Genomic DNA, 922,746 nt, shown 5'->3' with positions numbered 1-922,746 from the left:
ATGCCGATTTCGGCGAGCTGCGACTGGATGACCTGGGCTTCGGCGGTGGCGGTCGGCGGCTCACCGGTGGCGGCGATCACGGTTGCGGAGAAGCCGTTGGCAAAGCCGGCGTCGGCCATCAGCTTCTTCGCCTTTTCGACATCGCGCTTGTAGCAGAAGAGCTGGCCCGGATCGGTCGCATAAAGTGGCATGGTCAACGGGCCCGTCACCTTGCCTTCGCCGAGCGCTGCCGTATCCAGCACATCCTGCCGGTCGATCGCGCAGGAGATTGCCTGGCGCACGCCCAACTGATCCATCGGCTTGTGCGAGGGATTGAGCTGCAGGACGTTGTAAGAAAGCACAGGCGTGCGGGTCAGTTGCAGCTTCGGCTCCTTCGGAACCAGCGTCGCTACCAGCGGATCGTTCAGAAGCGCGAAATCGATCTGACCGGTGCGAAGCGATGCCAGGATCGCCGTTTCATCCGGAAGGACGCTGATGTCGATGCCATCGACACCGACTGTGCCGCCGGCCCAGGCCTTGTTGGCGCTCAGGACCTCCTTGGAATTCGGAACCCAATTGTCGAGCTTGAAGGGACCGGAACCGATCGCCTTCGTGCCGATGGAGCCGGCGGTGATTTCGCTTGCCGGAACGACGGACGCGTTGAGGCTGGTCATCGACGTCAGGATAGGAACATCGGGCTGCGACAGGTGGAAGATGACGGTCGTCGCATCCGGCGTGTCGATGCTGGCAATCGACAGGAAATTGGCGCGTGCGGCGGCACCCGTCGCCTGGTCGAGAATGCGCTGGAACGACGCTTTCACGTCAGCCGACGTGACCGCGGCGCCATTCTGGAACTTCGCATTCGGATTGAGCTTGAAGGTCAGCTCCTTGCCATCGGAAGAAAACTGCCAGCTCTCGGCAATGGCAGGAACGATCTGAAGATTGCTGTCGAGCCGGACGAGCGGCTCATAGATCAGCTCCAGCAGGCGGATCGAGGAAAAAGCGGTCTGCTTGTGCGGGTCGAGGCCGGTCGCATCCTGCGCCCATGCCATCCGCAGCGTTGCCGCCTGCGCTTCGGTCGAAACCGCCGCCACGCCGAGAGCTGCCGCCACTGCGACGCACGAAATCAGCTTCCTCGCAAAATGCCTTTTCATTCTTTTCTCCCTCCGAGCGTCTTAACGCTTCCCCAGCCGATTTTGGCTACTTCGTAAAAGCTATTGCCATTGCAACTTCAGTTCACGCGGTCTTCGCATTGATCGCTCTTCGCAGAAATCCACCAGCGTTTTGCAATGCCACGCGAGCTTCTTCAATGCCCATTCCGGTAATTTCCATGAGTATGGCGAGTTTGACATCATTGCCGGTTTGGTCGAGCACGCGGCGTGCTTCTTCCTGCGTGCAGCCGGTCGCCTGCATGACGATCCTGGAGGCGCGGGCGACCAGTTTCTTGTTGCTCGCATTCACGTCGACCATGAGGTTCTGATAGCTCTTGCCGATCCGGATCATGCTCGCCGTCGTCAGCATGTTGAGAATGAGTTTCTGTGCCGTTCCCGACTTCAGCCGGGTCGATCCCGTCAGGATTTCCGGACCGACGACGGGAGAAATCGCAAGATCGGCAATGCCGGCGATGACGGAATTGGGGTTGCAGGACAGGGCAATGGTGGCCGCGCCGACGCTCTTTGCATAGTTCAGCCCGCCGATGACGTAGGGCGTACGGCCGCTGACGGCGATGCCGACGACAACATCCGCGGCCGTCACGTTGATATCCTGCAAAGCTTGGCGACCCTCTTCCGGATCGTCCTCCGCGCCTTCGATCGAGCGTTGCAGCGCGTCGGGGCCACCAGCGATCAGGCCGATCACCATGCTCGGCGGCACGCTGAACGTCGGCGGGCATTCGGATGCGTCGAGAACACCCAGGCGGCCGCTGGTGCCCGCGCCCATGTAAATTAGTCGGCCGCCTTTCTGAAAGGCCGCGACGATTTGGTTCACCGTAGCAGCAATCGCGGGAATCACCTTCTCGACTGCAGCGGGGACTGTTTGATCCTCATAATTGATTTCACGCAGGATATCGAAGGTCGACAGTAGATCGATATGCATCGTGTTCGGATTGCGACCCTCGGAAACCAACTGCTCCAGTTCGGATATCAATCTTTGCTCTGTCATGTGCCTGCTCTCGGAAGAATGCTCTTCGATATCAATAGATCAGGGATGGCGAGCTCGATCGACAAGGATCGGGCTAGCCGCAGCAGCCTTGGATTTTCAACACAACAGAAAGCTGGTCATCAGCACAAGCAGCCGGCCTTTATGGCTTCGTTCGCTGCTGGCCTCCCTGTTTACCTTCGTTAACATTATGTCCATTTATTCCGCCAGTCAATCATGATAGGAATAAAATATTCCATATTTAATGCGTAAAACCGACGACGCGCGGAGCCGTCATTTCAGCGGCCGCAGACCGACTTTCTGGCAAGAATGATGGCGCCCGAAACGGCATCGCCGTCGATGGGTTTGAGGCGGCGGCGGACATCCGGCGCCAGCCACGGCTCAAGCGGGCTGGAAAGGCCGCCGAGCAAGGAGACGCGCGGAGCACCCTTGTCGAAGAGGGTGCGAATCAGCGTGTCGATATGCTCGGCCGCATTTTGGACGATACGCCGCCCGGCGGCATCGCCCTGATCCGCATGGCGCATGACCATCGGCGCCAGAGCGGCGTAGTCCGTGGCGGAGGCGCGGTCCATCCAGGCGACCGCTTCCATGGGATCATTCTGAAATCGCTGCATGATCTCGGCCAACAGTGCCGTCTTCTCGTGGCGGCCATCATTGGCGCGTAGCGCAAGCTGCACAGCTTTTAACCCGAGATCCGCGCCGCTGCCTTCGTCTGAGATCGGAAAGCCGTATCCTCCGACCCGCAAGTGGCGGCGCTCGACAAAACCCAGACCGATCGATCCCGTCCCGGCAATGACGATCGCACCGTCGCGGCCCGAATGGGCACCGAGGCAGGCGCCCTCGCCGTCGCTGACGAAATCGATGCTGGCAAAGGGATGCTTTATGGCTCGCAGCGCCTCTAGCGCACCCTTGCGCCCGATCCCGGCTAGGCCGACGCCCGCGTGAACACGCACGATGTCAGATGGGCTGAGGCCCGCCTCTTCGATCGCGGCTTCGAAAGCCCTCGTAATGGAAGCCCATGCTTCGGCTATGCCGAGCCGCGTGGTCGCGGGGCCGGATAGTCCCTGGCCCAATACGGCCCCGGCCGCATCCTCGATCCTTGCGCGACAGCCGGTGCCCCCGCCGTCGATGCCGAGAAAGTAGCGCGCATCGTCTGTTTCGCCGCTCATGACGTCAATCGTTCGATATCAGCGCCGCAAAGGCGGAGTTTGCGATCCAACTGCTCGTAACCGCGATCGAGATGATAGACGCGGTTGACGATGGTTTCACCCTTCGACACCAGCGCCGCCAACACCAGAGAAACGGATGCGCGCAGATCGGTCGCCATGACCTGCGCCCCTCGAAGAGGTGCGCCGCCGCGGACCAGCGCCGTGGTGCCCTGCAGCGTGATGTTGGCGCCGAGACGCATCAATTCCGGCACATGCATGAAGCGGTTTTCGAATACCGTTTCGCGGATCAGCGAGGCGCCGTCGGCGCAGCAGGCGAGCGCCATGAACTGCGCCTGCAGGTCTGTCGGAAAGCCAGGATAGGGTTCCGTAGTGATATCTGCGCCCTTGAGTGGGCCATCCCTCGAAACCACCAGGCCGCGATCGCTTGGCCAGACGCTGACGCCCATGGCTTCCAGCACCTGCACGACGGAAGCGAGATTCTCTAGCCGAGCGTGGATCAGTTCAAGCTGGCCGCCGGTGATAGCAGCCGCGACGGCATAGGTGCCGGCCTCGATCCGGTCGGATATGCCATGATGCCGGGCAGGCTGCCAATTCGTGCTGCCCTCTATCAGGATGCGATGCGTACCTGCGCCCTCGATCCGAGCGCCCATGGCTGTAAGGCAGGCGGCGAGATCGGCCACCTCCGGCTCGCGCGCTGCGTTCAAGATTTCCGTCTCGCCCTTGGCAGCACATGCCGCCATCATCGCCGTCTCGGTCGCGCCGACGGATGGGGAACTCAAAACGATACGCGCGCCCTTCAACCCGCCAGGGGCCGATGCGACGATCAGACCGTTCTCGATCGCGATATCAGCGCCAAGCGTTGCCAGGGCCTTGATATGCATGTCGACCGGCCGTGCACCGATGGCGCAGCCACCAGGCAGGGAGACGCGGGCGTGTCCGAAGCGAGCCAGCAGCGGCGCAAGCACCAACACCGTCGCCCGCATGCGCCTCACCGTGTCGTAGGAGGTCTCCTTGGAGACGATAGCGCTGGGATCGATGGTGGTTCCGTGTGCCGTACGGGTCACAACCGCTCCATGGAGGGCAACGACGCCGAGCATGTTCTCGACATCGGTCACGGCGGGTAGGTTCGTCAGTTCCAGCGGATGCGGACTGAGTAGCGCCGCCGCGATCTGCGGCAAGGCGGCGTTCTTGGCGCCGGAAATCGTCACAGCGCCCAGCAACCTGTTTCCGCCTGATATCCGCAATCTGTCCATGATTTGAAACCCGTCGAAGAGAGGGGCGAAGGAGCATGCGCCATCTCGTCTGCTTCCGGTTCAAGACTATTCGTTCATTCCGCCATGTCAATGCGGAGTGGAATTTTTTATTCCTCGCATTTGTGCTAACGTCAGCGGCCGACGGAGTGAAAGCATGGTTGCCCACCCTCGGTCAGATGATATCTTGTTGCGCGACTATGTCGGCGTGTGAACTGGCCTCCAGGGCCTGAAGGGGCGGATGTCTATCTTAAAGAAAATCAGCGCGAAGCTCGAAGGCATGGCGCCGGCCGATCGCCAGATCGGGCAATTCATCGTCGAAAATCCCGATCAGATGCTGCGGCTCTCCTCCGCCGCCCTTGCCGCCGAGACCGGCCGCAGCCAGTCGAGCGTCGTCAAGTTCAGCCAGAAACTCGGCTATGCCGGTTATCAGGAACTGAAACTCGCCGTCAGCGAGGCCAAGGCGCAGGAATGGCAGGCCCCGGCGGGCATGATCCACGGGACCATCGAAGTCGATGATGGTTATCTGACGATCCTGCAAAAATTGCTCGGCAGCAAGCTGCAGGCCATGCAGCAGACGATCGCCGTCAACAATGAACTCGATATCGGCAAGGCGCTGAAAGCGCTCTACGAAGCCCGCCGCATTCATCTCGCCGGTGTCGGCGCGTCTTCGCTGGTCGCTCGAGACTTTTCCTATAAGCTTATGAAACTCGGCCGAAATGTCCTGCACGACAGCGACAGCCATGTACAGATGGCCAATGCTTCCACACTCGGCCCCGACGACCTGCTATTCGCCCTCTCCTATTCAGGCACCAGCATCGAGACTCTCAGGATCGCCGAACTCGCCAGCCAGCGAAATGCGGTCGTCATCGCCGTGACCGGCCTTCAGGACAATCCACTGGCCCACGTCGCCGATATCCGCCTCTATACCGTCGGCGACGAAGACCGCGTCCGCTCCTCGGCGATTACGGCGCGCGACGCGCAACTGATGCTCACCGACCTGCTGTTCATCCTGCTCGTGCAGAGGCAGCCAGACGCGAACGATTACGTTCACAACAGCGAAGCGGCCGTCTCGGTGCTGAAGGCGAAGCAACTCTCCTAGCAGGGGCGCTCACCCGTCGGACGCCTATCAAACACATTCGGCAAGCCAGTGTCTGATATCGTCTATTGAACGCATCAGGATCGAGGGATTATCACGGGCCGGAATAAAACCCCAGCTCTGCCAGAATGTCTCCGCCTCCGTGTCTATAGCACGAACCACCACAGCCCGCCCTGCAACGATATCCGCGCCGGCGACGCAGCGCGCCAGCGCGTCCTTCACCAGAGCCGAGCCGATGCCACGTCCGGCGTAGCGGCGGTCAACGGCGAGCTGACCGATCAATAAGCAGGGGATGGGATCAGGCGGACGGCCCGTGCGAATCTTGTGTGGGGTGGCATTGGGCTCAATGACGGAGGGAGCAAGGCCGTAATAACCAACGACGACATCGTCATCAGCCACGACGAGGACTCGGGTGAATCCGCGTGTCTGATTGGATCGCGCAAAATTTGCCAACCAATCATCCAGCGCAGGTTTCCCGCAGGTAAAACCATCCAACCGGTGATGATCGGATAAAAGGGCGATGCCGGAAAGCGCCATGGTCCTATTGTTCCCACGGCGCCTTGCGCTGCAACCGCTCCCTCACCTTTGCCGGCGGAACTGCCGGTGTTGCGCCGATGACCTGCAGGAAATCATCGAAAGCTCCTGGCGAAAGACGAATGACCGTCTCGTTCAAGATCGCGGTTTGCGCCTCATGAACTGCGGCGCGGCGCATGAACTCCGTACGTGACAGACCGAGCAGTTCCGCGCCGCGGTCAATGATGGCCAGATCGTCATTGCGCAACCGCATCGATACGGGTGTCTCTTTTTTCTGCGCAGGCGTTGCCATCACATGATCCTCAGTTTCAGAAGAAAAATAGGCCAATGTAATGCAAAGTGCAATACAAGAGAGGTGATCGCATCAAGCGGTTCGCTTTAAAACCACAGCGATCGCTTCGGCTGCACCAAATCCGGTTTCGAGGGCGCCGTGTGCCGTTGAAAAGCGTGTCGGCGAGCAGGCTTCGCCGGCAAAGAAGAGCCTGTCGTCAACGGTCTCGCCGAGCACGATACGTTCGCCGGAAGCACCCGGTTCGGCATAGGAATAGGATCCGCCAATATGTGGCTCGCCACGCCAGGCCGACATTGCCACAGCATCAATCCGACGGCCGAAGGCGCTTCCGAAATGCTTCGTCAGCTCTTCTCCGGCGAATGCGAGCGCCGCCTGCTCCCCAGAGGCTTCCAGATCCCGCGCCAGTGAACCGCCATAATAGGCCTCGATCAAGGCGGTGCCGAAGGGGCGTATCTGGTAGGAACCCGTTCGGACCTGATCCAGGGAACCCGTCAGTCTGGTATCGATCGGCAGATCGTCTGGTGAGAGCACGCTCAGGAACAGCTTGTTGGCAAGCCCCAGCGGCAATCGACTGGCCGCTTCCCGCTTTCTCGGCAGTGGCGGATCGAATTTGATCTGATCCTTGGCAATCACATTTGTCGCGACCGTGACCAAGACCATGCGTGCACGCAGCGTGCCGCGATCCGTCTGCAAAAGGATGTATTCGGCGCCGCGATGATCGATGGTTTGGACCACAGTCGACAGCATCGTGGGTACCGGCTGCGCGTAGGCCGAAATCAGCGTCCCATACCCCTCACGTACGCGCCAGTCCGGGCCAGGCCCCGGATCATAATGGACATAATCGTGAATGGAGGCCGCCGCGAGCTCGACGCCATTTAGAAACGTGCCGATTGCTTCAACACAGCCATTCCAGCGATTTCCGGGTTCCAGCAGTTCGTCGAGCGATCCGTCTTCGCCGGAATCCCCCCGTTGTTCCGCGCGCGCGAAAAAGGCGCCGATGGCGGATCTCGCTTCCGCCCCTCCGATCGTCCGCCCGCCTTCGCTCCAGGGGGCGGGCGTCGTTTCCACCGTCAGCCCGAGCTGGCGGGCAATCTCGGTCCATCCATTCGTCCTCGCGCCGTGGAGCCATCCGCAGCCGAGATCGACGGGCTCATCCCCGAGCGATGACAATCGAAAGGTCCAGGCGCGACCTCCGACCCGGTCCTTCGCCTCGAGAATCAACACCGAAACGTCGGGGCGGAGGGATTGCAGCCGCCGCGCCGCTGCGACGCCGGCCGCACCGCCGCCAATAATGGCGACATCGATTGTTTGGCCCCCGGACCAAGGATTGCGCAAATGCCTTTACCCTTCCGCTATGCCGGACTGCATTGCACCAATGCAGTCCATGGTACTTCCAAACAGCGTCTAACCCCCAGTCGATTTCTATCTTCAGGGCTATACCAAAGCCGATTTACTTACGGCTTGATGCCGTTGAGATGGCTCTCGAGGAAGTGCAGATTGTCCTGGCCCCAGTAAAGCTCGCCGTCATAGAGGAATGATGGAAAGCCGAAGACGCCATTCTTGATCGCAAACTCACGGTCCGCCGTCCACTTGCCCTGTACGTCCGCATCCTGTTCCCGCTTTGCGAGCGCATCGCCGTCGAAACCTGCGGCGGTGGCGATCGCCTTGCGTACCGCGGGATTACCGATATCTTCGCCGCGACCCCAGAAGGCTTCCTGTAGGGCTTTCGTCAGTTCGAGCCAGGGCTTGCCGTCGAGATAGGCGGCGATGACCATGAAGGCGGCAGGCGCCGGGTCAGCGAGCGGCGGGCGATTTTCCAGAAGCAGTTTCTTGCCGCGAAGGCCGGCCCAACGCTTGAGATCCCGCTGCCAATATTGCCGGCGAGGCTCCGGCCGATTGCGCGAGAAAATGCCGCCGTTCTCCTCGAGGACGATGGTGAGATAAGGCCGGATTTCCGCGCCCGTCTTTTCGGCGAGATCGAGAAACGGCTCCAGGCCGATATAGGACCAGGGCGAGCCGATGGAAAAAACGTAATCTATGATCTTGGTCACTGTTTGCCGCATCCCATGCATGATGATGAAAACTCGCGGAGTTTGATCAGCAAGGCGGCGGGTGTGCAAGCGCCAAGCGAATGCCACGGGGGAATTTCCATAACGATATCGTTACCTGACTACCGCCGATTCCGTCGCTGCTTGCTATGCCAATATCGAGCTCAGCGTTATGCAACCGCTTTCCAATCGAGCCCAATATCGAGTGTCGGCGCGCTATGCGTCACCCAGCCCACCGAGATCAGATCGACGCCCGAGGCAGCAATTGTCGCGGCAGTTGAGGGCGTGACACGGCCCGAGGCCTCGGTGATTGCGCCCCCGGCAACGATGCCCACCGCTTCGCGCAATTGATCGGGCGTCATATTGTCGAGCAGCACGGCGTCGACGCCTTCTGCCATGGCTTCACGAAGCTGGTCGAGCGTGTCCACTTCAACCTCGATCTTGACCATGTGGCCGACCCCGGCTTTCGCCCGGCGGATAGCCTCTGTGACGCCGCCGGCGACCGCGACATGATTGTCCTTGATCAGCACGGCATCATGGAGCGCAAAACGATGGTTCATACCGCCGCCGGCCCGGACCGCATATTTTTCCAGCGCCCGCAGTCCCGGCGTCGTCTTGCGGGTACAGACGATCGAGGCCTTCGTGCCGCTGATCGCCTCGACGATACCGGCTGTTACGGTCGCGATACCCGAGAGATGGCCGAGGAAATTCAGTGCGGTCCGCTCCGCCGTCAGCAGGCCGCGAGACGGGCCTTCGATCGTTGCGATCATATCGCCGGCAGCCACCTTTGCGCCGTCGTGCAGATGACGGGTCATGACGATCCGCGGATCAACGAGCTGGAAGGCGAGTTCCGAGGCATCCAGCCCGGCGACCACGCCCGGCTGGCGCGCCACCATGGCAACGGTGGAACGGTGATCCTCCGGGATGACGGCGGCAGACGTGATATCGCCGGCAAGGCCGAGATCTTCCAGCAGAGCATTGCGCACCAGCGGCTCGATGATGAGGCGCGGCAGGGGAACGAGAGTCATGTCAGGCGCTCCTGGCGAAAGTATAGGGAATGACGGAACGGGCGATATCCAATGCATCCGGCAGTCGCATTGTCCGCCGCTGAGTATGCTTCAGTTTCAACGGAAAATCCGTGCGGGCATGGGCGCCGCGCGATTCCGTTCTGAGACTTGCAAAGACGGCGATCAGCAGCGCCACCACGGCAGGATCGGCGGCCGCACCTTCGCTTTCGGCCAGCGGCAACAGCGCAGCGATCGCTCCGTGAATGGCGCCGGCGTTGCGAAGCACGCCGAGATGACGCGAGGCGATCGGCCGGACAAGCGAAGGATCCGGAACTATCGGACGTGCGTGGACCGACGGCATATTCGCAGAGGTCGCAGCAGTGCTTCCCATGTCCCGTGCGGCACGCATGCCCATGACGGCGGCCTCCAGCAACGAGTTGCTAGCGAGCCGGTTGGCTCCGTGAAGGCCGGTTGACGCCGCCTCCCCTGCCACCCAGAGGCCGGAGACGGAACTGCGGCCGTTTACATCCGTGGCGACCCCGCCCATGTGATAATGGACGGCGGGACGGACCGGGATGAGCTGGCTCGCCGGATCAATGCCTGCCTCCCGGCAGAGCGCATCGATCACGGGGAAGCGAGCGGTAAAGCGATTGCCGAGCGCTTCACGCGCATCGAGAAAGACGCGGCCGCCGCGGGCGATTTCCGCGCTGATCGCCCGCGCGACGATATCGCGTGAGGCCAGTTCCGCGCCGGGAACCTCCGCCATGAAACGCTCGCCTCTCTCATTGACGAGCAAGGCGCCTTCGCCGCGCACGGCTTCGCTGACCAGTGCCAACGGCCGCCGACGCGAATTGAGGGCTGTTGGGTGGAATTGCACGAACTCCATATCCGCAAGAAATGCTCCCGCTCTCGCGGCCAGTGCGATTCCCTGGCCGAAATTGCCGACGGGATTGGTCGTCGCATCGAAGAGACCGCCAATGCCACCGGTCGCGAGGAGAATACGGGACGTCGGCAGAGCGGCCATTCCCTTTGGTGTCGCGCATAGGAGGCCGCTGATCCGCTCGCCATCCAGGAGGAGCAGCCGCCGCGCCTCATATCCCTCAAGCACCGTAATGGACGGCGTGTTGGCGACGGCATGCACCAGCGCCCGAACAATCGCCGCGCCGGAGCCATCACCTTCGGCGTGAACAATGCGGCGACGCGAATGGGCGGCTTCGAGGCCGAGCGACAAGGCTCCCGCACCATTTCGGTCAAAGCGGACGCCTGCCCGCTCCAGAGCGGCGATTGCCGCGGGCGCTTCGGCAATGATGCTTGCGGCCACTACGGGATCGCAGAGCCCATCGCCAGCGGCAAGCGTATCGGCGACATGCAACTCTGCGCTGTCATCCGCTCCCATGCTCGCGGCAATACCACCCTGCGCCCAGGCGCTCGACGTCTCGGCGCCGAGTGCTGCGCGTGTGATGATGACGGTCGGCTGCGGCGCCAGCGTCAATGCCGCCATCAGGCCGGCGAGACCGCTGCCGACGATGACGACGCGGTCTGCAAGCTCGTGAAGAACCTCGGTCATATCGCCAGCATCCTTTCCACCGCGCGGCGTGCTGCGACCGCAATTGCGGGGTCGACAGTCACTTCATGCTGGTTTTCCTCGAGTGCCCTGCGGATATTGCCGAGTGTGATGCGCTTCATGTGCGGGCAGAGATTGCAGGGCCGGACAAACTCGACATCCGGATGATGGATGGCAACATTGTCGCTCATCGAGCATTCGGTCAGCAGCACGACGCGCGCCGGGCGCTTCTTGCCGACGTAATCGGACATGACGGCGGTAGAGCCGGCGAAATCCGCTTCCCTGACAACGTCAGGCGGACATTCCGGATGGGCGAGCACCGTAACGCCGGGATAATTTTCGCGTAGCTGGCGCACATCGTCGGCGGTGAAAAGTTCATGCACTTCGCAATGCCCATGCCAGGCGATGATCTCGACATTGGTCTCTCGGGCGACGTTCTGCGCCAGATATTCGTCGGGGATCATCAGCACCTTGGGAACGCCGAGCGATTCCACCACCTGTTTGGCATTGCCCGACGTGCAGCAGATATCGGATGCCGCCTTCACTGCAGCGGACGTGTTGACATAGGTGACGATGGGAACCCCAGGATGGGCTTGGCGCAAAAGTGCGATGTCATCCGGCGTGATCGATTCCGCCAGCGAGCAACCGGCCGCCATATCGGGGATCAGCACGGTCTTTTCCGGATTGAGCAGTTTGGCGGTCTCGGCCATGAAATGCACACCGGCGAGCACGATGATGTCGGCATCTACGTCGATCGCCTTGCGAGCGAGCGCCAAGCTGTCGCCGACTATATCAGCGACACCGTGAAAGATTTCCGGCGTCTGGTAATTATGCGCGAGGATGACGGCGTTGCGGCGACGCTTCAACTCGAGGATCGCCTCGACATCATCCTGAAACATCATCCATTCGGCTTTGGGAATGACGCGGCTGACGCGATCGTAGAGGGAGGATGCGGATACGGGTTGGTTCATGACCGGCTTTCCTAATTATACTCAGATTGAGTATATTATGCGCAAATAGATATTCTCGTTGTGAGCATATGTCAATTGCGGGAGAGCGGTAATTTCGTTCCGGCAAGTTCGCGTTCTTCGAGAATGGCGCGGCGGAAACGGAAGAGCTTTGCCGGCCGCCCTCCTGTCTCGCTTTCGGTCGCGCCTGTTTCCTCCACCAGCTCCTGCTGCTCGATCAGCCGGCGGAAGTTTTGCTTGTGCAGCGTCAGGCCCGCCAGGGCCTCAACGGTACGCTGCAGTTGAAGGAGCGTAAAACTCTCCGGCATCAGTTCGAAAACGACGGGGCGATATTTGATCTTCGCGCGCAGCCGCGCCATGCCGGTCGCGAGAATCCGCCGGTGATCGGCAAACATCGGCCGACCGGAATTGCCCTGCTGAGCGCAGCCCGCCTCCAAGACAAGCCGAGCCTCATAAAGAAGCTCATAGCGTTGCAGAACAAGGTCTTCATTCCAGGTGGCATCGTTCAAACCAAAAGCGAAATCGGCGCGGCGCCGGCGTTGATCGCGCTTCGCCGAATCGTCGGTGATCCAGCTATTCAGCCGCTCGACGATATCATCCATGACGGCCGGCCGGCCGTTGCGGTGGTCTTCCCAAGGAAAATATTCGTACCAACCATGCCATCCCGGCCGGCCACCGCCAGGCGCCGCCTGCTCCCGCACGAGGCCGAGATAGCTGATCGAAATCGTCCGGCCGCCCAGGATCTCGTTGTTCCTGTCTCGGTCGGCAAATGTGTAAAGCTGCTCGAGATAGCCGACCGGATGCGCCGTCTGCTCGCGCACCCATTCGCGAAGACCGCTCTGCAACGTCCGGTGCCCAAGCTCGAACGGTCCCGACGGCAAAGCATCGCCGGAGCGCACCGTCATGACCCGGGGATCGTTGCCGGTGACGGCCGTCAGAACCGCGATCAATTCGGCGTGAGCAAGTCCGATGGTCAAGGAGATTCCCTATCTTGTTCGAGCTCTGCTTTTCTCGCACGAAGCGTTACCGAAGCCAATGCAGCCGTTCGGCCACTCAACAATTCCCGACAATATAAACGCGTGCAAACTCCTACACGCGAGCACTTGCAGCCAGCCAAACATATTGTAAGCGTCCTATTGATATATTGATACATTAGTGCTTTAGTCTTGCACGTGTGAGGCCGGCCCTGCCGGATTTGGGAGGATATTATGAGCAATATCGGACTGGAGGAGCAGGCAAACTCCGCCATGATGCGAAGGGTGGCGATTGCTTCCTGCATCGGCACCACCGTCGAGTGGTATGATTTTTTCATTTATGCCACCGCTTCGGCGCTGGTTTTCAATAAGCTGTTTTTTCCGAGTTTCGATCCGCTCGTCGGCTCGCTGGTTGCGCTCGGTACCTATGCCGCCGGATTCTTCGTGCGGCCGATCGGCGGGTTACTGTTCGGCTATCTCGGCGACCGATACGGCCGCAAGAGCGCGCTAGTCACCACGCTTTTGATCGTCGGCATCGCCACCTTCGTCATCGGCCTCATGCCGACTTATGAAAGCATCGGCATTGCCGCTCCGCTGATCCTGCTGTTCATCCGCATGCTGCACGGTTTCGGCATCGGCGGCGAACAGGGTAATGCGATCCTCATCATGTGCGAGCATGCGCCCGCCAAAAGGCGCGGCTATTTCGGCTCATGGGTACAGACGGGTGCGCCCGCCGGCTTCATCCTGCCGCTCGGCATCTTCGCAGCGTTAACGGCCACGCTGTCGGAAGAGGCTTTCATGAGCTGGGGCTGGCGTATTCCCTTTCTGCTCAGCCTCGTGCTGGTGGCTGTCGGCATGTATATCCGCTTGCAATTGACGGAATCGCCGCTGTTCCTGGAAATGCGCAGGCGCCGCGCCGAGGACCCGCATCCACTTGTCGATCGTCAGAAAATATCCGCGCTATCTGGCGCTTGGCTGCGGCACCAAGTTTGCCGAAAGCGTTGCCTTCACCAGCTTTGCGGTGCTGATCACCGCCTATGCGACGAGCCGCGGCGTGTCGCGGCCGGTAATGACGACGGCATCGCTTATCGCCATCGTGCTGGAGTTGGTCTGCATGCCCTTTTGGGGCGCGCTTTCCGATCGCATCGGCCGCAAGCCGGTCTATATCCTTGGCGCGTCGACCGTGCTGCTGGCGAGCTTTCCGACCTTCGCGCTGGTCTATTATCGCGTCGACAGCTACATCTGGGTCGGCTTGACGGCGGCGCTGGCCATCGGCCATAGCGCCATGTACGGGCCGCAGGCCGCCTATTTTGCCGAATTCTTTCCGACCCGGGTCCGCGCCAGCGGCGTCTCCTTCATCCAGCAGATCGGCGCGCTGATCGGCTCCGTCGGAACACTTGCTGCCGGCTGGCTTCTGGCGCTTTTGAATGGTGCGCCCTGGGCGCTTGCTGGCTTCGTCGCTCTCGGCTGTGCGATCACCATCGCCTGCACGGCGGCGCTGCCGGAAACGGCGCCGCGCCTCGGGCGATGGAAGGATCTGGTCGACAGCTTGACGTCTGGCGATAATATGGAAGCCCGCCGACAGCGCGCATAAGCAAGAGACAAAATGATATCAGCCTTCGAAGTATTCTCCGACCGCTGGAGTTTTCTCGGCGAAAGCCCGGTCCTGTCGGATGACGGCAACTGTCTCTGGTGGGTCGATACCGAGGGCTGCCGGCTGCTGCGGACCGACGTAGCGTCCGGCAGAACCGAGGTCTGGGATGCGCCGGAGGCTGTAGGCTGCATCGCCCTGCGGCCGGATGGAACGCTGCTGGCAGGCCTCGCCAGCGGCATTTTTCTCTTCGATCCGGCAAAGGGCGGTTTCGACCTCGCCTGCTCGCCGGAAAGCCGTAGGGATGTTCGCTTCAACGATGGCGCCCTCGATCCGGCGGGCCGCTTCTGGGCGGGCACCATGCAATTCACCCTGACCGAACCTGCGGGCGCCATTTTCTGCGTCGAAGCCGATCTTAGTCATCGCCGCGTCTTCGATGGCATATGGACGCCCAATGGGCTTGCCTTCGATCCGGTCCGTAGCCGCATGTATTTCTCGGATTCTCATCCGACCGTGCAAACGATCTGGGTCTGCGATTATGATGTCGCCACGGGAACGCCGAGCAATCGCCGCGTCTTTGCGACGACGCATGATTTCGCCGGTCGGCCCGACGGGGCGTTTATCGATGAGGACGGCATCTATTGGATTGCCGGCGTCGAGGGATCGCAGCTTCTCCGCTTCGCACCATCAGGCGAAGCGCTGGAACCGATCGCCTTTCCCGTGACGCATCCAACCAAGATCGTCATGGACAGAGCCAATCCGCGCTCCGTTTTTGTCACGACCAGACGAACCGTTCCCGAGGAGGATACGCACGCCTCGGGGCATGTGCTGCGCGCAACTTTTCGATGATCGTTCTAGGACAAGCGCTTATCGGCTGACGTAATCCGGATATTTCTCGCAAATGAGATCGATGATCGACAGCGTGCCGGAAAGATGCTTCCGAAGCGCTGCCACTGCCTGTTCCACATCCCCCGACTGGATGGCATCGACAATGGCATGGTGATCGGCGATGACCTGCTGCTGCTTGCCCGGCATCGGCAGGTTCAGCATGCGAAGCCGGTCGAGATGAACGCTCTGGCGCCGGACGGTTGCCCACAGTCCCAGGATGTCGACCCTTTCGAAGAGGACACGGTGGAAATCCTTGTCGAGGGCATCGAAGAGATCGTAGGTCTCGGGTGACGCCACATGCTCTTGCCGCACCAGAACATGCCGCAAAGCCGCCGCCGTTTCCTCCGGCGATTCGGCCGTCAACCGCCGGACGGCTTCCAGCTCGATCGACAATCTCAGGAAGTGCGCTTCGACGGCGTTACCGATATCGATCCTCGCGACGACGGTGGCGTATTGCGGGTAAACCTCGACCAGCCCCTCCTCCTCCAGCCTGATCAAAGCATCGCGAACCGGCGTCTGGCTGACATTGAACTCGCTCTGAAGCGAGATGCGCGACAGGACGGTGGTCGGCGGCAAACTCATTGAAAGAATACGCGATCGCAGGATTTCCAGGATCTGCGGCGCCACTTGGCGGGAGCGATCCAAGGCGAATTCTTTCGGGTTTACTTTCACTGGCTACCTTCCTGATCGAGAACGTAAGTTCATAAAGCACAATTTAGGGCTTGATGCACTGATACATTAGTGCTTTAGTCAATTTATGTAAACGCGATTTCACGGGTTTGCGTCATTTGGGAGGACATAATGAGAGGATTTCTTCGCGGCATGACCGCGGTTGCCGTAATGCTGGCCGGCACGTTTTCCGCTAGCGCTGCCGAAAAGACCGATATTTCGATCACACGCCAGCCAGGCATTCTTTATCTCGTCAGCCACGTCATGGAGACGCAGAAGTTGATCGAGAAACGCGCCGAAGCTGACGGCCTACCGGGCGTCAAGGTCGAATGGCGTACCTTTAGCGGCGGCGGCGCGCAAACGGACGCGCTTCTTGCCGGCAGCGTCGACATCGTCAATACCGGCACCGGCAATCTGCTGCTGCTCTGGGATCGCACGAGAGGCAAGGTCAAGGGCATCGTCACCAACTCCGCGCAGCCGGTCATCATGGTCTCGCGCGATCCGCGCATCAAATCGCTGAAGGACATCCAGCCGGGCGATAAGATCGCCGTGCCGACGGTCGGCGTCTCGACGCAGGCGATCCTGCTGCAGATGGCCGCCGCTCAGATGTATGGTGACGATCAAGTACACAAGTTCGACGCCAATACGGTGCAGCTTGGCCATCCCGACGCCATGGCGGCGCTTGCAAACCAGAACCATGAAGTGAAAAGCCATTTCTCGGCCCCACCCTTCCAATATCTAGAACTGAAGCAGCCGGGCGTTCATCAAGTCGTCGATTCCCGCGACATCATCGGTGGCGAGCTGACGCAAGGCACCTTCTTCACGACGACGCAATTCGCTGATGCCAACCCCACGATCATCAAGGCCATACGCGAAGCGACGGCCGATGCCATCGGTGTAATCAAAAAGGACCCGAAGACAGCAGTCGAGGCCTACAAGACGGTGAGCGGTGACAAGACCAGTGTCGACGACCTCCTGACGATCCTGAACCAGCCGCACATGATGGAATTCCGCATGGATCCGCAGGGAACCATGAAATTTGCGGCGCATCTCCACAAGATCGGGACCTTGAAGGCGATGCCCAAGGCCTGGACCGACTACTATCTGCCGGAAGCGGCGGATCTGAATGGCAATTGAAGCCTGATGGCGGCGCCAATGCCGCCCTCAGCTATCTCTCATGGAGGAGCCTTATGCTTCAGGCAAAAATTGCAGCCGATGCCGTGCCGGCTGAAATGGCCAAGGCCAAACCACTCTTGAACGTCGACAAGGTGACGCTTCGCTACAAGACGCCGAACCTTTTGATCACCGCCACCGAAGAGGTCAGCTTTTCGGTAGCGCAATCGGATCGCTTCGTGCTCCTCGGACCATCCGGTTGCGGAAAATCGACATTGCTAAAGGCCATCGGCGGCTATCTGACGCTGGCGGCGGGCCGCATCGAGATCAAGGGGCAACCCGTGAAGAAGCCCGGCGCGGACCGGATGATGGTCTTTCAGGAGTTCGACCAGCTCCTGCCCTGGAAGACTGTCCTGGAAAACGTCATGTTTCCGCTGACGACCGCCCGGCGCCTGCCTCGTGCGCAAGCCGAAGCCATCGCCCGCGACTATATCGACAAGGTCAAGCTCACTCGCGCTGTGGATACCTATCCGCACATGCTTTCTGGCGGCATGAAGCAGCGTGTGGCGATCGCTCGCGGCATGGCTATGCAACCCGACATCCTGCTGATGGACGAACCCTTTGCCGCACTCGACGCTCTGACCCGCAGGCAGATGCAGGACGAGCTTCTGCAGCTTTGGGAGGATACGCGTTTCACCGTCATCTTCGTCACACATTCGATCGCCGAGGCAATCAAGATCTCGAACCGCATCCTGCTGCTTTCCCCGCATCCCGGCCGCGTCAAGGCCGAGGTTCGCAATGTCGAATCCGTCCGTCACGACACCGCCGCAGCCGCGGAACTGGAACACGAAATCCATCACATGCTGTTTGCCGAAGCCGGACATAGGGAATAGGCCATGAACGCACCGCAGATCATCCTCGCGCCTGAGAGGACCGAACCCGCAGGCCACATCGCCTCTGTCGAGCAGAGACTCGGCGCCGCCGAACTTCTTTGGCAGTCGAGCCTCTTCCGCAAATCGTTGCTGATAGTCGTCCTGGCCATCATCTGGGAGAGCTATGCGCGGCATCTCGACAATCCGCTGCTTTTCCCGACACTCAGCGACACGCTGACGGCGCTCTACGATCGTTTTGCAGACGGCGTTCTGCCCGAGCGCATCTGGACGACGCTGAAGGTATTGGTGACGGGCTACGTGACGGGGACGGTCCTCGCCGCTATTTTGACCGTTGTCGCAATCAACACTCGTATCGGCACCGATTTTCTCGAAACAATGACGGCGATGTTCAACCCGCTGCCGGCGATCTCGCTGCTGCCGCTCGCCCTCATCTGGTTCGGTCTAGGCCCCGCGAGCCTGGTCTTCGTGCTCGTGCATTCCGTGCTCTGGGCGGTTGCCCTCAACACCCATGCCGGCTTTCTCGGCGTTTCGCGCACGCTGCGCATGGTGGGGGCCAACTATGGGCTGACCGGACTTTCCTATGTGTTTCGCATCCTCATTCCCGCCGCCTTCCCGTCGATCCTGACCGGATTGAAGATCGGCTGGGCCTTCTCCTGGCGCACCTTGATCGCCGCCGAACTCGTCTTCGGCGTTTCCTCTGGTCAAGGCGGGCTTGGATGGTTCATTTTCGAAAACCGCAACCTCCTCGACATACCCTCGGTCTTCGCCGGCCTGCTGACGGTCATCGTCATCGGCCTCATCGTCGAGAACCTGGTTTTCCAAACGATCGAGCGCCGAACCTTACAGAAATGGGGCATGAAGGAATGACGCCCGCGCAAATTCGAGTCCTCGGCCAATAGTTGAATATAAGGTCTCAACATAATGAATATTAAAAGGAAATCGGTGGACTTGCGCAGCGCCAAATGGTTCGCGCCCGACGACCTCAGAAGTTCCGGACATCGATCGCGCACCATGCAGATGGGCTATGCGCCGGAAGAATGGGCGGGCAAGCCCGTCATCGCCATCCTTAACACCTGGTCCGACGCCAACCCTTGCCACGCGCATTTCAAGCACCGGGTCGAAGATGTCAAACGCGGCATCTTCCAGGCCGGCGGCTTTCCTCTCGAACTACCGGCGCTGTCGCTGTCCGAAAGCTATGTCAAACCGACGACCATGCTCTATCGCAATATGCTGGCGATGGAGGCGGAAGAACTACTGCGCTCGCATCCGGTCGACGGTGCCGTGCTGATGGGCGGCTGTGACAAGACCACGCCCGGCCTCGTCATGGGCGCGCTCAGCATGGGCCTGCCGATGATCTACCTACCCGCCGGCCCGATGCTCCGCGGCAATTATCGCGGCGAATATCTGGGTTCCGGTTCCGACGCCTGGAAGTTCTGGGACGAGCGCCGCGCCGGCGCCATTTCGGAGAAGGAATGGGTCGACGTCGAAGCTGGCATCGCCCGGTCCTACGGCCACTGCATGACGATGGGCACGGCGAGCACGATGACGGCGATTGCCGAGGCGTTGGGCCTGACCTTGCCCGGAGCGAGCTCCATCCCGGCAGCCGATTCCAACCATATCCGCATGTCTTCGGCCGTCGGCCGCCGCATTGTCGAGATGGTCTGGGAAGACCTTGTCCCCTCGAAGATCGTCACGGCCGCCGCCGTCAGCAACGCAGTTGCAGTGGCTATGGCGACGGGCTGTTCCACGAATGCGGTCGTGCATCTGATCGCCATGGCGCGCCGCGCCGGTGTCGCCCTTACGCTGGATGATCTCGACAAGGCTAGCCGGACGACACCGGTGCTCGCCAATATCCGGCCGACCGGCAAGGCCTATCTGATGGAAGACTTCTACTATGCCGGCGGCCTGCGTGCGCTGATGGCAAAGCTGTCCACGAAGCTCGATCTCTCCGCGCTGACCGTTTCCGGCGTCACCCTCGGCGAGACCCTGGAGGGCGCCAAGTGCTACAATGACGATGTCATCCGCTCGCTCGACAATCCCGTCTATCACGAGGGCTCCCTCGCAGTCGTGAAGGGCAATCTTGCGCCGACCGGAGCAGTCATCAAGCCGGCTGCCTGCGATCCGCGCTTCCACAAGCACCAGGGACCGGCCTTGGTGTTCGACAGCTATCCGGAGATGAAAGCGGCGGTGGACGACGAAAATCTCGACATCACGCCGGACCATGTCATGGTGCTGCGCGGCGCCGGCCCGCAGGGCGGGCCTGGGATGCCGGAATGGGGCATGCTCCCAATCCCGAAGGCACTATTGAAGCAAGGCCATCGCGACATGCTGCGTCTGTCCGATGCCCGCATGAGCGGCACGAGCTACGGCGCCTGCATCCTGCATGTCTCCCCGGAATCATATGTCGGCGGCCCATTGGCGCTGTTAAAGAACGGCGACATTATCCGCCTCGATCTTGAAGCACAGCGGATCGACATGCTTGTGGATGACGACGAATTGCAGCGAAGGCGCGAAGCCTGGGTCAAGCCCGCGGAAAAATTCGGCCGCGGCTATGGTTGGATGTTCGCCCGCCACGTAGCGCAGGCCGATACGGGCTGCGACTTTGATTTCCTGGAAACCGGTTTCGGCCCGACGCCGGGCGAACCCGATATTTATTGACCGCAAAGGACGATATCATGAGCAATTACGTGTTGAGCAGCGAGACCCGCAGCAAGCTTATGGGCGTTGCCACGCCGACGATCGCCACGGCGCTTTTCAAGCGCGGCCTTCGCAACCAATTCATCCAGGATGTTCGCCCGCTGTCACCGAAGAAAGCGAACATGGTCGGCCAGGCCTTCACGCTGCGCTACATCCCCGCGCGCGAAGATCTGAACACGATCGAGGTCTTCCGCAACCCTGAACATCCGCAGCGCGCGGCAGTGGAAGCGTGCCCGCCCGGCGCCGTCCTCGTGATGGATAGCCGCAAGGATGCACGCGCGGCCTCGGCCGGCTCGATCCTGATATCGCGGCTGCAGGTGCGGGGCGTCGCCGGCGTCGTGACCGATGGCGGTTTTCGCGACAGCCCGGAAATCGCCAATCTCGACATTCCCGCCTATCATCACCGCCCGTCCGCGCCGACAAACCTGACTCTGCATCAGGCGATCGAAATAAATGGACCGATCGGCTGTGGCGATGTCGCGGTTTTCCCCGGCGATGTTCTTGTCGGCGACAATGAGGGCGTCATCGTCATCCCGGCCCACCTCGCCGACGAAATCGCCGATGAGACTGTCGAAATGACCGCTTACGAGGATTTCGTCACCGAGGAAGTCCTTAACGGCGCGACCATCATCGGACTTTACCCGGCAACCAGCGACGCGCCGAAGGTCAAGTTCGCCGAGTGGAGGAAGCAGAAAGGACGCTGATCGGCGTCTTCAGCGCTATGTCGAACCGAAATCCCGTCACCGATTACGGGGACGGGATTATTTTTGAGAATAAATAATTATATCAATATATTATCGATATTATCTAATTTGATCTATGAGGACCCCTTCTTTTGGTGTCGTCTGAAAATTCGTTGCCCTTGGCTGCGCACGGGTGTTGGCGGCCTCGCCTCTTGGCATTGCCAATTATGCGCATAACGGTCTAGCTACAGGCAGCCGATCTTTGCCGCGAGAATTTGATAGTTGAGGAGTTACAAGCCCATGTCCGTCACACGCGAAACCCTGGCCCTGTCCCATGCCGGCGCAATGCAGGCTCTTGCGGCAGCGATCGCCCATGCCGAGAAGATCGGCATTCCGCAGTGTGTCTTTATTGTCGACGCGAGCGGCGAAACCATCGCGAGCATCCGGATGGATGGCGCAAAATATCTAAGCATGCATACGGCTCGCGCCAAGGCCCGCACCGCCGCCTCGATCAATGCGCCGACCGGCGCCATCTCCTTCGAATTCGGCACCGCCGCCGGCATCGCCTCGCAAGGCGGCGTCACGCATCTGCCGGGCGGCCTGCCCATCCGTTTCGGCGGCCGGCTTGCTGGCGCGATCGGCGTAGGGTCGGGCACAGGCGACCAGGATTTCGAGGTCGCCCGCGCCGCACTTGCTGCCATTGGAGCCGATACCGTTTAAGACAGGCTTCTCTCAGTCCGGCCATTTGCGAACGGTGCGTGTCTCCATTCTCCCGTTCAATCTCAGACGGCCGTGGCCGCATGGAAGCGGGACAAGAAAGCCTTCAGCCGCTCATTCTCTGCCACGAGCGCCGGAAGATCCTTCGGCGCTCCCTGAGCGGACACTTTTCCATCAGCCATGAAGACGATGCGGTCGCTGGCGTCCCTGGCAAAGGCGATCTCATGGGTGACCATCAGCATCGTCATGCCCTCCTCCGCCAATTGCCTGACAACATCGAGAACCTCGTTCACCAGTTCCGGATCGAGCGCCGAGGTGATTTCATCAAGCAGCAGAATCTTCGGGTCCATGGCCACGGCGCGGGCGATGCCGACGCGCTGCTGCTGTCCACCCGACAATTCCGACGGCAGATTGTTGATGCGGTGTCCGAGCCCCACGCGGCTGAGCCAATGCTCGGCTATCTCCCGCGCCTCCTTCTTCGGCTTGCCCCGAACCTTCTGAAGGCCGAGCATCACATTTTCCGCGGCAGTCAGATGCGGAAAGAGATTGAAGCTCTGAAAGACCATGCCCGTTTCGGCCCGCATGCGCGCGAGGTCCTTCTCGCCACGGCGCTGCTGATTGGTGCCGTCCCGATAGCCAACTTCGGCCCCATCGATCTGGATCGAGCCGCTGTCATAGCTTTCGAGAAAGTTCACGCAGCGCAGAAGCGTGGTCTTGCCGCTGCCCGAAGGGCCGATGACCGAGACCACCTCGCCTTTGGCGACATCCATATCGATGGAGTGCAACACTTGGACGGGTCCGAACGCCTTGGCGACATTGCGTATTCTAAGGAGCGGCGTGGCAGCTTGTATATTGTTCATGACGGTCAATCCCTGATGTAGGAGTAGCGGCGCTCCATTCTCCGGCTCAGGCTGGAGAGACTGTAGTTGATCGCGAAGTAGATGAAGGCTCCGAGAAGGTAGAGCGGCATGGCCTCATAGGTCCGGCCGATCACTTCGTTGATCGACTGCATGAGGTCAACGATGCCGAGCAGCGAAATCAGAGCACTTCCTTTGACCGCATCGGTCACGCCATTGATCCAGGGCGGCAGAAAGCGGCGTGTCGCCTGCGGGAAGATGACGTAGCGCAGGCGCTGCACAAAAGTCAGGCCGATGGCCATGCCGGCTTCCATCTGTCCCTTGGGAATGGAGAGAACTGCGCCGCGCACGTATTCGACGACCTGGGCCGATTTGAACAGCGTCAACGCGACCACACCGGCCCAAAAGGCAACTATATGCAGGCCGAGTGCCGGAAATCCATAATAGACGATAAAGATGAGAACGAGGATTGGAATGCCTCTGATACAATCGCTGAAGAAGCGCACCAGCAGCTTGATCGGCCAGGGGCCGTAGATCAGCCCGACCCCAAAGACGATGCCGATGCAAAGCGAAAGCGCGACAACGATCGCGGAGACCCAAAGCGTGATCAGCAGCCCTTTCAGAAGGAACGGCAGAGCATAGATGATCGCAGCCATACTAGCGCTCCACCCTGAAATGACCTTCCAACCGTCGCAGGCCGAACAAGATGAGGTAGCCGGTGACGAGATACATCAGGGTCGCGATGATGTAGACCTCGACGATGCGGAAGGTGTTGAAATTGATCCATTGCGCTCCGTAGGTGAGCTCCGGAACGGCAATGACCGAGGCGACCGACGTATCCTTGAACAAGGAGATGAACGTGTTGGACAGCGCAGGCAAGGTGATGCGTGTCATCGTCGGCAGGCGGACGTAAAGGAGCCGCTGCAACGGCGTCAGCCCGATCGCCTTGCCCGCATCGATCTGGCCCCGCGGCACGGCTTCGAGACCGGATCGGAACACCTCAACGAGATAGGCACCAGCATAGACCGACAAGGTGATGACGAAGGAGGTCGTCGCGCTATAGGCGATGTTCACAGCGGTCGGAAGTCCATAAAAGACGAGATAGACGAGCAGGATCAACGGCACATTGCGGATGAACTCGACGTAAGCGGCAATGAAACGGCGCACAATTTTGCCGGCCGATACGTACCAGATAGCGAGGACGAGCCCTATCAAGGCACCGATGGCGATAGAAATGACCGCCAGCTCGAGGCTGAGCAGCAGCCCGCCCCACAGCTTGTCGATGTGTCGCCAGATAAGATTGAAATTCAGGTGATAGCCCATGCCGGCCATTATCTCCCGCTAAGCGATCGATGTCTGCGGCGGAGCCAGCGCCAGCCAAAGCCGCGCTGGCTCCGTCCAGATCAGATGGTCGGGAAACCCGGTTTGCGTACCGGCGCATCCAGGCCGAAATACTCCTTGAAAGCAGCATCATAGAGCGCCGATTCATGGCCGAACATGGCGGTGTTGAACGTCGTATTGACGAAATACAGCCAGTCGAGATCGCCCTGACGGACGCCGGCGCCGTAAAGCATGCTGTTCCACTGCTTGCCCGCATCGAAATAACGATCGGGATTGCGCGAGGAAAGCCAGCGCACGGTCGACAGATCGACCGCGGCCGCATCGACACGCTTGGCTTCCAAAGCCTGTAGAACGTTCGCCTGGGTGTCGATCTGCATGACCTGCGCATCCGGCAGAACGAGGTGAATGGTCTTTTCCGCGTCGACGTTCTGGAGAATGGAAACGCGCGTGCTACTGCCCCCGGCCAGGAGCTTGTCAAAGGTTTTGTTGTCGGCGTCCGGACGGGTCAGCAGAGCCACGCCTTCGACATAATAGGGCCGGGAGAAATTGATGAGCTGCGCACGCTGCGCCGACATCGTCATGAACTGGATGGTAATGTCGACCTTGCCGGTAACGATGTTCGGAATGCGCTGCTGCGCATCCTGCTTGACGAATTCGACCTTGGTTTCATCGTCGAACAGGCCCTTGGCAAGAATGCGGCCCATGGTGATGTCCATGCCGACTAGCTCTCCGGCATCGTTCTCAAAATGCCAGGGAGCGTTGGTGCTGCCGGTGCCCACAATCAGGTGGCCTCGATCCAGCACCGTGCGCAGCAGGCTGTCGCTGGCTGCCTGCGCCGCCGCCTCTTCGCTGCTGGCCATCAGGCCAACCGCAGTACCGACCGCCAAGCCACCCAGGCCCAGCTTCAAAAAATCACGACGCTGCGAAATATCGTTCATGTAAGCCTCCGCGTTTGAGATAAAGTTCCCGTAGTCGAGCTTGTTTTTCAAGCTTCTGTCTTATATATAAGACACGTTTCTTATATTTAGGACGATATACCGATTTTGGCGCTGGCGCAATGCCAGAGCGGCAGCAATGGAGCATTTCTGGCATGGTTTCGAACGACGAAGGTGCGCGAAAGACCCGGGAGGCCCACGGACCTCGTGAGCGCGGTATCGATAGAGTCTTGAAATTGCTCGCTTATCTGAACAAGGCCGGGCAACCGGTGCGGCTCGCCGATCTGCCGAAAGCAATCGACGCGCCGCGATCGACGATCTACGATCTCGTTGGCATCCTCTCTGATGCGGGTATTCTGGAGACGAACGGCAGCGACAATAGGGTCTATTTCGGCAAGCTGCTTTATCTCTATGGCACGCGTTACCTGCAGGAAAACGACATCATTATTCGCGGCAGGGAAGCAGTCGAGCGGCTCTCGAAACAGACCGGCGAGACGAGCGAGCTCTGTGTGCGCCACAGGAACAAGCAGGCGATCGTCCATGCCGCCCCAGGTTCGCGCCCGCTCCGCATCAGCTCGGAGATCGGATCGCAGGTACCGATCCCCTGGACGGCATCGGGAAGGCTTTTGCTATCGCATCTGCCGAAAGAAGAAATCGGCAGATTGCTGGAGGAAGGCGACCTGACCCTTCCCGACGGACGCTCGGTCGACCTTGAGGATTTCGCCCGCGAATGCAGCGAGGCCAAGAAAAAGAAGCTGATCGTCACCACGGGCTTGATCAACAGCTTCACCCAATGCATGGCCGCCCCCATCTGGAACTCGAACGGCATCGTCGAAGCGACCATCTGCTTCGTCCTGCCGATCGATGTTTCGGAGGACCACAAAACGGCCCTGGGCGCAGAGCTCGTTCGCACCGCGGAAGGCCTTTCGATCGGCAACAACTATCTGACCGCGGCTCAATAGATCCCAACGGGGCCTATTGTTCCCGCACCAATTTCAGCACGAGCTGCTGCAGATTGCCGCCGTCGCTGAGTTCGGTTTTGTCGAAATCCCGGGCTCGCTGACGCTGTCTGTCGGAAATCTCGGACAGGCGCTTCGTCAGATCACTCCTGATCTTCTGGCACTCAGGATCGTCGGCGGCACTGAGGCCGACGCTCACGGTCTCAATCTCCTTCACCATGTCCTTGATCATCTCGCCATGCACGAGCTCATGTCTGTGCACGCCGGCGATAAACGTCTCCCAGCTTCTCTTGGTCGAGACCGGCAACTGCTCCGCAGGCTTGGGCAACGTGTAGGTGATTGTCAGCTTCGGTTGTGCGGAAACCAGGACGCAGGAATCGCCCTGCGGTTCGTATTTCCTCGTCCAGGTCAGCTTGAAACCCGTGTGTGCGATAGCGCGCGCTCCACCGCCAACCTCAGGCCCTTTCTCGCCGATCGATTCATAAAGATCCGCGCCAGACTTGCCAGCAATGGCATAGGTCTTCACCTTCTCGACGGCCTGCCACTGGGCGTGCGCAACCATCGGCAATGATGCAAAACACACTGTCAGCACACAAAATCGAACGCCTGCCTTCATGCAAATCCCCATGAACAATGCCCAATGCCGGCGAAACTACCGGGTGCAAATGCCGCTTTCAATCGGACGATGAGAATCCGAACAAACTCGTCCCGCTCAGACGACCGGCGATGACTGCAGGAGTTCTTCGGCCTCCTGCCGGCTCATATGGAAAATCGCCTTGCCGATCTCGAAGCCAAATCCGTTGCGGGCGAATGCGGACAGTTCTTTCGCCTTTCGCTTCTCATCGGGCTCATCTCTCCGAAATGGCCCGAAGCCGCGTTTGCGGGCAAAGATGATGGCCGCGAACAAGTCGTTCGTGGCGTCCAACGCCGTCATCACCGTGTTGCTGTCTATGCCTTTCGAAGCGAGCTTGTAGCCAATAGCCTTCCTTGATTTGCCGGAGCGCACCGCGGACCGCGTGCTGATCTCGGCATAGGCGACGTCGTTAAGGGCGTTCTGGTCATAGGCGAACTGGACCGCGAAATCAGCGACGGCCTTGATCTGCGCATCGCTGATGTCTTCGAATTTCTGTTTCGCTTTTCTCGCAATCGCATCGAACAACTGCTTCTCGGTCATCATCTTGCGTTCAAGGCGATAGATCGTCGAATTGCGTGCCCAGGCCAGCATTCGGGGCGTAGGAGTTTGATCCATGGGCAGAGGATGTTCAGAATCAGAAAAACGGAGTTTCGAGGTGAAGGTGTCTACGCCATGCACCCTGTTTTCGCAACGAAATCCCCTTGCGCACCTGAACGCTATTCCGCGAAGAAATCCGCATTTTCCGCGGCGATCCGTTCGATGGCGGCAAAAGCGGTGCGCAAATGGGCTTGCATCACCTTGGTCGCCCCATCCGGATCACCCGTGACGACGCGATGGACCAAATCCTCGTGTTGACGAAAGATCATCTCCAGCCAATCGATCCGCTCGAGCGAGAGATAGCGAAGACGGTCGAGGGACACTTTTGCCGATGCGATCATGCCCCAGACATGGGGATGCCCGGCGATTTCCATCAACGCGCGGTGCATCGCCTCATCAGACAGGAAAAAGCCGATGTGATCGCCCTTGCCAATCAATCGCCGCTGGTCCTCCAGAAACCGGTGCAGCCGCGCTTCCTTGTCCGCCACGGGTGACGTGGCGGCTTCGGCGACGGCGCTGCATTCCAGCATTTCGCGCACGAACTGCGCGTCCCGAACCGCGCTGATTTCGATGGGTGCAACATAGGTGCCGACCTGCGGCACGACGACCAGAAAGCCTGCATCCGCCAGCCTTTGAAACACCTGCCGAACCGGCGTTCGGCTCAAGCCGACCTCGTCGGCGATCCGTGTTTCCGAAATAGCCGCGCCCGGCCGAAGTTCGCCGGTCAGTATCCGCATATAAAGGACGTCATAAAGGTCCTTGATGCTCATCCGTGGGCGGATTGGTGATACGGCCATCGGTTCAATGCGCCTCTGCTGTGATGGTGCTCAGGAAGCGCCGGGCTCGGTCACTGCTCGGATTTGCGATCAGCGCGCGAGGTTCCCGGTCTTCCACGATCTTGCCTTCGTCCATGAAAATCATCCGTGTGCCGACATCGGCGGCGAAACGGATTTCGTGCGTGACGACTAGCATTGTGCGGCCCTCGCGAGCAAGGTCGCGCATGACGCCGAGAACCTCGCCGACGGTTTCCGGGTCGAGCGCCGAGGTCGGCTCGTCGAACAGCAAGATGTGCGGCTCGGCGCAAAGGGCACGGGCGATCGCCACCCGCTGCTGCTCGCCTCCCGACATCTGTGCCGGATAGGCATTCATCCGGTGGGACAGGCGCACCCGTTCGAACAGAGCTTTTGCACGCGCTTCGACCGTCTTCCGATCCTGTTTATGCACGACCACTGAGGCGAGCACGACATTTTGCAGAGCGGTCAGATGCGGATAAAGGTTGAAGTGCTGAAAAATCATGCCGATCCGGCGGCGGACGCTGGTGATCGCGCCGCGTTCATGCGCAAGCACCGGCCGGCCCTCGAAGCGGATCTCGCCGCCCTGGATGTCTTCCAATCCATTAACACAACGCAGCAGCGTCGATTTGCCCGTGCCGGAAGGACCGATGAAGCAGACGATCTCACCCGGCTGTACCTGCATGGAAATACCATCGAGAATGGTGCGCTTGCCAAAGCGCTTCACCACATTGTCGAATTCGAGGACTGCCTGCGTCATTGTCCGCCTCCCGCGAGCATGAGCTTCGTTCCGACGTTGTAGCGCCGCTCAAGCGCGCCTCCCGCCAGCGAGATTCCATAGTTGATGAGGAAATAAAGGACGCCGAGCATCAGCAGCGGAGCGAAACTGCCGCCCGTGCTTTCGCGGACCAGAAGACCGGTCTTGGTCAATTCGACATAGCCGATGATCGAGGCGAGCGAGGACTCCTTCAGCGTCGTCACATAGACACCGACCGAAGGCGGCAGGACGACCCTCAATGCCTGCGGGCCGACCACATGCCGCATGGTCTGAGCAAAGGTCATTCCCGAGGATTGCGCGGCTTCCCATTGGCCGCGTCCCACGCTCTCGATGCCAGCGCGCATGACCTCGGACATCGTGGCCGTGGCGTGCAGCGCCAGCGCAAGGGTCGCCGCCATAAAGGTCGAAATATCAACCCCAAACATAACCGGCAGGCCGAAATAGGCAAAGAACAGCACAATCAGGATCGGAATGGACCGAAAGAATTCGACAAAAAGCAGAGCCACCACTCTTAGCGGCCACCAGCGGGACGTCCGCGCCAGCGCCACGAAGCCACCCGCGACGGCACCGATCATCAGAGCCAGCCATGACAACCAGATCGTGAGTGCGGCCGCCTTCAGAAAAAGCGGCAGAAAGGAAAACAGGTCGTGATTCATCGGCGCGCACCATTATCCCTGAAAAGCATGCGGCCGATCGCAAGGCGCATGAGGTTCACCGCCTGGCAAAGAACCAGATAGACGCCCGCCGCCACCAAGAAGGTTTCAAAGAACCGGAAGGAGGTGGAGCCGACCGTCTGCATCCACGAGGCCACATCCTCCACGGCGACCGCGGAAGCGAGTGAGGAGGCAAGGATGACTGCGATCACCTGATTGCCGAGCGGGGCGTAGATGACCCGAAAGACCTGCGGCAGAATGATATGGCGATAGGTCTGGACGGGGTTGAAACCCTGCGCCCGCGCCGCTTCGAATTGGCCATGCGCGATGGCGACAAGCCCCGCGCGGATGATTTCTGCCATGTAGCCGGCGCTGTTGAGCGTCAATCCGATCAAGGCGGCGGTGAAGGAAGAGAACCGCAATCCCATGGCGGGAAGCGCGAAATAGACGATATAGAGAATGACCAGAAGCGGCGTGTTCCGCATGATCTCGATATAGGTGATCGCCAAGACGCGCGAGAGGCGGCTCTGGCTGCGCCGCATGATTGCCAATCCGCAGCCGATGATCACGCTGAGGACGATCGCGAGGATCGAAAGGTTCAGCGTAGTCTGCGCGGCATCCCAGAGAAGTGGCAGATATTCGCGAATGCTGCGAAACTGGAGCGTGTAGTGCATGGTCCCCTCCGCCAAGTCCTCTCCGCGGGATGGTGGAGCGGCTCAAACGCCGCTCCCTTTGGATCAATATTGTGCCTGCAGCGCCGGCTGGTCGAAGCCGAACCACGTCTTGAAAAGTGCCTTGTTGTCGCCGGACGCGTTGAACTGGTCGACGAACAGGTTGACGACCCGCAGCCAATCGGCATCGCCCGCCGGTACACCGATGGCAATTTCGGCGCGTGCGAGCGAACCGTCGACCTGGCGAAGCTTGCCCGCATTGTCGCTGATGGCCTTGCGGTTGTAGAAATCGTCTTCCGCCATTGCGTCGACCTGTCCGGACAGCAGAGCGCTGAGTTCGTCGGCTTGGGTGTTGAAACGGACGAGCTGGGCGTTGGGCATATGGGCCGGCACGGCGCGCTCCGCCGTACCGCCGCGGGAAATAGCAACGCGAATCTTGGCGGCATTGGCCTCATCGATCGTCTTATAGGGCGCGCTTGCCGGCACAAGCAGCCGCATATTCGTCACCACATAGGGGTTCGAAAAAGCAACCGACGTCGAGCGCTCGACATTGCGGGTGAAGTCGGCGATCGTCACGTCGACCTTGCCGGTCTGCAGCGACGTTACGCGGCTTGGAATATCGGTAACGACGAATTCCGGATCGACCTTCAATGCCGCCGCCAGCTTTTTCGCGATTTCGATGTCGTAGCCGACAGGCACGCCGTCAGCGCCGACGGTTGCATAAGGCGGCAGGCTGCCGAGCACGGCGACGCGAAGCTTGCCGTTGGAAAGAATCGACTGAAGAACACTGCCGGATTCCGCGAAGGCCGGAACCGAAACGGTTGCGGCGATCGCCAGACCACTAAGAAGACCCAAAAATGCGCGTCTCAAGAACATGGATATACCCTCCCAGGTCATTAGGTTGAATGCTTCCGCTAAGCGGCGGTGATTAGGCATCGAAGGCGAGCTGCACTTTGAGTGTCTGCTCGGGATGCTGTTCGATGAGATCAAAGGCTGCGGCCGCATCGGCAGCGGCAAAGGTCTGCGTGATCATCGCATCCGGCTTGAGCGCGCCGCTTTCCAACCAGCCGACCACCTCCGGAATGAAACGGCGATTGAGACGAGAACCGACGAGGCTCAGTTCCTTGCGGACGATTTCCTGCTGGCTGACATTGCAAGGCGCGGAGGAAAATCCGAGCAATCCGATCCTTCCGGCAGGCGCGGCGACACGGCATGCTTCCTCAAGCAGGTAAGGAATTCCGGCACCATCGATAACGACGGATGGACCGAGCCCGTCCAGCTCGCCGGCAACCATGTCCGGAACGGACTTTTCCAAAGAATTGAACACGAGGTCGGCGCCAAATTCACGAGCACGCTCAAGCCGCCTGTCGTCGATATCGGCAACGATGCAGCGCGCGCCCTTCATTTTGGCGACCTGCAGCACAGTCAGGCCGACCGTGCCAGCGCCATAAATCAACACCGCATCTTCGGGGCCGCAGCCCGTTCTCGCCAGCACATTCGCGGCAACCGCCAGCGGCTCGGCAAGAGCGGCTATGTCGAAACCGAGGGACGATGAAACCTTTACCGCATTGTCTTCCGGTACGACGGCCACCGACCGGAAGCCGCCATCGCGGTGAACGCCGATCACCTGCAGATTGGCGCAGACATTCGATCGGCCGATGCGGCAGGGATGGCACTTTCCGCAGGAAATGACGGGATCGGCGACCACATGATCCCCGACTGTAAGGCGCGAAACGCCGGCACCGATCGCTTCCACCGTGCCGGCAAACTCATGCCCAATGATACGGGGATAGACGACGAACGGGTTCGAGCCGTGCAGGATGTGTATGTCCGAACCGCAGATACCGGCGCGGCTGACCCGGATCGAAACTTCGCCCGGCGCCAATTCTCCGGAAGAATTTTCGTCCTCCAACGCCAGCCGATGAGGCGCGCGTACCGCTATCGCAACCATGTATCCTCCCTGCTCCCACCACGGGCCACGCCTCAGAGAGGCGGCTTATGTGAAGCTTGCATACTTGTATCCAAGAATGCTGGGAGGCGCAAGGCTGTTTTTTAGGCTGTCACCGACAAAGCGCCTCTCGTCTCAAAGAAAGGATTCCAGAAGCGAATTCACCAGGTCACGCCAGGCCCTGTTTGCCTGTAGTTCCCCCGGGAAAAGCCCCGGCACAGCAAAGAAGGAGGCTGTTTCGTCGTCCGGATGCCCCGTGTCCGCTGCGGCCTTCAACAGTTCGCTGGCGCGCGGATCGTCCAGAGTATCGGCCCGCTTGAGAAAGGCTATCCAGACAGCCGTAGCAAAGGCGAACTCCGCTCCGTCGCTCCCCGAAGAAAGGGCGTCGACGGCGGGCTGGAAAAGCCGCTGCGGCAGTTTCTGCGAGCCGTCCATGGCGATCTGCAGCGTGCGATGCGCGATGGCCGGGTTGGCGAAACGCTCCACCAACTGATCCATATAGTGGGCAAGATCGATACCGGGCACGGGATCGAGCGTGCGCACCGCCGCCTGCATGTGCCGCCGAACCAGCGCGACATTCTCCGGCACACTCATGACGTCGCGGACGAACTCGAGCTTCTGCAATTGCCCGAGATAGGCGATCAGGGAGTGCGAACCGTTGAGCAGCCGCAGCTTCATTTTCTCGTAGGGCTCGACATCCTTGACAAAGAGCGCGCCGCCCGCCTCCCAGACGGGGCGATCCGAAACGAAATCATCCTCGATCACCCATTGCGAGAAGGTTTCCGCCTCGATCGACAGCATGTCCTCCACTCCCAGGAGACTTTCGGCGCGGGCGCGGGTTTCCGCCGTTGCGGCCGGAACGATGCGATCCACCATGCTGCAAGGAAAGGACACTTTTTCCGTGATCCAGGCAGCAAGGTTGGGATCGCGCATTTGCGCCATCTCAGTCACAAGACGGCGGACGATGCGGCCATTGCTCGGCAGGTTGTCGCAGCAAAGCACGGTGAACGGCGGCAGACCCCTATCCCGCCGCCGGGCAAGTCCTTCGGTCAAGTAACCGATCACGCCCGAAGGGCGGGCCGGCGATTTCAGATCGTTGGCAATTGCGGGATGGGCATGATCAATTCCGCCGCCGACGGGATCGATGCCATAGGCCTTTTCGCTGACGGTCAGTGTGACGACATGGACGGCCGGATCGGCGAGCCTCGCAAGGACAGCCTCTCCATCTTCGCTGGCCGCAAGCGCCTCGACGATCGAGCCGACAACCCGGACGCTATCGCCGGAGCGGTCACGCGCAACAACGCTGTAAAGGCAGTCCTGCGCCTGCATATCATGGGCGATCTCGGTCGACCGCAGGCTGACGCCGACAATACCCCAGTTTCCAAATGCCTGAGCCAGCGCCGCATCCGTGTAAACCGCCTGGTGCGCACGGTGGAAAGCGCCGAGACCGATATGGACGATCCCAGGCTTCAGAACCTGCCGGTCATAAGCGGGAGACTGAATTGAATCATGTGGTTGCGTGCGGGCAGTCAATCGTTCCATCAGCGGGCCAATCCATATTGAGGGTGTGACAAGGCACGCTCGATGCCCCGCAGTTCTGCGAGGCCTTTCAACCGGCCGATGGCAGGATAGCCCGGCTGGGCCCCGCGCGCCAAGTCATCCAGGATTTCCTGGCCGTGATCTGGCCGCATGAAAATCGTATGATCCGCGCGCCCCTCGGCTTTGCGCCGCCGCTCTTCCGATATGGTCGCGGCGATCACCGCGACCATATCGGCATTTCCCTCAAGATGTTCGTCCTCGAAGAAGGAACCCGGCTGCGCCGTCGTTTCGCGGCGGACATTGCGCAGATGAACGAAATGGATGCGCGAGGCCAGCCGCGAGATCATCGCCGGCAGGTCGTTGTCTCCGCGCGCGCCGAGCGAGCCGGTGCAGAAGGTAACGCCGTTGGCCGGGGTGTCCACGGCCTTCAGGATGCGCGCATAGTCCTCTTCGGTCGACAGAATGCGCGGCAGGCCGAGAAGCGGCCATGGCGGGTCGTCTCCATGGGCGCAGAGCCGCATGCCCAATTCCTCGGCGACCGGCACAACCTCGGACAGGAAATCGACCAGATTGCCGCGAAGGCGGTCAGCATCAATGGCGCTGTAGCGCGCGAGTTCGGCACGTAATTCCGACAGAGTATAGGCCTCTGCCTGCCCGGGAAGTCCCGCGCCGACGCTGCGCGAAAGCACCGAGCGCTCTTCTTCCGGCATCTCGGCGAAGCGCCGGGCGGCAGCCTCCACCATTTCCACGGAATAATCGGCCGCCGCATCCGGGCGCTGCAGAATATGCAGATCGAAGGCGATGAAATCGACAAGATCGAAACGCATGGCTTTTGCGCCACTGGGCGTCGTCCAGCGCAGGTCGGTACGGGTCCAGTCGAGAACCGGCATGAAATTGTAGCAGACCGTTGAAATTCCTGCTTCGGCCAGACGTCGGAGAGTCTCCGCCCACGCCTTCACATGGTCTTTCCAATCGCCGGACATGGTCTTGATGCTTTCGGAAACCGGGATGCTCTCGACTAGCTCCCACTCCAATCCGCCCTGCCGGATCTCATCCTGCCGCTTGCGGATTTCCTCCAGCGGCCAGGCGATACCGGTCGGAATATGATGGAGGGAGCTGACGATGCCATCCGCGCCAGCCTGAACGGCATCCCTGACGCTGACCTTGTCGATCGGTCCAAACCATCTCCACGTATGTCTCATCCTGACTTTTCCCTTGAAAACCTACGCCACCAAACCAGGCAACAATCGCTCTCGATTCAAATACACTACCATGGTAACATGTCAATGAAGCTGGTCAGTGCGCGCCGTCACGCCTCTGTGCTAAAAGCGTTCCACCCGTACAGGAGAACATCATTGGCTCTGACCGATAGACAGTCGTCATCCCTGCTTGCAATCGATCCGAAACTGCCGATGGCGCCGCAGATTTATGGCAATATTCGCCAGTCGATCCTCAATCTCCGCCTCGCGCCCAAGCAGGCCTTGAGCGAAAAGGAGCTTGCCCTCATGCTCGGCGTCAGCCGCACGCCCGTTCGTGAAGCGCTGATCAAGCTCGCCGAGGATGGGCTGGTCGATATCTTTCCCCAGCGTGGCACATTCGTTGCGCCGATCCGTGTTTCGGAAGTTCTGGAGGCACAGTTCATTCGCGAGGCGCTTGAGGTAGCCGTTGTCGCGCGCGTGACCGAAATGTCCGATCCCGCCGTCGTCGCTCGCCTGCATGAAAGCCTGGCGCGACAGAAGCGCGCGGTCGACAACAGCGACCTGGATGGATTCTTGGCGGAGGATGAAAATTTCCATTTCATCCTGTCCGTATCCGTCAATCTGACACGGGCCTGGAAGGTCATCCAGAACGTCAAAGGCCAGCTTGACCGCGTTCGTGTCCTAAGCCTGCCCGAGCCGGGGCACCTGGCGGAGCTCTACGAACAGCATCTGGCAATCGTGACCGCGATCGAAGCTGGCAATGCTTCGGCTGCCAAAAAACACATGGCCAAACATCTGCAGCAGGTCTTCCGCACCATCGACTCTCTGTTGGCGCGAAGACCTGAGATTTTTGATTGATCCGTCCTGCCAAGAGCGGTGCGGCTTATTTTGCAGACCCACTTGGTCGCAGCGGTATGATTGGCTATTGTTCCGTGGCGGCCCTTGCGCTGAAGCGCAAAGCGTCGAATGTCATTCGATGGCCGGAGGCCGTCCCAAGCACAACATCGCTATAGATCACGGGGCTCTCGCTCTGCTGGCCGCTTTGCGGATCGGATGCAGGTGCTCCCACCAGAGGAGGCAGGAATGGATTATCGCAAGCTCGGTCCCAGCGGGGCTGTCGTTACTGCATATTGCCTTGGCACCATGACCTTCGGTGCGGAGGCCGACGAAGCGGAATCTCACATATTGCTGGACGATTATTTCGCCTGGGGCGGCAATTTCATCGACACCGCCGATGTCTACAGTGCCGGCAAATCGGAGGAGATCATCGGACGCTGGCTGAAAGCGCGGCCGAGCGAAGCGCGGCAGGCAATCATCGCCACCAAGGGACGCTTTCCGATGGGCAACGGGCCGAACGATATCGGTCTGTCACGCCGGCATCTCAACCAAGCTCTGAATGACTCGCTTCGGCGCCTCGATGTTGAACATATCGATCTCTATCAGATGCATGCCTGGGACGCACTGACGCCGATCGAAGAGACGCTAGGCTTCCTCGATGACGCCGTCTCTGCCGGCAAGATCGGCTATTACGGTTTCTCCAACTATGTCGGTTGGCACATCGCCAAGGCCGTCGAAATTGCCAAGGCGCGCGGCTATACGCGGCCGGTTACGCTTCAGCCGCAATACAACCTGCTTGCTCGCGATATCGAGCTTGAAATCGTCGCGGCCTGCCAGGATGCCGGCATGGGCCTGCTCCCCTGGTCGCCACTCGGCGGCGGCTGGCTGACCGGCAAGTACAAGCGTGACCATATGCCGACCGGCGCAACTCGCCTCGGTGAAAACCCCAACCGCGGCAGCGAATCCTACGCGGCACGTAATGCGCAGGAACGGACCTGGGCGATTATCGCCGCCGTCGAAGAGATCGCCAAGGCACGCGGCGTCAGCATGGCACAGGTAGCGCTCGCCTGGACGGCAGCACGGCCCGCCGTGACCTCCGTCATCCTCGGCGCCCGCACGCCCGCACAGCTTGCCGACAATCTCGGTGCGGCGGAACTGACTCTATCGGAGGCGGAGATGGGCAGGCTCAACGAGGTCAGCGCACCGCAGCCGTCTGACTACCCCTACGGCAAGGGCGGCGCCAATCAGCGTCATCGCAAGATCGAAGGCGGCCGATAATATATGGTGTGACGTCGGAAGAGCATTGCTTCTCCGCCAGCCGTGGCCGAAGTGAAGTGCCTGGGTCATTGCCCAAAAGCGCCCGCCTCCCGGCGAGCGCTCTCTTTTTCTGAGGATCGTTACGCCTTGAAGAAGGCAAGCAGGTCGGCGTTGATGACGTCAGCATGGGTGGTCGCCATGCCGTGCGGAAGGCCCTTGTAGACCTTCAACGTCGCATTCTTGAGCAGCTTGGACGACAGAAGCGCCGAATCCGCGATCGGGACGATCTGGTCGTCGTCGCCGTGCATCACCAGCACCGGCACGTCGATCTTCTTCAGGTCTTCCGTGAAGTCGGTTTCCGAGAAGGCCTTGATGCAATCGTAATGAGCCTTGGCGCCACCCATCATGCCCTGACGCCACCAGTTATCGATGATGCCTTCAGAGACAGTCGCACCCGGACGATTGAAGCCATAGAACGGACCGGCCGGAATATCGTGGAAGAACTGGGCGCGGTTGGCGGCAAGTGCGGCGCGGAAACCGTCGAACACCTCGATCGGCAAACCACCCGGATTTTTCTCGGACTTGACCATGATCGGCGGAACCGCGCCAATCAGCACCGCCTTGGAGACCCGGCCGTTGCCGCCGTGCTGGGCCACATAGCGGGCAACCTCGCCGCCGCCGGTCGAATGACCGACGTGGATGGCGCCCTTCAGGTCGAGGTGAGCTGCGAGCTCTGCGACATCGGCGGCGTAGGTATCCATTTCATTGCCAGTCGCCGTTTGGCTCGAGCGGCCATGACCGCGACGGTCGTGGGCGATGACACGGAAGCCCTGGTGCAGGAAAAACAGCATCTGCGCGTCCCAATCATCGGCGCTCAGCGGCCAGCCATGATGAAAGACGATCGGCTGACCTGTGCCCCAGTCCTTGTAGAAGATCTGCGTTCCATCCTTGGTCGTAATCGTGCTGCTGCTCATGATGTCCTTACCTTTCGAAGATTGTTTTACGGGAGAGGCTTGTGCAGTTTGCGCGAAGGGCATGACAGCCGCTGTAGCGGCCAGGCCAAGACCGGCCGTCATAACGCCTCGGCGGGTAGCTTGATTGATCGACTGGCTCATTTCAATCTCCATTTAATTTATATCGCACTATTTATTATCGCGATATCTATATGCTTAAAGCCATTTCGAATCCTTGTCCATAAAAAATTATCGCGATATCATTTTTCGTGATATAGAAAGGATGAGCGCAATTGGAAGATGTCTATGTCAGAACCCACGCCCGTCCCCTTGGACAATCAGCTTTGCTTTTCGCTGTATTCGGCAAGCATAGCTATCAATCGAACGTACAAGCCGATGCTGGATTCGATGGGCATCACCTATCCGCAATATCTGGTCTTATGCACCTTGGGTGAAAATGATGGGCTGACGGTCGGCGCGATCGCCGACCGTCTCGCACTAGAGTCGAGCACCATCACCCCCCCGGTGCAGCGCCTGGAACAGGCGGGCTTTGTCGAACGCCGACGCAGCAAGATCGACGAACGCCAGGTCCATGTTTGGCTGACGGGAGCCGGCGGCGACCTCTTCGCCCGGAGTCGCTGCCTGGGCGAAACCTTGATGGCGCGCTCGGGCATGACGCCTGAGCAGTTGGACGCATTGAACCAGCAAATCCGGGAACTACAGAAGATGCTCGGCGGAGAGCAATAGCCGGCATCAGAGTACCCAACAACGCTCCATCGAGCCCGACATTCCGGAACATTTGGCCAGCGCCCCAGTTGAATCGCGGAGAACAAGCGGAAGAGTGAGCGGCAGAGCCCAGATGACACGAAGAAAGGTAATTTGCTTCGATGATCAGCGGAGTGCTTCTTGATCTAGTCGGCGTCATTTATGATGGCGAAGACCTCATAACGGGCGCAACATCTGCTGTCGCCCGCCTGCACGAGGCCGGCCTTCCCGTGCGTTTCGTGAGCAACACGACACGCTCAAGCAAGCAGGCCATTCTGGACCGACTTTCCCGGTTCGGACTTTCAATCAAAAGCGACGAGTTGTTCACTCCCGCGCAAGCGGCCCGCGAGTGGCTTGGTCGACATGAGCAATCGCCCCACCTCCTAGTCCATCCCGATCTTGTGCCGGATTTTCATGACCTGACGGGTAGCAAAGGCAAGGCTGTTGTTGTTGGCGATGCAGGCGAGATTTTCGATTACCGGACGCTGAATAAGGCATTTCGAGAATTGATTGAGGGCGCGGACTTCCTGGCGCTCGCACCGAACAGGGCGTTCAAAGATGCGGACGGAAAACTTAGTCTCGATGCGGGCGCGTTTGTGACGGCGCTTGAGTTCGCAAGTCAGAAGCGTGCCGTCATCTTGGGGAAACCCTCACCCGATTTCTTTCTGTCCGCGCTCAACAGCATGCATTGCTCGAAAACGGAAGCGGTGATGGTGGGCGACGATGCGGAAAACGACGTCGCGGGAGCCTTGCAGGCCGGAATCTCCTGCGCGTTGCTGGTCCGTACGGGCAAATACCGTCGTGAGGACGAGAATCGTTTCAAGCCTTCTCCAACCGCAACGGTGGATGATATTTCCGCAGCGGTCGATTGGATCATCGCGAAGCGCGGCATTTGACCGGGGTCATATACGTGCCGTGAACGTGAGCTGCTTCTACATCGCCGGTACAAATTTCCAAAACACGCCCTCAGAGCGTTCTGGATAATATTTGAATTCGCATTCGAAGCGCCGGCCATAGGCTTCGGCATTGTCGAGGGCCGCCTTGCTCACCGGGTTCATGCCGGTCCCCGGGGCAAACCAATCTTCAAGCAAGTCTTCGGGCACATAGGCACCGATCCGGAGCGGCAGCTTCGTCAGCACGTCGTTCATCTCTTCGGGAGGCATTGTCTTCTCCAACCTGTAACGTTGATGATATCGGACATCGCCAACCGGAGAGATTTTGCTCCGTTCGTTGGGCGTTTAACGGTGATACCTGTACCCGCTGCTCAGAACTCCGCCCTCAGGCGGAGCCATCTGCCTCAAATCCTGGTGGAGCGCATTGGCCGCGAAGGTCCGGAAGCCAGTTGCGGCATCGCCTTGCGAGGCGAAATGACCGCCGGCATATCTGCCTCCAGGCACGCTGCGAGAAACGCCTCACGTGCGACGATCGAGGGGATCACGCCATTCAACGCTCCGTGGCATGACTTGATTGCGCGATCATACCGCTTTCCGTGTCGGAGTGGCCATTCATTTTCGAGGAAATCCAAAGCATCGTATGCGCCGGAGAAACTCCGCTCCAAACCGCATTGCAACCGGATGCTGACGGACCGTATCCAGGGAACGTTGTTGTTCAACATTTTCTTCCTCCAGTCGAATGCCGTCCCAATCGCTCTGAGCTATGAATATTGCCCAGTCCCCTTCATCTTCAAGGGAGCGCCGACGGCATTTGGAGATGCGGCGGCCCTAACCCAAGCGCGCCCGGCAGAGTCCAGCACGATCGAAACCGCCGCTTGTAAAGACTCGGCGCCTGTGGGTAAGCTGAGAGCGTTCACACATGCCGTCACGCCAATAGCTCTCAACATATGCTCGTAAGACAGGGTTCTCATCGTAACGAAAAGATCGATCGCGGCCTTGCGGCTTCGCTTGCCGCCATCGCCGGCGCCTTGAACGCATCGGCTTTCTATGCCGTGGGCTTCTTCTCCGCCAATATGACGGGCAACGTCTCCACGCTTTCCGACGATCTGGCGATTGGCCAGTGGCTCTCCGCCCTGTTCTATGGCGGGATCGTGGTGGCGTTCATACTTGGCGCGGCAGTCTCGACGCTGATCATCAACGAAGGCCGCCGTCGTAACGTCTATGCCATTTACGCCTATAGCATCCTGACCGAAGCGGGACTGCTTGCCCTCCTCGGCTGCGCGGATCTCTGGCTGCTGGCCATCTGGCGTGTGCCGGTTCTCGTTCTCGGCCTTGCGTTCCTGATGGGCGTGCAAAATGCCGTCGTCACCCGCATCTCCGATGCCCGCGTGCGCACCACACATGTCTCAGGCATGGCCACCGATCTCGGAATCGAGCTCGGGATTGCCTTCGACATTCTATGCGGGCGCGAGCCCAAGACCGAGGCGCGGCACAATCTGACCAAGCTCCGGCTGCATCTCTACACCATTGCCGCCTTCCTGATCGGCGGCATTCTGGGCGTCGTCATCTATCGCGCCGTCGGCGGCTACCTTCTCATTCTGGCCGCAGCGTTGTTGACGATGATTGCGCTGGATGCAATTCGGCGGGCGAAATCGACCCTCTCCGCTCCGGGCACCTTTCCATCTGACATAAATCGGTGAGCCCGCGAGGCACCCGGAAAGCTAAATTCGGCTTTCCGCATACTCCGCCATCATGAAAATCCTTCAAGAACAGCGCAATACAAGAATTTTCTGTTGTTAAACAAGAACATTAAATAGAGAGCGAATTGGCAATCCCTCGACGGAATGGGAACGCGGCTCAGATCGAGCCGACGTTCCCGGATGCGGGCCGCTTAGGCCGAGGGCTGCTTCGTCTTGCGAAGATAGGGCAGAACCGTATCGAACGAGCCAAAGCGTGTGATAGCGTCCTCGTTGGAAACGGCGGCCGTGATGATGACATCTTCGCCCTGCTGCCAGTTCGCCGGCGTGGCGACCTGATGCTTCGCCGTCAATTGAATGGAATCGATAGCACGCAGGATTTCGTTGAAGTTGCGGCCGGTCGTCATCGGATAGGTGAGGATCAGCTTGATCTTCTTGTCGGGGCCGATGACGAAGACTGAGCGCACGGTGGCGTTGTCGGCGGGCGTGCGGCCCTCCGAGCTTTCACCCGCGCCGGCAGGCAGCATGTCATAGAGCTTGGCGACGTTGAGGTCCTTATCGCCGATCAGCGGATAGTCGACATCGAAGCCGGTCGCCGTCTTGATGTCGCCCTTCCACTTGCTGTGGCTCTCGACCGGATCGACGGAAATGCCGATGATCTTGACGCCGCGCTTGGCAAAATCCTGCTCAAGGCCCGCCATTGCCCCGAGCTCGGTCGTGCAGACCGGCGTGAAGTTCTTGGGATGCGAGAACAGCACTGCCCAGCCATTGCCAATCCAGTCGTGGAATTGGATCGGCCCGCGGGTGGTCTCGGCGGTAAAGTCGGGTGCGATATCATTGATACGCAGGCTCATGGTGGATCCTCCAAATAGGGGCTCGTCGTCTCTTGCAAATTTTTGGCGGCGAACGTTGGGTTAAAATCTAATCGCAGGATGCCGCCTAATGCATCCGAAGAAAAGTCCTCCTTTTAGGCGGTCGCGGCAGTCACGGACATAGACCTTCGGGGTCTCCAGTGTTTAGCCCGCGCCTTCAGCATCTCCAACAAGCCGTATCCGCTCGGCCAGCGCCCGAAGCCGCTCGCGACATTGATATGGCCCGCAAGGCCGATATTCCGGATATCGGAATTCCAGAGGTGCCCGAACATCGTAAGGCGGTCAAGCGTCATGTATATGTCGTTCAGACTGCCGATCGTCATGCTGGGAAAAGGCAAGGCCTCGGTGGGCATGGCTCCGAAAGAAATATGTCCCGCATGCAGCGCCTCGGTTGCCGGAAGATCGCAAGGCGCAACGAGCAGCGCGCCTTTGACGTGTCGCGCCGCCGTCCGGCCCGCCAGCCGCGCTGCCAGGAGGCAGCCGAGGCTGTGGGCAACGATGTAGGCTTCTCCTGCCTCTTCAAGCGCTGCCTCAAGCCTCGCCATCCAATCGCAAAAGTTCGGGTGATCCCAATCGTCCTGATCCACCAGGCGCCCGTCCGGCTGATCCTGCAGCCAGTAACGCTGCCAATGCCCTTCCCCCGATCCGAACAGACCCGGCAAGATCAGCACTCTGCTCATCGCATGTCCATGATTATGCTTTGAGGCATCAGAATACGCCCGCCACAAACGCGAACAGAAACAGGAAGGACGAAATAACGGAGAAAACTTCGATACCATGAACAAGATGGGATCGAATGTCGCTCGGAAACCGGTTCGCAACCGGTCGTCGCAGATCGAAGGCTAATGCCATAGCGGGTTTCCTCTCAATACCAGGGCGCCGGCGTGGAGCACCAATAATAGAGCTCGTAATCGCGCGCCGATGGATCGTGGCTTTCACCCGACGTGATCGTTCTTTCGACAGATGTCCTCAGAGCGCCAGGCTTGCCCGACTGGTGAGGTGCAAGACGGCGGAAAACTATCTTCAAGCGGCTGATGAAATCGAATTTCATGCGATCCTCCATCTCGTTGATCTCGTCACGCAGAACCAAGCCGTCTGCCCTATCGGTCATCCAAGACCGCTTACCAATATTCTCTATAAGAATAGTAGATAAAAGGAACGAGCATCTTTGCTTGCTACGAAAGGAGGAAATCTGTTCTCGAATTGCGCCACCTCGAGTAGCCGTCCGATGCAGGGCTTCGACGTCCCACCGCGCGGTTGATTGGACCAACCATCGGTACCCCGATTGAACCGAACGCGCTAATACCTATTAGCGACTATTTGGATGCTCCGGCATGTGGCAAGTATTCTGCGGAATTCGGGGCGGTGCTGAGTCGAAGAATTTCGTGCAGCCACAAAGCGGAAAGATGACTGCTTTGCGGCGGACTGAATGAAGAGAACTCGCCGCTATCCGCCAGAGGGCAGCGAGTTCTTTTCATGTTCCATGCCCCTCATGTCATACACCGAGCGACAGCCGGAAGACCTTGATCCTCCAAGTAGAAATAAGCTTGCTAGCGCGCCCATGAAGGAGCGGCGTTTCGTGCATCGCCGTCCTCGATATTGCTCAGGGCTAAGCTTCGCCTCGACAGAAACCGCAACATCTCGGTTGAAAACAGGGGCAACGAACTATTTCAGACCCAATCAAAGTCGACACTATCTTGGAAGGATGCTTTTCCGATGGAAAATCAGCCGGTCAATCTCATTCTCGCCGCCCGCGCCGCCTTCAGCCAAGCAGCGGCACTGATTGTACAATATAGCTTCTCCATCCTCGGCGCAGTCATTCTTCTCGTCGCCGGCTGGATTCTGTCCGGCGTTTTAAGCCGGTGGGCCTATGAAGGTCTGTCGAGAATACATGGGATCGATGAGACACTTGCGCGCTTTTTCGAAAACCTGCTGCACTACAGCATTCTCATTTTTGTCTTTGTCGCAGTACTGGCGCAATTCGGCATCCAGACCGCATCGATCGTTGCTGCTCTGGGCGCTGCAGGCTTGGCGATCGGCTTGGCGTTGCAAGGCACGCTTCAAAACATTGCAGCCGGCATCATGCTTCTGGTGCTGAGGCCGCTGCGCGTCGGTGAGTATATCGAGACTGCCAACGTCGAAGGACGCATTCTCGAAATAGGCTTGTTCGCCACCGAGATGAAGACAGCCGACGGCCTCTACCTGATGGCTCCAAATTCCACGCTCTGGAATACCCCGATCAAAAATCACAGCCGCGAAATCAACCGGCGCCAGCAACTATCGGTGGCTGTCGGCAACGATGTCGATATCGACATCGTGACGCAGGCGATCCTCGAACTCGTCAGATCGGACGAACGAGTGCAAAAGAATCCGCCGTCCCGTGTTTATTCGGACGATCTTACCGCCGATAAGACGGTCCTGATGATCGAATACTGGGCGAAAACGAGGGAATGGTCGGAGACGCGCCACGCCATGATCGAGCGGCTGAGACGAGGCCTTGCTGCTAAAGGCATCATGCTCAAGTAGATCGCGGAGCGCGTTTGCCGCCAGTCGACGACCTGCCGTCGCAGAAATTTGCGGTGAACGAGCAAAAGGCAAGCGTGGGCACGGAACATACTCTCCTTACGTCGATTTGATAGGCAAAAGGAGATGACCGATGGTAGACAACGCACCCATCAATTCACCAGCAGCCGATCAATCAAAAGCGGCGGAACCGGCAACAAGAGACCTTGAAAAGGAAATCAGAGAGCGGGCTTACGCCATCTGGGAGAACGAAGGCAGACCGGAAGGTCGAGCCGTCGAGCACTGGGAACGTGCAGAAAGACAGATCAGCGGCGAGTTCCATCTCGATAAGATCGAGATGGAGGGCGACGACGTGCCGAAACTTGATGCATTACGGGAAGCCGCCCGCAAACATACCGACGCATTTCTGGTAAAAAGCGATCTGGAAGATGCGGACGAACGGACGGCCGCGCCGGGAACGAGAGAGCAGCCGTAGGGCGACGGTACCGGAGCATTCACTTCCAGCTCGACCGCAGCTTCATGATTGTCGGATGGAGTTTTACATCGACGCGCGGCCTCGTGCGAACGTCCCGTTTGCGGCAAACAGGAATGGTATAATCTGCCGCAAACTCTTTCGGCCCGGCGGCTGCAGCTCTCGGGTTCTCCTCAGGCATGTCTCGGACATCAGGCATTCTTCAGGATGATTTGCCGACTGCCTCTGCATATTCGGCAAATGTCCTGGATCTTCCCAAATCAGAGTCCTCGTTGGCAAGCAGCAGAAGGCGAATGGGAAAGAGCATGGCCTTTCGATTGGCTTCAGAAAGGCCGCGGGCTTCGCCGTTGACGCCGTTCTGTGCTCGTTCCAACGCCTGCTGCATCTCGCTGCGAGAAACGATGCCGCTGTCGACGAGAAGGGCATTGATTGAAGCGACTGCGGTGAGGAGACCTTCGAGTTGGAGGTTGGCAGTGTTCACAGTTTGACTCCTTCGCCGATGAATTCCACTGGAGCGGTCGCCCCATTGAACGCGATAGCTATGTCGGTGAATTGCATGATGTCCTCCGATGAGAGATGGCTATAAACGGCAGACTGTTCATCAAGTTCCGGCCGTCAGCGGTGCCTTCGGTGACAGCCATTTATTGCTTATCACTAATCTTGCCACGATGATGACGGAATTGCGTGGTGTTCCCTTCTCCTCCGGCAAATGGGACGACTTACGCAATGGAATGGATCAATCGTTACATCGATCAGCCACTGCTCGATGGCGCAGCCAACTGGCTTCGAGCCTGGCATATTTATTCCGGTCAACCTCCAGAGCGGCTCGAGCCGACTTGGCACCTTGCCGTACTCCTGTTTCTTTTCATTGCCGCTGAACACTTTCTACACGGCTCGGGATTCCTCGTCAGCGCTGCAGCGCTCATCATGCTGGCACTTCCTTCCGTTTGGAAGCTCTATTTGTCGATGAGAAAAGCCGACACATATGGCCGGCGGGAATATGCGCGCCTTAGGACACATGCCTTCGCAAGACGGGAAACAGAATGGTCAGTGAGAATGACTGTGTTGTTCATGTCCGCCAGCCTTCCGTTTTTCGCCGGCTCCGGCGATTCCGTGGGCGCGTATTTTTTGTTCGGCGCAAGTATTTGGTTCGTTCTGACGGCGCCTGTCAAATTCTACCTTCAGGCGGCGGAACCGCCGGAGCCCAATGAGGGCGACAGATCATTCCAGCATGCCGTCGGATTTGGATAGCCAACAAATAGTTGCTCCCGCCCCGGTCGCCGCCGGCGTCCATCTGTGGTTTGAACGATCGATGCGATAGCCATGCTCGAAAGGTTAGATTGGCGCGGGCATGACCTTTCGGAACTAATACCGAAGCGCTCCGTTATCTCCTACATCAATCGAAAGGAGACCACGATGCTTTACTATGCTCTCGTGTTTTTGGTTGTGGCAGTGATTGCCGGTGTTCTCGGATTCGGGGGCATTGCAGGCGCCTCTGCTTCGATCGCACAGTTTCTATTCTTCATCTTCCTGGTTTTGTTTATCGTCTCGCTGGTCATGCGGGTCGTGCGGCGACCATAGAACCAAGAAAGAAGCGGTCAAACAATGGCTCGGCTGGGGAACTACGCCTTTTGTACAACGTCTAGGTCTTTAGCCGGGCTTTCAGAAAATACCCTGGAACTTTCCCAGATTATCGTGGTTTGAACGGGGTGGCAGGGGGGCGCCACTGGGTATCGCATGAACCAAGCGGCGATGCCCTGGCCCGTCGCGTGCTTGCCCAGCTTCGCGGCGGGCCTAAATATCTGCGGGCTTCCGATGATCGTTCTGTACGTCACTTGACCCTACTGGGATGGGGTTGCGGCCCATCCTGGCCGATCTCTCGTAAGTCTATTTAGCCTGTCATTTTCGCTCCTCGTCGCAGGCCTTTTTCCCGAACAAAGACAGCCAAGCAGCGTTATCTCCCCATGAGCAACCGAGATAGCGAGGAGAAAATCATGGACTGGAATAGAGTCGAAGGAAACTGGAAGCAGGTTAAAGGCAAGGTAAAGGAGCAATGGGGTAAGCTCACGGACGACGACCTCGATCAAATCGACGGTCGCCTGGATCAGCTCGAAGGCAAAATCCAGGAACGCTATGGTTTGGAAAGAGATCGCGCGCGGCGCGACATTGATAGCTGGTATAACAGACAGACCTGGCACTAACAGGTCGTATTAGGCAATTGCCCCGCGCCGCGGGGCATTTTTTTGATTCCCGGCACCGAGTCGAATGCCACCCTTCAAAGCCGCAACGACGCTCTGGACAAGATCAGGTCGACGAAGGCGCCGACCCGACCCAATGGAAATCATTGAATGTCCCCGCCCAGGTTTCGTCATTCAAGGATGAGGTAGGACGAGCAGGTTCTCTCTGCCGTTCCTCATCGCGATCCGTGCTTTTTCGCGAACGAGCCCTCCGAGATCGATATCGGGGTCACGTTCCGGGTCCAGACCATCCCAGTCCAATGCCACCTGCAGCAGTGCCATATTCGTCAGGTGGACAAGGTTGCGAAGCTGTAGCGCTTCGGCCGCCTCCTTCGCCGTGGAAATCAGCCTGAACATTCTGACAAATTCACGCACTCTCAGACTATCGTCTTCGGGCATGAGCACCTCCTAATTCGAAACACGAAGGTCACGTTCTTACGCCGCGATCTCCAACAGTCGGGTCGTAACGGATCGTATCGGCTTCGGGCGAACATAAAGGGGAGCCGAGACTTTGAGCATGCGCCGCATGTTTGCGAGCACACGCTGCGAGACCTCGAACGCACCGCAGCAAACAGGATATTTTCCATATCCGTCGCAGCGGCCGAGTTCCTCAACTTCGGCACCTGCCCGCTTGTACACGCGCTTGAGATAGGGTTCATAGTTGGAAATCATAGTGTGGATGCCATGATCGAGCGCGCATTCGCAAAGCGCGAGCAACAACAGGCTGAATGCCCGGCCTGCATCGATGTCGGGAAACTCGCTCGCAATGGCAGCTTCATCGATGCACATGCGCGTTCCTTCCCAAATCCCCGGGGCAACGAGGTCCGTTGCGGCCGGAAACGTGTCTCTGAAGACGTCGTAAAGAAGCGTCGGCCCTGTCGTCGGCATGAGCCGTATCCCGCCGTAGAACCGCATGCGGCGCTCATCGCACCAAACAAGATAGGCGGGGCCGAGCGCATCATAGCTGTCGCGCTCGTAAGGTCCGATGACGTTTACGTCCCAGCCGAGCGTATCTGCGAAGATTGTCTTACGAAGGCGAAACATCTGATCGAGGATGTTCGCATATTTATGATATTCATGAGCCTGAATAACTATGAACATTTTCGCCTCCAACAGTTGCTGTCGTAAGGCGAGAATGGGCCGGAAAACCGCTGTCGGAAATCCCGCAAATGGAGCCCCTCATTTGAGGGGATTGGTCAGGGGCGTGATGATGCGAAGCTGGACGGCTTTGGTGGTGGCAGCCGAGAGGGTGGCGCAGCCGAGCTTGAACCGCGCCGTCTTCAGATAATCGCGTGTCGTATGTTCGGAAATGTCGAGGATCAGCGCGATGTCCTTATAGTCCTTGCCAAGCGCTGTCCAATGCAGGCACTCGATTTCCCTTGGGCTCAAGGATGGCACCGGATCATGTTCGCCATAAAGTTCCAACACGGCTTTGCCGTGGATGAGATGTGCAAGTTCCGTCCATTCCTCTCGGCAACTGACGACCAATTCCTGCCACTTATCGGCCGGCAAGCCTGAATTGATGGAAAGCAGCGACCGGCGTCTGGCCTTGTCGGCAACCGGAATGGAATAACCGTTGCCGCCGAGACCATGTTTCTGCGCGTCGACCAATAGTGCATAGGCCTCCGGTGTCGGCTCCACCTCGCTCCAGTCGAACGGAAGTTGACGGAGAAAGCCTTCCCTAACGACGGGATCGATCTTGACGTAGCCGCTGAGAAGATATCGGGAAACCCAGGCGTCCGGATAGGTGGTACGCACAAATGGCGCGTCGATCGTATCCATGATGGTCTGCGCAAGATGGTAAGTCACGTAGTCGACGTGATATGCCGCCTGCAGAGACCGAATGGCGCTGTCGACATTCGGCGCCGCTTTGATCTCATTGAAGGCGTGCTCGAATCTTGGGCTGTCGGAAGTTCCCCGCATGATGCACCACCTCGCTTCAATACCATCTTACCGCGAGATTGCTTCCACAAACAAGGGGATCCCCACATATGAGGGGAATGACGTTAGGAAAGGCGGTCGTATATCCTCACGTTAGGAGAGCGAGATGGGCCAATCGGACGAAGCCGAGGAGGCGGTGAACCAAGCCGCCACTGGATTAAAAACGAGCTGGCACGATATGGCCGGCTCGGAAGCGTTGATACGGGCGCTGATTGCCGAACGCGGCCAACGAACAAGCGAAGCGTTGTTTTGGATTAGGGTCTATCGTGCTCTATCCCCCGAGACGATCGATCCAATCCCTTCTTTTTTTCGATGAAAATCACGTTCCGGTTAGAATTGCGAACTGAGCGGCACACCTGCCTCTCATGCCATTCACAGGTCCCCGGCCTGCCTGTAACAGCCACCGGATGGCGAGCCGATAATCCCATCACATGAAAATTGAAGCGATCCTCTCAACCTGTGATGCATAGGTTGAATGCCTCGTCTCGAAAAAACACCTTAAAAGACATAATAATCAAATCACCGACAAGATTGCTTGAAGCATAAAGAGATGCCCCGCTTAACAAAGCGACGGCGGAATTTCCCGCGATTTCCTGCGACTTTAAGCAAAACGTCACAAGCCATGTGATCTTGTTAGTTTATGCTGTTATGAATTTTGATGGAATGCTATGAGGCCTTCCACGAAGTTTTCGGGAGGTTCCAGCTATCTTCGATCTCGCATCCGGCTACGACTTGCAGCCAATCTCCGGTGCAATCGAAATGACATCCCGATAAGTATCAAAATGATCGCAGTCGCTCACAATGGCAAAGGGAGAGAGCTTGAATGGCACGCATCACGTTGAGGCAGTTGCTCGATGACGCAGCAGAACATGGCTATGGCGTACCCGCTTTCAATATCAACAATATGGAGCAGGCGCTCGCCATCATGGAGGCTGCCGACGCTGTCAATGCGCCCGTCATCATGCAGGCATCACGCGGCGCCAGAGCCTATGCCAACGACATCATGCTGAAGCACATGATGGACGCGGTCGTCGAGATCTACCCGCATATTCCGGTCTGCGTGCATCTTGACCATGGCAACGATCCCTCGAGCTGTATGACGGCGATTCAGGCCGGCTTCACCTCGGTCATGATGGACGGTTCGCTGAAGGCAGACGCCAAGACGCCGGCCGATTGGGATTACAATGTCGGCGTGACGAAGACGGTCACCGACATGGCGCATCTCGGCGGCATTTCTGTCGAGGGTGAGCTTGGCGTGCTGGGCTCGCTGGAAACCGGCATGGGCGAGGCCGAAGATGGTCATGGCGCCGAAGGCAAGCTGTCGCATGACCAGCTTCTCACCAATCCGGACGAGGCGGTCAAGTTCGTTCGCGAGACCAAGGTTGATGCGCTTGCCATCGCCATGGGTACTTCGCACGGCGCCTATAAGTTCACGCGAAAGCCCGATGGCTCGGTGCTGGCAATGAACGTGATCGAGGAGATCCATCGCAAGCTGCCCAATACGCACCTCGTCATGCACGGCTCTTCCTCGGTTCCGGCCGAACTGCAGGAGATTATTAACAAGTACGGCGGCCAGATGAAGCCAACCTGGGGCGTGCCGGTCGAAGAGATTCAGCGCGGCATTAAAAACGGTGTGCGCAAGATCAACATCGACACGGATGGCCGCATGGCGATGACTGGCCAGATTCGCCGCGTATTGCAGGAAGACCCGAGCGAATTCGATCCGCGCAAATATATGAAGCCCGCCATGGCGGCACTGACGAAGCTTTGCAAGGAGCGGTTCGAGCAGTTTGGAACGGCAGGTCACGCGACCCGCATTCAACCGCTTTCTGTCGCCGAAATGGCCAAACGCTACAAGTCCGGCTCGCTCGACCCGGTCTTTTCGTAAAAGCTGATGTCGGTCCACAAAGCCTGCCGCAGGTGGCAGGCTTTGTGGACAATCTCTTCCATGTATGCTGACGGCCGCCCGTCAGGCCGAAACACCCAAGCCATCGCTCTCCGCGCCGTTTCCGAGGCCGACGATCCACTCCGTCAGAAGCCGCACCGCCTCCCCGCGCTGCGGCGCCGTGGGAGAAACGAGGAAGAAGGCTTCCTTGGGATAATAGGCAGTCTCGCCAAACACCACGAGCCTCCCCTCGCGAACGAGATCTCCCGCATTCGACTCCCATCCGAGCAGGACGCCCTGCCCCGACAAGGCAGCCTGGGTTGCCTGAACATAGTTGGTGAAGTAGCGGCCCAGTGCCCGATTTTCGGGCAATCCATTGAGACTGAGATAATCCTTCCAAGTGAGCCAGCTATTGTCGTCGCTTCTGACATGCAGCAAGGTCGCGATCGACAGGCCGCCTTCGGCTTCGATCCGTTTAGCGACAAGCGGACTGCAGACGGGAACGACCCTTTCGTCAAAGAGCTTAACGCTTCGACCGTCCGTCCATCTGCCTGTGCCGTAGCGGATGACAAGGTCCACGCCGGGCTGGAACTCCGGCGCGCCGGCGGTCGTCAGCACGTTCACGGCGATGTTCTGGTGCTCACTGTAGAAATCCGCGAGCCGCGGCATGAGCCAGTAGGTCGCCGTACCGACGCTGCAGGCGACGGTGACGGATTGTTCGGCAGCATTCTGAAGCGAGCGTATCTGCATGAAGGCCTCCGCTATGCGCCCAAGCCCTTCTGAAACACCGGCCTGTAGAATCCTGCCCGCTTCCGTGAGTGTTGCCGGGCGCTTGCTCCGGTCAAGCAGGCGTGTGCCGACGTAGTCTTCGAGGGTCTTGAGCGCTTGGCTCACGGCCGGTTGCGTAACATTCAGGTCCGACGCAGCCTTCTGGACGCTGCCTGTCCGTAGTACGGTCTCGAAGACCGTCAGCAATCGAAGGGGTGGAAGACGAGCGCCCAATATAATCCCTACATTATACTAGATGTATTTTTTCCAGTATTCAGATTAGCGCCTACCCTCTCTATTGTCCACAAACAAGGGCCTTTCGAGATGAAGGCCAACGGTAAAACATAAGCTATCAAGAGGGTAGGATGGGCACGAGTCTTTTGAACGAACCACCGGTAAAACTGGGCGAGCTGGGTCTTCATCTCTGCCTGTCAGGTGGAACGGCAAGCTATTTCAACTACTATTGGTTGCGGGATAATTGCCCGACATCGTTCGACAGTCAGACGCGCGAGCGCGTGTTCGATATCTTCCATCTTGATAGTGCACCCGTACCGGAGCAGGCCACGATGGTCGAAAATGCCTTAGAAATCGTCTGGACGGGAGACGGGCACAAGAGCCGTTATCCGCTGAGCCTGCTGGCGCAGTATAGCAACGGCAAGCGCCGGCATGATCCTGCAGACCTTCCGCGACGCCCATGGTATTCGGATCACTATCCCGCCATTGCCAGATTCTCACAGCCGGAGCTTCTGGCCGACAAATCCATCGTCGCCAAATGGCTGGAGGCGCTGATCGTCGAAGGTGTCGCGATCGTGACGGACATGCCCGACTGCAACGAGGGGCTGACGGAACTGGTGCGCCTGATGGGACATGTACGCCCGACATTCTTCGGCGATTATTTTGACGTGCGCACGCATATCAAACCGACAAACCTTGCCTATACGGCAAAGGCTCTGGAACTGCATACCGACACTCCCGCGGAAGAAATGGCGCCGGGCATGCAATTCCTGCATTGCCGGGCCAATAGCGTCGAGGGAGGCAGGAATCTCTTTCTCGATGGCGTCGCCGTCGCGAACGATCTGAAGAAGGAGTTTCCGGACGACTTCAAGCTCCTGACGGAAACGGAAATTCCCTATTACTGCGAGCACGACACCTATGATGTACGCTCCCGTCAGAGGGTCATCGAACTGGACGAGCACGGCGAGGTGTCCGGCGTCACCATCAGCCAGCACATGGCCGATATATTCGACCTGCCGCAGACTTTTCTGGATCGGTATTATCCGGCCTTCTGCCGTTTCGGCCGCATGTTGCAATCCGACAAGTACCTCATGCGCTTCACGCTGAAGGCGACGGAATGCATCGTCTTCGACAATCACCGCATCGTGCATGGGCGGGCGGCCTATTCGGCCACCAGCGGCGAACGCTATCTTCGCGGCTGCTACGCCGATCGCGGCGAGATGCGCAGCACCTATCGCGCGCTGACATCCGAAGGACGGTTCAAATGAACGGACAGACTTCCCATGCCGATGTTACCGGCGATGATCTCGCACAGTTGCGGATCGATCTGGCGGCGGCCTTTCGTCTCTGTGTCGAATTCGGCTGGAGCGAATCCGTCGGCAATCACTTAAGCGCAGCCGTATCTGCGGATGGCAAACGGTTCCTGATGAACCCGAAGTGGAAACACTTCGGATCAATCCGGGCAAGCGATCTCTTGTTGCTTGATGCGGATGATCGGACGGTTATGAGCCGCCCAAATGCACCAGATCCGTCTGCATGGACTGTTCATGGCACAATCCATCGCGAATGCCCTGCGGTCCGCGTGCTGCTCCACTGCCATCCGCCCTATGCGACGGCACTTTCCACCCTCAAGGACCCGTCGATGAAGCCGATCGACAACAATACGGCGCGCTTCTTCGGCAGGCTAGGCATCGATCTCGGTTTCGGAGGAATCGCTGATGATGCCGAGGAAGGCGAAAGGCTGGCTCGCTCTCTCGGCAGCAACAAGACTCTACTGATGGGGAATCATGGCGTTACCTGTACCGGCGATACCGTAGCGGAGGCATTCGAGGATCTCTATTTCTTTGAAAAGGCTGCGAAGACGCTGATGTTGGCCTATTCCAGCGGCCAGGCATTGAACATCCTCTCCGACGAGATCGCCCGCAAAACCGCGGAAGGCTGGCATGCCTACAAAGGCATGGCGTTCGCACATTTCGATTATCTCAAATCGACGCTCGACCGCAGCAACGCGTCCTACAAAGAATAAGGTGGGCGGAAACAGAGGCTGGGCTGGTTCATATCCGCGCTTCCGCGGGCTGCTGGCCAGACGTATCCGTCAGCCGGCCGTCGTGGAATTTCGCCAGCGCATTCACCACGTCTTCGATCTCGGCTTCTAGCCCTTGTTCGGTCCACCCAAGCGCTTCGGCGGCAATTGCGGCGATGTCGCGCAAGCCTTGCATGGTCAGCGCGCCCTCGATCGCAAGCGTCGTGCGCCGGAACACCACGTCCGAAAGATGGACGACGAGCTCTTGCTGCACGATCCAATCGATTTCGAGAGCACTGTAATGTGAAGCCCCGGAGAGGCGCACGGTATCAGTATGCACCGATGGATATTCGAGGATCGCCGTCGCGGTAGTGCCGTAGCGGCTCAAGAGTTGGTCGATCCGCCCCGGCGTCGCACCCGTTCGTTTCGCCACGGCGCGCACCCATTCTGCGCGCGCCGTCGAATTCGCAGGGAAATCGCGGCCGCCCCCGATCGCGATATGCTTTGTGGATTGGCTCCGCGCTCGATTCAGGCGCTGGAGCGCAAGATCCGCAACTTCCTCGGCAAAGCCTCGAAAGGTTGTCCACTTGCCGCCCACGAGCGAAACGATCGCAAAGGGACGATCCGCCTTCGGCTCGATCACCGGAGCGGAATGGTCGCGGCTGATTAGCCCCGGCGACGATGCATCCGAAGCCGGCAAGGGACGAATGCCGCTGTAGCTATAGACCACCTGCTCCCGCCCGAAGCGAAGACCCGGCAGCAAGGTCCGGACGCTCTCGAGGAAATAGTCGATCTCCGGCTCATCGCACCGGACGTTGTCGGGATCGTCACAGGGAATATCCGTGGAGCCGACCAAAGCGAGGCCAAGATAGCCATAGACGAGGCAAATACGGCCATCATCCGCCTCGAAATAGATCATATGGCCATTGAGGCCGCGCACGAGCTCGGGGTGATCGAGCAGGATATGCGAACCTTTCGTGCCGCCGATCAGGCGCGATGGCGCGCCGAGCGCTTCGTTGACGCGGTCGATCCAGGGGCCGGCGGCGTTGACGACAAGCTTCGGGGAAACGGAAAACGTCGTGCCGTCGGCTCGCTCGAAGCTGAGCCTCCCACCCGCCGACGACGTCAGCATGGTGAAGTTTGCCGCCAGCGCGTTCTTATTGGCCTCAAGCCCATCCATGACCAGCTCGTAAACGAGCCGCTCCGGCCGGCTGATCTTGGCATCATAATAGATGCCGCCCGCTACGATATCAGGGGTGACATACGGCATTTCCTTGAGCGCGCGCTTCTTCAATATGAACCGGTGACGCGGCATGACGCGGTTGCGTGATCCGAAGAAGTCATAAAGCGCAAGCCCGATCTTGATAAGAACAGCGCCGCGGCTGCGGGGTGCCGTCGTCGAGCCCGTCAGCGTGCGCAAAGCCGCCCATATGCCCCGCGTCCATGAGAAAATTGGGATGAAGGTTGGCAGTGGTTCGACGCAATGTGGCGCGTTCTGAAGCAAGAGATTGCGTTCCAGCGTCGATTGGGCAACCAGGCCGAACTCACCCGTCTCCAAATATTTCAAGCCGCCGTGGATGAGGCGCGACGGCGCCGCGCTCGTTCCAGACCCGAAATCGGCCTTATCGACGATGAGACAATTGACGCCCTGGGCGGCAAGATCGCGAAAGAGTCCCGCGCCGTTGACGCCGGCACCGAGAATGACGACGTCTATGTCCTTGTCCGGCAACGTCGCAAAGCGTTGTTTCAGATCGGCGGCGATATCGGTCATACCATTATTTCCTACGGAAGTACCGTCAGTGCGAGCTATCCGCGCGCGGCGGCCTATTGTCCTAATCTTGCGATTCAGCGGAGGCGAGGCGGCCGATCTTCGGCCAGATCGGGGTCATTGCCTCGGCGATCTCACGGAACAGCCCGTATCTCTCGCGATAATGGAGACTGCGTGATACATCCGGATGGAAGGTTGTAGCGATCTTGCGGACATCGCGGGAGTCGCTCCGCGGATCGGCATAGAGACCGACGCCCGCACCTGCACAGAGAGCCGCGCCCCAAGCCGCTGCCTCATCCGTCTCCGTCACAGTCACCGGCATCTCGAGTACGTCGGCAAACATCTGGACGACCCTTGGATTGCGGGAAATGCCGCCAGCAAGCCTTGCCTCCCCAAAGGCGAAGCCATCACTTAAAGCATCGACATGGATCTTGTGATTGAAGGCAATTCCCTCGAGAACCGCCCGCAGCATGTCACCGCGATCATGCCAGCCGCCCAGACCGAAGAAGCCGGCGCTTGCGGAAGCGCCGTAGGGCGAACCGAACAGATAAGGGTGGAAAAGCGCCGTCGAGAAACGCGCGAACGCCGCCTCTATCTCCGGCGCCAACAGCGCATGGATCGATCCGCCAGACGCTTCGCTGCTTACGCGTTCGCTGGCGCAAAGGCGATCGAGGAACCAATCGTAATTCGCCGTCGAAGCCGGCGAGATCGACATGTTGTTCCACTGGCCGGGCGCAATGGCATTGCGGCAGAACCATCGCTTGTCGACGCGCGGTTCGGAGGACAGGGTTTCGTTGATCGAGTATGTGCCGGCAATCACGGCAACCACGCCGGATGCGTAACCGCCAGCACCGAGCGCCGATGCGGTAACATCGTGCAGCCCGGCCACGACTGGTGTTCCCTCGGCAAGCCCCGTTCGCGCCGCGGCGGTCCGCGTCACATGACCAACGATCTCGTCGGAACGCGAGGCCGGCGGCAGGGCATCCGCCAGCGCTTCCAGTCCGAAGAGCCTGAGCGCATCCTGCGAATAATCCTGGCTGGCAACAGCGGTGAAGGAGGTGCTTGCTTCCGTCCTGTCCGTGCCGATCGCCCCGGTCAGGCAGAAGCGAAGCCAGTCCTTGCAGCTCATGATATGGCCGATCTCGGCAAAACGGGCCGGTTCCTTCTCCTTGATCCAGGCAAGCAGCGCCGACGGCGCCGAGACATGCGGCAATTGCCCGGTAAGCCTTATGGCTTCGTCTGCGACCGGGCTTTCGAGCCAGCGATCGACAACAGCCCCTGCCCGGCTGTCGAGCGACAGGATCGCGCGCGCCAGCGGCCTGCCGGAGCGATCGAGCATGTAGATGCCGTCGCCGTGGGCGGTTGCCGCGACCGCCTGGATATCGGAGGCAGGACGCTTGCTGAGGCTGATCGCCTCGGCGATCGCATCCGCCGTCGCCGACCAGAGCTCATCCATATCGCGCTCGATGTGGCGGGCCCTGGGTATGAACTGCGTGACGCGCCGCCGTGCCACGGCAATCGGCGTGCCGTCGATATCGAAGATAACGGCCTTTGTGACCGTCAGACCGCTATCAATTCCGAGCAGACTCGGCATTCTCATGACTCCGCATAGTGGAAAGGCCGCAGGCATGATCCGGTCCGCGAACAGACTGGCCGCTTTTGGCCCCGTCTATCCTCACCACTATCATGACCGACCCCCATCGCCCTTGGCGATGACGACGTTGATATCTTTGGACCGCATGCGGTCGATGTGGATGGCGGGCGTCTTGTCATCGACGACCACGGCATCAAACTCACCGAGCGCCGCGAAGCTGTGCAATGCGCGCCGCTCGAATTTCGTGTGATCGGCAAGCAGGATGCGCTTAACGGCGCAGTCGAACATCGCCCGTTTCGTGTCGACTATCTCAGGCGACTGATGGAAGACGATGTCGTCGGTGATCGCCGACATCGAAATGAAGGCGATATCGGCCCGCAGCCTGGTGATCTCGTTGATCGTCATGCGGCCCATGAAGGCGTTGCACCAGCTATAGTACTGGCCGCCAAGGGCCAGAAGCGTCACGTCATGCATCCCCTTGAGCGTGTTCATCAGGGTCAGCGAGTTGGTGATCGCCGTCAGCGGCACCTTGGCAGAAAGATGGGCTGCCATCTGCAGCACGGTCGTGGAGTCATCGAAGAAAATCGCCTGGCCAGGCTCAACGAACTGCATTGCCGCCGCCGCAATCGATTTCTTTTCGGCCGCCTGCCGGTTTGAACGGTAGACGTCGCTCGATTCAATAAGGCTGGTGGCGGCGGCCGTGACGATTCCGCGCGTCTTGCGGAAAAGACCGCGGCTGACGAGTTCGTCGACATCGCGATGAGCGGTCATCAGACTGATGCCGAATCTCTCTGTCAGATCTTCGATACGCATGGAGCCTTCCGTCATCACCGCCTCGGCAATCATCTGCCGGCGAGCGAGCTGGCGGGTGTGCCGGCTGTCGCTTGGCAATTCGTCCAAGAGGGATGTTCCTAAGCTTGTCTTCTGTGTCACTTTGGCCCCTGCCGCTGAATCTCGTCGATGTCGGTTTCGTACAGCGAATGCAGTGCGAAGGCAAAAAGAGGAGATGGAACAACCCTTTGCATTGCGCATGTCCTGGCCGCCTTCCGCGAACTGCCGGCAGCCGAATGGGGGCGCCGCGAGCGGCGCCCCTGTTGTCATCACTGCGACAGCACGAAAGGAGCGGTGTACTTGTCGACATTGTCCTTGGTGATCAGAATGCAATCGAAGAGCTGCTTCTCGCTCTTGGCGCCGGTGCTGCCCGTCTTGATGACGTTGTCGGCCTGCTTGACGGCTTCCGCAGAGAAGGTCGCGACCGGCTGCAGGACGGTGTATTGCAGTTCGCCAGCCTTGATCGCGGCGACCGCATCCGGCGAACCGTCGAAACCGCCGACCTTTATCTTGGCGAGCTTTCCGGCTTCCTTCAGCGCGGCGATCGCGCCGAGCGCCATTTCGTCGTTACCGGAAATGACGCCGACGATGTCGGGATTGGCCTGCAGCATGGACTGCATCTTGTCATGCCCCTGGGTGCGGTCCCAATTGGCGACTTCCTGCGCAACCTTCTTCAGGTCCGGATACTGCGTCAGCACCGTTTCGTAACCGTTGGAGCGGGTCGCGGCATTGTTGTCTGAGGGAGCGCCGAGCAGCTCGGCATACTTGCCCTTGTCGCCGACGCTTTCGACCCATTGCTGCGCGCCAAGAGCTGCTCCCTGCGCATTGTTGGAAACGAGCTGAGCCTTGGCGAGACCTTCCTGGTTGATTTCAGCGTTGACCAGGACAACGGGAATGCCAGCAGCCACAGCCTTCTTCACCGCACCGACCGAACCGTCGGCATTGGCCGGATCGAGGATGATGGCGACAGACTTGTTCGTGATTGCCGTGTCGATCAGATTGCTTTCAGTATTGGTATCGCCTTTATGGGCGCTGACGATCGCCGTATAGCCCAGCTTCTCGGCCGTTGCCTTGGCGATATTGCCTTCCGTCAGCCAGTATGGGTTGGCCGGATCGTTGACGATGATCGTCATCTGACCGGCGGCCCATGCCGCTCCGGTCAAAAGCGGCGCCACCGCGACAGCCGTCATAACAATGCGCAATCCCTTTTTAAACATTGGTCTCTCTCCCATTTGATGAGCTCAGATAATGCCGGCGAACCGGCGGTGCTTTCCGCAATCGGCGGGCTGTTCGAAGCAGGTCTGCCGTCGTGGACAAGTTCTGTCGCGATCGTCAGCCCGACTTGGTCCGACGTCCGTATTGGATGCTGTTCATGAGGACCGCGAGCACGATGACTGCGCCGGTAAACACGGTCTGCCAGTAGGCGGACACGCCGATGATCACGAGGCCATCGGACAGGAAGCCGATAACGAAGGCGCCGAGCATCGTGCCGCGGACGGTGCCGCGGCCGCCGGTCAGCGCCGCGCCGCCGATCACGACAGCCGCGATTGCGGTCAGTTCATAGGTCGTGCCCGCTGTCGGACCGGCGGAGGTGAGCTGCGACGACAGGACCAGGCCGGCGATCGCGGCGCAGACGCCGGAAAGAACGTAGACGATGATCTTCACCCGCTTGACCGGCACGCCCGAAAGACCGGCGGCGCGCTCATTGCCGCCGGAGGCATAGAGCCAGCGGCCGAAGGCGGTGCGGCTCAACACCAGACCGCAGATGATGGCAAGCGCCGCCAATACGATGACGCCGATCGGAATGCCTGCCAGGCGGTTGAAGCCGAGCCAGTCAAAGCCGGTATTGCCGAGTTCCGGCCGGCCGCCGAGATTGTTGTAGGTCAGGCCGTTGGTCATCAGCAGCGCGACCCCGCGCGCTACGTAGAGAACGCCGAGCGACGCCACGAAGGCTGGTACGCGCAAATAAGCGATCAGCACGCCGTTCACAGCGCCCACGACCGCGCCGAGCGCGCAGGTGATCACGACGACGGCCCAGACCGGCGGATACAGGATGACGCCGAAACTCGACAGCGTCACACCTTGCATCAGGAAGCCGGCGATGCAGCCCGCAAGGCCAAGCGTCGAACCGACGGAGAGGTCGATGCCGCCATTCAGGATCACCAGAAGCATGCCGATCGCCAGAATGCCGAAGATCGCGACATGCGAGGCCATGATCAGGAAGTTGTTGAGCGTGAAATAATAGGGCGACAGAAAGGAAAAGACTGCGACGATGACGATCAGCGCGAAAAACGCGCGGCCTTCGAGGATCAACCGGATGACATTGGTGTTCCGCCTCTGCCCGTTCGCAACCACTTTCTTTTCAGTGACATTCGTGACTGACATAATCAGTGCTCCATAATTGCCGGCTAGTGCGCGACCACTGCTTCGCCCGAGGCGGCCATGATTTTTTCTTTGGTGACGTCGGGACCGAATTCGGCGGATATCCTGCCGCGATGCATGACGATGATGCGGTGGGCGATGCTGAGGCATTCGCCGACCTCCGAGGTCGAATAGATCACCGCCAGGCCCTGCTTGGCGCGTTCGGCCAAAAGCTTGAAGACTTCCGCCTTCGCGCCGACATCGATGCCGCGGCTCGGTTCGTCGAGCAGCATGACCTTGGGTTCGGTCGCCAGCATCTTGCCGATCACAACCTTCTGCTGGTTGCCGCCCGAAAGGGAGCCGATTGCCGCCTCGCCGCCGTCCGTCTTGATATGAACCTTGCGGATCGAGTTGTTCACCAGTTCCCGCTCGCGCCCACCGGAGGTAAGCAATCCCTTGGTGAAGGCAGCGATGCTGGCCAGCGAAAGATTGGAGCCGACTGTCATCGTTTGGACGAGGCCGTCGCGCTGGCGGTCTTCAGGCACCAGCACCAAGCCGCTGGCGATACGTCCGGCGATGTTGAGATTGCCGATATCACGGCCTTCGAGCTGGACCCTGCCGCCGCTCGAGCGAAGACGTCCCGCGACGCATTCGAGCAGTTCGGTGCGCCCTGCCCCCATCAAACCGTATATGCAGACGATCTCACCGGCACGGACTTGCAGCGAAAGACGATCCACCGCGTTATAGGCAGCGCCCGAGGGGCCAGGAACCGTCAAATTCTCAAGTGCAAGCGCAACCTCGCCGATCTCATGGCCGATCGGCGGACTTCCGAGGTCGAAGTTTTCGCCGACCATGTTACGGACGATCCATTCGAGATCGATGTCCTTGCGCTCGGCATAAGCGGTCATGTTACCGTCGCGAAGCACGACGGCATGGTGGGTGATCTGAAGCGCCTCTTCGAGATGGTGCGAGATATAGACGATGGAGACGCCCCGGCTCGTCAGGTCGCGAATGACCTTGAAGAGAACCTCCACCTCGCTGGCGCTAAGCGCTGAGGTCGGCTCATCCATGATGAGGATACGCGAATTGACCGACAGAGCGCGCGCGATCTCGACGATCTGCTGCTGGCCGAGGCGCAGATCCTCGACGGGGGTCAGCGGATCGATCTCCTCTTCAAGCTCCGCCATCAGGGCGCGCGTCTGGCGTTCCTCCTCGGCAAAGTCCACGCTGCCGCTCCTGATAATCTCGCGGCCCATGAAAATATTGTCGCGGACATTGAGGTTGGGAGCGAGGCTCAATTCCTGGTGAATGATCGAGATGCCGCATTCGCGGGCATGGGTAGAGGAAGAAAACGAGACCGGCTGACCGTCGAGGACAATCTCGCCGGAACTCGGTTGGACGACGCCAGAGAGGATCTTCATCAACGTCGATTTGCCCGCGCCGTTCTCGCCGAAGAGAGTAGTCACCTGGCCGCGATGAATGTCGAAATTGACGCCCTTCAGGGCATGGACACTGCCATAGGATTTCGTGATGTGGCGGGCGGCAAGAACCACCTCGCCGCGTGCGCCCTCATTTTGCAGCGCTGCACTCATTTGACTTCGACCTTGACCGGAGTGATCAGCCAGTTTTTCGGATTGATGAGCTTGAAGACGCCGACGACGGATGCGGTCTTGCCCGAGAGATTGTCGACGTCGAGACCCGCAAGAACGTTCTTCTTCATCTCGTTGTTGATTGCCGAACCGGCATCCTGATACTCGATCTGATTGGTGAACTGGCCGAACTCGATGGTGCCCGTGGCATCGCGCAGGTCCGTGCCGTTGACGGCCGGACCCGTCTGGACGCGGACAACGACATCGTCCGGCAATCCATCCACCTTGATCTCGTTGTAATTGGCTTTTCGGGCGCCGAAGACGCCGGTCAGCGAAACCGGCATGACCGGGCCGGTGCTCGTGGCAACACCGTATTTGTCGCCTGCCGCCTTCTTGTCAGCCGCGATCGCATTGGCCAGATCGACGGCACCGACGGCGCGCTGCTCGACATTCGCCACCACCTTCGGGAACTCCTGGGCGCCGTAAGCCTCTGGCGAGAACGCCTGTTCGCGCACGTCATGTTTGGAGCCGATCCTTACGACGGTCGTATCGAAGCCGATCGCCGCGATGACGATCACCGCCGCCGCCACGCTCGCCCACAATGTAATTTTCGGCTTGGAGGCCGCGTTTTGAATTTGTGCACTCATATTCGAAAGACCTTCGGCGCTATCGGCCGGATTGCTCTGTTGACAAGGAAGGGAACCGCGAGCCGCGGCCGGCAATCATCGAAGCCGCTGTCGGCCTGCGCGAACGGAACGGCGCGTGCCTCGTTCACAGACGCGATCGCCTTGGCACGAAACCGGACCGTATCCTGAAACGAAATAGCTCATCGAAATTCCTCCTCGGTTGCCGGCGCTTGTCTCCCCCAATCACCTGACCTCATCATCACAGCTATGACGTTAGCTACGATAGATATATGTTATTAACGCCATCAACCATGTTATAAATTTTCCGATGTGTCAACAGCCTCTCTTGATCCTACCGGCTTCCTGGCGCATTCGCCGTCGATGAGATAGGGCCGGCAACGACAGTCATCGCGCTTGCCGCCATCGCCAGCCTTTCGGCATTCACCAATGCTCGGCTTAGTGTCCATAAATCAACAGAGGTCAAAAATACCGTTGAAAACCAATAGTTTTTAGCGTCAATTTGCTGACTGCTCAATTGACCGCATCCTGGCTGCGGCCACTTCAAGGCCAAGCCATGCAATGCCCGCCAACCAAGCGCCGCTTGGCTCGCGGGATATCCGAAACAATTGACACCATCCATTTTATATGAAAAAAATTACATTTCTAGAAAAATATTACGGACGTTATGATATCTCTATGTTATAATCTGATCGAGCATTTCGGCAGCGAATGCAGTCGTTGAGATGGCGCCGCAGGCGCGGTTCAATGAAAGCGATTGGGGAGGAGCGAAGAATGGATGCGACACAAGGATTGACCGCCGTGGATGCAGGTCTTGGCGCGCCGGAGCTATTGCGCAATGCCTAGCAACGAAACGCTCATCATTGGCATTGATGCGGGAACCTCCGTCATCAAAGCCGTGGCCTTCGAGCTTTCGGGCCGGCAGATCGCGTCGGCCTCGGCGCGCAATCAGTACACGATGGGAGATGACGGCTCCGCTACGCAGCCGCTTAGCCGTACGTGGACGGACTGCGTCAGCGCCGTGCGCGGGCTCGCCGACATGGTCAACGACCTTGCCGCGCGTACTGCCATCATTGCCGTGACCGGCCAGGGAGACGGCACCTGGCTCGTCGGCTACAGTAACGAGCCCGTCGGCGATGCCTGGCTATGGCTCGACGCACGGGCCGCCCCGACCGTCAATCGCTTAAGCAGCCATCCGGACAATCGCGCGCGTTTCGAGGCGACCGGCACCGGGCTCAACACCTGTCAGCAGGGCTCGCAGCTCGCGCATATGGACCGCTATATGCCGGAGCTTCTCGATCGCGCCGAGACGGCGCTGCATTGCAAGGATTGGCTCTATCTCAATCTCACCGGCATTCGCGCGACCGATCCGTCCGAGGCAAGCTTCACTTTCGGCAATTTCCGCACGCGTCGCTACGATTCCGTCGTCATCGACGCGCTCGGCCTCAATCACAGAACATCCCTTCTGCCCGAGATCATCGAAGGGACCGAGCTCACGCATCCGCTATCGGCCGATGCGGCAAGCGCGACCGGGCTGCTGGCCGGCACGCCCGTCTGCCTTGGCTATGTCGATATGGTCATGACGGCGCTCGGCGCGGGAGTGCGTACCGCCGGCCAGAATGCCGCTTGCTCGACGATTGGCTCGACAGGCGTGCATATGCGCGCCAAGGCGGTCTCCGATGTCCAGCTCAATGCCGAGGGCACCGGCTATGTCATCACCCTGCCGATCCCCGGCATCGTCACCCAGGTTCAGACCAATATGGGTGCGACGATCAATATCGACTGGATTTTGCAGATTGCCGCCGATCTGATGTCCGAAGCGGGCAAGCCTGTAGCCGCCTCGGATCTCATCTCCCGGATCGACGCCTGGTTCGCTCAAAGCCGTCCGGGTTCCATTCTCTACCACCCTTATGTTTCCGAGGCGGGAGAACGCGGCCCCTTCGTCAATGCCCATGCGCGGGCCGGCTTTACCGGGCTCTCCATTCGCCACGGCTTTCCGGACTTGGTTCGCGCCGTGGTCGAAGGGCTCGGCATGGCGACGCGCGATTGTTACGCGGCGATGGGCGATATGCCGCTGGAGCTGCGGATGACAGGCGGAGCGGCACGAAGCCGCGCACTGCGGCAATCGCTCGCGGCCGCCGTCAACGCGCCGGTCAGAATCGCCGAACGCCAGGAAGCGGGAGCCGCAGGTGTTGCCATGATGGCCGCCGTCGCAATCGGCGCCTATGCGACCATGGACGACTGTATTGCCGAATGGGTGACGCGGCTGCTTGGCGAATCCGAAGCGCCCGACGCGGACGAGGCTCGCCGTTACGACCGACTATTTGGGGCCTATCTGGACGTGCGGCAAGCGATCGCACCCGCGTGGGACAAGCTCGCTTCGCAGCCATAGGGGCATACACATCCCGCGCGCGGTCGAGACAGATGATTTTGATGCGAAAGGCATCCTAAGGAGCGTGAAATGACTGAATCCGAAATCCTCGATCTCTTCGTGATCGGCGGCGGCATCAACGGCGCCGGCATCGCGCGGGACGCAGCCGGTCGGGGTCTCTCCGTCATGCTCTGCGAGAAAGATGATCTGGCGGAAGGCACGTCATCGCGATCGGGGAAGCTCGTCCACGGGGGGCTGCGTTATCTTGAATATTATGAGTTTCGCCTGGTGCGCGAAGCCTTGATCGAGCGCGAGGTGCTGCTGAATTCCGCAAGCCACATTATCTGGCCGATGCGTTTCGTGCTGCCGCATAGCCCGACGGATCGGCCCGCCTGGCTCGTCCGCCTCGGCCTCTTCCTCTACGATCATCTGGGCGGCCGCAAGCGCTTGCCCGGCACCCGCTCCCTCGATCTCAGCCGCGATCCGGAAGGCACGCCGATCGTCGATCAATATACCAAGGGCTTCGAATATTCCGACTGCTGGGTCGACGATGCACGGCTCGTGCTGCTGAACGCCCTCGATGCCGCCGAAAAGGGCGCTCAGATATTGACGCGCACGGCCTGCGTCAGCGCACGGCGCGACAATGGCAGTTGGATCGTTCAGATGCGCGACCAGCGTTCCGGCGACCTGCGCACAGTGCGGGCGCTCGTCCTTGTGAACGCCGCAGGGCCGTGGGTCAATGACATCATCGGCCGCGTCGCCGGCTCCAACAGCCATCGCAAGGTCCGGCTCGTCAAAGGCAGCCATATCATCGTTCCGAAATTCTGGAGCGGGCAACATGCCTATCTGGTTCAGAATCATGACCGGCGCGTGATCTTCATCAACCCGTATGAAGGCGACATGGCCCTCATCGGCACAACGGATATTCCCTACGCAGGCCAACCGGAGGAGGTGAAGGCCGACGAGCAAGAGATGGATTATCTGATCGCCGCCGTGAACCGCTATTTCAAGGAGAAGCTGCGCCGTTCCGACGTGATCTCAAGCTTCTCCGGCGTTCGGCCGTTGTTCGACGACGGTCAGGGCAATCCTTCCGCCGTGACGCGCGACTACGTTTTCGATCTCGACGAAACCGGCGGCGCGCCGATGCTCAACGTTTTCGGCGGCAAGATCACGACGTTCCGCAAACTGTCCGAACACGCGCTGCAAAGGCTCGCCAAATTCTTCCCCAAGATGGGCGGCGATTGGACCCGTGCGGCGACATTGCCGGGCGGTGACATTCCGAACGCGGACTACACCAGCTTCGCAGACACGTTGCGCGAGGCCTATCCCTGGATGCCGCGCGTGCTCGTGAACCACTACGGCCACCTCTATGGGGCGCGGACCAAAACCATCATCGGCGACGCCACGTCACTTGCCGGCCTCGGGCGCCATTTCGGCGGCAATCTCTACGAGGCGGAGGTGCGTTATCTCGTTGCTTACGAATGGGCACAGACCGTGGACGATGTTCTCCTGCGGCGCACCAAAGAAGGCCTGCATATGACCGCGAAGGAGAAGGCGGATTTCTCGACTTGGTTCAAGAGCGAATTGGCTCTGGCCGCCTGAGACATCCGAGGAGCCGATCCCATGGCATTGACACTTTCACTCAACACCAATCCGCTTGTGAACCGCTTCGCCGAGCCGGACGATCTCATCGAGACGGTTGCGCGCGACCTCAGGATCCGCGACCTGCAATTGACGCATGAATTCATCAATCCGAGTTGGCAAGCATCGGCAATCCGACGGCTGACCCGCAGGATGCGAGCCGCGTTGGAGCGCACCGGCGTTCGCGTAACCTCGGGCATGACCGGCCCCTATGGGCGCCTCAATCATTTCGGCCATCCCGACGCCGATGTCCGGCGCTACTATGTCGACTGGTTCAAGACCTTCGCCGATATCATCGCCGACCTCGGCGGCCAGTCTGTCGGCACGCAATTCGCCATCTTCACCTACAAGGATTTCGACGATCCGGCGCAGCGGGAGAGCCTCACCCAGATCGCCATCGATTGCTGGGCTGAGGTTGCCGAGCACGCCCGTTCGGCCGGTCTTTCCTATGTGTTCTGGGAGCCGATGAGTATCGGCCGCGAATTCGGCGAGACTATCAGCGAATGCATTGCGCTTCAGGATCGCCTGACGGCCGCCGATCTCGCGGTGCCGATGTGGATGATGGCCGATATCGATCATGGCGATGTCACGTCGGCAAATCCCGACGATTATGATCCCTATGCCTGGGCGCGCGCCGTTCCCCCGGTTTCTCCGATCATCCACATCAAGCAAAGCCTGATGGACAAGGGCGGGCATCGGCCCTTCACGGCGGAATTCAACGCCAGGGGCCGTATCCAGCCCGCCCCGTTGCTGCAGGCCTTCGCCGAGGGCGGTGCCGAGGACAACGAGATTTGCCTAGAGCTGTCGTTCAAGGAGCGCGAACCCAATGATCGCCAGGTCATATCACAGATCGCTGAAAGCATCGCCTTCTGGGCGCCTCATATCGACACCGGCGCGGGCAGCCTGCGCCTCTAGTTGCAAGAACCCGGCAAGGCTTTAGGACATCAACGTTGCGGCATTACATTTGATTCTTGGTCGAGCACCGATGCCGCAACAGCAACGAAGCCTGCCGCTGGCCACCATCGAAAGGCACCGATGGCGAAAGCGCGATTTTGGGTGAAAGAATGGAAGGGGACAATCGATGGCCGATGCGGATGAGTCGCTCGCCGTGCGCGCCGCCTGGCTGCACTATGCCGGCGGACTGACACAGTCGGAGGTCGCCAAACGCCTTGGCGTGCCGTCGGTCAAGGCGCACCGCCTGATCGCACGGGCGGTCGCCGACGGCGTCGTCAAGGTGACGATCGACGGCGATATCGTCGAATGCGTGGAGCTTGAGACCCGCCTGGCGGAACGTTTCGGCCTGCAATATTGCGAGGTGGCGCCGGATCTCGGCGAGGAGGGCTTTGAGTTTCGCGCCCTCGGCCAAGCCGGCGCCGGCTTCCTAAAGCGGGAGATCGAGCGCGGCGACAACAAGGTCATAGGCCTCGGCCACGGTCGAACGTTGTCGTCCGCCGTGCACCATATGCCGCGGTTGAACGCCAAGGGGCTGCGGTTCGTCTCGATGCTCGGTGGCCTGTCGAGAAACTATGTGGCCAATCCCTATGACGTGATGCACCGCATCGCCGAAAAGACCGGCGCGCACGCCTATATGATGCCCGTGCCTTTTTTCGCCAATACCGGCGAGGACCGCGAAGTGATGCTTGCGCAGCGCGGCGTCAAGGAGGTGTTCGATCTCGCCAATAATGCCGACCTGAAGCTTGTTGGTCTCGGAACCGTCGATACCGACGCGCAGCTTGTCCTATCCGGGATGGTTGAGCCGCGTGAAATCGCGGAGATCGCGGCCGCAGGCGGCGTTGGCGAGATACTCGGGCATTTCTTCGATACTGACGGACACATTCTTGAGACGACGCTGACGGCGCGAACCCTGTCGGCTTCCCTGCCGCGGTCGAAGAAGGAAAGGCTGGTCGCCTTGGCCGGCGGCGTTGCGAAGGCCGAGGCCATCCGCGCGGTCCTGAAAAGCCGATGCCTCTACGGCCTGATTACCGACGAACGAACCGCCCAGGTGCTTCTGGGGCCTTCCTCGCCACATGAATTATAACAAAATAACAAAATTAATGTGGAATCATGTGATAAACGTGTTACATTCCCAGGCATCCGATCCGGAGAGAACCGGAGCACCAAGATGAAACGCGAAGAACGCCAACAATCGATCGTCAATCTGCTCGTCGAGCACAAAAGCGTCGACCTCGACGACTTGGCCGACCGCTTTGCCGTGTCCAAGATGACCATCCATCGCGATCTCGACGATCTCGAACAATCCGGCGTCCTGCGGAAGATCCGCGGCGGCGCGACGATCGACGCCGGCATGCAGTTCGAAAGCGACTTCCGCATCCGCGAACGCCAGGGACATGAGGCCAAGGTCAGCATGGCGCGTCGTGCGCTGGAGCTTGTCGAGCCGGGCATGACGGTCATGGTCAACGACGGCTCCATGGCCGCCGTACTCGGCGAGATGCTGTTGCAGAAGCGGCCGCTGACGCTGATCACCAACAATGCCGCGATCATCGAGAGGCTGAAGAACGAAAGCGGCATCACGTTGATTGCGCTGGGTGGCATATATTCGCCGAAATTCAACGCGTTTCTGGGCGTGGTGACGGAGGAAGCGCTGTTTCGCCTCAGGGCGGATATCGCCTTCATCTCGACGCCAGCCGTTTCCGGCACCCTTGCCTATCATATGGATGACAATGTCGTACGCGCGAAGCGGGCGATGATCGCGTCCGCGAGCAAGACATGCCTGCTGGTCAACCACCAGCGCATCGGACACACCGCCCTGCATGTCATGGCCGACCTTGCCGATTTCGACACCATCATCACCGACGACACCCCCGAGCCTGCCGCCCTGAAGCAGCTCGAACGCGCCAACATCAACCTGACCATTGCCTTGAACTGGGAGACGACATGAGCGCCGCACCTCGATTCTGGATTGGAACCAGTTGGAAGATGAACAAGACGCTAGCGGAAGCCAGCAGCTATGCCGAGGCACTGCGCACTGCCGATGCCGATGCCGGGCGAGACCTGGCCATTCAGCGCTTCATCATCCCGCCGTTTACGGCGGTGCGCGAGGTCAAGGCCCTTCTTGCCGGCACCTCCGTCAAGGTGGGTGCGCAGAATATGCACTGGGCCGATGAGGGTGCTTGGACCGGCGAGATCTCTCCCCTCATGCTCAAGGATTGCAATCTCGATATTGTCGAGCTTGGCCACTCCGAACGCCGCGAACATTTCGGCGAGACTAATGAGACCGTCGGCCTGAAGACCGAAGCCGCCGTCCGCCACGGTCTGATCCCGCTCATCTGCATCGGCGAGACGTTGGCCGACCGGGAAAGCGGCCGGGCAACGGATATTTTGAAAGCTCAGGTTCTCGGCGCTTTTTCGAAGCTGTCCGAGGCGCAGAAGGGCGCACAAATCCTTCTGGCTTACGAACCTGTCTGGGCAATCGGCGAAAGGGGAATTCCCGCCTCGCCAGACTATGCCGATGCACGCCATGCCGAGATCGTATCGATCGCGCAAGATTTGCTCGGCCGCCGCGTCCCCTGCCTTTACGGGGGATCGGTCAATCCGGGGAACTGTGAAGACCTCATATCGTGCCCGAATATCGATGGGCTTTTCATCGGTCGTTCGGCCTGGAGCGCTGAAGGCTATCTCGGCATCCTCGCCCAATGCACCGCCAAACTCCAAGGAGATAGACGTTGAAGATTGCAATTGCAGGAGACAGTGCGGGCGAAGGCCTCGCAAAAATTCTCGCCGACCACCTGAAGGACCGCTACGACGTGCAGGAAGTGTCGCGCACGGACTCCGGTCCGGATCCGTTCTACGCGAACCTTGCCGATCGCGTCGCCTCGGGTGTCATCGGCGGCACCTATGACAAGGCGATCCTCGTCTGCGGCACCGGCATCGGCGTCAGCATCTCGGCCAATAAGGTCCCCGGCATCCGCGCGGCACTGACGCACGACACCTATTCGGCCGAACGTGCCGCACTTTCGAACAACGCGCAGATCATCACGATGGGCTCCCGTGTCATTGGGCCGGAACTTGCCAAGGCCATCGCCGACACCTTCCTTGCGCACACATTCGACGAAGAGGGCCGCTCGGCCGGAAACGTCAAGGCAATCAACGAAGTCGACGCGAAATATAACGCCCGCTGATCTTGCAGACATCGCCGTGTGTCCTAGCTCTCAAAGCGACACACGGCGATAATGCGGCATTATCAGCGCCCGTCATAGCACCAATTTGCCGTTGGGGATGACAACGTCTGGTTCGTCGGTTATAAGATCCCTGCGACTCATGAGGGAGATCAGTTAGATGAGACATTTCGGCACCAATCAGCGCTGAACAGCGCCGCCGAATGCGGGCTGCTGTTCAGTCCATCCTTGTCTAACAATATGATCTCTCGTGCCCTTGGAGGGCATTCATGTTTCGTCGCTTTTTTTCCTATTATGCGCGCTACAAGACCCTGTTTTTTCTCGATTTCGGCTGCGCGGTTGTCGCTGGTCTTCTCGAACTGGGCTTTCCGCTGGCGGTCAAGCTCTTTGTCGATGAGTTGCTGCCGAGCCGTAACTGGGGTCTGATCGCCGCGACTGCCGCGCTGCTGCTGATCGTCTATGCGCTGAACACCGGCCTGATGGCCGTGGTCAACTATTGGGGCCATGCGCTCGGCATTTCGATTGAATCGGACATGCGCCGCCAGGCCTTCGACCACATCCAGAAGCTCTCGTTCCGCTATTTCGACAACAACAGGACCGGGCATCTGATCACCCACGTGACCAAGGATCTCGAAGAGGTGGGCGAAATCGCCCATCACGGACCCGAGGATGTCTTCATCGCCATCATGACCTTCATCGGCGCTTTCCTGCTGATGTTCTCGGTGCACTGGAAGCTGGCGCTGCTGACGACGATCATCGTGCCTTTCATGACCTGGCTGGTCAGCCGCTACGGCGCCAAGATGACACTGAACTGGCGCAGCCTGTTCACCAAGGTGGGTGACTTCAACATCCGCGTGCAGGAGAGCGTCGGCGGCATCCGTGTCGTCAAGGCTTTCGCCAACGAAGACTACGAAAGCCGGCTCTTTGCCCGCAACAACGAGGACTACAAGGCCACTAAGCTCAATGCCTATGCCTACATGACGGCAAGCATCGCGCTCAGCTATTTCAGCACGCGCCTCGTGCAGCTCGTGGTCATGGTGGCCGGAACTTGGTTCGTGGTGTCTGGCGAGCTAACCTATGGTGGTTTCGTCAGCTTCCTGCTCCTGATCAATGTCTTCTTTCACCCGATCGACAAGATCACCTCGGTGCTCGAAATGTATCCGAAGGGTATCGCCGGCTTCAAACGTTTCCTGTCGCTGATCGATACGCAGCCCGACCTTGCGGACCGGCCGAACGCAATTGCGGTCAATCATCTCAGGGGCGATATCGTCTATAAGGATGTCAGCTTCGGCTATTCGGATCAGGGTACGATCTTCGATGGTCTGAACCTGACAATATCGGCCGGAGAGACGGTCGCCTTCGTCGGCGCTTCGGGAACAGGCAAGACAACGATCTGCTCGCTGCTGCCGCGCTTCTACGACGTGACCGGCGGCAGCATCACCATTGACGGCATCGACATCCGCGATATGACGCAGGCCTCGCTGCGCAGCCAGATCGGCATCGTGCAGCAGGACGTGTTCCTGTTCGGATCGACCATTCGCGAGAACATCGCCTATGGAAAGCTCGGCGCGACCGATCAGGACATCATGGAGGCGCTGCGCCGCGCATCGCTCGATGAATTCGTTCGTTCGCTGCCCGAGGGCCTCGACACGCCGACCGGCGAACGCGGCGTGAAACTGTCGGGTGGGCAGAAGCAGCGTCTTGCCATCGCGCGCATCTTCCTCAAGAACCCGCCAATCCTTATTCTCGATGAGGCAACGTCTGCACTCGACACGGCAACCGAATTTGCCATCCAGCAGGCATTGGCGGATCTTTCGAAGGGGCGCACGACCCTGGTGGTAGCGCACCGGCTGACGACCATCCGTAATGCCGATCGCATCATTGTCATGGGATCAGACGGCATCGTCGAACAGGGAGCGCATGCCGAACTTCTGGCCCGCGGCGGCGGGTATGCCAGGCTTCACAACGCTCAGTTCGATACGTTTCCATGATGTCGACGAGCACGTGAAGATTGAGCCCGGGAGACCATCCTTCCGGGCTTAAATTTCTTCCGACAAAAACGCGTAGCCTTTGTGACGGAGGTGGTCAAATAGCATATGGACGGGTTCCAGAAAGAGCCCGTCTAGCCTACCATCAAGGTTGCTGGCACTCGGCAATTCTGCCCGAGCCAGAAACGGCCTGCGCGCCGAAAGAGAAGACAATGGATGATCTGTTCCCCGCGACCTCGATGCCCGACCGAGATTGGTGGGCGGCACTTTGGCCGCGACCGGCGGAGGTCCTGGCTGATCTCGGCATTCAGCCCGGCATGACCGTGCTCGACCTGTGTTGCGGCGATGGTTATTTCACCGCGCCGCTTGCCGGTCTCGTCGATGGCCGTGTCTATGCCCTCGATCTGGATGCGGAAATGATCGAGCAGGCCAAAATCGAGGTCGAGCGCCTCGGAGGGACTGTTCGCCAATGGATCAACGCCGATGCGCGCGAAATCGCGTCGCTGCTGCCGGAACCGATCGATTACGTGCTGATGGCCAACACCTTTCATGGCGTGCCGGACAAGCCAGATCTGGCGCGGGCAGTCTGGCATGTCCTGCGACCCGGAGGCTTGTTCGCGATCGTCAACTGGCATGTGATACCCAGAGAACAAACGGTCGTGCTGGATCAGCCACGTGGACCGAAGACGGACATGCGCATGTCGCCCGACGCCGTGCGCAGGATCGTCGAACCTGCCGGATTTGTCACTGCCCGCGTCGAGGAACTGCCGCCCTATCACTACGGCATCATCCTGGAGCGTGTGTAGCGGCGAAGGCCGTTCGAACACGCCGGCGAACTCCTAATGCTTCATCATCAAGGGAAGCGTGGAATGCGATAGAAGGTGGCGCGTAATGCGGCCCAGAAGCAGCTCCATAAAATATCCGCGCTTGAACGCGCCGATCAGCAGGCATGTCGCGCCCGTGGATCTGGCAAAATCGAGGATGGTTTCTCCGACTGGCCGGCCGCCGGCACTGACCGCGACGACGTCGCCCTTAAGGCCGAGCTGATCAAGCAACTCGCTGGCCGTGCGCTGATAGTTTCCGTCCGCTTTATCGTCGATGCATAGAACAGTGACGCGATCGGCCGCAGCCAGCCAGCGTCTTGCCGCAACGACGGTGCGCAGCGCATGTTTGTGCGGTTTCCAGCCGATCAGGACATGGCCCAGCAGATTGCCGGAGTAAGCCCCCGCAGGCGGCACCAGCAACAGCTTATGCTTCTTGAACAGAAGATCATAGAATGTGTCTTGCGCATCCATGTTGCCGTGACAGGGAGCGACGACAAGCGCCGTCTCATGGCATTCGGTCATCACGCAGCGCTCGATATCGCCCCGGCAATCATCCAGGAAAAGGCTCGCACGATCCGGCCGCTCCCGCTTCCAATCCTCAAAGGCATCGGCAATCCGCTCGAATCTTTGGTGCGGAGAGTTCTCGTCCATGTCCCGCAGGATCTGCAGGTCAATTTCCTCAGGCGCGGCAATCATCCTTTCGGGATCGGCCCCGATATGCGCTGCAGCCATGCTGCCATGTATCTCTCGCGCGGCCTCCTCGGCTAGATCCAGGCAGTTTCGGACGGTGGCAAGATCGGGCAGCAAAGCGAGAACATCGGCATGGACCGTCAATTCACGCACGGTGCCGGCCAACAGGAGACTTGTCTTTCCGGGTGGCGGTTTGGTGTCGCTTTCATGTGCGGGCGGGCCCATCATATCGGACCTCCTTCCGCGATGCTCCGTACCTCTCGTGGCACGGTTGGGTAGATTCTACCCTGAGATCGAACGGCCCGCAACGCGGCAGGCATTCTCCCTTGATCCGAAGCTCAGGCCCGCGATCGCCAATGTAAACAAGCTTAACCGCACTAATGGCGCGGATGCATGCACTGCCCGTGGTCGGCTAGAACTTCGATCACCCGGCACTGGTCGATACGGCCGTGGCCGCAACCTTCGACCATCGTCTCCAGCTCGGCTTTCAGGGCCGTCAGGCTGCGTATCTTTTGTTCGACTTCGATCAGGCGGGCCTTGGCGATGGCGTCGGCGGAGGCGCAGGATTGATTTGGATCGTCCTGGAGCGCCAGAAGCGTCCTGATCGCATCGACCTCGAAGCCCAATTCGCGGGCGTGGCGAATAAAGGCCAGCCTGTGAAGGTGCGATTGCTCGTAGGAACGCTGGTTGCCCTCGCTCCGGTCCGGTTCAGCCAGAAGTCCGATACTTTCGTAGTAGCGGATCGTCGGCACCTTCACGCCGCTTTGCCGGGCTGCTTCGCCAATCGTGATCTTTTTCATGATTTTCCTCTTGCACCTCTAGCCACTAGAGGATGTAGGAGAGATGCCACGGTTTGACAAGGAAACGGATCATGGCAGCGACAGGAGAAGCACGGTACAGGGTGAGCGGCATGGACTGCGCCTCATGCGCTGCCAAGATCGATACGGCTGTGAGGCGCATGCCGGGCGTGGAAGATGTCTCCGTTTCCGTCACCGCAGGAACCATGATCGTTCGTCACGACGAGACCAGCAATCTCACCGCGATCGAAAAGAAAGTGGCGGGCCTCGGCTATTCCCTCGCCCCCCTGGCGGGCAAGGCTGAGCGCACGCCCTCCGAACATCGACATGACCATCATGACCATGATCATGATCATCATCACAATCACGATAGCCATGATCATTCATCGCACGACCACGCCGATCATGATCATCACGACCATGCCGCAAAGGAAATCGAGGGGCTGCATAGTCACGACCATACGCCCATGGATAGCCCCTGGTGGAAGAGCAAAAAGGGGCGGCTGACCATCGTCTCGGGTGTGGCGCTGGTTGCCGCCTATATTGTCGGCCATCTCGTGCCCTCGATTTCATCCTATGCCTTCGTTGTCGCCATGCTGGTCGGTCTCGTGCCGATCGCGCGCCGCGCCGTGATGGCGGCGCTGGCGGGCACGCCCTTCTCCATCGAGATGCTGATGACGATTGCGGCCATCGGCGCGGTGATCATCAATGCCGGTGAAGAGGCGGCGACCGTGGTCTTCCTCTTCCTCGTCGGCGAATTGCTGGAAGGTGTCGCCGCCGGAAAGGCGCGCGCAAGCATCCAATCATTGACGACCCTGGTCCCGAAAACCGCCTTGATCGAAGACAACGGCGAGACCCGCGAAGTGCAGGCCGAAAGCCTTAAGGTGGGTGCGGTCATTCTCGTGCGTCCGGGCGACCGCATCGCAGCCGACGGCACGATCATCGAAGGCGAAAGCGCCATCGACGAAGCGCCGGTCACCGGAGAAAGCACGCCGGTACGCAAGGGCGTGGAGGCCAAGGTTTTCGCTGGCACCATCAACACGGATGCCGTGCTGCGTGTCAGAGTGACCGCGGCCGCGGCCGACAACACGATTGCCCGCGTGGTGAAGCTGGTCGAAGAGGCGCAGGAATCCAAGGCACCGACCGAACGCTTCATCGACCGCTTCTCGCGCTATTACACGCCCGGCGTGGTCGCCGTCGCGGCACTGGTCGCGGTGACGCCCACGCTGGTGGCCGGCGCAAGCTGGCTGGAATGGATATACAAAGGCCTCGCTATCCTGCTGATCGGCTGCCCCTGCGCGCTGGTGATCTCGACGCCCGCCGCGATCGCGGCCGCCTTGTCGGCAGGCGCCCGCAGCGGCCTGCTGCTGAAAGGCGGCGCTGTTCTCGAAACAATGGGCAGGGTGACAAAGGTTGCCTTCGATAAGACGGGCACCCTGACCGAGGGAAAGCCCAAGGTGACGGACGTCCTGGGCTTCGGTCTCACCGAGGCACAGGTTCTCTCACGGGCGGCAGCTCTCGAAAACGGTTCGAGCCATCCGCTGGCTCTCGCAATTCTGGAGCGGGCGAAATCCGATGGTGCTCCGGTCCCGCCTGCGGCCGAAGCGAAGGCCCTGCCCGGCAAGGGCGTCAGCGGCCGTGTCGGCGGCGAGACCCTGTCGCTTCTCTCTCCGCAGGCGGCTCGGGAGAGTGAGCCATTGTCGGCCGAACAGGACGTCCGGATCGAAACCATGAACGACGAAGGCAAAAGCGTCTCCGTTCTCTTGGTCGACGGCAAGATCGCCGGCCTGATCGCTATGCGCGACGAACCCCGCGCCGATGCGCGCGCCGGAATCGAGGCGCTGCGGACGGCCGGCGTCGGTTCCGTCATGCTGACCGGCGACAATGCCCGCACGGCCGGTGCAATCGCGAAGGGTCTCGGGATCGAACCTCGCGCGCAGCTCCTGCCGGAAGACAAGCAGCGCATCGTGCGCGAGCTGCAGGCGCAAAAGCAGATCGTCGCCAAGGTCGGCGACGGCATCAACGACGCGCCCGCCTTGGCGGCCGCCGACGTCGGCATCGCCATGGGCGGCGGCACCGATGTGGCGCTGGAGACGGCGGACGCCGCCGCTCTCCACGGCCGCGTCACCGATGTCGCCAACATGGTCGTGCTGTCGCGGACGACGATGAGCAACATCCGCCAGAACATCAGCATGGCGCTTGGCCTGAAAGCGGTGTTCCTGGTGACTACGATTGCCGGCATCACCGGTCTCTGGCCGGCGATCCTCGCCGATACCGGCGCGACGGTACTTGTCACTGCCAATGCGATGAGACTGTTGCGGTGGAAAGGCGTGTTCAGCGGCCGTTTGATGAGCGCGCACTGATCCCAAATTTGCCCTGCAATGCGGCCCGGTATGCGGATTTCAAGGAATCCACAGCCGGGCCTTTGTTTTTTAACCAGTTCGGTAGTGGCCTTGCCGTTACCGCGTGTCGGCCTTGATCCCCTAGAGGGTGAGACCGCAATCCCCATGTGAAAAATAGATTGATATATAAAAAATAGATTGACCTGATAGCAGATGTCAGACCAATTTATGGTCATGACGAAAGCAATGCTAACCCCTCTCCCGTCAATCGACCGGACGCAGCAAGTTATCGACGCGCTGTCCGACTTTATCGAGTCTTCGAAGCTCCAGGCCGGTGACCGGTTGCCGACAGAGCGCGAGCTGATGGCGGCCCTTTCGGTTGGGCGCTCGACGATCCGGGAAGTCGTCACCCATTTTCAAGCCCTGGGCGTCGTGGAAACCCGCAAGGGCAGCGGCACCTATCTGCTGAAACCCGTTTCCAAAGCGACCATCCATATGCCCTTGTCGCTCGACACTGCGCATCTGCGCGATGCGCTGCTGCAGACCCTGGAGGTTCGCCGCGGCATCGAATGCGAAGCCGGAATGGTCGCCGCCAAGAGGCGCACGCCCAAGGATATCGCTATCATCGAGGAGAAGCTCGATGAGATGGAACGCGTCCATATCGCAAAGGGCACATCCGGGCCGGAGGATCTGGCGTTTCACCTCGCCGTCTACGACGCCACGCACAATCCCCTGTTCCGGCAGCTCCTCGAACAGATGCGCGGGAGCTTCGAGCGGTTCTGGACCCATCCCTTCGACCGGCAGGATTTTGCCCGCCGGTCCTTTCCCTTTCACCGCACGCTGTTCAACGCGATCGTTGCCCAGGATCCCGAGGCGGCGCGCGCCGAAACATTGAAAATTCTCGACGTCGTCGAGGAAGACATCAAGGAAATGTCCAAATGACTGACGGGCTAGAGCCGTTCGATCTCGCTTCCCTCATCACGGCCCATGACGACGGCAACTATGCCGATGCCGTGGTGCCGCCGATTTTTCAGACATCGCTTTTCACCTTCGCCAATTACGACGACATGATCGCTTCCTATCGCGGCGAGAAGGTGCGGCCGATCTATACGCGTGGCCTCAATCCCACCGTGCGCATGTTCGAGGAAATGCTGGCAAAACTCGAAGGTGGCGAGGATGCGCTCGGCTTTGCGAGCGGCATGGCGGCGATCTCTTCGGCCGTTTTGAGCTTCGTCGAGCCCGGCGATCGGATCGTCGCGGTCAAGCATGTCTATCCGGATGCCTTCCGCCTCTTCGGCACGGTGCTGAAACGCATGAAGGTCGAAGTGACCTATGTGGATGGCCGCGACGAGGAAGCCGTTGCCAAGGCACTTCCCGGCGCAAAGGTTCTCTATCTGGAAAGCCCGACGAGCTGGGTGATGGAAGCCCATGATGTCGGCGCGCTCGCCGCACTCGCCAAGAAGCATGGTGCCGTTTCCATGATCGACAACAGTTGGGCCAGCCCCTATTTCCAGCGGCCGCTGACGCTCGGCGTCGATCTCGTCATCCATTCCGCCTCCAAATATCTGGGCGGTCATAGTGACGTCGTTGCCGGCGTTGTTGCCGGCTCGAAGGCGACGATTGCGCGGCTGAAAGCCGAGGCATATCCTTATCTCGGCGGCAAGCTTTCGCCTTTCGATGCCTGGCTTTTGATCCGCGGCCTGCGCACCCTGCCGATCCGCATGAGGGCGCATGAGGCAGCCGCAATGACGATCGCCAAGCGGCTGCAGGAGCTCGATGTCGTCGAGCAGGTCTGCCATCCGGGCCTTGCCAACCGCTTGCCCGCCGGGCTCAACGGCACCTCGGGCCTGTTTTCATTCATCTTCCGCGAAGACGTCGATATCCGCGCCTTCGCCGATCACCTCAAGCTCTTCAAACTGGGTGTGAGCTGGGGTGGGCACGAAAGCCTGATCGTACCGGGCGAGGTCGTGCTTCAGCAGAAGGCACAGCCGAATTCCGCGCATACCTTTGGTATCAACCCGCGGTCCGTACGTCTCCATGTCGGTCTCGAAGGAACCGAGGCGCTGTGGAGAGATATCGAGGAAGCGATCGCCGCCGCCTCATAAGACCATCAACCCGAGAGAAACACCTAAACAGGGGGAACTGACATGAAAACACTGATCACGGCAGCACTCTTCGCCACCATGATGGCGGGTACGGCGTTTGCCGATACCACGCTGAAGCTCGTCGAAGTCATTACCAGCCCGGAACGCACCGAGACACTAAAGTCGATCGTCGCCAAGTTCGAAGCAGCCAATCCGGGCACGAAGGTCGATATCATTTCCCTGCCCTGGAACGAGGCATTCCAGAAGTTCGCGACCATGGTTTCGGCGGGTGACACGCCGGACGTGATGGAAATGCCCGATACCTGGCTGTCGCTCTATGGCAATAACGGCATGCTCGAAAGCCTCGAACCCTATCTCGCGAAATGGGATCAGACCAAAGAGCTGACGCCGCGGGCGCTCGAACTCGGCCGCGATGTGAAGAATACGGCCTATATGCTGCCCTACGGCTTCTATCTGCGCGCCATGTTCTACAACAAGAAGATCCTGAAGGACGCCGGCATCGCCGAACCGCCGAAGACGATGGACGATTTCGTCAAGGCATCCGAAGCAATCTCCAAACTGCCCGGCAAATACGGCTACTGCATGCGCGGCGGCCCCGGCGGTCTGAACGGCTGGATGATCTTCGCGGCCTCCATGGCCGGCGACAACAAATACTTCAAGGATGACGGCACCTCGACGATGAACAGCCCCGGCTGGGCCAAGGGCATTGAATGGATGGTCGATCTCTACAAGAAGGGTTATGCGCCAAAGGACAGCGTCAACTGGGGCTTCAATGAAGTCGTCGCCGGTTTCTATTCCGGTACCTGCGCTTTCCTCGATCAGGATCCGGATGCCTTGATTGCGATCGCCGAACGCATGAACAAGGACGACTTCGGCGTCACCCCGCTGCCGAAGGGTCCGGACGGGAAGTCCTTCCCGACGATCGGTTATGCCGGCTGGTCGATGTTCTCGACAAGCCAGAACAAGGATTTGTCCTGGAAGCTGATCGCCACCCTTGAAGGCAAGGAAGGCAATCTCGAATGGAACAAGAAGATCGGCGCCTTGCCGGCCTATATCTCGGCTGAGAAGGATCCCTTCTATGCCGGCGACCAATTCAAGGGTTGGTTCGAGGAACTGGCCGACAAGAACACGGTTCCAACGGTTATGCCGACCTATCTCGAGGAATTCGCCTTCTTCAAGGATTCGCTCGCCATCAAGACGTCGCAGCAGGCGCTGCTCGGTGATATCTCGGCCAAGGATCTGGCTGATCAATGGGCCGACTATCTGACCAAGGCGCAGCAGAAATTCCTTGCCAAGAAATAAGATCGCCTGACCGGCGGCGGAGCAATCCGCCGCCGCTTTCCGCACATGAAACAGACGGCGTCCGAACGCCGCGAATGGGAACATTGGCCGATGACCATGACCGCCGACACGCTCGACAGGCGTCACGACCGCAGGCCGTGGCTGAAGCGCCTTGCCGATGCCTCGGAGCCCTATCTCTACAGCGCCCCCGCGCTCATCCTCATTATCGCCGTCATGCTGGTGCCGCTGGCGATCGGCATCTCCTATGCGTTTCGGGATATTCAACTTCTCAATCCGTTTTCCGGCGGCTTTGTCGGCCTGGAGCACTTTCGCGATCTCTCCAAGGATACGGCCTTTTACTGGGCGCTGAAGAATACGCTCTGGTGGACCGGCGCCTCGGTCGTTTTGCAGTTCATCTTCGGGCTGATCCTTGCCCTGTTGCTGGACAAGCCGTTTTTCGGCCGGGCGATCGTCCAGGCGCTGGTATTTCTACCATGGGCGGTCCCCTCCTTCCTTGCCGGCCTCAACTGGTCATGGCTCTTCAATCCCGTGATCGGGCCTATCCCGCACTGGCTCTTCGGCCTCGGCCTGATGAAGGAGCCCGGCAACATCCTCTCCGATCCGCAATATGCGATGTGGGGCCCGATCGTCGCCAATGTCTGGTGGGGCATTCCCTTCTTCGCCATCACGCTGCTGGCCGCTCTCCAGGCGATCCCGCGCGATCTTTATGAAGCCGCTTCGATCGACGGTGCAGGCTGGTTCCAGCGCTTCCGCTCGATCACGCTCCCATTCCTGGCTCCGACGATTGCCATCACCGTATTGTTGCGTACAGTCTGGATCTCGAACTTCGCCGATTTGATCGTCGTCATGACCGGCGGCGGACCTGCCGACCGCACCCAGATCGTCGCAAGCTATATCTTCACCCAGGCCTTCAAGCGGCTGGATTTCGGTTATGCCTCCGCCATTGCCCTCGTCCTGCTCCTGCTGCTGCTTGCCTATTCCATGCTGATCATCCTGCTGCGGCAGACCCTGCTGAACAAGGATTGAGCCATGAGACGATCCGTCATCCCCACCATCGCGCATCGCCTGGCAATCCTTTGTTATGTGGTTTTTGCGCTCTTCCCACTCTTCTGGCTGTTGAAGGTCTCGGTCACACCAAACGACCTGCTCTATACGGAAGGCGTGCGCATGTGGCCATCGCGCACGACATGGGAGCACTATGCTTTCGTGCTGCAACACAGCGATTTTCCGACATTTTTTGAAAACAGCCTGATCGTCTCTGCTTCGACGGCGGTCGCGGTGACCGTCTGCGCGTCGCTCTCCGGCTATGCGCTCTCGCGCTTCACTTTCCGCGCCAAATACTGGATCGTGGCCTTGATGCTGCTGACGCAGATGTTTCCGCTGGTCATGCTGGTCGCGCCGATCTTCAAGATCCTGACGCCGCTGCATCTCACGAACAGCCTGACCGGACTTGTCATCGTCTACACGGCTTTCAACGTGCCCTTTGCCACCTTTCTGATGCAGTCCTTCTTCGACGGCATCCCGAAGGACCTTGAGGAGGCGGCGATGATCGATGGCGCGACGCAGTTCACCGCGTTCCGGCAGATCATTCTGCCGCTGACGCTGCCCGGCATTGCCGCGACGCTCGGCTTCGTCTTCACGGCCGCCTGGAGCGAGCTGCTGTTCGCGCTGATGCTCATCAACGGCAATCAGGCAGCCACCTTCCCCGTAGGCCTTCTCACCTTCGTTTCGAAATTCTCCGTGGATTTCGGGCAGATGATGGCGGCGGGCGTGATGGCGCTTATTCCGGCCGGCCTCTTCTTCCTGCTCATTCAGCGTTATCTCGTGCAGGGCCTGACGGCCGGCGCGGTCAAGGGTTAGTCAAATGGCATCGATCGATATCCAGAACGTCAAGAAAGCCTATGGCCACGTGCAGGTGCTGCACGACATCGACCTCAGGATCAAGGATGGCGAATTCGTCGTCCTCGTCGGCCCCTCCGGCTGCGGCAAGTCGACATTGCTCAGGATGATCGCCGGCCTCGAAGACATTAGCGGCGGCGAGATCCGCATTGCGGACAACCGGGTCAACGAGCTGCATCCGAAAGACCGCGACATCGCCATGGTGTTCCAATCCTATGCGCTCTATCCCCACATGAATGTCGCCGGCAACATGAGCTACAGCCTGAAGCTCCGGAAGATCGCGAAAGACAAGATTTCGCGTGCCGTCGCGGGTGCGGCCTCGAAGCTCGGGCTTGACCCATTGCTCGAACGCCGCCCAAAGGCGCTTTCGGGCGGCCAGCGCCAGCGCGTCGCTATGGGCCGCGCCATCGTACGGCAGCCAAAGGCCTTCCTCTTTGACGAGCCGCTTTCAAACCTCGATGCGCGCCTGCGCGAACAAATGCGGGCCGAAATCAAGAAACTACATGGCGACCTGAAGGCGACCTCAATTTATGTGACGCATGATCAGATCGAGGCGATGACGCTGGCGGATCGGATTGTTGCCATGCATGGCGGCGTGGTTCAGCAGGTCGGTAGTCCGCTGGAGCTTTACGACCGTCCCGCCAATCTCTTCGTTGCCGGCTTCATCGGTTCTCCGGGGATGAATTTCCTCGACGCGACCTATGAAACCGGCGGTGTTAGGCTCAAGGACGGAACGGTTGTTCCACTTTCGGCAGCGCCGAACCTGCCGGACGGCGCCAAAGTGACGCTCGGAATCCGGCCGGAGCACGTGATTTTGTCCTCGGACGACTCCGGCATCAGCGCCGATGTGGAGCTTATCGAGCCGACCGGTTTCGGCATCATTCTCCACCTTTCGCTTCATGGCCTGCCATTCAAGGTCTTCACGCTCAATCGCGATGTGCTGAAGGCGGGGCCGAAAGTAAATGTGATATTCCCGCCGCAGCATCTGCATGTCTTCGATAGCGACGGAAAACGCGCGGGATAACTATGGCTGCAAATTGCCGCATTGAGCTTGCGCGCCGAACACCCTAAAGGTTGTGCGCAAAAGGGGATGAGGACGGCCGTGGGGAAGAAGCACTTCTGCACAACACAGTGGATGGTGCGCATCATATGCGCCCTTGCGCTGGTGCTTGTCGGCTTCGCCCATCAGCCGCCGATTTCCGATGCCGATGAGCTCACCCCTGCGAAACTGGCACAGTACCAGTTGCCGGACGGGACCCTGCCGATCCTGTGCGTGACCTACAAGGGCACCGACGGCAAGGAACACAGCAAGACACATGCGCCGGGATGCGAAGCATGCCGGATCGCCACGGCAGTCCTGCTTCCCGCCCCACCGACGGATGTCTGCGAACGTCTCGCCTCTTCCGATCAGGATGTGCTCGCGCCCAGAGCCGAAGCCTTCCATCGCCAGCTCTATCCGCCGAACACCGGCCCCCGCGCTCCGCCCATTCTCCAGATCACTGCTTGAGCCTGCGTTGCGGCGCAAGCCGTGACGCTTGTCGTCAACGGCGGCCGGACCATGCACGAGAACTGATCGTGTCGGCTGCGGGCAGATTGCCTCCATGCTGAACATCGCGACGCGAAACAGGCTGCCTCGGCATCCCAACCGCGCGTGCACATCCGCATAAGGCTGCGACGGGAATGGCCGCTCCTCCCCGCAGCGTATCGCTCTACCGCGATCTGATATCTGCCGCGACTGGCACCGGTCTCGGAAAACCACCCCACAGAAACTGTCGATTACCAACAAATAAGGAAGACCAACATGCCCATGATGAAGAAGCTCGCTTTTATCACCGTCGCAGCCAGCATTGCATTTGCCGGCCAGGCATTCGCCCATGCCCACCTTAAGTCCGCCGTTCCCGCCGCTGACAGCACGGTGAAGCAGGCGCCTTCGGAACTTGATCTTACTTTCACAGAAGGACTGAACCTCAAGTTCAGCGGGGTGAAGGTTACCGGTCCGGAGAAGATGGCGGTGAAGACTGGTGAAACCATGCTGATGAACGGGGACACCACACTGATGGTGCCGGTTACTGACAAGCTGACGGCTGGCAAGTACACTGTGGAGTGGCATGCCCTTTCAGCCGACGGCCATAAGACCGAAGGGACCTATACCTTCACCATAGCGCCATAAGCCTACCGATACGGCGGCAACTTATCTGGGCGCGCAATCCCTTCTGCTGGCCAAAAAAGTTCTGGATCGCTCACCGAGCAATTGAACTCTGGTCGGCAGGAGCGGCGCGGCCATAGACCGTAAACCGCTCATCCCTAGCAATGGGATGATATGCGGAAAGCAGCGCGGCAAAACGTGCTTGACCAAGCACGTAATCGGTCCAAAGCGGCTCGTCCTGCTGGATGACGATCAGATCGTAGTTGTGGCTGGCGAACTCGGCATATTTGGTGTCCAGATAAGCATCCGACCGCTTCTGGTAGCGAGCGGCATCCGCCACCTCTCCTTTTGCTGACGCCTTCCGAGCCAGAACATACGCAAGGGCGCCGTACCAGTCGCTGTTATTGGCAGACAAAAAGCGGGCCCCGACAATCCTGGCGAGCGGATGGGCAGCGGCGATGTCGCTGCCGATGACGCCGAGCGTCGGCTCCCCCTTCGATGCCGCTTTCACTGCCGCGACGAAAGCGTCGCTCGGCTTCTCCGTCTGTAAAAACGGCAGCCATGCAAACATGACGACAATGACACAAAGAATGCCACGTCCGAGCGTTTCACGGTTGTAACGCCAGCCGGAAGACGCTGCGACCCTGCAAAGCACAGCAACAAGGGCCAGCGAGATCGCAGCGAAAGCATGGTAGGCCCACCCCTTACCCTGATAGAGCAACGGCGCGACGGCAGCGAGTGAAGCCAGAAGCGTCACTGCGCAAAGCGGCGTCACTGGTGCCTTGGGTGCAACAATCCGGAACAGAAGCAAAATCAACAGGTACGACGGCCCACAGCTCAGTGCGACCCTGACCGGATCACCTATCTTCATATAGACATCCGCTACCTGCGGGAGGAGATCTCGCATAAATTCGGGCGTCAGCAAAAAAACGAGCGCGATATAGGCGACACCGACAATGCCGATGATGCAGTTCTCGGGCGCCAGAAGTAGCCACGGGTTTCGTCGCCGCCAGGCCACATAGAGCGCGGGCACGATGTAAGCCACGACATAGTAGGCCTTCACCAGAACAAGAATACTGCCGCAAAGGCCGGCGCCGACAATCAGGGCGATACCGGGTGCGACACGACGCGTGGTGTCGGCCCGCAATGCCATGAGCGCCAACAAGGGCAGAAACAGCACCGTGCCGACGTGATCTCTCTCGGTGAAGGTATTGCCGGGAAAAATCGTGAAAAGTGCGACGAAGAGAGGTAGCAGCCGAAGCAGGGCGTGATTTTCGGCAAAGCCCGCCCGCCGGACGATTACGGCCGATAAACCCAGACCCACGACCACTGCGAGGCAGGTGTAAAGATAGATACCGATTTCGGGAGCGATCCCTGCCCATCTCGACGCTATGATCGCCGGCAGGAAAAGCCAGATCGAAAACGGCGGATTGCTGTCGATCACATCGACATAAAGCCGCTCTCCACTGAGTACCCGCTCAGCCATTGTAATGAGCCAGCTCGTGTCGACGATGGTTCCCCATCGCTGCTGCCACACCGCCGCCACCAAGAAGACCACGGCACTCTGGATCAGCGCAATCCGTAGCACCGACGACGTCGTCGAACTGAAGCCGGCCGTGTCCGTCGCGCTACTCATGTTCGGCTGCCCCTGTTACCGCCCAACATGGCGGCTGAGGTGTCGCCGTCGCTGCACCATAGATCATGTAAAACGTACCAATGCCCGAGAGAGTTATGACGCGACTATAGCGCGAACTTGCTAAACTCGGCGTTAAGGCTTGGCATAGTGGCAGGGCAGTCACACTGATCGGCGCGGCCACGCTTGGGATACGGGTTCTACCAGACGAAAGGAATGAGCCGATATCGCACGCGGGCCGCATAGGCTTGATAACCGCTCAGTTCCGCGCTTAGAGCACGCTCCTCATGCACCGCTCGCCAGGCGATACCGAAAATGAATATCACGGAGAATGCGAGACCCAGCCAGGAACCAAGCAATAGCGGCATGCCAATAAGGAAAAACAACGCGCTCGCATACATAGGGTGACGAACAATGGCGTAGGGTCCGGTATCGATCACCTTCTGATCCTTCTGGATCTTCACCACCGGCGCAGCGAAGGCGTTTTCGCGAAACGTCCACCAGGTACCGAGCATGTTGACCACCATGCCGAGCCCGCCAAGCACCTGCAGCCATGGCGGTACCGCTCGAAAGCCCGTCCGGGCCGCGTCCCAACCCATGAAGGATATCCAGCCTAAGAAGGCCAAAACGAAAAACATCAACCAGACGCGATCCCATGGCTTTTGATCCCGTTGCAGCGGAGATGCCATACGTTCACGCAACAGGCGCGGGCTATGCTTCGACAGCCAAAGGATCATCGCCAAGCCGCCGAGCAGGAAGAATGCGATCACAACCCACGCGCCCGGAAAAGCCAGCGTGCCCGCCGGCCACAGGATCAGGGCCGCGATGAAGACCGACCAGGCCAGGAGTTGGAGCAAATAGATCGCCATTGCACACTCCAAAAAAAGTCAGCACGAAAAGTCTGGCGCGCGCCTGAACGCAAGCGCTTCTCCCGACAGTGCTGTTTTGACCGATGAATAAAATCCATTTCACGTTGATATTGTTCCTCAGACGATGCGCCCGCCCTTCTGTTGCTGCAACTCCCCCGAAAGCCCAATCCCCGATATGCGCTTGTCAGCCCCGGCTTCGAATGTCATTGGTCGAACAGTCAGCTAATTCACATGCAGTTTTCCAAATGAAACTCGATGCAATCGATTTGCGCATTTTGGATGCCATTCAACGCGATGGCCGCATCACCAAGCTCGCGCTCGCCGAAAAGGTAGGACTTTCGCCGACGCCATGCTGGCTTCGTCTGCGCAAGCTCGAGAAGGCCGGGATCATTACCGGCTATCATGCCCATCTGGCACCGCGTCGGCTCGCGCCGGTTGCAAGCGTTATGGTCGAACTCACTCTCGCCAACCATCGTCAGAGCGACTTCGAGCGCTTCGAACGAGCAATCTCCTCCATCCCCGAAATCGTCGCCTGCTGGTCCGTCGGCGGCGGCGTTGATTACATTCTGAAGATCATGACGCCCAATATTGATGCCTATCAGCGCCTGATCGATGGCCTTTTGGATCGCGATCTCGGCATCGAGCGCTATTTTACCTATATCGTGACAAAGACCGTGAAGGAGGAGACCGTGCTTCCGATCGCCGATCTCCTTTCCGCCGAACTTCACGACGACGAATAGAGAATCTCTCTACGGCTGCCCTTCTCTTTGGCCCCTTTCTCTCTTTCTGCGGCGACCAATGGACAATGTCTCGCGACGTTCCGTGAGACCATTGCGGTACCAGAAAAAGAGAGGTTTGCCGATGACCGCAGTGCGCGCCCGTCCCGCCTATCATGAAGCCCTGTCACGACTGAACGACCGGCATCTGCTGCGGGATCTTTCCTATATCGGCGGCCGCTGGGTCGCCGGCAAGACCGGCGCGAGCTTCAACGTCGCCGATCCCGCCACCGGCACTACGCTCGCCTGGGTCTCCAGTCTCGGGAGGGATGAGACATTCGAGGCGATCGATGCCGCGGCGAATGCCTTCTCAGCCTGGCGCTCGCTCCTGCCGCAGCAGCGCGCATCGATCCTGCACCGGTGGTATGAGCTGATGCTCGCCGCCAAGGACGATCTGGCGCTGATCATGACGCTGGAACAGGGCAAGCCGCTTGCCGAATCTCGCGGCGAGATCGACTATGCTGCGAGCTTCATCGAATGGTATGCGGAGGAAGCCAAACGCATCAACGCCGAAAGCGTTACCAGCCATCTGCCGGACACGGAAATGATCGTGCGCAGGGAGGCATTGGGCGTCGTCGGCATCGTGACACCCTGGAACTTTCCCTCGGCCATGGTCACGCGCAAGGCTGCGGCAGCCCTTGCCGCCGGGTGTACCGTCGTTGCCCATCCATCGTCCGAAACGCCGCTGTCGGCGCTTGCGCTTGCCGAACTCGGAGAGCGTGCCGGCCTTCCCGCTGGCGTCTTCAACGTCGTCACCGGCAATGCTGCGACGATCGTCGGAGCTCTCTGCGAGGATGCTCGGGTGCGAGCACTGAGCTTTACCGGCTCGACGGGCATCGGCAAACTGATTGCCGGCCAATGTGCTGCGACCATGAAGCGCCTGGTGATGGAGCTCGGCGGGCATGCGCCCCTTATCATCTTTGACGACGCCGATCTCGATCGTGCCGTGGACATCGCCATCAATGCCAAATTTGCGACCTCCGGCCAGGATTGTCTGGCTGCCAATCGCATCTTCGTGCAGCGCTCGATCATGGAGCCCTTCGTCGCAGCTTTTGCCAAGCGGATAGCGGCCCTTAAGGTCGGTGACGGACTGACGGACGCGGTCCACATCGGTCCGCTGATGCACGAGCGCGCTGTGGCGAAAGTCGAGGAACATGTGGCCGACGCGCTGAAACGCGGCGCAAGGCTTGCCATCGGCGGAAAGCGCCACGCGGCGGGAACACTCTTTTTCGAACCGACACTGCTTGTCGATCCATCCCCCGACGCACTGATCATGCATGAGGAGACATTCGGACCCGTCGCAGCGGTGAGTTCATTCGATACCGAGGCCGAAGTCGTCGCTCGCGCCAATGATAGCGAATACGGCCTCGTCGCCTATGTCGTGACGCAAAATGGCGCGCGCCAGATGCGCCTCGGCCGGGCGCTTGATTACGGGATGGTTGCGATCAATCGCGTGAAGATCACCGGCGGACCGGTTCCCTTCGGCGGCTGGAAGCAATCCGGTCTCGGCCGCGAAGGCTCGCGTCACGGCATCGAGGCTTTCACCGAGCTCAAATATCTCTGCATTGACACGGCAGCCTGACGGGCCAACCCACTCTCAGCACAAGGAAAATATCATGTTGGACAAGCGGAACGAACTGAATGCCTGGGACAGGGATCACTTCTTTCATCCCTCGACCCATATGGGAATGCATGCGCGCGGCGAAACGCCGACCCGCGTCATCGGCGGTGGCGAAGGCGTCTACATTACCGACATCAACGGCAAGAAAAGCCTTGATGCCTTTGCCGGTCTCTACTGCGTCAATGTCGGCTACGGCCGGCAGAAAATCGCCGACGCCATCGCTGCACAGGCAAAGAACCTCGCCTATTATCACGCCTATGTCGGACACGGCACAGAAGCGTCGATCACCCTTTCCAAGATGATCATCGACCGGGCGCCGGAAGGCATGAGCCGTGTCTATTTCGGCCTCTCCGGCTCGGACGCCAACGAGACGAACATCAAGCTCATCTGGTACTACAACAACATCCTTGGCCGTCCGGAAAAGAAGAAGATCATTTCGCGCTGGCGCGGCTACCACGGATCAGGCGTCATGACTGGCAGCCTTACCGGTCTTGAACTCTTCCACAAGGCCTTCGATCTGCCGCGCGACCCTATTCTTCACACCGAAGTACCCTATTTTTTCCGCCGCGCCGATCGTTCGATGAATGAGGAACAGTTCGCCCAATATTGTGCCGACAAGCTGGAGGAGATGATCCTGGCCGAAGGTCCGGAAACGGTCGCCGCCTTCATCGGTGAACCGATCCTCGGCACCGGCGGCATCGTTCCGCCGCCGAAGACCTATTGGCAGAAGATCCAGGCCGTGCTCGACAAATACGATGTCCTTCTCGTCGCCGACGAGGTCGTGACCGGTTTCGGCCGGCTCGGGACAATGTTCGGCTCGGACCACTACGGCATGAAGCCAGATCTGATCACGATCGCCAAGGGCTTGACCTCGGCCTATGCGCCGCTTTCCGGTAGCATCGTCTCCGACAAGATGTGGCAGGTGTTGGTACAGGGTTCCGATCAGCTCGGCGCCATCGGCCATGGCTGGACCTATTCCGCCCACCCGATCTGTGCGGCCGCCGGCATCGCCAATCTCGAACTGATCGATGAACTCGGCATCGTCGAAAACGCTGGTTCGACTGGTGCCTACTTCCGGTCCGAACTTGCTAAGGCGGTCGGCGATCACAAGCATGTGGGCGAGGTCCGTGGCGATGGGCTGATGGCGGCGGTCGAATTCGTCGAAGACCGGGATGATCGCAAGTTCTTCGATCCCGCAAAGAAGATCGGCCCCCAGGTGGCGGCAGCTCTACTGGAGCGTGGGGTAATCGGCCGTGCCATGCCGCAGGGAGACATTCTCGGCTTCGCGCCGCCTTTGTGCCTGACGCGCGACGAAGCCGACATAGTGGTCAGGGCCACGGCGGATGCGATCAGAAGCGTATTTTCAAATCTCTGACGTAGTGCGCGGCCGACAATAGAGGCAGCTCAAACGAAGATCGTTCAGTCCGTTGTTGACAATGGACTGAGCCTATCGGCTTGGCCATCGCCATGCCGCATTGAATGGTGTACATGGATATCCAGCAATTGTACCGGATCAATCCATGCTTCGTCATGATTCAAAAGGCCAGCGCAACGATGTCTGGAAGCCCGTCCTTCAGCACCGCAAGGGCGTGACCAAACACAAGCTGCTCACCGACAAGATCATTTCCGATATCGATGAAGGCATCCTGCCGGTTCATACGCGGATGCCGACACATCGCGATCTCGCCCATGCGCTGGGGATTTCGGTGCAGACCGTGAGCATCAGCTACAAGGAGGCCGAGCGGCGCGGCTATCTGCGCGGCGAAGTGGGTCGCGGAACTTTCGTGCGCAGCCGCATCACCGAGCGTGCCGACAGCTTCATGCTCGACCGCGACCCGAGCGGCAGCGCCGACCTTTCCATCATCCGCGCCGTCTATACCGAAGCGCATGAGCGATCGGCGCGCGAGCTGATGCAGGCGTTGGCCGGAAGCGACAACAGCAGTTTCATGCGCCCGTGCCGGCCGATCGCCGGCTTGGATGCCCATCGTACCGCGGCGCAGACCTGGCTGGCGCGCCTGTCCGTCGATGCCGATCCCGAGCGCATCCTGATCACCAACGGCGCCGCTCATGGTCTTTTCCTGGCCGTGGCCTCGGTGGTGCGGCCCGGCGAGGTCGTCCTGACCGAGAACCTGACGGATCACGGCATTATCGGTCTTGCCAACGTGCTGGGCTTTACGCTGCGCGGTCTTCCGACCGATCGTGAAGGCATCTTACCGGGAGCCTTCGAAGCCGCCTGCGCAGTCGGCGATGTATCGGCCCTGGTCATCGTTCCCTCGCTGAACAACCCCACGAGCCATGTGATGGGTGCGGAGCGTCGTCATGCCATTGCCAACATTGCGCGCCGGCACGGTGTTTTCGTCATCGAGGACGAAGTCTACAAGCCGATGCTGCGCGATCCCCTTCCCTCCATGCCGGACCTGCTGCCCGAGCTTGGCTTCTTCGTCACGAGCTTTACGAAATCGGTGATGACGGGCTTGCGCATCGGCTATCTCGTCGTTCCGGCGCACTACTCCATCCGTGTTGCATCGATCCTGCGCGTCACGGGATGGAGCGCCACCAATGTCGTCGCGGAGATGGCATCGCGCTGGGTACTGGATGGTACCGCCGACGCGCTGGTCGCAGTTCAGAGAAGCGAGGCCCAGGCGAGACAAGCGATCGTATCGGACGTGCTGGGTCCCTTCGTCGCCGGCAGCCATCCTCTCTCCCTATGCGCATGGTTGTCGGTTCCTGAGCGATGGACGGAGGAAGGACTTGTTCGCGTTCTCGCCCGCAAGGGTGTTGCGGTCACGCCATCCGATCCATTTGTCGCTGGCGGAGAACGGCCGGTCGGCGGAATTCGCATCTGTCTTGGGGGTCGCTTGTCACACTCGGCGCTTCGCTCTGCGCTTGAAACGGTCCGCGGTGCCTTCGAGCAACTGCCGCCGATTTTCGATGTGGGATCGATCGCATAAACCAGCGGTTTCTCAGTCACAGGACGGAATGCAGAAACTCCTTGGTGCGGTCTTCCTTCGGAGTGCTGAATATCTGTTCGGGCTTGCCTTCTTCGCAGATGCGGCCCTTGTCGAAGAAGCAGACACGATCGGATACCTCTCTTGCGAACCGCATTTCGTGGGTCACAAGCAGCATGGTCAAATCGTGCTCATGCGCGAGATCGCGGATGACGCCAAGCACTTCGCCGACGAGCTGCGGATCAAGCGCGGAGGTCGGCTCGTCGAACAGCAGGACCCGCGGGCGCATGGCGAGCGCCCGGGCTATGGCGACGCGCTGCTGCTGGCCGCCGGAAAGCTGGCTCGGATAGTGATCCTTCTTCTCGGAAAGACCGACCATGCGCAAAAGCTCGATGGCGCGAGCCTCCGCTTCGGCTCGTCCAAGTCCCAGCACGCGCGTCGGCGCTTCGACGATATTGCGCAGCACGGTCATGTGCGGAAACAGATTGAAGCTCTGGAACACCATGCCGACATGGGTGCGGATCTGGCGCAGATGCGCTTCGCTGGCACGGAACCGTCCGCGGCCGTTGTCCTCGTGGTAGGACATTCCGGCCAGGTGCAATGTGCCCTCCTGGAAGGGTTCGAGCGTCATGAGGATGCGCAGAACCGTCGATTTGCCCGAGCCGGACGGTCCGATCAACGTTACCTTTTCGCCGGGTGCGACGTCGAAACAGAAGTTATCGAGCACGGTAAAATCGCCGTAGCGCTTGGTGACGTTGTGAAAGCAGATCAGGGGTTCGGTCATCTCAGAGCAATTCCGTTTTTCGGCAGCGTCTTCTCGAGCCAATGAATAGCCGCAGAGCAGACGAGCGTGAGGATGAGAAAGATCAGGCCGACGAGCGACAGCGGCACCAGATATTCGAAGGTCCGATCGCCGATGAGGTTGGCGAGGTTCAGCATGTCGACCACGGTGACGACGGACAGAACCGGCGTCTCCTTGAGCATGGAGACAAGATAATTGCCCATGGCGGGGATGATGCGGGGGATTGCTTGCGGAATGATAATATCCCTGTAGGTTAGGCCGCGCCCCAGATTAAGCGCCGTCGCCGCCTCCCATTGGCCGCGCGGCACGGCGTCCAGGCCACCGCGATAGACCTCCGACGTATAGGCCGAATATTGCAGGCCGAGCGCCAGCGCGCCCGTAAGAAAGGCCGGCAGGACGATCCCGTAGATCGGCAAGACGTAATAGAGGAAGAAGAGCTGCACAAGCAGCGGCGTATCGCGCAAAAATTCGATGACGAACGCTGTCGGCCACGAGATCGCCGCGAAACGGCTGCGCCGCAACAGCGCGAAGACCAGGCCGAGGACCAGGGCGATCGCAAATCCGGCCGCCGCCGCCTCCAGCGTCACGATCAATCCGATGCCGAGGATCGGCAGGATCGACAGCGCGAAGGAGAGCGTCGAGGACGTATCCCAGGTAAAGCCATACATCATGCCGGCGCCCTCCCAGGAAAGGCAGCGCCCCGGCGAAGGATCGTCTCAAGCCAGCGCATGAAGACGACGAGAATGAGCGCCATAATGAAATATCCGATAAGCGTCAGCGAATAGATCCTGACGCTGTCCAAGGTGATGTTGCGCAGTTGCTGCGCCTGGAAGGTCAGGTCGCTGATCGAAATCAGCGACACTAGCGCCGTATCCTTCAGGTTCTGGACGGCGAGATTGCCGAATGGCGGTATCATCTCCACCACCGCCTGCGGCAGGACGATATGGAAGAGCGTCTGCCCGTGCCCGAAGTTCAGGGCGCGCGCCGCCTCGTGCTGGGTATCGGGAACCGACCGCAGCGCACCGCGCACCACCTCGGCGCCATAGGCACCGATGTTCAGCGCCAGGCCGACGATGCCCGTCGTGATAGGATCGAAGGAGATCCCGATCAGCGGCAGCGCATAATAGAGCCAGAAGAGCTGCACCAGGAGCGATGTGCCCCGGAATATTTCTATGTAAACCAGCGCAATCCAGGAAAGCAGCCGGCCGCCGGCGAACCGCGCAAGGCCGGCCGCGAAAGCAAAGATTGCGCCGAGCAGCATCGAGGTGACGCCGATGATCGCCGTCACCTCTGCGCCCTTCAGCAGTGCTGGAAGATAATGCGTCCAGCTCATGTCCGGGTCACCTCCGTCCGCAAGATGCAAGGGGCTGGTCGGCTAGGCCGTCGCCGATGGGCAAAGACCAAGCCGATGGATATTGCCAGCCTCATTTGCCCGCGCACAGGTCTTCCGTGTTTTTGGTTCGCGCGGCCTCGACGCTTTCGGCGCTAAGTCCGTAGGACATCAGGATCTTCTTGTAGTCATCGGTCTTCTTGAAGGCGATGAGTGCGGTATTGAACGCCTTGTAGAGATCCTTATCTTCAGACCGGAAATCGAAGCCGCCATAGCTTCTAACCGACTTGCCCTCGATGACCGGATCGGTGAAGGGGGCCGCCTGCTCAACATTCGAGCCCCCGCCTTGAACCAGCTTGGCGACCGTCAGCTCCGTTGCGGCATAGGCATCGGCACGGCCGGTCTGGATGGTCGAGAGCGCATCGGCATTGGCCTGGATCATGACGATCTGGGACTCCGGAATGCCGAGGCCATGGAAGAAATCGAGCTGATCGGCGCCCGAGACGATCGCGACCTTGAGGGACGGATCCTTCTTGATGTCCTCATAGGAATGCAGCTTCTTCGGATTGCCCTTCGGCACCAGCAGGCCTTCGCCGTAGCTCGAGTTCGGCGTGGTGAACTGCACCTGCTTGCAACGCTCCGGGAGGATGTTCTGCTCGGCGGCGACGAAATCGAAGCGCTTGGCCTTCAGGCCGGGGATCAGCGATCCGAACGGCGTCACGGTCCAGTCGACCTCCTTCACGCCCATCGACTTCAGGACGGCAGCAGCAACATCAGGACCGATGCCCTTGGCCGCCCCGCTCTCGTCCATATAGCTGTAGGGAACCTCATTGGCGCTGGCGCCGCGGATATAGCCGTCTTTCTTGACCTGTTCGAGGCTGGCGGCATGGGCGGAAGCGGCCAGGCCGAGGGTCAGACCCATGGCGGCAAGGCTGCGGTAAAAATTCGATCTCATGGTTCACTCCTCTGTGGTTGGATACCGTCATCGGCTGTCCGGTTTTCCGGATCTTTGCCGTTAGCGGGGTGGTGATCCGCGCCGCGCTATCGCGGCGCGGCAATTCAGGGGGCCTCCGTCAAGGCCGCGACGACGGCGAGGCAATCCCCAGTGTTGATGAGGCCGGGGAAATGACGTGCGGCAAGAACGCCGTCCAGCGCCGCCCGATAGTCAAAGGGTATTGATCCGGTGCGGCCGACCGGATGCACCCGGGCGATGATCTCTCCGGCCGCAACCATGTGGCCAAGATCCTTCACGGGTTCGAAAAGGCCGTCCGCTTCGGCAAAGACGAAGCAATCGGCGGACGGCATGTCGAGCCACTGCGTTGTTCCCGTCTCCGGCGCGCCGGCAACGATACCGGCTTGCTTCAAGACGTTCAGAACGCCGCGCTTGGCAATGGAAGCCGTGCGTGCTGATATGGTTCCACCACCCGAAAGCTCGGTCGTCACAAAGACCTTGCCCATCTCCTCGGCGGTCGTGTCGTACATGCCGACTGCATCGATCTCGATCATCCGCATGGAATAGGGCGCGGAAAACCCGGCGACCGCATCGAAGCAGGCCTTTTCCTGCCGTTTGTCCGGCAGCGCATGGGCGGCCGCATAGGGCAGGAAATCGAGTGTTCGGCCACCGGAATGGAAGTCGAGCACGATGTCTGCCAACGGCAGCAGGTAACGGGTGAAATAATCAGCGATCTTTTCCGTCACGCTGCCGTCGGGCCGACCGGGAAAACTACGATTGAGATTGCCCTTGTCGATCGGAGACGTGCGGGTACCGGCCTGAAACGCCGGATAGTTCATCGCCGGGACGATAATGACCCTCCCCTTGACCTCTTCCACCTTTAATGTGCGGGCGAGATCGAAAAGTGCGACAGGCCCCTCATATTCATCGCCGTGATTGGCACCGGTCAAAAGCGCCGTCGGACCATCGCCGTTTTTGACGGCGCAGACCGGGATCATGATCGAACCCCAGGCGGAATCGTCACGCGACCAGGGCAGGCGCAGGTGACCATGTTGGACGCCATCCCGATCGAAATCGACGGTCGGCGTTATGGGTGATGGGCGTGTGATCATTGTCATCATGTTCATGCCGGCCGATCACTTCACGACGAGTTTGCGGGGTACGTTGGACAGGCATTCGACACCGCTCTCGGTGATCACGATGCTTTCCGTGATCTCCATGCCCATGTCTTCCAGCCACAGCCCCGTCATGAAATGGAAGGTCATGCCGGGCTGCAGCTCCGTGCGATCGCCAGGGCGCAGGCTCATGGTGCGCTCGCCCCAATCCGGCGGATAGGACAGGCCGATCGGATAACCGGTGCGGTTGTCCTTGACGATCCCGTATTTCTTCAGCACCGCGAAGAAAGCGTTGGCGATGTCTTCGCAGGCGTTGCCAGGCTTGGCCGCGGCAAGGCCCGCCTCCATGCCTTCGAGCGTTGCCTTCTCGGCATCCAGAAAGGCCTGGGTCGGCTTGCCGAGGAAGACGGTTCGCGACAGCGGACAGTGATAGCGGCGATAGCACCCTGCAATCTCGAAAAACGTCCCCTCGCCGCTCTTCATCGGCTTATCGTCCCAAGTCAGATGCGGAGCCGACGCGTCAGCGCCCGATGGCAACAACGGCACGATTGCAGCATAGTCGCCACCAAAGCCATCGACGCCACGGATACCGGCATCATAGATTTCGGCGACGAGATCGGATTTGCGGATTCCGGGCTCGACTTTCTCGACGATCCGCTTATGCATGGCCGCGACGATGCGGCCAGCCTTGCGCATATAGTCGAGCTCGGTCGGGCTTTTGACGGCGCGCTGCCAGTTGACGAGCCCCTGAGCATCCTTGAAGCGGGCATTCGGCAGGTGCTTGACCAAGGAGGCATAGGCCGCAGCGGTGAACCAGTAATTGTCCATTTCGACCGCGATCGAGGCTTTGGCCCAGCCGCGTTCCTCGATGATCTGTGACAGGAGATCCATCGGATGGCGTTCGGTCGACTGCACATAATGATCGGGATAGCCGATGATGTTGTCGTGGCTGAGATAGGCCGTGCGCTTGGCGCCGTTGGCATCCTGGCCTCGGCCATACCAGATCGGCTCGCCGGAGCCGGGCACCAGCACGCATTGATGCACATAGAAGGACCAGCCGTCATAGCCCGTCAGCCAATACATGTTGGACGGATCGGTCACGATGATGAGATCGATACCGGCCTTCTCCATGGCTCGCCGCGTCTTGGCAAGCCGATCGGCATATTCGGAGCGGGTGAAATTGAGGGTCGGTTCGCTCACGCTGGATCTCCTGATGCTTTTGTCGTTTCAATTGCTTGTCCCGCACCGGCAGCGACGGCGCGACCATGGGCAAGCGTGGCAATGGCCGTGTCCTGCACGCCGGTGCCGGTCAAATCGCAGAGCGTGATTGCCTCGCGTGACCGACGGCCGGCGGCTTGGCCGCAAATGATGGCGCCCAGTTCAGGAAAGGCCGCGTCTGCTCTCACAAGACCTGCTGCGATGGCATGATGCAGTTCGCCGAGCCGGCGGGTCTGCTTCAGGCTATCGGCGACATAGGGAGCGGCCCGCAGGATCGCCGTTGGATCGATCTCGTTCTTATGCTCGGCATCCGAACCCATGGCTGTGACGTGCTGGCCGGGCTCCAGCCAGGAGGCGTCGAGGATTGGTTTGTTAGACGGCGTGGTGGTGACGATGATGTCGGCGCCGCTGCAGGCCTGCTTGGCGTCAGCCTCGGCTGAAACCGGAAAACCGAGTTCGGCTGTGAGCTCATCTGCGAGCCGTTTGGCCTTTTCCGCGTCGCGTGCCCAGATACGGGCAGCTTCGATCGGCCGTACCAAAGTCAATGCGCGAAGCTGCAAGCGTGCCTGCATGCCGGCGCCAAGGATTGCCGCGACCCGGGCATCAGGGCGGGCAAAATGTTTTGCGGCAACGGCGCCCGCGGCGGCCGTGCGCACATCGGTCAGATAGCCGTTGTCGAGCAGCAGCGCTTCGACCAATCCGGTATGCGCCGACAGCAGCATCATCAGCCCGTTGGTACTGGGCAGGCCAAGCGAGGGATTATTGAAAAAGCCAGGGCTTACCTTGATCGCGAAGCTATCGACATCAGGCACATAGGCCGTCTTGACATCAACTTCACCACGATGGGCAGGGATATCCAGCCGCATGATCGGCGGCATTTCCACTGCCTTGGTCGCCAAGGCCGCGAAGGCTTGTTCGACGCAGTCGACCGTATCTGCGTCAAGCTGAACGATTTTGCGCAAATCACTTTCCGTCAGCACAAGCACGCGCGCCATCACCCCACCCCTGATTTGATGCCGTTGACGATTTGGCGATGGACCACCGGATCGATGTTGCCGCCGGAGATGACAATCGCTGTTGGGCTATTCAATCTGATCTTGCCGGCAAGCAGCGCCGCGATACCGACCGCACCCGCGCCTTCGACGATTTCGCCTTCGGCCGCTGCCGCATGGCGGATACCGGCCGCTATCTCGTCTTCGCTGAGCAGGATCACATCGTCGAGAAGGTCGCGACACATGGCAAACGTCAGGCGATTGTCGAGTCCGATGCCGCCGCCAAGCGAATCCGCCAGGGTTTCGACCTCCTGGACTTCAAGCGGCGCACCGACGGCAAGGCTCGCCACCATCGCCGCTCCCCGCTCCATCGATATGCCGATGACCCTGGCCTGCGGCCGCTTGGCCTTGATGGCAGCCGCAACGCCCGACGCCAATCCACCGCCTGACAGGGGCACGAGGACAAGCGCCACATCCTGCAGGGCATCCGCGAGCTCGAGCCCGATGGTTCCCTGGCCGGCTATCACGTTGGCATCATCGAAGGGCGGCACGAAGCTCATGCCCTCTTCCCTCACCAGGCGCTCGACCTCGCGCATGGCATCATCCTGGGATTGGCCAACGATGCGGACCTCGGCTCCAAGGCTGCGGATCGCCTCAACTTTATTGGCGGGAACGAGCGCCGACAGGCAAACGATCGCCCGCGCACCCAATGCTGCGGCGGCGTGCGCAACTGCTCTGCCATGATTGCCCGTGGACGCCGTTGCCAACCCGCGCGAACGTGCCTCCTCGCTGAGACACAGGATCGCATTCGTCGCTCCGCGAAGCTTGAAGCTGCCGGTCGTCTGTTGATTTTCCAGTTTGAGAAATACGGGTGCGCCGGATTGGCGGGAGAGCGCCTGCGAGCGCATCAACGGCGTACGGACGACCTGTCCGACAATGCGTCGCCGTGCCTCTTCGATATCGGGCAACGTCACCATCGCGGTCATCGCGCGGTTCGTCGCACTGAAAATGCCATGATTGACGTCAGCACGATTTCATATCTCTTTCGCCACCAATGTTCACGACATCAGCGTGAAAGAGACAAAAGACCATGTCAATCTTATTATTGTTTCATTACAATTATGCATTGGCATATGCGCCCGTTCTGGGCGCACGTGGCCAAAATCTCTCAATTTGGGAACGCGGATATGGTTATCTTATCCGCGTTCCAGACTGGGCTTCTCCGCCCTAAGCACGACCGGTGAGTCTAACCTGCCCGATCAAAGCCTGCTGTCAGGTGGATTTATCGAAGCGTGCCCTTCACGCAGCCTGAACAACGGCATGCAGCGGGATTTCAACGTCGATTTCCAACGTCGAGACGTGTTCGTCGCAATCCATCTTGACTTGCACCTTATCGCCGTCGAGCTGCACATGCTTTGCTATCACGGCGAGGATTTCCTCCCTGAGCAGCGATACCAAGTCCGAGCCCGCCGACGAGCGTTCGTGGGCGAGAAGCACCTGCAGGCGTTCTCGCGCCGCCGGTGCGGTTCTTTGTTTGCCGAAAAGACGAAAAATGTTCATGCCGCCCTCCGTCCGAATATCTTGCCGAAAATGTTCCGCTTCTCGCCGGGAATCGTGATCGGCAGAATTTCGCCGGTGAGCCGGCGAGCGGCATCGAAGTAAGCCATGGCAGGTGCGCTGCGGCTATCGGCCAGCGTGACAGGGGCGCCGATGTTGGAGGCGCGCAGGACATCCATGCTTTCCGGAACAATGCCGAGGAGCGGAATGGAAAGGATCTCCAGAACATCGTCGACCTTGAGCATGTCGCCACGCTCTGCGCGGTTGGCGTCATAGCGGGTCAGGAGCAGGTGCTTCTCGATCCTCTCGCCGCGCTCAGCCTTAGCCGTCTTGGCATCCAGCAAGCCGATGATGCGGTCCGAATCGCGCACCGACGAGACTTCCGGATTGGTGACGACCACCGCCGTATCCGCATGGCGCATGGCCAGAGTAGCGCCGCGTTCGATCCCTGCGGGGCTGTCGCAGATGATCCAATCGAAGTGTTGCTTCAAATCGTTGATGACGCGCTCGACACCCTCGGCAGTCAGGTTGTCTTTGTCCCGGGTTTGCGAGGCCGGCAGCAGGAACAGCGTATCCAGCCTCTTGTCGCGGATCAGCGCCTGGGGGAGCTTGGCGTCGCCATGTATGACATTGATCAGATCGTAGACGACCCTTCGCTCCGCCCCCATGACGAGGTCAAGATTCCGCAGCCCGACGTCAAAATCGACGACAACGACCTTATCATTTCTCTGCGCCAGAGCCGCTCCAAGCGCGGCGGTCGAGGTCGTCTTGCCAACCCCGCCCTTGCCTGACGTGACTACGATGACTTTCCCCATCTTGCTCTCCTCTGTCGTGGCCGGCTGCCGGCTCAGATAAGTTTCTCTGCCATGATCGCATCGCCTTCGAGCCAGAGCTGAACAGCCTGTCCGCGAAGGTTGGGGGCCATGTCTTCTGCCATCTTGTAAATACCGTCGATCGCGACCAGTTCCGCCTCAAGCTTGCGGCAGAAGATGCGCGCCGATGCGTTTCCGATCGAACCCGCCATGGCTCGGCCGCGCAAGCTGCCGTAGATGTGCACCGACCCGCCCGCGATGATTTCCGCACCCGAAGAAACCGATCCGATAACCGTGACATCCCCTTCGGGGAAGATCACCGATTGACCCGAACGCACCGGTTCCCTGATGACGATGGACTGCGTGGCTGGCCGGGCCTCGGGAGCCGTCGGTCTGCTGCGCACCTCGACGACTGGCTCCTGCACCGGAACCTCGTTTACAGGCACCTCGATATCGGAAACCGGCCGACCCCCTTTGAGCGCGGGAGGCATACCCGGCCCCAGGATAGAAGGGCGCGCACCCTCGATACCCATAATGCTGACATTGCGTCGGGCAAGTTCCCCGATCAGGTCCTTCAACCCCGATCGGTCGATCGACAGATCCGTGAGGTCGAGCACGACCGGGCGTCCCAAAAAGAAGCCCGCCGAACGTGCGGCGAGATCATCCAGCCTGATCAACCAATCATCGATGGGAAGATCCGGGGAAAGCATGACCGCCAGGAAGGAACGGCCTTTGATGCGGATCGAGCGAGCGTCTGTTAGCACTTTGGTCATCTGTGTAAATATTTCGTTGACCCTGTGTACCGCCGCTATGGTTAACAAATGGTTAACGCAATCAGGATGGCGCCCAGCATTGCATCGCCCTGCTGCAGATTTTATTGTTAAATTTCAGCTACTTACAACCATGACCGCCGATCAGGCCTGCGTTAATGAAGGCACCAAAATTTAAAGCGGCCACGAGAACTCATCGCTTCTATTATTGGGGTCGTCGATACCGGAGCGCCGAAAGAGGCCAATTGGCCGCTTGGTGCGAAAGCGTGAGCAAATCGTCTTCCGACTCAGTTCAATGATTTGGTAGCGCGGCTGGTTTTCCGAACAAAAAACCCTGCACATGAGTCGCGCCTGATGCGCGAGCGGCATCCAGGTGCTCGTTCTTTTCGATGCCTTCGGCAACGATGATCGGGGCGACGCAAGATGCAAATCCGACCAGATATTGCAGGCTGCTCTGTCCCTTTTCTGAGGTCCGCACGTTCCGCACCAGCGAAGCGTCGATCTTGATTATATCGGCCGGGACCGTCAGCAGTCGCGCGGGCGTGGCCATACCCGCTCCAAAATTATCGATGGCCACCCGGCAGCCAAGCGTGCGCACGGCTGCCAGCCTCTCGACGCCCTCACCCACCAGTGGGTAGGTTTCCGTGATCTCCAGCACAAGCCGCGGAGCGAGTTCCGAATGGCGCTCGATTTGCCGGAGCATCTGTTTCCAGTGATCTGTGACAGCCAAATTGGCGGCGGAAATGTTGCATCCGAGTACGAGATTTGGATCCCGAGCCAAGCTCGCCAGAATCAAGTCCAGCATGCGCGCATCAAGATCGAAGGACGCGAGGGAGGATTCCAAATAGGGCGCAAAGGATGCAGCACGATGGACAACGCCACGGGCATCCGCAATCCGGGCAAAGCACTCCCAATAGAGCACCTTTTCCGGAATATCGATTTGGCTGACCTTCTGTGCGGCGAAACTCAGTCCGCGATCGGAAACAGCCTTGGACATAGTGAGGAATACCTCCAGCGATGCTATTCCCAGTCATTGTTTTCGACTGTGGCAGGCCGCCAAATCGTTGGCGCGTACGTCCTTACACGGAAACCTACAACCGAACGGCGTCGTCGGGTTATTTGAATTTCGTATGTTAGTAACTTATAAGTACATCGGGACGACTAATGGTGTCAAATCCTCAATCACTGCGAGCTTTTATGCAACCTTTCTTTTGCGTCGAAAGGCGGCCCGTGTTCCTTGTCCACAGGCAATCGGTCACCTAAAGCTTACACGATTCGGCCTTCCAAGACAGAATCAGAGGCCGCCAGCATTGCGTAACTAGCTGAGTCGGAGATCGAGCTCGCGATAGAGCTTCTTCAAATTCGGCAATGATTTGAGCTGCCACGAAATCTGTTTGGAACCGCGCACCGTCATCTGCACGTCGGCACGTTTGCGGGCCTCTATCGTCAGTTTCGCAAGCAAGTTTATGCCCGACGAATTCAGAAACTGAAGGCCTGTCAGATCGAGCGTCAGCCGCTCAGGGTTTTTCTCGAGCAAATCGGTCGCCAACTGGAAGATCGGAGCATAGGCATCCGATCCGGCCAGACGCATGGAACCGTCAAAGAACACGACATGTCCTTCAGTCCAAACGCGAAATGCCTCTCCTCTGATTTCCATGGTCAAAACTCAGCCATTCTGGACGGAAGGGATCGGTAAGGAGGCATATGTCTCCAGATGAGTCGGACCGTTGGGCCGATTCGCATCAAAAGTCCACGCCAAGTCAGTCTCATAGTCACTCATCAGCGTCAGCAGGCCAAGGCCCGACTCGCTGCCGAAAGTCGACGCCGCGTTCTTCTCGATTTGCCGAATAAGGAGGTCCGCGGGGTCATCATTGGTTATCTGGGCAAGCAGATGCTGAAAACGCGCAGCATTTTCGTTGTCGATAAAATTCGAAACCCTCATGCGAAACCGCTCTCCTTCTATCGAAGCCGCAATGCCAATTTCACCGGATACACGAAACTTCACGGCATTTTCAATAAGTTCGTTGGCGACGTAACCGATGTCATGGCGAACCTGATGATAGACCTGACGTAACCTCTTGTAACGCAAAGCCGTTATTTCAGCGATAAAATCGGATGTCATGGAACAATGGGACCAGCTTAAAGCGAGCGGTCCGTCAAGCAATCGGAGGAAAGTAGCGCTGTCTGCACTGCTGTTTGCTACAAGATCTGCGAGCCCAAAGACGACGGTCGCCATGCTATCACCTATGTCTCATTACAACCAGAGTTATATCGTCGTGAATCTTCTGCGACCCGATATAAGTCATGAGGTTTTCTAGAATACCGTTCATTACGTCCTGGGCAGTGCCGCCATAAAGATGGCGCGCCGATTCACAAAGCCGTTCAATTCCATACAATTCGCCGCTTCTGTTCTCAGCTTCCGTGACCCCGTCGGTGTGCAGAACGATGATGTCGCCACGGCCGAAGGCGACTTCTCTGGTGTCGACAAATTCGGAAATATCCGAATCGAGCCCCACGGGAAGCCCGAGGTCGCCTGTTTCTATCCGCTCGACCTCTCCACCTTGTCTCACGACAATCAGATCCTCGTGTTGGCCGGAAAGCGTCAGTCGCTCCCCGTCATAATCGAGAAAGGCGAGGGTTAAATGTTTGTCGGTCTTCGTTCGTTCGATGTTCTTGTAAATCGTGCGGTTGAGATCGGTCAGGAACTTCGTCGGATCGGTCTCCCCGGCCTCCTGCAAGGCGCGCGCGACGGACTGAACCATCAGCATGAGCACGCCGCTTTCAAGGCCATGGCCGGTGACGTCCCCTATTCCGATCTTCAGTCTTTTTCCGTCCTGCAGGATGTCATAATAGTCGCCACCGACCTCGTCAGCGGGGCGCATAAAGGCAGCGATCTCCAACTCTTCGATGGCCGCAAGTTCGTTTTGGCGCGGCAGGACCATGAGCTGTATCCGCTGGGCGACGGCCAGCTCGGCACCAAGCCGCACGTTCTCGCTCTTCAATTGCGTGTTCAGCGCCGAAATTTCCTCTTTCGCCTCGGCAATTTCCTTGGTTCTTTCCTCCACCAGCGATTCCAGATTTTCCGTGTGGAAGCTTATCTCTTCCGCCATGCGGTTGAATGCAACGCCAGCCTGACCCACTTCGTCTTGCGACGGGATATCAACCCTGACCGAATAGTCTTTCGCCTGAATGCGCCGTGCTGCCCCTGCGAGCGCGCTGATACCGCTGGTAATACGCTTGGAAACCGCAAATACCGCCCCGATGACGATCATCAGCGATATGGAGATCGCCAGGATCTGGTAAATAAGGATGCGGTTTGTCGCTCGCGATATTTCTTCCTGCGCAGCAAAAAGCGAGGCATAAATCTCTCGCTCCGGCACCACAATTCCAAGCGACATCGCTTCCTTTTGAATGGGACCGGAAACCCAAAGGTTGGTCGGCGCTATCTGCTTGACGACAACCAGATACGGAATCTTCTCTCCCTGCTCGTCCAACATAATATGCTGAATGACGCCGTCACGGTCCAAGGGAAGCGTTGCCAGCGCCTTTTGCGTGCTGTTGCGGAAGGAACGATCAAGGCCGGTCACGCCCTTGTCGCCGGTCTCGCTCGAGGAGCGCAAGCCAATGGTCTTTTCGCCTGCGTGGTTGATGGCGACGACATTGCCGTTCGACATCGTCAGGAAGCCGAAGCCAGTGTCGGCAACCTTTACGCTTTCGACGATACCGGCCAGTTGATCCAGCGTGATATCGGCGCCGGCGATGCCGGCAACCTCCTTGCGGTCGGAAGACCAGAGAGGATTGAAGAAGCTGACGATCAGCTTACCCGTGATGGCGTCGGTATAGGGTGCGGTTTGCGTGATATCGTCCGCGACAGGACGCGAGCCCGGCTCACGGGCCCATTGTTGCCAGGATTCATAGATGCCCGGAAAGAAGAAATCCCAGAAATTGGCATCGTTGTGGCCCGGATATAGCTTGTCAAAGGTCTGCGCCTGGTCGGTATAAGGCACCGTCCTGAAGATCGGCCGCTCTTTGGGTCCGATGTAATACATCTGCAGCTTGGAGTAGCCGCTCTTCAGCAGGTTCGGCGCGACGAGATCGACAACCGTGCTGGTCTCGATATCCTTTTGCACCGCAGGCAGCGGCTGATGATTTTGGTCGAGCAGGTAGCCCCAGACGCTGATTACGGACGGCGTACCGGGAAGATTCTGCGCCCATCGGCCTTTTGGATCGTAAGTGAGCTTGATGGCGCCAGGTTCGGATTGCGCCAGCGCCTCGCCGACCGCATTGTTTCGGTTGGGATGATCTATCTGCGACTGGAGAACGCCCGCGAGCGTTTTGACATCGGAATGCACCTGATTGAGAAGCAGCCCCACGCGAGCAGCCGTCGAGTCCGCATAGGATTGAATATAATCCTGGCTCGCACGTTCAAGACCCTGGCCCACTTCGGACGTCGCGTCGCGGGACAAACGTTGCACATTCCACAGTGCCAACCCGCCGCTGACGAGAAGGTCAAAAAGGACGGCTCCGCCAACCACGAGGACAAATTTCGCGCGAAACGACCGGATGCCGGGAAAGAAAAATCGGCCAGTTTTTCTGCTCATAGCGGCTTCCGCCCAGAGGCGGCCCAGATCGGCCAGCCGGCATAACCCTTCGGATGAAGGGCGGCGAAGATATGATCCTGGAAGCCTTGGCGGAAACGCTTGATGAATTCCGGCGTATCACCCCGGCGAACCGACATTTCGCCGGCATAGACATTTTCCCAGGCGGTGATGACATCGGCGAAATCTTGCGGATCGCCATCGAGGTTGCTGACCATGAAGTTTTCCATCTCAATGGCCTCGAAACCCGCATCCAACAGCAGCCGGCGGCTTTTCGGGCCCATTTCGACATCCATATCAAAATGGGCGAACAGCGTCGCCACCTCATTGTAGGTCCATTGTATGCTGGCCGCCCGCGGCTCGCCAAGACAATGAGAGTTTTTTTCATTGGTTATGTATACGCGGCCGCCCGGCTTGCAGATGCGGTAGAGTTCCTTGAGCAATATATCGGGCCGATTGAAGATTTGCAGTGAATGGCGACAGGTCACCAGATCGAACTGATTGTCTTCAAGCAGCATCTGTGATGCATCGCCATAGGTATATTCGATATCGCGGATATCGAAATCGGCGGCGACCTTGCGGGCGTATTCGAGACTGGCCACTGAATGATCGAGCGCCACGATCCTAGCTGGTTTGAATTCCTTATGGGCCAACACGGCGAAATCACCGATTCCACAGCAAATGTCCGCCATCGCAATGCCGGCCTGCATGCCGTGGCGCGGTAAAATCTCGCGTTCATGGCGCCAGGTCATTTTCGTCTGCGTCCGCAGGATGGGAATGAAGCTCTCGTCTTCGACAAAGGTCTGACCCGGATAAAAAGCGGAATCATACGCCTCGACGGCAATCCTCGGTTCGATCGCATGTAGATGACGGAATGTCCTCGTCGCCCAGCCAACAACACTGGACGTCACCACGACAAAGCGAATGTCCCGTCGCGTCCGGCTGGCATTGACCAAGAGCCGTGCCAAGGCGTGATACGCCGTCGCATTCATGTGAATGAGGCGTTTTACATTTATATAGAGGACGCCTCTGACTTGATTGATGCTCTTTTCGAGCAAGGCGGTCGTATCGGCGATGTCGACGGGTGATAACGGCCGCAGAATGCCTGAAAGTGAAAACTCCTGGCTGTTTAGATCGAACTGAGCCGAAAACAGCGGAACCGGTTCGTGTGAGCTCAATTCAGTAGTCCCTCCACTGGAATGTCCACGACCACAGTGAGAGCTCGATCTTCCACCTGCTGCAGCGATAGCGATGCGTCATAGTTGATCGCTAAGCCGAGCAGAATGACGTCCTCTTCCGAGACCGAGTTTTCATCGGCGAGTGCGTCGAGATATCTTTGCAGAGCGTCACCTCCCGTCGCCCTTGCACTTGCGTCACAGTACCGGTGCTGTTGTGCGGGGCCACAGGGAAAGGTCAGGGCAATCCGCTCCGAGCGATCCCCTCGGGAAACATTGCAGTGAAGTCGCCCGGAAGCGCAGCCGGAGCGAAACGAGATTTCAAACAGCTCGTTGAGTGCGGATGAAAGCAAATTGGCGTGCCGGACCGGATCGCCTCGGTCGTGGCTCACCATGCGCGCAACGTAGTTTGAGAGCTGATTGCAGTGGAGCCAATCCGACATGAAAACTTCCATTTCCATCTCCAGCTCCAGCATCGGATGAAATGGTAATGCAGTGCGGCCTGCGCTTTGCTCGCTCAATGCCGATCCCCTATCGCCTGGAACGGTCAGCTTCTCGTGGATGCACAGAACCGCTCTGTCTTCATGGTTTCACAATTCCGGACGGAAACCGCTGCGCAGTTTTCCTGGAATTGTTCTAGAGCATCTTATGAAAGAAGATACTCCAATATTCGCGACTACCCACGGAACAGGTCCGACGCGTCCCGTCAACTTCCCACCACCTATTTTTCCTGACTTTGCCACTTTGCCGTATCGTTACGCTGGAGGAACTCCAGGACGGACGATGCAGGCAGAGGTCGACCAAGGAAATATCCCTGCAAACGATCACAGCCGGCGGCAATGAGCCATTCGGCTTGAGCTTGGTCTTCCACGCCTTCGGCGGTGACCTTCATGCCCAGCCCATGCGCCAACGCGATGATAAAGCGAACAATGGTCTGGCTTTTATCGTCGTTCGTCAGATCCTTTATGAAGTACTTGTCGATCTTTATGGAGTCGAAGGGAAAGTTCTTCAGATAGCTTAGGGAGGAATATTCGGTGCCGAAGTCATCGAGCGAGATCTGAATGCCGAGGACATTGAGGGTATTCAACGTATCGAGATTGTTGATCGTGCGCTCGAGCAAAACACCTTCGGTGATTTCGAGCTCAAGACGTTCAGCCGAAAATCCGATCGTGTCGAGCGTCTGCGATACCCTGTCGGTGAAGCCTCCGGTCAAGAATTCGGCGGGCGAGAGATTGACCGCGACCATACAATGCGACGGCCACGTCATCGCCTGCCGGCAGGCTTCTTCCAGGACCCATTGGCCAATTTCCGGCATCATTCCATCGGCTTCTGCCATTGGGATGAATGCGGAAGGTGGGATGATACCCATCATCGGATGATGCCACCGCAACAAGGCTTCGAAACCGGCGACAGACCCCGAACAATCCACCAACGGCTGATATTCGATAAAAAATTCGCCATGCTGCAGCGCCACGCGCAGGCTTCGCCTCAGCAATTCCCGCTGCTCCAGAACCATCATCATGGCCGGCTCAAAAGTGCGCGCGCGGCCTCTTCCCTCACTTTTTGCAGCGTAAAGAGCAATATCGGCGGCACGCATGAGCTGATCCTCCTCATTGCCATCCCGCGGGGCAAGCGCTACGCCGATACTTGCGCCTGAAAACACTGCGATCCCATTCACCAGGAACGGCTTCTTAAAAGCGTTCACCAACGCATCAGCCAGTCGCTCCGCCTCTGACGGCTGGTCTTTGCGGAGCTGAATTACGGCAAACTCATCGCCCGCCAGCCGGTATGCGGTCTCTCCCGGTCCCAGAACGTTGCGTATGCGCTCGGCGGTTTGCTGCAAGACGATATCGCCGGCAGCGTGACCCAGAGTGTCGTTGATCGGCTTGAACTCATCGAGATCGAGCTGCATCAGCGCGATGCCGTTCTTTCCGCCTGATAAAGCCTCGTGCAGACGCGCACCGAACTGCCGCCGGTTCGGCAGGCCGGTCAAAGCATCGTGATTGGCTTCATGCAGCAGAAACGCCCGGTCTGCTTCGTCAGGGGACGGATCCTGACGAATCGGGTTCCTCGTCTCAACGACTGCGAAACCATTGGCGGGCCGGAATATGATAAGATCGCAGAGCGCCTCGCCTGCTCTTTGGAACTGCACATTTCGCAGCCATCCGGTATTGCCCGTCTGCTCAGTGAACATATCCATGCTGGGATCATCCAGCTCCGGGTATATTCCGAAAAGCGTGGCCTGAGAGGTCTTTTCGTCGCCGTAGAACGCCCGGAACCTCTCGGACGACATAATGAGATTCAAATCGCAGTCGTAAAACGAGAAAAGCACGTCGGGTGCGCTGCTGGCCGGCAAAGGTATGTCAAACTTAATGACGCTACTGGCTGCCATTCCGGTCTCCGTCCTGTCCTGGGAACTTTCAGGCTTCGTAATCGCTTTCAATCTCCTGTCGTCTTAGGATCTAACGGACCGAGCCGACACTTGCTATTGAACAAGTATCAAATGGTTATGTTTCAAATATTACGCATAAATAATTTAACAATTGCCGAACTTAAGCCCCACACCTGATTGATTCCGACGACGCTCCCCTCGTTGGGAACACTGTGTCCAGCAGTCATTTACAACATTATGCTAATGAAGTTAGTCCTGTCAAATGTTCAATCAAAAATTGCAGACCGCCACAAAGACAGGCATGGGTTATGCCTGCGAAATAACGCGCTTTTCGCGCAATTTTTCCACGGGAATGATACCCGCATGATAGCCTATCTGACATCCTCGAACGCCGAAAGCGGTTCGGCTTTTCAAATAGCCGAACCACTCCACTTTTTTGGTCTTTCGCAATCCGTATGAGAAACCGCTCTGCGGCTTCCTTGGCCCCTTCAAGCAACGCGTTCGAAGCGAGTACGGATATGTTCGATGTAGTGCTGGCCGGGCGAGGAAGCCTCAACCATGGCCTGGGCAGCCTCTTCTGGAACGCCGGTAAAGAGACGCTCCTCGCCGTTCTTGAAGCGAATATAAAGACGGCCATCGTCTGGATGAAAAAAAACGGATTTAATAATCCGCGATGAAACTGGGAGTTCTTTCATAGGTCACCTCGCCTTCGACGCGGTTGTGCCATGAAAAGCAAAATATCGAATGAAGTGAACTAGTTAAGAAAACGTAGCGCTTTGGCGCAACCCTCCGGATTACCTCACGGGGAAAGGCTAATTGTACCAGCCCGGCACAGCGGCCGATCATACAGCGACGCCGGGGCCTGGTTACCCAGGCCCTCGTCGTAAACTCACTCGACACCTGAAAAGACATTCTTGATCGCGGCTGCGATCTCCTCGCAATGCGTCTCAAGGGCGAAGTGACCCGTGTCGAAGAACCGAATGTCCGCGCTCGGAATATCTCGCTTGAACGCTTCCGCGCCTGGCGGCAGGAAGAACGGATCGTTCTTGCCCCAGACGGCCAGGAACTTCGGCTGGTGCTTCCTGAAATACGCTTGGAATTCCGGATAAAGAGCGACATTGCTCTTGTAGTCACCGAAGAGGTCGAGTTGGGCATCGGTCGCCCCTTCACGAGCGAGGTAGTGATTGTCGAGGGAATAACCGTCCGGCGAAACCAGCGTCGTATCCGTCACGCCGTAGGTATATTGCCATACCGTCGCCTCCGGCTGGAGGAACGATCTCAACGCATCGCGATTGGCAGGAGACGGATCGTTCCAGTAAGCCCTGATCGGGTTCCAGCCTTCGCTCAATCCCTCTTCATAGGCATTGCCGTTCTGCGAAATGATCCCCGTAATGCGATCCGGGTGCCAGATCGCCAGCCTGAAGCCGGTCGGCGCACCGTAGTCGAACACATAGATCGCGAACCGCTTCAGCCCGATCACCTCCGTAAAGCGATCGATCACCTTGGCGACATTGTCGAACGAGTAGGAGAACGCGGAACGCGGCGGCAGATCGGTCTGGCCGAAGCCTGGCAGATCGGGAGCCACCAGATGAAAATCCGCTGCCAGAGCCGGGATCAGGTCGCGAAACATGTGACCGGAACTTGGAAACCCGTGCAGCAGGAGAAGTGTGGGGTTCTTTTGATCGCCCGCCTCCCGGTAATAGACGCCGAGCCCATCCACATCCACCTTCCGATAGTGCACCTTCGTCATGGAACCATTCCTTTGGTAACCCGATTAATAACGCCAATATGGTTACACCAAGTTAGTAACCAGTCAAGTGCCTTTAAAAAGGTTACGTTAAAATCGCACGCCCATACGGCACAGCGTTGCAGACTGCTGCCCTGAAATCTGTTCGATCTCGGAAAAATAAGTTACTGATTTGGAAATCGAATTTTCGTCTTTGGATCGCAGAATCGGCCGACCTATTTAATGGGTCTGTATTGGTTATTTCAACGAAGCGAGATGACCATGAGCGTTATGGCCGGCGTCTATTTTCTGCAGCCATCGGGAACCCCTATGGGCACCCCATGCATCTTGGCCGCCATTTTTCCATCAATTGGCTCGGGCGCGGTGGGCGGCCTGCTTCGCGCGGTTGCCGCAAACCGCCATGCTGCACCACCGGCGCTTCTTGCCGCGCGTGCGATCGATGAAGAGAAGCGTGCAGTTGTGACCTTCACACGCTTTGACATCAGAGAATTCCTCGGTGCAGACAAGTTCACCCATCGCTTCCGCAATCGGGGATAAAAGAGCGTCTGGCGATTTCCACTGGCGTTCCGTGCTCCAGCGCAATCGGATTGTCCCCTTCTCCTCTTCCGTGGTGACGATTTGGCGAAATTGTTCGTCTCGCGACAGCAGGCGGTTTAATGGTTCGAGCTGCTCGAGCGCGCTCGCATCGAGAGGCCTTCCTTTGTGTTCCCTGACAAATTCGCGGAACCATTCGCGCAGCGAACGCGCCTGCGCCGCCAGCGAGTCGAGTTCTCCGGGCATGGCGTTCCTGGCAATGGACTGCAATCTGCGCTCCGGAACGAGACCCGCCTCGCGAAGCCACTGGATGAACCCCTCTCCGTCGTTGAGCCATTCGAAAGGCCTGTCGACCGGGGTTGCTAAAGAATTTAGAAAATCAAGACCAGCGGCGTCCCCGACGAAAATTGCTGGTGGATTGCGTTCGGCCATGACCTACCTCACTTGAACTTGTTTCATGCTATGATCGCTCCGCTCAGCCTTCACCGGCGTCGCTACTTTCAGATAGCGTAATAACCCCTTAAAATCCAGTAAAATGGTTATTATTTCATCGTTCGATCCAAGGACACGAAGCAGGTCGCGCGGAACTGCACGGATCAAACATCATCCGATTTAGAAATAACTAATGAACAATGAGCATACTGGGGGCGTTTCTTGGCCAGGAGGAGTGTCCCATGAAGAGTATGCAAAACCGACAGGTCAAAAGACCCGGCCCGCGCGAGCTGGACGTGGAACAACATTGCAAGAAACACGGCGTTGACGCAGCCGAAACCAAGAAACTGGTCAAGCTGTTGGGCCGGCATGCTCCGCTGCACGAGCTGCATGCCAACGCACCGCCGAAGCAACCTCGGTGGCGCTAAGGTTTCTGCCGGCGGCGTCCGGCTTTGCATTTGAGACCGCCGCCGCGACGTGCCCGCGGTCTCAATGCTGCATTCGACGGTTGACGTGACTGCTCGCCTTTACGTCCGTCAGCCAAGATGAGGAAGCAGATGCATTCACATCATCCGAGGCGTACAATTGTGCATGGATAAGCAACTCGTAGAACAGCATTTAAAATTGGCAAAGCAGCATGTGGCCCAAGGCCGCAGACATATCACTCGGCAAAAGCAAATCATTTTTGAACTTACGCAAGGCCAACACGACACCTCGCAAGCGCGTCGGCTGCTATCGACCTTCGAGGAATTGCAGCAGATGCATGTTGCCGAACGGAACCGGCTCCAAAAGGAATTGGAGGCAATGAGGCCGTAGGCAGAGCCGGGAGGCGGCGCTCGGGACAGACCGGAGATCGAGGCAGGCTGAGGCACCGTCTCTACCTTGCAAAGGCTTAGCCTACTACCCATTTAGAGCCGTGAGGGCTGCGAAGCCGTGCGAATTGTATCGCGCCAGATGCTTCGCCGGAACCATGGCAAGAGCATTCGTTCGCAGCCAACGCCGCTCATTTGCGTAATGGGCATTCCTGCTATTTCTTATCGATTACGCCGGCCGGACGGTCGGCAGAGGACTTCTATTGAACAAACCGAACATCGCTGCCGCGCCCGCGGCGGTGAAGCCGCGCGAGCGCGATGGGGCCGTTAACCGGCCTGACAAAAACTGGAAACCGTATCCCTGCCTTCTCACACGTCGAGAACTGCAGGAATTGATCGCCGAGCAGCTCGGCTGACCGGCAACCATTTTATCAACCGCAACAACAAGGAGAACAGAATGCAGGTTCTGGTACGAGACAATAACGTCGAGCAGGCGCTCAGGGCGTTGAAAAGAAAGATGCAACGCGAAGGGCTGTTCCGGGAGATGAAGGAACGGCGGGCTTACGAAAAGCCCTCTGAGCGCCGTATCCGTGAAAAGGCACAGGCGGTCAGCCGGTATCGCAAGGCCGCTCGCAAGAAGATGCAGCGCGAAGGTCTTCTTGCCGCATCCAAACGAAGATCATCGGCACGATAGCACCATAGAGAAATATCGCCCGGGCCGCCCTTCAATGCGGCGGCTCGCGGTTGAAGGAAAGGTTGAATGATGGACGAATTGTATAGCGTGACCGTTTCCGAAGAACGGCTTGAAGATTGCCGCGATGTCATTGAGCCCGACTTGCAGGACCTGATCGAACGAACGATCGGCTCCGGCTTCTCGCGTGAGGAGGTGTTGATCGCAATCAGCGAATTGGCGGCCGAGGATTTCGCCGCGGCCACAAAGATCCCGAGCGTCCACTGACCGCCGGCAATGCGGCGGCGAACGTCAGATCCCTATTCGCGGCGGAAGAGCTGCGACGACAGAGCGCTTTGCTGATCTCCAGGATCAGGTGACCGACTGCTTCCAGGAAAGCTCGCCTGCCGCATACAAGTCACGATAGCAGATGTTGAGCGTTTTGAGACCTTAGTCCGTACCCCCAGGGACCAAGGTCTGACCACGCCCCGACTGAAGCCTCAAAACAGGAACAGACGAGGTTCTCAATGGTTTTACCGAAAGCTCCGTTACCCGCGGACAAGTAGGAAAGACAAAGGAGAATCTGATGAAAACCAAAGTATTTAGTATAGCAGCCCTCTCCCTTGCATTGGCGAGCGGGTACGCCTTCGCGCAGCAGTCGACCGTCAACGGCGCCGCAGGCGGGGCAGTCACGGGTGCCATCGTAGGTGGTCCAGTAGGTGCCGCAGTCGGTGGTGTTGCAGGCGCTATCGTCGGCACCGCTATCGATCCGCCGCCACAGAAGGTTGTTACCTATGTGCAAGAGCAGCCGATGCCCGAGGACACAGTTGTCGTTAGGGAGAAGGTCGTGATCGGCCAACCGCTGCCGAGAACCATCAGAATCAGAACGATTCCGGAAAATCCGAAATACGCCTATGCGGTGGTCAACCACGAGCGTGTGATCGTCGAGCCATCCTCACGGAAAGTGATCCAAGTGCTCCACTGATCGACCAGAGGAGAGCCTGACGGCTCTCCATCATCCCTCACAGTAAGACGCAGAACCACGGCGCCTTTGGCGCCGCGGCCGGCGTGTGCCCTGAATGGAGAACGAATGAAGACACTCCTTATCGCATATGCGCTCGGATTGGGCGCTTTGACAAGCAGTTCCGACCCACGCCCGGTCGGTTGCGATCACGACCAACGATAGCTCCGGCTATTACAACGAGGGCTATCACTCGGGATCGACGTATCGCGTCCGAGGCGATGTCCACCATCATGGCCGGCTCATCATGAAGCAACAGTGCTTTTGCCGTTGATTGGCATCAGCGCACCAGAAGGAGTTCAAGATGACTCGCAATCTGTTCTACATTCTCTTGGCGTCCGCCGCCCTTAGCCTCTCCCCGGTGGCTCAATCCGTTGCGACCGCTCAAGATTCACAGGATACGACTATCCTACCGAAAACCGGCACCAAGAGCGGATCGGGTGAGACGCAGAAGCAAAAAACGCCCGACACAAAATCCATGACCAAGCAGAGCTCTGGGGAATCCGGATCGTCCGACACTCAGTCAACAGTCAAAACCCCGAAGACCGACACGACCCAGAAATCCGGATCGGGCACCGATACCCAGCAATCGACAACATCAAGCAAGACGCAGATGGACACGGATCAGTCCAAGTCCGCCACTGACACCAGCGGTACGGCGAAGACTGGCAGCCAGACGAACACGACCCAGGAAAACACCGCCAAGAGCTCGACCACGAATACCAACATCACCGTTGAGCAGCAAACGCAGGTGCGGCAGGTGATCAAGGAAGTTCACACCACGCCGGTACGCGAGTCGGAAATCAAGACCGTCTCCGTAGGCGTCAGCATTCCACACTCGATTAGGCTCGAGCCACTTCCGCCGAGAATCGTCAAGATCATACCGCAATACAAGTCGTATCGGTTCTTCGTTCTTGCCGATGGTCGTATCGTAATCGTCGATCCCAATTCGTTTACGATCGTCTATGTCTTGGAGGCCTGATACGGCCAACAGCATCGAGAGTCATCGAACAAGCCACAGGCAAGAGCGATGACTCTTTCGCCATGTCTCATGAACTGCACCTGTTACCACTTGATGCGATAATCGACCCGCACATTGCCCGCCGGCGTCAACGTCAGCGGATCGGTGAGTGACGCCGTAAGATTGAGATTGGGCGCGATCGCCTGGTTCAAGGCAAACGTACTTGAGAAGGTACCCTTGACGTCCGTCAGCTCTCCCCTCGCCGAGATCGACGTTCCGGTTGAGGGAAAGATCATCTTTACCGCCTGCGAGGCGGTGACAGAGGTTGGTGCGGTCTGCGCCGTAGTCACGTTCAACGATCGCAGCATCTGCATGTCGAGATCTTGTGAGACGATCCAGTTTCGCGAGCGGCCAAGATACAACATTCCGCTTCCCCTCAGCGTATCCACCCGCACGGCGACCTCGCGCCGCGAATTGCTGGCAAAATTGCTGCGATCGTCTACCGCTCGTCCCCATAGCGTGGCGAGTTCGGAACCGTTCAGGATCTTTCCACCGGCCGCGCCTGCGAGACCAAGATCGGCACCCGCGCTCATTTCCCAGGCCATGGGCAGCCGAAAGCCGATCGTCGTATGATAGGTCCGCGGAGCAACCTTAACCGGCGTCCAGATCACCAGATCGCCGGCATAGGCCTTATGCGAGAGCGGCGCAGCACTTACGAGGACACTAAGAAAAATACCCGTTAAAACGAATCTCATTACAAAAGCCCAATTGCATTTGTATCAATGCCAGCGCGCTGAAACGCTGCATCGACAGCCGAACACCATGCGAAAACGCACGTTCAGCCTTGGATTGATTTGGTTGGTTAGAGCCGACCCTACAGTGCGCTGCCTGTCTTTTGGCCTTCGCACCGCCGCCGCGCGAGACAAATACTTCGCGCGCCTCAAGCAACTCTCGATGACCAGAGTCCCATTCAAGGGATTGCTTGTAAACCCCTCGGGCCGAATTTTTTTGCTGCGATGCACATGTGCCGCACCTCTGCCAACTGGCGCTTCGTTATTGTCAGGATCCTGGGAAAGCAGCAACGGTTTCGGATGTCAGTCCTCGTCGAGCTGAGCGGCGAGCTGCTGGCGAGCCCGGTTGATCCGACTCTTTACCGTGCCGATCGCACAGCCGAATTTTTCCGCCGCATCGTCATAAGAGCGGCCCTCGATGACGACATATTCCAGCACCGCCCGATAAGGCTCTGGCAGCCGCTTGCAGGCTCGCTCCAGTTCCTTGGCGCGGATCGTCCATTCCTGCGGCGGCGCTTCCACGCCGAAGCCGGAGACGCATTTCTTGCTGCCGGGCGACTCGCGCTTGGCTATGCGGAACTTCGTGCAGAATGTGTTGCGCATGATGGTGAACAGCCAGGATTTCAGCCGTGTACCGGGGTCAAACTGGCCAAGATTGGCGAGTGCCTTTGTCAAGGTTTCCTGAACCAGGTCGTCGGCATCGGCCGAATTCCTATGGAAGGTTCTGGCGAAGGCGCGAAGAGCCGGAATGAGATTTACGATTTCAGTCTCTAAATCGGTGGATCGGGACGTATCGTGCACAACGCTCTCCTGATAGCCGCGTCATCGGCGAAATTGATGCGATGTTTGCGTCGCCCCGTAATGCAAACGTCACGAGTACCAGTCCGGCGTCCGTGCGGATGCCGGCTGGATCTTTCCGATGATCTGTATTGAACGAGTTGCCTTGATGAAGCCTGAAGCCCTTCAGACAGACTTTCTCAAGCACTCTTCACATCCCCTAAAAAACGACTCCGTCTCGCGCTTGGTTCCGTGCAGACTCTTAAAATTCTTCGACATCGTCTTATGCCGGTTGTGAGACAGAGGTCATGAATAGCGATGTGAATACGGGCTTGTCACAGTCTCAGAGGAGGGTGGACCGCGCAGGTGGCGACAGGGCCTAGCAGGAAGGGACAAAATCCACGCGATCCAGCTTCCGAACTTACGGCCCGGCCTAAGGTTCCCGTGCGACCAATGGAACAAACTCTGCCCCCGCTGGTTCCTCTTTCATGTGAGGTGTGATGGCCAATCGCGACATCATCGTTATCGGCGGATCGGCGGGATCGTCCGATCCTCTGAGAACCATATTAGCCGCCCTGCCCCACAATCTCAGGGCAGCAGTGATCATCATTGTTCACATTCCCCCAAACAGCGCCGGAATATTAAGGTTAGTCACTTCCGCTTCCAGCAATTTGCCTGTGAAGAACGCTGAAGATGGCGAGGCCATTCTACCCGGCCAAATCTACCTTGCTCCCTCCGATTACCATCTGCTGGTGATAAAGGACAAGCTGACCCTGGGAAACGGGCCTCGCGAAAATCTCGCGCGTCCCTCGATCGACTCCCTCTTCCGATCAGCCGCTCTTTCCTGTGGTCCAAGAACGATCGGGGTGCTTCTCAGCGGCAAGATGAACGACGGCGCATCCGGCCTGGCGACGATCAAGCAGGCCGGAGGCGTCGCCCTGGTTCAAGCGCCGGAGGATGCGGCGACGCCTGAAATGCCGATTTCGGCATTGGAAGCCACTCCCGTCGATCTCAACGCCACATCGGAAGAATTGGCACAGGCGATAATTCATTTCTCGGCGGAGCCGCCGGGACCCGCGCGGCCATTGCCGGCAGGCGTCAGGATTGAAGTGGAGATTGCGGCAGGCGGCCGTTCGGACACGTCTAAAATCAAGCAACTAGCCGACGCTTCCCCCTTGACGTGCCCGGAATGCGGCGGTGTCTTATCGGAAGTGCGGGATTCGCAACCCCTGCGGTTTCGTTGCCAGATTGGGCACGCCTATACCGCCAAGGCATTGATTGCCGAACAGCGCGATTCAGTCGACGTTGCCATGCGCGTGGCGCTTCGAATCGTCGAGGAACGTGCTGCCCTGGTCGGTCGCATGGCCAAGGAAGCCACAAAGGCAAATCGCCCGGGTATGGCGGAAATGCATGAAGAGCGGGCCAGCGAATACCGAAAGCATGTAGATATCTTGCGCACCGCCATTCTTCAGGGCATGGAAGACAAGGCTCCTAACGAGAGCGGGTCGGAGGTCATTGACCTGGAAATGCGTGCCGGAAGGAAGCCGAAATCGTAATGGGCCGTCTCGGCGGCTCAACACCATGGAACGCCAGACGTGACAAAGAAATCTCGGGTAAAAAAAAGCGACGAGCTTTTGACCGATGCTGGAGTTGAGATCAACGAAGGTGCTGCCTCGCGGTCGCCGATCATCGTGGGAATCGGCGCTTCCGCGGCGGAGACCGGCAGTCTCGAAATCTTCTTCGAGCAGATGCACTCTTCCCCAGGCGCCGCCTTTGTCATCGTGATGCAATATCGCGACGCTTTCGATCAGGAAGCATTCCAGGCCCGTTTGGCGGCGGTGAGCGGCCGCACCGTGCGGCTAGCCTCAAACGGGGAAACGATAGAATCCGAGCGCATCTATATCGTTCCGACTGGCGTGACCGCCACCTTGAAAAATGATCGGCTGCTGACCCATCATGCGTCCGACACATCGGGTGAACGCGGGACCATGGACAGCTTCCTGGTCTCCCTGGCCGAGCAGGAGCAAAAGCGGGCCATCGGGCTCGTCATGGGCGGCTGCGGGACCGACGGAACCCTCGGCATCATTGCCGTCAAGGAGCAAGGCGGGTTGGCGCTTGCCGAAATCAGCCAGGAATCCGTCGATATTTCCCATCCGTCATCGCAGCCCAAGAGCGCGGCTGCGGTGGCGGATCTGGTTTTGCCTGCCGAGGAGCTGGCAACCCGCATCAAGGCTCAGATCCGCAGCCTCCAACGCCAGACGCTGGCGCAGGATTTCGACGAATTGGTCGTCCAAGTCGGCCCGCAATTGACGCGGATCGCCGCCGTGCTTCGCAACAGGACGGGGCACGATTTTCATGGCTACAAGCCCAATACCTTCCTGAGGCGGGTGCAGCGCCGCATCCAGGTAACGCAGACCGATACCATCGAAAATTACCTCGAATATCTGCGTTCCGACGCCGACGAGGCAAATAACCTGTTCAACGACCTGCTGATCGGCGTGACGCATTTCTTCCGGGATACCAAGGAGTTCGAACATCTCGAACGGGAGGTCATTCCCAAACTTTTCGAAGGCAAGGGCGCGAGCGATCACATCCGTGTCTGGGTGCTTGGCTGCGCCACGGGTGAAGAAGCCTATTCGATCGCCATCCTTTTGCGCGAACAGATGGCACGACTCGACATCGTGCCACATATCCAGATCTTCGCGACCGATATCGACAATCGCGCGCTGGCGCAGGCGCGTGTCGGGCGATACGCCGCCTCCGCGATCAAGGATGTTACACCCGAGCGGTTGGCGCGCTGGTTCGTCAAAGAGGGCGAAACCTATTCCGTGGTCAAGGAACTGCGGGAAATGTGCTTGTTTTCGCAGCACAATCTCATCAAGGACGCGCCCTTCTCAAGGCTCGACATGGTGTCGTGCCGCAACCTTCTGATTTATCTGGGCGCGGAACTTCAGAACAGGGTCATTCCGCTCTTCCATTTCGCCCTCAGGCCGGGTGGTTATCTTTTCCTTGGCAATTCCGAGAATGTCAGCCGCCATGGGAAGCTTTTTACGCCCGTGGATCGCCGCTTCCGGATATTCCGGCAAATCGAAACCATGACGCGTCTGCTGCCGGATTTTCCATTGTCGGCGACCACCGAACGCAACGCGCCGCCCGGCATGCCGTCTGGAATACGTCCGTCCGTCAACAACGTATCCGTGCTCACGAAACAGGCCGAGCGGATCATGGAGCGATATGCGCCCGCTTACATGATTGTCGACGAAAACCATGACGTGCTGCATTTTTCCGGGCGCACCGGCAAGTTCATCGATCCGCCATCGGGCCATGCCAGCCTGAATGTCTTCAACCTGATCCATCGTGATCTGCGCATAGATCTGCGCGCAGCGCTCCATAAGGCTGAGACCGACAAGGCAACCGTCAAGGTTAGTGGCTTGAAGGTGGGGCAGAACGGCAGCGCCTTGCTGGTGACCATGTCGATCGAACCGATCGACCCCGCGCCGGGACAGCCGCGTCGTTTCATGGTGATCCTCCAGGATGGTCAGGTGGTTGGCGAGGATGACGCTGGCACGGTCATTCCCTCCGCCGGTCAGGAGGAGCATGTACGACGCCTGGAGGACGAGCTTCGCCAGGCGCGCGATCGGCTACAGGCAACAGTCGAAGAGCTGGAAAGCACCAATGAAGAGTTGAAGGCCTCGAACGAGGAGTACCAGTCCGTCAACGAAGAACTTCAATCGTCAAATGAGGAATTGGAGACCTCCAAGGAGGAGCTCCAGTCGCTCAACGAAGAGCTCCAGACGGTCAATGGCGAACTGGCTCATCGCGTGGAAGAGCTGGCACGCGCGAATTCCGATCTTAGAAATCTGCTCGACAGCACGCAGATTGCCGCCGTCTTTTTGGACAATGACCTGCGCATCAAGAGTTTCACGCCCGCAATCACCGACATATTCCACCTGATCGATACCGATCTCGGCAGGCCGATCCATCATATCGCCGCGAGAATTGCCTATGACGATCTCGAGCAGGATGCGCGGCGCGTTATCCGGACGCTGAGCAGCATGGAACGGGAGACGAAAAACCCGCAGACCGGCTCGCAGTATCTGATCCGCGTGCTCCCCTATCGCAGCGTCGACAACGTCATTGAGGGCGCCGTTTTGACCTTCATGGACGTAACCGCGCTCGTCCGAGCAGAGGAGCGCCTGCGGGATCGCGAAGCGCTTCTGCGCTCTGTTGTCGAAGGCATTCCGCAGCTTGTCTGGCGCGCGGCGGCGGAGGGCAATTGGACCTGGAGCAGCCCGCAATGGACGGCTTATACCGGCCAGACCGAGATTGCATCGCTGGGCAAAGGCTGGCTTGATCCCATACATCCCGATGATCGCAAGAAGGTCCTGGAAGCCTGGAAGGATGCCGAAAAAACCGGACTGCTCGAATTGGAGCATCGCCTCTTCAATGCTGAAACGAATACATACAGGACCGTGCATCTACGAGCCCGGCCAGTGAAGAACGATTCCGGCAAGGTGGTCGAATGGTTTGGCACAGCGACCGATGTGCACGAAATGCAGCTTCTTCAGGAGCATCAGCAAATCTTGCTGCACGAGCTTCAGCACCGGGTCCGCAATACGCTTGCGATCGTCCGCTCGATTGCCGCCCATACCGCGGAAACGAGCGACACGGTCGTAGACTACGCCCGTCATCTGGAAGGCCGCATCAACGCAATGGCCAGAACGCAGACCTTGCTGACGAGCGCGCCCGATGCCGCCATGGACCTGAAAGACCTGATCAAAAGCGAAATATCGGCGCAGACCGGCAAGGATGAAAATCCGGTGACGATAACCGGCCCGAATGCCGCCCTGTTCGGCAAAGCGGCGGAGAACATGAGTCTCGCGATCCATGAGTTGACAAGCAATGCCGTTAAATACGGCGCGTTGTCGCAAGACGGCGGAGAATTGCACATCTCCTTCCATAATCACGGTGACGGCAAGAAGCCCTCTCTGAAGCTGGTCTGGCAAGAGACAGGGCTGACTGGATTGCCGAAGAGGCCGGCCCGGCGCGGATTTGGGTCCGAACTGATCGAAAATGTCGTGCCGTATCAGTTCGGTGGTAGCGGACGAATGGAGTTCACGCCGGAAGGATTGATCTGTACCATCGAACTTCCTCTTTCCGAAAAGATCAAACTGCATGAGCCAAGTCATTGAGAGTAATGCGCTGCAGAGGCCACACTCGCGAAACTTCCCCACCGTTTGTTCGGTCTGACGAGATGAGCCAGCGCTACAGCCACCTCTTTTCCGGCCGGCGGATTTTGATCGTGGAAGATGAGTATCTTCTTGCAAACGAGGCGCGGCGCCAGTTGCTAAAGCTCGGGGCTATCGTCATCGGGCCAACGGCAAGGGTCGACCAGGCTCTCGAACTGATCCAGGATGAAGATGTCGATGCGGCGATCCTCGACGTCCACCTCGACGGTGAAATGGTGTTTCCCGTGGCGGAGAGACTGGATGAACTGAAAATCCCTTATGTCTTTGCGACCGGTTATGATCCGTCGATCATTCCGGCCCGTTTCACCGGTTTTGTTCTTTGCGAGAAGCCGATCGAAATCGAGCATATTGCACGAGGCCTTTTTGGCCCTCGGCAGCAGGATACGTGACGAACGTCTTGCCAGGCATTTCCCGAGAACCAGACCGCTTTACGCATGCCCGCGCTTGACGCAGTGATCATGCGCCAAAGTGGAGATTTCCGTCGTAAGGCGTTCGATATCGAGCGGCTTCGAATAGACCTCGATGTCCGTGAACCGTTCGCCAAAAACGGATTTTTCATAGCCGGTCGTAAATACGAACGGTATTCCTCGCTTCGAAAGCGCCTCGGCCACGGGAAAGACCATTTCACCTCTGATGCTGACATCGAGGATGGCGCAATCGATCTCATCGGTCGCAGCGATAAGAGACAAAGCCTGAGCGATTGTCGGCGCAGGCCCAAGAACAGCAAGATCGCGATCGCCGAGTGAAGCCGCAAGGTCGAAGGCGAGCAGATATTCATCCTCCACGACCAAAACGATTGGTTGCTCTGCCGGTTCTTTACTCATGAGATTCTGGACGTCCTAGATCGATTAACGATGGCCTTGGCCCAGGCTCGACGCGCCAGCTTTTCAAGACGTTCCGCGTCGATTTCATCTTCAATGATATGCAGGTGGCCTCTCATCAGATCCAGGGTGACGTTGAAGGTGTTCAACAACTCTACAGCCTGCGCACTCGGATGACCGCCGGCCTCCAACCGGCCGATGAGCGCCTCTTGCTTCAGAACGCGCTTTTCACCGTCGCGAACATGGCCCACAGCCATTGCAAGTTCCTCGCGTCTGTGCACGGTCGCCTCCTCAAGGAGATTCCTGCACATCATGAACTCAGTTATGCCTCAAATCCAGCCACTTCCATTGTAGGAACGCTGGATACGCCATTCCGTCAGGTTCGTGGGCGGAGTTTACTCAATCCTCCGAAGTTTGTGGGATCTCCTTCCTGCAAACGGCTTCTATTTCCTCCTGGATCTTACTGGGAAATGTCGAACTTTCGCCGATAGATGTCGTGCATATTCGCAAACATCCAAGATTCGAGTGACATCTCGTCGGTGAACTGATCGAGGCTTGCAACGGCCCTCGCCACGGTCTCCTGCACCAGATCGTCCGCATCGGCCGGGTTCCTGCAGAACGCTTCCGCCAATGATCGAAATGTCGGCATAAGTTCCTCGATTTCAGCCTGCAATCGGTGGTGTCGGGAAATATCAGTCACGATATTCTCTTTTCACTAACTCACGATTGTTCCGTCCATTTCCATTCGGAGGCATCCACGCCTGTCCGATATTTTTTAACGGGTATGATCCTCGGCTTGTTCCTGATTGGTCCAAGAAATCTGGAGATCCTGCATCTTCCTCGATGTCGCGGCCACCGCAAGCCTTCCAACAACCGAGCGACGCCACTGGCCGCGGCGGGAACTTCCGGCCGTCTCCACCGTTGGGCTTGATTATTCCAGATACGAAGCGGCGATGCTCAATTTTGAGTTCGCCGACGAGGGTACAGATGTCATCAATCGACCCGCAAAACCGTGCCATGGAAATTGCGACCGAAGCGCATGCGGACCAGACCGATAAACTCGGCAATCCCTATGTCGAGCATTGCCGTCGCGTGGCATCGGCGGTTTCGGGGGAGGACCAGAAAATCGTGGCATATCTGCATGATGTCGTGGAGAAAGGGCCTGGCTGGACCATCGAACGCCTCCGGCAGCAAGGCTTTTCTCGTTCAGTACTCGCAGCCGTCGATGCCCTCACCAAACGCGTTGGCGAGGATGACGATGCCTTTGTCCGCCGCGCGATCGCAAATGCCATGGCAAGACCGGTCAAGAAGGCAGATCTCGAAGACAATCTTTGGCAGCAGCAGCGGATTGGCGGTGACATCGGCAAGTATCGGCTTGGCCTCGATATCATGCGGGAACAAGACGATCGCTGAAGGTGGAATACTCTGACCGATTTCTGAAAGGACGACGATGTCGGCGACTATTCGTCTATTTGTATTCGGGACGCTGAAAAGGGGTTTTGCGTTGCATGAGCGGGGACTGGCGCGTGCGCACTACCGCGGTCTCTTCAAAACCCGCAAGCCCTATCCCATGCTGATCGCCGGTCGCTGGTTTGCACCCATGATGTTTGACGAGCCAGGAAACGGCACGACCGTGAAAGGCGAGCTCTATGAAGTCGACGATCGGACTCTGCGACATCTCGATCTGTTGGAATCGATCGGTAAGCCGGGACATTTCCGCGGATTGATTGAACTGGAACGGGTAGCCGGCGGCGATCCCTGCATTGCATTCGCCTATTTCAAGTCGCGAAGCTTAGCAAAGCCCATGCATTCGGACTATCTTTCCACATATGACGATCGCCGTTTCATCCCACCGGAACAACGCGTCGAAAGAGCGCCGGACCAGAGCCGCAGGACATATTCCAAAGATGCCGGGCTCCGATGAAGCCTTTCTGTTCCGACACGGACCAAACGATCGCTCTTCCGTAAGCTCCCCGGAACATTTGCCATTCGATACGGTTTACATCAACGACCTCAGCATATGCCGGCGGTCGAATGGCGCATAGCGCGACCAGCAATCCTGGGACCACGAGCGTGGTCGAAGAGAGCTGGCATCGGGTGCCCGCTCCGCGGCATGTTGCCCAATGTCGGACGCCCGAACGTGATTGATCTCTGGTACAAGAATTCTGTCATCTACAGCCTCAACGTCGGCACCTTCAAGGACAGTGACGGTGACGGAATTGGCGACTTCAAGGGCCTGACCGATCAGCTCGACTATATCGCACGGCTCGGCGTCACCTGCCTGTGGTTGCTGCCATTTTATCCCAGCCCCGGAATGGACTATGGCTACGATGTTACCGACTATTATAACATCGCTCCGGAGCTCGGAACGCTTGGCGATTTCGTGGAGTTCAGCCATCAGGCGCGGTTGCGCGGCCTGAAACTTATCATCGATCTGCCGATCAATCATACGTCCGAGCAGCATCCCTGGTTTCAACAGGCGCGGACCGATCCTCGCTCGCCCTTCCGCGACTACTACAACTGGTCGAGATCCAAGCCAGCAAACGTCAATCACGGCATGGCCTTTCCCGGCCACCAATCAAGCGTATGGACCTTTGATCCGCTGGCGACGGCCTGGTACTATCATCGCTTCTATCCGCATCAGCCGGACCTCAACATCAGCAACCCGGCAGTCCGGGAAGAGATTTTCAAGATCGTCGGCTTTTGGCTCGAGCTCGGCGTATCGGGATTTCGGATAGATGCAGCACCATTCCTGGTCGAGGAAATCAGCCCCAACCGCCCCTCGTCGCGGCACTATGAGTTTTTCGGCGAGTTGCGCGACTTTCTATCCTGGCGGCGCGGCGACGCCGTCCTAATCGCCGAAGCAAACGTGCCTCCAAAAGAGATGCCGCAGTTCTTCGGCGGCGGTTCCCGCCTTCACATGCTATTTGCCTTTCTTACAAATCAGTATCTGTTTCTGGCGCTTGCTACCAATTCCGCCGCCCCCCTTGCGCGGGGTCTCGCCCGGCTTCCGAAATTGCCTCAGCTTTGCCAATGGGTGCAGTTCCTGCGCAATCACGATGAGCTCGATCTCGGCCGCCTGACGGAGAAGGAGCGGAATGAGGTCTACACGGTCTTTGCTCCCGACGCCGACATGCGCCTTTATAACCGTGGCATTCGCCGCCGCCTTGCGCCGATGCTCGGCAACGAGCGCCGGAGGATCGAAATGGCATTCAGCCTGATTTTCAGCCTTCCGGGCATACCCGTCATTTACTATGGCGACGAACTCGGGCTGGGGGACGTGCTTTGCCTGCCGGAGCGCTGGCCGGTGCGCACCTGCATGCAATGGTCCGATGACGAAAATGCCGGCTTCTCCACCTGTGCGGAAGAATATCTAATCCACCCGGTCATCATGACTGGCGATCATGGAGCCGACAAGATCAACGCCGAGGCTCAGCAGCGCGATCCGGACTCGTTACTCAACTGGGTACGGCGGCTTGTCGACACACGACAGTCTTGCCCCGAGGTCGGCTGGGGCGAATGGCGCTCTATCGAAACGCATAACCCAGCGGTATTCGCCCAGAGGTTCGCCTGGGAGCAAGGCACGGTCCTGATCGCTCACAATCTTGCACCGCGAAACTGCTCCGTGAAGTTGGATCTCGATAAGGACGAGATGGAACAGCTTATCGGGTTGTTCGGCAACAGGGTGTATCCCGAGAAAAAGCGCAAGGGCACCACGATCGAGCTCGATGCCTACGGTTACCGTTGGTTTCGGAGCAATCTACCGGCCGCCTCATAGACAGCTCCCTTAAAAACGAGAAATGGCAAGCTCGGTACGGAACCTATGCGCGCGGCGGCGGTTGTGCCTAACCTATACCGCCGAAGGCGCCAGGATAACGCCAGGGAAAGGATGCGGCTTGCCGCGACAATCCGGAGAGGCTCCCATGACCGCCAAACCAGCCACCAGATGGTGGCATGCCAAGACGGCCTATCAGATCTATCCACGCAGCTTCTTCGACAGCAACGGAGACGGCATCGGCGACATTCCGGGCATAACCTCCCGGCTCGATTATCTCCACTCCCTCGGGATTGGTTTGATCTGGCTCTCGCCGATCTACAAATCTCCCATGGACGACAACGGCTACGACATCTCGGACTATCAGGATATTGCCCCGAAATTCGGAACGCTTGCGGATTTCGATGAGTTGCTTGCGGAAGCGAGCAAGCGGGGGATCGGCATCATTCTCGACCTTGTCGTCAATCACACGTCCGATGAGCACCCCTGGTTCCTCGACGCCCGCGCATCTAAGGACAGCCCCTATCGCGACTTCTATATCTGGCGCTCTCCCAATGAAGACGGCAGTCTTCCGAACGACCTTCTCTCCGTATTCGGAGGGCCGGCCTGGACGTTCGAGGCCGCGACGGGCCAATATTATTTCCACCAATTCTCCCACCGGCAGCCGGATCTCAACTGGCACAATCCGAGCGTTCGCCACGAAATCTACAAGATGATGAATTGGTGGCTGGACCGCGGCATCGCCGGCTTCCGCATGGATGTCATCGACCGCATCGCCAAGGATGTCGATCGCGCGATCACCGCCGACGGCCCATGTCTTCACGACTACATTCAGGAGATGCATCGAGAAACACTGAAGGACCGCGATGTCGTCACCGTCGGCGAAGCGTGGAGCGCCACTCCCGGCTCGGCTCTCTTATATTCCGGCGCGCAGCGCGGGGAATTGTCCATGGTCTTCCAGTTCGAGCATGTCCTCCAACAGTGGGATAAGGTCTATGGCAAATGGCGGCCAAAGCCATTCGATCTCGTCGGCCTGAAGGCGGTCCTCAGCAAATGGCAATATGCGCTCTCGGATGACGGTTGGAACTCTCTCTTCTGGGGCAATCACGACTTGCCGCGGGCTGTTTCGACTTATGGCGACGCTACGGGTTACCATCGGGAATCCGCGACGATGTTGGCGACCGCCCTGCATTTCCTGAAAGGCACGCCCTTCGTCTATCAGGGCGAAGAAATCGGCATGACGAACGCCACCTTCACCTCCATCGATCAGTACAGAGATATCGAAACGCTGAATATGCATCGCCTGCATGTCGAGGCAGGACTTTCGTCGGAGGAATTCATCGCTGTCGCCAATCGGAATGCGCGCGACAATGCCCGTACCCCCATGCAATGGAGCACGGCGCCGCATGGCGGCTTCACCACCGGCGTTCCATGGATACAGACAAATCCCAATTTCAGCCGCATCAACGCGGCACAGAGCATGGGTGACGACCGCTCGATCTGGAATTACTACCGGCGGCTGATTGCGCTGCGCGCCATGCATCCGGTCATCGTCTACGGCACCTATCAATCCTATTTCGATCAAGACCCGCAGGTCTTCGCCTATACAAGGACATTCGAGGACCAGTGTGTGATCGTGCTCGCAAATTTCTCGGTGGAGATCGTAACACTGCCTCTGCCCGACGAATTGCAGGTGGAAGGTCGATGCCTTATTGCCAACTATCAGCCCGTAAGTCGTTTGCAAGGGACGGTCGAACTCAAGCCATACGAGACTTTGGCCATCCTTCATACGATCGAGATGCCCAAGGAAAATGTGGCCGAGGCTTCGGCCTGAGCGATGTTTACGGGCTCTTCGACGATGCCGCGCTACCGACGCCGGAGCGGACGCTGCACCAAACCTCGCCTTCTCGATAATGCTCCAGCACGTGACACATGCCGGCGCGTCGCCGTGCATTTCTACGGGAACCGACATCAATATTCGCGAGTTTGAATTCCTGAGTGCAAGCGAAGCGGGGCGAGCAAACGCATGCCATTTTACGAAGGAGATTGGTCATGGTCACGAAGGCAAACGGCGACCCGCGCCACCACACACAGAAGATGCAGGCGAAGCTGAAAGAAACGATGGATCATTTGCGCGAGGACATCGAAAAGGTCGATGAGCCGCAACTCAAGGCGATGTTCGAAACCGCTGCAGAAGTGCTTGGGGGACTAAGAAAGGCCTTCAGCGATTACGAGAAGAAGAACGAAAGCGCATGGCGATAGCGCGTCAGCACCAGTAGATCGAAAGATTGATACGGACCGGTCGCGTCAATCGCCAATGCCGATTTCGGCAATCAGTGGAAGATGGTCGGAAGCCAGGCTCGTCAGACGATTTCGCGGCACGCTCGTCCCAAGGACAGCAAGATCGGCGCTGACGAAAATATGATCCAGCCGCATCAGCGGATAGCGCGAGGGAAAGGTCGGTCTCGCCGGCTGATTGCCGGAAAGCTGGGCGTCCTTCAATGTGCGGACGGCGAGCCGGTAGGCTGCGGAGGCGGGAACGGCGTTGAAATCCCCGCAGAGAATGGTCGACGCAAGATCCTTGCCGCTACCCGGCAGCCATGCCGGCCCGAGAAGCGTCGTCATTTGCTGGACGCGATCACGTCCCCAAAGGCCGAGATGGGTGTTGACGAGGTGCAACTGCCTGTTTCCCACCATGACTTCGACGGAAACTGCCCCACGCGGCTCGCCCAACGAAGGCAGCGGCCCGGCCTTGATCGCCTTTGTCGGCAGGCTCGTTATGAGCGCGTCTCCATATTGCTCCTCGGCTATCGTCAGGGCCGGATTGAAATGCGCTTCCATCTTCAGCAAGGAGGCGATCATGCTCGCCTGATCGACGCCGCCGGTTCTGTGGCGACGCACATCGATCTCCTGCAGCGCTACGATATCCGCTTGCGTCTCCGCGATCACAGCGGCGATCCGGCCAGGGTCGATCTTGCGATCCGTGCCAATGCAACTGTGCACGTTATAGGTCAGAATTCTGATCGTTCTTCCGCGGGACATGGCCGGGGAACACCGAACTCGCCCAATCGTTCCGCTTCATCGGGGCGGTATTCCCAGCCGACGCAGAAGGATAGCCGATGACCTTGAAAAGCCTGATTTGGAATGGCCTGCTCATCGCAGCGACATGCCTTGCATTCTGGCTCCTGTATCGCATCCTCCATCACTACAGCTTGGATGACATCAGGAACTCGCTGCTGAGCATCCCGCTCCGGCATCTTTGCTTGGCGCTTCTCTGCGCGGCGGCCTCCTACCTTTGTCTCACCGGTTTCGATCTGCTTGCCATCTTGTCGCTCCGCAAGTCTTTGCCTTATCGCAAAATTGCGCTTGCCTCCTTCGTCAGCCTCTCGATAGGCCACAATATTGGCTTTGCCGGCCTCAGCAGCGGCGCCTTCCGATATCGCTTTTATTCACGCTGGGGTCTAAGCATCGAGGAAGTCACGAAGATAGTGCTTTTCTGCGGCGTCACGGTCGGCCTGGGGATTACCACGCTCGGCGGAATCGCGTTGCTGGTCGACCCTGCGGATGCCGCGGGCCTGCTGAGGTCGAATACCAGGGACATCCGAACGGCAGGTGTCATCCTTCTTGCCGTTCCGGCTCTCTATGCGTCCCTTACTATGATCCTGCGGCAAAGATTGACTTTATGGCGCTGGTCATTCGAGCTGCCGCGGCCTCACATAGCCTTGATGCAAATCGTCATCGGTACTTTGGATTTCGTCTGCGTCTCGGCGTGCCTGCATCAGTTGCTTTCGGCCTTCGCGGATGTTGCATTGTTCCGATCGATCACCGCCTACGTGCTAGCCAATACGGCTGTCATGGCGACCCATGTTCCTGGCGGCCTGGGCGTGATCGAGACAACCGTCTCCTATATCGTGCCGAATGCGGCCTCCATTGGCGCCTTGATCGCCTTTCGCTGCATCTACTTCCTCATCCCCCTCATCCTGGGAACGACCCTTCTGATTGCCAGCGAACTGGTGTTTCGGCATCGCTCAGCTCGAACGAAGGATCCGGCGAAGGTGGCCGACAAGACGACGAGGACCCAGGCGCCCCAGCGGACGGGCGGGATCGAATAGCGCGGTCCCCGCAATCGGCCCTGTCTTTTGGCAGGTCGTTGCCAGCGGCTTGAGGCATCGGGCTCCGACATTCAGCTCAGCGATTGCATGTATTAGCGATCCCGCTCTGTTGAAAGGCATTTCGAACGGCGCCAGCGGCGCAGCCGAGGTACTCCGCCACCAGCATATTGCGCAGCTCATCGATCGCCAAACGGTGAGTAGGCTTATGTGCCTGAAAAAGAATATCGCATTCGGTGTCGAGTCCCTCGGACCGGTGGTTGAGATTGGAGGAACCAATGCGGAGCAGATTGTCGTCGGCGATCAGAAGCTTCGAGTGAACGAGCAGTTCGACCTGCTTTTCGCCATCGGGGACCACCGGATAGAAGATGCGCAACCGGCTGTGACGATCCGCATCCATAAGACGTCGGACAATTCTGTCGCGGTTCTTTCCCATTATAAAGTTCTCGATCAAGCCATGGGATTTGCGCGTACAGATGATGACGACCTCCGGCCCGTCCTCTTCCCGCAGGCGAGCGGCAATGGCTTCCGCGACATTGAACGACGCAACGTATTGCGTCTCGATGTAAAGCTGACGTCTCGCCTTGGCGATCACGTCCTTTGTCACGGCAATTCCCTGACGCAGACCGCGCTTGAAGAAGGTCACTGGTTCCGTTATCGCAAGCCTGACCGGCACATTTTCAAGCGACGCGGTGAGATCGTCTGGCCAGTCGACGGCGGTCTGCGCCGTCAAGGCCCTGCACTCCTCTCCGGTGGCATCCATCCATCGTCGCCTCGCCACGGTGGCGATGAGCCTGGCCGCATCCCCCGTCACCATGGTTTGCAGGTCGTGAAGCGGTTCGTAAAACACGCCGTCGGGATCGCGCTTCAGCTTATCACGAACCCTGTGTACCCAGGTGTCCCAACGCCGCGACGTCAGATCGATTCCACCGATGAAGGCCACGGAATCGTCGATGCAGACAAGTTTCTGATGGTGACATCCGCGAATGGCGGGCTGCATGGCAAAGCGCAGGTCGATGCGAGAGTTCTTTGGAAAATTTATCTTGCGCAATACCTTCAAGGATTTTTCGGAATAAAGCGGTCCCAAGGCCCAGATCAAAATTCGAACCTCAAGGTTGGGATTGGCATCCGTCAGCGCGTGCAGGAGATCGCCGAGTGTCTCCTTGGAGTTCTCAGGCTGCAGGCGGATATCGGGGTTGAAGTCCCATCCGACGATCCAGACCCGTCTCCGCGCACGGCGCAAAATGTGGGCCAATCGCGAGAAATAGGCGCTACCGTTGATGAGGAAGGCCGTCCTTGCCGCAATACCTTCCAATCGCATATCTTCGGCTTTCAGCGACATGGCAGAACCATTTACACCTCTCTGTTTCCGACAGCCGATCGTGCCCCGACAGGTCCTTGTCGCTTGCCTCTTACGAGACGCAAACGCCTGAATTTTCCCAATGTTCCGCCGACGACCGCTTGATGATGCGTGGCTCCACAAAAGCGGGAGGAACAAGTGGCCAGTCGCGCAGTTCCTATGGAATGACAAAGACAGGCACGATCCGCATCGGTATTTCGGGCTGGACTTACGCCCCCTGGCGCGGCGTCTTCTATCCGGGGGATGTGGCGCAGAAGCGCGAGTTGGCCTATGCCTCGCGGCAATTCCCTTCCATTGAAATCAACGGTACCTTCTACGGCCTGCAGCGCCCCGACGTCTTTGCAAAGTGGCGTGATGAGACGCCCGACGATTTCGTCTTTGCGGTAAAAGGCTCCCGTTACATCACCCATCTGCGCCGGCTTCGCGATGTCGAAACCCCGCTCGCCAATTTCATCGCCTCCGGGGTGCTACGCCTGGGAGCAAAGCTCGGACCAATCCTCTGGCAGTTTCCAGCGCGACAGCGTTTCGATCCCGATCTCTTTTCCGCTTTCATGAGAATGCTGCCGAAAGAAACAGCCGCTGCAGCGAGGCTTGCCACGCGGCACGACGAACGGCTGAACGGTCGGGACTGGCTGAAAGCCGATGGCGAAAGACCTATCCGCCACGCATTCGAAATCCGCCACGAAAGCTTCGTCGACGCGGATTTCATCGACCTGCTTCGCGAGCATGAAATCGGGCTCGTTTGCGCCGACACGGTTGAGTGGCCGCTGCTGATGGATGTGACGGCCGACTTCGTCTACTGCCGTCTCCACGGCTCCGAAGAGCTTTATGTCAGTGGCTATGACGATAGGGCACTGGATATCTGGGCGCAGAGGATCGATGACTGGGCCCATGGCCGCGAGCCGACAAATGCCAATCGCGTGCTCAAACCGCTGAAGCCGGCGCGCAACGGTCGTGACGTCTATGTTTATTTTGATAACGACGTGAAAGTAAGAGCCCCTGCGGACGCGCAGGCGCTCGCCGCACGGCTTGGCTTGGCAAATCCCGCCGGTGCCAGAAGATACTCAAAATTGGCTGTGGCTTGATTTTAAAGCGATTGGCACTACCGCTGCCTTCGCGTTTCCAAAGCCATCGAAGACCACGCTAGACGAACCATGTCACAACCATTCCAAGAACGGATGCGGCCATAACTGCCGTCGACGCCCAACCGAGCCAGCGCAGCCAGCCGGTAACCATAAACTTTCCCATGATCTGCTGTTTTGCAGTCATCAGCATCATTATTGTCATCACCGGTACGGCTACGACCCCGTTAATGACTGCGCTCCAATAGAGGGCTTCGATGGGATTGACGGGTGTAAACAGTATGCCCATTCCGAAAATACAGGCCATGACCAAGGTCGAATAAAATGCTTTGGCGTGCTTTGGCTTCCTTGAGAGCCCGACCGGCCACTTGCAGGCCTCACCGATGGCGTAGGCGGCCGCGCCAGCAAGGACCGGCACCGCAAGCAAGCCGGTGCCCACTATACCAACGGCGAAGACGATGAAGGCGACATCGCCCGCAATAGGTCGCAAAGCCTCGGCTGCCTGCGCCGAAGATGAGATCGTCGTCGCGCCGCTCTTATGAAGAGTTGCCGCTGTGGTTGCGATGATCGCGAGAGCTATGATGTTTGAAAACGCCATGCCGATCAAAGTATCCGCGCGGATGCGCCTGAGCGCTGCGGGCGCTTCTCTGGGCGCCTCGACTAGTGGATGTTTGTCACGATCGACCTGCTCTTCCTCAACTTCCTGGGACGCCTGCCAGAAGAACAAATAGGGTGAGATCGTCGTACCCAGGATCGCGACGATCGTCGTGAAGAATTCGGCACTCCAGACGATTTTGGGTACGAAAAGGCCTGCCATTGCCTCACCCCAGGATATGTTGACGGCAAATATCGCGGCAACATAGGCAAAGAGGCTCAGCGTCATCCATTTGAGCACTGCGGAATACCGATCATATTCGACAAAAACGCTGGCAATGGCGCAAGCGCTTCCGAAGCCGACGACGTAAAGCGTCTCAGGTCCGCCAACCAAGAGCTTCAAGGCATCGGCCATCACACTGAGGTCGGCCCCGATATTGATCGTGTTCGCTACGAAGAGCAGCCCCACAATGAGGTAAAGCAGCCAGGCGGGGTAGTGCCGGCATACATTTCCTGCAATGCCATGCCCGGTCGTGCGCCCGATCCGCGCGCAAATCTCTTGAATTGCCGACATCAGCGGATATGTCAGCAACATTGTCCACCCGATGCCATATCCAAGTTGGGCGCCGGCCTGGCTGTATGTTCCTATCCCAGAGGGATCATCGTCGGAAGCACCGGTGATAAAGCCCGGCCCAAGTATCCTGAGAAATCGCCGAAAGGGGCCGTTCGCTACTTTCGCCCGCTGCTGTTCTGTCAACTCGGCCACACATTTACTCCCACTTGTTCAGCGAAGGGCAAATATCTGCGGTCGCGGCAAGGTAGGCCCAAAGAGCACAGCCCCGGTCCCGTCCAAATATGCGCGTAACGCCAGAACAAGATTAGTTGATGTCAGAGAAATCACGGCGAGCATGACGAGAACCGAAGGTTTTACTCTATTCGTTCCAGTCACTTTGCGCTCCGCGATAACTCGCCTGCTCGCCGATCATTAAATCTTCTTCATTGCCGGCCAGAGGTGCGCTAGGAAAAGCAGGAAAAAGCCAAATGGTTCCATCTAGTATTCTCGAGATCGAACGTTTCTCAAAAAAACCGAAATCATAACACCTGCCATAATTCTTGCCCCATGACAGAACAGCACTCTTAAAGCTATACCTTGCCTCCCGCTGAACTAAAACAGCATATTTTTAAGTATTTCCTTCAAAAATTACAATATTCATCGCAGCAATACCATGTGCTGATTGGCATCATGGCTCATTATTCAGACCCTATCGACGGATTGAACGCTTCTGAGGAACTTTCCCCTCCGATGACGGTTAGGACTCCATACGATCAACGGAGGTTATGATGAAAAGGATTCTCGTTGCCATAAGCGCGGCACTCTTCGCATCTGGAACAGCATTTGCTCAGAGCACGACGGTGGTTGTTCCCGGAGAGGTTAGGACGTATGTAACGGAACAAGAAGTTCCATCGGTCACTTATGATGGCGACATCGTAGTCGGCAGCGAATTGCCAAGTTCGGTGGAAGTACACACCATTCCCAGCAACAGCGACTACGCCTATACGGTCGTCAACAAGAAGCGTGTGATCGTCAGCCAAAAGACTCACAAGATTATCGAAATCGTGAAATAGCCGAGGCCGAACGCCCTCCCTTGTGGGGCGCCCCAAAATTACGCGCACCCTGGTGCGCGTAATTTTAGTTTTGAGTGAGTTCCTGCCCGGCGGTCAAGCGCCAGAGGCTTTACCTGGCGCCCCGTGAGCCGGACCTTCTTCCTTGACGTCACGCGGCGTGGGCGTAGTGATCGCGCCGTGGTCGGGGTCCTTTACGTCCTGTCCCCTCGATCCGTCGGCGCCTGTCGCAAGTTCACGATCGCGGCTCTCCCGCCTGATGTCTCGCAAGGTCGTTGCTTCTTCGATCAGGGCGGTCAGTTCCTCTTCGGAAAGCTCTGAGAGATCAAAGGTCTTGGTCATAACAGTCTCCTGAATGGTCCGGTTTGTTCAGTGGCGAAAGGAAATCCCCCACACCCTCAATCGCGAGGATGCGGCGCCGCGATCAAGGCCGGCAGAGGAGCATCCTTGCAATATCACCGAGAGCCGCTCCTACAGGATCGGCGTGCCTCCCGTCACGGCGACCGTAGTCCCTGAGACGTAGCTCGATAGCGGATCGGCTAGCATGACGTAGGTCGTAGCAAGCTCGGCGGGCTGGCCGGGCCGCTTCATTGGCACCTGCTTCCCGAAATTCTCGACCGCCTCCTTGGGCATGGTCGATGGAATGAGCGGCGTCCAGATCGGGCCGGGCGCCACGGCATTGGCGCGAATTCCCTTCTCAGCAAGCAATTGCGCGAGACCCGCGGTAAAATTCTGGATGGCGCCCTTGGTCGTGGCATAGGCAAGCAAGGTGGGATTGGGGCTGTCCGAATTGATCGAGGCGGTATTGATGATGGCACTTCCCGGTTTCATATGCGGGACGGCGGCCTTGGTCAGATAAAACATGGCGTGAATATTGACCTTGAAGGTCAGTTCCCATTCCTGGTCGCTGATATCACCGATGTCGTGAAAGCTCGCCTGGTGGGCAGCATTGTTGACGAGAATATCGATCCCGCCGAGCTGCGCGACCGCCTTGTCCACGATTGCCCGGCAATGCTGCGGATCCTGGATGTCGCCGGGAACGAGAACGGCCTTGTGTCCCGCGTCTTCCACCCAGCGCCGGGTCTCCTCGGCGTCGTCGTCTTCATCCAGATAGGCAATGAGAACATCGGCACCTTCACGGGCAAAGGCGATTGCAACGGCACGGCCAATGCCGCTATCGCCGCCGGTGATGATCGCCTTCTTGCCGGTAAGCCGGCCCGATCCTCGGTAAGACTTTTCGCCATGATCCGGTACCGGCCGCATGGCCGCGGTATGGCCAGGCATCGGCTGCTGTTGCGATGGGAACGGGGGCGTGGGATGGGTGGCCATGGCTTCCTCCTTGGTATCGGTGGGCTCCCATTCTCAACCACGTGCCTCGCGCTTGGTTCCCGAAAAGAGCAAAATCAGCAAGGAGCCGATGAAGATGACGCCACCATTTTCAAGGAACCTTCCCGCCCCGCTGCAGTTCTGAACTGGCACCAATATTCCAGTCGACGGAGGCATCTCCGCCTTCACCGGACAACCCGCACAGGGATAGCGAGGTCATTGCCATGAATTTCAAACAGATCAACGAAACGGACGGTCAGCGCACCTATATTGTCGTGCTCGATGCGAAGGAAGAAGCCTTCTCCACCCTCAGCAACTTCGCCACCACCTATGAAATGACCGCCGCCTCGGTCACCGCCATCGGCGCCTTCGAAAAGGCGACCGTCGGCTGGTTTGATTTCTCCGGCCGAAGCTACCGCAAGATTCCGGTCGAGGAGCAATGCGAAGTCCTGAGCCTTCTCGGCGATATCGCAACCGGCGACGACGGCAAGGCGAGCCTGCACCTTCACGCCGTTCTCGGCCTACAAGACGGCTCCACGCGCGGCGGTCACTTCATCGACGGTATCGTACATCCCACTTTGGAAGTGACCATCATCGAGACCCCCGCCTACCTGCGCCGCCGGCATCACAAGGATCTCGGAATCTCCCTCATCGAACTCTGAGCCAACAACTTTGTGCGCCGTCGCGGACGCCCGCCTTGGATAGAGGGCATCGACGTGCATAGAGCGGATCGAGTTCATTCAGACATAGAGCGGGCAAACCATAAAATCAGTTAACCGCCAATCATCAGCTTGACGACCTCCTCATGCGTCGTTTCGCTGATCTTGCGCTCTCCGGCAACGATACCGCGGCGAAGGACGACGATGCGGTCGGAGACGGCGAAAATATCTTGTAGATTGTGCGAGATGAAAATGACGCCGCGGCCCTGTGCCTTCAGTGATTTGATCAAGGCCACCACCTTACGCTGTTCCGGCACGCCGAGCGCTGCGGTCGGCTCGTCCATGATCAGGATGCGAGCGTTCCAGTAGACCGCGCGCCCGATCGCCACCGCCTGGCGCTGGCCGCCGGAGAAGTTGCTGACCGGCGCATCGAGCCGTTTCACATGGAAATCGAGCTGCGCCATCGTGGCCCGCGCGGCCTCGGCCATGGCCTTCCGATCGATCACGGGAAGGAAGCCGAAGAGCTTCTTCATCGGTTCGCGCCCAAGGAAGATGTTGGAGCCGATCGTCAGATTGTCGGCAAGCGCCAAATCCTGATAGATCGTCTCGATGCCCTTTTCCCGCGCATCCTGTGGGGAGGAGAAGGTGACGGGCTTTCCTTCAATCAAGATCTCGCCGGCGGTCGGCGGATAAACGCCCGAGATCGTCTTGATCATCGTCGTTTTGCCCGCGCCATTGTCTCCCGCGAGCGCCACAACCTCGCCGGGGTGGACCACCATGGAGCAATTGTCCAAGGCCTGGACTGCGCCGAAGTAACGCGACAGGTTCCGGACTTCGAGAAGAGGCTCTGTGCTATTCATCCTGTTTTGCTCCGCTAAAACGACGCTGCGCCTGGTCGATGAGCACCGAAATGATGATGACGATACCGACGGCGATGAACTGCCAGAACGGCTCGACATTCATGAAAACCAAGCCGTACTGAATGACGGCGATAACCAGCGCCCCTGCAATGGTACCGATGATCGTGCCCGAGCCGCCAAACAGGCTGGCGCCGCCGATGACGACCGCGGCCACGCTGTCGAGCAGCAGCGGCTCGCCGGCCTGGGCAGCACCGGCGGTGAAGCGGGCGGCATAGAGCGCGCCGCCGAGACCGGCACAGACCGCCGACAGCATGTAGAGCCGCAGGAGATGGGATTTTAGATCGATGCCGGCCCGCCTTGCTGCCTGCGCATTGGCGCCGATTGCGTAATTGTGCTGGCCAAAGCGGGTCTGGCTCAGCAGGTAATGCATGATCACCACGAAAATCAGCGTGACGATGACGAGATAGGGCACGCCATAGAAACGGCCGTTGCCGAGCTCGGCGAAATTGGAATTTTTAACCGGCACGGTCGTACCGCCGGCGAGAAGAAATGCGGTACCGCGTGCGACGCCGAACATGCCGAGCGTGCCGATGAAGGGCGGAACCTTGAGCCGGGAAATCAAAAGGCCGTTGATGCAGCCGGGCACCGTGGCCGCGAGCATCGCGACGAGTATTCCGAACACCATGGCTATCGGCAGCGGCATGTAAAGCCCGACCATATTGGTGACATGCGCGGCAACGACCGCAGCGAGACCCATGATGAAGCCTGTCGAAAGGTCGATACCTCCGGATATGATGACGAAGGTCTGGCCGATGGCAAGCAGCAGCGGCGCCACGGCAAAAACGGCGACCGATTGCCAGTTGAAGGCTGAGCCGACAAAGGTGCCGCCGAAATCGACCCGCGCCCAGACCTCGAAAATCACGATCAGCGCGGCAAGGAAGAGCCATGCGCGCAACTGGGCGATGCGGTTGACGATGGTTTTTGCTTGATCGCCGTGGTCCGCCTCCGGCGCTACATGCTGGTCCGCCTGGCGGGCCTCGATATTGTCGATGCTCATGAATCAACCCGAACTTGAGCGAGAACGCACAGAAGTCGTCACGCCAGTCCCTCTACTATGATCAAAGATGCGCCTCGCCCTTGAGCGAGGCGCCAGACTTCATCCGATCAATCGGAGTAGATAAATTTCGCGACGTTCTTATCGGCGACATTCGATTTGTCGATGACGGTGAAACCGGTACCGATAGCGGTCGGGATCGAGTTGCCGGTCAGATGCGCATAGGCTGCCATCACGCCGAAGTAGCCAATTTCGGCCGGATGCTGGGCAATCGCGAGATCAACGAGGCCGGAATTGATATTGTCGACGATTGTCGTCGGTGCATCAAAGGCGACAACGCGGATTTTGCCTGTCTGGCCCGCCTGCTGCACCCCGTTTGCGGCGCCGAGAGCGGAGAAGAGGTTGGCACCGAACACGCCGTCAAGATCCGAATTACGGGCATAGACGGCCTGGAGCTGCGACGCCGCTTTGTTCGCATCGTCGTCGTTGTATTGTGTTTCCAGAACAGTGATGTTCGGATATTTCTTCATCTCGTCCTTGAACCCTTGCTCGCGCTGGTCCGTCGTCGAGATACCTGGCTTGACGTTTGAAACGTAGACCTTGCCTTTTTCGTTGACGGCCTTTGCAAGTGCGCGCGCAGCAATGGCCCCACCGAGCAGGTTGTCCGAGGCAATGTAAGACAGCGGAAAATCGGCGTCGCCACTGCCCGTTTGATAAACCCCGGTACCGATGAACGTATCGACGGTGATGACCGGGATACCCGCATCGACAGCCTTCTTCAGCGGCTGGACCAACTGATCCTTGTCGGTCGGTGCAATCAGGATCGCATCCGGTTTCTTGGCAATGACGGCATCGAGAACCGGAACCTGTGTGACCGGATTGAAGTCGGATGCGCCCTGGAACATGAGCTGAGCACCCACCGCCTTGGCGGCAGCTTCAGCGCCCTTGCGCATGGTGATATAGAAGGCATCCGTCGTCAGGCCTGGAATAAGTGCAATCGTAAACTTCTTGTCTGCGGCTTTGGTGGTGCCGGCAACAGCCGAAACACCGGTGGCAAGCGTTGCCACAGCGGTGGCCTTAAGAAATGAACGGCGCTCCATAATTTCCTCCTCTTGAAACCAGACCTCCCCTGTCCGGCGCAATGGATAATCAGCGGCTTACAGCGGGCCGTCAAGTAATTTTTTTCTGTAACGAATTTCCACTATCTATTTGAAATAGCTAACCAATCAATGCGATTGGCAAAGCGCCGCACCCTACCGCCGACGGAGTGTCGCGCTGCGGTTTGAAGTCGGGATCTCGCTTTTGTCTGCCGCCTGGGAGGCGGGTATTTTCAAGCCCGGCCGAACACCGTCGAAATCCAGGCCGTTACTTCGTCCATGTCCGGTTCCTTTGTTTGGTCAACTGTCATCGATGGACCACATTCCATGGGTTCGGCACGATCGGCGAGCGCCACCAGTTCCGGGATATAGTCCGCTCCCGGATGGCCGGGCAGCCTGTCTTTTAAGCGATGGGCATAGCGGTCGCCTGCAACGACACCGGGCACCTTGCACCAAAGTTCTGCGACGCGATCGACGCCTGAATCTTTGATGTAGGCTTCGAGCACGGTTTTGGGCTGAAAGCCGAACCATGCGTCGATGATGAACGTGGAGTCGGCCGGAGCCTCGCGAATGGTCGACCAAATCGCCTGGTAGCTCGCCTTTCCGAGTGTCCGATTGAACTCCCGGTCGACGCCGCCAATGTGCTCCAGGAACGGGTTCTTGATGCCGTCGAGGGAAAGGACCGGCCATCCCGTGCGTTGCGACAGCAATTTGGCGAGGCGGCTTTTTCCCGAGGCCGGCACGCCGTTGACCAGCACCACACGCTTTTCGGCACAGCGGAAGGCGTCTGAAAACGTCGCCAGGCCGGCACCGACTATCCCGGCGTCATCTCCGAGTTTGGCCGGCAGGATCGCCGGGCGAAACCATGGCGCCACCGCGGGGAGATCTGCGAGGGCTCGCGTCGCATCGGAACCGAGGCCCCCTCCCAATATGATGATTTCCGGATCCATCGTTGCAGCAATGTTGTCGAGCGCTGTACGCAAAGGCGCCGCCCAGGCGTGTAACACCGCCCTGGCTGTCGCATCTCCGTTTGAGGCCATTTCAAAAACATCGGCAATGGAGACGGCCGATAGACCCGCTTCGTTTATGTGCCGGCGCAGCGCCGTTCCCGAACTGAAGGTTTCCACGCAACCGCGTCTTCCGCACGCGCATTCCGGACCATCGTGCCGGACGCAGATATGGCCCAACTGCCCGGCAGTTCTGTGCCCATGATAGATCCTGCCGTCGTGGGCAACTGCGCCGCCGATCCCCGTTCCGATGGTCAGCATGGCAACGCTTTGAAAACCTCTTGCAGCACCGATACTCATTTCGGCTATGAGCGCCATGCTGCAATCATTTTCGATGACGACCCGCTTGCCGAGACTTGCCTCCAGTTGATCGACGAGGTCCATGCCGGCCAAATTCAAGATGCCGCCGGATAGGACCGAACGATTTGCAATGTCGACACGGCCAGGAATGCCTACGCCGAGCCCAACAACGCCAGCCGTGTCGAGTTCTCTTGCCATCACCTTGACGCGCTCGAAGACCTGCCGGGGGTCGCTCGGTGTCCGCTCCGACAGTTTTTTGAGGATTTCGCCTCGTTTGGAGACGAGAGCCGCACGAATATTCGTGCCGCCAATGTCCACGCCAATGGCTAATTCAGACATCTGCTTTCTGTCCTTGGCCGAAACCTTCAGACTTGACGCCTTTGAAATGTGCCGCGATCACCGCTTGAATTTCGCGAAGCCGCGGAACAGCGACGGTTTCCAATCGGTCCTTCGTGACGGAACGGTCGAGCGAGATGCAGTCTTTCCATAGAGACCGGCCCGCGATGACACCGGATGCGCCGTTGCGCATGGCGTCTTCGACCTGCCGCAAGAACGTCGAATGGTCGACGCCGGCCGACAGCACCGCCCACGGCACGTCCCCCGCCAGCCGCGTGACCTCCGCACAGGCCTCAGCAGTGCCGGGATAGGGAATCTTTAGAACCTTCGATCCGCAGTCCAGGCAAATCTTGCTTCCTCCGACGACGAGCGACGGCAGCTTTGCCTTGTAGGCCGCTTCGTCTTCCTCCTCAAACCTGTATGTCAGGAATTCGACGACCAGCAGCAGGTCTTCGCGCGCGAAGTCCTCGATGCATTGGCGCAGGATTTCGATGTTGTGCCTGTTCGCTTCATCCCGGTCGGCGCGGAGATAAACCATGATCTTGCCGCCGGTGGCACCAAGCTGACGGACGCGACGGGCCGAAATGCCAGGCACCAGCTTGGAAAGGCGATATCCTTCCGGCGAGGTGTCCCAACCCGATGCGTCGAGGCCAATCAGAAGTGCGGTATCGCGCCTGATAATGCGGTCGTCGACCAATGCCGGAACAGCACAGATCGGATCGACGAGAACACAGGATGCCTTGCTTGCAAGAAACATGGCGATATCCGCCTTCGTGTCGCCGAGGGTCTTGTCGGAGATGGCGGCCTGCTCCTGTGGGTCGCTTGCAAGCAGACTGCGCATACCGCCGCGCTGATCGCAGGCGATAACCATCATGGCGCCGTCGTGACCGCAAATCTGCTGGTAACCTCGCATTTCGGCTGTCGTCAATCTCGACATTTGCTCCTCCCTTTAGCCCGTCCCAAACCGGATGCTGAAAGTGCGTGCCACCCCAAATTTCCAAGGGATGGCCGACGAAACATTGAGAGCGCTCGTGAGCCTGCATAATCGTTGCGAAACCGGCCGTTTTGAGCGATAACTCCTCACACGCCGAATGTGTAACACATTGCAGAAAGGAATTTCAATCTGAATTCGTCTCAGTCTCAGGACTCTGCAACGAACCGTGCCTTGCTGCATACGGTTGCGAAGCTGCATTACCAATCCGATATGTCGCAGGTTGATATCGCTAAAAAGCTAGGATTATCAACGGCTACGGTCTCGCGGCTGCTTCAGAAGGCACGCTCGGCCGGGATCGTTCGGATCGAGGTGATCGATCTTTCCCCCTCGGAAGATTTGGGGGCTGCCTTGGTTGACGGCCTGAAACTGCGCAACGCCATCGTGATCGACACACCGTCGTCGAACGTTCTCAGCGCCCTCGCCCCGCCGGTCGGATCAATGTTGCAGCAAGCGGGACTGCGATCGGGCTCAACGCTCGGCATCGGCTGGGGACGGGCTGTTCGCGAAGTTACCTTTGCGGGGTTGCCGCAGTTGCCTGGCATCGCAACCATTGCTCTCAACGGGGGAATGCAGCAGGCGGCTCCGCATTTTCAAATCAACGAGTTTGTGCGGCAGGCCGCAGAGCAAATGGGGGGAATTCCGCATTTTCTGCACGCCCCCTACATTTCATCTTCGGAATTGCGCGATGCTTTCCTCGCCGATCCCACCGTTCAGCAGGTCACGTCGCTGTGGAACAAGCTGGATGCTGCGATCGTCGGCGTCGGCTTAACGCATGTCGCAAGTCCCTCAGAAGCGACCGCGGCTCTCCCGGGAGAAAAAGCCTTAAGTCATGCGGCAGGTGACGTTTTGCGCCATTACGTAACCGAGGCCGGCGAACTCCTTCATTGGGATGGCGAGGAACGCATGATCGCCGCCTCCCCGCAGCAACTGCAACGAATTCCCTTGTGCATTGCGGTTGCCGCAACCCCTGCCAAGGCGCCCGGCATCATCGGGGCGGCACGATCGGGCATGATCAATGCTCTCGTGACAGATGCCAATACGGCGCAGGCCATTCTCGATCGCTTGTCCGCCGCCGATAAATCTTGAGAAAAATCTCTTGTGGTGGTCGACCAGGCAATTTTTGCGTCAATTAATAAAATTTACACACGTAACGTTCTGAGGTTACACAAGACCGGAAAAACTTGCTCGGAACTTACGTTTACCCGTTGCGCCTCTTTTTGCGTCGACGCATCATGGACGGGCATAGCGGTTTGAAAACGGTCGACTTTCGATGAAAAAATTGACACATAAGACGATGGAGGATTTTGCGAAATCCTGCGGCGTCTCCCGCCCAACCCTTTCCAAATATTTTGATGACCCGACAAGCGTGAAGCCGGCGACACGTGCGCTGATCGAAGCCGCACTTCGCGCATCGGACTACCAGCCAAATCTTTACGCACGGAACCTCAATCGAAAGAGGACCCGGAATGTCGGTATTCTCGTTCCGGCGCTGACCGACCCCTTTTACGCCGAAATGGTCAACCGCCTGGAATTGCGATTGCGCGATGAAGGCTATTGGCCAATCGTGTTTTCCTCGCACGGCCTGCAGGAGCTGGAGGCCGAGGCCGTCAGCACGATGCTATCGTTGAAAGTGGCGGGCGCGATCGCCGCGCCACTCGGGCAGAAATCTGATCCGCGCGCCTTTGAAAAACTCACGCAGAATGTTCCCCTTGTCTATTTCGATACCTACATCGAGGGCAACACGCCATTTATCGGCAACAATAACTACCAGAGCGTAGCGACCATCGTGGAATATCTCTGCCGCTCTGGAGAGGCGCCGGTCTATCTCGACATTCCCCACGTCAATCACAATTCCCCGGAGAGATTGGCGAGCTATATTGCCACGATGGAGGCTTCGGGCCAGGAGCCCGTGGTGATCAAGACCATTGCCGCCTATACATGGGATTTCGAGCGCGTCGGCTACGAGCAGATGGATGCGATGCTCAAAGCCAAGAAGCCGTCATTCAAGACCATCCTCTGCGCCAATGACCGTCTTGCCTTTGGTGTGATGGCTGCAGCTTTCGCGCATCGGCTGAAGGTCGGACGCAAGAAGGGCGACGACCTGCGCATAGCGGCCCATGACGACCATCCATTGAGCCGCTACACTTGCCCGCCACTGACGACGATGGCGCAGGATTTTGCCTCCATGACTGCAAACAGCGTCGACACGCTGCTGACGCTTCTCGGCGATACGGGTGCGCCGGCTCGCACGATCGCGGGCAAAGTTAGCCTCGATGGGACGTTGGTCATGCGCCAATCGGCATAAAACGGGGCCGCGGTCTCGCTTAATCGGGAATTCCTTCAAAGCCGCGCCACGCCGCGACTGCGTCCTCCACCGCCTGCCGCGCGGCCGGTATGAATCTTCCCATCGAGACAAAACCGTGAATTTGCCCTGGCCAATGGCGCTGGACCACGTGAACCCCATCCTCCTGCAGCCGCTTGGCATAGGCCATGCCTTCGTCAACGAGAATGTCATGCCCGGCCGTGGCAATGAATGCTGGTGCCGCCCCTGCAACAGTTTCGGCCAGCAGGGGTGAGACCTTCCAATCCACCATATCGACTGCGGTGCGGACATAATGGTCTCGAAACCATTTCATCGTTGCGGCGGTCAAACCGAAGCCTTCACCGTACCGGCGATAGCTTTCCACCGTCTGCGTGGCGTCCGTGTTGGGGTAGATGAGCAGTTGAGCCGCAAGCCGCGGGGCGTCGCCTGAACGCGACATCAACGCCAGCACGGCCGCAAGATTGCCGCCGGCGCTATCGCCGGCCACCGCAATTCGTTCGGGGTCGACACCGATCTCCGCGGCGGCCTGCGCCATGAATGCCAGCGTCGCGGCGCAATCCATCAGTCCGGCGGGAAACTTGTGTTCCGGCGCAAGACGGTAATCCGGGCAGACCACCGTGCATTCGGCGAGGTTGGCAAACCATCGGCAAATCTCGTCGTGAGAGTCGAGATTGCCGATCACCCAGCCGCCGCCATGGAGATAGAGAAGACCCCGCCCCTCCTTGGAAGGCGCTCCGATGCCGCGATAGATGCGAAGGGTGATCGGGCCGTTGGGGCCGCTGATCCCGCGGTCCTCCACCGAAGCAACCGCCTCGCGAGCGCCCTGAAGCGCCGGGCTGCCAGCATTGTAGGCGATACGGGCCTCCAAGGGCGTGCCAGCTTCAAGCGGTCGCAGCTTCGCCGCCTTGCTGACATCGAGAACCCATTGCGCACCTTCGTCAAGGTATTCGGTCACGTCGCTTCTCCCGTGCAGCGGTCAGGCCAGAAAACTGCGCGCTTCGTCCTCCCCAAGAAGCGGCGGTCGCGCCAGGTCACCGCTGATGCTGACCGACTGACCGCTCTCGCCCGAAGCAAGAATAGCCTCCATGATTTCGAGTACATGGAGGGCGAGTTCCCCCGATGCACGCGGCGGCCGGTTTTCCGCAAGTGCACGCGCTAGGTCGGCAACACCGAGCATACGGTAGTTCGCCCGATCCGGCGCGGCAAACGGCCAGTTTCGTTCGCCGTAGAGCTCCCCATCACTTTCGAAATTCCGCCACTCGGCACCCCGCTCGGACAGAGAGACCGTACCACCGAATGTATCGGGATCCGGCAGCCGCAGCGAGCCTTCGGTGCCGTGCAGCTCGATTGGGTGATTGGAATGGCGGAACACATCCCAGGACGCGCCGAAGTTGATGGTCGCACCGGATTGGAATTCGAGCAGCGACAGAACGTTGGTTGGCGTACCGACCTTGAACGTCGTATTCTTGAATGGCCCTTCCGCGGTGATGAGACGTTCGTCCTGACCTTTCGTCGCCATCGCCATGACGCGCACGACCGGACCGAGCAAATTCACCATCATGGTCAAGTAGTAGGGCCCCATATCGAAGACAGGGCCGCCGCCGGGCTGGTAGTAGAATTGCGGATTGGGGTGCCAGTGCTCCATGCCGCGTCCCATCATGAAGGCGGTGCCGCTGACGGGGCGCCCTATCGCGCCCTCCTCCATCAGGCGACGCGCCCGCCGGCCCGCAGCGCCAAGGAAGGTATCCGGCGCGGAGCCGAGCAGCAAAGCTCGGCTCTTCGCCTCCGCCACCAAAATCCGACCGTCGGCAGCCGATGTTGCAAGCGGCTTTTCCGTGAAGACGTGCTTGCCGGCGGACAAGGCCGACATGGTGATCTCGAAATGAACCGCCGGCACGGTCAGGTTAAGAACGAGATCGACTTCGGGATCTGCAAGTAGCTGATCGACGCTGACGCTACGAATACCGAACTCCTTTCCGCGCAGAGCCGCCGCATCAGCCGAAATATCGGCACAGGCGTGCACCTCAATACCGGCAAACAGCGAGGCATTACGCAGATAGGTCATCGATATGTTGCCGCAGCCGATGATCCCGATGCCAAGCGTTCCCTTTGTTTTTTCAACCATATTTCTCAAACCTCCCCGGATTGGATAACCAACGCCTCCTCGACGGACGGCCTGGGCCGACGTGTTTCAAAGTGATTTAAAGCATCTTATTTCTTGACGCGCGACAATTTTTTATCGAACATATGCCAATGCTGGCGCGGAGATTTTTGGAGGACGCCAGTCTTTCCTGGGAGGGAAACATGACCGATTTCAAGAAAGCGCCGACCGCTTCGAATGTGGCTGCAGATTCCGCAATGCTTGACCGTCGTCACTTCCTGCTCGGAGCCGCGGGTGCGGCTACCCTCGGCATCGCATCGGGTCTTGGAATGCGCACAGCGCGCGCTGCCGATCGCACGGAGATCAGCTTTGCCAGTGCCAGCTTCTTCGGCAAGGAAGGTATCGGCGATCTCGTTAAGGCCTATAACGAGTCGCAGGACCGGATCATGGTCAAATTCATCGAACTTCCGCCGCCAAGTTCGTCGACCGAAGTCTATCAGGGCCTGATCCAGCAGCTCGCGCGCCGCAACGGAACGCCCGATGTCTTCAGCCAGGACGTGATCTGGATCGCCGGCTTTGCGGCGGCAGGCTGGGCGCTACCGCTCGATGAATATTTCCCGAAGGAGAAGCGCGCGGATTATTTCCCCGGAACGGTCGCCGCCTGCACTTACAACGAAAAGCTGACCGCGCTTCCATGGTTCGTCGATTCCGGCATGTTCTACTACCGCAAGGATCTCGTGGAAAAGCATGGCGGCAAGGTTCCCGAAACCTGGGACGACATGGCAACCATGGCGGCTGCGGCCCAAAAGGCCGGCGACGCCAAGTTCGGCTATCTCTGGCAAGGCAAGCAGGCCGAGGTTCTGATCTGCGATGCCGTGGAAGTCATCACCTCGAACGGCGGCTCCATCCTGGCAGCCGACGGCAAATCGTCTGTTATCGGCGAGAAGGCCGCTGTCGAGGCGATCCAGTTCCTCTACGACACGATCAACAAGACTAAGATCAGCCCGCAGAACGTTCTCTCTTGGGATGAAGAGCCTTCCCGTCAGCCCTTCACATCGGGCGAAGCGATGTTCATGCGCAACTGGTCCTATGTTTATCCGATCGCGCAGGATCCGAAAGCTTCGCACGTCGTCGACAAGGTTGCCGTTGCGCCGTTGCCGCATTTTGCCGGCGGGAAAAGTGCTGCGTGCCTCGGCGGCTATCAGCTTGGCGTCAACGCCAATTCCAAGAAGCGGGAAGCGGCGATCGAGTTCCTGACCTGGATGTCGTCTCCGGAAACCCAGACCCGTCTCGCCCTGAATTTCGGGCTTGCACCGTCACGCCCCGCAATCTTCGAAAATGCGAAGCTGAAGGCCGAGCAGCCGTTCATGGCAAGCCTGCAAAACGTCTTCACCGGCGCCACGCCCCGGCCGATCACGCCGCAATATGCCAAGGTGACACTGGCGCTGCAATCGAGCATTTCCAAGGCCCTGGTCAGCGGCAACGTCCAGGCTGAGCTCAAGGCTGCCGCTGAACAGATCAACAAGATCGTTGCCTGATATGGCCACCGCATTGACGGCCCCCGCCGACAGCAGGATGCAAAGGTCAATGGGGGCGCTTCCGAGCGCCCTCTGGCCCTGGCTCCTGCTGTTGCCGGCCTTCCTGTCGCTAGCATCGGTTTCCTTCTATCCGATCATCAACGGCGTCTATCTTTCCTTCACCAACCGTTCCCTGATTACGCAGGACAACGATTTCGTCGGCTTTGCCAATTATCTGCAACTCTTGGCGGATCCGCCGTTCTGGAATGCGTGGTGGCATACGATCTGGTTCACCGCTGCATCGACCGGGCTGGAGACCCTGATCGGTCTGGCCATGGCGCTGATCCTCTGCGAGACTTTCAGCGGCCGCGGCATAGTCCGCGCGGCGATGCTGGTTCCCTGGGCAATGCCAACGGTCGTCACCTCGAAAATGTTTGGATGGCTGTTCGACGGCCAGCACGGCATCATCAATTTCATCCTGCTTCAGCTCGATTTGATCGATCAGAATGTGAACTGGTATGGTTCGCCGCAAACGGCACTGACGACGATTATCCTTGCCGATGTCTGGAAAACGACACCGTTCATGGCGCTGCTCCTGCTGACCGGTCTTCAGACTGTTCCGAAATCGTTGATTGAGGCTGCCCGCATGGATGGCGCTGGAGCCTGGACGATCTTCTGGAATATCCGCCTGCCTCTGCTGCTGCCGACCCTGCTCATTGCCGGTCTTTTCAGGGCGCTGGATGCATTTCGCGTTTTCGATCTGGTCTATGTGCTCACCGGCGGCGGCCCGGCCGATTCCACCGAAACGCTTTCGACGCTGTCCTACAAGGTGCTCTTCTCAACGCTGCAGTTCGGTTACGGTTCGGCCGTTTCGACCGCAATGTTCATCACCGAAGGCGTGATCGCCCTGGTGTTCTGCCTCTTCCTCGTCAGACAACTGAGGAAGACGACATGAACGGCACCCGCTCCGCCTTTCAAAGCGTCATGATCTATGTTGGCGCGCTTCTCATTCTCATTTGGTCCGCAGGTCCGTTCCTGTGGCAGTTCTCCACCTCGTTCCAGCTTGACAAGGCACTGACGGAAGGAACGCCGTCGCTCATCCCGACTCCATTCACGCTGGAGCATTATTACAATGCCTTCGTGGAAAAAGGCCTGCACCATTACGTCCTGAACTCGCTCATCGTATCGCTCTCGACGACCGCTCTCTGCCTGATTGTCGGTTCGCTTGCCGCCTTTGCGCTGTCACGCCTTGATGTGAAGGGGCGGTTTGGAATTCTCATGGTCATCCTGTCGGTCTCGATGTTTCCGCAGATCGCGCTCGTCGGACCGCTCTACCTGATCGCGTCCGAGCTTGGACTTCTGGACACCTACAGAGCCTTGATCATCACCTATCTGGCGCTTGGGCTGCCGCTCGTGACCTGGGTTTTGTTCGGCTATTTCGAAACGCTCCCGCGCGAAATCGATGAAGCCGCACGCATGGATGGCGTCGGGGTGATCGGACTGCTTTGGCATATCATCCTGCCGATGTCGCTTCCAAGTCTCGTGACCACCGGCTTGCTTGCCTTCATCACCGCCTGGAATGAGTTTCTGTTCGCACTGGCATTCACGTCGGACAGTGACAGCCAGACGATCCCGGTGGGCATCGCCAATTTCACCAACCAATACTACGTGCCCTGGGGAGACATCGCCGCCGCTTCAGCGGTCGTCACCGTGCCGCTGATTGTTTTGGTCCTCTTTTTCCAACGCCACATTATCGAAGGCCTGACGCAAGGCGGAATCAAGGAATGATGACATGACTAGGGATTTGAAGGTCGGCTGCCAGACGTTCACATGGGAAATGCTCGGTGAAGCCTGGACAGGCACGCCGGACGACCTGCTCTCCGCGATTTCCGCCGGCGGTTATGCGGGCATCGAAATCACCGACACGATGATCGGCCGCTACGGCACAAAGCCCAGCGAATTCGCTAGGGCATTGCGGGATAACGGGTTGCAGCTCGTCTCCTTCGCCTTCGGCTCCAAAAGCGGTTTCACGGTCGCCGATGCGATGGAAAAGGATCTGGCCACGGCGCAGCGCTGGATCGACTACGCCGCAGAGTTTCCGGGCGCACTCATATCGATCGGCTCTGCAACCATCGTCTCGGAGGGGCCGCGGGAGGACAAGTTCGCAATCGCCGCAGAGTTCTACAATCGCGCCGGCGCGCTCGGCAAGGCATCGGGCGTCGAGGTCGCCGTACATCCGAGTTCGCATCACAATACCCTGTTGTTCAACCGAGCCGATTACGATCAAATCTTAGCGCGGCTGGATCCCGAACTGGTCGGCTGGGTTCCGGATACTGGCCACATTCTGCGTGGACATGACGATATCCTGGACACGATGCGCACCTACCGGGATCGCATACGCTATCTGCACCTCAAGGATGTCGACGCGCATGACCGATGGGCGATGCTGGGCAAGGGCGTTCTCGATACGCCGGCGGTGATCGATCTCGTTTCACAGGCACCGCACTTCAACGGGTGGCTGGTGCTGGAAGAGGAATCCGAGACGGCAGCGGCCAATCCGGCCGCAGCCATAAAGGCCAACCGCGAGACGATGCGCACCCACGGCATTTAAGGAAAAGACCATGATCGAGAAGGAAAATCGCCGTCTTCGCGTCGGTGTCCTGGGCTGCGGGCCGATCGCGCAGTTCGCGCATCTGGAATCCTGTGTGAAGGCCAGGAATGCCGATCTCTACGCGATCTGTGACGCAGCACCCGATCTGCTCGCGCGCATGGGCGCCACCTATGAGCCGCGGAAAATATTCAGCGACTACGACGCCATGCTGGCCGACCCCGATTTGGAGGCGGTCATCGTCGCCACCTCGGACGCCTATCATGTGCCGATGTCCATAAAGGCGCTCGAAGCCGGCAAACACGTACTGTGCGAAAAGCCGATCGGCGTCTCGGTCGAGGAAGGCGAGGAGCTTGCCGACGCCGTCAAACGCTCAGGCAAGATCCTGCAGGTCGCGCACATGAAGCGTTTTGATCCGGCGCTTCAGGCCGCGCGTGACTTCGTTCACAACGATATCGGCCAGATCCTTGCACTGAAGGCATGGTATTGCGATTCAACCCACCGCTACACCAACACCGATGCCGTGCAGCCGCTTCCCATCACCAGCAAGCTTGCGCGCAAACCGGCCGGCAATCCGAAAGCCGATCTCAGGCAATATTTCATGCTGGCGCATGGTTCGCATCTGGTCGACACCGCCCGCTTCTTCTGCGGCGATATCGTCGCCGTGCGCGCGCGCCTGCTGGAACGCGCCGGCGCCTATTGCTGGTTCGTGGAAACCGAATTCGCCAATGGCGCCCTCGGCCATCTGGACCTCACGGTTGCCGTTCGGATGGATTGGCACGAGGGTTTCCAGCTTTATGGCGAAAACGGCTCAGTCCTCGCAAAGACCTTCAATCCCTGGTACTTCCGCTCCAGCGAAGTCGAGATCTTTCATGAGAAAGACGCAACGAGCAGGAAACCGCTTGGTGCGGACGGTCACTTCTTCCGCCGGCAGCTCGAAGGTCTCGCCGATACCGCCCTAAATGGCGCACCGATGCGAGGCGCCAATGTCGAGGACGGTATCGCCTCCATCCGCGCGATGGTGGCGATCGCGCGGTCGGTGGAGACTGGCGAGCGCGTCAAGCTTGCGGCCGTGACGGGAGCCGTCTGATGCAGGTCGGGATCTTCGCCAAGACCTTTCCCGGAACCGATGCTCTCAGCGTGCTGTCCGCAGTGCGCGACAGCGGCTATGCGACCACGCAGTTCAATCTTGCCTGCTGCGGGCTGCCCTCCATGCCCGACACCGTTCCCGAGCCGGTCGTAGCAACTATCCGCGTTGCCTCGGAAACGGCGGGCGTCTCGCTTGCCGCCTTGTCGGGAACCTACAACATGGCGCATCCTGACATATCGATACGGCAGAAAGGCCTCAGCCAGCTCGCCGTCATCATCAAGACGGCGGCAGCCCTTTCGATCCCGCTCGTCACGCTCTGTACCGGCACGCGCCATCCGAGCGACCAGTGGGCGCACCATCCAGAAAACCGCGATCCCACGGCCTGGGCCGACATGGCTGCGGAGATGTCGAAGGCGCTGGCGCTGGCGGAAGACCATGGCGTCGATCTCGGCATCGAACCCGAGCAGGCGAACATCGTAACCTCGGCGGCGGACGCCAAGCGACTGATTGCCGAGATGGGATCTGAAAGGCTGCGTATCGTCCTCGACCCGGCCAATCTTTTCGAAAGCGCCGCGCCATCGGAAGCACGCGCCATTGTCGAGCGCGCGGTCGAGACTGCGGCCGGACACATCGCCATGGCACATGCCAAGGATCGTTATGCCGACGGACGTTTTGCCACGGCCGGCCAGGGTATCGTGGATTTTCCCGATTTTATCGCGCGGCTGAAAGCCGTCGGCTTCCATGGTCCCCTCGTCACGCATGGACTTTCGGCAGCGGAAGCGCCTCACGTCGCAGCCTTTCTCAAGGAATTGGTTTGATGGACGAAAGCGCGGCGTTCACGCATGGTGAAGCCAGCTTGGCCGTTTTCGATAGCGGACAAGGGCTCCCGGTCCTCTTTCAGCATGGCTTGGGCGGCGATGAGGCACAGGTTGCGCAAACCTTTCCAATCGGAAAGGCGCGGCGCATCACCGTCGAATGTCGCGGACATGGTTCGTCGTCGCTCGGCGACATCAGGCCTTTTTCACTACGAATGTTTGCCGAGGATGTGCTGGCCGCGGCGACAGATCGCGGGTTCGAACGCTTTGTCGCCGGCGGCATTTCCATGGGGGCGGCAATTGCCCTCCACCTCGCTCACCACTATCCGGATCGCGTCGCGGCCCTCGTTCTTGTTCGCCCCGCCTGGACCTTTAGCGCGGCGCCTGCCAATCTGGAGCCGGTCCGCACCGTCGCGGCCTTGCTCCGCTCGTATCCGGTCGCAGAAGCTAGGGAGCGCTTCGCCGGTTCGGAGATCGGCATGCGCATACGCGCGAACGCGCCCGATAATTTTGCCTCCCTGCTCGGCTATTTCGACCGGCCGAATGCGGTCGCTTTCGCATCCGTGCTGGCCGACATCGCGGCTGACGGCACGGGGATAACGCAGACAGAGATCACTGCTCTCACAGTTCCTACACTCGTCATCGGCAACGAACAGGACGCGATCCATCCGCTCGCCTGCGCGCGGACGCTCGCTGATACCATCCCCGGCGCCAGCTTTGTCGAAGTCACCCCCAAGGCGGCCGACAAGGCTCGGCATTTCGCCGAAGTTCAAGACGCTATCGCTACCTTCCTCGCATCCAAGACCATCCGGAGCCTCTTTCCATCATGACACTCAAGACCCTTTCTGGCCCCGCGGCCATAGCAGCGCTCCCCCGCAACCGGCTACTGGGCGAATTCTCGCTGTGGTCGGCCGACCTTGCCAACATGGAGGCCGATCTCCGGCGCATTGAACTCTATGCCGACCTGCATCACATCGACGTCGCCGATGCGCGCTTTACGCCGGGATTGCTGTTCTTTCCGGATTTCGTCGCCCGCATCACAAAGGCAACCGCCAGGCCGATCCATGTTCATCTTATGGTCGAGGCCGAGATCGTCGAAGAGCAGACGCGTCAGTTCATCGAAGCGGGTGCGGATCTTATCAGCGTTCACGCCGAAAACGGCGAAGCGGGGTCACGCGCCATTGCGCTGGCAAAGAAACTGGGCGCCGAGGCCGGCGTCGTCCTGCGATTGGAGACCCCCGTTTCAGCGATCCGGCCGTTCATCGACCATGTCGCCTTCGTGACCCTGCTTGGCACATCGATTGGCGTCAAAGGCCAAAGCCTTTCCGAGAAGGCCTGCGATCGGCTGGTCGAGGCGCGCTCACTGCTGAAACAGTCCGGCCGGGAGGATCAGGTGATCTTGGCGGCCGATGGCGGTATTCGCGAACAGACCGTGCCGCTCCTGCGGGCGGCCGGAGCACAAACGGTCGTCCTCGGATCGCTGGCCTTCGGTGACAAGAACCTGGGCGACCGGATGGCTTGGCTCCATGGATTGGAGAACCGCGTTTCGTGAAAAAGGTTGCCCTTGCATTTGATCTCGGTGGAACGGAGCTTCGCGCTGCGCTGGTGGATAGTCAGGGGAGCCTCCTGTCGTTCTCCGCCGTGCCGACGCATGCGGCGGGGGGACCGGCCGCGGTCATCCAGCAGATCGAGCTACTGGCAGCCACGGCGCTGGCGGAAACGCCTGATCTCCTTCCCGTTGGGATCGGGATCGGCGCCCCCGGCCCTCTCGATCCGGAAGCCGGCATCGTCATTGCTCCGCCGACGCTCGCTGGGTGGTACGAGGTTCCACTAGCAGACATTCTCTCTAGCCGGTTTCAACTGCCGGTCCGGCTTGAAAATGATGCGAACGCGGCCGCACTTGGCGAATGGCGGTACGGCGCCGGACGCGGCGCGCGTTCGATGGTCTTCGTCACCGTGTCGACCGGCATCGGCGGCGGCGTGATCGTTGATGGGCGAACCTTGCATGGCAGGCGCGGCCTGGCGGGGGAAATCGGCCACATGACGATCACCAGCGAAGGGGAGCGGTGCTTTTGCGGTGCGATCGGTTGTTTTGAAGCCGTAGCCTCGGGGACGGCCCTTGGCAGGCGGGCAACGGCGCGGACCCGGCAATCCGACGGCTCGATGCTGCGCAAGCTATCGGCCGATGCTGAAGTGACCGGGCGCCACGTTGTTGACGCCGCGCGAAATGGCGACGCACTTGCGCTGGAACTGCTGAGTGCGGAGGCTCGCTGGCTGGGGATCGGTTTCACCAATCTGCTCCATCTCTACTCCCCCGACATTCTGGTGATGGGCGGCGGGATATCTCACGGTTTCGATCTCCTGCACGACACCATTGCGGCGACGGTTCACGATCGCGCCATGCCGGCCTATCGCGACGTGCCGATCGTCCCCGCGCAACTCGGGCGTCACGCAGGCCTGATCGGAGCGGCCAGCCTCATCCTGGGAGATGATGCGAAAACCGACCCTGCGCCATCGGCTAGCGAGAGCTGATCTCAAGCTCAGCGGTGCCTGCCGGATTCCGCGTTTTCTCACCAGTCATCACAGATTTTTTCGTGAGCCAATATGGCTCGCGCGATTCTGACTATACAACTAACATGTTAGTCTGTATGTACTGACAGCACACCTGGAGGAATGGAACTTGTCTCGCAAATTCGGTCTGTCAGTCGCACTCACGACGCCTTTCGATACCAACGGCGATATCGCGATCGGCCCCATGATCAAGCAGGCCGAGACGAGCCTTGCATCGGGATGCTCGAGCGTCACGCTGTTCGGCACCACCGGCGAGGGCTCCTCCATCGGGACGCAGGAGCGCGAAGAAGTGCTCGACGCTTTCCTGGATGTGGGGATTGCTCCGAACCAGATTATCGTGGGCGTCATGGCGGATTCGGTCGAAAATGCCGCCGCGCAAGCATCATTTGCGCTGACGAAAGGCGTACGCAATATTCTGCTAGCGCCACCTTTCTATTTCAAAAATGTCACCGACGAGGGATTGTTTCGCTGGTTCTCGGCCGTATTCGCGCGCTTAGGCGATATAGCGCGCGACATCATCGTCTACAACATTCCTTCCATTACCATGGTGCCGCTCTCGGTGGCGCTAATAGGCAGGCTGCGCAGCGCCTTTCCCGATATTGTCGTTGGCGTCAAGGACTCCTCCGGTGATTGGCCGTTCACGGAGTCGCTATTGAATGCGCATGGCGATCTCATCATCCTGATCGGCGACGAACGGCACCTCGCCAGGGGCGTTCGGTTGGGCGGCCAGGGGGCGATTTCCGGGATGGCAAATTTCGTGCCCCGCGAAATCCGGCTGATGGCTGAAGAGGGAAAGGATGATCCGCGCGTCGTGGATTTTGTTCCGGAGCTGCTGAAATTTCCGGTGACTGCGGCCGTCAAAGTTATGGTAGCACAACTCTCCGGGGATGAAATCTGGCTTGCTGTTCGCCCGCCGCTCGTTTCAATATCCGACGAAGGACAGGAACATCTTGCCGGCGCGTTCAATGCGCTTTTCAGATCCAAGGCGGCTTAAGCGGACCGGAGAGGGAGAAAGGGACGAATGGACGGCGTGAACGAGCAGCCGACCTTACGGGAAAAAGCCTATGCTAGCTTTACCCACCATCTGCTTGCTCGCGATGTGCGGCCGGGCGAATTCGTCTCGCAGCGCAGGCTCGTGGAACTCACAGGTTTACCGCTTGGCGCCATCCGTGAGCTGATCCCGCGGCTGGAAGCCGAAGGCTTGATCAAGACGGTGCCGCAACGCGGTCTCCAGATTGCCCATATCGATCTCAACCTGATCCGCGAGGCGTTTCAGCTACGCATCTTTCTGGAAAAGGAAGCGGTTGCACTCTTCACCCATACGGCTTCCGACGAAACGATTGCCAAACTCTTGAAACAGCATCGGGATATCGCCTCCGCCATCCAGTCTGGCGATGCCTCGCAGGAGCTTGAGGTCCATGCGCAATCGGTGGACTGGGGCATGCACGATGCCTTCATCGACGCGCTCGGTAACACGATCATTTCGAACGCCTATCGCGTCAATTCGATCAAGATGCGCCTGATCAGTCAGGATCGTTTCCGGATCAACGGCCATGTCGGGCCGGTCATGAACGAGCACCTGCAGGTGCTGGAGGCGATCGAAAGACGATCCGCGGAGGATGCCGTCGCATCTCTCGTTTCGCACATCAACGGAGCAAGGGATCGTGCATTGAAGATTTGAATGAAACAGGCCGCAAATGAGGAGATTTCGGCCAAAGGAGGAGGAACATCATGTCATCGTCATTCATCAATCCCACACGCCGTCGCTTCATGGCGGGCACGGCGGCTTTGGGCGCGGCAAGCATGCTCGGCATGCGCACGGCATCGGCATCGGTGGACTGGAAGCGGTTTTCGGGAACCACGCTGGAAGTCAACCTGGTCAAAAGCCCGCGCAGCGAAACCATCCTAAAATATCTCAGCGAGTTCGAGGCGCTGACCGGCATCAAGGTGAATGCTGAAGCGACGCCCGAGCAGCAGCAGCGCCAGAAGACGACGATTGAGCTCAGCTCCGGAAAGCCGAGCTTTGACGTCGTGCACCTCAGCTATCACGTGCAGAAGCGGCAGTTCGAAAAGGGCGGCTGGCTCGCCGACATCAGCGGTTTCCTGAAGGATCCGTCCCTGACGGACCCATCGCTGGTCGAAAGCGATTTTGCCGAGGCAGGCTTGAAGTTCGCCAAGGATTCCAATGGCGTCCTGCGCTCCCTGCCCTTCTCGGTGGATTACTGGATCGTCTATTGGAACAAGGCGCTCTTCGAAAAGAAGGGGCTCACCTATCCGCAAACCTTTGACGACATGGCCAATACCGCCGAAGCGCTCACGGATAAATCGACCAATACCTACGGCTTCGTCGCCCGCGGTCTCAAGAATGCCAACACGCCGGTCTGGACAGCCCTCATGCTCGGCTACGGCATGACGCCGCTTTCCCCCGACGGCAAATTGCGCACCACCTCGCCCGAAGCTATCGAGGCTGCCAAGCTCTATCAGCGCCTGATGACCAAGGCGGCACCTCCGGGCGTTTCCGGCTTCAACTGGGCCGAGTCCCAATCCGCGTTCCTGCAGGGCAAGATCGGCATGTGGCTCGACGGCGTCGGCTTTGCGCCGCCGATCGAAAATCCGGAAAAATCCCGCGTTGTCGGCCAGGTCGGCTATAGCGTCATTCCCAAGGGGCCTGCTGCACAAGCGGCCGCCACCTTTGGCGACGGTATCGGCGTGACGGCGGCGAGCCAAAAGAAGGAAGCCGCCTATCTCTTCTGCCAATGGGTGATCTCGCATGACATGGGTGCGCGGCTGCTACAGGCAGGCGCCGGAGTGCCTTTCCGCCAATCCGTCCTCGAGGATCAGAAGGTCCGTGAAGGCGTCAAGATGCCTGGGGCCTGGCTCGATGCCGTGGTCGGCTCCGGCAAAGTCTCCGCACTCGGCCTGCCGGTTATCATCCCAGTCACCGAGTTCCGTGACATCTACGGCGTGGCGCTTACCAACATGATCGGCGGTGCGGATCCCGCGAGCGAGCTAAAGAACGCAACTGCGCAGTTCGAGCCGGTGCTGGCCCGAAGCGAGGGGTGATGGTGTCCGTGCGCATCGAAGATACCACGGCGAGCAGCGTCAAGGAGAAGAGCAAGCCGACAAATCGGCTTGCTCCCAACTATTGGCCCTTCGTCATTCCGGCCCTGGTGGTCATTGCCGCGGTCATCGTTTTTCCATGGGTCTTTACCCTATGGATGAGCGTGAATAGCTGGACGCTTGGGCAATCCCAAACCTTTGCGGGCTTTGCCAACTACCTTCGCCTGGCGATCGACGCCCGGTTCTGGGAGGCGCTGTGGCACACGGTTCTCTATACAGGTCTCTCGGTCGTCGCGCCGGTTTTCCTGGGCACACTCGCCGCCCTGATCTTCGATGCGCAATTCCCCTTCCGCGGCTTTCTGCGCGGCATTTTCGTCATGCCGATGATGGCGACACCCGTCGCCATCGCGCTGGTCTGGACCATGATGTTTCATCCGCAGCTCGGAGTGCTCAACTATCTTTTGTCCTTCATAGGCATTGGTCCGCAGGAATGGATCTACAATCAATTCAGCGTCATCCCGTCGCTGGTCGTGGTGGAGACCTGGCAATGGACACCGCTCGTCATGCTGATCGTGCTCGGCGGCCTCGCCGCCGTTCCGCGCGAACCCTATGAAAGCGCCGAGATCGACGGCGCCAATGCATGGCAGAAGTTCCGTTACCTTACCCTGCCGATGATCGCGCCCTTCCTGATGATCGCCGTGATTATTCGCAGCATCGATGCGATCAAGAGCTTCGACATCATCTATGCGATGACGCAGGGCGGACCGGGCACGGCCTCCGAGACGATCAACATCTATCTCTACAACACCGCCTTCTCCTACTACGACATCGGCTACGGCTCAGCCATGGCGGTCATCTTCTTCATCCTCATCGTCATGCTCTCCTTCGTCCTCTTGATGGCGAGACAGCGCGCGAACTGGTCGGATAGGTAGACACTTCGATGAAACGCAAGACCCTCGACCGGATCGGTCTTCTCTTCGTGGCGCTGGTGATGATTTCGCCGGTGGTCCTATTCTTCCTGTGGATGATCTCGCTCTCGTTGAAATACGAAATCGATAACGGCGCCTATCCGCCGATCTTCATTCCCGAGCGCTTCGCCTGGTCGAACTACCTCAAGGTTTTCGAGGAAAACAACTTCTTACTCTATTTCTGGAACTCGATTCTGGTGACCGGATCCGCGACATTGCTCGCGCTGCTGATCGGCGTTCCCGCCGGCTACGGCATCGCACGGCTGAAGGCGGAGAAATCGGCGATCGTCATCATGATTGCGCGAATGACGCCCGGCCTTTCCTTCCTCATTCCGCTGTTTTTGCTCTTCCAATGGCTGAACCTTTTGGGAACGCTTTGGCCGCAGATCATCATACATCTGGTCGTGACGGTCCCGATCGTCGTCTGGATCATGATCGGCTATTTCGAGACGACACCGATGGAGCTGGAGGAAGCGGCCGCTATCGACGGCGCAACGCCGTGGCAGATCTTCCGACTGGTGGCCCTGCCGATCGCCAAGCCGGGGATCGTCGTCGCCTTCATCCTCTCGGTCATCTTCTCATGGAACAATTTCGTCTTCGGCATCGTGCTCGCCAGCCGCGAGACACGCACCTTGCCGGTTGCCGTCTACAACATGCTATCATTCGAGCAGGTGAGCTGGGGGCCGCTTGCAGCCGCGGCACTGATCGTGACGCTGCCGGTGCTCGTTCTGACGATATTTGCCCAGAAACAGATCGTTGCCGGCCTGACCGCGGGCGCCGTGAAGGGCGGTTGATCGCAAAGCCCTCTTTCGCCGCGCCGGTCGGAAGTCGCCGATCGGCGAATGTCTTCCAATACGCATGATGAAGCTCAGATTAACGTAATCGTCAGCTTTCGTTCACGCCGCCGGGACTATCTTTGAACCAACGTCACAAAGCGACGTTGTCGGATAGTAAGATGTAACCGGAGGAAACTCATGCGTCAGTTGTTCATCGCGTCTGCAATCGCCCTTGCTTCGCTTGCAGCCACAAGCCTTCCATCCCAAGCCGCTTCGGTAGAAATTACAACGGGGGACGGTCCCTACTACCATCATCGCCCTCACTACCAAGAGCGCGACGACTGGTACTATCGCCACCACCATCGGCACTGCTTTACCAAGGTGGTAAAGGAATGGCACCATGGGCACAGGGTTGTCACGGAAGAGCGGATCTGCCGCTAATCGCCTTTGTGCCGGCCCGGCCTCGTGCCGGGCCCATGTAAACTTGGATCGGCTTTATTCCAGCGAACTTGTTTATCCAGCGGACATATTCGCGTAATCGATTTTGCGTCGTTGAAGTTCAACTTAATTGCTATTATATTGGCATTTATGTTCCTAATGGACGATAACTGCTAAAATGTTCGCATTTAACATGAGATCCCCCTCGGAAGTGATCAGGGGACTCTCAGAAAGAGTCAAGCGACGACGGATTGATGTCGGTCTCACCCAAAGGGACCTGGCCGCACGGGCGGGTATCTCGTATGGGTCTCTCAGGTTGTTCGAGGAAACGGGAAAGATTTCGCTCGAAGCCCTTATGAAGGTTGCGTTTATCCTTGAGTGCGAAGCCGAATTCGAGCAATTGTTTCCGCCTCGGCCGCCAAAGACAATCGACGATATTATCGACCGTCCTGTTAGGCAGAGGGTGCGTCGGAAATGAAGTTCAAGCCCATCCGAAAATTGAGCGTCATCCTCGACCTGGAGGGAAGCCAGAGGACTCTGGGGACCCTCGCATGGAGTAGCCCCGAACGCCGGGCATATTTTGAGTACGCGGCAGAATTTCTCGCTGCACCTTTGCCGGTGTCCCCCTTCAACGTGAAAACAAATCCGGGCTTAATCGCAGCACCGCGCGATCCGTTTGACGGACTGCATGGACTATTTAACGACAGTCTGCCTGACGGATGGGGCCGGCTTCTGCTTGATCGCCGTCTTCAAAAGGCCGGCATCGATTATCACCTGCTGACCCCTCTGGATCGCCTCTCTGCGGTTGGAAAGACCGGAATGGGAGCATTGGCATACATTCCCGAACTATCCGACGGCGAAAGGAGGCTCGCCGAAGACATCGATTTGGACTGGTTCGTCGACCAGGTCAATCTTGTCCAAGCTGAGATGGATGTTGCCGATATCGACACTCTGCAGGGCGCGCAGGGTGGCTCCGCGGGTGCTCGCCCAAAAATCATGATAGGGTTCAATCAGGCCGAGAATACGTTCGTTCTGGACTATGGGCAGGACATGGAACCTGGTTTCGAACGATGGATGGTAAAGGCACGCAGCGCTGCCGACCCGGTCGAAGTTGGCGCCGAGGAAAAAGCCTATGCTTTGATGGCCGAGACCGCGGGATTGGAGATGACCGACACGCGGATATTCGACACTAAAAAGGGCAATCGTCTCTTCGCCACGAAACGCTTCGACCGCACACCTGTCGGCCGATTGCACATGCATACCGCCAGTGGCGTCTTAAACGCCAGCCATCGCGAGGCTTCGTTGAGCTACGAACAGCTTCATAAGCTGACGTTTATGATGACGCGCGACAGTTCCGAAGTGCTGCGGATGTTTCGAAACATGGTCTTCAACGTCTATGCTCGGAACCGCGACGACCACGCTAAGAACCACGCCTTCCTGATGAAAGCAGACGGAAGATGGGCACTCTCTCCTGCTTACGATCTTACCTTCTCTTCAGGACCCGGAGGAGAACACAGCGCGGATGTCGCGGGTGAAGGGAGAAACCCAGGTATGCAACACCTGCTAACCATTTCCAGGGGAGCGTCGATCCCCGATCGAGACGCGAAGGATATCATTGAGCAGGTTCGAACGGCGATAGGCCGCTGGCCACAGTTTGCTCAAAAGGTGGAACTGTCCAAGTCCCGAACAACCGAACTTGATCGAATCCTGAACGACACAAGACAAGCTTAGATACTACGCCGACATAATGATATGACATCGTGGTTTCCAGCGCACCGTCGGTAACAATCGTCGGCTCGCTCTCATGGCGATCAGCTCCTCCCCTTCCGCTCGACAATTGCGCATCACCATGGCCGATTACTTCCAAAGTAATGGCTTAGTTCATTCCCGACTTTGTATTCTGCTCCGCCGGCTCGGATTCGCGACCGGATTCACTTGACATCTCCCGCTACCTCCGGCTGGCTTTTAAGTATCAAAATGAACGCAGGATGCGAAGCATTTTGATGTTGACTGAGGAGGTCAGCAAATCAAGCCGACCGGTCAACCAACCGGACCAAGGGAGGAGTTTTCACATGCTAAGGAAAGCTATTACCTTACTCGCGGCGATCTTCATTGCCGCAGGAGCGGGTTTCATTTCGACAGCCTATGCGCAGGGCAAAACCTATTATTGGATATCGCACGGCTCTCCGGCGGATCCTGTGTGGACTTATTTTCTAGCCGGGGCCAAGCTCTGGGCCGAAGACACTGGCAACAAGGTCAACACATCGTTCCACAACGGTGATGTTCCGGCGCAACAGGAGGCCGTGAGGGCTGCAATTTCGGCAGGAGCTGCTGGCATTGTGACCACCAGCCCGGATCCGGGCAGCCTCGTCCAAGTCGTCAAAGAAGCCAACGCTGCCAAGATCCCGATCATCAACTTCAACACGCCTGATCCCCAAGCGAGCTTCAATGCCTATGTCGGAGGCGACAACAAGAGCTTCGGCCATAACTGGGCGCAATATCTTGTCGACAAGAAGCTAGTAAAATCCGGTGATTTCGTCTGGATGCCGGTGGAAGTTCCCGGTGCGACCTATGGCGTGCAGGAAGAAGAGGGAATAGCCAGCGTCTTCAAACCACTGAATATCACCTGGGAAATTACAGACTCCACATTGGACCAGGCTGAAATCATTACCCGCATGTCGGACTACCTCACCGCCAATCGCTCGAAGATCAAGGCGATCATCGGACTTGGCGACCTCGTCACCGGAAGCATCAAGCGCGTATTTGATCAGGTCGGCGTAAAGCCGGGCGAAATTCCCGTCGTCGGGTGGGGCAACTCGCCCGATACAACGCAGGAAGTCCTGACGGGTTACGTGAATGCCGCTCAATGGCAGGACCCGCAAGCAACCAGCTACATGGCTCTATCAATCGCAGCCATGGCCGCCAGCAAGATCCCGCCCGGCTTTAACATCATTACCGGCGCTCTTTATGAAAAGGACAAAGCCGAGATCTACGACAAAATTCTCTCAGGCAAATAACGTCGTCGAAAGTCGCACTGGCTGTGCCACCCGGTTCAAACCGGGTGGCCATCCCAATCGGTGAGCGCCCATGCAACAATCTTTTGTTCAACGCTTCGTTTCGAAACCCGAATTCGGCCCGCTCGTCCTGCTGGTCCTTGAGCTTGTGGTTTTCTGGTCCTTCAACTCGGACTTTCTCTCGCTTCCAAACATCAGCAACACGCTCTCGTTTACAGTCGAACTCGGGCTGATCGCGTTGGCGATGACCTTGCTGATGACCGCGGGTGAATTCGATTTGTCGGTGGGATCGGTGTTCGGCTTCTCCGCCGTTTTGATGTGGACGGTGTTCAACGGAAATCTGATGCCGCTTGGCGCCGCCTTCCTCGTCACACTCGCGCTTAGCCTATCCATTGGCTTTGTGAACGGGTGGTTCGTCACAAAGCTCAATATTCCGTCGTTTCTGGTGACGCTCGGTATGCTCCTGGTGGTGCGAGGCACTGCCCTTTACGTCACCGACGGCTTTCCCCAACACACCTGGACTGCCGGAAACAACTGGTTTGCCAACCTCTTAGCTGGCAGCTTCTTCATCGGCAGCTTCCGCATGTACATGTCGGTGCTGTGGTTCGCGCTAGCGGCATTCGCCGCCCACTTTGTACTCACTCAGACCAAAATCGGCAATTGGATACAGGCGTCCGGCGGCAATCCGAATGCGGCCCGTGCCCGCGGCGTCAATGTCAGCCGAACCAAGATCTATTTGTTCATGACGTCTTCGGCCATGGCCTCGCTTGCAGGGGTGATCAGCTCGATCCGCACGTCGGCGGCAAATCCAAATAGCGGAACGGGTTATGAGCTTGAGGTGATCGCAATGGTCGTCATCGGCGGAACGGTGCTGACGGGCGGACGGGGGACCATCATCGGAACAGTGCTTGGCATCTTCATTCTGCGCATCATGCGAAACGGCATCGTGATGGTGGGGGTGCCCGGGCTTGCCTATAATATCTTCATCGGAGCAATCATCCTGGGCATGATGGCGCTTCATTCCTGGCTTGAACGCCGACACAGCGCGGGAGTGTAGACGATGGCCGAAGACCTCGTTCGGATGGAGAAAATCAACAAGTTCTACGGCCGCATCCATGCGCTTCGCGACGTCAGCCTTTCCGTCAAAACGCACGAAGTGGTGGGCTTACTGGGCGACAATGGCGCGGGAAAATCAACCCTGATCAAGGTTTTATCCGGCGCTGTACCGCTGACAAGCGGGGAAATCATAATCAAAGGGAAAAAGGTCGAACTCAAAAACACAGCCGAGGCGATTGCGCATGGAATCGAAACGATTTTTCAAGATTCCGCTCTCGTTCCGCAGCTATCGATCGCCCGAAATCTCTTTCTTGGGCGGGAGCCCATCAAGGGAAGCCGCTTTTTTGGCCGACTGGACCAATCCGCAATGAATGCGTCCGCTCGAGACTTGTTGAAGCGGGTCGGGATTACGAAGGATATTCCGCCGGACACCGCAATCTCCGCGCTATCCGGAGGCGAACGCCAAGCAGTCGCAATCGCCCGCGCCATGCAGTTTGATAGCGATCTGATCATCCTGGATGAGCCTACCAACAATCTGGGCGTTGCCGAAACGCAGGGGGTTCTCCGTTTCGTTCGCGAAGCGCGTGATACGGGCCATTCCTGCATCTTCATCGCCCACAATATCCACCACGTGTTTCAGGTGGTCGACCGTATTATCGTGATGCGTGGCGGAAGGGTTGTCGCAGACGACATAGATCCAAAACTGACGACAATCGCCCAGGTCGAAAGGATCATCACCGGCGAGGAAATGCTCAACGCCATTACCAGCTGATTGTGTTTCGACGGTGCCAAGCCTCCTGATGCCTTGCTGCGGCATCAGGACATGCACCATCAGCTATAGGGACCGACCAGCGATTTAACCAGACTTAGGACCTTAAGCCGCGTCCTTGCGTCCTTGATCTTGGCGAAGGCGCGGTTTAGCTCGATGCCCTCCCCTGAAGCCAGGAATCCCGCTAAGTCACTGCCGGAGGTAAAAATTTCTTCTCCAGCACTTTCCGACAGCTCAGAGACGCCCTCGAAGAAAAACGAAACCGGCACGTCGAGACAATCTGCGACGCTTTGCAGCCGGCTGGCACCGACCCGGTTTTTGCCTTTTTCATATTTCTGGACTTGCTGGAACGTCACATTCAGCCCTTCGGCGAGCGTCGTTTGACTCATGCCCAATATGCGGCGTCGCATCCGGATGCGTTTTCCGACCTCGACGTCAATCGGACTCGGATCCTTTTGGTTTGGCCCCTTATTATGCACGTTTCTCTCTTTCTGGCAGACAGTGCCTCGCTGGCAGACATGCCCCGCGCTCAACGACCTAGCAATCTTCGTGGGAACATGACGGGTCGCACGAGCCGACCTTTCGAGTTCCCGCTTTACCGCCAACAATGTTGAAATTGTTGACTCCATCCCGGCGAACCTTGCTCAATCGAAAGTCTGAATGGACAAAAAGACCGCCCATCGAACCTGGGGAGCCGATGGGCGGGGGGCTGCTCCGGAACCTACTCGCATCATGCTCGCAAGTCCCACCACCATGACTGCCGTGTCAAATTGCAAACTTCAATGCGTTAGCGTCGTGCGATGAACGTACGTTCTGTTTTCCTGCGTATTCGGGATAATAGTTGCGTTATGCGAATATACCGCGTCGGCCGACACGCCGGATGTCAGTCGATATCCACAGGCTCAGCCGATCGACGACCGTAGCGCCGCCATGGCTTCGATTGCTGTCAAAACGGCGCTGCAGGCGAATGCGTTTACTTGCCCTCGCCTCGGCGCAGTTTCGCTGCGTTGGACGGCATTTCGCCGAAGGAATGCTGATAGAGCGCTGCGAAACGTCCCATATGGGAGAATCCCCAGCTCCGCGCGACTTCGGCAACCGAGAGAGAGGTGGCCGGATCCGTCAGCGCTTTGCGCACGCCTTCCAGGCGGATTATCCGCAGATAGTTTAAAGGCGTCGTATCCTTGAACTGCTGAAAAGCCGCCTGCAAGGCCCGCACGCTTGTGCCGGCCGCCTCGGCGATATCGGCGATACTCATCGGAGACGAAACATTGGCATGCATATATTCGATCGCTCTCTTCAAGCGCTTTGGTATTGCAGGGGACGTCTGTTTTGCCAGCCGTGCGGAATAGTTATTCGGGACAGTTTCCAAAAGCGTGATCATCATCGCCTGCAACAGGCGCTCGACGAACGTCGACGAGGACTGATGCTCATCTTCGACATCCAGGCAGTTCCAGATAAGATTTCCGAGTGTGGTTATCCGCGATCCTTTTACGGTCGCCAAATCGACGGTGTTAGCGAAATCGATGTCGCCGTCGACCGGCGCATCAAGCAGTTCACTCAGTTGACGGATCATTGCGGATTTTTCGAACGCGATGCCGATATGACTGCGGTCTTCGTGAAGGACCAGCTGGTCGAAGCGCGACATATCACCCAAGAGGCCTGCCGCCGGCTCCGACACGAGCTGCTTTCGACCCGAGTCGATTGCCATCACGCCGGAGGATGGCAGGTAAAGAGCGTACGCGTCAGGCCCGCTCGGAAGGGTGACCCTCATCCCGGAATGGCACTTTCCATTCCAGACGCTAAAGCGCCCAACGGCGTAATGCCGGTCTTCCACCGAGATCAGCGAGCCTCGGCGAAGCGGCTCGACCGTCGCGGGCGACAAGGTTCTTGCATAATGTTCCGTCATCTCGTCGGCATCGGCATCAACGATCTTGAAAACGGAATGAGTGACGTACCTCATTATTTTCCCCAAATGAGCGATCCGGAGACGCTCTCAAGGGGCCACCCAAATCCCAAGAAAGCAGACGTAGATCGTATTATTACCTGCTAATACTTGACAAACCTCAACGCGACTGCGTCCCCCGTAGAAACACTATCCAAAATGCGCATTTTACTACTTAAAATAAGCGATATGCTCGATGATGCCTGCGTCCACCGGTTGCGCATGAAGCCCCACTTCTTGGGCGCATATTGCTGATTCTATTGAGTTTGATGAACATTCCTTGAGCGCCCTGAATCCTGCTACTGAAGCGTCGCTTCCTTTCGTTGCATGAATATTCAGATAATGAAAGCTAGAAAGAAGTTAAATAATGTAAATGCGGTGCCGCTTCGCAAATGTATTTTAAGTATTAAATAATTCCGTTCTTATCTGCGCACCACTTAGCCGAGCGTGACTTAGCTACCTGAATAGGGTGGCTCGGAGCCATCAACAGCCCGGAATCCGCGATGACGACGACGAGGCTCTTGACGGAATGTTATCGATAACATAGCCTCTTCTCACCTGAACTTTGGGAGGAGCAGGATGGACGACGGAAAGCTGCTCGAATTTTGCGACATCACCAAAGAATTTGGTGGAACGCGCGCATTGTCGAATGTCTCGCTGGATCTGAAACCGGGAGAAATTCTGGCTCTCCTTGGTGAGAACGGCGCGGGAAAGTCGACCCTCATCAAGACGCTGGCGGGCATCTACAGACCGGATGGCGGGCAAATTCTGTTTCGCGGCAAACCATATCATCACCGCCCGCCGCGGCCAAACCAGCGCCAGCCGATCGCCTTCATTCATCAGGATCTCGGACTGATCGAATGGATGACGGTTGGCGAAAATGTCGGTCTCGCACAGGGCTATTCGCTGCGCGGCCGGCTGATCGACTGGCGCGCGACCGAACGCCGTACGGCGGAGGCCCTGAAGCTTGTAGGCTGCGATTTCGATCCGTCGACACGGATTCAAGAACTGACCCGAACCGAAAAGTCCCTCGTGGCGATCGCGCGTGCTCTCGCCGTCGAGGCAGACGTTCTCGTTCTCGACGAGCCGACGGCAAGCCTGCCCGCCGATGAAGTCGAAAAGCTGTTTGCCGCCATCCGCCCGCTCAAGGAACGTGGTGTTGCGATGATCTACGTCTCGCACCGGCTGGACGAGATCTTTAGGATCGCCGACCGCGTTGCCGTGCTTCGCGATGGCCAACTGGTCGGGCAAAAACCAGTTTCTGACACGTCGCCGGATGAGTTGATCCGAATGATCGTCGGACGCAAGGCCGACCAGCTCTTCGTAAAGGCCGAACGGACCGCAGGACCTGCCATTGTTTCGGTCAGGGATCTTGCTTGCCGCGGAGCGGGACCGGTGTCCTTCGACATTCGCCAAGGAGAGCTTCTCGGCCTCGTCGGACTGAGAGGCGCGGGCCAGGAATTGATCGGGCGCGCGCTCTTTGGTTGCGAGCCCGCCAGCGGAGCGGTCCTTTTGAACGGTGCCCGACCCGATCTTTCCAGCCCCGTCTCAGCCATGGCTTCCGGTATCGGCTTGATTGCCAGGGACCGAACCGAAGAATCCGTCGCCATGTCCCTCAGCCTAAGGGAAAACACCTTTCTCAATCCCGGTGCATCCGGACGAGGCATGATGTCCTTCCTGCCGCCGCAGCGCGAGGCCGAAATGGCCTATTCACTCGGCAGCCGCGTCGGCCTCAGACCCAATGATCAGAACCTGGCGATCGAAGCCTTGTCCGGCGGCAATCAGCAGAAGGTGGTCGTGGGCCGGTGGCTCGCGACAGGCCGGAAGTTGTTGATCGCCGAAGACCCGACAGCCGGCGTGGATGTCGGCGCCAAGGCGGATATCTACAAGCTGATCGCCGAGGCCGTCGAGGAAGGGCTGGCCGTGCTCGTCGTCTCCACGGACTTCGAAGAAATTGCTCATATCTGCCATCGCGCCCTGGTGTTTTCTCGCGGTCAAATCGTGCGGGAACTGAGCGGCGCCGATTTAACAACACCGGCGGTCATCGCCGCAGCATCCGCATCCGAAGCGGCCTGATCCAGGGAGGAACCTCATGCAATCGATCGAATCCAATGCGCTCGAACCGACCAGCGCCGAGCTGGCGGGAATGAGCTTTGGCCAGAAAATCCAGCGCCTACTGCCGGTCTATGGCCTCGTTATTCTCACCGCCTTTTTGATCCTGCTGTTTTCCATTCTGCTACCGCAGACCTTTCCGACGCTGCTCAATCTGCGTTCGATCATCTCTGACAAGACGATCATCGCCATTCTATCGCTTGCCGCAATGATCCCGATGGCGGCAGGACGCATCGACCTGACGATCGGTTACGGCATCGTGCTCTGGCACGTTCTGGCGATCAGCTTGCAGACGATGTTCGGCCTGCCCTGGCCGGTGGCTGTGCTCATCGTCATCCTGCTCGGCGCGCTGACCGGCTTTCTGAACGGGCTGCTGGTGGAAATCGCCAAGATCGACAGCTTCATCGCGACGCTCGGCACGGGCACCGTGCTTTATGCCATTGCTCTTTGGCATACCGGCGGGCGACAGGTGGTCGGCATGCTTCCTCAGGGCTTTTATGCGCTCAACGGCACGATGGTCTTCGGGCTGCCGATCACAGGGATCTATGTGCTTGGCCTCGCCTTCGTCATGTGGATCGTGCTCGAATATCTGCCGATCGGCCGTTACATCTATGCCATCGGCGCCAATCCGAAGGCGGCCGCATTGAACGGCATCCCCGTCCGTCGCTTCGTCATCGGCGCCTTCGTGACGTCAGGCACCCTCGCCGCTATCGCTGGCGTATTGCTCGCCTCCAAGCTGCGTATCGGCCAGGCCAGCGTCGGGCTGGAATATCTTCTGCCGGCACTCGTCGGAGCCTTCCTGGGTTCCACGACCATCAAGCCCGGTCGCGTCAACGTGTGGGGCACCATGATTGGCGTCATCATCCTGGCGGTCGGCATCGCAGGCATCCAGCAGTTCGGGGGCTCGTTCTACGTGGAGCCGCTTTTCAACGGTGTGACCCTGCTCGTCGCCATCGGCATCGCTGGTTATGCGCAGCGCCGGCGGAGCCATGCCGGACGGATGGCTCCGGTACAAAAGCCGCAGCTATCGGCTAAGACGACCGACAAGTGAAGATCATTTTGGTTTAATTTCAAAGGGAGGAGAATGAAATGAAACGCAGATTTTTCCTGCAGGCGACTACCGGCTTGTTGATGCTATGTGCAAGCCACGCCTATGCCGATCCGATGGCGGATGCAAAAGCCGTCGTCGACAAATATGCGACGCCGGTCACCAAATGGGACGGCCCGACCACCGGTCCGAAGGCACAGGCGGGCAAGACCATCGTCGTATTGGCCGGCGACCTTAAGAATGGCGGCATTCTCGGCGTCAGCAACGGTGTCGAGGAAGCAGCAAAGGCGATTGGCTGGCAGGTAAAGGTTCTCGATGGCGCGGGCTCCATCGGCGGACGCACGGCTGCCTTCGGTCAGGCCATAGCGCTGCAGCCTGCCGGCATCATCATCGATGGCTTCGATGCAGTCGAGCAGGCCCCGGCTCTGGAACAGGCAAAGGCCGCCAAGATCCCGTTGGTCGCCTGGCATGCCGGCCCGGTCATCGGTCCCGATGACAAGAACGGCCTCTTTGCCAATGTCAGCACCGATGCGATGGAAGTCTCGAAAGCGGCTGCCGACTGGGCCTTTGCCGATGCCAAGGGCAAGCCAGGCGTGATCATCTTCACGGACTCCACCTATGCGATCGCCATCGCCAAGGCGGACAGGATGAAGCAGGAGATCGAACGGCTAGGCGGCAAGGTGCTCGAATATGTCGATACGCCGATCGCCGAGACCTCGCAGCGCATGCCCCAGCTAACCACCTCGCTCCTGCAGAAATATGGCGATAGCTGGACCCATTCGCTTGCGATCAACGACCTCTATTTCGACTTCATGGGCCCGTCGCTCGCTTCCGCCGGCAAGAGCGGCACCGATGCGCCGATCAATGTCGCCGCCGGCGATGGCTCGCAATCGGCCTATGAACGCATCCGCGCCGGTCAATTCCAGAAGGTCACGGTGGCCGAACCGCTCAATCTCCAGGGCTGGCAATTGGTCGACGAACTCAATCGTGCTTTCGCCGGTGAAAAATGGTCCGGTTACCTCTCGCCGCTGCATGTGGTCACGGCAGACAATATCCAGTCCGATGGTGGCCCAAAGAACACGTTTGATCCGGATAACGGCTACAAGGATCAATACAAGAAGATCTGGGGCAAATGATCCCTTCTTGAAGTTGAGAACAGCGCGGCCTCAAAGGGCCGCGCTCAGCCTGCTGAAAAGGCCCGGGCGTCGACGGCAGAACCAACGGCTCTGCATACGACAAGAGTTTCGAACCCCTTCGATGATCTCAGCCTTCGATGAAAATGAGCGCCGGTGTTTCGAGCAGTGTGCGGACGCGCTGCACGAAGGTCGCCGCATCCCAGCCGTCAATGATGCGATGATCGAAGCTGGATGAGAGATTCATCATCTTGCACGGCACGAACTGCGTGCCGTCCCAGACCGGCCGCGTGGCGATCTTGTTGACGCCGATAATCGCCACCTCCGGATGATTGATAATTGGCGTGGAGACGATCCCGCCGAGCGCGCCGAGCGAGCTGATGGTGATCGTCGAGCCGGAAAGCTCCTCACGCGTTGCAGTCCCGGATCGCGCCGCCTCTGCCAGCCGGTTCATCTCAGCGGCGCAATCCCAGATACCGCGTGCTTCCGCATGCCGCATGACAGGCACGGTCAAACCCGCCGGCGTCTGTGTTGCGATACCCATATGGACCGCGCCATAGCGTGTGACGATGCCGGCTTCGTCGTCAAAAGTGGCGTTGACATTGGGCTGCTGGGAAATGGCCTTCACCACCGCCTGTACCAGGAAAGGCAGAACCGTGAGTTTCGGATGATCCGCCTTGCGGTCAGCGTTCATGATGGCACGCAACTCCTCGAGCGAGGTCATGTCCACCTCCTCCACATAGGTAATGTGAGGAATACGCGAGGCGGAAAGTGCCATTTTCTCGGCGATCCGGCGGCGCAGTCCGGTCAACTTGATCTCTTCGGTCGCAGTCTTCTGGGTAAGGCCGTCCATTGACATCGTGGGAGCGGCTCCGTGGTTCAAAAGTTGCTCGATATCCTCTCGCAGGATACGGCCCGCTGGTCCGGTCCCCTGCACTTGTGCGAGGTCGATGCCGCTTTCCTTGGCGAAGAGCCGCACCGGGGGTGCGGCAAGCGGCTTTTCGGTCCGCGGCGTCACAGGATCCGACACTGCTGGAGCAAGCTTCGGAAATTCCGCCGTCGACACTTCGGCAGTCGTCTGTGCGATCTCTGCGGACCGAGCCCCGCCGGCATCTCCAGTCGTTTCGATCCGCACCAGCGGAGCCCTCACCGCGATACGCTCTCCGACCTCACCGGCAAGCCAGGTGACGATGCCGTTGACAGGAGACGGGATTTCTACGGTGGCCTTGTCCGTCATGACGGCTGCAATCACCATGTCCTCGCGAACAGGATCTCCTGGCTTCACGAACCACTCGACCAGCTCGGCCTCGGCGACTCCCTCCCCCACATCAGGCATCTCGATGACAAATTCGCCCATGGCTCAGGCTCCCATGACTTCGGTAAGCGCCCGCCCGAGACGGCCAGGACCTGGGAAGTAATCCCACTCCTGCGCATGCGGATAGGGCGTGTCCCAGCCGGCAACGCGCACGACTGGCGCCTCCAGATGGTAAAAGCAATATTCCTGCACCAGCGCGACGACCTCGGCGCCAAAGCCCGAAGTCAGCGTTGCCTCATGCACGACGACACATCGCCCTGTCTTCCGGACCGAATTGATGATCGTATCCAGATCAAGCGGCAGCAGACTTCGGAGGTCGATCACTTCGGCATCGATGCCGGCATCCTCGGCCGCGGCGAGCGCCACATGCACCATCGTACCGTAGGCAATCACAGTCACCGCCGAGCCTGCGCGCCGGATCTCAGCCTTGCCGATAGGTATCGTATAGTGGCCGTCAGGCACCTCTCCGAGATCATGTTTAGACCAAGGCGTCACAGGCCGCTCGTGATGGCCGTCAAAGGGGCCGTTATAGAGCCGCTTCGGCTCCAGGAACATTACCGGATCCGGATCTTCGATCGCAGCAATCAGCAGGCCTTTGGCGTCATAGGGATTGGATGGCACGATCACCTTTAGCCCGGAGACATGGGTGAAGAGCGCCTCCGGGCTCTGACTGTGCGTCTGGCCGCCAAAGATGCCGCCGCCTGTCGGCATGCGCACGACGATCGGACAGGTAAAATCGCCGTTGGAACGGTAGCGGATACGAGCCGCCTCCTGGGTTAGCTGGTCATAGGCCGGATACATGTAATCGGCGAACTGGATCTCGACACAGGGCTTCAGGCCATAGGCGGCCATGCCGATCGCCGTGCCGACGATGCCCGATTCGCTTATCGGCGTGTCGAAGCAGCGCGTCTTGCCATATTTTGCCTGAAGCCCCTGCGTGCATCGGAAAACGCCACCGAAATAGCCTACATCCTCACCAAAAACGACGACATTGTCATCCTGCGCCATCGAAACGTCCATGGCGCTACGCACCGCCTCGATCATCGTCATCCTGGCCATTCTCAGTACCCTGCCTTCTGCCGCTGGCGCCGGATGTGCGGCGGCATCTCGGCATAGACGCCTTCGAAAATGTCCCGAACCGAAGGCTTGCCGCCCGCATGCAACGTGCCGTGCTGCTCCGCCTGGCGCTGGGCCTCCATCACTTCGTCCATGATTTCAGCTTCTGCCTGCACATGCCGCTCTTCAGACCATGTGCCCCTGACGATCAGATGTTTCTTCAACCTCAGCACGGGATCGCCAAGTGGCCAGGCCTCCGATTCCGTCTTCGGACGATAAGCATTCGGATCGTCCGAGGTCGAATGCGCCCCGACACGATACGTCACATATTCGATCAGCGTCGGCCCGAGATTGCGCCGGGCACGCTCAGCTGCCCAGCAGGCAACGGCATGAACGGCGAGATAGTCGTTTCCATCGACTCTCAGCGCGGGAATGCCGAAGCCGAGGCCGCGGGCGGCGAACGTTCCGGAGCCGCCGCGCGCGATGCCCTGAAAAGTGGAGATCGCCCACTGATTGTTGACGATGTTGAGAATGACGGGTGCCTTATAGGTCGAGGCGAAGACGAGCGCTGAATGGAAATCGGATTCCGCCGTCGAGCCATCGCCGATCCAGCCCGCGGCGATGCGGCTGTCATTCTTGATTGCCGAGGCCATGGCCCAGCCCACGGCCTGCACATACTGAGTGGCGAGGTTGCCGGAGATGGTAAAGAATCCGTGCTCCTTGGAGGAATACATGATCGGTAGCTGCCGCCCGTGCAGGGGATCGCTCTCGTTCGAGTAGATCTGATTCATCATTTCGACCATCGGATAATCGTCGGCAATCAGAAGACCTGCCTGACGATAGGTCGGAAAATTCATGTCTCCCTTCTTGAGCGCCTTGCGGAAAGCACAACTGACAGCCTCCTCGCCGAGATGCTGCATGTAGAAGGACGTCTTGCCCTGCCGCTGAGCCATCAGCATGCGGGCGTCGAATGCGCGCAGCTTCATCATGTTGCGAAGGCCGGTCAGCAACTCCTCATCGGAGAGCGTGCCAGCCCAGGGACCGACCGCCTCGCCCTCGCGGTTCAGCACGCGGATGATGGAATAGGCAAGATCACGGATCTCCTCGGATGCGACATCTACTTCCGGCCGCGGCACGGAACCGGCTTTGGCGATCTTGACGTTGGAAAAGTCTGGCTGGCCGCCCGGGCGGACGGCGGGTTCGGGGACATGCAGAGCCAATTGAGAAGAATCCACCATGTCTAGTCTTTCCTCCTGCGCCGGCCTTGCTCCTCTCCTCCAGAAGCGGGGGCCGCATGTGGTTCTCACAGATTGCGGGCGATCACCATGCGCTGCACGTCGCTCGTTCCTTCATAGATTTGACAGATGCGCACATCGCGATAGATGCGCTCGACCGGGTAATCGGCCATGTAGCCATAGCCGCCATGTATCTGGATGGCGTCGGAGCAGACGCGCTCCGCCATTTCCGAGGCAAAGAGCTTCGCCATCGAGGCTTCCGACAGGCAGGGCAGCCCGGCTTCCCTTAAGGAGGCGGCGTGAAAAACGAGTTGCCGGGCCGCCTCGATCCGCACCTTCATGTCGGCAAGGCGGAATGCGACAGCCTGATGTTCGATGATCGCCTTGCCGAAGGCCGTGCGCTCGCGAGCATAGTCGCGCGCCGCCTCAAAGGCCGCCCGCGCCATGCCGACTGCCTGAGCCGCAATGCCGATCCGGCCGCCCTCGAGATTGGCGAGTGCTATGCGGTAGCCTTCGCCTTCTGAACCGAGCCTCAACTCGATCGGAACGCGCACGCCATTGAAGGCGATCTGGCAGGTGTCAGAGGAATGCAGCCCAAGCTTTTCCTCTACGCGGATCACCTCATAGCCTGCGATGTCCGTCGGAACGATGAAGGCAGTGATGCCTTTTTTGCCGGCGCCAGGGTCGGTAACGGCAAAGACGATGATGACATGGCCGTTCTTGCCCGAGGTGATGAATTGCTTGGCCCCATCAAGTACATAATGATCGCCATCGCGCCTTGCCCTGGTCTTCAGGTTCGAGGCATCAGAGCCAGCCTGTGGCTCGGTGAGCGCGAAGCCGCCAATCCATTCGCCGCTCGCCAGTTTCGGCAGGAAGCGCTGCCGTTGCTCCTCGGTACCGAACTTCAAGATCGGCACGCAGCCGACCGAGCTATGCACGCTCATGATCGTGGAGCACGTGCCGTCACCTGCGGCAATCTCCTCAAGCGCCATGGCATAGGCGACGACACCCGCATCCGACCCGCCATAGGCTTCCGGTACCAGCATGCCGAGCAAACCCAGTTCGCCCATCTCCTTCAGTTCTTCGCGCGGGAAGAGATGCTCCCGATCACGCTTGGCTGCGCCTGGCGCCAGGCGCTCGCGGGCAAAGTCGCGGGCAAGATCGCGAATCTGCTGCTGGAGTTCGGAAAAGATCATCTGTTCCTTCCCTTTCCGCTCGCGCTGCTTGGTTGCGACAGCGGTCGCCTGTTGTAGCCGCCACGGGTCTTATCAAGGAGATAGGGCGCTTTCGTCGTGCTTTCCATGCCCCCGCAACGACAACCGAGGCGAACATTTCGTTGACCTTGGTGGCTCACGTGGATTGCCAAGAGTTCCGGAATCTTCCGGCGGGAGGGAGCAGTTCTTCCCCAAACGGATTGGGACCGCAATCGATTGCGTGCAATTCAACGGTTCCGCAATACCTTCAGGCGTTGCTCTTTTTCGGCGAGCCTATCAGCAAGAATTTATCGGCTGCTGTCGCGTACAATCAGTTCGGGCGAGATCCTGACATCGACGCCCTCGTTGCCGTCAAGGATATCGAGGATCAAACGCGCGGTCTTTTCTCCGATTTCCCGTGCGAAGGCATTGATCGTGGTCAGCGTGGGTACGCAGACTTCGCCGATCTCGTAATTGCCGAACCCGCCAATCGCAAAACGTTCCGGGACGGGAACGCCCAAACGACGACACTCGGTCAGCGCGCCATAGGCCGCAAGGTCGGACACGCAGACGACCGCCTCAGTATCCGGATAGGTTTCGATCAATTTCGCCATAGCATTGGCGCCTTCGCGCATCGAAATGGGCGGCAGGCCGGCGGCGATCAGGCGCGATGCATCAAGCCCATGCGCTTGCATGGCGGCAGAGAAGCCGACCCGCCGCTCACTACCGCGCGTATCGCGCCCGACATCACCGCCGATGAAGGCGATGCGGCGATAGCCGGAGCGGACGAAGTGGTCCACCATGTCGCGAACGGCACCGGCGTTGGAAAATCCGACGTAATGGTCGATCGGTTCGGCGGGAATATCCCAGGTCTCGATCACGGGGATATTGATCGTTTCCAACAGACGTCGCCCGCGTTCCGTATGCTTGCCGCCGGTCACGACAATTGCCTGCGGCTTGCGGCGCAAGAGCTGCTCGATGAGCCGCTCCTCCTCCTGCGTGTTGTAGTTCGTATAACCCAACAGGATCTGCATGTCGCGCGCGGCGAGCGTATCGGAAAGTCCGCCGACGGTATCGGCGAAATTGGCGTTGTTGATCGAAGGAATCGTAACCGCGACGAAACCGGACTTCTGTGAGCGCAGGTTGGAGGCCGTGCTGTCGAAAACGTAACCGAGATCCTCGGCAGCCTGGAGGATGGCCTCTCTTCTCTCCTTACTGATCAGACTGTCGGCCTTGAATGCACGCGACACCGTCATCGGGGAAACCCCCGTCACTCGGGCTACGTCTGCCATGGTCGGCGGTTTGCGATTTTTGCTCATCTATGGCCCGTGTTATCGTTACCATGAGAGTAATATGCCTTTACTTCGAATGGCAAGAGGAACCCTTCGCCATCCCGAAATGAAAATGCGGAGCCTTTCGGCTCCGCATCCAACTCGTCAGCGCAGAATGAGTTCAGAGCGCGAATTCGTGGGCGACCGTGACATGGTGATGAATACGCCCTTCAAAGAACCGGGACAGGACGGCTTCGGTCGCCGCGCGGGCTTCCGCACGAACAGGGCTCGCGAGCGCGGCTTCCACCGTAGCCAAGTCCGGATAGTTGACGGCGAGTATCATCGGATATTCCGGTGCACCTTCGTCTCGTGCTTCGGCGAAGGTCACCCGCACATCGAGAGCACCGGGAAATTGCTTCCATTTCGGCAGGATGGTCTCCATCACCGCGTCGCGAAATGCGGCCGCCTCGCCGTCCTTAACCTTGCCTTCGAATAATGCGTATCGGGTAATCATTCGGCGATCTCCTTGTTCGGCCCCTTGAAAAATTCCATCAATGCGGCCTGGTCCTCGCCGCCGAGGCCGGCTGCCGTCAGCATGCGGTGCACTTCAGCGCAAACGGCCGTCAGCGGCATGGCGGTGTTGGTGCGCCGGGCGAGATCCTGTGCACCGTTCAGATCCTTGACCATGTTGTCGATGCGGCCTGTGCGGCGGTAGTCTTTGGCGACGTAACGCGGCATGTATTCCTGGAGAATGGCGCTGTCGGCTCGCCCCCCTTTCAGCGCCTGCGGGATCTTGGCCGCATCAACGCCGGCATCGAGCGCCAGTTGGGTTGCTTCCGCGACAGCGAGAAAGTTCAGCGCGCAGAGCACCTGATTGATCAGTTTCGTGGTCTGACCGGCGCCGGGCGGGCCCATATGGGTGTAGTTCGAGGCGACATGTCGAAGGACCTCATGCGCATCCTTGACGTCCTCATCGCGGCCGCCGGCCATCAGTGTCAATTCGCCGATCAGAGCCTTTGGCGCACCGCCGGAGAGCGGGCTATCCACCCATCGCAGACCCTTTTCTTGCGCGTCCGCGGCCAGCGCCTTGGTCGCATCGGGATCGATGGAGGACATGTCGATAATCAGCGTTCCGGGCTTGGCGCCCTCGGCAACGCCGCCGGGGCCGAAGACCGCGGCACGCACGATCCGTGGCGAGTTCAAGCTGAGAATGACATAGTCCGATACCGAAGCCGCTGTGGCAGCGCTCACCGCGGCACTGGCTCCCTTGGCAGTGAGTGCGGCCACCTTTTCCTTGTCGAGATCGAAGACCGTCAGATGATTTCCCGTCTCCACAAGTCGCGCGCCGATGGCTCCGCCCATCGCGCCTGCGCCGATCAGCGCAATTTTGCTGCTCATAGCTCTTCCTCCTCCAACGCGGCGATAATAGCCGCTATGACCGTATCAAACGGTTGATCGATATCGACGGTGATTGCCTGCTCGGCCGGTCCAGGCGGCTCAAGTGCAGCGAACTGGCTTTCGAGCAAGGCGGCCGGCATAAAATGCCCCTGCCGCGCTTGCAGGCGAGCGGCAATTACTTCCTTTTTTCCAGCAAGATGAATGAAGCGCACAGGCCCTTCGACCGCCGCACGGATCTTGTCGCGATAAGTCTGCTTCAGTGCTGAACACCCAATCAGCACCGTTTCCTCCGCTTGCGCAAGACAGTCCCCGACACTGTTCAGCCAAGGCCATCGATCCGCATCGGTGAGCGGCACACCCGCGCTCATCTTGGCGACGTTTGCCGCCGGATGAAGGTCGTCGCCATCGATGTAGATGCCGGACAGACGATAGGCGAGCGCTGCGCCAACAGACGACTTGCCGCAGCCGGAAACTCCCATGATGACGAACCGTCGCGGCCGCACGGCCTCAGAGTGACGCTGTGATACCGCCGTCGACATAAAGCACGTGCCCGTTGACAAAAGAGGATGCTTCGGAGGCAAGGAAGATACAGGCGCCGACCAGTTCTTCGACCCGTCCCCAGCGCCCGGCCGGCGTGCGCTTCTGAAGCCATGCTGAGAAATCGGCATCGGCGACCAGCGCCGCATTTAATGGCGTGTCGAAGTAGCCTGGTGCGATGGCATTGCATTGCAGTCCGTATTTCGCCCAATCCGTCGCCATGCCCTTGGTGAGATTGCCGACTGCGCCTTTGGTTGCCGTATAGGGTGCGATCGAGGGCCGCGCCAGCGCAGTCTGGACGCTGGCAATATTGATGATCTTGCCGGCGCCACGTTTGATCATGTGGCGAGCGACGGCCTGACCGACGTTGAAAACACTTGATATATTGGTTCGAAGAAGCCGTTCGAACGCATCTGCCGGAAAATCTTCGAGCGGCGTGCGGAACTGCATGCCTGCATTGTTGACCAATATGTCGATGGCGCCGGTTTTGGCTTCGAAATCATCTACGGCATGCCGCGCAGCCTCGTGATCCGTCGCGTCGAATGGCAGGATGTGGACTGTGCCGTCAAACAGAGCCGCGGCTTTCTTCAGCTTTTCCACGTCGCGGCCATTGAGCACCAGCTCGGCGCCCGCGGCCGCCAGTCCTTGGGCAAGAGCCAGGCCGATGCCTTGCGACGAACCCGTCACAAGCGCGCGCCGCCCTTTTAGATCGAAGAGGCCAAGAGACACGATTTTCTCCTTTTTTCATCTCGACAAATGCCGGTATGCTTGTTTATGTTATCGATAACATCTGGTGTCAAGGCCAGTATCAAGGGAGGAAACGAAAAGATGGAAAAGCCCACTATCCTGCAGGTAGGCCCCTATCCGCAATGGGATCAGGAACCCCTCGACGCGGCGTTTCATGTCCACCGCTATTTCGCGGCCGAGGACAAAGCTGCGCTTCTGACGGAGGTCGGGCCATCGGTAAGGGCAATTGCCACGCGCGGCGAACTCGGTGCTAACAGGGCCATGATCGAAGCCTGCCCCAACCTCGAACTGATTTCGGTCTATGGCGTCGGCTTCGATGCGGTCGATCTTGGGGCCTGCCGGGAGCGAGGCGTTCGCGTGACGAATACCCCCGACGTTTTAACCAACGATGTTGCCGATTTAGGTGTCGCCATGATGCTCTGCCAATCGCGCGGCATGCTCGGCGCCGAGACATGGGTGCGAGATGGAAGCTGGGTCGGCAAGGGCCTTTATCCGTTGAAGCGGCGTGTATGGGGACGGCGGGCCGGCGTTCTGGGCCTTGGCCGGATTGGCTTCGAGGTCGCCAAGCGGTTGAAAGGCTTCGACATGCAGATCGCCTACTCCGACGTCGAAGCGAAACCTTACGCAAACGACATGGAATTCGTCGCCGATCCGGTTAAACTTGCAGAGCAATCCGATTTTCTTTTCGTGACGCTGGCGGCCTCTGCCGCGACACGCCATATCGTGGGACGGCAGGTCATTGAAGCGCTCGGTCCGGAAGGCATGCTGATCAACATATCGCGCGCCTCCAACATCGATGAGGAAGCGTTGCTGGATGCTCTGGAGACGGGCAAGCTCGGTTCGGCGGCGCTCGATGTCTTCGAAGGCGAGCCGAAGCTCAATCCGCGTTTTCTGGCGCTGGACAATGTGCTTCTGCAGCCCCACCATGCCTCGGGCACGATCGAGACACGCAAGGCCATGGGCCAGCTTGTCCGCGATAATCTGACCGCCCATTTTGCCGGTCAGCCGCTGCCCACCCCCGTTCTTTGAGGAGAAAGACATGAAGGCCATCGTCGCTCACGCCGCCAAGGATTTGCGGATCGAGGAGTATCCGGACGAAGAGCCGGGTGCGGGCGAGGTCAAGCTGCGGCTCGCCACGGGCGGTATCTGCGGCAGTGACCTGCATTACTATAACCACGGCGGCTTCGGCACCGTGCGCCTGAAGCAGCCGATGATCCTGGGACATGAGGTCAGTGCTACGGTCCTGGCCCTTGGCGCCGGCGTTCAAGGGCTCGAAGTCGGCCAACTCGTCGCCGTTTCCCCGTCGCGCCCCTGCCGGACCTGCCGCTATTGCCAGCAAAGCTTGCACAATCAGTGCCTGAACATGCGCTTCTACGGCAGCGCCATGCCTTTCCCGCATATTCAGGGCGCATTCCGCGAAATATTGGTTGCCGATGCCATTCAATGCGTCCCCGCCGACGGCCTCACGGCCGGCGAAGCGGCGATGGCCGAACCGTTGGCCGTCACCCTGCACGCGACGAAGCGCGCCGGCGAAATGCTGGGCAAGCGGGTTCTCGTCACCGGCTGCGGACCGATCGGCGTCTTGTCCATCCTGGCCGCCCGCCGGGCCGGTGCAGCGGAAATCGTTGCAACCGATCTCTCAGACTTCACACTTTCGCTTGCCAAGGAAGCCGGCGCGGACCGGGTCATCAATACGAAGGAAGAACCGGAGGCGCTTAGCGCCTATTCGGCCGACAAAGGAACCTTCGATGTTCTCTATGAATGCTCGGGGGCTGCCGCCGCTCTTACCAGCGGGATCGCGGCGCTCAGGCCGCGCGGGATCATCATACAACTGGGTCTTGGAGGCGACATGACGTTGCCGATGCAGACTATCACCGCCAAGGAACTGGATCTGCGCGGCTCATTCCGCTTCCATGAGGAATTTGCCACGGGCGTTGAATTGGTGCGCAAGCGCCTGATCGATGTCAGGCCGCTGATCACCCATTCCGTGCCGCTCGCGGACGCCATCGGCGCTTTCGAGATCGCCTCGGACCGCAGCCGAGCCATGAAGGCGCAGATCGTATTCTCCTGAGACACGGCTCGCCGGTCGATCAATGCCTTGATGCAGCATGATGAGAGGTAATGTAAGAGATGTCGTTTTTCGAAATCATCGATCCGGCTTTCGGCCGGTTCGTCCTTGGCAATGCGCCCGTCAAACAAATCGCCAGCGGATTTGATTGGGTTGAGGGGCCCGTCTGGTTCGGCGACCTGAATTGCCTCCTTTTTTCCGACATTCCGAACAATCGCATTATGCGGTGGATCCCGGGTGTCGGCACGAGCGTCTTCCGCGAACCATCGAACTTCGCCAACGGCCACACGCGCGATCGGCAAGGCCGTCTCGTAAGCTGCGAGCACGGCAGCCGGAGCGTGACCCGCACGGAATTTGACGGCTCCATCACGGTGATCGCCGAGCGCTATCAGGGCAAGCGGCTGAATTCGCCGAACGACGTCATCGTGGCTTCCGACGGCGCCATCTGGTTTACCGACCCGCATTACGGCATCGCCACGGATTACGAAGGATACAAAAGCGAGCAGGAATTGCCTTGCAATGTCTATCGCGTCGATCCTTCAGGTTCGATCGCAGCCGTGCTCACCGATTTCAATTGCCCGAACGGGCTGGCGTTCAGCCCGGATGAAAAGAAGCTTTATGTTGCAGACACCGGCCGTATGCACACCGACGATCCACGTCATATTCGCGTCTTTGACGTCGCAGAAAATTGGCGCCTGACCGGCGGCGATGTCTTTCATGCAATCTCGCCAGGGTGTGCGGACGGGATGCGGATAGACAGCGACGGCAATCTTTGGTCCTCGGCCGGCGACGGCGTCCATTGCATCGCGCCGGACGGACATCTGCTGGGTAAGCTCCTCGTCCCCGAAACCGTCTCCAATCTCTGTTTTGGCGGACGTGGCAAACACAAGCTCTTCGTCACGGCGACCACGAGCGTTTACGCGATTTCGCTCAACAGACGCGGAGCGTTTTGATTGAGACGCCCATGAGGGCGTGGGGAAGGCGGTCGAGGTGGAGGAATAGCAACTGCTCCTGACCATCCTTCCTGCTCGAAACAGCATTTAGAGAGTGTCGCGGACATCGAAGACACCGAGCGGCTTTGAACCAACGCCGAGCGCGGGGCACCGTTGGGCGGGCGAATGCGTCTGCTCCTTCATCCCAGCTCTTCCACACCAAATCTTCGCTGCGATCCGCTGAGGGTACAGCCTGCCCTGTCCTCAGGTGTAGCCTTCCCTCTCCCTTGACCCGATCGATTGCCAATTCGCTTCAACATAGAGTCCGCGACGTGGCTCGTAGCCGACACGTCTCGTTCACGCAAAATAGGAGCGCATCATGTCGCAGGCAGAAACAAAACCCCGCACGATTGGTCAGCAGGAAACAAAAATGAGATTGGATAACGCATCTCAACCCGTCAAATCGGGCCCCGATGATCTGGTTCCGTCGCGCTATGCGGTGCGGATCGGCGAGATTGACGTACTGGTGGTCAGCGATGGGGTGCTACCGCTCCCGACCACGATGCTGGGACATAATGCCGAGGCGGCCGACCGCGCGGCCTGGCTGAACGATATGTTCCTGCCGCCGGACGCTTTCGACTGGTCGCTGAACGTGGTCCTGGTACGCAGCGGTGGGAAGACCATCCTCATCGACGCCGGGCTCGGGTTGGACCCGAACTTGAACCTGCCGCGGGCCGGTCAGTTGATCAAGCGATTGGAGTCCGCCGGTATCGATCTTGCGTCCGTGACCGACGTGGTGCTGACCCATATGCACATGGACCACATTGGCGGCCTCCTCGTCGAGGGGGTGAAGGATCGCCTGCGTCCGGACCTGCGAATCCACGTGGCTGCCGCCGAGGTCAAGTTTTGGGAGGCGCCCGACTTCAGCCATGTCGCCATGCCGCCAGGCTTCCCGGACGCGCTTCGGGCGACCGCCAAGCGCTTTGCAGAAGAGTACCGCAGCCATTTCCGGCTGTTTGATGATGAATATGAGGTGGCACCAGGGGTGATCGTCCGTCGCACCGGCGGCCACACCCCCGGCCACAGTGTAGTCCGCCTGGCATCCGGCGGCGATCGGCTGACATTTGCCGGCGACGCCGTGTTCGCGGTCGGCTTCGAACACCCCGACTGGTACAACGGCTTCGAACATGACCCCGAAGAGGCCGCCCGCGTCCGCGTCCGTCTTTTGACAGAGCTGGCGACGACCGGCGAACAGTTGGTCGCTACGCATTTGCCCTTCCCGTCCGTCGGCCGGGTGGCAATCGACGGCGATCACTTTCGCTGGGTACCGGTCTTCTGGGACTACTGACCCGCTTGCCGGGTTGGGGCCAAACTAGACGGCCGCATGCGTTTGAATATCCGGCGATCGCTGCCTCGCAGAGATCGCCGCCAGCTTCGGCTTCGGCGACCCAACAATTAGGTCGCCTTCGGAGAGCAAAGCGTACATTCAGCGAACCTCGCATCAGCCGGCAGTTCTCGCCCAGAGCGCACGCACCTCCCGCATCAGAAGAAGAGATTCCTCCCATCGGTCCGTGGTGTCCTCGCCATCCCTTCCCGTGATCGCATAGGGCTTCGGTCCTAACTCGCAGGTGAAAGTGAGGACATCGTCGCTGCCTGCGCGTTTTCGCCAGCTTCTGAAGCCGTATTCCCACCAGCCGAGAAAGAGATCGACCCAGGGGCGGTGGTGCGGAAAGGAGATTTCGATCTGGACCTGCTCACGCGAGGCGACCCGGCCGTGGAAGGCCCAGGAACTGTCGAGTATCCGGTGGATGAGCGCATGATTTTCGTCGGATACCGGCCAGGCGAATTCCCGGCCGACGAGAAAATGAGAGACATCCCCCAAAAGCCGCAAATCCGGAAAGCGATCGAGCAGATCGAGCGTGAAGAATAGATCGGTCGTCATACGGTCGCGGTGTGTCTCGATGAGGACATCGATGCCGGCCTCCTCGCCCAGCCGCTGCCAGCCCTCAAGCAAGGGAAGGCAATCCTCCAGGCGCCGTAACCGCACGTCGGGCTGCAGGCAGAGGTGATGCACGTTGCATTCGGCGGCGATCTCAAGCACCGGCTTCAGATCGTCGACAGTCTTCGGAAAGCATTGTCCTTCGGCCTGCAGACCATGATGCCTGAGCAGGCCGGCAATTCGGCGCACTGCGTCACGGTCGGACCAATGGGCGCTGATGCCGTCGAAGCCAGCGGCGGCGATCTTGTCCAAATTCTCTTCGAGAGTGAGCTCCGGATATTTCGCGCTGCGTCGCTCCATGGCCCAAAGCGACTGGAATATGAGCATGTCCTGCATGGCGCCTCCCCTCCATGGGCTGCACAGATCACGAATTCCATGCCTTTGCGAGACCGTCCGGTGATGGGTTTTGATCATAGCGATATTTCATTGCAAAGCGGATGTGCTTGCACGCGGCGAGCCGCGAGCCTTGAGGTTTTTTCATCAAAATACTCTCGGACGTTAACAGGCGCTGTCGGTAACTTTTTCGAGCGACTGATTGGGTCGTTGTTTCCTGGGAGGAGAACATGCTGAAATTTCTTGGCGCAAGTGCGCTGGTGCTCGTGCTGTCGTCGCAAGCCTATGCCGCCGATCGGATCGGCGTTTCGATGGGCTATCTGACGACCAATTTTCAAACCCTGATCGCCAACGGCATGCAGGATTACGCCAAGACCAAAGGCATCGATCTGCAGGTGGAAGACGCCGCCAACGACGTCAACAAGCAGTTGGATCAGGTGCGGAACTTCGCGGCTGGCGGCGTCTCGGCCATCATCGTTGATCCTGTGGATTCCGACGGTACACCGGCAATGAGCAAGATCGCAGAAGCGGCAGGCATTCCGCTGATCTATGTCAATATACAGCCGACCGATTTGACGAGCCTTGGCAAGAAGCAGGCCTTCGTGGGATCGAACGAAACAGAATCTGGAACGCTGCAGACCAAGGAAGTCTGTCGCATGCTGGGTGGAAAGGGCGACATCGTCATCATGATCGGCGACCTCACCAGCCAAGCAGCCCGACAGAGGACTGCGGACGTGCATGACGTCTTGAAGTCCGGTGAGTGCGGCGGCATCAAGGTCCTTCGCGAGCAGGTCGGCAACTGGAGCCGTGTCGACGGCGCCGACCTTGTTTCGAACTGGCTGACCAGCGGCCTGAAATTCGATGCCGTGATCGCCAACAATGACGAGATGGCGCTTGGCGCGATTGCCGCGATCAAGAACGCCGGCGGCTCAACGGACAAGACCCTCGTTGCGGGCATCGACGCCACGCCAGACGCCCTTCAGGCGATGAAGGCCGGCGACCTCAAGGTCACCGTGTTCCAGGATGCCAAGGCGCAGGGTCGAGGCGCTGTCGACACCGCGGTGAAGGCTATCAAGGGTGACCAGATCGACAGGGAAGTCTGGATCCCTTTCAAGCTGGTGACGAACCAGAACATGGTCCAGTTCGAGCATCTCAACTGAGCTGAACCTGACGACATTCTATCAGTGGCAACGCTAGGGTGACGCACATGGGGAGGCCGGCGGCCTCCCTTCTCACCCGCCGCCACCTGATAGAGCAAAGTCCTCACGGTTGGTCTGAGTAATTTTCATCAAAACTCTGCTGTCGTTTCGAACCGGCGTCGGTGAGACTGATCGCATGCATTCCGGAAATTGGGAGGAACACGATGGATGACACGCTCTACGGCACGCGCGACAAACGAGGGGACTGGAAGCCCAACAAGCTTCTCAAATATCCTCCTGTCTTCATCTGGCCGGCCCAGCCGGCCGCCTTCCTGAAATGGTTCTTTGGATATCCGGGCTATCTCATGCCCTGGAACGCCGTCTATGCTGTCGTCGCAACGCTGCTGTGGTTCTATGCGACACCCTCGATGGAGACGATGAAGACCCTTGAGCCGGGCTGGATCGCCTATCTTCTCGCGCGCAATACCACCCTCGTCTTCCTGTTCTTCGGTGCGTTTCATTTGCGGCTTTACATGCAGAAGAAGCAGGGCACGAGTTTCAAATATAACGGCAAGTGGCCGTCCAAAAACAACTCGGCATTTCTCTTCAGCAATCAGACCATCGACAATGTGATCTGGACATTCGCAAGCGCGGTGCCACTTTGGACTGCCTTCGAAGTCCTGACCCTATGGGCTTTCGCGAACGGCATCATTCCCTATGTCGATTTCGCCGAACATCCGGTTTACTGCACTGTGATCGTGCTTTTGATCCCGGCATTCCGCGACCTGCATTTCTATCTGGTCCATCGCCTCATTCACTGGCCGCCGCTCTATCATGCCGTTCACAAGCTGCATCATAACAATGTCAACCCCGGCCCGTGGTCTGGCCTTGCGATGCACCCCGTAGAGCATCTGCTGTATTTCTCGGGCGTGCTCATCCATTGGATCGTACCCTCCAATCCGATCCACGCCCTCTTCCATCTGATCCATGCCGCCCTCGCGCCGGCCCCTGGCCATGCGGGCTTCGATAAGATCGTGATCGCAGACGATGCCGCCATCGACACCCACGCCTACGACCACTACCTGCACCACAAGTTCTTCGAGTGCAATTACGCCGATGGCGTCATCCCGCTCGACAAGTGGTTCGGCACTTTTCATGATGGTTCGAAAGAGGCCGAGGACCGCATGAACAGGCGCTTTATGGAGCGGGCACGAAAATACGCCGAAAAGCAAGCGCGCAGCTCTGAAACCCCGAGCTAGCTTAAGGCCCAAGCCCGTCCGGGCTTGCCGGCGCGCCATGCTTCATGGGCGCAATTTGGTTCTCCCCCCGCCCGAGCGGCCTGTTGACGGCGGGAAATGCCGGAGCCTGCGACCCCTCCTTCGCAGGCTCCGCCTTGGCCGCTCACGCTGGCGACGAAAAATGCCCGATATGTTCCGTAGATAGCACCGCCACCAATCAGATTCACCCGCGTTCGGGTCGCCAGACGCACCATGGGCAGGGCGTTCACCCAAAGGTCCATCGATAATAACAGGTACTTTGTCGGCCCCGTTGTCGAGTAATTAAGTTACTATACTATGTGCTGGGCTGTGCGCCTGTTGGAAGGGCGCAGACAGTCTCCAGAAGCTCAACTGTCATTGCCTGCGCCTCTGCCGGAATCTCAGAGAAGCTCTCGCGGTACAGTAGCTTCTTCATGATGGCCTCCGCGAACTGCGGGTTCATCTGGCGAGCGACGTTCAGAGCCTTCTCGCATCCATCTCTAAAGGGTGACAGGGTCTTGACGACATAGTCTGTTCCGAGGGCCTTCACCACGCAGGCGAGATCGAACATGTCACGTGGCTGCATAGACGCCCCGCGATAATATATCTTCTTTGCGATAATTTCCGCGGGAGTTTCGAGCAGGACGTCTCGCCCGCGCACCCGTGCCTCTATCGTTGGGTTATCGGTCAAACTTGGGGCGCAGATAAAGTCGAGCTCGCCGACACCTTCGAAGACGATCTTTAATGCTCTCGATCCGTCGGATTCGTATCCGTCCGGGCTGATATCGAGTTCATATCCCTGTGTCTGCGGATTGAGATACGGCAAAAGTTGCGGATCTTGAACGAAGATGTCGACGTCAAAGCTTTCGCGGTGATCGATCTGGAGCATCAGCGCCGTACCGCCCCCAAAGGTCCAACTGTCGATTAAGTTGAATTCGCGGTTTGCTTGGTCGATGATGCTGCTGGCCTGGTCAAAGAGATCGGCCCATTTGCTTTCAGCGTATTTAATCAACTATGCCACCCGCGCCAGAGGCAGCGTATAACCAGCGAGTACCGAGAACTTCCGGGCAAGATCGGAGGCTATCACTCGATCGATATGCATTTCGTCCAGAAACAAGTTTTGCAGGCCCTCATCCACTTCTGAAAAGAAGGAGAAGGCCGACGGATCGAAATAGTCGGCGCTGGCAGGATCTGAAATCTTTGATGCCAACTGCTCAGCCGAAAGCGCCGTCCCATAAGGGGCGTTGACAGTGGATAGAACCTTTACTGCAACAATCGACATCTTCCACACTACCGAACTTCCCTCTAACGAATGTAGCGTCGTAGTGCTTGAGAAACAAGGATCGCTGGTGGACACGTAGGGGGAACGATTGAACTACATTCTCAACGAACCCTGTTGATAGCGTTTTCGGCTTTGTCAAAGAGAGCGGTAGTTCATCTTCCAGAGATCGTGACTTCAATCCTGGGCAGTGCGCGCTATTTGACTACGATATTTTCCGCCGTATACGTCAGGAACGGAACCGGATCCCGGCTAACAGGCACGTCGATGACACCCAATCTCGAAAGAACGGTGTCCAATGCGCGTCTCGCCTGGGTTTCCGGAGCTTGATCCAATATGAGCGTCATCAGCCCTGAAACGATGAAGCGGCGCGTTTCGTCGTTGAGTTCATGTGTGATCCAGATGAACTCCCTCTTTTCCTGCTGCTGATAGCGCTGAAGAACCGATCCAACACCGAGATTGGCGCCGCCGGCATTGTAGATGCCGGCGATATCCATCCCGCGACGTAACGCCTGTCTCAGCAATTCGGCGGATCTCACATCGTCATCCAGGCCGAATATAACCTCCGAAAACTGATGCGCCGGGTTGCCGTGGGCGGCGAAGTAATCGGAAAAGCCGCGAATGCGCTCCTTATGAATTTGATAGGCCCAGCTATGACAGATGGCAACGATGCTTCCCGCCGCCGGTCGAAGCATTCGGGACATATAGAAGCCCGCGGTTCGTCCGGCCGCGTAATTATCGATGCCCACGAACACATCGTCCCTGCCGGACGTGTAGGAAACGATCTGGACGACTTCTATGCCTGCACTACGGGCGTGATCCAGGCTCTGCCTGATTTTCGGATGGTCGAGGCCGACAACAATCAGGGCGTGGCGGCGGATAGCGCTGTTGGATATATGGGCGGCAAACTTCTCGGGATCGTTCTCCTCGACGAAGGTTCTGTGAACGGCAATCGAGCTGTCCAATGAGGCGGCAATCCGTTCAAATGCGCGATTGAGCCTGCTGAAGAACGGCGACTCAGGTCTCACAAGGATGACCTCGATGCGGATCGTTCCGCGATAGAGATTCGGGATCACCCCTTTATATCCCAGCCGCTTGGCGGCCAGCACCACCTTCTCTGCCGTCTGGGGCTTGACCCCTCCTCGCTCATTAAGAACGCGCTCGACGGTTGCAATGCCGACGCCTGCGGCGGCCGCAATATCGACCAAGCGAGCTTTCTTCATTCTGTTTCTCCCCTGATCAAAAATGATCATAATTGGCGTGGAATGTGAAGCGCTATTTCGCGCATGGTTGATGTTGCTCGGGGAGGAAAAGCTGAGCGAGATCAAGGCTCAACGCCAGGCGGCCCAAAGTCCTGACGCGATGCTCCTCCACTAGGGCAACATCTTTAGCGCAGGCGACAAGCCGCCGGCGGACGATAGCGAGGAGACAAGAAATGACGACATGGATCGACGCGTGTGCACCTGACGACATCGACCAGGAAGACGTCCTCCGGTTTGATCACGCCGGACGAACATTCGCGATCTACCGAAGCCCGGACGACGAATATTTCGCGACCGACGGGCTTTGCACCCATGAGAAGATTCACCTGGCCGACGGGCTTGTCATGGACGACATCATCGAGTGTCCAAAGCACAATGGACGCTTCAGCTACAAGACAGGAGAGGCTCGGGGTGCGCCGGTATGCATCAATCTGAGAACCTATCCGGTCAAGCTGGAAGGCGATCGCATCATGATCGAAATCGGCGGATGAGCGATGACGCGGGCATCATCATCGTCAGCGCGGTGAACGCGTCGCCCGCGTTGCGTTAAGCTTGCGAGAACGGCTGCCGTCATCACATCACGGTCAGGCCGTGTATTGTTTTCGTATTGCTCGCGGGTCCCGATGGATGCTCGCGAAAACGGTGCCAAAACTATGATTGCGCCGTCGGAAACATCAAATTGAACTAGATGTTTTCTTTCATCTCGACCCTATCTTCGGTTGCCATCGCGGATCTCTTTTTCGGCTGGGCGATGAACGTCATCGTAGAGCGTGCAAGGCCGTCACTAATCCTTTTGCCCGAGGTGACGAGCCGATTCATTCTACTTTAGGTGAAATTGTTCTGCGGATTGTGAAGCATTAGCGTGCCGCGTTAGGTCCGCGCCTCCACCTTCAATCAGGTGGCGATCGCGCCGAGGCCGATCCGCAGTGCCGCCAGGGGACGGAAAGGTGATTGCGGCTACTACCATAAGGACATTGCTCGAACGTTGGGGGCGAAAATGTTTGCGGGTCCAGAGGTGTTTCAGCACGGCTTTGACGTGTGCGTTGTGGGTGCAGGTCCGGTCGGTATTGCCGCTGCACTCGAATTGAGCAGGCGCGGCATGCGAACGCTGCTTATCGAAGCCGGCCCGAAACAATCGAAACGGCCCGAACGAAACGAAACAGGTTTCGATATAGACGACGACATCTATCACGCTGCGGACCAGGTTACCTCTGCCACCGGACTTGGCGGCACGTCCGAACGATGGGGTGGGCAATGCGTTGAGCTGGACGATATAGACTTCGAGCCAAGGGATTACGTCGCACACTCCGGCTGGCCTATTGCTCACGAAAAGATTTCGCCGTTCTATCAGCGCGCGCGGTCTCTTTTGAGTAGCAACGTCACCGGCGAGCGATCGGAGCCGGAATCGGAGACTGATTTTCCGGCATCCCGGGAAAGCTGGACACGCATACGCAACACAGCGAAGGCTAACAGGGCTGAGCTCGCCTCTTCGCAGAACCTCTTCGTCATCCTGGACGCGAGGGTCAAAGCTCTCGGGTTCGACCCCGTGCAAGGACGACTGCATTCCATATCGATTGGCTTCCGCGGTGGCTCCTACAAGGTATGCGCTGAGCATTACGTGCTAGCCTGCGGCGGCAGGGGCAATACCCGGCTGCTGCTGAACCTTCAGGTCGCGTATCCGCAATTGTTCGGCGGAAGCGACGGGCCGCTCGGGCGCTTCTACATGGGACACCTCGCCGGACAGATCGCGCAGATCGAATTCACCACCAAGGAGCATGCCGAACGGTATCTTTTTAAGCGCACATCCACCGGAACCTTCGTGTGTAACCGGTTTCAACCTGGCCCCAAATTGCAACGGACACTCAAGCTGCCGAATATTGCCTTTTGGCCGACGAACCGGAGGGCCGCTTTCGGTGAGGCCGACCCAGCCCTCTCGCTGCTATATCTCTGGAACAGTAAGAAGGCGGTCGTCCACAAAGCGACGTGGGGCGAGGCCGATCGATCCCGTTACTATAATGTGCTGCACAATGTCCTGCGCCATCCGATTGGCGCGACCTTTTCCGCGTTGGGGTTGCTTCGCCAAAAATACGGCATCGCCGAACCATATCTTGTGCTCCGCAGACCTGACCTCAGATACGGGCTTCGCTACCACGGGGAGCAAATTCCAAGCAGTTCAAACCGCGCCTTCCTCAAGCCCGAGCAAGATGCGGATGGCCAGTTCAAGCTCGAGGTCTCGTTCCGATATTTACCTCAGGATATCAGCGGCACGCTCAACGCGCATCTTGCCCTCGATCGATGGCTCAAGGAGCGCAAAATAGGCAAGCTGATCTTCGACACAGCACCCGAACACCTTGAAGAGCATATCGATGCGCAAGCCAAGGACGGCTACCATCAGATCGGGTTGACCAAGATGGGCGTCGACCGCAAGCACGCCGTCGTCAATCACAACTGTCGCATCATCGACATCGTCAACCTCTATATCGCCGGAAGCTGCATTTTTCCCACGTCCGGACAAGCTAACCCTACGCTTCCAGCCGTCGCCTTCGCCGTCAGGCTCGCTGACCATCTCGTTTCCGAGATCCGCTGTCAAAGCACGCCGGCGGCTTTGTCGATGAGCAGCCGCCTGGAGCCCAAAGTGGCATCGTCCCTAAGCGTCCCGCGAAGCATTTGCTGACAGGGCTGCCAAGGACATGAAGTTGAGCGAGATGCTGATCGCAAAGCCGATCACGCCGCCAATCGAGGTTCCGGCCGCCGCACGAACCTGAAATCTCTAGCGCCAAAGAACCGTATAAAGGCTGCTATTCTTTAGTGATCAATCGCAGGTACGGCGCTCCGGTCCTGGAATGGGTCTTCTCCTCTCAGACCCGCTCGCAGTCGGTGAAAGCGGCTGATATGATCACCACCTCCTTGTTCGGTTACTGAGCCGGCTCGCGCGGCTAGCTGCAGCGAATCCCCCCTGATCTTCATCCAATTTTCGCACAAATATCCGGAATCGGCACAAAAGTGGAAGCATTCCGGAAGAGAGCCCGCCAGGAGACACGCCCCTCAAGCTCCCGTTAAGCTTTTAGAAGCTTGCTGGATCGCGTTTGACGCCGGCAAGCCGCTCAACAACCAGTCAGGATTGGTGACAGCCTAACTGGTTTGAGGTGGCCGTGGGTGTCCCACTTTCTTGCTCAACTACGGATGCGGGCAAACTGGATAGCAGAATGCAAAGTCTCACAACAAAGCTTCGCGCCACTGTCGTCTTGCTGCTAGTCGCCCTCGCCCAGGCTGTCGCTCTCGCCCACCATCCCATCCCGAATTTCGAAGACGTCGCACTGATCGGTACGCTGTGTCTGGGCATCGCAGTGATCTTAGCAACGCTCGTCAACAGCACGCAATTATCTGAAAGCCCAACCCCTGTTCATCGTGCGGATGCGGGGAATCCTGCGTTAACGACAGCGATCATGTCTGAAGCGGGAACGGTAGCGGGAATGCCCCCACGGGCCGACAAGGAGGGAACGGATACCGCTTCATCCGTCAACGGAGAGAGCGCCTTTGCCGTTGACATTGAAACGATGACCACGGCGGTTATTGAAGGTGACCTTACCGCTCGCATGGCTGAGGGTTACGACGATCCCAACCTCGACCGCGCAGCGATTGCCGTTAACAGAATGGTCTGGACGTTAGAAGAGGGCATGCTTGAGATCAATCGAGTAACGGAGGCGCTGGCCAATGGCGATTTATCGGCATCCATGCGTGGCCAGTTTCGAGGTTCCATTGGACAAATTCAAAGAAACGTCAATCTCGCAATGGCAACGATCCGGTCCACGCTCAACGTATCCGGAGCAGCGCAATTCGAGCAAAGCGCCTCCCGAGCCGCAAGGATGATTGCTCGTTTCAAGCGGCGAGCGGCATTACCAAAGATTGCCGTTAGCGACGGCTCGTCAATGCCAGTAGCTTCGCCGGCGCGCGCGCTTCGCCGTAAAGTCATGCGAGCTTTTGGGGAACCTACCAACGCGGTCTTGCGCGCACCAAAAGACTCCTCGAAGCGGCTTAACGGACATTATGAGGTTGCGGATGTACTAGCTCATCCACGCAAAGCAACTGGCGCACCCGATGAGATTTAATCGAGAAGCGCTCGTCTGAGGCCTGCGACCTGGGATCGTTATCTCAAGGATCTTGCCGACGATCTCGGCAGTCATCGGCGGTCTCGGCGCGACGGGGTCTTGTGAGCACAGGCGCTTTCGGAAAAGCCTGCTAGTGGCGCCTATGATGCCCCTGATAAGGACCGGTGTTTCACGCAATTGGGAAGCAACTGCCATTTGACTTTGGTCGGTTGCTACCTCCTGGACACCGAGTTGGCGGGAGAGCTGTAAGATGCTCTTGCTCTTGCTCTGGACCGAGGTCATGTAGAACCGCAGTCCACGCAGTACGAACGAGCCCATCTTACGAAAGATTAAGACCGACTCCGTTGTCGCCAGGCATTCGCGGTAGCGTCCTAACTGTCCCCGCCGGCTTTCTGTGGGATGAGCTTCCTAAGCGTGACTGTGGGCAGTTCGTCGTCGCGGAACGGTTCCTCTCCGTATCGGATGGCACTGCGTGCGATGATTTCTATAGCATCGTCGGGCAGTGCTAGGATGCCGCGCAGCACGAAGTTTCGTCGTTTCGCCTTGTGGCGCCATAATTCTGACCAGGCCTGCGCAAGTTCACTAGTGCGGCCGGCGTGTCCGATGGCCCTTACCAGTTCGGCAGCCTGCATGCGGTCCTTGGTGTCTTTGCCCGCTTCACCCGATAGGCCTCGCATCTGGCTGATGGCCACCTTGTGAAGCGCATAGCGGACCGGATCGGGCACCACAACAGCCACACCATCTTCGTATAAGAGCGCTGACCGGATCGGGTTCCTGATGAGGAACTCCATCAGGTCGAGCGGTTGAAGCGCCGTGCCAGGCATGATCGGGATCGTTACTGGCGCTCTACGGTCCCGGTCTGAATTCTTGTGAGCCGTCAGAAGGTCGACTTTGTAGTTGCTGGCGTTCTCATAGCGCGTCGGCCCAGCGTTCGGATAACTCGGATTAAGCCTTGGTGTGAACGATTCATCGACGGATTTGAGAATATCCTGAAAGTCTTCTAGCTTTTGGCCGGTGTGGCCCACGTGAAGCGCGATTTCGCGATCGTGGGCAAGATCGATGTCCTGCGTGCGATGGAGCTCGCCACTCAGCTTGACACCGAGGATGCCGCCGTAGGCCTGGTATGCCACGGAGCCAACGAGAACCGCACCGGCTTGAAACAAGCCGGCTCTCTGGAATGCCTGTGTGAGTTTCCCTTCCATGGGATCGGGTGCCGGAAGGCCCGACCGACGCAGCATGGAAGCTGTCTCCTTTTGAAGCTTATGACGCGCGTGTTCGTGACCATGGCGTTCGACTAGCGCGTCTACATCAGTGTCGCCGACTAATCCGGCATAGCTCGTTCGTCGGCCACTAGGCGCGGTCGAGTCGCGCATGACGTGATACCAATACTCCTTTCCTCCGCGCCTCAGCTTGTGAAAGGTCCCTTTCGCAGGAAAGCGGGCGTTGAATGCTTCTTCATGTGCCTTTTCAACGAGATCGGCGAACGCGATAGTCAACGAGGGAGCTAGAGGTTGCATGTTGTTCCTTGCTAGTCATTTGCCATACGTTTAGCAAGCTAATTGCTAGACTTCTGGCAAATGTTTAGCAAGTTGAATCATGTTACCCGCCCCGGAATTAACCGCCTCACTTTCCGAACGGGTTCTCACCGACAGCGCCGATCTCGGATCTCTAATGGCCGGCAGCGTCGCTCCTCTACCGGCTTTCCTTTCCTTGCTGACCTTGAAAGATTGAGCGTTGACCGAAGAATTTCGGCATGGCGAGGTCAGTCTTCATGGTAGCGGTTACCAGCTAATGGCGGTGTTGTTTAACCGGCACCTCCAGAGCTCATTTGCTCTGGATCAGACGACCCAGCGGCGCGAGCGGGCCGACGGGGATAAACTCAAAGGTCATCAGCCCGGTTTCGGTCAGGGGCAGTTTGTCTACCTCCGCCTTAACCGCTTCGACGGTCTCCGCCTGCATGTAGAAGATCACGCCGGGCCGGTCTTGGCGGAACCAGAACTGCTCGATCTTGCCGTCGAGCTCGACATGGCGCTTTGGCTGATCCGCAAGACCAGTCCGGAGCTAGCCACCCTCGTCTCGCGCTACCTGCTCGCGGACATCCGCTCCTCGCAAGCGCCCTACATCATCCCCAATCATTTGGCGCAGGCCGATCCCCTCATCCTGCGCTTCGAACGATGGGCGCGGGAGCATCTGCAGGACGGCTTCTCCTTGCGGGAAGCCGCCGCCGCGCTGGCGACAAGCCCTCGCTCCCTGCAACGCCGTTGCCAGGAAGTGCTCGGCAAATCACCTTTATCTTACTTTCAGGACCTTCGGGTCGAACGAGCACAAAACCTGATCCATGGCAGCGGGCTCGACCTCGACGCCATCGCCGCCGAGGTGGGATATGTCGATGGGGCGACCCTGCGCACGCTCTTGCGCCAACGTCTCGGACGCGGCGTACGTGAGCTTCGCGAAGACCTACGCTGAAAGGCGCAAGTCTTCTTCGGCCAGCCTATGGCGAACTGCGAGTTGACCAGCAAATCGCGTCAACAGCATGTCGACAAAATCAAACGAAAAAACTACATTGCTGACATGCTGCTTTTTTGACCCAATGCGGCATCTGCGAATGAAAGGTACCTAAGTGTCTGATGAGGCTGAAGTGAAACGGATCCGGGGAACCGGATGGAAAAACGTCTATGAGACGCTGCGAAGCGAGATCCTTTCTCTCACCTTACCGCCGGGTCAGCTTCTCGACGAAATGACCTTGGCCGAGCGTTTTGACATGTCGCGCTCGCCGGTGCGCGAAGCCCTAATCCGCTTGGGCGGAGACGAACTCGTCGTCACGCTTTCCAACCGCAGCACGATCGTTGCGCCAATCGAAGTGGCGACCTTTCCGAAATATGTGGAGGCGCTCGACATCGCCCAGAGGATGAACACGCGCCTGGCGGCGGCCCTGCGAACCGACGCCGACCTGAAGCTGATTGCCAAGCGGGAAAAGGCATTTGCGGCCGCCGTCAAAACCGGAAATCATCTGGCGATGTCGGAGGCGAACAAAGAGTTCCACATGGCGATCGCCTATGCCGGCAAAAACCAGTATCTGGCATCCTTCTATCACAAGCTTCTATCTCAGGGTCAGCGTATGCTGCACCTGCATTTCGAATATCTCGAGCGCACCCATGAGGGATATCTCCTCACCGATGAGCATAGCCTGATGCTGGAGGCGATCCGGGATAAGAACGTCGATCTGGCGGATGAACTCGCCCATGCTCATACCCGGCAGTTCCAGCACAACTTCATCAACTTCATGCGCGAGAACTACACGACTGATGTCCCGCTCGGACCCGCGCGGGCGGCGGAATAGGTGGCGAGGATGAAGGCTATTGGTTTCGTCGGAACCGGCGCGATCACCGAGGCTATGGTGCGGGGCCTACTGGCTGAGCCGGCGCATGTATCCGAAATCCATGTCTCACCTCGCAATGCGGAGATCGCAGCAAATCTTGCCGCGAAGTTCGACAGCGTGACTGTAGCGGCGGACAACCAGACGGTCGTCGATCATAGCGATATCGTAACCCTTGCCATACGCCCACAGATTGCCGAAGACGTTATACGTGGGCTTTGTTTCAAAGATGGGCAACGCGTTGTCAGCGTCGTGGCCACGGTAGAGCGTCAAAGTCTGCTCGACTGGATCCGCGCGGACATCGACCTTGTGCAGGCGATCCCTTTGCCATTCGTGGCAGATCGCCAAGGTGTGACGGCCATCTATCCTCCCGATCCAGAAATAGCCTGCCTCTTCGATGCCCTTGGCACCGCCGTTCAATGCGAATCCCGAAAAGAATATGACCTTCTTGCCGCTGCCAGCGCCATGATGTCGACCTTCTTCGGCATCATGGAGTTCACGGCTGACTGGCTGGAAAAGAATGGGCTCGATCGATCGAAGGGCCAGGCCTATATCGCGCCACTATTTTCGAGTTTGGCGCAAAGGGCCAACGGGCCGGGCATCACGTCCTTCAGTTCTCTGAGCTCTGAATTCGCTACCAAGGGCGGCCTGAACGAACAGGTTTTTTCGGACTTTGAGAAGAAGGGCGGACGACAGGCGCTGACGGCCGCACTCGACCGGGTATTCGCTCGCATTGAGGGTCGCAGTAACTAATCAGAAGGTTGGCGGCGTGCAGGCACTGATGACCTCGCAAGCTACCGGCCCGACACATCGGAACCGATGTGGGCGGCGGCTTTCGAAGTAATAGGCATCGCCCGGGCCGAGGATTCGCCGCTCGTCGTCAACCGTGACCTCGAGCCTTCCCGAGAGGACGATCCCCCCTTCCTCTCCATCGTGGACGAGAGGTACCTTACCGGTATCGGCGCCAGGCTGGTAGCGTTCCTTCAGGATCTGCAGACTGCGCCCGAACAGGTTTTCTCCAACCTGCCTATATGAGATAGCGCCCTTGCCGATCTCAACCAATTCTTCCGCGGCATAAAACGCCTTCTTTGGCCGCGCGGGCTCGAATGCGAAAAACTCCGCCAGGCCGATCGGGATGCCGTCCAGAATTCTCTTTAAGGCACCCACCGACGGATTAGAGGCGTTCGACTCGATGAGAGAGATCGTTGAATTCGGCACACCAGTACGTTTGGCAAGCTCGCGCTGCGAAAGGTTGTGCGCAATGCGCAGGTGGCGGAGACGGTTGCCGATGTCGACGGACATGATGTGGTGCGTTCCTGTTGTTCAGAATAGGCAAAACCTATATGCTACTACCATAAATTTCAATTGGTTAGAGCCATAAAGAAAAGGACTTGTTTGAAGAAGGGAAATCGTCGATCTGATTGCCATTCCAAAGAGGAGGCCAATCATGGATCAGGTCAGTAAGCCGAACACCCCCGTTCTCGACAATTTCTGGATGCCGTTTACGGCGAACCGGCAGTTCAAGGCAGCACCGCGCCTGTTGGCCGCTGCAGACGGTATGTACTACACCGATGTCGATGGGAACCAGGTTCTCGATGGCACCGCGGGCCTCTGGTGCGTGAATGCCGGTCACGGCCGCAAGAAGATTGCGGAGGCCGTCGAACGACAGCTCGCCACCTTGGACTACGCGCCGACCTTTCAGATGGGCCACCCGATCGCTTTCGATTTCGCCACGAAGCTGGCCGCGAATGCGCCTGGTGGTGGCGAAGCCAAACTCGACCGCGTGTTCTTCACCGGTTCCGGCTCCGAATCCGTCGATACCGCTCTTAAGATTGCCATTGCCTACCAGCGTGCCATTGGTCAGGGCACCCGCACGCGGATCATCGGGCGCGAAAAGGGCTACCACGGCGTCGGATTCGGCGGCATCTCGGTCGGCGGCCTCGTCAACAATCGCCGCGTCTTCCCGCAGATTCCGGCAGATCATATGCGCCATACGCTGGATATCGAGCGCAATGCTTTTTCGAAAGGGCTTCCGCAGCATGGCGTCGAGCTCGCAGATGACCTGGAACGGCTCGTCGCGCTACATGGCGCCGAAACCATTGCAGCCGTCATCGTCGAACCGATGTCCGGATCGGCAGGCGTCGTCCTGCCTCCCAAAGGCTATCTAGAGAAATTGCGTGCCACGGCGGACAAGTACGGAATTCTGCTGATCTTCGACGAGGTCATCACTGGCTTCGGACGCCTGGGAGCACCCTTTGCCACCGACTATTTTGGGGTCGTGCCGGATCTGGTCACCACCGCCAAGGGCATTACCAACGGCACAATCCCGATGGGCGCCGTCTTTGCCAGCCGCAAGGTCTATGATGGACTTATGGTCGGACCGGAGAACGCGATCGAGCTATTCCACGGCTACACCTATTCCGGCCATCCCGTCGCCTGCGCCGCCGGCCTCGCCACTCTCGAGATCTACCAGGAAGAAGGACTGCTGACGCGAGCGGCCGATCTGGCGGAGCACTGGCAGGAAGCCCTCCATTCGCTCAAGGGTCTTCCGCATGTCGTCGATATCCGAAACCTTGGGCTGGTCGGAGCGGTCGAACTCACTCCTCGCAAAGATGCACCCGGCGCGCGCGCTTACGAGGTGTTCGTTGACTGCTTCGAGAAGGGTCTGCTGATCCGCGTCACCGGGGACATCATAGCACTTTCGCCACCCCTGATTATCAGCAAAGCGGAGATCGACACGATTGTCTCCATGCTATCTGATGCGCTGAAGCGCGCAGCCTAAGGTGCTTAGTGGGGGTGCCACTGGCTGGTTCAGTGGCATCGCGATGTCGCAGTCGCCAAGCAAATGATCATGCCTATATGCTGCGCAACGCCATTTATGGGTGCTCATGCCGCCGACATCAGATGGCCGGCTGCTCATTGAGAGAGAGCTGTAAGGGCGGGGTATCCCTCGCCCTTTCGCAATCTTCACTTTCCTCAAAACTCTTCCCAGCCGTCCTTTGACGCTGCCGTCGCAGTTGCGACGCCTCCGTCAAAGGCACCGACGATCTTGGCCCTGAGCGAGCGGGCCGGCGACGCGGCCGGCTGGTGACGCTCGCTCGCCACGGCCAGACGCGGTTGCCTATAGCCTTCCTCGACGCTGAACTGGCTCAGCAGGCTGTTGAGCGATGCGACTTCCTTGGCAAGGCTATGGCTTGCTGCGTTCGACTGCTCGACCATCGCCGCATTCTGCTGCGTCCCCTGGTCGATTGCGTTCACGGCCGTGTTGATCTCGGCGAGCCCCGTTGCTTGCTCCCTTGCCGCCTCGACGATCGCCTTCACATTGGCATCGATCTCTTCGACTTCCTGGACAATCTGGCTTAGGGACTGGCCGGTCCGCGCCACGAGTTCGACGCCATTGCGCACCTGATTGCTGGAAGTCGAGATCAGCGCCTTGATCTCCTTGGCGGCCTGTGCCGAGCGCTGCGCCAGTTCACGGACCTCCTGGGCAACGACCGCAAAGCCCTTGCCCGCTTCGCCAGCGCGCGCCGCCTCGACGCCGGCATTGAGAGCCAACAGGTTCGTTTGGAAGGCGATTTCGTCGATAACGCCGATGATGTTCGTGATCTCGCTGGAAGATTTTTCGATACCCTCCATGGCGGCGACAGCCTCGCGCATCACGATACCCGACTTCTCGGCGCCGATACGGGCTTGCGCGACCAACTGGCCAGCCTCCTCGGCGCGCTTCGTGGAGTCTTTAACTGTCGTGGTGATCTGTTCGAGCGCCGCGGCGGTCTCCTCGACGGATGCTGCCTGCTGCTCCGTGCGCTTCGACAGATCGTCCGCGGCCGACCGGATTTCGTTGGCACCGGCATCGATGCCGCGGGCATTGTCACCAACGGCTCGTAGCGCCTGCTGCATCTTTGTTATCGAGCCGTTGAAATCGCTGCGCAACTGGTCGAGATGGCTGACGAACGGCTTGTCGATGCGGTAGTTCAGATTGCCGTTTGACAGCGCTCCAAGGCCATCAGCCAGCGCCTTGACAGCAAATTCGGTTTCGGCTGCCTCCCTCGCCTTCTGTGCGTCCCGCTCCATACGTTCCCGATCAGAAAGGCTGCGGTTGGCATCTGCGTCACGCTCCAGCCGGATGCGCTCGATCGCATTGTCGCGGAAGACGGCAACGGCTGCGGCCATCTGGCCCACCTCATCCTTGCGCCCCAGGCCGATGACAGATGTCTCGGTTTCTCCACCGGCAAGAGACACCATGCGTTCCCGCAGTTTCTCGATCGGCGTGGTAATACCCTTGGCCGCGACAAACAGGCCGGCGAAGATTGCAGCGACGAAGACGATGCCGAGCGTCGTCAATGTATAGAGGATCGTGCCATTTGCCTGGCTAGTTAAAGTGTCGCTTTGCGTCCCGACGCTCTTGCTGGCGTTCTCGATCCAATGCCGGACACTCAGGATCTCGTCTTCAATCATCGGATCTGCTTGTTTCAGCAACCCTTTGGCACTCTCGTTGTCGTCCTTTGCTCCGGCTTCGACGGCCTTATCCATGATGGCGGTCATTGCTCTGGCTTTGTCCGCCAGCACATCAACTGACGCTGCCTGTTCCGGGACCAGACGCTTTATAGAGTCAAACCAGTCCAACAAGGCTTTCTTGTTTTCGCCGTAGTCTTTGACAAAGCCCGGCATCTCCGCATCCTTGGCGCTATAGGCAAGGATCTGATAGGCATTATAGCTGAGTGCGACCACTCGCTGGCTCGCTCGCGCCATCTGGATCGTAGCGGTCCCCTCGTTTGTAAGAAGACCCGCATAGGCATCATTTGTCGCTTTATAACTCTCCGACATCGCGATGATGCCGGCAATTCCAACAACGCAGATCGGGATGATGACGGAAAGAATCTTCGTGCGAATCTTGGTGTTCTGAAGAAACGACATGGGGGCTCATCGTGCAATTGTCAGGCAATCGCTCTGCCGCCAGATGAAATCATCGGCGCAAAATGCGCGTGCCGACCAGTGACCGGGCATCACAGACTCGGAGCATCATGCTCGACGCAAATGCGCTGTATTCGAATTTAAGCAAAACATGCTGACAAATCGGTTAATGGGTAAATTTCGACTTAAAACTCGAATATTAGACCTTGCGCACGAGCCCGCTTGCCGCACCAATTTGCTACACCATGGAGCCCAGCGGACGCAGCGTGGGACGCATTCAAAATAATTCGGTGATCAGGGCGATCAGGGGCTTGCCCGCATCGCCCGAGTCAATTCACGAATATTTGAATTATTGAACGACGCCCTTTGCAGCGGATGAGCAGAAAAATGGCTTTGTCCACATTCTTACAGTCTCCGGTTATTTTTCCAGAACACGTTAGAAATTCACGCGTTCATGCAGGGCACCTGAATTCAGGAGCGTTCAAGCGACTGCAGGACAGTGCCAGACGCCTGCCGGAATAATCAGCATGCATATAAATCGACTTGAGGCGGAAAGCATAACAATCATTCGCGAAGCGGTTGCCGAGGCTGACAGGCCGGTCCTTCTCTATTCAATCGGCAAAGACAGCTCCGTTCTGCTTCATCTTGTCAGAAAGGCATTCTTTCCAGCTAAGCCGCCATTGCCCCTGTTGCATGTGGACACAAGATGGAAATTCCAGGAAATGTACCAGTTTCGCGATCTTATCCCGCAGCAAACTGGAATGGATCTGCTGGTTCACATCAATCCTGAGGCGATCGAGAAAGACATAAACCCGTTTGACCACGGCGCGGCGCTTCACACCAGCATTACCAAAACGGAAGGGTTGAAGCAGGCACTTGATCATCATCGCTTTGATATGATTTTCGGGGGAGCCCGACGCGATGAGGAGAAGTCGCGATCTAAGGAGCGGGTATTTTCGTTTCGCACGCGCAATCATTGTTGGGACCCGAAGAATCAGCGGCCAGAACTTTGGAGCCTCTACAATACCCGCAAAGCCCACGGTGAAAGCATACGGGTCTTTCCGCTCTCCAATTGGACGGAATTGGACGTGTGGCAATATATCTTCCAGGAGGGCATTCCGGTTGTGCCGTTATATTTCGCCAAAGAGCGTCCGGTCGTTCTACGTGAAGGTATGATTCTTGCCGTTGACGATGATCGCATGAGGTTATTGCCCGGCGAGGAAATCACTCGCCGCAAAGTTCGTTTTCGAACACTAGGTTGCTATCCACTGACGGGTGCTATCGAATCCGAGGCCGATACCGTTGAAGGAATAATCGCTGAACTCATCCAGGCGCCCGTGTCCGAGCGACAAGGCCGGCTGATCGACACTGGTTCGTCGGCGAGCATGGAAAAAAAGAAATTAGAGGGTTATTTCTGATGCTCAGCCTGGATCAGAACAGCAATCAAGATCTCTTATCATCCGAAGAAGTATTTGCGCGTTTTCAGCATCAGGAACAGTCTCGGGATATTTTGCGCCTTATCACATGCGGCAGCGTAGACGACGGCAAAAGCACCCTGATCGGTCGTCTTCTCTGGGAATCGCAGCAGTTACTTGACGATCAATTGGCGGCACTCAAAGCTGAATCGAAACGCTATGGCACGCAGGGCGATGAAATCGACCTCGCACTGCTGGTCGATGGCCTATCCGCCGAACGCGAACAAGGCATCACCATAGATGTTGCCTTCCGCTATTTTTCCATGCCAAAGCGAAAGTTCATCCTCGCCGATTGCCCTGGCCATGAGCAATACACACGCAACATGGCGACCGCAGCGTCTTCCGCCGACGTCGCAATCCTGCTCATCGACGCTCGCAAGGGTGTTCTGACACAGACACGCCGGCATGCCTATCTCGCCTCGCTGCTGGGCGTCCGGCACGTGGTCGCCGCTATCAATAAGATGGATTCGGTCGGATATGACGAGGAAATATTCGATCAGATATGCGAGGAAATCTCGACGTTCACCGCCACACTTGGATTTGAGAGCATCACCCAGATCCCGATCAGCGCTCTTCACGGCGACAACGTAGTCCGGCGCGCCGCACATACCCCGTGGTATCTCGGGCCGCCGCTGATGGACCTCTTGGAGACCGTCAAGATAGAGCGCGCGCCCTCCGACCGACTTGTTATTCCGGTACAGTGGATCAATAGACCGAATGCGGATTTCCGAGGTGTCTCGGCCACGATCGTCGAGGGCAAGTTGGAGGTTGGGGACGAAGTACGCGTAACGGGTTCAGGTCAAGTCGCGCGCATAGCTGAAATCGTCACGATGGATGGAACCACGAAACGCGCCGAAGAAGGGGCAGCCGTCACATTCAGGCTCGATCGAGACATCGATGTTTCCCGCGGCGATGTTCTGTCTTACGCGCAAAAGCCCTTGGAGATGTCTGATCACATTGAAGCCACCCTGATCTGGATGAGCGCAGATGCGGGTCTGATTGGCCGTCAATACGATATCAAGCTTGCGACCCAATGGGCGTCCGCATCGATCACCAGCATTAAATATCACATCGATGTCGATACATTTGCACACACCGCCGGGCGAACTCTGGCACTCAACGACATTACTGTCTGCAACGTATCCCTGAGCCGCCCTCTTGTTTTCGACAGCTATGCGACGTCGAAAACACTCGGCGCCTTTATTCTCGTGGACCGGCTGACGAACGCCACCGTCGCCGCCGGCATGATCCGCCACAATCTTCGACGCGCCGAGAACGTGCACCGCCAGATGCTGTCGATCACTCGCCAAGATCGCGAGCGTTTGAATGAGCATCGGGGCAAGGTAATTTGGTTTACGGGCTTGTCTGGCTCCGGGAAATCAACCCTCGCCAATGCCCTCGAGATGGAGCTGCATAATCAAGGCAAGCGCACATATATCCTGGATGGCGACAACATCAGGCAAGGTCTCAACAAGGACTTGGGCTTTACCGATGCGGACCGTGTGGAGAATATCAGACGAATTGCCGAAGTGGCCAAGCTGATGATGGACGCAGGTCTCATCGTGCTCACCGCCTTCATTTCCCCTTTCCGCCGAGAAAGAGAGATGGCGCGCGAACTGATCGGACCCGGAAACTTCTTGGAAGTTTTCGTCGATACGCCGCTCGATATCTGCGAACAGCGTGACCCGAAGGGGCTCTACAGGAAGGCACGCGAGGGGAAATTGCCGAACATGACGGGGATCAATAGCCCGTACGAGGCGCCGATGTCGCCTGATCTCATCATTCAAGGGCTGGGCATGTCAGTTGCGGAGAATGTCAAATGCTTGATCGATTGCGTCGCGTCTGTTTAGACCGAGCGCTGTCAAGTGCTCCTTCAACTATAGAGAACCAGCTCTTGCATGGTAGTGATCCTCTCCGAGGCCGTTGGCTCAAAGTGATTTGCGGGGGGCGCATCAATGTCTACAACCGGATGCTATTTGGCTGCCAGCTACTTGGCCGAACCAAACCTCCGCACCTTGATAGCCTCGCTCCGTGATCTGACGCACAGCGTCGCGCTTAAACTCTTCGCTGAAATTCGATTTGCTCATGGTGCTCTTCTTGCCATTAGGAAAGAAGGCGTCTACAAATCTCGGGGCTATTCAAGATGAAGGCTCTGGGAGACGAGAACCGTCGGCTCAAGAATATGTATGCGGAGATGAGCATGCAGGCCGAGCTTCTCAAAGAGGCGCTAATGTCCGCGCCAGATGGGGACTCCTTGCCACTTACATTAAAACACGCAATTTCTAATGTGCTGACCTAGCGGAAGCATTTTTTCGGAGCTTATCGAGATGCTCCTCGCAGATCGTTTTCACTAGGTGCTGCAATCCACTGGTACGCTCGCTGAGCCAGATGAGCGCCTCGTCACCCATGAGGAAGTGGGGAGAATAGCGGGCTTTCGCATAGGCTTGATTGATAGTGTTGAACCAGGCGATATAGCGCTGTCGGTCGTTTGGCCAGATGGTAGTAAGCCGCCGATCACGACCTTCCGCCAAGGTTCTGAGGTGGTTAAGATGGGAGGCAGGGCTATAGCGGGTCAGCGTCAGCAGCAACGTTGAGTAGGCTTGCTCGATGGCCTGATGAAGCAAGAATGCTGTCTCTCTGAGCAGGTTCGTTTCGAGAGCCATCTTCGAGAGACGGAGAAAGTTTGAAGCACCTGGCGATCTGATCCGAAAATGTTCGGATGCTGCGCGATATTCGTCGGCAGCTGAGAGTGGCTTCGACTCGGCCAACTCCTCGTCGTCGAGCTCGAAAAGTATGATGCCGTCACGACGGATGTCTGAGAAGAAATAGTTACCTTCCTTAAGCGCCGTGTTTACCTCGCGGCGTGAATGCACGATCAAACTGACCGGTGTCTTGATGACGCGGTCATAGGGGAAACGAGTGGCGGCCTTGTGCCAGAAAAGCGCGAAATCTGTGAGCTTACGGTTGTTGACGATGATCAGCAGATCATAGTCGGACTTGTAGCCTTTGCTGGTGTGGACCTCATCGACCCAATCGCCACGGGCATAGGAGCCAAACAGAATGATCTTGAGAATGCGTCCCTTCTTCTTGAAGTCCGCCGTGCCTCCCTTTAAGGCATCCTCGAACTCCTCGTGGAGAATCTCAACGATGTGCGACAGTTCGCGTTGCTTACGCGTCGGCAGATGATCGAGGCTGGATTTCATTGGAAAACGGAAACCTTTCTGACCGCGCCTATTAAGATATTATACGGCTGCAAAAGCTACTCCAGCGTAGCGCAAAGAACTGCCATTTTTCCAGTTCCCGATCGTCAAGTATCTCATTGGAGCATAGGTTTTCGCTCTCGATTCTCGCGTTGAAAAAACCGTCTGCTGATCTTTCTCCGCAAAGCTAGACATTCTGAACAAAGAGGGAACATAGCGACATTTCGCGCGGCTGGACAGAGAAAAGTTTGTATAGTTGATCGTTGTGCGGACAAACCGGCCGCGCGACCTTGTTCCGGGTTTCCCCGTTGAGGCAGCCCCCCGGCCTTTCGATCTACACCGGTTTGGTGGAGGATTACCGATGCCGACGCGGATGGTATTCAAACGGCACCACCGGCAAATATAAGGACACTAGAATATTCTTGATGAAAAACTATTTCCCTCATTGTGCAACGTTCCGTGGGCGATTTCCAGCGCAGGTCGCGATAGTGACACGATTCGGAAGCCGTTCCTGCCCGCCGATTTTACTTCGTATAAGGCATTATCCGCTGTCGCAAATATATCTTTGGGCGTTTGGCCAGGTACGATCACGGCCGCCCCAACGGATGTTGTGATCTGAATGTTCTTCGTCGGTGTAGAGATCATCCAATTCATGCCCTCTACGATGTAAGTGGCGATCTGGGCGAGATCTTCAGCCGAAGAACATGGGTGTATGACGGCAAATTCATCCCCGCCGATGCGAGCGATCATGTCGGCGTCAGGTACGGCCTGCGAGAGTCTGCGGCCAGCAACTTTGAGACAGTCGTCCCCGGCCTGATGTCCTAAAGTGTCATTTACGGACTTAAAGCCATCGAGATCCACCAAGAGCAGAGAGCGCGTCCTTTGACACTCGCCTCCACATATCTCGTTAAAGAAAGCTTCAAACCTTGTCCGAGACATCAGTCCGGTGAGGATATCGCGGTCTGCCAGGCGACGTAGCTGCTCGACCATTGTCTTTTCGGCAGTGACGTCCTGTTTCACCCCGAATATCCGTTCGGCAGAGCCGTTCGCAAATTCTACGCAAGCGGTTATTCGAATCCAACGGCTGTTACCTTTTGCGGTAACTATTTGGGCGTCCAACGTGAAGCCTTCACCTGTGCGAATTGCCTTTTCTCGGGCCTCGTTAAGAAGCTTACGGCTTTCTGGTGTATAGAGTTCCACGATTTCGTCCCGTGCCAACGGCGTCTGCGGAATAAGATCGAAGAATTCATAGACCGTATTCGTCCAACTCAGGGTCTGATCCGGCAGGCTACACTCCCATACGCCTATTCGAGCAGCCTTGAATGAGCGATCAAACAGCTCCCTCAAATGCATGAACTCCTGGGAGCCTATAGCGTGCGGGTCCGGTACGTCACTTACATAGCAAGACATGAGCAGCCTCTGCCAACTGAACGAAAATGTTTGCCGGCTTCATTGAAATATTCCAAATCACGATGTCCAACAAAGAATTGCATAAATTGCTTGCTTTCGGGTTTCCAAAATAAGGACTGACGAAATTAGTTCAATCAAAAATGGAGCTCGCGACCTGCTCGGTACGCATCCTAGCAAGGCCGCCTTGTCAGAGTTGTCGAATTTGGCACTCACCGTCCTTATCGACATCAAAAAGATCGTGCGGAATGGGGGCTTAAGATTATCGAAAGCAATGGGAGGCGACGCTCCAATAAAGAGATGAAGCAGCAGTTGTCGATCTTCAGAGAGTAAGAATCTACACTCGAAAACAAAAAATGATGCAAACTCAATTAGATAATTCGTAAATATGGTGGGCGATGAGATTATGGGTATATCATTGGCCCCCAAATTAAGGCGATGCGGTTTCGATCAGTTAATTCCATCGAGTCCGACTGGTTTTGGCTACTATCCCAGTGACAACTGTTTTGGACATATTCGCACGAAAGGGCTGTTCTCCGTTTCCGCGCTTTGCTACAGGTTCGCCTTAAAAATGACGGCATGTGTTTATTGCTGAGGCAAACGAACCCTGACAAATGGATTGCTTGTGAAGAGTCTAACAGTTACGAACTCAAAAGCGCATTCTAGTTCGGCTATACCGGACATTGCGGACGCTTTGTCAAATTTCCGTTTGGCAGCTTTACTTGGGTGGCAGGACGTTGCCCAGCGTTACAGAAGATCACGCATTGGGGCATTTTGGCTCACCATCAACATGGGTGTGCTAATAGGAGCACTCGGCTTGGTTTTTGGTACAATATTCAATTCGCCAATGCGGGAATTTCTTCCATTTATATGTATTGGCTTGATATTGTGGGGTTACTATACTCAAATTGTAAGTGAGGGATGCACTGGCTTTGTAGCCAATACCGACATAATACTTCAGTTAGACATCCCTTTCTTCACCTATATTTTAAGAGTTTGGTATAGAAATTCCGTAATTTTGGCACACAACCTGGTGATATTTCCAGTTGTTCTTCTTATTTTTTGGAAGCCAATTGGATTTTCGGCGTTGATCGCCGTTCCAGGCTTTATCTTTGTAACGTTGAACATGACCTGGATTGCGCTAGTGCTCGCGATCCTATGCACCCGCTACCGAGATTTGATTCAAATCGTACAAAACATTATGCAGGTTATGCTCTACGTCACTCCCATTATGTGGATGCCCGACCATTTGCCGCAAAGCGCTTCACATGCAATGCTCACATATAATCCCTTTTTCCACCTAGTCTCTGTTATCAGGAATCCGCTTCTTGGGGAGAGCGTCACGCTCCTCAATTGGATTGCCGTAGCAGGTTTAGCTGTTGTCGGGTGGGCTTTTGCCCTCCTGTTGTTGCACAAATACAAGGCCCGAGTCGCATACTGGCTTTGAGCGAAGGCAATCGAAGATTTCGGAGAGTTTAAGCAAGCATGACATCGATTTCCTTGGAAAAGGTCACCGTCGATTTCCCCATTTACAACGCACGTGGCAGGTCGCTCAAAAATCGCGTCTTGAATATGGCTACTGGTGGTTCGATTAATTCGGAGGGCAACGGGGTCGTGGTTGTGCGTGGCCTAGATTCGATTAGCTTCGAGTTGAGACGGCACGACAGGGTTGGTTTGATAGGTCATAACGGCTCGGGTAAGACCACTCTTCTTCGTGTGCTAACTGGGGTTTATGTGCCGACATCTGGTAAGATTGATATCCAGGGCAAATGTACCTCACTGATCAATATTTCGCTCGGAATCGATCCTGAGGCGACTGGGCGCCAGAATATTTTTCTTCGCGGCGCTTTGCTTGGCTTCCGAAAGGAAGAAATGAAGGCGAAGCTCGCGGAAATTGAGGAATTCAGCGAATTGGGTGGGTTCCTAGAAATGCCGGTTCGGACCTATTCGACAGGCATGCAGTTGCGCTTGGCGTTTTCAATTTCGACGATTCTACAGCCTGAAATCCTGATCATGGACGAGTGGCTGGCGACTGGGGATGAGGGCTTCAAGGCTAAGGCAAACCAGCGCCTAAACGAGCTTGTTGAGAAAACTCAGATTTTGGTCATCGCAAGCCATGCTAAAGAACTCCTCGCAAAAAATTGCAATCGCGTGATATGGCTCGAGCACGGCAGGATACGCATGGATGGCGAACCGACCGCGGTGCTTGATACTTATTTTGGGGCTTGAACTACGAGTGCTCCCGCGATCTGACAGCTCGGAGGATCGTGTGATCGGGAGAGGTCACGTATCAGGCCCTTTAGTGCGCCTCAAAAGCTGGCCGCGGGCCGGTATGGGCCGCCCCCACGCGGACCAACCGGCATTTGCACCGCTGGCGGATGTTCGTTCGGGCTCCTGCTGAGATCTCAAGGGTGATCGATCTCGAGAAACCGCTATCTATTGTGTCAACTTCGGCGACCGGAACGACTGCCGCGTCAACTGCAGCAAATGCCGTGCTTTGTCAGCCTCGCCATCCGCTGCGCTTGGCGATTGCTCTTGCAAAAATTTGCTCTAGCTGGCGCGCACTCTCCATCCAATCGAACCGGCTCGCATTGGACTTCGCCTTTTCGGCAAGACGTTCATAAAGCGCCATGTTTGTCGCAAGGCCCTCCAGCCCACCACGGATCGATTGTACATCATCTGGATCAACCAGAATGCCCGCCTCTCCGGCGACCTCGGGCATGGAAGACCTGTTTGATGTCAACACGGGTATACCTGTCGAATTGGCCTCGATAATCGGAAATCCGAAGCCCTCGTAAAGCGACGGCATCGCCAGAAATCGCGCCTGGCTGTAAAGCTGAGCCAAATCGGCATCCGACACATAACCGGTTAGCCGAACGGAGGACTCGAGATGAAGGCCAGCGATGTGCTCCCTGAGACCGCCAAGCCTCCAGCCTTGGCCACCCGCGAGCACAAGCAGCAATTCCTGCCGTATCGTCTCCGGCAACGACGCATAGGCTTGCAGCAACCGCAACAAATTTTTGCGCGGCTCGAGCGTTCCAACGAACAGGATATAGGACCGATCAATCCCAAACGACAGCAGAGGCTTCGGCGGCACGACACCTTGGATGGCCGTCAAACCAGGATAAACGACACTCAGCTTCTCTGAGCATCCCGGAAACTGCGCCTTTAATACATTCGCTGTTGCCTTGGAGACGGCAACGACTGCATCCGCAACGGCAATCCCCGGTTTCATCAACCAACGATCGCCCATTCGCGTCTGCCACCGCATTGTTGCCGCCATATCTTTCCAGACGAGGTCGTGTATCGTGACAACGCGCGCAATTCGGCGATCAAGAAAGGATGGTAGGCGATGAGCCGGCCCCCAAAAGACATCGAGGCCGTCCTGCGCAGCGCGCCGCGGAAGCTCGGTTTGAGCCCAGATCATGCGCTTTACCCCACCCGGGAACCGGGCGACACGCAGCTGCGCGGGAGGCAGATCCCTTACATCCTCGTGAGGAGGCTGCGGAAAGTAAAGATAGAGCTGGTGACCGCGAAGCGCGAGATGCCGGCTCATTTCAAGCACATAGCGGCCGATGCCGGTCATGCTTGTCGTCAAATTGCGCGCATCGATACCAATCTTCATTCAGAGGCTGCTCCTGCGTCAGCAAATGTCTCAATTAGCGCCATCAGAGCGGAACCCGCAGCGGATTGCTCCACCAGCCAACCGCTTCCTGAAGCAGGCCTATCTCGGCGAAGGTGGCACCCTTTCGCTTGAGCTCCAATTGCGGCAAGTTTTCCTTTCAGCATGGGGGAAACGTTGTACCATTCGCAGGCAGGCGTCCTTCAACTGTGGCCTGGCGGAAAGCCCGCGCAGGAATCCCGCTAAAAAAAAAATGCGACGGCTCGGCTGGATAACCTTTTAAATGCGGATAGATTTCGACTTCCAGCTCGAAGTGGACGCGTAAGCCGCCACGAGAAACTATCGTGCATCTGATCGAGCTGCTGACGCAGCGCACGCTCTCGACTATCCGCGTCCCAGACTGCATCCTGCAAATCGCGTATCTGATCGTCCTTCTGCTCAAGGAGACGAATGAGACGGTGCTCCGCCGGCCCATGTTCGATCGAATGCTTATCGCTGTTCACAAATATGAACCTCCTTCGGATGGCAGCACAGATCATCATTGCGAATGGGGCCGCCTAGCCTCGCATCCCTAGATACTATCAACACGCGATCCGAATTTTCCAATCCTGGAGCACATCGCTAAGTGTTTGACGCAAATCAATTTCAGGTTTCCAGCCGAAGGCATCGAAAGCAGCCTTGTTGTCACCAGTGGCGATGGCAATTTCTGGCCCGCGCAGCCGCTTCGGGTCGACCTCGATTTCGACATCCGCTCCGGACAATTCGATCAGCATGTTCAGTATCGACTGGATCTGCACGGACCGGCCGGAGGACAGATTGAAGACTTTGCCGAATGCATCGCAAGCCCCATCCCCGAGAGCAGCATCCGCATAGGCGCGCACCACATCACGAACGTCAAGAAAGTCCCGGAAAGCTGAGAGATTTCCGACACTGATGCGGGGCGGAGTCTTGTCTGTGACAATCTCGGCAAGTTGCCTTGCAAAAGCAGGCACCACGTAATCCACTGCCTGGCCGGGCCCCGTATGATTAAACGGACGAAACCGGATCGCCTTCAATCCATCATAGGCGAGCTGGCCGACAAGCACGTCAGCCGCAGCCTTCGTCGCGCCATAGACACCCATCGGCTTCAGGGCAACGTCTTCCTTTATCGGCTCTCCCGCCGCGTCCAAAAATGATGCCCCATATGCTTCGGAACTGCCGGCGAAGATGAACCTTGCCTCGGGTGCAAATTCCATTGCAGCGTAGGCGAGGTTCATCGTGCCTTGAAAGTTCACGTCCCACGCCCGCTGCGGCAATTTGCGCGCATCCCCAGGCGCCGCAATCGCGGCCAGATGGACAATCGCCGTCGGCCGGCAGTCACGTATCAGGCTCACCACCTGCTTACGATCGGTGATTTCAGTCTTCCAGCCGGATACATCGCTTTGACCGGCCGTCAACACGCTTAGCGGCAGACCATGCTTCAGCCGCCAGCTCTGGAACTCACGCAACAACCATGAGCCGACAAATCCGCTGGCACCTGTAACAAGAATACGATGTTCCCTCGGCATGGAGCGCCTCGCCGCTTGCTGGGGCCTATTTGCTCAGCCGCTTCAGATCGGCATCGACCATCTCGACAATCATTTCCTCAAGGCTGATTTTCGGCTCCCAGCCGAACGTCTTGCGGGCCTTTTCCGGATTGCCGAGTAGCACATCCACTTCCGCCGGGCGGAAAAGCGCGGGATCGATGACCAGGTGGTCTTCGATCTTCAGGCCTGCATGCTGGAAAGCGATGGCACACATGTCGCGAACGGTCGTCGTGCGTCCGGTCGCAATCACATAATCATCCGCGACGTCCTGCTGCAGCATCAGCCACATGGCCCGAACGTAATCCTTCGAATGCCCCCAGTCACGCTTGGCATCGATATTGCCGAGCCGAAGTTCTTTTGCCAGACCAAGCTTGATGCGGGCAACGGCATCCGTCACCTTGCGTGTGACGAACTCGATACCGCGCAGTGGCGATTCATGATTGAAGAGGATGCCGCTCGAGGCATGAAGACCAAAGCTCTCGCGATAGTTGACCGTGATCCAATGGCCGTAGAGCTTGGCGACCGCATAAGGCGAGCGCGGGTAGAACGGGGTTTGCTCGGATTGCATCGGCTCCTGGATAAGACCGTACATTTCCGAGGAGGAAGCCTGGTAGAAGCGAGCTTCCGGCTGCTCGAGGCGAAGGGCCTCCAGAATATTCGTCACACCGAGAGCCGTAACTTGGCCGGTCAGATAGGGCTGCTGCCACGAAGACTTGACGAATGACTGCGCCCCAAGGTTGTAAACCTCCTCAGGCTTCACTTCCTTGAGCGTGCGCACAAGGCCCGAAAGATCCATCAGGTCGCCATCAACGATCCGAACCTGGTCTTCGATACCGAGCCATTGCAAACGGCTGAGATTGACGTCCGACGTGCTGGAGCGGCGAGCAAGGCCATAAACCTCGTAGCCATTGTTCAGCAGCAGCGCTGCCAGATATGCGCCATCCTGACCGGTGATCCCCGTTACCAGTGCCTTCTTCGCCACATCAATCTCCGTACCGCATCCAAAACAAACCCATCAAGCATTCTGCCACTCATGCTCACATCTGGGCGGCTGCTTTCCCGCCATTTAGCCCTTATGCGCGGCAATGACAACGACCAGCAGCCATTTCTCCCGCGCATTAACGCGGACACCGATCCGCAGCTTCTCTGATGTCGCGTGAAGCGGCGATCAGCAATTCACCCGATCCCTCGACTGGCTCTCCTTCTTGCCAACAAACGCAGATGGTGAGCGCTGTGCGTGGACGCCTTGCGGAACACGTGTGATTGTGGGCAAAAGGACTGGACAATGTGGAACGGCTTGCAGCCTGATCACGTCGATAATCTTTTCGAGCAGGCCGGAGGGGGATGTAAGAGACGCTTGTCAACCATCCGCAATTAAAGGCCGATTGACAAAATGCGGGATGATCACTCGACCGCCGGCACCGTCCAATGTGACGCCGCCTAGCTTAGCCGGACCGAACTTCTTACAACACCAACCGCTGAACCTCACTCGAAGAGTTCCGCATCTGCGAGTAGCGGCTGACGCTGATCCTTTGGAGAGAGCGTCAGCGTATCTCCAGATTTCCAGTCAATGCCGATCTGCGGATCGTCCCAGCGGATACCGCGGTCACTCTCCGGCGCATAATAATCGGTAGTCTTGTAGAGGAACTCGACGCGGTCGCTCAGCGTCAGGAATCCATGCGCAAACCCTTCCGGAATCCAAAGCTGACGCTTGTTCTCCTCCGACAGAAGGACGCCGACCCACTGGCCGAAGGTCGGCGAGGACCGTCTGATGTCGACGGCGACGTCATACACCTCGCCGATGACGACGCGAACGAGCTTGGCCTGAGCACGTGGCGGCAACTGATAATGCAGGCCGCGCAAGACGCCCTTTCCGGATCGGCTGTGATTGTCCTGCACGAATGTCGCGCTTCGCCCAATGGCCGCCTCGAATTTGACTTGGCTGAAGCTCTCGAAGAAAAAACCGCGATCATCGGCAAACACCGCGGGTTCGATGATCTTGACGTCCGGTATGGCGGTATCGATGGCTTTCATTCATCTTCCTGCTTCGATTGACAATCATTCGGTGGCAAACCGCACAATAGCCGCTGCGGCTTGGCTAGAATATCTGCTCGCGTAGGATGCCCAAAAGATATTGCCCGTAAGCATTCTTCTTAAGGGGAAGCGCCAGCGCCTCGACCTTTAAGGCGTCGATCCAGCCGCTCCGATAGGCAATCTCCTCCGGGCAGGCGACCTTCAGGCCTTGCCGATTTTCGATGGTAGCGATGTAATGGCTTGCCTCCAGCATGGATTCATGCGTGCCAGTGTCGAGCCAAGCATAGCCGCGCCCCATCGTCTGGACGTCGAGCTGCCCTGCCCTGAGGTAATGCGCGTTGACATCGGTTATTTCCAATTCGCCGCGCGGCGAGGGACGTATGGACTTCGCCACATTGACGACATCGGCGTCGTAGAAATAGAGCCCGGTGACGGCATAGTGGCTCTTGGGGACTTTCGGCTTTTCTTCGAGGCTGATCGCACGCCCCTGCGAATCGAACTCGACCACGCCGTAACGCTGCGGATCCTGCACGTGGTAGGCAAAAACGGTGGCGCCGCCCTGCTTGTCGTTTGCTTGATGAAGAAGCTTGGTGAAATCGTGCCCGTAGAAGATGTTGTCTCCCAGCACCAGGGCGGACGGAGCACCATCGAGAAACGCCTCCCCGATGAGAAACGCCTGGGCAAGACCATCCGGGCTCGGCTGAACCGCATAGTCGAGCTCGATCCCCCATTGGCTGCCATCGCCGAGCAATTGCTCGAAACGGGGCGTATCCTGGGGTGTCGAAATGATGAGCACCTCACGGATACCGGCCAGCATCAGGGTCGTCAGCGGGTAGTAGATCATCGGCTTGTCGTAGATCGGCAAGAGCTGCTTGCTGACTGCGAGCGTCACCGGATAAAGGCGCGTTCCCGACCCGCCTGCGAGGATAATACCTTTGCGTGCTTTCTTCATGGTTCAGCGTCTCGTCTTCATTTCGCCCACATCCACCCGGCCGATCGATCATGACCAGCGTCGCTATATTCTTTCAGTCATCAATTCGCTGCAGGCCGCAACCTTGCAACGACGTCGCTGACACCCTCCTGCCATACCGGCAGGGTAACTTCAAAGCGCTGCATAAGCTTTGCGCAATTGAGCCTTGAGTTAGCCGGCCGCTTCGCCGGCGTCGGATATTCGGCGGTCGAAATCGGCTTGAGAGCATCGAGCGTCAGCGCAAGATTGAAGTTTTTGGCGGATGCTTCGCGGACGATATGCGCCGCATAACCATGCCATGACGTCTTGCCCTCAGCGCTCAGGTGATAGGTGCCCGACAGATCAGGGGCATTCGAACCACCGACGATGTCGACGATCCTGCGCGTGACATCCGCAATCAACGCCGCCGAAGTCGGTGCGCCGATCTGATCGGCAACGACGTTCAGAGCGCTGCGCTCCTGCGCAAGCCGCAGGATGGTCTTGAGGAAGTTGTTGCCGTGATGCCCGTAAACCCAGCTCGTCCGCAGGATGACGTGATTTGCGCCGGCGGAGCGCACGGCCTCTTCGCCCAGCCACTTGCTTTCGCCATAGACCGACTGCGGGTTGACCGGATCGCTCTCCACATAGGGATCAGGTTTCATTCCATCGAAGACGTAGTCCGTCGAATAATGCAGGAGATAGGCGCCGTTATCGGCAGCCCAGCGCGCCAGCACGCCGGGTGCAACGGCATTGACCGCCATCGCCTGCTCCCTTTCGCTCTCGGCCCGATCGACGGCCGTATAGGCGGCGGGATTGACGATGATGGCCGGCTTATATTCCTTAAGCACGGAGAGGATGCTCGCTTCATCAGCCAAGTCCATCTCGGCACGCTTCGCGGCAATTATTTTGCCCAACGGCGCCAGAGAACGCTGCAATTCGAAACCGACCTGCCCATTGGCGCCTGTGACCAGAATCGTGCTCACGCCTGAACCTCATACTGCTTGCCGACCCATTCGCGGTAAGCGCCGCTCGTGACATTCCCCACCCAATCCTGGTTGGCGAGATACCATTCGATCGTCTTGCGAATGCCGGTCTCGAAGGTCTCTTCGGGCTTCCAGCCCAATTCGCGTTCGAGCTTGCGGGCATCGATCGCATAGCGGCGATCGTGACCGGGCCGGTCCTTCACGAAAGCAATCTGGTCCTTATAGCGACCGCCGCCAGACTTGGGCCGCAGCTCGTCGAGAATGCTGCAGATCGTATGCACGACGTCGAGGTTGGGCTTCTCGTTCCAGCCGCCGACATTATAGGTCTCTCCAACCTTGCCGGCTTGAAGCACCCGGCGGATAGCGCTGCAGTGATCCCTGACATAGAGCCAATCGCGAATCTGCTGGCCATCGCCATAGATCGGAAGGCTCTTGCCCGCCAAGGCATTCAAGATCACCAGGGGGATCAGCTTCTCAGGAAAATGATAGGGGCCGTAATTATTGCTGCAATTCGTCGTCAGTACCGGCAGGCCGTAAGTATGATGCCAGGCCCGCACCAGATGGTCGGACGCCGCTTTGCTCGCGGAATAGGGGCTGTTCGGTTCGTATCGATTGAGCTCGTTGAACGGCGCGTCGTCCTGCGAAAGCGTGCCATAGACCTCGTCGGTCGAGACATGAAGGAAGCGAAACGCCTGCTTCTCCTCGCTCGGCAAGCCGTCCCAATAGCCGCGGACCGCTTCGAGCAGATTGAATGTGCCGACGACATTCGTCTGAATGAACTCGCCAGGTCCATGAATGGAGCGATCGACATGGCTTTCGGCGGCAAAGTTGATCACGGCGCGCGGCCTATGCGTGGCGAGCAGGTCGCTCACCAATTCGCGATCACCAATATCGCCATAAACGAACACGTGGCGATTATTGCCGTTCAATTCTTTCAGCGTGTCCAGATTGCCGGCATAGGTCAGCTTATCGAGGTTGATCACCGTTTCATCGAACTGATCGAGCCAATCGAGAACGAAATTCCCCCCGATGAAACCGGCGCCTCCAGAAACCAATATCGTCATCTAAATTCCATTCCTGCTTTGCCTAAGACCGAAAATCGGGATCGTTAGAATTATTTTCCGCAAGGATGCAGCAGCCCGCTAATGCATCAAATTAAATCGACGCCTTTCTCGGGAAGACCTATCCTAACAATCTATCTGTCTCAACCCTTCATAGTTCTACGGTGATCCTCACCGCATTCGGATAACCCGCGCAGTTCAGACATACCGCTATCCACGGTGCGGTACAACTACAGCAGTCACCGAGCCAGTCCCCCATACGTGATTGCAGGAGAAAACATTATACGAGCAACCACCATTAGCTTGCTCGTGCGCCCGCTGGAGGAAAGTCTAGAGACGCTTTCCCGATGATCTCGCAAAGCCTTCAAGAAAGAACAGTTTCTCTGATTATGGCTTCAAGACGCTGCAGCGAACGATCCCAACCCACGACAACCGGCGTGCGACGACTTGTCCCCTCATCATGAGTTTGGTCCCTGACAAACCGAGCCAAATCGTGACTTAGAGATTCGGGCGTGCCAACAGAGATACCGCCAAACTCCCAATGAGCAGGTATGTCTGATGCGAGAACAGGCAGTCCCATTGCCTGTGCTTGCCCAATTCCCAAATTGCAACTCTCCCATTGCGAAAAATTGGCGTAACAATCCGCAGCAATGTAGAGGTCAATCAGTTCTTGGTCCGTCACATTGGCTTTGACCATGAACCCACGACGGGTCATCTCCTCAACGTCCTTAGGATCTGCTTTTCCACAAAGGATGAAGACAGTATTCGATGCTAAGTCTGGGTATTCGAGCCTAAACTCTTCCGCAAACAGCTCGTACTGGTTCACCCCCTTGTAGCTTCGGTCAGCGTGGTGAAATCTGCAGACATTCAGCACCACAAAGGCTCCTTCTAAACCGAGCTTTTGTCGGACCTTAATGCGAACATCAGACTGCTCATGCCAGACGGCAAGGTGCGAATTACCGAGCCGAACCACTTCCATTGAAGCTATGCCGGATTCGGCCTTCACAGCCTCCGATACTCCGATAATTCGATCTGCCATCGGAGCGCAAAATTTCTTCTCGGCAATGATTGCGCGCTGCAAATCCGCGTCTTTAAAGAACTCCGGATTTGGTTCTCCGTAATCGACCACAATCGAACGAATTGAGCCACCAATCCAACGAAGAGTTGAGAAGAATGGGGACGTGTAAACTATCACACAATCGATTCTAAGCTCAAAAGCAACCCTTGCAGCTTCAGTCGGATCCTCAAAGACGATCCTTTCGCAACCGGGATAGTCGAACTCGTTGGCATTCCTGTGACCGCCAATGAAAACGTCGAACCCGCATTTTAGAAGATATTGCGCTTGAAGATTGACGACAACTGCAACGCCGTAACCGATCTGATGAGTAACACTGAGCATTAAGACCCTGATGGGCCCACCATGGCGCAAAGCATGCTGACGCCACGGCCAAACCGTCCGCGGCGGATTTGCAAGCCTATACGTTGCCACCAAACTTAAATTTGGATTGTAGTAGGGATCATTTTTAAAGAAGTTTCGTCCGGTCAAAAGCGTATAGGTCGCTTCCGTTCGGGATAATGCTTGCTTTTCTGGCGTATCATCATGCCCTCTAGTTTTGGACTCATGATGCATCAACAGAGGATCGCAAATTCCGATTACTCGATAACCGGCCTGAATTAATTCAATATTCAGCTTTACATCATTAAATGCAACAGCAAGAGCCGGATCGAATCCCCCAATTTCGGTGAAAACCTCTTTTCGAATTGCGAGACAGGCGCCGGTAACGGCCGACATCTCCCGCGTTGCGTTCCCAAGCCCGGCATACCCCCCCTCGTCGGGTTGCCTCCCAACCAGCGTATGTGCCGCCACTCCCTGAATCCCGACGACTGTCCCTCCATGCTGAACGGTGCCGTCCGGATAAAGCAGCTTCGAGCCGACCGATCCTACATCTGACAGCGCAAGATAGCGAACAAGCTTTCGAATCCACAGAGGATCGTTGACTGTGGTATCGTTGTTTAGAAATATAATAATCGAATTGTTACATAGGCGCGCTGCGGTATTACAAATCTCCGAGAAGTTGAACGCATGTGGATACGGAACAATTCGAACAGCGTTCTCGCGCTTGATTTTCCTGAAGTAACTCAACGTTTCGGATGACGTGGACTGATTATCAACAATAACAATTTCCATTGCGTCTCGCGGATAATCACTCGAAGATAATATACTTTCTACACATGCCCGTAGGATGTCTACAGAATCTCGCGTCGGTATGATTATACTGACGGAAGGGAGGAGAGCCGGGTCTTTCAGTTCGGGCGCTCTATGAACCGCTGGCATATCCATATGCCCCAAATGAAATAAGATTGAAGGAATATGCAAAACTTCTTTGCGAGCGAGCGTACCTGCATATGTCGCCAACGCATCCTCTACCTTGGCCCCACCTGCAATTTCCTCGATCACTTGCCGTAGGTGATCCACCTCTTTGATCGCTGCAGCGCTCCCGATATAATTCAGCCAACGCAATAACTCAGGTGAGAAATTTGGCTTAAAGAATGGTCGTTCCCGCTTTCCGTTAGGTGAACGTCGATCATCGTCTGCGTAGATCAAGCAAGAACTTGTTGAGGCAGCGGCGGCGGCGGCGACCTCATATAAACAGCGAGCGGAAAGAACCGTCCTTCCATCAACTATTAGAGTCATGGAAGGCGACGTCTCGAAGGCTTTGAGAACATCGACCGCTCCGCCTCTTATGATGACATCGCCCTCACCACATTCACCATCAGATGCCGATGATTCGAATGGCGTCGATGGGTCCCAGTAGACAACTTTTCTTGGCTTAAACAGTTGATTATTGATAGATTTCTTTGTTTCTGGTGGCGTTTTTTTTGCAATCACCAACACTGAAATCTCAGGCAAAACACCCGACGCAATATGCCGGCGGATTTGCGTCTCGTCATCTTCCGACAGCGTGTCGAATTTTTCGATCCAAGCAGCATAATTTGCGCTACTAAATGCGTCATCCAGGATCAAGGATGAAAACCGACGCCATTTGAACTTAACACGGCGCATTAGAAAATCATGCAGGAGATCGCGCGAGTTGCCCCTGCCTGAAGCCGCATCCAGCAAAAGCTGAATTCGCCGCGCTTGCCTTTTCAGCGATATCGCTGCCCTCCGGAATGGAGCCGTAATTCTCCACGACGCAGAAGCATAGAGCTCACTTATCACCCGATCTCGCTGACGAACTAACTGCTGCATCTGATGTAATTCGGCCTTTAGTGCATTTCTCAACTGCGACTCGTGCACCGATTTTTGCTGGAGCCCGCCATTATTTTCTCTAAGCTGGCTAATATCTCTTTGCAGCGCTTTCGCTTCTGCCGCCGAACGCTCGGCAATTTGCGGCAGCTGAACCTCCTCCGCCTCAGCTTTGGATATTAAGTCGCCTAGCGCATGGTTTGCCGCCCTCTGGCTCGCATGCTTTGCCCACATTTCTGTTGCCGCTTGGCCAAGAACTGCAAAGCGAGTTCTCAAGCGTTCCGTGTCACTGTCGCTTAGATGCACCAGGCCAACGATGCAATCAGGCAGATCACTGCCGATTAACAACACGCCCAACCCTGCCGAATGATTAAAACTGAAATTTGGATAACGCTCTAGCAGCTCTACCCACAGTTGATGAACGCCGTCCATCGATCGCACTGCAATATTGTGGAAAAGGACAATACCACGCTCGCGGGAAACTTTCGGAAGCCAGTTTTCAAAATCGTTGCGCACCGCATCGTATGTGTGCCGACCATCAATGTGTAGGAGTTCGATCGAGTTGTCCGCAAATTTATCCAAAGCCTCCGCAAATGTCATTTTCAGCAGAGTCGAAAACTCGGCGTACCGGACTTCACTAAGCAGTTTAATTTTATCAAAAACCTCCTGGCCATAAAATCCTGCCTGCTCATCGCCTTCCCACGTGTCCACAGCATAACAAGCGGTATGAGAGCTGAGGTGTGACTGCTTAACCTCCTCACAAAAAGCTGAATACGAAACACCGTTACGGGTACCCAAATCCACGATGCATGAAGGCTTTAATACGGCCACGAGCCAGTGCGCAAAAGGGACGTGGCCATGCCATGCACTCGATTCTGCTGCCAGCAAATTTGTGCGGAAAACAGAGTCAATTGAACGTTCTAACAAAGCCGTCAAAGGATTGAGGACCTGACTTTCAGTAATGTCGTCAGTGACAGCGTTTGTTTCGGGTACTAATTTGTTATCCGACATCTCGTCCCCTGGGGCTCCGGAATGGCTGTGTTTTTTTCAGATTGCCGCCGAATAGTCAAACGAGTGGGAGTGCCGGTAATGGAGAGGTTGAATTTGCAACGCCTTTGCACCCGGCCGATAAAAGCGTTAAAGCTCTCTGCCACAACCCTCAGCTTCTCATCTTCCGTAAATCGACCGTGCCGATCAGTATGGATTACCTCAAGACGGGACACCCGAGATCTGTTATGCCCTTTCAAAAATCTCTATGTGCGCAACTGTCCCTATGCCGTGAGCGTTCGGTGAACGGATTTTGCTGAACGAGCCAGTTAGGCGATGTTCTGGCATTAGAACCAGCATTAGTGCTGACATTAATACCAGATCTGAGAGGTTGGCATGGCTCGCATGGAGATTATATCCGGCGTTGAGCGTAGGCGGCGATGGTCGAAAGAGGCTAAGCTGGAGATATTGGCAGAAGCGGATCAGCCTGGTGCGCGCATTGGCGATGTGGCTCGCCGTTATGACCTCCATCCAGGTCAGATCCGTTTATGGCGAAAGACAATTAGCCACTTTAGTGCGTCGCCATCGTTCCTTCCGGTACAGCTCGTGGACGACGTAGGTCTCGAGCAGAAGCCTGCCGTTCGGCCGGCGCCGGTGTTTATCAAGATCTTGCTCCGAAACGGTCGCGGTTTGAAAGTTCCGACAGACATCGAGCGAAGGACGCTGGCATCCTTGATCGCCTGCGTGGAGATCCCATGGGTGCGCGACGGCCTCCATTTTTGCAGAATGAATGGCTGTAAATTAACGCCCATATTGTGAGGCCCCGATGTTCAAGACCGAAAAAGCCGCGATCGCCATTCACACAAATCTTGGCGCGATCTTCATTTCACTGGAACTGAGCCGTTCGACCTGGCTGATCACGTCGCTGTCGCCGGGGAATGGCGAGAAGATGTCGAAGCACGCTTTGAAGGCAGGAGACGTCGCCGGATTGTTCAATCTGCTTTCGAAATTGCGGGATAGATGCCGGGCCAGAACCGGGGACGCCTATCCTGTCGTCACCATTCAGGAAGCCGGACTCGACGGCTTCTGGATCCATCGCGTGTTAGAGAAGGAGGGGATCGAAAGTCATGTCGTGGACGCGGCTTCGATCGCAACATCGCGGCGCCAGCGGCGGGTGAAAACGGATCGCATCGATGGTGAGGCGCTGCTTCGGGTCCTGATGGCGTATAAGAGGGGAGAACCCCGCGTGTGCTCTATGGCGCGGGCACCATCGCCTGACGAAGAAGACCGGCGGCGGATTGGCCGGGAGCGTAAAGCGCTAACAGCCGAGCGTGTCTCCCATATCAACCGGATAAAGGGACTGCTGTTCTCACAAGGCATCACCAATTACGAGCCAATGAACAAGGACCGGCGGCAACAGTTGGAAGTACTGCAGACTGGCGACGGGCATGCCTTGCCGACGCATATGAAAGCGCAGATTGCTCGGGAGCTGGATCGGCTGGAACTTCTGCTTGAACAGATCAGGACAGTCGAGGACGAGCGCGACGCGCTCATCGCTGCGCAGACTGCGGAGATGAAGCCTTCACCGGTCACGATGCTACTTGAGCTCAAAGGGATCGGCACCGAGTTTGCAAACATCTTATGGGCGGAGGGTCTGTTCCGGCATTTTGACAACCGTCGCCAGGTCGCCGCCTATGCTGGACTGGCTCCAACACCCTGGCAAAGCGGAACTATTGATCGGGAACAGGGCGTTTCGAAAGCGGGTAATCCCCGGCTGCGGGTGACATTGATACAGCTGTCTTGGCTGTGGTTACGGCACCAGCCGGATTCGGAGCTGAGCCAATGGTTCAATGCACGCGTCCATCGCAACGGTGGACGTATGAAGAAGTCGACCATTGTCGCACTGGCGCGCAAGTTGCTGGTCGCAATCTGGAAATACGTTGCCTCGGGTGTCGTCATTGAAGGGGCAATAATGAAGAGAGCTTGATTGTCACCACACATCACCCGTTACGAAATCTACCGGGATTCTCATCAATCCTGGCGGATCCGGGTCGGCGAACCGCATGCCACCAGGGCGAAATGCCGGTAGTGGAGAATGGTCTCGTCGTCCTAAGCCCTACCCGCCGCAAGCGGGATCCTGGTGCGGCCGCAACAGCGCCGACCGAATGTGAGGTTGATCAGGCTCAGCTAACCGAGCCGTGTCATGCAGTCGGGCTTGGAACCTGGAGCCGATACCGTGAAGAGGAGAATAGAAGTGAATGACTTGACGCAGGCTTTCCCATGTGAGGCGGCATGATCGGGCCTTCTGGAAATGTGCGGGTCTATCTGGCTTGCGGGGCGACCGACATGCGCCGTGGGATCGACGGTTTATCGGCGCTGGTGGAGCAGGCGATCAAGGAAGCGCCGGGCTCTGGCGCGATCTTTGGATTCAGGGGAAAGCGTGCTGATCGGATCAAGCTTTTGTGGTGGGACGGCCAGGGATTTTGCCTCTATTATAACGATCGGCGTTCATACTACACCTCTTTCCTCGCCAGTTGATGTTCTTGGCTCGGTTTGCATTTGTCGATACGCAGCAGCGCGATCTTCGAGTGGATTCCATCGACTGCATTGCTTTTGCGGCAGGTCTCCATCGGCGATTTCGTACAGGCTATAGTGCCCGTTATAGGCATGTCTGGTGATGAGGCCAAATTTGGCCCATCTGGCGACGGTTTGCTCGCTGATATTGAGATGCACTGCCGCTTCCTGTCTTGTCAGCATTCCCCGCTGTCGCAGTCGATCATATCGTGATCGCAGCTTATATTCGTGGATGAGATAGGCGACTTTGAGGGGTGTAAAGCGGGCGTCCTGGCAGCCGCGACGTGCGGTTCCACCTGGGCGATGCCCCTGCTCGTTTAGAATCTCGGCGATCTCGGGATAAATGTAATCGTCGAGAAGCCTATCGACCAGTTCAATGATGCTGGGCTTTGTCTTGATCTGCTGAGGAGAGGATTTTGGGTTCATGGTGGTGAGCGTCTGGATTTTGCCGCCCTTGAAGCGAACGTGAAGCTTAGTGGTTCCTTCCGCTGGCAACTTTAAGAGAGTGACATCCTCAATGATGTGGGCCAGCAATCGCTTGCGTTCGCGGCTTGGGGTATCCGGATCTTTCCAGAGCTGGTTGAAGTCGGCCGTCATCGCGACTAACCGTTCGTGGACAGCTTTATCGAGGATGAATTGATCGTGCTCTCGGCCACGTTCGCGCTCTTCGCGGGCACTGGCCAGCGTGCGAAGCTTCTCGTTCCATTCACCTTCGAGCGTGTCGGCGACGAGGCGGTTACTAGGATCGACAAGCATGAAGCGGCGCTGAGCGAGCTCGGCTTCCGTTTGGGCGCGTTCGATTGCGCGACAGCGCAGCCGGTCTGCTTCTTCATGCCGGGCTTGGATCTCCTTGCGGACTTCGAGAGCGAGTTCGACGGCCGCCGGCGTCATCTGCTCGGCAATCAGCATACCGATGGCTTCATCGACGGGAGGCCCAGCGATCGACTGACACATAGGCTCCGCACGATAAATGCGGGCACGATTACAAATGTACCAGGCTTCCTGCCGGCCACGTCGCGCCGCATAGCGAACCCTAAGATGGCTGCCGCACTGCCCACACACGGCCCGGCCTTGCAGCAGTGCCGGTCCCTCCCTTGGGATTGAAGCTCGTGCCGCTTCAAATCCACGGCCATTCGCCTTGAGGATCTTCAGATTCTCCTGATGTCGCTCCCAGCTGATATAGCCGGGATGAGCATCGGGAATGCAGGCCGGCCAGTCATCAATGTCGCGCGCACGCAGAGTCTTTTGCCGTCGATGGTGCGTCGAAACTGTCGTCGGCCATAGGTATAGGCGCCAGCGTAGCGCGGATTGTTCAGGACACGCATCGCCGTCGATGCGGTCAGCGGCCGAAATAGCGTGCCGCCGTTGTGTAGGCGCGATGGAAACAATAGGCCTTCATTGCGAAAGACCTTGACGGTCTGGGAGGCGGACCCGAGGCGAGAGAACATCTCAAAGAAATGAATGATCGTTTCTCTGACTTGCATGTCTGGATCAAGAGTCACATTGCCGAAATGGTCATAGACCAGCCCGGTCGGTAGGAGGCAACGAAACTCGCCGCGCCGCACCTTATTGAGAATGCCGCCGCGCAGCCGGGCTTTGATCACATGCAGCTCGGCCTCACTCATTGTTCCCTTCAGGCCGAGCAGGAGCCGGTCGTTGAAACTTGCCGGATCATAGACGCCGTCCTCGTCGAGGATCAGGGTGTCGGCAAGGGCACAGATCTCCAGCAGACGCTGCCAGTCGGCATTGTTGCGCGCCAGACGGAGACCTCCAGGCCCATGACGATCCCGGCATGCCCCATGCCGACATCGCTGACCAGCCGCTGAAACCCCTCGCGCCACGCCGCCGATGCACCGGACTCTCCTTGATCGTTGTCGATGACGATAATCTGCTCGTCGCGCCAGCCGAGGGCGACAGCGCGTCCCCGAAGCGCATATTGCCGCCTGGCGCTCTCAACGTTCTCAACGACTTGCCGCATGGAAGACTGGCGGATGTAGAGGTAGGCGCCGCGTTCGAGGTGATGAGGCTGGACTTTGAGATGTACATTCATGGTGACCTCCGATCGTTGGTGCTCATGGCGATTGTCGCAAGGACGTGAACGACGGCGCTGTGTCCGCCGTGCAGCGGACAAGCAAATGACGATGGGTAATTCTGCTCTCGCGGAGTGCTTGCTGCTGCGGTCAGCGCCTGAACCCATCCCCACATCCCCGGCGCAGAAAGAGCATCAGGCCGCTACGGGCCATAAGCGGCAGCGCTGCGCCGAGGGCTGCCTTGCGCAATACCTCGTACTGGGACGCGATGGTCGACGGTTGGATCGGGCATGCCGCCGTCGCGGCAATGTTTACGTGCCGCTTTTTTAGAACCCGCTCGATCGATCTGGGATGAAGCTCGATATCGAGTTCCTGGCGGAGCAGCTTGGCCAGTTCCCGGGCGCGAACGGGTTCTCCTGGGGCGAGCTGCGCCTGCAGAAATGCCAGGACTTTGTCGTCGATCTTGTGGGGACCGCGGGGCCCCGGCTTCGTCGGCACCAGTCCGGCAATGCCGGCCATATCGAAGTTCACCTTGGCCTGGTAGTAGGTTGGCCTGGAAACACCGTACTCGTCGGAGGCCTCCGTCACCGACACCTTGTCGATGGAGACGCGACGCAGCATCTCGTATTTGACCTGCACGGCGTCGTGCGGATCGAAGAACTCGCTGCCCCGAAACTTTGGATCGCGCACCTTCTCGGGGGTGGGATTGAACGTGCCCTCTTCGATGAGGCCATCCGTCTTTGTGCGCTTGCTGTCGTACTTCGCAGACATCGATGGCTCCGAGGACATGAAGCGGTGTTAGCGTAATGCTAATTATGACGCATTTTGCTGCCTCGTCAAGACGATGCTTATGGTCTATTTGACGAGATATCTTGTATTTGCAGGCGTAACCTCTCATAAAAGCGACCTCTTGCGGCATAATCCACTTTACAAATGCGGCATATTTATCCTTACACTTCCGCACGTCAGCCCGGCCCCGATTTGCTCGAAAGGCGCTTCACCAGAGTGGCCAACTCCATTAAGTCGACTACCCGCAAGAGCGATCGCCCGTTGCTCATGACGACCTCAGGATCCAAGCTCACAAGATCAGTCCATTGCGGAGGAACCGACCAAACAGTGGTGTCCTCGGTCTGCAGCAAAAGGCGTTCACCATGCCGGTTGTAGCGCTTGCCGACGCACGGCAACTGCCGTGGGAATAAAGGATGAAACGGATGCGTCACCCGCACTAACTGCGTATCTGCGTTGGCAGTGGCTGCATTCTGTTGTGAGGTACAAAATTCTTGAGCGCGGATACTTTCCCTGGCCGACGGCGAAAGACGGGGTTGCGCATCTGACGCAGGCCCAGCTTTCCATGCTTGTTGAGGGGATCGACTGGCGAAGGCCGGCGTGGACTTCCGCACCGGGGAGAACGGGGTGAAAACCCTTGTTTTGCAGGAGGTTCCGGGCGAAATGCCTGGCGTTAGAGACGCAAATCGGCTAGTTTTTGGACATGGAAACAACGCCGATTGACAGTCAGGATGAGCTATCTGCCTTGCGTGCGCTCGTCGCTGAGCAAGCGGCGAAACTCCGTGCACAGGAAGCCGAAGTCAGCAAGCGCGATTCCATTATCGATCTTCTGCGTGCGCAGTTGGAATTGCTGCGCCATCGGCAGCATGGTCCTTCATCGGAGAAGATAGACCGGAAAATCGAGCAGTTCGAACTGATGCTGGAGGAGATCGAGGCCTCTCGCGCCGAGGCTGAGATGCGCTCCGGGCAATCCCCCTTGCCGGAGCTGGACGACACGCCGGGCAAGCCGAAACGCAAACCTCTGCCGGATGGTCTGACAACCGAAGAGCAGGTCTATACGGCGCCGTGCAACTGCCCGACCTGTGGCGGCACGTCGTTCCTGAAGGCGGCTGACAGGATTGTTCAGGTGATGGAGCACGTGCCCGCATCGGTGAAGATTGTCCGCCACATCGAAAAGCGAATGGTCTGTAAGGACTGCGATACGACGGTCTCCGGCGAAATGCCGACCTTGCCGATAGAGCGAGGCAAGCCCGGACCGGGATTGCTCGCCCATATCATGGTCGCCAAATTCGACGATCACATTCCGCTCTATCGTCTGTCGGAGATGTATGGCCGCCTGGGGATAGACATCTCCCGCTCCGTCATGGCGGACTGGGTCGGTCGCGTGTCGGTTCTGCTTGCGCCCCTGATCTTGCTGATCAGGGCTCATCTCGCGGCGGTCGACCGCATCCATACCGACGATACGCCCGTCGATGTTCTCTCCCCCGGACGAGGCACGACGAAAACCGGCAGGGTCTGGGTCTATGTCTTCGATGGCCGTGGCTATCGAGACCCGAGACCTGGGGCGATAGGCTACTATTACAGTCCTGACCGCAAGGGTGCGCATCCGGCCGACCATCTCGCTGACTTCAGCGGCGTGATGCACGCCGATGGCTATGGCGGGTACAAGAAGCTCTACGGCAACCAGATCATCGAGGCGGCCTGCATGGCGCATGTGCGCCGCAAATTCCATGACGTGATCAAACTGAAGCCATCACCGGTCGCCGAGGAGGCGCTGTCGCGCATCGGTGCGCTCTACGACATCGAGGATCGCATCCGTGGTATGCTGCCCGACGAGCGGCGGGCGCTTCGGCAGGAACATGCCAGGCCCATTCTGAAGGACCTCAAGAGCTGGATAGAAGAGACGCTTTCGACGCTGCCGCAGAAACAGAAGCTGGCTGAGGCAATGCGATATGCCCTCTCGCGGTGGGCGGCGCTGAGCGTCTATATCGATGACGGACGCGTCGAGATCGATAACAACATAGCTGAACGAGCGATGCGTCCGCTCGGACTCGGCAGAAAAACTGGTTATTCGCAGGCTCGGACAATGGTGGCGATCGCATCGCCAATATATTGACAATCATCGAAACGGTCAAACTCCATGGCCATAATCCGGAGGTCTATCTGACGGACGTTCTGACCAGGATTCAGGATCATCCTGCGGATCGCCTTGAGGAGTTGCTGCCGTGGAACTGGGTGCCGACGGCGGCAATCACCCGCGCCGAGGCCGCCTGATGGCCCGCTCGACCCGCGTATACACGATCAAAGCCGTCGCGGACCTCATCGACGAGGATATGGAGCTGCTCGAAGAGATCACGTACAATTCCGACAACATCGACTACGGCGAGATGATCCACATAGACGACGGGTCCGAAGATGGCATGACCGGATTTACAGACCGCGGCATCGAATGCATAGAGGAACTCCTGCGCGATGCCCGGAGCTGGAAGGGCGGACTACGAAGCTTCCTGGTCGCGGATCATTGTGACCCGGAAACGATCGAACGCATCATGGCTAAAGAACAGGCTCGAATCGAGGCTCAAAACCGTAAGCAGGCATAAAATCTATTCGCCGGACGCTTACCCTATGCCTGGGAATAAGGACAGGTTTGAAACGCTTCGCTAGAATTTTAAAAGGCGGCTCACCTAGATGCCAAATTCCTGCACTTATGGATACATGACATTGAATGGCGTTGGCCCATCGGGGTTGCCTCGGGTAATCTCATGATGATACGGGATAATAGCAGCAATTTGCGTCTCATCCGCTAGACATGATCACGTTTTTACGGTGAAGGTTTGTCTTTGGCGGAAATATTTCCTATAGCGAGGCAAACATGATGGGTGGGGCTAACCAAAGCCGTCTACCGACTGACTTTGACATTGAACAGTACCTTGAATTGAATCCAGATATAAAAAAAGCTGGTGTCGATCCGGTACGTCACTATTTGGATCACGGACGCGAAGAGGGAAGACAGTATTCGTTGGTGGTCACACCAAGACGACCCCAAAAAGCAAAGCCCATGTTCTTTCTGCACATTCCTAAAACGGCAGGATCGTCAATGAACCTGTTTTGTTCGAAACGAATGTCCTTCACTACACACATTGAGGATCGGCAAGAAATCAAGGAACGCATTCGACAAGGTATTGATGACTACGATTTTGCCTCAGGACATTTGTACCTTCCGGAAGTGCTTACCATTATATCCGCAAGGAAATGGTTCAAATTTACCTTTCTAAGAGAGCCTATTCAGCAAACTGTCTCTCATTTAAAGTGGGTCAAATCACTAGGGACGCAGCAACGAAAAACAGAAGCGATGGGCTATCGGGATAGTCTTCGTGATTTGTTCGATAAGCTTCAGGAAATTTCTTTAGATGATATCGATGCGATCGGCGACTTAGTAGAATCACATTATGAGGCTAGGAATCTCTTTGACAACTGCCAGACGCGCTACCTTATTTCACCCAAGGAACCGCCAGTAGATTGCCGCGACTTTACTGCGGCACTACTCTCTCTGAGAGAATTCGATTATGTTGCCTTCTGCGAGAGCGCAACGCAAGACAGTGCCGAAATTCTCCGGTTGGCCGGATGGGGAAACCAATCGTCAGAGTTTCCTCACACGAATTCTTCACCGCTAGAGGGCCAGCCGAATTTTGCGGATCCAGCGATCCTGGCCTTTTATCGAAACCTCGCAAGCTTCGATATAAGGCTGTACACTTATGCCCTTCGCGAAAAGGCAAGCCGCCTCCAGCGTTGGAGGAAAACTTTGTCGGCCTTAATTCCGGGTGCAGTCCGGTGATATTCGTATATCAGAACGGACGACGCTTTTCCGTTTTGGCTAGATCACGAGTAAGGCACGTTCTGGTTTAGGTTCGGGTTATAATAAGGGTCACGAGGGTATTTCGCGGCCCATTCATCTATAAACATCTGAATTTCATGTTCCGCTACTGATCGGCCTCCCTCCTTCGAAACCCCCTCGTAGTGATATAGCTCCGCATCAGCGACATACACTGAGCGCAATCCCAATTCGTCGCGCACTCGAAGACAATAATCAACATCATTGTAGTTCAGCGCGTACCGGGGATTGTATCCGCCGAGCTTATCAAAAGCCCATTTTGGCGTCATGTGGCAGGCGCCAGTGACAGCGATGTAATTTCGATCAACTTGAATGGAGAGCCCGTACCCTTGGGAAGACCCGGGCGCTTCATAGAAAGGATGCCCAGGAAGCCCGCCCAACATTACGACGCCAGCATGCTGTATACGATCGTCCGGGAACAGAAGTTTTGCCCCTACGACGCCGACGCCATCCCGTTGGGCCATAGCGACCATTCTATCTAGCCATTCCGGCGCTATAACTCTGATGTCGTCATTGAGAATGAGGATGAACTCGCCGGCAGCCGATGCTCCACCAAGGTTTATCTTATCGGCGAGATTGAACTTCTCCGAAGACGTGTATCTAACGAGCTTCACGTGAGCCAAGGATTCCAAATGCTTCGATTGCTCTGTCGAAAGATCGCCATTGTGAACAATGACTATTTCAATGTTCTTATATGTCGATTTCGTCAGTATCGATTCCACAACACCATCAATGTGCCGCTCCGTTTTCCCGTCAACTTCGATGGACCCGTTTGCGGTCGGGATGACGATTGACACCAGTGGCTCGCCCTTCGGCAGAAAGTTCACCTTGGTGTGTCCGGGAAATGGGCTGTCAACAAGCTCGAAACTATCGCTCTGTTTGCTCAGATGTTCCGCCAGGGCTCGCTTTGCATTGTTGAGTGCATATGGTTTGGCGTCCGGCGAGTGGGCAGTCGACCTCTCCCAAATCCGCCAATGATATAGACAATGAGGGACGTGATGAACCTTTCCGCCCAAACCGGTGACGCGGAGCGCAAGGTCGTAATCCTGCGCTCCGTCAAAATCCGAACGGAAGCCGCCCACGCTCTCGATCGCTCCTTTGCGGAACACGCTCATATGACACGTGTACATCATCGAAAGCATGTATTCCGGCGACCAGTCAGGCTTGAAAAAAGGAGAATGGACGAGCTGACCGTCAGATGACAATTTGTCCTCATCAGAATAAATGTAGTCGACACCAGGCTGTTGGACGATGGCTTGCGCGATCAGCGCGAGAGCGGATTTGTGCAGGACATCATCGTGATCGAGAATGGTCACATAGTTTCCGCGAGACATCGCTAGCCCGTCATTGCAAGCTGCGGAAATGTGTCCATTCGTCTTTCGGCGATAGACCTCAATTCTGCGATCTTTCTTGGCAATCCTCTTGAGGATCTTTCTCATCGGCCGGCTATCCGAATTGTCGTCAACCAGACATAGTTGCCAATTCTGATACGTCTGGTTTCGCACCGAATTTACCGCGTCAAGCAGAAGCCTTTCCGGCGTGTTGTAGATTGGGATGATGACGCTGATAAGCGGACCGTTCTCGTCAAGCGAGATTTGCGCCGGTATTTCCTGTTCGCTGTATGGCGGCCACCTATCGATCGGTCGCCCTATTCTCATCGCGAAATAGGATTCCGCGAGCGACTTTGTGACGCCCTTTATTCCGCGCTCTCTGAACGTTTGTCCAAGGCGCGGACCAACTCCATCAAGGCTGTTTTGCTCTCGATAGAGATAGTTAGCGAATTCGAACGCATATTTCCCACTTCTGACCACTCGCGCTAGAATACGGAATGGCCGCGTTGCACGCCATGATCTGCTTGAATGGAGTCTGGCAATATGTCCTCGTAAGGATCCGAGTTCATTTTGCAAGGATCCGAGTTCATTTCGTAACGATCCGAGTTCATTTCGTAACGATCCGAGTTCATTTCGTGAGGATCCGAGCTCATTTCGAAGGTGCTCGTTTTCCACCGTGGCTTCATCAAATTGTTGGCGAAGGCGTCCGAGCTCGGATTTATTGGATAGAACAAATGGGATGGCGTCTACGAACTCTCTCTGCATCTCAGTGGCCTGCGGCAACCTGATCTGTACATCCAGAAGGTTGACTAGTTCCCTAGTCCCAGAGAGTTTTTTTGCCTCGCTGTAGTCATGGACGTGAAACTTCGTGCCAGTCATATGGCGGCGATTTTCGAAATTTCCGTCCCCTTTTCTGATGATACAAACTGAATTACTGAAGGATATTTCTTCAATGGCGATATCCCGATCGTCGATGGAAACACCGTAGCGTTTCGCATAGGCATCGAGGAAATTGAAGTCTTCGTTTTCAGATCGCCAAAACTCTTTGTTCGCCAGATCGCTAAGCAGTTTTAGGAAACCCATTGAACTCAAATTGAGATCGCTTCCACCACCGAAAGATGGCCAATAAGAGGTATGGAGATCCTCGATTACAAATGTTCCGCCTGATTTCAATAATGGGAAATACAGAGCAAATGTCTTAATGACGTCTTCAACAACATGCGAGCCATCATCAATGATGATGTCGAAATTCGCTGTATCTTGTGTGATTGCTGCCAGAGTTTCCGGAGCATTCACGTGGCCGACAAGCACGGAAATTCTCGGATCATCAAACTTCAGCAGAGCGCACTTTGGATCGATGTCGCACCCCAGCACTCGCTCTGCTTTTGGAAAGAACTTGCTCCAAATCTCCAGCGAGCCCCCGTTCTGGACGCCGATTTCCAGAAGAGAGATCGATTGGCTGCGATAACGCTGAAGATGGCTCTCATACGCCTTAAAGTACGAAGTCCACTTGTCTGATCCGAGTCCCTCGTGATCATCAAAAATCTTCCGGAGCGTGGGCAATTCCATAAACTTCATCCCCTCATGGCGAGCAGTTGCTCTTACACAATATCAGAATTGATGCGCAATCCCGAATGCATAAAGCCGGAGACTTCACACTAAAAAGTTTGTGGTGGCAACGGGACGCCATCACGTAATTGGAGACCTCGAAATACCGCTGCATTCGGTGATCGGCGGCGCGGCCTGATGGATGTTGGCGTCCCTTTCGCCGCCGATTTCATGCTGGATTTGGCGGTGTCGCCGCCCTTTCGGGGCAGCCGGCGTCATCCGGCGGCACCGCGTCCTTCGTGGAAGATGTAGCGGAGCATGTTGTAGGCGAGGTTGGCCATCCCGATCGTCAACACCACATCGCGCACCGCATCATCGACATCAACAACAATGTCGGCAATCAAAGTACGAAGCAATTGCTGGCGCATCCGCATGGTCACATCGGGTGATTCCCAGGCCGGGTGTAGATTATCAGCAAGGTTTGCAAAGGTGCCCGGGTCAACCTCGATGGTTGAAGGACTTTCGGCGGGCTAGCGCACTTCCAGGTCGCGCACGCGGCGTAGCTCAGTTTCCCAATTCTTCTCAAGCTGCGCGGCAATGAGACGGTTGTCGGGATCGCATGCCGCATAGCGACGTTCAGCCAGGCTAGCATTACAGTCGTAAAATTTCGTTTGATATGAGCTTTCTGAGCCATGGCTTGGTGGACGCGCCTCCAGCAGGACCAAGCGATGATATGCGCTGGTTCGATGCGTCGTTGTTCCAAACGGTTTGTGATGCGGCGCACTTTCCGCATAGACCATGCAGATCAGGGCTTGGGTGGGCTGTCGCCCCCGCCTATTAACCTGGACGTCATGAGGCTCGCCGCAGCGCCGGCTGTTATTTATAGCCACGCCTGTGCGTTGATCCCCAGTGGTGGCGCGGAACAAAAAGCTGGCGTATCCGATTTTATGCAAATATTATCGGAAGCTTATACACCGAGGGGGCGAGCATGAAACATGAAGTGCAGGACTTCTATGAGAGCGGAACCGCAACGAAGGAAACCATTGCCTCAATTTTTAAGGACGAATGGGTTTCCGCTGTCCCGGGCGTCAAAACCGGTGGCGTCCCTCTTTTTCAAGACCCACGAGTAACCTGGGCGATTAATCAAGCAGGTGGGGTTGCGGGAAAGGAAATCCTTGAACTCGGTCCACTGGAAGCCGGCCACACTTATATGCTCGCGCAGGCCGGCGCTAAGCGCGTCACGGCGATAGAGGCCAACTCCAAGTGCTATCTCAAAAGCCTGCTCGTCAAAGAAATGCTTGAGCTTGACAATACGCGGTTTCTGTTCGGCAATTTCGTGCCGTGGCTGCAAGACAACACTCGGAGATTTGACTATATCCACGCGGCGGGCGTCCTTTACCACATGATTGATCCGGTCCAGTTACTGGATCTTTTGTGCAACGCATCCAACCAGATCTATCTATGGACCCACTACGCTGACCTCGCCGCAATGCCGGCGAGTGACCCCCGTTATCAGGCGGGCGTAACGGGGATAGAAACGGCCCGTGCACATGGAAGGGATTACAAACTTTTCCGTCGCCACTATCATGGATCACCATCTACCGACCCGAAATTCTGCGGCGGCGTTCACAAAAACCCGGCCTGGATCGAGAAGAATATGATCCTGCACGTCTTGCATCAGCACGGTTTCAAGACCACCATCGACCATGACGAGCCACAACATCAGAACGGCCCATGTTTTTCTGTCATGGCAGGCCGGGGTTAATTGACTTCAAACGTGCCGCCGATCAGGCAATTCACGCCATTGGCGATCGGCGTTGAGCCGTCGTAGTGCCGAATCCCGAGCGTGGAAGCGCTGGCGCCGTTGCGCGCGTAGGGTGCTTTGCCCGTCACCGTTATCTCTCTGCGCCCGAAATGCAAGTTCCGGCCCTGAGCGTCACGCCGGATGGCAGCGTAAAGGTCAGGTCGCCGGACCCCGAACCAGCAGTCGTGATGGGAATTGTGGCCCGGATCGTCAGCCTCTTCCCGACCAAATGATATCGCGCAACAACGGTTCCGACAGTGGTGATGGTCCCTGTCTGAGCAGTGATGGTTGACGTCCAAGCTACGCAATCTGTAGCATCGACTCGGCTATTCACGGCAGCGCGTGCGGGTTGCTGGCCTCCCGCCAAACCACTTGCCATAAGCATGACTGTTTTTGTTGAATGTCCAGTTTGACTTGTTTATAGCCTTTTGGCTTGCTTATACGCCACAGTCGTACAGTCGTTTGAGGAGCGCTTATGAAAGCGGTAATTTTGGCCGGCGGTTTAGGAACACGAATCAGCGAAGAAACGAGTTCTCGCCCAAAGCCCATGGTCGAGGTCGGAAATCGACCAATCCTTTGGCACATCATGAAGATATACTCTCAGCACGGCATCAACGATTTTATCGTGTGCTGCGGCTATAAGGGCTATGTGATCAAAGAGTATTTTGCCAATTACTTTCTTCACATGTCTGATGTCACATTCGACATGAGGAGTAATAAGATGGAGGTCTTGCAAAACTCAGCGGAGCCTTGGCGCGTTAGTTTGGTTGATACTGGCGAAACAACCATGACGGGTGGAAGGCTTAAGCGAGTACGTGACTACCTGGGTGATGAAGATTTTTGCCTGACCTATGGCGATGGAGTGGGTGACATCGACATAACTGCCCTCATAGCTTTCCACAAGGAACAGGGGCGTCTTGCAACACTTACAGCGATGCAGCCCCCCGGGCGTTTCGGCTCCCTCGCTTTCGACGGTCATAAAATTCAACATTTCCAGGAAAAGCCACAGGGTGATGGCGGATGGATTAATGGCGGGTTCTTTGTTCTTTCCCCGAAGGTGATCGACTATATCGAGGGCGACGAAAGCATCTGGGAACGCGAACCTTTGGAGACCCTAGCCAAGCAGGAACAACTCAATGCTTGGTTCCATCATGGATTTTGGCAACCGATGGATACCTTGCGGGACAAGAGGCATCTCGAAGAACTATGGGCGTCGGAGCAGGCACCCTGGAAGACTTGGTAGAAGAGCATGTTCAACAATACCTATCGCGGACGCAAAGTCCTCGTAACAGGGCATACCGGCTTCAAAGGAAGCTGGCTCGCGCTTTGGCTGCAGAATCTTGGCGCCCACGTGACGGGAGTTGCGTTAGCTCCAGAGGGCGACCCAAATCATTGGGCTCTGCTAAAGCTCGATCACGAATCACACTTCATCGATATTCGCGATGAGACGGCTCTTCGCTTAGCTGTGACGCGAGCAAATCCGGAGATCGTATTTCACCTCGCCGCTCAGCCTCTTGTACGCAGATCCTACATTCAACCAGTGGAAACATTCGCGACGAATGTTATGGGAACGGCTAATTTGCTGGATGCATGTCGGTCACTCACCGATCTCTCTGCAATAGTGGTTGTTACCACCGACAAATGCTATGAAAACAAGGAATGGACTTGGGGTTACCGCGAGGTTGATCCTCTTGGCGGCCATGACCCCTATAGTTCATCGAAAGCAGGAACCGAGATTGTAGCAGCGAGTTTTAGGCGTTCATTCTTCAACACGCCGAAATCCGCGTTGCTGGCGACTGCGCGGGCAGGCAATGTAATAGGTGGTGGAGACTGGTCAGAAGACCGACTGATACCAGATCTTGTGCGTGCCCTTAGTGGAAAACAGGCGCTTGAGATCAGGTCTCCGCGTTCAACACGGCCGTGGCAACATGTTCTGGATTGCCTATCAGGTTACCTCACGCTGGGTCAGGCACTTATCGAACGAGATGGCTCGGCCGCCGATGCCTGGAATTTCGGTCCTGACCGAGAGGGCAATCGTTCTGTTGAAGAACTCTTGGCGACCCTTGCGCGGGACTGGCCGGACGTCAATTGGCGGCTAAGCCAAGATACGCATCCACACGAAGCGCAATTATTGCAACTAGATAGCAGTAAATCCCGGCAGTTGCTAAAATGGAGACCTGTTTGGTCGTTCGGTGAGGCAGTAAATGTTACCGCACGATGGTACCGCACTTGGCTAGAAGATGGCAGAGTTAGCAGTGAAGAACAGCTCAATGCCTACCATGTCACGGCGAAACAGCGAGATCTAGCTTGGGCATAGATGGCTCGAAACTACCGTGCTTGTAGATCGAATTCTTTGAGATTAATTAGGATGAGCCATATGAAATGTCGTCACTGCGAAACTGAACTCCAGCACGTTTTTCTGGATCTTGGATTTGCGCCACCATCCAATGCATATCTGACTGCAGCGAAATTGCGTGCACCGGAGACAACCTATCCCTTAAAACTATTTGTCTGCAATGAATGCTGGTTGGTACAGACAGAAGATTATGCCGACGCCGGTGATCTTTTCTCCAACGACTATGCCTATTTCTCATCCATGTCGAAAAGCTGGCTGGATCATTCAGCACGTTATGCAAGGATGATTACCGAGCGTCTTGGATTATCGAAAGACAGCTTCGTTATCGAGATCGCTTCAAATGACGGCTATCTTCTGAAGAACTTCGTAGAGATGGGGATTCCATGTCTTGGTGTTGAACCGACGCAAAGCACTGCAGATGCGGCTGAAAAGGTTGGCGTTCCCGTTTTACGCGAATTCTTTGGTGTGGATACCGCTTGCTCGCTTGCCGACAAAGGCCAAGCTGCGGATCTCATTTGTGGCAACAATGTCTACGCCCATGTTCCCGACATCAACGACTTCACACGTGGCTTGAAAACGGCCTTAAAAAAGAACGGAACAATAACGCTCGAGTTTCCGCATTTGATGCGCCTCATCGAGCAAAACCAATTCGACACCGTATACCATGAACATTTTTCTTACTTGTCGTTGATGGCTGTTCAACGGATTTTCAAGGCTGCAGGGCTACGCATATGGGAAGTGGAAGAACTGCCGACTCATGGCGGAAGCCTACGGATATATGGTTGTCACGAAGAAGATGCGCGTCCCACAGGCGGAAGCGTTGAGAAAATTCTTGAACGGGAGGCTTCCGCAGGACTTGGGAATCTTACGATTTACAAGGACTTTCAGTCTAAGGCAGATAAGGTGAAAGACGATTTTGTCGCTTTCCTTATCGAACAAAAACGCGCAGGCAAAACTGTAGCAGCCTATGGCGCCGCGGCAAAGGGTAATACTCTGTTGAATTACGGAGGCGTGAAATGCGATCTCCTTGCCTTTGTCTGTGACGCAGCACCTTCCAAACAAGAGAAATTCATGCCGGGTAGCCATATACCGATCATGAAGCCATCTGCGTTGTCAGAGCGAAAGCCTGATTTTGTTGTAATTTTACCTTGGAATATCGCTCCTGAAGTTCAGCAGCAACAAAAGCAGATCGCAGATTGGGGCGGTCAGTTTGTAACCGCTGTTCCGCAACTAACTGTGACGCAACCTTAAGACACAGCGCCAATCCGCTTGGGGGCTGAGCCGGATCAGCTCTCAAGCGAAACCAACAATTGCAGCGCTCTGCCTTTCATTTTGCCGATGATAACGGTCCCTCGAAATCACCACCGCAGAACCGCACAATCGGTTCGATCTTTCGGTAGTCGAGGATTGTAATATGGGTCTGCGTTAATATACGTTTGCCATTGCGAAAAGAAGTGTCCCCTGTCGGCCTCATCGACCTCCCTCCTCGCCAAAGAAGATCCTTCAAAATGATAAAGAGAGGCATGTGGAGTATAGACTATACGATAGCCTGCCGCGCCAAGTCGCAAACAGAAATCAATATCGTTGTAGTCTACCCTTAATCTTCTATTGAACATGCCGACTTCGCGGACAAGGCTCATGCGCGTTGCTAATACAGCACCAGTAACGGCCGAATAATTGCGAATAAGATGTGTAAAGCCGCAATAACCGACCTCAACCGCTGGCTGATTATGAAATATATGTGTGGTCAAACCATTCACACCCATGACGACTCCCGCATGCTGCAACCGGTTGTTCGGATAGACTAGTTGCGCTCCAACCGCGCCGACGTCTTGCCGGCGGGAGAATGAAAGCAGCGCCTCAATCCAGTCGGGAGAAATCACCTCTATATCGTCATTGAGTATGATCACGTCTTCCGTGGTCACAAGACTTAAGGCATGGTTCATTTTGTCAGGAAAATTGAAGGCACCTTGAAAATGATATTGGGCGACAGTCACGCCCGCTTCGATAAAGCGCTCATGAACATCTGCTGGGAGTCTGCCGTTGTCTAAAACAATTATCTGGAAATTCCTGAATGTCGAACGACTGAGGATACTCGTAACCGAGTGTTCCACAAGTAAGATGTTGCCACGCCCCTCAACGTCCCGCATTCGACTGTCGGTAAGCATCAGAAGTGTCACAGGTCGTGACGCGTCGACGGGCCACTTTACGCGGTAACTTCCAGGAAACAGACCATCTACAACCTCCGCGTCGGGCTCCTGGTTCTGCACAAAATCTGCGACAGCACGCTTTGCGTTGATTAAGGCGGCGGGCTTTGCATCGACAACGGCGGCAGCCGACCCCGGGATCTTTCGCCAATGATAAAGCACCTCCGGAATATGCACGACGCGTCTCGCCCGCGCAGTGGCGCGCAAAGCTAGATCATAGTCCTGGGCACCAGTGTATGCGTCTCGCAGTCCGCCTAGTTCCAGGAAGAGAGACTTTCGGATCACCGTGAAATGCAGAACATACATGACTGAGAGCAAATGCTCTGGCGACCAATCCGGCTTCAGATACGGCTCGCTATAGCGACCATCAGCCTCTATCTTATCTTCATCAGTATATAGGACATCGACGTCCTCATTCTCCTCAATAGCCTTCACGACGAATCGAAGTGCATTACAATCTAGCGTGTCGTCGTGATCAAGGAAGGCTACAAAATGGCCCGTGGCAAATTCCGCAGCAAGATTGGTAGCGCCGGCAATGTGCAGGTTCTTCGGCGACCTAACTACTTTGATGCGCGGATCTATGCCGCGATATTTTTCCAGAACCCTCACTGTCTCGAGCGAGTCTGAACAATCATCGCATAGGCACAATTCCCAATTGGGGTATGTCTGATTAAGGACAGAATTGATCGCCTCTTCCAAGATCCCCGAAGGGGTGTTGTACACGGGCACCAAAATGCTAATGCGAATGTCACCTGCTCTCAAAGAGGGCGGGTAAGTACGGGAGCTTTTGGGCCGGAATATACGTTGGGAAATAAAATCTTTTGCTTGATGAATTGCGGTTCGAAGACTCGTTGTGCGAGCAACCACAAAAAATCTGCGCGCAAGATAAAGAAGCCGTCTCATGATTATCTTTCAAGTTTTAATGATAGCTCAGACAAGAAACGGGCCTAGACCACTTTGTGCGCTCTTAAAGCAGCTTTGTCGTCGCCTGAGCCGCCAGCTTGCAATATGCGATCAACCTCCCTGCGGATTGTTTCGGTTGTTGTTTCAGCAGAAAAGAGATCATGCGCATATATCCGCCCCTTGCGTCCCAACTCCTCTGTCAGTTTTCGGTCTGAGAAAAGAGCACGCATCGCCTGACGCAGAGAGCCTATCGATGGATCTGCCCACAAGTATTGAGCCGGATATGGCTCGTTCCCATTTCCGACTTCTGTAAGCTTATAATCTAGTGGCCATGCCGATTCTGATGTTACGAAATCTGCAGCCCCTCCGTAAGGTGTCGCAATTACGGGCTTTCCAGCGTCCATCGCTTCCAATATTGTTAGCCCAAGCCCTTCGGAGCGATGCGGAGAAACATAGCAATCGATCAGTTGGAAGAGATCATGCATCTCACCGTCTTCCAGAAGACGGTCCATGAATATGACATCCGGGCGCTGCTCGGCGATGGAAAGGATCTCGCGAATTTCTGGGCTTTCGACATTCGAATAGTGGATCTTTAGAAGGCAGCAAGCACCATCATCCGGGCCGAATTCTTCGATGTATGCGTCAATTAGTGCTTTGGGATTCTTTCGCCCCAATATGCTCCCAGCATCCGCGGCGTAAAAGAACACATATCGATCTTCCGAGAGCCCAAAGTCCCGCCGTGTTCTCGTTAGAGCTACCTTTTCTCTCTCGAGCATTGGACGAACCACTCGAACGGGCCTCTTCGTCACCGCTGAAACGGATCTCGCCATAAATGTGCTTGCGCACCAAATTTCGTCGAAGCGATGGAGAACCGCATGCCATTCGGGCAGAAGCGCCGACAACTCCCAGTATATAATCACGATATTATATCGACTTGGCACAACAATTTCATCAAGTGGGCTTTTGTCGAGGAAACCAGCGATCGTAAGGAGATCAAGATTAAGGTGCACTAAATTTATTATTTGCTTATCAATAGAGGGATATTGAACAGGCGTTGACCGAAGTCGTTCGAATCCTTGACTCCAAGGAATAACATTCAGGGCGATCCCAGCTTTCATTATACAAGAAGCATAGCCCCGAGCACTGATACTTACTCCGTTGATAAAGCCAACAGGACCAACTAGATTTATACCGTTGTTGTGTGCCGCTGGCTTGCTCCACCGTCGAAGCGGTTGGGGCGGAACGATAGCTACAGCCCTATGTTGTTGTGCTGTCCGCGTGCGTTGTCCTGCTGCTCGCATCTGCAATAAAGCCGTCAAGCTCTCCAAAGCAGGCTTGCCGGGAGCGGCGTCGATTTTAACTTTCGTACCCCACGGTCCCTGACCCCGGAGTTCAGTCATGCCGACATTTCCGTTCTCCATTGTCGCGATGAGGCCGAAGAAGCGTTCGATAGCGTGTGCAATCTGACCATCGTTCGTCCCATCCTCCACTTCGAAAACTAAACCATCAAAAAAGATCTGTGAAAGCTTTTCCAATGCGCGAGGACTTATCCAAAACATCGTTCCCGCAAAGAAGCCCCACTCGCGCGGAAGTGTTCGCCCTGGGTATAATTGCTGAAGCAGGTATTCGAGCTTTATCTGATTATCCATCATGTGTGTCGGCCCGGAGACGTACAGGTCTTCGGCTCCCACAAGCAGCAAATCGGGATCGGCCTTAAAGCTACAGAGGACTCGAGTGACCAAGAACTCGCTTCCTAACAAGCCCTCGAGCATCAGTCTTCGCCACGTTGCGGGTTCTGTCTGCCCTTTTTTTGTATGGATCTTACAAATTGCTGTGTAGTTTTTGGTAAGCAGCAACGGAAGAAGCGAAAGAAATGGGCCGATGTCGCGGCCGGCATTGGCTACCTCCAAAATTGTTGCATTGGGGAATTTACTAAGTATCAGCTTCCGCCAGTCGGTTCTAGTTCGCTCGGGTATTGTTACATACAGGTCAAACGTCGTCGGTATATTGCCCAAATATGATACGATTTCATCCCATAGATCTTCATAAAAGAGATGAGCGACAACCGCCACCCGGATTCCAGAGATGATCGCTTCGCTATCATAGGTTGCGGGCCGTTCCGATTCTTCAAACTGAAGATAGTGAGATAAAGAATTCGTACCAGCCACTTCCGGAAATTGGCTACGATACCAGGCGGCATCGAACAACAGGTTTGGGTTCAGTTCCTTTCCTATACCATGGGTTTTGTAATGTAAAAGCGGGTTAATGCCGTTCGAAATCTCTGGATTTGTCATTGTATACCATTTGGTGTCGAACACGGGATTAGGATCCCTACCCTCTTCGGCACCGCATGTTATATAGTGAACCAGCGGGTTCATCCCACGGATTTCAACATCTGGATAGTTTGTCAGATACCATTTGGTATTGAATAGAGGGTTGGGATCACGCCCCTCATTTGCTCCGTGCATCAGATAGTGAAATGCTGGCTTTACCCCAGTTGCGGCCACATCTGGATATTGCTTTAAATACCATGCCTCATCGAAGAGCTCACTAGCAACCAAGATCTCGGAGTCACGCCGATTGTTCCACTTCTGCAGTAGAAAACGCGCTTTCTTGCGGCCGAGTTTTGCTAGTTGAAACAACATCTATAGTAAAACCCCTAAAGCCCGTATTTTCGGCTCAGAACTCTCATTACCGGTCACTAGATCAAGCCTCTTGTTGTCGCCGCCACCAGCTAATCGCATCCTGCAATCCTTGGTCTAGCGAAATGCGCGGCACAAAGCCAACCTCTTGGCGCAGCCTGGTTATATCAGCAACCAGACGCTGAGGCTCGTTGGGACGCCCCTTGAGAGCCCCCAGCCTCAGCATGTCCGAACGTCCCATCAGTCTTCCGAGAAGCTGGATCACGTCGCGCAGCGCTCGCGCTTCACCGGAGGCGATATTGACGCTACCATTGACCGAGCAGTCGACAAGCGCGGAAAACGCCGCAGCCACTTCACGGCTGTCGAGGAAATCCCGCAGCTGTGTTCCAGCAGTGGTCTCCGCTACACGCCCGGCAAGCAAATTTCTAATAATTGATGGCACCAACCTTTCAGCTCTTTCATGCGATCCGAAAGATAAAAACAGGACGCCCCAAGCGAATGAAAAGCCGGTTTCGCGGGAGTAGCCCTCGATAAGCCGTCGGGCGTTTTCCTTGGCTGTCCCATAAAATGTAGCCGGCTCGCGTCGGGCGTCCTCGCCCACATAATCGGGCAAATTCGTCCAATCATATTCAGCACATGTCCCGGCAGCAACGAAACGCTCTCCACCCGATAGATGGAACGCCCGCATCAATGAGAGTGTGGCTGCCACCCACGAGATATTGTCGGGAGCAGACCAGAATCCAGAGCTAACGTCCCATGCAAGGTGCAGCAAGTGCGTTGGCCGAATCCTTCGCACTAATTCGGCCCCCGCTCCGGGTTGAATGAGGTCAACGACATGCCATTTCGCACCCGGTTGATCTAAAACATGGCGAGCGCATGCGTGAACTTCATATCCTCGATGAAGCAGTTCGTTCAGGCAATGGCGCCCAAAAAAACCCGAAGCGCCTGTGACAAGAACCCGCTTCATGGCTGAAAATCCGGATAATTGGCATCCCGGTCGGACAGTCGCACGGGCGGCAAAGGCCAATCGATCGCAAATGCCGGATCGTCCCAGCGAACGCCTTGTGCGAATTCCGGCCTGTAAGTTTCCCCCATCTGATAGAATACTTCGCAATCTCCAACGAGGGTTTGGAAGCCGTGGGCGCAGCCTGCAGGAATATAGAGAGCATTGCGCCCATCAGCATCCAGCTCGACGCTCGTCCATTTTAAGTAGGTTGGCGAATCTGCGCGAAGATCGATAGCCACGTCAAGTATACGACCTCTTGTACAACGCACGAGTTTCACCTCCGGGTACGGCTCAGTTTGGTAATGCATTCCCCGCAATGTACCCCGGTAAGGGTTCCAAGAGATATTGCACTGAGGAAAATGCCCAAGCAAACCATTCCTAGTAAAGGTGTCGGCGCAAAATGTCCTGGCGAACAGGCCTCTATCGTCCGTAATTGCATCGACTTCAACGATCATAACGCCGGGGAGATTTGTTGGAGTAATTTTCAATCTCAACGACCTTCCAAATTGAGTCTCGTGGAACTGTGAGATATCTCTAACGTATTGATCAAGAAAGTCAAAAGTCTGATCTTTCTTAGGATCGAAACGCGCTCATCACAGCCTCAGCAGTGCCATCCATACGCACTTGCCTCGCTCAAGCCAAGCTATCCGCGCACAATTTTCAGGGATAAGTCTTTCGAATGGGCTCAGATTCGTCGCGGTTTGAGAACCTCGAGAGACATTGGCAATGCCGACTAGTCTGAGGGATGTGGAACGGCTGTGCAGTGGTAAATCGTCGGTCTCTCCGGCTTAGTCTGCTGCGCCGAAGCGCGGTTTATGTATTGTGCCGTCCATGAAAATCAAGAAAATTTGAGCTAAGTCTCTTAGTGCATCGATCATCGGCTGCTTCACTGCTATTCTATTAACCCGATAGCCATTGTCACCGCGTCCGAGACTGATTGTCCCTCACCGCCAACGACCAAATCCGGACTAGTGGGCTCTTCATAAGGGCTGTTTATGCCCGTCATGTTCGGCAACAAGCCAGTGCGAGCCTTCCTGTACAGGCCTTTCGGGTCGCGCCGTTCGCAAACATCGAGAGGGGTGTTCACATAGATTTCCAAGAAATTTTCAAGCCCAATCAAGTCTCGCGCCATCTCTCTTTCGCGCCGAAAAGGAGAAATGAATGCCGTCAATACAATCAGGCCGGCATCCATCATTAATTTCGCGACCTCGGCAATGCGTCTAATATTTTCCACGCGATCGGCGTCAGTGAATCCCAGATCCTTATTCAGTCCCAGCCGAACGTTGTCTCCATCCAGGATGTAAGTACGTTTCCCCCGCGCGTGTAACTCGATCTCCAGTGCATTTGCAATGGTCGACTTCCCGGAACCTGACAGGCCGGTGAACCACACTACTTTCCCGCCATGACCATTAAGACGTTCGCGTGAAGCGCGGGTAATTGACAGCGCCTGGCGGTGCACATTCTGGCCGCGCCGCAGGTCATGTCGGATCATTCCGGCGGCAACGGTCGCGTTGCTCAAGCGGTCCACAAGGATAAAACCTCCAGGAAGCTTCGAGTTCTCGTATAAATCGAACGATAGCGGCCGACTAAGCGAGATGTTGCATACCGCAATATCGTTCAAGCGAAGAGTATACCCCGCCTCGTGCGCTAACGTATTGACATTAATGCGATATTTTATTGTTGTAATCGATGCGCTCGCCCATTGTGTCGCCAGCTTGACGTCATAGCTTCTTCCAGCAAGCCCAGGATCTTCATGCATCCAAACGATCGTTGCTTCGAAATGTTCGGTCAACTCGATCGGATGCTGCGCGAGCGAGATAACGTCGCCGCGCGAAACACCGATTTCGCGATTCAATTTCAGAGTGACGGCAGAACCTTCTTCCGCGATGGAGAGCGAGCCGTCCATTGTCACAATTTCAGCTACCTTGGCCGTTTGCCCCGACGGCGTCACACGGATCTCATCATTGACGGACAAAGGACCGCCAGAGACAGTGCCCGAAATTCCTCTGAAGTTTGAATTCGGTCTGTTTATCCACTGAACCGGCATCGTCACTCGTTTTATCGAGCGCTGCGACGGCATCACGGTTTCAAGATATCCAAGAAGTGTTTCCCCTCCATACCAGCTCATATGCGACGATCTCACCGTCACATTGTCCCCCTTCAACGCGCTGAGCGGGATCGCAGAAACTGTCTCAAAGTCCAGCTTTTTTGCTAAGCTGTTCATCTCTTCACTGAGACTCTTATAAATGTCCTTATTGAATTCCACCATGTCCATCTTGTTGATAGCCAGTACAACATGGCGCACTCCAACCAAGGCGGCAAGATAGGCGTGACGCCGCGTTTGGGTCTGCAAACCTTTTCGTGCGTCAACGAGCAAAATGGCGGCGTCAGCGGAAGATGCCGCGGCCACCATGTTATGCGTATACTGTTCATGTCCGGGTGTATCGGCGGCTATGAACTTTCTTTTTGGCGTCGCGAAATAGCGATACGCGACATCAATCGTGATGCCTTGTTCGCGCTCCGCAGAAAGGCCGTCATCAATAGGAAGCGCGAAGTCCATTTCTCCGCCTTGGCTGCCATGACGTCTTGAATCGCTTTTGACTGCCTCGATCTGATCTTCAAAAGCCTCCTTCGTTTCCCAGAGTAGGCGACCGATCAGGGTGGTCTTGCCGTCATCTACGCCGCCGCATGTAATAAATCGCAAGAGGCCCTTGTTTTTTTGCTGGAATTGCTCGAACAACTCCCCGGTCCGTTCTACGCTTTCCGCGGCTTTGCACAGCTTGCGTTGCATCAGTAATAACCCTCCATCTTCTTTTTCTTTTTCTCCATACTCGAAGATGAACCGGCATCGATTAGGCGATCTTGCCTTCAGAATAGCGCGACCGCAGCAACTCGATAACAATGTCCTTGACACCGGTGACCTGCAACGGAACTCTCATCCAGCGGCGGTTAAAGTCGCGGCAGTTTTCAATACGCCAGGTGGCGCAGTGTGAGCAAGCGGTGGAAACGCGTGGCTTTCATCTTGCATAGCGTTGGAGCCGATTCCGGCATAGCTTGCCGGGTCTAATATCCGAGCGATGAGTGCGGCCGGAATTGTTATACAACACGACGACAGAACACCCGCGGGACCGAGGTTCGCGAACTTTTGTATCCCGGGAATCGAATCCCTGGTCAGAGCGGCTCGTTCACGTCCGTGAAGCGCTGACCAAAGGGACGCACATCTTCCGCTGCAGCTTTTCTGTTTCTTCCTCTGATCGACTTATAGAAGTCCCAGCGTGGATGTTTAACCGCTCCGTGAGCGGGTATAGGAGCGGCCTGCCGGTTCCGTACGTCGATCTCGCGAGCCTGCATGCTTTGGCAAAGTTACCGGAAGACGTCGATGCCTCATCGAATCTGCGGTAGTGGGCGCAGCATTGGTCTCTCACGAAACAGAGTCGAAGAGGTGTCCATGCCTCGCCCGTGGCAGGTTAGGCCCGATCGATCAAGCATGCCAGCGTCCTTCGCTCGATGTCTGTCGGAACTTTCAAACCGCGACCGTTTCGGTGCAAGATTTTGATAAACACCGGCGCCGGCGGAACGTCAGGTGTTTGCTCCTTTGCTCCAGACCTACGTCGTCCACGAGCGGTACTGGAAGGAAAGATGGCGACGCGGACCTGGAAGCTCAGTGAGCGTCCGGCGAATGCATTTTTGCCATCGTTGAGGCGCGCTTTAGGGTTCGCGGTTTAGCTCATCGGCCATGATGCGCTCGATCATTTCCGGATCGCATTGCTCATCGATGAGAAACTCGCGGATTCCACCATCCCATGTGCGGATATCGGCGAGAAGCTCCTGAAGGCCCTCCACGCCATCTGCAGTCAGGCCTCGCGTACCATTTCGCTTCCGTCACTGACGTGGACCATTTCGCCCTCGGCGATATTGTCCGAGTTGGCAGTGACTTCCTCGAGCAGTTCAAGGTTCTCGCCGATCATGACGGCGACTTCTTTGAGCGTATAGATAGTTTTCGAACGAGCCATCAGCCAGCCTCATGTAGGTCTTTTGCGGGCGTCCACTGCCATGGCAGCAATTCCTCAAGGCGATCCTTGGGATGATCTTGGATTCTGGTCAGGACATCTGTCAGATAGACCTCGGGTTTATGGCCATGCAATTTGACTGTTTCGATGATGGTCAGGATGTTGGCGATGCGCTCGCCGCCCTTGTCTGACCCGGCGAAGAGCCAGTTTTTTCTTCCGATTCCGAGGGGTCTCATGGCGCGCTCGGCTATATTGTTGTCTATCTCGACGCGCCCGTCGTCGATGTAAACGCTCAATGCTGCCCACCGCGAGAGGGCGTATCGCATCGCTTCGGCCAGCTTCTGTTTCTGCGGCAACGTCGCAAGCGTGGCCTCGATCCACACCTTCAGGTCCGCCAGAATGGGCTTGGCGTGTTGCCGGCGCAATGTGCGTCGGTCGTCAGCCGGCATGCCGCGGAGACGATCCTCGATATCGTAGAGCGCGCCGATGCGAGACAGCGCTTCGTCAGCGATCGGGGATGGTTTCAGCTTGATGACGTCATGGAATTTGCGGCGCACATGCGCCATGCACGCAGCCTCGACGATCTGATTGCCGTAAAGCTTCTTATAGCCACCATAGCCATCGGCATGCATTACGCCGCTGAAGTTGGCGAGATGGTCGGCCGGATGCGCACCCTTGCGGTCCGGGCTGTAATAGTAGGCAATGGCCCTGGGCGTCGGATCTTGATAGCCACTGCCGTCGAAGACATAAACCCAAACCCTGCCTGTTTTCGTCTTCCCACGCCCAGGGTCGAGAACATCGACTGGGGTATCGTCCGTATGTATTCGGTCGACCGCGGCGATATGGGCTCTAATCAGCAAGATGAGAGGCGCAAGCAGAACGGATACGCGGCCAACCCAGTCCGCCATGACGGACCGGGATATGTCTATTCCCAGCCGGTCGTACATCTCGGATAGACGATAGAGCGGAATATGATCATCGAACTTGGCGACCATGATGTGGGCAAGCAATCCCGGTCCGGGCTTGCCTCGCTCGATCGGCAAGGTCGGCATTTCACCAGACACCGTTGTATCGCAGTCCCTGCAGATCATGCGCTTTTCGACATCGCGGACAGTTTTCACAGACGCCGGCACATGCTCCATCACCTGGACCACCTTGTCGGCCGCCTTTAGGAAGGAGGTACCGCCACAGGTCGGACAACTGCAGGGCGCTGGATAGATCAGCTCTTCTGTTGGAAGGCCATCCGGCAGCGGTCTGCGTTTGGGTTTACCCGGTGCATCGTCCAACTCCGGTAAGGGATTTTTCCCAGAACGCACCTCAGCCTCGGCGCGGGAAGCCTCGATCTCCTCCAGCATCAGCTCGAATTGCTCGATCTTCCGGTCTATCTTTTCCGAAGAAGGACCGTGCTGCCGATGTCGGAGCAGTTCCAACTGCGCGCGCAGAAGACCGATAATGGAGTCGCGCTTGCTGACTTCGGCTTCTTGCTCGCTGAGTTTCGCCGCCTGTTCAGCGACGAGCGCGCGCAATGCAGATAGCTCATCCTGACTGTCCAACGGCGTTGTTTCCATGCCGGCAAACTAGCCGATTTGCGCCCGAAGCGCTACCATTTTGCTCATATTTTCGAGCAAAATAAGGCCCTTAGCCGGTCCGCGCTGGAGCGGAAGTCCACGCAGGTCGGCGCCAATCGATCCCTTCGACAAGCATGGAAAGCTGAGCCTGCGTCAGATGCGCAACGCCTTCTTTCGCCGTCGGCCAAGGAAAGTATCCGCGCTCGAGAATTTTGTACCTCACAACAGAATGCAGCCACTGCCAACGCAGATACGCAGTTAGTGCGGGTGACGCATCCGTTTCATCCTTTATTCCCACGGCAGTTGCCGTGCGTCGGCAAGCGCTACAACCGGCATGGTGAACGCCTTTTGCTGCAGACCGAGGACACCACTGTTTGGTCGGTTCCTCCGCAATGGACTGATCTTGTGAGCTTGGATCCTGAGGTCGTCATGAGCAACGGGCGATCGCTCTTGCGGGTAGTCGACTTAATGGAGTTGGCCACTCTGGTGAAGCGCCTTTCGAGCAAATCGGGGCCGGGCTGACGTGCGGAAGTGTAAGGATAAATATGCCGCATTTGTAAAGTGGATTATGCCGCAAGAGGTCGCTTTTATGAGAGGTTACGCCTGCAAATACAAGATATCTCGTCAAATAGACCATAAGCATCGTCTTGACGAGGCAGCAAAATGCGTCATAATTAGCATTACGCTAACACCGCTTCATGTCCTCGGAGCCATCGATGTCTGCGAAGTACGACAGCAAGCGCACAAAGACGGATGGCCTCATCGAAGAGGGCACGTTCAATCCCACCCCCGAGAAGGTGCGCGATCCAAAGTTTCGGGGCAGCGAGTTCTTCGATCCGCACGACGCCGTGCAGGTCAAATACGAGATGCTGCGTCGCGTCTCCATCGACAAGGTGTCGGTGACGGAGGCCTCCGACGAGTACGGTGTTTCCAGGCCAACCTACTACCAGGCCAAGGTGAACTTCGATATGGCCGGCATTGCCGGACTGGTGCCGACGAAGCCGGGGCCCCGCGGTCCCCACAAGATCGACGACAAAGTCCTGGCATTTCTGCAGGCGCAGCTCGCCCCAGGAGAACCCGTTCGCGCCCGGGAACTGGCCAAGCTGCTCCGCCAGGAACTCGATATCGAGCTTCATCCCAGATCGATCGAGCGGGTTCTAAAAAAAAGCGGCACGTAAACATTGCCGCGACGGCGGCATGCCCGATCCAACCGTCGACCATCGCGTCCCAGTACGAGGTATTGCGCAAGGCAGCCCTCGGCGCAGCGCTGCCGCTTATGGCCCGTAGCGGCCTGATGCTCTTTCTGCGCCGGGGGATGTGGGGATGGGTTCAGGCGCTGACCGCAGCAGCAAGCACTCCGCGAGAGCAGAATTACCCATCGTCATTTGCTTGTCCGCTGCACGGCGGACACAGCGCCGTCGTTCACGTCCTTGCGACAATCGCCATGAGCACCAACGATCGGAGGTCACCATGAATGTACATCTCAAAGTCCAGCCTCATCACCTCGAACGCGGCGCCTACCTCTACATCCGCCAGTCTTCCATGCGGCAAGTCGTTGAGAACGTTGAGAGCGCCAGGCGGCAATATGCGCTTCGGGGACGCGCTGTCGCCCTCGGCTGGCGCGACGAGCAGATTATCGTCATCGACAACGATCAAGGAGAGTCCGGTGCATCGGCGGCGTGGCGCGAGGGGTTTCAGCGGCTGGTCAGCGATGTCGGCATGGGGCATGCCGGGATCGTCATGGGCCTGGAGGTCTCCCGTCTGGCGCGCAACAATGCCGACTGGCAGCGTCTGCTGGAGATCTGTGCCCTTGCCGACACCCTGATCCTCGACGAGGACGGCGTCTATGATCCGGCAAGTTTCAACGACCGGCTCCTGCTCGGCCTGAAGGGAACAATGAGTGAGGCCGAGCTGCATGTGATCAAAGCCCGGCTGCGCGGCGGCATTCTCAATAAGGTGCGGCGCGGCGAGTTTCGTTGCCTCCTACCGACCGGGCTGGTCTATGACCATTTCGGCAATGTGACTCTTGATCCAGACATGCAAGTCAGAGAAACGATCATTCATTTCTTTGAGATGTTCTCTCGCCTCGGGTCCGCCTCCCAGACCGTCAAGGTCTTTCGCAATGAAGGCCTATTGTTTCCATCGCGCCTACACAACGGCGGCACGCTATTTCGGCCGCTGACCGCATCGACGGCGATGCGTGTCCTGAACAATCCGCGCTACGCTGGCGCCTATACCTATGGCCGACGACAGTTTCGACGCACCATCGACGGCAAAAAGACTCTGCGTGCGCGCGACATTGATGACTGGCCGGCCTGCATTCCCGATGCTCATCCCGGCTATATCAGCTGGGAGCGACATCAGGAGAATCTGAAGATCCTCAAGGCGAATGGCCGTGGATTTGAAGCGGCACGAGCTTCAATCCCAAGGGAGGGACCGGCACTGCTGCAAGGCCGGGCCGTGTGGGCAGTGCGGCAGCCATCTTAGGGTTCGCTATGCGGCGCGACGTGGCCGGCAGGAAGCCTGGTACATTTGTAATCGTGCCCGCATTTATCGTGCGGAGCCTATGTGTCAGTCGATCGCTGGGCCTCCCGTCGATGAAGCCATCGGTATGCTGATTGCCGAGCAGATGACGCCGGCGGCCGTCGAACTCGCTCTCGAAGTCCGCAAGGAGATCCAAGCCCGGCATGAAGAAGCAGACCGGCTGCGCTGTCGCGCAATCGAACGCGCCCAAACGGAAGCCGAGCTCGCTCAGCGCCGCTTCATGCTTGTCGATCCTAGTAACCGCCTCGTCGCCGACACGCTCGAAGGTGAATGGAACGAGAAGCTTCGCACGCTGGCCAGTGCCCGCGAAGAGCGCGAACGTGGCCGAGAGCACGATCAATTCATCCTCGATAAAGCTGTCCACGAACGGTTAGTCGCGATGACGGCCGACTTCAACCAGCTCTGGAAAGATCCGGATACCCCAAGCCGCGAACGCAAGCGATTGCTGGCCCACATCATTGAGGATGTCACTCTCTTAAAGTTGCCAGCGGAAGGAACCACTAAGCTTCACGTTCGCTTCAAGGGCGGCAAAATCCAGACGCTCACCACCATGAACCCAAAATCCTCTCCTCAGCAGATCAAGACAAAGCCCAGCATCATTGAACTGGTCGATAGGCTTCTCGACGATTACATTTATCCCGAGATCGCCGAGATTCTAAACGAGCAGGGGCATCGCCCAGGTGGAACCGCACGTCGCGGCTGCCAGGACGCCCGCTTTACACCCCTCAAAGTCGCCTATCTCATCCACGAATATAAGCTGCGATCACGATATGATCGACTGCGACAGCGGGGAATGCTGACAAGACAGGAAGCGGCAGTGCATCTCAATATCAGCGAGCAAACCGTCGCCAGATGGGCCAAATTTGGCCTCATCACCAGACATGCCTATAACGGGCACTATAGCCTGTACGAAATCGCCGATGGAGACCTGCCGCAAAAGCAATGCAGTCGATGGAATCCACTCGAAGATCGCGCTGCTGCGTATCGACAAATGCAAACCGAGCCAAGAACATCAACTGGCGAGGAAAGAGGTGTAGTATGAACGCCGATCGTTATAATAGAGGCAAAATCCCTGGCCGTCCCACCACAAAAGCTTGATCCGATCAGCACGCTTTCCCTGAATCCAAAGATCGCGCCAGAGCCCGGCGCTTCCTTGATCGCCTGCTCCACCAGCGCCGATAAACCGTCGATCCCACGGCGCATGTCGGTCGCCCCGCAAGCCAGATAGACCCGCACATTTCCAGAAGGCCCGATCATGCCGCCTCACATGGGAAAGCCTGCGTCAAGTCATTCACTTCTATTCTCCTCTTCACGGTATCGGCTCCAGGTTCCAAGCCCGACTGCATGACACGGCTCGGTTAGCTGAGCCTGATCAACCTCACATTCGGTCGGCGCTGTTGCGGCCGCACCAGGATCCCGCTTGCGGCGGGTAGGGCTTAGGACGACGAGACCATTCTCCACTACCGGCATTTCGCCCTGGTGGCATGCGGTTCGCCGACCCGGATCCGCCAGGATTGATGAGAATCCCGGTAGATTTCGTAACGGGTGATGTGTGGTGACAATCAAGCTCTCTTCATTATTGCCCCTTCAATGACGACACCCGAGGCAACGTATTTCCAGATTGCGACCAGCAACTTGCGCGCCAGTGCGACAATGGTCGACTTCTTCATACGTCCACCGTTGCGATGGACGCGTGCATTGAACCATTGGCTCAGCTCCGAATCCGGCTGGTGCCGTAACCACAGCCAAGACAGCTGTATCAATGTCACCCGCAGCCGGGGATTACCCGCTTTCGAAACGCCCTGTTCCCGATCAATAGTTCCGCTTTGCCAGGGTGTTGGAGCCAGTCCAGCATAGGCGGCGACCTGGCGACGGTTGTCAAAATGCCGGAACAGACCCTCCGCCCATAAGATGTTTGCAAACTCGGTGCCGATCCCTTTGAGCTCAAGTAGCATCGTGACCGGTGAAGGCTTCATCTCCGCAGTCTGCGCAGCGATGAGCGCGTCGCGCTCGTCCTCGACTGTCCTGATCTGTTCAAGCAGAAGTTCCAGCCGATCCAGCTCCCGAGCAATCTGCGCTTTCATATGCGTCGGCAAGGCATGCCCGTCGCCAGTCTGCAGTACTTCCAACTGTTGCCGCCGGTCCTTGTTCATTGGCTCGTAATTGGTGATGCCTTGTGAGAACAGCAGTCCCTTTATCCGGTTGATATGGGAGACACGCTCGGCTGTTAGCGCTTTACGCTCCCGGCCAATCCGCCGCCGGTCTTCTTCGTCAGGCGATGGTGCCCGCGCCATAGAGCACACGCGGGGTTCTCCCCTCTTATACGCCATCAGGACCCGAAGCAGCGCCTCACCATCGATGCGATCCGTTTTCACCCGCCGCTGGCGCCGCGATGTTGCGATCGAAGCCGCGTCCACGACATGACTTTCGATCCCCTCCTTCTCTAACACGCGATGGATCCAGAAGCCGTCGAGTCCGGCTTCCTGAATGGTGACGACAGGATAGGCGTCCCCGGTTCTGGCCCGGCATCTATCCCGCAATTTCGAAAGCAGATTGAACAATCCGGCGACGTCTCCTGCCTTCAAAGCGTGCTTCGACATCTTCTCGCCATTCCCCGGCGACAGCGACGTGATCAGCCAGGTCGAACGGCTCAGTTCCAGTGAAATGAAGATCGCGCCAAGATTTGTGTGAATGGCGATCGCGGCTTTTTCGGTCTTGAACATCGGGGCCTCACAATATGGGCGTTAATTTACAGCCATTCATTCTGCAAAAATGGAGGCCGTCGCGCACCCATGGGATCTCCACACAAGCGACCAACGATGATAGCACCTCGAGATCAATGTCCGCTGCAATTCTGAGTAAGCGGCCATTCGTCAGGACGATTTCAACGTCTTTGCACCTCGACCGAACACCGCTCCTCTTGGAACCGTCGCTGGGATTCTCCGACGGTCCGATAAGCGAAACCGGGACGAACGATGCGGTCTCTGGAGATTTCGATTTGGGCGGCGAGAACTTCTTTCGCCAAGCGTATATCTGTTGCGGAAGAACGTCGTGCCGGCGCGCTACATCCGAAACGCTGCCATCACCACCGAACGCTTCTTGCAATATCGAAAGCTTCAGTTCTGTGGACCATCGACGTTGTCGCTCGGCACCCGTCAGGATCTCAACCTTGGCCATTCATACCCTGCTACGTCACAAATGATTCATCTGTGTCGTAACTTGCGCTAATTCCGCACCTAACCAAAACCGGCTCACCGGACGCTCACGAAGCTCACAGCAGCTTCTCATGTCCGCTAACAATATCCAACTACAGACCCGGTCCGCCAGACAGGGTTTGCTTCCGCTAAATTTCAATACAAGGAAATTCAAAACCGAATGGCAACTGGAACCACAGCACAAGATAGATTGATGAAGATCAGCAGGACGCGACTTAAGAAAACCCGTAACCGGGCTTGAGCAGCCTACCTATGCGAGCACGCCGTCATTCACGTAGGTCCGGCCCTCGAATATGCCGTACTCCAAATAATGTACAAGAGGGTTCATCCCAGAGGCGGCAACATCAGGATAGAGCTTCAGATACCCTGCCGTATCAAAATTAGTGGAGGGATCTCGCCCTTCGTGCCAGCCGTATTGTAGATAGTGGGTGAAAGGGTTAACGCCGGCTGCGGCCACATCGCTGTTCTTGGCCAAATATGCTGACGTATCAAAAAACGCGTTCGGATCGCGCCCCTCACGCCAGCCATATTGGTTATAGTGCTGCTCCGGATCCATATGAGCAGCAGCAACATCCGGGTTGTTCTCGGAGTAGAATTCGCCGTTGATCAACAAATCCTTTGCACTAACAGGGCGACCTTCGTAGAAGCCGTACGTCAGATAGTGTTCAAGCGGATCGATCTTAGCCGCTGCAACGTCCGGATTTATCCGCAGATATTCCGACGTGTGGAAAATGTCAGAGGGGTCACGCCCTTCCTTCCACCCGTATTGCTCGTAATGCTGAAGCGGGTCGATTCCGGCCGCTGCGACGTCATGATATTTCGCCAAATATTCGGACGTGCTGAAGAATTCATTGGGGTCACGCCCTTCTTTCCACCCATGCTGGTCATAGTGCTGACCTGCATTGACGCCTGCGTTAAGAACATCACGATTATGGGTGTAGTAAAAAATATCATCGACCAGGCCGTCTCCGCCTTGAACAACCGTTCTATCGGAAAATTGCAGTTTCTCGACCGAAACTAGACTTTCCGTCGCTCCGACGCCCTTCACTACCAATGCGCGATAACCGTAATCGACCGTTGCCTGCGCAAGGCTAAAATTGAACGCCGCTGTGTCAACGCCAGCTCCTCCATCGAGCCAATCGTTGCCAGTGCCGCCTTTGAGCCAGTCGTTACCGGCGCCACCCTTAAGCGTGTTGTTTGCGGCGTTGCCGATAATCGTATCGTTACCGGATCCACCGATTGCGTTTTCGATCAACGAGCGGCTGTCGCCATTATACTGAAGGGCATTGTAGACATTGCCCTGCGCAAAGTGACCATCCCCAAGGTAGGCGCTCTGCATAAATGACATTAACGACGAACTGCCCGGTTGCAAATTTATGGATTGATTTGTGGTGTAGTTCGAGAAATCATATGTATCGTTACCACCACCATCCCAAACAGTGAGAAAAATAAGGTTATCGCCAGGCTTCCCTTGCCCCACTCCATCGATGAACATCTCACCGGTCGTGGGCGAAAAGGTGTAGGTCGTGTCGCCTGAATGCGTCGTAAAATTGGCACCATACAATTTCTGGATTGCGGCAATGTCATACATCATTAGCGACTGCGCAAAGCCGAACTCTTCGTTGGTGTAACCTGCGCTCAACGATGCTGCAAAATAGGAGCGGTAGCTCATGACCGTATATTCCATACTGTCATGCCAAATGCTCACCGTTGAAGAATTCAATGACGAGGCCGAAAAAGAATGCTTTAGGCCAAGTGCATGCCCGATCTCATGCAGTGTAGAGATCCAGGCATAATTGCCCTTGATCGGATCGGTCATCGCACTTGCGTCGGTTTGCGTACCGAACCAGACATCTCCACCCTGATCATAGCTCGATGGCGCATATGTATAAGCGGTATCTTGCGCTTCATCCGACATGCCGAAACGAATTGTTGCACTTCCCGGGTCCGCCTTTTGTTCCGTGAAGGTAAGGTTCGAGACGGCAGCATACTGCGCTAGCGCGGAATTCACCGCAGTCTGCATGGTTGCATTGAGTGGCTGGAATGTCGCCTCTTCGCCACTATAGTTGACATATTGCGTGCCGCTGGTCGTGAACGAATAATCCAGTGAAGTTTGCGACCAAATCCGTCCGTAGATCAATCCATCTGCATCGTCTCCGAAAATAGAAACTGGATAGAGCGTCGTCTGCATTCACGTCTCCTGGGTCATGGCGAATTCAATGACCGATCATTCACCGAAGCTGAATAAACAAGGAATGAAGATTCTGCAAGCAAGGGTGGCAGAAAGCTTGGCACAATCTTTGATTTTCCAGCGTCATCCCTTTCCACATCGTTACTGTTCTTTAAACGCACGAACCATCTGATCAGACAACGGCTTTGCCAAATATGCCAAGACCGTTCTCTGATCCGTCTGGACGAATGCCTCCACCGGCATTCCCGCTATTGGGACCAGATTACCCAGCCGTGCCCATTCGACCTCCGATATAGCGACCCTGATATCATAGTAGCTCTGCCCGGTGCGTTGGTCGGTCGACAGATCGGCGCCTATGCTTGTTACCCGACCAGCCAATCCCGGCGTGGTGCGTTGATTGAATGCCGAAAACCGAACCATCACCTCCTGCCCGACAGCCACTTGGTCGATATCTCGCGGTGACAGCTTTAGTTCCGGCGTCAGTGCATCCTTGTCGGGTACGATCTGCATGATCGCTTCACCAGGCGTGACGACGGTGCCGGCGGCATGGACGACAAGCTGATGAACTATCCCGTCCTGAGGCGCGCGAATATCGATATGTTTCAGCTCATCTTCTGCGGCTACGAGCCGCTCGGAATATTCGCTGATATCACTTTCGGCCTGACGCAACTGATCTGATACCTCGGTCCGTTGATCGTCGTCGATTTGTATAATCTGCAACTGAGTTTCAGCGATCTTGCCATTGGTTTGAGCCGCGGAAGCAATCAGGCTGCCAAGTTCGCCGGTAAGGTCCGCGGCATCCCGCCGTAAGCTGTAGACTCGCGTTGCGGGAATAATACCCTGCTCAAGTAATGGCTGGAGACTAGCGAGTTCCGTATTTAAGATGGCAATTGCCTGTCGTTTGCCTTCCTGCTGAGCACCCAGCCCCTCCGCTTCCTTCGAAAGCTGACGTACTCGTTCGGCCAACTGCGCCTTACGTCCTGTCTTGGATGAGCGCCGATCTTCAAATAGCCGCCGCTCTCCATCAAGTATCGCCGCTACTTCGGCTATATCTTGCTCGTTTAGAAGGTCCTCTGGAAAGGTGATCGTCTCTTTCGCATCTCGTTCTGCCGAAAGCCGAGCCACGCGCGCCGAAAGCTCCTTCAGCCGCTTTGAGATAATCGCACGGTTGGCGCGCACCTGCGTATCGTCGAGATGGACAAGTATTTGGCCACCAGCAACTTGATCGCCATTTTTGACGAATACCTGGCCAACAGTTCCGCCTTTTTGGTGCTGGACAGGTTTGACATAGCTGTCAACGACCAACGTGCCAGTGGCGATAACTGCCCCTTGGAGACGAATAGTGGCAGCCAATCCTCCCAGTACTCCGACGAGAAGGACAACCGCCGTGAGCGCAATCAGCGTCAAGCGACGGACGGCGCGCTCGGCAAGGGGCATGTAAGCGCCCTTCATTGTGCCATCTCCTCGCCCCCGATAATCAGCCGAACAGGTTGAAGCCCAGATGGTCCCGGCTGCGTTGTCTTCCTGAGAACCTCATCCTTCAGACCAAATGCCTGCATTTGGCCATTGGTCAGCACGAGAACCTTGTCGACAGCAGCAAGCGCGCTAGGACGATGCGCAACGACGACGACAATGCCTCCACGGGCTTTCACGCTCAGTATCGCACGCGATAACGCCATCTCCCCATCAGCATCCAAATTCGAATTCGGCTCGTCGAGAACGATCAGGAACGGCTCGCCATAAAGCGCTCGGGCCAGCGCAATGCGCTGCCGCTGTCCGCCCGACAGCGCAGCCCCTTGCTCGCCAATTTTCGTTTCAAAACCTTTGGAGAATTGCAGGATCATATCGTACACGCCCGCGGCTCTCGCCGCCGCAATGATCTTTTCTGACGTCGCATCCGGGTCAAACCGGGCGATGTTTTCAGCGATGCTTCCGCCAAACAATGCGACATCCTGCGGCAGATATCCGATATGCTCGCCAAGCGCATGTGGATCCCATTGCGACAGCGACGCTCCGTCCAAGCGAACCGTTCCGGCGACCGGCGGCCAAAGCCCAACGAGTCCCCGTGCAAGCGTAGATTTACCAGATGCACTGGGACCGATCACTCCAACGGAATCTCCCGCTTGAAGCTCTATGGATATGTTTCGCACGATCGGGGTCTTGAAGCCTGGCGCTGCAAGCTGCAAATTTTCTACCTTCAAGACCTTTTCCGGTCTGGGCAACGAAACTTCTCGCCCATTAACAGGCATCAGGTCGGCGAGCCTCATCAGACGCGACCAACTGTCTCTGGCTGCGACAAAGCCTTTCCATTGGCTGATCGCCAATTCGACCGGAGCCAACGCTCGGCCGAGAAGAATAGAACTTGCAATCATGATGCCGCCCGAAGCTTCCTGACGAATGACGAGCATCGCTCCAACAGCAAGTACGGCTGATTGCAGTATCAGCCGCAAAATCTTCGAAATTGTTCCGAGTGTCACAGTTACGTTCGACAAACGCAAATGGTTGCCAAGATAGCGACTGTTAATCTCATTCCACTTCGCGCCAAGCATATGGCCGAAACCCATCGCAAGTACGGCTTCGGAGTTTCTACGTGTTGCTTCAGCGAGAGCCATCCGTTCCGAGACGATCTTAGCTGCCTCCTGTGCGGACTCGCGCGACATCCGTTCGGCCAAGATCGTAAGGCCCACCAGGATAGACGCCCCGGCAAGTGCCGTAACCCCGATCCACACATGAAAAAGGAAACACATACCGAGATAAAATGGCATCCATGGAAAATCAAACAGAGCGGTTGGTCCCGGCCCAGAAAGGAATGAGCGCACGACGTCAAGGTCGCGGACGGGCTGGAGGCCATCCCCATGCACCTGCATGCGGGCGGGAAAAAGAACAAGAGAATCGTAGACCGTTGCTCCGAACCGCTCATCGACCGAAAGGCCTACACGCACCAAAAGCATAGAGCGGACCACCTCGAGGATCCCCTGGAAGGCATAGAGCGTGACGGCAATGATACCCAGACCGATAAGGGTAGGCAAACTACGCGCCGGTATCACCCGATCATAGACCTGCAACATAAAGAACGAGCCGGTCAATGCCAGAACATTGATAAGGGCGCTGGTGGCGCCAATGCCAAGGAAAGCCATCTTCAGTTGCGACAGCACCGCCATCAAAAATGGTGGCGACTTATTTAGATCAGACACCGCTAAACTCCGAGCATGCCGTTGCCAAGAAACCCAAGCTGTTTGGCAGAAAAATCGATGAGGAAACACGCTCTGATAGAAAAGAGCCGTTCGCAACCTTAAATGTTCCGGACAGTTTTTTCGCGTTCATAGTCATATTGTCTTTCAGCCTTACCCCAAGCCCCAGTCGTTAGTTGGACCTTTTAACCGACCCCTTTACTAACCTCTGACCACCAAAGTGAGCTATAGGGATAGTGCATCATAAAAGCGCAGCCCCGCACGCATCGTGCTGCATCGACGGCCACTGCCACCCTACAATTTCAACCTTAACCGTTCTATTAGGAGAATTCGCATATTGCGATTGTCGGTAGCAATGATTTAGCGGCCTGGGATTCCCGACAAGAGACAGGTTCAGAGCTGACTTTCGCAGGTCGGTGATGAGTTGCGCTTAGCTGGCGTCGATCGATGAGAACCCGTCAGAGGATTTGTGTCCGGTGGTGCGAAGAGCAAATGTAGTTCTCGGACAAACCGGTCAAACTCGCCACTGTTGCAATTTGGCTCAATTATTAAATTGTCACAACTGCCTAGGTGGCGCTTGCCACCGCGATCCGATCCCACTCACAACCAGTATGTTCTGCCGAGAACTATCTCCGGTTCATTCTCCCCGCTCCCAGAGTTTGGAGGCGGCTAAGGGGAATCGATAATTCCGAAGGAAACTTCAAGTGGCTATTATCGTTGATGTTTAGCCAATTTTCGAGGAAAAACTGGTGGGCGATGAGAGACTCGAACTCCCGACATCCTCGGTGTAAACGAGGCGCTCTACCAACTGAGCTAATCGCCCTCTCGCGGACGGAGCATGATCGCCCTCGCGTTCGGTGAGTGTCATCTACCTGCGCCATTCTCAAATTACAAGAGCGATTTCCATTTTTTATTCGACCCCATACCTCTTGAACGCGCCTCGGTGCCGAGGCCAGTCATAAACGATTTTTTATGCGTCCAGAGATGCAACTGCTCTGCGCGAATGATCACAAATAGAGGAATTTTGCCAATCTGCAGGCATATTTGCACCAAGCTTCGAACCCACTCCATCGGATGATTGGTCTCCGGTAAATCACATCATCGACCTATCTGAACCCCGTCTCAAATCTCGAAAGGCCTGACCTGATCCATTGCCGCAGCTAATCCCGGCAGCATGATATCTGAGCGTCCATAGAGCTCCCTGCTTGCACCGACGCTTCGCCCAAGGATATAGGCCCGCGCATCCTCATCCATCAGATCGCGGCGGCACAGATCCTCGAAGAGGTGCCGCCATCCGTGATTCGGCCGAAGGGACGGGCGGTGCAAATAGGGAATCAGTGATCGCACCCAGGTCGCCAGCACGGGCCTGATCCTATAAGCTTTACTACGTTTTCTGTAGAATAGTGGCCCCTTCTTGACCGTGAACACGAAGTCCATAAAGCCTTCCGCGATTAACGCCGGATGCACAGGTATACGCCGCTGGCTGGACGCGGTCTTTAACGACCGACCGCCGATGGTCGAAACCTGCCAATACCATCGATCGAGATGCTGAAAGAAATCCTCTTTTTCGAGAAAAGCGGCCTCCCCGATCCTCATCCCGGAATAGGCGCACAAAAAAGGTATCCACCGAAATATAGGTTCTTTTTCAAGGCGTGCCGCACGTAAGATTGTTGTCGCCTCCTCAAGGGTATAGGTCCTCAGATGGGAGGGTTGACGAATTGATTGCGGAGGCCTCACTCCCGCCAATGGATTGCCGTGAGGAAAGACAATGCCCGGTTCGTGATACCGCGCCCAATTGAGTATCGTCTTGATATTCTGGATCTTCTGCTTCACCGTCGAATTCGCTAGCGACCTTGTCGACAACAACTGATGACGCCATAGGAGAGCCTCCTTAGCCGTTACCGTGAGTGCGTTGTCCGAATTGCGAAAAATCGCGAACTCCTGCGCATGATGGCGAAATTTCTCCACCGTATAAGCAGCCAGACGACGAGGATCACGGCCCATGCTGCGATATTTGAGTTCGGCATCAATAATTTGGACGAACGTCAAGATTCTGATGGGCGCCTTTTTTGTCCTAAGGACCCTTGCAATCCCTTTCTGTAGCAGCGGGTGATCCGGCTTTCCGTCGAAAATATTCCGATTGCGCTCATCCTGTCGCGCCATGACCTCATAGCTCGAAATACAAAGGCCCCGCGCGAGATTCCGCCATTCGAGTGAACCGTATTCGCAGACATGCCAACCTTGGCGCCTGGCAATTTCGATCCGATTGCCAACCAGGCGCCGTAACTCCTCGTCATTCAAAACGCCCAAGTAGCCGCGCATCCAATGATCTTTGTGAAGAGCAACAGCATTATCCGACTGGAAGACTGCACCGCCTCGCAATTCCAGATCCGCTTTGATTTGCACCAGGTAGTCGGCAGCGACAATGGAGGCTAAAGATTTGGGATGGCGCGCCCCGCCTGGTCCCAAGGCCCCCTCTCCGCCGTGCCGGACGAAATCGATTTTTTCGCGCAATTCTTGGAGTACTGAGGGTAGAAGCCCGATTGCACGTTTTCGATCGCCGCCCAGGGGCCGTCTAAGCTCATGTGCGCCAGCAAAATGATCGTCCCGCAAATAGAGCGGTATCTTGATCCGTGCATAAAAGCGCCCCCTCTGCTCGAGCAAGTTAGGGATCTTCTCAGCGGCCTCGTCAATAGCTGCATCGTCCCATTCGGATAATGCCTGGCTTCGAAATTCATCATTCGCCTTCATTTGCGCGAGATAGTCGCGCGCGATGATTTGACCCACGGTTTTAGGGTTGAAGATCTCGGGTCGTATCGCAGTTTCTGTATGGCGCTGCTTGGCAAGTTTTATTTTTTCCCACCACTCGTCGAGGATGGCCGGCAGACGCTTTATCGCTTCGCCTCTGTCACCGCCCAAGGGCTGTCGCAGTTCGGTCGACCCACCAAAATTGTCATGACGCAAGGATCTCGGGATCTTGACCCTAGCAAAGAAGCGTCCGTCTCGATTGAGCAAGTAGGGAATCTTTTCCAGCCCGGTTTTCGCCGCTTCGATTTGCCGCGCCATTCGGATTTTTTCCCGCAATTCATCGAGAACGGCGGGCAGCTGCTTTATCGCCTCATCTCGATCACTGCCCAAAGCCCGCTTTAACTCGGCGGCACCGGCAAAATGGAGATAGCGCAATCTTCTCGGTATCTTCACCTTTGCAAAAAAACGCCCGTTCTGACTGGCCAAATATGGAACTTTTTCCATTTTTCTTCCCACACGACGAATGTTGAAGACTCTATGTTTCAACCACTGGTACATGGTGGTGCCTGTCCAAGCGCCGAGTGCTGCCACCTAACTTCAACGACATCCGACACCGAACTGAAGGTGCGCGCGGCGCAAATGAGATTTAGCCACACTGCCTCATTGCCGGTCGGCTATTTGTGGTCCTTGAGCTCGATATATCTCGCTGTATTGCGGTGCGTGTTGGCATCACTGCAGATCTGATGAATTATCTAATAGCGAAATCGAGGAATGGTCGATTGGTCCGCAGACTGAAGGCTGAACCACTTACGCAGACACGATCCTTGCGAACCTTTGGCAGGTCTAAGGGGTACCGCGGACATTGGATAAATCACTGCTACCGAATATTAACGATCGCGAAAGCGAACGAGCCCGCGGCGACACAAACCGCAAGCGTTGCCTAGTAATCCATATTACCGATCCCCGCTATCATGCCGGATCCGGCATGATAGCGGTCATCATACTCATAAAAAAGATGGAGGGATAAATTCGTATGCACGTTTTCTGTCGGGCAGTTTCATGGCGTGAAAAGTGCCGCAAGCCTCCCAGCGCATAGATTGGACCGCACCGAGATCGATTTGGTCTCCCTTCTGCAAGGTATCGGAGTGACGAGGGCAGTGTCGAGCCGATCATGCTGCTCGATTATCAACCAGGCCGCGGCCAAATTTACCCGCAGGCCTTCCTGGGCAATTACCTAGCCGCCGACATCAGCCGCGCATAAATACGCTCGTCCATCCCGGCCACCGTTTGGTGGGGCCGTGGGCACCTGATTCAGGAGACCTTCAAGGAACCGCGCTTGTAGCATGTGCAGGAAGCCCCAAGACGACCGGCGCGACTTCATCGATCCTATTGATCAGGAAGCAAGCATTCCTGCGAGCCATGACGGGCAGGCAGATGCAAACCCGCATTCGTCTGCCCCTGCCTGCCGAACGCCAAAAAAGCAAGCGGCTCATTCCTTCCGAACCTGGTTCGCCCAAGACTGCGCGACCTCGCCAACGAGCGGCGGCGTTTCGGCTATCGGCGACTGTTTGTCCCGCTCAGGCGGGGGGAGAGCCGTCCGGTGTCAACCGCGTCTACCGGCTATACCGCGAGGAAGGCCTGTCGGTTCGCAAGCGGAAGACCAGGCGGCGTGCCGTCGGAACGCGTGCGCCAATACTCGTAGAAGCCAAGGCCAATGCCCGCTGATCATTGGATTTCGTCCACGATCAGTTCGCCTGCGGAAGAAGATTTCGCGTGCTCAACATCGTCGATGACGTGACGCGCGAATGTCTGGCGGCGATCCCGGACACCTCGATCTCCGGCCGTCGTGTTGCTCGCGAATTGACGGCGCTCCTCGAGCGGCGGGGCAAGCCCGGCATGATTGTCTCCGACCATGGCACGGAATTCACGTCGAACGCGATCCTCGCCTGGTCAAAGGAGCACAAGGTCGAGTGGCACTACATCGCACCGGGAAAGCCAATGCAGAACTGTTACATCGAGTCCTTCAACGGACGGATGCGCGACGAGCTGCTGAACGAAAGCCTGTTCTTCGGTCTCGATCATGCCCGCAGCGCCATCGCCGAATGGGCGGACGATTATAACCGCCGAGGCTCTATTCGCCGCTGGATGAAAGTTCAGAGGCAGGTCAGAACCAGCATTGCATCCTCATGGTGCAATGGGCTAACGTGCCCATCTCGCTGATGAACTCGGGAGGCGCCACTAGCTCGCCGCCCTGTATGAAGCCGGAAAACTCTAAGCCTGCGCTGGTCCAGAATTTGGGGGCGGTTAAGTGGAAGCTGAGGGAATTGATAAAGCCAACGAAAACCCCAAGCGGCTATCATCGTTGATGTTTTAGCCGATTTTCTAAGAAAAACTGGTGGGCGATGAGAAACCATATCCCGCATGAAGAACATCTTCATCGGCTTATAGAATTGCTTCGTGTTACGAAACTAGGCAGCATACTAGCCATCTACGAGCATAACCCATTAAATCCGCTGACGTTGAGAGCCGTGAATACCTGCCCTCTCGATGTCAATGCTCGCCTCATTCGCAGCGGCGTCATGCGCAATAGAGGACGGAAAAGCGGCTGGGCATCCGCGAAGATTGCCTACAAGATATTCTTTCCGTCTGCTCAGCGCATGCCGGCGCGGGAGACCGCATGATCGCAACGATCTGGCAAGCAATACGCTTCGCCCTGGTAGGAATAGCCAACACTGGTCTTGGCCTTCTCACAATGTATGCAATAATGTATTTCTTTCGTCTCGGTCCGCTGGCAGCGAACGCTTTGGGATACACGATTGGTTTGGCTCTAAGCTTCGCGTTGAATCGCAAGTGGACATTTCGGAATAACTCTTCGATCCAGCAGGTATTGTTGAGATATATCCTTGCTGCGGCACTATCTTACACGTTTAATTTTATCACCATCTTGATCTTCTATCACCTATTCAAAACAAACCCATACCTTATTCAACTACTGGGGATCGCACCATACACGGCTTCCATGTTTCTAATGTCCAAATTTTTTGTCTTTCCGCAGCCAAAAAGAATGGCCGTAGCGCAATGATTTGCCGATGCGGCCCGACGATACGCATTAGCGGCTCGGTGAAGGAGAGCAGTAAATTTCCCGTCGCTTAACCGTTTCACGCGGTTTCCGGGATTGCGAGTTATGTCACTCGTCCCGAGCAGGCTACCCAGAGGGCTCAAAATTGATCTCGCTTACTCGAAACCGTCCATTGATCGGCTTGCATTAAACGATGATATCGATCGCGCGCTTTCGAGCAGAATATGCCACTGCGCTCAAGATCGGTGGCATCTGTCGCGCTCAGGACGTTTCCTGTATTGGATCGCTTCATTCTGCCGAGCATTTTTTTGTGGTGTCGCCCTGCTCGACGAGATGAAGCGCTTGTCGATCGCGTAGAGCTTGGCGAACGGTGTATCACTGACAACCTTTAGTCCTGCGGGTACTCTGTCGCCGCTATATCGATCGGGCAGATCAGCGTTAACGACAAGCACGAAATCAAAGCGGCGCCGCCAATCTATCAAATAGGGCGTAAAAGCGCTGAAGCTTTCCACCAAGTCCGGACAATCTAGCACACTGACGGAAAGCAGGTTGCCCTCTGGAACGGCGATATTGGTCCATGGCGGCAATACCGCCAGTGGCTGCTTGCCTTTGGCAGTAAATAGCGTCGGCACGAAAGAATGGGCGAAAGGAACGGCGAGCGTCGGCAGGTGCCGGAAAGTGTTCTCATTCCATGCGAAATGCCGATGCGCGGTTCCAGTTGGAATGTCTCGGGGCTCATGGGCCACTGGTAGGATTGCCGATCCTTTCGGTATGGCGGCGAGGACCGCGCGAATATTTGCGACATCGGCCTGCCCACACCACCAGTTGAAACCAACCCAGACCGTTCTGCCAAAAACCACACAACTTAGAACGGCAACGAGCATTAAGGCTTCGCGGCGTGGCAATTGCGGCAGAGGGCAGATCATCGCCATTGCCCCAAGCGCTGCCATAATCGGAAAGCGCCAGCTGATCCAACCCGTGCCCATGATATGGAGGGGCGACACACAAGAGAGAATGACAAGACCGACCACTGTTACCCCTAAGCCGCAATGCAGCCGCAGGCGTCTGGTGCGAAGAGCGTTCGTACATATTAGCACTAACGGAATTAGAAATAAGGCGTCCACCATCGAGACATAAGTCCACATGGCAGACATAAGATTTGCCAGAATTAAGGTCGGCGAATTGTTCCATATTGCACCGAAGCCGGCATCCCCACTGTTGGGTAGCACGGGTGCGTAGATGAACAGACATACTGCCGGGAGCACGCAGGCGAGAATCCCAATCGCGAGCCTTACGCACAGACGCACAATATTACGCGGCGCCAAGGGCTCAAGTGTCGACGAAAGCTCGAGTCCGCACAGAAGCGCAATATAAAAGCCGAGCGAGAAGATATGCATAATCGTCAGAAGCAGGCCGGCGGCAATGCGCCACAGCAGCAAAGCTGTCTGGCTTCCTGGCTGCAAGGCATGATCGACCGTTGCAAAGAACAACGCCATACCTAAACCAATCTGAAAATTGATAAAGCCGCCGATCAGCGTCGCACACCACGCGAAATAGAGAATGGCAACCTGCCAATAGAACGCTCCTTGAAAAAGGCGCCGGTGCAACGCAATTGCCCCTAATGGCGGCGATACGATTGCAAGAAAAAGCAGAATTCGCGCCAGAAACGAGACGCCGATCAGCGGCCCGAGATAGTAGGCAAGGAGATCGATGCCGGCATTGGTGAAAGTCCTGCTCCAGTCGATCGCGTAGATCTGCTGAAACGGCTGCTCCGTTATTCCGCCGGCGAGCAGCCACATGCGCGCATAATGGTTGGGATAATCCAACAATGGTGGAAACTCGAACGCAGCGACGAGAACGGCTACGATGCCAACAAAGGCCGCGATCGCGATGTTCGGTCGCTGCTCGACGATCACACAACCGTCACTAACATCTCCCGCCATGGAATCCGCTGGTTCCGACGCGGTAGAAATACCCAAAGTGTGCTCCACGACGCGTGACATCATCGATGCATTTTCAAGTAATCGGTATCCGGCAGAGCTTCGATTTGCGTGGCCAGAGCAACTTCAAGCGCTCGGCGTTTTTCCGCGGCAGTCATATCGGCAAAATCGCTGGCAAGGTCGATGGAATGTCCATTTTGAACGAGACTTTCAATCACGAACATCGGCCGCCTTTTGTTCTCCTGAACCAGCCGACCGATATATTCGCCGATGATGCCAATGCAAATCAGCTGGATCGCGCTAAAAGCTGCGATCGCAGCCATGATGCTTGACCAGCCAACGATAGTCTCGCTCTCGATCCAACGCACCAGCGTATAGATCAACAGAGCAATAGCGGCGGCCGCCGTAACCATGCCGAGCCATGTACTGATGCGCAGCGGCACGGTGGAAAAACTGGTAATGGCGTCGATGGCGAAATTGACCATCTTGCGCAGGGGGTATTTTGTGACGCCAGCGAACCTCGCGTCGCGCTCATAAGGCAGCGCGACCTGCCGCCCGCCGATCCAGCTCACCATGCCACGAATAAAGCGATCCCGCTCGGGCATCGACAGCAAGATATCGACGATCCGGCGGCGCATCAGGCGGAAATCTCCCACGTCGCGGGGGATAGCCACAGAGGCAAGCCGCGACAAAAGGCGGTAAAAGAGCGAAGCGGAGGCGAGCTTGAACCAGCTTTCGCCCTTTCGTCGCGCGCGCTGCCCATAGACGACATCTGCGCCGCGATCCATGATCGTCATCATCATCATCATTAGCTCCGGCGGATCCTGCAGATCGGCGTCGATCAGAAGCACACGCTGGCCGCGCGATGCGGCAAGACCGGCTGTCGCGGCAAGCTGATGACCATGATTGCGCATCAATCGGACGCCGAGCACCTGTGTGACTTCCCCGGCAAGCGAGGCAATGACGTCCCAAGTCCCGTCCGTTGACCCGTCGTCCACCAGAATTATCTCAAAGGCATCGCCGGCTATGTGACGCGCTGTCGCTGCCGCCCGCCGACAAAATTCCCGCAGCCCCTCTTCCTCATTATGGCAAGGCGCGACGATGGAAAGAAGGAACTCTCGCGATATATCGTTCATAGTCACCAACACGGGATTGAAGCGGCGACATTAAGTGCAAAAAGTCAAACAAGATTTAAGGATACGAAAGACCGGACAGAATCGGCTTAACGGACTTGACTGTAGACAGTGTTGAGAAGCCGAAGGTGTACGGATTAGATGCAGCGGGTGCCACCCCAAGCGCGCCAGAATACTTCGACGTGTCGCTTCAGTTCGTAACACAATGCGCAGACCGCAAGCGTAGCGACGGCGATTGGAACAAAGGATGAGGTAGACATCAGCCCCATCTGGTGCAATCCGTAAGCAAGAAGCAACATGACCGTCTGATGGAGCACATAGTAAGTGAGCACTGCCCTGTTCAGATAACTTACGACGGCATTTTCCGAATTCCAGCAAATTTTTGCATACCCGAGAATGGCAACGATAGTACACCATTGAAAGGTGCCCCCGAATGCTCGTCCTGACAGAGCGCGCCACATCTCGGGCTCTCCGGCTGGCAAGGCAGGAAAGAGCAATGCCAGAACCATCGCGCACGCCAAAGCCAGAATGAGAGCCGGTTTTCGCATGCTGACCACTGCATCCCAATATTCATCACGTGTCGCCATGACGACACCGAAAAGGAACGATGCGAAGTAAACGGCATGGCTATACCAGTCATCCAAGATATTGAGCGTCGGGGGAAAAGCCGGTCGTAGAACGAGCCTTATCAGCACGAACAACAGTGTGGGCACGATTAGTATCCATTTTCCCCGCAAAAGAGCCGCCAGCCGCCTGCTCATGCTAGGCAACAACTCTGGCCACACTGATGCGGTGAATGTCAGGATCGCGGTATAGATCCAGAGATAGGCGAGATACCATAGGTGCTGCATTCCGCCGAGAAGGAGAGTGAGTTCGCCGTCCGGCAGACGAACCGGTGTCAAGGTCACGTAGTGGCAGAAGACGTCAAGCAAGCTGATATCGACTCCCCCGGCAGCATTTAGCCACACATAGATCTGTGGAGGTATGAGAAACAGGAGACCGACAAGAAGCGGCGTCAGTAATTGCCTTGTTCGCGCGCTCCTCAACGCACCAGGAGGATGCCTCGTCAACAAAATGCCGGTCACTGCTCCCGAAATCAGGAAGAGCAAGGACATTCTCCAGGGATGCGTCCACAGATGGATTAAGTCAAAGACCGAGGAGCTGTCCGGCGCCTTCAGTATAAAGTTTCTCGAATTATACATCAGGCTGACGTGATAGATGATCAGCAGCATGAACGCTGCGACCCTGACAAAATCCAGATCGTGCCGACGTGACATTCCATCCATGATTTCGTTTGTAGGGCACATCCATTAATATATGGTTCAGAAAATGAATTGAAATCTTAAGATGCATGCGGCGCTCCTCTTTACCGACCCCAGAAATCGCCAACGCTTGTTCAGCCCTATCCAAGACGGTTGGTAACCAGACCGTGTTCCATTTCCAATTTGCGAGAGCCCTTGCGTCCGAGCCGTTCGGCGGAAAACAGCTATAGACCTAGTCTGGTAGGATGTCGTTTCCCCGACGGCTGGTGGCATCTGCGACATGGACTGGCTTACTCATCTTTCGCGCCCTCCTTTCCCTTGCCGATCATGTACCGTTACTGGATTTAGTTAGGTCAATTATCCTCTGGCCAATCGAAATTTTCCGCGTCAACCCAATCGGCGGTAGCAGGTCTCTTCTCAGGGGTACCAAGAAAATCCTCTAATACCGCTCCCGCAATATCCCAAGGAACATAACTATTTCTAGGAACGGAAGCTCCATTATTCAAAATATCAAACACTTCTTCGCTCATCGCAATAGATCTGGAAGTTATTGAGAAGTTTCGTGCGAAATCATCTGCATTGTAACGATACGGCATCGAAATACCCTCTCCTTTCATATAGTATAAGAGAGTATTGATCTCCACTTTCAGCTAGAAATTGGATTGAGCCACCCACATCTTCTTCCCATCGTGCTAGGCGCTGCTTCGGATCATGCGTGGGCTGGAGACTTTGCGGTGAATCCGTTTCCGATGGGAACAGGGGTCAAGGTCTGGCTTTCGACGGGACATGCGCTGCGGGTTTCCCTCTCTGGCGCTTCGGGTGCAGGAGATTCTGAAGCATGCCCCTTTGTCGGGGCATCTCTTCGTCTTCGGGGGGGGCAGATCGCATATTTTGAAGATCATTTGGCACGATGGTTTGGCCGCCTGCCTTTTTACCCGCCGGCTGGAGAAGGGCCGGTTTATCTGGCCGAATGTGGAGGGCGGCGCAGTTGCGAAACCCGCATCACCGGCGCAGCTTTCTTATTTATCGTCCGGAATTGACTGGCGAGCCCCTCAGGAAACACGGCGTCCGACACGGGTCGGATAGCATTATTATAACGAAAATATTGAGTGAATCTGATCGAATGGCTTCATGACCTCGAAGCCTGTGGATCTTCCTGCGGACCTTGCGAGCGCCTATCTGGCGCTGCTTTCCGAGCGTGCGACGCTGCAGGCTGAACGCGATGTTGTTGCAGCCGAGCGCGACACCGTCGTCACCGAGGGGGATATCGCGGTGGCGCAAGCGTGAGCGCGTGGTGATCGATCCCCCGACCGTCTGTGCTTGTTGCGGCGGGTCGCGCCTGTCGAAGCTGGGTGAGGATGTTAACGAGACGCTGGAGGAGATACCGCGCCGCTTCAAGGTGATAGAGACGGTTCGGGAAAAATTTACCTGCCGTGATTGCGAGGCGATCAGCCAGGCGCCAGCACCGTTCCATGCCACGCCGCGCGGCTTCATCGGTCCTCATCTGTTGGCGACGATCGTCTTCGACAAATTTGGGATGCACAGTCCGCTGAACCGCCAAAGCACAAGGTTCAAATGTGAGGGCATAGACCTGTCGACCTCGACGCTGGCCGATCAGGTCGGATTTGGAACGGCGGCCATCATGCCGGTCTGCGACCTGATCGAGAAGCATGTCTTCGCAGCCGAGCGATTGCATGGTGACGACACGACCATCCCGATCCAGGCCAAGGGCAAATGCATAACCGGTCGAATATGGAGCTACGTCCGGGACGATCAGCCGTTCGGGGGAACGGCTGCGCCGGCGGCGATCTATTATGCGTCGAGTGACCGGCGCGGCGAACATCCGCAAAAACACCTGGCCGAGTATGGCGGCATTCTACAGAGCGACTGCTACAATGGCTTCGAGCCGCTCGCTGTCGCCGAGACAAAGACGGTTCCAATCACCTTTGCCTTTTGCCACGCCCATTCGCGTCAGAAATTCTTTGCACTGGCCGATATCCAGAAGAATGCTCGGGATCACAAGCGGAAAGGCAAGCCGACAGGGGAATCGCTTCAGGTAAATTTTGCTGTTGGGTGATGAGGCTTTCAAGATAATCGTCGTTCAGGTTTGCCTTTTTGCGTCGGACTTTGAGGCTGTGCTTGTCTTTTGGATTTCGCACTAGGTTCATGGCGATGTGTTTGACGAGGGCCATGTTGTGGGGTCCTGAGGCGGTTCGCAATCTGGAGAGGTCGTCGTGGAAGACGACGTCGAGGACCCAATGCAATCGGTTCTCGATGCCCCAATGGGCGCGGACGGCGGCGGCAAAGGTTTTCGGATTGAGTTTGGCTGACGACAGATAATAGCGCCTCTCGGTCTCGACCTTGCCGGCCCGCTCGGTGTGGCTCTCCACCATGGCGATCATGGCAAGATGGGGAAAGCGCGGTTCGTCGGGATATCGACGGTCGGAGATCAGCCAATCGACGTCGTGGCAGACGGTATGCCGGCGCTGCTCGATCCGGCCATGGTCGTTCTCGACGGTTGCCGTGTCGGTTTCAATCATGTCGGCGGGCGGATCGGCGAAGAAGCGTGCGACGTCGTCATGGGTGACGGGCCGGTTGGCCTTGAGCGCAAGCAGATAATCACCGCCGCGCCGCACGATCGTCTCGGCAATGGCGGTCTGCGTGCCCATGGCATCGATGGTGACGATGGCGCCGGTCAGTTCGAGCCGTTCCAGCAGCAGCGGAATAGCCGTGATCTCGTTGGATTTGACGTCGGTCGCTTCCTGGCCGAGAACCAGCCGCTGCCGGGTTGCCCAGGCCGAGACCATATGCAGCGGTTCGCGTCCTCGGCTGCGCGCATGGGTCCGGCGGGATGTCTTGCCATCAATGGCGATGACATCCGGATCGCCATCCCGCAACGCTTCGACCCATGAGGTGAAGCAGGATTTGAACAGCTCGGGATCGAGGGCGTTGATGACGTCGTTCAACGTGTCATGGGAGGGCAGACCGCGTTCGAAGGCAAGGAAGCGCCGCAGAAAGTCCATCCGCTCCTCGCCCCAAAGCCGGATCTCGACGAAATCCTCCATGCCGCTCAGCGTCGCACACAGCACAAGCAGCAGAACCTCCGGCAGCGGGTAAACCACCCGCCAGCACTGCCGCGGATCGGAAAGTGCTGAAAAATGATCAAGAATGGCCCGCGAAGAAGTAGGAGAGACTGGCATGAACGGCTCCGTCGATTCGAAGCTCCTCATGAATCACAATCCGACCTCCTGGCGCCACAACAGAGTCAAAGCTAAAGCGATTGCCCTGGGCAAGCCGATTCACCGATCGCATTGGAAGCCGTCAAGCGCTATGACGAGTTGTTCGAGATCGAGCGCCAGATCAACGGTTTGAGCGCCGAAGAGCGACTGGCGGTACGCCAGGAGAAGAGCAAGCCGCTGTTCGACGACATGCACAAATGGTTGACGAAGGAACGTGCCACGCTCAGCAGATCGTCCGAGGTCATCGAGCCGATCGATTACATGCTCAAGCGCTGGGAGAGCTTTGCCCTCTTCCTCGAAGACGGAAGGGTCTGTCTTACGAACAATGCGGCGGAGAGAGCGTTGCGCGGTGTGGCGTTAGGAAGAAAAAACTGGAGCTTCGCCGGTTCCCAGCGTGGGACCGAGCGTGCCGCCGTCATGCTGACCGTCATTACCACATGCCGGCTTAATGATGTCGACCCAAAGGCCTGGCTTGCCGATGTCTTTGCCCGCATCGCCGATCTTCCCGTCTCCCGCCTGCACGAACTCCTCCCATGGGAATGGAAGGCCCAAAAGACCGCTATTGCGGCGGCGGCCGCGTAAATAGCTGCCGGAACAACGCTGCCGAACGCTCCAAGCCCTCATCGGTCAGGACCAATGACTTCGCCTTATTGACTGGGACGCCGATCATGCCCTTCTTGTGAAGCCGATCCGTCGTTGCCCAGTCGAAACCTTCCAGGCGCAACGCTCGTTATGCAGCGTCAGCCATAACAGCGCCAAAACTGCATCGTCGATCTTGTCCTCATCAATCTCCATGAACCGACATTACCACGCGCGCCGCCCAAAATCCCGCGGTCCTGCTCGGATGGATACGTTACTTCTTGAAGTTCCAGGGCATCAAAGCGTCGAGGTCGGTCGCTGGCCAACCTGCGGCGATGCGCTCGCCCGTCTGCGTCAGCCGCGCCAGTGGATCGACTTCGATCATCTTGGCGGATGACGGCTATCAGCACTCTGCTGGGGCACCCCTACGAGATGGCTATAGCCACCTGCTCAATAGCGTAGCGAAGCCCGTCACTTAATTGGCGCTCCTTTTGCCAAAAAACGACGTAGTGGTAGATCGCTCCTGGCTCAAAGGGCCGAAATTCTGCACCGAGGCCAGAGTACTCCTTCGCGATTATCTCGTTCGTGACAGAGACGCCGATTCCTGCCAAGACGAAGCCGACGTCATGACCATTGGCGTCATATTCGACGACAATTTGTGGCGTGGCCCCCAGATAGCGAACTGCATTGACGCTCATTTGGTGAGAAGCAAACTGCGGATCGATGTCGATAATGGCCTCGCCGACAAGGTCTTCGGCGGTGACAACCTGCTGCGATGCAAATTGGTGATTTGGCGGAAACAGACAGACATTCGTGGCCGCGCCAATGGGCATCCAATCAAAGATGCGTCCGTCGAGAGGCAAGCGCGAAATGCCGAGATCCGCGCGGCCGTTTAACACATGCTCTGCGATCTGCTGATAAGTGCCCGATTTAATCTGAACGGTATAAGAACGACTTTTCTCGCGGATCTTTTTCACCACGCGCGGCAGCGTTCCGAATGAGAACGCGCTTGGGGCCGCGATCGCGATCACCCGCGTATCATTGCTCTTGAGAAACTCTATTGCTGGCCCTATTCGGTCGAGACCGGCAAACGCGGCATCGATCGTGCGCAAAAACTCCCATGCCTTATCGGTCGGGATCAACCTGTTGTTTTCCCGGCGGAAGAGTGCAAATCCAATCGTCTCCTCCAGTTGCTTGATGTTTTGACTGACCGCCGGCTGGGTTATCCGCAACGCCTGCGCGGCGAGCCTTTCCGAGCCCGCACGCATGACCTCGCGCAGGATTTGAAGCTGCCGGATCCGAACTCCTGAACCATCAATATCCACAACGCGGTCCCTCGACGTGATGTCGCGCAACGCCCAGTTCATAAGCAGCGCTTATCGAAACTTCTTTTATCTTATAAATTGACCGCGGAAAATCAAAGTATATTTTTGACTATATGGCAAATTAACTAAGAGTTAATTGGATTTAAAACCTCGCCAATCGGTTAATTTTGCGACTTTCTCGAACAATATTTGAATTAAGCGCGACATTATAGACTGACATACCCGACAGACGTAGAGGAGGTGCTGGTTTGTACGTTTTCTTAGATCAATTCATCTATGGGATAACGAATACGATTGTTGTCTTTTTCTTGAGTTGCGCTTTGGGAACTTCATTAGGCTTGCTTATCGCGATTTTCGGGAACTCACGCCGAAAAGCCATTGCATCCTGCTTGCAAACCTATACCGGGATCATCCGGGGCGTTCCCGAACTCCTGATCATCCTGCTGATGTATTTCGGGGGAACAGCCTTCTTGAGCATGATTGTCGGCCGCTATGTCGAGATCAATGCGTTCGCAGCCGGGGTCACGTCATTGACCATCGTGTTCGGCGCCTATGCTGCAGAGATCTTTCGCGGTGCGATCAATGCAATTGCGCCAGGCCAAAGAGAAGCCGCTTTGGCGCTCGGGCTGGCGCGGTGGCAGATCTGGTTTCTGATCATCATTCCCCAAATGATCCCGGTCGCTCTACCCGCCTTCTGCAATCTTTGCATCTCTTTGATCAAGGATACATCCTTGATCTCTGTTGTGGGTCTGACAGACGTCATGCGGGTCGCCTACGTGGGCGCGGGTTCCATGCGCGCGCCCCTTCCCTTCTATCTCGCCGCATCGGCGATCTATCTCATGCTCACCAGCCTTTCCCTACTGTCGTTCAAGCTCATCGGGCGTCGCTACTCAATCCCGTTTGGGAAAGGTTGAACCAATGAATACCGCTGTTGTGCTGGATGCACTATTCACCCTTCCTCGCGGCCTGGTTCTGACTTTGACGCTGACATTCGCATCGCTCGCGGCCGGTTTTGTGATCTCGATTCCTCTGGCAATCCTGCGTGCATCGACCAGTCCTTGGGCGTCCGCATCGGTGCTAGCGTATACCTATGCCTTTCGCGGCACACCGCTGCTGGTGCAGCTTTTCCTGATCTACTACGGCATCGGCCAGCTTTCTTTCGTTCGCCAGAGCCTTCTCTGGGAAGTGATGCGCGAACCGTTCTGGTGCGCATTCATCGCCTTCACGCTGAATAGCACCGCTCACACCACCGAGGTCCTTCGCGGTGGGATTCAGGCGGTCCCACAAGGGCAGATCGAAGCCGCTCAGTCTCTTGGTCTATCGCGCCTCCGCACGATGTACTTGATCACATTTCCGCTGGCCTTCCGTATCGCCCTGCCGGCCTACGTGAACGAGGTGATTGGAATGCTGAAGGCAAGTTCGCTCGCAAGCACGATAACCTTGCTGGAGATCACCGGCCTGGCACGTCAACTGGTCTCTGAGACATTCGCGCCGTACGAGGTCTTCATTGTCGCAGGCGGTTTCTACCTGCTGCTCACCCTCATGATTACTCGCGCTTTCCAGGCTCTTGAGGTGCATTGGTCGCGCCCAAACAAACCGCTGAGCGTTGCGATCGCGAGCAGTCCAAAGAAGAGGCCAAAGCCATTGCTGACCACCGCGACGTCTCAAGCTGCGCCGAGGTCGGACCTATCAGCCATGAAATTGTCAAACTCAACGAAGGAAGGACGTCTCTCATGAAACGAGCTGCCACGCTTGCCTTGTGTTCCGTGCTTGTCAGCACCACAGGTTTATGCGCTTTCGAAAAGAAAACGATCACCATTGCGTCCGAAGGCGCATCGCCGCCCTGGAACGCCTTAAATGCCGAAGGCAAGCTTGTCGGGTTCGACATCGATGCGGGCGAGGAACTCTGCCGGCGCATGAACCTCGAATGCATTTTCGTGGCGCAGGATTGGGATGGGATTATACCGGCTCTGACGGTCGGAAAATTCGATGCCATCATGTCCGGCATGGCGATAACCGAGAAACGGAAGCAGTCGATCGCCTTTTCTCAGCCTTACGCCGGCGGTTTTAATCAGCTCGTCGTGCGCAAGGATCTGGATCTGCCGCCGACCGACACGTCGAAGAAATTGAACCTCACCAACGTCGACGCCGACAAGCAGGCTGTCATTGATCAGCTTCGAACAGCACTCGCCGGCAAAACGCTCGGCGTCTTGCGATCGTCAAATTCGGAAGCCGTCCTGAATGATTTGTTCGGCAAGGTGGCGACGATCAGGAGCTACGATTCCCAAGACAACATGCATCTAGACCTCGCGGCCGAACGCATAGACGGCGGGCTTGCCGACTATTTCACCTGGAAAGCCTTCCTCGATAGCAAAGACGGCGGGACCGCAACTTTGTACGGCCCGCAACTCTCCGGAGGTTTGTGGGGACCTGGCGTTGGCGTCGGGCTTCGCAAAGACGACGCCGAACTCATCGCTGCCTTCGATAGTGCCATTGCGGCCGCCACACGGGATGGAACGCTGAAGCGGTTAAGCGAACAATGGTTCGAGATCGACGTTTCGCCGCAGGTTTCGGAATAGAAGCACCCGCCCTGTGCATTTCCCGAGAACGGCTCGGTGCATGGGGAACTCGATGATCCTAAACTGAAGGAAGAGTGTATGTCCGCCCCCTTTTCCATTGCTCTGACCGGTCAGTCGCTCATTCGCCATGACCTGAGGACGATCAGCGACCGGCGCCTCAATGAAGTCGTCCAACTTCTCAAGGCGAGCGACGTCGTCTTCACCAACCTCGAGACGACCATCTACGGGCGTTATGGCGGTTGGCCGCTCAAGGGCTCCTATTTCGGCGCCGCCGCACCCTCAGTTCTGGCGGCGTTGAAAGAGCTTGGCTTCAACAGCCTGGCTTTGGCAAACAACCATGCCTTTGATCTTGGCCCTTCGGGCATCCTTTCGACACTGGAGGAAGCGTCTGCCCAAGACTTTCTTCATGCCGGCATCGGCGCCGACCAGCATCAAGCGGCAAAAATCGAAAAGAAGATGCTCGGATCGAGGACGGTTGGGCTCATCGCCATGGACGCTGGTCCCGGTCCATCGTTCATGTATGCCGAAGATGCCATCGAAGGCCGTATGGCAAGGCCCGGCATCAACAGGCTGAAGGTTTCCCGGGTATTCGAACTTGAGGTGGAAACCTTCAACATGCTTCACTCCATTCAAAAGCGGTTCCTAAGTTCCGATCTGGAACGGGCGAATTATGCGCAACCGGAGGATCCGCCTCAGATAAATGCCAAGGACGAAATCGATTTCTATGGAACGGTGTTTCGGAGATCCGACCAGTACGCCCGGCGCATTGTCGTCGACAGACAGAGTGCCTGGAATCATCTTTCAGCGATCGTGGAAGAAGCGGGCCGCGGCACATTCGTCATCGTCTACTTACATCACCACCACTGGGAACCGAGCTGGCAGCAGGTGCCGCCATGGGTCCAGGATTTTGCGCATAATTGCGTTGACGCCGGCGCCGGTCTTTTCGTCAGTCACGGAGCGCCGGTTTTGCAAGCAATCGAGATATACCGTGGCGCCCCGATTTTCTATGGTCTCGGCAACTTCATCTTCCATACCGATAAGGATGAGCAGGAATGGAGCCCGCCCGAAGTTTGGAAGAGTATTGTTGCCACCTGCGACTTCGAGACGGGCGGACGCTTGCGAGAGATCAGCTTGCGCCCGATCATCGTCGGCGGTCCTGAAGCACTCTCGGATCGACAGCTTGATCGCCTCCCCTTTCCCGTGTTTGCCGAAGGAAAATTGGCAGCTGACATTCTCGACGATCTCGCCGACCGAAGCGCCGGCTTTGATACGGTCCTGTCTTACGAAAACGGGATCGGTCGGATAATCCTGTAAGGCTTAAAATCCACCCTCTCGACGCTCCCGCAGTCCGAGCTCAACATTCGCAGCCCTTGCGGCCGCCAAATTTTGCCTATCCTTTCGCTAGCTATCAGCCTCCGGCCGCTCTTCCATCTCTTCATCGGCAATGGAACTGACCAGCGCCACGACGCGGCTGCGGACACGCGGGGGAAGCAGCAGAACGTCCTCGATCAGACGGCGGCCTTCCGCGGTGGAGATATAGGCGATGCGGTCATCGACCTCGGTCACGATTTGCGGATCGACTGCGCCTTCGGGATCTGGCAGGCCCTCGAAGAATTTGGCGACGGGCACTCTCAGCCGTTTGGCGACCTCATAGAGCATGGATGCACTGACGCGATTCCGGCCGTTTTCATATTTCTGCACCTGCTGGAAACTGACGCCAATGCCGGCGCCAAGATCACCGAGCGATACATTCGATTGTATCCGGCGAATACGGATCTGCTGTCCGACATGCAGATCGACGGGATGCGCTGACTGGCTTTCAATGTTCGGCTGCTTGCTTTGCTGTCTTCTCGCCGATCGGACTTGTGCGGCGGCTGTACGGCGATTCATGTTCGACACCCCGACTGGAGAGTTTCATGCGGTACGCCCCCGCTGAAAACTCGCTCAACCCACTGATCGGGAAGTTAGAACACCGTACGAGACGGCCCTATGGCCTTTAGCTCCGAGGAGCCTGGACATACGCCACAGGCTCCCCGACCCAAAAGGTCAAGGAGTGTGATGTCGTACCGGCCGACATCAACCGCTCGTAGGGGGTTCTAATCCCCAAGGCAGCGCGTACTGCCTCACTAAAAAAGATAGAGGAATTCGGCTCGCTTCGCAACCGAATTCTCTACAAGATTCAATAGCTTCGTCTTGGAATCACGCGTGAGTTCACAGAGCGATACATCCGCGAATCGCGGATGCAATAATGCGCTGAGGTATTTCGAGCACAATCAGGAAAACGCCCATTCCGGCGCATCTGCGCTCAGCGTCCCAGCTGAAAAAGCCGCGGCCAGATCCGCCCACAGCGGATCCTCCGTAAAGCTTGACAAAGGTCCAGAAGCATCCTCGATGCTCATCTGGCCAAATCGTTCCAGAAGGCTCGAAATCCCGTTGCTGCCGGGCGTGTTCAGCAGAGAAAATGGCTCGTATGGCGAGGAAATGACGCGATGGCCCCACGCGCCCGGCCGCTCATCCTCAGTCAGGGCGCCGAGAAGCTCCGCGTCACGATCGTCGCTCCTCAGCGCTTCACCGAATGCCCAGCGCATCAACGGATAATAGACCGTATGACGACTTCCGCCGAGAACGCGTATTCCGGGCAGGATCGATGTGACGATAAACATCAACAGGAGATTCGGAATGATCCGCCCGTTCGCCAAGGCCGCGCCCAGAGCTCCGGGTGAAAATTCGACATGGAAATCCTCTGTACCCCTCGGCCGAAGAACCGCATCATCGAGCCACAATGGAAAGAGCCGCCCGTCGATGCAGCCCCAGAAGAAATGGGTCGAGTTTTTCAGCCAACCTCGCCAGGCATTATCGGCAAGTCGATCAATGCCATCGAGAAGCCGTGTCGCAAAACTGATATCCTCGATCAACCCTGCTCGCAGCCAAGATTGCTCATCGGAAAGATGATCCCCTACCAGATCGGCGACATCGTAATCATCGAACTGAAGGAAATCGATCGCATTATCGAAATAGCGCTTCCAGAGACTAAGGTTTGCCGCCTTGATCGCTTCGGCCGCCGACTGGAACTCCCCGGCCGGCAAGATCCCTCGAAGACGACAGATTGCGTCCGTCTCCCCGCCGGGCCGATCGACATTCTGGAGTTGAAAGCTATAGCCGTTGTTTCTGCCCAAGATGCTGTAGGGGATCATCTTGCTGCGTGACAGGCCGAATACATTGATCGCCTGGCCATCAACGTGCAGCCAGGCAGGGCCTTTGCGGCCGCGCTCCACGAATTTGACGGTCGAACAACCGTAGGAAATGTAGCATCTCCTTCCACGGGCGCGGAGCCCCATCAGCGAGAAGAGATGGGTATAAAATGCATCGGGCTCGATCAACAGGTGTAGGTGCGGACCGGTTTGCAGCACCGGGGCAGCTTCGATCTCTCTTTCAAATCTCGATACTTGCTCTCCCGAATAACCACGGCGTTGCGCGATCTTTCCGATCCGCGAGCGCAATAACGACAGGGCTTGCTGTCGGGGGGCGCAGTCCGATTGATAAGAGGCGACGGTGAAGACCGCATTGGCATAGTCTGCCACCGGAGCCCCCTCAAACTGACGGGCCCAGGGGAACAATTGAAAAATGAGAGCTTGAAGCTCGTCCTTGGATATCAGGTCTGCGCCGCTTGATGTCTCCATTCTCAAATGAGCCGGCTTTCCGCCGAACCTCCCCGATTCATTCTGAAGCAAAAGAAGAGCGCAGCGGCGATCATGACCGTGCCGAAAAGCCCGAAAATTTCCGAAGGCAGGATCGCGTTTCCGAAAACGCCGATGATGCCGTAGCCCAATAAGCCTGTGGCGACGCAGACCGTATGAATCTGGCTCCGTGCACGCCCCAGCGCATCGATCGAGACGGTCGACTGAACCTGAACATCAATCAGAACCCGCGCGATGTTGTAGCTCAATCCCAGGATCGTCATTTGAATGATAGCGAAAGGAAAACTTTGGTAGAACCAAAAGCCAAGAAGAAACATGCCGGCAAGCGCCAAATGGACGAGAATGTTCTGCGGTCGCCAGAACCCACTACCCAAGAGAAAGATAGCGCAGCCGGCAATGGAGCCAACGGCCCAGGCCGCCTCAAGACATCCGAATTGCAGCGACGTCGCGTCCAGTTCACGGATCACATAAGCCGAAGCCAACATGTTCACAAACATGCCCATTGCATAAATCAGTCCGTACATGGCTGCGCCGGTCTTTAACGACCCAAGAGCGAACGTGGTCGGCAGCAGATCCGAGCGACGAATGTCGCCACTTTTAGGGCGATGATGAGCCGCAGAACGCGGGCGTATGCTGCTCATCGCCAGCAGCCCCAGGAGGGAGAGGACAAAGAACCCACTTGGCAACAGAGGTGCTAACTCCCGGCCAGCGTTGCTCAGCATGAAACCGGTGATTATGGCCGCGAGCAAATTGCCAGCCTGCATTCCAATATACGCGCTCGAATTGAACGATCCGAGATTCACGGCGCGCGCTATAGATGGGATTAATGCCTGCAGCGACGTCGAGTAGGTTCTGTCGACGATCGCAAAGATGGTCCAAGATAGGTAGAGAACAATGAGCGGATCGGCGAACAAGAACCCGAGCCCGGTCGTCAGCATCAGCACCAGCCGAAATAGATCGCAGACGATGCAGACCATGCGACGGTCAAACCGATCAATCAGAGTGCCGCCGATATTGCTCGTCAACAGTTCGGCAGCACCTCCGAGCGCGAGAAGAACGGCAAGAGCACTGGTGCCGTGGCTGACATCGACGGCAATCCAGGCCGCCAACACAAAATAGGCATTGCGCCCGGCGGAAGATGTGACAACGCAGAAGTGATAGATGGCGGAAGCAGTGTTTCTCCCGATCAGGCCAATCAATATCCCGACTCCATCTGCAATCCTCACGATAATTTGTGAGGGCATCCTATTCGACCCGATGGAGCGCGGCTTTCACGAATGTGATATTTCTTTTCTCGCTCGCGATCAGTCTATCCCGTCCAGAGTGCACGATACTGCGCCGGCGAAAGTCCGGTCTCCCGCCGAAACCTGGTCGACAGATGGCTCCCGCTTGCATAGCCACAGGCAATCGCAACGTCTGTCACGGTCATCGTCGTCAAACGCAGAAGATCGCTGGCGCGTTCAAGTCGCCGTTGATTGTAGAACGCGTAAGGTGTCAAACCTTGGGATTGTTTAAAGGCTCGACTGAAGTGCTCACGGCTTATCCCCGCGTCTTCAGCGAGTGCGCGCACGCTGGGCGGTTGATCGATATGGGCATCGATTTGTTCGATTACTCTCTTGAGGAGCGTTGGTGCCAGTCCGCCCCGCGAGGCCTTGCCGGATGTTCTGGAGTGGCGTTGCAGAAGTCCAAAGATGGCTGCCAGGTATCCTTCGACGATTAGATCGCTCATAGGATCATCATGTGATAGCTCCCAGGCAATCTGCCGGGCTACGGATTGGATCGGCAGATCCCTGAATCCGAGTTTTGGACGCCAATTGCCGACACCTGGCAGTCTCTCCGACAAGTTGGTCAAGAACGCGTTTGCAACTGTGATCATGAGATAGCCGGCGTCGGCATCGCCTTCATCCCAACCACTCCAGTGACAACCTGGCGGAATATAAACAAGAGAACCGTCGGGTCGCGGAGTGAAGCCGACATTGCGCCCGTCAATATAGTTTTCCCCGATTTTGGCAGAGCCTCGTATGTTGAGGAAGATCATATGGTGATCAGTTGCAACTTCGATGTCCTGCCGTCCTAAATCGATCCGGCGAACAACATCGGCGCGCGCATCGTTCCAAAGACCTTGTCTGTGAAGGATCATTTGTCCTTGAGACTGCTTTATTTTTTCGGGTCGAACGGCTGCAACGGGCTCCACTTCTTATGGCTTCTCCTGTTCAAGAGCGGCGGCAGTGACCGTAGCGGACTAAAAGTTGCTCGACAAATTTCTTTTAACCTGAGGACGAATTTTATGTCACTTTCATGAAAGCATATCACAATCCTGGATGCGAAAACCTGATGAATCCGCTCATCTTCCCTTCGAGCATTATCGCGAAGAGGCTTCGTATCGCTGGTCACCCAAGATCAGCCACGAGCGCATAGGGATATCAAAGAAACCAGAATGCGATGATGCGAGAGAAAGGTCTTTCGCATGCATGAATTTGACGACTTCCTGGAGGAGTGCGACCGTGCCCCTCGGCTCAACGAGCTTTCGGAGTTCTTTTCGACAACCGCATCGGGGCGGGCCGGCATGCCCAGCCGACCACCTCAGCTTGACCGGCGCCTCTTTCCGTTGGACCTAACGTTCCGGCGCTTTTCAGCTCTCCATCCGTTGCGGCAAGGTCCGTTTGATCAGCATTATCTCAGCAGCATTCCTTATCGGTTCGAAGAGGAGTGCCGTATGGGCTGCGCAATTCTCAAATACGCACGCGCCAGAAAGGGAAGGCTCAACCTCTATACCTTAGGCACCGCCGAAGGCACGATGGCGCGTGTGATTGCCGAACTCGGCAACGGCAGGGTCGAGACGCTATCCTGCAGTCCCAATATCGAGAACCTCAGAAACTTCTACGCCTATGGTGTTCCACCGCACGCCATGTTTTTCCATGGGCCGTTTCACCATCTGACACCTGAGAAAGTTCAGCAGGACGAAAAGCTGAAGACGTTCGCGAACGGCTTTGACATAATTGTCGAAGACACGACGTTTCAGATGTATTCGCCCAATCGCTTCGATCAGATCCGTTTCGTTTCGCAGCACCTGAAGAGCAAAGGGTTATTCATATTCGTCGAAAAATTCAGGCATGAAGACGACGAGGAGTATCGGCGGCGCGAACGGCAAAAGGACCATGGCTTCAAAGCCCGCTTTTTCAGTTCCGCCGACATTCGCGCAAAGGAAGAGACGGTTCTAACGCGGATGAATCGAAGCGAGGTCACTCTGATAGAGATCGCCGAGACGATGCGGCGCTTTTTCAAGCACTCGTTCGTGACCTGGAACAGCGGGAATTTCTACACGCTCGTCTCCAGCAACAGTGCAGAAAACCTCGACCTCTTCCTGTCGAAGCTCTGCCCAGCCGCGATACCAGCAGAATATGCCTACGCTGATCTTCCTTACAGACTTTATGAAGCGACGGGAGAAAGCGGTTGAGATGATGGTCAGCGAGATCCCGAGGTTGTTGGGCGGCCTCCATGATCCAGCATCTACTTGCCTTCCTCGGAACGCAGCTTGGACATGGCCTCAACCAGAGACAGCATCGATTCGACCGCCTCGTCGGGGAGGCCCTCAACAACCTTGATGAGTTTCCGGCGGCGTTCTGATGCCTCCGGAGATTTGCCAAAACGATAGGGAGCAGCCGCCATGATCAAGTCGATCGGCGAGAAATCCAGCAGTTCGCTCAGATGTATGAGGCGCGAGACATGCATCTTCGTTTCAGCGCGCTCATAGCGCCCATAAACGATCGGATGAAGCCCGAGAAGCGGTGCTACCTCCGCATGGGTCAAGCCGGCACGATCGCGAGCCTCGCGCAGGCCATCGGCAAGGCGACGATCGAGTTCGGCAAAGGTCGGGACCGCGTCATAACCTGGGCGGCGAAAAATCGGCTTCTCGACTTCGGTATCGATCGTTTCGATCAGATCGTTCTTATCGATGTATTTCTCAAGTCTGCTGGTCATGAAACATACCCATGCTGATTTCCTCCCTCATACATTACCGACGTTGCACCTGGCTACTGCCGGCCGAGCCCAGACGGTTCGGCCGATCACATTCTTCCCGCTTGAGAAGGAGCGTAAGATGAGTGGCGACGATCCTAGACGCGGACTTACTGATCTAATCGATCATCATGCTGCATTGATTGTCGAATTGGAACTCGTGCGCCAGTCGAAGCCCAAGATACCAAAAACCGAGTTGACGCAATTGCGCATCAAGGAACTGGAGCTCTGCACGACAATCAGCGCATGGCCGCCAGGAAACCGCATTGAGGCCTACAGGAAGGTCGAGCATGTCGCCCGCATCCTGGCGACCGGGGTCGCATTAGATCGGACAACAGTGGCTTTTGTCTTGCGATCCGTGCAACCATTCTTCAAAGAATGACGAGATCCTATAGACCATAATCCAGCGTCTTAAAACGCAATAGAACCTGGATAACTCGGAAGTTCCGTTGTTATCGGCACGTCATCAAAGATCGGCCAGAGGATCGGCCATTTCCCCTGGAAATCTATAGGATAATGCTGTAAATAAATGGAAATTATGACATAAAGTATCGGCCAAAATGACCGCCATCGAAGCACCTAGCCGGATTGAACCGGCACGCATAGAGAATCCAAGCAGCGAGTTGGTCGACCTTTCGCTAGAGGTCGTCGCGAAGGCGGAGCTGCTCGGGCGCGCCCTCCACCCTGAAACTGCCGCCCAATTGGCTCGGACAGTCCGCATTATGAATACCTATTATAGTAACCTGATCGAAGGTCATAATACACGGCCGCGTGAGATCGAACAGGCGCTAGACGGCATAGAACCTCTGGACGATCGACGTGACCTGAAGATCGAGGCCGTGGCGCACTATCGGGTGCAGCAGAATATCGATGAACGAGCGGCGGCGGCAACTCTGCCTGACCCTGCCTCACTGGACTTCATTCGACAACTCCACCGCGACTTCTATGCCGGCGCCACGGAAAAGATGCTAACGATCGCCGGCAACAATCGCAGTTTTATCATGGTGCCGGGGGAGTGGCGACGAGGAAACGAACAGGACGTCGAGGTGGGCAGACATCTGCCGCCGGCGAGTGATCGCGTAGCCGACTTCATGGCGTATTTCCATCGCCGCTTTGCCTTCGAACCAGAATCCAACGAAAAGATGTTGGCGGTCGGCCCGAGCCGCAGCGCCCGTCTCTTCGCTATGGCGACCGCACATCACCGATTCAACTACATTCATCCGTTCCCGGATGGGAATGGTCGCGTCAGCCGTCTGATGAGCCACGCGATGGCGCATGCGGCCGGGATTGGCGCACATGGCCTCTGGTCGATTTCACGCGGTCTGGCGCGAGGACTTGCAGGAGGCCCCAAAGGACGAGCCGAGTATAAGGAATACATGGCTTGGGCTGACGAGCAGCGCCAAGGCGAGCGCGATGGACGCGGAAACCTATCGAGAAAGGGATTGGAGTTGTTCACCGGATGGTTCCTCCGCGTCTGCGTCGACCAACTCGACTATATGGGCAGTCTTTTCGATCTGGATGCGCTGGGAGGACGTTTGAAGCGTTATGTCGACCGGCATGAGACCTTGCCTGCGGAAGCTGCACGGCTGTTGCAGGAAGCGTTGGTGCGAGGCGCATTCGAGCGTGGCGAGGCTCCACGCATTACAGGACTTCCTGAGCGCTCGGCACGCCGGCTGCTCAAGGCGCTGACTGACGAGGGTCTACTGGCATCGACGACCGAAAAAGGAGCGGTGTCGCTGCGCTTTCCCACGCATGCGCTCGATATCCTCTTCCCGCGCCTCTACCCCGAAGGGGTGTAAGACAATCAGCCGACTTGGCGACATGGAGGACATTGATATTGCGCTCGGACGAGAGCCTGGCCGCAAAAAACTCAATCTCTCAGGTCAAAATAGTGACGCTCGGTCGTCTCTTTTCCTGAACTTTCGATATCGAAATAATAGGGCTCGTCGCGTAACGGCCGCGCGGTGTATTCGCGATACTCGCAACTGCTCGAATCCGAATAGACGCGCGTGACGCCGTCCTTCGTTGTCGCCGTCCGATCTTCATTTCGGTATCGCTGGAAAGCCTTGGCCTTACACGCGTTGACGGTCCGCATGCAGCGCGACAGTTCGTCGGAACGACCATGATTGAAGTCCTGGTCTGCCTCGGTCGGCACCCAACCAGCTGGGCAGTCCGCATATCGCTCGAAACCAGGCTTGCCAGCCCCGCCTTCCGGGCAGGTCGGCCAGGAGAACCCTGGGCGTTTCATGGCCGAGATCAGCCGCTCCATCGGCGGATGGCAACTTTCGACGCCGTGCCACGACGGATTGTCAGAGGCCGCACAAAGCAGCACCTCGCACCCCCACTCGCTCGCTTCAGCCGGTGAGAGCGGCAGGGAGAACATCAACACCGACACAAGCGGCAACACCAATCTCATTGTCCGACTCCCTCCCTAACGATCTCTGCGCCGCGGCCTGTCGCGCCAGTCGGCAAACGGCGGCGTGATCTCCTGCTCTCGCTCCTGAAGGAGTGTCCGGTCCGCCAGGGGCCGTCGCTCCATCGTCCGGTCGACAGCCCTGCGGTTCCATTCATCCATGTCGAGAACGTAAGTCCCCCAAAGTCCGTACCGTGCCGATCGGGCGTACCTTTCTGCTGTGAGATATTGCGGATCCGGCTCCGTGACTGCGGCAACCCTCGCCCAGCCGACGCGGAGCATCTCGAGGCCGAGGTCGCGTCCCCGCGTCGAACATTTGGCGGCCGGCACTTCCGAGCCATAAGGAGGAACCGGCCTGCAGACCACCGGCCTATTGCCAACGACGCGCTTCAGCCAGGCTTTCGCCAGCGGACCGGATGGAATCGGCGCCGTAATGGCTATTGTTCCTTGCGGCTTCGGATCGAACCCCCCTTCCGGGACTGGGCAAGCTTGGATGCCGGCAAGCCGCACGCGTCTTCCGAGAGTTGGAAACCACAGCGTATCGCCGCTGATAACCGATACTTTGCCCCTTAATAGTGATTGCGTTTCAGGCGCCCCGAGTCGCTGGCCGACCGCCGAACCCGGCACAAAGTCGGCAGCGGAAACCGGATTGATGCCCGTGCAAAGAAGGACCAACGCGCCGATGGCAAAGCGAGCGCTCATTTGGCTTTCTCCTGATGGTAGCTTGCCGCCCGTCCCAGCAAAATCGAGGGATGACGGACGTCTGGGAACTGCCAAAGGCCCGCCTTGCGCGCCCTCGCCTCCTGCTCGCCAACGGCATAGGCCGGATTGACGGGCATGCCCTTCGCATCAAGGGCTGCGAAGGCATAACCCTCCGAGATCAGCATGGTGGCAAGGTCCAGGCGCTCCCCCGCAACCGTCGCAAAACAAACGACGTAGACGACGCCTGCCGCCCGTGCGATCGGCGCACAGGAGGGATGCGTGTCCTTGATGAAGGCCGCGAGCACCGAAAGCGATGCATCGCCGCAATCCTGTGTCTTGCCGGCATTGTTGGTAAAGGTCGTCCCACGCAGACAGGCCTGTACGCCGTAAAGCCGATAACGCTCGCCGTTCGCCGTCCAGGTGTCGCCACTCTCCAGCGCCACGCCCGCATCCAAATCGAAATACCCCATCGGTGCGGCCAAGAGGGGCTGAGCTGTAACGAGAATAGCCACGGCAATGAACAAGGACATTCGGTTCATCGGTTTTGGACCCGGGGATCGGCCCACATCCCAAAGCCGCTGCGGCCAATCTTCTCGGCCCCGGCAAGGTCCGGACGCATCAGCGTGCCGTCCGGCTTTTTCGAGAGCTTGACGGCGCCCAATGAGAGCAACTGCTCCTCGATATTGTCGACGGCATCGAGCGTGCCGGGGTAATTGTAGTAGCCGAAGCAGGTCGCGTCCTGGAGCGGCGCATTCTCCTCGGAAACGAACGCCCGGCAAAAGAGCACCTTCGGCGACTTCAGGAGGATCGCCAGTTGCTCCCTGGCGAAGTCCTCGCATTTACCGGCAAAATTCTCCTTTCGGTTCACCATCTCGCCGGCACATGGCTCCACCCCGAAAAGATGGAGCCGCACCTTGTCGGCGACGGCGATATCGGTCGGCGACGCGACTTTGAACCCGGTTGCCGAGGCAAAGCCCTTTCGGCCGACCACCTTACTGTCACCGTTGTAGTACTCGACGACGAGCACGGTCTTTTCCGGCGCCGCGAAGGATTTCACATAGGCTTCATCAACTGCTCCCGCGGCGGCAATGACGCGCCCAGCCATCAATACGAAGGCCGCCCTGACCAAGAGCTTCTTAACTAGATGCGTTACAATTTTCTTTGGCACGCTGTTCATTTTTAGCTTTCCCTTTCGAAAAAACCGATGTAGCACTAAACCAAATAGGTTATTTGCATCGCAAAAACAAGCGGCCATTTCCGCTACCCGGCAACCGACTATATCGATCCAAACCCGAGCGAGGATATCGCATGCGGTCGACCGTCATTTTGCTTTCAGTCATGGCTTTGCAGGGTCCTATCCCTTCAAATTCACTTGCTGATGAGCTGAATTCTTTCGATTTTTCACGCTTTGCAACTGCCACGTGGGCGTCGTCCTGGGCCAGTCCAGGACAATCGAAGGAGGAGTTTTCGATCGGGAAAGACGGCATCGTCATGCCTGAGATCGTAGCCAAATCACATAACTCAAATGGTTTATTTCCTGCATCAACCCAAGGAACGGAATCCGGCGCCGGATCAAAAACTCATCGCGCTACGCCGCTTCGTCAAATCGATAGCATGCCCCTATGCGGCCCTTCACCGATCGATCCAGCAGGGATCGAAGCAATGGTTACAGACGCCGCGGGAAAATATGGCGTCGATGCGGGCTTCGCTACCGCTATTGCCTGGACGGAAAGCCGCTTTGATCAAGTTCGCAATAGCCCAAAAGGTGCGCGCGGCCCAATGCAATTGACGCCTGCGACGGCCGCGCGTTTCGGCGTTACCGACATCTGCGATCCGGCGTCGAACATCGATGGCGGCATACGCTATCTGCGCACCCTCCTCGTCCGGCTCAAGAACCCCATCCTGGCCGCGGCCGCCTATAATGCGGGCGAACAGGCGATCTACGACAACAAGGGCGTCCCCGCCTATCCCGAAACCGTGCGCTACGTCGCCTCTGTGATCAATCGGCAGCTCGGCGTCAGCTTCCCCGACAAGCGCTTGTCCAATCCTCGCAATCAAAAGTCACCCGACAACACCGACCGGCAGACCGGCAGCAGCGACGTCCTCGGCGCCCGCGGCGCGGCGTTCGTCGGTGGCGTCATGCAATTCTGAAACGAAAGGAGCGGAACATGAAGTTGGAATTGTCCTCGCGTCAAAAGACGATCCTGCGTGCCACGCTGGTCTTGTCGCTTGTGGTTGCTGCGCAAGTGGCAGGTGCTGATCTCGCTTTTGCCCAGGCAACAAACCAAGCCTTTGCGCCGCTACAGGCTGTTGTGCAGGCCATCGTCGACTTCATCACCGGCCCGTTCGGTCGTCTGGTCGCGATCATAGCCGTGATCAGTCTTGGCTTCCTCGCTTTCGCCGGACGATTGAGCTGGTTCACAGCCGGCGCCGTGGCGCTTGGTATCGGCCTGGTCTTTGGGGCACCTGCCATCGTCGATCAGCTGATCGCAACGGTCGGAAACTGATCATGGCACAGGCCGACAACGACAAACCCCATCTCACTCCCCTGGTGATCGGGCTGACGCGCGCTCCCACCCTATGGGGCGTACCCTATATGGCCGTGGTCATCATGATCGGCACCACCACCATCGCCTGGCTTGCGACCAATGAGTTATGGGCGCTGCTGACCGCTCCCTTCGCCTATGTCGTGCTGTTCACGCTCAGCACCTTCGATGCTCGCATTCTCGATGTGCTGCAGGTCTCAACCCGGCTTACGCCAAAAACCCCAAACAAGACGTTCTGGGGCGCCAACTCGTACGGGCCCTGAACATGCTGAACGTTATCCGCGAAGAACTCGGATTTGGCGCTATCGCTCATCGCGAGCGGCCGATGTCGAAACATATCCCCTACCTCCGCCATGTCGCCGACACCGTCATCAAGCTCGAGGACGGCGCATTGATGAGTGTCGTCAGGCTGGATGGGCTGTTCTTTCAGACAGAGGATCAGGCGGAACTCAACATGCGCTCGCTCATTCAGAACACCTTGATCCGAGCTTTGGGATCAAGCCGGTTCTCCCTTTGGTCGACGGTCATTCGCCGGCAGGTCGACACGACGATCTCCAGTGAATTCGACGATCCATTCTGTGCGGAGCTGGATCGGCGCTACGCTGCGTCGCTCGCCGGCAAACGCATGTTCACCAACGAACTCTATCTGACTGTCCTCAGTTCCGGCATGCGGGGCGCGCTCGCTGCCGGTGATGGGGTTCGCCGCTTCCTCGACCGCGCAGCCGGGCGAAATGCGCTTGATGAGCATTTGCGCGAGGGCGTTAGCGAGCTCGAGGAATTTGTCGGCAACATCACCCGCGACCTCAGCAAATATGGCGCCCGCCCACTTGGCATCGCCTACCGCAAGGATGAGCCTTATTCGGAGCCTTGCGAGTTTCTAAACGCCATCCTCACTTGCGGCGTCCCACGTCGAATGCGTCTGCCGCGGATGGGTCTTGCCAATTATATCGGCACCTCCCGTCTGCATTTCTCGCGGCGAACGATGCAAGCCCAGGGACCGACCAGGGACGAAGACAGGTTCGGCGCGATGCTCTCGATCAAGGAGTATCCGCCATTCACAGGTCCGGGCATGCTCGATGGCCTTCTGCAGGTGAACCACGAGTTCATTCTCACCCAGTCCTTTACGATCGCCGACAAGCCGATCGCCCAGGAGCGTATTTCGCGGCTCAAGCGTCAGATCGCGGCCTCCGATGAGGCCGGCAGCGACGTCGAGGGCGACATCGATTTTGCTTTGAACAGCTTGCTCAACCAGGAGGCCGTTTTCGGCTTCCACCATCTGTCTCTGCTCTGCCTGTCGCGGGATCTCGACGGCGTCAACAAGGCGGTCTCCGACCTCGGCGCCTGCCTCACCGACATGAACATCAATTGGCTGCGCGAGGACCTCAACATGGAGGCCTCATTCTGGGCGCAGTTACCCGGCAATCACGCCTACATCGCCCGCAAGGCGATGCTGTCGAGCGCGAATTTCTCCGGCCTGTCGTCGATGCATAATTTCGCCTCCGGTCAGCGGGAGGGGATGCATTGGGGAACACCGATCTCCATCCTCGAAACCACGAGCCAGACGCCCTATTGGTTCAATTTCCACCAGCGCGATATCGGCCATTTCCTCGTCACCGGTCCGACCGGATCAGGAAAGACGGTGGCGCTCACCTTTCTGCTTGCCCAGGCTTTTCGGGTTCGGCCGACGCCCAAGGCAGTCTTCTTCGACAAGGACCGCGGTGCAGAAATCTTCATCCGTGCGATGAACGGCGCTTACGAGATCCTCTCTCCCGGCATGCCGACGGGGTTCAATCCCTTGCAGCTCGAAAACACCGGCGAGAACCGCGAGTTTCTGCTCCGGCTGCTAAAGGCGATGCTGCGCAAGGATAAGGAAGGCGCCTTCGATCAGGAGGAGGAAGACACGCTTGAACGCGCCATCGTGCGCCTGATGCAGGAACCCACCGCCGAGCGCAATCTCGCCAATCTTGCAGGCCTGCTGACCGGCCGGTCCCGTGCCGATCCGAACGATCTCCATGCTCGCCTCAGGCCCTGGATCGAAGGCGAGAAGGCGTGGCTTTTCAATGCACGGCACGATGTCCTCTCATTCTCCGGCCATCGGGTGTTCGGCTTCGACATGACCAACATCCTCGGCAATCCGGACGTCCGCACGCCCGCATTGATGTATCTGTTCCATCGCATGGACGAGCTGCTGGACGGCACGCCCGTGATGTTCTTCATGGATGAAGGCTGGCATCTGGAGCGTGATCAGACCACCAGCGACTTCATCGTCGATAAGACAAGAACCATCCGCAAGCTCAATGGCATCATCGGGTTCGGCACACAGTCAGCGGCTGACATCGCCAAATCACCGATATCGCATACGCTCATCGAGCAATCCGCGACCCATATTCATTTCCCCAATCCTCGAGCCGACGAAGACAGCTATATCGGGCGCTTCGGGCTGACGAGGAAGGAGTTCGACTTCATCCGCAACACGGCGCCTGAGAAACGCACCTTTCTGATCAAGCACGGCAATGACAGCGTGATCGCCCGGCTCGATCTTTCCTCGATGCCCGATCTGATCAAAGTCCTCTCCGGCCGCAAAGACACGGTCGAGGAATGCGCGCGGCTCCGCGATCAGCATGGCGACGACCCGGCCGGCTGGCTTGCAGAATTTTGCGGGTGGGCGCGCCCGTGAGAGCTGATTTCCTTCCCACTCTCCTTGCCGCGGCATTGCTGCTTGCCTTCGACGCAGGCTTTGCGTTTGCCGACGTCCCAGTCCTCGACGACACCAATCTCGGCGAACATAAACAGCTCGATGAGGCGGTGAGCAACGTCGAAGATACCGATCACGATCGCTATACGATCCACACCTCTGTCACCTGCTCGATGTATCGGCCAGGCCGCCGCAACGACGCCGTCGATACGGCCGAAGCCAATCCGGAAATTTCAGGTCTGGTGCGACGGGTCGCGCGCGAGGAAGGTGTCGACGAGAACCAGTTTCTAGCCCTCGTCTACCAAGAAAGCCGGTTCAACCCATGCGCCAAGTCGGGCGCCGGCGCCACCGGCCTCGCACAACTGATGCCGGGAACGGCGGCTGAGCTCGGTGTCGACGAGAACAATATCGAAGAGAACTTGCGCGGCGGTGCTCGTTATTACAAGCAGCAACTCTGCCGCTTCAACGGCGACGTTTCGCTGGCGCTCGCAGCCTATAATTCCGGACCGGGCAATGTCAGCAAATATGGCGGCATCCCGCCCTTCAAGGAGACGCAAGGCTATGTCGCCTCGATCACCCGGGACTGGCTGCCGGCTTTCGGAGGATCCGACAAAACGGGAATAGCCTTAAATTTTGGAGGTGGAGGAACCGCCTATACCAGCATGCGGTCATCGACCTTGAACGCCATGGGCACGTCGGCCGCCACCTCCGATAGCCTCGGAAACGTCGCAAGCTGGTATCAACAATTGGGGCAGGTCCAGACGGGAACCATTCAGGACAGTTGGGACCATAATTCGGCGGTCCGCAACGCCAATCTCGCGATGATGAACAATGCCATCAAGCTCGGGACCGAGATGGCCGACCTCGTGAATACCCGCAATGCCGTCACCTCGGCTAACCTCTCCGGCTCGTCGCGCGGCACCGATCACGATCCCGATAGAGAGACGCCGCGCGAGACCACCGGTCTCTGCGATCCCCGCCAGAGCCTTGTCTGGAGCGATGCAGACAAGGCCTGCGTCAAGAAGCGCCCAACCGCAGATCAGGTGCAGCTATTGCTGCAGCCGCAATAACAGGAGAAGCGAAATGAAATTAAAAGTGCTCACACTCTCCGTGCTCCTGGTGTTGCCGTCAGCGGCGCTCGCCGACGTGCCCGTCATCGACAAGACGAACTACGAGGTCGCCAAGAAGACGGCTGAGACCACTGACCATATCCTCGATACCAACAAGAATATCCTGTCGACCGTGCAGGATACGCTGAAAGCGGTAACCGGCGACCGCGGCAGTACCGCCGCGCCCTTGAAGGACCTGGCGATCGGCAATGGCTTCAGCGTCTCGGCCGTGCCTTCCTTCGACAGCATCCTGAAGGAAGGTGTTCCGAATTTCGGGTCGATGAGCGGAGATATCGCCAAGGCGGCAACCACGTTCATCAACGGCCTGCAGTTGGTGAAGTCGTTGTCCGGCAAGGAAAACAGCACGTTCTCCGGCGATAAGTCCTACGAGCAACTGGTCAACACCGTGCTTGGCGTCTCGGCGCTGATCAACGGATCGCGCCAGGCGATCGAGACACGCCGGAGCGCCTTCCAGCAGGCCGGCGCCCAAATCGGGTCCGCTCAGGACATCAAAGGCTCGATCGACCAGAATACCCAGCTGCAGGTGCAGTCGGGACTAACGCTGAACGAGATGATCGGCGTCCTGAACGGTGCCGTCATTTCGCTGCAGGCGGAGAACCAGCGCCGGCTCACCGACATTTCCAATACGAAGAAGGCTCTCACCTACGGAAACTGAGATGGCAAAATACCAAGGTCTCTTCGCCGCGCTCATCGTTGGTGTCCTCATGACAGCCTGTGGAACTGTCAAGGAGAAGACGGCGCCCTGCAAACGGCCAGCCAATCTCACCTCATTTACGGAGGCCGCAGAGAAAGACTGCGGTCCCTTACGTCCCGTCAACGATCCGGTCGCCGCCTTCGCTGCACTCGGTGTCGCCGATCAGTAATAGGGCTCAGCAATGCAGGACTTCCTCGGCGACCTTCTCAACCGCATCGAAAACTCCGGAACCAGCTTCTCGGAGCAGGCCTATACGATCGTCGGCAACGAGCTGACGCCGCTGCTGAAAATCATGTTCGTCGCCTATGTCGCCTGGTACGGCCTGCAACTGATCATGGGAACAGCGCGCATCGGCGTCGGCGAGATCATCGGTCGCATCGCCCGTATGATGATCGTCCTTGCGCTCGTCAGCTCCTGGGGCAATTTCAATAATCTGTTCTATCATTGGATCAACGATACGCCCGAGAATGTTGGCCGCGCCATTCTGGCGGCGGCAGGAACCGGCATCAGCGAACCGACCAACGGCATGTCGCAGATCTGGAAAACCGCGAGTGAGGCAGCGTCTGCCTTTGCCGAGCAGTCCGGCTATTTCTCGATCCTGCCGAGCATGATCGGCATCGTCATCATGGTCGGCGCCGGCGTCTTCATCGCGATCGCACTTGCGATCCTGATCCTTGCGAAAGTCATGCTCTGGGTCCTGATCGGGACCGCGCCGCTATTCATCGCCTGCATGCTGTTTGAACGGACACGTGGCTACGGTGTCGGCTGGTTCAACCAGGTTCTCACCTATGCGCTCATTCCGCTGTTCATCTACGTGATTGCCGCCTTCCTGATCGCTGCGATGAACCCGGAGTTGACGAAGATCGACGCAGCCAGCGGGTCCCGCACTCTCACTCTGGCCGACATTGCCGGGTTCCTGTTGCTGTGCATCGCGGGTGGCTTCGTAATGCTCCACATCCAGTCGCTTGGGCAGGGAATTGCAGGCGGTCTAGCGGCCGGCGTCGGCAATGCGGCAAAACATATAACGCACTTTGCCGGCGTCAGAACGCCTCGCGCCGTGGGGCGCGCTGGCGTTTCGGCCGGCCAAGGGGCTGCGCGCGCGGGCAGCAATCTTCGCGAGCGGTTCCGCCGAGATGATGCTGACGACCCCGCGGGCGCCCGCGCGGCGATGCAGGACAAAATCTCCAAAAACGGCACGCCGACATGACCTCAAACCTTCGAGCGGTTGATTGACGATGGCAAATTCCAGGAACATCAATTTGGCGACTTACTATCAAACCGGCGACATCTGGGAGCAGGAGGTCGTCAAAAAAGCCAGGCGGTCGCGGATCATTGCCTGGTTCGTCACCACGATTTTTGGCGGCATAACGCTGCTGAGCCTGCTTGCGCTGGTCATGCTCGTGCCGCTCAAGAGCTTCGAGCCCTATATCGTCGAGGTCGACAAAAGCACCGGCTATGTCGAGGTGAAGACCGGCCTGACGCGGCCGGCCAATCTCACCGACCAACAGGCGATTACCCAGGCCAATATTGTCCGCTACATCCGCGCTCGCGAAGGATATGACCCTTACACGATCGAGCAGAATTTCGGGATCTCCGCCCTACTGTCGACCGGCAATGCGGCAAGCGAGCTTCAGAATCTCTATAGCGCCGCCAATGCGAAAAATCCCGCCAAGATCTACGGCAAAACCAAACGCGTGACGACGGAGATCGCCTCGGTCACCTTCCCGAACGGCTCGACCGGTATCGTTCGCTTCTCAACGACGGAACTTTCCGACACGGATTCGATCACCAGCCATTGGATCGCGGTGGTGCGGTATCGCTACACCGACACGCCTGCGACCAACGAATGGCGGTTCGAGAACCCGCTGGGCTTCCAGATCTATGACTATCGTCATGACCAGGAAACGGTCTCTGGGAGCAACCCGTGACCATGCGCCATTCCCTGAGACGCTACATTTTGGCGCCCACTCTCGCCTTTGCGACCGGCGCCTTCGCCGCGGAGACGCCGTCCGCTGGGCGGCTCGACCCGCGCGTGACGAGCGTCGTCTACCAACCGAACAATGTCGTACGTGTCTTTGCGACCTACGGCATATCGACCATGATCATCTTCGATGAGGACGAGAAGTTCGAAACCATCGCCGTTGGCGACACCGAAAGCTGGGACGTGGTGCCGACCGACAAGGGCAACATCCTCTTCGTCAAACCGAGGGCGAAAAACGTCTCGACCAACATGAATGTCGTGACGTCGAAGCGCATCTACTATCTCGAGCTCAACGACTACGCGCCGGAGGACAACAAAAAGATCTTCGGCATTCGTTTCGTCTATCCGGACAAGGACCTGAACGCCTCGCTGCGCAAGGAGGCCGAGGCGCGTGCCGGCTATCCTAACATCTCCGGCATCGACAAGGCCAACGTCAATATCGATTACTCGTTCTCCGGAGACGGCGGCCTGAAACCGCTGATGGTTTTCGACGACGGCGAAAAGACCTTCTTCAAGTTCGGTCCGAAGGTGCCGGCGATCTTTGCGGTCAATAGCGATTTCACCGAGACGCTGCGCAACGTCCGCCGCGAGGGCGACTACATCGTCGTTGACGGGACGGCGACACAATACACGCTGCGCGACGGCAATCAGTGGACCTGCATCTTCAATCTCAGGAAGCCCGACTTTGGTCAACCGGATCCAGCCATCATGGGTCCCGCCCCGGATAACAAGGCAACGATGCGCAGAAGGAACGGCAACGGATGAATAGATCGCCTGAACTCGAAGCGATGCTCGCCGGTGATGAAATCGAGGTGCGCGACCGGCGCGCCAAGCGCAATCAATTGCTTGGAGGTGCCGCCTTGTTGCTCGGCGGAGCGGTCCTGGCATATCTCACCGTCTTCGCACCGCAGAAGCAGCGGCGGGATGTGCTGCACGGCGATGAGGAGTTCTCAACCACGACGTTTCGACCGCCCTCCTTCCTTCGAGACGACCAAAAGCCCGAGCAGAAGCCGGCCGACAACATTATCCAGCTTCCCGCGCCGCCTGAGGAAAAGAAGGAAGAAACACCCGATACGACCGAGTTCGACGTCCCGCCGCCTCCGGTGGCGGTCCAGACGGCGGACGAGAAACAGCCGCCGGCCGAGGCGTTTCCCAAGCGATATCTTTCGAAGCAGATCATCGTCGATTCCGCCAAAGCGGATCCCGAAAGCGGGGCGCTGTCAGGAAATAGTTCGGAAGGTGGTCTAACCGTTGCCGGCGAGGATCGAAGCAGCAAATTTCTCGCGAGCGCCTCCGCGATCGGTGACCGGTCGGCCAAGGCGCGGCAGATCGGCCGCATCGATGCGATGATCCCGGAAGGCACGCTTATTCCCGGAATCCTGGAGACGGCGATCAACAGCGATCTGGCCGGACAGATTCGTGCCATCACATCTCAAGACGTTTATTCCTTCGACGGTCGCCGGGTTCTCATCCCGACGGGAACGCGGCTGATCGGCGAATATCAGTCTGATATCACCCGCGGGCAGAAACGAATTTTTGTCATCTGGACACGACTGCTGCGCGACGACGGCGTTTCAGTCCGGCTGAACAGCATCGGCACCGACAGCCTCGGCCGATCTGGTCTGACCGGCATCGTCGACAACAAATGGCGCGAACGCTTCGGATCGGCGATCCTGCTGTCGATCGTCGGCGCCGGATCATCCTACCTGACCGGGTATGGCAGTAACCAGTACAGCACCGGCACTGGCAACGGTGAATCCGATTCCGCCCGCGCGGCGGAACTTGCGCGCGAGACCATCGCCCAGACCTTCTCCGACATGGCCAACCAGGCACTCGGAGAAAATCTGCGCATTCCTCCGACCATCAGTGTCCATCAGGGCGAACGCATCTTCGTCTATGTTCGCCAGGACCTCGATTTCTCCGCCACGTACCCGGATCCCGTCGAAGAAGCACTGAAGGAGATCAAGCATGAGCGAGGCCTCAATGCGGGTCGTGCCATCAGGCAATGATCCACATTATTTTCTGAAACGAGCGCTGTTGCCGCTCGCGGAATTTCTTGCAGATCCAACCGTTGTGGAGATTTCCGTCAACAGACCGGGCGAAGTCTTTGTCGAGCGGCTGGGTCCTGGCCATATGGAATTCCATTCAATCCCTCAGCTGACCTCTGCCGAGATCGAGCACATCGGCGAACGTGTCGCAGCCGCCAGCAACCAGTTCATAAGCCGCATCAACCCGCTGCTGAGTGCCGCCCTTCCCTCCGGGGAACGCATACAGATCATCCTTCCGCCGGCAGCAGCCGACGGCGGCTCCCTATCGATCCGAAAGCAGGTCATCAGCGATTTTTCGCTGGCGCAGTATCGCGATACCGGAGGCCTCGACAACGTGTCGGTGACGCTCGGTGGTCTAAACGCAACCGATCAAAGGCTGATTGCGCTTCTCGAAGCAGGCCACGTCCACGACTTCATCGAGACGGCTATCCGCGAAAGGGTGTCGATGCTCATCAGTGGCGGAACGTCGACCGGCAAGACAACCTTCCTCAATGCCTGTCTCAAGAGCATCGATGATCACGAGCGCATCCTGACATTGGAAGATACGCGCGAACTCTTTCCTCCACATCGCAACAGCGTCCATCTCGTGGCCTCGCGCGGCGATCAGGGCACCGCCCATGTCACCATTCAGTCGCTGCTCGAGGCGTCACTGCGCATGCGGCCGGACCGGCTCTTCGTCGGCGAGATCCGCGGCGGGGAAGCCTTCGCTTTTCTTCGCGCCATCAACACCGGTCATCCCGGCAGCATGTCGACCGTGCATGCCGACACGCCGATGGGAGCCTACGAGCAACTCGCCATGATGATGATGCAGACCGGCATGTCGTCCGGCTACTCCAAGCAGGATCTCATGTCTTACATCCGCATGGTCATTCCGATCGTCGTCCAGTTGCGCCGCGACGGTGGTCGCCGCGGCGTCTCCGAGATTTACTACGCCCGGCGCGCACCATGAGCCGGTCGTACCTGACTTTCTATTTCATGTTTTGCGCACTGATTGCCGTCGCTGTCTGGATGCTGAGCTACAGCCTGATCCTACTGCTCGTCTGGAAAGACGGTCGCATCCTGCATCTGATGAGCACGAGTAATCCGCTTGCACCAATCCAGCAATTCCTTGCCTATTCCCATAACCGGCCATTGCAGCTTGTAGGATTGGCAGCGCTCGTCCCTGCCCTCCTCACGGCTGCGGGAGCTGCCGCATTCGGATTGCGGCAAGCGACGAGCCCTTTGGGCGATGCAGCGTTTCAAGATGGAGGCTCCCTTCGTCGACACGGCTGGTTTCGCAAGGAGGGGCTCGTCTTCGGGCGGATCGGCCGCAGCATCCTCCGCCGGAACGACGATCGCCATCATCTGATTATCGGCCCGACCCGATCCGGCAAGGGCGTGGGTTATGTCATTCCGAATGCCCTGATGTTTTGTGGCTCGATGATTGTCACCGACCTCAAGGGCGAGATTTTTGAACTGACGGCCGGTTATCGGAAAGCAAGGGGACACCAGGTCTTCCTGTTCTCGCCGGGATCCCAGAAGACACATCGCTGGAACCCTCTTGACTTCGTGCGCACCGATCGAGGCAGCCGGACCATCGACATTCAGAACATCGCGGCAATCCTGATCCCGGAAACGGTTGGCTCCGAGAACGCGGTCTGGCAGGGCACCGCGCAGCAGATCATTGCCGGTGTGATCAGCTATGTCCTGGAAAGCCCGCACTACAGGAACCGCCGCAATCTCGGCGAGGTGAACAACGTCTTCAATGCGGGCATCGACCTGCAGGTGCTCATGAAGCTGATCAAGGAGAACGAGCCTGATCTGTCGAGGTTCACGATGGATAGCTTCAACGCCTATATCTCTCTGAACGAACGTGCGGCCCGTTCTGGCTTGCTTGACATCCAGAAGGCACTGGCACCGTTCCGGAATGAGCGGGTGACTGCAGCGACGGCCATTACCGACATGGATCTCGCTTCGCTGCAGCGGCGGCCGGTGACGATCTACCTTGCGCCGAACATCACAGACATGACCATTCTCCGGCCCCTGCTAACGCTGTTCGTGCAGCAGGTGATGGATCTCCTGACGCGCGAGCACAATCCGGCTGCCGTGCCCGTCTATTTCCTGCTCGACGAATTCCGGCAGTTGAAGAAGATGGACGAGATCCTCAATAAGCTGCCCTATGTCGCCGGTTACAACATCAAGATGGCTTTCATCATCCAGGACCTGAAGAATCTCGACGAGATTTACGGCGAGACTGCCCGCCACTCGCTGCTTGGAAATTGCGGTCTGCAACTCATCCTTGGCGCCAATGATCAGGCCACCGCCGAATATGCTTCCCGTGCCCTTGGCAAGAGAACGATCCGCTATCAATCCGAATCCCGCACGCTCGAATTGGTCGGCCTCCCTCGCCGCACCAAAGTCGAGCAGATTCGCGAGCGTGACCTGATGATGCCGCAGGAGGTCAGGCAAATGCCTGAAGACAGAATGATCCTGCTGATCGAAGGACAGCGACCGATCTTCGGCAACAAGTTGCGATACTTCGCAACGGAGCCCTTCAAAAGCGCCGCCGAAATCGCCAGTTCGCACCGAGAGGAGGTTCCTGATGTCGAATTTCTCCAGGCCATGACTGTGCCTGCACTCATGCAAGACTATGGCGCAACGCCGGCCCCTGGTAGCGAGAGCGGCGGAATTGAGAATGCTAGGGAGATCGAAGACGTGCAAGTGACCGCCGCGAAAGCGCCGAAGAAGGTGGCTCAAGTCATTGGGCGGAAAACCGTTGCCGAGCCGCCTCGGAAGCGAGCAAAGTCAGTTCCATCGAGCAAGGATGCTCCTGAAACACGCCTCACTTCCTCAGCCAAACGGTTGAAGTCGGCCGTCAGTTCGGCACTTACCGGATCGCCGGACATGCCAGCGCGGCAACGGCGAAGCATTCAAGATATTTTGGCGCAAACTATTCCTGATCCGGAAGAAATCGGATTGGACTGAGCGGACTCTGTGGCCACGTCACAGCACCCGCCATCTTGAAGGCAAAAGCTGGCTTATTGCTTTAGACCTAAAAGACCAGACAGAGTAGAGCGTCTTGCCGGCCAGCGGTAAATCGAAGCCTAGTTTTTGGGATTTAAGCCGCCCGTCGCGGTCTATCCTGCGTCCTCTATCCCTTCCATCTGCGCAATGTCCTGGTCCAGTGTGCCTTCGACGGCCTAATCGAAGCGCACTGGACAGACGACATTCATGGCGAATGGATACGCAACCTGGCCGCCAACTCACCCGAAACGCCCGTCTCACGTCTTGAAGCGACCCGCGATCGGATGAAGGACGTTTTGCCCGACGCCGATGTCGCCAACTATCGGGCTCTTGTCCCCAGCCTCTCCCTACCCGATCCCGATGACCGGCATGTCTTGGCCGCTGCCGTCGCCGCAAAAGCATCCGTGATCGTCACGTGGAATCTTAAGGATTTTCCGGCTGCGGACCTTCGGCCCTATGGCGGAACCTGCACGTCACCCGACGACTTCCTCGCTGGTCTCTATTCCACTTTCTCGAGCGCGTTGATCGACAGCGTCAAGAGCGCTCGGCAAAATCTGCGCAAGACGACACCATCGGCTGAAGAGTTCATCGACGCGCTGGATCATCAAGGGCTGAAGAAGGTTTCAGCCATCCTGCGCCAGAAGGCCACACAGTTGGACTAACGAGCGTCACTCCCGAACTATTTTTCCATGTTGGAGGAACTGGCTCAAGCACGCAACGCCCGCAACTCATAAGACGGTACCCGCCGGCGCGTACCGTCATCATCCCGGTAAGCGGCAACCCTGCTCAGAAGAGGTGGGATAAAATCCACTTCCTCGAAGGTCACGGGGATGGTGTAAAGGATGGCGGCATTTTCGTTCGCCCATCTCACCTCACGCCTTGTAATGGATGGTGGAGCAACGCTGAGCAGGGCAGCCAGCGCGGATAGCGCCATCGTTAGAGCAAGCAATGCGAATTCAACTGTCATGACGAACGGCGGAAGTGGTCCCATCAACGCACCAAGGATCGCCCCAGCCAAAAAAACCACGGCCGGCGCAGCCATCGACCAGACTGTCATCGGTGAGCGGAGCATATAGTTCAACATAGCGACGACCATCCTTGATGCTGAATTTGGTAGAAAATTATCAAAACGGTGACTGCGCAAGGAACCAAGTCCATTGCGATAGCGCCCATTTTCGGGCGACGGTCAGAGCGTGATCGATAACGCCTATGATCATCACAGCCCAGAACACAATGCCAAACACCTTTGCCAATCCCTCTTCACTCTTCTGGCCGGTCTCAGGATTGACGATGATCCGTCGCTCGTATCGCACACCCGCCTCCTATCGCTCGCGGTCGTTCTGATCGCGTTCCCGCCTTTCGTCAGCCTCACGCTGCAACTGCTCGAGTCTCCGAACGTGCTGCTGCACGGGATCCGTCCTTCTGGTATCTCCCGCGTTGCGGTCCACTGTTCCCTCAACCAGCCGCTGGGAAGCAGGGCTGGCAGAGGGCTCCTGAGGCTGATCGCCGTCATCGCGATCCGGCGCCTCTTCGCGGCCTGAACGATCTTCATTGTCGGCGCGCACCTGAACTCCCGCCGCGGCGCCTTCAGGGCCCTTACCCTTTTCGCCACGCTGCTGGCGCGCCCGCTCGGCATTTTCGATCGCGGTCCGCAGCTCTTCATCGACTTCGGCGATTTCGCGGATCAGACGATTGCCGGCAGCGCCAAGCTCACCGGCTCTCGCCAGCTCCAAGTTGAGACTCGCCTGCAGAGTTTCCTTATCGTTATTGACTTCGCCGACGTCAGCAAGTTCGATCGCTTCACGGAAATGCTCTACTTCGAGCATGAGCTGGTTTGCGGCTTCAACAGTCCGAAGCCCGTGCCGCGCTACCGCCTCGTCCCATCTTTGGTTCGCTTCATCGCCCGCTGGACCTCGATCTTCGTCAACTCGCTCGGATCTTGCTTCGCTCTGCTCGGCCTGCTCCATCAGTTCGCGACGGACATCAACATGCTCGCGGGCAGCTGCGGCGATTTCCTCGAAACTCGTCTTCTGCTCCGGAGGCATTACGCGTTCTGCCTGAAACAACGCCATTTCCACGCGCTTTTCATAGGCTTCAAACTCGGATCGGTTCATCTGCGATATCCGCTCATCCGGAAAAACGATCTTCTGTAATGTTACCAGATACGTTTCAAATTGCGAGAGTGATTTTTCCGCTTCGCTCGCGACAATCACGTTTGGCGAATCCTCGCTTCGCGCCAATTCCAGCCGCGAAACCTGCTCTTTTGCGAAGCTTGCCGAGCGCTCATCGCTATCCTGCGAGGCTAACACCTCCCATTCACGCTTAGCAATATCAGTATAGTTCCGGCTGATCTCCGTTCGCGCAAAACTACGGTGATCCGAGCGCTTGGCGTCGTACCGGCGCTGCGCTGACTCGCTTGTGCCCTCATGCTCGGTGCGCCCAAGCCGGCTTGTCGGACGCACCTGATTCCTTCCATAGGCCGCAGCGCTCCCGCGTTCACGCCGGTCCGTCATTTCCATGTTGATACCGTGGGCGAGCGCCTTCTCGGCTATCGTCGCCCGCCAACGGCGGAATGTCGGGATCGTCGTTTCGATCCGGTCTCCCATGTCTGACCGCATCGCGATGACGGCATGCACGTGGACATGCGGGCGCTTGCCGCCAGCCTCCTCCGCTTTTGGATCCCTGGACGGATCATGCAGAGAAAAGACGTAGCGATAACCGGTAAATTCCTCAGCCAGGAAATCCCGGGCGGCGGCATGGAAGGCCTCGCTATCCGTGCCCGCCCGCGCAGACAGAACAAGATGCATGACATCGCGCGGCTTGCGGCTGTGCAACTGGTTTCGCCACTCCTGCTGTACAAGCTCTCCAGCTTGCTTTTCGTCGGAGATTGCCTTGCCCTTTTCATCGTAAACCGCGCCACCATGCCGTTCGACGAGATCGCGTAGCCGGCTCGTCCCGTAGTCTGTCCCATTGCCGTAGCCGGTAAATCGGAACGCTGCCGTCTCACCACGCTCGGCGCCGCCATCAAACCGATCCTGAACGATCTCCGACGCCTTCTTGTCCGCTGTGAGCCGCTCACCATTGCTGTCCCGCAACACCGCGACGCCTTCGATCGTGTGACTGGTCCCTTCCCGCCCCGGTCTGACTGCATAGGCAAGACTTCGATCCCCAAGACCGCGCTTCAACAACGCCAGTGAATGCTCGTGATCGTTGCCCCCTTCGCGGAATGCCCCGTTCACCTCCACAGTGAAGGTGGCGATGTCGCGGCTCTCGGCCCGGTTCTTCATCAGGTGGTCCCATTCGCCCCTGACACCAGAGAGTTCATCGCGACCGCGAAGTTGCTCGCCGCGCTCGTTTTCGACGACCACTCCTCCATTGCGCGACACATAGGTGATCATTGCGCCGAGCCGGCCGCCACCGCCAAACGATGCCATCTTGACCACTGCCGGTTGGCTGCCTGACGCGAGGGCGGCAAAGCGGCTCCGCATGGACGGCTCGTCGTCGCGTTCAGTTGCGCGCGCCAGCGTTCCTGTGCGTCGATCGGAATTGCCTCGAAAGCCGCGCACCGGCGATAGTGCACTCGCGCCACCGCCGCGGCGGCGCCTGCGCTCTTCTTCGGCGTCGGCCTTTCCGCGTCCAAGCGACCGCTCGTGTAACAACGCCGCCCGTCGGCTCTCCCATTCCTTCTCAAAGGCGCCGAGAAAGAACTCCATCACGCCGCTCCGCGTCGACGAGCCGCACGGACGCCGTAACTGCGCAACTCCATGGCGACCGCTACGACGATTTTTTGGATGTTGATCAAAGCGGAGGACACCCCAGCCGCGTCGACCTGCCCTGCCCTGTTGGCCGCGCGGGCAAGCTGATTGAGGTTCACGCCGATGGCACGCATCTCTGAAGCAAGGATATCGAGAATGGTCCTGTCGTCCTCCGTCAGGAATGGCTGAATGCCCGCTCCTTCCAGCGCCAGCGAGCGCATGAAGCCAGAAACCGTCATGTCAGCCGCGGCGGCCGCATGCTCGACGGCAACGTGTTCCCAGACAGCGAACCGGACATGAACGACACGCTCCTTACGCGCCTTCGCCGACACCAAGTTTTGCGACCTGCCGCCGATCACTGCCATTGCATCCTCCGCCAGAAGACCCGCCGCAGGCGCCATCGACGGCCCGTCCGTCGATCGTCAGCAAATTTGTATCACAAATTTGCGTATCCTGCCAAACAATAACTATACCAACTAAGTTATATTTTCAAGCTGACTTGGTACGAAACTGAACCTTCATAAGATTGCCGACTGAACCGGGATAGCTATTGCATCGCCGTTGAGACGCAGACCGCGGGTCTACTGATTATTTCCACAATATTTCAATATAAATGCGTGATGCAACGATACTGGTGGGTCCCTCGCAACACCCAAAGACCGGACCTGCATTCTACGGCCGACCACCCATAGAGTGTTTCCGATTGCCAACATTTCTGGTTGACATATGCTAAACTTATCAAGTTATATTTCGACATCATCGACGGATTTGGCAGCACGAGGTTCTGGAGCATGGGGCGGATATACGCGGCAGTGAGCAACAAGGGCGGCGCCGGCAAAACGACGCTCGTAACCTTGATGGCTGGCGAGTACGCCTTGCGTGGCGAGCGCGTGCTTTTGATCGACGCCGACAGCCGCCAGAACCTTTCGGGATGGTGGCGTCTCTGCCACAACAAGAAGAACATCCCCGCGAATGTCGTAGTGACCACCGCCTCAGCGTCACGGACCCTTGGCTCGGCCGTGGAGCGATTTGCAAGCGCCTTCGATCTCATCATCATTGATGCGCCGGGCGTAGACAGCTCGTTGCAGACCAGCATCATTCGCGCAGCCGAGCTCGTCATCTCTCCGATCCAGCCCGCAATCAAAGAGATCGAAGCTGCCGGCCAGGCAGTGGCAATGGTCAGCCAGATCAACGACGAGGTCGGATCGAGAATTCAGCATCTCAATGTTCGCACGCGGGTGACAATACCCGGCCGTAATCTGGAGGCCTATCGCTATATCAGGCCCTTCGTCGCCGGCCTGCGGGAAGCGGACTATCGGACCGCGCTTCTCGAAACCGAGCTCTTCGAGCGCAACATCTATCGCGAGATCCAGAATGGTCTTGGAACCCTGCAGATGCAGGAATTGACCGACAGTGTCCGCAAGGCGCGCTCGGAGGTGCAGGCCCTCGTTTCCGAGATCGAGGAAAAGCGGTCCGCGTATGATCGGGGGATTGCTGCATGAGCAAGGTGGGCTTGGGGCTTGGCGACTTCATCATCGCGCCGCGGACAGAGCAAACGGAGCGTGGCCGCCAGGAGCCGATGGAGCAGAAACCAACGACCTCGCCGGCGACGATACCTGCGGCAGAGATGGGCGAAACAAAAATCCTGCCAGGGCTTTCAGAGCAGGCTCGCCGTGAGAAGGCGACAACGCGCGCGATCGTGCGGGAAGATGCCCGCCTTGCACTGAAGAACCTCAAGCGCACGAAGGAGCGCGAAGCCAAGTTCTACGTGAACGTCGCCTTGGACTACGATACCAAGGCGCGACTGAAAAAGGCCGCCCATGAGAACGATATCAACATGACGATCATCATGCAGACAGCGATCGACACCTATCTGAAAGACAATGGCTATTGAAGCTCACGCGGTGAAGCCAAGCAAAGACCGCGGAATCGAGGCTGAAAAAGATAGGAGGCAACATGCAGCCACTTTATCCGATTGGCTTGTGCGACTGCTGCCAACGCGACTACCGCCTCAGAAGGGCGGCTTGGCGCTGATGCGACCGTCCTGCTCGGCCCAGATCACCTCGCGCTCGGCGATTGCCAGCTCGAGTTCGGCTTCGATCTGGCGGCGTTCTTCGAGCGTCGCGGCAGCCCGGGCCTCGGCGCGCAGTTCTTCGATGTGCTGTTCGTTGGTCATCGTCGTCTCCTTGAGAGATGTGAGAGATGACGGCGGCACGCAGGGCGGGGAAAGTTAGGTCAAGGCTCGTGGGACACGACCGGCGGAGCCGGCGCGCGGAGGAACCGATTTTGTCGGAGCGGAGTGAAACGAAGGGACGAGAAAATTGGAGGGGCCGCGCGGCCTTGAGCTGGCTTTGCCCGTCCGGCACAATCGGCCGGTCTGAGCAGACAGGTTTTCCTCTCTTGGGGCACTCCATTGCGAGCGTGCCACTTGCTCGAAGGTGGCCAGAGCAATGAGACGGTTCCTGATCAATGGGGAAGTCAGCAGTGATGATGCAGATGATTTCCAGCATCTGCTGACTCTGGCCTATCGCGACAAGGCCCGCCCGCTTTGTCTCTGCAACGACGAAGGCGTGCCGATGTACGTCGCCAAGATCGGCGACCAACTGGTGATCAAGAGGATGCCGCTCACCGGCGCAGACCATGACGCCGCATGCCCGTCCTACGAGCCTCCCTATGAGCTGTCGGGTCTCGGCCCCCTGATGGGAGGCGCCATCAAGCTCGATCCAGCGGCGGGGACGGCAGCGCTCAAACTGGACTTCTCGCTATCGAAGCGCCGTTCTTCCGGTGCTGGTGCTGTGGGTTCCGAGACGGCCGACAGCGTCAAGAACGACAGCAAGAAGCTCTCGCTCCGCGGCCTGCTGCATTTCCTCTGGCATGAAAGCGGCCTGACGGAATGGACTGCGCATTTTGCGGGCAAGCGGCATTGGTGGCAGGTCTATCATCATCTTCAGGAAGCGGCTCGAACCATGTCGGTTTGGCAGCAAAGTCTCGCGGAGCGCCTCTTTGTCCCCGAGCCGTTTCGGGCCGAGGAGAAGGCAGCCATCGAGCAACGACGGGCGCAGGCCTTATCGCCTTTGTTTCACGCCTCTACCGGTCCAAAGACGTTGATGCTTCTGGTGGGAGAGGTGAAGGAGTTCTCGTCAGCGCGAAATGGTCAACTCGTCATCATCAAACACATGCCGGGGTTTCGTCTCTATCTCGAGGAACCGGCATGGCGGCGCTTGCAGCGCCGCTTCGATACCGAACTGACCCTCTGGGGAAGCAACGAAACCTCCCATCTCATTGCCATCGCGACGATCGCCGGAAGCCCTTCCGGCGTCGTCACCATCAACGAGATCGCGCTGATGACGGTGACGGAACAATGGCTGCCGATCGAAAATGCCTACGAGGAGCGGCTGCTGGATCGATTGACGCGGATGCGCGAAAAAATGGTGAAAGGTCTGCGCTTCGAGCTTTTGCGGACGCAGCCGCTTGCGAATGTGATCCTGCCGGAACATCGTCCATTGGCCCGGGCACTCTATATCGTGCCCCAAGGCGCTGACGAACGTTTTGAAGCAGCTTTGCGCGAGATGATCGACGCGCGGCCGGACATGTCTGCCTGGATATGGCGCACCGGTGAAGCTGAGATGCCGCCGTTGACTGTCTAAGTCAGCCTACGCTTCAGCGACGCCTTCGAGCAAACCGTCATAGACTTCCAACAGCACGTTGGTGATGGCTTGTCCGAGCGCGTTGCCCGCCGATCGAAGATCCTGCTCACTACCATCGCGGGCGGCCTTCGCCAAATCGAAGCCCTGCTCGCTGACGATCTGCTTCGCCGCTTCGATAGCCCAGAGCCCGAAGTCGCCTCGGCTATCGATTTCCATTGTTTTTTGCATTGCCATTCCATCTAGTTGCTAGCGCGGAGTTCCAGTTGCTTTTGGCCGCAGTGATAAGCGCGACGCACCCATATCAGCAATCCGCACATGATCCATCACCGTCATGAATCCGCAAATGCCAATTGATTCAAAACTGTCGTTGGACGGCGCCTCGCATGGAGGCGAGAATCCGTTCCATGTCACACGAAGAAATAGGTGAGCTTCACCTTCGCCGAAGCGATCCCGCTCAGAACGTGCGGCGCTTCTACACGCTCGCGATCCAGCCGAACTTATTCGGCGGGGTAGCGGTGGTACGCCATTGGGGCCGGATCGGCACGAACGGGCAGGAAAAGATCGAGACCTATGATGAGCCTCAGGCAGCGGAAGCGGCATATGGGCGGCTGGAGCGCGTCAAGCGTCGAAGAGGCTACAAGGAACTCGAGGTCGAAGAAAACCGCTGACATCAGTGGCCGATCTGTTCTACGCCGACGATGAGTTCGCCGAGAGTCTTCAGCCCTCGCTTCACCGGGGCGCCTTAGCCGACGAGAAACTGTGGAAATCCAGCGTTTTGGGCGCTCAACTCGCTCTTCAACCGATGACAGGACGAAAATCGCCTGTCACGGATTCCGTATCCATCATAATGCGGAGACTAACATGACCACCACCAATGAAATCGCCGACAAGATCGCTACTGAGCACAGCCTGACCAAGGCGCAAGGTAAGGCAATCGTCGAGGCTGTGATCGCCTCGATCACCGAGGCTGCCGTCGCCGGAAACGAAACCTCGCTGCCCGGCTTCGGCAAGTTCAAGGTCAAGGACACGCCGGAGCGGGAAGCGCGCAATCCCGCGACCGGCGCAACGATCAAGGTCGCCGCGGCGAAGAAGCTGGCCTTCACGCCGGCTAAGGCACTGAAGGATGCACTGAACAAGTAAGTCCAACGGGACGAACAAAAGGAAAGCCCGGCCTCCAGCAGAGGTCGGGCTTTCGTGTTTTGTTCAACAAGCGCCGGTCACAGCGTTTGAGGCTGCAAATCCTGGATAATGCTATCAGGCACCGGGCAGATCGCCTCTCGGGCATAGTCATTGAGCAGCCGGCATAGGATGCCAGATGCGATCGGAACGAAGTCATAACCCAGAGCGATCGCGGTTGCGCGGAGATCGGAAAGGGTTTCGAACGCCCGGATATCAGTACCGAGCCAGAGCGCCAGGTTCTCACCCTCGCTATCGGCGAAGGCCTGGAGAAAGAACGTCTGCAGCGGGCGGTTGTATCCGATGACAGCATCGGGATCGGCATGGCGGGATGCGGTTCTGGTGACAGTGATCGTATAGCGGCTCATCGCCATCTCCTCGGATTAGGTGGATGGGAGACGCCGATCCCTTGCGGGACCGGCCATCTCGCTCAGGCCGGGTTGTTCCACAGGATGACCTTGCGATTGGCTTCGCCGCCGGGAGCCGGTGCGAGATTGCCGAAGATGACGCCGATCTCGGGCGCTTCGAGCTTGACGGAGAGATATTCTTCGCCGGTCTGGCGGGCGATGCGGGCCCACGCCGCGCCGATTTCGAAGCCGGTCTTGCGGTGGATGATGCGGTAATCCGGTGCTTCTTCGCTTGCCTTGTTGGCATTGGGGATGATGGCGATCGGGGCATTGACCCGGATGGTGGCGAAGACGCCTTCGAGACTGCCGTCGGTCTTCTGCGTCAGGGTTGCGATCGTGGTAGCCATGGTAATTCTCCTTCGGTTGCTCGGGACCATTCCCGATGGCGCCCGGAGAAGGGGCCGAGCCGCAGGCGTCACCGGAGCGTCAGCGCAGGGGAACCCCTTGCGGGTTGACGCTGATTGCGGCCGGTCCCTTAGAAAGGCGACATAGAGAACGGGAATGGTTTTGAAGCGACCGACGGAGAAAGGCCTTGAGGCTTGACCGCACGCTGATGCAGCCACCGGGAGCCGTCACCGTCTCTTGAGGCATCCGGACAACCGACGGCTTGCGCGGTTCCCCTCGTGTAAACGGCTTGCTCCGAAGCCCGATCGCCTCAATGGCGCTCGCCGTCCTGAGACTGTTTTAGCAGGTCAACCGTGAACACCCGTCTGCGGCGATCGGCGAAAGGCAGAACGTCAGCCGAAGACAAAGCCGCATCAAAGAGCACTATAAGGCGATTGTCCGGAGTCGGTTCAGGCTGGAGCTTACCGCTTCCTCTGAAACAGTACCCAGACCGCAAAGGCCTTCCGATCGGATCGGGGCGCCGCCAGCAGGTCCTTGATGGCTTGTTCGCAGTTGTCGATCAGGACGAGGACATCGGGCCGCGCGAACCGGGCGAGCGGATCGTAGTCCGCCCGATGACGCTCTTCCTGCATGGCAACGAAGGTGTCAGCGAAGGACAGAATGCCGTTCGGGAACTCTTCGTTGCGGCAACCTTGCAGGCATTTCTGGAGATACCGTGCTCGAGCGCGCGATACATTTGAACCCAGGCAGCATCACTGCGGCTGTCACCGGCTCCAACCAGAAGATCTGCGCACTCACGCGCCAGGCAGTGAAAAAGCGCATAATAAGCGGTGCTGACACCGCGCTTCAGGTCGGATTGGCGTGGACGCTTGGGGCTGGCTTTCGCAAGCCGGCGTGCCGTGGCGATTAAATCGTTCGACACGGATCAGCTTGCGATCTTTTGTTGTTCGTTGAAGTGATGACGAACCTGCGGAAATCGACTTTCCCCGAGAGCCATCAAGGCTTTCCGGAGCTCGGTCGTCAAGCCGAAGGTCACTTTCGAGCTAATTGGCCGGTCGACAAAGCGGTACTTTACGTCAACAACCAGAATCGGATCGCCCTCGAGATCGCGGTCGGATCGGATATCCGCGCCTTCAAAGCCGCTCGTTTCCAGACGGTCGCGGAGAAGCCTTTCGACCGTCTGTTCCACCTTGCTCGAAATGTCGTGTTCCTGAGTCATGCTGCCAATATAGTCGACACCGCACGAATTGTGCCACTCTCAAGGTGAAATGAAAAACCGGCCCACTGCGCGGCGGCCGGTTCATAGGATCGTTCGGAACAAGGCGGCCTAGTCGCCGCCTGCCTGCCAGACCGGGATGCCGAGCCGGCGCGCCTTGTCGGCGAGATTGCCGGTAATGCCATTGCCCGGGAAGACGATCAGACCGGCCGGTACGACAGACAGCATCTCGTCGTTGCGGCGGAACGGAGCAGCCTTGGCATGTTTGGTCCAATTCGGCTTGAAGGAGATCTGTGTCACCTTTCGGGCCTCTGCCCAGCAGGCGGCGATGCGCTCGGCGCCCTTCGGCGAGCCACCGTGAAGCAGGACCATGTCGGGATGCTTGGCATGCGCTTGATCAAGCTTCGCCCAGATACGATCGTGATCGTTGTAATCCATCCCACCTGCAAAAGCGATCTTGGTGCCTGCCGGGATCAGCACTTCGGTCTCGGCGCGCCGCCGAGCAGAGAGGAAGTCGCGACTATCGATTATCGCCGCGGTCATATTCACGTGGCTGACTTTTGAGCCGGTACGCGGTCGCCAGGTAGAACCGGTTTGCGCTTCGAAGAGATCGGCGGCGAAGTCGCGCATGAACTCGAAACTGTTGCGGCGTTCCAGCATCGTGATGCCTTCGGCAATCAGACGCTCGAGTTCGACGCTTTTGACTTCGGAGCCGTCCTGTTCGCTCTGGCCGGTACGCTGTGCCTCCTCATTGCGGTCGAGCTCGCGCTGGATGCGCTCGCCGGCACGATGGAAGAGATTAACAGTCGACCAGAGGAGGTCCTCGAGATCGGGTTCGAGCCGCGTGTCGCCGAGCATCTCGAACAGGGCGTCGAAGATCGCGGTCAACGAGGCCTGGACGACCGGCTCTTCGGGGAGCGGCCGAGGATCTGGCTCGTCCTGGAAAGGACGATGCCCGTAGATCTGCATCTCGTAGATGAAGCGGTCGGTTGGTGAGGATGCGTACTGCGGCTCGGGGCTTTCGTCGAGGGTCGAAAACAGGTCCATTAGGATCTCCATCGGTTTTGTGAGCCGCGCCTTTCGCGGCCTGACGGCGATCCCCGTCCACGCGGGGAGCGGACCGGAACCGCGGCGGATCGCGCTGCGGCCCAGCAAAGCGCCGGGCGGCGGAGGGCGGGTTTCTTGGTCCGCGAGGAGCAGCGGCAGAGCCGCTGCGGGGAAGAAACCCAACCGAGCCGCTGAAGGTCGGGCACCGCGTGGTATGGGTCGCCTCTCGGCAGGCCTGCAGGCGCGGACAAACATGGAGATCGAGAAGGCCCGTTCGCTCCAGACCTGCCCTAAGCGCCACTTCGCAGCGCCGGCCCGCCGCTTCACGCAGCGGGCAGGAACGCGGCGACGTCTTCCGGACAAAGCTGCCGACGAAGATTTACAGTCACTCGGTCCAGTTCTAGAGAGCGAAGATCGTCGTTGAAATCGCCCAGTTCAGGGGTCAGCAAAAGCGGCAGAATGCCGAGTGATCGAGCCGCCTGACTTAATCTCTCGCTTCCGTAGCGACCAGCATCATCCGCGTCCGCAGCGATATAGAGGCGTAAGCAGCTTACCGGCGCTTTAAAGGCGGCAAGGTGGTTGGCGGTGAGCGCAGCGGCAATCGGCATTCCTGGGATGACATACGATAGAGATAGCATGGTCTCGAGCCCCTCACCCGCTGCCATCACCTTCACCGGCGCATCGACCGGCACATTGAAGCGCACCGCATTGCCGAGCAGGCTGCCCAATGCCCGCCTCGGAGTCTCGACCTTTGCTTTGCCGTCACCGCTCGGATCGAGCCAGGTCCGATGCACTCCGGTGATCGCGCCGCTCGGATCTGTGACAGCGGCAATCAGCGCGGGATAGCGTCTAGTATCGCCCGTCAGCAGATCGCGGTAGTAGCAGGACGGGTGAAAGCGGAGTGCGGCGTGGTCCGACCCGCGCAGTATCCCGCGTCGTCGCAGATATTTGTCAGCGAGTGTGTCGCTCAGCGGCTGGCCCATCGCAAACAACCGTCGTGCCCGTTCAGCTGCCGGGCGATTCGAGCGGCCTGGGGCTCCGATTGATCGATATTCCGATGCGCTCCCGGTTTTCGGTAGGGTCAGGAACTGCCGGGCCTCACTCTCGACATCGCAAAAATCGATCATGCCGCAGCTCTCACGGACAAGATCAAGGAGATCGCCGTATTGACCGGTTGCCGCATCGGTCCAGCGGCCAGCCCGTGGGCCGGCCAGATGAACATAGAGCGAACGGCCTTTGCTGTTTGCCGTATCGCCGACGATCCAGTAGTTGCCATATCGCCGCCCGGCCGAAAGATAGTGGCGGCACACCGCCTCGGCATGGCGCGCGAGACGGGCAGCCAGTTCGGATGCTGACATGTTAGACCTCCTTCAAACTGGGCTTTGAAATCTCGAGCAAACGATGACGCAGCGTCAGCCTCTCGAGTATCGCCGGCCCCTCCTGCGACATTGGCAAAACGAGCCGTTTTTCCTGGCAATGATTTCGGAGAAAAGTCCGATGGTTTTCAGCCAGTCGCGGAGCAGGGTAGAAAGGTGCTGCAGCGCCTGGTTCTCGGTTGACCGCCGGCTGCGGGTCGGCATGAGCCTTGCCAGTTCGCCAGCATCGCGAGGGGCGAGTGCGGCGCTCTGGAATGGGTGGCGATCCCCGTGCCTGAGCGGACGGGCCTGCGATAGTCAAGAAAAGGAAGCGGCGTATTGGCGGCATCGAGGACGCGGTCCCCTCGGCTGGCCCGGGTGAAAACAATCGAGCGGGTCGCCGCGTCATGGAGAACATTGTTCGAGAGCGAGGAAAGCTCCAGCCTGACCGGGCGCCCTCAAAGTCGGTCAAATCAACCTTTCCAGCCCCTCTCTCACCCTCCGATAGTCTTCGAGGCCGGGCGCGGGCCGACCACGTCAGCAGCCGGCAGCGCACATCGAAGCGGTTCTCGGTTCTCGAAGTTCACGCCACTCAGTTCCAATCAACAAATCTTGGACTTCCAATTGTCATGATCGATGGTGCCAATTTTCTGGGAAACCCGGACGAGCATTGTACAAGCGGTTCTTGGAACTTTGGGCACGCCCTTTCGGATACGCCAGTGGTTCCGATCGTTGGCCGCGCCGTGCTGACAAGATCACGCTGATGCCGGAGATGGACAAGGCGGGCCACAGCTGTATCACGCTGGACCCACCCTCAGATTTGGCTGCCAGCGCAGATCGAACAGCCGCCATTATAGCCAAACGGTTTGACAATGCCCTTGCCCCAACTGGGCGCAGTGGGATAACGGGATGGGAGTTTGGGAGACACAATTCGACGGCTGCATTCAGTCAGGAGGCGCTTTCCAGCAGCTTCTTCGCCTTGCCTTCGAACTCCAGGCGCGTATCCTGGTTGGTCTTAGTGCGTGCCAGGGCGGTGATGCCCTGGACGAAATCGAAGACCGATTCCGGCGGTCGCCCCTCTTCGGACAAGACCATCTCGATCACCTTGCCGGTTTCACCTTTCGAGAAGCCGCTGCGACGCAGGAAAGTTTCGCGATCTTCGTCCTTGCGGGCGACGATCCGCTCGCGCGCCGCCTTGATGCCGGCCACGAACGGCGCCGGCGAGGAATTGGCAAAGCTGGTCAATGCAGGCGCTGCTTCGTGCGCGAAACGCTCAGCGGCGAACTTCGAATGTCGAATGGTGATCTCCTCAAAGTTTTCCGCGCCCCAAAGATTGCGATTGGCGCAAACGGCGCGCAGGTAGAAGGAGGCTATGCCGAGCGTTTTCGACCCGACTTCCGAGTTCCAGGCATAAAAGCCGCGGAAATAAAGATCCGGCTCTCCGTTTGGCAGCCGCCCGGCTTCGATCGGGTGGGTGTCGTCGACCAGAAACAGGAAAACGTCACGATCCGAGGCATAGAGCGTCGTCGTGTCTTTGGTGATGTCGACGAAGGGATTGTGTGTCATGGTCGCCCAATCGAGCACGCCAGGCACCTTCCACATCGTATCGCCGGTGCCATTACCGGCAATCTTCATTACCGCCGAGACAAGTTCATGGTCCCAGATGCGGCCGTATTCAGGTCCGGTGACGGCCCTAAGTTCGAGCCGTCCATCATCCATCTCGAGCGTCTTCACCAGCTCGGCACGATGATTGAGCAGGCCGTGCTGGAGGTTGATGGCGGCAAGTGGCGCCGGCAGCTGGCGCATATAGGTAGCGGGCGCGCCGACCAGGCTGCAGAGCTGGCCATAGCTCCAATGGGTCGGCGCGAACGCCTGGCGCTGGCCGGGAACAAGGAGCTCGAGCCGGTCAGCGTTGTCGCGCGTGGCCTCGACGCGGATTGCGGCACTCTCGATTGTTCGCGCCTGAGCCCGGTCGGCGCGGGAGCGGACAGTATCGTAGAGATCCGTCAGCGACAGGAACCGTTCGTCGTCCGGGCGAGAAAACCATTCCGATGAAACTCGGCCGATCCGCTCGCCGCGGGAAATATCGACTTTGAAGCCGGCAGCTATGGGCCGGGTGTTGGTGGCGGTGTTCATAGGACTATCTCCTTAAAAGCAAGAGCCCGGCGCGACGGCCGGGCTGGTTGAGGGAAATCAAGGGCTGAATGGATCACCCTCGATGGAGGCGCCGGCCTCCCAGTTTTCATCGTCGATAGCTGTGCGGCAGGCCGCGTCCAACGTCTCGGCGGAATAGGTACATGCTACAAGAAACGTTAGTGACGGGTCGTTTCGATCGTAAAATCGGGCACTGCACTCGCCTATGGCGGATGCGGCCCGGTGTCTTTATCGAAGCCGGCCGTCGGCCAGGACTGACAAAACGGGACTATGCTGCTGCATCGAGATGCTGGTTCTCATCGGCAGGCCTGGAGGCATCATCGGCATCTTCGGCCAGGAAAGCCGGTAGATCGGGAGCCATTGCCTCGTGTGTCTTGCCGTCGGCAAGCTCAACGGCTTCGACAATCGTCTCATCGGTCGAGGCGCCATCCGTGATGAGCCGAAGCGGCTCAGGCAGCCAGCCGGTACCGATCATCAACCGTTCGGCTTCGCGAGCCATGTCGGCCTTCTTGTGATGGCCGATCAGTTCCGCTGACTGATCGCCTTTCGCCTCGCGGACCGCTTGCAGGATGCGGGCCTTCGTGACGCGGCCAAGGTAGTTGTCAGTGGTCGGTGTCCAGCCAGCTTGGACCATCCCGAAACCGATCGATCGGGCCAGTTGATCGGCATGTGCGACCGCCCGGGTCCGGTTGTTCCAGGGCTCAATCACCGCGTTGACCGATAGCGAAGCGCAATGCGCAAACAGCGTCTGGCGGCTAACCTCATCGAGCGCTACCAGGAACGCCCAGAGATCGTTCGGATCCTTGGGAAGATCCTGGCCCCAACCTTCCTGCCGCTGTTCGATCTCCTTTGCCCAAACCGTGTCGCCAAGCCCGTCAGTTTGGCTGAATTTCGCGCTCTGCAGGCTCACTTCCAGGCACGAGTGTGAACCGTAATGATAGAAGATCTTGAGCACAAACGCATGCAGCATGGCGATGAAGGCCATGACCGGATCGTTGGCAAGCGCATTGCGACGCGCGATAGTCCGCGCTGCCGTCAGATCGAGGATCAGGCGATCGGGCAGCGGCTTGATCGTCTCATCCTCGTCTTCCGGCTGATCGCTGCCAACGCTCGATCCGATCGTGACCAGGGAACTGTCGTCGAAAGCGACACTTCCCTGGTCACGATCACCGTCAGCATCGGAGGCGCCGACCTCCGGCTGTCGCTCATCTTCGGGCCGCAGGAATCCCCGTTCGATTTTGAGTTCGCCGCCGGCGCCGATCGAGATAAACACGCCTTCACGAGCAACCTCTTCGGCGTCAAAGACATACGGCCGGTCATTGAGCCGGTCGAGCTCGGCACCGAGCTCCTCGAGCTTCTGTTCCGCCGCCTCCGAATATTCGCTCGCCGCGGCATAGTCAGCATCGAGCTTGTCGTACTCGACCCGTGTCGCATCGTAGCGAGCGAGTTCCTCCTCGGTCATTTCGGCCTGCTTGCCGCAGGAGCGGCGCAACATGGACGTATGGCCATAGGGAAAATCGAAAGCGACATCGATCCATTTCCAGCCCTCGGCCCCACGGATCGCATCGGCGGCGGCCTTCAGTTTTTCGAGCGCGAGTTGCTCCAGCAACGCCGGATCCTGCAGCCATCCGCCCTGATCCTGCTCGAACAGATCGCGCATCACCACGCCGCCGGCAGCCTCGTAAATGTCGACGCCGACATAGACAGCACGACGGTCGCTGGCGCGGATGGCGGTTTCGGTTAGCAAGCGGCGGATGTAGTATGGCTCGCGGCTGTGGGACCAGGAGATCGTATCCCAGACCTGCTCCTGGCGGACATGATCGTTGGTGATCGAAAACGCCATCACCTGCTCAAGCGTGATTTCGTCTTCGGCATAGAAATCAAGAAGCCGCGGCGAGACGGATGCGAGCCGTAGGCGCTGTTTCACCGTGGCAAGCGAAATGAAGAAGCGGGCGGCGATCTCTTCCTCTCCGAGCCCCTGCGCCCGCAGCGCCTGGAAGGCGCGGAACTGATCGAGCGGATGAAGGCTGACGCGTTGGACGTTTTTGGCAAGCGAATCCTCGACCTCAAGTGTGTCACCGCGGCTGACGATGCACGGAACGCCAGCGGTCTTAGTGAGCCGCTTCTGCGACACGAGCCGCTCAAGGGCACGATAGCGGCACCCGCCGGCAGGGATGCGGTAAATGCCCGTTTCCTTGCCGTCGGCATCGAGTTCGGGACGGACACTAAGGCTTGTCAACAGACCGCGGTGGGCAATATCTTCCGCAAGATCCTCGATCGACACGCCCGCCTTGATCTTGCGGACGTTCTGCTGGCTGAGCACCAGCTTATTGAAGGGAATGTCGCGGGCTGCACTGAGGGTAAGTTTCTGGATGCCCTGTGCCATGTCGTTTCTCCGTAACGGACCGGCCGAAAACTCTCTCCAAACCTCTCAATCCGTCACAACTCCCCTTCCCTCCTCTTCCTCTCACATCTCCCCTGGCCGACCGCATTAGTCTCGCAAACCGCATCCTTGCTTTGATCCGCGCTTGGCACTTCCAGCATCAGGGCAATGCTGAATGGCGCCGGACCGGTTTTGCCTTCTGGTACTTGGCGATTGTGGGATCAATCGGTCGATAAGCCGAGAAGAATGATGTCTCCCCTCGACCAGCCTTCGGCGAGGCTCATCAGAAACTCCATCTCCCGTCTAAGCGTGACGGTCCGACTGACATCGTCGGCATGTTCGGTTTCGGCGCGGACGTGATAAAATTCGCCGACCGCAATTCCGGCTGCTTTTCGTTTGTCCTCAAGTGCGGACTTCAAACCTGCAAGCTCATCCTTCACAGCGAAATAGCGCCGCATTACGGCGATCAAACGCAGGTCGTTTTCTGCTCGATCCATATTAGCACCTTCCGAAATATTCTGATTAGGAAGGAGCAGATTCGCTCTTTTCTGTCACGTCCTGATCGACGATGGTCAACATTGTACGTGATAAAATATAAAAAGGATGTGAGCTTCATGGCAAAACGAGAAGTCTTCCATGCATCGCCAACGAAGGAAGGCTGAAAGGACTCTTCAGGTGGAAAGACCATCTCCACCCATACGATGCGAGCCGCAGCGGAGCCCGCTTCCGCGCCTCACAGGTTATTCCAAGAGGTAGGTTGTGTATCTCCCGATCCCGCGAATATGCATGATTTCCCGCCGCGCGGGCGGGCGCCCTTCGCCAAGTGCATCGTAGGTCGTTTGCGATATCTGAATTTGACCCGGTACGCCGCAAGATTCCATTCGACTGGCAACGTTGACCGTATGTCCCCAAACATCATAGACAAAGCGCTTCCGACCAATTAGTCCCGCGATGACCGGGCCGCTATGGATGCCGATCCGCAAAGTCAGTGCTGATCCATCATCCGTGTCTCTAGGCATTTCAGCCAGCATTGCCTTGGCGAACGCAACGCCCGCCTCAGCGTGATCCACGCGGGAGTCCGGTAATCCAGAGGCCGCCATATAAGCATCACCGATCGTCTTGATTTTTTCGATACCATATTGATCCGCAAGTGCGTCGAAACGACTAAACAAGTCTCCTAGTCTTCGGACCAATGCTGCCGCAGGCGTTCGTGCTGCAAATTCCGTGAAGTTGACGATGTCGGCGAAAATAATAGTCGCCATATCGATGCGATCGGCGATCACTTCCTCTCCGTCCGCAAGCCGCTGCACGACCTGCGCCGGAAGAATTGCATGAAGTAAAGTGTTTGCCCGCTCCTTCTCGAACTCTATCCGTGCCAAATATTCCTTCTCGCGCGTTCGCCAACGACGACGCTCAAGACAGGCGGCAATGCGCGCTTTAAGCAGGACGGGATTGATCGGTTTGCGAAGATAGTCCTCCGCCCCAGCCTCAATGCAACGGGCAACTGCGTTGTCATCCTTCAGGCCAGAAATCATCACGACTGGGATATCTCTAAACTGTCGGTTCGATTTAAGCTGGCCGAGAAGCTCTATTCCGTTCATGTCCGGCATCAGGACATCGGCCAATACCAGATCGAATTCCTGCTGACCGAAGATATGAAGCGCCTCCTTGCCGGAGCTTGCCGCAACGACACTGTGTCCATCGCGGCAGAGGCGTCTGGACAGGAGATCGCGATTTGACGCCGTGTCGTCGACGATGAGGATACGTCCTGCGTGTTCAGTGACGGCCGAAGGGAGGGTCGCCATTGTCCTGGCCAGATCGGCGGCGATCGTTCCGTCGAATGTCGGCTGAAATTCGTGATCCGTATCGAGGGACGATCCATCAAGTGTTTCGTCAATCTGCGCAAGCAAATTGCGGCTTTCGCGAATGACCTTCGACACATCCTCCAGCAACCGCTTCGGCAAAATGTCGGTGAAGTCCTCGATCAACATCTCGGAATAACCGAGAATGGCATTCATGGGCGTTCTGAGATCGTGCCGCAAAAGTTTATCGACCGAGGGGGCATTCCCACTCTCAGGCGTTTCAATGTCGAGGAGCCGCTTGATCAATGCATTCAGCTCCCGCGCGGCGCTCAATATCCTTTCAAGGTCGGGCAAAGCATCACGGGGTCCCGCTTCACGCACCTCCTCCGTGATCAGTTCCTGATAACCTAGAATGGCCTGGGCCGGATCCACGATGTTTTGGGCGATTTTGGCGATATACATGCGATGCCCGATGTCGCGAGATTGAGCCATTATCGCTACCCTCCGGTCAGACGCGCGATCTTGTCGAGCAGACCCGGCAGTTCGATCGGTTTGGTATCGTAGTCGTCACAACCGACCTCGATTGCCTTTTCCCGATCGCCGGCCATGGCATGGGCAGTAAGTGCGATCACAGGTATGGCAGCGGTGAGAGGATTTTTTTTGATCCGCTTTGTCGCTTCCCAGCCGTCAATGACAGGAAGGCTCATATCCATCAAAACCAAGTCCGGTCGCTCGGTCATGGCAGCCTCGACACCGGCGAGCCCGTCGCTTGCGCTGACAACTTCGTAACCGCGTTTCTCCAAGCGGCGGGAGAGCATATCACGGTTCATCTCATTGTCCTCGACGAGAAGAATTTTGACCATGCCAACCTCTCTCCTCAAGCCTCTTCCTTTTGCGGAAGATGCCGCTTTAAAGCTGCAATCAGATCCGTGCGACCTTTGGTTCCCTTTCTGACCACTTCCTTGGCCCGAACACCCAACCAATCCAGCTCTTCGCGGGTCAAGTCTTTCGACGTGACGATAACGACCGGAATATCTGCGAAGTCGTGCCTGTCCCCAACCACCTGAAGAAGCGTGAAGCCATCCATGTTCGGCATCATCAGGTCGAGAACCATAATCGTCGGCCGTCCGGCCTCAAGTTGCTTAAGACCATGATGACCGTCAGCCGCCTCCCGAACCCTCCAACCCTCGCGGACGAGGACCCGGCGAAAAAGATCGCGCGTCGCAGGATCATCGTCGACGATCAGCACATCATGACGTGCTTCACCGGCAACTGCGTTCAGAGTATCGACGAGTTGTTGGGGATCAATCGGCTTGATCAAATGGTCAACAGCACCGAACGCCAGGCCCATCTCGCGATCGGCCACGACTGTCGCGAGGATGACGGGAATATCGCAGATTGCCTCGTCCGACTTGATTTCGCGCAGGACGGACCAACCGTCTTGGCCAGGCATGATCACGTCAAGAACGATGGCGTCCGGATGCAATTTGCGGATTTTTGCCAAGCCCTCTTCCCCACCCCTCGCCTCGATCACGGCAAAACCTGCGCCGCGAACAGCGTCGGAGACGAATTTGCGAGCCCGCGCCTCATCATCGACCACGAGAACTGTTGGACGCGCGCCCGCATCTTCAAGGGCTTCGCCTTCCGATGCATTTTCCTCAACAATATCTGTTCTGATGATCGCAGGAATTGTGAAACGAAAGGTCGAACCCTTTCCGAACTCACTGTCGACCGTAATAGTGCCGCCCATCATCTTCACGAAATGCTGCGTGATGGTCAGACCAAGGCCGGTCCCGCCGTAATTCCGCGTCGTCGACGAATCCACCTGTACGAATGCATGAAATAGCTTTTTCTGCTGTTCCTTCGTCATACCGATTCCGCTGTCACTGACGGCAAATTCGAGCCATTCGCCCACTTCGTCCTCATAACGCCGCACCGAAAGCTTGATCTCGCCGTTCTCCGTAAATTTGGCGGCATTCGAGAGAAGATTGAACAGGTTTTGCCGCAACTTGGTCTTATCGGTCTCGATCTGGTCCTGCTCCACGGAGGCACTCACCAGCAGACGGTTGCCCTTTTTGGCGATCAGCGGCGCGACGGTATTTTGAACATCGGCAAGGAGCTGTCTTAGACTGAGGCGCTCAACGTAAAGCTCCATCTTGCCCGCCTCGATCTTAGAGAGATCAAGAACGTCATTGATAAGCGCCAGGAGGTGGCGTCCCGAGCCCATGATTTTATTGAGATCCGCGATAAACTCGGTTTGCCCGAGATCGCTGGCATCCTCGATGAGCATTTCGCTATATCCGATGATCGCATTCAGAGGAGTGCGCAGCTCGTGGCTCATGGAAGCCAGGAAACGGCTCTTCTCTTCACTGGCGACCTCCGCGCCACGCTTTGCCTCCTCCAGCTCCCCCTGTCGGTTCTTCAGATCCGATATATCCGTGTAGACCGCCACGGTGCCGCCCTCCGGCGTCTTTCGCTTGGCAATGCGCAGCCATGTTCCATTGGCGAATTGCCGCTCGATCATGCCGCGGGGCTCGCGGTGACGCTGCATGGCCTCGGCGATCCAATTTTCTATGCCGCCGCTTCCAATATCAGTCGTGCCGCGTTCTGCCTGCGCTCGAACGATATCTTCAAAGGCTCTTCCCGGCGTCATTAGGTCGGCAGTGCCGGGAAACAGTTGAAGATAGCGTTGGTTGACCAGAACCAGCCGATCGTTCGCGTCAAAGAATGCGAAGCCATCGGGGATGGTTTCGATCGCCGTCATCACGGTGTTGCGCTGGCGCTCGGCGGCGGCTTCAAGCTCGCGACGCTCTGCCTGGCTGTCACGCAGCAACCGCAGCGTCTTTGAAAGTTTCCCGAATTCATCGTTGCCTTCTGGCGGCAGTTCGACGTCCTCCTCTCCCCTCGTCAGTTGGGTCATCGCCCTGTCGATCCGGCCAAGCGGCACAAGGATAGAGCGGAGCACCAGCCAGGTCATCAGAATGCAGGCCAGCGTCGTCACGCTGGCTGCGATCAGAGCACGCAAATAGGTGTTGCGCGCCGTTGCGTCGGCTGCGTCACGCGCCAGATCAGCTTCGTTCTCGAGACGCTGCTCAAGGGACATGAGCACGGAATCGATTTGGTCGCTATAGCCTCTGGCAGCCGCCAGTCGCGTGTTTCCTATGACCCTGTTGTCGTTTGTGTAGGCATCAACGGCCTGCATTGCTTTTTCAAAGTAGGCATCCGAACCCTTTTGTATTGTGTTGGCTTCATCGGGTGCGAAGACCTTGATGCGAACGAGGTCTTGTTCGAGAGCTTTGCGGGCTTCTTGCGCGCGCCGTTCCGAAAGCGTCAACAGGCTGACCGATAGATCCGTTAGCCAATAGCGAACCTCGCCAAAATGGCGATGCGCCTTGGCAGCATCGTCGAACATATGGAAGCGCGCATTCGCCTCCTCAACGCGCCGCTGATTTTCACGCAGGTCATGCGCCATAAAGGCGACGCTGAGGAGCAACGCGACCAAAAGCGCGGCCGAAAGACAGATAAGGCGAAGCGGAATCTTTCGATCGGTCAAGCGGCCGATCCGCATTGGAATGGTGACAAAGGCGCTCATTTAAACAGCGTAATGCTGATCGCGCCGGCTAACTCGCCTTCAGCTTTACCCTCCTTCGGGTAGCCTGTTACATCAACCTCGCCTTTAGGTCCGCCGTGACACGTCAGGCAGGATGCCGAGTAGTATTCAGGGATTAGCATGCGAAAAGATTGACGGCCGTTCACCTCAACCTCCTCGGTAAAGGGTTTGCCTTTCGGCCAATCGGGAGATAGAAAATTGCTCTCGATCACATGCTGCTCCCACTGATCCGGGCGCGCCTTGCGATTGCGGATGAGCTCCTCCGGCGCAGTCACCTTCATCTTCGCCTTGTCGCCGACCTTTTCCCCGAAACGTTCATTGACCAACCGAGCAAAAGTCGAGGGAATGAAGCCCTTAAAGCCCACTCCTTTCATATCGATCATGCTTTGATGTTCGTCGACAACTTCCTTTATCGCCGCGACCTGCGCGTCGAACAATTGCTTGTCGAAAGGATTGTAATTTTGATCCGATATGGAATCGCCCTTGCGCTGGGCAAAGATCTGTAGCGCTTCGTTGACGACGCGTTGACCCGTGAGGTCCTTTTCTCCGAGGGATTCGTCGTTGATAAGCTTTTGATAACCCGAAATGACAGTCCGGCTGGCGCGTAACAACGCGGCAAGCCGTTCACCCGTTCTCATGTCATCTTCGTCGGCAAGAACAAAGCCCGCCAAAAGAAAGGTCGCGGCGCATGCCAAACAGACACCAGATATCACACCACGCCGCATGTTGAGCCTCGTAGTACAGGACCCGGGTCGCGATAGTATCAGCTTGTGCTAAAATTCAAAAGTCATTAGTAATGGTCAAGGATGCCTCAGAGCCCCCTTTCACGCTGCGACGACGATGGATATTGCGCCAAGTAGGCGGCCATCACTTCCGCTGAAAAGCAAACATGCAGCGGCATTTAACGTGGTTCCCCTGACATCCGGCGGCTCCCCTTTCGAAGCCGCCCCTATGCTCCAAACTTCTTGCCCGGCACCGATGCAGGCAATCCCACTCGACATCGTGGCTTGGGTCGATGCTCATAAGCGTGCCGAAGCTGGAAAACCACATAAACGTTTAAGCCTCGCCGTAGCTGACTGTCACGATCGCTACGCGACGCGATGTCAACCGAAGCATGCTAAGAAGGCATGCTCCGGTTGCAGTTTTTACTTCTGAATGCAGGTGTCGACGGTATCTTTTGTACATTCGTCGAGCCCGGTGAAGACCGGATCTTCGACCGTCTTGCCGGCGATCAGGTCCATCATCACGGACGGCGCCTTGTAGCCCATCTCGAACGGCCGTTGGCCGACGAGCGCCGTCACCAAGCCTTCCTTGGCAATCGCCACTTCGTCGCCGATCGTATCCGCAGCGCCGATCACGAACTCGTTCTTGCCGATTTTGTCGGCCATCGGCTTGAACAGATCGCGATAGGGTTGCGGAGCGCCGAACAGCGGCCAGCCTCCCATAATGCCAAAAGCGTCGAGGCTTGGATTTGCAGCCAGGATATCGGTCATCGCTTGAACGCCCTTGGCGCCGTCGTCATTGGTGAAGACGGGGCAACCTGCGACTTCCGTCCAGCCGCCCTCACCCTTCAGCGCAGTAAGGCCTTTTTTCCCCGTTAGCGTGTCGCGCATACCTTGAGCACGACGAAGGATGTTGTCGGCGCCAGGATTGCCTTCGATCGTGCAGATCTTGCCGCCGTTCGGTTTGGCCTTCTTGATGTATTCGCCAATGCGCGCACCCATCAGATAGTTGTCCGTCCCAAGATAGGTTTTGCGCAACGCTGCGTCCTCGGCCGCAAGATCGGCATCGAGCGTCATGACCGGCACCTTAGGGCTGGCCGTCTTCAGGGTCTGGGCAATCAATTTGGCGTTCGAGGGCGAAATAGCGATCGCTGCGGTTTCGGCCTTGCCGAGCACGTCCTGCACGATCTGCGCTTCGCCGGCTTCATCCGATGTCGAGGCCGGACCAGTGTAGAAGCACTCATATTCGGAGTTCGCATTCTCCTTGTTCCACTTCTGGCAACCCTGGTTGATTGCTTCGAAGAACGGGTTGTCCAAGCCCTTCACGACGATGACAAGCTGTTTCTTGGCCGCCAAGGCTTGTCCGGCCGTTAGCGCCAATACCGCGACTGTAAGCAACAATGCCTTCCTCATAGCTTCCTCCCCTTTGAAAAGGCGGGCACCACTGCCCGCCCCGTGATCAACCCGGATACCAGATGATGCGAGCTTCCCCTTCCGAACGCTCGTATCCCCAGGCCGAGTCGATAAGCATTTCCAGATCGTAGATGGGGCTCCAATTGAGCAGGTACTTAGCCTTGCTGTTGTCCATCCAGTTCGAATGGAACTGGCTGCCTATATCGATGGAACCGAGACCCCGGGTACGCGCGAGATAGGCGGCGACCTCGCCATAGTCGACCGGACGATCCATGCAGATGTTGAAAAGCTGGCCCTTAGCGCGCGGATTGTCGATGGCCGAAAGCATGGCTGAGACAAGGTCTTCGACATGGACAAAATTGCGCTTCAGCGGGCGCCCATCCGCGTCGCGTAGCAGCGGCACTGTGCCGTCCCTTGCGTAGCGCTCAGCGTCGGCCTGCGGAACAAGCGTCTTCCAGTCGGGTCCGCCGAAGACGTCATCGCCGAATGAAAGCGAGAATCTGAAATCGTCTTTTTCCATGATCCAAGGCGCTCGCAGGCAGCAGCCGTTGAGCTGTATTGAATGCCGAATTGCTCCAGCATCACTTCTTCCAAGACCTTCGAAAGCGCATAGCATCCCGGATAAGCCCGATGCGGTGTGGCTTCGGTAATGGGTGTCTCGTGACGATAATAGAAATGACCAATACCGGCGTCGCCGCCGATAAGGATGAACTGTCGTGCCGTGGGACTGGTGCGGAAAGCCTCGAGCAGCCAGAAAAGTCCCTTTACCGTCACGTCCATCACATCGGCAGGCGTTTCCTTGCATGTGGCGAGATGCACGACATGGGTGACACCCGTAAGCGTCCTGGCGACGGTTTCCCGGTCGGCAATCGAGCCTTGTGTGACCTCGACCCGCTCTGTCTCAGGACACAACCGATTATGGCAAAGCGCGCGTATGCGCGCCTTTGAAAATCGTGGATCGCCAAGCACTCCGGCAATAAAATGCTGCCCAACCTTGCCCGTTGCGCCGGTGACAAGGATTAACATGCTCTCCTCCGGCAACAGCTAATGTAAGGATACCTTCGCGCGTCAACGGAATTGTACTACAAACGAATAATTGTAGGGAAGACGGTAAATTAGTGACATTCGATTGACGATTTCGCGCGGTTCTGAGTAAATATTGTTGATGCTCGCAGGGAGGAGACCGGCGGGCAAAATCGCAGCTCAAATCGAAACGAATATATTCGGAAAGGGCGAGCCTGCGGCTTTGGGAGGCTAGAGGGCCGGTGGCAGTTCTTGAGCTCGCCAACATCTCAAAACATTTCGGCGCCATCCAGGCGGTAAACGATGTTTCGTTCTCGTTGGAAGCGGGAGAGGTCGTCGGGTTGATGGGCGACAACGGCGCGGGCAAATCAACGCTGGTCAAGATGATTGCCGGCAACTTTCGGCCGAGCCACGGCACGATGAGCCTCGATGGGGAGGATCTCGTCTTGCATCGGCCGGTAGAAGCACGCCAGCGCGGCATCGAGATCGTCCATCAGGATCTGGCTCTCTGCAACAATCTGACGGCTGCAGCAAACGTCTTCCTGGGGCGCGAGCTTCGCCTCGGCCTCGGCCCCTTGCGGATCCTCGACTATAAGGCGATGTACAAGCGCGCCGGCGAGATTTTCAAGGAGCTGAAGTCCGAGACGCGTCCGCGTGACCTCGTGAAACAGATGTCAGGCGGCCAGCGGCAGGCCGTCGCGATCGCCCGCACGATGCTGGCGGAAGCAAAGCTCGTGCTCATGGATGAACCAACCGCCGCGATTTCCGTTCGCCAAGTGGCCGAAGTGCTGGCTTTGATCCGCCAACTTCGAGATCGTGGCATTGCCGTCATCCTGATCAGTCATCGCATGCCGGATGTCTTTTCCGTGGCCGACCGGGTGATTGTGATGCGGCGCGGACGGAAAGTTGCCGACAAGCAGATCGGGGCAAGTTCCCCCGAAGAAGTCACAGGGCTCATCACCGGCGCGATCGAACAAGTATAATCGAAGGCCGTGCCGGTATCGAAAGCAAGCGAGGTCGCATGGCAATTACTCTTGATCAAACGATCGCACGCAAGCAGCGGAGTTGGCTCGCTGCAATATTCGGCAGCCAGACATTCTGGGTGCTGATTGCCGTCATCCTTGCCTGTATTTTCCTCTCATTCGCCACGAGTTCGTTCGCAACATCCACCAACCTCTACAATATCACCCGCAATGTCACCTTCGTGGCGATCATCGCGCTTGGAATGACGCTCGTCATCATCACCGGTGGTATCGACTTATCCGTCGGCTCCGTGCTTTGCCTTTGCAGCATGGTGCTCGCAGTCGTCATGCATGCCGGTTACGGGATCGGCACGGGCATTGCCGCTTCGATCGGCACAGCCCTCATCGTGGGCGCCTTCAACGGAGTCCTGATCGCCTATCTCGGTTTTCCACCGTTCGTCGTCACGCTCGGTATGTTGTCGATCGCCCGCAGCCTGGCGATGGTCGCGTCCAATAACACAGTCGTCTTTCAATTCGGACCGGATCACGACAAGCTCCTTGCACTTGGCGGTGGCGCCTGGCTGTTCGGCATTGCAAATCCGGTGCTTTACATGATCGCGCTAGCGCTTCTGACCGGCTTTGTGTTGCGATGGACCAGATTTGGCCGCTACGTCTTTGCCATCGGCGGCAACGAGCATGCCGCAACGCTGACCGGCGTTCCGGTGCGAAAGATCAAGGTTGCGGTCTATATCCTTTCGGCTCTGTCTGCCGGCGTCGCTGGCATTATTCAAACCGGCTGGCTCGGTGCCGTCACCACGAATATAGGCGCAGGGATGGAACTGCAGGTCATTGCCGCAACTGTTATCGGCGGCGCCAATCTTGCCGGAGGCGTCGGCACGGCGTTCGGCGCACTGATCGGTGCGGCCTTGATCGAAGTGATCCGCAATAGTCTCGGCCTGCTTGGCATCAATGCCTTCTGGCAGGGCACCTTCATCGGCGGCTCGATCGTGCTTGCTGTCTTATTCGACCGTATCCGCAACTTCCGCCAGAGCGAATAGGACGGGGCGGATCATTGCATTCCGCACAAGTTCGAAAGGCGTATTTGCGCCCACGTGCGCAGGAATTCCTGCGTCTGAGGCAGTTTGGATAAGATTTCGCCAGCTTGACCACTAATATTTATGGTCGAATCCGTTACTTTGCATGCACCAATATCCAGTGTCACCGTCGCCACAACCTTGCCGTCCAATGGTGATAACTGGAGAAAGGAATCTGAACTCGATCCGCAAGTGAGAGACACGTTTGCGGTGACAGAAACACCACTTGGAGCTGTACAGAAATCAACGGCCGTTACCTCAAGCCTCCGGGTGCGATTTGGTCCCGAAGGCATCTGCTCGCATAGCTTCGCACTCGCAATTATTGAACTGACTTGCTGCCATTCCGGGCTTTTCAAAGCTGACCAACAGCCAGCCGAGGCCAGATCTGAAAAGGTTACAGATAATCCTGCAGAAATACCGAGGACTTCCGCGAATTTGACAAATCGGCCGCTCATTGGACCGCTTTCTCTATTTTTAAGACATTAAATTCTACATGGATTTAGGGTTGTCTTCAACTGCCAAGGCTTTGTAAATACTACCATAAATTTTCACACGCATTTGTTGCAAACAATCGAGAGTGTTCGGCAATATCATTCTTGAATGCTTTTAACGGTGTCAATTTTTCTGGCGGCATGGCCGCTGCGCAGACCCCGCCCGGCTCATTGGCACGCTGCTGATTACCGTCGCGTGCTTCATCGCAATGTCGACGCGTAGATGATCCCTGAACATCACAATTCAAGTTTGATATGAGCCAAAGCAAAGCTTCATGCGCTCAGTCATCACCGGGATGAACCGATTGGCGATGCGTCATTGGCTGTACGGCTGTCAACGGCCGGCATGCGAGTGCTCAATCCTGGATCGTGCGGCCGCGAAAGCGACTTGTGCCGCTCGCGCATCGCCTCGGCTGATTGGCGAACGACTTCGGATATCTCGAGGAACTGTTTGGTCAGGGGGCTGGTCTTTCGCCAGATCATGCCGATCGTTCGCGATGGTTCAACATTATGAAAATGGGCGATGGACACGGGCGCCGAACGCGTCTCCACCGCTACTGCCATTTCCGGGATCAGGGTGACACCAATGCCGGCGCTGACCATTTGGACCAGCGTGGACAGAGAGCTGCCATCCATCAGCTCCCGCGGCACTGCCGAAGACAGATTACAGAACGACAAGGCCTGATCGCGAAAACAATGGCCCTCTTCCAGCAGAAGCAGCCTCATCTCGCGCAGCGCTTCGCGATTGGGTACCGGCTTGCCTTCATCCTCGCTCGGCCGAACCAACACGAAATTTTCCGAAAACAGCGTGATCTCGGTCAACGAGGGTTCGGATACGGGCAACGCAACGATTGCCGCATCAAGCCGGCCCTCCGCCAGTTCCTGCACCAGCTTCGAGGTCTGCGTCTCGCGGACGTGAATGTCGAGCCCGTCATGCATGCGCGTCAAATTGCCGATGATTGCCGGCAGCAGATAGGGCGCGATCGTCGGAATGATCCCCAGGCGCAACCGCCCAACGAGCCGATTCTGCGAGGCACGCGCCATATCTGCGAGCTCATCGACCGAGCGAAGGATATCGCGGACGCGCAGTACAAACGCTTCCCCGAAACTGGTCAACCGAACCTGGCGTGCGCCTCTTTCGAAGAGCTCTGTGCCCAGCGATTCTTCCAGTTCCTTGATCTGCATCGACAAGGCAGGCTGGGAGATCGCGCAGACATCTGCCGCGCGCCCGAAGTGACCTTGTCGTGCCAGCGCCTCGAAATAGCGAAGCTGCTTGAGTGTCAAATTCGTCATAACCCTACCTTATCGCCGCAATCAGTAAATCCAACTTAAATTAATGGAACTGCTTGGCTATAGTCCGTAAAGCGCCGATGAGGTGTAGCCATTGTCACGCCTGGCTCATAAAATGGCCACGGACGATGTGCAGCTCGTTGACGTCCAGACTGTCCGGAAACACCGGTGCGTCCCAAGCTCGCTGTCGGGACGGTCTGCTTGCAAATAAAAAGGACATTTCATGTGTCTGGCACTTCGTGACCGTGCCGAACATGAAACCGGACTGCTTTTCAGAGGATCCACGATGATGCCCTCTGGACGGCTCAATTCAAGTAATCACGAGGGAGAGAAATATGGATACGAAAGCCGATACAGCCGGCAAATGTCCGGTGGTGCACACCCACACGGCCCATGGCGGCAGATCAAACCGGGACTGGTGGCCGAACCAGTTGAACCTGAAAATTCTCCACCAGAACTCTGCGCTGTCGAATCCTCTAGGCCCGGCATTCAATTATGCCGAGGAATTCAAGAAGCTCGACCTTAACGCCGTCAAACAGGACCTCCATGCCCTGATGACGGATTCGCAGGATTGGTGGCCCGCCGACTTTGGCCATTACGGTCCGCTTTTCATCCGCATGGCCTGGCACAGTGCCGGCACCTACCGCACCGGCGACGGCCGCGGCGGCGCGGGAGCCGGTCAGCAGCGTTTCGCGCCGCTCAACAGTTGGCCTGATAACGTAAACCTCGACAAGGCGCGCCGGTTGCTTTGGCCGATCAAGCAGAAATACGGCAACAGAATCTCCTGGGCCGACCTGATGATCCTCACCGGCAACGTTGCCCTGGAATCGATGGGCTTCAAAACATTCGGATTTGCCGGCGGTCGTCCGGACGTCTGGGAGCCCGAAGAAGACGTCTACTGGGGCGCCGAGGACACATGGCTTGCCGACAAGCGCTACTCCGGTGAACGCGACCTCGAAACCCCGCTTGCCGCCGTGCAGATGGGCTTGATCTACGTCAATCCGGAAGGCCCGAACGGCAATCCCGATCCGCTTGCCGCCGCCAAGGACATCCGCGAGACTTTCGCGCGCATGGCCATGAATGACGAAGAGACGGTCGCCCTCATTGCAGGCGGACATACCTTCGGCAAGACCCACGGCGCCGGCGATGCCGCCCACGTCGGTGCGGAGCCGGAAGGTGCCGGCATCGAAGAACAGGGCTTCGGCTGGAAGAGCAGCTTCGAAACGGGCAAGGGCGGTCATACGATCAGCAGCGGCCTGGAAGTTACCTGGACCACGACACCGACGAAATGGAGCAACAACTTCTTCTGGAACCTGTTCGGCTATGAATGGGAACTGACGAAGAGCCCGGCTGGTGCACACCAGTGGACCCCGAAGCACGGTGCTGGTGCCGGTACCATCCCGGACGCGCACGATAAGTCCAAGCGTCATGCACCCGCCATGCTGACCACTGACCTCGCCTTGCGCTTCGACCCGGCCTACGAAAAGATCTCGCGCCGCTTCTTTGAAAATCCGGATCAGTTCGCGGATGCCTTTGCCCGCGCGTGGTTCAAGCTGACCCACCGCGACATGGGCCCTCGTGTGCGTTATCTCGGTCCGGAAGTTCCGTCCGAGGAGCTGATCTGGCAGGATCCCATTCCTGCCGTCGATCATCACCTGATCGACGCGAAGGACATCGCCGGCCTCAAAGACAAGATCCTCGCATCGGGCCTTTCCATCTCGCAACTGGTTACGACCGCCTGGGCTTCGGCCGCGACCTTCCGCGGTTCCGACAAGCGCGGTGGAGCGAACGGCGCGCGCATTCGTCTTTCGCCGCAGAAGGATTGGGAGGTCAACCAGCCGGCCCAGCTCGCGACCGTCCTCGAGACGCTCGAAGGCATCCAGAAGGCGTTTAACGACGGCCAGTCGGGTGGCAAGAAGGTATCGCTCGCGGACCTGATCGTCCTTGGTGGCGCAGCCGCCGTCGAAAAGGCCGCCAAGAATGCCGGTCATGACATCGAAGTTCCCTTCACGCCGGGCCGCACCGACGCGACGCAGGAGCAGACCGATGTGAGCTCCTTTGCCGTTCTGGAACCGATCGCCGACGGATTCCGCAACTATCAGAAGGGCGAATACTCCATTTCGCCCGAGGAGTTGCTGATCGACAAGGCGCAGCTTCTGACGCTGACCGCGCCGGAGATGACCGTCCTGGTCGGTGGCCTGCGCGTGTTGAACGCCAATGCTGGACAATCCCAGCACGGTGTTTTCACCAAGCGTCCTGAAACGCTCACCAACGATTTCTTCGTCAACCTGCTCGACATGAGCACGGTATGGAAGGCTTCGGCGGACTCGAAATATGTCTTCGAGGGACGCGACCGCGGAACGGACGATATCAAGTGGACCGGCACCCGCGTCGACCTCGTATTCGGTTCGAACTCCCAGCTTCGGGCACTTGCAGAGGTCTATGGCCAGAGCGACACGCAAGAGAAGTTCGTGCGCGACTTCGTGGCGGCCTGGACGAAGGTGATGGACGCGGATCGTTTCGATATCGCCTGATCCGGACAGAAAGCCACTCGGGCGCGGCTGAGCTCCAGCCGCGCCCGAGTGTCATGCGAGGCAAAACTCGCCCGAATATGCGCCGCGTCACTCCATCGGCTTGAATGCCGCCAATTTTGACGCTATATAACGTCATAATAATTGGCATTTCGAATTGGAGGTGAGAGAAATGGGTCTCGCCCAATATGCGGATGACGGGTTGTTCGCACCACGGAAGATCGCGGATGCCTTCCGCACGACCAGCGAGGAAATCGCTCGTACAGCCGGCCTCGGCAAGGATGCGATCCAGCGCAAGGACCGGATCCGCTCTGATAAGACGCAGCGGCGCTTGCGCGAAATGATCGAGGTCGTCAACAAGGTCGAACCGCGTTTCGGCTCGGCCCTGATGGCCTATGCCTGGTATCGCTCCGAGCCACTGCCCGGATTTTCTGGCCAGACGGCCATGCAGTTGGTGCGCGACGGACGTGGCGATGAAGTGCTCGACTATATCGACGCAATCGACGCCGGCGTTCACGCATAGTCCCGCTCGATGCGCTATGAAGGAAAGCTCTACCGGGCGCTGAACCCGATCTATGCGCGCCAACCGCTCTCGGGCCGCGGAGCTGAACTCTATGGCGGTCGGTTCAATCCGAAAGGAATGCCGGCGCTCTATACATCGCTGTCGGTCCTGACGGCGCTACGCGAAGCCAATCAGGTCGGCAGTTTGCAACCGACGACACTCGTCTCATACGACGCCGCGTTAGAGAAGGTCTTCAATAGTCGCGACGAAGATGCCCTGCAGGCGGAAGGGATGGATGCAGATGCAATTGCCGACCCAACGTGGCGCGACCAGATGAAGGCGACCGGCGAGGCGAGAACTCAGCGCTTTGCCCGGCGGCTAGCCGCCGCTGGCTATCAAGGTCTGCTCGTCAGGAGTTTTGCCCCCGGTGCAACGGCGGACGACATGAATCTCGTCCTTTGGACCTGGGGCGCGAGTGCTTCGGCGCGGCTGACCCTGATCGATGACGAGAACCGGCTGGGTCGACCCGAATAACGGGTCACTGCCCAGTGCAAGCCGGCGCATCCCCTGCCTTCCCGCCAAATTTCTTCGCATTAGACAGATCCTGCGAGGAGGGTCGATAGCGCCCAGTTTCGCTTTGAATTCGTCGACGACTTCGCGCAAGCGGAGCGTCGGAAACACAACGCCTTAGCCCTTATACAGCAGTCCTTATGGAGCCTCTTTGGACTAATCACCGTAGGCTACTTTACCGCGCGTTAGCTTCATAATTTAATAAACGTCAAGCATAATTTATTGTCCTTGAAGTAAAAAATACGGAGGGACCGAAAGTGCGCCTCGTAGCAACTTTGTTTGTTATTACCGGCCTCGCCTGCGACACTGCCTACGCCTTTCAGGAGTGCAATGGAAACCCGCACGTTCGCGTGATGTGGCAGAAGCAAATCATTGAAGTCGACGGCACTTTCTTTCAAATGAAAAAGGAGAAACTCACCAAGAAGACGGCGCGACTCGTCGGACACGACATTGTCTTCGTCCACAACGGCGCCGGCAGCGACACTCTCATCAGGCACGGCGTTTCCACCTCCTATAGCTGCGCCGCCGTTGAAGGTAATCCTGGCCTACAGAAAGCAAACGTGCAGGGGTATCAAGCGAACTCATTGATAGAGGACAATTCTGCACCGGCGGACGCAACCATCACAGGCAATCGATCTAGCGCCTCCTCTGGAAAAGGACACGGTGGCGGCAAACACAAGTAGATGGAAAAATACCCCCTCCTCGGCCGGGGCGCGATAAGCTGGCACCGTTCCTCCGGCGGAGTGCGCGAAACTTTGGCCTCCTGAATATCGGCTGCTATATTCAAACAGCTCGCATCTGCAGGGAGGCAGATATGTCCGGGAAAAAAGAGCAAATCCGTTCGAATACGGGCCCTGTCCGAGGGCGTCGCCTTCGCATGAAACAGGGGCGACAATCTCGCGTCCTTCAACGAGCCAATCGCCAAGTCACCATGATGGCTGCAGCCGTTATCCTCGCGTTCTTTGTGGCGATCATAATCCAAGCTTTGCTGACTTAGCTCAGGTCAGGAGCACATGAGACCCACGCTCCCAAGGGAGCCAATGGGAGTGGCCAAGCTGGGGGTCGCGTCGAAAACCCAGAGCCTCCCAAAACGCGGCCGCGTCGGCATTGTCCGCATTCACCGTAACAATAGTGCCCTTCGGGATTGTCCGGTTCAGGATCGCCGCTGCCAGTTGTCGTCCCAGGCCACAACGACGATAGGCCGGACGTATGAAGAAGCGCCGCATGCGCATGGCGGATGGCAAATCAGGATCGACCGTCATGCCTCCAACTCCCGCCAAGCCGCGGTCTACCCTGACGGCCAGTAGAACCTCGTGCGCCTGATTGAAGCGCTGCTCGCCACTCTGCCATTCATCATGCAGTCGTTCAATAAATCGCCGGCCTTCGGAAGCGGCGTCACGGCGCAAGACCTCGAAATCAACCGGAAGACGTTCGACAATTTGATCAAATTGAAGGTCGTACAATAGCTTCATCCGCATAGTTCTTCGCTTCAGCCCAGGAAATCAGGCTCCCTGCCGTCGATCAAACAGAACCTTAATTCCGATCAGATGGCGGTATTCGTCCCGATCCCGAAGCTCTGCCAGTCTTTCGATGGCGGGCACACCGATGCGGCGAGAAAGATGAAGGATCAGCCCTCCCCCGAGGCAAAGGCCGACATGCGCTCCAAAGCTTGTTGGCTTGCTGTGAACAAGTATCAGTCCGAGAGGCACCATCACAGGCGAAACGCGTGTGAATGTTTGATCGGCCCACAGGTCACTTGATCGAAAATCTGGGATGCTGAACCCGAAATGCCGGAGGATCGAGTAGGCATATTGTTGGCAGTTCGCTCCACCTTGTACGCCCGTCAACCCAGGAGCACCCGGGTAATGATCGGCATTGTAGGCGACATGCCAAAAACTCTCAGGGATCGCAATCGGAGAGCGGGATAAATCACCTTTGATGGCCATGAGCAAAGGTTAGCAGGCATGGGCGACCGTCACTACGGAAATGTTGATTTTCGCGCTCGGCGGAGTTGACCCTATCGGCAAGTGCGCAGGGCTTTTCCTGCGAACTCGATGGATGATGACGCGACGGAATCCGATTTTTACTGCGCCATGTGCACGGCCGGCAAGCCATCTCATCTTAATCGACTTGCCGGCCGGCTGGATGAAGAGTTGTTAGCAGCCATCTTGCGGATACCACGGACGAACGCAGATGGAACTCAATACTAATTTGCTGCAACTCTTCGAGCGAGCGCCATAACGTAGTCATCTGCGATATCGGCCAAGGTCAAAGCGACCTCCGATTCCTTCCAACCTGCAGCGACTGCCGTCAGCACGAATTCGCGGAATGCTTCGGCAAGCACCTCTTCGCGCTCAATGACGCGATATGGATTATTCGCGGCATGTTGAGGGGCGCTGATCTGTATTGTTGTGGGTCGGTTAGGTTCCATGAGACGTCCCCCTGAAGGTTGACTAGTTGTAGATTTGTCCTGCATTTCTGTCTTAACTGCACTGCGATTATGCTTATTTTCTAAAAGATTAACCGGGACGTGTCGTTAGCCACGCATCCCGAAATTTGCCGCAGCGTCCATTTCTGCAATTGCTAATCCAATATTTCTGCCTTTGGACTCATGGGCATGCGCAACGGGGTCTGCCGAGAGATCCACGGCGTAGCAACGGGATCTGCCGACAGATCCACGGCGTAGCAACGATCCTGCTCAACATGGAGACTGCTGGTGCTGCGAACCGAAAGCAGCCGAGCCCAGAAGCTTGCGCCAATTTCAGTCAATCGATTGACTTATTTCAAAATTGGCTCATTATGGGAATATGAGACAAAGGAAAGATACAAAACCCGAGGCTGCGCGCAGCGACATCACGCGTGAGAAACTGCTTGAAAATGCCCTCGACGTTTTCGGTCGATACGGCTTCGACGGTGCCTCGACGCGCAAGATCACCAACGCGGCTGGCGTGAACCTTCAGGCGATCCCCTATTATTTCGGGAGTAAGGAAGGGCTCTATATCGCCACGGCGGAATATCTCGCCGACATGATCAGTCAGCATGTCGGCGGCATGCGGCAAAGAATTGCCGAGCAAATCGCGACGCTCGACAGAACGGGTATGCCGCTCGGCGAAGCCCAGGCGCGGCTCTTTCTGAACGAGATCGTCGAGACGATGGTCGTCCTGTTCGTCAGCAAGAAATCCGAAGCGTGGGCGCGTTTCATCATTCGCGAGCAGATGGAACCGACCGCGGCATTCGAACGGGTCTATTCCGGTATCATGGGACCGATGATTGCCCTTGGGCGACGACTGATCGGGGCGGTCATCGCCGATGATCCCGCATCGGAAAATGTGCGCCTACGTTGCCTATCTTTCGTTGGCAGTCTCATGGTTTTCAGAATGGCCAATGCGGCCGTGCTCGCTCAGATGGAATGGGATGCGATCGGTGAGAAGGAGATCGTCAGATTGCAGCAGCATGCGCGCAGGCTTGTCGCCGCCCTCGGGCCGGCGAAAGGAGAAATATCGTGAACAGGATCATTCCGATTGCCGTCGTTGTCGTCATAGCCGCGGGCGCAGCCGCCTGGTGGTCCGACGCGCCGGCAAAACTCGGCTGGAAATGGCAGGAGCAAAAGGAGTTCGTGCTCTACGGCAATGTCGACATCCGCCAGGTTTCGCTTGCATTTCGCGTCAATGGCAAGCTGAGTGAGGCTCTTGTCGATGAGGGCGACGTCGTAAAGCGCGGCACGGTGCTCGCCCGGCTCGACGCGGAGCCCTATGATTATGCCGTCCGCTCAGCCGAGGCCAATGCCGCGGCATTGCGCGCCACGCTCGACAAGCTCAAGGCCGGGGCGCGGCCGACGGAAATCGCGCAGGCGCGTGCCTCTTATCAAGAGCAGCTTGCCGATCTGGAAAACGCCAATCTGGCCTACGATCGCGCCAAGCAGTTGCGGCCCTCCGGAAACATATCCGAAGCCACCCTGGATCAAGCGACTGCGGCGCGGGCTATGGCGGCAGCACGGGTGGATTCGGCCAATCAGGCGCTGAAGTTGCTGGAAGAGGGAAGCCGCGCCGAAGATATCGCCGCAGCGGATGCGCAGCTAAAAGCGGCCGAAGCTACGCTCGCGACAGCACGCACATCACTCGGCGATACCGAATTGCGTGCACCGAATGACGGTGTGATCCTGTCACGTGTGCAGGAGCCAGGGGCGATCGTGGCGCCGACCGATCCAGTCTTCGTGCTATCGCTGACCGAGCCTGTCTGGGTCCGCGGCTATGTCGCCGAGCCGGATCTCGGCCGGATCCACCCCGGTATGAAGGTCAAAGTGACCTCCGACACGAAGCCGGACGAAGCTTATGACGGCACCATCGGATTCATTTCGCCTGTTGCTGAATTCACACCGAAATCGGTGGAGACGCCCGAATTGCGCACGGATCTCGTCTATCGGCTGCGGGTCACCATTGACAAGCCCGGACCCGACCTGCGCCAGGGCATGCCGGTAACCCTTCACTTCCCGACATTGCAAACGGCGGAAAAATGAGCGAGGCGGTCGACAGCGGCGGTAGCGGCGACCTTGTCCGGCTCGATGAGGTCACAAAACGGTTTGACGCGGCAAAACCGGCGCTTGATGCCATTACCGGCGCGGTCCGCGGCGGCGAGATAACCGGCCTCGTCGGCCCGGATGGCGCCGGCAAGACGACGCTCATCCGCCTGATGACGGGGCTTATGCTGCCGGAAAGTGGCACAGTGCAGGTTCTTGGCTTCGACACGCGCAATGATGCCGCTGCGATCCAGGCAGGAATTGGCTATATGCCACAGCGCTTCGGCCTCTACGAGGACCTGTCGGTTCAGGAAAATCTCGATCTCTATGCCGATCTGCGCGGGCTTCCGAGGCAGGAAAGAACTGCTACTTTCGACGAGCTGCTTACCTTTACCGACCTCAAACGCTTTACCGGGCGCCTCGCCGGCAAGCTTTCCGGCGGCATGAAGCAGAAGCTCGGCCTTGCCTGCGCGCTTCTTAAGAAACCAAAGCTGTTGCTTCTTGACGAGCCCGGTGTCGGCGTCGATCCCATTTCGCGGCGCGATCTCTGGAACATGGTCGAAAACCTGACGGAAGAAGGTGTCGGCGTCGTCTGGTCGACCGCCTATCTCGACGAAGCCGAGGCCTGCGATCGCGTGTTCCTGCTCAGCGAAGGCAAGTTGCTTTTTGCCGGCGAGCCGAAGGAACTGACCGCACGGGTCGCCGGCCGCGTTTTTCGCATCAGTGGCATTGCGGGCAGGCGTCGCCAGATGCTGACGAAACTCCTTGACGAAGACGGCGTGGTCGACGGCGTCATTCAAGGAGAGGCAATAAGGCTTGTTACTGTCAAGGACAGACAAAGCGGGTTTTCGGCGGCCGGCGATGCCGAAGTCACGGCTGCAGAGCCGCGTTTCGAGGACGCATTCATCGACATGCTTGGCGGCGGACCCGGCGGACGCTCGCAACTGGCCGAGACGCAGCGCAGCTTTGCCGTCGAAGGCGACAAACCGGTGATCGAGGCACATGCCTTGACCAAGCGTTTCGGCGATTTCACCGCGGCCGACAACATCACCTTCGACATCCCGCGCGGTCAGATCTTCGGACTGCTCGGTCCGAACGGCGCCGGCAAATCCACAACGTTCAAGATGCTCTGTGGCCTGTTGAAGCCGACGAACGGCGAAGGCCGGATTGCGGGTTTCGACTTGCGTCGCGACACCGCGGAGGCACGCAATCGTCTCGGTTACATGGCGCAGAAATTCTCGCTCTACGGCGATCTCAGCGTTTCGCAGAATCTGCAATTCTTCGCCGGAGTCTATGGGCTGCGTGGCACGCACAAACGCGAGCGGGTCGACCTCATGACATCGATCTTCGATTTTCGCTCTCGGCTATCCATGTCGGCGAAGGACCTGCCGCTTGGCCTGAAACAGAGGTTAGCCCTTGCCTGCGCGGTGATGCACGAGCCCGAGGTGCTGTTTCTCGACGAGCCCACCTCCGGTGTCGATCCCATCACACGGCGGGAATTCTGGACCCATATCAATGCGCTCGTCGAAAAGGGTGTCACAGTCCTCGTCACCACACATTTCATGGACGAAGCCGAATATTGCGATCGCATTTCGCTGATCTACCGCGGACGCTCGATCGCGCTAGGCTCGCCTGACGAATTGAAGGCCGGGGTTGCCAATTCAGAAAACCCCGATCCGACCATGGAGGATGCCTTCATCGCCCTCGTCCAGGCGTCAGAGCAGAGGATGGCGGCATGATGTCCCCGTCCCCAACGGCAACGGCTTCCTCACGGCGCGATCGCGTCCGCCGCTTCGCTGCGTTGGTGCGCAAGGAGAGTTTCCAGGTCATGCGCGATCCGAGCAGTATCCTGATCGCTTTCGTGCTTCCGATAATCCTGCTCTTCCTGTTCGGCTATGGCGTTTCGCTTGATACCAAGTTGACGCGGGTCGGCGTGGTCATGGAGGAGACAACGCCGCTTACCGGCGATCTCGCCGCAAGCTTCCGGGCATCCCGATATTTTTCGGTGGTCAGCGGTCATGACCGCCGACAGTTCGAGGAAGACCTGGTCCTTTCACGCATCCGCGGCATCATCGTCGTACCAGCGGACTTCACGGCGACCTATATGGCGGGCAATCGCCCGCAAATTCAGGTCATCGTCGATGGCTCCGATCCCAACACCGCCAATTTCGTGCAGAACTATGCCCAGGGCGCCGTCGCCAACTGGCAGCTTCAACGGCAGGCGCAAACGGTTGGAGGCAACCCAGCCATCACCGTCGAACAACGCTTCTGGTTCAACCCCGAGCTTACCAGCCGTTCCTTTCTCGTGCCGGGTTCCATTGCGATCGTCATGACGCTGGTGGGGACATTGCTGACATCGCTGGTGGTCGCGCGCGAATGGGAACGCGGCACGATGGAAGCGATGATGGCGACACCGGTGACGGCTACTGAGCTGCTCGCCGGCAAGCTATTGCCCTATTTCGTGCTTGGCCTGACCTCGATGACGATCTGCGTCCTGCTCGCCGTCTTCCTCTTCGGCGTGCCGTTCCGCGGCTCCGTCCTGGCACTTTATTCCTTGTCGGCGGTTTTCCTGATGCCGGCGCTGGGCCAGGGCCTGTTGATCTCGGCTGCGACCAAGAACCAGTTTCTCGCCTCGCAGCTTGCGTTGATCTCCGCATTCCTGCCGGCCTTCCTGCTTTCCGGTTTTCTTTTCGAGATCAACTCAATGCCGACCGTCATCCAGTGGATCACCTTCATCGTGCCGGCCCGTTACCTCATTCCCAGCCTGCAGACGGTCTTTCTCGCCGGCGACATCTGGCCGATGTTCCTACGGGCGATCTCCGTCATGTTTGGCATCGGCTGCGTCTTCTTCCTGCTTGCTGCGCGCAGCACAAAAAAGAGGATCGCCTAAGGTGTGGTGGTCAAGGCTGAAGGCCCTCATCGTCAAAGAGCTGCTGGCGGTCCTGCGCGATCCAAAGAGCCGCTTGATCTTGATCGGGCCGCCGATCGTACAGCTTCTGGTCTTTTCCTATGCGGCGACCCTGGAGGTACGCAACGTCGACATTGCGCTGCTGAACCACGACAGCGGCCACTGGGGCCAGGAACTTGTCCAGCGCATCGAAGGCTCACCGACTTTCCGCAGCATCTCATCGGTCCAAGACCTCGCCGAAATGCGCGATGCGGTCGACCGACAGCGCGTCACCGCCGCCCTCGTCGTCGGCCCGGATTTCTCGCGGAATATCGAGGCTGGCAGGCCAGCCGACCTGCAGATTATTCTCGACGGTCGACGTTCGAACGCCTCGCAGATCGTCGCCGGCTATCTCAACCAGATCGTTGCAAGCCTTTCCGCCGAAACGCCGGCGGGAACACGCGCGTCGGCGCGATCCGTAGCCGTCGTGCCGCGCAACTGGTTCAATCCCAACCTGATCTTTCAATGGTTCATGGTGCCGAACCTGATTGCCAGCATTGCAATGCTCATCGGCCTCATCGTCACTGCTCTTTCCATTGCACGCGAGCGCGAACTCGGTACGTTCGACCAGCTCATGGTGTCGCCCTTGCGCACCCATGAAATCCTGATCGGCAAGTTCATCCCGCCGATGATGATCGGCCTCTTTCACATGACGGTCTACATCCTTGCGGCGATCTTCATCTTCGGCGTGCCGTTGCGAGGCTCGCTGCTCCTGCTCTACGGCAGTTCCCTCTTCTATCTCGCTTCCGTCGCTGGTCTCGGCCTCTTCATTTCGGCGCTTTCGGCGACCCAGCAGCAAGCAATTCTCGGCGCTTTCCTCTTTCTCGTTCCCGCCATGCTGCTTTCAGGCTTCGCCACGCCAATCGAGAACATGCCCGACTGGCTGCAGCCGCTGACCGTGATCAATCCGCTGCGCTATTTCCTAGTCATCGTCAAAGGCGTCTTCCTCAAGAATATTCCGCCCAGCGAGGTCCTCAATCAGACATGGCCGCTCCTAGTGATCGCAGCGGTAACCCTCAGCGCCGCCTCGTGGCTGTTCCGCCGTAGGCTTGAGTAGCCAAAGACCCAATAGCTGTGAGACAGCTCCTGTAAAAATCCCGCTGACAGGTCGCTTGAAGCTATCCCGGTCACAGCTTGCCGGACCGGAATTCACACCAAAAAGCAACCTCATACCGTTTCGAAATAAGTGAAATTAAAACATCGGCATAAGGTGCCGATTGAGCTGTATACCTCTACTTTCTGGAAGTAAATTTCCAAGCAAATTCAGGTCAAATGCTCATCGCCTGGAGTTGTATTCGCGCCCCGCGAAATTCTATTGAACTGATTTACACAATATCAACTATGTTGCCGCATAAAAAATAACCCTAGATGGGAATCGTAGTGCGGGCGAATGATCCGGCGCCCAGAAAAACTTTCGGGATGAGGGATCGATAGCAGATCCTAACCGACGCAACCTTCCCTCGCTCCTGCCGCCCGCGGATGCTTAGCGCTGGCAGCAGCATTCCAAATCTGGGGTGGGGACCTGCATATGGTAAATTGGAAAACATTCGGCATTGTCGCGCGTCTAGCAGTGGGATTTGGCTTCCTGCTCATTCTGATGATCGGTTTGACGCTCTACTCGATCGGACAGGTCAAAACGATCGACCGCAATCTTGGCGTCATCAACGACATCAACAGCGTGAAACAGCGCTTTGCCATCAATTACCGAGGCAGTGTTCATGACCGAGCAATTGCAATCAGGGACGTGACCCTCGTGACTTCCGCGGAAGAACGGCAAGTCGCGGTCAAGCTTATCGAGACACTTGCCTCCACCTATGCAGACAATGAAAAGAAGATGGCGGATATGATTGCCTCACCGGCCGGTGCGACGGCTGAGGAGAAAGCCATCCTCGATGAAATTGCGGCGGTTCAGGCCAAGACCAATCCGCTCGTTGCCGAGATTATAGCCCGTCAGGAAAAAGGCGATGGCGAAGCGGCCCGCAAGATCCTTCTGGAACAGGCAAGGCCTCAGTTCGTTGCCTGGCTGAAGGCGATCAACAAATTCATCGATTATCAGGAAGCCCTGAACAAATCGACCGGCAACGAAGTTCGAAGCGCCGCCGGAGGGTTTAACTCACTCGCGCTCACGGCACTTGCGATTGCTATTTTGCTCGCAAGCGTGGCGGCAGCCTTTACCGCCCGCTCCATCGTCGGACCGCTGGCGAAGCTCCAGACCTCGCTTGTATCGATGGCACAAGGCAATATGGAAGGCGATCGCAAGCTCGAAAAACGCGGCGATGAGATCGGCATGCTGGCCCGCGCGGTCGCGGCCCTCCGGGACGCAATCTCGGCAAAAGCGGAACGCGACGCGGATGCGGATGCAAAGCGTGCTGGCGAAGAGCGCAAACGGCTGGAAAGGGAAGCGGCGGAACGCGAAGCTCTTGCCGAACAAACCAATACAGCGGTGAACCAGCTCGCGGACGCCCTTCAGGGATTGGCGAACGGCGACCTTACGCGCCAGATCGCCGGCCCGTTCATTCCCTCGCTCGACCAATTGCGGGTCGATTTCAACCAAGCAGTGGAGAAACTGCGGCTGGCGATGCAGAAGGTCGCCGAGAATGCGAGCGCCATTGCATCGGGCGCACAGGAAATTCGATCTGCCTCCGACGATCTCGCCAAGAGGACTGAACAGCAGGCGGCCTCTGTCGAAGAAACCGCCGCAGCGCTGGAAGAGATCACCATAACCGTGTCAGGCTCCAGCAACCGCGCGCAGGAAGCAGGTCACCTGGTTCGCAAGACAAAGGAGAGTGCCGAGCACTCAGGCCGTGTCGTGCGCAGTGCCGTCGAAGCCATGGACAAGATCGAAGCTTCTGCGACCGAAATCGGCAATATCATCGGCGTCATCGACGAGATCGCCTTTCAGACCAATCTCCTCGCATTGAATGCAGGGGTTGAAGCCGCACGCGCCGGCGAGGCCGGAAAAGGCTTCGCCGTCGTCGCCCAGGAAGTGCGTGAGCTAGCGCAGCGGTCTGCGAAGGCCGCAAAAGAGATCAAGGATCTGATCAATACCTCCAACAACCATGTCAGAAGCGGCGTATCCTTGGTCGGCGAAACCGGCAAAGCCCTGGAAGAGATCGTCGCTCAAGTCCAACAGGTCGACGGCAACGTCGGGGCTATCGTTGAAGCTTCAAAGGAGCAGGCAACGGGCCTCAAGGAAATCAACACCTCGGTGAACACGATGGACCAAGGCACGCAGCAGAACGCAGCCATGGTCGAACAGGCCACAGCCGCGGCTCACAGCCTGGCATCCGAAGCCGAGGCTCTCTTCCAACTGCTATCGCAGTTCAGAATAAGCGCTCAGCCGATGTTTGACTCTCGTAGGGGCGGAAGCATTTCTGCTGCCAGCTCGGTATCGAAGCCATCGGCGTCGCCCGCGAGGCGACTGACGGCGAAGTTGGCCAATGCGTTTAGCGGAAGTGCGGCTGTAGCGGATGGGGGGTGAGGTCTGTGGCGGGATGCTCCGAAATCATTAACCTGCCATGGAACTTTCACCCGGCGGCGACTAGAGTCCCGGCGGTTTTGTGACCTGAACCCTTCAAACTGGACCAGTTTTGGTTAGAGTTTTCCGGTGGATTTTCCTGGCTGGGAAAGGAACGGAAGACGATGAAGGCATCGCAGTTTTCGGACGCGCAAAAGGCGTTCATTTTGAAGCAGGGTGATGAAGGTGTGCCGGTTGCGGAGATCTGTCGGAAGGCGGGCATTAGCCAGGCGACCTATTTCAACTGGAAGAAAAAATACGCCGGCATGTTGCCGCCGGAGATGAAGAAGCTGAAGCAACTCGAGGACGAGAATGCGCGACTGAAGAAGATCGTCGCGGATCTGACGCTGGACCGTGAGATGTTGCAGGATGTTATTCGGCGAAAGCTCTAAGGCCTGCTCGCAAGCGAGAGGTGGTGAAGGGTATGTGCCGGGACTGGGCAATCTCGATCCGGCGCGCCTGCGGGGCGCTGAACTTCGATCGTTCGACCTACCACTACACCTCTCGCCGTGCCGATCAGGCCGGCTTGGAACGTCGTATTCGAGAGATCTGCGAGACCCGTGTCCGTTACGGCTATCGTCGTGTGCATGTGCTGTTGGAACGCGAGGGCTGGGGCACAAACATCAAGCGAACCTATCGCATTTACAAGGATTTGGGTCTTCAACTGCGCAACAAGACGCCGAAGCGCCGGGTCAAAGCCAAGCTGCGGGAGGATCGTCAAATGGCAGTCGGTCCGAACGATCTTTGGGCCATGGACTTTGTTCACGACCAACTCGCGACTGGGAAGAAGCTGCGCGTCTTGACGGTGGTCGATACCTACTCGCGTTATGTACCGGTGCTTGATCCACGTCACAGCTATCGCGGTGAAGATGTCGTGCAAACCCTGGAACGAGTATGCCGGAAAGTTGGCTATCCGAAGACGATCAGGGTGGATCAGGGCACTGAATTTGTGTCACGCGACCTCGACCTTTGGGCCTATGCCAAAGGCGTCACCTTGGACTTCTCTCGCCCAGGCAAGCCCACGGACAACGCCTTTATTGAAGCTTTCAATGGCCGCTTCCGGGCGGAGTGCCTGAACCAGCATTGGTTCCTGACCCTTGCTGATGCCCGCGAAAAGATGGAGGATTGGCGTCGATACTACAATTCTGTTTCATAACGCCCATCTTTCTATGTTGTTGAAGGGAATAAGCTTTCCTGATCTGGATGCGATCCTGTGGGGTGTCGGGGGTTCTGCCGGGCGCGATCGAGGATCTGACGTGCTTGTGAGGTCGCGAGTTTTGAACGGCTGAAGATCCATGGGCCATCGGGTAGCGGATGAGCCCCCTCAATATCGCCAGCCTCGGCCGCCAGACGCAGCGTCTTTGGCGTTATCCCGAGTAACTTCGCCGCACCGCCCAGATTAAGCCATGGCTCGACCCCGTCGATCTGCGGACGGAAGACCGGAATCTTGCGATATGACCTCAGCGCGGTGACCCGCTCCCGTGTCCAGCGATTGCCATTGCCAGTTGTCAGTCCGTTGCGATTGAGGACACCGGCAATCACATCATCATTGGCGAGCAAGACGAGCTGTCTCACAGCGTCGACAATGTCGTCAGGGGTCGCGTTTCTTTGGCCACGGCGTCGCTTCGGCAGGCGCAGCTCGGTGTGGACGCCTCCAACCCAATGAATGACGAGGACGATCTCAGAAGTTCCATCATCGAGATCGGCGACCACTTCATTGATGAGCGTGCGCACGATGCGCTTCTTCAGCCTTGCATCGGTTGTCGGCGCCGTCCAGACGGTGCGAAGGTTTCCCGCAAGCGCGGTTACCTGTGATGCGGACATGGGGAACGGCTGAGGCGTAACTGTCCGATGTTTGGCAATCCTGGTCTCGATCTCGCCGACGCGTGCGAGTGTCCTATTCCAGCGCGCTTCGAGCTCTGACGTTACAAGTCTGTTCTCCGGATCGGCCGCGTCATATTGCCGGAATGCCCGGTCGGCTACATAGCGTGCTGCCTCGAGGTCGCGTAGCAGGGCATCCTGAACCTGATCGCGTTGGCTGGCCATATTGCGTTCCGCCTCAACGGCGGCCGCAATGGCTCCTGGTTCGACTACGCCGAGCAGCGCCTCCTCGATCGCATCATCGACCCGCAGACCGCCGAAGGCGATGCAACGTGGTTCGCCATTATCGAGTAGACCACGCCAACAGGAATAGCGCGGAATGTTATGCTTGTTTCCGGTGTACCGGACGGTCAGCTTTCGACCGCATCTCTTGCAACGGAAAAGGCCGGCAAGCAGAGCGTCGCCGTGCTTCGGCGCCCCGTGATGGCGGCTGGCTGGCACATTGTCGCTTACCATCTTGCGGATCTCCTCCGCCCGTTCCCAACTGACGTAACCTTCATGTGCATCCGGGATCAGCGCCAGCCATTCATCACGCGCCTTGCGACGAATTCCCGACCGGCCATCGTATCGGGGCACGGAGCGACTCTTACCATAAGCGTAAGCGCCTCCGTAGATCGGGTTCGCAATCATCCGGTGGATGGTGGCATAATTTGGCCTGCGCCAGATGACGTCACCATTGGTATACCTGACCGGCAGGTCCAGCCCCTGCTCGAGGAACCATAGCAGAGCCTGCCGCGCACTGCCGAGTTCGGCAACCTTGTCGAAGACGAGTGCGATGGCTTCCTGGATGCGTCGGTCGGGATCCTTCTCGATCCTGTCACCGGTCTTCACGAAGCCGGCCGGAACAGTGACCACGAGCTCACCGCGGCGAGCCTTCTCATAGCGGGCGGAAAGGGAACGCTGACGCAAGAGATCGAGCTCATACTCGTTGAGGCTGCCCTTCAAACCCAAGAGCAGGCGGTCGTTGCCCTGGCGGGGCGCATAAACTGCTTCCTGGTCGACCAGGACGGTATCGACAACGCGGCACATCTCGATGAGTTGCTGCCAATCGCGGCTGTTCCGGGCGAAACGCGATACCTCACGCGCGGCCACGGCGCCAACCTTGCCAAGGCAGACTTCCGCCACCATCCGATCAAATCCAGCGCGGGTCACGCCGCCGGCGGCGAACGACCAAGGTCGTCATCCACCGTCTCTATTTGTGACCATCCAAGCGCTGCCAGACGGTCGCGCATGGCGTACTGGAGGGCGCTGCTCTCTCGATTATGCAGAACCTGGTGAGCCGAGGACTGCCGAACATAGAGGATGGCCTTCCGCTCCAGATGATGCGGCCCGATCTTCTCATGCATCATGATCGGCCTCCTTCTGTTGGGAGGCATGTCCGCACTTTGCGTGATCGACGAACAGCCGCACGATGAGCACCGTCAACGCTTGGCGGGTCTCCTCCGGCAACTCCGGCCATTGCGGCGTCCCTGCCGTTTTCCCCGCTGCGGGGCCGAGAACAGATCGAACTGGCATGTCATGGGCTGGCGAGGCATGAACATCTCTCCGACTCGTTTCGTGAGAGACCAATGCTGCGCCCATTACCGAAGATTGCGATGAGACATCAGCGTCCTTCAGCAATCTTGCCAAAATATGCAGGCTTGCGAGATCGACGTGCGGAACCGGCAGGCTGCGCCAACAACCACTCACTGATCGGTCGAACATCCACGACGGGACCTCAAGAAGTCGACCAGAAGAAGAACCAGAAAGGCTGCAGCGGAAAACATGCGTCCCTTTGGACACCGCCTCATGCACGTGAACGAGCCGCCCGGACCAGGGATGCCACGGATACAAAAGCTCGCGAACCTCGGTCCCGTGGGTGTTCTGTCGTCGTGTTGTATAATGAGGAACGGCCTCATGGTGCGATCAGCAACAAGGTCCCGATCTCGCTGATGAATTCGGGAGGCGCAACCAGCCCGCCTCCTTGAATGAAGCCGGAAAACTCCAGCCTCCGCTGGTCCAGAAACCTGGGGCGGTTCATAATGGGCCGGACTCTAATCCATTCTGGAGGAAATTCTCAGTGGCAGGTCAGCTTCGACGGTATCTGATTTGGCTGCACGGGTGGATGGGTCCGAGCGCCGGTCCATTGGCCAGTTTGCGCGACTAGGCCGTCTGGCCATGATTTCGCTCTCTGCGGCGTTCAGCGCATCTAAAAAATTCTAATGGAAGTAATTATTTGAGAAGGATTGGCTGTCAAATCGCATGCATTTGATCCTCCGAATTCCAATCCTTTAAGACCATTTGAATAGAAAACCTCTTCGGCATCATCATATTCGAGCGGAGCAAATTCCAGCATTTCCGACACTTGGGATCCAAGGCCAACCTTCCCAAATATTTTGCCTTGGTACCTGTACGCCTCGTCACCTTTGCTAAATTGCACGATCATAAGCGTTAGTATCCCATGATCGAAGATCAAACGCACGAGGACATTTTGCCAATCGTAGACGACGTTATCCATGTCGGCAGCACGAAGAAGTATGCTCCCTTCTTTGTCAGAATCGACAATCAATCGAGGCGAGTTCAAAATCCCGATTGCACGACGCTCTGATGTACTATCGAATTCGAAAAGGGCCTGTACGTTAGCAAACGTCATGCCAAGCTGCAAACCTAGCATTGAGCTTCCAGGTTCAATAGGGGCGGACCAATCAAGGTTATAAGTCAATGCGCGCTCCAAGTTTTGCTGGCTGCATCATAAAATATTTTATTTCCAGCTTGGTTATAAAACGTTGTGTTGGTTTCCGGCCACCCAGTCACCCTATATGTAGCTGGGTCAATAACCTTAAAGGTTGCTCCGTCAGAATAGCTAAACCTATAGTATTGCCCGGCATGCTCGGAGGCCGTGCTTGCTGGGCTGTATTGAACCTGGTTGACCACTGGACCGCCGCCTTGCGGCGCATCTACGGTGAAAATTTGTGAATTCCCCCGATGAAACTTGCCCGCCGATTGCGCGAAGGCCGCATTTGCCATCAGGCCGTCGACGAGTCATGCGACAACGTCCTTTTTCATCGCTTCAGATATTGAAAAGCGATGCCTTTTTCTGCTCAATAGATCGCTTAATCGCATTCAGAAAGTCGGATTTGGAGATTCCGTCGTCTTCAAGACGGTAATTGCCTCCGAACAGGCTGATATCGAAATAATCACAACTACCACTCGCAAGATATGGGTCGACTACATCAAAGACCGCTTGGAGTTCCTGAGATGACGCATGCTTTACGAAGTCCTCAATAGCGTCAAGGTGAATTAGCCCCCGAAAGGCCCGGACATGCTCCACCACTTAGCTAAGTGGGTAGGAGTAATGTTGGTAATATGACTAGCAGCAATTTTAAGATGGAAGTCCTCTCCGGGCCGGAACGTCGGCGGCGTTGGAGCACGGCAGAGAAGCTCGCGATCATCCACGAAACCTATGAGGCGGACGCGACGGTGAGCATCGTCGCGCGTCGACACGGTATCCAGCCGAACCAGTTGTTTGCGTGGCGCAAGCTGGCGTCCCAAAGGGGCACTGACGGCGACGGCCGCCGAGGAGGAGGTCGTTCCGGCTTCCGAATACCGGGCGCTTCAGGCCCAGGTGAAGGAGTTGCAACGCCTGTTGGGCAAGAAGACGATGGAGAGCGAAATCCTGAAGGAAGCCCTCGAAATCGCCGGTGGCCCAAAAAACATCTGTTGCGCTCGCTCTCTCTTCCGAGGGGGATTTTGGAATGAAGACCGTCTGCGAAACTTTGGGTGTCGCCCGCTCGAATATCGCCGCGCGCGCCGCAGGCTCCCTTCCAAAGCCAGAGGACGCCCGCCACTACCTGATCGTGAGCTGCTGGAGGACATCAAGGCCGTCATCGCCGATACGCCTACCTACGGCTATCGGCGTGTCCATGCCATCCTGCGTCGGAATGCCCGGAAACTGGGGCGTTCGTGGCCCAATGCCAAGCGTGTCTACCGGGTGATGAAGCTGCACAATCTGCTGCTGGTGCGTCATACCGGAGCGGTCAATGATCGCCTTCACGACGGCCGGGTCGCCGTCGAGCGTTCAAACATCAGATGGTGCTCCGACGGCTTCGAGATCGGCTGCGACAACAAGGAGAAGGTGCGCGTCGCCTTCGCCCTCGACTGCTGCGACCGCGAGGCAATCGCCCATGTCGCCACCACCGAGGGCATCAAGAGCGAAGACGTGCAGGACCTCGTGATCACCGCTGTCGAGAACCGCTTCGGCCGCATCAACATGCTATCGAGCCCATCGAATGGCTCACCGACAACGGCTCCTGCTTCATCGCCAGGGACACGGCATCCTTGCTCCGCGACATCGGCATGGAACCTTGCACGACACCGGTGCGAAGCCCGCAATCGAACGGCATGGCCGAGGCGTTCGTCAAAACCTTCAAGCGCGACTACGTCTCGGTGAATCCAACCCCCGACGCTGAAACCGTCATCGCTCAACTGCCGTTCTGGTTCGAGCATTACAACAATCTTCACCCGCACAGTGCTTTAGGATATCAATCGCCGCGCGAGTTCATCAGCTCGCAATCTCAAACCTGAGCATGTCCGGTCTTTTGGGGGCAACTCCACAAGGTAGCTGTCGTAGACCAATTTCCAATCTTGATGAAAATAGCCCCCGAAGAACCGCATTGCGGGATGATTTCTATCTACGTCAACTATACCCATTTTTCGATGGATCGATCGCTTAATTGCGGTCAGAAATTCGCGTTTGGATAGGCCATCGCCTTCGGGACGATAATTGCCACCGAACTCGTGTATATCAAAATCCTCACAATTATCGCCTGCCAGGTACGGGTCGATTACAGCCAGCACCGCTTCCAACGTCTGAGTTCGAGCCCGTCGCACAAAGTCCTCGATAGCCGCTTGGCAACTATTATACTCGCGTCGCCAATATGGATAGAAATTGGCCCCAAAGAACTGGGTGGCAGGATGATTTCTGTTTGCGTATATCATGCTCAGAATTCCATTCACCTCACATATAGTCCGGAAAAGCTAGGCTACAAATCCGGAAATGACGTTAAAACAGTATAACCGTTCTTGCTCAACGGATCTTTCGTCAGAATAACCGTTGTGATCTTGGTAAGTGTCGACTGACTTGCACCCGGCTGCATGACATTGCCGACGTTTGATGAGGACGTGAAGCTTATTTTCAGCGTGTTTGGATCATTTCCGGCGATCCATGAGGAGATTTTGACCTGATTTTCAGTGCTGGAAATCGTATTTGCCACCGCACTGGCAGCAGTATCGATATCTGGAAAAGGCCGAAGCCATCTTCAGGTAGAAGTCGCTTGCAAGTCTTGCCAAGAGATCGGCATCTGTCTTGCCAACGTGCTCTGCAATAGTATGTCCGCCGAAGTTCTCGAACGCAATGAGAGTGTAACCCGTGACATCTTTAATGTTGCCGGCCGCACCAGTTTCGGCCGCCTTCGTCAACGCCTGATCGACAGCTTCCTTATCGATCGCGCTGATGCCAGCGAGGCCGACGCCAGTCCGCCGGATTCACAAAATCCGCCCGACGCTATAGCTGCTTGGTGATCGAAATGGCCGTATCGGCGTGCTGCAGAAAGGCAGAAAGGAGGCGCTCAAGCTCTGGCATTCCGCGACCAAATATGAAGGTCGCTGCTGTCCATCCATATCAACGTTTTTCCTGACCACGAAAATCCGAATGCTACGGGCAGCCCTTCCGATTTCATGACGAGATGATAGCTGGTATCTTTCCCGAAGCCTTGCCATTTTGGATCCAAGAAGAAAATCGACGCCGCAGGGGGCTGCAAAATGCTAAATGTGGTAGGCCACTGGAGTTGAATCGTCTCGATGGTCCATCCATCCGCAGTCGATGTGCGCAAACCGCCACCATCAATACCCGCCATTGGTATCCCAGCGTGATCAGGATCATTTAGCTTTACGGCTTCCAGAGCGTCCCAGTCGTAGCCGTTGTCCTCACGGTTCCGATATGTCCGTTCCCCAGACAAGCAGTCGTAAACACTCTGCCCGCTATGCGACACCACCACCAACTCCTCTCTATCTCTGACAAATCCTGTTGCAAAAGCGCCGCCCACCGCCGTGCGGATAATCAATTTCCACGGCGCGTCATTTTGCATCGCCGCTGCGGCATTCAGAGAGATGGTGAGAGCTTTGATGCCTTCGTCATTCATGAATTCGATATTCCGTATGTATCCGTCGATCGGAAGCCTAGCGAACGCGGCCCGACGCTTCAGCCGTCGCAATATTCCGCTGCACCTCTTCGGCGAGCTTCGCTCGTTCGAGCATCTGTTCTTTCGTGGGCATGTAAACCGACAATTGCGTCTGCCATCTGCCAACCCCCTGTATATTCAGATCAAGGCTCACAGGCAGGCGGTGATTGATTGGGGTTTCCGCCAGCACCTCCAGGCCCCGAACGCGTGCGACACATCGCAGCGGCGTAAATTCCGTTTTGAGCGCCTTATCGACCTTCGGGATAGATGCCTGGCGGATCACATCGATCTTCATCAGTTCCGGTAGCCACACTGATCCCGAAAACTCCTCAAAATACTCGAAGAACGGCATCCCGCTTTTGGGGCGGAACACGTTCTCGCCTCGCTGCATAGAGAGCACGGACTGTAGGATCTGCGGCAAGGCTTCCAATCCTCCTACCCGCGCAAGATGACCTTTGGCATCAACATAGATGTCATTGGTATCGGGATGGATCGCAAGCAAAGTCCCAAGTTCTTGCGCGTCTATGCGTTGCGCACCTGCCGCTATCGGGCACACCAAACCGAGGCTTCCGGTATGCCGCGTCAGGATCGGCGGCTGCAGAAGCTGTCTGCCGTCGCCGAATTCGTTCGAGAGGATATATCTGTCTTGAGCGCTGACGCAGTCAAATCCGTCAATGAATGCAATCAGATCGTGCTGGTCGCCCAAAAGGAAATGCTGAAGCTCGAGAGTCCAGCTCGTCGCCGATACCATGGTGATGTGGCCGGTACAGATCACGGCGGGGCCGATGGCCAGCAAACCGCCGACCGGCGTGCTTCCCGATCGGCCCAGGTTCTCGATTGCGGCGGCCTTTTCGCGCTCGCGCTTCATGTCCCTCAGCGCCGGCGCGGTGTATGTCACTTCATCGCGATCGATGAGTCGCGCGTGATCGGCGCAAAGCCAAATGGCGTTGCTGATATCGGACCTTTGCTCCGGGGTCATTGAGGCATCATAACGACGGCCGCCGGGAGCGGCCGCGCAGATATGAGCGGCTTCGCCCGTATTGGCCACTGCGTCAGGAGCCTCTTCGCTCGGGCCGATCGTCCCTTTCCCGCAGCCCGCCATCGAGCAGTGCCAGCCGGCACGCGCTGCAACGGCATTTTTGACTTTGGTCGAGAAGTTATCGCGATTGCTCACATGCTGGCTTTCCAATGTTCACCGCGGGGATGGATCTGACGCCTATTCGTCCGGGAACAACAGCCTTTCATAGTCGACGGCGCCATGGAGGACATGCAGCACTTCCACGGCATCATCCGCGATCCGGTAGAAAATAAGGTAGTCACCATAGGGGCGCCGGCGGATACCGGCGTCTTCTCGGCCGGGCAACAACGGAAAGGCTCGCGGCATATGTTCCAAAGCTTCACAGCGGTCGTAAAGCTCCCTGACAAACGTCTCCGCGCGAGCGGGATTGTCCTGTTTAATCCAACGGCCAATGTGCAGCATGTTTTCCCATGCCGCATCAGTTATTCTGACCTTCATTGACCGCTGCTTTGTTCCGGAAGGCCAAGCTCCTCGCGAAGCCGTTTGAACGCCACATCGAGAGGCATTGTCCGCCCGGCTTCCGCGTCGGCGATACCTCGCGCAAAAGCTTCATCCAGCGCCTTCAGCCTTTCAGCGCGATCACGCTGCTGGTTATAGCGCTCCCGAACCAGATTGCGGATATACTCGCTGCTTGACGCAAACGCGCCGGTACGCACCTGTTCGCGAACGAATTGCTCCAGTTCACCCGTCAGGCTTACGGTCATCTGTCCTGTTGGTTTCATGACATCGTCTCCTTTCTTCCCTTATAGCATATAGTGAAAATTAGTGACTAACACTATTTTACACTAGATGGTCTCCCAGCATGCCAAGGCTTTGGCGCGGTTCCCGCAGCTTTTGCCGCCATAGTGGGCCAAGGGGCTTCGCAGCCGGTTCCCCGCGAAGACTGTTGTCCCCTTCCATCCCCACCGCTCGCGCGGCCCCGGGAAGCAGAACGCGGTTCTGCTCCGTGTTCGATTTGAACAATCAAGGAAGGGAAGACGACATGGACACGATCGCCATGACTAATGAAACCATCATCGAGCCGGTCAGCATCCGTGCCACCATCGAACCCATCGCCCTGTCACGTCTGGTGCCGAGCAAGGCCAACGTGCGCCGCGTCAACGCTGGCGTCGGCGTGTCGGAACTGGCCGACAGCATCGAGGCCCATGGCCTCATCCAGAACCTGACCGTCCGCAAGGTGAAGAAGGGCAAGTATGAAGTCGTGGCTGATTCGCGCCGTCTTGCCGCCCTGAACCTGCTGGTCAAAGAAGGACGGCTGGCCGGGGATGCTGAAATCCCCTGTAGCGTGCGCGATGACAACGACAACGAACTGTCGCTGGCCGAGAACGTGCAGCGTGAAGCCATGCACATGATGGATGAAATTCTGAGCTACCGGCAGCTCGCCGAGGACGGAATGGCACCAGACCTCATCGCCTCGCGGTTTGGGCGATCGGTCATCACCGTGCGCCAGCGGCTCAAACTCGCCAACCTCTCGCCCAAGGTGCTGGACGAGTTGCGCACCGAAGATATGACCATTGAGCAGGCGCGTGCGCTGGCGTTGAGCGACAGCCATGAGGAGCAGGAACGGGTCTGGTTCGAGGCGCCGTCATGGAACCGCGACCCGCGTAGCCTGCGCTCCCTGCTGACACAGGAACACGTGCGCAGTACCGACCGACTGGCCTGTTTCGTGGGACTCGAGGCTTACGAAGTCGCAGGCGGCAACATCACCCGCGAGGACAGCAGCACCTTCCTGATCGACAGGGCCTTGCTGATGCAGCTTGCCATGGCTGAGTTGGAACAGGCGGCGGAAGCGGTGAAATCCGAAGGGTGGGCTTGGGTTGAGACGTCGCTGGAAACATCGTCCTTGTACAACAGCGGTTACGGGCGGATTTATCCGCAGACTCGTGCGTTGACGGACGAGGAAGAAACCGAACTGTCTGCACTGGCCGAAACCTGCGACGCATTGCAGGAGCAGCTTGAGGGTTATGAAGAAGGTAACCCTGCCATTGAGGCAGAGGAAACCAAGCTGGCGGATATCCAACAACGGATAGGGGATATCCCAAATGCCGCCCGCAGCTACGAGCGGCAGGAGATAGCACTGGCCGGATGTATTATTGCTATCGACCATGGCGGCACGCTGCAAATCAACCGTGGCTATGTGAAACCGGAAGACCGCGAGGCGCTGGCCAAACTGCAACTGGAGAAGGCTGCCAACATCGCCAATCACTCCTCGACCCGTACGACGCAGCTTACGACCGCCGTGACGACGATGTCAGCCTGGACGAGATCGAGCGGATACTGATTTAGGCGCTTGGCACCGGCACGGTCCGCGCCTAGTCCGGAAGCACTGCATCGGCCCCTGTTTATCATCTGGATCAGGCGAGCCCGCCGCGGCGCTTGAACCTCATGGCCTAATTTATTGCTCAATTGTCGAAGCGGCCGAGCCGAGGAGCACGGCTGCCAGGGCTATGGCGTTTTATCCCGGAAAGGATGCTTTCGCAGCTCTGTCATCGAGTAATGCAGTATTTCGAACTACTCTTGTCCTGGCCCCAAGTTGGATTGAGCAGGCCATATGCGCTTGAGGCTCTTCACTCCCTCGGGGTCCAAATTGTCCCAACTCTCAAGTCTAATACAATCAGTTCCAACGCCCGGTTTTTCCTTCTCAGCGATCTGGCAGGCAAATAGTAGCTGGCCTCCATTAGAAAGCTTCATCTCCACGACGCACTCGCAAACTATGCTCATTGTGGTGTTCATAGAATAGAAATTTTCCGGAAGCTTATATGCCGTGATGGCAGATATCGAATTTCCGGCCACCGATGCTTCTATAGGCGTAGGAAGCGCGCGTCTGATTTTCGTTCTGATTCCCGTCCTGTCCTGCTCCTCGAGAATGTCAAAAAAACTCGCGTTGTCCAGGTCGCATGCGACCTCACGAATTACTACTGACCCAAGAAAGTCATCTTCGTAGATAACAACCGTCGTGCCACTTCTGTAGGTTAGAAAGTAGGGCTGTCCCAAATAGGAATCAGAGAAGCCCCACTCCTTACGTCCCTGTCTGTCGTTCTCGATATCTGCATCCGAGAGACGACGCGTTCCAACTTTGAAATTTGTGACTACCTGGCCGATCATCTTGTTAAAAATTTCAGAACTCTCCGAAGGCAGCAGGTACCCGGCGCGCCGGCGTCTCAATATTTTGACCATCATTCCTCGTCTTCCTCATTTCGCCGCTTTCGCGGCGTTGAGCATGTCTTTCACCAATTGGGTAACGAAGTCATTCTTTGTTGCTGTGGCGGTTAGTTCCATCGGATCGTTGAGCAAGACGCGTCCATCGGTTGTTACCATGACTTGGAAATCTTTAATGGTGTTGCTTGCTAAATAATTCTGGATTGCCTCCAAATCGGGAATACTGTTAGCGCCCAGCCGGGAGAAAGCACTCGCTTCTTCGGCAGGATCGTTAAATGCCGGCTTAACAGTTATGGCGTCCGCCATATTGTCCATCAGAATAGCAGGTTGACCATCGGCGCTCACAATGCCGTAGTTCTTGACAACGGGCAGACCAGCATCGCCAAGCTGATTTAAGTACGAGACCTCGGCAATTAATTCATCGACAGAGCCCGTTTTTGAGATCGCGACAACTTTCGATGTGTCTCCCAATACCCCGTAGACGGTCTTATACGCTCCGGAACCAATTTCTACACCAAGCTTGATGTCATTGCCGCTGCCGGCCACCACAGTTTTAGCTGCGGTCAGGGTGCCGGGCCAAACTAGCTGACCGCCGCTGACGCCTGATCCTCCGAGCTCAGGTAAACCGGCTTGGATCTCCTGGAGAGCAAACGTCATGTATATGCCGTAGCAGGCGGCGACCTTCCCGCATGTCGCGATCAGCGAGCTGACGGCGCCGGAGCCAGCCATAGCCCCGTACACAGCAATAGCTGCACCAGCTCCGGTGACTGATCCAAGATCAAGCGGCGCCATCGCTTGAGCAAGATCTGCATTGTCACGATACTCAACGATAGCATGGAGTACGGCGACTAGACTGCCGTCAGCAAAAAACTGGGCCTTGACAGCCGCATAATCGGGATCGCTTGGATCCAGCGCATGTTGCTGGAAACCCACCCGAATCGCTTCAAGTTTGGCGAGATAACTATAGCAATCGAACGGGCTTCCGCTCGTGCACGCGGCCAGAGCTTCCTTGTTGGTCCGTGCGTCCTTCGCCTCCAGGTCGGCAATGCCATTTTCTAGGTCTTGGACGTCGCTAGCTTTGCAACTTTTGGGATTGTCATTGCACGCATCAAGTTTTCGCTGCATCGCGGCTTTCTTTTCCGCGTCATCATGCGAGAGGAAGTTATATTTGTAAGTGTCAAGACTTGCGGCGGCGCCTCCCGTGCCTCCTATGGCGGCGCCGACAAAGGCGGCGGCCCATTCGCCAATAGCTGTCTTTTGATCGTCAGTGAGATTAGGATTCGCCTTCAGAACCTGTTGGAGTATGCCGTTGGTAAGTTCCTCCACGGCCGCAGCGGCAGCCGCCTGGCCCGGATCGCCGCCCGCTAATTGTGCAATGACCGCGGCAGCGGCGGCATGCAGAGCAATCTTTTCAGGACTGCCTTCGTCCCATTGCATCTGTTTGGCAAGTGATCCAATCGCCATGTTGGCGAGCTGCGACAGGGCGGCGGCGCTCTGTTGCTGGGCTTTCAGCTTATCAATATCGAAGGGATCGACAGTGCTGCTGGCCTTAGAGGCGTCGGTGTTAAGCGCAGACAGATCCTGCTGCTGGTTCGCCAGGGTCCAGTTTCCGGGCGTGATCGTCGCCAGCGTCTCGCCGTGATCATCCTGCTTGGCCGGCTGAGCCACGACCGGGATAGGGATGCCAGCTCCTATAAGGCTGAAGCCGTAGCTGCTCGAGGAGGCCGACATCGAGTTGTCGATGTTGGAATAGAGGATCTGGTTCGCCGTTAGATCGTTGTTCTTGGGATCGGCGCTCGAGCCGATGAATCCGCCGATGAGATCGATGGAGCCGTCGGTGTTGACGTGATAACCACCGGACCCCGCAAAGATGCCACTCTGCTGGGATACATTGGCATAGTCGCCAGTGATCGTGCCCTGGTTATAGCCGCCGCTGATGCCGCCGGAACTGATGCCGAGCTGGGCGCTCTTCGTCTTTTCGTCATAGGATGCGATGTCCTGGCGGCTCTCGATGACGATGCCATTGGTAGCGCTGGCATTGACCGTATTACCGGACAGCACAGCGCCGGCAAGCGTCAGCGTGTCGCCGGAAACGACCGTGACCGAGTTCGTGCCGTTGACATTCGAATTGACCTGGGTGAGCGAGCCGGCTGTCTCCTTGCCGGAGCTGTAGCTTCCGTTCGCGGTCGGGCCAGCGTTGAAGATGTTGCGATTGGCGTCGATGCTCGCGGCAATGCCAACGCTGACCGCACCGGCCTTGCTGCTGCTCTTGCTGTCACTGGTCGCCTGCACGCTCTCGAGATCAACATTGCCTGCCGCCGAGATCAGCACATTGCCGTTGTTGGGGTCATCGGAGGCCGTCGTAGCCTGACCGTCTTTGCCGACACCGGCGCTGATTTGGACGCCGCGGCCGACGACATCGCCGGACTCGGCCACGATGGTGACTGAACTGCCGCGGATCGTGGGCGGAACCGGGACGGAGGTCGTCGATTCCGACGAACTTTCGCTAAAGCTATAGCCAGCCGTGAGCGAAATCCCGGCGACGGCCGGCTTGAGGCCAGTCTCTGGATTCGGCTTGGCATCTATGGCGGCCATGGTCGACGTAATCGCCTGATAACCCTTGACACCGGCCAGGACCGCGGGCGCGATCCCGTAGATACCATTATCCCCCGAAAGCAGGCTGGCTGCTTGTACTCCGGACTGAGCCGCACTGATCAGCGACGACTCTACCGTCAGGCTCACACCCGCAAAACTCTTCTTCTGCATCTCGGAGGCGTTGGTGACGTCGTTGCTTGACAGCATGTTGACGCTGTCGCCGGCAATTAGATCGACCGCTCCGTTGGCGGCGATCTGGCCGGATTGGTCGTTGATGTTGCGGTTGGCAGCAATGGTGATGCCGCCATCACTATCGAGCGAGCTCACCGCATTGATATTGGCGTCCTTCGAACGCTTCTCTTCCGAGGTGCCGACACCGATGCCGACCGAGACGCTGCCGCTGCCGACAGAGAAGTTGATGCCGAAGCCGGAGCGCTTGGTCTGGCTGGAGGACGACTGCTCCTCCGCGCCCGGTGCGATGTTGACGTCACGCTCCGACGAGACCAGCGTGCCGTCCCCGGAATGCGACGAGGATCCGAAGATGTTGACGTCGCCTTGCGTCGACTTGATCGTCGTCGTGCCACCCGACGACAGCGTCGAGCCGATATTGTCGGTCTCGCTCAGGCTGTTCTTCGAATCCTTCGATCCATAGATCGAGATGAACCCACCGCCCGATCCCACACCGATGCCGGACTTCTTGGTTTGCTTGTCGCTCTCGTGCTCCTCCTCGGCTGCCATGACGGTGATGGTCGAGCCGGAGAGGCTGAGATCGTTGCCGGCAGTGACGCTCGATCCGGAGATGACAGTCTCGCCACCAGCCGCGACGTTAACATTGCCGGATGCGGAGATGGAGGAACCGACGGCATCCTCGTCGTAGGTGTGCGTGTGGGTTTTCTTCGAAGAGAGGAAGCCACTCGACTTGCTGTCGGAGGTGGTCTCGTCGGTGTCCTTGCCGGAGGCGATGACGATGTTGCCGGCGGCACTGATCTTGGCATCCGCTGTATGGGCGGCATCGCCAGCAGTGACGTCGGAGGCCGAGATGGTGATGTTGCCACTGGTGGAGGCGATGGTGACGCCGGTCTGACCGGAGATCGACGAGCCCTCAGCCGTGGTCGTCGCCTCGCTGCTCTTGGTGTTTCCGGACTTGCTGGTGGAAGAAGCACTATCGGTTGCTTCACCAATGGTGATGTCACCCTTGGCGGTGAGATTGGCCGTGCCACCCTTGGCGGCGATATCGGAGCCAATGACGCTGATCGCTCCCTTGTCGGCCTCTACCGTGACGCTGCCGTTCTCGGAGGTGATCGAAGAGCCATTGCTGGTGACCGAGGTCGAGGACGCGCTGCCGCCCTTGTAGCCGGTGGCTACACCGGCGATCGTTTTCGACTGGCTGGTGGTCTGATCTTCAGTCGCCGTGATCGCGATGTTGCCGTTCGTCGAGACGATGCCGAGATTGCCCTTGGCATCGAGCGTCGAGCCGGCGATCAAGACGCCCTGATTGCCGGACACGGTCATGGCGCCGCCGGCGGTCAGCGACGAGCCCTGCTGCATCTGGCTGGCGGTCGTGGTGATGGTGCCGCCTTGGGCAAGGCTCAGCCGGTCTTTAGTGAGGACGGTGTTCTCGACGCCGGCGGAGATAATGTTGACCGAACCGTTCGAGGAGAGGACGGAAAGGTCGCCGCCGACCTTGGCGGAACTTGCGATAATGTTGACGCCGTTCGTGCCGGCGATAGAGAGATTGCCGCCGGTCGTCACAGTGGTGCCGATGAGCGCCTGCGTGCCGCCATTGTCCTGCTTGATGGCGCCGAGCGTCACGGTCTTGCCGGAAAGCTCCGCCGAGCCGCCGGCGGCGACCTTGGTGCCGGTGAGCGTCAGGCTGCCGGCACCGGCATCCATCTTCAGATTGCCGCCGGCGGTGACCCCGCCATTGGCGGCAACGACGGTCTGGCCGCCGATGTTCATCGTCTGGGCGGCCAGCGTGATGCCGTTGGTGGCATTGAGGTTCATGTTGCCGCCGGCGAGGAAGACGCCGCCATTGGCCTTGATGTCGGTGGCATTGATGGTCATGCCGTCGGCGGCAGCGATCGCGCCGGAATTGTCGACGGAGCCGGCATCGATGCTGACCGTGTTGCCGGCAATGACGGCGGCGCTGTTGTTGACCTTGGCGCGGTCGGCGGCCGAGAGATAGACGACCGGCACCAGCACCTGCGCACCGTCGACGATCTCGGTCTGGTAGATGACGATCGACTGGGTGAGCGACGCCGCCTGCTCGGGCGTCAGCGCCTGGCCGAGGGCAAGGCCGTTGGCCTCGGCATAGGCGACACCATTGTCGAGAAGCGTCTTCATCTGATCGGTGGCATTGTTGCCGGGGATGAAGGAGCCGGCGCCGAGGCCATCGCCGACCAGTTGCCGCAACTGCTCGTCAATGAGCTGGTTGTCGAAATAGGCGTCGCCGAGGAAGGGAACCTGCGTCTCCGGCGTATAGCCGATCCGGTCGATAAAATAGGCCGAGCCGTAGAACTTCGATACGTCGAGGAAGGCTGCCCGCGTTTCGAACAGGAAGACCTGGCCCGGCACCGTGCCGCCGACGCCGCCGCTTTGCGGCTTGGCAAGCGAAGCGAGCTGAGCGCCATTCACCTGCAGCATCTGGGCAAGATTGCCGCTGTTGCCGATGGCGGCGGTGAGCTTGCCCATCAAGCTGTTGGGATTGACCGAGGCGCCACCGGTGGTCAAGGCAGTCGAATTGATCGAAGGTCCGCCGGCGGCGGTCACGCCGTTGCCGCTCAGCGAGGCGCTACCATTCGCTGTCAGGCTGCCGCCGCTAATCGAAACGCCGTTAGCGACAGCCACGCTGTTCCCGTCCACTGAGGCGCTGCCATTCGCCGTCAAGCTACCGCTACTGATCGAGGTACTGCCTGCAGTCAGGCTGCTGCCATTGACCGTCGGACCGCTGGCAATCGTTGTGCTAGTGCTTGCAAGCGACGGGCCGCTACTGAGGCTGGCACCCCCATTGGCGGCGACGCTGGCGAGCGAAGCGTTGACGTTGAACAGGGCGCCGCCGGCCGTCATGCTGTTCAAGGCGCCGAGCGGATTGCTCGCCGTCGCCGCAGCATCGATAGCCACCCCGCCGTTGATCGAGCCATTGGCGGCGACGTTGTTGACCGTGCCGCCGCCATTGATGACGAGCGCGCCCCGCGCCTCGATGACGCCCGAGATCGCGCCGATCGCCTGTAGGCTCACCGTGGAGCCGGCGGCAAGGTCCTTGGAAGCGTCACGATGACCGTTGGGATTATTTGAATAGGTGAGCGACGGATCGTTGCTGCCGATGCAGGGATTGTTGGGGCCGCTGCAATCCGGACCGCCCTGCGTCGTGTCGGATTTGATGACATCGGGATAATATTGGCAGGGGGTGGAGCTGTCGCAGGTGGTCGTGATGGTGCGGTTCAGCGTCGTGCCGTCGTTGGTCAGCGTGCCGGCGACGGTCAGCAGCATGTTGCTGTCGGACTCGATCGAGCTATAGGCGTTGGTCAGATTGATCGCATTGATGGTCAAGGGACCACCGGCACGGATCTTGGCCGAAGCGCCGGCGCCGGAGATCAGTTGATCCTGCGAGACGATCTGGCTCACCAGATGGTCGACGGTCTCCGTCCAGGCATAGGTCGGCTCATGTTGTCCCGAGCCGGTGCCGCACCGCGTCTCGCACTTGTAGGTCTCGGTGATCAGATCATAAGCGCTGAGGATGGTGTTGGAGATCTGGACATTGCGCTGGATCACCGGTCCGGAGGTCGTGGTGTTGGTCAGACCGTTGGTCAGGATCGACATGCTGCCGCCGGACTGAATGAGGCCGGCGGAGTTGACAACGGCGCCATTGCGACCACCGCCTGGCCCTGCAATGGCAAGACCATTACCGGACAGCAGAGCCCCTTGATCATTGGTGAGCACGCCGCCGACGAAGAAGTTGGCGTTGTTGCCGGCAAAGACGAGGCCGGAGGGGCTGTTGTAGAAATCCCCTGATACGTTGAAGGTGAGATCGTTGCCGGCGGCGAGCTGACCGCCATTACCGAGCGACGGCAGATTAAGCGTCAGGTCGTGCGCGGCAAGCAGCGAGGTGCCGGCCGTCGTGGTAAGGCCTGCGGCGGAAACGGTGATGTCGCCTGAGCCGCCACCGTTGGTGACGGCGCTGACGTCAGCATTGGAGAGGTCGGCGTTGCCGGAAAGATTGAGTGTCAGGCCGCCGAAGACGAGATTGCTGCCGGAGAGGTTGGCGGAGGATGCGTTGACGATCAGCGTGCCGGCGCCGGCAATCGCGCTGCCCCGGCTGCCGGAAAGATCGAGGGCGCCGGTGTTGAGGGTGAGATTGCCGCCGACACGGGTGGTGCTGGTATAGCTGATGGAACCGGGTGCGGTGAGCGTGGCATTGCCAAGGCTCTGCAGGCTGGCATAGCCGATGTTCTGCGTTGCCGTGGCGGCAACACTGCCGCCTGAGAGCAGTACATTGGCGTTGATGCTGCCGCTGGAGGCGGCAAGTGTCATCGCGCCGGTGTGCTGCAGCATCAGGCTGCCGCCTGAGGCCGCACTGGTGGCGGCAAAGTCGACGCCGGACACCAGGCTGTTGATTGTCATCGACCGGGCAGCAAGATTGGCGTTGCGCGCGGCCAGCGACTGGCCGCTAAGCGTGATCGCATTGCCGGCATTTACCGTCAGGTCGCCATGGGCAACGGCATTGGTGCTGACATTGCCCGCCGCATTGGCGGTGATGCTGCCGGCGGCCATCAGGCTGCTGACAGAGATGTCGCCGGACGTCGCCTGCAGCGTCAGATCACCCGCATTGCCGAGAACGATATTGCCGCTTGCCGATTGGCTGGTGGCGGTAAAATCGACGCCGGCGACGATGACATTGCCGCTGATGCTGGATCCGGTGATCGAGACGTCGCTGGCGCCAAGAAGCTGGCCGTTGATCGCAATCGCGCCGGGGCTGGTGGACGAGCCGATCGCCACCGTGCCGTGGCTGGTGATATTGCCGCCGGTAAGGGCGCTGGCCGCCACATCGAGACTGCCGGCAACGATCAACGTGCCGGCCGTGACGCTTGTCGCAACGATGTCGAGATCGCCACTAGATCCGAGAGCGATGGCGCCGTTTGACGATTGCGCGGTAGAGGCAAAATCGACGCCGGTGACGGCCTGACCGACCTGGACGGCCTGGCCGGAGAGCGAGACATCATCGGCGCTCAGAAGCTGGCCGGTGACAATGACACTGCTGCTGCCGGCAAGGGTGACATCGCCATGGGCGGTGACGGCGCCGGCTGTAATGGTGGCAGCGCTGGCGTCGATATCGCCGGCCGACAGCATGGTCGACGTTGCAAGACCGGCGGAGGCGTAAAGATCCATGGCGCCGGACGATGCCAGCACGATACTTCCGCCGGCGGCATTGGTCGCGGCAAAATCGATGCCGGAGATCAGGGTGGGGGCGCTGATGCTGCCGCCATTGATGGTGAGGTTGCCGGCGGCAAGCACCTGGTTGCTGACATCGACATTGCCGAGAATACCGACCTTACCGTGGCTGGTGATGCCGTCGGCCCGAAGATTGGCCGCCTGTGCCGTAAAGTCGCCAGCCGACAACATGATTTGCGAGACGATATCGCCTGTCGCGGTGAGGTTCATGGCACCCGATGATCCGAGCACGATATTGCCGCCGGCTGTGGTGGTGGCGGCAAAGTCGATGCCGGAGATCAGCACCGGCGCGCTGATGCTGCCGCCGTTGATGGTGAGATCACCGGCTGCCAGGATCTGGCTGGTGACATCGACGTTGCCGTTGATCCCGACCTTACCGTGGCTGGTGATGCTGCCGGCCTGAAGATCGGCAGCCGTCGCAGCAAAGTCGCCAGCAGACAGGATGGTGCCGGCTGTGGCATCGCCGGAGACGGTGAGGTTCATGGCGCCCGATGATCCGAGCACGATATTGCCGCCGGCCGCATCGGTCGCGGCAAAATCGACGCCGGACACCAGAAGGCCGGCACTGAGGCTGCTGCCGTCGATGGTGAGATTGCCGGCCGACAGCACTTGGCCGCTGACATCGACGCGACCGGTTCCGGTCGTCGTGCCGCTGGCCTTCAGATCGACGGTACCATGGCTGGTGATGCTGCCCGCCGTCAGGTCGAGCGCTTGCGCGGTGAGGTCGCCGGCGGACAACAGCGTGCCGATGGCAAGATCGCCCGTCGACGTCAGTGAGACGTCGCCGCTGGATGTCTGGATGATATTGCCGCTGGCAGCCGCGGTGCTTGCGAAATCGACACCGGAGACGATGGCGCCGGCGGTGATCCCCGAGCCGGAGATAGTGATGTCGCCGCCGCCGAGGACTTGGCCATTTACGGTAGCCGCACCGGCAAGCGTGATGTCCTGGTGCCCGGTGATCGCGTCGGCAGTGAGAGTGGCCGCGCTGACATCGATGGCGCCGGCAGCCTCCATGGTCGATGCCGCAGCATTGCCGCTGACCGCAACCGTCAGATCGCCGGTCTGGCCAAGGACGATATCGCCGCCGGCAGCATTGGTGGCATCAAAGTCGATGCCGGCGACAAGGGTTTGGGCACTTAAGCTCTGGCCGGTGATCAGCACATTGCCGGAGCCGAGCACCTGACCATTGACGACGATGGCGCCGCCGAGCGTCACATCGCCATGCGCCGTCATGGCATCGGCAGTGACGGTCGAACCGGCAGCACTGAGATCGCCCGCCGACAGCAACGTGCCCGTATTGATGTCGCCGGCCGAGGTCAGCGTCAGATCGCCACTGCTGGCAAGGACGATGTTGCCACCGGCGGCCACCGTTGCGTCGAAGTCGATGCCGGAAACGACCGCACTCGCTGTGATGCTGGAACCGGAGATGTCGATGGCGCCGCCGCCAAGGACCTGGCCGCTAACGGCAGTGGCGCCGGAAAGGGTGATGTCCTTATGTCCGGTGATCGCGTCAGAGGTAACGGAAGCTGCACTGATGTCGATTGCCCCGGCGGCCTGAATGGTCGACGCCGCGGCGGCGCCGCTGACCGAAACGGTCAAGTCGCCGGTTTGGCCGAGGACGATAGTGCCATTGGCAGCATTGGTGGCATCGAAGTCGATACCGGCGACAAGGGTCTGAGCGGAAAGGCTCTGGCCTGTGATTGAGACATTACCGGAGCCGAGAATTTGGCCGCTGACGCTGATCGCACCCCCGAGTATCACATCAGCATGCGACGTGACAGCATCGGCGGTGACGGTCGTGCCACTGGCATTGAGATCCCCCGCCGACAGCAGCGTGCCGGCGTCGATATTGCCGGTCGAAGCCAGTGTCAGATTGCCACTGCCGGCAAGGACGATATTGCCGCCGCCGGCGGATGTGGCAGCGAAGTCGACACCGGAAACGATGGTGCCGGTCTCGATGCTGGAGCCGGAGATGGTGACGTCGCCGCCACCCAGGGCTTGACCGTTAATCCTGGTCGCACCGGAAAGGCTGATGTCCTGATGACCGGTGATCGTGTCGGCGGTGACGGTGGCGCCGCTAACATCGATGACGCCGGCGGCCTGGATCGTCGACGCCACAGCCGCGCCGCTAACGGAGACCGTCAGATCGCCGGTCTGGCCAAGAACGATATCACCGCCGGCAGCATTGGTGGCGTCGAAGTCGATGCCGGCGGCAAGGGTCTGTGCTGACAGGCTTTGGCCGGAGATCGATAGATTGCCAGAGCTCAGAATCTGGCCGCTGACGTCGATCGCGCCGCCGAGCATGATATCGCCATGGGCTGTGACGGAATCCGCGCTGACACTGGTGCCCGTCACGTTGAGATCGCCGGCCGACAGCAGCGTGCCGGCATCAACGATCCCCGTCGAAGCAAGGGTCAGATCGCCGCCGTTGGCAAGGACGATATTGCCGCCGCCAGCAGACGTGGCGGCGAAGTCAACGCCGGAGACGACGGCGCCAGCCTTGATGCTGGAGCCGGAGATGCTGATGTCGTTGCCGCCGAGAACTTGACCACTAATCGTGGTCGTGCCGGCAAGCGTGATGGCCCCGTGGCCGGTGATGGCATCGGCGGTAACGGACGCTGCAGTGACGTCGATCGCACCGGCGGCCTCAATGGTCGAAGCCGCGGCAGTGCCGCTGACCGAAATGGTCAGGTCGCCGGTTTGGCCGAGGACGATATTACCGCCAGCCTCATCGGTCGCGTCGAAGTCAATGCCGGCGACAAGGGTCTGAGCCGCCAGGCTCTGGCCGGTGATCAGCACATTGCCGGAACCGAGGATCTGATCGGTAACACTGATGGCGCCGCCAAGCGTCACGTCGCCATGAGCGGTGATGCTGTCCGCCGCGATCGACGAACCAGCAGCATTGAGATTACCGGCAGAGAGCAGCGTGCCGGCATTGATGATCCCGGTCGAGGTGAGGCTCAGATCGCCACTGCTGGCGAGCACGATGCCGCCGCCAGACGCAGCTGTCGCGGCAAAGTCGACACCGGAGACGATGGTGCTGGCGATGATGCTGGAGCCGGAGACGGTGATGTCGCCGCTACCAAGGACTTGGCCATTAACAGTCGTCGCGCCGGCAAGTGTGATGTCCTTATGGCCGGTGATCGTGTCGGCGGTGACAGTGGCTGCACTGACGTCGATAGCACCAGCAGCCTGGATCGTCGACGCTGCCGCGGCACCACTGACCGCCACCGTCAGATCGCCGGTCTGGCCAAGGACGATAGTGCCGCTAGCGGCATTGGTGGCGTCGAAGTCGATACCGGCGACCAGGGTCTGCGCTGACAGGCTCTGGCCGGAGATCGATACATTGCCGGAGCCCAAGATCTGGCCGCTGACGTCGATCGCACCGCCGAGCATCATGTCGCCATGGGCCGTGACGGCATCCGCGGCGACGGTGGTGCCCGTCGCATTGAGATCGCCGGCCGACAGCAGCGTTCCAACGTCGATATTGCCGGTCGAGGCCAGCGTCAGATCACCGCTTGTCGTTTGGACGATGGCGCCGTTGGCGGCAGCCGTTGCGGCAAAATCAACGCCGGAAACGATGGCGCCAGCCTTGATGCTGGAACCGGAGATATCGATGTTGCTGCCGCCAAGGACTTGGCCGCTTACGTTAGTCGCACCGGCAAGGGTAATGTCCTTGTGGGCGGTGATCGCATCCGCAGTGATGGTCGCGCCGCTGGCATTGAGATTGCCGGCGGCCTGTGTGGTCGGGGCTGTAATGGCGCCGCTGACCGCAACCGTCAGATCGCCGCTGGATGTGAGCACGATCGTGCCGCCGGCGGCATTGGTAGCGTCGAAGTCGATGCCGGCGACGAGGGTCTGGGCCGCCAGGCTTTGGCCGGTGATCGCGACGTTGCCGGCGCCAAGGATCTGATCGCTCACGCTGATGGCGCCGCCAAGCGTCATGTCGCCATGGGCCGAGATATTGTCGGCGGTGATACTCGCGGCGCTCGCATTAAGATCGCCTGAAGACAGCAGCGTCCCGGCAGTGAGCGCACCAGAGGCGGTCAATGTCAGATTGCCGGTTCCGGCGGCCGTTGTGCCAAGGACAATCGTGCCGCCGGCGGTGTCGGTGGCGGCGATATCGACGCCGGAGACAATGGCGTCGGCCGCAATGCTGGACCCGGAGACGCTAACATTGCCGCCACCAAGGACCTGGCCGCTGACATCGACGCGACCGCTGCCTGTCGCCGTGCTCGTGGCGCCGGCAAGGGTGATATCCTTGTGGCCGGTAACGGTGTCGGCGGTGATCGTCTGGCCGACCGCATCGATCGTGCCGGCTGCAAGGATCGTCCCGATCTGGACGGCGCCGGCGCTGTCGTCGATCGTCAGATCGCCGCTACTCGCCAGCACGATATTGCCGCCGGCCGCCTTGGTCGCGGCAAAGTCGACGCCGGAGGCTAGAAGATCGGCGCTGACGCCATTGGTATTGCCGTTGATGGTGATGGCGCCGGCACCGAGCAGCTGGCTGGCGACATCGACGCCGGCATCGATGTGGACATTACCGTGGCTGGTGAGATTGTCGGCCTGCAGCAGCGCGGCTTGAGCGGTAAGATCGCCGGCCGATAACAAGGTGCCGACATCGACCGTGCCGGCGGCGGCGGTCAGATCGAGCGCGCCGACGTTCCCAAGGGCGATATGGCCGCCGGCCGCATCGGTGGCGGTAAAGTCGACGCCGGAGGCGATCGTCGTTGCCTGAATGCCGGCCCCGGAGATGGCGATGTCACTGCCGCCAAGGATCTGGCCGCTGACATTCACGAGACCGTTTGCCGCCGTCGCGCGGGTGGCGTTGATTGTGATGGCGCCGTGACCCGTGATGGTCTGGGCCGTCAGCGACGTCGCGTCGACCGTGATGTTGCCGGATGACAGCAGGCTTGCGGCATTGACCGCGCCGCCTGTCGCCGTCAGTTGCAGGTCAGCGGCGCTCGCCAGCACGGTTTTGCCGGCCGCATCCGCCTGCGTTGCGGCGATGTCGAGGCCGGAGACGGTGGCACCGGTCGAGATCGAGCGGCCGGTGGCGGCAATCTTGCCCTGGGCGAACACCGTGCCGACAACGGAAATATCGAGGCCGGCATCAAGGCCGATATTGTTGTAGCTCAACAGCGATGCGGCCGAGATTGATCCGGAGGTGGCGGTAATCGACAGCGCGCCCTTGCTGCTGGCAACCCCCGTGAGGCTGATATTGCCGGCCGAGGCCGACAACGTCGCGGTTCCACCGGCCGTGACATTCGCACCAGAGATGCCCCCCGCCGATGTCATCGCCACATTCGTGGCGCTGTTGACGTCGCCGGTCACACTCAACAGGCCGGCACCGCTCGACAAGGCGATATCGTCGTTGGCAGCGACCGACTGCAGCGTGATGCCGGAATCAGCCTGAATGGCGAGTTTTGCCTTCGAGGTCACCTTGGCCGCCGTCACCTTGGACTTCGAGGTGATGGAAACGCCCTGGCTGCCCGACACATTGCCGATCGAGATCTTGCCGTCCGCCGACAGCGTCAGGTCTCCAGCATTGGCGGCCATGTCGCCGCTCATGTTGACGCCGGCGCCCTTCTCGGTGACGACGATCTTGATGCGGTCGGCCTGCATGGCGCCGAGCGCCGTGCCGTCGATGGCATATTCCGGCGTGCCGGAGACGGAGGTCAGTGCCGTCGCCTCGCCCGTCGCATAGTCATATTTGTTCGCTCCGGCCGTCAGGCGCAGCGTCTTGCCATAAACCGGGCCGTTGACGTGAATGCTGCGGGAGACGACGTCGAAGAGATCGACAGAACCGGGGCTGGCCGCAAAGTTGCCGCCGGCGCCCTCGAAGGTCACATCGCCGCCATTGACGGTAAACCCTGTCAGGCTGCCGTCGGCGCCGATGGTGGGAACGCCGGTGGTCAGGGTGGCATGCGGCGTGTTGATGAAGCCGCAGCCGTTGCAGGTGATTCCGTTAGGATTCGCTACTATGACGTCCGCTTTGGTCCCGAACACTTCCGTCGGGCCATTCAGGGCCGAGCGGTTGCCGCTGGTGACTTCGTTGAGGATCACCGAGGCCGGGTTCGAGGCATTGAGGTTCGGATTGCCCGGCGTGACCCCGCCGAGGTTCGATGTTCCTTGCTCGCCCTTGAAATTGTTGAGAATCGCGCCCTGGGTCCCGACGTTGAAATTGTCGTATTTGTTGTGCGACAGTCCAGCCGCGTTTGGGGTGACGATGTCGACCAGCGGCACGCCGTTCGGAGCCGCTCCGACACTCGGCTGGTTGGCGACAGGGGCCGTCGTGCTTGCCGAGATCGATTGGGCGTTGGCGATCATCGGCTGGAATATCAGCAGGCCGCTCAGCAGCAGCGCCAAAGACTGGTGGGCAAAACGCATGAGGCGGCGGCCAAGGACCTCGCCTGCTTCGATGCCGCATTTTGCTGTCGCAGGCTTACGCCGCACGATCATCCTGCTCATGGCACGCCTTCCGGTGCTTGATTTTTGCGACAGCTCAATACCGTCGTGGTTGTAGTGGCATGCAGAGCGAGACCATGGCTTCGGGATGGGAGTCAACGTCGGCATGGGTTTGAGGTAAACGGATTTAAAACAAAAAATCTGTTATTTGGTGCGATCGCGGCAGGCCCCGATTGTGCCGCGATCGCACAGTTCGCTTTAGTCTCTCTTGGCCGGTGACGTCTTCACACCACCGTCAAGCCTCTTATAGACTTCGCCCAATTGCGACTTGGGCGCCGGGCACTTTCGCGAACGGGCAAGGTCGGTCAGCACCTGGTTGCGATTGCGCAAGGCGTCGATCTCGACCTTCTCCGGTGATTTGGGATCCATGAAGAATAGCGCCGGCCAGAAGAGAAGAACGCCGGTGGCGCCTAGAATGACGTTTTTGCCTTGAGCTTGCGAGCGCTCCTTGACCGTTGCAAGAATCTGGCGTTCGTTGGCTGCGAATTCGCGCGAAACCCCGCCGCAATCAAGCCCACCGTCGCCAACATTGGTCGAGGCGATCGGGTGCGCCTCGCGGCCACCGCAGCTCGAGAGCGCGATTGCACAGCAAAGAAGTGCAGCCGCAGAACGTAACGCCAGAGGCGCTGTCTTGTTGTCTTTTCGAATAACTAAGTTCATGATTTCCCTCTTAATATTGGTTACCACCGTACGGAGGAGCTAACGAAAAGCAGTCCCGTATTCTTTTTATCGACAGTGCCGGCCAGCACGTCGGAATAGCCGATGTCGAGATTGAGATTGCCGCCTGCGAGCTTGGCCCCAACGGTCCAGCCGAGCATGTCGCCGCCCTCGATCTGATAGCGCGTCTGAGAGGCGATCCGCCCGTAGTCGAGCCCGGCATAGGGGCGGAATTCGCCGAACATTTTTGCCAGGGCGGCATAGTCGGCGAAGGGCTGCGTCCGCCAGACGAGATCATTGCGAATGAAAAAGCCGTCATTGCCGTAAAGCGTGCTCTCGCGCGTACCGCGGACGGTGGAATTGCTGCCGAGCGAGATCTGTTCGGCTCCAAACAGATTGTCCGGCGAATATTGTCCAGTCAGGATCGAATTGACCTCAAAGCGCTGTTCGCCGAGCTGGAGCGGCCGGGTCATGGTGATGGTGCCGGTGAACTTTGAGAACCGCGGATCGGCATTGCCTGCCCCGGCATCGTCCGGGTCGACGGCATCGAAGAGGTTGAGACCCTGGTTGTAGGAAAGATCGAAGACCCAGAGGCCTCCCAGCATGCGCCGCGAGTGAGAGATGCCGAGGTCCCCGACGGTATATTTGCGGCTGCCGACCTCGATCTTGCTGCCGAGCAGGAAATTGTTGGTTTCCTTGTAGGTCAAGCCGCTGTTTAAGGTGGTGATCGAATCCTTGTCGCGGAGGATGACGCGGTCGGCGCTGATCCCGAGCTGCTTGGAATTGCCCGATGTCTGCAAGGTCCCGAAATTGCCAGGAACCGAGCTGTCGTAGCCGTACCAGGCGCCGTTTACCGAGAGCGTCCAATAGCCGTAGGGGACGCTGACATTGCCGGTCAGGCTGTCGCTCCGGCCCTGGCCGTCATCGCGCCAGGGATAGTTCGGCCCGGTATGCTCGTAGCCGAAGCTCCACTGATCATTGACGCCGAAGAGGTTGTCGTAACCGAGGGAGGTCGATGTCTTGGAGTATCCCGTCTGCTCTTGGCCGAGGTTGCTGTTGCCGAAGGAGACGTGCCAGGGATGGCTGGGCTTGTTCTCGATATTGAGGATGGACGTGCCGCTGCTCTTACCTGGCAGCATCGCCGTCTTGGCGTTGTTGGAACTCAGCCGATTGATCTGGTCGAGGCCCTGCTCGATGTCGCGCAGGTTGACGATATGCTCCTTCATGCCGGGAAAGGCGGTGGCAAGCATGCCGGAGCCCATCACACCGGAAACAGGCGCCGGCTTGCCGTTGATATAGATGTCGGAGAGATTGCCCTCGACAGCGACCAGACGCAATGTCTTCGTCTTGGCAATGTCTTGCGCCGGCACGTAGACACGCGAGGTGACGAAACCCCTGTTGAGATAGAGATAGGTCAGATCGCGGAGCAACGTGTTGATGTCACCGACGCCGATGCAACGGTTGCGATAGGGTGCCGTCACCTTGTCGATATCGGCGGTCGGGAATTGCTTGACCCCCTCCACCTCAACATCCGTGATCGCAAAACACGGGCCGCCTTTTTGCGCGCCGGCGGCCTGTCGTTCATCGGTCGGCAGCTCCGAGGGCTTCGGCGTGCTCTTGCGCAGCGCGTCGAGGCGCTTTTCTTCATTCTGCTGTGCATGACGGCGGGCGAAATCGTCATTTGGCGATTGCTGCGCAACCGCCATCGACGCCGTCAAAGCTGCGATAAGCAACACAAGGATACGCATGATGAAGGAGGACGCCGTGAAGGCAAGGCTGCGTTGAGCAGCCGTCGGTTGCCGGGCCGAGGTCATGAATCGTTCAGTCGCGCCGTCAGTTGGAAGCCGGTTTCCGCAACGCGTCCAAAGCCGCGTCCAAACCCTTCAGTGAGAATTTGATATTGACCTTCTGGCCATTCATCATCTGCACGTGACCGACCCCATCCGATGCCTTTGCAAGTGCCGCGACCATCTTCGCATCCAGCTTCTGTTGCGCCCAGCAACCGGCCTGGTTGCAATTGCGATAGGCAAGCTGAACGACGGGCTTATCGCTCGCATCGATGCTGAGCCCCGCCGGCAGGTACATGTTGAGTGGCACAAGCGTCGTCAGCACGAGATCGCTCACCGCCTGCTTCCCGCCTTTCTGGGTAGGCGCAGGCGTTGCAGGCGCTTTCGCAATCGCCAAGGTCAGAATGTTGACGTCCTGCTCGCCCTGCTTCACCGTCGCGATCTGCGCCGCTTCGCAATTCGTTGTCGCCGAACCGTCCGCTGCCTTGCCATCGACGCAGCGATAGTACCAGTCGTCAAACTTCTGCACACGGGCTTGCGGCGCCGGCTGTTGTTGGCCCGCCGCAGGGGTACCAGCGGAATTCTGCTGAGCGCCAGCATTGGTCGACCCTGCCGCGCCTGCCGCCGGCTGCTCTTGAGCCATGCCCGAAGACGCACACAGGACGGAGGACACGAGAATTATGGATGCAAGGCTCTTGGTGGAAAACATGTCATTCAAGACGGCAAACGTCATGCAAACCTTCCTAAGGTCAAAACTACTCGATTGAGCAAGACAGCGCCTTGCCCACCGACAAATTATCGAATTCATGAAACAGCACTTGAGACAGTGCAGCCGCTCATCGGCCTGACCTGCTCCATAGCAGACTTCATTCGGCACACGGATAGTTAGAACTGAGATAGGCGCATATTCGCGCTCGTTTTTGATGAGCAGCGTGCATTTTTGCAACATTTACGTTTGTATTCGTCGAATGCAATTTAATCGCTTAATAAAAGTTAATTCCGCTTTGAAAGCAGGCGACTGGATGAAACTGACAATGGGCATAGCCACCCAGATTGTTCCCGCAGACAGACCCGATGATCTCTGACCAAGGAGGACCCATCCGCCTGGTCCTGACGACGGAGCGAATAGCCTCGTGGAACGTTCTTCTGTCAGAGAGGTTTGAACGGCAGGTCAGAAGTTCATGCCGTTCTCCCGCCTAAAAAGGAGAACGAATATGCCGACAGATGCACTGAAATCCGACGAGACGCCTCGTGATCCCAATCCATCGCCTGGAGTGTCTGATCGCACCCAGGAGAAGCCGCCAGTGACGCCAGCAAAGGATCCGGAAGACAGTAAAAATCCGAACGATCCCCGCTTGATCCAGCACTGTTGCCAACCGGCGATCCGTCTGGAGCGGCGTGAACACCGTTGGCTACTCTGCAATGTCCTTGGATTGAGCTTGCGTGAGAAGTTCAGTCTCTAAGTTCGATCCAGACCGGGGCGTGATCGCTCGCATGAGGTAGAGCGCGGATCGACTTGTCGACACCTGCCCGAATGAGGTCATCTGCCAATACGGGGCTGAGCAGGACATGGTCTATGCGCAAGCCCGCATCTCGTGCAAAGGCGTTGCGGAAATATTTCCAGAAAGTGTAGATGCGCTGATCCGGGTAGAGATGGCGCAACGCATCCGTCCACCCTTGAGCAACAAGATCCCGGTAAGCTGCCCTCACTTCCGGTCGAAACAACGCATCATCGCGCCAGCGCTCAGGCGCGTAAACATCGAGGTCGGTCGGCATGACGTTGAAGTCGCCGACGAGCGCAACAGGAATGTCCAGCGCGAGCAGTTCTTCCGCATAAGCAGTCAGGCGTCGGAACCAGCGCAGCTTGTAATCGAACTTGGCCCCGGGCGCCGGATTGCCGTTCGGAAGATAAAGGCATCCGATGAGCATCCCGTTGACCGCCGCCTCGATATAGCGGCTGTGCGTATCGTCCAAATTGTCTGGAAGCTCACGGCGCGTCTCGATCGGCTCGTGTCCCTTCGCCAAAATGGCAACGCCGTTCCAGCTTTTCTGGCCATTCCAGATCGCCCCATATCCGGCTCTTTCAAGCGCGCGCTGAGGAAACTTTTCATCCGGCGCCTTCAGTTCCTGCAGGCAGACCACATCCGGAGAGGCCTCCGCCAGCCAATGCAGGAGAATGTCGAGGCGGCCGTTGATGCCGTTGACATTGAAACTTGCGAGCTTCACCGACGTCAGCGCTTCGACTTGCGGTCGCCGCGATCGCCTTCACCGGGCTTGGCTTCCTGCTTGGCCTGATGACGGCGATCTGCCGACAGCGATCGACCAACGTCGGCACTCTCCTTGAATTGACCCTTTTCGTTTCGGCGGACGTAACGCTTGTCGGTGCCGGTGTCGATGAGTTCACGCTTGCTCATGAGATGGGTCCTTTTCAGATCGCTGCATCAGCAGAACGCATGCGCTGGGAAAAAGATGCAGGCGCCGGCGTGATCCGTCTCCGACCGGAACAAGACATAGGTCAAAACATGCCCTTGCTCGATGGTCTATAGCTCGAGTGGCAAAGTGATGGGCCTATTCTCGGTCTGGCCTTCTCATTCTTGCCTGTAAGAAATGCTCCGCTATGTGGGTTAGGATGGATGTTGAGGAGAACAAAGTTTCGGTGAGTTCTGACGCGCCCACACAGATGCCACTCCAGGCGCAAAACCCTAATATCATGGATGAGGTGGAACGCCTTCTGAAGGGGCGTACCCGTGATATTCGCCTAAGGGGCGAGCTTTATCGCCTCTATCAAGAACGCTCCTGGCTTCGAACGGCCAAGATCATTCGCTCCTGGATGATTTGGGTCGCTTTGATCGACGTGCTGACATGGGGCCTCAACGCAATCCTGCTTCCAAAGGCGATAGCGATGGCGATGCTTCCGCCGGCCTGCATCCTTCCTCCGGCCGCGTTGGCCACGGCCTTTATCTGGAAAATACCGCGCGCTTTCCAGCTCCAAAGGATTGTCCTGATCGCAGGCATGTTCCTTATCCTCCTGTCAGTTGCGCTGGTGGGCGTGAATGCGGGAGGCGAGTTTTACGAACGACATTTGAACATCATGCTGTTCGTGGCCATTACCGCGATCATCATCTTTGGCATACCGCTGGCGTGGACGACGATGATCGCAGTCATGGCGCTTGGTCTCTATCTGTTTTTCCAAATGCGGAACCCGGGTGTCGAATTGGGAAGCTTGGAAGCGGCCACGCTGTTCTTCGCCAGCGGCATCGTCGCAACGGTCGTAGCCCGGCGCACCATGACGATTTTGGCGCAGAAGACCTTCCTTCTTGAGTTGCGAGACAAGAGCCGAGTGGCGGAATTGGCCGATGCGAATGCTCGGCTCGAACTTCTTGCGAGAACAGATCCCCTCACCGGCATCGCCAACCGACGATGGATGATGGAAATGCTCAATCGTCTCTGGAGTGGGGACAGCCCGCGCGCAGAGGGGATTGCCATGCTGATGTGCGACATCGATCATTTCAAGCTGCTGAACGATAGTCTCGGCCATGGCGAGGGGGACCGCTGCCTAGTAAAGGTTGCCGGCATCATTCAAAGCAGCATGAGAAAAAATCGCGACCGTGTTTCACGTTACGGCGGCGAAGAGTTTCTCATTGTGCTTCCGGGCGTAAATGAGGAAGAGGCAATTGCAGTTGCCGAACGAATTCGGGAAGGGGTCGAAACTGCCTCCCTCCCGAACCCTGCATCCGGAATGTCGCCATGCGTCACCGTCAGCATTGGGGTAGTCCACGTGCCGAACGTCGGCGCCGTCTCACCGGAGCAGCTTCAGAACCAGGCTGATGAGGCTCTTTACCTCGCCAAGCAATCCGGTCGAAACCGAGTGGTGCTTTACAAGCCAAGCTCGCCGAACGCATGAGCTGCAGTTACTTGTGGCAACACGTCCGGCGTGCGGACGATCACCGCTGCTGCGACACTGATGATGCTGCTGTCGATTGTCCTGCTCGTGGTCGCAAACCTGCTGGCAAGACGAGGAGGCAAGGCAAGCAAGCCTCAGAGCTGACAAACCTACCGGATGCGGTACACAAACGTCGCGTCAGTGCAAAGGTTTGACGGATGTCGCAGCGAAGGACTCGATACCTTCGAGTTCGACCGTCTGAAGGAATTGTTCAAACGCCTCCGCGTCGGTGTCGAACACGTCCATCCAAACCGTGATATCGAGTCCTTCATCGACGACCTGGAGGTTCCATCCGCAGTCCTCACCAAACGGTCGAAAAATTTCCACGATCACGCTTGTCCCGTCGACAATAAACGGCCGGGACAGGGGAGAATATTCAAAGTGCGGATTACAATCATTATCCGCACCGGCCAAACTGTCGGTCATACCGTCTCTCCCGGCTAGCTCCATGCCCGCGAATACAGCAGCTCACGGAGCTGGCTTTGCTTTGTCACACCGATCTGAAACCAATAGACCAGCTCTCGCGCCGCCTCCTGAGCTTCGTCGCTCGCGTTTTCGCAACACCGGTCCTCGCAATAATCTCTTAGGAGCGTTTGCATCATCATAACGTCTTCCGGATAAAGCGGCGGCGTCCGGCGGCCAAATGCCTGAACCATCTCATCCTCCTACAAAGGTCACACCGCCTTCAGACAGTAGGCATAAAATCCGGTTCGCCAATTAACTTTGACATAGGGGGCATCATTCCTCGACAAAGGAACGCTCACCCGAGCAGAGCCGCCCGACGCTCACCTCGATTGAATGCACTCCTTGTTGGGGGGGCACGTTCTATCAATAGAAAACGTAGGCGAATGCTTACATGGGGAAAATTCTGCACACTGGGGATGTCATGGAGGATGACGATCGGCTCTTCTTGCCCTTTCAGCGGCCACCTTTTGAAAACTCGAAGGCTTCGAACACGCAGAAGCTGAGCATGGCGCTGGTGCACTGAGCCGGCAACGAAGGCCGGCTCAGTGCCGATGCGACACTAGCTGCGTGGCGAAGACGTATAGGGACGTGTGTCAACGTCCGCGTCGACATAAGGATCGAGCGTATCGTCAAAACGCTGCCATCCCTGCCCTGCATAAAGTGCCCGACGCTCGCTGAGACTAACGCGCGGCAGACGTTCAAGGATCCGGTTTGCGATGGCGATCTCCTCGCCGTCAACACGCGCTACGACGAGCGAAGCGCCGCGTCGAACACTCTCCGCATAGACATTCGCATCCTCCTCCGGCACTCCGGACTTTATCAAAGCACCAACAATGCCACCGGCCGCGCCGCCGACGACGGCACCGCCTGCCGCGCCGGCCAGAGCGGCGACAAGCCAACCTGCGGCCACGACGGGGCCGACACCAGGGATGGCGAGCATTCCAAGCCCAGCCAGCAGGCCGCCCGCTCCACCGGCCACCGCGCCAATACCTGCTCCGGTGCCCGCGCCTTCGGCGGCTCTGTTGCCTTGCTCCTCGACCTTGCGGCCCTCGACGGTCCTGCTGACAATGCTGATATTGTCCGACGAGATGCCGGCGTCTTCCAACTGCTCAACGGCACGTTTGGCATCGTCATGGTGATCAAAAAGTCCAGCTACAGTTGCCATGAGATATTCCTTCCTTCGTGTTCTTGATTGCGACGGCCATTCACTTCGTGACGATGTTGCCCTGGTAATCCAGCGCAACCTGGACTGTCTTCGAGCCCTTCATCGCGGATGCTCGCCACACACCTTGATCATCGAGCTGCAGGTTGGTGATGTTGGTATAGCCGGCCTCTTCCATTCGCGATTTAGCCTGGCCTTCGGTGAAGCTGTTCTTGCCTTGTACCGGCGCCCCGGGGTTCTTTGTGTCTGGTGTCGCGACCGCAGGCGTCTCCTGCGTGGTCGTCGGCTTCTGGCTTTGTGCAAAGCCTGCCGAAGCGGCCATGAGAAGAGCGGTCGACATTAGTAAAATTTTCCTCATTGGATTCCTCGCTGTCGTTCCTCTGAATTGGGGGCGCAGACCTAATCGGTTGAGAGAATGTATGTTCCCGGGGGCGACCGAAGAATCTGCCGAAGGCTCAATCCCTCCCAAAAAGGAAAGGAGCTTAGGAATGATGTCTTTTGCCCTGGTGGATTCAGCGCGTGGTCGGGATTTCATTTCCCGGAACTCGCGTTTCAGCGGGGCGGTATCATAGACCGCCGCTGCGCCCATGATCTCCCCGATCATATCCAAAAGGCCAGGGAACCGCGAGCCGTCAGCCGAGTTGTGTTCTCATGGCAAGGAGCACAAAAATGCATCTCACGGACACCAAGGTCATCCGCGAAGGAAACATGCTGAAGGTCCAGTTCTCCGGCGAGGGAGGCGAAGCCGTTTCCGTTCAGATCAACAGCGGCGGCGTGCAGATGGATGATATTGCAGCGATCGATCAAGCCAAGGTGATGATGGTTCAGCTCACTGCATTCGGCACGCGGGACGGCGGCGGAAGCCTCAACGCCTATGATGCGCTGAGCAATGGCAATTTCGATCCGGGTCAACCGTATCCACCGGTCGATGGGTCGGAGACGAAACACTGACCGCCCACGGCGAGGAGATGATGAATGCAATGTCGTTTGCCCGGCGGGTGCGGGGTCTCTCGGCGGCGTCGTGCTGCTGGCCTCGGCCGTTCTTGAAGGAGAGCAAGTCATGCCAGACAACTCGAAAACATCCCCTGCAGTGGAATCCATGAAGCGGGAACAGGCCGCGCAGCGGCGAAGGGCCAGCAAGGGTCAGCTCCAACAAGGTCTCGAGGATACCTTTCCGGCTTCGGACCCGGTGTCTGTTACCCACAGCGACATTCCATCAGGCCGCGCTGATGCGGAGGAGGCCCAGCGGGTGAAACGTCAAGCCGATTTCTCGGCCAATCCCGACGGTCGGCTGACTGACGACCAAGTTCGCTTCGGCCAGAGGCGAAGTGGCGACGGGCGGCAGGGACTTTTCTCTCACGAGAGGTCCTGGCGCGACCCCGAGGCGGACACCCCGTCAACGGCGGGAAGCATGCTCGACAATTTTCGAGAACGCGTAAGGGAACGACCTCTTCTAGCCATCGGCGCCGCCGCGGTGGTGGCATATATTTATGCGCTCAGCTCTCATCGGGAGTGAAAGCGGCAAAAGCGGATAGGATAGCCGGTGGCGGTGGTTTCCGGCTGGGGGCTGAGTTTCTGAAGCCTACAGTTGCGACAAAACTCCGCATATCGAAAGCGCGAGCGGTGGCAGTTGCTTATGTTCGCGCACAATATTGCAGAACCGCGCGACGCTCCAATCGAGCGCTGTTACGACTTTTCGTCAGGCCAACTCATGATCAGCGGGATCGCAACACCTGCGATCCTTCCGAGCGGCAATCGTTTCAACAAGCGAACGGAGACAAAGGTCATTGCCATCGCACCTGCAAGTTTTGCCCATGGATAGGCGCCGAGCTGGGCGTGGGCGCTCGCATCTGCCCAATCGAGGTTCGTTCTGACAACGGTTGTCGCCTGCTGGGCAACGGCGGCCAAGCGCTCACGCAGATTTTTGATCTCGTCTCTGACATCGGCGATATCGCTTTTGAGGGCATCAAGGCGCTGGCGTTCGGCACCCATATCGTCGATGGAGTCTTGAAACCCCTCTTCCGCCGGCGCATCAGCTTCGAGCGCGGCGAGATGCGCCTGCAACTCGGCATCCGTGCTAAAGCCTTCCGGCTGCCTAGAAGCGTTCATCTCGGGCTCCTTCATAGAAAAGGTATCACAATGGTCGCAAGCATCGCCCTCATACGGCTTTGCTGGATCACAGGAGAACGCGCGACGATTCAAAAGGATGCATAAAAACGCGCTGGGCAGCCCGGCCACTCGCGACGAATAAGGGAGACAATATGTCGATTGTGCCGTCCGCCGAGCGTTGATCGCAGGGAACTTAGCTCACGGATATTCATTTATAAGCTGCGGTCTTCGTGGCCGCAGCTCAAGGTGTTAGCGCGGGTCACCGGAGCTTGAGCCCGCCGCGCTTGTAGCACGCGGCGGGCTCAGATAATTCGCAGTTGTTTTGCCTAAGCGTTAAGACGCCATTGCATAGAGGCGGTGCGTGGATTGAGCCGCACTGCGCGTCCTGAACCGTTGCACGAGATCGGCAAGGTTCTCGGTCTCCTGGGTCAGGCTCTGGGCGGCTGCGGTCGTCTCTTCCACCATGGCTGCGTTTTGCTGGGTGACCTTATCCATTTGATCTCCGGCAGCCGAGACTTCTCTCAAGCTTGCCGCCTGCTCACGAGCCGCAACGGCGATCTGGGCGACGGTTGAGCTCATGGCAATGACCTGCTCGACGATTTGTTCGAGCGAAGTGCCGGATTCCCCGACAAGCTGCACACCGGTCGTGACTTGGGCGGAAGAGGTGGAGATCAGTTCCTTGATCTCTCTCGCTGCACTGGCCGACCGTTGCGCGAGTTCACGCACCTCTTGGGCGACGACAGCAAAGCCCTTACCTGCCTCTCCCGCACGCGCTGCTTCCACGCCGGCATTGAGGGCAAGCAGGTTGGTCTGGAAGGCGATTTCATCGATAACGCCGATAATATTGCCGATCTTGGACGAAGAATTTTGAATCTCCGTCATCGCGTCAATCGCGCGGGCGACGATCGCGCCGCCGTTTTCCGCATTGGCACGGGCGGTCGCAACGGCGCTCTGGGCATGACTTGCCCCTTCCGCCGTGCCGTTGACGCCCCGTGTCACATCGCCCAACGCCGCGACCGTTTCCTCAATCGAAGCGGCTTGCTGTTCCGTACGACGGGCAAGATCGTGGGATGCGGAGGAGATTTCCGTGAGCCCCGACCTGATCGTGCCGACAGCGCGGATGACGGAGTCCACCGCCTCCTCCAGGCTGGAGACGGCGCTGTTGAAATGATCCCGAATGCGGACATAGCGGCGGTCAACCTCACCGACGCGCACTGTAAGGTCACCCTTCGAGAGCGCATCGAGACCGAGAGAGATCTGCTGGAAGGCATGTTCCATCACCTGGGCATCCGAAAGCCGCTCGGCTTCCTGGCGCAGGCGTTCTTCTTCGGCCGCAAGCCGAGCGCGCTCGGCATTGGCTTCCGCGACGACCTTGGCATGTCCGGTCTCTTGGAAGACCTTCAGCGAACGTGCCATGGCGCCGAGCTCGTGACGATGTTCAGTACCTTCGATCGTCATTGTGTCGTCGCCACGGGCAAGGCGCTCCATCGTCCACGCCATCTTGCGGACAGCAGAGGAAATCAGTCGCCCGATGAAATAGGCCAGTACGAGACCGATCACGATCAGAAGCCCGCTGATTACCAGCGTCGAGCGGGTCGCGGACGCAACTGTGGTATCGACCGAACCGTCGAGAGCCTTCTGTGCATCCATGACCGTCGCCTGCAGATCTCGGAAGCCGGTGGCGATTTTCGGCGCCAGAACATTAAGTTCGCTATCGCGGATCTTATTGGTCGCCAGCATCACGTCCCTGACGTCGCCAAGGCGGCCTGTATAGTTCTGCATGAGCCGACCGGCACCGAGAATACGTTTGTGCTGCAGTTCATTTTTTGCAGCCTTGGCGGCGTCGTCGTTCAAAGCCATGGCGTCGTTCAGCGCCGCCTGGGCAATGTCGTAGGACGCCAGATCGCCTGAGTGGATAAAACGCTCGGAGAAATAGAGGCTACGGTTCAAGGCTTCGAGCGTCGCGCCGGTCATATGCAGCAGCGTCACATCGTTCTGCCTCCATGCACTGCGCATCACGTCATTGAGCGCAATGCTGGTCCAAGGACCGAACTCGGTGACCTTGGCGATCAGGGCCTCGCGCCGGGCGTGAAGGGTTACGACCTGCTCGAAAGCCTTGCCATAGGCGTCAACATCCTGGCGGATGGTCGCCATGCCTGTCTCCAGAGAACTGTTGCCGGCAAAGCGTTGGTCTTCAGCGGCAAATGCCTTAACCCCTGCGCGGAAGCGGTCCACGATTTCCTGTGTCGGGTTGGATCTGAAAGCTTCCACCGACATCTGGATTTCGTGGAGCTGGTTGCTGTGATCCGAAATGGCAAGGCTCTGACCCGCAGTACCGCGATAAGAGGAGAAGATGGACGAAAGTCCGCCCATACCGGAAATTGCGTTGACCGACAGCAAGCTCATGAGCAGGATCAGCGGCAGGAAACCGGCCGTAATCTGTGCGCGGATGCCGAGTTTATTCCAAAAGCGCAACATCATAATCCTCTTTTGCTCACTGGCTCTTCGGCTGGTATTGGGCGATATTCTGGGGCGTGACGAGTTCGAACGGCACGTTGTTGACGCGCGGCACTTGCTGGCCATTGATGAGCTTGATTGCCGCATCGACTGCCGTCGCGCCCTGTCCGACCGCACTTTGAAGGATCGTCACATCGAGATCGCCCGCCTCCATCGCGGCGAGGGCGTCGTCGGTTGCATCGACGCCTGCAACAATGACATCTTTCATCGACATGCCATTCCGCTTCATGGCCCGGATCGCGCCGAGCGCCATCTCGTCGTTATTGGCGATAACCGCGTCGAACTTCACCCCGGCCGTTAGCCATTCCTGCATCTGCTGATCGGCATAATCCCGCGACCAATAGGCGGCTTGCCGCTCGACAACCTGCAGGCCTTTGCATTCGGGCGTGGCAATGACGTTGTCGATATCCTGAGTGCGGGCGCGGGCGGCTTGGTGGAAGGGCTCGCCCATCAACACCACGACACGTCCCTTGCCCTGCAGGAGAGAGCAGACCTGCTTGGTTTCCAACGTTCCCGATTCCGCTTCGTCGGACGCGACGACAACCTGATTTTCCGGCAAGTCGGAGAGATTCGAGGGAACGTTATTGATGTAGATCAGCGGAATATGGGCGTCGGCCGCAAGCTTGGTCATCTGCGGTCCGAGGTCGCCGTCGGAGACGGCAATGATGATGGCGTCGACCTTATCGGCGATCATCTGTTGGACCTGCTTCTTCTGAAGCTCGTTGTCGCCCTTGGCATTTTGCGAGACCAGCTTCAGCCCGGAAATCGTTTTTCCATGCGAAAGGACGCCGTTCAGCACCATCGCCCGGAATTTATCCAGATCGGACATTGCTACGCCGATCGTTTGTGCGCTCGCAGTGGAGGCGCACATCGCCATCACGAAAGCAGCAAATATGGTTTTCCTCATTATCCACCCCAGGGCGTTCACCAAACTGAGGACTTGTAATGAGTTTTTAGTTAAATTTTACTTTATGATAACCAATGATTTTAAGAACATCCTCAGGGCAAGCGCGGCTTCTTGAATATATCTCCCTCAAGAAGACCTAATTTCACTATGACTAAATAATATTCCACTCAAAAACGCCACCCATTAGCTCATCCTAGGCGACGTGGACAAATTTGAGCCAGTATCTGGCAGTGGCGAGGTGGACCATGCCGAGGAAGCTGCTGGCCAGTTGGTCGTAGCGGGTTGCGATGGCCCGGTTGATCTCGAGGCGGCCGAACATGCGCTCGATGCGGTTGCGCCCCTTGTAGAGCGTGCGGTCATGCTCAATCTTCACCTGGCGGTTTGAGCGACCGGGGATGACGGGATTGATGTTCCGTTTCGCAAGGTCAGCACGGATAGCGTCAGCATCGTAACCCTTGTCAGCAAGCAGGGCATCCGGTGCCCGCTCTGGCAAGGCAATCAGGGCTTCATACGCCTTGCAGTCTGCGGCTTCGCCGCCCGTCAGGTGGAACGCAAGCGGTCGCCCGAGGGCGTCAGCCAGGCAGTGAAGTTTACTGGTGAACCCACCCCGCGAGCGGCCAAGAGCGCGTCGATGAGCCCCCCTTTTCCGCCTGCTGCCGAAACGTGGGCGCGGACGGTGGTGCTGTCGATGCTGTAGTGACCACTGTCCGCCAGATCTCGGCCAGCGTCACCGCCACGATCTCCCAGACCGCGGCCTCGCTCCATCGCAGGAACCGGCGGTAGATGGTGTTCCAGCTCCCATATTTGGGCGGCACATCGCGCCACGGAGCACCGCACCGCAGCCGCCAGAGTATGCCGTTAATGATCGAACGGTTCTGTTCGGGAGGTCGGCCTGGACCCCGGTTCTTACGTTCGATGGGCAGCAAATCCTTCAGGATGCGCCATTCCGCCCCGGTGAGATCGCCCCGGCTCAAGCCTGCCTCCAAAAAGCAGGCTTGAATCAACCAGTCCGCGCTACGTCAACTGTCAAGCGATGAGGAAAAGATGATCGGAAAAGAGAGCCTTGCCTTCTCGGGCGAGGATTTCCGATAGCCAATCTGATGGTCATGGGCGCATTCTCCCAGGCCCAGGGTGAATTGCCGGCTGGAAAGGATCTGGGGGTTGCCGCCGCGTTGATCGACGCGTTCGAAGGCGCAGTCACGCGTGCCAAGGTCGAACGTAGCCGGTCGCCGTTCGACAGCTTTAAAGGTTTCGTTTTGCCCGCCCTTGTGGCCTGAACGATTCTGACCAGTAAATATACGACCGGTCATATTTATTTCACAAGTTTCTCGCTGGAACGCCGCGCCAGTGAGTGATGACGTCTGTCCGCGGCTGATCTAAAGGAACCGAACAATGTCCACGATCACTACTACAGATGGCGTAAACATCTTCTACAAGGATTGGGGGTCAGGTCAGCCGATCGTTTTCAGCCACGGTTGGCCGCTGACAGCGGACGACTGGGATGCCCAAATGACATTCTTCCTTCGTCACGGGTATCGGGTGATCGCCCACGACCGGCGCGGCCATGGCCGGTCCGACCAGCCCAGCACCGGCAACGACATGGACCACTGGGTTGCCGACCTCGCGGCCCTGACGGAACACCTCAACCTGCGCGACGCGATCCATATCGGGCACTCGACAGGTGGCGGTGAGGTGGCTCGCTATGTCGCTCGCCACCAGGAGCGCGTCTCGAAAGCGGTGCTGGTCGCCTCACTGACGCCGAACATGTACCGGAGCGAGGACAACCCGTCCGGTCAGCCGCCGGAGTGGTTCGAAGCGATCCGGGCAGGCGTGCTGGGCAACCGGTCGGAATTCTACCGTTTCGTCCCTGAGAACCCGTTCTATGGCTACAACCTCGATGGGGCCGAGCCTTCGGAGGCAATCATCGCGAACTGGTGGCGCCAAGGCATGGCCGGCGGTGCTCTCGCTCACTACGCGACCGTCGACTCTTGGCTCGAAGATTATACCGAAGACCTCAAGAAGATCACCGTGCCGGTGCTGGTGATGCATGGCGAGGCGGATCAAGTCGTCCCATTCGCAAGTTCGGTGCCGCGTGCGGTCGACCTGCTTAAGAACGGGTCGCTGAAAACTTATGCCGGCTACCCCCATGGCATGCTAACCACACATGCGGATGTCCTCAACCCCGACCTGCTCTCGTTCATAAGGTCTTGACGACATCTCTTATCCATTATCGTCTATGGTGAACGTTTCGGGTTGTGAATTGAGGAGGGGTCGGTTTTTGGCGTCGTGACGAAGGAACGAACAACAAGCTCAAACCCTCCTCGAAAATTCGTCGGCCAGGGCCCCTGGCGAAGCGGCGGCCCTGGCAGCGTTGCTCGGCCTTGACGGAGTTCCACCCCGCGGTAGGCTTCGCGCCTCGCTCTCTGCCTGCGCGAGGGCGCTTGAAGGGCAATCGTGGCATAAGGAATTTGTCCACACCGCCTAGGTGAGCGCCCTCAGCGCGGAAAAACCCTGCCGTCGAACAGCTTTCGCGCAGTACGGATCGTGCCCGCTCCCTTTATCTCTCCCTGACTGTCCAGATCCAGGAACACCTCCATGCTTCCCGTCGGATGCTCGATCTCGTAGCGACCGTCTGCCGGCGCGTTCACCATTTTTCCCGCCGTGCTATTCTTCAGGCGTGTGGCCGTCGCGACCGTCACCGCCGCAAGCACACCGACGGACGCATGGACGCGGTGTGGGATGAAACTGCGCGTGGAGATGGCGCCGCCATTTTCTGGCAAAGAGACCAGGATCATTTTCGGAACGGATGCGGTGGTGACCTCGCCGAGTTTCATCATCGGCCCGCTCTTGAGGCGGATTGCCTCGATCCGCGATTTGACCTCGGCCTTCGCCTCAAGCTCCTCGCGATTTTCTTGTCCCGTCAGGCCGAAGTCGGACGCCCGCATGATCACACAGGGCATGCCGTTGTCGATGAGAGTTGCTTCGACGCCATCGATGATATCGATCTCGTTGCCTGTCGGCAGCAATGCGCCGCACATCGCTCCCGCAATGTTCGTAAACAGCAGCGGAACGGCGGCATGCTTGCCCGGCACGCCCGCAATCGAGGCGGTCCCCGCGTAGTTCACCCGCCCGTTCGGCGTCTCGATCTTGGCGACCGCGACCTCGCCCGAGTTGAGCATGTGGATGCGAACTTCAGTAATATCCCCAGCCGGCTTCACCAAACCGCGCTCTATGGCGGCGGGACCGACACCCGCAAGGATGTTGCCGCATCCCTGCGCATCGCTCACCAGCGCCTGATCGACGAAGACCTGCAGGAAGAGGTAATCCACATCCGCGTCTTCGCGTGTGGATGCGGAGAGCACGGCGACCTTCGACGTTAGCGGGTCAGCCCCGCCGATGCCGTCGATCTGGCGCGGATCGGGCGAGCCCATGATCCTCAGCAGGAGATCGTCGCGTTCCGCCTTGTCGGTCGGCAGGTGCTCGGCGAGAAAATAGGCGCCCTTCGACGTGCCGCCGCGCATCCACAAGCAGGGGATGCCCTCCTCATACATATTTGAGGCCCTTTGCCGCCAGCGTCTCGCGCATGCCGTAGATGTCGAGGCCCAGTTCACCAGATGCCAGACGCTTGCGTTTGGCTTCTTCGTTGGCAAGCCGCTTCTCCGCCGCTGCCACCACGTCCGCCACTTCGGCCCGCTTGACAACGCAGACGCCGTCATCATCGGCAACGATGACATCGCCGGCCTCGATATGGGCTCCGGCGCAGACGACGGGTACATTCACCGAGCCGACCGTCTCCTTGACGGTCCCCTGGGCGGAGACCGCCTTCGACCAGACGGGAAAGCCCATCTGCGTCAGATCTCGCACATCGCGAACACCTGCATCGATCACAAGACCGCGGCAGCCGCGCGCCATGGCCGAGGTCGCGAGCAGATCGCCAAAATAACCATTGTCGCAAGGCGACGTCGGCGCAAGGACAAGAATGTCTCCTTCCCCGAGCTGCTCGATCGCCACATGGACCATCCAATTATCGCCGGGAGGCGCTGAAATCGTCACCGCCGATCCCGCAACCTGCGCGCCGGAATAGATCGGCCGCATGTAGCTTGCCAGCATTCCCTTTCGGCCCTGCGCCTCGTGGACCGTCGCGACCCCTGCCCTGGCAAGCCTTCCGATCAGGTCAGGTTCAGCGCGCGAGATGTTCTGAACGACGACTCCCATCAATGGTCTCCTTGCTTCTTTGCGGGTGGTGTCCCGTGCGTATGGAAAGTTTCGATTGTTTTCAGACCCCAGGCCTGGCCCTTCTTTCGCTCGGCCTCGGTCCAGACGACGGGTTGCCAGTCGGGTGCGAGGATCAGCCGTGCGCCCGAATTGGCGAGCTCGACCCGGTTGCCCGCCGGTTCCCAGACATAGAGGAAGAAAGTCCCCTGGATCGCGTGCTTGTGAGGCCCGGTCTCGATGTGGATGCCGTTTTCGAGGAAAATGTCGGCCGCACGCAGGATTTCTTCGCGCGTGTCGGTCGCATAAGTTACGTGGTGCAGGCGCCCATCGCCGCCGCCGTGTTCTTCTGTGCAGGCAAGGTCATAGGTTTTGTTGTTGACCGTGAACCAGCACCCGCCAAGGCGGCCATTGTCGAGCTGGATCATTTCCGTCACGCGCGATCCGAGACAGGTCTCCATGAACTTGCGGAACTCGAACACGTCCGCCGCGAGCAGGTTCAGGTGATCGAGACGGCGCGGATGGCAGCCCCGCGCATGATAGCGCTGGGCGAGATTCTTGAGCTTCGGCCGCTCCTCCGGCGGCGGATCGTAGCGGACCGTCTCCCAATAGATTTCGAAGATATGACCGAAAGGATCCCTGAATCGGAACGCCCTGCCATGGCCCATATCGCCGTCCACCCAGCCGAGCACATCGTAACCGCTTGCCTCGATTGCCCTGACGCGCCGTTCAAGCGCTTCCGGCGACGAGACCCTGTAGGCAACATGCCCGATCCCGGTCGTCTCATGGCGCGTCAGTTTCAGGGTATGAAACTCGTAATCGTCCCAGCCACGCAGATAGGCGGAACTCTCGTCCTCGCCCGCCAAGGTCAATCCATAGACATTGACGAAGAAATCGAGGCTCTCGTCGTATTTGTCGGTGAACATCTCGACGTGACCGAGGTGGGCGATGTCGAAACAGGGTTCCATTTTCAGGCTCCTCCCGAGAGCGTCATCAGAGCTCGTCGACCGTGCGCGGGAAAACCGACTGAAAGCCTTCCGCATATTGGGCCGCACGGCCGCCGGATTGGCCGCCGGAATTGCGCTGGAAATGGTTGGCACGGTTCTGGGCGACGCGGGTATAGAATTCCCACAGATGCTCCTGCCCTTCCATGCATTCGATGGCGGCCCGCTTCTTATCCCAGACGGCGGTGACGTCGAGAAACACGTCCGGCTTCCAACCCATCTGCTCCGTCTGATGCGGTTCGAACAGGTAGAGCTGCGGCGCGCCGAGGACACTTTCGCCGGGATTGTGGCCCCAGGCCTGCGCGATCATACGCGTTTCGAGCGCGACCTGCGTCGCATACATATGGTCGGTATTGTAGGGATCATATTGCGAGTGGCTCAGCATGAAGGAGGGCTGCACCTTGCGGATCACGTCGACGAGGCGATACTTGTCGTTATCCGTCATGCGCAGGGGATAGTCGCCGAGGTCGAAGCAGATCAGGTCATGGACGCCGAGCGCCTGCGCGGCCTTTTCCGACTCGGCACGCCGGGCAGCCTTGACGCGCTCGAGCGTCATGTCCTTCTGTTTCCAGAGCTTGGCGGACTCGCCTCGCTCGCCGAAGGACAAGCAGACGACGGTGACCTCATAACCCTTGTCGGCATGCAGGGCGATCGCCCCTCCACAGCGCCAGACGAAATCTGCGGCATGGGCGCTGATCACCAACGCGGTCTTCTTGTCGGACATCGAAACCTCCTGTTTTTCGAAACCGTATGTCGCTCCGAACCGCCAGTTTGCCAATTTTCTTTCGGCGCCTTGCCCATAAGTTTTTGCTATAACGAATGGCGACGCGAGCTTTGTTGGTCTAAAGCGAGCACTGATGGATTGGTAGCGGGATGGACGGATGATGAACCACTTCAAGATCGGCATGATCGGATTCGGTGAAGCAGCACGCGCATTCGCATCGGGCTGGACACGGCCTGACGGCGCGGTGCTTGTCGCCTATGACATCAAGAGCGCCGATCCGCTCAGCGCCGGCCAAATCGCAACAGCCTGCGCCGAACTCGACGTCCGACATGCCGATGAAGCCCGGCAATCACTCTCTGACGCCGAGATCATCTTCAGCCTCGTCACAGCCGATCAGGCTTTGCCCGCTGCAAGAGAGGCGGCCAAATGGCTCAAGGCCGGCGCGCTCTATTTCGACTGCAATTCCTGTTCGCCCTCCGCCAAAATCATCGCAGCCGAAGCGATCGAAGCGGCAGGCGGTCGTTATGTCGATGTCGCCGTCATGTCACCCGTGCATCCGGCCCGCCATCTGGCGCCACTTTTGGTTTCCGGTCCCCATGCCGAAGCGGCTATCGAGGCGCTTGAGCATCTCGGAATGAAGCCGAAGCCTGCGGGTGAGAAGGTGGGGCAAGCGTCCTCGATCAAGATGCTGCGCTCCGTCATAATCAAGGGCCTGGAGGCTCTGACGGCTGAATCGATGCTCGCGGCCCGCCGTGCCGGCGTGGAAAACGCCGTCATCGCTTCGTTGCAGGCCTCCGATCCCGGCATAGATTGGGCCAAGCGCAGCTCCTACAACCTCGAACGAATGATGGTGCATGGCGCCCGCCGGGCGGCCGAGATGCGGGAGGTTGCCGCCACTGTCCGTGATCTCGGGCTTCCGGACAGGATGTCGGCAGCCATCGCCGCTTGGCAGGACGAGATCGCAGCGCTTTCCGTGCCGGCAGATATCGACGATCTTGCCAGCCGAGCCGACAGCATCCTCAAACGAATGGATGAGGAGAGGGACAAGGGAGCCGCGGCGATCCGATGAGGCACAATCTGCGGCATCTACGCGTTTTCCTGGCCGTCGTCGAAACGGGCTCTGTCACGCGCGCCGCCGAGATCTGCTACGTATCCCAGCCGGCGGTCACGCAGGCCATATCCAAGATCGAAAAGACGCTTGGATATGCGTTGTTCACGCGTTCGCCGCATGGCCTCTTCATCAACGATGAGGGCAAGCTCCTGGTTCTGCGCGTGAGGCGTGCCTTCTCCTATCTCGATCCCGCGCTGACCGAGCTTGCGTCCAGGCTCAAGGTTACGGCGACCTCGGCGCAGCTCGAAGCCCTGGTCGCCGTCAGGGAGCTGGAGAATTTCACGCTTGCGGCACGGCGGCTCGGGGTGGCGCAGCCGACCGTCCATCGCGCTGTGAGCCAGCTCGAAAAGGAGGCCGCGCGTCCTCTGTTCGAGAGAACGTCCTATGGCATGGTTGCCACGCGCCTGGCGCAGAACCTGGCGCAGGCGACCCGCCTCGCCTTCGCCGAATTGCATCAGGCAGAGGCGGATCTCGCCGAAGCCCGAGCGCAGGAGGCTGGACTGATCGTCGTGGGCGGCATGCCCCTTTCGCGCTCGTTCATCCTGCCGTCGGCGATCGCCCGGTTTCGCAAGAAGCGGCCGAAGCTGCCGATCAAGGTAGTCGAGGGCGTCTATGCCGAACTGCTCGGTGGCCTGCGGCGCGGCGAGATCGATTTCCTGATCGGAGCGATGCGCAATCCGCTTCCCATCGACGACGTGGAGCAGGAAACGCTGTTCAATGACATCGTGGTGATCGTCGCAGGCAAGCGCCATCCGCTCGTCGGAAAATCCCCGATATGCATAGGCGATCTGGCATCCTACCCTTGGGTTGTCGCAACCAGCGGCACGCCGATAAGAGCGCATTTCGACGCCCTGTGCCAAGGGCAATCGCCGGGACCGAGAAGCGTGGTCGAGTCCAGCTCGCTGATCCTCATGCGCGAGCTGCTCGACCAAAGCGACCATCTCGGTTTCATCTCGGGCGGCCAGGCGGCAGCGGAGATCGAACGCGGCCTTATGGCATCCCTGCCCTTCGATCTCGCCCATACCGAACGGCCGATCGGCATCACCATACGCAAGGGGTGGCTGCCCACGGCCGCTCAGGCAGCCTTTCTCGACGACATCCGTGAGGAAGCGGGAGCGAGACAAAGCCGGCTATAGCCTTCCCTTAAGACGCTTTCCGCGAACGTTAGCCGCGCGGCATGTGAGCCTCTTTAATGCTCGCGCGCCTGCGCGATACCAGCCACCTCAAGAGGTGGGACCGTCCCTTTAGCCGCGTGGCGCCGCGACGCGGCATTGCGAAGGTTTGGACGTTTGCGATTTCCGGGACCACCTCGCTTGGGGCGCTGGCACTCTATAGCCGCTGCTTATACCCCGGCCCTCTGATTGGATTGGAGGTGATGGTGCAAGACGCGTACTGCTTGGCCCGTCAACGAAGCGCGAGGGGCAGAGGAGGTTGACGGCAAGCGTCGATCAAGCGCTTTCGCAAAGCCATTCCTCGAGCGGATCGATGCCTGGATGATCCAAGCACAACGCCGTTCGAGAGCGCCCAGCCATCAGCCTCGTGCGGACACGCGCAACCATCATGTCGGAGGAGTACATGACACAGCCAGCCGTCCTGGAGATCAGGTCTTACATCAACAGCCGCCCGATGTCGCGAATGCAATGGACACTGACTGTTCTCTGCTTCCTCATCGTCTTCTGCGACGGCATGGACGTCGCGATCATGGGCTTTCTTGCTCCCGCCATCACGGGCGACTGGGGCATCTCAAAGCCTGCCTTTGGCCTTGTTATGGCTGCGGCGCCGGTTGGCCTGGCCATCGGCGCGATCTTTGCAGGTTCGTCTTCCGATTGGTTCGGACGCCGCCGCGTATTGCTCGGCTCGGTGTTCGCCTTCGGCGTCTTGAGCCTGCTAACGGCGCTTACTCAAAGTCCCACTGAGATGGCGGTACTCCGTTTTCTGACCGGCCTTGGCCTCGGCGCCGCAATGCCCAATACGACAACGCTGCTGTCGGAATACGTGCCAGAGCAAAAGCGCTCCGTTATTCTGGCGATCATGTTCACCGGCTTCAACTTCGGCTCGGCGATCATCGGCTTTGTCGCGGCATATCTGCTGCCAACGTTCGGCTGGCATTCGGTGCTCGTGTTCGGCGGCATCGTGCCGCTCGCGCTTTCCGTGATCTTGTTTTTCGTGCTGCCGGAATCGGCCCGCTTCATGGTCGTCCGCGGAGCTCCCACCGATCGCATCCGCAATCAGCTCGCCGGCGTGACCGGTCAGGACCTGAAAGCCGTATCCGCATTTACGCTGGATGACGAACGGGTGACCGCGGCGCAGCCTGTTGCGCTCCTATTCACACCCACGTTCATCATACGCACGCTGACGCTCTGGCTGTGCTACTTCATGGGTCTGCTGGTCATCTACCTGACGACAAGCTGGTTGCCGACCATGATCAAGGATGCCGGGATGCCGATCGAAACCGCGGCCAGCGTCACCGCCATGTTCCAGCTCGGCGGCACGATCGGTGCGGTTGTCGTGGGCTTTGCCATGCACCGGATCGGGTCAAAGAGCGCGATCTCCCTATCCTATCTGCTCGGCGCCGTCGCTCTGATCGTGCTCGCATTCACCGGCCTGACCTCCGTTGCCCTCGCGCTGATTGTCGGCATAGTCGGCTTCTTCATGAGCGGCGGCCAAACGGGTCTCAACGCCTATGCTCCGGGCCGCTATCCCACCTTTGCCCGTGCGACCGGTGTGAGCTGGATGCTGGGCGTCGGCCGGCTGGGCAGCATTCTGGGGTCGTCGATCGGCGGTCTGTTGCTCGGCTTCGGCTGGGATTTCCGTGGCATCTTCTGCGCACTCGCCGTTCCGGCGGCAATCGGGGCCGCCGCCATCCTGCTGAACGAACTCCATGCCGCCCCGCGAACCCAGGAAGCCACGCGATGAAATTGTGCCGGCTCGATCATCGCGATCGAGCCGACGAAAAATGATTTTTTCTATAATGCCAGACACGGCAGGGAACAGTGGGAAGGGCGCATGGCGTGTTCCCTGCCGTGCTTTATAGAAGGCTGCATTGACAGCGGAAGCGTTCCGTAGACAGTCTTCTGATGGCCGCACTGGGAGCGGCACGTTGGAGAGCTAAGGGAGAAGCTCGCCGCGCATCGAACATTTGGTAGCGTGCTTTGTTCCCGGAAAGCGGACCTGACGGCAAATTTAGAATGATCCAACTATGCGGCCGTTGCCTGCTCGCCAGCCGCTGCGATGCAGTCACGGCCCTTTGTCTTGGCACCATAGAGTGCTTGGTCCGCGGCCCGCACCAAATCGGCGACACTTGCGAATGTCGATCCATCGGACATGTTTGCCACTCCGATGCTGGTCGTCACGATCGATTTGCTGCTTGCGCTGTGTGGTATTGCGAGTTGATTGAGGGTCGAGCGCAGAACCCCGGCGAGGTTCAAGGCGCCGTCTCTGTCCGTTCCAGGCAGAACGATCGCAAATTCTTCGCCCCCAAAGCGAGCCGCAAGGTCGGACGGTCGTGTGACAACCGAACGGAGAATGTCGCCGATGGCCTTGAGGCATTTGTCGCCCTCAAGATGACCGTAGGTGTCGTTGAAGCTCTTGAAATGATCGATATCTATAAGCAGCAGACTAAGGGGAGAGCTGTTTCGGCGTGCGCGGGCAAACTCCGTTAGGATCACTTCGTCGAATACCCGGCGATTGGCAATACCGGTCAATGCATCGGTATAGGCAAGCCCGGTCATCTTCTGAGCAAGCTGCTTCAATTGTTCCTCGGAATGCTTCATCGACGTGATGTCCGAGACCACCACCAGAGCGGATCCATCGGACGCCAACCGGGTGCGCAGGCTGAGCCAGCGTCCGTCGAACAGAGGAATTTCAGTGTCGCGCGTCAGGAAAAGCTGGGCGGCGGAAGCCTGTATCCATTCTTCGCTGACGTCAGGGCTGACATCGATCCTCTCCGCATTTCGCACCACGGCTCGGACAATATCCGAAATGTGCGCACCCGGCTTTCTGGCATATCCCGAGCGAGGAAATGCGGCGCGGTACTGATCATTGCAGAACACCAGCTTGCCGTCCGGATTGAACATGGCGAGCCCGTCCGACATTTCCGCCATCGCTTGCGAAAGCACATTCTTGCTTTCGACGGCTTCTTGTATCAGGCGCTTTTCCTCGGTGATGTCACGCGTCACTCCAGCAAGCCCGATCAAATTGCCATAGCGATCTCGCAAAGGCACCTTTGACGTCAGAAACCAGCGCTTTCGGCCGTCTTCGACGACATAGGGCTCCTCGAAATCCACCATCGGATCTCCCGTCGACATGATCTCCTGTTCGCGATCGAAAAACGCCTGCGCCATTTCGCTAGGATAGAGATCGAAATCGGTCAGACCGGCCATGTCAGACGATTTCGTGCGACCGTGGTTTCGTGCGACGTTCAGGTTGGCTACCAGGAAACGGCTCTTGCGATCTTTGACATAATAGAGGTCGGGCGCTTGAGTAAGTGCAGCCCGCAAGATGTCTCTCTCGACGGTGAAGGCGTGGAAGTAGGTGATAACAGAGGCCGCGACCAAGGTTGCAACGAACCCCATAACGATGAATCCGAGAGCTGTGATCGGGGAGCCATTGCCTCGATATGCAAGGCTCATTGCCACGGAAACCGAAGCTACAGTGAAGGCGGAGGCGGCAATTCTCTTGAAATTCATCGGCTGCCGGCGAAACAAGAAATGCATCGACGTCCCGAGGAGCGACACGACCGCGATCGAGATCAGGCCCGGTTGAAGGCCCGCGCCGCCCATGGAGATCCGATAGGCTGCCGTAAGCATGCCGGTGACCAGGATAGCCAGCGGCCCGCCGTAAACAGCCGACACGGCAAGCAAGGTGGAGCGTAGATCGACATAGTAGCCACTATCGATTTCTACGGACAATGCCATGGAAACGATCGCTCCCAGCCCCATCATCAGACCGAAGGCGATTTTGGCCTGGACCTCAGAAAGACGATAGAGCCGGTAGTGGAGGTGCATCCACACCGAAATGAGAAGCGAGACGGCTGCAACATTGCCGATCAGAACTTGCCAGGCCACAATCATTTATCCAAAATTTTAAAAGAACTTAGCTTGGATTCTTTGATGAAGTCTGAATCTTCGCGGTTGCACGAATTCCTTCAGAACTATCCGTCAAGGCACGTAGCGACAAATCGCAGACATTGCTCCAGTCGTCATTCCGTCCATATCAAAGCCTGGACAAACAAACGAAGAAAAATTTTGTAATGAATTTTTGCTGAGAGGGTTACAGCAAACTTCGTTCGCAACAATCCCCCGCGAAGAAATACTTGGAAACATAAAGACGCATGCCGTTTATATGCTCCGACTAGCTTTGCATCAGTGAATTGAAGCGAATTCGAAGGCACTGATCATGAGGCACTTGCGTATTGTCGCAATCTTAATGTCAACAACCATCGGCGGCATGATTGTTCCGGCTCTTGCCCAGGAGTCTCCAATCCCGAGCATCGAACAGGGTGTCGGTGCTGAGAGGATGGGACCTTCGCCGGCGTGGATGGGGCCGGAACGAGGGCCATGCCCCGGCTTTCGCGGCGACCCTCGGTTGGGCAGCCCTATGATGGCATTTGACAACGGTTTGCCCTTCCCGCCGCCTCACGCGCCGCCTCCCGATTTCCCCCCTCGGCCGGATCACGCATTGGAGCTTGCAAGCAGGCTATCGGCGATGGAAACGCTGATCGGTATCCATGTCGCCCAGCTTGACGCCTGGAGGGACTATACCGCCGCATTGACAGACCTTCTCGATGTTCCGGAGCAAATGCCACCGAAGCCCGTTTCGGAGACCGAAACGAAACCATCGGCGCCTGATGCCGGTTCGAGTAAACCGTCCGAATTGTTCGGCGAAGAGATTGCCGATCACGTGCTGGACCGTGCTGCCAAGGCTCGTGTGTTGAAAGATAAAGCGGCGGCACTTCGCTCCGTTTTGACCACTTATCAGCTCAAGAAGCTTGAGGATGCTGAACGGTCGCTCGATCCAGGTCCTGGCCGGTTCCACTAGGAGCCGGAAGCTTCCGCCTTTATGGACAAGCCATTCTATCTCCACCCGACAGGGATTGACCCCCCGGACGTAATTTGTCCGATCTCTGTCAGTTGGAAGGAGCGACGACCCCAGAAAAGGCGGCATGGTCCGGGGAGCCCCGCCCCGGCATCCCCGGACCAATCCCTTATCAAGAATACCCGCCGAATGCTCGCTTTACAGTGCGGAAGAAGCCCTGATAGAGAGCCAGACGTTGATCGCCACCGATTATGTCGCCCTCAACAAGGTTCTGGGCGGAGGCTGGGAGGCGAGGTCGATACCTTCGGACCCGCCATGGCCACGCCAACAGCGGTCCGCACCTGACCGCAGCCAGATAAATCCATGCTGAACTCTCTAAGCCCGATGACGATACGAACCGAACTGAAAGAAGCTGACCGAGCCTTATTGCGCGCGCGGCCATTGGGCACCCCGCGAAAAAACCGGTTTCGGCGGCCAGGCTTGGCTTTCGCCGTATTCGCTCTGCTTGCCGCCGCCGCTGCATTCCTGTTTCACGACGATATCTTCGCCCAGAAGGGCTCGTCCGCCATCACCGCCACGGTTGCGCGAGGGGATGTCGAGGAAGCGGTGCTTGCGTCGGGGACGTTCAAACCGGTCAAGCTGGTCGCGGTCGGCGCGCAGGTCTCGGGGCGGATTACCGCGCTGAATGTCAAGCTCGGCGATGAGATCAAGAAGGACACGCTGATTGCCGAGATCGACTCCACGACGCAAAACAACGATCTGAAAACCGCTCAAGCCTCGCTCGCCAATGTCAAGGCGCAACGCGAGGAAAGCGAAGCCGACCTTGTCAATGCACAACAGACGCTGACGCGGCAGCAGACGATTTTTCGCAATCAAGCCGGCTCCAAGGCGGATCTCGATAGTGCGGAGGCCAGCGTCAAGAAGATCACCGCCCAGATCGCTGCCCTCGATGCGCAGATCGTTGCAGCAGAAGTCGCGGTGGAGGCGGCGCGGGCAAATCTGTCCTACACGCGCATCACCGCGCCGATGGACGGGACCGTGCTTGCCATCGTCAACCAGCAGGGCCAGACGGTCAATGCGGCCCAATCAGCGCCGACGATCGTCATTCTCGGCCAGCTCGACACGATGATCGTTCGCACCGAGATATCGGAGGCCGACGTCGTCAGGACCAAGGTGGGCCAGCCGGTCTATTTCACCATCCTCGGAGACCCCGCCACCCGCTACGATGCCGTGCTGCAATCGATTGAGCCAGCGCCGGAATCGATCACCAGCGACAGCAGCGTCACCTCTTCCAGCACGACCTCATCCAGCAGCACGTCGACCTCCTCCTCATCGTCGTCTGCGATTTACTACAACGGCATCTTCGCCGTATCGAACCAGGACAACCGTTTCCGCACCTATATGTCGGCTGAAGTCCATATCGTGCTTGGCGCGGCGAAAAATGCGCTGGTCATTCCATCATCGGCGCTTGGAGCGAAAGCCGCTGACGGATCCTACAATGTGCACGTGGTCGCAGCGGACGGACAGCAGACCTCCAGAAAAATCATCATCGGCCTCAACAACAACGTCACCGCCGAGGTGCGGTCGGGCCTTTCGGAAGGCGAGCGCGTCGTTATCGGCGAAGCAAGCACAAGCACGACGACCAGCAGCAGTGTCGGCGGGCCACCGCCGCCCATGGGGTTCTGAGCGATGGCTGTCCCACTCATAGAACTGAAGGGAGTGAGCCGGGAATACCAATCCGGCGACCGTACCATTACCGTGCTGAAGGACATCGATCTGTCGATCGCCGAAGGAGAGATGGTCGCCATCGTCGGCCCTTCCGGTTCCGGCAAATCGACGCTCATGAACATCATCGGCCTGCTCGATCACCCCACCGACGGCGCTTATGCGATCGCCGGCACCGAGACGCATCAGCTCGACAGCGATGCACTTTCGACGCTGAGGCGAGAGCATTTCGGCTTTATCTTCCAGCGCTATCATCTGCTTTCCGAGCTGAGCGCACTTGGCAATGTCGAAGTCCCCGCGATCTATGCCGACCAATCAAATCAGGCGCGGCATGCCCGCGCCGCCGCGCTTCTTGACCGGCTTGGCATGGGCGACAGGACCGGGCACAAGCCTGGTCAGCTTTCCGGCGGACAGCAGCAGCGTGTTTCCATTGCGCGTGCCTTGATGAACAACGGCAATGTCATCCTCGCCGATGAACCGACCGGCGCGCTCGATCAGCAAAGCGGCGATGAAGTGCTTGGCATCCTTTCCGAGCTGCACGCCGAAGGCCATACCGTAGTGATCGTCACCCACGATATGAAAGTCGCGGCCCGCGCGCAGCGAGTCATCGAGATTTCCGACGGCCACATCGTCGCCGACAGGCGCTCATCCGCCAAAAATACGCGGGTTTCTAGCAATCACGGCTCCATGCCCGAGAAGGAGCGCGGCAGCGGCTGGCGTGAGCTGGGCAACCGGTTGCGCGAGGCCTTTCTCATGGCGATCCTCGCCTTGAAGGCGCATCGGCTGCGCACGTTCCTCACCATGCTCGGCATCATCATCGGCATCGCCTCGGTCGTTTGCGTCGTTGCGCTTGGGGAAGGATCGCAGCGCAAGGTATTGGCCAATATCAACAATCTCGGCACCAATACGCTGGAGATTTTTCCAGGCAAAAGTTTCGGAGATATCCGTTCAGGGCGCATAAAGACCCTGGTGGTCGCCGATGCCGATGCCCTGGCCAAACTGACCTATGTCGCCGCCGTCACGCCGACCGTTTCGACCAGCAAGACGGTCCGGTTCGGCTCGACGGAGGCCAATGCGCTGATCAATGGCGTGGGCGACGCTTATTTTTCGGTCAAGGGTTCGAAACTTGTGGCCGGACGGCTGTTCGACGCAGACGGCGTGCGACGGATGGTGCAGGATGCCGTGATCGATCAGAATACGGCAACAACGCTCTTTGCAAGCAAGGGCCTCGATCCCACCGGGCAGGTGATATTCGTTGGCCAGGTGCCTGTCCGCGTCATCGGCGTCATCGCCTCGCAGCAGGGTGGTTTCGGGTCCAGCGACAATCTGTCGATCTATCTTCCTTATACCAGCGTGCAGGCCCGGTTCCTCGGCGATATGTCGCTGCGCAGCGTCACCGTGCGCGTCAAAGACGATACCGAAAGCACGCTCGCCGAGGCCGCGGTGACGCAATTCCTGGAGCGCCGGCACGGCACCAAGGATTTTTTCGTTCTCAATACCGACGACATCCGTCAGACGATTGCAAGCACAACGCGGACGCTGACCCTGCTTGTCTCCGCAATTGCCGTCATCTCGCTGCTTGTCGGGGGTATCGGCGTCATGAACATCATGCTCGTCTCTGTGTCCGAGCGTATCGCCGAGATCGGCGTTCGCATGGCAGTCGGTGCCCGCCGACAGGATATATTGCAGCAATTCCTGATCGAGGCCGTGCTGGTCTGCCTCCTGGGCGGCGCGCTAGGGATTGCCCTTGCGCTTGGCTTCGGCCTTGCCTTCAACCGGTTGGGGTCAAACTTCGCCATGGTCTATTCGGGAAGTACCATCGCACTCGCATTTACCTGTTCCTGTGCGATCGGGCTTACCTTCGGCTACCTGCCGGCGCGCAATGCGTCAAGGCTCGATCCCGTGGCAGCTCTTTCACGAGACTGATCGTGGCTGACTAGAATCTCAGTATGTAAAGATTGATCATTCGTCTCATAGAAAGAAAAACCGGCTTCGCCATTCATGTTGGGGGCGTCTGACGAAGCCGGCATGCGGGTGACCAGAGCATTTGAAGGCTCAGGACCGCATATGAATTTACAGCAACTATCGTCGAAAGTGTTTCCGAACGTTGCGGAAACAAGGCATTTTTAGGAAATTTCTTGTCCGGACGTTTCCAATATAACCGAAGCCCCTTGTATTTATCCAGTACATCTTTCGATGCATCCATATATCACTCTGGATTTATTGATATGTTTTGCAGATTGCTCGAATACATCATTCGCGACAAGCAAAATTACATTCGATTTCGCGCGTTCGACTATTTACGCTCAATTAATGCACTACGCATCATGGTCTGGCTTCCGAATAACGAAGCAACGATCAGGACGTAAAATGGTCAGTGCAATCTCTGCAGCGACAACGGGATCTCAGTTGAGCTCCACCTCCACAACTTCCTCAACCTCGGACGATGCCGCGAAGATTGAGGCACAGATCGCCGCGAAGAAGGCGCAGCTTGCCAATACAAAAGACCCTGACGAGGCTGAAACGCTGCAAAAGGCCCTCGCCGCCTTGGAGGCAAAACTGGCCAAGCTGGAAAAATCCGCCGGCGAGCAGTCGAGCACCGCCGGTCAATCTACCAAAACTGGCACTGCTTCGAATACCAGCTCCGAGTCCACCTCTTCGAACAGCAAGCAGCAATCATCGCTTTCGGGCGAAAGCGATCGCATAGGATCAACGAATTTCGACAAGGATAGCGAATTTGGAGACCGGACGGCCTATGTTTGATAATAGGCGCCCACGCTGAAACGGGACTCCGCCATTGAACAAAGGCGGCCTCTCAACCAGCGGCGGGTCTATCGCTGCGGTTCTTGAATGCAACAATCTGCTCCAGACCTCTCGGGTGCCGATTGCGCACGGTGATCTCACCTTCGAACCTGGAAATGATTTCCTTGGCGATGGCCATACCAAGGCCCGCTCCCGGGAAAGACCGCTGCCGTGCGATATCGATCCGAAAAAATGGTTCGAACACTTGGCTCAAGCGTTCTTCCGGAATGCCGGGTCCTGTATCGACTATTGTGACGATTGCCTTGTCGCCGGAGCGAGTGACGGTAACGATTGCCGATTGACCATGCGTTGCGGCGTTGATCAAAAGGTTGCGCAGAGCCCTTGTGACCGCCAGAGAGCCCGCGCAAATCGTCGCGGGCTGCAGTTCGCCGGCTTTGACAGCCATGCCCATCGCCGTCAGCTCCGACACGATGTTTGCCACGATCGTATCGAGCCTTACGCACTGCAGGCTGTCCTTGGAGATTTCCTCGCGTACCAATCCGATGGCGCTATCGGCGATCGTGTCGAGCTCTTCGAGGTCGGCGAGCCATTTCAGCCGATCCTCATCATCCTTGATAAATTCAGCGCGCAATCGCATGCGCGTCATGGGTGTTCTGAGATCATGCCCGGCGGCTGCGACCAGCCGCATCCGGCTCTCGGTTGCAGCCTTCACCCTTGCCGATAGTTCGTTGAGTGCGCGTGCCGTGACGCGAATTTCGCCCGGACCGGTTTCCGGAACATGCGGGAGCGTCCCGTCCGGACCAATTTCGGCTGAAGCGCGCTCAAGCAGGCGAAGCGGCTTCATTATCTTCGATGCGGCAAATATTGAAATCAGGACACTGCCTGCAATGATGAGGCCGAGCCATCCCGCCAGTATCTTCCACCCCCCAGGCGGCGGGCCGAGTTCCGGCAACGGCATCACCATCCACTTGCCATCGGGAAGGTAGAGAGAGGCAATCATAGTACCGGTCGGTTGGCGAGATACGGTCGCCACCCGAACGTCGCCGGTTCGGCGCAGGCTTTCCATCAGAAATCCGGAAAGCGGTTCATCGGGTTGCCCGTCTGCGGGAGCAGCAGCTATGACTACGCCAGCAGCAATCGCCGCAGCCCTGTCTTTTTCCGCGAGCTTTGCAAGTATGGAGAGCTGATGGGCCATCGGCTCCATGGTTGCTTCCGGCCGCGGCCCTCGCATGACCAGGTTTGCCGCAAAAGACGAGGTGATGACCACCAGAACGATAGCCGTCAGCAAGAGTATCGCCAGCCGGGCGCCTAGAGACCTCATGGATCGCCCTTAACGGCCGTCACCGGGACAACGAGCTGATATCCGCCGTTTCGGATCGTTCTGAACACTGGCTCCTCGGCCGTCTCCCCCAGCTTGCGGCGCAATCGGCTCATCAGCACGTCGATCGAACGATCGGCCGGGTCGCGATCACGCCCCTGCGTCAAGTCGAGCAGCTGGTCTCGCGACAGCAGCCGGCCGGCTCGTTCGATAAAGGCCTTGAGCAGATCGAATTCGGCTCCGGTCAATGAAATAACTTCGCCGTTGTCCCTGGTGACGCGGCGAAGCTGCGGATCGAGGGTCATCCCGGCAAAAAGAAAGCGACGCTGCTCCGGCTCGGAAGAGGGATCCTCGTTTACCCGGCGCAGGACCGCCCGAATACGCGCTGCCAGCTCTCGCGGGTTGAACGGTTTGCCGAGATAGTCGTCCGCGCCGATCTCAAGCCCCAAGATCCGATCGATGTCTTCCTTGAGAGCGGTCAGGAGAATGATCGGGACACGAGGACGGCGGTTTCGCAGATCGCGGCAAAGATCAAGGCCCGATCCATCGGGCAGCATGACGTCCAAAACGAGGAGATCCGGGGGGCGCCGATTAAGGGCATCGTTGCAGCCGCGGAGATCGCTTGCCGTCGAGACACGAAAGCCCTGCTCCTCGAGATATCGGCTCAGAAGCGCACGAATTTCGTGGTCGTCGTCGACAATCAAGATGTCAGGCGCGGTGGTCACAGTCATAGGCAATATTCCGTTTCTTCAGACTTTTATACAAACTCCTCTCCAAAAGAAGGTTTTTCGCTGGCGAAACCAGCGAAAATTCTTGCCGGAAACATTGGTTTACAAAATTCCTCACCGTGGAAACGTTGAGCAAAAAATCGGGCCGCTTAAGCGCGCTCAGGGAGGTCGCGTAGGCGGCGATGATCGCGGCCGAGCGAAGGCCTGGTCGGGAACTGCCTCAAGTGCGATTCCACCGTTTGACAAAGGACGACTGTTGCCGGATCGTGAATGCGAGATATCTGAAATAACAGACGTCTCGTAGCCGGCCACAGGAACGCGGCCCGGGAGTTCGAAGCCAAACATAGTCTGCACGAATCTGGGAGGATAACGTGAACGATCATGTCTATAAGAAAGTGGAACTAATCGGCAGTTCCAGAACCTCGGTGACCGACGCGATCGAAACGGCGATTTCGCGCGCCTCGAAGACTATGAGGAACCTCGAATGGTTCGAGGTGGATCAAATCAGGGGACACATCAAGGATGGCGCGGTCGCGCATTATCAGGTGGTGATGAAGGTCGGGTTTCGGATCGACGATTGATCCTTGAGCGATCCGTTCTTCGCAAATACGAGCTAGCCGCCGGGGCGAGCGCTTGCCCCGGACAGGTGCGCGTTTGTAGATTTTAGACGCTACGATTTCACAACCAACGAATGACATCAGCGCCAAGGCTAGGGCATATTCCCGCCTGCCGGCCGTGGACAGCGTTGTCGACGACCATCGGCAAGCACGGTAGAAGCGCTCTGAATGGCAATAAGGTATTAGGAAATGTCCTCACCCAGATCAGTTTATCATTTCAACTCCGCCATCGTTCGCGAGCCATCGCGCTCGGTCGTTGATGGCCTGCGTGCCGGGGAGCATGCCGGCCCGACTTATGAAGGCGTAAAAGCGGAGCATGACGACTATATTGCCGCTATGCGCGACGCTGGTGTGAAAGTGACCATCCTGCCCGCGCTGGAGGCCTTTCCCGACTCCATCTTCGTCGAGGATCCCGCTCTCGTGTTCACCGAGGGTGCGATCCTGCTTCGTCCGGGCGCAGCAAGCCGCGCGGGCGAGTCAGCGGCCATCGCATCCGCCTTGCGTGAGAGGTTCGACATCGTCCTCGATCTCCCGGGTCACGGGTTCGTCGACGGCGGCGATGTTCTGACGACACCAAAGGGTGTCATGATCGGCCTTTCGGCGCGAACCGACAAAGCGGGCGCCGAGGCTCTCGCCGGCTGCTTAGATAAGCTCGGCCGCAAAGCCGAACTGGTTGCCACGCCAGAAGGCGTGCTTCATTTCAAGACCGATTGCTCGCTGCTGGACGAGGAAACCGTGCTCTCGACCGCCCGCCTTGCACGCTCCGGCGTCTTCAAGGATTTCAAGCAGATCATCATTCCGGAAGGCGAAGAGCCGGCGGCGAATGCTCTGCGTGTCAATGACGTCCTGATGGTCCCTTCCGACTATCCGCGCACGCTGGAGATGCTCGATAAGCTCGGTTACAGGATTGCACCGATGAAGACCACCGAAATCGGCAGGATCGATGCAGGTCTCTCCTGCCTGTCGCTGCGCTGGTATCGCGATGGCAAATAGTCTCGATGTGCCCATTTTCGTCCAACGGCGCGAGGCTTAGCCGGGTTCCTGATCGTCGGATTTTGACGCAATCTCGCTCAAAGCCTTCTGAACCGCGCTGATCAGGGACGGCATCGAATAGGGTTTCTGCAGCCACGCAAGCGGGCACGCCGGGCCGGCGCGCTGGATGATGTCGTGGTCGGCGTGAGCCGTCGCGAAAATGCAGCGAATACCGTGGTCTCTGAAGAGCTCCAGCGCCGCATCCACGCCGTCGCGTTTGCCCGAAAGCCTTATGTCCATGATCGCCAGAGCCGGTCGACGCGCAACGGCGAGCCGGATCGCCTCCTCCGCCGAGGAGGCGATGCCCGCGAGCGAATATCCCGCAGCGGTCAGTGTCGCCTCAACGTCCATGGCGATAAAAAAATCATCTTCGACGATCAGAATGGTATCGTTACTCAAGATCAGCCCTGCCTCTCAGCCATCCGCGAAAACGCGACACTGCAGCGCGTCGGCGAACCTGAGCTTACGGTGAAAGTGGCGCCGAGCTGGCGGGCAAGGCCTTCAACCAGCCGAAGGCCGGATGATCTGTGACGCACCGAACTCAGTTCGAAACCCGGTCCGTCATCCTCAACGGAGAGAACGTCGGCCTCCCCTTCCTGAAGCAGCGAGACCCGAACGTTAAAATCAGCATCGGCGGCACCGCCGTGCTTGAAGGCGTTGGTGACCAGCTCGTTGATAATCAGCGCAAGTGGCATGGCGGCGTCATTGGGAAGCTCGCCGGCATCGGCCTTGCGGGTAATTGTTGCGTATGATGGCAGGGTCTGTTGCACGGCAAAGCAGACGGCATCCAGAAACTGCGGCAGACTGAATTTGGTCGCATCGATCGTATCGTACAAGACGCGTTGGGCAGCCGCCATCGCGCTGATCCGGCCTGTCGCATCCTCGAGGATTTGCCGCGCCTCTTCGCTCTGGCTCCGCCTTGCGGCGCTTGAAAGCAAAGACTGCAGCATTTGCATGTTGTTCTTGACCCGATGGTTGAGTTCGTTGAGCAGCATTCTCTGCTGTGTTTCGGCTTGCTTGCGCTCGCTGATGTCCACCAGCATGTTGATGCCGCCGACAATATTGCCATCCGCGTCGTATATCGGCGTCGGGTGGGGAATGAACGGAACACGCGTGCCGTCGGGCCGTTCCGACACGGCTTCGACACCGCGCACCGCCCGCTTCTCCTGGAGGGCGATCGCCATGGGGCACTTTTCATGCGGCAGCGGCTTTCCGTCCGGCCAATAGAGCTTCCAACTGATAGCCCACGCATCGCTGCCGAGCGTCGGAGTGCGGCCGGCGAACTCCACCGCCGCCTGATTGAAATATGTGATCTTACCCCGTGCGTCCGTCGTATAGATCGCCGCCGGAATGGCTGCCAGGAGATCCTGAAGCTGCCGTTCGCTCGCTCGAATCCTGGTCTCCGCTTCCTTGCGCTCGGTAATGTCGCGGGCGATCTTGGAGGCTCCCACAATCCGCCCTTTGGCGTCGCGAACCGGGGATATGGTCAGCGAAATATCTACAAGGCTGCCGTCCTTGCGCCGTCGCACGGTTTCAAGGTGGTCGATCATCTCGCCGGTGCGGATGCACCTTAGAATTTCCGTCTCTTCATCCATCCGGTCCGGTGGAATGATAATGGTGATCGATTTGCCGATCACTTCATTGGCGGCATAGCCGAACAGCCGTTCCGCGCTGCGGTTCCAGGTGGTGATTATGCCATCAAGATTCTTGCTCACGATCGCATCGTGCGAGGATTCGACGATCGAGACCAAATGCTGCGCCGCCTTCTGAGCCCGCATTCGCTCGATGCCGAAAGCAAGCTGACGCGCGAGCGCCAACCCTATGTCGATCTCCCCGTTCGTGAAGACATGCGGTTTATCGAAATATGCCATGAACTTCCCGACAAGCTTTCCACTATCCAGCAGGGGAATGAAGGCCATAGCCCGTATCTCTTCAGCGAGTATGGTTTTCTTCAAAGATTCCGGGAGCGCTGCCCGCCTGATGTCCGCAATGTAGATGGGCTGCGGATTTTCCTCATTCGCTTTCCAAGGCGAATGGCCTTCAACAGCCGCACGATAGGCGTCGGACAACCCCCTCCAAGCCACGAATTGCAAAATCGAGGCGCTGTCGTACAAAAGGATCGATGAGCGTTGGCACCGCAACGCCTCTTGAATGGCATCCAGAGCCAGTTCGTAGACATCACCAAGGGATCGCGCATGCTGCAACCTGTCTGTGAGCCGGTAGAGTGCCGCCTGCTCCTGGATGCGGGCGGCGAGCTCCTCCTGCACCTGCTTGCGCTCGGTTATGTCGTGCTGGACGCGCACCGCATAGAGAAAGCGTCCGTCCGCGTCGCGAACGCTCGATGAGGTAACCGAGGTCCAGAAGGAGCTGCCATCCTTTCGTAAAATCCGCTTCTCGACGGAGTATCGATCGATGTTGCCGGCGACCTGACGCTGAAACTGCTCACGATCATGCTCGACATTCTCAGAAAACGTCTCGTCAAAGATCGACCGGCCGATGAGCTGGTCGGCGGTCAAATCCATCAATTCACAAAGCCGCAAGTTGACGCGCAATAGTCGCCCGCCGGCATCGATCTCTGCGATGCCGCTACCGGCATGCTCGTAAGTGGTTGCAAGCCTGCGCTCCTGCTCGTGGAGAAGAGCCTCGGCTTCGGCCCGATCGGTGACGTCGATCATAAAGCAGCGTGTGCCGGTTGCTCTCCGATCGCGGGCGCGGCCGTTCGACGTTATCAATACATGGCGGACCGAGCCATCCTTTGCCTGCAACTTGGCGGGATACTGGCTGATCGGCCGGTGATTGCGCAGGCAATCGAGAATGTCACCGATGACTGACGGATCGAGATGATAGTCCTTGATATTGTGGCCAACATATTCGCCTTCGGCATAGCCAAGCATGGCGAGTTCGGCCTGGTTGGCGCGGAGTATCACTCCGTCATCGGCTACGACATGCAGACCGACGGCGCTGTTCTCAAAAAATTCGGAGAGATCTTCGTTCGCGTTATGAAGGGCTGTGGTTTCGTGGAAACAGTTGATGGCGCCGATCAATTTGCCTGTTTCGTCTTCCACCGGGTCGATGTGAACCATGGCCCAGATGGAGGAGCCGTCAGGCCGCTCGACTCTTGCTTCGACACCATGCACCGGAGCGCGGGTGCGCAACACGGTTGCCATCGGTGTTTCGTCCCGACGAATTCGCCGGCCGCCAGTGTAAAGGCGGTATGAGCCGCAATATTTCTCACTGTCATCGCCGATGAGAGGCGAGCGGCCCCATAAAGTAGCGGCAAGTGAATTGAACCAGAGGATACGACCGTCGGCATCGCAGGCGTAAATTGCCACGGGCAGCCTTTCGATGAAGTCCTGGCTGACCTGCAATGCCGTTGGATTTCCAACAAAGGAGAGGAAATTTGCCGAGGCTGGCGCTGAATTTGATTCCATGCTCATCGCCATCCCCCCATATAGGCAGAATAACGACGATAATGCCGGTACCGTTGAAAGGTTCCATTGACGCCACCGGTCACCGCGGAAGCAAATTCCCAAATACAGTCATCAGGTTCAGGCGACATCAGCGGAGCGACCTTCGACCATCTTTCTGATCGTCGAAGCACCTGGTCAAACCAATCGTCCTCCGTTCAGCTTCATGCCCCGTGAGGCGTGATTTGATTTTCTCCCCTCATCCGCATGTCGCGGGCACGACCCAGGGCGTCGGCAACTTGCTTATCGCTGAACGGCTTTGGAATAATCGCAAAGGCGCCGCCGAATCCCTGCCGGATCGCCTCGGGTATTCCGGTTACGAAAATAACCGTTGTATGAAAGCGATCGATCAGTCGGCGGGCGAGCTGGGGGCCGCTTTTTCCCTCCGAAAGGCCGACATCGACCAAGGCAATATCGGCGCGTCTGGCATAGGCCAACGCCTGCTCAACGCCGGATGCCGGGCCGAGAACCGAAAACCCGGCATCGGCCGCTATTTTCTTAAGTTGGAGGGCGACGAGTCCCTCGTCTTCGACAATCAACACGTTCATAGTGCATACTCCTCCTCCATAATTATCTAGGTGCTGCCCGCCGCTTTTCCATTTGTGGAAGCATTTCATCGGTCGGGGCAGCTCCCTTGCGTCGGTTTCACGCAGGAACGGCGCTGTTGCAGATATGACTGCCGGCTGACGTAAATCTTTGTGCTGCGCTTTCGGACGGCGGTGATGCCGAACTGCCGGTCGACCAGACGCACGTCCTCCACAATGCCACCTTTATATCGCCACGGGGAAGCATGGTTTTGGGACGGCTTCAGTCTATCGCAACGGTGCAGGCAGCAATGTTGCTTCCGGTCTATTGCCGTCCCTGCGGCAGCGGACAGCTCAGACCGCATCCGCCGATATCCGGAAGGCAGTAGCGCAAGCAACAGACTTTGCGGCGTTTGAATGGAAGGCCACTCTCGTCCTGCATGCTGCGCAGGGTACCACATAACGGGTTCTTCTCGCCATCAGGAAACGTGGGATCGGAAAACAGCGGCGCCCCTTCCTCAGCCAATGCGGGAGCGCTTTGACGGCCCGTTTCATCGATGATCCAATCGAGATAGCCAGCCGCATTTCCCCAGAGCAGCTTGCCGCTTAGATGGGCATGATGGGAAATCGCATTGGCCAAGGGTTCTATGTGCTGCCGCACAAGGGGTCTTATTGCGGCGTGTATGTCGAGTTCCCGCACCTGTCCGAGATTGGGCAGAAGAAACGATACCGGCGTTGCCGTTTCCCGGTCGAGGCATAGCGAGACCTCGTCAAGCGAGACCGGCAGACAGCGTCGCAGCTCGAGCCATGCGAGCGCCGTGTTGATGGTCAAGATGCTGAAGTAATAAAGGGTCCAGAGCGACACGATGGCGCGGCGATCGGCCGGCAAAAATTTCGCCCCGTATCGGTCGATGATGCTGTTGAAGCAATCTGCTTCGCAAAGCGCCGAGCACGCGATGACATCGCAGCCTGCCGGCGCGTCCAGCAAGAATTTCCCGCGGCAGAAACCGTATTTCTCTCCGCCATGGTGGACCAACAGCGCACCGAGATCGCGCTCGCCGTCCGCATCCTTTGATGCGGACGATATCGGTTGCTTCGATGAGGCTTGGGCGGAATTCAATCGCTCGCTCAATGTCTCACCAAGTATATTTCAGTGTTCCAATGACCTTGCGTCGATCGCCGTAGTACTCGGTCCCATAGTAGCTGGTCGCGACATACTTGCGGTCGAAGAGATTTGTGGCGTTGACCGCAAGCCTGACGTTCTTGGTCACGTTGTAGCTGACCGCCGCGTCAAACACGGTATATCCCCCGACGGAGACCGTGTTGGCGTCGTCGCCATAGGTCTGCCCGATATAGCGGACACCGCCGCCGAGGGTCAGATCGCCGCGCTGCCCTTCGCCGGGGATGGTGTAGTCGAGCCAGGCCGAGGCAAGATGTTTCGGGACGCGCTGTGGCCTGTTGCCGATATTTCCGCCCGTTCCATCTTCACGGATCTCGGCGTCCCAGTAGGAATAAGCCAGCGTAAGGTTGACACGATCGTTCAGGGCCGCCTTGCCCTCCAGCTCGATGCCGCGCACGCCCACTTTGCCGATCTGCTCCTGAATGAGCGGCGTCACGTAGGTCGGCACATTGGTCTGCGTCAGATCGAACAGGGCGGCGCTGAACAGTCCATCGAAATTGTCGGGCTGATATTTCAGGCCGACTTCATACTGCTCGCCCCGCTGAGGCTTGAGCGAACCGCTCAATGCATAGCCATTGGCGGATGGCGTCACGAGAGGCTGGAAGCTTTCAGAATAATTCACATAGGCGGCAAGATTGGAATTGATCTTGTAGGTCAGTCCGGCGCGCTTAGTGAATGCGGATTCGGTATTGTCGTCCCTAGTGCCGAGGTCAACGTAATCCGCGGTCGTGTGGACATGGTCCCAGCGCCCGCCAAGCGTGGCGATCCAGCGATCGTCGAAGGTCAGTTGCTCCTGCGCATAGAGCCCGACGGCCTGCTGCTTGACGCGCCAGTTTACGAAGGGATTGGGATTAATGCAGGAGAGACCGCAATAGACCGGATTGTAGATGTCGATCGGCCCGGCTGTGCCATATTGGATGTTTTCGCGGGTGTTGTCGTTGGCATAGTCGATGCCGACAAGCGTCTTGCTGTCGAAAGCATTCCAACCCGTATCGTATTGAAGCTGGTTGTCGATCACGTAGCGGTTCGACAAGCCATCCACCGAGAAGGCCTGACGGTCGGCAGTCGGATCGAGGGAGGCTCCATAAACCTCGGCATAGTCGAGGCTGAGATGCGTATAGCGGGCATTGGAGCGGAAGGTCAGGCCGTCGCTGATTTCATGCTCGAACTGGTAGCCGATATCGCTTTGGCGGGTGTTGAAGCGGTTGAAATCCGGTTCGCCCAGGAAGGTATTGATGTTGAGGTTGGCACCGGCCGGAAAACCGCGCGCGCCGGTTCCATTCCGCTTGTAGTAGTCGGTCAGAATGGTGAGCGACGTTCCTTCCTCGGGTTTGATGGTCAGAGCCGGCGCGATATAGAGACGATCGTCCTTGGAATAATCCCAGCCAAGGTCTCCATCCTTGGCGAGCGCCGTAAACCGATAACTCCAAACGCCGTCGGCATCGAGCGGCCCGCCGAAGTCGGTCCCGACCTCCTTGGTTCCGTCGCCGAAGGATGTGTAGACTTCACCCTGCTTTTCCTCTGGCGGCCGCTTCGTGATCGCATTGATGAGACCACCCGGAGCGTTGAGACCAAAAAGCGTCGAGGTCGATCCCTTCAGTACTTCCACGCGCTGCAGGCCATAGGGCTCCAGGCGGCTCGCCGTATACCAGGCGGGAACGCGGGCCGCGAGACCGTCGCGATAGGTGCCGAGCGCCGTCTGGTCGAAGCCGCGAATACGGAAATAATCATAACGGTCGTCATTGCCGAACTCGTCGGAGAGGACGCCTGCCGTGTAGGCCACTGCCTGTTGCAGGTTATCGACGTGGCGCTCTTCAAGTTCCTTTTCCGTTACGACCGAAACGGCCGCCGGGACATCGATGATTGGCGTGTCCGTCTTGGTGCCGGTCGTCGTCTCCTTGGCAACGATGGTGGCATCAGGACCAATTGCGCGGTTGGACTTGCCGACCACGACGATCTTCGGAAGTTCGGTTGCGGAATCCTGCCCCCAAGCCGCCGGCGCCAAGGCCAAGGAAACGGCTGTCAAAGCACTGCTGGCAATCAGATGTTTCGTTACACGACGCCCATCCGCGCAGTTTAAGGACGCGCGAAATCCTGCCTGCCGGATGATCACCATGCAAAGCCACTCCTGTCTGTCATTTTCTGGTCACGCAGCGGAGCAGCGGTCCCCGGCGATCCACCTGCGTTGCGCGCAAAATATAAACATAACCAAAAGAGTCAACTTAAAAATCCAATGCCCCACGCTTCGCTGAAAAGGCAGGCGAGACGTGTTAAGCAGGGATCGCAGAGGCAGAAAATAATACTTGATAACACAAGTCATCTTTAGTACCGACAGCACCTTGCCGCGAGGGACGACACGTGGAAAATCACAACGACATGGCTGGCGCAACTGCCTCGACCGAGGCGTTCGCAGCGCATCGCATTCGGCTTTCGATCGACGGAAACGACATTCTAAGCGATGTTGATCTGTCGTTTCCAAAAGGTGAGTTCGTCGCGCTTGTCGGGCATAACGGTTCGGGAAAATCCAGCCTGCTGAAAATCCTCGGCCGGCAGATCCTACCGACGGCGGGTTCGGCGAGCTATGCCGGGCGGGATATCAGGTCATTTCCGGAACGCGCCTTTGCACGCACGGTCGCCTATCTACCGCAGGATGTGAGCGCCAGCGCCGACATGACGGTTCGGGAGCTGGTACGCTGTGGGCGTTATCCCTGGCATGGCCCTCTTGGGCGCTTCTCTAGGACAGACGGGGAAAAGGTGGAGCAAGCGCTTGCCCTGACGCATCTCGAACCTCTGGCCGACCGCACCGTGGCAACGCTTTCCGGCGGCGAACGGCAGCGAGCATGGCTCGCCATGCTGGTCGCGCAGGATACCGAGTGCCTGTTGCTGGATGAACCGACCGCGGCTCTCGACATTGCCCATCAGATCGAGGTTCTGTCGCTGGTGCGCAGGCTCTCCCATGAAAAAGGCCTCAGCGTGATCATCGTCCTTCACGACATCAACATGGCTGCTCGCTTCTGCGATCGCATCTGCGCACTGAAACGTGGTCGCGTCGTCGCCAGCGGAAAGCCGGATGAGATCCTGATGCGTGAGCGACTGCAGGAAATCTACGGCATCGACATGGATGTCATCGCCGCGCCGAAGACCGGCTATCCGCTCGCCTATGCCTGCTGATCCCATTTCTCTTTCCGCGTTCTCACGTCGGGCCCTGCTGCGAGCAATGGCGGCTGTGGCGGTTGCGGGCAACGCGCCGGTTCTTGCGCAATCCGCGCCGCGAATCGTCAGCCTCGACTACGGTCTCGCATCGACGCTTCTGTCGCTTGGCGTCGTTCCGCTGGCAGTTTCCGATCTTGCCGACTGGGATAAATGGGTAGTCGAGCCGGCAATGCCCCAATCCGTCGTGAACCTTGGCAGCTCGTGGGAGGTCAACTTCGAACTCCTTGTTGCCCTCAAGCCGGATATCATTCTGACGACACCCTATCTCGACGAACTTCTGCCGAAGCTAAAGCAGGTCGCAAAGGTCGTCCGCCTCGAGATCTACGCGCCCGGTATTGGCCCGATACTGCCGGCGGCCATCGCGGCGACAAGAAAACTCGGGACTGCGATCGACCGGGAAGCGGAAGCCGAAGGTTTTCTCGCGCGTGCGGATGCTTTCTTCGCCGAATGCCACGCCCGTCTTGCCGCGAAATCCCCTCCTCCCGTAGCGCTCGTCAACTTCATGGACGCGCGCCATGCTCGAATCTATGCGAGCCCGGGTCTCTATCATAACGTTCTCGAGCGCATTGGCGTGCGAAACGCCTGGACCGAGGAATCGAACTATTGGGGCTTCCAGACGATTGCGATCGAGAACCTCTCCCGCATTGCCGATCCCGATACACGTCTGATCGCCTTCGAGCCGATACCTGCTGATGTCCTGCCTAAAATCATGCAAAGCCCCCTTTGGCAAAGCCTACCGTTCGCCCGGCCAGGACATCTTTCAATCCTTCCCCCTGCTTTGATGTTCGGCATGGTCAATGAGGCGATGCGGTTCGCCCGCCTGTTGACCGACCTTTTGGATCCCAAGGAATGAACAGGTTTTTTGGAAGGTTCGCATTCGGACCCGCAATCGTGGCGCTGGTGCTTCTCGGCGTCGGCGCCCTCCTCTCATGGTTGCTCGTCATCCATTCGCTCGAAGTGAAAAGCCAGGCTGGCTATGACGTGCCGAGAATGGTCCTTTTCTATTCGACGCTCCCTCGCCTTGCGACGGCGCTGCTCGCCGGCGCGGCGCTTTCGCTGGCCGGCGCTCTCCTTCAGCAGGTTCTGCGCAATCCCCTTGCCGATCCGACAACGCTCGGAATTTCCGCGGGTGCCAATCTGGCGCTGGTCGTCACGACCTTGTTCTTTCCGGGCTTGCTAGGGCTAGGCCGGGATCTGGTCGCGCTCGGGGGAAGCGCGGTCGTCGCCTGCATCGTCATGAGCCTTGGGGCGCGGCGCGGCTTCTCACCCTTTTCGCTGGTGTTGTCGGGTCTCGTCATCAGTCTTTGGTGCGGCGCCCTGTCGGCAATCCTTGCCCTTCTAAACGAGCGCTATCTCGTCAGCCTCTTCATCTGGGGCGCAGGATCGCTTGCGCAGCAGAGCTGGGTCATTCCGATATCGCTTCTCTGGAAGACGGCGATCATCGCCATTATCTGCGCGCTGGTCATGCGGCCGCTCTCCCTTCTCGATCTCGGCGAAGGCACGGCATCGGCCCTCGGGGTTCGCCTTGTCCGGCTGCGCTTCATCGTCGTTGGTGGTGCGGTCGCGCTTGCCGCAATTGTAACCAGTGCCGTTGGGGTTATCGGCTTCATCGGTCTGGTCGCGCCGACAATTGCCCGGCTTTCCGGGGCGCGGCGACCGCAGCAATTGCTGTTGTGGTCGCCCTTGATCGGCGCCGGGCTGTTGCTGATTGCTGACGCCTCCATCCAGCTCGTTGCCGGTGAATTGGGAGAATTCTTGCCCACAGGCGCGGTGACGGCGATCTTCGGTTCGCCCTTGCTTCTGCTGCTGCTTCCCCGGCTGAAGGTCCGGCATCGGGCGTTGCAGATGAAAGAACGCGCGCGTTCATGGGCACCGGCCGGAACGAACACGCTTGCCGTCGCACTCTGCCTGTTATTCGTGGCGCTCGTCGTCGCTGTGTTCGTCGGACGCGGCATCGATGGAAGCTGGGGCCTCCCGCAAGCGGCGCTCTTTGGCGAGATTATCCCGATGCGGCTGCCTAAGGTTTTTGCGGCGCTGTCCTCGGGCGCAATGCTCGCCGTCGCGGGCGTCATTCTGCAGAGAATCACCGGCAACGAGATGGCGAGCCCGGAAGTGTTGGGCATCAGCGCAGGCGCGACCTTTGGCGTCGCCATTGCTGTCTTCATCTTCGTTCCGGGACTTGCCGGACAATTGACCTTCGCGGCCATTGGCGCGCTTGTCGTTCTGGCCGTGATTCTCCTCAGCTCCATGCGCACGGGACTGGCACCGGAACGTGTCCTGCTGGCCGGCATCTCCTTGAGCGCCATGGTCGATGCCATTGTCGGCGTCCTGAGCTCTACGGGCGATCCGCGCGCCGTCCTCCTGATGCGCTGGATGAGCGGTTCGACCTACGGCGTCGACGGCCGTTCCGCCGCGACCGTTACCATCGCGGCCGCAATTCTGACCGCGGCGGCTTTCCTTGCCCGACGCTGGCTGGATATCCTACCGCTCGGTCCATCGCCAGCGCTCGCCGTCGGCATTCCGGTCCGCAAGTCCCGTTTCCTGCTCTTTGGTCTTGCCGGGCTGATGAGTGCAGCGGCAACATTGAGCGTCGGTCCCCTGACATTCGTCGGCCTTATGGGGCCCCATCTGGCGCGGGAAGCGGGGCTTGTCCGCGCGCTCCCACAAATGGCGGGGGCGGCTGCCATCGGCGGCGCGCTGATGGTCCTTGCCGACTTCATCGGCCGCACCATCGTCTGGCCATACCAGATACCCGCCGGCCTCGTCTCGGCCCTCGTCGGCGCGCCTTTTCTTATGATGATGCTGCGAAGGAAGAGCTGACCGACCTCATTGCCGGCCAGACATGGGGTTAGTCGACGGATCGTTCAGCGATTTATCGCAAGTCCCGCTTCTTCAGGCCTTTAGGGTTTCGTAGCGCGGCTGAGGATTGCCGGCGAAACGATGGGCGCCGGTGTGGCTGAGCTTGCTGCCGGTATCGAGCCAGATCTCTCCGCCAACAGCACGCCAGCGATGACAGAAGGCAAAGTCCTCGCTCAGATAGATGCCGGTTTCTTCCTCGATAAGGCATTCAAACAGCGCATATTGCGTGGTCGGCGAGCGTTTGGTGCCAGGATAGGCGTGGATCGCGTCGTAGCGCAGGCCGGGATAGGCGGCGATCATTTTTTCGATGACGGCGCGCTTGATGAGAAGCATGCCGGTGCCGGCATAGATCGCGGTGACGAAATCGCCGTCCCATTCAGCGTAGGGACCGGTCAGCGGGGTGCCCACATAATGCAATGCCGCTTCCGCCAGAGTTTCAGCATTCCGCAGAGGTGCCTTGGCGGCATTGCCCCAGTCGTAGTCCTTGATCGGATACATGGCGGCGACCACATCCTTGTCGGCATCCAGCAGCCGCATCACCTGCTCCGGTTCGAAGCTGATGTCCGCATCGATGAACAGCATATGAGTCGCCGCAGTATCATTGAGAAAATGCGAGACGAGCGTGTTGCGGCTGCGGGTGATCAGCGCATCGTTGCCGAGCAGCGCCAGCGTCAATTGCACGCCAAACTGCCCGCCAACCTGCATCAGGGAAATGATGGATTGCATATAGTCCTTGGCGACCATGCCCCCGAAACAAGGGGTGGCTATGAAGACAAGCCGATTTTCCGTCATTCGCCAAATATCCCTTTTCCGCCGCGCATGCCGCACGGAATCTAGGGAGATTCGATGTTTCTGTGTGTACCGAATTATTGAAATTTGTTTCCCGAAAACTCGGCTTGGCAATCTGATGTGGTCCTCGCTCTCGTGGCGGTGGAAACGGGCGTGCCGGCGGGACTTTACAAGGTTCGCGCAAGTTTTCCTGTGCAGGTTCAGGCCGTTGGGGAGTACCAGACGAGAACGTGGACTGCCAAAGACGCCATGATGGCGGCAACTGTCGTGGCTTATCTTTTCATCCGTCTTCCGGTCGCGCAGTCGCGCAAACGAGGACCCTGAACAAGTTTAGCCTCCAGTATTTGGTATCCGTCTGCATTGATCTCGAAAGATGCGCTACCGCGTTCATCGAACGCAGCACGGCGCCAAGAGTAACATCAGTAAGCGTAAAAACCCGGAGTCTATGTCAACGCTCGCATCTGGAGGCCCCCTTGACGAGCATTACATCCGTCTTATCAAATAGTTATTACCAATATCAAAAATCCGGCTCGACATCGTCCTCGTCGGACGATTCGATCGCGTCGATTCTGGGCAGCAGTTCGTCCAGCAAAAGCTCATCGTCCTCTTCTTCTTCGACGGATGATCAGTCCCTGACATCGTCGGCCGAGCAACTGGTTGCGCAGCTCATGAACATGATGCTCAACCTGCAGTCGGGCGCTTCCGGCGACGATTCCTCGTCGGACTCGGATGACAGCTCCAGCAGCACCTCCTCGGCTACTCAACAGTCTGCCGGCCCGAATGGCAGCCAGAGCGACATGATCAGCGCGATGGATACGGATGGTGACGGCAGCATCAGCGAAGCCGAATTCGTCGCCGCAAGACCGTCCGATGTAAGCGAGGATCAGGCTACGACACTGTTTAAAAGCTTTGATACCAGCAACACCGGATCGTTGACGGAAGACCAGTTGGCAAGCGCAATGCAGTCCAATGAACCGCCGCCGCCACCGCCTTCCGGGGAAACGCCTGATGACAGCGAGATCTCCAGCATGTTCACCTCAATGGATACGGATGGTGACGGCAGCGTCAGCGAAGCGGAATTCGTCGCCGCACGTCCGTCCGACGTGAGCGAGGAGCAAGCGACAACCCTGTTCGATAGTCTGGATACGACAAGCTCGGGTTCTCTGACGGAGAGCCAGCTTGAGAGCTCGATGAAGGCGCAGCCACCGCAGCTTCCGGACTTTGGCTCGCTGTTTGGCTCAAACTACCAGGATGATACGACGAGCGACCTGCTTACCGTCTGATCAAAAATGACGGCAGCGGTTTAAACTCGGTCGTTTCTATCTGTCGGCAACTTGAGCAGTGAGGTTATCACCTTCGCGCTCAAGTTTGCCGGCCGTTCTTTTATGAACGCTTGCGTGCCTTTAACCGGCAGCTTGATTTCTACCGTCTTCGCCCACGGCAACTGGGCGAAGCAGCGGCTAGAAAGTGTTCCGAGCAGTTCTCTCAGAACTTGTAGCTTGCACCGAAGGTAATCTTTTGCTGGTCGGCGCTGACTTTTCCGATTTCAGAGCCAAAATCCTTGTTCCCGAAATCAGAATAACGGTATTCGGCACGCACGAGGATATTGTCGGTGAACGCGTGCTCGATGCCGCCACCTGCCGTCCAGCCGATCAGGATATCATCCTTTTTGCCGGCTCCGGGGACGTCGACCTTGCCGCCTGCAGCCGCAAGACCAGCCGTCGCGAAAACCAGATTTTGATCCAGCGCGTAGCCCACACGGGCACGGCCGGAGGCATCCCATTCGAGATTTGCTTCCTTGCCTTTTTCGAAGTTGTAGTTGAAGTCGTTCTCGATGCCGTAAACTATGTTTCCGTGCTGAAAATTATAGCCGGCATGAGCTCCAGCCGATCCGCTGTTGATGTTCTGATCCAGGCCCAAATAGGTCGCTTTATTCCAAGTATATCCTCCCTGGGCGCCAATATAGAAACCGGACCAGTTAAAGGTCGAATAGTTCTGCTGCTCCGGCTGCGGCGCAGACTGCTGCAAGGTCATATCGGCAGCCATAGCCGGCGCAGCCAGGGAGAGAACGACGGCGCCGAAAGCGAATATTCTGAAATGCATGGAGATGCCCCATCTTGTTTTGCAGGAGAGAGGGCGATGCGCAACGCTCGACCCGCTCATGACGATGCACCATGCTCCAGGCCGATATTGCGGAGTGTCTTTTGATGTTAAGTTATGTTGCGAGGCCGCATCCAGAGGCTATCCGATCGCTTCTCGACCATGTGGAACCGGATCGCGATTTCGCACGGATTGGCACCGAGATCAGCAAGCTCCGTAATATATCTCAATATTTCCACACACAGCTCCATAAATTCCTTTGCTATCTTTATGAACTTCCGGTCATCGGAACTCGGTGAGCTGTATCAATATTGCGATTGACGGTGCCGTCATCGCGGCAGTCCATGAGAGGGCAATGTTTAGTTGGAGTGTTGGCGTGACCCACGCAGACAGAATGATTGCTGAAACGGAAATGACTCGAGGCACTTACTCGAATCCGTGGGAAGGTATCTGAAATGGCGCCTTCCGAGCAATCCAATATCCTGATCGTTGAAGACGATGCCGATATCGCAGCTATGCTGGTCGAGCTGATCAAAGACAACGGCTTCAATGCCTTAGCGGTGGCAAATGGCGCCGAAATGGATCAAATGCTCCGTCAATACAGGTTCGATCTGATCGTTCTTGACGGCATGCTGCCGGGGGAGGATGGATTTAGTATTTGCATGCGTCTGCGGGCAACGAGGTCTATCCCCATTTTGATGTTAACCGCACGGCGGGAGGATATCGATCGCGTCCTTGGACTTGAATTGGGTGCTGACGACTACGTCACCAAGCCCTTCAACTCCCGAGAACTAATCGCCCGCATCAAAAGCATTTTGCGCCGAGCATCGTTTTCCCGGCGAGAGGAAGAGATGTCCGGGCCGCTAACTTTTGCCGGCTGGCGCATCGATCCCAACAGCCGGCAGCTCTTCGACGCTGAAGGCGATGAAGTGTCGATGACAACGGCCGAGTTCGACCTTCTCTGGGCGTTCTGCACCAATCCCAACAAGGTGCTGACCCGCGACCAGCTTCTGTCCATGACGCACGCGGGATCGGCCGGTCCGGTCGAACGCAGCATCGACGTCCATATCAGCCGGATACGACAGAAGATCGAACCGAACCTCAAGGACCCGGCTTTCATCAAGACGGTGCGGCTGGGAGGCTACCTGTTCGCAGCAATGGTGGAGAAATTGCCGTGAAAAGTCTCCGCATGGCCTCCATTCGCACTCAGATCCTCGTGCTGGCGCTCTTGCTGATCGTTCTCGTGTCAGTGGTCGCCGCGACGACCGAGCCGTTCATCTACGGCCGCCATGACAAAGGCATCGCGATTGGTTTGCTGGCGGGGCGGATCGAGCGCGTGGTTGACCAGTTCCGAGACGCACGATCTCCTGCAGAGGAAACGGCAGCCTTGAGCTTGGCCGCGAGATTGCAGATCCCGGTGGAAAAACTGCCGGTAAGCCAGATCTCTCCGCGTGATGAGACAGAAGCGACATCGGCCGACATTCTGCAGAGGACGCGCCGCGCTCTGGAAGATGATTTCCTCGGAAGTCTGCGCCACCTCTTTGACAAGGAAAAATCCGTTCCTCTCATCGTGATGGTCGATAAGGAGCGGGCTCTTGTTTTCCATATGCCGGTCTTCCCAAGATCCTTGTGGTTCTTTCCCGCGGTCGCAAGCGGAGTTCTGAAAATTGTCATTCCCTTGATCGTGCTTGCCTATGTCAGCAGTTGGCTGATCACCAGGCCGATGGGCCGCTTTACGGCGGCGGCGGAACGCGCAAGTACCGATGATAGCCTGGAAAAGCCGTTCGTAGCGGAAGGCAGCGCTGAAATTCGAAGCCTTGCCGCATCGCTGAACATTATGCGAAGCCGGATCTTGCAGATGGCGGAAAGTCGAACGCGAATGCTCACATCGATCAGCCATGATCTGAGGACACCACTGACGCGATTGCGAATGCGCGTGGAGCGCTGCGAGCAGCCCGAGCTTCAGCACAAGATGCTCCATGATCTGACGGTCCTGGATGGCATGATAGATGAGAGTCTGGCGTTTCTCACAAACGCGATCCACAACGTACCGTCTCGAAAAGTGGACCTGTCCAGCCTGCTGCAAACGATTGCAACGGATTTCTCGGAAACCGGCATCGATGTCCGGTTCTCCGGGCCACGGCGGCTAAAATATATGTGCAGACCCTCGTTTACGAGAGCAATATCCAATCTGGTTGAAAACGCTTCCCGCTATGCGACGCAAATCGACATCGAATTGCAGGATGCCGGCGATGACGGGATATTTATAAGGGTGAGCGACAATGGTCCGGGCTTGACGGATGAGCTCAAGACCCGGGTGCTGGAGCCCTTTTTCAAAGCGGACGAGGCTCGCACGACCGGAGCGGGAGGCGGTTTTGGCCTCGGCCTCCCGACAGCGGAAGGCATCATCAGGAAAGGACATGGCGGGAAACTAACCTTGCTGGATCGAGTGCCGAATGGTCTGGTGGCGGAAATCGTTCTTCCTCTTGTCCCCGAAAGTGGCTCCGGCGGCCTTTCGGTAACCTCCGGCCCCACATTTTCGATCACCTGAAGTCTGCCTGACGCCCCTCAGGTGAGCGACATTTCATCCCTCCAATATTGCAGGGAGCCGTTCGCGAAGCTCCTTAACCAGCACACGCTCATTTTCCGAGTAGTCGACCGGGACGTTCACCAGATGAACGCCAGATCCAGAGAATGCATCTTCGAGAGCCTGTTTGAACTGGTCGATGTCATCTACCCTGATTCCCTTGGCACCGTAGGATTCGGCATATTTCACGAAGTCCGGATTGCCGAACGTCATTCCGAAATCCGGGAACTCGTCCACGGCCTGCTTCCAGCGGATCATTCCGTAGGCATTGTCCTCGATCACGAGGATGACGAGGTTGAGCTTCAACCGGACGGCAGTCTCCAGTTCCTGGGAGTTCATCATGAAGCCGCCGTCGCCACAGATCGCCATGACGCGCCGCTCGGGATAAAGCATCGAGGCAACCATCGCCGATGGAAGTCCAGCCCCCATGGTTGCAAGAGCGTTGTCCAGCAACAGCGTGTTCGCCATCCGCGTCCGGTAGTTGCGGGCAAACCATATCTTGTACATGCCGTTGTCGAGCGCAAGGATACCATCATGCGGCATCACTTCCCGGATATCATGGACCAAGCGCTGGGGCGTAAAACGATCTTCCGTCGCCCGCGCCGCGATGCGTTCGAGAATGCGCTCCCGCAGATGAAGAAGAGCCTCTGCGTTCGGCAGTTTGCCCTCGAGGCGATCCGCCAGCGCCTTGAGCGATGGGCCGATATCTCCGATAACTTCTGCTTGCGGGAAATAGACCTGTTCGACGGTGGCGGGCTGATATCCGACATGGACCACATGCGGACCGTCCTTGCCCATGATGAACGGCGGTTTTTCGATTGTGTCATGGCCGATGGTGATGATGAGATCGGCCTGTTCGATCGCCTCGTGCACATAATCGCGTTCAGAAAGCGCGGCGGTGCCCATGTAGAGCTCGGTACCGCCCGGAACCGTTCCCTTCCCCATCTGCGTCGTGAAGAAGGGGATGCGGGTTCGTATCACAAATTGCGCGATGTCTGACGTCGAGCGGGGGCGCGAGGCTGCAGCTCCAAACATCAGAAGCGGACGCTTGGCTGCAGTGATGAGAGCGGCGGCGCGGTCCAGCGCCGCGTCGCTTGCGGTCGGCAGTTCGAGCTGATGCGGCGCGATGAGTGCCATTTCCGGGCATTCTTCGGCTGCGATGTCTTCTGGAAGCTCGAGATGAACGGGTCCTGGTCTTTCTTCCTGCGCGATCCTGAACGCTTCCCTGACCATCGTGGGGATCATCTGCGGTGACACGATCTGCCGCGCCAGCTTGGTAAGCGGTTTCATCGACGCAACGACGTCGACCACCTGGAATCGCGCCTGACGAGACGAGAGGACACCCTTCTGACCCGTGATCATCACCATCGGCATCGCACCGAGCAACGCATATGCCGCCCCCGTCGAAAGGTTCAGGGCACCCGGTCCAAGCGTCGTCAGGCACACTCCCGGCTTTCCCGTCAGGCGGCCGTAGGTCGCTGCCATGAAGGCGGCTGCCTGTTCATGCCGGGTGAGTACCAACTGGATTGACGATTTGCGGATGGACTCGACAACGTCAAGGTTCTCTTCGCCGGGAATGCCAAAAATGCGGTCGACACCTTCATTCTCAAGTGCGGCCACTAAGAGATCAGAGCCTTTGGTCATGGATGAACGTCCGTGCTGGTTGGCGGATCGACCGGTCGGGGCTTACCGAATTGGAAGAAGACCTTGAAGATAGCTTCTTTTGGGAAGCTGTCCAATCGTAGTTTGACGCCAGGCTTGAAGGGCAATGCCAGACACCGCTGCCTGCCACAATGACGACAATTTGCCGGTAGACTTGCTGACGGCGCCGCACGCACCCCCGTCTCCACCGTCATTTCCAAAGCGAAGTTTGGTATGCAAGAAAATACTTCAGCCAAGGACACGCATGATCCAGTCGACGCCGCAATGCAGGCGGGCGGGCTGGCGGAAATCCTTGCGCCTTGCCTCTCCGTGGTTTTCTGCGGGTTGAATCCAGCCCTTTCCGCTGCTCGGGACGGCCATAACTTCTCGAACCGAAGCAACCGCTTTTGGCGTGTATTGCATCTCGCCGGATTTACACCCCGCCTGCTGCGGGCGGACGAAGAGCGCGAGATGCTGACATATGGCCTGGGCCTGACATCGGCGGTCTCACGGCCCACCAAAAGCGCCAGTGAGCTTAAGAACCACGATTACGTCAACGCGGCTCCTGCACTGGAAAGCAAGATAAGAAACTTCGCACCGGCAAATCTCGCCTTTCTGGGAAAGGCAGCATACGCGGCGATCAGCCTCCGAACGCATGTCGAATGGGGCAGGCAGCCGGACGAATTTGCGGGCGTTTCAATCTGGGTGCTTCCAAATCCAAGCGGGCTCAACAGGGCCTTCAACCTGGCGAGATTGACGGAACACTACCGCGAGCTGAAATTGACGCTTTAGCTGGCATGACAATCAATTCCATCGAGCCGCCGTAGTGCAACGCTGAGGAACCTTCCCTGTGGAACAGGGGCCTCCGCTTCCTGCAAAAGAGACTATATGCCGCCCAAACAGACGTATTTCAGCTCGGTATATTCGTCGATGCCGTGGCGTGAGCCCTCCCGACCCAAACCGGACATTTTCACGCCGCCAAAAGGCGCCTCAGCGGTGGAAATCAGACCGGTGTTGACGCCGACCATCCCGTATTCCAACGCTTCCGCCACCCGGAATACGCGCGACAAATCTCGTGCATAGAAATAGGAGGCGAGCCCGAACTCGGTGTCATTTGCCAGTTCGATGACGTCGCTCTCGTCGCGGAAGCGGAAGAGCGGCGCGACTGGCCCAAAGGTCTCCTCGCTGGCAAGCTGCATGCTGCCGTCGACGTTGCGAAGGACTGTCGGCTCAAAGAAATTGCCGCCAAGAGTATGACGATTGCCGCCTGAGAGGACCTCAGCACCCTTATCCAACGCGTCGCGAATATGCGCCTCAACCTTGAGGACGGCGTTCCGGTCGATCAGCGGGCCAAGGACGACACCTTGATCCAGCCCGTTGCCAACCTTCAGTTTTTCAACCGCGTCGGCGAGCTTGGCTGCAAAAGCTTCATAGACACCATCCTGCACATACAGCCGGTTGGCGCAAACGCAGGTTTGCCCATTGTTGCGGAACTTGGCGATGATCGCGCCCTCGACCGCTGCGTCGAGATCCGCGTCGTCAAACACGATGAAAGGTGCATTACCGCCAAGCTCGAGACCGAGCTTCTTGATCGTCGGCGCGCATTGCCGGTAAAGCAGTTCACCCGTGCGCGTGGAACCGGTGAAGGTCAGAACCCTGATGGCTGGGCTTGCAGTCAACGTCCCGCCAATTGCGGCGGCATCACCGGTGACGATGTTGAGGAGGCCCGACGGCAGACCCGCGCGCTCAGCAAGAACGGCAAGCGCGATCGCGGAAAAAGGCGTCTGCGGCGCCGGCTTGAGCACGACCGCGCAGCCAGCGGCAAGCGCCGGGCCGACCTTGCGGGTCACCATGGCATTTGGAAAGTTCCAGGGCGTGATGGCAGCGACAACACCTGCAGGCTGGCGTAGGACAAGGATCCGCTTGTCCTGCTGATGGCCGGGTATGGTCTCGCCGTTGATGCGCCTCGCCTCTTCGGCGAACCATTCGATGAAGCTCGCGCCATAGGCGATTTCCCCCTTGGCCTCGGCCAGGGGTTTTCCCTGCTCCAATGTCAGGATCATCGCCAGGTCATCGAGATTTTCGATCATCAGGCGGTACCACGCCTTCAATATGGTGGCGCGCTCCCCCGCGGTCTTCTTTGCCCAGAGCTTCTGAGCGATGACGGCGGCGCGGATGGCGTCCTCGGTTTCGGCAGCACCCAGATCCGGAACCAAGCCGAGTGCCTCGCCCGTGGCCGGATTGCGGATGGTTGTCGCCTGATGGTCCTTCGCCTCTATCCAATTGCCCGCAACCGGACAGGCCTGACGAAACAGTGACAAATCATGGAGCTTCATGTGACGACTTTCAGCAAAATACGTGAGCGGCATCCGGATCGAAATCCAGATGCACCTGTTCGCCACGGCTGAGCCCGGTAATTGCTTCATGGCCGAAGGGAAGGCGCACGGCCAGGGCCTCGCCTGCGGCGGTTTCGGTGGCAACATGAACGTTATTGCCGAGGAAAGTGATATCGCTGACAGTCGCCGCAAGGCTGCCTTTCTGCACTCGGTTTCGCGACAAGCGAATGCGTTCGGGCCTCAGCATCAACGCTCCCCTCTTTCCGGAGATGGCCTGGCCATGCACCGGAATTCTGAAGACCGCGTCGCCACCAAGCGAGATCGTCGCGTGTCCATCCGTCGATGACAGCAGATCGCAGGAAATGAAGTCGCTGTCGCCGATGAATTCGGCAACAAAGCGGGTGCGTGGATTGGCGTAGAGTTCCGGTCCGGTTCCGATCTGGTCGATGACGCCCTTGGAGAACACCGCAATGCGATCGGAGAGACGCAGGGCCTCCTCCTGATCGTGCGTGACGTAGAGGATCGTCACCTCGGTCTGTTGGTGAATCCGGCGTATCTCGTGCTGGATTTCTTCGCGAAGCTTCTTGTCGAGTGCCGAAAGCGGCTCGTCCATCAAAAGCACCGGCGGATCATAGGCGAGAGCCCTGGCGAGCGCGACGCGCTGCTGCTGGCCGCCCGACATCTGCGCGGGCTTGCGATCCTCAAATCCCTCAAGCCTGACAAGCCGCAGCATTTCCTTGACCTTGCTATCGACTTCCGCCTTGGACTTGCGCCGTACCTTGAGCGGAAAAGCGATGTTTTCACCGACCGTCAAATGCGGAAACAAGGTGTACCGCTGGAAGACCATGCCGATATTGCGCTTATGCGACGGGGTCGAAAGCAGCGTTTGCCCGTTGAGGCTTATGTCGCCTTTCGTCGGGTTTTCGAAGCCCGCCAATATGTAGAGGGTCGTGCTTTTGCCCGAACCGGACGGCCCGAGAAAGGTCAGGAACTCGCCACGCTGGACCTCGAGATTGACATCTTGCACCGCGACGACAGGACCGTATTCCTTGCGGATGCCTCTGATCTGTAGGAAAGATTCGTTCATGATTTCAGTACCTTGCGTGCGATCGCGACAAGCGCCATCAAAGTGATCGTCAAGAGGATGAGAAGGGACGATGCCGCAGCGATGACCGGCGTCAGATCTTGCCTGAGGGTGGACCATACCTTCACCGGCAGCGTCTGCAGTGTGGGGCTCGCCATGAAGATCGCCACCACCACTTCATCCCAGGATGTCAGGAACGAGAAGACAGCCGCGGAAAACAGTCCATGGCTGATGGCCGGCAGGGTCACCCTGATCTTCGCCTCAAGAGGCGACGCACCGCACAGCACCGCGGCATCCTCGATGGATTTGTCGAACCCTTCGAGCGCATTGGATATCGAAAGGATGGAGAAGGGCAGTGCCAGCACGAGATGCGAAATGACAAAGCCAATCATGGTGCCGCCGAGACCCATCCTCAGGAAGAAGGCATAGAGAGCAACGGCGAGGACGACGACAGGCAGGATCATCGGCGTCAGGAAAAGCGCCTTCAGCGCGTCGCGGAACAAGAAAGTTCCACGCACCAGACCGAATGAAGTAATCAGCCCAAGCAGCACGGAAAGAACCGTGACGATCGAGGCGATCCTGAAGCTCGTCCAGGCGGATCCCAGCCATTGCGGATCGGCGAAAAGCTGGCTGTACCATTGTAGCGTCCAGCCCGGAGGCGGAAAGATCAGCCACTGCGAAGATCCGAAGGAAAGCGCCGCGATGAAGAGGATCGGCAGCAGCAAGAAGGCTGCCGTCAAGACGGTCACCGCCACAAGCACATATTTCCACCAGCCGAGGCGATCGAAATTGAGCAGCATGTCAGCGCCCTCCCGTGTTCTGCACGCCGAACAGCCGCAATTGGACCGCATAGAGCGAAAGCGTGACGACGAGGAGAACCAGGGCCGCGGCACCGCCCATTCCCCAGTTGACCAGGGACTGCACGAACTGGGCGATCAGTTCGGCCAGCATCATGTTCGCCGTGCCGCCGAGAAGCGACGGGGTAACGTAATAGCCGAGGGACATGACGAAGACCATCAAGGCACCCGCGACCATGCCTCGCGCAGCCAAAGGCAGAAGGACGCGCGTAAGACATTGCCAGCGGTTCGCGCCGCAAAGTGCCGCCGCCTGCAGGATGGCCGGGTCGATCTTCTTGATGACGCCATAGAGGGGCAGGATGATGAAAGGCAGCATGATATAGGTCATGCCGATCGTTACACCGGTCAGATTGTTGACGAGCGGCAGCGGCCGGTCGATCAGTCCCATTCCAATCAACATCTTGTTGATCAGCCCGGTACGCTGAAGCAGGACCATCCAGGCATAGGTTCGTGCTAGCAGATTGGTCCACATCGACAGCAGCAAGACTGCGAAAATCACCGAAGCCAGCCTTGTCGGCATGATTGCCAGCGTCCAGGCGACGGGAAAGCCGATCAGCAGCGAAATTGCCGTCACAAGGCCGGAGACAATGAAGGTGTTGGCGAATATCTTCAGATACGTCGCCGAACCCAGGAGTTCAGCATAGTTGCCGAAGCCCACAACCGGTTCCAGCACGCTTCGCAGCAAAAGGGCGACGACCGGTACAATGAAGAAGATCCCAACAAAAATCAGCGCCGGCATAATTTCGCCTAAGCCCGCAGGCCTGACGGCCTTGGACGTAGTCGCAGTTTCACTGGCGACGTCAATGTAAGTCGACATGGCAATCCTTTCCCGCCGTAGGATCAGACAACGGCGCCAGCTCCGAGGAAGATTTCGAACCTGCGTCAGACACCGCGGGCGGAACGACGCCCGCGGTGAAGCCTCGGAGTTTCTTCAACTTATTTGGCCTGCCAAGCATACCACCGCTTGCCGATTTCATCGCGATTTTCGGCCCAATACTTCATGCTTGCATTGACTTGGCTGGCGGTCTGCTGGTCCGGCAAGGTCTTGGCTATTGCCGGGTCCATCAGCTTGGCCGAGTCGATGTTGATGGGTGCGTAGCCGGTCGCCTTGGCAAGATCGGCCTGCGGCTGGGCCGACGTTGCAAGCGCAATGAACTTCATCGCGGTTTCAAGGTTCGGTGCACCCTTCGGAATGACCAGCGAGTCGGCCGCCGTGATGTTCTGCTCCCAAGAGGTTTCCGTCTTGATGCCGCTGGCGGCGAGCGCGGTCATGCGGCCATTCCACAGGCTGCCGAACGGGGCCTCGGCGGATGCGAGAAGCTGCTGCGACTGGGCGCCGCTGGACCACCAGATGATGTCAGATTTGATCGTATCCAGCTTCTTGAATGCCCGATCGAGATCCAGCGGGTAGAGCTTGTCGGCAGGAACGCCATCGGCCAGCAACGCCGCCTCGATCACGCCCGGGGCCGACCATTTGTAGAAGGTACGCTTACCGGGAAATTTCGCCGTGTCGAAGAGATCGGCCCAGGTCTTGGGGCAGGCGCTCACGGCGTCCGCATTGCAGCCGATCACGAAGGAATAGTAGAAGCTGCCGACCGAATAGTCCGTGACGAAACGAGGGTCGAGCTTGGACTTGTCGATAACGGAGAAATCCAGTTTTTCCAGCAGCCCGTCCTTGCCCGCCTGGGCGGCATAGTCGCCCTCGACGTCGACGACATCCCAACTGACCTGGCCCGCTTCGACCATGGCTTTCAGCTTGCCGTAATCGGTAGGTCCATCCTGTGCGACGACGGTGCCGGTCTTGTCTGCAAACGGATTGGCCCAGGCGACCTTCTGTGCGTCCTGCGTGGTTCCTCCCCAGCTCGTGAAGACCATCGTTTCGGCCTTTGCGGCCCCGGACACAGCCATTATTGCGGCGAAAGCCGCCAGTGCGATTGTACGTTTCATGTTCCCTTGTCCTTATACTTGGTGTCTTACAGGCATGCCTTATGCGGCTGGCGGGCTCTTCCCCAGAGGGGAGAAACCTGCCGGCTTCATAATCTTGTTCTCGGCCACTTCGATCAGGTCGCGTATCTTCGGCAGGAAGGCCTGCCATTGCGGGTCGGTCGCCAATCTCTGGCGCCTTGCCTCGCGATCATCGAGGCTTTCATAGGCCCAGATGTGAACGATCTCGTTGATGGTCCCGATCTCCGAAAAGAAATAGCCGACCAGATTGCCGAGATGAGCTTTCTGAATGGCGATCCCTTCTTCCTCGACGACCTTCAGATATTGCGGGATTGCACCGTTCTTCAGCCGATAAGTCCGGATTTCATAGAACATCGGCGTCACCTCATGACGAAAGGATCGGGGATCGGATCGTCCGACGTCCTGAGCCAGATTGTCTTCGTGCGGGTAAAATCGAGGGCCGCGGCCAAGCCGCCTTCCCGGCCATGGCCGGAAAGGCCAAAGCCGCCGAAAGGTGCAATCGGCGATACGGCGCGATAGGTATTGACCCAGACGATACCCGCCCGGATGCCCTTCATCAGGCGGTGGGCTCGCGTGAGATTCTGGGTGAAAACGCCCGAGGCAAGACCATAGCGCGTATCGTTGGCGATCTTCAGCGCTTCTGCTTCAGTTTCGAACGATACCACCGACAGAACCGGGCCGAAGAACTCCTCGGCAAGCGATGGCGAGGCGACATCGTCGCAATCGAGGATCGTCGGCCGGAAATAATAACCCGCGCCGTCAGGCCGTTCGCCGCCGGTGACAAGGCGGGCGCCGCTCTGCACGGATCGTTCGACGAGCGCCGCAACATGATCCTGCTGACGTTTCGTTGCCAGCGGCCCCACTTCCGTCGCCATGTCCAGCGGCGAGCCGATGCGGATCGCCTCCGCCTTGGCCTTCAGCATCGCCAGGAAGCGTTCCTTGACGCTTCGCTCGACGATTAGCCGCGAGCCGGCGACGCAGCTTTGTCCGGTTGCCGCGAAGATACCGGCAACCTGCGCATTAGCGGCACTTTCGAGATCGGCATCGGCAAAGACGATGAAGGGCGACTTGCCGCCGAGCTCAAGCGAGGTGGAGGCGAGATTTTCCGCCGAATTGCGCACGATATGACGCGCCGTTTCCGGCCCGCCGGTGAATGCGATATGGGCGACCTTCGGGTGCCGGCTGAGAGCGGAGCCGCAGGCGGGGCCGAAACCGGTAATGATATTGACGACGCCGGCGGGAAAGCCTGCCTCGTCGACGAGGCGCGCAAACTCCAGAAGCGGCGCCGGTCCGTCCTCCGATGCCTTGACGACCATGGTGCAGCCGGCGGCCAGCGCCGGACCGATTTTCACGGCCGACAGGAAGAGCTGGCTGTTCCAGGGCACGACCATGGCGACGACGCCGATCGGTTCGCGGCGCAGCCAGACATCCATGTCAGGCTTGTCGATCGGAAGATAGGAACCCTCGATCTTGTCGGCGATCCCGGCATAATAGCGATAATAATCGGCAACATAGGCGATCTGCGCCGAAGTCTCGCGAATGATCTTGCCGGTATCGCGGGTCTCCAGCTCGGCCAGCTTCTGCGCATTGGCTGCAACCAGATCAGCAAGCTTGTAAAGGAGCTTGCCGCGCTGGGTGGCCGTCAATTTCGACCAGGGTCCGTCATAGAGCGCCTTCTCCGCCGCATCTACGGCACGATCGACATCCTTCTCGCGCGCCTCCGGCATCTCGGCCCAGATTTCGCCGGTCGCCGGATCGACGCTTGCAAACCGGGCCTCTCCGTCTACGAATTCGCCGTCGATGTAGGACTGGAAGCGTTGCATGGGGTTTACTCCGCAAATGCCGGCATGACCTCGGCGATGAAGCGTTCGAGCGAAGCCTTCTTGCGCTCGAAGGACATGCCCGTGTCGATCCAGAAGGAATATTCGTCATAACCCATGGATTCGTAGGTCTTCAGGCGGGCGATAACGGTTTCGGCATTGCCGACGACGTTGTTGGTGCGCATGACCGCATCGGAGAGCATCGGGTTCGCGCTGATCTCCTCCTCCGGGATCCGCTCGATCAGGCCCTGCTTGACAGGCTTCTCGTTTTTGAACCAGGCGAAGAAGTAGTTGTAATAAACGCTCAGTTCGTGGGCTGCCTGCGCGATGTCCTCCTCGGATGAGCCGACATAGGTATGGCGCAGCAGCATGATCTTGGGTCGGTCGATATCGGGATTCTTGGCGCAGGCATCGTTGAAGCGGCCCATCAGCGCCACGACTTCGTCATCGCCCTGCCAGAGCGGCGTCACCTGGACGTTGCAGCCATTGGCAACGGCGAACTCATGCGAATTCGGGTCGCGCGCAGCAACCCAGATCGGCGGGTTCGGCTGCTGCAGCGGTTTCGGCGCCGAAGTGGTCGACGGGAATTTGAAAAACTCCCCGTCATGGGCATAGTCGCCGTTCCATATGCCCTTGACCGCTGGAATGAGCTCGCGCATCCGCTGGCCGGCGCCCCAGGCGTCGAGGCCGGGAAGCAGGCGCTCGTATTCGAAGGAATAGGCGCCGCGCGCAATGCCGATATCGAGCCGCCCGTCACAGATGATGTCGGTCATGGCCGCCTCGCCGGCGAGCTTGATCGGATGCCAGAACGGCGCGATCACCGTTCCCGTCCCAAGCCTTGCCCGCGATGTGCGGCGCGCCAGATCGGCGATGGTCACGAAAGGATTGGGCGCGATGGTGAAATCCATGCCGTGATGTTCGCCCGTCCATATGGCATGCATGCCACCCTTATCGGCGATTTCACAGAGAGCGACAAACTCGTCATAGAGGCTCTTGTGGCTCTGACCGGCGTCGAGACGCTCCATATGAACAAAGAGAGAGAATTTCATGGCTGTGCTGCCTTTGCTGGAACCGAACGGACCGTGCCGACGGTCTCGTCGCCGAAATAAACGCCAAAATTGCCGAGCTGGCTCTCAACCGCGAAGCGCGCAACGATGTCGGCGGTCGAACTTGTCTTGAAATGGGCCTTGGCCAACGTGTCGGGTTTCAGGAACCTGCCATTGCGCGGCTCGCCTTCCGAGGCGAAGGCACGGTAGACGATGTGTTGCTTTCCATCGCTCTTGCCTTCGTAAACCGAGTAGAGGAAGCCGATCGTCACCGAAAGCCCGGTGAGTTCTTCCAGATAATCGCGAAGTATGTCGGCAGGGCTTCCCTCCTTGCCATCGCAGCTCGGCAGCGAAAGGATCTCATCGCCGATGAGAAGAACCTCGCCATGATGCTCCAGAACGGCTGCGAGTTCGATATTGCCTTCGGCTGCAGCCGAAACGGCCTTGCTGGCGAGGATCGGCGTGAAATAGCCGCCACGAGCATAACCCAATCCGTTCAACCCGCTGTTTTCGAAGGCTTCGATCCGCCCCATCAGGATGACGTGGTCACCGGCTTCGACCAATTTTTCCAGGGCGCACTCGAACCACGCCGCAACGTTCGCCAAGATTGGGCAGCCTGCGGCGCCCGCCTGCCAATCGACCAGCGCGAACCGATCTTCGACCGGGCGCGCGAAGGTATTGGACACATCCTTCTGGCTTTCCGACAGAACATTGATGGCGAAATGCTTCGCGCTCGTCATGGTCGCGTAGTTACGGGAGGTCTTAGCCAGGCAAACAAGCAAAAGAGGTGGATCGAGCGACACCGACGTAAAGGAATTTGCCGTGAAGCCGATAGGCTTTCCGTCCGCATCCTGGGCGGTCACGACCGTTACCCCTGTCGCGAAGGCGCCGAAAGCATCGCGAAGCGCTCTTGGGTCCGCAAGCTGTAGGGTCATTTCACATCCTCCCCCTCTGAAAGCCATTCGGCGAGCAGCGCATTTACGGTGTCGGGTGCAGTCAGGTTGACCATATGGCGATGGCCCTCGACGATCCGCGCCCAACCATGGGGCGCAAGCGCCGCCATTTGGGTCGCCATCAGCGGCGTCGAATTGGGGTCATCCGATCCCGTCAGAAACAGCGCCGGACCCTTGACGTCCTTCCAGTGATCCGCGTAGGTCTCGTCCCCCTCGGCAAATGCCGAATAAGCGACGGCATAGCCCTGCGGATCGACAAGGTTCAGCCATTGCCGCGTCAGGTCGCGCGCAACGACACTGTCGGGATCGTCGCCGAACCATCGAAGTAACGGGCCTTCCTTGTCCACACCCGTCAGCGGAATGGCTGCCGCGCGCGCGAGCACCGCCGCCTTTGCCTCCGGGTCACGCCGGTAGACGCCGTTGAGATATGCCACACGCTTGATACGGCTGCCGAACGTTGCAGCCGCCCCTCCGGACACCAATGCACCCATCGAGTGGCCGGCAACATTTGCGGTCTCAATCGCCATTTCGTCCAGGAATTGCCCGAACCAGGCGACGAATTCCTGAAGGCGGCTTCCGACCGGCAATCCGGCACTTTCACCATGCCCGGGCATGTCGACAGCGATTACGCGATGGTTTCCAGCAAAGGCTGATATCTGCGGTGCCCATGCTTCAAGCCGCATGCCGACACCGTGGATCAGGACAAGCGGCTCACCGCTACCGGCTTCGTAATAAGCCGTTCCACGGACAGTCTTGTTCCTCGCAAAGACCCAGTCGATCTTTGGGGAGGCGCCTTGCGTGTTTGATCCAACGGTCAGCATATCAGCGTCCAGCCTTTCAAACGCCGGCGGGGTTGGCGACGTCTTGGCCCAGATCCTTGAGATCCTGGTAGCGATCGCCAATGCGATGATGCGGACGCCCGCCCACGGACGCACCAAGCGCGACGACAATTTCGTCGGCGGCCGGTGCATCTGGAATTGCGGTCTGGATCGTCAGGTAATGCGAGCGGCGCCCTTCATCGTTTTTGTCCATCAGCGGGATCATGATCGGAGAATTGGCGGGGCCGCGCGTATTGCAGAAGGCGAGATAGGATTTGGCGCCGACCGCATGGCGATAATGATTGCCGAAGCGAAGCGTGTGAATCAGTGCCGAGGCATGCTCGAGTTCGCCATCCAGGCCGACCACCGCTGATTTTCCGTATGCTTCGACGGCATCGCCGGAGCCAACGGCCTCGATGATCATCTTCGTCAGCAGCTCGCCAAGGATCGGAGCAACCGCATGAATTTCGGGCTTCAAGTCTTCGACGAAGCCGCGTCCGGCCCAGGGATTTTTCACAACGGCGTAGGCGGAAAACAGCCTTAAGGGAACCTGCGCCGGCTTGCCGCCCTCGATCAGCGTCGTCTCGATCTGCAGCCCGGTCTTACGAATTTGGATAGTCATCGAACACCTCAATTCTGACGTTGTGTATTATGGTATGCCATAATATTAAAGTGTCAAGCCGATTTCTCCCGGCTAAGAAGATTCAAGGTGAATGTCGGAAAAAATTATGTGAAAACAAATAATTAGATTAGCGCTCGCGCTATGCCATCTACAACGAACTTCCCAGATCGCTCAGAGTCGGCCACTTGGGCCTTCGAACGAGTAGTGGCTAGGCTAGGTTCGTCGCGGCAGGCCTGCAGCGCTTCAGCGGTGTCGATGAATGTTAGATGAGCGTTGGGCAGGCACGGCAATGCATTTCATATGACGCTCCACCTTATTACTTATTATGGCATACCATCACATTGAGCAAAGTTGGGTGTCAAGCTTGCAATGTGGGGTTTGCCGTATTTTGCGGAGTCGCGGGAGCGACCGCGAGGAGACTCGCGGGCCCAATCAGATCGAAATTGAAGATCGAAAGAGGTTCCAATCGCTCCCGGACTGCATGCAGGGAGCGTTTACAGGCCTAATCGGCGGATTCCTTAGCGGAGAGAACCGCTTCCGCAATGGCGCTGGCGGCGGCAACATGGTCCATGGCGGCCTTGTAGGCACCCTCCCCGTCACCACGGCGGATCGCGTCCACGATCTTCGCCATTTGGCGCGGGCCCTCGATGTCGCGATTTTCCGTCTTGATCGTCATCGACCGAAGATGATTTATGCGCACGGTGAGGAGATTGACGACGCCCCAGGCGACATGCCTGTCGACCATCGTGAACAGCGTCTGATAGAAAGAAGATGTGTGCGCGAGCACTCCGGGCATGTCCTTGTCGCGGTAGCTATCGCGGATACCCTGCAGCGACGCCTCCAGCGCTGCGACGATCTCCGGACTTCCGCGCTGCGCGCACAGTCGCGCCGCCATACCTTCGAGCACACCGCGGATCTCGTAGATCTGCTTGGCCTCGTCGAGATCGAGCTGGGCGACGATCGGGCCCTTGTTTGGCAGATTGGCGACCAGCCCTTCCGATTCCAGATGCCGCAGAACCTCGCGCACAATCGTCCGGCTCACGCCGAGCTGAGCACACATGTCGCGTTCGACAAGTCGATCTCCCGGGCGAAAATATCCGCTCACGATGGCTTCGCGGACCTTATCGAGCGCGAGCTCTCGCAGCGTTTTTGCGGGACGCTCCACTCTGATCGCCGCGTCCTTTAGAGCACCGCTCATTCTTGCACCTCAGTATTGGACGTGTTTCGCACGCTCGACTTCCGTTCGGCAATCGACTTTATTAGAATCGTATTATGGCGTACCACACACTGTCGGCGGTTGGCAATTCAACCAGTGTGCAAGACTGTCCGCCCATGCGTTCGGATGCTTAGGCTTCCTGCCGGCCAATCCGCCTCTATCGAGCAGACCGAGCAAATTGCGCTGCGCCTAGCCGATTCGCGCAGGATTTTTCGTGAAGACTACGCTGCGCTACGCGTTGTTAATAATGGTTTATGGCTTCAGACGGTAGAATTCAAAGGCAGCGCATAGCGGACATGATGTCTCCTGCCGTCCCCCAAGGCATGACCTGTCAATCTGAGTTTGCGTATCCTCATGTCTTCCAATCCGACGCCCCGCCATTTCCGTGCCCAAACTTCTTCCGTGATCGCGATAACGGTGTGCTTCATCGCCGTCGCGTTGGTGTTGACCGGCCTCGTGGCGCATGTGGTCGCGACGATGACACGGTCAGCGAACGAAATCGACGATGCGCGGGCAGACCGCGCTGCGCGTGCCGCGATCATTTCGTTCATGGCCAAGCTCAGCGGCACGATGAAAGACAATGCCGTCTGGGATGATGCCTATGCTGCTATTGGCTCGGCTGCCGCTGCGGATTGGGCCTTTGAGAATTGGGGCAAAACTAGCGCGGATTATTCACTCTATGATGGTGCCGTTGTAATCGGGCCCGATGGCAATGCGGTTTCCGCCTATCTGAAGGGCAAACCCTTTCAGCCGCGCGACTATTTCGGAGCCGGCTTCGACCGCCAGATTGAAGCTGCCGCCACCCCGCAGCCAGCACCCTTGCTCAATTTCTTCAAGACTGAGGCGGGAATCCTGCTTGTGGCATCACAGGCAATACAACCCTTCGAAGCGAAGGGCGAGCTTCCGAAGCTCAGCGTTTTGACTTTCTTTAAAGAGCTGACCCCAGAGGTCATCGATGCACTCTCGGATGAGCACGAGCTTGACGGTCTGCGGCTCCAGGCGACGCCCGAACCGAACCAGTTGAATTCCCCGATCAAGGACATGGGTGGCACGGTCATCGGCTATCTCGTTTGGCCTAGCAAGGCTCCGGGGGACGCCATTTTTGACAAGGTCTATCCCTATGTGACTGCCGCCGCCAGCATCCTCGCCCTTTTCCTGGCCGCCGTCTTGCTTGCAGGCGCGTCCGAAGCCGGGCGTCTCCGCCGTTTGGCCGAGGCGGCCAGATTTGAAGCAGGTCATGACAGTTTGAGCGGCCTGCTGAACAGACACGGCCTTCTTGGGATGCTGGATCAACTGGACAATACCAGCTTGCCAGCATCGCTCTACATGATCGATCTCGACGGTTTCAAAGCTGTCAACGATGCGTGGGGACATGCAGTCGGAGACGAACTGATCCGGATTGTCGCAAAAGCGCTGCAGGGCTGTCATCCCGAAATCCATGATTCTGCAAGGTTAGGCGGTGACGAGTTCGCGTTGGTGCAGGTCGGATCCGCTCCACATCGAGATATAGAAGAATCCATTCTCAAACTTTTTCGCAATCCCTTCAAAATTGGCGGGCGAACGATCGAAGTCGGGACGAGCATTGGCGTGGCGTGCCGCATCGGCAATATCGCGCCACTGGAGCTTCTGCGCAGAGCCGATATCGCTCTTTACCGCGCCAAAGAAAATGGCAAGGGCCAGGCCGTTACCTACGATCTCGAACTGGATCGCGAGCGCCAGCGTATCGCCGAACTGGAAGGCGAGCTGAGAAACGCTATCAATAGCGGCGCGATCGAACCGGTTTTCCAGCCGCTCGTGTCGGCATCAACGGGTGCAATTATTGGTCTTGAGGCTCTCGCACGCTGGCGGAGTGCGGCTGGAAGCATCAGCCCGGAAGTTTTTATTCCGCTTGCCGAAAAGTCCGGCCTTATCGATGCATTGGGCGTTCATATGCTACGGACGTCGATCCAGCATGCGAAGGCCTGGCCGTACCTGGCGCTTTCGGTCAATGTCTCGCCCATCCAGCTCTGCAATCCGGACTTTGCCGCACAAGTCACGGCGGTCCTTGATGAATCCGCTTTCGATCCTACCCGCCTGACGCTGGAAATAACCGAGGGCGTCCTGATGACCAATCCTGACCAGGCGCGCCGTTCAATCGACGTGCTCCGGCGTATCGGCATCAAATTCGCGCTCGATGACTTTGGCTGCGGCTATGCAAGTATCGGTGCCTTGCGGCAATTCGGATTCGATCGCATGAAGATCGACCGGTCGCTAGTGTTGGGCCTGGAAGAGAATGCCAACGGCATCGATATTCTGCGCGCCACGGTCGCTTTGGCAACGGCGCTTGAAATTCCGGTGACGGCCGAGGGGATCGAGAATCTTCGCCAGGCGGAAATACTGCGAGCCTCCGGCTGCGACCAATTGCAGGGCTACCTAGTCGGCAAGCCCATGTCGGCTGGTGAGATTGGCGAGAAGCTCCGCCAGCGCAACTCAGCCGCGTGATCTATCAGCCTCTGAGCTAGTCGAGCCGTCGAGATACAGGCTGCGGCATTGGACCTATGCCGGTTGATCGATCAGCCGCTGCGCGGTGAATTTGTCGGTCACCAAGGTATCAATCACACCTATACGCAGTGCGCCGGCGATAGCAGCGGTCTTCTTTTCGCCTCCCGCAAGCGCAATCACCCGGTCAACCTTGGCAAGCTCATCAAGCGAGATACCGATCACCCTCTCGTCCAGGGGCGTTTTGACCGGTTTTCCCTTGCCGTCGAAGAAACGCAAGGAAATATCGCCGACCGCTCCAGCATCGGCCAAGTCCGCTAATTCGCGCGACGAGAAGATATTGCCGGACCGGGCCAGAAGCTCGGACGGTTCGACCGCGCCGATGCCGACGATTGCGACGCTGATCGCCCCGAAAAGCTCGATCGTTTCCCGCACGAACGGATCGGCCATCATAAGCAGCTTGGCCTCTCTTGAACTTGTCACGCCTTGGACCGGAAGGAGTTTGGGTTCGGCGCCAGTCAAACGGGCGAGCCTTGTGGTTAGCTGCGTCGCATGGGTCTGAACGGAAGGGTCGCCCATGCCGCCGAGGGTCTGAACGATATATTTTGCCTGGGCGCTTTTTTGCGGGTGGATATTCTCCACCATCTTGAAAATCGTCTGGCTCCAGCTTGAAACGCCGATAATTTCGCCCTCCGAAAGGGTGACTTCGAGAAGGTGAGCGGCGGCTTCGCCGATCCGCGCCATGATGGCGCCTTCCCGGTCTTCGGAACATTCAACGACAATGGCTTCGGGAAGATTGAAACGTTCCCGGAGCGCGGTTTCGAGTTCGGTATAGGTTCCGACAGGTGGGATAACGGTGGTCCGCACGATGTCTTCGGCTTCCGCCCGCTTAAGCATTCGAGAGACGGTCGCCTGCGACAGCCTCAGGTGCTGGGCAATATCAGCCTGTCTCTTGTGCTCGATGTGATACATCTGTGCGACACGAGAAATCAGGCGAAGCTCGTTGATCCGTCCCATGCTTGTTCCATCAGTGAATTTTTATTCACCAATAGCGGGCGGCGGTTCGAACGTCGAGCGTGCAATCGCATCATTCCACGTTTTAAACCTTTCCGCGTTGTCGTTTGCCCGCGGCTTGATGATTGTGTTCTGTCGAGGAAGGCGACCGATAGCGTCAAGATCCGCCCACATGCCCAACGACAGGCCGGCCAGATAGGCGGCACCCAGCGCCGACGCCTCCGGCGCTGCGCATTGAATAACAGCGTGCTCCAATAGATCCGCGACACACTGCATGAGAAACGTATTCTGACTGGGTCCACCGTCGACATAGAGCGAGCCGATGTTTCCTCCATTCTGCTTCTGCATCGCCTGGAAGACATCATGCACCTGCAGCGCAATGGAATCGGTAACGGCCCTCGCCAACTGCGCGCGGGTGGTGCTGAAGTTGATTTGGGAAAACAGCGCGCGGGCATCCGAATTCCAATGGGGCGCCCCGAGGCCGACAAACGCGGGAACGAAGCCGGGCCCACCCGGCTCGGCGGTCGCCGCCAGCTCGACGAGTGCGGTGACGTCGGAAAGCCCGAGAATTTCTGTCATCCACGGCAGGCTTGCCGCTGAGACGAGGATATTGCCTTCGAAAGCGAAGGTCGGTTTTCCCGCAATGCGCCAGGCAACGGTCGTCGTGATCCCATGTTGCGGCGCGATGAAGTGCGGCAATGTCGTCATGACCGACGAACCCGTGCCGAACGTCACTTTGCCGTCTCCCGCCTTATGGGCCCCATGCCCGAAGAGAGCGGCGTGGCTATCGCCGATGGCAGCGCAAACGGGCGTTCCGTCCAGCACGCCCGGGAGGCTCGTGGTCGTTCCGAATTGCCCGGCGCTGTCAAGAACTTCGGGAAGCAGGCCTTTGTCTACGCCAAACAATGTGCAAAGCTCGTCGCTCCAACGCTGGGCTTTCAGGTCGAAGAGTTGGCTGCGGGCTGCATTCGATGCATCGCAGACATGCTTCTTACCACCCGTCAGGCAGTGGATAAGCCAGCTATCCACGGTGCCGATTCGCACTGCGCGCTCGGCCGGGGCGCGATCCAGCAGCCATTTCATCTTCGAGCCGGGAAACATCGGGTCGATCGGCAGGCCAGTAGTCTCCTCGACCCACTGCGAATGCCCGAGCCCAATCAGCTTTTCGCAATCGCTGGCCGTGCGGCGGCACTGCCAGCTCACGACGGGACCGAGCGCCTCGCCGGTATCGCCATCCCAGATCGTTACCGATTCCCGCTGATTGGAAATCGCAACCGCTTCGATCGCAACCTTTTCCGGCGCAGCTTCGATACAAGCACGTACCGCCTCGCATACCGATTGCCAGATGCGATTTGGATCCTGCTCGACCCAGCCTGGTTGCGGATAGCTGATGCCAACGGGCGCAGCACCGCGAGAAATCAGCTCGCCCTTTTCCGATACCAGAATGGCCTTGGAATTCGTCGTGCCCTGATCGATTGCCAGGATGGCTCGCATAAAATGTTTCCTCCAAGAATGGGTCGGGGCATTCAGCACAACGCCTCGGTAAGCGCGCTGTCAGCGTCAGATCACTTCCTCTTGAGAAGCGCCAACGCCTCCTGCGCAATGGCGTCAGGAGCCATTCCGAATTCATCCAGAAGGAATTCCGCCGAGCCTGTCGGGGCATAGATACCAGGAACGCCCAGACGCTTCATCGGAACAGGCGCATTATCGACGACGACTTCGGCGACCGCAGAGCCGAGACCCCCATAGATCGAATGCTCCTCGGCCGTCACGATGGCGCCCGTTTCCTTTGCGGCGGCGATGATGGCCTCTTCATCGATCGGCCGTACGGTTGCCATGTTGAGAACACGGGCGTCGATCCCCTGGGTTGCGAGTATCTCTGCCGCCTTGACAATACGATGCGTCAGCGTGCCGTTGGCAATCAGCGTCACGTCCCTGCCCTCGCGCAGCACATTGGCTTTGCCGAGCTCGAACTTATGATCGTCCGGCAGCAGGTCCGGAACGCCGACGCGCGACAGGCGCAGGAAGCAGGGTCCGGCATAGCTTGCCGCCCATTTTACAGCAGCAGCCGTTTCAATGCGGTCGCATGGCGCAATAACCGGAAGATTTGGCAGGACACGCGTCCAAGCAAAATCCTCGATGGAATGATGCGTCGGGCCGAGTTCGCCATAGGCCATGCCGGAGGAAATGCCGATCAGTTTGACGTTCGCATTCGAATAGGAAATATCGGCCTTGATCTGCTCCAGAGCACGGCCGGTCAGGAAGCACGCGGCCCCACAGACGAATGGGATCTGTCCACCGTTCGCCAGCCCTGCTCCAACGCCGACCATGTTTTGTTCGGCAATGCCGACATTGACCAGTCGTTCCGGGAATTTGGATTTGAACCCGCCGAGCTTGGATGAGCCGACGGAATCGTTGCAGACCGCAATGATCGTCCGCTCGCTACCCGCCAACGCCTCCAAAGTCGCAGCGAAAGCATCACGGCAATCGTGAAGATTGATGTTCGAGTTGGGCGCGTCCATTAGAGTGCCTCCGACAGTTCTGCGACTGCTTGTTCGTATTGTTCCTTGTTCGGCACCTTATGATGCCACTCCACCCGGTCCTGCATGAAGGAAATGCCATGGCCCTTGTTGGTGTGGGCGATGATGCAGTGCGGACGCAGGCCGCGATGTTCCAATGCGGGAACGATTTGCGTCATTTCGTTGCCGTTGATTTCGCTGACTTCCCAGCCGAATGCTTCGAGTTTCGGTCTGAGCGGGGCGACATTATTGGTATCGGCGAGTGCCGCGCCTTGCTGGAAGCGATTGTGATCGATGATCAGGGTCAGATTGTCCAGATTGAACTGCGATGCCGCCATGATGGCCTCCCAGTTCGATCCCTCTTGCATCTCGCCGTCCCCGGTCATGACATAGGTTTGATAGCCGGCGCCATTCATCTTGCCGGCCTTGGCAATGCCGACGGACACAGGCAATCCGTGCCCCAACGGACCGGTGTTGGTTTCGACACCCGGCACCTTGTTGCAATTGGGATGGCCGTTGAGCCGTGAATGCGGCTGCAAAAACGTCGAGATCTCCTCTTCCGAAATGAACCCGCGCTTTGCCAAGGTAACGTACAGCGCGCAGGCCGTGTGGCCCTTTGACAGAATGAACCGATCACGATCGGGCCGCTTCGGTTCGCTGGGATAGATTTTCAGAACGCGAAAATAGAGAGCCGTCAGGATGTCGATCGCCGACATCTCACCGCCAATATGTCCCGCACCTGCGTCATAGACCGCTTGCAGGTCACGCAGGCGTATCTGACGCGCGACGCGCTCAAGTTCCTTAACTTGCATGATGCTCCCTCGTTGCATAAATATTCAATCGCAGATATTTTTGCACAAAAGACCATTCAGTCAAGCCCATTTATTGATTGCATGCCGCTTTGGCAGAAAGCTATGCACCTTTTTCAGTGCTTGACAGGCCAAATATGAGTTGATAATGAATTTTCCAACATGAATGCATAAATATGCAAGCTTGAAGGAAAATCACCTGAAGCAAGCATAGGGAGTGGAGGAGCCATGTCAGCCTTGGGCGTTAACGAGCAAAGCCAGCAGCCGCGAACCTCACTTGCATGGCTTAGCGGGGCCACGGGTCCGCTGATCGGCTTGCTGATACTCTGCGTTTTCCTGAGCGTTGCGACGGACCGGTTTCTCTCGGTGCGCAACGCGCTCAACATCCTCGATCAAATCACCGTGCTCGGCGTCATGTCCGTGGGTATGACCTTCGTCATTCTGATCGGCGGCATTGATCTTTCCGTCGGCTCGGTCCTTGCGCTGTCGATGATGGTGATGGGCTGGGTTGCCAATGTTGCGGACTTGCCGATGGCCGTCGCAATCCCCTTGGCGCTCCTGGCTTCAGCTTTCAGCGGCCTGATTGTCGGCTTGATGGTCACGAGTTTCCGTGTGCCGGCCTTCATCGCTACCCTTGCGATGATGTCGGTCGCCCGTGGCATTGCCAATATGATTACCGATGGCCAGCAGATTGTCGGCTTTCCCGACTGGTTTACGATGCTGGCGATCGACCGTCATTTCGGCGTCCTGACCGCGACGGTCTTCCTGATGCTGGCGATCGTCATCGTCTCGTGGCTCTTTCTCAAATACCGTTCCGAAGGCCGCATGCTGTATGCGATCGGCGGCAATCCCGAGGTCGCCCGCCTGGCCGGCATCAATGTGCCGGTGGTCACGATCGGCGTTTACGTCGTGTGCGCCATATTGGCGGGCGTTGCCGGGATCGTCCTTGCTGCCCGCCTGGATGCCGTCCAGCCTTCAAGCGGCTTTGGCTATGAACTCGACACCATTGCGGCCGTCGTCATCGGGGGAACGTCTCTATCGGGCGGTGCTGGCGGCATCGGCGGAACGCTGATCGGCGTGCTCATCATCGGCGTTTTGCGCAACGGCCTGAACCTGCTCAACGTGTCACCATTCCTGCAACAAGTGATCATCGGCGTCGTCATCGTTCTTGCGGTCGGCGCTGAAACGCTGCGCCGGAGGAAGGCATAAGACGAGCCACTAAGGCCGATAGCCAGAATTCCCCTTCCGCTGCACGGACGGGGATTGTGAAAGCCCGAGGGCGGAGGACGTATCCAAGGGCGGATTGAAACCAAAGGAGGAACTCATGAAACTTTCCCGTACTCTCTTGACCACGGCAGCCATACTCGCACTGTCGCTGGGCTCGGTTCAGGCCAAGGAAGTCAAGAAACTCGGCCTCGCGGTCGCTAACCTTCAGGCAAACTTCTTCAACCAGATCAAGCAGGCCGTCGAAGCTGAGGCCAAGACCCGCGGCATCGAAGTCATCACCGTTGACGCGAAGGGCGACGGTCCGACGCAGGTCAACCAGGTCCAGGATCTTCTCACGCAGAACATCGACGCGCTCATCTACATTCCCGCCGGTGCCGCCGCCGCAACCATTCCGGTGAAGCTCGCCCATCAGTCGAACGTGCCGGTCATCAACGTCGACCGCAACGCCGACGGTGCACCTGGCGACACCTTCCTGGCTACGGATTCCGTCGCATCGGCAAACGCTGTCTGCAAGTACATCATCGAGAAGGCCGGCGGTAAGGGCAACATGGTGATCATCCATGGCCAGAAGGGCACGACGCCGGAAGTCGATCGCACGAAGGGCTGCATGGATGCCGTCAAAGCAAATCCCGGCGTGAAGATCGTCTCGGAGCAGTGGTCGAACATCTGGAGCCAGGATGAAGGCTTCCAGATCATGCAGAACATGCTCCAGGCCAATCCGGACGTTTCGATCGTCTTCGCGCAGGCTGATGCGCTCGCCCTCGGCGCTGCACAGGCCATCAAGGTCGCAAACCCCTCGCAAAAGATTGCTCTCGGCGGCTTCGATGGCGACACCGCGGCGCTCGAAGCGCTGAAAAACGGCGTCTTCGACGTGACCGCGACGCAGCAGACCCAGAAAATGGGCCGCGATGCCGTTGCCAATGCTGTAAAGATCGTCGGCGGCGAGAAAGCGCCCCCGGTCCAGCTTATGGATGCGACCCTGACCACAAAGGATAACGTGGCCGGCTTTATCGCCAACCATCCGTAAGCATAACCAAGGGAGCGGTGCGATGACTGATCCGGTGCTCACACTCAGAGGTATTTCCAAGCGCTACGGCCCTCTGGAAGTCCTGAAGAACGTCAGTCTCGATGTCTTCCCGGGCGAGGTCGTCGCCTTGCTCGGCGAAAACGGCGCGGGCAAATCGACCCTATCGGGCATCATCGCCGGATCACGCACGCCTTCCGAAGGTACCATGACATGGCAGGGGCAGCCCTATGCCCCTGCCAATCCGAGAGAGGCGATCGACAAGGGCGTGGTCCTGATCCACCAGGAGCTTCAACTGCTTCCCGAGCTGACGATCGCCGAAAATGTCTTCATCGGTCGCTGGCCGATGAAGAACGGCGTCGTCGACCGGACACAAATGGTCAAACGCGCTCAAGAACAGCTCTCGCGCCTGAACCTGCATATTCCTGCGACGCGCAAGGTGGCGGGACTGTCGACCGCCAACCAACAGCTCATTGAAATTGCCAAGGCCCTGGCGCTCGATGCGAAGCTGCTGATCCTCGACGAACCGACGGCCGCACTCGGCGGTGCGGAAACCGAGGCGCTCTTCGAGCAGGTCAGGAAATTGCGCTCCGAAGGCGTCGGGATCATCTACATTTCGCACCGGATGGAAGAGATCAAGCAGATCACCGACCGCATTGTCGTTCTTCGCGACGGCGAACGTGTTCAGGAATTTGCCGATAGCTCGACCCCTGTGCGCACGATCGTTGAAAGCATGGTCGGCCGTTCGCTCGATAGAATGTTCCCGACATTGCCGGTGCCGCAGGATCGTCCGGTGTTGCAGGTCGACGCTCTGACCTCGGTGGACGATTCATTCCGCGATATTAGCTTCGAGGTAAGGGCCGGAGAAATTCTGGGTATAGCCGGCCTGGTCGGCGCGGGGCGAACCGAATTGGTGCGGGCCATCTCCGGAGCAGATCCCGTAAGGTCCGGCGCTGTGCGCCTCAATGGCGAAGCGTTAAAACTGCATAGTCCGGCTGACGCGGTAGCGAGAGGCATCGTTATGGTGCCGGAAGACCGCAAGCTTCAGGGATTGGTCGTCAACCACCGCATCGCGGAAAATATCGTTTACCCAAACCTCGATCAGTTCGAAAGCCGCTGGATTACGTCCTCGATGAAGCGGGATTTCGCGAAGAGAGCCATTTCGACATTTGGTATCAAGGGCCGTGCTGATCAACTGGCCTCCGATCTCTCCGGCGGCAACCAGCAGAAGATCGTCATCGCAAAATGGCTGATGCGCGATCCCAAAGTGGTCGTGCTCGATGAGCCGACCCGAGGCATCGATGTCGGGGCTCGCGCCGGCATCTACGACATCATTGTCGGCCTCGCGAACAGGGGCGTGGCCGTCATCGTGGTCAGCTCTGATCTGGAAGAGGTTCTCGGTGTATCAAACCGCATCCTTGTCCTTGCGCAAGGCAAACAAGCGGGAATTCTGGAGCGCGACCAGGCGAACGACGTCTCCGTCATGGAATTGGCTACAATCTAAAATGACATCAAGAAAGGAAGAGCGATGCCCGACATCACTCTGAATGCTCCCAAGCTTTTCGACCTCTCCGGCCAGGTTGCCTTTGTGACCGGCGCCGGTAGCGGTATCGGCCAGCGCATCGCGATCGGTCTGGCTCAATGCGGCGCAGATGTCGCATTGCTTGACCGCCGCAACGACGATGGCCTGTCGCAGACCGCCGAATTCGTTCGCAAGGCTGGACGCCGTTCGATCCAGCTTGCCGCGGATGTGACAAACAAGACAGCGCTTGCCGAAGCGGTGGAACGGGCGGATGTCGAACTTGGCCCCCTCTCCCTCGCCCTCAATGCCGCAGGCATCGCGAATGCCAATCCTGCCGAGGAGATGGAAGAGGAGCAATATCAGACGCTGATGGACATCAACCTCAAGGGGGTCTTCCTGTCCTGCCAGGCCGAAGCGCGCTCGATGCTGAAGAGGGGCAAGGGATCGATCGTGAACATCGCGTCCATGTCGGGCGTCATCGTCAATCGCGGCCTGAACCAATGCCATTACAACGCCTCCAAGGCCGGCGTCATCCACATGTCGAAGTCCCTGGCAATGGAATGGGTCGGCCGCGGAATTCGCGTCAACACGATCTCCCCCGGCTATACCGCGACACCGATGAACACTCGGCCGGAGATGGTCCATCAGACAAAGCTGTTTGAAGAGCAGACGCCGATGCAGCGCATGGCGACGGTCGATGAGATGGTTGGTCCCGCCGTATTTCTGCTTTCGGACGCGTCAAGCTTCGTCACGGGTGTCGACCTGCTGGTCGATGGCGGTTTCTGCTGCTGGTGATGACGATGCCTCGCAAGTTGATCGCCGGAAACTGGAAAATGAACGGGCTGCTCTCGGACCTGAACGAGATTGTCGCCATCGCGGCCGCCGCCGATGACGCCAAGGCCGAAGCCATCATTTGCCCACCCGCCACCCTTATCGACCGCGCCGCGTCGATAGCGCGCGGCTCAAAATTGCGGATCGGCGGACAGGATTGTAACGCCTCGCCGTCGGGCGCCCACACGGGCGATGTTTCCGCGGACATGCTGGCCGATCTCGGAGCGACCTGTGTGATCCTCGGCCATTCGGAGCGTCGGGCAAACCATGGTGAGACCAGCGCTCTCGTCGCCGCAAAAGCGGCGGCGGCTTACCGCGCCGGACTGACGGCCATCGTCTGCGTCGGCGAAACGGGCGATGAGAGGACCAGCGGCATGACGCTTGCGGTCGTCGAAAGCCAGCTTTCGGCGTCCGTTCCGGACAGTGCTTGCGCTGCCAACACCGTTATCGCCTACGAGCCGGTATGGGCGATTGGAACCGGCCGCGTTCCGACGGAGGCCGAGATCGCCGAAGTTCACGCCGCCCTGCGCGGAGCCCTGATCAAGCGATTTGGCGCTGACGGCAATGAGATACGGCTCCTTTACGGTGGTTCCGTGAAGCCATCGAACGCGGCCTCGCTATTTGCCATTGCCGGTGTCGACGGCGCGCTTATCGGGGGAGCCTCGCTGAAGGCAGCGGATTTTTCAGCGATACTTCGCGCTGTTCCTTGAAGGCCAGGCCGATGGTTGTTGGACCGCCGACGGGACGGCCTTGAAGATTTATTTTGCTAAGCGCCGTTTGCCAGGAAGCACGGCGGTGGACCGGGAGAAATCCGAATGAACCGCTTCGAAAACAAGACCGTCGTCATCACTGGAGCCAGCCGGGGTATTGGTGCCGCCATCGCACGGCGCTTTGCGAAAGAGGGCGCAAATCTCGTCGTTTCCGCCAATGAGGAGTCGGTGCACTCCGTCGCTGAAGAGATCAAGAAGAATGGCGGCAAAGCGATCTCCTTCGTCGGCGACGTCACGGATAAGGCAAGCGTGAAGGCCCTTTACGATGCTGCGGAAGATACCTTCGGTACTGTCGATGTCTCGATCCAGAATGCCGGCGTCATTACAATCGCGCGGATTGAAGACATGACCGAAGGCGAGTGGGACAAGGTCATGGCAGTCAACACCAAGGGTGTTTTCCTGTGCGCACAGGAAGCGATCCTGCGCATGCGCAAACACGGCCGCGGCGGACGCATCATCAATACCGCATCGGGACAGGCACGAGACGGCTTCATTTATACGCCGCACTATGCCGCCTCGAAGATGGGAGTGGTCGGGATCACTCAGAGCCTCGCAAAGGAAGTCGCCACCGAAAATATAACCGTCAATGCGTTCTGCCCGGGCATCATCGAGACGGACATGTGGGCCTATAATGATCAGGCCTGGGGTAAGCTCCTTGGCAACTACGGTCCGGGCGAGTTGATGAAGGAGTGGGTCGCAGGCATTCCGATGAAGCGCGCCGGTTCCGGCGAAGACGTCGCCGGTCTCGTCACCTTCCTCGCGAGCGATGATGCGGCCTACATCACAGGTCAGACGATCAATGTCGACGGCGGTCTCATCATGTCCTGAGTTCCGTCAGGCATGAGAAAACAATCTGTTCACCGGTTGTGTCGCAGAAAAGACAGTGAGAGGAAAACTGCCCTCTTGCGGGAGGCCATATCGATCGCCTATCTTATCAGCGTTCTCAGGGCGGGGTGAAACTCCCCACCGGCGGTATCGAGGAAACTCGGAGCCCGCGAGCGCTTCCGCAAATTGCGGAGGGTCAGCAGACCCGGTGAGAGGCCGGGGCCGACGGTTAAAGTCCGGATGGAAGAGAGCAACCGTGCGAGCACCACCAGTGTTGTGGTGTGTCCGCAGGCTTGTTCGCCCAAGGGATAAACAGTGACTTCGAAAGAGGTCTTGGATGCCGCAAAAGCGGCTAACCCTTGAAAGGCAAAGTGCATGGCAATTTCCAAAATCGAAGACGCAATCGCGGCGATTTCACGCGGCGAGATCGTTGTTGTTGTTGATGACCAGGATCGAGAAAACGAGGGCGACCTTGTGATTGCGTCCGATGCCGTAACGCCTGCGGCAATTACCTTCATGATGAATCATGCGCGCGGTCTGATCTGTGTGGCCGTGGAAGGTGAAAGGCTGGATGAGCTCGACATTCCCCTGATGGTTCCACGCAATACCGAGGTTCTGAAGACCGCCTTCACAGTGTCCGTCGACTATATTCCCGAAACGACGACAGGGATTTCTGCAGCCGATCGCGCCGCGACGGTTCGTGCCCTCGTTACGCGGGGCACGCAGCCGGACGACTTTGCCCGCCCGGGGCATATTTTCCCGCTGCGCGCTCACCCGGCTGGCGTGCTTGGACGTCCCGGCCATACCGAGGCAGCCGTCGATCTCGCAAAGCTTGCCGGACGCTCCGGATCTGGCGTGATTTGCGAAGTCGCCAATGACGACGGCACCATGGCTCGCCTTCCCGATCTTGAGAAGTTTGCCGAGCGGCACGGCCTGCTCCTGGTGACGATTGAAGATCTGATCGCTTATCTGGCGCATCAGCGCGATCTGGCGACACCGGAAATGTCGGCCGCCTAATCGTTCAAACTAGATGCCAACATGGCGCGTTCTGTTGCAAAAGATTGTTGTGTCTGCGATTGGCGGAGGCACCTTTCTAGACAAGAGCTCTCGCAATCCGCTCGCAACAATCGCGCCTTTGCTTTCGCTATAGATCGGTGTCCGGCCTCTCTTCCAGCTCCTCATCGGCAATGGAACTGACCAGCGCCACGACGCGGCTGCGGACACGCGGGGGAAGCAGCAGAACGTCCTCGATGAGGCGACGGCCTTCCGCGGTGGAGATATAGGCGATGCGGTCATCGACCTCGGTCACGATTTGCGGGTCCGCTGCGCCTTCGGGATCTGGAAGGCCCTCGAAGAATTTGGCGACGGGGACCCGGAGCCGTTTGGCGACCTCGTAGAGCATGGATGCACTGACACGGTTCCTGCCGTTTTCGTATTTCTGCACCTGCTGGAAACTGACGCCAATGCCGGCGCCAAGGTCGCCGAGCGATACATTCGATTGTATCCGGCGAATACGGATCTGTTGTCCGACATGCAGATCGACGGGATGCGCGGACTGGATTTCAATGTTCGGCTGCTTGCTTTGCTGTCTTCTCGCCGATCGGACTTGTGCGGCGGCTGTACGACGATTCATGATCGACACCCCGAATGGAGAGTTTCATGCGGTACGCCCCCGCTGAAAACTCGCTCAACCCACTGATCGGGGAGTGCAAACCGTGCTAGACGGCCCTATGGCCTTTAGCTCCGAGGAACCTGGACATACGCCACAGGCTCCCCGACCCAAAAGGTCAAGGAGTGTGGTGCCGTACCGGCCGACACCAACCGCTAGCAGGGGTTTGCAGCCCCAAGGCAGCGCGTACTGCCTCGCAGAAAAAGATAGTGGAATTCAGTTTGCTTCGCAACCGAATTCTATACAAGATTCAATGGCTTCACCTTGGAAACACGCGGTACTTCGCAGAGCAGCAGATCCGCGCTTTGCAGATACTATGACGTGCTGAGCTATTCGAAGCGCGATAAGGAAACCTACCATTTGCGACGATGCGCTCGCGACACCCCGCCGTGGCTCCTGTGCTCCTTCGTGGACGGAACTTCCTGCGTCCAAGCGACCGCTCGTGCAACAACGCCGCCCGCCGGCGCCCCCTTCCTTCTCAAAGACTAAAACAGCGGCCATCCGATCTCACGGTCGTGGAGATTGACCCAGATGTGGTTCTGGCGTTCCTTGATCATGTCGAAGGCGAACGTGGCAATGCGGCCCGATCACAAGACGTCCCTTTGCAACGACCCGATCGTTCTTTCGCCACCTTGAGTACAAGGCACCGGCATGTCTTGAGCACGCATTGCGGATACGGCCGTTGCCCATGTACCGCTGGTGATCGACGAGGTGCATAACATTCTCGCTGGAACATATCGCGAGCAACGCATCGTCCTCAATACATTGTGCTTTCTGAGCAACCGCCTTCAGATCTCGCTCGTCTGCTTCGGGGTGAATGACGCTCGTGAGGCCATCGGCGGCGATGTGCAATTGGCGCGCCGCTTCGAACAGCTCACGTTGAGCCGTTGGGCTGCAAACGAGCAGTTTGAAATCTTAGTCGCCTTGATACTGCGTAACACACCACTGCGTTACCCGTCCGTTTTAACTGCAAAATCATTGCGACGGATACTGCAGATTAGCGAGGGTATTACTGCCAACATCTTCCACATGATCAACTCCCTGGCCATCGAGGCAATCGAAACCGGAACAGAGCGAATTACCGATGAAGCCATTGAGAAGTGGGAGCCGGAATTTGATGCCGAAGCAGCATTTGCCTGAGATGGAGATATCCGCCCGGCAATTGCCCGTAAGGCTGGCTCCCTGCCCCGATGAACTTCTGTCCTCGTGGATCATTCGGCATGCCGCTTTCTACGCCATCCCTCCTTTGGCCATGCTTCGGTACTGCCTTCCCGAGGTGCGTTCATTGCGCACGGCCGATCTAGATCTCACCGAAGGTCAGATCATCCAAATAGCCCGAATGTTCTGGATCGATCCCGCCACGGCCCGCGGCATGACTTTCTCGAATATTTTGCAATCGTTACGGCGGCTAATTGCCAGCCAGCCTCGGCAATTATGTTGCGGCTGTCGCCGGACTGTCCACAGGTCGGACATCGTTCTTCGCAGCCAATTTCTCGGCTGGCGGATCACCTGCCAGCTTTGTGGGAATCTCCTTCACAGCATTGGCGCGAATAACCGCCCTTCTCCCTTCAGTCGCTATCACCGTGCCGCGCTGATAGGAGAGCGGATACTCGACGACGAGGCCGAGCATGGTATCAAAAACTGGGTGTCGCCAAGTGAGATCGCCCGCCTGTTGCTGATGCGGCGTATTCCACGTTTTTCCCCGATCATTACGAACCATCACGCTATAGAGTGCTCGGCGCAATCATTCCCGATCTCGATGACGTCCTAAAGATGGAAGCTGCCGAACTTCCGACCCCAGCAAGTCCAATCTTGTCACTGCACTTGCGGCCCGCTCTTTTAGCTGGCGTGGCCATAGTCCAGCGTGCCGGACCGGAGATGCTTTATATGCTGCGTGGCCATATGATGGGTGAGAACAAAACCCGCTTCGGCAACGCTATCGAAGAGATGGTGGACTGCGCGCGTCAGTCGCGGATGGCTTCGCAGTTGCATTTAATCTGAGATTTTCGGCTCATGGAATCTCCAATAAACTGCCAACTACAAAAGAAACGGTCGCATTCTCACGTTTAAATGCTAAACGACACCGTCTGAGGATCAGGTCGCACTCGGCTCCACGCTGAAGGGGGCCGGTGCTGTCCTCTGCTGCCTGGGGACGCATTCTCTACGAAATGTGACCCTGATGCAGAAAAGCCTGCCGCTGATTGCATGGGCAATGCAGAGTTCGGGCGTTGACCGGCTTATTCTTCTTTCCGCATGGCGTCGGCGAGACCGCCCGCACGGCTTCTTTGTTCGCCCGTTTCCTTTACAGGACTATTGTCTCGTCCGTCTATAACGACAAGGCGACGTCGGAGGTCGCGCTTGCCACAGCCAACCTGAAATGGAGCGGCATCTATCCGGTGATCCTGACAAATGGACCGCTGAGTCAAGCTGTCGATGTGCGACCGATGTCCTCGGTGCAGAAAGTATCGGGTCTTCCCAAAGTCTCACGTGCCGATGTCGCACGTGCCATGCTGGATGCCGCAGAAAACGAAAAGACAACTGGCCAGCGTCTTCTGGTAACTGCTTCCGGTACAGTCCGATGAGACTTGGTCTTTGAGGGAGGGTCCAATGAATATTTCACCAACCAGTCAAACGCGCGTCGCGACCGGCACGATTGTTGGAACGTTGATTTGTATCCTGGTCGCAGTTGTTGTCGACTCCTTCAGCTTCGAAGGTATGACTGAAGCTCAGATCAGGACGTCTTTCAGAAATGACATTCTGATCCCATTGGCTCTCGGCGGTGGTTTTTTCTATCTACTTTTGAGCAAAATGCGGGCGCTTGCGATAGCGCACCGCGAGCTCCAACGGATCGCGTCCACCGACAGCTTGACAGCTGTGTTGAACCGCGGCGCATTTTCGATGCTGGTCGAGGCTTACTTCCAAGATGTCAAACGCAACACCCTTCCTCGTGAGGGCGCTCTTTTGCTGGTGGATGCCGACTACTTCAAAAAGATCAACGATTCGTACGGCCATCAGGCCGGCGACGCGGTACTTAAACGCATCGCCGGTTCGATACGTACGTCGGTTCGGGACAATGACCTTGTCGTACGTGTGGGGGGAGAGGAGTTTGGCGTATTCCTTCCTGGGGTCTCACTGGAGATAGCCGCAGGAATTGCCGAACGTATCCGCTCAGGTGTTCACAAATTGCCGGTCGAGGAAGGTGGTGAACATCTCTCCGTGAGCGTTGGGGGTGCCCTCTTCACAAGCATCACAACCTACGATCACCTTTATGCACAGGCTGACCAAAACCTCTATGCCGCTAAAGCTGCCGGCCGCAACCAGGTCGTGGTTGCTACTTTACCGGAGGCATCATAGGGCACTGTAGATCCTAGCTTTGGGTGGCAGAGGTCTTGGAAGGAAGCTTAGCGTCAGCCGTTTCAAGGTGGCTATCGGCGCCCTGTCTGTATCGCCGCAACTGTTAAGATGACGCTTTCCATCTCGGCCCTGCGGCCGGTCGGTGACATTGCAATTCCTTGATAATCTGGGGCAGTCGGGCTCTCTTAGAGCCAAAATTTAGTTAGACTAAAAACTAGTTTCCGCCACCAAGATGGTTCCAATTCCCTGGTGTCCGGCGTCTGGAGAACTGTGGTTGCCTGCCGACCAAGCTGCTGCCGATTGGAATCGCCACCGACTGAACCGTCCGAAAACGGCATAAAGAAACTGAACGCACCTCCCATCGAAACGCGAGGTATCGAAGTATCTTCCTTCCTAACTCCCATCGATTTTCTCCAGAAATAAGATCGTTAGCACTCTGTCCGTTAGTTGCTGCATTGAATGTCAGCAGGCGATACGATTTCTAGGTCTGGCGGGCAGGCACGCTCACGATTAGACCGTCCAGATTCTTTGACAACGTGAGTTGGCATGAAAGGCGGGATGCTGGTTTGACATCCAACGCGAAATTCAACATTTCGGCTTCAATCGAATTTGCGGGCCCGACGCGTTCTACCCATTCGCCATCGATGTAGACGTGGCAGGTGGCGCACGCGCACGCTCCACCGCACTCGGCAACAACACCTGCAACGGAGTTGCGAATAGCATTCTCCATTACGGTCGAGCCCGGCTCTGCCTCCAATTCAAAACGCGCGCCATCGAACGCGATGATGGTTAGCTTCAACATCCAATCATCCAGCTGCCAATAATCGTTTCATTGTCTTCTAAAAATCGCCGGTCTTTCCCGCTATTTGATCTCTGGCGCTCACACATTTCTTTGGCGTCCATGAATCGGCGATCCGCCTCAGCTGATAACGGGATCGATTGTGTGTCCTCAGAAGTTGACCAACGTTCACGCATTTGCTTTTGCGTAGGCGTCGAGGACGAGTCCGTGGAAGTGGTGGACGGCGTGTTCGGATTTGCCTGAGCCTTGCGGATCGTTGACGATGCGGCCCTGGGTAAAGGCGGGGGTGTTCATGCCCTTCTGGACGCTTTCGACGATGGCAATGTCTTCGGCCTGCAGCACCTCGTCGAGATATTTGATCGTCTGGAGCTCCATCTCGTTGGGCTCCGGCGTCTCCAGGAAGAAGTCGTAGGTCTCGAGCGTCCGGTCGGGGCCGGCGGGGATGATGTTGAGCACGATCATCGAGGAGCGGCCGGGATAGCGCATCAGGCAGGTGTTCGGCCACAGCCACCAGACCGCATGCGTTTTGACGGTGGCGTTCGAGACGTCATAAGCACTGTTTGACGAAGTGCCGGCATCGGCCATGTGGCTGGAATAGATGCCGTGCGTCGTCACCTTGTAGGTGTCCATGTCGACGAGGGTGCAGAAGTCCTTGTGCGCTGTCGGGCAGTGATAGCATTCGAGGAAGTTGTCGACGACATTCTTCCAGTTCGACTTGATGTCATAGGTGAGGCGATGACCGAAGGTCAGCTTGTCGATATCGGGTGCCCAATGGCGGATTTCCGTCTCCAGATCGCCGGTCTGCGAGCTGAGCGAGGCGGCTTGCGGATCGAGGTTGACATAGATGAAGCCGCAGAACTCTTCGACCTGGACCTGGTCGAGGCAGATCTCCTTGGGATCAAAGTCTTCGAGGTTTTCCGTATAGGGGGCACGCACGAGCTGCCCGTCGAGCTTGTAGGTCCAGGCGTGATAGGGACACATGATCTTGTTCGAGACGCCTTCACCAATCAGAAGCGCGTGGGCCCGGTGCTTGCAGACATTGTAGAAGGCACGCAGCACGCCGTCGCGATCACGAACGACGGCGATCGGCTGGCCGGCGATCTCGACGGTCACATAGGCGCCCGGCGCGCGCAGCTTCTCGACATGACAGACCCATTGCCAGCTCTTGGCAAGGATTGCCTGCAGGTCGGCGCCATACCAGCGCGGATCGGTGTAGGCCACGGCATTCAGCGACAGCGAGCGCGAGGCGTTGGGCGAATAACCCTTTGCGATGGCGGCGAATTCGTCCTTCGAAGGCAACAAGCTCATGATCAGTCCTCCCGAGGCCGGGACGACAGGTTCATCCCTTCAACTGTTCACAGCTTGCTGCCAACCCAACGCCGCCACTATGCGCCGTCCGCCATCGGCTTAACATAATTCGCCACCATCCCCTGACCCTTCTCACGGCGTCTTCACCGACTTCCGGTGCATCGGCCAGGCACGAAAAGGGTTCACGGCCGCCGCTCAGCAAAGCGAGGAAATGATGACAAATCTGATGTGATGATTGGAGTGGTTCGGAATGGATTCGGCAACGTCGCGCATCGGCTCGTTGCCGGTTGGCAAGAGTGATCGCGGGCTGTCATGTTGCGACCCACCGCAATGTCTAACTTGAATTTAATGAGAGTTCCGGCCGTGCGCTTTCAGCCAGACGATTCTGCGCGGAAGGCCGCCAAGTGTCGGCGTGCAAGGACTTGAGATCCGCGTCAGGGATCGGCGATAAATTGATCGCCTGCCCGGAACTGGCCAGAGAACGGCCATAAGAAATGGCATCGTCGACAACGCCCTGCCTTATCGACATTTGTCTGCGCACCGGTTCCCAAGAGCGATGGGCTGTTCAACAAATTCGCTCAGCAAGACAGGTAGCTAAGTCTGGACCGCTCGATCCGCAAAATATCAGTCCGCGGCCGTCAGCTTTTGATCGGTAAGAAGTTTGGCGCGCGTCCTTTCAGGTATCGGCATGCTCTTTCTATCCTGCAGACTGAAAAATACGTCGACCACATCGCAGGACGCAACGACCTCATTCGTATCGGTATTCGTCATTTCGAGCCCAAAGTTCACTGACTTCGTACCGATGCGCGTTATCTTGGAGCTTATCGCCAATACCGTGCCGGCCAGGACTTCAGATCGAAAATCAATCTTGAGGGTCGCAGTCACCGGAACGCTTCCTTGGTTCGAGGCGCCGTACTTGCTCCAGAATACAAATATCGCATCATCAAAGATGGCCGCATAATTGCGGACATTGAGATGGCCGAAATGATCGCACATCCATTGATGGGCGATCGCGGTCGTCAAACGGTTTTCAATGGACATTGTCTACGCCTTCTCCATGCATGAGGTATTGCGGACGCCCAGAGCAATTCCAGGAAAAGTGCGAAGCGGTTTTCCGTCCGTAATGCGTAAAAACAAAAGGGTAGAGCGGGAAAGCGATTCTGTGAAACGATGAACCGCTCTAGTGCCAAATGAGCGTCCTATGCAGCGGCCAAGCGTTCGACCTGGGCGCATTGGTGGCGTCTTCCTTTCCGCATTTCGTTCGGTGCAAAGCCTTGATGGCTTCGATACGTCTTGGAAAAATGGGATGACGAGACGAACCCGCAAGCAACCGCCACTTCCACTATCGGCATGGCCGTCTGCCTTAACAGTGAGTTCGCATGCTCCAGCCTGAGCCGGATATAGTAGCGAGCTGGACCACAGCCAAACTCCTGACGGAAGAGCCTTTCCGTTTGCCGGCGCGACATCCGGATGCCTTCCGCGATGGCTTCAATCGGCAACGGCTCGGCTATGTTTCGCTCCATCAGCCGGATTGCATCGCGTAGATTGGTATTCTGCACGCCCTGGGGCCTGGCGAAAGGAAGTCGCTGGCGATCGGAACGGTCGCGCATGAAGGTCACTAGCGCCTGCTGGCATATTTCCCCGGAAATCTCGTTGCCGACGTCCTCAGCAACAATGTGAAGCATCATCTCCAGAGAGGCGATTCCTCCGGCGCAAGTATAGATGCCGTCATCGACTTCGAAGATCTGAGAAGTGGGGTGTACGTCCGGAAATTGCTCCGCAAACCCCGGCAGGTTCTCCCAGTGTATCGTGCACTGTTTGCCCTGGAGAATGCCGGCACTTGCAAGCAGATGGGCGCCGGTGCAAACCGCACCTATTGCTATCCGCCTCCTGCGCAACTCGCGCAGCCAGCTCGCCAGTCCACGATCAGAATTGTGCTGTACATTACGCCCCGTGCAAATGATGGCCATCCGGAGATCCTGCCAATTCTCCGATTCACGTCTTACTTGTGCAAGGGAAAAGCCCACATCGACGGAAAGTCCGCAGCTTGCGCGGACCGGACGACCATCCAAGGAGACGAACTGCCATTCATAGACGTCACGACCTAACGACTGATTGGCGAGGCGCAGCACTTCCAGCGCGGACGTAAACGCCAGCATTGTAAATTCGGGAACAAGATAGAAAACATAGACGTACTTTCTTTCCGATCTCACATCAGGCTCCCGGATTGCAGGTGTCAAACGATGCATTTTGTCGAATTCAAAGGCCAAGCGCTTTTCGCCGCGCGGCGGCAAACGCCTGCACGAGGCGATCGGCGACGAGCGCGAGAATGGCCATTGCTGCTCCCGCCGCGACTCCAAGACCCACATCGCCTTGACCCAATGCGAGATAGATCTGCTGACCAAGATCCGTGGTGCCGATGAGGGCGGCAATCACCAACATGGAAAAGGCGTAGAGGATTGTCTGATTGAGCCCTAGAAGGATCGTGGGGGCGGAGTACGGTATGCGGACCTCCCATAGGGCCTGCCATTCGCTGGCGCCGGATGCCACGGCCGCCTCCAGCAGGTCTTCGGGTATCGATGTCAGCCCGTGTCGGGTATAGCGAATCATTGGTACGATTGCATAAGCGCAAATCGCCAAGAAGGCCGAGAACTCGCCGATCTGGAAGAACATGAGGACCGGGATCAGGAAGACGAAGAGCGGTATAGTCTGCAGGAAATCGCATATTGGCCGAAAGATACTCCACGCGGTTTCGCTGAGAGCACAGACGATGCCGATCGAGCCACCAATCACGACGCAGACGACAACCGACGCGGTGCACAGATAGATCGACAGCAAGGCTGGTGCCCAAAGGCCAGAAACAAGGATTGCGACCACCATCAGGACCGAAAAGGTCGCAAGCTTGGGCCCGCCGGCGAACCAACCGAGAGCGCCGAGGCCAACGAGAACGAACGGCCATGGCAGGTTAATGATCCCAACCACAACAACCCCCGCGGCAATCAGGAGACACAGGCCCAGCACGATACGGTTCCAGGCCGAAAGCGCCGCAGCAATCAAGCCGAACGCCACAAAAACCCAGGCGCTCATGGCATTGGTCCACTGGAATCCCCAGGTGAATGGCAAGACGGCCTCGTCCAAGCCCACGCGCAGCGGCAAGAGGACGTAGAACATGGCGCCGTTCTTCAACCTTTCCAATATCGCGCCGTTGGCGGCAGTAAAGTTGCCGAGCTTGACGTCGATATAGGCTGTGGTCCCTTTGAACGCCGCGTAGTGATCCGGTCCCGGGAGGACGGAGGATTGCACCATTGCTGCAATTGCGGAGATTGCGGCGATGCCAAGGGCGACGCGCCAGGAATAACGCCGTCCGTCATGGGCGAACGTGCTGCTCATGCGGTCCGCGAGAATGGCGAAAATCACGATCACAACGCCGGCAATCAAGCTTTGGCCGAACGCCGCCTTACGCATGGTCAAAAGCACTTCCCAACCGATATCATTGAAGCCGCCGATCACCGCCGCGATGATAACCATAGAGAGTGCGGCCATGATGGTCTGGTTCACGCCGACCATGATCTGGCGGGAGGCGGACGGGATTTCGATGAGGAAGAGCTGTTGAAATCGTGTGGCACCGGTCATGACCGCTGCCTCTTTGATATCCGGCTCCACCCGCTGAAGCGCGAGCATCATGTTTCGAGCCATTGGTGGCGCCGCATAGATGACCGAAGCGATCAATCCGACGACTGGACCAAAACCGAAGAGCAGCAAAAGGGGTGTCAGATATGCAAAGGTCGGGACTGTCTGCATGACGTCGAGCATGGTCCCTATGGGGCGATTTATCACCCGGATTTCGTTAGCGAGCAGGCCAATGGCCATGCCGACGATGATCGCCAGCGGCACAGAGACGAAAACCAGCGCCAGGGTGTTCATGCTGGCAATCCAGTAGCCGCTGAGTAGCACAAACCCAAGACCGCCGAGCACTAGAAGGGTCATCCGCCAGCCTCCTATGTACCAACCGAGGGCGGTCAGGAGACCGATCGTCAGACTGTAGGGCGAATGCACCAGAAGTATGTTGGCCCAGACCATCGGATAGGAGAGAATCCACGAGATAAATCTGGCGGCAGGTTTCAGAAATTCGAAAAGCGACGTCAGCCCATTGCCCAGCCATGACGTCACCGGCAGCGTAAACGCGTCCGGCCAGATGCTTATCCAATCCTGGTAAGGCGACAGCAGCAGGCAAATCGCTCCGATCAGCACCGTCACCATTGCAGCCCAGAACGCAGGTGTGAGACGAGCCATGGAACTTCTTCCGCTGTTGCGTTCGTCGGTCGAAAAGGGGCTGGCGCCTGACGCCCTTTTGGGTGTGTCAACGACCGTCACGAGCGTTCCACCTGTAGTGCACTGGCCAATTGACCAGGATGGACAACGCCTGCCATCTTGCCGTCGCGGCCCCAGACAGGAACGGGCTGATAGAGCGCCATGCAAGACGCCAGAGCGTCGTCGATCGTCATGTCCGTGTCGATCTTCGGATCGTCGGGCATGTTTGGCAGGATCTCCGGCAAGTTCATCATCGAGCTTACGTGAGAGTATCGACCTTTGGGAACGTCCCGCGTAAATTCGCGCACGTAGTCGTCGACGGGATTGACGATGATCTCATCCGGCGTACCGATTTGGACGACAATGCCATCCCGCATGATTGCGATGCGATCTGCGAGTTTGAGCGCTTCCGTGATGTCGTGGGTAATGAACACCGACGTCTTTTGCAGTCCCGCCTGTATTCGCAGAAACTCGTCCTGTAGCTGACGTCGGATCAGAGGGTCGAGTGCGGAATACGGCTCGTCGAGAAACCAGAGATCAGGATTGACGGCGAGCGCGCGAGCGATGCCAACGCGCTGCCTCTGACCACCCGACAATTCGCGCGGATACGCATCTTCGCGCCCCGCAAGACCCACTAGGTCGAGAACTTCGATCGCCCGAGCGCGACGCTGTCGACTGGCCAATCCCTGCATCTTGAGCGGAAAGCCGACATTTTCCGCCACTGTCATATGGGGAAACAGTCCGAAATGCTGAAAGACCATGCCCAGCTTGTTGCGCCGCAGCTCGATGAGCCGTTGCTTGCTGGCGGTCAGGATGTCCTCTCCGTTTATGAGGATCGATCCCACCGTCCCGGCGATGAGACGCGAGATGGCCCTTATCAACGTCGACTTACCCGATCCGGACAAGCCCATGATAACGAACACTTCACCCTCGGCAACGTCAAACGTTACGTCCTGGACGGCCGGAACCAGACCGCGTTCGCGCAGGAGCTTTGCTGCATCGCGCGCGTTCTTGCCTGTTTCAGCGAGCGCCCGCTTCAATTCCTCTCGGGCGTTCGCACCGTAGACTTGCCAAACTCCTTTGCAGGAGATGGCCGGAGATGTGATCGGCTTGGACATGGTCTTCAGCTCACTTTATGGCCGCAGTGACGATCGGCTTCCAGATCGAGGCGTTGGCTTTGACCCACTCGTCGGTGACGGTTTCGGTGGATTTACCATCGACATCGACGGCGCCCATCAGTGGCTGCTGCTGGTCCGTCGAAAGCGTGAAGGCCTTCAGGATCTCGTAGGCTGCGGGCCACTTCTGCTTGACGCCTGGCCATACCGTCTTGAAAACCCGGGTCGGGATGAAGTCACAGTCTCCCGTTACATCCTTGTTCGGGCCGTAGGACGGATCCGTGTAACACTCCGGTGTGCCTTTCGGCAGCTCGACAAATTTGAGATCATATTTGGCGACCGCCCAGTGAGGCATCCAGAACACTGCCAGCAGAGGCGTCTTGCGTTCGACCGAAGCCTTGAACTCAGCGACGAGGGCTCCCTCGGAGCCGGCCGGGATGGCCTTGAACGGAAGGCCAAGGGCCTTGATGCGATCGGCGCCCGGCGTTCCCCAGTCACCGGGATAGTCGACAAGGCGTCCTTTCGGCAAGGTTTCGGCAGTCGCGAAAATGGAAGCGCACTTCTTCAGAGCCTCCCAATTCGGCAGGCCGGGGCAAAGCTCGGCAACGTGCGGAGGATAGGCGAAACCTTCGCGCGCCGTCAGGCCGAGCGCACCGATGTCCTCGACCTTTCCGTCCTTGTTCATCTGCTTGTATTGCTCGGTTACGTTCGAACTCCAGACTTCCAGCGCAGCATCGAGCTGTCCCTCTGAAACTGCCTGCCACATATTCTGGTAGCCTGCCGTGACGTATTCGACCTTATATCCCGCCGCCTCGAGGATCTTGCCGGCAATATGAGTGGTGACTTGTTGGCCCGTCCACTCGTTGATGGCAAGCTTGATAGGCTCATCTTTCGCACCCAGCTCGACAGCATAGGCCGAGTTCGCACAAATGAGCGCCATGCTGCCTGCAAGTGCGATTTTCCAAAGTTGATGCATAAAATTCTCCCGTTTTTCCTTGTTCCCATCAAAAGTCTTGCACAACGCAGCGAGGCGATTAAACTAATTACGACGTCGATTTAACTTATTTGGACCATGTCAAACGAACAGCAACCTGCAGTTCATCTTCTGATCCTTGTCACGCCAAGCTTCAATCTGGCAGCGACGACGGCATTTATTGACCCCTTCCGGGCTGCGAATTACCTTGAGGGTGACACCCGTTTCAGATGGGTTTTAGCCTCCGCGGCAGGTGGCTCCTGTACAGCGAGCAATGGCTTGTCCGTCGACACGGAGAGCCTCAGAAACATTCAGAACAACGCCTTCGATATTGTTGTGATCTCGGCAAGTTGGACGCCGGAAACCGGTAAGACGCCGCCGCTCATGGCCGCGCTTCGGCGATGGTCCCGGGCGGGAAGCATTATCGGCGGATTGGATACTGGCGCGTTCATCATGGCCGATGCAGGTCTATTGAGCGGGCGTCGAGCCACCGTCCACTATGAGCACATCGATGCGCTGAAGGAGCTGCATGGTGATGTCGACGTCTCGGAGGATATCTTCGTCCGTGACGAAAAACGTTTCACCTGCTGCGGAGGAATAGCCTCCGCCGACGTCGCCCTTCACATCATTCGTGCCAGTTCGGGCGATGCCTTGGCGAATGCGGCGGCCCGATACATCTTCCACCCTTCGCTCCGGCCGGCCGGGACACCACAGAATCCAGCGAACGCGGAGCCTTTGGGTAGCCACGTTCCGAACTCTATCCGCCAAACAATCGTGGTCATGGAACAGCACCTGGAGAATGCGTTGTCCATTCCGGAGATCGCAGAGAAGGTCAGCATCTCCCACCGGCAATTAAACCGCCTGTTCCTTCGCTATGTCGGAAAATCACCCGCGATCTATTACCGTGACATCCGCCTGGATCGAGCACGCGGGCTCGTCACCCAAACCGATATGCCGATGTCCGAGATAGCGATCGCGTCCGGATTTGCGAGCCAGGTACATTTCAGTCGAGCCTACCGCGATCGCTTCGGTCTTTCACCACGAACGGACCGAGTGGAGGGTCGGATTCCCTTCGAATTCCGTGCCTGGCCGATGCACCGGAAGTCGGTGAAGACGCCGTGAGAAGGGTCAGGGGATGGTGGCGAATTATGTTAAGCCGATGGCGGACGGCGCATAGTGGCGGCGTTGGGTTGGCAGCAAGCTGTGAACAGTTGAAGGGATGAACCTGTCGTCCCGGCCTCGGGAGGACTGATCATGAGCTTGTTGCCTTCGAAGGACGAATTCGCCGCCATCGCAAAGGGTTATTCGCCCAACGCCTCGCGCTCGCTGTCGCTGAATGCCGTGGCCTACACCGATCCGCGCTGGTATGGCGCCGACCTGCAGGCAATCCTTGCCAAGAGCTGGCAATGGGTCTGTCATGTCGAGAAGCTGCGCGCGCCGGGCGCCTATGTGACCGTCGAGATCGCCGGCCAGCCGATCGCCGTCGTTCGTGATCGCGACGGCGTGCTGCGTGCCTTCTACAATGTCTGCAAGCACCGGGCCCACGCGCTTCTGATTGGTGAAGGCGTCTCGAACAAGATCATGTGTCCCTATCACGCCTGGACCTACAAGCTCGACGGGCAGCTCGTGCGTGCCCCCTATACGGAAAACCTCGAAGACTTTGATCCCAAGGAGATCTGCCTCGACCAGGTCCAGGTCGAAGAGTTCTGCGGCTTCATCTATGTCAACCTCGATCCGCAAGCCGCCTCGCTCAGCTCGCAGACCGGCGATCTGGAGACGGAAATCCGCCATTGGGCACCCGATATCGACAAGCTGACCTTCGGTCATCGCCTCACCTATGACATCAAGTCGAACTGGAAGAATGTCGTCGACAACTTCCTCGAATGCTATCACTGCCCGACAGCGCACAAGGACTTCTGCACCCTCGTCGACATGGACACCTACAAGGTGACGACGCACGGCATCTATTCCAGCCACATGGCCGATGCCGGCACTTCGTCAAACAGTGCTTATGACGTCTCGAACGCCACCGTCAAAACGCATGCGGTCTGGTGGCTGTGGCCGAACACCTGCCTGATGCGCTATCCCGGCCGCTCCTCGATGATCGTGCTCAACATCATCCCCGCCGGCCCCGACCGGACGCTCGAGACCTACGACTTCTTCCTGGAGACGCCGGAGCCCAACGAGATGGAGCTCCAGACGATCAAATATCTCGACGAGGTGCTGCAGGCCGAAGACATTGCCATCGTCGAAAGCGTCCAGAAGGGCATGAACACCCCCGCCTTTACCCAGGGCCGCATCGTCAACGATCCGCAAGGCTCAGGCAAATCCGAACACGCCGTCCACCACTTCCACGGACTCGTCCTCGACGCCTACGCAAAAGCAAATGCGTGAGCAGGCCGAATGGCGATGGCGTCGCTACAGTCGGGCAGTCGCGCACGACGACAATTTCCGTCTATCGAAGGGGAAATGATCCAATGAACGGGAGACTCGAAGGCAAAGTGGCTTTCGTCACCGGCGGGCGCGGTGGGATCGGTCGGGCCATTTGCTCGCGGTTTTTGAAAGAGGGAGCGGTCGTCTACGCCGCAGATCTTTCCGATGCGGGCAGCATGGAGTTTTCAGCCGAAGACGGGGCACGCTTCGTGCGGCTCGACGTTGCGTCTGAAGACGAGGCAAAGGCGGCACTCGCCAGAGTGAATGCCGAGGCGGGCAAGCTCGATATCCTCGTCAATGCCGCGGGCATCGAACTGGAGAAGACGATCGAACACACGACACTGGAAGAGTGGAACCGCAGCTTCGCGGTCAATGTAACCGGGACTTTCCTCGCTTCGAAATACGCCCTGCCGCTTTTGCGAAAAGCCGCAATTGATGGAGTAACCGCCTCGATCATCAACTTCGGCAGCTACGACGGGTTCATCGCTGATCCAGGCCTTGCAGCCTATTGTGCAACCAAAGGAGCGGTGCACGCCCTGACGCGCGCGATGGCCTGTGACCACGGTCCGGAAGGCATCCGGGTGAACGCGATCTGCCCCGGTTACATCGACACGCCGATGCTGCAGAGCTTTTTTTCCGGCGGTGGCTCGGGTGGAAAGGGCGGAACCATCGAAACCCTGAAGGAGGCGGTGCGCAACGTCCACCCGATCCGCAATTACGGCACCCCCGACGACATCGCCAACCTTGTGAATTGGCTGGCGAGCGACGAAGCCCGCTACGCGAGCGGCCAGTTATGGGTGCTCGATGGTGGCCTGTCCGCACAAGTTCAACAAATGAGGCTCTGAAATGTCGAAATCCGTCATTATTACCTGCGCGCCGACCGGCGGCATTCACACGCCCACCATGTCGGAATATCTGCCGATCACGCCGTCCGAGATCGCGGAAGCGAGCATCGAGGCTGCAGAAGCGGGAGCCGCCATCATCCATCTCCATGCCCGGAATCCGTCAAACGGCAAGCCCGATCCGAGTCCCGACCTCTTCATGGAGTTTCTGCCGCGCATCAAGCAATCGTGTAACGCGGTCCTCAACGTTTCGACCGGCGGCGGCCTTGGCATGACCCGCGAGGAGCGCCTGCGTGCCGCCACGAAGGCCAGCCCCGAGATGGCCTCGCTAAACGTCGGATCGATGAATTTCGGCATCTTTCCAATGCTGCAGAAATATTCCAACTGGAAGCACTCTTGGGAGCCAGAGTTCCTGGAGATGACGAAGGACTTTATTTTCCGCAACACCTTCGCCGACATCGAATATACGATGAGGGAATTGGGCGAAGGCCACGGTACGAAGTTCGAGTTCGAGTGCTACGATCTCGGTCATCTCTACAATCTGGCCTGGATCATCGATCAGGGCTGGGTAAAGCCGCCATTCTTTGTCCAGATGGTGTTCGGTATCCTCGGCGGGGTTGGTCCCGACCTCGATAATCTCGTCCACATGCACACGATTGCGAACAAGCTGTTCGGCGACGACTATGAATGGTCGGTGCTGGCGGCGGGCCGCCACCAAATACCCTTCACGACGCAAGCGGCGCTTTTGGGCGGCAATCTGCGTGTCGGCATGGAAGACAGCCTCTACATTGGTCCGGGCCAAAAGGCGAAATCGAGCGCGGAGCAGGTCCGCAAGATACGCTCAATCGTCGAGAATCTCGGACGGACGATCGCGACGCCGGAGGAAGCGCGTCAAAGACTGGGTCTCAAAGGCGGCGACAAGGTGGCGTTCTGATATGCAGACGAAGCTTCTTATCAACGGCGAACTGGTTCAGGGCGAAGGCGAAACCCTCGCGATCATCGATCCGGCAACCGAGAACGAACTCGGCGGGGTGGCCGAAGCCAGCATTGAGCAGGTGGATGCTGCTGCACAAGCTGCCGAAACCGCTTTCGATACGTTTTCGCGCACGACACCGAAAGAGCGGGCGACCCTCTTACTTCGCATCGCTGACGTGATCGAAGCACACAGTCTGGATCTGGCGGAACTCGAGAGCCTCGATGTCGGCAAGCCTTGGCCGTCGGCGCATGACAATGAGATGCCGCTCACCATCGACACGTTCCGCTTCTTTGCGGGAGCCGCAAGGACAATGACCGGAGCGGTTGCGGGCGAATACGTCTCCGCCCATACGAGCATGATCCGGCGCGAGCCCGTCGGACCCGTGGCGGCGATCACGCCCTGGAACTATCCGCTAATGATGGCCGCCTGGAAGCTCGCCGCGGCCATTGCCGCCGGGTGTACGGTCGTGTTGAAACCTTCAGAAATCACACCGCTATCGACACTGAAGCTCGGCGAGCTCCTCGCAGATGTCGTTCCCAAAGGCGTGCTCAACATCGTGCACGGCCGAGGTGCCACGATCGGCGACCGGCTGATCAACGCGCCCCAGATGGAGGCGATTGCGGTGACGGGCTCGCCTGCGACCGGTATGGCGGCCATGCGGGCGGCCTCACAGCAGATTAGGCATGTTCACCTGGAATTGGGAGGCAAAGCGCCCGTCATCGTGTTCAACGACGCGGATATCGACGCGGTTGCTGAGATGGTGCGATACGGCAGTTTCTTCAATGCCGGGCAGGATTGCGCGCAGCCGTGCAGGCTGTTCGTTCAGGACGGCATCTATGAAAAGCTGGTTGATGCCATCGCCGCGCAGGTGTCCGAGATCAGGATCGGAACGCCGAAGGCCGAAGGTACCCAGATGGGTCCCGTCGTCTCCTCCGCACAGCGGGACCGTGTCGCCGGTTTCGTGGATCGCGCCCGCGCGACCTGCGACATCGTGGCGGGAGGGTCAAAGGCCGAGGGGCGCGGCTATTTCTACAGGCCGACCGTGATCGCCAACGTCAACCATGATGCCGAAATCGCCCGCAATGAGGTTTTCGGGCCAGTCGTGACGATCTCACGTTTCTCGGACGCCGATGAAGCGATCTCCGTTGCAAATGCCGGGCGCTATGGCCTCGCCTCGTCGGTCTGGACGCGCAATATCGGGCGGGGAATGGCAGTGTCCAGCCGCCTTCGCTACGGCTTCACCTGGGTCAACACCCATGGCGTCGCTACTCCGGAGATGCCTTGGGCCGCAATGAAGGGGTCCGGAACCGGGTGCGACATGTCTATTCATGCGCTCGATGCCTACACGTCCATCCGACACGTCATGGTATCGCATGGCTGAAAGGGAGGGGCAGCGCGAGATGGGAGACGGAGGCGCGAGGATCGCAGTGGTTACCGGTGGCGGCCGGGGAATTGGTCGCGCCGTCGTCGATAGGCTTCACGCCGATGGGAGCAAAGTGGTTACCTGCGGCCGGAGTGCCCGACCCGGTGATCTCGATGCCGGCGTTTTCTGGGTGCAGGCCGATGTCGCGAGAACCGCCGACGCCGCCCGCGTTGTGGCTGCCGCCGCCGAATTCGGCCATGTCTCGGTCCTCGTGAATAACGCCGGAATCCAATTGGAGAAGACGGTTCGCGATACCACGGATGACGACTGGTCGCTCGTCATGGACGTCAACTGCAAGGGCGTGTTCAACATGTGCCGAGAGGTGTTGCCGGACATGATCGAGCGAGGTGGTAGCATCGTCAACCTCGGATCCATATCGGGACTGGTCTCCGACCCCTCGATGGCGATCTACAATGCTTCGAAGGGCTTCGTGCATGCTTTGACCAGATCGATCGCGGTCGATCACGGGCCCATGGTACGCTGCAATGCGGTTTGCCCCGGTTGGATCATGACCAATATGGCGGAGAGCGGTTTTGTCCTCTCGAAAGAACCATCACGCGCGAAAGCCGATGCGATCGCACGTCATCCAGCACGAAGATTCGGCACGCCCGACGACGTCGCAAACGCCATCGCATGGCTCGTCTCCGAGCAGGCCGGTTTCGTCACCGGACAATGTTTCACAATTGACGGCGGTCTCACCGCCGCTTCACCCCTCCAACCTGGATTATTCTGATGACTGAATTCAAGAACACCGCAGTTCTCGGCGCTGGCGTGATCGGCGCAAGCTGGACCGCCCTTTTTCTGGCCTCCGGCCGCGATGTCGCCGTTCACGACATCGCACCCGATGTGGAAAAAAGCGTTCGCGATTACGTCGAACGGGCTTGGCCGACGTTGGAACAGCTTGGCCTCGTAAAGGGCGGCAATCTTGGCCGGGTCCGTTTCGCCAAATCGGCGCGGGATGCGGTGGAAGGGGCAGCCTTTATCCAGGAGAACGTTCCCGAGCGGCTCGCCATCAAACACGCTCTCTATGAGGATATTGAAGCGCATCTGGAAAATGACGCTGTCGTTGCGACGTCTGCGTCGGGGCTCACACTGTCCGAAATGCAGGCCGGCTGGAAGGACCCGTCACGCTTCGTGCTCGGTCATCCCTTCAACCCGCCGCACCTTATCCCGCTGGTGGAAGTCATGGGCAATGCCAGCACCGCCGAGGGCGTCGTAGAAGCTGCCGAGCGGTTCTACACCGCCGTCGGCAAGGTCACCATTCGTGTCAATCGCGAGGTCCCAGGCCACGTGGCAAACCGTCTGCAGGCGGCGGTGTGGAGGGAAGCGATCCACCTCGTCAAGACGGGCGTCGCGTCCGTCGAGGATGTCGACAAGGCGATGTGGGCCGGACCGGGACTGCGATGGGCCGCGATGGGACCGACGATGTTGTTTCATCTTGGAGCTGGCGAAGGGGGCCTTGCTGCCTTTTGCGAGAGGTACACCGAAAGCTTTAATCGCTGGTGGGATGATCTCGGCGTCCTTCATCTTGATCCCGACTTGGCGAGAACCCTTGTGTCCGGCGTGACCCTGGAGGCAAACGGGCAATCCACCGCGGACTTGTCGCAGCAGCGCGACGCGCTGATTGCCAGCATACAGAAAGCAATGGCCCCGCTGCGGGCCAACTGAAACAAGAAGGAGAGAACCATGGTTGACGATCGGGTTGAAGAGACCGCCCGCATCGTGGTGGTAGGCGCTGGCCAGGCGGGTTTTTCCGTCTGCGCCAAGCTCCGTGAGCTTGGGCACCCCGGGCCGATCACGCTGATCGGAAACGAATCCCATCCACCATATCAGCGGCCTCCTTTGTCCAAGGGCTACCTTCTCGGCGAGACCACGGAAGAAAGGCTCTACCTGCGCCCTCTCAACTTCTACGAGGAACGCGGGATTGATCTCAAACTCTCGACCGACGTCCAGCGCATCGACCGGTCGGCGCACGAGATCATGCTTTCCGACGGCTTGCGGCTTGGCTACGAACGGCTTGTGCTGGCGACCGGCGCCCGGCCACGGCGGCTGCCGGCGCAAATGGGTGGCGACCTCGATGGCGTATGTTACGTGCGCAACCTCGCCGACATCAACTCGATGTCCCATCGTTTCAGGAACGGTCAGCAGGTCTTGGTCGTCGGGGGTGGATACATCGGTCTCGAAGCTGCGGCAGTCTCCGCCAAGCTGGGGCTGAACGTGACACTGATCGAAGCGACGCCGCGCATCCTGCAACGCGTTGCGAGTCCTGAGACATCAAACTACTTCCGAGCACTGCATGCAGGACACGGTGTCAAACTTATAGAAGGTGTCGGCCTCAAGATCCTTCGTGGTGACAACGGCCGGATCAAAGTGGCAGAGCTTGCCGACGGATCCGTCGTGCCGGTCGACTTCGTCATCGTTGGAATAGGCGTCCACCCGAATGTCGAATTGGCTGAACAGGCCGGCTTGGAGGTGGACAACGGGATTGCCGTGGACGTCCATTGCCGGACGTCCGATCCGGCCATTCTGGCCGCTGGAGATTGCGCGTCGTTTCCGTGGCGGGCAGAACGTATCCGTCTTGAAAGTGTCGGAAATGCGATCGATCAGGCCGAGGCCGTGGCCAGGACGATAATGGGCTTGTCGTCGGGATACCAGGCCAAACCCTGGTTCTGGTCTGACCAATTCGACGTCAAGCTCCAGATTGCAGGCCTTTCGAGCGGATACGATAGCATTGTGACCAGAGCCGGGGCGTCAAACGGAATTTCGTTCTGGTATTATCTCGGCGACCAACTCCTCGCTGTCGATGCGATGAACGACCCGCGTGTCTACATGGTGGCCAAGCGCCTCATTGAGGCCGGACAGTCCCCGGTTGCCGATCTGGTAGCAAACTTCGCGACTGATCTGAAATCACTTTTGGGCGCCAAGAACTGAGCTGCTCACCGTATTCCCCACTTGCCAGGTGTCCTTGGGGTGTCCGGCAAGCACCTGCTGGCGATGGCTCGGCCATTGCCAGCTTCTCTCACATAGGCGCAGCAAGTTCGGCAAGCATGCTGCCTGGAGGAGTTCGTCCGTCTTCGGCAGCACTTAGTTTGAATTGTGGCGCGAGGATCGCGCCTATGAACCACTTGACGCTCAGTAACTTCTTTCTGGCGTCACGTGCCGGCGACATCTGCGTGGAGGGGCGAAGCGCTTCCAACGGGAGGTCTGCATGACGACTGGTGGCCCACCAAAGACATCTCGATGACCATCGCCGCGAATTCAACGGAATTATTCAGGCAAAATCAGCTTACCCTGCCGCGCCATCGTTAGCCAGGACGACAGATAGTTCGGCTTCAGCCCATTGCGATCCTGTTCACGGTTACCCGGCCGCTGACTTTCCGAGGCGATCCTCGCCTTAACCTCGTTCAGCTAGCAGCCTTGCCCCTCACGTCTGGCTTGGCCAATCGTAAGAAACTCCCTTTACGCGTCCATGGAAAGCCGCTCACAGATCAATCAGGCAACTTGGGAGAAAAAGCGGTAACGTTGCATGCGTATCGGGCCTACTTGCAACCGCTGGACTTAGTCACAGCTGGATGAAAGTTCAGTGGCAGGTCAGATCGTGGATGCAAATGGACAGCTGACGCATCAGAGATTCATTCCAGATGGCAAGATCACCGGGCAGCCAAATCAGATACCGTCGAAGCTGCCCAAGTAACTGAAACGGATATGTCATGAGATTGTCAATAACGGGAACGTTTTGCTATCGTGAGGCGCCCTGGCTTTACTGGAGCGAATTGTTTCATGGGCTGGAGCTCGGCTATCTGAAACAACGAGACGTCGTTGAATTCGCCCTAGAGAAGCTAACCGTTAACTCTTCTGCCGATCACTATAGTTTGGCTTCTCTTGATGAGAGCGAATACTACGAAGTAAGTGATCTGATATGCAGCCTGACAAAAGACGAAGATGATGCTGGAGATGCCGAAAAAGTTTGGAAATACCTCCTTTTACTATGGCTTTGGAAGCAAAAGGACTCCCTCCTAGATCCTCTTGGGGCTGTAGAGGAATTGTATGCCGATCTCGGGTATCCCGAGGACCTTTCAAAGCTTGTTCGTTACATGCCGCCGACTAACGGCTCGCCGGGTAGCAAGAAAAGATTGATGGAATACTGGAACTCGTTGCTTGAGGTTTATGGTGTTGAGCTTCAGCGGAGCCATATCGCTTCTTGAAATCAAATCTCAGGATATGAGAAATTATCCATACCTTCAGGGATAAAGTGCGCGAATAAGGATGCGAGTAGATTGGGACCCTGTTAAAGGAGCCCACATCAATACTCAAGTTGGCAAAGTTGCAAACGCAGTTAAGACTTCAGTAGAGTTTCCTGGAACAGTTGACGACATAGTCCGGTTTGCTGACGGAAATTTTTACCAGTGACATCACAAAGCATCGAAGTATACGGCTTCAAATTGCCCCCTGGAGAGTTCACGATCATCGTAGGGGAGAGTTCTCTTGCCATTTTTAATAAATTTTTAAATGGTAGGTTCGCCTGGGCAATTTCTGGAATAGATTGGACAAAGTCCAATTATATTTCTCAATATAAAGTGGAAAAAGGGAGAGACATTATTGCTTGCCTCACCGAAATGCGAACTAGGCATCGGTTATCTGGCAAATACTCTTTGTGGTTTGAACACGAAGATGCTGTTTTGATTACTGGGGATCTAAAGATTTTATGTGACATGGTATCTTTTTTTGACGAACATCCAACGCTGGCTTCCACGGATTTCTGGATTTTCTCAGAGTCTACCGGTGAGTGCCTTGAGATCTACCATGAAGATTTAATTACACTTGGAGCCGCCGAGACACCACGGTCCTAGCTGCCTCATTTGAAAAACTGCTTGGCTTTCCGAGCAGTTTGACTGTCGCGAATGCTTAAGCTGGTTGAAGCCAAGCAATATGTGGACCTTGCAATCGCGAAAAACGAATTCATCCTTCGCGAGCGGTTGATGTTCAAGACGCCCTGACGCGCGGATTGCAAGCCGATGCGGATGTCGCTTTTGGCGAGGTCTTCCAGAACAACTAAGTCTCGGCTAACCGCTATCCTCGTCTTTTGACGTCCTCGAATTTCAGGTCGAAGCGGCCAAGATATTTTGTCAGGCGATCGGCGTCATTGCTGCTCTTCTTCTCCAGCCGCGAGTTTTCAAACAAGGCTCTGCCGGCAGCACTTGCCGTGCCGTGCTCCCGGCAGGTGAGAAGGACAGTGGCGAGTTGCGTCGCATCAAAGCGGTCAAGGCGGACGGCAGCTTCAGCGCCCAGCAGTTCCACGATGATAGCATCGGCTGCGTCCTCATTGCTTGAGGTGCGCCAAAAAGCCTTCAGTCGCCGAACTTCGTCATCAACAACGTCGGTCGTGATACGCCCGTGCGGCGCAAGCGTTGCCATGCGGGTCACCGACGCCGACAGGTCGCGGAAGTTGGCACTCCAGACGGCTTGCGGGCCGGTCGCAAAGGCAAGGTAACGTTCTCGCGCTTCCTTGTTGAAGGTGATGTTTTCACCCTCACGCTCCAGATATCGCCTGAGTTCGAAGTCGAGATTGGGCTCTATATCTTCCTTTCGCTCACACAAGGCCGGCAACTGGAAAGTCCAGAGATTCAGACGGGCGTAAAGATCTTCGCGGAACCTTCCTTTGCGGACGTCCTCGCCGAGATCGCGATTGGTCCCCACAAGCAGTTGGAAGTCCGCAGACGTCTCCCGGTCGGCGCCTACGGGTAGAAATCTCTTCTCCTCGATCGCCCGAAGACACATGGCCTGCTCATCGAGGCCAAGTTCGCCGATCTCATCAAGGAACAGCACACCTTTATCAGCCGACTTGAGCAAGCCCGCACGCTCGCCGGCGGCGCCGGTAAACGCGCCCTTCACATGACCGAACAGCGTGGACATGGCCTGATCACCTCGCAGGGTCGCGCAGTTGACCTCGATAAATGAACCGCTGATTTTGCGTTGGCTTTTCTTCAGCTCGTAGATCCGGCGGGCGAGCTGCGATTTGCCGGCACCGGTTGGTCCAGTCAGAAGAACGGGAGCCGTCGAGCGGATCACCACTCTCTCGATCTCGTCGATCATCCGGTTGAAGGCGGCATTGCGGGTCGAAATCCCCGATTTCAGGAACGATGCCGCGTCTTCGCGCTCGGAGGCAAAGCGTTTGGCGATCTCGTCATAGCGGGAAAGATCGAGGTCAATGATCCGATGCGTGCCAGCAAAATTCTGTTCCGGCTCGCGGTCACGCGGCGGCGAGAGCTGCAATAGCTGCCCAGGAATGATGCGAGCTTCGGTCAGCAGGAACCAGCAGATCTGCGCCACATGGGTGCCGGTGGTTATGTTGACGAGATAGTCTTCCGTGTCTGGGTCAAAGCTAAAACTGCGGGCAAAGTCTCTGAGGTACGTATAAACCTCCGAAAAGTCCCAGGGATCCCGGAAGTTGATGAGGTTGCTTCGCACCTCAGTCGCCGGCGAAACGGTGCCAATGTCACCAACGATGCGATGACACAGCGGTTGTGCGTGATTGTCGTGGATCAGCTCCAGGCGGTCGATGAAGAGGCCAGGTTGCTGGCAGAGCGCGACACTTGGCCGCCAGCGGCTCCAGCGATTTTCCCATTTGCCCGCATCCAAAGTGGTTCCCAATATGCTGATGACGACGCGGCGCTTCATTTATTATCCAAAATTATAACAATCTATACGACAGAATAATATTCTAGAGTTAGAGGTTTCCGCAACCAGAGATTTCTTGGACGAAGTTGAAACTTTTTCATCCATAAAAACAATCGGATAGGAGAAATCGCCACGATTTTCGCGCCCAGTTCCTCAAACTGGCACGCCTCTTGAAGTGTATCTGGCACGAACCAAGCGCGAGCACCATCAGGGTCTCCCACAAGTTCGTCATCCAAAAAGGGTGTGAAGAGAAGCAACTTAACAGAAGGACTGCAGACGCAGAAACAACAATGATAACGGTAATGAGCGGACAGGATTTGATCGATGCCGGCATGAGCCAGGGAAAATGGTTTCGCCCGGCTCTCGACGCGGCCAACGCGGTTTTGAGCAAGGGCGGCTCGATGGCGGATGCGCTGGAAGCGGCACGGGCCTTTGAACCCGGCCCGACGCTCGCTTTGAGGGCGGATAATGATATCGAGATCTATTCCAATATTCGTGCCGAAAATGCATTCGAACAGGACAATGTTGAGAAGGTCAACGCGACGATGCGCGCGCTGGTTCGCACACCGGTCGTTCGTGCCGCAGCGATCATGCCGGATGCCTGCCCGGCCGGTCCGATCGGCACGATCCCGGTCGGCGGCGTGGTCGCTTCCGAAGCGATCCATCCCGGCATGCATTCGGCTGATATCTGCTGCTCGATGGCGATCTCGATCTTTCCTGGCGTGGATCCAAAGTCACTCCTGGATGCCGTGAACGCCGTGACGCATTTCGGGCCTGGCGGCCGGCCACGCGGAGCTCAGCTTAGGCCTTCAGACGCGACGCTTTCGGCTTTCGAGCAGAACCCCTATCTGCGCGACGGCGTGCTAAGCGCCGCCATCGAGCACTTCGCGACCCAGGGCGACGGCAATCATTTCGCCTATGTCGGCACGATGAAGTCGACCGGCGAAACGGCACTCGTTACCCATCATGGATCGCGAGCACCGGGCGCGCGGCTCTACGACAAGGGCATGAAGATCGCAAATCGCTTTCGTGAGCGGCTCTCGCCTGAGACCCATAAGGAGAATGCCTGGATCCCTGCGGACACCGAGGAAGGCGACCTCTACTGGTCGGCGTTGCAGACGATCCGCCAGTGGACGAAGGAAAACCACTATGTCCTTCACGACATGGCGGCCGAAAAGCTCTCGGCCAAGGTGGCGGACCGCTTCTGGAACGAACATAACTTCGTTTTCCGGAAGTCGGACGGGCTGTTCTATCATGGGAAGGGAGCGACGCCTGCCTTTGACAACTGGGCACACGATGCGACCGATCTGACCATCATTCCGCTCAACATGGCGGAACCGGTGCTGATCGTTCGCGGATCAAATGCTGCTCATGGTCTTGGCTTTTCGCCACATGGCGCCGGCCGCAACGTTTCGCGTAGCGCACATATGAAGCAGTTGTCGGCAGAGTATGGGGCGGACTCGCGAGGTCTCAGCCCGAATAATATCGCGGCTATCCTGGAGAAGGAAACAAGCGGGCTCGACGTGCGGTTCTTTTCCGGCTTTGCCGATGCATCGGAACTGCCGAGCGCCTACAAGAGTGCTGCCAATGTGCGGGCGCAGATCGACCACTACGGTCTTGCCGAAGTGGTCGACGAAGTGATCCCCTACGGCAGCATGATGGCCGGCGATTGGCAGAAGAACGCACCCTGGCGCAAAAAGCGCGGGTAAGCGTCGGGGAAGGCAACAGAGTTTGCCTTCCCTTGAATGCATCATGCTTGGAAAGCGGCTGAGTTAAAGCATCTGCTTAGCGATGTAGCGTCATTCAAAGGCGCATCCATCCAATTGCGGACAATTGCGAGTTGGTTCCACAACCTGATATTCAAGAAGATATGAAACCTGCAATGGCTGGCCTCACTCTTTTTCTACTGCGTTTCGCTGCTCAAGGCATCGCGCGTATTCGACGGCTCGAACCAGGAAATAACCGATGAATAGGAATCGCGAGGTTCTGTCGCTCGAGACCCGTGACCTTCTCAAATCGTTGCATGAGGGAGTTGAACTGGAAACCCAGATCGGGGCAATCCTCCAGCAATTCAAGGCGATTCCCCCGGCGCCGATCGGTGCCGCGTCGCTTCAGATCCGGCGCGACGCCAACCTTTATGCCGCTCTCCCCGGTCCTTTCTGGCTCAGCCTGCCGAAACCGCACGCTGCCTTGAAACTCCTCGAGCAAACGCCGGGCCTTGAGTTCATTTACATATTCCATTCCGATGGCTACGTGCGCGAGGCCTCGCTCGACAAAATTACGGGTGGCCTACAATCTCCCTTTCTTGTCGCCGCCGTCATGTGGCGAATGAATGATTGGGTCGGACCAGTTCGTACAGCGGCATTCTTCTGTGCACAGCGCGTGTTTCCTCTCACACAACCCGATATCATCGCTCGCGCTGCATTGGATCTGCTCAAACGGCAACATGGTTGGGAGCGATGGGATGAGCTGGAACGATCTATGATCGATGACCTCTACGCCCGGCCGGACATAGCAGCCGAACTCGCGAAGCTGATGATCCAGCAAACAACGGGCCCGACACCGTCGACGTTTCGCCACGCGCTGCGCACGCCCTTGCTTGATGCCCATCTGGAGGACATCTCCACCCAATCGGTGAATCCGATGGTACGGGCGATCGCAGCCGAAGCACTCATCGACCGGATGGCAAGATGGCGCTCCGGTTTTCGTTGGGATTGGATAGACAAACGCTACAATCTCAAACGATGGACTCCGACCTGCAGCGGAAGAGTGCTTGTTTGTTCGGTTTCACCAACGGTTGTCGCTGAAAGAGCAATTATGGATCGATCGCCGCAGGTAAGACGCGTCGTCTTGGATTGCATAGGTCGGAACTCGCTGCCGGCAGATGTCGGCCGGCAATATGCGCGACAGGTAGAATTCGATAGATCTCCAGCCGTACGGGAAGCGGCGGCATTTATTCTGCGCAACTGACACAGATGTCCGAACCAGGAGAATCTTGAATGCCCCGTAATTTCCTCGCCACCGGCCCCCAGAACGCCGAGATCACGATAGTCCTCGCCCACGGGGCCGGTGACGCAATGGATACGCCTGGATGAAAAAATATCGACCGCACTTCCGAGAAAAACTTGCGGGACGTCCGTTTCGACTTCGATTACATATCAGCACGAAGTTCGACCGGAAAGCGGTCGCCGCCCCACACGCCGAACTCCTGAAGCACGAATGGCGCGGCCCAAAGTACTCGCCTTGTTGAAGGGATATGAACCAACGACCCCTTGTTAAGAAATCCCTATGTGCTCGCTTCGTAAGCGAGCAAAGAACTTGGCCTAGCCGAACCGACCGATTGGCCAACGCTGTCCGGCGGTCCGGTTTTGGCCGTCGAGGATGAACTAGCCGCCGTAGAGCGCTAGCCCATCTCAACGACTACTTCCGATCCCACTGTCGTCGTCTGGCAAGCACCCTCCCTCAAAGGAGAGCCCGGAGGGTCGAGTTCTGGTTCAGGTACGAAGATATTGGTTTTGCTGGTACTTTGTGAAGTCTAATAAATCTCTTTTCTCGCTAACAAGTCTTCGATCCGATTTCGTATGTCACCGTTAGGTTCAATTTCCTTCAGCCGTTTTAAAGCAGCCAGGGCTTCCTGCGGCCAGTTTTTTCGATCCCACCCGGATATGGCGCGAATTGACATATTGCGGTTTCTCACTACCGGGCTTTGCAGACCCGCAGCAATAAAGGTCCAGCCTTTCCCAGGAAATTTCTCAAGGTCCTGTAAAATGAAGTCCAAAGCGGAATGCGCTGAGTATCCAGGGCCGAGGCCCATTTCGTTTCTCGGGCCTGTCGCAATTTTACCGAGTGGAATGCATTTCAAGCCAAGCTCCAGCACTTGATCAATGCGTTCCGGGCCTGAGCTGCGCATCAAATCCCACCAATACTCCTCGCCCGCTTCCGTTCGGCCATAGAAATAAGGAAATGGATCGATGCCAAACTTCTGGCATACCCTGCTTGCATCCCAAAACTGTTGCCTGTCTCCAAACTCCAGAGCGTTCGATATCTCCCGCTTCCAGTGATCCTTGGCTAGCATGTAGGAGAGACTTGCGGATATGCGATCAACAGCGTCGGCAGACCAATCGTGCTGAAGTTTCCTTTCACTGGACTGATGCTCATCAAGCCAATCTCGAAGGCGAGAAAGAAAGGAGTAGTGCGAAACGGAAACAAAGGTACCTTTTCCGTGCGCCAAAAGTGCGCGAATGACCGCGCAACCGTGCTCGTAGTCAGATAAACCTTCAGCTGGCCCACCGTCGCCGACTATCATGGTATCGACGATTTCGACGGCAGAATTGAGCAATTCGTGATCTATTCGATCCGCCCGAAGCGCAATGTGCAGGTCACCGGCTCTGGCGCAAATACAGGCCAGATATTCATACATCACAGCATTTCTATAGCCTTCACGAATTAGCCAGTTCTTGATTTCCGGGTCAGTTGCGCCTGCAAGCCGCTCGACCGTGTGAATTCGCCCCCATCCCTCAACGGTCTTGGCCAACTTCCAAAGCGCTCTTTCGCCGTAGCTGTCGTTACCGGAGATGGCGACTGCGGCATAAAGCGTGAACTCGTCATGTCGGCCGAGCGTCAGGAAAATCTCCGCATCATCATTTCCCCGGAGCAGCCCGAGCAATGCCATTGAGAATTTCACCGGCTCTCTGTGAGCGGCGTGCGTCGTAAACCAATGCACAATCTCATACAGCCGGCCAGCGTCCAAATCCCTTTCGGACCTAATTCTTTCGATAAGCGCATCGATGACGCCGAGAGCCGAACCGTCGTTGATCAGTAAATACAAGGCTTTAATGTTGCTTTCCGATGCGTTTTCGATAGCCCCCTTCAACGCCGCATATAGTTCCGAGACGATATGATCTTCCCTGTTGGAAGCGCCGTGGTGGCTCATCACTCCGTCCATGGCCCCCGGTGCGAATGAAATTTTATTTGGATTACTCGCCGGTTCATCGGGAAGCCGATAGCCCTCGTCCGACAATCCTGTCGGCCTTGCCGGGACGAGATGTGCAGCGATATGGTTATAGATGGACGAAGCACTTCCCCAAGGCGGGTTCTGCTTGTTAGGAGGCCAGACCTTTTTCTCGAAGAAACCCAACATAAGAACCTCTACGCATTTTTCAGATCTTAATTTGCATACTTATGTCGTTTGGCAGTCAATTGCGAGACTCTGGCCGCAATAATTTCAATGAGATAGCTCGGCACTTTATCTGAGATTGAGCAGCTAATTTGAGATTGGTGCTCGTGTTTTGGCAGTTAATTTGATATTTGGCATACTGAAAAACCGCCTAGCTTAAGCAGATGACAGTGACCAGTATCGCAATCTTTACAGCGGATTTGGAGTTGCCCCCAAAAGACCGGACATGCTCAGGTTTGAGATTGCGAGCTGATGAACTCGCGCGGCGATTGATATCCTAAAGCACTGTGCGGGTGAAGATTGTTGTAATGCTCGAACCAGAACGGCAGTTGAGCGATGACGGTTTCAGCGTCGGGGGTTGGATTCACCGAGACGTAGTCGCGCTTGAAGGTTTTGACGAACGCCTCGGCCATGCCGTTCGATTGCGGGCTTCGCACCGGTGTCGTGCAAGGTTCCATGCCGATGTCGCGGAGCAAGGATGCCGTGTCCCTGGCGATGAAGCAGGAGCCGTTGTCGGTGAGCCATTCGATGGGCTCGGATAGCATGTTGATGCGGCCGAAGCGGTTCTCGACAGCGGTGATCACGAGGTCCTGCACGTCTTCGCTCTTGATGCCCTCGGTGGTGGCGACATGGGCGATTGCCTCGCGGTCGCAGCAGTCGAGGGCGAAGGCGACGCGCACCTTCTCCTTGTTGTCGCAGCCGATCTCGAAGCCGTCGGAGCACCATCTGATGTTTGAACGCTCGACGGCGACCCGGCCGTCGTGAAGGCGATCATTGACCGCTCCGGTATGACGCACCAGCAGCAGATTGTGCAGCTTCATCACCCGGTAGACACGCTTGGCATTGGGCCACGAACGCCCCAGTTTCCGGGCATTCCGACGCAGGATGGCATGGACACGCCGATAGCCGTAGGTAGGCGTATCGGCGATGACGGCCTTGATGTCCTCCAGCAGCTCACGATCAGGTAGTGGCGGGCGTCCTCTGGCTTTGGAAGGGAGCCTGCGGCGCGCGCGGCGATATTCGAGCGGGCGACACCCAAAGTTTCGCAGACGGTCTTCATTCCAAAATCCCCTCGGAAGAGAGCGAGCGCAACAGATGTTTTTTGGGCCACCGGCGATTTCGAGGGCTTCCTTCAGGATTTCGCTCTCCATCGTCTTCTTGCCCAACAGGCGTTGCAACTCCTTCACCTGGGCCTGAAGCGCCCGGTATTCGGAAGCCGGAACGACCTCCTCCTCGGCGGCCGTCGCCGTCAGTGCCCCTTGGGACGCCAGCTTGCGCCACGCAAACAACTGGTTCGGCTGGATACCGTGTCGACGCGCGACGATGCTCACCGTCGCGTCCGCCTCATAGGTTTCGTGGATGATCGCGAGCTTCTCTGCCGTGCTCCAACGCCGCCGACGTTCCGGCCCGGAGAGGACTTCCATCTTAAAATTGCTGCTAGTCATATTACCAACATTACTCCTACCCACTTAGCTAAGTGGTGGAGCATGTCCGGGCCTTTCGGGGGCTAATTCAGGATTACCCCAGAATGGTCAACGAGAAAGGCATGCTTAGAATCTCAAATTAACTGCCAAAAGCTACCACAACGACCGCATTCTCACGTTTAACTGCCAAACGACAAGTGGTTTGGGTTCTACGGCCGCAAACAATCCGGTTGCGACGCAACCGAACACTGCGTTCTTCTGGTCAGGTCGAACTGGCAGTGTTGGCGGTCAAGATGTCGCCGCCCAAATTGCCCTGGAGAACGGCGGTACGACACTTGAGACGTTAATTGGGCAGAAATGGCGTCCAGATGCCAGCATGGGACGCCTCAAACCCTGCGGTTGTCCAAGCGTGGCAGAATATTTCCGCGCTGTATGCTGCCGGTGCCTCGGGAACAGTTCGCGCGGTCATTGGCTCAAGCCTTCGGCCGGGTAACGTCTGGGAAACCGCCGAGCTCCCCGCCTTGATGAACAATCCTAAAGTTACGCAGATCATTACTATTGACCCTGCGACGGGCGCTAGTAAGGTCATCTTTACGCGAGGTAAGCCATGATCCTTGATGTATCACGAGGCCATATCAAGGTGAACATTTTGGACCGCATTGCAACGGTGCAGGGGGAAATGTTCTTTCCAGGACACGACAAGCTTGGCTTTGCGGTCTTTTCAGACACCATCGATTTCTGGGATCCACCTGACCAAGCCTTGCCGATTTCGGCTGCAGAAAAGCAAGCGATATTAGATGATATAAAGGCGGAGTTTGCCAAGGGAGGGCATACGCTTGAGATTGAATAGCCACAAGCAAGGCGAAATAGGTTAAATGGTACCCGCAGGTATCCCTGGGATCTGCTCGACGGGCCGGTTAAGTGAATGATCTATGGTCCTTGTCAGCGTCCGCTGCGATCTTCCTGTTGCTTAGGGCAAATGATCGCCTTGATGAGAATCGAACTGTCGACGGTAGTCCGTCATTGATATCTCATAGAAGCCCTTGCAGGACCGAAAACATATTATGTGCTCAACACCGGGACCAACACACCGCAGCGGAGTATCCCTTGGGAGCATTTAGAGATACCAATTTCCATCGGCCACTGGAATACCGTCTACCTCAGCGTGCCACTGCTCATCTGCGCCAACAGGGCCGGAGCATTCCCGATCCTCAAACGTGTGTCCCCACTGAGTTGGGAACACATAAATCTAACCGGCATCTATTCCTGGGACGCCGGACAGCAGATGCCGGAAGGCTTCAGACCATTGCGGCTTCCCGGCCGTCTTCTTCGGGCGGCATGATGTTCGCTACGACCTGATCTTCGCGACTGGTCCACCGCCTATAGTCGTCCAGCTTCTCAAGCGCCCTACCGCTATCGATGCTTTGGTCAGCCATAGCCAATCCTTCTTCAAAAGACGAGGCTAACCCACCGACGATGATGGCCGCAGCGGCATTGAGAGCAACAATTTCCCGTGCGCAACCAGAAATCTGGCCGTTAAGAATTCGAATCATCTTCGAGGCGTTAAATGCCGGATCTCCTCCATGCAATTCATCCCAGTCAATCTTGCTGAAACCAAAGGGGGCGGGATCGAATTGCATTGTGGTAACCTTCCCGTTTTTGAATTCGCTGATCTGGGTGAGACCTTCGGTGGATATCTCGTCCAAGCCGTTGTGGGCCGATACGGCCATAACATGCACCGCTCCGAGACGGCCTAACGTCTCTGCTACGACATTCGTGTATCGTCGGTCATAGATCCCAATAACCTGCCGTCGAGGGTTGGCGGGATTCGACATTGGGCCAAGGAGATTGAAGAAAGAACGGATCCCCGCCTCTCTCCGGCTCTGGATGACGTTCTTCATTCCTTGGTTAAAGGAGGGACCATGCATGAACGCCAGCCCTATAGCGTCAAGGCACTCGGAGACTTGTCTCGGATTACGGAGATTCCTCCCTCCAAGCGCCTCTAGTACGTCGGAACTGCCAGATTGACTGGAAACTGCGCTGGTGCCGTGCTTTGTCATCGGAACACCAGCGCCGGCGGCAACAAACATCGAGGTGGTCGATATGTTGAAAACGCCCGCGCTTGGCCCATCTCCACCTGTGCCGCAGACGTCCACAACGTCGAGGTCCGGCGATGTTGCAACGGTTATCGACGCTGCGCGGTACGCACGAACCATTCCTTCAAGTTCTTCTGGCGTCTCTCCTTTCAGGCGCATACCCATCATGATGCAGCCAAGTTCAACGGGCGAGAAGTCCCCCAATATGAAGGAACGCATCATCGATTCCGCTTGATCAGCGGATATGTCATGGCCTTCAGCGAGCGGCTTGAGAATTGAAGCAAGCGAAAATTTAGTCACGGAACCCTCCTTATGGGGAGCCACCGTGACCGGAAGATGGGGAGACTTCGACCATACTTTGCCAGCTCACGGCGGCAAATGGTCAAATTCAATAGATGACAACTGCCGCTCCTAAAAGGAGCGCCACCAAATGCCGAAACTGCTGTTGGTGCGGTCGATCATCTTTGGTTGAATGCCACATCAGAATAGATTGCTCAAGAGGAGGGCCGCGATTTGAAGGGCGTTCACTGTCCGTTCGTTCTTGGCGCAGGATTTTGAACTGCTCTTGTCCTGCCCCCCTGTTGTCGCGATGTGGTCCTTGGCCGCCGTTCCCGCAGCCACCGCGCAGGCTCTATATCTCAGCAGCGGTGAGCCATTTTGTATCGCAATACACGGGGATGAAAAATCGATATCCTCCTTTGCGGCGTTACGAGGGCTGTCTTTCTACACAAATCGTTCTGGCTTCAAGGACGCCGACCGCTGGTATTTCCATGGTCTCCTTCTTGTCGGCAACGGCAAGGATATGCGGCCCTACAACTGGTCTCCGCAACGTTTGCGTTTCGATTATCTCGCGGACCCAGATCGGATGCTGGTTGGGGTACAATCGGCCTGCGTTCCCAAGGTTGCCTTCTTGCGTTCCCTATCGTTGTTTTAGCGTCCTCGCTTCCGAAAGCTCAGATTTCGCAACGGAGGCACCGGTTGCTTTTGCTCCTACAACTTGATTAGATACGTACTACTGTCACTACGATGGCTCGGTGTCCATTTTCAAGCGAATCCCGCACCTAAGCCTTTGGTGCGTCAATGTGAATGAACTGGAACAACCCGCAAATGGGTTAGCGGTTGCCAATCAGAGAATAGCTCTAGGTAGATCAGACACATTATGAAATGCGTTACCGGCTATCTCTAATTGCCAGGTACACCGAACGGCAATGTCCAGCCCGAAGGTCGATTGAGATATTCTTGATGATGAGGAGGAGCGGCCTGTTTCAGCACGGAGCCGGCACGCATATTCTCCAGCGTCTCCCCAGGCGTGTGACCGAATTCGGTCTTGAATAGACGGTAGAAGTATTTTTCGTTCGAGAAGCCATGCCTCCAGGCGATTTCGGCGATATGCGGATGCGGCCGGCTGGGATCTGCCAGCACTTGGTAAGCACGGCGTAGTCTCCTGCGCTGTATTTGCCGCATGATGCCGCCGCTGCCCTCGAACAATTGGTAGAGTTTTGCCCGCGACAGACCGGCGTCCCGGCAAATCCGATCAGGCGTGAGATCGACGTCCAGCAAATGCATATCGATGTAGCGTAGGACCCGCTCACGCAGCCCGTGTCGGATCGGACTGCACGCCTCGACCAACGCATCCGGCGTCGGGGAGACCGCGGCGGTCAGAAGCTGCAGGGTCGATTGAACGACATAGGGAATTTCATGCTCGGTAAGGCTTGCAAGGTTTCGCAGCAGCGAAAGCAGATGGTCGCCAAGAAGACGACCTACGCCACCCGCCAGCGTCTGCCCGTGCAAAAGCGCGGTTTGGCTCGGCAGCAGATCTCTCGGCACCACCAAAGAGATCACGTCGCCTGCCTCGACCAGGCCTTCGTTCACCTGAGCGGCGTCAAGGACGAACAGATCCCCCGCCGCTTTTACGGGTTGGGCAGTGCTCCATCGACACAAATATCGGCCACTCACCATTAAAATGAACCGAAAGAAATCATGACCATCTGTTCGGATACGGCGCTCGGCTCGATTGGTTTCGTGGATGGAAAACCGGGTGTGATTGAGCCACCGTCTACCGGATAGGATAAGAGGGCCGAGAGCAGCGCCGGTGGCTTCGGCATCGAAGGCGATGGAAGCATCGCTCCGCAATATGCAATCGCAGGGATTGTCGCAGACCCAAGCGTGAAACCGATCTCTTTCAGGAAAGTCGAGCGTCGAAAAATTGAACATCAAAATGGAATTTTGCGCCATTGAACTTTGCCTTTAGCCGCAGTTTTCGAAAATATGCAGCATTAAGTTGAGTAGCCAAGCCGGAATGGTTGCTAGAACAGATAGAACGATCAGTATAGAAAGTCCATAAATAAAAGTTTGGACAAAGAAGTCTGATGGCCTATTCCGGGATGGGGTTCAACTTGAGGCATCAATGAGCCCGAAAAAAGAGCAGCTTATCGCGGTCGCGACCGACTTGTTTTCAAGGCACGGCTTTCATCCGGTCGGAGTCGACCGGATTTTGGCTGAAGCCGGCGTCGCCCGCATGACGCTTTACAACCATTTTCCCGGCAAGGATGATCTGATCAGCGCCGTCCTCGATCGCCGTTACCAGGACATCATGGCCAGTCTTCGCGCCTACGTCGAACCCACGGCTTCGGCAAGGGAGCAGTTGAGAGCCATTTTTGCATGGCATGAGGCATGGTTCGACACCCCGGAATTTTCCGGCTGCCTGTTCGAGCGTGCCCTTGCTGAGTTTGGCACCGACTATCCAAATATTTCCAATGTCGCCATTCAATACAAGAAAACCATGACGGCGTGGATGGGCGACATGTTGAAAACCCTTTTACCGGAACATGTCGCGACACGCGTCGCCTCGATCCTCTTGATACTATTGGATGGCGCCACGATCGATGCTCGCGCGTTTCACGATCCGACCGTCGCCACAAGGGCATGGGGCGCCGCGGAGGCCATTATCGAACGGGAAATAGCGCTGACCTCATCGAACCCACCACGGCGTTAGCGATATCGGAGCGATGAGGCACCGATAGCACGAAGCCCGGCATAGGGCGTCTTCAGAGTTTGGAGCGGCGATCGCCGCACGCACGCTTGAACCGAGGAGTGGGCGTATGTCAGCGAGGGGGGAGCAGCGAATGCAACATCGTTTCAAGCAGACCGCGGCGGTTTTCCTCGTCAGTATCGCACTCGCCGGCACAGCAAGCGCGGCGAACCCGTCCTACGACCATTACAAATCCTGGCTGGTCGCCTGCGACAACGGACTGACGTGTGAAGCCAAAGGTTTCGCGAACGGGAAAATCAGCAGTCCTGACCTGCGCTTCATCCGCGCCGCCGGTCCCGATGCCACGACCAAGGCTACGATGAACGTACCATTTCCGGTCGGCCTCAGCGATTTCCGTGCCGACGGTAAATCTTTGCATCTCGGGCCGTCCTGGACGTTGAGCCGGGACGAAGACCTGACAACAATCTCGACCAAGGATCCCGCGGCGGTGAAGGAACTTCTTTCAGAGTTGCGCAACGCTGCCGAGATCGAGGTCGGCGACGATAAAGTGGTCATTCCACTTGACGGCATGGTCGCCGCTCTTCTGCACATGGATGATCGCCAGGGTCGCGTCGGCGGTGTCACCGCGCTGGTCAAGACCGGGGTTATCCCTGCCTCGAACATCCCGGCTGTGCCGTCCTTGCCGGTCGTCAATCGCCACAAGATCGATGTCAGTTTATCGGATGGGGAAGGAGAGCGCCTGATCGCACAGGCAAAGGGTTCCAACAAGGCTCTTTTCGAGAGCGAAGAATGTGAAGCTAACGCATCAAGCGGCGACCTCGATGCAGAAGCTTATCCTCTTAACGCGGACCGTGCCCTTGTCTTCGTTCCCTGCATCATGGGCGCCTATCAAGGATCGTCACTTGCATTCATCGTGCCACGGAAAGGGGATGGTGCTCCCCTACCCTTTGAGACAAAACTTCCCCTTGGCGAGGGCGACACTGAAACGAGGCTACTGACGGAACCCGACTTCGATACGAACACCGGAACATTGCTGATGTCCGGCAGGGGGCGTTTAGTTGGCGACTGTGGCCTGACTGCGGAATGGGTCTGGAACGGTACCGAATTTCAGCTCTCGGGGGTTTCCTACCAACGAATTTGCGGTGGCAGCGAACTCGGCGACTGGCCGACTTTGTTCCGGACGAATTGAGGGTTCACCAAGTTGGTCATCGCGTCTCACGCGGCAACTTGGTCCGGTCCCCGACGACGCCTCTTATGCCTCCGTTTAGCAGGCTGACGAAATTACTCGGCTCTTACTGATTTCGAGAAGCAGGGCTCTCCAAGGATCGTGGGGGAAAGTTCGGATCGGTCAAGCATTGAACCATCCATCCCTGCGATGTGTCGTCAAATGGGAAATCCGGGTCGAGTTTGAGACTCGGCCCATCTTGCCCATCCAGATCGAAAGTCGATTCCTTTGGGCTTAGGTGAAAACTCCACCCTATAGAATGAGTGTCGCTTCCTTGATCCGCCTCATCAGGGCAGCTCTCGTTTGTTGAAGCATAACCCGTCGAGCATCCCGCGATCAGCTTTGTTTTGCCGTCCACGACCTCAGAAACCGTCCGGTACTCTGTCGAATGGCTGCTTGCCCAGTCGAGGGTCGTTGTGCAAACCCGATTGTTGTTCTGCGTGATTAGCGTGCCCGTACAGACATATGCGCCGTCGCCGAAACCTCTGGGAGCAAAAAAGCATCCGGTGCGAAATCCAGAGAAGGGACCACCAGAAAATCTGGAAATGAACACTCGCTCTTCCCTTATGGTCAACTCCAGTCTCGAAGGAGTGGCCGATAGCACTCGGGTGCGGTCATGTATTTCACCAAGGAGAATGGATTTCTGACGGTCGAGATCGTCAGGGTCCGGCGCAGGACTGGTAGGCGGATCGGTTATATCCTGGTGGTAGCGGGCCTCTATCCAACGGCGCTGACTGAGGATGATCAGGTCGTGAACCTCCTTGTCCTTTGTCGACTTTAAGAGATCGAAATAGGCCTTCGCCATTTTCGCGTCTGCCGTCTTCAAATCGCCGTCGCCGCAAATGACTTTGTCGAGCAACTGCGTCGCATGTTGGCAATCGAGAGCAAAGGCGGCACGAGGAAGTGCCATCAACGCGAAGATGGCGATGGCGGCCATTGCAGGAACTGGACCGAACTTTTGAGCGCGCGAGAGCACGGGGAATTCCTTTTCAGATTAACACGATAAAGCCGTTTTGCAGTCCGTGACGAAGTCCGAAATCAACCGCTCTGATATTTATTTGGCAAACGGATTCGAACTTTTGTCCCATTCGAGGGGGTTGCCGCCGGTCGCCGGCTGCGGCGCCTGAGCATTCTTCTGACCACCGCCATCGCCGCCATTGTCGTCCGACTTCGGTTGGAATCTCGGCGAAAAATGCGGCAGTATCAATCGTGCCCAGGAGCGGCTGATCTTGGAGGCTTCGTCGGGACAACGGGCCGCTCGTTCCTTCGGCAACATCCCGTTGTCGACGATTGCGCCGTTGTCGTCCGGATTGAGTCCATAAATCATGCATAGCAGATTGAAGTAACGCTGCGCATCGAGCGAATGTTCGTCGGCGAATGCTGCGACGTCCGGAGCGCTGGACGCCTGGCTGTTGACCTTGAACCATACGGAAGCGAGCTGCAGAACGCGCGCAATGTCGTTCTTGGTCTCACGGTCGTCGACATGAGAGAGCAGCAGCACAGCGGCCAGCTGATCCACGGAATCTTCTTCACGTCCGACGGCCGGAAGATCCAGCAAGTCGATCAATGCATGGCCGGACTCGTGCAGCAGAATGAAACGCAAGTTATCGCGCACGAACTCGATCGTCAGTGCCTTGGGATCGGAGGCGCCCTTCGATAAGGCCTGACCCATCTGCAACAGGCTATCGATCATCTCGTAACAGAGAAATACGGCGCCGTTTTCCTTATTGTAGAATGCGTTGATGGTGCCGCATTGCCGCGTCACATAATGCAGAGGGCGTGGGGTGACGAAGAGCCCGTCGAGGCCGTCAATTTCTGGAATATTGGAAAACAGATGGGTATCGACCGCCCACTGATAGGCATAGTTGAAGTTGGAATCTTGCGGGGGGAAATAGTGATAGGTGAAGCGCAGCCCTTTACCATCCGACGTGATCAAGGAACCGTCCGTAGGCGGCGGAAGCGCATTTTCTTTCTGTTCCGTTACACCATCCTTGTCATCACTCAATCGCTTGGTCGCCGGGCCGGAGGAATTGTCGGCTTGTTGTGATGGTTCTTGTTGCGATTGTTCTGGCGCGCCTGTCGTGCTGTCTGAAGGAGCATTCTGGTTGGCTTGTGCACTGTTGTCATTCGCGCCTGCCAGATCGGCGAGTTTTGCCAGCGTTGGATAGCTGGGTTCACCGTCGGCGGTGTCATTGCCAAAGGGATAGAAGCCGTTGGAGATGAGCACGGAGATGTTTTGGACCAGCTTGTCGTTCTTGTCGGCACTCCAGGTCAAATCGTAGCCGCGGATTTCATTGCCACGCTGCTCGAAGCGGGAATAGAAGTTTCGATCTCCCGATTTGCCGCTAACGATGAACCAATTACGCCGCCTGAGCTGGTAGGTGATCGTACTGCCCTGATCCACGGCGAGGGTCTGGAATAGATTGTCGAGCTGAGCAATGCCGCTATTGGCGAAACGTGCGGTCTTCAACGAAAGCGACCCGTTTCTCGCTTCCAGGGTTTCGCCTCCAAGGTCGTTGTCCTGCTGTTCAGTCAGCAGCCCGGCCGGGTAGGATATGGTCAGTCCGGCTTTGGAATTATCAAGGTTCTGCCATTGCAGCTGCTTGCGGACATCAAGCGCTGCACGGGACAATTCGAGCGCATCTTGAGGCGACAGCAAGCCGGTGGAAGCCCTGTTATGATCGCGTTGATAGCTCGCGATGCCATTGCGGCTGGCTTGTCCAAAGTTGCCGTCGGCAAAACCGCTATAGTAGCCGAGCAGGATCAATCCTTCCTGGCTGAGACGCCTCTCCCATATATTCAGCGCGTCTTCGATCGAACCCGAGCCGGTCTGATCGAGCTGTCCGCCTTGGGGCGAGGCTTGGGCAAAAGCAGGCCGCGGCGCGACCGCGTAGGGAGCGGCGAAAACCAAGGCCAGGGCGAAGATTGCAGTCTTCGAAACGTTAAGCTTCAAGGCGAAGGTCATTTTGCGCGAATTCCGGTTTGCCATGGGAACTATCACGAAAGGCTCGTTCGACACCAAGTTTGCCTGCCCCAAATCATTGAACCGGCATGGTTCTAAGCAGCAGCACATCGATGTCGCGTTTCGGCGCGTAATTCTTGATGTCCAATTCGAATTGGGTCGGGCTGATCTTTTTCACGCCATCGCCGCAGAAGGACACCAGCGTCTTTGGATCGCCCTTGTCGACGATGAGCTTGAAGTCAGCGATCGGTCCCGCCCAATTGCCGCCGGAGGTGATGACGTAGGAGAGATATTGCTCGAAAGCCTGGACCGTCGGATTGGCGTCGTCGAGTTTTTTGTGAAGCGAGCGAGCCGCCTTCAGGAAGGTCTCGTCGGTGCAGAAGGTATCGCTATAATGTTTGAGCTGATCGCTATCCATGTCGGGAGAGCCGAGCGATAGAGTGGACTGGCTGCCGACGACCGGGACATAGCTTTGCTCCACGATCATGTCTTTTCCCTTCGGAAAGATCTGCTGCCGCCAATATTTGGAGCGCAGCGTCCAAAGCGGATAGAGAGTGGCTGGCTGCCCGGTGTAATCGCCTTCGCCGGCATCAAAGATACCGGCATCCACCAATTCCTTGCGCTGAGCGTTCGACAAGCGGTTGATCGTTGCCTCGGTGGCCTCGGCTGTCGGAACCAGGGATAAGTGCAGTGCCTTGAGCTTATCCGTAATTTCCTTGTCCGGCTGACCGTCCGCTACGAGGAAGGCGCGCTGTTCGAGCTGCGAAGGAACGGACTGCCCGTCGACAACGGTCTTGAATTTCATGAAATTGTCGTTCGCCGGATCGGGAACCACGGTCGTGGAATTGGAGCCGCCACCCGGAAATGCCGGCATCGGGAAGGCAATGGTCGTCGCGTAGTCTGCATTCGTCAGATTGCGGAAACGATACGAGATTCGAATGCCTGTGGGGGACAGGTAGAGATCCTCGGAGACGAGCGCGATCTTGTCCGTTTTCTGAAGAACGAGACCTCCGGTCCCCAATGTGGCCGAACTGTCGTCGGCGAGGGCATGCGTCGACAGGAGCATCAAGGCGGCACAGGCAAATGGAATGAAACGCATTGCTGATCTTTCGGAATGAGGGTCGGCTTACCCGGTTTCGGCATCAGGATTTGGTCTTGCGATAGGTCGTGCCGTCGAAACTGTAGATATCGCCGGAGTCGGGAAGCTTGGCATCGCCGTTCACGACGATGTCGCGGAAGTCTCCATGCCGGCTATCCTGGATCTTCACCGCACGAAGGAATTCGCTTAAGACGATTGAGGCTTTGCCAGTCGGTCCGACCGAGACGATCCAGACCGGCGCCAAGCCTGCGCCGGCGTCGCAGCGGTTCGACGTCGTCACGAACCACGTCGCCGCTCCTTCCGAAAGCGACGGCAGCATCTTCTTGCCGGTTAGCCTGCAGATTGACGGATAATTGGGATCTTGCTTGATCGCTTCGATTATCGCCGATTCCGGTTGTTCCATTCCGGCGTCGTTGATCGACCATAGGGTCTTGCCGGCAATGGCGGAAGGTGCGGCATCCGCCGAGCCGATAGGCGTGCCATTTTTGGCGACGACATTGGCGTCAAGATCGAAATTCTCGGCGATCTCTTCCGGAATGCTTCCTGCCTCGAGCACAAACTGACCGTTCTGCGAATGCCAGATGGCAACACCGGTTCGATTGTCCTCGCCATGGGCGCTTCTCATATAGGTGACGCGCACGCGGTCGGGCTGTGGCAGATCCGTTTCGACCTTGCCCGTAACGGTTATGGCTTCGTTCTCTGTCGCCGCCGCGTCGTCGTTGCTCCAGCCGGTCGGAACCATGCCAAGCGAAACGATACCGCCGTTTCGGAACGCATAGAAGTCGGTCGACTCGCTGGAATAGCCCTGTTGAGACGTCCCGCCGGTCACCATCATGCCGTCATCAGGGCCAAAGTGTGCAGTGCCAATCTCCCCGGCATTGCCCCACGAGCCGTTGCTGTCGGCGAAGTTGTTCTTTGAAGCGACGAGCCGTAGCTGATTGCCCGAGTCTCGGAGGAAATAGGCCGAAAGATGAGCGCTCTGGCTTGGCGAACTTTCACCCGGATCCGTGGTCGCCGTGATCAAGACCTTAGCGCTTGTGAATCTTAGGAGCGCTGCGAGGCTTGTGCAGCCATCGGATGAACTGGCCGCCTGAAAAGGCAGGTCTTTTCCGAGTGCAATAGCTGCTGCATTACGCATCTCGGCATTGTCGGCGAGGACATCTTTGTCGCCGTCGCAAAGGAGAACCGGGACCCGTTTCGCCTCACCACTCCCCGACGCGGCTCGAGCCACCGATCCGAGCGGCATGGCCGCGATCGGGAGGGCCAGGAAGCCGGTCACAAATGGCCAAGCTATGGGCCGTCGTTTCTGGAGGTGTATATTCTTCATCGGTCCAAGCATGCGAATCCAACATCCAACAATGGTTTCGTGCATCACAGCCGCATATCTCCCGGCCCTGTCTCAAGAGCGACCACCGCCGCATCATCTCGGTTTGGTCGGCAATTATCAGAACGCCTCCGATGAACCGACATTCCTGCGTCCGTCATTGGTGTACATCCGTCTATATTTCTCAGATCTGTATCTTCACGGCTGGCCGGCAGCTCTCGCGCGCAGTAGAGGCGCAGAAGCGAATTGATGCGCGGGACGGCTCTCTTCCGACCCGCTTATGCGGGCGGTCTTGCCGATAACAATTCTGGCAGATTGGCTGCACCACGAGACGCGTTGATGCCCGCAGACCGTATTCAGCGGCGCGTAAATGAGGGAGCCTGCATTCTTCTAAGTATCGGCGATCAGCATTCGATGTGGGGCGAAAACATGCTCCTCACCGCAACAAATCGCAGCTAGTCCAAACCCATCGACCTCTATCGTTAAAAGGATATCAGCATGAATGTCTGGCGTGGCACGTTTTCTCGCCTCTTACTACCTGCTCTGGCGTTATCTATTCCGACGCTTGTTTGCGCGGTCGAGCAGAAGAATATCGAAGCGACGGCATCAACTGGGGTGCAAAAGCAAGTCGACGCGGTGCGTCCCTCTTATAAGTCCTGCTTCAAGCAATCCGAAGGTGTTACCGTTGCTATGCGGGACTGCGCCGCCACGGAACTTGAATATCAGGACAATCGCCTCAATCGAGCCTATCGCACCTTGCGAGCAAAACTGGAGCAGATCAGCGCTACGCAATTGCGCGACGAAGAGCGCGCCTGGATTGCCGAACGCGACCGGCAATGCGCTGTAGACAAAGATGGCGGCACGGCCGCTTTGGTCGTTGCCGACGATTGCTTAGTGCAAACGACATCCAAGCGGGCCGCCGAGCTGGAGAGCCGGCTTCCGCGATAAGGAAGCTCGAAATCATTCACGAGAGCCGGCCCTTATGGGTCTGGCTCTATTGCCGGAAGATAATAGCCGCGTTGAACTGTCCCGCCAAAAGCAGCGCCCTGACAGCTCAGGGAATAGCGTTCCCAGGAAATGGTCGTGACAACGGACCGTGTTCGCGTGTCCACGGCCCGGCTCTGATAGTCGACCTCCGCCTCATAACTGGCCTGTTCACCTGGTCCCTGGGAGACATCCTTCGTCGAGACGAGTGTTTGGCGTGTGCCGCCTTCTTGTGTCGCTACGGGCTCTGGCATGGCAAGGGCCGTCTGCTGCTTGTGTATTGCCGTCAGGTAGGCCAGGCATGCCGCAAAGCTCGGGAATGGGCCGGCCACGAACGGCTCGGGCGGCAACGATCCGCTGGCGAGCGTCGGACCAGCGAAGGCGGACAGAATACAAAATCCCGCCAGCAGGCGATTGGAAACCGACCGTCCTGTGCTCATCCTCTCTCCTCGCGGTTGGAAATCCTCACAATCGCTTGATATCATCATGCAGCGCGTCAATTCGCCGTGTGCCATTTGGACCGCTCGCAGGTAGCCTGATAGTCCGAAACCGTCGGCTTTCCGTCACCGAAGCTGGTGAGGCTCAGCTCCATGTCGCCTTTGTGATAATAGTAGTTGCAAGATGCGAGATCCGTCGCAGAGCAATCGGTCGCCTCGATAATTCCGCTTTTGCGAATTTCGTCGCCGACGTAATCTTCGTAGGAGGGCGCCGGGCTTCGAAACGGCTCCCAACCTTCGGCAATGATCGCCGCACGCGCCTCGACGACGGGCTTGCCATGAACATCGGGCACCACTGCCTTCCCGCCACAGACGGATTCCTGCTTTGCTAAAGGCTCTACCTCGATCACATGACCGTCGACGAGCCGAACGTCGCCAACAGGCAACTGGACAAGGCTGCCATCAACAATACGCAGGCTGCCCTGGGCGCTAACAATCCTACCGATCGAAAGCTTGCTGTTCTTGTTGGCGTAGATGATGACGAGAAGCTGAGGACCATTGAAGAGCGCGATGTTGCCCTGGTCGATCTCGCAGGAGCCCGCAGTCGAAGGGTCGAACTCGCCAGCAAAGCTCACCGCGTCGTAGGGGCCAAGCTTTGCTTCGCCCGTTACTCCCCAACCGAGCGCATCGGCCGCCTTTCCACCCTCGCTCTTCGGAGTGACCAGTGCGTCGCACTCTTCCAGAGATTGGGCCGATGCGGGCGCTTTGGGTAATTGCGATAGGAGCGTGATTTCGAGGCCAGGGACCTGCGACCGCACGCTGGGTGTAGCCTCGACATTCTGGCCAGCCGCAAGGGCGCTGCCGCCCGAAAGAAAAGCCAGCAAAAGCAATGCGCCGCTAGCCGACAATCGGGAAATACGCACAAGAATGGTCAACATGGCCTCGCGGAAAAAGCGCCTTACTGGAAATATAATGATGTCTATTCAACGGTTGATCACCGTTCAAGAAGCGCAGGTCTGCGTGAAGTCTACTGGGCTCCATCTCGAGTGCACATGCGTCCAGAATTGCGCTTTCGTTGATGGCACGGCATCCGGAAGCGAGGAAGCAAGCTTGTGCCCATTCGTTTCATGTGAATTCAGACTGTGTCTGGAAATTGCGGGCCCCATTAGGAACCTGCCGCGCTAGTATTCACATCCGAGAGATCGCCGGTGCAGGATCGTCCAAAACAAGTGCACTTGCGTTTAGACTTCGGAAATCGGCTGTAATCGGTCGCGGTGGCAGGTTATGCGAATATCGCGACTCCCACAGAGGTTTGTTCGAGGCGAAATTCTTTCCCTTTTGCGACCCATTATGCCAAGAGGACAAACACGGATTTATGCGTAGGCTCGTACTCTTCCTTGCACTTGTCGGCATGACAGATATCGCCCATGCCAAGGACGTCTATCTTTATGATCTCCTGAAGGACCCGGTTCATGCCCGGTCATGGAAGGCCATGCTGTCTTCGGCGAAGGGTGCACCTGCTTGGGTGCGTGATGAAAACCGGTTCATCGCAGAACCGGTCACGATGATATCTATCGACTCCAAAGATTACACGATCACCGTCATTGCTGAGCAGCACGCGACAAACGATGGCCAGGCCGCAATCCTCTTCACCAAAGATGGAACACACGCATGGGCGGAGATCCAGGACGAGAAAAGTCTAAAACTCTATTTAGGCAACCCTTCCGCGTCACAGAAGACTGCGCTGGACAAGGTGCTGGCAGAATAGTCTGCGTGCGGGTTCCGATACAGTTGTCAATCTTTCTGTGCCGCATTCTCCTTAAGCATTCGACCTGACACCGCTCGACGAGCCCGGCCGTACCAATACGCTGCTAGCAATCCAAGCTGTGAACGAGGGAGTGGAAAAAAGATAGGGGTTACGCCGCAAGACTGAGCTTTGCCTGCTTGAGACGACCATCGGCGACGGCGGCTCGGACCTGTAGAACCCGATGAGCGCCAATCGGCGACCAACGCATCTGACGCTTCTTGTTCATGCGGGCATTGACGAGGCTGTTGGCGGCGCTTTCGGCCGGCGAGCTGGATATCGGAAGGCCGGACCAGTATCGCCGACAGTAGTTGGCGATCGAAGCTGCGTTCTGCACCAGGTAGGTGCCAAGATTGTTGATCAGTTCGCATAGACGCCTGAGCTTCCCGGCAGCGTCGCGCAGTCCGGGATGCTGATCCAATTGGGCGAGCATCTGCATTACGGCTTCGCTTGCCTCTCGGACATAACCACTCCAAAGCAGATATCGAAGCCTTGGCACATGTACTGCAACATCTCGAAGATGGACGTTCAGATCTTGGAGATGCCTGATGCCCTCCCAGGCCTGCTCGATGTGTCGCAGCCGTATCGATAGATGAAACCAGTCGAGAATATGCGTGACGGGCTGGCGTGTTGCGCTGAGGACGATGCTTTGCAAGCCGACTTCTCCGTCGCTGAAAACGGTCACGTCTCGACCGGGGAGCCATCCTTGTGCTCGCAACGCCGCGCGAAGGATATCGTGCTTGCCGGTAGCGATATTCGGCGCACCGGCAAACTGACGCGGTGCTCGGCCTTGCGACACAACCCGCCCCATGGCGACCTCGAAATGCCGGCTTTGATAGCCGGGAACCGCGCGAATATAAGCGCCATCGATAAAAACGGAAACGGGAGACTTGCCGGCACGACTGATCCGATAAGGGCTCGCGACGTCCCACCTTTCGATCTCATCAGCAACCTTGCCCAGCCGGTTGCTCACGGTTCGATGATTATGGGGCCTTGCGGCCGGCACAAAGATATCAAGCACACGAGCGGCTTCTCGAAAGGACAAACGGGAACCCAGTTCGGGTTGGATCCGCTCCAACTCCGGCGTTGCTCTGCCATCCAGCAAAGTCTCCACGTGTCCGGCGCCCGATCTTGAGGTCGCTCCACATTCGCAGCTGCGCCACCTCGGTACGCGCACAGAACAAGTTCCGAAGAGCGAATGGATTGTACGGGATCTGTAATCGTGGATTTGGCGGGGTCGGTTACAGTCTTGGCATTTCCGATCTCGCTGGGTGGCTTGGTCGGTCTGAAACTGCGTCAGTTTCCCTTGCAGGCGCCGCTGTATTTCTTTGCGTTCTTCCAGGGAGAGGCCAAAATTATCGAGACAGGCCACATCGACAATCCGTTCGACGTTGGCAACCTCGCGACGCTGCAGAACGCCGTCCATCCCAACAAACTCTACCGAGACGATCATCTGCAATTGCACTGTCACGAATGGCCCTTTCACAAAAGGCACCCGATTACCTGAAGATCCTTACCCCCCCGTTTTTCCCGCTCCCAAAGAAGCGGTCGCATTCTCACGTTTTAATGCCAAACGACATGGCGAAACTGCCCTACCTGGTCAGGTTACGCCCGCAATCGCGTCCCACGGCGCCGGATCGGGAAAGAGTTCGCGCAAAAAAGCGACGAACGCGCGGACGTTCGGATTTCCCTTGCGGCTCTCCGACCAAAGGGCGGTGATGTGGTTTCGTTCGACCCAATGGTCGACCAGGAGAGGGACGAGTTCGCCACGCGCCACGAATGGTGCAGCGATATAGGTGGGCGACAGGCCAATTCCCGCGCCGCCGACGAGCGCGGCCGCGGCAGCATCGGTATTCTCCAACACGAGACCGGCCGTCGGAAGAATCTCGACCACACGTTTACCGACCCGAAAAGGCCACCTTATGAGCTGTCCACTGCTCTGCAGGCGGACATTGACGCATTCGTGCCCCTCGATGTCTTCGATCCGTTCGGGCCGCCCCCGTTTTTCCAGATAGCCGGGCGAAGCAAAGACGCCCACCCGATTGGGCGCCAGCTTCCGTGCAATCAGCCGTGAATCCTCCGTGCCGGTCACCCGGATCGCAACATCAATGCCTTCCTGAATGAGATCTGCGAACCCATCGCTCACGCGCAGATCGACAGCCAGCCGAGGATAGCTTTCCCTGAAGCGCGCGAGATTGGGGGCGATCAGATGAACCCCGATCGGCACCGAGACCGTGACCTTGAGTATGCCTGAAGGCTCGCCCCGCGCGGCCACGGCCACCTGTTCCAATTCCTCCGCGTCATGCAGGAGTTTTAGTGCCCGGTCGTGCAGGTCACGCCCCTCCGGGGTGAGGGTCAGAGATCGCGTGGTTCGGGCGAAGAGGCGCACGCCAAGACGCTCCTCCAGTCTCTGAACGCTTTTGCTGACAGCAGACGGGGAGATCGACAGCGAACGCGCGGCAGCGCTGTAGCTGCCGAGCGAAGCCGCACGCGCAAAAGCGATGATCCCAGTGAGGCGGTCAATTCCAATCTGTTCCATGACGGCACTATTATAAGGATATTGGGCATAATTATCAAACTTAGGGCCAAGGTCTATCTTTCGGGTCATCGCAATCGACGAAGAACCGGAAACCAAGAACATGACGCAGACCATTGCAGCCGCGGAAGCAAACGAAGCCCGACTTCCCCTTGAAGACAAGCACGTCCTGATCTTCGGCGGGACTTCCGGTATCGGCCTCGCCACCGCGCTCCAGGCGAAGGCCGCTGGAGCTCGCGTCACAGTGGTCGGGCTCAACCGGGACCGTTCGCGCCGCGCCGCGGAGCAACATGGCTTTGCCGACTGGCGGGCCGCCAACGTGACCGATCCAGAAGCGATCCGCGAAGCGCTATCCGATGTCGGACAGGTCGATCATCTCGTCCTGCTCGCGGGATCGTTTGCTATGGGAAAGGTTCTCGAAGCCGACATCTGCCTCCTCCGCCTCGCCTATGAGGAGCGCATTTGGTCGGTCGTGCATATTCTGCGCACGCTCGGCGACAAGCTGGCCCAGGACGCTTCGATCACACTGGTCTCCGGCGCCCTGACGCACCGCCCTGATGGCAACGGCACCGCGATCATCGCAAGCGCCTGCGCTGCCGTCGAAGTGCTCGGTCGCGGCCTGGCCCTCGAGCTTGCTCCGCGCCGTGTGAACACCCTGTCACCCGGTCCCATCGACACGCCGCTCCTCGGCAAGGCCATGGGCGAAGCGAGGGATGGCTTTGTGCGCGCAATCGAAGCACAGCATCCGCTTCACCGCTTTGGCACCGCCGAGGAGACCGCCTCCGCAGCCGTGTTCCTGATGACCAACGGCTACATGAACGGCGAAGTCCTTCACATCGATGGCGGCTCCCGGCTCTAACGCCGCCTCGCGCCTGGATCCTGGCGAGCAACATCCATTCCAGTCGAACGGGCGGCATGCCCGGGGAGAAATGCAATGCGACACATCGCAATCACGGAGTTCGGCGGGCCTGAGCAACTGGTCGCCGAGACCACCGAGGACCTGCATCCCGGCTCCGGTCAGGTTCTGGTCGAAGTGGAAGCCGCCGGGATCAACTATCTGGACCTCACGCAACGCAGTGGCGCCTCTCGGGTCCACCTGATCGAGCTTCCGTTTGTCCCCGGCCTTGAAGGCGTTGGCCGCGTTCTGGAGGTGGGGGAAGGCATCGCAATGGCTTCCGGTCTCTCGGTAGGCACCCGCGTTGCCTGGATGGATGCGCGCGGCTCCTATGCGAGCCAGGCGGTCGTTTCCGCGGAACGTGCAATCCCTATCCCGGACACCTTCATGGTCAGCGAGGGCCTGCTGTTCCAGGCCCTGACTGCCCACTATCTCGTCCACGAGTATCGGAACATCCGTGCCGGCGACCGCGTGCTGGTGCATGCGGCGGCCGGCGGCCTGGGGCAGCTTCTGGTCCAGTGGCTGAAACATCTCGGCGCCTGGGTCGTCGGCACGACGTCCAGCGACAAAAAGGCAGAGAGCATTCGCGCATTCGGCGCCGATGCCGTCATCGTCTACGGCGACGACTATGACTTCGCCGACGAAGTTACCAGGCTTACCGGGGGCAACGGCGTTGACCTTGCATTCGACGGATTGGGGGAAAAGACGCTCCTCAAGACCATCGCGACGCTTGGTCCTGGCGGAACGGTGGTGGCCATCGGCGCCGCTTCCGGGCCTATTCCGGCGATCAATCCGACGCTGCTAACCCAGCGCGGTCTGCGCCTCGCCGGTGGGTCGGTGTTCGCCTATGTGGCCGATCCGGCAGAGTTGCAGAAGCGGGCGTCCGATGTGATCGCTGCCGTGCAAGCCGGATGGCTGCGGCTGGACGAGGCAACCGGCTATCCGCTCGATCGTGCGGCAGATGCCCACCGGGACATCGAGAACCGCCGGGCTAAAGGCAAACTCTACCTGATCCCCTGAGCAAATACCGGCGCCATTGCGCCTCGGCAGACGGCTGAGCCCGCCGATGCTCCTGTCCCGAGCAACGCCGTCTCTGACTTTAACGCAACATCATCCTCGTGAACCAAGGAGAACTCATGCGCAACGCACTCATTCTCGCGGCCGCCATCGTGCTGAGCCCCGCTCTCCCAACGATGAGCTCCGCTCAAACGGCTATTGTCACCGAAGCCGGCACATCAGCCGATAAGCACGCGATCAATGCCATCCATGAACGCTGGGCCGGACTGCTCCAGGCTAAGGATGCGGCGGCGATCCAGAAACTCTACGCCGATGATGCCGTGTTGATGGCGCCGGGCGAAGCCGCGGTCGTTGGCAGCGCAGCGATCGGCGCACGGTGGACGCGCCAGCTCCAGTTGAAAGACCTTGCCTTCAGCCTGCATCCCGAACAGGTGGTCGTCTCCGCGTCAGGGGATCTCGCGCATGATCGCGGCACTTATGATTTCGCGGCAACGCTTCCGCAGGGCCCGATTACCGACAAGGGCAAGTATGTGCTGGTCTGGCAGAAGATCGGCGGCGAATGGAAAGTCATCGCCGACATCTTCAACAGCAACCCGACCCCGGCGGCGAACTGACGGCCAGGCTCAGCTTCAACCGATACAGAAAGGATCGGCAATGGAATATGTCACGCTCAACAACGGAGTGCAGATGCCCAAGCTCGGCCTGGGCGTGTTCAGGATGGACGATGCCGAGGTCAGGAAAACGGTGCCCGTTGCGCTCGAGGAAGGCTATCGGCTGATCGACACGGCGTCCCGCTACTACAATGAGAAGGCGGTGGGGGCCGCGCTGGCAGAGTCGGGTGTACCCCGCGCGGATCTGTTCGTCACAACCAAGCTCTGGTTCAAGGATTACGGCTACGCGAAAACCAAAGAGGCATTCCAGGTCTCGCTGGACAATCTCGGGCTCGACTACCTCGATCTGTATTTGATGCATCAGCCGTTCAACGACTACTACGGCGCCTGGCGGGCGATGGAGGAGCTTCTGGACGAAGGTAGGGTTCGGGCGATCGGCCTCTCCAACTTCTATGCCGACCGTTTCCTCGATCTTGTGACACACAACCGCGTCATTCCGGCGGTGAACCAGCGCGAGACGCATCCGCTCAATCAACAGGTCGACACCCTGGCACTGCTGCAGCGTCACGGTACGGTTCTTCAAGCCTGGGGGCCATTGGCTCAAGGCAATCAGGAGGTCCTGACCAGCAGCGCGCTGGCGAACATCGCGGCCGCGCATGGCAAGAGCGTGGCGCAAGTCATTCTCCGCTGGCTTGTTCAGCGTGACGTCACCATGGTCGTGAAGAGCACGCGCGTCGCGCGCCTGCGTGAGAACATCGACATCTTCGACTTCCATCTCAGCGAAGGCGAGATGAGCATCATCGGCGGCTTCGATCGACACCAGCCGTTGGCTGGGTTCACCCATCAGGATCCCCGTATGATCGAACTCCTCCTCACGCTCGCGTAGCGGGCAACAAGGAACGGGCGCACAGACGCCGGCCCGCGGGCCGGGCTTAGAGGCTCAAGTTGACTCCCGCGCATAGCGTCATTCACACCGTCATCGCGGCTTACGAGGTTACAGAAAATGGACACCCAGATTGCCGGGGGCATGTCTCGAGGAATGACCCTGCTCTTCGCCCTGGCCGGCTCTTCGGCGGTCGGAAACCTTTACTGGGCCCAGCCGCTACTCACCGAAATCGCGGCGGACCTCAATATCTCCTTGGCCTCCAGTGGAACGCTCGTCACGGTGACCCAACTCGGATATGCGGCGGGCGTCCTTCTGCTCGTCCCTCTGGGCGACGCCTTCAATCGCCGACGCTTCATCCCCGTAATGATGGGCTTGTCCGTTCTCGCGCTGCTCTTCAGCGCCTTTGTACCCGGATATTGGGTATTGCTCGGCGGCCTAACCGCACTCGGCGTGACCACCATTTCCGGCCAGTTGCTCGTTCCGCTCGCCGGCGATCTGGCGCGCGACGACCAGAGGGGCCACGTGATCGGCGCGATCGCATCGACCATGTTGATCGGTATCATGCTATCGCGCTTTCTGAGCGGCCTCGTCGCCGACGCCTTCGGCTGGCGTGCGATCTACATCGCCGCAGCCATCATTAATATCCTCTTTGCGAGACATCGAGCGCAGCTTCGGCATCAAGGTGACATTCCCGCTGATTGAGGATTCGGCGATGGTGATAGTCAGAGCATACGACATGCTGGACGCATCTTCGGAAAATAGCGGCACCGTTCGTGCGACCTACGCAATTGATCCGGAAGGCATCATCCGCGCCATCGTCTGGTATCCGATGAATGTCGGCCGTTCAGTCGAGGAACTGCTGCGTCTGGTGGAGGCGTTGCAGACATCGGAACGCGAGTGCGCCTTGACGCCGGAGGGATGGCACCCCGGTGATGCACTGGTGGAGCCGGCGGCGATTTCGCTGGATGAGACTGAGCAGTTGGCCGAAGGCCAGTCCTGGTATTATCGGAAGCGCCGCGCGTGATCGACATATCTCTTTCCGTTGAAGTGATGCAGGAAAGGGCCGTGGAGGCTGCGGACTTCATGCGCCTCTTCAGTACACCAAGCCGCCTGATACTGCTGTGCCATATTGCCCAAAAGGAGCGGTCTGTCGGCGAGATTCAGGATGATTTGGGGCTGAAGCAACCAGGGCTCTCGCAGCAACTGAGCGAGCTCCGCCAGGCGGGCGTCGTCCAGACCCGACGTGAATCCCGGCAGATCTACTATTCGATCGCTGACGACCGCGTCGCTATCGTCATGCAGATGCTGATGCAGATGTTTTGCGGTGCGGATCCGGTGGTCACTGCAGCTTCCACGAGGACCGTATTCGTTCCGGAAGGACGCAGCGCCGGCGTCAGCGTTCCAGGTGAGATGGCGTATTGGGCGCGGCTTGAAAAGGTCGATTGAACGTCACTTCAAAATGCAGTCTTTGGCAGATATTCCGGAAGATGCTTCCCCGAGCAACCTGGTGAGGCAATGGACAATGTAGCAGGTTGTAGATTTGTGAAAAAAGCGATCTGGCTGCGAAATGATATCAGACGTCTTGCCGACCCGTCTCAGTTAAATGCCGCCGAAGCCCGAAGCTGGGCTTCGGCGACATTTGAGAACGTGCGAGCGGTGTATGCGCAGACCAAAGTATTTTGCCGACGCCCTTGATTACCAGCAGAGCACGCAGCGCTGTACAGCAAGAAATCGGCGCCATTGGCTCACCGAATGTTAAAACGGTCGTAACTTTCCCGAGACCTCACGCGGCAATACTGTCGCCCGGTGGGAACATCCGCGCGAGATTGAGGAAGCAAACCATGCTCTCCTCATGGGTGATGATGGCATCGGAAAAGCCGCGATCGAATGAGGTGGCTATTTCCGGCACGGGCTGAATCTGGTCGCCGCGGACGGTGAGAATATCCGACACCTGGTCGACAAGCAGACCGAGCACCATTCCGTGAACATCCGCCACAACTCGTCGGGAAATTCAGGGTATCGGTCGTTGCGACAGGCCTACGGCAGGCAGCCGAAATTATTCCATTCGGACAACGAATTGCGTAAAAGCTGGGCTAAGACCTCCAAGTGCAGGTTCAGCTTGCGGGAAAAGCTAGTTTATGTTTCGTCCCCTACCGGCTGCTTCGCTACTGCTCACCCCCTCTTTGGCAAAATGCGCAGCGCGCGCTCCATAGCCTTGAGATCGGCCGCGTCTTTGGGCGCGAGGTCATCGTCGGTTCGCCACCCTCGGCCGAATACATGCTCACCACGCTTGATGGTGAGCTATTGCCGATAATCGACGAGCTCGAGAAGATCGGTTCGAAGCTGCGGGAGCCTCGTCAGGCGGCAAAGTCATGCGCAAGATGCGGGCTGGAACCTTTATGCTTTGAAGAGGGTTATAGATGCACTCTCGAGGACAGGGTCATGATCCCCAAGGTACAAACGATCGGAGTTCTTGTGGCGATCTTTTTCGGCGCCATCTTCTTGTCGCTTCTGGAGCATTCCGGACACACCGTTCCATTGACACTCCTCGGGCGGGCGCTGGCCGGAGCTGCCTCCTACGCCCTGTGGATCGGTCACCATGGATGATCTGACGGCTCCCAAGCAGGATCGGCCGCTTTCCGTTCTCGCGCCCGCAGCGAAGAAGATGCTCGGTCGATTGGGGCCGGGCCTTATCACCGGCGCCTCCGATGACGATCCGTCCGGGATTGGCACCTATAGCCAAGCCGGCGCCCAGCTCGGGTTCGGGGTCGGATGGACGATGTTGCTAACCTATCCGCTGATGGCGGCAATTCAGTAAATCAGTGCCCGCATCGGCAGGACAACCGGTCATGGCATTGCAGGCAATCTCGGGCGGCACTACCCGAATTGGCTTCTCCTTTCCATCGTGACGCTGCTGTTCATCGCAAACACCATCAACATCGGCGCGGATCTCAGCGCCATGGCGGACGCGACAACCCTGTTGATCGGAGGGCCTGCGGCCCTTTATGTCGTTGGCTTCGCGGCAATTTGCGTCGGTGGCATCGTGTTCGTCAATTACGATCGCTACGCCCTTATCCTGAAATGGATGACGTTGAGCCTGTTCTCCTACGTGGCGGTGTTGTTTGCCGTGCGCATTCCATGGCACGAAGCATTGGAAGGTATATTAGTCCCCCGTATCGACTGGAGCAGCGCGTTCTTCACGACGCTGCTTGCCATCTTCGGCACGACGATTTCGCCCTATCTGTTCTTCTGGCAAGCCTCGGAGGAAGCTGAAGATATCCACGCCAACCATGACAGAAAATCTCTGTTGAAAGCCCCGCGTCAGGCACTCGATGCGTTTTCGCGCATTCGCGCCGACACACTGATAGGCATGGCATTTTCCAACATCATCGCGCTGGCAATCATCTTCGCAACTGCGGCAACTCTGAACAGAGCCGGGACCATCGCCATCGAGACATCCGCCCAGGCGGCCGAAGCGCTCCGCCCGATCGCCGGCGTTTTTGCTTTTGCCATCTTTGCTTTTGGCATCGTGGCGACAGGACTTCTGGCGATCCCGATCCTGGCAGGTGCTGCGGCATATGCCATCGGAGAAGCTTTTCGATGGCCGGTGGGTCTGTCACGCCAACCAAAAGAGGCCGGGGCATTCTATTGCACGCTCGCAGCCGCGACAGGCTTCGGCGCGGCGATCACCCTCAGTCCCATTGATCCGGTCAAGGCGCTTTACTGGTCTGCCGTTATCAATGGTGTTGTCGCCGTGCCGGTGATGACAGTCATGATGTCGATGACTGTCCGACCGGAGATCATGGGGGACTTCGTTATCAAGGGTTGGCTGCGCTGGCTGGGATGGGGCTCGACGATAGCCATGGCCGCGTGCATGCTCGGAATGCTCGTTAGCTGGTTCACGTGAAGAAACCTCGACGAGTTTTAATTTTGACGCCGCCCTCCCAGGAACAAAGCTCCCGATTGCTGGTTCGGGTTGTGGAGGGATATGGCTATGGACAGACAATGGTGGGACCATCCTCTGATGCTCGAAACGAAACGCCTTGGCCGCGTGGTCAGTATTAACTGCACCGAGCGCGCTGCTGGCTTTCTCCTGAACGAATGGCCGACAGAGAGAACCGGACAAGCCTACGAATGGGCAAAGCAAGCGCTTCTTGATGCTGTCGAGGGGAGAATCACCACCGAGGCAGCCCGCAGTGCGATGATTGCGGCGGCACGAGAGGACGGCGTATTCGTGTACGGGGAGTAGGCTCATGCGGCCCTCGCGAAAATGTGCGGAGACAACGGTGGATTTTGCAGCTCGTTGTCGCGATACGGGATCTCGCTGTGCTGCCGGCTATTCGCAAGCGTACGGCTCGGCTTCCGACTGGCTATTCCGCCTTACGACCAGCGAAATCGGTAATGACAGAAACGAATTCGGCATTCCTGCCCCGCAAAACCATGGTGCGCGCTGAAGGTACACGGATTGCCTTGTTCGCTTCCTCCGCTCAACCAATTCACTTCAACCTTCGCTCCGGCCCATGATTTGAACGGTGCAACCCCAGTCGGCTTCGTGAAGCGGCAATTGTCTTCGCGATGATGTATGACGAGCGTCGTGGGCAGGAGCGCTGACTTTCCGAGGATAGCGGCGACACTCTTGGCCGGACCGGATGCGTTGCTGAGAAAGCCGGAGGTCAGCACCAGCTTGTCCGGACGCGCACCCCGGCGCAATCCTTCCGCCGCACGCTGCGTTCCCTTGCTCGTGGCGACAATGATAACAGGGCGCTTGAGACCGGCCATGAAATCCGTGGCAGAGGTGAGATTCGTTCCTCGACGAGCAGCACGTTAAAGCCTTTGTCTCGGAACGCATCACGATTGCGGATGAGAGCGTTGGTCGCGCCATCGCTAAAGCGGGCGCGCCGATCGTCGAGCACAGGCAGCATTGCTATCCATGATCCAATTTGAAGCCGGCTTTTCGCACCGCTGCGCCCGCAAAGCGGTCTGCGTCTTGGCGTGGACAGGGATGGTAGGGATCACGAACGGCTTTTTCTCCTGTCCATTTCGGCCACGACGTTTTCGATCGGAAAATGCATCAAGCGCACCAGCAGGCCCTTCAATTCGGGCTCCTGCACTCTTTTGGCAGCTTCCAAAGGCGAGAACCATTCTGTGGTGCGTTCTTTACGTTCCGGAAATTTGGCACATAGCTTCTGGACTCGTAGAAGATGAACCTCGACCATAGATGGGGTGGCGTTTTCCGAATCGAAGATCTTCAAATAGGTGTAGTAACCAAATGGTTTTTTCTCGGCCTTGCCTTTGACACCAGCCTCTTCCCAAGCCTCGCGCTCCGCAACCTCGTTCGGCTTCAAACCTTTGATCGGCCATCCCTTGGGAATAGTCCAACGATGCGTTTCGCGCGTGGTAATGAGAAGAACTTCGATAGTTCCGTCGGCGCCGAGACGTGAACAGATTGCGCCGAATTGTTCAGCCATCTCGCCATTCATCATTATTTCCGCATAGGCTGCGAGACGTGCAAGATGGGGTTCGTACTTGTTCATGGGCCCCGCCAAATTCCTAAGTAAAACGCGCGGTTGCTTTTCGACAACCAGTAGCCTTTGACCAAGTTGACCAATGCAGCACCTTTGGCAAAGTGTGGCTACCTAGCCACATCAAACCGCTGCAGTCAGCGTTTGTTCCCGATAAGCGGGCGAAGAACAGGCAACGACAAAATAGCTCGACGTCGATCTCGCCACCCAGAAGCTTCTGTTGCCATAGGAAGGAGGAGCTACCGCCAGCCTTTAGAGTGGAACGAATGGCCCTTTCGTCAGTTCTATGGGAGGCGACTTCACTCAGGCCCGGCGTGTCGGTCGAGAGGGCTATGCGCATTCTAGTTTGGCTGTGCCTGGCCGCAGCATTGACGGCCACTGCGATCTGGTTCGTGACGGAACCCACCGTACCTTTCACTCAAAATGATCCGCGCCTTGAAGGCAATGGTGATCCGGCTCGGGGGCAGCTTATTTTTGCTGCCGGCGACTGCGCGTCCTGTCACGCCACCCCGGGCCAGCAGGACAGACTGCGATTGGGCGGTGGCATCGCGCTCGCAGCGCCCTTCGGCACGTTTCGCGCTCCCAATATCTCATCCGACCCCGTTGATGGCATCGGAAGATGGAGCACGGTTGATCTCGCCAACGCCATGATCGGCGGGGTTTCGCCGCAACGTCGGCACTATTATCCGGTGTTTCCCTATCCAAGCTATACCGGCATGCGGCTCGAGGACATCAAGGATCTGCGGGCCTATCTGAAGACGTTGGCACCGGTTTCCGGCCATCCGCCCCCGCATGATCTGTTTCTTCTGTTCCGCATACGCCGCGTCTTGGGCTTCTGGAAGCTATTGTTCTTCCATGAGGGGCAGACGCAGGCATCGGTCGGCGGCGATACCGTTCTGTCTCGGGGCGGCTACCTGGTCGAGACCATCGGCCACTGCGCGGAATGCCATTCGTCACGCAATTTTTTCGGTGCCATCAAGCCCGAAACCCGGTTTGCCGGCGGCACCGATCCCGAGGGCACGGGCTTTATTCCCAACATTACACCAAGCCGGATCGGACATTGGTCCGAAGCCGATATCGCGGAATTGTTGAAGAGCGGCAACACGCCGGACCACGGCCGCGTCGGCTCGTCCATGGCCGAGGTCGTGACCAATACGGCAATGTTGCCGCAGAGCGATCGCGACGCCATTGCACGCTACATCAAGTCACTGCCGGCTCGTCCCACGCCCCATCCTTGAACGAATTAGTGAATGTAGAGATAGGCGGCAAGATCGCGCGCCTCCGCTTCCGAAATCCCCGTTTTCGGCATCGCCGAATTGGGAGAGAAGGTCTGCGGCGATACAATCCAATGAACGAGGTTGTCGCCGGTATTGTTGACTACGCCGGCGATATAGACCCGCGTTTGAAGCCCAGACAAAGCGCCGCCCACTTGTCCGTCCGCACCCGCGATTCCGGGGATTTGGTGACATCCGGTGCAGCCATATCGACGAAAGATCGGCGGTGCGCGGGAAGGGTCGCCGCCCTGGGTGAGCAGGCGCGCCGCCTGTAGCCGCTGCTGCGAGTTCTTTACCATGTTCGTGCCGATCAGAGCGCAGAGCAATGCAATGGCTGCTGCGCCCAGCCAGACGCTGCGATTTCTATAAAGGACGGATGCGCTGAACATGGTCCACTCCCCTGCCGGCGTTGGCAATCCATAGCGCAGCCAATACGAGTGCCGCCCCGGCATAAATCGTCCCGGCGGGAATCCACATAACCATGCCGGCGAGCTGCTGGTCCTCCAGCGGCGTGAGTCCCCATGTTGCCGCGGCATGCGTCTGCTCGACGTAAAGAACGCGGGGGGCCAGCGCCATCAGGGCGCCGAGCGCGCCCGTGTGCAGCATGGTCAGGAAAAGATGCCACGCAGCGACGCCATGATTGCTGCACCAGAAGACCGACCACCAGAACAGCACGGCAGTGGCGAAGAAGCTCAGATGCTGCAGACGATGCAGTGCGACGTCGTCGACGGCGGCATCGAAAAGGGCCGGCGCGTGCCAAGCCCATATGGCGACGGCATGCAGCAGAGTGGCATTGGTTCCGCCGCTCAGCCAGCGCCAGACTGATCGCACCGTGCCTCGCCGCATCGCTCTGCCCGTCCAGCGCCTCAGTTGGTCCGGCATGCCCCATAGGAACAAACCCGCAGGCCGCGCGATGACAATCATCGGAGCGGAGACCGCCATGATGATTTCGTGCTCGATCATGTGAAAAGTAAAAACTTGCTCTCCGAGCCAGTGCAGCGGCGACAGCAGTGCGCCCGCAAGCGTCAGCCAGCCTGCCCAATAGCAAATGGCGCGTTTCGCCATAACGGACCGGCTCCTTCCGGTGCGCCGCCACAATTTCCAGGAACCCCGGCCATAAAGAAAAGCGATGATCGCTAACGGCGTTCCGATCCACGGATCGATTGTCCAGATCGAATGAAACAAATGCGCTTCCGCGCCGTGCGCTGCCGCCTGCCGCGCCATCATCAGCAGAAATATCAAAGCGCCTAGTGTTCGCATGCGTTCAAGAGCCATGCGGCTCCCCCTTGCAGAACAAGCGCGAAGGCGAAGACGAGCCCTACCAAGACGCTGAGATGGCGGATGAACAGCCCCGTTCGCGCCTCCTCCGGCTTCGAACCGATCTGCGGTGCTAACGAACTCGCCACCGCAAGAAGGATGGTCACGGAAGATGCGATAAGCGACCAGTGCATGCGACGGCTGCAATCGACATAGGGGAGGATTTGGCCGAGCTGGGTGTTGATCGCCCAAACAAGGGGAGCAAAGATCAATCCGCCGTATTTTGCCGCTGCGGTCATCATAGGCGTGGCACCCAGTAGATGCATGTATATAGGGGAATCCAAGCCACCACGACAAAGTTCCAGTACATCGCATTATCCTCGACGTCGCCGAAGCGGCGCGGGTTGTCGGCATGCCTCGTAAACATCAGGCAGGTCAGCACCAGTGTATCGATGAGGTCTGTAATGATGTGGGTCGAATGAAGGCCCAGCAGTGTCCATATGATCGAGCCGTAGGCATTGTCATCCCAGCGCACATGGAGGACGGTGAATTCGAAAGCGCGCAAGATCAGTGGTATTGCCCCGAGCACCGACATAATGACGAGCCCGATCCGCACCTTGCGCAGATTTCTTTGCCGCGCGCAGCGGGATAAAAGAATGTTCGGCACGACGCTCGCCAACAAGATGGCCGTCAACGCTGTTCCGGGGATGAGGCCGGGCGCGGGCGCATTGATAGGCCATTGCGGCGCGATGCTCATCAGATAGAAATAGACTGCGATGGCCAAAGCGAAGCCGGAACCTTCAATGAGCATGAAGGCGCAGGTTCCCCACCAGGTCGGGCTTGCCGTGCCCATACCATGGGGCGGCAACTTTGAAACGTCGAGTACGATGCGTTCCTTCACGATTCGTCCTCCGGCGTCTGTTTGGGCCAGAACCAACCGATTAACGTGATGCCGATGGGAATTGATCCCCATACGACAGCCCATGGCGAGAAGATCGACCAAATCAGCATCACCGTGGTGGCAAGAGCCGCCCATAGCGGCCAGATCGAATTTCGCGGCGAGGATTCGTTGGCTTCCGGCTGTGCCTCAACAACGCTGCTGACGATCAATTCACGCCGGTCGGTGCGCAGCCCGGTCGCAACCGCAAGCTCATCGGGCTGCGTCCACAACGGGTCGCGATCGCCGACCACCGGAATGCGGCGGAAGTTAAAACAAGGCGGCGGCGACGGGATCGCCCATTCGAGCGTCGACGCGCCCCACGGATTCTCGCCGGCGATCGGACCCGATCGAGCGCTGCGGATGACATCGATGAAAAAGACGAGGAACCCCAGCGCGAGGACGACGGCGCTCAGGCTGACGAACATATTCATGCCGGCCCAAGGCATTTCCGGCTGATAGGTGTAGATGCGCCGCGGCATGCCCTCGAGGCCCAGAATATGCATTGGGAAGAAGGTTAGGTTGAAGCCGGCGAAAAGCAGCCCGAAGGCCCAGCGGCCGAGCGTCTCGCTCATCATCCGGCCGGTCATCTTGGGGAACCAATAATAAATGGCGCCGAGCAAGGGGAAGAGGGCGCCGCCGACCAGGACGTAATGGAAATGCGCGACGACGAAATAGGTGTCATGCACCTGGGTATCGAACGGCACGGAGGCGACCATGACGCCGGTCAGTCCGCCGATGACGAAGGTAACGATGAAACCGAGGACGAACAGCATCGGCGTTTTCAACACGGGTTGCCCGCCCCACAGCGTCGCAAGCCAGCAAAATATCTGCACCCCGGCGGGGATGGCGATCGCCATGCTGGAGGCGGTGAAGAAGCTCTCGCCGAGCCGCGGCAGCCCGACGACGAACATGTGATGCACCCAAAGGCCAAATGCCAGAATCCCGGTAGCGATCAGCGCCATCACCAACGGAAGATACCCGAACACGGGGCGGCGCGAAAAAGTCGCTGTTATCGTCGATACCATGCCGACGGCCGGCAGGAAGATGATGTAGACTTCCGGATGCCCGAAGAACCAGAACAGATGCTGCCATAGCAGTACGTCACCGCCCTCAGCGGGATTGAAAAACTGCGTTTCGACCAGACGGTCCAGGATGAGCGATGAGCTGGCGAGCATGATCGCCGGCATAGCCATGATGACGAGGAAGGCTGTGACGACCATCGACCAGACGAACAGCGGGATGCGGTCCAGCGCCATGCCGGGCGCCCGCTGCTTGAAGACGGTGACGACAAGTTCCACCGCAACGGCCAATGCCGAAACTTCCGTGAAAGTGATCATCTGCGCCCAAAGGTCGGCGCGCTTGCCGACGCCATATTGCGGCCCGGATAAGGGCACGTAGGCAAACCATCCGACGTCGGGCGCGGTATCCAGAGCAAACGAGGTCCATAATAGCAATCCGCCGGCTAGAAAGATCCAATAGGAAAAGGCGTTCAAGCGCGGAAAGGCAATATTGCGGGTGCCAACCATGAGCGGCACCAGATAGACCGCCATGGCTTCCATGACTGGCACCGCAAATAGGAACATCATGTTCGCGCCATGCATCGTGAAAATCTGGTTGTAGCGATCCGGGCCGATAAAACGCGCTTCCGGCTGCGCCAGTTGCAGCCGCATCGCGAGCGCCAGGAGACCGCCCATGGCGAGAAATACGAATGCGGTCGTGATGTAGCGGCGGCCGATGATCTTGTGATCGACTGTCGTGAGGGCGCCCCAGACGCCGGCCCCCGTCATCCAGGTTTGTGTCAGCCGTCGTTCGAGCTCGTCATCGTCGAACATCAAATCCGTCGGTACAGCTGATTTGGCGTCCTTCGTCATCTGAGGCTTTCCATATAGGCGGAAAGCTGCCGCAGTTCGTCGCTCGAGAGGAGAACCATCGGCATGTTGTTTCCTGGTTTCAGCGTCTGAGGATCGGCGATCCATGCGGCGAGCGAGCCGCGTGTATTGTCCAGCAGGCCCGCCGCAATCGTTTGCCGACTGCCGAGATGGGTCAAGTCCGGCCCCGTCGTTCCCGATGCGTCGGTACCGCGGATGGTATGACAGAAGGCGCAGGGCTTGCGCATGAAGAGGGCCTTGCCGGCAATCGCTTCCGGATCCGGCGGCGATGCGCTGTTGCCGCGCTGTGCGGCAGCCCAGCGCTGATAATCGGCCACGTCCTCGGCAATGACAAACAGCGCCATGTGACTGTGCTGAAGTCCGCAGAACTCCGCGCATTGACCGCGATAGACGCCTGGACGATCCGCTCGAATAATTATGGTGTTCTGTCGGCCGGGAATGAGGTCGCGCTTGCCGGCGAGGCTCGGTACCCAGAAGGAATGAATGACATCGGTGCTTTCGAGCTCAATGCGAATATCTACGCCGACGGGAATATGCATCTCATTGGCCGTCTGGAACGTCTTGGCCGGATCGGCATCGTCGTAGATGAATTGCCACCACCATTGCTGGCCGCGCACTTTGATCGTGACGCCGGCATCCTCAGCCATGCCGAGACCGCGGGTTCCATAGAAGCTCGCGATCGTCAGGCCGGCGATGATGAGCACGGTTGCTGCAACCGCTGCGGTCACCAACGTTCCCATCCGCCGCTCGCTCGCGGCGCTTGGACTTTGCCGCTGCGTCCTCGATCGCAACAATGCCAGGATCAGAACGATCATGACCAGCGCCCACACCGCGGAGCAGACGATCACGATCGCGATGATCAAGTGCTTAAGCTGAACGGCCGCGGCACCCTCGGCATTCAAGGCCGACTGCGCGCCGTTACATCCTGCAATCAGGATTGCCGCCAGAAGCACGAAAACGGCAACACCCGGTTTCAAGGTGACGGCCCCTGCGCGGCGTTCATCCCGGCAGGACCTTCTTCGAATAGGATTGCCGCCGGCGCGCGATTTTCCGCCGGGCGCGTATGTTTGTCGTCGTTTCGGCTCGGCGCGGTGGTCTTTACCTTGTATGCACCGACTGTGTGGATATAGCCGGCGAGCTGCCAGATCTCATCGATCGTCATCTTATCGCGAAAGGCCGGCATTTCGTGGGGTCTGCCGTTGCGGATGGAGGCTGCGATCGACACCATCTCCGGGCCATAGAGCCACCATCCGTCGAGGAAAGAGGGACCGGCCGCGCCGCGCCCGTCTCCGTGGCACGTCTCACAGCCGAACCAGGAATAAAGGCGTTTACCCTGGCTGAGGTCATAAGCGGTTTTCTCGTAAGGCTTGCCGAGGGCGAAGTAGATTTCAGGGGGAGTGCCGCTGATGCCGTTCGGCAGCAGGCGCAGCTCATCCAGCGCGGCCCCTACCGGGGGATCCGTTCGATATTGCCGTGCTTCGCGCGTATCGCCGATCAAGGCGGCCGCGCCGAGGGCCACCAGAAAAGCAGCGATCAGGAACGCGCGATCAAGGAATTCTCTGCTGACCACCCACGCCATGTTCGATGTTCCAACCTGTGCAGGCTTCAATTCGCGGGCACGGCACCGGAACGCATAAGGCGCACCGGCAACAGCTTGTAGGACGGAGTCTTCGACTTGGCGTCATGATGATCCAATGGAAACAGCGGATTGGCTTCGGGATAGTAGGCACCGCAACATCCTTCCGGAATCTCATAGGCAACGATAGTGAAGCCCGAAACCCTGCGCTCCGTCTCTTCATCGATCGCCGTCACCAGATCGACGGCTTCGCCGTTGCGGAAACCGAGGCGCGTTATGTCGGCTTTATTGACGAAGACAACCCGCCTCGTTCCCTCGACGCCGCGATAGCGGTCGCTAAAGCCATAAATCGTCGTGTTGAACTGGTCGTTGGAACGCAAGGTGGCGAGATGAAGGACATCATCACCCTGCGCGTGGAGAGCAAACTCCGGAAACAGGCGGTCGGGCGTGATGAAATTGGCCTTGCCGTTGCGGGTGACCCACTTGCGCTCCCGCGCCGGCAGCGGTCTTGGAATGCCGCCGGGATGGAACATGCGCTTGTTGAAGTCCTTGAACGTCTCCGGATAAGTTTGCTCGATGGCATCGCGGATCGTCGAATAGTCGTCAACCCAACGGTCCCATGGCACGACCCCTTTCGTCAGCGTCGCTTTTGCCATGCCGGCGATGATCGCCGGCTCCGAAAGCAATTGCGGACTGGCCGGCCGGGCTCTTCCGCGCGAACCATGAAAATGTGCGACCGAGCTTTCCACCGAGACGGCCTGTGGTCCGCTCGCCTGCTCGTCGATCTCGATCCGACCAAGACATGGCAGGAGATAGGCGATTTTGCCGTGAATGACATGGCTGCGATTGAGCTTGGTGGCGATCTGGACGGTCAGGCGGAGGTTCCGCCACGCACTCTCCATTGCCGCAGTCTCGGGGATAGCCCGCAGAAAATTTCCGCCGAGACCGATAAACGCCCGAGCCTCGCCATTGAGGATCGCTTTGCAAGTCTCGACCGTGGTGTGGCCGATCCAATCCGGCGGTTCAAACTGGTAAAGCGCGGCCAGCTTGTCCAGCGGCACGAGACCCGGCTTTTCGGTGATGCCGACCGTGCGCTGGCCCTGAACATTCGAATGGCCGCGCACCGCGCAGATATTGGCTCCCGGCTTGCCGATGTTTCCGCGCAGAAGCGCAAGATTGACGACCATCTGCACATTCTGAACGCCCATGAGATGCTGCGTTAGACCCATGCCGTAGACCATCAGAACTGCATTCGAGTTGGCGTATGTCGAGGCAGCCTGCCGCATCTGCGCTCGCGTCAAGCCGGAGACGCGCTCCAGTTCGGCCCAATCGTGGTTTCGCGCGGCAGCAGCGAATTCCTCGAAACCCGCGGTATGCTGCTGGATGAAATCGTGATCGAGGACATGTTTCTTGTCGGCGGCGGCCATCGCTGCGGCAAAGGCTACCGTTCCCGCGTCGGAAGGATCGTCCGGGATCGCATCGATTCCCGTAACCTTGCTGGTCCCGGATGCCTTGAGCGCATCGTCGGCCTCGATCAGTGCCTTGCAGACGCCGAAAAGTGCCGCGATATCACCGCCATTCCTGACTTGATAATATTCCGACGAGATCAGCGTTTCCTTGCCCGTGAGCATCTGACCGGGCATCTGGGGATTGACGAAGCGCTCCAGCCCAGGCTCGCGAAGTGGGTTGAAGGTGACGATCTTGGCGCCTCTGTTGACGGCATCTTGCAGGTCGTGAAGCATTCTCGGCGAGGACGTGCCAACGTTCTGTCCAAGGTAGAAGATGCAGTCGCAATTCTGGAAATCGGACAGAATGGCCGTGCCGATGGATGCGCCGATGCTTTCCGGCAGTGCTGCGGACGAGCCTTCATGGCACATGTTCGATGAATCCGGCAGATGGTTGCTGCCGAACATGCGGGCGAACAATTGGTACATGTACGAGGTTTCGAGCGATGCGCGACCGGACGTATAGAAATCGACCTGGTCCGGGGATATCGCCCTCAATTCGCGGCCGATCTCTTCGAAAGCGTCCTGCCAGATGACGGGTATATATTTATCCTTTTCAGCGTCCCAACGCATGGGATGCGTCAATCGTCCCTGCTCTTCGAGATCATGATCGGGCCAGGTTTCCAGCTCGCCGAGCGTATGGGCTGCGAAAAAGGCGCGATCGGCCCTTCGGTGTGTGACTTCCCAACTGGTGGCCTTGGCGCCGTTTTCGCAGAACTCCAACGGATGGGGCTTGGCAGGCTTGCCCCACGCGCAACTGACGCACATGTAACCGTCGGGCTTGTTCTGATGCGCCAACAGGGATGGGCCTGATATCGGGATATGCTCCCGAAGAAGGATCCTACTCACCGACTTTGCTGAACCCCATCCGCCTGCTGCAGGTTTGCCGGATGTTTTCCGTGGTTCGTTTCTCGGTTGCGTAGCCATGATGAAGATCCTTAATTCCCACAAAGAACCAACGACAAGCTCTTCTGTTCCCTGTCGGCGATGACAGCCGATGGTAATGGCCTCAGCCGAGACCACCGCTAGAGATCGATGAGCATGTAAGGCTTGCCGGTGGGTCTCTCGATGTAGGCCGCGACAGTGAAAAACCGGCGCTTCGGCGGCTGTGCTACGCTCATCATGTTTACTCCAGCCTGATGACGATTACAGGTCACCGCCAAAGGGTGCAGGAACAAAACACAACCCTCAGAGTTGGGATTTCCGCAAATCTTTGTGGAGGTTTTTCAAATGGGTCGCGGCATCCTACTCTGGCTTCTCGGCATACCGTTGCCGATCGTCATCCTACTTGTTCTGTTCATGCGTTAGGAGGCTGTCATGTCTCCACGCGAAGATACGTCGACGGATATCCTACCAATCGAATCCTCCAGGTCCGCCCTCGCCTGGGGGCCGATTATTGGCGGCGCCGTTGCGGCGACGGGTGTCACGCTCATCCTCCTGCTTCTCGGATCGGGATTGGGTCTGACAATGGTATCGCCGTGGTCCGGCGAGAGTAGTTCCGCAGCCACTATTGGCGCGACAGCGGCGATCTGGCTCGTGGTCGTCCAATGGCTGTCCTCCGCTCTCGGCGGCTATCTGACTGGACGGCTGCGCACGAAATGGACAGCAGTCCATACGGACGAGGTATTCTTTCGCGACACCGCGCACGGTTTCCTCAGTTGGGCCTTGGCCACCGTGTTCGTTGCCGGATTCCTGGCATCGTCGCTGACATCGCTTGCCGGTACCGGCGCGAGTGCCGTCGGCAGCGTCGCTAGTACCGCCGGTGTCGTGGGTGCGACGACGGCCGCTTCGAAGGAGGGCGCGGACCTCTCTACCGCCTACTTTACCGATGCATTGCTTCGGCCACAACGCGCAGGCGACCGGGCGCGCAACGACGACGGAGCGGCGGCCACAGAAGTTTCCCGCATCCTGCTTCAAGGTGCTGCAAATGGAGGAATTCCGGATGGCGATAAGGCATATATTGCCGGCATCGTTTCCGCACGGACGGGCCTGTCCGAAACAGATGCCCGTGCTCGGGTCGATACCGTCCTGAAGCAGATCAATGATGCCAAGGTCGCCGTTCAGGCCGCCACCGACAAGGCAAGGAAGGCGGCTGCAACAACAGCGCTCCTTGGATCGCTCTCGCTTGTGATCGGGGCGTTCATCGCCGCGGCGGCCGCCGCTCTCGGTGGAAAGCAACGCGACGAGGAGGAAGACCTGCTGGTCACGGACCGCCGCACAGTTTGACGCCAACCGAAGGCGCTCCGTCACATGCGAGCGCCCTCTGCCAACAGCTTGCAACGCTCTGACCCGAGACACCTCCCGGAACATTCAGGTGCTTTCCATGTTCGGTGACGACGCAATCAGGCGCCAGGAGGATCTAATGGCTACAGAGAAGACGCTGAACGACTTATTCCTTGATACCGTTAAGGACATCTATTTTGCCGAAAAACAAATCCTGAAGGCTTTGCCGAAAATGGCCCGGGCCGCCCAGCTCGAGGAAGGCAAGGCAGGATTCATGAAGCATCGTGACGAGACGCAGGCCCAGATCGAACGCCTTGATCAAGTGTTCGAACTTTTGGGCAAGCCAGCCCGCGGCAAAACCTGCGAAGCGATCCAGGGCATCATCGCCGAAGGTGAAGAGATCATGGAAGAGTATAAGGGCACGAAGGCTCTCGACGCTGGGCTCATCTCTTCGGCACAGGCGGTCGAACATTATGAGATCGCGCGCTACGGCACATTGATCGCATGGGCCAAGCAGCTTGGCCTCAAGGACGCCGTGCCGCTCCTGCAAGCGAGCCTGGCTGAAGAAGAGGCCACGGACAAAAAGCTGACGCAACTTGCGCAGTCCGCGGCCAATCCTAAAGGCAAGGCCGCCTGAGACCAACGCAGGTCTCACAAAAAGCCGCTCGACGAGCGGCTTTTCCACGTAGCTGCTTCACATATTACCTTACGGGATAACACCATGGCCAAGAGGACCTCTAAGGCCGCCGGACGTGCTGTCGCCACAGTTCATGACCAAAAACTTTTTCGAGATGAAGGAGGCGAACTTCATCAATTTGCGGAAGATTGGCAACCGGTCTTGACGACTGCTCAGGGCGGTCCAGTTGCCGATGATCAGAACAGCCTGCGGGTCGGGGCACGTGGTCCTGCTCTTATCGAAGACTCTCATTTAAGCGAAAAACTCTTCCATTTCGATCACGAGCGCATTCCCGAACGCGTCGTCCATGCGCGCGGATATGATGCGCATGGTTTCAGCGCGAAGTACGACCCCGCAAAAGGAAGAGGGTGGACCGCGCAGGTGGCAACAGGGCTGGCAGGAAGGGACTAAATCTACGCGATCCACCTATCAAACCAACGTCCCTGTCTTAGGTTCCCGCTCGAAATAAATAGCGATTTAGCCTCGATATTTGCCTTCGTTCATATCCGCGGGATCGTAGTTCAGATCCCAGTCCTTTTCCGGTTTCTTCTCGGCAGGCGGCCTCTTGTTCACCGTTGCGTCGGCCGATCCAGTAATGACCTTCGGTTTGGCGCTAGCGACGCCGTTGTTGCGGCTTTTCTTAACGAGCCGGCGATATTGGCCCCTCGCGTCCTTGCGGATTTCGGCCGCATCGTTGTTACCAGGATTATCCGATCTGGACATTTGTTATCTGCTGCCGCTGAACTCTGTTGTGATGAGGTGGGCCGTCCTTCAAACATTCAATCCGCACCTATTTGAGCAAAGCGTCTGGTGCCGATTGGTTCCTAGTCCTTCGAAGATTTCGTCAGAATTCCAGGGCCGTCGCGCGCGAGGATGAACTGCCCGCGTAGGTTCAGAACTCACGGTTCCGAAAGGACACGGAGATCCCTGAATCTTCATCGGCATCACGTTTCTTCATCGATCCCTCCGCAGGCCACAGGGCTTGAATTCTCACGGATCGAGAGGCTTCAGCACATGGCATCGGGAACCCTACAGCCGCCATTCGATTATATTACGGAGATCGAGCTTGGGCATTCCGTGAGGCCACTGTGTTGAAGCTTTTCATCATCACCCTGCTGCTTGTGAGTATGACCGCTTGCTCGGATGAACAGCAGACCAAACGCCAAATTCGTGCGTTGCTCTCCTGGACTGCGACGGCGGACATGGCCCTGGACGGACGAGCAAAAATGCTTGTGTCGAAAAGCTTTACAGCACTCACCATGGAGCGATGCGGAAAGGAGATCGGCAGCCTGTCGAAGGAGCTTCCGACCTCTCCCCAGGACTTGACCGCACTGGCTGGCCGGTTGAACACGATTATCGGTGCCACGCATGACGACATCGTCAATGACCGAATAGGTACGGTTTCGCAGCATCTCGAGGATTTGCGAGGCGTCGAAGCTGAGTTGAAAGCAAGCGCCGGAACAGCACAATGAAAAAGCTGCTGCAGATATCGCTTGGTGTCGTCACGAGCATCGGCGGCTTTCTTGAAACGGGGAATATCGCAACGGCAAGTCAGGCGGGGGCGGCTTATGGTTTCACCCCTCTGTGGGCCATCATGCTCGGGACGATCTGCGTGATTTTCCTCGTCGAAATGTCGGGGCGGTTCGCAATTGCGAGCCATTATACGATCGCCGACGGAATTCGAGCCCGCTTCGGCTCCAACATTTTTCTTCTGACGGTAGCCATAGCATTTATCGTCAATCTTCTCGTTCTTGCCGCCGAAATCGGGGGCGTATCGCTTGCACTGCAGTTTCTGACCGGAGTGAAATTTCAATGGTGGTCGTTGCCGGTGACATTTGCTGTCTGGCTGTTGCTCTGGCGAGGCACGTTCGGCCTGATTGAGAACGGCATATCGTCTTTGGGGCTGATAGCTCTGTCATTCGTCGTTGCAGTCTTCGTCATGAGGCCACCATGGGACGAAGTCGCGAAAGGCATGGTGCCGACATTGCCCCGCGAAGATCCGCTGCACTATAGCTTCATCGTCGTCGGAATATTGGGCGCCCTCATCTCTCCCTATCTCCTCTACTTCTATTCTTCGGGCGCCATCGAAGATAAGTGGGACAAGAGCTACTTCGGCGCCAACCGCGCGATCGCAATCATCGGCATGAGCTTCGGCGCGATTATCACCGCCGCCATCATGATACTGGCTGCGATGATCTATCCCGCTGGAGGGATCGAAGACATCGAAGGATATGAGCAGATTGCCATGATCCTCACTCCCGCCTTCGGAAAATGGGGGCTTTATCTCTTTGCAACGTCACTCGGGATCACCTGCTTGGGCGCGACCCTCGAAGTGGGCCTTGCGCAGGCCTATCAGGTTGCGCAGGGCTTCGGGTGGAATTGGTCGGAAGACGCAAAACCGAAAGATAACCCGGCATTCTGCCTCGTCTATACGGCTTCGCTTCTGATTGCCATGATCCCGATAGCCGTCGGCATCGATCCGCTGAAACTCACCATCTTCTCGATGGCGATAACCGCCATCAGCCTGCCGTTCGGCGTGGTTCCTTTCCTCATCTTGATGAACGACCCGATTTACGTGGGAGAACACAGAAATGGGTGGGTCGGCAACGCTGCCGTCGTCTTCATCGTCGCGATGGCATTCGTACTTTCGATTGTAACCACACCCCTGGAAATCCTCGGAGGCTGACATGTATCTTGTTCGCGATGTTCTGGATAAGCAGGTCGTCGACCGTCGGCAGACTCGTATCGGAAAAGTCGACGGGATCGTGCTCACCGCAGAAAATGGCAGCCAGCCCAAGGTTGCCTTCATCGAAATGGGGACCTCAACGCGGATCCGAAGGCTGAGCCAACGGCTGTATCGTTGGATGCTCGCCTTTTCCACGACATCGCGAGCGGTCGAAGGTCAGCATCCCTATCGGATCCCATGGTCAAAAATCACGGATGTCGGCGTCGATATCGAAGCCGATGTCGACAAAAGCGAAACGCCGCTCGAACAATCGCAGGAATGGCTGAGGCAACATATCCTTCGCTACATTCCGGGAGGACTGTCGTGACGGAGATCCACCTGGAACTCCTGCTTGGAATGCAGGTTCACGACACAAATGATCGGCCGGTCGGGCGATTGGAGGAAATCAAGGCGGCAGCCGATGGAGAAGATTTCGTCGTTGTCGAATATCACCTGGGCGCTCTTGGATTGTTCGAAAGACTATCGGCAACGACGATCGGTCATACCATCCTGCGTCCCTTCGGCTTCAAGGAGCGGCCAAGCGGCCATATCGTGCCATGGGACAAGCTCGATCTGACGGATCTCTACCATCTGAAACTCAGTTGCTCCGTCGCCGAGCTTAAAACAAGAACTCTATGAACATGAGCTTTTCCGCAGGTAGATCCGTGGGCCGCTTTTTCTATGGACGAAGGCGCCGGGGCCGGATCATCGATATCTGCACAACCAGCCGATTGGTGTCCAAGCCGCTATACGTCGTCCTATCGTCGAGAGGACAATAGCTATCAGCCCTTCGACGGGCCACGTCGGGCAGGTCAGCCGCCTAGCGAAACGGCTGAACTCATCGCTAGCAGGTAATACTGCTGCGGTACGAAACAAACAGTCGTGGGGGAGAAGCCCAATCTTCTGCTTTTTGACACCCCAATTTACGCGGGATCGTATTTTGCGCTGGTGTCTCCCACCTTGTCTAGGACCTCTCGTGCAGTTCCGATTGCTTCGCTGGCCGCTTCAGTCGTCCTTGAGGTGATATCCCTGCGTAGCTGGTCAGAAACTTCGCCCACGGCATTGTCCTCGAACTCCGTATAAGGTAGCGCCGCTCCAATCGCTGCGCCGACCGCAAATGCAAGCGCACCGCCGACGAGCGGCTGATCGCGAAAACGCCTGAGAATAGCTTCGCTAAGCTGCCTGCTTTGATTCTCAAACGATTGCGCTGCACCTTGGACACTGCCAGCAACGGAATTTCCGGCTTGCGCAATCGACTCTTTCAGCCGATCGGCAGAGGTATTGAGCTGCCGCCAAGTGTCAGACGCCCAGCCGGAAGCCTCATCGAACAAGGCGCCAGCCTCGTCACGAATGTCCTGGATCTGTTTGCCGGTCGCGTCGGTAAAACCGCGATAAGCTTTCCCGCTCTGATCGACAAAGTGGCCGGCCCGTCGGCCGGCGGCGTCCGTCATCGCCCTGAAACGATTACCCTCTTCATCCGTGAAGTTGCTATACCGTTCGCCAAAGCTTACCTCTATGGGACCCATACGTCTTATGGCGCCCGTCACGATCGCCAGAGGGTATTCCTCCTCGGCGTCACGCCGCTCGGTGCGGACGCCAGGATTGGCGAACAGCCAGGCGAGGCTCACCCCCAGCAAAGTGACGGGAATAGGGTTGGTCCTAACCGCCTTGCCGAGATTATTGACATATTCAGCGCCGCCGCTCTCCCTCGCGTAATCGAGCAGTTCGTCTACGAGTTGGCCGGGGGACATGCGCTCCTCGATGGCATGGAGCTTTTCCTCGATCCTCTGCCGATCCGCCTCGATCTCTCGCTGCAGCTCGGCAGCCGAGTGGGAGTGAGAATTGTCGTTCATTGCACTCTCTCCTTTACGACGTCCACGTCCCGCCGCAGCGACGTCGCCGTTCTATCCAGCTTTAGGTTGCTGCCACGCAGCGTGGAAATCCCGCGCGCTACCATTGCCCAGGCAAGGCCCGCGACGATGACGCCGACAATAAGCGCCGAAAGCGTGTCGGCATTCGGCTCAGCTATGTTCCGTGCGACGAGAAAAGCGGCTAGGCCTTTGACGGCCGCGGCCAACAACACGCCGATGGCACCGATTGCGAATATGACGCCAATGAGCAGGGTTTCGATGCCTCCCAGCGCGCGGTTCAGGTTCTCCGATGCCTCCGCCTTCGCCAGGTCGATTTCCTTGCGAAAGAGCCCGGTTATATCGGTCACTAGGCCGGCCATGAGTTCGGTCAGAGAGCGGTCATCCCAATGATTTGCCATTGTCGCGATCCTTCTGGTACTACCCGTTTTTGAGGGGCTCGACACCTGCAGGCATTGAAGGAGTCGAGGTCCGGGAATCCGTCGGGCTGTTCCGACGGTGGGCTGAGGCCGTGAGCAGCCGGCTGGCTGTCAGGCCGGCAATCGCCGCGATGCCGAGAAAGGCAAGCGGCTGCCTCCGCCCGAAGTCTTCAACCATGCCCGCGATTTCCCCAAGATCACGACCCTCCATGTCGTGCGCGAAATTCTGAAGGGAACCACCAATTTGCTTGGTGTATCGGCCGACGGCCTGTTGGTTCGATCGTTCGAGTTCGGCTCCGATTTTTTCGAATGCCGATGCGATACCGTCGAGTTGGCGTGCAGCAAGATTCTTCTTATCTTCGGCCGCGTCGCTGACGGCGGTTTTCGCTTTCTCTGTTTGCTCATCGGTAAACTGCCGTAGCTCCTGTAAATTCTGCCGGATTGCTTCTCCCGAACCGTCCGTATTCGGGTTCTGGCTCGTCCCCGCTCCTATGCCTGGGCGATCGTCTGCATCTCGAGACGTCAGATCCGCAGGGCTTGGATCATCTGATTGAATGTTCATTTCGGCTCTCCCGTAGGAATCGCTAGATCAATTCCTAACTGAGCAATCGAAGCATGGTTCCTTGTTCGCAGGTGCTATTAGGACAACGTTCGCAAATGCTTACAGAGAGCCTTCTACCGCTCCGTGGAGTCGGAATAAACAAGGCGGGCGCCAAGCCCTGGCCCCGGCTCACAATTGACGGCTCGATAGGAGTGGTGGACAACGGCGTGAGAATTTTTGGCGGCATTGCGCTCGGGAACGTCTGGATACCTGCTGTCGGCATGCGTACCATAGCCGAGCTCTCCCCTTGGCAACCCGGTCATTCAAGCATCCACAATCAGCGCCATTCGGGTTGCGTTATATTGTATCGCAATCGGCAAGCCGTCACGAACAGCCCAAAGAATTGAGAGCGTCTCTCCACTGCGCCATTTGCAAATCAACCGACCCTAGGCGGGCCGCCGTTTGGTGCGCGACCCCCTAGCAGGGCGATGGCGATCGTTGATGCCGACGAGATCGACAAGCTGTTGCTCATCATGAACTCCTTCCCTGAAAAGTTCGATGATCATTGCTGCCACTAGCTCGCCTTCTTCACTTTCGCGCTCGATGTTCCTTTTCAGCAGAATGGCATCAAAGGCGCGTTGACAGGTGTCCAAATCAATTGAATCAAGCGCGAAATCACGCTTGCTGAGATACCTGCGGATCATTCCTTTCCTGCCTCCTCTTTTGGATTTTCCGACTGAAAATGATGTAATTTGCAGCTATTAAATTTCAAGAATTTGCCGCGGAACCGGAGGCCGGAAGTATCGTTTTCAGATCAAGTACCCTAAGCCACTTACACTAGACTGAACGTCGCCCTTTTTGCCTTGGTTCTCGGCGCGATCCTCCCAGACAGATTTCCCGCCACCATACGGTGGCGGGTTCTTTGCTTGTTCGGCGCTGATGGAATCGAAGGCAAAGAGGTGCCGATCTTGGAGGATTTAGACCCGAGGGCGCTCTTGAGTTCGCAGCCGTTGTAATTGTCGCAAGGTCGGGAATCTACTTCACAGGCGAACCCTTCGCAGCTCAACTACGGCAATGTTCGCAACTGCGGAACCGGCGAGTGCGGCCGCTCTGCAGGACCAAGAAACCGCGACTTCCTGTTTTGATTTTCCTTATGCCGCCTCTCCGGGAACATAGCTCCCAGTGCTTTGTTCGGATTGCGGAGGGATATCGCTATGGACAGACAATGGTGGGACCACCCCCTGATGCTCGAAACAAGACATTTGGGTCGAGCGGTCAGGATCAATAGCACCGAACGTGCCGCGGGATTTCTTTTGAACGAGTGGCCGAAGGAGAAAACCGGAAGGGCCTATGAAGGCGCAAAGCAAGCGCTTCTTGACGCGGTTGAGGGGCGAATTAGCACCGAAGCAGCACGAAGTGCGATGATCGCGGCTGCGCGAGAGGATGGCGTCTTCGTATACGGGGAATAAGGTCAAGCCGTCTTCCCGAAAATACAGGCGAGGCAACAAGAGATTTCGCAGCCGTCAGTGCGATAGGCTTGCGAATCCTGTTGCGCGACCGACCGCATCACTCGCAAACGTACCGCCCAGCACCCGTCGATCCCAATCTCCGGGAACGGTCTGCGAATGGTACGACGCGTAGTAGTGGTGACGGGAGCAGGCTCAGGGAGGAATTGCAACCGCGCAACGGCTTATTGAAGCAGGTTATGACGAGATTCGTATTCCGCGGCCTGCGGCGACATCGGAAAGATGATCACCCTGCGCAAGCAATCTATTGAATTTACGTCGTAAAGACGAGAAGTCGCCGCTTCCTGCAATCAGCTTCACGGTATCCAGAAGGATACGCAAGCGTTGTGCGTATCCAAACAGAACGCCCGTACGGCTATATGGAGGTGACTGTGAAGCACGCAATCTGGGGACCGGCGCGACGATCAAGGCACAGGCAAAGAAGCTGACCTTCCAGCCGGCCAATGCGTTGAAAGATGCGTTAAACAAATGACAACGGAAAAGCCTTGCTCGGTCGAGCGCACCGGGACAAGCTCTCACAGCGCGCCCATGGCGCTGTTCATCTCCCAATGGCCATTCGTTTTCGAGAAAATCCAGAGCGTCATAGACGCCGGTGAATTCGCGCTCCCAACCGCATTGGAATTGACGCGGTAGAATATCAGAATACGGCTCGTTCAAGCGAAACGCCGCCTATGCTATTTTCAATTCTGGCGGCAGTCAGTAAAAAAAGAAGCTCAGATATTATGTCCAACAAGGACGCGGCAGGGAACGCATGGCGCGGTCCCTGCCGTGCTTGAGAGCCAACTACTGATCGGCGCTGCTCTCATGCCGCATCGCGAGGCGGCTGGCGAGCATAGGGACATGCTCGCCTATCATGAAACATCCATTCACTTCATTTGTTCCCGCAATTTCAGAGATCACAGTCAAACTCGGGAAAACCGCGACGCCGACCACACTGCCCCTCCAGGTGAGAAGCGATCATATCGCGATTGGCGTGGTGTATGAGCAGCGTCTCGTAAAAGGCTGTCAGAATGTTTTCTGCCAATTCGGTTTCCAAGCCATTCATGCGAAGCAAAGTAAGTTTCTGCTCCTGCTCCAGCACCTTTTCTTCGCATTCTGCGATATGGCGATCGACCGTCTCAAGGTCGGCTTGGGCGAATATCATCTCCTTGCCCTTCCTGCTGGGCTGAGTGTCGCTGGCAAAAAAGCGCACCACACGCTCTGGAACCCCGTTCAGCGATCATAGTTTTAGTATCGGGAGGATACGAAGATGACGCTGCAATGGTGGACCGTGCCGGTGACGATCGAAACGCGCTTGGTTGGTCGATATGTTACCATCAACAGCACCGAAAAAGCAGCCGAATATATGCTGGAGGAATGGCCCGGAAGCCAAAACGGGAACTCATTCCTCGTCGCAGAACAGGCGCTGATTGATGCTCATGAGGGCAAGATTTCAACACAGGAAGCGCGCCGCGCGTTTTTAGCGGCAGCAGAAGAAGCTCGAATCTTTTTCTTCAACCAATGAGTAAAACGCGGCAGGGAACCATGGGAGCGCGGTCCCTGCCGTGTTTAAGAGCCTGCTGTTGACGAGTTAAAGGGGAAACGCCAAAGCAGCTCTCTTGCCGCGCCGTGAGAGTAGCGGCAGGCGAGTAAGGATTAGACTCGCCGTTTCTCAAACGCCCACTCGCTTCATTTGTTCCTACATGGACAAATGCGTAATAAAATTACGAGTTCCGGAAAACCGCCGCCTACACCATCTCCGGCGGAAATGGCGGTGGCGGCAACGGCAACCTGCTAGCGGCGGCTCCGTTGAATATCTCGACCTTGGCTAGGTTTAGCGGACACCCCGATCACCGCGATAAGTGGGCCGCAGATTTTTGCCGCCCCATTTCAAGAGCGTAGCGCGTATCTCGTGAGGTCGCACCTGTAGCCCATAATCCAGCACCGCCCGCTCAAGGTTGGTTTGAGGACCGATTTGGTACCGTCGGTAACCAAAGTGGCGTATATCTTTGACGACATGATTATGTTCTAAATTAACGATCGGTCGCACCCGCGACTGACGATTGAAACAAAGCACTGCATGGTAACTATAGCCCCTGTCTCTGACGCGGATGGGGGCTTTTTCGTTGATCTTCACGCAGCCGCGCCGGAGCAGCCTTTACCCTCCTACCATTCGGTTATTTGTGTTGGAGGGCTGTTCGGACGGCAACTCCCACGCTGTATCACTATCTCCAAACAAGCCTTCGATGTTTTCGAAACTCTGGTCCATTGGATAGGCTTGGCTGAGGACCGGGACGGAGAAATGCCCATACCGAATGGAGAGCTGCGCTTGCGCCGACGCTTCGTCCGTTTTTGCAATTGCAGCCAAATAGAGAGCAGATGCAAGGCCGGTGCGGTCGGCACCACTCTGACAATGAATAAGAAGTGGTTTCGGAGCAGCAGCAAGGATTTTTATCAAGCGCCTCATCTTCTCGGGGGACTGAACCTGACGGGCCGACATTCCGAAATCGATGTGGATGATCCCCTCACCTTGCGCCGCGGCACGCTCATTCTGGTACCAACTGTCTTGAGGGTTGGCGCCTCGCAAGTTGACGATCGTCCTTATCCCATACTTGGCCTTATAGGCGACGATCTCAGCGGCAGACGGCTGGGCGGAGCGGTAGACTTGATCGGCGATGACGACATGAAAGTTGTTGGTTGCCGCCAGAAAGCCGGCATAGCTCCCGCACGCAATGACTGCGAAAATCACAGCCGCACATATGATTTGTCGTCGCATGCCCCCGAAAAACCACCGCATACATCTGCTCCACGAAGCCCGCTGAGCCTTTAAGTAGCGCAACTTGCTGACGAGAAGCTGAAACGCTTGGTAGAATATTTGATTCAATGACCTCGGTCGTTGCAGCTTGAAAATGACTGGCCGATCGTCCTTCGCCGAAGGACGTCCGTCTTCCAATAAAACAGGGGGACCAGCGCAGCGGCGAGGTGAGCAATAATTGAGGCCCACAGCCAATCCGCGCCTCATCCGAGGTGCCCGTCAGCCAGATATTTTCTATGACCGTGCGATGATGGAAAAGGTCGTACGATTGCCGCAGCAAACTTACCCACGCTTCGCTGCGGTCTTGCGCTTTTGTAAGATCCACCGGCGGAGGCGAGCGGGCGTGCAACCTGTGCATTGTTGTACTATTGAACTGAAAGCTTGCTGAAAGCTTCGGTCCGCTACGTTCGCATGTGGATTTCGTAGAGGACGCCGCGGGGAGCGCGGCGGGCGATATCCGTCCAGGAGGAGACTTTCATGCGTTCATCACGCGTTTTCATTTATTCCACGGCCCTGTCGCTCGCGATGGCGGCCAGCTGTCTCGGCACCACAGCCGCCCACGCCGCTGAAAAAATTTCGATCATGGTGGGCGGTTATGAAAAGCAGATCTATCTGCCGGCCAAGCTTGCGGAAGGCCTCGGCTACTTCAAGGACGAAGGCCTTAATGTCGAGCTCGTCAACGAACCCGCCGGCGTTGATGCGGAAAACGAAATGCTTGCCGGCGCTGTCCAGGGTGTCGTTGGTTTCTATGACCACTGCATCGACCTGCAGGGCAAGGGCAAATTCGTCGAATCCGTCGTGCAGTTCAGCCAGGCACCCGGCGAGGTGGAACTGGTGTCCAGCAAACATCCTGAGATCAAGTCGCCTGCCGATTTCAAAGGCAAGAGCCTTGGCGTCACAGGGCTTGGCTCCTCCACCAATTTCCTGACGCAATATCTGGCAGTCAAGAGCGGTTTGAAGCTTGGTGAATTCACTTCCGTCCCGGTCGGCGCCGGCCAGACCTTTATCGCCGCTATGCAGCAGGACGCTATTCAAGCCGGTATGACCACCGAACCTACGATCTCACGCATGGTAAAGACCGGCGAAGCTAAGGTTCTGATCGACATGCGCAGCATGGCCGGCACCAAGGCCGTCCTCGGTGGCACCTATCCGGCCGCCTCACTCTATATGGACATGGCCTGGGTCGATGCTCACAAGGAAGAAGTGCAAAAGCTCGCAAATGCTTTCGTCAAGACGCTGCGCTTCATCAACACCCATTCCGCCGCCGAGATCGCCGACAAGATGCCGAAAGACTTTTATGTCGGTGACAAGGAGGGCTACGTAAAGGCGCTTGAAAACGGCAAGGCGATGTTTACGGCTGATGGAGTGATGCCGGAAGATGGGCCGAAGACCGTTCTTGCGGTGCTCTCCGAATTCTCCAAGAATATACAGGGAAAAACGATCGACCTGTCGAAGACCTACACTACGGAATTCGTCAAGAAGGCCATGTAAGCCAAATCAAACTACCCGTTTCCGCCAACGCGGCAGCGGGTAGTTCTTACATCGTGTTAAAACTGAAGGAGATTCCCGTATAGTCTCCACTTAAGCGGCTTTTGACGCGGCCGCTTGCGGGAAAGTCAATCAAGCGGCGAGTGGCAGCCATGATCCGTTCGGCGGCGGCGCATAACCAAAGTCGGCATCATCAAAATACAGGACAGGCCGCTCGACATAGACGATTTCTGGTGGTGGCGGCGGCACGTCATACTCGATCATCGAAAAAGACGAGGGCGGCTCCAGTGCTGCCTCGAAATGCACCAGACGACGGCGGCGTCCCAGACATGGGGAGCTAGAGCCTTCTCGTCACGCACGATCATCAAAGTCGCCAAAGAAGTCGAGTCCTTTCGGGCGAGAGAAAATCTTACTCCTGGTCTTCGTTTGCTGTAGGTGGCACAGCTCTCGTCGTCGCTTCGCGGTGGCCTCGAACCGGTGAACACCGCGATCGCCGTGGAGCCCTCGCCGTCGCTCCACGTGGCGAGATAGGTGACCTTGCCTGCGCCGCAGAGACGGTTGCCGTTCTTCAATTCCGGATCAAGCGGCTGCGCGACGCGATAAACCGATCCCGGCACGCGCTTGCCATCGACTACCAAATTGTCTGCGATCAAATCCGAAAAGGTAAGCCCCTTGCCGTTCTCAAAGGTGATCCCGTCATCATCCATATCGATGTCGCCGGTAATGCTCATGGCAGTGTTGCTGCTTGCTGAGTAATGGTCTGCCGCCATTGCGGATGAAAAGCAGGCAGCGCTGGAGATTGCTGCGAGAAATACGGTGATAAGGGTCGTGCGCATCTTGCCCTTTCGAGGTCGGGGAGCGGTTGGATTGTACTCGGGGCGCCGGCCGAGGCCTGCGCTCCGATCCGTGATCAGTCGTTGATCGGCTTCAGGGACGAGATAATCCCACTGACCGCGTCATCATGCTTGGCCTCGTCTTCCGTCGAGCCCCAATAGGTGATGACCAGCATCTTGTGTTCGGACGGCTGCGCAAATGCGAGTTGCACATGCACCGGGCCGTCCTTATCGGTGCCGTCCCACTCGAGATGGCCGAGCTTCATGCCATTTAGGGTCGTGTCAGGAAACTCATGCTTGCTCTTCGCATCGATATTCACGCCATTCTTGACGAGGAAATCGACGGCGTTGTCGACCGTCTTGTCCATGGTTGCATCATCTGCGATATCGATCGAAAAATAGATGGCGGAATCTGGCGAGCATCGCCTGCGTGCCGCGCGGCGTCTTCGGAGATGACGGCAGCACACGTATATCCCGTCCTTTCACGTCCCTGAGCATTGGAGCGGCAAAGCTTGCCGCGCCCGGTTGGTCTGGTTTTCGGACCTTGCCTTCATCTCTTTCATTTCCGCCGCACTGAAAGGTTAGACCATTTTTTCTCTTGAGCGGACTCGAACTGTCGGCACTATATTTGTCTTCGCCACTTCGAATCAAATCAACTGCTTAGCCTTGGAGTTGGAAGACGGTCTATTCTCCAAACGGAAGTTCAATTTCTTCGCGGTTTCTTTTTGCGCCCTCGGTCAGGACCGTGTTGAGCCGCTCGGCATCTTGTGCCGGCAGCATTCCCGCCCCGGTTCGAATACCTTCTCGCCATGTAGGCCCGCGCTTCCATGCTTCGTTGTAGACGAGCGCCAAGTCGGGAGATCGCCTTGTCTGCTGCAGAGCTTCGAAGAGCAGCGCAGCTTGTCGGATATCCTTCTCACGCTTCGCCGGCCCCTGCCCGTCGGTGTTTCGGCGGCTGGCGACTATGAGCTTGTGGACCGCATACCGGGACGGATCAGGGACGACGACTGGGACACCGCTTCGGTGGAGCAACATTGTCCTGACGGGGTCCCTTATGAGGAAGTCGAGAAAGCGCAGTGGATCCGCGCTGGCGCCGCCAAGAGCGGGCATCTTCGCCGGCTGATCGATGTAGTCATCCGAACCACGGTTCGACGTCAGGAACTCAACTCTGTAGCCGTCGGCATTTTGAAACGCCGACGAGGCCGCGGAGCCCGATCGGTGTGGAACTGGCCGGAAACTAGCGTCGACGCCCTGCAGCAGTTCAAGGATCGGAGGCAGACTATCTTCAACCTCCCGACTGATAGCATAGTCCTGGGCAATGTCCGCATCGCCGGTCAGGATCGCAGCTATGGGAAGGCGGACGCCCAGCAGTCCTGAATAGCACTGAAAGGCCACCGTGCCGATGAGAACACCCCGGAGCCGAAAGAGACCCCCATCGGCAAGAGCCTCGACGATATCGCCCGACATGGCGTCAGGGGCGATCATCCCGCCCTCGCGGGTCAGGGTATTTACCAAGCGCCTGCGAGCGCGTAGATCATCCTTGTCCCGCTTATGATCAGCTACGCGCTGCGCGATAACCGGATCATCAGCGGAACCGACGTAACGACGTTTCGTACCACCATGTCCATCCGGGATGTCGAAATACCAGTACGTGCGCCCCTTAACGTTCGCCGGGGTGAACCGACCCTCCGGAGGGAAATCGGCCGTCCAAGCGGCGTCGAGCGAGCGCTGACCGAGCTCGGCGAGCATCGTCTGATACATGAGGTCGATGGACTTCATAGCTCGACTCCAGTGTTATACTGTTTTTCAAAAACAGTATAACGGTCGAGAGGATGGGTCGCAAGATAGGATACCACCTCTGTCGCCTTAAAAGGAATCGAACCGCCGAGCCCTAAGTCGACTTGACTAAGCCCTTGATAAGTCTGCCACTGCGCGGCAGACCTAGTCGGACTTCACCCGGTATCGATCCTAACACCATTGCGGGATTTCATCGTAGATTTTATTGAAATGCTTATCGAATTCACTTGTCGAGACGTCGTCGAGCCAGCGGAGGTTCGGGTAAATTCCGAGCATCACGCTCAGGATCGCTTCGCTGCCCGCAGCCGCACTGCGTACCGCCGATCCGGCAGCTTCCTCTGATATAGAAAGATGCCGATGCTCGAGCAGAGCGGCCGCAACAGCCTTTGCTCGAAATGGTGCCGGCGGATGCGAGAGAGTGTCCAACGAAACGGCATGCCAATTGGATCGGTCAGATACACGAAAATAGAGAAACACCATTGTCAGAACGAAACCTGTTATGGCTTTCTCGTCGGCAAGCAGCTTCGCTCTGAGGATTTTAGTCATTTCGAGTTCAGCCTTGAGGCTCAATTCCCTTTCAAGGACTTTGATCGTCCTCTCGAGGGCAAAGCTGTCGGCTATGATCTCCCTCGCCTGCGAGGCAATGGCACCCGGAGAGGCGACCTCGCTGGGCTCTGTCCTGTCAATGAAAATGGAGGCACGGTCCCCTCCGCTGCGGCGTCGCCCATGATCATACCAAAGATGGCCCGCCTCATGATAAGTCACGAAGCGAAATAGGACGCTTAGGATCACCAGAAACAGCATCTGCCGCTCGGGATGAGTAATCCATGACGCTGTTTCGAACTTCCAGTCAAATGGTACGCCTTCGCCGAGAAGCGTGCGTGGCGTTTGAACCGATCGTTCAGCGGTCGGCATCCATCGCGCTTCAACCGATCCCTCAAACGCCGGGAATACACCGCTTTCGGCCGCAGTTGCGGCAAGCCTGCAAAGCAGCCAGAACATCCCCGCGTGGATCGCTATAACGTCCATCTCGTCCTGTATAGCGACCGCCTGCATCTGCACTCCCTCGACGAAGGTGAAGCAGCATTCATGGGTCTTCTTGACCGACCTGCAGATCTCGCGACCCTCGATGTGAAACGGCACCAGGAAACCCGATGCGTCGTCCGGTCGGGGATCGAGCCGCGGGGGAAGACCGTATCGTCGCAGGATAACGTCAAGTGCGTCCATATCGTCCAATCTTGCTTGAGGGCGTGATATCCATGCGTTCCGACGTCAAAAGTGTGTATTACAGCTGTGGTCGAGATAGTGTTAGAGTGCGATGCCAGTCCGATCTTCAATCTGTTTTTTCAGAAAGCCCTTGGCGAGGTCCTGCAGAAGATCGAGCGTAAAACCTTTTGCGGATAGCGCGCCCTCCTTCGTCTTTTTCCAGATTTCCGGATCCCTGACACTTTCAAGGAAGTCATGCCCTGACCAAGTTAGCCGGATCGGCATGATATGGTCGAACGCGTATTGATCATCGGGGACGGTATCACCTTCAATTAGTCTGGCCTCGATAAGCAAGCGGAGATGCTCGGCGACAACTTGTGGCTCATGACCCCCAGCTTCAATCTCGACATCGCCGCCGAGGCCCTGGTCGATTCCTCGATCTGCAAAAAGTAGATCCCGCACCAAGTCCATATCGCGCTTCAAAACGGTCCCCCGAATGTTGTTGAGAAAAGAGCCGACTCGATTGATCGACAGCCGCAACAAATACTACCCTAGATACATGATCAAAACACCGTTAGACAGGCGCGTTTCTGTGGTGCTTGAGGGCGAAGCCGCCGAACTTCGCCTCAGTGAATTACGTGGCATGCCCTATCTCGTCTTGCTCGGCGAGCCAGGAATTGGAAAATCCACAGCGCTCGAATATGAGGCGAGTCAGGAAGATGGGGAGCTTCTGACCTGCCGCGAAGCTATGAACGGAATCCCGATTGCTTCCTCGTCGACAGCATATCTCGACGCGCTTGACGAATATCGCGCCGGGGAAAATGGCAAGGACAAGCTTTTGCAACTTGCCAACGCGATTACTCAAAGCGGGGTCGCGCGTTGGCGCCTGCCCGCCGGTCATCGCAATCGTTGCTCTTCGGCAAAGCTACTTCAGCGGCGAAGGACAGCCATCGCTTGCCGATTGGGGAGTGAAGCGCCTTGCGCGCGATCCAGATTCAAGCTCAGAGCAGGTTCTTCGATATTGGAATTCTGCGCTTGACGCCGGAGACCAGGATCTTGATGCGATCCACCATCTGGCTTCGTCGCGAGAGCGGGATTTCGTTTCTGGGTTATTGAAGCGCCTCCTGCAGGAGCGCCCGAATCTACCCGCTCCGGGTTCGAGCGGGAACACGCGTGGTTGCCACAGGTCCTTGGAGGGACTTCGCGCCATACGCGTTTTGCCTGCTGCTGTCGCTTCCCAAAGCCTACCCAGCTTGGTGGCGCGCATTCGGAAACGACTACACCGCTCAAGGTCAGCTATTTGAAGATCTCACTGCAGAGTCGGTAGCCGCCACTTTTGGCGGTTGGAGTGTGCATAAGACTGGCTGGTCAGCAGCAACTCCAAACAGGATTTCAGCGATCGTCAGGGAGATCGCGGATTTGCTCGGCGAGGTTACCGGCGACGTCGTGCGATGGAGTGCCGCAAAGGCCAAGGAAGCCGGGCTTGACATGCTTTGCTTTCGCCCGTTTACCGACGGGCGCGTTGGAATACCGGTGATGTTATTTCAATGCGCGAGCGGGATGGATTGGAGAAGCAAACTTCACGCGCCGGAAATCCGCGTTTGGACGAAAATAGTGACATTTGCATCAGAGCCAAAAAAGGCATTCGCAATGCCGTTCACGCTTGAAGTCGATGACTTTCGAAATCACACCAATGTTATCAACGGGCTGTTAATGGATAGAGATCGCCTCCTGGCTCCTGGGAGAACGCAAGCGGTCTGGACTACTCCGGCATTAAACGAGCAACTGTGCCAGTGGATAGAACCAAGGTTGGCGACGTTGCCTCCAACGGAATAACACTACGCGCTTATAGACGCGGTAATCCGGAACTTCGTTCATTGGGCATCATCCCCTTTGGCAAGATCGACAATCTTGGGGAAGGCCCGGTTGCGCACATTCGAGCCGCAACGCTTCTGCAATGAAGTCCCATTTTTGGAGCATCTGGCCAGCAAGGGTGTCGAGATCTTCGACAGGCAAGGGGTTGGTTTGCTGACCGAAGCCGGACTTTGGGGCTGCATCCGCTATCATGGCCTTGTCGGCGACATGGTGATTGTCTCCGACGTGCCGATTCCGATGAAGCCGCCCCTTTGTTCCGAGATGATTGCGCCCCTTGATTCCGGGATGATCTCGCCCCTTTTTAGTGGGGTCTGCAGGCGATGATTGTTGTCAGTTCATTTAGGCAGGGTGTCAAGCTTTTCGGGGCAGGTTTCGGCGTAGGCTATCGCCGCTCAATTCGATGCGATGAGCGTTGTGAACGAGGCGATCCAGTATGGCATCGGCGTAAGTCGGGTCTCCTATGACGCCATGCCATGCCGATACGGGAAGTTGGCTGGTGATGATGGTTGATCGGCGGCCGTAGCGATCTTCGAGGATTTCGAGGAGGTCGTGCCGGGCTTGTTCGTTGAGCGGTTCGAGGCCCCAGTCATCTAGGATCAGGACTTGAACATGGCCCAAAGTCCGCTGCAGCCGGGCATACCTGCCATCGCCCCGAGCGAGCGCAAGCTGGGCAAATAGCCTTGGGACACGCTGATAGAGAACGGAGCGATCGTCTCGGCAAGCCTTGTGGCCGAGAGCGCAGGCTAACCAGCTTTTTCCGACACCCGAGGGTCCGCAAATGGCCAGATTGTCATGAGCGTTGATCCAGTCGCCGCCGAGCAGCTTCATGAAGAGCGCGCGATCAAGGCCGCGCTCGCTGCGATAGTCGACATCTTCCGGGGTGGCCTGGTGGCGAAGCTTGGCAAACCTGAGGCGTGCGGCAAGCTTACGATCGTAGCGGGAACTCCACTCCCGTTCGAGCAGCAGTCCTAGCCACTCGGCGTGCGAGAGATGTTCGGCTTCGCCGTTGGTGACGAGCTCCCCGAAGGCCTTTGCCATGCCGGCCAGGCCCATGGAATTGAGTTTATCGAGTGTTGGATGCGCAAGCATTCTTCGTTCTCCTTAGTGGTAATAGCGAGGTCCGCGGATGTTTTCGTGATGGATCGGTTCATGCGAAGCCGGTCCATTGGTGGAAGCCGTTCGATCAAGATGATTGTCGAGGATGGAGCGCACCGAACCGTAGGTCCGGGCCCCGATCTCCAGTGCACGGCTGCAAGCAGCGTTCACTCTGTCGCGGCCAAAGCTTTTGTTCAGGCGGATAATTCCCATGCAGGCTCGAAAGCCCTGCTCCGGGTGCGGCCTGTCGGCGAGGATCTTCTCGCACAGCAACGCCACCTCCGGCCCGATGGAAGAGGCCTCGCGTTGAATGCGTTCGATCGTCCAGTCGGCAAAGCGGCGATGGGCTGAGGGCATGTGATCGGGAATCGTCGTGTGTTTGCCATTGCCGCTGGAGCGGCGATGGGCGGCTATTCGCTCGCCTTTGTGGAAGATCTCGATCGTATTGGCGGTGATGCGCGCCTCGACCTGCTCGCGAGCGAAGCGATAGGGAACGGAGTAATAGTGCCGCTCGATCTCGACGTGGTAATCCAGCCCGGCACGCCGGATACGCCATTCCGCAAAGACATAGCGTTCCACAGGCAATGGCCTTAAAGCGGGCCGGTCGAGCTCTTCGAACAATTGGCGGCGCGTGACGCCAACCCGGCGCAGGACACGCCTGTCGTTCAAATCATATAGCAAGTCGGCAATCGCCGCATTGACCTCGGCCAGGCTGTGGAAGGTGCGGTGGCGAAGGCGGCCCAGCAGCCAGCGCTCGACGATACGAACCGCAGCCTCTACTTTCGCCTTGTCGCGAGGACGGCGTGGCCGCGTCGGCAGGACGGCGCTGCCATAGTGGGTTGCCATCGCACAATAGGTCCGATTGACTTGGGGATCGAAGTGGCACGCCTTGATGATCGCCACCTTGGCATTGTCGGGAACCAGCAAGGCTGGCGCACCGCCGAAGAACTCCAGCGCCTGGATATGGCATTCGATCCAGTCGGGAAGCGTCTCGCTCCACCGGGCATGTGCATATGAAAGGCTCGACGCGCCCAGAACCGCCACGAACAGATGGGCTTGTCGGGTCTTGCCGGACAACCGATCGACAATCACCGTGACCGTGTCGCCGGCATAATCGACGAACAGCTTGTCGCCGGCCATATGATCCTGCCGCATCGTCACCGGCAGCTTCAGAGCCCAGCCCCGGTAGAGGTCGCAGTAGCGACTATAGCGATAACCATCCGGATGACGGCTGATGTATTCGTCCCAGAGGATCTGCAGCGTCATATGCTTGCGCTTCAGCTCGCGATGGACCTGTGCCCACTCCGGCTCAGGAGCGCGACGGTGCCCAATCTTCGTCCCGGCCGCCTTGTAAAGCGTTGCCTCCAGGACTGTATCGTTGACGTCGTCGCCGAGAGGCCACGACAGCCCGGCTACCGCCGCACGCCGTAGCGTCTCGCGCACCGTCGAGGGCGCAGTTCCAACCCGCACCGCAATCGACTTGTGCCCAAGTCCTTGCTCAAAACGATATCTCAGTATCTCGCGGACACGCCGCATCTCCAATCTCTCCGCTGGCATCCCGTTCCTTCCTCGTCAACGTCGAAGGAAGAAACTTCACACCTGCAGACCCACCCTTGCCAGACGCCTCCAAGGGGGCGGCATCATCTCGGAACAAGGGGGCGACTATTTCTCGGAATTGGGGGGCGACATCATTTCGGAATCAGGGGGCGGATTGCCTCGGAATTTGCATCCGACGATGCCGGCCAGTTCCGGATCGGCAATCACGCCCTATGCTGGGTCCATTGCGAGCGGTTGCTGCAAAAGTTGATGCCGGCAAAGGCGAAAGAGGTTCGATCGGTCACACTGGTTCGCGATCTCGTCTGGCGATTCTACAAGGCGCTGAAGGCTTGGAAGCAGTAACCCTCGCCATCCGCGATCCCCGCCTTCCGACGACGGTTCGACAGGATTTTTACGCTGCGTACCGGCTATGACGCACTCGACGCCTTGCTGGTGCGTCTGCATCGTCGCAAGGCGGAACTACTGCGCGTGCTCGAGCGGCCGGAAATCCCACTCAACACCAATGCATCGGAGAACGACCTGCGGACCTTCGTCACTAAGCGAAAAATCTCCGGTGGCACCATGAGCAGAGACGGCCGGATTGCTCGCGACACCATGCTCGGCCTGATGAAGACGTGCCAAAAGCTTGGTCTGTCTTTCTATCACTATCTCGGCGATCGGCTTGGTGTCCGCGGCAATGTGATTTCACCTCTGGCAGGTCTTATTACGGCAAAAGCCTGAGCCTTCGAAATATCTGACGGATGTGATCGGCAGTTTAGCGTCGTTGACCTGACGTTACATTGCGTTAACGTGAAGACTGCGATTTTGCGAAATCAAGGAACGTCAGGTGACAGCTATAGAAGCATCCATATTGTCGGGCCAGAACGTCGATTTGCTTCCGTTAGCACATGAACACCACGACCAACTTGTAGAAGCCGCAAGAGACGGCAATCTCTGGCAGTTGTGGTACACCGGTGTCCCCGCACCTGAGGACATGTCGGCGCATATAGATCGATGCCTCGCACTCCAAGCGTCCGGCGTCATGATACCTTTTTCGGTCTTCGATAAACGTACGCTGCGTTTGGCCGGAATGACAACGTATCTCAATATTGATCGTGCAGGTCCACGTCTTGAAATTGGCGGGACCTGGTACGCCACTCGCGTTCAGAGAACACCGTTAAACACGGAAGCAAAACTGTTACTCCTATCGCATGCATTCGATAGCTTCGGCTGCCTGGCGGTCGAGTTCCGCACGCATTCTATGAATCACCAGAGCCGACGTGCCATCGAACGCCTGGGAGCAAAACTCGACGGCGTTTTGCGCCAGCACATGCGCATGCGTGATGGAAGCCTTCGCGACACATGCGTCTACAGCATTATCCCTTCAGAATGGCCAGCAGTGCGAAGCAATCTTAAATGGCAGCTGGAGAAGCCCCGCACGAGCACTGATCTATCGGCGTAGTTTGCTCTCGGAGTGACAACGAATTCCGTCGAATTGCTGGTCCGAGTAAATGGACTTTGGAAACGTCCGAGGGTCTGACAATTCTGGCGCATCTGCCGCTCAGTGTCCCCTGCCCACTGCCAAGTGGAAAGCGCACCAGGGGCGCCGCCGCCTACCAGTTCGGCACTGCCATCGAATTTGCCCCAGTTACCGATTCTCGTACGTGGGGCACATTCGGTGGCAGCGTTTCGGTGAGCGAGCATAGAAGTGTGCATAACCTCGCACTTTGAGCGTTGATCGCGAGCGTGGGGATTCTCTTGCTGGGGCAAATCATGATTCGATTCTGTCATGACGAAACGGCTCCCCTCCCCCGAGCATGCCGACACGCTTTCGCTAAAGGCGTTGCGCAGTTTGGTGACGGGTCTGCTGGAGCGGTCGCAGCAGGCAGAAGCCAGACTTGAGAAGCTTGAGGCCGAGACCATCCAGCTTCGCGAGGAAAATGCGGCCCTTCGGCTCGATAACACCCGCCTGAAACTCGACAACCAGCTGCTGCGCGACGAGATCGCCCGGTTGAAGAACCTGCCGCCGCGCCCGCCGTTTCGCTCCTCCGGTATGGACAAGGCGACGGATGCCAAATCCGATGACAAAGCCCAGACAAAGAAGAAGCCACGCGGCGCAAAATTGGATGTGAAACGGGTGAGCCGGCAGGAAATCCTGCGCATCAATGCCCCGGCCGGCTCACGCTTCAAGGGGTACAAAAGCGTCTATGTTCGCGACCTGGTGCTCAAGGCCGAACTCGTGCATTACCGTCGCGAATGCTGGGTGACGCCGGATGGAAAGACGGTGCTGGCACCCTTGCCGGCGGGGATCATCGGCGGCTATGGCACCAACCTCAGGCGGCTGTGCCTGATGTTGCATGCACAAGGACAGGTAACGACCGCGCGTCTGACGACATTGCTCAATGACATTGGTCTCGACATCTCAAAACGCCAGATCGTCCGGCTTTTGACCCAGCAGCTGGATGGCTTTGTTGCCGAGGACGCGGCGGTGCTGCATGCCGGTTTAGTGTCGTCGTCTTATGTGACGGTTGACGACACCGGCGCCCGGCATTCCCATAATAACTGTTACGCCACACACATCGGCGGCCCGAATTTTACTGTCTTTCGCACCACAAAATCGAAGTCTCGCCTGAATTTCCTGTCGCTGCTGCGCGGCAATTACCAAGACTACGTGCTCAACGATGCCGCATTCGACTATCTGAAAGAGCGCCGTGGCGAGCCAGTCGTGTCCGCTGGACTTCGCACTTTTGAACCACAACGCTTCTGCAACCAGGTGCCGTTCATGGCGCATCTGGCCGACAAGGGTGTCGATATCTTCGATCGGCAGGAGATCGGCACGCTTGCTGAAGCCGCGCTTTGGGGTTCTATCCGCCATCATGGCCTGGTGGGAAACATGGTAATCGTGTCCGACGATGCCGGCCAGTTCCGCGTCGGCAATCACGCGCTGTGTTGGGTCCACGCCGAACGCCTTCTGCAAAAGCTTATGCCGGCCACTGCCAAGGAGGAGCGATCCGTCGCACTTATTCGCGATCTCGTCTGGCGCTTTTACAAGGCGCTGAAGGCCTGGAAGCAGAGGCCCTCACCGCATGCTGCTCCAGCCTTCCGACGACGGTTCGACCGGATCTTCGCCCTGCGCACCGGTTATGAGGCACTCGATAAGCTGCTTGAGCGGCTGCGTCGAAGGAAGAACGAGCTACTCAAGGTGCTCGAGCATCCCGAGATTCCGCTGCACACCAATGCATCCGAAAATGATCTGCGGAGTTTTGTCACGAAGCGAAAGATCTCCGGCGGCACGATGAGCCGCGATGGCCGTGTTGCGCGCGACGTCATGCTCGGCCTTATGAAGACCTGCCAGAAACTTGGGCTGTCCTTTTACCACTATCTCGGTGACCGGCTTGGTATCGGCAACGTCGGCCAACCGGTTCCGCCCCTGTCGGCGATCATTCTCGCTCGGGCTTGAACACCCGAGGCCGCTTCGGCTCGGCTGCGCCACCACCGTTGCCCAATGAACCGGCACCGCCACCAAATCTGCCCCACGTACCCGATTCTCGGACGAAATTTCCCGACTTCCGTTTCGTTAACCATATGAATTAACGCTGTTCTTTTCTATAGCAGAAGCTATGTACGCCATTGCTTCCGTCACTCGGGACGGTGCTATGGGTTCATTTAACTACCGATAGGGATCAAGTATCGATAGTTAAGAGTACATGCGGCTTGTACGCAAGCGTTTGCGGTGCTACCATGGCGTCACAAGAGAGTATCGGAGTGCACAATGCCCCAGACTAGCTACAAGATCAGCGAAGCGCGCAAACATTTCGCCGAGGTGCTCGAACGCGCCAACCAGGGTGAGGAAATCGTCATCATGCGCGGCAATGAAGTCTACGCGCGAATCGGTCCGGCCGACGGCGGCAAGCGGCCGTTCGGCCTCTTACGCCAGCGTGGCTTAACCGACGATCTGTTCGACGATGTCGATGCTGAACAGGCGGCCATCGACGCCGGCGACTTTAACGACGATACCGGTGTCTGGCGGGGCAGCCGAGCCGATCGCGGGCCCAAGGCATGAAAGTTCTGCTCGATAGCCACGCCGTCTATTGGTGGACGATCGGCAGCGACCGCCTTTCCATAAAGGCGCGATCGCTGATCGAGGACAAGATGAACACCGTCCTCGTCAGCGCCGTGTCCTTCTATGAACTCGACAACAAGATGCGGCTGAAGAAGCTCGACCTCAAGCCGCAGGAATTGCGCGCCGCCGTTGCCGCCAGCGGCCTGCAGACGCTCGCCATCTCCGATCTGCACGCCGAACTGGCGGCAAGCTTCGACTGGGACCATCGCGATCCTTGGGACCGCATCCTCGCCGCTCAGACGCGGCTGGAACATTGCGCGCTCATGTCGACCGATTTGGTGTTCGACGCGATTTTGCATGAGCGGGTTTGGTGAGGGCAATCGCGATGAAGATTTTTGCGAATATTCCGGAAGCAGCCGAACGATTTGAAGAGCTGATGGATCTTGCCCTGCGTCATGACGAGGTCTTCATCTGCCGAGCCGGGCAGCCTATCGCCGTTCTTACGGCGATGGCGAAGCCGGGCGAGGCACGATGGATGCGTTTTTGGCATTGGCAGCCGAAGGCCGCTCGACGAACGGTGATCAGACCTCGAACCACGATGAATTCTATGACGAAAACGGACGGTCGAAATGAGCGGCGCGTCGCCAACTTCGATCGAAAGGCGTGCTGAGGAACTCGATTCTCTCGATGCCATTCTTCGATTCGATCGGCGCGACCAACTGGCAGCACTGCTCACCGACGAAGACGTTGCCACATTAAAACATCTGGCCAAAGAGGGTATGGGCGACAACACGATCAGGGCGCTCACCTCCGATCTTGGTTATCTCGAGGCCTGGGCCGCCCTCGCGACCGGCTCTCCCCTGCCCTGGCCGGCGCCGGAAAGCCTCCTGCTAAAATTCGTCGCCCACCATCTGTGGGATCCGGCCGAACGCGCCGCGGATCCGAGCCACGGCATGCCGGCTAAGGTCGAGGCTGGGTTGCGCGCCCAAGGGCTGTTGCGCGTGAACGGTCCGCATGCCCCCGATACCGTGCGGCGTCGCCTGACCTCCTGGTCGATCCTGACGCGCTGGCGCGGGCTGACCGGAGAATTTTCGGCGCCATCGCTGAAGACGGCCTTGCGGCTCGCGATCAAAGCGAGTGGCCGGCCACGACAGCGCAAAAGCAAAATAGCGGTGACCGGCGATGTGCTGGCAAAGCTGCTCGCTACGTGTGCCGGCGAGCGCCTGGTTGATCTTCGCGATCGAGCCTTGTTGTTGACGGCGTTTGCCTCCGGCGGCCGCCGACGCTCCGAGATTGCGACCCTGCGCGTTGAGGACCTCATCGACGAGGAGCCGGTGCATGCCGATCCGAAAAATGCCGCCTCCCCTCTGCTGCCCTGCCTCACCATCACCCTCGGCCGCACCAAAACGACAAGCGTCGACGACACGGCCCATGTTCTTTTGATCGGCCGGCCGGTCGAGGCGCTGAAGCATTGGATTGAGGTCGCCAGGATCGAGAGCGGACCACTCTTCCGGCGCATCGACCAATGGGGCAATGTCGACCGGCGGGCGTTGACGCCGCAATCCGTCAATCTGATCCTTAAAACACGCTGCGGACAGGCGGGCCTGGATCGGGAAATGTTTTCGGCGCATGGGCTGCGATCGGGTTACCTGACCGAGGCGGCCAACCGCGACATTCCCCTGCCGGAGGCCATGCAGCAGTCTCTGCATAAGTCGATAACGCAGGCCGCGAGCTACTACAACAACGCCGAGCGCAAGAATGGCCGGGCGGCGCGGATCCTGACTTAACCCTTGGCTAAGCCGAATAGAATTAGGCAGAGCTAACTCAATCTTTTGACGGAAAGCAAGCAAGCTGTTGGTTGCGACGCTGTAGCACGGTTGCCACAAACTTCGTCTTCCGCCTACAATGCGTAATTGCATACTTGCGAATGTGTCGTTCTTGCGTATGATTGTCATCATCCGCAAATCAAATTGAGGGAGGCATAAATGCAATTTGCTACCATGTTTTTGTGCTCCTTCCGCGGAGCGTCTGTGACGGCTTCTCCTCGCATCCGTGTTTGCGTGCGACCGCTGCGTCAACGGAATTGGCAGCTCTAGAGGCCTTTTTTCGCTGCCTTTTGGGCATTCTCAACAAAACTAATGTATCTGGTTGATCGAGCGGCCGTCTGCATATTCGCATTCGTCCCGTCATCAATCACATCAACTTTCGAAAGGAGCCGGCCGCCGGAGCGGTACCGGGATAAGCGATGACCAAGTCACAATTATTGGTTGCCGACGCCCTTGACCCGGCCATGGATGATCTATGCCGGAAATTTGGTGTTTGGAGAACGGCGACAGCTCTATTCCTGGCAGCCTGGCGGAATTATGAGACCCGCAGAACCCTCCTGCAGCTGTCAAATCGCGAGCTGCGGGACATCGGCTTACCTGAAAGGCAGGATGTATTAGGGGAGCAAATCAGCTTGGTCCTGCACATGCGCCGTTTCGGCTAAAGGGACTTTGTAACGAGTGCCGAGCCATCTCTCGACAGTCAGTTCTGCCCGGAAATTCTTGCTGAAGCGACTGCTCTGGCCGAGCAGTCGCGAAGACCCCGCTTGTCGCATATCATATGGATCTGAATGATCGACCTTCTCGAGCCAAAGCCAGCCCAAAACGATCGGCCGGGCGATCCCTTCCAAAATGGCCAATTTTGCGCAATTTCCGCCAAGGAAGCCCGCTGATGCGTATTTGGCTGTCGCGATCGGTCGTTGCCTATCTTTGATCCAAAACTCACGCTTTATGGCTGCCCATTTTGATGATAAAACACCTTGGCAAAGGCTCGTTTTCTCACGCATTCATTATCTGTACACACCCCGCGAAAAACGGGCCAAATCTAATTTTATCCCTCCAAAAATTTTGCAGCAGAGCTACATGGCGCCCCCAATCGCGAGCGCGCCATGCCAATATAGCGACGGTTCCAAACCGGCCCGAACGGGTCGGAGCGAGAGCGTCTCTGACACCCCCTTGTTCCTTGCCTGTCATTCCGGCCGCTCACCAAGCCTTGAAATTCCAAACCGGAAGTTTGGACACATCCTCACTGTCCGGAAGGCCGATATCCTGGCGCATGCGATTGGACAGATGAGAGGTTTGGTTCTCCTCTTGATAGCGGCGCCAGACGGCGAGAAACAACGCAAACGCGGTCTTCCGAGCGCCGAATTTCAGGCAGAGTTCATTAACCGTTGCCGAAAGGGTATCAGCAACCAAAGATTGTGCTTCGCGCATAGTGTCTTTCCCGGCGCAACGACGCAACCAGGTCCTTTCGAAGGTCAAAAGACGCGGGGATAACGGACGCGAAAATACGAACGTTCGTTCCGGTAGCCGGTCACGTCAAGATAACAGGGAAAATGCTAAACGGCAGAGAATCCGAGGGCTTAGACAGCCAGGTGCCAATGTCGGCTTGGGCTCGAAGCGCAGCGCATCGACACCACCACGGCCATTCCGCCAGAGAAGCGTCTAAACATGACAATTGATTTCATTTCACGCCTCCTCTGATTTGATTGCGGATGCGCGTATGGTACACGAGATCGGTCAATCGGCAAGCATGCAATTTCACATTGCAGGAAATGGAGCTAAATTCGTTGCGGAAATGCAACACTATTCCGACACCGCTCGCGTCTCTGCTTGCATCATTTGGCCGTTCATGGAGTGACATGTCACCCCGTTTGACAGGCGTCACACTTGACCGCGCATTGCCCTTGCCGCTTTAGTGAAAAATGTTTCGGCGGTCCGTGAAGGGGAGAGACGCGGACGAAATTGGCCGGGAAACCTTGGGGAGGACCGCTCTTGTCGCTAAGACATCAGATCATTGCGCTTGCGATCATTCCGCTCGTAGTCGCGATCCTGGCGATCACGAGTTTCATCACTTGGCAGTCGGCGAACCTTACCCAAGTCAATATCGCGACATTCGAGCAGAACATGCTGAAAGCCAAGGAAACCGAAATCCTCAACCTGACCAATCTTGCCCTTTCGGCGATCCAGGCGACCTACGGAGATGCGGCCGCGGACGATCAGGCGGCCAAGGAAAAGGTAGCGGCGATCCTGACTTCGCTCGACTACGGCAAAGACGGATATTTCTTTGTCTATGACTATGACGGCAACAATATCGTCCATCCGCGCCAAATCTTCCGGCATGGCCGCAATTGGCTCGATCTGACTGATCCCAACGGCGACAAGGTCATCGCCGAGCTGATCGCGACTGCAAAGGCGGGCGGCGGCCTGCACCAATACAAGTGGCAAAAGCCATCCAGCGGCCAGGTGGCCGACAAGCTGTCCTTCGTCGTCGGGCTCGACAAGTGGCGCTGGGTCGTCGGAACTGGCGTCTATCTCGATGACGTTTACGCGCAGACGGCGGCGGCAAATGCGAGCATGCGCGCCAGTATCAAAAGCACCTTTGTGATCGTGGCGCTGATTGCCGTTCCCGCTGTTATCGTCGTCTTCACGACCTGCATGCTGCTTACTTTTCACGAGCGGCGCATGGCCGACGGCAGGCTCAAGGCACTGACCCAGCGGGTGATCGACACGCAGGAGGAGGAACGCGCCCGGCTTGCCCGAGAACTGCATGACGGCATTTCGCAAAATCTACTCGGCGTCCGCTACGCCATGGATCTTGCCGGCCGCAAAGTCAGGACCGACGTCAACGATGCGGCGCGCACTATCGAGCGCGGCGTGGAGGCGCTGAATGGCGCGATCAAGGAGATCCGGCGGCTGTCCCACGATCTGCGCCCGCGTGTGCTCGACGACATGGGTCTCACCGCAGCGCTCGAGGCTTTGTGCCATAACTTCGAGGAGCGGAGCGGGATCACGACCGAAATCGAAGCGACCGATTTCGTCGATCGGCTAAAACCCGAGGCCAGCACGGCTCTCTATCGCGTTGCTCAGGAGGCATTCAACAATGTCGAGCGGCATTCCGGTGCGAGCCGCCTCGCGGTAAAACTTTGGAGCGACGGTGGGCGGGCGCGCATGACCATCTCCGACAACGGCACGGGCTTCGGCGACGCCAGAACGGCAGCCGTCGGCGGGCACGGTCTAGGTCTGCGCAACATGCAGGAGCGAATGGCGCATTTCCGCGGCCTGCTTCTGATCGACAGCACGGCCGCTGGCACGACACTGACGGCGATGATGCCGAAATCGGCCAATGCTCAGCCCCGCGATCAGGTCAAAGCCGCATGACGGAGCGTCCCAAAATCAAGGTACTGCTAATTGACAACCACCCGCTGGTGATCGATGGGCTGAAAGCCGTGCTCGAAACCTACGATCATATAGAGGTCGTAGGAACGGCAGGGCTGGCACAGGCCGGCCTGGACATCGGCCGCGACACGCGGCCCGAGGTCGTGCTGATGGATATCAACATGCCGAAGCTAAATGGGATCGACGCCATCGAACTCTTTCGAAACGAATTGCCCGAGGCGCGCGTCGTCATGCTCTCCATGCATGACAGCCGGGAATACATCTCTTCCTCTGTGATGCGCGGCGCTGCCGGCTATGTCCTCAAGGATGTCTCGACCGACGAAATCGTTTTGGCCATCGAGACGGTGGCTGAGGGTGGAACATATTTCTCGTCCGGTGTTGTTGACGTGTTGATGGAGCGGAAGAGCGGAAACGACACGGATTCCCTGACACCGCGCGAGCGCGACATCCTCGGCCTCATTGTTTCTGGAAGGAGCAACAAGGAGATGGCCGAGGCCCTCGGCATTACGCCCGCCACGGCCGAGACGCACCGCAAGAACGTCAAGAAGAAGCTCAACATTGCGACGACCGCTGGCCTCATCCGCTATGCGCTCGATCACGGCATCAGCGTCAAAACGCGATGAATCGGCGTTCTACCCACTTCTGGGTAGGCCCGACCATTTCACTCCGTAGCCATCTTGTCTGACGAAAATCGCCACCATAGGACTTTACTGCGGCTGGCTTCAGGGCGAGCCGTTGGGAGGAATTCAAATGCATTAAGTCTGCTGCCGTTCAACCGGGGAACCTGTTGCAACGGCACGAGCCAAGCTGGCCTCGGCTGGCGACTGACAGGCTCGCCTTCCACGCTGACAACCGCAACTTGCCGCCACGTGTGGCGCCCGGAAGGTATCTGACATGGAAAAATCACGGAGCAAGGCAGCGCTTTGGCTGCTCGTCATTCCTTACATCGGCCTGCTCTGGCCATCCCTCTATAACATGCGCGAGCCGGCCTTGTTCGGTTTTCCCTTCTTCTATTGGTACCAGCTTCTCTGGGTGCCGATTACCGCGGCGCTGACCTTTATCGCCTATCGGAGCACGCGCCATGACGACTGAGATCGACAGCACGGCGCTCGCCGTCTTCCTCTTCTTTTTCGCGCTCGTAACGATCTTGGGCTTCGTCGCGTCCCGCTGGCGCAAACCAGCCACACTTGCTCATATCGACGAATGGGGCCTCGGCGGCCGCAGCTTCGGCACCTGGATCACCTGGTTCCTGGTTGGTGGCGATTTCTATACGGCCTATACGGTGATTGCCGTCCCGGCACTGGTCTACACGGTCGGCGCTTATGGCTTCTTCGCTCTGCCCTATACGATCGTCGTTTATCCCTTCGTCTTCATGGTGATGCCGGTTCTCTGGAAACGGGCAAGGGATTTCGGCTACGTGACCGCCGGTGACGTCGTGCATGGCCAGTATGGTTCGCGCGCACTCGAACTCGCCGTGGCGGCGACCGGCGTCATCGCCACCATGCCCTATATCGCGCTGCAGCTCGTCGGCATGACCACGGTCCTGAAGGCCCTCGGCCTGCATGGCGAACTGCCATTGGCGATCGCCTTTATTGTGCTGGCGCTCTACACCTATTCGGCGGGTCTGCGCGCTCCGGCTTTGATCGCCTTCGTCAAGGACATCATGATCTACATCGTGGTGATCACTGCTGTGGCACTCATTCCCTCAAAGCTCGGCGGCTATGCCAACGTATTCGCTGCAGCCGATGCCGCATTCCAGGCCAAGGGATCCGGCAATCTACTCCTTGGCGGCAACCAGTATGTCGCCTATGCAACGCTCGCCTTGGGCTCGGCGCTTGCAGCCTTCATGTACCCGCATACTTTGACGGGCATCTTCGCCTCGAACAGCGGCAAGACGATCCGCAAGAATGCCGTCTTGCTGCCAGCCTATACGCTGCTGCTGGGTCTTCTTGCCCTGCTCGGCTATATGGGCCATGCCGCTGGCCTGAAGCTCGAAAGCCCCAATGATGTCGTGCCGGCGCTTTTCAAGACGCTGTTTTCGGGCTGGTTCTCCGGCTTCGCCTTCGCGGCGATTGCGATCGGTGCCCTGGTTCCGGCGGCGGTGATGAGCATTGGCGCGGCAAACCTTTTCACCCGCAATTTCTGGAAGGCCTATGTCAATCCGGAGGTAAGCAGCGCGGGCGAAGCCAAGGTCGCCAAACTGACCTCGCTCGTGGTTAAGGTGGGTGCCCTGCTGGTCATCATCTTCCTGCCGACGCAGTTCGCGCTCGACCTGCAATTGCTGGGCGGCATCTGGATCCTGCAGACGCTTCCTGCCCTGGTCTTCGGCCTCTACACCAATTGGTTCCGTGCGCCGGGCCTGCTTGCTGGCTGGTTCGTCGGCTTCATCGGCGGCACCTTCCTCGTCTGGGATGCCGGCTGGAAGCCGCTGCACCTGATCAGCCTCGGCGGAGAACCGTTCACCATCTATACCGGCCTGCTTGCTCTTGCGGCAAACATCGCCGTAGCGGTGGTGATCAACGCCGTCGTGCCGGCAAGGACCGCGGCGCGGGCTTGAAGCAAAAAGCCGAAGGGCCGCAACAATGCGGTCCTTCGGATGAAGACCATCTAGAGGGCATGCGATCGCAACCCCTATCCTGCTCCTGGAAAAGCGGCACAAAACGACCGTTTCACCACTTCCGGCACCTCACTTTAGGACGCCCGGAATTATCATACTAATATCCAGAATACGCAGACATATACAATAAGCGAAAGGAATATCCGGTTGACGGCGGCGCTTGCCTCCGGAACACGTAAGAATGCACAGAGGGTTAACCTTCTTCGACACGTTATCGTCATCACTATTTTTATGAAATAAGTGATGGTGGTTTTTGAGCTCGGATTTTTCATATTCACTTAGTCGGCTCTTTAAAATCCTTCGCCGTCTGCGAAAGGACAGAGGCGGCAACGTCGCCATCGTCACTGCCCTCGCCATGGTGCCCATGCTCCTCGCTGTCGGAGCGAGTTTCGACTATATCCGGGCCTACAATGTCAGGCAGAGCATGCAGAGCGATCTTGACGCGGCCTTGATCGCCGCCGTCAAACAGATCGACACCGAAGACACTGACGCTCTCAAGGAAAAGGTTTCCGACTGGTTCCATGCGCAGGTAGAAAGCAGCTATACGCTTGGCGACATCGAAATCGATACGACTAACCATCGCATAACGGCGACGGCAAGCGGCACCGTTCCGACGACTTTGATGCAGCTCGCGAATATCACTACCGTTCCCGTCAGCGTATCAAGTGCCGTCAAAGGGCCGGCCACGTCCTATCTCAACGTGTACGTCGTCATCGACAAATCCCCTTCGATGCTTCTGGCGGCAACGACTGCAGGTCAGCAGACCATGTACTCCGGCATCGGGTGCCAGTTCGCCTGCCACACGGGCGATGCACATACAGTCAGCGGCACGTACTACGCCAACAACTATGTCTATAGCACCGCGAAGAAGATAAAGCTGCGCGCCGACGTTGCCGTGGATGCCGTCAGCGAAGTGCTCGATATGATTGACGAGTCCGACAGCAATCATACACGTATCAAAGTCGGCCTATACAGCTTGGGTGACACGGCCACGGAAGTTCTGGCTCCCACCCTGGATACCACGACCGCGCGCAAACGCTTGTCCGATGACAGTTACGGACTCACAAGCGCAACGTCGACGACCTACACCTATTTTGACGTAGCCTTGACGGCGCTGAAGAAGATGGTCGGTACCGGTGGGGACGGCACCTCCTCGGCCAAACCGCTCAAACTGGTTCTCCTGCTGACGGACGGCGTTCAGTCGCAGCGCGAATGGGTAACCGACGGAGTGACATGGAAGAATAACAAGGCCATTTCCGGGTCATACTGGAACAAGGTGGCGCCACTGAATCCGGATTGGTGCGACTATATCAAGAACCAATCCGCCACCATGGCGGTTCTCTATACCGAATATCTGCCGATCACCACGGACTGGGGCTATAACGCAACCGTCGGCTCGACCATGGCGAGCGCCAAATGGAAGAGCACTTGGGGCGGCACCATGGATAGCGGCGTATCGACAAGCATCACGAGACGCGACTATATCCCCTATGCGCTTGCCGACTGCGCATCTTCCAAGAGCCTGTTCATTTCTGCCTCGTCGTCGACGGACATCACGACGGGTTTGTCAGCGCTCTTTACGCAATATCTCTCATCCGTTCGGCTGACCCAATGAGGCGAGCGAAACCGTTTGCACTCCTGCGCCGCTTCCTCGCCGATCGCCACGGCGTCGCCGCGATCGAATTCGCGATCCTGGCCATACCGCTGTTTACGTTCATATTTGCGACCATCGAAGTGTCGCTGATGTTTTTCGTGAACTCTGCGCTGGACGCTTCGGTGCAGAAGATCTCGCGAATGATCCGTACCGGCGAGGTGGCATCCTCGAACCTCACATTGGCCGATTTCAAAGCCAAAATTTGTAACGACATGCTCCTGTCGTTCGAATGCTCCGATAATCTTTTGGTAAAGGTCGACGTACTTTCCGACATATCGACCGTCGCTAGCACCGATCCCATCGACAGCAGCGGCAATCTCACCGTCACCGAGACTTATAATATCGGCAAGGGCAGCGATTACATCCTCGTGCAGGCGTTTCTGCCCTGGACCGCCGTCGTCAATTTTCTCACCTTGTCGAGCGCTGAGCTTTCCGATGGCCGCTATCTGCTCGGATCTTCCGTTCTGTTCCGCAACGAGCCTTTCTAATATGATCCCGAAACGGAACCTGTCCTTTTGCCGGCTGACCAAATTCTCTGTTCGTTATCTGGCACGCGATCGGTCGGGTGCTTCAGGCGTGGAATTCGCTCTCCTGTTGCCGCTCCTGACAGCTCTCCTGTTTGGCGCCGTCGATCTCGGCCATGCGCTCACGGTCAGCCGGAAAATAGACGAGATCGCCTCCACCACGGGCGATATGATTTCGCAGCAGGGCACCTGGACACAGTCCGACGTCGCGAAGCTTCTTACCGGCGCGAGCTTCATCCTGCAGCCTTATGACACCACAGGGCTGACGATCACGGTCTCAGTGAACGATATCAGCAGCACTGGCAGCGCGACGGTCAACTGGTCTGCCGCGTTCAATACGTCCGCCCTTAGCTCCGGCGTGGCAAGCTCAGTCGACATACCGTCGCAGATACAGGAAGACGGCGTGCAGGTCGTGCTGACGCGGGTGAAATATACATTTACAACCCCCGTCTCGGCCTTCTTTGCTACTTTTACCGGCACGGACGGCTATAGCTTCGACCGCTATTTCTTCAATCGTCCAAGAGCCAGCGACAAGATCACTTACAAATAGGCCGGAAGATCAGCTCTCGGCATCTCGCGCCTACGGGAATCTCTGACAGAGCCGCTATCTCCCGCAGATCCGTGTCATCTGGTCCCAGGCCCGCAGCCTCCGTTTTTAAGCCACTCAATGAATTGCAAGAGCCCTGCATCGTGAGCTCTCACGACGACGTACCGTCGCTCCTTTTGACATTACTATAAGTTATGCGAAAGCAGCAAATTTATGCCGTTGAAGGGTCGGCCAGTTGGGCGAAGAATTGGACATCCAATTCATGAGGTCAGTTCATGCTACAGACATTCGCTTCGTCGATTTCCTCGCTGCTCGACAGCCGCGCCGACGGTCATTCGCTTCCCGCCGGACTCTACATTAGAGACGATGTCTTCGAGGCTGACCTCGATGTCTTTTTCAGGAAGCATTGGATCTGCATCGGCCTCGACTGCGACGTTCCGGAACCGGGCGACGCTACGGTCGTCGACATCGGCAACAGCAGCCTGATCATTCTGCGTGACGACGACAACCAGATCCGCGTCGTCCACAACGTCTGCCGCCATCGCGGCGCCCGTATCCTGGACGCAGGATCGACGGTCATTTCGAAGCTGGTCTGTCCCTACCATCAATGGACCTATGAGCTCGACGGCACGCTAGCGCACGCGCCCCATATGGGCATCGACTTCGACAAGAGCTGCAAGAGCCTCCGACCGGTGAACTTCAAGTCGATCGGCGGACTGATCTACGCCTGCCTTTCCGACAATCCTCCCGAAGACATCGACCGGCTCGAGCAGGTTATGACCGAGCGCTTGGCTCCATACGATATCCGCAATGCGAAGGTCGCCTACCAGACCGACGTCATTGAGAACGGCAACTGGAAGCTCACGATGGAAAACAATCGCGAGTGCTATCACTGCTCCGCCAACCATCCGGAACTGTGCGTGTCGTTCGTCGATCTCGACTTCGGCTTCGATCCGGAGGCGCTGAGCCCGGAAGATCTGGAGGAGGCCAGGCAGCACGAAGCGCTCTATGCCGAACGCACCAAAAGCTGGGAAGCAGACGGTTTTCCGTCCGCCGCCGTTGAACAGCTCGTGGACTGCGCCACCAACTTCAGAACCCAGCGCCTCATCATCGCCGGCGCCGGCGAATCCCAGACGCCCGACGCGACGGCTGCGTGCTCGAAGCCGCTCGGCAGCATGACGCGAAAGGATCTCGGCGACACCCATCTTTGGGGTCACAATAGCTGGAACCACTTCATGGGCGACCACGCCGTTGTGTCTATCGTCATTCCGCTTTCGGCCGGAAAGACGCTGGTTCGCACCAAATGGCTGGTTCACAAGGATGCCGTCGAGGGTGTGGACTACGATCTGCAAAAGCTGACCGACGTCTGGGTCGCAACGACCGATCAGGACTCCGAACTCGTAGGCAGGGCGCATGCAGGCGCTCTTGATCCGGCCTATCTTCCCGGCCCCTACTCGCGCTTCTCGGAGACCACCCTCGACAAATTCGCAACCTGGTACATCGATCGGATGCGCGCAAATGGATACTAACGCGATGCAGACTTCGTTGGCTCCGCAGAGGGCGGAGTTCTGGGATATCGAGCGCGATGACACACTCGTGTGCCTCGACGTTCATCAGGAGACGCATGACGTGAAAAGTTTCACGTTCGCGTCTTCCGAGGGAAAGCATTTCGCCTTCCAGGCGGGTCAGTACTTTCTTTTCGACTTTGCCATGGGTGCGGAGACCGAAAGCCGCTGTTACAGCATCTCGTCCTCGCCGCAGCGGACGAACGCGTTCACCGTGACGGTGAAGCGGGTTGCGAACGGCAAGGTTTCGAACTGGCTTCACGACAACATGGCGGTCGGAACCACCGTCAAAGCGCAGGGGCCGCTGGGGCACTTCGTCCGCCCCAGCGCAGCCCGGAAGTTCCTGCTTCTCTCCGGCGGCTCGGGCATCACCCCGGTCATGTCCATCCTCCGGGATTTCGGCGACACATGCCGCCCCACCGATATCGTCTTCATGCACGCGGCCCGCACCCCACGGGATCTCATCTTTCGTGAAGAGCTTTCGAACCTTGCCGTAAGGATGAAGACCGTCAGGCTGCATTTCCTTCCTGAGGTCGTGACCGGAGAGCCGTCCTGGTCCGGCCTGACGGGCCGGATCTCCGCCGAATTCATGAAGCTTGCCGTTCCGGACATTGCCGAACGGACCGTGATGTGCTGCGGCCCCGCGCCCTTCATGGCCGCAGCCCGCACGATCGCCGGGGGTCTCGGAGTACCGTTGTCGAGCTATATTGAGGAGAGCTTCGACGCCGCGGTAATCGACGAAAATGAAATCGCCGCGCCGGAAGTGCCGGTTGGAAAGGTATATCAGGTCGAATTCTCGAAGCAGGCTCGCAAGATCGAGGTAGCCGACGAGCAGACGGTGCTGAGCTGCGCTAAGAAAGCCGGCATAAGGATTCCCTCCTCCTGCGCCAACGGCGTCTGCGGCACCTGCAAGTCGAAGCTGGTGTCGGGCTCCGTGGATATGAAACACAATGGTGGTATCCGCCAGCGCGAGATCGACGCGGGGCTGTTTCTTCCCTGCTGCTCCAAGCCTCTGAGTGATCTCGTCATAGAGCGGTAAATCAGTCGCTTTAGGTGACGCCGGCATCGCTACCTCTGTCGTTCGGTTGCCAGAGGATCCGTCTGAAGCGTGGGGGCGCGCCTTCTTACGCACACCAAGGCATCAATTATGGGGCGGCCATGGACGTCGGCTGCCAAAGCACCTTCCGTTCCCGAAGATGCTTTGGCGGGCCGCGGCCGACTGCCCGGCCGGATGTGGGCAGCGATCCAAGTCCACACTTTCTAATCCTGAAATCTCGCGTGTCAGGCGGCACAGACCGCTGCGAAAGACGCCGCAATTTCCATGAAAGACTTGACGTCTATCTTATGTCTACTTAATGTCTTCTAAAAGGATAATGACATGAGCGACGATGATATGACGACCGACATCGCGAGCCCCGACCGCAAGGCCAGCCTTAGTCTTGCCCTGCGCAGACGGATCCTCACCATGGAATTGCCGCCTGGCTCAGTTCTGGACGAAGTGGCGCTGAGCGAGGAGTTCGGCCTATCCCGCCCGCCGGTTCGGGAGCTGATGCGCCAGATGGCTGGCGAAGGTTACATCGAGCTGGAAGCGAACCGAGCCGCTCGGGTCAGCTCGATGAGCTACCAGTCGCTACGGGACTACTTTCTGATGGCGCCGATGATCTACATCACCGCGAATAGACTGGCGGCCGAGAACCGTACTCGGGCAGAACTCGACGCTCTGAAGCAGATTCAGCGGACCTTTCAGAAGGCGGTCGACAATTGCGACGCCGAGGGTCGCGTCTTCTATAACGACCAGTTCCACCGACAGATAGGCGAGATGGCGCACAACGTCTATCTCGTTCCCAGTCTCCGGCGCCTGCAGATCGACCACGCCCGTATCGGGAAGATCTTCTACAAGCATCCGAACACGCCGCGCATGCAGGAAGAACTGGAGCTTGCATCCCGGCAGCATGACGAAATGATCGAGGCCATCGAACGACACGACGCCGATGCCTCGGCCGAGCTGGCGCGCCTGCACATCGAACTCTCTCGTCGAAACATGGCCATGTATGCGGCCCCCGAGGGTATGGAAACGCCGACCCTCTAGGACGGCATCTCGAAGAACAAACCAAAACCATCGCTGGAGAGGCCGATGAGCGAACTTCCAAGCAAGCAGGAACATAGCCGGGTAAAGACGAGCCCTTTGTTGCCTGCCAAATGCCTCGACCTTTCACCTAACCTCGGGGGACATGACAAGAATGTCTAACTTTCAATTTCCAGGCCTAAACCTTGCCATCGCCACTCCCTTCGACGATGCCGGCCGCATCGACTACGGGCGTCTCGAACACAATGTCGAGCGCTATCTCGCAGCCGGCGTCAGGAGCTTCCTGTTCAGCTCCGGCACCGGCATGCATGTCTATCTTTCCAAGGAGGAATCGGAGGAGCTCGTCAGGCGCGGTGCGCGTATCGTCAACGGTCGGGCGAAGGTGATCGCTCAGACATCGGCCCTCCTGGCGGAGGACGTAGTCGAGCGCACGGTGCGCGCCCGTGATGCCGGTGCCGAAGGCGTCATGGTTCTTCCACCTTTCTTCGAAGGACCGACGGACGATCAGGGAATCCTCGATTTCTACAGCGAGGTTGCGAAGGCGGGTCTGCCGGTCATCGGTTACAACGTACCGCAGGCGGTCGGTGTTGCGATCACGCCCGAACTTCTGGAGAAGCTGAACGAAATTCCCGGATTCTGTGCCGTCAAGGACAGCAGCGGCGATCTTGGAAAGCAGGCGGCGCTCATCCGTTCCGGCCGGTTCGTGATGAACGGCGCCGACCCTCTCGTTCCCTATGCGCTTTATGCGGGATGTGACGGTTTGATCTGGGGTGGTGCGAACTTCGCTCCACGAACCTCGGTCGCGCTCGTCGAGGCAGCATCGAAGCGCAGATGGGACGAGGTCCGTGAGCTCTGGAAGATCCTGGAGCCGTCCATGGGGCTGATCTGGGAGGGAGACTACGTGCAGTCCGTCTATGCGGCCGCCGAACTGACCGGTTACGGGGCGGGAGTGCCGCGTAAGCCGCTGCGTGCGCTCGCTCCGGAAAAGCTTCCCGCTCTCCGCCGCTCCCTCGAAGCTCTCATAGAGCGGGAAGCGATTTGACCGTGACCCAGGCCGCAAAGAACGTCTTCGTCGCATCGAAGCTTCCCAAGCGCGCGGGCGTGTCGGGATGGGTGGCGACACTTCCGCCGCGCACGCCGCGCCCGGCCTTGGGCGAAGCGATCAACGTCGACGTCGCGATCATCGGCGGCGGTTTTGCCGGTCTCTCCGCGGCGCATCGTCTCTCGCAGCTCGACCCGACCGTCCGGGTGGCTGTTCTCGAAGCGGGTATCGTCGGCGAAGGTCCGGCCGGCGCCAATTCCGGCTTCATCATCGATCTTCCGCACGAGGTCTCCTCGAACGATTTCAGCGGCGAGTCGGAGGGCAAGTTCCGCGACTCCGTGCTCCTGCAGCGTTCGGCAATCGCGCTCGCGACCAAACTCGCTGCAGAGAACGGCTGGGGACAGGAGCTGTTCGATCCCTGCGGCCGCTACAGCGTCGCGATGAGCGCCGAAGGCGACAAGCATCTCGAAGCCTATTCGCTGCAGCTTTCGAAAATGGGCGAAGCCCATCGGCTCCTCAAAGCCAGCGAGATCGAAGCGGTGACGGGATCGAAGGCCTTCACCTCCGGCCTGTTCTCGCCCGGCACGATCATCATCCAGCCGGCCGCTTATATCCGCGGAGTGGCCGACTGTCTTAAAGAGCCGGTGAGGCTTTTCGAGCAGACACCTGCTCTTTCCTTCGAGCGCTTCGGCGGCGGCTGGCTAGTGAAAACGCCGAAGGGCTCGGTGCAGGCGGGCAAGATCATCATGGCCAATAACGGCCATGCGGAGAGCTTCGGCTTTTTCCGCGGGCGCCTCCTTCATGTCTTCACCTATGCATCGCTGACGGAGGAATTCGATCCGGCTAGGCTGGGCGGAGAAAGAAAGTGGGCGGCGACGCCTGCGCTGCCGATGGGAACGACGGTGCGGCGCATCAATACCCGCGGCGGCGACCGCATTCTGATACGTTCGCGCTATAGCTATAATCCGAGCATTGAGATCAGCGATGCCGCGATCCGCAGCGCCGGCCGCCTGCATGACGGCAAGTTCTCACATCGTTTCCCCACGCTTGCCGGCGTCGGCATGCAGTACCGCTGGGGAGGCGCGATGGCGCTGACGCGCAACCATGTCCCGGCCTTCGGAGAAATCGAACGAGGTGTCTTCGCAGCCTGCGGCTGCAACGGACTAGGCGCGTCGAATTCGACCGCTGCCGGCATCGCCGCGGCCGAGCGCGTGCTCGGGCACGAGTCCGAACTCGGCCGTGTCTATAATCGCCTGGCAGCACCGGTTGCGCTGCCGCCGCAGCCGCTGACCACGATCGGAGCGAAGCTCCATCTGGCCTACCGGGAATGGAGTGCCGGGGCCGAATGAGACGCGAATTTTATCTGCGCCGCCGGCGAAGATGATAGTGGCGAGGCGAGCCCATACCGCCGAAGCGACCTCTCGCGCAGGCATCCGCAAACCCATGTCGCAGGCTGACATCATTATTGTTTCATAGGGGGTGATTGGACCGAACCATCAGACCCTTGAGGCGTTATAATGTCTTATGGGGTAGTCTAATACGCGTACGCGCCGGAGGTCTTCGATGTCACCCGAAGTCGAACTGAAGCTTGAGCTTTCCACGGAGGCCGCAAAACGGCTGTCGCGGTTCACCCCCCTTACCAACCCTGAAAAGGTCCTGAAACAAACTTCAACCTATTTTGACACCGACGATCACAAGCTTTTTCAGAACGGGTTCACCCTCCGTGTCCGTCAGACCGGCGATGTTCATGTCCAGACCGTGAAAGCGGTGGGCCAGAGCCAATCTCTTTTTGCCCGTTCGGAATGGGAGACGCCCATCGAAGGGGACAAGCCGGTCGTCGACGATTCCAATCCGCTCAAAACCGAGTTCGGTGAGGAACTTGCTGTGTCGCCTGCCTTCAACGTGGAAATCGAGAGGCGCGTTTGGACCGTGAAGGAAAACGGTTCCCTGATTGAGGTGGTCATCGACCAGGGATCGGTCGTCTCTGGTGACCGGAACACCGCCGTGCGGGAAGCCGAGCTTGAGCTGAAGGATGGCAATCAGAAGGACCTATTCGTATTCGCACGCAAGATCGAAGCGGTCGCGCCCATTCGTTTTGGCGTTCGCTCCAAGGCGGAAAGGGGCTTCGCGCTGATCGAGCAGCAGAAGTCCGTTTTCAAGGCGGAGGACATTCGCCTCGATCAGAATATGCACGCATCCGATGCCTTTCAAACAATTGCCGCCTCGTGCTTCCGGCAATTTCGTTTGAACGAGGACGTTCTGCTACGGCAGCGAAATGCTGAAACGCTGCACCAGGCCCGCGTAGGGCTGCGTCGCCTGCGCTCCGACTTCTCGCTGTTCAAGCGAATGCTTCCGGGCGATGAGCCGCAACGACTGAAGGACGAGCTGCGCTGGCTGGCCGGAGTCCTCGGAGAGGCGCGCAATCTGGATGTGCTGCTGACAAAGGCGACGGACCCAGACCTGCGGGGCCGGCTGACGGATGCCCGGGAGGCTGCATACGACGACGTGGTTGAGGGATTGAACTCCAGTCGTGCCCGCGCGCTCATGCTGGATTTTAACGAATGGCTTCGGTGCGGCGAATATCTTTCGCTTCCCGAGACTGAGGACGTGCGGGGCCTGTCGGCGTTGGAGTTTGCCGAAATGGCGCTCAACCGAATGCGCAAGAAGCTGAAGAAGCACGGGCAGGCGCTCGCCAAGGTCGACGATCGTCAACGCCACGAGGCTCGCAAGGACGCGAAGAAGCTGCGCTATGCGGCCGAGTTCTTCGGGTCACTGTTCGACAACAAGCGCGGCGTGCGCCTTCACCGGCGTTTTATCGGCGCAATGGGGAGGCTTCAGGACCATCTTGGATTGCTGAACGATCTTGCAACCGGGCCCAACGTACTGAGCAAGCATGGTCTGACCAACCATCCGGCTGCCGACAGCATTATTTCCCATGCGGACAAGGATGCTCTGATAGACGACGCGCAGGTTTCGCTTGACGAGGTGCTGGACGCGAAGAAGTTCTGGCGCTGAACATCGTTTTACAGCAGGAATGCCCGAGGATCATGGCGATCTCCCCGGGCTTCGTCGTGAGCGCTTCGGTCAGGTTCGGTCCGAGCCGGCCGCAGCGGCGGTTGATAAATTATACAGCACGGAATCACCGAATTCATGCGTGCGATACCGCCCCACGGTAAGCACTGCGGAGGCCTTTGCGAGCAGGGCATCATCGGCAAAGGCGCGCAGAAGCTCGAAATGGCTTTCGCCGGGCTGGTGGACGCCCGTCAAAATCGTATCGACCACGCGGAGCGGTGTGCCCTGGGCGATGCGCCCTGTAGCAACGCCATTTCCGGCGCGAACGGTGCCATCGGGACGGGCGGCCGCCTCGAGGGCGCGCACGACGCTCGTGCCGATCGCGATGGTGCGCCTGCCTTGGAGCTTCGCCCGCGCGATCTGCTCTGCGGTGCGCTCGGGGATGCTGTAAGGCTCGTCGAAGGGAAGACGTGAGTCGAGTGCGGGATCGCCGGTCGAGGAAATACCGGCAGCATGCGTCAGCGACGCGAACCCGATGTTGCGCCGGCGCCAGGCCTGAAGCGTACGCCAGTCGAGCGCAAAGCCTGCCGACGGCGCCTCGAACGCGAACGGCCGGACCGCAATCTTCGTCCAAACATCCCACAGCGCCAACGGTTCGGGAACATGCGCATATTGGATCGGCCGGCCATGCTGCGCCAGACCGGCAAACACCGCCGCTTGGTTGCTGAGGAAACGCAGTTCAAGAAGGCGAGGATGGTCGAGAAGGCGCTCTATGACGACCTCGAGCGGGCCGAGCCGCAGCTGATCGCCCGGCGACAGCGGCGGCGGTGCCGGCCGGTCTTCCGTGCGTGCCCGATGATCGCCCGAGCCGAAGGCGATTGCCACGAAGCGAGTGGGATCGGGAGGTGATAGCCAGCCGGCGAGGCGGACCTCGATCGCCTTCCCGCTTGGCGCATGGGTTCCATGCAAACTGGCAGGCAAGGTCGCGGCATCATTGGCGACAACAAGATCGCCGGGATTGAACAGCGCCGCGAGCTTGCTGCGCGGCATGTCGCGCATCGTGCCATCCGCCTCGATGACAAGCAGCTTGGCGGAGTGGCGGTCGGATTGGTCATCGGCGATCATGCTTGTCCTCCCGCTATAAGCGCGGCACGGGCCGGCAACGCGGTGAGCATCTTCTCGATGATCTCGGCAGCGGCGAGCTCGGGAGCCTTCAAGGTCGACGGATCGGCGTCGGGAAGTGCCTGTGCGTGAAGCGGGGTGTCCATATCGCCAGGGTCAAGCGCGAGAAACCTTATACCGTGGGGCTTCGCTTCCTCGTCCCAAATCGCCGTCAGATGGGCAAGAGCGGCCTTGCTCGCCCCATACGCTCCCCAGCCGGGATAGGCGTTGACCGCCGCATCGCTGGAAATGTTGATCACCAGTGAGCCGCGGCCCTCGCGTGCGGACGCGGCAAGCGCGCCGAACAGCGCCTTCGTCAGCCGGAACGCACCAAGGAGATTGACCGCAAGCGCCGCCTCCAGCTCCTCGCACTGGGTATCGGCCAGAAGCGCCAGTGGGACAGGGCCGAGGCTCGACGCATTGTTGATCAGGACATCGACCCCGTCCAGGCTGGCGGTGACCTGCATCGCGGCCGGATAGATATCGCCCTTCTTGCCGATGTCGGCCACGATGCCGTGCGCGCCCGTCTCGGCTGCGATGCGTTCGACATTCGCTGCCGTGCGAGCGACGAAGGCGACACGCGCCCCCTTCGCCGCAAGCTGGCGCACGAGGGCCAGTCCCAACCCCGACGTGCCGCCCGTGATCGCCACGCGAAGTCCCTGAAGATCGATATTCATCTGCATTGCTGGTGCTCCTTCAATGGGTACCAACAACTACTACAAGTTCAAGTTAACTTGAAGTCAAGCGGGAATCGTGCTCTTGTCTATGCATGGATCCGATGCTCACCATCACCGACGTATCGCGGCGCAGCGGCGTTGCCTCATCTGCCTTGCGTTTCTACGAGGAGCGCGGGCTGATTGCCTCAGAGCGCGCCGGCTCGGGGCACAGGCGCTATCACCGATCCATATTGCGCCGGATCGCCTTCATCATCTTTGCGCAGCGGATCGGGCTGACGCTTGAGGAGATCGGCGCGGAACTCGACAAGCTGCCGGCCGACCGTATGCCATCGCGTCGGGATTGGTCGGAGTTATCGGGCGAATGGGCAAAGCGCATCGATGAGCGCATTGCCGAGCTGCAGCGGCTGCGGTCGGGGCTTACCGAATGCATCGGCTGCGGCTGCCTGTCGATCGACCGATGCAGCCTCGCCAACCCTGCCGATGTGGCGGGACGCAAGGGGCCAGGGCCGAGATATTGGCTGGGGTGAATAGGCGGCCGCATCCCCGGAGCGATGCGTGACGGCATTCGGCTGCAGGCCTACATCGTGAGAGCCTGGATCACACCGAGCAGGCCTTTCATATCGGTCGGCTTTCCCACGTTGACAGCATTGGCAAGGATTGCATTCTGGGCCAGTTCGGACTTTTCGCATGCGCTCGCGAGGACGAAGGGCACGCCCAGCGACTTCAATAGAATTGCGACTGGTGTCACCTTTTCATCGTCAAGATTGACATCCAGGACTGCTGCATCCGGACGTTCGTCTTGCAGGAGATCGAGGGCATCCTCGACCGAGCCGACCGGTCCGAGCACGCGAAAACCTCCCTCGATCAACGCTTCCCTCAGTTCCATCGCTATGAAGAACTCGTCTTCGACTATGAGGACGAGGTTCCCGCGTACATCCTCTCTCTCTCTCTCTCTCTCTCTCATGTCCGCTCATCACATCCTCACACAGGGAGTTTGATCGTTGCAGTCAAACCACGACCGCCATAGGCAAGCTCCACCTCGCCGCCCAAATGGGCAGCAGTACCCTCGATCAATTCCGTTCCATAGCCTTTGCGTGTCGGCGGTGCCAAGCCCGGGCCTTTCTCTTCCCGCCACTCGCATTTCAGGTATTTTCGTTCTTTTGGCCCGGCTTCCAGCGACCACTTCACATGGATTTCGCCTTCAGGAACGGACAAGGCGCCGTATTTTACCGCGTTGGTGGCCAGCTCATGGATCATCATGCTGATCGGAAGGACCTTTGAACTCGATAGTTGCACTGTCGGCCCCTCAAAATGAAGCCGATCCACGCCAATTTCGCTGATTGTAGTTTTCAGCAAAACGGCAAGATCAGCCGTTCCCTTGTTTGAAACGAGCTCCTGGGCGCGTAAGGTGACATCCAGCCGTCCAAGGAAAGCATCGCGATACTCCTCTGCGGTCCGGCCTTCGGTCTCCGTTTGCATCGCGATCGCGCGCACGACCGCAAACAGGTTCTTCATCCGATGTCGAGTTTCGGAGATGATGAAGTTTTGCTCGGCCTCGTGGCGCTGGCGCTCGGTAACATCGTCGAAAAGAACGAGGACGTTGGTGCTGTTGTCGTCGGGATGAACGAGGCGCCGAGCATCGATGAGGAAAGTCCGCCGACCGATCGCAGGAAAGTCGTGCGTCACCTCAAATCCAATCACGGCAGATGCCTTGGGAATTACCGAAGCTATGAGTTGCCGAAGCTCTTCAATGGCCCATTGGCCATTGCCTAGATCAAAGAAACTACGCCCTAAGATGTCATCCCGCTCGACTTTAAAGGTGCGGATGAAAGCGTTGTTGGCAGTCACCACGCAAAACCCCTGATCCAAGACGACCACCGGCTGGGTCATCGTATCGACGACACCTTGAGCTTGGACGTGGCTGCTTCTCAGTAAGCGATACAGGTCTTCCAACATCATCGAGGAAATCTTTCCCTGGTTAGAAGTATTCGCATGTTGACGTTCTCGTCCTCAGATGAACGTCGGATTGCTTAACCAGATTTCACCAGCCTGAAAGGCAAGCGAGACTGGCGATGGGCACTAAAATAAAGATGGCGGCTTCATATTATTTGACAAGCCGCTCTCGACACACATTCCGCCAGATGCGGCGTGTTGGCGAGCAGCAAAGCCGCTACGTGTCCATCAATACATGGATTTCCATAAGTTGCAGCGCTGTTGTCACGAGACTACTGTGCGGCATGGGTTCGCCAGTGCCGATATCGAGAAGAAGCCGCTCGAAACGCTGACGATCCCAGGCTTTCTTTGCCCCGCAGGAGCAGCCTATGATGCGCGTCTGGTCGTACCGCCCTCAATTCCTGCACTTAGGGCTTTTTATCGCGGCTTATGTCTTGGGCTGCGGATTCGCTCAATCGCTCGCAATCGTCCCTGGAACCGGTATTTCCATTTGGCCTCCGAGCGGGCTTTTCATCGCCACGCTTGTCCTCGCCCCCAGGCAAAGTTGGCCGTGGTGGATAGTGGCGGGGTGTCTGGCTGAATTGTTCAGCAACCTTTGGTTCCAAAGTCCGCTGCCCGCGGCCTTCCTGATCTATGCCGGCAATGCTCTTGAGGCGGTGGTCGGCGCATGGCTTGTGAATCGGACCTGTGGCCGTCCGGTTCGGCTGGAAACCTTGCAGGAAGTTCTCTCATTCGTCGTCTTTGCCGCTGTCATCGCGCCGATCGTAAGTGCCACGATCGGAAGTGCGACGCTTGCCTGGTTCGACATGCAATCGCAATCCTTCACGACGGCGTGGCCCTTATGGTGGATCGGGGATGCCACCGGGGTCTTGATCGTAGCGCCGCTGGCGTTGGTCGTGTTCCAGAACTGGCGCGGTGAGGCCCAGCTCTCGCCCGCGCGATGGCTGGAAGCCTGCCTCCTGGGGCTGATCTTTCTCGGTGTCGCCGCCCTTTCCTTGAGCGGCGCCTTGCCCTTCAGCTACATTGTCATGCCCCCTCTTCTTTGGGCCGCGGTGCGTTTCGAATTCAAAGGCGCCGCCGTGACCCTGACACTTCTTGCCCTGATCACGGCGCTATTCACGATATCCGGCGCCGGCCAATTTGTCGGTGATCCCGGGTCTCAGAAGCACAACCAGATCATGCTGCAGCTTTTTCTGGCCATCTCGGCATGTTCAGCGCTCATCGTGGCCGCCATATCGCGACAGCACCAGCTTGCGGTGGCCACATTACGCCAAAGCGTTGAGGCATTGCGTGAGCGCGAAAACGAGCTTTCGCAGCTCGTGAACATGGTGCCCGTCCAGATCAGACGTCTGACACCAGAAGGCGAGCCGACCTTCTTCAACAAGCGCTTGCTCGATTTCTTCGGTTTGGACGACATAGCGCAATTGGAGAAGCCTAACATGAGCCGGCTGGCGGCAGCCATTACGACTCTCGTCCATCCCGAAGATTCGGCCCGCCTATTGGAGACTGTCCGCCACTCCCTCGCCACCGGTGAGCCCTATTCGATGAAATATCGCATGCGCCGCGCGGACGGCGCTTACCGATGGGTGGATGGCCGCTGGGAGCCGCTGCGGGATCAAAGCGGAGCGATTGTGCAGTGGTTCGCAATCTCCATCGACATCGACGATGAAGTGCGTGCGCAGAACGCATTGCGCGAAAGTGAACGGCAGTTGCGGCAGCTCATCGACGCCGTACCCGCTCTGATCTGGAGCGCGACGCCTGAAGGAGTGCCATCCTACATCAACAAGCGGCTCATGGATACGGTTGGGGTCACTCTGGAAGACTTGGTCGCGCCGGACGGATCGCTGTCGCTGGCCGATGTCTACCCGGAAGACAGACAGGCAGTGAAGCAGGCACTCGCACACTCGTTCGAGATGGGTACCCCTTTTGCAATGAAGTATCGTCAGCATCGCTCCGACGGAGCCTATCGCTGGACCGAGGGGCGCGCAGAGCCGCTACGCGATCCGGAGGGGCGGATCGTGGAATGGTATGGCGTCTGCCTCGATATCGATGACCTCGTGACCGCGCAGGAAGCCTTGCGGCAAAGCGAGCGCCGCTACCGAGACCTGTTCCACTATATGCCGATCGGGCTGGCCCAAGTGGATGCCGGCAAGTTGATACCCCTGTTCAAGGAGTTGCGGGCACAGGGCGTCACGGAACTCAGAACCTATATAGACGAGCACCCCGAATTCCTGCCGCGCGCCTTGGAAGCGCTGGAGGTTGAAGAAGTCAACCGGCATATCATCGAGATGTTCGGCGCAAAGGATACCGGGGAGATGCGGGGGCCGATTACCCGGTACTGGCAGCCGGGCATTGCCACCATACGCCGTTCCATCGAGGCGCGTTATCGCGGTGAGGAGATCTTTCAGGAAGAGACCAAGGTGGCCCGAATGGACGGCAGCGTCATCGACGTCCTTTTCACAACCGCCCGCCCCGGCGCCGTGGCCGACAAGAGCCTGGTTGGCTTTATCGATATCACTGAGCGCAAGAAGGCCGAGGAGGCATTGCGCAACCGGGAGCGGGAGTTCTCTCAGCTCGCCGACATGGTTCCAAGCCTGCTCTGGCGGTTAAGTCCAACCGGCGAGCCGGTTTACTTCAGCAAACGCACCATCGAGTTTTTCGGTTTGGACAGCCGGGCTTATGAGGGGCTGACAATGAGTGGCCTCGCCGCCGCGATAGCGTCTCTCGTCCATCCCGATGATGCGGCGCGACTGTCGGAGGCGCTCGACCGTTCGCTCGCCACCGGCGAGACCTTTTCCCTGAACTATCGCCTGCGTCGTGCCGACGGAGTTTATCGCTGGATGTCGGGCCGCGCGGAGCCGCTGCGCGATCAAAGCGGAAAAATCATCCAATGGTACGGTCTCTCGCATGATATTGATGATCAACTGCGCATCGAGGAGGAATTGCGCACGCGAGAGCGCTCGCTCTGGCAGCTCGTCGAAACGCTGCCCGCGATGATCGATTGTGCGGCACCCGATGGGGAGCCGGTCTATCGCAATCCCCAGCTCCGTGATTTCCTTGGTTATAAGCTTGAAGACCTGGACGGAACTGGAAAATCCCGGCTGGCCGGCACACTCGATGCCGGCGTTCATCCCGATGACCTCCAGGGCGTCAAGGAGAATTATGCCCATTCCTTATCCACCGGCGAACCGTATGCGCGCAGGCATCGCCTGCGGCGGTTCGATGGCGAATATCGCTGGATCGAGACACGCGCCGCACCGATGCGCAATCCCGAAGGCGCCATCGTGCAGTGGAATGTCATCTGCATCGATATCGACGGCGAGGTTCGCGCACAGGAAGAGCTGCAGCGGGCACGAGAGGGCCTCGCGCGCGCGAGCCAAGCAGCAAGCCTTGCCGAGCTTTCGGCTTCCATTGCGCACGAGGTAAACCAGCCCTTGGCGGCCGTCGTGGCAAACTCGCACGCCTGCCAGCGCTGGCTCATGGCCGAACCGCCCAATATCGAGCGGGCGGAAAAAACGGTAGAGCGCATCATCCGCGACGCCAACTCGGCTGCTGACGTCGTCAGCCGTATACGCGCCTTGTTCAAGCAATCCATAGATACGAGGATTTATACGGCATTCGCGAGCGTCATCAACGAAGCGCGCAACCTCATGGCCGACGAAGCGTTGCGGCATCGCGTTCGGATGGACGTGAAGATTGACGGCAGCCTTCCGCTCATCGCAATCGATCGCGTTCAGATCCAGCAGGTTCTGATCAATCTCATTCGCAACGGCATGGACGCGATGGACTCCATTGCAGGCGAGCGAGTGGTCGGGATGCGCGTGCGCCACATGGGCGATGTCGTCCGGACCGAAATCAGCGATCACGGCCAGGGCATCGAATTTCCCGAGAGAATATTCGAACCGTTCTTCACGACAAAAGCAAACGGCATGGGCATGGGGCTGGCGATCTGCCGCTCGATCGTCGAGTTACACGGCGGACGATTGTGGACCGAAAAGAATGAACCGAGTGGGGCGACATTCATCTTCACCCTGCCGGTTGAAATGAAGGCAGCGCAATGACGACTGATGATCATATTGTCTTCATCGTGGACGATGATGAACGCATTCGGGAGGCGCTCGGCGATCTGCTCGACTCGCATGGCATGCGCGCCATCGCGTTCGGATCGGCCGGCGATTATGTGAGCGCGGACAAACCCGATTTCCCGGCCTGCCTCATCCTCGATATCGAGCTGCCTGATATCAACGGCCTCGATCTGCAGGGGCAGATCGCAGAGGGAGATCATCCGCCGATCGTCTTCATTACGGGGCACGGCGACATTCCATCGTCGGTACGTGCGATCAAACACGGCGCCGTGGACTTCCTGACCAAGCCTTTCAGCGACGCCGATCTGATGGCAGCCATCCACGCCGCGATCGCCCAGGATCGGGAAAAGAGATCGGAACGCGCCGAACTCAGTATGCTGAGACAACGCTACCTCGAACTGACGCCACGAGAGCGTGAGGTGTTGCCGCTCGTCGTGAGCGGCCTTCTCAACAAACAGGCGGCGGCTGAGCTGGGGATCAGCGAAGTCACGCTGCAAATCCATAGAAGGAACGTTATGCAGAAAATGGCGGCGGCATCGCTCGCCGATCTCGTGCGTATTGCGGAAAGATTGGAAATCCCGATTACCCACTCGCGCCGCGTGGGAGGAAATTGAATATGAACAAGACAAGACATGTAGTGGCAATCGTTGATGACGATCCAAGGCTACTGGAATCGGTGGGCGATCTTCTGGAATCCGCTGGCTATGCCGCCCGCAGCTTCCCGTCGGCGGGATCATTGCTCGTCGACGGGCTATCGGACCTAGACGTGCTCATCACGGACATCGGGATGCCCGGCATGGATGGCTTTGAGCTTCGTGACCTAGTGAGGAAGCTGCGTCCGGAGCTGCCGGTCTTCCTGATCACGGGCCGCCACGAGATAGCGGATCAGGGCCGCGCTCAAGGCATCAGCGGATTTTTCCGGAAACCATTCGATGCCCAGGCCCTGCTCGCGGCCATCGCCAATGCTTTGCATCAGTCAAGAGATGGAGGGTAAGATGAAAGTTGAACAATCTTTCCCGCGGAGATCGGCACCGCCATCACCGCGGCGGAGAAGCGAAGAAGATCAGCCGCTCGTCATCATTGTCGATGATGACGCATCCGTTCGGGAGGCACTCTCGGAGTTGATCCTGTCGGCGGGCTTCCGGCCCATCAGTTTTGCCTCGACCCGCGAAGTGCTTGATGCCGATATCCTGGACAATCCCGGCTGCTTGATCCTCGATGTGCGCATGCCGGGGACGAGTGGTCTCCATCTGCAGCGTCATCTGGCCGAAAACGGCAATCCCAAACCGATCATCTTCCTGACCGGGCATGGCGACATTCCGATGACCGTCGAGGCGATGAAGGCCGGCGCCGTGGATTTTCTCACCAAACCGGTGCGGGACCAAACATTGCTCGACGCCGTGACGGCGGGCATTGCCATGGATGCCGAACGACGGGCGCAAGCCGCGATCGCCAATCGCAACATCGAACGCCTCGAGACGCTGACGCAGCGCGAGCGCGAGGTTCTCTATGAAGTGGCGCACGGACGCCTCAACAAGCAGATCGCCTTCGATCTCGGCATTAGCGAAGTGACGGTCAAGCTGCATCGCAGCAATGTCATGCACAAGATGGAGGCAGCCTCTATCGGCGAACTGATCCGGGCATGGGAAACACTGCCGGCACCGATGCGCGAGGCTGGCGCACATCGGGCTGTAACATGATTGAGCCGAGTTGGTACAAAGGGCTTGTCTCGAAAGGAATCCAAGCGCAGTTTCCGGAAATGGCGTCGACAAGTTCGCGGACTTGCGAGATTCTTCAAAACTGACAATGACATGCGGGGGAATAAATGACGGATAGGCTCAAGAACAAGATTGCCATCATTTCCGGCGGAGCCACCGGAATGGGCGGGGCTGCTTCACGCTTGTTTGCGGCGGAAGGCGCGACGGTTGCGATTATCGACCGAAATGGCGACGCGGCTGAGGAGACGGTACGGGCGATCCGGGATGCCGGGGGCGTTGCTGACTATTGGGTTGCCGATGTATCGGACGAAACAGCCGTCAATGCGGCAGTGAAGAGCATCGAGGACCGTTTCGGTGCCGTGACCGTCCTCTTCAATCACGCCGGCACGATCGTCATCAAACCGTTTCTCGAAACGACGCTGCAAGAATGGGAATGGCTGCACGGCGTCAACGTGCGCTCGATGTTCCTGATGACCAAAGCCGTGCTTCCGGGCATGATCGCAGCCGGCGGCGGGTCCATCGTCTGCACGTCATCGATCTCGGCGGTCGCGGCGACGCCGATGGAAGTGCTCTACGATACGACGAAAGGCGCTGTGCACATGTTCGCCCGCGCCATTGCCGTCGAGTTCCGCGATCGCAATATTCGCTGCAACGCCGTTTGCCCCGGCTTCATCCGCACGCCGCACGGTCTGCGCGAGGTGGCTGAGTTGCAGGCCCTCGGCGTTGATGTTTCGGATGAAGCAATCGCGGCGCAGCAAGGCCGGATCGGAGAGCCGGAAGATGTGGCGCGCGCCGCCCTCTACCTCGCCTCGGACGAATCCAACTTCGTCAACGGTATCCATCTCTTCGTCGACAATGGCTTTACCGCGATCTGATCGTCGATAGCTGACTAAACAGCATTCTTCTCACGACAGGGCCGCAAGCAAGCGTGCAACGGCAACGCATACCCAAAGATCGGCCTGGACACTATTATGGACACATGTTCTAAAAAATGGACAGATTAGCGGGAGCACGGCATGCATCTTTCCATGTGGACTTACCCTTGGGACATTCAGGATCAGGGGCTTGAAACGCTTACCGCCGACCTTCGCGGCCGCGCAGGCCTCACCACGATCAGCATGGCCACCTCCTATCATGCCGGCCGGTTCTTTCAGCCGAGAAGCCCGCAACAGAAGGCCTATTTTCCCGAAGACGGGACGGTCTACTTCCGGCCGGACGAAAGACTATGGCAAGACAAGGAGATCCGGCCGCTGATGGCCAGGAATGTAGCCGAGCGCGGCGACATGCTGGAAGCGCTCGTCAAAGGGCGCGACGCGACAGGCCTCAAGGTCTCGTGCTGGACGGTCTGCCTCCATAATACCCGCCTCGGCATGCTGCATCCCGATCACGTCACTCGGAACGCCTTTGGCAATCCCAACTATTACAATCTTTGCCCCTCAAGCCCCGCGGCGCGGGCCTATGTCGTCACCCTCATCCGCGACATTACGACAAACTATCGGCCGGATATGCTGGAACTCGAGAGCCCGAATTTCATGGGGTTCGCGCACGAATATCACCACGAGAAAGACGGCGTCGGCCTTAACGCCGAAGACGATTTCCTGCTGTCGCTCTGCTTCTGCGACCATTGCACGGCGCGCGCCACGAAGGCCGGCGTGCCGGTCGAAGGCGCGCGCCAATCGGTCACGCGCTTCATCGCGGAACTCTGCGAGCGAGCTGTCCCGGAGCGGCAATTCCCAGACTTTCCCGCGGCCGGGATCGATGCATTTCGCGACCACCCGGATCTATACGCCTATCTCGTCTGGCGCACCGAACCGGTGACCAGCCTGATTGGCGAGATCAAGGCCACGGCTGATCCGGAGACACGCATCGTGCTTATCGACCTGAAGGACGGCTGGCTCGGCGGCGTTGATCTCCTGTCGGTCGGCAAGCTCTGCGACGGGGCGATCCTCTGCTGCTACGACATGGAGCCGGAGGCTGTCGGCGAGGTCATCCGGAGCGGGCGGGCGGCAATCGGACCGGGAAAGTTCCTCGGCGTAGGTCTGCGCGTCTTCTATCCTGAAGTCGACGGACCGGCGATCCTCGCGGCGCGCGCCAAAGCCGCGGTGGTCGCCGGCGCAGATGGCGTGAACTTCTACAACTACGGCCTCATACCGGCCAAGCGCCTTGACTGGGTCAAGGCGGCGGTCGAGGCAATCACCTGACCCCCTCCTCAGGATGCGATTGGTTCGGCGACTTGGATCAGGCAGTCGCCGGCCTGGCTGTCGCAATGCAGCCTATGGGAAATGACGATGCCGCCCTCCGCAAAGCGCAGCTCTTCCTCCGGCCGCTCCAGACGTTCCAGGTCATGGTACCATCCGGCAAGATCGCCGGCAGAAACGGTTGCGCCGAGTGCGACGGCTGGCTCGAACCAGCCTCTATGGTTCGCATAGATGCCCTGGCTGTGCCGAGACAACGAAAGAAGCTGCAGCGGTCCCGGCTCGGAGAGCGGTGCGCGGGAGAGAACCGGACGCTCGACAATGCCGAGCGCGATAAGCAGCCGGTCGATCGCCGCCGCCGTGAAAGCCATTGTCTCCGGCGTCACGGTTCCGCCGCCGCCGAATTCGCCGGAAAGACCCACGGCCCCCGCCCGTCCAGCAGCACCCAGCGATGTCGGCGCGGTCGGCCCATTGTCGGCGATGAAGGCATGTGACGCACCCATGGCGCGCATCAGCGAGACCGACCGCTGGAAGCGGGCCGTATCGGCCTGCCGCTCGATCAACGTGCAGGGCAGGTGCGCCATGGACGTGCCGCCCGAATGCAGATCGAGCACGACGTCATGGCGCGGAAAGAGTTCATGTTCGAGGAAATGGGCGAGACGCGCCGTCGGCGATCCCGTCGGATCCCCGGGAAACGCCCGGTTGAGATTGCCGCCATCGAACGGCGAGCAGCGCCTCGCCGCCATCACCGCCGGCAGATTCGCCATCGGCAGGATGGTGACGGCGCCGCGGATTTCCGCAACATCCAACCGGCGCAACAGCCGCCCGAGCTGGAGTTCGCCCTCATATTCGTCGCCATGGTTGCCCGCCATCAGAAGCAGGGACGGCCCCTCGCCATTCTTCAGGCGAAGAACTGGAATGCGGATCTGATAATAAGGCGAACGGTCGATCGAATAGGGAATGGCGAGATGACCGGCCTGCCGGCCCTCGCGCGAAAAGTCGATCGGATTGACGAGGCCGCTATGCATGATGTCTCCAGTCCAGGCGGTTGCCTTGCCGTTAAAGGGCCGCGATCGCGGTCATTTCGACGCGCAGGTCGGGATCGGCGAGACGTGCCTCGACGCAGGCGCGAGCCGGCGGGTTTTCGATGTCGATCCAGCCATCATAGACGCCGTTCATCGCCTCGAAATCGGTGATCGCCGGCAGGAAGACGTTGACGGCAAGCAGGCGCGAGCGATCGGTACCGGCTTCTTTCAAAAGGGCATCGATCTTGCCAAGCACGTCGCTGGTCTGCTCCTCGATGCCCGCCTTGCGATTTTCCGCGACCTGGCCGGCAATATAGACGAGCCCGCCATAGCTGACAGCTTGGCTCATGCGCGAACCCTTCTGGTAACGTTGGATCATGGAAGGTTTTTCCTTTTCTTGCTTTGGGAGGGAAGTTCAGCCGAAGCTGGTGAGATAGGCCGCCGTCACCGAATGATCCGGGTCGAGGCCATAGAGGATTGCGTGGCGGTCAAGGCAGGTGCAGGGATGCGAAATACCGCATTCGACCACGTCGCCAACGGAAACGTCGCTGCCGTCTGCAGGTGCCACGAAAGCGTGCTGATCATTGAGGCGGAGGACTTCGGCGCCCCTGAGATCGGCAAGACGCGCACCGTTACGATAGAGCGCCAGCGGCCGCGGCATGCCCTGATCCATGGCCACGTCACGCATGCCCAAGCCGCAGATCGCCAGCCTTGGCTCCGGCCGGGACAGGACCTCGGCCCAGACCCGCAGCGCCGGACGAAAGCCGGACGCGGCGGAAGCTAATTCGGCACCAATGCGGAAGCCACCGCGCGCATCGAGACCAGCAAGACCGCGCTCGTAAATGCCGTGATCGTGAAAGAAGATGGCACCGCTGCGCAGCACGAGACGGCAAGCGGGATCGGCAGCAACGGCGGACGAAAGCCCCACAACAACCATGTCGAAAAAGACCGAACCGCCGGCCGTGACGAGGAGCGGCCGCTCGGTGCCTATGCGAGAACGCACCTTCGGCAGGAACTCGGCCGTCATCGCCATCAGCGCCGTGATGCGAAGCATCGTCTCTTCCGCATCGCTGGTCGCGGCGGCGCCTTCATAAGCGGCAATGCCGGTCAGCCGGAAGGTCGGCGTTTCGGCAGCAACGATCGCATCGAGAATTGCTGCCGCAGCGTCGGAGCTGCGCACACCGGCCCGACCGGCGCCGAACTCCACCATCAGCCCCAGCGGCGGCAGATCTCCACGTTCGCGCCACGCCGACCGCAGAGCATCGACGAGCGCCGTCGAATCCACGAAAACATGGACTTCCGCATCAGGATAACCGGCAAGCAGCGCGGCAAGCCGACGTGCGGCGGCGGCTCCGCCGATCTCATTGGCAAGGATCAGACGGCGCTGTCCTGCCTTGAGCAGAACCGCAGTCTGGCGGATATCGGCAACCGTCGTGCCCCAAGCACCCGCTGCAATAAGTGCGTCTGCCAATGCCGTCGACATCGGCGTCTTGGCATGTGGCGCGATTTCGGCGCCACGGCTCTTCACATAGGCCATCATCAGCTCGACATTGCTGGAGAAAGCCTGCCGATCGAGCGAAATCAGCGGCAGGGCCATCCTGCCGTCATAAGGTTTCCATCCCTGCTTACCGATTGCCGCAAGCGGGAGCGGTGGATGGCCCGGCGGAAAGCCGCGCACCCGGTCATCGATCAGCACGGTTTCGGATGCGGCATGAAGGTCAGACATCGCAGCCTCCCTGGGGCTCGACCGGATCGGCTATGCCGAGGCGATAGGTGTCGTTGGCCGTGGCGAAGAACAGGGCGCGTTGCTCGTCGAGAGAGAATTGCGAGGCGACGGTGCGAAAGGCCCGATAGACCTCGTCGAAGGAGGCGTATAACCCCGCCACCGGGAAATCGCTCGCGAACATCGAGCGCGTCGGGCCGAAACAATCGAGGCAATGCTCGATCACCGGTCGCAGGCTTTCGAGTGTCCACCCGCTGTCGTAGGCCACGAGGTCGGAAATCTTCAGGCGCACATTCGGCTCGTTGCCAAACGCCCGCAGGCCTTCGCGCCAGAGCGCCATGCCATCATCCGTGCGGTCGACAGGGCTTCCGCCGTGGTTGAGCACGAAAAGCGTTTCCGGGAAAGCGCGCACCAGCGCAAGCGCGTCCTTCATCTGCCATGGATAAAGCATCAGGTCGAAGATAAGCCCGAGCCGCGTAGCGTGGGCAAGCCCCGCCCGCCAGGCAGGATCACCCATGAGATCCGCGCGCCGGGCAAAACGCTTCGCCGGTTCCGGATGCCAGCTAACGATATCGCGGATGCCGACGACGTTCGGGTTTGCCGCTTCCATCTCGAGCAGGCGCATGGCGTCCGGCGCATCGAGAGGAACCCGCGCGACATAACGGCGTGCCACGCCGGAGCTACGGTCGAGGCTATCCAGCCAGCGACTCTCTTCCAGCGGATGCGCATCGGACCAGCCGGCCTCCACATGGACGGTTGCAACCACGTTCTGGCGTCCGGCATCGGCGCGATAATCTTCGATGCCGTAGTTGCGCAGGATCGGTGCGAGACTCCCGAAAGCCGTCTCCCCGCCGGTCGCCTGCGCTTTTTTAAGCCAAGGGTGTCGCTCCAGCTTGAGATCCCAGAGGTGATGATGCGGGTCGATCAACGGCCCGTCATAGCGCTCGGTCATCTGCGCCCCTCACGACCGGATACGAGCAAGAGGGCAAGGATCAGCGTGCCGAACATGATGGAGCGCCAACCGGGCGAGGCATTGACGACGGTGATCAGTGCCGTCGTCGTCACGAGCAGGATCGCGCCGGGAATAGTACCTGCATAGGTGCCGCGGCCGCCGAGGATGGACGTACCGCCGAGCACGACGGCTGCGATCGAGGTCAGCAGATAAGGATCGCCGATGCCGACATAGCCTTGCCGGTTCATGCCCAGCACGAGAATACCCGCAAGCCCCGCGAAAAAGCCCGAGAGCGTATGAACAATCAGCGTGTTGCGACCGACGCGGACACCGGAAAGCCGGGCAGCCAGCGGGTTTGCCCCAAGCGCAAGGAAACGCGCGCCGATCGGCATGCGGTGGATGAGCAGCAGGACGACAACCGAGACCACAATCCAAAGGACGATACCAGCCGGGATGCCGAGCGGCCGCGCCTGGCCAAGCAGAATGACCGCCGGATTGCTGACGGTAACCGCACTGCCGCCGGCAACGATGACGAGCAAGCCTTGCAAGAAGGTCGCCATGGCAAGCGTCATGATGATTGGCGGTACGCGAAGATAGGCCGCACCCGCACCGTTCATGAGGCCAACGCCAGCGGCGATGGCAAGTGCTGCAGCGATACCGATGACGCCGCTCGCATCCCAAGCAGGCGAGAGGAGCGGCAGCAGGATCGCGGTCACGGTGATAACCGCGCCGACGGAAAGATCGATGCCGCCCATCAGGATGACGAGCGTCTGGCCGGCGGCCACAATGCCGATCACCGCTGAGAGCTCCAGCAGATAGCGCAGGTGACCATAGGCACCGAACCCGCGCAACATGAAGCTTGCGACGATCCAGACGAGCGAGACCAGAAGGAAGGTCAGGAGCGGCGGGTTGCGGAATGCTGTCCTGATGACGTTCATCGCCTTACCTTCCATTGTGCGAGAAGTTCCGGAACCGCGACCGCGCCCACGATGATCAGGCCCTGCGCGACATATTGCGCGACCGGCGGAAAGCCGAGGAAGAACATGACGTTGATCATGACCGAAAGCAGCAGGCTGCCGCAGATCGCGCCGCGCATGGTGCCCTTGCCGCCAAGAAAGCCGACGCCGCCAAGCACGGAGGCAGCAATCGAGTTCAGTGTAAAGGGCGTGCCTATCACCGGATCACCCGAGCCGGTCTGCGCAGCGACGAAGAGACCGGTCAACGCCGCCAGAAGACCGGAGAGCGCAAAGGCGACAACCTTCACCCGCTCGACCGGGACACCGGAACGGAATGCGCCGATCGGGTTGTCGCCGGCCGCATAGATGCCGAGGCCGAGCGGCGTTGCGAGAAAGGCTTTCCAGAGCACGAGGGTCACGACGAGCAGCAGAAAGGCGACGGGCGTATCGCCGGCCAGCGTTACCGACAGCCAGTCGGGAATGAACCCACCCGGCCGCGGCAGCAGGATGAGCGCGACCCCGGTTATGATGAAGGAGCCGGCAAGCGTGACGATGATCGCCGGAAGCCGCAGATGCGTCACGATGGCCCCAATGACAGCGCCGATCGAAAGGCCGGCGAGCGCGACCGCAACAATGCCGCCCGGCACGCCGAATGTCCCTTCCATGGTCGTTGCCGCTATGACTGCGCCGAGACTCACGAGCGGACCGATCGCCAGCGTGATGCCGCCGTTCAACATGAGCACCGCCTGCGCCATGGTGACGAGCGCGAGCGGGAACCAGTTCTGCGTGAACTTCGAAAAGCCACTGATGGAAAGGATACCCGGAAAGAGCACGACATAGAGGATAAGAAAAGCGCCAACCACCAGATAAAGGCCGCCGAGACCGCGATTGCGGCGGAGCTGGATCGCGCCATAAAGCCAGGCGGAAGAGGAAACGGTGCTCATGCTGCTGCCTCCTGTGTCGTGACGCCCATGGCCGCGCCGACGATCGCCCCTTCGCTGATCGCAGCGCCTGATAGCGTCGCCGCGATGCGCCCCTCGCGCAGCACCACGACGCGGTCGCAAAGATGCACCAGTTCCGGCGTGTCGGAACTGGCCAGGATGACGAGCCGCCCCTCGGCGGCGAAAGCACGGAGCATAAGGTAGATTTCCCGCTTGGTTTCGATGTCGACGCCGCGCGTGGGATCGTTGAGGAGCAGAACGGACGGATCGAGCGGCAGCCATTTGGCGAGCGCCACCTTCTGCTGGTTACCGCCGGAAAGTGCCTGCACCGGGCGGGCCGTGTCGCCCTTGATCGTCAGACGGCGCGCAAGATCGGCGACAAGACCGCTTTCTGCCTGCAGGTCGCGCAGCCCTTTGCTGGCGAGCCGTCCGAGCGAGGGCAGGATGAGGTTTGACGCAATGGAATGAGGCAATACCAGCCCCTCATGTTTGCGGTCGGCCGGGACATAGACGATACCAGCCGCATTCGCCTCGCCGACATGGGCAGGCAGGCCGGGTTTCCCGGAAACCTCGGCCCGGGCAGCCGCGGCAGGAATCGCGCCATAAAGGCCGAGCAACAAGTCTTCCTGCCCCTGCCCCACGAGCCCGCCGATGCCGACGATCTCGCCGGCACGGGCGGAGAAGCCGATGTTGCGCACCATGCCGGCGGAAAAATCTTCGACGCTGATGCGCGTCGCACCGGGCGTCGCGGCTCGGCGCGGCGGGAAGAGGTCGCCGGTCTCGCGGCCGACCATGAGACGCACCAGCCCCTCGCCGTCGATGCCGGATAGCGACTGGTCCGCCGTGACCCCGCCATCCTTCAGCACCGTGACGTGCGAACAAAGCGCCTGCACCTCATGGAGGCGGTGAGAAATATAGAGAAGTGCTATGCCGCGATCCCTCAGCGTCTCGATCAGGCTGGCAAGAATGCCGGCTTCATGGGCCGAGAGCGAGGAGGTAGGCTCATCCAGAATGAGCACGCGCGGCTTGCGGAACAGCGCCTTGGCGATCTCCACCATCTGACGGCGACCAAGCGCAAGATCGGCGACCGGCATGTCGATCGGCTCGGTAAGCCCCACCATGTCGCAAACTTCCCGCACACCGCGATGAAGAGCTTCATAGTCGATGAGACCGAACCGGCGCGGAAATGCGCCGAGTCCGATATTTTCGGCAATCGAGAGATTCGCCGTGAGGCTCAGCTCCTGCTGGACCACGGCGATGCCCGCCGCACGCGCGGCCGCCGGGCTAAAGCGCCCAACGGGCTTGCCGTCGACGGCGATGGAACCGCCGTCGGGCTGGAGGGCACCGGACAGCAGATTGATCAGCGTGGACTTGCCGGCACCGTTCTCACCGAGCAGGGCGTGAACCCTGCCCGGAAGAAGGGCGATATCGACGCCCTTCAAAACGGGATTGCCGAAAAATCCTTTGAACACCTGCCGGGCTTCCAGCAGGGGCCTTTCTTCCTTCATGACGGCTTCCTTCAAGACGGATTACTTGGCAAGCAGCTTGTCGAAGAGCGCCTTGTCGTAGTCCGAGTAGATATAGCCGTCAGCCGGGAACTTGTCGGCCCTTGCGAGATAACCACCGATCGTGCTGTCGTCGATAACGGGCAGCGGCACCTTGACGAAGGCCGGGACGTCCTTGCCTTGCAGCGCCTGCACGGCTGCATAGACGGAGAGCGCGCCGAGCCAGTTTGGCTGCATGGTCGCCCAGCCCTTCAGGCCCTTCTCTTTCCAGAGTTCCAGGAATTGCCGGGCGTTTTCGCCTGTCGTCGGAACCTGTTCGCGGCCCTGGCGGTCGAAAGCCATGACGGACCCGGCCGACAGTGCGCCACCTAGCGACAGAACGCCATCAATTTGCTGGTTGGCGAACAACAGGCTCGTCATCGCTTCCTGGGCGGGCGCGACGTTATATTCCGTATTGGTTTCGGTGATGACTTGGATGCCCTTGTTGGCATCGAGCACCGGCTGCGCACCCTTGCGGCGGTCGTCGCTGACGGAAACGCCGGCGGGACCGTTCATGATGATGATCTTCCCCTTACCGTGAAGCTGATCGACCATCCACCGCGCAGCCCTCTGGCCCCATTCGTTGGAGTCCGTGTTGATCTTCGCCGTGAGATTGTTGGTGTCCACGAGGCTGTCGAAGTTGACGACGGCAATGCCCTTGGAGCAGGCATCGGAGATGACGCGGTCGAGCGCGGTGGACGAACCGGCTTCGACGATGATGGCATCGAGGTTCGCGTCGATCATCGATTGTATCTGCTGGATCTGCGTCTGGGCATTGCCCTGCGCATCGGTGATCTTCAGGTCCTTGACGAGCCCGTCCTTCTTCAGAGCCGCCACCTCATCGGTGATCGTCCCTTCGGTCTGCTTCATCCAGGTCGGGACAGAATAGATGTTCGCCCAGCCGATCGTATAGGGCGCCTTGCGATCGCCCTTGATGCAGTTGGCTGCCGCCGACGCCGTGCCGGCCGAAAAGGCGAGGAGGACCGCAGCGGCGGCAGCGCACGCGAGAAGGCGGCTGCGCAGCGAGGCTGAGGCTGTGTCTTCAAGTTTCGTCATGTCGTTCCCCTTTTTGTGCGTGGCAGCCTTAAGGCTTGCCATTTGTGTGATGTCCGCTATAATGTACATATGATCTATATACCGGACGTCGGCGATCTTATGCCGATTTTTTCCCCTCGCAAGGGGGGTGCAAAAAATTCGTTCACGGCGAATGGCAGGAGCGATTGACAGATGCGGGAGACGACTTGAAAAATTTGACACGACTAGAATCGGGATTCGGCAACATGGATGCAGTTCAGGACGAAGCAATCGGCAAACGCGCCCGAGGGCTCGACCGCGCCTTCGAGATCCTCGAATTCCTGCGCCACAAGCGGCAGGCCTTGAAGCCGAACGAAATCGCCGCGCAGATCGGCGCGCCGCGCTCATCGGTCTACGAGCTCGTCAACCTGCTGCTGCACAACGGCATTCTTGAATTTACGGGTGGCGAGGGCCGCGTCTACCTCGGCCGCAAGCTGTATTTCCTGGGTGCGGCCTATGAGAACCATTTCGATTTCACCCGCGAATGTGAGACGGCGCTGGAGCATCTTGCCGACGAGACGCGGGAGACGGCGCAGTTCTGCATGATGGATGGTAACAAATATACGGTCGTTCGCATGCGCGAAGGCGCCCGGCCATTCCGCATCTCGACGGATATCGGCCAGTCGGTTCCGATCCCGTGGACGGCCTCCGGCCGCCTGCTTATTGCGCATCTTTCGGATCAGGAAATCCTGAACTTCATTCCGCCGGAGGATTTTCGTCTGCCCAGCGGCGAATGGCTCGACCCCAAGACCTTCATCGCCGAGGTGCGTCAGGCCGAGCGCGAAGGCTTCTTCACCTTCAACAGCATCGTCGACAGCTTCACGCACTGTTTTGCCGTACCGGTACACGGCGAGGACGGTCATACAGCCGGAACGCTCTGCCTCGTTACGCCGCGCGACGATGGCCTTGCGAACCGGGACCGCTATCTCGCCTGCTTGAAAAAGGCAGCCCTCGGCCTGTACCAGACCCCAGCACGGCCGAAGCGAGCTTCATAGTTCTTGCAAGGCTGAGCGACAAAGCCGAAACGCGCTTTGCTTTCCGCGAACGCCCTGCGGACTTTAGGCCAGGGGACGGCGACAATCCGAACCTGAGATCGGCCAGCAGCTCTCAAGGAGATGCTGGCTGGCCTGCGCATGGGCGCAAATGCGCAGTGCGTGTCGTGCGACAGGGAAGTGAATGTAGCTTCGTGCGCCGTTCGGATCGGAGAAGCCGCCGATGAATCCAGCGAGAGGCACAAAACAAGCCGCTGGACCGGTCAGCCGACAGTTCAAGTCTTTGTCAAAGACACAACAAAAGACGCTGAACCTATCCATTTGACGAATATTTCCGGAAAATTAAACCATTATTAAACAGAATTTAAGCAAGTTACTCGAATACAAATTTTATTTTTATTAGGGCGAACATTATGAACATTAGTATTGCAAAAAGCCTTATTGCTTTCGGTGTCGTGATGACCATAGGGCTTGCCGGCTCGACAGGGCTGCAGCAGGTCGCCTTGAACCGGCTCAAAGTGAACGGACCGATCTATGAGCAGGTCGTCAACGGAAAAGATCTCGTTGCCGATATTCTGCCCCCGCCGCTTTTCGTGGTGGAATCCTACATGCTGGCTTTGGAAGCCAGTGATTTTCCGGAGGTCACCGAGGCGAATGCGGCCAAAATCGCCAAACTCCACCTCGACTACAATGAGCGCCGCGCTTACTGGCAAACCTCCAGCTTGCCGCAGAATCTGAAGGATCAGCTGGCCAATACGGTGCTGACCAAATCCGATGTCTTCTGGCAGGAAATGGACCGGGAGATTCTCCCTGCTTTGGCGGCTAAGGATACGGCAAAGGTCAAGGATCTGCTCGTTCATCTCAAAGGCACGTTTCACCTGCATCAGGATGCCGTCGAGGAACTGGTGACCAGCTCGAACGAGTTTCTGTCGGGCCAGGAGAAGGGCGCCCGAGAAGAGATAAATCGTTGGACAATCTTCTCGCTCTCCGCTGCTGGCGGATCCATATTGTTGCTGCTTGCCGGAACATTGCTATTGCGGCGCCGGGCCATCGTGCCACTGGAAAGCATGAGGGCCTATATGGGTGTGCTTGCCGGTGGCGACTACACCAAGGAAGTGCCCCATTCCGAACGCTCCGATGAAATCGGCGCGATGGCGAAGTCCGTTGCCGTGTTCAAGGCGAAGGCTCAAGAACATCAGCGGCTCGAGGCTGAGGCAGAGGTCAATCGCACACTTTCCGAACAGGGACGCGCGGAGCAGGAACATGTCCGTGCGCGGGAGGCGGCAGATATCAAGCTCGCGGTCGATGCGATCGCCAGCGGGTTGGGCCAGCTCGCCAGCGGCAATCTCACACACCGGATAGACGTTGCCTTCGCGCCGCCGCTCGACCTTGTGCGCCGAGACTTCAACGCTGCGGTGGAGCAGCTTGAGGATGCCTTGCGCAAGGTCGGCCAGAACGCACAGGCGATCGCAACCGGTTCCAATCGTGTCCGGTCGGCAACCGGCGACCTATCCAAACGAACGGAACAGCAAGCTGCCTCGGTCGAGGAGACCGCGGCAGCCCTCGAGCAGATCACGACGACCGTCACGGATTCCAGCCGCCGCGCCGACGAGGCCGGCCGGCTGGTCGTCACGGCTCGGGAAAATGCGGAAAAATCGGGTGATATCGTTCGCCGGGCAATCACTGCGATGGGTGAGATCGAGGCATCTTCGAACGAGATTTCGAACATTATCGGTGTCATCGACGATATTGCTTTCCAGACGAACCTTCTGGCACTGAATGCGGGTGTCGAAGCTGCGCGCGCCGGAGAAGCCGGCAAGGGTTTTGCCGTCGTTGCTCAGGAAGTTCGCGAGCTTGCGCAACGCTCGGCCGGCGCCGCCAAGGAGATCAAGACCTTGATCAACACCTCCGGCGAGCAGGTGAAAAACGGCGTGACACTTGTGGGGGAAACCGGCCAGGCGCTCGATCTGATCGGCCAGCAGGTGGAGGCCATTAACGTCAACGTAGCGGCGATCGTCGACGCGTCGCGAGAACAGGCAACCGGCCTCAAGGAAATCAACCAGGCGGTCAACACCATAGATCAAGGCACGCAGCAGAATACGTCCATGGTCGTGGAATCGAACGCTGCCAGCCATAGCCTTGCGAACGAAGCTGAAGCTCTCTTCAATCTTCTCGGCCGCTTCCGGATCGGCGCAGCCAGCCAAACGGCCGCGACCCCTGCCCCGAAAGCACAGCAGCGTCACGAGCCTCTGGCGCCGGCGCGTAGAATGACTGCATAGCTGGCAGATGCTCTCGAAAGGCGGAGAGCCATGGCAAACACCAGTGTATCCTGGGAGGAGTTCCATCAGCCCCCGCGGCGCTCGCCGGAACGGCGGTCGCCGCTTACCGGCCTGCCACCCGCAGCGGTTGGAACGCCGAGAAAACTATTCTAGGAAAGCGAAGAGCAAATCGCTGTCGGTCGGCTTTGCGGACCGAAACAGCACCTCACCCTCCTTGCTGACCAGCGCGACGCAAAAATCGACCACCGAATTGGCGTCGAGTTGCGCACGAACTATCTTGGGCCGCAATCCACTCCCAGCACCGAATAGAGGCGTCACCTTGCCGTCATGCACGCGCACCACCGCCAGATTGGCCTCTTCAAGACGTCGGCGATCCCTTAGAATGAGCTGCTCTTGTTCGCGACCTGCCTCTCGTGCCAGATCACTGACAATGACGACGACCGGCTTCTTTCCGCGAAATGTTTCCAGCCCCTCTGCAGAATTGCGCGGCTGCCGCTTCAACGCCCGATATTCCTCCACGATTGTCATTGGTTCATCCTCCATCGCAGTTCTTGACTTACTCAGATTTGAATCCCCTCCGACTGGTATTGTTCCCATTCGCGACAGCGTCGATCGTCAATAATTTAGGCAAGCGGTAGCAAATAGTGATGAAACTCCCTCGGACCCGAGTTTCGAAGAAATCTAGACATGATTTGGAAAAATTTAATCCGCTGGGCACAGAGTAGCACAATCACAGCGACACCGGCGCTCATGATTGCACGCTAATGTAACATCATCTTTCATAATGCCGGATAGCTTGCGGGGAAGAGGATGCGTGAATTTTTCGAAAGCAAAGCGGGAAAGCAACTTGCTGTCCTCGCCTCTGGTTCATCCCTGTTGTGGATCATTGGCTTGCTTTGGCATGGAACATTTTTTGGTTGGTTGAGACCCCTTGGCGACGGCACGATCGCTGTCCTGTTCCTGACATTCATCATCCCCGGCGCCGCGAGCTTTATCTATTCGCTTCTGCGAATCCTCGATCTGCGCAAAGAGATGCTGCGTCAGGAAGAACAGGGAAAGCGGGCACACTGGATTGCCACCCACGATCACCTCACGCGCCTTCCGAACAGATATGCTTTCGAGAAATTCGAGATCGTGAAACCCGCGACCGAAGATGACGACAATTTGGTGCCGACGGCGACGATTTTTTCCGTTGACCTGGACAGCTTCAAGAAGGTCAATGATCTGGTCGGCCATCAGGGAGGCGACAGGCTTCTGCAGGAAGTCGCAAAAAGACTATCGGCATTTGCCGAGGAATCATGCGTTTTTCGTCTCGGAGGCGATGAATTCATCGTCATAGCCAGGGGACTGGTCCCAGAGAAAGACGAAAAGTTCGCAAATCTGCTGATCCATGCGCTCAGCCGGCCCATCCACATCGGGCCGATATCCTGCCAGGTCGGAGCGAGCGTTGGTTACGCTCGCTGGCCGGAGCATGGCCATGAACTGCAGGATGTTTGCCATCGTTCTGATATCGCACTCTACGAAGCCAAGAGCGCAGGCGCCAACATCGCGCTGCGATTCTCCGAGGAAATGCAGCTTAAAGTCACCGCACGTGCAAAGCTTGAGGGCGAACTTCGAACGGCGATCACAGAAGGTCACATCGAGCCATTTTATCAGCCCCTCATTGATCTGCGGTCTGGAAAGGTGTGCGGTTTCGAGGCGCTTGCCCGGTGGACGCTGGACGACGGCACAGGCGTTTCGCCACAATTGTTCATTCCCATAGCGGAAGAAACCGGCTTGATGACGCCGCTTTTTCTGCAGCTCCTCAAGACAGCGTGCGAGAACGCCAGATCATGGCCTGAGGACGTATCGCTTTCGTTCAACGTCTCGGCTGTTCAAATGGATGACCGGCTTCTTGTGTCTCGAATTCTGGAAATTCTTGATGACGCAGGCTTGCCGCCGTCCCGGCTGGAAGTCGAGATCACCGAGAATGCGTTGATCCGCGATCCGGATCTCGCTGCCGCAATTATTGGGGATCTTCACAACGCGGGCATACAAATCGCACTGGACGATTTCGGCACCGGCTATTCCAGCTTGGCGCAGCTCGCACGATACCAGTTCGACAAGATCAAAATCGACAAAAGCTTCGTCAGATCCGCCCGCGAGCACGACGACCGCCATGAGAAAATTGTCCAAGCGCTGCTCATGATGAGCCAAGGCTTGGATGTGAAGACGACCGTCGAGGGCATCGAGGACAATACCCAACTGGCATATTTCTTACGTGCGGGATGCGATATCGGACAGGGCTACCTCTTCGGCAAAGCCATGCCGTTTTCCGACACGATGTCATATCTGAGGGATCGCGCGGAGATCCTCAAAACGGCTTAGGCTGCTTCTATACTACATCTTCCACCAAAATGTCCGATCGTAGCCGGCTTCCTTGCAATAAAGGACGCGTCAACGTGCAACTGATGCACGCGCGCCGCGCCCGCTTTTCGTTATCCATATTTTGCGACCGTCACTTGCCTGCTAATTTTCGTTACGCTAAATTACGCAAGATTTAGTTGTAATTGTTGTCGAAAATGATTCGGCGACGCGCAGGGCTCTCAACGCGGTTTCTTCGTTTGGCAACATGATCTTAAATCATCGCATTACACGTATCAGTGTCGGACTGCTGCTGCTGGCGATCGCTGTTATCGTCTCGCTACCGGCAATCACCGGCTTTACGAGCCGTGACGGCACGGTCAATGCCCGCTTCGCTGTCGTCAATTCCCCTATTGACGGTGTGATTGAAGGAGAGCCTGCTAAGGTTGGTACCCCTGTCAAAGAGGGTCAGACACTTGCAGATATCAAAAACCCACGCGTCAATCGTGCAATCCTTGCTTCGCTGGAAGCAGACCGCAACACTGCGCGCGACCGTGTGGTGGCGCTGAAAAAGGAGCGGGACGAGCTTTCCGGACTTCGCGAGCAGCTATCCAAACGGTTGGAAATTTTCAAGCAGGCCACAATTTCCAATCTGGAACGGGAAGTGGAGATACTGAGAAAGAAAGTCGAGGTCTCCCAGGCCCAGGATCTTGCCGCGCAGGTCGACCTAAGCCGCCGGATGGACCTGGAGTCAAAAGGTATTCTCACGCAGAGGATGGTTGAAGCCGCGCGTGCCGCCGGAGCTGCGACCGGCGGGGAGGTCGAAATCAGCAATTTGACCGTCGATCAGTTGGAGCAGAGGCTCGATGCCATTCGCCAAGGCATCTTCGTGTTCGGCGACGGGCAGAATGATGTGCCCTATTCGCGACAACGCCAGGACGACGTCATCGTTCGCATCGGTGACTTGGACTCACGCATAGCTGAAAACGAGACACGCGCCGCCGAGGTCGAAAAGCAGTTGATCGAAGAACGCAACCGCGTGGGCAACCTTGAATCCGCAACCGCAACAGCACCATTCGATGGTGTGATTTGGAGCAGGACCATCGTCAACGGCTCCAATGTCGTGCTCAACAACGAGTTGATGCGCCTCCTCGACTGCCGAGAGCTATTTGTCGATATCCTTGTTCCCGAGGTCGACTATGACGAAATTTATCCTGGACTTACCGCGCAGGTGCGACTGTTCGGCCGCACCGATGTCTTCGATGGCACGGTCGTTTCCGTAAAGGGCAGTTCGGCGGCTGTCGAGAGCGATTCCTTTGCGGCCAGTCTGCCAGCATCGTCACAGCGTAATGCCCGCATTCGGGTTCGCCTCGAGCCGTCCTTTATGAACGACGACTTCGCGAATTTCTGTCAGGTCGGGCGAACGGTGCAGGTACGGTTTCCCAAACACGGGATTGGCTTGACGAATTGGGTTAAAAACCTGTGGTTCAGTATCTTCTAGCGCTGGCTCCGACCTTTCTGGTTCTGGCCCTCTTTCTCTTAGGGCCATTCAATTGGTCGCGTCACCATACCTGGACGCGGGCAGTTACCTGCGCGCTCGTTGCAGCCATCGCATTGCGCTACATCCTTTGGCGGCTGACGGAAACCGTTCTTCCCTACCCCTATGACGGCCTCAATTTCTATTGGGTATGGTTTGTCTTCCTCGTGGAGATGTTGGCCTTTACCGAGGTTGTACTTTTTCTCGTGCTGATGAGCCGTTATGTCGATCGGAGTGCCGAAGCAGACAAGCTGGCGCGTGTCTTCTTTGCCCGTGACCAGCGAGAGCTGCCGACGGTGGACGTCTTCATTCCCACCTATAACGAACCGCTCGACGTGCTCGAAAGAACCATCGTCGGTGCGTTGTCGCTCGATTACCCGGCCGACAAGCTCAGGGTATACGTGCTCGACGACCAGCGCCGAGACTGGCTCAAGAGGTTTTGCGAAGAAAAGAACGCAATTCATGTCACGCGTGGCGATAATTCGCACGCCAAAGCAGGCAATATGAACAACGGGCTGAAGGTCAGTTCGGGCGATTTCGTCGCGGTTTTCGACGCGGATTTTGTGCCTTACCGGCATTTTCTGCGTCGAACGCTGCCTTTCTTTTCCGATGAAAGCATCGGCATCGTTCAAACGCCGCAACATTTTTTCAATGCCGATCCGGTGCAGTCGAACCTCGGGCTGGAGAATATCTGGCCGGATGAGCAGCGCCTGTTTTTCGACGAGATCGCTCCCAGCAGAGACGTGTGGGATGTCAGTTTTTGCTGCGGCTCGTGTTCAATCGCCCGCCGCAAAGCGATTGACGCGATTGGTGGCTTTCCAACGGAGTCCATTACGGAGGATTTGCTGACCACGCTGTCCATGCTCAACGTGGGCTACAAGACACGCTACTTGAACGAGCGTCTGTCGATGGGTCTGGCGGCCGAGAATCTAACCGGCTATTTCGTGCAGCGCGAGCGGTGGTGTCAGGGCGGCATTCAGACGCTGTATCTGCATAACGGTCCGCTGCGCGGCCCGGGATTGTCGCTCTTTCAACGGATCATGTTCCTGCCGGCGTCGTGGCTGGTGCAATATCTGGTTCGCTTCATGATATTGATCGTCCCGATCGTCTATCTCTGGTTCGGGCTGCTGCCGCTTTATTTCACCGATATTGCCGACTACGTTTCCTATCAGATACCGCTGCTGACGGCCTATTTCCTGCTCATGCTATGGATAACGCCGACGCGCTACCTGCCTATAATTTCAAGTGCGGTCGGTACATTTGCAACGTTCCGAATGCTGCCGACTGTCGTTTCCAGCGTGATCCGCCCGTTCGGCAAGCCGTTCAGGGTGACGCCGAAGGGTAGCGGCAATGAAGAAAACCAGTTCGATAGATACACTTTTATCTGTATCGCGAGCCTAGTCGCGATCACCGCCGCCGGCCTGCTGATCAACATCGTGCCGGAGACGACCAATGTTCAAGGACAGTTTTCGCCGATCGCAGCCTTGTGGGCAGGTATCAATATTATCGTTATGATCATCGCCTCCCTCATCTGCTTTGAAAAACCCCGGCGATTGTTTCACGCGTTCAAACTTGAAGAGGCTGCTACGGTCGACGGTATTCCTGGCCAGGTCGTCAGCCTCGCGCTGGACAAGGCTGTCGTCGCAGTGCCGGTTGAAACCCAGTTTCAGTCTCGATCCGTCATGCTGAAGTTTGATGGCTTTACGCCATTCAGATCGGAACTCAAACAGGTCACTCAGCGGCGAAGAAGCATAGCCCGCGGCGGCGATCGGCAAGCTTACTATCTTCATCTGCATTTCGAACTCAGCGAATCCGATCGCGACAAAATGATCGTGAAGCTCTACACCGGTCAATATTCACAGGACATCCGCGACATCGACAAGGTCGCCGTCTCCGTCAATCTTCTGCTTCGTTCCTTCGGGCGAACGCGCACGTTGTAGCCAAAAATTCGAACGCGAAGGGAGCCACCGGCTCCCTTCGCAGAACGGCTTCTACCTGAACAATTCCCTCAAGCCGCGAGCAGCTCGTCGGCCGGACCGAAGAACTCATAGTGAATGCGGCTCGACGGCACACCTGCAAGCGATAGCGCCGTAACCGCTGCGCGCAAGAAAAGGCGAGGCCCGCAGATATAATAGTCCGCCTCGGCGACGGGCGTATTCGAGATCAGCCAGTCGTCGGTAATAATGCCTGCCACATCATAATCCCGGCCGTCGGCTTCATCGGCAAGCGGCGTCTGGTGGAAATCGGTGACGCGTACCGCTTTGGCCGTTGCTGCAAGCGCGCGGACATGGTCGCGCATCGCATGCGTCTCGCGATCATGCGTGCCGTGGATATAGTGGACCGGCACCTGGTTGCCGCGGGCGACCAACGCCTCCAGCATTGCCACCATCGGCGTAAGACCCACGCCGCCCGAAAGCAGCACCACCGGGCGTTCGGGATGATCGGCGAGGAAGAATTCGCCCGCGGGCGCGGCAACCCTAAGGATCGTTCCCGCCACGACCTCGTCATGGAGCCATCCCGACGCGAGACCAAGAGGCTCACGCTTCACCGAGATGCGATAGGTTTCGCCATTCGGTGCCGCCGAAATCGAATAATTACGTTTGACCGGGGGATGGCCGGGGATTTCAAACCAAAACGTCAGGTATTGCCCGGGCTTGTGGTTCATGACGCTGCCGCCGTTGACCGGCCGCAGGATGAACGACTTGATGACGCTGCTTTCGCGGATCACCTTCTCGACACGGAACTCCCGCCAGCCGTTCCAGCCGCCGGCAATTTCCTTCTGTTCCGTGTAGATGCGCTCCTCACGCGCAATCAGAATATGAGCAAGGAACCAGTAGGCTTCTCCCCATGCGGCGAGGATATCATCGGTCGCGGCATCGCCCAGGACGGCCTTGATGGCGCCGAGCAGGGCGTCCGCGACATAGGGGTAATGTTGGGGAAGAATTTGAAGCCCGACATGCTTCTGCGCGATCCTCTCGACGGCAGGCGCAAGCGCGCCCAGATTGTCGATATTGCTGGCATAGGCGAGGATTGCTCCGGTCAGGGCGCGCGGCTGCGACCCGGCATCACCGTGATGCGACTGGTTGAACAGATCCCGAATTTCCGGGTTCTGGAACATGCGTGCGTACATCTCCCGCACGATCTCGAGACCGTGGGCTTCGAGCGCGGGAACGGTGGCCTTGACCAGCGCAATGGTCTGCGTGCTGAGGGGTTGTTTCATCGATATCTCCTAATGAATCGAATAATTTCGGGGGAAGCTGAAGACGTGCGATCGGCCGCCATCGGCGGCTGAGCATCGATCGGCGACATTTCCTTGAAGATCGGGCCAAACCTCGTGTCGACCGGGGACACGGGCGTAAAACGCGTCAATGAGGTGACTTTGCCCCCAGCCATCAAGCGTTAACCCCGCCATTGCCCAACTCCAATCATGCATCCAGAATGCATCTATACCTTGGCAGGAAAACATGCAACAAGAATACATCATTTGGAGATATGCAGATGCGAATGACGCGCTACACTGACTACGCCATGCGCGTGATGCTTTATCTTGGCAGGGAACCGGAGAGGTTATCCTCGATCGCCGATATCGCCCGGGCCTATGCCATCTCGCAAAACCACCTGATGAAAGTCGTCAACGATCTGGTGAATGCCGGCTATCTTGAGAGCGTGCGCGGACGTCATGGCGGCATACGTCTGGCGAAGCCGCCCGCCGAAATCAATGTCGGCGCACTGATCCGCCACACGGAAGACGACTTTGATCTGGTCGGCTGCGGCTCGTGCATCATCGCGCCCGCCTGCGGTCTGACCAGCGTGTTGGACGAGGCATTGCAATCTTTTCTGACAACCCTCGATCGCTATTCCCTGGCTGATGTCCTTGCACGCAAGGGCGATTTCACCCATCTGCTGAAAGCGTCTTGAAAACAAGCTTCCGCAAGCATCGGCGGCGATGCCATGGATGGCCCGCCAACTCAGTTCTTCGTTATCAATCCACGAAGAATGAGATCGACATGCGCTTCGAAAAACGCCTCGACGTCCTGCGGTTTGCGATCTGCGAAGATCATCTGCGAGACGCATAACATCACGGCGGCTCCTATCACCGTATCCGGAATCTTGATCGCCGGCGCATCTCGCAGTTCACCGGCAGCAACCCCCTCTTCAAAGAGCTTCTGCGTCGCGTCCATAAGCGGGACGATGAATTCCTCATGATGGCGATCCACGACCTGGGGAAACCGTGACCCCTCCGCGATGACAAAGCGCATGAGTTCCCTCGTATTCCGGTCCGTCACGAGACGATCATAAACCAGCCGGAGGAAGGTCCTGATCCTTTGCGAGTAAGGCCCGCTCAGCGTCTTTGCTTTGGCGCTGACATCGACGAATGAAACGGAGATGCGACGGATCACCTCCTCGAACAGCCGTTCCTTCGTCTCGAAATAGAAATAAATCGTCCCCTTCGTCACGCCAACGCGACTGGCGATGTCCTCGACGCGTGTCGCCACATAGCCGCGCTCGACGAATTCCTCGAAGGCCGCATCGAGGATTTCCCCGGGCCGTTGCGCTTTGCGCTGCGCCCGCAGCCCCGCTTGTTTTGCTACCGACATCTCACGTCCTCCTTGTCTCGGGATATTCCGACACAATCAGCTTCACAGTCATCATTTATTTCATTGACTAATCAGTCAGTCAATATTATTTGGCGGAAACATCATCATGAATTCCGCCATCGAGGGGATGAAATGGATAAGTCAGCAATCATTATGGGGCTCGCGCTGACGCTTGCGCTGTCCTCGTGCGATCAGAACGAAAAGCACGCGACACAAGCGCCGCAGAGCGTCAGGACCGTTGAGGCAGTGCTCAGCAAACCGACGGCAAGGACAACCGTTACCGGCGAAGTGAAGGCCCGGATTGAATCGGAACTTTCGTTCCGCGTCAGCGGAAGGATCATCGAGCGAAACGTCGATGTCGGAGCGAAAGTCAAAGCGGGCGATCTGCTAGCAAAGATAGATCCCGAAGAGCAGCGGGCAGACGTCGACGTGGCGACGGCAAGCCTTCAGGCAGCCGAAGCGCAGCTCACGCAAGCACAATTGGCGGCCGCGCGCCAGGAAAGCCTCTTCAAAAACCAAGTCACGACCCGTGCCGCCTACGACTCCGCCCGTGAGACGCTTCTGACTGCCCAGGGGACCGAGGAGGTCGCCAAGGCCCAGCTTGAAACCGCCAAGGATGCCCTTTCCTACACGGAACTTCGCGCCGACGCGGACGGGGTCATCACGGAGCGCAATGCCGAGGTCGGCCAAGTGGCCCAGGCTGTGCAGTCGGTATTCACGCTCGCCCACGATGGTCCGCGCGATGCCGTCTTCAATGTCTTCGAGTCCCTGTTTCTCAAGGACCAGCCCGACAAGCAGGTTGAGGTCGCTCTGATCTCCAATGCTTCCAAGCGGGTATCCGCCGCAGTGCGGGAAATATCGCCGACGATCGATGCCGCAACTGGCACGATAAAGGTCAAGGTCGGGCTGGAAGATGGCGCCAGCATGCCGCTCGGAGCGGCTGTCACCGGGACATTCAGCATGCCCTCGGCAGAGGCAATCGTCCTTCCGTGGGGCGCCATGGCGTCGGCGGGCGGCCAGCCGGCGGTATGGGTCGTCGACCCCACCACGAGCGAAGTCTCCTTACGCAAAGTTCAAGTCGCAGAATATGACACCGGACAGTTCGCGGTCAGCGCCGGCCTCAAGCCACATGAAATCGTGGTTGCCGAAGGCGGCAAATTCCTGCGCCCCGGTCAGCATGTCGACCATTCCCAAGAGGCCGCGAAATGAGAAACTCTTTAATTGCAGCATCGCTGCTGCTGGCCACATCGATGCTGACGTCCTGCGAGGTGAAGTCCGCAGACACCGAAGAGAAGGTGCGGCCGGTTTTGTCGACCGTTATCAAACCAGAGCCGGTGGTCAGCCTGCACCTGCCCGGCACGATCGAACCCAGAATCGAAACCCAACTGGGCTTTCGTGTCCTGGGCCGGGTCGTAGCGCGCGACGTCAATGTCGGCGACCTCGTTACAAAGGGACAGGTGGTCGCCGCCATCGATCCCCTTTCTCTCGAACTTGCAGTCCGAAGCAGCCGCGCCGATCTTTCAAACAGCCAGGCGCAATTGACCAACGCGTCGGCGTCGGAAGAGCGCCAGCGTGCGCTTGCCGAATCCCGATCTGGCAGTGAAGCCGCCCTCGAAAGCGCCGAGCAGGCGCAAAAATCGGCCATTGCCTCCGTCGCCAAGGCGCAAGCCAATCTGGCGAAGGCAGAAGAACAGCTAGGCTACGCTCAATTGAAAGCGGAGTTCGATGGCGTCGTCACCGCGACGTCGGCGGAAGTCGGCCAGGTCGTCTCGGCGGGGCAGACCGTAGCGACCATCGCGCGCCCGGATGTTCGCGAAGCTGTCATCGACATTCCGGAAGCAAGCCTTGACGGTCTGAAGCCGGGTTCGCCGTTCGAGATCGCCCTGCAGCTTGATCCAACCATAAGGGTCACGGGCATCGTGCGTGAAATCGCGCCGGAAGCGGAGGCGACCACACGGACCAGACGAACAAAGATAACGCTTACCAATCCGCCGGACGCTTTTCGCCTGGGCTCGATCATCACGGCAAGTGCTGTCGTCGACAGTGCACCGACCACGTCTCTCCCATCAACCGCCATTTTGGACAAAGACGGCCAGCCGGGCGTCTGGGTGATCGATCCCGAGAAAGCGACGGTATTCCGCAAGCCGGTAACTCTGGATAGCGCCTTCAGCGATCCGGACAGGGTGCGGATCGTCGGCGGCCTCAATATCGGCGATCGCGTCGCGATAGCCGGCGTCCATCACCTGACCGAAGGCCAGAGGGTCAAACTCACGCAGGAGAATCAACTTTGAAGACCTTCAACCTCTCCGACTGGGCGCTCGAACACCGTTCGATGGTCTGGTATTTCATGATCGTCTTCATTCTCGCCGGCGTGTTTTCCTATATGGGGCTCGGCCGCGAAGAGGATCCGTCCTTCACCATCAAGACCATGGTCATCCAGGCGCAATGGCCGGGTGCCTCCGCTGAGGACGTCACCAAGCAGGTGACCGACCGTATCGAGAAGAAGCTCGAAGAACTCGAGTCCCTTGACTATACCCGCAGCCAAACCGTTGCCGGGCAGACGACCATTTTTGTCAATCTGCTTCCGACGACAAAAGCCAAGAATGTGGAAAGCACCTGGGTTCGCGTCCGTAACATGATCGCAGACATCAAGGGCGATTTCCCGTCGGGCGTGGTGGGTCCGTTCTTCAACGACCGTTTCGGCGACGTCTACGGAAACATCTTTGCCTTCACGAGCGACGGTCTCTCCCAGAGACAGCTTCGCGATCTCGTGGAGGATGCGCGCGCCAGAATTCTCACCGTTCCGAACGTCGGCAAAGTCGATATCATCGGCGCGCAGGACGAAGCGGTTTATCTCGAATTCTCCACCCGCAAGATCGCAGCACTCGGCATCGATCGCCAGTCCATCATCTCCACGCTGCAGGCACAAAACGCCGTCACGCAATCCGGCTTCGTGGAAGCCGGGCCCGAGCGCATCGCGCTTCGAGTAGGCGGCCAGTTCAGATCGGAGGATAGCCTGCGGTCGATCAATCTGAGGGTTAACGACCGCTTCTTTCCGCTGACCGACGTCGCGACGATCAAGCGCGGCTATGTCGATCCTCCATCAGCGCTTTTCCGCTTCAATGGCCAGCCGGCCATTGGCGTCGCGATCGGCATGAAGCAGGGCGCCAATCTGCTGGAGTTCGGAAAGGCTCTGGAAAAGAAGGTCGACGAGATCGTCGGCGTTCTGCCGGTGGGTGTCGATGTTCATCAGGTTTCCGATCAGCCGGCCGTGGTCGACGAGGCTGTTTCCGGCTTCACGCGCGCTCTTTTCGAAGCGATCGCTATCGTGCTTGCGATCAGCTTCATCAGCCTCGGCCTGAGAGCAGGCCTGGTCGTTGCAATCTCCATTCCGCTCGTCCTTGCCATTACATTCGTGGTGATGAGCTATTCGGGCATCTCGCTGCAGCGCATCTCGCTCGGCGCGCTCATTATCGCGCTCGGCCTGCTGGTCGACGACGCCATGATCGCCGTCGAAATGATGGTGGCGCGCCTGGAGGTCGGCGACGATCTGCGCAAGGCGGCGACCTATGTTTACACCTCGACCGCCTTCCCCATGCTGACCGGCACGCTCGTCACCGTCGCGGGCTTCATTCCGATCGGCCTTAACGACAGTGCCGCCGGCGAGTTCACCTTTACCCTCTTCGTCGTGATCGCTGTATCGCTGCTCGTCTCCTGGATCGTCGCGGTTCTTTTCACCCCGCTGCTCGGGGTGACGATCCTGCCGAAAAGCATGAAGAAACATCACGAGAAGAAGGGCTGGTTCGGTTCGCTGTTCTCGCGCGTTCTCGGGGTCGCGATGCGGTTCCGCTGGGCGACCATCGCTCTCACCATCGTTGCCTTTGGGTCTTCCCTCTTCGGCATGGGCTATGTTCAGCAGCAGTTCTTCCCGTCTTCGGACCGTCCGGAACTGATCGTCGACTGGAACCTGCCGCACAACAGCTCGATCACCGAAACGAACCGGCAGATGGCTCAGTTCGAACGGGAGATGCTCGCAAACAATCCGAGCGTTGATCACTGGTCCAGCTATATCGGCCAGGGTGCGCCCCGCTTCATCCTCTCCTTCGACGTGCAGACGCCCGACGTGACCTTCGGTCAGACAGTTATCGTCACGAAGGGAATGGATGTGCGCGACAAGGTGCGGGACGAGCTTCAAGACTATCTCAAGAAGACCTTCCCCGGAACGGACGCTTTCGTGAAGCTGCTGGATATCGGTCCGCCGGTCGGCAAGCCTGTTCAATACAGGATCAGCGGCCCGGACATCCAAAAGGTCCGCAGCATAGCGCAGGACTTTGCGGGCATCATGGGTGACAACCCGTCGCTCAACGGTATCAACTTCGACTGGAACGAGCCGGCCCGCGTCGTCAAGGTCGACGTCCTGCAAGACAAGGCGCGCCAACTCGGCGTCTCCTCCGAAGACATCGCCACTGCACTCAACGGCATTGTCGAAGGATCAAGCAGCACCCAAATTCGCGATGACATCTACCTGATCGATGTGATCGGACGGGCCCAGACGGCAGAACGCGGCTCCATCGAAACGCTCCAGAACCTGCAATTGCCGGCCTCGAACGGCAAGGCGGTTCCTCTGTCAGCCGTTGCGACCTTCCGCTACGAGTTGGAGCAGCCGACCATCTGGCGCCGCGCGCGTATCCCGACGATCACGATCAAGGCTGGCGTGACCGGCGACATCCAGCCGGCGACCGTGGTCCAGCAACTCGACGAGAAGGTCGAGCAATTCAAGAAGACGCTGCCAGTCGGTTACTCGGTCGTCGTCGGCGGTGCCGTCGAGGAAAGCGCCAAGGCACAGGGCCCGATCGCCGCTGTCGCACCGATGATGATTTTCGTCATGGCGACAATCCTGATGATCCAGTTGCAGAGCTTCAGCCGCCTGTTCCTGGTCTTTGCGGTCGCCCCCACCGCCCTCATCGGCGTGGTCGCCGCTCTACTGATGAGCAATGCGCCGCTCGGCTTCGTGGCGATATTGGGCGTGCTGGCGCTAATTGGCATCCTGATCCGAAACTCCGTCATTCTCGTCGTACAGATCGAGGATCTCAGAAAATCGGGAGTGAGTGCCTGGCATGCGGTGATGGAGGCAACCGAACACCGTATGCGGCCGATCATGCTGACAGCGGCCGCCGCCACCCTGGCCTTGATCCCCATCTCGCGGGAAGTGTTCTGGGGACCGATGGCCTACGCCATGATGGGCGGCATCGTGGTCGGTACTGTCTTGACGCTGCTGTTCCTGCCCGCCCTTTACGTGACGTGGTTCCGGATACCGAGAGAAGCCGCCGAAAAAGCATCTGCATAATACGAAACAGCGAACCCGCGCCGGCTCCTTCGGACGGCGCGGGTTCGCCATGAGACGGTTTATCTGGGAGACATAACATTCAAGACCACGTCGAATGGCTGATCGAACAGGGCATGGCCGGCAACGACATCGGTCAGCTCGTCGCCGGACTATGCCGGCGGCTGATCGCAGACGGCTTGCCGATATGGCAGGCGAGCATCGCAATGCCTTCCATCCATCCGGTTTACCGTGGAGTTTCGGCAAGATTTACCAGAGGTGCGGAGGCCGTCACTGAGAATGCCGAATATGAGAGCGTCAGCGAGGAGAGCTTCACGCATACGCCGATCTTTTATCTGCTGGAAAACGGCCTGCTCTTCGGCAGATGGCAAATCGCGCGGGGAGACGGTGTTGATCTCTACCCTGACTTGGCCGAGCTCCAGCAAAAAGGCGGGACCGACCACGTCGTCAACCTTGTGTCCTTTCCGATAGAAGTTGCTCTGCGCGGCATGGCCCTCTCCGTGACCACCGATTGTCCCACCGGCTTCTCCGATGCACATCTTGAAACTTTGAAGGCGCTGCTGCCAAGCCTCGGACTGGCATGCTACCGCATGGCCGCGACCAAGACGGCGACCGACATGCTGGCCGTCTATACCGGCGCAAGAACGAGCGTGCATATCCTGGGCGGCGAGACGCAAAGGGGCGCTGGCGGCGCGCTTTACGCCGCAATCCTCTTGGCTGACCTCAGCAACTTCACCGCCCTGACGGAATCGCATTCGCGCGACGAGATCGTCGCCATGCTCAACCAACGCTTCGAACTGGTCGGGCGGAATGTTGAGGAACATAGTGGCGAGATCCTGAAGTTCATGGGAGACAGCGTCCTTGCAATCTTCCCGGCCGATATCGATTGCCCGAAGGAAGCCTGCCGGAACGCTGTCGCGTCCGCCCGGCACATGCTTATGGCGAATGCCGCTCTGAACAATGACGATCTCCGCCGATCCGGCCCGCCTGTCGACATCGATATCGTCTTGCATCTCGGCGAGGTTTTTTACGGCAATATCGGAGCGCGTGGACGGCTGGATTTCACGGTGATTGGGCCAGCGGTCAATGAGACATCCAGGCTCGAAAAACTCTGCGATGAACTGCAGGAACATCTCCTGCTGTCCGAAAGCTTCGCAACTGCCTGCGGCCTTGCATGCGATCGATTGGGAGACTTCAAGCTACGCGGGGTTTCAAAACCTGCGGGCGTGTTCAAACTTGTCTGACGAACGCGTCACGCATCGCTACCTCGACGGGCGCTGGGAATCGACGTCAATTGGCGAAGTGGACGACGACGCCGGGCTTGACCATGCCGGCCAGTTCCTCGGCGTCCCAGTTGGTAAGGCGCACGCATCCGTGCGACTGCCCCTTGTCGATGAACTCCGGATCGGGCGTTCCATGAATTCCGTATGTGGGCTTGTCGAGATCGATCCATACGCTGCCGACCGGCCCATTCGGGCCCTTGGGTATGGTCAGAATCTTCGTGTTCCTGCCCTGCTTGAAGTTGAGTTTCGGATTGTACCGATAGACCGGCATCCTTGCGACGCCCTTTACCTTGTGGGTCCCTGACGGCGAAGGATTATCCTGGCTGCCGATGGTTGCTGGATAGACCGAAAGCAGCGCGCCGCTTTGATCATAGGCCAGAACTTGGCTGGTCTTTTTGTTAATCTCGATGCGCTTGACACGGCCTTGCTTCGGCGAACCGGGCGCCACAACCAGAATCGTCTTGCCAGGAGCGAAGTCCGAGCCGGGGTTGAGCTTGCTCAGCAGGTCGGCATCCATATGGAACCGTTCCGACAGCCGCTCCGCCACGCTGGTATATGCCATGCTTTCCATCTTCGCTTTTTCACCGTAGTCGTCGGGAATGTGGTCGACGAGTCCAGTGGCATCCTCTGGCGTGACGAGGTAACTCTGGGTGATCGATGCGTCGGTCTCAAGACGTGCGATCACGTCAGGATCAAGCTTTCCGTCGATGGGAAGATGGTTCATCGCCTCGAAGCCCGCTATGGCGTGGCTGACATTCTCTCCGTAGAAGCCGTCGATCACGCCGGGAGACGACCCCGCTCGGTCGAGCAGCACCTGGAGGCGGATGATCGCGGGATCCGGCTCCTTGGACGCCTTGGCGGTATGCTTAGGCGCGACGGAAGTAAGGCGCGCCGTGTTGATCGCCTCAGGACCGAGCGCTTGCGCGGCTGCACCGCCGAATGAAGGCGTGAGCGTGAGAACGGCGATCACAGCATAGACTTTCATGGAACATCAAATGGTCAGAAGCGGATCTTGTTCCAACCGCACGCCGCAGCGTGCCCCGAAGACTTCGGTTGCGCCGATCTTCGGCGTCACGGCAGCAAACCTCCCGTTACTTACACCCATCAGAATTTCTAATTGAGATTGCATCCGGAAGGTGGTCCTATGCGGTCCGCGTAGCTGACTCCCCTCGCCCTCCTTCCGATTTTTGACCCGAGTGGCCCATGTCGATTTCAGATGCGATTTACCGTCCCTTCGAAGAACTGATCCGGCCGCTCGACATTCCTTACCAGCCGCTACCTTCGCGCGGGCCTGTCGCCGTGCTTCTGCACTTCATCTCGATGTTCCGTGGCGTCCTGATCGCGCTCGCGCTGTCTTCCATGGCAATCGAGGCCATCAACCTGACAATCGTCTGGGGTCTTTCAGTCATCGTCGATGGCGTGACACAGCAGGGTGCCGTCGCGTTCCTGCACGGCGAATGGCGACTGCTTACGGTCCTCGGCCTGCTCATCTTTCCGGGCATGCCCATCGCCTCGTTCCTTTTGAACACACTTACCTCGCATACGCTCAACATCGCCATGCCTGCCGCCATTCAATGGCAGGGTCACAAGGCGGTGGAGCAGCAGGATCTCGCCTTTTTTCATGATCTTTTTGCCGGACAGGTCGCCTCGCGTCTGTCGCAGGTGGCGTCCGCGGTCCAGCAGCAGATCATTACCGCCTTCCAATGGGTGCCGCGCTTCCTTTTTCAGATGGTCGGCTCGATGATCCTGCTGAGCGCTCTGTCCTGGCAGCTCGCACTGCCTGTCCTCGTGTGGATCGTACTTAATGTTGCGCTTGCCGTCAGATTGGTGCCAACCTTCGTGGAACGCTCGCGTCGCTCCGCCAAGCAGCGCAGCCTCGTCTCCGGCGCCATCACCGATCTCTACAGCAACATGCAGATGATCAAACAGTTCGCGGCCGAAGACAGTGAGGCGGGCGCCATCCGCCGCATCCTTCAAAAGGCCGTCTGGACGCAACACAAGGAACAACGCATCTACCGAACAGCGGAACTCACCGTTGTGGCACTCAACATGGCCCTCTGGTTGGCCATGATTTCGATCGGTTTTTCCGGCCTCGTCAACGGCTTTCTAACGGTCGGGCAGTTCGTCGCGGCGGTCTACATCCTCCAACGGCTGTCCGGGCATACCTTCACCTTTTTGCAGATGGGCCAGCAGATCTTCCAGGCGATAGGCACCATCAAGGACGCCATGCGGGTGATGACGACGCCGCCGACCATAATCGATCGACCAGACGCTACCGAGCTGAACGTCAGCCGCGGGGAAATCCGTTTCGAAGACGTTCGCTTCGCGTATAAATCCGGCAAGCAAGTGATTAATGAACTGTCGCTGACGGTCCGGGCCGGCGAGAAGGTTGGCCTGGTCGGCCTTTCCGGAGCCGGCAAGACGACGCTCGTAAGTCTACTATTGCGCTTCTACGACATCGCGGACGGTACGATCCTGATCGACGGACAGGACACCCGCATGGTGACGCAGGCAAGCCTTCGCCGCAACATCGGGGTCATCGCGCAGGACGTCGCGCTGCTGCACCGTTCGGTCGGCGACAATATCCGTTACGGCCGGCCGGAGGCGACGCAGGACGAGATTGAACACGTCGCAACGATGGCAAGTGCCGATGCCTTCATTGCCGATCTCGCCGACGGCGAAGGCCGCAAGGGTTACGATGCCTTCGTCGGCGACCGCGGCATCAAGCTTTCCGGCGGCCAGCGCCAGCGTGTCGCCATCGCGCGCGTTCTGCTGAAGGACGCGCCGATCCTGGTGCTGGATGAGGCTACCTCCGCCCTCGACAGCGAATCCGAAGCCGCCATCCAGGAAAAGCTCAACCTGGTGATGGAGGGAAAGACGGTGATCGCCATCGCACACCGCCTCTCAACCATTGCCAGGATGGATCGCATCGTCGTGCTCGATCAGGGAAGCATCATAGAAGAAGGCAGGCCGGACGAACTGGTCGCACAGGACGGGCTGTTTGCCCGTTTGTGGAAACGCCAGACCGGCGGCTTTATTCCTGACGACATCAATTGATCCTTGCCGGGATCGCTTACGTCGGAAACGCCGGACCGTTTGAATTCCAAAGCGGACATCTTAGGCGCGTAAAATGCCTCATGTGGGCTGGAGAAACACGGTTCGCCTCTTATTTTCAGCTCTCAGCGGGAATGAAAAACGAACAGCGAAAGGAGTTACGCAATGGCGACGGCAAAGAACACGATCTGCCTTTGGTACGACAAAGACGCGGAGGCTGCCGCCCGCTTCTATGCTGAGACTTTTCCCGACAGTTCAGTGGGTGCCATCATTCATGCCCCTGGAAGCTATCCGGAGGGTAAGCAGGGAGACGTCCTGGTGGTTGAATTCACCGTTGCGGGTGTCCCTTGCATCGGCCTGAACGGCGGCTCCACGTTCAAACACAACGAAGCCTTCTCATTTCAGATCGCAACGGACGATCAGGAAGAAACCGACCGCTATTGGAACGCCATCGTCGGCAATGGCGGCCAGGAAAGTGAGTGTGGCTGGTGCAAAGACAAGTGGGGAGTGTCCTGGCAGATTACGCCGCGCGTCTTGATGGAAGCGCTCGTAAAGGGCGGTGATGAAGCAAAGCGTGCTTTCGATGCGATGATGACCATGAAGAAGATCGACATCGCAGCGATCGAGGCGGCGCGGCGCGGCTGACGCACCAGCGCGTCGGGCGAGATTTTGCTGGAGCTTCCACCCCTGATCAAACAGCGGACTTGCCTGCGGCAGCATTCCGAAAAAATTTTCAGCTCGGACAAAAAAATGCAGAAATCGGCGTTACGGTGACATTCCGGGCGCAAGGAGCGTTTCGGAGGAGATTAGAGGAAGACATTATGAAAAAGTTACTTGTCATTGCCCTGACTTCCACAGCAGCGTTAACACTAACCGCACTCGTTTCTACGGCCAACGCAGCTCAAGGATGCGGCGCGGGGTATCATCGAGGCCCCTATGGCCATTGCCGTCCGAACGTCGCGACCGGCGGCACGGTTGTTGTCGTGCCCCCCGGAGGCCCGAGGGTCGGTGTTTATTACCATGGACGCGGCTACTGGGATGGCCGCCGTTATTGGGTGCATCGTGAGCGCTGGCACGGTGGCTGGCGCTACTATTGATCGAAACTTTGCTGGGTCGGTCAATCGACCGGCCCAGCCGCTCACACGGAGCGGCTTGAGCGGGATTGCCCCAGAAGCGGGCGACCGCATGTCTTAGCAAAACGCCAAATCGATAGCGTTCAGCCAGGGCCCGCACCGGAGCTTGACATTAGGCTTCATCGAGTGCCTGGCTCAGATCGGCGATGAGATCGTCGGGATGCTCGATGCCGATCGAAAGGCGGATGGTCGATTCCAATACGCCGATGCGTTGGCGCACATCGGCCGGCACGCCCGAATGCGTCATCGTCGCAGGATGGGAAGCCAGCGATTCCGTTCCGCCGAGGCTGACCGCGAGTTTGAAGACCTGCAACGCGTTCAGAAACCGGAACGAGGCAGGCTGACCGCCCTTGATATCGAAGGAGAACGTCGAGCCGGCGCCGCTGCACTGGGCTGCGAACGTGCGGCCTGTGGCCGAGCTCGCATCGGCATAGGCCAAGTAGTGAATCTGCTCGACCTTTGCATGGTTCCGCAGGAAGTCCGCCACGGCCATTGCATTGCTATTTGCGCGTTCCATGCGGATCTGCAGCGTCTCCAAAGATCGCCCCAGCATCCAGCACGAATGGGGATCGAGCTGGGTGCCGATCGAACCCCTGAGCGCCTTTACTTGGGCGATGATCGTTTTCCTGCCGAGAACGGCGCCCGCGATGAGGTCGGAATGGCCTCCGACATACTTCGTCAGCGAGTAAAGCGAGAGGTCCGCACCATGTTCGATCGGACGCTGGAAGACCGGCCCGAGAAGCGTGTTGTCGCACACGACGATCGGTCTGTGCCCCTGCTTCTCACCGATCGCGTCCGCGATACGTCGGATCATTGCGACATCGACGAGGCTGTTGGTCGGATTGGCCGGCGTCTCGATCAGAATGATGGAAACGCGTCCCTTGGCCATCGCTTGCTCCGCGGCAGCCCTGACGGAAGCTTCCTCGACACCGTCAGCGAATCCGACGGCTGAGACGCCAAGGTTGAAAAACGTCTTGGCGAGCAAGGTTTCGGTGCCGCCGTAGAGAGGCTGCGAATGGAGAATGGCGTCACCCGGACGGACGAATGTAAGCAGAGTGGTGGAGATGGCCGACATGCCGGAAGAGAACACCGCGCCGCTTTCGGTGCCTTCATAAACCGCGAGACGATCCTCGACGATCTCGCTGTTGGGATGATTGAAGCGCGAGTAGACGAGGCCCGCGCCCTTTCCTTCCGGCGGCACCTTCCGACCTGAGACATAGTCGAAGAAGTCGCGGCCGTCCTCGGCGGACTGGAAAACGAAGGTCGATGTCAGGAAGACAGGCGGCTTCACGGCCCCCTCGGAGAGTTCGGGATCATAGCCGTAGTTGAGCATCAGGGTTTCCGGATGCAGAATCTGGTTTCCAACACGGGTTTTCGACGGGTGCGGCGCGGTCATAGGGTGGCTCCTTGATCAAGGTCACAGGCTCGGCGTGTGCTCCGAGCAAACAACTAATGATATTTGGAGCGGCGACGCGCAGTGAAAAGAGCCGCACCTCTACGCCAAGAGGATGACGTGGCACGGGAATATCAGTCGGATGTCGAATTACGAAGTTTCAGCTCGCCCGCAGATCCTTTTCAGATCTTGTGGAACACCGATTTGTGACATGCCCAAAAGAGTCGGGTAGGATGCACTGACATTCTCGCTCAAAGGGGGAACTGGCATGACGGATCGCAAAATTTCAGCAAAATTGCTGGCAGTAGCTGCTCTGGTGTTCGCGAGCCAAGAACTTGCTTTCGCGCAGATGCCGCAACAACAACCCGATGCGAAGGCCTTCAAATTGGGCAAGCTCGACATCGTCGCCCTGCACGACGCCCAGTTTGTCCAACCGAACGACGGGAAGATATTTGGTCTCGACCATAGCCCAACCGAGGTCGCGGATTTGCTGAAAGCGGCGGGTGCACCGACCGATACGGTCACGCTGAGCGTCGACGCCCTGCTGGTCAAATCGGACAAGCACCTTATCCTGATCGATACCGGTGTCGGAGGCGCCCTTCAGGGCAGCCTGGCAAAAGCCGGTTATCACGCGGATGCAGTCGACGAAATCCTGATTACCCATTCTCATCCGGATCACGTTGGCGGACTGGTTCAGGATGGAAAACTTGCTTTTCCAAAGGCCACCATCCGCATGTCGGAAGCGGAGTGGTCCTATGCCAAGGCCAATGAAAAACTGGCCGACGTGGTTAAGGTCATCGCGGACCATGTGAAGACGTTCAAACCTGGCGGTGAGGTTCTCCCCGGTATCGCATCCGTGGCCATGAGCGGTCACACTCCGGGCCATGTCGGCTACCAGATCACCTCGGGAAAGGAGAGGCTGTTCGATATTGGCGACACCGTTCACAGCTCCATCATTTCGCTCGCCAAGCCAACTTGGGCGATATCGTTCGACGGTGACAAGCCGGAAGCGGAGCAGAACCGTGTGAAAACGCTGAATACGCTCGCCAAGAGTCATGAGAGGATTTTCGCGCCGCACTTTCCGTTCCCTGGCGTGGGATATATCACGGCGGAAGGCGACCATTTCAAATGGACTGCGGATGACAAGTCCGAATAGGACTATCTTCGGAGGCTGCGGAAGCATCGATTGACGATCCTGTTGGTTCGCCGGACCGTCTCTGCTGATCGGCGGCAGAAAGCCCTTGATTGACTCGTCTTATGCTTGATGCCGTGCCTTGCTGATGATTAAGTCAATGACGACGTGGGGTGAATTTCCGCAGCTCGTCTCATGACTGTCCGAAGCCCCGGGAAAGAATACGAGCACGTGACGACCAGCATCAGACATATCGCCAAACTCGCCGGAACATCGGTCTCGTCAGTATCGCGCGTGCTCAACAATAGCGGTTATGCCTCGCCCGAGCTCAGGGAGCGTGTGGAGGCGGCCATTCGCGCGCTGAACTATACGCCGAGCAAGGGCGCGCGCATGCTGCGGGGAGCGCCGAGCCGGATGATCGGGCTGATGCTGCCGTCGATCGACGTGCCGTTCTTCGGCATCCTGGCCCATACGATCGAACAGGAATTGTTCCAACGCGGCTACCAGACGCTGATCTGCAGCACAGCGGAGAACATGGATCACGAGGCGCGCTACATGTCCATGCTGCTTGCCCAGCGCGTCGATGGCGTCATCGTGGCAAGCGCCTTTGGCAGCATCGAGCACTTCGAGATCCTGCGGGATGCCCATATTCCGATCGTCGCGATCGATCGCGAGCTGAGCGGCATCGCCGAAGACGCAATCATGGCCGATCATGAGGAAGGCGGCCGCCTGATGGCGCGTCACCTGATCGACCTCGGCCACCGGTCGATCGGCATCGTCGGCGCGCCGGCCCATAGCCAGCCAGTTCAGCTTCGCCTCCGGGGTATTTCGGAGGAAATGGCGAAACACGGGATCGCGCCTGCCGCCGTGACGATGGCCGAGGAGCACAGTTTCGCGGCAACTTACCCACTGGCGCGGGATCTGCTGACGGCGCACCCGGAAATCACGGCGATCATCGGCACGACCGATATTTCGGCGATTGCGGCAATCCACGCCGTTCTGGATCGTGGTTGTTCCGTGCCAGGCGATTATTCGGTAATCGGTTTCGACGACCTGCCGGAGGCAGCCTACATCTTTCCCCGCCTGACGACGGTCGCACAGCCGATCCGCGATGTCGGGCAGCGGGCGGCACAGCGCCTGGAAACGCTGATTGCGGAACACCACGCGGGGCACGAACCGCGCGCGGGTGCTGTCGTGAAAGTGCCGGTCACCCTAATCCATAGGGACTCGACCGGCCCCGCCCGCGGCTGAGGCGGAATGGTCACGGCATGATCCAAGCTAGGGTCGGACGATGACCTTGATCTCGCCCGGCAATGGCGCGCTGCCTACCACCTCCGCGACCTCTTCGAGACCTATGGTCTTGGTCACCAGTATATCCAGCTCCAACGCCCCGCTCGCGACCAATGCGGCCGCCCGCGAATGGGTAAACGGATTGAGATAGGCCGGCCTTATATCGACTTCGTTGACGAGCAGATCGAACGGCAGGACAGGCACCTCGACCCCTCTAGGCGTTACTCCGAAAAGCACGAAGTTACCGCCGCGCCGCGCCATCCGCAGACCGGTCTGCAAGGTCTCGGGGACGCCTGCGCACTCGATGACGACATCCGCGCCGCCATGGGTGACGTCTCGAACGGCGGCGACCGCGTCCGAAGCTGTCGGGTCGAATGCATGCGTCGCTCCGAGATGCAGCGCGGTCTGCCGTCTCGAGAGCTGCCGCGTGATTAAAATCACCTGGCTTGCTCCAGCCAAGCGGGCCAATTGCACCATGAGCAGGCCGATGACGCCTCCGCCCAAGATAGCGACGCTCTCGCCCGCACGGATCTCGGCCTTGTCGATGGCATGAAGGCAGCAGGCAAGCGGCTCGCAGAAAGCGCCGTGCACGGAATTGAGATCGGCAGGCAGCGTGAATGCCTGACGGTACGGCACCGCCACATATTCGGCAAAACCACCATCTCGCGTCACGCCGATCGCGGTCAAACTCTCGCACAAGTTCACCCGCCCACGCGCGCAGGCATGACAACGGCCACAGGCGATATTCGGGTCGACGGTCACCAGCTCACCGCCGGTAAAACCGATGACCTCCTCGCCGACCACTTCGACGATGCCGCAGAATTCATGGCCCATCGTGACCGGAATCGCTGTCGGATACTCGCCCTTGTACATATGGCGATCAGAGCCACAGATGCCGGCGGCAAGGACACGAACGAGCAATTCATCCGGCCGGGCAGACGGTTTCTCCACGCTGCGCATCGTCATGGACGCGATCGACTCCAAGCGGACAGCCTTCATTCCTCTCCTCCTCACTGATGATCTCACATTTCAGAACGGCGACCCTATCCGGCACCGGCCTGGAAAGGGCCTTGCCCAATCAGCTCATGACGTTGCCGCCATCGACATTGTAACACTGCGCGACGATGTATGCCGCATCCGGCCCGGCCAGAAAGGCAGCCATGGCCGCCTGTTCTTCCGCCGCACCAAATCGTCCGGCTGGAACGGCGGCGGCCACGCGGCGCTTCACCTCGCCGGGCTGCAAACCTTCGCGGCTCCCAAGTTTTGCATCGACGACGTCCCACATCGGCGTATCGACCACGCCGGGGGCGATGGCGTTCACATTGATACCGTACCGGATGAGTTCCAGAGCGCAGCTTTGAGTGATGCTGATGACGGCCGCTTTGGAGGCGCAGTAAGCGACGGCCGGTCCCTCGCCCCGGCGGCCGGCCTGAGACGAGAAATTGATGATGCGCCCGCCTTCGCCTCTCTCCACCATATGCCGGGCAACCGCCTGCGTCATGAAAATCACACCGTCGATATTGACCTGGAAAACCCTGGCGGTGCGCTCGCGCGATATATCCAGGATGGATTGGACATCGTAGATGCCTGCGGCGTTCACCAGTATGTCTATCTTGCCGGCAGTCTTTATCGAAAAGTCCACCGCGGCGTCGATGCTCTCCTGGCTGGTCACGTCGAGCGCCACGCCCCAGCTATTAGGACCGATCGCCTTCGCGACGTCTGCGCATCGCTCACCGTCCAGATCGGCCACGACGACCTTCGCGCCTTCCGCTACAAAGCGTTCGCAAACGGCCTTGCCGATACCGCTCGCGCCTCCCGTGACCAATGCCACCTTTCCGGACAGTCGAGATGTCTGCACCAAGGTCATCGTGTCAACTCCTCGTTCGCCGCTGCTGTTGCGCTTGGCTTCATGCTCTGCTTCCTCCTTGCTTGGCCCCGATGCTAATTCAACAGGTTAATCGGATACCGGATTCATCTCCTCCATATCCTCCAGAAGAACCCTCATGCTGGGGATGCCATCGGTGGCCGTCGCGCCCGCAAGGCAACGCGCAGCCGCAGCGTGGGCGACGGCGCAGATATGCTCGACAGGCCAGTTTTCATGAAGGCCGTAGAGCACGGCAGCGCAGAAAGCGTCTCCCGCGCCGACGGTGCTGACGATATCGTGTGGATCGACGGGCCGCGAGCGCGTTACGACCGGTAAAGTGTCCGGCGCAAACCAGAAACAGATTTCCGGCGCATGGATGATGACACCTTGGGTGACGCCCGCCGCCAGCAGGCGCTCGCCCGCCTCTAGCAGCCCAGCTTCACTCAATTCCCCCTTTGCATCGCGAACGGTAGCCCCCGTTGCCCGGCCCGCCTCCATCTCGTTGATGATCAGGAAATCACAGAAAGGCAGAGCGACGCCCACCTTGGCGGCGAATTCCGGATCTTCGCTCGACACGAAATCCACACAGGTCGTGAGCCCCGCCCGGCGAGCGGCTTCCAGCAGGCGGGATGCCCCCGAACGGCCGTCTGGGCCGATCTGGTCGAGCCCGGGCAACAGCATCAGATAGCCGAGATAGAACAGCCGATAGCCGGCGTCAGCAAAGATCGCGGGCGAGATGAGCGCATCCGTGAGCGCATCGTTGGCACCGCCATGATAGAAGAAGGTGCGGTTCTGACCCGGCACGTTCATGACATGCGTGTGAGCCGTCACCCGATCGGCGAGCGCCAGAAGGCCCTCGACATTGATGCCGGCATTCGCAAGGCGGGCCTTGACGATCTCTCCGTCCGGATCAGCGCCGATGCATCCCGCCGCCGCCAGCCTTCCGGGAAACCCGAGAGAGGCGAGGTCGGTGACGACATTGGCCGCCCCGCCGCCGACACCCAAATCCTGATGCACGATGTAGGCAAGATTACCCTGTTCAGGCCAATAAGACAGGGTATGGACGCGATCGACAATGAAGTTTCCCGCGCAGACGATGCCGCCCTGCTGACCGTCGCCACCGTGAGCCTCCTCCCCCGATCGCATCAGCCGCCTCCTTCGTTCCATAGGGGCCTGAGCGGCGGCTCATCTTCTTCGATCGCAGCAAAACGCCCGATCGGTTCCAGAAAGAAGTTGTCGCTGTGGTCGTCGTTGACCTGGCTGACCTCGCCGACAAGCACAGGCCCGCCCCCTTTCCTGCCGTAAAAGCGATGATAAAGCCCGGTGCGGATCGTCACGCTCTGGCCGGGAGCAAGAACCAACGGTTCCCATGCGGCGAGCCGGCGCGGTAAGCCATCCACCGGAACCGTCACATCATCCTGCAGCGCATTGCCATCCGCATCGGCGGCGGCGAATTCGATGACGAGATCGCCGCCGGCGCGATTGATGATGTCTTCCATCTTCGCCGTGTGCCGATGTGTCGGCGTCACCTGACCCTCCTCGACGAAGAGCAGCTTTTCGGCATAGGTGCGCTCGCCCTCGGCACCAACAATGCCGTTGCGCAGGCAAAACAACACGAGACCGCATTCGGCGAAGCGGTTGGAGCCGAAATCGGTGACATCCCAACCAAGCTGATGGGCGCGCAGATAGGCCGATGCCTCCGGATGGGAGGCAAATTCCGACGCCGACCAAAAGCCCCACTCCGGCAGAGACCAATGCCAGCGTTCAAGGGTCTCGCTTGCGCGCCGCAGCGCGGCGTTGATTTCGGAGCGCTTCATCAGACTGCCGCTCCGTCATAGTTGACCGAAACGACGGCATCCTCGCGGCCGGATTTGAGAGCGGCCGTCAGCACCGCATGATGTGCCTGCGCCTCCGCCGGCGTGGCGCAGCCAAAACCGTTGGCATTTCCTCCGGCAAGCTCATCGACGAAGGCCGCCCACATCTGCTGTATGGCATCGGCAAAGCCGAATTCGAAGATTTTGCCGGTGATTGCCGGAAACAGCGAACCATATCCGAGATCCTCGGTGCTCCAGGCCTGCGCGCCGCCATTATAGTCCATCCACTGCCACTGGCGCGGCGACTTTGTGCTGAAGAATGCGCTCTTCTTCATGCCGAGAATGCGGATGTACCAGGTGTTGGATTCACCGGGAGCAATGCGCCAGGTTTTCAGCACCATGGGGAAATCCTGATCCCCGGTGCGCACGCGACTGCTGATCGTGGCATTGTCCCAGGTGGTACAAGGCAGCATGCCGCCCTTGCCGTCGGGACGTTCGTTGACCTTCTTGACCAATTGCGCATGCAGGGTTTGCGGACGCCAGCCAAGGCGCAGCGGCACATGCAGCACATGCATGCCGAGATCGCCCATGCAGCCGTATTCACCGTTGATATCCGCCATGCGCTTCCAGTTGATCGGCTTCTGCCGGTCGATATCCGAGGAATGCAGGAAGCCCGCCTCGACTTCGAGGATATCCCCCATCTCGCCGCTTTTAGCGAGCGTGATGACCTTTTGTGCGCCGGGAAAGAAAGGCATTTCCGACGAGCAGCGGACCAGGAGTTCGGGATGCTCGGCGAGAACCGCCATGATCGCGCGGTTCTGGGCGGCATCCATCCCGAACGGCTTTTCGCCAAGAAGATGCTTTCCGGCCTTCAGGACATCGATATAGAAGTCCTGGTGCAGCACGTGCGGCACGGCACAATAGATCACATCGACCTCGGGATTGGCGAGAAGCTCCTTATAGTCAGCGGTGAATTGCCGAACCGACGGCACATTGTCCCTGAACCATTCGAGCAGCGTCGTGTTGGTGTCGCAGACGGCGATGATTTCCGGCCGCGCCTTCATATCAGCCAAATGCAGCCAGCGCGCCGCAGCACTCGCGAACTCGCGCCCCATCAGACCACAGCCGATGACGCCGAAGCGGAATATTTTTGTCATGACTGCTCCTCCCAAGTCGCGTCAGGCGAGATGCCGCGAGGCATCTTCGACCGAAGCCTCGTCATGGACGATCGCCATCAGCGCCCGTGTCATGCCTGCGGGGTTGTTGTGCTGTATGACGTTGCGGCCATAGACGATGCCTCGGGCGCCCTGTTCCATCAACTGCTTTGTCCGGGTCAGGATTTCCTGATCCGAAACGCGGCCGCCGCCGCGCACCAGCACCGGAAGACCCTGAGCGATTTCGACGACGCGATGATATTCCGCGACATTGTCGCATGGGTCGGCCTTGATGATGTCAGCGCCGAGTTCGGCTGCCTGACGCACCAGCGGCAGGATCTTGTCGATCGCGCCGTCGACCATGTAGGCACCCTTTGAATTGTCCTGCATGACCAGCGGTTCGACCATCAGCGGCATGCCGTAGATCTCGCATTCACGCTTCAGACTATTCACATTGCGCACGCAGGCACGATAGACTTCTGGCTGGTCCGGCAGCATCAGAAGATTGACGACGACGCAGGCGGCATCCAGCGCCACGGCCTGTTCGACGCCCCGGTCGATCATTTCGGAAAACAGCGCCGAAGGCAGCGGATTGCCGTAGATATTGGCAATGTCAGTGCGCAGGACCAATGCAGGACGCTGCTTGCCGGGGATTGCCTGCAGCAGAGGCGCCGTGCCCGGCGGAAGCTGAATGGCATCGGGCGCGGCGTCGGCGATCACCTTGATGGCTGTCTTCATGTCCTCGATGCCGGCGAGGAAAGTCCGTTCGTTGAACATGCCGTGATCGATGGCGACGTCGAAGCAATTTCCAGACACGCCAAAAAGTCGGTTGAGCCGCGCGGATTTCATTCGCTTCCTCCCATATGGTAACGTTTCCATATGGGAAGATATGCGGGTCGGGATTGCGAGTCAATAAATGTGGTATCGTTTCCATAGATCGCTGTGCATGGAACAGCTGGCCATCCCTGCCAATTCAATCAAAGCAAGGGACTGAGCCGCGTTATCGCGGCGAAGCGCTCCCAGTCTTTCTGAGCCTTGGGAGTCCAGGCCGCTTCCGCAATCGCATTCAAACGAGGAAAGACGAGATGGTTGAAATAGGCCTTGGAGATGAAGTTCTCACTCCAGATGCAGGCCTGAATGCCTTTGAGCTTATGTTTAAGCTCATGCGGGAAATCGCCTTCCGCCTCATAGGTGTAGGTATAGTGAGGAGGCACGGTGCCCGCCCAGCTCGCGCCGGGCTCCTGCCAATCCTCTGCCTGGACCATGTCCAAATAATAAGCCTGGCCGGGCGTGATCACGACATCGTAGCCTTCATGGGCAAGTTCGATGCCGACCTTCTGGTTCTCCCACGCCATGAGCAACGTGTTTTCCGCGTTGACGCCGCCGCCATGGGCGACCTCGTTCCAGCCGGCGAGCTTTCGGCCGCGCGTATCGAGCATCGCCTTGACCTTGCCCAGAAAATAGGACTGGAGGCCGAACGTTCCTTCTACGCCTTCCTGATCCATCAATTTGCGGCAGAGCGGCGAAGCGAGCCATGAGCCATTAGCGACCTCGTCGCCGCCAACATGGACGTAGTCGGAGGGAAAAAGCTCGATCAGTTCGTCGAAGACTTTGCCGAGAAACTCATATGTGGCGGGAATTGCCGGGTTAAGCGCGTTGTTGGGATAGCCCTGAACTGAGCGATAGCTGTCGGGCGCCTCCTGGCCATCGGCCAGTTCGGGAATGGACGTGAGGGCTGCCGTGCAATGGCCCGGAATATCGATTTCCGGGATGATCTCAATATGGAGCGCGGCGGCATGCGCAACGATCTCCCGGACGGTCTCCTGCGAATAATGCCCCTCGCGAACCTCGGCACCGTCGCCGAGTTGCGGCACCAGGACTTCATTCGGGCCGCGCCGCGCGCCGATCGTGGTAAGCGCCGGATAGGCTTTGATTTCGATGCGCCAGGCCTCGTCGTCGGTCAGATGCCAATGGAAGATATTGAGCCTGTTCCAGGCCAGGATATCGAGAAGGCGGGAGATATCGGCCGCGGGATAGAATTGTCGGGAGACATCGAGATGGCAGCCGCGCCAGGCATAGCGCGGCTGGTCGGAAATTCGCCCGGCGACCGGAAATTTGAATTTTGCGGGATCGGTCCGCGCGCCATGCAGCATCTGCGCAAGCGTGGTCAGCCCATATTGCAGGCCGGCTGCATCCCCGCTTGTCAGGCGGATGCCGCCCGGCGAGAAATCAAGCGCGTAGCCTTCCTTGGAAAGCGATGACGACGCGAATATCACCGGCACGCCGCCTTCGACGGCGGTGAGGCTGAAGGGCACGTTCGCGGCGGAAAAGAGCCGCTGGAAAAGCCGGAGCACGGCCACCATCGTCTTGCGATGCACAGGTCCGCTCCCCGGTGCGGGATAGAGCGCCACCGGCACCTCACCGCCTGCCGTCAGACGGCATTCGGCTGGCCAGGGCAAGAGCGAGAAAGGTTGGTCGAGCCGTCCTTCCGGAAGAAGCGCCGGTGCGGCCGTGCTCTTTCGGCCTTTGAGCATCAGATCGCCGAATGTGACCGGCAGGGCGCGTCCATCGCTCAAGGTCATATAGGCGGATTTCACACCGTCGGTGCAATGTTTCGCCGGACGGGTCAGGCCGGACACACGAAAGGTCCATTGCTCGCCCGGTGCGAGCGCAAGCTCGACCGGCGCCGCATATTCGTGAAAATTGGCATTGCGGCGCAGCAGCGTCGCGCCCTGACACACATGAGTGTCGGCCGTGCGGGTGAGCGACGTATAGGCAAGGCGGAAACCGGTGAGGGTCTCATCGGTAAAATTGAAGAGCGTGAATTCGAAACGGCCGGTCGTGCCTTCGATAGGTTCCCAGCAGGCTTCGAGATGACATGGTGCTGACGTCATGGTGGTGCTTTCAGATTTCGGTGAGGGCGAAACAATGCTTGCGGAATGTCAGGAGGAAGTGCGGAGCATGCCGCGATAGATACCAGGCCATGATCCGGGGATTTCGAGGGTGTCGAGGCGCTTGCGGTAGAATTCGACAGGGCCTGGATCGCCGATAATGGCATAGGCATAGCCGGCCTCGCGCAGGCCATAGAGCACGGCAAACAACAGCGCCTCGCCGACGCCCTTGCCGCGCTGCTCCTCCGCGACCCCAGTCGGTCCGAAGAACCCCTTGGCAATGGCGTCGCCGCAGGCAAAGCCCAACATCTCGCCATCCTTGACCGCAATCCAGGTCGTGATCGGATGGCTGCCGAAGCCCGTTTCGCTTTCGGCGGCCCATTTCAAGCCAAAATGCTTTTCGATCCAGCCGAGCACCAGGCTGCGCTCCGGCGTCAGCGCCCGGCGTATCTCGATGCCATGCGCGCGCACTTTCGCGTCGTCATAGGCCGGCAGGTCGTAAAGACGGACCAGAAGATCAGACATGCTACGCGGCCTCCCCTGTCGATGGGTTCATGTCGATATGATGAAAGACGAAATGGCCGGGCGTAACTTCCACCGATTGCCCGACCGGCCTACGAGATGCATCCCGCACCGTCTCGGCATGCGTGGAGAACGATTGCCCCTGTTCGCCGCTACGGCCCGCGATCCTGACGGCCGGATCGGGCACGGCCGAGAGCAGCAGCCGCGTATAGGGATGCTGCGGATTGCGGATCACGCTGGCCGACGGGCCATATTCGACGATCTGACCGGCAAACATCACGGCCGTATCCTCGGCAATATAATGCGCCGTCGCGATATCGTGGGTGATGTAAAGGAAGCCGATGCCACGTTCGAGCTTCAGCCGGCGCATGAGGTCCAGCACGGAGCGGCGGATCGAGACGTCGAGCATGGATGTCGGCTCGTCCGCAACGATCAACCGTGCATCGACTGCAAGCGCGCGGGCGAGATTGACACGCTGGCGCTGTCCTCCCGAAAGCTCATGCGGATATTTATCGAGCGTCACGTTGGGATCGAGTTCGACATCGGCGAGCGTCTGACGCGCAGCCGCCTCCAACGCATCGCCCTTTAAGCCTTGATGCAAGATGAGAGGGCGGAAGAGGTGATGGCGGATCCTGTGTGCCGGATTGAGCGCCGCGAAGGGGTCCTGGAACACCATCTGCACCATGCGAAGGTAAGTCATCTGGTCGGCTGCCGTGGTGAGGCCGCCGATATCCCGACCCGCAAACAGGATGTTGCCCGATGTCGGCTGGAAGAGCCGGGTGACTGCTCGTCCCACGGTCGATTTTCCGGACCCGGATTCGCCGACGATCGCCAGCGCCCTTCCCGCCTCCAGTTTCAAAGACACGTTCCGAAGCGCATCGACCCGCTTTTCCTGCCCGAACAACGGCTTCAGCAAGAAGGTTTTGCTGACGTTCTTGAGTTCGAGCAGCGGTGAGAAATTATCGTCCGTCATACGGCCTCCATCGCGTGCCCGAGCCGCGGCATCGCCTCCCAAAGGCGACGCGTATACTCATGCCGGGGTGCGGCAACGATATCCGCGACGGGCGCGGTTTCGACGATTTCCCCCTTCAGCATGATGGCAATCCGATCGGCAAACTGTGCCATCAACGCCAGATCATGGGTGATGAAGAGGATGGAAAAGCCGAGCGTTTCCTTGAGCGTGACGATCTCCTGCAGGATCTCCCGCTGAACGACCACGTCAAGTGCAGTCGTCGGCTCATCCATGATCACGAGCTGCGGTTCGAGCGCGAGCGCGATGGCGAGCACGACACGCTGGCGCATGCCGCCGGACAATTGATGCGGATAGTCGTCAAGTCGGTCAGAGGAGATGGAGACGAGCCGCATCAGCGTCTCGGCGCGCGCCCGTGCCTCGTCCTTCCCCATTCCGTCGTGCCTGGACAGCACGTCCCTGAACTGCTCGAAGATCGTCAGCACCGGATTGAGAGAGCTCATGGCGCTCTGGAACACCATGGACGCCTTGCGCCAGCGCCACTGCTCCAGGGCGCGGGTGGAAAGCGCGAGCACATCGGTCCCGTCGATACGGATATCGCCCTTCGAGATGATCGCCGGCGGGCGATGCAGCCGCATCAGGGCGAAGGCTATGGTCGATTTTCCACAGCCGCTTTCGCCGGCAAGCCCCATCACTTCGCCGCGCTTTATGTCGAAATCCACACCCTTGACGGCAGTGAAGAGACCGTTTTGGGTCAGGAAATCCACCTGCAGCCCACGCACTTCCACGAGATTGGAGGAGAGGTTCATTTCAAGCCTCCTGTCCGTGTGCTACGGTCCGGGCGCGATCGAGCTTGCGCTGTTTTCTGACAGCCGCGTTGACTGTCCCGAGCGTGCGCAGCCGGGGATTGGAAATCTCGTCGACGGCAAAATTGATCAGCGAGAGACCGATGCCGATAACGGCGATCGCGGTTGCCGGCGCGAACACCTCCCACCAGGCGCCGACGCTCATCGCCGATGCGGTCTGGGCGTTATAGAGCATGGTGCCCCAGGAAACGGCGAGCGGATCGCCGAGCCCCAGAAACTCCAGCGTTGCCTCGGTGATGATCGTATAGATGACCGAGCCGATGAAATTGAAGCCGATGATCGAAAGCAGATTGGGCATGAGCTCGACGACGATCATCCGCCATTTCGGCTCGCCGATCAGCTCCGAGGCGAGGATGAAATCGCGTTGCCGGAGCGTCATGGTCTGCGCCCGCGTGACCCTTGCACCCCAGGCCCAGGAGGTCAGCCCGATGATAAGCACGATCACCAAGGGGCTCGCCTCGCCGACGAAAGCGGCGATGACGAGCAGCAAGGGCAATTGCGGAATGACGAGAGCGATATTGGTGATGAAGTTGATCGCTTCGTCGATCCAGCCGCCGAAATAGCCTGCGGTCACGCCCAGGATCACGCCGATCACGGTAACGATCGAACCGGCCAGAAGCCCGATGAACAGCGACGTACGCGTGCCCCAGATCAACTGGGTGAAGACGTCGCGGCCCATCCGAGTGGTGCCGAGGATATGGTCCAATGAAGGCGCCTCATGTGGCCGGCCGACCCGCTTGATCGGGTCATGACCGGTCAGCACGGGAGCCAGCAAGGCGACAGCGACGTAAAGGAGGACGATGGCAAGGCCGATGAGCGCCTTGCGGTTGCTGAGAATGGGAAGGAGGGTCCTCTGCATGGATCAGGCCTTCCTCAATCTTGGGTCAAGCAGCACGTAGATGAGGTCCACAATGAGATTGGCCGAGAGCATGGCAAGCGTCATGATCAGCAACTGGCCCTGGATCAACGGATAGTCACGCGCGACGATGCCGAGATAGAGGAGATGGCCGAGACCCGGATAGTTGAACACCACCTCGGTCACCAGCGAGCCGCCCATCACGGCGCCGAGGGTGATGGCAAAAGCCGTCACGCTCGGAAGCAAGGCATTGCGCGCTGCGTAGTTGAACATCACGCGTCGATCGGAAAGGCCCTTGGCCATGCCCATGACGACATAATCCTCGCCGAGCTGGCCGATCATGTTGTTGCGCATGGTGACGAGATAGCCGCCGATATGAACGAAGGCGAGGGACACCACCGGCATGACGGCGTGGTAAAGCGCGCTGGAGAGAAAGCTCGGCGTCAGCCCGGGATCGAGTTGCGGGTCGAAGGCAAAACTCGTCGGAAACCAGGCGAGGATCAAACCAAAAACATAGAGCCCGGTCAGGGCCACCACGACCGCGGGGATGGACTGGAGCGCAAGCGCGCCGGGAGAAGCAATCGTATCGAGGATGCCGCCGCGCCGCCAGGCCGCGGAAACCCCGAGCCATGAACCCGTTGCGAAGGCGAGGACCGAGGCCGTGCCGGCGAGCGTCAGCGTCCAGGGAAGCGCATGACCGAGCACCTGCCCCACGGTCAGCGGATAGAATTTGATAGATGGCCCCAGATCCCAGGTGAAGACGCTTTTCATGTAGTCGAGAAACTGCAGATAAAGCGGCCCCGAGGCGAAGCCGAAGGTTTCGATCAAGGCGGCCTTGGCCTCGGGCGGCAGCGAGGAATTCATCTTGGCGAACATCACGTCCACCGGATTGCCCGGCATCAGCCGCGGTATGAAGAAATTTATCGTGGCCGCGGTGAAGAAGGCGGCAATATAGAAGATCACTCTTCGCAAGATGAAGGTCATCGGTTTGTCTCCGGCAGCGACCGAGCAGGGCGGATGGCCGCGATCAATTCGGTTCAGGCTGAGCGCCTGAACCGAATGCGTGCGTCCAAACAGAGAGGGAGAGTCGGACGCGCGATTACTGCGTGACTGGCCGCAATGCCAGAAGCTGCAGGAGCCGTTCCGGCACGCCGCCATAGACGACCGGGCGGGCGACCGGGTTGTCGGCGCTGAACCAACCGGTGAAGCGCTTGGTGTTGTATTCGTACCAGAGCGGGTTGTTGTAAACCGCAACGAAAGGCAGGTTCGCGCCGATAATGTCTTGGATCTTGTTCATGATCTCGACCTGCTTGCCGTGATCATTGGTGGTGTAGAATTCGTTCAGCAATGCATCGAGTTCTGGGTTGCTGTAGTGGGCCGATGCAAAGCGTGTCTTGCCCTTGTTGCTCGAGTTGAGCGCCTCGTCATACATGAACTGCGGCGTGATGCCGGTTCGGAAAGAGTTGATCGCGACGTCGTATTTGCCGGTGATCAGCGCATCGGTCCAGCCGGGAACATCCGGGGTTGCGAGCTTTGCCTGAATGCCGACCTCCGTCAGTCCTTCGATCGCAAGCTGGCAGGTGTTCACCCAGTCCGTCCAGCCATTCGGCACGATGATGTCGAAGCTGATCTTGCTGCCATCCGGATTTTCGACAAAGCCGTCGCCATCGACATCCTTGAAGCCGGCCTTTGCCAGCTCAGCCTTGGCGGCCTCGACATTATATTTCGAGAAGGCCCCGTATTTCTCATCTACCTTCGGATCATTCCAGGAATGGAAAGCCCGTCCGAGGCCGGAGGGATATTCGTTGAGCGTCGGATAGCCATAGCCGGCAATGTCGACCATCGCCTGGCGATCCAGCGCCATTGAGAAGGCGCGGCGGAAGGCGAGGTTGTTGAATGCCTCGTGATTGCCAGGATTCGTCGTTTCGAAATTCATGGTGAAGGCGACCATGGAACCGGCTGGGAACCAGTAGCCATGATGTTTGGGGTCCGTACCGACATAGGTCTTCTCGATGTCCGGAAGGAAGGAGCCGAACCAGTCGAGTTCGCCCTTGGCGGCAAGCGCGATCGTCTGATCATTGCCCGCGACCTGCGGGAAACGCATGCAATCGACCTTCAGCGTGGCGTTGTCCCAATAATTGGGGTTGCGGCACTGGACATATTCCTGCGGCGTGAAGCGGCGGATTTCTGTGAGCGGGCCGCTGCCGACCGGATTGGGATTGGTGAACGTGACCGGATCCTTTACGGACGCCCAGATATGTTCCGGAACGATGTAAATCTGCACGATCTTGAAGATCAGGCCGCTGTTCGGGCTTTTGTAGTTGATCTTCACCGTATGATCGTCAGGTGCCTCGATTCCATCGATCTGATCCCAGATCGCCTGCAGATCGAGCGCCTTGTGCTCCTTGATCAGATTGAATGTGAAGACCACGTCCTTCGCGGTAAACGGCTTGCCGTCAGACCACTTCGCGTTCCTGAGCTTGAAGGTGACGCTTTTCAGATCGTCCGAATAGGCAAAGGATTCCGCCAGCCGATAATTCGGTTCGCCATCCTTGAGCGCATTGAAGACAATCAGCGGCTCATACATGAAGTCTTCCACCGACGGCACGCGGGTCGTGGTGTTGAAAGGATTGAAATTCTCCACCCACGCCGTCGATTCGTCCGGCAGCGCAGTCAACGTCACCTCTGCACGCGCTGATGCCGGCACCATGACGCTGGCAACCAGCGCGGCCTTCAAAATAGTCTTGATGTTCATTTCCGTTCCCCATTTATCACGGCGCAGGTTCTAGCCCGGCCCGGTTGGCAACGTCATATCAGCGCGCGGCAAACGGCAAAGTCACCCGACAATTCCGGCAGGAGTTGCGGCAAAATCGTCAAAACCGGAAATTCCGATCATATCGAAAAAACCCACTCCCCTTTTTTCGCAATTGTATAGATTGGCCGGAATTATCCGCCATGGGGAGAGCGGGAGGAGCGGGTGCCAGAGATGATGCGGAAATGCTGCCGATGCTGAGAGCGTTATCGCCATCCGGATTTCGCGGCCGCCTTCTGCTCATCCTTCTGGCGATCAGCCTCCTGCCGCTGCTGGCCACCGCCTCCGCCTTCTTCTACATCCTCAATCGCAGCGTCACGGCAGAAACCTTCGCCAAGCTCGCTTTCGTTCGGGACGCCAAGCGCAGCGAGATCGAACAATATCTGACCTTTGCCACAAGGCAGGCGGAAAGCCTCAGCCAGTCGAATGCCGTGCGCTATTCGATCGGCGATTTCTATGGCTTTGCCTATGCGTTCCGGAAGATCGACCCGTCCCCGGAGCGGGCGACCGCTATCCTGCATCAAATGTTCGGAATCGATCGCGATGGCGGCGGTGAAGCGCTGCTGCCGAAGGACAATGACGCCATGCTGCGCTCGGCGCTGGAATATGCCAACGCCCATCAGCAGTTTCACGATGATTTCGTCAGCTTCGTCACCACGTCCGAATTCGAGAACCTCTACCTCATCACGCCGGACCAGCGTGTCGTCTATTCGGTCGAGAAGGACCGCTATCTCGGTACGGACCTGAAGACGCTGGTTGCGGCGACACCCCTCTCCCGCCTGTCGCGCGCCATGACGGAAGCGTCGCCGGACCAGACCATGTTGGTGGGCGATTTCACCACCGATCCGGTCACCGGCAAGTTCGCCGCCTACGTCGCCGTCCGCGTCGCCTTCTACAACAAGGTGCGCGGCATGGTCATCTTCCGCCTCGGTCCCAAAGGGCTCAACCGGATCGTTCAATCGCAGCAGGGCGGGACCAGCAGCCTCTATCTCCTCAATTCCGATGGTCTCTACATTTCAGCGCCGGAAGGCGGCAAACCGGGCATGCCCAGCAATTCCGCGGCCACCGGCGCCGACGGCGCGCCTTCTAGCGCAGCGCTCGTCGCGGATGGGCTTGGTGGCGTTCCTGCGCTCGCGGCAGGCACACAATTGCATTTTGGCGCCGTTCCCTGGAGCCTTGTTGCCGAAGTGCCGGACTCGGTCGCCTTCGCAAACAGTAATTCGCTTCGGCAAATCGTCATCACGCTGGCTCTGGTTCTGCTTCCAGTGCTCACCGCCCTGGTCTTCTATCTCTCCGGCACGATGACACGGCCCGTGCAGCGCCTGACCGACGCGGCAGGCGCGATTGCCGATGGTAATCTCGATCATGCCATGCCGACAATCAAGAACCCGTCCGAACTCGGCCGGCTGACGGCGAGTTTCACGCGCATGCGCGATGCTGTCAGCGAACAGCTCAAGCTCATCAATCAGAAGAATGCCGAGCTGGAAAAGCATGTCGGCCTGATTGAGGAGAAGAACAAGGCGCTCGAAGAGGCGGACCGGATGAAGGATGCCTTCGTCGCCAACACGTCGCATGAACTGCGCACCCCGCTCAACGGCATCATCGGCATTTCCGAAACATTGGTGGCGGGCGTTGCCGGGGAATTGACGACAGCCCAGCGCAACCAGCTTCAGCTCATCAGCTTCAGCGCCCGGCGGCTTTCGCGCCTCGTGGACGATCTCCTCGATCTCTACCGCATCCGCCAGGGCCGCATGCGGCTCGACATCCATCCTGTGCATATTGCAACCAGCGTGAGCAGCGTGCTGAAAATGTGCGAACCGCTCCTGCGCGGCGAGCCGGTGGCCCTCGAGGTCGACATTCCCGAAGACATCCCCTTCGTGATGGCCGACCCCGTGCGTTTCGAGCAGATCCTCTATAATCTCCTCGGAAACGCCATCAAATACGCCGGCCAGAGCACGATCCGCGTCGTGGCCACGCCAGCCGGGATGAATGTTGCGATCAGCGTCGAGGACACGGGCGTCGGCATTGCCAGCGACAGCCTCGAACGCATCTTCCAACCTTTGGAGCAGGCGGGTTTCGGGGATGGCACGCGGCCGCCTGCCGGCACCGGTCTGGGGCTGACGATCGCCCGTCAGCTCGCAACCTTCCTCAATGGCAAACTCACTGCTCATTCCGTGCTGGGCGAAGGATCGCGCTTCACGCTCGTCCTGCCCGCTGCGGCAGTCGAGCCGTCCTATGTCGATTATTTCGGCGAGGAACTCGATCAGAAACGGCTGCACGAGACGGTAGACATGATCGCTCGCAGCCAGATCGCCACCGATGCGCCGATGGCGCCCGGCGTACCGCTGATCCTTGTGGTCGACGACGAGCCGATCAACATCCAGGTGCTGCGCAATGTCCTGCAGCCGGTCGGCTATGTCGTGCGCGCGGTCGAAAACGGGGCGGATGCACTGGCTTTCATCGATCGACTGAAACCCGATCTGGTCGTGCTCGACGTGATGATGCCGGGCATGAGCGGGCTAGAAGTCGCCAAAGCCATCCGCGAGCGCTACGACTTGCTCGATGTGCCGATCATCATGGTGACGGCGCGCAGCCGGACGCGCGATGTGATCGCCGGCTTCGAACATGGTGCTAATGATTACGTCGTCAAACCCTTCGTCAAGGATGAGCTTTTGGCCCGCGTGGCGACGCTGCTGGAGGCTGCGCGTGCACGCGGCCAGCTCCGTGAGAATAGCTCGCTCAGGGCGGAAATCGAGCGGCGGGTCGAAGTCGAGGATGCGCTTCGGCTGTCGCAGCAACGTATGGCGAGGCTTCTCGATATTTTCGAGGTGGCAATTCTCTGCACCGATCGCCAGCACCGCATCATCTACACAAACCAGGCTGCCCTTGGCATGTTAAGCATGCCAATCATCGCGCATGAAACAGCGCTTTCATCGTTGACGGGCACCGAGCTCGCGGAGCGCATGTATCAGGCCGTGAAGCGGGAGGGAGAGTTTTACCTGTCAAGCGTCCGCCTCGGCGGCCACGCGTTCGCTCTCAACGTCTTCGAGTTCGACATCGGAACCGGCGGAGGGCTTGCTCTTGTTATTCAACCAGTCTCGGCAGTTTCGGCTGGCGACATGCCCCGCAGGGACCGAATGGTCCACCACGTATTGGGAGCGATCGACAGCGCCGGCGCCAACCTGGCCCTTTTGGCACCTGAGCCGGAACGCGCTGATACCTCACCCCTCGAACCACAAGGGGAACCCGAACAGCAACGCGCCTTTCGTTTGATCATCATCGACGTCATGAAACAGAGCCTGGAGCTCTGGAAACGGATGACGGGCAAAGGCAAAATCGACTTCGCGGAGAGCAGCGGTATCTGGCGCGTGAACTTCGATCGCTCTTCGTTGCAGGCGCGAACGCTGGAAAAATATCTGCTGCTCGAAACCTTGCCGCTCCAACCCCGCTGGCGTGACGTTATACGCTCCGGTGAATTCGCACTGGCCTGCGCCACGAAAACCGGCTTCGATGCCGACCTCGGCGATCTCGTCGAGACGTTGCGCCGGGATCTCGATCAGTTGCGCGCCATGGTCCGCGATGGCCGCAACACGAATTGAGGTGGTATCGATAAGGGTCTCCTCCTCGCGGTCCTGCATCTTATGGAGGCACAGCACTTAACAAGCGCCCATATCTATCGTTAGGATTGCATCGGCCATTCACCACAGCACCACGACTATGCAAAGGAAACGATCATGCCACCTGTCACCGTCTCCATCCTCGACAATCCATCGGACGACGATCGCCAGGCGATAGTTAATCCTCTGCTGGCGTTCAACGACGCGAAAACGGGCGACGACAGATATGAGCCGATAGGCATTATGCTGCGCGATGAGGCGGGCGAAGCCATCGGCGGGCTATGGGCGAAGCTCTATTACGATTGGCTATTTGTCGAATTGCTCTTCGTGCCGGAAAGTCTTCGGGGTGAAAAATTGGGATCCACACTCCTTACGCAAGCAGAGCAAATCGCCAGGGAGAAGGGTTGCGTCGGCGTCTGGCTGGATACGTTCAGTTTCCAGGCTCCGGGGTTCTACGAAAAGCAGGGGTATGAGCGCTTCGGCAGTCTGCAAGATTATCCAAGGGGCAAGGAACGCGTCTTTTTCCGAAAGGTCTTTTGAAGCATGGAAATACGAGACGCCATACCGGAGGATGCCGTGGCTGGCTGCATTGTTTTGAGGCGGTCAATTTCAGAGCTGTGCGAGGCGGACCACAAGAACGATCCAGCAATTCTGGCAGGTTGGCTCGGCAACAAGACGGTCGACAATTTTGTGGCTTGGATCAACCGACCCGACAATTCGCTGCTCGTTGCTGTCGAGAACGGCGAGATTCTCGCGGTGGGCGCTGTGACAGATGCTGGAACCATCAGCTTGAACTACGTTTCACCGGACGCCCGGTTTCGAGGGGTTAGTCGCACCTTGCTCAGCGCCCTTGAAAAGAGAGCGGGCGAGCGCGGAAATACCCGGTGCAATTTGACCAGCACCGAAACCGCTCGGCAATTCTATCGGTCGAATGGGTATCTTGAAGTGGGTGCATCAAGCGGCGCTTTTGGGACGAGTTCCGGTTATCCGATGACTAAGACACTAAAGTGAGAGCCTTGGCGCATCCACCAAAGCTAATTGCTGCCGTTGACCTTCCCGTCTTCTCAACGCCGTCGGCTGATAAAAATCATCAAAGCCAAAAGCAGAATAGCCGGAATGCCGATGAAGCTGAAGACGAATGGCCCCATCCAGATATCACCGTCTGGGCCACTGCATTTTGGAATTGGGCAACCTGCCTGCGCCACCACAATCAAGATCAAGAACACAAAAACAATGAGGCTTGTGATAATCGCCACAGCAGCCTTCATAAAATCCATGACTGTTTGCATGCTCGAACTCTCTTTCGCCGACGGGTTTTCGAGGCGAACCTACTGTAGCAAAACGGAGCTTCGAAGCAGTTAATCCGCTATCCCAATAGCAATGTTCGCTCGCTGTCCAAGATCATCGAAGCATGATCTGTTAGCGTTGCTCAGCGGGAATCTTTGGAACATGCCAGGCCGATATTTGTTCGACGTCGGCAAACAGAGAACATCCAAGGAGAAAATCATGTTCTTGAAAATCCTGGCAGTCTCAGCTCTTTCCCTCGGCCTTGCAACATCGGTACTGGCCCAACAGTCCGGCACCAGCGGTAGCGGATCCGGAGCGGGTTCTGGGACCTCGACACCTTCAGGCTCCGGATCTGACAACGGCATGAACAGCAACAAGGGCTCCGGTGCCAATACAACCAGCGGCACCAACAGCGGCGACGCGGCTGGCAACGGCGCCAGCAACGACAAAGGAAAGGCCAGCGACTGCAACGGAATGTCGACATCGAAGAACACGACAACGATGAAGCAGGACCAGGCAGCAAACCCCGCAACGTCGTCAAACTGCCCATAGCCGATGTAGGCAGTAGCTGATGTCTGCTGCCTGACTCGTCTCCCGAAATCGAGATTGGGGCGTCCGGCGGCCGGATCGAAGACGACGTAACGAACGCCGCAGGACTTAACTGGCCTTTGACATCTCGCCGGGCCGCGATGCGACCTGAACATTGTTGCGACCGTTTCTCTTTGCGCTGTAGAGGGCGCCGTCAGCCGCCGCAACAATTTCCGCCGGCGCATCGCTGGCATGGCTTGCCACTGCGAGGCCAAAACTAGCGGTCAGTCGTAAAGACGTCCCCCCATGCGTCTCGATCGAAAGTTCCTGAATGGAACGCCTCAGGCTTTCTGCGCGCTCGACCGCCTGCTGCTGCGAACAGTCTTCCAGGACGATAACGAACTCCTCCCCGCCATATCGTGCGACGAGACTGTTGGCGTGCCAGGGCAAACTGCTCAGCACATCGGCGACGGCCGCGAGAGCCCTGTCGCCAACCAGGTGGCCGAATGTGTCATTGACGGATTTGAAGTGATCGACGTCGACCATAATAATCGAAAGATCAGGAGAGACGGTGGCTCGCCGGCTCAAGGCCGATGTGAGATGGTTCTCGAAGGTCCGGCGGTTTGCCAGTCCGGTCAACGGATCCTGTTCCGCCAAGCCATGCAGAATGGCATTGGTGCGGTGCAGATCGTCCGAGACCTGTCCATAGGCCACGATCGCAGCATCGATCATTGCCAGTTCCGCGATGCGCGGAGCGCGCTTTAGACTGACGACCCGCTCGTTCTTTCCAATGCGCTCCAGATTATCGATCGCGGCCACAATAGGCGCCGTGAGGTGACGTCTCGCAGCGATCAGCAAGACGGTGGCAAAAAGGCTTGGAACGAGCAGGATCAAAATCCACCCAACCTGCATATGCCCTGCGCTGCGCTGGATTTCGCTTGCGAGATCGTCGGCGACGACTGCAGCATCGCCGCTTAACTGTGCGGCCATCGCATCGATCGTGTGCATGGCGCGGTCATAGGATTGCGTCGTCAGCTTATCGACATCGTCGGCATCCGATGCGGCTGTGGCAGACGACGTCTCGCCCTCACGCAGGTCGCGGGCCTGCTGACGAAGTTTTGCGATGATCTTGGTTTCATCGGCGATTTGCCGTGACCCTTCGATGAGACGGGCATTTTGATCGAACGAGAATCCCTGCGTGAGGGCCTGAATCTGCAATTGGATTTGCCGCTCCAATCTGCGATCTTTCGCCAGATAGATGGAGCGCAGGAGAGAGGAGAGACGTTCGATTTTTACCGCATTCCGCGTCTGTGTCAGGATGAGCGGGATTTGGGTATCACGGGTAAAGTTTGCTTGGGTCTCGATTCTATTCAGCAGGACGAGCGAAATCCCGGCGGCGATCAGCGAGTAGCTGACAACACCCAGGAGAACAAGCCGACCGACAAAGCTGAGCGAGAGCTGGCGCCTACTCGACCCTTTGATATCATCCATGCCAGTCGCTCAATAAATGCTGAAGGGGAAGTAGGCATCGTTGATGCGATCATAGACGCCATTGAGCTTGATTTGCTTCAAAGCGTCGTTCACCTTCTGAATGAGAGCTGCATTTCCCTTTTTTGCAGTGATATGCGCCGAGCTTTGGAGAAACTCGGTGGAAATCGGATCGCCGACATAACCAAAGCGTGCGCCTTCCGGCGTCTGCAGGAAGCTGAGAAGCTCAATGGCATCGCCGATCAAAAGGTCAGCCTTATTATCCAGAAGCAGGTGTTGGGCCGCCGGCTGATCTTTCGCCAGCACGGCCTTGCTCGCACCATAGGCCTTCTGCAAATATTCAGCCTGAATGGTTCCCGTTGCCGCCGCGATGCGAACGCCAGTGAGGGCCGCCGGCGCGCTGTCCTGGAACTTGTCCGAGTCGCCTATCAGCACCGAATGCGAACGGTAGTATGGCGCGGAGAACTCCATCTTCTGGGCTCGCTCGTCGGTAAAGGCCATGCTGGCGACGATAAGATCGTATTTGTCGTCCGCCAAACCCTGAATGATCTCCGTCCACGGCACGGCGACGAGCGAACATTCGGTTTGCATCTGCCGGCAGAGCGCTTTGGCGATATCGACATCGAAGCCGGCGAGCTGCCCGGACGTGTCCTTGAAGTTGAAGGGCGGATACGCACCTTCGGTGGCAATGCGAAGCTGATCGCCCGCCATTGCCAGGCCAAGGGAGCCTGCAAAGAATAAGGCAACGAGTAGAAGCCGAGCAATCATCTGTTTCCCCACCATAGTATTGTGAAGATATTAGGAGGAAACCGATAACAAAGAGTGATAGCACCTGCTCAATTTCGATGCTTTCGCCGGCGAGTACAACAAGGATGCTAATCCTCTCCCCATTGCTTTGGTAATATTGGTGATTGAGCGATATTCCGCATGATTGTCAGTTTATGACAGAACGCATGCAGGGGCGGAAAAGCTTCAGTTCGAACGACGGGATTGTTCCACAGGAATACGGCTTGGAGTTGCCTTCTTCAAACGCCGTTTCACAAGGCCTTCGGTAAATAGCCGTCCAGCAGAAGTCTCTCGAACCGGCCACTCTCGCTTGCGGAGCGCATATCTTTGAAGAGCCGCGAGATGAGGCGCGGACGCGATCCTGGCCTTTCGTCGATCAGCACGACCGACAACCGCTTTATCTCGATGGTGATCGTGCGCGCCTCGTCATGCCAACGAAAATTCGACGAATCCAGTGAATGAAATCCATTCTGCGCCGCCCATGCGGCTATCATGTCCGCGTTCATGAGTATCCTGTTTAGGGAGATTCGGGCGGACGCCCTCAGCCACTGTCCTGCCGATGCGAATCGCCTCTTATTCTGACGAATACCGCGACTGAATCGCTGGAATCCAGCGCAAACCGTTCAAGCCGCGAATTGCCCGCCGGGTGTTGCGAGAAAGACTCATACGATTGATAGACGATTGCGTTTCGACGAAAGGCGCTTTGTAATAAGGCCCATCGCGAGTTGTATCAGGGCACAGGCGCATGGACCCCACACATTTGTTTGAACTTGTTATCGGAATGTTCGTGGCGATCATCGCGCTGCATTACGCCGCCCACAGGTTCGGGCTGCCGCCATCTGTGGCGCTGCTTGCCGGAGGCGCGTTGCTTGCCTTCCTGCCGGGTCTGCCCACAATTACGGTCGATCCTGGCCTGGTGCTCGTCATCTTTCTTCCGCCACTACTCATGGACGGAGCCTGGTTTATTGCGCTTCGTCCATTGCGCCGCCACCTGGTCGGCATTGCCTCGCTCGCCATTGGCGCGGTGTTTTTCACATGCGCCGTCTTGACCGTGGTGACCCATCTGCTGTTTCCATCGCTGCCCTGGGCCGCGTGCGCGGCACTAGGCGCGATCGTTTCGCCACCGGACGCGATTTCCGCTCGCGCTATCCTGCAACGGGTAAAGTTGCCCCGGCGCCTGCAAATCCTGCTCGAAGGCGAAAGCCTGCTTAATGATGCCAGCGGCTTGGTGCTCTTCCGTTTCGCCGTCGCTGCCGGTGTCACCGGTGCTTTCAGCACAGTCGATGCGGCAGGAAGCTTTTTGCTTTTGGCGGCAGGCGGCGCCTTCGTCGGCATCGTCGTCGGAACGGTCTGGGTCCTGTTCGTGAGGCAATTGCGCGATGAATATCTAATGATCGCCGCCACAACGCTGTTGGCTTGGACCTCTTATCTGCTTGGCGAACAAATCCATGTGTCCGGCGTCATCGCAACGGTGACCACCGGCCTGATCGCAAGCTGGCACCAGCATACGGTGCTTTCGGCCTCAACACGCATGCGCGGCACGTCATTCTGGACCGTGATCATCTTTCTGATGGAAGCCGCGGTTTTCATCTTGATCGGATTGTCACTGCGGGGCGTTGTCGAACGTGGCGGCGGCTTTGGCGTGGTGACCGCAACGATGGGATTGCCGATACTCGTCATCCTGATTGCACTCACCCTGGCGCGCTTCGGTTGGGTCTTCGGATCCGACCTTGTGATCAAACTTTGCAATGTTTTGGGGCTTGATCGACATACGCCGCTCGGTGTCCGGGGCGTAACCGTCATAAGCTGGGCCGCGTTCGTGGTGTCGTCACGCTGGCCCTGGCACTGAGCGTGCCCGAAGGCTTCCCCGGCAGGGACTTCATCCTGGTCACGTCGTTCGCCGTCATCGTCGGAACCGTGCTTATCCAAGGGACAACGCTTGGGCGCGTGATCACCTGGGCAAGGCTGAGCGAGCCGGCGTCAGAGAAGGCGCGCCTCACCATGAGCCAAGCGGAAGCTGCCATGGCGCAGGCGCAATTTGCGACCGTCAAGGGCCTGGCCTATGACAGTGAAGGGAAGCTCATTCATCCGCAACTGCTGGAGCGATATCAGCGCAGGGCTGTGGCAATTGTCGATTATGCAGCGCGCACGGAACAATACTCACCTATGCTCCAGGCCCATTTCGATGTCGTTCTCGAAGCGGTTGCCACAGGGCGTCGCGAACTCATACGGCTTCACCGCGCCGGCGATATTGATGACGAGACGTTGCGCGAACTGGAGCGAGACCTGGATCTCGAGGAGCTAAGCGCGATCTCCGCAAAGTCATGACCGCGGGCGCTCCTGCTCTCGTCAGTGCCAGTCCTGATTATGGGAACGGTGGGCGTCCGTGAGCCCGTTTCTGAAGAACCGGTCGTAATAGTCGATCTCGATGTGATGCGCCTGCAGCCAGACGCCCGGCACATGGATCGCATCGCAATGCGCCGGAAACCGGCCATGCGTTTCGTAAATGTAGGTGCAGATGTCGCGCGCGCAGCCGATGACATCGTCGTTATAAACGGCAGCCTCCGCGAGATAGCGTTTGCCGTAGTCGTCCTTGTAGATCTCGGCAAAGAGCGCCTGATCATTGAAGAGGCCGTTCTTGCCGAATTTCTCCTCGACGACCGCCGTAACGGCGTCGGCCATGCTGTTGTAATAGGGTGGCGACATGCCCTTGATCAGGTGTTCCCCCTTGAAACGCAGTCCGATCGGATTGCTGCGCAAGTTGGCGTAACGCGGCAAGGGCACCTGCCAGCGCAGAATGTCCATCAGGCGCCAGCGTGGCGTGACGACGTCAAACCCCAGCAGGGGACCGTAAGTCTTCACAAATTTCGGATCGCCGACGAGGACGGGCGGGCTGATGGAGCCGTGGATCCAGGCACCGAGCCCCATGGCATCGGCGGTCAGGAATATGTTCTGCAACAGCAGGTCGGCCTCGATCTGCGTCCGTAGCGAACCAATGACGCCGAGCGGGATCTTGATATCCTTGTTCAGAAAACCCTTGTCCACCCAGCGCTTCACGCCTGCGAGCCGATAGAAGTTGCGGTCGTCGACGATCGCCGGTCGCGCGCCGTCCGGCTGGGTCAGAAGATACATCATGCCGTTGATATATTGCCGGGAGAGATCGACGACCGGCAGGAAGATCGTGGTGCCCGGCAGGTTCGACAGGAAGCGATTGGAATCGAGATAGGCGGGAAAGGCGCGCTTGCCGTCAGGAACATCGAGGCGGTGATCGAGAATGCGCACCTTTGCCTCTGCTGCCCGGGCGATCAGCCGTTCCGCCGTCAGCGCTTTTTCGCCGTCCGGCGGCGGTGGCAATTTGCGGATGAAATAGGTGCCGCTGTCGTTGATCATGAAGAAATGCGTGCCCTGGGCATTGTCGGGGCTGCCGGCGGTGCGGCCCTCCATGACAAGGTTCGGCTTGGCCATGATCGGCTGATGCGTGGCCGGATCCTCAAAGGGCCGGTCGGGCATGGTGAGCCCCGTCGAGCCGGTGATGGCGATCAGCATCGCCTCTTCGAGCTCTGAAAGGGGTTCACGCGGCTGCTGGGACTCATAGCTCATCGTGCCGGCCAGCACCGAGCTTCCCTGGCTGACGCGATGAGTCCGCCGGCGCCATATCGTCTCGATGAGCGGCCTGCGGAACAGCGCGTCGAGACCGCGGTTGCCGGTCGAGGTTCTGGCCGCGGCCGCATCTGTTGGCGAAAGATCATCTGCTCCGGGTCGGTCGGTCATGATGCCCTCTTTTCCAGATCCTGCTTTTCGCCGCCGAAAAGAACTGGCCGCCAGGGCACGAAGGCACTGGCATTGCGCGGCAGCATCGACGCGAGATCCGGGCAATGCCGCAAGATCAAGCTCGTCATGCCGTTGTTGGCGATCCAGTCGATGCCGAAGGGCGAATAGACCTCCGGACGGAAATCCACCGTCAGGAAGCGATCGCTCTGCAGCCGGCGCGACGCCATGAGAATGAAGATGCGGAACGCGGTGTCGCTGAAGCCGAAGCCGGCCGGCGGCGGTTCGGCAAAGAGGCCAACCACGGTGTCGACGCGATCGATGTTGCCATAAATCTCCTTGAGCAGCCGCACGTCTTCCGGGTTGGTCGACAGTTCCTCCCAATGCTTGATCCGCGGCCGATGCAGGCCGGCCCTGAAATCATTGTAGCGCGGCACGCCACGGCGTCGCGTACGCACGAGGTCGACGACGGAAAGGTCGATGATCTCCTTGTCGCGCGTGAAGGCTTGAAGTGCGCGCGGGAAATTATGCAGCGTGATGGCGCCGGGATGCGCCGTTCCGAAGGAATAGAGCGTATTGCGAAGGCCATATTGCCGCATAATCTCGTCGGCGCCCGGGCCTTGTATGTCCATGAAGCTCTTTTCGGCGATCTTGGCGCCCGTCTTGTGGTTATAGAAGCAGTAGTCATCGGGCAGTAGCGGATGCATGCGGTAGACGGTGACGAAATCCTCGGTCAGCGAATAGGGCGTGCCATGATGGTCCGGCATCGTCTTCGGAATGCCGGTAGAGGCATGCGCGTCGATCAGCCAGAGGCCTGCCTTCGTCAGCCAATCATTGGCGGGCGGGCCGTTCCAGTTGCTGGAAAGGCCGATTTCAATCGCTTTGGTAGCAAGGATCGCCGGCGTCCATTCGACCGTGTGGATCTTGGCGATCAGCGCCGAGACGATCAGCCTGGCGGTCTGGTAGACGCGCTCGTCGTCCCAATTGCCATATTGGCGCCGAAGCTCGTCGCAGAGCAGATTGTGTTCACGCGCAAACAGCGTGTGCATGGCGCTCAAGCCGAGCCACCAGCTCTCATTGAAGCCTGTCACTTCGAAGCCGTGGACATCGACCGGCAAGTGCCCGTTGACCAGGCGTATCTTCGGGCCCTCGCGCAGGTCCTTGGCCTTCTTGCTGTCGGGACCGTAAACCTCCGATCCGTCCCACCAGTGCGAGGCGGCATTGCCGAAATAGATGGGCGGCTTGCCGTCATAGCCGCTGATCTCCATGTTTCCGGCAATTCGCATGACGTCTTCCGGCTTGCCGCCGATCTCGCTGGTCCATTTCATGCCGGCGGGAAGACCGACGACGACGTCCTTTTCCCCCAGGGGATGGCGGGCATGGTTGACCCAATCATGGACCTGAAACTGGATCCACGCGGCGGCGAGGATGTTGAGCGAGCGCGCCGGAATGAACGAGTCGCGATGCAGCAGTTGCTGCGCAACCACCACCGGATTGGGCGTGTCGAACAGTTCGGGCGCAAAAGCCGGTGTCAGGTTGCGTCCGAAGGTCGAGCCGATGGCACCCATCTTCGGCGCCGATAGATCGTTGAACGTGCCGTCATAGGTCCGCATCTGCCGCTCGCCTTCGGCAATCGCCGGTAGCGGCGTCGGGCGGGCGACCGGCGGCGCCTCGAGGGGATCTGTTCCGATCAGGTTCTTTTCACGCAAGACATAGCGGAAAGCATCGAGATTGAGCAGGCTCAGCCGCAGCGGCAGTCGGTGCCAGGCAATGTACCGGTTGATGACCAGAAAAGCGCTACGCGTAATGCTTCCCGCCAGCCGGTTGCGGAACGGCACCGGGCTTGTCCAACGGAAACTGTGGCGATAGGCGGCGCTGGCGTCGTAGACCACTTTGCGCGCCCGGTTTAGATTGCCGAGCGGCCTGAAGGCATCGGTCGTGTTCCAGGGGTTGAAAGCCAGTTCGTCGACAAGGCGCGCATTGGCGATGGTTTCGGCGTCACCGGTCTTCGGTTTGCTGACCTTGAGCTCTGCCACCTTGATCGGAGGCGAGGCCGTCTCCATCCATTCGATGGACGTGTCCTCGATGGGCGTCGACTTCCGATCGACGAAAAGCTGGAGACAGAGTTCATAGCGGATATCGCCCACCTCCAGCCGCCGTGCGAGTTCGGTGGAGAGATAGCTAGGATCCGTCTCGGAAGGGTCGGGGGCATGCGATGCGTTCGGTGCGGGACGGAAGAGATAGCGCACCGCCCGCCTTTCGCCCCAACAGATGGCACCGCGGCTCCAGAAGGTCTCGAGCGCCAGGCTGCGGATTTTCCGGTTGCGGCCTGTAGTGACGTTGCGGATCATCCGTATGGTTTCGGAGGGTCCGAAGGTCAGGGCGAGGCCGATCACGCCGAAGAGCCGGCTCAAGCCTCCGCCCGCCGTCGCCTTGGCGAAGGCGACGAACTGCCTGGCATCGCGTGCGTGGGAAACCGGAAAATTGGTCGCTAAGAGATCGTGGCTCTCCTGATCCGAGACATTGATCCGCACGGCCAAGCCTCGCAGGTCGGGCTTGTAGTCGGGCTGACCATAACCACTGGCATTGGACAGGCGCAGGATCGCCGGATAGCTCTTGCCAGGCTCGGCAAACCCAACCCTCAGATCTTCGGGCAAGTCATCGACGAATGTCAGCTCGGCGTCGATGGCCGCAAAGACCGCCTTGCTGTGAAACGCGCGCTGAATATCGGCGGCCTTGGCATAGCTGCGCGTCTTATATTGGACACGCATCATATCCTGAGCGAGGCGCTCGAACATCAAGCGCTCGGCTTCCACGCCCCCTTGATAGGATTCACTCCACTCCATTCTCGTTCGCCCTCCGTGAACGCATCGAACAATGGGCTTCCGGCACATCGCATCGATGGGAATGCATGGGATTGAAAAGCGACGGACGATGATCCCCCGTTTCCCGGCGCCGTCCGCGATGCGACAGGAAACGCCTTCCGATTTCGGCGCATTGCGCCGACCAACAAAGTGGCTATTGCGTACCCCGACCGGGGAAAATCCGGTCCTCGACCATTTTTGCGATACCGGACAGAAGCCCTTTCGGCGAAGGGCTGTAATGCGGCAGCGCAAGTCGTGTGATGTGGGCGTCTATGATCGCCGGCTTGCCGAGTGCGAGCGCCTCGTCGAAGGCTCTTTCGAACTCGTCGATCGTCTCCACCCTGTATCCCTCAGCACCGCAGGCCCTGGCATAGGCGACATAGTCCGGATTGCCGAATTCGACCAAACCCGATTCCGCATAGGCTTCGAGCTGATAAAGCTTGATGAGCTTGAATTCGCCGTCGTTGAAAATGATCCAGATCACAGGGATGTCGTATTGAACGGCGGTCAGCAGCTCGAAGCCCGACAGCAGATAACATCCGTCGCCGCAGCCGACGATGACGGGACGATCGGGATTGGCGCATTTGGCGCCGAGCGCGCCATTGACATGTCCCGCCATCGGCCCGAATCCGCCAGGCTTGCGGAAGAACTGTCCCGGCGAAAGTTCCAGATAGTAGCCGAGCCAGGCAAGGTGTGCGCCCGCGTCTGCAAGCACGATGGCATTCTTCGGCAGGCGCTTGGAGACGGCTTGGGCAAGCTGTCCGGGATGGATGTCATCCAGGAGATGCACGATGCGCTCCGCGTCATAGTCGCGCCCTTCGGCGGATCTCGATGGCACAGCCGCAGCCTTCGGCCATATTTCCCCGTTGAGTGCCGCAACCGCGCGTTTTGCATCGCCGATGATGGCGGCATCGGCCTTATAGACCTTGTCTATCTCGCCGCTATCGATGTTGATGTGGATGAGCGTCTTGCCGATCAGCAGATCATCGCGAAAATTGAAGGTGGCATGCTGCGCGAAGGAATTGCCCACCGCGAGGATCACATCGGCCTCAAGGAAAGCCTTCCAGGCTGCGCTGTGGCCGCTATCGCAGAACACGCCGACAGAGAGCGGATGACGCTCGGAAATGATGCCTTTTCCATCGAGCGTCGTCGCGAAGGGGATCTGGTAGCGCACAAGAAGTTCCGTCAACTCCGGCCCGGCGCCACTGCGAACGGCACCGAAGCCGATCAATGCCAATATCTTCCTATCCTTGGCAATAGCGTCCGCCAGAAGCTCGGCCACCTCGCTTACCCGCTTGGAATCCGGTACCATCGGACGCCGCTGGAGATTGATATCGCGGTAGTTGTCAACGGAGACGCCATGATGCGTCAGGTTTTCCGGGACATGGATGTGAACCGGGCCGGGTCGGCCCTCGAAGGCTAGGTTGACGGCCTCTTCGACGACATCGCAGGTCTTGGCGGCATCTGTCAGCAGAAACGACTTTTTCGTGGTGGCTGCAAACATCGCCTGGGAATCCGGAGTGCGACTGACACCCGAGGTTTCATTCAATGCGCCCTTTCCCTTCCAGTCGAGGGAGGCATAGCCGGAAACGGCCAGGACCGGATAGGAATCCGACATGGCAACGGCCAGTCCGGAAAACAGATTGAAGGCGCCTGGCCCAGCGGTCGCAAAGCAAAAGCCCAAATGATCGGATTGCATGGCATACCCGCATGCCATGAACGAAGCAGCCTGCTCATGGCGGGTGATGACGGGCTTGATTGAAGAATGTTTGAGGGCAAGCATCAGACCGGCGGCATTTTCGCCCGCTCCGCCAAAAGCGGCGCCGACCCCTATTCCCTCAAGTGCCTTCACGATCGCTTCGTAGACTCTCATCGAGAATGCCCTCCAAACGCACAGATAATCCGGCGCGTCCAATTCCCAACTACATTGTCAATGCGGAAAGACACTGCTCCTGCATTTCAAGTCCAGAATATTCGGAAGTACCTATTAAGAGCCAAACCCGCTTGGTGAGACCCGTCGCGTTCCGCGCGTGAAATCCAAGCAACCGAAGCTGAAATATGCTGTCGAACGAAACTGCCATCAGGCGGAATGTTGGCGCATTCCCTTATCGTTGCGGCCATCTTTGCGCATTTTGAAATAAACTTCAACCTCAGATTACCGCAAGGAAATAGTCCTGAATGGTTGCCCCCGTTTTCCCGGTCATAACAATACGTAACGCAAATTCCTAAAGCAATTTATGATCGTATATCTATTCTCCCATGCCTTCTAAAGTCGCGCATTGAAGGCCGCGCGCATCTGCGGCGGGACATTGAGCAATGCGAGAGCCGCGGCAAGCTCGTCGCTCCAGCCGGCCGGCAAGGTCGATGGCTGCGCGAAATCATCGGTCCCGCTGAGAAAGTGCTGAACGGCGTGAAAGCCGAGTGCGCGATAGACCTCGAACTGCTCCTCGCTGAAAAATTGGTCGAGCGTCGTCTCGTGCGGAAACGTCGGGTTCCGCCTCTTATAGTCCATGATGTAGTCGTTCTCATCGCCGGTCAGCGATGATTTGATGTAGAGCAATATGCCCTTTTCGTCCTCGCCATATTCTATGATTCCGACGGCCGCATGGGGTCCTCTGAATTTTGCCGGCTCACCCCTGTTCGAGGCCATCTCCCTCGTCACTTCCAGGCTTCTCCTCTGGATATCCTGCCAAGGAAGCTCGATGCGAATGCCGAGGTCGATACGCGCCATGACCTGGAGCTTCACGAAGGCTTCAAACGTCATGCTCGGATCGGCTTCCGCGTCGACGGCCAGAATGACCTTACAGCGGCGGCGCAGCAATTCGTATATGCCGAGATTTTCCACATGGCCGCCATCGGTCAGATAGACATTCAGCTTCTTCTCGTCCAAGCGTCCGGCGGTCTCATTGGCAAAATACCATGTGCCGAAATTCGACCACCACCGGTTCCACCAGCGGCGCAACGCGTCGAGCTTTGCCGGATTGGCCAGCCAATAGCCGAGGCGGACGTTCAGCAAGGAAAGGCTGAAGGTCAATATTCTGACGGTGTGGTTTCCCATATTCGCCGACGCCGCCGCACCTGATGTCGCCATCGCCGTCGCAAGGCTGAGCGATGGAACGGCATCCTCCATCTCCTTAGTCGCCACATAGCGCGTTGCCTGGCTACCGATATGCAACGGGCTGAAGATGAAATTGTCGGCGTTGCGACCGCGCTTGTTGAGGGCCTTCGACCCGATCAAATTGATCGTCGTATTGACGAGAAGATAGGGCGAATAGGCGGCGCCCTGGTTCCAATGATCTCTCTTGGCATCGAACGGCTTCAAGGATGAGAATTTCCACCGGTCGACATCAACCGACGGCTTGTTGCTTCCAAGGCGCACACGCTCAAACAGGAAGGCCCGGCTGAGACGGTCCCGGTAGAGCTGATTGAGCGAGTTGGAATTGGGACCGATGAACAGACAGACGAAGGCGAGTACCAAGGCGACCCACAGATAAAGCGAGCCGATCTCTCCGAGCCTCCCGATGGGAGGAATATGGTTGGCAACCAAGACGGATGCCGCGGAAAGCCACGACGGAGCGACGGGGGCGAGCGCAGGGGCGGAAAACTCAGCCACAGGCGTGATCGCCCAGAAACTGAGATAGAGATAGGAGACCCAGAGCAGCAGCGGCACGACAACGGCCGCAAGATAAAGAGCAATGCGGCTTGCGTATTTCTTCAGCGTTGCCGTCCAGGTCGCCTCTCCGAGTGCTGCTCTTGCGATGTTCGCGAGCTTCTGAGCCGCACCTATCAACACAAGGGCCGTCGGAAGCAGAACGCTGGCAAGCGCGGGTACGATATGCGCGATCGCCAGAAGGACGCCCTTCACGCCACCGCTTTCAACGCCAGCGATCGCAGCCGTAGCCGTCGTTGCCCCTTCGAACATGCCGCTGAGGATAAGCGGCTGCAGTTCGATGAGAAAGGCGCCGGCAATCGCCACCACGAGCCAGCCGAGGATCCACGCAATTCGCTCTCGCGTCATCAGCCGGCTGGTCTGAAATGTCACGGAGGTTGCAATCGCGCTGACGAACATTAGGAAGAGGACGACGACGGTAACATTGGTCGTCAATGTGAAGGCTTCCAGGCCCTTGACGGTGATGAAAGGAAGCCAGCCGCCGCTCAGTGGAAAGCCGAAAATATCCGGCTGTCCCAAATCAGTGGAACGGGGATTGCAGGCGACGGTGAACACGGCAAGGAGAAGCAGGGCAGGCAGGACGATCAGCGCGTTTACCAGCAATCCACGCATCAGCAGCGCCACGCTCGTCAAATAATCGATGGTTCCGTTGGGGACGAGGAAATTCGAATAGTTCCGCAGATGTTGGATTTCCGGCGTCTCCTGGGAATCGAGCTTGCTGGCGAAGGGAAACGTGTAGGGCTCCTGCATCATACCCGAGACGATGGATGTACCGATGTAGCAGCCGCCGGAAACCGTGGAGAAATAGTCGAAAGCGTCGAAGACCCGTGGCTCGCCATTATGCGTGATTGCATCCAGCGCCTGCGAGACCCCTAAGCAAAAGGCGGCCGAGCGGATGCCGCCGCCGGAAAACGAAAGCCCCGTCAGGTTGCTGCCCGTCTCCATTCGGACCGTGCCGCGTTTGCCAGTCTCCGCATGATCCTGCGACAGTTTCGCCTGATGACGAGGGATGTGGAACCTCGCCCTCTCCGCGCCTTCCGTTGGGGGATGGCGCTCAGCCTGTTTTTCTTCCACGCCGCCATTTTGAAGTGACTGGCGCCGGAAATTAATGACATCCAGCTCGCGTTTGAAGATCGCTTCGAAATCCAGGGTCATGCGTCCCACCAATCGCCAAGAATGGTTGTCGTTCAAATGCGCGCTGCAACTGTAGCAGAAATGTTCCGCGGCATAGGAAGCATTTTCCTCTGTCTGGAACGGGTGCAATGCCCGGGCCACTCGCGGGCGCAAACAAAATATGACTTAAAAGGTCTTGTTTTTGATGCGGCGAAGAGGCTATACCGCCGGCATTTGCGCCCGGCCTGTAAGGCTACAGAACAATCAGGACCTTTCTTGTGACCCTATTGAAATCACTTCTCACCGTTTCCGGTCTCTGCGCCGTGCTTGGCCTTACCGCAGCTCCGGCATTCGCCGCATCGAAATATCCGCTGACCATCGAAAACTGCGGCAGGCAGGTTACCTTCCAAAAGGCGCCGGAGCGGGCGATCGGCCTTGGCCAGAACAGCGCGGAAATCATGCTGCTATTGGGCCTTCAGGATAAGATGGTCGGCACCGCTTTCTGGCCGAGCAAGGTATTGCCGCAGCTTGCCGAAGCCAATTCAAAGGTAAAACTGCTGACGGTCGAGTTCCCGACCTTCGAATCGATCCTGGCGGAGAATCCCGATTTCGTGGCGGCGGCCTTGCCGAGCCTGATCGGGCCGAGCAGCAAGGTCGCCAAGCGCGAAGACTTCGACAAGGTCGGCATCCCGACCTATCTCTCACCCAGCACCTGCCTCAGCACCAAGGATGCCAAAGACCCATACGGCAGCCGCGCTCAGCTCTGGAACACGGACCTTCTCTTCAAGGAAATCGACGAGCTTTCGCAAATCTTCGATGTTGCCGATCGTGGCCAAGCCCTGATTGCCGATTTCAAGGCGCGTGAGGCCGCACTTCGCTCCAGCGTTTCGAAGGACGGCAAGAATCTCTCCTATGTCTTCTGGTTCTCGAGCCCCAGCCCGTCGGCCGACGCCTATCTCGGCGGCAAGAATGGCGCCTCCGGCTTTATCGCCGACCTGCTCGGAGGGCACAATGCCATCAACGCGGAAGCGGAATGGCCGACACTCGGATGGGAAAGCATCATCGCGGCCAATCCGGATGTCATCGTCGTCGCCAATCTCGACCGCAACCGTTGGGAACTCGACAAGTCCGAAGCCAAGATCAAGTTCCTGACCACTGATCCAGCCGTAAGCCAAATCGCGGCGGTCAAGAACAAGGCGATAGTGATCATGGACGGCCAGGCCATGAATCCGACCGTCCGGACGGTTTATGGCGCCGAACAGGTGGCGGAGCAGTTAAAGGCGCTTGGTCTTCTGAAGTGACCGAAACGCTTCGCTCACTTCAGCAGTTTTTTGCCTTCGGCATTCTGCTGCTGATTTCATTTGCCGTCATCGGTCTCGTCGTCGGCATCAGCGTCGGGATTGGCGATCTGCCGATCCCGCTCGCCACGACCTTTTCCGCCGTTACCAATCGCATGGGATGGACGGCGGTGGAACTCAATAAGATCCATGAGGCTGTGATCTGGGACTATCGCCTCAGCCGGGCGCTGGTGGCCGTCTTCTGCGGCGCCGGCCTCGCACTCTCAGGAGCGATCATGCAATCGCTGCTGCGCAATCCGCTTGCCGAACCCTACGTTCTCGGCATCTCGGCCGGCGCATCGACAGGCGCCGTTGCAATTGTCATCCTCGGCGTCGGCGCCGGCGCGGTTTCCCTGTCCGCCGGGGCTTTTGCCGGCGCCTTCGCGGCCTTCCTCTTGGTCGCATTGCTATCGAACGGCACGCGCGGCGGGGCGGACCGCACCATCCTCGCCGGCGTCGCCGCATCGCAGCTTTTCAATGCCGCGACCTCCTATATCGTCACGACGTCGGGCAATGCCCAGCAAGCCCGCGATGTGATGTTCTGGCTGCTCGGCAGTTTCGGCGGCGTGCGGTGGCCGGAATTTACGCTGGTTTCGATCGTCGTCGGTATCGGGCTCGTTGCCTGTCTGCTTTATGCCCGCGTGTTGGACGCCTTCGCCTTTGGTGACGAGGCGGCCGCCTCGCTCGGCGTCAATGTCGCGAGAGCGCGGATCGCGCTATTCGTTCTGACGGCAATGATGACGGCGACGATCGTCAGCATAGTTGGCTCGATCGGCTTCTTCGGCCTCGTTGTGCCGCACGCGGCGCGCTTTCTCGTCGGGCCGCTGCATATCCGTCTTCTCCCGACCTGCGCCGTGGCGGGCGCGATCTTCATGGTGCTCGCCGACATTGCGTCGCGTGTCCTCGTTCCGCATCAGGTCCTGCCGATCGGCGTTGTCACGGCGCTGGTTGGCGTGCCCATCTTCTCGATCATTCTCTACCGGTTCCAGCGTGCGTCATGACTATTAAGGCAGATAACGTCGTCTGGAGAATCGGTAAGAAGACCGTTCTCGACGGCGTTTCATTTGAGGCACAGCCAGGCAAGATGCTCGGGCTGCTCGGACCCAATGGCTCCGGCAAGACCTCGCTTCTGCGTCTTCTCGCCGGTCTGAAGCGGCCACACTCCGGTCGCATCACGCTCGACCAGAAGGACATCGCGACGATCGGCCGACGCTCGATCGCTCGGCGCGTCGCCTTCGTCGAACAGCACGCCACGACCAATGCCAATCTGCGGGTTATCGACGTCGTAAAGCTCGGCCGTTTTCCGCACCTGTCCATGTTTTCTGGCTGGACTGCGGCCGACGAAAAATCCGTCGAAGGCGCGCTCGAACGCGCCGGCATGACGGCGAAACGCAATGATCGCTGGCAAAGCCTGTCGGGGGGCGAAAAACAGCGCACGCATCTGGCGAGAGCCTTAGCGCAGTCCCCGAAGGAACTCATCCTCGACGAACCCACCAATCATCTCGATATCCAATATCAAATCAGCCTGATGCGGCTCGTCTGCGCTCTTCCGGTTACCAGCATCATCGCTTTGCATGATCTGAACCACGCAGCCATGTTCTGCGACCAACTGATCATCATGCAGCAAGGTAGGGTCGTCGCTTCCGGTGCGCCGGAGGTCGTGTTGACCGAAGAACTTCTGAGAGACGTCTTTTCGGTCGAAGCCCGCGTAGAGACGTCGCCTCATCACTTACGACCGCATATCCACTATCTTCGGTGAGGACTGCTTCCGCGCGCATCCGGATCTCGCCGTGCAGATGTAGGCGGTGGGCCTCTCAAGAATTCTCCGGCCTCGCTTCGTTATCGCCACAAAATCTCCGTTGGTGGCGTGACCTCAAGGCATAGCGGCGTACACGATAATCGCGGTGGAGATTGCCGGACCATCAATCGGAAACTGTAACATCCAGCCTATCGCCGATGTTGCCATCACCATAAATACTGACGTTGATCCAAATATCGCCCTGAACGATCATGCTCGCAGCGGACGGCGAGATGGAACCGCTGGCAAGCATTGCTTCAAGCGTTTCACGGTTACGCTTGTCGGCGAAAAACTTGTCCGCTTCGTCTCCACGATCGCGGCGACCATAGACATAGAAGTTTGCTCGGTCTTGGCGGATGATCTGCCACGGTTCCCTCAGGCGAGCGCCACTGGAATTGTAAAGGTCGTCGCGGCCGATATAAGCGCGGTATGTTTCGATCAGATGATCCGATTTCGCGCGCGTAATCGTCGATTGAGCCGACGCCGGCGGAACAAAAACACCGGCAGCGATGAGTGCGATGAAAAGCGCCTTCATAAAGATCCTTTCAAACTAGAAGTGGCAGCTCAGAACCTCCATACGACCGGCGCGTTAATAATGGATGACAATTTGAGGGCTGTAGTCCTCCTCGGTGGGAGCGAAGATCGTCTCGCCCAGTTAACGGAGTGAAGCATTAAACTCTTCGCGCAAGCGCCTCGTATTCGACCGCAAATTGCTCCGAAAGCGGGAATGATATGTCGTCTGCCGTCAGCCGCTGGAAATCTCCGCCCAATCTGGTGATCGCCAAGCACAACTGCTCGACCTTCCTTTCGGCGCGCTGCTGGGTTGCCGCGCGTGCCGCCTCGGTTCTTACTACTGGATGCAGCCGCTTCAGAAGACGCACTCGCCAGCTAATTCTGCCTAGCCACCGCAAAGCTTCGTCATATATTGGAGCGGTGGGGAATCAGACGGGCTGGAGGAACCTTGTCATCGAATTCGTCAACGCTTGCGCCGCTTAAGCACGAGACCTTTCGCAGGATCTGGGTCGCGAGTCTTGCGTCGAATTTCGGCGGGCTGGTCCAAGCCGTCGGCGCCGCTTGGATGATGACGACCATCACTTCATCGGAAGACATGGTGGCGCTGGTCCAAACCTCGACCGCATTGCCGATCATGCTGTTTTCGCTGGTTTCCGGCGCCCTTGCCGACAATTTCGACCGCCGCCGCGTGATGCTGACAGCGCAGTGTCTGATGCTCACCGTTTCCGTAATCCTGACATTATGTGCCCTGTTTGGCTGGATCACCCCCTGGCTGCTTCTGCTCTTTACCTTCCTGATCGGTTGCGGAACGGCGCTCAACAATCCGTCCTGGCAGGCGTCGGTCGGAGACATGGTGCCCCGTGAGGATCTGCCGAATGCCGTGACGCTGAACAGCATGGGCTTCAACATGACCCGAAGCGTCGGCCCAGCGATTGGTGGCATCATCGTTGCGGCTGCCGGCGCTGCCGCCGCCTTTGCCGTCAATGCCGTCAGCTATTTTCCGCTCATTTACGCGCTGATGCGCTGGAAGCCCGCTCTCCCCACATCGACGCTGCCGCGCGAAAATCTGGGCAGCGCGATCTTTGCGGGGCTCCGTTACATCTCGATGTCGCCGAATCTCGAAAAAGTGCTTGTCCGCGGCTTCATCTTCGGTGTCGGAGCAAGCTCCGTGCTCGCCCTTCTCCCGATCGTCGCGATCGATCTGGTTTCCGGCGGACCGCTCACCTACGGCTTCATGCTTGGCTCCTTCGGCATCGGAGCGATCGGCGGTGGCGCGCTCAATGCCCGGCTTCGCGAGGCGCTGAGCAGCGAGACGATCATCCGTTATGCCTTCGCCGGATTTGCGGGCAGTATGGCGCTGACGGCGTCGAGTCCCTTCGTCGTCCTTACCTGCGCGGGCCTGCTCGTTTCCGGCGCCTGCTGGGTGCTGGCACTTTCGCTGTTCAATACGATCGTCCAACTATCAACACCGCGCTGGGTCGTCGGCCGCGCGCTGTCGCTTTATCAGACAGTGACGTTTGGCGGCATTGCCGGCGGCAGTTGGCTCTGGGGTATTGCAGCCGATCGATATGGTGTCTCGAATGCGCTTTACGGCTCGGCCGCGGTCATGCTGGTCGGCATTGCCATCGGTCTGCGTTTCTCCATGCCGGCCTTTGCCTCGCTAAATCTTGATCCGTTGAATCGCTTCATCGAACCTTCCCTTGGCCTGGACATCAAACCGCGCAGTGGCCCGATCGTCATCCTTGTCGATTATCAGATCAGCGACGACGACCTGCCGGAATTTCTGACATTGATGGCCGAACGGCGGCGGATTCGTATCCGCGACGGTGCCAGAAACTGGGCACTGATGCGCGATCTGGAAAAACCCGGCATCTGGACGGAAACCTACCACACACCGACCTGGGTGGAATATATCCGCCACAACCAGCGGCGCACGCAGGCGGATGCGGAAAATACCGATCGGCTGCGGGCTCTCCACGGCGGCAATGACCCGCCGCATGTGCATCGCATGATCGAGCGCCAGGCCATTCCACCCTCGGACGACGTCTTCCACAAGACGCCGATCGACCTACATCATTGAAGGCGACATCCCTGCTCTATCGCTATGACGCTGAGGCAAAACTCGCTGGTCTTGCTGTGAGCATCGATGGCATAATCGCCGCCGCCCAAAAACGGCGGGAAATGGAGCGGGAGGGAAGACATGGTGGACTGGCGAACCGATGAAATGCCGGAGGACGGAACCGTCATCTACCGGCGCATAATCCAACCATACCGCTTTTTACCTTATAAGCCGAACAGCGAGGAGGCCAAGCGCGGCAAGAGGGGCCGATGGCAGGTCATGGACGAGGCCGGTGGTTGGGACAATTGCGGCGAACCGCTGGGTACCGAATGGACCGCCGAGAACCCCTTCAAGACTGCCGAAGGTTAGGCATTTGCGCCGCAACCACAAAAAATCCCTCCACCGGGCGCCGGCAGAGGGAAGTCAGGTCATAGTGCTCGTCCGGGCATTACCCGGAACTGCACTTTGCGGTGCCGAACCGATGCATGTCATTTAAGTATTTTAATCGCTTACTGGATCGCCGTTCGGGCGAGCAAGGGCAAGCAGCGATGAAAGGTGATTACCATGAGCCGTGTTTTCGTCACAGGATCCACCGATGGTCTCGGCTTGGCGGCCGCGCGCGCCCTCATGGACGACGGCCATGAAGTCGTATTGCATGCGCGCTCAAGCGACAGAGCTTCGGCTGTCGCCCACTTGAAATCCAGGGCTTTGGCGGTCGTCATCGGCGATCTCAGCAGCGATGCGGAGACGCGGTCCATCGCGGATCAGGTCAACGAGATCGGGCGTATGAACGCTGTCATCCACAATGCCGGCATCTACCTCGAGAGAAGCCGCGGAGAGACGGCCGAAGGCCATGCGAAAATCTTGGCGGTCAATACGCTCGCGCCTTACCTACTCACGGCCCTGATCGAACGACCCGATCGCTTGGTCTACCTCAGCAGCGGCATGCACCAGAGCGGCGGCGGGTCCATCGATGATATCGACTGGAAACAACGCTCATGGAATGCAAGCCAGGCCTATTCGGAAAGCAAGCTACATGTCGCCACGCTCGCAGCCGCCGTTGCACGCCATTGGCCAGAGGTCCTCAGCAATGCGGTAGACCCCGGCTGGGTACCGACGAAGATGTGCGGGGCCGGAGCGCCCGATAACCTTCAGATGGGCCATCAGACCCAGACCTGGCTCGCGACCAGCGACGATGAAGCCGCCAAGATCAGCGGCGCCTATTGGTACCATCGCCAACGACGCCAGCCCGCCGCAGGGGTCACGGACCCGGCGTATCAGGACAGGCTCATGGACAAGCTGGCGGATATGACAGGTGTAAAGCCGTTCAAGGCGTAGCGTATAGATCCCGGAAAAAGGCGCCGCGATGACCGAGGCGACAAAGCTTCTCAGGATGAGAGATAGACTGGCCGGTGTATAAAAGGAACGCGCCGGGGCTCAACTGACCGTCACGCTGGGCCATATCATTCTCTTTCTCAAAGGCTACTTAGCCAAACTTCAGTGCAGCCCAAAGGCGTTCAACAGTTGTTCGCGAAACCTGACGAAGCGCGCCTCGCTGCGGTTGCGCGGCCGCGGAAGGTCGATCTCGATCTCGCGGGTGCGGCCACCCTTTTCCTTGGAGAGGATGAGGACCCGGTCGGCGAGATAGACCGCCTCCTCAAGATCGTGCGTGACGAGGATCATCGTCACTTTCTCCTCCCGCCAGATGCGAGCGAGCTCTTCCTGCATGGTGATCTTGGTCATGGCGTCGAGCGCGCCGAAAGGCTCGTCGAGCAGCAGGATTTCAGGCTTTACGGCCAACGCCCGGGCGATGCCGACACGCTGAGCCATGCCACCCGAAAGCTGCGACGGCAAGGCGTCGGCGAATTCGCCGAGGCCGACGAGCTGGACATAGTGGCGCGCACGCGCACGCGCCTCGGCCTTCCTGAGACCTTGATTTTCGAGCGGGAAAGCGACGTTGTCGAGCACTGTGAGCCAAGGCAGAAGCCTTGGCTCCTGAAAAATGACGGCGCGATCTGTGCCGACGCCGTGAACGGGCTGGCCATCGATCAGCACATCGCCTCTATCCGCATTCTCGAGCCCGGCGAGAACCCTGAGCAGAGTCGTCTTGCCCGAACCCGAAGCGCCCACGATCGCCAGGCTTTCGCCGGCGCGAATGTGGTTGCTGACCCCCTGCAGCACATTAAGATGGCGGCCGTTGATCGAGTAGGATTTGGAGAGGTTCTTGATCGTCACCTCTCCGCGCAAGGTTGGTTCAGCGACAGCCATCGGCCCGCTCCTCAGTTGCCGGCGACGGCGAAGTTCGCCGGATCGTAGAGAATGTCTTCCGCCTTGAGCTGGCCAGGCTTCAGAACGCCGCCGCGAGCGAGAATGTCGATCCAGAATTGCAGGTCGCGCGGCACGGCCTTGCCGCCTTCGCGCACGCCATAACCTGTGAAATATTGCGCAATATCCGCATTCTCGCCGCGCGAGGCCAAGACCTTGGCGATCACGGCCTTGGTCTCTTCAGGATGAAGACGCGCGTATTCGAGCGCGGCCTGCGACTTTTCAACGAAGATCTTGGCCGCTTGCGGGTGTTGTTTGATCCAATCGCGGCGCAGCACCGTAAAGCCGCCGGCGATTTCACCGAGCACGTCCGTGTCGCCAAAGATCTTCTGAAGCCCACCGTTTTTCAGCGCCACGCCTTCATAGGTCTTCTGCCAGTAGCCGAAAGCCGTCACATCGACCTGCTTGGAACGCAGGACCTGTTCGAGCTGCGGACCCGGAACGACGACGAGCTTCGCCGCATTTTCCGGCAGGCCGACAGAATGCAGCGCTTCCCGCACGGTATAATCGAGATGGGCGCCAAGCGTATTGACGGCAATCGTCTTGCCGGCCAGATCCTTGATCGATTTGATCGGGCTGCCGTCAAGCGAATAGAAGATGCTCTCGGTTACCTTGTCGATGCCATTCGAGGGATAGGCTGCGACGAAATCATTGCCGCCGGCGATCGAGTTCAGCACCGCGGCGGTCGCAGCACCGCCGACCTCAACGTTGCCCGACGCCAGCGCGAAGAGGGAGGCCGGACCGCCCTGGGCATAACCGACATCCTTTACCGTCACGCCGGTGTCCTTGAAATAACCGAGCGCATCGGCAAGTTCATGAGCGGCAAGACCGCCCTGGCTTGCGAGGTAGCGGATGGTGACCTGATCTGTCTCGGCAGCGAGGGTAGCACTTGCCGGGACGGCCAGAAGCATGCCGGCTGCGACTGCGGCGATACCGAAAGAACGACGCGAAATCTGCATGTGAACTCCATAGATCGGATGAGATGGAAAATGGTGGCGCGTTTTCAGGCTTCAGTCTCGGGGATTGGACCAACGGCAGAGCCGGGCCTGCAATGCCTCGAGGAGGAAATTCGCCGACAGCCCGAGAAGTGCGAGCAATAGAATCGCCGCGAACATCAGCGGGATCTGGAAATTGTACTGGGCATTCATCACCTGAAATCCGACACCGGAATTGGCGCCGATCATTTCTGCGGCAATGAGCAGCAGAAGCGAGGTCGTGGCACTCAGCCGCAATCCAACAAAGATCTGCGGCAGGGAAGCCGGCAGGACGACGCGGCGAAACACGGTGAGCGGCTTGGCGCCGTAGACACGTGCCATTTCCACCAGCTTTGGGTCCACCTGCTTGACGCCCCCAATCGTGGCGAGAAGTGTCGGGAACAGCGTCGCCCAAAAGATCACAAAGATTTTTGACGCTTCGCCAAGGCCGAGCAACAGGATGAACACGGGATAGAGCGCCAGTGCGGAGGTCTGTCGAAACAGTTGCAGGATCGGATCAAGGCTGCGCTCGATAGTCCGGACCTGCCCCATGAACAGCCCGAGCGGGATGCCGACGCCGACTGCTGCGCCAAATGCAATACCGGCACGCTGGAGGCTGATGGCGATGTCGCCCAGCAGCGGGCCGCCGCTGACCCCGTTCCAGAGCGCTCGCAGGATCGCATCCGGCGGCGGCAAGACCGCTGGATTGCTCCAGCCAAGCGACGGAGAAATCTGCCAGAGAGCAACAAAAGCGATAATCATGCCATAGCGCGAGATGAAACCGCGCAACAGCGCCCCTGTTTCCCGTACCAGCCTGCTCTGCGAGAAATATGGTGCGCGATAGCTCTCAAAAATAGCCTGTTGTTCAGTTTCAAGCGCCATGAGCTTTTCCCCTATCCTGTCTCGGTTATTCGGCAGCTTCCGTATAGGCGGTGGTCCAACGGCTCTGCGGGAAAGGCAGGCCCAGATTTTCGCGGAGGGTCTTGCCTTCATACGCAGTGCGGAACAGACCGCGGCGCTGCAGCTCGGGAATGACGAGTTCCACGAAATCATTGAGACCGGTGGGCAGCCACGGCGGCAGGATGTTGAAGCCATCCGCGCCTTCGTTTTCGAACCATTCCTGCAGAGTATCCGCGACCTGGACCGCAGAGCCGACGATGGTGAAGTGGCCACGCGCGGAAGCGATCCACTGGTAAAGCTGCCGGATGGAGAAATTGTTCTCGTCCGCAATGCGGCGGATCAGTTCCTGGCGGCTTTTCATGCCCTCTGTCGGCGGCGCCGGAGGCAGCGGGCCGTCAAGATCGACGCCCCGAAGATCCAGCTCGCCGCCGCTCAGAGCATTAATCAACGCCAGCCCATCCTCTTCGATGATCAGGCTCGTGAGCTGCTCGTATTTTTCGCGCGCCTCTGACTCCGTGCGGCCGATGAACGGCGAGACGCCTGGCATGATCAGCACATGCGAGGGATCGCGACCAAAGCTGCGCGCACGCGTCTTGATATCGCGATAGAATTCCTGAGCGGTCTCGAGCTTCTGATGCGCCGTGAAGATAACTTCCGCGCTGGCCGCTGCCAGTCCGCGCCCGTCTTCCGACTGGCCAGCCTGCACGATGACGGGATGCCCCTGTGGCGAACGCGGGACATTCAATGGGCCCTCGACCTTGAAATGCTCGCCGCGGTGATCGGTGCGGTGCACCTTGTTGATGTCAAAATAAACGCCGCTTGCGCTATCGCGAATGAAGGCGTCGTCGTCAAAGCTTTCCCAAAGCTTCTTGACGACCTCGACATGTTCGGCCGCCCGCTTGTAGCGGGCCGCATGGGGCGGCTGCCGGTCGAGACTGAAATTTTTTGCGGCGGCTTCCGTGGCGGTGGTGACAACGTTCCAGCCGGCACGGCCAGCGGAGATCAAATCGAGCGAGGCGAACTTGCGCGCAACGGAGTAAGGCTCCTCATAGGTCGTGGATGAGGTGGCGATAAAGCCGATGTTCTTCGTAAACGGCGCCAGCGCCGAAAACAGCGTGACCGGCTCGAAACCGACTACCCTCGCATTTCCGCCCTCAATGCCGGCGCCGAAGGCAATCGCAAGCCCGTCTGCCAGGAAGTAGGCATCAAAAAGGCCGCGTTCTGCTGCCTGCGCGAGTTCGATGTGGAACTTGAGATTGACCGCCCCGTCGACCGGCTGGTCCGGATGGCGCCAGGACGCGATATGCTGGCCGCCGCCGGGAAGAAATGCACCAAGCTTGATCTGTCTCGTCATGAGTTCCTCTCCGCATTTTGAGTTTTAGCCGGGCCAAAAGCCGTATGTTAAGTATTGCGGTATAATCGATGGATTTAATAGGCTATCTGTTTTGCAGCCATCGGTCTGACGGAGAAAGTTTTTCCAGAAGCTGGAGAAATAGGGAATTTGTCACCCACCGATGAGGCAGCCGACTATGCCAGTCGGTCATGGCAACATACACGCCTTAGGTCGCGCTAAATAACTTCTCGCCACGTCTGCGCGCTCGCGTCTTGGCTTTCATAATTGGCCGACTATATCATCCTGTTACAGGATCGTTTGCCTTGCGGAGTTTGTTTTGGCTGTTGCGTTTACAAAAGAGGAAAGTGCGGAAACGGCGGCGGAGACGCAGCTTCCCGACCGCGCTATCTCGCCCTATCAAAACCTCGTCACCGAAGCAGGATTGAGGGCGCTCAACGCCGCGCTGCAGGAGGCCCGCGAACAGTACGAAGCCGCAAGCGCTGTCGAGGATGTAAACGAGCGGCGGCGCCAAACGGCAGTACCACTTCGCGATCTGCGGTATTTCAACGAGCGGGTTCGCACTGCTGAGGTGATAGCGGCCCCAACATCCAACGAGACCGTCGCTTTCGGCAGCACTGTCACCTTCAGCCGCGATGACGGGCGCGTGCAGACCTATCGCATCGTCGGGGAAGACGAAGCCGAGCCCAAACAAGGGACGATCTCTTATGTTTCACCGGTCGCCCGGTCCCTGATGGGAAAATCTGTCGGCGACCCAGTCATGGTCGGCGACCATGAACTGGAGATCGTATCGATCGCCTGAGGGTATCCTTTGCGGGAGCACCGCAATAGCCCGGTGCTCCCGCCTCAGGCCGCTTAACCCGCGTGCTTCTCTGGCATAGCCGAGGAGTGATGCGAGGAGATCAGCCACTTCCCGTTCTTGAATTCGTAGGTGAATGTATAGCGCGCCGGTACCTTGGCCCCGCCCTTCAAGGTAAAGGTGTAGATGCCGGTATCAAGCGCGTCGTTGCAGCCGATTTTGATCGTACGGCTGTTGATCTTCCCCTGCGGGTGCTTCTTCAGGAAGTCCACGAAGTACTCCTTGCGCTCCTGCTGCGTCAGCCGCGGCTTATTCGACAGGGTCGGCAGGAGGACGGCGTCCGGCGCATAGTTTTCGACGACCTTTTCAGGATCCAGCGTCGCCAGCGAGGCGTTCCAGCGATCAAACAACTGTTCCACCTGGGGTTTGGTGATCGGCGCGCATTCTTCGGCAAGGGCCGGCGTCGCCATAAGAGCAATCACGGAAGCGGCAAGCAGATATTTTTTCATTTCAATCTCCCTCAAATGATTTGTCTTTTCCGGCGATATTCACGCCGACTATCCAGAGATGCTTTGCCGCCCGCCGCGTCGCGTCTGCCGCGCATGGCCAAAGTCGCATATGCCGAATGGCCCATGACGGATGGCATGCGATCCAAGGCACGTCGAAGTTTAAACAAGAATTCGTGGAAGGCGCAGATTACGATAGCATAACATTGCACATTCGCGAATTGCGCGCCTCTATCGCGATGCAAGCTTTGCCGGGTCGAACGGTCCCGTGTCATCTGCACGTTGCCTGCCGCGCTATTCTCAGCCGGCGCCGCAGGCCGCGTGATAGTCCGCGAGGCTTCTCGTCACCCGCCAAATCAAAACCTCTTCCGGATCGAGTGGCGCTTCGGCAAATTGCTGAGCGGCCGGCATGTGCTGCCAGAACAGCGGAATGGGTACTGGCCGCCCCCGCAGCGCGTCATAAAGACGTTCGACTGCAGACTGGGCGTCCGTTGACGTCCAGTAATATCGGATCCGGTCGGAAAGCGAGTAGTGCCTCAGCCATCGCTTCTCCCCTTCCGTTCCGTGGTAATGACGGTTCCAATTGTCCGGGTGCGCTGACATCAAGGCTTCCATCGCCGCATGGAGCGGGCGCTCACCGTAGCCCGGCACGAGATCGGAGGCGATTAAATCCAGTCCGTAAAGGGCTTCGCGCAATACAAATGTCAGTTCAGGACCGACCTTCAGAATAGGAAAGCCATCCTCTACCAGAGCGCCGAGCGACCGCGTGCCCTGGTAGTCGGTCGAATGCGCTTCGAACACAAATTGCGGCTCGTCGGTCAGAACCTGCTGGAGGGTTTCGATCTTGCTGCGATCGTAAAGGATTACATTGTGGTTCCCGAACTCGACACCCGGCTGGACGACCAAGCCGATGGCGCGTGCAAATGCTTCCTGCAGACCCGCCTTTTCGAAGACTCGACGATGCACATCGATCGTCTGCCTGGCAGCAGACGCCGCGGTCGGCTCGATGGCGGTAAGGGCATGATCCGCACCGCCGGGCGGCGGAACTTCGGTGCCGAGGACATAGACGGGCATCGCGCCGCCGCTCCGCTTCGCCGAGGCTTCGGCGACCGCCGCAAGACGCGCCGCGCGATACGCCGTGGTTTCGTCGTCAAGCGCCTGGGGTTCGCCTAAGCAGCCCATCGACGCATCAAGGTGAATCTTGCGAAATCCGGCCTCAACATATGCGGCGACCATTTTCTCCGCTTCGGCCATAGCCTCTTCGGCTGGACGGTCTCGCCACGGGTTCGGACCGAGATGGTCACCACCGAGCACCATGAGATGACCGGGGCAACCCTCTTCTTTTGCGAGCTTCTCAACAAGCGCGGCAAAATCCTTGGGCGTCATTCCGGTATAGCCGCCTCGGTGATTGACCTGATTGCACGTGGCCTCGATCAAGACGGTACTGGCATGCTGGCGTCCATGGCGAAGTGCCGCACGCAACACGACGGGATGGGCGGAACATACGGATGTGATCCCCCTCGGACGGCCTGCGATCCTCAGTGCGGCCAATTCGTTAAGATGGGTCTGCATCAGGAACGCCTTTCGGTTACGGAGATGAATGCATCGAGTTCTTCACGAGTGCCGGCTCCTTCCATCGGGCCGCGCGCGGTCACGTTTCGCGCGCCAGCCGCCGCAGCGTAAGTGAGAGCGTCTTGCGCCGGCATGCCGAGCCGGCGGCAGGTGAGATAGGCGCCACCGAAACAATCTCCAGCACCCGTAGGATCGATCTCTTCGACGGCGAAAGCCGGTATATCGATGCGCTCTCCTTGCCCGTTGAAATAGGTCGCGCCGGCAGCTCCGCGCTTGAGTACGATTTCCTTCACACCAAGTTCGAGCAGGCGTCGGACCGCATTGTCTTCGCCTTCCACGCCGGCTGCTCGTTCCAGTTCCTCGCCGGAAGGCAGAAGCAGATCAGCAGCCGCAACGAGCTTCGCAAATCGACGCTCGGTATCTTCGTCGAGCCTCAGTTCTTTCCGGATGTTCGGATCGACCGACAGTGTGCCCCCACGGGACTTGATGACGTCGACCGCCTTGTCGATGACCTCTCGGGCGCACGGCATGGAGAGTGCGGAACCCATGACGTGCAGATGTCCGCTGCGATTGATGAGATCGCTGACGTGCCGGGTCCATCCGAAGCGCGCGGCGGCGGATTTTGCGATGTTGTAAACGAAATCTCGCGATCCGTCCTTGCGGTAACGGACGAAGGCGCTGCCCGTAGGGTATTCGGGATCGATCGATATGGCCGAGACATCGACGCCGTCGCGCTTGAGCCGATCGGTATTCACCCGCCCGAAATCGTCATCGCCCACGGCGCCGACCATGGCCGCGCGACCTCCGAACCGCCCGCACTGCGATACGAAGATTGCCGGCGCGCCGCTGGCGAACGGTCCGATTAGGGGCTGCGCATCGAGGAATCCATCGCCGACCGTCGTGGCCACGATCTCCACAAGGATTTCTCCTACGCACACCGTAGGACCCAGTTCGTCGGGAGCCAGTATTGAAGCCATTGCAATCCTGCTTTCGATAGCTGTTGTTATTACCAGGCCGTAATTAGCCCAATCTCGAGAGACGCCGCAGTCTCTTGAGGGATTCGACCAGCAGCCGTTCATTTGCCAGCATTCCTTTCAGATGGGTTCTTGCCAAGCGCTCGACCAACTCTTCTCCTTTCGGAGTGAGGCCGATCAGCACGCTTCGCTTGTCTTCTTCCGAGGGAATGCGGACGGCGAACCCTGCCGTCGCGAGCCTGTCCACGAGCTGCACCGCGCCGTGGTGCTGCAGGAGCATTTGATCGGCAAGTTCGCGCACCATGATCTGACTTCCAGGCGCGACCTTGATCACCAACAGCGCCTGATATTGCTGGGATGTCACTCCCGCCTCGGAAACCGCGGCTTCGCTGAAAGAAAGAAATAGCCGCATGGCGAGCCTGACGCCCGCAAGGCCTTCGTAGATGCCCGGATCCAGGGGCTGGGTCTCAAGTTCGTTTTTGTTTGACCGACCGGACCGCTTTCCCGAGGACATGCACATTTTTCCTTTATTTATATCATGACATGATATATTTTCACGACGTCCGCATTGGGAGGACGTTCGCGGGCGCGCCACACTGAGCGCTTAGGCTAGGTCCATATGCGCCGCGTGCCACCACACGCAGCGCTCGCGAACCTTATCCCAAAACTTCGTGACTGAAAGGGGCATCGCTTGGACGATCTCAATGTCAATATCGATGGATCAATCGTATTGGATCGCGACGTGCGGTTCTTTGGGTCTATCGCCGGCACGGCAACGGTTCCCGCCGGCCGACGGTTCGAACTCCATGGAAGCATCGGGCACGATCTCATTATTGAGAAGGGCGCGGTCGTGATCATTCGCGGAACGATCCACGGCAAGCTGATCAACAAGGGGGGAGATGTCGTGTTGAGCGGATCTGCAGGGCATATCCAAGATCTGGATCCCGCCAGGCCAATCCAGAAGGAAGCCTGATTCCGCTTTCGGTTCCTGAATCTCGGATAATCGAGGCTGCGGAATCTTTGGCGGATATTTGCAATCACTCGTCAGCAACGGCACACTGCAAAGAGGATCTATGTGACCGTTTATCTCTGGGCACTCTATCGGCCACGCATTGAACCCAAAAAGGGCTTTGGCGACTTAGGATATCTCATTCGGTGGCTGGAAAAACAGAGGCTTCCCGGAGAGGCGCCTTCAGATTGGGTGGTGATGCTGCTCAAAATCGCCGAAAACGATGGCCGATCTGTTTATGTCCACGACAAGGGAGGCCCGGACGAGTGGACGCTGACACTCAACCGTGTTGACGCTCTGCCAAGATGCTGAGCAGAGCAGAAGCGGGAATTATGCTGTCGAGATTACGAATGGATCAATCCAGCCCGTTTCGCAGCTTATCTCCGATAAGCTGCCGGGATGGCATGAATTCGTTTTGGAGCGCTTTGGCGGTGGTTTCGGTTCTGGCCATCTCGGCGCATGCACAAGCGCTGCGGCCAAATCCTGCACCGAATCGCTTGAACGATTGCACCGACGTGGTGGAAGACGTCCTGTCGAAGACAAGGGGTCGGCTGCTATCGTTTCGCCAAGGCGACGAAAAATGCACTGTGATCATTCTCTTGCAAAAGGATGGCGAGCGTCCGGAGAAGATCATCCTGCATATCGATCGCAGTCAGGCATCCGCAGACGCTGAATAATGTTTCGGTTCCGCGCGGTACCATCGGCAGTGTCTTTTTACCGGCCGGAGATTTCCAAGGAAGAGCCGAGCGCACTGCAGCGCCTTGCGCTCGGCTCGCGCTCATTTTCCAGGCAACGCCTCGATCGCGTCGAACACGCGGGCCGTATAGGTGAGCGCAGCGCCTGCGTTGAGCGCGATGGCCACTCCCAGCGCTTCGGCGATCTCGCCCTTTGAAGCCCTGAGTTCGACCGCCTTCTTCGCGTGAACGGCGATGCACCCATCGCAGCGCGTCGTGACCGCAACTGCCAGAGCGATGATCTCGTGCATCTTCGGCTACAGTATAGCAGTCTTGTTGCCGCTGCCTTCGATCACATGCAAACCGGTCAAGACGTCCGGGCTCAGCTTGGCGAACTCGCCGACACGGCCGATCAAGGCGTCACGGTAGGCATTCCAATCCTGCATATTGCTCATTTCGGCTCCTCACTGGCGGCCGGCGGTGACGCCGCCATCGACGGGAAGGACCGTCCCGGTGATCCACGACGCCTGCTCGGAAGCGAGGAACAGAATAGCTTCGGCCACATCGCGCGGCTGACCATTGCGGCCGAGCGGATGGAACGAGTTGAAGGTAGGCAGAACCTGCTTGACCTGATCGTCCGACAGGAAAGTGTTGTACACTGGCGTCTCGACGACGGCCGGCGCGACGGCGTTGATGCGGATGTTGTAGGGAGCAAGCTCGATAGCGAGGTTGCGGACCATGGCGTGCACGCCGGCGTTAGCGGCGGAATAAGCGGCCGACGGGGTCGCCCCGATCGCCTGGATGGCCCACATGGAGCCGGTCTGCACGATAGCGCCGCCCTTCTCCTTCATCGCCTTGGCGGCGGCTTGGGCGGTAAAGAACTTACCCTTGAGGATAGTATCCAGATACCAGTCGTAGTCCGCTTCCGTCAGCTCGAGGAACGGCGTCGGGTTGAAGACGCCGGCATTGTTGACGAGGACGTCGAGCCTGCCGAAACGCGAAACGGCGGCGTCAACGAGTGCCGCTCCGGTTTCGGGCAAGGCGATGTCGCCTGCGGAGACGACGACTTTAGTGCCGCTTGGATCGATTTCTCGCGCCGCGGCTTCAAGCTTACCGAGATCGCGCCCGTTGAGGGCCACTCTCGCGCCTTCCCCGATAAAACGAGCTGCCGCTTCCTTGCCGATGCCGGACCCACCGCCGGTAATGGCGACGACTTTATCTTTAAATCTCATTGCCTATCTCCAATTTGCCTATCTAACGTTAGATAGATATGAGGTATATAGTTGTTGCGTCTCCCATACGCAAGCCCTATCTAACACTAGATAGAGAGGACGTGCGTAATGAACGATACAGCAAGTGCAATCCTGGACGCGGCCGAAGAAAGGATTCGCAGTGCAGGGTATAGTGGTTTCAGCTTCCGCGATGTCGCCGCCGACGTGGGCGTGAAGGCTTCCTCCGTGCACTACCATTTCCCGGCTAAGGAGAAGCTGGCTGCAGCGGTCGCTCGCCGCTACACGGATCGCTTTCTGGAAGCGGTGGAGAATGAGTTGGCTCAGGGCACGGACGTCGTCCAAGCTTGGCGGCAGGTTTTCCGTGCAGCCTTGCACCGCGACGGCAGAATGTGCCTCTGCGGTGCCTTGGCGGTGACGTCATACGATCTGGCGGACGAGGTCAGGGAGGAAGTGAAAAGATTCTTTGTCCTCGGAATCGAGAAGCTGATGAAGGATGGCCTCACCAAAGACGCCGCCGTGCAGGTTCTCGCCACCCTTGAGGGGGCTATGCTTGCCGCGAACATCCTCGACGATCAGTCCATATTCGAGAGCGGCAGCGCCGCCCTCGCGTAGTTTCTAGGCGAGCGCCCCTAGCGAAACACGGGTTTGTCCTTCCACAGAGTCCCCGCGGTGAATTCGGCGTATCCGAGGCTATAAACCGCCCGCATATAGTTGGTGTTGAACGGATCGAACATCGAATATTGAACCGGCGCGTCAATCGAGGCGAGATGGAAACCGGCGCCGGTCAGCCGCGAATAGTTATAGAGAGCCGTCAACGCGCTCTGCGTCTGCGATTTGATGAAGATCGAATAGGCCCTTACGATCACAGGAAGCGTTCTGTCAGGCGTGATGGCGAATTCGGGCATGAGTGCATTGTTGACGATCACGTAGAAGTCGATGCCCTGCCCTTTGACGGGCAGAAGGCGATTGGAACTCGTCAGAAAAGCTTGCGGCATCATGAGGACTTGCGACGCCGACCCGCCATCCGAATGCATCTCCTCGAATTGCCGCCCGCCCGACTCGGCCTTGATCATGACCGCCGGGTAAACGCCGGGAATGCTCGCCGATGCCGTCAATACATCCTGAAACAGCTTCAGGGCGTCGGGGCGCCCGCTATTGGCGATCGCGCCCATGTTCCATACGACGGCACGCTGGCTGTCGAGATTGGTGGTCAGTACAAAGAGGCGGCGACCCTTGCGATGCTCAGCGGCAACCTGCTGCAGAATCGCGGGCGTGATGTAGCGTTCGATCATTCCTCTCAATGGTCCGGCTCGCAGCAGGCTCGACCCGAACAGTCCGACGAAGCCCTTGGTCCGGACCAACTCTTGCGCAACGCCGCTGGTGTAGAGGTCCACCAGGGTATCGTCATAGGCCGATCCGAGAAATGCGTAAGGAGCGATCAAGGCGCCGGTGCTGACGCCCGTTACGATGTCGAACTGCGGACGGTTCCCGGCGGCGCTCCATGCCGAAAGCACGCCGACGCTGAACGCGCCACCCGCACCGCCGCCCGAAATCATCAACGCGGCGGCTTTTTTGTGCGCCGTCACCGGCGCCCAGTCATGGAGATCGCGCGGGACTTCGTCAAACCGGTCATCGAGATAGGCCCGGATTTCGCCAAAGCCAGCAATGGCGGCCTTGTCCGCCTCCTTCGCATCGAGAGCCCTGTCCAGGGTCTGCACGCACCCGGAGAGGGCGAGCAGCAGCGGGAGTACGATAAGAAGCGCCCGCATCGGGCTGTTGCGGGAAAACGCGAACGACCGGAGGTTCATCGGCTTATGACCTTTTGGGAGCAGGACGGCAGGCGGCATCACGCCGCCTGCAGGGGGACACGTCCCGCGGCCTCGTTCCCGGGGGAGGAACGCGACCGAAGAGGTTGCGATAAGCATCGGCAAGCGTTGCTTCCGTTTGACGCGGATGCATTGGACCGACGGCTGCCGAAAGGAGATCATCTGTGGCCGCGTGCCTGCTTCTGATCGGGCTTAAAGGCGATCGCCTCCCGGTCATTGGATGCAGCATGCGGCGCCGCGTCATCGGCACTTTCATGGCTCAGCCCGAGCCAACGCAGCAGCCGTTTGAGGACGTTTTCCAGATCGTCGACGAAGGTGAAGATGACCGGGATGACGATGAGGCTGAGCAGTGTCGACATCATCACCCCGCCAATCACCACAATCGCCATTGGCTGCCGGAAACTTGAATCTCCGCCCATCAGGCTGAGCGCAGCCGGCAGCATGCCCGAGGCCATGGCAATGGTGGTCATGACGATCGGCCGCGCCCGCTTGTGGCAGGCATCGACGAGCGCATCGAATCGGGACATGCCTTGGCGACGCGACATGATCGCGTATTCGATGAGGAGGATGGAGTTCTTCGTCACCACGCCCATGAGCATGAGAAGGCCGATGACGGCGGGCATCGAGAAACTGGTGCCCGTTACCACAAGCGGCACCAGCGCGCCGCCGAGCGAGAGCGGCAGGGCCATTAGAAGTGTCAAAGGCTGCAGGAAATCGTGGAACAGCAGGACGAGCACGGCGTAGATGCAGAACACGCCGATCGCCATTGCGAGGGCAAAGCTCTGGAACAGCTCGGAGCTGCGCTGAAGTTCGCCCTGTTCCACCAGCGTGACGCCCGGCGGCAGGTGCTGGAGCGCCGGCAGCGCCTTCGCCTCACGGTTGACGTCGCCCAAGATGCGGCCGTTGAGTTCGACGGAAACGGTGACATTGCGCATGCGGTCGATACGGTCGATCTCCGAAGGGCTGCCGCCGATGCGGATATCGGCGATCGATCCGAGATCGACATTGCCGTTGGTGCCGGCGACGCGCATGTTCTTGATGTCATCGAGATTGGTTCGCGTCTCAGGCGAGAAGCGGACGACGATCGGGATCTGCCGTTGCGGCAGGTTGAGCTTCGGCAGATCGGAAGAATATTCTCCGTTCGTCGCTACGCGCACGGCACTGGCGATCGCATTCGACGTCACGCCGAGCGCTGCGGCGCGGGCAAAATCGGGCGTGATTTGAATTTCCGGCGCCTGCCTGGCCGCTGTCGATGTCACAGCGCCGATGCCCTGCAGCGTGCGCAATTGCTCTTCCAGCGCCGTGCTTGCGCTGTCGAGCGCATTGGCATCATCACTGGCAAGGGTGATATCGAGCTTGGTGCCGTTGCCGCCGCTACCGACCGCCACACGCACGCCGGGGAGGACGGAGAGCGCCTGTCGGATATCGTTTTCGATTTCCGACTGCTTGCGGTCGCGTTCATCAATGGGCGTCAGCACGACGACGATCGTTGCGGAGCCAACATCGCTCGTGGTGCTGGTGTCCGGGCCGCCGCCGGAGGATGTCGAGCCGACCGAGGAGAAGACATGCGTGACGTCGCGCAGCTTGCCGACGATATCGGCGGCTTTTCTGGTCATCGCATCCGTCTGCTCGATGGTGGCGCCGGGTTGCATGGTGAGCGTGATCTGGGCGCGCGCATCGTCGGAAGCAGGCAGGAAGCCGGACTTCAGCAAGGGAATGGTGGCAAGCGAAAGCGCAACGACGACGGCGGTCACGACCACCGTGGTCTTTCTGTGATTGAGGGCAGCCTTCGCAACGGCCATATAGACGCGCATGATGCGGCCATCCTTCTGCTCCGACGGATGGGCCTTCATGAAATAGGCCGCCATCATGGGAGTGAGCAGACGGGCAACGACAAGCGAGGCAACGACGGCAACAGCGGCTGTGATGCCGAACTGGCGAAATATGAGGCCCGGTATGCCACTCATGAATGCCGTCGGCAGGAAGACGGCGACCAGCGTGAAGGTGGTCGCGATGACCGCAAGGCCGATTTCGTTGGCAGCCTCCATTGCAGCATCGATCGGCCGCTTGCCCATTTGAAGATGGCGGGCAATGTTCTCGATCTCGACAATCGCGTCGTCGACGAGGATACCGACCACCAGCGACAGTGCGAGCAAGGTGACGATATTCAGGCTGAAGCCCGCCAGATACATGACCAGGAAGGTCGGGATGACCGACAAAGGCAGCGCCACGGCCGACAGGATCGTTGCGCGCCAGTCCCGAAGGAAGAGCCAGACGACCACGATCGCCAGGATCGCCCCCTCATACAGCATGTGCATCGAACCGTCATAGTTATCGATAATCGGTCCGATCGTGCTGTAGGCTTCATCGATCTGCGCATTGGCATGGGCGGCTGCGAACGTCTTGATCGCAGCGTCGACGCCGGCTGCGACCCCGCTGTCCGAAAACCCGTTCGAACGCTTGATCTCGACCGCGATCACCGGCTTGCCATCGAGATAGGCCATCGAGGAGCGCTCCGCGAAGCTGTCGGTGACGGATGCGACATCGTCAAGTCGGACTTGCTGCCCATTGGCCAGGGGAATCCTGAGCCCCTTCAGCGCCTCGACAGAGGGCAGCGCGCCCAGCGTACGCAATGTCTGACGAGAGCCGCCGACCTCGCCGAGGCCGCCGGACGTGTCGGCTTGCACGGCCTTCAACTGCGCCGATACGGTCGCCGCCGTCACTCCGAACGACGCCATCGTCGATGGATCGAGATCGACATGAACCTCGCGGTCGATCCCGCCGATGCGGTTGACCTGCCCCACGCCCGGCACCGACAGCAGCGCCTTGGTCAGATCATTGTCGACAAACCAGGACAGTTCGGTCTCATTGAGAGCGGTTGAGCGGACAGCATAGGTGACCAGTGCGGAACTCTGTACCGTGACCTTGGTGACGCTCGGCGTTTCCATCTGCGACGGCAGATCAGCCTTGACGCTGTCGACGGCATTGCGGACCTCGTTGAGGGCGGCTTCGCTGTCCTTCTCCAGCTTGAAGGAAACCTTGATCGAGACGGTGCCGTCAGTGATCGTCGTGGTGATATGGTCGAGGTAGCTCAGGGCGGCGAGACTGTCCTCGATGGTACGGGCAACCTCCGTCTCAAGCTGCGTCGGCGCAGCACCATCGAGCGTAGCGGTGACGCTAATGGTCGGAAGGTCCATATCAGGGAAATTTTGGATCGGCAGATGCTTGAAGGCCAGCAGCCCGCCGGCAGCAAGCATGATGAACAGCAGGATCGCCGGAACAGGGTTGCGGATCGAGAAGGCGGAGAAATTCATCAGTTTTTCTCCGCAATCTTCACGAGGTCATTGTCCGACAGAAAGGCTCCGCCCGAGGTCACGACCTTCGACGAGGCATCTATGCCGGAGATGATTTCCACCTCGCCATCGTTGCGACGGCCGGTTTCCACCCGAACCCTGCGCACCCGGTTGTCCTCGCCTGCCGCGAAGACGTAGCTGATGCCGTCCCGGAACACGATCGCCGTTTCGGGTACAGTTAGGGCCGTCGTGGTCTGCAATTCGATGTCGCCCGTGACGTAAAGGCCGGTGCGCGGACGGGCATCGGCTGGAAGCGCGACATAGACGATTGTCCGGCTCGTGTCGGTACTGACCGAAGGCCCGACAAGCCTCACCTTACCTTCGATGGCATGCCCATCCGGCTCGTTGATCGCAACGCTCAAGCCTTCGGAAATCCGCGGCAGATAGCGCGCCGATACTTCGGCCTGCCATTCGACACGCTGCTGACGGACCATGCGAAACAGCTCGGTTCCGGTTGAGACGACGGCGCCGAGGTTGGCGGAACGCGAGGTTATGAGGCCATCATCGACGGCGGTGATGGTCGTCTGCCCGAGCTTGATCTTTTCGCTGTCGAGCGCGGCTTCCTCGGATGCCAAGCTTGCCGTCGCCGTCTGCTCGTCGGCGAAATATTCAGTGATTTTCTCGTCGGAGAGAGCCCCGGACGAACTGAGCTGCCGCGCCCGATCCGCATTCGCCTTGGCCTTCGTCAGATTTGCCTTGGCGGTCACGACAGCCGCCTCCTGCTTACGAAGGTCTGCCAGCACACTCTCCTGCGAAAGCCGGGCCAGCGTCTGCCCCTTCGTAACCACGGAGCCGACATCGACCAGGACGTCAGTGATGCGCAGGCCGCTCGTCTCGGAGGCGATGATCGCTTCCTGCCACGGCTTCAGCCAGCCGCTGGCGGGAACGGTTTCCGGCCAGTCCCGTTGCGACGGTGTCGTCAGAGAGACGGTGAGAGCGGCCGCGGCGGCCTGCTCGGCTGCGGCATTGCTGCTGTGAAACAGAAGCGCCGCCGCAACGAGCGCGGTGGCAAATGTTATGGACGGCTTTTTCAACGATGCATTCCTTGGCAAGTCTGGCATGGGCACGGCTATTCCTGCCGCGCGACCAATGCCCCACGTCGATCAGTAGCCGGACGAACGTTAAGTGCGGTCAAGTTAGTGTTAAGCTGGGTAAAACTTGGCCCCGCGTTCGCATTTGTATTGTATGGATGACAGATAGGAATGACGGACGACGTGAATGAACAAGGTTCTCCTCATCGACGACGATGTCGAGCTGACGACGCTTCTGCAGGAATATCTGGCCGAGGAAGGATATGACGTCGCAACAGACACGGATGGTCGAGCGGCTATTGCCGCCGCCGCCGGCAATACGGTCGATATCATCGTGCTCGATATCATGATGCCGCGCATGAACGGGATAGAAGTTCTACAACGCATCAGAAAATTGAGCCAGGTTCCCGTGTTGATGCTGACGGCAAGAGGCGATGACATCGATCGCATATCCGGTCTGAACCTCGGCGCCGACGATTATGTGCCGAAGCCCTGCTCGCCGGGCGAACTTGCGGCCAGGCTGCGGGCGATCCTGCGCCGGGCGGGACAGCCGGCGGCCGGCGCATCGACCGATACGCTGAGGGCTGGCCAGCTCGTGATCCATCCGGGCAGCCGCACCGCCGAATGGCGCGGCGAGACGTTGGAACTGACCGGCACCGAATTCAGCCTTCTCGAAGTCCTTGCCCGCAGCGCCGGCCAACTCGTGTCGAAGCAGGACATCTCGAAGCGCGCTTTCGGAAAGCCGCTCACGCCGTTCGATAGGCGCATCGACGTTCACATCAGCAGCGTTCGTCAGAAGCTCGGGCTCAGGGAGGACGGGCAATCCTGGATCCAGTCCGTCCGGGGCCAGGGCTATCAACTTCTCGTGGACTGACCATGCCCCGGCTTTTCTGGAAGTTCTTCACCATCATCTGGCTGACGCTGGCGACAACCGTCGCGGTCATCATCATTATCGTCAAGCTGCTTCAGGCGGTGCCCTTCGCCAAGGAACTTGAGGAGGAACGCCGGACGCTGGTGCTGAACCTGACTGAGAACGTTCTGGTTCAGGACGGCGAAGACGCGGCCGCGCATTTCGTGCGCATGAGTGAAAAGACGCGACCGCTCGGCCTGACCCTTTCCAAGGTCGCCGACGCCAACGCCTGCACACAGGAGAAAACGGCCGATACGAGATCCGTCTTGAGAGACGGGGTTTGCTATCGCATTTCGTTGTCAACTCCGATCAGTTTCAGCTTGGAGACCTTGGCTCCCTTGATGCCATGGATCACGATCCTGATTTCGGCCACGATATCGGCGGGCGCGCTCGCCCGATATCTCATTCGCCCGGTCGTTCATCTGCGTGACGGCCTGAGTGCGCTCGCCCATGGCCGCTTTGACTTCCGCATCGGAGACAAGATGGCTGGCCGAAAGGACGAGGTCACGGCGCTCGCGCATGATTTCGATTCCAGCGCCGCGCGGCTGCAGGAACTCCAGGATGCGCAGCAGCGGCTGTTTCATGACGTATCCCATGAGCTGCGTTCGCCCCTGTCCCGCCTGCAGGCCGCCGTGGGCGTGCTTCGGCAGAACCCGGCGAAACTCGACCTCATGCTGGACCGCATGGATCGCGAGGTCGAACGACTCGATGTGCTGGTGGGGGAGATCCTGACGCTTGCCCGCCTGAACGCCGGAGCCAGCCTGCCTTTGAAAACGCAATCCCTTGATGTCATCGAGCTGTTGAACGAGATCCTCGGCGATGCGGCATTCGAAGCTCAGGCACGGGAGGTCTCGATTACCTCCAATGTCGGCGGCATATTCCTGGCCGAAGTCGAAGGCGAGCTGATCTATCGGGCGCTTGAAAACGTCATTCGCAATGCCGTCAAATATACCGCCCCGCATTCGAGCATATCGGTCTCCTGCGAGACGACGACTGATCTCCTCAAGATCCGCGTGACGGATCAAGGGCCGGGTGTTGGGCGAGATGAGCTCGAACGCATTTTCCAGCCGTTCTCCCGTGGCGACGACGCCGTGCCGGAAGGTGGATATGGCCTCGGCCTCGCAATCACCAGGCAGGCGGTCGAGCGTCACGGCGGGCGGGTCGCCGCGTCGCTGCCGGCAGCCGGCGGTCTGGCTCTCACCCTTGAAATCCCCCGGCGCCCGGCGATGTTTGGCCCGACAAGCGATCGCGCCTGATCCGGCTCGACCTTCAGGGCGCATGGCGCCACAGCCGCGCGTGTCTTTACCCAATTTTACACTGTCTTAACGGCCATTAACGCTGGCGTGGCTACACCTGGGCCGCGATCCCTGTTCCGGGGATTCCATCAAATGCCCTCCTTCGACGAAGCGCTCTTTCGTCTGCCACACAGGAAGAAATTGAATGATATCCCTGCGTTATTCCTCACTGGCATTGCTGCTTCTGTTGGCGGGATGCGTGAGCGGTCCGGATCATGTCCCCCCGCAGATGCCGCTTCCGGCAAAGTTCACGGAAGGAGGAGCCAAGAGCAACAACGATGTTTCAACGACCCGGTGGTGGACAGCCTATCGCGACAAGCAGCTCGACAGTCTGGTGGCACGCGGCTTGTCCCGCAACCTCGATGTGCAGCAAGCATTGGAGGAAATCAATCAGGCCTCCGCAAATGTCGTCACCGCCGGCGCTGGCGGATTACCGAGCCTCGATCTCAGCGCATCGCATACGGTTTCGGGTGAAAAAGGTTCGCTGCGCACGACCACAGGCACCACCAACACAACCGCCGGCGAGGCCAGCGCCTCATGGCTGCTCGATCTATTCGGCCGGTACCGTCGCGCGACGGAGAGCGCACGCGCCGCTTTGGATGCAGCCTACGCTTCGGCTGATGACGAGAAACTCTCCGTGATGAAGGATATTGTGTCGAGCTACATCGATGCACGCTATTACCAAGAGCGCATCGCGCTTTCCAACGCGAACCTGAAATCCCGGCTCGAGACATATGATCTTACCAAGCAACAATCGAGTGCCGGCGCCGCTTCTCGTCTCGATGTCGTCCAGGCCGAAGGTTTGGTGCAATCGACGCGTTCGGAAATCCCCGGCCTTGAAAACAGCTTCAATAGCGAAGTTCATCATATAGCGACATTGCTTAACATGCCGGCATCGACGATGAAGGCGGAGCTGCGCAAGGATGCTGCACAGCCAGTGTTCAACGGCACGATACAAGCCGGCGTTCCGGCCGATCTGATCCGCAATCGTCCCGATATACGAAAGGCCGAGCGCGAATTGGCGGAGGCCGTTGCCAATATCGGCGTTGCCGAGGCTAAGCTTTATCCGTCCATCTCCCTGTCCGGCTCGATCTCTCCGAGCCGGGTCGGCTCGACGGCAAGCAATGCCGGAAGCCTGACAAGCTGGTCCTTCGGCCCTACCCTTGACCTGCCGATCTTCGATGGTGGAAGTCTGCGTGCCGATGTCGATAGCGCAAGATCCAAGGCCAAAACAGCGTATCTAGCCTGGAAGGATACGGTGAACAGTGCGGCGGAAGACGTGGAAAACGCGCTTTCTGCCATTCGTCGCGATGCACAGGCTGAGGCGGCGCTACGCAATCAGGTCAAGACGGCGCAGGAATCTCTGCGGCTTTCGACCATGAGTTACAAAGATGGGGCATCCTCATTGCTCGACGTCCTGACTTCGCAGCGTGACGTTTCCGATGCGCAGGCAAGTCTTGCCGAAGCCATTCAGACGCTTGCCAAGGACTATGTTGACCTCCACGTCGCAATAGGTGCGGGTTATCGTTCTCAAGAAGCGACGTTGAACTCAGCGGCACCGGCAGCGACACCATGAGCCGCAATGGTAATTGAAGCGAGCGCTTGAGTATTGAGCTGTCGTACCGACGCTATCCCATAGCGGGGCGATCTGCCGTGCTCAGTCGGCAATAGATCGGTCTCCATCCTGCCTCCGGAAAGACCGCTCTTCTCCAGTTTTACCCAACTTTACACTGCCTTTACGGCCATTAACGCCGGCATTGCTAAAGCACAGCTACGATCCCTGTTCAGAAGATTTGCCACATGAGTTTTTGCCTTAGGCTTGCTGACGTCCGCCGACAAACCTTAGCCGCCGCTGCGCTTGCAATACTTCCCTCTTGTGCGAGCGTGCCCCTGCACCAGGGTACTTCTCTCAGTTCTTATACGGATATGGCGGCATCGGGAGGTTCGCTGACCAAGGCAAAGCTGCGGGTGGACCCGGCGTCTGTTCTCAATGCGCGCACGGTGCGCATCATGCCGACATCGGCACAGCTCGGCAACAGGGGTGCATTGGACCCGAAGGGTCTTGCGCTTGTCACCAACGCCATGGACCGCGCCCTTTGCGTCGGCCTCAGCGACCGTTTTCAGGTCGTGGCTGCTAACCATCCGGCGGATCTCGTCGTCCATGCCACGGTCACCGATATCGTTCCAACAAATAGGACGGCCGCCGCAACATCCGCCGTCGCATCGCTCGGCGCATCGGTCGCGCTCGCCGTTCCAATTCCAAGGATTCCAATAGGTCTCGGCGGACTGTCCGTCGAAGCGGAAGCGGTCGGCCAGGACGGGGCGCAGAAGGCGGCGATGCTTTGGTCGCGCGGGGCGAACATGCTGACGACAAGGGCGCGCGTCTCCACCGTCGGGGATGCCTACTCCCTCTCCTCCGCATTCGGCGGCGACTTCAGTCGCATGCTGGTCAAGGGCCGCGACCCGTTCAAGGGAACGCCGGCAATGCCGTCGATGCAAAAGATAAAGGCATCGCTCGGCGGCGATCCGAAATACGACGCCTGCAAGGCATTCGGATCTTCTCCCGGCATTACGGGAGCAGTCGCCGGCCAGTTGGGCCTGCCACCGGGCTGGAGCGACAAAGGAGCGGCCGCTTCGCAATAGACGCTCCCATTACCCCCTCAGCATGAGCCTGCAAGGCTCCAAACGAATAGAACAAGGAAAGGATATCGACCATGAAGATGCATCTGAAGCTTGCGGCAATCGCCGCGATTCTTGCTTCAAACCCCGCATTCGCGACGGAAGGGCAAGCTTATCTTCCGGCCCAAAAGGCCGCTGCCATGCTTGCCGACGGAGCTCCCTGGATGGCCGACGCGCCCGATGGCAAGACGCTCAAAGTCACGCTCAACAAGGATGGCACTGGAAGCATACGCGGCCCCCTGCCGTTTGCGCTCTCCGTCACCTGGACGGTTAAGGGCGATGCGATGTGCCTCTCCGGCAAGATGGGAACGAAGTGCCTAAGATTCCGTGAGGTCTCGGGCGGGCTCCAGTCTTGGGACGGCGACAAGCCGGATCTGAAGTTCAGCCGCTAGGGATTGTCGGTCGCGTTTGCCGCCCGGAAGTTACCAATCAATGGAATGAACCTCCCCGGCCGACTGTGCTTCGGCTGCCGCTGAGCAGAGGTTCTTTCGCGCAGCGATAAAGTCGATGAAGGTGCGAACCTTGGCTGAAAGGTATTTTTTGCTGGGATAAACGGCATGAAGAGTGGCGTTGAATGTCACGGCTTTGGGAAGCACCAACTCCAGGCGCCCTTCGGCAATGTCATTCTGCGTCATCCATATCGGCAAAAAGACGAGGCCCATATGCTCGAGCGCGGCCAGATGCAGCATGATCTCGTTTTCGCTTTGCATGACGGGCCGGAAATTCACCGTTTCCGGTCCCTCTGTTCCCTTGATCGCCAAGCCGCCGTTCACGTTCATGCCGCTATAGGCCAGCAGCGCGTGACCATTGAGATCAGCCAGTTCGGTAGGACGCCCTGTTCGTGACAGATAGCCGGGAGATCCGACGAGATGAAAGGCAACCTGCATCAAGGGGCGTGCGACAAGGCTCGGATCGAGCCGCTCGGGTGCGGTCGCGCGCAAAGCGAGATCGAAGCCCTCATCCACCAGATTGACGATCCGGCCACTAAGATCCATGTCGAAGCGCACGTCGGGATAGCGCTGCTGATATTCGGCAAGCACGCGGGCGATGAGCGAATTTGCGGCCCATACCGGGGCACTGAACTTTAGTGTTCCGCGGGGCATGACCGTGACGTTGCTCACGGCGGCTTCCACCTCATCCAGTCCGTCGAGCATCTGCCTGGTCTGGTTGAAATAGAGCATGCCGCTCTCGGTCATGCTGACGTGCCGGCTGGTTCGGTTCAGCAGCCGCGTGCCCAGCCGGCTTTCCAAGTGCATCACATGTTTGCTCGCCATGGCGGGCGAGAGGCCAAGGCGATCTGCAGCCACTGTGAAGCTCTTAAGTTCAGCCACGGCGCAAAAGACGCGCAAACTCGTCAAGGTGTCCATTGATCATCAACTCTGAGGAAATAGTTCTTCAATGTAAGGCACATTGATCAACATTGGCGAAAAGTTCAAGGTCTGACCATCAAGCCGGGATGCCATGCGGCATCCGCACAGTTCGACAAGGGCAGATCCTATGAATGAGCTTAGTCTTCCGACCTATTTCGTCAGCCATGGCGGCGGTCCCTGGCCTTATATCACCGATGGATTCCGCCGTAACTTCGACAAGCTCGAGCAATCTCTAGTCGAAATGCGCGCGGAACTCGGCAATGCAGTCCGGGCGATCTTGGTCGTTTCCGGCCATTGGGAAGAACAGCGCTTCGCCATATCTTCAGGCGCCCAGCCGGGGATGGTCTACGACTATCACGGCTTCCCCGAATATCTTTATCACATCAAATATGGTGCGCCGGGCCAGCCTGAGCTTGCCAAGCGCGTGCAGGCTCTGCTGCAGGGACGCGGCATTGAGGCTGCGCTCGATCCGACCCGTGGTTTCGACCATGGTACTTTCAGTATCCTGAAGCCGCTCTATCCCGAGGAAAACATGCCTGTCGTTCAGCTCTCGCTGGACGTGAGCTACGATCCGGCATTGCATCTTGAAGCCGGGCGCGCGCTGGCGCCGCTGCGCGATGAAGGCGTGCTGATCATCGGAAGCGGCCTCAGCTATCACAATCTGAGGGCCATGCGGGGCAATGAAGGCCACGAGCCATCCCGCCAGTTCGATGCGTGGCTCCAGCAGACGCTGGTCCACTCTTCTCCCTATGAGCGAGCGAAGCTGTTGCTCGAATGGGAGCAGGCACCATCTGCCCGTGCTGCGCATCCACGCGAGGATCATCTCATCCCGCTGATGGTGGCAGTCGGGGCCGCAAGAGATGAACCCGGCGCCGTCACCTACCATCAGAATGACTTCGCAGGCGGGCTCACGGCTTCCAGCTTCCGCTTCGGCAATGCGCCCATCGCCGCGTCAGGCCAATGATGAAGCGCTGAAAAGAAAATCGAAATCAACACCACCGCCGCTTGACGATCTCAACGGCCATTCAGGAGAAATATCATGTTGAACACCACGAAATGGACGCCTCATGTCCTCGCGATTTTGCGGATCGTGACCGCACTGCTGTTCCTCGAACACGCGACGATGAAATTCTTCCAGTTCCCGGCGGCAATTCCGGGCGTGCCTTATCCATTGCCGGCCATCATGCTCATCGCCGGCGCAATCGAGATCGTCACTGGATTGCTGATTACCGCCGGTCTTTTCACGCGCGTCGCCGCCTTTGTCGCCTCGGGCGAAATGGCCGCCGCCTACTGGATGGCGCATGCGCCGCAAGGTTTCTGGCCCGCGCTCAACATGGGCGAGCCAGCCATCATGTTCTGCTTCATCTTCCTCTTCATCGCCTTTGCCGGCGCCGGTAGCTGGGCATTGGACAACATCCGACGCTCGTCTTCGAACCAGATCTCAGCCACCAAGAACGCATAAGCCAACGTACTTCCGTCGGACGGCAGGGGCGTATCGCGCTCATGCGATCTGATCAAACGTTCGGCGGAAGACCGGAATTTTGTGAAAGCAACACCAGACATCTGGAGACAAGCAATGAAGGCTGCTCTTCTGAAATCCTATGGCGGTATCGAGCAATTTGAGATCGGTGATATTCCGACACCGAAGCCGGGAGCCGGTGAAGTCCTGATCAAAATCGAAGCTTCGGCCGTTAACCCCTTCGATCTCATCCTGCGCCAAGGTTTTATGGCTCAGTACATACCGCTTCCGCTGCCGGCAGTACTGGGCGGGGACGCCGCTGGCACGATATCGGAAATCGGTGAAGGCGTTACGGGCTTTGCGGTCGGCGACAGGGTCGTTGCCGACTTCTCAGCGAATGGCAAAGGCGCCCATGCCGAATTCGGACTCGTGCCCGCGACCTCCGTTGCCAAGCTGCCCACCGCACTGACGTTCGAACAAGGAGCGGCCCTGGTTAAGGCTGGCCTTACCGGGCGGCAGACGGTGGATGCCTTGGGTGTCAAGGCAGGCGACCGTGTATTGATCTCGGGTGCGCTCGGCTCCGTCGGCCGCGCCGCAATCCAATACCTCCAGCAGATAGGTGCCAAACCTGTCGCCGGCGTTCGCCCAGGGCGATTGAACGAGGCTCGTGAACTAGCAGGGGAAGCCTTGGATATCACGGTGCCGGCCGAGAGCCCAACCTTTGATTACGCGATCAGCGCCGCGGCGCCTGTGGCAGCAAACCTCATAGGACATGTGAAACACGGCGGCCAAATCGCCAGCATCGTTCCGGTGCCCGAGGGCGCCAACACGGACAAGCGCGTGATCATCCACGAACTCTACCATCGAACCGATGCTGCCACGCTCGACGCAGTTCTGGACGCAGCCGCGCGGGGATTGCTCGTGATACCCATATCGCACAGCTTCCAGCTCGAAGAGATCGGTGCGGCCCAAAACGCGGTCGCCGCGGGAGCTCAAGGGAAGGTCGTTTTGAAACATTAATGGGAAAAATCCTCCCGCGATGAGGTTTCGTCCCAGCCGTTCCGGCCGGCATTGCGGGGAGAGAACGATAATGTCACGGGGAGCCGGTTCTGGTCGCAGAACCGGCTCCAACCGCATAGCGGCACTTCGCCAAACCAGCCTAAAATGCTTTGATCAATGTTCCGACCGTTACGTGCGGAAAGCTCTTGCCTTTGAAATTCAGCAAGCCGGTTTGCGAATATTGCAGTTGCAGAAACTCGTTACCCAGAGCGTCCACGACAGTTTCGATGGCAAAGACGGAGTCGAGATCGAGCGTATTGGCATTAGTGGTGATGAACGGGATATTTGCGATGCCGCCGGCCGTGGAGGTTATCAACCGTGTGATCTGCTTGAGCGTCTGCCCCTGCTCGAAGACCTGATGGTTCAAGGTATCCCGCAGCACCTGGTTCGGGTCATCGATCATCGCCTGAACAATGCCTGCCGGGACAGGATTGGTTCGGAATTGGCTCGGAATGGCGAGGTCATATTCCGGATACGGATTCTTGCTGCCGGGTTCCGGCGGCTTGCCGTTTATGGGGAAGGGTATCGTATTGGCCGGCGGAATCTCCGGCACCTTGTTGAACTCCGCATGCTGTACGAAACCAACCGTACAGAAGGCGTTGCCGTGGGGGATCGTGCCCAACCTCGCAATGCTCGCATCGGCCTTTGGCGCAGTGGTTGCCGGGATAGTCAGCCACATGCCGGGTTCGATATGAAGCGCGCCGCCATTGGTGCCGTCCGTGACGCGATGCAGATAGGTGACGCCATAAATGGCGATATCGCCTTGCTCGCTGCCACGATTGAAGACGGGGGAGCCGATCGAAGTGAATTCGATCGTTTCATGCAACAGATTGAGTTGAAGGTAGAAGCCGTTTTCGCTGCGCCCGGAATAATCGGGACGAGCAATAAGGCTGAAACCCGTCCCCTCCCAGAAGCCCGGAAGATCCGCCAGGGCGCCGAGTCGATCGGCGGTGACCGGCTGAGACGGTGCCACGCGCCGCAATGTGGTCAGGCCCCGCATGTGAAGAGGTGAAGGCTGTATTTCGTTCATCGTCGTCACCAGTCCTTTTTGTGATATTGGTCGGTGTCAGCGGATCGATTAAAGCGCCGAAAGATACTCAAGCTTGGCGAATTCCTCCCGGAGGGTTTCCAAACCGTCGCGGGCGACGTCGTAGGCACTGGATTGGTCCGCCACCGGCTGATCCTCGCCGGGAATCCAGAACTTGCGACGGGTTAGACGCAGGCCGCCGAGAAAAGCCGGCACCGCGTTGAAGACTTCGATCAGGAATGGGCCATCATAGACCGGCAGGATCGGCGCAAGGAAGCTTTCCCAGGGGATCCAGCAGTCCTTCAACGCGCCTCGATCAGGCGCAGAAATATGTATGTAGTTCAGACGACGCTGCGCCACGGTGTTGCGCAAGTCGTTCTGGAAAGCCGCAGGTCCGCTGCTTCCAAGCACCACATGGGCGCTGTCGATGGTCAAGCCCGCCTGGGAACTGCCGACCCCTTCCAGAAAATCGAGCACATCCGAGACCATGTTCGGCGCCGGTGTTTCCCAATGGTCCACCGGCTCGATCGCGAGCTTGACCGCCCTCTTCTCCGCATAATTGGCGAGTTCCTCGATAATCGGCCGCGCGAGCCTGTAGCGAGGTTCAAGCCAATCCTGCAGCGCATCGCTCCATAGCGGCGTGCCGGAATCGAGCGTCGGAAAAACGCCATAAGGAAAGACGATCGGCCCCGCCATGACGGTCTTGCCACCCAGGATCGACGTGATGTCGACGCGGGACTTCAAATAGGCCAAGGCGCCTTCCCGCTGCTCCCGGAAAGGCGACGTTGGATCGAAGGTCCGGGTTGTCCCGACATTGGTCGTGAAGCGTATCGTTTCCAGGCCGGCGGCGTCCAAGGCCTGCCTGAAGCGGGTGTAGCTGTCGATCTCGGCCTGATGATCGCTCGTCTGCTGGGCGGCGATCGGCAAGTCGAAGCCGTCGTAACCCATGGCGAGAAGGGCCTTGATGTGATCGATCAGGATTTGGGTATAGGCCCGATCATTCGGCCGCAGGTCCGCCGTGAACATGAACAGGCTCAGCAGGATCTCTCTTTTTGCGCCCTGATCCATCGCTACCACCCAAGCGTCTCTTGTAGATAGGCGCGCGCCATCTTGGCGTATTTGAGCGGATTGGCCTTTGCCGGATCCTGCTCGGCCTCGATCACCAGCCAACCGGCAAAATCGGCTTCGGCGAGCATCGCAAGAATTTGTGGGAAGGTCTTTATCGAGCCGTCTCCGGGAACGGTGAATATGCCGGCCTCGATGGCCGCCTCGAAGGAGAGCCCTTCGGCATGAACGCGGCTTACGACATCGGCGCGGATATCCTTCAGATGGATGTGCTTGATGCGGGAAGCGTATTTCTTGGTGACAGCCAGGGGATCGACGCCGGCGGCGGCAAGATGGGCGGTATCCAGCAACAGATGGACGATATCCGGATCGGTCCTTTCCATCAGCCGATCGACGGCCGAAGCGATCATCACACCGGTGCCGAGATGCGGATGATAGCAAAGGCGCCGACCTTCCTCCCTGGCAATCCTGCCAATCTGATGCAGTCCATCCACCAACCGATCCCACTGTTCGTCGGTCAACGTCGGGCAATTCGGAAACAGCGCGAATGGCAGCGGATTGACGGCATGGCCGAACTCGGCCACGACAAGATCCGCTCTCCTCGGATCCGTGCTGCCGCGCTCCATCTCCTCCAGAAAGGCGAGTTGCTCGCGAACCTTTGCGATTGTCTGCTCTTTCATGGCTTTAATCGTGAAATAGGTGCTGACCCATGGTTCAGAGACGCGCAGACCACGCAGGTCGAGTGCCGCCTTCAGAACCTTGGGGTTCGTCGGATATTTGTGGCCGATGCTGCAGCCGACATAGCCGGCGAGCGCCATTTCACTGATGCATTGCTCGAAGGGAATGCCGATATCGATATTGATGAAATCATCATTCCACCAAAGCGTCGGCGTGATTCCAAGCCAGACTTTATCGGGGGAGAGTCGAGGTGTTTGCGTGCTCATTTTGCCAATCCTTCGTTGCGGTTGACTTGAACTTCCTTGACTTGCGCATTCGCATGCTCGCCCGCGAATGCCGGAATCCGTGGCGGGGACGCCCATGACCCGTAACCCGGGGCCTTCGCCCCCGCGGGATGGGCTCCGATCGCCTTCCACATCAGGCCTTCGGCATAGGCCGCCGGCGATACGACAAAGGTCACGTCCTTTGACCTGACACCGAACGCCTCGAACCAGGCCGTCGGCAGTTCGTACCAAGTGCCGACGTACCAGAGCTTGATGATGTTTCGCGCGACAGGGCCAAGTTTCTCGCTTCCAAAAATCTCCCGGCGCAGACGTGCCTTCCGCTTGGACGAAGGCTGTCCTTCCGTCTCCAGACAGATCTTTTCGTAGGTGAAAAGCAGTTCGTTCAAGATCTCGTCGCCAACTGCGGCGGTGACGGTCGCGAGGTAGGCTTCGACCTGGCCTGTGGCCCACAATTCGAAGGTGGCAAAGGCGCTCACCTCCGTCGAGAAGGCAAGAAAGTGGTGCGAATGATCTTTGGTACTCATGCCTGCGCCTCCTCGATCGCCACGCCTCGCACCAGTTCTTTGTCGCCAATCTCAAACGTCGCCATCGCATATTGGCCGGGGTGGTTGGGCAGGGGATTGCGGATCAGGTCTCCCATCAGATTCCTGAATTCGAACATTCTGGGCACTGCCTGCAGCAGCAACTGCGGCTGGCCGTTGAAAGCCAGCGTCAATTGCTCCAGGAATTCCGCATAGGTTTGATTGAACGAGAGCGCCGCCTCGTAGAGTTCGGCGCTCTTATTACCGTCAATGTCGCCGAGTTTCAGATCGGGTTTGACCGGATAAACCGCCTGCCAATCGACGCTGAAGGTCGGGCCGGTCGGATGGCCGGGCCTGTCCTCCGGCTGGTAGTAGCGCTCTCTGTCCAGCTCGTCGAAGCGGTAGTAATGCGCGAGTTCTCTCTCATGGTCATAGATGCCGCCACCGGCACCTTCACCCTGTTCCATCACCAGGCGAATCGCCGATCTTGCGCTTTCGATATCAATGACGGGAAAGAGCTCGCCGCCGCCGGAATAGTAATATTCCGATGTGACCTGGCGCTTCCGATCCCCGATGAAAATCGTCTTACCGGCGGCATTCGCTTCCTTCTCAAGACGCTCGAATCCGTCTTCGATGGCAGCGTAGAAATCCCCAATGCTGTAATATTGCATGTCGCTGGCGCCCGGATAGCTTGCAAGTACCGATACGCTTCCACGGTACAGGCGTTTCACCAGCTTCTGTGATCCCGGGGCGAGACGCGGACGCTCGATCTTCTTGAAGATCGCAAGCGTCTCCTTGCTGAACGACGCCAGACTTACTTTGAAATCGGTTTCACCGTCCGGAAGATGAGCGGGGTAGGAAGGCACGAATCCTGGCTTGGTCAGATCAGGGCTTCCGCCGATGGCATTCAGAAGGTTTGCCGCAACCGTCAAGTGCAGCATTTCCTCAACCGCGACCACCCGAATGACTTGGACAGCATCCACGTTGGTGCCGGGCTTGATCGAATAAAGCGCCGTCAGATAGGGCGGAATGGTTGCATGTTCCAGTTGCATTGCTGCGTACAGATGCTCCTTGAGAGCATGAAGCGTTGTAATAGTGTCAGACATGCTGGCTTCTCCGATTGTTGTGCGCGCGGAAGCGGTCCGAGGCTTATCGTTGCAACTGTTTCAGCATTGCTCGAGCGCTGCGGTAGCACAGTGCGGCAAGGGTCAAGGTGACGTTGGCGGTACCGATGGTGGGCATGCTCCCGCCCCCGACTAGGTAGAGGTTGTCGTGCTCCCATGAGCGCTGGTCGATGTTTACCGCCGACCTCTGCTTGTCCGATCCCATGATGTGGGTGCCGGCCAGGTGGTTACCGCCACGGATGGCATAGCCTTCGCCCTCGTAGTTCACGTAGCCGTAATCGCTGGGGTCGTAGCGGGTGTGGTCGGCTGCACCGAGCCGGGCAAACATGGTCTTTGCGAACTCCCGCGCATAGGCGGCACCACGCATCGTGTATTCAGGAACAGTGAACGAGACGACCGGCCGCATATTGCCGAGCAGATCGGTATATTTCGGATCAACCGTGACGCGATTGCTCTCGACCGGCATCACTTCGATCATGAAGGCGAGCAGCAATTGACTCGAAATGCGGTCTATCAGGCCCTGCCGTAGGTCGCCGCCGAAGCGGTTATGCTGGTCTACGAGCTCCGTGACGTCAGAATAGGGCGAGCCGACAGCCCAGCCCCAGCCATCATTGTGAATATCGACGCTGAAGGCCGCCTGATGCCGCCTAAAAGCGCCGCCGCGCAAATCCACGATGCCGCCGGTGCAACTCGTGCCACGCATGGTGCCGCAAACCTCCGGCATCAGCGCCCAGCTCAGCAAATAGGCGTGATCCATCAGGTTGCGGCCGATCAGCCCGCTCGAACTCTGCAGGCCCGATGCCAACATCAGCCGCGGCGTTTCGATGGCGCCTGCGGCCAGCACGAAGATCTTGCCCCTGACGGTGATCGTTTCATATTCAGCCGAGGCCTCATTCTTGTAGACCTTGACCTCGAGTGCAGTCACCCGGCCCGAGTCACTGTCGATCAGAACGCGCGAGGCGACAGCCTGTGCGAGGAGATCGACGCGGCCGGTCTGGAATGCTTTCGCCAGCGTTTTCCCGGAATGATAGCGCGCCTGCACGGGACAGATCGGAACGCAGTTCGTGTTGCCCTGACAGCGTCCCCCCTCCTCGACCTCGTGCGTATTGACCGCACCGACCGGCACATATCCCTTGCCACCGTCATAGGCTGGATTGGGGATGCCGTTGCGTCCCTGGGGATAGGGTCGCACCTTGACGGGATAGGTCTCGCCGCGGAGCTCGACCGTGGTTCCGTCGATGCCCTCTGCCACCTTCTGGTCCAGGTAGGAAAGCGGCAGACCCCGCATGGGATAGACGTAACCGGGGAGAAAGGTGATATCGAGATAGCTCTGGTCCTCGACATCGGCCGACACGCCGATCTCGCGCTCAGCAATCTGATAGTCCGCCTCGATGTCGTGATAGTCTAGTGGCCAATCGAGCCCCTGACCGTAAAGTGCATTCGACTTGAAGTCCTCCTGCAACAGTCGCGGCGTTTTGGCTTCCCAGTGCATGGTCGTGCCGCCAAAAATCCGCGTATAGGTCGTGTCGGTCACGTAGGGACCGGATTGCACCATATAGGTCGAGGCGTCGGTTTCGCCCGGCTGGAGCTTGCGCAGCTCCCCGCTACGCGGCATAGGAACATTGGGATTGACCGGATAGGGCGACTGGTTGTCCTTGCTTGCTGCACTATAAAAGTTGGTTACTAGGGCATCATATCCGGCTAAGGTCCGGTTCGTTCCGGACGCAGCTTCCAGGACGAGGACACGCTTGCCCTCCTTGCTGAGCTCATTGGCGATGATGGCGCCCGAGATGCCGGTGCCGACGACCACCGCATCATAATTTCCGTCCGCAGCGACGGCTCCGGCGTCGGTCCTTCGTGCAGAGTCAATGGCAAACAGCATGGCGCACCTCCATTCTATGCGGTGAAAAACGGGTGCTGCTCTCTCGCCCTTCTTTCCGGTTGGCGCGCAGCCGACATGATAGATGCATTCCGCTTGCTCCCTTTTGCGTGGCGCGATCAAAGGACCGCTCCGGATAGATGAATTCGTCGGCCGGTTTTTTGCCGGCACGCGCAAATGCGATCAGTGTGCGAAGGTCGCGATCAACCGATCCGCCGTCCGCAACGCCAAAGCCGATAGGGTCAGCGTGGGATTGGATGTGCCAAGCGTTGGGAAGCTGCCGGAGCCGACGACAAAGAGGTTCCGATGCTCCCAGGCCCGCTGGTCCAAATCGAGGACGGAGCCGCTGGGGTCCGCGCCCATGGCATGCGTGCCAGCAAAATGCCCCATGCCGTGATAGCTAAAAGTGCGATCCTGATATTGGACAGTGGGGAACCAGCTTCCCTTATCCGGGTCGGTACAATCCTTTATCCCGGCTCGACCAAACACGGCTTCGGCGACGCCCGAAGCGGCCGCCATTCCGGCCAGCGTATAGTCATCGATCCTGTAATCGATCACGGGGCGCGGATTGCCGAGGGGATCGCGATAGCGCGGATCGATGCTGACGCTGTTGGCAGCATCGGGAAGCTGTTCGACAGCAAGGGAGAAGCGGATTTGGCGCGGCAGCGTCGCTTCCAGTTCCCCACGCAGCGCCGAGCCGTAGAGCCCGCCGTTCATCACCGCCTGCAAAACCGCTGTATCTGGAGCTCCAGTGCTCGCCCGCCAGCCGTCATTGCCGATGTCAAAGCGGAATGCCGCATGTTTTGAGCGAAACGCGCCGCCCCTCAAATCCTCAATGCCGGCCGTCGACTGCGGGCCTCTATAGGCACCGATCGAAGAGGGCGCGAGCCCCCAGGCATAGAGCGTCGGATGATCCATGAGGGTCTTGCCGACTTGACCGCGCGGACCGTCGATACCCGAAGCCAACATGAGCTTGGCATTTTCCACGGCATGGGCCGCCAAAACGTAGACGCGGGCCTTTGCGACGAAGGTCTTAGCCTCTGCCGAGGTCTGATCCTCATAGCGCTGATACTCGATCCCCTTCACTGCGCCGCTTGCCGGATCGATATGGATCTTCGAGGCGACCGCCTGTGTCATGAAGGTCAGCCGGGTCGAATCCGCCTGAGCGAGGGTTTTGCTGGCATTGTATTTCGCCTGCACCGGACAGATCGGCGTACAGGATGTATTGCCTTCGCAGCGCTCTCCGAGATAGCCGGTGCCCACCGGCCGGTAGGACTTGCGCGGCAGCGAATTGCGAGCCGCCGGATAGCTTCGAACCCTGAGCCGGAACGACTCGTCCTGAAGCTGAACCTCCATACCGTCAACCGCCGTCCCGAGTACCCGATCCGAAAAACTGGGCGGGACGCGCTGCATCGGATAGTCGTAGCCGTCGGAGAAGCGAAGCCCGAGATAGTGCTGTTCGGAGACGTCGGCGGAAACGCCGATTTCGTGTTCGGCCTGCTCGTAATAGGGTGCGATGGTGTCGTAATCGATGGGCCAGTCCCGCCCGACCCCGTGAAGCGATCGCATGCGGAAGTCTTCCGGCAGCATGCGCAGCGACACGCCAAGCCAGTGGAGGGTCGATCCACCCCATAGCCGCGTGTAGCTGCTGCCATAGAGATTCGGCCCACGTTGGACGAAATAGCCGTTGTTCGAACGCAAATCGGCCGTGTCCGGTTGCGGGGCGGCGACCGCCGGCGGCCACGGCGATTCCGGGCCTTTGCTGTTTGCGGCGTAAAAGTGCTCCAGATGCTGCGTGTACTCGTTGTAGCTGCGCGTCGTGCCGGGTCCTGCCTCAAGCAGCAGAACCCGCATATCGGCCTTGGTCAGACGCTTGGCGATCAGGGCGCCGGCAACACCGGCGCCAACGATCACCACGTCAAAGGACATCTCGGTCGTCATGTCATCCCCCCGCGGGCGCCAAGGCCCATGCGCCGAAACCTTGCTGCTTGGCTCCCGGCGGATGGGCACCCGCCGCAAGCCATTGCAGGCCGGCCTGATAGGCCGCACCGGAGACCAGATGGGTTTTGTCGAGCGGCGATGCTCCAAAGGCGGTACGCCATCCCGCAGGCAATTGTTGCCAGGTGCCGCAGTACCAAAGCATGATCACGTTGCGCGCGATCGGCCCAAGTTGCGGATCCCTAAGAATTGCCGCTGATCGCTCACCATCCCGGTTCGCCGGCAGTTCTCGAAGGCTTTCGAGCAGATCGTTCACGATATCGACGGGAACGATCTGATCCAGCAGGCCGAGATAGGTTTCCGCCAGGCCGGTGGCGTGAAGCTGCATCGCGTTGAAACCGGTCAGCACGCTTGAGAGAGCAATGAAGCTTGCAAAGCGCTCGCTCATTTCTTGCCTCCGGACGTCCGCGCGGACTTGCTGGCGGCCTTACCGGACAATTTGCTTCCGCCGGTTTTGGCGCGCACCGCAGACAGAAATGATGCGTAGCTCCATGTCAGATTGTGCACGCTCTTTTCGTAGCCGGACGTGCCGTCGAACTGCTCGCTCAACTCATAACGATCGCTGTGATAGACAACCGCGCGCAGCATAGCGTCACCCGCGTTTCGCAGCGCGGCGGACGCATCGGCAATGGAGGTCGTGCTCGTCACCCCAACCTGTGCGAAGAAATCCTCGGACAGACTATCCAAGGGAACCTTGCCTGCGTGATCGACGTCGTTTGCGAGACGATAGTAAAGCTCCGCAAAGTTGCATGTGCACAGGGCCCAGGGATGCCCGCCGGCGACGGGATGGGCGACATCGCCGTCATAGGTGTCGCCCGGATAGCGACCGAGGAGAGGACCAATCCCGCGTGCCTGATCCGTACCATTGATCGGGTAGAACGAATTGGAATTGGGGTCCGCCCACTGGCTGCGCAGGCGGGCTGCCGTCGCAAGCAACCTCGTGTCGGTTGTCGGCACCGCTCCATAGACACAGGCTGAAATGATGTCGATGTTTGGATCGTAGCCAAGGTCGCCGGAAACAATGGAAACGCCGGGACCGGCGCCCGGCGCCAGCATCGTCACATAGTACGAGCCGTTCCAATGATCCTGGAGGGCGTTTTCAAGCCAGGCAATTGCCGTTGGGACATTGGCGGCAACGCCGATGCCGTAGCTATTGGCGGCAACCTCCCGGAAACAGCGGAGCTGAACCGAGCGCGCAAAGAAGGACAGACCTTCGTGCTCCTCCCACAGATTGGTGGTTGGCTGCTGGTAGGCGCCGAGGAGATAAGAGATATTTGTTTCGATGACCTGTCTTGCGATGGCCTGTGTCGCTGCGTCCAACTGAGGATAGGCCTGCAGGAGGGCGAGGCTCTGAATGGCGGGGCCGTCATTCTGTTCGGTCCAGGGACGCGGCTGCCCGGCCACGGTAAAGCATGCATGCCCCAGCGTCGGATGGGCATTGCTCTGACAGAGCCTGGCGAAGCTGACATAATCCGTGAGACTCGGCACGCCTCCGCCTGGGGTTGCAGGCAAGTCGGCAGCCGCGATCTCGATGGCGGTGATCGCAGCGTCGCGCACCCAATTATAGACATAGTCTTGATCGACGCCGGGTGTGTTGGAAGGAAAGGAAGGCGCGGCGATAATGCATCCCGGCACCGAATATTGCCCGGGATTGGCGGGATCCTCGATGACATAGCCGTCACTCGTGACATTGCGCAGCATCAGCAGAATGAAATATTTGGCGAGAGCTGCCAGATCGGTTTGTTGGTAGGCCGCTTTCGGGTGCTGCCTTCCCAAAGCAAGCGGCACTCCCGCCCGAGCACGGGCCGTATGATGGATGGTGCTGGTGATGTTCATCTATTCCTCCCTCGAATGCATGAATGAGGCGCAGCCGCGCCCAAGTGGATCAGGCGTCGGCTGGTCCCTTGACGCGGATCCAGGACATTTCGTTCACGGTGGTTATTCCGCCGCTCTCAGAAGGGGGCGTGCGCAAGATCAGTTCGTCGCCCTTAAGCTCGTAGGGGCGAACCTGTTCGGTTTCCGACCAATTGGGAAAGGAGCTGCCTTCGATCCGGTGCGTGACCTTGCCTTCGGCAACCCTGTAGCTGCCGAAATAAGCGAGGCACGTTGAGTATGCGGCCGCCCGCTCCTCTGCACTCCCCCCGAGAGGATCGCTGGTTTCGAAAGCCGGACGGTTTGCGGCCGTCATTTGCACCATCATCGTGCCGCTCGACGTGTAGACAAGCAAACCCGATGCTTCCTCACCAAGCGGATAGGAAACATCCCCCTTGCTGGTCGTCCTGCGCCATCCTGATAGTTTCCAAGATCCTTTAAGGCTGTTCATAGGCCCCTCTCTGCTTGCCGGAAACGTAATCGCTGCGCCCCGCACGGTCGTCTACGACCGTGACGCAAGGCTTTGAGTTTGGTTCGACTTTCGGAATTCAAGCATTGGCGCTTCGGCACGAGATCGCGAAGACCTCGGCGCAAACGTCCCATCATTAGGCCTGAAGACTGATCGATGAGGCAGGACAAGTGCCCCTCCATCAGTCACACGTCATAATTTCCCGAAACAGGCCGCACATGCTGCGTGCCCGTTGCCGGTCTCTCCTGGCTGCGGCCAAGCCGTAGCTTCACCGCCTCATCGACCCAGTGATGTTGAGGATCGATTCTGAAAGCTGACGATTTTTATTGGTGCCGACGGAAGTCGGCGCTTCCGTCGGTATCGGAGGTTTAAGCGGCGAGTTCGATCCCGCCTGCATAGCTCTTTCGAATTTCTTTCCCAGATGCCGAAAGATCGGCCAGGCAATGCCATTCTGCACGGCATTGCCTCCAACGAAAGACCATCGTTGGCCTCCGGTAAGCCCGCACCCGTTTGCCTGTTATTTCCTTCCCTTAATGTCGGATTTAACAGCTACCTTACGCAACGGTAAATAAGCAATTTTGCCTACCTTTAAGTGCATTTTCGATTGGACAAGGGGACCTGTGGCGAAGCTGCCAGCGCGGACCAGGAGCATGAAAGCGAAGCGAAGCCGTGCAATTCATGGGATGTGGTATGTCCATCAGATCATGCGGACCGCCCTGCTCTCGCCAATGACCTTCCTTTCTGTATTCAAGTTTATTATAAAAATATCATATACACACAGCATTCGGCGGGATGCGGTCATGAAAATAATACTTCCTTGAGCTAATATGCCCTACATTGTCTGAAATCCTGGGGAGGGGCGAGTGAACAGCGAAGCAGTGGCAACCGCAAATCTAATGTTCGACTTTTTGTCGGAAACAACAGCCGCAAAAAGCAAGGAAGACATACTCGGATCCCTGGACAGATCCGCACGCCACTTCGGTTTCAACTGTTTTGCAATTTCCGGCATACCCTTGCCCACAGAACGCATCGATTCCTACTTCATGTTGAATGCCTGGCCGACGGAATGGTTTGAACACTATTTGTCGAACAATTACGTGCACGCTGATCCCATTATCCAGCTCTGTAAGATGCAGGACGGCGCTTTCGTTTGGTCCGAGGCGCTGCGAGATCAAGAGCTTGGCCGTCACGGGCGACGCGTCATGAACGAAGCCAGAGAATTCAAAATGAAAGACGGCTACAGCGTGCCGTTGCACACAGCGAGTGGCTTCCAGGCGGTTGTTACATTTGGTGCCGAAAAGGTGGACCTCTCCAACGCCGCCAGAGGGGCGTTGCATATTCTGTCGATCTACGCCCACAACGCCCTGCGTGGCCTCATGGCAAAGGAGGCGAGATCGCGAGACCGGAGCTTGTTGCGGATCACGGCGCGGGAACGTGAGATCATTCAATGGTGCGCGGCGGGCAAGACAGCCATCGAGATCGCCGAAATTCTGGGACGTTCGCACCGCACCATTCAGAATGAGATCCTGAATGTTCAGCGCAAACTGAATGTCGTGAATTCGGCGCAGATGATAGCGGAAAGTTTTCGTTTCGGAATACTTCGCTAAAGGGTCTTAGAAGTCGGCTAACGACTGAAAGCTGGGTATTTTTACTCATTTAAATGACAGGGACTATCATGCATTCTTGCCGTAAAATCAGGGGCAAGGATGATAAAAGTCTACGTCGGTTGCTCGGCAACGAACGAGCAAACAATGGAGAAAATTTGGCGCTTTCGGCACGAGCAATTTGTGGAAAGGCTCGGTTGGGAAGCCATTCGCAGAAGCGACGGATTGGAAATTGACCAGTTCGATCGCGACCGCGCCGTGCATCTCGCCCTCTTTCACGAAGATGCCGTTGTCGGATATACGCGATTGCTCCCGACGACAGAACCGCATTTGTTGTCGGACGTATACCCTCAGATAATGAACGGCGGAACATGGCCACGCTCGCCAGACATTTTCGAGTGGACCCGATGTGTCGCGGAAGGTGACATACTGATCAATCAGGTGCCGGCCTCCCATGTCTTGATGACCGGCGTCATGGAGTTTTGCCTTGTCGCTGGCATTACTTCGGTGATTGTCGAAACGCATCCAAAGTTGGTGGATCTGCTGATTTCGACGGGTTGGCAGGTAACCAAACTCGGATTGCCATCACTGCTGGAGGGCGGCTTGATTGTGCCGATCCAAGCAAAGCCTTCGATGGCCGGTTTGATGAAGCATCATCAACTCTACTCCATCCAGGGAACAACCCTCTTGCTGGAACCAGAGCTTCGCAACCCGCTGAAGCCCGAGACTACTTTGAGCCACCTTCCCTATTTGGCTCATGCAAGAGCTCGTTCAAACCACAATGAAAGCGCCTATTTGGCTAAGTGAAAGCAATGGCCAAATCCGCAAGCGCGAGCCGGCTTGAAGCAGGCGACATTATGCGATCGGAAGGCGCTGCAAGCGCCGATTGTCGAACGCGGCCGACGGATTTCAAACGAGATGCGCCAGGTCGCTCCGTTCCGGAAACGAGCTGAAATGAGGGGGTTATGTCACTGCTGCGAGCATTGGTCGAGCAGATTAGATCCGTCCAAGAACGCGATCGCCGTCCGGACGGCGACGACGTTTACAATGAGCCATGGGTGCAACGCATGATCGATCAGTTCGATCGAGAATTGAGGGCTGCAGAATGCCGGACAAACCGGAAAGACGCTTCAGGACCAGTTGGTGTGAGATGACAAGCGATAAACAGAACGAAAATGCAATTTTTGCGGAATCCGAAATCTATATTAAGGAGCTGGTGCACGACCAGGCCAATAATTTGAGAGCGATCATCACTCAGGTATTTGAAAACCAGACGTCCACCGAGGACGTCACATTGATACGATATCTGCTTCAAATGCTCAGCGTAGCAACTGAAACTGAGGTCGAAAGAAAGGTCCACTAGCTTGCAAGAAAAAGCGCCGTGAAACGCGGCGGCGCCGATCGGCCCAGGATCTCGGGCATGAGGCCTGCCGATCGACAAATCGGCAGGCGATATGACGCTACCATTGACCTCCGCACGCCTTCTGCCTGGGCAGTTCTCGTATCTGCTGCCCAAATGATAGCTGGGCGATCAGTCAGCTCGCCAAGGCGAAGTTCGTTTCCCTTGTGTGCTCAACGGAGCCGCGCGCTTTGCTCAGTTTGAACCGTGCGACGAAATTGGCCAAAGAATTTGTTTCGTCGGCAAGGCTTCTTGCGGCAGCCGTCGTCTCTTCAACCATCGCCGCGTTTTGCTGCGTAACCTTATCCATCAAGTCCGCAGCCGCCGAAACCTCTCGCAAACTTACCGCTTGCTCCGCAGCGCTGGCTGCAATTGCGTTTACGGTCTCGGTTAGATCGCTGACCTTGGTGACGATGTGCGACAGAGATGTTCCCGTCTCCTCGACGAGATCGACACCTGCTCCGACCTGTGACGACGACAGCGAAATCAGCGCGGCAATTTCCTTGGCAGCCTGGGCCGATCTTTGCGCAAGTTCCCGAACTTCCTGAGCCACAACTGCAAAGCCCTTGCCTGCCTCCCCGGCCCGCGCAGCTTCGACGCCGGCATTCAGAGCAAGCAGATTTGTCTGGAAGGCAATCTCGTCGATCACCCGCAGGATATTGCCGACCTTGTTGGAGGAGGTTTGAATCTCCATCATCGCCGAGATTGCGCGGGAAACGACCTCGCTACCCGTCTTGGCATCGCCTCGCGCGTTCGAAACAACATCTTGCGCTTTGCGGGAGCCGTCTGCGGTCTCATTCACGCCACGGGTGACTTCACCAAGCGCCGCGACCGTTTCTTCAAGAGAGGCTGCCTGCTGCTCGGTGCGCCGCGCGAGATCGTTGGATGCATTGGAAATCTCGTTGAGCCCGCCCCTGATCGTGTAGACGGACTGGACGACATTGAGGATCGTTTCCTCGAGAGCCGCGATGGCGGTGTTGAAATTTTGCCGGATCATCTCGAATTCCGGGGCGACTGGTTCGTTCATGCGCACCGTGAGATCGCCGGAAGCAAGGCGTTCAAATCGCGTTTGCACGGTCTCAACAAACTGGCGGAGGTCCTCGGCCTTGGCAACTTCGTGATTCCGCTGCGTCTTTCGATCCAATTCGATCTGGCCTTGCAGGATTTCCTGGTCGGCCTTCATCTTGTCGCCGTTGGCGAGTTCCTGGCGAAACATCTCCAGAGCCGAGATGAGGCTTCCGAGCTCATCGCTCCTCTTGCCGACCGCGATCGCGTCACGATAGTTCCCATTCGCCATGCGATGGACATGGGCCAGCACATTCGTCAGCGGCTTGCCGATCAGGCTTCGGCTCGCGATCAGGATGACGCCGAGCGTCACGACCAGAATGGCGAAGCCGCCAAGGATGGCGCTATACATCTGCTGGCGAACAGGTGTCGCGAAGGCCGAAGCGGGAACGTCAAGAATCGCGGCCCAGGTCGTATTCATTCCGGGAGCGCTAAACGGATAGACAAGGCGAACTACGCCGTCTGGCATTCCGGGGACGACGCGCATTTTGCCATCCGCCAGCGCTTGTTTGACCAGATCGGCGCCGACGTCGCCATAGTCCTTCATGAGATTATCCTGGCTCGGATGCGCAAGCCACTTTCCATCATTGGCTACAAGCATGACGCGCCCGTCTCCAAACGGATGCATCGTGTTGAGCGCCGCTGTCAGATCATCGAGTTTTATGTCAACACCCGCCAATCCGACGATGTGTCCATCCAACGTCATCGGGACGGAAACCGACGTGACCAGCTTCTTCATGTTGGTGAGATAGGGAGAGGTGATGACCGGCTTTCCGGTTTCCAGCGGAACGCGATAATATTCCTGCTTGGGATCGATTTTCCAAGTCGAGAACTCCATCTGGCCGCTGTCGCCCTTGGTCCAATAAGGCGTAAAAATACCTTCCTTGTTCAATCCCTCATCGCCGGAGGTCGGCTTTGGGGACTTCCCGTCGATAAGTTCGCACATCCAGGCGCCGAATACATTGGAGTATTGCGGCGGCACCGTCTTTAGCATGGCAACAATATCCGCCCGCTTTCTTGATCCGCCATCGACAAAACCTACCAGCGATGACGCTAGCGCCTTGCCTGCCGAAGTCGCCTCGGTGATTTGAACAGCAACACTCTGGCTGACAGAAGCTGCCTGCTCCGTCGCCCTGAGCATGACTTCCTGTTCGGTCCTGAACTTGGCGGAAATTGTGTTGATTGCTGTATATCCAAGCAAAATCGTCGCAACTGCAATACCGGTTGCAATTACGAGCTTCCCCGAAAGCGTCTTCATTGGTATCCGCGTGCTCCATTTCGCATCTTTCGAATTTTTTTCAAAAGAAAATAAATTTCTCATGAAGAATCGCAGGGTGACTTTTCAAAAAGTGCGGAGCTATGCGTATAGGCTCTCATTCTGATAGCGGATCGGGCGAACGCATCAATCGAAAAGGATTTCGCCAAACACGGACCGGTCGACCGTTAATGCGACCGCGTTCGCGATGGGCGAAATCTGAACATCAAAGAGATGATCGTGAGGGCGCATGCAACGCGCCCTCACGATATGATCTACAACGGGCTATCCGATCGTCATCAGACTTGCATTCCCGCCCGCCGCCGCGGTGTTGATCGAGGTCGACACCTCTTCCAGCAGCCAGTTGAGGCAATATGCGTCGGGGTCGCTCTCTACTTCATCCGTGGTCGCCGCCTGCACCAGGAGGAGCGGGCCGGGAAGAGCCGCAATCTTCTGATTGATGGACTGGACCCTAGCCCGATCCCCTTCCACCAGCGCACCCGAAAACGGCCCGTCCTTCTCCCAGTTCGAGGTCCAGGACATGCGGCTCGAAACGGATGATGGCAAATCCGGCAAAACGGATTCCAAACCGGATCCCGCATCTATGGCGATCTGGTTTCCTGTCGACAGAGCAGCGGCAATCTGGCGGAAAAGACCGGTCTTTGTCTCTGGCACCAGGAGGATTCGGCCGCGAGGATGAAGCGCGTAGAGATTGCGTTCGCCAACGGGGCCGACCAACTCGCGTTCCAGTCCCAGCGCCGATCGGCTTGCATAGCCACGGGCCGCTTCGCCTTCCGCCGACAATCCCCGACGATCTAGCCAGATGATGTAGTCCCGCAATGCCGGGTCGGTATGAACCGAATCCTGCTGCGGCGGAACAGGCGCTTTCTGAACCAGGCGGCCGATATAGAGAGGGCCACCAGCCTTCGGCCCGGTACCGGAGAGGCCACGTCCACCGAATGGTTGAACGCCAACGACCGCTCCGATGATATTCCGGTTCACATAAAGGTTGCCGGCCTTGATGCGGCTCGTCACATGCGCGATCGTTTCATCGAGCCGGGTATGAAGGCCGAAGGTGAGACCGTAGCCGGAAGCGTTGATGTCGTCGATCAGGCGATCGAGCCCGTTTCTGCGGTAGCGAATGACGTGCAGAACCGGCCCGAAGACTTCTCTGGTGAGGTCGGAAAGGGATCGGATCTCGACGATCGTCGGCGGCACAAACGTCCCGGCCGCGGCGCCCTCGTGGAGCGGCAACTGATGCACCTTGCAGCCAAGACCACGCATATGCTCGATATGCTGATCGATCTCCGCCTTGGCACTGTCATTGATGACCGGACCAACGTCGATGTTCAACCGATCGGTGCGGCCGATCGTCAGCTCCTTGAAGGCGCCTTTGAGCATATTAAGAGTTCGGTCTGCAATATCATCCTGAAGGCACAGGACGCGCAATGCGGAGCAGCGCTGGCCGGCGCTATCGAAGGCAGAGGCGATCACATCGGCGACGACCTGCTCGGCAAGCGCTGAAGAGTCGACGATCATGCCGTTCTGGCCGCCCGTTTCGGCAATCAGCGGAATGGGCTTGCCTGTGGCCGATAGGCGCTCGACCAACTGCGCCTGAATGAGGCGGGCGACTTCCGTCGACCCCGTGAACATGACGCCTGCCGTTTCGGGAGCGCCAACAAGAGCTGCACCAAGTCGACCGCTACCGGGTACGAATTGCAGCGCCCCCCGTGGCACTCCCGCCTCGTGCAGGATTTTGACGCTTTCCGATGCGATGATCGGCGTCACGCCAGCGGGTTTCGCAAGCACCGGATTGCCCGCCACGAGGGCTGCCGCCACCTGTCCGGTGAAGATCGCAAGCGGGAAGTTCCACGGGCTGATGCAGACGATCGGTCCAAGCGGCGCATGCGCAGGACCAAGCGTCTTGCGGGCCTGGTCGGCATAGTAGCGCAGGAAATCAATGGCTTCCCGAACCTCGCCAACGGCATTGGCCGCCGACTTTCCTGCCTCGCGCATGACTATCCCCATCAACGTCTCGATACGGGACTGCATGATGTCGGCGGCCCGCTCCAGGCATGCCGCGCGCTCTGCCGGGGGAACAGCAGCCCATTGTGGGGCGTGTTCGGCAGCCATGCGAGCAATACGGGCTGCTTCTTCGACCTTGAGCTCAGTGACCGTCCCGACGACGTCGCGGTGATCGGCTGGATTGAGAACCTGCCGTGTCACCCCATCAGTCGAACCGTCTGCGAGGATCGGAAGCGCGTGCCATGGCGTCTGGACCGTCGCGGCCAGCGATTGCGACAACTCGAAGAGGGTCTTCTCACTCGACAGGTCGAGACCGGAGGAATTGGCACGAGCTCTGCCATATAGGTCGCCAGGAAGAGCGATCAGTTCATGGGGTGCGCCGACCACGGGCATTGCCGCGACAACTTCAGCGGGATCGGCGACCAGTGCGTCGATCGAAACATTCGGATCGGAGATACGGTTTACGAAGGAGGAATTGGCGCCGTTTTCCAGGAGACGTCGGACCAGATAGGCGAGCAGCGTTTCATGCGTGCCGACGGGCGCATAAATCCGGCAGGGGCGATCGAGCTTCTGCTTGCCGACGACCTCGTCATAAAGCGGCTCGCCCATGCCATGCAGGCACTGAAACTCATACTGGCCGACTTCGAAATCCGAGCCCGCCAGATGATAGATCGTGGCAAGCGTCTGCGCATTATGGGTAGCGAACTGCGGGAACACCGCATCCGGCGCCGCAAGCAGCTTACGCGCGCAGGCGACATAGGCGACGTCGGTATAGATCTTGCGGGTATAGACCGGAAAATCCTCAAGGCCATCAAGCTGGGCGCGCTTGATTTCGGCGTCCCAATAGGCACCCTTGACGAGGCGCACCATTATCCGACGCTCAGAGCGACGAGCCAGATCGATAATGTAATCGAGCACGAACGGGCAGCGTTTGCCATATGCCTGCACCACGAAGCCGAGGCCGTTCCAACCCTTGAGAGCGGCATCGAAGCAAAGCTCCTCGAGAAGATCAAGCGAAAGCTCCAGCCGGTCGGCTTCCTCGGCGTCGATATTGAGGCCGATATCATATCCCTTTGCGAGCGCAGCCAATGACTTCACTTTCGGCAGCAGCTCGCTCATCACCCGACCGGACTGCGAGCGGCTGTAGCGTGGATGTAGTGCCGAGAGCTTGATGGAGATGCCGGGCCCATTATAGATGCCCCGCCCTGCCGCGGCTTTCCCGATCGCGTGGATCGCATTTTCATAATCGCGGAAATAGCGCTCGGCATCAGCCGCCGTTGTCGCCGCCTCGCCGAGCATATCGTAGGAATAGCGGAAGCCGCGGGCCTCCAGCGGTTGGGCGCGCTTCAGCGCCTCCTCGATTGTTTCGCCGGTGACGAACTGCTCGCCCATCATGCGCATTGCCATGTCGACACCGCGGCGGATCACTGGCTCGCCGGCGCGCGCGATCAGCCGCGTCAGCGCTGCCGAAAGGCTGCGGTCGTTGACGGTGGAGGTCAGCTTGCCGGTGACTACAAGCCCCCAGGTAGCAGCGTTGACGAACAGCGATTTGCCGCCGCCAATGTGAGACGACCAGTCGCCCTCGGCAATCTTGTCTCGAATGAGTGCGTCACGGGTATCGGTGTCGGGAATGCGCAAGAGCGCTTCGGCAAGGCACATCAGAGCCACGCCTTCCTGGCTCGACAGCGAGTACTCGTGCACAAGCCCTTCAACACCGGTGCCCTTATGCTTGGCGCGCAGCGCTTCGATCAGGGTGCGGGCAGTGCTGCGAATGTCATAGCGCTTTGCTTCGGAGACACGGGCCGCAGCGACAAGCGGTGGCAGACATTCGGTTTCCGGCCGGCGATAGGCAGCGGTAATTGCTTGCCGAAGTTCGGATTGCGGTCGAATGGGCGGCGCGAAGTCAGCAAAGGGTGACACGCCGTCGTGGGAAGAGGTGGAATTGGGTACCGCGTCTAGCATGGGAATACCTGTGAACGATGTGTCGATTAGCGAATGAATGAAACGCCGGCTTCGCCGTCGTCGGGATGGTCCAGCCAGGCCGGACCTGAATACTCGGTGTCTCGAAGCGGCACCGCATCCGGCTTGCTCGCCTTAACAGCGAGCGCAGCCGCCACCGCTCTGATCGCCACCGGCCGATAGTGAGCCAGCAGATCCGGCTCCTGACTGACTTCGCGTTTCTTATTGTAGTTATACATCCGTGATCCCCTTTTGACGCGAGCGAAATAGGCAAAATCAGATGCCGACCGCCTCATAGGCCTCTGCAATCTGATTGAGATGCAAAGCGCATCGTTTGATCCGCCGAACGGTATGTCGATGAGCGCGTTTTTGAAGGAATCCTTCGACCTTCTTGGCTGCGGAATTCATCTGGACTTCTTCCTCCACCGGCTTCGCTTCATCATAACCGAGGAGATAAAGTCATTCAGACTTGATTAAGGCCGAATGATTGATGTATTCACTTATTTGAACGGCAATAGGATTGCAAAATGTCTACAGAAAAGGCTCAAACTAGTGAATTGGACCAGTTTGATTTGAAGATCCTCGAAGTCGTCACCGAGGACGGCCGAATCTCGATTACGGATCTGGCCAGCCGGATCGGATTATCGAAAACCCCTTGTCAGCTTCGCCTTAAGAGACTCGTGGACGAAGGATACATCGTGGGATTCTCGGCTATCTTGAATCCCGCCAAACTTGGGCTCGATCACGTCGCCTTCGCGGAAGTGAAGCTGACGAGTACCAAGGAAGACGCGTTGAAAAGCTTCAATGCAGCAGTGAGGAAGATCAAGGAGGTGGAAGAATGCCACATGATCGCAGGGCGTTTTGATTATCTGATCAAGATAAGAACACGGGACATCCGCCGATACCGCCACGTCCTCGGAGAAAAAATATCGACCCTCCCCTACGTGGCGAGCACATCCACAAGTGTGGCGATGGAAACAGTCAAGGAAGGCGGCCGAATAAAGACAAGCGGCTTGTAGCGGCCATCATCGGACAGCAACGTCATTGCTGCATGGCATGCGCTGTCTCTTTCAACCACGCGGTAAACTGAGCGACATGCGGATTTTTTGCGCTTCGCCGCGGAACAACAATGAAATAACCGTTCCTCGTCGCGATCGACTGCTCGGTCAGCCGAACAAGCGCTTTCCTGTTCAAGAGATCCTGAACGAGGCGCCGCCAGCCGAGTGCGATCCCCTGCCCGTTCAATGCAGCGTAAACCGCTTCGGTATAAAAACTGCAGCGCATGCCGAGGGAACGCTTGGGTGCTTCCACTGAGAATGCAGCGAGCCACTCGCTCCAGCCTGTCCAACTCGGGTCGTCGGTGTCGGAGCTGATGAGCGGATAACGCACCAACTCGGCAAGGTCTTCGATTTTTCCGAGGTTCTCAGCATATTCCTGGCTGCAGACAGGAAAGATCTCGTCATCGAAGAGCAGTTCAGCCTGTCCATCCGGCCACATGCCATTGCCATAACGGATGGCGAGGTCCACGTCGCTGCTCCCAAGGCTGGTCGCGTTGTCCTGTGTAATGATGCGAAGCGCGCTGTCTGGGCAGACTTTCGAGAAGGAAGAGATCTTCGGCAGCAGCCAGAAATGTGAGAATGCGACGGTGGCGGAAATCGTCAGCCCTTCGGCTGCCTCTTCCTTGGTGATTTCAGAGATCGTTTCGGCAACAAGGTTGAAGGCGGTGGTTGCGGCCGTCGACAGGGTTCTTCCTTTTTCAGTCAGCTCTATCCTGCGGTGCAAGCGCCGAAAAAGATCGAAACCCAGCATTTCTTCGAGCAGATGAATCTGCCGGCTGACGGCGGCTTGCGTAACGCCGAGCTCGCTTGCCGCGCGCGTGAAGCTACCATTGCGAGCCACCGCTTCAAATGCAGTCAATCCGGTCAAAGGAGGCAATCGTCGCCGCAGACTTACCATGGAAAACCTTATTGATGAGGGGTGCAGCCGCACCAGCCTCAGCAGTTTTTTGCATTACATTTCATTATGTCAAGGCGGCTTATTTTTGCCGTTGAGAAAAAGGGCCTCGTCCTCCCATCCTGCCTAAAGTCGCGGTCCGACACAGCGCCAACCGTTTACCTCATCTTTGGTTCCCGTTGCCCCGCCGAAGATCCGTCCTCCGGCAAATCCACTGCATCACAGACCTATAGGAACGCCTCGAATGCAAAATGCCTCTGCACTTATCGGCAGTCATGATCACACAACCGTTTTCAAAGACGAACGAAAGAAAGCATATCTCAATCCGGAAGGCGCCGATCGGCCGCTCCGCAGTTCCATTCCGGCGCATGTTCTCGATACGGCGCGGCATTATCGGCTCGCTCGTTTGCGTATGAAGATGGAGGAAGCCAACTGTTCCGCCCTGCTTCTCTATGATCCCGTGAACATAAGATATGCTTTCGACTCGTCGAATATGAGCATCTGGACGATGCATAATCCAGCCCGCTACGCTTTGATCCTGGCCCACGGACCAGCGATCATGTTTGAGTTCGAGGGCTCGGAACACCTCAACCAAGGTCTTCCCTGTGTCGATGAAATCCGGCCGGCAAAATCCTGGATCTTCTTCACCGCAGGCAATTTGGTTGAAGAACGACTAGAAGGATGGGCTGACGAGATCGCCGACATCCTGCGGGAAAAAGGCCGGAATCACCGCCTGGCCGTAGACCGGCTCGACCCTCCAGGTGCTCATGCGCTGCAAAAGAGGGGTATCGAACTGCTCGACGGCCAGGAGCTGGCGGAGCGGGCGCGGTCCATAAAAAGCGCCGAGGAAATCGAACTGATGCGCTGGACCATCCGCGTTTGCGAGGCCGGCATGGCGCGGATGTATGAGGCCTCAGAACCCGGCCGGACGGAACGCGAGATCTGGGCGGAACTCCATTTCGAGAACGCGCGCAGCGGCGGCGAGTGGCTTGAAACGAAGCTGCTGACCGCGGGGGCCAGAACGAACCCGTGGTACCAGGAATGCTCGGACTACATGGTGAAATCCGGAGAAATGATCTCCTTCGACACGGATATGATTGGCCCCTACGGATATTGCGCCGACTTGTCTCGCTCGTGGATTTGCGGCCATGTGGCAATGACACCCAAGCAGCGCGAGCTCTATTCGGCGGCAAGGGAGCAGATCGAACATAATCTTTCCCTGCTGAAGCCCGGACTGAGCTTCCTGGAATTCAATGACAGATCCTGGCGCATTCCGGAAAAATACATACCCTATCGCTATACATTGGCGCTGCATGGAACAGGCATGTGCGACGAGTGGCCGGGCGTGTTGCTACATCCGGATTATGACGAGAATTTCGCCGGCGTCGTGGAAGAGAACATGGTGTTGAACGTCGAAAGTCTCATCGCCGAAGACGGATCAGAGAGTATCAAACTCGAAACCCAGGTGCTCATTACCGCGAACGGTGCGGAAAGGCTGGATACCTTCCCTTGGGAGGAGAATTGATGCACGGGACTGCGGACAGGTATCTGATACCGCAGTGTCCAATTCGCTGATGGTAATGGCCGCCTGGTGGTTTGCCAGGCGGCCTTTGCATGATTTGATCTATTCTCAGGCGGCCAGCACGCCGTTTTTCTTGGCTGTCCAGGTGGCGATATAGTCCATCAGCGCCGGGTTGAGGCAATCATAGGGCTCAAGCCCCTGTTCCTTCAGACGGGCTCGCACGGCATCCATTTTGGCTGGGTCGTATCCGCTTTCGATAATCGACGAAACAAACGCGGCAAAGCCAGGCGCGGCCCAACCCTTCCCTTCGAAACGCTCGGGATGAACGAAAGACAGTCCCTTGAAGGGATGATCGCGCTCGACAGGTCCGTACATATGGACGCCGCATTCCTTGCAGGCATGGCGCTGGATCAGCGCCGACGGGTCGACGACCGCGAGTTTGTCGCCGTTCTCCAGAACTTCGACATTCTCCGTCGGCGCGACGGCGACGACAGAGAATACCGCATCTTCGGGCTTCCAGCATTTCGTGCAGCCGCAGGCGTGATTGTGCGCGATGTCGCCCTTGATGCGGACCTTCACCGGGTTGCTTGCGCAATTGCAGACCAGGGTGCCTCCGGAAAAGGATGCGTCGGTCGCCCGATATCCGGAGTCGACCGTCGGATGTATTGATATGCTCGTCATTGAGGTTTCTCCCTTCCTCCTGGGTCACGGCAGAATGCCGTGACCGAGCTGTAGTTCTCTCTTGAGCCTTCTACGCTAGCCTCTCGGCGTGCCAGCGCAGGTGATCGTCCATGAAAGTCGAGATGAAGCTGTAGGAGTGGCCGTAGCCCTCCTGCATCCTGAGGCGAAGCGAGATGCCGGCGGTGTCGCACGCCGCCTTCAGCTCGTTCGGGCGGAGCCCATCTTCCAGGAAGCTGTCAGCAGTCCCCTGATCGACGAGCATTTCCGGAAATCTGCGTCCGTCCTCTATCAGCGCGCAGGCGTCGTACTCGCGCCAGCTTTGCTGGTCGGGTCCGAGATATTTCTTCAATGCCGGCTTCGACCATCCGGAGACGCTCGGGCGGCTGATCGGTGCGAAGGCCGAGCAGCTTCGGTAACGATCCGGATTCTTGAGGGCGATGGTTATCGCCCCGTGCCCGCCCATCGAATGGCCAAAAATCCCTTGCCGCTCCATGTCGGCGTGGAACTCCTCAGCAACCAGAGCCGGCAGCTCCTGGGTGATGTAGGTGTACATCCGATATTTCTCGGCCCATGGCTTTTGCGCGGCGTCGAGATAGAAGCCGGCGCCCTTGCCCATCTGCCAGTTTTCCGGCTCGTCCGGCACCGCATCCCCTCTGGGACTTGTGTCCGGGCAGACGACGATGATCCCGAGATGTGCAGCAAGCCGCCTGTACTCCCCCTTGTCCATGACGTTTGCATGCGTGCAGGTGAGGCCGGAGAGATACCAGAGGACCGGACATGGGCGTTCGGCGGCCTGCGGTGGGACGTAGACGGCGAACGTCATCTCGCACCCGCATGCCTGCGACGCGTGCGAGTAGACGCCCTGCGTTCCGCCGAACGACCTCTCTTTCGATATGGTCTTCATGGCTTTAATAGACCACGACGCCGCGGATGCTTTCGCCCTTGTGCATCATGTCGAAGCCCTTGTTGATGTCCTCGAGCGGCATGGTGTGGGTGATCATCGGGTCGATCTGGATCTTGCCCTGCATGTACCAGTCGACAATCTTTGGCACGTCGGTGCGGCCACGGGCGCCGCCGAAGGCCGTGCCCATCCAGTTGCGGCCGGTCACAAGCTGGAAGGGACGGGTCGAGATTTCCTGGCCGGCGCCGGCAACGCCGATGATGACCGACTTGCCCCAGCCGCGATGCGCCGATTCCAGCGCCTGGCGCATCACCTTGGTGTTGCCGGTGCAGTCGAAAGTATAGTCGGCCCCGCCGATGAGGTCGCCATTGCGCTTCGTCAGATTGACGAGATAAGGCACGATGTCGTCGCCGACCTCCTTCGGATTGACGAAATGCGTCATGCCGAATTTCTCGCCCCAGGCCTTGCGGTCGTTGTTGATGTCGACACCGATGATCATGTCGGCGCCGGCAAGCTTCAGGCCCTGCAGGACGTTGAGGCCGATGCCGCCGAGACCGAAGACGATCGCCGTCGAGCCGATCTCCACCTTGGCGGTGTTGATCACCGCACCGATGCCGGTGGTCACCCCGCAGCCGATATAGCAGATCTTGTCGAAGGGAGCGTCGGGATTGACCTTGGCAACGGCAATCTCCGGCAGCACGGTGAAATTGGCGAAGGTCGAGCAGCCCATATAGTGATGGATCTTGTCCTTGCCGATCGAAAAGCGCGAGGTGCCGTCCGGCATCAGGCCTTGGCCTTGCGTGGCGCGGATCGCGGTGCAGAGATTGGTCTTGCGGCTGAGGCAGGAATAACATTCGCGGCATTCGGGCGTATAAAGCGGAATGACATGGTCGCCCTTCTTGACCGAGGTCACCCCCGGGCCGACATCGACGACGATGCCGGCACCCTCATGGCCGAGGATCGCCGGAAACAGGCCCTCCGGATCGGCGCCCGACAGGGTGAAATCGTCGGTGTGGCAGATGCCGGTCGCCTTGACCTCGATCAGCACCTCGCCGGCCTTCGGGCCTTCGAGCTGAACGGTCATGACTTCCAGCGGTTTACCGGCGGCAACGGCTACGGCGGCGCGTACGTCCATGATTAATATCCTCCTCGCTTCGTTTGCGGTTTTACATATTCGGATAGACCGGCCCCTCGCCGCCCTGCGGCGGCACCCAGTTGATGTTCTGGTTGGGATCCTTGATGTCGCAGGTCTTGCAGTGCACGCAGTTCTGGGCGTTGATGACGAAGGTGTCCTTGCCGTCCTTTTCCACCCATTCATAGACGCCGGCCGGACAGTAGCGCGTCGACGGGCCGGCATAGATATCGTGCTCCGAGCGCTTCTGCAGGTCCATGTCCTTGACCTTGAGATGCACCGGCTGGTCTTCCTCATGATTGGTGTTCGACAGGAACACCGACGACAGGCGGTCGAAGGTCAGAGCGCCGTCCGGCTTCGGATAGGCGATCGGCTTGTGCTGCGAGGCCGGCTCCAGTGACTGGGCATCGGTCTTGCCGTGTTTCAGCGTGCCGAAGAAGGAGAAGCCGAACAGCGTGTTCGTCCACATGTCGAGACCGCCAAGCGCCACGCCTATCGCCGTGCCGAACTTCGACCATAGCGGCTTGACGTTGCGGACCTTCTTCAGGTCGCGGCCGATATCCGTCTGGCGCCATTCGTTCTCGATCTCGATCACCTCGTCATTGGCGCGGCCGGCGGCGATCGCCGCGGCGATCTTGTCGGCCGCCAGCATGCCCGACAGCACCGCATTGTGGCTGCCCTTGATGCGCGGCACGTTGACGAAACCGGCCGAACAGCCGATCAGCGCCCCGCCGGGGAAGGAAAGCTTCGGCACCGACTGCCAGCCGCCTTCGGTGATGGCGCGCGCCCCATAGGAGAGGCGCTTGCCGCCCTCGAAGGTGGAGCGGATCGCCGGGTGCGTCTTGAAGCGCTGGAACTCCTCGAAGGGATAGAGATAGGGGTTCTTGTAATTCAGGTGCACGACGAAGCCGACGGCGACGAGATTGTCTTCGAGGTGATAGAGGAACGAACCGCCGCCGGTCTTCATGCCCAAAGGCCAGCCGAAGGAGTGCTGCACCAGGCCCTGTTTGTGGTGCTCGGGCTTAACCTGCCAGAGTTCCTTGAGGCCGATGCCGAACTTCGGTACGTCACGTCCCTCATCGAGCTTGAACCTGGCAATGAGCTGCTTGGCAAGCGAACCGCGCACGCCTTCGCCGATCAGCACGTATTTGCCGAGCAGCGCCATGCCGCGGGTATAGTTCGGGCCGGGCTCGCCGTTCTTTTCGATACCCATGTCGCCAGTGGCAACACCGATGACGGCACCTTCGTCATTGTAAAGCACTTCGGTGGCGGCAAAGCCGGGATAGATCTCGACGCCGAGCGCCTCCGCCTTTTCGGCGAGCCAGCGACAGACGTTGCCGAGCGAGACGATATAATTGCCGTGATTGTTCATCAGCGGCGGCATCAGCGCATTCGGCAGGCGGACGGAGCCGGCCGGTCCGAGCACCAGGAAATGATCGTCCGTCACCTTGGTCTTGAAGGGATGGCCGTCTTCTTGGCGCCAGCCGGGCAGCAGCCGGTCGATGCCGATGGGATCGACAACGGCACCCGACAGGATATGGGCGCCGACTTCCGCGCCCTTCTCGAGCACGACGACGGTCAGATCGGGATTGACCTGCTTCAGACGGATCGCCGCAGACAAGCCGGCCGGCCCCGCTCCGACGATCACCACGTCGAATTCCATGCTTTCGCGTTCTGGCAGCTCGCTTGCGTCGGTCATTGCGATATCACAGCGCCTTTTCGAGTTCCGGCAGGGCCTCGAAGAGATCGGCGACGAGGCCGTAGTCGGCGATCTGGAAGATCGGGGCCTCTTCGTCCTTGTTGATGGCGACGATGACCTTACTATCCTTCATGCCGGCGAGATGCTGGATGGCACCGGAGATGCCGCAGGCGATATAGAGCTGTGGTGCGACGACCTTGCCGGTCTGGCCGACCTGCCAGTCGTTCGGGGCATAGCCGGCATCGACGGCCGCGCGGGATGCGCCGACGGCAGCCCCGAGCTTGTCGGCGACGGGAAGGATGACTTCCTTGAACTTTTCTGCCGAACCGAGCGCCCGGCCACCGGAGATGATGATCTTTGCAGACGTCAGTTCCGGACGGTCCGAGGTCGACAATGCATCGGCGACGAAGCTGGACAGGCCGGGATTGGCGACCGCCGGGATCGCCTCGATCGTGGCCGAACCACCGTCTGCGGCAGAGGCGAAGGAGGCGGTGCGCACGGTGATGACCTTCTTGGCATCGGTCGACTGCACCGTCTGAATGGCGTTGCCGGCATAGATCGGCCGCTTGAAGGTATCGGCGGAGACGACTTCGATGATCTCCGAGACCTGGGCGACATCGAGCAAAGCGGCAACCCGCGGCATGACATTCTTGCCGACCGAGGTGGCAGCCGTCAGGATGGTGTCATAGGAGCCGGCGAGCGCCACGATCAGATCGGCGAGCGGTTCGGCGAGGTTGTTGGCGAGGCTCGCATCGTCGGCCAGCAGTACCTTGGTAACACCGGCAAGCTTGGCCGCCTGCTCGGCAGCCGGCCTGGCGTCCCTACCTGCGACGAGGATGTGCACATCGCTTCCCGTTCCCTGGGCAATCTGGGTCGCCGCCGTCAGCGCCTTGGCGGTCTGGTCGGAAAGGTGGTTGCTGTCATGATCAGCCAGAAGAAGAATGGCCATGGTGTCTAACTCCTCGTTCGGACTGGATTACAGCACGCCGGCTTCGGTCTTGAGCTTTTCGACAAGCTCGGCCACCGACTTGACCTTGACGCCCGCCTTGCGGCCCGACGGCTCCTCGGTCTTCAGCACCTTCAGGCGCGGCTCGGTGGAGACGCCGAAGTCGGCAGGTGCCTTCTTGTCGAGCGGCTTCTTCTTTGCCTTCATGATGTTCGGCAGCGAGGCATAACGCGGCTCGTTGAGGCGCAGGTCCGTGGTCACCACCGCCGGCAGCTTGACCTCGATCGTCTGCAGGCCGCCATCGACCTCGCGGGTGACAGTTGCTTTTCCATCCCCGATCTCGATCTTCGAGGCAAACGTCGCCTGCGCCGAGCCCAAGAGGGCCGCCAGCATCTGGCCGGTCTGGTTGCTATCATCATCGATCGCCTGCTTGCCGACGATGATCAGGCCTGGCTGTTCGGCCTCGGCCACGCCTTTCAGGATCTTCGCCACCGCCAGCGGCTCGACTTGATCGTCGGTCTCGACCAGGATGGCACGATCCGCCCCCATGGCCAGCGCCGTCCGCAGCGTCTCCTCGGCCTTGGCCGGACCGATCGACACCACCACCACCTCTTCCGCCTTGCCGGCTTCCTTCAGCCGCAGCGCTTCCTCGACCGAGATCTCGTCGAACGGGTTCATCGACATCTTCACATTCGCAAGCTCGACACCCGTGCCATCCGCCTTCACACGGATCTTCACGTTGTAATCAACCACCCGCTTCACCGGGACGAGAATCTTCATGGCGAACCCCTTTCATTGTTCCGAAGATTGGTGCCGTTCAGTGCGGTCGTTCGGCAAGCAACACCCAGAAGGCGAAGAGAGGCGTGTCGACCGATCTCATGGCATGTTTGATACCGGGGATATTATAGAACGACCCGCCGATACCGGGCGAAAACCAATCCCCGTCCTCTTGCCGGAACTCGCCATCAGACAGCACGAGATAGGTTTCTTCAGGAGGGTGATTGTGATCCGGATAGCGAACTCTGGGCGCCAAGAGGGTCACTCCGAACCAGAGGTCGTTGCGAATTTCCAAACCGCCCGGGCCAATGATCATCGCATTGGCGTGGCCATCAAGGAAATTCTCGCTGGCCGTGGCGGCATCATACTTGGTTCGCTGTCTCCACTCGAGCAGAGGTTCAACTCGCCGAAAAAGCTCCATTATGCGCCGAAGAGCAGGATCGGACGTGTGGACGGACAAGGCGTCGGCAAGGAACGCGCAGACCGGAAGACGGCTGCCATTCCCTTCCCTTTGCATGCCTGGACGTTCCAGCGCCGAAAAGATTTCCGCGATCGAGCGGCGACCCTGCGGATCCTTCACACATTTGTCGAAGGCTACGAAAGCAGCGTCGATGAAGTGCTGCAGGTCCTCATTTCTTTGGCTCATTCCATCCCCTCCCGCCGGATCGACCAACCGTCCTCCCGCGCTAGATGTCCTTCGCGATCCGAAGGCCATCGTAGATCGCTGCATGCGTGTTGCGAGCCGCGACGGCGTCACCGATCCGGAACAACTGGAACTTTCCTTCCGGATTGCGAACGACGGACTGGGGTTTTCCTGCGAGAAGCTCATCGTGCGATATTTCGCCGAAGTTACTGGAGAGCGGCTTCAGCTCGAAATACAGTTCGTCCAGTGGAATGGTGCCGTGATTGACGACGATCTGGTCGACGACACGCTGCTTGGAGACACCACCATAGTCGCTTCCGACATGGGCGACGATCTGGTTGCCATTCTTCTCAGCCGACTCCAATCGGAACGTCACGGTAAAGGTGACATCGAGCTTCTGCAGCGAGCGCATGTAAGGAACGAGGTTCATCGCCATGACTTCCGGCGCGAAGGAGCGGTCGGGCGTCATGATCTCGACCTTCGCGCCAGCCTTTGCCAGGAATTCGGCTGCCTGCAATCCCGCATGATCGCCGGCGTCATCGAAGATCAAAACGTTCGTGCCGGGTTTCACGTCGCCGGAGATGATGTCCCACGAGGACACGACGAGTTCGTTGCCCTTCGACAATACCTCCGTATGCGGCAAGCCGCCCGTCGCGATGATGACGACGTCCGGATTCTCCGCAGCAACCGTTTCCGCTTCCGCCCAGGTGTTGAAGTGGAACTTGACGTCATACTTCTCGCACTGGCTCATGCGCCAGTCGATGATGCTGATCATCTCTCGCCGGCGTTCGCTCTGCGCGGTAAGCCGGATCTGGCCGCCCGGATTGTTCGCCGCCTCGAAAACGACGACGTCATGGCCGCGTTCCCCGGCGACGCGGGCGGCCTCGAGACCGGCAGGACCGGCACCGACGATGACAACCTTCTTCCGGGTGTCAGCCTTCGACGCGATATGAGGCATTGTCTGCTCGCGGCCGGTCGCGGCGTTGTGGATACAGAATGCCATGCCGCCCTGGTAGATGCGGTCGAGACAGTAGTTTGCGCCGACGCACGGCCGAATGTCTTCCTCGCGCTTTTCGATGATCTTCCGCACGATATGCGGATCGGTCATATGAGCGCGGGTCATTCCGACCATGTCCACTTTTCCGGCCGCGATGGCATGGCGGGCGGTGGCAACGTCCGGAATTTTTGCGGCGTGGAATGTCGGGAAGTTCGTCGCGGCGCGTATCTCACCGGCAAAATCGAGATGCGGCGAATTGGCCATGCCCTGAATTGGAATGACATCGGTCAGGCCCGGATCGGTGTCGATGTGACCACGGATGACGTTCAGGTAGTCGACCAGACCGCTATCGCGCAGCCGCTTGGAAATTTCGATACCCTCTGCCTTACCGGTCCCGCCGGGAAGACATTCGTCGGCGGTGTAGCGAATGCCGAGAATGAAGTCGTCACCAACGCGTTCACGCATCGCCTTGAAGACATCGAAACAGAAGCGCATCCGATTTTCCAGCGGGCCGCCATAGGGAGCGTCGAGTTCGTTGGTGAGCGGAGACGCGAACTGATCGATCAGATGGCCATAGGCCTCCAGCTCCACCCCGTCCATGCCGCCCGCTTTCATGCGTTCGGCGGCATCCGCAAAGTCCTTGATGATGCGCTCGATGTCCCAGTCTTCCATCTTCTTGGGAAAGGCGCGGTGGGACGCCTCGCGGTGATGCGATGGAGCCACGACCGGCAGCCAATCGCCCTTGTCCCAACGGGTGCGGCGCCCGAGATGGGTGAGCTGAATCATGATCGCCGCGCCCTCTTCGTGAACGGCATCGGTCATTTCGCGGATCCAGGGAACGATCTCGTCCTTATAGGCGAGCAGGTTGTTGAAGACCGGCGGACTGTCGCGCGAAACGGCCGCAGATCCCGCCGTCATCGTCAAGGCCACTCCGCCCTTCGCCCGCTCCACCGTGTAAGCCCGATACCGTTCCTTCGGCATTCCGTCCTCGGGATATGCCGGCTCGTGGGATGTCACGATGATGCGGTTTCGCAGCGTCAGATGCTTTAATTTATAGGGCTGAAGAAGAGGATCGTTCGACATATGTCGGGCTCCGGATTAGAAACATCACAATGACGCTATGCGCAAATGTACATACGTGTCAATGCGGAAAACATTTTAGTCTCTAATTTCGACACTGATGTACATTTTCCTTGTGTCGGCCTTCGCAATTTGATAGGAGATAGGTCATGGACCAGAGTTTGAACGACAGTGGTTGGCGCGGATCGCAGGAAGGCTGGCTGGAGGCGGCATACAGCTCGCTGATCGACGCCGGAGTTGATGCGGTCAAAATCCTGCCGCTGGCAAAGAAGCTCAAGCTTTCCCGCACCAGCTTCTACTGGTTCTTCAAGGATCGGGAGGAGCTGCTGGGCGCTTTGCTTGCAAGATGGAGAGACAAGAACACCGGCAACATTATCAAGCAGTCGGAGGCATATGCAGAATCCTTGGCGGAAGCCATGCTCAATGTTTTCGATTGCTGGCTGAATAAGGACCTTTTCGACTCGCAGTTCGAGTTCGCAGTGCGCAGTTGGGCACTGCAATCGTCGGAAATTCTCGAAGAGGTTCAGCGCGCGGACCAGGCAAGAGTAGAGGCGCTTACGCGGATGTTCATGCGGTTCGGCTATGAAGCCGCCGCCGCAGACGTGCGCGCGAGAACAACCTATCTGGTGCAGATCGGCTACATCTCGATGCAGTCCAACGAGGAAATCGGTCTGCGTATGAAGCGCATACCTGAATATATCGCAATCTATACTGGCCAGGTGCCGCAGCAGAGAGAGCTGGACCGCTTCTTTGCGCGGCACGGTTACAAGCCAGACTAACGGCGGGCAAGAATGAGCGGTTTAGGAAAGATCGGTATCGTTGGAGGTGCAGGCTGGCTTGGCGGGGCGATTGCAGAGTCTTTGGTAAGCGCTGGCGTCGTCGGCGACGAAGATCTTGCCCTCTCCTATCGAAGCACGCGGCCGGACAGGTTTTCGCAAGTTTTCTGGACCGTCGACAATCAAGAGTTGGCAGACCGTTCCGATATCATTTTTCTTTCCGTGCGACCTGCCGACTGGAGGCAATTGCGTATCGATGCCAAAGGCAAGTTGGTGATCTCTGTTATGGCCGGTGTCTCCCTCGCCGCGCTTTGCCATCACCACAATACTCCGCGCGTTGTCCGTGCACTTCCCAACGCAGCCGCGGAAGTGGCGCTTTCCTATACACCATGGATCGCCACGCAGCATGCGACAGGTGAAGACAAGGCCGCTGTTCGAGCCATATTCGACGCCTGCGGAATGCAGGACGAGGTCGCAAGCGAAGGCGACATCGACTATCTGACCGGTCTTTCGGGCGCGGGGCCGGCATTCCCCGCCCTGCTCGCCGCTGCCATGCTGAAGGATGCGATCGCGCGCGGGCTGGAACCAAAAGTCGCGCACCGCGCCGTTAACGCTGTTCTGGTCGGCACGGGTGGCTTGCTGCAAAAGCGGGATGAAAATCCCGACGACATCGTTCGCACCTTTCTCGATTATCGCGGCACAACTGCAGCAGCGATCGAGGAAATGCGCGCTTCCGGCTTCGATACCGCGGTACAAAATGGTTTGTCCGCAGCATTCGCAAAATCAATAAAAATGGGACAGATTTCCTGAATGCGGGTTTGCGGCGCCCCGCCCCTAAGACAAGCCGCTAAACTGAGGGAACGATAATGAAAAAGCTATTGGCATCGACCTGCATGTTGTTTGGACTGGTAGGCGGAGCTTCCATTGCGAGTGCCGCCGAATGTGGCAACATCACGATCGCCAGCATGAACTGGCAAAGCGCGGAAGTCCTCTCCAATCTCGATAAGATCATCCTGAATGAAGGCTATGGATGCGAAGCGGATATCACCGTTGGTGACACCGTTCCGACGATCACCTCCATGGCGGAGAAGGGTGAACCCGATATTGCGCCGGAAGCCTGGATCGACCTGCTGCCAGACGTCGTCAAGAAGGGTACCGACGAAGGGAGGATCGTTCAGGTCGGATCCCCGCTTCCCGATGGCGGCGTGCAGGGATGGTGGATCCCGAAGTATGTTGCCGACGCACATCCGGACATCAAGACCATTCCTGATATGCTGAAGCACCCCGAATTGTTCCCAGATCCTGAAGACGCCAAGAAGGGCGCTATCTTCAATGGCCCCCAGGGTTGGGGCGGCACGATCGTCACATCGCAATATTACAAGGCCTTCAATGCGGACAAGGCAGGCTTCACTCTGGTCGATACCGGCTCTGCGGCAGGCCTCGATGGTTCGATTGCAAAAGCCTATGAGCGCAAAGAAGGCTGGGTAGGTTATTACTGGGCGCCAACGGCATTGCTCGGCAAATACGCGATGGTGAAGCTCGATGCAGGCGTGCCGAACGATCCTGCGGAGTGGAAGCGCTGCAATACAGTGGCTGACTGCGCCGATCCCAAGCCGAATGCCTGGCCGACCGACCATGTCGTCACGCTGGTTGCCAAGACCTTTTCCGAGAAGGTCAGCCCCGAAGTCATGGACTATCTCAAGAAGCGCTCTTGGAGCAACCAGACCGTCAACGGTCTGATGGCCTGGATGACGGACAATCAGGCAAGCGGCGAAGATGGCGCCAAGCACTTCCTGAAGGAAAACAAAGACGTCTGGACGAAGTGGGTCACTCCGGACGCCGCCAAGAAGATCGAGGCCGCTCTCTAGCCGCCCGTAAACAAGCGGCGCGCACGGCGCGCCGCTCCTCACCGCCGTACAACATAAAAAGACTGGCACGGCTTCTTTAAGAAAAGGGGAACCGCATGGACTGGTTTTACACCTTCCCTCACATGAACGACGATGCGCTTCGTGATCTCAAGAAGCTCATCGACGACAATTTTCGCGCATTCACGAGAGCCTACGGAGACACGATCGAGGGCTTTTTCACGCCGCTGCAGCATTTCTTGATGGCGGCCGAGAAATTCATGACCCAAACCCCGTGGCCGATCATCACGCTCTTGATCCTGGCGGTCGCGTGGCTTGCGAGCCGCAATTTCAAGATCGTCCTGGGCTGTCTCGTGACGCTGTTGCTGATCGGTTATTTCGACATGTGGCAGGACACGATGCGCACGATCTCGATGATTTTCGTCTGCACCGTACTCTCGATCGCCATAGGTCTGCCTATCGGCATTCTGATGTCGCGCTCCGACCGCATTCAGAAGCTGGTCAGCCCGATCCTCGATATAATGCAGACCATGCCGAGTTTCGTGTATCTCATCCCCGTGGTGATGCTTCTTGGCATCGGACGCGTACCCGGCCTCATCGCAGTCGTCATATACGCTATTCCGCCGATGATCAGGCTCACCGACCTTGGTATCCGGCTTGTCGATAAGGATGTCCTGGAAGCTGCCGACGCATTCGGAACCAACCGATCACAGAAGCTCTTCAAGGTGCAGTTGCCGCTTGCCTTGCCGACAATCATGGCCGGGATCAACCAGACCATCATGATGGCGCTGGCAATGGTCGTCATCGCCTCGATGATCGGCGTGCAAGGCCTCGGCCAACCCGTGCTCAAGGCAATCGCAAATCAATACTTCACCTTGGGTATCTTCAATGGACTTGCCATCGTTGGCATCGCCATCATCTTTGACCGGGTCAGCCAGGCATACGGCAAAAGACTCCAGAAGCACCGGGAGACCGTTCATGGCTGATCATCATTTCGGCGGTATCAGGATCCGACACCTTTACAAGATCTTCGGTCCCAATGCGGCAGCCCATATCGAGGCTGCTCAGAAGGGCATGACCAAGGCCGAGCTCAACCGAACGCACGGGCATATATTGGGTCTGAAAGACATCAATATCGAGATTCCATCGGGCTGTATCCAGGTCATCATGGGCCTCTCCGGCTCAGGCAAGTCAACACTCATTCGCCACATAAACCGTCTGATCGATCCGACAGCGGGCGAAGTGCTGGTCGATGGTGTCGACGTTGTCAAAATGGACGAGACCCAGCTTCGCGAGTTCCGCCGGCACCAGACGGCGATGGTGTTTCAGAAGTTTGCACTTCTGCCGCACCGTAGCGTCCTCGACAACACCGTTTTCGGGCTGGAAGTCCAAGGAATTGCTCGTGCGAAAGCCGTCGATGTCGCCATGCGATGGCTGGAGCGAGTGGGACTGAAGGGATTTGAAGACAAGTATCCCAATCAGCTCTCGGGCGGGATGCAGCAACGCGTCGGGCTCGCACGCGCTCTTTCGAACGATGCGCCGGTGCTGCTCATGGACGAGGCTTATTCGGCTCTTGATCCATTGATCCGAACGGACATGCAGACTGTCCTTCTCGACATCCAGAAGGAGATCAAAAAAACGATCGTCTTCATCACCCACGACCTCGACGAGGCTCTGCGTCTCGGTGATCAAATCGCAATTCTGCGCGACGGCGAGATCATTCAGCAAGGGACCAGCCAGGACATCGTCCTGCGCCCGGCAGACGACTATGTTGCCAACTTCGTCAAGGAAGTAAACCGCGGGCGCGTCGTCCAGGTGGAGGCGATCATGTCACCTCTTCGTGGCGCGACAGCATCCAGCGGCCTTACGGTGCACGCGGGGACGACGGTGGAAGAAGCCGTGCGCTTACTCGCATCCGTTCCGGACGGTGATGTGACGGTGCTAGGCGCCTCTTCCGAGCCTGTCGGCGTGGTGACGCTGCGCCAGCTCGCTTGTGCAATGGTCAGTTCACAAGGTCAAGAACGACAAAGGGACGTGGTCGCCATGGCGCGCTGATCCATTGTTTGAAAAGGGTCAACCAGATGCTTGTCGGCGCCGAACATCCATTGCGCAGGGAACTCCATCAGGAACTCCACGCAAGACCTTCGCTTTATTTCGATGGCGACACCGACGTCTGGCACGTCGCCATCGTTTCGGAGAACGCAGCTCCTCCAATCCCATCGGAACTGCTGGAGCTTGATGATGTCGCAATCACAGGCCAGGGAAGCCACGGCATAGGAAAATGTGGCGACGGTCGATTGAAATGGGAGGCGCATACCGAGTTTGTGACGTTGACCTACGTCTCACCGGCATCGATCGACCAACCGACTGCATTGCCGAAGCCGTTTTACGACTGCATTCGCTTCGTAGAAGGCAAGGTGATCGCTGCCGTGCGTGTCCTGGTGCGAGACGAAAAGGAGGCGCCGCATCCAAAACCCGGGGTCGACTACGTCGCATCGAAAGTGGGCGGCGGCGACGCGGAGGTCTATTCGAGCTTCCGTCTCGATGATGACGGATTCGTGGAATTTCGCGTCTATAACCGCAACCTCAATGCCTACCGTACGGGTCGCATGGTGAGGCGGCTGCTGGAAATTGAAACCTACCGGATGATGGCGCTGCTCGGCATGCCGGTGGCGCGTGAGACGGTCAAACAACTTTCGGATTTTGACAGGCGCCTCACCGTTCTGATTGAGCACATGCAGAGTGAAATAAAGGTGGACAAGGCGCTTCTGTCAGAAGTGACGAAGCTATCTTCCGACGTCTTGAAGCTGACGGCAAAGGCAAAACAACGATTTGGAGCCACAAAGGCATACGCCGAAATTGTCGCAAGCAGGATGATTGAGCTGCGCGAAGAACGAGTGGAGGAAAGACAGCGCATCTGTACCTTTATCGACCGCCGCTTTCAGCCCGCCGTTCGCTTCGTCCATGCAACGGAGCGGCGTCTTTCCGAAGTGGGTGAGCGTGTCAGCCTTGCAGGCGATCTCCTGCGGACGACCGTCCAGGTACAGCTTGAGGACCAGAACGCATCGCTCCTAAGCTCGATGGAAGAGCGTGCACGCGTGCAGGTTCACATTCAGCAGGCGGTCGAGGGCTTCTCGGTCATCGCGATCACCTACTATGCCATCAGCCTGACAAAGGTGTGCCTGGAGGCGGCCGGCGAACTTGGTTTCGACGTCCATCTGGCAAAGGCCGGCCTGCTGTTTACCGTTCCCGTGGCAGTCTTCGCGATCTGGGCGGGCATTCGGCATGTCCGAAAGGGCATCGCAGCGCATAGCGCATCGTAACCAACGACACTCATCTTGGCAGCCAACACCATGTCCCAGACGTTTCCTCGCCTGTTCGCGCCTCTAAAGATTGGTTCCCGTACCCTTCGAAACCGAATTGTCTTCGGCGCGCACACCTCAAACCTCGCCTTGGAGGGTCTGCCGACCGAACGCCATGCGGCATATTATGCCGAGCGGGCGATCGGCGGCGCTGCGATGATTGTCGTCGAGCCGATGCCGGTGCATGCGTCCGCGGTCCTGACGCATCACAACTTCCGGCATTCGGACGACGCCGTTATTCCGCATTTCGCAAAGGTCGTCCGGGCGATAAAAGACAACGGCGCCGTTGCCATTCAGCAGCTCTACCATGTCGGCGCGCACGGCGACTCCGATAATTCCTTCCATCCTCATTGGTCGCCTTCCGGCTTGCCGAGCTATCACGATAGCGACGGCTCACATCCGATGACCGAAAACGAGATATGGGAAACCATCGATGGCTTCGTTCAGGCCGCACGGCGATGTCGCGAGGCGGGCTTTGATGGAGTGGAGGTCTGGGCGGCCTATCTCGGGATGGTCGATCAGTTCTGGACGCCCTGGAGCAACCGCCGGGACGACCAATGGGGAGGGTCGCTGGAAAATCGCACACGGATGTCTCGGGAAATACTCTCCAGGATTCGTGAGACCTGCGGGCCTGACTTCATCGTCGGCATCGCCGTCAGCGACGAGCCTGACGTAAAGGCAGCTCTTTCACGCGAGGAGCTCGCCGAGATCGTCAAACTCCATGACGAGCTCGGCCTGATAGACTACGTCACCTGCGGATCGGGCGGCTATCTCGACTTCTACAAGCTGATGCCGACTTTCATCTATCCTGAAAAGCTCGGGGCCGATCTGGCATCGACTTTGAAAAAGGTCGTGAAGAAAGCGGTCGTCACGGCAGAAAGTCACATCCGGACACCCGAGAATGCCGAGACGGTGCTGGGAGAGGGCGCCTGCGACCTGGTCTCGATCGTGCGAGGCCAAATCGCCGATCCTCATCTGGCACGGAAAGCCGGCGAAGGTCGCCCTGAGGACATTCGCGGCTGCATTTCGTGCAATCAGATGTGTTGGGGCCGCCGCTCACGCGATTACTGGATAAGCTGTCTGATCAATCCCTCTGCCGGCCGCGAGTCCGAGTGGAACGGCGATCGCTTCACAAAAACAGACGCCCCCAAACGGGTTCTCGTTATCGGCGGAGGGCCGGCTGGGCTGGAGGCAGCGAGAGTGGCCGCAGAGCGAGGCCATAGCGTAGTCCTCGCCGAGGCGTCCAATCACCTGGGCGGCAACTTCCTGCTGGCGGGACTTCAGCCACGCCGGGCACAGATACTAGATCTCCTGGCATGGTACGAGCGCCAGCTCGAAAGCCTCGGCGTCGAAGTCCGGCTCAATACCTACGTGGAAGCTGAGGAAATCAATGCGGCCGAGTTGGATGTGGTCGTTGTGGCCACGGGATCCTATTCGCCGGAAACTGGCTTCCAGAAGGCGCTGCCGACTGTGGAGACCTTGCCCGGCATCGAGAAGGGCGGCGTCTTTACCGTCGAAGGCGTGATGGCAAAGCAGGTCAGACCCGGAAAACACGTTCTTCTTCTGGACGAGGGCGGCGGCTGGAGGGCATGCGGCACGGCCTGGAAGCTGGCCGAAGACGGTCATTTGGTCACCATCGTCACCCCGGATCCTTTCGTCGGCAAAGAGCTTCAGCGAACGGCAGCCGACGTCCCCATGCGGCAGGCGCTGCGCAAACTCGGCGTCCAGTGGATTGTCGAATCCAGCGTGGTCGAGTGGAAGGGGAACGGCGCAACGCTCGTGGATCACAACACCGGCGAACATCGCTTTCTCGAGGCGGATACGCTGGTCATGGCGACGACAAATCTTCCCGCGGATTGGCTGATGCCGGGTCTGTCGGCTTTGGGCGTCACCATTCGTCAGATCGGCGATTGCGCGGCCCCGCGACAAGCTCCCTACGCATTTTACGAAGGTCGAAAGATAGGATTGGAGATTTGATATGGCAGAAGAGGTCTCGCTCCGTAGGCCGGAAGCAGAAGAACTCGCAATGCGCGCCTGCGTAGCGGCCGGTGCGTCGCAGGCGAGCGCCCGTTCCCTCGTCGACGCAACATTGTCGGCTGCGCTTTTTGGTCCCGCAACGCTGGGCTTCCCGCATTTCGTGGATTACCTCAATGCCTTCGCCGAAGGCCGGATCAAGGGCGACTCCCAACCCAGTCTGCAACGGAGTTTCCCTGCATTCATGGTTTCGGATGCCGACGGCGGAATTGCCCAGCTCGGCTTTGACCTTGCCTTTGCGGATCTGGTTGAAACCACCCGCACATTAGGCATCGCGGTGTTTACACAGACCAACAGCTACACCGCGGGAGAGCTCGGATACTACGTTCGAAGGCTGGCCGGGGAAGGTCTTATCGGGCTTGCGGCAACAAACGCGAACGCAATGGTGGTACCCAAGCCAGGCGGAGCGGCCGTCTACAGCACGAACCCCATGGCATTCGGTTTTCCACTTGGCGACCAGACCCTTCCCTTGGTCATCGACCAGGCTTCCAGCGCAACCGCCTTCGTCAACATTGTTCAAGCGGCCGAACAGGGTCAGCCGATCCCCGACGGTTGGGCTGTCGACGAAAACGGCGAGCCGACACAAGACGCCACCAAGGCACTGACCGGAGCATTGCTGCCGTTCGGCGGCCGCAAGGGAGGGAACGTGGCATTGTTCGTCGAGATGCTTTCCGCGGGCCTCTCCGGAGGGCCATGGTCGCTGGACACTCCCGATTTCAGATCAGGGAATGCGTCTCCCGCTGTCGGCCTTAGCATTATTGCGATCATGCCAGGTCTCGGAGACGAGCGCATTCGTCGTGCTCACGCGCAGACCATTCGTCTTCACGATCACGGTGTCTTCATTCCCGGCGTCACTGGAATTCCTTTCCCGCCCTCCCCGACGGCGGAGCTTAAGATTCCGCGCACTGTCTTTGAGTCCATCAGTCGATTTGCGTCGCTGCAGGCAGAGCGCAACTAGCAAAAAAGAGATCGGAGCTCCCTGGCTGAGACTTCCGTCCAATCGTCGCGAACCATCGAACCCCGAGAGTACAGGAACAAGAAAATGGCATTCAAACGCACCATCCAGGCGATCGATACGCATGCCGGCACGCCCATGCGTGTTGTCACTGGAGGCATACCCCATATCCCCGGCAATTCGGTCTACGAAAAGATGAAGTGGCTCGAGAGCAATGACGATCAATTGCGCAAACTGTTGTTGCGCGAGCCGCGTGGATATTCTGCCCATTGCTGCAACATCATCGTGCCGCCGACCCATCCGGAGGCTCAGGCCGGCTACATCATCATGGAGCAGATCGAATATCCCGTCATGTCGGGCGGAAACACGATTTCGGTTGTGACCGTGCTTCTGGAAATGGGGATGCTGCCGATGAAGGAACCGGTCACAGAGCTGGTTCTCGAGGCGCCCGCAGGTCTTATCCGGGTGAGCGCGCAATGCGAGAACGGCAAGGTGAAGAGCGTCACGTTCAAAAACGTGCCCGCCTTTGCCGCGCATCTGGACGCAGTCATCGACGTGCCGCACCTTGGCAAGGTGACCGTGGACGTCGGATGGGGCGGGATGTTCTATGCCATTGCGGATGTTCGCCAGTTCCGCGGGCTGGAGCTCAAGCCGGAGCACGGCAGGGAAATCGCAAGAATTTCGACCATGATCAGGGAAGCCGCCATCGAACAATTGCCGGTGTCGCATCCGGATTATCCTGGCGTCGGCATCACCATTTCGCAACTCTCCGGCCCAACAGACGATCCGCGTGCGGACTGGAAGAACACCGTCACCATGGCGTCCGGGGAATTCTCATGGGACAATCCGGCTACTTGGACGGGTGCGCTGGATCGTTGCCCGTGCGGCACTGGTACATGCGCAAAGATGGCGGTGCTTCATGCCAAGGGCGAACTGCCGCTCAACCAGGATTTCCGCCATCAGGGAATTCTCGGAAACATCTATACCGGCAGGCTCGTCGAAGAGGCCAAGATCGGCGACCGGAACGCAGTGGTGCCGACAGTCAGCGGAACGAGCTGGATCTATGGCATCAACACGATCGTCCTGGACAACGACGATCCCTTCGTCGAGGGCTTCACCGTGGGCGACACCTGGGCCTGATTGCCGGGCGAAAGAACGCAACGGCTAAAGCTTTTGAGCCTAGGGATCAGGGGCGGCGGCATACAAATGCCGTCGCCCAAAGACGCCGCTTCTACTCTAACAGTAGCTCGCTATCGGCTCACCCAGAATCTCAAGGCGCGGTGTTATTCCGAGTCCCGGAAGGCTCGGCGCTCTCACGCGGCCGTCTACGACTTCGAAGGGGCCGTCAGCAGTTTTGATCGATACGATATCGCGGCATTCAAGCACGCATCTTAAGTTCTTCTCAGGGACTGTCTGGCCCATATGCACGATGGCGGCAAAGGCGATGTCGGAACCCGTCGTTTCCTGAACGCTCACTGTAAGACCGGCCGCTACGCAGATGTCTCGGTGACGCCTGCCCCGGGTCAGTCCGCCATTCTTCGAGATTTTCAGCCCGATCCCTTCTGCCGCATCGTCGCCGACGATATGTGCAATCGTAGCATCGTCCGTAGCGAGTTCGTCGAAGATGATGGGAACATCGGTTCGACGCCTGAGTGAAATGCATTCGCGCCAGGTAGTGCATGGTGCCTCGAGGACGAAATCGAGGCCATCGGGTAGCAATCTCAGCATCCGAAGCGCCGTCTCGACGGTCATGCCGCCGTTCGCATCCACGATAAAGAATTCGCCCGGCTTCTTATCAGCAAGCGATGCCGCAATGCGCGCGGCGTCCATCGCCGGCTCGTCTCCGATTTTTACCGAATGGGCGATATAGCCCATCGCGCGATGCTGTGCGACCCGATGGCGCATGTCCTCGGGATCACCCATGTAGATCGAAGAGATTACGGGCATGGCGACATCGGTGCGGCCACCAAGCAGATCGCATACCGGCAGGTCCACCGCCTTTCCAAACACGTCCCAGCACGCCACATCGATCGCCGTCTTCGCGTGAAGATGACCGACAAGTGCTCCATCCATTGCATCGTTGATCCGATCGACACGTCTCGGATCGAGCCCGATGAGGCTCGGCGCGATTTCCGCGATCCCCGCTCGCACGCCGAGCGCATGGGAGGCAATCCAGGTCGATCCGAATGGCGTGCTCTCGCCCCATCCTTCGAGGCCATTGTTGGCCGTAATGCGGACGAGCGTCGCATCGAAACTTCGATATTCCCGCCCTCCGGACAGGCGGTAAACTCCGCCCGCATACGGCAGGTCCACCTTAAAAACATCGATCTTGGCAATCTTCAAATCTTTCATGGTCCATCCTTCAATCACGGAATGACGAGCACGAGCTTTCCGACGAGACTTTTCGACAGAAAGTCCTGTTGAGCCCGAACGATGTCTTTGAGCGGATATGTCTTTGCGATGACTGGCTTTATCTCGCCACGCTCGATGTAACCGACGAGGTTCTTGAACACGACGTCGTCCTGAAATGTGCATCCGAAGAACGACAGATCCTTGAGGTAAAGGGTCCTGACGTCGAGCTCGACAATGGGGCCGGCAATAGCTCCTGCAACGACGTATCGCCCGCCTCTTTTGAGGACCTCCAGAAGCTCGCCGAAAGACGGACCAGCCGTGACGTCGAGAGCGACATCCACCGAATCCTTCCCGAGCTTCTCGACGATATTCTCGCCGCGGGGAAGAACCTCGTCGGCCCCCAGCGCGAGCAATTGATCGGCCTTATCGCGCCCGGCAACCGCAGTGACAAAGGCGCCACGTCGCTTTGCCAGTTGGATCGCCGCGGATCCAACACCACCCGAAGCGCCTGTGATCAGAATACGTTCGCCATAGCTTACGTTAGCGCGATGAAGCATGCCCTCCGCCGTGGAATAGGCACAGGGTATGGACGCGAGTTCGACATCGCTCCAATCGCAGTCGACCTTGTAGCATTCCGCAGACGGCGCCTTCGCATATTGAGCGAACCCGCCGTCGCATTCGGAGCCGAAGGTCCAACATTCGTAGGGCCGGTATTCAACATAGGTCCGCAGCATATTGCGAACGAGAACGCGCTCGCCCAGGCGCTCCGCGTTCACTCCCTCGCCAACGGCAACGATGCGGCCGCAGCAATCCGCACCCTGAATTCGCGGAAATGTCATTGGCGTGCCGGACCAACTGGCATCGAGATCTTTCGCAGACTGGAAACCTTCTGTCGCGCCGGTTTCCGTTCCTGCGCTTACCGCCTTCGAATACCATCCGATCCGTGTGTTGATATCGGTATTGTTGACGCCAGCGGCGGCAACACGGATCAGTACTTCACTAGGCCCTGGCCTCGGAACCGGAATATCTTCCCGGTATTGAAGCTTATCAAATCCACCGTGGCCAACTAGCTCGACGCCGCTCATGCGATCCGGCAAAAACGCCGAAATCTGATTTGTGGCTGCAGGTTCGTTCAGGCTCATCTTCACCCACTATTGCTTGTTTGAGGCTTTGGGCGACGCCAACCATTGGCGTGCTCTTCAGCCATGAGAACGGCATCTGCGGGTTGAAGACAACGCACTTAAAACTCAGCAATGCTTTGAGTTAATCTCAATCCGGCCGTGGCATCTTCCGATGGAAACCTAACCCCACCAATGATTTGGAGAAGCAACCTTTCCCATCGCTCTCGGGGTATCGATGGCGTATCGTGTCGGTTCCACAGTGGAGAAAAACAATTGGTTCGTCGCTTTTACGGCCTTCCTTCCCTTACGGCGCTGGCAGCTTTCGAAGCCGCTGCACGACATGGAAGTTTCACGCTGGCTGCCGCCGAGTTGAACGTCACGCCTGGGGCGGTGAGCAGGCAGATCAAGGCCATGGAGGACGATGTCGGCGTATTGCTGTTTGCCCGCAAGGCGAGAGGGGTGACGCTGACAGCGCCTGCAGAAGAACTATACAGCGCCCTAGCGGCCGGATTTGCTCGCGCCTCAGATGTCATCAATTCCATTCGACGTGGAGACAAGGCTCGAAACGTGACGATCGCCTGCAGCGACGTCTTCGCTACGATGTGGCTCGTACCGCGAATGCCGGACTTCTGGCGGACCTTTGAAGAAATAACCGTCGATCACCTGATCTCCGATAACGTCAAGAATTTTCGCCGGGCCGAGGTGGAGCTCAGAATCCGCTATGGCCTTGGCGCATGGATCGATGAGACGGCGGAGTTTTTGTTTGACGATTGCCTCTATCCTGTCTGCAGCGCAGCATTTGCAGAAAGGCATCAAGGCGCAACGACTGCCAATCTGAGTGACCTTCCGTTGTTGAACGTCGAATGGGTCGAACCTGATTGGATGGGCTGGGAGGAGGTATTGGTGCGCGCAGGCGTCGCCTCAAGCTCTGCAAATGTGAGACGCTTCGGCAAATTCAGCGTGGCGCTGCAAGCTGCCATGGCAGACCAGGGGCTGGTGGTCGGCTGGCATCGGTTGGTCGGGCCGCTCGTGGAAAAGGGCGAACTCGTCCGCTTCACCGATCTCGTCATACCAGCGCCCGGCGGCTACTACCTTACCTGGAACAGTAACCGTGAACTTTCGGTGGCGGCGGAGACAGTTCGAGACTGGATAAGGAAACTTGCCGCGCAAGAGCGTGATACGCCAATGCCTCGGAAAGGCAAATAGGCTTTAAGCCGGTGGGCGATAAGTTAGGACGCGCGAAGCGTCGCGCGCCCTCGCTTACGACTTACAAAGCAGCTTCAACCTTCTTTGCTACGTCGGCAGGAACCCACTTGGTCCAGATATCCTTGTTTTCCTTGAGGAAATGCTTGGAACCTTCGTCGCCGGTTGCCTGGTTTTCCGTCTCCCAGGCCATCACCTTGCCGACGGTCGCATTGCTCCAACCGCGCGTCTTGAAGTATTCGAGGACTTCCGGCGGGGCGCTGTCGGCAAACTTCTTCGTCAGAACGGTGTAGACGTTGTCGACGGGCCAAGCGGCCGGCTTGGGATCCGGGCACTGAAGATTGGTGATACAACGCTTCCACTCGGCAGCATCCTGCGGAACGGTGAACTTCAACATCACCATATCGTACTTTCCGAGCAACGCAGTCGGAGCCCAGTAATAGGTGATGAAACCTTCCTTGCGTTCGTAAGCCTTTGCTATCGCACCATCGAGACCGGCCGCGGAGCCGGGGTCGAGGAGGTTGAACCCCTTGTCGGTTGCGTTGTAAGCCTTGAAGAGCTGTGCGGTAACGACGGTTGCGCCCCAGCCCTGGGCTCCGTTGAAGATCACACCCTTGCTCGAGTCTTCAGGATCGGGAAAGAGTTCGGGATGCTTGAGCGCATCGTCGATCGTCTTGATATCCGGATGTGCCTCGGCAACGTATTTCGGAATCCACCAGCCCTGAACACCACCGTCCGGCAGCGCCTTTGCCGCCTCGATGATCTTTTGGTCCTTCAGGCCGCGGGGAACGATTTCCGGCAGAAGATCAACCCAGGTCTCCGACGAAACGTCAGGTTCGCTCTTTTCAACCATGGACGTCGTCGACGGCACGGTGTCGCCGGGCATCGTTTCCACGCTGCAACCGTAACCGTTCTCCAAGATGAACTTATCGACATACGTCAGGACTTCCGCGCTTTGAACATTGTGCAAAGCAAGGGTGACGGTGCCACAGCCGGCGGCAGAGGCAGGCAGCGACAGGCCCAAATAGCCGACGGCGAGACATGTAGATGCAAGCAAATACTTCATTGAGTTCCCTCTATTCTTAGCGGCAGTCGATAGGAACAGGGTGCCGCAGAACCTGTCCCGAAGGTTAACCCATCTGTCTATCGATCGATTGAAAGCCGCGCGTGACGCCGGCCCTGAGCCGATGGAGATTGCGTCATTCTCCTCGCCGACGATTTGGCATCGGCAGATCATTTGAAGCGTCATCGGACAACGCGCCGCTTCCGGTGATTTTCATGGGCATCGCATCACGTCTCCTCTTTTGGAAACTCACAGCGGTCATGCATCGATGGACGAGGGCCTTCCTCAGTGGCGCTTGCACGCGTCCCGTCATCCCATCGAGCGGATTGGGAGAGCTTCTAGCAAAAGCGGATCGGCGTAACAAGCAAAATGTACATATATGTCTATTAAATTTTCATCTATGATTGTTTTGTGTACTCTAATGTACATTCCAAACTATTGCCAGAACAACGAATTTCGCCAAAGATCCAGAATTTCTCCGTCGTTGCACCGACGCGCAGGGAATCGGCAGCCGGGCGGGAACGCCGGAGCGATTTTCGAGAGATGCTGGCTGAGATGGCTGAACACGCGTGATCGCGAGGCGAACGCCGTCCGCCGCGGAGAAGTCCGCCTTAGGGTCGCTTAGTTGCGGGAGCCAACGCGGTGCCCTTGGGAAGGTGCTCCATCAGAGATTGGCACGCCCGCATAATGTGGGCGTAGACAAGACTGCCGGCACCCTCGACGTCCCGCTTGCGGCAAAGTTCGAGGATCTGACGATGCTCATCGTCGGCGACCTGATGCCCGTTCGAAAGCGTGAGCTGAATCCGCAAGTAGCGTTCGATCCGATCATTCACCGACCGTATCATGTTCACCATGTACGGCCTGTGGGCATCCTCATAGAGCCGTGAATGAAAACGCCAATTGAGCTCGGCCCATCGTCCGATGTCCGTTTCCTGAGCAAACGCGTCGCAATAGGCTTGCGCCTGTGCGTAAGTCTCCTCTGTCATTTGAGGAATTGAAAGTTTTATCGCGCTGGATTCCAGGATCGCGCGTACCTCAAAAATCTGGACGAGCTCCGGCTCGGAGGTCGGCGTCACCACCGCTCCACGGTTTCTTTGGAAGGCGACGAGACCTTCGGCTTCCAGCCGCTTCAAGGCTTCCCTGACAGGGATTTTGGAGACGTTGAACATGCGGGCGACTTCGTCCTGGCGGATCGGCTCACCCTCGTCGAGCGTCCCATCAATGATGGAATCGCGGATGAACTTGACGATTACGTCCGAAGCCGTTGGGACGCTTCCCAAATTCGTAGCCTGCTCTGAGTTAAACGGCATTCCCGGTTCGCGTCCTTCGTTCTCGATAGGCGAGCAATATCGTAGGCCACTTTTGTTCTCAAGGCTTCCGCATTTGTCGGGACGTCCAACGTCGCAGATGCTTCCGTACGCCATCTTCCATAAGCCAGCCTTGACTCGCCTTTCGTAGATCGTATACGTTATCCGAAATTGATGCGAATGTGACATAATCCATGGGGAACGAAGATGCGAACGTCAAAGGTTGTGCACGTTGTTAGCTGCCACGCCGAAGGCGAGGTCGGCGATGTTATCGTCGGCGGCGTCGCCCCACCGCCGGGCGCAACCGTCTGGGATCAGGCTCGTTGGATCGCTGAGGACGAGACGCTGCGGAACTTCGTCCTGAACGAGCCTCGCGGGGGAGTCTTCAGACATGTGAACCTTCTTGTCCCACCAAAGAACCCGAAGGCGCAGATGGGCTGGATCATCATGGAGCCGGTCGATACCCCACCCATGTCGGGCTCAAACTCCATGTGCGTCTCAACCGTCCTTCTCGATACCGGCATTATCCCAATGCAGGAACCGATCACGCGCATGGTGCTGGAACCGCCAGGCGGCTTGATCGAGGTTGAGGCAGAGTGCCGCAATGGCAAGGCCGAGCGTATCCGTGTGCGGAATGTTCCTTCCTTCGCCGATAAGCTCGATGCCAAGCTCGAAGTCGAAGGAATTGGCACCTTGACTGTCGACACCGCCTATGGCGGCGACAGCTTCGTCATCGTCGACGCGGCGTCGCTGGGATTGCAGCTCCAGCCCGACCAGGCTCGAGATATCGCCCGGCTTGGCGTAAAGATCACAGAAGCTGCGAACGAACAGCTTGGCTTCAAGCATCCGGCAAACGACTGGGGCCACATCTCATTCTGCCAAATCACCGATCCTGTGGTCATGAAGGACGGCGTGCTTTGGGGCAAGAATGCCGTCGCCATACGTCCGGGTAAGATCGACCGTTCCCCTTGCGGGACCGGATGCTCGGCGCGAATGGCAATTCTCCATGCGAAGGGCCAGATGAAGCCGGGCGACAAGTTCGTGGGCACCTCGTTGCTCGATACGGAATTCCATTGCAGCATCGACAGTGAAGTTGACATCAACGGCAAGCTCGGCATCAATCCGATCATTTCAGGCCGGGCATGGGTGATCGGTACGAAACAGCTAATGGTCGATCCTAGCGACCCATTTCAAGCGGGTTATCGCCTCTCGGACACTTGGCCCATGGATATCTAGGAGGCAAATCTTGCCATTGATATATGTCGAGCCATACGCCAGTCTCGAAGGCTTAATCGGATGATCGAAAATCCAGAAGACTCCATCCGTATCAGCTTTGGCGATCTGAAATTGCTGTTGGTCAAGATTTTTGTTCGCTTCGGCGTCTCCGAGGCGAATGCGGCGATCCTGGCCGAAAACTGTGCCGGATGTGAACGCGACGGCAGCATGAGTCATGGCGTGTTTCGGATTCCCGGTTATGTTGCCACGCTTGGGAGCGGCTGGGTGGATGGTAAGGCATTGCCTACCATCGAAGATGGCGGCGAGGCCTTCATTCGCGTCGACGCCAGGAACGGCTTTGCCCAACCGGCACTAGCGGCTGCCACGCCGCTGTTGATCGAAAAGGCTTCAAGATACGGCGCGGCAGTCCTCGCGATCCGGAACTCGCATCATTTCAGTGCGCTTTGGCAAGATCTTGAACCCTTTGCCAGAAAGGGTTTCGTCGCACTTTCGATGGTGTCCGGACTGGCATGCGTTGCGCCTCCGGGAAGTGCGAAGCCGATCATGGGAACCAACCCCATTGCCTTTGCAACACCGGTTGCGGGCGCTGATCCCTTCGTTTTCGACTTCGCGACCAGCGCAATGTCGAATGGCGATCTGCGGATCGCGGCGCGTGAGGGCCATAACGTTCCGCCGGGCACCGGAGTCGATGCCGAGGGCCTCTTGAGCGAAGACCCGAAAAGAATTCTTGCGGGCGGTTCTCTTCTTCCGTTCGGCGGCCACAAGGGCTTCGCCCTTTCACTCATGGTGGAGGTTCTGGCATCTGGGCTAACGGGTGGTCAATTTTCAACGGAGGTCGATTTCTCGACTCATCCCGGTGCAGAAACCCCGAAAACCGGGCAGGCTCTGATCCTTATTGATCCGACGTGCGGAAACAATAACGCATTTGCAAGCCGGGTTGCCCATCTGATTGAATTGGTCCGGCAGTCCGGCGGAACACGACTGCCGTCAGACCGAAGGTATAGGACACGAGCAGCGTCAGAGCGCGATGGCATCCGACTGAGCGCCAGCACTTACGAACAGCTACGTTCATTCGCGCAATAAAACGGCGTTCTTCCGGCGCTCTGCAGGGAAGACGAAGGTTAGTCTACCTCATAGCCATGAAAGTCCGGGTGCCGTGGAAAATCATCTTCTGCCGTGTTGGTCTTTTCAGCTTTTGGCATCTTCACGCTGAAGGCGGCAAGCACCGCCTTGATGGCAATTGGCCCATAGTTGTCGGCAAGGTCTGAGACTTCGTTCGGCTGATTTTCGATCTTGCGGCGCATGATGTGACCCTCAGCGAATGCTGTAATTGTGAGAATTGCTGGATGGGTGGAAGCGTTTCGTGCGCTGGCGGATAAGGGTTGCCACGAAGACGACAGCTATCGGGCTTACTAATCCCATTGCCAGTTCCGCGTCGAATGCATGGACTCCATGCGCCAGACCTTTAAGGAAATAGCCAAGCAGCCCAACGACGTAATAGCTGACAGCCGCAATCGAAAGCCCCTCCACCGTCTGCTGGAGACGTAGCTGAAGCTGAGCGCGTTCGCTCATCGTCTGCAGAATGTCCCTGTTCTGTCGCTCCATCGCCACATCGACTTTCGCTCGCAACAATTGGGTCGCGCGCGCCAGCTTCCGCGAAAGGTTGACCTGCCTTTCCTCAAGCGAAAAGCATGTTTGAAGCGCCGGCGCCATGCGCCGATTGAGGAATGCCTGAAAGGTTTCGCGATCCGGCACCGGTTCGAAACCGATTGCGGTGATCCTTCCGAGAACAATATTCTGATAGGCGCGGCTTGCTCCAAAGCGGAACAGGGATTTCGCCGCACCTGCTTCAAGGCGTGCTGCAAGCACGACGAGCTTATCCAGCAAGCTTTCGTTGTCTTCCAGCGAGACGGTTTGCGTCATTTCCTGCGTTGCATCGACCAGTGAACGCTCGATCTGGCGCACGGACGGCTCCAGACGTTGAGCTTCGGGCAGACATAATAGAGCAAGGACTCGATAGGTTTCGAGTTCAAGCAGTCTCTGGGCAAGCGCACCAATCCGCATGGCGGGCACGCCATTGTTGACCACGAGAATTTTGACGAAGCCGCCGGCGTCCGGCTTGAAATCCGTGGCAACTATGACGCCCCCTTTTTCGGCGGTCATGACGCAAAGGGATTCCTTTGCGAACATTGCATCGATATCGGGCGCGGAAGACACATCAACTATATGCAGGTCGATGGCGACGAGGTGTGGGCCTGGCTGGAGAATGGCATACATCTGCGGAGCAAGAGTTGCCGGTTCCGCAGCAAAATCTGCCTGGGCGGGATGCTTGTAATACCAGCAATAGGTCGCAAATTCGCTGTGCCGTTCCCAACGAAGATGAATATCGCCAAACGACACGCGATGATGTCTGGCATTGGCCGGAATGGCGTCGTGGCCGTTTTCCTGGCAGTAAAGCGAAAGCGCTTCGCGCTCAGTGTCCCGTTCGGCTCCCGCTGAAAGAAACGCGAAATGCAAAAGACGTGCCGGCGTTTCGATCGGCCTGAACGGCCGGGCATGTACCTCCTCAAGCACAAACGCCCGGTCCTCATGGGGCGAAAGCATGGGCGCCGCCCTTTCAATTGCAGTGTTGTCTGCCATCGGTTCCCCTCCAGATACCGAACAGAAATCAAGGAGATACGTCTGCTCTCACTGCTGGAATTTGACCATGGTTCCCCCGCCCGCTGCTTGATCCGTCGGATAGACCTCGACACGCGAGACGTCGACGAAGACCGGCAGGTCGATGATGTTTTCGACTACGCGAGCGATGTTTTCAGGCTGAATGGAGCGATAGCCGTCATAGAGCACGGCATTCGCCTGACCATCCGGAATAGAGGTGCGGTAAAGTGAGGTCTCGACACGTCCGGGGACGATCTCGCTGACGCGCACCGATGTCCCGAGCAAATCAAGACGAAGATTGTCGCAGAACAGGCTCAAGCCGGCTTTGGAGGCGCCATAGGCCGACGAATTCGGGAAGGCAGCCCGCCCCGCGATCGAGCCGATGAAGATCAAATGACCGCGCCTGCGTTGCACCATGCCTGGCACAACCGCTCTGGTGAGACGCATCGGCGCCTTCAGGTTGACGTCGATCATGGCATCGATCTCGTCCGGATCGATCTCTTGGAAGGATGCGCGGGTCGACAGGATGCCGGCATTGTTGATGAGGATATCGACTTCTATACCATTCAGCGCTTCGGCGATCCTCTGCGTATCGCGCACATCCGCCTTGATCGGGATCGCACCGCTGGTCTCGGAGAGTTCCTTGAGCACATCTTCGTTGCGGCCGACGGCATAGACCGTGAATCCGCGTTGCCTAAGAGCGACGACAATCGCCTTGCCGATACCGCTGGTCGCTCCGGTTACGACCACGGTGCGATAGACATCAGACATAGATGTAGCCTCCGCTGATGACGACGTTTTCACCGGTGGCATAGGTGTTGCGGCTTGATGCCATCATGACGATCCACTCCGCCATTTCGACCGGCTCGGCTGCGCGGCCAAGCGCGCTGGCCTTGGCCAGTTCCGGCAGGAAGCCAAGTTCCTTGGCGCGATCGGTCGCAAAGCCGGCCGGCGCAACCGAATTGACGAGAATCTGATCCTTGGCGCATTCCTGAGCGAAAGATTTGGTCAGGCTGACCACGGCTGCCTTGGTCGCGGCATAGTGGGCATTCTGGGGATGTGCCTTGAAGGCGTCGACCGAGGTGACGTTGACGATGCGTCCCGTCACTTCCGGAGCATTCACATGCTGGCGCATATGAAGTACGGCAGCTACCATCATGTGATAGGTGCCCTTGACGTTGATGGCGTTTTCGAGATCCCACTCCTCATCGGTGATTTCGAGAATCGGCCGACGCGGATAAATCGCGGCACTGTTGACGAGGACATGGATGCGACCAAGCTGCCCGACGATTTCGTTGAAACCCCGATGCGCCGTTTCGGCGCGGGAGATGTCGGCGACCGCCGTCGCCACCTCTGCGCCGAGAGCACGCAGCACCTGCGCGGACGAAGCCAGCAATTGTTCATTGCGGTCGATCAGGCCGATTTTGGTTGCACCATGAGAGATCATAAGCTTCGCTGTCGTCAGCCCGAGACCAGATGCGCCACCGACGATGATTGCGGTTTGGTTCTTCAAGTTCCACCTCGTTGTTTTGCGTTGCGCCACCAAATTTGTATGTTATCACTTATATGCCAACTTTGACAAAGCTCAAGCGCTTTATGAAGGTTTTCCGATGATTCCACGTCTACGGACGAATTTCGTCACGCCCCTGCCCCCGGCCAGTTTCTTCGAACGGCTCATTGAAGCGGGCTTCAGCGGTGACATAGAAGCCGGCGCCGCGACGCGGACGGTTTTTGCGACCGACAATTCCATCTATCAGGTCGAGCCCGCAGCCATTCTTTTTCCGAAGGGCGCCGAAGATCTGAGAATTGTCGCAACCGTCCTTTCGGAACCGGCCTTCCGCACGATCGCGATTGCACCTCGAGGCGGCGGCACCGGTACCAACGGACAATCGCTGACATCGGGCATTGTGGTCGACTGTTCGCGGCATATGAACAGCATACTGGACATAGATCCGGTCCGAAGGGTTGCTCGCGTCCAGGCCGGCGTCGTCAAGGATCAGTTGAATCGCGCCTTGAAGCCATACGGCCTCTTCTTCGCGCCGGAGCTTTCCACCTCCAACCGCGCCACCATCGGCGGCATGGTCTCCACCGATGCCTGCGGCCAGGGCTCCTGCCTCTATGGAAAGACTAGCAACCATGTGCTCGGCCTGCGTATCGTGCTCGTCGATGGCTCAGAATGGTGGTCGCGCCCACTGGATGCGGCCGCGCTCGCCGAGGCTGCAGCGCGCCAGGACCGGATTGGAGAGATCCACAGGACGGTCGACCGTATCGCCCGCGAAAAGCACGACCGGATCGCGGAGGTCTTTCCGAACCTCAATCGCTATATGACCGGTTACGATCTCGCCCACATACGGCATCCCGATGGGCGTTTCGACCTCAACGCCATTCTCTGCGGCTCGGAGGGAACATTGGCGATGATCGCCGAGGCGGAGCTCAATCTTTTGCCGCTTCCGGCCCACGCCGCGCTGATCAACATCAGATATGGCGATTTCAATACGGCGCTGGAGGATGCCCGGACCCTGGCGGCGCTCAAAGTCGCTTCGGTGGAAACGATCGACGAGACGGTCTTGAAGCTCGCCAAGAGCGACATTGTCTGGAACAGCATTGCCCGGTTTTTCCCCGATGATGCAATCGGACCGGCAAACGGGATCAATATCGCGGAAGTTCTCGCCGACGATGAGGACGAGCTTGAACGCAAGTTATCCGAGATAACCGCAGCCATCGACACCGGTGCAAATGCACGCCGAAGAGGTTACACGGTGGTGCGGAACCACGCCGAGATCGAAGCGATATGGTCGATGCGCAAGCGCGCCGTCGGCCTGCTCGGCAATGTGGAAGGGCCGGTCCGGCCCGTGCCCTTCGTCGAAGATACGGCTGTTCCCCCTGAAAACCTCGCGGCCTATATTCGCGAGTTCCGTGCATTGCTGGACGGTGCGGGCCTTTCATACGGCATGTTCGGCCATGTCGACGCCGGCGTGTTGCATGTGCGACCGGCGCTCGACCTAACCCGCGCAGATCATGTTCCATTGGTGCGCAACATCAGCGACGCAGTGGTGGCACTCACCCGCAAATATGGCGGCGTCCTTTGGGGCGAACACGGCAAGGGCGTGCGTTCGGAATATGTGCCGGAATTCTTTGGCGACCTCTATCCCTGTCTGCAGGAGATCAAGCGGGCATTCGATCCGGAGAACCGGCTTAATCCCGGCAAGATCGCGGCGCCTTCAAACGAACCGCTTCTGAAAATAGACGAGGTGCCACTTCGCGGCAGCGTCGACCGCGTTCTCGGCAACGAGATCCGCGCCGCCTTTGACAATGCCGCCTATTGCAACGGCAACGGCGCCTGTTTCGACTTTGACGAAGCAAGCCCGATGTGCCCTTCCTATAAGGCGACGGGCGACCGACGCTTCTCTCCGAAAGGCCGTGCCGCACTGATGCGGGAATGGCTGCGGCTCCTTGCCGAGAAGGGCGTCGATCCGCGCAAGGAAGCAGAGCGGGCGCGCGGCGTCAATCCCGTTTTTGATCTTGCCCGGCGCGCCTTGAACTCACTCAATCCCAAAAACCGGGATGACTTCTCGCATGAGGTGCGCGCTGCGATGGATACGTGCCTGGCCTGCAAGGCCTGCGCCGGCCAATGCCCCGTCAAGGTCAGCGTCCCATCGTTTCGTTCCAAGTTTTTGGAGCTTTATTACGGACGCTACCTGCGCTCCATGAAGGATCTGCTCGTCGCGACCATCGAGACCACTCTGCCCTTGATGGTTCGGATGCGTCCCGCATACAACCTATTCGTGGGAACGCATGTGGGCCAGAAGCTGATGCATGTCGTCGGGCTGACGGCGCTGCCGCTGCTTCCACGCCTCTCCCTGGCGCGAGAGGCTGCCCGGCTGGGCGTGCCGATCGCGACCCCCAGCCGGATCGAAGCCTTGTCGCCTGACGAACGGAAACGGAGCGTCATTTTCGTTCCCGATAGCTTCACGGAGCATTTCGACCCGCAGGTTGCCGTCGCTGCGATAAAACTGGCGCGGAAAATGGGCCTGTCGCCCTTTCTCGCCGCCCGTCACACCAACGGCAAGGCGTTGCATGTCCATGGCTATCTCGGCCGCTTTGAGAGGACTGCAGGGCAATCCGCCGCTTATTTCAACCGCCTGTCCGATAGCGGTGTGCCTCTCGTCGGCCTTGATCCGTCGATGACACTTGCCTATCGCAGCGAATACAAAAGCGCGGTCGGTGCGAAGCTGAAGGCAACCGTCCTCTTGCCGCAGGAATGGCTAACGGCCAATGTCGACAGGCTAGGCACCCTGCCATCGACCGCCGAAGGCAAGAGCTTCCGATTGCTGGCCCATTGTACGGAACGCACGAACGCGCCCGCTTCCCTGGGGCAATGGAAAGCGGTGTTCGGAAGGTTAGGCATCGAACTTCAGACGGCTGACGTCGGCTGCTGTGGCATGGCAGGCACCTTCGGCCATGAAGCGCGCAACCGCGCCATCTCGGAGCGGCTTTATGCAATGAGCTGGAAACGCGAGATTGAAGCCGAGGATAAAACCAACATGCTGATGGCCACAGGTTATTCATGCCGGTCTCAAGTCAAGCAGATAGATCACAAAAGAATCTCGCATCCGTTTGAAGTGCTGAATGAAATAATTGCAGATTAGCACGACCATGCCGCGATCAAATGTGGCATGATATGTGATATGTGCTAAATTCGGCCCAGGAAAATCGGAGCAAATCAGGTGTCGATCATCACGCAACGGGGAAATCTCGCGGAAATCGTTGTTGCGAAACTCAGTGAGCGCATCGATTCCGGTCTTTATGCGCCCGGCGAGAAGATTCCGTCAAGCGCGCAGCTTTGCGAAGAGTTCGGCGTTTCCCGGACCGTCATTCGCGAGGCGCTCACCTCCCTGAAGGTGGGAGGCCGGGTCACGGCGCGTCAGGGCGCCGGCGTCTATGTGAGCGAAAAGGATGCCAAGGCCCTCAATTTCGAGATCGGCCGCATCGAGGACATCCGCTCGGCCATGCAGATCCTCGAACTCCGGCTTGGTGTGGAGATGCAGTCCGTCGCGCTTGCCGCTACGCGGCGTACGCCGGAAGCTCTTGCTGAGATCGCACGCGCCTACGATCGGCTGGAAACGCTTGCAACGGAAGATGCGGAAGTCGAAGCGCGCGCTGATTTCGAATTTCACCTTGCCATTGCGCGCGCCACCCGCAATCCACATTTCCCGAACTTTCTGGAAGCGGTGATCGAGAGGATTAACTTCGATCTGCTGCTGAAGCATCGGCAATCCGCACGCAATTACGGCACCTATCTGAAGAAGATCAACAAGGAACACGCCGCCATTTTATCCGCCATTACTCAGGGCGATCCCAAGGCGGCAAAAAGCGCGCTGGCAACCCATCTGGAAGAAAGCCTCAATCGCTATCGCGCGCTGCTCGATGAGCCTGTGAGCAGCGAAACGGAGCAGTAGCGGAGAAAAAGTGGCCTGCGCCGCCCGTTTGCCGGGCGGCGCATCGTCTTTTATTTGCCCTGTGCGATTGCCTGATCGCGAATTTGCGTAAGGCTCATCTTCGGCGTCAGCGCTTCCGGATCGATCCGGATTTCGATCAGGCTCGGCTTGCCCGATGCTTCACAACGTTCGAAGGCGCCGGCGAAATCCTCCGTCACCTCCACGGTTTCGCCGTGCAGCCCATAGGACCGGGCCAGCGAGGCAAAATCCGGGTTCGTCAGCCGGGTGCCTGACACACGGCCGGGATAGTTGCGCTCCTGATGCATGCGAATTGTTCCGTACATGCCGTTGTTGATGACGAGGAAGATGACGCGTGCGTCATATTGCATGGCGGTCGCCAGCTCCTGTCCGTTCATCAAGAAACATCCGTCGCCGGCGAAGGCCACGACAGTTCGCGAAGGATCAGTGATCTTCGCGGCGACCGCAGCCGGGACACCGTAACCCATCGAGCCATTGGTCGGACCAAGCTGGGTTCGGAAGGTACGGTACTGATAGAAGCGGTGCGCCCAGGCGGTATAATTGCCTGCCCCCATCGTCAGGATCGCGTCCGGTTTCAGGTGGCCGCGCAGCCATTCCATTACAGCGCCCATCTGGACAGGACCCGGAACCTGCGGATGCTTGAGGTTTTCCAGATAGTCGGCATGCGCCGCCGCCGTCCAATCGGTCCAGGCGGGTGCCGCTGCAGGCTTGAGCTTCACCGCCTGGGCCAAGAAGCCCGCGACACTGGCGTTGATCGGCAATGTCGCGTGGTAGACGCGACCCAGTTCTTCCGCACCGGGGTGAATATGGACAAGCGTCTGCTTCGGAACCGGAATGTCGATCAAACTATACGCGCCGGTGGTCATTTCGCCGAGACGGGCACCGATCGAGATCAGCAGGTCACAGTCTTTAACGTGCTGAATCAGGTTCGGCCCCGCCGCCAGCCCGAGGTCGCCGGCATAATTCGGATGCGTGTTGTCGAAGAGGTCCTGGCAGCGGAAGGAGGCTGCGATCGGCAGGCTGAAAGTTTCCGAGAAGCTTTTCAGATCCGCCACCGCCTGTTGCGTCCAGCCACCGCCACCGACGATGGCCATCGGACGCTTGGCCTTGGACAGGAGTGCCTGCAATTCCTGCAATTGCGGCTCGCCGGCATAGGCCTCGACGCGCCGGTAGGCCGGCGTGTCGGCAACGTCGACCATGTCGGTCAGCATGTCTTCCGGCAGTGCCACAACCACCGGGCCGGGGCGCCCGTTGACAGCGCGATGGAATGCCTGGCTGATCAATTCGGGAATGCGGGCCGCATCCTCGATCTCAACCACCCACTTCGCCATCTGACCGAACATGCGCCGGTAATCGATCTCCTGAAAGGCTTCACGTTCCATCTGGTCACGCGCCACCTGGCCGATGAACAGGATCATCGGCGTGGAGTCCTGGAAGGCAGTGTGCACGCCGATGGAAGCGTTCGTTGCGCCCGGGCCGCGGGTGACGAAGCAGATGCCGGGCTTGCCCGTCATCTTGCCATAGGCTTCCGCCATATAGGACGCCCCGCCCTCCTGACGGCAGATGACGAATTCGATGGCACCTTCTGCGTCATGAAAAGCATCGAGCGCGGCAAGATAGCTTTCGCCCGGCACACCGAACACGCGATCGACGCCGTGGATCCGCAGGGCATCGACCAGAACCTGGCCGCCGCTGCGCTTTGAAGTTTCGTACCTCATGGGGTTCCCTTATCTTGTTCGTTAAATGACGGCGTCTTCGAGGAAGGGTCGGTTCGCTACCACCCGTTCGTAGCCGAAAGGCGCAAGATCGAGCGTCTTGAAACCCCCATAGGTGATGAGCTCCGACAGGCCCCGGCCCATCGCAGGCGACTGTTGCAAACCGTGGCCCGAAAAGCCGTTGGCGAAGAGAAAGTTTTTGACGTCCGTGTGGGGTCCGAGAACGACGTTGTGATCGAGGGTGCAATAGTCGTAATGACCGGCCCAGGAGTTGACCACCTTGATCGCTTCGAAGGCAGGCACGCGGTTTGCAAGGATCGGCCAGATTTCCTCGTCAAACTCGTCATGCATGACGTCGAAATCGTTCGGATCTACTTCCGGATCGTGCTTCGGATAGGTGCCCATCAGATAGAACTTGCCTTCCGGGCGGAAGAAAACGCCGGTCGGATCGATGGTCAGGCCAACTTTACCCTGCAAGGGCGTGCGGCAGTCGACAACGAATAGAGAGCGACGGCGTGGCTCCACGGGAACGTCGAGCCCGGCCATCCGCGCGACCTTCTTGCCGTTGGTACCGGACGTATTGACCATCGTGCCGCAGGCGATCGTCTGGCCGCTCTTCGTCGATACGGAAACGACGCGGTCTCCCTCCTTGTTGACGGCGACGACTTCGTCTTCGATGTATTCGACCCCGAGCGAGCGCGCTTTCTTTCGAAAGCCCTGCAGCAGGCCGACGCTGTCGAACCAGCCTTCGCCGCGCTCGCCGGTGCTGCCGAGCGTCAATCCTTCGAGATTAAGCCAGGGAAATCGCCGGCCCAAGCCTTCCGGATCGAGAAGCGTTACTTCCGCCCCGCAGGAGATTTGTGTTTCATGATTACGGCGCAGGACCTGTTCGCCACGCTCGTCTTCGGCCAGGAAAAGATAGCCCGCTTCGTGGAAGCCGATTTCGGGGGTGTCGTCATCGACGGCGACATTTTCCTTGAAATAGCGGATGAATTCCGTGCCGAACTGCGAGACCTTAACGTTGATCGCATTCGAGAACTGGTGGCGGATGGAGCTGGAAGACAGCGCCGTTGCCGAGCGCTGATAGGTCCAGTCCTTTTCAATCACGAGGACCGATCCTTTGAAATCGGGATTGGTCGCGAGAAAATAGGCTGCGGAGCTGCCGACGACTGCGCCCCCGACAATGATCACGTCATATGCAGATCTGGAAGCTTGCATCGGCTCGCCTCACTTGTGTTCGTCTTCATAGTGACCAGCCGCCGCGAAGCTACCGCCCTGGAAGCGCACCGCGGGATCGTTCGGATCGCCTTGCTTGGTCTTTGCGAACACTTTTTCCACGTAGTCGTCGGCGCTGTCTTCCGGCTTGTAACCAAGGGATGCCGCCGTGCGATTATCCCAGAACGCTCGGCTATTGTTGGACATTCCATAGGCAACCATGAAGCCGACGCGCTCTGCCGACAGGCTCTTTTCAACGAGCTGACGGCAATCGCGATAGGAAAGCCAGGTGATGAGATGACGGCGGTCGGTCGGCTCCGGGAAGGACGAGCCGATGCGCAGGCTCACGGTTTCGATGCCGAACTTGTCGAAATAATACCGGCCAAGATTCTCGACGAACGTCTTCGACACGCCATAAAGGCTGTCGGGGCGGGTCGGCACGTTGCCGTCGATGGTCTCGGTTCGCTCATAAAAACCGATGGCGTGAACGGAGCTGGCATAGATGATGCGCTTGACGCCGTGCTGACGCGCCGCCTCGTAGATGTTGTAGCTGCCGACGATATTGGCATCGAGAATGGTCTTCCAGGGTGCTTCCAGGCCCTGGCCGCCCATGTGGATGATGGCTTCACAGCCCTCGACGGCCCTGGAAACCGCATCGAAATCAGCGAGGTCTGCTGGAAAATCCTCTTCATGCGGCTCGAGGTTTTCGCAGGAATTGCGCGCGGAAAGCCGAACGATCTTCCCAAGCTTCGTTCCGGATTTACGGAGCTGGGTTCCAAGAGCGCCGGCGGCGCCGGTCAGAAGCGTGCGTTTGTAGTCGGTCATGAGAATTCGTCCTGATTAGCGAAGCTTGGCCAGCGCGTCCGCTGTCCGTTCGATGGCAAGGGAGAGGTTTTCGCGAGACGTTGCGAAAGACAGGCGAATATAGGGTTCGACGCCGAAAGCAGCGCCCGGCACGGTGGCGACTTTGCCCTCCGTGAGGAGGTAGGATGCCAGCGCCGTGTCGTTGGTGATTTTCGTCCCGTCAGGCGCCGTCTTGCCGATATAGGGAGCACATTTGGGGAAGAGATAAAATGCTCCCTCCGGCGCGCGCACTTCAAGTCCGGGAATGGCGCCGAAGCCCCGTGCAACGAGATCGCCGCGCGCCTTGTATTCCTCGACAGCTTTCCTCACGAAATCCTGCGGACCGTTGAGTGCGGCCGCGGCTGCATATTGCGTGACCGAAGAGGGACATGTTGTGCTCTGGGACTGAAGCTTGTTCAGCACCTTGGTGAGATCCTTTGGGCCTGCGGCGTAACCGAGCCGCCAGCCCGTCATGGCATAGGCCTTAGATACCCCATTGATGATCAAGGTACGGTCCTTGAGAGCCGGACACGCCACGGCGAAGGACGTAAACGGCACATCGCCGCAGACGATATGCTCGTAGATTTCGTCGGACATGATCGCAACGCGCGGATGGCGCGCCAATACGTCGCCGAGCGCTTTCAGTTCCTCCGCCGTGTAGATTGCGCCTGTAGGATTGGACGGCGAGTTGAATAGGAACCAACGCGTCTTGGGGGTGATTGCCGCCTCCAGCCGTTCCGGCGTGATCTTGAAGGCGTCTTCCACTCCGCAAGGGACAACCTTGGGCGTCCCGCCATGCAGAATGACGATGTCGGTGTAGGAAACCCAATAGGGTGCGGGAACGACCACTTCATCGCCCGGCTCGAGCGTGCCGAGGAAGGCGTTAAAGAGGATCTGTTTGGCTCCGTTGCCGATGGAAATCTCGTCCATTGCGTAGTCCAGGCCGTTCTCGCGCTTGAACTTGGCAACGATTGCTTGGCGCAGCTCCGGCAGGCCGTCCGGGGCCGTATAGCGGGTGATCCCTTTGCGCATAGCCTCGATCGCGGCTTCGACTACGTGGGCGGGAGTATCGAAATCCGGTTCTCCGAGCGAGAGATCGACGACATGCTCGCCCCTTGCCCGCATCGCCTTGGCGGCGAGGGAAACCGCCATAGACGGCGACGACTTGATGGTGGCCGTGCGGCTGCTTTCGAATGCAATCATGTTCATGCCTGCCCTCCCCGGGTGCCGCCGTTGCCGTAGGCTGCGGCCTGTTCTTTGGTGATATAGCCGTGCTTGAGATCGTGCTCGACGGCCTCGGCCGGGCGCTCGGCAGGATCGCCATAGCCGCCACCGCCCGGCAGCGACAGAACGAGGCGCCGGCCTTCCGGCACGAATTGCAGGCCCTTGCCCTTCAGCATCGTGCCGTCGTCAAGCGAAACGCCGCCCGATGCGCCATCAAGTCCGCCGTCGCGGCCGCGAGCCGGATGATTGAGCCGGTCGAACATCGCCGAGAAACGGAAGCTGTAACCTTCGGCCGCTTCGATCTCGATCATCTGACCGAGACCGCCGCGCTGAGCGCCTGCGCCACCGGACCCCTCGCGCAGCTCCTTGCGCCAGACGATGACCGGGCCGACATTTTCGGTCGCCTCGATCGGCATGGTATGGACGCCGCTCGGGAAGGCCGTTGCGTTGAGCCCGTCCAGCGAGGCGCGTGCGCCGGACCCGCCGGAATTGAACATCAGGATTTCGGCACCCTTGCCGCCGATCTGATCGGAAACAGGTCGCACGCTCATATGCAAGTTCCAGAGGGCGCTTGCACCTTCGGCAGGCACTTGTCCGGGAAGCGCCTGATGAAGCGCCCCCAGAACGAGATCGGGGACGAAATGCCCGAGCACGTGACGGACAGCGACCGGAGCCGGGCGCTTCGCGTTGAGGATACAGCCTTCCGGCGCAACGACGTCAAACGGAGCGAGGGAGGCCGCGTTATTCGGAATTTCCGGCGCGACGACGCATTTGATGCCGTAGCAGGCATAGGCCTTCGCATAGACCAGCGGCACGTTGATGCCGAACTTGCTCATGCCCGATGTGCCATCGAAATCCACTACGACGCCATCCGGGCCGATGGTCAATTTTGCGGCCAGATGCACCGGCTCGTCATAGCCGTCGAGATCGAGGCTGTAGTTCCATGAACCGTGCGGAAGGTTTCTCAACCGCTCCAGCGTGGCCTCGCGGCTGTGCTTGAGGATGAAGCCGCCGATCATCGACAGGTCTTCCAGATTGAATTCCGTCAGCATGTCGATGAGCCGGCGATGGCCGGTCTCGTTGCAGGCGGCAAGTGCGTGAAAGTCGCCGACCACTTTGTCGCTTTCACGGACATTGTTGCGGACAATGTGGATCAGCGTCCGGTTCAGCTCTCCGCGCTCGAAGAACTTCATGATCGGGATGAAGATACCCTCTTCATAGACCTCGCGCGCATCCGGCCCGAAGCCACGTCCGCCGACGTCGACAACGTGGGCAGTGGAGGCAAAATATCCGACCAGTTTGCCATGGTGAAAGGAAGGCGTCACGACGGTGATGTCGTGCAGATGACCGGTTCCCTTCCACGGGTCGTTGGTGATGTAGACATCACCTTCAAAGATGTTCTCCGGGCCGATGTCACGGATGAAATGGGCGACGGATTCCGCCATTGCGTTGACATGGCCCGGCGTGCCGGTGACGGCCTGCGCGAGCATGCGACCATCCAGGTCAAAGACGCCGGCGGACAGGTCGCCCGCTTCGCGGACGGAGGTGGAGAAGGCCGTGCGGATCAGCGTCTGCGCCTGTTCCTCGACGACGGAGATCAGGCGGTTCCACATGACCTGCATATGGATATCGATCATGGATTGGTTCATGTAGCTATCCTCAAAGCCGCGTTACGAGGAGGCAGCCATCGTTCTGGACGATTGCCTTGAAGGAAGAGGTGAGAACCGTGGAGGTTTCGCGCTCCACGATGACAGCGGGGCCTTTGACCACGTCGCCGGGCTTCAGGCTCGTGCGCTCGTGAATGCCAGCTTCGAGATAAGAGCCCTGCGAAGCTTCGAACAGGCGGCGGGTTTGGCTCGGCTTGACGACGCTGCCTTCAGCGATCGGCGGAACGCGGTCAACCGGCGGAAGCGGCGAGCTTGCCTTGACCGACCAGCTTACGATCTCGATATCGAGGCCTTCGATTGCACGGCCGAAGAAGCGCTCGTACTCCCTTTCGAACAGAGCGGTGATCTTTTTGGCGCTGGCCGCATCAAACCGGTCGTCTTCAAGCGCCACCGGAATGTCCCAGCCCTGCCCCGCATAACGCATGAACAGGGTGCGCTCGATGGTCGGTGCGCCCTTGTCGAGACCACCTTCAACGAAGCCGAGGGCTTCGGCCTTCATGGATTCCAGCAACCGGTTGGCTTCGGCGAAATCGAAGCTCGAAAGATTGAAGACGGCGCTGCGCACGGACTCGTAGCCGAACGGCGCTTTGAGAAAGCCGATGGCGGAGCCCACGCCAGCGCCGGGAGGCACAAGGAAAGTGGAAATGCCCATCTTCTCGCACAGGCGCGCCGCATGCAGCGGCCCCGCGCCGCCGAAGGTGATCATCGTAAAATCGGAAATGTCCTTGCCGTTCTCGACGGTGTGAACACGGCCGGCATTGGCCATGTTCTCATCCACCATCTCGCAGGTTCCGTAAGCCGCCGCTTCCGGATCGAGCGCGATGACCGATCCGATATCGTCGCTCATCGCCCTGCGGCTCGCATCGATGGAAAGACGGATGGCGCCGCCGGCGAAATTTTCCGGATCGAGCTTGCCGAGGATAAGGTCGGCATCTGTCACCGTGGGGTTCTTGCCGCCGCGCTGATAGCAGGCAGGGCCAGGTTCGGACGCTGCCGAATGCGGTCCGACGCGGATTTGCCGCATGCCGTCAACGGAGGCAATCGAACCGCCACCCGCACCGATCTCCACCATTTCGACGACCGGGATGGAAATCGGCATGCCCGAACCCTTGCGGAAACGATAGGTGCGCGCGACCTCGAAAGTCTTGGCCGTCTTGGGAACCTGGTTCTCGATCAGGCAAATCTTGGCGGTGGTGCCGCCCATGTCGAAGGAAAGAACCGCGTCGAGACCGTGATGACGGGCAATATCAGCCGCGAAGATCGCGCCGCCGGCGGGGCCGGATTCGACCAGTCGCACTGGAAATTCCGAGGCGCTTTCGACGGACACGATGCCGCCGCCGGAATGGATCATGAAGACCGGGCAACCGACGCCGATGTCCTTCAGCGAGACGACGAGGCGATCGAGGTAGGATTTGATCGCCGGCTTTACATAAGCATTGGCACAAACCGTATTGAAGCGCTCGAACTCGCGCATCTGCGGCGAGACCTCGGATGAGATCGACACCGAGACATTCGGAAGACGCTTCAGGATGGCGTCGCGGACGGCAACCTCATGCGCGCCATTCACATAAGCGTGGATGAAGCCGATGGCGACGCTCTCATAGCCGCCCTCAGCGATCTTTTCGACGACAACCGCCACCGATGCCTCGTCCAGCACCAGGAGAACCTTGCCCGACGCATCGATGCGCTCACGCACCACGAAGCGATCGGCGCGCGCAATGAGGGCCGGCGGCAGGGAAATATTGAGGTCATATTGCTCGAAACGGTTCTCGGTGCGCATTTCCAGCACATCACGAAAACCCTCCGTCGTCACGAAGGCAGTCTTCGCGCCGCGCCGCTCAATCAGCGCATTGGTGGCAAGGGTCGTGCCGTGAATGAGAATGTCTATCTCTGAAAGCGCAATGCCCGCCATGTCGGCGACAGCCCTCACACCCTTCAGGATCGCGCGCTCGGGCGCCGTGTAATCCGTCAAAACCTTCGTCGAGTGAAGCGCGCCACCCAGATCGAGCGCGATATCGGTAAAGGTGCCGCCGATGTCGACGCCGACCCGGCAGTTTCGTGGTGCGTTGTTCACCAGTTTGTTCCCCACTTTTGTCTTCCGCCCGAAGCGTCAGATCCGGTTGAGACCGCAACCATGCGGCCGTGCGTCTGAGCATTCTCCTCCACGACAAGCGGTGCCGCAACATTTCCGCTTGACGTTCTTCGTATATGTCCCTTATCATATAACTGTCAACTGGGAAGGGGGCTAAAAACGCTGCGAAAAGCGCCAAGCCCCGAACTCCAAAAAGCGAGAATTACCTAATAAAATTAGGCAGTTCCTCGATTCAATAACATGCGAATGCGGGCTGAACCCGCATCTGATCAACCTGAACGAAGTAGCTTCAACCAGAGGGAAAATTCCATGAAATCGATTTCCAGGCTCTTGACGGCGACCATGCTCACGTCCGCCCTGCTCTTCTCCAACGCCTTGGCGGCAGACACGATCAAGATCGGCGTCGCCGGACCATTCACGGGCGCAAACGCCACCTTCGGCGAACAGGTGTTCAACGGGGTGTCGGCTTATATCAATGACGTAAATGCTGCCGGCGGCATCAACGGCAAAAAGATCGAGCTGGTGAAGGGCGATGACGCCTGCGAACCCAAGCAGGCCGTCGCGGTTGCCAACCGCTTCGTCGATCAGGACAAAGTAAACGCCGTGATCGGACATTTCTGCTCGTCCAGCACAATCCCGGCATCCGAGGTCTATAACGATGCCGGCATTCTGGAAATGACGCCGTCCTCGACCAACCCTACGGTTACCGATCGCGGTTTTGACAATCTGTTCCGTGGCTGCGGTCGTGACGACCAGCAGGCTGTCGTCGCCGGCAGCTTCATTCTGGATACGCTCAAGCGTGACAAGATCGCTCTCATCCACGACAAGGATACCTACGGTCAGGGCCTGGTGGATGCAGTCAAGAAGACCATCGAAGCACGCGGCATCAAGCCGGTCCTTTATGAAGGCTTGACGCGCGGCGAGCGCGACTTCAACGCGCTTGTCACCAAAATCAAGAGCTCCGGCGCAAACGCGGTCTACTTTGGTGGCCTCATCCCGGAAGGCGGTCCGCTTGTTCGCCAGCTTAAGGAACAGGGTGTCGATGTCGTATTCGTCACCGGCGATGCCTTCGCCCAGGCGGAACTTGTCTCCGCCGCCGGCGGCCCGGCGAACCTGAAGAACGTCTACTACTCGGCGACACCCGATCCGCTGGAAGATCCCTCCACGAAGGGCGTTCAGGATGCGCTGAAGAAGGCGAACATCACCCCGGCAAACTATGTCCTCTATGGCTACGCGAACGCTCAGGCAATCGTTGCCGCGCTCAAGGCCGGCGAAGACCTGAAGGCTCAGGCCGCTTGGCTGCGCACCAACACCGTTGATTCCGCGATCGGCAAGGTCACGTGGGACAAGAAGGGCGACATCAAGGACTTCAAGTTCGTCTTCTACAACTTCGACGACAAGGGAACCCCCGTTCTCGTGAAGTAAGGCAGCTTTGCCTGCGCGCCGGGTCATCGGTCCGGCGCGCTCATCCATGCCCTAAAAAACATAAGAGGGGTTCGCCATGGACTTTTACATCCTGGTTCAACAGTTGTTCAACGGCATTACGCTGGGGACGATCTACGGCCTGATCGCCGTGGGATACACCATGGTCTATGGTGTCATCCGCATGATCAACTTCGCCCATGGCGACGTCTACATGGTCTCTGCCTACATTGCCGCTATCGTCCTGGCGGTGCTCGGCTTCTTCGGCGTTCAATCCGTTCCGTTCGCGCTGATCACGGTGCTCGTCATTAGCTGCGCCATCACCGCCGTCTATGGCTGGACGATCGAACGTGTCGCCTATCGGCCGCTGCGCGGCTCGACCAAGCTCGCGCCACTCATCTCGGCGATCGGAATATCGCTCATGCTGCAGAGCTATGTCCAGATCGCTCAGGGTGCGCGAGACCAGGGAGTGCCGACCCTCATTCAAGGCGCGTTCCGCTTCGGCGATGACACCCATTTTGCGCAGATCACCTATATGCAGACCGTGATCCTGTTCGCCTCATTGATCGCCATGGGAATTCTGACCTACGTGATCAACTACACGCGAATTGGGCGCGAATGCCGGGCGACCCAGCAGAATATCCGCATCTCGGCCGTTCTTGGCGTCAATACCGACCGCATCATCTCGACGATCTTCGTTATCGGTGCGGCGACTGCCGCTGTCGGCGGAACGCTGGTCACCTTCAATTACGGATCGTTCAATTTCTTCATCGGCTTCGTCATGGGTATCAAGGCGTTCACCGCCGCCGTTCTCGGCGGGATCGGATCGCTGCCGGGTGCTGTGCTGGGCGGAGTGCTGCTTGGATTAACAGAAGCCCTTTTCGCCGGTTACGTCAGTACCGACTACAAGGACGTCTTTGCCTTCGCGCTGCTCATCATCCTGCTGTTTTTCCGTCCCTCCGGCCTTCTGGGCCGCCCGGAAATCCAGAAAGTCTAAATGAGGAGCCAGGCAACATGAAACCCCACAGGCTAGTTGCGCTTGCCAAGGAAGCGCTTCTCACATTTACCGTTTGCATCGTTCTGTTCGGCCCGATCTCCGGACTGGTTCTGGAGGGCTTCTCCTTCCAAAACCAACTGATGCGTGCGGTCACATTGGCGGCAATCGTCACGCTTGGACGTCTTGCGATCTCGGTTTTCCAGTCCAGCAGATTGGGCAAGGGATTCAGGCAACGCTTTGCCGGAAATAATGCCGGCGTCACGGTCATGACCGGCAAGGAAAAATCGCCGGTGCTGCTTCTCGCTGTCCTGTTCCTTGCAGGACTGAGCCTCCCCTTCGTCGCGGACAAGTACTTTCTCGGCGTCGCCATACTGGCGCTGATCTACTGCCTGCTCGGCCTGGGATTGAATATCGTCGTAGGCCTCGCAGGTCTGCTTGATCTTGGATTTGTGGCCTTTTACGCGGTCGGCGCTTACCTGCTTGCGCTTGGCTCGCAATATGTCGGCTTCGGATTCTGGACTGCTTTGATCATAGCGCCGTTCCTGGCCGGGCTCTGCGGGATGATCCTTGCGTTTCCCGTGCTGAAGATGCACGGCGACTATCTTGCCATCGTGACGCTGGGGTTTGGCGAGATCATCCGTCTCATATTGAACAATTGGGGCGATTTCACCGGAGGTCCAAACGGCGCTCCCGTTCCGCCGCCGACAATCCTCGCCCTGGAATTCACCCGCACCGCAAAACAGGGCGGCGTTCCGCTCCATGAATATTTAGGCATTCCTTACAGCGCGGACTACAAGTTCTGGTTCATCTACCTCGTACTTTTCCTTGCCGTCTGCATGGTCATCTATGTAGTCGAGCGGCTTCGCGTCATGCCGCTTGGGCGCATGTGGGAAGCGCTGCGCGAAGATGAGATCGCCTGCCGCTCGCTTGGGGTAAACCACGTCTTCACGAAGCTCACCGCCTTCATGCTCGGCGCATCGACTGGCGGGCTTGCCGGTGTCTTCTTCGCCGTCCACCAAGGCTTCGTCAATCCGACGTCCTTCACCTTCTTCGAATCGGCCCTCATCCTTGCCATCGTTGTCCTTGGCGGCCTTGGATCAACCATCGGCGTCATCCTTGCCGCTCTCGTGCTGACCGTCCTGCCGGAAATGCTGCGAGAGTTCGCGGAATATCGCGTTCTGGCGTTCGGCGTCCTCATGGTCGTGATGATGATTTGGAAGCCGCGCGGCCTGGTTCGTATCAAACGCCCGGCATTCTTCCCGAGCACCAGGATGGAAGCGAGCAGCGCCGAAATGCCCCTCCAGACCCAATTGGAGGCGAGACGATGAGTGAGCCCATACTGGACGTTCAAAATGTCACGATGCGTTTTGGCGGCATCATCGCCAACCGCAATGTCAGCTTCCGCGTCGAACGAGGTTCGATTACGGCGCTGATCGGCCCCAACGGAGCCGGCAAAACGACGATGTTCAACTGCATTACCGGGTTCTATCGCGCAAGCGAGGGCCGGATCGTCCTGAACGGAACTAATGGTGCAGAGGACGTCGGCGAACTGGTCACAAAACCGATTTCCGGCGGCTCGCATCTCGTAACGCGCGCCGGCATCGCGAGGACATTTCAGAACATCCGTCTGTTCAAGGAGATGTCGGTCGTCGAAAATCTCCTCGTCGCTCAGCACCTTGCGACACGCAACAATCTTCTGAGCGGCGTCTTTTTCACCCGGGGGTTCCGAAGAGCAGAACGCGAAGCGGTGGATCGCGCCTACTATTGGCTCGAGCAGATGAGCCTAGTCGAGGATGCCAATCGCCTCGCGGCCGAGCTTCCTTACGGTCGCCAGCGACGGCTCGAGATCGCTCGGGCGATGTGCACTGCGCCGAGGCTGATCTGCCTCGACGAACCCGCCGCCGGCCTCAATCCCTCCGAAACACGGGATCTGTCCGAGGTCATACAACGGCTCTGCAACGAACACGGCCAAACAGTTCTCGTCATCGAGCACGACATGAGCCTGGTCATGCGCATTTCCAATCATATCGTCGTACTCGACCATGGAGAGGTCATCTCCGACGGCACGCCCGCGCATGTCGCCAACGATCCCGCCGTGGTTGCGGCCTATCTGGGTGTCAGTGAAGAGGAGGTGCAAGCATGAGCCAGCCTTCCGGTATAAAGATACCGCTTCTGGAATTTGTTGCCGTCCATGCTCATTACGGCCCGGTCGAAGCCCTGAAAGCGGTTGATGTCAACATTTTCGAAGGCGAGATCGTCAGCCTGATCGGCGCAAACGGGGCAGGCAAAACAACATTGCTATCATCGATTTTCGGCGCGCCGCGCGCCTCTTCCGGCAGGATTTTACATCGTGGCGAGGACATCTCGCGCATACCGACGAACAGGATTTCCCGCCGCGGCATCGCGCTCGTTCCGGAAGGTCGCCAGATCTATCAGGAAATGACCGTGGAAGAGAACATGATGATGGGCACGACACCCATCGGAATGGCCTATTTCGAGGACGATCGAACGACCATGTTCGAACTCTTTCCTCGCCTCAAGGAACGTCGCAACCAGACGGCCGGCACGATGTCGGGCGGTGAACAACAGATGCTCGCAATTGCCCGGGCAATGATGGCTCGCCCCGAATTGATCCTATTCGACGAGCCCTCGCTCGGACTGGCGCCTCTCGTGGTCAAGCGCGTATTCGAGGTGCTGCGCGAGATCGCATCCATGGGCAAGACGATCTTTCTGGTCGAGCAAAATGCCAATCACGCGCTCAAGCTCTCGCAGCGAGCCTATGTCATGGTGAACGGGAAGATCCACCTTTCCGGCGAGAGCGCCTCTCTTCTCGACAACCAGGAAGTCCGCAAGGCCTATCTCGGACTGCATTGAACGGAACCATCTCCATGCTGCACAAGAATCTGATTGCCGGTGAATGGGTTGCGGGCGACGCGTCTGCAAACATCAACCCATCCAACACCAACGAGAGTGTCGGGGAATATGCTCGCGCGAGCGCTGATGATACCAGGGCCGCGATCGCTGCGGCAAAGACGGCGTTCCCAGCCTGGTCGCGTTCGCCGATCCTGGAGCGTCATGCCGTCTTGAAGAAGACGGGCGACGAAATCGTGGCCCGGAAGGAAGAACTTGGCCGGCTCCTCGCCCAAGAGGAAGGCAAGACTCTTCCCGAGGCGATTGGAGAGGTGACCCGCGCGGGACAGATCTTCGATTTCTTTGCCGGTGAAGTGCTGCGGCTTTCAGGCGAAATCCTTCCTTCGGTTCGGCCCGGCATCGGTGTCGAGATCACCCGTGAACCGGTTGGTGTCGTCGGGGTGATTACACCCTGGAACTTTCCAATTGCGATTCCCGCTTGGAAAATCGCTCCGGCACTAGCTTACGGCAACACCGTCGTCTTGAAACCGGCCGACCTGGTGCCGGGTTGCGCCTGGGCGCTCGTCGACATCATTCATCGTGCCGGCGCGCCAGCCGGTGTCATCAATCTGGTCATGGGCCGCGGCAGCGTGGTTGGGCAAACCATGCTCGACAGCCCCGACGTGAACGCTCTGACATTCACCGGATCGGTAGGGACCGGCAAACGCGTCGCATTGTCGTCCATCGAGCATAACAGGAAGTTCCAGCTCGAGATGGGCGGCAAAAATCCGTTTGTGGTTTTGGACGATGCAGACCTTTCCGTCGCCGTCGAAGCAGCCGCCAACTCTTCCTTTTTCTCGACAGGCCAGCGCTGCACCGCGTCCTCCCGCCTGATCGTGACGGAAGGCATCCATGACCGCTTTGTCGCCGCGTTGACGGAACGCATGAAGGGACTCGTTATTGATGATGCCCTCAAGGGCGGCACTCATATCGGCCCGGTCGTCGACGAAAGCCAATTGAAGCAGGATGTGGAATATATCGATATCGGGCGTCGGGAAGGCGCAAAGCTTGCATTCGGTGGCGAGCAACTGGAACGAAGCACGCCCGGCTTCTATCTGCAGCCGGCCTTGTTCACCGAAGCCACCAATCAGATGCGGATTGCGCGCGAAGAAATATTTGGCCCTGTCGCTGCAGTCATCAGGGTGAAGGACTACGAGGAGGCACTTGCGGTCGCAAATGACACCAATTTCGGCCTGTCCTCCGGCATTGCGACGACCAGCCTGAAATATGCGACCCATTTCAAACGAAACTCGGAGGCCGGAATGGTGATGGTCAACCTTCCAACCGCCGGTGTCGACTTCCACGTACCATTCGGCGGACGAAAAGGCTCGTCCTATGGGCCGCGTGAACAGGGCCGATACGCAGCGGAATTCTATACCTCGGTCAAGACCGTCTACACGCTCGCATAAGGAAATATGTGATGAAGATTCTCGTCCCGGTGAAGCGGGTGGTTGATTACAACGTGAAGATCCGCGTGAAGGCGGATGGCACGGGTGTCGAGCTTGCGAATGTGAAGATGTCGATGAACCCGTTCGACGAGATCTCGGTCGAAGAAGCGCTGCGGCTGAAGGAGGCCGGCAAGGCCGAAGAGGTGGTGGTGGTGTCGATCGGTCCGGCCAAGGCCGAGGAGACGCTGCGGACGGCGCTGGCCATGGGGGCGGATCGTGCCATCCTGGTCGAGACCGACGATCAAGTCGAGCCGCTGGCAGTGGCGAAGATCCTGAAAGGCGTGGCCGAGGCCGAACAGCCGGGTCTGATCATCGTCGGCAAGCAGGCGATCGATGATGATAGCAACCAGACCGGCCAGATGCTGGCGGCCCTCTTGGGCTCGGCGCAGGCGACGTTTGCCTCGAAGATCGAGATCGGTGAGGGAAGCGCCAAGGTCACCCGCGAGGTCGATGGCGGCCTGCAGACGATCGAGGTCAAGCTGCCGGCGGTGGTGACCACGGACCTGCGCCTCAACGAGCCGCGTTATGCCTCGCTGCCGAACATCATGAAGGCAAAGAAGAAGCCGCTCGACAAGAAGAGCCCGGCCGATTTCAGCGTCTCCACCGAGCCGCGCCTGAAGGTGCTGAAGACCGAGGAGCCGTCGGGCCGCAAGGCGGGCGTCAAGGTCAAGTCGGTGGCCGAGCTTGTCGAAAAACTCAAGACCGAAGCCGGCGTGCTTTAAAGACAGGAAAGGATAAGACCCATGGCCATTCTTCTTCTGGCTGATCATGACAGCAACCACCTTTCCGACCAGACCGCCAAGGCGCTGACGGCGGCGACCCAGATTGCCCAGGGAACGGGAAGCGATGTGCACATCCTCGTCGCAGGTAGGGACGCCAGGCCGGCTGCCGAGCAGGCGGCCAAGCTTGCCGGTGTTACCAAGGTACTGCTGGCCGACGATGCCAGCCTCGCCAACAACCTCGCCGAACCGCTCGCCAATCTGATCGTGGCGCTCGCCGGCTCCTATGACACCATCCTGACGGCTGCCACCTCGGTCGGCAAGAATGTCATGCCGCGGGTCGCCGCTTTGCTGGATGTCGCCCAGGTCTCGGAGATCATCGAAGTCGTCTCCGCCGATACCTTCAAGCGACCGATCTATGCCGGCAATGCCATCCAGACGGTACAGTCGACCGATGCCAAGAAGGTTATCACCGTGCGCACCGCTTCCTTCGCCTCTGCCGCAGAGGGTGGTTCGGCCGCGATCGAGGTAATCCCGGCGGTCGCCAATCCCGGCCTGTCCAGCTTCGTCGCCGATGCGCTGTCGGCGTCCGACCGTCCGGAACTCACGTCTGCCAAGATCATCATCTCCGGTGGCCGGGCGCTCGGTTCGGCAGAAAAGTTCAAGGAAGTCATCCTTCCCGTCGCCGACAAGCTCGGGGCGGCCGTCGGCGCATCCCGCGCTGCCGTCGATGCCGGTTATGCGCCGAACGACTGGCAGGTGGGCCAGACCGGCAAGGTCGTCGCACCACAGCTCTATATCGCCTGCGGCATTTCCGGGGCCATCCAGCATCTCGCCGGCATGAAGGATAGTAAGGTCATCGTCGCCATCAACAAGGACGAAGAGGCCCCGATCTTCCAGATTGCCGACTACGGCCTCGTCGCCGATCTCTTCGAGGCCCTGCCGGAATTTGTCCGCTCGATCTGAGGCAGCCTCCTCGAACAGCTAGGCGGCCGGAGCAGGCTTCGCGCTCACCAGACCGAAGCCGCTCCGATATCTCGCCGGAGTTGTCGAAAAACGCTCTTCGAAGGCCTCATAGAAGCGGGACAGCGAGCCAAATCCCGATTCGAACGCGACGGCGGCCACCGGAAGGTCGCTTGAGATCAGCAGGGATTGGGCCGTATCCAGCCGATGGCGCGTTATGGCCTGATTGACGGTAAGACCGACCGTCTTCTTGAATACCGACATGGCGTAGTTTGGATGCAGTCCGGCCGCCAATCCGACATCGATGGCCGATATCTCGCCCAATGCATGTTCGGCAATGAAGCGGATCATTTTCTCGACCTTTGGCAGTCGGTCAGGATCTTGGTTACGCGATGCAGCAATTGCCGACCCCTGCTCGCGCAAGTCCAGCCAGCCCTCCCGCGCAATCCGCCGTATGCGAGCGACCAGCTCGTCGCGGACAATCTGTTCCAGCTCCGGATCGCCCGACAGCAGCTCATCGCGCCATCTGAGAAGCACTTCGCGGTCGTGCGGCCTGACGCTTTGCGCCTCTATCAGGCCGCCGCGGAAGACAGCATCCCGAAAGCTCCCCATGCTACGCATGTTGACGAGCACGGACATAGGGACATAGAGGCAGACGAAGTTCGCAGGCTCCGTCACCTCGACGACTTGGTGCGGGATCATTCCCCAGAAAAGGCAGAGCTGCCCCTGCGAAATCTGGAGCCTGCGGCCGTCGAACCAATATGTGATGCGTCCATCGAGGACGTAGTTGAGCTCCACCTGGCTGTGCATGTGCGGACCGCTCATGCGCCGCACCTCCAGCCTTTCTCCAGCGCAAAAGCGATGATCGCCGAAAACGACAAGCGGATGGCGCGTCGGGCCATCGTGAACTGGAACTGACTCGTCTTCGATCAACATTGGAAGATGCTCTGGCGGGGTCTCGATCTTAGAAAACCGGAAGCGATCTTCCGTATGGCGGTAGAGCTCTACGAATTTGGATGATGAATATCAACCACCGTACACGGGAGTGACGTGTGCGCGGGCGGCCAACGCCCATGAGGTCTGTGGAGGATCAATTGACCCTATTGAAGAATATCGGCTCTATAGCATTCAGCTACATGCTCGTCGCATCGGCGGCATGCGCTGGCGAAATCGTTCTCAATTCCGACCAGTCGGATCCGGCGCCGAAGAAGGCGATGGAACAACTGATTGCGGATTTTCAGGCGAAGAATCCGGACATCAAGGTTAAGTGGAACAATTTCGACCACGAAGGCTACAAGTCCGCGATCCGCAACTTCCTGACCGCCGACGCGCCTGACGTCGTGGCATGGTATGCTGGCAACCGCATGGCGCCCTTCGTCAAAGCGGGTCTCTTTGCCGATGTCAGCGACGTTTGGGCAGCGAACGGCCTGAACGACCAGTTGAAGTCTGCTGCCGCATCGATGACGATCGACGGAAAGCAGTGGGGCGTCCCCTACACCAACTATCAGTGGGGCATCTATTACCGCGCCGATATCTTCAAGGACAAAGGCATTACCCCGCCAAAGACCTGGGACGAGCTGGTGGCCGCATGCGCCAAGCTGAAAAGCGCAGGCATCACACCGTTTACGATCGGCACGAAGGCCCTGTGGCCGACCGCCGGCTGGTTCGACTATCTCGACCTGCGCGTCAACGGCTATGAATTCCACATGGATCTGACCGCAGGCAAGGTGCCTTACACCGATCCGAGGGTCAAAGCCGTATTCGCCAAGTGGGCAGAACTGGTAAAGCCGGGCTATTTCATCGAGAACCACGCAGCTCTCGACTGGCAGGACGCCATGCCGCAATTCGTTCAAGGCAAGGCGGCCATGTATCTGATGGGCAATTTCGCCGTCGCCCCGATGAAGGATGGCGGACTGAAGCAAGACCAGATCGGCTTCCTTCCGTTCCCGCAGATTACCGCAGGGGTGCCGGTCTCTGAAGAGGCTCCGACCGACACGTTCCACATTCCGTCGGGTGCGAAGAACAAGGAAGACGCCAAGAAGTTCCTCGCCTATCTCGCCTCGCCTGAAGCCCAGACGAAAATCAACGAGACGCTCGGTCAGCTACCGATCAACAACAAGTCGACCGTGCCGGACGATAAGTTCCTGAAGGCTGGTTTCGAGATGCTGGCGAACGCCCACGCTCTCGCGCAGTTCTACGACCGCGACGCCCCGGCCGATATGGCGAAGGCCGGCATGGAAGGCTTCCAGGAATTCATGGTCAAGCCTGACAAACTCGATGCGATCCTGGCTCGCCTCGATAAGATCCGGGCTCACGCTTACAAATAACTCGTTCTGAAGATACCGCGCTGCCGGATGTTAATTCCGTCCGGCAGCGTTTTTCGTCGCATTTGTATAGGAGCAGACGATGGGCACGAGCAGTCCCGCTCTACCGGGGTTCTGGAAACGCAATCAGCGGACATTTGCACCTTGGCTTTTTCTTGCGCCAGGCGCCCTGATGTTTCTGGTCTATGTGATCGTCCCGGTATTCCAATCCGTATGGATCAGTTTCCATGACTGGGATGGTCTGGGACCCAAAACCTGGATCGGACTAGGGAACTATGTCGAACTCCTCTCCGACGACGCCTTCTATACGTCGCTGGAGAACAACGTCATATGGCTCGTTCTTTATCTGCTGGCGGTTCCGGCTGGCTTGGCTGCGGCATTGTTCCTGAACCAGACCGTCACCGGCATTCGCCTTTACAAATCACTGTTCTTCTTTCCATTCGTGATCAGCCAGGTGGTCGTCGGCCTGATTTTCACGTGGTTTTACGCTCCTAATTTCGGGCTATTCTCTGCGCTGATCCAGGCCCTGACGGGGACGCAGGTCGCCATTCTCGCAGACGAGCGCCTGGTGACCTACGGCATCATCGCCGCCGGCCTCTGGCCGCAGATCGCCTATTGCATGATCCTCTACCTGACGGGCCTCAACAACATCAATCCGGAGCAGATCGAAGCAGGACGCATGGATGGCGCCAAGGGCTGGCATCTGTTCTGGAACATCGTCCTGCCGCAGCTTCGGCCGGCCACCTTCATCGCGGTGGTGGTGACCGTCATCGGCGCACTTCGATCCTTTGACCTCGTTTCGGTCATGACGGCCGGCGGACCTTACGGTTCGAGCCGCGTCCTTTCCTATTACATGTACGAAGAAGCGCTTTCCGAATACGGATTCCGGATGGGTTATGGCGCTGCCATCGCGGTCGTGCTCTTCCTGATCATGATGGTCTTCATCACATTCTTCCTTATTCGCATGCTGAGACAGGAAAGGAATTCCTGATGTTTCCAACTCCTGTCCAGAAATCGGGCCCATGGGTGTCGGCCGCCTATCAGGTTCTTCTGCCGATCGCCCTCATCATTTGGCTTCTTCCCCTGATCGGCGTTGCGGTCACGTCGATCCGCCCATCGGGCGATCTGGCGGCCGGCAATTATTTCGGCATTCCCTCGGGCTTTGCCGGTGTCGAGAACTATACCGCCGTCTTTCGGGATTCGCCGATCGGCCACTACATCCTCAATTCCTTCAAGATCACCATCCCGACGGTGATCGGTGCGGTCGGGCTGTCATGCCTCTGTGGCTTTGCGCTGGCCGTCTACAGGTTCAAGGGAAGCCTGTTCCTGTTCTTCGTCTTCGTTGCCGGCAACTTCATTCCGTTCCAGATCCTGATGGTCCCTGTTCGCGACTTGACGCTCAAGATGGGTCTCTACGACACCGTAACCGGGCTTGTGCTGTTCCACGTCGCTTTCCAGACCGGCTTCTGCACCTTGTTCATGCGCAACTTCATAAAGGGCTTGCCCTTTTCGCTGATCGAATCGGCGCGGGTCGAGGGCGTCTCCGAATGGCGGATATTCATCCACATCGTACTGCCTTTGATGCGCCCGGCCATTGCGGCGCTGTCAGTCTTGATCTTTACCTTCGTCTGGAACGACTATTTCTGGGCGACCGTGCTTGTCCAGGGCCAGGCCGCAATGCCCGTTACCGCCGGACTGAACGCGTTGAACGGACAATGGGTTGCAGCATGGCATCTGGTGTCGGCGGGTTCGATCGTCGCCGCGATGCCGCCAGTTCTGATGTTCTTCTTCATGCAGAGGCACTTCATTGCGGGCCTCACTCTCGGAGCGACCAAGGGATGAACAAGACAATTGTTGTAAAAGCGGGGGCCATTTGCCTCGCTCTCGGCCTGCCGGAGCGTGGCATGCCCGAGATCCTGGGCTTCGGCCGCGGGGCGCTTGCCCCGGAATTCTGGCCCGATGTGCCGCGTTCGAGCCGTGTCAACGGCATGGACGTGGACGTGCCTTCGAATGTGTTGCTGCCAGTCGGCGGACTCGGATTCTTCGGATGGCCGGCGATTTGCGGGCACCGCGATGGGCGTATGTTCACGCTGGAATTCCAGAACTGGCAGACCGAAGAGATCGACGCCGGCATAATCCTGAAGACTGAAGATCCCGTCGCGGAAATCGGCCTGCAGATATGCCTGAACGGCGGCGCGACTGGGGTTTTGTCGATTTCGACATCACTGATCAACCGCGGCTCCAGCGATTATACGCTGGATCGCTGCATGGCGGCGAGTTTCCTGATGCCGGCCGGCGCGTCAGAGCTGACCAGCTTTACGGGAATGTGGGGCCGGGAGTTCCAGACGCGCCAATCGCAACTCCCCAACGGGCTCTGGATGCAGGAAAGCCGGAGGGGGCGAACCTCGCATGACCGCTTTCCTATCATCTTCCTCGAGTGCGGCGGCGAGCGGATGGGATTCCATCTCGGCTGGAGCGGCAATCACCAGATGGCGATCGACACGCTCGACGATGGACGCCGGCTGGTGCATCTCGGCGAACTCTTCGAATCGGGTGAAATGCGCCTCGCACCGGGCGAAGCCTATGACAGCCCGACAGCTTTTGCCGGTCCTGACAGCGAGGCTTTCCATGCCTTCGTCAGAGAGAGCGTGATTGCCTGGCCGGGCGGCGAGATGAAGCCCCGGCCGGTGACGCTGAACACCTGGGAAGGCAACTACTTCGATCACCGCATGGAGTCCTTGAAAGCCCAGGCGAATGCAGCGGCGGCTGTCGGCATCGAGCGTTTCGTCCTCGATGACGGATGGTTCGGCAAGCGGGACGACGATACGACCAGCCTTGGTGACTGGTTCATAGACGAGCGAAAATACCCGAACGGGCTGAAGCCACTCGTCGACCACGTGACGTCCCTCGGCATGGAGTTCGGCCTCTGGTTCGAACCCGAGAACGTGAACCCGGAGTCCGAACTGTTTCGCGCCCATCCCGATTGGGCTCTGCAAGTCGAAGGACGCCCGCTTCTGCTGTCGCGAAACCAGCTTGTGCTGGATCTGACGCGCCCGGAGGTCAGCGACTATCTCTTCCAACGCATGGAAGCGGTGCTTTCGCAGCACGCAATCGCCTACATCAAGTGGGACATGAATCGCGATCTGACCCATGCCGGCGGCACAGATGGGCGCGCGCGCACCGCGAGGCAGACGCGAGCCGTCTACGCCCTGATGAACAGGGTCCGGCAAGCCTTTCCCGCAGTCGAGATAGAAAGCTGCGCCTCGGGCGGCGGGCGTATCGACTATGGCGTCCTCAGATACACGCACCGCGTTTGGACATCGGATTGCACCGACGCCTTCGAGCGGCTTGAAATACAGCATGGGGCGTCGCAATTCGTTCCCCCGGAGCTTCTCGGCGCACATATCGCCGCATCTCCGAACCACCAGACCGCCCGCAAGTTGAGCCTTGCTTTCCGCGCGCTGGTCGCGCTCGCCTATCACCTGGGCGTGGAACTCAATCCACTGACGCTCGACGCTGAAGAGAAGCAGGAACTGGAACGCTGGATCGCGCTTCATAAGAGCCTGCGGCCGCTTCTGCATGCAGCCGGCAAGCAATTTCGTCTGCCGCCGCTCGACGGGCGTTATGTTTGGGGAGCGGCAGATACCGACCGCATCGTCGCTTTCGTCGTCCAGGGCCCGCAAATGGCGGGCGAGCAGCCCGCACCCGTCCGCTTGCCTGTGAGCGGTGATAGCGATGTGCTGTGGCGCGTGGCAGCGGTGCATCCCGTAGAGCCGGAATTCATCCGGATCTCGGAAGGCCAGCAAAAGCTTCTAAACGGAGAACTGACCTTCAGTCTCGATACGCTGAGACATGTCGGATTGCCGCTGCCGATGCTCAAGCCCGAGAGCGGGCTCCTTCTTGAATTCCAGCCCGTGAAGGGAGGTTAAGCCTCATGGGAAATGTAACGCTCAACCGCGTGACGAAGCAGTTCGGCGCCGCCAGTGTCATCAAGGGCGTCGACCTTACCATCGAAGATGGCGAGTTCTGTGTCTTCGTCGGGCCGTCCGGCTGCGGCAAGTCCACGCTTCTGCGCATGATTGCCGGGCTGGAAGATATTTCCTCCGGTGGGCTCAGGATCAGCGGCAACGACATGACCAAGGTTGGTCCCTCGGAGCGTGGGGTTGCCATGGTCTTCCAGAGCTATGCCCTTTATCCGCATATGACCGTGGCCGAGAATATCGGCTTTGGCCTGCGTATGACCGGCCACTCCAAGGAAGAGGTCTCGCGCCGAACGAGCGCTGCCGCCGAGATGCTGCAATTGAAACCGATGCTCAGCAGGAAGCCTTCCCAGCTATCCGGCGGCCAGCGTCAGCGCGTCGCCATCGGCCGCGCCATCGTGCGCAATCCGCAAGTGTTTCTCTTCGATGAGCCGCTGTCCAATCTCGACGCATCGCTCAGGGTCCAGATGCGCACGGAAATCAGCAAGCTGCATCAGGATCTCAAGACGACGATGATCTACGTCACCCACGATCAGGTCGAGGCCATGACCATGGCCGACAAGATCGTCGTTCTGCAGGGCGGGTTGATCGAACAGGTCGGATCGCCGCTGGAGCTCTATCACCGGCCGAAGAACATCTTTGTCGCCGGCTTCATCGGGTCGCCGAAAATGAACTTCATCAAGACCAAGGCATCGCCCGCAGAAGGCGGCGCTAAAGTCGATCTCCCCGGTGGTCAGTCGATCACGCTAGAGGGCGGTTCGGTGAAGGAAGGGCAATCGATCACTCTCGGGGTCCGTCCCGAACATCTCGATCGCAGCGAAGGCGGAGACGCAACGCTTCAGGGCAAGGTGCGTCTTGCCGAATATCTGGGATCGGAAACGATGTTCTATATCACCCTTGCCGACGGCGCCGAGATTGCCGTGAAGGCGGACGGGCTGGCGAAGGCCAAGCCGGGCGACGAATTCTCCATCCATATTCCGGCGGCTGCCTGCCATCTGTTCGATGATGCCGGCAACGCTATCCTCAACGGGGACCTGACGAAATAATGCTCGGCGTTTGCTATTACCCAGAACACTGGCCCGAAAGCTGGTGGGAAAAAGACGCGCGCCGTATGCGGGCGCTTGGAATCTCCTATGTGCGCATCGGCGAATTCGCCTGGTCGCGCCTCGAGCCCTCACGCGGCTCCTTCGACTTCGGCTGGCTCGACCGGGCGATGGACACGCTGGCTGCGGCCGGCCTGAAAATTGTGCTTGGCACGCCGACCGCCACGCCGCCGAAATGGCTGATGGACGAATATCCCGAGATCGCTCCGGTGGACGAAGAGGGTAGAGTGCGGGGCTTCGGCTCTCGTCGTCACTACAGCTTCTCGTCGGAAGTCTGGTGGAAGGAATCGGCGCGTATCGTCGAAGCGGTCGCGCAGCGATACGGTTCGCACCCTGGTCTCGCCGGCTGGCAGACCGACAATGAATATGGCTGCCACGATACGAGCTTTTCCTGGGGCGCCCAAGACCTGAAGGCGTTTCGCCGCTGGCTTCGCCTTCGCTATCAGTCACCGCAGCAACTGAACGAGGCCTGGGGTTCCGTCTTCTGGTCGATGGAAGTTCAAAGCTTCGACGACGTCGCGCTGCCCAATCTGACAGTGACGGAGGCGAACCCTGCCGTCCGGCTCGATTTCTGGCGCTTCCAGTCCGATCAGATCGCCGCCTATGACCGAATGCAGTGCGATATCATCAGAAAGCACTCCCCGGATCGCTGGATAACCCATAACTTCATGGGCTTCGTCAACGATTTCGATCATTGGAAGGTTGGCGAAAACCTGGACCTCGCTTCCTGGGATTCCTATCCAATCGGCTTCGTGGAGAAATTTCCGTTCAGCGAGGAAGAGCGCGTGCGCTGGGCGGAAACATCCCACCCCGACATCGCCGCCTTCCATCACGATCTGTACCGCGGCGTCGGCAATGGCCGGTTCTGGATCATGGAACAGCAACCGGGGCCTGTGAACTGGGCACCATGGAACCCTGTCCCCAAACCGGGGATGGTTCGTCTTTGGACCTGGGAGGGCCTTGCCCACGGGGCCGAGGTTGTCAGCTACTTCCGTTGGCGTCAGGCGCCGTTCGCGCAGGAGCAGATGCATGCCGGCCTGAACCTTCCTGGCCTCGACGAGCTCTCGCCCGGAGGCAAGGAAGCCGCAATCGCCGGCCATGAGATCGATACCGTTGGCCCCTTGCAGAAGCCGGCGCGGGCGCCCGTCGCCATCGTCTATGATTATGAGACCTATTGGTCCACGGTCATTCAGCCGCAGGGCAAGGATTTTCGCTACGAAGAACTTGCCTTCCGCTGGTACGAGGCGGTCAGGAAGCTTGGCCTCAACGTCGATTTCGTCCGCCCCGGCGCGTCCCTCACGGGCTACAAGCTGGTTCTCGTTCCCTGCCTCATGCACGTCTCCGACGCGGCATTGGCGGCATTCGAGCAGGCGGATGGAACAGTGCTTTTCGGTCCGCGGACCGGATCGCGGGACCGCAACTTCCAGATTCCCGCCAATCTCCCGCCCGGGCCGATCGGCGAGCTTACCGGCATCAGGATCACGCAGGTGGCTTCCTTACGGCCGGGGCTTAGCGCCTCTTTGTCGGGCGCGATCAGCGGCCGGGCGACAAGATGGCGCGAATATCTTGAGACAGCGGCGGGAGCGGATGTCGTGGCAGCGTTCGACGATGGCAGCCCAGCGCTGGTGTCGAAGGGGAGATACGTCTATTTGGCCTGCTGGGCCGACGGCGAACTCCTCGACAATCTGATGTCGCACCTTGCCGCCGGGCTCGATCTGCCGACCGCTACCCTGCCCGATTTCATCCGCCTTCGTCGTGCAGGCAATCTCACATTCGCCTTCAATTACGGGCCGGACGCCTGGACGATCCCGGAAAAGCACGACTTCGTGCTCGGCGGCCAGGAAATCGCTCCATTCTCCCTCTCGGCGTGGAGATGACTACCGGACGTCCGCGGATGAAATGAAGGAAAGCGAATCCCCTTACCTCTTTGGTGAGGGGATTGCATATTGCTACCAGCGCTGCGCCAGATGGCAAAGACTTGCGGTGGGGAGGGATCAAGCGGGCCTAGAGGTGCCTTGCCGGTTGAGCTTTGCCCCGAACGCCCGCCTTTGAGGGTTGTTTGACGAGCTCGTGGGAAATGCCGGTCTGGGCAGACCACACGCTGCCGCTTAGCCGGTCGCCACTGCCTCTTTTATCGATAAGGCAATTTCATCTTCGCTGCGGCCGCCATTGATCGCGATACGTCCGGCGAAGACGAAGTGGGGTACTGACCGAACGCCCGCGGCCACTGATCTCGCCGCCTCCTGTTCGACGCGCCTGCACCAGGCGGGGTCGCAAGCGATCGCGTGGACTTCGGCGCGCTCGAACCCGTGGTCCACCGCGATATCGGCGAGCACGTCGGCATCGGCGATATTCCGCGCGCCGAGGAAATAAGCGCTGGAGATCGCTAATGCGAGCCTATGCTGTGTGCCGCGTTCGCGGGCAGCAAGGATGAGCGCATGTGCCGATTGCGTCGGATAGGCCCAAAGCTGCCGGCAGAGGTCGAGCGCCAGCCCGGAGGCCTGCGCCTCGGCCTCGGGCCGCGCGAACGCGGCCTTTGGATCGGTGACGCCGTAGCGTGCGCGCAGCAGGTCGGGAATGTAAAGCCCGGACGCCGGTGCATCCGGCATGAGCATCACCGGATGATGCCTGATATCGACGGCAAGGCCGGGGAAGCGCTCGGCCAGCACCTTGTCGAGTCGGTGTTGCCCGATGATGCACCAGGGGCAGGTGATTTCGGTAAAAAGGTCGATCTGCAGCATGGCGCCTTCCCATCAACCCTGCGGCAGCGGCGGGAGGATGATCTCGGCCCGGTCGCGTCTGGTGACGAGACCCCAGATCTCCTCGGCGACATCGTCGGGATCGAGCACCAGATATTTCGGATCGAGCGGCACGCCATTGGATGTCATGGCGCGAAGGCCGGTCGAGCGATCGAGGAACGCACCGATATTCACCGTACCGGCATAGACGCCCCTCTCCGCGACCTCAGCATTGAGGGTGAAGACGTAGTTGCGCGCCGCCGCCATCAGCGGTCCGACGCCGCTCATGCCCGGCATCGTGACCACTGCCGTCAGCCCGCCGACGATGACGACCGCGCCGTCGCCGCGCGCGAGCATGCCGGGCAGCACTGCATGCGACACCTCGACCGGCGCGAAGGTGAAGATATCGGCCATCGACCGCAGCCTTGCCGCGTCGAGTTCCGCCGCCGGCACAAAAGCCGCATCGGAGGGCACGGGCGCGTAGACGGCGACATCGATCGAGCCGAACCGATCCTCGATGGAGCGCACCAGCGTTGCGATGCCATCGACATCGGTGAGATCGGCCGGAAATGCCGCGGCCTCGATGCCGGCCTGGGCGAGCTCGGCCACACGCTCATCGAGCGGGCCGGCGCGGCGAGCGACAAGTGCTACGCGATAGCCTTCGCGACCGAACCGCATGGCCAGCGAGCTTCCGAGCCCGGTGCCGGCGCCGAAGAGGGCAATCGTTTTTCTGTCAGTCATAACTTACTCCTTGATGGCGGTATGTTTTACTGACCAGATATGATATGATGACTGCAATGTCGCAAGAACGCATATTTTCGAGGCCTAGTCACATGCATATGCCCACCCCGCCAACTATGCCCGGCACGGACCCCAGTTGCCGGAAAGTCAATGAGATCCTCGGCCGCATGGGCGACAAGTGGACGATCATGGCAATCACCATGCTGGCCGATCAGCCGCGCCGCTTCAACGAACTGAAACGGCTGATCGGCGGCATTTCCCAGCAGATGCTCACCCGCACTTTGAAGGCGCTGGAGCGCGATGGCATGGTGACGCGCAAGGTCTATCCGACCATACCGCCGCAGGTCGAATACAGCCTGACGGATCTCGGCCGCTCGCTTTCAGCGCCCCTGTTGCAGCTCGCTATGTGGGTGCTGGATCACCTGGGGGAAATCGAGGCGCATCGCGCCTTGCATGATGAAGGGGCAAGCTAGCCAAGGTAGCTAGCTAGTTTCCGTCCACAAACGACAACTTATTGATATTATTACGTGAATCTGAATTTTGCGCGGGTAAGGCCCGGCGGTTTCAGGTATACTTTGGGCTCATGCCACTGATTCCGAAGCACAATCTGCAACCGCCGGAGCCGACAATGCGCCAAGAACGCACCGTCCAAGCCAGTATATTCGATGTTTTCGCTACGCACGAGATCGGCCACGAACTGAAGGCGATGTCGCAGTGGCTGGACGAGCATCACGATCTGTTTGGCTTGGTGGGTCGGGATCTGGGTCGGCACGGTGTCAAGCCCACCGGACGGCAAGGGCTGCCGGCCGAGGCAGTGCTGCGTTGCGCATTGCTCAAGCAATACCGGCAGCTGAGCTACCAGGAACTGGCGTTCCATCTCGAGGACTCCGCATCGTTTCGGGCCTTTGCGCGTCTGCCGTGGTCATGGAGCCCGCAAAAGTCAGTGCTGCAAAAGACGATCAGCGCGATCCGACCCGAGACCTGGGAAGCGATCAATCGGGCGCTGCTGTCGAGCGCTCGGCAGGCGAAGCTGGAGGACGGCACGGTCGTGCGGCTGGACAGTACAGTGACCTCAGCACTCATACACGAACCGAGCGACAGCAGCCTGCTGTGGGATGCCGTGCGGGTCATGGTGCGCCTGCTGAAGAAGGCAGATACCTTGGTCGGCGCCGGCCTGGCATGGCGCGATCATTGCCGCGCGGCCAAGAAGCGTGCCCGCAAAATCCAGTTCACACGCGGTCAGCCCAATCGGGCCCGGCTCTACCGTGAGCTGATCGCGATCGCCCGCGCGACCTTGGCATATCTGAAGCAGGCAACCGAGCGACTGGGCGTGGCGAGCAATCCGCTCGTCCAACTCTGGCAGGCCCAGGTTTGCCGCTATCGACCGCTGATCGAACGCATCATCAAACAGAGCGAGCGGCGAGTACTGGCGGGAGAGAAGCTGCCGGCGGGCGAGAAGCTGGTAAGCCTGTTCGAACCCCATGCCGATATCATCGTCAAAGGTAGCCGCGAGACCGAATACGGCCACAAGCTCAACCTGACCACCGGCAGAAGCGGCATGATCCTCGATCTCGTGATCGAGGCGGGTAATCCGCCCGACAGCGAGCGGCTGCTGCCAATGCTGGAGCGCCACATCGCCGTCTATGGACACGCGCCGCGGCAGGCGGCGGCCGACGGCGGCTTTGCCAGTCGCGGCAACCTGGCCACAGCCAAGACCTGGGGCGTTCGCGACATGGCATTCCACAAAAAAGCTGGCCTCAAGGTCGAGGACATGGTCAGAAGCAATTGGGTCTATCGCAAGCTGCGCAACTTCCGCGCCGGTATCGAAGCCGGAATATCATGCCTCAAGCGTGCCTACGGCTTGGCACGCTGCACCTGGCGGGGCCTTGACCACTTCAAGACCTACGTCTGGTCCTCCGTTGTGGCTTACAACCTCGTCCTCTTCACCCGCCTCAAACCGACCTGAACTCCGACTAGCTTTTGGAATTACGCCGTCGCTACCAATGCCGGCCTTCATGGCGTACGCCTCAGCGCCGCCAACTGTATACTGTCCAACAACAAGCGCCCATGATCCTGTCGGTCGCCCTAAACTACTCTCTCCTCCAAGCACAAGCCCTTGTAAACGCGCCGAAATACGTATGTTTGTGGACGGAAACTAGCTAGCTCCTGCCCCTCATTGCGAGTGGTCTCAGTTGGCGGCCGTTTATGCAGCGCGACATAGCGAGAGGCAAAAACGGCTGCCGAGTTACTTTACCCTCGTAATTTCGCAATAGATGATGTTGCGGTTCTTTCCAAACCAGATGGATACATCTGTCTCTGCCTTGCTAGCGCTTGCATCGGCAATCATTTGCATGTCGTTTTCCGAACGCAGGAGCAGAGGCCAACTCATGAATGCTTCCATGTAGCCGTCGACTTCGATTTCCTGCGAGAAGTTCGCGAACAGGAAGGAGCCGCCGGGCTTGAGCATTTCAACACATTTGCGCGTCAGTTTGGCGGCAACCGGAAGCGTGAGGTAATCGTAGAGACCCGCAGCGTAGATGTAATCGAAATGTCCGAAAGCGTGCTTGTTGGAAAGCAGGCTCTTGACCGTGCCGTCCACCGCTTCGACGCATGTTCCGGCAAAATCGCGCGCAACCGTCCCCACGCTCAGCGGGTCCTGATCGAGCGCAATCCAGCGCCTGATTTTTCCTTCCCTAAGCGCAGTCGACAGCGTCGCTTCGCGAAGATGGCCCGATGCCATCGCCAAGACTTCGGCCGAGCCGGGTCGATCCTTGGCGTGCTCATCCACCCGTTGTGCGAGGATGTCGCGGCGTTCTCTCACCGCGACGGATGAGGACGCGTTTTTGGTGTATTCATATATCGCTCTGCCCAGCGCGGTGGATGCTGCGATTTCCGCCTCCACGATGGCATGACCATAAATGAAGTCGAGCAGATGCGCGTCACCGGAATAGCCCCGCGGTTTATCGAATGACCATTTCGTGAACGGATCCTGAAGCAGAAACTGTGCAACGGGATGGTTCTGCGCAAGGAAGACGATTTCGCTCCATATGCTGGCGTGAAACCGCCGGCGGATCTGATGCAACGCCTGCGATAGCCGGCTGACAATCGCATGAGGATCCACTTCGGATCGGAATTGTTGAAGCGATAAGTCGAGCGTGAGAGCAAGTTCCGCCTTGGCGATTACCATCTGGTCTGATGACGGAAGGTCGTCTGGCTTAGTCGGGCGAAAAATTTGTCCAGGTGCAATGAGACTCTCGCCGTCGAACTTAAAGCCTTGTGCCATTATGAACTCCGTTGACGCAATGTTAAGCATAAATATGTGGACGACAGAACGCGATTGGATTCTGCACGTCAAGAGGGTATTTCTAGCAGTACGAGCTAAATTTCGTGATTGACACGGACGGAACTTTTGGAAGCGGTGAACGCAGGTTTATCGGCAGCAATGCTCGGGAGGCATCGCCGCATGTTCTATGAGCAGTTATCTACAGAGCAGACCGCATCCGAAATTTCCGCAAAGGCTCCATTTGTAGACGGCGCTGTCCCGACAGAAAAACACCGTGGCTTTGCTTTGGAGATGAGGGCCGCCTACGCATCGGAAAACGATGCCGTCCGCCGGGAAGGCACGCGCAAGGGATTGTGGATGGCAGTCGTCGTCTATTTGGTCTTTGCCGCTCCCGATAGCTGGCTTATTCCCGATGTTGCGCCGCTGACAATCCTCATGCGGTTTGTCGTGGCGGCTATTGCGCTGCTGGCCTTTGAGACTTTGCGGTTGGCGAAGGCAAAGACCGTCTGGTTGGACAGCACTTGCGCATTGGCGCTGATCTTCGGCTATGCCGGCTGGCTTTATCCGGCTATCGCCACAGAATATGCGACGAGCATGTCATACTACATGATCTTCGGCGCGATTTTCATGATGGGCGCGAACCTGTTCTTCAGCTTCTCGTTTCGCCTGTCCGTCCTGACGTCCGGCACTGTATTGGCCGTGTTTTTTGCGGCTCTCTACAGTTCGTTTCCATCGACGCCGGCTTACCAGCTCGCTTTCGGACTATTTTACGTCTCGTGCTTCGTGTTCACGTCTTTCGTGAACTGGCGCCTGAATGTCGAGCGCTACAACGTTTTCCTGAATGCGGTGGAAGCGCGCCACCAGCATTGGGAGGCGGCAGAGCGCGGAAAGGCATTGCTGCGTCTTTCACACACGGATTACCTCACCGGCATCGAGAACAGACGCGCGATCGATCGGCGGCTGGATGAGTGCTGGAGCGCCTGGAAAGATAAGGGCCGCGAATTTTCCGTCATCCTGATCGACGTCGACTTCTTCAAGCGTTTCAACGACCGGTACGGCCATCAGGAAGGCGACCGCTGCCTGACGGTCATTGCCACGACGCTTCAGAAGCTGGTTGAGCGCCACGGAGGCATTATTGGTCGTTATGGCGGCGAGGAGTTCATCGTCGTCATGCCTTTGAAAGCGCAGGATGAAGCGATCTATATAGCGGGCAAAATTCGGCACCAAGTCGAGGCGCTCGCAATCCGACATGAAGAGCGGCCGGACGACACGCAGTTCGTAACGGTAAGTGTCGGCGTTGCTTTTATCAGCGAGCGATCCGCGGCAAAGGTGGAATGGCTTGTGCGTGAGGCCGACCTTGCGCTCTACAGTGCAAAAGCCTCCGGCCGCAATTGCGTTCGAATCTTTGATCCGGTGCTGCGGCGTCCGAACGAGGATGCCGGAAAATTGGTGCCGCTGCTGGCCGCAGCCATCGATCGGAGACTGGTATCGCTGGTCTATCAACCAATATTCGATCTCAGGGACGGGCAGATGAAAGCCGCCGAGGCTTTGATGCGGCTGCGCATGCCCGATGGAACCTCCGTGCCGCCAAGCGTCTTTATTCCGATCGCTGAGCGGACCGGATCTATTGTCGAATTGGGTCGCTGGGCGATCAAAACGGCATGTCAGGATATCCTGGCGTCCGACCGCATGGCCACGGTGAGCGTGAATGTCTCTCCGGTGCAGCTAAGATCTCCCGGCTTCGCCTCGAGCGTTGCAGCTATCCTCGAAGAAACTGGCGTCTCCGGGTCCCGGCTTGCATTGGAAGTCACCGAGGGCTTGGATATGGAGATGCAACCCGAGGTGCTGCAGTGTGTCGCCGATCTCCAGGCGCTCGGCGTCGAGATTTGGCTGGATGACTTCGGCTCCGGCTACGCCGGATTGTCGTGGCTCCGGGCGATCGAGTTCGACACCGTCAAGGTTGATCGAACCTTCCTGCATGATTGCTCGGACGAACGTGGCCTGACGATGTTACAAGACATGGTCGCCCTGATACGCAATCGGGGAAACACCATTCTGGTGGAAGGCGTGGAGACCGAGGCTCAGATGTCTGTCCTTCAGAGCCTCAGCATTGACCGGGTTCAAGGGTTTCATCTCGGCAAACCGGTGAGTGTCGATCTATTGCGGGCAAGTGCCTAGTACCTCTGAGCGAGCGGTCGACGAAGACTTCCTCGAAGTGTTATCGAAGATCGCAGCAGAGCGTCGATCGTATTTGCCGAAACTGTTCATTCTTTCTTAGTACTATACTTTAAACGCAGCTTTATAAGTTAGCGATATACGGATTTGAAACTGCCATGATGGCGGGTCGAACGCGAATGAACTGCGTCGTCTAGCCTGGGGTAGTTATTAGATGCTTCATACACTCCTTCGCTTCGCGCGGAGCAAATCCGGCAATTTCGGCACGATAACAGCACTCCTCGCCGTACCTTTGATCGGTGCGGCGGGCTTGGCGGTCGATATCTCGAACGCGCTCAGCTTGCGCAGCCAGCTCTATGCGGCTGCCGATGCGGCGGCGCTCGGAGCGATCGCGGAATCCTCAAGCGGCGTAGCGGCGGCCATGGCCATGTCTGGAGACGGCGTCGTGACAATCGGGCAGGACGACGCACGCAAGCTCTTCTTCGGCCAGCTCGCGAGCGATTGGAAGGGTGTTCCGGTGGATGTCGACGTCTCCGTAACGAAGGCAGCCAATATCGTAACGTCAAACGTCACGTTCCATGCGACTGTTCCAACGTCGTTTCTGCAGATCCTTGGCGACACGACCATTCCGATCGCCGGGGCAGCCACCGCGCAATACCAGACCGCCACCTTCATCGATTTTTACATGCTGCTCGACAATACCCCGTCCATGGGCGTGGGAGCGACCCCGACCGACGTCGCGACGATGCAAAAGAATACCAGCGACAAGTGCGCCTTTGCCTGCCACAACATGGATACGACGAACAACTACTACAATCTGGCGAAGAAGCTTGGGGTGAGCATGCGCATCGACGTGGTGCGCCAGGCAACGCAGAAGCTGACGGAGACGGCGACCACCAGCCGCTCGACGCCCGATCAATACAGGATGGCAGTCTATACGTTCGGCACACAGGCAGAGAAAGCACAGCTAACGACAGTGTCCGGCCTGTCGTCCGACATGGCGCAGGTCAAAAGCTATACCGACAATGTCGATCTCATGACCATTCCCTATCAAGGCTATAACAACGATCAGACGACCAGCTTCGACAACGCGCTCACCCAGATGAAGAGCAATATGGGCACGGGCGGCGGCGGCACAAGCAGCACCGATCGCGAAAAGGTTCTCTTCTTCGTAACGGACGGGGTTGGTGACAGCCAAAAACCATACACCTGCACGAAGCCCTTGACCGGCAACCGGTGCCAGGAACCGATCGACACCTCCTTCTGTCAGCCGCTGAAGGATCAGAACGTCAAGATTGCCATTCTATACACGACCTATCTGCCGCTGCCGGCAAACAATTGGTACAATACCTGGATCGCCCCGTTTCAATCGCAAATCCCGACGCGCCTGCAAAGTTGCGCTTCGCCGGGTCTCTATTTCGAAGTCAATCCGACGCAGGGCATCGCCGACGCAATGAACGCGCTCTTCCTGAAAATCATCAGAAGCCCTCGCCTGACGAGCTGAGGTTTCGCGCGATTTTTTCCGATTTATAAAATCGCGATCCGCGGCGGGAACAATACTCAGACTAGCGAGTTCGGTCAGCCGCCAGGGACACGCCTGGCCACTACCGTGCCCAAGGTGGTGTCATTTCCTATTGCCGTTGGCAGAGCCCTGTCCCTGCTAACGGCTTTTTTTGGTGCTCTTCTCAGATTTTGACCAATCATTCAGCAGCAAAGCCCAATCATTCAGCAGCAAAGCGTAGTCCGGCGTTTTCGACTGCCGTCGTGAAGGCGGCGCGCGCAGCACCAATCGGCAGCTTTCCGTCATGGGCATCGAAGAGGGCTTGGACCGTCGCCTGAAAAGCCATCGTGCTGCGGTCGCCGGGCCACTCTTCGAACATGTACTGAGCTGCACTTTCGGTGCTGTTGATAATGAGATACCTGCCCGGAACGGAGGTTCCGACCTTTACTGGATCATCCCACCACTGGCGCTTCATCTTCTTCAATCCCCGGGTCCCCGAACTGCGCCAGAAGACAATTGTTCCACGCTCGCAAGCAAACACCGACGATGACCCGCTTTTTCTTGCCCTGGCCGATCACGCAATGACGACCAGAGTGTCTGCAGCCGGTGCGAGGACCAGCGAGGCTGGTGGGACTGAAAAAATCGCTATGCAGTTGTGAAGCATGATCGTGCGTTCCAATCCTCACTCCCGCACGACAGAAAAACTGCGCGGTCTCAACCTCAAGCTTTGGTAGTTGGTGACTTTCAGACCCTAGAGGTTTATTTATTATGGAGTAGCGGGATCGCTAAATTGAGGGAGGGCGGCATGTATAATCTGATCGTCTCCAGCAGAGAAGAACCGTGGGACGGAACGCCATTTGAAATCGATTTAAGCAGATGCATCAGCATCTTTGAGTACACAGAAAAAGCGATAGCCGATAGATTTGACGTAACGACAGAGGCGTCGCAGCTACAGCTCATGAGGCTGCCGACCATATTTGCTCACGAAACTTTCCGTGAGCGCGCTCCACATTTTGGCATTATCCGAGACATTGCCATTCGCCAGAAGCTGGTTCACATCGACTATGAGATCCAACCTCTTCCAAAGTTTCTGAGCTGGCAGGACATGACGGATAAGCATTTTATCCTCGACCTTGGCGATTGGGAAATGAACCGCACGCATTGGGCGGTTAAGGATACGAATTTACCCAAGGAACTGCAGCGGCTGGGAATTACCCTACCCTCCTGGACGAACCCCGTGGGGCGCGCGATAAACATAAACTCGCATCGCTTCGATGTCGGTTTGTCGTTTCCCGCTGAAGCAACGGGCCTGGTTGCAAAAGTTGCAACTCAGCTTGAAAAGAACATCGGCCCCCACTCTTACTTTTATGACTACAATTACCAGGGACAACTGGCGAGGCCGACAACAGACCTTCTGCTGCGGGACATCTACCAGAACCGTTCCAAGCTGATCGTCATATTCATCGGCTCCGACCATCAGTCCAAGACTTGGTGCGGTATCGAATGGAACACTATTCAGCAAATTGCTGCTCAAAGAGCGCATGACCGCGTTATGTATGTTCGCCTCGACCATGGCGACGCGGAGAGCGATCTTGGAACTGACGGGTACCTGGATGCGTGGGAATTCAGCCCGAGCGAAATAGCGGATGCAATTGCCCAGAGAGTTCAGTTTCTCTAGAGCGGTTCAGCGTTTCACGGAGTAGCTTTCCCGCTCTATCTCTTTGTTCTTACGCATTCCTGACGGAAAACCGCTGCACACTTTTCCCGGAATTGCTCTAGCCGGCAGATCCGCCGCCCTCGATTTGTCCATCATGAGGAGCCGCGAACACGCGCCGATATGGAACGGGTATCGACGTGTGCTTTATGACGCCGCACGCCGATTCTTCTCATAACTGCGTCCGAGATCGTATTTCGGCAGGACGCCAAAAGCAGCACGGTATTCCTGAGAGAAGCGGCCCTGATGTATAAACCCCCAGCGGCGCGCGATTTCACTGACCGTCGCAGACGGCGTCGCCGTCAACAAATCTTGGCGTGCGCCATCAAGACGGAGCTGCCTTAGGTAAGCCATTGGGGTGACATTCAAAAATCGTCGAAAATTGATCTGCAACGCCCGCACGCTGACACCCGCTGCCGCTGCCATATCCGTGATCGTGATCGGCATTGCGATATGTGCTCTCGCAAACTCCAGCGCTCTTCGAAGCTGGCGAGGGGCTATTGTCTGCACCCGCGATCCGGTGTCCGAAAGCGTATGGGGCAGATTCTGCACCATCAGCAGACAGAACATCTCTTGGAAGCTGGTCAGGGCAATGGGAGAAATCTCGAGATTTTGATCGGCGCAAATCTCATCTCGGAAGAACCGCATGAGCTTGAAAAGATGCGCCGCCGGTCCCGCCGTCAGGTCCTGCAGGGGAACGAATTCGAAATCGACAGGCGGCAGACGTTCGAAGGTGCTGGTCAGGGCCGCGTGTACCGCGCTCCTCGGGACGCAGAATCCTTCGGCAACGGAGCCTGCGTGAATATTCACCGCGGAATAGCGGTCGGCCGTCGTCAGCAGTCCCGTGCAGGGCGTGATAGCATGCCTTATGCCGCCTGTTGCCAAATCGTAGCAGGTTCCATGCTCGAGGAAAAACATGAAGTCATCATTCTCGATCGTGACGGAAAAGGCGCGGTCCGTTGAGCTTGCCCCCACCCAGCCCACCATCTCGCCAGCGCCATGAACACCGAATGAGAAAAGACCGCGGCTGTCGGTACTGAGAGGCCGATAGAAATTGTCCTGCTTTTCGCCAGTAAGCCATTCGGAGACTTCACTCGTTGTGAGTGACGTCGCCTCGAGTTTAAGCGTCAAAATTTCGGTCAACTTGCCCTACCCAATTCTCTGATTTTGTCGCGGTTAGGCCCCCATCTGCGTCTAACGAAAAATTGATTTGACATCAAACAGGCTTTTCAATGTCGACGATGTTTGGGGCAATAGGGTTTTGTAATGACGGCCTCGCATAGGCACGCATAACGTTTAGTTTATGACCTATTGCCACATTTTGCGGTTGCTCTATGTCTCGCTTAAAGGTCAATGCATAGTTCAATGGCGCAGACATATTCCACGCTGATGTTCAGTTTCTCGACGCTCGACTTTCCTGAAAAAGATCGGTTTCACGCTTGGGTCAGAGACAATCACTGCGATTGCATCTTGCGGAGCGATGATTCCGTTGCGTTCAACGCCGAAGCAACCGGCGCTGCTCTCGATCCTCTTATCTTGTCCGGGAGACGGTGGCTCGACCAGACCCGGTCTTCGGCTTATGAAATCAATCGAACCGGGCGGCACATACGGACCGACGGTCAGGATTTTTTTCGGTTCACCTTGATGGTGAGTGGTCGACTTTTGTGTCGATGGATCACGGCTCAGCCCATAAAAGCGGCGGGGGATCTGTTCGTCCTTGACGCCGCTCAGGTGAACGAAGGCCTGGTTGAGGCGGGCGACGTGATCTCTTTGGTGGTGCCGAGAGATTTGCTGCCGCACCGGACCGCGCTTTTGCACGGGCAGACGCTGCAGGGTGGCGTAAGCCGTCTTCTTGGCGACCATCTGCTTTCGCTGTTGCGAAACCTTGCAAGCCTTACCGAGCATGAGATTCCCTATGTCGTTCAATCGACCCTGCAGCTTCTGACCGCCGCAGTCTCCCCGACACCGGATGCCTTGGTTGAGGCGAACGGTCCGATCCGAAATGCGCTGCGTGAGCGGATCCTGCGCTACATCGATACGCATTTGCTGGATGTCGATCTGACGCCCGATCGGATCTGCCGGGAGGTCGGCCTGTCGCGGGCAAAACTCTACCAATTGTTCGAAGGCAGCGGCGGTGTCATGCGGCAAATACAGCGCCGCAGGCTGCGTCGCGCCCACCAAGTGCTGGCAGACCCCAGCCGGCCGCAGCCGCATATCGCCGAGATCGCCTGGAGGCACGGCTTCTCGAACGAGAAATACTTCTATCGTCTGTTCAAGACCGAATTCGGCCACACCCCCGGCGAGACGCTGGAGAACATTCGCGCCGGCGCCGTACTGAAACACGCCGCTCCCCATCGTCAAGACCATGTCAATCGGCCTTCGGGTTGGACATTGCCGTTCGGTGTGCCGGGCAATTGAAAATAGCCGATCGCATGCGGTGCAGGATCGTCCATAACAAGTGCACTTGCGTTTAGATTTCGGAAATCCACTGTAATCGGCCACGGCGCCACGTTATGCGAATATCCCGACTCCAATAGAGGTCCCATCATTGCTGGACAGCATGCCACAAACGACGGCCAGGCCGCGTCGGATTATCAACAGAGGACGTTTCGCTTTGCATAAGACAATTCTGTACGCTTTCGCCTTTGCCACTATCTCCCTCAGCTCCGCCCATGCCAGTCCATGCTCGCAGCATTATCAAAGCAGCGGCGTTCCTCTCGTAACCGCTGTGACCTACAAGACCTGGATGGAATTCCCATCGGTCAACCCCACTGTTGCCTTTGACAAAGTATCCCGAGCGGTCCTGGCGGAAGGCTTTGTCGATGTGAATGCCGAGAAACAACTCGGCACGCTGACGGCCCAACAGGAAACGACCGGATCCGGACGTCCGCAGACTTTGCGAGTCGTCGTCAGGAAGAGCGGCAAGGGCAGCCGCGTCGACGCTCTTTTCATGGTGCCGCAAGGACAGGTTGCCCCCAGCATGAGCGACAACCTCTGCCGCGTCGTCAACTCTGTGGCCGATTGAGCGCCTTTTCTCGACGGTCATCGTTCCAGGAACAGCCGGCGTACATCTCCGGCGGCCCTTCTGAACGGGCCGCCATCGCCTCAGTAGAAGCTTACGCAACCGCCTGTGCGCCTGTTATCTCCACCAATGAGCCGCACATAAACTCCGCTTCTTTCGAGGCGAGGAAGGCGACGAGCGCCGCCACTTCTTCCGGCCTGCCGATCCGGCCGAAGGGAACCAGCCTGTCCAGATCGGCGATGGTGCGGCCTGACCGAATGACGCCAGCCTCCAGCATCGGGGTGTGAATTTCACCCGGGCAGACGGCGTTGACCCGGATTTTGTGGGGCGCGTAGTCGCGTGCGAGATTCTGGGTGAAGGAGGCAACAGCGGCTTTGGTAACGTTATAGGCAATGTGATTCGGCGCGGGATGGAGACCCCATTGCGAGGCCGTGTTGACGATTGCCCCACCACCCGCCTCGATCATGTGCGGGATCACGGCTTTGCAGAGATGGAACATGGAATCGATGTTCACCGCGAAGCTCAGCCGCCAATCCTCCTCCGTAACGGAAAGCAGATTGCCGCGGCGGTTGATCCCGGCATTGTTGCAAAGAATGTCGATATGCCCCTTCCTACCGATAACCTCCGCGATGAGTTCGCGGCAGGACTCGCCGTTGGCGATGTCCGCCACGATGGCTACCGCCTCTCCATGGGCTGCCTCAATTTCCGCGACGACAGTGCTGGCGGCATCACCGTTCATGTCGGTGACCACGACATAGGCGCCCTCGCTTGCCAGCCGCTTGGCGATCGCCGAGCCGATGCCTCCACCTGCACCCGTTACGATCGCAACCTTGTTTTCAAATCGCTGCATTTTCTATCCCCCTATCGAATGTAGCTGCCGCCATTGACGTCGAGCGTTGCGCCGTTGAGTGAGCGCTGGGACGGCCGGAGAACAAAGGCGGTCAGTTCCGCGACTTCCTCCGGCAACGCCATAGCGCCGATGGGAATGTCGGCGACGGCGGCCGCCTCGCCGTTCTTGGCGATGAAGTCCTCGGCCATGTCGGTCCGTATCCAGCCGGGAGCTATCGCGATGGCCGTCACGCCGTCCCCGCCGAAACTCCGCGCGATGGACTTGGTGAGATTGATCAGCGCCGCCTTCGATGCGCCATAGGCCATCGCGTCGGCCGAATAGCCGCGCTGACCCGCGCGGCTGGCGATATTGATGATCCGTCCGCCGCCATTTTGCTTGAAATGCAATATGGCGTTGCGGCTGAGGTCGGCAGCAGCGAACAGGTTGACCTGGAATTCGCCTTGCCAGGCGGAATGCCAAGTCTCCAGTCTGTCGGTCAGGGCGACCTCCGTGCGGATGCCCGCGGCATTCACCACGGCATGAATACGTCGCGCGGCATGCACTGCCTTGCTCCATAGTTCTTCCGGACCTTCTCGCGAGGAGAGATCTCCCTGAACCACGTGTCCTTTGCCACTGATCCTTTCGAGCAGCGCCTGCGCGGCTGCCTCATTCCGAGCGAAATGGATGATCGGCGTCGCGCCTTCAGCCGCCAAGCGTTCGACGATGGCTTGGCCCAAGCCGCCGGATGCTCCGGTGACCAGGACATTCATGCGAGCTAGCGGATTGTCCATAACCATTCCTTCTCCCAATTCACTTGATGTACCAGCCCCATGGCTCTTCGCTGACGAAACGGGTGATCTGCTTGGTTTCGAGATAGTTTTCGAGGCCCCAGCGACCCAGCTCGCGGCCAATGCCCGACTGTTTGTAGCCGCCCCATGGCGCCTCGGTGAACGTCGGTTGCGAGCAATTGATCCAGACAATGCCGGCACGCAGGGCCGCCGCAACGCGGTCGGCGCGGGCGTCGTCCTTCGACATGACGGCAGCGGCGAGACCAAACCTGCTGTCATTGGCAAGCGCCACGGCTTCATCTTCCGACTTGAACGGTCTTACGCAGACGACCGGGCCGAAGATTTCCTCCTTCCAGGCATCGCTGTCGAGAGGCACGTCGGTGAGGACGGTCGGCTCGACATAGTATCCCTTGTTGAAACCCGCGGGACGCCCGCCGCCAACCGTGACCTTCGCACCATCAGTACGAGCGTTCTCGATTGCGGCCAGCACCTGGTTCATCTGCTTCTCCGACACCATCGGCCCGAGCAGCACGCCCGGTTCCTGGCCATCGCCGATCTTGATCTTCTTCGTCTCCTCGACAAGGCGGTCCATGAACCGGTCATAGATGCCTTCCTGGACGAGCACACGCGACGTCGCCGAGCAGACCTCGCCCTGATTCCAGAAGATGCCGAACATGACCCATTCGACCGCCGCGTCGATGTCGGAATCATCAAAGACGATGAAGGGCGACTTGCCGCCAAGCTCAAGGCTGACGCGCTTGATGTCGCGCGCCGCCGCCTGCATGATCCGTGAGCCGACAGGCCCCGAACCGGTGAAGGCGAGCTTGTCGACATCGGGGTGGTCGACCATCGCCTGGCCGGCCACCGAGCCTGCACCCGTCACGATGTTGAGGACGCCCGGCGGCAGGTCGGCAGCTTGTGCGATCGCGCCGAGTTCGAGCGCCGTCAGCGAGGTCAGTTCGGCAGGCTTGAGGACCATGGTGCAGCCCGCAGCCAGCGCCGGCGCGACCTTCCAGGCGGCCATCAGCAATGGGAAGTTCCAGGGAATGATGGCGGCGGCGACGCCGACGGGCTCCTTGACCGCCTTGGAGACGAAACGGCCGTCGGCGAGCGTGATTGCTTCCTCCGGCTTTTTGTCGAGACCCTCTGCGAGGTCGGCATAGAAATCAAAGCAACCGGCAGCATCGGCGATGTCCCACTCGGCTTCCGGCAAAGGCTTGCCGTTGTCTATGGTTTCCAGCCGTGCCAGTTCCTGCAACCGATCGCGGATACCGGCGCCGATCGCCCGAAGGTATTTTGCCCGTTCGGTGCCGGGCATCTTTGGCCAGGGACCCTGATCGAATGCGTGCCGCGCCGCCCGGACGGCAAGCTCGACATCTTCCGCCGTGCCCAGCGGGCCATGATGAACGACCTCTTCGGTCGCGGGATTGACGATCGGGAAGGTGCCGCCTTTGAGGGGGCGCGTCCATTGCCCGTCGATATAGAGTTCCGTGCGCATTGGTGTTTCTCCCGTGTTGAACGTGTCAGAAGCGGTCGACGCGATAAGGCCTGATGTCGAGCGGCGGCGGCGCGCCCGTGGCAAGATCGCCGATGATGCGGGCCGTGGTCGCCGCATAGGTCAAGCCAAGATGCCCGTGGCCGGTGGCGTAGAGGAGGTTGGTGATCTTGGCAGAGCGACCAATGATCGGAACCGTGTCGGGCAGTGCGGGTCGGTGTCCCATCCACTCACTGGTGCCTTCCACTTTCAGGCCGGGGAGAGCTTCGCGAGCGCGCTTAACCAGTACTTTGGCACGCTGGTAGTCCGGCAAAGCATCCAGCCCTGCCATCTCGACGGTCCCGCCGACACGCAGGCCACCGGCGGTCGGGGTCACCATGAAGGCTTTTGCAGGCCAGATGATCGAATGACGAAGACCAAGTCCGGGGGACATGATTTGCGTATGGTATCCGCGCTCGGTCTCAAGCGGGATCGGCTCTCCGAACTGTTTCGATATGCGCGCCGTGAAGGCTCCGGCGCAGAGCGCGAGCTGGTCCGTGCCGATGGCACGGCCATCTCCGAGCCTGACGGCATCCACACCCGAAGCCGAACGGTCGAATCCAGCGACATCGCCCTTGATGAATTTCCCGCCAAGTTCCTTGAACTTGTCGAATATGCCGACCACCAGCTTGTAAGGATCGCGAATGGAACGGTTGTCAGGGAACAGGACCGCCCTGGCAATCCGGTCACTGATCTCCGGCTCCAGTGCGTGGATATCATCTCGTCCGAGATGCCTGTGCGCAAAGCCGAAGCGTTCGAGGATTTCGATATGGTCGCGGTCGGCGGCAAGTTCGGCATCGTTGGCGTAGAGCGCGAGGCACCCTTCCTCCGTCAGCATGTCAGACAGGCCCGTGTCTCGAAGGAGCGGAAGCAAATCCTCGTAGACACGCTTGCATAGTGCGGCTCCCTGCCCTTCGAGCTGCCTCAGCTTGGATTGCCTGCTGGCGGCCAGGAAGCGCGCGAACCAAGGCGTGAGTTTCGGCATGTAGGACGGCCGTACCCTCACCGGCCCTTCCGGATCGAGTAACCATTTCGGCATCTGTTTCCAGATGGCGGGGCGCGACGCGGGCATGAACTCGGTGACGGCGATGGAGGCCATGTTGCCGAACGAAGCACCCCGGCCCGGCTCGTCCCGGTCGACAATGATCACTGACTTGCCGCGGCGCTGAAGCTCATAGGCGATGGCAACGCCGATGATACCCGCTCCGACCACCACAAGGTTCCGTTCCGACTTCATATTCTCAACTCTCTCCGGGAGGCTTTCTCAGACGGTGGTCATCCAGGTGTCGGCCACCGTGAAACCCTGCTGATAGGGGTCCGTCGGATCCATGCCCATCTGGTAGAAGCCGGTGATCCAAGCCTGTCCTGCGATGGCGGGAACGACGGCATCGTAGCGGCCGACCTTCGCCAGCCCATCAATGGTGCAGGTAAACCTGCTGCCCGTGATCGATTCATGGATGAGGGTTTCTCCCTCCTTCATAAGACCCTTGGCATGCAGCAATGCGAGCCTTGCCGACGAGCCCGTGCCGCAGGGCGAGCGGTCGCAGCGGCCCGGCGAAACGACGACGCAATTTCTTGAGACGAGTTGCCCGTTCTCGCGCCGCAATGGCCCCATGAATTCGGTATTGGTGATCCCCGGAATGGCGGGGTTTTCGGGATGCTCGACGGCGAGCTGTTCGGCGGCCGCGAACTTCAGCTTCTGGCCAACTTCGCAGAGATCGCGCGCTTCGGATGGATCAATCGCAAAGCCGAGATCGGCGGCATCGACCATGGTGTAGGTCATCCCGCCATAGACGATGTCGACGCGCACGCTACCAAGCCCGGCGACCTCGATGTAACGGTCGATGTGGTAGCAGAACGCCGGCTGGTTCACGAGGCGGACGCTTGTCACCTTGCCGTCCGAGCATTCGCACCGAACGCGGATCAGGCCTGCCGGCGACTCCAGTGTCAGATTGGTGACGGGTTCCTGCATCGGCAGGATCCCCGTTTCCAGAAGAACCGTCGCCACGCACATCGTATTCGATCCGGACATGGCAGGGTACTCGGTCGTCTCGAGGATGACGTAGCCCATATCCGCATCCGGATGGTTCGACTGCAGGACGATGTTGGCGTTGTGCCAGACGGCGCCGCGCGGTTCGAACAGGACCATCTTGCGGATGTCGTCCATCTGAGCTTCGAGATGGAGCTTCTTGTCGAACATCGTCTTGCCCGGCACCTGGCCGACTCCACCGACGATGACCTTGCCGCTTTCGCCCTCGGCATGGCAATCGACCACGGACAGGACTTTCTTGAAGCGCATCTCAAATCTCCCCCGAATACCAATGAAATCGCGGAGCGGCAGCACGCCACTCCGCAACGTCGGTTACCAATTCAGGATCGGTTCCATCGCCGCCTTGAATTCCGCCTTCTCGGCATCGGTGAGCGGGCCGAGCGGCGCGCGGCATTCGCCGACGGGCATGCCCTGCAATTCGCAGCCATATTTGATCTTCTGCACGAACTTGCCTGACTCGAGGATGTTCATGGCGCGGTAGAGCGTCTTCATCATCTCGCGGGCCTTGCCGAGGGCTCCCGCCTTATAGGTGCGGTCGAGATCACAGCATGCCTTGGCCATGCAGTTGGACGGGCCGCAAATCCAGGATTCGGCGCCCCAGAACATAAAGTCGAGTGCAATGTCGTCCGAGCCGCTGACGAGCTGGATCTTGCCCTCGTAGCGGCTGGCGATGTCGACGGCGCGCTGCAACACGCCGGAGCTTTCCTTGATGCCAATGACGCGCGGATTGTCAGCAAAATGGTCCATCAGTTCGAAGCTGATGTCGGAACCGTCCTTTGCCGGATAGCTGTAGAGGACCAGATTGACATCGACCGCATCGAGCACCGTTTCGTAATGCTTGATGAGCTCTTCCTGGGTCGGGCGGGTGTAGAAGGGCGGTGCGAGCAGGACAGTGTCGTAGCCGATATCCTTGGCCATCGCCGTCTGCTCGATCACCTCGCGGGTGGCAGGCGCATTGGTCCCGGCAATCAGGATTTCACCTGGCTTGGCGAAATCGCGGACGAACTTCAGAACATCGCGCCGCTCTTCGTTGGACTGGCTGAAATATTCCCCGGTCGAGCCATTCGGAACCCAACCGGTTACCCCCGCTTCGCGCAAATGGGCGAGAAGCTTCTCGAAGGCCTTGAAGTCGATCCTGTTGTTCTTGTCGAACGGCGTGACGAGAGCGGGCATGACGCCTGAAAGTTTCATTGGGTGTCTCCGGTTTCAATAATTGGGCACGTGCGACTAGTACGCGCTCCCGGCGCGGTGTCGTACTCGACAGGAAGCGGCCGAAGACATCGGATCTTACGGACCAGCGGGCGGCTGAATTCTGTCGTCTCGATGTCGACTGAATATTTATGTCGTCTTGATGTCGACAAAGTCAAGCATAAAAATTAGCATGCCGAACGCTATCCAACGCGTCTGCGGTGATGGACTACGACAAGAAGCGTCCGGCCGAGAAAACAGGGAAGGAAGGTGCAGGATGTTGGGAGAATGTCTCGTGCCGGGGGCGCAAGCTGGCGAGGTTCTGTTCGCGAATATCGGCCTTAGCTTCATGGGAGGGGTGAACCCGAAAACGGGAGAGGTCATCGACACCCATCATCCCCTTAATGGCAAAAGCGTATGCGGAAAGGTACTGGCCATTCCCAGCGGGCGGGGATCATGCGCCGGGAGCCTTGCGATATTCGAACTCCTGATGAACGGGCACGCCCCGAAAGCCCTCGTTTTCCAGCACAGGGAGACGATCCTCACCCTTGGCGTCATCATAGCCAAGGAGCTTTTCGACAAGGGGATTCCGGTGGTGTGCCTCAAACCCGAGGATTTCGCGTCGCTGGCAAGCGCCTCCTACGCGGTCGTGCGGGACGGTTCAGTCGAGATCCTCGACACTCCTCCGTCTTCGGTGTCCGGCGGGGATGACTTGCCACACCTCGACCTAGATGGCTTCGATCTCACGGAAAACGATCGCCGTTTCCTCGCCGGGGCGTATGGGGAGGCTGGAAAGGTCGCGATGCGGATCATCATACGCACCGCCCAGCTCGAAGGTGCCAACAGCCTCATCGATATCGACATGGCGCATATCGACGGATGTTTCTATCACGGCCCGGCAGGGTTGGAATTCGCCAAAAGGCTCCTCGAGCTGGGAGGTCATGTCAGGGTGCCTTCGTCCATGAACGCCCTTTGCGTCGACCGCCGACAATGGAAACACCTCGGAGTCGGCGACAAAATGGGCCTCCCATCCGACGAGCTGGCGGAAACCTATGTGAAGATGGGCGTCAAGCCGACCTACACCTGCGCTCCCTATCTCCTCGACGGCGCGCCGGTATTCGGCCAGCAGATCGCGTGGGCGGAGTCAAACGCGGTCGTCTTCGCAAATTCCGTCCTGGGCGCGCGGACGATGAAATATCCCGACTACCTCGACATTCTGGTCGCCATCACGGGACGCGCGCCGAACGCCGACTGCCATGTCGGATCCCACCGCCTAGCGACGCTCAGGATCGATGTCCCACGGCCGCTGGAACCGGACGATTCCTATTACCCCGCGCTGGGATACCATATCGGAAAGATTGCCACGAACGACATACCCGTGATTTGCGGACTGGAAGACCTGGCGATTTCGCGCGATGACCTCAAGGCGTTCGGCGCGGCTTTTGCGACCACCTCCGCAGCGGCGATGTTCCATATCGTAAGCATTACTCCGGAAGCCGGGACTGTCGGGGAAGCAACGGGAGCTTCCGATTGCAGAAGCCATGTCGTCAGTGTCGAGGAATTGACGGAAACCTGGCACGAGTTGAACAACGCCGTCACACCAGACGTGGACCTCGTTTCCCTCGGCAATCCCCACTTTTCGCTGACGGAATGCGAGCGACTTTCCAAACTTTGCGCCGGCAGAAAAAAGGCTGACGGCGTCAGTCTCATCATCACCTGCGGACGCGACGTGTTCGAAAAGGCAAAGGCTGCAGGTTATGTGAAGACAATCTCCGACTTCGGCGGCAAGTTCATGAACGATACCTGCTGGTGTCTGATCGGCGAACCTGTTGTGGCGCGTGAAGTCAGAAATATCCTGACGAACTCAGGAAAATATGCCCACTACGGCCCCGCCGCGGTCAACAAGGGCTTCTATTTCGGAAGCTTGGAGCGGTGTGTGGATGCCGCATGCAAGGGTTATGTCGATCTCGCCCTTCCCGCTTGGCTGTCCGTCTGACAAAAGTCTCCGCTTGATTTCCTGTTCCAATGCCGAAACTTGTTGACCGCAAGAATTGTAGTTTTAATGTCGACAAATAACTCAGCCTGCTTCGGCAGGCAAAAAACGTTGCGTGCGGCGCAGAGTCAGGTCATTGACAACAGGTGACCACCGCGAAACGCGAGGCAGCGATTTAGGAGTACAGGATGCGAGAACAGCGCACCGATCAAAAAGCCGAAACGCCCAAGGAGACGGGCAGCTCTCGTGTCTACCAAAAGCTCCGCGATGATATCCTGCGCGTTCATATCGCTCCTGGCGCTCCTCTGGATGAAATAAGTCTCAGCGAGCGCTTTGACCTGTCGAGATCGCCCATTCGGGAAGCCCTGGTCCGGCTTTCAGGCGAAGGACTGGTTCAAATTCTGCCGAACCGCAGCACGATCGTAACGCCGATGGAATTCGACAAAATGCCGGAATTCCTGGATGCCCTGGATCTTTTGCAGCGCGTGGTAACGCGCCTTGCTGCACTACATCGCACGAGTGCGGACTTCACAAAGATCCGTGCCGCCCAGAAAAACTACGAGGTCGAGGCTCAGAAGGCGTTGATCTCCGGTGATTGCATCGGAATGATCGAGAAGAACTTCGAATTTCATATGTCCATTGCCTACGCCTGCAGAAACTCCTACTTCGCCGATTCATATCGCCGCCTCCTGCAGGAGGGGCGACGCCTCTTGTTCTTTCATTTCAAATATCAATCGCTGGATCCGAACCTCTCCGTCGAAGAGCTGGCGGAAGGCCATACGGCAATGGTTGCCGCCATCGAGGAACAAAATGCCGACGCCGCGGAACATCAGGCGCATTTGCATGCTGTTCAGTTCAGAGGCCGGTTCATGGAGTTCCTGAACCAGAATCTGACGGCCAAGCTCTCACTCGATTATGGGAAATAGACCGCCGCTCCGATGCGTTTCTAATATCCAAAATAGCTGACCATTAGGTCAATCTGCGAGTCGAGCATGCCTGCGCCATAGCGGATTTCGCAACCGGCCGCTTGGGCGGCTTTCAGCAGCGGCGTTTCGCGCGGCTTCATAATGATGTCGGCGACCATGATGTCCGGCCGCAGTTCCGAGACGTCGACCGGCAACGGGTCCTTGTCCGGATATAGGCCGCATGGCGTGGCGTTGATCAGCAAATCGATATCAGCGAGACGGTTGCCCGAGGCGGTGACATCGAAATCGGGATAACGCCTGCTGATCTCGTGGACCAGCGCCTGAGCGCGCGCGCCATCGACGTCGCTTACCCGAAGGGAACGGCAACCGGTTTTTGCCAGACTGAATGCAATCGCTTTCCCGGCACCACCGGCCCCGACCAACAATACTCTTCGATCGCGGGCATCAACCCCTTCATTCAGCACGCCGCGAAGGAAGCCTCGCCCATCCAAATTTGTCGCGATCATCCGGCCGTCGTCGGTTCTCCTGATCACGTTGGCGGCCCCCAGCTCGCTGGCAACATCATCGGCTTCGTCAGCAAGCTCAAGCGCCTGCTCTTTTAGCGGTACGCTGACGACGATTCCGCCCAGATTCTTTGTCCGCTTCATCGCCGACCAGCCGAGCACGAAATCCTCCGGCGTATAGTGAATTGGCACCATCACAGCATCGATGCCCCGTGAAGCAAAGACCGGATTGATCACCTCGGGCGTCCTGACGTGCCCGATCGGATCCGCCAGCATGTAGAAAATCTTCGTCTTTCCGGAAATCATGCGTGCAAGCCTTTCTGCAGATTTGAGCATCCTGTGTGACGCGCAATTTTCAAATCCTTGCATATTGCCTATGGAATGTCGACATTAGATATGCAATATCTTTTTCAGCAGTCAAGCGCGGTCCTGGACAAGTGCCAGCGGCGGCGGAAGCGGTGTGATGAGAGCCGTCCGACTGCTTGAGCAAAACCGGAGATCCCCATGCCCGTCGTCAGAGTTGAAATGTTAAGTGGCCGTAGCCAGCAGCAAAAGAATGAAATTGCCGAGGTCTTCACGAAGGAACTCGCCCGGATCGCGGGCTGCGGGATCAAGGACGTCCAGATCGTTTTCAGTGAAGTCGAAAGAGGCAACTGGGCGGTCGGCGGCGTCATATCAACTCCCCATGCGGCAGCCTCCAAAGCAAGTTGAAGAGGCATAGCCCGTGAGCGATGTGACGATCATTGGCGGTGGTATCATAGGCGTATGTACGGCCATTGCTTTGCAAAATGAGGGTTTTTCGGTCGAACTCGTCGATCGTGGAATTGCAACCGAAGGCGCAAGCTACGGCAATTGCGGCCTTCTTGCCGTGGGAGAGGTGGTTCCCATTTCCAAGCCCGGGGTCATCACCAAAATACCGAAATGGCTGCTCGATCCGGAAAGCCCGCTGTTCGTGCGCCCAAAGGAGATGATTACGCAGATGCCCTGGCTGCTGCGTTTCCTTTGGTCCGGACGGCGAAAGCGCGTTCTTGAGATTGCCAAAGCTATGGCGCCTCTGACGCACCGGGCCGAGGACGACTATAAGGCATTGTTTGCGCAAGTCGGCATATCCGACAATCTTGTGCCGGCAGAGAACATCATGGCCTTCAACTCCAAGGCCGATTACGAAGCCGATCAGTTTTCGTGGGACCTTCGTCGGCAGCATGGCTTCAATCACAGGTTCCTCACAGGTGAGGAATTGCGATCACTCGAACCGGCTCTCGACGGCCCGATTTCATGCGGGGTGCTGCTGGAAGGGTGGTTGCAGTTCTCCGATCCAGGGCTTGTGCAACAGCGGCTTACCAAGTTCTACGTCTCGCGTGGCGGAAAGCTTCGTACTGCCTCCGTCGAGCGCATCGAAACGGATGGCAAAAAGGCGGTGGCGGTTCATCTCGCAGGTGGAGAAAGGCTGCAGGTTCGCCGTCTGGCAATCTGTGCCGGCGCCTGGAGCGGCAAGCTCGCGCGCAATCTGGGCATCAAGGTACCGATTGCGGCGCTTCAGGGATATCACCATCACCTGCCGAAACCGAGGGTAAAGCTTAACCGCGCTGTGCTTTACGCCAATGGCGGCTTCGTGCTGACGCCGATGGAAAGCGGTTTGCGAATTGGAGGAACCATAGAGGTTGCCGGCCTCGACCCGCGTCCGAACTTCGAGCGCGCCAACATCATTGCGCGCAAGGCTGTCGGTATTTTACCGGGGCTCGATATCTCGGGTGGACAACAATGGATGGGGCCAAGACCCTTCATGCCCGACACTCTGCCCGTTATCGACCGCGCGCCAAACCATGACAACGTCGTTCTGGCATTCGGCCACGGACAGGTGGGAATGACCCTTGGCGCAACGACCGGCAGGATCGTATCCGATCTCATCGCCGGCCGAACTCCGGGGTTGGATCTGTCCCCCTATCGTTCCACCCGCTTCTGACGCCGAGCGCAACAATCTCACAGGAACTCGATCAGACATGATGCATGCCTGAAAAGCCGGCCACGACGGTCTGTCGCGGCCGGCGCGTCTTCATCAAGACAGGCTTGGTTTGTCCCAGAGATTGAGCGATTGGCCGATGCCTTTTTCCTTGGCGCTCTGATACATTTCGAAGCCCCAGCTAATGTCGAAAACCGCCATACCGCAGGCGATGAAAATCACCCGCTCGGTCGCGCTCTCGCGACCCGGCTTCTTGCCGTTGACGACATCGCCAAGGCCGGTCGACTCTTTCAGCGGAGGCAGTTTGCCGGCATCGATCAGCCGATAAAACGGGCCGCCGATGACGCCGCTGTAATAGGCATCCTTATTGCCCGACGCGATTGCATCCTCGACATAGGCCTCCTGCAAAGGCGTATGGTCGTAGACGATCTTGCATCCGGTAAGGAAGGATTCGTCGGTATTGACCGGGCCTGACACGAGAATGGTTGCGCCGTCCTTGATCCATTCGTCCTTGAAATGAAGCGGCTTCAGGCGCGAGGCGGCGACGGTGATCACATCGGCGTCGCGAAAACCGGCCTCGGTTTCGTCCACGCCAACGGCTGTGACGCCGTATTTTCCTTCGGCCCAGCGGGCAAACTCGTTTGCCTTGTCGAGGAAGAGGTCGAAGCAGACAACCTTCTCGACCGCCTTGAGCTGAGTCATGATCGCCGTGAAACAAGCCTTGTTGATCGGACCACAGCCGACGACCGACACGATCTTCGCATCCGGATTGGCAAGGTGCTTCGCCGCCACGCCAGGCACGGCGCCCGTACGCGACGCGCTCAGAAGATTCGCCGACATCAGCGCCAGCGGCGCGCCGGTATCCTTATCATTGATCATCATCGTCAGAATGGAACGCGGCAATCCCTTTTCGGCATTGGCGTGGTTGGAGCCATACCATTTGTTGCCGCATACATCGAAGCGTCCACCGAGGTAGCCGGGCATCGCGGCGAAACGGCGGTCCGGCCCTGCGACCGGCATATTCGGAAACTTCGTCTCCTTCGGGAAAACGATGTTCATGCCGTGATTGTTGTGATTGGCGCCGCCCATCAAATAGTCACCCTCGCCAAGCAGGCTGAAGGTCTCTTCACAGACGGTCACGCAACGTTCGGCATCAAGCACGCCGGCGGCGATCATGTCCGGTTCTGAAAGATAGAGAAAGTCGATCTTAGGATACATTGGGGCAACCTTTTCTGAGAGGCGTTGAGCATTTCATGCAGTTTGCTGCCGCGGGCGCGAACGCCGCGTCAGAATTTGAGAAGTGGCGATATGTCGTAGAGGCGGCAGCCGGGGCTTCTCGCATTTGCGCGCATCAGGAAGTTCAGCTTTTCAATGCGCTCGCCCGAGCGGGGCGCACCGTTCTTCTGGAATGGGACTTGCAGGCCGACCGAGAAATCCATCACGACATCATCGACCACTCCGCCGGAGCGTCCGGACGGCACGGCGATCATCCCGTGCTCCTCGGCGAAGCGGTAGGCATCCATTGCTTCCGTGACCGTGCCGACCTGATTTGGCTTGAGGACAAAACCGTCCACGGCCCGCGTCTCATGAGCCCGTCGAAGCAGCGCCAGGTTGGTCACCGTCAGGTCATCACCCAGGACGATGGTGCGGTCCAATGCCCGAACAGCCTTGCTGTAGCCCGCCCAATCATTTTCATCGAGCAGGTCCTCGATGAAAACCAGGTTGAATTTCTCGGTCAGCGACTTCGCATAGGCAATCAGATCGTCCGATGAAACCCGCTTGCCTTTCAGGAGGTAAGTGCCGGTTTCCCGGTCGAACATCTCGCTTGAGGCACAATCGAGCGCGAAGGCGATCCGGCCGGCCAGTCCGCATTGGTCGATGGCCTTCTGCATAAGCCCGAGCACCACCTCAGGGTCGTCCGAGGGTGCCGCATAGCCGTAGGAGCTCGCTACCTGCGGCTTATGCCCCAGATGATCCTTCAATATGTCGGCAAGCTTCTCGAAAACGCTCACTGCCATTTCGATCGAATAGTCGACGCTGTCAGTGCCATAGGGGACGATCAGGAATTCGTTGAACGCCTGAGTGAACCCATCGTATCGCCCGCCATTGATCACGTTGAAACAGGGCACAGGCACGGTCTTGATCCCGCTGCCTGCAATGTGGTCGTAAAGCGGTATCCGGCGCGCATCCGCCGCCGCACGGAAAGCGGCGATGGACACCGAGTAAATGGTATTGCCGCCGAGATTCCTCTTGTCTGGAGTACCATCGAGCGCGATCATCTTCTCATCGATGGCGCGCTGGTCGAATACGTTCATTCCGATCAGCGCGGGACCGATGAGGTTCACCGCATTGTCGACCGCCTTATGGACGCTCAGTCCCTTGTAGGTCCTGGAGTCGCCGTCGCGCAGGACAAATGCTTCATACATGCCCACGGAAGTACCGGTCGGCGCGGCGCCCCGGCCGATCGCCCCGCTTTCGGTGCGTATCTCCACCTCCACGGCAGGGCGGCATTTGCAGTCGATGATCTGCTGTGCCCGGATGGATGCGATCCTGTCTTCCATCTTACGCACCCTTCAGCTCAGGAACGTAGACGATATTCAGGTCGCACAGATTGGTGCCCGTATTGCCGGTAAAGACAGTCGAGCCGACGGCGTTGAGCGCCTCGAAGCAACTGTGCTCGCGCAGCGCTTGATAGAGGCTGATCCCCTTGTCTGCCGCGCTCCGGAAGCTGGTGGAATCGGTGATACCGCCGGCGACTTTGGCGGTGCCGTCGGTGCCTTCGCTGTCAATCGACAGCAGGCAGGCGCCTTTGGTCTTGGCAGCGGTAATGGCAAAACTCACAGCCATTTCCTGGCCGGGGCCGCCGTGCCCCCTGATCACGCTATTATCCAGAATCTGCGTCGTCACTTCGCCCGAACTGAGAAGCACGCAGGGCGCCTTGACCGGATTGCCATAGGTCTGGATCTCGCGCGCCATCGAGGCAAAGAAGGTGCCGGCATCGCGACTTTCGCCTTCGAGGAAGGACGATACGATGATCGCCGGAATGCCCATCTCTTCGCAGACTTCCTTGGCGTAGATGCAGGAATCCGGCAGCGTGTTGAGCAGGAAGTAGGTGTTGTCGGGGAATGCTTTGGGCGTTTCCTTTTCGGGGCCTGCATTCATCAAGTAATCGACAACGCTTTTGGGCAGGCGATCCGCCACATCGAAGTTGACAATGGTGGCGCGCGCATCGTCCAGGGTCGTCGCATCGGGGCCGATCGGCGTACTCTTGTAGGCGGCATAGGGAACGGCAATATCGCCCGTGGCCGGGGAACCGACGGCATCGCTAATGCCGAAACCGATGAGTTCGGCGCCGACATCCTGAATGCGCTTTGCCAGCATTCCACCGTTCAGCGCCGAGATATGACGACGCACCGCATTGATTTCGTAAATTCCCGCGCCGGATTTCAGAAGAACGTCGGTGGTATCGATCTCGTCCTGCAGGGAGATGCCCTCGATCGGGCAAGACATGAGCGCCGAGCTGCCACCGCTGATCACAGCGATGAAGAGATCGTCGGGGCCGGCCTGATCGACGATCTCGATAATCTTCCTCGATGCCCGGTGTCCCTCTTCATTCGGCAGAGGATGGCCGCCGACAAACACCTCGGTTTTGTTGAACCGATCCGTTTCCTCATGGATCTTCACGATGGCGATGCCGCACGTCAGGTAATCGCCCAGCACATGATCGACCGCCATCGCCATATGATTGCAGGCCTTGCCGGCACCGAAGAGGTAGACGTTGCGCTTCCGGGACAAGTCCCATGACCGGGTGCCGATGTGAAGGACGCTGCCTTCCATGCGCATGATGCTTCTGATCCGCCGATAGCTGTCCAGCCTGTCAAGCGTGCGGTCGGCTATCTCGATCACGACTCGTCTGGAGGCTATGTCGCCTTGCGACAGGATTTCCTCTGAATTGCGTATTTTCTTCATTGTGCGGAACCCGACTTGATTGAGCCATTGCGGACGAGCGGCCCCACAAACGGACCGCAACGCTCGACCGCGATCCGAACGGTCTCGTCCGGGTCGCGCTGCCACCAGTCGAGTTCGGAGAAGATCTCCAGCTCGAAGGGTCCCTCATAGCCGATGTCATCGAGCCAGCCGCGGATGCGCGGGATGTCGATGACGCCATCGCCGACCATGCCGCGGTCGCGCAGATTTCTCGTCGGCACCAGCCAATCGCAGAGATGGAACGTGTTGATCCGGTCTTTCCCGGCGCGCCGCAGTTCGCGTTCGAATGCCGGATCCCACCAGCAGTGATAGACATCCGCGACGAGGCTGGTGGCATCGGTGCCGAACTCGTCGATCATGTCATTCACATCGGTGATGAGATTCATGGCGCTGCGGTCGCCGCAATACATCGGATGCAACGGCTCAAGTCCGAGCTTAACGCCCGAGGACGCAGCATAGGGCGCCAGCTCGGCAAGTGCATCGTGGATGCGGCGGCGCTGCGCGCCAAGATCCTTGTCGCCCTTGGGAAGACCGCCCATGACCATGACGACACAGGGCGCGCCAATAGCGGCCGCCTGGTCGATGATACGGCGGTTTTCCTCGATCGTCTTCCTGTAGAGGGCCGGGTCACTTTCGTTGACCCAGGCGCTGGTGCATAGCGACGCAACCCACATCCCCGCGTCGCGGAGATGTTTGACGGTCGCCTCGACGCCATAGTCATCCAGAAAATTGCGCCAGACCGCAATTCCGCTTACGCCATGGCGGGAATAGCCCTCGATCGCCTGAGGCATCGACCATTTCGGTGTGGTGATCTGATTGATGGCGAAGCGGGTAAGATCGTATTGCGTCATCACGCAGCCTCCCCGGCTCGGCGCACCTGCGTCGCCGTTATGTCGATGGTGATACCGTCAGCGGCGAAAACGACGCCGTGATGCTCCGCTGCGAAAGCGGGGGTAATCTTCCCATTCCAGAGGTCGTCGCGGATGAGATCGAGCGATCGCTTAAGTGGATTACCATAGCCGCCACCACCGGCCTGTTCGTGCCGAACCACCACGTTGCGCCCGATCGTCCGGGTGATCTTTGCCGGCAGCCTGGTATTCTCGCCCTCGGGGTCGAGAATATTGACACATGGCGCCGCCGGCTTGCCGCCGAACAGGCCATAGGGCGGATGATCGTGGCGGTCGGCGCGGATCTGCAGGACCGCTTCCTCGGCAAGAAGGCGATATTGCCGAATAAGACCGAGACCGCCGCGATATTCTCCTGCTCCGCAGGAATTCGGGCGCAGGCTGTATTCGTCCATCATCATGGGATAGCGGACTTCGAGTGTTTCGACCGGCAGGTTCGACATGTTCTGCGAGGGGTTGGTCACGCCCTCGACGCCATCCTTGTTCCAACGGCCGCCCCAGGCGCCGTTGATCATGTCGACCAGAACGAAGGGTTCGCGCGTCGTCTTGTCCCAGCCGCCGAAAGCCAGCACCGTGTTGCCGCCTTCGCCGGCGGCCATGATCTTGCGCGGCGCGATTTGCGAGAGAGCACCGAGGACGGTATCAACGACGCGATATCCCGTGAGAGCACGGGCCGCCACCGCAGCCGGCATCAAGGGATTGAGAATGGATCCCTCCGGCGCCGAAATCGTGATGCAACGGTAGACGCCTGCATTGTTGGGCACTTCCTCGTCGAGCGCGCAGCGGACCGAAAGATAGGTCGCCGACTTGACGAAGGAGAGCGTCGAATTGATCGCCCCCTTGACCTGGGGAGAGGAGCCGGCGAAATCAACGTTCAGATGATCACCACTCACCGTCAGCTTCACCCTTATCGGGATAGCATCGGTCGAGAACCCGTCACCGTCGATGAAGTCTTCGAAGAAATAATCGCCATCCGGCCATGCCCGGATTGCCGCCCTTGTAAGCTGCTCGCCATAATCGATCAGGTCGTCGAAATAACCATCGAGTTCGTCGGCGCCGTAACGCTCGATCAGGCGCAGAAGCTCGCGTTCACCGAGGTTGCAGGTCGCAAATTGCGCTTCGAGGTCGCCGAGAACGAGCTCGGGCAGGCGCACATTCTTGGTGATGATACGCATGAGCGTATCGTTGAGAACGCCCCTATCGTAGAGCTTCATGGGGGCAATCCGGAGCCCCTCCTGGAAGATCTCGGTGGAGTCGGCGGCATTGGATCCCGGCACGCGTCCGCCGACATCGCAGTGATGCGCGATCACGACCGAGAAGCCCCGCAGCGTATCCCGGTGAAAGATCGGCCTGATCATGAAGATGTCAGGCAGATGCATTCCGCCTTCATAGGGATCGTTGAAGATGATCACATCCCCCGGCGCCATGTCGTCGGCGTAGCGCGCCATGATAACCGCCATGGCATCCGGCACGGCACCGAGGTGAAGCGCAACGGTCTTGGCTTGCGACAGGATGCGGCCTTGGCGGTCGCAAAGCGTGACGGAATAATCGAGAACGTCGCGCACGATCGGCGAGCGTGCCGTGCGCATCACGGCAAAGGCCATGTCGTCGACAATCGTATCGAGCGCGTTCTTGATGACGGCAAAAGTGATGGGATCGTTGTGTTTCTGAGCCATGAAGCGGTTCCTTCCCAGGGACTCAAGAGAGCGTTGCGACGACATTGCCGAACGCATCGAGATCGGCCTTTGCGCGCGGCGGGATGACGATGGTTGTGTCCGGGCTCTGGATGATGAGCGGGCCGCTGACGCCGCCTTTGAAAGTGCTACGCTGATAGATCGGCGTGTCGATCCAGCCATCGGTCCGCGAAAAGTAGATCCTGCGAGTCGCCACTTCAGCTACGGCGTCATCCGGCGCATGTGGCTTGAAGGTCAGACGATTGCCGGTGTTGCCGCTCGCATTGAGACGGATATTGACGATTTCCACGCCGTCATCGGACGCATAGCCATAGATCGCCCTATAGGCATCCCGGAACGCAGCCCGAAGCGAATCGCGATGCGCATCCGTAACGGTTTCCGGCAAGGCGATCGGCAGTTCGAAATCCTGGCCTTTGAAACGGAGGTCGGCCTCGAATCCGCACTCGACCTGAGCTTCGCTGTAGCCCTCCTCCCTGAGGGAGGCGATCGCTTCGGCGCGCATGTCCCGGAGGAGCTCGTTGACCCGAGCAACCGGCAACTGATCCAGCATGCCGTTGAGGCTGCGCAGGAAATAGCGTTCGACCTTGGCGGCCAGCATGCCCGTCGCGGTGAAGACGCCCGGCGACTTCGGAAAAATCACGCGGGAGATGCCGAGGGTCCTCGCAAGATCGCAGGCGTGAACCGGGCCGGAGCCGCCAAAGGCCAGGATTGCAAAATCGCGCGGGTCGACACCGCGTTCGACCGTAACCGCCTTGATCGTACGAGCCATGTTGATATTCACGACTTCGCGAATGCCGAACGCGGCGTCTTCGACGGAGAGCTTCAGAGGGTCGGCGAGATCACGCTTGATCGCGGCACGGGCGCCATCGACGTCGAGCTTCATCGTACCGCCGGCCAATGCCGGGGGCAGGAAACCGAGGATCACATTCGCATCCGTGACCGTGGCTGCGTTTCCGCCAATTCCATAGCAAACCGGCCCGGGGTCGGCGCCGGCCGAGATCGGCCCCACATGCAGCAGTCCGCCCTCGTCGATGCGGGCGATGGAACCTGCGCCGCTGCCGACTTCGGCAACATCCACCGTCGGGACGCGCATCAGATAGCCGCCTGCCTTGATAAAGCGGCTGGGCGTCGAAATGCCGGCGCGAAACTCATATTCATTGGCCCGCGAGAGCTCGCCTTTGTGAATGAGCGATGCAGAAGCGGTCGTTCCGCCCATATCGAAGACGACGAGATCCTTTTCCGCCATCACCTCGCCCAGCCGGCCGGCGCCGACGACGCCGGCGGAGCGGCCGGAGGAGATGAAGAAAACGGGCTTTTCCTGCGCCATTTTCGCGCTCGAAAGGCCGCCATTCGAATTGCTGATCAGGAGCGGAGCGGATACGCCGATTTCACGAAGGCCATTCTCGAGCCGTTCGAAATAGGCCCGCAGCGACGGCAGAACATAGGCGTTTACCGCCGTCGTGGAGGTCCGCTCATATTCGCGAATTTCGGGCAGAACGGAGACCGAAGCCGTGACCCACATATCGGGGAAATTGGCGCGCATGATCTCCAGCGCCCGGGTCTCGTTCTCGGGATTGCGGTAGGAATTGATGAAGCAGATCGCGACGGATTCGACGCCTTCACTTTCGAAGAACTGACCGATTTCGATAATCTCGCTCTCGTTGAGCGGCTTTAAGATGCGTCCGTCTGCGGTCGAGCGCTCATCGACCTCCATGCGATAGCGGCGGGCGATCAGCGGAACGGCCTTCTCCCAGCTCAGGTCGAACATGGTCGGCGTGCGGACGCGGCCGATCTCCAGGACATCCCGAAAACCCTTGGTGGTAATCAACCCGGTCTTGGCGCCGACCTTCTGCAGAAGCGTGTTCGAACCGACCGTGGTGCCGTGGACGACCTCCACGACCCTGTCGACGTTCAATCCCGCCGACGCGGTAATCTGGCGGATGCCTGTCAGAACCGCTTCCTCGGGTTTTGCAGGGGTCGACGGCACTTTGGTGAAAAAGGTCTCTCCGCCATCACCGAAAAGAACCAAGTCGGTGAAGGTGCCGCCGATATCCACGCCTATGCGTGCATTGTTCATTGCTGTCTCCTGCGTTCTCGCGCCTTGAGGCGATTGGGAGCGATTGGACATGCGAGGTCGTTCGCCAGCAGCCGTGCCGCTGCTACCGATTGACTGGCCGATCGCCATTCGCTATAGAACTATTTAGTTTATTAAGGAGACAGCTAGCCCGTTTTAAGAGGCCAGTCAATGGTCAATTGCGGGACTGACGCAGAAAATTGCCAATCAATATCAATGGCTTGATGGCCCCGCTCCGTCGGCGCGGGAACGCGGATTTATGCGATTTGCGAAGTGGGTCTCTTTGGGCTACGAAAGGTCCTTGCCCCGCGGCAGGCGTGAACGAGTACGCAACGGCGATTGTTCAGTTCGGGCCAGTCAGAATATCGAGCGGATATCACAATGCACATGCCAGCAAACGAAGCGCCCAAGAAAAAAAGAATCCGCAACCCACTCGTGACCAGGCAGCGAATTATCGATACTGCCATCGACGAGTTCACGGAGCGCGGCTTTGATGGCGCCCGCATCGATGCGATCGCAGAGCAATCGCAAACCAACAAAAGCCTGATCTATAAGTATTTCAACAGCAAGGAAGAGCTTTATATCGCCAGCCTCTCGGACACCTACGAGAAGCTCAGGGCGTCACAGCACGAAATCGAGCTCGATGATCTCGATCCGATCGAGTCGGTGCGGAGGCTTACCGAGTCGACATTTGACACCTTCGCCAAGAATCCCCGGATCGTGCGCATGCTGACCCATGAGAATGTGCAAAACGCGCGCTTCCTGAAGCAGGCGGTGAGCATCAAATCGCTCTATACGCCCCTACTAAACAAACTGGACCAGATCATTCGCAAGGGGCAGGAAAAGGGTCTGTTTCGATCGAACGTCAACTTGAAGCACCTCTATATTTCGATCTCGGCGCTCGGTTATTTTTACTTCTCGAACATCCACACGCTCTCGATCGTGCTTGAGGAGGACTTAAGCAGCGACCAAACCGTTGCGCGCCAGCGTAAGCAGGCGGTTGAAATGGTGCTTTCCTACCTTCGAAAATAGCGCTCCGAAACAATACGCCGGATACTCCCGTCGGTAGACGGAAATGTCCGGCGCACGGATGGATCTGACGAGCGGGCTCAGCCTAGCAGGCCGACTTGAGGCCCCCATGTGTCGGAAAGCGCGAACCCCTTCGCAATAGGATCGTCTTCGGACAGGCGCAGAATTTGGCTCCCGTAGACGAAACCCCGCCCGGAAATCCGCGGCACGACGGCCCTCTTCCCGCCAATCTCTGTCTCGCCGATCGCTTCGACACGGAATTCACCGCCGATGATCGAGCGGGAAATCCGCGTCTCGCCAACGGAAACCAGTCCACGGGCGTGAAGGGTTGCGAGATTCGCCGAACTGCCCGTGCCGCAGGGCGATCGGTCGACGCGGCCCGGCTTGAGCGTTGTGCATGTACGAATTGCGCCGTCCGGCTCACGACTGCGGAACATGACGTAGGCGATCTCATCGATCCCTGGCAACGTCGGATGCTTGACACTCACCTGCTCGGCCAACAATGCCTTGAGCTCGATACCGGCCTCCGCTAGTGCGCGCGCGTTTTCGGGCGCAATGGTCAAGCCGATCTGCTCCACATCGACCAGGCCGTAATAGACGCCCCCAAACGAAATATCGATTTTGATACGCCCCCATTTCGGCGTGTCGATTTCCTGATCCAGCTTTTCGGCAAAGCTCGGGACATTATCGATGCTGACCGACACGCATCGGCCCTTCTCGCACCTTGCTCTTGCAGTGATCAGTCCTGCGGGCGTGTCGAGCCTGACAATGGTCTCCGGCTCCACCATCGGCACACGACCGCTTTCGAGAAGCGCGGTGACGACACATATGCTGTTGCTCCCCGACATCGGATGGGCGCGGTCGGCCTGGAGCACGATAAAGCCGGCATCGGCGTCCGGACGGGTTGGCGGGAAGAGAAGATTGACCGTCATTGCGACATTGGCGCGGGGCTCGAATGTCACGAAACGGCGAAGGCTGTCATCCACCGAGTTGATGTAATTCATTTTATCGAGCATGGTCGCCCCGGGAATATCCGGCGCGCCCGCGACCAGGACATTTCCAATCTCCCCCTGGCAATGAACCAGGAGGAGTTCAAGTTTCCGATCAAATTTCATTTCTGCCTCTCTGCTGTGGGCGAACGTCGTCCGCCCCTTTTGGTATGGTCGGGCTGGTGCTGGCGCATGCGGTCCCACAAGCCGCGCGCTTCCGAAACGGCAAGCGCCGAGCAACTGGTCGAGTTCATGGGCTCGGCGAACATGTCAGTAGTCGCCATAGGGCAAATAGGAGCGCCGCTCGACATCGGGGAAGCGTTCGCCCGTGCGAACGAATTTGGTGTGTTCCCGGATGGGCTCCGGATAATGCTCCCATTCCCGCGCTTTGCCCTTCTGCATCGCCCGGTTCACGAACTGACGGACGCGTTGGCTTCGCATGACGTCCTCGCGCAAGCGGCCGAGGTCCCATGTCTGTCGGACTATGTCCATGAGCCGGGCCACATCGGCTTGCCTTGAAGGCTCGTCCGCCAGATTGCGCATTTCGCAGGGATCGGCAGACAAGTCATAGAACTGCGTCGGATAGGCTTCGGACACGACAATCTTCTGCGCCCCACGCCTCAGCATGACGCGCGGCGCTTTCGTGCCGCCATCGATATGTTCGGCCATGGCGATGCGATCCGGCTGATCCCGGTCGAGCAACGGCAGCAGGCTGCTTCCCTCATGTTCGGTGATGATGGCCTCGGTCGAGCCTGTCGCGATGTCCACGAATGTCGGCAGAAGATCGATCAGCGACACTGGCGCCGAGATCCGCGAAAGCTGGTTGGCGCCCGGACGGAGGATGATCAGGGGCACCCGGATCGCCGGTTCGAACAGGTTCTTCTTGAACCAGAGCCCACGCTCGCCGATCATGTCGCCATGGTCGGACGTGAAGATGATCACGGTGTCGTCGGCCATGCCGGCATCATCAAGCGTCTGACGCAGCTCGCCGAGCTTGCGGTCGACATAGCCGATCATGCCGTAGTAGCCCCGCCGCGCCCGGCGATAGACCTCATCCGTCACATCGAATTTGTCGAGGCTGTAGTGGAAGTAAAGAGATCGGCTATGGGGGTCCATATCCTCCAGCGCAATCTTCGGCGTTCGTGGCGGATCAATACCCTCGTCCGAATAGAGGTCCCAGAATTCCCTCGTGATGACATAGGGGTCGTGCGGCTGGGTAAAGGAAACCGTCATGAACAGCGGACGGCCATCGCCATATCGCCGCCAGTCGTAAATATGTTGGGTGGCCCGCCGCGCCACCTCGTCATCGTAGTCGATCTGCTGTGAGCGCGCGAGTGGCGCTGCGTCGGCAATGGTTTCGACACTGGAAACCCCGAATGGCACCTTACCCTTCGCGACTGTCTCCTCGTCCTCAAGCTCGTCGTAGGTTTTTGGCGGCACCCAACTGAAATCGGCGGGATAGATTTCCGTGGTCAGACGATCTTCATAGCCGTGATGCTGATCTGGCCCAACGAAATGCATCTTCCCCGAAATGCAGGTGTAGTAGCCGGCGTCCCGCAGGTAATGCGCGACGGTGGGAACCGCGGCGGGGAACTCGGCGGCATTATCGTACGCACCGATCCGCGATGGTAGCCTTCCGCTCATCAGCGCAAAACGCGAAGGCGCACAAAGCGGATAGTTGCAATAGGCGTTCTCGAACACCGAGCCCTGCGCGGCAAGGGCGTCGAGGTTGGGCGTCTTGCAGACGGTATTGCCATAGGTGGAGAGCGCGATCGCCGTCAATTGATCGCACATCACCAGGAGGATGTTCGGTTTCATGCTGGCTGCGCTCCTTCGTATCTCCTCAATGCCCCAGAATCTGGCTGAGAAAGGCTTTCGAACGCTCGTGCTTCGGATTGTCGAAGAACTCGGAGGGCGACGCCTCTTCGACGATGCTGCCCTTGTCCATGAAGACCACGCGGTCCGCGACCTTGCGGGCAAAGCCCATTTCGTGCGTGACGCACAACATGGTCATGCCGCCTTGGGCGAGCTCGGCCATCACGTCGAGCACTTCGGAAATCATCTCAGGATCGAGTGCCGATGTCGGCTCATCGAACAACATGATCTCCGGCTTCATGCAGAGCGCCCGCGCAATCGCGACGCGCTGCTGCTGGCCACCGGACAATTCGCCCGGATAGGCGCCGGCCTTTTGCGGAATCTTGACCCGCTCGAGATAGGTCATCGCCTGCGCTTCCGCCGTCTTGCGGTCCTGCTTGCGGACCAGCATGGGTGCAAGGATGCAGTTCTCGAGCACAGTCAGGTGGGGAAACAGGTTGAAGTGCTGGAAGACCATGCCGACCTCGCGGCGGATCTCATTGATGTTCTCGATATCGTCGTTCAATTCGGTGCCGAGAACACGGATGGTACCGGACTGATGATCCTCCAGCTTGTTCAAGCACCGGATCAAGGTCGACTTGCCGGAACCGGAAGGCCCGCAGATGACGATCTTCTCCCCCCTCGCCACCTTGAGGTTCACATCGAAAAGCACTTGGTAGCTTCCATAGGATTTCCCAAGATTGACGACCTCAACGGCCGTCGACGGCTGCTTGCTGTTCATATTTGCTCCCTTTCTCTGCTTGATGGCGAGGTGTGGAGTCGCCAGCTCCATGATTTCGGTTCGTCACTTCAGCCCTTCCGTCTCGACCCACTTTGCGGCGTTGTCGAGCGTTCTCGAAAAGGCGTCCAGAAGCACATCGAGCTGTTCGTCCGTCGTGATCAGCGGCGGACAGAAAGCAATGGTGTCGTAGATGCTTCTAATGATCAGCCCGTGCTCGTGGGCACGTCGGAAAACATAAGCGCCGAGATCGCCGCGGCGCTCAAAAGCTGCCTTTGTGTGCTTGTCGGCGACCAGCTCGACACCGCCGACAAGGCCGGCTCCGCGAACATCCCCTACCAATGGGTGAGAGGAGAATTGCCGTAACCCGGCCTGCAGCCGCTCGCCGAGATCGCGCGCATGGGCGACAAGGCCGCGCTCCTCGATGATGGCAATATTTTCCAGCGCGACCGCCGTGGCGACGGGATGTCCCGTCGTCGTGAAGCCGTGGGCGAAAGTGCCAATCTTGCCGCTGTTTTCGACAAGCACCTCGTTCAGCGCATCGGAGATTACGATTGCCGCCAGTGGCTGGTAGGAGGACGTCAATTGTTTGGATAGCACCATTATGTCCGGCTGGAAGCCATAATATTCCGAACCGAACATGGTCCCGAGGCGACCGAAAGCCGTGATGATCTCATCCGCGACGAGGAGGATGTCGTAACGCCGGCAGATATCTTGAACATAGCTCCAATAACCTGTCGGTGCGGGAATGACCCCGCCGGCAGCGATCAGAGGTTCGCCAATGAAAGCGGCGATCGTCTCCGGCCCCTCGGCGAGGATCGTATCCTCGAGTTGCCGCGCCAACCGCGCGGAGAACTCCATTTCGGTTTCGCCAGGAAGCCCGAAGCGATAAAAGTAAGGCGCGGTGAGATGCCGAACAGGTATTGCCGGGAGATCGAAATCCCGGTGGCTTGCCGGTAGACCCGTCAGGCTCGCGGAGGCCACCGTCGATCCGTGATAGCCATGCTGGCGCGCCAGGAATTTCTTTTTCTGGGGCCGCCCGAGAGCATTGTTGATGTACCAGACCATCTTGACGACGGTGTCATTCGCTTCCGAACCGGAATTGGTGAAATGCACATGGTTGAGATCGCCAGGGGCAAGCTCCGCAAGTTTTGACGCCAATTCGATGGCAGGTGCGTGCGCCTTGTGTGTGAAGCTGTGATAGTAGGGCAATTTCTCCAATTGCCGTGTCGCAGCATGAACCAGCCGCTTCTCGCCGAACCCCAGACCGGCACTCCACAGCCCCGACATGGCTTCGATGTATCGGCGCCCCTGATCGTCGAACACGTAGATGCCTTCGCCCCGCTCGATCATGAAAGGCCCGACGTCCTGATGGCGGGCCAGATTGGTGAACGGATGCAGGTGGGACGCGAGGTCCTTGTCCTTGATCGAATTTGAAAGGCTCATCATATCCTCATTTTTGCCGAACTTTCGAGCGGCTTCGGACGAGTACGGGGTGAGACCGGCGGTTCGTCAAACGGCCGTCGGCATCGTGCCGACGAATACGAGGCGGATCACGCCTCGAAACTGGCTACAGACAACGTCGCACGAGATTCTCCAGAAGCCGTGAGACGTTGTTGTCGTATCCGTTCGCGGGCAGGCTTCCGCAGAACATGATCGACCCGGTTGAAAACACGAAGTTTCCCCCTTTCATCGGCACGAAACAAAGATCTGCCCTGATCTGCTCCGCCTGCCATTCGCGCGTATGGACGTCCGGGTTCCAGATCCTTTCCGGCACACAACTATATTCGGCCGAGTGTCCCTCGGACGATGCGAGCACGACGGTTTCGGCCGGTGTGCCGAGGGAGGGATCGATGCAATCCAGTTCGAAGCCCGCCGCGCCGCCGCCGGAAAAACCGAAGTCGCCGATAATCTCCTCCTCGATGCCCTCGAACAGCCAGGCGAAGTTCGGGGTGCGGGAGGCAGCCGTGCGGCGATAATATGAGGCGTCGAACGGACCCTGTGCCGACATTCCGATGCCGACGAGCCTCTGGGGCGGGCGGTCGTTCTTCAGCCAGAGGCCGCCATACTGCCCGTCGAAGGCATGGTAAAATTCTCCGGTCTCGGCTTGCCACATTCTGACGCCGCTTTCGCAGCGGCGCATTTCGATCGCGCCGGGAAACGCCGCGCTCGTTGCGACGCGCCAATAGAAGCCGTTGCCGCCGAGATAGCCGAAATTGCCGCCATCCCGGATGAAATCCTGGATCGCGTCGAGCGAGCGGCCGGTATGGTATTCCGGATGGCTCACCGTCAGCACCAGATCGTAACCGGCCAGTGCTGCGACGCCCTCCGCGTCGAGATCGTGATCCGTCACGACATCGACCGCGATGTCTTTTGCCGCGCACCACGCAATGAGGTGCATATCGGCCGGAAAATGCCGCAGCCCCGATCCTTTGTCGTCCAGATAGGCGAAGAAGCCGGGCCGCATCAAAAGCTGTGGCCGCAGGGCTGAACTGAACATCACCCCACTATCGTCGGGATGCACGTCATAGAGCGAACGCCCGAACTGGGGAAATTGGGCCGGATGATGCGGATAGCCGCCCCAGGCCTCGCGCCGAGCGATATAGGCCGGGCCGTAATTCGTCCTCGGATAGTTGCAATAGGCTTGGTAGGTGAATGTAGAAAAGAGAACGGCGATCTTCGCATTTTTGCCGCCAGCAGCGGGACGGACAAAAAACGGAATGATGTCTTCAGCCCCTTCGCAGCGGAGCCTTATCCCGTAGACGCCGCTTTGGAGATCAGAGGGAATATCGAAGCGGAAATCTGTTTCCCAGCCGCAATCATGCAGGTCGTCTTCATGGAAATGAATGGCGGCATATTCGTCCGGCGCATGCCGCCAGCACATCTCCGCGCCGGTCCACCGCGATCCTCGCACTGCACGGGCGGGCAGATTTACCAGCTTGCCGTCGAGCGATTTCGGCCCCCGATCCCGGATCGTGTCGGTGGGGATGCCCTGCGCGAAATCCCAGGAGGCGAGGACCGCGCCGTCATCCGCCGGAAGCGGCCCGAGGGCGTCCGGCAAATGAAGACCACGGGTGATCGCAGGGTTTTCGAGCCGCCCATTGAAGAAGTGCGCCATAAAGGAGGCGTCATCCCCTCTCCTCCGGGCCGCGAGCGACAGCTCGACGAATATCCCGTCATTGTCGGGCCGGGCCACAGAGGCATGAGCAATCCGCTCTCCCGTGGCGACCACATAAAAGGCCAGCCTGACGTCGGCAGCCGTCAAACCGAGCCGTAATTCATACCAGACGCCGAGTTCGAGCCGACAGGCGACGGGTGTAACAGTGCCGTCGAAATCGACGGTCGGACCATCCGCTTCGATGCTGACGGAAACCGCTCGACCATTGGCGGCCTTCAGCGAAAGCATCGTTTGCGGGCGATCCTTCTCCAGCCGCGGCTGGAACCGGATCGAGACCGTGGCGCCGCGAATATCGTCCAGCCCGGCAAGCGGTATCAGGGCGTAGGAGCCCGGGTAAGCGGATTTCTCAACGGAGGGATATGTTCCCTCGAAGGCTGCGGGTACAGGACGTGCATCCATGCCCGGCCCTTTTGGGTTCGGATCCGCCGAATAGAGGCGGACCAGATCGGCCCGATAATCGCAGCGGAAGCTGCTCGAAACCTTGACCTCAATGGTCTCGCCAGCCCGCGCCGAATATCTGTCCGTATAGCCGATCAGCATCGCGCGTGCTCCATGCTCCTATGCACCATCAACGCGACGATGTCTTGAGCGATCGCTCCAGATAGGCGCCATATCGCGAGAGCGAGAAAGTGAAGGTGAAGTAAATCAGCGCGACGAAGAAATAGACCTCCGCATAGAACGTGTTCCAGCCGCCCGCCGAAAAGGATGCATTGCCCGATGCCGTGACCTCGAAGAAGCCGAGGATAACGATGAGCGACGTTTCCATGAACGCGATAACGACTTGGTTGATCGTCGGCGGCAATGCAAGACGGAATGCCTGCGGCAGGATAATCCGCGAGATTGTCTGCCAATAGTTCAGGCCAAGCGCGACGGCTGCTTCCTCCTGGCCCGCCGGCAGGGACTGAATGCCGCTCCGGATGATTTCCGCCTGATAGACAGCAAAGAAAACCGCTGCGCCGAGAATGACCCGGTAAAGCTTATCCCCAACCAGGAAGCTCGGCAGCGCAAAGGGAAGGATAATGGCAGCCGTGAAAAGAATGGACAGCAGCGGCAGCGAGCGCACGCCATCAATGAAGAGTGCGGTTACCGACGAAATCACCGGCAATTTCGATCTGCGGAGCAATGCCAGGATGATTGCCAGCGGCATGCCGATCACGACGGTGGAAGAGAAGACGAATGTCGTGAGCGCCAGGCCACCCCACTGCGTCTCAAGGACGACCGGCAAGCCGAGGATCCCGCCCCTCATCAAATAATAGAAGGTGCCGTATCCAACGAGCCAGATGACAGGCAGCAGCTTTGCCGACCAGAACAGGGGAATACAGGAGAGAATGACGGTTGCCAGGATAGCAAGACAAGCCAAGGCAGAGCGCCATTGCTCCTCATATGGGTAGAGACCGAACAGGATGAGACGATAGCGGTCGGTGACAACAGCCCAACATGCGCCGCTGGCCTTGTGGCAGTCCTCGGGCGTTCCAGTCCAAACGGAATGAAGGAAGGCCCAACTGACGAATGACCAGACCAAAATTCCAACCAGCGTCAGGCAAACGAGTGTCACCAAGGCTTGGCCCGGTGTCGAAAAATAGTCGCGTCGAAGGTCAGCAATCCACCTGCCCGACGGTGTTGACGACAGATCGATGGCGGTCAATGTGGTTTCCGCTTTCATTTCTAACGCCCCGGCAGTGCGATTGCACGATTGATGGTGTTCATGACAAAGGCGATGGACATGTTGATTGCCCAGAACCCGATGATGAGCAGGAAGATCAGCGTCAGGGTCTGCCCGGAGTGATTGATCGAATTGGCGATGACACCGAAGTAATCCGAGAAGCCGATCGCTATGCCGATCGTTGTGGCTTTCATCAGCCAGATGATCTGGTTGGTCATGGTCGGCAGTATTTTGCGGATCATCAGAGGCAGCCGGATGCGCCAGAAAATATGCCAGTTGCGCAGGCCAAGGGCCTGCCCGGCTTCCGTCAGTCCGATTGGAATTGCCAGAAAGCCGGCACGGACGATTTCCGCGACATAGGATGCGCCAAACAGCGAAATGGCAACGATGGCGGCGCTGAGCTCCGGTACCATCATGACACCTCCCGCAAGACGAAGTCCCTGGACGTGCGGTACATCGACCAACGGCAAACCGTCGAGCCGGCCGAAGATTATGGCAACGGCGGCACAAGCCACGCCGCCTGCGAGCCAAAGAAAAGCGGCTGAACGTGCCGAACGCCGGAGGGAGCGGACGGTCAGCATGAGTCCAGCCGCCAAAGCAGCCGCCGCGAAGACCACATGCCAGGGCTCCACGTTCAGCCAGGGGAAGGAAATGCCGCGATTGGCAATATAAATACCGCCGGGCAAAGCGATCGCCGAACGGGGCGAAGGCAGATGGGTGATCAGGGAATACCAGAAAAATGCCTGCAATATCAGCGGAATATTCCGGAAGACCTGAACATAGGACGCTGCTATCAAATTGACGAGCTTGTGCCTCGACAGGCGCGCCGTACCGATGATCGTGCCGAGTATCACCGCCAGGGAAACGGAAATGACGCCCAGAAAAATCGTATTGACGAAACCGACCAGAAGCGCACGGGCGAACGTCGAGTTGATGTCGTAATCAATCAGGCTGAAGGAGATGGTCGATCCCGTGGTATAGTTCAGGAAGTCCCATCCCATGGAGACCCCCTGCACCTGCAGGTTATGCCGCGTCGTCACGACACCCACAATCACGATTGCAGCGATTGTCGTAACAAAAGCTAGCTGCAAGGCGACATTGCGGTATCTGCGGTTTCCGATCAATGTGGTCATCACTGCGATCCCCCCAGGGCATGTTGGGATTTTGTCATAGGCCCAGGATGTCCTGCCGACCTTCGCCGGCAGGACATCGTTCAGGTCAGTCGAGAACCGGAGCGAAGAACACGCCGCCCTTGTTCCAGGGCGAGTTCAAAGCGCGCGGCAACTTGTAGCGGGATTCCGTGCCGAAGTTGCGGTTGTACATTTCCTCGGCATTGCCGAGCTTCTGGATGACATTGTAAGCCCAGTCATCCTTGAGGCCGAGACGGGTGCCAATGCCAGGCGTGGCGCCCAGCAGTTTGCCGACGACCGTATTCGGAGGATTGGCCTTCATCTGGTCGACGTTGGTGCTGTTGACGCCGTTTTCTTCGGCGATGCGCTGAACGGCGATGACCCAGTTGACGAGGTCCACCCAAGAGTCATCCCCCTGGCGCATCACGACAGCTTCCGGCTCCAGCGAAATGGAATCGGACAGAATGACGTGATTGTCAGGGTCGGCCGAAGTCGCACGAGTAGCGGCGACGATAGGGCCCCATTCGGCATAGGAGTCGCAACGGTTCGCAAAATAAGCGGCCGCTGCCTCTGTGTTCTTTTCGAAGGTTACGATTTTGACGTCGTATTTGTTCTGCTTGATGTAGTCGCTGATGAGCTTTTCCGTGCTCGTGCCGCCGGCGAGGCATACGGTCCCACCCTGCAGGTCAGCCATCGACTTTGCGTTCAGGTCCTTGTGGGCCAGGAACGTTGTGACGCCGATGAAGTAGGGCATGCTGAATTGAAGGCCAAGTTCGGTGTCGCGGCTCATCAACCAGCCGCTCGCCTTGATGACGAGATCGAGATCGCCGGACTGAAGCGCCGGAAAGCGCTGGGCCCAGCTCACGGGGATGAGTTTGAGTTTGTCATCAGAACCAAAGATCGCGGTCGCGACAGCGCGGCAATAATCGATATCCAGGCCATGCCATTTGCCTTGGGCATCGACTTCCGCGAAGCCTTCGAAGTTGCCATCGCTCGACGTGCAATTGACATAGCCGCGCCCCTGAACGGCCTTCAACGTATCGCCAGGGGCTGCAGCAGCGATCTGAGTACCCGCTGCAGTCAATGACGCCAAGGCGACGGCTAGTTTCAAGATATTCTTCATTACCTTCAGTCCTCTGTTGGATGTGACCTTGATTTTCAATTGCCCGGGACGCGTCGCGGGGGCTTAAGCCCGTAAGCGACCCATTCATTCAGTTCGAACCGTGGGATGGCACGGTCGAACGAAAGTCGTCAGCTTTAAGAAAGTGGCCACACGGCTCGTCTGCGACGCAAAAACAAGGTCATCACAGAGCTAAAGAAAGCGTCGCCTTTCGACTTTTGATCGACAGGCATTGGCAGCGGGAAACGCATTCCCCCAGTGCTCGATTTCATCGCCTCACCCTATTTTTAGCGCGCTAAGCGCAGTTCCCACCCGTTGGCATCTTCGGCCAATCAATTGTCGTTCTAATGTCGACTTTATAATTAGTCGTTCTAATGTCGACAAAGTCAAGCAAAAAGTTGAACCCGTCCTCGGTCTGCTGGATCCTGTTCAATTTCTGTCGGCTGCATGTCGACTGGATTATATTGTCGACTACCCGTCGACATAGTCAAGTTTTATTTTTAATTTTCGCCGCTGCAGCGGCGTTTTTCGACGCGCAGCCGCATCCAAACAGGCGAAGGCTTGGCCTCAGACCATAGCTTCCGCCGGCGGGACCCGAATAAAAGTTGGGTATGGGTGCAGCTTGCACGGGCGCAGCCCGATGTTCGACGAGCCCGTTAAATGGACGCAAAATACTGTCGACCTCGGAACGGCTGCAAAGGCGAGATCAAAGTGTTGCCCGAGCTACCGCAATGGTGCCCGGGCACCTTTTAGGCCGAGCTTGTCCTCGGCCTATTCGGTTATCTCCGGCTATCTTCGGCGCATGCACATCCTCAGAGATAGCAATTAAGCGACCTTGGCACGAGCGCCTTGCTCGGCCTGCACGGCATTCTCATCGAGATCGAACTGGCTGATAAGATGCAGCAGATGGGTCGCTTCCTCCGCCAAGGACCTGCAAGCCGCCGTCGATTCCTCCGCCATTGCCGCCGTCTGTTGCGTCGACATATCGATTTCCTTGATCGTCGCACCGAATGCGCCGAGATGCGTCGCCTGATTGGATGCAGTCGAGGCGATATTCGAGACGACCGACTTGATGAGATCGATTTGGCCGGCGATTGTCTTCAGCAGTTCGCCGGTGGAACTGACAAGCTGAGTTCCCCGCTCGACACGCCGCGACGAGGTATTGATCAATTCCTTGATCTCCTTCGCGGCGTCGGCGGAGCGCTGCGCCAGCGCGCGAACTTCTGAAGCGACGACGGCAAAACCCTTTCCGGCGTCCCCGGCGCGCGAGGCCTCCACACCGGCATTCAATGCCAGAAGGTTGGTCTGGAAGGCTATTTCGTCGATGACGTTGACGATGCTGGCGATCTGCCGCGAGGAATCCTCGATTTGGCCCATGCCGGCGATCGCCTGGGACACGATCTCGTCGGAAGAGGAGGCGGCCGAGTGAGCCTCGGCAACGATTGTATTGGCCTTGTTAGCCGCCTCGGCGGTTCGATTGACGTCCGTGGAGACCGCATGCAGCGTGTTGACGGCGCCTTCGAGAACGATGGCTTGATGCTCCGTTCGCGTGGCAAGCGTGTCCATCGCGCCGCTCATCTCATCGGCAATCGAAGAAATCGACTTTGCCTGGGTAGAAACGGTCAGCACGGTATGACTGAGCTGCGTCACCGCTTCATTGAAGTCATCCTTCAGCTGCTGATAGTCCGCCGGGAATTTCATGGCGATCTTGTGGGATAAGGTGCCGTTGGCAAGGGCGGACAGGCTGCTGCCGATTTCAGCGACGACACCGGCCTGAATACGAGACCTGTCAAGCCGGTCGGCCTCCATGACCTTGCGTTCGCTTTCCGCCTCGGCTTCGGTTCTTCGCGCGTCCTCTTCTGCAACCCTCTTGGCAACGGCATTGTCCTTGAAGACGAGAACCGCTCGGGACATGTCCCCGACCTCGTCAGTGCGGGTCGTTCCTTCCACATCACCGCTGGTGTCCCCGGAGGCCAACCTTTTCATTTCCGCCACCAGCCGGACGATCGGCCCGGAAATGGAGCGGGATGCGACAACGGCCAGCAACAGCGTGAAAAGCGCTGTCGCCGCAGTGATGGCGAGGATTTTCCACAGCATGTCTACCGCCGGCGCAAAGACAGCCGTCGTCGGCTCGACGGCAATGATCGACCAGTTCTGTCCGCCCCATGACAGCGGCTCGGACGCTGCGAGGACTTCCTGATCGCGATAGACGCTGAACGAGGCTTTCGGGGCGAGGAGGCTCTTGTCGATCGCCAACGATGCGTTGCTGCTGCCGGAGAAACGCGATGTCGAGCGCGCCAGGCCGTCGCTTCCCGCAAAAAGCGCTTCGCCCTGCGCACTGAAGCCGGCGCTGTCATGCATGATCGCATCGATGACATTCGTGCTGACGGCGACGACTAGCGTGCCCCCACGCTCGTCGGGGATCATCGCGTTGGCGACCCCGATCGCAAAAAAGGCCAAGCCCGGTCCTTCTTTCGACGGCGGGGAGAAATCCGTCATCACCGCCCGCCGCTGGCCCTGAGATAGTCGTACTGCTTGAGCGATCGGGCTATCGGGCGCAACCGCGCCGAGCGGATCCGTCCCGGTGCTGTATATAAGTTCCCCTTTTGCGTTGATGAGCAGAATGTTGGAGTAGCCATGCTCGGAACCCAGGGATTTCAGCCAGACGTCGATCTGCTTGTAGGCATCCAGATAGAATTGCGCCTTCGGCGTGGCGCCGCCCTTGAGATCTTCGCCTGAGGCCTTGAGTTTGGACAAGGCGACTGCCTGTTCCTGCGGCAGGATCTTGTAGCCGGTAATCATGTTGTCGAATGATTTCACCAGCGCCGGATTGACGGCCAGACCCTCGATATCGAGCTTGGACATATCCAGCTTGGTTGCCAGTATATTCCGCTTGGTACCGGCAACATATTCCAGGTGAGTTCCGATCAGGCTTCTAGCGGTGGAGAATGAAGTCAGGCCTGCGTAACCAGCCACGGTACCGCAAGCTAGCACGGTAACCCCGACCATCAACACCGGGATCTTTCTACTGATCGTCCAATTGAATTTCGCCGCTAAAACAGCCCACATTTTTGTAACCCCAGCAAGCAATGCCAAATACTGCTACTAATGAGGTTAAATTTGCATAAATGTCGACATAATGTCGCTAGATATCACGAAGCGCTCGCCGTGATCTCCCGGCCACTGCTGGTTTCACTTGGAAATGCCAGTTATCTCGATCCGGTGCTGATGCCGCCTTCACGCCAGAGCCAGTGTTGTTGCTGGGCCCGCAGCGCAGCCGGAGACAGGCGCCGCCGGTCATAGGGCCGCATGGCGATAACCCTTTCCTGGATATGATCCATGACGGCCTTGCGATCGCGGATGGCGGCAAGCTCGCTCCAGGGCATCAGGCAATCGACGCGAGCGGTGATGGATCGCTGCGACAGGCGGTGGAATTCGTTGAACAGCAGTGCCAGGCGCACCGTCGGCGATACGCGGCTCATCATTTGAAAAAGCAGGCTGTTCTGCCCTTCGATAAAGATCGGCAGCACATTCGCCTTGCCCATCTGAATGAGTTTCGCCAGGAACATCTTCCACGGTAGTTCCTCGGCCGGCCCGAAGCCGCGCGGCGCTGTTGCCACGCCGCCGGAGGGGAAAATGCCGATCGTGACGCCGTCGCGCAGCAGCCTGATCGCCTCATTGCGGGTGGAGAGATTAACCTCCATCGCCTCGGCAGTCTCATCGAAAGAGATCGGCAGGATATAAGGCCGAAATTCCGGCACCTTCATCATGCGCTCGTTGACGATTACCCGATAAGGCCGGCCGAAATGTTCGGCAATGGCGCCGAGCGCCATGCCATCGGCCACGCCGAAGGGATGATTGGCGACCATCACGATCGGGCCATCGGGTATCTCACGCAGCGGCCACTCGCCCTTGATGCGGAAGTCGATGCCATACATTTCCAGTATGCGACCGAATGGATGTTGAGAAACACCGTGAACATCGACGCGCCAGCGTTCAAAGACTTTTTCCACCGCGCGGCGGCCAAGTGCAGTTTCGATGCCACGAATGGCCATGCGCTTAGCGAAATGATCCTTGTCGTTGGCGTAGGAAAGCAGGCTTGCGGTCATGTGTTCAACCCATGTCAAATGCCCCGCAGCTTCGCAGAGGCGCGGTGATTTCAACTTCTCGATTGATGCTTGAACTTATCGCGTGTGGCAGTTGGTCGATCGACCGGGCGCTTCCAGTTGCGCGTCTCTGCCCTTGATCCAGAAAACCACGCTGCCATCCGTGTAGCGCGCGCCTGAACCGGATCTCGCCTGCGGCAAGCGGTAGCTGCGCCCGCCTGTCGTGATGAGGGCCTCGTTGCTTGAATTCAGGAAGCTTGCCGTCAAGGCCGTGCCGTCGTCGCAACGATAAAACAGACCGACCTGGTCCTCCGCGAAAGCAGGGGCCGCGCTCAGCAAAAACATTGCGCCTAGCGCTCCAAAAATAGCCATGCCGATCCCGTTCACGCTGATCTCCTTGCGTTGGAAAGCATGGACGCTAGCGGAAGATGGGAACGGCGGCTTTGCCGTATGTCCCATCGCGCCTTGCACGCCGTCTCATTCCTCTAGGCGAACGGCTAATGTTTCCGTTCGCCGCGAAGCGCCGAGGGAAGGCGGCTCAGCCCGACGATATTAAAACCTTCTTGGGTAAATACGCGCATCGCCGGCCTTCGGTTGAGCGATAATACATCAAGTATTTGCCAAGCGTCTCAGCGAAATTTTCTGAGCGTATCAATTTCGTTGCTGGCCTCACAAATATGCGCTCCAGCGATTGCCCTTCATTCCCGCCCACGTATCTTGCGCGACGTAAGTGATTGATCTCTCGCCACGAAATTTAGATTTAATGGAGTCGTTGATGAAATCTTTATCTTTATTGCCGCGCCGTACGGCGATCGCCTTTTGCCTTGGAATGGCCTTTGCTTCGAGCGCGGTGATCGTCCTGCAACCGAGCCATGCCGAAGCCCAATGGGGCGCCAATCAGCCCTATATGCAGTCGGCACTCAGCTCGCTGCTTGCGGCGAAATCATCGCTGCAGAAGGGCGCGACCAACAAGGGGGGCCACCGTCTCAACGCGATTGACCTGGTCAATCAGGCGATCGTCGAGGTGCAGGCCGGTATGGGTGCCGCCAACTGATCGCGCGCGCCGGAAACCACCTTTTGAAGGCGCCCGCTCGGGCGCCTTTTTGTTGGATTCGTGCTTCGAATTATTGCGGAGGCAATTGGCCCGTCTGTCCGCCCGCTACGGCTTGCGGTCGCCGCGAAGCGTCGAAAGTTGCGGCATGGCGCCCGTGAGCTGAGCCACCCAGCGCGCCGATTCGGCATCGGGATGCGGCTCGGCCGGGTGATCGTCGCGAGGCGCGTTGGAGGTCCGCAGCGAGCGCTCTCGCGCCTCGCCGGGCGTGATGCCAAACTCGCGACGAAAGGCGCGGATGAAGGTCGCGTCCGAGCTGAACTGGCATTCGATGGCGACGTCGATGACCCGCCAAGGGCGGAACGCTGGCGTAACGAGGATGGCGAAGGCGCGATGCAGCCGGCGCTGCTGAATGTAGCTCGCCGGGCTCTGCGGTGCGAACAGGCGATAGAGGCTTGCGCGCGACAAGGCGAAGCGGCGGCAAAGGTTCGGCACGTCGAGCGAGTCCGTGCCGAGATTCTCCTCGATATGCCGTTTGATCCGGGTTCGCAGCGCTTCCTGCGATAAGCGTGGCAGAGGGTCGGCGTTGTCGGCGCGCCACTCCATGCCACCGGCCGCGAGTTGCGCCAGCGATTGCGCCGCTGCTTGGCGCTCCGCCTGCGTGAGCTGAGTCGCGCAACGCCGCAGCGTCAGCATATGTTCGCCGATCAACGTTCCAAAAGCCGCCTCGCGCCTTGCAACGACGATAGTCGGAACGTTTTCGATCGCAGCGAACAGAGGCGCAAGCAGGGGCCGAGGAAGCATGAAGCTCAAAACCTGGACGACGCCGTCATCCCCCGGAATCTCCCGCGTCAGGAGGGGTTTGCTCATATTGATCAGCGAGACATCGCCCGCTCGCTGCAGAAAGGTGTGTTCGCCAGCGATGAATTCAGCGCCACCGCCGAGATACATGACGAGCTGAAAATGGTCGAGGCCCCGCGCGACGTGCTCAGGCGTCCTGTTATAGCGCAAGGCGCTCGACCGACTTTCCAGCAACAACGCGCTGCCAAGATGCAACGTACTGGCGGCGAAGCGGAAATTCTCCGGCTCGCCCAGCATCGTTGCGTCGCAGATGTCGACAATCAGCTCACATAACCGCTCGAATCCCTGCCGCGGTGAGGCAAAAGCGGCGATATCAAACAACAATGGCTGCCCGTCTGTATCGGGCGCGGCTTCAACACTCATTTCGCCTCTCGGGGGCTGAATAGCAATGGAATAAAAAACCCAGCGGGAACAAGGATGGTCAGCATCCTGAGCCCATTCGAATATCGATAATTCAATGCGGCCGGCCGGAACCAATACTGCTGTCAGGCTTAAGCCGGCGAATGTCAGTCAGAAATCGAACGTATAACGCCATAAGAAACAGTTGCGATGACAGCAGGCAACGCATGTCCGAACCTTATCTGATCGCCGATCGTCGCAAATAATTGGAGCCCAGCCATTTGATTTACGGATAGGCGAAAGCTGCCGAAGCATCGCGATTGCCTAGAACTTTAAGCCGTGCGATGCAGAGCGTCCCATCAGCTCGCATTGGTCCTCATGGCTCGCCCTCATTTAAAAGCTCTGCTTCCCTTTCTGCTCCTATTGTTCGTGGGAACAGTCTGCAACGCGATGATCGCGCCATTCATGGGCTTCTTCATCGTCGAAGGTCTGAAACAGCCCCCGTGGACGATCAGCATCTATGCGGGCGCCCTGTCATGTTTGGCGATTGCTATCAATCGTCAGTTTGCCGGTCGTATCGACCGTGGAAAAAATGCCTTTCCGCTGATCGGGATCGCCTTGGCCGGCTACCTCTCGGCGAACCTTTCTTTGTCAATCATTCCGTCTCTCTGGACGGTGCTGACCTTCGGCGTGATCGGGTTCGGGGTGAGCACCAGCGCCGTATCGACGATGTTCAGCCTTGGCGGCGGTTTGGCCGCGAAGCACCAGATCGAAAATCGCCGGCTTAACGCCTTCATGCGTGCCACGACATCCACGGCCTGGATGGTCGGACCGGCGGTCTCCTTTCTCGTCGCAGATCAATTCGGCAAGGCCGCGGTCTTCCGATGCTGCGTCTTGCTCGGACTCGTCTGGTTGGCGCTTTGGTGGTGTGTGAAGCCACAAAATGCTACGGCCAAGCCCAAGGAAAGCGTCCCGGAAAACCGTGAGGGCGGTAACGCAAATCCCGGACTTTGGCTGGCTGCAACATTTGTGTTCTGCCTGTCGTCCGCGCACTCCCTGACGTTTTCGACCTTGCCTCTTTTCTACGTGCAGGAGGTCGGGCTGCCCGGCTATGCGCCGGGGACGGCCTTCACCGTAAAAACCTTCGTCGAAGTATTCGCGATTTTTTCAACCCCGCTTCTGATGGCCCGGTTTGGAATTCGGAAGCCCTTGATGGCCACGACGCTGCTAGCCGTTGTCGCCATCCAGGTTCTGGCGTCGGTCCAGACTTTTCCGCAGATGGTGGCCGGTGCGGCAATGGAGGGGCTCTACTATGGGCTCTATGCAAGTCTTGGCATCAGTTTTGTGCAGTCCTACGCCGAAGGCCGTCCGGCGCGTGCCACCGCAATTTACTGGAATACGCTGATGATTAGCGGCGTGCTCGCAGGCCCGGCGGTGGGGATCATCGCACAGGCCTACGGCTTTCGAACCGTGCTCCACGTTGCTTCCTTGGTCGCTCTCTTTGCCGCTGTCGTCCTGTTGTTCGGCGCTCGCCAGTCAAGAGTGTTGACAGCATCCGAGCCTTGAAGGCGCCAATGTGCGATGTGGTTGTCGAACCCCAGAAGCACACTTGCGATCACCGATAGGAAAATTCTATCAAGCCATTAGGTAAGTAATCTTGACCTTTGCTGCGCCGCAGCAAATAGATGCGTCATGAGCACTGATTTTATTGGAAAAAAGTCATCGGCGGCCGGCGGTTGGGGCGCGCTGAAGAGCTGCGGCAAGCGACTGTTGCAAAGCGGAGCGCCGCTTTCGGGTGCACGCGCGATGCTGCGTGCCAATCAGCCTGATGGTTTCGATTGCCCGGGCTGCGCCTGGGGCGATCCAGAACATGGTTCTTCGTTCGAATTTTGCGAGAACGGCGTCAAGGCCGTTGCATGGGAGGCGACGGAAAAGCGTGCCAACCCCGCTTTCTTCGCCGCCCACACCGTTTCGGAGCTGCGGCGCCTCAGCGACTATGAGCTTGAACTGAACGGCCGCCTGACTCATCCAATGCGGTACGACGCGGCAAGCGACCGCTATCTGCCGGTGGCCTGGGAGGAAGCCTTTGCCGAAATCGGCTCGGTGCTGAGGGGCCTCGACAATCCCAATCGCGCCGAATTCTATACGTCGGGGCGTGCGAGCAACGAGGCAGCCTTCCTCTATCAGCTCTTCGTGCGGCTCTACGGCACCAACAATTTTCCCGATTGCTCCAACATGTGCCACGAGGCGAGCGGCGTCGCCTTGAAGCAGGCAGTCGGCGTCGGCAAGGGAACCGTGCTCCTCGAAGATTTCGAGGAAGCGGACGCAATCTTCGTGATCGGGCAGAATCCGGGCACCAACCATCCGCGCATGCTCGGCGATCTCCGACGCGCCGCAATGCGCGGCGCTCGGGTCGTCGTGTTCAACCCGGTCCGCGAGAAGGGCTTGGAGCGCTTTTCCGATCCGCAGGACAAGGTGGAGATGTTGCGCGGCGGATCGACCGAGATCGCCAGCCATTATTTTCAACCGCAGCTCGGCGGCGATATGGCTGCCGTGCGCGGCATGAGCAAGGCCGTGTTTGCGGCCGATGATGCGGCAATCGCCGCCGGCCTACCGTCGATACTGGATCAGGCCTTTCTGGCCGAGCATGCCGCCGGCTTCGCAGACTATCGCGCCGCGGTGGAGGCAACGAGCTGGGCCGACATCGAGGACCAATCCGGTCTGAGCCGCGCAGAGATCGAGCAGGCCGCGGCCGTCTACATCAATGCCGAACGCGTCATTTGCACCTGGGCGATGGGTGTGACGCAACATGTGCATTCCGTCGCGACGATCCGCGAAATCGCCAATTTCATGTTCCTGCGCGGCAATATCGGCAAACCCGGTGCCGGTCTTTGCCCGGTGCGCGGCCATTCCAATGTTCAAGGCGACCGCACCGTCGGCATCAACGAAAAGCCGTCGGAGGATTTTCTTGCTGCCCTGGAGAAGGAGTTCGGCTTCGCGGTACCGCGGGAACACGGACACAATGTCCTGGCGGCGATCGGCGCAATGCTCGACGGATCGGCCCAGGCGTTCATCGGCCTCGGCGGCAATTTCGCCCGGGCGACGCCCGATAGCGCGCTCGTGGAGAAGGCACTCCGTCACCTGAAGCTTACGGTTCATATCGCGACCAAACCGAACCATTCGCATCTGATGCCGGGCGAAATCGCTTTCATTCTGCCCTGCCTGGGGCGCACGGAAATGGATCTGAATGTGAACGGGCAGTCCCAGCTCATAAGCGTCGAGGATTCCATGAGCATGGTTCATGGCTCGGCCGGCATCAATCGCCCTGCGTCGCCGCACCTGCTCTCGGAAGTCGCCATCATCGCCGGCATTGCGGCCACCACCGTCGGCAATACCCATGTGGATTGGGGGCGGCTCGCCAACAATTACGATCGTATCCGCGACCACATCGAGGCGACGATTCCCGGTTTTGAGCGCTATAACGAGCGTCTGCGCAAGCCGCGCGGCTTTCATCTGCGCAACAGTGCGGCGCATCGCGAGTGGAATACGACAGCCGGCAAGGCGACCTTCTCTTCCGGCAGCCTGCCGGAGGAAACGGTCCATCAACGGGCGCGCAAGGGCGGTGGACGCTTCGCACTTCAGACATTCCGCTCGCACGACCAGTACAACACGACGGTCTATGGTCTCGACGACCGCTATCGCGGCGTCTACGGCGAACGGCAGGTAATTTTCATCAACCCCGACGACCTGGCTGCGCTGGGCGCCGGGAGTGGCGAGCGCGTGGATGTCATCGGCGAATACAACGACGGCGTGGAGCGGAAAGCAGCGGATTTCCGGCTCGTCCCCTACGATATTCCGCGTGGCAGCATCGCCGGCTATTATCCGGAGCTGAACGTTCTGGTACCGCTCGCCAGCGCCGGCGAGGAAAGCGACACGCCAACATCGAAATCGATCATGGTGTCGTTGCGGACCCGCGAGGCATCTTGAACGACATCGCGACCGAGCCGCAGATATTTTTCGATCTGGTCGAAAATCTCGTTCAGGTGAACAAACACCTCACCGGACTGCAGGGCGCACTGCTCGTCGCTTGTGCGCTCGACATCGCCTCGGACAGTCGAACGTTTTCGAAGCGACTTGGTGTCGAGCATGCTCTCGTGCTGCGCGAGCTCAATGTCTTGGACGCAGTCGGCGAGTTTTTGGTGATTGCCAAACGGGACCCCCGCACCCTTCGCAGTCATTTTCATCTGACAGCGAATGGCCGCGCGATGCTATCATCGGCGTGCCGCATCCGGATCTCGGAGAAGGCCTGACGGCCGTCGTCGTGCGGTAGCCGGAAGGACCGGAGACCTGTCTGAAGGTTCGGTATGGAGTTACCGGCCTTCAGGTCGAAGTTTCGCGACGGCAGCGCCAATTCGTTTGCAAGCGTCTTCGAGTTCCGCAAGCGAGGTCGCATAGGATATGCGGAAATATGGGGCGAGACCGAATGCCGAACCCGGAACGACCGCCACCTCTGCGCTTCGAAGGAGGTAGTCAGCGAAAACGGAATCGCTTTCGACCACTCGTCCCTCCGGCGTCTTTCGACCGACAAGCCCGGCGATGCTCGAGAATGTATAGAATGCGCCTTCCGGAACCCGGCAGGTGATGCCTTCGATATTGTTTAGAGCCTTCACGACCAGGTCACGGCGCTCCTCGAAGGACTTGCGACGCTGAAGGAGGATGTCCTGCGGCCCGGTCAAAGCTTCAACGGCAGCGGCTTGACTGATCGAGGATGGGCAGGACGTCGACTGGCTCTGGACCACCGCCATGGACTTGATGAGCGCCGCGGGGCCGCCTGCATATCCGATCCGCCAGCCGGTCATTGCATAGGCCTTGGAGACACCGTTGATAGTGAGCGTGCGGTTTCTAAGCTCTGGCTTGATCGCCGCCGGCGTAACGAACCGAAAGTCGCCGTAAACAATGTGCTCATACATATCGTCGACCATCAGCCACACCTGCGGATGCTTCAACAAAACGTCGAGGATCGGACGATATTGGGCCTCGGAGTAGGCCGCACCAGATGGGTTTGACGGCGAGTTGAGCATCAGCCAGCGGGTCTTCGGCGTGATGGCTGCTTCGAGGTCTTCCGGAGAAAGGCGAAACCCGTTCTCTTCCTTGCATGGAACAAGAACTGGCTTGCCGCCGGCAATGATCACTATATCAGCGTAGGTCACCCAAAACGGCGTAGGAATGATCACCTCATCGCCCGGATCGAGCGTGGCCATCATCGCGTTATAGATCACTTGTTTCGCACCGGCCGCGACCGTGATCTCGCTCTGCTCAAATTCCAGGCCATTCTCGGTCTTGAATTTGTGACGTATCGCAGCTTTGAGTTCGGCTGTCCCGTCGAGAGCCGTATATTTGGTCTGGCCGGCGGCGATCGCCCGGACCGCCGCCTCCTTGATGTTTTCCGGCGTGTCGAAGTCGGGCTCGCCGGCGCCAAGGACGATCACGTCGCGGCCTTGGCGCTTAAGTTCGTTCGCGAGCCCCGTTATTTTGAGGATTTCCGACACACCGATCTGCGACAGCCGGTCCGCGGGCCTGAAGCTTGTGGTCTGAGCTACACTGTTCATCGCGGCCCCTCACTCGACGTCGAACTTGACACCCTGGGCGAGCGGCAAGGTGCGGCCATAATTAATGGTGTTGGTAGCCCTACGCATGTAGGCCTTCCACGCGTCCGATCCGGATTCGCGGCCGCCACCGGTTTCCTTTTCGCCACCGAAAGCACCACCGATTTCGGCGCCGGAAGGACCGATGTTGACGTTGGCGATACCGCAGTCCGATCCGCGTGCCGAGATGAAGAGTTCCGCCTCGCGCATGTCATTGGTGAAAATCGACGAGGAAAGTCCTTGTGGGACGGCGTTGTGAAGCTTCAAGACCTCATCGAAGTCGCGGTACTTCATGACGTAGAGGATGGGTGCGAAGGTCTCGTTCTCGACCGGCCCTTCCTGCCGGGGCATTTCGACGAGGGCAGGCCGAACGTAATAGGCGTTTTCCTGGCCGACATCGTGCCGCGTTCCGCCCGATACCTCGCCGCCCAGATTCTTGGCGGATTGAAGCGCGGCCTGCATGGCATCGAAGGCGGCCTTGTCGATGAGCGGTCCCACGAGATTGCCATCCAGCGGGTTGCCGACGGTGACGGAGGAGTATGCCTTCTTCAGCCGATCGACGAGCTGGTCGTACACGTTCTCGTGCACAAAAAGCCGCCGGAGGCTCGTGCAACGCTGCCCCGCCGTTCCCATTGCCGCAAACGCGGCGCCGCGCAGCGTCAGATCCAAATCGGCGGTGGGAGTAACGATGGCAGCATTGTTGCCGCCGAGTTCGAGAATTGCCCGCGCGAAGCGATTGGCAAGCTTGGGGCCGACGGCCCGCCCCATGGCGGTGGAGCCCGTCGCGGACACCAGCGGAACCCGGTGATCGTCCACGAGTATCTCGCCGACCTCGCGGTTACCGACGAGAAGCTGCGCGAGTCCTTCGGGGGCTTCTCCCCCTTCAGCCTTGAAGCGTTCCAGCGCCCGGTTGAAGATTGCCTCGGTCGCGAGCGCAGTCAGCATGGTCTTTTCGGAGGGCTTCCAGACGACGCTATTGCCGCAGACGAGCGCGAGTGCCGCGTTCCACGCCCAGACGGCAACGGGAAAGTTGAAGGCGGTAATGATACCGATCACCCCGAGCGGATGCCAGGTTTCCATCATCCGGTGATCGGCGCGTTCCGTGGCGATCGTCAGGCCGTATAGCTGACGGGAGAGACCGACGGCAAAGTCGCAGATATCGATCATCTCCTGGACTTCGCCCAAACCTTCGGATGTGATCTTACCGACCTCAATGGAAACCAGGCGTCCGAGTGCCTGCTTGTTGGCCCGCAGCTCCTCGCCGAGAAGTCGAACGAGTTCGCCCCTCTTGGGAGCCGGCACATTCCGCCAAGCGAGGAAGGCCTCATGGGCTTTGGCGACGCGGGCGGATGCTTCGCTGGCCGGGATATACTTGACATTGCCAACGGTCTCGCCGGTGATGGGCGTGCGAGCACGGATCTCGCCATCCGCATAGGCTTGGGGGGTGACGCCGAGTTCACTCAAGAGCTGGTGTGTTTCGGCCTGCAGCGACTGAATGGATGTGCCGGCTGTCTGGTGAGCGAGAGCTGTCGACATTTGCTTCCCTTTTTCTCTTTTACATTGAAACTGTATTGTTGCGCATCGATTGCGTGGCTTTGCTGCCGCCCTACGCGATAAGGCGTTGGGCCGGCTGCCCAAGCCCCAGGACTTCGTAGGCTAGGTCGAGCGAGCGTCGTTCGGCATCGGCGTAAAGATCCAGTTCGTTTTGGACGGCGGCACCCAGACTTTGTTCGAACGCTACCCGGTTCGAGCTCTCCGAATAGTTCTGTTGCACATCGGTGCCGAGGTTGGACTGGAAGATCCCCGCAGCGCTGACCGGAAGGAAATCCTCGTAGACGATCGGATCGAATCTGACGTATCCGGCGTCGATCAGCGCATCCAAGTTCGACGGAAGGCGACCACCGGCGACGTTGTTCAATCCGGTTTCGGTCGCGGAATACCGGAAGAACGCCAAGCCCTTCGTGCGCAACTCACGCCACTCGTCGGGAAACTGCCTGAACGTTTCGACGAGCTGGCTGTTGTAATCTCCCGAGTTGCCACCGGTCGACGCCACTTGAACGTCACTACGAACAGACGCAAGAAGCTCGTCATACAGCTTCCTGCCCTTGGCCGTCAGGGCTACGCCTCGCTGCTCGATCTCGCCGAACCGCGCCGTGTGCGTTCCGGACGAACCACCATCTGCGGCTGGTTTGAATTTGATGTTCTCCTCAAGTGCCTTGAAGCTCGTCTGGCGGAGAAGAATGGCGCACCGTCGACGCGGCGGACCCTCGATGACTGCTTTCGGACTGATGCCGCGCTTGGGCATGCCTTCCTGAACAGCATCGATATCAAGCGTCCGAGGCGTGAGGTGGTTGATATGCGGCCCTTTGAAGCTGACGACATCCGCGATCAACCGATGAGCATCATGCAGGCGCTTGTAGGTGGCGAGGGTGACGGTGGCATCGCTGTGCCAACGGAACGTTTCCAAGACCTCCCGGACGAACTCATCCGCATCTTCGCTGGCAAGTCCGCCGTCCATTTCCGCCTTATCGACCAGGAAAAGGGCACGGTCGGTAAAGATCTTGCGGCGAGAAAGGATTTCCGCTGCCTCAGCACGCAATACTTCGTCGGCTATCAGTTCCAGGCGCAGCAGGGAGGTGAAGACTCGGAACGGATTGCGGCGAAGAGCCTCGTCGTCTACAGGCCGAAAAGCGGTCGAATGAACGGGTATGCCCGCCACCGACAAATCATAATAGCCGACCGGATACATGCCCATGACGGCGAACACCCGGCGAATATTGAAAAGCTCGTCCGCCGTGCCAAGGCGAATAGCTCCATGGCGTTCGACGCTCAGGCGATCGAGCTCGTCATTGCGAACAAGCGCGTCGTGGAGCCCCGGATCGTTCGCGAGCGTGTCTTCGTTCACGTCAGCGACCAGATCCATGAGAGTTCCGTATTGCGGCACCTCCGTGCGGTACATCTCCGACATGGCCCGCGAAAAACGGGTCCGAACATCATCTGGGTGCACGTGGTCGATCGCCATGATGGCCTCCTCTAGTCTGCTACGAGCTCGGTCATTCTCCGAGATCATGATTGTTGAGGAGTATTCGCTTCGATGTGCTTGTATTTCTATCAAGCAATAGGTCAGATGTTATTCCAACGAGGAATGAACTTTCATCGATCGGCGGCGGTCTGCGCCAATATCCACTTCTTGAAGGCAAGCAGCGGCGGGTGCGAGGCGCGGTCGGTAGGCCATACCAGATAGTACGCCTCGGCGCTCTTCATCTGGAGATCGAGAGCATAGACCAGCTTGCCTTGAGAGAGTTCCTCTTCAATGAGGAACTTTGGCAGCAACGCCACCCCCACGCCTGCTATTGCGGCTTGGGTTGCCGTTGCGAACTGATCGAACAGCATGCCGTGAACCGAATCCGGCGTAACCCCGTTCATCATCATCCAGCGTTCCCAAGCATCAGGGCGGCTGGTCAGATGGAGCAATGGCGCTGCTCGGATGTCCGAGGGCTCCGTGAAATTGTATTGTTCACGCAGCTTCGGACTGCATGCTGGAACGACGATTTCTTGGCGAAGCAACGCAAGCTCGCCGCTTGGCCATTCCGCGGCGCCGAAATGAATCGCAGCGTCCACCGGCTCCAACCGAAAATCGAACGCCGTGATCTTTGTGACGAGATTGACGGTAATTCCAGGATTTTCAGCGAGAAAGTCCGGTAGTCTGGGCGCCAACCATCGGGTGCCGAATGTTGGCAATATTGCAAGGTTCAGCGTCCCTCCATACGGGTTTGCCCGCAGGTTCAACGATGCGCTGCTGATCTTACGCAGCGCGTCCCGGATCTCGCGCGCATAGCCCTCACCTCCGACGGTGAGCTTGATCGTCTGGCGCTCTCGATGAAAGAGCTCCACACCGAGTTGCTCCTCCAGAGCGCGAATCTGCCGGCTAACGGCACTCTGGGTGAGATTGAGCTCCTTGGCTGCCGCGGTTACGCTCCCGGTACGAGCCGCCGCTTCAAAAGCAGCGAGCAGTGGCAGTGAAGGCAAAAATCTTCGCGGTACTTGCACCCATGCCCTCCTACAAGCGCGCTCCTGCCAGATGTGCTACCTGCGCGCCCATTTCGTAGTACGCCTCCTTCGCCATGCGCAAGGGATCGGACTTTGGTTCGGTAATCGGCAGTGGCAAGCCTGCATCATCGATATTGCCGGCAATGTAAGACGCCAAGACCTTTCCGAAGGTCGTTCCAGGCGCAATGCCTCGTCCGTTATATCCGCTGAAGCCCACCACATTGTTTTCAAACTTATGGAACCGCGGAACTGCGTCCGAGGTCATGCCAATTTTCCCGTACCAGGCACTTTCGAATTCGACATCGCCAAGCTGGGGAAAACCCGTTTCAATGACCGCTTTGCCCAGGACTCGTGAATTGCACGTCCCGTGTTACGAAGCGCTCCGACGCTGCCGAAAACAAGCCGGCCACGCTGGTCCATTCTAAAAGACGAGAGAATTTCCTTCGTATCCCAGCATCCTTCCCTATTCGGAAGGATCGTTTTACGCACATTGTCGGAAAGCGGCTTCGTGGCGAAATTAAAATAGGGAAGATGAACCTGTTCCTCGCGCACGATTTTCCACGGCCCGGTCGAATAAGCGTCGGTCGCTACGACGATCCATTTGCAAGTCACGGAACCCCGACGCGTCGCCACCCGCCAATCATCTGCCCGGCGCTCTACCGCCAAGACAGGGCTCTTCGTATAGACTTTGACGCCTGACGCGATCGCCGCGCGTGCCAGGCCACGCACATAAGCAAGAGGTTGAAGCGTACCGGCCCTCGGATCGAAAAGTGCGCCGGAATACACGGCCGAGCCGGTACGGCGCCGTGTCTCATCGCTATCGAGAAGTTGAAGCGGCGCTCCTCTCGCGGTCCATTGGCGGTGACGGGTCTCGAGCTCTTCCAGACCCTTGCGCCCGACGCCGAGGTGAAGCGTCCCATTCTTTTCCAACTGGCATGAGATTTCATGCTCTTCAATAACCTGGCGAACGAGTACAGGCGCATCCGATAGGAGCTTAAGACATCTCTCTCCATATTCTGGACCGAGGACGCCGGGTATGTCGTCGGGCATCACCCACATGCCGCCATTGATGAGCCCGACATTTCTTCCGGAGCCACCAAACCCGACCTCCACCGCTTCAAGCAGAACTGATTTTATCCCGAGTTTTGCAAGATGGATCGCCGCCGAAAATCCTGTGTAGCCTCCGCCGACAATAACAACGTCTGCGTGAGCATCATCGTTCAGCTCTTCCGTGATCGGGGCGGGCGGCGCTGATGTTTCCCACAGTCCATGCGATTTCGGATCATTCAACATCGGCGCCGATCTTCCTAAAGTTAGCAGTTTTTCAGCACGATATCGCTGCGTCGGTGAACGGACTATCTCATTATGTACAAGAGATCATTCCCTGCAGGAATGAGTTCGACACCTCGCCGGCAGAGCGATAGACGGTCGGTGCGCCCTGAGGGGAGCCGGTTCGCGCGTCCAGCGTCTCGCCCCGCGAAGGCGAGGTGATGACTGGCCCTATCGATGCTGCATGGCCGGGCCTTCGAGAAATTCTATCCGTTTTCGGCATAATTATCCGCATCGCGCCGGCAATGGTGCGGCGCAGCAGAAACAAAGGGTTTTGTTAAGAAATACCCGACAGTTAGTCAGCGCAAGCGAAAATCTCCACCGCTCAACACCTGCGATTGTACCTCCTGCCCGACTTTTTGAAGCTCATCGTTCAAACGGAGACGAGTCAATGAAAATCGCGCTGCATCAACTGCGGTCGCTTTGCCGGAACCGGGACGGCGGTATCGCGATCATGGCAGCCTTATGCCTGCCGATTGTTATCGGCTTTGCTGCTCTCTCCGTGGAGTACGGATACGGGCTTCTGGTGCGCAACGAAAACCAGCGCACGGCGGATCTTGCCTCCTATGCCGGCGCGCTCGCCTATAGTGATACGAGTTCGGAAGACGAGATGAAAGCGGCAGCGCTTGCCGTGGCGAAGCTCAACGGTGTCGATGCCGGCAGCGTTTCCGTTTCGCTGACAACCTCTCCGAAGGACGCGCGCGTTCAGGCGGTGCATGCCACCATCTCCACCGCGAACACACTTTTTCTCGCACCCGTTCTCGGCGTCAGTTCAAAGCTCGAAATCGGGGCTGAAGCTTATTCATCTATAGGTTCGGCGGAGAGCGGCTGCATCATCGCCTTGGACAAATCCGGATCGGGCGTCACTCTCTCGGGCGGCGTGCAGGTCAGCGCAAGCAAGTGCTACGTGAACTCCAACAGTGATGTCGTCGCCCCCTGCGGAACGAAGATCACCAATAAGGGTACGACCTATTACGGCGGTACGTCGCAGCCTTGCCCTTGGTCTACCAACCTCGTGCAGGCAGATGGAAGTGCGGCGCCCGTCACCAAGCAATACACAGAGGATCCTCTCTCGGGAAATTCCGGAGTAGCCGAACTTACCGCACGCTTCGATACCATCCGCAAGGCGTCGTGGCCAAAGAAGGTCTCCGTGAGCACGGGTACCAACATTGAGTTTGGCGGCAACGCGACCCCAAAGCAAACCGCAGACGCCATAACATCCATCGACTGCAGCTACGATCCTGCGAACTACAATCAATATTGGACAACCAAATGGGACATCACCTGCTCCGGGTCTGAGGTGAATATCGGCTCCCTGCTGGTTCACGGCAACGTTCAGGTAAAATTCAATATTTCGGGCAGCAAAAACACGACCTACAACTTCTCGGGCAAGATCCAGAATGATTTCGGCACGAAGCTGGTATTCGGGGACGGCACCTACAATGTTGCAGGAGGCGTTTACGGCGCCGATCTGACATTCGGCGCCGGTTCCTTTCACTTCGGAATGGGCGACACCAATTGCGGCGATGCGCGCTACAGCCTGTGCAGTTCGGGAAAAACCGTCATCGACGGACCCAGCACCTTCATATTGGACGCCGGCTTCTACACGGGCGATGGCGCTAGCCTGAAGCTCGGAGCCGGAACGGCCAACAGCTATACCATCGGCCAGTCCAGCGGCGACAACGCGATGGGCGTGGGTGGCGGCTCGACCACCTATATGGCGGATGCCAGTACGGGCAAGGGTGTTTTCCGCGCCGACGGCGACATCAATGGCGGCGGCGGTGGTAGCTGCATCACGTTTCCCGCAAGCGCACAGCACGACATATCGGGCAGCGTCAACCTCGCGGGCGGCGCCAGGCTGGGTGCCGGGGTCTACACGGTCGACGGATATTTCTCGGTCAATACCGGGGGCGCTAGCTGCAGCGATTCCATCGCCGTTTCCGGGACAAATGTCACGATCGTCATTTCGGGGACCGAAACGCCCTCCGATTGGGAATGCAAAGGAAAGGCATTCTGTTTGACTGGCGGCAATGCCATCACACTTTCTGCCCCGCAGAGCGGCACCTACGCCAATCTTGCGGTTATCGGCCCGCAATCATCGAAATCTTATGCAGACGCGGAAATCACCTCCGGCGGCAGAGGTAAGATTTCCGGCGCGTTCTATTTTCCAAAAGGGCTGATCGATTTCGGCGGCGGCGGCCAGATCGGTGATGCCGCAACCGGCTGCCTGCAATTGATTGGCGCAAGTATTTCATTGTCCGGTGGTTCACAGACGATGTCGGAATGCACTCTGTCGGCCACCAGTAGCGAGGTGGAATTGGTTCAATGATTTTCATCCATGTAGCCGGGAAAAAAGCTCTCCAGCTTCGAGCCGGCCTAAGACATTTTCTGCGAGATATCTCGGGTAATGCAGCAGTCGAATTTGCACTGATTGCGCCAGTTTTCATCCTCATCTTGGCTGGCAGCCTTGATCTCGGCATGCTCATATTCTCGCGCTTTCAGCTAGAAGCTACGGTTTCCGACAGTGCCAGCTATGCGATGGTCAATGCTGATCTGGTCGATGGCAAGGATGGCAGCGATCTGGCAACGAAAATCGCCACCATGATCGCCAGCGAATACGCGGCGGGCGATACGCAGGCATCAGTAAATGTGAATAACGGCGCAGTCGCCAACTACAATGGTGCGAAAATTGTGATCAGCGGCAACGTCAGCCAAGCCGATGCTTGTTACTGTCCGAGCGGCAGCGCGTCGTCGCTTGATTGGGGCTCGCAGCAATCCTGTGGTTCGTCCTGCCCCGATGGCGGGCGGGCGGGCCGGTTTGTCTCCGTCATGGTAAAACAGGCCTATACGCCGTTGTTCTCCGGCTACGGCCTTGTGAAAGGCGACTTTATTGACGCCAGCGCGATCGTGCGGACACAATGAAGCGCGCTATCCGAAAAATTTGGCAGTCGCGTTCCGGCGCTAGTGCGGTGGAGTTCGCGCTGGTTGCGCCAGTCTTTTTCCTCATGCTGTTCGGCATGATCGAGCTCGGCCGATTGCTCTGGACGAGCCATGCCCTCCATGACACGGCGATTGCAACGGCGCGATGCATGGGCATTCCGCAGACGGAATGCGAAGATGGCGGGACTTACAGTGCGTCGAAGGCGGCAGCCTTCGCACGCAGTACGGCTACCGGCTGGTTCGTAGGGCTGGACGACGCATCGGTCACGCTCGATCACGACGCCACTTGCCATGGCTTGGCAGGCTTCTCGCAAGTAAAAATCACCTATCAATTCATCACCGTCGTGCCAGATTTACTGATGTCCTTGTCCGGCGGCACAAATCTCACGGCCGATGCGTGTTACACAAATCACTGACGGCAGGCGTGCGACCCCAGGTCAAACGTCGCAGCATCGACCTAGCTCAACCAAATGAGGATGTAGTCGACTGCTTTGAATAGAAGCTCAGACTAGGCCTGAGCTTCCATATCATCGTGCCACGCAAAGCCTGCTTCCTGGCTCATATCGCAGACGGACAATGTTCCGCCGTGGCAATCTGTTTTACTTCAGGCAGCCCTCAGCAGGTCTCCATGCGGGTCGAGGACGAATTTGGTCGCCGCGCCCTGGTCAAAACTCTCGTAACCCTGAGCGGCATCGTCGAGTGCAATGATCTTCGCATTGACGATATCGGCGATCGGCAGCCGGTCGTGCAGAATCGCCTGCATGAGCTGACGGTTGTACTTCAACACCGGCGTCTGACCAGTGTGGAAGGACTGCGCTTTCGCCCAACCGAGACCAAAGCGCAATGACAGGTTGCCGTGTTTTGCCGCGTTGTCGACAGCGCCAGGATCTTCCGTCACATAGAGCCCTGGAATGCCAATCGAGCCTGCTGCGCGTGTGATCTCCATCATCTGGTTGAGCACGATCGCTGGCTGCTCGCCGCCCGCATGGCCGCGCGCCTCGAAGCCGACCGCATCAATCGCACTGTCCACTTCGTTCGTGCCGACCACTTGGGCGATCATGTCACCTAGCTTGTCGCTTTTGGAGAGATCGATGGGTTCGAAGCCGACATTGGCAGCATGCTGCAGGCGATCCTTGTTGAAGTCGCCAATCATGACAACGGCCGCCCCCAGGATGCGCGCCGAAGCGGCAGCGGCAAGGCCGACTGGACCGGCGCCCGCCACATAGACCGTAGAGCCGACACCGACGCCCGCGCGCACCGCGCCATGGAAACCTGTCGGCAGGATGTCGGACAGCATAGTAAGATCGCGGATCTTAGCCATCGCCTTGTCGCGATCGGGGAACTTCAGCAAATTGAAATCCGCATAGGGCACCATGACGTAGCGCGCCTGCCCGCCGATCCAGCCGCCCATGTCGACATAACCGTAGGCGCCACCAGCGCGCGAAGGGTTAACAGTAAGGCAGACACCGGTGTCCTGTGACTTGCAGCAGCGGCAGCGCCCGCAGGCCACGTTGAACGGCACGGAGACGATGTCGCCGATCTCCAGCATTTCGACATCGATACCCTTTTCAATGATCTCCCCCGTGATCTCGTGGCCGAGCACCAAACCAGGCATTGCCGTCGTGCGGCCGCGCACCATGTGCTGGTCTGAGCCGCAGATGTTCGTGGAAATCACTTTGAGGATCACGCCATGCTCGATACGGCGACCGTCCGGCGCCTCCAGCTTGGGGTCGTCGATGTCGCGGACCTCGACCTTGCCGGGCCGCATGTAGACGACGCCTCTGTTCCTGCTCATAGTCTGTCTCCTCCTGGGTTAAGTCTCTCTTGCCCATTCCTCCGCGGGCAGGATTCCAATTGCGCCGCAGTTCCCGCATAAGAGCGCGGTTATTCTCAAGACGACATAGCCTCTATCTAAGTCGCCTATTCATCTCTCTATTTTTAATTACCAAGCTGGCGAATTCGCCTTTAAAAGCGATGATGCTATACTGTCTACCATCGATATAGCGATCGCGACTGTGCAAAAAAATTCACTACGGCTTGAGTTTATTGCACATCAGCAAAAGTGCCTGACTGGCTCGGACATTCAATGGCGTTGGGCACAACGTATTCGAATAAGGGATGTTCAGGACATTCCCCCTCTGCACGACGAATATGATCTGCGGCGCAGCGGCGGAACAAGTTCCAGGATGAAGCGGGCGGAACTGGCGATCTTGCTTACCAGATAATCAACCGGCCGATCTGCCAGATGGGATCAACGTCGCCCCCTGGTCCGGGTAGCCAGGACGTTTCGAATTGAAAAGCTGGAATGAATTCTCAGGACGCCGGGCAACGTCGAGAGAATTTCCTTATGAATTCTCTCGAACTCACCCGCGCCTGCCACCTCCACCCTGAGCAAATAGTCCGAGCCGCCGGTCATCAGGAAACATTCACGAATCTCGGGATGCTTTCGCACCGCTGCCTCGAAGCGGTCGAGATGTTCCTCGGTCTGCCGCTCCAATGTGATGTTTATGATCACCGCGATCGTATCCTCGGAACTGCCGCTGTTCACCAGGGCCGTATAGCCGCGGATGATGCCAGCCTCCTCGAGCAATTTGATCCGCCGCAGGCAGGCCGAAGGGGACAAGCCGACTTCCTGCGCCAGGTGCGCATTGCTCATGCGTGCGTTCAACCGCAGCAGGCGGAGGAGATTGCGGTCGATCGCGTCAATCGCTGCCATGCAGAATATTCCATTTTTTCGCAGATTATTCGACTGAATATCATGCATTGAAACAAACGATCAGCAATAGGCGGGATATTCAAAGAATATTTCAATATCTTCTCGCATGTCCGAGGGGGTGCATATGGATCATCAGACTCTGCATGTAGACTATCAGCAGACCGAAGCCGGTATCGGGGCTTCCGGCTATCTGACCATCGACCTTCCCGCATTGTGCCGAAATTACCGGAAGCTTTCGGCGACGGTCGCGCCCGCAAAAGCCGCAGCCGTCGTCAAGGCTGATGCGTATGGTCTTGGCGCCGAACAGGTCTCCAAGGCCCTTTATGCGCAAGGCTGCCGGCATTTCTTTGTTGCACACTTTTCGGAGGCGATCCAACTCAGGCCCTTTGTCCCAAACGATACGCGAATATTCGTGCTGAACGGACTGCAGCCGGGATCGGAGATTGGCTGTGCCGAGGCCGACATCGTTCCGGTTCTCAACTCGCTTGAGCAGTTCCGGCGGTGGTCGTCTACGGCTCAGAAGCTCGGACGCGTTCTTCCCGCCGTTTTGCAGTTCGACACCGGCATGTCGCGCTTGGGCATCTCGCCGGAAGAAAGAAGCGCACTCGCAACCGATCTCAAGAGCTGCAGCAACATCGAAGTCCTTTTCATCATGAGCCATCTCGCCTGCGCCGACGAGGCGGACAACAGGCAGAATGCCGATCAGCTCGCGGAAATGCGTCTTGTCGCGACCGAATTTCCCGGCCTTGATGTCTGCTTCGCCAATTCGGGAGGCGTTTTTCTAGGCAGCGAGTATCACGGGGTTCTGGCCCGTCTCGGCATCGCGCTTTACGGCGGAGCGCCCACTCGTGGCAAAGCCAATCCAATGGAGCCGATCGTCAGGCTCGATGTCGCCGTGATCCAGACGAGAACAGTTCCGGCGGGCACGCGCGTCGGATATGGCGGCGCCCGCGTGACTTCTGCCGAGAGCAGGCTCGCCACGATCGCCGCAGGTTATGCCGATGGGCTGCCGCGCAGTCTCAGTGATCGAGGAGCCGTTTTCTATGGTGGCGTTCGTCTGCCGATTGTCGGCCGTGTCTCGATGGACAGCATTACCGTGGATATCACCGCCCTCCCCTCCGGCACGCTTTCGCTTGGCAGCCTCGTCGAAGTCCTCGGCCCTCACCAGACGCTTGAGGACGTCGCCGAAGCCGCCGGCACCATCTCCTATGAACTCCTGACCAGCCTCGGCCGTCGCTACGAACGTCGGTATCGCTGAGCAACAGACCACCATCGAGGAAACTATGAAAGTCATCGTACTCGGCGCCGGCGTTATCGGCGTAACCAGCGCCTACCAACTCGCCAAGGCAGGACACGAGGTCACCGTCGTCGACCGTCAGGAAGGACCCGCCCTGGAAACGAGCTTCGCAAACGCAGGTGAAGTCTCGTTCGGTTACTGCTCGCCCTGGGCCGCACCAGGCATCCCGATGAAAGCGATGAAGTGGCTGTTCATGGAACATGCTCCGCTCATCCTGCGTCCACGGCTCGATCGCGCCATGCTGTCCTGGCTCGTCAAGATGCTGTCCAATTGCACGTCGGAACGCTATGCGATCAACAAGAGCCGGATGCTGCGCCTTGCCGACTACAGCCGCATCTCGCTGGCCGAGGTCCGCAAGGAGACCGGCATCGCCTATGACGAGCGCATGCAGGGCACGCTGCAGTTGTTCCGAACGCAGCAACAGCTCGATGCATCGGCAAAGGACGTCAAGGCTCTTGCAGCCGACGGCATTCCCTATGAGGTACTCGACCGCGACGGATGCATTCGCGTGGAGCCGGCGCTCCGCCATGTCCGCGAAAAGATCGTCGGCGGTCTGCTGACGCCTAAGGACGAGACCGGCGATTGCTTCAAGTTCACCAATGCCCTCGCCGCAAGGGCAAGCGAACTCGGCGTCCGGTTCCAATACGGAACGACGATCAAGGGGCTCGATGTCCAGAGCGGCAAGGTTCGCGGCGTCATGACCGACCGCGGGCATATGAGCGCCGATGCGATCGTCGTCGCACTTGGCAGCTATTCGCCACTGCTGCTGAGGCCCTTTGGCATCCGGCTTTCCGTCTATCCGGTCAAGGGCTACTCACTGACGATCCCGATCATCGATGCATCACGGGCACCGGAATCGACCGTGATGGACGAAACCTACAAAATTGCGATTACCCGCCTCGGCGATCGTATCCGCGTCGGCGGCATGGCTGAAATCTCGGGCTATACCAACGATCTTGGCGATGCCCGCCGGCGGACGCTCGACCATTCGGTAACCGACCTTTTCCCAGGCGGCAATCTGCGGAAGGCGTCATTCTGGTCCGGGCTGAGGCCCATGACGCCGGACGGTACGCCGGTGATCGGCCCGACGAAGATTGCCGGCCTTTTCCTCAACACTGGCCACGGCACGCTCGGCTGGACCATGAGCTGCGGCTCTGCGCGTCTGATCAGCGATTTGGTCAGTGGGCGCAAGCCGGAAATCGACGCGGCCGATCTGGCAATCAGCCGTTACCGCTGAGCCATTATTCAACGCAAGACAGGATGGAGGCATCATTGATCGAGGCAATAACGACGTCTGAAGCTCCGGGCGCAATCGGCCCGTTTTCGCAGGCAATCAAGGTGGGCGATCTGCTCTTCGTCTCGGGGCAGCTCCCGATCAATCCGGCCACCGGAGAGTTCGTTTCCGACGATCCTGTCGAACAAGCAGAACAATGCTTGAAAAACATTGCGGCGATCGCGAAAGCGGCGGGATCGAGCATCGAGAAGACGGTCAAGACGACCGTCCTGCTCACGGACCTTTCCCGATTCGCTGACATCAACAAGATATACGCAACCTTCTTCCGAAATCCTTTTCCAGCCCGAGCCTGCTATGAGGTCAGCTCGCTGCCCAAAGGGGCACAAGTCGAGATCGAGGCAATCATTTCGCTTGCCTGAGCCGCACCATGAATGATCGCGCGCCCTGATGTCGCAATCATTTCGCGCCGGTGGCGTGGAATATAACGCGGCACGGCACATGAAGCCATAGTCTCCGAGACGAACTGCTTGCCGGCAAAGGGAGGACAAACCATCGCCGGCCCCGGTAACCACACTCTCATGAATTGTTGAACGACCGACAACCTTCGCCGTATGCGTGCTTGCAGTAGTTCGCATCGAGAAATTATAGATAATCAGGAACGCTCTATCGATAACTATTCTGCAGGGAGAAGGAATTTGCCGGAGATGCCGCACGAAATCGCTACAAACGATCCAAAACTGGTTGCATCAACGGAGAAATGGAGTTTTTTCGAAGCAGAAAAAATCTATAATTTTCCTTTCAATGATCTTTTGTTCCGTGCGCATAGCGTGCATCGGGAGAATTTCGATCCCAATGCCGTGCAGATGAGCCGGCTTCTTTCGATCAAGACCGGCGGCTGCGCCGAGGACTGCGGCTACTGCAGCCAGTCGGCACATTATCCAACAGGGCTCAAAGCGTCGAAGCTCATGGAGGTCGAGCGGGTTGTCGCCGAGGCGGCCAAGGCCAAAGAGGGTGGTGCAACGCGTTATTGCATGGGCGCTGCGTGGCGCAGCCCGAAAGAACGCGACATGGAGGCGATCGTTGCGATGGTTCGCGGCGTCAAGGCGCTCGGCATGGAGACCTGCATGACACTGGGCATGCTGTCGCCCGGGCAGAGCGCGGAACTCGCAGATGCCGGCCTCGACTATTACAACCACAATATCGATACTTCCGAGCGCTTTTACAGCGAGATCATCACCACCCGCACCTTCGCCGACCGTCTGGAAACGCTTTCGAACGTGCGCGACGCCGGGATCAAGGTCTGCGCCGGCGGCATCCTTGGCATGGGGGAAACGGCTGACGACCGCATTTCCATGCTGGTGACGCTCGCCAACCTCCCCTCGCCGCCGGAAAGCGTGCCGATCAACATGCTCATTCCGATCCCTGGGTCAAAACTCGCCGATGCCGCGCCGATCGATCCCATCGCATTCATCCGCACCATTGCGCTTGCGCGAATTCTGATGCCGCAATCCCATGTGCGCCTGTCAGCCGGTCGGACGGAAATGAGCGATGAGACGCAGGCGCTCTGTTTCTTCGCCGGAGCCAATTCCATCTTCGTCGGCGATACGTTGCTGACCACTGATAATCCGGGGGAGGACCACGACACCGGCCTTTTCCGCCGCCTCGGCTTGAAGCCCATGGAACTGGAGCCGAATGCATGACAGGCGCGGGCCTCGCGCGCTATGGCCGGACATTGAACGGGCTCGAGCGCAAGGGACGGTATCGGACCTTGCTGCCGCAAGGGGGCGTCGACTTCACCTCGAACGACTATCTGGCACTCGCCAATTCTCCGCGCCTCAAGGCTGCCATCACCGCAGCGATCGAACGGGGCGTGCCGGTCGGTGCCGGCGGCTCGCGGTTGCTACGCGGCAACCATCCGGAACATGAAGCACTCGAAGCGGAAGCCGCCGCCTATTTCGGCGTGGAACGCTGCCTCTACTTTGGCAGCGGCTATGCCGCCAATGTCGCGCTCTTTTCGACCCTACCGCAGCGGGATGACCTGATTGTTCATGACGCGTTGGTACATGCGAGCGTGCACGAAGGGATTTCGGCAAGCAAGGCACCATCGGTCTCCGTGCAGCACAATGACGTCCAGGCCTTTGCCGAGGCCATTCAGAAATGGCGCGCTGCGGGCGGCGCCGGCCATCCATGGATTGCCGTCGAGAGCCTCTATTCGATGGATGGCGATCGGGCTCCGCTGACCGAGCTCGCCGAACTGGCCGACCGGCATGACGGCCTTCTGGTGATTGACGAGGCCCATGCGACGGGCGTTTTCGGACCCGGCGGGCGTGGATTCGCTTCCGGTCTCGAAAGCCGCGAGAACATCGTCGTTCTCCATACTTGCGGCAAGGCGCTTGGTAGTAGCGGCGCGCTGATCGGCGGCCGTGCGGTGCTATGCGACTATCTCGTCAACCGGGCACGCGGTTTCATCTACTCGACCGCGCCATCGCCGCTGATGGCTGCCGGCGTACGCGAGGCGTTGAAGGTTCTTGCCGACGAACCCGAGCGCCGGGCCTCTCTGGAAGCATTGCAGACATTCGCCAACGCAGAACTTGCTGCCGCACTTGGCGCCGACGGTAGCGGCTCGCAGATCCTGCCGGTTCCAATCGGCGATAACGCCCTATCGATGCGGATCGCAGCGCGGATGCGCGACGAAGGCTTCGACATCCGCGCGATCCGGCCGCCGACCGTACCCGAAGGCACGGCGAGGCTCAGAATTGCCATCACCCTGAACGTAGACAGGGCGACGATATCGCACATGTTCGCGCGCCTCGCCGCCGTCATCGGGGAGGAAAAGTCGTGACGCTAAGGTTTGTGGTCACTGGAACCGACACGGGGATCGGCAAGACCGTTTTCTCGGCGGCCCTGACCGATGCGCTCGGCGCTTATTATTGGAAGCCGATCCAAGCCGGTCTCGAAGACGAAACGGACAGTGAGACGGTGCAGCGGCTCGGTCGGATCCCGCCTGCGCGCATCATGCCGGAAGCCTACCGGCTGCGGACACCGGCTTCGCCGCATCTTGCAGCCAGGATCGACGGGGTCCGGATAGAGGCCGAAGCCCTTATTCCGCCCAGCACCGATGCGCCGCTGATCATCGAAGGCGCAGGTGGATTGCTGGTGCCGCTCACCGAAGAGGCCGTGTTTGCAGACGTCTTTGCCCGCTGGCAAATACCTGTCGTCCTTTGCGCCCGCACGGGCCTCGGAACCATCAATCACACATTGCTGTCGCTGGAGGCGCTGCGCGCCCGGTCCATTCCAGTTTTCGGCGTCGCTTTCATCGGCGATAAACAGGCGGAAACGGAAAGCATCATCGCAAAGCTGGGGCGAGTCCGTTCACTCGGACGGCTTCCAAAACTCGATACGCTCACGCCGGAGCTTCTGCGCCAGGCCTTTAGCGAAAATTTCGACATCGATCTCTTCCGCAAGGAGCCGGTATGACGTCTTCGCCCGTATGGCATCCCTTTACGCAGCACGCGCTCGAGCCGGCGATGAAGCGTATTGCAAAAACCGAAGGTGCCCATCTTGTAGACGAAGATGGCACCGCCATTCTGGATGCGATCTCCTCGTGGTGGGTGATTACCCACGGCCACCGTCATCCCGTGATCATGGATGCGATCCGACGAGCCTGCGAAACCTACGACCAGATCATCTTCGCCGAATATTCCCATGAACCGGCCGAAGAGCTGGCCAGAGGCTTGATCGAGATCGCACCCGCTGGGCTCAAGCACGTCTTCTATTCCGACAGCGGCTCCACCGCGGTCGAGGTGGCGTTGAAGATGGCGCTCGGCTTTTTCCATAACACGCAAAAGCCGCGCAGCCGCATCGTGGTGATGGAGCACAGCTATCACGGCGATACGATCGGTACGATGTCCGTCGGAGAGCGCGGCGTGTTCAACGCCGCTTACGAGCCGCTGCTTTTCGAGGTCAACAGACTGCCCTTTCCGACGATCGGCGAGGAGCAGGCCACGCTCGATGCGTTCGAGGATGCCTGCCGGTCAGGCGAGGTGGCGGCGCTTCTCATCGAACCGCTCATTCTCGGAGCGGGTGGGATGAAAATCTATCGAGCCTCACTGCTCAGCGAGCTGAAGCGCATCGCCGAGCGATACGGCGCTCTGATGATCGCCGACGAGGTGATGACCGGCTGGGGCCGGACGGGCAGTCTGTTTGCCTGCGAGCAGGCATCTATAACCCCTGATATACTCTGCACATCCAAGGGCTTGACGGGCGGCGCGCTGCCGTTGGCGGCAACGCTCTGCACCCGCGAGATATTCGATGCGCATCTCTCGGCGGACCGGCGCAAGACCTTCTTCCATTCCAGTTCCTATACCGCCAACCCTATCGCCTGCGCGGCAGCGGTTGCCAACCTGAAGATCTGGAAAACGGAACCCGTCGGCGAGCGCATCGCCAAGCTCGCAGAGCGCCAAAGCGCGGGGCTTTCCCGCTTTCAAGGTGATCCGCGGTTTGACAATATTCGCCAATGCGGCACGATCGCCGCGCTCGATCTCGTCGTGCCGGAAGGCGGATACCTCTCGGAGGTCGGGCCTCGCCTTCGCGCCTTCTTCCGCGAGCGACGTCTGTTGATCCGTCCGCTCGGCAACGTCATCTATCTGATGCCACCTTACTGCATTACCGCCGCTGACCTTGACCGGTCCTATGACGCCATCGATGAAGCGGCAGGCCTTCTTGCGGCTGGGCGGCTATGAGGGAGGCGCGCTCATCTTCTCTCGCGGGCGTCGGCCATGCCGTGCCCGATCGGCGCGTCGAAAATGCCGAGATTGAAGCGAGACTCGGCCTGGAACCCGGCTGGATCGAGCGCCGGACCGGCATCCGCGCGCGCCACTGGGTTGATGATGCTGAGACGCTGAGCGGACTTGCCGCAAAGGCCGGCGAAGCTGCCCTCGGCGACTGCGGCATCGCGCGTGACGACATTGCTTTGACCCTGCTCGCCACGTCGACACCCGATCATCTGCTGCCACCCTCTGCCCCCCTGCTGGCACATCGCCTCGGCCTTCGAAATAGCGGCGCGATCGATCTGGCCGGCGCATGTTCCGGCTTCCTCTACGCGCTGACGCTTGCCGACGGCTTTGTCCGCACGCAGGGACGGCCGGTCCTGGTGGTGGCGGCCAATATTCTCAGCCGGCGGATCAACCCGGCCGAACGGGCTAGCGCCGTTCTCTTCGCGGATGCTGCCGGCGCCGTCGTCTTGGCGCCGTCAGGCGATACGGAGAAGGGCATTCTTGGTGTGGATCTCGCCTCAGACGGAAGCCGCTACGATCTGATCTCCATTCCGGCCGGCGGCAGCAACAGGCCCTTCGCACCGGGCATGGCGACGGAGGATTTCCTGATGACGATGCGTGACGGACGCGAAATGTTCACGCAAGCGGTGGACATGATGGCGACCAGCAGCGCCCGCGCGCTTGCTGCTGCCCATCTGGATGCAGCAACGATCGACCGCTTCGTGCCGCATCAGGCCAATGCCCGCATTTTCGATGCCGTTACCGACAGGCTCGGCATCGATCCGGCAAAAACTGTGCGGACGATCGAAACCTATGGAAATTCGTCGGCGGCGACGATCGCTCTTTCCCTGTCGGTCTCACATCGAGCCAGGCCGTTCGTTTCGGGGGAAAAGCTGCTACTGACAGCCGCGGGCGCAGGCCTGACGGGAGGTGCCGTCGTTTTCGGCATATAATCCAGCGGCGGCGAGCAGCCTATTTGGGCGTGGATCCCCGACGCCGCTCGGCGGCCTGCATCATCTCAATAAACCGCCGCACCTTGGCGGGACGGAAACGAGCCATCGGCAGCACGGCATGGATCCCGCCGGCGGGCAAGGTCCAGTCAGGCAGCAACCGGCTCAAACGCCCGGCTGCGATATCGTCGACGACCATGTAGTCAGGAAAGACGGAAACACCAATACCAGCCTTCACGCAGGCATAGGCCGATGGCGTCTTGTCGGTGCGCACGGCCGAATTCGTCTCGACGATCTCGGAGGAATGGCCCTCGCGAGAAAACATCCAACGTAAAGGCTGGCGCAGGACCGCGTTCTCGATCCAGGGAAGCGCCGCTACATCGGCCGGCTTCGAGACCTTGGGAAAACTCGCCGCCAACTTTGGCGTTGCCACCAGATACTGCTGGAACGTGCCCAGGCGTCGGGCCTTATTGCTCATATCCGTCAGCCAGCCAACCCGGATCGCCAGGTCCAACTGCCCATTGGCGAGATCGATGACATTGTCATCGAATATGAGATCGACGCGCATCTGCGGAAACCGCTCCCGGTAGGTGGCGACCACGGGCGCTACGACTGCCTCACCGTAATCCAAGGGTGCCGTCAGCGTCAGCGTGCCGGTGGGTTCGATGGCGTGAAGCGACATTTCTCCATAAGCGGCTTCCGCTTCCCGCAGAATGATGGCGCACCGGTCATAGAACACTCGCCCCTCTTCCGTCGCATGCAGCCGCCGGGTCGTTCGCATCAGCAACGACACGCCAAGCTCATCCTCCAGACGTGCCACCTGATGGCTGACCACGGCCTTGGCGACGCCAAGCCGTTCAGCAGCGGCGGTGAATGATCCGGTTTCCACCACGGATGTGAAGAAGATCAACCTGTTGAGATTAAGGAGTTCGCTCATGCTATTGTCTGATCTGTTCGTACAGTCTGTATGATTGACCGATATTTCCTTACACCGCAACCGCTGAGATGATCGGCCCCGTCAACGGAGGACTACGATCCATGCAGGAATTCTCTGCCGTCTATCTCTTCGATCCCCTATGTGGCTGGTGCTATGGTGCGAGCCTGGTGATCGAGCGGTTGCATCTGGCGGGTGTCGAGCTCGAGCTCCTGCCGACGGGCTTGTTCACGGGTGGGGGTGCCCGTGAGATGGATGCATCATTGGCAGCCTATGCCTGGTCCAACGATCAACGGATCGAACGCTTGAGCGGCCAGCCCTTTTCTGAGGACTATCGATCGAAGGTCTTGAACAGGCCGGGCTCGCTGTTCGACTCGGGTCCGGCGACACTGGCAATCACGGCGGCTGGCCTTGCGGACCACCGCAGGCGCCTCGACGCGCTGCGTCTCATCCAGCGTGCCCGCTATGTGAAGGGATTGGACATCACCAGCGTGCCGGTTCTGGCAGGCTTGTTCGAATCCGAAGGATTGAGCGAAGCCGCCCGTCTCTTGACCGAAGGCTCGGTCGAATTGCTCGACGCCAATCGGCAACTCATTGCCCAAGGCCAGGACCTCTTTCGTCAACATGGCGCCAACGGCGTCCCAGCCCTCGTCGTCGAAGGAAACGGACACCAGCGTCTGCTGAACGCCAGTGCCCTCTTCGGCAGCTATGACAACCTCATGGCGCATCTCCAAGCCGCTTGATCTTACTAACCACAAAGGAACCTGTATGTTTACCAGACGCGATGCACTCAAACTTTCCTTGGCCGCCGGCGCCATTTCGCTTGTCCCCCTCAGCGTTTCCCGGGCCGCAAGCTCGAAGATCAAGTGGCAATATTTTCAGGCGTCCGAGACCGGGTTCCGCCGCACGCCGGTGTTGCTCACCGGCAAGAAGGAAGCCATTCTCATCGACGGCGGCTTCACGCTTTCGGATGGCCGCGCCGTCGCGGACGCCATCAAGGCGACCGGCAAGCATCTGAGCACCATCTATGTCAGTTGCAACGATCCCGATTACTATTTCAGCCTCCGGCCGATCGTCGAAGCCTTCCCGGATGCCAAGGTCATCGCAAAGCCCGTCACCGTCGCGGCCATCCATGCCAATGTCGAAGGCAAGCTCGCGGTCTGGGGACCGCAACTGAAGGAAAACGGTCCGCAAAAGCTGTCGGACGTCGTCATTCCTACTGCGTCGGATCTGAGTGCGCTCGAACTTGACGGCGAGAAGATCGAAATCGTCGAAGTCCCTGACATGCACGATCGCCGCTATCTCTGGGTCCCTTCCATCAAGGCCGTGTTCGGGGGTGTGCTGATTTCCTCCGGGATCCACGTCTGGGTCGCCGACGAAGGCACGCCTGAAAAGCGGGAAGCCTGGATCAAGGCGCTCGACGCATTGGCGGCCCGTAAGCCGAAGATCGTGGTCCCCGCTCATCAGGCCGAGGGTGCTCCGCAAGGTCTCGATGCCGTCAAGTTTACGCGCGACTATCTTGTCGCCTTCCATGAAGAGGAAGTGAAGGCCAAGGACAGTGCGGCTTTGATCGCCGCAATGACCAAGCGTTATCCCCATCTGGGCGACGCCAGCTCGCTCGAATTGGGCGCCAAGGTCGCAAAGGGCGAGATGAAGTGGGGGTAGGCCTCGCTGTGTAACCTTGCCCCGATCAGTCCGGGTTTTTTCTTAGGAAAACTTCCGGGCTGACTTTGGTCAAAGTCCTTTGTCATTCACTTCTCAGGAGTCGAGGAATGACGGTGGACTCCAATCTGTTGCGCGCTGTCGGGCACCAACCCAATGCCCGACAGCATCTTTCCTGCGTGAACCTTAGAGTTTGATCCAAGCAGTCTTGAGATCGACGTATTTATCGAGCGCATGCAAAGACTTATCGTGACCGTTGCCTGACTGCTTGACGCCACCGAGGGGTACGGTGTTGTCAGCCCCGCCGTAGGTATTCACATGCACCACGCCGGCGCGGATGTTGCGGATCATGCGGTGCGCTCGCGAAAGGTTCGAGGTCCATACCGCCGAGGCGAGACCATAATCGGTGGCGTTGGCAATCTCCAAAGCTTCGGCCTCGCTCTCAAAGGGTATGATCGACAGAATGGGGCCGAAGACCTCCTCCCTCGCCAGCGTCATGTCGGGTCTGATATCGAAGATGGTGGGCTGCATGTAGAAGCCGCCCGTCTCCCCCAGAATGCGCTTGCCGCCCGTGCGCAAAAAAGCTCCTTCGACGAGAGCTTGCTCGACATAGCCAAGATCTTTGCCGAGCTGCGCTTCGCTGGAAACCGCGCCGATCTCGGTAGAGAACTGCAGAGGATCGCCGACCTTCATCGTCTCCGCGACCCCTACGAGTTTCTCTGCAAACGCCTGATGGATCGATTTCTCCACAAGCAGCCGCGATCCCGCGACGCAAACCTGCCCCGCATTTCGGAATATCCCATAGGCCGAGACCTTGGCCGCTTCATCCATATCCGGCACATCCGCAAAGACGATGTTCGGAGATTTGCCGCCGAGTTCGAGATAGACCCTCTTCAGGTTTGAACGCGCGGAATACTCCAAGAGACGCCTCCCGATCGAGCCGGAACCGGTGAAGGCGAGCACGTCGATATCCATGTGCAGCCCCAGGGCCTCGCCGCAGACCGCGCCGCGCCCGGTGACGACATTGAACACGCCTTCTGGCAATCCAGCTTCGGCGCAAATTTCGGCAAGCTTGAGCAGCGTCAGCGATGCGCCTTCGGCGGGCTTCAGCACGACGGAATTGCCGGCAGCGAGTGCGGGGGCGATCTTCCAGGCGCCGATCATCATCGGGAAATTCCACGGCACGATGGCAGCGACGACGCCGATCGGCTCGCGATGAACGAGACCCAGAATATTCTCCGCCGTCGGAGCGATTTCGCCATAAACCTTGTCGATCGTCTCGGCATAATAGCGGAAGGTGCCTGCGGCACTGCCGGGCTCGGCCTTCAGCGCCATCGAGATTTCCGTGCCGTTATCGCGCACGCCGAGCACGGCGAGTTCAAGCGCATTCTTTTCGATCAGCTCGGCAATCTTCAGCAGCACCTTCTTGCGTTCCGCCGGCGCCGCCTTCGACCAACTGCCCTTTTCGAAAGCATGCCGTGCAGCCTTGACCGCAAGATCGACATCCTCCTTACCGGCATCGGCGATGGTGGTCAGCCTCGTTCCATCGATCGGGGAAATGACATCCATCGTGGCGCTGCTGACCGGCTGGCGCCATGCGCCGCCGATGAACAATGCCTGCGGGGAAACGGATAGTGTCCGGAGCTGGTCGATCTTGTCTTGCATCTCATTGTCTCACAAAGAGGGTGGCGGGTTTCCCCGCCACCGCGATTGGAACTGCTTCAGGCTTCCTGACCGGCACCGAGGCGGGCGTAGCCTGCCGCATCCGAAGACTTCAGGCGCGCCGCGGCGATAAATCCGACGATCGCCGCGATCAGAACCAGGCCTGGCAGCAACACGGCAAGAACGCCATTGGCGCCGGCGATCGCACCGAAATTCGCCGAGATGTAGTAGACGAGCGCCAGAAGGATCAGCCCCGTCACGATCGGCAGCACCTTGATGACAAGCACATTGCGCTCAAGCCCCGGATTACGGCTGAAGAACACCACGATCGAGAAGGCCGTGAACGCCATCAGCAGGATGATTGCAAGCGTGGCGACATTGGTGAGCCAGGAGAAGAGTGCCAGCACCGGATCCTGACCCGTCGCTGCAAAGAGTGCGACGACGAGCACGGCAATGACGGTCTGGATGATCGAGCCGACATGCGGGCTCTGGAAGACCGGATGCGTGACGCCGACCGACTTCGGCAGCAGACCCTCGCGACCCGCGACATACATGTAACGCGCCACGCCATTGTGGAAGGCGAGAATTCCGGCAAACAGGCTGGTGATGAAGAGAACGCTCATCACGACGGTGATCCAGTGGCCGACGTAGCGCTCGGCAAGGCCGAAGAGGAACGTGGTCGGATCGGCAAGACCCTGTAACGCCGGAACCAGCTTATCGACGCCCGCGCCATCCACCATCAACCAGGAGGTCAGCATATAGAAGAGACCGATAATGAGAACGGAGATATAGGTTGCGCGCGGCACGGTCTTTTCCGGCTCACGGGCCTCTTCGCTGTAAATAGTCGTCGCTTCAAAGCCGATGAAGGCGGCAAAGCAGAACAAGAGGCCGATGGCCGGAGTTCCGCTCCAGAAGGCCGTCGGCGTAAACGACGCAGCCGAAAGGCCGGCGTCGCCGCCCTTGACGAAGATCGCGGCGTCGATGACGAGGACGACGAGATATTCGAGAATGACGAGCACCGTCAGCACCTTGGCCGATAGATCGACGCGGCGGTAGCCAAAAACGGCGACGAAGGCGATACCGACGAAGCTCCAGACCCACCAGGGAAGGTCAAGGCCGAGCTGCTCGGCAAAGAAACCCTTGGTCGCTGCGCCGAAAAGGCCGAGAACGCCGACCTGCATGGCATTATAAGCGAGAATGGCGATCAGCGCGGCCGCGCCGCCCATGAGGCCGCCAAGACCCTGGGCCGTATAGGCATAAAAGGCGCCGGCATTGCGGATATGGCGCGCCATGGCGACGTAACCAACAGCAAACAGCAGCAGAATGCCTGTCACCAGCAGGAAGGTGAGCGGTATCCCCGGCCCGTTGCCAAGCATCATCGAAAGCGGCACGCCGCCAGCAACGGCGGTCAGCGGCGCTGCGGCCGAAACCACCAGAAAGGTGACGGCACCTACGCCGAGACTGTTTTTGCGCAACTGGTTTTCAGCCGCGCCCTGCGAATTTTGCGTATTCATCTTCGTTCGTTCCCCTTGTTGAGAATATCCGATCATCGCTGCGATTGCGCGCAGGCGACCTCCACCAGAACCGGACTGACGAGCGGGGTTTGGGCTTTTGTTGATTTTGCCGCCGTCAGCGCTTATGGTTCATTATTTGAACCGCAGCTTCAAATATAGACTTGCAAACATTCCCGGCCTCTGTCAAGTTATTTCGCATGTTAAGTATCTTGGGTCGCTGCTATCGTGCCGCGGCGCAAGGTCGGCGACCTGATTTGAGGGAAAGCTTCGGCCGGACACAGGAAATCAGAACCCGACCACCCAAGAGGAGGAACGATGAGCACGATCGGAAAGGCGCTTTCATTGCTGGATACCCTGTCACGGCTGGACAAGGAGGCGGGCCTGACCGACATCGCCCGCCTGTGCGCGCTGGACAAGGCAACAGCGCGACGCTTTCTGGTGGAGCTGGAAAGGCACGGCTTCGTGGAGCAGGATCAGGATACGCGCCGCTATCGCATCGGCTCGGCGCCGGTTCGCCTCGCACGCATTCGCGAAGCACGCTTTCCTTTTCTGCGGGTCGCCATCCCGTTCATCAAGTCGCTCGCCGAAACATCGACTGAGACGGTGCATCTTTCGGAATTTTCGGGAGGACGGCTTTCGACCATCCATGTGGAGGATTCGCCCCGCGCCCACCGCATCATCATCGATGTCGGCAGCCTCCTGCCCTTTCATGCCACGGCGTCCGGTCTTGCCTTTCTGGCCTTCTCTCCACGCTCAGAGATCGACGCGGCTCTCCAAAAGCCGCTCGAGAAATTTACGGACCATACCATCGTCGATCCCCTGCTGGTGCGTGGGATGCTCGATGAGACGGCAGCACGCGGCTTTTCCATCAGTCATCAGGGTTTAGAGGCCGGCGTCATCAGCGCGGCCGCGCCGGTCCGCACGCCCAATGGCCATCCCATCGGCTGCGTGGCGGTCGCCGCCCCGCTCTCACGCACGACGAAGGTAGCCATCCACGAATTTGGCGCGCAGGCAGTCGCTGCGGCCAATGCGATCTCAGAAAAATATTACGGGTCGGAAAGACCCATGGGAACCATTGCAAAAATCAGGAGGACAGATTGATGAGCCCGGAGGCTCCCTCGCCAAAGATACTCGTCATCGGAACCGGTGACACCAAATGTGACGAACTGCAATTCATGGCGTCCGTCATCGCGGAAGCCGGCGGCCAGCCAATCATGGTCGATGTCAGCATTCTCGGCGATCCGCCCTATAGTCCCGATTATTCCAAGCATGACGTCGCCAAGGCCGCTGAAACTACAATCGCGGCAATCGCCGAAAGCGGCGATGAAAACAGCGCCATGGCAGCCATGGCAAAGGGCGCGGCAGCACTGACCGGGCGCCTTCACGAAGACGGATTGGTCGACGGCGTCATCGTGCTCGGCGGCTCCATGGGGACGGATCTGGCGCTCGACGTCGCCGCCGTCCTGCCGCTCGGCGTCCCGAAATTCGTGGTTTCGACCATCGCCTATTCTCACCTTATACCGCCCGAACGCATTGCGCCCGACCTGATGATGATCCTGTGGGCCGGCGGTCTCTACGGCCTCAACAGCATCTGCCGCTCTGTCCTCTCGCAAGCCTGCGGCGCGGTCGTCGGTGCGGCAAAACACGGAAGCAGACCCGATCGCAAACGGCCGCTCGTCGGCATGACCTCGCTCGGCTCGTCCTGCCTGAAATATATGAAATATCTGCGGCCTGAGCTGGAAAAGCGCGGCTATGACGTCGCCGTATTCCATGCCACCGGCATGGGTGGACGCGCCTATGAAGCCATCGCTTCCCAGGGCGACTTTGCCGCCGTTTTCGATTTCTGCATTCAGGAAGTCAGCAACCATCACTACGGCACTGTCGTCACTTCCGGGCCGGACAGGCTGGAAAATGCCGGACGCGCCGGCATTCCGCAGATCGTCGCCCCCGGCGCTGTCGACATGGTCGATCTTCAGGCGTGGCAGGCCCTGCCGGAGATTTTTGCCGATCGTCCCTATCACGCCCACAACCGGCTGATCGGATCGGTGACCACGTCGCCAGAGGGCAGACGGGAAGTCGCCCGATTGATCGGGGAAAAACTGAAACGCGCCGAAGCAAAGGTCGCCTTCCTCCTGCCGACCGAAGGGCTGCAGGAATGGGACAAGCCGGATGAGCCGCTGCATGATCCGGAGGGCCTGGACGCCTTCCTCGATGAGATGCGCCGCGCCGTACCGTCTTCTGTCACCCTGCAGGAGGTCGATGCCCATATCAACGCGCCGGCCTTTTCGGCGGCAGCACTCGCCATCTTCGACCAATGGGTCGCCGAGGGCGTCATTCCGGAGGGACGGCCATGACACAAGACCGCGCGCTTATCCTCGACTTCGGCGGCGTCGTTACCCGCACCCTGTTCGAAACGCATGACATTACCGAACGCACGCTCGGCCTTCCCAAGGGATCGCTGACCTGGCTCGGGCCATTCGATACGACCACGGACGCGCTCTGGGTTGCGATGCAGAACCGCGAGATCACCGAACGCGACTATTGGCTCAGGCGCGCCGGCGAAGTCGGCAAGCTAGTCGGCGAAAACTGGACCGACATGCAGACCTTCGTGCGCCGGGCGCGCGGCGCCGAGCCGGAGCTTGTTCTGCGCCCGGAAGCGCGCGACGCCATCCTGCGTGTGAAGGAGGCAGGTCTCAGGCTGGCAATCCTGTCAAACGAGCTCGACCTCTTCTACGGCGTCGAATTCCGCCAGCGCTTTCCGCTGATTGAGCTCTTCGACGTCATTGTCGATGCCACTTACACCAAGATCCTCAAGCCCGATCCGCGCGCCTATGAGCTCGTTCTTGCCGAGCTCGATTTGCCGCGCGAGGCCTGCGTCTTCGTCGACGATCAGAGGAAAAACATCGAAGGCGCCGAAGCCGTGAACCTGCCTCACGTGCATTTCGACGTGACCCGGCCCGCTGAAAGCTATGCCCGCGCACTTGCCATGCTGGGGCTCTGAACCAAGAGGAATCGACATGCGTGAAACCAATTTCATCATCGAAAACAACGCCCGCCACCTCTGGCATCCGATGGCCCACCCTGCGGAAATGCAGGCCAACCCGCCGCGCATCATCAATGCCGGCGAAGGCGTCGAAATCGTCGATATTCAGGGCAGGAAGGTGCTGGACGCAGTCGGCGGCCTCTGGAACGTCAATCTCGGCTATTCCTGCGAGCCGGTGAAGAAGGCAATCCGCGACCAGCTTGACGAGCTGCCCTATTATTCGACCTTCCGCGGCACGACGAACTCGCCGCTGATCGAACTCTCCTATGAGCTTGCCGAATGGTTCAAGCAGGATGGCCTGAGCCGCTCCTTCTTCACCTCGGGCGGCTCGGATTCGGTCGAGACCTGCCTGCGACTGGCGCGCCAATACCACAAGATCAACGGCGAGCCGGAGCGCACCAAGTTCGTTGCGCTGAAGAAGGGTTATCACGGAACGCATTTCGGCGGCGCCTCGGTCAACGGCAACCAGAACTTCCGCCGCAACTACGAACCGCTGCTTCCGGGCGTCATCCACCTGCCCGCCCCCTTCACCTACCGCAACCCCTTCAACACCACCGACGGCGCGGAGATTGCGGCTGCGATCGGCAGGCTCTTCGAGGATGAAATCGCCTTCCAGGGCGCCGATACCATCGCGGCGCTGATCGTTGAGCCCGTGCTCGGCGCCGGCGGCGTCATCGTCCCGCACGAGACCTTCCTACCGCTGATGCGCGAGATCTGCGATCGACACGGCATCCTGCTGATCGCCGACGAGGTCATTACCGCTTTCGGCCGCACCGGCGCCTGGTCTGGATCGCGTCTCTGGGGCGTGCAGCCGGATCTGATGTCGACGGCAAAGGCCATCACCAATGGCTATTTCCCTTTCGGCGCCGTGATGATCGCGGACAAGGTGGTACAGGTCTTCGAAAGCAATAAGAGCCCGGTCGGCAGCATCGGCCACGGCTACACCTATTCCGGCCACCCGGTCGGTGCCGCCGCAGCCCTTGCCACATTGAAGGAAACCAGGCGCCTCAACGTCGCCGCCAATGCCGCGGCACGTGGCGAAGAGCTGCTGGCCGGGCTAAAGAGGCTGCAGGACAAGCATGAGCTAGTGGGCGACGTGCGCGGCAAGGGCCTGATGTGTGCCCTCGAGCTCGTCAGCGACCGGAAGAAGAAGAGCAGTGCCGCCAAAGACGTCATCCAGAAGGTTCAGGACGCAACCTATGACGCCGGCGTTCTGATCCGCACCTCGGGCGCCAACGTCATCATGTCGCCGCCGCTCATCGTTACGGCGGAGAATGTTCAGACCATCCTGACTGCGCTCGACGCAGGTCTTGCCGCGGCGAGGGGCTGATCATGTCCGATAACGCAGCCCTGATCGCGCGTCGCGAACGGCTTTTAGGCCGGAACATGTCGCTCTTCTACGACGACCCTGTGCATCTCGTGCGCGGGGAAGGCGTCTGGCTTTGGGACGCCGATGGCCGCAAGTATCTCGATTGCTACAACAATGTGCCGCATGTCGGCCATTGCCATCCCCACGTAGTCGAGGCGATCACGCGGCAGGCCTCGATGCTGAACACGCATACGCGCTACCTGCATGAAGGCATTCTCGATTATGTCGAGCGGCTGACCGCCACTTTCGACGAGAGCCTGAATGCTGCGATCCTGACCTGCACGGGCAGCGAAGCGAACGATGTGGCGCTGCGCATGGCCCAGGCCGTTACCGGCAAGACGGGCGTCATCGCCACGAACCATACTTATCACGGCAACACGACTGCCGTGTCTCAGCTATCGACCCGCATGCCGCCGGTCGGCGGCTTCGGCGGTCATGTCCGGCATGTGCCGGCGCCGGACGGCTATCGTCCGCTCGGCGGAGAAGGCGGCAATGCCTTCGCGACGGCCTTCGCGACCGAGGTCGAGAAGGCGATCGCCTCGCTTCAGGACAGCCCACACGGCTTTTCGGCCATCATCATCGATCCGTTCTTCGCCAATGAAGGTTTTCCGGACCTACCGCCAGGCTTTCTGGACAAGACGGTCGCAGCCGTACGCAAGGCCGGCGGTCTTGTTATTACCGACGAGGTGCAACCCGGTTTCGGCCGCACCGGCTCGCATATGTGGGGCCATCAGCACGCCGGCATCGTTCCCGACATCGTGACGCTCGGCAAGCCGATGGCCAACGGCCATCCGGTCGGCGGCGTCATTGCCAATGTCGATACGATAAATGCCTTCCGCAAAGCGTTCCGCTACTTCAACACCTTCGGCGGCAATCCAGTCTCCTGTGCGGCGGCAATGGCCGTGCTTGATGTCATCGAGGACGAGAACCTCATCGAGAATGCCCGCAATGTCGGCGAATATACGCGCGATGCCTTCAAGCAGCTCGCGCAGAAGTATTCGATCATCGGCGACGTGCGCGGCAGCGGTCTCTTCATGGGCACGGAATTCGTGCTGGACAGGCAGACGAAGGAGCCGGCCGTCGCTGAGGCGACCCGGATCGTCAACGCCATGCGTGAACGCGGTGTGCTGATGGGCAAAATCGGCATTCACCAATGCGCTACCAAGATCCGCCCGCCCATGCCGTTTTCGAAGGACAATGCCGACTTCATGTTGTCGATCTTCGATGACGTGCTGGCAGGCCTGTGAGCTGCCCCATGGCCGAACACGACTTTGCCGCGCCTGCGGATGATCTCTGTGCAAGAGCCAAGGAAGCGCTCGTCCATTGGGGACTGGCGGACCAAACGCCGGAACTGCTGAAATTCCGCGAGAATGCGGTATTCAGGATCCGGATGGCCGATGGCACACCCGCGGTCTTGCGGCTACATCGTCCCGGTTATCATGACGACCGCGCTCTCGCCTCCGAACTGCAATGGATGGCGGCTTTGAAGGCCGGCGGACTACGCGTGCCAGCCCCGATCCCGACCATTGATGGGCGCAATCTGGTGACCCTGGCCGCTACGCCGTACTTTTTCAGCCAGCAGGCCGATATCGTAAGCTGGATGGATGGCGAAGAGCTGGGCCGTTCCGGCACGCCGCTTCACCACGCGCGTCTGCGCCTTGAAGCGATCTTCGGCCATCTCGGCGAGGCAATGGCTGAGCTTCACAATATCTCAGACCGCTGGACACCACCGCCGTCGTTTGTGCGGCCTGCATGGGATTTCGACGGTTTACTCGGGGAAAGCCCCCTTTGGGGGCGTTTCTGGGATTGTCCCGGGCTGGCGCCAGAGGCGGCAAGTCGGCTTGCCACACTCCGGCCGCTGCTCATCGACAGCCTGAGATCGGCGGCAATATCCGGGCTCGATTACGGACTTATCCATGCGGATCTCGTCCGCGAAAATGTTCTTGTGGGTCCCGATCATGTCGAGCTGATCGATTTCGATGATGCCGGCTACGGCTGGCGCATGTTCGATATCGCCACGGCACTTCTCAGGAACCGGCGGGAGCCGGATTTCGGGCTGATCAGCGCATCGCTTATCGAGGGATATCGCAGACGACGGCCACTGTCGGATGCGGCGCTCGAAGCCCTTCCCCTCTTTCTGCTGCTGCGGAGCCTTACCTATATTGGCTGGGCCAGCAGCCGCGTGACCGCATCGGAAGCGAAGGAGCGTCTGGCGCGCTATGTTGCAGAGTCCTTGGAGCTTGCCGAGGGGCTCTCCCAGCGGTGACAGGCTCGATCATCAGGTAACGGGCTGAAGGTCTGCGACCCTCAGGTCCCCGACGGGCCGGTCTCCGGCTGCAGATGTCGCCGACGCCAGGCGGCCGGCGCTTCGCCGGTGCGTTTTCGGAAGAAACGGGAGAAATAAGCGGGATCCTCGAACCCGACCTCGCGGCCGATGTCCTCGACCGGACGGATGGTAAACTTCAACAACCGCTTGGCCTCAAGCAGTCTTCGATCAAGCAGCGTTTCCTTGACGGTATGCCCAAAGACTTCACGCGCCGCCTTGTCGAGCAAATGTGGCGTCGTCGCCAGCAGATCGACATAGCGCCCGACCGGCCAATCCTTCTTGTAGTGCTGGTCAATAGCCCGGCGCAGTGCCATTCCCAATGCCACGGTCGGTGACGCCGTATCGAGGCCGCCTGCTCCGCCGAGGCGTGCCATCAGCGACAGCACGACCGACACTAAACTGACAAGCACCTTCTCGCTGGCACTTGCACCGGCGCGGTATTCATCAGCAATCATCGTGAGAAGCAAACCCATCCTTGTCCATGTGGGATCAGCGCTCTCCCCCTTGAGCAGCATCGGCACGTCGAGGCTGAGATCCACCTGGGGAGCCATGGCTCGCAGAAGATCATCGGAGACCGAGACGACAATAGCGTCCGACTGTTCGCCGACATCGAAGCCGTGCACCACACGGCTCGGCACAAAACTGATGGCCGGAGCCGAAAAATTCCAAGTCTCGTCCTCGATCCGGTAGGTGCCTCCACCTTCGAACCAATAGGTTATTTGCCCCATCAGCGGATGCTGGTGTGGAGCGACATGGCCGAAATGCTCGCTTTTTCGGTCCATGACCGTCTCGACGTGGAGGAAACCGACATCGAGTTCACGGGCGGGTTCGCCGTAGACGAAGAAGGATGGAATATCATTTCTCGCAACCATGCCGCAAAAAGTACAAGCGAATTGCCCTCTTTGTCCATGGTCCCGATGGCTCTCCCGATCTAGCTTTTATCAACATTTCAAGGGAGGAACGCGATATGCGAGCTGAAGACCACCGCGGGGACAGCACCCGTCCATTTACCGGCGCCGAATATCTCGCCAGCCTGCGCGACGGGCGTGAGGTCTATATCAACGGCGAGCGAATTGCCGATGTCACCGCTCATCCGTCGATGCGCAATTCCGCTCGCTCCATCGCGCGGATGTACGACGCCCTGCATGACGAAAAGACGAAGGAGCGTCTGACCTCACCGACCGATACCGGCTCGGGCGGCTACACCCACAAATATTTCCGGGTCGCGAAATCCTCTGCGGAACTCGTCGCCCAGCAGGGCGCCATCGCCGACTGGGCGCGCATGTCCTATGGCTGGATGGGCCGCACCGCCGATTACAAGGCGGCCCTCATGAACACGCTCGGTGCCAATGCCGACTGGTACGGGCCATTCAAGGACAATGCGCTTTCCTGGCATAAGCGGGCGCAGGAATCCGTTCTTTTCATGAACCACGCGATCGTCAATCCGCCGATCGATCGCCACAAGCCCGCCGATGCCGTCAAGGACGTCTTCGTCCATATCACCAAGGAAACCGATGCCGGCATATATGTTTCCGGTGCCAAGGTGGTGGCAACCTCCTCGGCGCTCACCCACTATAATTTTCTCGCCCAAAGCTCGGCGACGGTGACGGAAGACCCTTCATTGTCGGTGATGTTCATCGTGCCGATGAATGCGCCTGGCATAAAGATGTTCTGCCGCGTCTCCTACGAGCAGACTGCCAACACCGTCGGTCAGCCCTTCGACTATCCCCTGTCCTCGCGCTTCGACGAGAACGATGCAGTCCTGGTGCTCGACAATGTGTTCGTGCCCTGGGAGGACGTGCTCGTCCTTCGCGATGCCGCCAAGATCCTGTCGTTCCATCCGGCCTCCGGCTTCATGCACGGCTACTGCTTCCAGGGTTGCACGCGCTTTGCCGTCAAGCTCGACTTCCTGGCCGGCCTGCTCGCCAAGGCATTGCGCGCCACCGGCGGCGATGCCTTCCGTGGCAATCAGGCCGCGCTCGGCGAGGTCATCGCGCTTCGCCACATGTTCTGGTCCTTCTCCAATGCCATGGCCTATAATCCGCAGTCCTGGGCGAACGGCGCGGTGCTACCGAACATGGAAGCCGCGCTTTCCTACCGGACCTTCATGTCGGAGGCCTATCCACGCGTCATCGAAACCGTGCGCAAGGTTGTCGCCTCTGGTCTGATCTATCTTCCCTCCTCGGCCATGGACTTCGGCAATCCGGAGATCGACCGCTATCTCGCGCAATATGTCCGCGGCTCGAACGATATGGGCCATATCGAACGCATCAAGATCATGAAACTGCTTTGGGACGCGACCGGCACCGAATTCGGTGGACGCCACGCTCTTTACGAACTCAACTACGCCGGCGCGCCGGAGGAGGTCCGGCTGCAGGTGCTGAAGGGCGCGGAGCGCGGCGGACGTCTCAGGGAGATGGAAGCGCTCGTCGATCGCTGCATGAGCGACTACGACGAAAACGGCTGGACCGGCGATACGTGGTTGCCGCCGATCGACAGAACAATCCTCACCCGCAACGCGGCTGAATGAGGCACGGCCATGGAGGAGCAAGTCTCGAAAATCGAGTTCCGCAATGCGATGGCCAGGGTCTGCGCCCCGGTCAACGTCATCACCACCAACGGACCTGCCGGGCGCGGCGGGTTCACCGCCACGGCGATGTGCAGCGTCACGGATGAGCCGCCGACGCTTCTGATCTGCATGAACAGCCGCTCGGCGCAGAGCGGGCTCTTCGTTGAGAACCGTCGTTTCTGCGTCAACGTGCTGACCGGCGAGCACAAGGAACTCGCCGGCTATTTTGCGGGCCAGCAATCCGACATGGAGGCTCGCTATGCGGCCGCCGAGTGGACGGACCTGCGCTCCGGCAACCAGGCGCTCGCCGACGCGATCGTCTCCTTCGACTGCCGGCTGGTCGAGTCGCGCCTCATCGGCACGCACAATATCTTCATTGGCGAAGTGGTTGACATTCGCTCGCGCAAGGATGGTCACGCCTTGCTCTACTTTGATCGTAACTACGTACACGTACCGACGCAGACCGGCAGCTTCGGGGGCTAAGAGCCGCCGAAGTCTATGCGTCATCCACTCCCGCAATCGTAATCGTCGAAAGCCGCTTGACAGCCGCCCGTATATTTAACATGTTAATTATGAGACGACGACAGGGAGGACCCATGCCACATCTCGCCATAGAATATTCGGCCAATCTAGAGGGGCGCGCCGACATTGGTGCGCTCTGCGAGCTGCTGTTGAAGACGGTTCTGGAAACCGGCCTCTTCGAGGTCGGTGCCGTGCGGGTGCGCGCCTTTCGCGCCGATCACTACGCAATTGCCGACAAGCTGCCCGAGAACGCCTTCGTCGATCTGAACTTCCGCATCGGGAAAGGCCGCACGGACGACGAAAAGAAGCGGGCCGGCGAAGCGATCTTTGCCGCGGCAATCGACGTTCTCGCCCCTCTCTTCGAGACGCCGCATTTCGCCCTCTCGCTGGAAATCCGCGAGATCGACGCGGAGCTGAGTTGGAAGAAGAACGCCATCCATCCGCGGTTACGCGGCAAGTGACACCCCTTCGCGGGACGACGTAACACCAAAGGAATAGACGATGTCCAAACTGCAGGAAAACATCGCGAAGGCCGAAAGCTTTCTCGCCCGGTTCAAGGATCGCGGCGTACTCAACCGCATCAATGGCGAGGATGTGCCGGGTGATGACGGTTCTACCTTCGAGACCATCTCGCCCGTCGATCTGAAGCCGCTCGCCACCGTTGCCCGCGGCAAGGCCGCCGACATCGACCGCGCCGCAAAGGCCGCGAGATCTGCCTTCGCCGAATGGGCTGCCCTGCCGGGCGATGCGCGCAAGAAGCTCCTGCACAAGATTGCCGACGCGATCGTCGCCCGTGCTGAGGAGATCGCCTTCGTCGAATGCATGGATACCGGGCAGTCCCTGAAATTCATGGCCAAGGCCGCCTTGCGCGGCGCGGAGAACTTCCGCTTTTTCGCCGACCGCGCACCAGAAGCCCGGGATGGCAAGTCACTGCGTACCGATAGTCAGGTCAACCTGACGACTAGGACGCCGATCGGCCCGGTCGGCATCATCACGCCCTGGAATACACCTTTTATGCTGTCAACCTGGAAGATCGCGCCGGCGCTCGCCGCCGGCTGCACCATCGTCCATAAGCCGGCCGAATTCTCGCCGCTGACGGCCCGCCTGCTCGTCGAAATCGCCGAAGAGGCCGGCCTGCCGAAGGGTGTCTGGAATCTCGTCAACGGCTTCGGCGAGGATGCCGGTCGCGCACTGACGGAGCATCCGCTGATCAAGGCGATCGGCTTCGTCGGCGAAAGCCGCACCGGCTCGATGATCATGAAGCAGGGCGCCGACACGCTGAAGCGCGTGCATTTCGAGCTCGGCGGCAAGAACCCGGTCATCGTCTTTGCTGATGCCGATCTGGAGCGCGCAGCCGATGCCGCCGTTTTCATGATCTATTCGCTGAACGGCGAGCGCTGCACCTCCTCCTCACGCCTGCTGGTCGAGGAAAGCGTCTACGACAAGTTCACCGCGATCGTCGCCGAGAAGGCCAAGCGCATCAAGGTCGGCCATCCGCTGGACCCAGAAACGGTCGTTGGCCCGCTCATCCATCCCGTGCATGAACAGAAGGTGCTGGAATATATCCAGATCGGCAGATCGGAAGGCGCAACACTTGCGGCCGGCGGCGAGAAACTCAACGGCCCGGGCGGCGGTTGCTACGTCTCGCCCACCCTGTTCACCGGTGCCAACAACCAGATGCGTATCGCCCAGGAAGAGATCTTCGGGCCGGTGCTGACTGCCATCCCCTTCAAGGATGAGTCCGATGCGCTCGCCCTTGCCAACGACGTCCAATATGGCCTGACCGGCTATCTCTGGACGTCGGACGTCACTCGCGCCTTCCGTTTCACCGACCATCTCGAAGCCGGCATGATCTGGGTGAATTCGGAAAATGTGCGCCACCTGCCGACCCCCTTCGGTGGGGTCAAGAGCTCCGGCATCGGCCGCGACGGCGGCGACTGGTCTTTCGATTTCTACATGGAAACCAAGAACGTCGCCTTCGCCACCAAGCCGCACGCCATCCAGAAACTCGGCGGCTGAGCCGCCAATACGCATAAAGAGGAGGAACAAATGCCCCTGCCGAAACCCAATCTCTATCCGCCCTTCAACATCGTGCGCCTCAGCCATGTCGAATTCGGCGTCACCGATCTTGCCAAGTCCCGTGCTTTCTATGTCGACACGCTCGGCCTGCAAGTGACGGACGAGACCTCCGACACGATTTACCTGCGGGCAATGGAGGAACGCGGCCACCACTGCATCGTGCTCAAGAAATCCGACAAGGCCGAAGCCCGCGATCTCGGCTTCAAGGTCTTCGGTGACGAGGACCTCGACAAGGCGGCGCATTTCTTCAAGGGCAAGGACCTGCCGGTCGAATGGGTCGAGCGTCCCTACCAGGCGCGGACCTTCCGCACCCGCGACCCCCACGGCATCCCGCTCGAATTCTATTCGAAGATGGATCGCCTGCCGCCGATCCATCAGAAATATGCCCTCTACAAGGGCGTGAAGCCGCTGCGCATCGACCACTTCAACTGCTTTTCGACCAATGTCGACGAGAGCGTCGCCTTCTATAACGAACTCGGCTTCCGTGTGACCGAATATACCGAGGATGAGGAAACCGGCCGCCTCTGGGCCGCATGGACGCATCGCAAGGGCGGCGTCCATGACATCGCCTTCACCAACGGCCGGGGTCCGCGCCTGCATCACACTGCCTTCTGGGTGCCGACGCCGCTCAACATCATCGACCTGCTCGACCTGATGGCGACCACCGGCTGGGTTGCCAATATCGAGCGCGGTCCGGGACGTCACGGCATCTCCAACGCCTTCTTCCTCTACATCCTCGATCCGGACGGCCATCGCATCGAGATCTATTGCTCGGACTATCAGACCGTCGATCCCGATCTGGAACCGATCAAGTGGGACCTCAAGGATCCGCAGCGCCAGACGCTGTGGGGCGCACCCGCTCCCAAATCCTGGTTCGAACATGGCAGTCTGTTCGCCGGTGCTGAAGTAACCGAGCCTGACTTGAAGGCACAGCCGATTATCGCGCCCTAAGCGTTACCTTTGAGAGCGGGCGAAAACGCCCGTTTCTTATCAACCTTCGCGATGCGAGGAGGCCGTCATGCATTTAAAAGACGCAACATTGTTCCGGCAGGCCGCATTGGTCGGTGGCGACTGGATCGAGGCAGGTGACAACGCAATCAAGGTCGATAATCCGGCGACCGGTGAGATCATCGGCCGCGTTCCCAATCTGGGGGCTGCGGAGACCAAAAAGGCGATTGCCGCGGCCGAAGCTGCCCAGAAGGAATGGGCCGCCCGCACCGCCAAGGAACGCTCCGGCATCCTCAAGCGCTGGTTCGAGCTGATGATGGAAAACCAGGATGATCTCGGCCGCATCCTGACGGCCGAACAGGGCAAGCCGCTGCCCGAGGCCAAGGGCGAGATCGCCTATGGCGCCAGCTTCATCGAATGGTTTGCCGAAGAGGCCCGTCGCGTCTATGGCGACATCATTCCCGGCCACCAGAAGGACAAGCGCATTCTGGTGATGAAGCAGCCGATCGGCGTGGTTGCCGCGATCACCCCCTGGAACTTCCCGAATGCGATGATCACCCGCAAGGCCGGTCCTGCCTTTGCCGCCGGCTGCGCCATGGTGTTGAAGCCCGCCTCGCAGACGCCATTTTCGGCGATCGCGATTGCGGTCCTTGCCGAACGCGCCGGCCTGCCCAAGGGCTTGTTCAGCGTATTGACCGGCTCGGCCCGCGCCATCGGCGGCGAGATGACCGCAAGCCCGGTCGTGCGCAAGCTCACCTTCACCGGCTCGACCGAAGTCGGCGCCGAGCTCTACAGGCAGAGCGCGCCGACCATCAAGAAACTCGGGCTGGAACTCGGCGGCAATGCGCCCTTCATCGTGTTTGACGATGCCGATCTCGATGCGGCCGTCGAAGGCGCGTTGATCGCCAAGTTCCGCAACAACGGCCAGACCTGCGTCTGCGCCAACCGTCTTTATGTGCAGGACGGCGTCTACGATGCCTTTGCCGAAAAGCTCTCCAAAGCGGTCGGCGCGCTGAAGACCGGCAATGGTTTCGACGAAGGCATCAATCTCGGCCCGCTGATCGACGAAGCAGCCCTTGCCAAGGTCGAGGAACATGTCGCCGATGCGCTTTCCAAGGGCGGCCGTGTCGTTGCCGGCGGTCATCGCCATCCGCTCGGCGGACGCTTTTATGAGGCGACGGTGCTGGCCAATGTTACCCCCGCCATGGCTGTCGCCAAGGAAGAGACCTTCGGACCGGTGGCTCCGCTCTTCCGCTTCAAGGACGAGGCCGATGTCATTGCCCAGGCCAACGACACCGAATTCGGTCTTGCCTCCTATTTCTATGCCAAGGACCTCGCCCGCGTCTTCCGCGTCGCAGAAGCGCTCGAATACGGCATGGTCGGCGTCAATACCGGCCTGATCTCGACGGCCGAAGCGCCTTTCGGCGGCGTCAAGCTTTCCGGTCTCGGCCGGGAGGGATCGCGCTACGGCATCGAGGAGTTCACCGAAATCAAATATGTCTGCCTCGGCGGCGTCGTCTGAGGCCAAGGAAGGCCCGAGATAAGCATGACCCATCCCAGCTTTAGTCTCAAGGCGAGGCTGCAGCAATTTGAAAGAGCCGGCTGTTCGCCGTGGAACATTGCGCAGGGGATGGCACAGCGCCGAGACAACGCAGTACCAAATAGGGAATGATATATGGACAGCGAAGAATTCCGTCATTGGTCTCGAAAAGTCGCCGACTGGGGCACCGATTATCGCGCGGGCCTGCGCGAGCGGCCTGTACGGGCGCGGACGAAGCCTGGCGACATCGCGCGGCAAATCGCTGATGCGGCACCGGAAGCGGGCGAGGCCATGGAGGCGATCTTTGCCGATTTCGAGCGCATCATTCCGGATGGCCTGACGCACTGGCAGCATCCTCGCTTCTTCGCCTATTTCCCGGCAAATGCCGCACCAGTCTCGGTAATCGCAGACTATCTCGTCACCTCCATCGCCGCGCAGTGCATGCTGTGGCAGACATCGCCGGCGGCGACGGAGCTTGAAACTCGCGTGGTCGACTGGCTGCGACAAGCTATGGGACTTCCGGATGGTTTTGCCGGTGTCATCCAGGATTCCGCCTCAACTGCGACGCTCGCAGCCGTGCTGGTGATGCGCGAAAAAGCTCTCGGCTGGAAGGGCAACAGCGACGGGCTTTCAGCGCACAAGGCCGTACGCGTCTATGCCTCCAAACAGGTGCACACCTCCATTGACCGGGCGATCTGGATAGCCGGCATCGGCGAGGCGAATCTCGTGCGCGTTCCCACCAAGGGTCCGCTCAACGGCATGGACCCTGAAGCGCTCGATGCCGCGATCAAGGCCGACCTTGCCGCCGGCCATATTCCGGCCGGCGTCATCGCCTGCACGGGCGGCACCTCTATCGGCGCCTGCGACCCGATCCGCGCCGTTGCGGAAGTCGTGAAGGCGCACGGGCTCTACCTGCATGTCGACGCCGCCTGGGCCGGCTCCGCGATGATTTGCCCGGAGTTCCGCAGGCTTTGGGATGGTGTCGAGGCTGCGGACTCCATCGTCTTCAACCCTCACAAATGGCTCGGTGCCAATTTCGATTGCTCGGTACAGTTCATCCGCAGCCCGGAAGACCAGGTACGCACGCTCGCCATTCAGCCGGAATACCTGAAGACGCATGGCCATGACGGCATCATCGACTACTCCGAATGGTCCGTGCCGCTCGGCCGTCGTTTTCGCGCGCTGAAACTCTGGTTTCTCATGCGCTATCACGGGCTTGAAGGGCTGCGCACAATGATCCGCAACCATGTGGCCTGGTCGGAAGAACTGGCAAAACGACTTGCCGCCGAACCGGATTTCGAACTCGTTAGCGAACCGGTGCTCTCGCTCTTCTCCTTCCGCCACAAATGCGGTGAGGACGTCGACCGGCACAATATTGCGCTGGTCAACGCCATCAACGACGATGGCCGCATCTATCTCACGCAAACACGCGTCGACGGGCGTATCGCTATTCGCTTCCAGGCAGGCCAGTTCGAGATGACCCGCGATGACGCCGACATGGCCTTCACGGTGATCACCGAGATTGCCCGCAGTTTGACATAGGAGACCATTTTGACCGAACGGCCCCGCCTCGCCAGCTTTTCTCACCACGGCACCCTGAAATATGGTCTCGTCAAGACCGATGGTGTCGTCGACCTCTCTGCCCGCCATGGCGCAACATGGCCGACGCTCCGCGAAGTCATCGAGGCCGGTCACCTCGCTCAACTCGCCGAGGAAGGCAAGGCGCTGAAGCCGGATTTCGCGCTGGACGACATCCGCTTCGAAATTCCCATTCCGTCGCCGGAAAAGATCATTTGCGTCGGGGTCAACTTCCCCGACCGCAACGAGGAATACAAGGATGGGCAGGCAGCCCCTTCCAACCCCTCCCTCTTCATCCGTTTTCCGCGCTCCTTCACCGGGCATGACCAGCCGCTGATCCGACCGCCGGAAAGCCCGCAGCTAGATTATGAAGGCGAAATCGTCATCGTCATCGGCAAGGGCGGCCGCCGCATTGCCGAAGCCGATGCCCTTTCCCACATTGCGGCTCTGTCGCTCTGCAACGAAGGCACGATTCGTGACTGGGTGCGCCATGCGAAGTTCAACGTCACCCAGGGCAAAAACTTCGATCGCACTGGTTCGATCGGACCTTGGCTGGTGCCCTATCGCGATGACAGCCAATTGGCCGATATTCAACTCGAAACTCGCGTCAATGGCGAAGTGCGCCAGAGCGACCGCACGAGCCGGATGATCTTCTCCTTCCGCAAGATCATCAACTACATCTCCACCTTCACCACGCTCGCCCCCGGCGACGTCATCGTCACGGGCACGCCGACGGGCGCCGGCGCCCGCTTCGATCCGCCGATCTGGCTGAAACCCGGCGATGTCGTCGAAGTCGAAGCCGATGGCATTGGCATCCTGAAAAACACCATCGCCGACGAGGTGCTCTGATGCTGTCCCATGACGAAATCCAGGCAGCCGCCGAAAGCCTCGATCAGGCCGAGCGGACCCGTGTCCAGACCGGTCTTCTCTCGCTCAAGCACCCGCAAATGACCATGGACGATTCCTATGCCGTCCAAAGCGCCTGGGTGCAGAAGAAGATTGCCGCCGGCCGCAAGCCGATCGGCTGGAAGATCGGGCTGACATCGAAGGCGATGCAATATGCCCTCAACATCAATATCCCCGATTCCGGCGTGCTCTTCGACGATATGGTGTTCGAGGATGGTGCGACCGTACCGGCCGATCGCTTCATCCAGCCGCGCATCGAGGCCGAGATCGCCTTCGTGATGAAGGCGCCGCTCAAGGGGCCTGATATCTCGATCTTCGATGTGCTCAACGCTACCGACTACGTGACGCCTGCCCTCGAAATCCTGGATACCCGTATCCTCCGGGTCGATCCGGAGACGAAGAAGGCGCGCACCATCGTCGACACCATCTCCGACAACGCCGCCAATGCCGGCATCGTCACCGGTGGTCGCGCCGTGCGGCCGGACCAGATCGACATGCGCTGGATGGGCGCGATCGTCAGCCGCAATGCCGAGGTCGAGGAAACCGGCCTTGGCGCCGGCGTGCTCAACCAGCCCGCACGCGGCATCGCCTGGCTTGCCAATCGACTGTCGCAATATGGCGATGGCATCGAAGCCGGCCAGATCGTGCTCGCCGGCTCCTTCATCCGCCCGATCGAGGCGCGGCACGGCGACACGATCAATGCCGATTTCGGTCCCTACGGCTCGGTCAGCCTGTTCTTTGCATGAGGGAGTGAAGCATGCCGGCGCCCAAGAATCTTTTCAAACAGGCCCTGAAGGAAGGGCGGGCGCAGATCGGCCTCTGGCAGGCGCTTGCCAATGCCTACACCGTCGAGATCTGCGCCGGCGCCGGATACGACTGGCTGCTGCTCGACGCCGAGCATGCACCGAACGATGTGCCGCTTCTCGTGTCGCAATTGCAGGCGATGAAGGGCACTGCCAGCCATGCGGTGATCCGCCCGCCGATCGGCGAGACCTGGATCATCAAGCAGATGCTCGATATCGGCGCTCAGACCCTACTGATCCCGATGGTCGACAGCAAGGAGATGGCCGAGACCATGGTCAGGGCAGTGCGATATCCGCCGCATGGCGTGCGCGGCGTCGGTGCAGCGCTTGCCCGTGCCTCCGCCTTTAACCGTATTCCGGACTATCTGCCGACCGCCAATGACGAAATCTGTCTGCTCCTGCAGGTGGAAAACCGCGCCGGGCTTGCCGCGCTCGATGACATCGCCTCGACCGAGGGCGTCGATGGAATCTTCATCGGCCCCGCCGATCTCGCCGCTGATATGGGCTATCTCGGCAAGCCGGGCGCACCTGAAGTGCAGGCAGAAGTCGAAAAGGCGCTTGCGAAGATCCAGTCGCACGGCAAGGCGGCCGGCATTCTGATCGGCGACCTCTCGCTTGCGAAACGCTATCTCGAACTTGGCGCGACCTTCGTCGCGATCGGCAACGACGTCACCCTGCTTGCCAACGCAACCACCAAGCTCCTCGACGACTTCAAGAAGGCGGATGCCGCCAAGCCTCCGGCGGATGCAAAAGTCTACTGATTTCCCGAAGCCAACCTCCCCGGACATTGCACGTTTGGCTGCTTCCAATCGTGGGAATTCCCCGCGCGGGCTGCATTGTGCACGCTCAGTCAAAACGGACTGCAGAGATGGACGCGACGCCTCCAGACACATCGGTCATCATGAGCCGGAAAGCCAGGAGGAGGAAACATGCGTTTCAAGAACAAGACCGCCTTGATCACCGGCGGCGGCACGGGCATCGGCGCGGCGGTCGCGCGCCGCATCCGGCAAGAGGGCGGCAATGTCGCACTCGTAGGTCGCCGTCCTGAACCGCTTCGCGCCGTTGCCGAAGAGATCGGCGCTGCCGTCGTCGTGGCTGATGCGGCCGATAGCGCCGCCATGAAAGCGGCTGTCGAAAAGGTCGTAGAAACCTTCGGAGGCCTCGATATCCTCATTGCCAATGCCGGCGGTCACGGCGTTGGGCCGACGGTCAGCATGTCGGACGAAACATGGGACCTCGCCGTCCGCCTCAATCTCAACACCGCCTTCGTCAGTGCCCGTGAATCCCTGCCGCATCTCATCAGGAGGCGAGGCAACATCGTCGTTCTCGCCTCGATTGCGGGGCTCTTCGCCGGGCCGGATGCGGCGGGCTACGTCACCATGAAGCATGGCTGCATCGGCCTCGCGAAATCTCTGGCCCGCGACTATGGCCGCAAGGGCGTGCGCACCAACAGCGTCTGCCCCGGCTGGGTCACGACAGCCATGGCCGACGAGCAGATGGAATTCATCGTCGAGAAATACAAGCTGAGCAGCATCGAGGAGGCCTACGCGCTCGTCACCAAGGACGTACCGCTTGGCCGACCGGCAACGGCAGAAGACGCCGCCAATGCCGTCTGTTTCCTGGCTTCGTGCGAAGCATCGATGATCAATGGGGCGGTCCTAACCGTCGACGGCGGCGCCGGCACGGTCGATCTGCCGACCTTGGCATTTGCAGAATAACAGGGAGGAGACACTGATGAACCAGAATCCCAAGGACTGGAAAACCTACGACGAATTCGCCTATGGCATCGATACGAACCGCCTGCCTGCAACGGAGGCCCTGACCGGATCGTCTCACAGGATCTCGTTCGACGACGGTCGCACGCTGGAGCTTGCCTTTGTGAAGGGCGAAGTCAGATGGTCCGACGGCAAGGACGGTGGCACCGACATGTCCGAGGTGATCGAAGTAGCGCCGAAGACCTATTTCGTCGAGATCATCTTTGCCGGTCGCCCCAAGGAGGCCGAGACGCTGATCCTCAACACTGAAACGCGCCGCGCGCTTTCCATCTACTCCATCGTTCGCGATCTCCAGGATTCTGTCGGCGAGCCGCAGGTCGCGCAGATCTTCCGACCCGGTGTCATCGAGGGCGGTGCGGCGAGCGGGCCGGTGCCGCATGAGAGCCGCGATCTGATCGGGCTGAGGGCACATTTCACCTACAGTCCCAACCACGTCTACGAGCACACCTATCTCTCGTCTCAGCGCTATGCTTGGCAATGCCTCGTCGGCGTGCAGCGCGGCCACGGCGACGTTGATCTCACCACGACCTATAAGTTCGACGACAACCTCTACATCTTCACTTTCCGCGAATTCAAGATCGCGGTCGCATCCACTTTCTTCTATAATTTCAATGATATGCGTTCCACAGGCAAATTCCTTGGCATTACCGGCGACGGCCGCATCCAGAACAGCCCGGCCGGCGCCTTCATTCGCAAGGCGTCGATGACCTATTACCTGCCCGGCCAAGAACCTGTGTGAGGACGCCATGCGCAAAGCATTCGATATCGTAAAGGCGCATTACGACGCCAACGACCGCCGCGACGTGGATGGCATGCTCGCCGACATCGCCTCCGATTGCCGATGGACGGAGATGGATGGCTTTCCCTGCGCCGGCACCTATGTCGGCCCACAGGAAATCTTCAAGAACGTCTTTCAGGCGCTCGGGCAGACCTTCGACGGATACACCTTCACGCTCGAACGTCTTCTCGACGCCGGTGACGAGGTCGTTGCCGTCGGAGGTTATAGCGGCACGAACAAGCAGACCGGAAAGGCCTTCAAAGCCCGTGTCGTGCATGTCTGGGGCGTGGTGGGAGGCAAGATCCGGCGTTTCGAGCAGTTCACGGATACGCTGAGAGTGGCCGAATCCATGCGATGAGGAACAAGGTGGCTCGGCTTTGGCCGGGCCACCTTATCCGTCTAGGACATCCTGGCCTTGCGCCATTGTGACGGCGAAACACCGTAGCGATGGCGGAACGCGCGCGAAAAATGCGCGCTGGAGGAAAAGCCGAGAGCAAAGGCAATCTCGGATATTTCTCCCGCATAGCCGTCGGCGTCCTGCAACTGTGCCGCAGCTTTCTGCACGCGCAGATCCCAGATGTAATCCGAAGGAGTCAGGCACTCGACCTCGAATGCACGGTAGACGTAACGTACCGAGCAGCCCATGCGGCGCGCGATCATCGTTACCGTCAGATCCGGCCATTCGAGATTGATATCGATGAAATCCTTGATCCGCTGCAGCAGCACACCCAGCGGATTGGCAACCGGCCTAGCCTGTTGCTGATCGGCGCCAATCATGGTGCGCACGAGCTCGATCATGGTCTGGCCGACACTCGAACGCCGAGCCTCGTCAAGATGATCGATCTCATGGAAGGTCGAGTCCATGAGCGAGAGCAAAATTCGGCACATGCCGTCTTGCTCGGCATGGACAGTGAAAGGCTGTGCCAATCGTTCCACGGCCGCATGGGGCAGCGCGTGGCGCGGCAATTGCAACAGCAATTGGCGAACCGGCGTGCTGTTCGTCAGCATATAGGGGCGGCTGGGGTCGTAGATGACAAGCGCATTCTGCGAGACCGGGGCATGTGATCCGCCCTGCAAAAGCGAAGCGCTCCCCTCCGTCTGCACGATCAGCTTGATCGTGTCGGGATCGTCCGGACTTGCGATTACATGATCGCCGAAGACGACATGCCGATCCGCCTCCAGCCGCGTCAGCCGGCAAGTGCCCAGCATGGCCGAGATCAGCCGGCTCTTTTCTTCATCTGCGGTGCTAAAATCGAGCCGGACATTGCCGAAGAGATTGCGTGCCAGCCCCGCAAACGCTCGGCCGCTAGCGCTGTCGACATGCCGATGAGGTGCTGCGGCCATGATTGCTGTCCCCAAAAAGGCGAGATATTTTCGTCGCTTCAGCTTGCCAGATAAGCGCCATGCAGAATGTCCGGCTGGGCCTTGAGCGTCGCGGCGGTGCCGGAAAAGACGAGGCGCCCGCGCTCCAAAACAAGAGCCTGATCGGCCAGATCGAGCGCGAGATTGGCAAACTGCTCGATCAGCAGGACGCCGATGCCGCGGCGGGCGGCGATTTTCAGCGCCTCGGCAAGCCGCTTGACGACGGCCGGTGCCAGGCCGAGCGATAGTTCGTCGACGATCATGAAACGGGGTTTGGCAATGAAGGCCTGCGCCATAGCCACCATCTGCTTCTGACCGCCGGAAAGATCCGACGCCGACTGGCGCCGCCGCTCCGAAAGTTCCGGAAAGATTTCATAGGCATGCGCCAGACCTTCCCGCCGCGCAGCAGCCGATCCCTCAAGCGCCGCCACGAGAATATTGTCCTCCACGGAAAGCTGCCCGAGTACGCGATGCCCTTCCGGCACGAGCGCAAGACCAGCCCGGCGAATGCGGTCGGGCGAAAACCCTTCGAACGCTGTGATGCCCAGGCGCACGGAACCGCCACGCGGCAGGACGCCCGCCATGGCCATGACCGTGCTCGACTTGCCGGACCCGTTGGCGCCAAGCAACGTCGTGATCTTCCCGGCCGCGACCGAAAAGGAAACATCATGAATGACGCGCTTGCCGCCGCGCTCGACGACGAGATTTTCGACGCTGACTTCGGATGTGATGTCCATGTCAGAACTCCCCCAGATAGGCGCGCCGGACATTCGGATCGGCCAGCACGGTCTGCGTTGGGCCGAGCGCCAGGAGCTTGCCGTAATCGAGCACCATGGTTTCGCCGCACATGGACCGGATGAGATCGACGTCATGGTCGATGATCAGCACCTGCGCCCGGAACTCCGCCGGAATGCGCAGCACCATTTCGCGAAAGGCCTTGCCTTCCTCTTCTGTCAGACCCGCGGCCGGTTCATCGAGCAGAATGAGTTTCGGCTCGCCGACCACGCATTTTGCCAGCTCGACGAGGCGGCGCTGGAAAAGATTGAGGGATTGGCCGAGCCGATCGGCAACATCCGTCAGGCCGACAAAGGTAAGAGCCTGGTCGATCGCACGGGCATGATACCCGGTGCTAACGACATGATCGGCGATTGCGGCGATGTTACCGGCAACTGTCAGATCCTCAACCACCTGCTCCGTCTGGAATGAACGGCGCAAGCCGGCACGCACCCGCTGCAGTGGCGTCAGCGGCAGCAACGCCCGCTCGCCAAGCGAGACTGTGCCGTGGATGGGTTTCACGAACCCGGAGAGTACGTTGAGCAACGTCGTCTTGCCCGCACCATTCGGGCCGATGAGGCCGGCGACAGGGGCCGTCAGCATGGCGCTGAGTTCATTGATCGGCCTGATACCACCGAATTGGACGATGAGATTGTCGATCTTGATCATCGTGCCCTCCCCCGGGAAAGAGCGGCATTCAGCCGGGCAATAAGAGCCGATATCTGACCGGCAACGCCCGTCGGCGCGGTTGCGAGGGCATGGAACAAGGCGACGCCGAAGATCCCGATCGTGACATAACCGTCAATGCCGAGATCGGTGAGCAACGCTGGCACGGCACGCAGCAGCAGGCCCGCAATGACGGCGCCGTACCAATTGAAGACACCGCCGACGATGGCAAGGGCGAAGAGATTGAGGCTTTCGAAGGCGCCGAAGGCGCGCCCGTCGAGCTGACCGACATTGCCCGCCAGCAAACCGCCAGCAAGGCCGGCGAGAAAGCCGCTCAATGCGAATGCCCAGGCCTTGTAGATCAGCACATTGACGCCGCTTGCAACAGCAACCGTCTCGCCCTTGCGGATAAGCGCCCAAGCGCGGCCGGGACGGGCGAGCTTATGCCACTGCGCGATCAAAAGGCCGATTGCCGCTACCGCACAGACATAGAGGAAATAGGAGACTTCTCCATCGGCGATTGCCGGCCTTGCCAGCATCGCGCGGCCAGAACCATCCGCCCGGCCCAGAAAACCGAGGCCGCCATCGGGGAAGCCCCAGGCACTGATGACGATCTGGAAGGCGCCGGCCAGCATCAGCGTCACGAGCGCGAGATAGAGGCCACGCAGGCGCAGTGCCGGCACACCGAATGCCAGTCCCACCACCGAAGCGACGACACCGCCCGCAAGCAGGCTGACTTCGAAGGGCGGATGAAAAGCGTGCCCGACGCGAAGCGTCACCCAGCCGCCGACACCGACAAGCGCGAATTGGCAAAGGGAGACAAGACCAAGCTGACCATAAAGAATAGCGAGCCCGGCAACCGAGAGCGAGAGTGCGATGGCAGAGGTTGCGGCGGACAGCCAGAAGGAATTGGCAAGGCAGGCGACGAGGATCGAAAGGGCCAACATCGTCAAGGGCACATGAAGAAGCTGCTTGGGCAGGCGCACCATCGATATGCCTTCGGCGGTTGGGTCGATTGTTTGCTGCTGAATGCTCATCGGTCCTTCAACGCGACTTTCGCGGTGCCTCCCAGGATGGTGACTGCGATAAGCGCGATGACAAACGGTGCCGCTGCGCGATAGGGCGATATCCAGGCGATCGGCGTCAGCACGGCTTCGGCGATGCCGATCAGAATGCCAGCAACGGCCGTTTGCCACAGCGACTGCAACTGACCGAGGATCGCAGCCGCGATTGCGGGTATGACCAGCAAAGTCAGAAAGGTTCCCTGCAGCCGGACGAGATCGGCCAGCAACAGGCCGGCAAAGCCCGAGAAGATGCCGGTCATGATCCAGGCAGCGGTCTCCGTATAAAGGATGCGCACGCCGAGAATGGCGCTGAGATCACGATCATTGGCAAGCGCGCGCATGTCGAGGCCCAGGCGCGTGCGGGTCAAAAGCAGCGTAATGGCAACGACCATGACGACGGCGAGGATGATGGCGATGATGCGCGTGAAGGTGAGGCGCACAGCGAAAAGCGACACGAACATCTGGTCGGTCGGAAACTGCAGGCGACGCGGCAACTCGCCCCAGATGACGCCCATAATTGCGATCAGGATCAGCGCAGGCGCCAAGGTGCCGACGGCGCGCACGACGATATCGCGATGCGACAGCATGGGCGCGAATATCCGGCCATAGAGAAAGCTGATCGCCGTCGAGACGGCAACGGCGGCGAGGATGGCAATGGCGAGCGGCATCTTCCACTCCAGCAATTGCCAGGCGCAATGCGCACCGATTGCGCCGACGGCACCGAATGCAAAGTTGAGTACGCCGGTCGCTCGAAACAGGACGACAAGCCCGACGCCGGACAGCGCATAGACGGCGCCAATGCCCAGCCCGGAAATGACGAAGGGTAGAAGGTTCATTGAATCGATCCTTTCGGGTCGTTCGGCCCCGCGACTTTTCTGCCGCGGAACCGATGGCAAGCGTCAGGGCTCAGTTGATGCCGGCGGACTTTTCGAAGGCGCGGATGTCCTTCAGCTCCGGATCGGGCGAGGGTGCGCAATCGGAGACGACTTTCCACTTTCCGCCCTCGGCGACGGCCATGCGCGTCGTCGAATTGGCGTTGTGGCGCGGCTGGCCATCGCCGAAGTACCAGGGAGCGCAGAAGATATCGCTCTTGAAGTCCTTGATCCGGCGCACGGCGGCAGAGGCGGTCTCGCGATCGATCTTGCCTGGATCGAGCGTCATCAGCGCCTTTTCGGCAATGCGCGCCGCCAGATAACCGGCCTGGGCAAAGGTGTCGCGCGGGTCCGACTTCTGGCCGTACTGGTCCATGACGGCGAGCCAGTTCTGATTGTCCGGCGTCGTTGCCTCGAGATCATTGAATTCCATGTTGACATAAAACTTGCCGTCCCAACCCGAGCCGATGGTCGATGGAACCGAAAGATCATAGGCAGAGGCGGCGCTGAGGAAGGTGATCGTCTGATTGAGGCCCTGCTCTTCGGCAGCCGTCAGCAGCGGCACGGTCACGCCCTTCGACAGGCCGAGCACGATGACATCAGGCTTGCTCGAAGCAGCCTGCAGGATGATCGACGTGGCGTCGGCGGAGCCCGGATCCATGAGGATCGTCTGGGCGGCAAAACCCTTTTCCTTGGCGAGCAGCATCACGCCGTCGCAGGACCAGGTGCCGACATTCGGAATGTTCGGGCCGATGCAGACGACCGACTTGGCATTCAGCTTGTCGAGCGCATAGCCCATCGCGCCGAGCATAGAGACGCGCGGTCCGGCATTGGTCGGCGCATAATTTTCAGCAAAATAGCACTCACGCGGCACGCCGACGCCGGCGACGACAAGAATGCCCGATTTCTTGTAGAAATCGGCGTTCGCACCGCACTCGACATAGCTGGAATTGCCGACCATCAGCACGGCCTTCTGGTCGTTGACGAGCTTTGCCGCCAGTTGCGCGGAGATCTCCGGGTTCCACTGATCGTCCTCGACCAGATATTTAACCGGTCGGCCCTTGATGCCGCCATTGGCGTTCAGGCAATCGAAATAGGCCTTTGCCGCCTTGGTGGAATTGGAAAAATCGTCGGGTCCGGTCTTGCCGGTAATGGCACCGATGACGATCGGCTCGCCCGTTGCCGGCTTGCCGCTATTATCGCCGCAGGATGCGGCCGCATGTGCGCTGAACGCAGAAACCAGCGTCAGCAAAAGGCCGATTGCCAGCCCTCTCAGATTGATAGGCATTGTCTCCTCCAGTTTGTTGTCCCGCTCCCCACGGGCTCTTTGCTTCCCCAATTTCCGGCTCAGCCGGAAATCGCCTTTCCTGTCATGAAGGCAGCAGCCTTTGCCGCGATCATCATCGTCGGGGCATTGGTGTTGCCCGACACAAGGGTCGGCATGACCGAGGCATCACAGACGCGCAGCCCCTCGATCCCACGCACCTTCAGGTCCGGCCCGACAACGGCCATGCGATCGTCCGCCCGGCCCATGCGCGCCGTTCCAGCCGGATGGAACACGGTCTTGCAGGATTGACGGATGTAACCGCGCAGTGCTTCGGGATCCTTCTCGACCCCCGGCTTCGGCAGCACCCGGCGCTTGACCAGCTTGGCTAGGGCCGGCGCATCGAGAATGCGGATCGCCGTTTCGACACCGCGCACCAAAGTTTCAAGATCGGCGGGATCGGAAAGCAGATTGGCGTTGAAATCCGTCTGCTCGTTCGGATTGGCGCTCTTCAGCCGTATCCAACCGCGCGAGCGCGGCCGCAGATAACATGGTCCGATGCTGAGGCCGTGACCTGGCTCCGGATCGCGGTCGACGAAGCCGATCAGGACCGGCAGAACGTGGAACTGCACATCCGGCTGCCCCGTGCCGGCGGTGTCGACGAAACCGCCGCACTCGACGACGTTCGACGACAACAGCCCACGATGCGAGGTCAGATAGCGCAGCATGTGACCGGCAGCCCGAAGGCCCTTGTCATGACCGAGGATCGAAATCGGCTCCCGCGTCTCACCCTGCACCGGAACTTCCAGATGATCCTGATAATTGCTCCCTACACCGGGCAGGTCCGCCACGACCTTGATACCGAGTGAGGAGAGATGCCCGCCATCGCCGATGCCGGACAATTGCAGGATCTTCGGCGTTGCGATGGCGCCGGCGGTGAGCGTGATCTCGCAGGATGCCTTGAATATCGTACCGTCGAGCAGCTCGACGCCGACGGCCTTCTGCCCCTCGAACAGGATGCGGGCGACCTTGCGCTCCGTCAGCACGGTCAGGTTCGGCCGCTTCTCCGCCTCGCGTAGGAAGGCTTGGGCCGAACTCCAGCGTCGGCCGCCATAGGTCGTGCTTTGGTAGAAGCCGACGCCGGCCTGATCCGCGCCGTTGAAATCGTTATTATGAGGAATGCCGATCTCAGTCGCCGCCTTGACGAAGGCCTCGCTTAGGGGATGGCGGTGGCGAGGATCGGAGACGCGCAGCGACCCCTTTCTGCCATGGAACTCGCCGTTCAGCCGCTCGTTGTTTTCCAGCGAGCGGAAGGCCGGAAGCACATCCTCGTAGGACCAGCCCTGGCAGCCCATCTGCGACCAGGTATCGTAGTCGTTGCGATGGCCGCGAATATAGATCATCGCATTCACCGAGCTGCCGCCACCCAGCACATTGCCTTGCGGCACGATGCTCGGCCGGCCATTCAAACCCTTGTCAGGGTTCGAGGCATAGGGATGAATATCGATGCCCTTGCCCAGCACCTTGAAGAAGGTCGCGGGGATATGGATCCAGGGATCGGAATCCCTACGCCCGGACTCGATCAGCAGCACCTTATGCGCCGGATTTTCCGAAAGCCGATTTGCCAGCACGCAGCCCGAAGAGCCGCCACCGACGATGATATAATCGTAAGTCGTCATGGCTCAGCTCAACACCGTCTGGATTGTCGTGAATTCCTTCAGTCCTTCCACGCCGAACTCGACGCCGATGCCGGACTGCTTCACGCCGCCGAAAGGCGCATTGGGCTGGATCGTGCCGTGCTTGTTGATCCAGACCGAACCGCATTCGAGCTGCACCGCATAGCGCTTCGCCTTCTCCGCATCGGAGGACCAGACGGAACCGCCGAGACCGGCGGGATTCTGATTGGCGCGGGCGACGACCTCGTCGATGTCGCTGTAGCGGATGATCGGCAGGGCCGGACCGAATTGCTCCTCATCGACCAGCCGCACGCCATGGTCGACATCGGCAACGAGCGTGATCGGATAGAAATAGCCCGGGCGATCCATTGGCGCACCGCCGGTCAGGATGCGGCCGCCACGGGCACGCGCATCCTCGACCAGTTCGCGCACCTTGTTGAATTGCATCTCGTTCTGTATCGGCCCAAGGATGCTCGCTTCGTCCAGGCCATCACCGACGACGATCTTGGAAGCGTAATCAGCAAGGCCGTGGCAGACCTCTTCATAGATGCTGTCGTGCACATAGAGACGCTTCAGCGCCGCGCAGGTCTGACCGTTATTGATGAAGGCGCCCCAGAAGAGACCTTCGACGATAGCCTTGGGATCGGCATCGGGCAGGACGATGCCGGCATCATTGCCGCCGAGCTCCAGCGTCAGCCGCTTCAGGGTCGCGACTGCCGAGGCCATGACCTTCTTGCCAGTTTCCGTCGAGCCGGTGAAGATCATCTTGGCGACGCCCGGATGGGCGGAAAGCGCTGCGCCGATGCTGTTTTCGCCGGTGATGACGTTGACGACACCACGCGGCAGGACCTCATTCATGATCTCGACGAGGCGGATCGTCGAAAGCGGCGTCAGGGGCGACGGCTTGATGACGACGGTATTGCCGGCACGCACGGCCGGAACGATATGCCAGCAAGCGATCATCACGGGCCAGTTCCAGGGCGTGATCGAACCGACGACGCCGATCGGCTTGCGATGCAGCTCGACACGACCTTCATTATCGTCCTGCAGAATCTCGACCGGCAGGTCGAGTTCGGCGGTGTGGCGCGTCCAGGCGAGCGCAGCACCGATCTCGAAGCGCGAGCCGAGACCATTGAGCGGCTTGCCCTGCTCCCGCGTGAGGATCTGGGCAAGTTCCTCGGCATGTTCGTCGATCTTCTCCGCCATGTCGCGGCAAGCCTTGGCGCGCTCTTCGCTCGAAACTTGCGACCACGTCTTGAAGGCGGTGGCGGCGGCCGCAACGGCTTGGTCAAGGTCTGCTTCGCCGGCAAGCGGCATATGACCGACCACCTCGCCATTCGACGGATTTGCGACCGGTGCATGATGGGACGTGGCAACAGGTTCGCCACCGATAAGCAGGGTATACTGCTTCACGACATTCTCCTCCCGTGACTTTCGGGAGGACTATGGCCGTTGCCGCAAAACCCGTCTTGGGGAGAAACGCGCCTCGTCTTGGACTGGAGCGCAGAGTATGCCTCAGTCCAATTTATGGGCGGGTTCGGCAGAGCGAAGCAATTCGCTCGGCGCGCAATCGAACAGCTCTTTGAAGCTGCGATTGAAGTAGGAAATGTCGTTGAATCCGGCCGAATAGGCGACTTCGGCGATGGTCGTCTGGTTGCGCTGCTCCTTGAGCTGCTCGATCTTTTCGCGTGCGAAGCGCAGCCGCTTGTCGCGGATGACGGTCGTGCAAGTCATGCCCATGCCCTGGAAATCCTGTTGCAGGGTGCGGATCGACACGCCAAGCCTTGTCGCGAGCCACTTGGCATTCAGATCGCTGTCGGTCAGATGCTTGTCGATGAGAATATCGACCATTTGCATACGTTTGCTGGCGCTATCGTGCAGCGAATTCAGGCTCGCCGTCTGAATACCCGTCGACAGAAACGCCTGGCGCGTCGTATCGAACATGAGTTGGCGAAGGAACGGTGAGGCTGCTTCGTTGTCCGGCGTCGTCATCATCTTGGCGATCAGCGCGCGCAGCATCATCGCCATCGGATCGGAAGCAATCAGTTTCCGCGCCACATCGAAATCGATCCTGCTGTCCGAATACATCAATTGCCGCGGCAGGTGCAGGGACAGATGATTGGAGAAATGGCCGCGGAAATAGAATGTCGTCGGTCGCGTGGAGTCCACGAGAATACATTCGCCGACATCGAGGATGTTCTGTTGACCGGAATGTTCCACCCCGCAAGCACCTTCGAGCTGCAGGATCAGGAACAGATGCTCGTTGGCATCGCGGCGAATATCGTCCCAATCGCGGTGAACATAGTCGAGATCATTGGAAACATGGGCGAACTCCATGCCACACACGTCGATCCGGCTCGCCGTGCCGACCACCCTGTCGCCGCGGCTCATCGTATGCGCGTTGAAATTCCCACAGATGCTTTGAAGCTCATCCACCCATTGATCGTAAGGCGTCGGTGACCAAGCCCGATCCACGAGGCTGCGGTTCTGCAACAGGTCCAACTCTGCCTCCCAACAGTGTCAGCATGGTTTGAGACTGCAGCAGCCCAGGCAGATCGTCAACTATTTATTTAACACATTAATTAAGGGAGCCTATGCGATGCTTGAAGCGCTCACTCTTCGCCGCCCGCATCTCCTTCGAGCTTCAGCGCCGCCAGCTCGTCCAGCATATCCAACAATTGTTCGACTCGCTGCGGACCGAAGCGCTCGCCTATATCGGCATAGACCTTCAAGCTCTCCGGCATGACCGCATCGATCAATGCCCGCCCTGCCGGCGTGATCCGCATCAAAACCCGTCGACCGTCAGCCTTGTCCTTATGCTTCGTGATGAAACCGCGCTCCTCCAACGAGCGAATCATACGCGTCAGGCTCGGCGCCAGGATAGAAGCCTTGTCCGCCACTTCGCTTGCATCGAGTGTACCCGCTTCAAATAGCACGCGGATGACCCGCCACTGTTGCTCGGTTACGTCATGCGCCGCCAAGATCGGCCGGAAGTGACTCATCACCGCTTCGCGCGCGCGCAACAGCCCGATCGTCAAGGATCTCCGCCGCTCTTGCAGCGGCCGGCCCACCGATGACGAGGGTGTTTGAGATTCATCCTGCTGCCCATTCTTCATGCGGGTTCTATCTTGCATTTCGGCCGATCGCGCCATTGTGGAATTTCGATCCTTCCCGAGCTTCGTGAAGCCGTTGGAAATCATACGGATAAGTTCATCAACATAGAAAGGAGTGACCACAAGCTCAACTCAGAAACAAGCAGGCCATGTTGAAAGGCTGCGTTTTCGATCGCATCGAGACCAGCCGTAAACGGAAACAGTTCTTGAGTAGCCATCAGGATGATCGTTGGGAGTACGAGCCAGACCCACCTCCACATCTTGGCGACCCATAGGAACAAAAATCCCTTTGTTGCCGTTTTAGCGCAGAGGTAGATCATGTTAACGCATGAAACATGGCAGGAGCCGGTAAGCCTGGAACTACACCGGATCGGCGAGTTTCGAACGATCAGGAGCAGTTTGGAAGCACTCGATTGTCTGTCGACGGATTGGCCCGCCGAAGAAGATCAGGCTTATGAGGATGCGTTGATGATCTGTCGCGCCGCAGTCGAAGGCAAATCCACTCCTGAGCTTGCGAGAGACGCCTTCATCGTCGCGGCGTACGAAGCCCGCATCTACATGAAGCTCGGTTGTTTCATCCCAGATTTTGTCACTATCGAGCCACCGAAAGCGCTATTCTGAAATCGCGATCGGCGCCCGCCCTGCATATCGTCCTTGATCGGCGCTGCGAAAGTGGTCTTGCCCGTCCTCGAACGAACCTCATATTTTGCCTACAAGCGAAAGTCAGAGCGAGGAAACATGATCATGGCCAGCCTGCCCGTTACCACACGCATCGTCCTTGCATCACGCCCATCCGGAAAGCCCGTAGCGGCGAATTTCCGGGTCGAGCAAGAAACGCTCCGGGATCTCGCCGAGGGCGAAGTGCTTCTCCAAATTCTTTATCTTTCCCTCGACCCCTATATGCGGGGCCGCATGGACGATGCAAAGTCCTATGCCAAGCCGGTCGAAATCGGCGACGTAATGGAAGGTGGAACGGTTGCCCGGGTCGTCAGCAGCCGCAATGCCACATTCAAGCCAGGGGATATCGTCCTTTCGCATTCCGGCTGGCAGAGCTATGCGATTTCAGACGGTACCGCATTGCGCAAGCTCGATCCCGAGGCGGCGCCGATCACGACCGCACTCGGCATTCTCGGAATGCCAGGCTTCACAGCCTATGCAGGTCTCCGCAATATCGGCAAACCGAAAGCCGGCGAAACGCTGGTCGTCGCTGCGGCGAGTGGTGCTGTTGGCTCCGCCGTCGGCCAGATCGCCAGAATTTTCGGGGCGCGGGCTGTCGGAATAGCAGGTGGGCGCGAGAAGTGCGAATATGTGCGCGAAGAACTCGGCTTCGACGCGGTGGTAGACCATCGTTCTGATGATTTTGCGGCAGAACTCGCCGCCGTCTGTCCGAAGGGGATCGATGTCTACTTCGAGAATGTCGGCGGCCACGTCTGGAGCGCGGTCTTTCCTCTGCTCAACGACTTTGCGCGCGTTCCGGTCTGCGGGCTGATCGCACACTACAACGAAACCGCTTCCGCCTCGAGCGGACATGATCAACTCCCCGCCGTGATGCGAGCCATTCTGCGCAAAAGCCTCACCATACGAGGCTTCATCCAGCGCGAATTCGCCGACCAGCGCCCTGACTTCTATCGCGAGGCCGGAACATGGATCGCCGACGGCCGGCTCAAATATAAGGAAGACATCGTGGACGGGCTCGAAAACGCTCCCTCGGCTTTTTTTGGTCTTCTGGAAGGAGGGAATTTTGGCAAGCTGATCGTCCGTGTCGCGACTTGAGCATCAAGGCTTCTCCCTAAAGCACAGCAAGCCCGCATCTCTTTGCCGCTCTGCGGATCGCACGAGCGGCAGAATCACGCAAACAATTGTCCCTATAGTCTATAAATATAGTTTGTTATTTCTCCCGATAGCCCGCTTTTTGCCGTTACCCTTTTGACGGTGATATCAAGGGCCGTGCGGCCCTGAACAAAGGGGCTCAAAATGAATTTCAGGAACTTGATTGCGGCGATCGCTGTCGGCGTCGGCACTCTTACAACGGCGATCGTTGCCGAAGCGGCGGACAAGAAGGTCGTCGTCGGCTATCAGACCGATGCCTTGCCCTCTTCCGTTGCGATCGCAAACGGCGAATTCGCCAAGGATACGGGATACGACATCGACTTCCGCAGGTTCAATTCGGGCGCCGAGATTTTCGCCGCCATTGCCTCCGGCGACGTTCAGGTCGGTTATGTCGGCTCCAGCCCGTTTGCGGCTGCGGTCTCGCGCGGCCTCGAGGTCAAGGCCTTCTATCTCGCATCCATCTCGGGCATCGACGAGGCTCTTGTCGTGCGCAACGGTTCCGGGATCGAAAGCCTGAACGACCTGAAAGGCAAGAAGCTTGCCGCCGCGCCTGTCTCCACCGACCACTATCAGCTCCTGGCGCTCATCAAATCGCTGGGCCTGACCGAGAAGGACGTCCAGGTTTTCGCAATCCCTCAGCCCGAGATCGTCGCCAGCTATAACCGCGGCGACATCGATGGCGGCTTCGTCTGGGATCCGGCTCTGACCGAACTCAAGAAGAACGGAAAGGTCCTCGTGACCTCCAAGGATGTGGCGGACAAGGGCGCGCCGACCTTCTCGGCATGGGTCGCGACTTCGAAATTTGCCGCCGACAACCCGCAATTCCTGAAGGGTTTCGCTTCGGTCATCAACAAATACTACGCGTCCTTCGCCTCAGATAAGGCCGCCTGGGGTCCCGATAGTGATAACGCCAAGTCGCTCGCCAAACTCCTCGGCGGAACGCCCGAGCAGCAGGCCTCGGCCCTGAAGAACCTGACGTTGCTCACGCCCGAGGTCCAGGCATCGGATGCTTGGCTCGGCGGCGGGGAAAAGGCGGGGGCCGGCAAGATCCTCAAGGACACGGCATCGTTCCTGAAGGAGCAGGGCAAGGTGTCCGACGTGCTGGCGAATTATGGAGCCTTCGTAACCGCAGACGCACTCGCCAGCGTCAGCAACTGATCCTCCCTGACGCCGGCGCGACAGTCGCGCCGGCGTCGAACCCGCGAGCGCCAACATGCTTAAAGTCGATCACGCCAGCGTTTTCTTCGCAGCCCGTGACGGGCGGACCGTCCACGCGCTCGATCGCGTTTCCTTCGATATTCCCGAACGCGGCTTCGTCGTCGCACTCGGAGCCTCGGGATGCGGCAAATCCACCCTTCTCAACGCGATTGCCGGTTTCCTTCCGCTTTCCGATGGCCGGATAACACTCGATGGCCGCGCAGTCGCACGGCCGGGTGCCGATCGCGGCGTCGTCTTTCAGAAAGACTCGCTGCTGCCATGGAAGTCCGTTGCCGACAATGTCGCGCTCGGCCTGAAATTCGCCGGCATCAATCGGAAGGAGCGGCAAGCGCGTGCCTTGGAACTGCTGCGGCTCGTCGGTCTCGACGAATTCGCCGGCGCCTTTCCCTATGAGCTGTCGGGCGGCATGCGGCAGCGGGTCGGCATCGCACGCGCGCTCGCGACCAATCCCGACATCCTGCTGATGGACGAACCATTCGGCGCGCTCGACAGCCTGACACGCGAGCAGATGCAAGAGCTGCTGGTTTCCGTCTGGAATAAGACGGCAAAGAAGGTTTTCTTCATCACGCATTCGATCGAAGAGGCCTTGTTCCTTGGCACGCAGGTCCTGGTCATGTCACCTCGGCCGGGACGCGTCGTTGCGCGCTTCGATCTCGATTTCGTCCGCCGCTTCGCCGAAACCGGCGATGCCCGCGCCATCAAGGCGTCGCCGGAATTTGCCGAGCTGCGCGAGGAGATCCGCGCCATCCTCCATAGCAGCGAAGATTTCAGGAGTGCCGCATGAGCGATATAGTCCAAGCCTCGCCGGTTGCGGCGTACAGAGAGGATCGCCAGGTCAAGCTGGTGAAGATGGCGAGCTTCGGTGCCGGGGAGAGGCCCACGGTCTTGATCAGCACTGTTACCGCCCTGGCCATATTGCTGTTGTGGTGGCTCGTATCCGCGCTTGGTGTTGTTTCCCACCTCTTCCTGCCGCGTCCGGGCGAAGTGCTGACGCAAATCGGTGTCATCTATCGCGACGGTTATGCCGGAGCGTCGCTTTCCGAGCATGTCTTTGCAAGCCTGTTCCGCATCGTGGTCGCAGCCTTCATCGCCATCTCCGCCGGCATTCCGCTCGGATTGCTCATGGGTTTGAACCGCTGGGCAAAGGGGGTGCTCGATGCGCCGATCGAGTTCTACTGGCCGCTGCCGCCCCTCTCCTACCTGCCGCTGATGATCATCTGGCTCGGCATCGGCGAGACGTCGAAGATCACGCTGCTTGTGCTTGCGATGTTCGCGCCGATCTGCCTCTCGGCGCAGGCGGGCGTTCGTTCGCTCCCGATCGAACGCGTCAATGCAGCACGGTCGCTGGGTGCAAGCCGACTGCAGCTCTTCATCGACATCGTGCTGCCGTCCGCCCTGCCCGAGATTCTCACCGGCATCCGAATTGCGCTTGGCGTCGGCTGGGGCACGCTGGTCGCCGCCGAATTGATCGCTTCCACACGTGGGATCGGCTTCATGATCATGTCAGCGTCGCAGTTCCTGGCGACCGACGTCGTATTCGTCGGCATCGCCATCATCGCGATCTGCGCCTTCGCCTTCTCGGCCGCCATCCGCTTTCTGGAGGCCTTCCTCGTGCCCTGGAAGGGAAAACTGTAACCAGGGGCGGCTTTCTGTCGCTCTATTGAGTGGCCTCGACCGCGCGACTGATGGCTCCGGAATAACCCAGAGCCATCATTTCAGTGCATTCGCTTCCGGACGAACGCAGATGATCCTTATTTCACCCTTACAATCTTACCACAGGCGATCGGCAGGGTGACATGCGAGGGGACGGTGCCGAGCGAGCCGACGCTTGACGGCAAAGCATGACCTTCGGGAACGCCGTGTACAATGGGCCTTTCGGCGATGGCTGAGAAAAGCAGCCACCACTTTTGCCTCGACCACCGTCGTCGTCACCCCATGCGTTCGGAGGCATAGGAGCCGGGGCTTGCCGGGAAGACGACCGTGCGGTTGCCGTTGATGAAGATGCGGTGGTGGATGTGGGCATGGATGGCCCGTGCCAGCACCTGGCTTTCCACGTCGCGGCCGATCGAGACATAATCCTCCGCCGACTGCGCATGGGTGATGCGGGCGACGTCCTGTTCGATGATAGGACCCTCGTCGAGATCGGCGGTGACGTAGTGCGCCGTCGCGCCGATCAGCTTCACGCCACGCTCGTAGGCCTGCTTGTAGGGGTTGGCGCCCTTGAAGCTCGGCAGGAAGGAGTGGTGGATATTGATGATCCGACCGGACATCTCCCGGCAGAGCGCATCCGACAGGACCTGCATGTAGCGGGCAAGCACCACTAGGTCGGCCTTAGTGTCCTGCACGATCTGCAGCAGCCGAGCTTCCGCGTCCGGCTTGTTGGCCTTGGTGACCGGCACATGGAAGAAAGGAATGTCGTGGTTGACCACCAGTTTCTGATAGTCGAGATGGTTCGACACGACCGCGACGATGTCGATCGGCAGGGCGCCGATACGCCAGCGATAGAGCAGGTCGTTCAGGCAGTGGCCGAAGCGCGAGACCATAAGGATGACCTTCATGCGCTCCTCGGCGTCATGGATGTCGAAGGTCATGCTGAACTTGTCGGCGATCGGCGCAAAGCCGTCGGCAAGTGCTGACCTGTCCCTGCCTTCTTCGGACAGGAAAGAGATGCGCATGAAAAACAGGCCGTTCTCCAGATCGTCAAACTGCGAGCTGTCGATGATGTAGCAACCCTGGCTCGCGAGATAGCCGGAGATCGCAGCGACAATGCCCCGGGTGGTCGGGCAGGCGACGGTCAGCACGAATTTCATCGGAGGAGGTCCTTCAGATCACGAGAAAAGAAAGTCCCGGAGCGATCCGGGACCAGTTGCGCCCTGGGAGGGACGGATCAGACATCGAGCGTGGTCTGGTGTTCCCAGCTCGTGAACTGCGAGCAATAGGCGTTCCATTCGCCATGCTTGAGTTTGAGATAGGCCGCGGAAAACTCCTTGCCGAGCGCGGTTTGGAGCCCTTCGTCTTCTTCATAGGCCCGCAGCGCGTCGAGGAGGTTGAGCGGCAGCTTGGGCGCATCCGTGACCGTGTGACCGTCCTTGTACATGTCGATGTCATAGTGCGCGCCCGGATCGGCGTTGCTCTTGAGACCGCTCAGGCCGGCCGCGATGATGATGGCCTGCAGCAGATAGGGATTGACCGCGCCGTCGGGCAGGCGAAGCTCGAAGCGGCCGGGGCCAGGTACGCGAACCATGTGGGTGCGGTTGTTGCCGGTCCAGGTCACGGTGTTCGGCGCCCAAGTCGCACCGGAAATCGTGCGGGGCGCGTTGATCCGCTTATAGGAATTCACCGTCGGATTGGTGACAGCGGCAAGCGCCGAGGCGTGTTTCATGATGCCGCCGAGGAAGGTCTTGCCCTTGGCGGAAAGGCCGAACGGCATTTCCTTGTCGGCAAAGGCATTGACCTTGCCGTCGAGGTCCCAGACCGAGATATGGGCATGGCAGCCATTGCCGGTCAGGCCCTTGAACGGCTTGGGCATGAAGGTGGCGCGCAGGCCATGCTTTTCCGCAACCGACTTGACCATGAATTTGAAGAAGGAATGCTTGTCGGCCGTCTTCAGGGCGTCGTCGTATTCCCAGTTCATCTCGAACTGGCCGTTGGCGTCTTCATGGTCGTTCTGGTACGGCTTCCAGCCGAGCGCCAGCATATGGTCGCAGATTTCGGCGATGACGTCATAGCGGCGCATCAGGGCCTGCTGGTCGTAACAGGGCTTTTCCGCATTGTCGAATTCGTCGGAGATCTTCTCGCCGTCCGCCGAGATTAGGAAAAACTCCGGCTCGACGCCGGTCTTCACGCGAAGCCCCATTTCCGCTGCTTCCGCGACCAGTTTCTTCAACACCACCCGCGGCGCCTGGGCGACCGGCTGGCCTTCCATGACGCAATCGGCCGCGACCCAGGCAACATCCTTCTTCCACGGAAGCTGGATAACGGAGAATGCGTCGGGGATCGCGAAGAGATCCGGATGAGCCGGCGTCAGGTCGAGCCAGGTGGCGAAACCGGCAAAGCCGGCACCATCCTTCTGCATGTCGGCGATCGCTTCGGCCGGCACGAGCTTGGCGCGCTGGGCGCCGAACAGGTCGGTGTAGCTGATCATAAAATATTTTATGCCGCGCTCGGCGGCGAAGTTTGAAAGATCCTGTGTCACGTAGTTCCCCTGTTTTTATGGATTGAGACACATGTTGAAAGGAAAATGGCCGCATCCCTGGGAGCAGGACGCGGCCATTCGGTGTTAGAACCCGCCCTTACCCGGGTACCAGTTGGTGCCGGCGAGCGGCACCTGGGCCATGGCCGCTGCTTCCATGGTCAGCGCGCAGAGGTCTTCCGGCTCAAGGTTGTGAAGCTTGTTCTTGCCGCAGGCGCGGGCAATCGTCTGCGCCTCGAGGGTCATGACCTTGAGGTAGTTGGCGAGGCGCCGGCCGGCGGCGACCGGGTCGAGACGGGCGGCAAGTTCCGGATCCTGGGTGGTGATCCCGGCGGGATCCTTGCCTTCGTGCCAGTCGTCATAGGCTCCTGCGGTCGTGCCGAGCTTGCGATATTCCTCCTCCCACTTCGGGTCGTTGTCGCCGATAGCGACGAGGGCTGCCGTGCCGATGGCGACAGCGTCCGCACCAAGCGCCAGGGCCTTGGCGACATCGGCGCCGGAGCGGATGCCGCCGGAGACGATCAGTTGCACCTTGCGGTGCATGCCGAGGTCCTGCAGAGCCTGGACGGCCGGACGAATACAGGCGAGCGTCGGCATCCCGACATTTTCGATGAAGACATCCTGGGTCGCCGCCGTGCCGCCCTGCATGCCGTCCAGCACCACCACGTCGGCGCCGGCCTTCACGCCCAGTGCCGTATCGTAATAGGGGCGGGCGCCGCCGACCTTCACATAGATCGGCTTTTCCCAGTCGGTGATCTCGCGCAGTTCGAGGATTTTGATTTCCAGATCATCGGGACCGGTCCAGTCCGGGTGGCGGCAGGCCGAGCGCTGGTCGATGCCCTTGGGCAGGTTGCGCATGTTCGCGACGCGATCCGAAATCTTCTGGCCGAGCAGCATGCCGCCGCCGCCCGGCTTGGCGCCCTGGCCTACGACCACTTCGATCGCATCGGCCCGGCGCAGGTCCTTCGGGTTCATGCCGTAGCGCGACGGCAGGTACTGGTAGACCAACGTCTGGCTGTGGCCGCGTTCCTCGTCGGTCATGCCGCCGTCGCCCGTGGTGGTCGATGTGCCGGCAATCGTCGCGCCGCGGCCGAGGGCTTCCTTCGCATTGCCCGACAGCGCACCAAAACTCATGCCGGCGATCGTGATTGGTGTCTTGAGGTGGATCGGCTTCTTGGCAAACCGCGTGCCAAGCACCACGGAAGTATCGCACTTCTCGCGATAGCCTTCGAGCGGGTAACGCGAGATCGAGGCGCCGAGAAACAGCAGGTCGTCGAAATGCGGAACCTTGCGCTTGGTGCCGGCGCCGCGGATATCGTAGATGCCGGTCGCCGCCGCGCGGCGAATTTCAGCAAGCGTGTAGTCGTCGAAGGTTGCGGACTTACGCGGCGGGGTGAACGGGTTGTGATAGCTCATGATTTTTCCTCGCCTCAGTACGCGTCAGCGTTGTCGATATTGAAGTTGTAGAGCTTGCGGGCGGAGCCGTAGCGCTTGAATTCTTCCGGTCGGACGCCGCTGACGCCTGCCTTGTCGAGAAGCTCAGAAAGCTTTTCGAGATGCTCGGGCCGCATCTCCTTTTCGATGCAGTCGGTTCCCAGGCTCTTGACGGACCCGCGCACGAAAAGCTTGGCTTCGTAGAGGCTGTCGCCGAGCGCCTCTCCGGCATCGCCGAGAACGACGAGATGACCGGACTGGCCCATGAAGGCGGACATGTGCCCGATGGAACCGTGAACGACGATGTCGATGCCCTTCATCGAGATGCCGCAGCGCGAGGCGGCGTTGCCCTTGATGACGAGCAAACCGCCGCGGCCGGTGGCGCCCGCATACTGGCTGGCATCGCCTTCGATCACGACGGTGCCGGACATCATGTTTTCGGCAACGCCCGGACCGGCTGAGCCATGGACCGTGACCGCGCCGCCATCATTCATGCCGGCGCAGTAATAGCCGACCGAGCCTCTCACCTCGACGGTGACGGGAGCATCGATGCCGACGGCAACCGCATGGCTGCCGCGCGGATTGACCACCTCGAAGGCGGTGTCGTTGGCGCCGGCACCGAGATTGTGCAGGGCGCTGTTGAGTTCGCGCAGCGGCGTTTGAGAAAGATCGAAGACAGGCATTGAGCTAAAACTTTCTTGTCGTGAAGGGCGGGGCTTCAGGCGGCCTTTTCGTGATCCCAGAAATAGACGGTGGCCGGTTCCGGCTCCCAGACGCGTGCGCTCTCGATGCCCGGCAAATTGACGAGCGCGCGGTACTCCGATCCGAAGGCGACGTATTGATCTGTCTCGGCCATGACCGCAGGCTTGCAAGCGATCGGATCACGCACGACACCGAAGCCGGACTTCGTGCCGACGACGAACGTAAAGAAGCCGTCGAGGTCGTCGAGCGCGCCGGTCAGGGCCTCGCCGAGGTCTTTGCCCTTGGCCATTTCCGCCGTCAGGTAGGCAGCCGCCACTTCGGAGTCGTTCTGCGTTTCGAAGGTCATGCCTTCCCGAATGAGTTCGCGGCGAAGATTGTTGTGATTGGAGAGCGAGCCGTTGTGCACCAGGCACTGGTCGGCCCCGGTCGAAAAGGGATGAGCGCCCAGCGTGGTTACAGCCGATTCCGTGGCCATGCGGGTGTGGCCGATACCGTGGGAACCGCTCATGGCGCGAACGTTGAAGCGCTCCACCACTTCCTTCGGAAGGCCAGTTTCCTTGTAGATTTCGACGCTGTCTCCGGAGCCCATGACGCGGATATCCGGGTGACTGGCCGCCAGAAACGCGCGCAGCTCGCCAGCGCTGCCATTGGTTTCGACGACCGCGTGCGTGCTTTTGACGGTGACGGTCGCGGACAGGCCGGCGCTCTCCAATTCGCCCCGAAGCCCGGCGAAGGCAGTCTCCGGCGATGCCGACTGCAGCGTAAGCTTCGTCCTTCCTTCGGATGGGGCGCCGTAGATCGCAATGCCGGCGGAATCAGGCCCGCGGTCGGTCATTGTTATCAGCATATCGGACAGCATCTCGCCGAGTTTCGGCTCGAGCGTCCGGTCTTTCAAAAACAATCCAACAATGCCGCACATAACTTCCAACACCCTCCATTCGTTTGCCAATGGAGGGCTATCATACGGTATGCCGTATTTCAACCTAAAAGAATAAATTTTTCTTTTTAAGCAAAATTACTCATGGTTCGCTTTTTGCGGATAGGAGATGATCGAAAGATAACGGGCCGGCAATTTGACCAATTCCTCCGGCCCATGCGGCGCGTCAGCATCGAAGAAAAGGCTGTCACCCGGCTGCATGGAGTAGAGCGTGTCCGCGTGCCGATAAACGACCTCGCCCGCCAGCATATAGAGGAACTCCATTCCCTCATGCTGAAAGGTTGGAAAGACGTCTGATTCCGTGGTGAGGGTGATCAGATAGGGCTCGACCGTAACGCCGCTGCTATTGTTGTCGATATGGCCGAGAAGACTGTATTGATGGCCAGCGCGCGTACCGCGGCGCTCGATGTTGACGCCCTCGCCTGCCTTGACGAAGATCGCGGTGCGTGGCTCTTCAAAGCGTCGGAAGAATGCGGTCAGCGGTACGCCGAGTGCTTTGGAAAGCGCCTGCAAAGTTGATAGCGAAGGCGAAATATTGCCATTTTCGATTTTTGACAGCATCCCCACCGACATATCGGTTGCCGCCGCAAGATCGGTCACGGTGATGCCGAGCTTCTTGCGGTAGGCGCGGACCTCATGACCGATCGCCATCTCGAGATTGTTTTCGCGCGGCTCGCGGACAGCATGCGGATTTTGTGCAAGAGCTGCCTTGCTTGCTGCCGCTTCTTTTTGGGTGTTTTTGGCCATTATTTCTCTTCCCTGTCTGCCTGCGGATCGCTTTCTACGGCGTCCGGCGGATTGCTCTAGCGGATTTTGGCGTCAGCCCAAAATGTTGTCTGAAGGCTCTCGAAAAATGCGAAGCGCTGGAGAAACCAGTGGCGAAAGCCAGTTCGGAGATTGACAGAGGGCTTTGTTCAAGCAGCCGGCGGGCATGATCGAGCCGAATCCGATGATAGCTGTCATGGAAGCTGACACCAAGCTGTTCGGCAAACAGCCGGTCGAGGTGACGCGGGCTCAGTCCGACGAGCTTTGCCATCGTCCGGCGATCCATTGGCTGTTCTATGGTGGCTTCCATCTTTTCCAGAACCGTGATCAGGGCCGGATGATGCGTGCCGAACCGCTCGCTCGAAGAGCCGCGCTGCGGTGCTGTCGGCTCCGCTACAGCCGTATGGAGATACCAGTCGCTGACCCGTCTCGCAAAGGCCGTTCCCAGCCTGCCTTCGATCAGGGCATGCATCATGTCTAGCGGAGCCACGCCGCCGCCGCAGGTGATGCGGTCGCCATCCAGCACATAGCGCGCCTGCCGCGGGGAGAGATGGGGAAAGGCCTCGCGCATGGCCGGGGCATGCTCCCAATGGATGGTGAAATCGCGCCCATCCATCAGGCCGGCGGCGGCAAGAAGATAGGAGCCGCTGGAAATTCCGCCGATGCGCACGCCCTGGCGAGCCAGTCTGCGAAGCACGGGATGCAGGCCTGCGGCATCCTTCCAGTCGCCGGGATTGCCGCCGGCAACGACAAAGATCGTGTGGCAGCTCGCACCGATGACCGAAATGTCTTCGCAGGGAATTGCAAACCCGGAGGAGGACGCGACAGCCCTGCCGTCGACCGAAAGCGGGATGACCTCATAGAGGCCGGTCTGGGCAATCAGGTTTGCAGCACGCAAGGGCTCGGTCGCCGATGCGTAGGACATCAGCGCGAAATTCGGGGTCAGCGCGAAGCCGTAGCGTTGGGTGGAGGACGAGCTGTTATCACGCATGTCTTCAATTTATCCTGAAATGGCCTAATTCTGCAATTGTTGATCGCATTCCTGGCCTAGCCTTCCTTCAGTCTCACAAATCGAGCGGACACGGATGCGGTATTCGGCACTTTCGATCTTCCTCAATGGTCTTCGTGGCAACAGGAATTGGGCCGCTCACTGGCGGCAGCCAGAGCCGAAACCCCATTATGACGTGATCATCGTCGGTGGCGGCGGACATGGCCTGGCGACGGCCTACTACCTGTCGAAGACCTTCGGAATCAGAAATGTCGCCGTGCTGGAAAAGGGCTATATCGGCTCGGGCAATGTCGGGCGAAACACCACGATCATCCGCTCCAACTATCTGCTGCCCAGCAACAATCCCTTCTATGAGTTCTCGCTGAAGCTATGGGAAGGTCTGGAGCAGGACTTCAACTTTAACGCCATGGTCTCGCAGCGCGGTGTTCTCAATCTCTTTCATTCCGACGCCCAACGCGATGCCTATACGCGGCGCGGCAACGCCATGCGCCTGCATGGCGTCGATGCCGAGCTGCTGGACCGCACGGCGGTTCGTGCCATGCTGCCCTTTCTCGACTACGAGAATGCCCGCTTCCCGGTCCAGGGTGGCTTGCTGCAGCGGCGGGGCGGTACGGTGCGCCATGACGCAGTTGCCTGGGGTTACGCCCGCGGCGCCGACAGCCATGGCGTCGATATTATCCAGAATTGCGAGGTGACGGGTATCCGCCTTGAAAACGGTAGGGCGGTCGGGGTGGAAACCAGCCGCGGCTTCATCGCCTGCAATAAGCTCGCGCTTGCTGCTGCCGGCAATTCGTCACGCGTGGCGGAGATGGCCGGACTGAAGTTACCGATCGAGAGCCACGTGCTGCAGGCCTTCGTTTCCGAGGGCCTGAAACCATTCATCGACGGCGTTGTCACCTTCGGCGCCGGACATTTCTATGTCTCGCAATCCGATAAGGGCGGCCTGGTGTTCGGCGGCGATATCGACGGCTACAACTCCTATGCTCAACGCGGCAATCTGGCCACGGTCGAGCATGTCGCGGAAGCCGGCAAGGCCATGATCCCGGCGCTCTCGCGCATCCGCGTGCTGCGGTCCTGGGGTGGCATCATGGACATGTCGATGGATGGCTCGCCGATCATCGACAAGGTGCATCTCGATAATCTCTATCTGAACTCCGGCTGGTGTTATGGCGGTTTCAAAGCGACGCCCGCGTCGGGTTATTGCTTCGCCCACCTGATTGCCCGCGGCGAGCCGCATGAAACGGCGAGAGCGTTCCGCCTCGACCGCTTCCAGCGCGGCTACATGATCGATGAAAAGGGCCAGGGCGCCCAGCCGAACCTTCACTGATTTTTCCGAAAGCGACATGACATGGCCAGCCGTATTCCCTGCCCTCATTGCGGGCTTCGCCCGAAGGAAGAATTCACTGTGAAAGGCGCCGCCCTGCCGCGCCCCGCCGCCGACGCCGGAGCGGACCTATGGTTCGATTATGTCTATCTGCGCGACAATCCGCGTGGCGCTTACCAGGAATATTGGCACCACACGTCCGGGTGCCGCCGCTGGCTCGTCGTTTCGCGCGATACGGCCACGCATGAGATCCATGATTGCCGTGATGCTGCTGAACGAAAGGAGGTGCTCGCATGACCTCCTATCGTCTTTCGAAAGGCGGCCTAATCAAACGGGAGAAGGCGCTGTCCTTTACTTTCGATGGCAAGCCGATGACGGGTCTGGCGGGGGATACGCTTGCTTCGGCCTTGCTGGCCAACGGTCAGCAACTGGTTGGGCGCAGTTTCAAATATCACCGCCCGCGCGGCATCCTGACGGCTGGCGCGGCCGAACCCAATGCGCTGATGACCATCGGCCGCGGCGGGCGGACCGAGCCCAATACACGCGCCACCATGCAGGATCTCTATGAGGGCCTGGAAGCGAAGAGCCAGAACCGCTGGCCCTCGCTGGAGCATGATATCGGTGCGGTCAATGGCCTGCTTTCACCCTTTTTGTCTGCCGGCTTTTACTACAAGACCTTCATGTGGCCGGGCAAATTCTGGGAGAAGGTCTACGAGCCCTTCATCCGCAAGGCGGCAGGTCTCGGCAAAGCGTCCTATGAAGCGGATCCGGATGCCTATGAGAAATGCTGGGCGCATTGCGATCTGCTGGTGATCGGCGCTGGGGCCACGGGCCTGATGGCGGCGCTTGCCGCGGGCCGGGCCGGAGCGCGGGTGATCCTGGTCGATGAAAATGCGGCGCTTGGTGGCTACGCCTTGAGCGAAACGGCGCTGATCGGCGGACAGCCGGCATCGTCCTTTGCCGCAGGCGTGGTTGCGGAACTGGAGAGCCTTTCCAATGTCCAGCTTCTCCCGCGCACGACGGTATTCGGCTGGTATGACGGCCAGGTTTTCGGGGCCGTGGAGCGTGTGCAGAAACATGTTGCCGCACCTCTGGCAAATCTGCCGGTCGAGCGCCTGTGGCGCATTGCGGCAAAAAAGGCCATTCTGGCAACGGGTGCCGAAGAGCGGCCGCTGGTCTTCGGCGGCAACGACATTCCCGGCGTCATGATGGCCGGCGCCATGCGCAGCTATCTCAATCACTATGGCGTTGCGCCGGGCAGGAAGACGGCGGTTTTCACCAGCAACGACAGCGGCTATGCGCTCGCCGCCGATCTGGAGGCTGCCGGCATGGAGGTGGCGGCGGTCATCGACAGCCGCCGTGATGCGCATATCGCCTATACCGGCAAGGCCCGGCTGGTGCGGGGCGGCTTTGTCTCGAACGTGCATGGCGGCAAGGCAGTCGAAGCGATCGACATCTGGCGCGAGGGGCAGTCGGAGCGGCTCGCGGTCGACAGTCTCGCCATGTCAGGCGGCTTCTCGCCGATCATCCACCTTGCCTGCCATCGCGGCGGCAAGCCGCGTTGGTCCGATGAACATTCCGCCCTCCTCGCGCCCGAGGGCTTGGCGGATCTGGCGCTTGCGGGCTCGGCCGCAGGTGTCTTTGGGCTGCATGCCTCCATGGCGTCGGGGCAGAAAGCGGCTGCGGCTGCACTTTCGGATCTCGGCTTTTCCCATTCTGTCAGCGAGATCCCGGTCGTCGAGCGTGAAACCGTGCCAGCCCCGGCCAAACCGCTCTGGTCTATTCCCGGCATCACCGGCAAGGCTTTCGTCGATTATCAGAACGACGTGCATCTGAAGGATCTCGGCCTTGCGGTGCAGGAAGGCTATGGTCACGTGGAGCTTGCCAAGCGCTATACGACCAACGGCATGGCGACCGATCAGGGCAAGCTTTCCAACATCAACGCCATCGGCCTCCTCTCCGAGGCGCGGCGTGTTTCGCCGGCCGAGGTCGGCACCACGACCTTCCGTCCCTTCTATACGCCCGTTTCCTTCGGCGCCCTGGCGGGGGCCTCGCACGGGAAGCATTTCCAGCCGGTGCGCAAGTCGCCACTGCACGATTGGGCGGCGAAAAACGGCGCGACCTTCGTCGAAACGGGCCTTTGGTATCGCTCCGCCTGGTTCCCGCGGGCGGGGGAAAATGGCTGGCGCGAAAGCGTCGACCGCGAGGTGAAAAATATCCGGCTGCATGTCGGCATCTGCGATGTCTCCATGCTCGGCAAGATCGAAGTGTACGGACCGGATGCGGCGGAATTCCTTAATCGCGTCTATTGCAACGGTTTTCTGACGCTGCCGGTCGGTAAGGCTCGGTACGGGCTGATGCTGCGCGAAGACGGCTTCATCTATGATGACGGAACGACCAGCCGACTTGCCGAGGACCGCTATTTCATGACGACGACCACGGCCTATGCCGCAGGTGTCATGAACCATCTCGAATTCTGCGCCCAGGCGGTTTGGCCGGAACTCGACGTGCGGCTGGCGTCGGTCACCGACCAATGGGCGCAGATGGCGGTTGCCGGGCCAAAGTCGCGAGCCGTGCTGCAGCAACTCGTCGATGACGACATGTCCAATGAAGCCTTCCCATATCTGGCGGCAAAAGAGGTTTCGCTGCTTGGCGGACGCTTGAAAGGCCGGCTGTTCCGCATATCGTTTTCCGGAGAGCTGGCCTATGAATTGGCCGTGCCGGCAGATTTCGGCGAGAGCGTTGCCGATCTCGTCATGCAGGCAGGCGCTGCCCACGGAATTTGTGCCTATGGTATCGAGGCGCTGGCTGTCCTGCGCATCGAGAAAGGGCATGTCACCCATAACGAGATCAACGGTACCGTGGTCCCAGCCGACCTCGGCTTCGGCAGGATGGTGTCCATGGCCAAGCAGGATTTCATCGGCAAGCACATGGTCGCGCGCGAGGGGCTAGTCAATCCGGATCGTCCGCAACTGGTCGGCGTCGTGCCGCTCGATCCGGCCGTCAGCTTCAGGACGGGTGCACATATTCTGAAGAAGGACGTAGCGGCCACGCTCGAAAACGACCAAGGCTATGTGTCCTCGAGTTGCTTCTCGCCCCATGTCGGTTCCACCATCGGCCTGGCCCTCGTCAAGGGCGGCGCATCCCGCCATGGCGAGGAAGTGCAGATCTGGAACGGCCTGCGCAACGAATTTACCGCCGGACGCCTCGTCAGTCCCGTCTTTGTCGATCCTGCAAACGAGAAGCTCCATGTCTGAACGCGCGGCATCTGAGGCAGCCATGACCGAATTTGAACTCATCCGCCGCCCGGCACTTCCCGTCGGGGAACCAAAGGTGCTCGGGGGTCTGGCACTGGAGGCGGTCACCGATGGTGTGATCCTGCAGCTATTGGCCCGCCCCGGCGCTGTTACCGAGGCCGGCATTCTGGCGGCGATCGGGCAAACAGAAGGTCTGAGCCTCAGAAACTCCGGTCCTGGACAATGGTTGTTGGTCGCCGATGGCGCTGTTGATGTTGATGTCATCGCCGATCGTCTGGCGACCGTCGCCTATCTGGTGGACCAAACGCACGGACGCAGCCGGATCCGTATCAGGGGTCCGCAGGTGCGTCAGCTCCTGGCAAAGGGTACGGGCGTGGACCTGCATGACAATCAATTCCCCATCAACCATGCCGTGATGACGCTGATCGGCCATATCGGCGCCAACCTCGCCCGCACCGGCGAGGATTGCTACGAACTCCTCGTCCTGCGCGGATTTGCCGACAGCCTATGGCATGAGCTTGAGATCATGGCCGCCGAATTTGCGTGAGGTGACGTTCGTGATCGGCGATCTGGGCAGCGCCCAAACATGCAAACTTTAACATGACATTAACTTATCTACGTCAAAAATGGGGCGGCTAGGCGGCGCGCAAAAGACGAGATGATGATGGGTTGTGTTGCAATAAAATACCTGGGCGATTTCAAGGATCTCTCCGAGGTTCCCGCCCATAGACAGCTACGCGACAGCGAACTGCTGGAACAGCTCAGGAAGGCGGTCGATTTCCGCCACATCGCTGTCGGCGGGCTGGATCTCGCCGGGTATCGGATTGGACGGGGCCGTTCCATCGATACCGATATGCCGCCTGCTTATATCGATACTTACTTCGGAGAAAAGCTCGGTCTGTCGGACCCGCTGGTCATCCAGTCGCTGAACCGAACGACGCCGCTGAGTGACGAAGAAGCTTTTGACATCTCGCCCCCCTCGCAACGCCTTCAGTATTTGCTGCGGGCCTACAGGATCGGGCTACGCTTGCAGGTGCCATTGGCGAGAGATGGCGTCGTCTACGGTGGCGTCTGCTTCACAAGAGAAAAACAGTTCACGGCAAGCGAGCGGGATTTGCTCCTCTTTTTTTCCGAACCACTGCATCGGGTAATCACGAAGCCTTTGATGGATCGTTTCGCTGCCGGCGTCCTTCGTTTGACGAACGGTGAGTTGCGAAGCCTTGAACTCGCCAGCAAAGGGTTGACGAGTGAGGAAATCGCCGATGCTTCGGATTATCGACCGGAAACCATCAATAGCTATCTGAAAAGCGCGACGAAAAAACTCGGTGCGGCCAATCGCGCCCATGCGGTCGCCGAAGCGATTCGCCGAAACCTCATAAACTGAGGCGACGGACCTTCCCGATACCGCCTCCTCTTCGGAGTGCGCTTAGCGCCGCATAGAGATATGCCGCTGCGTCCCTGCATTCGCCAAATCATCGCATCCGAAAAGCGCAGAAAATATCCGATATACGAAGACTTTAGCGATGTGCCTTGAGGATCTGACTTTGGTTAACGCCAAATAAAGGAAATCGCCCAAATTTGGGGTTATCGAAAGGGCGGATGGACGCCAGCGCCGACATGACGACGGGTTTCGATGTGATTGAGGTATGTGCCCAATCGCGGTTTAAGCCCATTGTTTTCGAGGTCGAGAATGTCGAGTCGCTCCATGCATGCCAACAACAGCTCCAATTCCGCAGGCAACGGTGACGCCGCCGGCGCAAAGACCCGGCGTCAGAACGTCGAGCGCCGCCTCGACTTCATGCAGCTCGATCAGGACGGTCGCGCTGGCATCCGATCCCTAAAAACTTTGATCGAACGCGAACTGCCCCATGGTCTGGACAAGTTCTATGCGCAATTGCGCAAGAGCCCAGAGGTCAGCCGCTTTTTCTCCACGGAGGAGAACATCGCCCGGGCGAAGGGTGCGCAGATGGGCCATTGGCACAATATCGCCGATGGCAATTTCAATGAGGAATATGTCGGCAAGGTTCGTACGATCGGCACTGTGCATGCCCGCATCGGCCTGGAGCCACAATGGTACATTGGCGGCTACGCCATCATTATCGACCATCTGATCAAGAGCGCCGTCGAGGAAATCTTCCCCAAAGGCGGGATATTCTCACGAAAAACAATGAAGAGTGCGGACTTCGGCAAGGCACTTGCCAGTCTCGTCAAGGCTGTGATGTTGGACATGGACTTGGCGATCTCGGTCTATATCGATGAAGCTGAAATCGCAAAGCAGAAGGCTCAGGCCGAGGCGATCGACGCGGAACGCCAGCTCGTCTGCGACAGCTTCGGCAAAGCGATGGCGGCAATCGCCGCCAAGGATATCAGCTACCGGATCGATGACGACCTGCCGGCGGCGTATCACGCTCTGCGTGACAACTTCAACAACGCTCTTGACCAGTTGTCGGCGACGATCGAGCAAATCAATGGTGCCGCTTCACAGATCAACTCTGGCTCACAGGAAATTCGGTCCGCTGCGGATGATCTTTCCAAGCGTACCGAACAGCAGGCAGCCTCCATCGAGGAGACCGCTGCTGCACTTGAGGAAATCACCACCACGGTCAAGGATTCCAGCCGGCGTGCCGAGGAAGCTGGACAACTGGTTGCAAAGGCTCGTATCGGCGCCGAAAAATCCGGTGACATCGTGAGGCAAGCGGTCGCCGCAATGGGTGCAATCGACGGCTCTTCGCGGGAAATCTCGAATATTATCGGAGTGATTGACGAAATCGCCTTCCAGACGAACTTGCTGGCGCTGAATGCCGGTGTCGAAGCGGCGCGGGCCGGCGACGCAGGTAAGGGTTTTGCCGTCGTCGCGCAGGAGGTTCGCGAACTCGCCCAGCGCTCGGCCAAGGCCGCAAAGGAGATCAAAGAACTGATCAACAATTCGGGCGAGCAGGTAAAGGCGGGCGTGACTCTTGTTGGAGAAACCGGAGAAGCGCTTACGGTCATCGCTGACGAGGTCAAGGAGATTGATCGGCATATCGGCGCGATCGTTCGAGCATCCACAGAGCAAGCAACCGCTCTGCAGGAAATTAATACAGCCGTCAACTCGATGGATCAGGGCACGCAGCAGAATGCCGCGATGGTAGAGGAATCCACCGCCGCCAGCCATGCACTCACGCTGGAGGTCGGTCGCATCGCTGCAATGCTCAGTGAATTCAACATCGGCAAGGCATCGGTATCCCGGGCTCGCTCAGCTAAGCAAAGCGACATGCCCACGGCATCTCCTGCACGGGCGCTGGGAGCCAAACTCGCCAAGGCCTACGCGACGCAAGGCAACCTGGCGGTCGCGGCTACCAATTGGGAGGAATTCTAATCCGGTGCGGCTTTGGCGGGATTTGAATAGTTAGCCGAGCAAAGAAACTGCCCCGTACGCCTTTGGTTACGGGGCAGCAACACAGCTAGATGCCTGCAGCGTTTACCAGACAGAGACGTCGCTGGACGGCACGCTCGCTACGAAACAACCCGGTTGCGACCGCCCTTTTTCGCCGCATAGAGATTCTGATCGGCGATCTCCAAAATCTCGTTCGGAGAATTGGCGGACAGGCTACCGGCGACGCCTATGCTGATCGTGACGCACAGCCCGTTGCAGATCTGCGCCCAGTCCCAGCGTTCAATCGTCGAACGCAGCCTCTCGCAAACATCGGCCGCCCCTCCGGGAGGGCCCGCCAGCAGAACAACGAACTCCTCGCCGCCAAAGCGGATCGCCTGATCGGTGATCCGCAACTGGTTGCGCAATATGGTTCCAATGGCGCTAAGCACCTGGTCCCCGATCATATGGGAAAAGTTGTCATTGATCGACTTGAAGTGGTCTACATCCAGCATCGCGATGGAATATGGGCGCGTCTCGGACGCTAGCTCCTTGAAGCGGCTGTCGAGATATTTGCGGTTATAGAGCCCAGTCAGCCCATCCAGATAAACGGCGCTGGCAAGGATATCAGTTTCCTCCTGCAATTTCTGATAGGAGGCCTCCAGCGTTTCGGCGCGCTTCGACTCTGTCTCCGCGACTTCCTTAAGCCGTTTGGTTTCATAATAGATTTCGGCGAGACGCGCGCGCTGTTGGGTTCTCTCGGCGCTGTTTTGCAAATATGCCTGGTGGAACTTCTTATGCGTCTCCAGCGCCAGGTCAAACTGCCCCAGCCCTTCATAAGCCTGCGACAGATAAAGATAGATCTGGATATAGGAATCGAAACTGCCGCCGTCGCCGATCAGATCCAGCGCCTCGAGCAACAGCGATCGGGCGTCTACAAAGTTCCCGCAATTGATATGGACCTGGCCTAAAGTGTAGAGATATTGCTGCCGGTCGCGAACATAGCTGTTCTCCTGAAACGCCTCATAGCGGACCATGCACTGAAGCGCTTTGTCATGCTCGCCCAGATGGCTGTAGTAATCGGCTTCGTTGCCGAGACAAATGCGAGCGGCCCAGCTATCGCCGATCTCGATTGATATGTGGAGCGCCTCTTCCGTCAGCTCCAGCGCTCTCATCAGCATCTGGTGTCCCACTTCCGGCTCGCCGCGCGCTTGCGCGATATATCCGCCTTCCGAATGGGCACCGCCAAGATTGATAAGCCACCAGCATTCATAGGTCTTGTCACCGATCGACCTGGCGAGCTCGACGGATCTCTCGCTCATCAGAATGGCCCGGTCGGGTTGCTTGTTGTACCAGAAGATAATTCCAATGACGTTGGTGGCCAGGCTTTGCACCTTTAGGTCTTCAGTCCTGTCGGCCAAATCCAACGCGCGGGTAGCCTCTTCGATCGCTTCCTCGGGCAAGCCCAATTCCAGAAACAACCATCCGAGATACGCCCGGGCATAGGCTTCCTGGATGGGCTCCCCACTCAACTTCCAGAAGTCTACCGCCCTGCGGACATGCGTTATCCCGAGTTCGGCCTTGCCAATCTGCAAACAATACCAGGCTATATCCGTGTCGCATTGGGCGGCAATGCGATCGTCGCCCCGCGACTTGGCATCGGCATGAATTTGGCTGGCAAGTGTAAGTGCCTCAACCGAGCGGCCCGTACATCCAAGATGCCACGCTTCCTGTAGGCTGGAATTTGCTTTTTGAGTAATTGCCTCGATATCAATAGTTTGCATATTGAACGCCAATATTTGTCTTCTGGATAGCGGTAACACCAGAAGCTTAACAATGATGCTATAGCCAACAAAACATGCGACAGGCCCATTTTTATCATGGCATGTAAGTTAACGCCGTCTCAATGTTCCCAGTTAACCTTGCTTTGAGGATTGCCCGGGAAGATGGCGCCCCATATCCCAGCGCCTAACCCAGCCGCGGCGCGGTATTGCCGGATTGGGCGCAGGCGAATGATTGAAAAATGAGCATGATTTCTAATTGACTATAAAGTGAGCTTGTCATAGCGTTAAAGCAAGAAATGGCATTGATCGCCAACGGCAAATGAGCCCCGCTTTCCGCACACCCTGCGGACGGGGCTTTTTTCGTGCCGTTTGGTCGGTCGTGCCAAGCGTTCAAACCGAGATTTTGGCGTGATCAAGAATACCCCCAACGAGGATAGTCCTTTGTCTTTCGAGCGGCGTGCAATCGGCCGCTGCCCATTCGGTGGGTTGCGGAACATCCTATGATCCGAAAGCCTGTCCCTCTCTCACTTCTTTATTCGACGACGGGCACTTATGCGACGCTGGGCCGCGATGCGGTGGATGGTGCCTTGGCGGCAATCGCCGAAATCAACGGTGATTCCAGCTATTTCTTCCAATTCGACCCGCGTGTCGATGACCCAGCCGGGAGTGCGGAACGCTATGCCGAACTCGCCGAGGTCGCCATCCGGCAAAGGGGATGTCGGCACATCGTCGGCGCGATCACGTCTTGGAGCCGGAAGGAAGTGCTTCCAGTCGTCGAACGCCACGGCGCGCTGCTCTGGTACGCCTTTCCGCACGAGGGCTATGAGACGAGTGACAGCGTCATCTATCTGGGCGCCTGTCCCAACCAGCATTTGTTGCCGCTGTTCGACTACGTCTTGCCGCGTTACGGCCGGCGGCCGTTCATCGTCGGCTCGAACTATATCTGGGGCTGGGAAATTGGCCGCATCGCCCGCGAGCTGACCGAGGCGGCGGGTGGCGAGGTGCTGGCAGAGCGCTTCGTGCCGCTCGGTTCGGAAGAGGTCGATCACCTGATTGCCGAAATCCGCCTGAAGCGGCCGGATTTCATCCTCTCCAACCTTGTTGGCCGTTCCGCCCATGCGTTCATCCGGGCCTATGCGGAACTGCGTGAGGAGAACGTCGATTTTAGCGCCGAACGCCGGCCGCTCGTGGCCTGCAATCTTTCGGAAATCGATCTCACCGACCTGAGTTCGCAAGCCAAGGCTGGACACATCGTCACCAACATCTATCTGGACAGGCTCGACACTCAGGAAAATCGGCGTTTCAAGACGCGATTGGCAGCTCGCCGTGGCGACGGCCGGCCGGTCACAGGGCCATTTGCCTTCGCCTATATGGCGGTTTCCGTCCTGGCCCAGGCGATCGCCGATACCGGCACGGACGATCCGGATTTGATCCGCAAAGTGGTGACGCAGCGGCGTTTCGATACGCCCGTTGGGCCGATTTCGTTTGATCCGCGCACCCATTACGCCGGTTTGCGGCCGTATATCGGCAGGTCTGACAGCGAGGGCGGTTTCGAGATTTTTGACACCGAAACCCCTGTTGTCGAGGCAGACCCCTATCTGGTGCGTTCGATTTTTCCCGGCAGGCCGAGCGTTTATGGGCCGGGCGCGGGACTGAAGGTGGTCAAATGAGCCGCTTCGAACGACCGATGTTTTCCACTTGGCGCGCGGTGATCCTGCATCGACCGCATCCGTCCGTCGAGGCGCTGACGCGCCAGTTGGAGTCGCTGCACATCCAGGTCAAGGCCGTCTGGCCGCAGCTCGATGAGCAGGATGCACAGGCCGATGTGGTGTTCTTCGATGCCGACATGGGACACGACCAGCAATTTCCCTGGCCATCTGGTTTTTCGCCCATGCCGCTCGTCGCGCTGATCGGCTCGGAAGCGCCGGGGCGGATCGAATGGGTGCTCGCCCAGGGCTCGAACGCGCATCTGCTGAAACCGATCGGCTCGACAGGCGCCTATAGCGCGCTGCTGATCGCGTCGCATGCCTACCAGAAAGCCCGCAGCCATGCCGATGATATCCGTGCGCTCGAGGACCGATTGCGTCAGCGACCGATCGTGGTGCGCGCCGTATTGCAATTGATGCAGCAGGGATATGCCGGCGAAGCCGCCGCTTTCAAACGCTTGAGACGCATCTCGATGGATTGGGGCATGACGGTCGAAGAGGCCGCGGACGCCATCTGCAAGAACGACAGGCGTACCCACGGCGGACATTAGGAAGACGAACAAGAAGGAGACGAAATATGGAGGTAATCGAAGGCTATGCGCCCTATGGCAGTTACAGGACCTGGTACCGGATCACTGGAGACCTCGCATCCGGCAAGCCGCCGCTGATCGTCGCGCATGGCGGGCCTGGCTGCACGCATGATTATGTCGACAGTTTCAAGGATATCGCCGCCACCGGCCGCGCTGTCATCCACTATGACCAAGTGGGCAATGGCAAGTCCACGCACCTGCCGGAAAAGGGCGGTGATTTCTGGACGGTCGCCTTCTTCAAGGCGGAGCTCCATAACTTGATCGACCATCTGGGCATCCGGGACGCCTATTGCCTGCTCGGACAATCCTGGGGCGGCATGTTGTCGGCTGAATTCTCTGTCGATCGGCCGGCCGGTCTCAAGGCGCTCGTGATCGCCAATTCGCCCGCGGCAATGAAAACCTGGATTTCCGAGGCCAATCGCCTTCGCGAAGCCTTGCCGGCCGACGTGCAGGCCACGCTGCTCAAGCATGAACTGGCCGGCACCACGGGCAGCCCAGAATACGTCAAGGCAACAGACGTTTTCAACGAGCGCCATGTCTGCCGCGTCGTCCCCATGCCGCCGGAGGTAAAGCGCACCTTCGATGCCATAGCCGAGGACCCGACCGTCTACTACACGATGAACGGCCCCAACGAATTCCATGTCATTGGCACGATGAAGGATTGGTCGATCGTCGGTCGTCTTTCGACCATCGATGTCCCGACGCTGTTGATCTCTGGTCGCTACGACGAGGCGACGGAGGCTTGTGTGCAACCCTATGCCGATGAAATCCCGGATGTGCGCTGGCGGATCTTTGAACAGTCTAGCCACATGCCGCATGTCGAGGAACGCGCGGCCTGCATGGCCGAGATTGGCGCATTTCTGAATGAGAAAGCGCCGTGAAAGCAAGAGACTGTCAACGGACCGGTCGTAAATAGCAGCGGTATCGAACCATTTATAATAAGAGGGAACAGACAATCATGATGACACGAACAACAACATTTTTCCGCGCGGGGGCGGCTCTCGCCGGCCTTCTTATCGCCCAGACCATGCTTTCGGGGGTAGCCCATGCCGAGGACCGGGCCGCACTCATGGCTCAGCATCGCGGCGGCACGATGACGCTTTCGGCCGTTTCGGCGGCCGGCACCATCGATCCGATGCTCAACTATACGGCCCAGTATTGGCAGATCTACCAGATGAGCTATGACGGCCTCGTCAAGTTCAAGCAGGCGGGCGGCACGGAAGGTTTCAAGATCGTGCCCGCGATCGCCGAGGAAATGCCCGAGATCAAGAATGACGGGAAAACCTATGTCTTCAAGATCCGCAAGGGCATCAAGTTCTGGAACGGCAAGGACGTCACGCCGGCCGATGTCGTGGCCTCGTTTCAGCGGATCTTCAAGGTCAAGGGCCCAACCATGGGCAGTTTCTACAATGGTATCGTCGGCGCCGATAAATGCATGGCGGATGGTGATACCTGCACGCTTGATGGCGGTGTGATTGCCGACGAGAAGGCTGGCACAGTCACTATCAATCTCACCGCGGCGGATTCGGAGTTTTTCGCCAAGCTTGCGGTACCGCATGCGAGTATCGTCCCAGCCGATACGCCCGCCAAGGATGCCGGCACGAGCCCCATACCGGGAACCGGTGCCTACATGATCGAAAGCTACAACCCAAATGAAAAGATGGTGTTGAAGCGCAATCCCTATTTCAAGGAATGGAGCGTCGATGCGCAGCCGGACGGCTATGCCGACGAAATCGACTATAAGTTCGGCATGACCGAGGAAGCCGGCATCAATGCCGTGATCAATGGTCAGGTGGACTGGATGTTCGACACGCCGCCGACGGATCGCCTGCCTGAGATCGGCTCGAAATACGCCAAGCAGGTTCGCATCGATCCGCTCGCGGCCTTTTGGTACGCGCCGATGAACGTCAATCTGCCGCCCTTCAACAATATCAAGGCGCGCCAGGCCCTGAACTATGCGCTCGATCGTGACGCACTCGTCGGGCTCTTCGGGGGGGAAGTGCTGGCACAGCCGACTTGCCAGATCCTGCCGCCCGACTTCCCCGGTCATGTCGATGACTGCATCTATACCAAGGACCCCGGCCCGAAATGGTCGGAGGCAGATATGGACAAGGCCAAGCAACTGGTCGAGGAATCGGGCACGAAGGGTCAAAAGGTGACGGTGATCGCCGAAGACAACGCCGTTGCACGCGGCATCGGCACCTATATTCAGAGCGTCCTCAACGAGCTCGGCTATGATGCCTCGATGAAGGCGATCTCACCCAATATCGAGTTCGCATACATCCAGAATACCAACAATAACGTCCAGATCAGCGTTACCCAGTGGTATATGGATTATCCGGCCGCGTCGGACTTTCTGAATGTGCTGCTCTCCTGCAGCAGCTTCAACAAAGGCAGCGATTCCTCGATCAATATCGCCGGCTATTGCAATAAGGACCTCGACGCCAAGATGAAGGCGGCCATGACCCTTTCGCTGACCGATGAGAAAGCCGCCAATGCCGAATGGGCCAAGATCGACAAGGCCTATATGGCTGAAGCGCCGCTGGCGCCGCTGTTCACGCCGAAGAGCGTGAATTTCACCTCCGCCCGCCTCGGAAATTATGCCTTCAACAAGCAGAACCGCTGGGTCATCTCCCAATCCTGGGTGAAGTAACCATCAGGCGGCGGCGCGATCAGCGCCGCCGCCTGCATGCGTGCCTGTTGTATATGACCCGTGCGGGAAAGCGAGATGAACGCCTTGGCCGATACCCCATCTTCCGAGATCGAAAGGCTCGACGCCGTTGCGACGCGTAGCGGCGCCGGTCCCTGGCGGCGGGCCTGGAGGCTCCTGAAACGCGACAAGCCAACGATCGCCGCCGTTTTCCTGCTCCTCGTGATCGTGTTGTCGAGCCTTGCCGCGCCGTTCTACGCCGCCGATATCGCCGGCACGGATCCGTTCCGCTCCAACCTGAGCGGCAAGGTCACGGTCGACGGCAAAAAGATGAAGATCATGCAGGCCTCTACCGAGGGGCTGGGCCTCGGCGTGACCCCGATCGGGCCGACCTGGGGAACGCAATATTTCCTCGGTGCCGATACGCAGGGTCGCGACGTTGCCGCCCGCCTCCTCTATGGCGGAAGGAATTCCCTGCTGATCGCATCGGCTGCGACGGCCGTCTGTCTCGTGCTGGCCGCAGCCATCGGCATATCTGCGGGTTTTTTCGGCGGCCTCGCAGATATCGTGCTTTCGCGCATTCTCGACATTCTCTGGGCGTTTCCCGTCTATCTGCTGGCGATCTCGCTTTCGATCGTGATGATTTCGAAGGGCGTCGTGATCGGGCCGATTGAAATCACTGCCGACAGTTTGCTCCTGCCGATCGGCATCATCGGCATCATCTACGTGCCCTATGTCGCACGACCCGTTCGCGGCCGGGTGCTCGCGCTCAAGGAGAGTGAATTCGTGCTCGCGGCGGTCGGGCTCGGTATTCCAGCCTGGCGCATTCTGCTCAAGGACATTTTGCCGAACGTGTCGACCATGCTCATCGTCTTCATACCGCTGATGATGGCGCTCAACATCGTCACCGAGTCGTCGCTTTCGTTTCTTTCGATCGGCGTACAGGCGCCGGATGCGAGCTGGGGAACAATCATTCAGGATGGGCAGACGCTGCTTTATACGCGCCCGGCCGTGGCGCTCGCGCCCGGCATCGTCATCGCGCTCACCGTCCTCTCCCTCAACGTGGTCGGCGACAGCATCCGTGATGTGCTTGATCCGCGCACCAAGATTGTCTGAGGAGCCGGGATGTTTGTCGCAATCTTCCAGCGTTTCGCCCAGATGATCTTCGTGATGTTCGGCATCTCGGCGCTCGTCTTCCTGATCTTCTTTGCGACGCCCGGCTCCGATCCGGCTGCCCGCATCGCCGGCCGCAATGCCTCTCAGGAAACTATCCAGGCCATCCGATCCGAATTCGGCTTCGATCGGCCGCTGCCCGTGCAATATGCGATCATGATGAAGCGGCTTTTCGTGACGCAGGATCTGGCCTCTTACGTCAATCGCGGCATGCGCGTGGTGCCGGAAGTCGCCGTCGCGGCGCCGGTGACCTTGTCGCTCGTCTTCGGCGCGGCAGTTCTCTGGATTCTGGGCGGCGTGGTGACCGGCGTCGTAGCCACCATGACACGGGGCAGCCTACTCGATCGCGGGCTGATGATGCTTGCGCTTGTCGGCGTTTCCATGCCGGTCTACTGGCTTGGCGAGGTAATGAATCTGATCTCCCAGAGCCGCCTTCACGATACCTGGCTTTTTTCCTGGGTGCCCGCACTCGGCTACAAGCCGCTTTTCGAAGATCCGCTGGGCTGGTTCAAGACGCTGATCATTCCGTGGATCACATTGGCGACGCTCTATATCGGGATTTACGGCCGCGTCCTGCGCGCCAACTTGGTGGAAGCCTATCACGAAGATTATATCCGCACCGCTCGTGCCAAGGGGCTGAGCCCGGCGCGGGTAATGCTCAGGCACGCGCTCCGGACGTCGCTGATCCCGTTCGTTACCATGTTCGGCCTCGATTTCGGCGCACTGGTTGGCGGCGCCGCATTGCTTACCGAAGTTGTCTTCGGCCTCAACGGTGTCGGACGGCTGACTTATCAGGCGCTGCTCAATCTGGATCTGCCGATGATTCTTGGCACGGTGATGTATGCCTCCTTTTTCGTCGTCCTCGCCAATGCGTGCGTGGACATCATCTACGTGCTGATCGATCCGCGCGTGAGAGGGAGTTGACGATGACCGGTTCCAACAAGCCTCTGCTTCTGGACGTCAAGGGTCTTACCGTGTCATTTGCGACCGACAAGGGCCTCGTCAAGGCTGTAGACGACGTCTCCTTTTCGGTTCGCCAGGGCGAAATTCTCTCCATTGTCGGCGAGTCCGGCTCTGGAAAATCGGTAACGCTTCTGTCGCTCCTCGGCCTTCACGATGCGAAGACCACCAGGGTCGACGGCGCGGTTGCCTTTCAAGGCGAGCGCATTCTCGAACTGCCGGCCAGCCGGATGCGAAGCATTCGCGGCAAGGGCATCGGCCTGATCTCGCAGGATCCGATGACCGCGCTGACCCCGGTCTATACGATCGGCTGGCAGATAGAAGAGCAGATCCGCGCTCATGAAAAACTCTCCGCTCGGGCAGCACGCAAACGCGCGATCGAACTTTTGGCGGAGGTGGGTTTCGCAAATCCGGCGGAGGCCGTCGGGCGCTATCCGCACCAGCTTTCCGGCGGCATGCGCCAGCGCGCCGTCATTGCGATGGCGATCTCCTGCAATCCGGCGCTTATCGTCGCCGATGAACCGACCACGGCGCTCGACGTGACCGTCCAGGCGCAAGTGCTCGATCTTCTGCTTCGGCTGCGCAAGGATTTTGGATCGGCGATCATCCTGATTACCCACGATATGGGTGTCGTTGCCGAAGTGGCCGATCAGGTCGCGGTCATGTATGCCGGCCGCATCGTGGAAAGCGGTCCGGCGAAAGTTATCTTTTCCCACCCCCTTCACCCCTATACCTGGGGCCTTATGGCCTCGATCCCGCCATTGACCGGCCCAAGACCCGAGCGGCTGATCTCGATCGGCGGCATGCCGCCCACACCCGAAAACATACCCGAGGGCTGCGGTTTTGCGCCGCGCTGTCGATTTGCCCGTATTGAATGCAACGCGCGTCCGCCGCTCAGACGGCTTGAGGATCAAGCCGGGCTCTGCGTGCTCGACGGCGACGAGCGGGAAAGCCTGCGCCGGACCGTTCTTTCCCTGGAGGTGGCGGCGTGAGCACCGAGCAAATGCGAAAGCCTCTCCTTTCGGCTCACCAACTGACCAAGAATTTCGTCGTCGGTAAGACCATAATGCCGGGCTCAGGCCGGATATTGCATGCCGTTGACCAGATCAGCCTCGACGTGTTTCCGGGCGAGACGCTCGGCCTGGTCGGCGAATCCGGCTCCGGCAAGTCCACCTTGGGTCGTTGCATGACCCGGCTTTACGACGTCACTTCCGGCAGCCTCACCTTCGAGGGCATCGAGATCGGCAAGGCGAATGCGCGGGCGCTGAAGCCCGTGCGGCGCAAAATGCAGATGATCTTCCAGGATCCTTCCTCCTCGCTCAATCCGCGCCGCAGGGTCCGCGATATCCTCGGCGAAGTGCTGAAGGTCCACGCGATCCGCACTGGTTCCGAAGTCGAGGATCGCCTTGCCGAACTCATGACTTTGGTGGGTCTGAGGCCTGAATATCTCGATCGTTATCCGCATGAATTTTCAGGCGGACAGCGCCAGCGGATCGGCATTGCGCGGGCGCTGGCGGTCGAACCGCAATTGATCGTCGCCGATGAACCGGTCTCCGCACTCGATGTTTCGGTACAGGCGCAGATCATCAATCTGTTCGCTGACCTCCGTGAGCGGCTGAACCTCACCTATTTGTTCATCGCTCACGATCTTCCCGTGGTTCGCCAGGTTTCGACCCGCGTGGCCGTCATGTATCTCGGTTCCATCGTGGAAATCGGCGAGACCGACACGCTCTACGCCGCCCCGCGCCATCCTTATACCCAGGCGCTGCTTTCAGCCATTCCGCAGCCGCATAAAGGGGGCAGACGCGAGCGCATCCTGCTCAAGGGCGAAATTCCAAGCCCGCTCAACCCTCCCAAGGGCTGCAAATTCTCGACCCGCTGTGCCTTTGCCCGAGATATCTGCCATGAAAGCCGCCCGCTTTTGACTGAAACCTCGACGAACCATGGGGTTGCCTGCCACTTTCCCCTGGAGTGAACCAGCCCGGAGATCGGGTCTAAAGACGTTTGTGGATTGTCATATGCTTACTCAGCCTTCAGCTCCTGAGCGCTTCCTCGTCTCCGATGGAGTTTCTCCAAATGTCTGCCGATAGGTCACCGCGAATCTTCCGAAATGGAAGAAGCCCCACTTCAAGCATATTTCTTTGATCGACGTGCGGTTGGACTGATCCAGAAGATCTGCCCGGGCGGCTTGCAGACGAATCCCCCGCAGATAAGCCATTGGGGTTGTTTCCCTGAAAGCCCGAAAGCCCCCTTCCAGCGCGCGAATGGAAACACCAACAGCCTCGGCGACCATTTGCATCGTTATTGGCCGGTCAATGTTTGCGTGCATGAAGTCGATGGCACGTCGAACATGCCGGGGAGCAACCAGGTGGGGCTTCTTGGCTAATAGGTGAGATAGCTGATGTGGCGTCGTCCGCAATATCAAATCGGCGAGCGCGTTGACCATATACGACATCGCCATCGGAGATTGAATGAGCGGTCCGTTGTAGCGCATACCCGCAATGATCGTTTGCACGAGATTTCCGACCAATTGACCGGCTGACGTGGACAGATCCAGGATCGGCGTCAGATCAAGTGAGCCATTCAATGGCATCTCAAACATTGCTGCAACCGTTTGCTTCATGACCGCCCAGTCCAGTCGGAGCACATCGGACATATTCGGCGCACCTTGCAGAAAGAAACGTTCCGGCTGCTTGTTATTGACAAGCAGCACCTGGCCCGGCTTGACGTCAATCACTCGGCGACCAAGCGCTACGCCCCAGCCTCCGATGCGAGGTACCGCAATCGATAGCCACTCAGGCATTTCGGCCAGAGGACGTGCTTGCCATTCAACCTGGTAGTGACTGGTGACCAAGGTTGCTGCCCCTCCGGTATGGAAGTCGGCCTGCCAAAGGAAATCTGCCCCCCGGCCCAACTGGCTGGCCTCAAAGGGACCGAAGTTTTTCGTGTATATTTCGACCATATCGTCGAAGGTTGAGCCATGAAATCGCAGCGAGGATTTCACCAGGATATTGTCTGACATATGATTATTCGTTTGTGCGTGGACCGCTTGAAAGGCAATGGCAGGTCAAATGGCAACTTCGTCCAGATATTATTTGGTCGGCGTCGAGATTTCGGAAGTCTGCGTGGGCGCAAACAAACCGCCGAGCAGCAAACGGCACGGGGGCATCCGATATTCTGACGGCCGTCAAAGCCCGACGAGTGCCTCTGTGTCGGCCAACTCTCTGGAACACCAAGAATCTGCACCGCGAGTACCAGTAGCGCCTCCTTGAAAGAACGGAATGTTAAGGCCGGTCTCTAAGCGGTTCTTCCTGGCGACAGTTCGGACTGAATCTCGTCACGCCATAGCGATCCTTTAGTTTTTACTGCCGCGAAATGCGGCACTATTTCATGATCGCTCTTACCACCATGGGATCGCGCCATCGTGTCCAGTTTCCGCCAACATATCCAGATTGAGCAGCAAAGTTCACTTGAGGTTGTGAGAACCGAGGCGCATCCACGAAAATCCAATCTTTGTTAAGGGTTCGCGTCAATTCGTGAGTGCATAGGCGCAGTTGCTGAGACGCGGTTGTCTTCCAAGGACAATCTCCTGCTCTCCGGCATAATCGAAAGCCTATTCGCGCTGCGCAAATGATTTGTGGCGGCTTTTCTCCACTACCTTCAGAGGGCCGATGACGGCACCCCTGTCTCCTTCGTTCCCGGAGAACGTCGTGCCTAACCTCATTCCATTTCCAGCCCAGAACCGCGCTCGACCAGACGTCCAAGCCTCGGATACCTTTTCCACGGCGCCCGAAGCACCTGACCTCTTACAGTTGCTGGCGCGCAAGCGTGAGATGCTGAGCAACGCGGCATATTATTTGGAGGCTCTTTGCGCGTCTCTGAAGGGCGATGTGACTGATGCGCCGCATCTTTCAATTAACGCTGACATGCGGCCCACGCAGAACGCGTGAAGGCTCACTTCTTCTTTCGTCTCTAACTGAAAATCATTCAATACGCCCGGCTTCAAGGGAGGAGGCTGCCGGCGGTGAAGACACAAAGGATTCATATGTCTTTCTCGGCAAACCTTAAGATCGGTACGAAGCTTGCGCTTTCGTCGGGTATCGGAATTGTACTGATCATCGGTATTCTCATAAATCAGCAGATCGCCAGCGGTGAAATCAGTTCGGCGAATGCGGCCGTTTCTCGTGAACAAACGATTCTCAACGGCATTCAGACTGCCGCGGTATCTCTCGCGGAAATGCGGACAGCCGCTCATGAAATCGGCTCTGCTACGACGGCAAAGGAAGTTGAAGCTTCGCTCAGCCAAGCCAAAATCAGCGACCAACAAGCATGGGATGGCCTTGAGCAGCCCATCAGTATCGCTCTGAAGCCTGATGTCTTGAAGGACATCCGCAATGGTTTGCGGGAGTATGATGGCCTCATAACAAAACGTGCCTCCGCTTTGACCGAAGCCATGGCCAAGAAGAATGGCTCGCCGTTGAGCCTGGCAGAAGTCGAAGCGGCGTTGGGCGTCGTCTCCGAGGTGGATATCAACCAGGTTATGGAGCGCACGCACACGGCAACGGACGCCTCGATCCAGAACGCTCGCCACTTTACGCAGGAGGCAAGAGCTGCGCTGGCGGCCTCGGTTTCAACGGCGGAAACGATCTCTTTGATCGTCGGCGCAAGCGTTGTTCTTGTCTTGTTTGCATCAGCGATCGCGTTGATGATCGGCGTTGCCAAGCCCATCAAGCTGATGACCTCAGCAATGCGCCGGCTCGCTGATGGCGACATGAATGTCGATATCGCCTCCGTGACGCGTCGAGACGAAATAGGCGCCATGTATGAAGCCGTTAAGGTCTTCCAACAGAATGCCGTCGCCAACCGGCGCCTCGAAGAAGAGGCTACCGCCTCTCGCGGCCATCAGGAAGCCGAACGCGCCGAACTCCAGCGCCGCACGGAGCGTGAAGCCGAACAATTGCGCTTTGCCTCTGACAATCTCGCCTCAGGTCTGAAACGGCTTGCCGCCGGCGATCTGGCCTTCCAGATCAATGAGGCCTTCGCACCGGATTTCGAGCCGCTGCGCCGGGACTTCAATCAGTCGGTCCAGCAGCTTGGCGCCGCACTTTCGACGATCGCGGACAGCATTGGCGCCATGAACAATGGCACGCGCGAAATCTCGTCGGGTGCACAGGATCTCTCCAGACGGACGGAACAGCAGGCCGCCTCACTCGAAGAAACCGCCGCCGCGCTCGACGAGATCGTCGTCAACGTTGGTTCGTCGACAAAGCTGACGGAAGAGGCCCGCACTGTCGCCAGCCAGGCCAATCAGAGCGCGCAGAAATCCGCTGAAGTGGTTTCTCATGCCGAGGAGGCGATGCGGCGGATCGAGGAGAGCTCGCAGCAAATCTCCAACATCATAGGCGTTATCGACGAGATCGCTTTCCAGACCAACCTTTTGGCGCTCAACGCCGGAGTGGAGGCAGCCCGAGCAGGCGAAGCGGGCAAGGGCTTTGCGGTCGTCGCACAGGAAGTGCGCGAGCTTGCTCAGCGCTCGGCGCAGGCGGCAAAGGAGATCAAGGGCCTGATCCAAACGTCGACCACCGAAGTGCAAAGCGGCGTCAAGCTGGTGCGCGATACCGGCGAGGCGCTAAACGTCATCGGCGGCTTCATTGGCCAGATCAACAATCACATGAATGCGATCGCCGTGTCCGCAAAGGAGCAGTCGACGGGTCTTGCCGAGATTAACACGGCGATCAATTCGATGGATCAGACGACGCAGCAGAATGCCGCCATGGTGGAGCAATCGACCGCTGCGGCTTCCAATCTTACGCAGGAGGCCGCGAAGCTACGGGATCTCATTGGCAACTTTAGGCTTGAAGACGCCGTCGGCCCGCGTGCCGTCCGCGAAACGACCAAGCCTGTTGCCTCTCCGGCCCGCGCCCTCAGCAACAAGCTCTCCCGCGTCTTCGGCGGAAAGACGGCAACTGCCGCCGCTGTAAAGGAATGGGAAGACTTCTGATCGAAGCAACACCTTCAGCCGCCAGTCAGGCCACGACGCTGGAAATCATCGCCTTCCGTCTCAGTGGCTAGCGGTTCTGCATTGAGACAACTTCGGTCTGGGAAATCCGGGATGGGCAGCGGTCACGCCGCTGCCCATCCCATGTTCTCGGCGTGATGAACTTGCAAGGCTCCGAACAATTGGTCCCTTTGCGTCAAGTCTACCATTCCGCCCTTTAAAGCAAATTCATAGGCAATTGCGAAAGCGAAATGCGGGACGATAAGCCGGCCGATAACGAGTGATCAGGTAAGGCTTTCAGAACGAGCGCGCCGACTAGGCACCGCTCCATCATCTGCCTGGCAAGCGTCAGCCGGTCACACCGACTTCAGCCTCCGTCACCGCCAGCTCGGCCATGGCGAGTGCAGCCTCGCGGGTCCTGGCGGCGGCGATGAAGCGGCCGCTGTGGCAAAAGCTCGCGCCCTCTATGCCGCAAGCCGCCTCCAGATCGCGATCGGTCAAGCCCGCCCAAGAGGCAGGCAGGTCTGCCCTCAGCTCGAACCCCTCATCCGCTCGGCGGATGCCGGTCAGACACCAATCATTTTCGCGCGGGTGAACGACAAACAGCAGGTGATCGGCGCCTGCCTTCACGATGGCGGGGCGGAAGGGCATTCCCATTGGGAGTTCCAGAATGCGCCCCTTGCCTGCATCCATGATTGCCTGGTGCACGAGCGCCTCGGCCCGCAACTTTGCGGCGCTTTGGGCTATCCTCGCCTCGACGAAACTTCGGGCAATGGCAAGAGCGTTTTGGAAACCGCGATCTTCGGCCTCGGGGTTTGCCTCGTCAAAAACGGGCTTTAAGGTTTCCAGCAGCGCCGGCAACGTGAGCCCAGCCAGCGCTCCCGCAACGGAGGGGCTGAGCGCACCATTGTCAACGAGATCGACCGGCAGCACAAAACTAGCATCGAAGGAGGCATGTACCGCCTCGATATGCGCTTCGGGAAGACCCGAGGCGGCGAGGTAATCACGGCCATAATGCTTCCAGATCAAACCGAACGAACTGTATGGTTGGCCACTCTCCCGCAGCGGCGCACCGCGCTGATGGTGATCGAAGATCTGCGCGGCGGCGTCATATCTGCCGCCCACATCGTAGATGATACGGTCTGGGCCGGGGGTGGTCCATTCCGGCATCCGGCTGCGGATGAGACGCGCCTGCGGAAAAAGCCGGGTCAGGATGACGCTGGACAACAGTTCGTCGGCATGGAAACCGCCGGAATGGGTGACGAGGAAATCTGGGATCATGCGGGGGCTATGCCTTGTTGTTCGCGGAGTATCCGCTGGGGGTCTAGCAGCAGATAGCCGTTGCTGCATCCCATCTCAACGGGCCATTTGCTTATTTGGGCGGGCTGGTCCGGCCTCCTTCGGGGGATTCGCTCGCGAGCAAACTTTTGTACGCCTCGAAGTTTTGATCCTGAAACCCCTCGATCTCCGACCAAAGGCGTTCCCGATCCGTCACTGCTATGTCTGCCGCATCGAGAACATGCGACAGAATCGTGCAGAGTCGATTGATACGAACTAGCTGATTTCCCAGCTCTTCAGCGGTAACCGGTCGCGACAGCTTGTCAGCGTCAAGGACAACGCTGTCCGGGCCGAAATCTTTAGCTTGCCATTTCACCATCCAGCTCACCTTCTGTCAGATTTTTACTTCTAGCAGACACAATGAGATCGGCGAGCCAAAGAGCGCTATATCGCGGATGCAAATTTTCCAAGCTCCCGATCCTTTACGATCCCGCTCATCCCGACCAAGCGCAGGCGGACTCGCTTTTCGGCATCTGGCTCCTGCCAGCCGTCCTTTTGCCACCGGCATTCCTCATCATCCTGATCGGAGCCACTATCCTGCGCCTCTAGCGGGCGCCTGTGAACGTCAGCAGTCTATCAAGCAACAGATTTCCAATGGATAATCGTCGATTGAGCTTCTGAAGATGCTGCCCCTATAGTTGGAAAAAATAAAAGCCGTCGGCACTGACACTGAAGTCAATTTTAGCCAGTCAGTCTTGATACATCGAGATTTCAGATATAAAACGTAATTTCGAGAATACTGGGGAGCGTAATGGAACACTCGTTCTTGACCATCGACGCCAGCGAGAACGAGAATGCTATAAGAGCGCTCTCGGCGCCTGTACGCATACAACTCCTCAAGTTGCTTTGCTCAAAAGGGCCGATGAACGTTAATGACATGGCGCGAACGCTCTCTTTGCCTCAGTCAACGGTCGCCACCGGCATTCAGATCTTGGAAGAGGCGGGACTGGTTGAATCCCGTCTTGCCAAGGCACGCAAGGGCAATCAAAAAATTTGCTCCGCGATTTATAATGAAATTCTGATCAGTTTCCAGGACACGACCGTTCAGAAGGACGACTTCATCGAGGTTGCGATGCCGGTCGGTCTCTATACGAGCTGTGACATTCATGCGCCCTGTGGTCTCTGCTCCACCGAAACTGTGCTCGGCCTTCTCGACGTGCCCGACTATTTCTTGGATCCACAACGCATGCAGGCGGGTCTCATCTGGTTTGGCAGAGGGCATGTCGAGTATAAATTCCCCAATAATGCCAAGGTCTTGAACAAGACCGTGCGCGCCATCGAATTTTCGATGGAATTGTCTTCTGAAGTGCCGGGCACCAATCCCGACTGGCCCTCCGACATTACGCTCTGGGTTAATGGAATGGCGATTGGAACCTGGACCTCGCCGGGCGACTATGGCGACAAGCGTGGTGCTTTTACGCCCGCATGGTGGAAGCTCGAGGGTTCGCAATACGGAAAGCTGAAGACCTGGCGCATTTCCACCCGCGGCACCTTCATCGACGGCATGGCCGCCTCCAATGTCACCGTCAGCGACCTCGCCCTTGCCCAACATTCCTCCATCCGGCTCCGCATCGGCATCGCCGAAAATGCCAGCAACACCGGCGGGGTCAATATTTTCGGCCGCGGCTTTGGAAATTATGGCCGAGACATCGTCATGCGGCTGTATGTTTGAAGATAGATATCGGAAATCCTGATTATTAACCGCATTCTCTTCCCGTTCCAAGCCACCCATCCGCAAGGAGAACTACTTGTAATTAAATAGATTTTTCAGGAATTTGCACGGGAAAAATCAAAAGCGCGGCACAATTGACACTGCCATTTATCGCTATCAAGATAGATACAAGAAAACAAGAAATCTGATGCATAAATGGGAGGGTTCGTTGAAGGCGAACGTCATTGTCCATCGCGATTTCCAGGTCGCGACCATCGATTCCAGACTTTACAGCTCGTTCCTCGAACATCTCGGCAGGGCGATTTACGGCGGCATTTACGAGCCCGGACATCCGACTGCCGATGAGCACGGGTTCCGGCGCGATGTCATCGATCTCGTTCGCCAGCTCGATACGCCCTATTGCCGTTATCCCGGCGGCAACTTCGTATCGGCCTATAATTGGGAAGATGGAGTAGGCCCGCGCTCGGAGCGCCCGGTCCGTCTCGACCTTGCCTGGCGCACCCGCGAAAGCAACCAGATCGGCGTGAACGAATTCGTCGACTGGTGCAAGAAGGCAAATACCAAGCCGATGCTTGCCGTCAATCTCGGCTCGCGCGGCCTGGATGCAGCTCGCAATTTCCTCGAATATTGCAATCATCCCGGCGGCACCTATTGGTCGGACCTGCGCCGCAAGCATGGCTGGACAAATCCCCATGATGTCAAATTGTGGTGCCTCGGCAACGAGATGGACGGCCCTTGGCAAGTCGGCCACAAATCAGCCTATGAATATGGCCGGCTGGCCGATGAGACGGCGAAGGCCATGCGCGGCTTCGACAAATCTCTGGAACTGGTCGTCTGTGGCTCGTCGAATTCTGACATGAAGACCTATCCCGATTGGGAAGCGCAGGTTCTGGACCAGTGCTATGACAGCGCCGATCATATCTCATTGCACATGTATTTCGCCAATCGCGAAAAGAACACGCTCAACTATCTGGCCAAGGCCGAAAAGCTCGACCGCTACATCGTCACCATCGGTGGCGTCATCGATTATATCAAGGCGAAGAAGCGGTCGAAGAAGACGATCGGCATTTCCTTCGATGAGTGGAATGTCTGGTACCATTCCAACCAGCAGGACAAGGAGATCCTTGCTCGTGATGAATGGCCGGATGCGCCGCATTTGCTGGAAGACGTCTATAATTTCGAAGACGTTCTGCAGGTGGGCGGCATTCTCAACACCTTCATTCGCCGCTCGGATCGCGTGCGCATCGCCTGCATCGCCCAGCTCGTCAACGTCATTGCCCCGATCATGACCGAGGATGGCGGCCCGGCCTGGCGTCAGACGATTTACTATCCCTTCTATTTCGCCTCGAAATATGGGCGTGGATCGGCGCTACAATTGATCACCGACGGTCCGACCTACGATTGCGACGAGGCAAACGACGTTCCGTATCTCGATGCGTCAGCCGTTCTTTCCGACGACGGCAAGACCCTGACCTTCTTCGCCGTCAACCGCCACACGCAGACCGCGCTCGATTTCGACGCCCGCCTGGACGGCTTTGCAAATGCCCGCATTGTCGAGCAGGTGGAGATGACCCACGGCGACCTGCAGGCGGTCAACACCGCCACGCGGCCGGAAACGGTCGTCCCGGTCCATGTCGAAACCGCAAAAATCGAGGATGGCAGGCTGCGGGCGGCGCTGAAGCCGCTGTCCTACAGCGTCATCCGGCTGTCGGTGTGACGACCATTTGCCGGCAGGGCTACCGGCCCTGACCGAGGCATATCCGGCGCGCGTTGCGAGGAGGCAACCGAGCCGGAGGAATGGTTCGCAGAAGCCCAGGACCTGACTTGCTCGGTCCTGACGCGGCTGCGAACCGACAAACTGCGACGTGCCAGGCGTCCCTGCGGCCGCTCTCTCGTCGCTCTCAAAGGGAGGAGATCATGCAGCATTGGAAGAAGCTTGCATTCGGCGTCGCCCTGGCCACACTTGGCCTGATGGCGGCAGCGAAGGCCGATGACTATACCTCCTTGCCGCGCAAGGAGACGCTCATCGTCGAGAATCCGGAAGGGACGATCAAGAATCCCGGCTGGTTCAATATCTGGGTCAATGGCGGCGGCGGCGTTTCGACCGGCCTGCAGCAACTGACCATGGATACGCTCTGGTATATCGATCCCGAACAGGGACTTGGCGGCTCGACCTGGGACAATTCCCTGGCTGCCGACAAGCCGCAATATAATGCCGACTTCACCGAGATGACCGTGAAGCTGCGCAAGGGGCTTTATTGGAGCGACGGCGTGGAATTCACCGCCGACGACGTGGTCTATACCGTCAAGACGCAGATGGACCATCCCGGCATGGTTTGGAGTGCGGCCTTCTCTGTGCAGGTGGCAAGCGTCGAGGCGACCGATCCCTATACCGTCGTCTTCAAACTCAAGAAGCCCAATTCCCGCTTTCACGCGCTCTTCACCGTTCGTTGGAACGGCGCCTGGATCATGCCGAAGCATATTTTCGAGAAAGTGGCCGATCCGGTTCGGTATGATTTCGCCAATCCCATCTCGCTCGGGGCCTATAAGCTGAAGGCCTATGATCCCCAAGGCAAATGGTACACCTGGGAGAAGCGCGACGACTGGCAGCGCACCTCGCTTGCCCGCTTCGGCGAGCCGGCGCCGAAATATGTCACCTATGTCGATCCAGGCCCGCCGGATAAACGCACCATCGCTCAGATCGAGCACAATCTGGATATTATCCATGACAACACGCCCGAGGGCATGTTCACGCTCAAGGAGAAATCCAAGACAGTCGATAGCTGGTTCCCCGGCTTCCCCTTCGCTCATCCCGACCCGACGCTTCCTGCCGTGATCTTCAACACGCAGGATCCCACCTTCCAGAATCCGGATGTGCGCTGGGCGCTCGCGCTGCTTATCGACATCAAGGCCGTGGATATGGCGAGCTACCGTGGCGCCGCCACTCTTTCGGCGCTTGGCGTTCCGCCGACGGCCATCGCCATGAAGGATTACCAGGCGCCATTGCAGGACTGGCTCAAGACGTTCGAGATCGATACCGGCAAGCGTAAGATCAAGCCCTATGACCCGACGGTCGGCCAACAGATCGCCGATATCCTGCGCA

At 58.5% G+C, this 922,746-nt stretch carries 827 protein-coding genes, 1 tRNA gene, 33 pseudogenes and 1 riboswitch (2 of these 862 running past the window's edge); of the genes and pseudogenes, 419 read left to right on the top strand and 442 right to left on the bottom strand.

What is annotated here, in order from left to right; translation table 11 throughout:
- From QA648_RS23865 to murA, 4 genes are all read right to left on the bottom strand, one after another.
- Positions 1-1,133, bottom strand: partial view of an ABC transporter substrate-binding protein gene (locus QA648_RS23865; RefSeq protein ID WP_283053942.1) — the 5' portion only. 388 nt of this gene lie to the left of the window's left edge; only the first 1,133 of its 1,521 coding nucleotides appear in the window; the start codon lies at positions 1,131-1,133; the stop codon falls past the left edge of the window.
- Between the two features lie 82 nt (positions 1,134-1,215).
- Positions 1,216-2,139: an N-acetylmuramic acid 6-phosphate etherase gene (murQ, locus tag QA648_RS23860; RefSeq protein WP_283053941.1), complete on the bottom strand. Its 924-nt coding sequence runs from the start codon at positions 2,137-2,139 to the stop codon at positions 1,216-1,218.
- A gap of 275 nt (positions 2,140-2,414) precedes the next feature.
- The gene (locus QA648_RS23855; RefSeq protein ID WP_283053940.1) at positions 2,415-3,305 is read right to left on the bottom strand and encodes an N-acetylglucosamine kinase; all 891 of its coding nucleotides are present in this window, start codon (positions 3,303-3,305) and stop codon (positions 2,415-2,417) included.
- Positions 3,302-4,558 carry a UDP-N-acetylglucosamine 1-carboxyvinyltransferase gene (gene murA, locus QA648_RS23850; protein WP_283053939.1) on the bottom strand — a complete coding sequence of 419 codons (1,257 nt, stop codon included), beginning with the start codon at positions 4,556-4,558 and terminating at the stop codon, positions 3,302-3,304. Before murA ends, QA648_RS23855 begins: the two co-directional genes overlap by 4 nt.
- Positions 4,559-4,796: 238 nt before the next feature.
- Between murA and QA648_RS23845 the strand changes: the two genes are divergently transcribed.
- On the top strand, positions 4,797-5,657 hold the full coding sequence (locus QA648_RS23845) for a MurR/RpiR family transcriptional regulator (RefSeq protein WP_028750248.1): 861 nt from the start codon (positions 4,797-4,799) through the stop codon (positions 5,655-5,657).
- A gap of 27 nt (positions 5,658-5,684) precedes the next feature.
- Here QA648_RS23845 and QA648_RS23840 read toward each other — a convergent pair whose 3' ends face one another.
- The 8 genes from QA648_RS23840 to QA648_RS23805 all read right to left on the bottom strand — a co-directional run bounded on the left by QA648_RS23840 (position 5,685) and on the right by QA648_RS23805 (position 13,044).
- Positions 5,685-6,191 carry a GNAT family N-acetyltransferase gene (locus tag QA648_RS23840; protein ID WP_283053938.1) on the bottom strand — a complete coding sequence of 169 codons (507 nt, stop codon included), beginning with the start codon at positions 6,189-6,191 and terminating at the stop codon, positions 5,685-5,687.
- Between the two features lie 4 nt (positions 6,192-6,195).
- Entirely contained in the window at positions 6,196-6,480 is a 285-nt protein-coding gene (locus QA648_RS23835) for a DUF1778 domain-containing protein (RefSeq protein ID WP_260305150.1), read from the bottom strand.
- 72 nt (positions 6,481-6,552) lie between these two features.
- A complete protein-coding gene (locus QA648_RS23830; RefSeq protein WP_283053937.1) occupies positions 6,553-7,815 on the bottom strand; it encodes an NAD(P)/FAD-dependent oxidoreductase in 1,263 nt (420 codons plus the stop codon).
- Positions 7,816-7,934: 119 nt separating this feature from the next.
- Entirely contained in the window at positions 7,935-8,531 is a 597-nt protein-coding gene (locus tag QA648_RS23825; protein ID WP_260305152.1) for a DsbA family protein, read from the bottom strand.
- A 167-nt stretch (positions 8,532-8,698) separates the two neighbouring features.
- Positions 8,699-9,556 carry a carboxylating nicotinate-nucleotide diphosphorylase gene (nadC, locus tag QA648_RS23820; RefSeq protein ID WP_283053936.1) on the bottom strand — a complete coding sequence of 286 codons (858 nt, stop codon included), beginning with the start codon at positions 9,554-9,556 and terminating at the stop codon, positions 8,699-8,701.
- A 1-nt stretch (position 9,557) separates the two neighbouring features.
- Positions 9,558-11,102, bottom strand: a complete 1,545-nt coding sequence (locus QA648_RS23815; RefSeq protein ID WP_260305154.1) for an L-aspartate oxidase — start codon at positions 11,100-11,102, stop codon at positions 9,558-9,560.
- Positions 11,099-12,070 (bottom strand): quinolinate synthase NadA, encoded by a 972-nt coding sequence (gene nadA, locus QA648_RS23810; RefSeq protein WP_283053935.1) that lies wholly within the window; start codon positions 12,068-12,070, stop codon positions 11,099-11,101. Before nadA ends, QA648_RS23815 begins: the two co-directional genes overlap by 4 nt.
- A 71-nt stretch (positions 12,071-12,141) precedes the next feature.
- Positions 12,142-13,044 carry a hypothetical protein gene (locus QA648_RS23805; RefSeq protein ID WP_283053934.1) on the bottom strand — a complete coding sequence of 301 codons (903 nt, stop codon included), beginning with the start codon at positions 13,042-13,044 and terminating at the stop codon, positions 12,142-12,144.
- A 231-nt stretch (positions 13,045-13,275) separates the two neighbouring features.
- Between QA648_RS23805 and QA648_RS23800 the strand changes: the two are divergent.
- From QA648_RS23800 to QA648_RS23790, 3 genes and pseudogenes are all read left to right on the top strand, one after another.
- A pseudogene (locus QA648_RS23800) lies at positions 13,276-13,902 on the top strand (MFS transporter); the annotation flags it as partial.
- A 160-nt stretch (positions 13,903-14,062) separates the two neighbouring features.
- On the top strand, positions 14,063-14,635 hold the full coding sequence (locus tag QA648_RS23795; RefSeq protein WP_283053933.1) for an MFS transporter: 573 nt from the start codon (positions 14,063-14,065) through the stop codon (positions 14,633-14,635).
- 12 nt (positions 14,636-14,647) lie between these two features.
- Complete coding sequence (locus QA648_RS23790; RefSeq protein ID WP_283053932.1) at positions 14,648-15,481, top strand: SMP-30/gluconolactonase/LRE family protein; 834 nt, start codon at positions 14,648-14,650, stop codon at positions 15,479-15,481.
- A gap of 18 nt (positions 15,482-15,499) precedes the next feature.
- On the opposite strand, the gene QA648_RS23785 is transcribed toward QA648_RS23790, so the two are convergent.
- Positions 15,500-16,192, bottom strand: a complete 693-nt coding sequence (locus QA648_RS23785) for a GntR family transcriptional regulator (RefSeq protein WP_104826833.1) — start codon at positions 16,190-16,192, stop codon at positions 15,500-15,502.
- A 129-nt stretch (positions 16,193-16,321) separates the two neighbouring features.
- Here QA648_RS23785 and QA648_RS23780 point away from each other — a divergent pair, with 129 nt between their 5' ends.
- From QA648_RS23780 to QA648_RS23755, 6 genes are all read left to right on the top strand, one after another.
- Entirely contained in the window at positions 16,322-17,326 is a 1,005-nt protein-coding gene (locus tag QA648_RS23780) for an ABC transporter substrate-binding protein (protein WP_104826834.1), read from the top strand.
- 53 nt (positions 17,327-17,379) lie between these two features.
- Positions 17,380-18,195 (top strand): ABC transporter ATP-binding protein, encoded by an 816-nt coding sequence (locus QA648_RS23775; RefSeq protein WP_283053931.1) that lies wholly within the window; start codon positions 17,380-17,382, stop codon positions 18,193-18,195.
- A gap of 3 nt (positions 18,196-18,198) precedes the next feature.
- Complete coding sequence (locus QA648_RS23770; RefSeq protein WP_283053930.1) at positions 18,199-19,062, top strand: ABC transporter permease; 864 nt, start codon at positions 18,199-18,201, stop codon at positions 19,060-19,062.
- Between the two features lie 54 nt (positions 19,063-19,116).
- On the top strand, positions 19,117-20,853 hold the full coding sequence (gene araD, locus QA648_RS23765) for an L-arabinonate dehydratase (protein ID WP_283053929.1): 1,737 nt from the start codon (positions 19,117-19,119) through the stop codon (positions 20,851-20,853).
- A gap of 17 nt (positions 20,854-20,870) precedes the next feature.
- On the top strand, positions 20,871-21,596 hold the full coding sequence (locus QA648_RS23760) for a ribonuclease activity regulator RraA (protein WP_104827892.1): 726 nt from the start codon (positions 20,871-20,873) through the stop codon (positions 21,594-21,596).
- Positions 21,597-21,875: 279 nt separating this feature from the next.
- Positions 21,876-22,295 carry a heme-binding protein gene (locus tag QA648_RS23755; protein WP_283053928.1) on the top strand — a complete coding sequence of 140 codons (420 nt, stop codon included), beginning with the start codon at positions 21,876-21,878 and terminating at the stop codon, positions 22,293-22,295.
- Positions 22,296-22,357: 62 nt separating this feature from the next.
- On the opposite strand, the gene QA648_RS23750 is transcribed toward QA648_RS23755, so the two are convergent.
- The 4 genes from QA648_RS23750 to QA648_RS23735 all read right to left on the bottom strand — a co-directional run bounded on the left by QA648_RS23750 (position 22,358) and on the right by QA648_RS23735 (position 25,428).
- Complete coding sequence (locus tag QA648_RS23750) at positions 22,358-23,152, bottom strand: amino acid ABC transporter ATP-binding protein (protein WP_283053927.1); 795 nt, start codon at positions 23,150-23,152, stop codon at positions 22,358-22,360.
- Between the two features lie 5 nt (positions 23,153-23,157).
- A complete protein-coding gene (locus QA648_RS23745; protein WP_283053926.1) occupies positions 23,158-23,805 on the bottom strand; it encodes an amino acid ABC transporter permease in 648 nt (215 codons plus the stop codon).
- 1 nt (position 23,806) lies between these two features.
- Complete coding sequence (locus QA648_RS23740) at positions 23,807-24,472, bottom strand: amino acid ABC transporter permease (protein WP_104827894.1); 666 nt, start codon at positions 24,470-24,472, stop codon at positions 23,807-23,809.
- 80 nt (positions 24,473-24,552) lie between these two features.
- Positions 24,553-25,428, bottom strand: coding sequence for a transporter substrate-binding domain-containing protein (locus tag QA648_RS23735; protein WP_104826840.1), 876 nt, complete (start codon positions 25,426-25,428; stop codon positions 24,553-24,555).
- A gap of 152 nt (positions 25,429-25,580) precedes the next feature.
- On the opposite strand from QA648_RS23735, the gene QA648_RS23730 reads away from it, so the two are divergent.
- Positions 25,581-26,387: an IclR family transcriptional regulator gene (locus tag QA648_RS23730; RefSeq protein WP_283053925.1), complete on the top strand. Its 807-nt coding sequence runs from the start codon at positions 25,581-25,583 to the stop codon at positions 26,385-26,387.
- A gap of 13 nt (positions 26,388-26,400) precedes the next feature.
- On the opposite strand, the gene QA648_RS23725 is transcribed toward QA648_RS23730, so the two are convergent.
- The 10 genes from QA648_RS23725 to uxuA form a co-directional block, all read right to left on the bottom strand.
- The gene (locus QA648_RS23725; protein WP_104826842.1) at positions 26,401-27,000 is read right to left on the bottom strand and encodes a DUF922 domain-containing protein; all 600 of its coding nucleotides are present in this window, start codon (positions 26,998-27,000) and stop codon (positions 26,401-26,403) included.
- Positions 27,001-27,096: 96 nt separating this feature from the next.
- Complete coding sequence (gene recX, locus QA648_RS23720) at positions 27,097-27,633, bottom strand: recombination regulator RecX (RefSeq protein ID WP_283053924.1); 537 nt, start codon at positions 27,631-27,633, stop codon at positions 27,097-27,099.
- A gap of 101 nt (positions 27,634-27,734) precedes the next feature.
- Positions 27,735-28,412: a GntR family transcriptional regulator gene (locus QA648_RS23715; protein WP_260305165.1), complete on the bottom strand. Its 678-nt coding sequence runs from the start codon at positions 28,410-28,412 to the stop codon at positions 27,735-27,737.
- Positions 28,413-28,416: 4 nt separating this feature from the next.
- The gene (locus QA648_RS23710; protein WP_104826845.1) at positions 28,417-29,166 is read right to left on the bottom strand and encodes an amino acid ABC transporter ATP-binding protein; all 750 of its coding nucleotides are present in this window, start codon (positions 29,164-29,166) and stop codon (positions 28,417-28,419) included.
- Positions 29,163-29,840: an amino acid ABC transporter permease gene (locus QA648_RS23705; RefSeq protein ID WP_104826846.1), complete on the bottom strand. Its 678-nt coding sequence runs from the start codon at positions 29,838-29,840 to the stop codon at positions 29,163-29,165. Before QA648_RS23705 ends, QA648_RS23710 begins: the two co-directional genes overlap by 4 nt.
- Positions 29,837-30,511 carry an amino acid ABC transporter permease gene (locus QA648_RS23700; RefSeq protein ID WP_104826847.1) on the bottom strand — a complete coding sequence of 225 codons (675 nt, stop codon included), beginning with the start codon at positions 30,509-30,511 and terminating at the stop codon, positions 29,837-29,839. Before QA648_RS23700 ends, QA648_RS23705 begins: the two co-directional genes overlap by 4 nt.
- A 63-nt stretch (positions 30,512-30,574) precedes the next feature.
- A complete protein-coding gene (locus QA648_RS23695; protein WP_104826848.1) occupies positions 30,575-31,384 on the bottom strand; it encodes a transporter substrate-binding domain-containing protein in 810 nt (269 codons plus the stop codon).
- Positions 31,385-31,436: 52 nt separating this feature from the next.
- Positions 31,437-32,459: a Zn-dependent oxidoreductase gene (locus QA648_RS23690; RefSeq protein WP_283053923.1), complete on the bottom strand. Its 1,023-nt coding sequence runs from the start codon at positions 32,457-32,459 to the stop codon at positions 31,437-31,439.
- Positions 32,460-32,591: 132 nt separating this feature from the next.
- Entirely contained in the window at positions 32,592-33,998 is a 1,407-nt protein-coding gene (locus tag QA648_RS23685) for a mannitol dehydrogenase family protein (protein ID WP_283053922.1), read from the bottom strand.
- On the bottom strand, positions 33,998-35,197 hold the full coding sequence (gene uxuA / locus QA648_RS23680) for a mannonate dehydratase (protein WP_283053921.1): 1,200 nt from the start codon (positions 35,195-35,197) through the stop codon (positions 33,998-34,000). Before uxuA ends, QA648_RS23685 begins: the two co-directional genes overlap by 1 nt.
- A 153-nt stretch (positions 35,198-35,350) precedes the next feature.
- Here uxuA and QA648_RS23675 point away from each other — a divergent pair, with 153 nt between their 5' ends.
- Complete coding sequence (locus tag QA648_RS23675) at positions 35,351-36,052, top strand: GntR family transcriptional regulator (RefSeq protein ID WP_283053920.1); 702 nt, start codon at positions 35,351-35,353, stop codon at positions 36,050-36,052.
- Positions 36,053-36,277: 225 nt separating this feature from the next.
- Positions 36,278-37,309: an aldo/keto reductase gene (locus QA648_RS23670; RefSeq protein WP_283053919.1), complete on the top strand. Its 1,032-nt coding sequence runs from the start codon at positions 36,278-36,280 to the stop codon at positions 37,307-37,309.
- Between the two features lie 119 nt (positions 37,310-37,428).
- Here QA648_RS23670 and QA648_RS23665 read toward each other — a convergent pair whose 3' ends face one another.
- On the bottom strand, positions 37,429-38,403 hold the full coding sequence (locus QA648_RS23665) for an alpha/beta hydrolase (RefSeq protein ID WP_283053918.1): 975 nt from the start codon (positions 38,401-38,403) through the stop codon (positions 37,429-37,431).
- A 138-nt stretch (positions 38,404-38,541) separates the two neighbouring features.
- Here QA648_RS23665 and QA648_RS23660 point away from each other — a divergent pair, with 138 nt between their 5' ends.
- Entirely contained in the window at positions 38,542-38,988 is a 447-nt protein-coding gene (locus tag QA648_RS23660) for a MarR family transcriptional regulator (RefSeq protein WP_104826854.1), read from the top strand.
- A 140-nt stretch (positions 38,989-39,128) separates the two neighbouring features.
- Entirely contained in the window at positions 39,129-39,902 is a 774-nt protein-coding gene (locus QA648_RS23655) for a TIGR01458 family HAD-type hydrolase (RefSeq protein WP_283053917.1), read from the top strand.
- Between the two features lie 36 nt (positions 39,903-39,938).
- Here the strand turns inward: QA648_RS23655 and QA648_RS23650 are convergent, their stop codons facing one another.
- The gene (locus QA648_RS23650; protein ID WP_104826856.1) at positions 39,939-40,169 is read right to left on the bottom strand and encodes a hypothetical protein; all 231 of its coding nucleotides are present in this window, start codon (positions 40,167-40,169) and stop codon (positions 39,939-39,941) included.
- A gap of 134 nt (positions 40,170-40,303) precedes the next feature.
- Positions 40,304-40,621, bottom strand: a complete 318-nt coding sequence (locus QA648_RS23645) for a DUF982 domain-containing protein (protein ID WP_104826857.1) — start codon at positions 40,619-40,621, stop codon at positions 40,304-40,306.
- A 225-nt stretch (positions 40,622-40,846) separates the two neighbouring features.
- Here QA648_RS23645 and QA648_RS23640 point away from each other — a divergent pair, with 225 nt between their 5' ends.
- Positions 40,847-41,599, top strand: coding sequence for a YoaK family protein (locus QA648_RS23640; protein ID WP_104826858.1), 753 nt, complete (start codon positions 40,847-40,849; stop codon positions 41,597-41,599).
- Positions 41,600-41,790: 191 nt separating this feature from the next.
- Here the strand turns inward: QA648_RS23640 and QA648_RS23635 are convergent, their stop codons facing one another.
- From QA648_RS23635 to QA648_RS23625, 3 genes are all read right to left on the bottom strand, one after another.
- On the bottom strand, positions 41,791-42,450 hold the full coding sequence (locus QA648_RS23635; protein WP_104826859.1) for a peroxiredoxin: 660 nt from the start codon (positions 42,448-42,450) through the stop codon (positions 41,791-41,793).
- A gap of 113 nt (positions 42,451-42,563) precedes the next feature.
- Complete coding sequence (locus QA648_RS23630) at positions 42,564-43,148, bottom strand: alpha/beta fold hydrolase (RefSeq protein WP_260305174.1); 585 nt, start codon at positions 43,146-43,148, stop codon at positions 42,564-42,566.
- Positions 43,149-43,333: 185 nt separating this feature from the next.
- Positions 43,334-43,579, bottom strand: coding sequence for a hypothetical protein (locus QA648_RS23625; protein WP_245464188.1), 246 nt, complete (start codon positions 43,577-43,579; stop codon positions 43,334-43,336).
- Between the two features lie 605 nt (positions 43,580-44,184).
- On the opposite strand from QA648_RS23625, the gene QA648_RS23620 reads away from it, so the two are divergent.
- On the top strand, positions 44,185-44,994 hold the full coding sequence (locus tag QA648_RS23620) for a mechanosensitive ion channel domain-containing protein (protein ID WP_283053916.1): 810 nt from the start codon (positions 44,185-44,187) through the stop codon (positions 44,992-44,994).
- A 130-nt stretch (positions 44,995-45,124) separates the two neighbouring features.
- Positions 45,125-45,466, top strand: a complete 342-nt coding sequence (locus QA648_RS23615) for a DUF2934 domain-containing protein (RefSeq protein ID WP_283053915.1) — start codon at positions 45,125-45,127, stop codon at positions 45,464-45,466.
- 199 nt (positions 45,467-45,665) lie between these two features.
- Here the strand turns inward: QA648_RS23615 and QA648_RS23610 are convergent, their stop codons facing one another.
- A complete protein-coding gene (locus tag QA648_RS23610) occupies positions 45,666-45,944 on the bottom strand; it encodes a hypothetical protein (protein ID WP_283053914.1) in 279 nt (92 codons plus the stop codon).
- Between the two features lie 245 nt (positions 45,945-46,189).
- Between QA648_RS23610 and QA648_RS23605 the strand changes: the two genes are divergently transcribed.
- From QA648_RS23605 to QA648_RS23595, 3 genes are all read left to right on the top strand, one after another.
- On the top strand, positions 46,190-46,714 hold the full coding sequence (locus QA648_RS23605; protein ID WP_260305178.1) for a hypothetical protein: 525 nt from the start codon (positions 46,190-46,192) through the stop codon (positions 46,712-46,714).
- Between the two features lie 165 nt (positions 46,715-46,879).
- Positions 46,880-47,044 (top strand): DUF1328 domain-containing protein, encoded by a 165-nt coding sequence (locus QA648_RS23600; RefSeq protein ID WP_028750291.1) that lies wholly within the window; start codon positions 46,880-46,882, stop codon positions 47,042-47,044.
- 413 nt (positions 47,045-47,457) lie between these two features.
- Positions 47,458-47,664 carry a CsbD family protein gene (locus QA648_RS23595; RefSeq protein ID WP_104826865.1) on the top strand — a complete coding sequence of 69 codons (207 nt, stop codon included), beginning with the start codon at positions 47,458-47,460 and terminating at the stop codon, positions 47,662-47,664.
- A 171-nt stretch (positions 47,665-47,835) separates the two neighbouring features.
- Here QA648_RS23595 and QA648_RS23590 read toward each other — a convergent pair whose 3' ends face one another.
- From QA648_RS23590 to QA648_RS23580, 3 genes are all read right to left on the bottom strand, one after another.
- Complete coding sequence (locus QA648_RS23590) at positions 47,836-48,099, bottom strand: hypothetical protein (RefSeq protein ID WP_104826866.1); 264 nt, start codon at positions 48,097-48,099, stop codon at positions 47,836-47,838.
- 36 nt (positions 48,100-48,135) lie between these two features.
- Positions 48,136-48,801, bottom strand: a complete 666-nt coding sequence (locus QA648_RS23585; RefSeq protein WP_104826867.1) for an acyl-homoserine-lactone synthase — start codon at positions 48,799-48,801, stop codon at positions 48,136-48,138.
- 78 nt (positions 48,802-48,879) lie between these two features.
- On the bottom strand, positions 48,880-49,623 hold the full coding sequence (locus QA648_RS23580; protein ID WP_260305179.1) for a LuxR family transcriptional regulator: 744 nt from the start codon (positions 49,621-49,623) through the stop codon (positions 48,880-48,882).
- A gap of 124 nt (positions 49,624-49,747) precedes the next feature.
- On the opposite strand from QA648_RS23580, the gene QA648_RS23575 reads away from it, so the two are divergent.
- Positions 49,748-49,957, top strand: a complete 210-nt coding sequence (locus QA648_RS23575; protein ID WP_283053912.1) for a hypothetical protein — start codon at positions 49,748-49,750, stop codon at positions 49,955-49,957.
- 507 nt (positions 49,958-50,464) lie between these two features.
- Positions 50,465-51,529, top strand: coding sequence for a class II fructose-bisphosphate aldolase (gene fba, locus QA648_RS23570; protein WP_283053911.1), 1,065 nt, complete (start codon positions 50,465-50,467; stop codon positions 51,527-51,529).
- Positions 51,530-51,610: 81 nt separating this feature from the next.
- Here fba and QA648_RS23565 read toward each other — a convergent pair whose 3' ends face one another.
- Complete coding sequence (locus tag QA648_RS23565; RefSeq protein WP_283054258.1) at positions 51,611-52,501, bottom strand: LysR family transcriptional regulator; 891 nt, start codon at positions 52,499-52,501, stop codon at positions 51,611-51,613.
- Between the two features lie 158 nt (positions 52,502-52,659).
- On the opposite strand from QA648_RS23565, the gene QA648_RS23560 reads away from it, so the two are divergent.
- Together QA648_RS23560 and QA648_RS23555 are read left to right on the top strand one after the other, a co-directional pair.
- Positions 52,660-53,796: a TauD/TfdA family dioxygenase gene (locus QA648_RS23560; protein WP_283053910.1), complete on the top strand. Its 1,137-nt coding sequence runs from the start codon at positions 52,660-52,662 to the stop codon at positions 53,794-53,796.
- Complete coding sequence (locus QA648_RS23555; RefSeq protein ID WP_283053909.1) at positions 53,793-54,554, top strand: class II aldolase/adducin family protein; 762 nt, start codon at positions 53,793-53,795, stop codon at positions 54,552-54,554. The genes QA648_RS23560 and QA648_RS23555 overlap by 4 nt, the downstream gene beginning before the upstream one ends.
- A 28-nt stretch (positions 54,555-54,582) precedes the next feature.
- Here the strand turns inward: QA648_RS23555 and QA648_RS23550 are convergent, their stop codons facing one another.
- The 8 genes from QA648_RS23550 to QA648_RS23515 all read right to left on the bottom strand — a co-directional run bounded on the left by QA648_RS23550 (position 54,583) and on the right by QA648_RS23515 (position 63,855).
- Positions 54,583-56,322, bottom strand: coding sequence for a glycerol-3-phosphate dehydrogenase/oxidase (locus QA648_RS23550; protein WP_283053908.1), 1,740 nt, complete (start codon positions 56,320-56,322; stop codon positions 54,583-54,585).
- 61 nt (positions 56,323-56,383) lie between these two features.
- Entirely contained in the window at positions 56,384-57,913 is a 1,530-nt protein-coding gene (locus tag QA648_RS23545) for an FGGY-family carbohydrate kinase (protein ID WP_283053907.1), read from the bottom strand.
- 90 nt (positions 57,914-58,003) lie between these two features.
- The gene (locus QA648_RS23540) at positions 58,004-58,846 is read right to left on the bottom strand and encodes a DeoR/GlpR family DNA-binding transcription regulator (protein WP_283053906.1); all 843 of its coding nucleotides are present in this window, start codon (positions 58,844-58,846) and stop codon (positions 58,004-58,006) included.
- A 167-nt stretch (positions 58,847-59,013) separates the two neighbouring features.
- Positions 59,014-59,961, bottom strand: a complete 948-nt coding sequence (locus QA648_RS23535; protein ID WP_283053905.1) for a D-ribose ABC transporter substrate-binding protein — start codon at positions 59,959-59,961, stop codon at positions 59,014-59,016.
- Positions 59,962-60,076: 115 nt separating this feature from the next.
- Positions 60,077-61,129, bottom strand: coding sequence for an ABC transporter permease (locus tag QA648_RS23530; protein WP_283053904.1), 1,053 nt, complete (start codon positions 61,127-61,129; stop codon positions 60,077-60,079).
- Between the two features lie 23 nt (positions 61,130-61,152).
- A complete protein-coding gene (locus tag QA648_RS23525; RefSeq protein WP_283053903.1) occupies positions 61,153-62,697 on the bottom strand; it encodes a sugar ABC transporter ATP-binding protein in 1,545 nt (514 codons plus the stop codon).
- A complete protein-coding gene (locus QA648_RS23520; RefSeq protein ID WP_283053902.1) occupies positions 62,694-63,341 on the bottom strand; it encodes a DUF2291 domain-containing protein in 648 nt (215 codons plus the stop codon). Before QA648_RS23520 ends, QA648_RS23525 begins: the two co-directional genes overlap by 4 nt.
- Positions 63,342-63,672: 331 nt before the next feature.
- Positions 63,673-63,855 (bottom strand): hypothetical protein, encoded by a 183-nt coding sequence (locus QA648_RS23515; RefSeq protein WP_283053901.1) that lies wholly within the window; start codon positions 63,853-63,855, stop codon positions 63,673-63,675.
- 321 nt (positions 63,856-64,176) lie between these two features.
- On the opposite strand from QA648_RS23515, the gene QA648_RS23510 reads away from it, so the two are divergent.
- The 9 genes from QA648_RS23510 (at position 64,177) to QA648_RS23470 (ending at position 74,280) form a co-directional block, all read left to right on the top strand.
- Positions 64,177-65,730: an FGGY-family carbohydrate kinase gene (locus QA648_RS23510; protein WP_283053900.1), complete on the top strand. Its 1,554-nt coding sequence runs from the start codon at positions 64,177-64,179 to the stop codon at positions 65,728-65,730.
- Positions 65,731-65,799: 69 nt separating this feature from the next.
- Entirely contained in the window at positions 65,800-67,311 is a 1,512-nt protein-coding gene (locus QA648_RS23505; protein ID WP_283053899.1) for a glycerol-3-phosphate dehydrogenase, read from the top strand.
- 21 nt (positions 67,312-67,332) lie between these two features.
- Positions 67,333-68,265: a TIM barrel protein gene (locus QA648_RS23500; protein WP_283053898.1), complete on the top strand. Its 933-nt coding sequence runs from the start codon at positions 67,333-67,335 to the stop codon at positions 68,263-68,265.
- 166 nt (positions 68,266-68,431) lie between these two features.
- Complete coding sequence (locus tag QA648_RS23495) at positions 68,432-69,388, top strand: sugar-binding transcriptional regulator (RefSeq protein ID WP_283053897.1); 957 nt, start codon at positions 68,432-68,434, stop codon at positions 69,386-69,388.
- An 84-nt stretch (positions 69,389-69,472) separates the two neighbouring features.
- Complete coding sequence (locus QA648_RS23490) at positions 69,473-70,249, top strand: DeoR/GlpR family DNA-binding transcription regulator (RefSeq protein ID WP_283053896.1); 777 nt, start codon at positions 69,473-69,475, stop codon at positions 70,247-70,249.
- Positions 70,246-71,037, top strand: coding sequence for a triose-phosphate isomerase (locus QA648_RS23485; protein WP_283053895.1), 792 nt, complete (start codon positions 70,246-70,248; stop codon positions 71,035-71,037). The genes QA648_RS23490 and QA648_RS23485 overlap by 4 nt, the downstream gene beginning before the upstream one ends.
- Complete coding sequence (locus tag QA648_RS23480) at positions 71,034-71,489, top strand: RpiB/LacA/LacB family sugar-phosphate isomerase (RefSeq protein ID WP_283053894.1); 456 nt, start codon at positions 71,034-71,036, stop codon at positions 71,487-71,489. The genes QA648_RS23485 and QA648_RS23480 overlap by 4 nt, the downstream gene beginning before the upstream one ends.
- A gap of 266 nt (positions 71,490-71,755) precedes the next feature.
- Entirely contained in the window at positions 71,756-73,477 is a 1,722-nt protein-coding gene (locus tag QA648_RS23475; RefSeq protein ID WP_283053893.1) for an ABC transporter ATP-binding protein, read from the top strand.
- Positions 73,478-73,686: 209 nt separating this feature from the next.
- Complete coding sequence (locus QA648_RS23470; RefSeq protein WP_283053892.1) at positions 73,687-74,280, top strand: class I SAM-dependent methyltransferase; 594 nt, start codon at positions 73,687-73,689, stop codon at positions 74,278-74,280.
- Positions 74,281-74,313: 33 nt separating this feature from the next.
- On the opposite strand, the gene QA648_RS23465 is transcribed toward QA648_RS23470, so the two are convergent.
- On the bottom strand, positions 74,314-75,216 hold the full coding sequence (locus QA648_RS23465) for a universal stress protein (RefSeq protein WP_283053891.1): 903 nt from the start codon (positions 75,214-75,216) through the stop codon (positions 74,314-74,316).
- 149 nt (positions 75,217-75,365) lie between these two features.
- Positions 75,366-75,788: a helix-turn-helix domain-containing protein gene (locus QA648_RS23460; protein WP_028750304.1), complete on the bottom strand. Its 423-nt coding sequence runs from the start codon at positions 75,786-75,788 to the stop codon at positions 75,366-75,368.
- Between the two features lie 71 nt (positions 75,789-75,859).
- Here QA648_RS23460 and QA648_RS23455 point away from each other — a divergent pair, with 71 nt between their 5' ends.
- The 9 genes from QA648_RS23455 (at position 75,860) to copC (ending at position 85,603) form a co-directional block, all read left to right on the top strand.
- A complete protein-coding gene (locus QA648_RS23455) occupies positions 75,860-78,148 on the top strand; it encodes a heavy metal translocating P-type ATPase (RefSeq protein ID WP_283053890.1) in 2,289 nt (762 codons plus the stop codon).
- Positions 78,149-78,373: 225 nt separating this feature from the next.
- A complete protein-coding gene (locus tag QA648_RS23450; RefSeq protein WP_349254320.1) occupies positions 78,374-79,069 on the top strand; it encodes a FadR/GntR family transcriptional regulator in 696 nt (231 codons plus the stop codon).
- Positions 79,066-80,232, top strand: coding sequence for a PLP-dependent transferase (locus tag QA648_RS23445; RefSeq protein WP_283053889.1), 1,167 nt, complete (start codon positions 79,066-79,068; stop codon positions 80,230-80,232). Before QA648_RS23450 ends, QA648_RS23445 begins: the two co-directional genes overlap by 4 nt.
- A 42-nt stretch (positions 80,233-80,274) precedes the next feature.
- Positions 80,275-81,534 (top strand): sugar ABC transporter substrate-binding protein, encoded by a 1,260-nt coding sequence (locus QA648_RS23440; protein WP_283053888.1) that lies wholly within the window; start codon positions 80,275-80,277, stop codon positions 81,532-81,534.
- 90 nt (positions 81,535-81,624) lie between these two features.
- Positions 81,625-82,560 (top strand): sugar ABC transporter permease, encoded by a 936-nt coding sequence (locus tag QA648_RS23435; RefSeq protein WP_283053887.1) that lies wholly within the window; start codon positions 81,625-81,627, stop codon positions 82,558-82,560.
- A gap of 3 nt (positions 82,561-82,563) precedes the next feature.
- On the top strand, positions 82,564-83,394 hold the full coding sequence (locus QA648_RS23430) for a carbohydrate ABC transporter permease (RefSeq protein ID WP_104826891.1): 831 nt from the start codon (positions 82,564-82,566) through the stop codon (positions 83,392-83,394).
- Positions 83,395-83,398: 4 nt separating this feature from the next.
- Positions 83,399-84,457, top strand: a complete 1,059-nt coding sequence (ugpC, locus tag QA648_RS23425; RefSeq protein WP_283053886.1) for a sn-glycerol-3-phosphate ABC transporter ATP-binding protein UgpC — start codon at positions 83,399-83,401, stop codon at positions 84,455-84,457.
- Between the two features lie 66 nt (positions 84,458-84,523).
- Positions 84,524-84,940, top strand: coding sequence for a hypothetical protein (locus QA648_RS23420; protein WP_283053885.1), 417 nt, complete (start codon positions 84,524-84,526; stop codon positions 84,938-84,940).
- Between the two features lie 294 nt (positions 84,941-85,234).
- Positions 85,235-85,603: a copper homeostasis periplasmic binding protein CopC gene (gene copC / locus QA648_RS23415; protein WP_104826894.1), complete on the top strand. Its 369-nt coding sequence runs from the start codon at positions 85,235-85,237 to the stop codon at positions 85,601-85,603.
- Between the two features lie 70 nt (positions 85,604-85,673).
- Here copC and QA648_RS23410 read toward each other — a convergent pair whose 3' ends face one another.
- Both QA648_RS23410 and QA648_RS23405 read right to left on the bottom strand, forming a co-directional pair.
- Positions 85,674-87,215: a hypothetical protein gene (locus QA648_RS23410; protein WP_283053884.1), complete on the bottom strand. Its 1,542-nt coding sequence runs from the start codon at positions 87,213-87,215 to the stop codon at positions 85,674-85,676.
- A 197-nt stretch (positions 87,216-87,412) separates the two neighbouring features.
- Complete coding sequence (locus QA648_RS23405) at positions 87,413-88,081, bottom strand: isoprenylcysteine carboxylmethyltransferase family protein (protein ID WP_283053883.1); 669 nt, start codon at positions 88,079-88,081, stop codon at positions 87,413-87,415.
- Between the two features lie 245 nt (positions 88,082-88,326).
- Between QA648_RS23405 and QA648_RS23400 the strand changes: the two genes are divergently transcribed.
- The 4 genes from QA648_RS23400 (at position 88,327) to QA648_RS23385 (ending at position 93,429) form a co-directional block, all read left to right on the top strand.
- A complete protein-coding gene (locus tag QA648_RS23400) occupies positions 88,327-88,821 on the top strand; it encodes an Lrp/AsnC family transcriptional regulator (protein WP_283053882.1) in 495 nt (164 codons plus the stop codon).
- 121 nt (positions 88,822-88,942) lie between these two features.
- Positions 88,943-90,439, top strand: coding sequence for an NAD-dependent succinate-semialdehyde dehydrogenase (locus tag QA648_RS23395; RefSeq protein WP_283053881.1), 1,497 nt, complete (start codon positions 88,943-88,945; stop codon positions 90,437-90,439).
- Positions 90,440-90,473: 34 nt separating this feature from the next.
- Positions 90,474-91,853, top strand: coding sequence for an aspartate aminotransferase family protein (locus QA648_RS23390; protein WP_283053880.1), 1,380 nt, complete (start codon positions 90,474-90,476; stop codon positions 91,851-91,853).
- Between the two features lie 145 nt (positions 91,854-91,998).
- Complete coding sequence (locus QA648_RS23385) at positions 91,999-93,429, top strand: PLP-dependent aminotransferase family protein (RefSeq protein ID WP_283053879.1); 1,431 nt, start codon at positions 91,999-92,001, stop codon at positions 93,427-93,429.
- A 16-nt stretch (positions 93,430-93,445) separates the two neighbouring features.
- Here the strand turns inward: QA648_RS23385 and ehuA are convergent, their stop codons facing one another.
- From ehuA to QA648_RS23280, 21 genes are all read right to left on the bottom strand, one after another.
- The gene (gene ehuA, locus QA648_RS23380; RefSeq protein WP_260305206.1) at positions 93,446-94,210 is read right to left on the bottom strand and encodes an ectoine/hydroxyectoine ABC transporter ATP-binding protein EhuA; all 765 of its coding nucleotides are present in this window, start codon (positions 94,208-94,210) and stop codon (positions 93,446-93,448) included.
- Positions 94,207-94,899: an ectoine/hydroxyectoine ABC transporter permease subunit EhuD gene (gene ehuD, locus QA648_RS23375; protein ID WP_283053878.1), complete on the bottom strand. Its 693-nt coding sequence runs from the start codon at positions 94,897-94,899 to the stop codon at positions 94,207-94,209. Before ehuD ends, ehuA begins: the two co-directional genes overlap by 4 nt.
- Positions 94,896-95,561, bottom strand: coding sequence for an ectoine/hydroxyectoine ABC transporter permease subunit EhuC (gene ehuC, locus QA648_RS23370; protein ID WP_283053877.1), 666 nt, complete (start codon positions 95,559-95,561; stop codon positions 94,896-94,898). Before ehuC ends, ehuD begins: the two co-directional genes overlap by 4 nt.
- 91 nt (positions 95,562-95,652) lie before the next feature.
- Positions 95,653-96,513, bottom strand: a complete 861-nt coding sequence (gene ehuB / locus QA648_RS23365; RefSeq protein WP_260305208.1) for an ectoine/hydroxyectoine ABC transporter substrate-binding protein EhuB — start codon at positions 96,511-96,513, stop codon at positions 95,653-95,655.
- Between the two features lie 104 nt (positions 96,514-96,617).
- Positions 96,618-97,631, bottom strand: a complete 1,014-nt coding sequence (gene doeB, locus QA648_RS23360) for a N(2)-acetyl-L-2,4-diaminobutanoate deacetylase DoeB (RefSeq protein WP_283054256.1) — start codon at positions 97,629-97,631, stop codon at positions 96,618-96,620.
- 15 nt (positions 97,632-97,646) lie between these two features.
- Positions 97,647-98,825 (bottom strand): ectoine hydrolase DoeA, encoded by a 1,179-nt coding sequence (gene doeA, locus QA648_RS23355; RefSeq protein WP_283053876.1) that lies wholly within the window; start codon positions 98,823-98,825, stop codon positions 97,647-97,649.
- On the bottom strand, positions 98,822-99,838 hold the full coding sequence (gene eutC / locus QA648_RS23350; RefSeq protein WP_283053875.1) for an ectoine utilization protein EutC: 1,017 nt from the start codon (positions 99,836-99,838) through the stop codon (positions 98,822-98,824). The genes doeA and eutC overlap by 4 nt, the downstream gene beginning before the upstream one ends.
- Positions 99,838-100,821, bottom strand: a complete 984-nt coding sequence (gene eutB / locus QA648_RS23345) for a hydroxyectoine utilization dehydratase EutB (RefSeq protein ID WP_283053874.1) — start codon at positions 100,819-100,821, stop codon at positions 99,838-99,840. Before eutB ends, eutC begins: the two co-directional genes overlap by 1 nt.
- Before the next feature lie 313 nt (positions 100,822-101,134).
- Positions 101,135-101,395, bottom strand: a complete 261-nt coding sequence (gene minE, locus QA648_RS23340) for a cell division topological specificity factor MinE (RefSeq protein WP_260305212.1) — start codon at positions 101,393-101,395, stop codon at positions 101,135-101,137.
- Complete coding sequence (minD, locus tag QA648_RS23335) at positions 101,392-102,207, bottom strand: septum site-determining protein MinD (RefSeq protein WP_283053873.1); 816 nt, start codon at positions 102,205-102,207, stop codon at positions 101,392-101,394. The genes minE and minD overlap by 4 nt, the downstream gene beginning before the upstream one ends.
- 32 nt (positions 102,208-102,239) lie before the next feature.
- The gene (minC, locus tag QA648_RS23330) at positions 102,240-102,977 is read right to left on the bottom strand and encodes a septum site-determining protein MinC (RefSeq protein WP_283053872.1); all 738 of its coding nucleotides are present in this window, start codon (positions 102,975-102,977) and stop codon (positions 102,240-102,242) included.
- Between the two features lie 289 nt (positions 102,978-103,266).
- Positions 103,267-103,971, bottom strand: a complete 705-nt coding sequence (locus QA648_RS23325; protein ID WP_260305214.1) for an EAL domain-containing protein — start codon at positions 103,969-103,971, stop codon at positions 103,267-103,269.
- 321 nt (positions 103,972-104,292) lie between these two features.
- On the bottom strand, positions 104,293-104,631 hold the full coding sequence (locus QA648_RS23320; RefSeq protein WP_104826911.1) for an STAS domain-containing protein: 339 nt from the start codon (positions 104,629-104,631) through the stop codon (positions 104,293-104,295).
- A 9-nt stretch (positions 104,632-104,640) separates the two neighbouring features.
- The gene (locus tag QA648_RS23315; protein ID WP_260305215.1) at positions 104,641-105,210 is read right to left on the bottom strand and encodes an ATP-binding protein; all 570 of its coding nucleotides are present in this window, start codon (positions 105,208-105,210) and stop codon (positions 104,641-104,643) included.
- Between the two features lie 4 nt (positions 105,211-105,214).
- Positions 105,215-107,575, bottom strand: a complete 2,361-nt coding sequence (locus tag QA648_RS23310) for a SpoIIE family protein phosphatase (RefSeq protein ID WP_283053871.1) — start codon at positions 107,573-107,575, stop codon at positions 105,215-105,217.
- Entirely contained in the window at positions 107,572-108,750 is a 1,179-nt protein-coding gene (locus QA648_RS23305) for a class I SAM-dependent methyltransferase (protein ID WP_260305217.1), read from the bottom strand. The genes QA648_RS23310 and QA648_RS23305 overlap by 4 nt, the downstream gene beginning before the upstream one ends.
- A complete protein-coding gene (locus QA648_RS23300) occupies positions 108,747-109,268 on the bottom strand; it encodes a ubiquinone biosynthesis methyltransferase UbiE (RefSeq protein ID WP_260305218.1) in 522 nt (173 codons plus the stop codon). Before QA648_RS23300 ends, QA648_RS23305 begins: the two co-directional genes overlap by 4 nt.
- Before the next feature lie 200 nt (positions 109,269-109,468).
- On the bottom strand, positions 109,469-111,139 hold the full coding sequence (locus QA648_RS23295) for an EAL domain-containing protein (protein ID WP_283054255.1): 1,671 nt from the start codon (positions 111,137-111,139) through the stop codon (positions 109,469-109,471).
- A 488-nt stretch (positions 111,140-111,627) separates the two neighbouring features.
- Positions 111,628-111,834: a KTSC domain-containing protein gene (locus QA648_RS23290; RefSeq protein WP_260305219.1), complete on the bottom strand. Its 207-nt coding sequence runs from the start codon at positions 111,832-111,834 to the stop codon at positions 111,628-111,630.
- A gap of 194 nt (positions 111,835-112,028) precedes the next feature.
- Complete coding sequence (locus tag QA648_RS23285) at positions 112,029-112,889, bottom strand: alpha/beta hydrolase (protein ID WP_283053870.1); 861 nt, start codon at positions 112,887-112,889, stop codon at positions 112,029-112,031.
- Between the two features lie 342 nt (positions 112,890-113,231).
- The gene (locus QA648_RS23280) at positions 113,232-113,852 is read right to left on the bottom strand and encodes an ABATE domain-containing protein (protein WP_283053869.1); all 621 of its coding nucleotides are present in this window, start codon (positions 113,850-113,852) and stop codon (positions 113,232-113,234) included.
- A gap of 242 nt (positions 113,853-114,094) precedes the next feature.
- Here QA648_RS23280 and QA648_RS23275 point away from each other — a divergent pair, with 242 nt between their 5' ends.
- From QA648_RS23275 to QA648_RS23255, 5 genes are all read left to right on the top strand, one after another.
- Complete coding sequence (locus QA648_RS23275) at positions 114,095-114,280, top strand: hypothetical protein (RefSeq protein ID WP_104826920.1); 186 nt, start codon at positions 114,095-114,097, stop codon at positions 114,278-114,280.
- Positions 114,281-115,121: 841 nt separating this feature from the next.
- Positions 115,122-115,358 carry a 30S ribosomal protein S21 gene (gene rpsU, locus QA648_RS23270; RefSeq protein WP_104826922.1) on the top strand — a complete coding sequence of 79 codons (237 nt, stop codon included), beginning with the start codon at positions 115,122-115,124 and terminating at the stop codon, positions 115,356-115,358.
- 69 nt (positions 115,359-115,427) lie between these two features.
- Entirely contained in the window at positions 115,428-115,622 is a 195-nt protein-coding gene (locus QA648_RS23265; protein ID WP_283054254.1) for a hypothetical protein, read from the top strand.
- Between the two features lie 298 nt (positions 115,623-115,920).
- Positions 115,921-116,319: a DUF1236 domain-containing protein gene (locus QA648_RS23260; RefSeq protein ID WP_283053868.1), complete on the top strand. Its 399-nt coding sequence runs from the start codon at positions 115,921-115,923 to the stop codon at positions 116,317-116,319.
- A 340-nt stretch (positions 116,320-116,659) separates the two neighbouring features.
- A complete protein-coding gene (locus tag QA648_RS23255) occupies positions 116,660-117,337 on the top strand; it encodes a DUF1236 domain-containing protein (protein WP_283053867.1) in 678 nt (225 codons plus the stop codon).
- An 83-nt stretch (positions 117,338-117,420) separates the two neighbouring features.
- On the opposite strand, the gene QA648_RS23250 is transcribed toward QA648_RS23255, so the two are convergent.
- Both QA648_RS23250 and QA648_RS23245 read right to left on the bottom strand, forming a co-directional pair.
- Entirely contained in the window at positions 117,421-118,071 is a 651-nt protein-coding gene (locus QA648_RS23250; RefSeq protein ID WP_283053866.1) for a hypothetical protein, read from the bottom strand.
- Positions 118,072-118,410: 339 nt separating this feature from the next.
- Positions 118,411-118,908, bottom strand: coding sequence for a sigma-70 family RNA polymerase sigma factor (locus QA648_RS23245; protein WP_283053865.1), 498 nt, complete (start codon positions 118,906-118,908; stop codon positions 118,411-118,413).
- A gap of 476 nt (positions 118,909-119,384) precedes the next feature.
- Between QA648_RS23245 and QA648_RS23240 the strand changes: the two genes are divergently transcribed.
- The 3 genes from QA648_RS23240 (at position 119,385) to QA648_RS23230 (ending at position 124,522) form a co-directional block, all read left to right on the top strand.
- Complete coding sequence (locus QA648_RS23240) at positions 119,385-120,440, top strand: chemotaxis protein CheB (protein WP_283053864.1); 1,056 nt, start codon at positions 119,385-119,387, stop codon at positions 120,438-120,440.
- 39 nt (positions 120,441-120,479) lie between these two features.
- A complete protein-coding gene (locus QA648_RS23235; RefSeq protein ID WP_283053863.1) occupies positions 120,480-124,076 on the top strand; it encodes a CheR family methyltransferase in 3,597 nt (1,198 codons plus the stop codon).
- Positions 124,077-124,138: 62 nt separating this feature from the next.
- Complete coding sequence (locus tag QA648_RS23230) at positions 124,139-124,522, top strand: response regulator (protein WP_260304005.1); 384 nt, start codon at positions 124,139-124,141, stop codon at positions 124,520-124,522.
- Positions 124,523-124,561: 39 nt separating this feature from the next.
- On the opposite strand, the gene QA648_RS23225 is transcribed toward QA648_RS23230, so the two are convergent.
- From QA648_RS23225 to QA648_RS23215, 3 genes are all read right to left on the bottom strand, one after another.
- The gene (locus tag QA648_RS23225; RefSeq protein WP_260304006.1) at positions 124,562-124,957 is read right to left on the bottom strand and encodes a response regulator; all 396 of its coding nucleotides are present in this window, start codon (positions 124,955-124,957) and stop codon (positions 124,562-124,564) included.
- Positions 124,954-125,235: a hypothetical protein gene (locus QA648_RS23220; protein ID WP_283053862.1), complete on the bottom strand. Its 282-nt coding sequence runs from the start codon at positions 125,233-125,235 to the stop codon at positions 124,954-124,956. The genes QA648_RS23225 and QA648_RS23220 overlap by 4 nt, the downstream gene beginning before the upstream one ends.
- 179 nt (positions 125,236-125,414) lie before the next feature.
- Positions 125,415-125,654 (bottom strand): sigma factor, encoded by a 240-nt coding sequence (locus QA648_RS23215; protein ID WP_283053861.1) that lies wholly within the window; start codon positions 125,652-125,654, stop codon positions 125,415-125,417.
- A gap of 287 nt (positions 125,655-125,941) precedes the next feature.
- Here QA648_RS23215 and QA648_RS23210 point away from each other — a divergent pair, with 287 nt between their 5' ends.
- From QA648_RS23210 to QA648_RS23190, 5 genes are all read left to right on the top strand, one after another.
- Positions 125,942-126,367: an HD domain-containing protein gene (locus QA648_RS23210; RefSeq protein ID WP_283053860.1), complete on the top strand. Its 426-nt coding sequence runs from the start codon at positions 125,942-125,944 to the stop codon at positions 126,365-126,367.
- A gap of 37 nt (positions 126,368-126,404) precedes the next feature.
- Positions 126,405-126,878, top strand: coding sequence for a gamma-glutamylcyclotransferase family protein (locus tag QA648_RS23205; RefSeq protein ID WP_283053859.1), 474 nt, complete (start codon positions 126,405-126,407; stop codon positions 126,876-126,878).
- 216 nt (positions 126,879-127,094) lie between these two features.
- Positions 127,095-128,732 carry an alpha-amylase family protein gene (locus QA648_RS23200; RefSeq protein WP_283053858.1) on the top strand — a complete coding sequence of 546 codons (1,638 nt, stop codon included), beginning with the start codon at positions 127,095-127,097 and terminating at the stop codon, positions 128,730-128,732.
- Positions 128,733-128,877: 145 nt separating this feature from the next.
- Positions 128,878-130,563: an alpha-glucosidase gene (locus QA648_RS23195; RefSeq protein ID WP_283053857.1), complete on the top strand. Its 1,686-nt coding sequence runs from the start codon at positions 128,878-128,880 to the stop codon at positions 130,561-130,563.
- 218 nt (positions 130,564-130,781) lie between these two features.
- A complete protein-coding gene (locus tag QA648_RS23190) occupies positions 130,782-130,991 on the top strand; it encodes a hypothetical protein (protein WP_283053856.1) in 210 nt (69 codons plus the stop codon).
- A gap of 45 nt (positions 130,992-131,036) precedes the next feature.
- Here QA648_RS23190 and QA648_RS23185 read toward each other — a convergent pair whose 3' ends face one another.
- Positions 131,037-131,771: an endonuclease/exonuclease/phosphatase family protein gene (locus QA648_RS23185; RefSeq protein ID WP_283053855.1), complete on the bottom strand. Its 735-nt coding sequence runs from the start codon at positions 131,769-131,771 to the stop codon at positions 131,037-131,039.
- A 77-nt stretch (positions 131,772-131,848) separates the two neighbouring features.
- Here QA648_RS23185 and QA648_RS23180 point away from each other — a divergent pair, with 77 nt between their 5' ends.
- The gene (locus QA648_RS23180) at positions 131,849-132,841 is read left to right on the top strand and encodes a lysylphosphatidylglycerol synthase domain-containing protein (RefSeq protein ID WP_283053854.1); all 993 of its coding nucleotides are present in this window, start codon (positions 131,849-131,851) and stop codon (positions 132,839-132,841) included.
- On the opposite strand, the pseudogene QA648_RS23175 reads toward QA648_RS23180, so the two are convergent.
- Positions 132,758-134,180: pseudogene (locus tag QA648_RS23175) on the bottom strand (phospholipase D-like domain-containing protein). The gene QA648_RS23180 and the pseudogene QA648_RS23175 overlap by 84 nt on opposite strands.
- Positions 134,181-134,362: 182 nt before the next feature.
- On the opposite strand from QA648_RS23175, the gene QA648_RS23170 reads away from it, so the two are divergent.
- Positions 134,363-135,283, top strand: coding sequence for a DUF72 domain-containing protein (locus tag QA648_RS23170; RefSeq protein WP_283053853.1), 921 nt, complete (start codon positions 134,363-134,365; stop codon positions 135,281-135,283).
- Positions 135,284-135,341: 58 nt separating this feature from the next.
- Here QA648_RS23170 and QA648_RS23165 read toward each other — a convergent pair whose 3' ends face one another.
- The gene (locus tag QA648_RS23165; protein WP_283054253.1) at positions 135,342-136,631 is read right to left on the bottom strand and encodes an Nramp family divalent metal transporter; all 1,290 of its coding nucleotides are present in this window, start codon (positions 136,629-136,631) and stop codon (positions 135,342-135,344) included.
- Positions 136,632-137,215: 584 nt separating this feature from the next.
- Here QA648_RS23165 and QA648_RS23160 point away from each other — a divergent pair.
- Complete coding sequence (locus QA648_RS23160; protein ID WP_283053852.1) at positions 137,216-137,500, top strand: DUF1236 domain-containing protein; 285 nt, start codon at positions 137,216-137,218, stop codon at positions 137,498-137,500.
- Positions 137,501-137,593: 93 nt separating this feature from the next.
- On the opposite strand, the gene QA648_RS23155 is transcribed toward QA648_RS23160, so the two are convergent.
- Together QA648_RS23155 and QA648_RS23150 are read right to left on the bottom strand one after the other, a co-directional pair.
- Positions 137,594-137,839: a hypothetical protein gene (locus QA648_RS23155; protein WP_283053851.1), complete on the bottom strand. Its 246-nt coding sequence runs from the start codon at positions 137,837-137,839 to the stop codon at positions 137,594-137,596.
- 129 nt (positions 137,840-137,968) lie between these two features.
- Positions 137,969-138,826 carry an SDR family oxidoreductase gene (locus QA648_RS23150; RefSeq protein WP_283053850.1) on the bottom strand — a complete coding sequence of 286 codons (858 nt, stop codon included), beginning with the start codon at positions 138,824-138,826 and terminating at the stop codon, positions 137,969-137,971.
- Positions 138,827-139,047: 221 nt separating this feature from the next.
- On the opposite strand from QA648_RS23150, the gene QA648_RS23145 reads away from it, so the two are divergent.
- Positions 139,048-139,485 carry a PPC domain-containing DNA-binding protein gene (locus tag QA648_RS23145; RefSeq protein ID WP_283053849.1) on the top strand — a complete coding sequence of 146 codons (438 nt, stop codon included), beginning with the start codon at positions 139,048-139,050 and terminating at the stop codon, positions 139,483-139,485.
- Positions 139,486-139,595: 110 nt separating this feature from the next.
- Here QA648_RS23145 and QA648_RS23140 read toward each other — a convergent pair whose 3' ends face one another.
- The 5 genes from QA648_RS23140 to QA648_RS23120 all read right to left on the bottom strand — a co-directional run bounded on the left by QA648_RS23140 (position 139,596) and on the right by QA648_RS23120 (position 145,073).
- On the bottom strand, positions 139,596-140,342 hold the full coding sequence (locus QA648_RS23140; RefSeq protein WP_283053848.1) for an ATP-binding cassette domain-containing protein: 747 nt from the start codon (positions 140,340-140,342) through the stop codon (positions 139,596-139,598).
- On the bottom strand, positions 140,335-141,399 hold the full coding sequence (locus tag QA648_RS23135) for a ribose ABC transporter (RefSeq protein ID WP_283053847.1): 1,065 nt from the start codon (positions 141,397-141,399) through the stop codon (positions 140,335-140,337). Before QA648_RS23135 ends, QA648_RS23140 begins: the two co-directional genes overlap by 8 nt.
- A gap of 107 nt (positions 141,400-141,506) precedes the next feature.
- A complete protein-coding gene (locus QA648_RS23130; protein ID WP_260304022.1) occupies positions 141,507-142,496 on the bottom strand; it encodes an ABC transporter substrate-binding protein in 990 nt (329 codons plus the stop codon).
- A 230-nt stretch (positions 142,497-142,726) separates the two neighbouring features.
- Positions 142,727-144,139 (bottom strand): ROK family protein, encoded by a 1,413-nt coding sequence (locus QA648_RS23125; RefSeq protein ID WP_283053846.1) that lies wholly within the window; start codon positions 144,137-144,139, stop codon positions 142,727-142,729.
- Positions 144,132-145,073: a tagatose-bisphosphate aldolase gene (locus QA648_RS23120; protein WP_283053845.1), complete on the bottom strand. Its 942-nt coding sequence runs from the start codon at positions 145,071-145,073 to the stop codon at positions 144,132-144,134. The genes QA648_RS23125 and QA648_RS23120 overlap by 8 nt, the downstream gene beginning before the upstream one ends.
- A 267-nt stretch (positions 145,074-145,340) precedes the next feature.
- Here QA648_RS23120 and QA648_RS23115 point away from each other — a divergent pair, with 267 nt between their 5' ends.
- On the top strand, positions 145,341-146,216 hold the full coding sequence (locus QA648_RS23115) for a sugar-binding domain-containing protein (protein WP_245464201.1): 876 nt from the start codon (positions 145,341-145,343) through the stop codon (positions 146,214-146,216).
- Positions 146,217-146,400: 184 nt separating this feature from the next.
- The gene (locus QA648_RS23110) at positions 146,401-147,435 is read left to right on the top strand and encodes a LacI family DNA-binding transcriptional regulator (RefSeq protein WP_283053844.1); all 1,035 of its coding nucleotides are present in this window, start codon (positions 146,401-146,403) and stop codon (positions 147,433-147,435) included.
- Between the two features lie 19 nt (positions 147,436-147,454).
- Here QA648_RS23110 and QA648_RS23105 read toward each other — a convergent pair whose 3' ends face one another.
- Entirely contained in the window at positions 147,455-148,408 is a 954-nt protein-coding gene (locus QA648_RS23105) for an alpha/beta hydrolase (RefSeq protein ID WP_283053843.1), read from the bottom strand.
- 21 nt (positions 148,409-148,429) lie between these two features.
- Positions 148,430-149,578: a Gfo/Idh/MocA family oxidoreductase gene (locus tag QA648_RS23100; RefSeq protein ID WP_283053842.1), complete on the bottom strand. Its 1,149-nt coding sequence runs from the start codon at positions 149,576-149,578 to the stop codon at positions 148,430-148,432.
- Between the two features lie 179 nt (positions 149,579-149,757).
- On the opposite strand from QA648_RS23100, the gene QA648_RS23095 reads away from it, so the two are divergent.
- The 20 genes from QA648_RS23095 (at position 149,758) to QA648_RS23000 (ending at position 168,239) form a co-directional block, all read left to right on the top strand.
- Positions 149,758-151,092 (top strand): ABC transporter substrate-binding protein, encoded by a 1,335-nt coding sequence (locus QA648_RS23095; RefSeq protein WP_283053841.1) that lies wholly within the window; start codon positions 149,758-149,760, stop codon positions 151,090-151,092.
- A 49-nt stretch (positions 151,093-151,141) separates the two neighbouring features.
- Positions 151,142-152,026, top strand: a complete 885-nt coding sequence (locus QA648_RS23090; protein ID WP_283053840.1) for a sugar ABC transporter permease — start codon at positions 151,142-151,144, stop codon at positions 152,024-152,026.
- Positions 152,023-152,859, top strand: coding sequence for a carbohydrate ABC transporter permease (locus QA648_RS23085; RefSeq protein ID WP_283053839.1), 837 nt, complete (start codon positions 152,023-152,025; stop codon positions 152,857-152,859). Before QA648_RS23090 ends, QA648_RS23085 begins: the two co-directional genes overlap by 4 nt.
- Positions 152,860-152,863: 4 nt before the next feature.
- A complete protein-coding gene (locus QA648_RS23080; RefSeq protein ID WP_283053838.1) occupies positions 152,864-153,682 on the top strand; it encodes a sugar phosphate isomerase/epimerase in 819 nt (272 codons plus the stop codon).
- Between the two features lie 10 nt (positions 153,683-153,692).
- Positions 153,693-154,769, top strand: coding sequence for a Gfo/Idh/MocA family oxidoreductase (locus tag QA648_RS23075; protein ID WP_283053837.1), 1,077 nt, complete (start codon positions 153,693-153,695; stop codon positions 154,767-154,769).
- Positions 154,769-155,587, top strand: coding sequence for a sugar phosphate isomerase/epimerase (locus tag QA648_RS23070; protein ID WP_283053836.1), 819 nt, complete (start codon positions 154,769-154,771; stop codon positions 155,585-155,587). The genes QA648_RS23075 and QA648_RS23070 overlap by 1 nt, the downstream gene beginning before the upstream one ends.
- Positions 155,587-156,414, top strand: a complete 828-nt coding sequence (locus QA648_RS23065) for an alpha/beta hydrolase (RefSeq protein WP_283053835.1) — start codon at positions 155,587-155,589, stop codon at positions 156,412-156,414. Before QA648_RS23070 ends, QA648_RS23065 begins: the two co-directional genes overlap by 1 nt.
- Positions 156,411-157,136 carry a ribulose-phosphate 3-epimerase gene (locus tag QA648_RS23060; protein ID WP_283053834.1) on the top strand — a complete coding sequence of 242 codons (726 nt, stop codon included), beginning with the start codon at positions 156,411-156,413 and terminating at the stop codon, positions 157,134-157,136. Before QA648_RS23065 ends, QA648_RS23060 begins: the two co-directional genes overlap by 4 nt.
- Positions 157,133-158,116 (top strand): ROK family protein, encoded by a 984-nt coding sequence (locus tag QA648_RS23055; RefSeq protein ID WP_283053833.1) that lies wholly within the window; start codon positions 157,133-157,135, stop codon positions 158,114-158,116. Before QA648_RS23060 ends, QA648_RS23055 begins: the two co-directional genes overlap by 4 nt.
- Before the next feature lie 148 nt (positions 158,117-158,264).
- Positions 158,265-159,149 (top strand): dihydrodipicolinate synthase family protein, encoded by an 885-nt coding sequence (locus QA648_RS23050; RefSeq protein WP_283053832.1) that lies wholly within the window; start codon positions 158,265-158,267, stop codon positions 159,147-159,149.
- Positions 159,150-159,176: 27 nt separating this feature from the next.
- A complete protein-coding gene (locus tag QA648_RS23045) occupies positions 159,177-159,836 on the top strand; it encodes a GntR family transcriptional regulator (RefSeq protein ID WP_283053831.1) in 660 nt (219 codons plus the stop codon).
- Between the two features lie 50 nt (positions 159,837-159,886).
- A complete protein-coding gene (locus tag QA648_RS23040) occupies positions 159,887-161,218 on the top strand; it encodes a sugar ABC transporter substrate-binding protein (protein WP_283053830.1) in 1,332 nt (443 codons plus the stop codon).
- On the top strand, positions 161,218-162,147 hold the full coding sequence (locus tag QA648_RS23035) for a sugar ABC transporter permease (RefSeq protein ID WP_283053829.1): 930 nt from the start codon (positions 161,218-161,220) through the stop codon (positions 162,145-162,147). The genes QA648_RS23040 and QA648_RS23035 overlap by 1 nt, the downstream gene beginning before the upstream one ends.
- Positions 162,148-162,155: 8 nt before the next feature.
- Positions 162,156-162,977 carry a carbohydrate ABC transporter permease gene (locus tag QA648_RS23030; RefSeq protein WP_283053828.1) on the top strand — a complete coding sequence of 274 codons (822 nt, stop codon included), beginning with the start codon at positions 162,156-162,158 and terminating at the stop codon, positions 162,975-162,977.
- A gap of 180 nt (positions 162,978-163,157) precedes the next feature.
- Positions 163,158-163,400, top strand: coding sequence for a hypothetical protein (locus QA648_RS23025; RefSeq protein ID WP_283053827.1), 243 nt, complete (start codon positions 163,158-163,160; stop codon positions 163,398-163,400).
- Between the two features lie 175 nt (positions 163,401-163,575).
- Positions 163,576-163,875, top strand: coding sequence for a helix-turn-helix transcriptional regulator (locus QA648_RS23020; RefSeq protein ID WP_349254319.1), 300 nt, complete (start codon positions 163,576-163,578; stop codon positions 163,873-163,875).
- Entirely contained in the window at positions 163,872-165,128 is a 1,257-nt protein-coding gene (locus QA648_RS23015; protein WP_283053826.1) for a type II toxin-antitoxin system HipA family toxin, read from the top strand. Before QA648_RS23020 ends, QA648_RS23015 begins: the two co-directional genes overlap by 4 nt.
- Before the next feature lie 341 nt (positions 165,129-165,469).
- A complete protein-coding gene (locus tag QA648_RS23010; protein ID WP_104826995.1) occupies positions 165,470-166,414 on the top strand; it encodes a substrate-binding domain-containing protein in 945 nt (314 codons plus the stop codon).
- Between the two features lie 70 nt (positions 166,415-166,484).
- Positions 166,485-167,468, top strand: a complete 984-nt coding sequence (locus QA648_RS23005; RefSeq protein ID WP_283053825.1) for an ABC transporter permease — start codon at positions 166,485-166,487, stop codon at positions 167,466-167,468.
- Positions 167,469-167,471: 3 nt separating this feature from the next.
- Positions 167,472-168,239 carry an ATP-binding cassette domain-containing protein gene (locus tag QA648_RS23000; protein WP_283053824.1) on the top strand — a complete coding sequence of 256 codons (768 nt, stop codon included), beginning with the start codon at positions 167,472-167,474 and terminating at the stop codon, positions 168,237-168,239.
- A 59-nt stretch (positions 168,240-168,298) separates the two neighbouring features.
- Here QA648_RS23000 and QA648_RS22995 read toward each other — a convergent pair whose 3' ends face one another.
- Positions 168,299-168,646: a helix-turn-helix transcriptional regulator gene (locus QA648_RS22995; protein ID WP_104826998.1), complete on the bottom strand. Its 348-nt coding sequence runs from the start codon at positions 168,644-168,646 to the stop codon at positions 168,299-168,301.
- Between the two features lie 563 nt (positions 168,647-169,209).
- On the bottom strand, positions 169,210-170,196 hold the full coding sequence (locus QA648_RS22990; protein ID WP_283053823.1) for an AraC family transcriptional regulator: 987 nt from the start codon (positions 170,194-170,196) through the stop codon (positions 169,210-169,212).
- A 561-nt stretch (positions 170,197-170,757) separates the two neighbouring features.
- Here QA648_RS22990 and QA648_RS22985 point away from each other — a divergent pair.
- Genes QA648_RS22985 through QA648_RS22975 form a run of 3 tightly spaced genes read left to right on the top strand, consistent with a single transcriptional unit; the run spans position 170,758 to position 174,474 of the window.
- Positions 170,758-172,254 (top strand): sugar ABC transporter ATP-binding protein, encoded by a 1,497-nt coding sequence (locus tag QA648_RS22985; RefSeq protein ID WP_283053822.1) that lies wholly within the window; start codon positions 170,758-170,760, stop codon positions 172,252-172,254.
- A gap of 16 nt (positions 172,255-172,270) precedes the next feature.
- Positions 172,271-173,341: an ABC transporter permease gene (locus QA648_RS22980; protein WP_283053821.1), complete on the top strand. Its 1,071-nt coding sequence runs from the start codon at positions 172,271-172,273 to the stop codon at positions 173,339-173,341.
- 38 nt (positions 173,342-173,379) lie between these two features.
- Positions 173,380-174,474: a substrate-binding domain-containing protein gene (locus tag QA648_RS22975; RefSeq protein ID WP_260304047.1), complete on the top strand. Its 1,095-nt coding sequence runs from the start codon at positions 173,380-173,382 to the stop codon at positions 174,472-174,474.
- A 127-nt stretch (positions 174,475-174,601) separates the two neighbouring features.
- Here the strand turns inward: QA648_RS22975 and QA648_RS22970 are convergent, their stop codons facing one another.
- From QA648_RS22970 to QA648_RS22930, 9 genes are all read right to left on the bottom strand, one after another.
- Positions 174,602-175,828 carry a dihydrolipoamide acetyltransferase family protein gene (locus QA648_RS22970; protein WP_283053819.1) on the bottom strand — a complete coding sequence of 409 codons (1,227 nt, stop codon included), beginning with the start codon at positions 175,826-175,828 and terminating at the stop codon, positions 174,602-174,604.
- 3 nt (positions 175,829-175,831) lie between these two features.
- The gene (locus tag QA648_RS22965; protein ID WP_283053818.1) at positions 175,832-176,845 is read right to left on the bottom strand and encodes an alpha-ketoacid dehydrogenase subunit beta; all 1,014 of its coding nucleotides are present in this window, start codon (positions 176,843-176,845) and stop codon (positions 175,832-175,834) included.
- A gap of 2 nt (positions 176,846-176,847) precedes the next feature.
- Positions 176,848-178,080, bottom strand: a complete 1,233-nt coding sequence (locus QA648_RS22960) for a thiamine pyrophosphate-dependent enzyme (RefSeq protein WP_104827005.1) — start codon at positions 178,078-178,080, stop codon at positions 176,848-176,850.
- 65 nt (positions 178,081-178,145) lie between these two features.
- Positions 178,146-179,273 (bottom strand): acyl-CoA dehydrogenase family protein, encoded by a 1,128-nt coding sequence (locus QA648_RS22955; RefSeq protein WP_283053817.1) that lies wholly within the window; start codon positions 179,271-179,273, stop codon positions 178,146-178,148.
- Between the two features lie 305 nt (positions 179,274-179,578).
- Entirely contained in the window at positions 179,579-180,589 is a 1,011-nt protein-coding gene (locus QA648_RS22950; RefSeq protein ID WP_104827007.1) for a LacI family DNA-binding transcriptional regulator, read from the bottom strand.
- Between the two features lie 133 nt (positions 180,590-180,722).
- Entirely contained in the window at positions 180,723-181,055 is a 333-nt protein-coding gene (locus tag QA648_RS22945; protein ID WP_283053816.1) for a hypothetical protein, read from the bottom strand.
- Entirely contained in the window at positions 181,052-181,939 is an 888-nt protein-coding gene (locus QA648_RS22940) for an NAD(P)-dependent oxidoreductase (RefSeq protein ID WP_283053815.1), read from the bottom strand. Before QA648_RS22940 ends, QA648_RS22945 begins: the two co-directional genes overlap by 4 nt.
- The gene (locus QA648_RS22935) at positions 181,936-182,418 is read right to left on the bottom strand and encodes a gluconokinase (protein WP_283053814.1); all 483 of its coding nucleotides are present in this window, start codon (positions 182,416-182,418) and stop codon (positions 181,936-181,938) included. Before QA648_RS22935 ends, QA648_RS22940 begins: the two co-directional genes overlap by 4 nt.
- Before the next feature lie 28 nt (positions 182,419-182,446).
- Positions 182,447-183,205, bottom strand: coding sequence for an SDR family oxidoreductase (locus QA648_RS22930; RefSeq protein WP_283053813.1), 759 nt, complete (start codon positions 183,203-183,205; stop codon positions 182,447-182,449).
- Between the two features lie 99 nt (positions 183,206-183,304).
- On the opposite strand from QA648_RS22930, the gene QA648_RS22925 reads away from it, so the two are divergent.
- The 4 genes from QA648_RS22925 to QA648_RS22910 all read left to right on the top strand — a co-directional run bounded on the left by QA648_RS22925 (position 183,305) and on the right by QA648_RS22910 (position 187,571).
- On the top strand, positions 183,305-184,252 hold the full coding sequence (locus QA648_RS22925) for a 2-hydroxyacid dehydrogenase (protein WP_283053812.1): 948 nt from the start codon (positions 183,305-183,307) through the stop codon (positions 184,250-184,252).
- 10 nt (positions 184,253-184,262) lie between these two features.
- Positions 184,263-185,294 carry an L-idonate 5-dehydrogenase gene (locus QA648_RS22920; protein WP_283053811.1) on the top strand — a complete coding sequence of 344 codons (1,032 nt, stop codon included), beginning with the start codon at positions 184,263-184,265 and terminating at the stop codon, positions 185,292-185,294.
- Between the two features lie 59 nt (positions 185,295-185,353).
- Positions 185,354-186,244, top strand: coding sequence for an SMP-30/gluconolactonase/LRE family protein (locus QA648_RS22915; RefSeq protein WP_283053810.1), 891 nt, complete (start codon positions 185,354-185,356; stop codon positions 186,242-186,244).
- A 358-nt stretch (positions 186,245-186,602) separates the two neighbouring features.
- The gene (locus QA648_RS22910; protein ID WP_283053809.1) at positions 186,603-187,571 is read left to right on the top strand and encodes an MBL fold metallo-hydrolase; all 969 of its coding nucleotides are present in this window, start codon (positions 186,603-186,605) and stop codon (positions 187,569-187,571) included.
- Positions 187,572-187,724: 153 nt separating this feature from the next.
- Here QA648_RS22910 and QA648_RS22905 read toward each other — a convergent pair whose 3' ends face one another.
- Positions 187,725-188,558 carry a sugar phosphate isomerase/epimerase gene (locus QA648_RS22905; RefSeq protein WP_283053808.1) on the bottom strand — a complete coding sequence of 278 codons (834 nt, stop codon included), beginning with the start codon at positions 188,556-188,558 and terminating at the stop codon, positions 187,725-187,727.
- A gap of 227 nt (positions 188,559-188,785) precedes the next feature.
- On the opposite strand from QA648_RS22905, the gene QA648_RS22900 reads away from it, so the two are divergent.
- Both QA648_RS22900 and QA648_RS22895 read left to right on the top strand, forming a co-directional pair.
- Positions 188,786-189,715: a sugar ABC transporter substrate-binding protein gene (locus QA648_RS22900; protein ID WP_260304060.1), complete on the top strand. Its 930-nt coding sequence runs from the start codon at positions 188,786-188,788 to the stop codon at positions 189,713-189,715.
- A 203-nt stretch (positions 189,716-189,918) separates the two neighbouring features.
- Positions 189,919-190,953 carry a sterol desaturase family protein gene (locus QA648_RS22895; RefSeq protein WP_283053807.1) on the top strand — a complete coding sequence of 345 codons (1,035 nt, stop codon included), beginning with the start codon at positions 189,919-189,921 and terminating at the stop codon, positions 190,951-190,953.
- Positions 190,954-191,266: 313 nt separating this feature from the next.
- On the opposite strand, the gene QA648_RS22890 is transcribed toward QA648_RS22895, so the two are convergent.
- The 3 genes from QA648_RS22890 to QA648_RS22880 all read right to left on the bottom strand — a co-directional run bounded on the left by QA648_RS22890 (position 191,267) and on the right by QA648_RS22880 (position 193,452).
- Positions 191,267-191,839, bottom strand: coding sequence for a nucleotidyl transferase AbiEii/AbiGii toxin family protein (locus QA648_RS22890; RefSeq protein WP_283053806.1), 573 nt, complete (start codon positions 191,837-191,839; stop codon positions 191,267-191,269).
- A gap of 123 nt (positions 191,840-191,962) precedes the next feature.
- Positions 191,963-192,232 (bottom strand): hypothetical protein, encoded by a 270-nt coding sequence (locus QA648_RS22885; RefSeq protein WP_104827035.1) that lies wholly within the window; start codon positions 192,230-192,232, stop codon positions 191,963-191,965.
- 194 nt (positions 192,233-192,426) lie between these two features.
- Positions 192,427-193,452: a LacI family DNA-binding transcriptional regulator gene (locus QA648_RS22880; RefSeq protein ID WP_283053805.1), complete on the bottom strand. Its 1,026-nt coding sequence runs from the start codon at positions 193,450-193,452 to the stop codon at positions 192,427-192,429.
- A 212-nt stretch (positions 193,453-193,664) separates the two neighbouring features.
- Here QA648_RS22880 and QA648_RS22875 point away from each other — a divergent pair, with 212 nt between their 5' ends.
- The 3 genes from QA648_RS22875 to QA648_RS22865 all read left to right on the top strand — a co-directional run bounded on the left by QA648_RS22875 (position 193,665) and on the right by QA648_RS22865 (position 197,600).
- Positions 193,665-193,982 carry a MocE family 2Fe-2S type ferredoxin gene (locus QA648_RS22875; RefSeq protein WP_283053804.1) on the top strand — a complete coding sequence of 106 codons (318 nt, stop codon included), beginning with the start codon at positions 193,665-193,667 and terminating at the stop codon, positions 193,980-193,982.
- A 506-nt stretch (positions 193,983-194,488) separates the two neighbouring features.
- On the top strand, positions 194,489-196,165 hold the full coding sequence (locus tag QA648_RS22870; protein WP_283053803.1) for an FAD-dependent oxidoreductase: 1,677 nt from the start codon (positions 194,489-194,491) through the stop codon (positions 196,163-196,165).
- 532 nt (positions 196,166-196,697) lie between these two features.
- Positions 196,698-197,600: a hypothetical protein gene (locus tag QA648_RS22865; protein ID WP_283053802.1), complete on the top strand. Its 903-nt coding sequence runs from the start codon at positions 196,698-196,700 to the stop codon at positions 197,598-197,600.
- Between the two features lie 371 nt (positions 197,601-197,971).
- On the opposite strand, the gene QA648_RS22860 is transcribed toward QA648_RS22865, so the two are convergent.
- The gene (locus QA648_RS22860; protein ID WP_283053801.1) at positions 197,972-199,117 is read right to left on the bottom strand and encodes a GSU2403 family nucleotidyltransferase fold protein; all 1,146 of its coding nucleotides are present in this window, start codon (positions 199,115-199,117) and stop codon (positions 197,972-197,974) included.
- Between the two features lie 502 nt (positions 199,118-199,619).
- Between QA648_RS22860 and QA648_RS22855 the strand changes: the two are divergent.
- The 3 genes and pseudogenes from QA648_RS22855 to QA648_RS22845 form a co-directional block, all read left to right on the top strand.
- Positions 199,620-200,066 (top strand): annotated as a pseudogene (locus QA648_RS22855) (helix-turn-helix domain-containing protein); the annotation flags it as partial.
- 154 nt (positions 200,067-200,220) lie between these two features.
- Complete coding sequence (locus QA648_RS22850) at positions 200,221-200,940, top strand: GntR family transcriptional regulator (RefSeq protein WP_283053800.1); 720 nt, start codon at positions 200,221-200,223, stop codon at positions 200,938-200,940.
- Positions 200,941-200,949: 9 nt separating this feature from the next.
- The gene (locus tag QA648_RS22845; RefSeq protein WP_283053799.1) at positions 200,950-201,729 is read left to right on the top strand and encodes a pyrroline-5-carboxylate reductase; all 780 of its coding nucleotides are present in this window, start codon (positions 200,950-200,952) and stop codon (positions 201,727-201,729) included.
- Here the strand turns inward: QA648_RS22845 and QA648_RS22840 are convergent, their stop codons facing one another.
- The gene (locus tag QA648_RS22840; protein WP_260304069.1) at positions 201,730-202,278 is read right to left on the bottom strand and encodes a cupin domain-containing protein; all 549 of its coding nucleotides are present in this window, start codon (positions 202,276-202,278) and stop codon (positions 201,730-201,732) included.
- Positions 202,279-202,423: 145 nt separating this feature from the next.
- On the opposite strand from QA648_RS22840, the gene QA648_RS22835 reads away from it, so the two are divergent.
- A complete protein-coding gene (locus tag QA648_RS22835) occupies positions 202,424-203,758 on the top strand; it encodes an aspartate aminotransferase family protein (protein WP_283053798.1) in 1,335 nt (444 codons plus the stop codon).
- A 194-nt stretch (positions 203,759-203,952) separates the two neighbouring features.
- Here the strand turns inward: QA648_RS22835 and QA648_RS22830 are convergent, their stop codons facing one another.
- Entirely contained in the window at positions 203,953-205,893 is a 1,941-nt protein-coding gene (locus tag QA648_RS22830) for a methyl-accepting chemotaxis protein (RefSeq protein ID WP_283053797.1), read from the bottom strand.
- A gap of 521 nt (positions 205,894-206,414) precedes the next feature.
- On the opposite strand from QA648_RS22830, the pseudogene cysD reads away from it, so the two are divergent.
- Together cysD and cysN are read left to right on the top strand one after the other, a co-directional pair.
- Positions 206,415-207,308: pseudogene (cysD, locus tag QA648_RS22825) on the top strand (sulfate adenylyltransferase subunit CysD); the annotation flags it as partial.
- A complete protein-coding gene (cysN, locus tag QA648_RS22820) occupies positions 207,308-209,215 on the top strand; it encodes a sulfate adenylyltransferase subunit CysN (RefSeq protein ID WP_283053796.1) in 1,908 nt (635 codons plus the stop codon). The pseudogene cysD and the gene cysN, both read left to right, overlap by 1 nt.
- Positions 209,216-209,647: 432 nt before the next feature.
- Here the strand turns inward: cysN and QA648_RS22815 are convergent, their stop codons facing one another.
- Both QA648_RS22815 and QA648_RS22810 read right to left on the bottom strand, forming a co-directional pair.
- Positions 209,648-210,568 (bottom strand): nucleotidyltransferase and HEPN domain-containing protein, encoded by a 921-nt coding sequence (locus QA648_RS22815; protein ID WP_283053795.1) that lies wholly within the window; start codon positions 210,566-210,568, stop codon positions 209,648-209,650.
- 408 nt (positions 210,569-210,976) lie between these two features.
- Positions 210,977-211,918 (bottom strand): GGDEF domain-containing protein, encoded by a 942-nt coding sequence (locus QA648_RS22810; protein ID WP_283053794.1) that lies wholly within the window; start codon positions 211,916-211,918, stop codon positions 210,977-210,979.
- A 679-nt stretch (positions 211,919-212,597) separates the two neighbouring features.
- On the opposite strand from QA648_RS22810, the gene QA648_RS22805 reads away from it, so the two are divergent.
- Together QA648_RS22805 and QA648_RS22800 are read left to right on the top strand one after the other, a co-directional pair.
- Positions 212,598-213,419 carry an ABC transporter permease gene (locus tag QA648_RS22805; protein WP_283053793.1) on the top strand — a complete coding sequence of 274 codons (822 nt, stop codon included), beginning with the start codon at positions 212,598-212,600 and terminating at the stop codon, positions 213,417-213,419.
- Between the two features lie 38 nt (positions 213,420-213,457).
- Entirely contained in the window at positions 213,458-214,201 is a 744-nt protein-coding gene (locus QA648_RS22800) for an ABC transporter ATP-binding protein (protein ID WP_283053792.1), read from the top strand.
- Positions 214,202-214,472: 271 nt separating this feature from the next.
- Here the strand turns inward: QA648_RS22800 and QA648_RS22795 are convergent, their stop codons facing one another.
- The 8 genes from QA648_RS22795 to QA648_RS22760 all read right to left on the bottom strand — a co-directional run bounded on the left by QA648_RS22795 (position 214,473) and on the right by QA648_RS22760 (position 226,444).
- The gene (locus QA648_RS22795) at positions 214,473-215,597 is read right to left on the bottom strand and encodes a glycosyltransferase family 1 protein (protein WP_283053791.1); all 1,125 of its coding nucleotides are present in this window, start codon (positions 215,595-215,597) and stop codon (positions 214,473-214,475) included.
- 578 nt (positions 215,598-216,175) lie between these two features.
- Positions 216,176-217,141, bottom strand: coding sequence for a GDP-mannose 4,6-dehydratase (locus tag QA648_RS22790; protein ID WP_283053790.1), 966 nt, complete (start codon positions 217,139-217,141; stop codon positions 216,176-216,178).
- A 25-nt stretch (positions 217,142-217,166) separates the two neighbouring features.
- A complete protein-coding gene (gene gmd / locus QA648_RS22785; RefSeq protein WP_283053789.1) occupies positions 217,167-218,141 on the bottom strand; it encodes a GDP-mannose 4,6-dehydratase in 975 nt (324 codons plus the stop codon).
- A 503-nt stretch (positions 218,142-218,644) separates the two neighbouring features.
- A complete protein-coding gene (gene rfbC, locus QA648_RS22780; RefSeq protein WP_283053788.1) occupies positions 218,645-219,193 on the bottom strand; it encodes a dTDP-4-dehydrorhamnose 3,5-epimerase in 549 nt (182 codons plus the stop codon).
- 64 nt (positions 219,194-219,257) lie between these two features.
- Positions 219,258-220,145: a glucose-1-phosphate thymidylyltransferase RfbA gene (gene rfbA, locus QA648_RS22775; protein WP_283053787.1), complete on the bottom strand. Its 888-nt coding sequence runs from the start codon at positions 220,143-220,145 to the stop codon at positions 219,258-219,260.
- Between the two features lie 80 nt (positions 220,146-220,225).
- Positions 220,226-221,125, bottom strand: a complete 900-nt coding sequence (gene rfbD / locus QA648_RS22770; protein ID WP_283053786.1) for a dTDP-4-dehydrorhamnose reductase — start codon at positions 221,123-221,125, stop codon at positions 220,226-220,228.
- On the bottom strand, positions 221,122-222,189 hold the full coding sequence (gene rfbB / locus QA648_RS22765; protein ID WP_283053785.1) for a dTDP-glucose 4,6-dehydratase: 1,068 nt from the start codon (positions 222,187-222,189) through the stop codon (positions 221,122-221,124). Before rfbB ends, rfbD begins: the two co-directional genes overlap by 4 nt.
- 361 nt (positions 222,190-222,550) lie before the next feature.
- The gene (locus QA648_RS22760; protein ID WP_283053784.1) at positions 222,551-226,444 is read right to left on the bottom strand and encodes a class I SAM-dependent methyltransferase; all 3,894 of its coding nucleotides are present in this window, start codon (positions 226,442-226,444) and stop codon (positions 222,551-222,553) included.
- Between the two features lie 372 nt (positions 226,445-226,816).
- Between QA648_RS22760 and QA648_RS22755 the strand changes: the two genes are divergently transcribed.
- The 3 genes from QA648_RS22755 to tnpB (QA648_RS22745) all read left to right on the top strand — a co-directional run bounded on the left by QA648_RS22755 (position 226,817) and on the right by tnpB (QA648_RS22745) (position 228,958).
- Positions 226,817-227,239, top strand: a complete 423-nt coding sequence (locus QA648_RS22755) for a transposase (protein ID WP_283053783.1) — start codon at positions 226,817-226,819, stop codon at positions 227,237-227,239.
- 7 nt (positions 227,240-227,246) lie between these two features.
- Complete coding sequence (locus QA648_RS22750; RefSeq protein ID WP_283053762.1) at positions 227,247-228,407, top strand: IS110 family transposase; 1,161 nt, start codon at positions 227,247-227,249, stop codon at positions 228,405-228,407.
- 305 nt (positions 228,408-228,712) lie between these two features.
- The gene (gene tnpB, locus QA648_RS22745; RefSeq protein ID WP_283053782.1) at positions 228,713-228,958 is read left to right on the top strand and encodes an IS66 family insertion sequence element accessory protein TnpB; all 246 of its coding nucleotides are present in this window, start codon (positions 228,713-228,715) and stop codon (positions 228,956-228,958) included.
- On the opposite strand, the gene QA648_RS22740 is transcribed toward tnpB (QA648_RS22745), so the two are convergent.
- The 5 genes and pseudogenes from QA648_RS22740 to QA648_RS22720 all read right to left on the bottom strand — a co-directional run bounded on the left by QA648_RS22740 (position 228,929) and on the right by QA648_RS22720 (position 231,795).
- The gene (locus QA648_RS22740) at positions 228,929-229,948 is read right to left on the bottom strand and encodes a hypothetical protein (protein ID WP_283053763.1); all 1,020 of its coding nucleotides are present in this window, start codon (positions 229,946-229,948) and stop codon (positions 228,929-228,931) included. The genes tnpB (QA648_RS22745) and QA648_RS22740 overlap by 30 nt on opposite strands.
- Positions 229,949-229,966: 18 nt before the next feature.
- Positions 229,967-230,056, bottom strand: a pseudogene (locus QA648_RS22735) (hypothetical protein); the annotation flags it as partial.
- Between the two features lie 86 nt (positions 230,057-230,142).
- Positions 230,143-230,715, bottom strand: a complete 573-nt coding sequence (locus QA648_RS22730; protein WP_283054249.1) for a recombinase family protein — start codon at positions 230,713-230,715, stop codon at positions 230,143-230,145.
- The gene (locus QA648_RS22725) at positions 230,691-231,044 is read right to left on the bottom strand and encodes a recombinase family protein (RefSeq protein WP_283053781.1); all 354 of its coding nucleotides are present in this window, start codon (positions 231,042-231,044) and stop codon (positions 230,691-230,693) included. The genes QA648_RS22730 and QA648_RS22725 overlap by 25 nt, the downstream gene beginning before the upstream one ends.
- A gap of 130 nt (positions 231,045-231,174) precedes the next feature.
- Positions 231,175-231,795, bottom strand: a complete 621-nt coding sequence (locus tag QA648_RS22720; protein ID WP_283053780.1) for a helix-turn-helix domain-containing protein — start codon at positions 231,793-231,795, stop codon at positions 231,175-231,177.
- Positions 231,796-232,297: 502 nt separating this feature from the next.
- Here QA648_RS22720 and tnpB (QA648_RS22715) point away from each other — a divergent pair.
- From tnpB (QA648_RS22715) to QA648_RS22700, 4 genes and pseudogenes are all read left to right on the top strand, one after another.
- Positions 232,298-232,441: pseudogene (tnpB, locus tag QA648_RS22715) on the top strand (IS66 family insertion sequence element accessory protein TnpB); the annotation flags it as partial.
- Between the two features lie 72 nt (positions 232,442-232,513).
- Positions 232,514-234,084, top strand: a pseudogene (locus QA648_RS22710) (IS66 family transposase).
- A complete protein-coding gene (locus tag QA648_RS22705; RefSeq protein ID WP_113217717.1) occupies positions 234,084-234,410 on the top strand; it encodes a hypothetical protein in 327 nt (108 codons plus the stop codon). Before QA648_RS22710 ends, QA648_RS22705 begins: the two are co-directional and overlap by 1 nt.
- Positions 234,411-234,682: 272 nt before the next feature.
- Positions 234,683-235,645: a sulfotransferase family 2 domain-containing protein gene (locus tag QA648_RS22700; protein ID WP_283053779.1), complete on the top strand. Its 963-nt coding sequence runs from the start codon at positions 234,683-234,685 to the stop codon at positions 235,643-235,645.
- Between the two features lie 44 nt (positions 235,646-235,689).
- On the opposite strand, the gene QA648_RS22695 is transcribed toward QA648_RS22700, so the two are convergent.
- Together QA648_RS22695 and QA648_RS22690 are read right to left on the bottom strand one after the other, a co-directional pair.
- The gene (locus QA648_RS22695) at positions 235,690-238,602 is read right to left on the bottom strand and encodes a glycosyltransferase (RefSeq protein ID WP_283053778.1); all 2,913 of its coding nucleotides are present in this window, start codon (positions 238,600-238,602) and stop codon (positions 235,690-235,692) included.
- Positions 238,603-238,856: 254 nt separating this feature from the next.
- Positions 238,857-239,243, bottom strand: a pseudogene (locus tag QA648_RS22690) (hypothetical protein); the annotation flags it as partial.
- Positions 239,244-239,569: 326 nt separating this feature from the next.
- Here QA648_RS22690 and QA648_RS22685 point away from each other — a divergent pair.
- Positions 239,570-240,346, top strand: a complete 777-nt coding sequence (locus QA648_RS22685; protein ID WP_283053777.1) for a class I SAM-dependent methyltransferase — start codon at positions 239,570-239,572, stop codon at positions 240,344-240,346.
- On the opposite strand, the gene QA648_RS22680 is transcribed toward QA648_RS22685, so the two are convergent.
- The gene (locus QA648_RS22680; protein ID WP_283053776.1) at positions 240,343-240,474 is read right to left on the bottom strand and encodes a hypothetical protein; all 132 of its coding nucleotides are present in this window, start codon (positions 240,472-240,474) and stop codon (positions 240,343-240,345) included. The two genes, QA648_RS22685 and QA648_RS22680, sit on opposite strands and share 4 nt — an antisense overlap.
- A gap of 386 nt (positions 240,475-240,860) precedes the next feature.
- Between QA648_RS22680 and rfbF the strand changes: the two genes are divergently transcribed.
- The 3 genes from rfbF to QA648_RS22665 are packed head-to-tail and all read left to right on the top strand — an operon-like array spanning position 240,861 to position 243,992.
- Complete coding sequence (rfbF, locus tag QA648_RS22675; RefSeq protein ID WP_283053775.1) at positions 240,861-241,628, top strand: glucose-1-phosphate cytidylyltransferase; 768 nt, start codon at positions 240,861-240,863, stop codon at positions 241,626-241,628.
- Positions 241,629-241,634: 6 nt separating this feature from the next.
- Positions 241,635-242,702 (top strand): CDP-glucose 4,6-dehydratase, encoded by a 1,068-nt coding sequence (gene rfbG / locus QA648_RS22670; protein WP_283053774.1) that lies wholly within the window; start codon positions 241,635-241,637, stop codon positions 242,700-242,702.
- Between the two features lie 60 nt (positions 242,703-242,762).
- On the top strand, positions 242,763-243,992 hold the full coding sequence (locus tag QA648_RS22665) for a class I SAM-dependent methyltransferase (protein ID WP_283054247.1): 1,230 nt from the start codon (positions 242,763-242,765) through the stop codon (positions 243,990-243,992).
- Between the two features lie 107 nt (positions 243,993-244,099).
- Here the strand turns inward: QA648_RS22665 and QA648_RS22660 are convergent, their stop codons facing one another.
- The 6 genes and pseudogenes from QA648_RS22660 to QA648_RS22635 form a co-directional block, all read right to left on the bottom strand.
- Entirely contained in the window at positions 244,100-245,851 is a 1,752-nt protein-coding gene (locus QA648_RS22660) for a glycosyltransferase (RefSeq protein WP_283053773.1), read from the bottom strand.
- Positions 245,852-245,895: 44 nt separating this feature from the next.
- Positions 245,896-248,496, bottom strand: coding sequence for a rhamnan synthesis F family protein (locus QA648_RS22655; RefSeq protein WP_283053771.1), 2,601 nt, complete (start codon positions 248,494-248,496; stop codon positions 245,896-245,898).
- 61 nt (positions 248,497-248,557) lie between these two features.
- Entirely contained in the window at positions 248,558-249,460 is a 903-nt protein-coding gene (locus QA648_RS22650; protein ID WP_283053770.1) for an NAD(P)-dependent oxidoreductase, read from the bottom strand.
- Complete coding sequence (gene rfbC, locus QA648_RS22645; protein WP_283054246.1) at positions 249,457-249,987, bottom strand: dTDP-4-dehydrorhamnose 3,5-epimerase; 531 nt, start codon at positions 249,985-249,987, stop codon at positions 249,457-249,459. The genes QA648_RS22650 and rfbC (QA648_RS22645) overlap by 4 nt, the downstream gene beginning before the upstream one ends.
- 404 nt (positions 249,988-250,391) lie before the next feature.
- Positions 250,392-252,290: an adenylyl-sulfate kinase gene (gene cysC, locus QA648_RS22640; protein WP_283053769.1), complete on the bottom strand. Its 1,899-nt coding sequence runs from the start codon at positions 252,288-252,290 to the stop codon at positions 250,392-250,394.
- Between the two features lie 144 nt (positions 252,291-252,434).
- A pseudogene (locus QA648_RS22635) lies at positions 252,435-252,592 on the bottom strand (IS3 family transposase); the annotation flags it as partial.
- A gap of 625 nt (positions 252,593-253,217) precedes the next feature.
- Between QA648_RS22635 and QA648_RS22630 the strand changes: the two are divergent.
- Positions 253,218-253,331: pseudogene (locus QA648_RS22630) on the top strand (IS5/IS1182 family transposase); the annotation flags it as partial.
- A 22-nt stretch (positions 253,332-253,353) separates the two neighbouring features.
- Here the strand turns inward: QA648_RS22630 and QA648_RS22625 are convergent.
- From QA648_RS22625 to tnpB (QA648_RS22615), 3 genes and pseudogenes are all read right to left on the bottom strand, one after another.
- The gene (locus tag QA648_RS22625) at positions 253,354-253,512 is read right to left on the bottom strand and encodes a hypothetical protein (RefSeq protein ID WP_283053768.1); all 159 of its coding nucleotides are present in this window, start codon (positions 253,510-253,512) and stop codon (positions 253,354-253,356) included.
- Positions 253,512-255,077 (bottom strand): IS66 family transposase, encoded by a 1,566-nt coding sequence (locus QA648_RS22620; RefSeq protein ID WP_283053767.1) that lies wholly within the window; start codon positions 255,075-255,077, stop codon positions 253,512-253,514. The genes QA648_RS22625 and QA648_RS22620 overlap by 1 nt, the downstream gene beginning before the upstream one ends.
- 70 nt (positions 255,078-255,147) lie before the next feature.
- Positions 255,148-255,291 (bottom strand): annotated as a pseudogene (gene tnpB, locus QA648_RS22615) (IS66 family insertion sequence element accessory protein TnpB); the annotation flags it as partial.
- Between the two features lie 47 nt (positions 255,292-255,338).
- Here tnpB (QA648_RS22615) and QA648_RS22610 point away from each other — a divergent pair.
- The 4 genes from QA648_RS22610 to QA648_RS22595 all read left to right on the top strand — a co-directional run bounded on the left by QA648_RS22610 (position 255,339) and on the right by QA648_RS22595 (position 258,663).
- Positions 255,339-255,599, top strand: a complete 261-nt coding sequence (locus tag QA648_RS22610; RefSeq protein ID WP_349254318.1) for a DUF5372 family protein — start codon at positions 255,339-255,341, stop codon at positions 255,597-255,599.
- Between the two features lie 194 nt (positions 255,600-255,793).
- Complete coding sequence (locus QA648_RS22605; protein WP_283047261.1) at positions 255,794-256,255, top strand: helix-turn-helix domain-containing protein; 462 nt, start codon at positions 255,794-255,796, stop codon at positions 256,253-256,255.
- Positions 256,256-256,547: 292 nt separating this feature from the next.
- Positions 256,548-257,564, top strand: coding sequence for a recombinase family protein (locus QA648_RS22600; RefSeq protein WP_283053764.1), 1,017 nt, complete (start codon positions 256,548-256,550; stop codon positions 257,562-257,564).
- Between the two features lie 79 nt (positions 257,565-257,643).
- Positions 257,644-258,663, top strand: a complete 1,020-nt coding sequence (locus QA648_RS22595) for a hypothetical protein (RefSeq protein ID WP_283053763.1) — start codon at positions 257,644-257,646, stop codon at positions 258,661-258,663.
- Here the strand turns inward: QA648_RS22595 and QA648_RS22590 are convergent.
- From QA648_RS22590 to QA648_RS22555, 8 genes are all read right to left on the bottom strand, one after another.
- Complete coding sequence (locus QA648_RS22590; protein ID WP_283054245.1) at positions 258,634-258,711, bottom strand: hypothetical protein; 78 nt, start codon at positions 258,709-258,711, stop codon at positions 258,634-258,636. The two genes, QA648_RS22595 and QA648_RS22590, sit on opposite strands and share 30 nt — an antisense overlap.
- A gap of 472 nt (positions 258,712-259,183) precedes the next feature.
- Complete coding sequence (locus QA648_RS22585) at positions 259,184-260,344, bottom strand: IS110 family transposase (protein WP_283053762.1); 1,161 nt, start codon at positions 260,342-260,344, stop codon at positions 259,184-259,186.
- Between the two features lie 7 nt (positions 260,345-260,351).
- Positions 260,352-260,798 carry a transposase gene (locus QA648_RS22580; protein ID WP_283053761.1) on the bottom strand — a complete coding sequence of 149 codons (447 nt, stop codon included), beginning with the start codon at positions 260,796-260,798 and terminating at the stop codon, positions 260,352-260,354.
- A 288-nt stretch (positions 260,799-261,086) separates the two neighbouring features.
- Positions 261,087-263,027 carry a M10 family metallopeptidase gene (locus QA648_RS22575; RefSeq protein ID WP_283053760.1) on the bottom strand — a complete coding sequence of 647 codons (1,941 nt, stop codon included), beginning with the start codon at positions 263,025-263,027 and terminating at the stop codon, positions 261,087-261,089.
- 141 nt (positions 263,028-263,168) lie between these two features.
- Positions 263,169-264,479, bottom strand: coding sequence for an HlyD family type I secretion periplasmic adaptor subunit (locus QA648_RS22570; RefSeq protein ID WP_283053759.1), 1,311 nt, complete (start codon positions 264,477-264,479; stop codon positions 263,169-263,171).
- Positions 264,476-266,188, bottom strand: coding sequence for a type I secretion system permease/ATPase (locus tag QA648_RS22565; RefSeq protein ID WP_283054244.1), 1,713 nt, complete (start codon positions 266,186-266,188; stop codon positions 264,476-264,478). Before QA648_RS22565 ends, QA648_RS22570 begins: the two co-directional genes overlap by 4 nt.
- Positions 266,189-266,965: 777 nt before the next feature.
- A tRNA-Val gene (locus QA648_RS22560) sits at positions 266,966-267,041 on the bottom strand.
- Between the two features lie 299 nt (positions 267,042-267,340).
- The gene (locus tag QA648_RS22555) at positions 267,341-269,524 is read right to left on the bottom strand and encodes a hypothetical protein (protein ID WP_283053758.1); all 2,184 of its coding nucleotides are present in this window, start codon (positions 269,522-269,524) and stop codon (positions 267,341-267,343) included.
- A gap of 952 nt (positions 269,525-270,476) precedes the next feature.
- On the opposite strand from QA648_RS22555, the pseudogene QA648_RS22550 reads away from it, so the two are divergent.
- Both QA648_RS22550 and QA648_RS22545 read left to right on the top strand, forming a co-directional pair.
- Positions 270,477-271,087, top strand: a pseudogene (locus QA648_RS22550) (IS3 family transposase); the annotation flags it as partial.
- A gap of 556 nt (positions 271,088-271,643) precedes the next feature.
- Positions 271,644-272,048 carry a GtrA family protein gene (locus QA648_RS22545; RefSeq protein WP_283053757.1) on the top strand — a complete coding sequence of 135 codons (405 nt, stop codon included), beginning with the start codon at positions 271,644-271,646 and terminating at the stop codon, positions 272,046-272,048.
- A 233-nt stretch (positions 272,049-272,281) separates the two neighbouring features.
- Here QA648_RS22545 and QA648_RS22540 read toward each other — a convergent pair whose 3' ends face one another.
- The 4 genes from QA648_RS22540 to QA648_RS22525 all read right to left on the bottom strand — a co-directional run bounded on the left by QA648_RS22540 (position 272,282) and on the right by QA648_RS22525 (position 276,976).
- A complete protein-coding gene (locus QA648_RS22540; RefSeq protein ID WP_283054242.1) occupies positions 272,282-273,988 on the bottom strand; it encodes a hypothetical protein in 1,707 nt (568 codons plus the stop codon).
- A gap of 59 nt (positions 273,989-274,047) precedes the next feature.
- Positions 274,048-275,112: a glycosyltransferase family 2 protein gene (locus tag QA648_RS22535; RefSeq protein WP_283054240.1), complete on the bottom strand. Its 1,065-nt coding sequence runs from the start codon at positions 275,110-275,112 to the stop codon at positions 274,048-274,050.
- A gap of 143 nt (positions 275,113-275,255) precedes the next feature.
- Entirely contained in the window at positions 275,256-276,395 is a 1,140-nt protein-coding gene (locus QA648_RS22530; RefSeq protein ID WP_283054239.1) for an acyltransferase family protein, read from the bottom strand.
- A gap of 338 nt (positions 276,396-276,733) precedes the next feature.
- Positions 276,734-276,976 carry an Imm1 family immunity protein gene (locus tag QA648_RS22525; protein ID WP_283053756.1) on the bottom strand — a complete coding sequence of 81 codons (243 nt, stop codon included), beginning with the start codon at positions 276,974-276,976 and terminating at the stop codon, positions 276,734-276,736.
- A 190-nt stretch (positions 276,977-277,166) separates the two neighbouring features.
- On the opposite strand from QA648_RS22525, the gene tnpB (QA648_RS22520) reads away from it, so the two are divergent.
- Both tnpB (QA648_RS22520) and QA648_RS22515 read left to right on the top strand, forming a co-directional pair.
- On the top strand, positions 277,167-277,466 hold the full coding sequence (gene tnpB / locus QA648_RS22520) for an IS66 family insertion sequence element accessory protein TnpB (protein ID WP_349254317.1): 300 nt from the start codon (positions 277,167-277,169) through the stop codon (positions 277,464-277,466).
- A 45-nt stretch (positions 277,467-277,511) separates the two neighbouring features.
- A pseudogene (locus QA648_RS22515) lies at positions 277,512-278,418 on the top strand (IS66 family transposase); the annotation flags it as partial.
- Positions 278,419-278,446: 28 nt separating this feature from the next.
- On the opposite strand, the pseudogene QA648_RS22510 reads toward QA648_RS22515, so the two are convergent.
- A pseudogene (locus QA648_RS22510) lies at positions 278,447-279,580 on the bottom strand (ISAs1 family transposase); the annotation flags it as partial.
- A gap of 99 nt (positions 279,581-279,679) precedes the next feature.
- Here QA648_RS22510 and QA648_RS22505 point away from each other — a divergent pair.
- Positions 279,680-280,201, top strand: a pseudogene (locus QA648_RS22505) (transposase); the annotation flags it as partial.
- Here QA648_RS22505 and QA648_RS22500 read toward each other — a convergent pair.
- From QA648_RS22500 to QA648_RS22490, 3 genes and pseudogenes are all read right to left on the bottom strand, one after another.
- A pseudogene (locus QA648_RS22500) lies at positions 280,179-280,414 on the bottom strand (DUF6429 family protein). The pseudogenes QA648_RS22505 and QA648_RS22500 sit on opposite strands and share 23 nt — an antisense overlap.
- 58 nt (positions 280,415-280,472) lie before the next feature.
- Entirely contained in the window at positions 280,473-280,583 is a 111-nt protein-coding gene (locus QA648_RS22495) for a transposase domain-containing protein (RefSeq protein WP_283053755.1), read from the bottom strand.
- Positions 280,584-280,623: 40 nt separating this feature from the next.
- Positions 280,624-281,565 (bottom strand): LysR family transcriptional regulator, encoded by a 942-nt coding sequence (locus QA648_RS22490; protein ID WP_283053753.1) that lies wholly within the window; start codon positions 281,563-281,565, stop codon positions 280,624-280,626.
- 206 nt (positions 281,566-281,771) lie between these two features.
- Here QA648_RS22490 and QA648_RS22485 point away from each other — a divergent pair, with 206 nt between their 5' ends.
- The 4 genes from QA648_RS22485 (at position 281,772) to QA648_RS22470 (ending at position 285,416) form a co-directional block, all read left to right on the top strand.
- Positions 281,772-282,437, top strand: a complete 666-nt coding sequence (locus tag QA648_RS22485) for an ABC transporter permease subunit (protein WP_283053752.1) — start codon at positions 281,772-281,774, stop codon at positions 282,435-282,437.
- Positions 282,438-282,441: 4 nt separating this feature from the next.
- Positions 282,442-283,260 carry an ABC transporter permease gene (locus QA648_RS22480; RefSeq protein WP_283053750.1) on the top strand — a complete coding sequence of 273 codons (819 nt, stop codon included), beginning with the start codon at positions 282,442-282,444 and terminating at the stop codon, positions 283,258-283,260.
- A complete protein-coding gene (locus tag QA648_RS22475) occupies positions 283,257-284,102 on the top strand; it encodes a transporter substrate-binding domain-containing protein (RefSeq protein ID WP_283053749.1) in 846 nt (281 codons plus the stop codon). Before QA648_RS22480 ends, QA648_RS22475 begins: the two co-directional genes overlap by 4 nt.
- Positions 284,103-284,180: 78 nt before the next feature.
- The gene (locus QA648_RS22470) at positions 284,181-285,416 is read left to right on the top strand and encodes a CapA family protein (protein ID WP_283053748.1); all 1,236 of its coding nucleotides are present in this window, start codon (positions 284,181-284,183) and stop codon (positions 285,414-285,416) included.
- Positions 285,417-285,503: 87 nt separating this feature from the next.
- Here QA648_RS22470 and QA648_RS22465 read toward each other — a convergent pair whose 3' ends face one another.
- The 4 genes from QA648_RS22465 to QA648_RS22450 form a co-directional block, all read right to left on the bottom strand.
- Entirely contained in the window at positions 285,504-285,992 is a 489-nt protein-coding gene (locus QA648_RS22465; RefSeq protein WP_283053747.1) for a helix-turn-helix transcriptional regulator, read from the bottom strand.
- Positions 285,993-286,375: 383 nt separating this feature from the next.
- Positions 286,376-287,683, bottom strand: a complete 1,308-nt coding sequence (locus QA648_RS22460; RefSeq protein ID WP_283053746.1) for a hypothetical protein — start codon at positions 287,681-287,683, stop codon at positions 286,376-286,378.
- Between the two features lie 101 nt (positions 287,684-287,784).
- Positions 287,785-288,999: an MFS transporter gene (locus QA648_RS22455; RefSeq protein ID WP_283053745.1), complete on the bottom strand. Its 1,215-nt coding sequence runs from the start codon at positions 288,997-288,999 to the stop codon at positions 287,785-287,787.
- Positions 289,000-289,109: 110 nt separating this feature from the next.
- Entirely contained in the window at positions 289,110-289,994 is an 885-nt protein-coding gene (locus QA648_RS22450; protein WP_283053744.1) for an AraC family transcriptional regulator, read from the bottom strand.
- A gap of 273 nt (positions 289,995-290,267) precedes the next feature.
- Between QA648_RS22450 and QA648_RS22445 the strand changes: the two genes are divergently transcribed.
- Positions 290,268-291,257 carry a class I SAM-dependent methyltransferase gene (locus QA648_RS22445; protein WP_349254316.1) on the top strand — a complete coding sequence of 330 codons (990 nt, stop codon included), beginning with the start codon at positions 290,268-290,270 and terminating at the stop codon, positions 291,255-291,257.
- Positions 291,258-291,310: 53 nt separating this feature from the next.
- Here QA648_RS22445 and QA648_RS22440 read toward each other — a convergent pair whose 3' ends face one another.
- Positions 291,311-291,781 carry a helix-turn-helix transcriptional regulator gene (locus tag QA648_RS22440; protein WP_245464088.1) on the bottom strand — a complete coding sequence of 157 codons (471 nt, stop codon included), beginning with the start codon at positions 291,779-291,781 and terminating at the stop codon, positions 291,311-291,313.
- Between the two features lie 118 nt (positions 291,782-291,899).
- Between QA648_RS22440 and QA648_RS22435 the strand changes: the two genes are divergently transcribed.
- Together QA648_RS22435 and QA648_RS22430 are read left to right on the top strand one after the other, a co-directional pair.
- Positions 291,900-292,199, top strand: coding sequence for a hypothetical protein (locus tag QA648_RS22435; protein WP_283053741.1), 300 nt, complete (start codon positions 291,900-291,902; stop codon positions 292,197-292,199).
- 178 nt (positions 292,200-292,377) lie between these two features.
- Entirely contained in the window at positions 292,378-293,616 is a 1,239-nt protein-coding gene (locus QA648_RS22430) for a Fic family protein (RefSeq protein WP_283053739.1), read from the top strand.
- Positions 293,617-293,687: 71 nt separating this feature from the next.
- On the opposite strand, the gene QA648_RS22425 is transcribed toward QA648_RS22430, so the two are convergent.
- The 4 genes from QA648_RS22425 to QA648_RS22410 are packed head-to-tail and all read right to left on the bottom strand — an operon-like array spanning position 293,688 to position 296,037.
- Positions 293,688-294,233, bottom strand: a complete 546-nt coding sequence (locus QA648_RS22425) for a hypothetical protein (protein WP_283053738.1) — start codon at positions 294,231-294,233, stop codon at positions 293,688-293,690.
- A gap of 15 nt (positions 294,234-294,248) precedes the next feature.
- On the bottom strand, positions 294,249-294,932 hold the full coding sequence (locus QA648_RS22420; RefSeq protein WP_283053736.1) for a thermonuclease family protein: 684 nt from the start codon (positions 294,930-294,932) through the stop codon (positions 294,249-294,251).
- The gene (locus QA648_RS22415; RefSeq protein ID WP_283053735.1) at positions 294,929-295,471 is read right to left on the bottom strand and encodes a thermonuclease family protein; all 543 of its coding nucleotides are present in this window, start codon (positions 295,469-295,471) and stop codon (positions 294,929-294,931) included. Before QA648_RS22415 ends, QA648_RS22420 begins: the two co-directional genes overlap by 4 nt.
- Complete coding sequence (locus QA648_RS22410; RefSeq protein WP_283054237.1) at positions 295,468-296,037, bottom strand: hypothetical protein; 570 nt, start codon at positions 296,035-296,037, stop codon at positions 295,468-295,470. The genes QA648_RS22415 and QA648_RS22410 overlap by 4 nt, the downstream gene beginning before the upstream one ends.
- Before the next feature lie 203 nt (positions 296,038-296,240).
- On the opposite strand from QA648_RS22410, the gene QA648_RS22405 reads away from it, so the two are divergent.
- From QA648_RS22405 to QA648_RS22340, 14 genes are all read left to right on the top strand, one after another.
- Positions 296,241-297,083 (top strand): lytic transglycosylase domain-containing protein, encoded by an 843-nt coding sequence (locus tag QA648_RS22405; protein WP_283053734.1) that lies wholly within the window; start codon positions 296,241-296,243, stop codon positions 297,081-297,083.
- Positions 297,084-297,100: 17 nt separating this feature from the next.
- Positions 297,101-297,439, top strand: a complete 339-nt coding sequence (locus tag QA648_RS22400; protein WP_283053732.1) for a TrbC/VirB2 family protein — start codon at positions 297,101-297,103, stop codon at positions 297,437-297,439.
- 2 nt (positions 297,440-297,441) lie between these two features.
- Positions 297,442-297,741 carry a VirB3 family type IV secretion system protein gene (locus tag QA648_RS22395; protein WP_283053731.1) on the top strand — a complete coding sequence of 100 codons (300 nt, stop codon included), beginning with the start codon at positions 297,442-297,444 and terminating at the stop codon, positions 297,739-297,741.
- Positions 297,742-297,743: 2 nt separating this feature from the next.
- Positions 297,744-300,155 carry a VirB4 family type IV secretion/conjugal transfer ATPase gene (locus QA648_RS22390; RefSeq protein ID WP_283053730.1) on the top strand — a complete coding sequence of 804 codons (2,412 nt, stop codon included), beginning with the start codon at positions 297,744-297,746 and terminating at the stop codon, positions 300,153-300,155.
- The gene (locus tag QA648_RS22385; RefSeq protein ID WP_283053729.1) at positions 300,152-301,243 is read left to right on the top strand and encodes a lytic transglycosylase domain-containing protein; all 1,092 of its coding nucleotides are present in this window, start codon (positions 300,152-300,154) and stop codon (positions 301,241-301,243) included. The genes QA648_RS22390 and QA648_RS22385 overlap by 4 nt, the downstream gene beginning before the upstream one ends.
- 13 nt (positions 301,244-301,256) lie before the next feature.
- Complete coding sequence (locus QA648_RS22380; protein WP_283053728.1) at positions 301,257-301,958, top strand: type IV secretion system protein; 702 nt, start codon at positions 301,257-301,259, stop codon at positions 301,956-301,958.
- Between the two features lies 1 nt (position 301,959).
- Positions 301,960-302,166, top strand: a complete 207-nt coding sequence (locus tag QA648_RS22375; protein ID WP_104827102.1) for a hypothetical protein — start codon at positions 301,960-301,962, stop codon at positions 302,164-302,166.
- A 12-nt stretch (positions 302,167-302,178) separates the two neighbouring features.
- A complete protein-coding gene (locus QA648_RS22370; RefSeq protein ID WP_283053727.1) occupies positions 302,179-303,204 on the top strand; it encodes a type IV secretion system protein in 1,026 nt (341 codons plus the stop codon).
- Between the two features lie 28 nt (positions 303,205-303,232).
- On the top strand, positions 303,233-303,925 hold the full coding sequence (locus QA648_RS22365; RefSeq protein WP_283053726.1) for a type IV secretion system protein: 693 nt from the start codon (positions 303,233-303,235) through the stop codon (positions 303,923-303,925).
- Between the two features lie 2 nt (positions 303,926-303,927).
- Positions 303,928-304,743, top strand: a complete 816-nt coding sequence (locus QA648_RS22360; protein ID WP_283054236.1) for a TrbG/VirB9 family P-type conjugative transfer protein — start codon at positions 303,928-303,930, stop codon at positions 304,741-304,743.
- Positions 304,740-305,987, top strand: coding sequence for a type IV secretion system protein VirB10 (gene virB10 / locus QA648_RS22355; RefSeq protein ID WP_283053725.1), 1,248 nt, complete (start codon positions 304,740-304,742; stop codon positions 305,985-305,987). Before QA648_RS22360 ends, virB10 begins: the two co-directional genes overlap by 4 nt.
- Positions 305,947-306,975 (top strand): P-type DNA transfer ATPase VirB11, encoded by a 1,029-nt coding sequence (gene virB11 / locus QA648_RS22350; protein ID WP_283053724.1) that lies wholly within the window; start codon positions 305,947-305,949, stop codon positions 306,973-306,975. The genes virB10 and virB11 overlap by 41 nt, the downstream gene beginning before the upstream one ends.
- Positions 306,972-308,990 carry a type IV secretory system conjugative DNA transfer family protein gene (locus QA648_RS22345; RefSeq protein WP_283053723.1) on the top strand — a complete coding sequence of 673 codons (2,019 nt, stop codon included), beginning with the start codon at positions 306,972-306,974 and terminating at the stop codon, positions 308,988-308,990. Before virB11 ends, QA648_RS22345 begins: the two co-directional genes overlap by 4 nt.
- Before the next feature lie 179 nt (positions 308,991-309,169).
- Positions 309,170-309,691 (top strand): PIN domain-containing protein, encoded by a 522-nt coding sequence (locus tag QA648_RS22340; RefSeq protein ID WP_349254322.1) that lies wholly within the window; start codon positions 309,170-309,172, stop codon positions 309,689-309,691.
- A 44-nt stretch (positions 309,692-309,735) separates the two neighbouring features.
- On the opposite strand, the gene QA648_RS22335 is transcribed toward QA648_RS22340, so the two are convergent.
- The 4 genes from QA648_RS22335 to mobC are packed head-to-tail and all read right to left on the bottom strand — an operon-like array spanning position 309,736 to position 313,149.
- Complete coding sequence (locus QA648_RS22335; protein ID WP_104827110.1) at positions 309,736-310,113, bottom strand: hypothetical protein; 378 nt, start codon at positions 310,111-310,113, stop codon at positions 309,736-309,738.
- A 40-nt stretch (positions 310,114-310,153) separates the two neighbouring features.
- Complete coding sequence (locus QA648_RS22330) at positions 310,154-310,342, bottom strand: hypothetical protein (RefSeq protein ID WP_283053722.1); 189 nt, start codon at positions 310,340-310,342, stop codon at positions 310,154-310,156.
- Between the two features lie 9 nt (positions 310,343-310,351).
- Positions 310,352-312,742 carry a conjugal transfer protein TraA gene (locus QA648_RS22325; protein ID WP_283053721.1) on the bottom strand — a complete coding sequence of 797 codons (2,391 nt, stop codon included), beginning with the start codon at positions 312,740-312,742 and terminating at the stop codon, positions 310,352-310,354.
- A complete protein-coding gene (mobC, locus tag QA648_RS22320; RefSeq protein ID WP_283053720.1) occupies positions 312,742-313,149 on the bottom strand; it encodes a plasmid mobilization relaxosome protein MobC in 408 nt (135 codons plus the stop codon). The genes QA648_RS22325 and mobC overlap by 1 nt, the downstream gene beginning before the upstream one ends.
- Before the next feature lie 426 nt (positions 313,150-313,575).
- Here mobC and QA648_RS22315 point away from each other — a divergent pair, with 426 nt between their 5' ends.
- A complete protein-coding gene (locus QA648_RS22315) occupies positions 313,576-314,286 on the top strand; it encodes a ParA family protein (protein ID WP_283053719.1) in 711 nt (236 codons plus the stop codon).
- Positions 314,283-314,678, top strand: coding sequence for a hypothetical protein (locus QA648_RS22310; protein ID WP_283053718.1), 396 nt, complete (start codon positions 314,283-314,285; stop codon positions 314,676-314,678). The genes QA648_RS22315 and QA648_RS22310 overlap by 4 nt, the downstream gene beginning before the upstream one ends.
- 117 nt (positions 314,679-314,795) lie before the next feature.
- Here QA648_RS22310 and QA648_RS22305 read toward each other — a convergent pair whose 3' ends face one another.
- Positions 314,796-314,960, bottom strand: coding sequence for a hypothetical protein (locus QA648_RS22305; RefSeq protein WP_199773625.1), 165 nt, complete (start codon positions 314,958-314,960; stop codon positions 314,796-314,798).
- 274 nt (positions 314,961-315,234) lie between these two features.
- Between QA648_RS22305 and QA648_RS22300 the strand changes: the two genes are divergently transcribed.
- On the top strand, positions 315,235-316,431 hold the full coding sequence (locus QA648_RS22300; protein ID WP_283053717.1) for a DUF1173 domain-containing protein: 1,197 nt from the start codon (positions 315,235-315,237) through the stop codon (positions 316,429-316,431).
- A 6-nt stretch (positions 316,432-316,437) separates the two neighbouring features.
- Here the strand turns inward: QA648_RS22300 and QA648_RS22295 are convergent, their stop codons facing one another.
- A complete protein-coding gene (locus QA648_RS22295; RefSeq protein WP_283053716.1) occupies positions 316,438-316,659 on the bottom strand; it encodes a hypothetical protein in 222 nt (73 codons plus the stop codon).
- A gap of 176 nt (positions 316,660-316,835) precedes the next feature.
- Between QA648_RS22295 and QA648_RS22290 the strand changes: the two genes are divergently transcribed.
- Both QA648_RS22290 and QA648_RS22285 read left to right on the top strand, forming a co-directional pair.
- Positions 316,836-317,099, top strand: a complete 264-nt coding sequence (locus QA648_RS22290; RefSeq protein WP_283053715.1) for a WGR domain-containing protein — start codon at positions 316,836-316,838, stop codon at positions 317,097-317,099.
- Positions 317,100-317,292: 193 nt separating this feature from the next.
- Positions 317,293-317,571: an HU family DNA-binding protein gene (locus tag QA648_RS22285; protein WP_283053714.1), complete on the top strand. Its 279-nt coding sequence runs from the start codon at positions 317,293-317,295 to the stop codon at positions 317,569-317,571.
- A 77-nt stretch (positions 317,572-317,648) separates the two neighbouring features.
- Here the strand turns inward: QA648_RS22285 and QA648_RS22280 are convergent, their stop codons facing one another.
- Entirely contained in the window at positions 317,649-317,975 is a 327-nt protein-coding gene (locus tag QA648_RS22280) for a hypothetical protein (protein ID WP_283053713.1), read from the bottom strand.
- A gap of 62 nt (positions 317,976-318,037) precedes the next feature.
- Positions 318,038-318,361, bottom strand: coding sequence for a DUF736 family protein (locus tag QA648_RS22275; protein ID WP_104827118.1), 324 nt, complete (start codon positions 318,359-318,361; stop codon positions 318,038-318,040).
- A gap of 540 nt (positions 318,362-318,901) precedes the next feature.
- On the opposite strand from QA648_RS22275, the gene QA648_RS22270 reads away from it, so the two are divergent.
- On the top strand, positions 318,902-319,099 hold the full coding sequence (locus QA648_RS22270) for a hypothetical protein (RefSeq protein WP_283053712.1): 198 nt from the start codon (positions 318,902-318,904) through the stop codon (positions 319,097-319,099).
- Between the two features lie 185 nt (positions 319,100-319,284).
- On the opposite strand, the gene QA648_RS22265 is transcribed toward QA648_RS22270, so the two are convergent.
- The 12 genes and pseudogenes from QA648_RS22265 to QA648_RS22210 all read right to left on the bottom strand — a co-directional run bounded on the left by QA648_RS22265 (position 319,285) and on the right by QA648_RS22210 (position 335,087).
- Positions 319,285-319,578: a hypothetical protein gene (locus QA648_RS22265; RefSeq protein WP_283053711.1), complete on the bottom strand. Its 294-nt coding sequence runs from the start codon at positions 319,576-319,578 to the stop codon at positions 319,285-319,287.
- 108 nt (positions 319,579-319,686) lie between these two features.
- On the bottom strand, positions 319,687-320,622 hold the full coding sequence (locus QA648_RS22260) for a DUF2493 domain-containing protein (RefSeq protein WP_283053710.1): 936 nt from the start codon (positions 320,620-320,622) through the stop codon (positions 319,687-319,689).
- A 323-nt stretch (positions 320,623-320,945) separates the two neighbouring features.
- Entirely contained in the window at positions 320,946-321,980 is a 1,035-nt protein-coding gene (locus QA648_RS22255; protein ID WP_283053709.1) for a toprim domain-containing protein, read from the bottom strand.
- A 945-nt stretch (positions 321,981-322,925) separates the two neighbouring features.
- On the bottom strand, positions 322,926-324,113 hold the full coding sequence (locus QA648_RS22250) for a DUF932 domain-containing protein (protein ID WP_283053708.1): 1,188 nt from the start codon (positions 324,111-324,113) through the stop codon (positions 322,926-322,928).
- Positions 324,114-324,399: 286 nt separating this feature from the next.
- Positions 324,400-326,517, bottom strand: coding sequence for a ParB/RepB/Spo0J family partition protein (locus tag QA648_RS22245; RefSeq protein WP_283053707.1), 2,118 nt, complete (start codon positions 326,515-326,517; stop codon positions 324,400-324,402).
- A gap of 218 nt (positions 326,518-326,735) precedes the next feature.
- The gene (locus QA648_RS22240; protein ID WP_104827124.1) at positions 326,736-327,011 is read right to left on the bottom strand and encodes a hypothetical protein; all 276 of its coding nucleotides are present in this window, start codon (positions 327,009-327,011) and stop codon (positions 326,736-326,738) included.
- A gap of 243 nt (positions 327,012-327,254) precedes the next feature.
- Complete coding sequence (locus tag QA648_RS22235; RefSeq protein WP_283053706.1) at positions 327,255-328,808, bottom strand: adenylate/guanylate cyclase domain-containing protein; 1,554 nt, start codon at positions 328,806-328,808, stop codon at positions 327,255-327,257.
- A gap of 5 nt (positions 328,809-328,813) precedes the next feature.
- The gene (locus QA648_RS22230) at positions 328,814-329,179 is read right to left on the bottom strand and encodes a response regulator (RefSeq protein WP_283053705.1); all 366 of its coding nucleotides are present in this window, start codon (positions 329,177-329,179) and stop codon (positions 328,814-328,816) included.
- Between the two features lie 14 nt (positions 329,180-329,193).
- Positions 329,194-331,869, bottom strand: a complete 2,676-nt coding sequence (locus QA648_RS22225) for a response regulator (RefSeq protein ID WP_283053704.1) — start codon at positions 331,867-331,869, stop codon at positions 329,194-329,196.
- Positions 331,870-331,904: 35 nt separating this feature from the next.
- Positions 331,905-332,651, bottom strand: a complete 747-nt coding sequence (locus tag QA648_RS22220) for a DUF3365 domain-containing protein (RefSeq protein WP_283053703.1) — start codon at positions 332,649-332,651, stop codon at positions 331,905-331,907.
- Between the two features lie 420 nt (positions 332,652-333,071).
- Positions 333,072-334,061 (bottom strand): substrate-binding domain-containing protein, encoded by a 990-nt coding sequence (locus tag QA648_RS22215; RefSeq protein ID WP_283053702.1) that lies wholly within the window; start codon positions 334,059-334,061, stop codon positions 333,072-333,074.
- A 46-nt stretch (positions 334,062-334,107) separates the two neighbouring features.
- Positions 334,108-335,087, bottom strand: a pseudogene (locus QA648_RS22210) (NAD(P)-dependent oxidoreductase).
- A 239-nt stretch (positions 335,088-335,326) separates the two neighbouring features.
- On the opposite strand from QA648_RS22210, the gene QA648_RS22205 reads away from it, so the two are divergent.
- Together QA648_RS22205 and QA648_RS22200 are read left to right on the top strand one after the other, a co-directional pair.
- Positions 335,327-336,067 carry an ATP-binding cassette domain-containing protein gene (locus QA648_RS22205; protein ID WP_260304107.1) on the top strand — a complete coding sequence of 247 codons (741 nt, stop codon included), beginning with the start codon at positions 335,327-335,329 and terminating at the stop codon, positions 336,065-336,067.
- A gap of 38 nt (positions 336,068-336,105) precedes the next feature.
- Positions 336,106-337,104, top strand: coding sequence for an ABC transporter permease (locus QA648_RS22200; protein WP_260304108.1), 999 nt, complete (start codon positions 336,106-336,108; stop codon positions 337,102-337,104).
- 11 nt (positions 337,105-337,115) lie between these two features.
- Here QA648_RS22200 and QA648_RS22195 read toward each other — a convergent pair whose 3' ends face one another.
- Positions 337,116-337,595 (bottom strand): hypothetical protein, encoded by a 480-nt coding sequence (locus tag QA648_RS22195; RefSeq protein WP_283053701.1) that lies wholly within the window; start codon positions 337,593-337,595, stop codon positions 337,116-337,118.
- 324 nt (positions 337,596-337,919) lie between these two features.
- Positions 337,920-338,924, bottom strand: coding sequence for a hydrogen peroxide-inducible genes activator (locus QA648_RS22190; protein WP_283053700.1), 1,005 nt, complete (start codon positions 338,922-338,924; stop codon positions 337,920-337,922).
- A gap of 332 nt (positions 338,925-339,256) precedes the next feature.
- Between QA648_RS22190 and katG the strand changes: the two genes are divergently transcribed.
- From katG to QA648_RS22170, 4 genes are all read left to right on the top strand, one after another.
- Complete coding sequence (gene katG / locus QA648_RS22185) at positions 339,257-341,455, top strand: catalase/peroxidase HPI (RefSeq protein ID WP_283053699.1); 2,199 nt, start codon at positions 339,257-339,259, stop codon at positions 341,453-341,455.
- A 169-nt stretch (positions 341,456-341,624) separates the two neighbouring features.
- Positions 341,625-341,975 carry an MbcA/ParS/Xre antitoxin family protein gene (locus QA648_RS22180; RefSeq protein ID WP_260304111.1) on the top strand — a complete coding sequence of 117 codons (351 nt, stop codon included), beginning with the start codon at positions 341,625-341,627 and terminating at the stop codon, positions 341,973-341,975.
- A gap of 9 nt (positions 341,976-341,984) precedes the next feature.
- Positions 341,985-342,488: an RES domain-containing protein gene (locus QA648_RS22175; protein ID WP_283053698.1), complete on the top strand. Its 504-nt coding sequence runs from the start codon at positions 341,985-341,987 to the stop codon at positions 342,486-342,488.
- A gap of 293 nt (positions 342,489-342,781) precedes the next feature.
- Positions 342,782-343,207 (top strand): hypothetical protein, encoded by a 426-nt coding sequence (locus QA648_RS22170; protein WP_283053697.1) that lies wholly within the window; start codon positions 342,782-342,784, stop codon positions 343,205-343,207.
- 315 nt (positions 343,208-343,522) lie between these two features.
- Here QA648_RS22170 and QA648_RS22165 read toward each other — a convergent pair whose 3' ends face one another.
- From QA648_RS22165 to QA648_RS22155, 3 genes are all read right to left on the bottom strand, one after another.
- Positions 343,523-343,996 (bottom strand): GNAT family N-acetyltransferase, encoded by a 474-nt coding sequence (locus QA648_RS22165; protein ID WP_283053696.1) that lies wholly within the window; start codon positions 343,994-343,996, stop codon positions 343,523-343,525.
- Positions 343,997-344,026: 30 nt separating this feature from the next.
- On the bottom strand, positions 344,027-344,470 hold the full coding sequence (locus QA648_RS22160; RefSeq protein WP_283053695.1) for a hypothetical protein: 444 nt from the start codon (positions 344,468-344,470) through the stop codon (positions 344,027-344,029).
- Between the two features lie 260 nt (positions 344,471-344,730).
- The gene (locus tag QA648_RS22155; RefSeq protein WP_104827142.1) at positions 344,731-344,955 is read right to left on the bottom strand and encodes a hypothetical protein; all 225 of its coding nucleotides are present in this window, start codon (positions 344,953-344,955) and stop codon (positions 344,731-344,733) included.
- 376 nt (positions 344,956-345,331) lie between these two features.
- On the opposite strand from QA648_RS22155, the gene QA648_RS22150 reads away from it, so the two are divergent.
- From QA648_RS22150 to QA648_RS22120, 7 genes and pseudogenes are all read left to right on the top strand, one after another.
- A complete protein-coding gene (locus QA648_RS22150) occupies positions 345,332-346,030 on the top strand; it encodes a CerR family C-terminal domain-containing protein (RefSeq protein WP_283053694.1) in 699 nt (232 codons plus the stop codon).
- A complete protein-coding gene (gene hlyD, locus QA648_RS22145) occupies positions 346,027-347,040 on the top strand; it encodes a secretion protein HlyD (RefSeq protein WP_260304117.1) in 1,014 nt (337 codons plus the stop codon). Before QA648_RS22150 ends, hlyD begins: the two co-directional genes overlap by 4 nt.
- The gene (locus tag QA648_RS22140; RefSeq protein ID WP_283053693.1) at positions 347,037-348,779 is read left to right on the top strand and encodes an ATP-binding cassette domain-containing protein; all 1,743 of its coding nucleotides are present in this window, start codon (positions 347,037-347,039) and stop codon (positions 348,777-348,779) included. Before hlyD ends, QA648_RS22140 begins: the two co-directional genes overlap by 4 nt.
- Positions 348,779-349,930 carry an ABC transporter permease gene (locus tag QA648_RS22135; protein ID WP_283054235.1) on the top strand — a complete coding sequence of 384 codons (1,152 nt, stop codon included), beginning with the start codon at positions 348,779-348,781 and terminating at the stop codon, positions 349,928-349,930. The genes QA648_RS22140 and QA648_RS22135 overlap by 1 nt, the downstream gene beginning before the upstream one ends.
- Before the next feature lies 1 nt (position 349,931).
- The gene (locus QA648_RS22130; protein WP_260304120.1) at positions 349,932-351,044 is read left to right on the top strand and encodes an ABC transporter permease; all 1,113 of its coding nucleotides are present in this window, start codon (positions 349,932-349,934) and stop codon (positions 351,042-351,044) included.
- Between the two features lie 471 nt (positions 351,045-351,515).
- On the top strand, positions 351,516-353,468 hold the full coding sequence (locus QA648_RS22125) for a methyl-accepting chemotaxis protein (RefSeq protein WP_283053692.1): 1,953 nt from the start codon (positions 351,516-351,518) through the stop codon (positions 353,466-353,468).
- A 161-nt stretch (positions 353,469-353,629) separates the two neighbouring features.
- Positions 353,630-354,648: pseudogene (locus QA648_RS22120) on the top strand (IS3 family transposase); the annotation flags it as partial.
- Positions 354,649-354,671: 23 nt separating this feature from the next.
- On the opposite strand, the pseudogene QA648_RS22115 reads toward QA648_RS22120, so the two are convergent.
- From QA648_RS22115 to QA648_RS22100, 4 genes and pseudogenes are all read right to left on the bottom strand, one after another.
- A pseudogene (locus QA648_RS22115) lies at positions 354,672-356,734 on the bottom strand (recombinase family protein).
- A complete protein-coding gene (locus QA648_RS22110) occupies positions 356,724-357,179 on the bottom strand; it encodes a hypothetical protein (protein ID WP_283053691.1) in 456 nt (151 codons plus the stop codon). The pseudogene QA648_RS22115 and the gene QA648_RS22110 overlap by 11 nt, the downstream one beginning before the upstream one ends.
- Before the next feature lie 394 nt (positions 357,180-357,573).
- The gene (locus QA648_RS22105; protein ID WP_283053690.1) at positions 357,574-358,086 is read right to left on the bottom strand and encodes a hypothetical protein; all 513 of its coding nucleotides are present in this window, start codon (positions 358,084-358,086) and stop codon (positions 357,574-357,576) included.
- Positions 358,083-358,391, bottom strand: coding sequence for a hypothetical protein (locus QA648_RS22100; protein ID WP_283053689.1), 309 nt, complete (start codon positions 358,389-358,391; stop codon positions 358,083-358,085). The genes QA648_RS22105 and QA648_RS22100 overlap by 4 nt, the downstream gene beginning before the upstream one ends.
- Before the next feature lie 339 nt (positions 358,392-358,730).
- Here QA648_RS22100 and QA648_RS22095 point away from each other — a divergent pair.
- Positions 358,731-359,948 (top strand): annotated as a pseudogene (locus tag QA648_RS22095) (IS3 family transposase).
- Between the two features lie 666 nt (positions 359,949-360,614).
- Positions 360,615-360,944, top strand: a complete 330-nt coding sequence (locus QA648_RS22090; RefSeq protein ID WP_283053688.1) for a hypothetical protein — start codon at positions 360,615-360,617, stop codon at positions 360,942-360,944.
- A 47-nt stretch (positions 360,945-360,991) separates the two neighbouring features.
- On the opposite strand, the gene QA648_RS22085 is transcribed toward QA648_RS22090, so the two are convergent.
- The 4 genes from QA648_RS22085 to QA648_RS22070 are packed head-to-tail and all read right to left on the bottom strand — an operon-like array spanning position 360,992 to position 363,403.
- Positions 360,992-361,564: a hypothetical protein gene (locus tag QA648_RS22085; RefSeq protein WP_283053687.1), complete on the bottom strand. Its 573-nt coding sequence runs from the start codon at positions 361,562-361,564 to the stop codon at positions 360,992-360,994.
- A 37-nt stretch (positions 361,565-361,601) separates the two neighbouring features.
- Positions 361,602-362,792 carry a hypothetical protein gene (locus tag QA648_RS22080; RefSeq protein ID WP_283053686.1) on the bottom strand — a complete coding sequence of 397 codons (1,191 nt, stop codon included), beginning with the start codon at positions 362,790-362,792 and terminating at the stop codon, positions 361,602-361,604.
- Between the two features lie 27 nt (positions 362,793-362,819).
- Positions 362,820-363,119, bottom strand: a complete 300-nt coding sequence (locus tag QA648_RS22075) for a type II toxin-antitoxin system RelE/ParE family toxin (protein WP_283053685.1) — start codon at positions 363,117-363,119, stop codon at positions 362,820-362,822.
- Positions 363,116-363,403: a type II toxin-antitoxin system ParD family antitoxin gene (locus tag QA648_RS22070; protein ID WP_283053684.1), complete on the bottom strand. Its 288-nt coding sequence runs from the start codon at positions 363,401-363,403 to the stop codon at positions 363,116-363,118. Before QA648_RS22070 ends, QA648_RS22075 begins: the two co-directional genes overlap by 4 nt.
- Positions 363,404-363,663: 260 nt before the next feature.
- Between QA648_RS22070 and QA648_RS22065 the strand changes: the two genes are divergently transcribed.
- Positions 363,664-364,962, top strand: a complete 1,299-nt coding sequence (locus QA648_RS22065; RefSeq protein ID WP_283053683.1) for a ParB/RepB/Spo0J family partition protein — start codon at positions 363,664-363,666, stop codon at positions 364,960-364,962.
- 230 nt (positions 364,963-365,192) lie between these two features.
- Here QA648_RS22065 and QA648_RS22060 read toward each other — a convergent pair whose 3' ends face one another.
- The 5 genes from QA648_RS22060 to QA648_RS22040 all read right to left on the bottom strand — a co-directional run bounded on the left by QA648_RS22060 (position 365,193) and on the right by QA648_RS22040 (position 383,528).
- Complete coding sequence (locus QA648_RS22060) at positions 365,193-365,861, bottom strand: hypothetical protein (RefSeq protein ID WP_283053682.1); 669 nt, start codon at positions 365,859-365,861, stop codon at positions 365,193-365,195.
- A gap of 12 nt (positions 365,862-365,873) precedes the next feature.
- Positions 365,874-380,354, bottom strand: coding sequence for a hemagglutinin repeat-containing protein (locus tag QA648_RS22055; RefSeq protein WP_283053681.1), 14,481 nt, complete (start codon positions 380,352-380,354; stop codon positions 365,874-365,876).
- 195 nt (positions 380,355-380,549) lie between these two features.
- Positions 380,550-381,011 (bottom strand): hypothetical protein, encoded by a 462-nt coding sequence (locus tag QA648_RS22050; protein ID WP_283053678.1) that lies wholly within the window; start codon positions 381,009-381,011, stop codon positions 380,550-380,552.
- Positions 381,012-381,031: 20 nt separating this feature from the next.
- The gene (locus QA648_RS22045; RefSeq protein WP_283053676.1) at positions 381,032-382,822 is read right to left on the bottom strand and encodes a ShlB/FhaC/HecB family hemolysin secretion/activation protein; all 1,791 of its coding nucleotides are present in this window, start codon (positions 382,820-382,822) and stop codon (positions 381,032-381,034) included.
- Between the two features lie 19 nt (positions 382,823-382,841).
- Positions 382,842-383,528: an invasion associated locus B family protein gene (locus QA648_RS22040; RefSeq protein WP_283053674.1), complete on the bottom strand. Its 687-nt coding sequence runs from the start codon at positions 383,526-383,528 to the stop codon at positions 382,842-382,844.
- Positions 383,529-384,009: 481 nt separating this feature from the next.
- On the opposite strand from QA648_RS22040, the pseudogene QA648_RS22035 reads away from it, so the two are divergent.
- Positions 384,010-384,197: pseudogene (locus QA648_RS22035) on the top strand (hypothetical protein).
- Between the two features lie 50 nt (positions 384,198-384,247).
- On the opposite strand, the gene xth reads toward QA648_RS22035, so the two are convergent.
- On the bottom strand, positions 384,248-385,021 hold the full coding sequence (gene xth, locus QA648_RS22030; RefSeq protein WP_283053672.1) for an exodeoxyribonuclease III: 774 nt from the start codon (positions 385,019-385,021) through the stop codon (positions 384,248-384,250).
- A gap of 5 nt (positions 385,022-385,026) precedes the next feature.
- Complete coding sequence (locus QA648_RS22025; RefSeq protein ID WP_260304867.1) at positions 385,027-385,209, bottom strand: hypothetical protein; 183 nt, start codon at positions 385,207-385,209, stop codon at positions 385,027-385,029.
- A gap of 215 nt (positions 385,210-385,424) precedes the next feature.
- Here QA648_RS22025 and QA648_RS22020 point away from each other — a divergent pair, with 215 nt between their 5' ends.
- Entirely contained in the window at positions 385,425-386,699 is a 1,275-nt protein-coding gene (locus QA648_RS22020; protein ID WP_283053670.1) for a diguanylate cyclase, read from the top strand.
- A 177-nt stretch (positions 386,700-386,876) separates the two neighbouring features.
- Here the strand turns inward: QA648_RS22020 and QA648_RS22015 are convergent, their stop codons facing one another.
- The 4 genes from QA648_RS22015 to QA648_RS22000 all read right to left on the bottom strand — a co-directional run bounded on the left by QA648_RS22015 (position 386,877) and on the right by QA648_RS22000 (position 388,723).
- Positions 386,877-387,164 carry a hypothetical protein gene (locus QA648_RS22015; protein ID WP_260304865.1) on the bottom strand — a complete coding sequence of 96 codons (288 nt, stop codon included), beginning with the start codon at positions 387,162-387,164 and terminating at the stop codon, positions 386,877-386,879.
- A gap of 14 nt (positions 387,165-387,178) precedes the next feature.
- Positions 387,179-387,394: a hypothetical protein gene (locus QA648_RS22010; protein ID WP_260304864.1), complete on the bottom strand. Its 216-nt coding sequence runs from the start codon at positions 387,392-387,394 to the stop codon at positions 387,179-387,181.
- Positions 387,395-387,762: 368 nt separating this feature from the next.
- Positions 387,763-388,368, bottom strand: coding sequence for a general stress protein (locus QA648_RS22005; protein WP_260304863.1), 606 nt, complete (start codon positions 388,366-388,368; stop codon positions 387,763-387,765).
- A 40-nt stretch (positions 388,369-388,408) separates the two neighbouring features.
- Positions 388,409-388,723, bottom strand: coding sequence for a PepSY domain-containing protein (locus tag QA648_RS22000; protein ID WP_260304862.1), 315 nt, complete (start codon positions 388,721-388,723; stop codon positions 388,409-388,411).
- Between the two features lie 311 nt (positions 388,724-389,034).
- Between QA648_RS22000 and QA648_RS21995 the strand changes: the two genes are divergently transcribed.
- Both QA648_RS21995 and QA648_RS21990 read left to right on the top strand, forming a co-directional pair.
- Positions 389,035-389,316 carry a hypothetical protein gene (locus QA648_RS21995; protein WP_104826418.1) on the top strand — a complete coding sequence of 94 codons (282 nt, stop codon included), beginning with the start codon at positions 389,035-389,037 and terminating at the stop codon, positions 389,314-389,316.
- Positions 389,317-389,425: 109 nt separating this feature from the next.
- Positions 389,426-389,881: a hypothetical protein gene (locus tag QA648_RS21990; protein ID WP_260305292.1), complete on the top strand. Its 456-nt coding sequence runs from the start codon at positions 389,426-389,428 to the stop codon at positions 389,879-389,881.
- A 170-nt stretch (positions 389,882-390,051) separates the two neighbouring features.
- Here QA648_RS21990 and QA648_RS21985 read toward each other — a convergent pair whose 3' ends face one another.
- The 5 genes and pseudogenes from QA648_RS21985 to QA648_RS21965 form a co-directional block, all read right to left on the bottom strand.
- Entirely contained in the window at positions 390,052-390,474 is a 423-nt protein-coding gene (locus QA648_RS21985; protein WP_260304861.1) for a hypothetical protein, read from the bottom strand.
- Positions 390,475-390,807: 333 nt separating this feature from the next.
- On the bottom strand, positions 390,808-392,952 hold the full coding sequence (locus QA648_RS21980) for a methyl-accepting chemotaxis protein (RefSeq protein WP_260304860.1): 2,145 nt from the start codon (positions 392,950-392,952) through the stop codon (positions 390,808-390,810).
- Positions 392,953-392,968: 16 nt separating this feature from the next.
- Positions 392,969-393,898, bottom strand: coding sequence for a substrate-binding domain-containing protein (locus QA648_RS21975; protein ID WP_104826415.1), 930 nt, complete (start codon positions 393,896-393,898; stop codon positions 392,969-392,971).
- A 193-nt stretch (positions 393,899-394,091) separates the two neighbouring features.
- Positions 394,092-394,496 (bottom strand): annotated as a pseudogene (locus QA648_RS21970) (IS5 family transposase); the annotation flags it as partial.
- Positions 394,489-394,824 (bottom strand): transposase, encoded by a 336-nt coding sequence (locus QA648_RS21965; protein ID WP_283054233.1) that lies wholly within the window; start codon positions 394,822-394,824, stop codon positions 394,489-394,491. The gene QA648_RS21965 and the pseudogene QA648_RS21970, both read right to left, overlap by 8 nt.
- A 174-nt stretch (positions 394,825-394,998) precedes the next feature.
- Between QA648_RS21965 and QA648_RS21960 the strand changes: the two genes are divergently transcribed.
- Together QA648_RS21960 and QA648_RS21955 are read left to right on the top strand one after the other, a co-directional pair.
- Positions 394,999-395,175: a TetR family transcriptional regulator C-terminal domain-containing protein gene (locus tag QA648_RS21960; RefSeq protein ID WP_283053666.1), complete on the top strand. Its 177-nt coding sequence runs from the start codon at positions 394,999-395,001 to the stop codon at positions 395,173-395,175.
- A gap of 115 nt (positions 395,176-395,290) precedes the next feature.
- On the top strand, positions 395,291-396,109 hold the full coding sequence (locus QA648_RS21955; protein ID WP_260304858.1) for an alpha/beta hydrolase: 819 nt from the start codon (positions 395,291-395,293) through the stop codon (positions 396,107-396,109).
- Positions 396,110-396,393: 284 nt separating this feature from the next.
- Here the strand turns inward: QA648_RS21955 and QA648_RS21950 are convergent, their stop codons facing one another.
- From QA648_RS21950 to QA648_RS21935, 4 genes are read right to left on the bottom strand one after another with little or no spacing between them, the layout of a single operon-like run.
- Positions 396,394-397,449, bottom strand: a complete 1,056-nt coding sequence (locus tag QA648_RS21950; RefSeq protein WP_283053662.1) for a 4-oxalomesaconate tautomerase — start codon at positions 397,447-397,449, stop codon at positions 396,394-396,396.
- On the bottom strand, positions 397,442-398,113 hold the full coding sequence (locus QA648_RS21945; RefSeq protein ID WP_260304856.1) for a 4-carboxy-4-hydroxy-2-oxoadipate aldolase/oxaloacetate decarboxylase: 672 nt from the start codon (positions 398,111-398,113) through the stop codon (positions 397,442-397,444). Before QA648_RS21945 ends, QA648_RS21950 begins: the two co-directional genes overlap by 8 nt.
- Positions 398,113-399,078: a VOC family protein gene (locus tag QA648_RS21940; protein WP_260304855.1), complete on the bottom strand. Its 966-nt coding sequence runs from the start codon at positions 399,076-399,078 to the stop codon at positions 398,113-398,115. Before QA648_RS21940 ends, QA648_RS21945 begins: the two co-directional genes overlap by 1 nt.
- 25 nt (positions 399,079-399,103) lie before the next feature.
- Entirely contained in the window at positions 399,104-399,838 is a 735-nt protein-coding gene (locus tag QA648_RS21935) for a PIG-L deacetylase family protein (RefSeq protein WP_283053661.1), read from the bottom strand.
- Positions 399,839-399,995: 157 nt separating this feature from the next.
- On the opposite strand from QA648_RS21935, the gene QA648_RS21930 reads away from it, so the two are divergent.
- The 3 genes from QA648_RS21930 to QA648_RS21920 all read left to right on the top strand — a co-directional run bounded on the left by QA648_RS21930 (position 399,996) and on the right by QA648_RS21920 (position 403,865).
- Positions 399,996-400,907 (top strand): DUF1932 domain-containing protein, encoded by a 912-nt coding sequence (locus QA648_RS21930; protein ID WP_283053659.1) that lies wholly within the window; start codon positions 399,996-399,998, stop codon positions 400,905-400,907.
- Entirely contained in the window at positions 400,904-402,085 is a 1,182-nt protein-coding gene (locus QA648_RS21925) for a LysR family transcriptional regulator (RefSeq protein WP_283053657.1), read from the top strand. The genes QA648_RS21930 and QA648_RS21925 overlap by 4 nt, the downstream gene beginning before the upstream one ends.
- A 439-nt stretch (positions 402,086-402,524) precedes the next feature.
- Entirely contained in the window at positions 402,525-403,865 is a 1,341-nt protein-coding gene (locus QA648_RS21920; protein ID WP_283053655.1) for an MFS transporter, read from the top strand.
- A gap of 281 nt (positions 403,866-404,146) precedes the next feature.
- Here the strand turns inward: QA648_RS21920 and QA648_RS21915 are convergent, their stop codons facing one another.
- On the bottom strand, positions 404,147-406,021 hold the full coding sequence (locus QA648_RS21915; protein ID WP_283053653.1) for a diguanylate cyclase: 1,875 nt from the start codon (positions 406,019-406,021) through the stop codon (positions 404,147-404,149).
- Positions 406,022-406,655: 634 nt separating this feature from the next.
- Here QA648_RS21915 and QA648_RS21910 point away from each other — a divergent pair.
- The 4 genes from QA648_RS21910 (at position 406,656) to QA648_RS21895 (ending at position 411,473) form a co-directional block, all read left to right on the top strand.
- A complete protein-coding gene (locus QA648_RS21910; RefSeq protein ID WP_283053651.1) occupies positions 406,656-406,988 on the top strand; it encodes a hypothetical protein in 333 nt (110 codons plus the stop codon).
- Between the two features lie 360 nt (positions 406,989-407,348).
- Positions 407,349-408,671 carry an efflux RND transporter periplasmic adaptor subunit gene (locus tag QA648_RS21905; RefSeq protein ID WP_283053649.1) on the top strand — a complete coding sequence of 441 codons (1,323 nt, stop codon included), beginning with the start codon at positions 407,349-407,351 and terminating at the stop codon, positions 408,669-408,671.
- Positions 408,672-408,674: 3 nt separating this feature from the next.
- Positions 408,675-410,636 (top strand): MacB family efflux pump subunit, encoded by a 1,962-nt coding sequence (locus QA648_RS21900; RefSeq protein ID WP_283053646.1) that lies wholly within the window; start codon positions 408,675-408,677, stop codon positions 410,634-410,636.
- A gap of 444 nt (positions 410,637-411,080) precedes the next feature.
- Positions 411,081-411,473: a hypothetical protein gene (locus QA648_RS21895; RefSeq protein ID WP_283053644.1), complete on the top strand. Its 393-nt coding sequence runs from the start codon at positions 411,081-411,083 to the stop codon at positions 411,471-411,473.
- A 52-nt stretch (positions 411,474-411,525) separates the two neighbouring features.
- On the opposite strand, the gene QA648_RS21890 is transcribed toward QA648_RS21895, so the two are convergent.
- The gene (locus QA648_RS21890; RefSeq protein ID WP_283053642.1) at positions 411,526-412,794 is read right to left on the bottom strand and encodes an ATP-binding protein; all 1,269 of its coding nucleotides are present in this window, start codon (positions 412,792-412,794) and stop codon (positions 411,526-411,528) included.
- Positions 412,791-413,522, bottom strand: a complete 732-nt coding sequence (locus QA648_RS21885; protein ID WP_104826403.1) for a response regulator transcription factor — start codon at positions 413,520-413,522, stop codon at positions 412,791-412,793. Before QA648_RS21885 ends, QA648_RS21890 begins: the two co-directional genes overlap by 4 nt.
- 368 nt (positions 413,523-413,890) lie before the next feature.
- On the opposite strand from QA648_RS21885, the gene QA648_RS21880 reads away from it, so the two are divergent.
- Positions 413,891-414,100: a dodecin gene (locus tag QA648_RS21880; RefSeq protein ID WP_104826402.1), complete on the top strand. Its 210-nt coding sequence runs from the start codon at positions 413,891-413,893 to the stop codon at positions 414,098-414,100.
- Between the two features lie 225 nt (positions 414,101-414,325).
- Positions 414,326-415,129, top strand: coding sequence for an arginine deiminase family protein (locus QA648_RS21875; RefSeq protein ID WP_260304845.1), 804 nt, complete (start codon positions 414,326-414,328; stop codon positions 415,127-415,129).
- Between the two features lie 36 nt (positions 415,130-415,165).
- On the opposite strand, the gene QA648_RS21870 is transcribed toward QA648_RS21875, so the two are convergent.
- From QA648_RS21870 to QA648_RS21850, 5 genes are all read right to left on the bottom strand, one after another.
- Positions 415,166-415,567: a response regulator gene (locus QA648_RS21870; protein ID WP_245464161.1), complete on the bottom strand. Its 402-nt coding sequence runs from the start codon at positions 415,565-415,567 to the stop codon at positions 415,166-415,168.
- Positions 415,568-415,569: 2 nt separating this feature from the next.
- Positions 415,570-418,599 (bottom strand): PAS domain S-box protein, encoded by a 3,030-nt coding sequence (locus QA648_RS21865; protein WP_158704560.1) that lies wholly within the window; start codon positions 418,597-418,599, stop codon positions 415,570-415,572.
- 200 nt (positions 418,600-418,799) lie between these two features.
- Positions 418,800-419,183, bottom strand: a complete 384-nt coding sequence (locus QA648_RS21860) for a response regulator (protein ID WP_104826399.1) — start codon at positions 419,181-419,183, stop codon at positions 418,800-418,802.
- A 301-nt stretch (positions 419,184-419,484) separates the two neighbouring features.
- The gene (gene fhuF / locus QA648_RS21855) at positions 419,485-420,291 is read right to left on the bottom strand and encodes a siderophore-iron reductase FhuF (RefSeq protein ID WP_283053638.1); all 807 of its coding nucleotides are present in this window, start codon (positions 420,289-420,291) and stop codon (positions 419,485-419,487) included.
- A 4-nt stretch (positions 420,292-420,295) separates the two neighbouring features.
- Entirely contained in the window at positions 420,296-422,455 is a 2,160-nt protein-coding gene (locus tag QA648_RS21850) for a TonB-dependent siderophore receptor (protein ID WP_283053636.1), read from the bottom strand.
- A 260-nt stretch (positions 422,456-422,715) separates the two neighbouring features.
- Here QA648_RS21850 and QA648_RS21845 point away from each other — a divergent pair, with 260 nt between their 5' ends.
- From QA648_RS21845 to fhuB, 3 genes are read left to right on the top strand one after another with little or no spacing between them, the layout of a single operon-like run.
- Positions 422,716-423,510, top strand: coding sequence for an ATP-binding cassette domain-containing protein (locus QA648_RS21845; protein ID WP_283053635.1), 795 nt, complete (start codon positions 422,716-422,718; stop codon positions 423,508-423,510).
- A gap of 46 nt (positions 423,511-423,556) precedes the next feature.
- Positions 423,557-424,405: an iron-siderophore ABC transporter substrate-binding protein gene (locus tag QA648_RS21840; RefSeq protein ID WP_283053633.1), complete on the top strand. Its 849-nt coding sequence runs from the start codon at positions 423,557-423,559 to the stop codon at positions 424,403-424,405.
- Entirely contained in the window at positions 424,402-426,372 is a 1,971-nt protein-coding gene (fhuB, locus tag QA648_RS21835; protein ID WP_283053632.1) for a Fe(3+)-hydroxamate ABC transporter permease FhuB, read from the top strand. Before QA648_RS21840 ends, fhuB begins: the two co-directional genes overlap by 4 nt.
- A gap of 72 nt (positions 426,373-426,444) precedes the next feature.
- Here fhuB and QA648_RS21830 read toward each other — a convergent pair whose 3' ends face one another.
- A complete protein-coding gene (locus QA648_RS21830; RefSeq protein WP_283053630.1) occupies positions 426,445-427,203 on the bottom strand; it encodes a hypothetical protein in 759 nt (252 codons plus the stop codon).
- Between the two features lie 470 nt (positions 427,204-427,673).
- Here QA648_RS21830 and QA648_RS21825 point away from each other — a divergent pair, with 470 nt between their 5' ends.
- On the top strand, positions 427,674-428,483 hold the full coding sequence (locus tag QA648_RS21825; RefSeq protein ID WP_283053629.1) for an EF-hand domain-containing protein: 810 nt from the start codon (positions 427,674-427,676) through the stop codon (positions 428,481-428,483).
- A 202-nt stretch (positions 428,484-428,685) separates the two neighbouring features.
- Here the strand turns inward: QA648_RS21825 and QA648_RS21820 are convergent, their stop codons facing one another.
- On the bottom strand, positions 428,686-429,303 hold the full coding sequence (locus tag QA648_RS21820) for an outer membrane protein (RefSeq protein WP_283053628.1): 618 nt from the start codon (positions 429,301-429,303) through the stop codon (positions 428,686-428,688).
- Positions 429,304-429,755: 452 nt separating this feature from the next.
- Between QA648_RS21820 and QA648_RS21815 the strand changes: the two genes are divergently transcribed.
- Positions 429,756-430,478, top strand: a complete 723-nt coding sequence (locus QA648_RS21815) for a response regulator transcription factor (RefSeq protein WP_104826390.1) — start codon at positions 429,756-429,758, stop codon at positions 430,476-430,478.
- Positions 430,475-431,851 carry an ATP-binding protein gene (locus QA648_RS21810; RefSeq protein ID WP_283053626.1) on the top strand — a complete coding sequence of 459 codons (1,377 nt, stop codon included), beginning with the start codon at positions 430,475-430,477 and terminating at the stop codon, positions 431,849-431,851. The genes QA648_RS21815 and QA648_RS21810 overlap by 4 nt, the downstream gene beginning before the upstream one ends.
- A 33-nt stretch (positions 431,852-431,884) precedes the next feature.
- Here the strand turns inward: QA648_RS21810 and QA648_RS21805 are convergent, their stop codons facing one another.
- A complete protein-coding gene (locus tag QA648_RS21805) occupies positions 431,885-433,531 on the bottom strand; it encodes an acetolactate synthase large subunit (RefSeq protein ID WP_104826388.1) in 1,647 nt (548 codons plus the stop codon).
- Positions 433,532-433,813: 282 nt separating this feature from the next.
- Here QA648_RS21805 and mug point away from each other — a divergent pair, with 282 nt between their 5' ends.
- A complete protein-coding gene (gene mug / locus QA648_RS21800; RefSeq protein ID WP_260305222.1) occupies positions 433,814-434,320 on the top strand; it encodes a G/U mismatch-specific DNA glycosylase in 507 nt (168 codons plus the stop codon).
- A gap of 92 nt (positions 434,321-434,412) precedes the next feature.
- Here the strand turns inward: mug and QA648_RS21795 are convergent, their stop codons facing one another.
- The 12 genes from QA648_RS21795 to QA648_RS21740 form a co-directional block, all read right to left on the bottom strand.
- Positions 434,413-435,864, bottom strand: coding sequence for an NAD-dependent succinate-semialdehyde dehydrogenase (locus QA648_RS21795; RefSeq protein WP_260304840.1), 1,452 nt, complete (start codon positions 435,862-435,864; stop codon positions 434,413-434,415).
- Positions 435,865-435,874: 10 nt separating this feature from the next.
- Complete coding sequence (locus QA648_RS21790) at positions 435,875-436,951, bottom strand: ABC transporter ATP-binding protein (protein WP_104826386.1); 1,077 nt, start codon at positions 436,949-436,951, stop codon at positions 435,875-435,877.
- Positions 436,948-437,748, bottom strand: a complete 801-nt coding sequence (locus tag QA648_RS21785) for an ABC transporter permease (protein ID WP_260304839.1) — start codon at positions 437,746-437,748, stop codon at positions 436,948-436,950. The genes QA648_RS21790 and QA648_RS21785 overlap by 4 nt, the downstream gene beginning before the upstream one ends.
- Position 437,749: 1 nt before the next feature.
- Complete coding sequence (locus QA648_RS21780; protein ID WP_260304838.1) at positions 437,750-438,622, bottom strand: ABC transporter permease; 873 nt, start codon at positions 438,620-438,622, stop codon at positions 437,750-437,752.
- A 119-nt stretch (positions 438,623-438,741) separates the two neighbouring features.
- A complete protein-coding gene (locus QA648_RS21775) occupies positions 438,742-439,752 on the bottom strand; it encodes a polyamine ABC transporter substrate-binding protein (protein ID WP_260304837.1) in 1,011 nt (336 codons plus the stop codon).
- Positions 439,753-439,791: 39 nt separating this feature from the next.
- Positions 439,792-440,124 carry an NIPSNAP family protein gene (locus QA648_RS21770; protein ID WP_104826382.1) on the bottom strand — a complete coding sequence of 111 codons (333 nt, stop codon included), beginning with the start codon at positions 440,122-440,124 and terminating at the stop codon, positions 439,792-439,794.
- A 5-nt stretch (positions 440,125-440,129) separates the two neighbouring features.
- Complete coding sequence (locus QA648_RS21765; protein ID WP_260304836.1) at positions 440,130-441,593, bottom strand: aldehyde dehydrogenase; 1,464 nt, start codon at positions 441,591-441,593, stop codon at positions 440,130-440,132.
- 5 nt (positions 441,594-441,598) lie between these two features.
- On the bottom strand, positions 441,599-442,639 hold the full coding sequence (locus tag QA648_RS21760) for an LLM class flavin-dependent oxidoreductase (protein WP_260304835.1): 1,041 nt from the start codon (positions 442,637-442,639) through the stop codon (positions 441,599-441,601).
- Positions 442,636-443,571 (bottom strand): flavin reductase family protein, encoded by a 936-nt coding sequence (locus QA648_RS21755; RefSeq protein ID WP_260304834.1) that lies wholly within the window; start codon positions 443,569-443,571, stop codon positions 442,636-442,638. The genes QA648_RS21760 and QA648_RS21755 overlap by 4 nt, the downstream gene beginning before the upstream one ends.
- The gene (locus QA648_RS21750) at positions 443,568-444,410 is read right to left on the bottom strand and encodes an alpha/beta fold hydrolase (RefSeq protein ID WP_283053621.1); all 843 of its coding nucleotides are present in this window, start codon (positions 444,408-444,410) and stop codon (positions 443,568-443,570) included. Before QA648_RS21750 ends, QA648_RS21755 begins: the two co-directional genes overlap by 4 nt.
- 16 nt (positions 444,411-444,426) lie before the next feature.
- Positions 444,427-445,029: an amino acid synthesis family protein gene (locus QA648_RS21745; protein ID WP_283053619.1), complete on the bottom strand. Its 603-nt coding sequence runs from the start codon at positions 445,027-445,029 to the stop codon at positions 444,427-444,429.
- A 502-nt stretch (positions 445,030-445,531) separates the two neighbouring features.
- A complete protein-coding gene (locus tag QA648_RS21740; protein WP_260304831.1) occupies positions 445,532-446,227 on the bottom strand; it encodes a GntR family transcriptional regulator in 696 nt (231 codons plus the stop codon).
- A gap of 372 nt (positions 446,228-446,599) precedes the next feature.
- On the opposite strand from QA648_RS21740, the gene QA648_RS21735 reads away from it, so the two are divergent.
- Complete coding sequence (locus tag QA648_RS21735; protein WP_283053616.1) at positions 446,600-448,726, top strand: bifunctional diguanylate cyclase/phosphodiesterase; 2,127 nt, start codon at positions 446,600-446,602, stop codon at positions 448,724-448,726.
- A gap of 54 nt (positions 448,727-448,780) precedes the next feature.
- Here QA648_RS21735 and QA648_RS21730 read toward each other — a convergent pair whose 3' ends face one another.
- The 4 genes from QA648_RS21730 to QA648_RS21715 all read right to left on the bottom strand — a co-directional run bounded on the left by QA648_RS21730 (position 448,781) and on the right by QA648_RS21715 (position 453,068).
- Positions 448,781-449,740 (bottom strand): sugar-binding transcriptional regulator, encoded by a 960-nt coding sequence (locus tag QA648_RS21730; RefSeq protein ID WP_260304829.1) that lies wholly within the window; start codon positions 449,738-449,740, stop codon positions 448,781-448,783.
- A gap of 21 nt (positions 449,741-449,761) precedes the next feature.
- Positions 449,762-451,231 carry an FGGY-family carbohydrate kinase gene (locus QA648_RS21725; protein ID WP_283053614.1) on the bottom strand — a complete coding sequence of 490 codons (1,470 nt, stop codon included), beginning with the start codon at positions 451,229-451,231 and terminating at the stop codon, positions 449,762-449,764.
- 71 nt (positions 451,232-451,302) lie between these two features.
- Entirely contained in the window at positions 451,303-452,259 is a 957-nt protein-coding gene (locus tag QA648_RS21720; protein ID WP_283053612.1) for a transketolase family protein, read from the bottom strand.
- The gene (locus QA648_RS21715; RefSeq protein WP_283053610.1) at positions 452,259-453,068 is read right to left on the bottom strand and encodes a transketolase; all 810 of its coding nucleotides are present in this window, start codon (positions 453,066-453,068) and stop codon (positions 452,259-452,261) included. Before QA648_RS21715 ends, QA648_RS21720 begins: the two co-directional genes overlap by 1 nt.
- A gap of 225 nt (positions 453,069-453,293) precedes the next feature.
- Here QA648_RS21715 and QA648_RS21710 point away from each other — a divergent pair, with 225 nt between their 5' ends.
- The 7 genes from QA648_RS21710 (at position 453,294) to ribB (ending at position 460,281) form a co-directional block, all read left to right on the top strand.
- A complete protein-coding gene (locus QA648_RS21710; protein ID WP_283053609.1) occupies positions 453,294-454,274 on the top strand; it encodes an ABC transporter permease in 981 nt (326 codons plus the stop codon).
- Positions 454,275-454,389: 115 nt separating this feature from the next.
- Positions 454,390-455,319, top strand: a complete 930-nt coding sequence (locus QA648_RS21705; RefSeq protein WP_260304824.1) for a sugar ABC transporter substrate-binding protein — start codon at positions 454,390-454,392, stop codon at positions 455,317-455,319.
- Positions 455,320-455,341: 22 nt separating this feature from the next.
- Complete coding sequence (locus QA648_RS21700) at positions 455,342-456,820, top strand: sugar ABC transporter ATP-binding protein (RefSeq protein WP_283053607.1); 1,479 nt, start codon at positions 455,342-455,344, stop codon at positions 456,818-456,820.
- Between the two features lie 24 nt (positions 456,821-456,844).
- Positions 456,845-457,633 carry an SDR family oxidoreductase gene (locus QA648_RS21695; RefSeq protein WP_283053606.1) on the top strand — a complete coding sequence of 263 codons (789 nt, stop codon included), beginning with the start codon at positions 456,845-456,847 and terminating at the stop codon, positions 457,631-457,633.
- On the top strand, positions 457,633-458,379 hold the full coding sequence (gene tpiA / locus QA648_RS21690) for a triose-phosphate isomerase (RefSeq protein WP_283054231.1): 747 nt from the start codon (positions 457,633-457,635) through the stop codon (positions 458,377-458,379). The genes QA648_RS21695 and tpiA overlap by 1 nt, the downstream gene beginning before the upstream one ends.
- 105 nt (positions 458,380-458,484) lie before the next feature.
- Entirely contained in the window at positions 458,485-459,267 is a 783-nt protein-coding gene (locus QA648_RS21685) for a glucose 1-dehydrogenase (RefSeq protein WP_283053604.1), read from the top strand.
- A 107-nt stretch (positions 459,268-459,374) separates the two neighbouring features.
- Positions 459,375-459,520: riboswitch (FMN riboswitch) on the top strand.
- A 119-nt stretch (positions 459,521-459,639) separates the two neighbouring features.
- Positions 459,640-460,281, top strand: coding sequence for a 3,4-dihydroxy-2-butanone-4-phosphate synthase (ribB, locus tag QA648_RS21680; protein WP_283053602.1), 642 nt, complete (start codon positions 459,640-459,642; stop codon positions 460,279-460,281).
- Positions 460,282-460,408: 127 nt separating this feature from the next.
- Here ribB and QA648_RS21675 read toward each other — a convergent pair whose 3' ends face one another.
- Positions 460,409-460,897, bottom strand: coding sequence for a helix-turn-helix transcriptional regulator (locus QA648_RS21675; protein ID WP_283053600.1), 489 nt, complete (start codon positions 460,895-460,897; stop codon positions 460,409-460,411).
- Between the two features lie 732 nt (positions 460,898-461,629).
- Here QA648_RS21675 and QA648_RS21670 point away from each other — a divergent pair.
- The 5 genes and pseudogenes from QA648_RS21670 to QA648_RS21650 form a co-directional block, all read left to right on the top strand.
- A pseudogene (locus tag QA648_RS21670) lies at positions 461,630-462,073 on the top strand (TniB family NTP-binding protein); the annotation flags it as partial.
- Positions 462,051-462,704 carry a TniQ family protein gene (locus QA648_RS21665; protein ID WP_283053597.1) on the top strand — a complete coding sequence of 218 codons (654 nt, stop codon included), beginning with the start codon at positions 462,051-462,053 and terminating at the stop codon, positions 462,702-462,704. The pseudogene QA648_RS21670 and the gene QA648_RS21665, both read left to right, overlap by 23 nt.
- 2 nt (positions 462,705-462,706) lie before the next feature.
- Positions 462,707-462,934, top strand: a complete 228-nt coding sequence (locus tag QA648_RS21660; RefSeq protein WP_283053596.1) for a hypothetical protein — start codon at positions 462,707-462,709, stop codon at positions 462,932-462,934.
- Between the two features lie 227 nt (positions 462,935-463,161).
- A complete protein-coding gene (locus tag QA648_RS21655) occupies positions 463,162-463,515 on the top strand; it encodes an NAD(P)H-binding protein (RefSeq protein ID WP_283053594.1) in 354 nt (117 codons plus the stop codon).
- A 25-nt stretch (positions 463,516-463,540) separates the two neighbouring features.
- Entirely contained in the window at positions 463,541-464,287 is a 747-nt protein-coding gene (locus tag QA648_RS21650; RefSeq protein WP_283053592.1) for a GGDEF domain-containing protein, read from the top strand.
- 481 nt (positions 464,288-464,768) lie between these two features.
- Here the strand turns inward: QA648_RS21650 and QA648_RS21645 are convergent, their stop codons facing one another.
- The 7 genes from QA648_RS21645 to QA648_RS21615 all read right to left on the bottom strand — a co-directional run bounded on the left by QA648_RS21645 (position 464,769) and on the right by QA648_RS21615 (position 472,796).
- Positions 464,769-465,089 carry a 2Fe-2S iron-sulfur cluster-binding protein gene (locus QA648_RS21645; RefSeq protein ID WP_283053590.1) on the bottom strand — a complete coding sequence of 107 codons (321 nt, stop codon included), beginning with the start codon at positions 465,087-465,089 and terminating at the stop codon, positions 464,769-464,771.
- A 165-nt stretch (positions 465,090-465,254) separates the two neighbouring features.
- The gene (locus QA648_RS21640) at positions 465,255-466,394 is read right to left on the bottom strand and encodes a ring-hydroxylating oxygenase subunit alpha (protein ID WP_283053579.1); all 1,140 of its coding nucleotides are present in this window, start codon (positions 466,392-466,394) and stop codon (positions 465,255-465,257) included.
- A 624-nt stretch (positions 466,395-467,018) separates the two neighbouring features.
- Positions 467,019-467,417, bottom strand: coding sequence for a thioesterase family protein (locus QA648_RS21635; protein ID WP_283053589.1), 399 nt, complete (start codon positions 467,415-467,417; stop codon positions 467,019-467,021).
- 176 nt (positions 467,418-467,593) lie between these two features.
- Complete coding sequence (locus tag QA648_RS21630; RefSeq protein WP_283053587.1) at positions 467,594-468,664, bottom strand: GlxA family transcriptional regulator; 1,071 nt, start codon at positions 468,662-468,664, stop codon at positions 467,594-467,596.
- Complete coding sequence (locus QA648_RS21625; RefSeq protein ID WP_283053586.1) at positions 468,654-470,687, bottom strand: ABC transporter permease subunit; 2,034 nt, start codon at positions 470,685-470,687, stop codon at positions 468,654-468,656. Before QA648_RS21625 ends, QA648_RS21630 begins: the two co-directional genes overlap by 11 nt.
- 77 nt (positions 470,688-470,764) lie before the next feature.
- The gene (locus QA648_RS21620) at positions 470,765-471,823 is read right to left on the bottom strand and encodes a betaine/proline/choline family ABC transporter ATP-binding protein (RefSeq protein ID WP_283053585.1); all 1,059 of its coding nucleotides are present in this window, start codon (positions 471,821-471,823) and stop codon (positions 470,765-470,767) included.
- A gap of 10 nt (positions 471,824-471,833) precedes the next feature.
- Positions 471,834-472,796 carry an ABC transporter substrate-binding protein gene (locus QA648_RS21615; RefSeq protein WP_283053583.1) on the bottom strand — a complete coding sequence of 321 codons (963 nt, stop codon included), beginning with the start codon at positions 472,794-472,796 and terminating at the stop codon, positions 471,834-471,836.
- A 96-nt stretch (positions 472,797-472,892) separates the two neighbouring features.
- Between QA648_RS21615 and QA648_RS21610 the strand changes: the two genes are divergently transcribed.
- The 10 genes from QA648_RS21610 to QA648_RS21565 all read left to right on the top strand — a co-directional run bounded on the left by QA648_RS21610 (position 472,893) and on the right by QA648_RS21565 (position 483,317).
- Complete coding sequence (locus tag QA648_RS21610) at positions 472,893-473,915, top strand: GlxA family transcriptional regulator (RefSeq protein WP_283053581.1); 1,023 nt, start codon at positions 472,893-472,895, stop codon at positions 473,913-473,915.
- Positions 473,916-474,047: 132 nt separating this feature from the next.
- Positions 474,048-475,187 carry a ring-hydroxylating oxygenase subunit alpha gene (locus QA648_RS21605; protein WP_283053579.1) on the top strand — a complete coding sequence of 380 codons (1,140 nt, stop codon included), beginning with the start codon at positions 474,048-474,050 and terminating at the stop codon, positions 475,185-475,187.
- A gap of 107 nt (positions 475,188-475,294) precedes the next feature.
- Positions 475,295-476,071: an SDR family oxidoreductase gene (locus QA648_RS21600; RefSeq protein WP_283053577.1), complete on the top strand. Its 777-nt coding sequence runs from the start codon at positions 475,295-475,297 to the stop codon at positions 476,069-476,071.
- 1 nt (position 476,072) lies between these two features.
- Positions 476,073-477,002 (top strand): 3-keto-5-aminohexanoate cleavage protein, encoded by a 930-nt coding sequence (locus QA648_RS21595; protein WP_283053575.1) that lies wholly within the window; start codon positions 476,073-476,075, stop codon positions 477,000-477,002.
- Between the two features lies 1 nt (position 477,003).
- Complete coding sequence (locus QA648_RS21590; protein ID WP_283053574.1) at positions 477,004-478,425, top strand: aminobutyraldehyde dehydrogenase; 1,422 nt, start codon at positions 477,004-477,006, stop codon at positions 478,423-478,425.
- 19 nt (positions 478,426-478,444) lie between these two features.
- Entirely contained in the window at positions 478,445-479,200 is a 756-nt protein-coding gene (locus QA648_RS21585; protein ID WP_283053573.1) for an SDR family oxidoreductase, read from the top strand.
- Entirely contained in the window at positions 479,200-480,135 is a 936-nt protein-coding gene (locus QA648_RS21580; RefSeq protein WP_283053571.1) for a 3-hydroxyacyl-CoA dehydrogenase NAD-binding domain-containing protein, read from the top strand. The genes QA648_RS21585 and QA648_RS21580 overlap by 1 nt, the downstream gene beginning before the upstream one ends.
- An 18-nt stretch (positions 480,136-480,153) precedes the next feature.
- Positions 480,154-481,398 (top strand): FAD-dependent oxidoreductase, encoded by a 1,245-nt coding sequence (locus QA648_RS21575; protein ID WP_283053569.1) that lies wholly within the window; start codon positions 480,154-480,156, stop codon positions 481,396-481,398.
- Between the two features lie 779 nt (positions 481,399-482,177).
- Positions 482,178-482,672 (top strand): DUF2247 family protein, encoded by a 495-nt coding sequence (locus QA648_RS21570; RefSeq protein WP_283053568.1) that lies wholly within the window; start codon positions 482,178-482,180, stop codon positions 482,670-482,672.
- Positions 482,673-482,873: 201 nt separating this feature from the next.
- Positions 482,874-483,317: a hypothetical protein gene (locus QA648_RS21565; RefSeq protein ID WP_283053566.1), complete on the top strand. Its 444-nt coding sequence runs from the start codon at positions 482,874-482,876 to the stop codon at positions 483,315-483,317.
- Between the two features lie 220 nt (positions 483,318-483,537).
- On the opposite strand, the gene rtcR is transcribed toward QA648_RS21565, so the two are convergent.
- Positions 483,538-485,145, bottom strand: a complete 1,608-nt coding sequence (gene rtcR, locus QA648_RS21560) for an RNA repair transcriptional activator RtcR (protein ID WP_283053565.1) — start codon at positions 485,143-485,145, stop codon at positions 483,538-483,540.
- A gap of 302 nt (positions 485,146-485,447) precedes the next feature.
- Between rtcR and QA648_RS21555 the strand changes: the two genes are divergently transcribed.
- Both QA648_RS21555 and QA648_RS21550 read left to right on the top strand, forming a co-directional pair.
- Positions 485,448-486,854 carry an RtcB family protein gene (locus tag QA648_RS21555; protein ID WP_283053564.1) on the top strand — a complete coding sequence of 469 codons (1,407 nt, stop codon included), beginning with the start codon at positions 485,448-485,450 and terminating at the stop codon, positions 486,852-486,854.
- A gap of 481 nt (positions 486,855-487,335) precedes the next feature.
- Entirely contained in the window at positions 487,336-488,115 is a 780-nt protein-coding gene (locus QA648_RS21550; protein WP_283053562.1) for a hypothetical protein, read from the top strand.
- Between the two features lie 565 nt (positions 488,116-488,680).
- Here the strand turns inward: QA648_RS21550 and QA648_RS21545 are convergent.
- The gene (locus QA648_RS21545) at positions 488,681-490,285 is read right to left on the bottom strand and encodes a hypothetical protein (protein WP_283053560.1); all 1,605 of its coding nucleotides are present in this window, start codon (positions 490,283-490,285) and stop codon (positions 488,681-488,683) included.
- A 266-nt stretch (positions 490,286-490,551) separates the two neighbouring features.
- Positions 490,552-491,745, bottom strand: coding sequence for an IS3 family transposase (locus QA648_RS21540; protein WP_283054340.1), 1,194 nt, complete (start codon positions 491,743-491,745; stop codon positions 490,552-490,554).
- Positions 491,746-492,352: 607 nt separating this feature from the next.
- On the opposite strand from QA648_RS21540, the gene QA648_RS21535 reads away from it, so the two are divergent.
- Both QA648_RS21535 and QA648_RS21530 read left to right on the top strand, forming a co-directional pair.
- Positions 492,353-492,595, top strand: coding sequence for an Imm74 family immunity protein (locus QA648_RS21535; RefSeq protein WP_283053559.1), 243 nt, complete (start codon positions 492,353-492,355; stop codon positions 492,593-492,595).
- Positions 492,596-492,862: 267 nt separating this feature from the next.
- Positions 492,863-493,087 (top strand): annotated as a pseudogene (locus tag QA648_RS21530) (Tn3 family transposase); the annotation flags it as partial.
- On the opposite strand, the gene trpD reads toward QA648_RS21530, so the two are convergent.
- Positions 493,044-494,141 carry an anthranilate phosphoribosyltransferase gene (trpD, locus tag QA648_RS21525; protein WP_283053557.1) on the bottom strand — a complete coding sequence of 366 codons (1,098 nt, stop codon included), beginning with the start codon at positions 494,139-494,141 and terminating at the stop codon, positions 493,044-493,046. The pseudogene QA648_RS21530 and the gene trpD overlap by 44 nt on opposite strands.
- Before the next feature lie 298 nt (positions 494,142-494,439).
- On the opposite strand from trpD, the gene QA648_RS21520 reads away from it, so the two are divergent.
- Positions 494,440-494,775, top strand: coding sequence for a hypothetical protein (locus tag QA648_RS21520; protein WP_283053555.1), 336 nt, complete (start codon positions 494,440-494,442; stop codon positions 494,773-494,775).
- A gap of 248 nt (positions 494,776-495,023) precedes the next feature.
- On the opposite strand, the gene QA648_RS21515 is transcribed toward QA648_RS21520, so the two are convergent.
- The gene (locus QA648_RS21515) at positions 495,024-496,055 is read right to left on the bottom strand and encodes an AraC family transcriptional regulator (RefSeq protein WP_283054338.1); all 1,032 of its coding nucleotides are present in this window, start codon (positions 496,053-496,055) and stop codon (positions 495,024-495,026) included.
- 193 nt (positions 496,056-496,248) lie between these two features.
- Between QA648_RS21515 and QA648_RS21510 the strand changes: the two genes are divergently transcribed.
- Positions 496,249-496,836, top strand: coding sequence for a TetR/AcrR family transcriptional regulator (locus tag QA648_RS21510; protein WP_283053553.1), 588 nt, complete (start codon positions 496,249-496,251; stop codon positions 496,834-496,836).
- A gap of 130 nt (positions 496,837-496,966) precedes the next feature.
- Complete coding sequence (locus QA648_RS21505) at positions 496,967-498,022, top strand: DUF1176 domain-containing protein (RefSeq protein WP_283053551.1); 1,056 nt, start codon at positions 496,967-496,969, stop codon at positions 498,020-498,022.
- A gap of 103 nt (positions 498,023-498,125) precedes the next feature.
- Here the strand turns inward: QA648_RS21505 and QA648_RS21500 are convergent, their stop codons facing one another.
- The 4 genes from QA648_RS21500 to QA648_RS21485 all read right to left on the bottom strand — a co-directional run bounded on the left by QA648_RS21500 (position 498,126) and on the right by QA648_RS21485 (position 503,143).
- Complete coding sequence (locus QA648_RS21500; RefSeq protein ID WP_283053549.1) at positions 498,126-499,034, bottom strand: hypothetical protein; 909 nt, start codon at positions 499,032-499,034, stop codon at positions 498,126-498,128.
- Positions 499,035-499,112: 78 nt separating this feature from the next.
- Entirely contained in the window at positions 499,113-501,023 is a 1,911-nt protein-coding gene (locus tag QA648_RS21495; protein ID WP_283053547.1) for a DUF4344 domain-containing metallopeptidase, read from the bottom strand.
- A 73-nt stretch (positions 501,024-501,096) separates the two neighbouring features.
- Entirely contained in the window at positions 501,097-502,119 is a 1,023-nt protein-coding gene (locus QA648_RS21490; RefSeq protein WP_283053545.1) for a DUF4424 domain-containing protein, read from the bottom strand.
- 43 nt (positions 502,120-502,162) lie between these two features.
- Entirely contained in the window at positions 502,163-503,143 is a 981-nt protein-coding gene (locus QA648_RS21485; protein ID WP_283053544.1) for a hypothetical protein, read from the bottom strand.
- A gap of 798 nt (positions 503,144-503,941) precedes the next feature.
- Between QA648_RS21485 and QA648_RS21480 the strand changes: the two genes are divergently transcribed.
- A complete protein-coding gene (locus tag QA648_RS21480) occupies positions 503,942-504,391 on the top strand; it encodes a lysozyme inhibitor LprI family protein (protein ID WP_283053542.1) in 450 nt (149 codons plus the stop codon).
- A 32-nt stretch (positions 504,392-504,423) separates the two neighbouring features.
- Here QA648_RS21480 and QA648_RS21475 read toward each other — a convergent pair whose 3' ends face one another.
- Entirely contained in the window at positions 504,424-504,867 is a 444-nt protein-coding gene (locus tag QA648_RS21475) for a hypothetical protein (RefSeq protein ID WP_283053540.1), read from the bottom strand.
- Between the two features lie 56 nt (positions 504,868-504,923).
- Positions 504,924-505,802, bottom strand: coding sequence for a hypothetical protein (locus QA648_RS21470; protein WP_283053538.1), 879 nt, complete (start codon positions 505,800-505,802; stop codon positions 504,924-504,926).
- Positions 505,803-506,275: 473 nt separating this feature from the next.
- Here QA648_RS21470 and QA648_RS21465 point away from each other — a divergent pair, with 473 nt between their 5' ends.
- Positions 506,276-506,632 (top strand): Ivy family c-type lysozyme inhibitor, encoded by a 357-nt coding sequence (locus QA648_RS21465; RefSeq protein WP_283053536.1) that lies wholly within the window; start codon positions 506,276-506,278, stop codon positions 506,630-506,632.
- 148 nt (positions 506,633-506,780) lie between these two features.
- Here QA648_RS21465 and QA648_RS21460 read toward each other — a convergent pair whose 3' ends face one another.
- Together QA648_RS21460 and QA648_RS21455 are read right to left on the bottom strand one after the other, a co-directional pair.
- Complete coding sequence (locus tag QA648_RS21460; RefSeq protein WP_283053534.1) at positions 506,781-508,139, bottom strand: ISKra4 family transposase; 1,359 nt, start codon at positions 508,137-508,139, stop codon at positions 506,781-506,783.
- 129 nt (positions 508,140-508,268) lie between these two features.
- Entirely contained in the window at positions 508,269-509,207 is a 939-nt protein-coding gene (locus QA648_RS21455; protein ID WP_283054337.1) for a LysR family transcriptional regulator, read from the bottom strand.
- Between the two features lie 100 nt (positions 509,208-509,307).
- Here QA648_RS21455 and QA648_RS21450 point away from each other — a divergent pair, with 100 nt between their 5' ends.
- The 7 genes from QA648_RS21450 to QA648_RS21420 all read left to right on the top strand — a co-directional run bounded on the left by QA648_RS21450 (position 509,308) and on the right by QA648_RS21420 (position 514,059).
- On the top strand, positions 509,308-510,063 hold the full coding sequence (locus QA648_RS21450) for an SDR family oxidoreductase (protein ID WP_283053532.1): 756 nt from the start codon (positions 509,308-509,310) through the stop codon (positions 510,061-510,063).
- Between the two features lie 75 nt (positions 510,064-510,138).
- Positions 510,139-511,119 carry a quinone oxidoreductase gene (locus QA648_RS21445; protein ID WP_283053530.1) on the top strand — a complete coding sequence of 327 codons (981 nt, stop codon included), beginning with the start codon at positions 510,139-510,141 and terminating at the stop codon, positions 511,117-511,119.
- A 116-nt stretch (positions 511,120-511,235) separates the two neighbouring features.
- Positions 511,236-511,730, top strand: a complete 495-nt coding sequence (locus QA648_RS21440; RefSeq protein WP_283053528.1) for a nuclear transport factor 2 family protein — start codon at positions 511,236-511,238, stop codon at positions 511,728-511,730.
- 40 nt (positions 511,731-511,770) lie between these two features.
- Positions 511,771-512,613 carry an aldo/keto reductase gene (locus QA648_RS21435; RefSeq protein WP_283053526.1) on the top strand — a complete coding sequence of 281 codons (843 nt, stop codon included), beginning with the start codon at positions 511,771-511,773 and terminating at the stop codon, positions 512,611-512,613.
- A 117-nt stretch (positions 512,614-512,730) separates the two neighbouring features.
- On the top strand, positions 512,731-513,315 hold the full coding sequence (locus tag QA648_RS21430) for an MFS transporter (protein ID WP_283053524.1): 585 nt from the start codon (positions 512,731-512,733) through the stop codon (positions 513,313-513,315).
- A 10-nt stretch (positions 513,316-513,325) separates the two neighbouring features.
- Entirely contained in the window at positions 513,326-513,637 is a 312-nt protein-coding gene (locus QA648_RS21425; RefSeq protein WP_283053522.1) for a hypothetical protein, read from the top strand.
- The gene (locus QA648_RS21420; protein WP_283053521.1) at positions 513,634-514,059 is read left to right on the top strand and encodes a metalloregulator ArsR/SmtB family transcription factor; all 426 of its coding nucleotides are present in this window, start codon (positions 513,634-513,636) and stop codon (positions 514,057-514,059) included. Before QA648_RS21425 ends, QA648_RS21420 begins: the two co-directional genes overlap by 4 nt.
- Before the next feature lie 337 nt (positions 514,060-514,396).
- Here the strand turns inward: QA648_RS21420 and QA648_RS21415 are convergent.
- Positions 514,397-514,612 (bottom strand): annotated as a pseudogene (locus tag QA648_RS21415) (chemotaxis protein CheW); the annotation flags it as partial.
- 107 nt (positions 514,613-514,719) lie between these two features.
- Between QA648_RS21415 and QA648_RS21410 the strand changes: the two are divergent.
- The 3 genes and pseudogenes from QA648_RS21410 to QA648_RS21400 all read left to right on the top strand — a co-directional run bounded on the left by QA648_RS21410 (position 514,720) and on the right by QA648_RS21400 (position 516,862).
- Positions 514,720-515,220 carry a winged helix-turn-helix transcriptional regulator gene (locus QA648_RS21410; protein WP_283053519.1) on the top strand — a complete coding sequence of 167 codons (501 nt, stop codon included), beginning with the start codon at positions 514,720-514,722 and terminating at the stop codon, positions 515,218-515,220.
- Between the two features lie 58 nt (positions 515,221-515,278).
- Positions 515,279-516,520: pseudogene (locus tag QA648_RS21405) on the top strand (divalent metal cation transporter).
- A gap of 87 nt (positions 516,521-516,607) precedes the next feature.
- Positions 516,608-516,862, top strand: a complete 255-nt coding sequence (locus tag QA648_RS21400) for a DUF982 domain-containing protein (protein ID WP_283053518.1) — start codon at positions 516,608-516,610, stop codon at positions 516,860-516,862.
- A 131-nt stretch (positions 516,863-516,993) separates the two neighbouring features.
- Here the strand turns inward: QA648_RS21400 and QA648_RS21395 are convergent, their stop codons facing one another.
- Together QA648_RS21395 and QA648_RS21390 are read right to left on the bottom strand one after the other, a co-directional pair.
- Positions 516,994-517,392: a hypothetical protein gene (locus tag QA648_RS21395; RefSeq protein WP_283053517.1), complete on the bottom strand. Its 399-nt coding sequence runs from the start codon at positions 517,390-517,392 to the stop codon at positions 516,994-516,996.
- Positions 517,393-517,625: 233 nt separating this feature from the next.
- Positions 517,626-518,147: an NUDIX hydrolase gene (locus QA648_RS21390; RefSeq protein ID WP_283053515.1), complete on the bottom strand. Its 522-nt coding sequence runs from the start codon at positions 518,145-518,147 to the stop codon at positions 517,626-517,628.
- A 320-nt stretch (positions 518,148-518,467) separates the two neighbouring features.
- On the opposite strand from QA648_RS21390, the gene QA648_RS21385 reads away from it, so the two are divergent.
- Entirely contained in the window at positions 518,468-519,373 is a 906-nt protein-coding gene (locus QA648_RS21385; protein ID WP_283053513.1) for a cytochrome c, read from the top strand.
- A 5-nt stretch (positions 519,374-519,378) separates the two neighbouring features.
- Here QA648_RS21385 and QA648_RS21380 read toward each other — a convergent pair whose 3' ends face one another.
- Genes QA648_RS21380 through QA648_RS21345 form a run of 8 tightly spaced genes read right to left on the bottom strand, consistent with a single transcriptional unit; the run spans position 519,379 to position 527,503 of the window.
- Positions 519,379-519,798, bottom strand: a complete 420-nt coding sequence (locus tag QA648_RS21380) for a c-type cytochrome (RefSeq protein ID WP_283053511.1) — start codon at positions 519,796-519,798, stop codon at positions 519,379-519,381.
- The gene (locus tag QA648_RS21375; RefSeq protein ID WP_283053510.1) at positions 519,773-520,684 is read right to left on the bottom strand and encodes a cytochrome c oxidase assembly protein; all 912 of its coding nucleotides are present in this window, start codon (positions 520,682-520,684) and stop codon (positions 519,773-519,775) included. The genes QA648_RS21380 and QA648_RS21375 overlap by 26 nt, the downstream gene beginning before the upstream one ends.
- Positions 520,657-520,968: a hypothetical protein gene (locus QA648_RS21370; RefSeq protein WP_283053508.1), complete on the bottom strand. Its 312-nt coding sequence runs from the start codon at positions 520,966-520,968 to the stop codon at positions 520,657-520,659. The genes QA648_RS21375 and QA648_RS21370 overlap by 28 nt, the downstream gene beginning before the upstream one ends.
- Entirely contained in the window at positions 520,965-521,567 is a 603-nt protein-coding gene (locus QA648_RS21365) for a cytochrome c oxidase subunit 3 (RefSeq protein ID WP_283053507.1), read from the bottom strand. The genes QA648_RS21370 and QA648_RS21365 overlap by 4 nt, the downstream gene beginning before the upstream one ends.
- Positions 521,564-523,477 (bottom strand): cytochrome c oxidase subunit I, encoded by a 1,914-nt coding sequence (ctaD, locus tag QA648_RS21360; RefSeq protein WP_283053505.1) that lies wholly within the window; start codon positions 523,475-523,477, stop codon positions 521,564-521,566. The genes QA648_RS21365 and ctaD overlap by 4 nt, the downstream gene beginning before the upstream one ends.
- Positions 523,474-524,472: a cytochrome c oxidase subunit II gene (coxB, locus tag QA648_RS21355; RefSeq protein ID WP_283053504.1), complete on the bottom strand. Its 999-nt coding sequence runs from the start codon at positions 524,470-524,472 to the stop codon at positions 523,474-523,476. The genes ctaD and coxB overlap by 4 nt, the downstream gene beginning before the upstream one ends.
- Positions 524,469-525,074 carry a c-type cytochrome gene (locus QA648_RS21350; RefSeq protein ID WP_283053502.1) on the bottom strand — a complete coding sequence of 202 codons (606 nt, stop codon included), beginning with the start codon at positions 525,072-525,074 and terminating at the stop codon, positions 524,469-524,471. Before QA648_RS21350 ends, coxB begins: the two co-directional genes overlap by 4 nt.
- A gap of 26 nt (positions 525,075-525,100) precedes the next feature.
- A complete protein-coding gene (locus tag QA648_RS21345; RefSeq protein ID WP_283053500.1) occupies positions 525,101-527,503 on the bottom strand; it encodes an FdhF/YdeP family oxidoreductase in 2,403 nt (800 codons plus the stop codon).
- Between the two features lie 390 nt (positions 527,504-527,893).
- On the opposite strand from QA648_RS21345, the gene QA648_RS21340 reads away from it, so the two are divergent.
- The 3 genes and pseudogenes from QA648_RS21340 to QA648_RS21330 form a co-directional block, all read left to right on the top strand.
- Entirely contained in the window at positions 527,894-528,802 is a 909-nt protein-coding gene (locus tag QA648_RS21340) for a hypothetical protein (protein ID WP_260305956.1), read from the top strand.
- A gap of 136 nt (positions 528,803-528,938) precedes the next feature.
- Entirely contained in the window at positions 528,939-529,436 is a 498-nt protein-coding gene (locus tag QA648_RS21335; protein WP_283053497.1) for a ferritin-like domain-containing protein, read from the top strand.
- An 84-nt stretch (positions 529,437-529,520) separates the two neighbouring features.
- A pseudogene (locus tag QA648_RS21330) lies at positions 529,521-529,811 on the top strand (catalase); the annotation flags it as partial.
- Positions 529,812-529,952: 141 nt separating this feature from the next.
- Here QA648_RS21330 and QA648_RS21325 read toward each other — a convergent pair.
- A complete protein-coding gene (locus tag QA648_RS21325) occupies positions 529,953-530,198 on the bottom strand; it encodes a hypothetical protein (protein WP_283053494.1) in 246 nt (81 codons plus the stop codon).
- 368 nt (positions 530,199-530,566) lie between these two features.
- On the opposite strand from QA648_RS21325, the gene QA648_RS21320 reads away from it, so the two are divergent.
- Genes QA648_RS21320 through QA648_RS21305 form a run of 4 tightly spaced genes read left to right on the top strand, consistent with a single transcriptional unit; the run spans position 530,567 to position 532,839 of the window.
- On the top strand, positions 530,567-530,947 hold the full coding sequence (locus QA648_RS21320; RefSeq protein WP_283053492.1) for a hypothetical protein: 381 nt from the start codon (positions 530,567-530,569) through the stop codon (positions 530,945-530,947).
- Positions 530,944-532,161, top strand: a complete 1,218-nt coding sequence (locus QA648_RS21315) for an Nramp family divalent metal transporter (RefSeq protein WP_283053491.1) — start codon at positions 530,944-530,946, stop codon at positions 532,159-532,161. Before QA648_RS21320 ends, QA648_RS21315 begins: the two co-directional genes overlap by 4 nt.
- 1 nt (position 532,162) lies before the next feature.
- On the top strand, positions 532,163-532,528 hold the full coding sequence (locus tag QA648_RS21310) for a hypothetical protein (protein WP_283053489.1): 366 nt from the start codon (positions 532,163-532,165) through the stop codon (positions 532,526-532,528).
- Positions 532,525-532,839, top strand: coding sequence for a PRC-barrel domain containing protein (locus QA648_RS21305; protein WP_283053487.1), 315 nt, complete (start codon positions 532,525-532,527; stop codon positions 532,837-532,839). Before QA648_RS21310 ends, QA648_RS21305 begins: the two co-directional genes overlap by 4 nt.
- A gap of 284 nt (positions 532,840-533,123) precedes the next feature.
- On the opposite strand, the gene QA648_RS21295 is transcribed toward QA648_RS21305, so the two are convergent.
- The 5 genes from QA648_RS21295 to QA648_RS21275 form a co-directional block, all read right to left on the bottom strand.
- The gene (locus QA648_RS21295; protein WP_283053483.1) at positions 533,124-534,053 is read right to left on the bottom strand and encodes a DUF3618 domain-containing protein; all 930 of its coding nucleotides are present in this window, start codon (positions 534,051-534,053) and stop codon (positions 533,124-533,126) included.
- Entirely contained in the window at positions 534,050-534,469 is a 420-nt protein-coding gene (locus QA648_RS21290) for a phage holin family protein (protein ID WP_260305969.1), read from the bottom strand. Before QA648_RS21290 ends, QA648_RS21295 begins: the two co-directional genes overlap by 4 nt.
- A 19-nt stretch (positions 534,470-534,488) precedes the next feature.
- Complete coding sequence (locus tag QA648_RS21285) at positions 534,489-535,049, bottom strand: nutrient deprivation-induced protein (protein WP_283053477.1); 561 nt, start codon at positions 535,047-535,049, stop codon at positions 534,489-534,491.
- Positions 535,050-535,162: 113 nt separating this feature from the next.
- Complete coding sequence (locus tag QA648_RS21280; protein WP_283053476.1) at positions 535,163-535,351, bottom strand: hypothetical protein; 189 nt, start codon at positions 535,349-535,351, stop codon at positions 535,163-535,165.
- A 123-nt stretch (positions 535,352-535,474) separates the two neighbouring features.
- Complete coding sequence (locus QA648_RS21275) at positions 535,475-535,732, bottom strand: hypothetical protein (protein ID WP_283053475.1); 258 nt, start codon at positions 535,730-535,732, stop codon at positions 535,475-535,477.
- A gap of 510 nt (positions 535,733-536,242) precedes the next feature.
- On the opposite strand from QA648_RS21275, the gene QA648_RS21270 reads away from it, so the two are divergent.
- Together QA648_RS21270 and QA648_RS21265 are read left to right on the top strand one after the other, a co-directional pair.
- Entirely contained in the window at positions 536,243-536,497 is a 255-nt protein-coding gene (locus QA648_RS21270; protein ID WP_349254315.1) for a DUF982 domain-containing protein, read from the top strand.
- 424 nt (positions 536,498-536,921) lie between these two features.
- Positions 536,922-537,026: pseudogene (locus tag QA648_RS21265) on the top strand (HU family DNA-binding protein); the annotation flags it as partial.
- Positions 537,027-537,049: 23 nt separating this feature from the next.
- Here QA648_RS21265 and QA648_RS21260 read toward each other — a convergent pair.
- Both QA648_RS21260 and QA648_RS21255 read right to left on the bottom strand, forming a co-directional pair.
- Positions 537,050-537,211: pseudogene (locus tag QA648_RS21260) on the bottom strand (DUF982 domain-containing protein); the annotation flags it as partial.
- Positions 537,212-537,443: 232 nt separating this feature from the next.
- On the bottom strand, positions 537,444-537,746 hold the full coding sequence (locus QA648_RS21255; protein ID WP_283053474.1) for a hypothetical protein: 303 nt from the start codon (positions 537,744-537,746) through the stop codon (positions 537,444-537,446).
- A gap of 57 nt (positions 537,747-537,803) precedes the next feature.
- On the opposite strand from QA648_RS21255, the gene QA648_RS21250 reads away from it, so the two are divergent.
- Positions 537,804-538,058 carry a DUF982 domain-containing protein gene (locus tag QA648_RS21250; protein ID WP_283053472.1) on the top strand — a complete coding sequence of 85 codons (255 nt, stop codon included), beginning with the start codon at positions 537,804-537,806 and terminating at the stop codon, positions 538,056-538,058.
- A gap of 633 nt (positions 538,059-538,691) precedes the next feature.
- On the opposite strand, the gene QA648_RS21245 is transcribed toward QA648_RS21250, so the two are convergent.
- Positions 538,692-539,330 carry a dual specificity protein phosphatase family protein gene (locus tag QA648_RS21245; RefSeq protein WP_283053470.1) on the bottom strand — a complete coding sequence of 213 codons (639 nt, stop codon included), beginning with the start codon at positions 539,328-539,330 and terminating at the stop codon, positions 538,692-538,694.
- A gap of 495 nt (positions 539,331-539,825) precedes the next feature.
- On the opposite strand from QA648_RS21245, the gene QA648_RS21240 reads away from it, so the two are divergent.
- Entirely contained in the window at positions 539,826-540,839 is a 1,014-nt protein-coding gene (locus QA648_RS21240; protein ID WP_283053469.1) for an ABC transporter substrate-binding protein, read from the top strand.
- A 257-nt stretch (positions 540,840-541,096) separates the two neighbouring features.
- Here QA648_RS21240 and QA648_RS21235 read toward each other — a convergent pair whose 3' ends face one another.
- From QA648_RS21235 to QA648_RS21215, 5 genes are all read right to left on the bottom strand, one after another.
- Positions 541,097-541,672 (bottom strand): hypothetical protein, encoded by a 576-nt coding sequence (locus tag QA648_RS21235; protein WP_283054343.1) that lies wholly within the window; start codon positions 541,670-541,672, stop codon positions 541,097-541,099.
- A 74-nt stretch (positions 541,673-541,746) separates the two neighbouring features.
- Positions 541,747-542,037, bottom strand: coding sequence for a hypothetical protein (locus QA648_RS21230; protein WP_283053468.1), 291 nt, complete (start codon positions 542,035-542,037; stop codon positions 541,747-541,749).
- 316 nt (positions 542,038-542,353) lie between these two features.
- The gene (locus tag QA648_RS21225) at positions 542,354-543,448 is read right to left on the bottom strand and encodes a GSU2403 family nucleotidyltransferase fold protein (protein WP_283053467.1); all 1,095 of its coding nucleotides are present in this window, start codon (positions 543,446-543,448) and stop codon (positions 542,354-542,356) included.
- A gap of 189 nt (positions 543,449-543,637) precedes the next feature.
- Entirely contained in the window at positions 543,638-544,522 is an 885-nt protein-coding gene (locus QA648_RS21220; RefSeq protein ID WP_283053465.1) for a hypothetical protein, read from the bottom strand.
- Between the two features lie 252 nt (positions 544,523-544,774).
- Complete coding sequence (locus QA648_RS21215; protein WP_283053463.1) at positions 544,775-545,212, bottom strand: DUF2513 domain-containing protein; 438 nt, start codon at positions 545,210-545,212, stop codon at positions 544,775-544,777.
- Between QA648_RS21215 and QA648_RS21210 the strand changes: the two genes are divergently transcribed.
- The 3 genes from QA648_RS21210 (at position 545,196) to QA648_RS21200 (ending at position 546,871) form a co-directional block, all read left to right on the top strand.
- Entirely contained in the window at positions 545,196-545,711 is a 516-nt protein-coding gene (locus QA648_RS21210) for a hypothetical protein (RefSeq protein ID WP_283053461.1), read from the top strand. The genes QA648_RS21215 and QA648_RS21210 overlap by 17 nt on opposite strands.
- A gap of 134 nt (positions 545,712-545,845) precedes the next feature.
- Positions 545,846-546,508, top strand: a complete 663-nt coding sequence (locus QA648_RS21205; protein ID WP_283053460.1) for a hypothetical protein — start codon at positions 545,846-545,848, stop codon at positions 546,506-546,508.
- 90 nt (positions 546,509-546,598) lie between these two features.
- Positions 546,599-546,871 carry a hypothetical protein gene (locus QA648_RS21200; protein ID WP_283053458.1) on the top strand — a complete coding sequence of 91 codons (273 nt, stop codon included), beginning with the start codon at positions 546,599-546,601 and terminating at the stop codon, positions 546,869-546,871.
- Positions 546,872-546,898: 27 nt separating this feature from the next.
- On the opposite strand, the gene istB is transcribed toward QA648_RS21200, so the two are convergent.
- The gene (gene istB / locus QA648_RS21195) at positions 546,899-547,636 is read right to left on the bottom strand and encodes an IS21-like element helper ATPase IstB (protein WP_104825865.1); all 738 of its coding nucleotides are present in this window, start codon (positions 547,634-547,636) and stop codon (positions 546,899-546,901) included.
- A gap of 12 nt (positions 547,637-547,648) precedes the next feature.
- The gene (gene istA / locus QA648_RS21190) at positions 547,649-549,178 is read right to left on the bottom strand and encodes an IS21 family transposase (RefSeq protein WP_283047244.1); all 1,530 of its coding nucleotides are present in this window, start codon (positions 549,176-549,178) and stop codon (positions 547,649-547,651) included.
- Between the two features lie 453 nt (positions 549,179-549,631).
- Here istA and QA648_RS21185 point away from each other — a divergent pair, with 453 nt between their 5' ends.
- The 7 genes from QA648_RS21185 (at position 549,632) to QA648_RS37045 (ending at position 555,729) form a co-directional block, all read left to right on the top strand.
- Positions 549,632-549,919, top strand: coding sequence for a transposase (locus QA648_RS21185; protein WP_283053457.1), 288 nt, complete (start codon positions 549,632-549,634; stop codon positions 549,917-549,919).
- Positions 549,920-550,025: 106 nt separating this feature from the next.
- Positions 550,026-550,640 (top strand): GNAT family protein, encoded by a 615-nt coding sequence (locus QA648_RS21180; protein ID WP_283053455.1) that lies wholly within the window; start codon positions 550,026-550,028, stop codon positions 550,638-550,640.
- Between the two features lie 327 nt (positions 550,641-550,967).
- Positions 550,968-552,638, top strand: coding sequence for a transposase (locus tag QA648_RS21175; RefSeq protein ID WP_283053001.1), 1,671 nt, complete (start codon positions 550,968-550,970; stop codon positions 552,636-552,638).
- 312 nt (positions 552,639-552,950) lie between these two features.
- Positions 552,951-553,241, top strand: coding sequence for a type II toxin-antitoxin system prevent-host-death family antitoxin (locus QA648_RS21170; RefSeq protein ID WP_283053453.1), 291 nt, complete (start codon positions 552,951-552,953; stop codon positions 553,239-553,241).
- A complete protein-coding gene (locus tag QA648_RS21165; RefSeq protein ID WP_283053451.1) occupies positions 553,238-553,615 on the top strand; it encodes a type II toxin-antitoxin system VapC family toxin in 378 nt (125 codons plus the stop codon). The genes QA648_RS21170 and QA648_RS21165 overlap by 4 nt, the downstream gene beginning before the upstream one ends.
- Positions 553,616-553,870: 255 nt before the next feature.
- Complete coding sequence (locus QA648_RS21155) at positions 553,871-555,028, top strand: site-specific integrase (RefSeq protein WP_283053449.1); 1,158 nt, start codon at positions 553,871-553,873, stop codon at positions 555,026-555,028.
- 458 nt (positions 555,029-555,486) lie between these two features.
- Positions 555,487-555,729, top strand: coding sequence for a DUF1127 domain-containing protein (locus QA648_RS37045; protein WP_349254314.1), 243 nt, complete (start codon positions 555,487-555,489; stop codon positions 555,727-555,729).
- Here the strand turns inward: QA648_RS37045 and QA648_RS21150 are convergent.
- Positions 555,682-556,071, bottom strand: coding sequence for a hypothetical protein (locus tag QA648_RS21150; protein WP_283053448.1), 390 nt, complete (start codon positions 556,069-556,071; stop codon positions 555,682-555,684). The two genes, QA648_RS37045 and QA648_RS21150, sit on opposite strands and share 48 nt — an antisense overlap.
- Before the next feature lie 196 nt (positions 556,072-556,267).
- On the bottom strand, positions 556,268-556,498 hold the full coding sequence (locus QA648_RS21145; RefSeq protein ID WP_283053446.1) for a DUF1127 domain-containing protein: 231 nt from the start codon (positions 556,496-556,498) through the stop codon (positions 556,268-556,270).
- Positions 556,499-557,059: 561 nt separating this feature from the next.
- On the opposite strand from QA648_RS21145, the gene QA648_RS21140 reads away from it, so the two are divergent.
- The 13 genes from QA648_RS21140 (at position 557,060) to QA648_RS21080 (ending at position 571,513) form a co-directional block, all read left to right on the top strand.
- Positions 557,060-558,445 carry a cache domain-containing protein gene (locus QA648_RS21140; RefSeq protein ID WP_283053444.1) on the top strand — a complete coding sequence of 462 codons (1,386 nt, stop codon included), beginning with the start codon at positions 557,060-557,062 and terminating at the stop codon, positions 558,443-558,445.
- Positions 558,442-559,086, top strand: a complete 645-nt coding sequence (locus QA648_RS21135) for a response regulator transcription factor (protein WP_283053442.1) — start codon at positions 558,442-558,444, stop codon at positions 559,084-559,086. The genes QA648_RS21140 and QA648_RS21135 overlap by 4 nt, the downstream gene beginning before the upstream one ends.
- Before the next feature lie 271 nt (positions 559,087-559,357).
- Positions 559,358-559,555, top strand: coding sequence for a DUF3311 domain-containing protein (locus QA648_RS21130; protein ID WP_260304815.1), 198 nt, complete (start codon positions 559,358-559,360; stop codon positions 559,553-559,555).
- Positions 559,545-561,020, top strand: a complete 1,476-nt coding sequence (locus QA648_RS21125) for a sodium:solute symporter family protein (protein ID WP_283053440.1) — start codon at positions 559,545-559,547, stop codon at positions 561,018-561,020. Before QA648_RS21130 ends, QA648_RS21125 begins: the two co-directional genes overlap by 11 nt.
- Before the next feature lie 313 nt (positions 561,021-561,333).
- Complete coding sequence (locus QA648_RS21120) at positions 561,334-562,695, top strand: TadE/TadG family type IV pilus assembly protein (RefSeq protein WP_283053438.1); 1,362 nt, start codon at positions 561,334-561,336, stop codon at positions 562,693-562,695.
- The gene (locus tag QA648_RS21115; protein ID WP_283053435.1) at positions 562,692-563,222 is read left to right on the top strand and encodes a TadE/TadG family type IV pilus assembly protein; all 531 of its coding nucleotides are present in this window, start codon (positions 562,692-562,694) and stop codon (positions 563,220-563,222) included. The genes QA648_RS21120 and QA648_RS21115 overlap by 4 nt, the downstream gene beginning before the upstream one ends.
- Before the next feature lies 1 nt (position 563,223).
- Positions 563,224-563,808: a TadE/TadG family type IV pilus assembly protein gene (locus QA648_RS21110; RefSeq protein WP_283053433.1), complete on the top strand. Its 585-nt coding sequence runs from the start codon at positions 563,224-563,226 to the stop codon at positions 563,806-563,808.
- 272 nt (positions 563,809-564,080) lie between these two features.
- Entirely contained in the window at positions 564,081-565,334 is a 1,254-nt protein-coding gene (locus QA648_RS21105; RefSeq protein ID WP_283053431.1) for an aromatic ring-hydroxylating dioxygenase subunit alpha, read from the top strand.
- On the top strand, positions 565,324-566,409 hold the full coding sequence (locus QA648_RS21100) for a hybrid-cluster NAD(P)-dependent oxidoreductase (protein ID WP_283053429.1): 1,086 nt from the start codon (positions 565,324-565,326) through the stop codon (positions 566,407-566,409). Before QA648_RS21105 ends, QA648_RS21100 begins: the two co-directional genes overlap by 11 nt.
- Positions 566,410-566,763: 354 nt before the next feature.
- On the top strand, positions 566,764-567,459 hold the full coding sequence (locus QA648_RS21095; protein WP_260305287.1) for a GntR family transcriptional regulator: 696 nt from the start codon (positions 566,764-566,766) through the stop codon (positions 567,457-567,459).
- A 151-nt stretch (positions 567,460-567,610) separates the two neighbouring features.
- On the top strand, positions 567,611-568,498 hold the full coding sequence (locus QA648_RS21090; RefSeq protein ID WP_283053427.1) for a dihydrodipicolinate synthase family protein: 888 nt from the start codon (positions 567,611-567,613) through the stop codon (positions 568,496-568,498).
- Between the two features lie 2 nt (positions 568,499-568,500).
- On the top strand, positions 568,501-569,847 hold the full coding sequence (locus tag QA648_RS21085; protein WP_283054335.1) for an FAD-binding oxidoreductase: 1,347 nt from the start codon (positions 568,501-568,503) through the stop codon (positions 569,845-569,847).
- A gap of 214 nt (positions 569,848-570,061) precedes the next feature.
- Positions 570,062-571,513, top strand: a complete 1,452-nt coding sequence (locus QA648_RS21080; RefSeq protein ID WP_283053426.1) for a CHAD domain-containing protein — start codon at positions 570,062-570,064, stop codon at positions 571,511-571,513.
- A 69-nt stretch (positions 571,514-571,582) separates the two neighbouring features.
- On the opposite strand, the gene QA648_RS21075 is transcribed toward QA648_RS21080, so the two are convergent.
- The gene (locus QA648_RS21075; RefSeq protein WP_283053425.1) at positions 571,583-572,635 is read right to left on the bottom strand and encodes an S-adenosylmethionine:tRNA ribosyltransferase-isomerase; all 1,053 of its coding nucleotides are present in this window, start codon (positions 572,633-572,635) and stop codon (positions 571,583-571,585) included.
- On the bottom strand, positions 572,632-573,354 hold the full coding sequence (locus QA648_RS21070; protein ID WP_283053424.1) for an SDR family oxidoreductase: 723 nt from the start codon (positions 573,352-573,354) through the stop codon (positions 572,632-572,634). Before QA648_RS21070 ends, QA648_RS21075 begins: the two co-directional genes overlap by 4 nt.
- An 86-nt stretch (positions 573,355-573,440) precedes the next feature.
- Here QA648_RS21070 and soxR point away from each other — a divergent pair, with 86 nt between their 5' ends.
- Positions 573,441-573,875, top strand: a complete 435-nt coding sequence (gene soxR / locus QA648_RS21065; protein WP_104826265.1) for a redox-sensitive transcriptional activator SoxR — start codon at positions 573,441-573,443, stop codon at positions 573,873-573,875.
- Between the two features lie 50 nt (positions 573,876-573,925).
- Here soxR and QA648_RS21060 read toward each other — a convergent pair whose 3' ends face one another.
- Entirely contained in the window at positions 573,926-574,312 is a 387-nt protein-coding gene (locus tag QA648_RS21060; RefSeq protein WP_283053422.1) for a response regulator, read from the bottom strand.
- Positions 574,313-574,329: 17 nt separating this feature from the next.
- On the bottom strand, positions 574,330-575,307 hold the full coding sequence (locus tag QA648_RS21055) for an HWE histidine kinase domain-containing protein (RefSeq protein ID WP_283053421.1): 978 nt from the start codon (positions 575,305-575,307) through the stop codon (positions 574,330-574,332).
- 362 nt (positions 575,308-575,669) lie between these two features.
- Here QA648_RS21055 and QA648_RS21050 point away from each other — a divergent pair, with 362 nt between their 5' ends.
- The 6 genes from QA648_RS21050 to QA648_RS21025 all read left to right on the top strand — a co-directional run bounded on the left by QA648_RS21050 (position 575,670) and on the right by QA648_RS21025 (position 583,305).
- Positions 575,670-579,362, top strand: coding sequence for a PAS domain-containing protein (locus QA648_RS21050; RefSeq protein ID WP_283053419.1), 3,693 nt, complete (start codon positions 575,670-575,672; stop codon positions 579,360-579,362).
- Entirely contained in the window at positions 579,359-580,000 is a 642-nt protein-coding gene (locus tag QA648_RS21045) for a response regulator (protein ID WP_283053418.1), read from the top strand. The genes QA648_RS21050 and QA648_RS21045 overlap by 4 nt, the downstream gene beginning before the upstream one ends.
- Positions 580,001-580,002: 2 nt before the next feature.
- A complete protein-coding gene (locus QA648_RS21040; RefSeq protein ID WP_260305285.1) occupies positions 580,003-580,380 on the top strand; it encodes a response regulator in 378 nt (125 codons plus the stop codon).
- 1 nt (position 580,381) lies between these two features.
- Complete coding sequence (locus QA648_RS21035; RefSeq protein WP_260304800.1) at positions 580,382-581,086, top strand: response regulator transcription factor; 705 nt, start codon at positions 580,382-580,384, stop codon at positions 581,084-581,086.
- Between the two features lie 125 nt (positions 581,087-581,211).
- Positions 581,212-581,979, top strand: a complete 768-nt coding sequence (locus tag QA648_RS21030; protein WP_104826258.1) for an SDR family oxidoreductase — start codon at positions 581,212-581,214, stop codon at positions 581,977-581,979.
- A gap of 141 nt (positions 581,980-582,120) precedes the next feature.
- Entirely contained in the window at positions 582,121-583,305 is a 1,185-nt protein-coding gene (locus tag QA648_RS21025) for a hypothetical protein (protein WP_283053415.1), read from the top strand.
- Between the two features lie 8 nt (positions 583,306-583,313).
- Here the strand turns inward: QA648_RS21025 and QA648_RS21020 are convergent, their stop codons facing one another.
- From QA648_RS21020 to QA648_RS20985, 8 genes are read right to left on the bottom strand one after another with little or no spacing between them, the layout of a single operon-like run.
- On the bottom strand, positions 583,314-584,327 hold the full coding sequence (locus QA648_RS21020) for a succinylglutamate desuccinylase/aspartoacylase family protein (RefSeq protein ID WP_283053413.1): 1,014 nt from the start codon (positions 584,325-584,327) through the stop codon (positions 583,314-583,316).
- A 31-nt stretch (positions 584,328-584,358) separates the two neighbouring features.
- On the bottom strand, positions 584,359-584,703 hold the full coding sequence (locus tag QA648_RS21015; RefSeq protein ID WP_283053410.1) for a RidA family protein: 345 nt from the start codon (positions 584,701-584,703) through the stop codon (positions 584,359-584,361).
- Positions 584,704-584,739: 36 nt separating this feature from the next.
- Positions 584,740-586,050, bottom strand: a complete 1,311-nt coding sequence (locus QA648_RS21010; protein ID WP_283053408.1) for an alanine racemase — start codon at positions 586,048-586,050, stop codon at positions 584,740-584,742.
- Positions 586,043-586,999, bottom strand: a complete 957-nt coding sequence (locus QA648_RS21005; RefSeq protein ID WP_283053406.1) for an amidohydrolase family protein — start codon at positions 586,997-586,999, stop codon at positions 586,043-586,045. The genes QA648_RS21010 and QA648_RS21005 overlap by 8 nt, the downstream gene beginning before the upstream one ends.
- Positions 586,996-587,937: an ABC transporter permease gene (locus QA648_RS21000; RefSeq protein ID WP_283053404.1), complete on the bottom strand. Its 942-nt coding sequence runs from the start codon at positions 587,935-587,937 to the stop codon at positions 586,996-586,998. The genes QA648_RS21005 and QA648_RS21000 overlap by 4 nt, the downstream gene beginning before the upstream one ends.
- A complete protein-coding gene (locus QA648_RS20995) occupies positions 587,934-588,899 on the bottom strand; it encodes an ABC transporter permease (protein ID WP_104826251.1) in 966 nt (321 codons plus the stop codon). The genes QA648_RS21000 and QA648_RS20995 overlap by 4 nt, the downstream gene beginning before the upstream one ends.
- The gene (locus QA648_RS20990) at positions 588,896-590,404 is read right to left on the bottom strand and encodes a sugar ABC transporter ATP-binding protein (RefSeq protein ID WP_260304792.1); all 1,509 of its coding nucleotides are present in this window, start codon (positions 590,402-590,404) and stop codon (positions 588,896-588,898) included. Before QA648_RS20990 ends, QA648_RS20995 begins: the two co-directional genes overlap by 4 nt.
- A 21-nt stretch (positions 590,405-590,425) precedes the next feature.
- Positions 590,426-591,496 (bottom strand): ABC transporter substrate-binding protein, encoded by a 1,071-nt coding sequence (locus tag QA648_RS20985; protein WP_283053402.1) that lies wholly within the window; start codon positions 591,494-591,496, stop codon positions 590,426-590,428.
- Positions 591,497-591,720: 224 nt separating this feature from the next.
- On the opposite strand from QA648_RS20985, the gene QA648_RS20980 reads away from it, so the two are divergent.
- On the top strand, positions 591,721-592,509 hold the full coding sequence (locus QA648_RS20980) for an IclR family transcriptional regulator (RefSeq protein WP_283053400.1): 789 nt from the start codon (positions 591,721-591,723) through the stop codon (positions 592,507-592,509).
- A gap of 410 nt (positions 592,510-592,919) precedes the next feature.
- Positions 592,920-594,785, top strand: a complete 1,866-nt coding sequence (locus QA648_RS20975; RefSeq protein ID WP_283053398.1) for a methyl-accepting chemotaxis protein — start codon at positions 592,920-592,922, stop codon at positions 594,783-594,785.
- A 144-nt stretch (positions 594,786-594,929) separates the two neighbouring features.
- Here QA648_RS20975 and QA648_RS20970 read toward each other — a convergent pair whose 3' ends face one another.
- Positions 594,930-595,313, bottom strand: coding sequence for a hypothetical protein (locus tag QA648_RS20970; protein WP_283053397.1), 384 nt, complete (start codon positions 595,311-595,313; stop codon positions 594,930-594,932).
- A gap of 282 nt (positions 595,314-595,595) precedes the next feature.
- Between QA648_RS20970 and QA648_RS20965 the strand changes: the two genes are divergently transcribed.
- The 3 genes from QA648_RS20965 (at position 595,596) to QA648_RS20955 (ending at position 600,605) form a co-directional block, all read left to right on the top strand.
- Positions 595,596-597,152, top strand: coding sequence for an EAL domain-containing protein (locus QA648_RS20965; RefSeq protein ID WP_283053395.1), 1,557 nt, complete (start codon positions 595,596-595,598; stop codon positions 597,150-597,152).
- A gap of 244 nt (positions 597,153-597,396) precedes the next feature.
- The gene (locus tag QA648_RS20960) at positions 597,397-598,629 is read left to right on the top strand and encodes an HlyD family efflux transporter periplasmic adaptor subunit (RefSeq protein ID WP_104826245.1); all 1,233 of its coding nucleotides are present in this window, start codon (positions 597,397-597,399) and stop codon (positions 598,627-598,629) included.
- Positions 598,611-600,605: a glycosyltransferase gene (locus tag QA648_RS20955; RefSeq protein WP_283053393.1), complete on the top strand. Its 1,995-nt coding sequence runs from the start codon at positions 598,611-598,613 to the stop codon at positions 600,603-600,605. The genes QA648_RS20960 and QA648_RS20955 overlap by 19 nt, the downstream gene beginning before the upstream one ends.
- 68 nt (positions 600,606-600,673) lie before the next feature.
- Here QA648_RS20955 and hmpA read toward each other — a convergent pair whose 3' ends face one another.
- On the bottom strand, positions 600,674-601,885 hold the full coding sequence (gene hmpA / locus QA648_RS20950) for an NO-inducible flavohemoprotein (RefSeq protein WP_283053391.1): 1,212 nt from the start codon (positions 601,883-601,885) through the stop codon (positions 600,674-600,676).
- Between the two features lie 278 nt (positions 601,886-602,163).
- Between hmpA and QA648_RS20945 the strand changes: the two genes are divergently transcribed.
- Entirely contained in the window at positions 602,164-602,583 is a 420-nt protein-coding gene (locus QA648_RS20945) for an Rrf2 family transcriptional regulator (protein WP_283053390.1), read from the top strand.
- Between the two features lie 50 nt (positions 602,584-602,633).
- Here QA648_RS20945 and QA648_RS20940 read toward each other — a convergent pair whose 3' ends face one another.
- Entirely contained in the window at positions 602,634-603,263 is a 630-nt protein-coding gene (locus QA648_RS20940) for a TetR/AcrR family transcriptional regulator (RefSeq protein WP_104826241.1), read from the bottom strand.
- A gap of 132 nt (positions 603,264-603,395) precedes the next feature.
- Between QA648_RS20940 and QA648_RS20935 the strand changes: the two genes are divergently transcribed.
- The 4 genes from QA648_RS20935 to QA648_RS20920 all read left to right on the top strand — a co-directional run bounded on the left by QA648_RS20935 (position 603,396) and on the right by QA648_RS20920 (position 609,851).
- Complete coding sequence (locus QA648_RS20935; RefSeq protein ID WP_283053388.1) at positions 603,396-604,472, top strand: efflux RND transporter periplasmic adaptor subunit; 1,077 nt, start codon at positions 603,396-603,398, stop codon at positions 604,470-604,472.
- Positions 604,469-605,554, top strand: a complete 1,086-nt coding sequence (locus tag QA648_RS20930) for an efflux RND transporter periplasmic adaptor subunit (protein WP_104826239.1) — start codon at positions 604,469-604,471, stop codon at positions 605,552-605,554. Before QA648_RS20935 ends, QA648_RS20930 begins: the two co-directional genes overlap by 4 nt.
- Entirely contained in the window at positions 605,551-608,610 is a 3,060-nt protein-coding gene (locus QA648_RS20925) for an efflux RND transporter permease subunit (protein WP_283053387.1), read from the top strand. Before QA648_RS20930 ends, QA648_RS20925 begins: the two co-directional genes overlap by 4 nt.
- 113 nt (positions 608,611-608,723) lie before the next feature.
- The gene (locus QA648_RS20920) at positions 608,724-609,851 is read left to right on the top strand and encodes an adenylate/guanylate cyclase domain-containing protein (RefSeq protein WP_283053385.1); all 1,128 of its coding nucleotides are present in this window, start codon (positions 608,724-608,726) and stop codon (positions 609,849-609,851) included.
- Positions 609,852-609,897: 46 nt separating this feature from the next.
- Here the strand turns inward: QA648_RS20920 and QA648_RS20915 are convergent, their stop codons facing one another.
- On the bottom strand, positions 609,898-610,875 hold the full coding sequence (locus tag QA648_RS20915) for a L,D-transpeptidase (RefSeq protein ID WP_283053383.1): 978 nt from the start codon (positions 610,873-610,875) through the stop codon (positions 609,898-609,900).
- A 218-nt stretch (positions 610,876-611,093) separates the two neighbouring features.
- On the opposite strand from QA648_RS20915, the gene QA648_RS20910 reads away from it, so the two are divergent.
- Together QA648_RS20910 and QA648_RS20905 are read left to right on the top strand one after the other, a co-directional pair.
- Entirely contained in the window at positions 611,094-612,947 is a 1,854-nt protein-coding gene (locus tag QA648_RS20910) for an ABC transporter ATP-binding protein (protein ID WP_283053381.1), read from the top strand.
- A 162-nt stretch (positions 612,948-613,109) separates the two neighbouring features.
- Positions 613,110-613,589 carry a VOC family protein gene (locus tag QA648_RS20905; RefSeq protein WP_283053379.1) on the top strand — a complete coding sequence of 160 codons (480 nt, stop codon included), beginning with the start codon at positions 613,110-613,112 and terminating at the stop codon, positions 613,587-613,589.
- Between the two features lie 600 nt (positions 613,590-614,189).
- Here the strand turns inward: QA648_RS20905 and QA648_RS20895 are convergent.
- Positions 614,190-615,473: a cystathionine gamma-synthase family protein gene (locus tag QA648_RS20895; protein ID WP_283053377.1), complete on the bottom strand. Its 1,284-nt coding sequence runs from the start codon at positions 615,471-615,473 to the stop codon at positions 614,190-614,192.
- A 265-nt stretch (positions 615,474-615,738) separates the two neighbouring features.
- Between QA648_RS20895 and QA648_RS20890 the strand changes: the two genes are divergently transcribed.
- Entirely contained in the window at positions 615,739-616,626 is an 888-nt protein-coding gene (locus tag QA648_RS20890; RefSeq protein ID WP_283053375.1) for an MBL fold metallo-hydrolase, read from the top strand.
- 207 nt (positions 616,627-616,833) lie between these two features.
- Positions 616,834-617,853 (top strand): LacI family DNA-binding transcriptional regulator, encoded by a 1,020-nt coding sequence (locus QA648_RS20885; RefSeq protein WP_283053373.1) that lies wholly within the window; start codon positions 616,834-616,836, stop codon positions 617,851-617,853.
- Positions 617,854-617,880: 27 nt separating this feature from the next.
- Here the strand turns inward: QA648_RS20885 and QA648_RS20880 are convergent, their stop codons facing one another.
- The 13 genes from QA648_RS20880 to QA648_RS20820 form a co-directional block, all read right to left on the bottom strand.
- A complete protein-coding gene (locus QA648_RS20880; protein WP_283053372.1) occupies positions 617,881-618,891 on the bottom strand; it encodes a zinc-dependent alcohol dehydrogenase family protein in 1,011 nt (336 codons plus the stop codon).
- A gap of 79 nt (positions 618,892-618,970) precedes the next feature.
- Complete coding sequence (locus QA648_RS20875; protein ID WP_283053370.1) at positions 618,971-619,759, bottom strand: L-iditol 2-dehydrogenase; 789 nt, start codon at positions 619,757-619,759, stop codon at positions 618,971-618,973.
- An 87-nt stretch (positions 619,760-619,846) separates the two neighbouring features.
- Positions 619,847-620,902 (bottom strand): carbohydrate kinase family protein, encoded by a 1,056-nt coding sequence (locus QA648_RS20870; protein WP_283053368.1) that lies wholly within the window; start codon positions 620,900-620,902, stop codon positions 619,847-619,849.
- Positions 620,902-621,573 carry a D-lyxose/D-mannose family sugar isomerase gene (locus QA648_RS20865; protein WP_283053366.1) on the bottom strand — a complete coding sequence of 224 codons (672 nt, stop codon included), beginning with the start codon at positions 621,571-621,573 and terminating at the stop codon, positions 620,902-620,904. Before QA648_RS20865 ends, QA648_RS20870 begins: the two co-directional genes overlap by 1 nt.
- Positions 621,573-622,727 carry a Gfo/Idh/MocA family oxidoreductase gene (locus QA648_RS20860; protein WP_283053365.1) on the bottom strand — a complete coding sequence of 385 codons (1,155 nt, stop codon included), beginning with the start codon at positions 622,725-622,727 and terminating at the stop codon, positions 621,573-621,575. The genes QA648_RS20865 and QA648_RS20860 overlap by 1 nt, the downstream gene beginning before the upstream one ends.
- A 21-nt stretch (positions 622,728-622,748) precedes the next feature.
- The gene (locus QA648_RS20855; RefSeq protein ID WP_283053363.1) at positions 622,749-623,573 is read right to left on the bottom strand and encodes an aldolase; all 825 of its coding nucleotides are present in this window, start codon (positions 623,571-623,573) and stop codon (positions 622,749-622,751) included.
- Between the two features lie 128 nt (positions 623,574-623,701).
- Positions 623,702-625,618, bottom strand: a complete 1,917-nt coding sequence (locus QA648_RS20850; protein WP_283053361.1) for a family 20 glycosylhydrolase — start codon at positions 625,616-625,618, stop codon at positions 623,702-623,704.
- Positions 625,619-625,666: 48 nt separating this feature from the next.
- Positions 625,667-626,140, bottom strand: a complete 474-nt coding sequence (locus QA648_RS20845; RefSeq protein ID WP_283053359.1) for a GNAT family N-acetyltransferase — start codon at positions 626,138-626,140, stop codon at positions 625,667-625,669.
- A gap of 1 nt (position 626,141) precedes the next feature.
- A complete protein-coding gene (locus tag QA648_RS20840) occupies positions 626,142-627,110 on the bottom strand; it encodes an ATP-binding cassette domain-containing protein (protein ID WP_283053358.1) in 969 nt (322 codons plus the stop codon).
- A complete protein-coding gene (locus QA648_RS20835; RefSeq protein ID WP_283053356.1) occupies positions 627,107-627,916 on the bottom strand; it encodes an ABC transporter ATP-binding protein in 810 nt (269 codons plus the stop codon). The genes QA648_RS20840 and QA648_RS20835 overlap by 4 nt, the downstream gene beginning before the upstream one ends.
- Before the next feature lies 1 nt (position 627,917).
- Positions 627,918-628,832 (bottom strand): ABC transporter permease, encoded by a 915-nt coding sequence (locus tag QA648_RS20830; RefSeq protein WP_283053354.1) that lies wholly within the window; start codon positions 628,830-628,832, stop codon positions 627,918-627,920.
- Between the two features lie 3 nt (positions 628,833-628,835).
- The gene (locus tag QA648_RS20825) at positions 628,836-629,813 is read right to left on the bottom strand and encodes an ABC transporter permease (RefSeq protein WP_283053352.1); all 978 of its coding nucleotides are present in this window, start codon (positions 629,811-629,813) and stop codon (positions 628,836-628,838) included.
- A gap of 115 nt (positions 629,814-629,928) precedes the next feature.
- Positions 629,929-631,584 carry an ABC transporter substrate-binding protein gene (locus QA648_RS20820; protein WP_260304762.1) on the bottom strand — a complete coding sequence of 552 codons (1,656 nt, stop codon included), beginning with the start codon at positions 631,582-631,584 and terminating at the stop codon, positions 629,929-629,931.
- Positions 631,585-631,835: 251 nt separating this feature from the next.
- Here QA648_RS20820 and QA648_RS20815 point away from each other — a divergent pair, with 251 nt between their 5' ends.
- From QA648_RS20815 to QA648_RS20805, 3 genes are all read left to right on the top strand, one after another.
- Entirely contained in the window at positions 631,836-635,240 is a 3,405-nt protein-coding gene (locus QA648_RS20815) for a hybrid sensor histidine kinase/response regulator (protein WP_283053349.1), read from the top strand.
- A 135-nt stretch (positions 635,241-635,375) separates the two neighbouring features.
- A complete protein-coding gene (locus QA648_RS20810; RefSeq protein ID WP_283053347.1) occupies positions 635,376-635,798 on the top strand; it encodes a GNAT family N-acetyltransferase in 423 nt (140 codons plus the stop codon).
- Between the two features lie 36 nt (positions 635,799-635,834).
- Complete coding sequence (locus tag QA648_RS20805; RefSeq protein ID WP_311319457.1) at positions 635,835-636,269, top strand: GNAT family N-acetyltransferase; 435 nt, start codon at positions 635,835-635,837, stop codon at positions 636,267-636,269.
- Positions 636,270-636,322: 53 nt separating this feature from the next.
- Here QA648_RS20805 and QA648_RS20800 read toward each other — a convergent pair whose 3' ends face one another.
- Entirely contained in the window at positions 636,323-636,547 is a 225-nt protein-coding gene (locus QA648_RS20800; RefSeq protein ID WP_283053343.1) for a hypothetical protein, read from the bottom strand.
- 217 nt (positions 636,548-636,764) lie between these two features.
- On the opposite strand from QA648_RS20800, the gene QA648_RS20795 reads away from it, so the two are divergent.
- The gene (locus QA648_RS20795) at positions 636,765-637,097 is read left to right on the top strand and encodes an oxidoreductase (protein WP_104827834.1); all 333 of its coding nucleotides are present in this window, start codon (positions 636,765-636,767) and stop codon (positions 637,095-637,097) included.
- Positions 637,098-637,202: 105 nt separating this feature from the next.
- On the opposite strand, the gene QA648_RS20790 is transcribed toward QA648_RS20795, so the two are convergent.
- The 3 genes from QA648_RS20790 to QA648_RS20780 all read right to left on the bottom strand — a co-directional run bounded on the left by QA648_RS20790 (position 637,203) and on the right by QA648_RS20780 (position 639,853).
- Positions 637,203-638,564: a GGDEF domain-containing protein gene (locus QA648_RS20790; RefSeq protein WP_283053340.1), complete on the bottom strand. Its 1,362-nt coding sequence runs from the start codon at positions 638,562-638,564 to the stop codon at positions 637,203-637,205.
- Positions 638,565-638,573: 9 nt separating this feature from the next.
- On the bottom strand, positions 638,574-639,329 hold the full coding sequence (locus tag QA648_RS20785; RefSeq protein ID WP_104826211.1) for a transporter substrate-binding domain-containing protein: 756 nt from the start codon (positions 639,327-639,329) through the stop codon (positions 638,574-638,576).
- Between the two features lie 269 nt (positions 639,330-639,598).
- Positions 639,599-639,853: a hypothetical protein gene (locus QA648_RS20780; protein WP_104826210.1), complete on the bottom strand. Its 255-nt coding sequence runs from the start codon at positions 639,851-639,853 to the stop codon at positions 639,599-639,601.
- A gap of 239 nt (positions 639,854-640,092) precedes the next feature.
- Here QA648_RS20780 and QA648_RS20775 point away from each other — a divergent pair.
- Positions 640,093-641,675: pseudogene (locus QA648_RS20775) on the top strand (Na+/H+ antiporter).
- A gap of 21 nt (positions 641,676-641,696) precedes the next feature.
- Here the strand turns inward: QA648_RS20775 and QA648_RS20770 are convergent.
- From QA648_RS20770 to QA648_RS20755, 4 genes are all read right to left on the bottom strand, one after another.
- Positions 641,697-643,118, bottom strand: coding sequence for a hypothetical protein (locus QA648_RS20770; RefSeq protein ID WP_283053337.1), 1,422 nt, complete (start codon positions 643,116-643,118; stop codon positions 641,697-641,699).
- The gene (locus QA648_RS20765; RefSeq protein ID WP_283053335.1) at positions 643,115-645,961 is read right to left on the bottom strand and encodes a peroxidase family protein; all 2,847 of its coding nucleotides are present in this window, start codon (positions 645,959-645,961) and stop codon (positions 643,115-643,117) included. The genes QA648_RS20770 and QA648_RS20765 overlap by 4 nt, the downstream gene beginning before the upstream one ends.
- A gap of 172 nt (positions 645,962-646,133) precedes the next feature.
- A complete protein-coding gene (locus QA648_RS20760) occupies positions 646,134-647,852 on the bottom strand; it encodes a thiamine pyrophosphate-binding protein (protein WP_283053334.1) in 1,719 nt (572 codons plus the stop codon).
- Between the two features lie 393 nt (positions 647,853-648,245).
- Positions 648,246-650,804 (bottom strand): patatin-like phospholipase family protein, encoded by a 2,559-nt coding sequence (locus QA648_RS20755; RefSeq protein ID WP_283053332.1) that lies wholly within the window; start codon positions 650,802-650,804, stop codon positions 648,246-648,248.
- Positions 650,805-651,040: 236 nt separating this feature from the next.
- Between QA648_RS20755 and QA648_RS20750 the strand changes: the two genes are divergently transcribed.
- From QA648_RS20750 to QA648_RS20740, 3 genes are read left to right on the top strand one after another with little or no spacing between them, the layout of a single operon-like run.
- On the top strand, positions 651,041-652,063 hold the full coding sequence (locus QA648_RS20750; protein WP_283053330.1) for an ABC transporter substrate-binding protein: 1,023 nt from the start codon (positions 651,041-651,043) through the stop codon (positions 652,061-652,063).
- Positions 652,060-653,100 carry an iron chelate uptake ABC transporter family permease subunit gene (locus QA648_RS20745; RefSeq protein ID WP_283053329.1) on the top strand — a complete coding sequence of 347 codons (1,041 nt, stop codon included), beginning with the start codon at positions 652,060-652,062 and terminating at the stop codon, positions 653,098-653,100. Before QA648_RS20750 ends, QA648_RS20745 begins: the two co-directional genes overlap by 4 nt.
- The gene (locus QA648_RS20740; RefSeq protein WP_283053327.1) at positions 653,097-653,858 is read left to right on the top strand and encodes an ABC transporter ATP-binding protein; all 762 of its coding nucleotides are present in this window, start codon (positions 653,097-653,099) and stop codon (positions 653,856-653,858) included. Before QA648_RS20745 ends, QA648_RS20740 begins: the two co-directional genes overlap by 4 nt.
- A 163-nt stretch (positions 653,859-654,021) precedes the next feature.
- Here the strand turns inward: QA648_RS20740 and QA648_RS20735 are convergent, their stop codons facing one another.
- The gene (locus QA648_RS20735; protein ID WP_104826202.1) at positions 654,022-654,432 is read right to left on the bottom strand and encodes a hypothetical protein; all 411 of its coding nucleotides are present in this window, start codon (positions 654,430-654,432) and stop codon (positions 654,022-654,024) included.
- A 123-nt stretch (positions 654,433-654,555) separates the two neighbouring features.
- A pseudogene (locus QA648_RS20730) lies at positions 654,556-654,742 on the bottom strand (methyl-accepting chemotaxis protein); the annotation flags it as partial.
- Between the two features lie 116 nt (positions 654,743-654,858).
- Between QA648_RS20730 and QA648_RS20725 the strand changes: the two are divergent.
- The 3 genes from QA648_RS20725 (at position 654,859) to QA648_RS20715 (ending at position 657,807) form a co-directional block, all read left to right on the top strand.
- Positions 654,859-656,490, top strand: a complete 1,632-nt coding sequence (locus QA648_RS20725) for an MFS transporter (RefSeq protein WP_283053325.1) — start codon at positions 654,859-654,861, stop codon at positions 656,488-656,490.
- A gap of 120 nt (positions 656,491-656,610) precedes the next feature.
- Positions 656,611-656,838, top strand: coding sequence for a hypothetical protein (locus QA648_RS20720; RefSeq protein ID WP_283053323.1), 228 nt, complete (start codon positions 656,611-656,613; stop codon positions 656,836-656,838).
- Positions 656,839-657,033: 195 nt separating this feature from the next.
- Positions 657,034-657,807 (top strand): SDR family NAD(P)-dependent oxidoreductase, encoded by a 774-nt coding sequence (locus tag QA648_RS20715; protein WP_283053321.1) that lies wholly within the window; start codon positions 657,034-657,036, stop codon positions 657,805-657,807.
- Positions 657,808-657,966: 159 nt separating this feature from the next.
- On the opposite strand, the gene QA648_RS20710 is transcribed toward QA648_RS20715, so the two are convergent.
- The 4 genes from QA648_RS20710 to QA648_RS20695 form a co-directional block, all read right to left on the bottom strand.
- The gene (locus tag QA648_RS20710) at positions 657,967-658,737 is read right to left on the bottom strand and encodes an ABC transporter ATP-binding protein (protein ID WP_104826197.1); all 771 of its coding nucleotides are present in this window, start codon (positions 658,735-658,737) and stop codon (positions 657,967-657,969) included.
- A gap of 11 nt (positions 658,738-658,748) precedes the next feature.
- Positions 658,749-659,705, bottom strand: a complete 957-nt coding sequence (locus QA648_RS20705) for an ABC transporter substrate-binding protein (RefSeq protein WP_283054334.1) — start codon at positions 659,703-659,705, stop codon at positions 658,749-658,751.
- Between the two features lie 99 nt (positions 659,706-659,804).
- Entirely contained in the window at positions 659,805-660,650 is an 846-nt protein-coding gene (locus QA648_RS20700) for an ABC transporter permease (RefSeq protein ID WP_283053318.1), read from the bottom strand.
- Positions 660,651-660,675: 25 nt separating this feature from the next.
- Entirely contained in the window at positions 660,676-662,022 is a 1,347-nt protein-coding gene (locus QA648_RS20695; protein WP_260304743.1) for an LLM class flavin-dependent oxidoreductase, read from the bottom strand.
- A 316-nt stretch (positions 662,023-662,338) separates the two neighbouring features.
- On the opposite strand from QA648_RS20695, the gene greA reads away from it, so the two are divergent.
- Positions 662,339-662,821: a transcription elongation factor GreA gene (greA, locus tag QA648_RS20690; protein ID WP_260304742.1), complete on the top strand. Its 483-nt coding sequence runs from the start codon at positions 662,339-662,341 to the stop codon at positions 662,819-662,821.
- A 53-nt stretch (positions 662,822-662,874) separates the two neighbouring features.
- Here greA and QA648_RS20685 read toward each other — a convergent pair whose 3' ends face one another.
- From QA648_RS20685 to QA648_RS20670, 4 genes are all read right to left on the bottom strand, one after another.
- The gene (locus QA648_RS20685; protein ID WP_260304741.1) at positions 662,875-663,327 is read right to left on the bottom strand and encodes an SgcJ/EcaC family oxidoreductase; all 453 of its coding nucleotides are present in this window, start codon (positions 663,325-663,327) and stop codon (positions 662,875-662,877) included.
- Between the two features lie 297 nt (positions 663,328-663,624).
- Complete coding sequence (locus QA648_RS20680; RefSeq protein ID WP_283053314.1) at positions 663,625-664,896, bottom strand: D-tagatose-bisphosphate aldolase, class II, non-catalytic subunit; 1,272 nt, start codon at positions 664,894-664,896, stop codon at positions 663,625-663,627.
- Positions 664,896-665,873 carry a sugar kinase gene (locus QA648_RS20675; protein ID WP_283053313.1) on the bottom strand — a complete coding sequence of 326 codons (978 nt, stop codon included), beginning with the start codon at positions 665,871-665,873 and terminating at the stop codon, positions 664,896-664,898. Before QA648_RS20675 ends, QA648_RS20680 begins: the two co-directional genes overlap by 1 nt.
- 43 nt (positions 665,874-665,916) lie before the next feature.
- Complete coding sequence (locus QA648_RS20670) at positions 665,917-666,384, bottom strand: MarR family transcriptional regulator (RefSeq protein ID WP_283053312.1); 468 nt, start codon at positions 666,382-666,384, stop codon at positions 665,917-665,919.
- Between the two features lie 177 nt (positions 666,385-666,561).
- Between QA648_RS20670 and QA648_RS20665 the strand changes: the two genes are divergently transcribed.
- From QA648_RS20665 to QA648_RS20655, 3 genes are all read left to right on the top strand, one after another.
- On the top strand, positions 666,562-666,843 hold the full coding sequence (locus QA648_RS20665) for a hypothetical protein (protein WP_283053310.1): 282 nt from the start codon (positions 666,562-666,564) through the stop codon (positions 666,841-666,843).
- A gap of 102 nt (positions 666,844-666,945) precedes the next feature.
- Positions 666,946-667,191, top strand: coding sequence for a hypothetical protein (locus tag QA648_RS20660; protein ID WP_283053309.1), 246 nt, complete (start codon positions 666,946-666,948; stop codon positions 667,189-667,191).
- Positions 667,192-667,283: 92 nt separating this feature from the next.
- Positions 667,284-667,556 (top strand): hypothetical protein, encoded by a 273-nt coding sequence (locus QA648_RS20655; protein WP_104826188.1) that lies wholly within the window; start codon positions 667,284-667,286, stop codon positions 667,554-667,556.
- 101 nt (positions 667,557-667,657) lie between these two features.
- Here the strand turns inward: QA648_RS20655 and QA648_RS20650 are convergent.
- Together QA648_RS20650 and QA648_RS20645 are read right to left on the bottom strand one after the other, a co-directional pair.
- Positions 667,658-667,999, bottom strand: a pseudogene (locus tag QA648_RS20650) (carboxymuconolactone decarboxylase family protein).
- An 18-nt stretch (positions 668,000-668,017) separates the two neighbouring features.
- Positions 668,018-668,785, bottom strand: coding sequence for an SDR family NAD(P)-dependent oxidoreductase (locus QA648_RS20645; protein WP_283053306.1), 768 nt, complete (start codon positions 668,783-668,785; stop codon positions 668,018-668,020).
- Between the two features lie 108 nt (positions 668,786-668,893).
- On the opposite strand from QA648_RS20645, the gene QA648_RS20640 reads away from it, so the two are divergent.
- Positions 668,894-669,397, top strand: coding sequence for a TetR/AcrR family transcriptional regulator (locus QA648_RS20640; RefSeq protein WP_104826186.1), 504 nt, complete (start codon positions 668,894-668,896; stop codon positions 669,395-669,397).
- Between the two features lie 17 nt (positions 669,398-669,414).
- On the opposite strand, the gene QA648_RS20635 is transcribed toward QA648_RS20640, so the two are convergent.
- The 3 genes from QA648_RS20635 to QA648_RS20625 form a co-directional block, all read right to left on the bottom strand.
- The gene (locus tag QA648_RS20635) at positions 669,415-670,554 is read right to left on the bottom strand and encodes a patatin-like phospholipase family protein (protein WP_283054333.1); all 1,140 of its coding nucleotides are present in this window, start codon (positions 670,552-670,554) and stop codon (positions 669,415-669,417) included.
- Positions 670,555-670,769: 215 nt separating this feature from the next.
- Positions 670,770-673,925, bottom strand: a complete 3,156-nt coding sequence (locus tag QA648_RS20630; RefSeq protein WP_283053304.1) for an efflux RND transporter permease subunit — start codon at positions 673,923-673,925, stop codon at positions 670,770-670,772.
- Positions 673,925-675,025, bottom strand: a complete 1,101-nt coding sequence (locus tag QA648_RS20625; protein ID WP_283053303.1) for an efflux RND transporter periplasmic adaptor subunit — start codon at positions 675,023-675,025, stop codon at positions 673,925-673,927. Before QA648_RS20625 ends, QA648_RS20630 begins: the two co-directional genes overlap by 1 nt.
- Positions 675,026-675,182: 157 nt before the next feature.
- Between QA648_RS20625 and QA648_RS20620 the strand changes: the two genes are divergently transcribed.
- The 5 genes from QA648_RS20620 to QA648_RS20600 all read left to right on the top strand — a co-directional run bounded on the left by QA648_RS20620 (position 675,183) and on the right by QA648_RS20600 (position 680,271).
- On the top strand, positions 675,183-675,869 hold the full coding sequence (locus tag QA648_RS20620; RefSeq protein ID WP_104826183.1) for a response regulator: 687 nt from the start codon (positions 675,183-675,185) through the stop codon (positions 675,867-675,869).
- Positions 675,870-675,871: 2 nt separating this feature from the next.
- A complete protein-coding gene (locus QA648_RS20615) occupies positions 675,872-677,161 on the top strand; it encodes an ATP-binding protein (RefSeq protein ID WP_283053298.1) in 1,290 nt (429 codons plus the stop codon).
- A gap of 184 nt (positions 677,162-677,345) precedes the next feature.
- On the top strand, positions 677,346-678,776 hold the full coding sequence (locus tag QA648_RS20610) for an efflux transporter outer membrane subunit (RefSeq protein ID WP_283053297.1): 1,431 nt from the start codon (positions 677,346-677,348) through the stop codon (positions 678,774-678,776).
- Between the two features lie 224 nt (positions 678,777-679,000).
- Positions 679,001-679,843, top strand: coding sequence for a DUF3313 domain-containing protein (locus QA648_RS20605; protein ID WP_283053295.1), 843 nt, complete (start codon positions 679,001-679,003; stop codon positions 679,841-679,843).
- Between the two features lie 71 nt (positions 679,844-679,914).
- Positions 679,915-680,271, top strand: coding sequence for a hypothetical protein (locus QA648_RS20600; RefSeq protein ID WP_283053293.1), 357 nt, complete (start codon positions 679,915-679,917; stop codon positions 680,269-680,271).
- 30 nt (positions 680,272-680,301) lie between these two features.
- Here the strand turns inward: QA648_RS20600 and QA648_RS20595 are convergent, their stop codons facing one another.
- Positions 680,302-681,246 (bottom strand): LysR family transcriptional regulator, encoded by a 945-nt coding sequence (locus QA648_RS20595; RefSeq protein ID WP_283053291.1) that lies wholly within the window; start codon positions 681,244-681,246, stop codon positions 680,302-680,304.
- Between the two features lie 130 nt (positions 681,247-681,376).
- On the opposite strand from QA648_RS20595, the gene QA648_RS20590 reads away from it, so the two are divergent.
- From QA648_RS20590 to QA648_RS20580, 3 genes are all read left to right on the top strand, one after another.
- Positions 681,377-682,213: a class III extradiol ring-cleavage dioxygenase gene (locus tag QA648_RS20590; RefSeq protein WP_283053288.1), complete on the top strand. Its 837-nt coding sequence runs from the start codon at positions 681,377-681,379 to the stop codon at positions 682,211-682,213.
- A 75-nt stretch (positions 682,214-682,288) separates the two neighbouring features.
- Entirely contained in the window at positions 682,289-682,711 is a 423-nt protein-coding gene (locus tag QA648_RS20585; protein WP_260304725.1) for a DoxX family protein, read from the top strand.
- Between the two features lie 114 nt (positions 682,712-682,825).
- Entirely contained in the window at positions 682,826-683,728 is a 903-nt protein-coding gene (locus QA648_RS20580; RefSeq protein ID WP_283053286.1) for an NADP-dependent oxidoreductase, read from the top strand.
- Positions 683,729-683,867: 139 nt separating this feature from the next.
- Here QA648_RS20580 and QA648_RS20575 read toward each other — a convergent pair whose 3' ends face one another.
- The 10 genes from QA648_RS20575 to QA648_RS20530 form a co-directional block, all read right to left on the bottom strand.
- A complete protein-coding gene (locus tag QA648_RS20575) occupies positions 683,868-684,797 on the bottom strand; it encodes a heme-binding protein (RefSeq protein WP_283053284.1) in 930 nt (309 codons plus the stop codon).
- 48 nt (positions 684,798-684,845) lie between these two features.
- Positions 684,846-685,862 carry a sugar phosphate isomerase/epimerase family protein gene (locus QA648_RS20570; protein WP_283054332.1) on the bottom strand — a complete coding sequence of 339 codons (1,017 nt, stop codon included), beginning with the start codon at positions 685,860-685,862 and terminating at the stop codon, positions 684,846-684,848.
- Positions 685,863-685,864: 2 nt separating this feature from the next.
- A complete protein-coding gene (gene iolE / locus QA648_RS20565) occupies positions 685,865-686,803 on the bottom strand; it encodes a myo-inosose-2 dehydratase (RefSeq protein ID WP_283053283.1) in 939 nt (312 codons plus the stop codon).
- Complete coding sequence (locus tag QA648_RS20560) at positions 686,800-687,345, bottom strand: hypothetical protein (RefSeq protein ID WP_245464152.1); 546 nt, start codon at positions 687,343-687,345, stop codon at positions 686,800-686,802. The genes iolE and QA648_RS20560 overlap by 4 nt, the downstream gene beginning before the upstream one ends.
- Complete coding sequence (locus QA648_RS20555) at positions 687,342-688,448, bottom strand: ferritin-like protein (RefSeq protein WP_283053282.1); 1,107 nt, start codon at positions 688,446-688,448, stop codon at positions 687,342-687,344. Before QA648_RS20555 ends, QA648_RS20560 begins: the two co-directional genes overlap by 4 nt.
- 43 nt (positions 688,449-688,491) lie before the next feature.
- A complete protein-coding gene (locus QA648_RS20550; protein ID WP_283053280.1) occupies positions 688,492-690,348 on the bottom strand; it encodes a GMC family oxidoreductase in 1,857 nt (618 codons plus the stop codon).
- Between the two features lie 180 nt (positions 690,349-690,528).
- Positions 690,529-692,286 (bottom strand): GMC family oxidoreductase, encoded by a 1,758-nt coding sequence (locus QA648_RS20545; protein ID WP_283053279.1) that lies wholly within the window; start codon positions 692,284-692,286, stop codon positions 690,529-690,531.
- Between the two features lies 1 nt (position 692,287).
- Positions 692,288-692,731, bottom strand: coding sequence for a hypothetical protein (locus QA648_RS20540; protein WP_104826168.1), 444 nt, complete (start codon positions 692,729-692,731; stop codon positions 692,288-692,290).
- Positions 692,728-694,179: a glycoside hydrolase family 15 protein gene (locus QA648_RS20535; RefSeq protein ID WP_283053276.1), complete on the bottom strand. Its 1,452-nt coding sequence runs from the start codon at positions 694,177-694,179 to the stop codon at positions 692,728-692,730. The genes QA648_RS20540 and QA648_RS20535 overlap by 4 nt, the downstream gene beginning before the upstream one ends.
- 49 nt (positions 694,180-694,228) lie before the next feature.
- Entirely contained in the window at positions 694,229-694,666 is a 438-nt protein-coding gene (locus QA648_RS20530) for a lipocalin-like domain-containing protein (protein WP_260304715.1), read from the bottom strand.
- A gap of 881 nt (positions 694,667-695,547) precedes the next feature.
- Between QA648_RS20530 and QA648_RS20525 the strand changes: the two genes are divergently transcribed.
- Together QA648_RS20525 and QA648_RS20520 are read left to right on the top strand one after the other, a co-directional pair.
- Positions 695,548-696,291: a LuxR family transcriptional regulator gene (locus tag QA648_RS20525; RefSeq protein WP_260304714.1), complete on the top strand. Its 744-nt coding sequence runs from the start codon at positions 695,548-695,550 to the stop codon at positions 696,289-696,291.
- A gap of 144 nt (positions 696,292-696,435) precedes the next feature.
- The gene (locus tag QA648_RS20520) at positions 696,436-697,095 is read left to right on the top strand and encodes an acyl-homoserine-lactone synthase (protein ID WP_283053274.1); all 660 of its coding nucleotides are present in this window, start codon (positions 696,436-696,438) and stop codon (positions 697,093-697,095) included.
- 728 nt (positions 697,096-697,823) lie between these two features.
- Here the strand turns inward: QA648_RS20520 and QA648_RS20515 are convergent.
- The 3 genes from QA648_RS20515 to QA648_RS20505 form a co-directional block, all read right to left on the bottom strand.
- Entirely contained in the window at positions 697,824-700,010 is a 2,187-nt protein-coding gene (locus tag QA648_RS20515; protein WP_283053272.1) for a methyl-accepting chemotaxis protein, read from the bottom strand.
- A gap of 282 nt (positions 700,011-700,292) precedes the next feature.
- On the bottom strand, positions 700,293-703,994 hold the full coding sequence (putA, locus tag QA648_RS20510; RefSeq protein ID WP_283053270.1) for a trifunctional transcriptional regulator/proline dehydrogenase/L-glutamate gamma-semialdehyde dehydrogenase: 3,702 nt from the start codon (positions 703,992-703,994) through the stop codon (positions 700,293-700,295).
- Positions 703,995-704,020: 26 nt separating this feature from the next.
- On the bottom strand, positions 704,021-704,230 hold the full coding sequence (locus QA648_RS20505; protein WP_104826160.1) for a hypothetical protein: 210 nt from the start codon (positions 704,228-704,230) through the stop codon (positions 704,021-704,023).
- Positions 704,231-704,518: 288 nt separating this feature from the next.
- On the opposite strand from QA648_RS20505, the gene QA648_RS20500 reads away from it, so the two are divergent.
- Positions 704,519-705,010: an Lrp/AsnC ligand binding domain-containing protein gene (locus QA648_RS20500; protein ID WP_104826159.1), complete on the top strand. Its 492-nt coding sequence runs from the start codon at positions 704,519-704,521 to the stop codon at positions 705,008-705,010.
- Positions 705,011-705,032: 22 nt separating this feature from the next.
- Here QA648_RS20500 and QA648_RS20495 read toward each other — a convergent pair whose 3' ends face one another.
- On the bottom strand, positions 705,033-705,917 hold the full coding sequence (locus tag QA648_RS20495) for a LysR substrate-binding domain-containing protein (protein WP_283053267.1): 885 nt from the start codon (positions 705,915-705,917) through the stop codon (positions 705,033-705,035).
- A 271-nt stretch (positions 705,918-706,188) separates the two neighbouring features.
- Between QA648_RS20495 and QA648_RS20490 the strand changes: the two genes are divergently transcribed.
- Positions 706,189-707,469, top strand: a complete 1,281-nt coding sequence (locus tag QA648_RS20490) for a Xaa-Pro peptidase family protein (RefSeq protein ID WP_283053266.1) — start codon at positions 706,189-706,191, stop codon at positions 707,467-707,469.
- 105 nt (positions 707,470-707,574) lie between these two features.
- Here QA648_RS20490 and gfa read toward each other — a convergent pair whose 3' ends face one another.
- The 8 genes from gfa to QA648_RS20450 form a co-directional block, all read right to left on the bottom strand.
- Positions 707,575-708,147, bottom strand: coding sequence for an S-(hydroxymethyl)glutathione synthase (gene gfa / locus QA648_RS20485; protein WP_283053264.1), 573 nt, complete (start codon positions 708,145-708,147; stop codon positions 707,575-707,577).
- A 70-nt stretch (positions 708,148-708,217) separates the two neighbouring features.
- Positions 708,218-709,051: an S-formylglutathione hydrolase gene (gene fghA / locus QA648_RS20480; RefSeq protein ID WP_283053262.1), complete on the bottom strand. Its 834-nt coding sequence runs from the start codon at positions 709,049-709,051 to the stop codon at positions 708,218-708,220.
- Positions 709,052-709,055: 4 nt separating this feature from the next.
- Positions 709,056-710,183, bottom strand: a complete 1,128-nt coding sequence (locus QA648_RS20475) for an S-(hydroxymethyl)glutathione dehydrogenase/class III alcohol dehydrogenase (RefSeq protein WP_283053260.1) — start codon at positions 710,181-710,183, stop codon at positions 709,056-709,058.
- A 31-nt stretch (positions 710,184-710,214) separates the two neighbouring features.
- The gene (locus tag QA648_RS20470) at positions 710,215-711,879 is read right to left on the bottom strand and encodes an electron transfer flavoprotein-ubiquinone oxidoreductase (protein WP_283053259.1); all 1,665 of its coding nucleotides are present in this window, start codon (positions 711,877-711,879) and stop codon (positions 710,215-710,217) included.
- Between the two features lie 7 nt (positions 711,880-711,886).
- A complete protein-coding gene (locus tag QA648_RS20465; RefSeq protein WP_283053258.1) occupies positions 711,887-712,828 on the bottom strand; it encodes an electron transfer flavoprotein subunit alpha/FixB family protein in 942 nt (313 codons plus the stop codon).
- 27 nt (positions 712,829-712,855) lie between these two features.
- On the bottom strand, positions 712,856-713,605 hold the full coding sequence (locus QA648_RS20460) for an electron transfer flavoprotein subunit beta/FixA family protein (protein ID WP_260304706.1): 750 nt from the start codon (positions 713,603-713,605) through the stop codon (positions 712,856-712,858).
- Positions 713,606-713,642: 37 nt separating this feature from the next.
- Positions 713,643-714,248 (bottom strand): dimethylsulfoniopropionate lyase, encoded by a 606-nt coding sequence (locus QA648_RS20455; RefSeq protein WP_283054331.1) that lies wholly within the window; start codon positions 714,246-714,248, stop codon positions 713,643-713,645.
- 40 nt (positions 714,249-714,288) lie between these two features.
- Entirely contained in the window at positions 714,289-716,325 is a 2,037-nt protein-coding gene (locus QA648_RS20450; RefSeq protein WP_104826150.1) for an NADH:flavin oxidoreductase, read from the bottom strand.
- A 146-nt stretch (positions 716,326-716,471) separates the two neighbouring features.
- On the opposite strand from QA648_RS20450, the gene QA648_RS20445 reads away from it, so the two are divergent.
- The 9 genes from QA648_RS20445 to QA648_RS20405 all read left to right on the top strand — a co-directional run bounded on the left by QA648_RS20445 (position 716,472) and on the right by QA648_RS20405 (position 726,454).
- Positions 716,472-717,101, top strand: coding sequence for a TetR/AcrR family transcriptional regulator (locus QA648_RS20445; protein WP_104826149.1), 630 nt, complete (start codon positions 716,472-716,474; stop codon positions 717,099-717,101).
- Between the two features lie 12 nt (positions 717,102-717,113).
- Positions 717,114-717,908: a pyrroline-5-carboxylate reductase dimerization domain-containing protein gene (locus QA648_RS20440; protein ID WP_283053254.1), complete on the top strand. Its 795-nt coding sequence runs from the start codon at positions 717,114-717,116 to the stop codon at positions 717,906-717,908.
- Positions 717,909-717,964: 56 nt separating this feature from the next.
- Positions 717,965-718,966, top strand: coding sequence for an ABC transporter substrate-binding protein (locus tag QA648_RS20435; protein WP_104826147.1), 1,002 nt, complete (start codon positions 717,965-717,967; stop codon positions 718,964-718,966).
- A 95-nt stretch (positions 718,967-719,061) separates the two neighbouring features.
- Complete coding sequence (locus QA648_RS20430) at positions 719,062-719,949, top strand: proline/glycine betaine ABC transporter permease (protein ID WP_104826146.1); 888 nt, start codon at positions 719,062-719,064, stop codon at positions 719,947-719,949.
- On the top strand, positions 719,942-721,018 hold the full coding sequence (locus QA648_RS20425) for a glycine betaine/L-proline ABC transporter ATP-binding protein (RefSeq protein ID WP_260304702.1): 1,077 nt from the start codon (positions 719,942-719,944) through the stop codon (positions 721,016-721,018). Before QA648_RS20430 ends, QA648_RS20425 begins: the two co-directional genes overlap by 8 nt.
- 26 nt (positions 721,019-721,044) lie before the next feature.
- On the top strand, positions 721,045-722,286 hold the full coding sequence (locus QA648_RS20420) for a DUF3422 domain-containing protein (protein ID WP_283053251.1): 1,242 nt from the start codon (positions 721,045-721,047) through the stop codon (positions 722,284-722,286).
- Between the two features lie 30 nt (positions 722,287-722,316).
- Positions 722,317-724,302 (top strand): FAD-dependent oxidoreductase, encoded by a 1,986-nt coding sequence (locus tag QA648_RS20415; protein WP_283053250.1) that lies wholly within the window; start codon positions 722,317-722,319, stop codon positions 724,300-724,302.
- 1 nt (position 724,303) lies between these two features.
- Positions 724,304-725,317: an Ldh family oxidoreductase gene (locus tag QA648_RS20410; protein WP_283053248.1), complete on the top strand. Its 1,014-nt coding sequence runs from the start codon at positions 724,304-724,306 to the stop codon at positions 725,315-725,317.
- 84 nt (positions 725,318-725,401) lie between these two features.
- Positions 725,402-726,454, top strand: a complete 1,053-nt coding sequence (locus tag QA648_RS20405; RefSeq protein ID WP_283053246.1) for a proline racemase family protein — start codon at positions 725,402-725,404, stop codon at positions 726,452-726,454.
- A 96-nt stretch (positions 726,455-726,550) separates the two neighbouring features.
- Here the strand turns inward: QA648_RS20405 and QA648_RS20400 are convergent, their stop codons facing one another.
- The gene (locus tag QA648_RS20400) at positions 726,551-727,666 is read right to left on the bottom strand and encodes a mandelate racemase/muconate lactonizing enzyme family protein (RefSeq protein ID WP_260304700.1); all 1,116 of its coding nucleotides are present in this window, start codon (positions 727,664-727,666) and stop codon (positions 726,551-726,553) included.
- 14 nt (positions 727,667-727,680) lie between these two features.
- A complete protein-coding gene (locus QA648_RS20395) occupies positions 727,681-728,808 on the bottom strand; it encodes an alcohol dehydrogenase family protein (protein ID WP_283053244.1) in 1,128 nt (375 codons plus the stop codon).
- Positions 728,809-729,060: 252 nt separating this feature from the next.
- On the opposite strand from QA648_RS20395, the gene QA648_RS20390 reads away from it, so the two are divergent.
- On the top strand, positions 729,061-729,993 hold the full coding sequence (locus QA648_RS20390) for a LysR family transcriptional regulator (protein WP_283053242.1): 933 nt from the start codon (positions 729,061-729,063) through the stop codon (positions 729,991-729,993).
- A 61-nt stretch (positions 729,994-730,054) separates the two neighbouring features.
- Here the strand turns inward: QA648_RS20390 and QA648_RS20385 are convergent, their stop codons facing one another.
- On the bottom strand, positions 730,055-731,056 hold the full coding sequence (locus QA648_RS20385) for a glycine betaine ABC transporter substrate-binding protein (RefSeq protein ID WP_283053240.1): 1,002 nt from the start codon (positions 731,054-731,056) through the stop codon (positions 730,055-730,057).
- Between the two features lie 608 nt (positions 731,057-731,664).
- A complete protein-coding gene (locus tag QA648_RS20380) occupies positions 731,665-732,363 on the bottom strand; it encodes a GntR family transcriptional regulator (protein WP_260305280.1) in 699 nt (232 codons plus the stop codon).
- Positions 732,364-732,567: 204 nt separating this feature from the next.
- On the opposite strand from QA648_RS20380, the gene QA648_RS20375 reads away from it, so the two are divergent.
- A complete protein-coding gene (locus tag QA648_RS20375) occupies positions 732,568-733,596 on the top strand; it encodes a proline racemase family protein (RefSeq protein ID WP_283053239.1) in 1,029 nt (342 codons plus the stop codon).
- Between the two features lie 60 nt (positions 733,597-733,656).
- Positions 733,657-734,679, top strand: a complete 1,023-nt coding sequence (locus QA648_RS20370) for an Ldh family oxidoreductase (protein ID WP_283053237.1) — start codon at positions 733,657-733,659, stop codon at positions 734,677-734,679.
- Between the two features lie 38 nt (positions 734,680-734,717).
- On the opposite strand, the gene QA648_RS20365 is transcribed toward QA648_RS20370, so the two are convergent.
- The 4 genes from QA648_RS20365 to QA648_RS20350 are packed head-to-tail and all read right to left on the bottom strand — an operon-like array spanning position 734,718 to position 737,767.
- Positions 734,718-734,900, bottom strand: a complete 183-nt coding sequence (locus QA648_RS20365) for a hypothetical protein (RefSeq protein WP_260304695.1) — start codon at positions 734,898-734,900, stop codon at positions 734,718-734,720.
- Positions 734,901-734,910: 10 nt separating this feature from the next.
- Entirely contained in the window at positions 734,911-736,236 is a 1,326-nt protein-coding gene (locus QA648_RS20360; protein ID WP_283053234.1) for a DUF3422 domain-containing protein, read from the bottom strand.
- A 48-nt stretch (positions 736,237-736,284) separates the two neighbouring features.
- A complete protein-coding gene (locus QA648_RS20355) occupies positions 736,285-737,025 on the bottom strand; it encodes an SDR family oxidoreductase (protein WP_283053232.1) in 741 nt (246 codons plus the stop codon).
- Positions 737,018-737,767, bottom strand: coding sequence for an SDR family oxidoreductase (locus tag QA648_RS20350; protein WP_260304692.1), 750 nt, complete (start codon positions 737,765-737,767; stop codon positions 737,018-737,020). The genes QA648_RS20355 and QA648_RS20350 overlap by 8 nt, the downstream gene beginning before the upstream one ends.
- A 97-nt stretch (positions 737,768-737,864) precedes the next feature.
- Between QA648_RS20350 and QA648_RS20345 the strand changes: the two genes are divergently transcribed.
- Together QA648_RS20345 and QA648_RS20340 are read left to right on the top strand one after the other, a co-directional pair.
- The gene (locus QA648_RS20345) at positions 737,865-740,903 is read left to right on the top strand and encodes an FAD-binding and (Fe-S)-binding domain-containing protein (protein ID WP_283053230.1); all 3,039 of its coding nucleotides are present in this window, start codon (positions 737,865-737,867) and stop codon (positions 740,901-740,903) included.
- A gap of 78 nt (positions 740,904-740,981) precedes the next feature.
- The gene (locus QA648_RS20340; RefSeq protein WP_104826130.1) at positions 740,982-741,713 is read left to right on the top strand and encodes a FadR/GntR family transcriptional regulator; all 732 of its coding nucleotides are present in this window, start codon (positions 740,982-740,984) and stop codon (positions 741,711-741,713) included.
- Positions 741,714-741,763: 50 nt separating this feature from the next.
- Here the strand turns inward: QA648_RS20340 and QA648_RS20335 are convergent, their stop codons facing one another.
- From QA648_RS20335 to QA648_RS20310, 6 genes are read right to left on the bottom strand one after another with little or no spacing between them, the layout of a single operon-like run.
- Positions 741,764-743,449 carry a thiamine pyrophosphate-binding protein gene (locus QA648_RS20335; RefSeq protein ID WP_283053228.1) on the bottom strand — a complete coding sequence of 562 codons (1,686 nt, stop codon included), beginning with the start codon at positions 743,447-743,449 and terminating at the stop codon, positions 741,764-741,766.
- A gap of 21 nt (positions 743,450-743,470) precedes the next feature.
- The gene (locus tag QA648_RS20330) at positions 743,471-744,664 is read right to left on the bottom strand and encodes an FAD-binding oxidoreductase (RefSeq protein ID WP_283053226.1); all 1,194 of its coding nucleotides are present in this window, start codon (positions 744,662-744,664) and stop codon (positions 743,471-743,473) included.
- Between the two features lie 9 nt (positions 744,665-744,673).
- On the bottom strand, positions 744,674-745,486 hold the full coding sequence (locus QA648_RS20325; protein ID WP_283053224.1) for an NAD(P)-dependent oxidoreductase: 813 nt from the start codon (positions 745,484-745,486) through the stop codon (positions 744,674-744,676).
- A 15-nt stretch (positions 745,487-745,501) separates the two neighbouring features.
- Positions 745,502-746,713, bottom strand: coding sequence for a pyridoxal phosphate-dependent aminotransferase (locus QA648_RS20320; protein ID WP_283053222.1), 1,212 nt, complete (start codon positions 746,711-746,713; stop codon positions 745,502-745,504).
- Complete coding sequence (locus QA648_RS20315) at positions 746,710-748,377, bottom strand: hydantoinase B/oxoprolinase family protein (protein WP_283053221.1); 1,668 nt, start codon at positions 748,375-748,377, stop codon at positions 746,710-746,712. Before QA648_RS20315 ends, QA648_RS20320 begins: the two co-directional genes overlap by 4 nt.
- A gap of 10 nt (positions 748,378-748,387) precedes the next feature.
- On the bottom strand, positions 748,388-750,469 hold the full coding sequence (locus tag QA648_RS20310) for a hydantoinase/oxoprolinase family protein (RefSeq protein ID WP_283053219.1): 2,082 nt from the start codon (positions 750,467-750,469) through the stop codon (positions 748,388-748,390).
- Positions 750,470-750,796: 327 nt separating this feature from the next.
- Between QA648_RS20310 and QA648_RS20305 the strand changes: the two genes are divergently transcribed.
- The 8 genes from QA648_RS20305 (at position 750,797) to QA648_RS20270 (ending at position 758,949) form a co-directional block, all read left to right on the top strand.
- The gene (locus QA648_RS20305) at positions 750,797-751,912 is read left to right on the top strand and encodes an ABC transporter substrate-binding protein (protein ID WP_104826125.1); all 1,116 of its coding nucleotides are present in this window, start codon (positions 750,797-750,799) and stop codon (positions 751,910-751,912) included.
- 76 nt (positions 751,913-751,988) lie between these two features.
- Complete coding sequence (locus QA648_RS20300; protein WP_283053216.1) at positions 751,989-752,906, top strand: branched-chain amino acid ABC transporter permease LivH; 918 nt, start codon at positions 751,989-751,991, stop codon at positions 752,904-752,906.
- A gap of 17 nt (positions 752,907-752,923) precedes the next feature.
- Entirely contained in the window at positions 752,924-754,234 is a 1,311-nt protein-coding gene (livM, locus tag QA648_RS20295; protein ID WP_283053215.1) for a high-affinity branched-chain amino acid ABC transporter permease LivM, read from the top strand.
- A complete protein-coding gene (locus QA648_RS20290; RefSeq protein WP_283053213.1) occupies positions 754,231-755,049 on the top strand; it encodes an ATP-binding cassette domain-containing protein in 819 nt (272 codons plus the stop codon). Before livM ends, QA648_RS20290 begins: the two co-directional genes overlap by 4 nt.
- Positions 755,046-755,780, top strand: coding sequence for an ABC transporter ATP-binding protein (locus QA648_RS20285; protein WP_104826121.1), 735 nt, complete (start codon positions 755,046-755,048; stop codon positions 755,778-755,780). Before QA648_RS20290 ends, QA648_RS20285 begins: the two co-directional genes overlap by 4 nt.
- A gap of 14 nt (positions 755,781-755,794) precedes the next feature.
- A complete protein-coding gene (locus QA648_RS20280; protein ID WP_283053212.1) occupies positions 755,795-757,225 on the top strand; it encodes an aldehyde dehydrogenase family protein in 1,431 nt (476 codons plus the stop codon).
- A gap of 11 nt (positions 757,226-757,236) precedes the next feature.
- Positions 757,237-757,986 (top strand): electron transfer flavoprotein subunit beta/FixA family protein, encoded by a 750-nt coding sequence (locus tag QA648_RS20275; RefSeq protein ID WP_283053210.1) that lies wholly within the window; start codon positions 757,237-757,239, stop codon positions 757,984-757,986.
- A 21-nt stretch (positions 757,987-758,007) separates the two neighbouring features.
- Positions 758,008-758,949, top strand: coding sequence for an electron transfer flavoprotein subunit alpha/FixB family protein (locus tag QA648_RS20270; protein WP_283053208.1), 942 nt, complete (start codon positions 758,008-758,010; stop codon positions 758,947-758,949).
- A gap of 18 nt (positions 758,950-758,967) precedes the next feature.
- Here QA648_RS20270 and QA648_RS20265 read toward each other — a convergent pair whose 3' ends face one another.
- Positions 758,968-759,771 (bottom strand): helix-turn-helix domain-containing protein, encoded by an 804-nt coding sequence (locus QA648_RS20265; RefSeq protein WP_283053207.1) that lies wholly within the window; start codon positions 759,769-759,771, stop codon positions 758,968-758,970.
- A gap of 311 nt (positions 759,772-760,082) precedes the next feature.
- Between QA648_RS20265 and QA648_RS20260 the strand changes: the two genes are divergently transcribed.
- From QA648_RS20260 to QA648_RS20235, 6 genes are all read left to right on the top strand, one after another.
- On the top strand, positions 760,083-761,273 hold the full coding sequence (locus tag QA648_RS20260) for an extracellular solute-binding protein (protein ID WP_104827827.1): 1,191 nt from the start codon (positions 760,083-760,085) through the stop codon (positions 761,271-761,273).
- A 79-nt stretch (positions 761,274-761,352) separates the two neighbouring features.
- The gene (locus tag QA648_RS20255) at positions 761,353-762,261 is read left to right on the top strand and encodes a sugar ABC transporter permease (RefSeq protein ID WP_104826116.1); all 909 of its coding nucleotides are present in this window, start codon (positions 761,353-761,355) and stop codon (positions 762,259-762,261) included.
- Positions 762,261-763,112, top strand: coding sequence for a carbohydrate ABC transporter permease (locus tag QA648_RS20250; protein ID WP_104826115.1), 852 nt, complete (start codon positions 762,261-762,263; stop codon positions 763,110-763,112). Before QA648_RS20255 ends, QA648_RS20250 begins: the two co-directional genes overlap by 1 nt.
- Positions 763,109-765,199, top strand: coding sequence for an alpha-galactosidase (locus QA648_RS20245; protein WP_283053204.1), 2,091 nt, complete (start codon positions 763,109-763,111; stop codon positions 765,197-765,199). Before QA648_RS20250 ends, QA648_RS20245 begins: the two co-directional genes overlap by 4 nt.
- 5 nt (positions 765,200-765,204) lie before the next feature.
- Positions 765,205-766,296 carry a sn-glycerol-3-phosphate ABC transporter ATP-binding protein UgpC gene (gene ugpC, locus QA648_RS20240; RefSeq protein ID WP_104826113.1) on the top strand — a complete coding sequence of 364 codons (1,092 nt, stop codon included), beginning with the start codon at positions 765,205-765,207 and terminating at the stop codon, positions 766,294-766,296.
- A complete protein-coding gene (locus QA648_RS20235; protein WP_260304674.1) occupies positions 766,296-768,230 on the top strand; it encodes a beta-galactosidase in 1,935 nt (644 codons plus the stop codon). Before ugpC (QA648_RS20240) ends, QA648_RS20235 begins: the two co-directional genes overlap by 1 nt.
- A gap of 231 nt (positions 768,231-768,461) precedes the next feature.
- On the opposite strand, the gene QA648_RS20230 is transcribed toward QA648_RS20235, so the two are convergent.
- A complete protein-coding gene (locus tag QA648_RS20230; RefSeq protein WP_104826111.1) occupies positions 768,462-769,094 on the bottom strand; it encodes a DsbA family protein in 633 nt (210 codons plus the stop codon).
- Between the two features lie 12 nt (positions 769,095-769,106).
- On the bottom strand, positions 769,107-769,832 hold the full coding sequence (locus QA648_RS20225; RefSeq protein WP_104826110.1) for an SDR family NAD(P)-dependent oxidoreductase: 726 nt from the start codon (positions 769,830-769,832) through the stop codon (positions 769,107-769,109).
- Between the two features lie 92 nt (positions 769,833-769,924).
- On the opposite strand from QA648_RS20225, the gene QA648_RS20220 reads away from it, so the two are divergent.
- Together QA648_RS20220 and QA648_RS20215 are read left to right on the top strand one after the other, a co-directional pair.
- Positions 769,925-770,305 (top strand): helix-turn-helix domain-containing protein, encoded by a 381-nt coding sequence (locus QA648_RS20220; RefSeq protein WP_104826109.1) that lies wholly within the window; start codon positions 769,925-769,927, stop codon positions 770,303-770,305.
- Between the two features lie 155 nt (positions 770,306-770,460).
- Positions 770,461-771,798 (top strand): ISNCY family transposase, encoded by a 1,338-nt coding sequence (locus tag QA648_RS20215; RefSeq protein WP_283046984.1) that lies wholly within the window; start codon positions 770,461-770,463, stop codon positions 771,796-771,798.
- A gap of 279 nt (positions 771,799-772,077) precedes the next feature.
- Here the strand turns inward: QA648_RS20215 and QA648_RS20210 are convergent, their stop codons facing one another.
- On the bottom strand, positions 772,078-773,115 hold the full coding sequence (locus tag QA648_RS20210; protein WP_104826108.1) for a class I SAM-dependent methyltransferase: 1,038 nt from the start codon (positions 773,113-773,115) through the stop codon (positions 772,078-772,080).
- Positions 773,116-773,406: 291 nt separating this feature from the next.
- On the opposite strand from QA648_RS20210, the gene QA648_RS20205 reads away from it, so the two are divergent.
- Both QA648_RS20205 and QA648_RS20200 read left to right on the top strand, forming a co-directional pair.
- The gene (locus tag QA648_RS20205; protein ID WP_245464218.1) at positions 773,407-775,293 is read left to right on the top strand and encodes an EAL domain-containing protein; all 1,887 of its coding nucleotides are present in this window, start codon (positions 773,407-773,409) and stop codon (positions 775,291-775,293) included.
- A gap of 211 nt (positions 775,294-775,504) precedes the next feature.
- On the top strand, positions 775,505-776,794 hold the full coding sequence (locus QA648_RS20200; RefSeq protein ID WP_260304673.1) for a VWA domain-containing protein: 1,290 nt from the start codon (positions 775,505-775,507) through the stop codon (positions 776,792-776,794).
- 217 nt (positions 776,795-777,011) lie between these two features.
- Here QA648_RS20200 and QA648_RS20195 read toward each other — a convergent pair whose 3' ends face one another.
- A complete protein-coding gene (locus tag QA648_RS20195) occupies positions 777,012-777,266 on the bottom strand; it encodes a DUF982 domain-containing protein (RefSeq protein WP_245464217.1) in 255 nt (84 codons plus the stop codon).
- A gap of 330 nt (positions 777,267-777,596) precedes the next feature.
- On the opposite strand from QA648_RS20195, the gene QA648_RS20190 reads away from it, so the two are divergent.
- The gene (locus QA648_RS20190) at positions 777,597-778,469 is read left to right on the top strand and encodes a TIR domain-containing protein (protein ID WP_260304671.1); all 873 of its coding nucleotides are present in this window, start codon (positions 777,597-777,599) and stop codon (positions 778,467-778,469) included.
- A 183-nt stretch (positions 778,470-778,652) separates the two neighbouring features.
- Here the strand turns inward: QA648_RS20190 and QA648_RS20185 are convergent, their stop codons facing one another.
- Positions 778,653-778,952: a helix-turn-helix transcriptional regulator gene (locus QA648_RS20185; protein ID WP_283053200.1), complete on the bottom strand. Its 300-nt coding sequence runs from the start codon at positions 778,950-778,952 to the stop codon at positions 778,653-778,655.
- An 87-nt stretch (positions 778,953-779,039) separates the two neighbouring features.
- On the opposite strand from QA648_RS20185, the gene QA648_RS20180 reads away from it, so the two are divergent.
- Entirely contained in the window at positions 779,040-779,468 is a 429-nt protein-coding gene (locus QA648_RS20180) for a hypothetical protein (protein WP_283053198.1), read from the top strand.
- A 399-nt stretch (positions 779,469-779,867) separates the two neighbouring features.
- Here the strand turns inward: QA648_RS20180 and QA648_RS37040 are convergent, their stop codons facing one another.
- Positions 779,868-780,368: a hypothetical protein gene (locus QA648_RS37040; RefSeq protein ID WP_349254313.1), complete on the bottom strand. Its 501-nt coding sequence runs from the start codon at positions 780,366-780,368 to the stop codon at positions 779,868-779,870.
- 12 nt (positions 780,369-780,380) lie between these two features.
- On the opposite strand from QA648_RS37040, the gene QA648_RS37035 reads away from it, so the two are divergent.
- Positions 780,381-780,923 (top strand): AraC family transcriptional regulator, encoded by a 543-nt coding sequence (locus QA648_RS37035; protein WP_349254312.1) that lies wholly within the window; start codon positions 780,381-780,383, stop codon positions 780,921-780,923.
- 196 nt (positions 780,924-781,119) lie between these two features.
- On the top strand, positions 781,120-781,530 hold the full coding sequence (locus tag QA648_RS20170; protein WP_260304670.1) for a hypothetical protein: 411 nt from the start codon (positions 781,120-781,122) through the stop codon (positions 781,528-781,530).
- 91 nt (positions 781,531-781,621) lie between these two features.
- Here the strand turns inward: QA648_RS20170 and QA648_RS20165 are convergent, their stop codons facing one another.
- From QA648_RS20165 to dapA, 6 genes are all read right to left on the bottom strand, one after another.
- Positions 781,622-782,377 carry an SDR family NAD(P)-dependent oxidoreductase gene (locus QA648_RS20165; RefSeq protein ID WP_283053197.1) on the bottom strand — a complete coding sequence of 252 codons (756 nt, stop codon included), beginning with the start codon at positions 782,375-782,377 and terminating at the stop codon, positions 781,622-781,624.
- Positions 782,378-782,388: 11 nt separating this feature from the next.
- Positions 782,389-783,147 carry an SDR family NAD(P)-dependent oxidoreductase gene (locus QA648_RS20160; RefSeq protein ID WP_283054329.1) on the bottom strand — a complete coding sequence of 253 codons (759 nt, stop codon included), beginning with the start codon at positions 783,145-783,147 and terminating at the stop codon, positions 782,389-782,391.
- A 19-nt stretch (positions 783,148-783,166) separates the two neighbouring features.
- Positions 783,167-784,642, bottom strand: a complete 1,476-nt coding sequence (locus QA648_RS20155) for an aldehyde dehydrogenase family protein (RefSeq protein ID WP_260304668.1) — start codon at positions 784,640-784,642, stop codon at positions 783,167-783,169.
- Between the two features lie 25 nt (positions 784,643-784,667).
- Positions 784,668-785,915, bottom strand: coding sequence for an FAD-binding oxidoreductase (locus QA648_RS20150; RefSeq protein WP_260304667.1), 1,248 nt, complete (start codon positions 785,913-785,915; stop codon positions 784,668-784,670).
- Positions 785,916-785,942: 27 nt separating this feature from the next.
- Positions 785,943-786,977 carry a proline racemase family protein gene (locus tag QA648_RS20145; RefSeq protein ID WP_283053193.1) on the bottom strand — a complete coding sequence of 345 codons (1,035 nt, stop codon included), beginning with the start codon at positions 786,975-786,977 and terminating at the stop codon, positions 785,943-785,945.
- 63 nt (positions 786,978-787,040) lie between these two features.
- A complete protein-coding gene (gene dapA / locus QA648_RS20140) occupies positions 787,041-787,919 on the bottom strand; it encodes a 4-hydroxy-tetrahydrodipicolinate synthase (RefSeq protein WP_283053192.1) in 879 nt (292 codons plus the stop codon).
- A 274-nt stretch (positions 787,920-788,193) separates the two neighbouring features.
- Here dapA and QA648_RS20135 point away from each other — a divergent pair, with 274 nt between their 5' ends.
- Positions 788,194-789,912: an aconitase X gene (locus QA648_RS20135; RefSeq protein WP_283053190.1), complete on the top strand. Its 1,719-nt coding sequence runs from the start codon at positions 788,194-788,196 to the stop codon at positions 789,910-789,912.
- A 185-nt stretch (positions 789,913-790,097) separates the two neighbouring features.
- Positions 790,098-790,835: a GntR family transcriptional regulator gene (locus QA648_RS20130; RefSeq protein WP_104826095.1), complete on the top strand. Its 738-nt coding sequence runs from the start codon at positions 790,098-790,100 to the stop codon at positions 790,833-790,835.
- Positions 790,836-790,855: 20 nt separating this feature from the next.
- Here QA648_RS20130 and QA648_RS20125 read toward each other — a convergent pair whose 3' ends face one another.
- Positions 790,856-791,707 (bottom strand): shikimate dehydrogenase, encoded by an 852-nt coding sequence (locus QA648_RS20125; RefSeq protein ID WP_283053188.1) that lies wholly within the window; start codon positions 791,705-791,707, stop codon positions 790,856-790,858.
- Positions 791,708-791,842: 135 nt separating this feature from the next.
- Between QA648_RS20125 and QA648_RS20120 the strand changes: the two genes are divergently transcribed.
- Both QA648_RS20120 and QA648_RS20115 read left to right on the top strand, forming a co-directional pair.
- The gene (locus QA648_RS20120) at positions 791,843-792,049 is read left to right on the top strand and encodes a tautomerase family protein (protein ID WP_104826094.1); all 207 of its coding nucleotides are present in this window, start codon (positions 791,843-791,845) and stop codon (positions 792,047-792,049) included.
- Between the two features lie 13 nt (positions 792,050-792,062).
- Positions 792,063-793,301, top strand: coding sequence for an FAD-dependent oxidoreductase (locus tag QA648_RS20115; RefSeq protein WP_283053186.1), 1,239 nt, complete (start codon positions 792,063-792,065; stop codon positions 793,299-793,301).
- Positions 793,302-793,394: 93 nt separating this feature from the next.
- On the opposite strand, the gene QA648_RS20110 is transcribed toward QA648_RS20115, so the two are convergent.
- The 6 genes from QA648_RS20110 to QA648_RS20085 all read right to left on the bottom strand — a co-directional run bounded on the left by QA648_RS20110 (position 793,395) and on the right by QA648_RS20085 (position 801,961).
- Entirely contained in the window at positions 793,395-794,516 is a 1,122-nt protein-coding gene (locus tag QA648_RS20110) for a tyramine oxidase subunit B (RefSeq protein WP_283053184.1), read from the bottom strand.
- Between the two features lie 68 nt (positions 794,517-794,584).
- Positions 794,585-795,859, bottom strand: coding sequence for an enolase C-terminal domain-like protein (locus QA648_RS20105; protein WP_283053183.1), 1,275 nt, complete (start codon positions 795,857-795,859; stop codon positions 794,585-794,587).
- 1 nt (position 795,860) lies between these two features.
- A complete protein-coding gene (locus tag QA648_RS20100) occupies positions 795,861-797,267 on the bottom strand; it encodes a DUF4147 domain-containing protein (protein ID WP_260304659.1) in 1,407 nt (468 codons plus the stop codon).
- Complete coding sequence (locus tag QA648_RS20095) at positions 797,264-798,136, bottom strand: sugar phosphate isomerase/epimerase family protein (protein WP_260304658.1); 873 nt, start codon at positions 798,134-798,136, stop codon at positions 797,264-797,266. The genes QA648_RS20100 and QA648_RS20095 overlap by 4 nt, the downstream gene beginning before the upstream one ends.
- Complete coding sequence (locus tag QA648_RS20090) at positions 798,136-799,866, bottom strand: hydantoinase B/oxoprolinase family protein (protein ID WP_260304657.1); 1,731 nt, start codon at positions 799,864-799,866, stop codon at positions 798,136-798,138. The genes QA648_RS20095 and QA648_RS20090 overlap by 1 nt, the downstream gene beginning before the upstream one ends.
- A gap of 22 nt (positions 799,867-799,888) precedes the next feature.
- Positions 799,889-801,961 carry a hydantoinase/oxoprolinase family protein gene (locus QA648_RS20085; RefSeq protein WP_260304656.1) on the bottom strand — a complete coding sequence of 691 codons (2,073 nt, stop codon included), beginning with the start codon at positions 801,959-801,961 and terminating at the stop codon, positions 799,889-799,891.
- A gap of 336 nt (positions 801,962-802,297) precedes the next feature.
- Between QA648_RS20085 and QA648_RS20080 the strand changes: the two genes are divergently transcribed.
- Positions 802,298-802,990 carry a TetR/AcrR family transcriptional regulator gene (locus tag QA648_RS20080; protein WP_260304655.1) on the top strand — a complete coding sequence of 231 codons (693 nt, stop codon included), beginning with the start codon at positions 802,298-802,300 and terminating at the stop codon, positions 802,988-802,990.
- Positions 802,991-803,067: 77 nt separating this feature from the next.
- On the opposite strand, the gene QA648_RS20075 is transcribed toward QA648_RS20080, so the two are convergent.
- The 11 genes from QA648_RS20075 to QA648_RS20025 form a co-directional block, all read right to left on the bottom strand.
- Positions 803,068-804,102: a proline racemase family protein gene (locus QA648_RS20075; RefSeq protein WP_260304654.1), complete on the bottom strand. Its 1,035-nt coding sequence runs from the start codon at positions 804,100-804,102 to the stop codon at positions 803,068-803,070.
- Positions 804,103-804,246: 144 nt separating this feature from the next.
- Entirely contained in the window at positions 804,247-805,794 is a 1,548-nt protein-coding gene (gene betC / locus QA648_RS20070; protein ID WP_260304653.1) for a choline-sulfatase, read from the bottom strand.
- A gap of 25 nt (positions 805,795-805,819) precedes the next feature.
- Positions 805,820-806,572 (bottom strand): amino acid ABC transporter ATP-binding protein, encoded by a 753-nt coding sequence (locus QA648_RS20065; RefSeq protein ID WP_260304652.1) that lies wholly within the window; start codon positions 806,570-806,572, stop codon positions 805,820-805,822.
- A 63-nt stretch (positions 806,573-806,635) separates the two neighbouring features.
- Positions 806,636-808,015: an aspartate aminotransferase family protein gene (locus tag QA648_RS20060; protein WP_260304651.1), complete on the bottom strand. Its 1,380-nt coding sequence runs from the start codon at positions 808,013-808,015 to the stop codon at positions 806,636-806,638.
- 124 nt (positions 808,016-808,139) lie between these two features.
- Positions 808,140-810,287 (bottom strand): N,N-dimethylformamidase beta subunit family domain-containing protein, encoded by a 2,148-nt coding sequence (locus QA648_RS20055; RefSeq protein ID WP_260304650.1) that lies wholly within the window; start codon positions 810,285-810,287, stop codon positions 808,140-808,142.
- 28 nt (positions 810,288-810,315) lie between these two features.
- A complete protein-coding gene (locus QA648_RS20050) occupies positions 810,316-811,410 on the bottom strand; it encodes an amino acid ABC transporter permease (protein WP_104826081.1) in 1,095 nt (364 codons plus the stop codon).
- Positions 811,411-811,412: 2 nt separating this feature from the next.
- A complete protein-coding gene (locus QA648_RS20045; protein WP_104826080.1) occupies positions 811,413-812,543 on the bottom strand; it encodes an ABC transporter permease subunit in 1,131 nt (376 codons plus the stop codon).
- A gap of 85 nt (positions 812,544-812,628) precedes the next feature.
- On the bottom strand, positions 812,629-813,663 hold the full coding sequence (locus QA648_RS20040; RefSeq protein WP_260304648.1) for an amino acid ABC transporter substrate-binding protein: 1,035 nt from the start codon (positions 813,661-813,663) through the stop codon (positions 812,629-812,631).
- Between the two features lie 822 nt (positions 813,664-814,485).
- Complete coding sequence (locus QA648_RS20035) at positions 814,486-816,729, bottom strand: HAMP domain-containing methyl-accepting chemotaxis protein (RefSeq protein ID WP_283053175.1); 2,244 nt, start codon at positions 816,727-816,729, stop codon at positions 814,486-814,488.
- 140 nt (positions 816,730-816,869) lie between these two features.
- Positions 816,870-817,769, bottom strand: coding sequence for a lysophospholipid acyltransferase family protein (locus QA648_RS20030; protein WP_283053173.1), 900 nt, complete (start codon positions 817,767-817,769; stop codon positions 816,870-816,872).
- 75 nt (positions 817,770-817,844) lie between these two features.
- Complete coding sequence (locus QA648_RS20025) at positions 817,845-818,153, bottom strand: MliC family protein (RefSeq protein WP_283053171.1); 309 nt, start codon at positions 818,151-818,153, stop codon at positions 817,845-817,847.
- 388 nt (positions 818,154-818,541) lie between these two features.
- On the opposite strand from QA648_RS20025, the gene QA648_RS20020 reads away from it, so the two are divergent.
- On the top strand, positions 818,542-818,820 hold the full coding sequence (locus QA648_RS20020) for a hypothetical protein (protein ID WP_104826074.1): 279 nt from the start codon (positions 818,542-818,544) through the stop codon (positions 818,818-818,820).
- 105 nt (positions 818,821-818,925) lie between these two features.
- Here QA648_RS20020 and QA648_RS20015 read toward each other — a convergent pair whose 3' ends face one another.
- Complete coding sequence (locus tag QA648_RS20015) at positions 818,926-820,041, bottom strand: AraC family transcriptional regulator (protein ID WP_283053169.1); 1,116 nt, start codon at positions 820,039-820,041, stop codon at positions 818,926-818,928.
- 441 nt (positions 820,042-820,482) lie between these two features.
- Here QA648_RS20015 and QA648_RS20010 point away from each other — a divergent pair, with 441 nt between their 5' ends.
- From QA648_RS20010 to QA648_RS20000, 3 genes are all read left to right on the top strand, one after another.
- Positions 820,483-821,583 carry an MFS transporter gene (locus tag QA648_RS20010; protein WP_283053168.1) on the top strand — a complete coding sequence of 367 codons (1,101 nt, stop codon included), beginning with the start codon at positions 820,483-820,485 and terminating at the stop codon, positions 821,581-821,583.
- 126 nt (positions 821,584-821,709) lie between these two features.
- Positions 821,710-824,004: an FdhF/YdeP family oxidoreductase gene (locus QA648_RS20005; protein ID WP_283053167.1), complete on the top strand. Its 2,295-nt coding sequence runs from the start codon at positions 821,710-821,712 to the stop codon at positions 824,002-824,004.
- A complete protein-coding gene (locus QA648_RS20000) occupies positions 824,001-824,327 on the top strand; it encodes a hypothetical protein (protein WP_260304642.1) in 327 nt (108 codons plus the stop codon). Before QA648_RS20005 ends, QA648_RS20000 begins: the two co-directional genes overlap by 4 nt.
- A 60-nt stretch (positions 824,328-824,387) precedes the next feature.
- Here QA648_RS20000 and QA648_RS19995 read toward each other — a convergent pair whose 3' ends face one another.
- From QA648_RS19995 to QA648_RS19975, 5 genes and pseudogenes are all read right to left on the bottom strand, one after another.
- On the bottom strand, positions 824,388-825,626 hold the full coding sequence (locus QA648_RS19995; RefSeq protein WP_260304640.1) for a pyridoxal phosphate-dependent aminotransferase: 1,239 nt from the start codon (positions 825,624-825,626) through the stop codon (positions 824,388-824,390).
- Between the two features lie 9 nt (positions 825,627-825,635).
- The gene (locus tag QA648_RS19990) at positions 825,636-827,198 is read right to left on the bottom strand and encodes an aldehyde dehydrogenase family protein (RefSeq protein ID WP_260304639.1); all 1,563 of its coding nucleotides are present in this window, start codon (positions 827,196-827,198) and stop codon (positions 825,636-825,638) included.
- A 70-nt stretch (positions 827,199-827,268) separates the two neighbouring features.
- Entirely contained in the window at positions 827,269-828,684 is a 1,416-nt protein-coding gene (locus QA648_RS19985) for a VOC family protein (protein WP_260304638.1), read from the bottom strand.
- 131 nt (positions 828,685-828,815) lie between these two features.
- Positions 828,816-829,712: a LysR family transcriptional regulator gene (locus tag QA648_RS19980; protein WP_104826068.1), complete on the bottom strand. Its 897-nt coding sequence runs from the start codon at positions 829,710-829,712 to the stop codon at positions 828,816-828,818.
- 10 nt (positions 829,713-829,722) lie between these two features.
- Positions 829,723-831,005, bottom strand: a pseudogene (locus QA648_RS19975) (FAD-binding oxidoreductase).
- 427 nt (positions 831,006-831,432) lie between these two features.
- Between QA648_RS19975 and QA648_RS19970 the strand changes: the two are divergent.
- The 3 genes from QA648_RS19970 to QA648_RS19960 are packed head-to-tail and all read left to right on the top strand — an operon-like array spanning position 831,433 to position 834,397.
- Positions 831,433-833,370, top strand: a complete 1,938-nt coding sequence (locus tag QA648_RS19970; protein WP_260304636.1) for a TadE/TadG family type IV pilus assembly protein — start codon at positions 831,433-831,435, stop codon at positions 833,368-833,370.
- Positions 833,367-833,963: a TadE/TadG family type IV pilus assembly protein gene (locus QA648_RS19965; RefSeq protein WP_104826066.1), complete on the top strand. Its 597-nt coding sequence runs from the start codon at positions 833,367-833,369 to the stop codon at positions 833,961-833,963. Before QA648_RS19970 ends, QA648_RS19965 begins: the two co-directional genes overlap by 4 nt.
- On the top strand, positions 833,960-834,397 hold the full coding sequence (locus QA648_RS19960) for a TadE family protein (RefSeq protein ID WP_260304635.1): 438 nt from the start codon (positions 833,960-833,962) through the stop codon (positions 834,395-834,397). The genes QA648_RS19965 and QA648_RS19960 overlap by 4 nt, the downstream gene beginning before the upstream one ends.
- Before the next feature lie 188 nt (positions 834,398-834,585).
- On the opposite strand, the gene fdhA is transcribed toward QA648_RS19960, so the two are convergent.
- Positions 834,586-835,776, bottom strand: coding sequence for a formaldehyde dehydrogenase, glutathione-independent (gene fdhA, locus QA648_RS19955; protein ID WP_104826064.1), 1,191 nt, complete (start codon positions 835,774-835,776; stop codon positions 834,586-834,588).
- Positions 835,777-836,232: 456 nt separating this feature from the next.
- Positions 836,233-836,697, bottom strand: coding sequence for an Lrp/AsnC family transcriptional regulator (locus QA648_RS19950; protein WP_260304634.1), 465 nt, complete (start codon positions 836,695-836,697; stop codon positions 836,233-836,235).
- Positions 836,698-836,821: 124 nt separating this feature from the next.
- Here QA648_RS19950 and alr point away from each other — a divergent pair, with 124 nt between their 5' ends.
- The 8 genes from alr (at position 836,822) to QA648_RS19910 (ending at position 844,956) form a co-directional block, all read left to right on the top strand.
- Positions 836,822-837,955 (top strand): alanine racemase, encoded by a 1,134-nt coding sequence (gene alr / locus QA648_RS19945; RefSeq protein WP_260304633.1) that lies wholly within the window; start codon positions 836,822-836,824, stop codon positions 837,953-837,955.
- Between the two features lie 25 nt (positions 837,956-837,980).
- The gene (locus QA648_RS19940; protein WP_260304632.1) at positions 837,981-839,231 is read left to right on the top strand and encodes a D-amino acid dehydrogenase; all 1,251 of its coding nucleotides are present in this window, start codon (positions 837,981-837,983) and stop codon (positions 839,229-839,231) included.
- A gap of 35 nt (positions 839,232-839,266) precedes the next feature.
- Positions 839,267-839,647: a Rid family detoxifying hydrolase gene (locus QA648_RS19935; RefSeq protein ID WP_260304631.1), complete on the top strand. Its 381-nt coding sequence runs from the start codon at positions 839,267-839,269 to the stop codon at positions 839,645-839,647.
- A 285-nt stretch (positions 839,648-839,932) separates the two neighbouring features.
- Complete coding sequence (gene bioB, locus QA648_RS19930; protein ID WP_104827819.1) at positions 839,933-840,928, top strand: biotin synthase BioB; 996 nt, start codon at positions 839,933-839,935, stop codon at positions 840,926-840,928.
- Complete coding sequence (locus QA648_RS19925; RefSeq protein ID WP_283053158.1) at positions 840,925-842,070, top strand: 8-amino-7-oxononanoate synthase; 1,146 nt, start codon at positions 840,925-840,927, stop codon at positions 842,068-842,070. The genes bioB and QA648_RS19925 overlap by 4 nt, the downstream gene beginning before the upstream one ends.
- Positions 842,067-842,705, top strand: a complete 639-nt coding sequence (bioD, locus tag QA648_RS19920) for a dethiobiotin synthase (protein ID WP_283053156.1) — start codon at positions 842,067-842,069, stop codon at positions 842,703-842,705. Before QA648_RS19925 ends, bioD begins: the two co-directional genes overlap by 4 nt.
- Positions 842,702-843,970, top strand: a complete 1,269-nt coding sequence (locus QA648_RS19915; protein WP_260304627.1) for an adenosylmethionine--8-amino-7-oxononanoate transaminase — start codon at positions 842,702-842,704, stop codon at positions 843,968-843,970. Before bioD ends, QA648_RS19915 begins: the two co-directional genes overlap by 4 nt.
- On the top strand, positions 843,967-844,956 hold the full coding sequence (locus QA648_RS19910) for a beta-ketoacyl-ACP synthase III (RefSeq protein WP_283053154.1): 990 nt from the start codon (positions 843,967-843,969) through the stop codon (positions 844,954-844,956). Before QA648_RS19915 ends, QA648_RS19910 begins: the two co-directional genes overlap by 4 nt.
- 19 nt (positions 844,957-844,975) lie before the next feature.
- Here QA648_RS19910 and QA648_RS19905 read toward each other — a convergent pair whose 3' ends face one another.
- Positions 844,976-845,890, bottom strand: a complete 915-nt coding sequence (locus QA648_RS19905) for a LysR family transcriptional regulator (RefSeq protein ID WP_104826056.1) — start codon at positions 845,888-845,890, stop codon at positions 844,976-844,978.
- 101 nt (positions 845,891-845,991) lie between these two features.
- Between QA648_RS19905 and QA648_RS19900 the strand changes: the two genes are divergently transcribed.
- Both QA648_RS19900 and QA648_RS19895 read left to right on the top strand, forming a co-directional pair.
- Positions 845,992-846,630 (top strand): DsbA family protein, encoded by a 639-nt coding sequence (locus QA648_RS19900; protein WP_283053151.1) that lies wholly within the window; start codon positions 845,992-845,994, stop codon positions 846,628-846,630.
- A 25-nt stretch (positions 846,631-846,655) separates the two neighbouring features.
- Positions 846,656-847,552, top strand: a complete 897-nt coding sequence (locus tag QA648_RS19895) for an MBL fold metallo-hydrolase (protein WP_104826054.1) — start codon at positions 846,656-846,658, stop codon at positions 847,550-847,552.
- Between the two features lie 183 nt (positions 847,553-847,735).
- Here QA648_RS19895 and QA648_RS19890 read toward each other — a convergent pair whose 3' ends face one another.
- Together QA648_RS19890 and QA648_RS19885 are read right to left on the bottom strand one after the other, a co-directional pair.
- On the bottom strand, positions 847,736-849,214 hold the full coding sequence (locus tag QA648_RS19890; protein ID WP_283053148.1) for an aldehyde dehydrogenase: 1,479 nt from the start codon (positions 849,212-849,214) through the stop codon (positions 847,736-847,738).
- A gap of 56 nt (positions 849,215-849,270) precedes the next feature.
- Complete coding sequence (locus tag QA648_RS19885; protein WP_283053147.1) at positions 849,271-850,725, bottom strand: APC family permease; 1,455 nt, start codon at positions 850,723-850,725, stop codon at positions 849,271-849,273.
- 315 nt (positions 850,726-851,040) lie between these two features.
- Between QA648_RS19885 and QA648_RS19880 the strand changes: the two genes are divergently transcribed.
- The 6 genes from QA648_RS19880 to QA648_RS19855 are packed head-to-tail and all read left to right on the top strand — an operon-like array spanning position 851,041 to position 857,403.
- Positions 851,041-851,826 (top strand): IclR family transcriptional regulator, encoded by a 786-nt coding sequence (locus QA648_RS19880; RefSeq protein ID WP_283053145.1) that lies wholly within the window; start codon positions 851,041-851,043, stop codon positions 851,824-851,826.
- Positions 851,826-853,079 carry a Tm-1-like ATP-binding domain-containing protein gene (locus QA648_RS19875; protein WP_104826050.1) on the top strand — a complete coding sequence of 418 codons (1,254 nt, stop codon included), beginning with the start codon at positions 851,826-851,828 and terminating at the stop codon, positions 853,077-853,079. The genes QA648_RS19880 and QA648_RS19875 overlap by 1 nt, the downstream gene beginning before the upstream one ends.
- Complete coding sequence (locus tag QA648_RS19870; RefSeq protein ID WP_283053142.1) at positions 853,076-853,726, top strand: HAD-IA family hydrolase; 651 nt, start codon at positions 853,076-853,078, stop codon at positions 853,724-853,726. Before QA648_RS19875 ends, QA648_RS19870 begins: the two co-directional genes overlap by 4 nt.
- 16 nt (positions 853,727-853,742) lie before the next feature.
- Complete coding sequence (locus QA648_RS19865) at positions 853,743-855,098, top strand: aspartate aminotransferase family protein (protein ID WP_104826048.1); 1,356 nt, start codon at positions 853,743-853,745, stop codon at positions 855,096-855,098.
- A 2-nt stretch (positions 855,099-855,100) separates the two neighbouring features.
- On the top strand, positions 855,101-856,384 hold the full coding sequence (locus QA648_RS19860; protein ID WP_283053139.1) for an aspartate aminotransferase family protein: 1,284 nt from the start codon (positions 855,101-855,103) through the stop codon (positions 856,382-856,384).
- Between the two features lie 8 nt (positions 856,385-856,392).
- Positions 856,393-857,403, top strand: coding sequence for a phosphotransferase (locus tag QA648_RS19855; RefSeq protein ID WP_283053137.1), 1,011 nt, complete (start codon positions 856,393-856,395; stop codon positions 857,401-857,403).
- Between the two features lie 41 nt (positions 857,404-857,444).
- Here QA648_RS19855 and QA648_RS19850 read toward each other — a convergent pair whose 3' ends face one another.
- The gene (locus QA648_RS19850) at positions 857,445-858,335 is read right to left on the bottom strand and encodes a helix-turn-helix domain-containing protein (RefSeq protein ID WP_104826045.1); all 891 of its coding nucleotides are present in this window, start codon (positions 858,333-858,335) and stop codon (positions 857,445-857,447) included.
- Between the two features lie 95 nt (positions 858,336-858,430).
- Between QA648_RS19850 and QA648_RS19845 the strand changes: the two genes are divergently transcribed.
- The 13 genes from QA648_RS19845 (at position 858,431) to QA648_RS19785 (ending at position 871,319) form a co-directional block, all read left to right on the top strand.
- Positions 858,431-859,993: a 4-hydroxyphenylacetate 3-hydroxylase N-terminal domain-containing protein gene (locus QA648_RS19845; RefSeq protein ID WP_283053135.1), complete on the top strand. Its 1,563-nt coding sequence runs from the start codon at positions 858,431-858,433 to the stop codon at positions 859,991-859,993.
- 9 nt (positions 859,994-860,002) lie between these two features.
- Positions 860,003-860,515, top strand: a complete 513-nt coding sequence (locus QA648_RS19840) for a flavin reductase (RefSeq protein WP_260304612.1) — start codon at positions 860,003-860,005, stop codon at positions 860,513-860,515.
- A gap of 113 nt (positions 860,516-860,628) precedes the next feature.
- Positions 860,629-861,015, top strand: coding sequence for a 5-carboxymethyl-2-hydroxymuconate Delta-isomerase (locus tag QA648_RS19835; RefSeq protein ID WP_104826042.1), 387 nt, complete (start codon positions 860,629-860,631; stop codon positions 861,013-861,015).
- A 40-nt stretch (positions 861,016-861,055) separates the two neighbouring features.
- Positions 861,056-862,573 (top strand): 5-carboxymethyl-2-hydroxymuconate semialdehyde dehydrogenase, encoded by a 1,518-nt coding sequence (gene hpaE / locus QA648_RS19830; RefSeq protein WP_283053133.1) that lies wholly within the window; start codon positions 861,056-861,058, stop codon positions 862,571-862,573.
- A gap of 30 nt (positions 862,574-862,603) precedes the next feature.
- Positions 862,604-863,584 (top strand): 3,4-dihydroxyphenylacetate 2,3-dioxygenase, encoded by a 981-nt coding sequence (gene hpaD / locus QA648_RS19825; protein ID WP_283053131.1) that lies wholly within the window; start codon positions 862,604-862,606, stop codon positions 863,582-863,584.
- 67 nt (positions 863,585-863,651) lie between these two features.
- A complete protein-coding gene (gabD, locus tag QA648_RS19820) occupies positions 863,652-865,103 on the top strand; it encodes an NADP-dependent succinate-semialdehyde dehydrogenase (RefSeq protein WP_283053129.1) in 1,452 nt (483 codons plus the stop codon).
- Positions 865,104-865,256: 153 nt separating this feature from the next.
- Complete coding sequence (locus QA648_RS19815; RefSeq protein ID WP_283053127.1) at positions 865,257-866,663, top strand: pyridoxal-dependent decarboxylase; 1,407 nt, start codon at positions 865,257-865,259, stop codon at positions 866,661-866,663.
- A 9-nt stretch (positions 866,664-866,672) separates the two neighbouring features.
- Positions 866,673-867,548 carry a fumarylacetoacetate hydrolase family protein gene (locus QA648_RS19810; RefSeq protein ID WP_283053125.1) on the top strand — a complete coding sequence of 292 codons (876 nt, stop codon included), beginning with the start codon at positions 866,673-866,675 and terminating at the stop codon, positions 867,546-867,548.
- On the top strand, positions 867,548-868,351 hold the full coding sequence (gene hpaH, locus QA648_RS19805; RefSeq protein ID WP_283053123.1) for a 2-oxo-hept-4-ene-1,7-dioate hydratase: 804 nt from the start codon (positions 867,548-867,550) through the stop codon (positions 868,349-868,351). The genes QA648_RS19810 and hpaH overlap by 1 nt, the downstream gene beginning before the upstream one ends.
- Positions 868,352-868,362: 11 nt before the next feature.
- Positions 868,363-869,169, top strand: coding sequence for a 4-hydroxy-2-oxoheptanedioate aldolase (gene hpaI, locus QA648_RS19800; RefSeq protein WP_104826035.1), 807 nt, complete (start codon positions 868,363-868,365; stop codon positions 869,167-869,169).
- Between the two features lie 168 nt (positions 869,170-869,337).
- On the top strand, positions 869,338-870,126 hold the full coding sequence (locus QA648_RS19795) for an SDR family oxidoreductase (RefSeq protein WP_283053121.1): 789 nt from the start codon (positions 869,338-869,340) through the stop codon (positions 870,124-870,126).
- Positions 870,127-870,142: 16 nt separating this feature from the next.
- Entirely contained in the window at positions 870,143-870,922 is a 780-nt protein-coding gene (locus QA648_RS19790) for a MoaF C-terminal domain-containing protein (protein WP_283053119.1), read from the top strand.
- 7 nt (positions 870,923-870,929) lie between these two features.
- Complete coding sequence (locus QA648_RS19785) at positions 870,930-871,319, top strand: nuclear transport factor 2 family protein (RefSeq protein WP_104826032.1); 390 nt, start codon at positions 870,930-870,932, stop codon at positions 871,317-871,319.
- Between the two features lie 41 nt (positions 871,320-871,360).
- Here the strand turns inward: QA648_RS19785 and QA648_RS19780 are convergent, their stop codons facing one another.
- The 10 genes from QA648_RS19780 to hpaR form a co-directional block, all read right to left on the bottom strand.
- Positions 871,361-872,305: a helix-turn-helix domain-containing protein gene (locus QA648_RS19780; protein ID WP_283053116.1), complete on the bottom strand. Its 945-nt coding sequence runs from the start codon at positions 872,303-872,305 to the stop codon at positions 871,361-871,363.
- A gap of 38 nt (positions 872,306-872,343) precedes the next feature.
- The gene (locus tag QA648_RS19775) at positions 872,344-873,060 is read right to left on the bottom strand and encodes an ABC transporter ATP-binding protein (protein WP_283053114.1); all 717 of its coding nucleotides are present in this window, start codon (positions 873,058-873,060) and stop codon (positions 872,344-872,346) included.
- Between the two features lies 1 nt (position 873,061).
- On the bottom strand, positions 873,062-873,766 hold the full coding sequence (locus QA648_RS19770) for an ATP-binding cassette domain-containing protein (RefSeq protein WP_283053112.1): 705 nt from the start codon (positions 873,764-873,766) through the stop codon (positions 873,062-873,064).
- Positions 873,763-874,800, bottom strand: coding sequence for a branched-chain amino acid ABC transporter permease (locus QA648_RS19765; RefSeq protein ID WP_283053110.1), 1,038 nt, complete (start codon positions 874,798-874,800; stop codon positions 873,763-873,765). Before QA648_RS19765 ends, QA648_RS19770 begins: the two co-directional genes overlap by 4 nt.
- Positions 874,797-875,663 carry a branched-chain amino acid ABC transporter permease gene (locus QA648_RS19760; protein ID WP_104826027.1) on the bottom strand — a complete coding sequence of 289 codons (867 nt, stop codon included), beginning with the start codon at positions 875,661-875,663 and terminating at the stop codon, positions 874,797-874,799. Before QA648_RS19760 ends, QA648_RS19765 begins: the two co-directional genes overlap by 4 nt.
- Positions 875,664-875,733: 70 nt before the next feature.
- The gene (locus QA648_RS19755) at positions 875,734-876,987 is read right to left on the bottom strand and encodes an ABC transporter substrate-binding protein (protein ID WP_283053107.1); all 1,254 of its coding nucleotides are present in this window, start codon (positions 876,985-876,987) and stop codon (positions 875,734-875,736) included.
- Positions 876,988-877,046: 59 nt separating this feature from the next.
- Positions 877,047-878,642: a GMC family oxidoreductase N-terminal domain-containing protein gene (locus QA648_RS19750; RefSeq protein WP_283053105.1), complete on the bottom strand. Its 1,596-nt coding sequence runs from the start codon at positions 878,640-878,642 to the stop codon at positions 877,047-877,049.
- 3 nt (positions 878,643-878,645) lie between these two features.
- On the bottom strand, positions 878,646-880,052 hold the full coding sequence (locus QA648_RS19745; protein ID WP_283053104.1) for an aldehyde dehydrogenase family protein: 1,407 nt from the start codon (positions 880,050-880,052) through the stop codon (positions 878,646-878,648).
- Between the two features lie 102 nt (positions 880,053-880,154).
- A complete protein-coding gene (locus QA648_RS19740; protein ID WP_283053102.1) occupies positions 880,155-881,141 on the bottom strand; it encodes a helix-turn-helix domain-containing protein in 987 nt (328 codons plus the stop codon).
- 110 nt (positions 881,142-881,251) lie between these two features.
- The gene (hpaR, locus tag QA648_RS19735; RefSeq protein WP_199773636.1) at positions 881,252-881,773 is read right to left on the bottom strand and encodes a homoprotocatechuate degradation operon regulator HpaR; all 522 of its coding nucleotides are present in this window, start codon (positions 881,771-881,773) and stop codon (positions 881,252-881,254) included.
- Between the two features lie 297 nt (positions 881,774-882,070).
- Here hpaR and QA648_RS19730 point away from each other — a divergent pair, with 297 nt between their 5' ends.
- From QA648_RS19730 to QA648_RS19710, 5 genes are all read left to right on the top strand, one after another.
- Positions 882,071-882,373 carry a DUF982 domain-containing protein gene (locus tag QA648_RS19730; RefSeq protein WP_104826021.1) on the top strand — a complete coding sequence of 101 codons (303 nt, stop codon included), beginning with the start codon at positions 882,071-882,073 and terminating at the stop codon, positions 882,371-882,373.
- 123 nt (positions 882,374-882,496) lie between these two features.
- The gene (locus QA648_RS19725; RefSeq protein ID WP_283053099.1) at positions 882,497-883,525 is read left to right on the top strand and encodes an NADP-dependent oxidoreductase; all 1,029 of its coding nucleotides are present in this window, start codon (positions 882,497-882,499) and stop codon (positions 883,523-883,525) included.
- A gap of 201 nt (positions 883,526-883,726) precedes the next feature.
- Positions 883,727-884,740: a taurine ABC transporter substrate-binding protein gene (tauA, locus tag QA648_RS19720; RefSeq protein WP_283053097.1), complete on the top strand. Its 1,014-nt coding sequence runs from the start codon at positions 883,727-883,729 to the stop codon at positions 884,738-884,740.
- Between the two features lie 55 nt (positions 884,741-884,795).
- A complete protein-coding gene (locus QA648_RS19715; RefSeq protein WP_283053096.1) occupies positions 884,796-885,584 on the top strand; it encodes an ABC transporter ATP-binding protein in 789 nt (262 codons plus the stop codon).
- On the top strand, positions 885,581-886,435 hold the full coding sequence (locus QA648_RS19710; RefSeq protein ID WP_283053094.1) for an ABC transporter permease subunit: 855 nt from the start codon (positions 885,581-885,583) through the stop codon (positions 886,433-886,435). The genes QA648_RS19715 and QA648_RS19710 overlap by 4 nt, the downstream gene beginning before the upstream one ends.
- Positions 886,436-886,728: 293 nt before the next feature.
- On the opposite strand, the gene purU is transcribed toward QA648_RS19710, so the two are convergent.
- The 7 genes from purU to QA648_RS19675 form a co-directional block, all read right to left on the bottom strand.
- Entirely contained in the window at positions 886,729-887,610 is an 882-nt protein-coding gene (purU, locus tag QA648_RS19705) for a formyltetrahydrofolate deformylase (protein ID WP_283053092.1), read from the bottom strand.
- A 77-nt stretch (positions 887,611-887,687) separates the two neighbouring features.
- A complete protein-coding gene (gene glnT, locus QA648_RS19700) occupies positions 887,688-888,995 on the bottom strand; it encodes a type III glutamate--ammonia ligase (RefSeq protein ID WP_283053090.1) in 1,308 nt (435 codons plus the stop codon).
- A gap of 84 nt (positions 888,996-889,079) precedes the next feature.
- Positions 889,080-890,408 (bottom strand): FMN-binding glutamate synthase family protein, encoded by a 1,329-nt coding sequence (locus QA648_RS19695; RefSeq protein WP_283053088.1) that lies wholly within the window; start codon positions 890,406-890,408, stop codon positions 889,080-889,082.
- 14 nt (positions 890,409-890,422) lie between these two features.
- The gene (locus QA648_RS19690; protein WP_283053086.1) at positions 890,423-891,109 is read right to left on the bottom strand and encodes a GXGXG domain-containing protein; all 687 of its coding nucleotides are present in this window, start codon (positions 891,107-891,109) and stop codon (positions 890,423-890,425) included.
- Positions 891,110-891,144: 35 nt separating this feature from the next.
- Positions 891,145-892,047 carry a glutamine amidotransferase family protein gene (locus QA648_RS19685; protein WP_104826013.1) on the bottom strand — a complete coding sequence of 301 codons (903 nt, stop codon included), beginning with the start codon at positions 892,045-892,047 and terminating at the stop codon, positions 891,145-891,147.
- A 96-nt stretch (positions 892,048-892,143) separates the two neighbouring features.
- Complete coding sequence (locus tag QA648_RS19680; RefSeq protein ID WP_283053084.1) at positions 892,144-892,812, bottom strand: XRE family transcriptional regulator; 669 nt, start codon at positions 892,810-892,812, stop codon at positions 892,144-892,146.
- 34 nt (positions 892,813-892,846) lie between these two features.
- Positions 892,847-893,821, bottom strand: a complete 975-nt coding sequence (locus QA648_RS19675) for a GlxA family transcriptional regulator (RefSeq protein WP_104826011.1) — start codon at positions 893,819-893,821, stop codon at positions 892,847-892,849.
- Between the two features lie 94 nt (positions 893,822-893,915).
- Between QA648_RS19675 and QA648_RS19670 the strand changes: the two genes are divergently transcribed.
- From QA648_RS19670 to QA648_RS19645, 6 genes are all read left to right on the top strand, one after another.
- Positions 893,916-895,166, top strand: coding sequence for a sarcosine oxidase subunit beta family protein (locus tag QA648_RS19670; protein WP_283053081.1), 1,251 nt, complete (start codon positions 893,916-893,918; stop codon positions 895,164-895,166).
- A 21-nt stretch (positions 895,167-895,187) separates the two neighbouring features.
- Positions 895,188-895,460 (top strand): sarcosine oxidase subunit delta, encoded by a 273-nt coding sequence (locus QA648_RS19665; protein ID WP_104826009.1) that lies wholly within the window; start codon positions 895,188-895,190, stop codon positions 895,458-895,460.
- On the top strand, positions 895,457-898,420 hold the full coding sequence (locus QA648_RS19660) for a sarcosine oxidase subunit alpha (RefSeq protein ID WP_283053079.1): 2,964 nt from the start codon (positions 895,457-895,459) through the stop codon (positions 898,418-898,420). Before QA648_RS19665 ends, QA648_RS19660 begins: the two co-directional genes overlap by 4 nt.
- 22 nt (positions 898,421-898,442) lie before the next feature.
- Positions 898,443-898,967, top strand: a complete 525-nt coding sequence (locus tag QA648_RS19655) for a sarcosine oxidase subunit gamma family protein (protein WP_283053077.1) — start codon at positions 898,443-898,445, stop codon at positions 898,965-898,967.
- Between the two features lie 117 nt (positions 898,968-899,084).
- Positions 899,085-899,804, top strand: a complete 720-nt coding sequence (locus QA648_RS19650; protein ID WP_283053076.1) for a LuxR C-terminal-related transcriptional regulator — start codon at positions 899,085-899,087, stop codon at positions 899,802-899,804.
- 306 nt (positions 899,805-900,110) lie between these two features.
- Positions 900,111-901,778 carry a globin-coupled sensor protein gene (locus tag QA648_RS19645; RefSeq protein ID WP_283053074.1) on the top strand — a complete coding sequence of 556 codons (1,668 nt, stop codon included), beginning with the start codon at positions 900,111-900,113 and terminating at the stop codon, positions 901,776-901,778.
- A 137-nt stretch (positions 901,779-901,915) separates the two neighbouring features.
- Here the strand turns inward: QA648_RS19645 and QA648_RS19640 are convergent, their stop codons facing one another.
- Positions 901,916-903,571: a diguanylate cyclase gene (locus QA648_RS19640; RefSeq protein ID WP_283054328.1), complete on the bottom strand. Its 1,656-nt coding sequence runs from the start codon at positions 903,569-903,571 to the stop codon at positions 901,916-901,918.
- A gap of 485 nt (positions 903,572-904,056) precedes the next feature.
- Between QA648_RS19640 and QA648_RS19635 the strand changes: the two genes are divergently transcribed.
- The 8 genes from QA648_RS19635 (at position 904,057) to QA648_RS19600 (ending at position 912,610) form a co-directional block, all read left to right on the top strand.
- Positions 904,057-905,226, top strand: a complete 1,170-nt coding sequence (locus QA648_RS19635; protein WP_283053072.1) for a transporter substrate-binding protein — start codon at positions 904,057-904,059, stop codon at positions 905,224-905,226.
- On the top strand, positions 905,223-905,813 hold the full coding sequence (locus QA648_RS19630) for an ANTAR domain-containing protein (RefSeq protein WP_283053070.1): 591 nt from the start codon (positions 905,223-905,225) through the stop codon (positions 905,811-905,813). The genes QA648_RS19635 and QA648_RS19630 overlap by 4 nt, the downstream gene beginning before the upstream one ends.
- A gap of 26 nt (positions 905,814-905,839) precedes the next feature.
- On the top strand, positions 905,840-906,733 hold the full coding sequence (locus QA648_RS19625; RefSeq protein WP_283053068.1) for a proline iminopeptidase-family hydrolase: 894 nt from the start codon (positions 905,840-905,842) through the stop codon (positions 906,731-906,733).
- A gap of 80 nt (positions 906,734-906,813) precedes the next feature.
- On the top strand, positions 906,814-908,505 hold the full coding sequence (locus QA648_RS19620) for an ABC transporter substrate-binding protein (RefSeq protein WP_283054327.1): 1,692 nt from the start codon (positions 906,814-906,816) through the stop codon (positions 908,503-908,505).
- A 75-nt stretch (positions 908,506-908,580) separates the two neighbouring features.
- Positions 908,581-909,618, top strand: coding sequence for an ABC transporter permease (locus QA648_RS19615; protein WP_283053065.1), 1,038 nt, complete (start codon positions 908,581-908,583; stop codon positions 909,616-909,618).
- Positions 909,619-909,627: 9 nt separating this feature from the next.
- Entirely contained in the window at positions 909,628-910,599 is a 972-nt protein-coding gene (locus tag QA648_RS19610) for an ABC transporter permease (protein ID WP_283053063.1), read from the top strand.
- A 2-nt stretch (positions 910,600-910,601) separates the two neighbouring features.
- Positions 910,602-911,627 (top strand): ABC transporter ATP-binding protein, encoded by a 1,026-nt coding sequence (locus QA648_RS19605; RefSeq protein ID WP_283053061.1) that lies wholly within the window; start codon positions 910,602-910,604, stop codon positions 911,625-911,627.
- A gap of 74 nt (positions 911,628-911,701) precedes the next feature.
- Positions 911,702-912,610 (top strand): oligopeptide/dipeptide ABC transporter ATP-binding protein, encoded by a 909-nt coding sequence (locus QA648_RS19600; protein ID WP_283054326.1) that lies wholly within the window; start codon positions 911,702-911,704, stop codon positions 912,608-912,610.
- A gap of 51 nt (positions 912,611-912,661) precedes the next feature.
- On the opposite strand, the gene QA648_RS19595 is transcribed toward QA648_RS19600, so the two are convergent.
- Positions 912,662-913,657, bottom strand: a complete 996-nt coding sequence (locus QA648_RS19595) for an AraC family transcriptional regulator (RefSeq protein ID WP_104825997.1) — start codon at positions 913,655-913,657, stop codon at positions 912,662-912,664.
- Positions 913,658-914,306: 649 nt separating this feature from the next.
- Here QA648_RS19595 and QA648_RS19590 point away from each other — a divergent pair.
- Complete coding sequence (locus QA648_RS19590; RefSeq protein ID WP_283053059.1) at positions 914,307-914,585, top strand: hypothetical protein; 279 nt, start codon at positions 914,307-914,309, stop codon at positions 914,583-914,585.
- A 95-nt stretch (positions 914,586-914,680) separates the two neighbouring features.
- Positions 914,681-916,636 carry a methyl-accepting chemotaxis protein gene (locus QA648_RS19585; RefSeq protein ID WP_283054325.1) on the top strand — a complete coding sequence of 652 codons (1,956 nt, stop codon included), beginning with the start codon at positions 914,681-914,683 and terminating at the stop codon, positions 916,634-916,636.
- A 345-nt stretch (positions 916,637-916,981) separates the two neighbouring features.
- Here QA648_RS19585 and QA648_RS19580 read toward each other — a convergent pair whose 3' ends face one another.
- Together QA648_RS19580 and QA648_RS19575 are read right to left on the bottom strand one after the other, a co-directional pair.
- Complete coding sequence (locus QA648_RS19580; protein ID WP_283053057.1) at positions 916,982-917,914, bottom strand: MYG1 family protein; 933 nt, start codon at positions 917,912-917,914, stop codon at positions 916,982-916,984.
- A 91-nt stretch (positions 917,915-918,005) separates the two neighbouring features.
- A complete protein-coding gene (locus tag QA648_RS19575) occupies positions 918,006-918,290 on the bottom strand; it encodes a hypothetical protein (protein ID WP_104825994.1) in 285 nt (94 codons plus the stop codon).
- 432 nt (positions 918,291-918,722) lie between these two features.
- Between QA648_RS19575 and QA648_RS19570 the strand changes: the two genes are divergently transcribed.
- The 3 genes from QA648_RS19570 to QA648_RS19560 all read left to right on the top strand — a co-directional run.
- Positions 918,723-919,643, top strand: a complete 921-nt coding sequence (locus QA648_RS19570; protein WP_104825992.1) for a helix-turn-helix domain-containing protein — start codon at positions 918,723-918,725, stop codon at positions 919,641-919,643.
- A 208-nt stretch (positions 919,644-919,851) separates the two neighbouring features.
- The gene (locus QA648_RS19565) at positions 919,852-921,360 is read left to right on the top strand and encodes an alpha-N-arabinofuranosidase (protein WP_104827814.1); all 1,509 of its coding nucleotides are present in this window, start codon (positions 919,852-919,854) and stop codon (positions 921,358-921,360) included.
- Between the two features lie 200 nt (positions 921,361-921,560).
- Positions 921,561-922,746, top strand: partial view of an ABC transporter substrate-binding protein gene (locus tag QA648_RS19560; protein WP_104825991.1) — the 5' portion only. Its footprint extends 716 nt past the window's final position; 1,186 of the gene's 1,902 nt are visible here — the first part of the coding sequence; it begins with the start codon at positions 921,561-921,563; the stop codon falls past the right edge of the window.

Origin of the sequence: Rhizobium sp. CB3171 (assembly GCF_029714265.1) — a bacterium.
Lineage (GTDB): Bacteria > Pseudomonadota > Alphaproteobacteria > Rhizobiales > Rhizobiaceae > Rhizobium.
This window is presented reverse-complemented; position numbering and strand designations above follow the sequence as displayed.

What these genes read in the sequence shown, in the direction of transcription:
- QA648_RS22250 (WP_283053708.1), bottom strand. Translation starts at nt 324,113, where the DNA reads ATGAACACCGCCACCAACACCCGGCCCATAGCTGCCGGCTTCAAAGTC.
- QA648_RS19835 (WP_104826042.1), top strand. Translation starts at nt 860,629, where the DNA reads ATGCCACATCTCGCCATAGAATATTCGGCCAATCTAGAGGGGCGCGCC.
- QA648_RS21280 (WP_283053476.1), bottom strand. Translation starts at nt 535,351, where the DNA reads ATGACCGGGTTGCCAAGGGGAGAGCTCGGCTATGGTACGCATGCCGAC.
- QA648_RS20060 (WP_260304651.1), bottom strand. Translation starts at nt 808,015, where the DNA reads ATGAGCCTTTCAAATTCGATCAAGGACAAGGACCTCGCGTCCCACCTG.
- cysC (WP_283053769.1), bottom strand. Translation starts at nt 252,290, where the DNA reads ATGCAACGCAAGCTGTGCAAAGCCGCGGAAAGCGTAGAACGGACCGGG.
- QA648_RS22005 (WP_260304863.1), bottom strand. Translation starts at nt 388,368, where the DNA reads ATGGCAACTGTAGCTGGACTTTTTGATCACCATGACGATGCCAAACGT.
- QA648_RS22900 (WP_260304060.1), top strand. Translation starts at nt 188,786, where the DNA reads ATGCTGAAATTTCTTGGCGCAAGTGCGCTGGTGCTCGTGCTGTCGTCG.
- QA648_RS20260 (WP_104827827.1), top strand. Translation starts at nt 760,083, where the DNA reads ATGCTCGTCGCATCGGCGGCATGCGCTGGCGAAATCGTTCTCAATTCC.
- QA648_RS23475 (WP_283053893.1), top strand. Translation starts at nt 71,756, where the DNA reads ATGTTTCGTCGCTTTTTTTCCTATTATGCGCGCTACAAGACCCTGTTT.
- QA648_RS23545 (WP_283053907.1), bottom strand. Translation starts at nt 57,913, where the DNA reads ATGCCGAGTCTGCTCGGAATTGATAGCGGTCTGACGGTCACAAAGGCC.
- QA648_RS22990 (WP_283053823.1), bottom strand. Translation starts at nt 170,196, where the DNA reads ATGAGGTACGTCACTCATTCCGTTTTCAAGATCGTTGATGCCGATGCC.
- QA648_RS22025 (WP_260304867.1), bottom strand. Translation starts at nt 385,209, where the DNA reads ATGAGCAAGCGTGAACTCATCGACACCGGCACCGACAAGCGTTACGTC.
- QA648_RS20880 (WP_283053372.1), bottom strand. Translation starts at nt 618,891, where the DNA reads ATGAAGGCTGTCCGCTTGGAGTCGATCGCGTCCATGACGATGCGCAGC.
- QA648_RS22295 (WP_283053716.1), bottom strand. Translation starts at nt 316,659, where the DNA reads ATGCAAAAAACAATGGAAATCGATAGCCGAGGCGACTTCGGGCTCTGG.
- QA648_RS20065 (WP_260304652.1), bottom strand. Translation starts at nt 806,572, where the DNA reads ATGAACAGCAAGCAGCCGTCGACGGCCGTTGAGGTCGTCAATCTTGGG.
- QA648_RS20795 (WP_104827834.1), top strand. Translation starts at nt 636,765, where the DNA reads ATGTTCTTGAAAATCCTGGCAGTCTCAGCTCTTTCCCTCGGCCTTGCA.
- QA648_RS20935 (WP_283053388.1), top strand. Translation starts at nt 603,396, where the DNA reads ATGGATAAGTCAGCAATCATTATGGGGCTCGCGCTGACGCTTGCGCTG.
- QA648_RS23120 (WP_283053845.1), bottom strand. Translation starts at nt 145,073, where the DNA reads ATGTCGAGATTGACGACAGCCGAAATGCGAGGTTACCAGCAGATTTGC.
- QA648_RS22540 (WP_283054242.1), bottom strand. Translation starts at nt 273,988, where the DNA reads ATGGCGGGAGATGTTAGTGACGGTTGTGTGATCGTCGAGCAGCGACCG.
- QA648_RS22570 (WP_283053759.1), bottom strand. Translation starts at nt 264,479, where the DNA reads ATGAAGGGCGCTTACATGCCCCTTGCCGAGCGCGCCGTCCGTCGCTTG.
- QA648_RS37040 (WP_349254313.1), bottom strand. Translation starts at nt 780,368, where the DNA reads ATGGTCGCCAAGAAGACGGCTTACGCCACCCTGCAGCGTCTGCCCGTG.
- QA648_RS22655 (WP_283053771.1), bottom strand. Translation starts at nt 248,496, where the DNA reads ATGTTGTTTCAACTAGCAAAACTCGGCCGCAAGAAAGCGCGTTTTCTA.
- QA648_RS23315 (WP_260305215.1), bottom strand. Translation starts at nt 105,210, where the DNA reads ATGGCGACCGTCGTCTTTGGGCTCGCAGATCTTGTAGCAAACAGCAGT.
- QA648_RS20230 (WP_104826111.1), bottom strand. Translation starts at nt 769,094, where the DNA reads ATGCTGCAGATCGACCTTTTTACCGAAATCACCTGCCCCTGGTGCATC.
- recX (WP_283053924.1), bottom strand. Translation starts at nt 27,633, where the DNA reads ATGGATCAAACTCCTACGCCCCGAATGCTGGCCTGGGCACGCAATTCG.
- QA648_RS23775 (WP_283053931.1), top strand. Translation starts at nt 17,380, where the DNA reads ATGCTTCAGGCAAAAATTGCAGCCGATGCCGTGCCGGCTGAAATGGCC.
- QA648_RS23670 (WP_283053919.1), top strand. Translation starts at nt 36,278, where the DNA reads ATGGATTATCGCAAGCTCGGTCCCAGCGGGGCTGTCGTTACTGCATAT.
- QA648_RS21150 (WP_283053448.1), bottom strand. Translation starts at nt 556,071, where the DNA reads ATGCGTGAGAAAACGAGCCTTTGCCAAGGTGTTTTATCATCAAAATGG.
- QA648_RS21585 (WP_283053573.1), top strand. Translation starts at nt 478,445, where the DNA reads ATGGGAGACGGAGGCGCGAGGATCGCAGTGGTTACCGGTGGCGGCCGG.
- QA648_RS20475 (WP_283053260.1), bottom strand. Translation starts at nt 710,183, where the DNA reads ATGGACGTACGCGCCGCCGTAGCCGTTGCCGCCGGTAAACCGCTGGAA.
- ugpC (WP_104826113.1), top strand. Translation starts at nt 765,205, where the DNA reads ATGGGAAATGTAACGCTCAACCGCGTGACGAAGCAGTTCGGCGCCGCC.
- livM (WP_283053215.1), top strand. Translation starts at nt 752,924, where the DNA reads ATGAAACCCCACAGGCTAGTTGCGCTTGCCAAGGAAGCGCTTCTCACA.
- QA648_RS20625 (WP_283053303.1), bottom strand. Translation starts at nt 675,025, where the DNA reads ATGCCAGACTTGCCAAGGAATGCATCGTTGAAAAAGCCGTCCATAACA.
- QA648_RS22190 (WP_283053700.1), bottom strand. Translation starts at nt 338,924, where the DNA reads ATGACGAATTTGACACTCAAGCAGCTTCGCTATTTCGAGGCGCTGGCA.
- QA648_RS20845 (WP_283053359.1), bottom strand. Translation starts at nt 626,140, where the DNA reads ATGTCTGATCTTCTGGTCCGTCTTTACGACCTGCCGGCCTATGACGAC.
- QA648_RS20905 (WP_283053379.1), top strand. Translation starts at nt 613,110, where the DNA reads ATGGCGACGGCAAAGAACACGATCTGCCTTTGGTACGACAAAGACGCG.
- QA648_RS20680 (WP_283053314.1), bottom strand. Translation starts at nt 664,896, where the DNA reads ATGCAGACCCATCTTAACGAATTGGCCGCACTGAGGATCGCAGGCCGT.
- QA648_RS19670 (WP_283053081.1), top strand. Translation starts at nt 893,916, where the DNA reads ATGCGGTATTCGGCACTTTCGATCTTCCTCAATGGTCTTCGTGGCAAC.
- QA648_RS22565 (WP_283054244.1), bottom strand. Translation starts at nt 266,188, where the DNA reads ATGGCGGTGCTGTCGCAACTGAAGATGGCTTTCCTTGGCATTGGCGCC.
- QA648_RS19870 (WP_283053142.1), top strand. Translation starts at nt 853,076, where the DNA reads ATGACACAAGACCGCGCGCTTATCCTCGACTTCGGCGGCGTCGTTACC.
- QA648_RS20365 (WP_260304695.1), bottom strand. Translation starts at nt 734,900, where the DNA reads ATGCGCCGCAAGATCGAAAATCAGCCGAACGAAGTCTCAGACCTTGCC.
- QA648_RS23560 (WP_283053910.1), top strand. Translation starts at nt 52,660, where the DNA reads ATGGGCACGAGTCTTTTGAACGAACCACCGGTAAAACTGGGCGAGCTG.
- putA (WP_283053270.1), bottom strand. Translation starts at nt 703,994, where the DNA reads ATGCTAGACGCGGTACCCAATTCCACCTCTTCCCACGACGGCGTGTCA.
- QA648_RS20020 (WP_104826074.1), top strand. Translation starts at nt 818,542, where the DNA reads ATGAAATCTTTATCTTTATTGCCGCGCCGTACGGCGATCGCCTTTTGC.
- QA648_RS20960 (WP_104826245.1), top strand. Translation starts at nt 597,397, where the DNA reads ATGATCTTAAATCATCGCATTACACGTATCAGTGTCGGACTGCTGCTG.
- QA648_RS22160 (WP_283053695.1), bottom strand. Translation starts at nt 344,470, where the DNA reads ATGGCCATCAAAGGTGATTTATCCCGCTCTCCGATTGCGATCCCTGAG.
- QA648_RS22660 (WP_283053773.1), bottom strand. Translation starts at nt 245,851, where the DNA reads ATGAGACGGCTTCTTTATCTTGCGCGCAGATTTTTTGTGGTTGCTCGC.
- virB11 (WP_283053724.1), top strand. Translation starts at nt 305,947, where the DNA reads ATGAGCGAGGCCTCAATGCGGGTCGTGCCATCAGGCAATGATCCACAT.
- QA648_RS21645 (WP_283053590.1), bottom strand. Translation starts at nt 465,089, where the DNA reads ATGTTGAAGCTAACCATCATCGCGTTCGATGGCGCGCGTTTTGAATTG.
- QA648_RS21100 (WP_283053429.1), top strand. Translation starts at nt 565,324, where the DNA reads ATGGATACTAACGCGATGCAGACTTCGTTGGCTCCGCAGAGGGCGGAG.
- QA648_RS23135 (WP_283053847.1), bottom strand. Translation starts at nt 141,399, where the DNA reads ATGAGCATCGACAATATCGAGGCCCGCCAGGCGGACCAGCATGTAGCG.
- QA648_RS23410 (WP_283053884.1), bottom strand. Translation starts at nt 87,215, where the DNA reads ATGAGTAGCGCGACGGACACGGCCGGCTTCAGTTCGACGACGTCGTCG.
- QA648_RS19790 (WP_283053119.1), top strand. Translation starts at nt 870,143, where the DNA reads ATGAACCAGAATCCCAAGGACTGGAAAACCTACGACGAATTCGCCTAT.
- QA648_RS20045 (WP_104826080.1), bottom strand. Translation starts at nt 812,543, where the DNA reads ATGACCACATTGATCGGAAACCGCAGATACCGCAATGTCGCCTTGCAG.
- QA648_RS22065 (WP_283053683.1), top strand. Translation starts at nt 363,664, where the DNA reads ATGGACACGATCGCCATGACTAATGAAACCATCATCGAGCCGGTCAGC.
- rfbA (WP_283053787.1), bottom strand. Translation starts at nt 220,145, where the DNA reads ATGAAGAAAGCACGCAAAGGTATTATCCTCGCAGGCGGGTCGGGAACG.
- QA648_RS20150 (WP_260304667.1), bottom strand. Translation starts at nt 785,915, where the DNA reads ATGAAGTCGGAACGGAACCTTGTGGTGGTCGGAGCGGGTATCATCGGC.
- QA648_RS23580 (WP_260305179.1), bottom strand. Translation starts at nt 49,623, where the DNA reads ATGCGGGGAACTTCCGACAGCCCAAGATTCGAGCACGCCTTCAATGAG.
- QA648_RS22315 (WP_283053719.1), top strand. Translation starts at nt 313,576, where the DNA reads ATGGGGCGGATATACGCGGCAGTGAGCAACAAGGGCGGCGCCGGCAAA.
- QA648_RS20160 (WP_283054329.1), bottom strand. Translation starts at nt 783,147, where the DNA reads ATGGACAATCCGCTAGCTCGCATGAATGTCCTGGTCACCGGAGCATCC.
- QA648_RS20420 (WP_283053251.1), top strand. Translation starts at nt 721,045, where the DNA reads ATGCTTGTCGGCGCCGAACATCCATTGCGCAGGGAACTCCATCAGGAA.
- QA648_RS21105 (WP_283053431.1), top strand. Translation starts at nt 564,081, where the DNA reads ATGCTACAGACATTCGCTTCGTCGATTTCCTCGCTGCTCGACAGCCGC.
- QA648_RS23625 (WP_245464188.1), bottom strand. Translation starts at nt 43,579, where the DNA reads ATGACCGATAGGGCAGACGGCTTGGTTCTGCGTGACGAGATCAACGAG.
- QA648_RS20225 (WP_104826110.1), bottom strand. Translation starts at nt 769,832, where the DNA reads ATGACTGACAGAAAAACGATTGCCCTCTTCGGCGCCGGCACCGGGCTC.
- QA648_RS20195 (WP_245464217.1), bottom strand. Translation starts at nt 777,266, where the DNA reads ATGAAGCGCCAGTGGTGGGATGATCCAGTAAAGGTCGGAACCTCCGTT.
- QA648_RS21175 (WP_283053001.1), top strand. Translation starts at nt 550,968, where the DNA reads ATGACGAAACGGCTCCCCTCCCCCGAGCATGCCGACACGCTTTCGCTA.
- QA648_RS23255 (WP_283053867.1), top strand. Translation starts at nt 116,660, where the DNA reads ATGACTCGCAATCTGTTCTACATTCTCTTGGCGTCCGCCGCCCTTAGC.
- QA648_RS20920 (WP_283053385.1), top strand. Translation starts at nt 608,724, where the DNA reads ATGGCCGGCAACGACATCGGTCAGCTCGTCGCCGGACTATGCCGGCGG.
- QA648_RS20590 (WP_283053288.1), top strand. Translation starts at nt 681,377, where the DNA reads ATGAATGAGCTTAGTCTTCCGACCTATTTCGTCAGCCATGGCGGCGGT.
- QA648_RS23110 (WP_283053844.1), top strand. Translation starts at nt 146,401, where the DNA reads ATGAAAAAATTGACACATAAGACGATGGAGGATTTTGCGAAATCCTGC.
- QA648_RS23210 (WP_283053860.1), top strand. Translation starts at nt 125,942, where the DNA reads ATGTCATCAATCGACCCGCAAAACCGTGCCATGGAAATTGCGACCGAA.
- iolE (WP_283053283.1), bottom strand. Translation starts at nt 686,803, where the DNA reads ATGAGCACGCAAACACCTCGACTCTCCCCCGATAAAGTCTGGCTTGGA.
- QA648_RS20275 (WP_283053210.1), top strand. Translation starts at nt 757,237, where the DNA reads ATGAAGATTCTCGTCCCGGTGAAGCGGGTGGTTGATTACAACGTGAAG.
- istB (WP_104825865.1), bottom strand. Translation starts at nt 547,636, where the DNA reads ATGCTTGCGCATCCAACACTCGATAAACTCAATTCCATGGGCCTGGCC.
- QA648_RS21975 (WP_104826415.1), bottom strand. Translation starts at nt 393,898, where the DNA reads ATGAGGAAAACCATATTTGCTGCTTTCGTGATGGCGATGTGCGCCTCC.
- ugpC (WP_283053886.1), top strand. Translation starts at nt 83,399, where the DNA reads ATGGCATCGATCGATATCCAGAACGTCAAGAAAGCCTATGGCCACGTG.
- QA648_RS21575 (WP_283053569.1), top strand. Translation starts at nt 480,154, where the DNA reads ATGGTTGACGATCGGGTTGAAGAGACCGCCCGCATCGTGGTGGTAGGC.
- QA648_RS22040 (WP_283053674.1), bottom strand. Translation starts at nt 383,528, where the DNA reads ATGACGTTTGCCGTCTTGAATGACATGTTTTCCACCAAGAGCCTTGCA.
- QA648_RS20600 (WP_283053293.1), top strand. Translation starts at nt 679,915, where the DNA reads ATGAAGATGCATCTGAAGCTTGCGGCAATCGCCGCGATTCTTGCTTCA.
- murA (WP_283053939.1), bottom strand. Translation starts at nt 4,558, where the DNA reads ATGGACAGATTGCGGATATCAGGCGGAAACAGGTTGCTGGGCGCTGTG.
- QA648_RS20995 (WP_104826251.1), bottom strand. Translation starts at nt 588,899, where the DNA reads ATGAGCACCGTTTCCTCTTCCGCCTGGCTTTATGGCGCGATCCAGCTC.
- QA648_RS22575 (WP_283053760.1), bottom strand. Translation starts at nt 263,027, where the DNA reads ATGCAGACGACGCTCTATCCAGTTTCTATTTTCGGAGACGATGCAGAT.
- QA648_RS21020 (WP_283053413.1), bottom strand. Translation starts at nt 584,327, where the DNA reads ATGCATAGCGGCCTCGTCAATCCGATCGACTTTTCGCGCGAGGGCCGG.
- gfa (WP_283053264.1), bottom strand. Translation starts at nt 708,147, where the DNA reads ATGACGAGCATATCAATACATCCGACGGTCGACTCCGGATATCGGGCG.
- purU (WP_283053092.1), bottom strand. Translation starts at nt 887,610, where the DNA reads ATGAAATTCGTGCTGACCGTCGCCTGCCCGACCACCCGGGGCATTGTC.
- murQ (WP_283053941.1), bottom strand. Translation starts at nt 2,139, where the DNA reads ATGACAGAGCAAAGATTGATATCCGAACTGGAGCAGTTGGTTTCCGAG.
- QA648_RS20675 (WP_283053313.1), bottom strand. Translation starts at nt 665,873, where the DNA reads ATGGCTTCAATACTGGCTCCCGACGAACTGGGTCCTACGGTGTGCGTA.
- QA648_RS23465 (WP_283053891.1), bottom strand. Translation starts at nt 75,216, where the DNA reads ATGATGGGCCCGCCCGCACATGAAAGCGACACCAAACCGCCACCCGGA.
- QA648_RS21720 (WP_283053612.1), bottom strand. Translation starts at nt 452,259, where the DNA reads ATGGACGCGCCCAACTCGAACATCAATCTTCACGATTGCCGTGATGCT.
- QA648_RS23160 (WP_283053852.1), top strand. Translation starts at nt 137,216, where the DNA reads ATGAAAAGGATTCTCGTTGCCATAAGCGCGGCACTCTTCGCATCTGGA.
- QA648_RS23460 (WP_028750304.1), bottom strand. Translation starts at nt 75,788, where the DNA reads ATGAAAAAGATCACGATTGGCGAAGCAGCCCGGCAAAGCGGCGTGAAG.
- QA648_RS23400 (WP_283053882.1), top strand. Translation starts at nt 88,327, where the DNA reads ATGAAACTCGATGCAATCGATTTGCGCATTTTGGATGCCATTCAACGC.
- QA648_RS22440 (WP_245464088.1), bottom strand. Translation starts at nt 291,781, where the DNA reads ATGACCAGCAGACTTGAGAAATACATCGATAAGAACGATCTGATCGAA.
- QA648_RS22725 (WP_283053781.1), bottom strand. Translation starts at nt 231,044, where the DNA reads ATGAATGTACATCTCAAAGTCCAGCCTCATCACCTCGAACGCGGCGCC.
- soxR (WP_104826265.1), top strand. Translation starts at nt 573,441, where the DNA reads ATGGATCCGATGCTCACCATCACCGACGTATCGCGGCGCAGCGGCGTT.
- QA648_RS19875 (WP_104826050.1), top strand. Translation starts at nt 851,826, where the DNA reads ATGAGCCCGGAGGCTCCCTCGCCAAAGATACTCGTCATCGGAACCGGT.
- QA648_RS23060 (WP_283053834.1), top strand. Translation starts at nt 156,411, where the DNA reads ATGACACTCAAGACCCTTTCTGGCCCCGCGGCCATAGCAGCGCTCCCC.
- fdhA (WP_104826064.1), bottom strand. Translation starts at nt 835,776, where the DNA reads ATGAGCAGGAACAGAGGCGTCGTCTACATGCGGCCCGGCAAGGTCGAG.
- QA648_RS22525 (WP_283053756.1), bottom strand. Translation starts at nt 276,976, where the DNA reads ATGCCGTATCGTTACAATGCAGATGATTTCGCACGAAACTTCTCAATA.
- QA648_RS21225 (WP_283053467.1), bottom strand. Translation starts at nt 543,448, where the DNA reads ATGAAGTCCATCGACCTCATGTATCAGACGATGCTCGCCGAGCTCGGT.
- QA648_RS20860 (WP_283053365.1), bottom strand. Translation starts at nt 622,727, where the DNA reads ATGACAAAAATATTCCGCTTCGGCGTCATCGGCTGTGGTCTGATGGGG.
- QA648_RS20720 (WP_283053323.1), top strand. Translation starts at nt 656,611, where the DNA reads ATGGTGGACTGGCGAACCGATGAAATGCCGGAGGACGGAACCGTCATC.
- QA648_RS19605 (WP_283053061.1), top strand. Translation starts at nt 910,602, where the DNA reads ATGACCGGTTCCAACAAGCCTCTGCTTCTGGACGTCAAGGGTCTTACC.
- QA648_RS20210 (WP_104826108.1), bottom strand. Translation starts at nt 773,115, where the DNA reads ATGGCACAAGGCTTTAAGTTCGACGGCGAGAGTCTCATTGCACCTGGA.
- QA648_RS21685 (WP_283053604.1), top strand. Translation starts at nt 458,485, where the DNA reads ATGAACCGCTTCGAAAACAAGACCGTCGTCATCACTGGAGCCAGCCGG.
- QA648_RS22650 (WP_283053770.1), bottom strand. Translation starts at nt 249,460, where the DNA reads ATGAAGCGGGTTCTTGTCACAGGCGCTTCGGGTTTTTTTGGGCGCCAT.
- QA648_RS20450 (WP_104826150.1), bottom strand. Translation starts at nt 716,325, where the DNA reads ATGTCGAACGATCCTCTTCTTCAGCCCTATAAATTAAAGCATCTGACG.
- QA648_RS23620 (WP_283053916.1), top strand. Translation starts at nt 44,185, where the DNA reads ATGGAAAATCAGCCGGTCAATCTCATTCTCGCCGCCCGCGCCGCCTTC.
- QA648_RS20970 (WP_283053397.1), bottom strand. Translation starts at nt 595,313, where the DNA reads ATGACAATCGTGGAGGAATATCGGGCGTTGAAGCGGCAGCCGCGCAAT.
- eutC (WP_283053875.1), bottom strand. Translation starts at nt 99,838, where the DNA reads ATGGCGCGCGTGCTTGTGCTGACGGAAAGTGATTTGCGCAAAATCGTT.
- QA648_RS22885 (WP_104827035.1), bottom strand. Translation starts at nt 192,232, where the DNA reads ATGTCGATTGTTGCAGTAAAGGTTCTATCCACTGTCAACGCCCCTTAT.
- QA648_RS21310 (WP_283053489.1), top strand. Translation starts at nt 532,163, where the DNA reads ATGTATCTTGTTCGCGATGTTCTGGATAAGCAGGTCGTCGACCGTCGG.
- QA648_RS20100 (WP_260304659.1), bottom strand. Translation starts at nt 797,267, where the DNA reads ATGAAGAAAATACGCAATTCAGAGGAAATCCTGTCGCAAGGCGACATA.
- QA648_RS21435 (WP_283053526.1), top strand. Translation starts at nt 511,771, where the DNA reads ATGGAATATGTCACGCTCAACAACGGAGTGCAGATGCCCAAGCTCGGC.
- QA648_RS19910 (WP_283053154.1), top strand. Translation starts at nt 843,967, where the DNA reads ATGAGGGAGGCGCGCTCATCTTCTCTCGCGGGCGTCGGCCATGCCGTG.
- QA648_RS20285 (WP_104826121.1), top strand. Translation starts at nt 755,046, where the DNA reads ATGAGCCAGCCTTCCGGTATAAAGATACCGCTTCTGGAATTTGTTGCC.
- QA648_RS21340 (WP_260305956.1), top strand. Translation starts at nt 527,894, where the DNA reads ATGTCTCCACGCGAAGATACGTCGACGGATATCCTACCAATCGAATCC.
- QA648_RS19590 (WP_283053059.1), top strand. Translation starts at nt 914,307, where the DNA reads ATGACGGCACCCCTGTCTCCTTCGTTCCCGGAGAACGTCGTGCCTAAC.
- QA648_RS23395 (WP_283053881.1), top strand. Translation starts at nt 88,943, where the DNA reads ATGACCGCAGTGCGCGCCCGTCCCGCCTATCATGAAGCCCTGTCACGA.
- QA648_RS23155 (WP_283053851.1), bottom strand. Translation starts at nt 137,839, where the DNA reads ATGACCAAGACCTTTGATCTCTCAGAGCTTTCCGAAGAGGAACTGACC.
- QA648_RS22790 (WP_283053790.1), bottom strand. Translation starts at nt 217,141, where the DNA reads ATGCCGAGGGAACATCGTATTCTTGTTACAGGTGCCAGCGGATTTGTC.
- QA648_RS19895 (WP_104826054.1), top strand. Translation starts at nt 846,656, where the DNA reads ATGTTTACCAGACGCGATGCACTCAAACTTTCCTTGGCCGCCGGCGCC.
- QA648_RS20875 (WP_283053370.1), bottom strand. Translation starts at nt 619,759, where the DNA reads ATGACCTTGGTGCAGACATCTCGACTGTCCGGAAAGGTGGCATTGGTC.
- QA648_RS20460 (WP_260304706.1), bottom strand. Translation starts at nt 713,605, where the DNA reads ATGAAGATTCTCGTCCCGGTGAAGCGGGTGGTTGATTACAACGTGAAG.
- QA648_RS22970 (WP_283053819.1), bottom strand. Translation starts at nt 175,828, where the DNA reads ATGGGCGAATTTGTCATCGAGATGCCTGATGTGGGGGAGGGAGTCGCC.
- QA648_RS20990 (WP_260304792.1), bottom strand. Translation starts at nt 590,404, where the DNA reads ATGAAGGAAGAAAGGCCCCTGCTGGAAGCCCGGCAGGTGTTCAAAGGA.
- QA648_RS23685 (WP_283053922.1), bottom strand. Translation starts at nt 33,998, where the DNA reads ATGGAACGATTGACTGCCCGCACGCAACCACATGATTCAATTCAGTCT.
- QA648_RS23430 (WP_104826891.1), top strand. Translation starts at nt 82,564, where the DNA reads ATGAGACGATCCGTCATCCCCACCATCGCGCATCGCCTGGCAATCCTT.
- QA648_RS21990 (WP_260305292.1), top strand. Translation starts at nt 389,426, where the DNA reads ATGCCAGACAACTCGAAAACATCCCCTGCAGTGGAATCCATGAAGCGG.
- QA648_RS21780 (WP_260304838.1), bottom strand. Translation starts at nt 438,622, where the DNA reads ATGTCGACTTACATTGACGTCGCCAGTGAAACTGCGACTACGTCCAAG.
- QA648_RS22245 (WP_283053707.1), bottom strand. Translation starts at nt 326,517, where the DNA reads ATGGCACAGGGCATCCAGAAACTTACCCTCAGTGCAGCCCGCGACATT.
- QA648_RS20440 (WP_283053254.1), top strand. Translation starts at nt 717,114, where the DNA reads ATGAGCGGTTTAGGAAAGATCGGTATCGTTGGAGGTGCAGGCTGGCTT.
- QA648_RS20445 (WP_104826149.1), top strand. Translation starts at nt 716,472, where the DNA reads ATGGACCAGAGTTTGAACGACAGTGGTTGGCGCGGATCGCAGGAAGGC.
- QA648_RS23655 (WP_283053917.1), top strand. Translation starts at nt 39,129, where the DNA reads ATGATCAGCGGAGTGCTTCTTGATCTAGTCGGCGTCATTTATGATGGC.
- QA648_RS19880 (WP_283053145.1), top strand. Translation starts at nt 851,041, where the DNA reads ATGAGCACGATCGGAAAGGCGCTTTCATTGCTGGATACCCTGTCACGG.
- QA648_RS22215 (WP_283053702.1), bottom strand. Translation starts at nt 334,061, where the DNA reads ATGAGGAAGGCATTGTTGCTTACAGTCGCGGTATTGGCGCTAACGGCC.
- QA648_RS20790 (WP_283053340.1), bottom strand. Translation starts at nt 638,564, where the DNA reads ATGGATGATATCAAAGGGTCGAGTAGGCGCCAGCTCTCGCTCAGCTTT.
- QA648_RS21925 (WP_283053657.1), top strand. Translation starts at nt 400,904, where the DNA reads ATGAGGCACAATCTGCGGCATCTACGCGTTTTCCTGGCCGTCGTCGAA.
- QA648_RS22865 (WP_283053802.1), top strand. Translation starts at nt 196,698, where the DNA reads ATGCAAAGTCTCACAACAAAGCTTCGCGCCACTGTCGTCTTGCTGCTA.
- QA648_RS23040 (WP_283053830.1), top strand. Translation starts at nt 159,887, where the DNA reads ATGTCATCGTCATTCATCAATCCCACACGCCGTCGCTTCATGGCGGGC.
- QA648_RS19680 (WP_283053084.1), bottom strand. Translation starts at nt 892,812, where the DNA reads ATGGCCAAAAACACCCAAAAAGAAGCGGCAGCAAGCAAGGCAGCTCTT.
- QA648_RS20330 (WP_283053226.1), bottom strand. Translation starts at nt 744,664, where the DNA reads ATGCAAGCTTCCAGATCTGCATATGACGTGATCATTGTCGGGGGCGCA.
- QA648_RS23280 (WP_283053869.1), bottom strand. Translation starts at nt 113,852, where the DNA reads ATGGCCGAACGCAATCCACCAGCAATTTTCGTCGGGGACGCCGCTGGT.
- QA648_RS20090 (WP_260304657.1), bottom strand. Translation starts at nt 799,866, where the DNA reads ATGGCTCAGAAACACAACGATCCCATCACTTTTGCCGTCATCAAGAAC.
- QA648_RS23520 (WP_283053902.1), bottom strand. Translation starts at nt 63,341, where the DNA reads ATGAGTGCACAAATTCAAAACGCGGCCTCCAAGCCGAAAATTACATTG.
- QA648_RS19840 (WP_260304612.1), top strand. Translation starts at nt 860,003, where the DNA reads ATGGAGGAGCAAGTCTCGAAAATCGAGTTCCGCAATGCGATGGCCAGG.
- QA648_RS19665 (WP_104826009.1), top strand. Translation starts at nt 895,188, where the DNA reads ATGGCCAGCCGTATTCCCTGCCCTCATTGCGGGCTTCGCCCGAAGGAA.
- QA648_RS20575 (WP_283053284.1), bottom strand. Translation starts at nt 684,797, where the DNA reads ATGAACGAAATACAGCCTTCACCTCTTCACATGCGGGGCCTGACCACA.
- QA648_RS19780 (WP_283053116.1), bottom strand. Translation starts at nt 872,305, where the DNA reads ATGGCCGCAGCACCTCATCGGCATGTCGACAGCGCTAGCGGCCGAGCG.
- QA648_RS23150 (WP_283053850.1), bottom strand. Translation starts at nt 138,826, where the DNA reads ATGGCCACCCATCCCACGCCCCCGTTCCCATCGCAACAGCAGCCGATG.
- QA648_RS20415 (WP_283053250.1), top strand. Translation starts at nt 722,317, where the DNA reads ATGTCCCAGACGTTTCCTCGCCTGTTCGCGCCTCTAAAGATTGGTTCC.
- QA648_RS20465 (WP_283053258.1), bottom strand. Translation starts at nt 712,828, where the DNA reads ATGGCCATTCTTCTTCTGGCTGATCATGACAGCAACCACCTTTCCGAC.
- QA648_RS20940 (WP_104826241.1), bottom strand. Translation starts at nt 603,263, where the DNA reads ATGTCGGTAGCAAAACAAGCGGGGCTGCGGGCGCAGCGCAAAGCGCAA.
- nadC (WP_283053936.1), bottom strand. Translation starts at nt 9,556, where the DNA reads ATGACTCTCGTTCCCCTGCCGCGCCTCATCATCGAGCCGCTGGTGCGC.
- QA648_RS21615 (WP_283053583.1), bottom strand. Translation starts at nt 472,796, where the DNA reads ATGCATCAACTTTGGAAAATCGCACTTGCAGGCAGCATGGCGCTCATT.
- QA648_RS21480 (WP_283053542.1), top strand. Translation starts at nt 503,942, where the DNA reads ATGAATGTCTGGCGTGGCACGTTTTCTCGCCTCTTACTACCTGCTCTG.
- QA648_RS21840 (WP_283053633.1), top strand. Translation starts at nt 423,557, where the DNA reads ATGGCGGCTGTGGCGGTTGCGGGCAACGCGCCGGTTCTTGCGCAATCC.
- ehuA (WP_260305206.1), bottom strand. Translation starts at nt 94,210, where the DNA reads ATGACCGAACCCCTGATCTGCTTTCACAACGTCACCAAGCGCTACGGC.
- QA648_RS22720 (WP_283053780.1), bottom strand. Translation starts at nt 231,795, where the DNA reads ATGTCTGCGAAGTACGACAGCAAGCGCACAAAGACGGATGGCCTCATC.
- QA648_RS21900 (WP_283053646.1), top strand. Translation starts at nt 408,675, where the DNA reads ATGGCTGTCCCACTCATAGAACTGAAGGGAGTGAGCCGGGAATACCAA.
- QA648_RS20520 (WP_283053274.1), top strand. Translation starts at nt 696,436, where the DNA reads ATGGAGAAAATTTGGCGCTTTCGGCACGAGCAATTTGTGGAAAGGCTC.
- QA648_RS20355 (WP_283053232.1), bottom strand. Translation starts at nt 737,025, where the DNA reads ATGTCTGATGTCTATCGCACCGTGGTCGTAACCGGAGCGACCAGCGGT.
- QA648_RS22415 (WP_283053735.1), bottom strand. Translation starts at nt 295,471, where the DNA reads ATGAACCGAATGTCCTTGTTCATTGCCGTGGCTATTCTCGTTACAGCT.
- QA648_RS20645 (WP_283053306.1), bottom strand. Translation starts at nt 668,785, where the DNA reads ATGAGATTTAAAGATAAAGTCGTCGCCATTACCGGCGGTGGGTCCGGC.
- QA648_RS23530 (WP_283053904.1), bottom strand. Translation starts at nt 61,129, where the DNA reads ATGTCAGTCACGAATGTCACTGAAAAGAAAGTGGTTGCGAACGGGCAG.
- QA648_RS21755 (WP_260304834.1), bottom strand. Translation starts at nt 443,571, where the DNA reads ATGACCCTACAGCTTGCGGACCCAAGAGCGCTTCGCGATGCTTTCGGC.
- QA648_RS23140 (WP_283053848.1), bottom strand. Translation starts at nt 140,342, where the DNA reads ATGAATAGCACAGAGCCTCTTCTCGAAGTCCGGAACCTGTCGCGTTAC.
- QA648_RS23085 (WP_283053839.1), top strand. Translation starts at nt 152,023, where the DNA reads ATGAACGGCACCCGCTCCGCCTTTCAAAGCGTCATGATCTATGTTGGC.
- QA648_RS21935 (WP_283053661.1), bottom strand. Translation starts at nt 399,838, where the DNA reads ATGTCCGACAAGAAGACCGCGTTGGTGATCAGCGCCCATGCCGCAGAT.
- QA648_RS22905 (WP_283053808.1), bottom strand. Translation starts at nt 188,558, where the DNA reads ATGCAGGACATGCTCATATTCCAGTCGCTTTGGGCCATGGAGCGACGC.
- QA648_RS21450 (WP_283053532.1), top strand. Translation starts at nt 509,308, where the DNA reads ATGACGCAGACCATTGCAGCCGCGGAAGCAAACGAAGCCCGACTTCCC.
- QA648_RS22430 (WP_283053739.1), top strand. Translation starts at nt 292,378, where the DNA reads ATGACCGCCATCGAAGCACCTAGCCGGATTGAACCGGCACGCATAGAG.
- QA648_RS20630 (WP_283053304.1), bottom strand. Translation starts at nt 673,925, where the DNA reads ATGAATTTCTCCGCCTTCTCGATCCGCAACCCTGTTCCGGCGATCCTG.
- QA648_RS20715 (WP_283053321.1), top strand. Translation starts at nt 657,034, where the DNA reads ATGAGCCGTGTTTTCGTCACAGGATCCACCGATGGTCTCGGCTTGGCG.
- hpaI (WP_104826035.1), top strand. Translation starts at nt 868,363, where the DNA reads ATGCCGGCGCCCAAGAATCTTTTCAAACAGGCCCTGAAGGAAGGGCGG.
- QA648_RS20300 (WP_283053216.1), top strand. Translation starts at nt 751,989, where the DNA reads ATGGACTTTTACATCCTGGTTCAACAGTTGTTCAACGGCATTACGCTG.
- QA648_RS23725 (WP_104826842.1), bottom strand. Translation starts at nt 27,000, where the DNA reads ATGAAGGCAGGCGTTCGATTTTGTGTGCTGACAGTGTGTTTTGCATCA.
- QA648_RS22370 (WP_283053727.1), top strand. Translation starts at nt 302,179, where the DNA reads ATGCAGGACTTCCTCGGCGACCTTCTCAACCGCATCGAAAACTCCGGA.
- QA648_RS22345 (WP_283053723.1), top strand. Translation starts at nt 306,972, where the DNA reads ATGAGCCGGTCGTACCTGACTTTCTATTTCATGTTTTGCGCACTGATT.
- QA648_RS22255 (WP_283053709.1), bottom strand. Translation starts at nt 321,980, where the DNA reads ATGTCAGCATCCGAACTGGCTGCCCGTCTCGCGCGCCATGCCGAGGCG.
- QA648_RS19885 (WP_283053147.1), bottom strand. Translation starts at nt 850,725, where the DNA reads ATGAATACGCAAAATTCGCAGGGCGCGGCTGAAAACCAGTTGCGCAAA.
- QA648_RS22810 (WP_283053794.1), bottom strand. Translation starts at nt 211,918, where the DNA reads ATGCATTTGAGGGAGCTGTTTGATCGCTCATTCAAGGCTGCTCGAATA.
- QA648_RS20215 (WP_283046984.1), top strand. Translation starts at nt 770,461, where the DNA reads ATGCGCCAAGAACGCACCGTCCAAGCCAGTATATTCGATGTTTTCGCT.
- QA648_RS21610 (WP_283053581.1), top strand. Translation starts at nt 472,893, where the DNA reads ATGTCAAACGAACAGCAACCTGCAGTTCATCTTCTGATCCTTGTCACG.
- QA648_RS21400 (WP_283053518.1), top strand. Translation starts at nt 516,608, where the DNA reads ATGGACAGACAATGGTGGGACCATCCTCTGATGCTCGAAACGAAACGC.
- QA648_RS20325 (WP_283053224.1), bottom strand. Translation starts at nt 745,486, where the DNA reads ATGACCGACTACAAACGCACGCTTCTGACCGGCGCCGCCGGCGCTCTT.
- QA648_RS21760 (WP_260304835.1), bottom strand. Translation starts at nt 442,639, where the DNA reads ATGAAATTCTCTCTCTTTGTTCATATGGAGCGTCTCGACGCCGGTCAG.
- QA648_RS20800 (WP_283053343.1), bottom strand. Translation starts at nt 636,547, where the DNA reads ATGCAAACAGTCATGGATTTTATGAAGGCTGCTGTGGCGATTATCACA.
- QA648_RS21940 (WP_260304855.1), bottom strand. Translation starts at nt 399,078, where the DNA reads ATGGAACCCTGTTTCGACATCGCCCACCTCGGTCACGTCGAGATGTTC.
- QA648_RS21700 (WP_283053607.1), top strand. Translation starts at nt 455,342, where the DNA reads ATGACTGATCCGGTGCTCACACTCAGAGGTATTTCCAAGCGCTACGGC.
- QA648_RS20280 (WP_283053212.1), top strand. Translation starts at nt 755,795, where the DNA reads ATGCTGCACAAGAATCTGATTGCCGGTGAATGGGTTGCGGGCGACGCG.
- QA648_RS20015 (WP_283053169.1), bottom strand. Translation starts at nt 820,041, where the DNA reads ATGAGTGTTGAAGCCGCGCCCGATACAGACGGGCAGCCATTGTTGTTT.
- tnpB (WP_283053782.1), top strand. Translation starts at nt 228,713, where the DNA reads ATGATCGGGCCTTCTGGAAATGTGCGGGTCTATCTGGCTTGCGGGGCG.
- QA648_RS20500 (WP_104826159.1), top strand. Translation starts at nt 704,519, where the DNA reads ATGTCTACAGAAAAGGCTCAAACTAGTGAATTGGACCAGTTTGATTTG.
- QA648_RS21015 (WP_283053410.1), bottom strand. Translation starts at nt 584,703, where the DNA reads ATGATCCAACGTTACCAGAAGGGTTCGCGCATGAGCCAAGCTGTCAGC.
- QA648_RS21040 (WP_260305285.1), top strand. Translation starts at nt 580,003, where the DNA reads ATGAACAAGACAAGACATGTAGTGGCAATCGTTGATGACGATCCAAGG.
- QA648_RS20370 (WP_283053237.1), top strand. Translation starts at nt 733,657, where the DNA reads ATGATCGAAAATCCAGAAGACTCCATCCGTATCAGCTTTGGCGATCTG.
- QA648_RS21980 (WP_260304860.1), bottom strand. Translation starts at nt 392,952, where the DNA reads ATGTTGCGCTTTTGGAATAAACTCGGCATCCGCGCACAGATTACGGCC.
- QA648_RS23230 (WP_260304005.1), top strand. Translation starts at nt 124,139, where the DNA reads ATGAGCCAGCGCTACAGCCACCTCTTTTCCGGCCGGCGGATTTTGATC.
- QA648_RS23025 (WP_283053827.1), top strand. Translation starts at nt 163,158, where the DNA reads ATGCGTCAGTTGTTCATCGCGTCTGCAATCGCCCTTGCTTCGCTTGCA.
- QA648_RS19660 (WP_283053079.1), top strand. Translation starts at nt 895,457, where the DNA reads ATGACCTCCTATCGTCTTTCGAAAGGCGGCCTAATCAAACGGGAGAAG.
- QA648_RS21770 (WP_104826382.1), bottom strand. Translation starts at nt 440,124, where the DNA reads ATGTTCTATGAAATCCGGACTTATCGGCTGAAGAACGGTGCAATCCCG.
- QA648_RS23605 (WP_260305178.1), top strand. Translation starts at nt 46,190, where the DNA reads ATGGAATGGATCAATCGTTACATCGATCAGCCACTGCTCGATGGCGCA.
- QA648_RS22595 (WP_283053763.1), top strand. Translation starts at nt 257,644, where the DNA reads ATGTGTCAGTCGATCGCTGGGCCTCCCGTCGATGAAGCCATCGGTATG.
- QA648_RS20005 (WP_283053167.1), top strand. Translation starts at nt 821,710, where the DNA reads ATGAGCACTGATTTTATTGGAAAAAAGTCATCGGCGGCCGGCGGTTGG.
- QA648_RS19770 (WP_283053112.1), bottom strand. Translation starts at nt 873,766, where the DNA reads ATGATCAAGATCGACAATCTCATCGTCCAATTCGGTGGTATCAGGCCG.
- QA648_RS21805 (WP_104826388.1), bottom strand. Translation starts at nt 433,531, where the DNA reads ATGACCAAAGGCTCTGATCTCTTAGTGGCCGCACTTGAGAATGAAGGT.
- QA648_RS22085 (WP_283053687.1), bottom strand. Translation starts at nt 361,564, where the DNA reads ATGAATGACGAAGGCATCAAAGCTCTCACCATCTCTCTGAATGCCGCA.
- fba (WP_283053911.1), top strand. Translation starts at nt 50,465, where the DNA reads ATGGCACGCATCACGTTGAGGCAGTTGCTCGATGACGCAGCAGAACAT.
- QA648_RS22760 (WP_283053784.1), bottom strand. Translation starts at nt 226,444, where the DNA reads ATGTCGGATAACAAATTAGTACCCGAAACAAACGCTGTCACTGACGAC.
- QA648_RS21220 (WP_283053465.1), bottom strand. Translation starts at nt 544,522, where the DNA reads ATGCAGGCGGTCGCTATACAGGACGAGATGGACGTTATAGCGATCCAC.
- QA648_RS22910 (WP_283053809.1), top strand. Translation starts at nt 186,603, where the DNA reads ATGTCGCAGGCAGAAACAAAACCCCGCACGATTGGTCAGCAGGAAACA.
- QA648_RS21170 (WP_283053453.1), top strand. Translation starts at nt 552,951, where the DNA reads ATGCCCCAGACTAGCTACAAGATCAGCGAAGCGCGCAAACATTTCGCC.
- QA648_RS21380 (WP_283053511.1), bottom strand. Translation starts at nt 519,798, where the DNA reads ATGTTCAGCGCATCCGTCCTTTATAGAAATCGCAGCGTCTGGCTGGGC.
- QA648_RS19580 (WP_283053057.1), bottom strand. Translation starts at nt 917,914, where the DNA reads ATGATCCCAGATTTCCTCGTCACCCATTCCGGCGGTTTCCATGCCGAC.
- QA648_RS22750 (WP_283053762.1), top strand. Translation starts at nt 227,247, where the DNA reads ATGTTCAAGACCGAAAAAGCCGCGATCGCCATTCACACAAATCTTGGC.
- QA648_RS22060 (WP_283053682.1), bottom strand. Translation starts at nt 365,861, where the DNA reads ATGATGGTCAAAATATTGAGACGCCGGCGCGCCGGGTACCTGCTGCCT.
- QA648_RS23750 (WP_283053927.1), bottom strand. Translation starts at nt 23,152, where the DNA reads ATGAACAATATACAAGCTGCCACGCCGCTCCTTAGAATACGCAATGTC.
- QA648_RS22530 (WP_283054239.1), bottom strand. Translation starts at nt 276,395, where the DNA reads ATGTCACGTCGGCACGATCTGGATTTTGTCAGGGTCGCAGCGTTCATG.
- QA648_RS21710 (WP_283053609.1), top strand. Translation starts at nt 453,294, where the DNA reads ATGTCAGCCTTGGGCGTTAACGAGCAAAGCCAGCAGCCGCGAACCTCA.
- QA648_RS23740 (WP_104827894.1), bottom strand. Translation starts at nt 24,472, where the DNA reads ATGGGCTATCACCTGAATTTCAATCTTATCTGGCGACACATCGACAAG.
- QA648_RS20825 (WP_283053352.1), bottom strand. Translation starts at nt 629,813, where the DNA reads ATGACCTTCATCTTGCGAAGAGTGATCTTCTATATTGCCGCCTTCTTC.
- QA648_RS23260 (WP_283053868.1), top strand. Translation starts at nt 115,921, where the DNA reads ATGAAAACCAAAGTATTTAGTATAGCAGCCCTCTCCCTTGCATTGGCG.
- QA648_RS21375 (WP_283053510.1), bottom strand. Translation starts at nt 520,684, where the DNA reads ATGGCTCTTGAACGCATGCGAACACTAGGCGCTTTGATATTTCTGCTG.
- tnpB (WP_349254317.1), top strand. Translation starts at nt 277,167, where the DNA reads ATGCGCTGCGGGTTTCCCTCTCTGGCGCTTCGGGTGCAGGAGATTCTG.
- QA648_RS23555 (WP_283053909.1), top strand. Translation starts at nt 53,793, where the DNA reads ATGAACGGACAGACTTCCCATGCCGATGTTACCGGCGATGATCTCGCA.
- QA648_RS23790 (WP_283053932.1), top strand. Translation starts at nt 14,648, where the DNA reads ATGATATCAGCCTTCGAAGTATTCTCCGACCGCTGGAGTTTTCTCGGC.
- QA648_RS23510 (WP_283053900.1), top strand. Translation starts at nt 64,177, where the DNA reads ATGCCTAGCAACGAAACGCTCATCATTGGCATTGATGCGGGAACCTCC.
- QA648_RS20470 (WP_283053259.1), bottom strand. Translation starts at nt 711,879, where the DNA reads ATGACCGACGCAAGCGAGCTGCCAGAACGCGAAAGCATGGAATTCGAC.
- QA648_RS21960 (WP_283053666.1), top strand. Translation starts at nt 394,999, where the DNA reads ATGGTCATGGGCGCATTCTCCCAGGCCCAGGGTGAATTGCCGGCTGGA.
- QA648_RS22425 (WP_283053738.1), bottom strand. Translation starts at nt 294,233, where the DNA reads ATGAGATTGGTGTTGCCGCTTGTGTCGGTGTTGATGTTCTCCCTGCCG.
- QA648_RS21590 (WP_283053574.1), top strand. Translation starts at nt 477,004, where the DNA reads ATGCAGACGAAGCTTCTTATCAACGGCGAACTGGTTCAGGGCGAAGGC.
- QA648_RS20385 (WP_283053240.1), bottom strand. Translation starts at nt 731,056, where the DNA reads ATGAAGTATTTGCTTGCATCTACATGTCTCGCCGTCGGCTATTTGGGC.
- QA648_RS22605 (WP_283047261.1), top strand. Translation starts at nt 255,794, where the DNA reads ATGTCTGCGAAGTACGACAGCAAGCGCACAAAGACGGATGGCCTCATC.
- QA648_RS20435 (WP_104826147.1), top strand. Translation starts at nt 717,965, where the DNA reads ATGAAAAAGCTATTGGCATCGACCTGCATGTTGTTTGGACTGGTAGGC.
- QA648_RS20555 (WP_283053282.1), bottom strand. Translation starts at nt 688,448, where the DNA reads ATGTCTGACACTATTACAACGCTTCATGCTCTCAAGGAGCATCTGTAC.
- QA648_RS22920 (WP_283053811.1), top strand. Translation starts at nt 184,263, where the DNA reads ATGAAGGCCATCGTCGCTCACGCCGCCAAGGATTTGCGGATCGAGGAG.
- QA648_RS23045 (WP_283053831.1), top strand. Translation starts at nt 159,177, where the DNA reads ATGGACGGCGTGAACGAGCAGCCGACCTTACGGGAAAAAGCCTATGCT.
- tauA (WP_283053097.1), top strand. Translation starts at nt 883,727, where the DNA reads ATGAATTTCAGGAACTTGATTGCGGCGATCGCTGTCGGCGTCGGCACT.
- QA648_RS23640 (WP_104826858.1), top strand. Translation starts at nt 40,847, where the DNA reads ATGCTCGTAAGACAGGGTTCTCATCGTAACGAAAAGATCGATCGCGGC.
- QA648_RS23125 (WP_283053846.1), bottom strand. Translation starts at nt 144,139, where the DNA reads ATGTCTGAATTAGCCATTGGCGTGGACATTGGCGGCACGAATATTCGT.
- QA648_RS21370 (WP_283053508.1), bottom strand. Translation starts at nt 520,968, where the DNA reads ATGATGACCGCAGCGGCAAAATACGGCGGATTGATCTTTGCTCCCCTT.
- QA648_RS23225 (WP_260304006.1), bottom strand. Translation starts at nt 124,957, where the DNA reads ATGAGTAAAGAACCGGCAGAGCAACCAATCGTTTTGGTCGTGGAGGAT.
- QA648_RS21890 (WP_283053642.1), bottom strand. Translation starts at nt 412,794, where the DNA reads ATGAGGTCTCTAGGCGCCCGGCTGGCGATACTCTTGCTGACGGCTATC.
- QA648_RS21555 (WP_283053564.1), top strand. Translation starts at nt 485,448, where the DNA reads ATGAGCGGACAGGATTTGATCGATGCCGGCATGAGCCAGGGAAAATGG.
- QA648_RS20635 (WP_283054333.1), bottom strand. Translation starts at nt 670,554, where the DNA reads ATGCGGGCGCTTCTTATCGTACTCCCGCTGCTGCTCGCCCTCTCCGGG.
- QA648_RS20770 (WP_283053337.1), bottom strand. Translation starts at nt 643,118, where the DNA reads ATGACCGACCGACCCGGAGCAGATGATCTTTCGCCAACAGATGCGGCC.
- QA648_RS23695 (WP_104826848.1), bottom strand. Translation starts at nt 31,384, where the DNA reads ATGTTCTTGAGACGCGCATTTTTGGGTCTTCTTAGTGGTCTGGCGATC.
- QA648_RS20620 (WP_104826183.1), top strand. Translation starts at nt 675,183, where the DNA reads ATGAACAAGGTTCTCCTCATCGACGACGATGTCGAGCTGACGACGCTT.
- QA648_RS20705 (WP_283054334.1), bottom strand. Translation starts at nt 659,705, where the DNA reads ATGCTTCTGGCCGTCCCGGCAAGTGCTACCCTCGCTGCCGAGACAGAT.
- QA648_RS21495 (WP_283053547.1), bottom strand. Translation starts at nt 501,023, where the DNA reads ATGACCTTCGCCTTGAAGCTTAACGTTTCGAAGACTGCAATCTTCGCC.
- QA648_RS23575 (WP_283053912.1), top strand. Translation starts at nt 49,748, where the DNA reads ATGGGCCAATCGGACGAAGCCGAGGAGGCGGTGAACCAAGCCGCCACT.
- QA648_RS23585 (WP_104826867.1), bottom strand. Translation starts at nt 48,801, where the DNA reads ATGTTCATAGTTATTCAGGCTCATGAATATCATAAATATGCGAACATC.
- QA648_RS21090 (WP_283053427.1), top strand. Translation starts at nt 567,611, where the DNA reads ATGTCTAACTTTCAATTTCCAGGCCTAAACCTTGCCATCGCCACTCCC.
- QA648_RS23715 (WP_260305165.1), bottom strand. Translation starts at nt 28,412, where the DNA reads ATGGCCGTATCACCAATCCGCCCACGGATGAGCATCAAGGACCTTTAT.
- QA648_RS23550 (WP_283053908.1), bottom strand. Translation starts at nt 56,322, where the DNA reads ATGACCGATATCGCCGCCGATCTGAAACAACGCTTTGCGACGTTGCCG.
- QA648_RS23435 (WP_283053887.1), top strand. Translation starts at nt 81,625, where the DNA reads ATGACCATGACCGCCGACACGCTCGACAGGCGTCACGACCGCAGGCCG.
- QA648_RS21270 (WP_349254315.1), top strand. Translation starts at nt 536,243, where the DNA reads ATGGACAGACAATGGTGGGACCACCCCCTGATGCTCGAAACAAGACAT.
- QA648_RS20910 (WP_283053381.1), top strand. Translation starts at nt 611,094, where the DNA reads ATGTCGATTTCAGATGCGATTTACCGTCCCTTCGAAGAACTGATCCGG.
- QA648_RS22925 (WP_283053812.1), top strand. Translation starts at nt 183,305, where the DNA reads ATGGAAAAGCCCACTATCCTGCAGGTAGGCCCCTATCCGCAATGGGAT.
- QA648_RS19855 (WP_283053137.1), top strand. Translation starts at nt 856,393, where the DNA reads ATGGCCGAACACGACTTTGCCGCGCCTGCGGATGATCTCTGTGCAAGA.
- QA648_RS21135 (WP_283053442.1), top strand. Translation starts at nt 558,442, where the DNA reads ATGACGGAGCGTCCCAAAATCAAGGTACTGCTAATTGACAACCACCCG.
- QA648_RS19635 (WP_283053072.1), top strand. Translation starts at nt 904,057, where the DNA reads ATGATCCGAAAGCCTGTCCCTCTCTCACTTCTTTATTCGACGACGGGC.
- QA648_RS21325 (WP_283053494.1), bottom strand. Translation starts at nt 530,198, where the DNA reads ATGTCCAGATCGGATAATCCTGGTAACAACGATGCGGCCGAAATCCGC.
- QA648_RS19765 (WP_283053110.1), bottom strand. Translation starts at nt 874,800, where the DNA reads ATGAGCATTCAGCAGCAAACAATCGACCCAACCGCCGAAGGCATATCG.
- QA648_RS19620 (WP_283054327.1), top strand. Translation starts at nt 906,814, where the DNA reads ATGACACGAACAACAACATTTTTCCGCGCGGGGGCGGCTCTCGCCGGC.
- QA648_RS23170 (WP_283053853.1), top strand. Translation starts at nt 134,363, where the DNA reads ATGACAAAGACAGGCACGATCCGCATCGGTATTTCGGGCTGGACTTAC.
- QA648_RS23490 (WP_283053896.1), top strand. Translation starts at nt 69,473, where the DNA reads ATGAAACGCGAAGAACGCCAACAATCGATCGTCAATCTGCTCGTCGAG.
- QA648_RS19645 (WP_283053074.1), top strand. Translation starts at nt 900,111, where the DNA reads ATGTCGAGTCGCTCCATGCATGCCAACAACAGCTCCAATTCCGCAGGC.
- doeB (WP_283054256.1), bottom strand. Translation starts at nt 97,631, where the DNA reads ATGATGACAATGATCACACGCCCATCACCCATAACGCCGACCGTCGAT.
- QA648_RS20840 (WP_283053358.1), bottom strand. Translation starts at nt 627,110, where the DNA reads ATGACGGACGATAATTTCTCACCGCTGCTCGAACTCAAGAACGTCAGC.
- QA648_RS19615 (WP_283053065.1), top strand. Translation starts at nt 908,581, where the DNA reads ATGAACGCCTTGGCCGATACCCCATCTTCCGAGATCGAAAGGCTCGAC.
- QA648_RS22470 (WP_283053748.1), top strand. Translation starts at nt 284,181, where the DNA reads ATGTCCGCCCCCTTTTCCATTGCTCTGACCGGTCAGTCGCTCATTCGC.
- QA648_RS19985 (WP_260304638.1), bottom strand. Translation starts at nt 828,684, where the DNA reads ATGGCGATCGACCACGTGCACCCAGATGATGTTCGGACCCGTTTTTCG.
- QA648_RS20945 (WP_283053390.1), top strand. Translation starts at nt 602,164, where the DNA reads ATGCGAATGACGCGCTACACTGACTACGCCATGCGCGTGATGCTTTAT.
- QA648_RS20755 (WP_283053332.1), bottom strand. Translation starts at nt 650,804, where the DNA reads ATGACCCTGGATTTCGAAGCGATCTTCAAACGCGAGCTGGATGTCATT.
- QA648_RS22830 (WP_283053797.1), bottom strand. Translation starts at nt 205,893, where the DNA reads ATGTCGTTTCTTCAGAACACCAAGATTCGCACGAAGATTCTTTCCGTC.
- QA648_RS20085 (WP_260304656.1), bottom strand. Translation starts at nt 801,961, where the DNA reads ATGAACAATGCACGCATAGGCGTGGATATCGGCGGCACCTTCACCGAC.
- QA648_RS21920 (WP_283053655.1), top strand. Translation starts at nt 402,525, where the DNA reads ATGACACAGCCAGCCGTCCTGGAGATCAGGTCTTACATCAACAGCCGC.
- QA648_RS23010 (WP_104826995.1), top strand. Translation starts at nt 165,470, where the DNA reads ATGCTAAGGAAAGCTATTACCTTACTCGCGGCGATCTTCATTGCCGCA.
- QA648_RS19970 (WP_260304636.1), top strand. Translation starts at nt 831,433, where the DNA reads ATGAAAATCGCGCTGCATCAACTGCGGTCGCTTTGCCGGAACCGGGAC.
- QA648_RS22895 (WP_283053807.1), top strand. Translation starts at nt 189,919, where the DNA reads ATGGATGACACGCTCTACGGCACGCGCGACAAACGAGGGGACTGGAAG.
- QA648_RS22175 (WP_283053698.1), top strand. Translation starts at nt 341,985, where the DNA reads ATGCGCTATGAAGGAAAGCTCTACCGGGCGCTGAACCCGATCTATGCG.
- QA648_RS22695 (WP_283053778.1), bottom strand. Translation starts at nt 238,602, where the DNA reads ATGGAATTGCCCACGCTCCGGAAGATTTTTGATGATCACGAGGGACTC.
- alr (WP_260304633.1), top strand. Translation starts at nt 836,822, where the DNA reads ATGGATCATCAGACTCTGCATGTAGACTATCAGCAGACCGAAGCCGGT.
- QA648_RS21695 (WP_283053606.1), top strand. Translation starts at nt 456,845, where the DNA reads ATGCCCGACATCACTCTGAATGCTCCCAAGCTTTTCGACCTCTCCGGC.
- QA648_RS20185 (WP_283053200.1), bottom strand. Translation starts at nt 778,952, where the DNA reads ATGCCGATCACGATCACGGATATGGCAGCGGCAGCGGGTGTCAGCGTG.
- QA648_RS20220 (WP_104826109.1), top strand. Translation starts at nt 769,925, where the DNA reads ATGCATATGCCCACCCCGCCAACTATGCCCGGCACGGACCCCAGTTGC.
- QA648_RS20760 (WP_283053334.1), bottom strand. Translation starts at nt 647,852, where the DNA reads ATGAGAGTCTACGAAGCGATCGTGAAGGCACTTGAGGGAATAGGGGTC.
- QA648_RS23115 (WP_245464201.1), top strand. Translation starts at nt 145,341, where the DNA reads ATGTCGCAGGTTGATATCGCTAAAAAGCTAGGATTATCAACGGCTACG.
- QA648_RS21570 (WP_283053568.1), top strand. Translation starts at nt 482,178, where the DNA reads ATGAGATTGTCAATAACGGGAACGTTTTGCTATCGTGAGGCGCCCTGG.
- QA648_RS23660 (WP_104826854.1), top strand. Translation starts at nt 38,542, where the DNA reads ATGTCTATGTCAGAACCCACGCCCGTCCCCTTGGACAATCAGCTTTGC.
- QA648_RS23495 (WP_283053897.1), top strand. Translation starts at nt 68,432, where the DNA reads ATGGCCGATGCGGATGAGTCGCTCGCCGTGCGCGCCGCCTGGCTGCAC.
- hpaD (WP_283053131.1), top strand. Translation starts at nt 862,604, where the DNA reads ATGCCCCTGCCGAAACCCAATCTCTATCCGCCCTTCAACATCGTGCGC.
- QA648_RS23450 (WP_349254320.1), top strand. Translation starts at nt 78,374, where the DNA reads ATGCTAACCCCTCTCCCGTCAATCGACCGGACGCAGCAAGTTATCGAC.
- QA648_RS21345 (WP_283053500.1), bottom strand. Translation starts at nt 527,503, where the DNA reads ATGGCTACGCAACCGAGAAACGAACCACGGAAAACATCCGGCAAACCT.
- QA648_RS20430 (WP_104826146.1), top strand. Translation starts at nt 719,062, where the DNA reads ATGGACTGGTTTTACACCTTCCCTCACATGAACGACGATGCGCTTCGT.
- QA648_RS23195 (WP_283053857.1), top strand. Translation starts at nt 128,878, where the DNA reads ATGACCGCCAAACCAGCCACCAGATGGTGGCATGCCAAGACGGCCTAT.
- QA648_RS21145 (WP_283053446.1), bottom strand. Translation starts at nt 556,498, where the DNA reads ATGCGCGAAGCACAATCTTTGGTTGCTGATACCCTTTCGGCAACGGTT.
- QA648_RS20075 (WP_260304654.1), bottom strand. Translation starts at nt 804,102, where the DNA reads ATGAAATTTGATCGGAAACTTGAACTCCTCCTGGTTCATTGCCAGGGG.
- QA648_RS22685 (WP_283053777.1), top strand. Translation starts at nt 239,570, where the DNA reads ATGAAACATGAAGTGCAGGACTTCTATGAGAGCGGAACCGCAACGAAG.
- QA648_RS22335 (WP_104827110.1), bottom strand. Translation starts at nt 310,113, where the DNA reads ATGTTGAACTATATGCTCCGCTCACCGATGACAGTCTGGTCGATGGCT.
- QA648_RS22445 (WP_349254316.1), top strand. Translation starts at nt 290,268, where the DNA reads ATGCATGAATTTGACGACTTCCTGGAGGAGTGCGACCGTGCCCCTCGG.
- QA648_RS20135 (WP_283053190.1), top strand. Translation starts at nt 788,194, where the DNA reads ATGTTGGGAGAATGTCTCGTGCCGGGGGCGCAAGCTGGCGAGGTTCTG.
- QA648_RS20235 (WP_260304674.1), top strand. Translation starts at nt 766,296, where the DNA reads ATGCTCGGCGTTTGCTATTACCCAGAACACTGGCCCGAAAGCTGGTGG.
- istA (WP_283047244.1), bottom strand. Translation starts at nt 549,178, where the DNA reads ATGCGGCGTGTCCGCGAGATACTGAGATATCGTTTTGAGCAAGGACTT.
- QA648_RS23770 (WP_283053930.1), top strand. Translation starts at nt 18,199, where the DNA reads ATGAACGCACCGCAGATCATCCTCGCGCCTGAGAGGACCGAACCCGCA.
- QA648_RS19600 (WP_283054326.1), top strand. Translation starts at nt 911,702, where the DNA reads ATGCCGGGCTCAGGCCGGATATTGCATGCCGTTGACCAGATCAGCCTC.
- QA648_RS20605 (WP_283053295.1), top strand. Translation starts at nt 679,001, where the DNA reads ATGAGTTTTTGCCTTAGGCTTGCTGACGTCCGCCGACAAACCTTAGCC.
- QA648_RS19730 (WP_104826021.1), top strand. Translation starts at nt 882,071, where the DNA reads ATGTTAACGCATGAAACATGGCAGGAGCCGGTAAGCCTGGAACTACAC.
- QA648_RS19775 (WP_283053114.1), bottom strand. Translation starts at nt 873,060, where the DNA reads ATGGACATCACATCCGAAGTCAGCGTCGAAAATCTCGTCGTCGAGCGC.
- QA648_RS23275 (WP_104826920.1), top strand. Translation starts at nt 114,095, where the DNA reads ATGAAGAGTATGCAAAACCGACAGGTCAAAAGACCCGGCCCGCGCGAG.
- QA648_RS22835 (WP_283053798.1), top strand. Translation starts at nt 202,424, where the DNA reads ATGGATCAGGTCAGTAAGCCGAACACCCCCGTTCTCGACAATTTCTGG.
- QA648_RS23090 (WP_283053840.1), top strand. Translation starts at nt 151,142, where the DNA reads ATGGGGGCGCTTCCGAGCGCCCTCTGGCCCTGGCTCCTGCTGTTGCCG.
- QA648_RS21955 (WP_260304858.1), top strand. Translation starts at nt 395,291, where the DNA reads ATGTCCACGATCACTACTACAGATGGCGTAAACATCTTCTACAAGGAT.
- QA648_RS22150 (WP_283053694.1), top strand. Translation starts at nt 345,332, where the DNA reads ATGAGACAAAGGAAAGATACAAAACCCGAGGCTGCGCGCAGCGACATC.
- QA648_RS21470 (WP_283053538.1), bottom strand. Translation starts at nt 505,802, where the DNA reads ATGTTGACCATTCTTGTGCGTATTTCCCGATTGTCGGCTAGCGGCGCA.
- QA648_RS22235 (WP_283053706.1), bottom strand. Translation starts at nt 328,808, where the DNA reads ATGGCTCAATCTCGCGACATCGGGCATCGCATGTATATCGCCAAAATC.
- QA648_RS20810 (WP_283053347.1), top strand. Translation starts at nt 635,376, where the DNA reads ATGCCACCTGTCACCGTCTCCATCCTCGACAATCCATCGGACGACGAT.
- QA648_RS22980 (WP_283053821.1), top strand. Translation starts at nt 172,271, where the DNA reads ATGCAATCGATCGAATCCAATGCGCTCGAACCGACCAGCGCCGAGCTG.
- QA648_RS22600 (WP_283053764.1), top strand. Translation starts at nt 256,548, where the DNA reads ATGAATGTACATCTCAAAGTCCAGCCTCATCACCTCGAACGCGGCGCC.
- QA648_RS21350 (WP_283053502.1), bottom strand. Translation starts at nt 525,074, where the DNA reads ATGGCGTGGGTGGTCAGCAGAGAATTCCTTGATCGCGCGTTCCTGATC.
- bioB (WP_104827819.1), top strand. Translation starts at nt 839,933, where the DNA reads ATGCCGCACGAAATCGCTACAAACGATCCAAAACTGGTTGCATCAACG.
- QA648_RS20740 (WP_283053327.1), top strand. Translation starts at nt 653,097, where the DNA reads ATGACTATTAAGGCAGATAACGTCGTCTGGAGAATCGGTAAGAAGACC.
- eutB (WP_283053874.1), bottom strand. Translation starts at nt 100,821, where the DNA reads ATGACCGCGATGGTGACGTTGCCCGATATCGAAGAGGCACGGCGACGC.
- QA648_RS20830 (WP_283053354.1), bottom strand. Translation starts at nt 628,832, where the DNA reads ATGCAGAGGACCCTCCTTCCCATTCTCAGCAACCGCAAGGCGCTCATC.
- QA648_RS20785 (WP_104826211.1), bottom strand. Translation starts at nt 639,329, where the DNA reads ATGATTGCTCGGCTTCTACTCGTTGCCTTATTCTTTGCAGGCTCCCTT.
- QA648_RS23250 (WP_283053866.1), bottom strand. Translation starts at nt 118,071, where the DNA reads ATGAGATTCGTTTTAACGGGTATTTTTCTTAGTGTCCTCGTAAGTGCT.
- QA648_RS20820 (WP_260304762.1), bottom strand. Translation starts at nt 631,584, where the DNA reads ATGAACATCAAGACTATTTTGAAGGCCGCGCTGGTTGCCAGCGTCATG.
- QA648_RS21000 (WP_283053404.1), bottom strand. Translation starts at nt 587,937, where the DNA reads ATGAACGTCATCAGGACAGCATTCCGCAACCCGCCGCTCCTGACCTTC.
- QA648_RS22395 (WP_283053731.1), top strand. Translation starts at nt 297,442, where the DNA reads ATGGCACAGGCCGACAACGACAAACCCCATCTCACTCCCCTGGTGATC.
- QA648_RS20395 (WP_283053244.1), bottom strand. Translation starts at nt 728,808, where the DNA reads ATGAGCCTGAACGAACCTGCAGCCACAAATCAGATTTCGGCGTTTTTG.
- QA648_RS20615 (WP_283053298.1), top strand. Translation starts at nt 675,872, where the DNA reads ATGCCCCGGCTTTTCTGGAAGTTCTTCACCATCATCTGGCTGACGCTG.
- QA648_RS23080 (WP_283053838.1), top strand. Translation starts at nt 152,864, where the DNA reads ATGACTAGGGATTTGAAGGTCGGCTGCCAGACGTTCACATGGGAAATG.
- QA648_RS21010 (WP_283053408.1), bottom strand. Translation starts at nt 586,050, where the DNA reads ATGTCTGACCTTCATGCCGCATCCGAAACCGTGCTGATCGATGACCGG.
- QA648_RS22280 (WP_283053713.1), bottom strand. Translation starts at nt 317,975, where the DNA reads ATGAGCCGCTATACGATCACTGTCACCAGAACCGCATCCCGCCATGCC.
- QA648_RS20975 (WP_283053398.1), top strand. Translation starts at nt 592,920, where the DNA reads ATGAACATTAGTATTGCAAAAAGCCTTATTGCTTTCGGTGTCGTGATG.
- QA648_RS22365 (WP_283053726.1), top strand. Translation starts at nt 303,233, where the DNA reads ATGGCAAATTCCAGGAACATCAATTTGGCGACTTACTATCAAACCGGC.
- QA648_RS19685 (WP_104826013.1), bottom strand. Translation starts at nt 892,047, where the DNA reads ATGTGCGGCATTGTTGGATTGTTTTTGAAAGACCGGACGCTCGAGCCG.
- QA648_RS22950 (WP_104827007.1), bottom strand. Translation starts at nt 180,589, where the DNA reads ATGAGCAAAAATCGCAAACCGCCGACCATGGCAGACGTAGCCCGAGTG.
- QA648_RS20010 (WP_283053168.1), top strand. Translation starts at nt 820,483, where the DNA reads ATGGGCTTCTTCATCGTCGAAGGTCTGAAACAGCCCCCGTGGACGATC.
- QA648_RS22975 (WP_260304047.1), top strand. Translation starts at nt 173,380, where the DNA reads ATGAAACGCAGATTTTTCCTGCAGGCGACTACCGGCTTGTTGATGCTA.
- QA648_RS22125 (WP_283053692.1), top strand. Translation starts at nt 351,516, where the DNA reads ATGGTAAATTGGAAAACATTCGGCATTGTCGCGCGTCTAGCAGTGGGA.
- QA648_RS20410 (WP_283053248.1), top strand. Translation starts at nt 724,304, where the DNA reads ATGGCAGAAGAGGTCTCGCTCCGTAGGCCGGAAGCAGAAGAACTCGCA.
- QA648_RS20110 (WP_283053184.1), bottom strand. Translation starts at nt 794,516, where the DNA reads ATGTATCCTAAGATCGACTTTCTCTATCTTTCAGAACCGGACATGATC.
- mobC (WP_283053720.1), bottom strand. Translation starts at nt 313,149, where the DNA reads ATGGCAGTGATCGGCGGCAGGTCGCAAAACTTGGTGTCGGCGAAGGCG.
- QA648_RS22740 (WP_283053763.1), bottom strand. Translation starts at nt 229,948, where the DNA reads ATGTGTCAGTCGATCGCTGGGCCTCCCGTCGATGAAGCCATCGGTATG.
- QA648_RS21830 (WP_283053630.1), bottom strand. Translation starts at nt 427,203, where the DNA reads ATGACGGAAAATCGGCTTGTCTTCATAGCCACCCCTTGTTTCGGGGGC.
- QA648_RS21795 (WP_260304840.1), bottom strand. Translation starts at nt 435,864, where the DNA reads ATGAAGCTCCATGATTTGTCACTGTTTCGTCAGGCCTGTCCGGTTGCG.
- QA648_RS22870 (WP_283053803.1), top strand. Translation starts at nt 194,489, where the DNA reads ATGTTTGCGGGTCCAGAGGTGTTTCAGCACGGCTTTGACGTGTGCGTT.
- QA648_RS23665 (WP_283053918.1), bottom strand. Translation starts at nt 38,403, where the DNA reads ATGAGCCAGTCGATCAATCAAGCTACCCGCCGAGGCGTTATGACGGCC.
- QA648_RS22665 (WP_283054247.1), top strand. Translation starts at nt 242,763, where the DNA reads ATGAAATGTCGTCACTGCGAAACTGAACTCCAGCACGTTTTTCTGGAT.
- QA648_RS21640 (WP_283053579.1), bottom strand. Translation starts at nt 466,394, where the DNA reads ATGAGCTTGTTGCCTTCGAAGGACGAATTCGCCGCCATCGCAAAGGGT.
- QA648_RS20780 (WP_104826210.1), bottom strand. Translation starts at nt 639,853, where the DNA reads ATGAACGCGGACATGATAGCCGCATGGGCGGCGCAGAATGGATTTCAT.
- QA648_RS22070 (WP_283053684.1), bottom strand. Translation starts at nt 363,403, where the DNA reads ATGAAACCAACAGGACAGATGACCGTAAGCCTGACGGGTGAACTGGAG.
- QA648_RS21390 (WP_283053515.1), bottom strand. Translation starts at nt 518,147, where the DNA reads ATGAACAAGTACGAACCCCATCTTGCACGTCTCGCAGCCTATGCGGAA.
- QA648_RS20105 (WP_283053183.1), bottom strand. Translation starts at nt 795,859, where the DNA reads ATGGAAGACAGGATCGCATCCATCCGGGCACAGCAGATCATCGACTGC.
- QA648_RS22890 (WP_283053806.1), bottom strand. Translation starts at nt 191,839, where the DNA reads ATGCTCCAGATCGATCACCGCGAAAGCTTTGACGTCGACATCTTCGTT.
- QA648_RS21045 (WP_283053418.1), top strand. Translation starts at nt 579,359, where the DNA reads ATGACGACTGATGATCATATTGTCTTCATCGTGGACGATGATGAACGC.
- QA648_RS20155 (WP_260304668.1), bottom strand. Translation starts at nt 784,642, where the DNA reads ATGCGCACGGAACTCTATATCGACGGGCAATGGACGCGCCCCCTCAAA.
- QA648_RS20030 (WP_283053173.1), bottom strand. Translation starts at nt 817,769, where the DNA reads ATGACCGCAAGCCTGCTTTCCTACGCCAACGACAAGGATCATTTCGCT.
- QA648_RS23840 (WP_283053938.1), bottom strand. Translation starts at nt 6,191, where the DNA reads ATGGCGCTTTCCGGCATCGCCCTTTTATCCGATCATCACCGGTTGGAT.
- QA648_RS23190 (WP_283053856.1), top strand. Translation starts at nt 130,782, where the DNA reads ATGGTCACGAAGGCAAACGGCGACCCGCGCCACCACACACAGAAGATG.
- QA648_RS19630 (WP_283053070.1), top strand. Translation starts at nt 905,223, where the DNA reads ATGAGCCGCTTCGAACGACCGATGTTTTCCACTTGGCGCGCGGTGATC.
- QA648_RS20125 (WP_283053188.1), bottom strand. Translation starts at nt 791,707, where the DNA reads ATGCAAGGATTTGAAAATTGCGCGTCACACAGGATGCTCAAATCTGCA.
- QA648_RS21285 (WP_283053477.1), bottom strand. Translation starts at nt 535,049, where the DNA reads ATGAACATTCAATCAGATGATCCAAGCCCTGCGGATCTGACGTCTCGA.
- QA648_RS22960 (WP_104827005.1), bottom strand. Translation starts at nt 178,080, where the DNA reads ATGGTGGATTCTTCTCAATTGGCTCTGCATGTCCCCGAACCCGCCGTC.
- QA648_RS23075 (WP_283053837.1), top strand. Translation starts at nt 153,693, where the DNA reads ATGATCGAGAAGGAAAATCGCCGTCTTCGCGTCGGTGTCCTGGGCTGC.
- QA648_RS20685 (WP_260304741.1), bottom strand. Translation starts at nt 663,327, where the DNA reads ATGAAAAAATATCTGCTTGCCGCTTCCGTGATTGCTCTTATGGCGACG.
- QA648_RS20490 (WP_283053266.1), top strand. Translation starts at nt 706,189, where the DNA reads ATGCAAAATGCCTCTGCACTTATCGGCAGTCATGATCACACAACCGTT.
- virB10 (WP_283053725.1), top strand. Translation starts at nt 304,740, where the DNA reads ATGAATAGATCGCCTGAACTCGAAGCGATGCTCGCCGGTGATGAAATC.
- QA648_RS21025 (WP_283053415.1), top strand. Translation starts at nt 582,121, where the DNA reads ATGCATCTTTCCATGTGGACTTACCCTTGGGACATTCAGGATCAGGGG.
- QA648_RS22435 (WP_283053741.1), top strand. Translation starts at nt 291,900, where the DNA reads ATGAGTGGCGACGATCCTAGACGCGGACTTACTGATCTAATCGATCAT.
- fhuB (WP_283053632.1), top strand. Translation starts at nt 424,402, where the DNA reads ATGAACAGGTTTTTTGGAAGGTTCGCATTCGGACCCGCAATCGTGGCG.
- minD (WP_283053873.1), bottom strand. Translation starts at nt 102,207, where the DNA reads ATGGGGAAAGTCATCGTAGTCACGTCAGGCAAGGGCGGGGTTGGCAAG.
- QA648_RS23420 (WP_283053885.1), top strand. Translation starts at nt 84,524, where the DNA reads ATGAGGACGGCCGTGGGGAAGAAGCACTTCTGCACAACACAGTGGATG.
- QA648_RS21455 (WP_283054337.1), bottom strand. Translation starts at nt 509,207, where the DNA reads ATGGAACAGATTGGAATTGACCGCCTCACTGGGATCATCGCTTTTGCG.
- QA648_RS21050 (WP_283053419.1), top strand. Translation starts at nt 575,670, where the DNA reads ATGATGCGCGTCTGGTCGTACCGCCCTCAATTCCTGCACTTAGGGCTT.
- QA648_RS21535 (WP_283053559.1), top strand. Translation starts at nt 492,353, where the DNA reads ATGATCCTTGATGTATCACGAGGCCATATCAAGGTGAACATTTTGGAC.
- QA648_RS23600 (WP_028750291.1), top strand. Translation starts at nt 46,880, where the DNA reads ATGCTTTACTATGCTCTCGTGTTTTTGGTTGTGGCAGTGATTGCCGGT.
- QA648_RS20040 (WP_260304648.1), bottom strand. Translation starts at nt 813,663, where the DNA reads ATGAAGAATATCTTGAAACTAGCCGTCGCCTTGGCGTCATTGACTGCA.
- QA648_RS23285 (WP_283053870.1), bottom strand. Translation starts at nt 112,889, where the DNA reads ATGACGAAGGTGCACTATCGGAAGGTGGATGTGGATGGGCTCGGCGTC.
- copC (WP_104826894.1), top strand. Translation starts at nt 85,235, where the DNA reads ATGCCCATGATGAAGAAGCTCGCTTTTATCACCGTCGCAGCCAGCATT.
- QA648_RS22010 (WP_260304864.1), bottom strand. Translation starts at nt 387,394, where the DNA reads ATGGTTCAGGCATTTGGCCGCCGGACGCCGCCGCTTTATCCGGAAGAC.
- QA648_RS22360 (WP_283054236.1), top strand. Translation starts at nt 303,928, where the DNA reads ATGCGCCATTCCCTGAGACGCTACATTTTGGCGCCCACTCTCGCCTTT.
- QA648_RS23180 (WP_283053854.1), top strand. Translation starts at nt 131,849, where the DNA reads ATGACCTTGAAAAGCCTGATTTGGAATGGCCTGCTCATCGCAGCGACA.
- QA648_RS20120 (WP_104826094.1), top strand. Translation starts at nt 791,843, where the DNA reads ATGCCCGTCGTCAGAGTTGAAATGTTAAGTGGCCGTAGCCAGCAGCAA.
- QA648_RS22875 (WP_283053804.1), top strand. Translation starts at nt 193,665, where the DNA reads ATGACGACATGGATCGACGCGTGTGCACCTGACGACATCGACCAGGAA.
- QA648_RS20250 (WP_104826115.1), top strand. Translation starts at nt 762,261, where the DNA reads ATGTTTCCAACTCCTGTCCAGAAATCGGGCCCATGGGTGTCGGCCGCC.
- QA648_RS23835 (WP_260305150.1), bottom strand. Translation starts at nt 6,480, where the DNA reads ATGGCAACGCCTGCGCAGAAAAAAGAGACACCCGTATCGATGCGGTTG.
- QA648_RS22020 (WP_283053670.1), top strand. Translation starts at nt 385,425, where the DNA reads ATGGATGTTGAGGAGAACAAAGTTTCGGTGAGTTCTGACGCGCCCACA.
- QA648_RS22265 (WP_283053711.1), bottom strand. Translation starts at nt 319,578, where the DNA reads ATGACTCAGGAACACGACATTTCGAGCAAGGTGGAACAGACGGTCGAA.
- QA648_RS19860 (WP_283053139.1), top strand. Translation starts at nt 855,101, where the DNA reads ATGTCCGATAACGCAGCCCTGATCGCGCGTCGCGAACGGCTTTTAGGC.
- QA648_RS20985 (WP_283053402.1), bottom strand. Translation starts at nt 591,496, where the DNA reads ATGACGAAACTTGAAGACACAGCCTCAGCCTCGCTGCGCAGCCGCCTT.
- QA648_RS20655 (WP_104826188.1), top strand. Translation starts at nt 667,284, where the DNA reads ATGAATTCGTTTTGGAGCGCTTTGGCGGTGGTTTCGGTTCTGGCCATC.
- QA648_RS23005 (WP_283053825.1), top strand. Translation starts at nt 166,485, where the DNA reads ATGCAACAATCTTTTGTTCAACGCTTCGTTTCGAAACCCGAATTCGGC.
- QA648_RS22985 (WP_283053822.1), top strand. Translation starts at nt 170,758, where the DNA reads ATGGACGACGGAAAGCTGCTCGAATTTTGCGACATCACCAAAGAATTT.
- QA648_RS19625 (WP_283053068.1), top strand. Translation starts at nt 905,840, where the DNA reads ATGGAGGTAATCGAAGGCTATGCGCCCTATGGCAGTTACAGGACCTGG.
- QA648_RS20320 (WP_283053222.1), bottom strand. Translation starts at nt 746,713, where the DNA reads ATGAACATGATTGCATTCGAAAGCAGCCGCACGGCCACCATCAAGTCG.
- QA648_RS23290 (WP_260305219.1), bottom strand. Translation starts at nt 111,834, where the DNA reads ATGAAAGAACTCCCAGTTTCATCGCGGATTATTAAATCCGTTTTTTTT.
- QA648_RS21095 (WP_260305287.1), top strand. Translation starts at nt 566,764, where the DNA reads ATGACGACCGACATCGCGAGCCCCGACCGCAAGGCCAGCCTTAGTCTT.
- rpsU (WP_104826922.1), top strand. Translation starts at nt 115,122, where the DNA reads ATGCAGGTTCTGGTACGAGACAATAACGTCGAGCAGGCGCTCAGGGCG.
- QA648_RS23405 (WP_283053883.1), bottom strand. Translation starts at nt 88,081, where the DNA reads ATGGCGATCTATTTGCTCCAACTCCTGGCCTGGTCGGTCTTCATCGCG.
- rfbG (WP_283053774.1), top strand. Translation starts at nt 241,635, where the DNA reads ATGTTCAACAATACCTATCGCGGACGCAAAGTCCTCGTAACAGGGCAT.
- QA648_RS19845 (WP_283053135.1), top strand. Translation starts at nt 858,431, where the DNA reads ATGCGAGCTGAAGACCACCGCGGGGACAGCACCCGTCCATTTACCGGC.
- QA648_RS22300 (WP_283053717.1), top strand. Translation starts at nt 315,235, where the DNA reads ATGAGACGGTTCCTGATCAATGGGGAAGTCAGCAGTGATGATGCAGAT.
- QA648_RS22755 (WP_283053783.1), top strand. Translation starts at nt 226,817, where the DNA reads ATGGCTCGCATGGAGATTATATCCGGCGTTGAGCGTAGGCGGCGATGG.
- QA648_RS19575 (WP_104825994.1), bottom strand. Translation starts at nt 918,290, where the DNA reads ATGGTGAAATGGCAAGCTAAAGATTTCGGCCCGGACAGCGTTGTCCTT.
- QA648_RS19960 (WP_260304635.1), top strand. Translation starts at nt 833,960, where the DNA reads ATGAAGCGCGCTATCCGAAAAATTTGGCAGTCGCGTTCCGGCGCTAGT.
- QA648_RS19990 (WP_260304639.1), bottom strand. Translation starts at nt 827,198, where the DNA reads ATGTCGACAGCTCTCGCTCACCAGACAGCCGGCACATCCATTCAGTCG.
- rfbF (WP_283053775.1), top strand. Translation starts at nt 240,861, where the DNA reads ATGAAAGCGGTAATTTTGGCCGGCGGTTTAGGAACACGAATCAGCGAA.
- QA648_RS20305 (WP_104826125.1), top strand. Translation starts at nt 750,797, where the DNA reads ATGAAATCGATTTCCAGGCTCTTGACGGCGACCATGCTCACGTCCGCC.
- QA648_RS20700 (WP_283053318.1), bottom strand. Translation starts at nt 660,650, where the DNA reads ATGGCGCTTGAAACTGAACAACAGGCTATTTTTGAGAGCTATCGCGCA.
- QA648_RS21385 (WP_283053513.1), top strand. Translation starts at nt 518,468, where the DNA reads ATGCGCATTCTAGTTTGGCTGTGCCTGGCCGCAGCATTGACGGCCACT.
- QA648_RS21790 (WP_104826386.1), bottom strand. Translation starts at nt 436,951, where the DNA reads ATGAACGAATCTTTCCTACAGATCAGAGGCATCCGCAAGGAATACGGT.
- QA648_RS21275 (WP_283053475.1), bottom strand. Translation starts at nt 535,732, where the DNA reads ATGATCCGCAGGTATCTCAGCAAGCGTGATTTCGCGCTTGATTCAATT.
- QA648_RS22400 (WP_283053732.1), top strand. Translation starts at nt 297,101, where the DNA reads ATGAAGTTGGAATTGTCCTCGCGTCAAAAGACGATCCTGCGTGCCACG.
- QA648_RS20670 (WP_283053312.1), bottom strand. Translation starts at nt 666,384, where the DNA reads ATGTCCTCGGGAAAGCGGTCCGGTCGGTCAAACAAAAACGAACTTGAG.
- QA648_RS22585 (WP_283053762.1), bottom strand. Translation starts at nt 260,344, where the DNA reads ATGTTCAAGACCGAAAAAGCCGCGATCGCCATTCACACAAATCTTGGC.
- QA648_RS21895 (WP_283053644.1), top strand. Translation starts at nt 411,081, where the DNA reads ATGGTCAGTGCAATCTCTGCAGCGACAACGGGATCTCAGTTGAGCTCC.
- QA648_RS21425 (WP_283053522.1), top strand. Translation starts at nt 513,326, where the DNA reads ATGGTGATAGTCAGAGCATACGACATGCTGGACGCATCTTCGGAAAAT.
- QA648_RS21930 (WP_283053659.1), top strand. Translation starts at nt 399,996, where the DNA reads ATGATGAACCACTTCAAGATCGGCATGATCGGATTCGGTGAAGCAGCA.
- QA648_RS23000 (WP_283053824.1), top strand. Translation starts at nt 167,472, where the DNA reads ATGGCCGAAGACCTCGTTCGGATGGAGAAAATCAACAAGTTCTACGGC.
- QA648_RS22375 (WP_104827102.1), top strand. Translation starts at nt 301,960, where the DNA reads ATGGCAAAATACCAAGGTCTCTTCGCCGCGCTCATCGTTGGTGTCCTC.
- QA648_RS20585 (WP_260304725.1), top strand. Translation starts at nt 682,289, where the DNA reads ATGTTGAACACCACGAAATGGACGCCTCATGTCCTCGCGATTTTGCGG.
- QA648_RS20815 (WP_283053349.1), top strand. Translation starts at nt 631,836, where the DNA reads ATGCTGAGAGCGTTATCGCCATCCGGATTTCGCGGCCGCCTTCTGCTC.
- QA648_RS21515 (WP_283054338.1), bottom strand. Translation starts at nt 496,055, where the DNA reads ATGTTCAATTTTTCGACGCTCGACTTTCCTGAAAGAGATCGGTTTCAC.
- QA648_RS21030 (WP_104826258.1), top strand. Translation starts at nt 581,212, where the DNA reads ATGACGGATAGGCTCAAGAACAAGATTGCCATCATTTCCGGCGGAGCC.
- QA648_RS19915 (WP_260304627.1), top strand. Translation starts at nt 842,702, where the DNA reads ATGACGTCTTCGCCCGTATGGCATCCCTTTACGCAGCACGCGCTCGAG.
- QA648_RS23390 (WP_283053880.1), top strand. Translation starts at nt 90,474, where the DNA reads ATGTTGGACAAGCGGAACGAACTGAATGCCTGGGACAGGGATCACTTC.
- QA648_RS21235 (WP_283054343.1), bottom strand. Translation starts at nt 541,672, where the DNA reads ATGCGCACGACCCTTATCACCGTATTTCTCGCAGCAATCTCCAGCGCT.
- QA648_RS21605 (WP_283053579.1), top strand. Translation starts at nt 474,048, where the DNA reads ATGAGCTTGTTGCCTTCGAAGGACGAATTCGCCGCCATCGCAAAGGGT.
- hmpA (WP_283053391.1), bottom strand. Translation starts at nt 601,885, where the DNA reads ATGAAACAACCCCTCAGCACGCAGACCATTGCGCTGGTCAAGGCCACC.
- QA648_RS21665 (WP_283053597.1), top strand. Translation starts at nt 462,051, where the DNA reads ATGCCGAAGCAGCATTTGCCTGAGATGGAGATATCCGCCCGGCAATTG.
- QA648_RS23780 (WP_104826834.1), top strand. Translation starts at nt 16,322, where the DNA reads ATGAGAGGATTTCTTCGCGGCATGACCGCGGTTGCCGTAATGCTGGCC.
- QA648_RS22580 (WP_283053761.1), bottom strand. Translation starts at nt 260,798, where the DNA reads ATGGCCAAGGTTGAGATCCTGACGGGTGCCGAGCGACAACGTCGATGG.
- QA648_RS21125 (WP_283053440.1), top strand. Translation starts at nt 559,545, where the DNA reads ATGACGACTGAGATCGACAGCACGGCGCTCGCCGTCTTCCTCTTCTTT.
- QA648_RS21595 (WP_283053575.1), top strand. Translation starts at nt 476,073, where the DNA reads ATGTCGAAATCCGTCATTATTACCTGCGCGCCGACCGGCGGCATTCAC.
- QA648_RS23030 (WP_283053828.1), top strand. Translation starts at nt 162,156, where the DNA reads ATGAAACGCAAGACCCTCGACCGGATCGGTCTTCTCTTCGTGGCGCTG.
- QA648_RS20915 (WP_283053383.1), bottom strand. Translation starts at nt 610,875, where the DNA reads ATGAAAGTCTATGCTGTGATCGCCGTTCTCACGCTCACGCCTTCATTC.
- QA648_RS23015 (WP_283053826.1), top strand. Translation starts at nt 163,872, where the DNA reads ATGAAGTTCAAGCCCATCCGAAAATTGAGCGTCATCCTCGACCTGGAG.
- QA648_RS21110 (WP_283053433.1), top strand. Translation starts at nt 563,224, where the DNA reads ATGATCCCGAAACGGAACCTGTCCTTTTGCCGGCTGACCAAATTCTCT.
- QA648_RS19610 (WP_283053063.1), top strand. Translation starts at nt 909,628, where the DNA reads ATGTTTGTCGCAATCTTCCAGCGTTTCGCCCAGATGATCTTCGTGATG.
- katG (WP_283053699.1), top strand. Translation starts at nt 339,257, where the DNA reads ATGGATACGAAAGCCGATACAGCCGGCAAATGTCCGGTGGTGCACACC.
- QA648_RS19890 (WP_283053148.1), bottom strand. Translation starts at nt 849,214, where the DNA reads ATGCAAGACAAGATCGACCAGCTCCGGACACTATCCGTTTCCCCGCAG.
- QA648_RS20335 (WP_283053228.1), bottom strand. Translation starts at nt 743,449, where the DNA reads ATGAGGTACGAAACTTCAAAGCGCAGCGGCGGCCAGGTTCTGGTCGAT.
- QA648_RS20205 (WP_245464218.1), top strand. Translation starts at nt 773,407, where the DNA reads ATGAGGGCCGCCTACGCATCGGAAAACGATGCCGTCCGCCGGGAAGGC.
- QA648_RS23755 (WP_283053928.1), top strand. Translation starts at nt 21,876, where the DNA reads ATGTCCGTCACACGCGAAACCCTGGCCCTGTCCCATGCCGGCGCAATG.
- QA648_RS21230 (WP_283053468.1), bottom strand. Translation starts at nt 542,037, where the DNA reads ATGGACAAGACGGTCGACAACGCCGTCGATTTCCTCGTCAAGAATGGC.
- QA648_RS22100 (WP_283053689.1), bottom strand. Translation starts at nt 358,391, where the DNA reads ATGGCAAATGCGGCCTTCGCGCAATCGGCGGGCAAGTTTCATCGGGGG.
- QA648_RS19750 (WP_283053105.1), bottom strand. Translation starts at nt 878,642, where the DNA reads ATGACGACTTACGATTATATCATCGTCGGTGGCGGCTCTTCGGGCTGC.
- QA648_RS21440 (WP_283053528.1), top strand. Translation starts at nt 511,236, where the DNA reads ATGCGCAACGCACTCATTCTCGCGGCCGCCATCGTGCTGAGCCCCGCT.
- QA648_RS21005 (WP_283053406.1), bottom strand. Translation starts at nt 586,999, where the DNA reads ATGACCGAGCGCTATGACGGGCCGTTGATCGACCCGCATCATCACCTC.
- QA648_RS22705 (WP_113217717.1), top strand. Translation starts at nt 234,084, where the DNA reads ATGGCCCGCTCGACCCGCGTATACACGATCAAAGCCGTCGCGGACCTC.
- QA648_RS21945 (WP_260304856.1), bottom strand. Translation starts at nt 398,113, where the DNA reads ATGGGAGTCGTCGTTCAGAACATCTCGCGCGCTGAACCTGACCTGATC.
- QA648_RS20145 (WP_283053193.1), bottom strand. Translation starts at nt 786,977, where the DNA reads ATGCGCTTCAAGAAAGTCCTGTCCGTGGTCGATTGCCATGCCGAGGGC.
- QA648_RS23615 (WP_283053915.1), top strand. Translation starts at nt 45,125, where the DNA reads ATGGTAGACAACGCACCCATCAATTCACCAGCAGCCGATCAATCAAAA.
- QA648_RS20180 (WP_283053198.1), top strand. Translation starts at nt 779,040, where the DNA reads ATGGGGCAGATTCTGCACCATCAGCAGACAGAACATCTCTTGGAAGCT.
- QA648_RS22475 (WP_283053749.1), top strand. Translation starts at nt 283,257, where the DNA reads ATGAAACGAGCTGCCACGCTTGCCTTGTGTTCCGTGCTTGTCAGCACC.
- rfbB (WP_283053785.1), bottom strand. Translation starts at nt 222,189, where the DNA reads ATGACGATATTGGTTTCTGGAGGCGCCGGTTTCATCGGGGGGAATTTC.
- tpiA (WP_283054231.1), top strand. Translation starts at nt 457,633, where the DNA reads ATGACGATGCCTCGCAAGTTGATCGCCGGAAACTGGAAAATGAACGGG.
- QA648_RS23735 (WP_104826840.1), bottom strand. Translation starts at nt 25,428, where the DNA reads ATGAACGATATTTCGCAGCGTCGTGATTTTTTGAAGCTGGGCCTGGGT.
- QA648_RS20255 (WP_104826116.1), top strand. Translation starts at nt 761,353, where the DNA reads ATGGGCACGAGCAGTCCCGCTCTACCGGGGTTCTGGAAACGCAATCAG.
- QA648_RS22050 (WP_283053678.1), bottom strand. Translation starts at nt 381,011, where the DNA reads ATGAACTTAGTTATTCGAAAAGACAACAAGACAGCGCCTCTGGCGTTA.
- QA648_RS19690 (WP_283053086.1), bottom strand. Translation starts at nt 891,109, where the DNA reads ATGCCTGTCTTCGATCTTTCTCAAACGCCGCTGCGCGAACTCAACAGC.
- QA648_RS21335 (WP_283053497.1), top strand. Translation starts at nt 528,939, where the DNA reads ATGGCTACAGAGAAGACGCTGAACGACTTATTCCTTGATACCGTTAAG.
- QA648_RS22325 (WP_283053721.1), bottom strand. Translation starts at nt 312,742, where the DNA reads ATGGAGTTCTTTCTCGGCGCCTTTGAGAAGGAATGGGAGAGCCGACGG.
- QA648_RS22945 (WP_283053816.1), bottom strand. Translation starts at nt 181,055, where the DNA reads ATGATTACCCGATACGCATTATTCGAAGGCAAGGTTAAGGACGGCGAG.
- QA648_RS21860 (WP_104826399.1), bottom strand. Translation starts at nt 419,183, where the DNA reads ATGAACGTGTTGATTGTCGAAGACGAGGGACTCGTCGCCCTCCAACTT.
- QA648_RS21060 (WP_283053422.1), bottom strand. Translation starts at nt 574,312, where the DNA reads ATGAGAGAGAGAGAGAGAGAGAGAGAGGATGTACGCGGGAACCTCGTC.
- QA648_RS19595 (WP_104825997.1), bottom strand. Translation starts at nt 913,657, where the DNA reads ATGTCAGACAATATCCTGGTGAAATCCTCGCTGCGATTTCATGGCTCA.
- QA648_RS19940 (WP_260304632.1), top strand. Translation starts at nt 837,981, where the DNA reads ATGAAAGTCATCGTACTCGGCGCCGGCGTTATCGGCGTAACCAGCGCC.
- QA648_RS22390 (WP_283053730.1), top strand. Translation starts at nt 297,744, where the DNA reads ATGCTGAACGTTATCCGCGAAGAACTCGGATTTGGCGCTATCGCTCAT.
- QA648_RS19815 (WP_283053127.1), top strand. Translation starts at nt 865,257, where the DNA reads ATGGACAGCGAAGAATTCCGTCATTGGTCTCGAAAAGTCGCCGACTGG.
- QA648_RS23130 (WP_260304022.1), bottom strand. Translation starts at nt 142,496, where the DNA reads ATGGAGCGCCGTTCATTTCTTAAGGCCACCGCTGTGGCAACGCTTGCC.
- QA648_RS21740 (WP_260304831.1), bottom strand. Translation starts at nt 446,227, where the DNA reads ATGAGCGGTGCTCTAAAGGACGCGGCGATCAGAGTGGAGCGTCCCGCA.
- QA648_RS20405 (WP_283053246.1), top strand. Translation starts at nt 725,402, where the DNA reads ATGGCATTCAAACGCACCATCCAGGCGATCGATACGCATGCCGGCACG.
- QA648_RS21290 (WP_260305969.1), bottom strand. Translation starts at nt 534,469, where the DNA reads ATGGCAAATCATTGGGATGACCGCTCTCTGACCGAACTCATGGCCGGC.
- QA648_RS20455 (WP_283054331.1), bottom strand. Translation starts at nt 714,248, where the DNA reads ATGAGCCAAAGAAATGAGGACCTGCAGCACTTCATCGACGCTGCTTTC.
- QA648_RS19850 (WP_104826045.1), bottom strand. Translation starts at nt 858,335, where the DNA reads ATGGTTGCGAGAAATGATATTCCATCCTTCTTCGTCTACGGCGAACCC.
- QA648_RS22845 (WP_283053799.1), top strand. Translation starts at nt 200,950, where the DNA reads ATGAAGGCTATTGGTTTCGTCGGAACCGGCGCGATCACCGAGGCTATG.
- QA648_RS21620 (WP_283053585.1), bottom strand. Translation starts at nt 471,823, where the DNA reads ATGTCCAAGCCGATCACATCTCCGGCCATCTCCTGCAAAGGAGTTTGG.
- QA648_RS20965 (WP_283053395.1), top strand. Translation starts at nt 595,596, where the DNA reads ATGCGTGAATTTTTCGAAAGCAAAGCGGGAAAGCAACTTGCTGTCCTC.
- QA648_RS20640 (WP_104826186.1), top strand. Translation starts at nt 668,894, where the DNA reads ATGAACGATACAGCAAGTGCAATCCTGGACGCGGCCGAAGAAAGGATT.
- QA648_RS22410 (WP_283054237.1), bottom strand. Translation starts at nt 296,037, where the DNA reads ATGGCTGGGCGCGTCATTGCCGCCGCGGGAGCAGTTGATGAAGCCTAT.
- QA648_RS20315 (WP_283053221.1), bottom strand. Translation starts at nt 748,377, where the DNA reads ATGAACCAATCCATGATCGATATCCATATGCAGGTCATGTGGAACCGC.
- QA648_RS19570 (WP_104825992.1), top strand. Translation starts at nt 918,723, where the DNA reads ATGGAACACTCGTTCTTGACCATCGACGCCAGCGAGAACGAGAATGCT.
- QA648_RS19795 (WP_283053121.1), top strand. Translation starts at nt 869,338, where the DNA reads ATGCGTTTCAAGAACAAGACCGCCTTGATCACCGGCGGCGGCACGGGC.
- QA648_RS22015 (WP_260304865.1), bottom strand. Translation starts at nt 387,164, where the DNA reads ATGACCGACAGTTTGGCCGGTGCGGATAATGATTGTAATCCGCACTTT.
- QA648_RS23020 (WP_349254319.1), top strand. Translation starts at nt 163,576, where the DNA reads ATGTTCGCATTTAACATGAGATCCCCCTCGGAAGTGATCAGGGGACTC.
- hpaR (WP_199773636.1), bottom strand. Translation starts at nt 881,773, where the DNA reads ATGCAAGATAGAACCCGCATGAAGAATGGGCAGCAGGATGAATCTCAA.
- QA648_RS22155 (WP_104827142.1), bottom strand. Translation starts at nt 344,955, where the DNA reads ATGGAACCTAACCGACCCACAACAATACAGATCAGCGCCCCTCAACAT.
- QA648_RS20695 (WP_260304743.1), bottom strand. Translation starts at nt 662,022, where the DNA reads ATGACGAGACAGATCAAGCTTGGTGCATTTCTTCCCGGCGGCGGCCAG.
- QA648_RS21875 (WP_260304845.1), top strand. Translation starts at nt 414,326, where the DNA reads ATGTCCTCACCCAGATCAGTTTATCATTTCAACTCCGCCATCGTTCGC.
- QA648_RS20930 (WP_104826239.1), top strand. Translation starts at nt 604,469, where the DNA reads ATGAGAAACTCTTTAATTGCAGCATCGCTGCTGCTGGCCACATCGATG.
- QA648_RS23690 (WP_283053923.1), bottom strand. Translation starts at nt 32,459, where the DNA reads ATGGTTGCGATAGCGGTACGCGCGCCTCATCGGCTGGCGTTGGAGGAC.
- QA648_RS19965 (WP_104826066.1), top strand. Translation starts at nt 833,367, where the DNA reads ATGATTTTCATCCATGTAGCCGGGAAAAAAGCTCTCCAGCTTCGAGCC.
- QA648_RS22220 (WP_283053703.1), bottom strand. Translation starts at nt 332,651, where the DNA reads ATGCGGCGTGGTGTGATATCTGGTGTCTGTTTGGCATGCGCCGCGACC.
- mug (WP_260305222.1), top strand. Translation starts at nt 433,814, where the DNA reads ATGCAGGCGGGCGGGCTGGCGGAAATCCTTGCGCCTTGCCTCTCCGTG.
- QA648_RS23145 (WP_283053849.1), top strand. Translation starts at nt 139,048, where the DNA reads ATGAATTTCAAACAGATCAACGAAACGGACGGTCAGCGCACCTATATT.
- QA648_RS23595 (WP_104826865.1), top strand. Translation starts at nt 47,458, where the DNA reads ATGGACTGGAATAGAGTCGAAGGAAACTGGAAGCAGGTTAAAGGCAAG.
- QA648_RS22495 (WP_283053755.1), bottom strand. Translation starts at nt 280,583, where the DNA reads ATGATCGAAGTCGATCCACTGGCGCGGCTGACGCAGACGGGCGAGCGC.
- QA648_RS21775 (WP_260304837.1), bottom strand. Translation starts at nt 439,752, where the DNA reads ATGAAACGTACAATCGCACTGGCGGCTTTCGCCGCAATAATGGCTGTG.
- QA648_RS22165 (WP_283053696.1), bottom strand. Translation starts at nt 343,996, where the DNA reads ATGAAGCTATTGTACGACCTTCAATTTGATCAAATTGTCGAACGTCTT.
- QA648_RS19675 (WP_104826011.1), bottom strand. Translation starts at nt 893,821, where the DNA reads ATGCGTGATAACAGCTCGTCCTCCACCCAACGCTACGGCTTCGCGCTG.
- QA648_RS20360 (WP_283053234.1), bottom strand. Translation starts at nt 736,236, where the DNA reads ATGGCAGACAACACTGCAATTGAAAGGGCGGCGCCCATGCTTTCGCCC.
- QA648_RS20865 (WP_283053366.1), bottom strand. Translation starts at nt 621,573, where the DNA reads ATGAAGCGCTCCGAAATCAACGCCGCGCTGCGGCGCGCAAGCGAGACC.
- QA648_RS20400 (WP_260304700.1), bottom strand. Translation starts at nt 727,666, where the DNA reads ATGAAAGATTTGAAGATTGCCAAGATCGATGTTTTTAAGGTGGACCTG.
- QA648_RS22230 (WP_283053705.1), bottom strand. Translation starts at nt 329,179, where the DNA reads ATGGTCAAAATTCTTCTCGTCGAGGACAATGAGATGAACCGTGATATG.
- QA648_RS21660 (WP_283053596.1), top strand. Translation starts at nt 462,707, where the DNA reads ATGGAAGCTGCCGAACTTCCGACCCCAGCAAGTCCAATCTTGTCACTG.
- QA648_RS22915 (WP_283053810.1), top strand. Translation starts at nt 185,354, where the DNA reads ATGTCGTTTTTCGAAATCATCGATCCGGCTTTCGGCCGGTTCGTCCTT.
- QA648_RS21625 (WP_283053586.1), bottom strand. Translation starts at nt 470,687, where the DNA reads ATGGCTCGTCTCACACCTGCGTTCTGGGCTGCAATGGTGACGGTGCTG.
- QA648_RS21765 (WP_260304836.1), bottom strand. Translation starts at nt 441,593, where the DNA reads ATGCAACGCTTCCAGTCCTACATCGACGGCGAATTCGTAGACGGAGAG.
- QA648_RS23470 (WP_283053892.1), top strand. Translation starts at nt 73,687, where the DNA reads ATGGATGATCTGTTCCCCGCGACCTCGATGCCCGACCGAGATTGGTGG.
- QA648_RS20505 (WP_104826160.1), bottom strand. Translation starts at nt 704,230, where the DNA reads ATGTATAACTACAATAAGAAACGCGAAGTCAGTCAGGAGCCGGATCTG.
- QA648_RS22180 (WP_260304111.1), top strand. Translation starts at nt 341,625, where the DNA reads ATGGGTCTCGCCCAATATGCGGATGACGGGTTGTTCGCACCACGGAAG.
- QA648_RS20560 (WP_245464152.1), bottom strand. Translation starts at nt 687,345, where the DNA reads ATGAGTACCAAAGATCATTCGCACCACTTTCTTGCCTTCTCGACGGAG.
- QA648_RS22840 (WP_260304069.1), bottom strand. Translation starts at nt 202,278, where the DNA reads ATGTCCGTCGACATCGGCAACCGTCTCCGCCACCTGCGCATTGCGCAC.
- QA648_RS20870 (WP_283053368.1), bottom strand. Translation starts at nt 620,902, where the DNA reads ATGCGATCGGGGGAGGAGGCTCACGGTGGCGACGGTCAGCAGGGCGGC.
- QA648_RS19950 (WP_260304634.1), bottom strand. Translation starts at nt 836,697, where the DNA reads ATGGCAGCGATTGACGCGATCGACCGCAATCTCCTCCGCCTGCTGCGG.
- QA648_RS23760 (WP_104827892.1), top strand. Translation starts at nt 20,871, where the DNA reads ATGAGCAATTACGTGTTGAGCAGCGAGACCCGCAGCAAGCTTATGGGC.
- QA648_RS22075 (WP_283053685.1), bottom strand. Translation starts at nt 363,119, where the DNA reads ATGAAGGTCAGAATAACTGATGCGGCATGGGAAAACATGCTGCACATT.
- QA648_RS22200 (WP_260304108.1), top strand. Translation starts at nt 336,106, where the DNA reads ATGGCAATTACTCTTGATCAAACGATCGCACGCAAGCAGCGGAGTTGG.
- QA648_RS23240 (WP_283053864.1), top strand. Translation starts at nt 119,385, where the DNA reads ATGGCCAATCGCGACATCATCGTTATCGGCGGATCGGCGGGATCGTCC.
- QA648_RS21725 (WP_283053614.1), bottom strand. Translation starts at nt 451,231, where the DNA reads ATGCGAGCCATCCTGGCAATCGATCAGGGCACGACGAATTCCAAGGCC.
- QA648_RS23485 (WP_283053895.1), top strand. Translation starts at nt 70,246, where the DNA reads ATGAGCGCCGCACCTCGATTCTGGATTGGAACCAGTTGGAAGATGAAC.
- QA648_RS19710 (WP_283053094.1), top strand. Translation starts at nt 885,581, where the DNA reads ATGAGCGATATAGTCCAAGCCTCGCCGGTTGCGGCGTACAGAGAGGAT.
- ctaD (WP_283053505.1), bottom strand. Translation starts at nt 523,477, where the DNA reads ATGACGAAGGACGCCAAATCAGCTGTACCGACGGATTTGATGTTCGAC.
- QA648_RS22405 (WP_283053734.1), top strand. Translation starts at nt 296,241, where the DNA reads ATGCGGTCGACCGTCATTTTGCTTTCAGTCATGGCTTTGCAGGGTCCT.
- QA648_RS23440 (WP_283053888.1), top strand. Translation starts at nt 80,275, where the DNA reads ATGAAAACACTGATCACGGCAGCACTCTTCGCCACCATGATGGCGGGT.
- QA648_RS20735 (WP_104826202.1), bottom strand. Translation starts at nt 654,432, where the DNA reads ATGAAGGCGCTTTTCATCGCACTCATCGCTGCCGGTGTTTTTGTTCCG.
- ehuD (WP_283053878.1), bottom strand. Translation starts at nt 94,899, where the DNA reads ATGATGTATGGCTTTACCTGGGATACGTCCTCGACGCTCTCCTTCGCG.
- QA648_RS21715 (WP_283053610.1), bottom strand. Translation starts at nt 453,068, where the DNA reads ATGCAAGTTAAGGAACTTGAGCGCGTCGCGCGTCAGATACGCCTGCGT.
- QA648_RS23070 (WP_283053836.1), top strand. Translation starts at nt 154,769, where the DNA reads ATGCAGGTCGGGATCTTCGCCAAGACCTTTCCCGGAACCGATGCTCTC.
- QA648_RS19900 (WP_283053151.1), top strand. Translation starts at nt 845,992, where the DNA reads ATGCAGGAATTCTCTGCCGTCTATCTCTTCGATCCCCTATGTGGCTGG.
- QA648_RS22310 (WP_283053718.1), top strand. Translation starts at nt 314,283, where the DNA reads ATGAGCAAGGTGGGCTTGGGGCTTGGCGACTTCATCATCGCGCCGCGG.
- QA648_RS23845 (WP_028750248.1), top strand. Translation starts at nt 4,797, where the DNA reads ATGTCTATCTTAAAGAAAATCAGCGCGAAGCTCGAAGGCATGGCGCCG.
- QA648_RS19865 (WP_104826048.1), top strand. Translation starts at nt 853,743, where the DNA reads ATGCGTGAAACCAATTTCATCATCGAAAACAACGCCCGCCACCTCTGG.
- QA648_RS21315 (WP_283053491.1), top strand. Translation starts at nt 530,944, where the DNA reads ATGAAAAAGCTGCTGCAGATATCGCTTGGTGTCGTCACGAGCATCGGC.
- QA648_RS22045 (WP_283053676.1), bottom strand. Translation starts at nt 382,822, where the DNA reads ATGACCTCGGCCCGGCAACCGACGGCTGCTCAACGCAGCCTTGCCTTC.
- QA648_RS20835 (WP_283053356.1), bottom strand. Translation starts at nt 627,916, where the DNA reads ATGAACCTCTCCTCCAATCTCGTGGAAGTGCGTGGGCTGCAGGTGGAT.
- QA648_RS23710 (WP_104826845.1), bottom strand. Translation starts at nt 29,166, where the DNA reads ATGACGCAGGCAGTCCTCGAATTCGACAATGTGGTGAAGCGCTTTGGC.
- QA648_RS23650 (WP_104826856.1), bottom strand. Translation starts at nt 40,169, where the DNA reads ATGCCTCCCGAAGAGATGAACGACGTGCTGACGAAGCTGCCGCTCCGG.
- QA648_RS21735 (WP_283053616.1), top strand. Translation starts at nt 446,600, where the DNA reads ATGTCTTCCAATCCGACGCCCCGCCATTTCCGTGCCCAAACTTCTTCC.
- QA648_RS22135 (WP_283054235.1), top strand. Translation starts at nt 348,779, where the DNA reads ATGTCCCCGTCCCCAACGGCAACGGCTTCCTCACGGCGCGATCGCGTC.
- QA648_RS23525 (WP_283053903.1), bottom strand. Translation starts at nt 62,697, where the DNA reads ATGAGTGCAGCGCTGCAAAATGAGGGCGCACGCGGCGAGGTGGTTCTT.
- QA648_RS22285 (WP_283053714.1), top strand. Translation starts at nt 317,293, where the DNA reads ATGACCACCACCAATGAAATCGCCGACAAGATCGCTACTGAGCACAGC.
- QA648_RS22940 (WP_283053815.1), bottom strand. Translation starts at nt 181,939, where the DNA reads ATGAGCAGCAAAATTGCGCTGATCGGCGCAGGCGCGATGGGCGGAGCC.
- QA648_RS20890 (WP_283053375.1), top strand. Translation starts at nt 615,739, where the DNA reads ATGACGGATCGCAAAATTTCAGCAAAATTGCTGGCAGTAGCTGCTCTG.
- QA648_RS21465 (WP_283053536.1), top strand. Translation starts at nt 506,276, where the DNA reads ATGACAGATATCGCCCATGCCAAGGACGTCTATCTTTATGATCTCCTG.
- QA648_RS21240 (WP_283053469.1), top strand. Translation starts at nt 539,826, where the DNA reads ATGCGTTCATCACGCGTTTTCATTTATTCCACGGCCCTGTCGCTCGCG.
- QA648_RS23325 (WP_260305214.1), bottom strand. Translation starts at nt 103,971, where the DNA reads ATGTCCAAGGCTGTTTCCGATCGCGGACTGAGTTTCGCCGCACAGAAG.
- QA648_RS21055 (WP_283053421.1), bottom strand. Translation starts at nt 575,307, where the DNA reads ATGATGTTGGAAGACCTGTATCGCTTACTGAGAAGCAGCCACGTCCAA.
- minE (WP_260305212.1), bottom strand. Translation starts at nt 101,395, where the DNA reads ATGAACATTTTTCGTCTTTTCGGCAAACAAAGAACCGCACCGGCGGCG.
- QA648_RS19905 (WP_104826056.1), bottom strand. Translation starts at nt 845,890, where the DNA reads ATGAGCGAACTCCTTAATCTCAACAGGTTGATCTTCTTCACATCCGTG.
- QA648_RS23505 (WP_283053899.1), top strand. Translation starts at nt 65,800, where the DNA reads ATGACTGAATCCGAAATCCTCGATCTCTTCGTGATCGGCGGCGGCATC.
- QA648_RS20245 (WP_283053204.1), top strand. Translation starts at nt 763,109, where the DNA reads ATGAACAAGACAATTGTTGTAAAAGCGGGGGCCATTTGCCTCGCTCTC.
- QA648_RS20515 (WP_283053272.1), bottom strand. Translation starts at nt 700,010, where the DNA reads ATGAAGACGCTTTCGGGGAAGCTCGTAATTGCAACCGGTATTGCAGTT.
- QA648_RS19785 (WP_104826032.1), top strand. Translation starts at nt 870,930, where the DNA reads ATGCGCAAAGCATTCGATATCGTAAAGGCGCATTACGACGCCAACGAC.
- QA648_RS23700 (WP_104826847.1), bottom strand. Translation starts at nt 30,511, where the DNA reads ATGCACTACACGCTCCAGTTTCGCAGCATTCGCGAATATCTGCCACTT.
- QA648_RS21785 (WP_260304839.1), bottom strand. Translation starts at nt 437,748, where the DNA reads ATGCTGCTCAATTTCGATCGCCTCGGCTGGTGGAAATATGTGCTTGTG.
- QA648_RS19695 (WP_283053088.1), bottom strand. Translation starts at nt 890,408, where the DNA reads ATGAGCTATCACAACCCGTTCACCCCGCCGCGTAAGTCCGCAACCTTC.
- QA648_RS20095 (WP_260304658.1), bottom strand. Translation starts at nt 798,136, where the DNA reads ATGACGCAATACGATCTTACCCGCTTCGCCATCAATCAGATCACCACA.
- fghA (WP_283053262.1), bottom strand. Translation starts at nt 709,051, where the DNA reads ATGAAGACCATATCGAAAGAGAGGTCGTTCGGCGGAACGCAGGGCGTC.
- QA648_RS21745 (WP_283053619.1), bottom strand. Translation starts at nt 445,029, where the DNA reads ATGACTATCCAAATTCGTAAGACCGGGCTGCAGATCGAGACGACGCTG.
- QA648_RS22140 (WP_283053693.1), top strand. Translation starts at nt 347,037, where the DNA reads ATGAGCGAGGCGGTCGACAGCGGCGGTAGCGGCGACCTTGTCCGGCTC.
- QA648_RS23065 (WP_283053835.1), top strand. Translation starts at nt 155,587, where the DNA reads ATGGACGAAAGCGCGGCGTTCACGCATGGTGAAGCCAGCTTGGCCGTT.
- QA648_RS22260 (WP_283053710.1), bottom strand. Translation starts at nt 320,622, where the DNA reads ATGGACCTGTTTTCGACCCTCGACGAAAGCCCCGAGCCGCAGTACGCA.
- QA648_RS21245 (WP_283053470.1), bottom strand. Translation starts at nt 539,330, where the DNA reads ATGCGGTGGTTTTTCGGGGGCATGCGACGACAAATCATATGTGCGGCT.
- QA648_RS21295 (WP_283053483.1), bottom strand. Translation starts at nt 534,053, where the DNA reads ATGAACGACAATTCTCACTCCCACTCGGCTGCCGAGCTGCAGCGAGAG.
- QA648_RS21580 (WP_283053571.1), top strand. Translation starts at nt 479,200, where the DNA reads ATGACTGAATTCAAGAACACCGCAGTTCTCGGCGCTGGCGTGATCGGC.
- QA648_RS23590 (WP_104826866.1), bottom strand. Translation starts at nt 48,099, where the DNA reads ATGCCCGAAGACGATAGTCTGAGAGTGCGTGAATTTGTCAGAATGTTC.
- QA648_RS20055 (WP_260304650.1), bottom strand. Translation starts at nt 810,287, where the DNA reads ATGCTGATCGGCTATACGGACAGATATTCGGCGCGGGCTGGCGAGACC.
- QA648_RS20895 (WP_283053377.1), bottom strand. Translation starts at nt 615,473, where the DNA reads ATGACCGCGCCGCACCCGTCGAAAACCCGTGTTGGAAACCAGATTCTG.
- QA648_RS20855 (WP_283053363.1), bottom strand. Translation starts at nt 623,573, where the DNA reads ATGAAATCCGCGCGGCTCAACCGACTTTTTGGCGTGTCTGGAAATTGC.
- minC (WP_283053872.1), bottom strand. Translation starts at nt 102,977, where the DNA reads ATGACCAAAGTGCTAACAGACGCTCGCTCGATCCGCATCAAAGGCCGT.
- QA648_RS23645 (WP_104826857.1), bottom strand. Translation starts at nt 40,621, where the DNA reads ATGTTGAACAACAACGTTCCCTGGATACGGTCCGTCAGCATCCGGTTG.
- QA648_RS23310 (WP_283053871.1), bottom strand. Translation starts at nt 107,575, where the DNA reads ATGAGCAGAAAAACTGGCCGATTTTTCTTTCCCGGCATCCGGTCGTTT.
- QA648_RS23445 (WP_283053889.1), top strand. Translation starts at nt 79,066, where the DNA reads ATGACTGACGGGCTAGAGCCGTTCGATCTCGCTTCCCTCATCACGGCC.
- QA648_RS22000 (WP_260304862.1), bottom strand. Translation starts at nt 388,723, where the DNA reads ATGAGGAAAATTTTACTAATGTCGACCGCTCTTCTCATGGCCGCTTCG.
- QA648_RS22935 (WP_283053814.1), bottom strand. Translation starts at nt 182,418, where the DNA reads ATGGGAGTTTCCGGCTGCGGCAAGTCGTCTGTTGGCGCAGCGCTCGCC.
- QA648_RS20290 (WP_283053213.1), top strand. Translation starts at nt 754,231, where the DNA reads ATGAGTGAGCCCATACTGGACGTTCAAAATGTCACGATGCGTTTTGGC.
- hpaH (WP_283053123.1), top strand. Translation starts at nt 867,548, where the DNA reads ATGCTGTCCCATGACGAAATCCAGGCAGCCGCCGAAAGCCTCGATCAG.
- QA648_RS23100 (WP_283053842.1), bottom strand. Translation starts at nt 149,578, where the DNA reads ATGGTTGAAAAAACAAAGGGAACGCTTGGCATCGGGATCATCGGCTGC.
- QA648_RS23815 (WP_260305154.1), bottom strand. Translation starts at nt 11,102, where the DNA reads ATGACCGAGGTTCTTCACGAGCTTGCAGACCGCGTCGTCATCGTCGGC.
- QA648_RS23185 (WP_283053855.1), bottom strand. Translation starts at nt 131,771, where the DNA reads ATGTCCCGCGGAAGAACGATCAGAATTCTGACCTATAACGTGCACAGT.
- QA648_RS23535 (WP_283053905.1), bottom strand. Translation starts at nt 59,961, where the DNA reads ATGTTTAAAAAGGGATTGCGCATTGTTATGACGGCTGTCGCGGTGGCG.
- QA648_RS20050 (WP_104826081.1), bottom strand. Translation starts at nt 811,410, where the DNA reads ATGAAAGCGGAAACCACATTGACCGCCATCGATCTGTCGTCAACACCG.
- QA648_RS21430 (WP_283053524.1), top strand. Translation starts at nt 512,731, where the DNA reads ATGGACACCCAGATTGCCGGGGGCATGTCTCGAGGAATGACCCTGCTC.
- QA648_RS21445 (WP_283053530.1), top strand. Translation starts at nt 510,139, where the DNA reads ATGCGACACATCGCAATCACGGAGTTCGGCGGGCCTGAGCAACTGGTC.
- QA648_RS21475 (WP_283053540.1), bottom strand. Translation starts at nt 504,867, where the DNA reads ATGAGCACAGGACGGTCGGTTTCCAATCGCCTGCTGGCGGGATTTTGT.
- QA648_RS22995 (WP_104826998.1), bottom strand. Translation starts at nt 168,646, where the DNA reads ATGCGACGCCGCATATTGGGCATGAGTCAAACGACGCTCGCCGAAGGG.
- QA648_RS22815 (WP_283053795.1), bottom strand. Translation starts at nt 210,568, where the DNA reads ATGAAATCCAGCCTCGATCATCTGCCGACGCGTAAGCAACGCGAACTG.
- QA648_RS23035 (WP_283053829.1), top strand. Translation starts at nt 161,218, where the DNA reads ATGGTGTCCGTGCGCATCGAAGATACCACGGCGAGCAGCGTCAAGGAG.
- QA648_RS23630 (WP_260305174.1), bottom strand. Translation starts at nt 43,148, where the DNA reads ATGAGCAGAGTGCTGATCTTGCCGGGTCTGTTCGGATCGGGGGAAGGG.
- QA648_RS21750 (WP_283053621.1), bottom strand. Translation starts at nt 444,410, where the DNA reads ATGCTGACCGTTGGATCAAACACGCAAGGCGCCTCCCCAAAGATCGAC.
- QA648_RS20200 (WP_260304673.1), top strand. Translation starts at nt 775,505, where the DNA reads ATGCTTCATACACTCCTTCGCTTCGCGCGGAGCAAATCCGGCAATTTC.
- QA648_RS22625 (WP_283053768.1), bottom strand. Translation starts at nt 253,512, where the DNA reads ATGGCTCGTTCGAAAACTATCTATACGCTCAAAGAAGTCGCCGTCATG.
- QA648_RS21820 (WP_283053628.1), bottom strand. Translation starts at nt 429,303, where the DNA reads ATGCATTTCAGAATATTCGCTTTCGGCGCCGTCGTTCTCTCCCTGGCT.
- hpaE (WP_283053133.1), top strand. Translation starts at nt 861,056, where the DNA reads ATGTCCAAACTGCAGGAAAACATCGCGAAGGCCGAAAGCTTTCTCGCC.
- QA648_RS20550 (WP_283053280.1), bottom strand. Translation starts at nt 690,348, where the DNA reads ATGCTGTTTGCCATTGACTCTGCACGAAGGACCGACGCCGGAGCCGTC.
- QA648_RS21165 (WP_283053451.1), top strand. Translation starts at nt 553,238, where the DNA reads ATGAAAGTTCTGCTCGATAGCCACGCCGTCTATTGGTGGACGATCGGC.
- rtcR (WP_283053565.1), bottom strand. Translation starts at nt 485,145, where the DNA reads ATGAAGCGCCGCGTCGTCATCAGCATATTGGGAACCACTTTGGATGCG.
- QA648_RS22195 (WP_283053701.1), bottom strand. Translation starts at nt 337,595, where the DNA reads ATGAGCGGCCGATTTGTCAAATTCGCGGAAGTCCTCGGTATTTCTGCA.
- QA648_RS22465 (WP_283053747.1), bottom strand. Translation starts at nt 285,992, where the DNA reads ATGAATCGCCGTACAGCCGCCGCACAAGTCCGATCGGCGAGAAGACAG.
- QA648_RS20765 (WP_283053335.1), bottom strand. Translation starts at nt 645,961, where the DNA reads ATGGAGTGGAGTGAATCCTATCAAGGGGGCGTGGAAGCCGAGCGCTTG.
- QA648_RS21845 (WP_283053635.1), top strand. Translation starts at nt 422,716, where the DNA reads ATGGCTGGCGCAACTGCCTCGACCGAGGCGTTCGCAGCGCATCGCATT.
- QA648_RS23320 (WP_104826911.1), bottom strand. Translation starts at nt 104,631, where the DNA reads ATGGAAATCAGAGGAGAGGCATTTCGCGTTTGGACTGAAGGACATGTC.
- QA648_RS21815 (WP_104826390.1), top strand. Translation starts at nt 429,756, where the DNA reads ATGGCGCCTTCCGAGCAATCCAATATCCTGATCGTTGAAGACGATGCC.
- QA648_RS23455 (WP_283053890.1), top strand. Translation starts at nt 75,860, where the DNA reads ATGGCAGCGACAGGAGAAGCACGGTACAGGGTGAGCGGCATGGACTGC.
- QA648_RS21395 (WP_283053517.1), bottom strand. Translation starts at nt 517,392, where the DNA reads ATGGCCGGTCTCAAGCGCCCTGTTATCATTGTCGCCACGAGCAAGGGA.
- QA648_RS19995 (WP_260304640.1), bottom strand. Translation starts at nt 825,626, where the DNA reads ATGAACAGTGTAGCTCAGACCACAAGCTTCAGGCCCGCGGACCGGCTG.
- QA648_RS23265 (WP_283054254.1), top strand. Translation starts at nt 115,428, where the DNA reads ATGGACGAATTGTATAGCGTGACCGTTTCCGAAGAACGGCTTGAAGAT.
- QA648_RS20165 (WP_283053197.1), bottom strand. Translation starts at nt 782,377, where the DNA reads ATGCAGCGATTTGAAAACAAGGTTGCGATCGTAACGGGTGCAGGTGGA.
- QA648_RS21080 (WP_283053426.1), top strand. Translation starts at nt 570,062, where the DNA reads ATGTCACCCGAAGTCGAACTGAAGCTTGAGCTTTCCACGGAGGCCGCA.
- QA648_RS22380 (WP_283053728.1), top strand. Translation starts at nt 301,257, where the DNA reads ATGAAATTAAAAGTGCTCACACTCTCCGTGCTCCTGGTGTTGCCGTCA.
- QA648_RS21250 (WP_283053472.1), top strand. Translation starts at nt 537,804, where the DNA reads ATGACGCTGCAATGGTGGACCGTGCCGGTGACGATCGAAACGCGCTTG.
- gabD (WP_283053129.1), top strand. Translation starts at nt 863,652, where the DNA reads ATGCATTTAAAAGACGCAACATTGTTCCGGCAGGCCGCATTGGTCGGT.
- QA648_RS21545 (WP_283053560.1), bottom strand. Translation starts at nt 490,285, where the DNA reads ATGTTGGGTTTCTTCGAGAAAAAGGTCTGGCCTCCTAACAAGCAGAAC.
- QA648_RS21885 (WP_104826403.1), bottom strand. Translation starts at nt 413,522, where the DNA reads ATGACTGTGACCACCGCGCCTGACATCTTGATTGTCGACGACGACCAC.
- QA648_RS21985 (WP_260304861.1), bottom strand. Translation starts at nt 390,474, where the DNA reads ATGAACGCTTCTAGGCAGCCGGAAGGCTTTAGCACGGATGCCGAGTTG.
- QA648_RS23855 (WP_283053940.1), bottom strand. Translation starts at nt 3,305, where the DNA reads ATGAGCGGCGAAACAGACGATGCGCGCTACTTTCTCGGCATCGACGGC.
- QA648_RS22880 (WP_283053805.1), bottom strand. Translation starts at nt 193,452, where the DNA reads ATGAAGAAAGCTCGCTTGGTCGATATTGCGGCCGCCGCAGGCGTCGGC.
- QA648_RS21675 (WP_283053600.1), bottom strand. Translation starts at nt 460,897, where the DNA reads ATGAATCGTCGTACAGCCGCCGCACAAGTCCGATCGGCGAGAAGACAG.
- QA648_RS22800 (WP_283053792.1), top strand. Translation starts at nt 213,458, where the DNA reads ATGACATCGATTTCCTTGGAAAAGGTCACCGTCGATTTCCCCATTTAC.
- QA648_RS21155 (WP_283053449.1), top strand. Translation starts at nt 553,871, where the DNA reads ATGAGCGGCGCGTCGCCAACTTCGATCGAAAGGCGTGCTGAGGAACTC.
- QA648_RS23730 (WP_283053925.1), top strand. Translation starts at nt 25,581, where the DNA reads ATGGTTTCGAACGACGAAGGTGCGCGAAAGACCCGGGAGGCCCACGGA.
- QA648_RS20035 (WP_283053175.1), bottom strand. Translation starts at nt 816,729, where the DNA reads ATGTGGGCTGTTTTAGCGGCGAAATTCAATTGGACGATCAGTAGAAAG.
- QA648_RS21115 (WP_283053435.1), top strand. Translation starts at nt 562,692, where the DNA reads ATGAGGCGAGCGAAACCGTTTGCACTCCTGCGCCGCTTCCTCGCCGAT.
- QA648_RS21650 (WP_283053592.1), top strand. Translation starts at nt 463,541, where the DNA reads ATGAATATTTCACCAACCAGTCAAACGCGCGTCGCGACCGGCACGATT.
- QA648_RS22490 (WP_283053753.1), bottom strand. Translation starts at nt 281,565, where the DNA reads ATGAACTGGGCGTTGCGCGACATCACGTCGAGGGACCGCGTTGTGGAT.
- QA648_RS22965 (WP_283053818.1), bottom strand. Translation starts at nt 176,845, where the DNA reads ATGGCCAGGATGACGATGATCGAGGCGGTGCGTAGCGCCATGGACGTT.
- QA648_RS22480 (WP_283053750.1), top strand. Translation starts at nt 282,442, where the DNA reads ATGAATACCGCTGTTGTGCTGGATGCACTATTCACCCTTCCTCGCGGC.
- QA648_RS22555 (WP_283053758.1), bottom strand. Translation starts at nt 269,524, where the DNA reads ATGTACCAGTGGTTGAAACATAGAGTCTTCAACATTCGTCGTGTGGGA.
- QA648_RS22290 (WP_283053715.1), top strand. Translation starts at nt 316,836, where the DNA reads ATGTCACACGAAGAAATAGGTGAGCTTCACCTTCGCCGAAGCGATCCC.
- QA648_RS21075 (WP_283053425.1), bottom strand. Translation starts at nt 572,635, where the DNA reads ATGATCGCCGATGACCAATCCGACCGCCACTCCGCCAAGCTGCTTGTC.
- QA648_RS19725 (WP_283053099.1), top strand. Translation starts at nt 882,497, where the DNA reads ATGGCCAGCCTGCCCGTTACCACACGCATCGTCCTTGCATCACGCCCA.
- QA648_RS20610 (WP_283053297.1), top strand. Translation starts at nt 677,346, where the DNA reads ATGATATCCCTGCGTTATTCCTCACTGGCATTGCTGCTTCTGTTGGCG.
- QA648_RS21905 (WP_283053649.1), top strand. Translation starts at nt 407,349, where the DNA reads ATGCTGAACTCTCTAAGCCCGATGACGATACGAACCGAACTGAAAGAA.
- cysN (WP_283053796.1), top strand. Translation starts at nt 207,308, where the DNA reads ATGCTCAGCCTGGATCAGAACAGCAATCAAGATCTCTTATCATCCGAA.
- rfbC (WP_283053788.1), bottom strand. Translation starts at nt 219,193, where the DNA reads ATGAAAGCCATCGATACCGCCATACCGGACGTCAAGATCATCGAACCC.
- QA648_RS20425 (WP_260304702.1), top strand. Translation starts at nt 719,942, where the DNA reads ATGGCTGATCATCATTTCGGCGGTATCAGGATCCGACACCTTTACAAG.
- ehuB (WP_260305208.1), bottom strand. Translation starts at nt 96,513, where the DNA reads ATGAGATCGAATTTTTACCGCAGCCTTGCCGCCATGGGTCTGACCCTC.
- QA648_RS22860 (WP_283053801.1), bottom strand. Translation starts at nt 199,117, where the DNA reads ATGCAACCTCTAGCTCCCTCGTTGACTATCGCGTTCGCCGATCTCGTT.
- QA648_RS20380 (WP_260305280.1), bottom strand. Translation starts at nt 732,363, where the DNA reads ATGCCGTTTAACTCAGAGCAGGCTACGAATTTGGGAAGCGTCCCAACG.
- QA648_RS19925 (WP_283053158.1), top strand. Translation starts at nt 840,925, where the DNA reads ATGACAGGCGCGGGCCTCGCGCGCTATGGCCGGACATTGAACGGGCTC.
- QA648_RS21070 (WP_283053424.1), bottom strand. Translation starts at nt 573,354, where the DNA reads ATGCAGATGAATATCGATCTTCAGGGACTTCGCGTGGCGATCACGGGC.
- QA648_RS20530 (WP_260304715.1), bottom strand. Translation starts at nt 694,666, where the DNA reads ATGAACAGCCTTAAAGGATCTTGGAAACTATCAGGATGGCGCAGGACG.
- QA648_RS22420 (WP_283053736.1), bottom strand. Translation starts at nt 294,932, where the DNA reads ATGAGCGCTCGCTTTGCCATCGGCGCGTTGGTCCTTCTTTGCACGGGC.
- QA648_RS22700 (WP_283053779.1), top strand. Translation starts at nt 234,683, where the DNA reads ATGATGGGTGGGGCTAACCAAAGCCGTCTACCGACTGACTTTGACATT.
- uxuA (WP_283053921.1), bottom strand. Translation starts at nt 35,197, where the DNA reads ATGAGACATACGTGGAGATGGTTTGGACCGATCGACAAGGTCAGCGTC.
- ehuC (WP_283053877.1), bottom strand. Translation starts at nt 95,561, where the DNA reads ATGAGCTGGACGCATTATCTTCCAGCACTGCTGAAGGGCGCAGAGGTG.
- QA648_RS20130 (WP_104826095.1), top strand. Translation starts at nt 790,098, where the DNA reads ATGCGAGAACAGCGCACCGATCAAAAAGCCGAAACGCCCAAGGAGACG.
- QA648_RS37045 (WP_349254314.1), top strand. Translation starts at nt 555,487, where the DNA reads ATGACCAAGTCACAATTATTGGTTGCCGACGCCCTTGACCCGGCCATG.
- QA648_RS19655 (WP_283053077.1), top strand. Translation starts at nt 898,443, where the DNA reads ATGACCGAATTTGAACTCATCCGCCGCCCGGCACTTCCCGTCGGGGAA.
- QA648_RS21915 (WP_283053653.1), bottom strand. Translation starts at nt 406,021, where the DNA reads ATGATTGTGGCCTGGCAAGTTCTGATCGGCAATGTTGCAGCCGTCTCG.
- QA648_RS21950 (WP_283053662.1), bottom strand. Translation starts at nt 397,449, where the DNA reads ATGTATGAGGAGGGCATCCCCTGCTTGTGGATGCGCGGCGGCACGTCG.
- QA648_RS22055 (WP_283053681.1), bottom strand. Translation starts at nt 380,354, where the DNA reads ATGAGCAGGATGATCGTGCGGCGTAAGCCTGCGACAGCAAAATGCGGC.
- QA648_RS20570 (WP_283054332.1), bottom strand. Translation starts at nt 685,862, where the DNA reads ATGGATCAGGGCGCAAAAAGAGAGATCCTGCTGAGCCTGTTCATGTTC.
- QA648_RS19650 (WP_283053076.1), top strand. Translation starts at nt 899,085, where the DNA reads ATGGGTTGTGTTGCAATAAAATACCTGGGCGATTTCAAGGATCTCTCC.
- QA648_RS21910 (WP_283053651.1), top strand. Translation starts at nt 406,656, where the DNA reads ATGGAAACGCTGATCGGTATCCATGTCGCCCAGCTTGACGCCTGGAGG.
- ribB (WP_283053602.1), top strand. Translation starts at nt 459,640, where the DNA reads ATGGCAATTTCCAAAATCGAAGACGCAATCGCGGCGATTTCACGCGGC.
- QA648_RS20850 (WP_283053361.1), bottom strand. Translation starts at nt 625,618, where the DNA reads ATGACGTCAGCACCATGTCATCTCGAAGCCTGCTGGGAACCTATCGAA.
- QA648_RS21130 (WP_260304815.1), top strand. Translation starts at nt 559,358, where the DNA reads ATGGAAAAATCACGGAGCAAGGCAGCGCTTTGGCTGCTCGTCATTCCT.
- QA648_RS21490 (WP_283053545.1), bottom strand. Translation starts at nt 502,119, where the DNA reads ATGCGTTTCATTCCATTTGCCTGTGCCGCCTTGATGCTCCTGTCGACG.
- QA648_RS23095 (WP_283053841.1), top strand. Translation starts at nt 149,758, where the DNA reads ATGACCGATTTCAAGAAAGCGCCGACCGCTTCGAATGTGGCTGCAGAT.
- dapA (WP_283053192.1), bottom strand. Translation starts at nt 787,919, where the DNA reads ATGAAACTTTCAGGCGTCATGCCCGCTCTCGTCACGCCGTTCGACAAG.
- QA648_RS23635 (WP_104826859.1), bottom strand. Translation starts at nt 42,450, where the DNA reads ATGAGCCTGCGTATCAATGATATCGCACCCGACTTTACCGCCGAGACC.
- QA648_RS20345 (WP_283053230.1), top strand. Translation starts at nt 737,865, where the DNA reads ATGATTCCACGTCTACGGACGAATTTCGTCACGCCCCTGCCCCCGGCC.
- QA648_RS21995 (WP_104826418.1), top strand. Translation starts at nt 389,035, where the DNA reads ATGCATCTCACGGACACCAAGGTCATCCGCGAAGGAAACATGCTGAAG.
- QA648_RS22545 (WP_283053757.1), top strand. Translation starts at nt 271,644, where the DNA reads ATGATCGCAACGATCTGGCAAGCAATACGCTTCGCCCTGGTAGGAATA.
- QA648_RS20580 (WP_283053286.1), top strand. Translation starts at nt 682,826, where the DNA reads ATGAAGGCTGCTCTTCTGAAATCCTATGGCGGTATCGAGCAATTTGAG.
- QA648_RS22795 (WP_283053791.1), bottom strand. Translation starts at nt 215,597, where the DNA reads ATGAAGATTGGTATCGATGCGCGCAATTTGACGACAAGCATGACCGGC.
- araD (WP_283053929.1), top strand. Translation starts at nt 19,117, where the DNA reads ATGAATATTAAAAGGAAATCGGTGGACTTGCGCAGCGCCAAATGGTTC.
- QA648_RS20545 (WP_283053279.1), bottom strand. Translation starts at nt 692,286, where the DNA reads ATGACGACCGAGATGTCCTTTGACGTGGTGATCGTTGGCGCCGGTGTT.
- QA648_RS22620 (WP_283053767.1), bottom strand. Translation starts at nt 255,077, where the DNA reads ATGGAAACAACGCCGTTGGACAGTCAGGATGAGCTATCTGCATTGCGC.
- QA648_RS19585 (WP_283054325.1), top strand. Translation starts at nt 914,681, where the DNA reads ATGTCTTTCTCGGCAAACCTTAAGATCGGTACGAAGCTTGCGCTTTCG.
- QA648_RS23385 (WP_283053879.1), top strand. Translation starts at nt 91,999, where the DNA reads ATGCTTCGTCATGATTCAAAAGGCCAGCGCAACGATGTCTGGAAGCCC.
- QA648_RS21505 (WP_283053551.1), top strand. Translation starts at nt 496,967, where the DNA reads ATGCAACATCGTTTCAAGCAGACCGCGGCGGTTTTCCTCGTCAGTATC.
- QA648_RS19715 (WP_283053096.1), top strand. Translation starts at nt 884,796, where the DNA reads ATGCTTAAAGTCGATCACGCCAGCGTTTTCTTCGCAGCCCGTGACGGG.
- QA648_RS21705 (WP_260304824.1), top strand. Translation starts at nt 454,390, where the DNA reads ATGAAACTTTCCCGTACTCTCTTGACCACGGCAGCCATACTCGCACTG.
- QA648_RS20190 (WP_260304671.1), top strand. Translation starts at nt 777,597, where the DNA reads ATGTATAATCTGATCGTCTCCAGCAGAGAAGAACCGTGGGACGGAACG.
- QA648_RS20270 (WP_283053208.1), top strand. Translation starts at nt 758,008, where the DNA reads ATGGCCATTCTTCTTCTGGCTGATCATGACAGCAACCACCTTTCCGAC.
- QA648_RS21540 (WP_283054340.1), bottom strand. Translation starts at nt 491,745, where the DNA reads ATGGAAGTCCTCTCCGGGCCGGAACGTCGGCGGCGTTGGAGCACGGCA.
- QA648_RS21730 (WP_260304829.1), bottom strand. Translation starts at nt 449,740, where the DNA reads ATGGGACGGATCAACGAGCTTCGCCTGATTTCTCGTGTCGCACAGATG.
- QA648_RS20535 (WP_283053276.1), bottom strand. Translation starts at nt 694,179, where the DNA reads ATGAACATCACCAGCACCATCCATCATACGGCCCGTGCTCGGGCGGGA.
- betC (WP_260304653.1), bottom strand. Translation starts at nt 805,794, where the DNA reads ATGAAACCGAACATCCTCCTGGTGATGTGCGATCAATTGACGGCGATC.
- QA648_RS20980 (WP_283053400.1), top strand. Translation starts at nt 591,721, where the DNA reads ATGGATGCAGTTCAGGACGAAGCAATCGGCAAACGCGCCCGAGGGCTC.
- QA648_RS22275 (WP_104827118.1), bottom strand. Translation starts at nt 318,361, where the DNA reads ATGGCTACCACGATCGCAACCCTGACGCAGAAGACCGACGGCAGTCTC.
- nadA (WP_283053935.1), bottom strand. Translation starts at nt 12,070, where the DNA reads ATGAACCAACCCGTATCCGCATCCTCCCTCTACGATCGCGTCAGCCGC.
- QA648_RS21850 (WP_283053636.1), bottom strand. Translation starts at nt 422,455, where the DNA reads ATGGTGATCATCCGGCAGGCAGGATTTCGCGCGTCCTTAAACTGCGCG.
- QA648_RS22305 (WP_199773625.1), bottom strand. Translation starts at nt 314,960, where the DNA reads ATGACCAACGAACAGCACATCGAAGAACTGCGCGCCGAGGCCCGGGCT.
- QA648_RS23500 (WP_283053898.1), top strand. Translation starts at nt 67,333, where the DNA reads ATGGCATTGACACTTTCACTCAACACCAATCCGCTTGTGAACCGCTTC.
- QA648_RS20540 (WP_104826168.1), bottom strand. Translation starts at nt 692,731, where the DNA reads ATGAGCGAGCGCTTTGCAAGCTTCATTGCTCTCTCAAGCGTGCTGACC.
- QA648_RS22955 (WP_283053817.1), bottom strand. Translation starts at nt 179,273, where the DNA reads ATGATCTTTTCCGAACTCCAGCAGCAGATTCGCGATCTTGCCCGCGAC.
- QA648_RS21510 (WP_283053553.1), top strand. Translation starts at nt 496,249, where the DNA reads ATGAGCCCGAAAAAAGAGCAGCTTATCGCGGTCGCGACCGACTTGTTT.
- QA648_RS23745 (WP_283053926.1), bottom strand. Translation starts at nt 23,805, where the DNA reads ATGGCTGCGATCATCTATGCTCTGCCGTTCCTTCTGAAAGGGCTGCTG.
- QA648_RS23205 (WP_283053859.1), top strand. Translation starts at nt 126,405, where the DNA reads ATGTCGGCGACTATTCGTCTATTTGTATTCGGGACGCTGAAAAGGGGT.
- QA648_RS21035 (WP_260304800.1), top strand. Translation starts at nt 580,382, where the DNA reads ATGAAAGTTGAACAATCTTTCCCGCGGAGATCGGCACCGCCATCACCG.
- QA648_RS21865 (WP_158704560.1), bottom strand. Translation starts at nt 418,599, where the DNA reads ATGGAATCAAATTCAGCGCCAGCCTCGGCAAATTTCCTCTCCTTTGTT.
- QA648_RS20710 (WP_104826197.1), bottom strand. Translation starts at nt 658,737, where the DNA reads ATGGCTGTCGCTGAACCAACCTTGCGCGGAGAGGTGACGATCAAGAAC.
- QA648_RS20265 (WP_283053207.1), bottom strand. Translation starts at nt 759,771, where the DNA reads ATGAGCGGTCCGCACATGCACAGCCAGGTGGAGCTCAACTACGTCCTC.
- QA648_RS23705 (WP_104826846.1), bottom strand. Translation starts at nt 29,840, where the DNA reads ATGAATCACGACCTGTTTTCCTTTCTGCCGCTTTTTCTGAAGGCGGCC.
- QA648_RS19760 (WP_104826027.1), bottom strand. Translation starts at nt 875,663, where the DNA reads ATGAACCTTCTACCCTTCGTCATTTCCGGGCTGGGCATTGGCGCCGTC.
- QA648_RS20375 (WP_283053239.1), top strand. Translation starts at nt 732,568, where the DNA reads ATGCGAACGTCAAAGGTTGTGCACGTTGTTAGCTGCCACGCCGAAGGC.
- QA648_RS19755 (WP_283053107.1), bottom strand. Translation starts at nt 876,987, where the DNA reads ATGCCTATCAATCTGAGAGGGCTGGCAATCGGCCTTTTGCTGACGCTG.
- QA648_RS20595 (WP_283053291.1), bottom strand. Translation starts at nt 681,246, where the DNA reads ATGGACACCTTGACGAGTTTGCGCGTCTTTTGCGCCGTGGCTGAACTT.
- QA648_RS23295 (WP_283054255.1), bottom strand. Translation starts at nt 111,139, where the DNA reads ATGGCAGCCAGTAGCGTCATTAAGTTTGACATACCTTTGCCGGCCAGC.
- QA648_RS22240 (WP_104827124.1), bottom strand. Translation starts at nt 327,011, where the DNA reads ATGGATCGAGCAGAAAACGACCTGCGTTTGATCGCCGTAATGCGGCGC.